Consider the following 922,500-nt stretch of genomic DNA (forward strand, 5'->3'; position numbering starts at 1 on the left):
CGCGAGTTCGTCTGCGGTCAGGAACGTGAACCAGCGCAGGTACTTGATCACGTCGGCGTCGCCGGTGTTCACGAAGTACTGGTACCACGCGTACGGGCTGGTCATCTCGGGGTCGAGCCACAAGCTTCCGCCACCGGTCGACTTTCCGAACTTCTTCCCATCAGCCGAGGTCACCAGCGGAACGGTCATTGCGTGAACACTCTCGCCGTCGACACGACGGTTGAGTTCGACGCCCGCGATGATGTTGCCCCACTGATCGGACCCACCGACCTGCAGAGTGCAGCCGAGATCGCGTCGCAAGTGCAGGTAGTCGTTGGCTTGGAGCAGCATGTAGCTGAACTCGGTGTACGACATCCCGTCCGACTCGAGACGACGCTTCACGGTGTCACGCGCAAGCATGACGTTCACGGAGAAGTGTTTGCCGACATCACGCAGGAAGTCGATGGCCGACATCTTGCCGGTCCAGTTCATGTTGTTCTCGATGACCGCACTCGTCGGTGAATCGTCGAAATCCACGAATCGTTCGAGCTGACCACGGATGCGACCTGCCCAGTCCGCAACGGTATCGGCGGAGTTCATCGTCCGTTCCCCGACGTCACGGGGATCACCGATCAGGCCTGTTGCGCCGCCGGCAAGAACGATCGGACGGTTACCGGCACGCTGAAACCGCTTGAGCGCGAGGAGCGGAACCAGATGACCTGCGTGCAGGCTCGGTCCGGTCGGGTCGAAGCCCGCATACAACGTGACCGGTCCGGCCTCGAGATCTTTACGCAAAGCGTCGAGATCAGTTGATTGGGCGATCAGCCCACGCCAGGTCAGTTCGTCGAGAATATTCTCAGTCACGGACTCGATCATCCCATCTTCACGAAATGACCGGCGCTCGCGGGCTTCGGCGGTACGCGGACACAGCTCGCGAGTCCGGAATCCAGAGGCGCCACGGGACCTCGGCCGCAGTACTGACCCCCACCCGCGGTCCACTGACCCATTCCTTCGACTCCCCCAATTCGAGCCGAACCCGCGAGGCAGGGTTGAACACGTCTGTTCCGTTGTCCGCCAACGTGATTGCAACGGAAGCGCCGAGATTACCTGGCCCTCTGGCCCATTGGTGAGATGGTCGATCCGGCGATCTCCGAGCAGACACCACATCGTGACCGGCCTCGATTTCGGCCGCTCGGAGCAGAACACCACCCGCGACACCATCCGGGCCGTACGAGATGTTCATACAAAAGTGCATTCCGTAGCTGCGGTAGACGTAGAGACGGCCCGCCCGCCCGAACATCACGCTGTTCCGCGGCGTTTGCCCCCGATACGAATGTGCTGCCGGATCTGGCCAGGGCCCGTCCTTCTCCCCTCCGTACGCCTCGACCTCGACAATCCTCAGCGAGATGTCGTCGACGATCAGGGTCGAGCCGAGAATTGTCAGGCCCGCTTCCAACGGGTTCTTCACATTTTCCAAGGTCTCGATACTCACCCTTCGATTGTGCCCACGCCGTTGACTCATCGGTCGGCCGAGTCGCATAATTCAACAAGTGATGAATTATCGAAATGAGGCGAACCGTGACCACCACGCCGGCAATAGACATCCGCGGACTACGAGTCATTCGCGGCAAGCACGAAGTTCTTCACTCACTCGACCTGCAGGTTTCGGCAGGATCGATCACCGGACTGCTCGGCCCGTCCGGCTGCGGCAAGACAACCCTGATGCGCGCGATAGTCGGAACCCAGGTCGTCGAAAGTGGTGAGGTCAGAGTCCTGGGCGACCTCGCGGGGTCCGTTGCTCTTCGCCGCCGGGTCGGATACGTCACCCAATCCCCCAGCGTGTACGGCGACCTGACGGTCACTCGAAACGTCCAGTACTTCGGCGCTCTGTACGGCAAGTCCGGCGAAGACGTCGCAGCAGCGGTCGACGCCGTCGGATTGAGCCGATACGCCGACCAGACCGCCGCCGATCTGTCCGGAGGTCAACGCGGTCGAGTCTCGCTGGCATGCGCGTTGGTGGCATCACCTGATGTGTTGATCCTCGACGAACCGACCGTTGGTCTCGATCCGGTGCTTCGTGTCGAATTGTGGGAACGATTTGCCGACCTTGCTCGCAGCGGAACCACCCTGTTGGTCTCCAGCCACGTCATGGATGAGGCCGACCACTGCGCTGAACTGATCCTGATGCGAGACGGGCATCTCCTCGCTCAACTCACACCCGATGAATTGCGCGCCAAAACCAGATGTGAACGGCTCGAGGACGCCTTTCTCGAGCTGATTCGGACTTCACCCGTCGGAGGCGAAATATCATGAGCATCAGGATCTTCGGTGCTACGACCGTACGCATTCTGCTTCAGCTCCGCCAGGACCATCGCACGGTGGCCATGATCTTGTTGGTCCCGTCGTTGTTGATGATTTTGCTGTATTTCCTCTACCAAGACGTACCCACGCCGCCCGGCCAGGTTTCACTGTTCCAACGCGTGGCGATCACCATGCTGGGAATCTTGCCGTTTGTGGTCATGTTCCTGGTCACGTCCATCGCCATGCAGCGCGAACGCAGTTCAGGAACACTCGAACGCCTGCTCACTACCCCGATGGGCAAACTCGATCTTCTGGCGGGATACGGCGCGGCATTTTCGCTCTCGGCCGCCGCTCAGGCCGCTCTCGCGTGCGCGGTTGCTTTCGGATTTCTCGGACTCACCATCGCCGGCAGTCTTGCCTGGGTCATCGTCATTGCAGTTCTCGGCGCAATACTCGGCGTTGCGCTCGGCCTGTTGGCCAGCGCATTCGCGAAGACCGAGTTCCAAGCGGTGCAGTTCATGCCGGTAGTTGTGGTCCCCCAACTGTTCCTCTGCGGACTCCTCGTGCCCCGCGACCAATTGCCGACCTGGCTCGAATGGATCAGCAACGTCCTCCCCTTGAGCTACGCCGTCGACGCACTTCAACAAGTATCGATGCATGCCGACGCGACGGGTCAGATGTGGCGTGATCTCGCCGTCATGGCGGGCTTCGCCGCCGCAGCACTCTCGCTGGCCGCGGCAACACTCGATCGCCGCACTCCATGACCGACAACGACACGGCGCCCGCACGCTCGGGGCGACGACCGGGCAAGTCGGAGACTCGCGCGCAGATCCTCGATTCGGCGCGACGGGCGTTCTCCCAGAACGGTTTTCGACGAACAACCGTTCGATCGATAGCTGCGGCCGCTGACGTCGATCCGGCCATGATTCATCATCATTTCGGAAGCAAGGAGCAGTTGTTCACCGCTGCGATCGCGCTACCGATCGATCCAGTCCAGGTATTGGGACCGGTTCACGCCTCTCCGACCGAAAATCTCGGCGAAAATCTACTCAGAGCAGTGATCGGGCTGTGGGAATCGGAACACCAGCCGGCGATTATGGCGGCTTTTCGATCGGCGGTTTCCGGCGACGGATCGCAGCTGATCCAGAGCTTTCTGCTCGATGTCGTATTGCGCGACATCATTCCGCGGGTGGACACACCACCTGGTACCGGCTTGATCAGAGCGGAATTGGTGGCATCTCAGATGGCCGGACTGCTGGTCACGCGATATGTGCTCGGACTCGAACCACTCGCATCATTGAGCGTTGACGCGTTGGTACCGCTGGTGGCTCCGAACCTCCAGCGGTACCTGACCGGTGAATTACCGATCTAGCCTTCAGCCCGCGCGAGCAACTTCTCGTGCTCGTCGTCCGCCACATCGCGTGCTTCGTCGATCAACAGAACGGGAATGCCGTTCTCGATCGGGTATGCACGCCGCAGGCGCGGGTTGTAGAGCAACTCGTCCCCGACCAGCAACAGCGGGCCTTTGTCCTGGGGGCAGGCCAAAATGCTGAGCAACGTCGAATCAATAGCCACGTGAGTCCTCTCGAACCGATCAAACAGAATGTCCTCAGGCTACCGTGCTCCGGTGCCCACCCTCGTCGGCATCAACTGCGCGGCAATTGCCTTGGTCAGCCGCTTGTACGACTGCGTCTCGGAATCGAGGAACCAGGTCCGTGGTCCTGGCGCCGGCAATCCGGCCGCAGCTAACGCAGTGGAACTCGGACGGTACGACGAACCCACCGGGATCTCGTCTACCACGTGCACGATATCCGGGCGCGCATCAAAAGCGATGCGCGAGAGAGCCTCCGCAAGCTCGGCGGAACGGAACTGCCGCCCCGGACGCCATGTCACGGCAGCGACCGCCAGCTGATGCGGCGCGTCACCGACGCCGTATGCGACGGCAAGATCCACCCGCGCCACACTCGACAACGCGTCGACGATCGGCTGGGTGAACACGGGACCGCGGAGCGTCGAAATGACCGTGTTCTTGTGATCGATCAGCCAGTAGTCGCCGTCGGCGTCCCGGCGGAAGAGATTCTCCGTGGGAATCCACGAATCACCCGCTTGGAAGAGTCCCCGCATGGCTCCGCCCGAGAGATCGGCAGTGAATCCCGCGCGCCCGAGTAGCAACCCGACTTCGTCTTCGGCGCACTCACGGACAAATCCGTTTCCATTTTCGAGGAGCCGACCACTCAGCGGGTCGTATGCCGCCAACCGCACCTGCGCGCTACCCGGCAACGGGCGGCCCTTGGAACCAACTTTGGAGCCCGCGACATTGGCAAGAATCACGTCACCTTCGGTCGACGCATAGAACTCGAGCACCTGCGCGGGGTCGAACGCCTCCGTGGTCCGCTTCCACAGCCCGTGGGGCATTCCCGAACCGATGAACAGTCGGACCGGATGGCTACCGTCGATGAGAAGAAGATCCTCGTCGAGGATCTCGCGCATCATCGACCACGTGTAACTCACGACGGTCACACCGTAGCGATGGATTTCCTCGACGAATCGAGCCGGATTCAGTCCGCGTGAGAGCGCAATCCGTGAGCCACCGGCCATGGCGCCACCGATGGTCGCGAGCAGACTCGACGAATGATGGAGTGGTGCAAGGCAGTACACGGTGTCACCGCGATCGAGATCTGCCGCCGTGGCCGTTCCGAAGGCAGACAATGCCCACCGGTAGTTGGTGATCTGCTTGGCTTCGAGCACACCGCCCGATTCCGCAAAGATGATGAATGCGAGTTCACGGGCGACGCCGGGATCCGGCCGGTACCAACCGGGCAGATTGACCTTCGTCGGATCGATTTGTTCGAGATCGATCACGTCGTGTGACGGATCCACCTCGAGGCCTCGAGCATCGCCGCCGCCGAGTACCAAGACCGGCCTACCGGTGACCACCGCAGCGTCGACGTTCTCCGGATCGGTGATGATCCGATCAACCGATCCCAGCTTGACCGCCGCCGAGATGTCGGACCCCGGCGGAAGCATGACGGCAACGGCACCAAGGCGCGACAGGGCCGCGATGGCCGCGAGCGCGCTGGGGCGGGTCTCCATCAGGACACCGACGTGCGCTGCCGGACGCACTCCCACGGAAATCAATCCACGCACGACATTGTCGATGCGGGCGTTGACCGCTTCATAGGTGTGCACACGATTGTCGAAGAGGAAGCACTCGCCGTTCGGCGCTTTTCGACGCTGCTCCGCGAGCAATTGACTCAGCGAGATCTTGGTGTGCGGCTGAATTTGGTTGAGTCGCGCCAGACGTGGCAACGCGCGTGCCGCTTCACCGGACAATTCGAAAGTCCCGCGCAACGCACCAGCTGCAAGGTCACTGATTCCCTTGGTGACTCCTGCACCTACTTCAGCGACCGAGGCGACAGTGTGGATGATCCGATTGCTGATCGACACACCGGTCTGGTCTTCGAGGTCGGCGCCGTAGACCATGTTCGCGATACGGTCCGGGAGGGGTCCACCCGTCTCGGTCCACTGCACGAATTCACCGGTGGTCGGCCAGGTGTGATTGGCCGCGGTGGAACCGACAACCAAACCGAAATGACCTGCGCGCAAAGTAGATTCGTAGACCTTGGCTCGCGGTGCCGCCTGGCTGATCCCACGGACCGCCTGAGGTTGACCGATGTCGTCGACCTCGCCGACGAATGCCAGGATGGGGCAGGTGATCTCGGCGAGCGAGACCAATTGATCCTTGATGACAAAACCACCGGTCATCATTCGGTTGTGCACGATGAACTGCTTGAGCAGTTCGGCAACCGCGGGCCCGGACCACGCGACCCAACCCTCGGTCGCGAGGAAGCGTCGCTGCTGCTCCCTCGGCAGCAAAGCCTCACGGTCGTGCAGTTGAAGCAGGAAGTCGACGCGCATCTTCAACGTCTTCACGGGATCGAGCAACTGGAACCCGGTGCGAGCCATCCACCCGGTGACCGCCAGGCGATTGAAGACGTGATCGGCGAGGAAATCCGCACCCTTGGTGGCCAATCCGGCCGGGATACCGAAGGGCAACGCGGCGAGTGTGTCGACCGGACTGCCGAAGGTGATGACGCTGGCGATGTTTCGACTACGCCGATACGCGGCAGCTTGATAGGCGAACATGCCGCCCTGCGAATAGCCGGAGATGTGAACATCTTTACCGGTGTGACGGTGGATGTGGTCGATGATGTCGCTGAGAGCGATGATGTGATCGGCGAGATTGCGATCCCAACCGCCCTCTTCGGAGTCGGGCGAACCAAAATCGACTACCCAGGGGTCCAGGCCCATCTCGTGCAGAATTCCCACAGCACCCTGGTCGCGAGTCACGTCGTACACGTTCGCCGACATCATCATCGGCGGGATCAGCACGATCGGTGCACCGACGTTTTCCGGATCGCTGTCCGGGAAGTAGCGGCGAAGCCGGTACATCGCTGCGCGCTCGACGATCTCGAACGGCGACGTGGTCGCATCCGTTTCCAGCCCACCCAACCGGACGACCTCGAGGCCGTTTTGTGCTGTCGCAACCACCCGACGAATCGGGCCCAGCACAGACTTGGAATTCAATCCCACCATTTCACTCCCAAGTTACTCACCATGTGACGTCAGTCTCATTTTTCCCGCGCGCAACAAGCCTACTGACGACGAATACGCGTACGCGGTCAGGGAGCAAATTCTGCTCCCTGACCGCGTACGACCGAAGGACTACTGCCGAAAAGAGAGGGGAAACACTCGTGACCGCAAGGTCAGAGGGTCCATTCCCGCAGCGACTGCGCCACTGCTCGGACTCCGTCCAACTGTTCTGCTACCCGCACCCCCGCGGTGCCGCCTCGCGCATTACGCGAAGCGATGGAACCCTCGACTGTCAGCACCTCACGAACAGCGGGTGTCAGCGCACTGTCGACGCCGGCCAGTTCCTCGTCCGTGAGATCTTCGAGTCCGACGCCTCGCGCTTCGGCGACACGCACACACGCTCCAGCAGCCTCGTGTGCAACCCGGAACGGCACGCCCTGGCGCACCATCCACTCCGCGATGTCGGTGGCCAACGTGAACCCTGCCGGAGCAAGTTCCGCCATACGCGCGGTGTGGAACTCGAGAGTCTGCACCAGGCCGGTGATGGCCGGGAGCAACATCTCCAGCTGCGCAACCGAGTCGAAGACCGGTTCCTTGTCCTCTTGCAGATCGCGGTTGTACGCCAGCGGCTGAGCCTTGAGCGTCGCCAGCAGGCCGGTGAGGTTACCGATCAAACGACCAGACTTACCGCGCGTGAGTTCCGAGACATCCGGATTCTTCTTCTGCGGCATGATCGACGAACCTGTCGACCACGCGTCGGCAAGCGTGATGTAGCCGAATTCCGGTGTGCTCCAGATGATGATCTCTTCCGCCATGCGGGAGAGATCGACACCGATCATCGCAAGCACGAACGCTGCCTCGGCCGCAAAATCACGCGAAGCGGTTGCGTCGATCGAGTTCTCGGCCGAGCTGTCGAACTTCAATTCCGCTGCAATGGCTTCGGGGTCGAGACCGAGCGAGGAACCGGCGAGTGCACCGGAACCGTACGGGGACACCGCAGCTCGTACGTCGAAGTCGCGAAGACGTTGCACGTCGCGCAACAGCGGATGCGCATGGGCGAGCAGGTGATGTGCCAACAAGACCGGTTGAGCAGCCTGCAGGTGCGTCTTGCCCGGCATCACGGCATCCGGGTGAGCCCCGGCCTGAGTCGCCAATGCGTCGACCACGTCGAGAACACCGGTGGAGATGCGGCGAACCGCATCCCGAAGCCACATTCGGAACAGCGTGGCCACCTGGTCGTTTCGCGAACGACCAGCACGCAGGCGTCCGCCGACCTCAGGCCCGACACGCTCGATCAGACCGCGTTCGAGTGCGCCGTGTACGTCCTCGTCCGAATCACTCGGTCCGAAGGCGCCACTGGCAACATCGGCCGCCAGACGGTCGAGACCGTCGAGCATTGTTGCGAGGTCGGCCTCGCTGAGCAGGCCTGCCTTGTTCAGTACGCGAGCATGCGCCTGCGACGCCCGCACGTCGTACGGAGCGAGGACCCAGTCGAAGTGAGTCGACTTGCTCAGCGCCGCCATGGCAGCGGCCGGTCCGGACTCGAACCGTCCGCCCCACAGCGCGCCTTCGTTGGTGCCGTGTTTTTGGGCGTCTCCGTCACCGTGAGCCGTCATGGCTCAGAGTCCCAGATCGCGCTTCGCGGCGACCTTCGACGACAGACCGTGGATCTCGACGAAGCCCTTCGATGCGGACTGGTCGAAGCTGTCGCCCTCGTCGTACGTCGCGAGGTTGAAGTCGTAGAGCGACTCGGGGCTACGACGACCGTTGACGGTGATGGCTCCACCGTGCAGGAAGAGACGAATGTCGCCGGTGACGCGCTCCTGCGTCTTGTTGACGAACGTATCCAGTGCGTCCTTGAGCGGCGAGAACCAGAGGCCGTCGTAGACCAGCTCGGACCAACGCTGCTCCATCTGACGCTTGTAGCGACCGAGTTCGCGTTCGAGGGTGACGTGCTCGAGTTCCTGGTGCGCGGTGATGAGAACCATGGCGCCGGGAGCTTCGTAGATCTCACGGCTCTTGATGCCCACGAGACGGTCCTCGACGACGTCGAGGCGACCGACGCCCTGAGCGCCTGCGCGCTTGTTCAGTTCCTGGATGGCTTCGAGAACCGACACCGGGCGGCCGTCGATGGCAACCGGGCGACCCTTGTCAAAGCTGATGATGAGCTCGTCGGGCGCGTTCCAGTTGACCGTCGGGTCCTGGGTGTAGTCGTAGACGTCCTTCGTCGGTGCGTTCCACAGATCCTCGAGGAAGCCGGTTTCGACGGCGCGGCCCCAGACGTTCTGGTCGATCGAGAACGGCGACTTCTTGGAGACGTTGATCGGGATGTTGTTCTCTTCGGCGAAGGCGATGGCCTTCTCGCGGGTCCAGGCGTAGTCGCGGACCGGTGCGATGACCTGAAGGTCTGGCGCGAGGGCGCCGAATCCGACCTCGAAGCGAACCTGGTCGTTGCCCTTCCCGGTGCAACCGTGCGAGACGATGGTGCCGCCGTGCGAGCGTGCAGCTTCGACGATGTGCTTGACGATCAGCGGACGGCTGATGGCCGAGACCAGCGGGTAGCGGTCCATGTAGAGGGCGTTGGCCGCAATGGTCGGCAGGCAGTACTCGTCCGCGAACTCGTCGCGAGCGTCGACGACAACGGATTCGACTGCGCCGCAGTCGATCGCGCGCTGACGCACGACCTCCATGTCCTCGCCACCCTGCCCCAGATCGATGGCGACGGCGACAACTTCAGCGCCGGTCTCCTTACCGATCCAACTGATGGCAACAGAAGTGTCCAGCCCGCCCGAGTAGGCGAGTACGACGCGATCGGCCATGGTTTTTGTGCTCCTTCGGTTGAAAATCTCTATCAAAGAATAAGGGGTCAGGCGAGCGATTCGATCATGGCCGCGAGTTCCGCTCCGGAAAGCGGTTCTCGGGCCACCACGAAGATGGTGTCATCTCCGGCGATCGTTCCCACGATGTCGGGCATCGAGGACCGATCCAGTGCGCTCGCGAGGTAGTGCGCGGCTCCCGGCGGTGTCCGGAGAACCGCCATGTTGCCGCTGAAATCGGTGGAGACCAACAGCTCACCCAACAGCCGTGAGAGGCGGTCGGTACCGCCGGACACACCGCGTACCGGGTTCCCGTCCTCCGGCACCACGTAAACACCGGCGCCGCCGTCAGCGGCACGCAGTTTCACCGCTCCCAGCTCTTCGAGGTCACGCGAGAGGGTGGCCTGCGTCGCTTCGATGCCCTCGGCACCGAGCAACGCCGCCAACTCCGTCTGACTTCGGACGGGATGCGCCGCCAGCAGCGCGATGATGCGCGACTGGCGACCGGCCCGAGTGGGAGCGACGCTCACGCCTGGTCCAGTTGGGTTCGCTGTTCCAGCAGCCACACGAGCAACGCCTTCTGGGCGTGCAGACGGTTCTCCGCCTCGTCCCAGACGACGCTCTGGGGTCCGTCGAGAACCTCGTCGGTGACCTCTTCGCCGCGATGGGCCGGCAGGCAGTGCAGGACGACAGCCTTCGGATCTGCTTTGGCGAGCAGTTCCTTGTTGATCTGGAACGGGCGGAAAGGTCCGACCCGATCGAGCCCGTCGTTCTCCTGACCCATCGAGGTCCAGGTATCGGTGACCAACGCGTCGGCACCGACGACGCCGGCCTGCGGGTCCTGCGTCAGCGTGATGGTTGCACCGGTTTCCGCGGCGCGTGTGCGCGCTGCTGCTACTACCCAGTCCGCCGGTTCGAAGCCAGCGGGACTTGCGATGGTGACGTCGATGCCTGCGGTGACTCCGCCGAGCATCAGCGAGTGAGCCATGTTGTTGGCGCCGTCGCCCAGGTAGGTCAGCTTCAGTCCCTTGAGCTCACCCTTCTGCTCGATCAGCGTTTGCAGATCGGCCAGAACCTGACAGGGATGAAATTCGTCGGACAACGCATTGACGATGGGAATCGTTGCACCCGTTGCCATTTGCTCCAAGCGCTTCTGGCCGAACGTGCGCCACACGACGGCGTCGACATAGCGGGAGAGTACGCGTCCGGTGTCCGCCAACGTCTCTTCACGACCGAGTTGGGTACTGCGCCCGTCGACGACGACGGCGTGGCCGCCCATCTGCGCGATGCCCATCTCGAACGAGAAACGTGTACGCGTCGAGTTCTTCTCGAAGATGACGCCGACTCCGCGAGGACCCTCGAGTGGACGCCGAGCGAACGGGTCCTTCTTGAGAATCGCAGCGAGTTCCAGAACTTCGGCCTGCTGCGCCGGAGTCAGATCGTCGTCCCTGAGAAAGTGTTTCACCACGGTAGTCACTTCTCCCCCGGCTGGTCAGCCGATAGTGCACTGTCGAAGATGGCAGGTAGTGCTGCCACGAAGGTCTCGGCCTGCTCATCCGTGAGGATGAGCGGCGGCGCCAACCGGATCACTCCGGGTTGCGCTGCATTCACAAGGTACCCGGCTTCGCGCGCGGCATTTTCCACCGCCGGCGCGACGTCCTCGGTCAGCACGACACCCAGCAACAGTCCCGATCCCCGTACGTAGTCGACCAACGGATGGCCCAGATCTTCGATGCCCGCCGAGATCGATTTGCCCAAGCTGTCGGCGCGTGAGATCAGGTCTTCCGCTGCAATGGTTTTCAGCACGGCAAGCGCCGCCGCAGCGCACACCGGATTGCCACCGAACGTCGTACCGTGCTTGCCCGGTCCGAAGAACTCTGCCGTTGCTCCGGTCGCGATGCAGGCGCCGATCGGCATTCCGCCGCCGAGTCCCTTCGCAAGAGTGATGACGTCCGGCACGATGCCGACTGCCTGATGTGCGTAGAACCAGCCGGTCCGGCCGATGCCGGTCTGAACTTCGTCGAGTACGAGCAGCGCCCCGCGTTCGGCGGTGATCCGCCGAGCCTCGACGAGGTATCCCTCGGGTGGCACCACGACGCCGCCCTCACCCATGATCGGTTCGAGGAACACAGCAGCGGTGTCGGAATCGACTGCCCGCTCCAGAGCCTCGACATCGCCGTACGGCACGAACTCGACACCGGCGGGCATCGGTTCGAACGGCGCCCGCTTGGCCGGCTGACCCGTCAGAGCGAGTGCCCCCATCGTGCGACCGTGGAAAGAGCCCTCGGCCGCGATGATCTTCTTCCGGCCAGTAGCGCGTGCGAGCTTGAAGGCAGCCTCGTTCGCCTCGGTACCGGAGTTGCAGAAGAACGCGCGCCCGGTGACGTTGCCGAGATGAGCGAGCAACTGCTCCGCCAACTCGACGACCGGCTCGCTGGCGTACAGGTTGGAAACATGGCCGAGTGTCGACACCTGAGTAGTGACGGCTTCGACGACGGCCGGATGTCCGTGTCCGAGGATGTTGACGGCGATTCCGGCAAGGAAGTCGACGTACTGCTTGCCGTCGGCGTCGGTGAGTACGGCGCCGTCACCGCGGACGAGAGCAACCCGGGGTACGCCGTAATTGTTCATCAGCGAAGCGGACCACCGCTGCTGCAGATCGATCGTGCTCATGAAGTAGCTCCCTGCTGGGGACCGGCGACCGAGGAGCCGGGCACGACCATCGTGCCGATTCCTTCACCGGTGAAAAGTTCGAGTAGGACTGAATGTTCGAGCCGGCCGTCGATCACGTGCGCCGACGGCACACCTCCGCGCACCGCGCGAAGGCAGGCCTCCATCTTGGGCACCATGCCGGCATCGAGACTCGGCAACAACTGGGCCAGGGCGTCGGTGTCGATTTCGGTGGCCAGCGAGGATCGGTCCGGCCAATCGGTGTACAGGCCTTCGACGTCGGTGAGGACAACGAGCTTCTCGGCACCGATCGCCTCGGCCAGTGCGGCAGCGGCGGTATCGGCGTTGATGTTGTGGACGACGCCGTCGGCATCGGGCGCGATGGTCGAGACCACCGGAATGCGTCCTGCCGCAATGAGATCGAGTACCGCGTCTGGGTTCACGGTGGTGACGTCTCCGACCAGGCCGATGTCGGTCTGCTCCCCCTCGACCGCAACAGTGCGTCGAGTAGCGGTGAACAGGTGCGCATCTTCACCGGAGATACCGACCGCGTACGGACCGTGCGCGTTGATCAGGCCGACGAGTTCACGGCCCACCTGACCGAAGAGCACCATCCGGACGACGTCCATCACCTCGGGCGTCGTGACCCGGAAACCACCGCGGAACTCACCCTTGATGCCAAGGCGTGCCAGCATCGCGTTGATCTGCGGGCCGCCGCCGTGCACGACGACGGGGTGGATGCCGACAGTCCGCAGGAACGCCATGTCCGCGGCGAAGGCCGTCTTGAGTGTCTCGTCGATCATGGCGTTTCCGCCGTACTTGACCACGACCACCTTGTCTCGGAATCGCTGCAGCCACGGCAGCGCGTCGGCGAGGACATGCGCCTTCTGATGCTCGCTGATCACGGGATACGTCTCGGTCATGACGAGTACGCCGAGTTCTCTTCGACGTACGCGTGCGAGAGGTCCGTGGTGCGAATGCTCACGGACTCGTTGCCGATTCCCAGGTCGATGTCGAGTTCGATGTCGATCCCGCTCAGGTCCACCTCACGCGCTCCCGGAGCGCCGACGCCGTCGATGCAGACGGGACTCCCGTTGAAGGACACACTGATTCGATCGGGATCGAGCTCGATGGGAGCGATACCCACTGCTGCGAGGACGCGGCCCCAGTTCGGATCGGATCCGAACAGTGCCGTCTTGACCAGGCTGTCGCGGGCGATGGTCCGAGCGCCGATCAACGCATCGGACTCGGACGCTGCGCCGCGCACCGTCACCTTGACCCGCTTGGTGACGCCCTCGGCGTCTGCCATCAACTGATCCGCGAGATCGTCGCACACTGCGAAGACCGCGGCGTTGAGTTCGTCCTGGGTCGGTGTGACACCGCTGGCGCCGGAGGCCAACAGGAGCACCGTGTCGTTGGTGGACGTGGCGCCGTCGACGTCGAGGCGATCGAAGCTCAGGTGGGTGGCGGCGCGCAGAGCGGTATCGAGCTGCTCGGCCGTTGCGACAGCATCGGTCGTGACGACGCACAGCATCGTCGCCAGTGCGGGCGCGAGCATGCCTGCACCCTTGGCCATTCCGCCGACGTTCCACTTGTTCGCGTGGTGCAGCGACGCCTGCTTCGGCACGGTATCGGTGGTCATGATCGCGTATGCCGCGTCGGTGCCGCCGGAGATTCCGCCGGCCAGTTCGTGCACTACCTCGGTGACACCGGGGATCAGCTTGTCCATGGGCAAGCGGTCACCGATCAGGCCGGTCGAACAGACGGCGACCTCGATCGCGCCCGTCTCGGTTCCCCAATTGCTCAGTGCCGAGGCAACTTCCTCGGCAGTCTTGTGCGCATCCTGGAATCCGCCTGCACCGGTACACGCGTTTGCGCCGCCCGAGTTGAGCACGACCGCGCGCAGCTTGCCCGTCGTCAAAACCTGCTGAGACCACAGCACCGGAGCGGCCTTGACCTTGTTCAGGGTGAAGACACCGGCAGCGGCCAGATCGGGTCCCTCGTTGAGCACCAATGCGAGGTCCGACTTGCCACTCTTCTTGATACCGGCAGCAATTCCGGCACCGCGGAATCCGGCAGGTGCGGTGACGCCCTGTGTGCGGAGCAGCCGTCCCCCGGCGACGTGAACCACGTCTGCAACGGTCGCGTCAGGCTCGGTTGCGTTGTCGATCTGCTGCGGATTGTCGGTGCTCACGGAGCTACTCCCACGGTAGAGAGACCTGCGGTCTCGGGTAGGCCAAGGGCGAGATTCATCGATTGCACCGCGCCACCGGCGGTGCCCTTGGTGAGATTGTCGATTGCCGAGATGACAACGAGCTGACCGGCGTCGGCGTCAACGGTGACCCCGATCTGCACGGCATTGGATCCGGTCACGGCACCGGTCTGCGGAAAGACTCCGGCAGGCAGCACGTGAATGAACGGCTCGTCGTTGTATGCCTTTTCGTAGATTTCGCGCGCTTGCTCTTCGGTGGCCGTGGTGGCTGCCGTGCAGGTCGCGAGGATGCCGCGCGGCATGGGCGCGAGGACTGGAGTGAAAGAAACACTGATGTCCTTGCCGCCTGCGGCCGAGAGATTCTGAATGATCTCAGGGGTGTGGCGATGGACACCTCCGACACCGTATGCGCGGACGGAGCCCATGACCTCGGAACCCAGCAGATCGGCCTTCGGCGCCCGGCCGGCGCCCGAAGTGCCACTGACCGCAACCACGTTCACGTGTGAGTCCACGATCCCCGCGGCAACGGCGGGGGCCAGCGCGAGGCTCGCTGCCGTCGGGTAGCAGCCCGGAACGGCAATGCGGGTTGCGCCTACCAATTTCTCACGGGCACCGGGCAATTCAGGAAGACCGTATGGCCAGGTACCGGCATGAGTGCTCTTGTAGTACTTCTCCCAGGCTACGGGATCCTGCAGCCGGAAGTCCGCGCCGCAGTCGATGATGACCGTCGACTCGGGCAGCAACTTGGCGTACTGAGCCGAATTTCCATGTGGGAGACCGAGGAAGACGACGTCGTGACCCGAGAGGATTTCGACAGTGGTCTCTTCGAGTACCCGCGAAGAGAGTGGGAGCAAGTGCGGATGATGCTCACCGAGCGTCGAACCGGCGTTGCCACCGGCGGTCAGCGAACCGATCACCAGACTGCCGTCGGCGTAGGACGGGTGCCCGAGGAGCAGACGCAGAACCTCACCACCGGCGTACCCACTGGCGCCGGCAACGGCGACTCTGATCGGCTTGCGTGCGTTCTCGGTCGTACCACCTTCAGTCATGTCACACAGTATGCATCATTGTGCATCGGAATGCATAATTACTTACCCATGGATCGCCGGATCTCCTCGAGCTTGGCTTTTGCGGCCTTCTGGCGCTCGTCCCACTGCTCGTCGACGGACTTTCCGGCAGAACTCTCGTGTGCCAATTCGGCCGAACCTATGGAAGTACCGAAGCGCCCCTCTATCTTCTCCCGGACACGGTCGAAAGTGGGGACTCCCCCTTCGGTGTAGTCGGGTTCGGGAACTCTCGGGTCGGTCGCAAGTACCACCGGGACGTCGATTATCTCGTCGACCTCCACAACGGTGTCGGGCAGTTCGACTTCTTCGGCGTCGGTGATCGTGTTGTCGTCCTCTACACGGTGCGGCTCGAGGCTCGCGGCAGCGGTGTCCACCACGGAAAGAAGGACCGACAAGCTCGGACGACGCTCGACCACTGCGCGGACGACCGCGAGGAAGTCCTTGTCGTCGAGTGCACTGGCGGCCTCGACTACCTGGTGCACGGACCCATCGTGCTCGGACCCATCGTGCTCGGACCCATCATGTTCGGGCCCATCATTTCGTGACACTGTCAGTCCCTTCTCGAAATGCCGACGGACAACTCCGATCCTTCCACGACTGTCTGCCGAAGGGGTCAGCGTGAGGCGAGGTAAGCGGCAAACGCGTCCTCGCTCGAATATTCGGGGACGTACCCGAACTGTTCCTTGAGCCGCCGATTGTCGAGAACGGGTCGGTACTGGAGAAATCCGACCCGCTCCGGACCGTGTTCCGTTACGCCCAATCGCCGTCCGACGCGTAGAACGCCTCGCAACAGCCATGCAGGAAGCGTCACCGTGCGCTTGCCCATCCGGGAAGCCAACTCGTCGACGGTCAGCGCGCCGTCGCCCGCGACGTTGAAGATGCCCACTTGGTTTCCGGTCACGGCCTCCGCAAAAGCGCCCGCGACATCGGTGTGCCAGACAAACACGAAGGGGCTGTCGCTCCCGGCAACCTTGAGCAGCTTGCGGCGATCGAACAACGCGGTGATCTGATTGTCGACGCTCTCACCCAAGATCGTGCCGATCCGGAAGACAACTTGTTCCAACTCCGGGTGTTCGACGCGATATTCGGCGAGCATCTCTTCGACCAGGCGTTTGTGGCGACTGTAAGTGAATTCGTCGTTGCCTCGGACAGGTACGTCCTCGGTGATCCACGGTGGGTTGTCGGAGTGGTAGCCGTACGCCGCTCCGGACGAAGACACGACGATCCGTCCAACCCCGTGTTCGACGCAGGCCGCGAGCACGTTTCGTGTCCCGTCGACGTCGACGTGGTACTCCTGCTCTGCTGTCGTGTTCTTGCCGGGATTCACGATGGACGCAAGGTGGATCACGACGTTCGGTCGGTACTGACCGAACACCCGCCCCAATTCTGTGGGGTCGCAGACGTCCGCCCTAACGCGGCGGATGCGATCGTCCGGCGTGTCCTTGACGGTGAGGTCGACACAGACGACGGTGATGCCCTGCGCGATCAGTGCGTCGATGACAGCGGTACCCAGGAACCCGTTCCCGCCCGTGACGAGTGCGACGGTCATGCCGGTACCGCCTTTCGGGCGCGTCGCTTGGACCAGATCGTCGCCAGAGCCAACCCGGCGATGATGTCCCAGATCCCCCACCAGCCGGCCACGACGGCCATGCCACCGAGCCCGTCGAAGAACGTGAACACCAGGCCAAGCCCCAGTCCGGCATTGCGGATGCCGACCTCGAAAGAGACGGCGCGACGGCTGTATTCGTTCAACCCGGTGACGGCGCCGCAGAAGTATCCCAGTGCGAGGGCAACCGTGTCGTGCAGGAAGACCGCGAGCAGTACCACCCCGATGTAGTCGACGAAGTACGACGCATTCCCTGACACACCCGCGACGATGAAGATCAACAACGCCACCAACGAACCGTTTTTCACCCAAGGCTGCGCTTTCGCGGCGATCTCCGGGAACTTTTGTGCCGCCCAGATGCCGAGAACGAACGGCACGCCGATGATCAGGGCGATTTGCGCGACCATCTCGAGCGCATTCAGGTTCACGGACTGCAACAGAGCGTCGGTCTCCGGGCGTCGGCTCCCCCAGAACGCGAGATTGAGCGGCATGAGGAAGATCGCGAGGACGTTCGACACCGCCGTCATGGACACCGAGCGTGCGACGTCGCCGCCCGCCCGGTGAGTCAGGACATTCGAGATATTGCCCGGCGGGCAGCACGCCACCAGGATCATGCCGAGCGCTACCGAGGGAGCGGGCGAGAGAATCAGCGTCAGCAGAAAGGTCACTGCCGGCAGCAGCAGGAACTGGGCAGCGATACCCACCGCCATCGCCTTGGGTTTGGTGAGCGCACGACGGAAGTCGTCGACCGAGGTGTCGAGGGCGATCCCCAGCATGATCGCGGCCAGCACCACGTTGAGGATCATCAACGATCCCGGGTTGAAGTTGAGCACCACGTCGTCGATCGGCATCACTGTCCTCCCTTCGTCAGAGCGGCATCGAGCAGTCCGATGTGCCGTCTGATCGCCGATCGGTAGGCGTCCTTGTTCACGTAGTAGGCCATTCGTCCCAGCTTCAGGTACTTGTATCCCCCGGACAGATCGGGAGGAGGACCGGCCGCCGCCGCCGAGAATTCCCGTGCCGCGGCGGGGGCTTCGGTACGTGCGATGATCAATTTGGCCACCAACTCGGCCTGCTCGAAACGGCCCTGCCACCCGAGACCGGATGCTTCGACCATGCCGAGAACAAAGAGATTGTCGTGGCGGCGACTCGCGACGTTGAGGAACAGGTCCGGGGCAGCACCCGACCAGTCCAGGTCCTCGCGCGCGATGAAGGGATAGTCGAGGTGATACCCCGTGGCGCAGAGAACGAGGTCGTAGTCGGCAGACGATCCGTCGACAAACCGCACCGTCTTCCCCTCGAACCGGTCGACGTCAGCGCGCACGTGCACGTCACCGTGCCCGATGTGGTGCAGGATCAACGAGTTCACGACCGGATGCGATTCGTAGATCTTGTAGTCCGGTGCCGGAAATCCGAACCGCACCGGATCTCCCGTGAACTGCTTGAGTACCAAGGTGTCGACGCGTTGTTTGATCCACGGCGGCAACGGCTTTCCCTGATTCAAGGTGTCCGAGGGTCGTCCGAACAGATACTTGGGGACGAAGTAGTAGCCTCGCCGAACGCTTAAATCGACGCACTCGGCCTGGTGGACGGCATCGACGGCGATGTCGCATCCACTGTTGCCCGCTCCGATGACCAGTACCCGCCTTTCGCGGAAGATCTCGGCGCTGCGGTACTCGCTCGTGTGCATCAACGTGCCGGTGAAGTTGCCCCGGAACGTCGGTACGTTCGGCTTCGACAGCGTTCCGTTCGCGATGATCACGCCTCGATACCGCGCGACTGTCGTCTCACCGCTGCGACTACGCGTGGTGACCTGCCACAGCGAATCGACCGGCGAAACGTCGATGACGGTAGTGCCGAAGGCAAAGTGCTTGCGAAGATCGTGGGTATCGGCGTAGTCGCGGAAATACTCGGCAAGTTCGACGTGGCTCGGGTAGTCGGCAACCGAATCCGCCATCGGGAACTCCGCGAATGCGGTGGTGCCCTTCGACGAAATGAGGTGCGCCGACTCGTAGACGGTGCTGTGCGGGTTGTCGATGTCCCAGAGCCCACCGACGTCGTCGTGGCTCTCGAAGCCGTCGAACGCTATGCCGGCTCGATCGAGGTTTCGTGCGCCGGCCAATCCAGACGGACCCGCTCCGATCAGCGCGTACTTGCCCTCTGTGCTCATGGGTCGAGCGTCGCAGATAGTTCGAATCTTGCGGCAATGTGCAGGATAATGACGTTATGAGCGCACTCGATGCCGACAACGATCGCGGGATAGATGAAATCGATCTGAGGATAATCAATGCGCTGCAGCTCGCACCGCGATCGAAGTGGCTTGCGTTGGCCGGCCCACTCGAACTCGACGCCGCGACTCTCGCCCGGCGTTGGAATCGACTGTCCGAATCGTCGTTGGCCTGGGTCACGGTTACTCCGGGGCCACAGGTGCTGGGCACCATCGTCACAGCGATCATCGAAATCGATTGCTCACCAGAACTTCTCGACACCGTCGCGGCACGTCTCACCGTCTTGGCCCACGCCGTGACCATCGAAGTATCAACAGGTAGAGCCGATCTGCTCGTCACAGCCGGTACTGCAGACTTGGCGTCGATGTCGCGCTTCATCTCGGAAGAGATCGCAACCATCGACGGCGTACTCGCGACACGAACCTCGATCATCACACGCTGGTTCACCGAAGGTGGGCGATGGAGACTCAATGCGCTGGCACCGTCCGAGAAGGGTGTGCTGACCACCAGCGAAAACCGTACTGCCGTGCGCGCTCGGTCGACCGGCATTTCCGAAAAGGATCGCAAGGTTCTCACGATCCTCGCCTACGACGGGCGCACTCCCATGAAGGAGTTGGCCGACGCGATCGGTGTCAGTCCGGCTGCGTGCAAACGCCAGATCGACCGGCTCACGTCTTCGGGGTTGGTGGCGCTGCGGTGTGAATTTGCCCGGCCGCTGGCCGGGCTTCCCGTGCTCGCCACACTGTGGTGCCGCGTCGAACCCGAACTTCTCGATACTGCGGGCCGATTACTGAGCCGAGCGCCGGAAGTCCGAAACTGTTTCGCGGTGGTGGGCGCCGACAACCTGGTGGTTCAGTTGTGGCTGCATTCTCCTGCCGAACTCGATGCATTCGAAATTCGTCTGCGCAAGGAGATTTCGGGGCTTTACGTCACCGAACGATCCATCGTGCTGCACCTGCGCAAACTGCTCGGTCACGTACTCGATCAGAACGGGCGCAGAACCTCGACTATCGCCCCGGATGTGTGGTTGCCGAGCCGCACCGATTCACCGGAAAACCGATAACACGACAGAGCCCACGACCACCGGGAGTGGACGTGGGCTCTGTGATCAGTTGAGTAAATCAGCCGCGCATCTGCGCACCGACGGCCTTGGAGGCAGCCTCGACCGCGGCATCGCGAGCCGCGCTTGCCTCGTCCTCGGTCAGTGTCCGGTCGACACCACGGAATCGCAACGCGAACGCGAGCGACTTGCGGCCTTCACCGACCTGCTCGCCCTCGAAGACGTCGAAGAGGCGAATGTCTTCGAGAAGTTCGCCGCCGCCGGAACGCAGAGCTTCCTGGACCTTCGCCGCAGGAATATCGCGATCGACAACAACCGCCACGTCCTGGAGCACTGCGGGGAAGGGCGAAATGCGCGGCGCCGGCAGGTTCTCGACCAACGGCAAAGCGTCGAGGTCGATCTCCAGTGCACAAGTGCGCGCAGGCAATCCCGCACGCTCGAGAACAGCCGGATGCAGTTCGCCCGCATGACCGACTACGTTGCCGTCAACGACAACCTCGGCGCAACGGCCGGGATGCCACGGCAGGTACTGCGCCGCACGCAGTTCCACCTCGACGCCTGCTGCAGCTGCAATGACCCGCACTGCTGCAAAAGTGTCCGAAGCCTCGGCCTGACGGCCAGGACCCCAGGGGCCGCTCGGCTCACGCAAACCACTCAACACTGCAGCGATGTGCACGGGCTGAGCCGGCAACGACGCGATCAGGTTCGCGATCTGCTCGTCCGTCGGGCGACGATCCACCGGCAATGCATCCACCGGCTTGGTATCGGGGCCCGGCAGGACAACCTGCGCGATGCCGTACAGCGAAAGATCACGCTGACCGCGAGAAGCGTTGCGAGCCAGGATCTCCAGCAGACCCGGGAGCAGCGTGGTCGCCAACTCCGGACGATCGGCTTCGAGCGGGTTGAGGACCTTGCTGGTGTTGCGGCGCGGATCATCCGCGTCGAGGCCCCAGACGTCGAAGACGTTGGTGGGCAGGAAGACCGGAGGAAGTACCTCGACGTAACCGGCGTGAGCCACGGCCTTCGACACCGTGCGCTTACGCCGCTGCGACGGAGTCAATCCGCGTCCGGCCGGAGCGGCGGGAAGCACCGACGGGATCTGCTCGAGACCTTCGAGGCGAAGAACTTCCTCGACGAGGTCCGCAGGCTGCACCAGGTCCGGACGCCACGACGGCGGCGTCGCGACCAACTGGCCGTGTCCCTCTTCGCTGACGCCGACCTCGACGTTGCAGCCAACCTGGGTGAGGCGGCGAGCTGCGGTGCCGTTGGGGTACGTGACTCCGGCGACACGATCGGGCAGGTCGATATCCATGCGAATGGCAGCGCGAGGGGCAACATCGCCCACGTCGGTCAGGACCGGCTCGATCCGTCCGCCGGCAATCTCGACCAGCAGAGCGGCTGCGCGGTCGACGGCCGCGAGCGGAATCGCCGGATCGACGACGCGCTCGAAACGCTTACTCGCCTCACTCGGCAGCTTGTGCCGGCGCGCCGTCTTGAAGACTGCGAGCGGATCCCAAGTAGCTCCTTCGAGGAGGATGTCCGTCGTTGCCGTTCCCACCTCGGTGGTTGCGCCGCCCATGACGGCAGCCAGCGAGATGACTCCGGAATCGTCGGCGATGACAACGTCTTCGGGATCGAGCGTGCGTTCGACGTCGTCGAGCGTCGTCAGCTTCTCCCCCGCCTTGGCGCGACGGACCACCAGGTCGCCCTGCACCGAGGTCGCATCGAACGCGTGCAGAGGCTGGCCGAGTTCGAGCATCACGTAGTTGGTGACGTCGACGGCCGGCGAGATCGGGCGAACACCCGAGAGCAGAAGTCGACGCTGCAGCCACCACGGGCTCACTGCCTGCGGATCAATACCCGTGATCTTCCGCATCACGAAACGCGAAGCCTTGGACTCCGGTTCGAGGCGCACCGGCCAGGCTTCACCCTCAGCCGGGTGCGCGGGAACCGAAGCGGGATCGGCATATTCGAGATCGAAGCCGCACGCGAGCTCTCGCGTGAGACCGCGGACCGAGAAGCAGTAGCCACGGTCCGGGGTGATGTTCAGTTCGATGATCGTGTCACCGAGACCGAGCAACTCGTTGCCGTCGGCGCCGGGTTCGGCGGTACCAGGCTCGAGCACCAAGATGCCCGAATGGTCTTTGCCGATACCGAGTTCCGAGACGGAGCAGATCATGCCGTCGGACACCTGGCCGTACGTCTTGCGAGTGGCGATTTCGAATCCGCCGGGCAGCACCGCGCCGGGCAGCGCAACGACGACGAGGTCACCCTCGTTGAAATTGCGCGCGCCACAGACGATGCCGCGAGGCTCGGGTTCGCCGACCTCGACCTGGCAGAAGCGGATCGGCTTCTTGAACTCGGTCAGTTCGGTGATGGAGACGACCTTGCCGACGACCAACGGGCCGTCGATCGCCTCGAGTGTGTCGAGTTCCTCGACTTCGAGTCCCACCCGGACGAACCCGGCGTCCAGCTCTTCCGGGGTCACCTCCCAGTCCGGAGTTGCCCGCTGCAGGATCTCGGTCAGCCAGGATTGCGCTACTCGCACGTCTGCTCAGCTCTCTCGTTTGTCGATAAGTCTTTGTGAAGGTTCCGCGGACCGGATCGGTCAGCCTGCGACACCGAAGGGCAGCGTGAAACGCACGTCACCTTCGACGATGTCGCGCATGTCCGGGATACCGTTGCGGAACTGCAGGGTCCGCTCGAGGCCCATGCCGAATGCGAAACCCGAGTACTCGTCGGGATCGATACCGCTGGCGCGCAGAACGTTCGGGTTGACCATGCCGCAGCCGCCCCACTCGACCCAGCCGGCGCCGCCCTTCTTGTTCGCGAACCAGACGTCGACCTCGGCCGACGGTTCCGTGAACGGGAAGTAGTTGGGGCGCATACGGGTACGCGTCTCGGGGCCGAAAAGGGCACGAGCGAACGCGTCGAGAGTCCCGCGCAGGTTGGCCATGGTCAGGCCCTTGTCGACGGCCAGGCCTTCGACCTGCGAGAAGACAGGCGTGTGGGTCGCATCGAGTTCATCGGTGCGGAACGTGCGGCCCGGGCACACCACGTAGATCGGCACCTCACGCGAGAGCATGGTGCGGACCTGCACCGGCGAGGTGTGGGTACGCAGCACCTGGCGAGAGTTCTCGGGTGCCAGGTGGAAGGTGTCCTGCATCGTGCGCGCAGGGTGATCCGGCAAGAAGTTGAGTGCGTCGAAGTTGAAGTGCTCGGTCTCCACCTCCGGACCCTCGGCAACTTCCCAACCCATCGCGACGAATACGTCGGCGACCTGCTCGGAAATCAGGCTGATCGGGTGACGCGCCCCGACGGGGTGGCGATCGGAGGGCAGAGTGACGTCGATTGCCTCGGCAACCAACACCGCGGCGTCACGCTCGGCGAGGAGGACCTCACGACGAGCGTCGTACGCGTTGTTGATCCGAGTGCGGAAGATGTTGACGCGCTTACCGGCGTCCGCCTTTTCCTTGCCCGGAAGGCTGCCGAGTCCCCGGCGCGCGAGGGCGATCGGGGACTTGTCCCCCAAGTGCTCCACCTTCACGTGCGCCAGCGCGTCCAGGTCAGCGGCGTCCGCCAGCGCCTTCTCGGCGTTCTCAGCCGCAGCGGTCAACGCCTCTTCGGTGAGTACACTCGCGTCGACCTCCGGCGGTGTCGCGCCCTCATTTTTGGCCACGGCTGTGACGCTCCTGTCGCTTCTCGGTTTACTTCTCGTACTGCGTGCTTCTTGTACTGCTTACTTCTTGTACTGCGAGCGAGCATTCGAACTCGCTCGAGCATTGTCTCTGCTCTTGTATTGTCTCAGGCTTCCGCAAATGGGATTCCGTGAGGTCTTCGCGTGCGTTTTCAGCCGTGATCGGTGGCGCGATTTTGCACCCGCGCGCTTGCGTACAGGCAAATTGCCGCCGCTGTCGCGAGGTTCAAGCTTTCGGCGCGGCCATGGATCGGAATCCTGACCCGATGATCAGCCTGCGCGGCGATCGCCGGATCGAGACCGTGAGCTTCGTTACCGAACAGCCAAGCCGTCGGCTTGCTCAGCAACTCGTCGGCCTCGTCGAGATCGACCTCGCCGTCAGCTGCAGTCGCGAGAATCTGAATGCCGGCTGCGCGAATCTGCTCGATCACCGACACCGTGTCTCGATCGCGGACGACTGGCAGGTGAAAGAGGCTGCCCGCCGACGAACGAACGACCTTGCCGTTGTGCGGATCGACGCTGTCACCGGCGAGGATTGCCGCATCGGCACCCACTGCGTCGGCTATGCGAATGACGGTGCCCGCGTTACCTGGTTCGTTGACCTCGACCGGCACTGCGAGCAGTCGGGTCTCCTGATGGACGGCTGCGCTCAGCGGTACATCCAGTAGATCGCTGACGGCAACGAGACCGGGCGGCGTGACGGTGTCGCTCAGAGCTTTGATTGCTCGATCGGTCACAAGAGCAACACGAACTCCAGCGGTCAGCGCCCGATCGATGACGTGCTGATAGCGCTCGGCTGCGTCCTCGGTGTAGAAGAGGTCGTGTACCGGGCGGGCCTCGCCGTTCGAGAGTGCACTGTTCAACAGTTCGGTGACCGAGTTCTCGCCCTCGACGAGGAAACGTCCTGCTTTGCGTCGTTCTGCTGTGCGCAGGAGCTTGACAGCAGAAACGACCCGCGGAGTCCGCTCGGTGAGCGGGTCCACGGGCCGTTGCTGTGATGCGTGAATCAGGCTGCTTCTCCGGCAGGAGCGTTCACGTCAGCCGGCAGAGCGGCCTTCGCGAGTGCGACCAGGCCGGCAAAGGCCTCGGCATCGGAGACAGCGAGCTCGGCCAGGATCTTGCGGTCGACCTCGACCTCTGCCAGACGCAGGCCCTGGATGAGGCGGTTGTACGTGATGTCGTTTGCGCGAGCTGCAGCGTTGATACGCGTGATCCACAGCTTGCGGAACTCGCCCTTGCGCGCACGACGGTCGCGGTACGCGTAGGTGAGCGAGTGGAGCTGCTGCTCCTTGGCCTTGGTGTACAGACGCGAACGCTGTCCACGGTAGCCGCTGGATGCAGCAAGAATTGAACGACGCTTCTTCTGGGCGTTGACCGCCCTCTTTACGCGTGCCACTTGAAAAATCCTGTCAATCTAGGGGCTGAAAGTACGGCCCCGGGTGGTCAGTAAGGGGGCGACTCAGATGCCGAGCATGCGCTTGATGCGCGGAGCGTCGTCAGGGCTGACAACAGCGACACCGTCGAGACGACGGGTAACCCTGCTGGACTTGTGCTCGAGAAGGTGGCGACGGCCGGCCTTCTGGCGCATGAGCTTTCCGCTGCCGGACACCTTGAATCGCTTCGAGGCGCCGCTGTGGCTCTTCATCTTGGGCATGGAGTCCTCAGTTCTTGTTACGTGGTGGATCTTGGGAAATCGACTAGCTGGCCGGAGCCTCGGGAGCGGCATCGCCGGTCGCCGGTGCTTCCGGAGCTGCTTCACTGGAAGCCGGTGCGGCCGGAGCCGGACGCGGAGCAGCCTGAGCCACTGGCGCCTGAGCGCTCTCCTGCGCCTTGACGCGAGTCTTGGCGCCCTTGTGCGGTGCCAGGACCATCGTCATGTTTCGGCCGTCCTGCTTTGCCGAGGTTTCGACGAATCCGAGATCTGCGACGTCTGCTCCCAGACGCTGCAGAAGGCGGTAGCCGAGTTCGGGGCGTGACTGCTCACGTCCGCGGAACATGATCGTGACCTTGACCTTGGAACCGGCTTCGAGGAAGCGAACGACGTTGCGCTTCTTGGTCTCGTAGTCGTGGTCGTCGATCTTGGGTCGGAGCTTCTGCTCCTTGATGACCGTCAGCTGCTGGTTCTTACGTGACTCACGTGCCTTCTGTGCAGCCTCGTACTTGAACTTGCCGTAGTCCATGATCTTGCAGACCGGTGGACGGGCATCAGGAGCTACCTCGACCAGGTCGAGGTCGGCCTCAAGGGCCAAGCGGAGTGCATCTTCAACACGCACGATGCCTACCTGTTCCCCGCCAGGTCCGACCAAACGAACCTCGGGAACGCGGATACGATCGTTGATGCGGGTCTCAGTGCTGATGGGGCCTCCTAGGTTGAACGGTGCGGTCTTCATGACCGCACGCAGCCCGTACCGCCCGCACCCCAACAAAAAAGCCCCGCTGTGATGATTGCTCATCCGCGGGGCCCGATGTCGACCGATCACATAAGATCCAGCTCACGCCGAAACCTATCTCCTCGACTGAGCGAGGAACCTGACGAAGAATTGATCTCCGATAACAGGTGACCGGAACCACTGAACTGCAGTTTCACCTGCCGTGCAGAGGTGGGAGTCGGACTCCACTTGCTGCCCCCGAACAAGTCGGAGGCGGTCGTTGCAACAAGAGTAACAGGTCGCCACAGATGAAAGAAATCGGTGCCGCTCCCAGTGCTGCCGGGAGAGGCCCGATTCAACACCGCCACGGCCTGATGGAATCCTTACAACCATGAGTGAGAACTTCGAGGCAGATCAGAACACCGACGGCGCGAACCCCGACGTCCGCGAACTCTCCGAAGTTCCCGCGGTCGAGGTCATCAGCCGCGCGGCAGTGATGCTGATGAGTTCGGCTGCCGAAAAACTCGGCCTCTCCGACGCCGATCCGTCTTCCAGTCCCTATCTGGACCTCGACGAAGCTCGTCGAGTCATCACGGCGCTTGCCGGACTCGTGACTGCGTCGGTCGAATACCTCGGCCCCCACGCCGGACCCATCCGTGAAGGCCTTCAAGCCCTGCAGCGCGCATTCCGTGAGGCCTCCTCGCACCCGGACGAGCCAGGAAAGGGACCGGGCGAGAAGTTCACCGGTCCGGTCTACTGAGTTGGCAACCGCCAACAAAACTCAACCGATGCCCGAGGACGTCGACGCATTCATTTCACGCGTCGACGACCGCAAGCGTGCCGACAGCGTGGAGTTGATCTCCTTGCTGTCGGCCGCGACCGGCGAGCCTGCCGTCATGTGGGGCTCGAGCATCATCGGTTTCGGGGCACGGCACTACCGGTATGCGAGTGGCCACGAAGGTGACACCCCACTGATCGGGTTCTCCCCCAGGGCCACCGCGCTCACGTTGTACTTGTCGCTGAACTTCGACGACTACACCGACACACTGGCGCGCCTCGGCAAGCACAAGATCGGCAAGGGCTGCCTGTACGTCAAACGGCTGAGCGACGTCGACATGGCAGTCCTGACCGAACTGATCGCGGATTCCGTTGCCGCAGCCCGCAACATGATCGACTGAACAGGTCACCTTCGTGGGGCTACAGGCCGAGCGTCTTCGGGCGGTTGGCCGAACAGGGTCGAATCCCGTGGTGTGAAGTGATCGTTCGTGAGCGTGGCCCGACGCATTCGATCGAGTCGAAACCACCGCACCGCGTCGCGCTGGCGACACCAGCCGATGAGAAACCACTGCCCACGGTCCTGCGCCAGAATGTGCGGCTCAACTGCCCGCACCGTCTCCGCACCGTCCCCATCCACGTAGTGCAACGACACGACGCGACTCTGTTCGAGCCCCTGCTCGACGGCCCGCCGGTTCGTGCGCGAATCCGCTACTACCCCGCCGTCGCCGCGAATCCACACACGGCCACCGAGTTCGGCGACCTTACGACGACTCTCCTCGTCCATCACGTCGAGCAGTTTCGCCAGAGCTGCTCGTCCGTCCGGCGCAAACGGGGCGTCACCGGCCGCCGTCAAGGCCAACGCGATTGAAACTGCTTGCGGAACAGTGAAATTGACCGGCGGTAGCGTGGCGCGACCTACGAGTCGGTATCCACCCCCGGGGCCCGAGCGCGCCTCGATCGCCGCGCCCGACATCATCAGAGTCTCGATATCCCGCTTGATCGTCCGGGTGGTGACACCGAATTCCTCGGACAATCGGGAACACGTAGCCCCTCGATCGCCCTGTCGCCGAAGCTCTTCGACGAGAGCGTGCAATCTCGCAGCTCGATTCACGTTCACCAGTGTCGCAGATTTCGATACCAAACAGTGACATAATTGGTGACACTCTGTTGTCACCAACCTGATTGCACAGTGAGTCCATGAAAACTCACATCGTTCTTGTTCCCGGATTCTGGCTCGGCTCATGGGCTTGGGACGCAGTCCTCCCCCACCTCGAGCGCTCCGACACCACCCGCGTGACCAGCCTGACGCTGCCCGGACTCGACGCCGTCGATGCAGATAGATCAGCGGTCACCTTCGACGCCCACGTCCGCGCAGTCATCGACGCTGTATCGGATTCAGACGAACGTACGGTCCTGGTCGTGCACAGCGGCGCCGGCCCGGTGGGATACGCGGTAACCGATCGCATCCCGGATCGGGTCGCGCGGATCGTCTACGTCGATTCAGGTCCCATGCCCGACGGCGCGGCGCTGCGACCGGATCTGGCCGCTGACGTCGTCGAGATACCGCTGCCGACGTGGGCAGAACTTGAAGCAGACGGCAGCAGCCTCGAAGGACTCGACGAGAAGGCTCTCGAGGCGTTTCGCGCCAACGCCGTCCCCGAACCGGCCGGGCCGGCGCGTGAGCCAATTGTCCTGACGAACGAAAAGCGCTACCAGGTGCCGTCAACCGTCGTTTGCAGCACGTTCCCGTCCGCGGTGATTGCCCAGATGGCCGACGGAGGTCATCCGATGGCCGCAGAACTGGCGAAACTCCCCGTGACGTACGTCGACCTCCCGACCGGCCATTGGCCGATGTGGTCGCGCCCCGAAGACGTCGCCCAGGTGATCCTCGAGGCCGCCGCTTCCTGATCGACAAAGCAGTGATGCCGGATCGGATTCCGACCCGGCATCACTGACCGACTGCTACTTGCTCACCTTCTACTAGCTCACGGAAGCAGCTTTCTTCCGTGGCGCCGCCTTCTTTGCGGCAACTGCCTTCGTTGCACGCTTCTTGGTGATCGGCTTGGCCTTGACGGGCGCGTGCTGTGCGGTGAGAACCTCACTGAGGAACTTGCCCGTGTAGCTCTCGGGGACCGCGGCAACGTCCTCCGGTGTACCTTGCGCCACAACGGTTCCGCCGCCGGATCCACCTTCGGGCCCCATGTCGACGACCCAGTCCGACGTCTTGATCACGTCGAGGTTGTGCTCGATCACGATCACGCTGTTGCCCTTGTCGACCAGACCGTTGATCACGATCAGGAGCTTTCGGATGTCCTCGAAATGCAGACCCGTGGTGGGCTCGTCGAGGATGTACACCGTGCGACCGGTGGACCGCTTCTGCAACTCGGCGGCCAGCTTGACGCGCTGCGCCTCACCACCGGACAGGGTCGGAGCCGGCTGACCCAGTCGGACATAGCCCAGTCCGACGTCGACCAGCGTCTTGAGGTACCGGTGAATAGAGGTGACCGGCTGGAAGAACTCGGCTGCTTCCTCGATGGGCATGTCGAGTACCTCGGCGATCGACTTGCCCTTGTAGTGGACCTCGAGCGTTTCGCGGTTGTACCGAGCGCCGTGGCATACCTCGCAGGGCACGTACACGTCCGGCAGGAAGTTCATCTCGATCTTCAAGGTTCCGTCGCCGGAGCACGCTTCGCAGCGTCCGCCCTTGACATTGAACGAGAATCGGCCGGGCTGGTAACCGCGGACTTTCGCTTCCGTGGTGGCCGCGAACAGGGTTCGAATCTTGTCGAACACACCGGTGTACGTCGCCGCATTCGATCGCGGAGTCCGGCCGATCGGAGACTGATCGACCTGCACGAGCTTGTCCAGCTGATCGAGACCGTTGATTCGTGTGTGACGGCCAGGCACCTGGCGTGCACCGTTGAGCTTGTTCGCCATGACGGTCGCGAGAATGTCGTTGACCAACGTCGACTTGCCCGAACCGGAGACACCGGTGACAGCGGTGAGAACACCCAGCGGGAAACTCACGTCGATGCCGTCGAGATTGTGCTCGCGAGCTCCGACCACCGTGACCTGACGTTTGCGATCCACCGGCCGACGAATGGCCGGAACCTCGATGAAGCTGCGACCCGACAGGTAGGCGCCTGTCAAAGACTCTTCACACGTCAGCAGTTCTTCGTACGGTCCGCTGTGGACGACCTTGCCGCCGTGCTCGCCGGCGTACGGTCCGATGTCGACCACCCAGTCGGATGTACGGATCGTGTCTTCGTCGTGTTCGACGACGATCAGCGTGTTGCCGAGGTCGCGCAGGCGCGTCAGGGTTTCGATCAGTCGCCGGTTGTCACGCTGGTGCAGCCCGATGGACGGCTCGTCGAGCACGTACAACACACCGACGAGTCCGGATCCGATCTGCGTTGCCAAGCGAATTCGCTGGGCTTCGCCACCGGACAACGTGCCCGCGGCTCGCGAGAGGGAAAGGTATTCCAGGCCGACGTCGAGCAGGAAGCCGAGGCGCGCCTGAACTTCCTTGAGGACCTGACCCGCGATTGCCTCTTCACGCGAGCCGAGAGTGAGGCTGTTCAGGAAATCCGCGCAATCGGAGATCGACAGTTCACAGACCTCGGCGATGGACTTACTGCCGAAGTCTCCCGCCGCGATAGTCACCGACAGGATTTCGGGGCGCAGGCGAGCACCACCACACGCCGGGCACGGGGTGTCGCGCATGTACCCGTCGTAGCGTTCCTTCATCTGATCGGATTCGGTCTGTTCGAGCCGGCGGTGCAAGAACGGCATCACACCTTCGAACTCCGCGTAGTAAGAACGGGTACGGCCGTATCGATTCTTGTACCGGACGTGCACCTGCTCTTCGCTGCCTTCGAGGATTGCTTTGCGGGCCTTCGCCGGCAACTTGTTCCACGGCGTCTTCATGTCGAATCCGAGAATGTCGCCGAGGCCGGACAGCAGGCGTCCGAAGTACTCGGAACTCTGGCCCATCGACCACGGCGCGATTGCACCGTCTTCGAGACTCAGGTCAGGATCGGGAACCACCAGATCCGGGTCGACCTCCTTGCGGATACCGAGGCCGGTGCATTCCGGGCAGGCGCCGTAGGGCGAGTTGAAGGAGAACGAGCGCGGTTCGAGATCGTCGATCGCGAGTGCGTGGCCATTCGGGCAGGCCAGCTTCTCGGAGAAACGACGCTCACGATCAGGTGCATTTTCTTCACGGTCGACGAAGTCGAGGACCACGATGCCTTCGGCCAATCGAAGTGCGGTCTCGACCGAGTCGGTCAGGCGCTGCTTCGAGCTCGCCTTGACCTGCAATCGGTCGACCACTACTTCGATGTCGTGCTTTTCCTGTTTCTTGAGCTTCGGCGGATCTGCGAGTGAATGGACGACTCCGTCGACGCGCACGCGCGAGTAGCCCTGGGTATTGAGCTGATCGAAAAGGTCGACGAACTCGCCTTTACGGGTACGGACTACCGGTGCGAGGACCTGGAACTTGATGCCCTCTTCCATCTCGAGCACCTGGTCGACGATCTGCTGCGGGGTCTGACGTGCGATCTTCTCACCACAGACCGGGCAGTGCGCCGAACCTGCGCGGGCATAAAGGAGCCGGAGGTAGTCGTAGACCTCGGTGATCGTGCCCACCGTCGAACGGGGGTTGCGGTTGGTCGACTTCTGGTCGATGGACACCGCCGGCGACAAACCCTCGATGAAATCGACATCGGGCTTGTCCATCTGACCGAGGAACTGACGCGCGTATGCCGAGAGTGACTCGACGTAGCGACGCTGACCTTCGGCAAAGATCGTGTCGAACGCGAGGCTGGACTTGCCGGAGCCGGACAACCCGGTGAAGACGATCAGGCTGTCTCGCGGGAGGTCGAGATCGACTCCTCGCAGATTGTGCTCACGCGCACCCCGCACGATCAGGCGATCCGCCACACCAATTCCCTTCATTGTCAATCGTCCGGGGCCGTCCCCCCGGAGAAGTCTCGAGTGGCCGCGCAAACGCGAGTCCTCGAGCGATCGTCATCGTAAGCCGAGCCACCGACACGTTTTTCTCACCAGGCGAGCCCATCGCTCTACCTGCCCCTATTCGAAGGTAGCCTGCGTTTCATGACGAATCAGCCCATCGTGATCGACGACTCCTACACCGGTCAGGTCTCCCCCGATTCTGCCCCTCAGCGGCGCACAGTCGACGGTGCCGTCATCACGAAGATGTCGGTCGGCCCCATGGACAACAACACTTACCTCGTCGTCTGTTCCGCGACCGGGAAATCTCTCCTGATCGATGCGGCCAACGAGGCCGAGAAGATCATTGCGCTCATCGAACAGGAAGCACCTGTTTTCGATTCCATCGTCACCACCCATCAACACGGCGATCACTGGTTGGCTTTGCAGGACGTCCACGCTGCCACCAAGGTGCCGACCGCCGCTCACCCTCTCGACGCGGAGGTCCTTCCCGTCACCCCGGACGTACTCCTCGAAGACGGCGACAAGGTGACAGTAGGCAATCTGAGCCTCGACGTCATCCACCTGTCCGGCCACACGCCCGGTTCCATTGCGTTGGCTCTGACCGAACCGAACGGGCAGGTCCGCCTCTTCACCGGCGACTCACTCTTCCCCGGCGGCGTCGGCAAGACCGCCGACCCCGAGAAGTTCACTTCCCTGCTCGACGACGTGGAAAACAAGTTGTTCGGAAGGTACGACGACGCGACTGTCGTCTACCCCGGGCACGGCAAGGACACGACGCTGGGTACCGAGCGCCCGCACCTGGCGGAATGGCGCGAGCGCGGTTGGTGACGTTTCACCTGTTCCGTACTAGACCCCGCTAACCGACTTCCTGACTATCGACCTGTTCACCGTCGACGCGAAGTCGCGGAAGCCAGGTCGACAGAGTCCGGCCGAGTCCTTCGACCATCCGTTCCCCGAACACACACAGCGTGCGTTCCCACGGATGGCCGAAGGTCCCCTCCGTGAAGTCGTCACGACTGAATATGTAGTAGTCGCCGTTCGGATAGATCGGGACACGCCACTCCGCCAACTCTTTCGCGGCAGCATGCGCCTCCGCGTCGAAGGTGTAGCCCGGATGCTGCCAGTCCAGAACGACGAAGTTGGGATCGTCGTTCCAATCGGTGACAAAACAGCGCAACGCTTCGGCGTTGATCGCATCCACGCGAGCGGCCCACGCCCCTGGAGTCGCAGCTGGCGCCGCACCCAAATCGAAGACCACGGCCGGCGTCGGCTCAGCGATACCTTCGTGGTCACAACACCATCGTGCTCGAACGGTGCGCATTGTGTGACACCGTCGAACACGCCGTATGCGGATACGCGGTAACGGATACTTCAGAACGGTGTGTCCGGATCGGTGGAGAAGTCATCGACGCAGTACAGCGCGCTTCGGCGACCAGGAATCCGTCAACCGGGTCAGGCGTCGCGGGATCGCCGAACCGGACCAATTCCTTGTGAGATCGCTAGGGTGGAAAACGAACCTACATCGGGAGGCTTGAAACATGCTGGTACGTCGAATTGCTCGTCCACTGCTTTCCACGATCTTCATCGCCGGGGGAATCGATGCTTTGCGCAACCCCGCTCAGCGAGCAGCCAAAGCGTCACCGCTGATCGACAAATCCGTCGAGACGCTGCCAGGAGCAGTGACGCAGAAGGTGCCTGCTGATCCGGAAACACTCGTCAAGATCAACGCCGCCGTCCAGATCGGCGGCGGTGCCCTGCTGGCCACCGGCAAGGCGCCGCGCCTCGCGTCGTTGGTCCTCGCGGGGAGCCTGGTACCGACCACGCTTGCCGGTCACGACTTCTGGAACGAAACCGATCCGTCACTGCGAGCGATGCAGCGGACCAACTTCATCAAGAACGTCAGCCTGCTCGGCGGACTGATGATCGCGTCCGTCGACACCGAGGGCAAGCCGTCGCTCGGCTGGCGTGGCCGCCGCGCCGCGAAGAAGGCTCAGGCGTCTATCGCCGCGGCACTTCCGTTGGTCGCATCGCAGACCGATCACACGAGCGATCGCGTCGAACACGCTCTGTCGGTGGCGTCCGAACGCGGTTCCGAACTTGCCGAAACCGCGAAGGCGCACGGCACGGATTGGCTCGAACTTGCCAAGGAGCGCAGCTCCGAGTTCGCGGAGATCGCGAGCAAGCGTGCCGCGGAATTCGGAGAGGTCGCCAAAGAACGCGGCCCGGACATCCTCGAAGTCGCGCAGAAGCGCGGCTCCGAACTGGCCGAGACCGCACGTGAGCGCAGCGCCGAACTGGCAGAGCTGGCGAGCAAGCGCAGCTCCGAGTTCGCCGAACTCGCGCTCGAAAAGAGCAACGAGTGGGCAGAAACGGCGTCGGAGCAGACCGAGGTGCTGGGTAAGCGTGCCCGAAAGCGCGCCGAGAAGGCGCTCGAAAAGGCTCGCGCCAAGAAGGACGAATTGACGCACTGAGTGCACCGAAAAACACGGTCAGGCCACCTTCGGGTGGCCTGACCTGTATCTATGCGGCAGTTCATCTGGGGGAACTAGACTGTCTTGGCGCTTTTGCAGCGCGTGAATTTCTCATCAAGCCTAGGAGATCCTTTGCCCGACGCGGACCCGTCACTGAACGAGCAAGAGCTCGAGCAGCAGTACGTGACGATGTTGTACTCCCGTCTCGACGATCTTCGAAAGTATGCCCAAACTCGCTTGAGCACGGTCCTCCTCGAGACCGGCGGAACCCCGCAAGCACGCAGTGAACGCGAATCCTTCAATGCCATGTACACCGAGGATCTCGCCAAGTACGACGCAGCCGAGAACGGAATGTGTTTCGGACGCATCGACTTCGACGACGAGCGACGCTACGTCGGCCGACTCGGCATTCTGGACACCGACAACGACTACGAAACGCTACTGCTCGACTGGCGAGCTCCGATGGCACGCCCGTTCTATCTGGCGACGCCCGCGGCACCTGAAGGCGTGAAACGACGACGCCATATCCGCAGTCGGAGCCGAACAGTCACCGGAATCAACGACGAATACCTGGACCTCGACGCTGCCCGAGCCGCCGGCGTGGTGACCGAAGCCGGCGGCGTCGCCGGTGAGAGCGCACTCCTGGACGCTCTGAACGCAGCGCGTACGGGTCAGATGAACGACATCGTCGAGACCATTCAGAGTGAGCAGGATGCCATCATCCGCTCCGAGCACAAAAGCGTTCTGGTGGTCCAGGGCGGTCCGGGTACCGGCAAAACCGCGGTCGCCCTTCACCGTGCCGCGTTCCTGCTCTACACCTACCGCCAGCAACTGGCCAAGGCCGGTGTTCTCATCATCGGGCCGAACGCGACGTTCCTCGACTACATCAGCCAGGTCCTTCCTTCACTCGGTGAGACCGGAGTTCTGCTCTCGACGATCGGGGACCTGTACCCCGGAGTGCGTGCGACTCGTACGGATTCCCTCGCCGCCGGTGAGATCAAGGGTTCCCTCGCGATCCTCGACGTACTCAAGAACGCCGTCCGGGATCGGCAGGAAGTCCCGTCGAAGCCGATCACCCTTCGATTCGACACGTACGACTTGAAGCTGGATCGCAAGACTGTCACGAAGGCTCGCGGACGTGCTCGGTCGTCGCGTCGCCCACACAACCTGGCGCGCCCGATCTTCGTGGCAGCAGTCATCGAGGCGTTGGCACTGCAGATGGCCGAACTCATCGGCGGCAACCTCGTCGACGGCGGCTCACTCCTCAGTCGCGACGACATCGCCGACATTCGCGACGAGATGCGTGAGGACGCGGACATCATGTCCGCCATCGGAAAGCTGTGGCCTGAATTGTCGCCGCAGCAAATCCTCGCGGAACTGTGGACCTCTCCGGCGAGGTTGGCCAAGGCAGCGCCGCAACTCGACGACGCCCAACGCGACGAGCTTCTGCAGAGCGTCGGACCGGGTTTCAGTGCGGCAGACGCTCCCCTCCTCGATGAACTGGCCGAGATCCTCGGAGTCGACGATGCCGCCGAACGCGAACGCGCACAACGTGAATGGCGCGCGCAGATCGCCGACGCCCAGGGCGCCCTCGACATCCTCACCGGCTCTGCACCACAGGATCTCGAAGACGAGATGGACCCCGAGATCTTGATGGCGTACGACTTGATCGACGCCAGCCAACTCGCCCAGCGCCACGATCAGGGCCAGCGCCAGACCACGGCAGAACGCGCTGCCGGCGACCGAACCTGGACCTACGGTCACGTGATCGTCGACGAAGCCCAAGAGCTCTCCGAAATGGCGTGGCGAATGCTGATGCGGCGCATACCGAATCGCTGGATGACGTTGGTCGGCGATACAGCTCAGACCGGTGATCCCGCGGGAACCTCGTCCTGGCAGAAGATTCTCGAGCCTTACGTCGCCAAGCGCTGGAAGCTCACTGAACTGACCGTCAACTACCGAACTCCCTCGGAGATCATGGATGTCGCGCACCGTGTGCTCGAAGAGATCGACCCGGAGCAATCCGTGCCCCGGTCGGTACGCGACAGCGGATTCGCGCCGTGGGCACTCAAGACCACGGCCGAAGAATTGGAATCGACCGTGCGCCGTTGCATCGAGTCCGAGTCGCATCCCGGTATCACCGCAGTGATCGCCGGTTCCGAGGTCGTTGCCGATCTGGCGGGCATTGCGAGTGAGACCGTAAGTGTCCTGTCGGTCAAGGACGTCAAGGGACTCGAGTTCGACACCGTGTTGATCGTCGAACCTGCCGACATTCTCGACGAGTCACCACGCGGAATGAACGACCTCTACGTCGCGTTGACCCGCGCTACCCAGAGGCTCGGCATCATTCACGTCGAGTCGCTCCCCGCGGTTCTCGACGGCGTCGCGGCAGCAGAGTTGGCCTTCGATTCGTGAGCCTCACGGAGTAGGTTCGTGCGTGACACCACGAATCGTGGTGTCACCCCAATTTGTGTCGACGACTGAAGGAATGACCCCTCGTGCTTGGCCTGCCCGCAAGTTCCGCCGCACCCTTCCGCAAGATCGCTCGCGTGGTGATCGGTGTCGGGATGCTTGCGGCGGTGACAGCCGGTTGTTCAGAGGATGATTCGAGTTCAACGGCTGCTGCAGGCAGCGACGACATCGCTGCCGTTGCTGCCGCACCGACCGAAAAACCGGTAGACGATGCAGAACGGCTGCGGGCGGCGCTTGCATCTACCGGGGTCAAGCCAGCCTTTTCCGACGACATGTTGCAGGCGCTCGGTGACGGTGTCTGCCAGCAGCTCGCGGCCGGCACGGATCGAGCGATGATCATCGCGAATCTGCGGACGGTATCGCTGAACGGCGCGAGCGAACCGATGGTCACCACCGGAAACGACTCGGCCGCATCGACAACGCCCCCCAGCGCCGATCAGCTGGCTGAAGTGTTCGTCGATGCGGCCGAGGCCGACTACTGCCGGTAGGTCAGCGAACGGTGTGCACGATCAGGACATCGGATGTCGCCTTGCGCGCCGCATCGGAAGGCACCGATCCGAGCAGACGCCCGGTCAGTGTGTTCAATCCGCGATTTCCGACGACCAGCAAGTCGCCCTTGACCTCGTCGAGCAAGGCGAGAAGCGATTCGACGGGAGCGCCGACGATAGCGCGCTCGACAACATCCTTGGCACCCTGGGCATGTGCGCGCTCACGAGCGGTGCGAAGGATCTCGTAGGTCGGAGCGGAACCGGTGACCTGGTAGGCCTCGTTACCCAACGCATCAGCGGCAGCGCTCACGTCCTTGGGATCAGCCGGGTAGTACGCACATGCGATGACGAGCTGAGCGTCCGAGCCACTGGCAATGGCGGCAGCTCTGTCGACTGCCTTCAGTGACGACTCGGAGCCATCGGTTCCTACGACAACGGTCCGGTAGGCACTCATTCATTCCTCCATGGTTACGGGACGGACGGTACGGCCGGCACCGAGCGCAACGCTGTTGCGCCCGCTCGACAACCGCTGCGCTGACATTAGCGGGATTGTGCCGCGGATAGTGTTATTTGCAGTACACGCCACAAGCCCACAATGAATGTGATTCTTCGTCACAGACACATTTGTGCGGCGGTGACCACTCAGCGAAGTTTGCCGAAGCGGGGCCCGAACAGCGCCGCCGGAAAAACTTCCTGCTCGACCAGGGCGGTACGCCACGGCGTCGCCAATTCCAGCAACCGCTTGGCACCCTCCTCACCCAGCGCATCCCACGGAGCCAAAGCGAGGTCGTCTGTCAGGTCTTCGACGACGTCACGCAGTTCCTGCCCGTCCTCGGTCAGTGCACCGGACGAACGATCCAGCAGTTCGCGGTCCTTCAAACTCTCGACGGCCTCGTCCCACTGTTCCTGCGACCATCCGCGGCGAGTCTGCGCGAACTTGCGCTGAAACCCGATTCCCGTCGCGGTGTGCGTGATCAACGCGTCCAGGCCGTTCAATCCCGCGGTCTGAAGAGCCGCAATGTGGCCGTCGCCGCGATACTCACGCAGCAGTGTCAGCGCGTGCCAGAAACGCAGGTGCGGTTCGGTCGGCCAGTCGAGCGACGCCCAACCCGCGTACAGGGGGCGGCCGTCCACTCCGGGGATGTTCTGAGCCGCGATCGACACGAGTTCGGCGGCCTCGGCCATGTCTGCCGATCCTGTCACGTCCGCACCGAACAGGCGGACGTACGCCGCGTCGATTGCCCGATACCGCGCGGCGACAACCTCTGTGGGCCTTGCCAATTCCCAGGCACGTGGGATGACGCTGGCGATCAGTTCGGGATTGAAGTTGAAGAAGGTGGCCGTGACGACAGTCGCGGGTGGAGCGCCGAGCGGTGCTGATCGCCCCGCGAAGTACACCATTCGGCCGGGCTCCAACCCGACGCCGACAAGCTCCTTCTCCGTCTCCGGGACGAAGTACGCCAACGAGTGGAGAAGTTCGAGCGTCCGCGCGGTCTTGCCTGCAGTCTGTGCATCCATACCTGAAACCGTAGCGGTCGAGAGCACGAACCCACGCGAGGCGACCTACTTGAGACCCGCGGCGTCCATCCCTCGGAGCTCCTTCTTCAAATCCGAGATTTCGTCTCGCAATCGCCCAGCCAACTCGAACTGAAGGTCGCGTGCAGCGTTCATCATCTGATCGGTGAGTTCCTTGACCAGATCTGCCAATTCGGCCCGAGGCATCGATTTGGTGTCGCGCCCCTCGTACACACCGGCACTGACCGCACGACCGGCCTCACCCTGCGCACGCCGACCACGCGTCGCATTGCGACCCGAACCACCGACGTCCACGGACGCCGCAGTGTCCTCTGCCTCCTCGTACACCTGATCGAGAATGTCCGCGATCTTCTTGCGTAGAGGTTGTGGGTCGACGCCCATCTTCTCGTTGTAGGCGACCTGCTTCTCGCGCCGCCGCTCGGTTTCCTCGATGGCCTGCGCCATGGATGCGGTGATCTTGTCCGCATACATGTGCACTTGACCGGAAACATTTCGAGCCGCTCGACCGATCGTCTGAATGAGGCTGGTGGAGCTACGGAGGAAGCCTTCCTTGTCGGCATCGAGGATCGCGACCAGCGACACCTCGGGGAGGTCGAGTCCCTCACGCAGGAGGTTGATGCCGACCAACACGTCGTACTCGCCCAGGCGGAGCTGCCGGAGCAGCTCGACTCGCCGGAGTGTATCGATATCCGAGTGCAGATACCGGACGCGAATTCCGAGTTCGAGAAGGTAGTCGGTCAGGTCTTCCGACATCTTCTTGGTCAACGTCGTGACCAGCACACGCTCGTCACGTTCGGCACGCTCACGGATCTCGTGAACGAGATCGTCGATCTGCCCCTTGGTGGGTTTGACGATGACCTCGGGATCGATCAATCCGGTCGGGCGAATCACCTGCTCGACGAACTCACCGCCGGACTGACCCAACTCGTACTTACCGGGTGTCGCCGACAGGTAGACGGTCTGACCGATCCGCTTACTGAATTCTTCCCAAGTCAGAGGGCGGTTATCGGTTGCCGACGGTAGCCGGAATCCGAATTCGACCAGGTTGCGCTTGCGCGACATATCGCCCTCGTACATGGCGCCGATCTGCGGAACGGTCACGTGTGACTCGTCGATGACCAGCAGGAAATCTTCGGGGAAATAGTCGATCAAAGTTGCGGGGGCAGTTCCGGGGCCACGGCCGTCGATGTGGCGCGAGTAGTTCTCGATGCCGGAGCAGAATCCGACCTGCTTGATCATCTCTAGGTCGTACTGCGTTCGCATGCGCAGACGCTGAGCTTCGAGAAGCTTGCCCTTGCCCTCGAGTTCCGCGAGCCGCTCTTCCAGTTCCGCCTCGATGTCCTTGGCTGCACGCTCCATGCGTTCAGGACCGGCGACGTAGTGCGTCGCCGGGAAGATGCGAACCGTGTCGACCTGGCGAACGATGTCCCCGGTCAGTGGATGTAGGTAGTACAGCGCCTCGATCTCGTCACCGAAGAATTCGATGCGGACCGCCAGCTCTTCGTAGGAAGGAATGATCTCGACCGTGTCGCCGCGCACGCGGAACGAACCTCGCGTGAACGCCATGTCGTTGCGGTTGTACTGAACGTCGACGAGCAGACGGAGGAACGCGTCGCGCGGTACCTCGACACCGACGTCGAGCTGAATCGAGCGATCGAGATACGACTGCGGTGTACCGAGGCCGTAGATGCACGACACCGAGGCCACCACGACCACATCCCGTCGTGACAGAAGGCTGGACGTTGCCGAGTGGCGAAGCCGCTCGACGTCGTCATTGACCGACGAATCCTTCTCGATGTAAGTGTCCGTCTGGGCGATGTACGCCTCGGGTTGGTAGTAGTCGTAGTACGAGACGAAGTACTCGACCGCGTTGTTGGGAAGCATTTCCCGAAGCTCGTTCGCGAGCTGAGCCGCCAAGGTCTTGTTCGGAGCCATCACCAAAGCCGGGCGCTGCAGCTTTTCGATCAACCACGCTGTTGTCGCGGACTTACCGGTACCGGTCGCACCGAGGAGGACAACGTCCTTCTCTCCCTCATTGATCCGTTTTTCAAGCTCGGCGATAGCTGCCGGCTGATCGCCTGCCGGTTCGTACGGGCTGACGACCTCGAAGCGCGCGTCTGAGCGCTCGATGTCACCAACCGGCCGAAACTCGGAATGCGCGACCACGGGATGTTCGGAAGCAAACGCCATGAAACCAGGGTAGGCGCACCCACCGACACAATGCCTGCTCGTCCGCGTTCAGCCGAAAATGCAGTTCGGCGGTAGGTTCTTCGACCATGAGCGAGGAACGTCCCCACATTCACCGGCCGAAGGTCGAAACCTTCGACATCGCAGCTCGCACCAACGTCGATCCCAAGGGTTTCGTTCGCCCGGTCGAGCACTACCGCGAAGAACCGTGGGGGCTGTACATGGCGCGCCACGCCGACCATCCCCGGTTTCACTACCTGGAGTCCTGGATCATTCCCGAACTCGGAATTCGAGCATCGATTTTCCACTTCACACCAGAGCATGTCCGCGACTGGGATTTCTATGTCGACATCGGCGACTTCACCCGCGGTGAGCAGGTCTGGACATCCGAGGACCACTACCTCGACCTGATCGTGCAGACCGGACGCAGCATCGAATTGCTCGACGTCGACGAATTGCTCGAGGCGAACACCGCCGGGATTCTCGACCCGAAGACGTCAGAGCGCGCGATGCTGAACGCGGCCCGCGCTATCGACGGCATCGCCGCCCACGGTCACGATCTCGAAGCCTGGCTCACCTCGGTGGGCATGCCGGTCACGTGGCGCTGAGCAGTTAGAGGGACCAGCCTGATTTCTCGGCCCACTCCCACGCCCGGTGGAAAGCGGCGTCGAACCACGGCGTCTTGACGCCCAGGTAGGCGTCGATCGCAGCGGCGTAGTCGTCGATGCCTGCGGCACTCTCGGCTGCCTTGACCTTGAGTTCGGCATACTCGGCACGCGCCGACGCATCGGCGCGAAGCCAGTCGCGGAAGAGGATCGCGAACTGCTGACCGGGCCAACCGTCCACCCGAATGTGAATATTCGCGCGGCGCCCTGGATCGGCACTGCCGTGAATCCGCTTTGCCCACACCGCCGGATCGGTTTCACCACCGAGGTACGACGGTTTCGGGTCGTCGGCGGCGATGTGCTCGATCCGGGGGAACCCGGCAGCGGCCAGATCTTCCGCGAGGTCGTCGGCAACGCCGAGGTGCTCGACAGTGATCTGAATGTCGATCACGTCCTTGGCATCGAGACCAGGCACCGCGGTCGATCCGATGTGATCGATACGGCGCGCGCGGTCGCCGGACGCCAGCGACAACCGGCCGATGATCCGTTCGGCCTGTGCCGGCCACGACGGGTCAGCTGGAGCCAGCTCCGGCAGTGCACGTACTACCGTGCGCTCGCGGAGATTCTTCTCGAAAGGTACAAGGCGATTCGCCCACAGGTCGCGGACCACGTCGTCGAGTGAACCCGGCTCTCCGCTGTTGTCGAGCCACACGTCGGCAACCGCACGACGCTGATCGTCATGTGCCTGCGCTGCGATGCGCGCACGAGCGTCGGATTCCGGCATACCGCGTGAGCCCACCAAGCGTCGAACTCGTTCCTCCTCGTCGACGTAGACGATGACGACCAGGTTGAACGCCGGCGCCATCGAACCCTCGACCAACAGCGGAATGTCTTGAACGAGCACTGCATCCGACGGCGCAGACGAGATCTGCTCCATCGTCCGCGCACCGATAAGTGGATGGAGGATGCCATTGAGAGTTCCGCGTGACGTGTCGTCGGCAAACGCCAACGAGGCCAGCGCGGGGCGGTTGAGGCTGCCGTCCTCGGACAGAATCCCGTCGCCGAATGCATCGACCAGAGCGGCCAGGCCAGGAGTACCGGGCTCGACCACTTCTCGGGCGATCAGGTCGGCGTCGACGATGACGGCTCCCAGTTCGCTGAGGATTTTCGACACTGTCGACTTACCGGCTCCGATGCCTCCAGTGAGGCCTACTCTCAACACACTCGACAGTCTCTCATCTCCGCGCCCGAGAGATTGAGACACGCCTACCGATCGAACACGCCGAGGCGTTCGAGGCTCAAATACCACAATTTCGGTGACCGTGCGGTTATGTTCTAGCGAACGCACCTGTACCTGCACCTTCTCGAGAAAGTGGACGCCATGCGAGCAGATCGCGACCATCACGGTCAGCACCGCCTCGGAATGCCGAACGGCGTGCACTGCATAGAGTTTCCCGAAGTTGCTTTTGCCCTGGCAGAGCACCGTCGTACGTGGTTCACGATGCTCGTGAGCCAAGGCCGACACAGCTTCGCATCGATGCGTAAGCGCACAGCCGAAGCGACCGCCACCTACTGGGTGCCTGCTCCCGCAAACTGAGTTTTTTCACGAAGTACAAAATGACCGGCAACCCTACGGTGCCGGTCATTTCTGTGTTCACTCACTGAGTTCTTCGCGCGCCAGTGGTACCTGACCGAGAAAAGAACCCCGCCCCTGCAAGTGCAGGGGCGGGGTTCTTCAAAGATCTCGCTTGATCAGATCAAGCGGTAATCCTTATGCGTTGCCCGACAGCTTCTCGCGAAGTGCGGCGAGCTGCGCATCGCTGGCAAGCGATCCGCCAGCGGACTCTGCCGGAGCGGAGCCGGCAGCAGCCGGAGCCTCAGCATCGTCTGCAGCAGCCGTCTCCGAGGAGTAGCCGGCAGCAGCGGTGGCAGCCTCAGCGGCCTCGTCTGCAGCGGTCTTCTCCATCTGAGTGGTGTGCATCTTGTGGCGACGCTCAGCCTCGGCGTAGCGGTTCTCCCACTCTTCGCGCTGCTTGTCGAAGCCCTCGAGCCATTCGTTGGTCTCGGGATCGAAGCCCTCGGGGAAGATGTAGTTGCCCTGCTCGTCGTACGAGTCGGCCATGCCGTACTTGGACGGATCGAACTCGGCGTTGTAATCCTCGTTGGCCTGCTTCAGCGACAGCGAGATACGACGACGCTCGAGGTCGATGTCGATGACCTTGACGAGTGCATCGTCGCCGACGCCGACAACCTGGTCCGGAACCTCGACGTGGCGCTCAGCGAGCTCCGAGATGTGAACGAGGCCTTCGATTCCCTCTTCGACGCGCACGAATGCACCGAACGGAACCAGCTTCGTGACCTTGCCGGGCACGATCTGGCCGATGGCGTGCGTGCGGGCGAACTGACGCCACGGATCTTCCTGCGTTGCCTTGAGCGACAGGGAGACGCGCTCGCGGTCCAGGTCGACGTCGAGAACCTCGACGGTGACCTCGGTGCCGACCTCGACAACCTCGGACGGGTGATCGATGTGCTTCCAAGACAGCTCGGAAACGTGAACCAGACCGTCTACGCCGCCCAGGTCCACGAATGCACCGAAGTTGACGATGGAGGACACGACGCCCTTGCGGACCTGGCCCTTCTGGAGCTGGTGCAGGAATTCGCTGCGAACCTCGGACTGAGTCTGCTCGAGCCATGCGCGGCGCGACAGGACCACGTTGTTGCGGTTCTTGTCGAGCTCGATGATCTTGGCCTCGATCTCCTTGCCGACGTACGGCTGGAGGTCGCGGACGCGACGCATTTCGACGAGCGAAGCGGGGAGGAAGCCACGAAGACCGATGTCAAGGATGAGGCCGCCCTTGACGACCTCGATGACGGTGCCCTTGACGGCCTCGTCCTTCTCCTTGAGCTCCTCGATGGTGCCCCAGGCACGCTCGTACTGAGCGCGCTTCTTCGACAGGATCAGTCGACCTTCTTTGTCCTCCTTGGTGAGGACGAGAGCCTCGACCGCATCTCCCACGGAGACGACCTCGTTGGGGTCGACGTCGTGCTTGATGGAGAGCTCACGAGAAGGGATGACGCCTTCGGTCTTGTAACCGATGTCGAGCAGAACCTCGTCGCGGTCGACCTTGACGATGGTTCCTTCGACGATGTCACCATCGTTGAAGTACTTGATCGTGGCATCGATGGCGGCGAGGAAGTCCTCGGCGGAGCCAATGTCGTTAATGGCAACCTGCGGCGAGGTGACGGTTGTGGAGGGCATATGTTGAATTGCTCCGGACGAGTTGTGGTCGGTTGATGGATTTTGTCGGACGAGATGCGCAACTGTGGCGTACAAATGTTGGAAGTACTTTTGTGAAGTACTAGATCGAAGTACCCAGCTGCATCAATAACGAACAACCGAATACCGGATCACATTCCACACCGCGGAAGCGCACCGCGAGCTCCCTCGGTCCAACTGATTCCGAGACCTTGGTAAAGATCCCGTATAGACAATCGGTCGGATGACAGACACTCGCGTGAGTAAGACTACGCGTCGGCTATCTTGCCGGGCAAACCCGGGTACCCTGCGCCCGCATCACCCGTTCTACTGTGTTGTACATGTCTGACGAGCGCCATGCCGCCGCCAATTCCATTCTCGGCACCAGCGGTGTCGGCCGGGTCCGTGTCGATTCCAGCGCCAGCGACCGTGCCAGCCGTGCGTGGTGGGACGCCGACGCCGACGATTACCACCGAACCCACGGCGAGTTTCTGGGCGTGAACAGCGCGGAAGGTGAATTCGTCTGGTGCCCCGAAGGGCTGCACGAGGGCGATCACCACTTACTCGGCGACATAGTCGACAAAGACATATTGGAAGTGGGTTGCGGCTCGGCGCCGTGTGCCCGATGGCTCGCCGGACACGGTGCTCGGGCCGTCGGTCTCGACATCTCGATGGGGATGCTCGCCCGCGGGCAGGACGCGATGAATGCCGGCGGACCGGCAGTCCCGTTGATTCAGGCAAGTGCGGAACTCCTGCCGTTTGCCGACGAGAGTTTCGACATCGTCTGTTCCGCGTTCGGCGCCGTCCCGTTCGTTGCCGATTCGCAGCGAGTGATGAACGAAGTCGCCCGGGTTCTGCGTCCCGGCGGATCGTGGGTCTTTGCCGTCAACCATCCGATCCGATGGATCTTCCCCGACGATCCCGGGCCGAAGGGCTTGACCGCGACCCTCCCCTACTTCGACCGCACCCCGTATGTCGAGGTCGATGACAACGGAGTCCCCACCTACGTCGAGCATCACCGCACCATCGGCGACCGGGTTCGTGAGATCGTCGCGGCCGGACTTCAGGTGCGCGACATCATCGAGCCCGAATGGCCGGAGTGGTTGGACCGCGAATGGGGACAGTGGAGTCCCCTGCGCGGCCAACTCTTTCCGGGCACTGCAATTTTCAGCGCCGTCAAACCCTGACGGCTACAGCAGCTTCGACAGGAACGCCTTGGTCCGATCGTGCTGCGGATTGGCCAGGAGTTCCCTGGGCTCGCCTGCCTCGACCACAACTCCCCCGTCCATGAACACCAACTGATCTGCGACCTCGCGGGCGAAACCCATCTCGTGGGTGACGACCACCATCGTCATGCCTTCTTTGGCCAATTGCTTCATCACAGTGAGAACTTCACCGACGAGTTCGGGGTCGAGCGCGGATGTCGGCTCGTCGAACAGCATGAGCTTCGGGTCCATCGCGAGAGCGCGGGCGATGGCAACTCTTTGCTGCTGACCACCCGACAACTGGGCCGGGTAGGCGTTGGCTTTGGCGCTCAACCCGACCTGATCGAGGAGGTCCTTCGCTCGTTCGACAGCCTTCTTCTTACTGACGCGCTTCACCTGCGTCGGCGCTTCGATGATGTTCTCGAGAGCGGTGCGGTGCGGGAACAGGTTGAAGTGCTGAAACACCATCCCGATGTCGCGGCGTTGTTTGGCCGCTGCTCGCGGGTGGAGTTCGTACAGTTTGCCGTTCTTCTCCGAGTAGCCCACCAGGTCGCCGTCGACGTACAGTCGGCCGGCGTTGACCTGCTCGAGGTGATTGATGCAGCGCAAGAACGTCGACTTGCCCGACCCGGACGGCCCGACGAGGCACAGAACTTGGCCGGGATCGATTTCGAGTGAGACCCCTTTGAGAACCTCGAGCGCGCCGAAGTTCTTACAGACCCGGTCTGCCTTGACCATCGGTGTCATCTGCGTTCTCCTCCTGGAATATCCGGGAGTGTCTCCACTACCGTTTCTTTGCCCTGTGCGTCGGCGAGTGCCTGAAGCTGGCGAGTGGTAAGCGTCCTCGTCGACCCTTTCGAATAGTGGCGTTCGACGTAGTACTGGCCGACCATGAGAACACTGGTCATTGCGAGGTACCACGTAACCGCGACCATCAAGAGTGGGATCGGCTCGAAATTTGCACCGGATATGTCTCTCGCTCGTCCGTAGAGTTCGGTACTCAACGGCACTGCGGTCACCAGCGAAGTCGTCTTGAGCAAGCTGATCAATTCATTGCCGGTCGGTGGGATGATCACCCGCATCGCCTGGGGAAGGACCGTTCGCCGCATCGTCTGGCCCCACGTCATTCCCAAAGCCACTGACGCTTCGGTCTGACCTTCGTTGACCGAGGCGATACCTGCACGGACGATTTCGGCCATGTACGCCGCCTCGTTCAATGCGAGTCCGATGACTGCGAAGAGAAACGCCGCCTGGAGATCTTGCATGTCGAAATGCACGAACTGATGGACGAACGGAACGCCGAGATCGATGCTCTTGTATATGGAGGGGAAGAGACCCCAGAAGACGAGCTGGACGTAAACGGGCGTGCCGCGGAAGACCCACAAATACACCCAGGCAGCGGACTTCAGCACCGGGTTCGGCGACAGCCGCATTACCGCGAGGACGATGCCCAGAACGATCGCGGCTGCCATCGACAGAATTGTCAGTTGAATGGTGACCCAGGCGGCCTTCGAAATTCGAGCGTCGAAGAGGTACTGGCGGTAAGTCGCCCAGCCGAACTGTTCATTGGTCGCCGAACCGTAGATAAAGAGCCCCACCAGGACCACCACCACGACTGCTGCGACCCATCGGCCCGGTCTGCGCAGTGGGATCGCCTTGATCGGCGCCGGATCGCCAGTCTCAGTTGTTGTCATGTTCATCAGCTTTCCGCGCCGTTGATCTTGGATACTTCGATGACGCCGGCCTCGACACTCCAGGTCTGCGCGATCTGTTGATAGACACCGTTGTCGATCAGGTACTGCATTGCCTGCTGCAGGGCGGGACCAAGGGCGGAACCCTTCACGATCGGCCAGCCGTACGGCGCCGAATCAAAGGGCTCACCGGCAGCTTCCATCCGCCCCTTACTCCGTTTGATCGCGTAGCCGGTCACTGGCGAATCAGCGGACAACGCGTCGACTCGACCCAGGATGAGAGCATTGGCCGCATCGTCCTGACTGTCGTACTTGATCTTCTCGATGGGCGGCTTGCCCGCAGCAACGCATGCCTCGCTCTTGGCGGGTACTTCGTCGATGTCCTCGGTAGTTGTGGTCTGTACCGCCACTCGCAACCCACACGCATTGTTCGGGTCCACGGGATTGTCCGGCCGCTGAGCCCACTGGATACCTGCGCTGTAGTACGTGACGAAGTCGACCGACTTCTCCCGCTCCTTGGAGTCGGTGAACGAAGACATGCCGAGGTCGTAGCTTCCCGACTGGATAGCGGGGATGATCTTGTCGAAGTCGGCCTGGTTATAGACAGCTTCGACCCCGAGCACAGTCGCCACTGCGTTCATGATGTCGACGTCGAAGCCGACGATTTTGCCATTCTCATCTTTGAATTCGTTTGGTGCGTAAGGAATGTTGACCCCGACCTGCAGCTTGCCCGACTCCCTGACGTTCGGGGGCAACAGGGCGGCGATCTCGGGCACCTTCTGGATGTCAAGTGGCGGCCCCTCCGGAACGAGGCCCTCGTTGTTGGTCACACACCCGCCGCACAGTGCGACGATCAAGCCCACCAACAAGACTCGCACCACGTTGGTGCGGATACGCCCGCCACTGCTCGAGCCATAACCCACGCCACGTGGCCTTGGTGCCCGTGCGTTTTCATCGACCACGACTCTGCTCTCCACTCGTCGATCGCCGCACTTGCAACGTCCATCCGAAATTCAGTCGAACGGTAGGTTACGGCAGGAGTTCCACCGTCGCCGACTTCGCAAGATTCCGGCCTGTCGTACAAGAATCAGCGACGCAGAGTGTGTGCGTACACGACTTCGGAAAATTCGCTGGTCGATGCCAAACCGCCGAGGTCGGCGGTCGCGATACCCGACGCGATGGTCGTACGAACCGCGTCTGAAATGCGGCGTGCCGCCGCAGACAACAACCGATCTCCGCGCGCATCACCGAGCCAGTCGAGCATCATCGCACTCGAGAGGAACAGTGCCGTCGGGTTCGCCCGGTTCTTCCCGGCAATGTCGGGTGCTGCACCGTGCGCAGCCTGAGCCATGACCTGCGTCTCGGCAGCGTTGATCGACGGCGCGGTTCCGAGTGAACCGGACAGCTCGCCCGCCAGATCCGACAAAATGTCGCCGAACATGTTTTCGGTCACCACGACGTCGAAGTCTCCGCCGCGTCGAACGAGGTGCGCCGCCATCGCGTCGACGTGCTCGTCGTCGACGACTACGTGGGGGTACTCCGCGGCGACGGTTCGGCAGGCGTCGCGGAAGAGGCCGGTGGTCAGTGTCAGGACGTTGGCCTTGTGGACGATCGTGACGTGATTGCGCCGACGCGACGCCAACGCGAAGGCAGTGCGTGCGATCCGTTCGCATGCAGCGCGGGTGAACACACCGACGGCCAGGGCGACGTCTGGCGTCGGCATGAATTCGCCGCTGCCGACTGCCATGTTCCGATCCGCGTACAACCCCTCGGTGTTCTCGCGGACGATCACCAGATCCATGTCGGGGACCATCGCCTTGACGCCGGGGAACGCTGCTGCCGGTCGGATGTTCGCGAACAACTCGAACTTTTTCCGGATGACGCCGCCGGGGGTGAGTTGTCCGCGAAACCTCTCGGGATACGACGCGCTGTCATGGGGTCCGAGGATCCAGCCTTGCAGCTGCCCCAACCCATCGATGGTTTCGTCGGGAATTGGCGTGCCGTGAGTGTCGATGGCCGTACTCCCGAGCGGAAGCTCGACCCACTCGACGGGCGGAGCGTGAACCGATGACAGCGCCGCATCCACGATCTGCCGTGTCGCCGGGACGATTTCGTGGCCGATTCCGTCGCCGTGCATGAGTCCCAGCCGCATGGCCGGAGTACCGATTGCGCTCGCACCTGTCATCAGGCAATCATTGCTCACCATGGTCCAGTCGGTGGAATTGCTCCTCGATCCGGTGAGTGAGTCGGCAGTGCGAGCACAATGGCAGCTACTCGCCGACGCCGGATTACCGAGTCAGGCCTCTCATCACAGCCCGTCCAACCGTCCGCACATCACGCTGTTCGTCGCCCGTGAGATCCCCGCGGAGATCGACGAACTGTTGGTGCGGCGCTTCTCGGCCCCGGACTTCGAGGTCCGGCTGGGTGGCTACGTCGTGTTCGGCGGCAAGCAGATGGTCTTGGCGCGCTCGGTTGTTCCTTCGCGTGCACTCCTTCACCTGCACCGAGAAATAGCCGAGTCAACAGTTGGCTCGACGGCACTTCCCGCCCACGTCGAGCCCGGCGCGTGGACGCCTCACGTGACGCTCGCCCGACGCGTCGAACCTGCACGTCTGGGTGAAGCCATCGCCCTGCTGGGCACCGACGTGATTCAAGGGCGCAGCGGCGGGATCAGGCGCTGGGACGGCGAACAGAAGACGGAATGGTTACTGACACCGCCGGTGTGACAGAGCGGGTTGCACGTCGGGTTACCAGGATTCCCGCGATCACCGCCAGCGCACCAACCGGCTGATTCCAGCCAACGCTTTCGTCCAAGACTATTGCGCCGAGAGCGACGCCCACCACTGGACTGAGATAAGTGACGGTGGACGCCGCAGTCGGCCCCCACCCCTGAACGACGTTGGTGTTCCAGATGAATGCGAGCCCGGTCCCCAGTGCGCCTAGAGCGATCATCGACAGGACGACTGCCGGCGTGAGGTGCATCGGCGTGTTTGCGACGACCGGAGAGGCCAGAACCATCACGAAAGCACCGATACTGATCTGCACAAGCGCGACCGTACGAGTGTCGACGCCGAGAGGAAGCACGAAACGCCTGAGGTAGACAAACGAAATCCCGTACGACGCAGTCGCTCCCAGGCAAGCGACCTGAGCACTCACACTTCCGCCAACGCCGAGATTCCACGGCGCCAACACGATCAGCACCCCACCGAATCCGAGAAGCAACCCCAGCGACTTGTATCGCGTCAGCGTCTCCCCCGGCAGAAAGGCAAGGGAGACAGCCATAGTCATCAGTGGCGTGGTGGCGTTGTAGATGCTCGCGAGTCCCGAGGACATGTTTTGCTCCGCCCAACTGAACAGCAGCCACGGCACGATGCATTGCGTCGCTGCGAGAAAAGCCAGGTGCTTCCAGACACGAAATTCCCTCGGTAGGCCGATCCGGCTGACCGCTGACACGAGAACCAGCGCGAGCGCACCGAAGACCAAGCGCCACAGAACTACCTGCGTGAAGGACAGACCTTCGAGCCCGATCTTCATGAAGAGGAAACTGGCTCCCCACACCACCGCAGCTGCGGTGTATTGAAAGGCCAGACTTGCCCTCAAAGGGTGAAGTCTCCGTGCGGACTGACGTCGTGACGAGTGTCGGGCGTTCGGCCGGCAAGAGCTAGTACGTTCAGGACCAGTAGGACCAGGAGGCTGACGACGATGATTGCCATGTGTTCAGCCTGACGGAATGTCCCACGTGGCAGTAGTGGCAGAAAAGCCAGACTTGGACGATTTTCTGCCACTTTCCCATTTTTCTGTCACACTCGAAAGATGCTCGCGAAAGTGGTGGTCCCACTGATGCCGATGACCGAGGCGTTCGAACTCGGCGTGGCATGTGAAGTCTTCGGCTTCGACCGATCCGACGACGGCCTCCCCACCTACGACTTCTCTCTGATAGCCGCAGTTCCGGGCCCGATCCGAACGCGGTTCGGTTACAACATCGATGTTCCGTACAACCTCGATTCTCTCGACGACGCCGACCTCATCGTCGTTTCCGCCGGCGGAACTTACGACGCCGGCGACGCGTACATGTGCTCACCGAGTCCCGACTCGAGTGTCGATCCCCTGCTGGTCAAACTCAACGAGGCCGTAGCCCGGGGCGCCAAGGTGGCGAGCCTGTGCACCGGAGCGTTTGTCCTCGGCGCAGCTGGACTACTGGACGGAAGGCGATGCACGACGCATTGGCGGCACGCAGAGAGGCTTGCCCAGACGTATCCGGAAGCCAAGGTCGATCCGGACGTGTTGTACGTGGACGAAGATCCGGTGTTCACCAGCGCAGGCACCGCGGCAGGAATCGATCTGTGCCTGCACATCGTGCGAAAGGAACAGGGTTCTCGTGTCGCCAACGGCATCGCGAGAAGGATGGTGGTGCCACCCCACCGTGACGGTGGGCAGGCCCAGTACGTCGCCACTCCCCTCACCTCGACGCCGAGTGCAACCCTTGCCCCACTCCTCGACTGGATGACGGAGAATCTCGCCCTCGACCTCACTGTCGGAATGGTCGCGGCCCGAGCGAACATGTCCGCTCGCACATTTGCCCGCCGTTTCCAAGCGGAAACGGGAACAACTCCCGCCCGCTGGCTCAGCGATCAGCGAGTACTGGCCGCCCAGCAACTCCTGGAGAATTCGGACCTCTCCGTCGATGTCATCGCAGAACGCGTCGGTTTCGGCGGCGGCGCCGTGCTTCGCCAGCACTTCATCCGGCTTCGCTGCACCACGCCCCAGGCCTACCGCCGGACGTTTCGGGCGACCGAGAACGCAAGCTGAAATCGGCTCAGGGAAGAATCAGCGGTTCCGGGGCGTTGCACACACCAACAGCCCGCACAATGGAAAGGACCCCTGTGGCCACCCAGACACTCACCCAGCAGAACTTCGACGAAACGATCAACGGCAGCGACGTCGTCCTCGTGGACTTCTGGGCCTCCTGGTGCGGCCCGTGCCGCCAGTTCGCACCGACGTTCGAAGCCTCTTCGGAGAAGCACGCCGACGTCGTTCACGCCAAGGTCGACACCGAGGCCGAGCAGGGAATCGCAGCGGCCGCCAACATCCGCTCCATCCCCACGATCATGGCCTTCCGCGAAGGCGTACTCGTGTTCAACCAGGCCGGCGCTCTTCCCGCCGCTCAGCTCGAAGAGCTCGTCACTCAGGTCAAGGCACTCGACATGGACGAGGTCCGCAAGCAGATCGCAGAGCAGACCGCATCAGCTGAATAGCGAAAAGAGCGCGCTCCGAATCGAATTCGATTCGGAGCGCGCTCTTTTCGTAGCCAGACTGTCTTGACGCCGACTCAGTGAGCCGCGCTGTCCCAGCTTCGACCGGTTCCCACCGAAACATCCAGGGGTACCGACAACTCGATGGCTGTGGCCATCTTGTCCTTGACCAGTGCGGTGACTTCCTCCAACTCGGAGGCGACCACTTCGAGCACCAATTCGTCGTGCACCTGCAACAGCATGCGCGACTTCAATCCGGCTTCGGCGAGAGCCTTCTGAACATTGATCATCGCGACCTTGATGATGTCGGCTGCGGTGCCCTGGATCGGCGCATTCAGGGCAGCACGTTCGGCCACCTCACGACGCTGACGGTTGTCGCTGTTGAGGTCCGGCAGGTAGCGACGACGACCGTAGAGCGTCGAGGTGTAGCCGTCCTTACGTGCCTGCTCGACCACCGCGTGGAGGTAATCCCGCACGCCGCCGAAACGAGCGAAGTACGCATCCATCTGCTGCTTCGCTTCTTCGGTCGAAATCTTCAACTGCGACGCCAATCCGTAGGCACTGAGCCCGTAGGCCAGACCGTAGGACATCGCCTTGACCCGGCGACGCAGTTCAGGAGTTACCTCTTCGATCGGTACACCGAATGCGCGCGAGCCGACAAAGCTGTGCAGGTCCTCACCGGTGTTGAATGCCTCGATCAGCCCCTCGTCGCCTGACACGTGCGCCATGATGCGCATTTCGATCTGGCTGTAGTCGGCAGTGAGCAGAACGTCGAACCCCTGCCCGACTACGAATCCGTCGCGAATCTCGCGCCCCGCGTCGTTTCGCACCGGGATGTTCTGCAAGTTCGGATCGGTCGACGACAGACGCCCGGTCGCGGCAACCGTCTGGTTGAACGTCGTGTGGATGCGACCGTCTTCGGCCACGGCCTTGAGAAGACCGTCGACGGTCACCTTCATACGCGTCGCATCACGGTGCGCGAGAAGGTGTTCGAGGAACGGGTGTCCTGTCTTGTCGAACAGACCCTGCAACGCCTCGGCGTCGGTGGTGTAGCCGGTCTTCGTCTTCTTCGTCTTGGGCATGTCGAGTTCTTCGAACAAGACCACCTGCAGCTGCTTCGGCGAACCCAGGTTGATCTGCTTGTCGATCACCTCGTACGCGGAGTTTGCGGCGTCGGCGACCTGGGAGGCGAAACGGCTCTGAAGATCGTGCAGATGCGCGCTGTCGACGGCAATGCCGGTGGCCTCGATCTGAGCGAGCTCGATCGTCAACGGCAGTTCCATGTCGGAGAGGAGCGACTTGGACTCGATCGACTCCAACTCGGTGTCCAGTGCAGCTGCCAAGTCGAGAACGGCCTGAGCGCTGAGCATCGCGGTCTCGGCTGCTTCGGCATCGAGCTGTTCGGTGTCGTCGAGCAGTGAAAGCTGTTCCTGGCCGGATGTTTCGGCGCGCAGTTCACGCTTGAGGTAGCGGAGCGAGAGGTCGTCGAGATTGAAGCTGCGCTGGCCCGGCCGGACGAGGTATGCGGCCAGAGCGGTGTCGCTGGTCAGTCCACCGAGCGTCCAACCACGCCCACGCAGAGCGTGGATCGCCCACTTGGCTTCGTGCAGCGCCTTCGGCTGCGATGCGTCGGCGAGCCAATCACCGAGAGCTGCTTCGTCTTCCGGTGTTGCCGTCGACGCCGCGATGTATGCACATTCACCGTCGGAGGCCGCGATCGCGAGTGCAGTGACGTCGCCGGCAAACGGAGTTCTGGTTCCGAGCACTGTGACGCCGTGACGCTCACCGGTTCGCGCGTGGGCATCGAGCCACGCGGCAACCGCACCCGGGGCGAGTGCGTCGCCGCTGACCTCGAACCCTTCCTCTGCTTCGGGCTCGGACGACGACAGGGTCGCGAACAGTCGATCGCGGAGAACCTTGAACTCGAGATCGTCGAACAACGCATGAATCTTCTCGCGGTCCCACGGGGCCAACACCAACTGCTCGGGCGTGTACGGCAGCGGAACGTCGCGAACCATCTCGGTGAGCTGACGATTGAGCAGGACGTTTGCGAGGTTCTCTCGTAGTGAGTCGCCCACCTTGCCGCGGACCTTGTCCACGTTGTCTACCAGTCCCTGCAGGTCACCGTACTCACGGATCCACTTGGTAGCGGTTTTCTCGCCGACGCCGGGGATACCGGGGAGGTTGTCACTCGGGTCGCCGCGCAGGGCAGCAAAATCCGGATACTGCGACGGAGTGAGGCTGTACTTCTCCTCGACGGCCGTCGGCGTGAATCGGGTGAGCTCCGAGACACCCTTCTTCGGGTAGAGCACAGTGACGTTGTCGGTCACCAGCTGCAGCGAGTCGCGGTCGCCGGTCACGACGAGAACCCGGTATCCGAGTGCCTCCGCCTGCGTGGTCAACGTGGCAATCACGTCGTCGGCCTCGAAACCTTCCTCGGCCATGACCGGGATGCCCAGCGCGCCGAGAACGTCCTTGGTGATGTCGATCTGGCCCTTGAATTCGTCCGGAGCCTTCGCGCGCTGCGCCTTGTATTCGGGGAACAGGTCGGCGCGAAACGTCTGACGCGACACGTCGAAAGCCGCGGCCAAGTGGGTGGGCTGCTCGTCACGAAGAAGGTTGATCAACATCGACGTGAAGCCGTACACCGCGTTGGTGGCCTGCCCACTGTGTGTCTTGAAGTTCTCTGCAGGCAGCGCATAGAAGGCGCGAAATGCCAACGAATGCCCGTCGAGAAGCATCAGAAGAGGGCGATCGTCCGCCTTGCCGGTGGTGCCGGCTGAAGCGGTGGACGTGCTGGACCGAGTTGTGGTTGCGGGGCTCACGGTTCATCAGTCTAGGGATCGCGACCGACATCGACGCCTTCGCCGTTGTTTACGCAGGAACAGACACAAGAATCGGACAATTGATGCAGCCTTCGGCCTTCGATACGGAACCGAAACATCCCGGAAATCTCAGAACCCCATCTGAAGCGAACGGAGCCGTTAGAGTCCGGAAATCGCAGCAACGAAACAATCCCTGTGCTGCGCGGCACCTTTGTCCAGACGCGCTATTCCCGACCCGCTCGGAGGACGTACGTGGCCCCACCCGTAGTGAAACGGCAGACCCTCGCGACACTCAGCCGACTACTGGCCTTTGCATTACTGACGTTCTTCGCATTACTCAGCCTGGCCGGAACTGCTTCGGCTCAGGAACCGACCACTTCCCCTACACCGCCGACCCCGACAGCACCCGCAACACCGACAGCACCGGTTCCCGACAACGCTGTCCCCGTCAGCGGCAATCTCAACAACGGCGGCACACGCCTCGAGGGCGTCACCGTCCGTGCGCTCGATTCTTCCGGTACGGAAGTCGCCACCGGAGAATCGGCATCGAACGGCCGTTGGGAACTGGCCGTGGCACCGGGCACCTACACCTTCGAGATCGTTGCCGACACACTTCCAGACGGGGTCAGTGTGCAAGCCGCTGTCGAACGCGAGGTGGTGGCCGGCCGCGCGAACACCGTGATCTTCTCGTTCGGCGAGGTACGTACCGCCTCGAATGTCAGCTTCGGCGAGAAGCTGATCCGCACGACGGTCGACGGTCTGCGGTTCGGCCTCGTGATCGCGATCGCCGGTGTGGGTTTGAGCCTGATCTACGGCACCACTGGCCTGACCAACTTCGCTCACGGCGAGATGGTGACGTTAGGAGCCGTTGCTGCCTGGGTGATCAACACGTCCTTCGGCGTTCCGCTGATTCCCGCCACGATCCTCGCGATCTTCGTCGGCATCGGCATCGGCCTGCTGACCAACGGAATCGTCTGGAAACCACTGCGTAAGCGCAAGACCGGGTTGATCGCGCAATTGGTGGTCTCGATCGGTCTCGCGATTTCATTGCGCTACTTGATCCTGATCTTCTTCTCCGACCGCGCCGAACCGTTCCACGACTACCAGGGCCAGGTCGAGAAGAACTGGGGCCCGATCGCACTGACCGACGCCAACGCGATAGTCATGATCGTCAGTCTTGTCGTCCTGGTCGGCGTCGCACTGCTTCTGCAGAAGACTCGCATCGGAAAGGCCATGCGTGCCGTCTCCGACAATCGTGATCTCGCCGCTTCGTCCGGTATCAACGTCGAGCGCGTGATCATGTTCGTCTGGGGTCTCGGCGGCGGACTGGCCGCCCTAGGCGGTGTGCTGTTCGGTATCTCCGAACTCGGCGGACGCGTCCAGTGGGAAATGGGCTTCAAACTGTTGCTGCTCATGTTCGCCGGAATCACCCTCGGTGGTCTGGGAACCGCGTACGGGGCGCTACTCGGCTGCGTCATCGTGGGACTTCTGGTCCAACTCTCGACGCTCATCATCAACCCCGATCTCAAATACATCGGCGGACTTCTCGTCTTGATCGTGATCCTCGTGGTTCGCCCCCAGGGCATCCTCGGATCCAGACAAAGGATCGGGTGACGAACATGGACATCATGGGAGCTTTCCAGGTTTCCTTCGCCCAGTTGATCGGGCCGTCGGCAATCTTCTACGCACTGCTGGCAATCGGGCTGAACCTGCACTTCGGCTACGCCGGACTGCTCAACTTCGGTCAGATCGGTTTTGCCCTCCTCGGCGGCTACGGCGTCGGCATCATGACCGTGACCTACGACCAGCCGTTGTGGCTCGGCATCCTCGTCGGACTTACCGCAGCCGGGCTCCTCGCGCTCGTGCTCGGTATCCCGACGCTGCGTCTGCGCGCCGACTATCTCGCCATCGTGACCATCGCCGCTTCGGAGATCCTGCGTCTGATCTTCCGCTCGACCGCGTCGGATTCGGTGACCGGTTCCACCAATGGCCTGTTCGGTTTCGCAGACCCGTTCACCGCACTGAGCCCCTTCGACTCGGCCAAGCAGTACTCATTTCTCGGCGTGAAGTTCTACGGAGACGACCTCTGGTCGATGGTCGTGGGGTGGACGCTGGTCTTGATCTTGTGCGGATTTGTCTACCTGTTGACGCACAGTCCGTGGGGGCGCGTCCTCAAGGCGGTTCGCGAAGACGAGGACGCAGCGCGATCGTTGGGCAAGAACGTCTTCGTGTACAAGATGCAGGCGCTGGTTCTCGGCGGTGTGATCGGTGGTCTGGCCGGTGTGTTCAACGCTTTGCAGACCAAGTCCATCAACCCGGACTTCTACTCGACCGCGCAGACGTTCTTCGCGTTCGGCGCACTGATTCTGGGCGGGGCGGCAACAGTATTCGGCCCGGTGGTCGGCGCAATGTTGTTCTGGTTCCTCCTCGCCATCCCTGATGCCTTGTTGCGTCAGGCGATCTCCGGCGAAAATCCGCTGCTTTCACTCACGGAACAGCAAGTCGGAGCCACCAGGTATGTCCTGCTCGGATTGATGATTGCTCTCCTGATGGTCTTCAGACCGCAGGGAATACTGGGTAACAAGCGGGAGGTGCAACTCAATGCTTGACGCCGATACCAGAGCACAGATCTTTGCCGACGTTCCTCACCTTCCCGGATCGGCGAAACCCGACCCGGTACTGGTCGCTGACAACGTCTCGCGGACGTTCGGCGGTCTCAAGGCCGTCGACGTCGATCACCTCGAGATTCAACGAGGGTGCATCACGGGTCTGATCGGTCCAAACGGTGCCGGAAAAACGACGCTCTTCAACCTCCTCACCGGATTCGACCGGCCGGACACCGGTACGTGGTCGATGGACGGTCAATCGCTGGGCCGCATGTATCCCCACCAGGTAGCCAGGAAAGGAGTGGTACGGACGTTCCAGTTGACCAAGGCGCTCTCCAAACTCACCGTGCTGGACAACGTACGTCTCGGTGCCACCGGCCAACGAGGTGAACGCATTTTTGCATCCCTCGTTCCGTGGATCTGGAAAGGCCAGGAACGCGAGATCACCGAACGCGCCAACGAACTCCTCGCACGATTCAAACTCGACACCAAGGCAGACGACCTCGCCGGTTCACTCTCCGGTGGGCAGCGCAAACTGCTCGAAATGGCTCGCGCACTCATGACCTCGCCCTCGGTGGTGATGCTCGACGAACCGATGGCGGGGGTCAATCCTGCTCTGACGCAAAGCCTGCTCGGACACATCAAATCATTGCGCGACGACGGAATGACGGTCGTGTTCGTCGAGCACGACATGGACGTGATCCGAGATATCAGCGATTGGGTGGTGGTCATGGCGCAGGGCAGCGTCATCGCCGAATCCACCCCGGACGAACTCTCGTCCAACACAGCCGTCGTCGACGCATATCTGGGCAGCCACCATGACCAGGCCCTCGAGTTCGACGACAACGGAAATCCGGTGGGCGAGACGGCCGTTCTGGCCGCCGCCCTGGCTGAAGCCGAGGTCGAAACCCTCGAGTCGGGCGGGGACCTGTCGGAACCCGACGTCGACAACCTTCCGGCCGATCTCGCCGCGACGCTGGAATCGAGTCCCGAGGAACCGCGCGGAAGGCACGAGAAGCCATGAGCGAGAACCACGCACGTTCACTCACGCCTGCAGAGTTCGCCGCGACGGCCGAGGAGCATCAGCGACTGTCGGCAGGTGCCCTACTCCGCGCCGACAGCCTCGTCGCGGGCTACATTCCCGGCGTCAACATCCTGCGTGAATGCAACTTCTTCCTGAAGGAAGGGGAAATCGTCGGGATCATCGGACCGAACGGCGCAGGCAAATCGACACTCCTGAAATCACTGTTCGGACTGATACCGGTACGCGAAGGGTCGGTCACCCTACGCGAGGACAACATCACGTCTGCACCCGCTCACGTCCTCGTTCAGAAGGGAGTCGGGTACGTCCCTCAGACACAGAACGTCTTTCAGACTCTGACCATCGAAGAAAACCTCGAAATGGGCATTTATCTGCGTCCCAAGGCATTCGCGGAACGATTCGCCTTCGTGAGTGAACTGTTCCCTCTTCTGAGTGAACGACGAAAGGTGAAGGCCGGCGCACTCTCCGGCGGCGAACGCCAGATGGTCGCGATGGGCCGGGCCCTGATGATGGATCCGTCGGTGCTGCTGCTCGACGAACCGTCCGCGGGCCTGTCCCCCATGTTCCAGGACGAGGTGTTCATCCGCTGCAAGAAGATCAATGCTGCGGGTGTCTCGGTCATCATGGTCGAGCAGAACGCGCGCCGCTGCCTTCAGATCTGCGACCGCGGCTACGTACTCGATCAGGGTAAGAACGCGTACACCGACACCGGCGCCAATCTGATGAACGACCCCAAGGTGATCGAGTTGTACTTGGGAACGCTCGCTGGCAGCAAAGAGAAGTAGAACAGACACGAGAATGGGCCAGGGTCTCTCGACCCTGGCCCATTCTCGTTGGCTGCTTACTTGCCCACGACCACGAATCCTTCTGTGGTCAGCGTGTTCTCAGGGCCGAACTTGAGCTTTCCGTACGAACCGATGGACGGTTCTCCCGAATCGTTGAAGTCCAACTCACCGGTGATGCCGTCGTAGTCGATGTCGGTTCCCGCCTTCACCAACGGCAGGCACTCGACATAGGACGTGCACTTGGTGCCACCTTCGGTGACGCTGTTGATGTTGGCTGCAATGTCGGTACCGGCCGTCGACTTCGCCTGCTCGGCAGCGAGCGCTGAGATCACCACCGCGTCGTACGACTCTCCGGCGTAGTTGAAGTCGATCAGAGAGGGGTTCACAGCCTTCAGACGATCCTGGAAGGCAGCTCCGACGTCCGTCAGGGGCGTGGTTCCCTGCATGGTGTCGAGCAACGGCTTCGCCACGGATTCGCCGAGCGCGTTACCCATGTTGCCGTCGACGCCGTACATCGCCATTCCGTCCGACGGGCCGATGCCCACTTCGTGCATGCGCGTGATGATCTTCGCCGACTCCTCGAAGCCCACCAATGCCACTGCATCCGGATTGAAGTTCTTGACTTGATCGACTTCGGAGTTGAACGACTGCGCGTTCGGGTCGTAGATGATCTTCTCGATCTGATCGGAGGGGACGCCCGAATCGATCAGATTCTTTTCGATGTTGTCCGCCAGACCCGTCCCGTACGGGTCGTTGAGGGCCATGATTGCTACGCGCTGACCACCGTCGTCCGAAATGAGCTGTGCGACGGCCTGAGCCTGCAGTACGTCCGTCGGAGCGGTGCGGAAGTACATGCCCTTGTCGGGGTAGCAGACGAATTGGTCCGAGGTGTTGGCAGGCGAGAACATCACGACGCCTGCGCTGGCGATCTTGTCGATCACCTTGAGCGAAACCGAGGACGACGCGGCGCCGACGATGACCTGAGTGCCTGCAGCCAATTCGCGGTCGACGGTGGTGTTGGCGGTGTCCGTTGTGGTGTCACCCGAATCGCCGGGAATCAGCTGGACCGGTTGGCCGAGAACGCCTCCGGCAGCATTGACGTCGTTGACTCCCAGCTGGGTGCCCGCGACCATCGGCGGCCCGAGGAACGACAAGCTGCCTGTATCGGGAAGTAGCGTACCGATACGCAGCGCTTCCGTGGACGGGGTGGCGCCGGCCTTGGCCTGCTCCGGGGTGCAATCAGTCGTGACGGATGTCGTCGCGGCGGAAGCGCCGGACGTAGAGCCACTCGAAGACGAGTCATCCGACTTGTCCGAGCTACAGCCTGCAAGTGCCAGTGATGCCGCGCCGAGAACTGCAGCAGTACGCACAAGTGTTCGTCTAGCCATCCCACGCTCCTAAGATCAGCCGGTGCTCGCGCCACCCGAACTGGCGCTCGCTGTGGGATCAGACGCTAGACCTTGGAACCGTTTCGCGATCCTTCAAGAAAGCCCTGTGACCTGACTGTTATCTGAAGGCGCACAGTGTTTACACGGCTGTAGCGCTGCGCGACGTTTCGACGGTCGACGCAGCCACTCAGTGCAGCCGGATAACCCGGACACTTTGCTCAAGCGTCCGGTTCACCGCCCAGAGTTTCCAGTACGACCTGTGCGACCGCCTTCATCGTGGAGCGCCGATCCATCGCGGCGCGCTGAATCCACTTGAACGCCTCAGGTTCGGTGAGCGCTTGGCGAACCATCAGAACACTCTTGGCTCGCTCGATCAGCTTGCGTGCTTCGAGCCGGTCGGAAAGATCAGCGACCTCACGCTCGAGCGCCGTCACCTCGCGGAAACGACTGACCGCCAATTCGACAGCGGGAACGAGGTCACTGATCGAGAACGGCTTGACCAAGTAAGCCATGGCGCCGGCATCGCGTGCGCGCTCGACCAACTCGCGCTGACTGAACGCTGTGAGAATGACAACAGGAGCGATCCGCTTGGCGGCAATCTCCGAAGCGGCGTCGATGCCGTCTCTCCTGGGCATCTTCACGTCCATGATGACCAGATCAGGCTTGAGCGACTCGGCCAACTCCACCGCAACCTGCCCGTCACCGGCCTCACCGACGACGTCGTAGCCCTCTTCGCGGAGCATCTCGACCAGATCCATGCGGATCAACGCCTCGTCTTCAGCGACGACAACACGACGGGGTGCGAGCTGATTGCCTTGCGGCTGCGGCGAATTCATGGCCACCATCCTCCTCCATCGAACCGCCCCGACACGAGACGCGAACGATTAGAGGGTACCGGTGTTTGACATTGAAATCGCATCTTCTAATGTAGTCATCGCAACAAGCCCTCGTATCCCAATTGGCAGAGGAAACGGATTCAAAACCCGTCCAGTGTGAGTTCGAGTCTCACCGAGGGCACCACCTGCCGCAGTTGGCCGTACCGCAAGGTTTCGGCATTCGGCTGTACCCCAGATCGACCGCAGTTAGATTCGATCCATGAACGGTCGTCGCCTGATTGCTCTGCTCGGAGCCATACCTGTTTTCGCGCTGCTCACCGGGTGTCAGACTGACGACCAATCCGACACTGCCGGCGAATCCAACACTGCCGGCGAATCTTCCACCCAGACCGTCCTCGATGCTGCAACACAGACAGGCACCCTTCAGGTCGGCACTCCCCCGATCGATGCCCCACCAACCGAGATCTCCACGCTTGCTCCGTTCCCGAACGACACGGAGATCCCTTCACCGAATCCGCGCGTCGACGTGACCGAGATCGACGTAACCGATCACGATGGTTTCACCCGAATCACCTACCGATTCGACGGAAATGGATCAGTGTTCTGGAAAACCGAATACGTCAGCGAAGCAATCCGAGCGGGTGACAGCACAGTCGTGGACGTCGGAAGTCGATCGATACTTCAAGTCGACCTGATGGGAGTCCAATCGGATTCGTCGCTCAACTCCGTATCTCACGAGGGCGAAAACATCACGCGCATAGACAGTGCGGCCAGGAACAGTGCGATCCTGCAGTCGTTTGTCGGCACGGTCGACACCCGTCCGGCATACACCGTATCGACATCCGATTCACCGTCCCAGTTGATGATCGACATCCCCACGGCAGACAGCTGACTGTCGAATACCCAATTGCGCGCTCAGCTCAGCCATTCCAGCGCAGCGGTGCTCGACGCGGTAATTCGGTTATCGAGGGGCGGATGAATACTCCGTCTCGAAACCGAGGTCTCACAATCGATCCGAGGCGATTGCTGGGTCCGGTCCAACACGACTGTCATGATTCTCACTGCATGCCCGAACTCTCACTGCATGCCCGAACTTCCGCTGTGCGAACTGCTGCTGCCAGTGTTTGTTCCAGCAGGACGGCAACCGTCATGGGGCCGACGCCACCCGGCACCGGTGTGATCGCACCGGCATGTGGGAGCGCGGCGGCGTACTCCACATCTCCGACGTTGCCCGCGTTGTACCCCGCATCGATCACCACTGCCCCAGGCTTGATCCACGCCCCTTTGATCAGTTCCGGAACACCGACGGCCGCGATGACGATGTCTGCCGAGGCGACGTGGGCGGCCAGGTCGACGGTTCGCGAATGGCAGTATGTCACCGTTGCGCCTCGACGCAGGAGGAGCATTCCCATCGGCAATCCGAGTATCGGGCTTCGGCCGACCACGACAGCAAGCTTTCCGGAGAGTTCGACGCCTGTGGCGTCGAGCAGGCGCAGGATGCCACTCGGTGTACATGATTCGAATCCCCCACCGGTCAACGCCATTGCCGCGAACGCTGCCGAGGTAACGCCGTCAACGTCCTTGTCGGCCGAGATGGCATCGAACGCAGCCCGTTCGTCGATGTGGCCTGGCACCGGGTGTTGCAGCAGTATGCCGTCGATCGAAGGGTCCGCCGACGACGCTCTCAGCACGTCGACTAGTTCTTCGGTGGTTGTACTCACCGGGAGTTCGACCGTCCGCGACGTCATTCCGACGACGACAGACCGTTTGGCCTTCATCTGTACATACGCCTTCGAGGCCGGGTCCGCTCCCACGATGACGGCGGCCAGGCAAGGAACGTGCCCCGTCTCATCACGAAACTGCCTCGTGCGCACTGACAGGTCCGCGAGCGCAGCATCGGCAATTGCGCGTCCGTCGATTATTCGAGCGGCCACGTTCTGGCTGGGCAGATTTTCGGTAGACAGATTTTCAGTAGACAGATCTTCGGTAGACATGAATCCCCTTCACACAAGATGTGTGAAGCACCCAGGCGGTCGATGCCTCGCGATGTGCACTCCCCGGTGGTAATTCCCACCCGCGCCAGTCGTGCGTGGTCAGCGTACCGCGCGTTTGTCTCACTGCCACGAAACGCATCCGGAACGCCGCTCTCAAAACGAGACAAATCGACATAACCTATCAATAGGTAACGATCTGACCTGCAGTTATTCCATCCTAAGCAATTAGATGGCACGATGGGGGCAACCGCACGGGCACCAAGCATTGGAGGCACCGATGGACAACGGCAAGATAAACCTGACCTATGACGGTCGGGTGTCACTGAGCTTCCAACTGGCAATTCCGCACGCACCGGACAAGGTCTGGAAAGTGATAACGGAACGCGAGTACCTCGACGCCTGGTTCCCGGCGGACGTCGATTTCAATCTCACTCCAGGCGCGGATCTGCTGTTCAAGGTGACCCCGGAACAAGTCGAGCGATTCGGACTGCCCGCAGATCACGTGACGGGCGGGACGGTCATCAGCGTCCACCCGCACCGAATTCTCGAATTCCTCTGGGACGCAGATACTCTGCATTGGGAACTGGCACCGGACGGCACCGGCGGCTGCTGGCTGACCCTCACCCACACGATGGAAGACGAAGAGTCCGCGTACGCCCACGCTGCCGGCTGGCACGCGGGCTTGGAAGTTGTTGCGGCCCAACTCGATGGACGCGAAGTCGACTGGTCTCCGTGGGACCGCGCCGACGAACTCTCACCGCAATATCGCAAGTCTGCTTGATTCTGGGCCCGAGTTCAGTCTCGGGCCCGCATCTCATTCCCCTTTACGCGGGAAATGCCTGATCATTCCTTCTTGGACCACCGTCGCCAACAGCAGTCCTTCCACCGAGAAGTACCGTCCGGTTGCCAGACCGCGCGAACCTGCGGCGACCGGCGATTCGGTGGCGTACAGAACCCAGTCGGTGAACCGGAACGGGCGATGGAACCAGATCGAATGATTGACCGTCGCCGCGACGATACGATCATGACCCCAGGACAAACCATGAGTGGTCAGAATCGAATCGAGCACGGTGGTGTCGGACGAATATGCCAGCGTCGCAGCGTGAATGAGCGAATCGTCCGGCAGATCACCGTCGGGGCGCATCCACACCCGATTGTGGTTGAGTTTCTCGCCGGTGCCCTTGAGGATCCACGCCGGATCGTTGGCGTACCGCATGTCGATCGGCTTGAGCGCCGCGCTGAAATGCGGCAGTTTTTCCTCGTACCCCACCAGATGATCGCCGATGGGAGGCAACGACTCCGGAAGTGGAACATCCGGGATCTCGACAGCATGGTCGAGCCCCTTGCCGGAGTCCTGGAACGCCGCGAGCATCACGAACAATTCGTTCTCACCCTGATAGGCAGTCACCTGACGGTTGGCGAATGCCCTCCCGTCACGATGACGCTCCACCCGGTACTCGATAGGCGCCTTCACATCTCCGCCCCGAATGAAATGGGCGTTCACGGCATGGATGGGGCGATCACCGTCGACAGTCCGTCCGGCGGCCATCAGTGCCTGAGACACCAATTGACCGCCGAACGTCCGCGAACCTACCTGTTTCGGGTGGTATCCACGGAACGCGTCGTCACCGATCTGCTCCAGATCCAACAGACCGAGAAGAGTACCGAGGTCGGTGGACGCGTTCGCGTGGGTCACTCAGTGGTCCTCTTCGCCGATACGGTGGACGTGAATGAGGTTGGTGGAACCGACAGTTCCCGGAGGGGATCCGGCAACGATGACCACGAGGTCACCCTTGACGTACCGCCCGAGGGAGAGCAACGCACTGTCCACCTGACGCACCATCTCGTCGGTGGTGGCCACCGCATCGACCAGGAACGTCTCGGTTCCCCACGTCAGCGTCAACTGACTGCGCACCGCGGGCAGCGGTGTGAAGGCGAGCAACGGCAGCGGCGTGTGCAGACGAGCCAGTCGACGCACCGTGTCACCGGACTGAGTGAACGCAACCAAGGCCTTGGCGTCGAGACGTTCGCCGATGTCGCGTGCTGCGTACGAGATGACTCCGCGCTTGGTGCGCGGGACGTGGGTCAACGGTGGGACACGGGTTGATTCGTTCTCGACGGCCTCGACGATGCGGGCCATGGTGCGAACGGTTTCCATGACGTACTTGCCCACCGAAGTCTCGCCCGAGAGCATGACTGCGTCGGCGCCGTCGAGAACGGCGTTGGCGACATCGGATGCCTCTGCGCGAGTGGGACGTGAGTTCTCGATCATCGACTCGAGCATCTGCGTCGCGACGATGACCGGCTTCGCGTTCTCACGAGCAATCTGGATTGCGCGCTTCTGAACGAGCGGGACCTGCTCGAGCGGCAACTCGACACCGAGGTCACCGCGGGCGACCATGACGGCGTCGAACGCGAGCACGATGGCTTCGAGATTGTCGATGGCCTCGGGCTTCTCGAGCTTCGCGATGACGGGAACGCGGCGCCCGACTCGATCCATGATGGCGTGAACCAATTCGACGTCCGCCGGTGAGCGAACGAAGGAGAGTGCAATGAAGTCGACACCCAGCTTGAGAGCGAACTCGAGGTCGGCGATGTCCTTGCCCGACAGGGCTGGAACGGAGACGTTCATACCGGGCAGTGAGAGGCCCTTGTTGTTGCTGACCGGACCGCCTTCGGTGACCCGACAGACGACGTCGTTGCCGTCGATGGACGTGACGACCAGGCCGACCTTTCCGTCGTCGACCAGCAGTCGATCGCCGGCCTTGGCGTCGCGCGCCAATTCCTTGTACGTGGTCCCGACGCGATCGTGCGTTCCCTCGACGTCGTCGACGGTGATACGAACCTCTTCACCGTTGGCCCAGGTGGTCCGCTCGTCCTTGAATCGGCCGAGGCGAATCTTGGGCCCCTGAAGGTCGGCGAGAACACCGACGGCCTTTCCGGTGGCGTCCGACGCGGCGCGGACGCGAATGTAGTTTTCTTCGTGATCGGCATGCTCGCCGTGGCTGAAGTTGAGGCGCGCCACGTCCATGCCGCTCTCCACGAGCTCACGGATGCGGTCGCCAGAAGCTGTCGCAGGTCCAAGTGTGCATACAATTTTTGTCCGTCGGTTCACGGCTCGAGCCTAGTCGCTACCCCACCGCACTTCTATCCGGCATTTGCGACCTGCACTTTCTGTACTTACTCGATTCAGTTGGTCAGTTCACGAACAGCGGAAATGCCTTTGGATGAACCGGAGCCGGAAGCGCCGACTCGCCTGTGAGAAACATGTCGACGGCACGTGCGGCCGACCGTCCCTCGGCAATCGCCCAAACCACCAGCGACGCCCCGCGATGCGCGTCGCCGCAGACGAATACGCCGGGTGTCCGGGTCTGCCACCCGACATCACACTCGATTCTGCCGAGTGGATCGGTGCCGACATCAAGGTCGGTGAGCAGTGGGGCGGTTTCGACGCCGTCGAAACCCAGAGCGAGCAGGACCATCTCGCACACCAGATCCGTCGTGTCGCCGGTCTCCACCAGGGTCCGTTGTCCGTCCTTCGCTCGTGACGCGGCTACCGGAACCATCCGGATTGCGCGGACCTCCCCTTCACCGTCGTCGAGAAATTCCTGCGCCGCCCATCGGAATCGTTTGTCACTGCCCTCCTCGTCTGCCGGCGAGCTGCGTAGGACCCGCGGCCACAACGGCCATGGGTCGCGATCTCGATCGCGGCGTGCCGGAGGTGGGACGTGGTAATCCAATTCCGTCACCGAGAGGGCGCCTTGGCGATGCACCGTGCCGAGGCAGTCGGCGGCCGTGTCGCCGCCACCGATGATCACGACGTTCTTACCTCGCGCCGAGATGCTCGACGCACCGTCACCCTCGCATTCGCGGTTGGCCGCACGCAGGTACGTCATCGCACGATGGATTCCGCGAAGACTACGACCCGGTACGTCGGTGTCTCTGGCACGATCAGCCCCGACCGCCAGGACTACCGCCTCGAATTCCGTCGAGAGGTCGTGCGCGCTCACGTTCACTCCGACGGCGCAGTCGGTGACGAATCTGGTCCCCTCGGCGGTCAGTTGGTCCAGCCGCCGGTTGATGAGGGCCTTGGGCAACTTGAATTCCGGAATTCCGTAGCGAAGCAGTCCCCCGATCCGATCGCTCCGCTCGAACACCGTGACACTGTGTCCGGCTCGTGTCAGTTGTTGAGCCGCGGCCAGTCCCGCCGGTCCCGACCCGACAACCGCAACACGGTTTCCGCTGTGAACTACCGGTGCCTGCGGCCCCAACCAACCCGACTCCCAGGCGTTGTCGACGATTGCCTGTTCGATGCGCTTGATGGTGACACCCCCCGACGTGTGCTCGCCGTCGAGTGCGAGAACGCACGCCGTTTCGCACGGTGCGGGGCACAGATGTCCGGTGAACTCGGGGAAATTGTTGGTGGAATGCAGATTCTCCGAGGCTTCGGACCACCGTCCACGCCGAACCAGGTCGTTCCATTCCGGAATGAGATTGCCGAGCGGACACCCCACGTCGGCCGAATGGCAGTACGGCACAGCGCAGTCCATGCAACGCGAGGCCTGTGCAGATACGTCTCGATTTCGCACGACGGGATCCAGTGACTCGTATACCGACGCCCAGTCGCCGACACGCACATCGGTCGATCTGGTCGGTGAGCCGGATCGTTTCACGTTGAGGAACCCGCGTGCGTCAGGCATGAGCCGGCTCCACCAGTTCGTTCTCTTCCACGACCTTCCGGTAGTCGACAGGCAAAACTTTGGTGAATCTCGGACTCTGGCCAACCCAGTCGTCGAGAAGTTTTGCCGCCACCGGCGAGCCGGTCGCAGCCAAATGCTCGCCGAGAATTTCGACCAGCTGACTGCAGTCTTCCGCCGAAGGCCGCTCCAGAACGACCATGTCGCCGTTGACCTTCTCTGCCTTCACGTCGAGTACGAAGGCAATTCCGCCCGACATTCCCGCAGCAAGGTTCCTACCAGTTGGGCCGATGATGACGACGCGACCCCCGGTCATGTACTCGCACGCATGGTCTCCGACGCCTTCCACCACAGCGACCGCGCCCGAGTTGCGCACCGCGAATCGTTCCCCGACACGCCCCCTGGCATAGAGCGCACCGCTCGTAGCGCCGTACAGCAGCGTATTGCCGGCAATCACCTGATCCTCCGCCACGAAGGGCGCGTCCTCACTCGGCCGAAGCGCGATTCGTCCACCGGAGAGCCCCTTCCCGACGTAATCGTTTGCATCGCCGACGACGACCAGCGAGATGCCGGGCGGCAGGAACGCACCGAGTGACTGGCCTGCCGTTCCACTGAGCACGACGTCGATGGTGCCTTGAGGTAGCCCGACGGCGCCGTAGCGTCTGGTCACCTCTGCGCCCAGCCTCGTTCCCACCGCCCGATCCGTATTGTGTACTGGCAGTTCGATATGCACGGGTCGAGCGTCCTCGAGTGAGTTCGCGGCGCACTCGGTCAGGGTGCGATCGAGTTCGCTCGAAACAGGTACACACGGCGAGTAGGCCGCGCCGGTCGGCGCGGCCGGAACGTCGAAGAGTGGTGAGAGGTCCAACGTGCGACTCTTCCAATGCGCCACCGCCGGAGACATTTCCAATACGTCTGCGTGGCCCAGAGCGTCGTCGATACTTCGAAACCCCAGTTCTGCCAACAAACGTCGTACGTCGTCGGCGATGAAGCGGAAGAAGTTCTCGACGTACTCCGGCCGGCCGGTGAATCGCTCGCGCAGTTCGGGATTCTGCGTTGCTACTCCGACGGGGCAGGTGTCGAGGTGGCATACCCGCATCATGACGCAGCCGGCCGCGATGAGTGGCGCCGTGGAAAACCCGTACTCCTGCGCCCCCAGCAACGCGGCGACGACGACGTCCCGCGCCGTGCGCAGACCCCCGTCACACTGGACGACGATCCGATCGCGTAACCCGTTGAGCACCAAGGTCTGCTGAGTTTCGGCCAGCCCGATCTCCCAGGGCGTACCAGCGTGGTGGATGGACGAGAGTGCCGCCGCGCCCGTCCCGCCGTCGTGACCGGAGATCAGCACCACGTCGGCGTGCGCTTTGGCCACACCTGCCGCAACTGTCCCGACTCCGACTGCGCTGACCAACTTCACGTGTATCCGCGCACGATCGTTTGCGCATCTGAGGTCGTAGATCAATTGGGCGAGATCCTCGATCGAATAGATGTCGTGGTGCGGGGGCGGAGAAATGAGGCCGACTCCAGGTGTCGAGTACCGGGTTTCCGCGATCCACGGGTACACCTTGGACCCCGGAAGCTGCCCTCCTTCACCGGGCTTGGCGCCCTGGGCCATCTTGATCTGAATGTCGGTGGCATTGACCAGGTAATCGCTGGTCACCCCGAAGCGGCCACTCGCGACCTGCTTGACTGCGCTTCGACGCTTGTTGTCACGCAATCGCTCCGGTGACTCTCCGCCCTCACCGGTGTTCGAACGTCCGCCGAGAGCATTCATCGCAACCGCCATCGTCTCGTGCGCCTCGGCAGAGAGGGAACCGTAGCTCATCGCACCGGTGTTGAATCGAGCGAGAATCATCTCGACGGGTTCGACCTGATCGAGGGGAATCAGCTGACGAATCTCACGCCGAAATCGAAACAATCCCCGAAGTGTTCCGCCCTGCGCGCTCAGTCGATCGACTTCATCGCTGTAGCGACGAAACATCTCACTTCGCCCCGTCCGGGTCGCATGCTGAAGGAAGAACACGGACTCGGGTGTGAACACATGCAATTCACCACCGCGGCGATACCGGAACTCTCCACTGCTGCTCAACTGACGATGCTGCACCGTACGATACGTGGCCGCGTGACGCATCAGAACCTCTCGCGCGACTTCGGTGATACCGATCCCGCCGATCCGGCTCCGTGTGTTGCAGAAGTATTCGTCGACCAATTCTCGGCCCAAGCCCACTGCCTCGAATACCTGTGCGCCCGTGTAGGAGTGAACCGTAGCGATTCCCATCTTCGACATCACTTTGAGCACACCGGAATTTGCCGCTCTCAGATAGTTGTCCGATGCCATTTTCGAATCTATCCCGGGAAGCTCGTCTTGCTCGCTGAGTGCTTCTACCGATTCAAGAGCAAGATAGGGGTGGACAGCCGCCGCACCGTAGCCGATCAGCAGCGCGATGTGATGAACTTCGCGCGCGTCACCCGACTCGACGACGAGGGAAACCTTGGTTCGCAGGCCATGCCGAACCAGATCGTGGTGCACGGCAGATACTGCGAGCAATGACGGAATGGGAGCCTGCTCAGGGCCCGATCCACGGTCGGAGATCACCAGAATCTCGATTCCGGCTGCGGCGGCCGTTCGGGCGGACTCACGAAGCCTCTCGACGCCTTCGCCGAGACTGCCTCTCGGATCGAAACCTCCCCGTAGGACAGCGCTTCTCGGAGTTCTTGCGCCGCATAGTTCGGCGACCTTCGCCATCTTCCCCGGTCCGATCACCGGTTTATCGAGAACAATCCTTCGGCACGACAGCGCCGACGCTTCGAACAAGTTCTGCTCAGCGCCGAGGGTGACACCAAGCGTAGTGACGACTTCCTCGCGAATCGCGTCCAAAGGCGGGTTCGTCACCTGAGCAAAGAGCTGGACGAAGTAGTCGTACAACAGCTTCGGCCGATCCGAGAGAACGGCGAGAGGTGTGTCGACTCCCATCGATCCCAACGGCTCCGATCCTGTGCGAGCCATTGGAAGGAGAACTTCCTGCAAGTCCTCTGCCTGGTATCCGAAGAGCAGCTGCCTGTGCAACAGCGGAGCCGGATCGCCTCGGGCAGGCGCCGACTCGGGGATTTCCTCGAGATCGACCAATCCCCCCTCGACCCATTCCCGGTAGGGGGCTGTGCTCGCGAGTTCGGATTTGATCTCCGCATCGGAAACGATGCCACGGCGAGCGGTGTCGACGAGGAACATTCGACCCGGTTCGAGGCGCCCCTTCTCCAACACCTCGGACGTCGGAGCGTCGAACACACCGCTCTCACTCGCCAACACGATACGGCCGTTCCTCATCCGCCACCATCGCCCGGGGCGAAGACCGTTACGATCCAACACCGCCCCGACAACAGTGCCGTCGCTGAACGTCACGGACGCCGGACCGTCCCATGGTTCCATCAGGCAAGCGTGAAATTGGTAGAAGGCCCTCATCTCGTCTGGCATCGAAGAATCGTTCTCCCAGGCACCGGGAATCATCATCGCGATGGCGTGCTGCACACTGCGGCCCCCGAGCGTCAGAAACTCGAGCACTTCGTCGAACGACGAAGAGTCGGATCCACCCGGGGTACAGATCGGAAACATGCGATCGATGTCCCCACCCAAAAGTGCGCTCCGCAACATCGGCTCGCGAGCGCGCATCCAATTCCTGTTTCCCACAATCGTATTGATCTCGCCGTTGTGAGCGATGCAGCGATACGGCTGAGCAAGTGACCACGACGGAAAAGTGTTCGTGGAGTACCGACTGTGCACGACCGCCAAGGCAGTTCGCATTCGGGCGTCGCATAGGTCGGTGAAGTAACCGGGTAACTGCGTCGGCGTGAGCATGCCCTTGTACACGATGGTTCGGGCGGACAACGAGGGGAAATACACCGCATCATCGGCCGAATGAATTCGCTCGACTTGTCTCCTGAGCGCGAACACTCGTCGGTCCAAGGCAATTCCGCCCACACTGCGATCTCTTGGCTCGGCGCACGTCACAAAACATTGACTGATGTACGGAGCGCACTGCGCGGCAACGGTTCCGACGCAGTCACGGTCGACTGGGACCTCCCGCCACCCGATAATCCGCAGTCCTTCTGCCGCTGCGTACCGGTGTATCCGAACTACCGCGCGCCCACGTGCTTCCTGATCCACCGGGAGAAAGCAGTTTCCGGCTGCGTAGGTGTTCTCACCCATCGCGTTGGGTGGTGGAAGCTCGAACGCGGTCACCGCGTCGAAGAATTCCGTCGGCAGCTGAAGAAGGATGCCCGCGCCGTCACCACTGTTGCACTCGCGCCCGACCGCGCCACGGTGGGTGAGATTGGCCAGGACCGCGAGCGCCTCGTCGACAATGGAATGCAGGTGACGTCCAGAGGTGTCTGCTACTACGGCTACACCACATGAATCGGTTTCCTGATCGGGGTCGTACAGGCCTCGAGGATCAGGTATTCGAGAAAACGGCACTCGGCGACCTCCACACGGTCATGCAGCCGACGTTCGTTAGTTTATCAGCACATAACCGCAGGTCGCGAGAGAAAAGTGTGACCCCCTGACGACGAGCGTCAGGGGGCCACAGTTCCGAACATCGTTTTCGATCAGCTACGCAAAGGTCGGTTGTACTGATCGCGCACACTGCCGGTCAACATCATGATTCCGTCGATGAGCGGCCAGATGCCACCGATTCCACACGTCAACCAAGTGACCGCGATCTGTGCGACAGCCATGCCGGGCTGGTTGAGGTAAAAACGTCCTGCTCCGAAACCGCCGAGCAGAATGCCCAGCAATCCGGCGGTCGTCTTCGACTTGTCCGAATACGGTTCGCCGGTCATCGGGTCACGTCCGTAGGGTGCGGACGGATCGACAAGGCCGAAACCAGGCTGAGGATAACCCTGACCTTGCGGGTACCCCTGAGGCTGACCGTAACCGGGCTGCGAATATCCAGGCTGGGGGTAGCCCTGCTGCTGACCGTAATTCTGGCTTCCCTGCGGCGGAGCGGCGGGGTAGCCCTGCGGCGGAGCCGCGTAGGGATTCGGAGTTTGATCTGCCGGCGCACCGTAGACGGGACCGTCCGTCGGGGTTTGGGTCGGCCTCGAGTAGTCCGGCGCCGGATGGTCGGTCGCCGGATAGTTCTGGGCGGCGTAGCTTTCCTGCGACGTGTAAGGCGCCGTGGGCTGACTCGGGGTGGAATCAGAATCGGCAGTGGGGAACGCTGTAGTCGATTCGGTTCCGGTCGGCGGCGGGTAGATGGGGTGGTTTCCCCAGCCCGGGCCGTTCCCGACTCCCGAATACGTGTCCCAGCCTGGACCGGTGCCGGTGGTCTCCGTCGACGGAGTCTTTTCCGTTGGCGCCGAGGTTTCCGTCAACGACGCATCTGCCGTCGCGTCGTAGTCGAACGGCGACCCGAACTGGGGTGGAACCGGCGGCTGCGATCCTGACGAGTCCCCCGACTCGGACGGTTCCGGATTCTTGTTCAAGTTAGGCAACGTACTTTCCTTCGATTCGACGACGGTACGTAATAGCTTTTGTTATCGGGCCACGAGACGGGTTCGGCCTTCGCGTGGCCGGTCCCCCACAGATCTTTCCTCGGTTCGTGCTCCCGGATCATCCTCGTAACGGCCGGCGAACACCGTCCCGCGCATTGCCCGAAAGTATCACGATGCCGTCGACGAACGCCCAGATCCAAATTCCGATGGCAAATGGAATTCCGATGAGGAACGCGGACATGAACAGCGCGAAGAACATGCCGAGCAGTTGGCACAGTCCAATGCCGACGCTCCCGATGTAAAGACGACCGACTCCACAGATTCCGAAGAAGCCCAGCAAGATCTGCAACAGTCCAGCTGTAGCTTTCGACTTGTCGGAATACGGTTCCCCCGTTACCGGGTGCCGACCGTACGGCGCATAGGGATCTCCGAACCCGTACATCGATTGAGCGGGCAGTGGCTGCTGATATCCGTACGGATTGGGCGCGCCGTAGACCGGTCCCTGATCCTCGGGGAATCCCCCTTGCGAATAGGGACCTGTCACGGCTTGTCTTTCTTCGACAGCTTCACCGCGTCCGACGACTCATCCGACGCTGCCGTGGAGGCGCTTGCCTCACTGGAAGCGGATTCAGCAGCATCGGATTCAGAATCTTCAGCGTCGGCGCCTTTCGCGTCGGCCTTCGCCGAATCAGTTTCGGTAACTGGCGCCGCGACTCCTGCTTCGCCGGCAGCTACCGCAGCGACGTAGTCCTTCGACTTCAAATCAGCCGGATCCTCACGACCCTTCTTCGCCAGGAAGAAGTAGGCCAGTGCGGCGAAGAACACGATCCCCGAAGTGAATGTGTTGACTCGAATGCCGGCGATCTCGTATGCGAAATCGTCGCGCATCAGTTCGACGACAAACCGGCCCAGGCAATAACCCGCGACGTACAGAGCAAACAGGCGTCCGTGACCGATCTTGAATCGGCGGTCGACGAGGACCAGCAGGATCACGATCAGGACGTTCCACACAGCTTCGTAGAGGAACGTCGGGTGAACGACCCGAATGACTTCTCCGTTGGAGACACCTGCCAGTTGATCGAGCTGGCCGGAGGAGTTCACACGCTCGAAGATCTCGAGGCCCCATGGGACGGTGGTCTCGCGACCGTACAACTCCTGGTTGAAGTAGTTGCCGATACGACCGATGGCCTGCGCGAGCAGGATTCCGGGCGCAATCGCATCACCGAGCGCGGAAACCGGAATGCCGCGTCGACGGCAGCCGATCCACGCACCGATGCCGCCGAGGAACACAGCTCCCCAGATTCCGAGGCCTCCCTGCCACACCTTGAGTGCATCGAGAGGCTGACCGTTCTCGCCGAAATAGGCGGGCCAGTCGGTCAATACGTGATAGAGCCTGCCACCGATCAGACCGAACGGAACAGCCCAGATCGCGATGTCGAGAACGGTCCCCTTCTCGCCGCCGCGGGCGACCCAACGACGATCTCCCCACACGATCGCGACGATGATGCCGAGGATGATGAAGAGCGCGTAGGCGCGCAGCGCTACCGGTCCGACGTACCAGACGCCTTGGGGCGGGCTGGGGATATAGGCCAGTAGGTCCACAGTTGAGGTCACGACGCCACGGTAGCCGAGCGGACGCCCTCGGCGAGTTCTTCGGTGAGCGAGCGAACCGCTCCCAAGCCGTTCTCGACCGCGGAGACCAGAGCCGAGCCGACGATGACGGCATCGGCGTACGCCGCGATTTCGGCAGCTTGTGCGCCGGACCGAACACCCAATCCGACGCCGACGGGAATGTCGGAATGCGCGCGGATTCGTGCGGTCAGTTCCGGAGCCATCGAAGACACGGCGTCTCGAGCGCCGGTGACACCCATTGTCGAGGCCGCGTAGATAAATCCACTACTCGCGTCGAGTGTCATCGCGAGCCGTTCTTCCGTCGAGGACGGGGCGACAAGGAAGATCCGGTCGAGGTGGTGCTCCTCGGATGCTTCCATCCAGGCGCCTGCTTCTTCCGGAATGAGGTTGGGGGTGATGAGTCCGAGCCCGCCGGCGGAAGCGAGGTCTCGTGCGAACTTGTCGACGCCGTACTGCAGTACCGGGTTCCAGTAGGTCATCACGACGGCCTTGCCGCCGACCGAACTGATCTGCTCGATCACGGTGAAGATGTCGCGAAGGCGAACGCCGTTGGTGAGTGCGGTTTCGGCTGCACGCTGGATGGTCGGACCGTCCATGACCGGATCGGAATACGCGACACCGACTTCGATGATGTCGCAGCCACCGTCGACCATCGCCTTGAACACGTCGATCGATTCGGGAACGGTCGGATAACCGGCAGGCAGGTAACCGACGAGGGCGGCACGCTTGTCAGCCTTGCACGCTGCAAAGGTGGGTGCGAGGCGTGATGGTCGTTCGCTCACTTGTCCGAGCCTTCCGTGTTGTCGTTCTGGTCTGCTGCATCAGCCGGAGCGGTTGTCTGACTCGAGGCGCCGTCGAAGAGACCGAACCAGCTTGCGGCGGTGTCCATGTCCTTGTCACCGCGACCGGAGAGATTGACGACGATGATCGCGCCCTCGCCGAGTTCCTTGCCCAGTCGGAGCGCGCCGGCAACGGCGTGGGCGGATTCGATGGCCGGGATGATGCCTTCGCGGCGCGAGAGCAGCAGTAGAGCATCCATCGCTTCGCTGTCGGTGACGGGTTCGTAGGTGGCACGCCCGATATCGCTCAGGTAAGCGTGCTCGGGTCCGACGCCCGGGTAGTCCAGACCAGCAGAGATCGAGTGCGATTCGATGGTCTGACCGTCTTCGTCCTGGAGCAGGTAGGAGTAGGCACCCTGGAATGCGCCAGGGGTACCGCCGGCGAACGTTGCTGCATGCCTTCCGGTTTCGACACCGTCGCCGGCTGCTTCGTAGCCAACCAGACGTACCGACAGATCGTCGATGAACGGATGGAAGATTCCGATTGCGTTGGAGCCGCCTCCGACGCAGGCTGTGACTGCATCGGGCAGGCGGCCGGTCAGTGCCTGAACCTGGACGCGTGTTTCGAGGCCGACCACTCGCTGGAAGTCGCGAACGATGGTGGGGAACGGGTGCGGGCCTGCCGCGGTACCGAAGCAGTAATAGGTGTTGTCCGCGTGGGAAACCCAGTCGCGCAAGGCTTCGTTGATCGCGTCCTTGAGCGTGCGCGAACCGGTCTCGACCGAGACGACCTCCGCGCCGAGCAGGCGCATGCGTGCGACGTTCAGTGCTTGACGTTCGGTGTCGACAGCACCCATGTAGATGACGCACTCGAGACCGAGCAGTGCACAGGCGGTGGCCGATGCCACACCGTGCTGGCCCGCTCCGGTCTCGGCGATGATGCGGGTCTTGCCCATACGCTTCGCCAGCAGAACCTGACCGAGAACATTGTTGATCTTGTGAGAACCGGTGTGGTTCAGATCTTCACGCTTGAGAATGATGCGCGCACCACCGGCGAACTCGCTCATTCGTGTTGCCTCGAAAATCGGCGACGGACGCCCGGTGTAATCGCGCTGCAAGCGATCGAGTTCGTTCAAGAACGTGTCGTCCGCGCGAGCCTTTTCGTACTCCGCAGTGACTTCCTCGATAACCGCCATGAGGGCTTCCGGCACATGCCGTCCGCCATAGACGCCGAAATGCCCTCCGGCATCCGGGTCGTGAGAGCGCTCGGTGAGTCCCGCGCTGGCCGGCGGCAGATTGCCGCCCTTGAATACTGCACCGGAGCCTGGTTCCTGAGTACGTGAAGTCACCCCACCAGTCTGCCCCAACGGTGTCGCTGGTCACCGCCCGGGTGCATCAAAGCACGCCGGGCGGGTGAAGCGCTTTATCGAGACGGTTTGGGGCAGGACGGGTGTGCACCGGCATTGACCAGATCTGCGACGGCCTTGCGAGGGTCGCCGCTGGTCACGAGGCCTTCACCGACGAGCACTGCGTCGGCGCCCGCACCGGCGTACGCCAACAGATCGGCAGTTCCGCGAACACCCGATTCGGCGATCTTGATCGTCTCGGTCGGCAGACCGGGAGCAATGCGACCGAAGGTGTTCTTGTCCACCTCGAGGGTTTTGAGATTGCGCGCGTTGACACCGATCACCTTGGCGCCGGCTTCGAGCGCGCGGTTGGCTTCTTCCTCGGTGTGCACCTCGACGAGGGCAGTCATTCCCAGAGATTCGGTGCGATCGATCAGCGAGGCGAGCGCCTGCTGTTCGAGTGCCGCGACGATCAGCAAGATGACGTCGGCGCCGTGAGCGCGAGCTTCGTGAATCTGGTACGGCCCCACGATGAAGTCCTTGCGCAGCACCGGAATGGTGACCGCTTTACGGACTGCGTCGAGGTCGGCCAACGAGCCGTGAAAACGGCGCTCTTCGGTGAGAACACTGATGATGCGTGCGCCACCGGCTTGGTAAGCCGCGGCAAGCTCTGCGGGATCGGCAATGTCGGCCAGCGCACCCTTTGAGGGGCTCGCTCGCTTGACCTCGGCGATGACGCCGATGCTCGATTCCAGAAGTGCTGCTGCAGCATCGAGTGCAGGCGGTGCAGCGGCCGCAGCAGCCTTGACTGCAGCGAAGTCGAGTACGGCTTCGCGGGCGGCGACATCAGCGCGCACCCCGTCGAGAATCGAGTCGAGTACGGTCATCGTGGCCCGAATCCTTTCTGGGCAAGAGCCCGATGTGAGATACGTCATCAGGGTGGTCTCAGCCTAGTGGGACGAAATTTTGCTACTCCGCCGGGGTACCCACGCAGGTGAGGGTTCAGTCTTACTCAGTGCGACGACCCCGGTTTCGCACCGTTGCCTCCCCCAGCTCCGTCGTCCCCGTCAGCCACTGTCGGGTCCTCGCCGGCATCGAGCGCGTCCCACAACATCCGTTGTGTCACAGGCTCGTCCGACGCGGGTGTGTCTCCCTGACCGAGCTTGGCTGCAGCTTCGCGGCGGGCGGCAGGGTTGTCGTACTTCGACGACAACCCGCCTCGCACTGGAGGTTTGCGCATCAGAAGTACTGCTGCGCCGAGCGCCGCCACCGCTCCGAGCAACGCAAGCAAGGCAGGCAGTACTGAAACAGTCGTCGAGAGATCTTCCGGGTGACCGGACAGCTCGGCCAACTCCACCGCTCGGTCCGCAGAGGCTCCGGACACCAACAACTGCACCGCCGGAACCGCTACCGCGACGGCGACGAGTGCCACCAACAGTCCGACCACACGAAGGGCCCAACCTCGCACCGCGAACGACGCCGCGATCGCCGCCAGAAGCGCGAGCGCGAGCGGAGTCATCGCCGCCGCCCAGGTGCTGCCGTCGAGGTCCGTCGTCCGCTCCAGCGTCTTGCCGTCGCTCGAGGTCAGATGAACCCACGTCATTCGTGAGCTGCCCCACAGAGCTGCTGCCGACAGTGCAAGCAAAAGCGTCCTCGGCACAGCGGTGCCACGAGAAGCCCTTGTAGGCTGCTCCGCTGCAATCGACTCGTTCTCACTCACTGATCGTCACCTCCGATGGTGCGCAGGGTGTGCGCCGATGCGATGGCGCTCAGCACTGCCATCGCCTTGTTGCGGGCCTCGGTGTCCTCGTAGACCGGGTCGGAGTCGGCGACGACGCCGGCGCCCGCCTGGACATATCCGATCCCGTCCTTGATCAATGCCGTTCGGATCGCGATCGCGGTGTCGGCGTCGCCGGCGAAGTCGAGGTAGCCGACGATGCCGCCGTAGATACCCCGCCTGGTGGGCTCGAGTTCTTCGATCAGCTGCATCGCACGCACCTTGGGTGCCCCTGACAGGGTTCCAGCGGGGAAGCATGCGGTGACCGCGTCGAGAGCGTGCTTTCCCTCGGCCAGATGACCGGTGACGGTCGATACGAGATGCATCACGTGGCTGTACCGCTCGATGTGCCGGTAGTCGTGCACCTTCACCGTGCCCGGGCGACAGACACGACCCAGATCGTTTCGCCCCAGATCGACGAGCATGAGGTGCTCGGAGTTCTCCTTCTCGTCGGCGAGGAGGTCCTTCTCGAGCAGGATGTCGTCCTCCTCTGTGGCACCGCGCCATCTGGTTCCAGCGATCGGGTGTGTTGTCGCGACGCCCTCGGCGACGGTGACCAGTGCTTCAGGGCTCGAACCGACGATCGAAAACGCCGTCTCTCCGTCACCGTTCGGCACGTTGAGCAGATACATGTACGGGCTGGGGTTCGACGCGCGCAGCATCCGGTACACGTCGATCGGTGCTGCAGTGCAATCGATCTCGAATCGCTGCGAGAGAACTACCTGGAATGCCTCGCCCGCTTCGATGTCGCCGATCAACTTTTTGACGTCGACACCGAAGCTCTCGGTGGTGCGTTGACGACGGTAGTTCGGAGTCGCTTTCGAGAATGTCGACACCGTCGATTTCGCCGGCGCCGCGAGAGCGCGAGTCATCGCGTCCAACCTGGCGACCGCGTCGTCGTACGCCGTGTCGACACGCTCGTCGGTGCCGTCCCAGTTGACCGCATTGGCGATGAGGGTGATCGCCCCTTCGTGGTGATCGACAGCGGCGATGTCGGCAGCGAGCAGCATGACCATCTCGGGTATCTGCAGGTCGTCAACCGCGGAGTCACCCAATCTCTCGAGGCGCCGCACCGCGTCGTAACCGAGGAACCCGACCATTCCGCCGGTCAGCGGGGGTAGGTCGGGAAGTCGCTCCGAACGAAGTAGTTCGAGGGTGGCACCGAGTGCATCGATCGGGTCACCGCCGGCCGGAGCACCGGCCGGAACATTGCCGTACCAAGCCGCCTCTCCGTCCACGACGGTCAGTGCAGCCGGACTCCCGACGCCGATGAACGACCACCGCGACCACGAACGACCGTTCTCGGCCGACTCGAGCAAGAAGGTGCCTGGACGATTGCCGGCCAACTTCTCATACGCCGAGAGCGGAGTTTCGGAGTCCGCCAACACTTTCCGAGTGACCGGAACGACCCGGTGCTCAGCTGCGAGGGCACGGAACTGCTCCCGAGTGGTGGTGGAATCGGACGCGTCACCGACGATCGCGGTGTCGGACGACCGTGCGGACATGGAGGTGGGCTCGCCGTGCATGCCTCCATCATCCCAGGCTCCCCCACACGGTCGTCGTGCGCGGGTAACCTCGGCCGAATGAAACCAGGCCAACTCGCCCCCGATTTCTCGCTGCCCGACCAGGACGGAACTCCGCGCTCGCTGACGAGCCTGCTCGCGAACGGCCCCTTGGTCCTCTTCTTCTACCCGGCAGCCTCGACGCCGGTGTGCACCGCCGAGGCGTGCCACTTCCGTGACCTGGGCAGCGAATTCGCCGCGGTGGGCGCTTCGCGGGCAGGTATCAGCACCGATACGGTCGAAGCTCAGTCCACCTTTGCCACCGCACAATCCTTCGACTACCCCCTGCTCGCCGACACCGACGGCAAGGTAGCCGAACAGTTCGGCGTCAAGCGCGGACTCCTGGGCAAGCTGGCTCCGGTCAAACGCTCGACCTTCGTGATCGACACCGACCGCACCGTTCTCAAAGTCATCTCGAGTGAACTTCGCGCCAACACGCACGGCGACCAGGCACTCGAGTTCCTTCGCAATCGAAGCTGACTCACCTGGGCGAAATGATTCTCTGGGCAACCTGATTCTCTAGGCGACCTGAATCGAGCGCTTCGCAAGTCCCATCCAGAATCCGTCGATCACCTGGGTGGGCACCTGCTCCGGATCGGACGACGCACCGAGCGTGACGAACAACGGGGCGAAGTGCTCGATGGTCGGATGCGCGTACGGCATCCCGGGAGCTTGGGCGCGGAAGTCGATCAACGAATCGACGTCTCCGGCAGCGAACCTCTCCCCTGCCCACGCGTCGAATTCCGCCGACCATCCCGGGGCCTGCGCCTCCGGTGACGGATCGCGCAGGAACGGCAGCCCGTGCGTGGTGAATCCGGATCCCACGATCAGTACACCTTGCTCACGGAGTGGCCGCAGGCGTTCTCCGAGATGGAGCAAACGCTCGGGATCGAGGGTTGGCAGCGAAATTTGCAGTACCGGGATGTCTGCGTCCGGGTACATCACCGTGAGCGGCACGTAGGCACCGTGATCGAGTCCTCGATTCGGCTGCTGAACCACTCGTTCGTTGTCCGGCATCAACGCGGCGACCTGAGCGGCGAGTTCCGGAGCGCCGGGAGAGTTGTACTTCGCGCGGTAGAACCTCTCGGGAAAACCACCGAAGTCGTAGATGAGCGGGGTGCCCGTGGTCGTCGAACCGATCGTCAGCGGTGCTGATTCCCAGTGCGCCGAGACGACGAGGATTGCCGTCGGCCGCGGAAGATCGCCGGCCCACGCCCCCAATTGGTCGACCCACAACGCGCTGTCCACCAGCGGCGGAGCACCGTGGCTGAGATACAGCGCAGGCATGGTTGTGGTGGACATATGGGCTCCTCGGGATAGACATTCGTCATTAAGTTGAAGGTTCAACCTAATATAGGACTCAACACTTGCGTCCCGCAACTATTCCCCGCAATATTCTTCTGGACATGCGTCTGAGACGCTGTACACCAGCACGCTCCGTGCACGAAGAATGCTCGACCCGAAGGAGAAGTCACCGATGAGTGAACCGACCGCGCAGCCCGACGCGCAGTCTCAGACGAAGTGGCTCACAGCCGAGCAGCAGGAAGCCTGGCTGACACTGATCGCTCTCGTGACACGGTTGCCTGCCGCACTCGACACTCAACTGCAACGCGATTCGGCACTCACCCACTTCGAATACTTCGTGCTCGCCGCACTCTCGGACGCCCCCGACCACAAGCTCCAGTTGTCGGTACTGGCCCAGCGCGCGAACGCTTCCCTGTCCCGCCTCTCGCACGTCATCACGAAGATGGAGAAAGCCGGCTGGGTGAAACGGGAAGTCATTCGCGGCAGCCGCGGCTCCAACGCAGTACTCACCGACGAAGGAATGACAAAGGTCGTCGCGGCCGCGCCGCCACACGTCGCCTCGGTTCAAGGTCTCCTCTTCGAGGGCCTCGATGATCGCCAGGTCGCCCAGCTTTCGTCCTTGGGGACTGCAATGCTCAGCCAACTGGACAAGGGAATCGCCGCCGGACTCGGCAAGGCCTGACCCCTTTCCCGACACGAGCGGCCCGATCCTTACGACGGCGGCTTCGTGAGGTCGAGTGCAGCCAGGTGACTGAACAGCATGCTCGCTCCGATCGGGTTTCCACCTCCGGGATACGTAGTCCCGCTGGCCGCTGCCATCGTGTTCCCCGCCGCGTACAACCCGGCAATCGCCGTACCGTCGGCTTTGAGCACCCGCCCGGTTGCGTCGGTACGTAGACCACCTTTGGTCCCGAGGTCGGAGATACCGAAAGCGGCAGCGTGAAACGGTCCTTGGTCGATCGGTACGAGCGGTGAAGCCCCCTCCGAAAAGGCACGGTCGTACGCAGTGTCTCCTCGGCCGAAGTCCGTGTCGACGCCGGTCGCCGCAGACTCGTTGAATCGCTTCACGGTCTGCACCAGTTCCGCTGCGGGAACATCGATCTGGGCGGCGAGGTCTTCGAGCGTCTGGGCACTCTTCCACAACCCCGCATCCACATAGTGCTCCGTCTGTGCCATGGGCACGTTGGGCGCCTTCACCGGCGGCACTGCACCTTCCCTGTTGTCGTAGATCATCCAGTACGGTGTGGTTACTTTTCGTGTCCGCATGTGTTCGATGACGGAGCGACCCAAGCGGTCGTACGGCGCAGACTCGTTGACGAATCGACGACCGTTGTCGTCCAAGAAGATTCCGCCGGTGAACCACAGCGCAAATGCGGAGCGGCCATCCGGATGGGTGAGCCCCGGCGACCACCAGGCCTCCCCCATGAGGTCGGTATCGGCGCCCACGGCGATAGCCGCCTGATGCGCCTTGCCGAGATTGCCGGGACAACCCATCGTGTCGAGCGCAGAGCCGGGAACACCGAATTCGGCTCGCAGGGTCTCGTTCTGTTCGAATCCGCCCGCGGCCAGAATCACTCCTCTGCGGGCTCGGATGGTTCGACGTCGACCACCTTGTTCGACGACCGCGCCGACGACCGATCCGTCCTCGACGACCAATTCTTCGAGAGTGGTGTTCAGGTGCATGGCGGCGTTGGCGAATGTCGAAAGTGCCAGCAAGAATCGACCGATCAACGACTGCCCGCCGACGAGGTACGCCGGTAACTCTTCTCCCAACCGCTCCGTCGCGAGCGGCGATCGAAGTGAATCACGAAGCACACCAAGCTTCTTAGCGTTCATCGGTTTGGGAACGATGTGTCGACCGCTCGCGCGAGCCTTGGGTTTTTCCCCGAAGTAGTCGGGCCACGGCAGTATCTGGAACTCGAAATTCGAGTCCTCTTCGAGATAGTCGATCAGCCCGGCGCCGCCTCGAACGTATGCCTCCTGGACGTCGGCAGGTGTCCGATCACCCACCACCGAACGGTAGTACTCCAGCGCGTCTTCGATGGTGTCGTCGTCCCCGCCCCGGCGAAGAACGGCGTTGCACGGGAACCACATTCCGCCGCCGCCCGAGTACGCCGTTGTTCCGCCGTACTTGTCGGTCGCTTCGATCACAATGACGTCGAGGCCTTCGCGTGCTGCCGTGTACGCGCCGGCGAGTCCGCCGCCCGATCCCACAGCGAGTACGTCGCATGTCTCGTCCCACTTCGTCATAATCAGCCTCTCCGATCCTGGGCACATTTCCGAACGTGTTCTAGAAATCGTTCTAACACATGGACTTAGCGATCGCGGGGGATCGAAATTCTGTCCCACCGAGCGGGAGCGAGACATGACGCCGAGCGGGAGCGAGACATGACACCGAGCGGGCAGCGAGACATGACACCGAGCGGGGAGCGAGAACGAGCAGCGATAGCGCACACTTTGCTCGCACGGGTCTGATCCCGTAGTGTCTGGACACATGTCTGGTAAGACCAAGTTCGAGTCCACTCGTCGACGGCTCACACAGCAGCAAGCCGAAACCGTCGATCGATTGACCGCGGCAGCGATCACGGTCCTGCGCGACAAAGGGTTTGCCGATCTGACTGTACGAATGGTGGCAGCGGAAGCCGGTGTCGCCGCAGCCACGGCGTACACCTATTTTTCGTCCAAGAGTCACCTTGTGGCAGAACTGTTCTGGCGCCGACTCGACGCAGTACCGCACGAGCCCTCCCCCGAGGCGGAACGAGAAGCGCAGGTCTGCTCGGTCCTTCGAAGCGTCGCACTCCTCGTTTCCGACGAACCGGAGCTGGCCGCGGCCGTGACCACGGCGATGATGGGCAATGATCCCGACGTCGAACACCTTCGGGGACGTATCGGCAAGAACATCCGCGAGCGGCTCATCGAGGCGCTGGGGCCGTCATACGATCCCGACGTACTCGAAGCACTCGAAATCTCCTGGTCCGGAGCGCTTGTCCGAGCCGGCATGGGTTACGAGTCCTATTCGCAGATCGCAGACCGGCTCGAAGTCACTGCCAGGCTGATCATGGCGGGCCGCGACAACCTTCACTAGACGGGGGTCATGGCACTCACCAACCATGTGCCGTCGACTCGATCGAGTGTCACCTCGACTCGGCTCGACGTCGACGCTGGTGCCGGCCGCGCGATACTCGTCGTGATCTGATCGACGAACAGGAGCAATTCCGCTCGGTCTGCAGCAGCGGAGAGCACTCCCACGTCGACTACTCGCGCCTTCGTGCTGATTCCTTGCTCCTTCGACTGGGGTGCAACGGTTTTCGATCCGAATTCGGCGAAGCGGTCCTGAAATGTTCCACTTGCACCCTCGGCAGCATGTGCAAGATCCTCGTCCACCGTGTCGCTGTTGTAGCTCAAGAGATTCTCGACGAGCATCGGCGCCACACCGATCACCTCGACACGTGCGGTTTCAGTGGCTGCCGAACGGTGGTGACTCCAGAGCAGAGTCCCGCCGACTCCCACCAAGATCAGCGCTGCAAACGCCAAGACCACGCGCTTCACGGGACGAACTCCACACTCGACATCAGTACCCGACCGTCGACCTCTTCGACACCGACGCGAAGACGGTAGGTTCGCGCCGAAGACTCTCCCGCCGAATTGCCGACCTGAGCCGATGCCGCGATCAGTACCACCCCCGAGGTTCCGGATTCCGATGCCAGGGCTGCGGTGTCGACATGACCGTCGGAATCGACGGCGAAATCACGGATCGATGCGACGAACGCAGATTCACCGGACTTCAGTTCGTCTGCAAAAGTTCCCGTAGTCAGCGACTTCAGCTCCGCGAGATCCTCGTCGAGCGTGGCAGAGTGAACGTCGATCAGAGCAAGGGTTCCTGCGACAGCACCGTCGACGAACCCTTGACGCTGGGACTCTCGCACGCGGTCCGATCGAACTGCCAGACAACCGAAGACGACAACGACGCTCAGAGCCGCGAGTGCAATCCAGACCAGGGCAGTGAGTACACCGCGCTTCCCTCGGACCGGATCCAGCACCTCACCTCTCAGCGATTCGTCGGCGTCAGCAACTGTTGCCACGGCTCACCCTCCCCCGGACCGGAGTCAGCCGGAGCCAACTCCGTGTGTTGATAGTCGGCTCCGTCAGGCCCGGTGTACAACTCGCCGGGCGCATTGGTCCCCGACGGCACGTACGCTTCGGGGCTCCGGCAGATCTCCGGGCTCGGTGCTCGTTTGCCCGGTACCTCCATGCAGGGAATGTTCCGAGATCCACGAACGGCGAAGACCGAGTTCTGTGGCACTTTGCAGTACAGATCAGCCGGGGTGTCCGGCACACTCGTCTGGGTCGGGTCCCGTCGCTGATCGGCGGGAAGGTAACCGGTCGAGCACGCCGCAGGGTCCTGCGCTTGGAGGTGGAAGTTGACGTTCGCGGCGCCGTCCACCTGCCCGCGTTGTACGACGGTTTCCTGTGCCGCGACCAGTGGCGGCAAGATGACGAGCACCTGTTCCAACCCGGCGTTGTACGTCAAAGCCACCTGAGCGGTGCTGGTGAAATTGGCAAGCAGCACAGGCAAAGTGGGTTTGAGGCCTTGAAACAGCTGGTCGGCTTCAGTCGCGAAGCCCGGTCCGGTCTCGAGGATATTGCGCACGGACCCGTCGGCGACCTCCAACTGTCCACTGAGCTGAGCGACACTGGACGCCCACTGGCGAATCTGATCGCCCGTCACCACCTGTGTCTGCAGGAGCGGATCCAACTGCTGTACGAGCGTCGTAGCCGGCGTTGTGGCAGCGGACATCTGATCGACGAACGAAGTGGTCGAATCCAGCAGACGGGCCAGATCCTCTCCCCTGCCTCCGAAAGCTGCCGCGGACTCGTCGATCACCGATCGCAACTTGTCCTGCGGTACGGATGCGAGCATCGCCTGCGCCTGATCGAGGACCGGTCCGATCTCGGTCGGGATCGTGACAGCTTCGGGGCCGATCACGTCTCCGTCGGCCAGAAAGGGTCCGTCCGCGGTGCTCGGTTGCATGTCGACGTATTGCTCACCGATTGCCGACACGCTTCGCACCGCTACTGTGAGCCCGCTGGAGGGAACGGGAACCGCACTCTCCAAAGATAATTCGGCGCGTACCACTCCCGGAGAGAGGCGCACCGACCTGACCTGACCGATGGTGTCGCCGCGATAGGTCACGTTCGCGTTCCGATACAGGCCGCCGGCGTCGGGCAGTTCGACTGTCACCGAATAGCGCCCGATGCCGAGCATGGTCGGAACTCTCAGGTACGAGATAGCCGCTGCGCTCATGCCTATCACCGCCAGGATCGCGAAGATTGTCAATTGCCTTCGCACCAACTTCGTGAGAATCATCGTCCACCGTCCTGGGCGGTCCGCCCTGTGCTACTTGGGTCGGTCCGCCCGGCACTCAGAGGCGCGGTCAAAGGATCGACCAGTATTCCGTTCTCCACCGGAGTTTGCGGCGCCCCGAACGGAGTACCGAAGCCCAGACCTGACTGAAGGCGATTACTCGTGAGGTCGATCAGCGCCCACAAATTGGTGTAATCACCGCGCATTCCGTCGTCGATGGTCGTCTGAGGGAAGGGGAAGGTACTCAGATTGCCCAAATTGTTGATCAGGTCCGGTCCTGTTTCGACCACCTTCTGCAGCGTCGATTCCAAGGCGCTCAAATTGGCTTTCAAATCGTCGCGGGTCCGGTCGACCAGATCGGTCCCGACGTCCCCGAACCTGCCGACCGCATCGAGGGCGGTGGTCAGGTCGACGCGTTGGGCGCTCAGTTCCGCCAAGGCCGGATCAAGGGTCTCCAACGCCTCACCGAGAACGTCTCGCTGAGCCGTGATCTCGCCGGCGAACACGTCGAGATTCTCCATGGTCGTGACTATCGCCTCGCGTTGACGGTCGAGTGTCTCGGTCACGGTGTCCATCTGGCTCAGCAGGTCGCGCGCCGCATCGGTCCGCCCGCCGAGAGCAGTGTTCAGTTCCGTGGTGATGCTGTGAATCTGGGCCAGCCCACCGCCGTTGAGCACCAAGGACAGTGCCGTCAACGCTTCCTCGGTGGTGGGATAGACACTGGCCGATGCAAGGGGAATCACGGATCCCTCCGACAACCGCCCTTCCGGCGCCACCTCGGTGGGCGGCGCGAGCGCGACGTGTTTGGATCCGAGCAGACTGGTTTGGCCGATCTTGGCAGTCGCGTTGGCGGGCAGCGACACCGAACCGTCGAGCGCAACCGTCACCCGTGCGTGCCAGTTGTCGGTCTCGATCGCACTGATACTTCCGACTGTCACGTCGTTGACCATGACCGGAGAGTTGGGACTGATCGACGTGACGTCCGGCATCTCGATCACGACCGAGAAACTTCCCTCACCGCGGCCGGCCGCGCCCGGCAGCGACACCGAATTCAGCCCGCTCCATTGACAACCCGTCAGAACGAGCACAGCGCTCGCCGCCACACACACTGTTCCCCACCGGCGGCCAGTCATCGTGATCCTGTCGACGGCATGAGCAAGCCGGTCAGATCAGACGCCACCGGTACCGTCGGAAAACTCAAGGCGCCAGTCGGTTCCAGATCAGGCTCGCTGTACACCAGTTGGTCCGGAAGAGCGCCGAGCGCCCGGGTCGGATTGATGCTCAGGTCCGGGTAGTTCGCCTTGATCGTGTTGAGCAACGGGCCGAGGTATTCGATGCACAAATCCGCGCCCTTCTTCGAGGTGTCGTTGGCCAGGCCGGCGATTCCGCCGCAGATCAAGTCGATCGGGTTGCCGACGTTCTGGAATGCGGGCACACCCACCATCGCTCCTTGGGCCGGCCGGTAGACGTTGTAGTAGTTCGACAACGCTGTCGGAGCCAGATGCAGTACCTTCTCGAGACCTGCGCGCTTGTCGACCAATACCTGGGACACGTCGGCCAACTTCGCGATCTGCTCCGTCAAGCCGGTTCGGTTCTGTTCGACAAACCGCTGTACGTCGACGACGGCGGCGTCCAGATCGGCGAGAGCCGGAGCCAATTGCGTCCGGCTCTCGGCGAGCACACTCGAGACATTTGCCAGCCGTCCTTGGAACTGAACGATCTGTTCGTCGCTTGCGGCGAGTGCGGTCGTGAAGGTCTGCAGGCCGCGGATGGTGCCGAACAGATCGGCTCCGCCTTCGTCGAGTGTGCTCATAGCCTCCGAGAGTTCGGTCACCGAGCGCCCCAGCGCTTCCCCGCTGCCGGCCAGTGCGGATCCGGCACCGTCGAGGAAGTTGGCGGCGGGACCGCGATCGTCCCCGTCGGGACCCAAAGCATCGGCAGCCCGGCCCAGCTGTTCCTTGATCTGGTCCCACTCGACCGGGACCGCCGTTCGGTCGAGCCCGATCTCCGCACCGTCATTCAGTGCGTCGGCGCCGTCCGTCACCGCCGGCGTCAACTGCACGAAGCGGGCCGAGACCAGTGACTGGGCAACGATCACCGCTTTCGCGTCCTCGGCGACGGGAACCTCGCGCGCCAATTTCAGTTCGACGCGCATTCGATCTCCCTGTGGGGCGATCTCGGTGACGCGGCCGACGTCGACTCCCACGACACGAACGTCGTCACCGACATACAGACCAGTCGTCGAGGTGAAGTAGGCGGTCACGTTGTAGTAGCGCAGATGTTGCACCGCAAGGTATCCCGACGCGACGACGATCGCCGCGCCGACGACGCTTCCACCGACGACGGCGATTCGACGCCAGTTCACCGGTTTGCGAACTCGTAAGGCACCCATCATCGAACCTCCGGAATCGGTAGCGGCGCAGGTGGTAGCCCGAACATCGCGTTGATCAACGGTTGGGTGTATTGCGCCGGTACCAGGTTCTGGACGTAGGCGTAATAGAAGGGACCGCTGGCCACGGTGTCGCCGAGCGTGCCCACGTACGTACCGAGACCGTCGATTCCCTGAGAAAGGTTGTCCTTGTTGTTCTGCAGAATGCCGACAACCGTGTCGAGTTTGCCGAGGACCGGCTGCAACTGCGCCTCGTTGTCGTGGACGAGTCCGCTCAGCTGGGTCGACAACGCCGAGATGTTCGTGATCACTTCCCCCAGCGCCGCCTCTCGCCGATCCAGTTCTCCCAACAAGGCATTGCCGTCGACGAGTAGCGCGTTGACCTGTGGTCCACGCTCGGCCAGCGTCCCGGCGACGTCGTTTGCATCGGACAGCAAGGTGCGCAACATGTCGTCGCGTCTATTGACGCTGTCGGAGATCCGTGCGACACCGTCCAGCGCCGGCCTCAGGTTCGGCGCACTGTCGGACATCACCTGCCCCACTGCGTCGAGTGATTCGGAGAGCTGGTCGAGATCGATGTCCTCGACCGTCGTGGTGAGGTCACCGAGCACGTCGGGCAGCGAGTACGCCGATCTTGTTCGCTCGACCGGGATCTCGCCGCCGACCGCGATCCTTCCCGTACCGTCCAGATCGAGTGATACCGCTCGCTTGCCGAGCAACGACATCGTGGTGACGGCTGCCGACGTGCTTTCTCCCAAACCGATCGAGCCTTCCAGTGTGAAGTCCACGCGCGCGAGTCCGTGCTCGACCTCGATCCGGTCCACCGTTCCGATCTTCACTCCGGCGGCGTTGACTTCGTCTCCCGGCGCGAGACCGCTGGCGTCGGCGAACACCGCGCTGTACCCGACGCCCGATTTCAGGAACTGCAGATTCTGATACTGGAGCGATGCCAATACGACGGCGGCCGTGACGACCAATCCCACGACCCCCACGCGTACGGCCTGGCTCTGTGCCATCTCTCTCATCGTGGTGCGCACCTTCCGGTCGTCTGATCCACCAGGTCGACAGTGAGCGGCGTACCGTCGGCACCGTCGACCTTCAGTGCGATTCCGCACAGATAGAAGTTGAAGAACGACCCGTACGAGCCGACTCGGATCAGCTGCTTGTAGTTCGAGGGCATGGACGCGAGAATCCGATCGAGCTCACTTTGTTGCTCGATCAGCGGATTCAGGCTTGCGTCCAGCTTCGACAGGTTTCCCGCGATGTCCGGGCGAACTCCGGCGAGGAGATCGGCGAAGGTGCCTGATGCGGTGTTCACGCTCTCGACGGCAGTCCCGATCATCTCCCTGTCCGCCGCGAGCCCGCTGACCAGCTGTTGTAGGTGGTCGAGAGTGTCACTGAACTGACCACCGCGGCTGCGCAATTCACTGAGCACACCGTCGAGGTTGCCGATCACTCGACCGATCAGTTGGTCGCGGTCTGCGAGAGTGTTCGTGATCGATCCGGTGTGCGCCAGCACCGATGCCACCGTTCCGGACTGGCCTTGAAACACCTCGAGCAAGGACATCGACAACGCGTTGACCTGCTCTGGGTCCAGGGCTTGAAACAGCGGCTTGAAACCACCGAGTAGCGCATCGAGGTCGAGTGCCGGCGCGGTGCGATCGACGGGAATGCTCTCGCCCTGTGGCTGCGGTTCCGCGATCCCCGGATCGTCGAGCAGTTCGAGGTATCGATTACCCACCAGATCCTGATATCGAACAGCGGCTCTGGTCGATACAGTCACGGTGTCACCCGTATCCACACTGAAACTCACGTGGGCACGGTGATTCCCACCGAATTCGACGGAGCCGACAGAACCGACCGGCACACCCGCGATGCGCACCTTGTCGCCGGCTCTGAGCCCGGAGGCGTTGACGAACTCCGCCGAGTACGACCTCGCGTCGCCACCTCGCATCTGGCCGAACACGAGGATCAGCCCGGCGTTGACGAGGATCATCACCAGAACAAAAATTCCGAACTTGACGGTGTACCCACGAACTTTCATCGGATCTCCGTCCCGAACAGGTAGCTCATCAGATCCGGGACCGTGTTCATCGGTTGCCCACCATTCGGCTGACGCTCGGGCGCAAACGGATTCACCCCGGTATCGGTCACCAGGTACGGAGCATTGACGTTCGGGTCGCGCAGTGGAAGACCCATACACTGCGGGCCACCTGTTGCCGCGACCTTCGGAAGGTCGTCGGGATATCGGTACGGTTCGGTTCCGGCGATCAGACCGATCGACATCTTGATTCCTGGTTGTCCGTTGTAGGCGCCGTCGCCGATCTTCTTGCTCTCCTGCAGTCCGTGGAACATGCAGGGAATCACCGGGGAGTATTCCTCGAGCAGTGCGGTGGTCGGCCGCAGTAACGACAGAACGGTGTCGATACCGTCGGCGTTGGCTCCCAGTACATCTTCTCCGGTGCGGGCGACCCCGATCACGTTGAGCAAGAGGAGATCAAGATTCTGCTGCTCGTCGAGAACAGTGGTTCCCGTCGTCGTGAGCGAGTCGAGGGTGTCCATCAAGTCGAGAACAGCGTCGCGGTAGGTCTGTGTGACGGCTGGTAAATCAGTCAACACATGATCGAGAGCCTCACGTGCAGTGTTGAATTCGAGCAACGAGGAATCTGCTTGTTCGAGTGCGACGCCGAGCCGTTCACCGCGTCCTTGCAGAGCAGTCGAGAGGGCACCCAATGTCGAATCGAGCTTGCCCGGGTCCACCGTCCGGAGCACGGTGGTGAGTTTCTCGAACACCGTGTTCAGCTCGACAGTCACCCGGGATGCGTCGATCGTCGCCCCGGCGGCAAGTCGCGCGCTGCTCGGCTGCTCCGGCGAGGACAGGCTGACGAACTTCGCGCCGAAGGCCGTGTTCGACGTGATCGCCACATTCACGTTTGACGGAATCGATTCGAGCGCTTCGGGATCGATCGACAACGACAGTTGTGCGGTAGCGTCGTCAGTCGGCGTGATGGACTCCACCGAGCCCACGGTCACCCCGGCCATCTTCACCCGCGCGCCCGGATCCATCACGAGCCCCGCGCGCTCCGCGATCACCGTGATCGGGACGCGAGCGACAAACACCTGGTTGAAAGACGCGACCGACAAAGCGATGACCCCGACGATCGCCGCAGCCAAGCCCAGAGCAGCCAACTTGTAGCCGTATCTGTGCACGCAGTCCCCCTAACCGGACAGATTGAAGTTGCCGGAACCGCCGTAGAGCGCGAGTGAGACGAGCAGGGTCACCGCCACGACGCAGATCAGCGAGAGCCGAACCCCGCGGCCCACTGCAGTTCCCACGCCCGACGGTCCCCCGGACGCGTTGTATCCGTAGTACGTGTGGATCAGCATCACCAGGAGTGCCATCACGAGCACTTGAACGAAGGACCATGCGACGTCGACCGGATCGAGGAACGTCGTGAAGTAGTGGTCGTAAAGACCCGAGGATTGACCGAACAGCACGACCGTGGTGAATCGTCCGGCCAGAAATGATCCTACGAGCGCCAGTGAGTACAGCGGCAAGATCGCGATCATCCCTGCGGTGACGCGGGTGCTGACGACGTACGGGACCGAACTGATCGCCATCGATTCGAGGGCGTCGATTTCCTCACTGATGCGCATGGCACCGATCTGCGCGGTCGAACCTGCTCCGATCGTGGCCGACAGGCCGATTCCCGCGATGACCGGCGCAGCGATACGAACGTTGATGAAGGCGGAGAAGAATCCGGTGAGCGCTTCGACTCCGATATTTCCCAGCGAGCTGAAACCTTGGATCGCAATGGTGCCGCCCGAGGCTAGAGTCAGAAATCCTACGACCGCAACCGTGCCGCCGATCACTGCCAAAGCTCCGGTGCCCATGCTGATCTCGGCTACCAGCCTCAACACTTCTTTCGGGTGTTTGCGAATTGCCCACGGGATGTGAGCGATGGCGCGCGCGAAGAAGACAGCTTGTCGCCCGACGTCGTCGATCGAGCGTGACGTTCGAGCCACCCGCGCCCGCGTGCGTCCGAACTTGCCGATTTGTGCCAGCGAATCCGACAGCGTCACCTCGATCACCCCGCCGTCAATCGGATGCCGACCGCGGTGACGATGGTGTTGACGACGAACAACGCCATGAATGCGTACACCACCGTTTCGTTGACGGCCTCCCCCACGCCTTTCGGCCCACCCCGTACCGACAGTCCGCGATAGCAGGCCACCAATCCCGCCAGCATCCCGAACAGTGCAGCTTTGACCATCGACAACGCCACCTCGGGCAGGCCGGTCAGCAACGTGATTCCCTCGACGAAGGCGCCAGGGTTCACGCCCTGGAGAAACACCGAGAAGGCGTAACCGCCGGCGATGCCGATGACGCAGACGAGTCCGTTGAGCAGCAAAGCCACCACGGTCGACGCGACCACCCGCGGAATCACCAACCGATTGATCGGATCGATCCCGAGCACCTCCATGGCGTCGATCTCTTCACGAATCGTTCTCGATCCCAGATCGGCGGCGATGGCTGTCGCGCCCGCACCTGCCACGATCAGCACCGTCACCACCGGACCGACCTGAGTCACGGCACCGAGCGCGGCCCCGGCGCCGCTGAGGTCGGCGGCACCGATTTCGCGGAGAAGGATGTTGAGGGTGAAACTCACCAGGACCGTGAACGGCACGGCTACCAACACTGTCGGCACGATCGACACCCGGGCGATCATCCAACTCTGCTCGAGAAACTCCTGCACCTGAAAGCGGGTGCGGAACAAGCCCACTGCGACATCGGCGCCCATCCGGTAGAACTGGCCGAGTTCGCGCATCGGGCCCGCAAGTGCAACTCTTCCGCTGTACACGTCAATGCCCCGAAGGACATGACGTGGAGTTGCCGTAGTCGACCTTGAATTCCTTGATCCCATTGAGCCAACCGGACGAGAGCCTGCTCGGATCGCCGAGCTTGCTGATGTCGGGCATGTGATCGGCGATCTTGCCGAAGATCAGATCGACCTCCATTCTGGCCAGGTTGGCGCCGACGCAGTAGTGCGGTCCGGTTCCTCCGAACGCGAGGTGCGGGTTCGGGTCTCGGGTGATGTCGAAGACGTCGGGGTTCTCGAAGACGGTTTCGTCGAAGTTCGCCGAGCCGTAGAGCAGTACGACACGCTGCCCCTTCGCAATCGCCGTGCCGGCAATCTGTGTGTCCACCACTGCTGTTCGTTGCATGGACGTCAGTGGCGAAGCCCAGCGGATGATCTCGTCCGCGGCGGTGCGCGGACGCTCACGCTTGTACAGTTCCCACTGATCCGGATGCTCGAGAAATGCCATCATGCCGAGTGTCGTTGCGTTGCGCGTCGTTTCGTTGCCCGCGACAGCCAACATGATGACGAAGAAACCGAACTGTTCCGGGGTGAGTTTCTGCCCGTCGATGTCGGCATGCACCAAGCGCGAGATGATGTCGTCGAGCGGTTCCTCCCGTCTCGCCTCGGCCAGTTGATAGGCGTAGCCCAGGATCTGCGCCGACGCCATCCGCGACTCGCCGGCGAGCGACTCGTCGTCGTATCCCGTCATCTGATTCGACCATTCGTACAGCTGACGGCGCCCGTCCTGCGGTACACCGATCAGCTCCGAGATCGCCTGCATCGGTAACTCGCTGGCGACCTGGCTGACAAAATCACCGCTACCTTCCGCCACGGCAGCCGACGCTATGTCTTCTGCCCGCGCTTCCAGCCCGGCCCGCATCGCTTCCACCGACCGCGGAGTGAACAAGCGCGCCACCAACTTGCGCAGCTGTGTGTGCTCAGGGGCGTCCTTGTTGATGAGGACGTGTTTTGTCGCCTCCAACTCCTCCGCCGAGATGTTGTCTTCATGCCGCGGAATGCAGCCGTTGACGTTGCTCGAGAACTCCTCGCTGCGCAACGAGACGTCGCGGACGTCTGCGTGGCGGGAGACAACCCAACAACCACCGTCGTGAAATCCGCCGGTACCCGGTTCCTGGGCGTTCCACCAGACCGGAGCGCATCGTCGTAGTTCGGCGAACTCGGCAAGCGGGACGCGCTCGCCGTACAGATGCGGGTCGGTCACGTCGAACCCGTCGGGAAGGTCGATCTCAGGCATTGCAGATGCTCCTTTACGGATGGGTGCCGGGTGCCGGGTGTTGCGTGTGAGCGCTAGTCGATCCGGTGGACCGGGTCGCTGTTCTGTGAGAACTCCTTGGCCCAGCGGTAGTCCGGCTTGCCGCTCGGCGCTCGAACGACCTCGTCGGCGATCCAGAAGGAACGCGGAATCTTGTAGCCGGCAAGCTGAGTGCGGGTGTGTTTTTCGATGGAATCGAAATCCGGTTCCACACCATCGCGGACGCGGAGCACCGCCGCCACCCGATTGCCCCACCGCTCGTCGGCAATGCCGATCACTGTTGCGTCGTAGATGTCGGGATGGGCCTTCACCACGGCTTCGACCTCTTCCACGAAGACTTTCTCACCGCCGGTGTTGACCACCATGTTTCCCCGGCCGAGGAGAGTGACCGAGCCGTCGTCCTCGATCCGCGCTCGGTCTCCGGTCACCACTGCCCGCGCGCCGTTCACCTCTCGGAATATCTCCGCCGACTTCACCGGATCGTTGTAGTAGCCCAGTGGGACGTTGCCGAGTTTCGCCAACCATCCTTCGGCCCCCGAACCCGGCTCCAACACACGGTTGTCGTCGTCGACGACGACCGTGAATCTGTTGGCGCCCACTTTGGGTCCGCCACGCTGCTCGAGCCCTTTGGTTGCGAATCCGATTCCGCCGAAGCCTGTTTCGGACGATCCAACCGAATCGGAGATCATCAGATTCGGAAAGACGTCGAAGAACGCGTCTTTGACCGATCCGGAGAAGAGCGCAGCGCCGGAGGCGAGCACAGCCAGGCTCGACGCATCCGGTTGCAATTCGTGATGGGCTTCGACCAGTGGACGGCCCATGGCGTCGCCGGTGATGACCATGACCTGGGGCCGATACTCGGCGACGACTTTCCAGACCTGTGCCGCATCGAACTTCGGTTCGAAGATGACGGTGTTTCCGGAGAACAGAGCGTTGAACGTCGGCATCAGTGCCGAGGTGTGAATCAGAGGTGGAAGCATGCACCACCGCATCGGTTCGGCTGCCGCGGCGCCACCGCGCGACTGCTGGTACTCGTCGGCGATCGGCTCACCCGAATAGAAGTCGTAACCGCCGGCCAACACGCGCCAGATGTCTTCCTGCCGCCAGACGACGCCTTTCGGTCGTCCGGTTGTTCCGCCGGTGTAGAGAACGTAGACGTCGTCGCCGGAACGCTCGGGAAAAGCATGTTCACCTACGCGCAGCGGGGATTGGTTGCCGAGCGCATCCTCGTACGCCACTGCCCCCGGAATCGACGGTTCGTTCCCGAGAGCGAGTTCGTCCGGCACCTCCATCACGTACTTGACCCGCGGCGCGGACACCAACGCCTCGGCGACCCGCTCAGCGAAACCACGATGGAAAACCAACGCCGTGAGATCCGCATTCTCGTACAGATAAACCAATTCGTCGCTCGTGTAGCGGTAGTTCACCGTGATGGGAACGCCGCGGATCTTGAAGGCCGCGAGGACAGCGACCATCGCCTCGATCGAGTTGTGCAGTTGAATACCGATGTGCGAACCGACACCCAACCCGACGGACTGGAAGTAATGCGCCAATCGGTTGGCCCGCTCGTCGAGCTCACGGTATGTCACCTCCTCGCCGGAAACGATCAGCGCTCGGCGATCGGGCATCGCATCGACGGAATGCTCGAACAGGTCTGCAAACGTGTACGCCATAGGTTGAGTCCTTCGGGTTCGGCCGGTCAGACGACGAAGAGAGGCAAAGGGATTCCGCGATCTTCGAATACGAATGCCGCGCCGGTACTGACCTTCGTAATGGCGACTTCGACGCATTCCGGAGCGGGAGCTTCGGTGATGTCGACGGCCAGAAGGAGCCCCGCGGCATCTTCGGCCACCACTCTCACGGTGAAGTGCGGATTCACGCCGCGGACCAAAGCCTGGAGGGGATCGAGGTGCTCGCTGCCGAGCAAGGTCGGCCAACCGCCGTCGCGGTCGACAAGAGCGTCTCGCGAGATCCACAGCTCCAGAGCACCGCCGTCCGGTCGGATCTCGCTCTCCACATACTGCTTCGGATTCAGCAAGGGATGCACGGACAGGACCAATGCCAACGATTCCAGAGTCGAAGGAAGCCCGAGCGCATCTCGAATACGCTGTGCCGCAACTCCCGCGATTCCGGTCAATTGCTTTCGCGTGATCTCGCGCGCCTTGTCTTCGTCGGCACGGCGGCGAACCGCTGCCAGAAAGCCCAACGCCAACAGATGATGCTGCACGCAGATCTCCTCTGCGATACGAACCAAGGCTGATCGCGAGAAGTCGGAAAACCTCAGGTCGGACAACAACGGACCCGAGTAGTCCGCCCTACCGTCCCCACCGTGATCGATCGGGCTCAGCTCGACCGTCACCGCGGCGGTGCGTCCGATCTGCTCGGTGTGCGCGGTCATCACGGGAGGCGTGTGCGACGGGTCGATGACAACGGTCCAGGCGCAGTGCGGATGTCGGTCCGCGGGCCTGCGCGGTGGTCGGTGAATCGGCCGGATCTGGGCGTGCGGGTTGGTCGCGATGGCCGTCGCATCGAAAGTCGGATCCTCGATGTCGTGACACATCGAGGTCACGAACTCATCGCCCAACGGCTCGACGTCCATGAGTGCTCCGCAATGATCGAGCCAGAATTCACCGTGCAGCGGATCGTCGACCCGGTATCGAAAGTCCATGAACTGTGGCGGAGCGCCGATGTCGAGTTGTAACCCTTTGAAGATCGTCACGACGTCGTCGCCCTCGTATCCGAGAGCCTTCTGCATGCGGCGGGTGTACCAGGGGCTGGCCGATTCCCACTCCTCGACGGCCACCTGCGCCATACCCTCGCGTCCGAATTCGACGATCAGATGCGCCATGCCCGAGCGATCGATCAGCTGCCCACACAGGAGCAACTCGGGCACCAACACGGCAAGGTCGCGCTGCGAGAGTGTCTCGAAGGAATCGCGCACCGTCATCGGACTCACCACAGCGGGACCGGCGCGGTGCCCACCGGATACCAGCCCGGTAGCGGGTCGCCCGAGATCGATCGCTGGATCCGGCCCTGCATCCCCTTCGAGAGAGCGTTGTTGCCGATCATCTCCATGAACAGTGCCGACACGTTCCCGAAGTCGAAGAAGTCACGCTGCCAGGACCATTGGAAGTCCCCGCCGTAGCGGAACCAACTACCGCCGATACCGTAGACGGAGTAGTTGCTCCCGTCCTCACGCTTGGCATCGGAAATCTGCTTCCACAAGCCGATCACGTTTCCGCTACGTTCGTCGATCACAAAGTCTTGATACGGGTACTCCCAACCTTCGAGGCCCTTCATCTCGAGGCCGAGCGCGACTTCGCGAATCTCCTCGCGCCCCACTGCCATGAAATCCTGCTTGGGACCGTAGTTCCACCCGTACGTGGCGTCCTCGGTGTACATGTCCGCCAACGGTTTCCAATCACCGGCGGCTTCGGCCTTCTTGTTCGCCTCGATCCAGCGTTGGACCATCTCGTCGAGCTCTGCGCGGTCGAAACCCGTCATCTGAACTTCCTCCCTCGAGTACTTGAATTCGCTGCAATCAATCGACAATCCGCTGTAATCAGTCGACAATTCTCAGGGCGCCGGTCGGGCAGTACCTGACCGCCAGCTCGGCTTCACCGCGGAGCGACTCAGGTGGGTCCGAGTCCAGAAGACTGACCTTCCCCCGCTTCGGGACGACAAAGATCTCCGGTGCCTCGAGCTCACACGCCGCATGGCCTTGGCACAGGTCGAGGTCGACTTCGACGTGCATGATCACCCCTCACGCCCGGGACGTGTTCTGCGCCGGTACCTCACCGCGCACGGCTGCAGCAACTGGACGACCATCTTGCTGTGGTCGTTTCGGTAGGACTCCGACGGCTGCGCCATCTCGAACTCGAAGTCCCGCAGCAGGATCGAGAAGATCGCTTTGAGCTGCATCTGGGCGAATGCAGCACCGACGCAGCGATGCCGGCCGGCTCCGAACGGAATCCACGTCCAGCGGTTGACGATGTCCTCTTGATTCGGGTCGATGTACCTCCCGGGATCGAAGGTGTCCGGTCGGGGGAAGTCCTCGGCGATTCGATTGGAGATCGCGGGCGTCGCGGCGACAAGATGGCCCTCTCGGATCTCGAAGCCGCCCACTTCGAAATCTCCACGTGCCACCCGCAACAGGATGATCAACGGCGGATGCAGTCGAAGGGTTTCCTTGACCACGGCCTCGAGAACCGGAATCTGGCGCAGGGCATGAAAACTGATGTCGGCGCCGTCGGAGTACAGATTGTCGAGTTCGTCGACGACGTCCGTCATGGTGTCGGGATGCCGCAACATCTCGATCAGCGACCACGCTGCCGTGCCGGAAGTCGTGTGGTGGCCTGCGAACATCATCGAGATGAAGATGCCGGTGATCTCGTCGGCACTGAACCGGAGGTCGCCGTTCTCGTCCTTGACCGAGACCAACACGTCCAACATGTCGCGGTCCTCCTTGCCCTGCGGAGGATTCGCGATGCGCCCGTTCATGATGTCCTGTACCAGAGCGACCAACGCCAACCTGGCCTCGTCGCGGCGGCGGAAACTCTCGATCGGCGCGTACGGATCCACGAAAGCCAATGCATCCGTTCCCTGTTCGAGTTCGTGATACAGCTTGGCGAAGCTATCGTCCAGTTCGTCGCGGAACTTCTTGCCGATCAGGCACGCCGACGAGGTGTAGATGGTCAGCTCGGCGAAGAAGTCGAGCAGATCGATCTCGCCTTCGTCTCCCCACTGCGCGACCATCGCCTCGACCTCGCGGCCGATCGTGGCGGCGTGCCCGCGCATCTGTTCGCCGCGCAGAGCCGAGTTGTGGAGCATCTCCTTACGCCGCTCCGGGCTGGCATCGAAGACGACGCCTTCACCGAATATCGGCTTCATGAAGGGGTACGCAGCTTGTTGGTCGAGATCCTCGTCGGTGGAGCGGAAGAAGAACTCGTTTGCCTCGGCTCCGGACAGCAAGATCACTGTGCGGTCGGCAAGTTGAAAGGCGCCGACGTCACCACATTCCTCACGCACCCGGCGCATGAGCGCTATCGGGTCGGTTCGCAGTTCCTCGAGATGCCCGTGCGGGAGATCCCCGCCGGACACCCGCGGCGGCTCGGGCAGTGTTCGCGACGTCTCCTGCACTCCGTGCGTCATGTCGTCTCCTGTGAGTTCGCAGTGGGAAGTTTGTCCAGTGGTGCCTCGGGCTGAACTTCGACGAGCACGATGTGTGCTCCTCGCGGCGCCGACACAACGGCGACGATGGCATTGGCGATGTCCGAGGCGCGCAGAAAGTAACCATGGCGGGCGAACCCCCACTTACTCCACGATTCCCCAACCGGTCCGATGATCTCCGGCGTCGTGTCCATCCCCATGCCGGTCAGTGTCGGCCCGGGTCGCACGATCGACGCGCGAATGCCTGTTCCTTCGAGCTCCATTCGCATCTGGCGCCCCATTGCTTCGAGCCCGGCCTTGGCCGCGTCGTAAGCACCCATGAGTGGACGCTGGCGCTCGGCACAATCCGAGCCGATCAGTACGAAGTCACCGCGCTGTCGTTGCCTCATGCCGGGGAGTACGCGATGCGCCAATCGCTGCGCACCAACGAGGTGGACTTGGATCTGCCGTGAAAACGCCTCTGGATCCATCTCGTCCGCAGCCCCGAATTCGAGGTCACCGGCACCGGAGACGACCATTTCGGTGGGACCGTGGACTGCCTCTGCGGCCGAGACGAATCCGTCGACCGAATCACCGTCCGTGACGTCGAGGAAGTGGGCAAACGCTTCACCACCATTGCTGCGGATCTTCTCGGCGATGGCTTCGCATTCGGTGACTCGACGCGCACCGAGCGCAACCGGATGGCCGAGTTCGGCCAGGGCATACGCAGTAGCGGTGCCGATTCCCGACGATGCACCACTGATCAATGCCGGCCGGCGAACTGGATTGGGTTCGAAACGAGGCATCAGCGCACCTGCACTTTCACCGGCAGGGCCGCAAAGCCCCGGACGTTTGTCGAATGAACACGCTCGATTCCGGACTCGTCGACTTCGTAGTCGCTGACCCGACGCCCGAACTCTGCGAGGGCGATCTTGGCTTCGAGCTTGGCAAGGTGGGCACCGAGACAGAAGTGCACGCCACCACCGAAACTCGCGAGTTTTCCCGACGAACTCCGGCCGATCTGGAAGCTGTCGGCATCCTCGAAGACGTCGGCGTCTCGGTTGGCCGATCCGATCAGGAGCAGGACCTTCTGCCCCGCCGGAATGGTGCGTCCGTGATATTCGAGGTCGACAACCGAAGTCCGAGCCACGATCTGGCTCGACGTGTCGTAGCGAAGAGTCTCTTCCACCCATTCCGAGGCTCGTTCGGGATCGTCGAGAACCGGTGTGATCTGCTCCCGGTGGTGCGAACCCCAGTACAGAGCGTTTCCGAGAAGCTTGGTCGTGGTCTCGTTTCCGGCCACGACCATCAGAAACATGAATCCGAGGATCTCCTGGTCCGAGAGTTTGTCTCCGTCGATCTCGGCATCGAGCAAGGCCGAGGTCAGATCGTCCGTCCGCGATCGGCGACGCTGCGCGATCATCTCCTTGTAGTAGCCCATCAAACTGATCGAAGCCTCCACCGCAGGTTGCGGCACGTCGAGAACACCCGCCTCTCGATGCACCACCAGATCCGCCTTGCGCCGCAGTTCGGCTCTGTCGGGTTCGGGGACCCCCATGAGTTCGGAGATGACGTCCATCGGCAGCTTTCCCGCCACCTCCGTAATCCAGTCGAACTCCCCCGCGCCCAACGCAGGTACCAGATGTTGCTTCGTGAGTTCGAGGATCCGGCCGTCGAGCTCCGCAACCCGTCGCGGCGTGAATCCGCGAGAAACCAACTGGCGCAACCGCATATGGCGGGGATCGTCCATCGCGAGAAACGACATCACATAATGCGCGTGTGGACCGTAGGCTGCGGGGTCGAGCGATACCCCGTTGGCGCTCGAGAGACGCTTGTTGTCCTTGAATCCGTCGACCACGTCCGCATATCGCGACAACGCCCAAAAGCCAACGTCCGGATTGTGATACAACGGTGATTCTTCGCGCAGACGCTTGTACGTCGGATACGGATCGTCGTGAAAGTGGTAGTCGTACGGATTGAAGACCACCGGATCGATCAAAGCTTCTGTCATGATTTCTCCAGGATCAGTAGAGCTGAGGCCTCGAGGCGTCCAGCGATTTGCGCGTAGGTTCCGTAGCCGATCCCTGCTCGCAGAAGCGCCCCGGCATAAAGCATTTCGAGCGCTTCCAACACTTCGGGTTCGCCATTCGGATCCAGCGCCGAAGCGAGTCGTTGATGGATCTCGAGTCCGATCCGCCCGCGAAGATGTTCCACTTCAGGATCGGATCCGAGCAGTGCATTGGTCACGGCGGCCGATACCTCCGGTTCGTCCGCGAGAAGCAGCGCGATGTTTCGAAGTACAGACAGCACGTGCGCGGTGCGATCCAACCCTGAGCCATCAGGCGCCGACGAGTTCTGAAGTCTTCGCCAGAAAACCTCTGCGACCAGATGCTCCTTGGACGCGAAATACGTGTAGGCGGTCGCAGTTCCTACACCCGCTTCGGCCGCAACCGAACGGACAGTCAGTCCGGAAAACTCCTGTTTGCGTAGAACTTTCACTGTTGCTTCGGCAAGCCTGGCCACAGTTTCCGCCTGTTTGCCCGTGAGGCGCCTGCGAGTGGATTCATAGACAATCGATCCCCCGCCACTTGAATCGCCCCGTTTGCTGGACACGTGTCTGGACGTTACTACAGCACCCTGTCCAGGGCAACGAAATGGGGAAACTTCGAAAATTCACCACTCACAGGCAGCCACGAAGCGAAAAGTTCTACTACAGACCGATCTTCATCCCGGCACCAGCGTCCACGCGCAGTTGCTGGCCGGTGACGAATCGCGACTCGTCCGAGGACAGGTACACGACCGCATGCGAGATGTCCGCGGGCTCGACCCACGGGGTCGGCATCGCCTGCATGAACGGGAACGTCACTGCCGCATCCTCGGCGGTCGGATTCTCGAGGTCGGGACGGAACGTGCGGTACATCGGCATGCTCTGCAACATGTCGGTGTTCACGTTGGTCGGATGAATCGCGTTGACGCGAATGGAACTCGGCCCGAGAGTCAGTGCCAACGAACTGGTATATGCCTGAATCAGCTTCTTGGCCAGTCCGTATCCGTCGCCACCCGGACCCTGGAGCGCCTGCTGCCCGTTGAATCCGGTCTGTGGCACCAGACCGGCAACAGAGCCGATCGCGATGATCGAACCCCCTTCGCCGAGGTATTCCATCGACGCGTGCACTGTATTGACGACACCGAGAAAGTTCACATCGAACGCGTCGACGAAACCGGCAGTCGACACGTGCTTGCCGAGCGGACAGATACCGGCGTTCGCCACGACGACATGCAATCCGCCCAACTGACCTACCGCCTCGGCAAGTGCCGTTTCGAGTCCGGCGCGATCGCGGACGTCGACACGTGCCGTCACCACCTGCTGTCCGGTCTCTTTCACCAGTCGAGCCGTTTCCTCGAGATCGGCAGGACTGGCGAGCGGGTATTCGTTGCTGGCGATGTCTGCGCACAGATCGAAGGCGATGATGTGCGCGCCCTCCCGTGCGAGATGAACGGCATGACTGCGCCCCTGACCTCGAGCAGCACCGGTCACCAGCACCACTTTTCCGTCAACTCTGTTCATTTCGACCTCTCTCCCGTGTACGTGAAGGCGTGTATGTCAAGGCGTGCATGTGAAAGCGTGGATGTGAAGGCGTGGTTGTGAATGTGCGGTGAACCGTAGCCGCGCCGCCCCGGACACGAGGCGCTTTTCACCGAAGCAGATCCCGAGACGCTCTCGAAATCTCTTATGCCCCAGAAACCATTGCCTCAACCACGAGTGTGAACTAGAGTCCAGACACATGTCCAGAAAGAGAGGGTTCGCGTTATGACGCTTCGACCCGCAGACAGTTCTGCACTTCTCGTCGACGGAAAGCTGGTTCCCGGATCGGGTGGAACCTTCGAAGTTTTCAACCCGGCCACCGAGGAACTGATCGGCCGTGCGGCCGAAGGCACCACCGTGGACATGGATGCGGCCATTGCCGCTGCGCGCCGTGCGTTCGACGAGACCGAATGGGCACGCGATCACGGGTTTCGCGCTCGCTGCCTGCGCCAACTGTGCGACGCACTCCAGTCCCACATCGAGGAGTTGCGTGAGATCACCGTCGCCGAGGTCGGCGCACCCGTCATGCTGACGAGCGGTCCGCAACTCGAAGGCCCGATCGAAGATCTTCGCTACTGGGCTGACCTGATCGAAACCTATTCGTGGGAACAAGATCTCGGGCACGCGTCACCCATGGGGATTCCGACCCATCGCCGCGTGCTCAAGGAAGCGGTCGGCGTCGTCGGCGCAATCACACCGTGGAACTTCCCGCACCAGATCAATTTCGCCAAACTCGGCCCCGCCCTCGCGGCCGGCAACACCATCGTTCTCAAACCCGCGCCGGACACGCCCTGGTGCGCCGCGCTGGTCGCCAAGGTGATTGCAGAAGAAACCGAGATCCCGGCGGGCGTCGTCAACGTGGTGACGTCGACAGATCACTCTCTCGGCGCGCAGCTGTGCAGCGATCCGCGCGTCGATCTCGTGTCTTTCACCGGTTCCACCGCCACCGGACGCACGGTGATGGCCACGGCCGCGCAAACCCTCAAGAAGGTCTTCCTCGAACTCGGGGGCAAGTCCGCATTCATCGTCCTCGACGACGCGGACATCAAGGGTGCATGCTCGGTTGCCGCGTTCTCCGTGTGCGTTCATGCCGGTCAGGGATGCGCACTCAGTACCAGACTTCTTGTGCCGCGCGCTCGGTACGAAGATGCTCTGGCAGCGGCCTCCGCCGCGATGGCGGGTATCCGAGCCGGTGACCCCAGCGCGCGCGGAACGGTGTGTGGTCCGGTCATCTCCGCGCGCCAGCGCGCCAGGGTGGAGAGCTACCTCGCCCTCGCGGTCGAAGAGGGCGGCACGATCGTGACGGGTGGAGGCCGACCCGACGATCACCAGAGCGGCTTCTTCGTCGAACCCACTCTCATTGCCGGGCTGGACAACTCGTCTCGCGTAGCGCAGGAGGAGATTTTCGGGCCCGTTCTCGTGATCATTCCGTACGACAACGACGACGACGCTATCCGGATTGCCAACGATTCCCCCTACGGCCTGTCCGGGTCGGTGTGGGGCTCCGATCCCGATCGCGTCGCGCACGTCGTTGCCGGTGTCAGAACCGGAACGCTGAGCGTCAACGGCGGCGTCTGGTATTCGGCCGACGCACCGTTCGGCGGCTACAAACAATCCGGGATCGGCCGCGAAATGGGCCTCGCCGGTTTCGAGGAATACCTCGAAACCAAGCTCGTCGCTTCACCTTCCTGACATTCCACACCCTCACCCCACACCCTCACCACAGAATCATCACCACGAAAGTAGGTCGACATGGGACGTTTCGACGGTCGCACCGCGATAGTCACCGGAGCAGCGCAGGGTATCGGAGAGGCATATGCCCGCGCTCTGGCCGTGGAGGGGGCCAACGTGGTCGTGGCGGACCTCAATCGCGAACTCGGTGAAGCTGTCGCCAAGCAGATCACGGCGGACGGTGGAAGTGCCGTGTTCAAGGACGTCGACGTCGCCGACGGGGAGTCGACTGCGGCACTTGCCGACTTCACGATCGAGCAGTTCGGCAGCATCGAGCATCTGGTGAACAACGCTGCCATCTACGGCGGAATGAAGATCGATTCCCTGTTGACGGTGGACTGGGACTACTACCGAAAGTTCATGAGCGTCAACATGGACGGCGCCTTGCACGTGTGCCGGGCGGTCGTACCTCATATGCGCGCGAAGGGCGGTTCGATCGTCAACCAGTCCTCCACAGCAGCCTGGCTGTACTCGAATTACTACGGACTCGCGAAAGCCGGCGTCAACAGCCTGACACAACAACTCGCGACCGAACTCGGCTGGTCGAACATCCGGATCAACGCCATCGCTCCCGGTCCCATCGACACGGAGGCGACTCGAACCGTCACCCCCGGCAACATCGTCAAGGACATGGTAAAGCGAATCCCGTTGCAGCGCATGGGAACGCCGGAGGATCTCGTCGGCATGTGCCTGTTCCTTCTCTCCGACGACGCAGGCTGGGTGACCGGGCAGATCTTCAACGTCGACGGAGGCCAGGTGTACCGGTCATGACGGAATCGGCGCCGAAAGCCAGCGCTTCGAAAACCAGACTGGGATACATCGGCCTAGGCAACATGGGCGCGCCGATGGCGCAGCGCCTCCTGGACTGGCCGGGCGGACTGGTGGTGTGTGATGCCCGCGCAGAAGCGCTCGAACCGTTCACCACTGCGGGCGCGAGCGCAGCATCGACGCCCGCCGACGTTGCAGCGCAGGCGAGCATCATCTCCGTCACGGTGCTCGACGACGCGCAGGTACGCGAGGTTGTGTACGGGCCGCACGGGATCCTGTCGACCGCACAGCCAGGCACTGTCGTCGCGATTCACTCCACTATCTCGGACTCCACGGCGGTGGAACTCGCTGACATCTGTCACCAGCGTGGTGTTCTGCTGGTCGACGCGCCGATCAGTGGCGGTGCCGGCGGCGCAGCGCAGGGCAGGCTGGCAGTGATGATCGGCGGCTCCGACGAGGCGTTCGAAGCCGTCCGCGAGCCCTTCGGATCCTGGGCCGAGCTGGTGGTTCACGCCGGTGACGTCGGCGCGGGAACGCGAATGAAGCTCGCACGCAACCTTCTTCACTTCGTCTCGTTCACCGCCACGACCGAGGCCGCGCGACTCGCCGAAGCAGCAGGACTCGATCTCCGCACGCTCGGAAAGGTCGTCAGGCACACCGATGCGATCACTGGTGGCGCGGGCGCGATCATGCTCCGCGACACCACCGCACCGGTCTCGGAGGACGACCCGTGGTTCTCGATACTGCGGCATGTTCGCAATCTCGGGGAGAAGGACTTGGCCTTGGCCATCGACCTCGGTGATCGGCTGAATCTCGACCTGCCGCTCGCGCACCTTGCGCTCGCCGGACTCGGTGCCGGTCTGGGCGTCGGGAATGACAGCGAAGACAGGCCGGCCGAACCTTCAACGGCATCTTCGGCATCTACTACTCGGGAGCACGCATGACCGACACCACTCACATGACCGATGCCGGTGGAACCGACGAAAGCCGCATCTCCGAGGCCCGCGCTCGTGGCGTCGCGAAGATGAACGAGGTGTACGGCTGGGAGCTTCCCGCCGACGTTCCCGGCGACTTCTTCGCGGTCACCGCCGACCACCTCTTTGCCGACATCTGGACGCGACCGGGACTGTCGGTGCGTGACCGACGACTACTCCTGATCGGCGCCATCACCGCCCAGGGGCAGAACGATGTGGCAAAGATCCAGATCAACGCTGCTCTCCACAACGAGGAGTTGACCGAGCAGCAGTTCGAAGAGGCCGCGATCTTCCTGTGCCACTACGTCGGCTGGCCGCTGGCCACCGGACTCAACAATGCGCTGATCGCCGTGAAGGCCGACAGACGTAAAGCCGCGCGCGCCAAGGAGAAGGCCGCGGCCGATTCCGCGAAAACGGACACCGACTGACTTTCGGTCGAGATACTGCCATCAGGGCATCAATCACACCCACCGATTCCCCCACCAACCAACCAGAAGAACGAAGGATCCGAATCCATGGCCGAGGCCAGCTCAATCCGTCCGCAGTCCGCCGCAAGCATCGAGCAGTGGGACTTCGAGGCTGACGTCGTCGTCGCCGGCTACGGCATTGCCGGAGTGAGTGCTTCGATCGAGGCCGCGCGAGCGGGCGCCGACGTGTTGGTGCTCGAGCGCACGAGCGGCTGGGGCGGCGCTGCGGCGCTGGCAGGCGGATTCATCTATCTGGGCGGCGGGACCCCGTTGCAGCAGGCACTCGGGTTCGAGGACTCCCCCGCCAACATGAAATCGTTCATGATGGCCGCACTCGGGCCCGGCGCCGACGAGGAGAAGATCACCGACTACTGCGAAGGCAGTGTCGAGCACTACAACTGGCTCGTCGACAACGGTGTGCCGTTCAAGGAGAGTTTCTACGGCCAACCCGGCTGGGAAACACCCTTCGACGACGGACTCATGTATTCCGGCGGCGAGAACTCGGCACCGTTCAACACGATCGCGACACCGGCCCCTCGCGGGCACGTGCCGCAGATGAGCGGCAAGCGCACCGGGGAGAAGGGCGGTGGTTTCATGTTGATGAAGCCACTGATCGAGACGGCCGAAAGCCTCGGCGTACGAGCAGAATACGACATGCGAGTCCAGCGCCTGGTCGTCGACGGAGATCGAGTAGTCGGCATCATCGCCAAGCAGTACGGCAAGGAAGTGGCAGTTCGAGCACGCACGGGTGTCGTACTGGCGACGGGAAGCTTCGCCTACAACGAAGCGATGATCCAGTCGTACGCCCCACGGCTGATCGGGCGCCCCGGTGCGGCTATCGAAGAGCACGACGGCAAGGCCATCCAGATGGCGCAGGCACTCGGGGCCGACCTCGCACACATGGACGCAACCGAGGTCGCATTCTTCGGCGACCCCCAGTTGATGATCCGCGGCATCCTGGTCAACGGACGCGGCCAGCGCTACGTCAACGAAGACACGTACCCGGGAAGAATCGGCCAGGAGACGCTGCTGCGCAACGAGAATCAGGCCTACCTGATCATCGACGAAGCTTCCTACGAAGAGGGCTGCGCCGCCGACAGTTCCACACCGTTCTTCAGATTCCAGCCCAAGTGGGTGGCCGAGACCGTCGAGGAACTCGAATCCGACATGGGCCTGCCGGAAGGCACCCTTCAGTCGACCGTCGAGGTCTACAACCGGCACGCCGCCCGTGGTGAAGACCCGGTACTCGGTAAGAAGAAGGAGTGGGTCAAGCCGATCGGCTCACCCGTCGCTGCGCTCGATCTTCGCAATTTCACCGCCGGATTCACGCTCGGCGGCCTGCGCACGTCGATCAACTCGGAGGTCATCCACGTCTCCGGCGAACCGATCCCGGGTTTGTTTGCCGCTGGACGCTGCACCGCCGGCGTCTGCGCCGGTGGATACGCCTCCGGAACGTCCCTCGGTGACGGCAGCTTCTACGGGCGACGCGCGGGAATCAGCGCTGCCAAGGGCTGAGCGTCTCTTCTCAAATGTCAGCGTCCTCAATGTCAGCGTCCTCGCTGCGACGTTCGAGGAACAACGTGTCACGCCACCTGCCACCGAGTTGAGCGATACGCGAGCGAGTGCCGACGATTCGGAATCCGACGGCCTGATGCAAGGCGACACTCGCCCGGTTCTCCGGGAAGATCGACGACTGCACCGTCCATATCTCACTGGCGTCGGCGGCTTGCACCTGTCGGCGAAGCAGCAGCTTGCCCACGCCGCGCCCGCGAGCGCCGCTACTGATGTAGATGGAGTTCTCGGCGACCCCGCGGTAGCAATCACGCGAGGACACCGGGCTCAGGCTCGCCCAGCCTTCGACTCGGCCGTCGATCTCGGCGACCCATCGATGATCGGGCAACCATTGCGCGTCGAGCTTCTCGGCTGACGGCACCGACGTGGTGAACGTCGCGGTTCCGGTGTCGATTCCTTCGCGGTAGATCGAGCGCACGGCATCCCAGTCGCCGGATTCCATGCGGCGAAGCACCACATCGTCGGGAAGAACTCCCAGTGTGTCTTCGACCGGGCCACGCGCAGCCACGACGGCGGCCGCTGCCATCAGATCGGAGTATGCCGTTCCGGCAACACTGACAACCGAAGTGCCTTCACGCACCGAAGCCTCGACAAAACCGACCTCGATCAAGGCCTCGAGGTGAGCACTCAGCGCCGACGGCGCGAGTGATGCGGCGTGTGCAATCGTGTCGACGTCGATCGGACCGCCGGCAGCGAGTCGGAGCACTCGCAGCCGCGTCGGATCACCAAGGCACGCAAACCTGCGCGCAAGTACATCGGTGTCGAGGGGCGCGAGTGCTTCTGAACTCATGTGGCGACTATAACGCCGCTGACCTGCAGTTCGGTCGGCTAGGTGGGGCGAGCGGGCCCCGAAGTGAGAAACAACTCAGCCGCCGATCCTCGGGTTCACCGGCTAACGCGCACCGATCGACTCGGCAATCATCGACCACGAGTTGTGAAGATCGTCCTGCCAATAACCCCAGGAGTGAGTGCCGGTTGCCCGGAAATCATAGGTGGCCGGGATGCCCAGGGAGTCGAGCCGCTCGGCCAAACGCTGGGTGCACTGGTTCGTCCCGGCCTCGATGACTCCACCCACGATCACCTGGTTCGCCAGAACGCCGAGGTCGCCGTTGACCATCGGTCCGCCCAGATTCTCGTGTGGGCCGGGCAGGCCCGATCCATTGCTGATGTAGAGGTCGACGCCCCGCAATCTCTCGGCGTTGACCACAGGATCGTTGGCTACCCAGCCCGGACCGCCGGGAGGACCCCACATGTTGTCCACGTTGCCGCCGCGGAATCCGACGACGAATCTCACGTAGTCCTGACCGGGTTGAGTACTCGTCTCGGCGCACCCGCTGAAAGCACCGACGGCACGGTAAACGGATGGCGCCGCCTCGGCCAGGCTCAGAACCGAGGTACCTGCCATCGACAGGCCGGCGACGGCATTCACACCCGTAGTCCCGAGCGTGGCATCGACGATCGGTGGCAACTCCTCGGTGAGGAACGTGGTCCACTTGTTCAGCCCGAGAACAGGATCGGGCTTCTCCCAGTCGGTGTAGTAGCTGTAGGCACCGCCGATCGGGTTGACGACGTTGACGTTCTTGTCGCCGAAGAAGTCGACGACGTCTGTGCGTGTCTGCCACGTCGCCGTGTCCTCGCCTCCGCCCGCGCCGTTGAGCAGGTAGAGAGTCGGCCGGGGCGCACTCGTGTCTGCCGGCCGAATCACCTCGAGTGGGATCACCTTGTCCATTGCAGCGGAGTAGACGTACATCGTCAGCTGACGGGCGTTGATTTCCTCGACGTGATCGAGAGCTGAACTGTCTGGAGGGGATGTTCGCGCCTGATCAGCCGAGGCAAGCGCCGCTTCACCGAACAATCCCGTCCATGCGACGAGGGCGACGACCAGCATCGCCCGAGTACGTCCGATCCTTCTCATTGCCGCTCCTCGTGCTCGATTGCGGTGCCCGGCAACAGCTCGGTGGCGCTCGCTTCACGGGCGTGCGGCTCGGTGGCTTAGTGGCTTCAAGTTGTCATGCCCGTTCGGAGTATCCGGAAAACATCGAGAGCACCCGAGCCATCTCCGGTCCGATGACCGCCATGGCCGGTGCCTCGATCATCTCGTTGTGTCCGCATCGCACCGGTACCTCCACGATCCGCCCCGTCACGAGCGGACGCCATTCCTGTGGCGACCTTTCCCGCGGAATCGTGTCGTCTTTTCCGTCAGCCGGGAAGATCAGCAGGTCTCCCTCGTAGATCTGGGGAACGAACTGGTGCGTGATTCTCTGCGAAGTCTCGTACCCTCTGGCAATCCGCTCGAGGTCCCGACCCTCGACTCCCGTCTCGGGCCCGAGCCTCCGGGCCAGCACGGCCGCCGCCTCGTCGAAGGTCAGATCTCGGCCGGTCTCGATCTCGAGGCCGAGTCCTCGCAGTAGGTCTCGGACGTCGAGTGCGGCTGACGCAGAGGCATCGCCGTTGTCGGGGTAGCTGTCCATCATCGTCAGTGTGGCAACTTCGCGGCCGGACGATTGCAGTTCGACGGCCATGGCGTGCGCGATGACTCCGCCGAGGGACCAACCGAGCAAGTCGTACGGCCCGTCCGGCGAAACGGCTTCCATCTCTTCGACGTAGCGATGCGCCAACTGTTCGATCGACTGATAGTCACCGTCGTCGCTGAGTGCGGGTAGCTGAAGTCCGTACACCGGTCGGTCCTCGGGCAGATACCGCACCAAGCCGGCGTACCCCCAGGACAGGCCGATACCAGGGTGCACACAGAACAGCGGTCGCCCACTTCCTACTGTCCGCAGCGGAACAACCACGGCGAGAAGCTCTTCCATGCCGGCGTCCACTGTCGGCATGTCGAGGCGTCGAGCGATTCCAGCGGGTGTCGGGTCGAGGAACATCCACTGAAGCGGAATTCTGCGTTGGAAACGGGAGTGCAGTGCGCTGACGATTCGGGTGGCTACCAGGGAGGACCCGCCCAGGTCGAAGAAGCTGTCGGTAGTGCTCACCCGGCTGACACCCAGAACCTCGACAAACGAGTCGACCACGGCGCGCTCGGTGTCGGTGACCGGCTCGCGGAACTCGGCTGCAGCCGAACTGAATTCGGGTTCCGGTAGAGCCTTTCGGTCGAGCTTGCCCACCGGTGTCATCGGAATCCGCTCGAGAAGTACCACTGCCGACGGAACCATGTGCGAGGGAAGTCGGTCGGCTGCGTACGCCCGTATCTCGTCGCTGTCGGAGGCGTCGGCAGCTGACGCACGCACGTACGACACCAGGACCGTTTCACCCGACGGTCCCGTGTAGCCGACAGTCGCGGCGAAGTCCACCGACGGATGGCGTGAGAGAACTGCATCGATTTCCCCGAGTTCGATCCGAAAACCACGGACCTTGACCTGGAAGTCGCTGCGCCCGATGTATTCGAGTGTGTGATGCACTCCATCTCCGGACCCAACGATTTTGGCACTGTCACCGCCGGATTCACGCCAACGCACGACATCTCCGGTGCGGTACATCCGGCGCCCCGGCGATCCGTACAAGCAAGCGACAAATCGTTCCGACGTGAGCGACGCCCGATTATGGTACCCACGTGCCATACCTGGGCCGATGATGTACAACTCCCCCGGCACGCCCACCGGTACGGGCTGCAAACGCTCGTCCAGCACCAGGAAGCCGAAGCCCACTGCCGGCGAGCCGATGTTCACTCCCGCACCGGGTTTCATCGAATCGCTGACACTCGCCTGCACGGTGGTTTCAGTCGGGCCGTAGCCGTTGTGCAGCCTCCGACCCGGCGCCCATTGCGCGACGACCTCCGGCGGGCAGGCCTCGCCCACCAGATCGAGAACACGGAGCGCCTCGAAACCGTTGTCACCCAACGCCGCCAGCGCGGTCGGTGTAATGGTGGCATGAGTGACCTGCTCGCGCCGGAAAACATCGGCCAATTCGGCGCCACCGTACACAGCAGGCGGAACGATCACGACTTGCGCCGAGGCGCTGAATGCCATCGTCAACTCGAAGATGGAAGCGTCGAAACTCGGCGATGCCAGCTGTGAGACATGAGAGTCGTGAGTGACCTCGAACCTCTCACGAGTTTCGGCCGTGAAGCTCGCCAAACCTCGATGAGTAATGTTCACTCCCTTGGGTTTCCCGGTAGATCCCGAGGTGTAGATCAGGTAGGCCGGATGATCGAGGTTCAGTACACCGGTTCGATCGTCATCGGTGATCGGTTCCGGCGACAGCGCGGCTACCCGCCGGGCGAAGTGTGGGTCGTCGAGTTCCAGCCAGGGAACAACGTCGGGTAGGTGAGTTCGGCTGGACTGAACAGTCAAACCGAGCGAGGCTCGGCAATCGGCGAGCATGTATTCGACGCGCTCGCGCGGATAGGCCGGATCGACAGGCACAAAAGCCGCTCCGGCTTTGGTCACCGACCAGATCGCCACCACCGATTCGATCGAGCGAGGCATTCCCAGTGCCACGAAGGTCTCCGGGCCCACACCGCGACCGCACAACTCCCGGGCAACACGATTCGACCACTCGTCCAGGTCGCGATAACTGAGCTGCCGGTTCTCGAGCGACAGGGCCACCGAGTCCGGATCGATCGCCACGGCGTCCGCCAACAACTCAGGCCACAATTTCGGAGCTACTTCGGGGAGCCCATGCGCCGGCGTCAACTCGCGACGTTCAAGATCGCCGAGTAGGTCGATGTCACCGATCGGTACCTGCGGATTCCGGGTCACGGCCTCGAGTACACGAACGAACATGTCGGCAAACCCGCTGACCGTACCGGGGTCGAAGAGATCGGTGGCAAAGTCGACGGCTCCGCTCATTCCTCCCGGTGCACCGCGATCGTCGTACTCTTCGGCGAGGAGGAATTCCAGGTCTACCTTCACTACCTCGAGTTCTGGGTCGATCCCGCGGACTTCCAGTCCCGCCAGCTTCAGAATCGGCCGATCGTTGTTCTGGAATTCCAGCGACACCGAGGAAATCGGTGCATAGGCGCTCGACCGTTTCGGCCCGACCGCGTCCACTACCCGCTCGAAGGGAACGTCGGAGTGCGCGAACGCGGCGAGGTCGACTTCTCGGCAATGCGCAACCAACTCCCGGAACGATTGAGCCGGGTCGACCTGTGTGCGCAGTGCGAGCGTGCCGACGAACATGCCGACCAGATCATCGAGGGCACGATCTCCCCGGCCGGCGATCGGCGTTCCGATCACGATGTCGTCGGTGCTGCCCAAACGTGCCAGCAAGAGCGCGAGCGCTGCATGCACAGTCATGAATGCAGTGGACTCTTGCTGCCTCGACACGTCTCGGATACGGCGGTGAAGATCACTGCTGATCGAGAAGTGAATCCGCGAGCCGTGAAAACTCTGTTGTGTCGGCCGGTCTCGATCGAGGGGAAGTTCCAAGAGGTCGGGAGCGCCTGACAGTGCGCGTCGCCAGTAAGCCAACTGCTCGGTGATCACCGACCCAGGGTCGTCGCCGGAGCCCAGAATCTCCCGTTGCCAGAGCGCAAAGTCGGCGTACTGGACTGGAAGCGGCGTCCACTGGGGTTCCCCGCCGTGCGCGTGGGCCTCGTATGCAATCATCACGTCTCGGGTCAGTGGAGACATCGAGAAGCCGTCAGCCGAGATGTGGTGCACCACTACGGCAAGTACGTGTTCGCGCTCATCGATGGTGAACAACGCTGCCCGCAGGGGAATTCGTGCGGCGACGTCGAAACCGGCCGAGACCATTCGGGCAAGCTCGTCGCGGAGATGATGTTCGTCGGTCACCGATGTCTCGGCCAGTTGTGGCAGCGCGGCGCTTTCGGTGGGCACGATGTGCTGGACCGGTCCGTCGCCGTGGACCGGGAACATCGTTCGCAGCGATTCGTGGCGGGCGATGACATCGGACATCGCTGATCTCAAGGCCGGTTTGTCGAGTTCACCGCTCAACCGCACCACGAGCGGAATGTTGTATGCAGGAGAACTGGTGTCGAGTTGATTGACGAACCACATCCGCTGCTGAGCAAACGACAAGGGGATGTTGTCGGGTCGGGGGCGCGGTTCCAGTCGCTCCGACCGTTCGGCGACCGACTGGTCGATCACCGTGGCCAACTCGGCCACCGTCGGCATCTCGAACAGGTCCCGCACGCCGACGGTAGCTCCGAGCACCGCCCGTAGCCTCGCCGCGACCGAAGTGGCGCTCAGAGAATTTCCACCGAGCTCGAAGAAACTGATGTCGGTACCGACTCGTTCGAGGCCGAGCACCTCGGCGAACACGTCCGACACTGCCTGTTCGACCGGGCCGACAGGGGGACGGAAATCCCTTGTGGTCGTCTCGATTTCGGGGCTGGGCAATGCCGAACGGTCGACTTTTCCGACAGCGGTCAATGGTATGTTCTCCAGCACCGTGAGAACGGCAGGCACCATGTGCGAAGGCAAGCGCCGGGCCACGGCGCGAATCAGGAGCCTGGTGTCCAGTCGACCCGCGGTCGGCACGACGTACGACACGAGTCGGGTGTCTCCGGTGGGGGCGGAATCGGCAACCGTAACGGCAAATCCGACGTTGGGCTCCGCCATCAGCACACTGTCGATCTCACCGAGTTCGACACGGAAGCCTCGAACCTTGACCTGGAAGTCGCTTCGCCCGACGTACTCGACACACATGTCCGCCGTCCATCGCACGATGTCGCCGGTGCGGTACATCCGCGTTCCTGGGTCGGCCGGATTGGCAACAAAGCGCTCTGCCGTCAACCCCGGCCTTCGGTGATATCCCCGCGCCACGCCTGGTCCGGCCAGATACAGCTCGCCGGGGACCCCGACGGGAACCGCTTGAAGTCGAGCGTCGAGCACCAGTTCGCTGACGCCACTGACAGGTCCACCGATCGTGATGCGTTCCCCGGCGGTCATCGGCGGACTGACGTTGGACATGATCGTTGCTTCGGTCGGTCCGTATGCGTTGTACAGGCGGCGGCCAGGTGCCCAGCGAGCGACGAGATCGGGTGGGCACGCCTCGCCCCCGAATACGACTTTCGAAAGTTGTTCCAGCCCAGCCGGGTCCACCGTTGCCAATGCCGCCGTGGTGATGAACGCATGCGTGACGGCGTGCTCGGCCAGAAGCTGCGCCAGGTCCTCGCCCCCGTAGATCCCGGGTGGAGCGATAACCATCGTCGCCCCGGCACCGAAAGCCTGCAGATATTCGAAGAGCGACCCGTCGAAACTCGGAGTGGAGAAGTGCAGCGTGCGTGATTGTGGAGTTGCGCCGTAGCGTTCGACCTGGTCTCGGGTGAAGTTGTCGAGCCCTCGCTGTGTGACCACGACTCCCTTGGGCACGCCGGTCGACCCCGAGGTGTAGACCACGTAGGCAGCTGAATCCAACCCGATCGGACGGAGTCGGTCGTTGTCGGTCAACGGGCTCCCCGAGAATTCCTCGCACTTCTTCGTGAAATGCGGATCGTCGAGAATCAGCCACTCCGCGATATCGGGCAATCGATCTCGGCCCGCGGTGGTGGTCAATCCGAAGCTGACCATCGAATCGATCAGCATGTGATTGATCCGCTCGTCGGGATAGGCGGGATCGATCGGCACGAATGCAGCGCCCGTCTTGGCGACGGCAAGTATCGACACCACGGACGTGAGAGAACGTGGGACACCGACTGCTACGTAGTCCTCGGTTCCCAGTCCTCGCGAGACCAGCACGCGAGCAATGCGATTGGAGAGGATGTCCAGCTCGCCGTAGGTCAGGCTGCCGTCCGCCGATTCCACGGCGAGCGCGTTCGGATCACGCTGGGCTGCCGCATCGAAGATCTCCGGGAAGACGCGCGACGACCCACCAGCCGTGCCACGGGCCGGCACCAATTCGGCACGTTCGGACGGGGCGAGCACCGACACCACAGCCAAGGGGCGATCCGGCTGGGCACACGCTTCGAGTACACGATGCAGTCGTCCGGCGATCTCTTCGATGTCGGCGGCACCGAAAACCTCGGGTAGGTACTCGAATTTCAGGCGGAGTCTGGTGTCGACCGATGCCACCAGGCTGAGCGGGTAGTGGGCAGCGTCCTTGGCTTCGACATCGGTGATCCGGATCCCCGCAATATCGGTATCGGACGAAAGGCCCTGACGGTCAACGGGATACGATTCGAAGACAGTCAACGTGTCAAATCCGGTCTCCGGCCCCGTGGCTACTTGGATCTCGGAAAGCCCGAGATAGTGATGATCCGACAGCTCTGCTTGCTCGGCCTGGATCCGCGCGAGGAGTGTGCCGATACTTTCTCTCGGGCGCAGAGTGATTCGGACCGGAATTGTGTTGATAAACAGCCCGATCATGGTTTCGATCCCGGTCAGCTCGGGAGGTCGACCCGACACCGTCGCCCCGAACACCACATCGTCTCTCCCGGTCAGTGCAGCGAGGACGATCCCCCACGATGCCTGAACAATTGTGTTGATCGTCAGCCCGAGTTCACGCGCCATCCCGCGAAGTGAGGTTGTGAACTCCTCGTCCAGATCGAACACCCACTCGGCCGCCATGGTGGAAAGTCGACGAGATCGAACCGCCGGAGCCAACAGCGTCGGTCCTTCGACTCCGCTCAGCGTCCTCGCCCATACAGCTCGAGAAGCTTGCTGATCGCGGCGGCTCATCCAGGTCAGATAGTCGCGATACGCGCGCGCGTGAGGCAAGGCCGCCACTTCACCGTCAGCGGCATAGAGCGTCGCCAACTCCCGAATCAGCAGTGGCATGGACCAGCCGTCCAGAAGGATGTGATGGTTGGTGAGCACCAGCGTGAACTTTTCGGGGGCGAGAGCAATCAGGGTGAATCTGATCAACGGCGCCTGCGCCATGTCGAACGGGCGCGCTCGGTCCTCCGCCAGTGCTCGATCAAGATCCTGATCTGTTGCACCAGTGAGGTCGATTTCCTGCCATGGCGCTGCCACGGCGCTTCGGACCACCTGGACGGCACGGCCGTCCGCGCCGTGAAGGAAGGCGGTACGCAGGTTCTCATGCCTGTCGAGCAGCGCGTCGGCGGCGTGACGCAGGCGCTCCGAATCGACTGCGCCGGCTAGATCGAGAGCCACTTGTACGAGGTATGCGTCGACCGATCGTTCGGCCAGTTCGGCATGGAACAACAACCCCGCTTGCAATGGAGAAAGTGACCAGACGTCGCTCAGGTCGGGGCACCGGCTTTCGAGGTCGTCTACCGCGTCCTGTCGAAGATCGACCAGATCGAAGTCCGAAGGTGTGAATCCGCCGCCGCCCGCCGCGTACTCACCGAGCCCGGCCAATGCGTCGAGCCACCACTGCGCCAGTTGCCGCGTGTCGTCCGCGCCCAGAATGTCCGGTGGGAACGTCCAGCTGGCAACGAGCTGCGGGCCGTCGTCGGTGTCACTGTTGTCGGTGTAGCTGTCGTCGACGGTCATCACGTTGACCTCGAGGACGCTGGCGAGTGGGAGATCGACGGCCGTAACCGTCCGCAAGTCCTCGTCGCGGATCGGTACCCATCCCGCTGTAGCGTCGGCCTCGGATCCACCGACGCGTCCGAGGTAGTTGAAACTGATCTGGGGCTCCGGAAGTTGCGAAAGTGTGTGTGCCGTTTCGCGGTTCAGATAGCGCAGCAACCCGAAGCCGATGCCGCGGTCCGGCACCGCCCGGAGTTGTTCCTTGACGGCCTTGGCAGCGACGCCCGCAGCCGGGCCGCCGGCGAAGGCGTCGCTCGGATCCACTCTGCTCAGATCGATCCGCACCGGGAAGATCGACGTGAACCATCCCACTGTGCGAGCAAGATCTGCCCCGGGAACCACCTGTTCCTCGCGTCCGTGTCCCTCGAGGCTGATCAATGTATCCGGATTTTCGATCCCGCGCTCCCTATGCCAGCGGACCATCGCAAGAGCCAAAGCCGTCAACAACCCGTCCTCGACGCTCCCGTGAATCGCCTGCGGCACTGTCGTCGACACGGCCTCGGTCAATGCCGTGGGAACTCGTACTTCGATGTAAGTGGTGGCGGAGGCGGTGTCCCTCTTCGTCAGGGCGCGCACACCCAGAGTCGGATCTGGACCCGCGAGCACCTCTCGCCAATAGTCGAGTTCAGCAACCCGATCCGGCTCGCGCGCGGCGTCGACGAGGCCACGTGCCCATCGACGCATCGAGGTCCCGACCGGAGCCAGTGACGGGTCGACGCCTGATTGCACCTGCGCACAAGCAAGTGCAAGATCGGGGATCAGGATTCGCCAGGAAACACCGTCCGTCACCAGATGGTGCGCTACCAGTAGCAACCGTTTCTGGCGCTGTCCTTCCTTTTGAATCTGTCCGTCGGTGTCGAGCAGGACTGCCTGCACCATCACACCTGTCTCCGGGTCGAGCCGCCCCAGAGCTGCGTCGAGTTCAGCCGAGACCGTCTCCGCGGCAGCACCCTCTAGGCTCGCGTGGCGTACGACGGTCTCCGCCCGCACCGTACCTGCTGGCGCAACGTCCATCCGCCGAGCGGATTCAGGATGCAGCGTCGCCCGGATGCCCGCGCGGAGGATGTCGTGGTGGTCCAGCACGGCCTGCATCGCCTGTGTCAGCGTGACCTCGTCGAGCGTGGCAGGAACCGCGAGGAGAACAGATTGTGAGTACCGCCGAAAGTCTCCGCCGCGATCGAGCATCCATTCCGCGATCGGTGTCAACTCGATCTCCCCGACGCCGCCACCGGGCAACTCGTCGAGAACAGCGTGACCGCCAGACGTACCGGCCGTCTCGGACAGCGCCGCAACGGTTTTGCGTTCGAATACCTCGCGCGGTGAGATCAAAACTCCCGCAGACTTGGCTCGCGTCACCAACTGGATGGACATGATCGAGTCACCGCCGAGAGTGAAGAACGAATCGTCGACCCCCACCTCGCCGAGTCCCAGAACCTCGGCGAACAGGCCCGCAAGGATGCTTTCCGTCTCGGAGGCGGGGCCACGACTCACGGTTGTCTGTAGCCCGAAGTCAGTTTCAGGCAACGCTTTCCGGTCGAGTTTGCCGTTCACCGTCAGCGGCAACGCCTCGAGAACCGTCACGACAGCGGGGACCATGTGTGCCGCCAACCTCTGTGAGAGATACTCGAGCAACGCCGCCGGAGAGACAGTGGCAACGGCCTCCGGCACCACGTAGCCCACCAACCGGTCTCTGCGAGCCACGACCGCCGCCTGAGACACGCCCACTCCGGAGAGCAGCGCAGCCTCCACCTCGCCGAGTTCGATTCGGTACCCCTTCACCTGCACCTGCAGATCGTTTCGTCCGAGGTACTCCAGCTGCCCGCTGTCGTTCCAGCGCCCCAGGTCACCGGATCGATACATACGCGCCCCACTGACGGTGAGATCGGGAATGAACCGCGCGGAGGTCAGACCGGACCGGCCGAGGTATCCGCGTGAAACCTGATCGCCGCAGACATACAGTTCACCCACCACACCGGGCGGCACCGGGTGCAACCGCTGATCCAACACATACACACGCAATCCGGGCAACGCCCGACCGATCACCGAGGCCGATCCGTCACGCGCCAGCTCACGATCGAGCAGTAGGTGGCTGACGTGCACCGTGGTCTCCGTGATGCCGTACATGTTGACCAGATCTGGTGACGAAGTCCCGCGGCGGGCGTACCAGCGCGTCAACTGTCCGAAGTCGAGGGCTTCTCCACCGAAGATCACGTAGCGCAATGACAGGGCCGCGCTCCCGATACGCCGGTCGGCTTCCGCCAATTGATAGAAGGCAGTGGGAGTTTGATTGAGCACCGTGACACGTTCGTGCCGTAGCAATTCGAGGAATGCCTCTGGTGAACGGGCCGTGAAGTAGTCGACCAGTACCAGCCGGCCACCGTGTGCGAGTGCGCCCCACATTTCCCAGACCGAGAAGTCGAATGCCTCGGAATGGAACATCGTCCACACATCGCCGCTGTCGAAGCCGAAGAGCGCTCCGGTGTTTGCCAGCAACGTCACGACGCTGCGGTGGGAAACCTGCACCCCCTTCGGACGCCCAGTAGACCCCGAGGTGTAGATCACGTAGGCCACCGAATCGGGTCGGAGCGGTAGCAGCCGGTCTTGGTCGGTCACCGGAAGCGGAGAAAACCTGTGCAGCGCTTCGAGAATCGCCGGGTCGTCCACGGAAATCACTGGAATCTCGTTGTCTGCGATTGCGTCATTGTCTCGTATGTCGTCGCCGTCGGCCCGAGTGGTCAGCACGCACTTGGGTGCGGAGTCACGCAGCACGAAGTCCACGCGGTCGACCGGAGAAGTCAGGTCCACCGGTAGGTATCCGCCACCCGCCTTCACCACCGCCAGCAATGCCACCACCAGGTCGATCGAGCGGGTCATCGCGACTGCCACCAGGGTTTCCGGCACCACACCCTGAGCCACCAACAGTCGAGCGAGGCGGTTTGCTCGCTCGTCGAGTTCGCGGTAGGTGACGGACAATCCGTCGCAGCGCACCGCCACGGCATCACCGGACGTCAGCACCGCACGATCGAAGAGATCCGACAGCGAATCCTCGTGGGTTCCGACGCCCGAGACCGAGGCCGAGCCTGAGGCCGAGGCCGATGGCGCAACCAGCATCTCGCTGTATTCGCCGGCCAGAAGTATGTCGATGTCGCCGACGACTGCCGACGGATCCTCGATCACGGCGCCGATCACTCTCTCGAAGCGCTCCGCGATGCGCGTCACCGATACTCGATCGAAAATATCTGTTGCATAACGGAAACCGGCGCTGATACCGGCCGGCCCACCGTGCTCGTCGACGTGTTCCATCACACTCAGTTGTAGATCGAATTTTGCAACCGCGAGATCGATGTCGAGCGAGCGAGCCGTCAGTTCCGGCAATTCGAAGCGCAGTCCCGTATCGGTCTGGAATTCGAGGAGTACTTGAAAGAGGGGTGAATGCGCGGTGGAACGGTCGGGCGAGAGGTCATCCACCAACCTCTCGAAGGCAATGTCTGCATGGTCGAGTGCACCGAGATCCGTTGACCGCACCGCGGCCAACACCTCGGCAAAGGTTGCTCCGGATTCGACGGGTGTGCGAAGCACGAGCGTGTTGACGAACATCCCGACCACATCGTCGAACACCGAAGCACCGCGCCCTGCGACCGGAGTGCCGATCACTACGTCGTCCGACGCCGAAAGCCGTGCCAGCAACACCGCGAGCGCCGCATGCATCACCATGAACAGGGACGCAGCATTCTGGTGTGCGAGGTCGGTCAAAACTCGATGGATCTCGGGTGAGAAGTCCATCGAAACCACCGCGCCCTCGGTAGACCGTTTCGGCGTTCGTGGTCGATCGAGAGGGAGCGGCAAGACTTCTGGAATATCCGACAGCTTCGCTGTCCAGTAATCGAATTCATCCGACGTCGACGTTCCCGGACCAACTTCTGCGTCGAGGATCTCCCGCTGCCACAGGCTGTAGTCGGCATACTGGATGGGCAGTGGCTCCCAGTCCGGATTCTGCTCCTGAGCACGGGATGTATAGGCGCGCATCAGGTCACGTGCCAGTGGCGCCATCGAGAAACCGTCCGCGGCGATGTGGTGGACGACGATCGCAAGAACATGCTGCTCCGGCCCGATTCGGAGTAACCTCACGTGCAGCGGGAACTCTTCGGCCACATCGAATCCGACGTCGAAGAACGCGTGCAAATCCGTAAAAAGCCGCTCACCGGAAATCGGGACGGGGTGGATTCGAGGAGCAGCGAGCGCTGGTTCGGCGATCACCTGGTGGGGCCCGTTCGCGGACGTCGGGAAGATCGTTCGAAGGGTTTCGTGCCGTTCCACCACATCACCCAGTGCGGCTTGGAGCGCACCCGAATCCAGGAAGCCGTCCAGTTGTAGTGCGACGGGGATGTTGTAAAGCGGAGACGAGGTGTCGAACTGGTTGACGAACCACATGCGCGCCTGTGAGAGCGATAGCGGAATGTGTTCTGGCCGGGTCTTACCCGCGATTTCTGAAATCCTCGAACCTTCCCGCCCCGAACCTTCCGGCCCCGAACCTCGCAGCACAGCTTGCAGCTGATCGATCGATGCCGCCAGATCAGCGACCACGGGAGTGTCGAACAAGGCCTTCACACCGACATTCGTGCTCGATTCGGATCTGATGCGCGCTGCGACGCGAGTGGCGCTGAGCGAGTCTCCACCCAATTCGAAGAAATTGTCGTCGGCGCCCACCTGGTCGAGATCGAGCACCTCGGCGATGGCTCGAGCGACCATAACTTCGGCTCGTGTGCTCGGCGTCCGATAGTCCGCGGCTGTAAAAGTAGTGTCCGGGAGGGCTTTACGGTCCAACTTCCCATGCACCGTCACCGGAAACTCCCCCAACACCACCACCACCGACGGCACCATGAACCCCGGAAGAGACCTCCGCACCCCCTCCAACACCACCACCTCATCGACCACCACCCCCACCTCACCCACCACAAACCCCACCAAAAAATCCCCACCCACACCCGACCGCAACACCACCACCGCACCAGCCACCCCCACCTGAGCAGCCAACACCGCCTCCACCTCACCCAACTCCACCCGCTGCCCCCGCACCTTCACCTGAAAATCCGTGCGCCCCACAAACTCCAACACCCCACCACACCCCCACCGCACCACATCACCCGTCCGATACACCCGAGCACCCACCACCCCCGACACCGGATCCGCCACAAACCGACCCACCGTCAAATCCACACGACCCTCATACCCCCGAGCCACCTGCACCCCACCCACATACAACTCCCCCACCACACCCACCGGAACCGGCCGCAACCGCGAATCCAACACCAACGCCCGCGTATTCCACACCGGCCGACCAATCGGAACACCCACCCCCACAACACCACCCACCACATGAAACGTCACATCCACCGACGCCTCCGTCGGCCCGTACAAATTCACCAACTCCGCACCACACACCCCCGCAAACCGCCCCGCCAACACCGACGACAAACCCTCACCCGACACAAACACCCGACGCACACTCGAACACCCCACCACCACCGAAGGCTCCCCCACGAACACCTCCAACATCGACGGCACAAAATGCACCACCGACACCCCCCACCGCTCGATCACACCCACCAAATACACCGGATCACGATGCCCACCCGGATCCGCCACCACCAACCGCGCACCCACCATCAACGGCCAAAACAACTCCCACACCGACACATCGAACGACACCGGCGTCTTCTGCAACACCACATCCCCCACACCCAACGGAAACTCCCCCTGCATCCACAACAACCGATTCACCACCCCCGCATGCGAAACCACCACCCCCTTCGGACGACCCGTCGACCCCGACGTGAACATCACATACACCGCATGCTCAGGCAACAACACCCCCAACCGATCACCCACCCCCACCGGATCACCCGAAAACCCCGAAACATCAACACAACCCACATCAACAAACCCCACCCCCACCGGCAAACACCCACCATCACCACCCCGCGACAACACCACCACCGGATCCACCACCCCCACCACAAACCCCACCCGCTCCACCGGCGCACCCACATCCACCGGAACAAACACCCCACCAGCCCGCACCACCGCAAACACCGCCACCAACAACTCCACCGACCGCGACAACACCACACACACCCGCGACTCCGGACCCACCCCCAACGAAATCAACAACCGCGCAAAACGATTCACCCGAACATCAAACTCACCCCACGACAACACCACCCCACCACACACCAACCCCCCACCACCCACACCAGCAAACCGCCCATCCAACACATCCACCAACGTCAAACCCCCCACCGCAACCCCCACACCATCCCAACCACCCACCACCAACCCACGCTCACCCGCGACGAACACGTCGACCTCACCGACCGGTGTATCCGCGTTCGCTGCGAAGGCGGCAAGAATTCGCGACATTCGCTGTGCAATGGTGCCGACCGCGGCGCGGTCGAATGCCGCCGGCTGATACCGCAGGCTCACCTGCAGCGTCGGTTCCGCGACCGACAGCACGGTGAGCGGGTAATGCGTGGCGTCGCGGGCATTCACAGCGGTGACGCGCATACCGGCTATGTCGGTGTTCCCGTCCATCCCCGAGGTATCGATCGGATACGACTCGAAGACCGACAGTGTGTCGAACAAATTGCCTGTCCCTACGGCAGATTGAATCGCGCCGAGTCCGACATAGTGATGATCGAGCAGATCTGTCTGCTCGCCTTGTAGTCGAGCGAACAGCTGTGCACACGTCTCGTCCGGATCCAGTTGCACCCGGACAGGCAATGTGTTGATCAGCAGCCCCATCATGTTTTCCACACCAGGCAATTCAGGTGAGCGGCCCGAGACTGTGACGCCGAAGACTACGTCTTCACGGGAAAGCATTCGAGACAACAGGACACCCCACGCCGCTTGGATCACCGTGTTCATCGTGATCCCGCTCCGCTGAACCAGCCCACCGAGTCCGTCGAGCACCGAATCGGGCAGATCCACGGTGACCTCTTCGGGTACCACCTGATCGGCGGTCGGCGCCGAAGCCGCCAACAACGTCGGCTCGTCGACGCCTTCCATGGCGTCCTCCCAGACCGCGAGCGAGGTCTCGATGTCGCGGTGCGCCAACCATTCCAGATAGGTGCGGTACGACGGAGTCTGGGGCTGATCGGCCGGGACGCTCTCGACCGGGAGACTGTCGTCCGCGTATCTCATCAGCAGTTCGCGTACCAACAACGGCATCGACCAACCGTCGAGAACGATGTGATGGTTTGTCACCACCAACACGCACCTCGTCGTCGGAGTTCGCAGCAACGTCAGCCGAAGCAGTGGCGGCGAGGCGAGGTCGAAGAGTGCACTGCGATCCTCGTCGAGGCGACGCTCCAGCTCTGCTTCGGTTGCCGATCCGCAATCACTCAGGTCGACCTCGGTCCAGGGAATCACTGCATCGTCCACAATCAACTGCACCGGTAGTCCGTGTACGTCGTAGCCGAACGCTGCACACAGATTCGGGTGGTTTGCCAGTAGTCCGGCAGCAGCGCCGCGCAAACGCTCGGAATCAACCGCTCCTTCCAGCTCGACGCACAACTGCGCTGTGTAGACGTCCGTCGACGTCGCCGCCAGTGAGGCATGGAACATCAGCCCGGCCTGAAGGGGCGACACCGACCAGACATCACGTAATCCGGGGAAGTCGTTCTCCCAGCGTTCGATCTGTTGTTGATCCACCGAGACCAGGGGAATGTCCGACGGCGTCAGACCGCCCGCATCAGGTCGCGATGCGTGCGCGGTGAGTCCGTCGAGCGCACGACGCCACAGTTCCGCGAACTCCGCGATGTCAAACCTGTCGAGCACTCCGCGGGGAAAGGTGAAAGATGCTGTCAGGCAGGGCCCGTCGACATGGTCCTCAACCGCCGCGTTGATGTCGATCACGGACGCCACAGGCATGGACCGATTCTGGGTTCCGCCGAGCTTTCGATTGCCCTCCACCGGCAGCCAGTCCTGTGTTCCGTCAGAGGAACTGATCCGGCCCAGATAGTTGAAACTGATCTGAGGAGAACGGAATCGGCCGAGTGGTTCGCTCTCGCCCGACAGGTAGCGCAACATCCCGAATCCGATTCCATGATCGGGGATCGCACGCACGTATTCCTTGACGGCTTTGAGAGCCCGTCCGGCGTCGGCGCCACCTGCCAGTGCGTCGTCGACGTCGATTCCGCCGAGGTCCACGCGCACCGGGTAGAGCGTGGTGAACCAACCAACGGTGCGCGCGAGGTCTGCGCCAGGAACCGCTCCTTCCTCGCGGCCGTGTCCTTCGAGCGTGACCAGGGCGGCAGCGGTATCCATACCGCGGCGTCGTCGCCACTCGATCGAGGCCAACGCAACAGCAGTGAGGAGTCCGTCGTTCACGCCGGCGTGAAATGCCGCAGGAACCGTGGTGAGTAGGTTCCTGGTCACCGGAGGCGCGATGTCCACTGTGACGGTGTCGACCGTGCCGTCGACGTCGATCGTGGGATCGAGCGGGCGCGAACCGATCAGCGGGTCATCGCCGTCAAGGATCGTTTTCCACATGTCCCGTTCGACGCTCCGATCGCCCACGTGCTCGACAAGCCCGTGCGCCCATCGCCGGAACGACGTTCCGATCTGTGGCAGTTCGGGCGTGACACCGGCCCGGAGTTGTGCTGTCACCGTCGCCAGGTCGGTGACCAGAATGCGCCACGAGACGCCGTCGACAACCAGGTGATGAATCACCACGAGTAGTCGGCCCCGCTGGTTCGACAAGTCGGGTTTGTCGGCCAGGTCGAACCAGATCACGCGCACCATGTCAGCCGCGGCGGGATCCAAGCTGTCGGCAGCGGCCTCGAGCTCTCCCGACGCCAAGGCCCTGAAACCTTCGTCGTCCACCGAACCGACAGCTACTCGATGGATCAGTCCTTCGGCCGAGATCGAGCCGGGTGGTAGGACTTCCATGACCCGGTCACTCTCGCCCAAGCGAGCTCGCAGCATTCCGTGGCGATTCAGCAACTCCTGGACACCACGGACAAGGAGGTCCTGGGTGAGATCAGCGGGAGCTGTCAGCAAGAGCGCCTGGGAGAACCGTTTCAATTCGCCGCCACTCAGGCCGCCATTGCTGCGGTCCAGCATCCACTGCGCCACCGGGCTCAGTGGAACAGTTCCGACAGCGGACCCTGGTAGCTCCGCGAGCACATCAGGACCGTCCTGCTCCACGTGCGCCGACTCGGCAAGCGCGGCAACAGATTTGTGGTCGAATACGTCTCGGGGCGAGATGATCACACCAGCATCGCGAGCGCGGGCCACCAATTGGATGGACATGATGCTGTCTCCACCGAGCTCGAAGAACGAATCATGCACTCCTACGGTGTCCAGGCCGAGAACCTGCGCGAACAGAGCGGCAAGAAGATTCTCGGTTTCCGTTCGCGGTGTCCGGTCGGGTGTGGCCGTGGACGAGAAATCGGGTGCCGGAAGCGCTGCGCGGTCCAGTTTTCCGTGAACAGTCAGCGGAAGTGCGTCGAGCACCACCACCGCCGCAGGCACCATGTACGACGGCAGACGCTTGCCTGCATGCGCGAGGACGTCTCGCGGATCGACACTCGCTCCGCGATCGGGAACCACGTATCCGATCAACCGATCCCTGCCGTTCAACCGATCCCTGCCGTCGCCGTTCCAGACGCCCGTCACCGCCTGGGCCACGCGCGGGTGCGCCTGCAGTGCCACCTCGACTTCCCCGAGTTCGATGCGGAACCCGCGGACCTTCACTTGGGCATCGGTGCGCCCGAGATACTCCAGCTGTCGGTCGGGCGTCCACCGCACGCGATCGCCCGTGCGATAGATCCGCGTTCCCGGCGCACCGAAGGGATCTGCGACAAACTGCGTGGCGGTCAACGGGGATCGCCGGTGATAGCCGCGAGCGAGAGCCGGCCCGGCAAGATACAACTCTCCCGCGACACCTACCGGTACCGCTCTCAGACGCGAGTCCAGCACTACCTCGCTGAATCCGCGAGTAGGTGCGCCGATGGTGACCGGGTCGCTCGGAGCCAGTGCCGCACTGATGCTCGACACCACAGTTGCCTCGGTAGGACCGTAGGCGTTGAACATCTTTCTGCCCGGCGCCCAGCGGGCCACCAATTCCGGCGGGCACGCCTCCCCACCTGTCACGACACAACCGACAGTGGTGAGTCCGTCTGGGGCGACGGATGCCAAAGCCGCCGGAGTCACAAAACAATGGGTGACGCGCTCGCGCTCCAGTAGCGCCGCCAGTTCCGCCCCGCCGTAGACGGTCGGTGGCACGATCACCATCGTGGATCCCGCACCAACGGCCAACATGAGTTCGAGAACCGAAGCGTCGAAACTCGGCGAAGCGAAGTGCAGAGTTCTGGATCGGGTCGTGGCGGCGAATGTCTCGCGCTCCTGGAGAGCAAAGTTGCTCAACCCGCGATGTGTGACCGTCACCCCCTTGGGTGTTCCCGTTGATCCCGAGGTGTAGATCAGATAGGCCGGATTGTCGATTCGAATCCGTGCCTTCCGATCCTCGTCGGTGACTTTCGATGGCGAGTACGCCCACAGCCGTTCCTCGAAACCGGCATCGTCGAGGACCAGCCACGGCACGAGGCCGGACAATGCTGCGTGGTGAGCTCGGGTCGTTATCCCCCACGCTGCACCGGAGTCGCCCAGCATGTACTCGATACGTGCAGCAGGAAGTCCCGGGTCCACGGGAAGGAATGCCGCACCTGTCTTGGCAATGGACCACACCGCCAGAACGGACTCGACGGAGCGTGGGAGACACATCGCCACCACCGATTCGGGACCCACTCCGGATTCGACCAGCATGCGGGCCAATCGATTCGACCGTGCGTCTAGTTCGAGATACGTCACTTCACGTTCCTCGAACACCAGCGCGACGGCGCCGGGATCCTGGGCGGTCGCCATATCTGTTGCTGTAGTGAGCAAATCGGGAAGGGTCTGAACAGCGGTGGAGATCACACCTCGCACGGGTACCAGTTCGGCTGACTCACGGGCGTCGAGGATATCGATATCTCCGATCCGCGATTGCGGATCCGTGGTGACGTACTCGAGAATCCGTTGCAGGCGGTCGACGAAGCCCCCTACTGTTTCCTCGTCGAAAATATCTGCGGCATATCCGAATTCAGCACGAATACCATCCGATTCACCGGCGGTGCCAGTGTTCTGCGCCACCGTCAACTGCAGATCGAAGGTGATGGTGTCGATCTCGACACCCACGTCGGTCACCTGCAGGTCGGGAAGTTCCAGTGTCGGTCGCTCGATGTCTTGGAACTCCAACATGACTTGAAACAGGGGCGAGTATGCCGTCGAACGTGAAGGATTCACTATCTCGACGACTCGTTCGAACGGCACGTCCGCATGAGTGAAGGCGCTCAGATCTACGTTTCGGACCTGGTCGAGGAACTCCCCGAAAGTCGCGCCGCGGTCCACTGCAGTGCGCAAGACCAACGTGTTGACGAACATGCCCACCAGGTCGTCGAGTTCGCGCTCCCCACGCCCGGCGATGGGAGTTCCGACGGCTATGTCGTCCTCATCACTGAGCCTCGCCAGCAGCACTGCCAAGGCTGCATGCACAACCATGAAGACGGTGGCGTTATGTTTGCGCGACAGGGCAACCACACCGGCATGAACCTCCGGACTGAACGCGAACCGAATCCGTCCGCGTCGAAGCGAACGCACATCACCGCGCGGTCGATCGGTCGGAATGTCGAGAACTTCCGGTGCACCCGCAAGATTCTCGACCCAATAGGCGAGCTGTTTCGAGATCAAAGACCGAGAGTCGGATTCCGAACCCAACCAACCACGTTGCCACAACGCATAGTCGGCGTACTGGATCTCGAGCGGCGCCCACCGAGGAGCCTCACCGCTCACACGGGAGGTGTACGCGCTCATGAGATCTCGGGCCAGCGGTACCGTGGAGAATCCGTCGGCGGCGATGTGGTGAATCACGATCACCAGGACATGCGAGTGGACCTGGTCGTCTCGCCGCAACAAGGTGGCGCGCATCGGGACCTGCTGCATGACGTCGAAACCATCCGAAACGATCTGCCGGCAACGCTCGCGCAGTTCTTCCTCTCCTTGCACAAGTATCGGTGCGAGATCCGATACCACCTGTGAGGTAGACATGATCACTTGACGCGGGCCGTCGTCAGTGAGAGGAAAAACAGTGCGCAAGGACTCGTGCCGCTCGACGACGTCGACAAATGCCGCGTGAAGTGCACTCAGATTCACTGTGCCGTCGAGCCTCAACGCGCACGCGACGTTGTAGGCGGCGGACTCGGGGTCGAACTGATTCGCAAACCACATTCGCTCCTGCGCCGGCGAAAGTGGGATATCCGTCGTCGTACCCCGCGGCCTCAACGCCGGCTTGGCCCCCTCTCCTCCGCGACACTGCGCCAACTCGGCCAGCGCTGCAACGGTAGAAGCATCGAAGACGTCGCGGATGTCGATCCGTTCGCCGAGAACAGAATTCACTCGCGCAACCAACCTGGCTGCACTCAGAGAGTTCCCACCAAGGGCAAAGAAGTCGTCGTACACGCCCACCGTCGACGTTCCCAACAGATCATCGAAGATTGCGGCAACCGTCTCCTCGACCGGCGTTCGCGGCGCAACATACTGCAGCGATCGAGGTTCGAAGTTGACGTCCGGGAGGGCTTTACGGTCCAACTTCCCATGCACCGTCACCGGAAACTCCCCCAACACCACCACCACCGACGGCACCATGAACCCCGGAAGAGACCTCCGCACCCCCTCCAACACCACCACCTCATCGACCACCACCCCCACCTCACCCACCACAAACCCCACCAAAAAATCCCCACCCACACCCGACCGCAACACCACCACCGCACCAGCCACCCCCACCTGAGCAGCCAACACCGCCTCCACCTCACCCAACTCCACCCGCTGCCCCCGCACCTTCACCTGAAAATCCGTGCGCCCCACAAACTCCAACACCCCACCACACCCCCACCGCACCACATCACCCGTCCGATACACCCGAGCACCCACCACCCCCGACACCGGATCCGCCACAAACCGACCCACCGTCAAATCCACACGACCCTCATACCCCCGAGCCACCTGCACCCCACCCACATACAACTCCCCCACCACACCCACCGGAACCGGCCGCAACCGCGAATCCAACACCAACGCCCGCGTATTCCACACCGGCCGACCAATCGGAACACCCACCCCCACAACACCACCCACCACATGAAACGTCACATCCACCGACGCCTCCGTCGGCCCGTACAAATTCACCAACTCCGCACCACACACCCCCGCAAACCGCCCCGCCAACACCGACGACAAACCCTCACCCGACACAAACACCCGACGCACACTCGAACACCCCACCACCACCGAAGGCTCCCCCACGAACACCTCCAACATCGACGGCACAAAATGCACCACCGACACCCCCCACCGCTCGATCACACCCACCAAATACACCGGATCACGATGCCCACCCGGATCCGCCACCACCAACCGCGCACCCACCATCAACGGCCAAAACAACTCCCACACCGACACATCGAACGACACCGGCGTCTTCTGCAACACCACATCCCCCACACCCAACGGAAACTCCCCCTGCATCCACAACAACCGATTCACCACCCCCGCATGCGAAACCACCACCCCCTTCGGACGACCCGTCGACCCCGACGTGAACATCACATACACCGCATGCTCAGGCAACAACACCCCCAACCGATCACCCACCCCCACCGGATCACCCGAAAACCCCGAAACATCAACACAACCCACATCAACAAACCCCACCCCCACCGGCAAACACCCACCATCACCACCCCGCGACAACACCACCACCGGATCCACCACCCCCACCACAAACCCCACCCGCTCCACCGGCGCACCCACATCCACCGGAACAAACACCCCACCAGCCCGCACCACCGCAAACACCGCCACCAACAACTCCACCGACCGCGACAACACCACACACACCCGCGACTCCGGACCCACCCCCAACGAAATCAACAACCGCGCAAAACGATTCACCCGAACATCAAACTCACCCCACGACAACACCACCCCACCACACACCAACCCCCCACCACCCACACCAGCAAACCGCCCATCCAACACATCCACCAACGTCAAACCCCCCACCGCAACCCCCACACCATCCCAACCACCCACCACCAACCCACGCTCGGGCGCACCCAGAATCTCCGTATCACCCACTGGGGCAGTTGGATCCGATACGACCGACCGCAGTAGGCGGACGAAGCGCTCCCCGAATTCGGTGACTGTGGTGCGCTCGAAGATATCGGAGGCATAGGTGAAGGCGGCGTCGAAACCCACCGGGATTCCGTCCCTGCCACGCTTTTCGGAGAGCGACAATTGCAAGTCGAATTTGGCGACACCGATGTCAACTGAAACAACATCGACACCGAGTCCTGGTAGTTCGAGGTGAGGATCTGCGGTGTTCTGAAATTCCAACAGAACCTGGAAGAGCGGTGAATGAGATGGTGAACGCTCCGGAGCAACTGCATCGACGACTCGCTCGAACGGCACCTCGGTTTGCCCGAACGCTGCCAGATCAACTTCGCGAGTTCGTGAAAGGATTTCCTCGAAAGTCGCGGCGGTATCAACGGCGGTTCGCAGGACGGCCGTGTTGACGAACATCCCGACCAGATCGTCGAGGACTTGCTCGGCGCGCCCTCCCACCGGAATGCCGATCGCTATGTCCGGCGAGGCGCTCAGCCGTGCCAACAGAACGGCCAGCACTGCGTGCATCACCATGAACGGTGTCGCGTTGTGATTCCGAACGAGTTCAAGGAGGTCACTGTGCACGTCTGCGGGCACCGAGAATCGGACCGATTCACCGCGCATGGATCGTTCCGCCGGCCTCGGTCGATCCAGCGGAAGGTCGATCACGTCAGGTAGACCGGACAGGGTGGACGTCCAGTAGTCCAACTGCTTCGCCTGGAGCGTGTCCGGATCGGCGTCACTGCCGAGCAGTTCGATCTGCCATTGGCTGTAGTCGGCGTACTGCACAGGCAAAGGCGGCCAGTCCGGTGCCCGACCGGCAGCCCGCGCCGCGTAGGCGCGGGTCAGGTCGCGGGCCAGCGGCTCGAGTGATGCTCCATCCGCCGAAATATGGTGAACCACCAACGCGAGGACATGAACGTCCCGAGTGATTCGAAAAAGGGAGCCGCGCACGGGCACGTTCGCGCTCACGTCGAACCCCTCGCGAGCGAGATCGGCGACGCGCCTGTCCAAGGCTTCCTCGTCAACGGATACTTCCCACGCCATCTCCGACGTCACACGTTCCGAAGGAACCACGACCTGATGTGGACCGTCGATCGACGCCGGGTAGACGGTGCGAAGCGATTCATGTCGATCGACAACATCTCCCATCGCGAGTTTCAGCGCAGCCACATCCAACGCCCCTGACAGTCGGACCACCATCGGGATGTTGTAGGCCGGGGACGACGTGTCGAACTGATTGACAAACCACAGGCGTTGTTGCGCCAGAGACACCGGAATCTTGTCCTTGTACGAATGTGCCTGCAGGATTGGACGCTTCGAACGCGAGGGATCAACGCCGGAGGACTTCGCGTCACGCACGTGGAGGGCCAGTGATTCGATCGTCGGTGCTTCGAACAAAGTCCGCACCCCGAAATCGATTGCTTCAGCGGCATTGACTCGTGCGATCAGCTTTGTGGCGATCAGAGAGTTCCCACCCAGCTCGAAGAAGTCGTCACCCGCACCCACCGCCTCGGCACCTAGAACGTCGGCAAAAATCTCGGCCAGCAGTAGTTCTTCGGCGCCCTCGGGCGGTCGAAAGTTGTCCGACCGAGCATCGAACCGAGGTGCCGGTAAGGCAGCGCGATCGACCTTTCCCGATGGAGTTACCGGCAACTCGCCGAGAAGAACAAAGGCCGCAGGAACCATGTACGACGGCACACGGCTCGCGGCGTACTGCGTCAGATCGGCCGTCGAGAGCACACTTCCGCCGGCAGGCACGACGTACGTGGTAATCATCGTTGTACCGGAGGGAGCCGCACGCGCCACGGTAACTGCATTCTCGACCTGCGGACACGACTGCACGACGCTGTCGATTTCCCCGAGCTCGATACGGAATCCGCGAACTTTCACCTGGAAATCGCTGCGACCGACGTACTCGAGTGCACGGCCACGGCGCCGCCGCACCAAGTCCCCCGTTCGATACATCCGCCGGCCCGGGAGACCGAACGGGTCGGCCACGAATCGTCCTGCGGTCAACGCATACTTCCGGTGATATCCACGTGCGAGCGCGTCTCCCGAGATGTACAGCTCACCCACAACACCGTCGGGGACGGGGTGCAATCGCTGATCGAGCACGATCTCCTCGAAACCGCGGAGCGGACCGCCCACTGTGATGTTCTCCGACGACACCATCGGCTCGCCGATGTTCGACATGACGGTCGTCTCGGTCGGCCCGTAGGCATTGCACAGCCGTCGGCCGGGAGCCCACCGCTGCACAAGATCCGGCGGACAGGCCTCACCACCGACCACCACGTCGCCGAAGTCCGAAAGGCCCTCGGGCGAAACTGTTCCGAGCGCCGCAGTAGTGACAAAACCATGCGTGACACGCTGGGATTCGAGGAAGCGAGACAGCTCGTCACCGCCGTAAATCGTGCTCGGTGCAATCACCATGGTCGCTCCGGCCCCGAAAGCCAGCAGGTATTCGAAAATCGAGGCGTCGAAACTCGGGGTCGAGAAGTGCAATGTTCGTGCATCCTGGGTCGCACCGAACCGCCAACGCTGTTCGGCAGCAAGCGCTTCCAGTCCACGATGCGAGACCGTCACCCCCTTGGGGAGTCCGGTGGAACCCGAAGTGTAGATCACGTATGCAGGATTGTCGGGCCGGATCGGGTGCACCCGATCGACATCGGAGATGGAGCGCACGGACAACCGTGCAAGTCGGCCACCGAACTCAGCGTCGTCGATCGCTAGCCAGGAAATCGAATCCGGCAAACGATGAAGTTCGGAAACGACCGTGAGCCCCAGTACGGCGCCGGAATCGGTCAGCATGAAGCGAACACGTTCACCCGGATAGGTCGGATCCACCGGCACGAATGCCGCGCCGGCTTTGGTCACCGCCAACATCGCGACAACCGATTCGACCGAACGCGTCAAACCCAGCGCCACACTGTTTTCCGGACCGACGCCGCGGTCGATCAAGACTCGGGCCAACTTCGACGAACGCTCGTCGAGTTCTCGATACGTCAACTCGCCATCGAGATACGACAGGGCCACGCCGTCGGGGTGTGTGCGCGCCGCACCGTCGAACAGTTCGGCCAGGGTGCGGTGCGAAGCGCGAGGGTCACTGCGGACAGGATGCATCGCGGATCGCTCGTCGTCGGACAAGATGTCGATGTCGCCGACCATCATTGCCGGATCTGTGGTGACGGATTCCAGGACGCGCGCGAACCGCAAACCGAGGCCACGTACCGTCTCGGCGTCGAACAGGTCGGTGGCAAACGCGAGCGTCACCGTGATTCCGGACGGCGTACCCACCTCGTCGAACAGTTCGACTGCAGACACTCCGAGATCGAAGCGGCCGAGGTCGGGAGGGTGCTCGTCAGCGCTGGCGACGGACTCGAACGTCACCTGTACAACCGGCGCATACGCAGGTACATCCTCCACCTCGAGCGACTGCGCCACCTGCTCGAGCCGTATCCCACTGTGCGGCAGCGCATTACTTCGAACCTCGACGACACTGCCCAGGAGCGCCGTGAACGGCGTCTCCAGATCGATGCGACTCCGGATGGCAACGATGTTCGCGTCGGATCCTGTCGGCGTACCGATTACCACGTCCGAAGCCCCGGACAATCGGCTCACCACTAGCGCGAAGCCCGTATGTAGGACCACGCGTGTGTCCGTCCCGAGATCACTTGCCATTTCTGTAATCCGCGCGTGGGTGTCTGCGGCGATCACGACCTCAACCTGTGCACTGTCCAGCGATTGCGTTGCAGGCCTGGGTCGATCGAAGGGAAGTTGCAACAGTTCGGGCGCCCCGGTGAGCTCATGTCTCCAATACTCGAGGTGCCGCACTTCGCGTTGTCGTCGCTCGCCCTCCCGGGCCGTCGGGCCGTGAATGTCTGCGAGTTCGGCACCGGAATCAGACGCGATCAACTCTTCCAGCAAGCCGACAAAATTCCGGTGGTGCTCGCGTAAACCCGCCTCCTCGTATCGGATCGGGTTTGCCCGGAAGTCGACACGCAGTCTGTCGCCACTCGGATACACGTTGACCAGAAGGTCTTCCACCGGCCCGGAGGTGACGATGTGATACTCCCCAACCACCTCGCCCAACTGCACCTCCTGGCGAAACAGCATGACGTTGACCATGGGCCCGGCATATGAGTCTTCGCCTTCCAGACCGCTCGTCACGCCTGCGTCCCGACGGATGTCGTCGAGGCTGCAGCGCTGGTGCCGCAATGCACCCATGAGCTCATGCTGGACCTGGGCGAAGAGTTCACCGACGGTGTCGACGGCGGCGACACTGATGAGCAGCGGCGCCACGTTCACCATCATGCCGCCCGAGTCCCGCAACACCGCCGTAGTCCGTCCGGACATCGGAACATGAATCTGGACAGTCTCTTTCGCCGTCATTCGCGAGAGGTACAACGCGAGCGCAGCGATGACCGTTGCAGCGTGGTTCTCGGATTCGTGGAGAAGGGCACAGCTCCGGTCCGACATCAGTGTGCTTTCGAGTCGGCTCTCGATGTGTGCGGGCCCAGAAGCCTCCGCCAAGCTGGATCCGGCACCGACTGTATTGCGCCCTGCCCAGTACTCACGGTCGGCAGCGAATCGATCCGACTGTCTGTACCGCTCGTCGATGTCGTACAGCGTGCGCAGTGTCGCGGCACGACTCGGCTGCAGATCTTTTCTCGCCGCCGAGGCCGAGTACCGATGCGCAATGCGGTTCATCATGGTCATGGCACCGAAACCGTCGAGCGCGACATGATGGATACGGCTGTACCACAGATAGTGCGCGTCACCCACGCGCAGCACAGCGGTCGCAACGATTCCGTCGACTGCCAGGTCGAGCTGCGTCCGGCAATCTCGACGCATCCACTCGAGCGCAGCCTCGAAGGGATCCTCGGTCCAGCGGAAGTCGACCAAACCGACCGAGATTTCGGCCTTCTCGTCCACGTACTGCATCGGCTGACCATCGACCTCGATCACTTTGAGCATGGGAGATTGAAACTCGTAAGCAACTGCCCGCGTTTCGCGATCCAGTAATTCGACGTCGAGTTCGCCGCGCAACTCCACGTAGTGCGCTATCAGAATCGGGACTTCGGGATCGAATTGCTGAGCGAACCAGGTTGCCCGTTGGGCGGCCGAGAGCGGAAAGAGGGTCTCATCGAAAGGGTCGGTCCGTCTTACCTCGAGAGGTTTCACAGCGCCCCGCCCCGCATGATCTCCGCGGCCGCCGAGTGCGTAGCCGCGTCCGAATCAACAGCGCGAAAGCAAGAGGCTGATCGCGCCTCTCAAGCAGTCGTACCCAGAATCGGCAAGCACATGCACGGACCACCAGGTGATGTCACGTACGTATCGCTCATGTTTCACGTGCCCGATATGCACTAAAAGTGTGAATGTGTCCCGTCACCTCGGTAATGTCCCACTCCGAGACGACACATCCCCCGAGGGGAGCAGGCGCATGGACATCACCACCATTACCGACGTGATACGCCGACCACCGGATCGCCCAGGGGACGTGTGGCGTCCCGGCGACGCCTGGCTCGCGGGAGGAACGTGGCTGTTCTCAGCGGAACAACCCGACACGCGTCGACTGGTCGACCTCACCGCGCTCGGTTGGACACCACTGGAGGTCGGCGCGACTCATTTCAGTGTCGGAGCTACGTGCACCGTTGCCGAACTGTATGCGTTTGTCCCGCCGGACAATTGGCGTGCGAGTCCGCTTATTCGCGTCAGCTGCGAGTACTTCCTCTCGTCTTTCAAGGTGTGGAATTCGGCCACCGTAGGCGGCAACATCTGTATGTCGCTTCCCGCCGGACCGATGATCACCCTGGCAGTTGCACTCGAGGCTACTTTCACGCTGTGGGCCACCGCCGGAACAGTGAGAACCGTCGACGCGTGCGACTTCGTGACCGGTGACCACCAGAATGTCCTGGAGCCGGGCGAAGTTCTTCGGAGCATCGAGTTCCCGGTGCACGCGCTCACCAAACGCCACGCCCACCGCCGCTTCAGTCTCACGCACCTCGGCCGTTCGACGATCTTCATGATCGCGACGCAGACTCCGGGAGCCGACGACTTTCACCTCACCATCACCGCCGGCACTACGCATCCGATCCGGCTGACGTTCGACACGATGCCGGACGAGCACTCTCTGCGACGAGCTGTCGACTCCATTTCGGCCGACAGTTGGTTCGACGATCCCAACGGAACCCCCGACCACCGCCTGCACCTCGCCCGTCACTACGCCGACGAGCTCCGAATCGAACTCACGGGGAGCCAGTCATGAGCTACACGGTGAACGACCGGAAGTTCGACGAGGAACCGTTCCCGGGGCAGTGTCTCCGGACGTTTCTTCGACACCTCGGACACCACGGGGTGAAGAAGGGTTGCGACGGCGGGGACTGCGGGGCGTGCACAGTGTGGCTCGACGGAGCGCCGATACACAGCTGCATCACGCCCGCCTTTCGCGCCGACGGTCGCGCGGTGACCACGATCGAGGGACTCGGTACGCCCGAAGATCTCCATCCGATTCAGCAACAGTTCCGGGATGCACCCGGCTTTCAGTGTGGGTTCTGCACCGCCGGAATGATCATGACCTCCGCGGCGCTCACCGACGCGCAGAAAGAAGACTTACCGCGAGCGCTCAAGGGAAACCTGTGCCGCTGCACCGGTTACCGATCCATCGAAGACGCGGTCAACGGTGTCGGCGCTGTCGAAGTTGCCCTCCCCGGACAGGCGGTCGGGACCAGCGTCGGGGCGCCGGCGGCCACCGACGTCGTGACCGGCCGAGCCGAATACACTATGGACACCGCGATCGACGGCATGCTGCACCTGAAAGTGCTGCACTCGCCCCACGCGCATGCACGCATCACCTCCATCGACACCACCGAGGCGCTCGCCGTCCCCGGTGTCCATCGCGTCTACACCTGGAAAGACGTGCCGCGCAAGCTCTTTACAACGGCAATTCATACCGACCACCTTGTTGATCCGGACGACACGTACATCCTCGACAACGTCGTGCGGTTCGTGGGTCAGCGGGTGGTGGCCGTCCTCGCCGACTCCGTCGTCGCTGCGGAAGAAGGCCGTCGGAAGGTGAAGGTCGATTACGAGATCCTGCCTTCCGTGTTCGATCCGGAAGAGGCCATGGCCGACGGCGCTCCAGCCCTGCACGGATCCGACGATCCCTTTGTTCGAGATCCCGAGCACAACATCCTGCTCGAACTTCACGGTCACGTGGGCGACGTCGAGGCCGGGTTCGCCGAGGCCGACGTCATCCACGAAGGCACCTACTTCTCGCCGCGAGTGCAGCACGCACATCTCGAGACGCACGGTTCGATTTCATGGATGGAAGACGGACGCCTTCACGTTCGCACGAGTTCGCAGTCCCCCTCCATCGCCAAGGTCAAACTCGCCCATCTCTTCGACCTCCGCCCGGATCAGCTGCGCGTGTTCTGCAAACGCGTGGGCGGCGGGTTCGGAGGAAAACAGGAAGTGATCAGCGAAGATCTGGTGGCGCTCGCCACCCTGGACACCGGTCGTCCCGTCTGCCTCGAATTCACCCGAGAAGAAGAGTTCACCACCGCGTCACCGCGTCATCCGATGAAACTCACAATCAAGCTCGGAGCAAAGTCGGACGGGACACTCACCGCGTTCCACTATCGCAACGTCTCGAACACCGGTGCATACGGAAACCACGGCGGAGAGACACTCTTTGCCGGCGGCGCGGCAGTCTCGCTCTATCGCTGTGCGAACAAGAAGTTCGATGCGTATTCCGTGTACACCAATAACGTCCCGAGCGGCGCTTTGCGTGGGTACGGGATGACTCAACCGGCCTTTGCCGTGGAATCGGCCATGACCGAATTGGCCATCGCGCTGAACATGGATCCGCTCGAACTGCGTCGACGCAATATCGTCCGACCGGGCGATTCGCTCGTCGCACTCGAAGACGGCCCGGACGACGTGATCTTCACCGAAGACGGACTGGGGCAATGCATCGATTTGATCGACGCCGCGTTGAAGCGCCAACCGGTTCCCTCGCTCGGAGACGATTGGCTGATCGGCACCGGTACCGCCAGTTCACTACATGAGACCGCGCCACCCACCGAGCACATTTCCGAGGCTTGGCTCACCCTCGGCGAAGACTGTGTATACGAACTTGCCATCGGCACAGTCGAATTCGGTGAGGGAACTTCTACCGCCCACGTGCAGATCGCCGCGAATCAGCTGGGCACAACACCGTCACGTGTACGAATCATTCAGTCGGACACCGACCGAACCGGTTTCGACACAGGCGCTTTCGCCAGCGCCGGCCTGTTTGTCGCTGGGAACGCGGTACTTCGCGCGTCGAATGCGCTCCGCGATCGACTACTGGCCTTCGCCGCACATCACACCGGCGTCTCGATTGCCCAGTGCTCGATGGACGACGACAAGATCGTCTGCGGTAGTACTCGATTAACACTGCAAGAGGTACTCGAGGCTGCACGCCCGCGCGGGATCCGATTCACCGAAGCACGGAAAGCGTACGGGTCGCCGCGCAGCGTGGTGTCCAACGCTCATGGCTTCCGGATCGCCGTCCATCGCATCACCGGCGAGATCCGCATCCTCTACAGTGTCCAAGCCACCGACGCTGGGGTGATCATCAATCCGGCGCAGGTGCGGGGACAGATCGAAGGTGGCGTCGCCCAGGGCATCGGCTTCGCACTCACCGAGAACTTCCACGTAGACGCAAACGGCGCGATGATGAACCCGAATCTACGTAACTACCGGATCCCGACCTATGCAGATGTCCCACGCACCGAGGTGATCCTCGTCGAGTCATCAGACTCCGACGGCCCACTCCGCTCCAAGGGCATGGCGGAGTGCTGCATCAATCCGGTTGCCCCTGCTTTGGCGAACGCACTGCAGGATGCCACCGGGTCACGATTCCGGTCACTACCGCTCACCCCGGAACGCATCTACTCAGGCCTGAACCGATGACCGCGAACACGTCGGCGGACAGCGCCGCGACGGTCATCATCGGCCAGCGCGTGCGTGCCGGACTGGAGAAAGAATTCGAGGTCTGGCAGAAAGATCTCAACCGGGCGGCCGCAGATTATGCAGGCTTCCTCGGGGCAGAAATCGCGGCTCCGACGCCCACCCAACCTGATTGGGTGATCGTGTACCGATTCGACTCCATCGCTCATGTTCAGGCGTGGATCAACAGCGCGACGAGGCAGGACTACCTCGACAGCGGTCGTCAGTTCTTCGACGGCCCGGCCACGCAGCAGGTAGTGAGCGGCGGGATCAGGCCTCCGGACCCACTGCTGACTGTCGTAGTGACGCACCGAGTAGGTGACGACAGTATCGACGAGTTCCTTGCCTGGCAGGATCGCCTTCGGGAGGTGGAGAGTGCTTTCGACGGATTCCGCGGCACCGAGTTGTTTCGCCCAGTCGACGGTGTGCAGGATGAGTGGACCCTGCTGTATCGCTTCGACAATGCTGCCCATCTCGACACGTGGCTGACTTCCCCTGAGCGACAACAGCTTCTCGCCGAGGGTCACAAGTTCCACGACTTCGAACTGCGAACCGTGGACAATTCGTTCGGCAGTTGGTTTGCCTTCGACGAGAACGGAAACGAGGCCCCTCCACCTTCGGAGACAAAAACCTCGATCGCGGTCTGGGTCGGTCTCTACCCGACTGTCGTCTTGCTAACTTTGGCGCTGTCACCGCTGAAGCTGCCACTCTGGCTCGGATTGTTGATCGGCAACCTGTTGTCGAGCTTCATCATGAGTTTCTTCACGATGCCGTACTACGTGAATCGGCTCCTGCACCGTTGGCTGCGTCCACCTCCAGGGATTCCTGTCGCAAAAACCAACGCGCAAGGGGTGGCGATCGTCGCTGCGGTGACCTTGTTCTGGGTGGTCGTCTTCTATCTGGTGACTACTCAGTTCTGGTCGCTGCCCTGAGCTCTCCAGAACGCGAAATGCCAGCGCATGTACCGGGCCATGATTCTTCCCCGGTGCATACGCTGGCATTTCCAGTTATGGCCGTTCAGGCGGCTGTCGGTGGGCTGTTCCCGCCGATCGGATGCTGGTGCGGATCAACCGACATCGGTGGATAGAACACCGACTTCCGATCCGGACCGATCTCCACCCGCCACTCGGTGTGATGCAGCGTCCGATGATGATGACCACACAACAAGATCAGATTGTCGAGATCCGTTGGGCCGCCATCATTCCAGTGAACAATATGATGAGCATCGCACCACCCCGAGGGCGTCCCACACCCCGGAAACGCACACCCACCATCCCGAACCGCCAACGCCCGCCGCTGCGGAACCGTCGCCGTTCTCGCTTCCTTACCGCACTCGAGCGGAACACCATTCTCATCCAACAAAATCCGCGTCACGGTGCAGTCGCACGCCAGCATCCGGGCAGTGTCGAGGCTGATCGGACCCACCCAATCCGTCCACGCAAACCCCAACTCCTCAGTGGACGGCAGGAGGTCTTTCAAGGCCTGCAGATCCGTCACGTCCTTCGCCGACGCAGTCACCGTGATGTGCGGTTTCACGCCGCCCTCGATCGGACCCAACCCCGCCCGCTCATACCGGCGCAACAATTCACAAAACCCGTCCGCACGCCGTAATGCCGGAGTACGCGTGTCCTTGACGCCGTCCTTCTCCGGCGTCGGCGCCGACAAACTCGACAACAACGTGATCAGACGGGCCCCGTTCACAGCATCCAGATCACCCTTCACAGTCACTCTGCCGTACAGGCCTTTCGAGGCGTAGAACTCGTTACGTTCGGAATCCTCGCCGACCGGAACACCGTCCTCACGCTTGCCGTACTGCTTCTCGATTCGGCGGATCGCTGCCCGCACCGCATCACAATCGGCGATGTTCTTCGACGCCAACCCGAGCAGAATCCCGCGGGCCTTGTCCACATCCGCCAGGGTCATGTTCTTCGGTGGATGCTGACAAAACGACGCCACCTGCCGTGCTTTCAACGCATCCACATCACCGCGGTGAAACGCATCCGCCACAACAGGTTCGAGCATCAACAACCGCGCCAACCCGACCAGCAGACTGCACTCACCGATCTCCAGATTCGTCGAACCATGCAACCACTGCGCGATCACCCGAAACCCCTTCCCACCGAGAACCTCACGGGAAAACATCTCCACGATCAACAACACCATCCGCGACTGCAACTCATGCCGGACACGCACCAGATCCAGAACCTCACTCTTGAGGTCCTCGCCATCCAGCTGCCACGCATCCCGACTGTCCATGCAGAGAGTTTAATCGAACACACTTTCGAGAGCCAGAGACATAACGGACAGGTTTCAGGAAACATCGAACTCGAGACCGGTTGATATGTAACTACTTTCAGAAAATCTCAAAACCTGATCATCGACCACCGAGCGGCAGAACTCCCCCGCCGACGGGATAGGGCGGCAGCGTTCCCACAAGCGTCGGTGTCAATGTGGTCGCAAACGGATCGGCACGACCGAGAGTGAATTTCCGAACTTCGGCACCCGTTCCGTTGCTGCCGCTGACGAGGAGATCCGCGCCGGTAGTCGTGCTCGTCGTGGCCACTCCCACACCCGACCCTGGAGCGGTGAACGGGTCGAAAGCTGCAACCTCCCGAAACGCCACGTCCGTCGAATGGTGATCTGGACTCTCGAGGTACATCTCGGGTGCACCGTCGAGCCTGGATCCACTCGAAAAGACGCGGATTGATCCTTCTCCTCCGAGCATGCCTGCCACTATCGACTTTGCGCCGCCCTCGGCGCCGGCCACCCAACCCGTCGACAGAGACACCCCGTCGCGGTAGCCCTGGTCGAAGGCCAAGAACTGTGATGTCGTTACCGGACCAACCGTATGACCTGCGTGTTCATCGGAGTCGCCCTTCGCAGCCGCCGTCGGTTCGTACAGGTCGTAGCGGAACGTCTTGATCAACGGCTCCTCGCCCGCACCGGGTGCTGTCACGATGCTCGCTCGACCGGAGTGACTGTCGACCATTCCGGTTGCGAACGTGACTCCGCTACTCGATCCCGGGTACGGCGAGAACGAACCGAATTCTGCGGGTGCGGACCTCTTGTCCGCCGGAAGGTCGGTGGAGTAAATCTTGACCTGCGACTCCATCCCCGGGCCCGACGCAACGATGATGTTGTCCGCCAATGCGTTTCCGTCGATATCGACGCCGCCGACGTTCACTCCGCCACGAAAACCCACATCGAAGGGGGCGAATCTTGCCAACTCGTCGGTGAACGGCACGCCGCCTACTGCGTTGTACGCCACCACTTCCGGAGCCGAGCCTGCACCTGTTCCAGCGACCAGATCAAGCACCATGTCTCCGTTCACGTCCGCCATCGCAACACTCGGGGTGCCTTCGAACGACGGGAAGGGCGTCACAGCGGTGATCAGTTTGTCGCCGTTGGCATCGAATATCTGCACCTTGGCGGGCACGCCGGCCGAACCAGGTATCGCGACGGCATACGTCGATACCTCGGGAATCACGCTGACGGTAGCCATCAAACCGTTGTCCTCGTGATTGAGTCGGTGGCAGTGAATCACAAAGGTTCCGGTGTACTCGGTGAACTTCGTTCGTAACGTCACTGACGCAGGCTCGAGAGCATTCTCATTCTCGTCAGTCACCGGAGCAGGCACGTTCACATTGTCGATCCCCCAGGGCTGAACCCCCGTCGTCGTCCCTGCGACGGGATCAACGACTTCCATCACTTGGAAGTCGTTGACGTGAATATGCATCGGGTGTTCGTCGTTGTTGAGGTTCGTGATCTTCCATTCTTCAACGGACTTCAGCCGCGGTTGAATCAGCGGGATGTTGGGGAACGTGTTGTCGGCGAATTCGTAGGTGAAGGCCTTCGGGTCGCTGTTGCTGGCCTTCTCGTTTCCGAACCCACCGGACACTGTGAGGTTGCGGGTCACGTCGGGCGTCATCGCTGCTGTATCCACGAACGAGGTGTAGGTATCGAGCTTCTGTCCGAACTCGAAGGGAGTGGTCTTTCCTTCGCCCTTGTCTGGCGTCGCGCGGATCAACTGCTGAGTCGGGAACGTGAAGAATCCGTCCGCGTAACTGATCACCGCCGGGTCGACGGTGACGGTTCCGAGTTCGGCGGGCGGATTGTCGGTACCGTTGTTGGTATAGAGAATGCCCGGATTGCTCACCGGTTTCGCACCTTCCAGCGGTGGCATCTCCAGCACCAGATCGCCGGACTCCGGCATCGTCACGGCGATTGCATAGCGCGAGGCCGGCGGAATCACCAGCCTGGTTCCGTCCCCGTCCACGGGCGGCCTGACCTCGTCGAACGGGTTTCCGTCCTGCCCCACGATTGCGAACTTCGGATGGGTGCCGGTTGCGGTTTCCGTCAACGTAACCGGCATGTAGGCAAAGTCGCTGATGTTGGCAAGCACCCAGATCTCGGTCTGCCCCGGCTTCAGTTTCAGCGACGGCTGGAACTGACCGTTCACGGTGTACTGCACATCGCGTTGGTTGTCCGGTAGTGAGGGATCGGCCGGAACACTCGTCGATTCACCCACGAAGCTCTGCAGATTGCCTGGAACGAATTGATTCTGTCCACGATGATTGGCCGGGGACAATGGTCCCGCGTACCAGTTGGTGAAATACTGCGCGCCCTCGGTAGTGTCCGAGAAATTCACCGGAGCAAGGCTCGGACGGTACGTCCCGTCGGCTAATTCCGTACCGGCGGGTGGCGTCAACGTACTGACGAATTGCGGCCAGTTCGCGTCGTTGAGCTGTCGGCCCTTTCCTTTGCGGTCGAATACGAAGTTGTACTGCAGTGCCATATCGCGAATCGGAACGTCGTTTGCCGTCACGACAGGCAAATTCCCGTCCGGCCGGCCGATTTCCAGTAGCCCGGCCAAGCCCATGTACGTCTGCTGGGCGGTGAGGGTGTGCCGGTGACTGTGGTACCAGTAGAGACCGTTCGGCATCGTCCCCGGAATCGCGTAGTCGTACACGTTTCCCTGGCCGGCGGGAATGTTGAGCAACACGTTGTCCGCATTGCCGTCCGGACTCACGTGCACTCCGTGCGTGTGCAGATTCAGCGGACCCGACGTCAGCGCCGGCGGATAGATCGGCACGTCCCCGCCCGCCGGTGTGAATGCCGGATCGTAGAAGTCCTCGATCGTGAGATCCTGCAAATCGTTGTCGTAATGAATGATCAATCGCTCTCCGGGATTGACGCGGAGAGTCGGCGCCGGATAGACGTCACTCGCCGAGGTCGATCCGTCCGACGCCGTACCGCGGATGACCTCGTACCCGAAGAGCAGAAAATTCGACACGGGCGCCGAAGCGGTATCGAGCGGAATCACTCCCTGATGAGCGGACAAGCGCACCTCGAGAACACCATCTCGGCTACTCAGTTTCACCGGCTCCCGGTAGTCGACGGCGGTTCCGTCCGAGCCGTAGTTGGCGCCCACCTCGGGCGCCGATTCAGCGGACGTACACGCGGCCAACGCCATCGTCATGGACACCACTACTGCTGCGGCTAACGACCTTCCTCGCAGTGCGATCACTGGTTTCCCCGTTCCATGGTGGCGTGAGATACGTCCGATCAGCGCTCATCAGCCTATCGAGAAAACATCGGCTGAACAGTACATTCACGACAAATTGCCCACCTAGTGCCCGCTCGAGCGCTGCACCTTGCAAGCAGTCTCAGCAAACCGATCAGAAATCGAGAAGCACAGCCAAGGGGCCCGCAATTACGTTGAAACACATGAACACACCACAGAAGTCCACTTCCGACCACACGTCGTCAATCCACACATCAGCAGGGAGCGCCCGGATGACCACCGCGCAATCCGTGATCCTCGACGTACCCGACCTCGTCGCAGCCGAAGCCTTCTACAACGCTCTCGGCGTCGGAGATCGAATCCAGCTACGCGAATCGAACGAACCGACAACCGGGTTTCGTGGGTACACCCTTTCGCTCGTCGTCTCCCAACCGAACATCGTCGACGCCTTCGTCGGCGCCGCACTCGCAGCCGGTGCCGCCGTCTTGAAGCCGGTGAAGAAATCCCTCTGGGGATACGGCGGAGTCCTTCAGGCTCCGGACGGTTCGATCTGGAAGATCGCCACGTCGTCGAAGAAGAACAATGAACCCGCCACCCGCACAATCGACAGCCTCGTGCTGCTGCTCGGCGCCGAAGACGTCAAGGCCAGCAAGCAGTTCTACCTCGACCACGGCCTCGAGGTGTCGAAGAGCTTCGGCCGCAAGTACGTCGAATTCACCAGCGCAGCAAACAATGTCACGCTGGCACTGTACGGCCGAGGCGCCCTGGCAAAGGACGCCGGGCTCGCTCCCGAGGGCACCGGATCGCACCGAATCACCATCACCGGTGCGTCCGAACCCTTCGCGGATCCTGACGGTTTCGCCTGGGAAGTCGCGTCCGCTTGACATCAGGCACAGATCACCGGGAAGGCGATCGGTATCCGACCTCGGAGTTCGGCGCGTCATGCGCCGGGTACGCATGCACCAAGGCGGTAGCGAGTTTGGGTACCGCGTGAGTGAGCGAATGCTCGGCGCTGTGTGCAATCGCGTGAGCTTCGGCAAGCGTTGCCCGGGGATCGATGTCGAGTTCTGCATCGGCATGCAGTCGGTGTCCGATCCACCGCATCTTCAGATCACGAACACCGAGGACTCCGGGTTCGTGCATCAATGCATGCTCGGCGCCGTCCACCAACTCCGGTTCGACGCCGTCCATCAACCGCCGGAAGACGTCTCGCGCTGCAGTCCTCAGCACCGCCACGATGGCCACGGTGATGACAAGGCCGATGATCGGATCTGCCAACGGGAAACCCAGCGCAACTCCCCCCGCCCCCAGAAGGACTGCGAGCGAGGTGAATCCGTCTGTCCGAGCATGCAATCCATCGGCCACCAGGGCCGCTGAACCGATTTGCCTGCCGACCCTGATCCGATACAACGCCACCAATTCGTTTCCGATGAAACCGATCAAACCTGCCGCCGCTACCCAACCGAGGTGCTCGATCTCGACCGGGTTGATCAATCGCCTCACCGCCTCGACACCGGCGATCACTGCCGACAGTGCGATCATGGCGAGCACGAACAGTCCGGCCAAATCCTCCGCACGCCCGAAACCATAGGTATAGCGCCTGGTTGCAGCGCGCCGACCGAGCGCAAAGGCAATCCAGAGTGGGACTGCCGTGAGCGCGTCGGAGAAGTTGTGAATGGTGTCCGCCAGCAGCGCCACCGAACCCGAGATCGCCACGATCGCAACCTGAGCAACTGCGGTGACTCCGAGCGCGACAAGACTGATCTTGACCGCCCGGATGCCGATTGCGCTCGATTCCAATGCGTCGTCGACACTGTCGGCAGCGTCGTGACTGTGCGGGGAGAACACTTCGCGAACTGCCGATCGAAACCCCTTCGGGCCGTGGACATGGCCGTGGCCGTAACTGTGGCCGTGGCCGTGGCCGTGGCCGTGGCCGTGGGACATCTTTGGTTCGTGCGTCATGACGCACCTTCTTCTTGATCGCTACGATCGACCTTCGCCGAGCGCTCCGGGTGTATCTCCCGAAGCTCACCTTCACTACGGTGATGCCCCGGCAATCCTGGTCCGGCATGCTCGGCATTGAAGACCGCATCCGTAACCAGTTGGCGCACATGGTCGTTCTCCAGACGATAGAACACCGTCGTACCATCGCGGCGCGTTCGTACCAACCTTGCCATGCGCAATTTCGCCAGGTGCTGCGACACCGAGGGCGCCGGCTTGCCGACGCGTTCCGCCAGTTCGTTCACCGAGCACTCGCGGTCTACCAATGCCCACAAAACCTGCACACGGGTTGCGTCGGCCAGCATGCGGAACACCTCGACTACGAGGTCGACTTGATCATCGGGAAGCTTGCGGCGACAAATATCACTATCTGCGTTCATACGTAGATAGTAGATCATGCTGGACGCCGTAGATGACCTCTCGTCGATTCACCAGTTGTGCAAAGCTTGGCGGCAGAGCCCTTCGCCACTCGCAGACCGGGAGACAACGATGAGTACCGACGATTGGAACGCAGGAATCATTGCGGAATTTCGGGAGAACGAGGGCAAGGTAGGTGGCCCCTTCGAAGGTGCGCCCATGGTGTTGGTCCACCACACAGGACGCAAATCCGGACGCGATTTCGTGAGTCCCATGATGTATCTGGCAGACGAGCAGGATCCGAAGACCATCTACGTTTTTGCATCCAAGGCCGGTGCCCCGACCAATCCCGACTGGTACTACAACCTCGTTGCCACCGACCAGGCAGAGGTCGAGATCGGCACCGAAACATACCCGGTCTCCGTCAGCGAAGTAACCGGCGAGAAGCATGACCGCATCTACGACGAGCAGGCCAGCCGATACCCGGGATTTGCCGAATACGCGGAGAAGACAGCTGGGATCCGCACAATTCCGGTGGTGGCACTGACTCGCGCGTAAATCCTGATCGCGCCTCCCCGCCGTTTCCATCCGGAAACGGCAGGGATCGTTTGTACGGAATCACGACACTGAAGACGCTTTGACCTCAGCCTTCGAATGCCGTCCGAGCAGCACGTATCCGACCCAGGATCCGACAACCACTGTCGCCGCGAGCGCCTGTACCAGGCCTTCGATACTCGCCGGATAGAACACGCCGGTGATGTAGTGCGAGATGAATCCGGTGGACGGCAACTCCGCGATACCGGCCATTCGGCGGGCCCAGTTCTCGAGATTGGTCAGCGGGCAGTCATATCCGACCGCTATCGAACCGGCTCCCCAGACGACTGCAAGAAGGTGGAAACCGATGGTACGACGCCACTTCCACGCCACGAACCCACCCAGCACCACATAGAGGACAAACCCGAAGTGGACGAACACCGTCACTACTTCGATGAGCCGATACACCATCGTCGTCTCCGCTCGTGGCGCGGAAGTCCCGCAACAACCAGACTAATCCGATGTTAGTCCTCGTAGAGGTGATCTACCCGGTGTATGCAGCGGTCGTGCGAGCAGCGGCGGCTGCAGCCGCATCCGGGTCGTCGCCCGATGCGATCGCAGCTTCGGCCCACAGTTCACTGCTTCCCGCGATAAATGCCTTGGCCTCGTCGCTCGCCGACCACTCGGGTGTCTCGAGTGGCGTCGCGATCCCCAGTTCCACGTGTCGAGCCAGCCCGAGCAGTCCCATGTCCCACCCGACACCGACGGCACCTGGACCGTACTCGGCCCACCGATCCGGCGCCACGTCCGCGGCGTGTTCGAAGTCGAACAGCGTTGCACCACTGCCTTTTTCGGCGAGATTCACAGTCACATAGCTCACATCGCCGCCGTATTCCCAGGTGATGCGAAGTGTTCGAGGAGCATCGCACGCCAAAATTTCGCCGCCGGCGTTGCCCTCGAGCTGATAGTGGCCGCCGATCCTGGCTTCTCCCCCGACCGGCATGAACCATTGGGGAATGCGGTCGAACTCGGTGATCGCCGCCCAGACCGTGCCGATGGGCGCCGCGAGGGTCCGCGACATGCGCAACGTGCGTGTTTTCGACTCGTCACCGCCGAACGGGCTCAGCTCTCGCGCTACCACATGCAACGAATCAACCGCTCTGTCGACCACGACGCTCCTTGGTTCGGGAAAACTTCAGCTCAGTCGCTGCTGTAGATGTACCGATACTTCTTCTCCAGCGGCGCTCTTGCCGATCGCCTTGCAGAGCGCCACGCGCAGCGGAAGCCAGTGTGGACCGTCACCGGACGGCATCAGCGTCGCCTCGAAGGGATGTTCACCATCGAGAGTCCCGACCACCTTCACAGCGCGCCTGGTTCCCAGAAGTTCCGCCGAACCAGGCACCGTCAGAAATGTCGCGAACGCCCCGTCTTTCTCGATGGGAGCGGTGAAGGCGTAATCGAGCGGTTGTGGAGTCTTGTCAGCGGCCATCTCGTGTCACTGTTCCGCAGCGAGTAGGACGTCGGTGTCGAAACAGGTGTGAGTGCCGGTGTGGCACGCGGCGCCCTCCTGATCGACGATCAGCAAGACCGAATCGCCGTCACAGTCGAGTCGCACTTCGTGGACGTACTGAGTGTGCCCCGACGTCTCACCCTTGACCCAGTACTGCTGGCGCGAGCGCGAATAGTACGTCCCCTTACGGGTTTCCAGTGTTCGCGCGAGCGCTTCGTCGTCCATCCACGCGACCATCAGCACATCACCGGTCGACTTCTCCTGAGCAACCGCGCTGAACAGTCCGGCGTCGTTTCGCTTCAGCTTCGCCGCGATTGCGGGATCAAGACTCATATGATGTTTATACCTTCCACCTGTGACTTCCGTGGAATTCCCCTGCTTGGTCGCCGTAGAATGAAAGTTTCTTCGCTTCTCGCTCTGGAAGAGGATCCGACATGAACCATCAACGTCATGACGGCCCACACCCGGAGTACACCTGCCACCTCGTGAACGCGAGCACCGATCGCGTCCCGGCCCGCCACATCGTTGTCGGGATCGGCACAGGCCTGAGCAGCAAGAATGTCGTCAGCTACGGATTGACGCTTGCCGCCAAGGAGGATTCAGCACTCCACGTCGTTCACTGCATCACGTCCGAGGACTTGCCTGTCGAAACCGACTCACCACAGTTCGAAACGCGTCTGCACTACGAGATGGTGTCGCAACGCGAACAGACAACCTCGACACTTGCCTCGCACACGGACACCTGGACATACGACTGCACCTACGGCGACCCGGCCGGTGTCATCCTCGCGACCGCGGACAAGTACGACGCCTTCACCATCGTGATCGGCTCACCGCGAAAAGGCGCTGCCTCCGCGGTGAGCCAACTGATACACAGCTCGGTCTCTTCCCGACTGAACCGGCAGAACCGCTATCCCGTGATATCGGTTCCGAGCGGAGTCAGATCGGCGAGATAGCCGAACACGGGGCATGCCCGCCTAGCTGATCGAATAATCCTCGAGCGGAAAGCGTTTCGCTTCGACAAACGCATTGCGTGTAGACGTGGGCCGCAGGATCGCCGCCTCCCCGTGCTGATTGAAGTAGTAGCTCCGCGAAGTCTGGCAACTGCCGCCGTAAAAGACGGAGTCCGCGAGGTTCTCCGTCATCCGGTCCAGGAACTCGGCGTTGGCGGTTTCGGTGACCTCGAACGTCTCCGCGCCACGCCGTTTCACCTCACCGAACAGTCGATCCATGTGCTGCATCTGGGATTCGATAGTCGTGAAGTAGGACAACCCGCTGTACGAGTACGGACTGGCGAGCGTGAGGAAATTGGGGAAGTAGGGAACCGCGACCCCCTCATAGGCCTGGAAACGGTTGTCGCGCCACCACTTACCGAGGTTTCGGCCCTCACGGCCGATAACCTCGATGGCCGGAAAGTTCACATCCCAGAGGTTGAATCCCGTTGCCAGCACCAGCGTGTCGATCTCGGTCTTGCGGCCGTCGGCCGTGACGATTCCGTCTGCAGCAATGTGGTCGATCGACGTGGTTTCGAGGTGCACGTTGTCTTTGGTGAAGGTACGGAAATAGCTGTTCGAGAACGTGGGTCGCTTGCACCCGAAGTCGTAGTCCGGTGTGAGTTGCTTGCGGAGATGCGCGTCACGGACCTGCGACCGCAGAAACGCTCGCGATGCGGCTGCAGCGCCCTTGTTCAACAGTTTGACCTGCTTGTAATGCAGGACCGCGCTGACCATGATCATTTCGAGTATCGACGAACTGACAGCGCGGGCGATTCGCTGGGTGAGCGGAATGCGCGAGAACAGCTTCTGCACTGCGCTCGGAATGGGGACGTCGATCTTGGGAACGACCCAGATCGGGGTGCGTTGGTAGACGGTCAACTCTGCGGCCTGCCGCGCCACCTCGGGGATCAACTGCACGGCGGTGGCGCCGGTTCCGATGATTGCAGTCTTGGTGCCCGACAAGTCGTAGGAATCGTCCCAGGCGGTGGTGTGGATGATCTTGCCCGCAAATTCGTCGATACCGGAGATGTCCGGTCGATGGGGCTGCGAGAGGAAACCCGTCGCAGTCAGGAGGTACTTGGCAGTGATGTCCGGTGCCCCCTCCACGGATACGACCCAGTGCGAGGAATCTTCGTCCCAGCGGGCTCCGTTGACCACGGCACCGAACGTCATGTGCTTCCGCAGGTCGTACTTGTCCGCGACATGATCGGCGTACTTCTTGAGTTCGGCACCCGGTGCGAAGAGCCTGGACCAGTTCGGATTGGGCTCGAACGAATACGAGTAGGTGACCGACGCGATGTCGACAGCCAAACCGGGATAGCGGTTGACGTGCCAGGTTCCACCCAGATCGTCCTCACGCTCGAGGATCGCCAGGTTGTCCAGGCCCATCCGCTTGAGTTGAATGGCCGCACCCATTCCGCCGAAGCCCGCCCCCACCACTACTGCGTCGTACTGCACTGCCATCGGAGAATCCCTCTCATGAACTGCACACCCATGAACCACGCACCCGTGAACTGCACATCAGAAACTGACACGTCATTCCGTTATTGAGAACGGTATCATTCCAGACGTGACGAAGGCCATGACCCGAGCGGAACGAAAAAAAGCGGAATTGCGCCGCGAGATCATCGACGCATCTTTCGACTGCTTCGCGGAACGCGGCTACCACGCGACCGGAATTGCCGATATCGCAACAACTCTCGGAATCGGTCACGGCACGTTCTACCGATACTTCGAGAACAAGCGCGACATCATCGACCACGTCATCGACGATCTGATCGCAAAGATCATCAGCGCACTCGCCGTCGAAAATGCCCCTGACGCAGCAAATACGTTGGACGAGTACCGCGCCCAGGTCGGTCGCATCGCCGAAGCGCTCCCCCGCATCTTCTTCGACGACCCGCGTATTCCGCGGGTTCTGCTCTTCGAGACGACAGGCGTCGACGCCGATCTCACTGGCCGGATGCTCGATCTACTCGACCAGTCGGCATCGTTGACCGCGGCGTACCTGCATCACGGAGTCGAATGCGGCTATCTACGCGCCGACCTCGACGTCGACAACACTGCGCAGGCCGTCAACGGCATGATGCTGGCAAGTGCGATTCAAGGATTGCGAGCCGATTCGTCCGTCGACTGCACCACGCTGAACCAAGCCATCAGCCGCCTCATGTTCGACGGAATCCGCGCCGAGAACGCCTAGCGAACGACGATTCCCTCGGCACGCATCGCATCCTTGACCTCCGGGATGCTCAGATCGCCGAAGTGGAAGACACTCGCTGCGAGAACTGCGTCTGCGCCCGCTTCGACTGCCGGGGCAAAGTGCTCGACCAGGCCGGCACCGCCACTGGCGATCACCGGTACGTGGACTGCTGCCCGGACAGCGCGGATCATCAGAAGGTCGAAGCCCGCTTTGGTGCCGTCGGCGTCCATGGAGTTGAGCAGGATCTCCCCCACTCCCAACTCGGCACCACGCTCGGCCCACTCGACAGCGTCGATGCCCGTGCCGCGCTTGCCCCCGTGCGTGGTGACCTCCCACCCCGACGGTGTGTCCGGCTGCCCCTGCGGAACGGTGCGGGCGTCGACCGAGAGGACGATGCACTGCGAGCCGAAACGCTCACTCAGTTCCTTGAGCAGTTCCGGGCGCGCAATCGCCGCGGTGTTGACGCTGACCTTGTCTGCACCGGCACGCAGCAGACGATCGACGTCCGCGACCGTGCGTACTCCACCGCCGACGGTCAGAGGAATGAAAACCTGCTCGGCAGTACGACTTACGACGTCGAGCATCGTGCCACGATCCGACGTGGAGGCGGTGACGTCCAGGAAGGTCAGTTCGTCGGCGCCCTGAGCGTCGTACGCTGCCGCGAGTTCCACGGGATCTCCGGCGTCGCGAAGATTCTCGAAGTTGACACCCTTGACCACTCGTCCGGCGTCGACGTCGAGGCACGGAATCACACGAACTGCGAGGGTCATGACTGTGGTCCTCCTGAGGACGAAGCGCGCGGATCACCGAGCGCGTTGAGGATATCGAGAATCTCACCGTGGATGCCCGGGGCGGCAGCGAGCACCGACTCCGATTCTACGGTCCACGGGTTTCCGGCCAGATCGGTGACCACCCCGCCCGCACCGCGAACGAGCGCGACCCCGGCCGCGTTGTCCCACGCGTTGCGGCCGTAGACGATCGCTCCGCCCAGGATGCCGGCCGCCGTGAAAGCGAGATCGACTCCGGTGGAGCCGTGTATTCGGATCCGCGAGGACACCTTGCTGATCTCGGCGAGGAGGTCGAGCCTGAAACTGCCGGGGATCCGGCCGCGACTGTTGACGTTGAGGGCACCCAATCCGACGATCGACGACGCCAGATCGGTTGGCTCCAGCGGCGGTACGGCGATTCCGTTGACCAACAACGGACCGCCGGCACGAGTGGCGTACGTGTGCCCGATCAATGGAAGCCAGGTCAATCCGAGTACCGGGACACCATCGTCGAGAAGCGCCAACAGTGTTCCGGCAGTGGGCAATCCGGCCGAGTAGTTGAAAGTACCGTCGACGGGGTCGAGAACCCAGACGAGCCCCGAACCGACGTCTGGGCCGCCGAATTCCTCGCCGTGCACCTCGATGCCGGTCTGCTCGAACAACTCCGCGGTCAACCGCTTCTCGAGCGCAAGATCGACCTCGGTGGCAAAATCACCCCAGCCCTTGCGGACCGCACTCGGGGCGCCGACACCGGCGACGAACTGATCGTGGACGCCATCGAGAAGCCGACCCGCAATCGCGAGAAGTTCGTCGAGGTCACGCGTCGGAGTCATCTGGAAAATCTATCCGGAAACTGCTGCCAGCGCTTCGGGGAGAGTGAAGCGACCGGCATACAGCGCCTTGCCGACAATCGCGCCCTCGACACCCTGATCAACCAGGCTGGAAATGGCGAGCAGATCCTCGATGGTCGACACACCACCGGAGGCGACGACGTGAGCGTCGGTGACAGCGCAGACCTGACTGAGAAGTTCGAGGTTGGGACCGGTGAGCGTGCCGTCTTTGGAGACGTCGGTGACGACGTAACGGGTGCAGCCGTCGCGATCGAGACGGGCCAGGGTCTCCCACAGATCGCCGCCGTCGGTGACCCAGCCGCGCCCACGGGTGCGGTACTGGCCGTCGACCAGACGAACGTCGAGGCCGACGGCGATCTTGTCGCCGTACTTGGCCAATGCACGGGCACACCACTCGGGATCTTCGATAGCGGCGGTTCCGAGATTGACGCGGGCACAGCCGGTGGCCAGTGCAGCTTCCAGGGAAGCGTCGTCGCGGATTCCTCCGGAGAGTTCCACCTTGACCGTCAGGTCGCCGATGACGCCTGCCAGCAGTTCACTGTTGGACCCACGCCCGAAAGCGGCGTCGAGGTCGACAAGATGCACCCATTCGGCACCGTCGTTCTGCCACGCAAGAGCAGCGTCGCGGGGCGACCCGTAACCGGTCTCACTTCCCGCCTCTCCTTGCACGAGGCGAACAGCTTCACCGTTGACAACATCTACAGCAGGCAAAAGGACCAGGCTCACGTGCGGTAACCCTAGTAGGTCAGGACCTCGAACCGTCTTCCGGGTCACCGAACGCTTTTCGGGTCATCCGCTTGGATACGACGCCCATTGCCGCGATCGCAGCAACGACCCCCACGAGACCGATCGCGAGACCGACACCCGGCGAGGGTTTGAGCACGACGATGACGACGGTGGCGACCGCCAACGCAGCCACAGCGGCGCCGAGCGAGAACAACGCCAGACGAGCGAGGGAAAAGTCGTCGCCGCGGTTCGGGCCGGAACTCCCGGTCACAAACTCTGCACCCAGTTGCTCAGCAACTCGGCGCCTGCGTCGCCGGATTTCTCGGGGTGGAACTGCGTTGCCGACAACGCACCGTTCTCGACGGCAGCGAGGAACTTTCCGCCGTGATCTGCCCACGTCAGCTTCGGAGGTGCGATGTGCTCGGACGGCGCGAGTTCCCAACTCTGCACACCGTACGAGTGAACGAAGTAGAAGCGGGTGTCGGCGTCGATACCCTTGAACAGCGTGCTCGACTCCGGAGCCTCCACGGTGTTCCAGCCCATGTGCGGCAAAACCTCTGCTTGCAGCCTCTCGACGGTGCCAGGCCATTCGCCGCAGCCCTCCGCCTCGACACCGAATTCGACTCCGCGGTCGAACAGAATCTGCATGCCGACGCAGATACCCAGCACCGGTCGGCCACCGGCCAAGCGTCTACCGATGATTCGGTCACCCTGGACTGCGCGCAGACCTTCCATGCAGGCCGCGAACGCACCGACGCCGGGCACCACCAGACCGTCGGCCGCCAATGCAACCTTCATATCGTTGGTCACCTCCACCTGCGCCCCGGTGCGCGCCAGTGCGCGAGTAGCCGAATGCAGGTTGCCGGAGCCGTAATCGAGTACAGCAATCGTGGAAGCGCTCATGCCCCAACTCTATCGGGCAACCCTGCTGCCGATCACTTTGCCGCCCGCGGCCAGTGCCGGGAGCAGAGCGACAACGACCGCGGAGACCGCGAAGACCCACGCATAGCCGGCAGTCGTGGCCACGAATCCCAACGCCAATGCACCGATTCCGGTGCCGGCGTCGTAGCCGATGTTCCAGATCGCGCTGGCGGATCCGAGTTGCCTCGGGCCGGCAGCCTGAAACGCCATGACCAAGGATTCGTTCTGCACCGCCCCGAACCCGAGCCCGAAAAGGACCGCCGCGCAGAACAAGACCGGCGTCGACCCACCGTCGACGTTGATCGCGAACAGCACCAATCCGATGGTCGACGACGCCAATGCCGGCGCGAGTGTCCGACCACTGCCGAGACGATCGGCGATCAGGCCCGCCGAGTACCGGCCGATCAACATCGATCCACTGGCGGTCGCCAACACCACACCTGCAACGGCCGCGCGCTCCGAGATTGCGATCGGCAGTAGAGACGACAGCCCGCCGAACGACGCGGACACACACGCCAGAGCGAGCACCGGGACCAAGACGACGAACACACTCAACCGGGCGGATTCGCCGGTGGGCTGGGCGAAGATCTTCGGCAACCCGGCAATGGCCACCAGCGCGAGTGCCGGGATCAGCGCACCGAGAACGAACACCGGTGTCGCCGACCACCGTTCCATGATCGCAAGCCCCAGCGGAAGCCCCGCCATTTGTGACGCTGCGATCGCGATTCCCTGAGCGCCGGTGGCACGGCCCAGAATTCGTTTGGGCGCCAACTCCGCCACGAGCGCGCTGCCGGCAACCGTCAGCATGCCGAAACCGATTCCTCGCACCGCGGAAACCGCCAGGACGGGGCCGGCGTCGGCCGAGATCAACAGCACCAACGACGGTGGACCGAGGAGCAGACATCCGACCGCCAGCACGCGCCGGTAGCCCTGCGTCCGCAACAACCGAGGCACGAGCAGTTGCGTCACGACCGTGGCCGCCATGAAGACACCGGTCACCGATCCGGCGAGCGCATCCGATCCGCCGGAATGCGCAACCAGCAACGGCACCACCGGCAAGAGCAACGACCAGCCACCGAAAGCTGCCGCCGCCATGATCAGGACACCGATCATGCCCGGAGTGCGAAGCAACCCCGGCGATGGAGCAGGATCTCGCGTCACAGACGCAGTCACTTTTCGCGTCACAGACGCAGTGCGCCCGCTACCGCCGCCAGAACCGCCAACGCCAGAAGGATTCCCGACGCAAGCTTGTTGACCTTGAACATCGAGTAGGCGCCGCCCACGGCAATACCCGCGCCGATGAACAGCAGGTAGGTGAAGAGGACGCTCACAGTGTGCCCTTCGTCGACGGCACGCCACTCACGCGCGGATCCGGCTCGACCGCCTCACGCAGAGCGCGCGCAACGGCCTTGTACTCGGCTTCGGTGATGTGATGCTGATCGCGGCCGTACAGAACCCGAACGTGCAGTGCGATACGTGCATTCAATGCGATCGACTCGAACACGTGGCGGTTGATCACCGCGTGATACGGAACGCCCGGGTACCCGCCGATGACGGAATGCACCATGTAGTCGGGCTCACCGGTGTGCGCGCAGTAAGGGCGACCGGAGACATCGACCGACGCGTGCGCCAACGTTTCGTCCATCGGGATGAAAGCGTCGCCGAAACGACGGATGCCCTTCTTGTCGCCGAGAGCCTGGCCGAGCGCCTGGCCGAAAACGATCGCGGTGTCCTCGACGGTGTGGTGGGCGTCGATCTCGACGTCACCCTTCGCCTTGACGTCCAGATCGAAGCTGGCGTGCGTACCCAAGGCATTTAGCATGTGGTCGAAGAACGGAACGCCGGTGGAGACGTCGACGATGCCGGTCCCGTCCAGATTCAGTTCGACGACGATGCTTGATTCCCGAGTTGTTCGTTCGATCCGCGCGATGCGATCGCTCATGCCGTCTCTCCTGAATTCGTGTCGACCAGCTGGGTGCCTGCGATTTCGTCACTGGCCTTGATGAACGCGTCGTTCTCGGCTTCGAGTCCCACGGTGGCCCGCAGATATCCGGGGATGCCGATGTCGCGGATGAGAACCCCGCGGTCGAGGTATTCCTTCCACGCCTGTGCGCTGTCGGTGAACTGACCGAACAAGATGAAGTTCGCGTCACTGGGAATCACTCGGAAACCGGTGTCCGCCAGTGCCTTCGACACCCGATCACGCTCGGCGGACAAGGCGTGGACACTGCCGAGGGTCTCGTCGGCGTGACGCAGGGCGGCACGTGCCGCCGCTTGCGTGACCACCGAGAGGTGATACGGCAAGCGCACCAACAACAGTGCGTCGATGAACGCGGGAGCGGCGGCGAGGTAGCCGAGTCGGCCACCGGCAAACGCGAAAGCCTTGCTCATGGTGCGGGTCACAACCAGCTTGGCCGGGAACTCGTCGATCAGCGTCATCGCGCTGGGGGCAGCGGAGAACTCCGCGTACGCCTCGTCGACGATCACGATGCCCGGCGCCACGTCGAGGATGCGTCGTAGTTCCGCAATACCGACGCTGTGTCCGGTCGGGTTGTTGGGACTGGTCACGAACACGACGTCCGGTCGACGTTCCTCGATCACTGTGACGGCACCATCCACGTCGAGTGCGAAGTCGTCCCGACGGAAGACCTCGACCCACTCGGTATCGGTACCGTCGGCGATGATCGGGTGCATCGAATACGAGGGAACAAAACCCATCGCGCTACGTCCCGGACCTGCGAATGCCTGCAACAGCTGCTGCAGAATCTCGTTCGATCCGTTTGCCGCCCACAGATTGTCGACGGTGACCGGTACACCCGTCTGCTTCGACAGGTACGCCGCCAGATCCGTCCGCAACGCGACAGCGTCACGGTCGGGGTAGCGGTGCAGTTCCTTCGCGGCTTCGCGCACGGATTCGGCGACATCGTCGATGAGCGCCTGCGTCGGCGGATGCGGGTTCTCGTTCGTGTTGAGCTGAACCGGCACCGTCAACTGCGGTGCGCCGTATGCCGACTTTCCACGCAGGTTCTCGCGAACCGGAAGGGCGTCGACCGAAATCGATTCTCCAGGAGCACTACTCATCGCAGAGCCTCGAATCGTAGACGCACAGCCTCGCCGTGAGCCGGCAGGTCCTCCGCGTTGGCGAGCGTGATGACGTGTCCGGCAACGTCTTTCAGAGCCGACTCGGAGTAGTCGATCACGTGGATCCCACGCAAGAAGGTCTGCACGCTCAGACCGGAGGAGTGACGTGCACACCCGGCCGTCGGCAGAACGTGGTTGGAGCCGGCGCAGTAGTCGCCGAGGCTGACCGGCGCCCATGGGCCGACGAACACGGCACCAGCGCTGGTGACCTGAGCTGCGACACCGGTTGCGTCCTCGGTCTGAATCTCGAGGTGCTCGGCCGCATAAGCGTTGACGACGCGCAGACCAGCGGAAACATCAGAAACCAGTACCGTGCCCGACTGGCTGCCGGTCAGTGCCGTGGTGACGCGTTCGCGGTGCTTGGTGATCTCGAGCTGCGCAGCCAGAGCTTTGTCGACCGCGTCGGCCAATTCGACGCTGGTCGTGACAAGAACGCTGGCGGCCATCACGTCGTGCTCGGCCTGACTGATGAGGTCGGCGGCAACGTGGACCGGGTCAGCGGTGTGGTCGGCGAGGATCGCGATCTCGGTGGGACCGGCTTCTGCGTCGATGCCGACCAGTCCGCGGCACAGACGCTTGGCCGCAGTGACGTAGATGTTGCCGGGACCGGTGATGAGGTCGACCGGGACAAGCTCGGTTCCATCGGTGTCGGTTCCGCCGTAGGTAAGGAGGGCGACGCCCTGCCCGCCGCCGACGGCCCACACCTCGTCGACGCCGAGCATGGCTGCGGCGGCAAGAATGGTCGGGTGCGGCAATCCGCCGAAGTCGGCTTGGGGCGGCGAGGCGACAACAAGCGACCCGACGCCGGCCGTCTGAGCCGGCACGACGTTCATGACAACGCTCGACGGGTACACGGCATTGCCGCCGGGTACGTACAGCCCGACGCGCTCGACCGGCACCCAACGCTCGGTGACCGTGCCACCCGGAACGACCTCGGTGACGGTGTCCTTGCGACGCTGATCGGCGTGCACCTTGCGGGTGCGCTCGATCGCAACCTCGAGGGCTTCCTTGACTGCGGGGTCGAGTTCACGAAGTGCGCGCTCGAGCTCGGCTGCGGGTACACGAACCGAAGCCGGACGAACGCCGTCGAACTTCTCGCCGAACTCGAGGGCGGCTTCTGCCCCGCGATCACGAACAGCTTCGACCATCGGGCGAACCTGATGCAGCACCGCGTCCACATCCACTCCACCTCGGGGAAGCGCGGCGCGAAGTTCGGCCGTGGATGGGGTACGACCACGCAGGTCGGTGCGGGCAAGCATGAGAGTTCCTCTCGTACGCAAACGGGGTGCCTGTGCAAGCGGCAGCAAACCGGTCCGGCATTACAGGCCTGAACAACGCGCCTGAAACACAGAACTGATGTCAATTATCCAGGATAGGCGCACCCCATTTTTCACCGGTCCACCTGCGACGCTCACTGCAGGTCCGGCGCCCGCCGCCGGGCGAGTTCGATCAGCTCGTCCCTTCGGTCGGTCGCCACCGAGATTTCGCGTCCGTCGTGCAGACGAAAGCGGACCCCGGCGCCGGGTGACGCGAGAATTACCCGCATACCTGGGCCGGTCATTCGATAACCGATTCCGGAGCCCATCCCGATATGTACTGCAGTTGCAGACACAACTTCGTCCCACCGAAATACCTGACGCAGCCCCGGAGACAGCGCGATCGACACTCGTTCGACGTCTGTGGTGATGATCACGCGCACCTTCCACATGTACGCGGCCAACCCGAAGGACAGGACCGCGGACAACACTGCGCCGACGTAGCCCGCCGGGTCGTGTTCCACGATCGCCGCGAACCCGCAGACAATCACCAGGACAATTCCGAGGACGACGCACAATGCGGCCGTCGAACGCCGCAGAAGTGGGCTCAACGAAATGGACTCGTGAACTTCGTGCACAGCACCCCCGCCTCGATCGCCGACAACCCCCGCACCGCGGAACGGCACCGGGAACACGACCATCCCATTACTCGCGCTTTTATAACAAACACGTCACGCACAGCTAGGGTCCAAAGTCGTGACAGACAGTGACGTGGCCACGACCGCACCTCCGGCCTTGCCGACCCCTCAGCGATCCAGCGGACCGAACCGAGCACGGATCGTTGCGATTGTCGCATCGATCCTCGGCATAGTTTTGTGCGGATCAGTGCCGTTCCTGCCGATCGAGCAGGACACAGCCGTCGTCAACTGGCCGCAGGCCGGGTCGACGACAAGCGTCGAGGCGCCATTGGTCTCGTACACACCTTTGCGCATGGAGGCATCGATTCCGTGCGCGTCGATCAGCGAGTTGGCGGCCACCGGCGGAACACTCGTCTCGACTGCTCCCCCGGGTGCCGCCGATGCGCGCCGCTACGGATTTGTTGCCACTGTCTCCCCCGAATCCGCCGACGCTCCCGCTCGGGTCGACGTTGTCCTGCGCGATCAAGTGCTGCTCTCGACACCCGTTGCTGATCTGCAAACTGGATGCGCGCTCACGCTCGCCGCCGAGCCGACCCGAACCACCTTCAGCGCCACCGGTTCCGAACCGCGCGTCATCGAGGGCGACAGCCGACCACAGGTAGTCGGCGTCTTCAGCGACCTCGATTCGGCGGCAGCCGGTTTGAACGTCTCGATCGAGGCGGACTCTCGCTTCACGTCGAGTCCGTCGGTGATCAAGACTCTCGCCATGATTCTCGGGGCACTCACGGCTGTCGTGTCCCTCTTCGCGCTGCACCGCCTCGACAACCGCGACGGCCGGGGCACACGCAAATTTCTGCCCGCCCGATGGTGGAAGTTCACCGTCCTCGACGGCGTCGTCGTCGGAACTCTGGTGCTGTGGCACTTCATCGGCGCTACCACCACCGATGACGGCTACCAGTTCACGATGGCAAGGGCCTCCGAGCAATCGGGCTACATGTCCAACTATTTCCGGTGGTTCGCGGTCCCCGAGACCCCGTTCGGAACGCCGTACTACAACATCCTCGGACTCCTGGCGCACGTCAGCACTGCAAGCCCCTGGGTTCGTCTGCCCGCTCTGTTGGCAGGCATCATCACCTGGCTCGTCATCAGACGCGAGGTTGCGCCTCGGCTGGGCGCCGCAATTCGCGGAAATCGACTCGCCCTCTGGACCGGCGCGCTTGTCTTCCTTGCATTCTGGCTTCCGTTCAACAACGGACTGCGTCCCGAACCGATCGTTGCTCTCGGCGTCCTGCTGACGTGGTGCTCGATCGAGCGGGCAGTCGCGACGAGACGACTTCTGCCGGTCGCAGTCGCGATACTGATCGCCGGATTCACCTTGACCGCCGGGCCTTCCGGCCTCATCTGCTTCGCCGCACTGATCGCCGGAATCCGCCCGATCATGCGCATCATCATCGAACGTGCCCGCACCACCGGTTACGTCGCGGCTGTCGGACCATTGCTGGCTGCCGGACTGTCGATCCTCATCCCCGCGTTCGGCGATCAGAGTCTGGCTGCCGTCATCGAGATGCAACGCGTCCACTCGATCTCACCGAACCAGCCCTGGTTCGACGAGTACCTCCGTTATCAATACCTCTTCAACATCTCCGTCGACGGTTCTCTGACTCGCAGATTCGGTGTGTTCGTCATGGTTCTGTGCCTTGGCGTCTGCACCGCGATGATGCTGCGCAAGGGCGGCCGGATTCCCGGTTTGGCCGCCGGCCCGTCACGCCGCGTCGTGGGGCTGACGATCGGCGCACTGCCGCTGCTGATGTTCTCGCCGACCAAGTGGACGCACCACTTCGGAATCTTTGCCGGACTCACCGCCGTTCTGGCGATGATGACGGCGGTCGCCGTGGGAACAAAACTCCTGCGCTCGCCGCGCAATCGGGCCCTCTTCGCGGCAGCCGTACTGTTTCTCCTGGCCGTCGCATTCACCGGCAGCAACAGCTATTACTACGTGTCCAGCTACAGCGTTCCGTGGTTTGACAAGCCGGTGTCGATCAGCGGACTCGGCGCGAGCACCGTCCTCCTCGGGCTGACCGTGCTGATGCTCGGCGTCGCCGCGTGGTACTTCTTCCGTGAGCCGTACACCGCCGGGAAGGAACCGTCCGCGAAGCACGCTCGACTGCTTGCCATCTCGCCACTGACGATTGCCGCAGGTGCCGTGGTCCTCTTCGAGGTGCTGTCCATGGCCAAGGGCGCGGTCACCCAGTACCCGGCCTATTCGGTGGGCCGTGCAAACGTCGACGCCGTTCTCGGCCAACACTGCGGACTCGCCAACGACGTTCTGCTCGAGACCGATCCGAACGCCTCGATGCTGACGCCCCTCTCGGGCAGCGTCGCCACAGCACTCTCCGCCGGTGGGGCTACAGGATTCGATCCGAATGGCGTCGCCTCCGACCTTCGAGCAGACAAGGAAGCCACGGCTACCGGCGGCGCGAACACCGTCGACACCTCCGAGGACACCGCCGGTAACTCGGCCGGAACCGGCGGTGGCGCCGGACAGACCGGAGTCAACGGTAGTTCGGTCGCGTTGCCGTTCGGTCTCGACCCGGCGACAACACCCGTCATGGGTAGTTACGGTCAGCCCTCCCCCGGCACTCTGACCAGCGACTGGTACCAACTCCCCGACGTGGGCGAGAACGCCACACGCGGAGACATCATCTCGATTGCAACCGCTGGTCGTGTTCGGTCGGTCGACAAGGACGGAATCGTCACCTACGGCCAGAACGTCGAGGTCGAATACGGAACAGCGCGTGGCGTCGACGATGCCGAAACAGACGCTGTGGAAACACTCGGAAAGATCGCGCCCCTCGACATCGGTCCGGCACCCTCATGGCGGAACCTGCGTGTGCCGCTGGACCAGATTCCCGTCGAAGCCAACAGCATTCGACTTGTCGTCAGCGACTACGACAGCAAGCCCGACCAATGGGTGGCCGTCACCCCGCCGCGGGTTCCGAAGACACAGAAGCTCAACGACGTCGTCGGTTCACAGGCGCCCGTCATGCTGGATTGGGCTGTCGGACTGGCATTCCCGTGCCAACGCCCCTTCGATCATCGGGTCGGTATCGCCGAGGTCCCCGAGTATCGGATCCTTCCCGACCATTCCGGCGCGCTCGTGACCAGCGCCTGGCAGGACCACTACGGCGGTGGACCGTTGGGGTGGATCGATCTGCTCCTGACCGCTCAGACCATTCCGTCGTACCTCGACAACGACTGGGCTCGCGACTGGGGTTCGATCGAGAAGTACACACCGATCGATCCGAGTGCAGTGCCTGCCCAGGTCGACGAAGCGACCGTTCAGCGCTCCGGGACGTGGAATCCGGGATCGATGACCATGGTTTTCTGAGCGGAATTTCTGAGCGGCTGGGTCACTGAGTGACACGATCCAGTCGCGGGCGGATCGGACGAAACGCCTGCGACTGGACACTTGTATGACTTAGTCTCCCAGGCATGGGAGCCCTGTCACGGTCTATTACGCCTGCACTCATGGCACTGACGTGCCTGCTCGGGGCGCTCGCCTTTCTCACTCGCGCCTCGGCGGAGGTACCGGATGACTTCCTCTGGGGCGTTGCCACCTCCGGATTCCAATCAGAAGGTTCGTCACCGGACAGCAACTGGTCTCGATACTCCGATTCCGGACGAACCCACGACAAAATCGGTGATTCGGTCAACTTCCGGCATCGCTACGCCGAGGACATCGACCTGGCGGCCGATCTGGGATCGAAGGTTTTCCGATTCGGCGTCGAGTGGGCGCGAGTTCAGCCCGCCGCCGGGAGCTGGAACGAGGCCGAATTCGCGTACTACGACGACGTGGTGGCTCACATCCGCGCGCGGGGCATGACTCCGATGATCACGCTCGACCACTGGGTGTATCCGGGATGGGTTGTCGATCAAGGCGGCTGGACAAATCCGAAGACGGAAGCCGATTGGCTGGTCAACGCAGAGAAGGTAGTCGAGCGGTACTCCGGAATCGGGGCGCTGTGGATCACGATCAACGAGCCGACTGTGTATGTTCAGCGTGAATTGACCTACGGCGGAATCGCACTCACCCAGGCACCGTCGATGTTCGATTCATTGGTCCGAGCCCACCGGGCGATCTACGACCGCATCCATGTTCTCGATCCCGGTGCCCGCGTGAGCAGTAATTTCTCCTTCATTCCCGGCGTGTCCGAGGCGATCGATTCGGTATTCACGGATCGGGTGCGCGACAAGCTCGACTTTCTCGGGATCGACTACTACTACGGTGTGGCCCTGAACAATCCGACTGCCGCGTACGCCGCACTCGACGAGTTCTACAACGTCACACCACAACCCGAAGGCCTCTACGACGCATTGATGCGGTACTCGGACAAGTATCCGGAGCTCCCCCTCTACATCGTCGAGAACGGCATGCCCACCGACAATGGAGCGCCGCGCGCCGACGGTTACACACGCGCGAATCACTTACGCGATCACATCTATTGGATGGAACGCGCCCGAGAAGACGGTGCCGACGTGATCGGCTACAACTACTGGTCCATCACCGACAACTACGAATGGGGTTCGTACCGACCTCGATTCGGCCTCTACACGGTCGATGTTCTCGGCGATCCCACTGCGGCGCGAATCCCGACCGACGGCGTCGACGCCTACGGCCGGATCATTCACGAGAACGGCGTCGGGGCCGACTACGTGCCCGTCATGGCCCCGGCTTTCTGCTCGCTCGTCGATCCTCCCCGCAGCTGTACGGCTACTCGATGACGGCCGTTTTCCGAAATTCCTCCACACCTCGTCGTTAGGATGTCCCATGCGAACACTGCGAAATATCGCCGGAACTGCCGCTGCCACGGCTGCCCTGATCCTGGTTGCCGGAGGCGCTGCGACAGCAGCCCCCAACCCGGCCGATTCACCCCGCGAGGCGCAGGCACGCGCCTACATCGACGCCCTGGTCTCCCATGACGTTTCCGATGTTCATTTCGCCCCGGATGCGACGCGCGTCGAAGCCGGACTCAAGACGGGGTTCTCCGGACCACAGATGTCCGCCGACCTCGAAAACGGTATCCAATACCGCGTTATCCAGGGTGTCCGAGACCTCGAGATGTCGGAAGCCGGGGACATCGTCTCGACCACCTATCTGCTCGACGCGGGAATCGGTGGCACTCGCCTCATGACCGTGGAGATTCGTGAAACCTTCGAAGTCCGTGACGGTCTCATCCACGACGTCGTCGCCGACATCATCCCGGTGTCTGTGTCGTGACGCGCGCCCGATAGCTACTGGGCGGTGCACCCGAAACTCGGGTGCACATCGCTGCGAAGGCAGCCGGCGTCGAGTATCCGAGTTCAGACGCAACGGCTGTCACACTGGCACCGGCAGAGAGTTTCGGGAGCGCGTGAAGAATGCAGGCACGCTGCATCCACGACGACGCGCTCATCCCCGTTTCCGAGATCAGCAAGCGGTGCAGTGTTCGTTCACTGATGTGGAGTTGCTCGGCCCACCGCGTGGGCGAGTCGTGGATCGACGGGCCGGCGAGATACCGCGTGCACAACGCCCGCAATCCCGGGTGCCGAGGCAGCGGAAGTTCCACAGGCAGGGGCGCAAGATCGCGAAGTTCGTGCAGGATCAGCTGAAATACCGCGGCGCCGCGTCCGTGTGCCGGGAAGTCGTCCTCCACGTTCAACTCGACATCCATGTCGACTGCAGCGACGAGCAGCTCACGCAGGAGCGACGACACCGCGACGACTCGGCACCTGACCGGGAACCACGGCGCTGCGGACGGTTCGATGTAGAGGCTTCGCGTGCTTACGCCGTCCATTGTCACGGCATGAGCGACACCGGCGGGAATCATGACCGCATTGGACGGCAGAACCGTCCACTCACCGTCATCGGTTTCGACGTTCATCGCACCGTTCACAGCGAAGAGAAACTGGGCTCGTCGATGTTCGTGGGCGGCCAACACGTGACCGGGTGGGTAGTCGCTTCCGATTGCGAGAACACCGCGAGGTGAGTGATCGACGTCGTTGATCGAAATGTTGCGCACCGGAGGAACCTACCGAGTCCGTGTCTGATTGACAATGGAACGTGGCGAACCTTCGAATGTGCGCCAGCGGAGAAATCGCTACCGTTCATCAAGTGCTTCATTACGCCCTCATCCTTCTCGCTTTCGGCGCCTTGACCGGAGTCACCACCGTTCTGTTCGGATTCGGTGGCGGGTTTGTCACCGTCCCAATCGTTTACGCTGCATCCACACTTCGGGCGGACGCCATCGATCCGATGCATGTCGCCGTCGCATCCTCGGCGGCAGTGATGGTGGTCAATTCACTCAGTGCCACAATCGCATTCAGGAAGTCAGGACGGCTTCGGGCGGAGTACATCAGACCACTGATCGGCCCCGTCGCAGTCGGAGCAGGCCTCGGAGCGGTTGCGGCAGGTCACGTCGACGACGGCGCCGTTCGGATTCTGTTCGTCCTCTACCTCGTGGTCACAATCCTCGACAGCCTTCTGCGACAAGGGTTTCTGACACCACCTGAACCTCGAGAACATCTTGACCGTCACGGCGTCCGCGCTGTCGGGATAGGCATCGGCGCCGTCGCAAGTTTCCTCGGAGTCGGCGGGAGCGTCATGACGGTTCCGATGATGCGTCGCGGCGGAGTTCCGATGGCCGACGCCGCCGCGAGCGCCAACCCGTTGAGCTTGCCTGTCGCCGTCGTCGCGACTGCGGTGTACGCGGCCTCATCAGGGCACAGCACCGCCTCGGATCTGTCAGCGGGCAGGGTCGGCGCAATCGACCTTCTCGCCGTTTGCGCGTTACTGGCCGGCTCTCTACCTGCGATTGCACTGAGCCGGCGAATTGTCGGCGCCATCCCGGACCGGATCCATGCCGCCGCCTACATCGCTCTACTCGCAGTAGTCACGGCGGTGATGATCGCGGCTTAGCGGACGGCGTACCGCAGATAGATGACGCCGCCGTCGAAGGTTTTCTCTTCGAGCAGCCGCAGGTCCAGTCGCCCGCGCGGAAGGGCAGGCAATCCGCCTCCTACGCTGACCGGGCAGACGAACAGTCGGCATTCGTCGACCAGCCCCGCCGCGAATGCACTTGCAGCGATCGTCGGCCCGCCGATCGAGATATCTTGTACCGCTTCGCTCTCGAGCGCACGAACGGCGTCGGCGTCGAAGTCCCGGGCAATCGTTGTGCGCGCCGTCGACACCTCGTTCAGCGTCGTGGAGTACACGATTTTATCGATGCCACCCCAGATCTGAGCGAACTCGACTGTCGCCGACTCGATTCCGGCAAACTCGTCCGGCACCGAAGAACCTACCGACACGGAAGTACCTTGAAGGTCCTCGTGTGCCATTGTCTCCCAGGGAATCATTGTCTCCCAGGGAATCATCGTCTCGTACATCCGGCGCCCGAGCAGGTACGTGCCGACTCCCCTCTCGAGCTCGTTGACGAACGAATGGACCTGCGCGTCGGGAACCGCCCAGTCGAAGTTCCCCTGCTCATCAGCCACATACCCGTCGATCGAGCAGATCGCCGAGTAGATCAGGCTCACCATCGGTCCACGTGCAGCACGTTGTCGACCGGTTCACGGGCGGCGGGTTTGAACGTCTCGCCGGTGAAGTACGCCGTCGGGATAAGCGCCGCCTGATGGAATCCGGCCGGAATACCCAGCAGCTCGGCAACTTCCGCCTCACGCTGCAGGTGCAATGTCGTCCACGCCGTACCGAGTCCACGTGCCCGTGCGGCCAGAGCGTAACTCCACGCGGCCGGGAGTAGAGAACCCCACAGACCGGCCTGGTTCCCCTCCGGCAACGTCTTACCCGCCTTGATGCACGGAATGAGAAGAACCGGCACCTCGCCCATGTGCTCACCGAGCCACGCGACGCTGGTGCCTACTCGCTGTTGGATCGGCGCGCGATCGGGATCATCGGCGAAGAGTTTTGCCGCCGAACCGTGAGAAGCAAGGTACTCGTCGGTGACTTCCTTGTAGATCTGCCCGACTGCTGCACGCAGTGCCGGATCGGTCACCACCATCCACTGCCACCCCTGGCGATTCGAACCGGAGGGCGCTTGCAGGGCGATCTGGAGGCATTCCTTCACCAGGTCCAACGGCACGGGACGTGTCAGATCCAGACGCTTTCGAACCGTCCGCGTTGTGGTCAGTAATTCGTCGGGTGTCAGGTCGAGTACGGGATACGACGTCATCTCCCGATCATTGCACTGTCGCGAGCAGTGAGCAGGACAGTCCGTCTACACTTTTCTGATCCCGTGCGTGCTGGTTGTCGGGAGTATTCCCCGATCAAAGGACTTTCGACATGAGTTGGCACGTCTGGTTGGCGTTCTTCGGAGCAAGTTGGGTGATCAGCCTGTCACCGGGGGCCGGCGCCATTGCGTCGATGTCGTCAGGGCTTGCCTACGGCTTGCGGCGCGGATACTGGAACATCTTCGGGCTGCAGTTGGGATTGCTGCTGCAGATCGGAATTGTCGCGGCCGGGGTCGGTGCAATTCTCGCCAGTTCGACCGTGGCCTTTTCCTTGATCAAGTGGTTCGGTGTGGCATACCTCGTCTACCTGGGAATCAGGCAGTGGCGATCGGCGCCCACCGAGGTGGAGACCGACGAGGCAACCGCGAGCAGTTCCGGCCCGATGATGATGCTTCGCGGTTTTCTCGTGAACGCGAGCAACCCGAAGGCTGTCGTTTTCATGCTCGCAGTGCTCCCACAATTCCTGGACCCGTCGGCACCGCTGCTTCCGCAGTATCTGATCATCGCCGCCACGATGTGCGCAGTCGACGTGATCGTGATGACCGGATACACCGGGCTGGCCGCACGGGTGCTCACCTTGATGCGATCCCCCAAACAGCAGAGAACCACCAATCGAGTGTTCGCCGGCCTGTTCTTCGGAGCCGCCGGCTTCCTCTCAAGCATCGGACGTGCAGCGGCTTGATCGGTCACACGGCTTGATCGGTCACAGGCCTGCAATCAAGTTGACGACGGACGCCACGATCACCGAACCGAACAGGTACGAGAGCAATGCGTGGCCGAGCGCCATCGCGCGCATGTCCGACGACTTCAAGTTGGTGTCGGAAATCGCGAAGCTCATCCCGACTGTGTAGGCCACGTAGGCGAAATCGCTGTACCGCGGCGGTTCTTCCTGATTGAAATCGATTCCGCCGTCGGGGCCGGAGTAGTACAGCCGCGCATAGCCGAGGGCGAAGAGCGTGTGGACCGCCAGCCACGAGATCACGACGCTGCCTACTGCAACCGATGCCGCCACGACTTGGTAGTGATGTCCGTCGGGTGCCGCCAAGAGCAGAAACGCGATACCGACCAGGCTCGCGACGGCAGCGCCGAGAATCAGCAGGTGTGCGACGTTGCGAGCCGGTTCTTCCCGCGTTGCGTGGCTCGCGGTGAGCGTCGCATCGAAGGGCCAGACCAGAATCCACGTCCAGACCGTGAACACCATCGCCGCGACATCCCAGCCGATCAGGAAGGCGAACCGGGGGTAGCCGACCAACGCCGTGACGACGCCTCCAGCGACACCGAGCACCAGACCTGTCGACACTCTCAGCGCTGGCCCGGCACCCAGCTCACTCCGCGGAACCGGGTTGATCGGCAGGTCGTGCGTGCGATCGTTCACGGGCTCAGTCAACCACCGTTCGCAGTGAGACGGTGGTTACGCCGCAAGGTAATCGAGAAGCAGGCGTGTCAGGCGTTGCAGGTGTCGACCAAAGGCTTGCCGTTGAATCTGTCCAGCACGTACTGCAATCCGACACCGAAGTCCGCTACGGCCGGCGCGAGGTGATTGTTACCGCTCCCCGGATTCACTGCAGGCAGGGTGTCGGTGAACAACGTCGCCTCGGCCCCGCGCGCGCACCAGTCCTGAACCAGGCGCCGGGTTTGCTCGTACGGGATGAAATCGTCGTTGAGCGCTCCGTTGACCAGAATCGGCGAGGCCGGGGTTCGCCGCCCGATGCGTTGTTCCTCGATCACCTGCTGGATCTCCGGTACCGATTCCACCACGTCGGCAAGTGGCCGGCCGTCTGTGGTCCACGACGCCGTCGACTGCTTCCCGTACTTGGTTCGGGAATCGATGAGGCATTGCCCGGCGACGTCGGCGAGCACGGACCGGCCGTAGTCGTTGAGTCGAGATTCGATCGGCTCTCGGGCGGCGGGATATCGGTCGAGGACGCCGTTGATCGTGTAGCCGATCGCGGCCATCAGGCCGGTACCGTCGATATGACGCAGAACGCTTGCCAGGTCTGCCGGGGGCGCGCTCGCGTAACTCCCGACCAGATTCAACTCAGGCGCGTATTCGGGTGCCAGTTCGGTTGCAGCGGCAGTGGCGCCGCCGCCCTGCGAATGGCCCCACAGCGCTATCGGATCGTCCTCTCCTGCGTTCGCCAAGGCTCGGGCAGCGCGTGCACCGTCCAACATCGCGTGGGCTTCCTCGGCGCGATTGACGTAGGTATGGATACCGGGTGTTCCGAGTCCGATGTAGTCGGTGACAAACACGCGAACGCCCTGGGCTAGGAATGCGAAAGCAAATGCGGACTCGTAGTTGACACCGACACTGTCCACACCGGCACCGTAGTTCGACGGATTCCCGGGTTCCGCCAGGCGGAGTTGACCGGCAGTGGGGAACATCCTCGACGGCGCGCACTGATCACCTTGGCCCTGCGTGCCCGGACCGATCACGACCGTCGGGCGCGGGCCCGCGCCTGACCACGGGGCAGCCGGCTCCAGGTACGAGCCCGACACAGCAACATTGGATCCGTGGGTGTCGGTACTCGAATACAGGATCCGGGTCCCCACACCGGGCACTCCGCCGACGGCACCGGCCAGCGGCAGCGGTTCCGTCCGAATCACCGAGCCCGGATCACCGACGTCGCCCGGAATCGCGTCGTAGAAATCGTTCACAGGTTCGGCGTTCGATATCGGTGTGAACAGTAGCGAGGTCGACAACAGCGCCGATACCGCAACGGCCGAAACCTTCAGTGCCGCGAGGACAACCTTCCGGGTGCTCATGGAAATCCAACGTATAGGCCTCAGTCGACGCGCGGACCGGTTTCGATCTGCGGGACTTCAATCGATCGATACCAACTGCTACGCGAGCGGGCCATGCCACTGGCCCCCCGATCCCCTGGTTTCACGGCCAGGACCTGATGAATCGTAAGCCTGTGCGGCTCCTCGAAACCCAGGGCACTGGCAGCGAGATACAGCAACCAGGTACGCACGCGGGGAGCACCGACCTGTAGGACCGATGCGTCCCAGTTCTCGCGAAGATTCTGTACCCACGCGCGCAGTGTCAAGGCGTAATGCTCGCGCAACGCCTCGCTGTCACGCGTCTCGAAACCTGAAAGTTCGAGCGCATCAATGGTTTTGCTCAGCGGAAGGATCTCACCGTCCGGGAAGATGTACCTGTCGATGAAACTGCGTCCGTCATCGACGTTGTCCGACAAAGACTTCACCGCCGCGATGGCGTGATTGAGCAGACGACCCTGCGGCGCGAGCAGGTCGAAGAGTTTTGCCGTGTACACCGGCAAATTGGCCAGGCCCACATGCTCGGACATGCCGATGCTCGAAATCGCGTCGTACGGGCCGTCGTCGACGTCGCGATAGTCCTGCACCCGAATCTCGATACGATCGGCCAAACCCGCGTCGGCAACTCGTCCCTTGGCGTACTCGACCTGCTCGTTGCTCAGTGACACTCCGACGACGTCGACGCCGTAGTTCTGGGCAGCGTGCAGTGCCATCGATCCCCAGCCACAACCGACGTCGAGCAGTCGCATTCCCGGCTTCAGATCGAGCTTGCGGCAAATCAGATCCAGCTTCGCGTACTGAGCAGCTTCGAGGGATTCGACCCCTTCCGGCCAGTACCCGCACGAATAGACCATGCTCGGCCCGAGAAACATTTCGTAGAAGCGGTTCCCGACGTCGTAGTGATGGGAGACCGTGGCCGAATCGCGTGATTTACTGTGCCGCTTGCCTCGCTTACGACGCATCTCGATCGACGGAGGCGATGGCGGTGGACCCACCGCCCCCAAGCCGGCGAAAGTACCGGCGGCGCGCACCAGCGAGCGCAACGGCAACGCCGACAAACGATTCTCACCGAGCCGCGTGACCAGATCCGGGACATCGAGGAGCGCAAAGATATCGCCGTCTACGTCCAGATCGCCGGACACGTATGCCCTCGCCAGCCCCAATTCGTTGGGAGAGTACAGGACTCGACGTAGGGCACGCCGATTCCGGAAAAGTACCCGCGCAGCGGCGTCCGGCGGACCTGCCTCCGAACCGTCCCAACATCGCACGCGAACCGGAAGCGGAACCCCGATCACTTCCTCGAAAACCGTCAAAATTTTGGTCGCGGCACCAGTCACAGATCAACCCCTCCGACAAAGATGGTTAGCCGATGACAGAAAACTTACGCCCGATTCGCGAATCTTTCGCGCCATTTGTCCGAGTTTTGGGCAGTGTTCACAGCAGTTTCGGTATTCATCGAGGTTTCGGTATTCATAGCGGTGTCAGGGCTCCACCAGCCCGGCGAGGAATTCCACCAGCAGTCTCTTAGTCACCTCACGTGGCAGCGATTCCACTGCCGCGAGGACGGCCGCCATGTCCAAGGGAGAATCAGCAGAACCCCGAGGATCCAGCCCCGCCGACCTCAAAGCTGCCGCGACAGCGTCACTTGGCAACGCAAGAACATCGGCGACGGTGACATCGCCACGTTCGAATGCTCCGGCCAACTCTGCCAGTGCCGGCGGCGCCTCGGCTGCCGCCAAGCCGCGAACGTCGTCGGCACCGAGGACGAGCGCATTGGTCAACTCGCCGAGCACCGACTCGGTCACCGGGGTGACGGTGAGGTGGGTTGTTCGAGGCAATACAGTTCCGTCAGGTTGCGTCGACGCCGGCTGCCCTTGAAGGACGAAGCCGCGGGCACCGACAGCGCTTACCCAGCGATGCGGATCGACTCGACGTTCGAGGGGCACCGAACCATCGGTGGCGACCGCGAACAGCGGCCCCACCGGCGAGCCCACGACGCGAAGCCCGTCGATGCTCTGGACCGTCTCGATCAGCGCACGGGTGGCCCGCTGCGCCCGGGACACCAGTTCGGCGTACCCGGATTGCCCGAGAACTTGCGAAATCGCCCACGCTCCGGCCAGTGCAGCAACGGATTTGGAACCGAGAAGAGTGGGATTGACCACCGGATACCCCGGCCAGTCCGTGAGCCCGAAATACTGCTTGCGATGCAGGTCACGCCCTCGGTGCAGCAAGACCGAGACGCCCTTGGGCGAGTATCCGTACTTGTGGAAGTCGACCGACATGCTGGTGACACCGGGCACCTGGAAATCCCAGGGCGGCAGATCACCCCACCACGGCAACGCAAGCCCACCGATGCAGGCGTCGACATGTAGTGGAATCGAATGTGCACGAGCAACTTCCGCGACGTCGGCGATCGGGTCGAGCGCCGCGAACGGGTAGTTGGGCGCCGAGAGGACGATCAGAACCGTGTCCTTCCGAACTGCCGTCGCAATATCTTGTGCGCCCACGCGCCCCGACGTGGAATCTACGGGTACCAGGATGAGTTCCAGTCCGAGTAGGTGCGCTGCCTTGTGGAAAGCGGCGTGCGCGGTGGTCGGAAGAACCAGCGAACCCTCACCCGGCGGGAGCCCGCGGAAGTCGCGAGCTGCCTTGACGGCCAACACACAACTCTCCGTTCCGCCGCTGGTGACATTTCCGACGACTACGCCTCCGGCGCCTGTGTCTGTATCTGTATCTGCGGCTGGGTCTGAAGCTCCATGGAGGAACTCGCGAGCGAACGCAACCAACTCACGCTCCATCACCGCCGTGGAGGGAAACACCGTCGGGTCGAGACCGTTGACCGGCTGAACCAATCGAGCTGCGTCCGCTGCCAACTCGTCGAGGGCCGCGAGGCCACTGTCGTACACGTACGACAGAACCCGGCCTCCGTGCGTCGGAGCGTCCTGCTCACGAAGCAAACGCAGCCGAGTCAAGATGTCGGCCGCCCTCTTCTCGAGGTTTGCGCTCTCGACGATCTTGCCCTGAAGTTCCTCGGCCTGAGTGGAACTCATCGTTCACCTACGTTCTCGTGAGTGGATTCTTGTTCGGTGCGGTAATTCCGCAATACGACCAGGCTGATCGCAACCAGGATCGCCGGGACGACCGAGAAGCCAAGGGCTATCCCGGTCAGCGCTGATTCCGGTTGCACGACAGTCTCGCCCGCAGTTTTCGAAACGAAGCCGGTCACCGCGAGTACACCCAAGAACACCGCGGGCCCCAGAGCAAGGCCTGCGGTTTCCGAGGCTGTCCAGATACCACTGAGCGAACCACCACGTTGGCGTCCACCGATTCGCGCGTCGTCCTCGATGACGTCAGGAAGCATCGCCAACGGGAACACCTGCATGCCGGCATATCCGACGCCGGCAAGGGCGACGGCACCGTAGATCCACGAACCGGCGTTGACAGCCGCAAGGGTCAACAACGCCGTCGCGACGACAAACAGAACCGAGGACACGACGTAGCCGCGAAGCTTTCCGTACCGATGCGAGAACCGGTACCACAGCGGCATGACGACGAGAGCTGGTCCGACGAGTGCAACGAACAGACCGGTGAGCGCGCCTTCGCTGCCCATCACATAGGTCGCCAGATATTGCGCACCCGCCAACATCACAGCGGTGGCAAGTGCTTGGAGCACGAAGACGATGACCAGCAATCGGAACGCGCGGGTACGTCGTATCGCGTCGAACCCGTCCCGGTACTGCGAGAGCAACGAGCCGACCGGCGCGTCCGCGTGAGTCACCGTGTGGCGCGCCGCTCCGCGAACTGCCCAGATCATTGCCCCACACATCAGCGCCGACACCCCGATGGCCATGACCAGATAACCGCGTGCTCCGCCCCCGGCAGCGTCGCGAAGTTCCGGTCCACCAGCGCCGATGACCAGAATTGTCAGGGCCAACACCGCAATTCGAACCGATACCAAACGAGTGCGTTCGTGGTAATCGCCGGTCAACTCGGTCGGCAACGCGATATATGGAACCTGAAAGAGGCTGTACGCACTCGCCGCGAGCAGGAAGAAGACGAGCACCCACAACGCCCCGACTCCGGGGCCCGCAGACACGGGGGCTGAGAACGTGAGAATGAAGAGCAACGGCAGTCCCAGAGCGCCTGCGAGCATGAGTGGCACTCGCGTACCAGTTCGATGAGAGCTTCGATCGCTGATCGACCCGATCAGCGGATCGATCAGAACGTCGGCGATTTTCGGGACAATGACCACAAGCGACGCGAGCGCCGCGGCCACGCCGAGCGTATCGGTCAGGTAGTACGCCAGTACCAGACCTGGAAGCACGCCGAATCCACCCGTGCCGACACTTCCCGCTGCGTATCCGGCCACCACGCCGCGCGAAAGCCTGTCAGGCGATCTACCTTCACGAAGACGTACCGGTTTGTCTGTAGTCACCGTCCACACACTAATGTCACGACTCCGTACCGCGAGGGCAAAAGAATCTCGATGACCAGAAGTCGCTCACTCGGACGGGCCGGGCATGCCAGACTGTGAACCGATTCGTACACGAACGAAAGCCTGAAGACGATGGTTGGTCCACTGACAGAGATCTGGCCTCCGTACGGAGTCACGATCACGTGTGGGCCCGTCACCTTGGTCCCTGTGCGCGACGACCATTTCCCCGAACTCGCTGCGCTGGTCCGAGCCGGCATTCACCCTGCCGAACAGATGCCGTTTCTCGTCCCCTGGACGGTGGGCACTCCCACCGAAGTGTCGCGAAGATTCATCCAATACCACTGGTCGGTCCGCGGAGCGATGACCACGGCCGACTGGAAATTCGAAACAGCCATTGTCGTCGACGGAGAAATTGTCGGCTGCCAGGCGTTCGCCGCGACGGACTTTCCCAAAAGTCGTACCGGTGAAACCGGCTCGTGGATCGGGCGCGGGTTCCAAGGCCGGGGCATCGGCACTCTTGCCCGACAGGCAATCTGCGCATTCGCATTCGACTCTTTGGGCGCACGCAGCGTCGTGTCGTCGGCGTTCACGGACAACCCCGCCTCGATCACGGTGTCGACCAAAGTCGGGTACCGCGCCGACGGCACAGTAGAGGAGTTGGCTGCCGACGGCCGAATGACCGTGCGTCGACTCTTCACCCTCAGGCGCGAAGATTTTGTCGCACCGCCGTACCCCGTCGAAGTGACCGGCGCAGACGCGCTCAGGGCGATGCTGGGCATCGACTGAGCGAGCTACCCGTGCACACAGCGGCAACCGGTAGAACAGACACATGGAACCCTCCGACATGATGGCCGCAGTCACCTCGTCCACGCGCGACCGTACCGGACGCACTCTCGAAGAATGGGTTGAGGCTGTACGCACGTCGGGGGTCGACCCGCTCGATCAGAACGAAGTCCGCAAGTGGCTGAAAGCAGAGCACGGTGTACCGCAGAACTCGCAGTGGGCAATTGCATTCGAGACTGCCAAACAGTCCGGATGGGTGGAGCCGACCGTCGAGCAATACATCGACCAGCAGTACCGCGGCCCGAAGGCAGCACTGCGACCCATCTTCGATGCAGCCCGACGTCTGATCGAAGAGCTCGGAACCGATGTTCGAGTCGAAGGCCGCGGAACATACACGCCCTTTGTTCGCGCTCGCCAATTTGCTGCCATTAGCTTTTCTGGTGGTCACCGAGAACGAAGTGATCCTGATCGACGGCTGCGTCGGATCCGGAAAACCCCGCAACCGCAGCCAATTCGACCATCTGGACCCCTCTTGGTTCACAGAATTCACCAACACCGGCTTCACCCCGGATGACGTCTCCACCGTCGTCCTCTCACACCTGCACGTCGATCACGTCAGATGGGCCACCCAGCGCGGCTTTGTCAACTTAACTGAACGCGACTGGGGATCAACAGCCTTCAGCCAAGCTGTATTCTGTTGGTGGGAACCCGGTTCAAACGACCGGTACATTTGTGACGTCGTCCCAGGTGGCGAATCGGGTGGTCATCTCGGAGCGGTAATCGCTCGCGGTGAGCTTGTGTCGGCCGGGCCGGAAGTGCGGCGAGATCGCGCTGAATACCGCCAGAAACCGTTGAGCCGCACCGGATGAGCGGAAGCCCGTCATCGCGTGTTCTCGCTGTCTGGTGGGTTGGTGCGAGTTCTCGTCCCGGTTGTTGAGGTACTTCGAGCGCCGATGTTCCACCGATGGCATCAACTCCCGGTGCGCCACAACGTAGCTGGCGAGCTTATCGGTCACCAGTACCCTCGGTACCCGCCCCTGCTTGCGCATCAGCTTGCCGAAGAAGCGTTTCGCAGCCTTCGCGTTGCGTCGTGACTGAACCAGGACGTCGAGGACATTGCCGCTCTGATCGACCGCCCGCCACAGTTACTTCCGGATACCGCCGATCTTGACGAACACCTCATCCAGGAACCATTTATCGCCGGGTTCGGGAGCACGTCGGCGCAGGCCACGCAGCATATTCGGGCCCGAACTTCGCGCACCATGTACGGATCGTCTCGTGCGAGACCACGATGCCGCGGGCGAGCATCAACTCCTCGACGTCTCGCAAGCTCAAGGTGAACCGGTAGTACAGCCACACGCAGTGGGCGACGATCGCCGCGGGATAGCGGTGTCGTTTGTACGGCGACCGCGTCGAATCCACCCGTGTCTCGTCCCCAAAGCTCATTCGACGATCATCCCTGACTGACGGCCCAGTTAAGTTGACAATGCCCGAGAGACGGCGACAAGCCAATGCGTCATCCGTCCGATCCTGCTTGCCTGCAACGATTACGAACTGTGTCCTACCACCGAAAATTGATTGCCGTGCCGAGACCTCATCTCCTCGACGAGGATGTCGATCGAGGCCATTCTCCGACGACGAAGCGGGTAGATATGCATGCACAGTTTCGCGCTCGAACACTTTCCACGGCAACCAGTCGCAGAGTTCCAGTCCCCGGTTAGGGACTCCTCAGTCCTTCGATCCACCGATTTCCACTGATCTCAGCTCAGGATATTATGTTCCATATCAATGTGTTTCGTCGACCAAAGCCACGACCAACTGGGCGCCATCCGAGGTTGTCCGCTCGCTCACGTCGACACGAGTCACGCTGGTGCGTACTCCGATAAATGATTGAGAAACCCTGTCGAATTGAGGCATCTCGATCACCTCGACAACATTGCCGACGGCGTTAGCGGCGTGTCGCTGCAGATCACCATCAGCAGGACCCGAAACCTTCACTTCGGCCAAATCAACTTGAATGATGGCGTTTCCAGAGACTGACTGCGCCCCTCGTCCGCCGTATGCAATCGCCTCGGAAACAGGGCGCAGGGACCAGGCGATGCGGCCAGCACCTTGAAACTGATAGATAACCTCCTCGCCGACCTCCGATTGGTTGAGATCGATCGACGTCAGTGTCAGCAATGAAGTGTCATCGGGACCGTTCGTGGGCGGGGCGGGAATGGGTTCCCAGCAACCAACGCCCCTGCTTGCGGCACACCGGCACAACACCCCAGCGAATCCGATGCAGTCGAGGAAGCCGAGGAGATCGGCGGAACTGAAGGTTCACCGCACGACGACAACGCAATGACGGCAACGAAACATCCGGTGTACTTACCAAGCTTCGTACTCGAACGCTATATCAAATTCTCAAACAGATCATCGCCCCAATCCCGTTGGCGCGTCTTCTGTTAACCCTGACGGTCATCGAGGCGCATATTCAACGATACTTGCCCCAAATACAAAACAGGACAGTTTGCTTTGCGTAAATCGTCCAAATCACACCGAAGGTGGAAACATGAGAACAGCGATGCGGTACCTCACAATGACGGCCCTAGCTGCCGCCATGACTATCGGATGGAATGCCCCCGCAGCATCAGCTGCCCCAACCTGTGGCGGAAACACAGTCTGCACGTGGTCGGGCACGAACTACACAGGCTCGTACCGAATGTTCAACCCCAATCCGAACGCCTTCTGCGGAACCACCGTGATCTCCGTCAGCTCCGCAGTCAACGGGTCTGGCAAAGCAATGGATTTCTGGTCGGGACCCAACTGCACCGGGGGGCACACAACCGTCTGGCCAGGCGGGACCAATCCTAACCTAGGGTTCTCCGCCCAATCGGTAGGATGGTGCTCCGTTTGCCGATAAATACAGGGGCACAACATATTTACGTCACCCAAGTGTAACCAAGACATCCCCGCCGTGCGACACACATTCGTCGATGACCGCCGAGGCGTCAATAGAAATGCAACTACTGAGATCATCGGACGGGTCAGCTGCGTGACCCATGCCAGCGCGGCAAGTTTGCGAACATGACGAAGCGACTAGTGCCGGACCACACCAGCGGCTTCTTTATCTTCTTTGGAAGACTCGTCCATGGTCGACCACAGCGCGGAACCGGCGGACATCCTGCTAGCGCCTTCTGGTCTGTTGCCGTGATGGCAGACCGTGCAGCTGTTCATGAGCTGGTGGTCGACCTCGGGCTCCAGCGGCGGTGGAACTGGTGGTGTCGAGGTTGACTAGTTCCTGCTCCGGCGCGGCAAGTTTTGAAGTTAGCCGAATCTCGATCGATGAATAATTAGGTTGCGATACTTCATGTTTGATCTGAGTGGTCGACAATTTCGCCGGGTCGCCCGATCACACCGATTCGAGTCGATTCATGGGCCAAATACGAACATTCGTGGTTAGACCGTAGAGTCGCCATATCGATTTCGCTGGGCGGGGTTTGCGCGACACCGCCGGCACATAGGGTCGAGGCAGCGCGCGGGTACTTGACGAGTGCTGAGCCCCACCTCTTTTACCGTTTGCGGCCCACCCGCTTTACAGCCGCCACGATTTCGGGCGAGCATCCCCGATACCGGATCTCGTCGAAACTCCACATGCGGCAGGGAGGATCAAGGCAAAAACCGCACCGGCACAACACGCTTAACGATCGTGTACGTCACTCCATCGTGGACCTGCACTGTCCTGCAGCAAAGGTACCGCGCTGAGATTGTCCAATCCGGCGATGAGGTAACCCGACTCGAATCCAATCGAGTCAGTTGGAGCCCGACCGAAATATATATGCCCCCAGGGAGGCCTTAGGGGGCACACACTTCGAGTGTCGAGTTACAATTCACCTCAGCGGGGCGAAGGTGCAACTGTGACGAGCATGTAGCCGATCACCAAGTAAAGCAGCACCGCCTAGTCGAGCGTCAGGGCCGGTGGCGCTGTTCGCCGGGCATAGTCAAGTTAATTGGAGTGCAACAGCTTTCGAGTCCAGCAGGCCATCACACGGAGCAGCCGTTCAGACAGCGCGGGACTTTTCGGCGACCTGATCCCACACCTGAATAGGAGGGCTCTTTCGGTGCAGTGATCGCTGACGTCATCCGATTACGACGCGGGCGAAAGTGCGGGGAGATGCGCCCGAAAGCGGACAGGAATCGTTGCACACCGGTGCTCACCGACGCAGACCAACTGTGAGCGATCCCCCTGTCATCGCTCGCGACCTGATCAGCGAGGGTTTCGAACGACGATGACGAAAGCTTGCCCCAGTAGAGATTCCCGGCGCAGTTCAGCTTGGGATTCAACACTTTTCGACTGTAGACGCCGCAGGTCGGTGAGCACGCCGAGGCGATTCGCGGTGAGCTCGCCGCCGCAACGCACAGGTGGGAACAGCTATTCGGATTTCAACTCGCCGTCGAAGCCCGAGGACCAGTAGCGTCCTCGCAGCGAAAGTTCGAGCAGCATCTCGGTGACCTCTTCCGGGGTCAGCGGCGGTGGGTCGGATTCGAGCCACCATTGCATGACTGCGATCTGTTCTCCCACCCACGCCCGGGAGAGAACTTCGATGTCGATTCGCGGGGTCACTCCGAGCGCTTCCGCCCGCGCGGAGAATATCTGTACCGCTGCGGCACTGCGGTCCTCGATGAATTTTCGCAGCGCCTTACCGTCCCCCTCCCCGCGCAATATCACGCGGTAGACGTCGCGTTCCTCCGCCGCATGTCGAAACATCTCGAGTACCGGCTTGCCGGTGAAGCCGACCGAGGAGGCGGGTACGAGTGGACCGAGTCGCTCGTGCAGGTCCGCGCTCAAATCGGAAACTACCTGCCCGAGCAGGTCATCCTTGTCGGTGTAGTGGCTGTAGAAGGTTGCCCGACCCAGATCCGCGCGGTCTGTGATGTCCTCGACGGTGATCCCTGCATATCCGCGTTCCAGAACCAGGGACACCAGCGCGTCCCGCAGCAATCGTCGGGTACGCCGAACACGTCTGTCTTCTGGAGGCACTGGCTTCCCTTCCTTCGCAACTGTTGTAGGCAGCATAGTCCAACATTGACAGGGCGATTGAATATAGACACACTGTCCAATAACATTCGTGATGTCGAATTTTATTGGAGAGTTCATGAACCTCGGTACCTATCTCGCCCGAAGCGCCCGTTTCCATCCGGATATCGAAGCCCTTGTCTGCGGCGACGATCGGTGGACATACAGCGAACTCGACACGGCTGCAAACCGTCTCGCGTCCGCTCTCGCACTTGCCGGCGCACGGCCGGGACACATGATCGGCACCTTCGCCGGAAACTGCGGGGAACTCGTCGTGACCGAAATGGCCTTGTGCAAGGGAGGGTTCGTCCGGGTACCGATCAACGCACGACTGGGCACGGACGAACTCGCGCATATCCTCGCCGACGCCGATGTCCGTGTTCTGTTCGTCGACGCCGCCCACGCCGGTATGGCACTGAAAGTCGTCGCCGACGCCGGGCTGAACTGCCAGGTGTTTGACTACAGCACTTCGACTCCCGGCGCGGACAGCTATCACGGACTGCTGGCTACGGGCAGCGAAGACAACGTCGAGATGGACGTCGACATCGACGCCCCAGCAGTTCTCAACTACACCTCCGGGTCCACCGGAAAGCTCAAAGCTGCGATCCAGAGTCAGGGCAACCGCTTGGCCAATCTGCGCAAGCGATTGATGAGTCCTGAAGGCGCCCCGTCAGTGGGCGATCGCTACCTCGCCCCCGGCCCGATCACACACGCATCCGGGATGGTGATGCTCGGAATGTTTGCACGAGGTGCAACCGTCGTGGTTCTTCGGTCCTGGAATACCGAGTCCTTCTTGCGGACCATCGAACGCGAGCGCATCAGCACCACATTGGTAGTCCCGACGATGCTCAACCTGCTGATGGATCATCCGTCGGTTACCGGTATCGATTTGAGTTCGCTGCGCTGCATCGGGGTGGGCGGCGCACCCGTCTCTCCGCAACGACTGCGTGACGCGGTGAAACTGTTCGGTCCCATCGTCATTCAGGGCTACGGACTCGGCGAAACAACGAGCGTCGTCACTGTTTTGACTGCCGACGACATTGTGCGCGGCATCGATTCCGACCCCGACCTTCTTCTCTCGTGCGGACGACCTGCCTACGACACCGATGTCCGCGTGGTCGACGACAACGGTGAACAGGTCGCGGCGGGCATGATCGGCGAGATCGTCGTCAGAGGCCCGGACTGCGTACGTGAGTACTTCCGCGAACCCGAGCTGTCCGCCGAGACGTTCCGGAACGGCTGGGTTCACACGGGCGACGTGGGCTACTTCCGTAAGGACGGCTACCTCTTCATCGTCGACCGCAAGAAGGACATGATCATCTCGGGCGGATTCAACATCTACTGCAGCGAGGTAGAGGCCGCACTCTACGAACATCCGGCCGTTTCCGAAGTCTGCGTCGTCGGAGTCCCCGACCCTAAGTGGGGCGAGGCGGTCAAAGCGATTGTCGTACGTCGGAGTGGAAGTCAGACCACAGCAACTGAATTGATCGACCACTGCGCGACTCGTCTGGCAAGCATGAAGAAGCCACGTTCGGTCGACTTCGCAGATTCGTTGCCTGTCAACCGAAACGGCAAGATCGATCGTCGCGCCGTTCGCGCAACCTATTGGGCCACTGCTGACCGTCACGTCAACTGACAGGAAATAGACATGTCATTCGCTCTCACCCCTACCTACGACGACAATCCCAAACTTCAATCACTCGTCGAGCGTCTGCGCGAGTATCTCGACGGCGAACTCGCCGCGTACGAAGCAGGATTGGGACTCACCCAGGAATCCCACTACACCCGCGAGACGCTCGAGCCAGTATGGAAGCGCAGCCGCGAACTCGGCTTCTACGGCATCCATCTTCCCACCGAACTCGGCGGCCAGAACCTCACCTTTACCGAACTCGCCGCGCTCAAGGAAGAGGTCGGCGCATCGCCGCGGGTCCTCTCTACGTCGGTACTCGGAGACATGGGCGGCCCGCTCCGAGCTGGATCGATCTTCCAATACGCCACCGAACACCAGATGGAAAAGTACTTGCTGCCAGTGCTGCGCGGCGAGAAGGCATGCTGCTTCTCCCTCACCGAGAACGACGCCGGTTCCGACGTTCGCGGCATGCTCACCACCGCAACCCCGGACGGCGCCGGATGGCGCCTGAACGGCCACAAGGTGTTCTCCTCCGCCGGCCCGTTCGCCGATTTCTCGGTCCTGATCGCCAAGATGGCATCCAGCAGCGACGGCGACGGTCCGGATTCGTACTCGGCCTTCCTGGTCGACCTGGACGCTCCTGGCTGCGTCGTGGCCGAAGGTGATGTCCCGATGTCCGGCCAGCACATCGAAGCGGACATCATCCTCGACGACTGCTACGTAGGTCCGGAACAGCTCCTCGGAAATGTCGGCGAGGGCTTGCGGATCGGGCTGGGACGAGTGACGGTCAATCGGCTCCTGCACTGCCCGACCGCGCTCGGCGGAGCCCGCCGAGCGCTGGAATTGTCGTTGGAGTACAGCAAGACTCGCCAGGTGCAGGGCGCTCCTCTTGCGATGTTGCAGTCCATCCAACACAAACTCGCCGACATGGCGACCGATTACTACGCCGCGCGGTCGATGACCTATGACGCACTCGCCGCACTCGACACCGGTGCACGTCCGCGGATCGAAGCCTTCATGTGCAAACTGTTCGTTGCAGAGAAGGCCTTCACCATCGCTGACCATGCAGTTCAGATCCACGGCAAGTCTGGCGTCATACGCGGTTCGGAGATCGAATCGCTGTTTCAACGTCTGCGCATGTTCCGAATCCTCACCGGATCATCAGAGATCCAGAAGAACGGCATCGCCCACCAATTACTCACCACCTGAACATCATTCACCCACATTCGTGTCCAATCCGTGCCCGTCAGGTCGTCTCACGCTCGATGTGACGACCGGGCGGGCACTCGACGTTTCAGAGGCAACCACCGTGATCGAGCACGAACCGGACTACAGATTCAGTCTTGCGAACGAGCGAACATTTCTCGCATGGATCCGAACGGCGTTGGGGTTGCTGGCCGGCGGCGTCGCAGTCGGCCAGTTCTACGTACCCGAAAAGGACGACAACATGCACAGAATGCTCGGAGTCGTGTGCACCGTGGTGGCGTCGGTGATAGCGATCGGCGCGCTCCGGCACTGGAAAGCCACTCAGACCGCGATGCGGCGTGATCATCCCTTACCCAAATCGCCGATGATCCCGCTTCTCGTGGGCGGGGTGTGTCTCGTTGCGGGTCTGAGCGTAGGAATGACCGTGCTGTGACGGACAGCGAGCCTCCTGGATTGCAGCCCGAGCGAACCGTGCTCGCCTGGCGACGCACCGCCCTCACCTCGCTGACGGTCACAGTGATCGCCGGCCGTGAGATCGCTCTGGATCCGTCGATCCCAGGGTGGGCACTCTTCGTCGTACTGATGCTCACGACAACCGGCATCGCGGCGGGCATCGTCGTGCGCCGTCGACGCACCGTGCTCGACGCCGAGGATTCGCGCACGTTCCCCCACCTGCTGCTCTCCGTTGTCGCCATGAGTGTTGCGTTTGCCGGGGGATGCGCGGCGGTGAGCGCCTGGTGAGGAACTTAGTCATTCCTGAATCGACGGCGGGAAGATGCGTCGACCACCTCTAGACATCATGTCTATTTATGTATAGTCTCGCCAATATTAATCTATGTGACTCAGTGCACATCATTCTGCGCGCACGCCGAACTTGCGAATAGGCAGCGAGCGCATCCTCCGGAGGAACAATGACCACAGAAATTGCGTCGCCTACCCAGTTTCAGCGCGGTCGGCGAGGAAAGAACCTCGCTCTCCTGACCGGCTCTACGGCAATGGACAACGCCGAGAGCAGCGTGACGTCCGTGATGTTCCCGCTGATGCGCGAGGCAATGGGGCTCTCGTCAGCTGCACTCGGCACGATCGTCGCCGTATCGAAAGCAGTCGGGGTGTTCACCGCAATTCCCTGGGCGTTCCTGGCCCGCCGATATTCTCGCAAGTCGGTACTTGCCGTCTGTTCAGGATTCTGGGGCGCCTGGGTGATCCTGGCCGGCCTGTCCGGCAGCTTCACTCAGTTTCTCGTTCTGTATGCAATCGGTGCTGCAGGTTTCGCCGGAGCCGGCTCGATCGCATTGTCCATACTCGGCGATTTGTACGAAGACGCGCGCCGTGGTCGCGCAACCGGATTGATGTACGGAGGTGTCGCCGTCATCACCGGCGCGACCGCTCCCGTATTCGGACTGTTAGCGCGCTTCGAAGACGGGTGGCGCTACGGCTACATCATCACCGGCGCGATCTGCATCATCATCGGGGTGCTGATCCTGATTTTCCTCGACGATCCTGAATCCTCCGATACACACCCGCAGACGACCAGCGAGGATCTCGAGACCAAAACCCGATTCTGGCGTGAAGGTATACGAGAGCTCCTCGCCATCAAGACATACCGATACATTCTGATCCAACGCATCTTCTCCGGCCAGAACGTCATCATGAGCTTCAGTATCGTCTTTCTCGTCGAGGAGCATGGATTTACTACCACTACGGCATCGATCATCGCCCCGCCCTTCGCAATCGGTTACCTCGTGGGCACTTTCGTCGGAGGGCGAGTCAACGATGCCGTCCATGTCATGCGACCGCGCAGCGGACGCATCCTCATGCTGCAGGCCAGCCAACTCGGATTTGCCCTTGCCGCATTAGTCGCTACACAGATCTCCTGGAACAGCATTGGGGCTTACGCCGTCATGTTCGCGATCGTCGGCGTCCTTCAAGGTCAGGTACCTGTGGTCAACCGGCCGATCATCATGGCGGTGGTCCGCCCGGAACTACGAGCACTCGCCTTCGCAGTATCGCTCTCAACCGTCGAAGCACTCGCGTACGCCGGTTACGCCTTCCTCGTCGGAATCCTCGGTGACAGAATGGGATTGCAGGGTGCGCTCTTCATCGTCACCGTCGTCCTGACGACCCTCAACGGGGTCGCTTCGGGCGCCCTGTATCGGCCGTACGCCCGCGACAGCGTGGCCTTGCTGACCGCAGTCACGTCTCTCCACGACCAGAATGCGCATTCCGAGGTCAGGTGATTTCGCCCCCACCGCACGAAACTCGACAAATCAACTCAGAAGAGGACCTTTGATGACACGAACCATCGCGATGGACGACCTTCGCTGGGCCCGCGGATTCACCGACCCGGCCGACGTACGCCAACAGGCCACGACGATCCGAGAGATGCTACCGACCCGCCGCGTGTGGCGTGGCGACGGACCCACATGGACCCTGCCGACCGACTACACCGACTTGTCCGGCATCCCTCTGAACCTTCCGAATCAACCGGAGCAGTCGTTGTCCGACTTCCTGGCGGGCGCGCACAGCGACGGCATCGCCGTCGTGCATCGCGGCCGCCTCGTGTACGAGAGCTACCTGCACGGATGCAAAGCCCATGAACCGCACCTGAATGCTTCGATGGCGAAGTCCTACGTTGGTTTGATGGCCGCACTCGTCGAAGCACAAGGACTGTTCAGCCGCGACGACGTTGCATCGAAGTTCATTCCCGAGTTGACAGGAACTGCGTTCGGAGACAGCAAGATTCAAGACCTGTTACACATGGGCACCGATGTGACCTACAGTGACCGAAAGTTCTATCGCACCGTCGAAGCCAGCCGATTCTGGGCCGTTGTCGCCCCGAACCTGCGCCCTGCGAATTATCGCGGCCCGGAGACCATCCTCGAGCACCTCGCCACCGCACGAACCGCAGGCCCGACAGGCACCGAATTCCGCTATGAGAATGGCAATGTCGAGACGGTAGGCGAAGTATTGCGCCGCGTGACCGGGACTTCTCTCGCCGAACTTCTTAGCGAACTGGTCTGGTCTCGGATCGGAGCCGAGGAAGATGCGTTCTACATCGTCGACTCATCCGGAACAGAAATGGCGGCCGGCGGTTTCAGCGCAACCCTTCGAGACGTAGCCAAAGTAGGTGAGATGATCCGCTGTGACGGCGCCGTTAGCGATCGTCAGGTGATCCCACCCAGCATCGCGCGATCCCTGACCGCAGACGTACCCGCAGGTTATCCCTCGGAAGTCAGAAGCCCGCGCGCACCTGTCGACTCTCCCCCGACGATGAGCTACCACGACTACTGGTGGATCCTCAACGACCCGTTCGGATCGTTTATGGCAAGCGGAATCCACGGCCAGAGACTTTTGATCTCGCGCAACCTGGAATTGGTCGTCGCTCATTTCGGAGCCCACATCCTCTCCCCCGCGACAGGCACCCCGGACTTCGTACCCGCGTTCATTCAGGTCGGCACTCACCTGACGTCGAGCCCGCGTGAGCTGGCCCCCTCCAACCAAACTTCGCAGGCCGAAGAGTAGTAGCCCTAACAATGCTCAACCTCACCCGGAGCGGCACGACGAGTTCAGCGCACTGAACATTATTGAGCCGCAACGACTCCGAACATCCCATGCATACCAGAAACAAAGCGCCGGGCGAAAACCTGACCTATTTGGGCGAACGCATATCATTACACGACCCCACACCAAATCACTCATGCAGAATAGAAATGAGCGTGTAATGCACACCCCCCAGATCGGAATCGTCACCGGCGCAGGCTCAGGACTAGGACGGGCCACCGTCACCCAGCTCCGCCAACTCGGCGCAACAGTCGAAGCATGGGACAAGAACGAACACACGCTCGCCACCCTTCCCACCGACGAACACGTGCGCACCCACGTTGTCGACATCACCGACGAATCTCACGTGAGCACCGCCGCTGCCGAAGCAATCTCCCACCACCAGGGAATCGACTTCGTCGTCAACTGCGCCGGCGCCTATCTCTATACCTCCCTCGAAGAAACAACCACCGAACAGATCCGAAAACTCCACGACCTCAACATCATCGGACCCACCCTCGTCGTGCAAGCCTTCCTACCCGCTCTACGCTCATCACGCGGTTCCATCGTCAATGTCGCCAGCACCGTGGCACTCAAACCCACAGCCAGCAACTCGCACTACGCAGCCTCGAAAGCCGCACTTGCCCAACTCACACGATGCTGGGCCCTCGAACTAGGCCCCGACGGCATACGCGTCAACGCCATCGCGCCAGGCCCCATTCGAACATCACTGTTCCGCAACGCCGGCATGACCGAAGCACAAGAGAACGAGCTCCTCGACACCCGAACAGCCACACTCCCACTTCGACGCGCCGGCACCCCCGAAGAAGCCGCGATCTGGATCGCACGCCTAGCCCTCGAAGACAATTGGACCACCGGGGCGATCATCCCCGTCGACGGAGGCATGTCTCTGTGAACACCGCTATCCGGCGCCCTCGGAACAACCAAGCAAACGTACCCAACGGGATGCACGAAACCGAGTGATTCCCCCACCATCATTGGGGCTTCGGGCAGAGGCCCGACCTCAGTGGAGGGGGACTGTCGCTAGGTCTGTGCCTATCGGGCCGCTGGACGGCTTAACCAACTCACCAGGCATTCGGCAACGACCCCAGCCGACGCCGAGATTCAAGTTTGATCGGGGTATACGTCCCGGCCCACAATTCCTCACTCACGCACAATAAGCCGAGCGGCCACGCGAGGCGGCTACCTGCTGTTCGCCGCTGAATAGGCTTCGCCGCCGGCCCCTATTCCAATCCTGCAGTGGTATGGACTTTTGAGAGGCAGCAGTTGGCTCAAACCCCCTATCACCCAACGCAACCGACCACGCGTAGCGGGAGATCGCCAAAAGATCGAACACCGCGACCTTGGGCACAGCTTCGATCGCCCACATGAATTCGTCTTTACCCTCCTCTGTCCATCTGTGACCATGTGGCAAGTGTGCGGGCATTGGACCGGCACGTGCCGTGGCGTTACGGCACGTCAGCGTTACCATGTCCTCGGCGGCGATTGCCGTAACCCGAACATTGTGTGACTGGAAAAGAGGCGACACAGGACGAACCTTTCCCTCGGCAATCAGGACGACCCTCACTGTCGTCGGCATGGGCGGCCCGTAACTGACCATGAAATCGAGGTCAGAATAGACGCGTGACCATGTGGATAATCGCAGCCGTAGTTGAGCTCGCCGCGATCGTTGCCCTCGGCGTCCTCCTCGTCGTGTCGAGAAAGAAGCTCAGGGACACACGGAACGCACTCGAACGAATCCGGAGCGACTCGCCTCGACGTCGATGGCGGGGAATCGCCTCACGGGCGCTGCGTGCCCTCTACCCGCGGGCCCAGGACGACGAACTCCTCAGATGGAAGCTCATTCGCTGCTTCCAAAGCTTCAACAACGAGGCGATCAATACGCTGCTGACCGGCATCGAACACAACGATCCGAACCCCGCGATCCGCCAGGAAGCGCATCGCTCCCTGACTGTCCTAGCCGGTCGATCGAAGATGTGAAGCCCGAACGCACTGACGCGACATAGTCCAGAAACTATCCCGGTTCATTGCCGACCTTTGGAAGTGGCATTGATAGATCGAGAACAAAATTGCCGTGGTATCAGCCTAGGGGCGTGTCAACCACAGGCCCCGGCTCGCTCCGTTTCTGCACAGTACACACGGTCGAATACGAGTTACGTTGCCATGCAAACAATCTAGGATTCAGTGACGCCAGCTCCGCCGAGGTCAGGCCGAAGGGTTCTTCTGCCAAACGGTTGACGAGGAATTTCAGCACAAGGCCGCGGCGATGATGTTCGACGTCGGGGGTTCTGGCACACGTCGTAGGCGTCACGTTGCAGCGCATGGACTTCCCTGCCTCGGGACGATCCTGCGAGCAGAACATACGATCAACGCAACTGCGATACGACGGCATCAACGACCAGTTCCACGATCACTTCGGCGACACGCTCCCCGAAGCGGCGAAGCCCACTTCGACGAATTGCAGTCACTCGACCCTCTCGCCCAAAGATGCGGCTAGCTGAGAGGAGGTTCGCGCCCGAGTGCGACGAAACAAATGTTGGGCAACCGGCCGCCACGCGCCAAAATCGCCACGACGCGACACCTGCTGGTAGACGAGGGAATTAAGGCGATCCTGTAACGCAACCGCCAGGGAGAAGCGCCGCCCCAATGCTAGGCAGCAGCGTTGTGCGAGCTGCGGTGAGGTTCGCTACGGAAGCGCGATGCGCGGCCGTCCATCTTGCAGGCCTTCCACACCAGGCGCGAGGCACGGTTCATCAGGCCGGTGTCGGTGGCCAGCATGCGGACGTCACCGAAGTAGTTGCGCAGGGTCTGGCGCGACTCGGGCAGATCCCAGAACAGGTCCTTCTTCACGGACTTCGGGATGTCGAACTGCTTCCAGAAGGACTTCGGCGGGATGACGATGGCGTCACAGAGAATGCGCATGACGATCGGGAACAGCAGCGAGAGGACGAACCGGTTCGGGCGTGACATCAGCGGGATGCGAATCGAAATCACGACATCCGGATCGATTAAAGCCAGGTTTCGAGCCATCAGCACAGAAACCACCGCAACGAAACCACATTTCACAGGAATTCACTTCCGAACCGCAGGTGAGGAGAATGCACTTACTCCCAAAAGCGTTGAACTGCACCGATACATTCGGACAAATGGAGCAAAACAATTGGTGCAGTGCATGTTACGGCGGTCAGTAGGACACGACAATCATGATGGCGCGGCGCCGGACGCGCGGACGGCAGCCAATTCCGAGAGCGAACGCACACGGAGCCGCCGGAAGTCATCCCGCGCCGAGCCACCTCGAACTCTTGCACGAACCAATGTTCCCATCATGATCGACGAACAACCGTTCCTACAACCACAACGCAATGTCAGTTCGAAAATGGAGTCGCCTCGCGCAGGTTGCCCCGGACACCAGTGGCGCGTACTCCAAGCCGTGACAACGCCAGCCGCAAAGGCGGAACGAGCATCGAGATCATGCACGTGAGCGGGTATCTCGCACGTTCTGCGCAACACCTCCGGCAGCATCGTGCAAAGAAGGGCAACGGAAGCACACATTTTCCGTGACCTGCACACACATCAATACGGCGTACGTTCTCAGTGGAGCCCCCACCGGCCGATGCCGGTCAGGGACTCCATGAGGTGAGACGTCCCCGTGTTGAGCACACATCGCGGAGACCCACTTATTGCGCCGGGCTCTTTGTTCCACCCGGCATCTCCACCCTAAAACAGTCCCTTGGATTCGGATGACGGGCGATTGGAACCGTCACCAACCGCGAGCCCACACCATAGCTTCCGGAGCGAGTTTCGGCTTCTGGCTGACCATGCAAGACGAATACCGTTCCACTGCAAACTATCTCGGATCGCCCTCGAAGCCCACGAACGGGGCACACTTCGCCAGCCCCTGGAGCGCATCTCGATCGGTCATTGAACCGAATCATTCGAATCGGTTGGGTTATGCCAGAGGTGGGAGATGGACAACTTGTCCTGCATAAGCCAGGCCGGCACCGAATCCGAGCAGCAGCGCCGTGTCTCCGTGTCGGGCCTCGCCGGAACGGAGAAGTTGTTCCATGGCCATCGGAATCGATGCTGCGCTGGTATTTCCGCTTTCGGTGATGTCGCGGGCAACTGCGACGGTGTCGGGCAGTCCCAGCGTTCGTACGAGCGCGTCGGTGATGCGACTGTTGGCTTGGTGTGGAACGAACGCGTCGAGGTCGTGGGCCGTGATTCCAGCTTTGTCCAGTGCGTCGCGGCAGGCCTTCTCCAAAAAGGTTATTGCCCAGCGAAATACAGCCTGGCCGTTCATTCGGATGTACGGTCGTTCACTGCGTTCGCCGGATTGCTCGGCCGCAGCGACCTCGGCGAAATACTGGGTGAAGTCCTTGTCCTGCTTGATTGCAGACGTCTGGCTTCCATCCGAACCCCATGCGACCGGACCGATACCTTCGGACTCGGACGGACCGACCACGACTGCTCCAGCCCCGTCCGCGAAAATGAACGCACAGGTACGGTCGGTCGGATCGAGCAGATCGGAAAGCCGTTCCACGCCGATCACCAGAACATGGCGTGCCTGACCCGCGCGGACGAGGGCTGCGGCGTTGCCGAGCGCGTAGCAAAAGCCCGCGCACCCAGCTGAGACGTCGAACGCTGCGGTGTCGTGCAATCCGAGTTCCGTCGCCACGACCGCGCCCGCGGAGGGGCCGAGCACCATTTGCGACGATGTCGCGAGTACGACTGCATCGATCTGTTCGGCGGCGATTCCGGCCGCGGCGAGTGCGCTGCGAGCGGCGCTGACGCTCATCGCCACGATGGTTTCGTCCGGTTCCGCCCACCCGCGCGCTGCAATTCCCGACCGGGTGCGGATCCATTCGTCGGAAGAGTCGATACGATCGACGATTTCGGAATTGGGGACACTCCGTCGGGGCCGGTAAACGCCCAGCCCCAAGAGGGCCGTATGAGTAACGGAAGGTGCTGTGGAAATGAGCACGGAATCCTCTCCGGGGGACCTGACAGTCCACGTCCCCTGCATCTAACATGAACCAAACAGCCCACACAAACGCACGCGCCGCCAATGCCCTCTTGTTAGGGGCACAAAATCGCGCTGATAGCTCTTCCAGTGGGCAATCCGACCTTGTATGGTGTCGCCTGGATATGAAGCGCCGCTAAATTATTCGAATTGCCAACCCGCGAACCACCGCACGGTTGAGAACAGCCCGGAGACAACGCTTGTGGAATGCTTGACCCGGGCGTTTACAGCGGATGTGCCGCCCCTACCGCATGAACGCAGGCATGCGCCCAGGTATCGCCCACAGCTCTGCGCCCAATTCCTGCGGGATTGTGAATTCGTTCATCCGAATGACGAGGTTGCGATCGGCAGACGCTCGGGTTACCAACCTGAAGCCTCCATCGAAGCAAAAACCGGGGAGCGGGCGCACCTGTGGGTTGTATTCCAGCACCGAATCGAATTCGCGCAGTATGTCGTAGAAATCTCGCAATGCACCGAGTTGAAATTTACACATGCCGACGCCGCCTGTTGCGATGAAGCGAACATGACTCCGCACACTACGAGCCGGGAAAGAATTGAGATGTTCCGCCTGGACGACCCAGGGCAGAGGATTCATGCCGTCGATTTCCGAACGAAAGAGAGTGCCTCTGACCAGGTATCGCGGTGCCGATTATTGCGATGGACGGAGTCGAGTGCAGTCATTTCAGTTTCACAGCCATGCTGTGGCAACGGTTCGATCTGAGCTAGTTCTTCCTGAGTCCATGAAGAATTCTGTGGTCTCACGACGCCGAAGACCATGTTGTACCAGAAGCGCGTTCTGAGAATCCGTGACATCCATCATGACGATCAGGGTCCTTGCCTCAATTCCTTGATCGGCGGCGTTGGCGCACCGATCGGGGCAGCGCCACTGTTGCGACTGAAAAAACAGTACGTTCGCTTCCGGTGCCAACGGATCCGAGCGGGAACTTCCGCGACGCCTAAACTGGCAGAACACCAGTTAAGAATACCTCCGAGCCAACACAACGAGCCCGGTCACTAGCCGCCAAGTGGGCTCGTCCATCGTTCGCCGTGCACGCTCACACGCAGATGTCGGTAACCCCTGTCGGTTCTGCGGTCCGACCGCGGTGTGCGGGTTGGGCATTTTCAGCACTCGAACTCCTGATTCCCTCGACCGCATGCCGACCCTCAGAGTTGCGTGAACGAATCGACCGACAGGAAGAACCCGGCTCCGTTGGAAGGGTCGGTGTCGGTACAGGTGAGTCCGTCAGTCGCCGATCCGCAGGTGACGGCGATGCCCTGGGTGAGTTCGAAAGTCACCCGCTGCCCGTATCCCAGAGTGTGCGGCGATACGTAGACCTCGCCCTGCGTGACGGTCGCACACGGAAGCGTCCCGCCCTCCAGATACCCGAACAGATCCGCTCTGCCCTGTTCGTCACCAAGACGGATCTTGCACAAACTGTCGGTCATCACCGTGTGCGGCCGACCTCGTGTCTGGCACGCCAACGTCGAACTGGACACCCGACACTGAATTTGGCTACTCGGGGTGCCGAACGAGTATCCCGACCCCTCCACGAATGCCGAGAGCGGCAGTGACGCGGCCTCGGGGGCGGTTTCGATCGGCGGCCGGCCCGAACCGCCATCGACGGTAGCAGCATCCGACTCCGAGGGAGGTGGGCCTGTCCCATCCGACGGGGCGACCGTGGTGATCGAGGTTGCGGGGGCGCCGGCGGGCGAGTCCAACGAGCAACCCGCCACGAGAGCGGTGAGGGCAACAGCTGCGCACACCAGGACTCCGCGCCCTGTGAACGTGAACATCGAGACCTCCAGCCCGCCGGGATTGATACGTGTGCACACCGTGTCGCCGGTTTCCCCCCATTCGTTACCGCCCCGCGCCACCCGGCGTTTATGTCTACGGCGCTGCGTCCAGGATTCGACACTCACCAGCACAGGCTCGAAGCTGTGGCGAGCATGTTGACCACGACAACGGTCGACAACACCACCGACAGCACCGCGAGCACGGCCCCAGTTCCGGTGCGGAGGCGAAGCGCGCACACGACAAAGACCCCGGACCACACGGACAACGTCGCGATCACCAGCCATCCGCCACCGGCCATGTCTCGTTCCGCGGGTCCGTCACAGCTCGTGTCGATCGATCCCCACAGACCGAACAACACCACGACCGCAGCCGCGAGCGTCAGCGGCCACCAAAGCCCGTGTCGACCTCGGACTACGTTTTGTCGAGGCCCCCGGTTCCGAACTTCTGGTGCCGGCCAAAGCTCCCGGGCAGTCGACTCACAAGATCGGGCTCACCAGCACCGAGGACGTGAACGACGAAGTCGGATCGCTGAAAGCCATCGCGTATCTACAGAACGGCCGGTAGGACACTAACTCGCCGCCACGCAACCACTCACCGGCACGCTGCACGAAAGTCCCTGTTCTCCTTATCGGAGAACAGGGACTTTCTTCACCGCGGGGGAAGGTCGCTGCGACGTGTCAGCTCAGGCCGAAGATCGCGCCGATGATGGTCCGAGCAGCCTCGAAGAGCGCATCAACGGACGGGACACCGATTTCAGAGCTGATGGAAAAAAGGGAACCCAACATACGATCCTCCGGAGATAGTTTCTGAATGGCTTACTGCCACAAGGAAAATGCTACGGGTTCTACTTGTGGAACGGAAGCATGGGGACCCCGAGTGTGACAACTCCGGACCAAAGTCCCGGCACCGCAGATCTACTGCACCCCAGCATGATTGCTCTCCCCCGCTTCGGATTCGACGCCTTCAGGATTGTCGACGAGGACTTTCGCAACACTCGCCAAAGCCTCCATGCTCGACATTTCCGCGTGAGAGCAGTCGACCAGGTACGGCCGCAGTGGCCCCACCAGTTGGGACCATTTTTCGACCAGGTGACGATGTTCAGGCAGATCATGCTGCGCCACAAACAATTCCACTGAGCCGAAATAGCGCCGCGGCGTGTGGTCCCGAACGATTCGCGACAGTTTTTCAACCCGCCCCACTACGGATTCGAGAACCGTATCGGAAAGGAAATCCATACCGGTCTGCCTTCGGATCTCTGCCGCAACGTCTACGAAAGTCAATGCTGCAGTTTCAGTTTCAACCTCAGCTAGTCCGATCTGTGCAAACAGTTCGGAAGGTTTCGGAGCCGCTTGTACCGATGGCATCATCTCCGGCAACAGCGCGTCGAGCATGACAACCGAACCGACCAGATCGCCCGTCTCTTCGAGTTGGCTCGCCATCTCGAGCGCGATCGTTCCACCGGCAGACCAACCCAGTAGATGGTATTCACCCGACGGCTGCACATTCCGTACGGCATCGACATACCCCGACGCCAACTCCGCCACCGTGCCGGGTAGCTCACCTGCACCCGTTGCCTGGATGCCGTATACCCGTCGACCTTCGAGCTGACCGACGAGTCCGACGTAGCACCAGGCAATTCCGCTGACCGGATGCACACAGAACAACGGCGGCCTTAGGTCATCAGGATTGCCGCCCAACATGACGATCGTGTCCAGCGGATCCGAATGGAACGAATCACCCTCCACGACGTCGGCATGAACGAGATCCATCCGAGAGGCAAGCTCCGCCACAGTTCGATCGGTGAAAATCCATTGAACCGGGAAATCCCTGTTCAGGGTCTCACGCAAGCGCGAAGCCACTCGAACTGCACCCATGGATGTCCCGCCGAGCTCGAAGAAGTCGTCGTAGCGGCCCACCGATTTCGCGCCGGTCACGCCCTCGAATGCCTGTGCCACTTGACGTTCGGTATCCGAGACGGGTCGATCCACACTCGACCCTACCTGCGGCGAAGGAGCAGGAAGTGCCGCTACGTCTATCTTCCCCGAAGCGAGCAACGGGACCACTCCCATCACCGTCACCGAAGAAGGCAGCAGGTGCTTCGGCAGCAGGCCGGAGACAAACCCGCGAAGCTCCGATTCCGTCACCGAACCGTTTTCCGCCAGCGTTACGTACGACCGGAGTTCAGCGGATCCGTGCCCGTCGTCAGAGACGACGGTAACCGAGAAGATCACTGCTCCATGGCTTGACAGAGCCACGTCGACCTCCGCCGGTTCCACGCGGACACCCCGCACCTTCACCTGTGCGTCGTTGCGCCCCAGGTACTCGAGCGCTCGGTCGTGACGCCTACGACGCACGAGGTCACCCGTGCGATACATCCGAGTCCCCACCGCATAAGGATTGGCGACAAAACGCTCGGAAGTCAGACCCGGAGAGGCGACGTACCCCCGTGCCACATTCTCGCCGGCGAGGAATAGTTCTCCCGCAACGCCATCCGGAACCGGTCGGAGCCTCTGATCGAGAACAAACGCCGTCGTGCCAGGTACCGGGGTGCCGACGGTGACGTCCCCGTCAGTGATCCGCGCGGAAATCGATGCCGCGATCGTTGATTCGGTCGGTCCGTATCCGTTGACGATGCGATGTCGGGGTGACCACGCCGACGCAAGGCGGGCAGAGAGCGGCTCCCCCATCGATTCGACGATCAACGGTTGCACTGCATCCGGATCGACTGTGGCCAGGACCGTTGGCGTCACGATCAGATGTGTGACGTCGGCAGCGATCAGCAGATTCGTGAGTTCCTCTCCCCCGTAGACGAAGTCAGGAGCCAGAATCAACGTTCCACACCCTGCCGCCGCCAGAAGAATCTCGATCACCGACGCGTCGAAGGTCGACGACGCCAATTGCAGGACTCGGGGGCCACGATCGAGCTCGGCGATCTCGGCGTGCGCGGTGTAGACGTTCATGATGCCGCGGTGTGAAACCTCGACACCCTTGGGTCTTCCCGTGGAACCCGACGTGTAGATGACGTAGGCGAGGTTGTCGGGATGAGCCGGCGTTGCCGATACCTCGACAGCCCCACCAGCAGTGCAGGATTCATCCATCGCCACCCACTCGACGGAGTCCGGCAAACTCTCGGATGCACCTCGCGCTGTCAAACCGACAACCGAACCGCACTCCTCGACCATCGTCTGTCGGCGCGCTGTCGGCAGCGCCGGATCGAGCGACAGCCACGCTGCGCCTGCCCGCGCTACCGCCCACAGCGCAACGATCCACAGATGCCCGCGACCGAGCGCAACGGCCACCACGTCATCGGGTCCGATTCCTCGGACCGCCAACTCGCGAGTCCAGTGCGACGACTCCTCGTGCAGGTCGCGATAGGTCCAGCGCCTGCCGTTCTCTTCCAGCGCGATGCCGTCGGGTGCCTGCCGCAGCGCGCGTTCGAAAATGTCCGCAATCGTCAGCGGTTCGACGTGTCGAGGATTCGCAGCCGTCAGCGCCGAGCGTTCGAGACCGGACAGCAATTCGATCTCCCCGACCACGATCTCGGGTTCACCTGTCACTGCTTCGGCGATACGTGTCACCCGCTGCATGAACAGTTCCGCCGTCGACGCGCGGAATCTGTCTGTGGCATACAGCAATCGAATCGTCAGACTGTCACCGGTGTCGACCAGGTCCCACGTCAAGTCGTAACCGGTCGACGACCCTGTCTTGTCGATGTCGAAGACGGTGATGCCGTCGATCTGCGGCACGTCGAGCGCTCGCCGATATGCCAGCATGACCGTGAACAGGGGATGCTCGTTCATCCTGCGCGGCGGATCGACCTTCGCAACTACATCGTCGAACGAGACGTCCGCGTTCGCCATTGCCTCCAGATCGACACGGCGAACCTCGTCCAGGACAGCAGCGAAGCGGTCGGAGGAGTTGATCCTCGTGCGCAATGCGACAGTACCCACCATCATGCCGGCCACGCTCAGCAGCGCCGGATCGTTCCGCAGACTCACAGCTGCTCCCACCACGACGTCGTCTGTGACGCACTCGCGAGCGAGCAGCACGGCAATCACGCTGTGGACAACCATGAATACCGTAACGCCATGCGAACGAGCCAACGCCGACAACGCGTCATAGGTGGCACCATCGAGGACTTCCGTCACCATCTCGTCGGATCGTGAAGACACCGGACTCCGGGGGTTGTCGACGGGTAGAGCCAACACATCCTCGACGCCACCAAGTGCGTTCGACCAGTAGTCGAGTTGCCGATGCGCCACGCTCAGAAGATCCTCCGGATCGCCCAAGCTCTCTCTCGCCCAGAGACTGTAGTCGCCGTAGCTGATCCCCTCAGCGGAGCGATCCCATTCCCTTCCGCGCACCCTCGCCTCGAAGGCTGCCGCGAAATCGGCAAGGATCGGGCCCATCGACGCACCGTCGATTGCGATGTGGTGAACAACCAGTACCAGGACAGTCAATCCTGCAGAATCGGCTCCTGCATTTTCGCTGAACACACGCACACGGAACGGAACATCTCGTTCGAGATCGAACGGCACAGTCGCGAAGGCCGAAGCGCTCGCACGGATATCGTCGACGCACTCAGCGGTGAGATCGACTGCAACAGAGTCTCTTTCAACCTGTTGTGGACCGAGTTCACCCGGAACAAACACAGTTCGCAACACGGCATGGTGATCGACGACGTCACCGAGGGCGCTGCTCAAAACCGAACGATCGATGTCGTCTGCCAGGACCGCTGCAAACGTCAGGTTGTACGCAGTCGATTCCGGCTGAAGCTGATTGATCAGCCAAAGTCGTTGTTGCGAGGGCGCCAGTGGGGCCGGCATGCCGGAATCACGTCGAGTCAGTTCGCGGCGCTTGCCATCGGACGCGCTCGCCGACAGCCACTGAGACATCGCTCGCGGCGACGGATTGTCGAAGACGGCGCGAACAGGCACATCCCGCGCGAAGATCGAGGCGAGTCGACCTGCCACCGCTGCTGCGGCCAACGAATCACCACCTGATTCGAACAGGTTGTGCAGAGCGCCGAAACTTCCGGACACGTGTTCCGACATGACAGCGGTGACGAGTTCCTCCGAAACCGTCACTGCTGCATCGGGCGCCTGGCTCTCGAACACATGGCGCCGCAACGCATCTGCGTCCAGTTTTCCGTTCGTCGTCAGCGGGATCGACTCCAATACGACCACGCGGCCGGGCATCAGATACGCAGGCAACATCGCGGCCAACTCGATTGTCAGCTGATCCGCCTCCACACCATCGCCAACCGCGCACGCAACGGCGATCTCGTCGACGAGGACAACCGCCGCAGCCTCGACGCCCGTGCACCGCCGCAGAGCTGATTCGATTTCGGCGGGCTCGACGCGGATTCCTCGCACGCTCATCTGACGGTCGGAGCGTCCGACGAATCCGAGCGTGTCATCGGTGCGGCGGTGAACCAGATCACCGGTCCGATAACGGCGGCGTCCACCTGGTGCTGCGACGAACGAGCTGGCGGTGCCGGCGGGATCTCCGGCATAGCCCATCGCAAGCCCGGGCCCGCTGACGTACAACTCACCGATCCCGGCCCACGGCACCGGACGCAGTCGCGTATCCAGTACCTCTGCACCGATTCCGGCGAGCGGAACTCCGATGGTGACCCGATGATCCACCTCGGCGACGGTCGTGACCACCGTGCATTCCGTCGGTCCGTATGCGTTGAGCATTCGCGCGCGGCGACTCCATGCACGCGCGGTGGAAGGTGAGAGCACATCGCCACCGACTGCCACCACCTCCAATGAGTCGAACCGCTCCGGAGCCATGGTGTCGAGTACGGCCGGAGTGGACAACATGTGGGTGACGCCGCGTTCTGCGACGAATTCTTCGAGTGCCCTTCCGCCGAAAGCCTCCCGAGGAGCGACCGCCAAGGTAGCCCCGGCACCGATCGCCAACATCATCTCGAGAATCGCCGCATCGAACGTCGGTTTGTAACCGTGCAGCACAACCGAGTCCGAAGTCACGCCGTACTTCCGGATTGCGTCGTCGGTAAGAAGGCCCAGTCCTCGGTGGGTGACTGCAACGCCTTTCGGTTCACCAGTCGACCCGGACGTGTGAACGACGTACGCGACTGAATCCGGATACTGCCGACCGGGAACGGGGCTGCGGTCGGAGAGCACTGTGCGCAGTTGCTTCAGCCGTGCCGGCGGCAGGTCGGGGTCGATCGGCACGAATGCCGCGCCCGTTTTCGAGATCGCCAACATTCGGACCAGGTACGCGATAGTCCGTACCGCCGGAATCTCGTACACGGCACCCGGTCCTGCGCCCCGAGCCACCAGTTCCCAGGCTTGGGCATCCGAGGCAGAGTCGAGTTCGGCATACGTCACCGTGCGCTGCCCGTCGTCGAGAGCAATGTTGTCAGGGAATTGCGCCGCTGTGGCGGCGAAAATCTGGGTCAGCGTCCGGGACGAATCGACCTCGACAGCAGTCCAACTGGGCGCCGCGCCCACCGCGAGATCCGAAACGAGTACTGGCACATCCTCGGCCATCGAGGTGAGCACTCTCGACAGTTGTCGAGCAACAGCAACGGCGCTCGAAGGATCGAACGCGCTCGCGGCATAGATGAGCGCTCCGGTCAATGATCCGTCGACAGCGGGTGCGAGCGAGACGTGCATGGGGAACTTCGTTGTCGCGGTCTCGATTTCGCGAGCCTCAATCGTGAGACCGGCCACCTCCACGGCAGGGATCGCGAAGTTCTGCAGACCCAGCGCAATCTGGGGAGTTCGTCCGCCGAGCAGCTCACCAACCAATTCGGCAGGAACAGAGCTATTTTCGAATGCTGCCACATCAGCATGGAAAGCTGCACCCAATAGAAGGTCGATCGGCACGTCCCCGTCGATCCGAAGGCGAAGAGGCACCGTATCCACGAACATGCCGACCACGCCGTCGAGCTCAGGCGTACGCCGTCCGTCGACAGCTGTCGCGATCACGACATCGGGATTTCCACTCAGCTTGGCAAGCACCACGGACAACGCCGCATGAACCACCGCAAACAGCGAGACCTTCAATCGATCGGCTCGCGCCTGCAGTGCCGAGGTGATGACGGCTGGAATCACGAAGTTCACTCGCTGCGCTACGGAATCCGGCCCGCCATCAGAATGATCCACCGTCAGCGGCGACACAGATGTCACACCGTCGAGCGTTCGGCGCCAGAACTCCTCGACGACAGGGGAAACGTCACGTGCTGCCTCCCACGCGGCAAAATCCCCGTACTGGATCGGCAGCGGAGACCATTGCGGATCCAGTCCAGCTCGTCGCTTGCCGTAAGCGGTCAGCAGGTCGCCGACCACCGTTCGCATCGACACCCCGTCGACTGCGATGTGATGAAAGCTCACTGCCAGAATGTGCCTGACCGGTGACACCTGGAGCAGCATCCAGCGCACCGGCAGGTCTGCCGCTACATCGAAACCGCGCGAGCCGAACTCTCGCAGCAGCACCTCGACCTCGATGTCGGCGACCAGTCGCGTTTCCATTGTCAGGGGGGTCGGAGGATCCACGACCTGAACCGGTGGAGTGCCCGGATACCGGGTTCTGAGGACGTCATGACGGCCGACAAGATCCGTCGCTGCGTGACGCAGCGCGGGCACGTCGAGTTCACCGTCGATCTCGATGCAGATCGGCAGGTTGTACGCACCGCTCGACGTGTTCCGCTGGTTAAGTACCCACATCGCACGCTGGTTCCGTGACAGAGGTGCGGGCGTGGGGTCGCGCCGCGGTTCCAGTCGGACAACATCGGTCGCCGGGCCACTCTGCTCGAGCGAATCGATCCGGGCCGCCAACGCCGCAACTGTTGGATGCTCGAATACGGTCCGGAGCGGAACAACCAGCCCAAGGGAACTACTCAAGAGCGAGGTAACCTCCGCGGCCGACAGCGAGTTGCCGCCGAGCGAGAAGAAGTCTGCGTCGCGGTCGTCCTCATTCCCGCCGAGCACCGAAGTAAAAGCTTCGGCAACAAGGCGTTCTGTGGCAGTGGCCGGCCCCTCTGCACGGGAAGCTTCCAGTGTCGGCGCCGGGAGACGGGCGAAGTCGACCTTGCCGTTCCGCATCGGAAGCGCGCCCTCGATTTCGACGATGACATGCGGAACCATGTACGTCGGAAGGACTTCTGCGACAGCGGCGCGAAGTTGACCCGTGTCAACTCTTTCGGCATCCGAGCTTCGCACGTAGGCGACCAACAGAGGACTTCCCCCCTGGGCCGACCGAACCCCGGCGACGCAGAAATCGACGTTCGCGACAGACTGAATGACTGCCTCGATCTCACCCGGTTCGATCCGGACACCGTTGACCTTCACCTGCACGTCGGTTCGCCCGAGATAATGCAGGCGATACGTATTGCCTTCAGATTTGGGGCTTTCCGGCTTCCACATCACCAGATCGCCGGTCCGGTACATCCGGGCTCCTGAACTGGTTGCCACGAATCGTTCCGCGGTTCGGGCCGGTTGGCCGGCGTAACCGCGCGCGAGCATTCGACCGGAGAGATACAGTTCACCGGCGACTCCCGGCGGCACGGGTTCGAGTCGATCATCGAGCACGACGGCGTCGACCCCGGCCAGTGGATACCCGACGGATCCGTCGTGAGTGTCAGCTGACAGATGGTCGATCGACAGTGGTTCGGTAGCAAGCGAATACATCGCGGACTCGGCAGGTCCGTATCCGTTGATCACTCTGCGTCCGGCTTGCCAGCGCTTCGCCAACGCACCGCCGAGTCGCTCGCCCCCGAACATCACCGTTGCAAGGTCCGGCAGCGACGGATCGCCGATCGAGGCGACGATAGTAGGTGTGGCGCACAGATGAGTAATTCGCTCGCGCCTCAGTGCTGATGCAAGTCCCGAGCCGAACAGTTGGTCGTCCTTCGCCAGAACGAGCGTCGCCCCGGACGCACTCGCAATGAGCGCCTCGAGCAAAGTCATGTCGAACCCTGGCGCTCCGCGATGGAATACGCGCGAACCCGGACCAGCCGAGAATCGACGGGGCAGGTCTTCGGCGATCACGCCGAGCCCGCCGTTGGTCACCACCACGGCCTTCGGAGTTCCAGTCGTTCCTGACGTGAAAACTACGTAGGCCGCGAGGTTCTCGGAATGCTGTCGCACCCAGTCTGCGTCCTGGCCACCACCGGCGTCGAGGCCGCAGACCGCGCCGTCGCCCAGCGCTTCGAGGACATCGCGTACTCGCGCCTGCGGCTGTTCCGGGTCCACCAATGCCGGAGCTGCACCGACCTTCGCGATCGCCCACAATTGCACGATCGACGCTATGGTCCGATCGGCAGTCCAGGCAACGACGTGGTCCACTCCGACTCCCCCGGAACGCAACTCGTCGGCTGCGACGTCCGACTGTGCATCGAGGTCTCGGTAAGTGAGTGTGTTGCCCTCAACTTCGACCGCCACGGCGTCCGGAGCGAATTCGACGCCGTATCGCAGCATCGAGGCAAGCGTCGTACCGGAACACCGAGATGCATCGGGCCGGTCGACCGCGCCGTGTGCGGGGACGAGAAGAGCTCGCTCCGCACTCGTCAACAGGTCGATTCGCCCTACCGCGACATTGGGGTCGACAGACACTTGATTCAGGAGGTGCTCGAACCGACCCGCAAAGCTCGATACCGTCAGATCATCGAATAGATCAGCGTTGTAAACGAATTCGAGACCGAGACCACCCCCGATCCCCTCGTCCGTGACGTTGAGCTGCAGATCGAAATTTGCTTGCCTGACATCGGGCGAGATCTGAGTGACGGACAACCCCGGTATGGACCACGCGGCGGAATGAGTTGTCTGGAACGAGAGCGCCACCTGGAACAACGGATGTCGCGAACGCGATCGCGGTGGGTCGATCAGATCAACCAGCGATTCGAAGGGCATCTCTGCGTGCGCGAACGCCGCTACGTCTCGCTGACGAACCTGCTCGACCAACCGGCCGAACGACTTCGACGGATCGACTTCGGTCCGAAGAACAATCGTGCCGGCAAACATGCCGACCAGCTCGTCGAGTTCAGGTGTGACGCGTCCGGACACAACAGTGCCGACAGCTACGTCATTGCTGTCGTTGTACCTCGCCAGCAGCGCCGCGAGTGCAGCGTGGACAACCATGAACATGGTTGCGTTGTTCGATCGTGCGAGTGCTTGAAGGCCCGTCCGTACCGAACCCGAGATCTCTACCCGGCAACTCGACGCGCGGGCGGACGTCGAACGCGGACGGTCCAGGGGTAGCGTCACCTGCTCGGGAAGGCCTTCGAGAGCCTGCTTCCAGTAGCTGGATACCGTCTCGGGAATCCCCGATTCCCGTTGCCATGCGCTGTAATCGGAGTATTCGAGCGCGAGCGGCGACCACGTCGGAGCTTGCTGCGCCGAGCGAGCGATGTACGCCGCCGTGAAGTCACGTACCAACAATTCGAGCGATCGAGCATCGGCGGCAATGTGATGGACAACAACAGCCAGGATGTACTCGTCAGGCGAAAGCTGGAGAAGTGCCGCACGTACGGGCGGATCCACGGTGACATCGAAGCCCGAACCCACCAGTTCTGCAACACGATTCTCGGCGTCGTCGCCGGCGAGCGCCTCGGGATGAAACAGCGGCATCGCGTCCTCGGCGTCGAGCACCGTCTGAACCGGACGCTCGCCGACAACCGGGTATACGGTCCGCAGAGTGCGATGGCGATCGATCAGGTCGCGAATTGCCAGTTCGGCTGCAGCTACGTCCAATTCACCCGTCAGGCGTAACAAGATCGGGATGTTGTAGCCGGAGGACTCTGTATCCAACTGATTCAGAATCCACATTCGGTGTTGGGGAGCCGACAGCTGCACCTCCGCAGTGCCTGGGCGAGGTACCAAAGACAGACGAGGTACCAAAGACAACGGAGACGCTTGCCCCGTGCCGATTCGGGCGGCAGCGATGCCGGCGAGCTGATCGACGAATGGGTGCTCGAACACATCGCGGACGTCGAGGTTGCAGCCCAAAGCGGAGTTCAGGCGCGACGAGAGACGGGTGGCGATCAAGGAATTGGCCCCTTGATCGAAGAGATTCCGGACCGGATCTATATGCGGAACTTCCATCAAATCGCTCAGAATGGCTGCAACTGTCTGAGCGAAGAAGTCTCGCGACTGCCGAGACGGCTGCACTTGCGACGTCGGGTCCGGCAGTGATGCTCGGTCGATCTTGCCGTTGATCGTGACCGGCAATGACGCAAGCGGCATCAATGCCGACGGGACCATATGTGCGGGCAACAACGAACGAGCAGTCCGCAACACACCGTCGAGGTCGTGTCCGTTCTCAGGGGTGATGTAACCGACCAAAGTCGGCCCACTGTCGAGTTCTCTCACCACCACCGTGGCCTGCTCCACCGACGTGTGAGCCAACAGCGCGGATTCGACCTCGCCCGGTTCGACGCGGTAACCGCGCAGGGCCATCTGACCGTCGGCGCGGCGAACATATTCGAGTCGACCGGCTCGCCGACGGACCAGATCGCCGCTGCGGTACATCCGCGATCCTTCGAATCCGGGTTCAGACACAAATCGGGAAGACGTCATCCCTGGTTGACCCAAGTAGCCTTCGGCCACCTGCGGACCGGCCACGTACAGTTCGCCGACAGATCCCGGCGGGACGGGCTTCAACGACGCGTCGAGCACGTAGCTGCGAAACCCTGGTAGTGGGGACCCGATCGGCGAGACAGTCTCGTTACCGGAGATGAGATCGAAATTGGTTACATGGACCGTGGTTTCGGTGATTCCGAACATATTGACACCCCGCACGTCCGGGTGCCGATCGAACCAACCCTGCACGCGCCCGACGTCGAGGCGATCGCCGCCGAAAACAATCGTCCGGAGCGGAAGCAGCATTTCCTGCGTAACTTCCCCCAACGCATAGAAGGCGGCCGGGGTCTGATTCAGAACGGTGACTTTCTCCCGCACAATCAGATCCGCGAATCTTTCGGGAGAGCGCGCGACGTCACCGTCTACGATCACCAGGGATCCGCCAGTAGTCAACGCACCCCACATCTCCCAGACCGAGAAGTCGAATGCGTGCGAATGAAACATCGACCACACGTCTTCGTCGCCGAAGTCGAAGATCTCGCGAGTCGAGGCCAGCAGAGCCAACACGTTGTCCTGAGTCACCACCACACCTTTGGGCGCTCCGGTCGATCCGGACGTGTAGATCACGTAGGCGGCGGCGTCCGACTGTGGAACAGGCCAACCGGCCGTCGCTTCAGTCGTCTCGTTGACGAGGACGACAGCTTGCTCGTACCCAACGAACCGCCCAGCTGATTCGTCCGTCGACACAATCGCTTTCGGGCCTGCATCGGCAAGTATGTAGTGGATGCGAGCGTCGGGATACTGCAAGTCGATCGGGACGTACGCAGCGCCCGCGCGAACGACGGCGATGATGGCTACGACGAGGTCGACCGATCGAGGCAGGGCGACCGCCACGCGATCCCCGACTCCAATTCCTCGATCGATCAATACGGCGGCAAGGCCCTCCGAACGAACTCGCACCTCTTCATAGGTAACGCGAGTATCGCCACTCGACACCGCGATTGCATTCGGATGCCGGGCTGCGACGGCCCCGAAGAGGTCGGGCAGCGACTGCGCGACAATCGAAGGCCCCGGCACCCAAGCCAGCAATTCTTCGCGCTCCGCAACGCTGAGAACATCGATGTCGCGCAGCATGATTGACGAGTTCTCGGTAATCGAGTCACATACTCGACGCAGTCGCTCGACCCAGCTCTGCACGGTGCCCGCATCGAACAGATCGGCGGCATATCGGAAAGTGCCGCGAATACCGCTTGCGTCGCCGTCAATCGTACGATCTTCGCGCACAGTCACTTCGAGGTCGAAGCGAGGGTGCGCGGGAGGTAGCGGAGTGCCGTGGGCCGTCAAAGTTCCCACCGCGAGCTCGGAATCCGGTGCTACCGGATCGACAGCGAGAACCACTCTGAGGAAGGAACTCTTGTCGCCTGCGGCCCCACCGACCGCGCGGTCTACCACCCAGTCGAACGGGACGTCGGCATTGGACAAAGCTGCCACGTCAGCCTCGCGTACCCGACTCAAGAACTCACCGAAGGTGTCTCCGCCGCGAAGGAGCGTTCGCAGCGCCACGGTCCCGACGAACATACCGACGGCGCCGTCGAACGAAGGGTGTGTTCGGCCGGACGTCGGGGTTCCGATGACCACATCGGACGCACCGGTGATCTTGCTCAGCGCAATCGCAAGGCAGGCGTGCAACACCATGAAGGTTGTGCAGTGATGCGCTCGAGCGATCTCGTTGAGCGCCGCGTGGACGGGCGAGGGCAATTCGAAAGTCACGTCCCGAGCGGACGACGGTTGGTCCGGCCGGCGGGATCTGTCCACGGGAAGCTCAAGAGTCGGATCAACGCCGGCGAGTGCGTCGGACCAGAATTCCAGCTGGCGACGTGCCAAGCTCTGTGGATCTGATGGATCACCGAGAACGGTTCTGTGCCAAGCGGAATAGTCACGGTAGTCGAGCGCGGGCGAAGGCCAGATCGGCGACCGTCCGTCGGCGCGAGCGTCGTACGCGGAGATCAGGTCAGAAACGATCGTGGCGAACGAAAGGCCGTCCAAGGCTATGTGATGCGCAACTACGGTCAAGCGGTGGTCGGCATCGCTGCCGGAGGTGAGGATCAAACGAAGCGGCGCATCGGTCTCCAGGTCGAAACCTGCCGCAACCAAATCCGCTGACGCAGCCTCGTAATCCTCGGACGGAACCTCGATCAGAGTCACCGGAATCGCAGTCGCAACTTGGATCGGCCACGTGTCGTGATTCTGTTCGAACGAGAACACGGTACGCAAGACGAGATGGCGATCGGTCAGGTCGGCTACCGCCGCCCTCATCGCCTCTGTATCCAGTGCACCACTGAACGCGACCTCGAACGCGATGTTGTACGCCGACGACTGGGGATCGCGACGGTTGAGCAGCCATAGACGTTGTTGCGCCGGAGCGATTTCGACGGTGACCTCGTCCGAAATGCGCTCGGGCTCCACCACCCAGTCCGACCGGTCCTCACGAATCTTCTGGGCCAGACGCGCCGGAGTCGGGGCGCCGAACACGTCCCTGACACCAACTCGTCTACCGAGTGCAGAACTCACGCGCGCTGCAACATACACGGCGTCGAGGGAACTACCGCCCCAGGCGAACAAGTCGGAGTGCGGTCCGAGAACTCCGACGCCCAGGACCTCGGCCATCACCGAGGCAATCAATTCCTCGTCGTACTCGATCGGACGGTGCACGGTCGAGTGCTGCTCGGCGACCGCGGACCATGTCGGTTCAGGAAGCGCTGAACGGTCCGTCTTTCCATGGCTCGTGACGGGCAACGCTGCCAGAATCGTCACCGAACCCGGAAGCATGGAACGTGGAAGTAGTGAAGCCAGATGTTCGCGGACCGCCTTCTGACTCAATAGATGAGCAGTGCCGTCCTCACCTTCGGCCGCAGTCACGTACGCCGCAAGCGACCCGGATCGCTCGACCACCGCTGCTTGCGCAACACCGGGAGTCGACAGGAGCACAGCCTCGATCTCGCCTAGTTCGACGCGTACTCCACGGATCTTGACTTGTTGATCAGAGCGGCCCAAGAACTCGAGCTGACCGGCATCGTTCCATCGCACGACGTCCCCGGTGCGGTACATGCGCTCGCCGGCACCAGTGGCACCAAAGGGCGCCGCTACGAAACGCTCCGAGGTCAGCGTCGGGGAAAGGTACCCGCGCGCCAGTCCTGGTCCCATCACGTACAGCTCGCCCGCGGCGCCGACCGGAGTCGGTCGCAACCACGAATCCAACACCACAGCGGCAACGCCGTCGATCGGACGCCCGATCGGAGTATCACCGCCAGGCTCGAGTGGCTCGCTCATGAATGCCGCGACGGTCGCTTCACTGGGTCCGTACGAATTCACGATGTCGACATGACTCGACCACACATCCACGAGCGCCACCGGCGGTCGCTCGCCGCCGACGTTCAACACTCGAAGATCCGGCAGTTTCCGAGGATCCATCGTCAGCGGAACCGATGGTGTCGAGATCAGGTGCGTGACACCCTCGAGCCGCAGATAGTCTTCGAGGTCCACTCCGCCGATCAATCCGGGAGGAACGATCACGGCGGTCGCGCCGCAGCCGTGAGCAAGCAGAATCTCGAGGATCGCCACGTCGAACGAGGTAGCTGCCAGGAGCGCGACGCGGGAGGAACTATCGATGTTCAGTCGCCTGGCGTGAGAACGCAGCAACGGCGCAATGCCTCGGTGCGTGACCGCGACGCCCTTCGGCCGTCCGGTCGACCCCGACGTGTAGACCACGTAGGCGGTGTCGTCCAGAGACAGGTCGGCGATAGATGAACCCGCCCCCACGCGTCGATTCGCCGGCCCTTCGACGGTCTCGTCTTCCCTGGGGTCGACGACGCAGACCCAAGCCGGCACGTTCACGAGTTCGCCACCGACCACAACGGACACGTCGGCGTCGTCGAGGATGAAAGCGACACGCTCGGAGGGTGTTTGAGGATCCACGAAAAGAAGGGCAGCACCAGCCCGCACTACTGCATGAAATGCAACTACGGAATCGGTCGAGCGCTCGGTGAGGATCCCGACGACGTCACCTCGTTCGACGCCGTTCTCCACGAGCAAGGCGCACAGTGCATCCGCGCGAGCGCCGAGCTGGTCGTAAGTGATGTCCACACCTTGCTCGCGGATCGCGACGGCGCTCCCCTGCCCTGCGCCGCCTCTGACGACCGAATCGAGCGTCGCGAATCCGTCCGTCCGCGGACCTAACGCGGGGACCAGATCCTTCGCTTCGTCCGTCGAGAGGATGCGGAGGTCACCGAGCGCACGGGTAGCCGAGTCGAGGAATCCCTCGAGAAACCGAACGAACTGACGATGATGCATCGCCAGGTCACGTTCGCTGTACAGGCGTGGATTGGCTTCGAAGGACAGGCGAACGTTCTCCCCCGCGATCGACGGATAAATGCTGAAGAACAGATCTTCGGTGGGTCCGGATGTGAGGACGTGAAATTCGCCGACGACGTCGCCGAGCCGAATCGCTTCGTGAAACATCATGACGTTCACGGCCGGGCCCGCCGCCTCACGGGATCCGCCCTGCCCCTCCTGGAAGCCCATGTCCTCGTAGCGGAATCGCTGGTGGCGTAGTGCACCGGTCATCTGAACCGAGATCTGACGCACCAGTTCTTGTGGCGACAGATCCCGTTCGAGTTGCGCACGAACAGGCACGATGTTGGACAGCATCCCACCTGAACGTTTCGACGTCGCCGTGGTGCGGCCGGACACCGGCAAGCTGAGGACTACGTCATCGGAATCAGTCATGCGACCGAGATAGGACGCGAATGCACCGACGAGGACCGCCACCTCGGACGTAGTCCACTCGGTCGCGACATCCGAAAGCTGTTTTGCAAGAGTTGGATTCAGTGTCCGCACCATCATGCGCTGCGGCATGGACGTCAGGCCGGCGCCGTCGGCGAGGCGAACCGGGCGGGGCAGGCCTTCGGACATCTCCGTCCAGTACTGCTTGTCCGATCGATACCGCGACGAGGATCGGTAGTCGACGTCGAGGTCATGCAGTGCACGGACCCCGACACCACCGAACGGAGTCAGCGTCTTGCCATGAACCAGATGCGAATAGCGCTCGGCCACCCGCGCGGTGAGTGTCATCGCCGCATGTCCGTCGAGCACGAGATGATGGGCGTGCGAGTACCAGAAATAGTGATCGTCTGCCAGATGAAGCAAAGTCGCCGAGATCAGGCGGTCAGACATCACGTCAAGTGGCCGTGAGTATTCCGCTGTCATCCACTCGTTCGCGCGCTGAACCGGGTCGTCGTCGCTGCGTAAGTCGAGGTATGCGAGATCGTCGACGATCGAGTGATCGACAATTTGCGCCGGCTCGGCATCAGTGGCGACGAGGCGAACGAACGGCGACTCCAATTCATGACATGCCGTGTTCGTTGCCTCGATCAGAGCGTCGACGTCAACCGGCCCTCGTAGCTCCACGTACTGAGCCACCACGAACGGAGTTGACGGACTCAGTTGCTGCGCAAACCACAGCGCGAGCTGAGCCCGAGACAACGGAAAAGCACTCAACCCGTCACCTCACATTTCACCAGCCTTGTTTTTCACGAACATTCGATGGCTGATCACGTGAATCCATGGGAGCGAACACCACGAACGGCCGAACCGAACCCTACTGTCTCGTCTAAGTTTTCACCACTGGGCCAACACTGCTAGACATGTCGACGCAGCTTTCACGCACTCAAACGTCAGGAGCTTCAGCGGATGAACAACGACACGGTGGGACCAAAGTCCGACGACGATTCCGGGGCTGAACCGAGCGGCTCCAACACCATCCCACCGAGGGGCCCGGAGCGCGAAACGAAGAGGACGGTCACACTGCCGGGAGGCCGTCGAACTGCACTCGCAATCACGGGAACGGCACTGGTGGTGGGCGGTTTCGTGGCCTGGCTCGGGTACACGGCATACGAGGCGAAAGACAACCTTGAAGCAGCTCGCGACCATGCACAATCGGCGAAGAGTGCACTTCTGGCCGGGGATACCGGGGTCGCAGAGTCCGCCGCGGCGGAAGCCGATCGAAATGCATCCGCAGCGTACGACAACACCCATTCACTCCCCTGGAACATCGCCGCCGCAATTCCGGTCATCGGGTCGCCCTTCGACACGACGCGTCAGATGACCGAGGTCGTTCAGGGACTCACGCGTGACGTTCTCGGTCCCGCTGTCACTGTCGGAACTTCACTCGCACCAACGGAATTGGTCCAGCCTGGTGGACGCTTGGCACTCGCACCGTTACGCGAAGCGGAACCGAAATTGGCCGAAACAGCTATCGCCGCGGAATTGCTGTCGTCGCAGGCACAGGAAGTTCGCGAATCGAAGTACCTGGGCCGAGTTAACGATGCCAGAGCAGAATTGCAGTCGCAGACAAGCGAACTGGCTACCCTCCTGACGAACACCGCCACCGCGGCGCGCATCGCACCGGCGATGCTCGGCACCGACGGACCGCGCAATTACTTCATCGGTTTCCAGACCAATGCCGAAGCCCGAGGAACCGGCGGTCTGTTGGGTGGATACGGCATCGTCCGAGTCGACAACGGCGCCGCTCGGGTGGACACGCTCTCCCCCAACTCCGAACTAACACTGGACAATCAACCGATAGACCTTGGTCCTGACTTCAACCAGCTGTACGGAAACAGTCGCCCGACCACCGATTCTCGCAACAGCAACCTCAGCTCGCACTTTCCCTACGCAGCGCAGATCTGGCAGTCCCTGTGGTCACAGGAGTCCGGGGGTGAGATGGTCGACGGTGCGATAGCGACCGATCCGATCGCCCTGAGTTACATCCTCGAAGCGGTAGGACCGATCAAGATGCCCGACGGAGAGTCGGTCACCGCCGACAACGTCGTGGAACTGACCGAGTCGACTGCGTACGCTCGCTTCCCTTCCGACAACAAGGCACGAAAGCAGTATCTGCAGACAATCGCAGCTCGTGTCGTGGAGAAGATGACCGGGAACATCAAGTCGCCGAGCGCACTGCTGGAAGCTCTGGGCAAGGGCGTCAGCGAGGGCAGAATCGCCGTGTGGAGCTCTCACCCCGACGAACAATCGGTTCTCGCCGACACCGTCCTCGGGCACACCATTCCCGATGATGCCGCTCCGTACGCCGGTGTGGTGATCAACAACCAAGCCGGTAACAAGCTCGACTACTACCTCACACGAGAAATCGCCTACACAGCCCAGACGTGCACCGGCGACACCCGAAAGACAACGGTCACCGTTCGACTGACAAACAACGCGCCCGACGCCGACCTGACCGAATATGTCAGCGGGATCGTCGACAACCCCGGACGACTACCCAAGGGCACCAACGTGGCTGCAGTCACACTGCTGGCAACGACCGGCGCCAAACTCGACGCAGTCTCCGTGGGCGGGCAGATTTCGTTTGCCGTCAACGGAACCGAACAGGGCCACCCGGCATTCATGACAAGGGCCGTCATTCCGCGAGGGCAGACCGTAGAGCTGAAGTTCGATCTGACCGAGCCCACAGCCGAGGGCGAAGCCCGTGTCCCTGTCCAGCCGCTGGTCGACGAGCCGAAGATCACGGTCGACGTGCCTACCTGCTGAGCCTGACCGGCAAACGCCGACGGATCCCCCTGTCATGTCGGCGTTTGCCGCCTCGTGAACTTTCAAGAGATTTGAAACTTTGGCAAAGGCTAGCCTATGCTTCCTGACGCGCCTGGAACCGGCCGTCGGCTGCGATCCGTCGGAGTCTCACTCCTCGGCGCATCGACAACGGAAGGTTCCCCATGCGATACGCCCGTGTGCGCTCACTTCGCCGAACTGTGGCCCTGAGCGGATTGGTCATTGCCGCCCTGGTAATCGGCGGATGCAGTAACAACGACACCGCAACCGAATCAAGCAGCAGCGACTTCGAAACCGTCACCATCGAAAGTGCGCTCGGAAACGCCGTCATCACCGAAAAGCCCGAGCGAATCGTGACTCTCGGCATGGGGTCGGCGGAGACCGTGATCGCGCTCGGCACGATCCCCGTCGGCGTCGAAAAGTACGCATGGGGCAGCGACGACACCGGATATCTGCCGTGGGTGCACGAAGCGGTCACGAAGCAGGGTGGCGAACTGTCAGAGCAGTTCACCGGCGGCACCGACCTCAACATCGAAGCGATCATCGCCCTCGAGCCCGACCTGATCCTCGCCCCCTGGTCCGGCATCACCCAGCAGCAGTTCGACTCACTGAACGCGTTCGCGCCGACCGTCGCCTACGCCGAGAGTCCGTGGACCATCACGTGGGAAGACCAGATCAACGTCATCGGCAAAGCCATGGGCGAATCCGAGAAGGCGACAGCCGAAATCGACAAGATCAAGTCGCAGTTCGCGGAATCGACTGAAGCACATCCGAACTACGCCGACGTCAGCTTCTCCTTCATCTACAACACGGGCCCAGGAACCCTCGGCGTCTTCTTCGCCGAAGAGCAGCGCGTGGCCATGGTCCGCGCACTCGGCTTGCAGGTGGATCCCGTCGTCTACACCTTGACGGAATCTGAAGGAACAGACTCCGCCGTCATCGGCCTCGAGAACGCAAACCTCCTCGACAAGTCCGACCTGCTCTTCACCTTCTACTCGGACCCGGCCAATCGGGCCGAGATCGAAGCGCAGCCCGCCTACAAGGCCATCCCCGCTGTGGCTCGGGGAACTGTCATCGCTCCGACCGAACAGCCCTTCGTCACCGGTTCCTCGATGATCAACCCTCTGACCGTGCCCTGGTCGCTCGAGCGCTACGTGCCGATGATCGACGAGGCAATCGCAAAGCTGAACAAGTGATGTAGATCAGCATCGCGCGATCGAGAAGCCCGCGTCCTATTCGGATGCGGGCTTCTTGCCGTCGCGTTGGGCTTTGAATCGCATCCACTCGCTACTCAACATTCGATTGTCGATGATCCACCCCATGTAATCGCGCATGTTGAGGACACGAATGTAGGCGGGGCCGTTGGGATTTGCGTACTGCAGTGCTTCAGTCGCGAGTTTGCGTTGATTCTCGAGATACACGTGCTCTGTTTCGAGGAATCCGCCCCACACGTCGGAATCCATGACGTAGTAGTGAGTCCGATCCCGAGGCTTGCGCGTGAGCTTGACGAACCCCCGGTCGATCAACCGGCGAATGTAAGTGGACACCGATCCGCGACTGGCGCCCAGTGCCTGCGCCAACTCTTCGGCACTGACCCCTGGCGACTCGCTGATCAACAAATAGCCCGCAATGCGTCCCTCGATGCGAGCTCCACCACCGGACTGCCAGTACACTGAGAACTGGTCAATGAACCACGTGGAGAAGTCGTCACCGCGAGCAGGGCTGGCATCGCCCATTCGTTGAGCCTCCGACGTCACTCGACAACAAGAACATTGACTTCCGATTCTGCCAGCTGATGCCTACACCCACGCATTCCGCGTCGCCGCAGGGTCGCCCGAGAAGTCGTGCGCTGTGAAGTCGGCACACGTCACCGTCGTCGCCGACCCATTCGGCTCGCGGACTTGGACGACCATCGAGCTCACCGAATCACCAAGAGGCGAAGCCTGAATGGCCCGGGCGGTCAACGAAGCCGAGTCGCGCGGGTCGGTATCCACGACGCACAGATCGAGGCGGACATTTCGCGATTCACTATCAAACGATCCGCCGCCGACTGTCAATCCAGTAGGTAACTCGGATGCTCGTGAGCGCAGTGCGTCAGCCAATGCCGCCTCCACAATGGGGGCTCCTGGGCACTCTGAACCTGCAGAAAGACCACCGGATGGTGTCGCCCGCGAGGGTGACGATTGCTCCAGATCGACTGTGCATCCCACGAGTCCGATCGAGGAAGCCATGCCTACTACGCAAATCAACAGACGCCACCGACCAATTTCCCCTGCCATTCGCGACACGGTAACCGAGACGCGTCCACTACTACCGCGAAATCAACAATCCTGGTGTAGTTGCGATGAACTCGAGCTCTTCGATCGTCAAAGGCGACGCCGATGTGGAGCCAGCCGATGTCACGAACTGGGTCACCACTACTGTTTCGCCGGAGGGGTGAACAACCCGGACCGTGTCATCGCCCGAGCCATCGGGATCGACCAGGCGAGTCACCGTGGTGGCGTTGGGCAACGTCAGGATCGCGCCTGGTTCCGGGACGGCCGTACCAATCGATATTTCGACATCACCGCGGCCGTCCGATGTCGAGACGACGATTCGTTCGCACGCCCCTCCCCGTCCGTAGTCATCCGGAACCAGCGAACCGAGCGGGCGTTCCAAAGTGACCTCTTCTGCGCCGAGATCCTTCCAACGTGCATCGAGCAACTGATTCAGTCGGTCGATATCCATGCGCGTCGCAGGTGGACCGGCATTCACGGAATCGGTGTAGCAGGATGCCATCGGTGGCGGCGTCGAGTCTGGGACCGGCTCAGTCACAGCGAGCCCGGGCGCTGTCGCGACCGCGATCAGTTCGTCCATCGTCAAAAGCGGACCAGTATCCGTCGAAGTGCCGGTCGACGTGTCGATGCTCGCAACAACTCTGGATCCGTCACCGAGATACGCGACTACACCGCGCTCGCCCCCGACTTCCGAACCGTCTTTGTCTTCGAAATCTGCTCGGTCCTCGAAATCTGCGATGTCGAGTACCGTTCCGTTCGCGAGATACTCCCGCCGATCCACCAGCCCCTCCAGGCACGGTGGCACCGGCTGATCCCATGCACGAACCTGAACCGAGATATCCGCAGTCCGCCCGACGCGAGTCAAGGTTCCCTTCGCCGACGTCGAACCGCTGAACTCGATCGGGTCGACCCCGTCGGGAAACGAAACGCCACGGTAATTCTGGATCGGCGCGAACTCGAGCGATTTCGATGGACTCGCAAATGCAACGTCGACATCGGAAGGCAACGATTCGAGTAGTGCGTCGCTCATGGCGGTGGCCTTCGGTCCCGAGAACCATGGATAGTCCGGGTCGTCATAACCGGGCTCACCGGTAAAACCGTAGTTGATGCGCACCGGCGGACCTGGCGATTCCACCGACTCGCAGCCGGGAATCGACGTGCCCGTGCCCTCGTTCGTCACCGCTGCGACAACAGTTCCCAATGCGACGATCGAGACGATCACCAGCCCGTCGCGCCAGGTCCATTGTTCGCGGCGACGGTTCGACTCGTGTGCGGTGCGCCCAGACATTTCTCGATCATTGCCTACGACAACAACTACGTCGCTATCCGACATACCCGCTGAGGTCGTAGATCGTGGAATTTCCCACCGTTGTCGACGAGAAATTCGCTTCGACCCATTCCTGAATAGCACTCGACGTACTGTCCCCGCCTTGGCTGTCTTTCGGGCTTCCGCCCTGGCCACTGGCGATGTAATAGTGGATCTCGCCGTCTGCCACGTACTCGATGAACTGGTCCAGCGTCGGTGCGGGATCAGAACTCCAACCGCCGATCGCCATCACCGCAGTATCGCTGGCCAACTCGTAGGTTGCTGCGCTTTGCGATCCGTTGGTCGCGGCCGACCACGTGGTGCCCGCATTGACCAACATTGCCGTCAACTCGGAAGTACTTTCGCTACCACTGCTTGTTCCTGGCCCACTCGTTGTTCCTGGCCCACTCGCCGTCGGATTACTGCTCGCGTCATCAGAGTTCGGCAGAGCCCCACCGTCTCCCTGCCCTTGGCCCCCACTCATGCCTCCTCCCCCGCCCATTCCGGAGTCGGACACGGCGCCGGTTGGTCCTGCCGTCGGGATGGACCCACCATGCGCTGTAGCGGCAGTGGCAATCGCGTAAGACGCCGAACCGGTTATCCCTGCCAACGACCCGATGATCAATCCAGCGACAGCGAGCTTGCGAAATCGACCCTTGGCTTCCACCAGAACCAGGATCGCGCCGACGACAGTGCCCGCCAACAGAATCCACTTCAGCATCGGCAGCCATTCGGCATTGCGGTGCAACAACACCCAGCTCCAAATTCCTGCGGCCAGCATCATCGCTGCCAAGCCGCAGCGTCCGATCCAGCGGGCACGCACCAACCACAGGGCGTATCCACCGACGCCGATCATCCCCGCAACAGCAGGCGTCAGCGCAACTGTGTAATAGGGGTGGATCGTTCCGGACATGTAGCTGAAGATCAGGCCGGTAGCGAGAAACCAACCACCCCACAGGATCAACGACGCACGGAGAAGATCTGTGCGCGGTGCACGCCCACGGGCGAGGAGTCCGAACACCAACGCGATCAGTGCCGCAGGAATCAGCCAGGAAATCTGGATACCCATCTCGCTGCCGAACAGCCGATCGAGTCCGGCACTTCCCCCAAAGCTGGAACCTGCACTGCCACCAGCCATTCCACTACTACCACCGGACATTCCGCCACCGGTCTTCCCGAAAAGTCGACCCAATCCGTTGTATCCCAGTACCAAGTCCATGACGCTGTTGTTGGTCGATCCGCCGATGTACGGGCGAGAATCAGCGGGCCACAGCCACACTGCCAACACCCACCACCCAGCCGATATGACAACGGACGCAGCACCGATCACCAGGTGGAACAGGCGAGTCCGCAAGCGCACCTGTCCGGCAATCAAATACGCGGCACCAAATGCAGGCAACACCATCAGCCCTTGCAACATCTTGGTGAGAAAAGCGAAGCCCAGCGCGACTCCGGCGAGCGCCACCCACATTGCGGCTCGTCGACCCACCGCCGTGCTCATGGCGCGAATCACGAAGTAGCCGGCGAGAGTCATGAGCAGAACAAGCAATGCATCGGGATTGTCGAACTTGAACATCAGGGCGGCAGCGGGCGTAGCTGCCAACACAGCTCCCGCCACAAGACCCGCAGCCGGCGTCGCCACTCGTTTGACGGCCGCATACACGAGCGCAACCGATCCGACGCCCATCAACGCCTGCGGAACAAGAAGGCTGGCACTCGAAAATCCGAAGATTCGTCCGGACAGACCCATGACCCACAATGAAGCGGGCGGTTTGTCGACAGTGATGAAATTCGAGGTATCGAGGGAACCGAAGAACCACGCTTTCCAATTCTGGGAGCCGGCCTGCGCCGCCGCAGCGTAGAAGGTGTTGGCGTAGCCACTCGCGGTCAAATTCCACAAATACAAGACCGCCGTTGCTGCCAACAGGATCGTCAGCGCCAATCCTGTACGGCGAGTGCGGAACCACGACGGCGAGGGCTCGGCTCGATGGGCAGTTGGTGTCGGCCGCTGAGGCGGGGCCGGATGCAGAACGGCGGTCATCAGGAAGTCCCTTCGCGAGTTACTGTCCTGCCAACGATCGCGCGTTCAACCCCGGCGGCACTGGGAGCCGGCTGGAAAGTTGCTGTGAATGAATCAGGTCAGGGAACGCTCGAACAGCACGACGCTGAACCAACCGTTGTCGACAACATCTCCGAAGTCACGACGCCCTACCTCGGCGAAACCCGCGTCTCGGTAATAACGGCGCAACCGCACGTTCGTTTCGACACAATCGAGCCGCAAGTACTGCGCGTCCTCCTCCGCGGACCGTCGATGGGCCCAGACGAGTAAGCGTTCTCCCAACGAGTTGCCCGAGAATTCTCGATCGATAACCAATCCGTGCACGTAGCCGGCAGGCTCGTTCGAATCGGGCCAGACCACGGGGTCTGACCAGATCAACCGCAGGGCGCCGACAATCCTTGACTGCGCCCGGTCTCGCGCAACAAAGAACTCCCCTCTCGAAATCTGCTCCACGACCTGCTCGACAGACACTTCACGCGGGCGCCACTGGATGATTCCGCGTTCTGCCAACCAGTCTTCTGCCGCGTGCCGCAGCGCCAGAATCTTCGGCCCATCGCTCTCGACCGCTTGCACAACGTCCACAACCATATGACCTCCCCCATATCTGCAGCCGTTCACAACACCACGGCCTCCAGGCCCCAACCCGGATGTATCTCCGAGTTGAAGCCTATCGACGTGAAGTTGTGTACCTGAACGGGTGTCACCACTCAGTCAGGTTTTGAAGGTGGTGTTTGCCGGCCTGGGGTGCTGGCCGGGGTCGATCGAGGGCGGTGGGATGAACCACGGTTTGTTGTCGACGCCGATGCGGATCACCCATTTCCCGACGAACCCGGATTTTCGGTGCATCAGCCGGTGATGTGAACGGCACAGCAGGACAAGGTTGTTCATCACGGTCGGGCCGCCGTTGGCCCAGTGCCGGATATGGTGCGCATCCGTCCAGGCCGGTACACATGTGCAGCCGGGGAAGGAGCAGCCTTTGTCTCGGGCGATCAGCGCCACTCGCTGCTCCGCGGTGACCAACCGTTTCCCGGGTTTCGCATCCAACGGAGCCCCGTGACCGTCGAGCAGCACAGTGGACAGGAAACAATCGCAGCCGAGAAGCCTGGTCTGCGATACCGACAGCGGTCCGAGCCACGGCATGTGCCCGACATCAAGATCCGACACAGCCACTCCACCACCATCGGGCGAGGGTGCGGCGGCGCAGTCCCGATGCTCAGCCAGATCACGGACGTTGATGTGCACGTTCACGTGCGGACGCTGACCACCGTCGGTGCCGGTTTTGGCGCAATCGAGGTAGCGGCGGATCAGTTCGGTGAACCCGTCCGCGGTCCGCTTCGCCGCCGACCGAGAATCCGGGGTTCCATCGGGTGCCGGGGTGGGCATCGTCAGATTCGACAACGCCGACAACAACATTTCCCCGGTGAGAGCATCGAAATCACCGCGCACCACCACCCGACCGTTCAACGTCGACGCGATCCGCAACTCATTCCGATCCACATCCTCGGCAGGCGGAATCTCATCCGATTCGAACACTCGCTCCAAGGTCGCGATCACATTCCGGATCTTCGTGGTCGTCGCCTCCACGCCCGACGCGGCAGCCAACAACAAGTCGATACAGCGAGGGAGCGCCTCCTCCGGCATCCCCTTCGGTGGTGATTCGCAGAACGCCACGATCAACACGGCATGATCGAACGAGCAGTCCCCGACATCGAACCGAGCTGCCACCGCCGGAAAAGGCCGCAGCGCCGCACCCAGGGCGGCGATCTTCTTCCCATCCCGAACCTGCAGCATCGTGTTCGCCGCCAACCAGCACCCCACCCCGCGGCTCGCGATCACCTGATCATCCGGCCGCAACGACAACTCGTCCACCACCGCCACCCGAACAGCCTCGAGACGCAGAATCTCCGCACTCGCCGACACCGCAGCTGCACGCAACTCAGCAGCAGACAACCGCCACAGACGTCCGCGCAACCCCACCGCAGAACCAGACACCACATCCGACAACAGAACACTCATTGAATCCCCCGATCCCCACCCCAGACAATACTCGAACACTCGTTCGAGTCAAGAGTGGTAGACCTCGAGCGCCCGCGCTACCGATTCGTCACTCGCAGGCAGCAACGGCAGTCGCACATGGGGAGTCGGAATCTGCCCCAATGCATGCAACACGCCCTTGATGACAGTCGGGTTCGATTCGGAAAAGAGAGCTCCTGACAGCGTCGACAACCGTCGCCCAAGATCGCGAACACTGCCCACATCTCCACTGTCCCAAGCCTTCACCAGGCGCACGAACTCGGCGGTCGACAGATGAGCGGACGCCAAGATTCCGCCTGACGCACCCAAGGCCAGAAGCGGCGCGAGGAACAGATCATCCCCCGCCAGCACGGCGAAGTCGTCCGGAAGATCCGCGAAGAGTTCGACGGCAGCTGCGTCGATACCGCCCGCGGCATACTTCACACCAACTACCCCGGGCAAATCACCCAGCTCCCGCAAAGTGCCGCTGTCCAGATCGCACGCAGTTCGGTACGGCACGTGATAGACGATCAGCGGCACGCGGCTCGACGACTGCAGATGCGCGAAATGCGCCACCACACCGGCTTTCGACGGCCTCGTGAAGGAGGGAACCGGCACCAAGGCCGCCGAGACGTCAGGCCACCGAGTCAGCCTCCCGAGCGCCTGCGCACTGCCCGCCGTGTCGTTGCTACCCGCGCCCACGATCAACGTCGCACCTCTCGCACGGCACACGCTCGCACAGATATCCAGAACGGTCACTCTCTCTTGCTCGGTGAGGGTTACGGTTTCCGCTGTAGTCCCCAGTGCAACGAGTCCGACCGCACCGTCGGAGAGGACCTGGTGCGCAAGCTGTTCGAGTGCGTCGGTTGCAACACGACCGTCGCTCTCGAAGGGCGTGATCAGTGGTACATGGATTCCGGCCAGGTCAACTCGAGTCGTAGTCATAGAACTCAGCCTCACCGAACAGACCTTGTAGGTCTAGTTCGCATTTCCATCGTCGAGCGTAAGCTGAGCTGATGCTCGATGTTCGTCGACTGAAGCTATTGCGCGAACTAGCGCTGCGCGGAACCATCGTTGCCGTTGCCGAGGCGCTGTCGTTCAGTCCCTCCGCGGTGTCGCAGCAATTGGCCGTCCTCGAACGTGAAGCCGGCGTGCCGCTGCTGGAACGAACAGGCCGTCGCGTCCGCCTCACGCCGGCCGGTGAGAACCTCGCACGTCATGCCGAAGTCATCCTGCAACGCCTGGAGCAGGCGTCGGGTGAATTGGTCGACGCGCGTCGTGGACTGGCGGGGCCGCTGCGCATCGGAACGTTCCCGACCGCCGCACGGGCGATCCTCCCGCCGGCATTGATCGCCCTCTCTCGCGAGCATCCCGGGTTGGAACCGATGGTTTCGGAGATCGACCCAGCGGACGTCGCCGACGCCCTACGAGCTGGGAATCTGGACTTGGCGTTGATTCACGACTACGACTTCGTCCCTCGTCCCAGCGAACCGGGCCTGACAGCGTTGCCTCTGTGCAGCGAATCGGTCTATCTGGCGTCGAACGACACCGCTACAGATCCCGACAGCACCATTACCGCGCTGACCCACTGCGTGGAGCAGCACTGGATTACTGCGATCCCCGGAACTGCTTGTCATGCAATGACCATTCGCGCGTGCCAAGCGGCCGGGTTCACCCCGAAAGTGCGACACCACATCGACGAGTTCGCCACCGTTCTCGCCCTCGTCGCTGCAGGGCAGGGCGTTTCACTGGTCCCGGAACTCGGAGCCATCCATCCGCCACTCGGAGTGCGCCTGACGCCGATGCCCATTCGACGAAGGACCAAGATCGCACACCGAGCCGGCTCCGACGCTCACCCGGCGGTCGCAACCGTGACAAGCGCGCTTCGCTCGGCCGTCCCGCAACTGCTGGACGCCGAGCGATAGCGGCACCTACATGTCGAGCCCGAGGTCGAGCACTGTCACCGAGTGCGTCAAGGCACCTACAGCGAGGTAGTCGACGCCGGTTCGGGCGTACTCTGCGGCAACGTCGATGGTGAGACCACCGGATGACTCGAGCTTGGTTTCGGGGGCAACAGCGTCTCGGCGTTGGACCGCGATCTGCGTCTGCCACAGCGGGAAGTTGTCCAGCAGAACAAGTTCCACGTTCTCCGCCAGCACCTGGTCGAGCTGAGTGAGGTTGTCGACCTCGACTTCGCACTCGATGTCCGGGGCGAGCTCACGGACCGCACGAAGTGCTGCGACCACCGAACCGGCAGCGGCAACGTGGTTGTCCTTGATCAACGCCGCGTCACCCAATCCCATGCGGTGGTTGACGCCTCCGCCCACGTGGACTGCATATTTCTGCAGAGAACGCAGTCCGGGCAGTGTCTTTCGGCTGTCCCGCACTTTGGCATGAGTGCCGGCGATGGCGTCGACCCACTGCGACGTCGCCGTGGCGATTCCCGAGAGATGGCAGACGAGGTTGAGCATCGTCCGCTCTGCCGTGAGAAGGCCGCGGGTGGGCGCGACGACGGTGAGCACCGATTGACCTGGCGCAACCCGAGTTCCATCGGCCACCCGATCAACGACCTCGTAGTTACCCGCGCCGATCACCTCGTCGAGAACAAGCAGTCCGACGTCGATGCCGGCGACAGTACCCGAGGAGCGTGAGACGACCGAAGCCTTCGCGACCGCATCGGCGGGAACCGTTGCGGTAGAAGTGATATCAGGGCCATAGCGCAGATCCTCGTCCAGAGCGAGCCTGACCAACGTGAGCAGTTCGTCACGGTCGAGCGGCGCGGGCAGGATCTTCTGCTCGGTCATCAATGAACTCCTGTCAACAACATGTCTAGTATTTCGAGCGCTCCATCGGCACTCATCTTGATCCGAGTGCTGCGACGCTGATTCGGATCTGTTTCAGGATAGTCGGTGCGGGTGTGACAGCCTCGGCTCTCGGTTCGTGCCACGGCTACATCGACCAACGCTGTCGCGGTCAGTGTGAGCGCCGCGTCTTCGAGGTCCCCAGCAGCCACCGCCACTGTCTGATCGGCGTCGGCAAGCGCGGCTCGCGCAGTCAGGAGACCGCCTCCGTCGCGAACCACCGACGCGTGTGCTGTCATGACGGACTGCACAGTCTCTCGTGGGAGGATCGGCATCGGCTTGCGCACCACGTTGACCACTTCGGCATGAACCTCGCGACGCTCGGCAGCTGCGATTCCGGCACGCTCCCCGACCACCAAACCCTCGAGAAGGCTGTTGGACGCAAGACGATTCGCGCCGTGCAATCCCGTGCGAGCCACTTCGCCGGCTGCGTAGAGTCCAGGCACTCCCGTTCGTCCATGGACGTCGGTGGCGACTCCACCGCACGAGTAGTGCGCGGCCGGAGCGACCGGAATGAGTTGGGTGCGTGGATCGATGCCCGCTTCGAGACAGGATGCGGTGATCGTCGGGAACCGCGAATCGAAGCCGTCGAGCTTGCGGGCGTCGAGGTAGACGTGATCGGTGCCGAGATCTCGTAGGCGTGCTGCGATTGCGCGCGAGACCACGTCACGCGGGGCGAGATCACCCAGCGGATGAACACCTGCGGTGACCGAATCGCCGTTGGTGTCGACAAGAATCGCACCTTCGCCGCGGACCGCCTCACTGATCAAGGGCCGGCGACCTACTCCACCCGGAGTGAAGAGGACCGTCGGATGGAACTGAACGAATTCCAGATCCGCAATTGCCGCACCTGCTTCGAGCGCCAACGCGATTCCGTCGGCAGTTGCGCCGGGCGGATTTGTACTGCAGGCATACAGCTGACCGAGTCCACCGGTAGCGAGCAGTACCGCGGGCGCATGGATCACTCCGAGCCCTTCCGGCGAGGAGACAATGAGTCCACACACCCCGCGCCGGTTGGTCACCACCTGGACTGCCGCTGCACCGAACAGAACGGGGAGGCCGGCAGCGTTGAGAGCCCGCTGCACTTCCGCGCCCGTGGCGTCGCCGCCCGCATGGATGATCCGACGCGTGCTGTGCCCACCCTCGCGGGTGCGCGACACCTCGCCGTCTCGCCCGCGATCGAAGACCGCGCCCAACGCGGCCAGCGCCGCAACTGCGTCGTGACCAGCTTCGACGATGGAATAGACGGCTTCCTCGTCGCACAAGCCGACGCCGGCCTCACACGTATCCGCAACGTGCGACTCGACGGAATCCGTATTCAGATCGTCGACGACTGCGATGCCGCCCTGCGCGTACTGAGTCGAGGTGTCCGTCGGACCACCCTTGCTGACCGTGAGTACTTTCAGCCCCCGCAGAGAAGCGGTGCGCGCAGCGGTGAGGCCCGCGACACCGCCTCCCACGACGACCAGGTCGGCATGAGCCTCCCAGGCGAAACGCCCGGCAGGGCTGGTCACTCGCCGCCGCCCGGATTACCGATCTCGATCATGCGCTGCACCGATTTCTGCGCACGCTTGGCCATCTCGAGATCGACGTGGACCTCGTCCTTGCCCTCGAGAAGGCAGCGAAGCAACGCGGCAGGCGTGATCATCTTCATGTACGGGCACGACGCGCGGTCGTTGACGGCCTGGAAATCGACGTCGGGCGCTGCCTTGCGCAACTGGTGCAGCATCCCGATCTCGGTGGCGACCAGAACCTGCTTGCTCTTGGTGACGCGGGCAGCGTCGAGCATTCCGCCGGTGGAGAGGATCTTGACCTTGTCCGCGGGGACCGCGCCTTCACCGGCGAGGTACAGAGCCGAAGTAGCGCAACCGCATTCAGGGTGCACAAAAAGCTCGGCATCGGGGTGAGCCTTGGACTTCGCCGTCAACTCGTCACCGTTGATACCCGCGTGGACGTGGCATTCACCGGCCCAGATCTGCATGTTGGTGCGGCCTGTGACGCGTTTGACGTGAGCTCCGAGGAACTGGTCCGGGAGGAAGAGAACTTCCCGGTCGGGATCAATCGAGTTGACCACGTCGACGGCATTGGACGACGTGCAGCAGATGTCGGTGAGACCTTTCACCTCTGCCGTCGTGTTCACGTACGACACCACCAGAGCGTTCGGGTTGTCGGCCTTCCACTCACGAAGCTGCTCGGCATTGATCGAGTCGGCCAGAGAGCAGCCGGCACGCTCGTCCGGGATCAGCACGGTCTTGGACGGCGACAGGATCTTCGCGGTCTCGGCCATGAAGTGCACACCGCAGAAGACAATCGTGTCCTCGGGCGCCTCGGCAGCGATTCGCGAAAGCGCCAGGGAGTCGCCGACATGATCGGCGACGTCCTGAATCGCAGGCAGCTGGTAGTTGTGCGCAAGAATCGTCGCGCCGCGTTCGCGAGCCAGACGTTTGATCTCAGCGGCCCACTCGGGGGTCGCTTCGACTCCGTTGTATCCGCCGGGGCCGTCGTGAATCTGCGAGGCCGATCCCTCCCATAACGTCGTGGTCGTCATGGCGTTCTCCTTCACCGTGAACCCGGGCTCGTCACCCAGTTCAAATCCGGACGGGCTGGCCCGGATTTCCGTATTCGAGGTTTTCGACTTAGGATCGAAAACGTGCCCAATAGTAACACCACCCACGAAGTGCTTGCAGCGGTGTTCCAAGTTCGCACCTTCCCCGCAAGCATCGCCGCAGGTGACGGCGATCACTGCCCACAAGGGCGTGAAGAGTTGGCCGTGCTGCTGTGGCAGCGCGCACTCAACCCGCAGAAAGGCACATGGTCACTGCCCGGGGGCACTTTGCGCGACGACGAGGACCTGACGACCTCCGCTCGACGACTCCTCGCCGAGAAGGTCGACCTACGAAAGGTCGCCCACCTCGAGCAACTCTCCGTCTTCAGTGATCCACAACGAGTGCCGGGCCCGCGCCGCATCGCGTCGACCTTCCTCGGACTCGTTCCCCTCAGCGCCGACCCACAACTTCCACCCGACACGGCCTGGCACCCCGTTTCGAAGTTGCCGGAGATGTCGTTCGACCACGGAACCGTCGTACGGCACGCGCGTAATCGACTGGCTGCAAAACTCTCCTACACCAACATCGCATTCGGGCTGGCTCCCGAAGAGTTCGCGATGTCGACGCTGCGTGAAATCTACTGCGCTGCACTCGGTTACCAAGTCGACGCAACCAACTTGCAACGCGTACTGGGTCGCCGAGGCGTACTGACTCCCACCGGCAACACCGCACCGTCCGGCAAGTCGGGCGGACGCCCACCGGCCCTGTACCGCTTCACCGACTCCACCTTGCGAGTCACCGACGAGTTCGCTGCACTGCGTCCCCCGAGCTGACGTCGATCAGGTTCTCAGGCAACGGCTTCGAAACTTCCGCGTTGCAGCCACGCCGAGGTCACCGCGCCGGCCGGATCGATGACCCGATTGATTGCGCCGAACCGCGTCGTCACCCGATCGAGAATCCGATCGGCCTGCCAACGATCCGTCGGATCAGCGACTATCGCAAAGAAGCGATGGGTCGGTTTTCCCGCCATGATGCGCACCAATTCTGTCACCGTCCGCGCAGTGACCGCCACGCTCCAACCGGCGTCGAGAAACTCGGTGGCGATACGCGCACCGTGCTCGAATCCGATGTCCGTGACAAGTACAACTCCCCTGTTCGGGGCGATCTCCGAAACGCTCATTGCGAAACCTCCACTCGGAATCAAACTTCTTGACTCCCATGTAAGTCCGAAATCTTGTGGCTCCCTTGTGTTGGTTCTGTGAGAACTCTGGGGATTCCGCGCCCCACACATCAGGCAGATCGAGACAGCCCCGCCCAGAAGACCGTCGAGGCCGCGTTCACGACATCGCCGACCGGCACGTCGCCCAACATTCCGCCCGCGGCCAGCGTCGCGACGCCATGGAACGTCGCAAAGGCAACCAGCGCAATACTTTCCGGATCGCCGGCGGCAATGTCACCCGCAGCCTGCGCTTCCGATACGAGCCGAACGGTCAGATCCATCGTCGCGTGCCCCGCGTTCACGACAGTCTCGGCCGCACCGGGTGCATGCTTGTTGCTGTACATCAGAGACAACAGGCCCGGATGCTCGAGCGCAAAATCCACATAGGCGTTGGCGAGCGAGGAGAACCGGGCTTTCGCGGTCGGCGGCGCCTCCGAAACTGCTCGCTCGAGTGCACCGGTCATCCGATGGAATCCGCTTTCAGCCAAGGCGTCGAGCAAAGCCTGACGGTCGCGAAAATGCTTGCCAGGGGCCGCGTGACTGACGCCCGCCTCGCGCGCAAGCTGCCGCAGCGACAACTTGTCGACGCCATCACGCTCGAGGGTCGCTTCAGCTGACGCCAGGAGTTCCTGTCGCAGGCTGCCGTGGTGGTACGGCTGTTCGTGGGCGGGCATGGTGGCACCATATCAAAATGTTGTCATTGACAACTATGGTGTCAGTGCCTACATTTGGGATCACCCGAACCGAAGGAGCCACCATGGCCATCGACGTAGCCGGAACCACCGTCCTCATCACCGGAGCCAGCGCTGGGCTCGGAGTGGAATTCGCTCACCGCTTCGCCGCTCGCGGTGCAAATCTGGTTCTCGTCGCCAGGCGGGCAGATCGCCTCGAAGCCCTCGCTACCGAACTCCGCGTCGCCCACGGCATCACAGTCACAGTTCTGCCTGCCGACCTGGCGGCGCCCGGCGTCGGCGCAACACTGCACCAGGAGCTGACAAACCGTGGCATCACCGTCACCTCGCTGATCAACAACGCCGGATTCGGAACACACGGAGCATTCGTGGACGAAGATCTCGAGCGCGTCACGTCCGAAATTCAGCTCAACATCGCCACGCTGGTCGAACTGACGCACACCTTCCTGCCCGATCTCCTGGGCGGACGTGGAGCGCTCGTCAACATCGCGAGCACGGCGTCGTTCCAGCCGACCCCTGGCATGGCCGTCTACGGCGCGTCCAAGGCTTTTGTACTCAACTTCACCGAAGCACTCTGGGCAGAAGCTCGCGGCAGCGGATTGACCGTATTGGCGGTGTGCCCCGGCCCGACACGAACCGAGTTCTTCGACGTCGTCGGCTCCGAAGATGCTGCGGTCGGGCGAATGCAGACGGCAACTCAGGTGGTGGATACAGCTTTCCGGGCACTGGATCGACGCAACGCACCGCCGACAGTCGTATCAGGTTTGCCGAATTGGGTGTCCTCGATCAGCACTCGCTTCGCAACCCGCCGGTTGGGAGCGTTGATTTCGGGTCGACTGTTGGGTGACGTGCGAATGAAGTCCGCAGCGAACCGCCCGTCGACGTCGGCGGTATAGAGAAGCGTCGGCTGTATAGAAGCAACGGCTACGGGAGTTTCGGCTGGACCTCGTCGTCGGTCTGTTCGGCCTCGGTGGCCGGATCTCCAGATTCCGGATCCCCAGATTCCGGGTGGTCCCCCACACCGAGGTCGTCGTACGGATTGAGCACTGCGAGAACCAAAGTCACGACGCACGCCGCAAGCGGCTGAAACAGAAGCACGAGCAACGTGCCGATGTTCGGTGCACGCGCGATGATCTCCCCGACCGCCGGATTGTCGGCGGTGGGGAAACGCAGTTTTGTCACGCCCGAACCCACGAGTGCCATCAGTCCGGCACCTGCCGCCGAGCCGACTATCAACCCGCCCAGGGCATACGGGCCTCGACTCAGACGCGCCAACCACGCCGCTACTGCCGACAGCACACCGACGATCAGTGCCAGCCAGATGAACACAGCACTCGCGTCGAACTGATGGAGGCTCTCACCCGTCAACGCGACGCCGCGCCCCTCGGACACCACCAACAGGTGCTCGGCCGGAGCCAAGAACGCCCACACCACACCGACGAGCACGCTCACGCCCGCAGTGGTTGCGGCGATCACGATCGCGGTGCGCAGACGAGTCTGCCGAAGAGAGATCACACAGAGTGACGCTACCTGCGGGCGGCGTCGATCGAGTCGACGACACCGTGTCGGGAGCATTTCGCCCACCATCCGTCAGGGCTGACCTGAACGATCATGCGGCGCCCGCACTGCTCGCAGAAGCGAGGCGGCTCTAGCCCCATCGACGCCGCAGTCGGCGTCGGATCGTCGACACCGCCGACGATCCGACGCCCGGTGAACGGGTTGTACCGCTCCTCGGTCATCGGAGTGCTCACAGAGTGTCGTTCAGTGCTTTGATCGGCATCTGCAGATCCACCAACAAATCCAGATCCTTCTCGGCGGGACGCCCGAGGGTGGTCAGGTAGTTGCCGACGATGACGGCGTTGATTCCGCCGAGGATGCCCTGCTTGGCACCCAGATCGCCGAGAGTGATCTCGCGTCCACCCGCGAAGCGCAGGATCGTGCGGGGCAGCGCGAGACGGAATGCCGCCACGGACTTGAGCGCCTCGCTGGCGGGCAGCACATCCAGATCCCCGAAGGGGGTGCCGGGACGCGGGTTGAGGAAGTTGAGCGGGACCTCGTCCGGCTCGAGTTCAGCCAAGTTCGCGGCAAATTCTGCGCGCTGCTCCAATGATTCACCCATACCGAGGATTCCGCCGCAGCACACTTCCATGCCTGCTTCGCGAACCATCCGAAGCGTGTTCCACCGCTCTTCCCACGAGTGTGTGGTCACGACGTTCGGGAAATGCGACTTCGAGGTCTCCAAGTTGTGGTTGTACCGGTGCACACCCATGGCGGCCAGTTGGTCGACCTGTTCCTGGGTCAGCATGCCGAGCGAGCAGGCTATCTGGATGTCGACCTCATTGCGGATCGCCTCGATACCTGCCGCTACCTGAGCGAGCAACCGGGCGTCAGGTCCGCGGACGGCGGCCACGATGCAGAACTCGGTGGCGCCCGACTTCGCAGTCTGCTTGGCAGCTTCCACCAGGCTCGGGATGTCCAACCAGGCCGCGCGAACCGGCGACTGGAAGAGTCCGGACTGCGAGCAGAAATGGCAGTCCTCGGGGCAACCGCCCGTCTTGAGGCTGATGATGCCCTCGACCTCGACCTCCGGTCCACACCATTTCATACGCACATCGTGGGCGAGAGCCAGCAGGTCTTCGAGCCTGTCGTCGTCGAGTCGGAGTACGTCGAGCACCTGGCTTTCGGTCAGGCCAACTCCTCTTTCGAGAACTTGCTCACGCGCCTGGTCGAGGATGTCGACCGTCGCAGGGGCCGTGCTAATCGGGGGCGGGGTCACAGACGTCTCCTTCGAAACCAGCAAAATTGAACACCGTACAAGTTGAACGGTGTTCACGTTAGAGACGTGGTGGAATACTGTCAAAGGCGGGTCCGATCGACATCCGATCGCGAGCGCCCCACAGCGGGACGAAACGAGGGGAACAACAAGTGCAGTTGCGACGCGGCGACGTGCTGGACGGCGCCATGGCGATACTCGACGAGTTCGGACTTGCCGACCTCACGATGCGCAGGCTCGCAACGTCACTGGGTGTCCAACCCGGCGCCCTGTACTGGCACTTCCCGAACAAGCAGACCTTGCTCGGTGCGGTCGTCGACAAGATCCTCGAAGACCTCGACACCCCCGTAGACGCAGACACGTGGCAAGAGGCGTATTCCGAACTGGCACACAGACTTCGGTCTGCCCTGCTGACGCACCGCGACGGCGCCGAGTTGGTCAGTGCCACCTTCGCCTCGCGGATGACAAGCAGCAAGGTGCGCGAGCACTTCGTACACGCCGGCGAAGAATCCGGGCTATCACGCGAGCATGCCCAACTCGCGGCGTACGCCCTGCTGTACTACGTGCTCGGCCACACCGTCGACGAGCAGTCCCGAGCACAGATGGAAGAAATGGGGGCACTTACCCGAGCACCCATTTCCCCCGACTCCCCCGAGGTGATCGGCGGCGGTTCCGACGAGGACCTCCTCGACGGCGATCCGACAGTGCGCTTCCAGTTCGGCCTGGACCTGTTCATCGACGGCATCCGCACTCGCCTGAATTCGACCACACATTCAACGCGCACCGAATCGGCTCTACGACACCCCTGACAGCCGTAGTAATGCAGTAGTGCCGGCCGCGGCAATCACCACTAGTACCAATGGCGCCTTGAACCAGGCGCAGATGCCTCCGGCCACCACACCGAGCATCCGCGCCGGCCCTGCAACGTCATGCCCGATGAAGATCGTCGATGTCGCAACCACTGCAAGCAGCAGCACCACGACAGCACGATCGAGGGTTTTCTCGGCAAAGCTCGAAAGCTTCACCCGAGCGCGGAGCAGAACGCCACTTGCCCGCAAAGCGTAAGAGCCGCAAGCGAACACAACAATACCGATCCAGACCGACGCGGTATTCATCGAACCTTCTCCCGGAACGGTATCGTCACTGCGATACTCAGCAGCGCTACGAGCGGCGCGGTACCGGGCGGCAGGAACGGCGACGTGGCCACCGCGACTGCTGCACCGATCAGGGCGGCAAGCAGCGTCACCTTTTCCTTCAGCGCAGGCAGGACAAGGGCCAGAATGACAGCCGGAAACGCGGCATCCAATCCCAACGCGCCGGGGTCTCGGACGACGCCGCCGAGCAGCCCGCCCAGCAGCGCTCCGATCGGCCACGACACCGCGATCCCGATTCCACAGAACCAAAAAGCCGCACGCTTGCGCTCCACCGATTCCTGCGCCATGGCGACCGCGACGCTTTCGTCGTTGACCAGGTGCGCGCCGACCATACTGCGCCAGCCTGAATCTTTGTAGCGACCCCTGCCGAGAAATGATCCTGCCGACATCCCGTAGGCGAAGTTACGTGAGTTGATCAACAAGCCCGCCACAACAGCAGCGGTGGCACTGCCTCCGGCTGCGATGATTCCGATGAACAAGAACTCCGAAGACGCTCCCAGAACGAGTACAGCCAACGCCGAAAGCTGCCACAACGAGAAACCAGCCGATCCTGCCGTCACACCGTAGGACACACCGACGATGGCCACGGAGAGCCAGATCAGCACGCTCACCCGAACCGTGTCTCGATCAACTGTTCGCCATAAAGAACGCATGTATTCTATGTTGAACGAAATGACACCGTTCGTCAAGTAGAACGACCGATCGGAGAATCGAACGATGACCAGTAATGAAACGGATACAGCGGAGACTCCTCAGAAACTGGTCGCCGTCGCACTCAAACGCGAACGTGCCCGAGCAGGCTTGAGCCTCTCGGAGGTGGCGCGGCGCGCCGACATCGCCAAATCCACACTCTCCCAACTCGAATCCGGCCTCGGGAACCCGAGCCTCGAAACACTGTGGGCACTCGGCAACGCGTTGGGTGTGCCGTTCTCACAACTCGTCGACTCGCAGGCACAGACCGTTCAATTGATTCGAGCCGGAGAAGGTCCCGCAATTGCTTCGGCAAACGCGTCGTACATCGCGACGCTCTTGGCGCCGAGCCCACCGAACGCACGACGTGATCTGTATCGGATAGTCGCCGAACCGGGCGAGCCGCGTATTTCGACTCCGCATGCGCGCGGCACCACCGAACACGTTGTGATCGGCACCGGGCGAGCGGAGGTCGGGCCCACTGCAGATCCGATCGAGCTCGGCCCGGGCGACTATCTCGCTTATCCCGGTGACGAGGAGCATATCTTTCGGGCGCTCGAACCAGGGACGACGGCGACCATGGTGTCGGAACACATCTGAGCCGCGATGAGTTTCGCCGCTGCGGGAAGTCTGTATCTGGGAGGTGATGTGGCCAGAGCCTCGATTGCCGACGACAGTAACGACCGACAGCAGGAGGACCCATGTCCGGATCCAGCATCAGCAGCATTTTGCTCTCGAGCACCAACCCCGAACGCTTGCGCGACTGGTACGCCGAGGCGTTCGCCCCGAAGGTCGACCGGACTCCCGGTGACCCTGGCTACGACGTCCTCGACTTCAACGGTTTCTACGTAATGCTCGACAGACGCGACGATGTCGGTGAGACCAACCCCCAACCGGGTCGCATGTTCCTCAACGTCGAGACCGACGACGCCCGGTCGATCGCACAGCGCATCGACGCACTCGGCGGAAACTGGCACGCTCCGCTCGAAGTCCGCGGGGGCAGTTTGTTCGCCACCGCGATCGACCCCGACGGAAACTACGTTCAGATCATCGAGTTCAGCGAGGAAGCCAGGGCCGACATGGAATCCGGAATGACGGATTCCCAACCCACCTAGTCCGACAACAGCTAGGAACGGAGACAGTCATGCTTGCGGACACCAAAGCATTCAGCGGATTTTCGGTGACAGACATCGATGCTGCAAAGAAGTTCTACGGCGAAATACTCGGGCTGAAAGTGACCGATGAAGACATGGGGCTGATTCGGCTACAACTTGCCGGCGGAACCGAAATCCTCGTCTATCCCAAACCGAATCACGAAGCGGCGACGTACACGATTCTCAACTTCGTCGTCGACGACATCGACACAACCGTCGATCAACTGACCGCACGTGGCGTGGAGTTTCTGAAATACGACGGATTCCCCCAGGATGCGCGAGGCATCATGCGTGGCAACGGCCCCGACATCGCGTGGTTCACCGATCCAGCCGGCAATGTTCTGTCGGTAATCAAGGAGTCCTGACGCGCTTAACCGCTGAACAGCTGTGACTGCCGCTGTTCAGCGGTGTCGGTGTTCGAGCGTTCTGCTGCCGCAGTTTCACGCTCGGCCGCCAGTTGCTCGGCGCTTTTTGCGTCGACAACGGGCTCCGACGCACTGAGGTCGGAAAACAAGCCATTGCTCGATTCGTTCACATGCCACCCTTTTGCCTGGTCATCGTTGCCGCGCGCAGATAAACCTGCGTTAGAGATCGGTCGATGGCTACTTGATTACTGCCGCCCGTACGGCGCCGACAAGGCGCCGATGACCCAGCAGTTCTTGACCCAGTGTTGCACGCCTGTGTTTTCCACGAGAAATTCGGTCCAGACGGGTTGTCATCGCCCGCACGGCGGAGCAATGTGAAAGATGAGCGCGGAGCAGGTCGGCAGCACTTTCGTCGGACACCTGGCCCCTCAATTCACCGCACAATTTTTGGAGGAATCATGTTGGGAATTGCTTTGGGCCTCGGCAGCGCTGCTGTCGGAATCGGCCTCGGACTACTGGGCGCGGGAGCGGGAATACTGCTGAGCGACAAGACCGTCAAAACTGCGCGACGTGACCTCACTGCCTGACGAGGGCGAGCGCACTGACTATTTGGGCACTCGGGTCAACGCGGCGATGCGCCACCCAGCGCAGTGGGTGCTCTCGCACGCCACGCGTCGCCGCGGCGTGGACACAGACGCAGCCGTTCCCACCAGTGCCCAGGACGTGCTCGACCGGCTGACGGCTCTCCGAATCAGCACGTGGAGTTACGGTTTCGACCACAAGTCGATCCGTCATCTCGGACCGATGGCACAGGATTTTGCCGCAGTCTTCGGCCTGGGGTCCAACACCCGTCGGATCTCGGCCGTCGATGCAAACGGCGTCTGCATGGCGAGCATTCAAGCATTGAACCGCAAAGTTCTCGCCCTCGAGACAAAGGTCAGCGCGCTCGAGAAGGACATGGACAGGCTGCACGAAGAACTGGGAGGCACGGGCACGGATCGAAATGCATTAGAAGCCAACAACAGTCACACATCCCCGCCGCTCGACGAGTTCGGTAGGTCCGCAGGTCTGTAGTTTGTTCGGTGTGACCGCCCCTGATTCAGACTCCGACTCAGAACCCAACGAGATTGCCGCACTGTTCGACGTGACGTCCGACTCCGTCGGTGACGAACATGTCGAACAGGTACTTTCCGAATTCGGCCTCGGCGCAACGGAGATCACGCAGACCGCGGCCCGCATCCGGGCCAGTCGGTCGGAATTTCGCCGACTGCGCCGTCGCGAGAACGAATTGGCGGTCCTCTACTCGAGTGCGCGTGAACTCGCGCAAGTTCGCGACGTGGACACTCTGCTCCAGCGACTCGTCAACCGAGCACACGACATCATGGGCACCGACGTCACGTACCTCTCCGAGTTCGATGTGGTCACCAGAGATCTGAATGTTCGAAAGACAGCAGGCGCCGTCTCGCCGGAGCTACAGCATTTGCAGGTTCCTGCCGGCGCGGGACTGGTCAGTGCGATTGCCGAATCTCGAGCAGCCCAATGGGTTCAGAACTACAGCGACTACACGCAGTCGCGTCATGACGAGGTGGTCGACGCCGCGATAGTCGCCGAAGGACTGGTGGCGATTCTCGGCGTGCCGATGCTCTCGGACGGCCAGATCCTCGGAGTTCTGTTTGCCGCCGACCGCCGGGAACGACGATTTACTGCCGATCAGATAGCCCTGCTGTCGGCGCTGGCGGATCATGCCTCGGTGGTCCTGCAAACCGCGCGGGCGCTCGACCGCGCCGAGGAATCCGCCGCCGAGACCGGGCGAGCACTCGACGAACTGCGTGAGCACGTGTCCGCGCGCGACAAATCGAACATCGTCCACCAGGATCTGATCCACGCCGTTCTCCGTGGCGGCGGATACGCCCAGGTTGCACGAACCCTCAGCAGCGCACTCGAGCGCGGCACCGTCGTGGTCGACAGTGAGCTACGCCCTCTGGTCAAATCCTCGGGCGAGCAGATCACGACGGTGCCGTTGTCTCTACCTCGCGCCGTGTCCGAGGCCATCGACCAGAGTCGCCGAAGCGGCCGATGCACGTTTGTCGCCGATGACGGTGAAACCGTGATCCAACTCGTCAGCGCCATCACCGCCGGCGAATCATTCCTCGGGGCCATCTTGCTGAATCGTTCGGACGCGCCGATCGGACCTGTCGAACTCAGGACCGTGGAACGGGCCGCTCAGGTTACTGCGATCCTCGTGTTGCAACACACGGCGGCGGCAGCAGCGGATCGTCGCGCGCGTGACGAACTGGTCGCCGATCTGTTGAGCACTGCGCCCGAGCGCAGGCGCGATCTCGAACGTCGGACCCGCAACCTCGGCATCTCCCTCGGCGAACTCGATACCGTCCTCGTGGTGTCGGTTGCTCCGGAACTCCGCACCGCTGCGCTCCGCGCAATCGGGCAGAGTTTGCCGGTCGGGGCTTTGGCGTCGCAGCACGCCGGATTGATCGCGGTGGTCTCGCGCTCGGGGAACCCGGCAGCCGCGGCGACCGTCGTCCACCGCCAGATCACCGGTTCGGTGGGACCTCACGCCGTAGTGATTGCGCCGGCAACGGCGGAGCGTCCCGAAGACCTCCCGGCGCGCTTCACCTCTGCCCTGCGTACTGCTCGCCTGCTCTCGGCGTTGGGCAAGACCGACGGCGCGGTCACGACGGCGTCGTATCTGCCGTACACCGTTCTGTTCGGCGAAAATCCGGAATCACTTCATCAGTTCATCGACGACGTGATCGGCCCGGTACTCGCCTACGACCGCGACAAGGACACCGATCTGACTGCGACCCTGCGCGCCCTCGTGCGCAACGAAGGAAGCCCGACCAAGGCTGCCCGCGCCCTCAACTATCACCCGAACACCGTCATTCAGCGTCTCGAGCGCATCCGCACGCTCCTCGGTCACTCGTGGCGTGAAGACGAGAACTTCTTTCGGGTGTCCATGGCGACGAGGCTCGACGAGCTTCGGCAAGTGGGCGCCGAAGAGGCCGAGGGCGAGACCGTCGACAAAGACGGTGGTGCATGACACTACAATTTCGACCGATCGATGTGCCCTGAGCACGTGGCCTGGCAGCCATCACCCTCCCTACTGTGAAGCGGAGCACAGAATCACTTCAGGAGGACCACCCCCCGTGTCAATCAACAGCCGGTCTATCAATAGCCGTATCGCCAATTTCCGGTCCTACGATGTCGCCGCACGGCGCGCCGAGATCGTCCGCCAGACGGACCTGACCGAAGCAGACATCGCGGTCTACGACGCTGCCGACGGTCTCACCATCGATCAGGCCGATCGCATGGTCGAGAACGTAGTCGGTGTCATCGGCATCCCGGTCGGCGTCGCCACCAACTTCACGATCAACGGCACGGACTACCTGATCCCTCTCGCCACCGAGGAGCCGTCGGTAGTCGCAGCCGCGAGTAACGCTGCCCGCATCGCACGCGGACTCGGCGGCTTTCACGTCTCGAGCACCCCGCCGATCATGCAGGCCCAGATACAACTCGTCGACGTCGTGGATCCGGCGGCCGCCCGAATCCGACTCCTCGAGGCTCGCGAGGAAATCATTGCACTCGCCAACGAGCAGGACCCGAAGTTGGTCAGCGTCGGCGGTGGTGTGAAGGACATTTCGGTTCGCATCGTTCCTTCGGACAAGGCCACCTACGTGGTCCTCCATCTTCATGTCAACGTACGAGATGCCATGGGCGCCAACGCCGTCAACACGATGGCCGAGGCAATCGCGGATCGAGTCGCCGAGATCGGCGGCGGACACGTCGTCCTGCGCATTCTCACCAACAAGGCCGATCTGCGGCTGACGCGCGTGCGCGCCGTGTTCGACGCCGAATTGATCGGCGGCGCAGAGGTTGTGGACAACCTGATCCATGCCGCGCGCTTGGCGGAGCTGGATCCCTACCGCGCCGCGACGCACAACAAGGGCATCATGAACGGCATCAGCGCCGTAGTGCTGGCCACCGGAAATGACACGCGCGCAGTCGAAGCCGGATGCCACTCCCATGCAGTCAACGCCGACGGAATCTACTCCTCGCTCTCGCATTTCGAGAAGAATGCCGACGGAAACATCGTCGGCACCCTCGAGCTGCCCATGCCGGTCGGCCTCGTCGGCGGGGCCACCAAAGTGCACCCCGTAGCGCAGGCCGCAATCAAGATGCTCGGCGTCGAGAGCGCCGAGGAACTCGCCGGCATCATCCTGGCAGTCGGTCTGGCGCAGAACCTGGCCGCTGTCCGCGTTCTGGCCAGTGAAGGTGTCCAACGCGGACACATGGGACTGCACGCCCGCAACATCGCTGCCACCGCCGGAGCGCAGAAGAGCGAGATCGACGCCGTGGTCGCACGCCTGATCGCGGACAAGAGCATTCGCGTCGAACATGCCGAGAAGGTTCTCACCGAGATCCGCGGCGGAAACTGACGACAATGACCGAAACAGTTGCAGGATCACCAGTGTGGAAGCCGGCGCCTCATCGAGTGCCGGCGCCGGGACTACCGACCTCGGTCCGGATCTACGAAGTCGGGCCACGCGACGGACTTCAAGCAGAGACGGCGGTGATCCCGACCGAGACGAAAGCCCAGTTCATCGAACGCCTCGTCGCGGCCGGTTCCCGCACTGTCGAATTGACGAGCTTCGTCTCACCTCGATGGATCCCGCAACTCGCGGACGCGGAAGAATTGATGGATCGGCTGCACCTGCAGGACTCGGTACGTACGGTCGTTCTTGTCCCGAACCGCAAGGGTCTCGAGCGGGCCGTTGCCGCCGGAGCGCGCGAAGTTGCAGTATTCGTCAGCGCTACAGAGGAATTCGCTAGACGAAACCTCAACTCGACGGTAGACGGCGCTATAGCCGCGGCCACCGAGGTCACTGCCGCCGCAAGAGCTCTGGGACTTCCCGTCCGCGGCTACATCTCGATGTGCTTCGGCGACCCTTGGGAAGGCACTGTGCCCGTCGAACGTGTCGCCGACATCGCGAAGACCCTGGTCGACAGCGGTGTCACGTCACTCTCACTCGGCGACACCATCGGCGTCGGCACACCTGGCCATGTGCTCGCCTTACTCGACGCCCTCCGAGAACGTGGCATCCCCACATCGCAGATCGCCATGCACTTTCACGACACCTACGGCCAGGCGCTGTCGAACGTCTATGCGTCATTGACCGCTGGAGTATCCGAATTCGACAGTTCAGCAGGTGGTCTCGGACGGTGCCCGTACGCCAAGGGCGCGACCGGGAATCTCGCCACCGAGGATCTGGTGTGGATGCTCCACGGCCTCGGGATCGACACCGGCATCGACCTGGATTCCCTTACCGACACAAGTAGTTGGATGGCCGAACAGATCGGACACTCGAGTCCGTCCCGAGTCGTCACCGCCCTCCGCGCAGCACGTACCTGACACTCGCACGCAAGCCCCTCCCTGTACGACCCCCTGCCATGCATGACACTGGAGAAGACTGATGTCACCACCGCAGTCGGCAACGACGCCGACCACCACAACCGCGCCGACCGATCAGCAGACATACCTCGAAGTCTGGGGCGACACTGTCAACGGTCGACACCTCGCGATCTCCGTCGCAGTCGGCAGTGTCGTGGGCGCCTCGGCTCTGCTTGCGGCCCAGTCGCTGTTCGAACGGGTCGTCAGCGAACCCTCGTTGGCCCAGGCGTACAGCCTGCTGGTCGGGATCGCGGCCTGCCTGCTCGCCGGCGTCGTCTGCGGAATCTTCATCAAGCCGAAGCGGATAGTCGCCTTGGCCGCCGCCGACGCGGAGTCGATCGACGGTGTCATCACGACGATGAGTGAGCAGCGTCAGGGTCTGGGCACTCTCGCCGACATTCCGGAGCAGAGTCGACAGGAACTTCGCGAACTCGGTCTGTACGACCACTTCGCCGCTGCCGAGGCCGAGCACGCACAGGCCTCGAAGACATCGCCCTCGAACCCGCCGAAGGACGGTGGGCGCGCATGAGTTCGGTTCTGACCAACGAAATTCTCATCGCCGTTCTCTTCGGCATCATCGGTGCTGTCGCGTTCACGTTCATCGGATTGATCTCCGGCACGGACGAGACCGCCACCATCGCACCGCTGACTCTGCTCGTGATTCTGCTCGGCGCTCCCCCGGCGGCAGTCTTCACGTTCTTCCTCTCCGGTGCGATCGCCAAACACATGACGCATGCGGTGCCGACGATGCTGCTGGGCATTCCCGGCGACACGATGGCGATTCCGCTCTTGCCGGAAGCGCAGATGATGCGCTCACTCGGCATCCCGCACATCGCACTCCGCAAGGCGATCTCGGGAGCAGTGATCTCGGCGTTCGTCGCCGTGCCGGTTGCCGTCCTGTTCGCGACCATCCTCGCGCCGTTCGCCGACACCGTTCAGTCGATCGCACCGTGGCTGTTCCTGGTCGCCGCCATCGGCATCGCCTATGCCTCACCAGGCCGCTGGGCCGGGGTGGTCGCCCTCGTTCCGTTTGTCATCTTGATCCTCGGCGCCCGCGCGTTGACGTCGAATTACGATGTGTCGCTGAACATCAGCTACTTCCTGGCCATTGCGGTCGGGCCGCTGATCGCCGACCTCGCGCTGACCCTGGGGCCGTCGAGCCGCAAGGACATGGAACGCAGCGAACCCAAGACCGTCGCACTGGCCCCGGACATCAAAGGATGGACGGGATACTTCCCCAATCCTCTGAAGGTCCTCGATCGCAAGCAGATCGGTTACACCGCAGCCGCTTCCACGGTGTCGAGCGCAACGTTCGTTTTCAGCCCCGTCGCCATGACAGTTCTGATGGGTGAGCTGGTAGGTGCGCGGATCAAGAACGGATATCACCGACTGACCACCATGGTCTCGGCAAAGAACGGTACGACGGAATCCACCTACATCGCGGAAACCCTCATCCCTCTCGTGGCCTTCGGCCTTCCGCTCAGCCCGCTGGCAGCAGGTCCCGCGGCCCCTCTGTTCAACGCTCCGCCGGTCTTCGAGACCAATCAGGAAACCGGAGTGATCAACAATCTCTCCTCGTACCTGACGCAGTGGGAGTTCCTGCTCTACGGACTGCTCGCAGTGGTCACGGCAACGGTCATCGCGTACCCGTTTGCCATGAACTACGCGTACCGCGCTGCGTCAGCGGTGGCCAAGCACATCAGTCACGAAGCTGTGATCGCGGTGTTCACGGGACTGGTTGTGGTCATCAGCATCTGGGAGGGCGGCATCCTCGGGCTTCTGATCACCGTGACGGTCGGCCTGGTCGGTGGCCTTCTCGGGCGCCTGTTCAAGATTCACGGCGGTGTTCTGTTCATGGGTTACTACGTGGCGCTGTTCAGCGTTCCTGCCCTGATCAATCTGTTCTGATTCGCTGGATTCCACCAACACGCGCGGACCCGCAAGAATGTGGGTCCGCACGTGTTTCTTCAGCTACCGACCGTGAGAGCCACGGTTCGATTCCGGTCCAGCTTCTTCGCTCGGTACAACGCCTCGTCAGCGCAATCGACCAATTGCGTCAGGTCTGCGTCGCCGTGGGGTGAACATGCGACGCCGATGCTGACCGTCGGCCCGAGTTCACCCAATACCGCCGACGAATTCTCCGCTTGTGCGCGTCGAATCATCTCGGCCGTTTCGGTCGCACCCTCGAGATCGACGCCGGCCATCAGTACGACGAACTCCTCACCGCCCAACCGGGCGAAGAGATGCTTGTCATCGAGGTTCCGCCGCACCTGATCGGCAAAACTCACCAACGCGGTATCGCCGGCGCGATGGCCGAGGTTGTCGTTCACCATCTTGAAGTGATCCAGATCCATCATCAGGACGCTCACCGGACGACCAGAGTGGCGACGCGGATCGGGCGCACCCGTCACGCTGCCGCCTCGCCGCAAGAACTCGTCCCGGCGCAACGCACCGGTGAGATCGTCGTGGGTGACGGCCTGTGTGAGTGCCTCGAGCGCGCGGCGGCGCTCGAGGATCACACACGCCACCGCGATCGGCGCTACCGCCAGCAACGACAATCCGATCTGGACGGACGCACTGACGGGCGAGACGCCTTCGCTGGACAATCCGAGATGCCCGTCGGCCGTCAGTACCAACGTCCAGGCAGTTGATGCGGCGGTGAGCACCGACGTGACAAAGACATTGGTGAGCAAAGCGGCAGTCACCAGCGCCGGCATGGCAAACGCGATCGCTCCGGCGCCGCCGATCACCCACTCCAAGATGATGCAGATGGCCAGCAGCGCTGTCGGAACAACTGATCGACGCAGAAGTGTGGCAACAGCTTTCGGGTCTCGATCCACCCGCCGAAGCGAAGGGAAACTCAGCACCAACGGGACGATGGTCATGTAGTTGACGAACTCACTCGAGAACCAGAGCAACCAGCCGTCCCACCACTGCCCGCCGAACAGCACGCGGTTCGCGATTCCGCCCACGAGCGCCGCCATCGACGCGGCCACGACAGTCATCGACACGAGATAGCCGACGGACTGAATACTGGTCAGTCGACGATCGTCGCCGCCCACCCAGCGGAAGGCGTAAAAGCCACTCGCAACACCGACGATGTTGGCCGCGTTGAGCCACACCGTGGACTCCCACGCCCCGCCCGTGATGAGGTCGGCTCCAACGTAGCCGGCTGCAGCGCAGATCCAGGTGAGCGGTGTGGCCGAGCGCGGCGATCGAAAGAGAATCCCGAGAAGCAGCGCATTGGCCGGCCAGAAGACAGCAAGCGTGCCCGGTAGGCGGCTCAGAATTCCGACCAGGCACGAGGCGAAGACGACTACGCCGATAAGCAGTGCGCGACGTACGGCCGATGACGACAACGACTTTTCGACCGTGCTCACCACCTACATTCGGCTGACCTACTCACAATTCGCCCTACTGTGCCTTGGCTATCGATGCAGACAAATCGGATGTTACGGCGTCAGATGGCCAAAGGAGATTTACCGAGCGCGCCCGAAGCGGTCTGAGCAAACTCTTGGACACTCTCGCTGCCACTTCCCGCAGGCATCAACCCGAGAAGGGGAACACCACTGACCGAGACAAGATCCTCGCGATTGCACCTCTCGGCGAGGTCCGGTTCCTGCGGCCACGAACCGATCACCAACCCGGCGCATTCCACACCGGATGCACCCAGCGCTTCCACGGTCAGAGCGGTGTGATTGAGCGTGCCCAGGCCGGACGCAACCACCAGCACTACCGGTGCTGCCAGAGCTGCGGCGAGATCGCGCGCGGTGAACCCGTCCACCCCCAACCGAACCAGCAAGCCGCCGGCACCTTCGATCAGGGTCAAGTCGTGGGTGGTGTCCAGGTCGCGAGCAACTCGGACTACGTCGTCGAGCTCCAACAACGGGAGACCACTTCGACGTGCAGCAGTATCCGGCGCCAAAGGTTCGGGATACCGCGCCAACTCGACCAGCGTCACGCCGCCACCGGTCAGACGCTCGATCTCGGCCAGATCACCCGCACCGTCCACGTCGACGCCGGTCTGGGCCGGTTTGAGCACTGCAACCGACTTGCCCGACTGCAAGGCCACCGATGCCAATGCGGCTGTCACCACTGTTTTTCCGACGTCGGTCGACGTTCCGGTCACCAGGAGAATGCTCATGCTCGGGCACCGGCCAAGACGTCGCGCAGTACGAGAGCGATCTGCTCCATCTCAGATGCGGACAGCGTCGCTCGTGCGGTCAGACGCAGCCGTGACGTTCCTTCCGGAACCGACGGCGGGCGGAAGCAACCGACATGCAACCCCTGGTCCCGGCACGCCGACGCGGCATCGAACGCCCGTTGCGGATCGCCGAGAACGACCGAGACGACAGCAGATTCAGGCGACGGTGCACCGGTGACGTCGGCGAGTTCGGATGCCCGGGCCAGGACGTCGAGCGCTCGAGTCGGCTCGCGCTGGAGTACGGCGAGTGCAGCTCTGGCCGCGCCGACAGCGGCGGGAGCGAGACCGGTGTCGAAGATGAACGTTCTTGCCGCGTCGATGAGATGCGCGCGAATCTTGTTGTCGCCGAGTACAACTCCGCCCTGGCTGGCGAGCGACTTGGACAGCGTTGCCGTCACGACGACGTCAGGTTCACCCGCCAGGCCCGACTCGTGGACGAGTCCACGTCCACCGGCACCGCGCACACCGATGCCATGCGCCTCGTCGACCAGCAGGATCGCCCCGTACTCGCGGCACACCTGATGCATCTCCCGCAGCGGCGCGAGGTCTCCGTCGGCGCTGAAGACCGAATCCGTGACGACCAGCGCTCGCTCTTCCACTCTGCTGCGCAACGTGTCGGCGAGAAAGCTCACGTCCGAATGCGGAGCTACCGCAACCCGGGCACGTGACAGGCGGCAGGCATCCACGAGTGAGGCATGCGATCCCGCATCGGAGACGATCAACGATCCGGGACCCGAGAGCGCCGTCACCGCGCCGAGATTGGCTGTGTAGCCGGAAGAGAAGACCAGTCCGGAGTCCGCCCCGACGAACTCGGCCAGTTCGACTTCGAGCAGTTCGTGTTCGGTGGTGGTGCCGGTGACCAGACGCGAACCCGTGGCGCCCGCGCCCCAACGGCGCAGAGCCGCCGTTGCACCCTCGATCACGTCGGGGTGCCGCACGAGTCCGAGGTAATCGTTCGACGCCAGGTCGATCAACGGGGAGTCGACCGTGCGAGGACGGAGTTCGCGGCGCAGTCCAGCGGCCCTACGGTCCGCTTCGACGGCAGTGAGCCAATTCAGCGAGGTGTTCACTTTTCCGACCATACTTGAACACCGTTCAACTCAATGGTTAGGGTGCATCCGTGCTCACAACCGGACTTGATCCCCATGACGTCTCCGCCATCGATGCCGATGTCCTCTGGCATCCGTACGGATCATTTCCCGCGTCGACTCGTCCGCTGATCGTCGACTCTGCCCAGGGGGCTACCCTCACGCTCTCCGACGGCCGCCGATTGGTCGACGGAATGAGCTCGTGGTGGGCCGCCATTCACGGATACCGCAATCCCGTGCTCGACACTGCTGCTGCACGGCAGCTGGGCAAGATGAGTCATGTCATGTTCGGCGGACTGACGCACGAACCCGCCGCTCGCCTCGGGCGACTACTCGTCGACATCACACCACCTCACCTCGACAAAGTGTTCCTCTCCGACTCCGGTTCGGTGGCCGTCGAAGTAGCAGTCAAGATGTGCCTGCAGTACTGGCGGAGCCTCGGAAAACCGTCGAAAAATCGTTTGATGACCTGGCGCGGCGGATATCACGGCGACACATTCACCCCCATGAGCGTCTGCGACCCCGACGGCGGCATGCACTCTCTCTGGACCGACGTCCTTCGCCCTCAGGTCTTCGCGCAGACTCCCCCGGCGGACTATCTCCCCGAATACGTGCAGGAGTTGGAAACGCTGCTGGCCGAGCATCACGAGGACCTCGCCGCGGTGATCGTCGAACCGGTAGTCCAAGGCGCCGGCGGAATGCGTTTTCACGACCCGGCATACCTGATCGACCTCCGTAACCTCTGCGACAAATACCAAGTCCTCCTGGTCTTCGACGAGATCGCGACCGGATTCGGACGCACCGGTGAACTGTTCGCCGCCGATCATGCCGGCGTCAGTCCCGACGTCATGTGCGTCGGCAAGGCACTGACCGGCGGGTACATGAGTCTGGCGGCAACGCTGTGCACCACGGAGATCGCAGAGACCATCACTGCCGGCGAGGGCGGCGGACTGATGCACGGCCCCACCTTCATGGGCAATCCACTCGCGTGCGCTGTCGCGGTCGCGTCGACCGAACTTCTGCTCGCAATGGACTGGCGGCGTGACGTCGCAACCCTCGAACGTGGCCTCACTCGCGGCCTCGCCGAAGCCGTCACAATTCCCGGGGTGGTGGATGTTCGAGTCAAAGGCGGAATCGGGGTCATCGAACTCGAGCAGCCGGTCGAGATGCAGAGCGCCACCGATGCGGCCGTCGACGCCGGGGTCTGGCTTCGACCGTTCCGCAACCTCGTGTACGCGATGCCTCCGTACCTGTGTTCGGACGCGGAGGTGGAACAGATCACAGCCGGAATGCTTGCAACCGCCCGCAGCCAGGCGAAACGGTGATCAGCGGCGTAGACAGTCGACAAGATTCGATCGGCTGCACCCGATAGGGTCTGATTCATGGATCAACCGCCGAGCGCGCCCTCAGCCACTCCCATCCCGGTATGGCCTGGCAGTGCGTACCCACTCGGTGCCACCTACGACGGCGCGGGGACCAATTTCTCGCTCTTCTCCGAGGTCGCCGAAGCCGTCGAACTGTGCCTGATCGCCAAGGACGGCACCGAAACCCGCATTCGGATGGACGAGGTCGACGGTTACGTCTGGCATGCGTACCTTCCGTCCGTGTCCCCCGGCCAGCGATACGGCTACCGCGTGCACGGGCCGTACGATCCGGCTGCAGGTCTGCGCTGCGATCCGAGCAAACTCCTGCTGGACCCGTACGGAAAAGCGTTCGACGGAGACTTCGACGGAGATCGTTCACTGTTCTCGTACGACGTCGAGTCGGCGGCGGACCCCGAACCTGCTGGAGACGACGAAACTCCTGCCGTGGAGCCGGAAGAAGCCACCGACGAAACGAGTTCGGAGGCCGAATCGGGCGAGGTGGGCCTCGAAGACGAGTCACCCACGGACGATCAGGAATCGGACGAGAGCCTCGACCCAGAACCCTTCGATCCCGAACCGCTCGTCGACGAACCCGCTACCATCCCTTTCCCCCAACATGATTCGCTCGGTCACACGATGTCGACCGTCGTCATCAATCCGTTCTTCGACTGGGCATCCGACCGCTCGCCGAAGCGTCCGTACCACGAGACGGTCATCTACGAAGCGCACGTCAAGGGTATGACCGCGACGCACCCCGGAGTTCCGGAGGAATTGCGCGGCACTTACGCCGGACTCGCGCATCCGGTGATCATCGAGCACCTCACCAATCTGGGTGTCACGGCGATCGAACTGATGCCGGTCCATCAGTTCATGCACGACCAGGTGCTGCTCGATCAGGGACTGCGAAACTACTGGGGCTACAACACCTTCGGCTTTCTTGCTCCGCACACCGACTACTCCTCGGCCGCCAAACCCGATGCGGCCGTGGCGGAATTCAAGGCAATGGTGCGCAGTTTCCACCAGGCGGGTATCGAGGTGATCCTCGACGTGGTCTACAACCACACCGCCGAGGGCAACCACATGGGGCCGACCATCAGCTTCCGCGGAATCGACAACGCCGCCTACTACCGACTGGTCGACGGCGACGAAGCGCACTACATGGACTACACCGGAACGGGCAACAGCCTCAATGCCCGTCATCCGCACACCCTGCAATTGATCATGGACTCGCTGCGGTACTGGGTCACCGAAATGCATGTCGACGGTTTCCGCTTCGACCTGGCCTCGACACTCGCCCGTGAACTGCACGACGTGGACCGCCTTTCCGCCTTCTTCGATCTGGTGCAACAGGATCCGATCGTCAGTCAGGTGAAACTGATCGCCGAACCGTGGGACGTCGGCGAAGGCGGTTACCAGGTCGGCAACTTCCCAGGCCTGTGGACCGAATGGAACGGCAAGTACCGCGATACCGTCCGCGACTACTGGCGTGGTGAGCCGGCAACGCTGGGCGAGTTCGCTTCCCGCCTCACCGGATCCTCTGATCTCTACGAGGCGACCGGACGTCGCCCCGGCGCGAGCATCAATTTTGTCATCGCCCACGACGGTTTCACCCTGCACGACCTCGTCTCGTACAACGAGAAGCACAACGAAGCCAACGGCGAGAACAACAACGACGGCGAATCGCACAACCGATCCTGGAACTGCGGCGTCGAAGGCCCCACAGACGACCCCGAAATCCTCGAACTGCGTGGACGTCAGAGCCGAAACATCCTGGCTACGCTGATGCTCAGCCAGGGCACCCCGATGCTTGCTCACGGCGACGAGATGGGCCGAACTCAGCAGGGTAATAACAACGTTTACTGCCAGGATTCGGAACTGTCATGGATGGATTGGACTCTCGCGGAAACCAATGCGGACCTCGTCGAGTTCACCAAGCGCGCAATTGCCTTGCGCGCCAAGAACCCGGTCTTCCGGCGTCGTCGATTCTTCGAGGGCCGACCCATTCGAAGTGGCGATCAGGGCCGAGACATCGCCTGGCTCACGCCGTCGGGCGAGGAGATGACTCCGGCCGACTGGGACAGCGGTTTCGGTAAGTCGTTGGCCGTCTTTCTCAACGGCGACGCGATCCCGGAACCGAACTACCGCGGCGAGCGTGTCACGGGAGATTCGTTCCTCCTGTGTTTCAACGCTCACTACGAAGATCTCGAATTCTCCACCCCCAACGCGGACTACGCGTCGGAGTGGACCGTCGTACTCGACACCTCGGTCCCCACTGGTGAGAGCGATACCGTGATCAAGGCCGGAACAACATTGGATGTAAAAGCGCGAGCATTGACGGTACTTCGCAGAACCGCCTGAGGGAGACGTGCACATGGCCCCGATAACCAGCACCTACCGACTGCAGTTGCGACCGGATGCATTCACTCTTCGTGATGCGGCCGCACAGGTGGACTACTTCGAGGCATTGGGGGTCTCACATCTTTATCTCTCCCCCATCCTCACTGCGACGTCCGGGTCGACGCACGGCTACGACGTCACCGATCCGACGACCGTGTCCGAAGGACTTGGTGGCCGCGAGGCTTTGGTGGAGCTATCGCGCGCGGTTCGATCACGTGGGATGGGCCTGATCGTCGATCTGGTCCCCAACCATGTCGGTGTCGCCAAACCTCGCGAAAATGCTTGGTGGTGGGACGTTCTCACGCACGGGCAGTCGTCGGAGTACGCGGATTTCTTCGACATCGATTGGGCCGAGGACAACGGAGCCAACGGAGCCAACGGAGCCAACGGCAAACTCTCGCTCCCGGTGCTGGGCAGCCAGGACGATCTCGACGCACTGACTGTCGAGAAGGATGGTGAGGAAACACTTCTCGCGTTCTACGAGCACCGCTTCCCTGTCGCCTCCGGCACCGAATTCGGATCTCCACAGGAGGTCCACTCCAGGCAGTCGTACCGACTCGTACCGTGGAACGCCGGAATCATCAACTACCGACGGTTCTTTGCCGTCAACGAACTCGCTGCACTGCGCCAAGAGGACCCCAAAGTCTTCGAACTCTGCCATCGGCAATTGAAGTCGTGGGTCGATGAAGGACTGATCGACGGCGTTCGCATCGATCACCCGGACGGACTCGCCGATCCGGCGGAGTATCTGGGGCGCCTGCGGGAACTGATCGGACCAGATCAGTGGCTCGTGATCGAAAAGATCCTCGGCCATACGGAACCACTCGATCCTCTGCTCCCGATCGACGGCACCACCGGATACGACGCACTCAATCAACTGGGCGGCATTTTCGTCGATCCCGCCGCCGAACTCGAATTGACCGAACTCTCCGCAGATCTGACCGGCGACGACGGGGACAGTACGTGGTTGCATCACACCGAACGTCAGTTCAAACGCGACACCGGGCGCGGTGACCTTGCACCCGAGGTTCGCAGACTCGTGCGCGCAATCCGACGCGAAACCGGAAGTCGTTGCAGTGAGACCGAACTGAACGACGCAGTTGTCGTCGCGATCGCTCGGATGCCGGTCTATCGATCCGACTACAGTCCGCTCGCCGGTTTGGCCGCTCGTATCGTCGGCGACATGCACGAACTGGCGCCTGGGCATGAAGCGGCGTTCAACGTGCTGGCGCAATCCCTGGTGAACGGCGGTGAAGCGGCGGTTCGCTTCCAGCAGGTGTGCGGCGCCGTCATGGCGAAGTCCGTCGAAGATCGACTCTTCTATCGGACGGCGCGACTGGTCTCACGTCAGGAAGTCGGCGGCAACCCTGCATCACTTGCCGTCTCCGTCGCCGAATTCCATCTCCACAACGCGGACCGAGCGAAGCGGTGGCCGCGGGCGATGACGAGTCTGTCCACTCACGACACCAAACGCGGCGAGGACGTGCGGGCACGGATCGGTGTTGTGTCTCAGGTGCCGACCCTGTGGTCCCGGCTGATTCGCGAGTGGGAAAACGTCTGCCCCAGCCCTGATCCGCTGACCGGATTGTTCTTGTGGCAGAACATCATCGGTGTGTGGCCGGCGGACGGCCGCTCGGCAGCCTCGGTTCCAGAGCTGCGCGAGCGTTTACACGCCTATGCGGAGAAAGCCGTCCGCGAGTCCGGCGCCAGGACTTCCTGGAACGATCCGGACGTCGGCTTCGAGTCGGCAGTGCACCGCTGGATCGACGAGGTGTTCGACGGACCTGTCGCTGATTCGGTCAGCGAATTCGTCGGCCGGATCGCGCGTCACGGCTGGGCGGACTCTCTGGGCCAAAAGCTGCTCCAACTCCTCGGGCCCGGAGTTCCCGACGTCTACCAGGGCACGGAGCTGTGGGAGGACTCGCTGGTCGACCCGGACAACCGGCGCGTTGTCGACTACGGAACGAGGCGATCACTGCTCGAATCCGGCGCCGCGCCGATCGACGCGACAGGAACCGCAAAGTTGCACCTCGTTCGCACGGCACTGACACTGCGGCGGGAGAACCCCTCGTGGTTCGATCACGGTGAGTACCGGCCCATCTTCGCTTCAGGTTCCGGATCCGGTCATCTGGTCGGCTTCTCGCGCGGCCCGGCAGGTGATCCGCCCATGGTCGTTGCTCTGGCGACGCGACATTCGCTCGGACTCTCGTCGCACGGCTGGCGAGACACCCGAATCGACCTTCCCGAAGGCGAATGGCTCGACGCACTGAGCGGACAACCCGTCACGTCCGCAGATGCGCGCGATGTCTTCGCCGACGGACCATGTGCCCTGTTGACCAGGGTGTGCTGAGCGGTTTCCGCTGACTGGACATTCACCCCCGAAAAGAACTTCGTCGCGCTAACTTCCGAAGAGCAGATCGTCACCACTATTCGGAGGTTTGAGCATGACTGCCAATCGATACACCGGAAAAGTTGCCTTCATCACCGGAGCAGCCCGCGGTCAGGGGCGGGCGGAAGCTGTCCGGCTGGCAGAAGAGGGCGCAGACATCATCGCCGTCGACGCGTGTGTTCAATTCGAATCCACGTCTTACGCCGGCGCCACCGAAGACGACCTGGCCGAGACAGTCGAACTGGTCAAGGCTCTGGACCGACGAATTGTCGCTACCAAGACCGACGTCCGCGACTTCTCTGCGCTGTCCGCGGCGCTCGATGCCGGCATCGACGAACTGGGGCGCCTCGACGTCGTCGTCGCGAACGCCGGAATCTGTTCTGCCAACATGTCCTGGGAAATCACGCCCGAGCAGTGGCAGGAAACGCTCGACGTCAACCTGACCGGAGTCTTTCACACCGCCAAGGCAGCGATCCCGCACCTGATCAAGCAAGGCACCGGTGGCTCGATCATCTTCACCAGCTCCGTCGCCGGCCTGCGTGGGCTCCCCTTCCTCGGCCACTACGTCGCGAGCAAACACGGCATCACCGGTCTGGCCAAGACGATGGCCTCGGAATTGGGGCAGTACAACATTCGGGTCAACACCATCCACCCGCACGGCGTGGAAACCGGAATGCAGATGACGGACATGCGGCCGCTCATCGACGCCAACGCTCACACCCTCGGTCCGATCTTCATGCAGACCTTGCCAGACCCGGTCAGCCAGCCGGAGGACATCGCCGCAGCCGTCGCGTTCCTCGGTTCCGACGAGGCCCATCACATCACCGGCATCGCGATGCCGCTCGATCTGGGCACCTTGATCCGCTGATCGAATCTTCTCGAGTTTTTCCCGTCCTCGGGGAATATCGCTTCCCCGAGGACGGTTGCGCGAGACATGACCAAAACTGTTGTAGCGCAGACGTACGGCACGCCCGAGGTCCTGGAGCTGGTGGACATCGATTTACCGGCGCCGAAATCAGGTGAAGTCCTGGTCGACGTGAAGGCGATCGGCGTCAATCCCTTCGACTTCAAGCTCTACAGCGGTGCTTTCGGCACTGATCCCGAGAAACTTCCGATCCGCCTCGGCGGCGAGGCAGCGGGCGTCGTCTCGGCGGTCGGCGACGGCGTTACCGGTGTTGCAGTCGGCGACGAGGTGATCGTCAGCCCCGGCAACGGTCTTTACGCCGAACAGGTAGTCGTTCCGGTCTCCTCGATCACCGCGAAGCCCGCCGGCATCAGCTGGGAACAGGCGGCCGGACTCCTTCTCGTCGGCGGAACTGCAGTCGACGCCCTCGACACCATTCGCGTCGGCTCCGGGGACACCGTCCTCATCCACGGCGCGTCCGGTGGCGTCGGCGCTATTGCGGTTCAGCTCGCCGCAGCACGCGGTGCCACCGTGATCGGCACTGCGGGAGCATCGAATCAGGACTACGTGCGCTCGCTCGGCGCCACGCCGGTGCTCTACGGCGAGGGCCTCGAAGCCCGCGTTCGTGAACTCGCACCGAACGGTGTCGACGCCGCTTTCGACACCGCCGGAACTGACGAAGCCGTCGATACATCTCTGGCGTTGGTCACCGACAAGAGCCGTATCGTCACCATCGTCGCGTTCGGACGCGCCCAGACCGACGGCTTCGCGTCTGTCGGCGGAGGCAACCCGGCAAGTGCCGAAGCACGTTTGAAGGCTCGCTCCGAACTGGTCGAACAAGCCGGGTCGGGACACCTCACCGTGAAGATCGCCAAGACCTTCCCGCTCGCAGACGTCGCACTCGCTCACACCGAGTTGCAGGGTTCTCATCCCGCCGGGAAGTTCATCCTCATTCCCTGAGGTTCCCTAAGCCTGAACGGCGAGTGGAACCAAGAGGGTAGTGCCGAACGCGACGAGCACGGATTCGCCTTCGCGTTCGGCATGTACCTCGGCAGTGACGAACACCTGCTTGCGCCCAGCCTTGACCGAGCGTGCCGTGGCGACGAATGCCGTTCCGACTCCCGGGTTCACGAAATTGACCGCGCAGTTGGACGCCGCCACGACACCAACCTGTGTAAAGGCGGCAAATCCGCACGCAGTGTCGATAAGTCCCGCCACAAGCGCAGCGTGCAAGTGTCCCGAGTACTGGCCGAGATCCTCACGCCATTCGAGCCGCAGGCAGACACGTCCTGGTTCGGCCCCCGTCACTTCGAATCCGGCCCACCGGTTGAAGGCCGCCGAGGCGTTGACTGCGCGCAATTGTTCCAGCATTTCCGAATGTTCCATGTAGACCAGTCTACATAGATTGTGGTGGATCGCTGGGGTGTTTAAGCTCCAACTCGTGGCGACTCCCCCGAAACACCGCGAAGCACTGGTACGAGCTGCAGCCGATCTGTTTCGCCGCCAGGGGTATGCGGCTACGGGACTCAACGAGATCCTCAAGTCGAGTGGCGCCCCGAAAGGTTCGCTCTACCACTACTTTCCCGGCGGCAAAGAGCAGATCGGCGAAGAGGTCGTCCGCGTCGGCGGGCAGTTGGTCACCGACACTCTGACCGAACTCGCCGACAGTCAACCGGACGCCGGAGCACTGCTGCGCGAGTATGCGCGACTGCTCGCTGGATGGGTGAGCGATTCGGACTTCCACGAAGGCTCGCCGATCACGACGGTGTTGTTGGAACTTGCCCCCGATTCGGAGAGCGTGACAGGCGCAGGACAGGCGGTCTACCGACAGTGGACTTCACTACTGCGCGACTCACTGATCGAGTCCGGTGTCGAACGCACTCGAGCGGAACGGCTTGCCGTCCTGGCAGTGTCCGCACTCGAGGGTTCGCTGGTGCGGGCTCGCGTCGAACGATCAGGTCAGCCGATCCTCGATTCGCTCGGCGAGGTCGCCGACGTGTTCGACGGAGCAATCGCTTCGGCGGCCGCGCACTGAGCCGACACACCCTGAGCGAACGGCACTCTCGGTCTCATGAAGGCGCCGAAAGGTACGTTCGCTCGGAATCGGACGGTGGGCCTGCCGGCTTCCCGCCACCACCCCGAGTGCCACCGCGGGCCGCGCCGATCCCCGCGACGACGACGCACGCGATACCTGCCACCGCCAGCAAACTCGGAACCTGTTGCAGCACAACAAGACCGATGAGCTGCGCGAAAGCGGGCTCGAGACTCATCAGCGTGCCGAATGCTGCCGTCGACAGCCGCCGCAGTGAGACCATCTCCAGAACGAACGGCACGACGGGCAGCAAGATCGCAAGTCCGAGGCCCACGAGAACCAGGTGCGGGGTCAGCCGCCCAATGGCCGAGTGGCCCACGGCAATTGTCGCGGCCAACCCGGCAACCGCCATCGACACCGCCAGCCCGTTGATACCGGCAACCTCGTCGCCGACCCGCTGGGTGAGCAGTATGCACATCGCCCAGCAGAGCGCCGCGCCAAGTGCGTACGCCACACCGACCAGATCGACTGTCCCTGCCCACGGTTCGGTGAGAAGCACTACGCCCACGCCTGCCAGAACCGGCCACAGAACGCGGCCACGCCCCCGGAGCAAAGCAACCGTAAGCGGACCCAAGAACTCCAGCGCGCTTGCCGTTCCCAGAGGAAGACGCTCGACGGCCGCCATGAACAACAGCGTCATGCCGGCGGTGACCACACCCAGGACCACGCAGGCCAGAAACGCCTTGCGAGTGAACGCGGAGGGACGGGGCCTGACGATGATCAGAAGAATGATGCCCGCCCAGGCGAGACGTATCCACGCTGCTCCGTCTGCTCCGAGCTGATCGATCAGACCCACCGACACGGCGAGCCCGAGCTGCACGCACAACATCGCCAGAACAGCCAGGCCCACTCCGGCCCGCGCTTTCGTATCCATAGCTGAATTGAACGGGACGCCAACCGTTCGTGTCCACGCGATTTTGACCTACATTATGTTCACGATTAGTGAATGATCGAACGATGGAAACCCGTCGACTCCATCTCCTCCTCGAACTCTCCCGCTTGGGTTCCATGCGCGCGGTCGCCGAAGCTCACAACCTCACGACATCGACAGTGTCCCAACAGCTCGCGGCTTTGACCGCGGAAACCGGTACTGCATTGATCGAACCGGAAGGCCGACGCGTTCGCCTCACACCTGCCGGTCAACGACTCGCCGATCATGCCGTCACCATCCTGGCAGCCGTGGATGCAGCTCGCCTGGACCTCGATCCGACCGCCGAACCGGAGGGGACATTGAGAGTCGGCGGATTCGCTACTGCCGTCAGAACCGCGATGCTCCCCGTCGCCCTGAGCCTGCAACACAGCCATCCACAGGTAGACGTGGTGATCTGCGAGTACGAACCGGCCGAGGCTTTTGACCTACTCGAACGAGATGACCTGGACCTCGCGCTGACGTACGACTACAACCTCGCCCCCGCATCCCCGAGCTCGTTACTCGAAGCACTACCACTCTGGTCGACGCCGTGGGGATTATGCGTTCCCGACAACGCCCGCACACCCGACGAGTCCACGAAATCCGGGATCGATCTCCGTGCCTTCGCAGACACACCATGGATAGTGAACTCACGAAACACAGCCGACGAGCGCGCTGTGCGAACCCTCGCGTCACTGGCTGGATTCACCCCTCGGATCACTCACCAGATCGACAGTCTCGACTTGGTCGAACTCTTGATACTCAGTGGTTACGGCGTGGGGCTGATGCCACTCGAACGCAAGACCCGCGAAGGCGTACGCGTCGTGCCGCTGACCGATCCGCCTGTCATCCTCACCGCCTATGCGGTGACGCGTCGCGGCCGATCGTCGTGGCCGCCGCTTCGGCTCGTGCTGGACCGTCTCACGGCCTACCGATAACTCAAATCCGATCAGCGTCGCCGTCGCGGCGCTGCTGCTTGGCAATTCGACGCTGCTCTTCCGCCCGCTCGCGGCACTGACGCAAGAATGCTTCGTCCGCCGCCGGATCCTGCGCAACGGCGCGTCCCGGACGCTCGTATTCGCCGTAACCGGTTGGGCCGACGTAACCGCGGGGCGCGTTCTGTCCGCGCCCGACCACCAGCCACAGAACGGACCCCAAGGTGGGAAGGAAGATGATGATCAGAATCCAGACGACCTTGGGTAGGTACTGGATGTAGGCGTCATCTCTCGTGATGGCGTCGACGATGCAGAAAATCCACAGCAACATCGTGATGAGGCCGAACAAGGCATAGGGCACGCTGGCGATTCCTCCCGAGAATAAAAAACCCTCGCCATGCTAACGAAAACAGACCGATTAGTACATTAGATTCTGGCGAATGTTGAACTCGAGCCATCCTCGGTATGCATCGACATCCCATCCACTGACTCGACGCAATTGCTGATGAAGCTGAGGCGAGACGAAAGCGGCAAGTATGCCCGCGGCTTTCTCGAGCGAAATCTCGGGCCTCAACAATCCGTGCTCGGATAGACCCTCAGCTATCGACATCGCATTGACGGCCGACTGATCCGACGATTCCTCGGACAGTCGCCGCATGTCGGCATCCGCACCTGACGATTCGACCGCGACCATCATCAGAGCGCCGGCACGTTCGAGCAGTCCGATGCCCTGTGCCACGATCTGGGAGACGATCCGGCGAACGTCATCGGGGTCCGAGGCCAGGTTCGGCGCGCCGAGTGGAACCTCGTCGGCATCGAGCGCCGCGGCGAGGGCCGCTTCGAAGATCTCGAGCTTCCCGCCCGGGAAGGCTGTGAACACCGTCCGATTGGCGACGCCGGCCGAGTCGGCAATCTGTTTGACGGTGGCACTGACGTATCCGTCTCGGACAAACAAGGTCGTCGCCGCATCACGAATGAGTTCACGCGTTCGCTGTGCGGAAGCTTCACGCACGCGGGAGTGGTACTGGCGTCTGCCCTCCATTGCGCACACTTTAGCCGCATTCGATGCAACGGCCATGCATGGAAAGAATCGTGCAGTTCAAGAGCCTTTTCCGGGGTGATCTATCCAGCCGTCGCTACCGGGAAACACCAACGCCTCGTGCCCGTTGTCGTACCTGACCAGATAGGGCGGCCCTCCGTCCTCCCCGTGGACTTCGAGGACCTCGGCAGTTACCTCCGCCTGCCCAACCACGCGCCCCTGGACATGGAGACGGTCACCCACTTCGGCATGCATCACTCCTCCTCGCTGCCCGCTCGCGCGGGCGCAGACCAACCACTGACGTTGTTCCCGCGATACCGACTTGGAAACCCTGGACGGGTTGCCGTCGTGAGGAATCGCATATTCACCGAAGGTGACAGCGAGGGGTGAACAGTGGTTCACTCATGGGTGAATTCCCGTTCACCACCTCCGCGTGAAGGACCGTCTCTTGGCATTGCACTCGTCTCCGACCACTCGCCGTTCAAGTCGGCTCATCACCGCAATTCTCTGTCTTTCCGGCACCGTGGTCGCGCTGCAGCAAACGATGGTCATTCCGTTGTTGCCCGATTTCCCGAAAATCCTCGGCGTCAGCGCTGACGACGCCTCCTGGCTCGTCACCGTCACACTCCTCACGAGCGCCGTCGCCACTCCGATCGTCTCCCGCCTGGCGGACATGTTCGGAAAACGGCGCATGATGCTGATCTCGATGACGATGATCGTGGTCGGATCACTGGTCGCGGCGATCGGCGGCAACTTTGTCGCCCTGCTGATCGGCCGTGGCCTCCAGGGCTTCGCGATCTCGATGATCCCCGTCGGAATCAGCATCATGCGCGACGAACTGCCCAAGGAGAAGGTGGCGTCGGCAACAGCCTTGATGAGCGCCACTCTCGGAATCGGCAGCGCACTCGGGCTCCCCCTGTCCGGGTTGATCTTCGAGCATCTAGGCTGGCCCGCCATCTTCTGGCTCTCGGCGATCGTGGGCGTCCTGTTGATCATCGCGGTAGCCGCCGTCGTCCCGGAATCGAGTGTTCGCACCCGCGGCAAATTCGACTTCCTCGGCGCGGTCATGCTCTCGACAGCACTCACGGCGATCCTCCTCGCCATCTCCAAGGGGGCCCGTTGGGGATGGACGAGCGAACTGACATTGCTCATGTTCGTCATCGGAATCGTGACGCTCGCACTGTGGTTCCCATACGAACTCCGGGTCACCCAGCCGATGGTCGACTTGCGAACGTCGGCCAAGCGGCCCGTTCTGCTGACCAACGTCGCCTCGATCCTCGTCGGCTTCTCGATGTATGCGAACAACCTCTCCACCACTCAGCAACTCCAGATGCCGAAGATCTCCGGCTACGGCTTCGAACTGGGAGTGATGGCGGCCGGACTGTGCATGATTCCGGCAGGCCTCGCGATGGTCTTCTTCGCTCCCGTCTCCGCGAACATCACGAAGCGATTCGGAGCCAAGATCACCCTGATCGTCGGCGGCACTGTGCTCGCGCTCGCCTACATCGCGCGCGTGTTCCTGACCGGCTCGATAACACTGATCATCATCAGCGCGGCGGTGGTCAGCATCGGAACTGCAATCGCCTACTCCGCGATGCCGATGCTGATCATGCGATCGGTTCCGATCACCGAAACCGCGTCCGCAAACGGCCTCAATTCGCTGCTCCGCTCAGTCGGTACGTCCACATCCAGCGCAGTGGTTGCCGCCATGCTCACCTCGATGGTCATCCCGTCCGGGCCGGGCGAGGGCCTTCCGTCGATCGACGCCTTCAAGAACATCTTCTGGCTGGCCGCCCTCGCCGCCGTGGCTGCTGCCGCTGCCGCTGCGTTCATTCCTCGCCGCGGCGCAAAACCGGAAACGGCGCTTCGCCCGGTGACCCCGGAAGGGTTCGAGCTTCCCGACGCCGCCGTGTCCGAAACGGAAATTGTGGTTGCCGGTCGTGTGGTCCGAGCCGACAGCCGACCGATCCGGCAGGCTGTTGTCACCGTGATGGACATGGAGGGGCGACCGATCGACTGGAGTCGCGCCGACAACGAGGGCAACTTCTCCCTCGCACTACCCCGGCCCGGACGGTACTTGGTGGTGACGAGTGCCGACGGCTGGTCCCCTCGGTCGCAGGTGATCGCTTTCGACAGCGCGCAATCGACGCACACCGTCGAACTCGGTGACCGCCTCACCATCTCCGGCAAGGTCGGAGTCGACGGCCGAACAACCTCGGGAACCGTCGTCACACTCACGAAACCGACCGGCGAATTCGTCGCATCCACCGTCACCGACGGAACCGGGCACTACGGAATCGCACTCCCGACATCCGGCCGGTACATCCTGACCGCACTGACCGAGAGTGGACACGGCACATTGGCTCGTCAGATAGCGGTCATCGCGCAGTCCACCGTCGTCGACTTCGACGTACCCGTCGATGCCGAGCCGTTGACGACAGTATGAGCAACCAAACGCATGGCGATCGGGTATCGAGGCGAGCGGCATGAGCAGCGGTGAAGCCAGCATCCTCACAGCAGCGAAAGCCTTGTTCGCGGAACGAGGTTACGCATCGACGACCATCAAGGACATCGCGGTCGCAGCCGGTTACTCCCCTGCCCTGGTCATGAAGATCTACGGCAGCAAAGCTCGGTTGTATTCGGCTGCGATCCCGTCCGCACCTCCGATGGACGAGGATCCCAATGCCGACGCCACCGGAAACATCGGCTGTCAACTGGTCGAGAAACTTGTCGCTCGTAGAGAATCCGACGAAACCGATCCGTGGGCAATGCTCGCAGTACACGTTCACGAGGCGCCAGATCCGGACGCCGCCCGGGCAGAGATCAAGGAACGATACGTTCACGGGATCGCACGACGCATCGGCGACACCGAGCCCGGTTTGGTTCGCAGCCAGGTCGTCGTCTCACTGTTGCTCGGACTTGCCACTGGCATGCGGACGCTCGAACTCCTCGGTGAGGATTCGTTGTCGTCGAAGGACCTGATCCGGCGCTACGGAAGTCTGATTCAAACAGTCGTCGACGAAATCGAACCGGTATCCGAGCACGAATCGGACATCAGTGGCACGGTGGAGGAATGACTACCTACCGATACCTCGACGCCGATCGAAACCTCCTCGAAGAGAAAGATTTCGAAACCGAGCAGGACGCACAGGAATACCGACTCTCGGTCCTCGGTGCCGAACACATCGAGCCCGCCGACGAATGATCCTGTCGATTCCCCGATCGGTCAGGGAGACTTCGCGGCAGTGGTGAGTTCAGCGATCAAGGCTTGAACGCGACGCTCGATTTCGTCACGGATCGGGCGAACCGCTTCGAGGCCCTGTCCGGCCGGATCGTCGAGAACCCAGTCTCGGTAGCTCTTGCCGGGGAAGATCGGGCACGTGTCGCCGCAGCCCATGGTGATGACGACATCCGAATCCTGGACGGCGTCAACGGTGAGGATCTTCGGAAACTGAGCTGAGATATCGATACCGTGCTCTGCCATCGCCTCGATCGCTGCCGAATTGACGGTCTCGGCGGGTGCGGATCCGGCGGAACGGACCTCGATGGCGTCGCCTGCGAGATGGCTCAGGAATCCCGCGGCCATCTGAGATCGGCCGGCATTGTGGACGCAGACGAACAACACCGATGGTTTGCTCATGACCTCGCACTTTCTCGACTGGATGAAACCTCTTCGACTGCAAAGCGTTTGCGTAGAGCAAGGGAGACATAGACCAGCCCGACGAGCACCGGTACCTCGATCAGCGGGCCGACAACACCGGCAAGAGCTTGCCCCGAGGTGGCGCCGTAGGTGGCGATGGCTACGGCGATCGCGAGTTCGAAGTTGTTGCCCGCGGCCGTGAACGCCAGGGTCGTCGTGCGTTCATAGCCCAATCCGATTGCGGCGCCGAGGATGTAGCCTCCGCCCCACATGAGCGCGAAGTACGCGAGCAAGGGCAGCGCGATCCGGACGACATCCCAAGGCTGGGAGGTGATCTGTTCGCCCTGCATCGAGAAGAGCACGACGATGGTGAACAGCAGACCGTAGAGCGCCCAGGGGCTGATCTTGGGGATGAACTTGTTGTCGTACCAGTCGCGGCCTTTGGCGCGTTCACCGAAGAAGCGGGACAGAAAACCTGCCAGCAGCGGGATACCGAGGAAGATCAGGACCGATTTCGCAATCTGCCAGGGCGAGGTGTCGATGGTGGTCTGTTCGAGGCCGAGACACCCGGGCAGGACCGAGAGGTAGAACCAACCGAGCACGGCGAACATGATCACCTGGAACACCGAGTTGATGGCGACCAGCACCGCGGCGGCTTCGCGGTCTCCGCAGGCCAGGTCGTTCCAGATGATCACCATCGCGATACAGCGAGCAAGACCGACGATAATCAGCCCGGTGCGATATTCCGGCAGGTCAGGCAGAAACAGCCAGGCGAGGGCGAACATCAGCGCCGGGCCGAGAACCCAGTTCAGGAACAGGGAGCCGGCGAGGAGTTTCTTGTCCCCGGTGACAGTGTCGAGGCGGTCGTAGCGAACTTTCGCCAACACCGGGTACATCATGATCAGCAGGCCGAGGGCGATCGGCAGGGAGATGCCGTCGATCTGCACCTTGTCCAGGGCAGTGTTCACACCGGGGATCCAGCGTCCAACCAGCAGGCCGACGACCATGGCCACGCCGATCCAGACCGCCAGATAGCGGTCGAGGGTGGAGAGTTTTCCGACGACTGCGGGGTGTCCGGTGGTGGCAGCGGTGTTGCTCATGCGGTGACCTCTGAGCACGCGTCCGCGACACTCACGCTCGTACCTTCAACCAGTAGAACGGCGGAAAGCTGTTGCAGCGCAGCCGGAATAACCCAGTAGTACACCCAGGTCCCGCGTCGTTCACAGTCGAGCAACCCGGCCTGACGCAACACCTTTAGGTGATGCGAGATAGTCGGCTGAGACAGATCGAACGAGTCGGAGATGTCGCAGACGCAGGCTTCACCACCCTCGTGACTTGCCACCAAGCTGAGCAAGCGGAGGCGAACCGGATCGCCGAGGGCTTTGAACATCCGCGACAGGTCGCCGGCCCAATCCTCGGTCAGAGGTTCACGGACGAGCGGGGTGCAGCAAGCCTCGGACTCCGGTGACTCTTGATTCGACATTCTTCGATATTGACAGATATCGAATCCACGCGCAATCGAGTGCCCGGTCGGCCCGATCCCGGACTCACCCCTCGGCGGTCACCGCACGTCGTTCGAGCAGAACGGTGTCACGCCACACACCGTCGAGCTGGGCAATCTTCTCGCGGAGACCGATAGTTCTGAACCCGGCCGAATGATGCAGCGAGATGGAGGCGCGATTCTCGGGAAATATCGACGTCTGCAGTGTCCAGAGGTCGTCGACATCAGCGGCCATGACTTGCTTGCGCAACAACGCCTTTCCGACACCCCGACCACGCATTCCGCCCGCGACGTACACGGAGTTTTCCGCCACCCCGCGGTAGCAGTCACGCTCGGAAACTGGACTCAACGCAGCCCAACCGACAACAACACCCTCGATAGTCGCGACCCACCGATGCTGCGACAGCCACCGTTCGTGGAGATGCTCACGCGAGGGGACCTCAGTAGCAAAGGTGGCATTTCGGGTGTCGATACCCTCGCCGTAAATACGGCGAACCGCATCCCAGTCGTCGTCGATCATGGCCCGGACAGAGACATCGTCGGGCAGATCACTCGGGCTGCAAGGACGCGGAGCAAGGACTCCCATCACCACGTCCGCCGCCTGCGGCAGGGCAACGCAACACGTCGGATTCATCGCGACGACCGTGCTCGTCCCCTCCTTACGCATGGTCACAAAACCCACATCGGCGAGCTTGCGCAGGTGGTGCGACACCGTCGGTTGTCCGATCCCCAACGCTTCGGCGAGCGCTCCGACGGTAATACCACCGACCGCGCTCGCCACCCGGTGAAGCAATCGGACGCGCATCGGCTCGGCAAGGCAGGCGAACCACTGCGCGTAGGTATCGGCATCGCCCTGCGCGAGGACGGAAGAACCAATCTGATCCGGGTCCGAATCACCGACGCGCACCGTCGGAGTCTGCAGCGATGTCATCTCTCCACTATATCGACAGCTGTCGATGGTTGCCTACATTGATGATTGTCGATACAGTTCCACTAAGATCGATAATCGTCGATGAAAGGTACGAGATGAACCCCCTACCCGTTGTCGTGATCGGGGCCGGCCCGATCGGCCTGGCGGCCGCAGCAGAACTGCGCGAACGCGGACTCACACCCCTTGTCTTCGAGCGCGGAAGCACAGCCGGTGCTGCGGTCTCCGAGTGGAATCACGTTCGACTGTTCTCCCGGTGGTCCGAACTCGTCTCCCCCGCCGCGCAGCGACTCCTCGAGCAGAATGGATGGCGCTCTCCCGACGCTGAGACGTACCCGACCGGCCGGCAATGGCGCGACCTCTACCTCGGGCCACTCGCCTCAACACTCGGCGACGCCATCCAGTTCGACACCGAAGTGATCGGCGTAGCCCGACGCGGACGTGACCTGGTCGTCGACGCCGGCCGCGATACCGAACCCCTCTCGATTCATCTGCGCCGCCGTGACGGAACCGAGGACCGCGTGTTCGCCCAGGCGGTTGTCGACGCATCCGGCACCTGGGGTACTCCCAACCCGCTCGGCGGTGAAGGTCTTCCCGCCCTCGGCGAGGGCGCTGTGGGCACTGCGATCAGGTACCGGGTTCCTGATCTCGACGATCCGGCGGTGCGTGCACAGTTTGCCGGAAAACACACGGTCATCGCGGGGAGCGGCCACTCTGCGCTGACGGCGATCGTTGCGCTGTCGGGGTTGGCGGAGCAGGCTCCGAGCACCCGCATCATCTGGGCGGTCCGCCGAGGAAACGTCGGCTCAGCGTTCGGTGGCGGCGAAGCTGACGAACTGCCCGCGCGCGGCGCCCTGGGACTGCGCGCAAAGAAGGCCGTCGAGGACGGACTACTGAGAGTGGTCACCGGCTTCCGCACCGCAGAGGTGACAACAACCCCTTCGGGACAACTCGTACTTGCCTCCGATGCCGGTGATCGCATCGAGAACGTGGACAACGTCATAACGCTGACCGGATTCCGCCCCGATCTTTCCTGGCTTTCGGAAATTCGACTCGGCCTCGACCCGGTCTTACAAGCACCGGTCGAGTTGGCTCCACTGATCGACCCGAACGTCCACTCGTGCGGCACGGTGTACCCGCATGGCGCGAAGGAGCTTCGCCATCCGGAGCCAGGCGTGTACTTGGCAGGAATGAAAAGCTACGGCCGGGCACCCACCTTCCTGGCGATGACCGGCTACGAGCAGGTTCGCAGCATCGCCGCCGAACTCGCCGGCGATCACGAAGCGGCAGCCCGGGTCGAGTTGATCCTTCCGGAGACCGGAGTCTGCGGCGGTGCAGGTGTTTTCGACGAAGCTGACGCAGCGGAAGCCGAAGGCGGGGAAGCCGAGGGCGGATGCTGCGGCGCACCCACTCCGGAACTGATCACGTTGTCCGCTCCGTCTGGCAACACCCGCGGCTAGAAACAGTCCATGACGACGGATCCACCCCGCCGGGCTGCCACATCCGACCGAACAAGGCATGCTGATCGTGTGCATACTTTCGAGGTCTGGGCGCCAACGCCGGAATCGGTCCGGGTCGAAGTCGATGGCATCACGCACGACATGGAGCGGACCGACGACGGGTGGTGGCGAGGCGAGGTCGACTGCGACAACGAAGCTCGCTACGGCTTTGTCGTCGACGGTCAAATACTCCCGGATCCGCGGTCACCACGCCAGCCCGAAGGCGTGCATCTCCGCTCCCAACTGCACCAACTCGACGAGTCCTCCTGGACCGACTCTCAGTGGACCGGACGGCAACTCCCAGGATCGTCGGTCTACGAACTGCACATCGGAACGTTCACCCCCGAAGGAACTTTCGACGCCGCGATCGAGCGTCTCGATCACCTCGTGGACCTCGGCGTCGGGTTCGTCGAGATCATGCCGGTCAACGGTTTCAACGGAACTCACAACTGGGGCTACGACGGTGTGCTCTGGTACACGGTCCACGAGATCTACGGTGGCCCGGACGGGTTACAGCGCTTGGTGAATGCGGCCCACGAACGTGGACTCGGCGTGATCCTGGACGTGGTCTACAACCACCTGGGCCCGTCGGGTAACTACCTCGAAAAGTTCGGCCCCTACATTGCCGATGGCGCGAACACCTGGGGCCGAACGATCAACATCGGAGGCCCGCAGTCGGGCGAGGTTCGCGAATACATCATCGGGAATGCCCTGCGATGGATGCGTGATTTCCACATCGACGGCCTACGCCTCGACGCCGTCCACGCGTTGGTCGATCACACCGGAACGCACATCCTCGAGGAACTCGCCGTCCGAACGGAAACACTGTCGGCCCATCTGGGCCGACCGCTCACGTTGATTGCCGAAAGTGATCTCAACGACGCCACTCTGATCACGCCACGAGCGGCGGGCGGGTTCGGCTTGGACGCGCAGTGGGACGACGACATCCACCACACCATTCACACAGCCGTCTCCGGCGAACGTCAGGGTTATTACGCCGACTTCGGATCCTTGGAATCCCTTGCAAGTACATTGCGGCGCGGGTTCTTCCACGCCGGAACGTATTCCTCGTTCCGTGGGCGGGTTCACGGCCGGCCGATCGATATCACGCATCAGCCCGCCAGCGCTCTGCTTGCATACACGTGCACCCACGATCAGATCGGCAACCGAGCGATCGGCGACCGCCCGAGCGCCTATCTGACGCCAGGACAATTGGCGATCAAGGCAGCACTGGTCCTGCTCTCGCCGTACACGCCGATGCTGTTCATGGGAGAAGAATGGGGAGCCTCCACTCCGTTCCAGTTCTTCACCTCGCATCCGGAACGGGAACTCGGCGAGGCCACCGCCAAGGGCCGTAAGGCGGAGTTCGCGGCACACGGCTGGAACAGCGACGACATTCCGGATCCGCAAGATCCACAGACATTTCTGCGATCGAAACTGGACTGGGACGAGCGAACCGACGAGACACATGCTCGCGTCCTGGCGTGCTATCGCGATCTCCTTGCCCTGCGCAAGAAGCGAATCGAGATCACCGACCCCTGGCTGGGGCACCTGCACGTCGACTACGACGAGGACGACCAGTGGATCACCCTGCGCCGCGGCGCATTACAGATCGTGTGCAATCTGGGAACGGACGCGGCCTCGGTCCCAGCCGGCGGAACCCCCATCCTCTGGTGGGATCCGCCGACACAGGACGAGACCGCGTCCGCAACAGTCGTGCCTGGGCACTCGTTCGTCGTACTCGAAAGCTGACTACCCGGATTCTGCAGGAGCTAGCGCTTCGCGTTCTACTGTTACACGCATCAACGCTTCGCGTTCTCTGGTGTACTCCGCAGCATCCGCAATACCAATGCGGCACTGACGAACAGAACCAAAGCGGTTGCGCCGGCGGCAACGTGCATACCGTCGACAAACGCCGCCTTCGCGGAATCGGCAAGCACCGAACCGAGTTCACCAGGTAGGTACGTCGCTTCGTGCAGCGCACCGCCGAGGGTGCCCTGCGCAGCGTGCGCCTGATCTGCTTCGAGCATGGACGTGTCGATTCCCTTGCGGAAGATCGCCATCACCACGCTGCCCAGGATCGCCACACCGAGCGCGATACCGAGTTCGTACGCAGTCTCCGACACCGCGGACGCAGCGCCGGCACGCTCGGGTTCCACCGAACTGACCACAAGATCCGACGTCAGGGTCAGTGCGACACCGACACCTGCACCGGCCAGACCGAAGCCGATCACGAACATCAACGGGCCGCTGTCCACCCCGAGGGCGAGCAGCATCGCAGCACCGATTCCGGCAACCGCGAGGCCTGCGCTGAGCACGTGAGACACCGACCACCGGCGAATCAACCAGGCCGCCGCAACCGCGGTGAATGCGCTGAGCAACATACCCGGGAGCATCAGCAGGCCGGCGTCGAGCGCCGAGTTACCCAGCACCAACTGCAGGTACTGCGAGCCGAAGAACAGGACACCGGCGAGTGCGAAGATCGAGAGCAGGTTGGTGATGACGGCGGTGGAAAACGACGCATTGGCAAACAGTTTCAGATCCAACATCGGATCCTTCAGCATCCGCTGACGACGCACGAACACGTAGCCGGCGGCGAGACCCACAAGGCCGATCACCAGCAACGTGATGCTGACGCCGTGCACCACGGATTCCTTGACCGCGTACACCAACGGCAACATGGTCGCCATCGACAGACCAGCGCTGATGAGGTCGAATCGACCCGGGTTGGGGTCTTTCGACTCCGGGATCAGGATCGGGCCGAGTACTACCAGCGCGATCATGACCGGGATGTTGATCAAGAAGACCGAACCCCACCAGAAGTGCTCGAGCAACCAACCACCGACCAAAGGGCCTGCCGCTGTACCGCCACCGGCCATCGCGCCCCAGACACCGATTGCCTCGGTGCGCTGACGCGGGTTGACGAAGATCGTGCGGATCAGACCGAGGGTGGCCGGCATCAGCGTTGCACCGGAAATACCCTGCAGCACGCGGGCGGCAATGAGCATCTCGGGACTGACAGCAAGAGCGGCGATGATCGAGGCGAGACCGAAGCCGACTGCGCCGATCAGGAGCAGTTTTCGCCTACCGATCCGGTCACCGAGCGTACCCATGGTGATGAGCAGACCGGCGAGCACGAACGAATAGACGTCGATGATCCACAGCAACTGCGTGCTGCTCGGCTCGAGATCGGCGCTGATGAACGGAAGCGCAAGATCGAGCACCGTGCCGTCGACTGCGATGAGCAACACAGCAAAGGCAAGGACTATCAAGCCCGCCCAGTCACGCTTTGTCGCCCGAACCTCGTCGGGATTGATTGCAGACGTCTGATCTGCCGACACTGACATTGCTCCCCTGCGACTTTCTCTGAGTTCTTTCGAAAAGATTTCACTGAACCGTCCAGCCGGTACAGTAGGTCTACGGTAACAGTGAACCGTCCAAGCGGTAAAGTTATTTCCGGGTAGGGTCATATCACATGGCTGCCGACACTCGCGATCGAATTCTCGACGCACTGGAGAAGCTGCTGCTGGTCAGCGGCGTTGCCCAAGTCACGCTCGAAGGCGTTGCTGCCGAAGCCGGGGTTTCCAAGGGCGGACTTCTCTATCACTTCCCCAGCAAGGAAGCACTGCTCGCGGCGATGGTCCGCAGACTCGGAGAACGCTCGGATCAGCAACTCGAAGACGCCGTAGCAGGCGGTACGACGGTCACCGAGTTCTATCTGCAGATCCCCGATGCGAACGAAAGCGAAGAACTCTCACTCTTCCGGTCGATCATCGCGGCACTGAGAACAGTCGACGGACAACACGACGAGATCCAGAAAGCCGTTACCCACGTGATGCGCAGCTGGGACAAGGGCCTTCAGACCGAGATCGCCGATCCCATACAAGCCGAGATCATCCGACTCGTCGGCGACGGTCTGTACTTGGCGGCCATGCTCGGGCTCCCCCAGCCAGATCCCGAATTGCATCGACAGGTGGTCGAGCGACTGCGGCCCTGACCGGGGGCGTCCCTTACGTCAGATAGCGGTACGCCGGGCTTCCCGGCTCGAGCCTCTCGGACTGCATCGGCGCGCGCTCCATCCGCTCGAGCAACGCCGCCAACCCGTCGGCGGAACCGAGTTCGATACCCACCAACGCGGCACCCGTCTCGCGATTGTTTCGCTTGACGTACTCGAACAGCGCGATGTCGTCGTCCGGCCCGAGCACGTCCGAGAGGAAGCGACGGAGCGCTCCCGGTTCCTGCGGAAAGTCCACCAGGAAGTAGTGCTTGAGCCCGAGGTGAACGAGCGAACGCTCGAGGATTTCGCCGTAACGGGATACGTCGTTGTTGCCACCGGAAATCAGGCACACGACGGTCGAACCCGGCTCGAACGTCAAATTCTGAAGTGCCGCAACGGAAAGCGCTCCCGCGGGTTCGGCGATGATGCCCTCGCTCTGATACAGCTCGAGCATCGCCGTGCAGATAGCGCCCTCGTCGATCTGATTGACGACAAACGATCCCGAACCGGACCGTGTCTGAAGTTGACGAGCCACGAGCGGCAACGACGCGTGCGACACCACGGCGGCACCCAGACGTGAGACGACCTCGTAGGGAACATCGCCGATCCTCTTGACCGCTGCCCCGTCGACAAATGGATCGACGTCGGGAAGAGTCACCGGGCCCCCGGCAACGAGAGCGGCCGTCATGGACGCCGCGCCGGACGGCTCGATCCCGACGATCGACGTCTTGGGCGATCGCTCGTGCAGATAGGTGGCTATGCCCGCGATGCAACCGCCGCCGCCGACCGGCACGACGATCGTGTCGAGAGGTGCGTCCAGTTGCGTGAGAATCTCCGCTGCGATGGTTCCTTGCCCCGCAGCGGTGCGCACGTCGTCGAACGGGGGAACCATGGTTGCGCCGGTTTCGGCTACGTCCTCCGCGGCCGCAGCAGCGGCGGCGTCATAGGTCTCACCGATCATGAACAGTTCGACAAACGCTCCACCGTGGGCGCGGATGCGATCACGCTTCTGCTTGGGGGTATTTGCCGGAACGTAGATCCGACCCTTGATCTGCATCGTTCGGCACGCGAAGGCAACACCCTGCGCATGGTTACCGGCACTGGCAGTCACCACGCCGGCCGCGCGCTCGGCCTCGTTGAGCTGAGCGATCAGGTTGTACGCGCCACGAATCTTGTACGAACGAACGCCCTGGAGGTCCTCGCGCTTGAGGTACACGTGCGCGCCGGTCAACGCCGAAAGACGGTCGCTGTACTGCAGGGGTGTCGCCGCAATGACGTGCTGAATTCGCTCGATGGCCGCGTCGATCTCCTGCGCGTCGAGCGCGGGGACGGTGGACTTCGTTACTACGACATCGGGCGAGTTAGACACTCCGCCATTTTCGCACGTCGGGGATCAACCTTCCCACCACCCCGCCCCACATGGTCTGCGAGGCAGGGCGGCGGGTAGGTCAGCCGCGAGGATCCAACTGTGAGGGACGTGGCACGTTCCGCAGATTCGACTTGGCCATCTGCACAGCCTCGCCGACGCCGCCGTTCATCACCATCTTCGACATCGCCAAAGCGAAGCCCTTCATCTGACCACCGGTGATGGTGGGCGGCAACGACAATGCCAGCGGATCGGTCACCAGATCAACCAAGGCCGGACCGTCGTGATCGAGCGCGGCGCGTAGGCCCGCTTCGATGTCCGCGGGATTCTCGATTCGGCGCGAGAAGATGCCGAGCGCAGCAGCAACCGCCGCGTAGTCGACCGCGGGCACGTCGACCCCGAAATCCGGAAGGCCGTCGACCAGCATCTCGAGCTTGACCATTCCGAGCGTCGAGTTGTTGAACACCACGATCTTGACCGGCAACTTGTACATCGCGACGGTGACCAACTCACCGAGCAGCATCGACAATCCACCGTCGCCCGACACCGAGATGACCTGACGCCCCGAACTCGACCATGCCGCACCCATCGCATGTGGGAGCGCATTGGACATGGATCCGTGCAGCGCCGAGGAGATGAAGCGTCTCGATCCGTTCGGATTGAGATAGCGCGCCGTCCACACGTTGCACATCCCGGTGTCGGCGGTGAAGATCGCGTCGTCGGCCGCCAGATCGTCGAGGATCGAGGCCGCATACTCGGGATGAATGGGTGTGCGCTGCTTGACCGGATCCGTGTACGCACCAACCACTTTGGTCATCAGAGTGTTGTGCTTTGCGAGCGTATCCTCCAGGAACCCGCGGTCGGTCTTTCGATCGAGTTGCGGAATCAGTGCGCTCAAGGTGCTCGCGACGTCACCGTGCACCGCCAGGTCCAGGCTGGTTCGACGCCCCAACCGCTCGGCCGCGATGTCGATCTGAGCGGTACGAACGTCATCGGGCAAGAACTGGTCGTAAGGAAAGTCCGTTCCGATGAGGAGCAGAAGATCGGCGCCGTGGATACCGTCGTGCGCCGCACCGTAACCGAGCAATCCGGTCATCCCGACGTCGTACGGGTTGTCGTACTGGATCCATTCCTTGCCGCGCAGCGAATGCCCGATGGGAGCCCCGACGGTTTCGGCCAGCGCCAACACCTCGGCGCGTGCGTCTCGCACGCCTGCGCCGGCGAAGATCGCAACCTTACGCGAACCGTTGATCACATCTGCCAACGCCAACACGTCACCGGCATCCGGAACGACTGTCGGCCTTCGGGTTTCGACGAGCGTCGGCGGGGTGCCTTCTGCCGGACAATCGGCGATGTCCCCGGGAAGCACGATCACCGAGACGCCGTTTCGAGCCACCGAATGCTGAATCGCCGACTGCACCACGCGAGGTGATTGGACTGCCGTGCTGACGAGTTCGGTGTAACTCGAACATTCGATGAAGATCCGCTCGGGATGCGTTTCCTGAAAGTAGCCCATTCCGATCTGGGCACTGGGGATGTGTGAGGCGATCGCGAGGACCGGGGCGCCCGAACGATGAGCGTCGTACAGGCCGTTGATCAGGTGAAGGTTTCCGGGACCGCAGGATCCGGCACACACCGCGAGTTTTCCGGTGATCTGGGCATCCGCTGCGGCCGCAAACGCAGCTGCTTCCTCATGACGGACGTGTATCCAGTCGATTCCGCCCTTTTCGGAACCACCGGTGCGACGTACCGCATCGACGATGGGATTGAGACTGTCACCGACAATTCCGTAGATCCGACTGACACCCGCGTCAACGAGCTGCTGAACCAATTGATCTGCAACGGTTTTCGGACTCATCAGACCTCCATGACACACTCACGGGAGTCGGGATCGCCGACCCCCGCGAGTGACGATTTGCTTGTGGTTTATGCAGTGCTTCTTGTGGACTGCCGTTTCGTGAGGACTGCAGTGCGTTACTTGGGTTCGAGCACGAACACCGGGATCTCACGATCGGTCTTCGTCTGATAATCGGCGTAGTCGGGGTACGCAGCGACAGCGCGCTCCCACCAGATCGCCTTCTCGTCTCCGGTGACTTCACGAGCAACCAGGTCGAAGACCTGCGTCGCGTCACGCAGCGTGACGTGCGGATCGGCTTTGACGTTGTAGTACCAAACCGGATTCTTCGGAGCGCCACCAAGCGAAGCCACAACGGCATACGAGCCGTCGTGCTCGACGCGCATCAGCGGCGTCTTCCTGACCTTGCCGGACTTTGCCCCGACGGTCGTGAGAACGACGACGGGCATGCCGTTCATGTCGTTTCCCTCGGTGCCACCGGAGTTCTCGATGCGTGCGACCTGATCGGCGGCCCACGACGCTGGACTGGGTTCGTACTCACCTGTGATTGGCATGTGTACCAGTGAACACCCACTCGAGCACCTTGGCCACCGAACCACACCGACCAGGTCCGTCGTCGGCACACTCCCCTGGTTGATCGATTAAGTGAGCTGCCGATCAATAAAGTTCGCTTGCCCGAACTCTCATCTCTGGTTACTCTGAAACCACAGCTTCGAACAGCCGTATCGCTAACCAGGCCGCAGCGAGAACAGACTGCACCGAGAAAGGGACGAGATGACTACCGCAGATATCTCCACTCGCGAATCACGCCCCTCGTCCGACCATTTCGTCGATCTGGCCGGGACTCGGTGGCCGCTGTACAAGATCGAAGCTCTCGCGGTCGGTTTTGTGCTGTTCGTGGTCGCCGGAGCTGTCACCCAGTCGATGCAGGTAGCCGTACTGACTGCCGCAACAGCAGCCGTGGTCACCTGGTGGGCGCGTCGCGTGTACTACTCACGCACCACCTGATCACCCCACTCCCCGATCTCCCGCGAACCACGAAGGGACCTTGCTGCTGATGCAGCAAGGTCCCTTCGTTCGGTTCAGATCCGCTCGATCGGCGGTCAGACCGTCAGACAGCTCGGCCCGAGCAATGCCTTCAGGTCGCCCATCAGCGCCGAGGACGGTTCGACCCGAAGGACGTCGTCGACCTTCCACAAGCTGATCTCGGTTCCGCCGATCAGCCGGACATGGACGTCGGACGTTCCGGGGTGCCTCGTCAGCACCTGCTTGAGAGCACTGAGCTTGTCCTTGGTGCATTGCCGAAGGGGCAGTGAGACCGACAGGGGGCGTGCGACCCCGATCGCCGAAATATCAGGCACCGCAAGGTCGTTGCCGATCAGCGACATCCGATCGTCTCGGATCGAGACGCGAGCCTTGACCAACACGATGGCATCCTCGGCGATGTCCATTCCGTACACCGCGTACGCCTGTGGGAAGAACAGCACCTCGATTCCACCCACGAGATCTTCGAGCTGCACGATGCACCAGGTCAGACCGTTCTTGTTGACCCGGCGGTCCACCGAGGCGATGATGCCGCCGAGAGTTACCTGGGCACCGTCCTGAACGCCGCCTTCGAGTATCGCGGCAATGGACGTGTCGGACTGCTGGCGAAGAATGTGCTCGACGCCGTTGAGCGGGTGACCGGAAACATACAGCCCCAGCATCTCTCGTTCGAGTGCCAGGCGATGCTTGGAGTCCCACTCCTCCTCGGGAATCTTGACGTCGAACACCGAGGTGATCGACTCGTCCGCCTCGGCACCGCCGAAGAGGTCGAACTGTCCGATCGCCTCTGCCTTCTTGGTGCTCATCACGGAATCGATGGCGTCGGCATGGACCAACATCAGGCCCTTGCGCGGGTGACCCAACGAGTCGAAAGCACCGGCCTTGATGAGAGATTCGGTGACCTTCTTGTTGCAAGCCATCGCGTCGATCTTGCCGAGATAGTCGGAGAAATCGGTGAACTTCGATTTCTCCGTGCGCGCCTTGATGATCGAGGCAACGACGTTGGCGCCGACGTTGCGCACCGACCCCATACCGAAACGGATGTCGTCGCCGACGGTCGCGAAGTCGACGCGTGACTCGTTGACGTCCGGCGGGAGAACGGTGATGCCCAACTTGCGGCAGTCGGCGAGATAGATCGCGGACTTGTCCTTGTCGTCACCGACGGAGGTCAGCAGACCTGCCATGTACTCGGCCGGGTAGTTCGCCTTGAGGTACGCAGTCCAGTACGACACGAGTCCGTAGCCGGCGGAGTGCGACTTGTTGAACGCGTACCCGGCGAAGGGAAGGACCGTGTCCCACAGCGCCTTGATGGCCGCTTCGCTGAAGTTGTTGTCCAACATGCCCTGCCGGAAGCCGGCGTAGGCCTTTTCCAGCTCGGACAGCTTCTTCTTACCCATGGCGCGACGCAGCAAGTCGGCCTGACCCAGGGTGTAACCGGCCACCTTCTGCGCCAGTTGCATGATCTGCTCCTGGTAGATGATCAGGCCGTACGTTTCCGAGAGGATCTCCGCGAGCGGCTCCTCCAACTCGGGGTGAATCGGCTTGACGTCTTCCAAGGCGTTCTTGCGCTTGGCGTACGAGATGTGGGCGTCCACACCCATCGGCCCCGGTCGATACAGCGCCAATGCGGCGACGATGTCGCCGAATCCGGTGGGCTGCATCAGTTTCAGCAACTCGCGCATACCGCCGCCGTCGAGCTGGAACACACCGAGAGTGTCGCCGCGGGCGAGCAGTTCGTATGTTGCCGCATCGTCCATCGGCAAAGTGTCGAGGTCCAGATCGATGCCGCGGTTGGCTTTGATGTTCTCGAGCGTGTCGCCGATAACCGTGAGGTTTCGCAGACCGAGGAAGTCCATCTTGAGCAGACCGATGGCTTCACACGAGGGGTAGTCCCACCCGGTGATGATGGCGCCGTCCTGGGCGCGCTTCCAGACCGGGATTGCGTCGGTGAGCGGTTCGGACGACATGATGACCGCGCAGGCGTGCACACCGGCGTTGCGGATCAGCCCTTCCAGACCCACCGCGGTCTTGTAGATCTTCGCGACGTCCGGGCTGGAGTCGATGAGCGCTCGAACCTCGACTGCCTCCTTGTACCGCTCGTGCTTCGGATCGGTGATACCGGAAACCGAGATGTCCTTGGCCATGATGGGCGGCGGGAGCGCCTTGGTGATCTGATCGGCGATGGCAAAGCCCGGCTTGCCGAACTGGACGCGAGCCGAGTCCTTGATGGCAGCCTTGGTCTTGATGGTGCCGAAGGTGATGACCTGGGCGACCTTGTCGTTGCCCCACTTGTCCGTCGCGTAGCGAACCATCTCGCCGCGACGGCGATCATCGAAGTCGATATCGATATCGGGCATGGACACACGCTCGGGGTTGAGGAATCGCTCGAACAGCAACCCGTACGGGATGGGGTCGATGTTGGTGATACCCATCGCGTAGGCCACCAACGAACCGGCAGCCGATCCACGGCCGGGCCCGACGCGGATTCCGACGTCCTTGGCGTGGTTGATCAGGTCGCCGACCACCAGGAAGTAGGCCGGGAAGCCCATTTCGTTGATGACGCCGATCTCGTAGTCGGCGCGGGCGAGGTACTCCTGCGGAGGTCCGCTCGGGAAGCGGCGATCGAGTCCGCGCATCACCTCGGCGCGCAGGAAGGTCTGCTGCGTGTGACCCTCCGGGACCGGGAAGATCGGCATGCGGTCGTGGAACGCCCACACGTCCTCGTACGACTGCACTCGCTCGCCGATGGCCACGGTGTTGTCGCACGCCCCCGGTACTTCGTTGTCCCAGATGGCGCGCATCTCGGCAGCGGACTTGAGGTAGTAGCCGTCGCCGTCGAACTTGAAGCGCGTGGGGTCGGACAGCGTCTTGCCGGTCTGGATACAGAGCAGCGCCTCGTGGTTCTCGGCGGCGTCCTTGGTGACGTAGTGGCAGTCGTTGGTGGCAAGCGGCGGGATACCGAGTTGCTTGCCGATGTCGAGCAGACCCTCGCGCACACGGCGCTCGATCGAGAGACCGTGATCCATCAGTTCGAGGAAGAAGTTGTCCGGTCCCCAGATCTCCTGCCACTTCGCGGCAGCTTCGAGAGCCTCGCGGTCGTGGCCGAGACGAAGGCGCGTCTGGATCTCACCCGAAGGGCAGCCCGTGGTGGCGATGATGCCCTCGGCGTGCGCCGCGATGAGTTCCTCGTCCATGCGAGGCCACTTGCCGAGCTGTCCCTCGATTGACGCGAGAGAAGACAGCTTGAAGAGGTTTCGGAGCCCCGTGGCGTTCTCGGCCACCATCGTCATGTGCGTGTACGCACCGCTACCGGAGACGTCGTCGGACTTCTGGCTGCGATCTCCCCAGAGAACTCGTTTGGTGTTGAAGCGGGATTCGGGTGCGATGTACGCCTCGATGCCGATGATCGGCTTGATGCCGGCACTCTTGGCCTCGTTGTAGAACTGGCTGGCGCCGTACATGTTTCCGTGGTCGGTCATGCCGACAGCGGTCATTTCGAGACGAGCGGCCTCCTCGAACATGGCGCCGACCTTGGCCGCACCGTCGAGCATCGAGTACTCGGTGTGATTGTGAAGATGTACGAACGAGTCAGCCACGTGCGCCTCTCTGAAGGTCTGGGAGCGAGATCGAGTGTATGCCGCGTTGCCGACACGTTCGGCGACCGCCATCGTGGAGTCGCAGTGTGCCGCCTCCGATCACGTGACCGGAACCTCAGGTTCGGCGCTCGACCTCATCGAACGCCGAGAACGTCGACTGGCGACGAAGGTGTCTGTCGTGAAGATCACCAGCGCAGCCCAGATCAGAACGAAGCCGATCCAGCGAGAGGCCGGCATGTCCTCGTGCATGACGGCCACACCCCACGCCATCTGCAGCGCCGGGGTGAGGTACTGCAGCATGCCCATCGTCGCCAACGGAACTCGCTGAGCGGCGACTCCGAACAGGAGCAGTGGCAGTGCGGTGATCGGGCCGGCGGCAAGCAGCAACAGGCTGTGTCCGGCGCCGCTGCTGATGAATGCACCGGCCCCGGTCAGGCCGAGAAACACGAGGTAGCCGACCGCGAAGGGTGCGGCGACGACTCCCTCGGCAGTCAAACTGGTTCGGGGATCGAGCGGAACCACCTTCTTGACCAGCCCGTAGGTGGCAAACGAACCGGCGAGCACCAATGCGACGATCGGCGGTTTTCCGAAATCGACCGTGATCACGACAACTGCCGTGGCGGCGAGGACGAGGGCGGCGATCTGAGCGCGGCGCAATCGTTCGCGGAAGATCACGACGCCGAGCAACACGGTGACCAGCGGGTTGATGAAGTACCCGAGGGCCGCCTCCACGACGCGACCTGACACCACGGCATAGATGTACGTCCCCCAGTTCACCGCGATCGCCGCTGATGCCGCGGTCACCAGCAGCCAGGTGCGTGCGCTGATTCCGCGAAGCGATCCGAGGCGGCCGGCAAAGGCCAACACGATCAGCATCAACAGAAGGGTCCACACCACCCGGTGCGCAAGGATCTCGACCGGATCGGCGAAGTCGAGTAGCCCGAAGAATGCCGGGAACGTTCCCCACAACAGGAAAGCCGCCACACCGTAGAAGATCCCCGAGGACGAACCGGACCTAGCGCGTTCGTCCTTGTTCACAGAACCGGAGTTCACGGGACCGGACCGTCGTCGGGGCCGGGAGCAACGACGTCCACGTACTCCGGCAGCAAGGGACGGATGGCCGCCAACCACGGCGAGGCGTCGGACGGCAATGCTTCCACTGCACGAACATTCGACTCACGTGTAATCGCGTCCAGTCCTTCGGGAGTAGCTCGCACCAGCACGCCCACCGCGCAGGCGCACCCGGTGGACAATTGCTTCGCCGACGCGAGCGCCACCTGTTGCTGACGATCGGTGTCGCCGCCGAGCGAGATCAGTCGCGTGGCTGCAACACCGGGCGATCTGCGCACTGCTTCGTCGTTGTCGGGAACGGGCACGGACATGAGCGGCGTCTGGACGCGCTCGATCGGAACTCGGAACATGACCCTGGACACGCGAACGCCCGAGACCTCAGCGCCCGGCACCTGAACACTGCTGGTCGACGTGATGACCTCGTCGACGGTGAGTGCCTTCGTGAACGAGACCAACGCCCACACCGGCCCGTCGACCGACGCGACAGAATCTCGCGCTCGCTCGAGGTAGCCCGGCACAGCTTCCCCACTGTCCGGACCGAGAGTGTCCGTCGTGATCGGCGGGGTCGGCACGGGATTCGCGAACCCCACGCCCACCACCGCCGCCACGCCGACCACCACCGCGACGACGGCCAGCGCGGGGGTAAGCCCGCGCGGTGTCATGAGGACCGGAGAACTTCGAGTGCGTGTTCGAGATCCTTCGGGTACTTGCTCTTGATCTCGACCCAACGACCGTCCGCCGGGTGGGCGAAGCCGAGCGAGACTGCGTGCAGCCACTGGCGTTCGAGACCGAGCCTCTCGGCAAGTCGGGGGTCCGCGCCGTAGGTCAGGTCGCCGCAGCACGGATGGCGCAACGCCGAGAAGTGGACACGGATCTGGTGTGTGCGACCGGTTTCGAGGTGCACGTCCAGCAGACTCGCTGCCTGGAACGCCTCGATGGTGTCGTAGTGCGTGACGCTGGGCTTGCCGTCGGCCGTGACCGTGAATCGCCAGTCGTTCCCGTGGTGGCGTCCGATCGGGGCGTCGATGGTTCCGCTGCTCGGGTCGGGGTGTCCCTGCACGAGAGCGTGGTAGCGCTTGTCGATGGTCCGCTGCTTGAAAGCGCGCTTGAGCAAGGTGTATGCGCGCTCGGAGGTGGCAACCACCATGACACCCGACGTTCCGACGTCCAGACGGTGGACGATGCCCTGACGCTCGTGGGCACCGGACGTCGAGATACGGAAACCGGCCGCGGCAAGTCCGCCGATGACGGTCGGTCCCGTCCACCCGACGCTGGCGTGCGCGGCAACTCCGACGGGCTTGTCGACTGCAACGACGTCGTCGTCGGCGTAGAGGATCTCCATCCCCTCGACCGGTGTCGCCTCGATGGTCAAGGGCCGCGGCGGTTCGGGCAGGACAACCTCGAGCCACGATCCTGCGGTCAGACGATCGGACTTGCCGACGGCCACACCGTCGACGAGTACCGAGCCTTCTTCCGCGAGTGTCGCGACCACGGTGCGCGAGAGTCCGAGGAGGCGCGCCAGGCCGGCATCAACCCGCATGGCGTCGAGGCCGTCGGGCACGGGCATCGAACGGGATTCCCTCACTTGGTTTCTCCCTCGGCTGCGGCCTTCGATTCGGTGAGCTTCTTGTCGTCCGCCTTGTGATCACGCAGGCGTTCACCGTTGGGTTCGAAGCCGAAAAGAGTCAGTACGACGAGCAGGATCGCGCCACAGACGATCGCGGAATCCGCGATGTTGAACACGGGCCACCAACCGACGGAGACGAAGTCCACCACATGTCCGCGCATGATTCCGGGAGAGCGGAAGAATCGGTCGACGAGGTTACCCAGCGCGCCGCCGAGAACGAGGCCGAGACCGAGCGCCCACCACGGTGATCGGAGCGTGCGACCGATCTTGATCACACCGATGACGACACCGATGGCGACGAGGGTGAGGATCCACGTCATCGACGTCGCCATCGAGAACGCTGCACCGGGATTGCGCACCATCGTGAATGTGACCACGTCACCGATGATTTCGATCGGCTGCCCCGGCTTGACCGCGGCGACGGCCCACACCTTCGTGAGAATGTCCGAGAGCAGGATGACAGCGGCGATGGCAATGAGCATGGTCAGCCGGCGGGGCTTTGCGACCGGCGCAACCGCCAGGTCACCGTCTTCCGATTTCACGGCTTCCGGTTTCACGGTTTCGGGCTCGTCGGCCTTCGAGATTTCGGTAATCGGCTGATCCTCCGCGTTGACATCTCGGTCTGGGTGGTCTGTACTCACGCAACCATCATCCCTCATGTTCACCGCACCGGGTCACGCACTCTGCAACTGCGGCTAGCCTGGAGCGCGTGCCACTGCTGTCCACGACCGGCCGACGAGTTCCGTTCGCCCTCGCTGCCCTCGCTCTCACCACCGTTCTCACCGCTTGCGGCGACTCGGATCAACCTCCCACCGCACCTACCTCGTCGCCGAGCGAAGTCACTGTTCCGGTGACCGCCGCCACCGTCGAGGTACTCGATGGGGGAAGCGAACCGCGCGAGGTACTGCGCATGAACTTGCCTGTCGGCACCACGCAGACGGCGACGCTCGTCACCCAGGCGGTCGTGAGTCAGCAGATCGATCAACAGCCGGCACAAGATTTCTCTTCGCCGGAGATCACGATCCCGCTCTCGGCAAACGTGACCGCTGACGATCCCACCGCTGTCGTAGACCTGACGCTGTCGTCGATGACCTCGCCGGATGCAACGCTGCAGGCAGCGCTGAGCGGGGCCGACGGATCTGCGGCCGGATTGTCGGTCACGGATTCGGGCGCCATCACCGCCCTACGGTTGAAGCCGTCCGCCAACTCGGCCAATGCTGCCCGCGCTGCAATCGAACAGGCGCTCGGCCAAGCGGTCTACCGGACCGTTGCACTCCCCGACGCTCCGGTCGGTGTCGGCGCACGTTGGGTGGTTCGACAACAAGTCAGCAGTGAAATCCTGCTCGATCAGACAACCACCGTCACGCTCACCGCGCGGGAGGGCAATCGGCTTTCGCTCGCGGTGGACGTATCGCAGACCCCGCAGAGCCCGGTCTGGAACCTGGCCGGTGACGCCGGAACGCTGAACATCGATCAGTACGTCATGGCCGGCTCCGGAAACCTCACCGTCGACCTCTCACTCCCCTTGCCGATCGCCGGACAGATGACCGTCGGCGGCGACCAGGCGTACGGCGATCCGGACAGCTCCTCGGTGATCCGGCAGACGATCTCCAACAGCATTCGGTGGGAATCGTGACACGCCGGTCGCTCGCACTGGGCCTGACAACAACGGCGGCACTGTTCGTCGTCACCGGTTGCGGCTCGGACGACTCTCCTAGTGCTGACACAACTACGCAGGTTTCCGCCCCACAGGTCGGCTTGGCGCCGTTCACAGCTGCTCCGGCCCCACCGCTGAGCGGGGCACCGCTCGACCGTGATGCGCTGCAACGAGCCGCGCTCACCCTCTCCGAACTACCTGCGGACTTCGACATAGTTCCCGACCCGGTCGACGACCTCGGCCTCGCACCGGCGCCGGAGAGTTCGGAGGCGGACAAGTCGAGCACCGACCCTGCCGTCTGCGCTCAGGTTCTGGCACCGATAGCCACCCAGGCCGCCGGATCCGTCGCCGACCTCTCCGACATGTTCACCGGCCCCGATTTCACGAGCATCGATCAGGACTCTGCTTCGTACGCCGACGGCGCAGCGGCAGCAGCAGCTTTCGAGAAACTTCAGACCACGCTGGCCGGGTGTGCGGAGTATTCAGGAACCGATGCCGACGGAACGACAATCACCTATCGCGTCGGCGGAGCATCGGACCCGAACGTCGGCGACGCGTCTTTCGCTTTCCGAATCATCACGGAGAGTGGCGGTTTCACCTTGGTCGCCGATGCGATCGTGGCCGCAGTCGGGACCACGTTGACCCAGGTGTCCGCAACTGCGCCGAGTCCGATCGCCCCCGACGTGCTGCACTCGATGGCATCGGCTGCCGCCGATCGCCTGCGCGCACAAACGCCCTGACAACGAGCGGATTAGACCCGTCTCGGCCTTACGCGAATGATTCGGGACCACAGACCCTTTGACAACTGCCCGTCCACACTGAACGGTGAGAGTAGGTACGAAACAGACCAACGCGACACACTGATGTGAGGAGCCAGAGTTCATGCCGGAACCCAGAAGGTCAGATCACACCGATTACGTAGCCGTCAATCCGATCTTCTCGAGGCCCGGCGAGGATTCGGTTGCATCGAAGTACACACTCGAACCCGACGGCATGCTTCCCGAGACCGCCTATCAGATCGTCCACGACGAAACGATGCTCGACGGCAATGCGCGGCTCAATCTCGCGACGTTCGTCAGCACGTGGATGGACGATCACGCCACCAAGCTGTATACCGAGTCGTTCGACAAGAACATGATCGACAAGGACGAGTATCCACAGACCGCCGCGATCGAAACCTATTGCTGGCGCATCCTTGCCGACCTCTGGCACTCGCCCTCCCCCAAGGACGCAATCGGTACCTCGACGATCGGTTCGTCCGAGGCGTGCATGCTCGGTGGCCTGGCGATGAAACGGCGCTGGCAGCACGCACGAAAAGCCGCGGGCAAGTCGACCGAAAAACCAAATCTCATCATGAGTTCCGCCGTCCAGGTGTGCTGGGAGAAATTCTGCAACTACTGGGACGTCGAGGCGCGCTACGTGCCGATCAGCGAGGAACACCGGACCCTCGACGGTCACGATCTGGACAAGTACGTCGACGAGAACACGATCGGCGTCGTCGCGATCATGGGTGTCACGTACACCGGGATGTACGAGCCGGTCCTGGAAATCTCGAAGGCACTCGACGCGATCCAGGAAAAGACGGGACTCGACGTTCCCATCCACGTCGACGGCGCTTCCGGCGCAATGATCGCCCCGTTCCTACAGCCCGAACTCGAATGGGATTTCCGGCTCCCACGCGTGCACTCCATCAACACCTCGGCGCACAAGTACGGACTCGTCTACCCCGGCCTCGGCTGGGTGGTCTGGCGATCGCAGGATCTACTTCCCGACGACCTCGTGTTCAAGGTGAGCTACCTCGGCGGCAGTATGCCGACCTTCGCGCTGAACTTCTCGCGGCCCGGCGCTCAGGTGATCCTGCAGTTCTACTTGTTCCTGCGTCTCGGCCACGACGGCTATCGCGCGATCCAGCAGTCCTCACAGGACGTGGCGAAATTCCTCGCCGAAGGAATCGGGAAATTGGACGCCTTCGAACTGTGGAACGACGGTTCCGACATCCCGGTCTTCGCGTGGCGCCTCGCCGAGGGCCACACGTCCAACTGGACGCTGTACGACCTGTCCGACCGACTGCGGGGCAAGGGCTGGTTGGTGCCGGCCTATCCCATGCCGGACGATCTCTCGGATCTGACAGTGCAGCGCATCGTGGTTCGTAACGGACTGAGCATGGACCTGGCAGCCAATCTGCTGCGCATCATCGAAGAGGAAACCGCGTTCCTCGACGAACTCGACAGCCCGATGCCGCGGCCACGCGTCACCGAGGGATTCCATCACTGACGACGCTCACTGCATGAAGAGCGGCCGCCGACTCCCTTTCGGGAGTCGACGGCCGCTCTGGTGTTTCAGGTGTTGCGCAGAGATCAAGCAGCGCAAGCAGGCGAGGTCAGACCTGCAACGCCGACGATCTGGCAAGCGGTGGTCTTCGAGAGCTTCCAGACGCCGTCCTCGTAGACGAACGAAGCCTGCAGACCCTGCTGCAGCGGCTGGCCGTTGACGACGATGTTCAGCGAAGCTGCGGCCGTCTCGCTACCCGTGTCGGTGACCGGGTCGAGGATCTCGACCTGCGCGCCGGCAGCCTTGGCGGCAGCGGCGACCTGGTTGATCAGCTCGGGATCCTGCTCGGCGCCCTGGACGAGGTTGACCTTGTCTGCGGCCGGAACGGTCTCGTCGAGTGCCTGAGCGACCTTGCCGTTGAGCTCAGCAGACGTCGGGAGCTCGGGAGCTGCAACGTCCGTGGTGCTGGTGGTGGCCGTCGCACTCTTGGACGTCGTGGTGGGTGAGTCGGTCTTGTCATCCGAGCCACAAGCGGTCATCGTCAGGGCTGCTGCGATCGCCACGGCTGCAACGGTCATCTTCTGAAGCTTCAACTTCTCAGTCCTATCCATTCGGGTGTTCACATTCGAGCGTCAGTCGAACATCGTGCTTGCTCGAGGATCGTCGACAACATTACCCAACGGTAAGCGGAAAAAGTCTAAGGACATCCTCAGAGAAGGCTGTCGACCGCATCTGCTACCTCGAGCACCTCATCCGATTCGGCGAAGGTTTTGGCTATTCCCGTTCCGCTGGAACGGGTTTCGAAGCGAACTGTCACCACTCCGTGCCCGGCACCCTGCACCCAACCGTGTCCGTATTCTGGATGCTTCACGTCCAAACCAGGGTGCCAGTAGCGCTGAGGGACGCGTGCGGCCACCGGAACGTCGAGTTCGGCCTCATCGAGGGCGCCCGTGAGAGTCTCGACCGGATAGCCGGGAACGTCCTGATCCAACTCGGGAAAAAGTGATCCTTGCCGAACGGTGGACAAACCCGCGAATCCCACACCGACCAGGCGAATCGGCCCCAATTCCTGTGGATCGATGACCTGTTTCTGCGCGGTCGCGACAAGGATTTGGCGGTCGATCGTGGCAAACGGCAGCGTCACGGATCGAGTCAAGATACTCATATCGGACTTCTTGAGCTTCAGTACGACGGTGCGAGCAGCTCTTCCGTCCTTCTCCAGCCTGGAAAATGCTGCACGACCACTACTTTCGACGGCCGCGCGCAATTGTGCCATCGTGACGATGTCTGCGGCGAACGTGGATTCCGCGCTGATCTGCTTGGATTCGGCACGCTCGGCGACCGGCCGATCGTCGATCCCCTGCGCAAGCCGATGCAACCCCGGTCCGACAGTGGTTCCGAGTATCGACGCCACCTCGGCTATGGGAGTGCGGGCAAACCCTCCGATGGTTTCGATGCCGAGACGCTTGAGCTTTTCCTCGGCAACAGGACCGATCCCCCACAGCTTTCGCACCGGAAGAGGATCGAGCAACTCGTGCTGCATCCCGGGAGGAATCACTGCGACGCCGTCGGGCTTTGCCAGTCCCGACGCGATCTTGGCGACCTGCTTACCTGCGCCGGCACCGATCGAGGCGACCAACCCGGTCTCGGCCTTGATCAACGCCCGCAGGTCCTCGCAAAACGCGCGGACCTCGTCGGCCCCGACTCCGGCCAATTCCACTGGTTCGCCGAAGGCCTCGTCCACCGACAATTGCTCGAGGATCGGCATACGAAGGCGCAACGCGTCGAAGGTGCGTTTACTCAGAACCGAATACAACGACATCCGCGGCGGCAATACCACCGCTCCGCCACCGACCATCCGGCGTGCTTGGTGCATCGGCATTGCCGAACGCGCACCGAAAACTCTCGCTTCGTAACTTGCCCCGGCCACCACTCCGCGCCCACCCAAGCCGCCGACCAGCACCGGCCGGCCTCGCAGCGTGGGACGCGTCAACTGCTCGGCGGAAGCGAAAAACGCATCCATGTCGAGATGCAGCACCCACCTGCGACTTCGTGTGGGATCACCTTGATTCATCGGGCGTTACGGTTCTCTCAAAAGTAGGTGCAGAATCTACGTCCGCGCCTTCTTCTTGGGCGACTTCTTCTTCGGCAGGGGTAGTACGTCGGCAGTTCGTTGAATGAAGGCGTGCAGGTGATCGAGGTCCTGCAGCCGTTCCTCCGTCACCCGGTAGTAATCCTTCGCTCCCGGGTACGGCGGAGCCAGATCGGCCTCTGATCCGAACTCGGTACTGACCTCGGTGGGTTTGACGAACAGAACGTCTCCGCAGATCAAGCCCACGATCTTCTCGTCGCAATACAATCCGTACTCGCCGAACATCGCCCTTGCCCGCACGTCGAGCGGTTCCAACTGCTCGAGAATGCGCGCCACGGTTTCCTTGCTCGTACTCATGAGAGCAAACTACTCCGGCACCCCGACATACAGACATTCATCGGGGAGCCGGAGTAGTTACGGCGGTATTAGACCTTCGTGATCGCGGCGCGGATACCGTCACCGAGATCGACGGCGTCGTCTCCCGCTTCACCCACCGAGAACGAGGTGGCCAGAACCTCACCGGCGATCAATTCGCGATGACGCTCCGCCCACTCCTTGCAGTCCTGCGGAACCTCGAGTACGACGTTGATCCGGTCCGAGACGTCCAAACCGGCGGCACGACGCGCATCCTGCAACTGACGGATACGGTCCTTCGCCCAGCCCTCGGCTTCGAGTTCCTCCGTCACGACGGAATCGAGTACGACGAGTCCCGCACCGTCTGGCAATGCCGCCGTCGAATCAGGCTCGGCTGCAACCAGTTTCTGCGTGTACTCCTCGGGCAGCAGTTCGATGCCCGCCGCAACCACGACGCCGTCAGCGTTCTCGGTCCAGTCGCCCGCCTTGACCGCCTTGATGACAGTCTGAACGGACTTGCCCAGACGCGGTCCTGCTGCACGCGCATTGACCGCGATCTCGAAGCGCCCGTGCACGTCGACGTCATCGGTCAGATCGACCTTCTTGACGTTGACCTCGTCGGCGATCAGTCCGAGGAACGGACGCAGACGCTCGGCATCCGGCGCCGCAACCGTAACCTCGGGCAGCGGAAGTCGAACTCGCAGATTCTGCGCCTTGCGCAGGCTCAGCACCGTGGAGCACACGGTCCGGACGTCGTCCATCGCCGCTACCAGCTCGGGGTTCGCGGGGAGCTCCGACGCCTCCGGCCAATCAGCCAGGTGAACCGAGCGCTCCCCGGTCAACCCGCGCCAGATCACCTCGGATACCAGCGGCAACAGCGGCGCAGCGAGACGCGTCACGACCTCAAGCACGGTGTGCAGGGTGTCGATCGCGTCGCGATCCTCGTCCCAGAACCGCGAACGAGACCGTCGCACATACCAGTTGGTGAGCGCATCACAGAACAACCGAAGCTCGTCGCACGCGCCGGCGATGTCGTTGACCTCGAGGGCCTCGGTGATCACGTCGCGGGTGGTAGCGAGCTTGGCCAGGATGTACTGATCGAGGATGTTCTCCGAATCGGTACGCCACACACCGGATTCCGGCGCGTACAACTGCAGGAAGCTCCAGGCGTTCCACAGCGGGAGCAACGCCTGACGTACGCCTTCGCGGATGCCCTGCTCGGTCACGATGAGGTTTCCGCCGCGCAAGATCGGCGAAGACATCAGGAACCAGCGCATGGCATCGCTGCCGTCGCGGTTGAACACCTCCTTCACGTCCGGGTAGTTGCCCTTGGACTTGCTCATCTTCAGTCCGTCGTCGCCGAGCACGATGCCGTGCGCAGCAACGGTTTTGAACGCCGGACGATCGAAGAGTGCGGTTGCCAGTACGTGCAGCGTGTAGAACCAGCCGCGAGTCTGCCCGTTGTACTCGACGATGAAATCGCCCGGGAAATGGCCCTCGAACCATTCACGGTTCTCGAATGGGTAGTGCACCTGCGCGTACGGCATCGAACCGGATTCGAACCAGCAGTCGAGCACCTCGGGAACGCGGCGCATCATCGACTTCCCGGTCGGGTCGTCGGGGTTCGGGCGGACCAGGTCGTCGATCATCGGGCGATGCAGATCGGTCGGCCGCACGCCGAAGTCTGCCTCCAACTGATCGAGCGATCCGTACACGTCCGTACGCGGGTACTGCGGATCGTCCGACACCCACACCGGGATCGGGCTGCCCCAGTAACGGTTTCGGCTGATGTTCCAGTCTCGTGCACCTTCGAGCCACTTGCCGAACTGACCGTCACGGATGTGCTCGGGCACCCACGTGATGTCCTTGTTCAGCTCGACCATGCGATCTCGGAACTTGGTGACCGCGACGAACCACGAGGGAACCGCCATGTAGATGAGCGGCTGCCCACTGCGCCAACTGTGTGGGTACGAGTGCTCGATCGTCTCGTGCCGCAGCAGCTTTCCGGCAGCCTTGAGGTCCTTGATGATGACAGGGTTGGCGTCGAACACCATCAGGCCCTCGTACGGCGGAACCATCGAGGTGAACTTTCCACCCGGATCGAGCGGCTGTACGACCTCGATACCGTTGGCCGTGGCCACGTCCATATCCTCTTCACCGAAAGCCGGTGCGAGGTGGACGATTCCGGTTCCGGAGTCGGTTGTCACGTAGTCCGCCGAGAGCACGACGTGCGCATTCGGATGTCCGAGGAAGAAGTCGAACGGCGGAGTGTACGACAGTCCGACCAGCTCGGCGCCCTTGTGACGGGAAACGACCTCGGGGTCCTCCCCCAGTTCACGTGCGTAATGAGCTACCCGTGCTTCTGCGAGCACGTACCGCTTTCCGTCCTCGCCGAGCACCTGGACGTAGTCGACCTCGGGATGAACCGCAGTGGCCAAGTTGGACGGCAGTGTCCACGGAGTCGTGGTCCAGATGATCGCGTTTGCGCCGTCGAGGGGTGAACCCGGAGCGACCAGCGGCATGTCGACCGTGACTGCAGGATCCTGACGCATCTTGTACGCGTCGTCGAGACGAGTCTCCTGATTGGACAGCGGAGTCTGCTCGTACCAGCTGTAGGGCAGCACACGGAAGCCCTGATAGATCAGGCCCTTGTCGTGCAGCTCCTTGAAGACCCACATGACGGACTCCATGAAGTCGACGTCCAGGGTCTTGTAGTCGTTGTCGAAATCGACCCAGCGCGCCTGGCGGGTGACGTAGTCACGCCACTCGTCGGTGTACTTGAGCACCGAGGCCTTGCAGTACTCGTTGAACTTGGCCAGACCCATGACTTCGATCTCGGCCTTGTCCTTGATGCCGAGCTGCTTCTCCGCTTCGAGCTCTGCCGGAAGGCCGTGGCAATCCCAGCCGAAGCGTCGTTCGACCTTGCGTCCACGCATTGTCTGGAAGCGCGGCACCAGGTCCTTGACGTACCCCGTCAGCAGGTGGCCGTAGTGCGGCAAACCGTTTGCGAATGGCGGTCCGTCGTAGAAAACGAACTCTTCGTTACCGTCCCGATTGGAAACCGACGCACGGAAGGTGTCGTCGTCGTCCCACTGTTTCAGGACTTTCTGTTCCAGTTCGGGGAACTTGACTCCGGTGTCGGCGGGGACACCGTAGTCGACTTTGGGATACCCGTTACTCGCCATGGCGATCTCCTCGTGCCAGTCGGACTCGGCACGGGGACGACGTGACGCTTGTGCGCCGACACCGCGGTACCACCCCGTTTGCACCCCGCAGATCCGTGCTTTCACACCGGATCTCGAGCTGCCACTCGATCGAGCTGTGACGGGCTCACCCGTTCGGTTCTACTGGGTCCTCGACACGTACGAAAGCGTCGACAACCGTTCTTCCGAAAGCTCCCCGGTGATTGCCGGATCACAGCCTGGTATTCGTGTTGGACAGTCTAATACTCGTCCTGGACCTTGTCGGAACTCGCCCTAGGTCTTGTCGGGGGCACCCGGCGACCCGCCGTGGTTTCCCTGATTGTCGTCGTTGGCAGTAGCTGCATCATCGGTCGAGGAATCCGAGGAACTCTCGACTCGACCGTAAGGCGACGACACGCCGCTGCCCGATATCGGGTCATCCAACGAAGGAACCGCCTTCCTGCTGGTCAGCGCACTGACCAGCAGGAGGACGGCACCTGCTACACAAATCGCGATACATGCCCACGCCCAGATCAGCGACCCTGTGGTCAGGGCAACGATCAGGAGAGCGAAGCCAACTCCCGCGAGAACCAACGTCACGACCAGCACGTATCAACCTTTGTCCGGTCCGATAGCTGAGCCGACGAGGCGCTCTCGGTCAGCTGTTTCCCTTGGCGAAGGACGGGCTGTAGGAATCCTGTCCACCGTCGACCGGAACGGCCGAGCCACGCTGTTCGAGCTCTTCGAGCTGCGATTCCAGGTAGGACTTCAGGCGCACCCGGTACTCACGTTCGAACGTCTTGAGCTGCTCGATACGGCCCTCCAGGACCGAACGCTGCTGGTTGATGGTCGCCATGATTTCGGTGTGCTTCTTCTCGGCGTCTGCCTTGAGAGCGTCTGCCTTCTCCTGAGCCTGGCGAAGCTGGGTCTCGGAGCGAGTCTGAGCGTCGGTCAGCATTGCCTCCGACTTGTTGCGCGCATCCGCGATCATGCCGTCGGCCTTGCTGCGAGCCTCGCTCATGAGCTGCTCGGAGTTGGTGCGAGCACTGCCGAGCAGCTGCTCGGATTCGGTCTTGGCATCGTTGGTGAGGCGATCCGCCATCTCCTGAGCCAGTCCGAGGACCTTCGCGGCCTGCATGTGGGTGTCGCCACTCTGCGGCGCTGCAACGGCAGCGGCGGCGGGAACCGGAGCTGCAACGGGTGCAGGCTTGGGCGGTTCGACGACCCGAGCGGGCTCCGGCTTGGGCTGCGCTGCGACGGGTGCTGCCTGCTGAGCAGGTGCCGGCGACTTCTTGGCAGCCGCGAGCTCCTGATCCAGCTCACCTACGCGCTGGCGCAGGTCCGCATTCTCTTCGATGAGCTGCGACAGCGCCTGCTCGACGAGGTCGAGGAATGCGTCGACCTCGTCCTCGTTGTAGCCACGCTTGCCGATAGGCGGCTTGCTGAACGCAACGTTGTGCACGTCAGCTGGAGTCAGTTGCGGCATGGAAGGATCCCTTCACGCGTCATTTGGCGGTCTAGCAAGCATTCAGTTGCAACACAGTCTACGTAGTGGCGAACCACCGGATGAGTTATGGCTTCCATTCTGGCATACCACTCACTCGGACTGCGCTCAGCGAACAACCGACATCAGGATGATGACGATGAAAAGCAAGACCATGATGGATAGATCCAAGCGAACTCCACCGAGGTTGATCGGGGGGATCAACCTGCGGAGCAGTTTCACCGGAGGATCGGTGATCGTAAAAATGGTTTCGAGAATGACTGCGACCAATCCGGTCGGTCGCCAATCTCTGGCAAACGAACGAACGAACTCGACGATCACTCTGCCGATCAGCAACAGCCAGAAGACAACCAGCACCAGATAGATCACAGAGAGAAGCGCGTCCACACCCTCACTCTGCCTGACTTCTGCGGTGTGTCCAAAACAGACACACCGCAGCAATTCCGGAACCGGCCCGCATCGAGTCCGTCTTGTAACGGCCGGCGATGGGTCCGAATGCGGCGTCCGCCGAGACGGGCCACCGTTCGAATGTGCTCACGTCACCCCTGCTCAGGGGCCGGACTGCGGTCGAGACCATCATTTCTGGCTGTAGAAACCCGTCTCCGCGATACGACGGCGTTCCTCAGCGGAAACGTCGATGTCAGCCGGTGAGAGAAGAAACACTTTGGTGGCTACCTTGTCGAAAGAACCACGCAATGCGAACGCCAGGCCGGCCGCGAAATCGACCAGACGCTTCGCGTCGGCGTTGCTCATGTCGACCAGATCCATGATGACGGGAGTGCCGTCGCGGAACCGCTCACCGATGGTGCGGGCCTCTGCGTAGCTCTGCGGACGCAGTGTCGTGATCTTGGCGAGCGGGCCGCCGTCATCGACAACAGGCGCACGTCGCGCTTCGGGACGCTCTGCACGGGCATCGACCGCGAGGTTTCCACGGCTTGCCGGACGCGGCGCCATCGCCGGGCGGCTACTGCGGCTAACGGTGTCGACGCGGGGCCGGGAATCGTAGCGATCGAACTCCGCGTCCTCTTCGTCACGACGACTGGGCGCGTAGCTCGCCTTCGAGAAGGCAGGTTCGACGAACTCGCGGTCGTCGCGCTCGGCATAGCCGTCGTGACTACGACGGGGTGCGCGGCGAGCCTGATCGGGCTCCTCCACGTATTCGTCCTCGTAGTCATCGAGGGGGACCATGCCGAAGTAAGCCTTGAACTTATGCAGGTTGCTCATTGATCGACCTTCCTTGGCGCGGCGGAATCAATCCGACTGCGACCGGTCGCAGCGGTGTGGACGGGTTGGGCGATCACCTGAGCGATCACCTCGAGATTACTGGTCGTGAGCCGAGCAGTGCGGTTCCGACACGCACGCACGTTGATCCGTGGCGCACTGCGGCCTCCAGATCACCGGTCATGCCAGCCGAGAGTTCGGTTGCCCGGGGATGCGATTCGAGAATCAAAAGATGTGCCCTGCGGAGGATTTCGAACTGCTCGTCCGGATCTGATCCAAGCGGCGGGACGGCCATCAGTCCCGCAAATTCGAGACCTTCGGCTGATTCGATCCGCTCGGCGAGAGGGGTTAGCTCTCCCGTCGGAACTCCGCCACGCGCAGGGTCTCCGTCGAGACTTACCTGGATGAGCACCCGCAGCGGCGCTTTACGCTCCCCGTCGGACAAAGCTCCGAGCGCCGCCCGATCGAGTGCATCGGCCAGTCGTGCACTGTCCACCGAGTGAATTGCGTAGGCCCACTTCGCTACCGAACGCGCTTTGTTGCGCTGCAACTGCCCGATCATGTGCCAGCGAACCGGATCGTCTATCGCGCCGCTCTGTGCAGCGCCGTCGAAGTCCGCGACCTTCTCCACTGCTTCCTGCTCACGAGACTCACCGAATTCACGGCAACCCAGTTCGTACAGGATTCGGGCGTCGGACGCCGGAAAGAATTTGGTAACTGGCAGCAGTGCTACGTCGGAAACTTCACGACCGGCGGCAAGGCAGGCGGCCGCCAGCCGCGCACGCACCGAGTCGAGTGCCGTCGATATTTCTGTCAGCCGCATATCCGTCTGGCGCATTTCTGCCTAGACGGTTTCCTGCGCTGCGGGCGCTTCCATCCAGATCACTGCAGCTTGACGCCCGGTCAGAGATTCTCGGCGATGACTGAACAACGCGCGATCCTCGATCGTGCACCGCGGGTCCTCGGCAACACCGGACACACCCGCGGCGAGCAACTGCTTACGCAGTCCCGCACGCAGATCGAGTCCCGGCGTGCCCTTCTCGGTGCGAGTTGCGCTGCCCTGCAAGTGCTTTTCCACGTCCGCACGCATCGCGGCGGGAACCTCGTACTGGCGTCCGCTCGCTGCCGGGCCGAGGAAGGCACCGATACGTGAGACGTCCGCGCCCTGTCGCACCATCTCCGCGAGGACACGCGGGACGATACCGATGCGGGCACCGATCCGTCCGGCATGAACTGCCGCGATCACACCGGCCTCCTCGTCGGAGAGCAGAACGGGAACACAGTCTGCGCTGAGGGTGGCGAGCGCCAGGCCGGGAACGGTGGTGACCAGAGCGTCCGTCACGGGAATCACTTCGTCGGTCGGTTCCGTCACGACAGTGACGTTGCGCGAATGGATCTGTTCCATCCACACGAGATGGTCAGGCTCGACGCCTATTTCGCGTGCCAGACGACGGCGATTCGCCTCGACGGCTGCCGGATCGTCTCCGACGTGATCGCCGAGATTGAACGACTCGTACGGCGACGCGGAAACACCACCGGCTCGGCTGGTCACGACGCGGCGAACGCGGGTGCGGGTGGTCGACTTCTCGGTACTCAAGATAAGTGTGCTCACAAACGTCGAAAGTTGTCGTCCGGCTCAGACGTGACCGGACATCCAGTCAAGAACAGGGTACCCAGAAATTCCGGGCACCCTGTTCTCGAAACTGTTTGTAGCCCTGCGTCAGCGACGCATGAAGACCGGCACATCGACGTCGTCGTCGCCCTCGTCTTCCTGGACCGGCGCATGGCGTGGGCCACCGATCGGAGGCAAGCTACCCGAGCCCGTCGTCTCGCGCGCTGCGGAAATCGGCTGCTCGCCAGCAGGTTCGGCGGCCACCGGTGACCGGCCGACCTCACCCGCGCGCCCGGCGCCGATAGCTCCACGTCCCTGTGCGGTCGACTCCACGGGACGACGAGCCGGAGCTCCTCCGTCGAATCCCGCAGCGATGACCGTCACACGAACCTCGTCACCGAGTGAATCGTCGATGACCGTTCCGAAGATGATGTTGGCGTCGATGTGCGCGGCTTCCTGCACCAGCGAAGCCGCCTCGTTGATCTCGAACAGACCCAGATCGCTACCACCGGCGATCGACAGGAGCACGCCGCGGGCGCCTTCCATCGATGCTTCGAGGAGAGGCGAATTGATCGCAGATTCCGCCGCCTTGATCGCGCGTCCCTCACCACGTGAGGATCCGATGCCCATCAACGCACTGCCTGCACCGGACATGACACCCTTGACGTCCGCGAAGTCGACGTTGATCAGACCCGGGGTGGTGATGAGGTCGGTGATGCCCTGGACACCGTTGAGGAGAACCTCGTCGGCGCTGCGGAAGGCGTCCATGAGGCTGACGGCCGCGTCACCCAACTGGAGCAGGCGATCGTTGGGAATGACGATCAGCGTGTCGCAGGACTCGCGGAGCGCCTGGATTCCGGTATCCGCCTGTCCCCCACGACGCTTGCCCTCGAAGGAGAACGGCCGAGTCACGACGCCGACGGTGAGTGCGCCCAGCTTCCGGGCGATGCTTGCCACGACAGGGGCACCACCGGTTCCGGTGCCACCACCCTCGCCTGCGGTCACGAACACCATGTCGGCGCCCTTGATGACCTCTTCGATCTCGTCCTTGTGATCTTCGGCTGCCTTGCGACCCACTTCAGGGTCAGCACCGGCGCCGAGGCCACGGGTCAATTCACGACCGACGTCGAGCTTGACGTCGGCGTCACTCATCAGAAGGGCTTGCGCGTCCGTGTTGACCGCGATGAACTCGACTCCCTTGAGTCCCTGTTCGATCATGCGGTTGACTGCGTTCACGCCGCCGCCGCCGATGCCGACGACCTTGATTACGGCGAGGTAGTTGTGCGGGGGCGTCATCGGCTCTCGCCTTCCGTGTCGTGTTTCACGCTGCTTGTCAGTGCTGCTGTCTTTTTACTGCTGCTGTATTTGTAACTGCTGGTGTATTTGTTACTGCTGGTGTTCGAGATAAACCCTAAACCTCAACCACAGGGTTAGAGTTATGTCAAGTATTCGATCTGAAACGAAACGCTATGCACCGTCGTCGCGTTCCGCCATTAGGCGCGCCGAGACACACCGAAGTATTTGCCACGCACCGGCGCACGGGTGCACCGTGCGCTATCGGACCGTCGGAAGATCAGGACTGGACACGTCGTACGTCTGCCCCGGTTGAGTCAACAGAGGAAGCGTCACGGCAGCCTTACGATCCGAGTGCTCGACACCGCCCCAGTTTACGGCGCGACCGTCGAGCAGAGTCAGCGTGACACTCGAAATCGACCGAGCGGCAACCTCTCCCACCTGAAATCTCAGATCCGGCGGCAGCACCGACAACACCTCGAGCGCGGCAAGCGTCGGCTCGTCGTTCCATCCCGGCGTCGGTGTCACCAGACGCGGAACCCCCGGCGGCGGGACGCCCATCTCGAAGTCGACACCCTTCTCGTCCAGCAGGTGTGCCCCCTCGGGTGAGTCGACGAAGACAACCGGTACCCGTTCGGTCACGGTGACGCGAATGGTCGACGGATACATCCGCTGCACTCGGGCGGAGGCCACCTTCGGAATCGTCGCTACACGTGCGGCGGCGGCGCCGGTGTCGACCCGCATCAACGGCTGACCGGTCGGTACTGCCAGGAGCGAAAGTATCTGTTCCTCACTGACCGTCGTCGCACCGAGAACTTCGGTGCCCCGGACCGAGAGCACCGGAGACAACCAGGCCGTCAGCGCAATTCCCACCACCAGCACGATTGCCAGCGGTGCCACGATCAGCGGTCGCTTGAACCACTTACGAGTCGGCGTGGGTTCGGGAGCTGGCTCCGTCGACCGCGTCGAGTATCGCGATTCGGTGCGAGTACTGCGCCGACGCGTACTGGTGGCTCGCCTGGCCTGAGGATCTCGACGCCCGCGACGACTTCGTGCGTCGGGTGTCATCGCGGCGCGGGATGCGGCGCCGAACGCAAAGCATCGAGGATCTGTTTGCCGAGCATGGTCACGTCACCGGCGCCCATCGTGATGACGATGTCGCCGGGGTGAGCCAACGCCGCCACCTGCTTCGGTGCCTGCGACAGATCGGGTTGATAGTGAACAGGTTTGGTGACCGATTGAGCGACAAGCGCACCGCTGACTCCCGGCATCGGCTCTTCGCGAGCACCGTAGACATCGAGAACCACTACCTCGTCGGCCAAGTCCAGTGCCTGCGCGAACTCCACGGCAAATGCCGCTGTGCGCGAATAGAGGTGAGGTTGGAAGACCACGATCACACGTCCGGCTGCCGAATTGGTCGACGACGAATCATCTTCCGGTCGAACCAGATCCGCGGCCGCGCCGAGAACCGCGCGAACTTCGGTCGGATGGTGGGCGTAGTCGTCGAACACCCGGACACCACGCTCGCGGCCGGTGAACTGGAAGCGGCGGTGGACGCCACCGAATCCGGCGAGCCCCTCGACGATCTCCTCGGTCTCGGCGCCCGCATCACGGGCGGCCAGCAGGGCGGCAAGTGCGTTGAGCGCCATGTGCCGACCCGGCACTGCCATCCGCACGGTTCGCGCGGCGCTCTCGCCGGCCAGTTGGAACTGCAGGACTCCCCCGACGTCGTGTGCATGGAAGCCCAGTAGTCGGACTCCGACCTCGACGCCGTCGACAGGTTCGAAGGCAGTGCCCGCTTCTACTTCCTGCGCATCCGCTGATCCGTAACCGAGCACACGGATGTCCGAACGACCCGAGGCCACGATTCGCTTCGCGAGATCCGCAGATCCCGGATCGTCGAGGCAAGCAATCAGAAGTCCACCCGGACGTAGCTTGTCGACAAAATCGTCGAACACCTTCACATACGCTTCGACGCTGCCGAAGTAGTCGAGGTGATCGGCCTCGATGTTGGTCACGACGATCACGTTGGGGTCGTACTGAAGCAGCGACCCGTCGCTCTCGTCGGCCTCGGCGACAAAGACGTCACCGCTGCCGTGATGGGCATTCGTGCCCGCCTCGTTGAGTTCGCCGCCAACGGCAAACGAGGGGTCGAAACCGCAGTGCTGCAGGGCGACCACGAGCATCGACGTCGTCGACGTCTTGCCGTGTGTTCCCGAAACCAGAAACGTGCGATTGCCCTGCATGAGTGATGCAAGGACAGCCGGCCGAAGAATCACCGGGATTCCGCGGCGAGCGGCCTCGACGAGTTCCGGGTTGTCCTTCGGAATAGCTGCGTGCGTCGTGACGACGACGGTCGGTCCACCTGGCAGCAGGTCGAGAGCATCGGCGTCGTGGCCGATCCGGACCTGTGCCCCGCGTGCACGAAGCGCCAGGACTCCTCGGCTCTCCTTGGCGTCCGAACCCGAGACAAGGCCCCCGCGGGAAAGCAGAATTCGAGCGATGCCGGACATACCGGCACCGCCGATTCCGACCATGTGTACTCGCTCGAGGTGGGCGGGCAGCGCGGTCATCGGTTTCCCCTTGCATTTTCCTGGACGGCGTTTTCCTTTGCCGCGATGTCGAGCACGATCCGTGCGATCTCTGTTGCCGCCGTGCGGTGCCCGACATTGGCAGCGCCACTGCTCATCTTGTCGAGACGCGCGCTGTCGCTCAGCATCGGGACGACGGTGCCGGCGACGAACGTCGGCGTGAGCTCGTTGTCGGAGACGATGATCGCGCCGCCCGCTGCGACAACGGGTTTCGCGTTGAGTTCCTGTTCACCGTTGCCGTGCGGCAGCGGAACGTAAACGGCCGGTAGTCCGACCGCCGAGACCTCGGCGACCGTCATCGCGCCCGAACGACAGATCGTCGCGTCGGCTGCGGCATACGCGAGATCCATCCGCGAAAGATAAGGTACAGCCACATACGGTGCCGTCTCCGAGTACTGCGTGACCTCGAGGGAGTTCTTGGGTCCGTGTGCGTGAAGGACCGAGATCCCGGCCTTCGCCAGTTCTTCCGCTGCTCCGGACACCGCGTCGTTGAGCGATTTCGCGCCTTGCGATCCGCCGAAGACGAGCAGAACGGGACCGTCCTGAGGCAGTCCGAAGTACTCGCGAGCTTGCGAGCGGAGTCCCGCTCGATCGAAATTGGCGATCGACGCGCGAACCGGGATGCCGACGATCTCGGCGTCCTGATCGCCGCGGTTCTTCACTCCGGAACCCGGAACAGCGGCAAGCACCCGCGTCGCCAGGCGAGCACCGATCTTGTTCGCGATGCCGGCACTGGCGTTCGCCTCGTGGATGACGATCGGAATCTTGCGGCGGCGCCGAAGAACACCGCCACGTGCGGCAAGATACGCCGGAAGCGCGACGTAACCACCGAAACCGACGATCACGTCGGCGTCGACGGAATCGAGTACCTCACGGGTCTTGCGCACCGAGGCGAGGATGCGTGTCGGCAATTTCACCAGATCCATCGTGGGCTTACGAGGAAGCGGAACCGGCGGAATGAGCTCGAGTGTGTACCCGCGGGCAGGCACCAAGGTGGTTTCGAGACCACGTGCTGTCCCGAGTGCGGTGATCCTGGTGTCGGGCTGAGCGGCCTTGACCGCGTCCGCGACCGCAAGTGCGGGTTCGATGTGACCAGCCGTGCCTCCCCCTGCCACCACTACCGACAGAGCCGATTTGTTGCCGCTCACCTACGAATTCCTCGCTCTCGAACTTCTCGTGGATCTTGTGCCCTACGTGTCGGCGCCTGCCGACGCTGACCATTCTGCCCTCCCGCGGTGCGCTTCCGTGACCCAGCGGCCGCACCTCGGTTGGAATCCGAGGAAGGGCGAGCGCCTTGATCTGCCCGCTTGCGTCGATCGCCCGTCTCGATCGCGCGCCGGCCGTCGCGTCCGCGTGCCGGTTCGATCTGTCGTGCGGGCTTCGGTCGACGGATAGGCCGGCCCCCTGACGGCGGGTGGTACAGCACCGGCTTGGGCAGTCTGAGCAACTTCGAGATCTTGCCGTCCTGCCCGGAGTTCAGAGCGGCAACTGCTTCTGGCTCGTGGCGCGCTGCATTGGCGATGACCCCGAACATGAACAGCGTGATCGCCAAGGACGAACCACCGGCGGAGACCAAGGGCAACTGGAGTCCGGTCACCGGTAGCAGTCCGATGACGTAACCGATGTTGATCATCGCCTGGCCGACGATCCAGGTAGTTGCGGTGGCCGACAGGAGCCGCCAGAACGGATCGATGCTGCGGGCTGCGATCCGCAATCCCGTGTACACGAATACAGCGAACAAACCGATCACCACAGCGCAGCCGACAAATCCCAACTCTTCGCCGATGATCGCGAAGATGAAGTCGTTGTGAGCGTTCGGTAGGTAGTTCCATTTGGCGACGCTCTGCCCGAGTCCGCGACCGAAAACGCCGCCGTCAGCGAGCGAATACAAGGCCTGCTTGGCCTGATAGTTGTTGCCCTGCAGGTCATCGCTCTTGTTGAAGAAGGCCTGGACTCGGTCGGATCGATACCCGGCCGTCATGGCCAGGACAGCGGCGCCGACAACGCCTGTCAGCGCGATCGAGCCGAAGAGTTTCAGTGGAAGCCCACCGAACCACAGCAAGGCCCCGACGATGATTCCCAGTGCGATGGTCGTACTGAGGTTCGGCTGCGCGACGACCAAGGCGAAGACCAGCATCGCAGCGGGCACGAGCGGAATCAGGATCGACTTCACGGATCGGTCGTCCGGACGCCTCGAGGCCAACAGATGCGCGCCCCAGATCGCCAAGGCGACCTTCATGATTTCCGATGGTTGCACCGAGAATCCACCGACGTTGAACCAGCGACGCGCACCCTGCGCTTCGGTGCCGATTCCCGGAATCAGAACGAGTACCAGCATGATCAGCACGACGACGAACAGCGGAAACGAATACTGCCGGAGCACTCTCGCCGGGATCCGCAGCGCGACGTAGAAGAGCACCGCCCCGAGAATCGCGAAGATCAACTGCTGGGTGAACAACGAATATGCCGAGCCACCGGACACGTACTGCTCGACGCTCGACGCCGACAGAACCATCACGAGCCCCAAGACAGTCAACATCGTGGCAATCGTCACCACCAGGTGGAACGACGCCAACGGCCGCGCCAACCAGGCACCGATTCGGGTCTTGGGACCCTTGGTCATCGCAAGTTCCCGGCTTGGCCAGGCGAATCCGTGAACGGATCGGGTAATGCGGCTACGGCGGCGGCGAAACTGTCACCACGATGTCCGTAGCTGGCGAACATGTCCAAGGACGCGGCGGCCGGGGCAAGTACAACTGCATCACCGGGGGACGCCAACTCGGCAGCTTCGACGACCACTGCGGCCATGACGGCATCCGCGTCGGCACCCGACGGCAGCCGGATGGTGAGAGTCGAGTTGCTGCTGTTTTCGCTCACCACTTCATCGTCCCCCGACAGCACGTGCACCACGGGAACATCGGGCGCGTGTCGCGCCAGCGCGTCCTCGATCACACCGGCGTCACGGCCGAGAAGAACAGCGCCGGACAGTCTCGGTCCCACTTCGCTCACCAACTGCTCGACGCTTGCGCCCTTGAGTAGACCGCCTGCAACCCAGACGACGCGGTCGTGCGCGAGTATCGACGGCCTGGCTGCGTGCGGATTGGTGGCCTTGGAATCGTCGATGTACACAACGGACCCGACACGACCGACCAGGGCCCCTCGGTGTGGGCCGACCTTGTGCGCTGCCAGACCGCGTTCGACGACGTCGGCCTCGAATCCGAGTGCCCGCGCCAAAGCGGCAGCGGCAAGCGCGTCCATGACGCCTGCCGGGCCGGCCGGATCTATGGAAGCTGCTTCGGCCAAGCGGACGTGATCGCCGAAAGCGTTGTCCACGAGGTGCCCCGCTTCGACACCCAGTTCTCCTTCGCCCGGTTCACCCAATCTGAACCCGGTGACAATGTCTGCAGTTGCGCGAGTTCCCAGTTCGGAAGCGATTGCGTCATCGAGGCCGACCACCGCGACCTTTCCACTCAGCGCCCGCGACTTGGCCTCGGCGTACGCGCTCATTCCGCCGTGCCAGTCGAGGTGATCCTCGGCGACATTGAGGACCACGCCGGCATCCGGACGCACCGAAGGTGCCCAGTGCAATTGGAAAGACGACAGTTCGACAGCGAGGTACTCCACGCGCGGCGACGTCTCGGCGAGTGCCTCGAGTATCGGAAGCCCGATGTTCCCGCAGGCTCGGCCGACAACTCCGGCGGCGTCGAGAATCGAGGCCAGCATCGACGTCGTCGTGGTCTTTCCGTTCGTCCCCGTCACGACGAGCCATTTACGGGGTCCGCCGAAGTGTCCGCTGTGGTCGACGCGCCACGAGAACTCGACGTCTCCCCAGATGGGAATCCCGTGACCGGCGGCCGCTGCAAGGATCGGTGCGTCCGGCCGAAAGCCCGGACTGGTGACGACGAGCCCGTACTCGGTGATCGAATCCGGGGCATCCTCGATCGAGGTGGTGGTCACCATGTCCGCGCCGAGTTCGGCGCAGCGCTGCGCGAAGTCGAGGGTCGAATCGGCGACCGTCACGACAGCGCCGAGCGCGACGAGAGGTTCGATGGTCGCTTGACCGGACACCCGCCCACCGGCGACCAGCACTCGCGTACCGCGGAGCCAGGACAGGTCGTTCTCGGAATCCGCTGAGCTGGTCATGGTTTTCAGCCTCCGAGCGCTGCGAGGTATTCGCTGTAGAAGAGGGCCAATCCGATAGCCGACGCAATAGCCGCCAGCAACCAGAATCTGATGATGACCGTGGTTTCAGCCCACCCGGCGAGTTCGAAGTGGTGATGGAACGGTGCCATTCGGAAGACCCGCCGTCGGCTGGACCGGAACACCGCTACCTGGATCACCACCGACGCGGCCTCCGCGACGAACAGTGCACCGATTACGACCATCAACAGTTCCGTGCTTGTGGTGATCGACAATCCGGCGAGCATGCCGCCGAGGGCAAGAGAACCGGTGTCGCCCATGAAGATCTTGGCGGGTGCGGCATTCCACCAAAGGAAACCGATGCACGCGCCGGCGCCGGCCGCGCAGAGCACCGCGAGATCGAGCGGGTCTCGGACGTCGTAGCAACCCTTACCGGGATTCGTCTCGCACGAGTAGCGGAACTGCCAGAACGTGATGATGACGTAGGCGCCGAGAACGAAACTCATCGCTCCGGCGGCCAGTCCATCGAGGCCGTCGGTCAGGTTGACGGCATTGGACCAGGCGCTGACCAGTAGGTAACAGAAGGCGATGAAGACCACGGAACCGAGTGAGACGGTGGCGATGTCGCGAACGTACGACAAATGAACACTGCCCGGAGTCAGCCCGTCGTCACCGCGGAACTGCAGGGCCAAGATTCCGAAGGCAATGGCAGCGACGAACTGGCCGACCAGCTTCGCTGTCTTGTTCAGTCCCAGATTGCGCTGCTTGCGGATCTTGATGAAGTCGTCGAGGAAACCGACTCCACCGAGCGCGGTGGTCAGACCGAGAACGAGTAGGCCGGACGCCGACGGTCCCTCCGCGTTGTCCATGCCGAGACCGATGAGGTGTGAGCCGAGATAGCCGGCCCAGATTCCGGTCAGGATCGCGACGCCGCCCATCGTGGGAGTGCCGCGCTTCGCCTGGTGACTGGCTGGACCTTCGGTTCGGATCTCCTGCCCGAAACCTTGTTTCGAGAACGCCTTGATCAGGATCGGCGTGAGCATGATGGAGACCGCCAGCGCGATGCCTGCGGCGAGAAGAATCTGGATCACTGCGAATCCCCGCCGTTCTCGCCATCGGTGTTCGCGTCACCGGTGTTGTCGCTGGGCGTTGCGGCCAGAATCGCTTCGGCGACCGTCCACAGTTCAACCGACTTGGACGCCTTCACCAGGACGAGATCGCCCGGTTCAAGTTCCGCTTCGAGAATGGCGATTGCCGCAGCTGCGTCTGGCACGACGACGGACTCGTCACCCCACGACCCCTCCATCACCGCACCTTGATGCATCGCACGCGAGGTGCGGCCCGTTCCGACGACGATCAACTTGCTGACATCGAGTCTGACGGCCAGGCGACCGATCGCGTCATGCTCGACGACCGATTCCGGCCCGAGTTCACCCATCTCACCGAGCACAGCCCAGCTACGGCGCCCGAAGTGCCGATCCGATCGCGCCATGGACACCAACGCTTTGAGCGCAGCGCGCATGGAATCGGGATTTGCGTTGTAACTGTCGTTGACGACGGTGACGCCGTCGGCGCGCTCGGTGACTTCCATCCGCCTCGCTGACGCTGCCTTCGTGCCCTCGAGGACACGAGCGATGTCTGCAACCGCGAGGCCGTTCTCGAGTGCGACGGCCGCAGCGGCAAGAGCGTTGCTCACGTGATGTTCGCCGTGAACGGCCAGGCGAATACGCGCAGAACCCTGTGAACAGTTCAGCGTGAAGGAAGCCCGGGCCTGGTCGTCGACAACCACGTCGGTCGCCCGAACGTCGCAGTCTTCGGACTGACCGACGAATACGATCCGGGCCTTGGTTCGACTCGCCATTGCGGCGACCATGCGGTCGTCGGCGTTGAGGACCGCAACTCCACCGTCGGCTGCCGACGGGAGTGCTTCCACCAGTTCACCTTTGGCGACCGCGATCGCTTCACGCGAACCGAATTCACCGAGATGGGCGGTGCCGACATTGAGAACGACGCCGATCTTCGGCGGCGCGATCTTGGTCAGTTCGCCGACGTGACCGACCCCGCGGGCCGACATCTCGAGGACCAGGAAGCGGGTCTTCTCGTCGGCGCGGAGCACAGTCCACGGCAAACCCAGTTCGTTGTTGAACGAGCCTGGTGGGGCGACCACCTCACCGCGTTCGCGAAGCAGCGCCGCAATCAGGTCCTTGGTCGAGGTCTTGCCTGCCGAACCAGTGACACCGACCAGCGTCAGCCCGCCCCCCGAAGCCGACCTCTCTGCTGCCAGTTCGTCGACCACGGCCCTGGCCAGGAGGCCGAGGGCATGCAAGACGGCAGCCCCGGATCCGTCTGTGTCATGTTCGAGCAACATCACAGCGCTCGGACCGTCGTTCGGTACCGACGGGACAACTATCGCCGGAACCCCGACCGGCCGCGCTGCGAGCACCGCCACCGCACCGGCGGCCACCGCCGCTTCCGCATGGTCGTGACCGTCGACGCGTGCGCCGGGGAGTGCGAGAAACAGTCCACCTGGCCCAGCCTTGCGCGAATCGAATTCGACGGTTCCTGTCACCTGAGTCGACGGATCGTCGACGTCATGCAGGGTTCCTCCGACGATCTCGGCGATCCGAGAGAGCGTCATCGGGATCATTGCTTGCCTCCATGTGCTGTGTTGATCGCGAATCGGCCGATCATTTCGCCCAACACCTCGCGGTCGTCGAATGGGTGTTTGACCCCGTCGATTTCTTGACCCACTTCGTGGCCTTTGCCTGCCACCAGTACTACGTCGCCTGGCTGCGCCCACCGGACTGCTTGCTCGATCGCGAGCGCCCTGTCCCCCACTTCGCGAATCTCGCCGCGTTCGGATTCGGGAACGTCGATGGCGCCTTGCATAACCGAAGCGCGAATTTTCGCGGGATCCTCGGTGCGCGGGTTGTCGTCGGTGACGATCAGCAGGTCTGCGCCCCTCGCACCAGCTTCGCCCATGAGGGTGCGTTTGCCGGCGTCGCGGTCCCCGCCCGCACCGACGACCACAGCCACTCGGCCGGGAACCTGATTGCGCAGGGTGGCGATCACGGCTTCGAGTGCCGCCGGTTTGTGGGCGTAGTCGACGACTGCCAGGAAGCTCTGCCCACGGTCGATCCGCTGGACCCGTCCGGGGACATCCACCGTTCCGAGTGCTCGAACAGCAGCGTCCGGATCGAGTCCGGCCGCGAAGCTGACAGTCAGTGCCAAGGCTGCGTTGGCCACGTTGTATCGACCGGGGAGGCGAAGCGAGACGGGCCACGATTGTCCGTCCGGCCCGACCAACTCGAAAGTCTGCGAGCCGTCCTCGGCAACCTCGACGGCGCCGACCTTCCACTCGGCCTCGGCCGTCGAGGTCGAGACCGTGGTCACCGCATCGCTCTCGTCGGTCGCGGCCAACTCAGCCATCCGTCGACCCCATAAGTCGTCGACGCAGACGACGGCATGCTCGGCTCGCACCGTCGACTCGGGATCGAACAGCCGAGCCTTGGCCTGGAAGTACTCCTCGAAGTCCCGATGGAAATCCAGGTGGTCCTGCGAAAGATTGGTGAACGCGCCGATGTCGAAGCGGATGCCGTCGACGCGTCCGAGAGCGAGCGCGTGACTGGACACCTCCATGACGACGGTATCGATCCCCTGCTCTGCCATCACGGCGAACAGAGCATGGAGTTGCGGAGCTTCCGGCGTGGTCAGAGCGCTGGGTACTCGGCGGCCGTCGATCCGAGTCTCGATGGTGCCAACCAGACCGGGCTTGCGGCCGGCTCCGGCAATCGCCGCTTCGAGCAAGTACGACGTCGTCGTCTTGCCGGATGTGCCGGTAATGCCGACGACCTGCATCTTCTCCGATGGCCGGCCGTAGATCTCCGCTGAGATCTCACCGAGCACATCCCGCGGGTTCGGATGAACGAGAACCGGGACGGACCGGTCGGGCGCCTTGCCGGCGGCCTCGATCAATTCGAGGCCGGCCTCGTCGGTCAAGATCGCGGTCGCACCGCGCCCCAGAGCGTCGACGGCGAACTGAGCGCCGTGCGTCCTGGCACCGGGCAGAGCGGCGAAGAGGTCATCGGCCACGATTCCCTGCGCACGCAGGTCGACGCCCTTGACGACGACCTCCGACGACTGTGATCCCGGTTGCCCGACCCATTCGAGGCGAGCTCCGGACAATTCGGAGAGCGCCGTGATCGCGGTAGCAACCGGTTGTGTCGGACGCGTCCCGGGAGCGCCGTCCGAGTTCGACGATTGCAAACGATTCGGCACTGTCACTCGACTCCTGGCAATTGTCGTTGTTCTTTGGCGGTCGCAGCGCAAGCAAAGTTCGGCGTACTGCGATGAATGAGGTTACTGCGACGTTTGAGATTACCGTGTCCGGGATTCACCCGAAGACCCTGTCGAAACCGACACACCGCAATCAGTCCGCCTGCAACACCAACTTGCGACCGGGGTCCGGCGACATCGGAACGCTGTCACGCTGCAGCATCCACGACGCGATGTTGTGGAACAACGGTGCTGCCGATTGACCGCCGCCGCCGTCCACACCGCGAACCGGTGCGTCGAGCATGATTCCGATCACGAATCGGGGGTTGTCCGCGGGCGCGATTCCCGCGAAGGTGATCCAGTAGTTGGAGTTGGAGTAGCACTTGCACGCGGGATCCACTTGCTGCGCGGTGCCGGTCTTTCCGCTGACCTGGTATCCCTCGACGCCCGCGGCAACACCGGTTCCTCGCTGGTTGCCGGTGTCTTCCTGAGTGACCGACCGGAACATGTCCCGAACCGTCGACGCTGTCTGGGCGCTGACCACCTCGACACCCTCGGGCTGCGGCGTCTCGGTCCGAGTGCCGGAAGAATCGACAGTCGACTTCACGATTCGCGGAGGAATTCGCACACCGTCGTTGGCAATGGCCTGGTACATCCCGGTCATCTGCAAGGTTGTCATCGAAAGACCCTGCCCGATCGGCAAGTTCGCGAAGGTTCCGCCGGACCACTGATCGCGACTCGGGACGCTGCCGGCGCTCTCGCCGGGAAGTCCGACGTCTGTGCGTTGTCCGAGGCCGAACCTGTTCAGCATGTCTGCGTAACGATCCTCGCCCACTCGCTGAGCGAGCATCAAGGTGCCGACGTTCGAGGACTTTCCGAACACACCGGTAGAGGTATACGGGGCCACACCGTGATCCCACGCATCCTTGACTGTGGCACCGGACATCGTGATGCTGCCCGGGACTTGCAGAACTTCGTCCGGAGTTGTCTTACCGTCCTCGATGGCCGCTGCTGCGGTGACGATCTTGTTCACCGATCCGGGCTCGAACGGCGTACTGACCGACGGATTGCCCATTTCGGCTGTCGGCGCGTTCTTGTCGATGCCGATCGCGGGGTTGAAGGTGCTGTCGTTGGACATGGCCAACACCTGTCCCGTCTTGGAGTCCATGACCACAACCGAAGCGTTCTTGGCGCCCGACTTGTCCTTGGCGATCTGGACCTGCTGCTGAACGTAGAACTGGAGATCCGAATCGATGGTCAGCTCGACGCCCGAACCGTTGACGGCCGGTTGCTTGTCACGCCAGCTACCAGGGATCACAGCGCCGTCGGAACCGCGGTCGTACGTTTCGGATCCATCGGTTCCGGCGAGCGTGGAGTCCATCGAATCTTCGAGGCCGAGCAAACCGTGCCCGTCCCAGCCGGTCGCGCCGACGAGATTCGCCGCCAGAGAGCCACCGGGGTACTCGCGGATGTCCTGTCGCTCGAGGCCGACCTCCCGGAACTTGTCCGAGATCTCGGCAGCAACCGCCGGATCCACGCTGCGAGCGAGGTACGTGAAAGTCTCGTTGCTGTTCATCTTCTGAAGCAGATCTTTTTCCGGAACGGTATCGCCGAGCTTGGCGTGGATTCCGGCGGCGATCTCGGCGAGGCGATCGCTGACTTCCGGCGCCTGCTTGTCACCCTCGGCGCCCTGCTCGATGCTCTTCGCGCGCGCTTCCTCGAGTTCCTTGCGTACTCGCACCGGCTGGAAAGTCAGCGCCTTGGCTTCCATGGTGAACGCGAGGGGGTTTCCGTTGCGATCGGTTATCGAGCCGCGCACGGCCGGATCGACCTGCGTCGTGGTTCGTTGATTCGCAGATTCCGCAGCCAGGCTCGGCGCATCGATTCCCTGAATCCACAAGAGCTGCAATGCCGCAACGGCGAGCGCACCACACATGGTGATACGACCGACTCGCTGACGAAACGGAAATGAGGCAGTCGCCGAGCGGCGCGGACGCCGACCGGGGTTGTTACGGGAGTTCTGACTCACCGACGTTCCTCAGGCGGAGCAGGCACCGCCGTCGTGGTGGCGGGTGCTGTCGTCGTGGGGATCACAGGAACCAATTGTTCACTCTGCGCGAGGTTTCGCGTGTTATTCGGAACGCTCGGCGTGGCTCCAGGAACAACCGGCGTTGTGGTGCGCGGCGGTGTCGCGGTCGGTGCGGGCACCGATGTTGGCGCATCGAGCGGCGGCATCGCGCCGGCAGTCGCGGGAGTCGGCGTTCCGACGACCTCGACCGAACCATCCGGATGAACTACCAGACGTGCAGGGTCCTTGGCGGGGACCATGCCGAGAGCGCTTGCCTGATTTGCCAACTCCGGAGCCGAGTTACGCGACTGGAAGTCACGTTCGAGCGCTGCTTTCTGCTCGACCAAAGACTGGTTGTATGCACGTGCATCACTGAGTTGGTACGAATCCTCGGCAGCGCGAGTGGTCAGCAGCAGAGTCACCGCGAGACCGATGGACAGAAGTCCGATAACGGAGGCCACGAACGGTACCCGCCCCTTGAGCATCGCCCGAGGAGAGATCGACGGGCCGGCAGCAGCGGCAGTTCCGGTCCGGCCTGCCGCCCGTGCGGTGCGCTTGTCGTATGCGCGTTGCGCTGCACCGGATTTGCCCTGACGACTCATGCCCGCCTCCTGGAAATGCGTTCTGCGGCACGCAAACGCACCGGAGCTGATCGTGGGTTCTCTTCGATTTCCTGCTCAGACGCACGTTCTGCGCCACGGGTGAGAATGCGGAACTCCGGCCCCATACCCGGCAACTCGACCGGTAGACCTTCAGGACTGGTGGACTTCGAGCGGGGAACCAACTCCGCCTTCACAACTCGATCCTCGAGCGACTGGTAGGACATGAACACCACTCGCCCACCGACTGCCAGTGCATCGAGCCCGGCAGGAACGGCCGCGCGAAGCGAATCCAACTCGGCATTGACTTCGATCCGCAGCGCTTGGAAGGTGCGCTTGGCCGGGTGTCCACCCGTACGCCGCGTGGCCGCCGGGATTGTTCGGTACAGCAACTCGACCAGAGCTGCGCTGGTGGTGAAAGGTTCACGCTCACGCTGCCGAAGGATCTCGGACGCAATCTTTCCGGCGAACCGCTCTTCGCCGTACGTGCTCAGAATGCGAGCAAGGTCGCCGTGACTGTAGGTGTTCAGGACCTCTGCCGCGGTCAGCCCGACCGTTTGATCCATCCGCATGTCGAGAGGGGCGTCGATCGAGTACGCAAAACCTCGGTCGGCTTCGTCCAACTGCATCGACGACACACCCAGATCGAAGAGGATCGCGTGAACCGACTCCGTCGACGGCAGACCTGCCTGTTCGAGCGCGTCTTCGATCCCGTCATACGTGGTGTGCACGAACGTGGTTCGGTCCGCGAATGGCGCCAGACGCTCGGAAGCGATGCGGAGTGCGTTGGTGTCGCGATCGAGACCGATGAGGTGAAGGCCCTGGTACTTGCCGAGGAAGAATTCGGAGTGGCCACCGAGCCCCAACGTCGCATCGATCATGTATGCGCCTTCGCCACCGTCACCGACGGCGGTGATGGCAGGGCCGAGAAGATCGTCGGCACGATGCAGAAGTACGGGGACGTGCGCGAAGCCATCGGCATCCGAGGGTTCGTTCACCTCGTGATCCACCATGATTGCTCCGGCTCCTACTTTCATGATTTCCGATGACTTTTCGAAAAGGTGCTGACTTTCCGAGAAGGCGATGACTGTTCGAGAAGGCGAATGCTTCGAGGTCCCTGCCCGAAGGAGAACCTGGCGCTGGGGAAGTGCGTCAGGGTCTTTCCGGGCAGAGGCCTCGCGGCATTCGCCGGGGGCTCTTCGCCTAGACGATCTCGCTGAGAGATTCGCCTGTTGCCTGCGAATAGTCCTCTTCGTTGTCTCCGAGATACCTCTCCCAGGCTGCTAGATCCCAGATCTCGAGGTAATCGACGGAGCCGGTCACTACGCATTCCTTGGACAGGTTTGCGTAACGCCGATGATCAGCCGAGAGGGTGATTCGCCCCTGGGCATCGGCGTGCTGTTCATCTGTACCGGCGGCCAGGGCACGTACATACGCCCGAGCTGCCGGATCATTGCGTGGAGCTGCCGCTGCCTTTCGAGCAAGCTTGACGAACTCGTCCCGGGGGTAGATGGCGAGGCTGTGATCTTGACTCTTGGTGATCATCAATCCTCCTGCCAGTTCGTCTCGGAACTTTGCCGGCAACGTGAGCCGACCTTTGTCGTCGAGCTTCGGCGTGAAGGTACCGAGGAACACTCGACACCTCCTGCGAGCTTGCGCTGAAACCCTCCCTATCGAGCGGATCGTGCTTCAGCTCTCCGCCCGAACCCACAGTACCCCACTTTCCCCCACAAACAAGGAGCACATGGTCCCTATTCAGCATCATTTGCTGATAAATAGCAGGTCAGCGCAGGTGGGGATACGTGGGGGAAATTTGCAACCGTGTCCCGGCCCACACCGCCGTCATATCGACCCTTCACGCCACGATTTGTCGCTCCCCCAGACAAAATCGCAGTACAAGCGCGGTTTTCGAATAGACGTGAGCGGGACGAGGTCTGGTCGTGCGTTGCAGTTCGACCAGGGTGGAGGAAAGTGGAGGGCCGAGTGGAGCGAAGTGGAGGAAGCCCGCGGGCTTGCCTAGGGGCGACCGTGGGTGGCGAGTGATTCGCTCGCGCGTCACTGATTCACTTCGATGGATTGCCGGCACACACGTACAACACCCACACCAACGGCGTGTGGCGGTCGGCAACCTTGGTTGCCGACCGCCACACGTGTGGTCGTCCGTGCCCTACAGAGGGCGTCATGTCCGAACTGCACCACTCTCGAAGTACGCCCGAAGGAGGGCGGGAGAGCTAGTCCTGCTCGAACCTGCGTTTGAATCGATCTTCCATCCGCGACGAGAATCCGCCGCCGGACTTGCGGCCGCGTCCCCGCCCGGATCCACCGGCACTACCCCTACCCGGCGGACCGGAGGGATGATTGCCACCTTCGGAAGCGGGTTCGGCTGCTGCTGCGGACTTGCGTCCACCACCCCAGAGGAACAAGACCCCTGCGCCGAACATGAACAAGAAACCGAACAGGCTGATGATCGGAAAACCGCCCGGCTTGAGCGGGAGGGCAACCCCCGCGATCAGCAGGACCAGACCCAGCACGAATAGAGCCGCTGCTTGGAACCGCCGTCTACTCGACGGCGCCCGCATACGGCCGCCCCTCACATTGGAGGCGAACTTGGGGTCTTCGGCATAGAGAGCGCTCTCGATCTGATCGAGCATGCGCTGCTCGTGCTCGGAGAGTGGCACGGTACCTCCCCCGGCACTGGAAGTTTGGCAACCACCCCACGGTGTGGGGCGGCGGGTAATCAAGTTGGACGATTACCTGTTTTCATAATACGAGCAGTTTAGGTCTCGGACCACCAACTCCGGGTACGAGTTCCGCCACAAGCGTACGTATTCGTGCCGAAGGGCCCCGATTCGGCTCCATTTGCCTGTGCGGACCAGGAAATTCCCCGGAAACAACTGCCAACACGGACCATTTGTTCACGACGCTCGCAAATGCTCGGACGCGTCCTGACCGATGAAATCTTCGACCGCCGTGAGAAAACGACCGACCTCGGCGAAGAATGCATCGGAATCGGAGTCCGTGATCACGATCGACACACCGGTTTCCACGGCCGCACGCGCAGCGGACCACCCCGCGAAGAACTTCGACCACGCTCCGAACGCGGGCGCTGCGGCGTCCATCAGAACCCACGCGTTTCCGCTTCGCTTGCGCTTCGATCCGGCACCGGCAGGAGCGGCGGCCAACACTGCCCCGGCACCACGTAGTGCTGCCAGATAGGCACACCGGAACCGGTCGGCAGGATCGCCCGCCCCAATCGCTTCCTCGAGAAGCGCATCCGCCTTCCGGAGGAGCCCCCACGCCACACCGGACTTTCCCACTTGCGCAGTGCGGTGGCTGGCGTCCGTCGCACCGAAGGACCGCCTCGCCGATATCGGCAATCGCGAGATTGCGGCATCCGACGGGCTCGACAACTCGGCCGGAAGAGTTCGTTGGCACTTCACACGATCAGGCTTTACATGCTCGGACATCGGGGCACCTCCTGCACCGTAAGGATCCAAGGCCAGGTGGGCCGGAGATGCCCGCTTCCCTTCGGGCATCTCCGGATCACCCACATCGAACATCTGTTCGACCTATTCAATATAACTGCACCCACCGACACGCCGTCAAGAGAAGAGGTGAGACCGGTCGACCCGCAGATCGCCTGGACACCACATACGGTCGACCTCGATCGTGAAGAATTCGCGAGTCGACTCCACGAGGCACTGGCCGTGTACGTCACTGCGATGGACTATCCGCGAGGAACCGAGTTCCATCGCGCACCGATGTGGCAGGAGCACGCGAACCGGCCTGGCTGGAAAGCCGTCGGCGCATTGGCGGTTCCCCAGCAACCGTCACACGAAAATCTGCCGCTGGTGGGGATCGCTTACGGGTATCGCGGGAGCCCGGACCAGTGGTGGCATCAACAGGTACTGCACGGGCTTCGGCGCTCGGGTCGCCCTCAGAGCGAGATCGACGCGATTCTGAGCGACTACTTCGAACTCACCGAACTCCACGTGCATCCGAACGGTCAAGGTCACCGATTGGGCGAATCGCTCTTGCGCCACCTCCTCGTCGATCGAACCGAACGCAGCGTTCTGTTGTCGACACCTGAGGTGTTCGACGAGGACAACCGAGCCTGGCGGCTGTACCGCCGCCTCGGCTTTTGCGACGTGCTCCGCAGATTTCGTTTTGCCGGCGACAACCGGCCATTTGCGGTCCTCGGCCGTGGACTGCCGCTGTGAGCGCATTTCTCGACGCCGTCGTCGTCGGTTCCGGCCACAACGCGCTCGTTTCGGCCGCGTATCTCGCACGCGAGGGTTGGTCGGTCGAGGTTCTCGAGAAGGACACGGTTCTCGGCGGTGCCGTCTCGACCGTCGAGCGATTTCCCGGATACAAGGTGGACCGGGGGTCGTCTGCGCACCTCATGATCCGACACAGCGGCATCATCGAGGAACTCGGACTCGGCGCGCACGGCCTTCGCTACATCGACTGTGACCCGTGGGCGTTCGCTCCGCCCGCCCCTGGCACCGACGGGCCGGGCATCGTGTTTCATCGCGATCTCGATGCAACCTGCCGGTCCATCGAACGAGCTTGCGGGACAAAGGACGCCGACGCGTACCGGCGGTTCGTCGCGGTCTGGTCGGAGCGCAGCCGACACGTGATGAAGGCATTTTCCACACCGCCCACCGGATCGAACCTGATCGGTGCGTTCGGAGGACTGGCCACCGCGCGCGGCAACAGCGAACTGTCGCGGCAGTTCCTCGCGCCGGGCGACGCGCTGCTGGACGAGTATTTCGACAATGAGGCGCTCAAGGCAGCGTTGGCGTGGTTCGGCGCCCAGTCCGGGCCTCCGATGTCGGAACCGGGAACCGCTCCGATGGTCGGCTTCGCGGCCCTCATGCACGTCCTGCCGCCCGGGCGAGCAGTCGGAGGGAGCGGCGCACTGAGTGCTGCGTTGGCATCCCGGATGGCTGTCGACGGCGCCACCGTCGCGCTCGGTGACGGCGTGACGTCGATCCGCCGGAACTCGAATCACTGGACTGTCACAACCGAGAGCGGTCGAGAAGTTCACGCTCGCAAGGTAATCGCGGGTTGCCACATCCTCACGACACTCGATCTCCTGGGCAACGGAGGCTTCGACCGAACCACGCTCGATCACTGGCGGCGGAAGATCAGGGTCGGCCCCGGCATCGGCGCTGTATTGCGACTGGCGACATCTGCGCTCCCGTCCTACCGCGGCGACGCCACGACACGGGAAAGTACCTCGGGATTGCAATTACTCGTTTCCGATCGCGCCCACTTGCGCACTGCACACGGCGCAGCACTGGCAGGGGAACTGCCTCCTCGCCCTGCGGTTCTCGGAATGAGTTTCAGCGGAATCGATCCCACGATCGCCCCGGCCGGGCGGCATCAGGTGACACTGTGGTCGCAGTGGCAGCCGTATCGTCTCAGCGGACATCGCGATTGGGCGTCGGTCGCCGAGGCCGAGGCCGACCGGATCGTCGGCGAGATGGAGGCTTTTGCACCCGGATTCACCGATTCCGTCCTCGACCGCTTCATTCAGACTCCCCGCGACATCGAGTCGGAATTGGGGATGATCGGCGGAAATGTCATGCACGTCGAGATGTCACTCGATCAGATGATGTTGTGGCGACCGCTTCCCGAACTGTCCGGCCATCGCGTTCCGGGAGCAGACGGGTTGTATCTGACCGGAGCCTCGACGCATCCCGGTGGTGGTGTGTCCGGAGCCAGTGGTCGCAGTGCGGCTCGAATCGCACTGTCCGACAGCCGCCGGGGTAAAGCGAGTCAGTGGCTGCGTCGTTCGAGCAGGTCGTGAAGGTCACCCGCCGAACTTCACCCGCCGACACGCCCCCGCCTCGATGACTGGCTACGCCACGGCTGGCACGATGACCACTGTGCAACAGTCCACCGATCCCGCCGCCAAGCCGACCAGTCGGAAACGCTTCCTGACGGTTGCCGCGCTCGCCCTCATGCTTGTTCCCTTGCTTGCCGGGTGCATCCGCGTGCAGGTGTCGATGGGAGTGTCCGCGAACGATCGTGTGACCGGACAGGTGGTAGCTGCCGCTATTCCGGCGAACGAGGCGGACAAGGGTCCGCAGCTGACCCCGCCTTCCTCGCTGGAGGACAAGATACGGGTTCAGGAATACAAGAAGGACGGATACGTCGGCAGCCAGGCGTTCTTCAGCGACTTGTCCTTCGGTGACGTCGCCCAACTGGGCTCGATGTATGCCGAGGGATCCGGGTCGTTCCAGATCACCCTCAAGCGATCCGGGGACACCGTCACGCTCGACGGCAAGGCAGACCTGAAGACGGTTCCGACTCAGGGCGCCGACGTCCAGGTCAGCATCGCCTTCCCGGCACGGGTCGGCACGACCAACGGAACACGAGACGGCGATTCCCGGGTGTCGTGGACTTTGCCCGCCGGCGAGGTGTCGACAATGCGTGCCGAGGTCAACTACGCGGACCCCAGCACCCGAAGCTTCGCCGGGTGGGCAGGAATCATGGCCGGGCTGGCGCTCGGTGTCGCGATTATCGTCGGTGCAATGGCCTGGATGGCGCGCAATCGAGCACCGATCAAGCGCGCGCCCGCCGCGAAAGCACCGGCCATGAAGACGCCTGTCACGAAATCACCTGTCAGCAGGCAAGCTGACAACAGGAATCCGAAAAACACCACGAAGTAGCGCCTGACGATTGCCCCCTCGATTGGTGTCGAGCGGGGAAACCGGAAATCAGACGGCTTGTGCTGTCCCGACAGAGGTATCGGGGGTGAGACCGAGTCGCTCGAGGACCTCGCTGGTGGCGCGCGCGAAGTTCAACGTGATGAAGTGCAGGCACGGAGCGCCTTCGGCGATCAACCGCTCTCCCATCTCGGTGGCCAGATCGATGCCGAGTTCGCGGACCGCTGCACGGTTCTCTTCCGGACCGCTTCCGGCCGCGGCGTCGAATCGGCGTTCGAGGGCGGGAGGCAACGACGAGCCCGAGAGCTCGAGCATGCGCCTCACCGAGCGCAGCGACGTCACCGGCATGATCTCCGGGATGATCGGCTTGGCGCCCTGTTCTGCGTCGTATGCACTCACCCGGTCACGGAGACGCAGGTAGTCCTCCACGTCGAAAAACATCTGCGTGATCGAGTACTCGGCGCCGGCACGCAACTTCGACACCAGGTACTTCGTGTCGTACGCCAAGTCCGGAGCGCGGTAATGCCCCTCGGGGAACGACGCGACGCCCACATGGAAGTCGCCCAAGTCACGGACCATCCGCACGAGTTCCTCGGCGTACTCGACGCCTTCGGGATGCTTCTTCCACTCGCCGAGCGGATCGCCGGGCGGATCGCCGCGCAACACGAGGATGTTGCTGATCCCACGATCGGCGTACGCACCGACCATGGCGCGAAGTTCTTCGGTGCTGTGCGAGACGGCAGTCAGGTGAGCAACCGGCAGCAGGGTCGTCTCCTCGGCCAGTTCGCCGGTGACGCGCACCGTACGATCGCGCGTCGAGCCACCTGCGCCGTAAGTCATCGAGACGAACGCCGGTCCGAGCCGCTCGAAGGTACGCACCGCACGCCACAGGCGCGCTTCGGCGTCAGCGTCGCGCGGCGGCGAAAACTCGACCGAGAACGGAATACGGCTACCTGTCGAGGAAGCGATCCGATCGACGATCGACGGTGTTCGGGTGGCCCACCCCTCGCTGGAGCGGCCCCTGACTGGATCGAATGTCACCGGTCAAGCATATGTTTTCCAGCTGCAAACAAGCTCATCGCCCAGGACCGCGTATCCCGAATGTCAGGATCACGCAGTTCACGGCCCGAACCCCCGTTGATTCCAACCCCCACTAAGCTGGGCCTCAAGCTCGCTTCCGTGTAACCCTCCGGCGCGAGAACATACCGATCTTGGAGGCCACCCTGTCCGCAGGAACCGCGCGCGTTGGACAGAGTTCGACCAACACCGCACCGCATCCGACCTCACTCGAACTGCCAGGCATGTTCGAAGGAGCGCTCCGCGACTTCTTCGATTCACGCCGCGAACTCGTCTCGAACATCGGCGGTGGATACGAGAAAGCCGTCAGCACCCTCGAAGCCTTCGTCCTGCGCGGAGGAAAGCGCGTCCGGCCGTCGTTCGCCTGGACGGGATGGCTCGGCGCCGGAGGCGACCCGAACGGGAGCGACGCGGACGCGGTGATTCGTGCATGCGCGGCCCTCGAACTGGTGCAGGCCTGCGCGCTCGTCCACGACGACATCATCGACGCATCAACGACCAGGCGCGGCTTCCCGACCGTTCACGTCGAATTCGAGGACCAGCACCGAGGCGAGGAGTGGAGCGGCGACTCCGCGCACTTCGGCGAGGCCGTCGCCATTCTCCTCGGCGACCTGGCCTTGGCCTGGGCTGACGACATGATCCGAGAATCCGGGATCAGCCCCGACGCGGCCGCACGAGTGAGCCCGGTCTGGTCGGCAATGCGCACCGAGGTGCTCGGTGGCCAATTCCTCGACATCAGCAACGAAGCCCGCGGAGACGAGACCGTCGAGGCAGCCATGCGGGTCAACCGTTACAAAACCGCCGCGTACACGATCGAACGCCCCCTGCACCTCGGCGCCGCACTGTTCGGTGCAGACGCCGAGTTGATCGATGCCTACCGGACGTTCGGCACCGACATCGGGATTGCCTTCCAACTTCGCGACGACCTGCTCGGTGTCTTCGGAGATCCGTCCGTCACGGGCAAACCGTCGGGCGACGATCTCATCGCCGGCAAGCGGACTGTCCTGTTCGCGATGGCGCTTGCCCGCGCCGACGCCGCAGATCCGGCGGCAGCAGAACTGCTCCGCAACGGAATCGGCACCCAGTTGACCGACAACGAAGTCGACACTCTGCGTCAGGTGATCACCGATCTTGGCGCCGTCACCGACGTCGAAACGCAGATCGACACCCTCGTCGAGGCAGCTGCGAACGCCCTCGACTCGAGCACGGCAACGGCCGAGTCCAAGGCTCGCCTGACCGATATGGCGATCGCGGCCACGAAGCGAAGCTACTGACCGTGGCAGACGTGCACCGCACTCGAACCGTCAGCTCGCCGACCGATCGAGTCGTGATCGTCGGCGCGGGACTTGCCGGACTGTCTGCGGGGTTGTATCTGCGTGGCGCCGGCCGCGACGTCACGATCCTCGAGAGCAACGGCTCGGTCGGCGGGCGAGTCGGTGTCTACCAGGGCAGTGACTACAGCATCGACAACGGCGCAACGGTGCTCACGATGCCCGAACTCGTCGAAGACGCTCTTGCGGCCGTCGGCGCCGACCCCGACTCGACAAACCCCAAATTCGTTGTGCACAAGCTCGATCCGACGTACCACGCGCGATTCGCAGACGGCACCGCTCTCGATGTTCACGCCGACCCCGAAGACATGGCTGCCGAAGTCTCCCGTGTCTGCGGGCCGGAAGAAGCGCAGCGATACCGTGCGTTGCGGCGATGGCTGAACCGCATCTTCGACGCGGAATTCGACCGCTTCATGGACGCCGACTTCGATTCTCCCCTCGGACTGGTCAATTCGCGTGAAGCAGTCAAGGATCTGAGCCGACTCGTCGCATTGGGAGGATTCGGGAAACTGGGCGGGCAGGTGGATCGCAAGATCCGCGACCCTCGCCTCCGGCGGATCTTCACTTTCCAAGCGCTGTATGCGGGAGTTGCTCCGTCTCGAGCCCTCGCGGTGTACGGGGCGATCGCTCACATGGACACCTCACTGGGCGTCTACTTTCCCGAGGGCGGGATGCGCACGATCGCCGAGTCGATGGCCGACGCTTTCACCGAGGCCGGCGGAATTCTGCATCTCGGCCGCACGGTCGAACGACTCGAGGCGAGCGACCGTCGCGTGCGTGCCGTACACACACGCGACGGTGAGAGCTACGACTGTGATGTCGCAGTCCTCACCCCCGACATGGCCGTCACGGACTCCCTCTTGCGCCCGCATACGCGATTGCGCCCGCGACCGGTGCGTACATCGCCGTCCGCGGTCGTGATTCACGGCACTGTTTCTTCAGCCGTCGCCGACGGATGGCCCGCGCAGCGACACCACATGATCGACTTCGGCGAGGCGTGGAAGCGCACCTTCGCCGAGATCACGGCACGCCGCGGCCGCGGGCAATTGATGAGTGATCCGTCACTGCTCGTCACCCGACCGGCGCAGACCGACCCGAGCCTGGCCTTCTCGCGAGACGGCCGGATCCGTGAACCGCTGTCAGTCCTCGCGCCGTGCCCGAATCTGGACAGTGCGCCGCTCGACTGGGCAGTTCTCGGCCCGGCCTACGTGCGTGAAATCATCCTCACGCTGCAAGAACGTGGCTATACGGGACTGGTCGAGGGGTTCGATATCGATCACGTCGACACCCCGCAGACCTGGCTCGAGAAGGGCATGGCCGCGGGTAGCCCGTTCGCGGCGGCACACACCTTCACCCAGACGGGGCCGTTCCGACGCAAGAACCTCGCCCGCGGCTTCGACAACGTCGTTCTCGCCGGATCGGGAACCGTTCCGGGGGTGGGAGTACCGACCGTTCTGCTGTCCGGCCGGCTCGCCGCCGAACGTATTACCGGTACACGCGAGCGAGCCAGCGCGGTGGGCACTCGTGCGAGCAACTAAACTAGCCCCTCGTAACCGACCATTCATCCACGATTCACCGACTCGGGCGCTGCATGCGCCGATCGACACCGATCTCCTCGGGGGAGGAACCTGCACCGATGACGTCCTCTGCCGCAGCCACTGAAAGACCGTGGCACCTAAGGGCCGCCAATTTCCTTCGGACTCCCGAAGGTCACAGTGCACTGCTCGGTTTCTTCGGCGCAGTCATGATCACGTTCGGCGGATTCGGTGCCGGTAGCGTCCGGCGCCAAGATCCGCTGCTCGAGTCGATGCATCTGTCCTGGCTCCGTTTCGGACACGGATCGATTCTGTCGGCGGCCATCGTCTGGATCGGTGTCCTGTGCATGATCGCTGCCTGGGTTCGACTGGGCCGCTCGACTCTGCGCGGTGACGTCTCGTTGCGCGGCCTGCGCTACGTCGTCCCGGTCTGGACGTTTCCGCTGCTGTTCGCGGTGCCCATGTTCAGCCGTGACGCCTACTCCTACCTGGCACAGGGCGCCTTGTTACGCAACGGCTTCGACCCGTATGCCGTCGGCCCCGTCGTCAATCCGGGAATCCTGCTCGACAACGTCTCCAACGTGTGGACGACGACAACTACCCCGTACGGCCCGGTTCACCTTCTCCTTGCCGACGCCATCGTTCGGCTGACCGGCGAGAACGTCATCGCCGGCACGATGCTGTTGCGGATCACGATGCTGCCCGGACTCGCCCTGATGATGTGGGCCGTTCCCCATCTCGCGACGAAGCTCGGCGGAAACACCTCGATCGCCCTGTGGCTCGCAGTACTCAATCCCCTCGTCCTGATCCACCTGATCGGCGGCGTTCACAACGAGATGCTCATGGTCGGCCTCATGGCCGCGGGCATTGCGCTCGCTCTCGAACGCAAGCACCTGTTCGGAATTGGGCTGATCGCACTCGCCGTCGCGATCAAGGCAACCGCGGGCGTCGCACTTCCCTTCATCGTCTGGATCTGGATGATCCACGAGCGGGAGGACGCGGCCGCGGCCGGGCGCGAACCGGCGTCACCGATCCGATCGTTCGTCAAAACGGCCGGTGCAGGTTTCGCGGTATTCGTGGCGGTACTCGGATCCACCTCACTGATCGCCGGAGTCGGCCTCGGCTGGACGACCGCACTCTCGGGTTCGGCAAAGATCATCAACTGGCTCTCGCTGCCCACGATCGTGGCGCACATCGGAACCATGGCCACCTCCTGGTTCGCCGGTGACCATTTCAACGACATCCTCGAAGTCTCCCGGACCATCTCGGCGGTTGTGTTGATCGCGATCATCGCCGTCGTGTGGTGGCGCTACCGCAAGACCGAGCGCGACGCCGTCATGGGCATCGTGATCGTGATGGTCGCCATCGTCGTTCTGTCCCCCGCAGCACTCCCCTGGTACTACTCCTGGCCGCTGGCAGTAGCGGCCGTTTTCGCAATGTCGCCGACGACTCTCGCCGTACTGACAGGGCTGTCCACCTGGCTGATGCTGGTGTTCCAGCCTGACGGATCGATCGGCCTCTACACCTTCCCGCATGTGGCTCTGGCCATCGTCGCTGCCGTGATCGCGGCTATGTCCTTGCAGACGGAAGATCCACTCAGACTTCGTGGACGCAAACACGAGAAACCGATCGAAATGACGTCAGCCGCCTCGGCGCCCTCGACGTCAGAATCTGCGTGATCCGCGTGTCATGAACGCATTGTCTGCGTCCTATGAATTCTGCGAGGACGTGACGAGGGAACACGGCCGAACGTACTTTCTGGCCACTCGGTTGCTGCCCGAGCCTCGACGCCGCGCAGTTCACGCTCTCTACGCATTTGCTCGCGTCGTCGACGACGTCGTGGACGAACCCTCGGGTCCGCATGAACGAGGCACGGTGCTTGCCGACGTCGAACGTGCAGCCGTCACCGCACTCGACAACCCCACTGCGACAGGTGGCTTCCCGTCGACGGTTCCCCTCGACCTCACACGCGTACTCCCTGCCTTCGCCGATGCTGTGAAGACGTTCGACATTCCGCGTGCATACTTCGACGCCTTCTTCGAGTCCATGCGGATGGACGCCCCCGACACGGCGAAGTTTCGACCCGTCTACAACACGATGGACGAACTCAGCGAGTACATGTACGGCTCCGCCGTCGTCATCGGTTTGCAGATGCTCCCGATTCTCGGAGTGAGCGTTCCGCAGCAGGAAGCTGTAGTGCCCGCGTCGAATCTCGGTGAGGCGTTTCAGCTGACCAACTTCATCCGCGACGTCGGTGAAGACCTCGACCGGGGACGTCTGTATCTCCCGGCGGGCGAGTTCGCCGCATTCGGGGTCGACATCGAGATGCTCGAGCACGGGCGCAGAACCGGAACGGTGGACGTTCGGGTCAAGCGCGCGCTGGCACACTTCATTGCCGTGACGCGGGGGCGGTATCGGTCTGCCGAATCCGGCATCCCGATGCTCGATCGGCGGGTCCAGCCGTCGATCCGCACGGCTTTCGTGTTGTACGGAGCAATTCTCGACCAGGTCGAGCGCGCCGACTTCCGGATACTGCATCGACGAGTGTCCGTTCCCGGACGCACGCGACTTCGAGTCGCTGCGCCGGGTCTGGTCCGGTCGGCAACCTACGCGGCGAAAAACCGCATGAGGTGAGTTGTCAGAAGGCCGGCATCTCAGAAAGCCATGGCCTGTGCGCGGCGGATGACCTCACGCGCGAGATCACCATGCAGTGCGTCCACCGGGCGCCCCGGCAGGGAATCGTCGGCCAGGAACAACCAGCGAAGGATTTCGATATCGGTGTAGCCGCCGTCGTGCAGCACCGCCAGCAGACCGGGCAACCACTTGACGATCTGGCCGTCCTCGCCGAAGAACACTTCGGGGACACCGAGAACGCCATGCCGCTTGACTGCGATGATCTTGTGATCGCGAAGCAACTGGTGAACCTTGCTCACCGGCAACCCGACGTTCTTCGCCACATCCACCAGCTGGAACAGGGAAACCGAAGAATCCAGGACATCATCACAATAAGGAATCGCGCTCACCGCGAGAAGTTTATCCGGTCCGGCGAGCCCGCTGTGTACCGCCCGGTGCAATGCTCGAAACCGCCGCTCCGCTTGGGTCACAGCGCTCTGTGACGTTCTCGAGACTTCCGCGTCGGTATCGCTGGCTACGATGGACGGGATGCGGCGTATCAGTAACCGAGATTTCGCGAACCGGGATTTCGTGAACTGGGATTTCGTGGTGACCGCGAATCGGCGCCCGTACGGCGGGGGCCACACTTACATGCTGACAGCTACCGCCCAGAGCACAACCACACAGATCGCAAGCACGGAGGAATAGTCATTACGGAGGTCGAGGGTTGATCGGCGAAATGCTCGAGCGCCGCTATCGAGTGGACGCACCGATCGCGCGCGGCGGTATGTCGACCGTGTATCGAGGCCTCGATACACGGTTGGATCGACCTGTCGCGATCAAGGTGATGGACCCGCAGTTTGCCGGCGATCCGGCGTTCCTGACTCGTTTCGAGTTCGAGGCCCGGGCCGTGGCCAGACTCAAGCATCCGTCCCTTGTGGCCGTCTACGACCAGGGCAGCGATCGCAATCACGTGTTCCTCGTGATGGAACTCGTCGACGGTGGAACTTTGCGCGAACTCCTTCGTGAGCGCGGACCGATGCCGCCTCACGCCGTCGCTGCAGTCGTGGCACCTGTCCTGGACGCGTTGGCGGTGGCGCATCGAGCGGGACTGGTTCACCGTGACGTCAAACCCGAGAACATCTTGATCTCGGACACCGGCGAAGTGAAGATCGCCGACTTCGGATTGGTGCGTGCAGCCGCGGCAGCAACCACCACCTCCAACAGCGTGATCCTCGGCACCGCAGCCTATCTGTCGCCGGAACAGGTGACGTCAGGAATTGCCGACACTCGAAGCGACGTCTATTCGACCGGCGTGTTGATGTTCGAACTTCTCACCGGTACAACACCGTTCACCGGTGATACGTCACTCTCCATCGCCTACCAACGCATCCACGACGATGTCCCGCGCCCCGGTTCACGCATCCCCGGTGTACCGGCGCAGTTCGATCGCCTGGTTGCCGAAGCCACTCACCGCGAGCCGGCACATCGTTTCGCCGACGCTGGTGAGATGGCAGCTGCACTTCGCAGTGTGAGCGAGCAACTGGAACTTCCGTCATACCGCGTTCCGGCTCCGCGTCGAAGCGCCCAGCACCAGAGCGCGCAGGTTGCCCCGGCTCGGCCACAACCGGCGCCTGCGCCCCCGACGGATGTACACCCGAACTCTGCTGCGCGCCCGAACCCTGGTGCCACGACGGTATTGGCGTCCGGCGTGGCCCCGGCTGCGGCAGCCACCACGGCGCTCGGCACGGGCTCTCCTCCCCCCGGTGGCATTCAGCACACTCGCGCGGTCACCGCACAAACTGCTCGTCCGGCCACGGTCGACGGCGACTCGGATTTCGACGACGGTTCCGATTTCGGCGACGACCAACTGGGACCTGACGATCCGCACGCTCATTTTGTCGAAGCACGACGCAAGTCTCGACGAGCCACCCTGATCTGGCTGCTCGTCATCGCGGTCCTCGCGCTTGCGTTGGGCTTCGGCGGATGGTGGATGGGCTCGGGCCGCTATACAGCTGTTCCCTCGATCGACGGGCTGACCAAGGACACTGCGGTCACCGCCCTGCAGGACGCCGGGCTCTCCCCCGACGTCCAGGGTCAGTACTCCGACGCCCAACCCATCGACACGGTAATCGGGACAGACCCGGCCTCCGGCTCCAGGGTTACCAAAGGCTCGACCGTCGCGCTGCTGACTTCGCTCGGGCGTCCGACTGTTCCGCCCATTCCGGCCGGCGGCGACGTCTCGGCCCTGGGCGCACAACTCGCCGACCGTACTCTCGTCGCGGTCGACGGCGGGGACACATTCAGCTCCAAGATCCCGATCGGCGGCGTGGCGGCGCTCGACCCGGCGCCGGGAACCGAGGTTGCCGTGGGCTCCTCGGTCAAGGTCATCACGTCCAAAGGGTCACCGCCCGTTGACATTCCCGATGTGAAGGGCATGTCCGAGAACGCTGCGCGCGCCGCCCTCGACAAGGTAGGTATCTCCGTCAGCACCACCAGAACAACGTTCGACGACGCCGTCGAGGGCGGTAGCGTGATCGGCACAGATCCCGCAGTCGGGTCCTCCGTCAACGCCGGCACCTCCGTTGTTCTCCTCATCTCCGACTCCGTCAAGGTTCCCTCGCTGATCGGCCGCTCCGTCTCCTCAGCACGCGAAGAACTCGGCCGCCTCGGCCTCGAGATCACCGTGCGTCAGCTCACCCAGAACGACAGCTCGGTCATCATCAGCCAGAGCGTCAAGAACGACCTCGTTGCCAAGGGCACCGACATCAGCGTCGTCGCAATTCCCTGACAGTCCGCTTCGGCCTAGTCTGAATTCATGGCCACGTGGGAACCCGAGAGCATAGGGATACTCGACTTGCCGTCGGGGAGATCGATTCGGGGTCGAGGACTCCGCAATCCACTTCCTTCCGGGCCTCTCCCCACCTTCGGTGTCTACCTGACCGGTAAAGAACCTCCCGCCACCGAGTGGGATTCGGTGTGGGTCCGCTGGCGAGATTTCTGGTTGCCGAGCGATCCCGACGCGCTGCGCAGCGCCTTGCACGAAGTGTGGGTGCGTTCGGAAACCGAAAGAGTCGAGATCGCGTGCGGTGGCGGATTCGGCCGCACCGGAACAGCTTTGGCCGCTCTTGCCATTATGGACGGAGTGCCGAGTAAGGACGCCACCGCGTACGTTCGCGCACGCTACTCACCTCGCGCCGTCGAAATGCCCTGGCAGCGCCGATTCGTCACACGATTCACGAAATAGCGAACGCCCCCACCTGCGCGAGCGGGTGAGGGCGTTTGCCGAAAATCAGTGCCCGTGCGAATCAGCTTCGGCGAAGCAGGGTTTCAGCCTCGCAGCATCTCGGCCACGAGGAACGCGAGCTCCAACGACTGTTGGGTGTTCAATCGGGGGTCGCACGCCGTCTCGTAGCGACCACCGAGATCGAGATCGGAGATGTCCTGCGCGCCGCCGAGGCACTCGGTGACGTTCTCACCGGTCAGCTCGACATGGATTCCACCCGGATGCGTGCCGAGGCCGTTGTGGACCTCGAAGAAGCCCTGAACCTCGTCGACGATGCGATCGAAGTGGCGCGTCTTGTACCCGGTGGAGGCTTCGTGGGTGTTGCCGTGCATCGGATCGCACTGCCAGATGACCTGGTGGCCGGTGGCCTGGACCTTCTCGATGATCGCCGGCAGCAGGTCGCGGACCTTGCCGTTGCCCATGCGCGAGATCAGAGTCAGCCGACCCGGCTTGTTGGTGGGGTCGAGACGCTCGACATATTCCACCGCCATTTCCGGCGTGGTGCTCGGACCGATCTTGAGGCCGATCGGGTTGGAGACCAACTCGGCGAAGGCGATGTGCGCGCCGTCGAGCTGACGGGTGCGGTCACCGATCCAGAGGAAGTGGGCCGACAGGTCGTAGAGCTTGGGGTGGTCGCTGTCGTTGTCGAGACGCAGCATCGCGCGCTCGTAGTCCAGAACCAGGGCCTCGTGGCTGGCAAAGATCTGTGCCTGGTGCAGGCTCGGATCGGTGACGCCACACGCGTTCATGAACTGCAGGCCGCGGTCGATCTCGGCTGCCAGTTGCTCGTAGCGTGCGCCCGCCGGCGAAGCTGCGACGAACTCGCGGTTCCAGTCGTGCACCTTGTGCAAATCGGCCATGCCGGCGCCGGTCAGTGCGCGAACCAGGTTCATCGCGGCGCTGGCGTTGGCGTATGCGCGCACCAGACGCGAAGGATCGTGCGCACGGACTGCCTCGTCGGCGACGAGCGAATTGATCATGTCGCCGCGGTACGACTTGAGCCCCAGGGAGTCGATGTCGGCAGAACGCGGCTTGGCGTACTGGCCGGCGATGCGAGCAACCTTGACGACCGGCATCGAGGAACCGTAGGTGAGCACGACGGCCATCTGCAGCAACGTGCGGATGTTTCCCTTGATGTGCGGCTCGGTGTTGTCCGCAAATGTCTCGGCGCAGTCACCGCCCTGGAGCAGGAATGCTTCACCACGCGCGACCTGCGCGAGACGCTCTTGCAGCGCCTCGACCTCGCTGGCCACCGTGATGGGAGGCACGCTCTCGAGCACAGTCCGCATGGCGGCCGCCTGGTCAGCGGGCCACGAGGGCTGCTGAGCAGCGGGCTTCGCGAGTGCCTCGTCGAGCTGCTTACGCAGTCCGGCAGGCAGCGGCGGGAGTTCGGGCAAGCGGTCGATCGGCACGTCGACAGTCCAGTTCACCTCTACAGGATATTCGCTCGCCCGTCGGCGCGTCACACAGGCTCTCGATCGCAGCCCAATCGGGACACTTCTCGCGCACCGAAACCTGAGTCAGCGAAGTGAACGTGCTGCCGAAATCGCGTCGAACTTCACGAGGTTGTGCCTGGCGTCGGCAAGTGCGTCGTGTGCGTCGGCGGGCGCTGACGGGAGGGCAGGACTGCCGTTGTCTTCCCAGAACTGTCGGAGTTCGCGGGTGTACCGCGGCATCGACTGCGGTAGTTCGGTCATATCGCCCCACAACTGGCACAGCGCGACGTGGTCGTATGCGGCTACCCACGCCCAGAGCTCCGGAACGACCATCGGCCGCGGAACGAAGAATTTCAGAAGATCGTCGCGGATCTTCTCGCGTGATTTCCACAGCGGCGACGAAGGCTGCGGCAACTTCGGCAGCACGTTCTTGCGCACCCAACTACCGGCACGGGCGGGATCGAACTCCGTCGAGACCGCGTAATACTCTCGGCCGTCCTCGCAGACAACGCCGATGGACACGAGATCGATGGTTCGACCGTCTTCGATGAATTCACAGTCGTAGAAATAGCGCACGTCCGAAAACTATGCCGCACGCGCAGGCTCTGGAGCCAATGCGCGTGCGGCAGGTGTGGGAAATCTCTAGCTGGCCTGTGCGTCCGGGAGCGAATCCTTGTCGGTCTTCGCGGACTCCTTCGACTCGGCCGAGGCCACGAGATCGACAACCGACTCGCCGCCTTCCGCCGGAACATCGACGGCAGCTTCGGGTTTCGTGGGCGCCTGGTTCTTGAGGCTCGCCGCGTAGATGTCCACGTACTCCTGGCCGGAGAGTTTCATCAGCTTGTACATCACTTCGTCGGTCACAGCCCGCTCGACGAAGCGGTTTCCGCCCATGCCTTCGAAGCGGGAGAAATCGATGGGTTCGCCGACGATCACGGTGACCTTGGCTGGGCGCCACATCCGTGAGCCGATCGGATTCATCTTGTCGGTGCCGACCATCGCAACCGGGATCACCTTGACGCCCGATTCGAGCGCGAGGCGCGCCATTCCGGTCTTGCCCTTGTAGAGGCGACCGTCAGGCGAACGCGTTCCTTCGGGGTAGATACCCAGCAGACTGCCCGAACCGAGAACCTTGAGACCGGCGTTGAGCGCATCCTGCGCCGCATCCGCGCCGGTTCGGTCGATGGGGACCTGTCCGACCGCGGTGAAGAACCACTTCTGGAAAGCGCCCTTCAGGCCGGAACCGGTGAAGTACTCGCTCTTGGCAAGGAAGGTGATGCGGCGGTTGACGCGAAGCGGAAGGTAGAACGAGTCCAGAACCGCCTGGTGATTGCTGGCCAGAATGGCCGCTCCGTCAGTCGGAATATTCTCGTGACCTTTGACCGTCGGACGCCCGAGCAGCCAGAGAATCGGCCCCAGCAACACATACTTGAAGAGCCAATACCACACGGCGTCCCTCCCATTCACAGCTGAATTTCGCTGAGTACGACCTTACTGCCGACCGGTAACCCCCGCTACACACGCCCCTGGAGGATCGACCCGATCACAGTCCGGCAGACGTGGTTCCAGCGCCGTCGACCCCACCGAGATCCTGAGGCACTACCGAACGCGCCAATGCGGCGGCGCCCACCATGCCCGCAGCTTCGCCGAGTTGAGCCGAACGGATTCGTGCCAGCGGGCGGTGCTTCGCGCCGGTCAACAATGTCGCGTACTGCTCACGGGCGTCGTCGAGAAACAGTGGGGCAGAACTCGCGACGCCGCCTGCGATCACGACCAGATCGGGATCGTAGACGTCCCCGACCATCGCCAATCCGACGGCCAGCCAACGTGTGAACTCGGCAATGGTTGCCAGAGCGAGTGGGTCACCGTCCTGCGCGGCGTTGGCGATCCGGCGACCGGTGAGGGAACCCGGATCCACCGCTACTTCGCGCGCCAGAACCGTCGACGCAGCCGGGTCGGCGGCCAGCAGTTCGATTGCCGTGTCCACGAGCGCCGTTCCGCTGCAATAGCGCTCCCAACACCCACGCTTGCCACACGCACACTGACGCCCGCCTGGCACGACCTGGATGTGGCCGAGTTCGGGGGCGACGCCGTGACTGCCCCGGTACAGCTCACCGTTGATCAGCAGCGCACCGCCGATTCCGGTCCCGATTGCCACCATCACGACATTGCGGCCACCTGCGGCCGCGCCGAATCGGTGCTCCGCGAACGCCGCTGCATTAGCGTCGTGCTCGAGAACGACCGGCAATCCGAGCCGCTTACTCAAGTCACTGCCCACCGGCGCGTCCACCCAGGGCAAGTGCGGCGCGAACCGAACCGAGCTTCGATCGGAGGTGATGAAGCCGGCGACCGCCAACCCCACGGCAGACACCTCGTGCCGGGTGACCAGTTCGCGTACGACGCGATCGAGGCCGTCTTCGAGAGCGCGTGCGGACTGCGGGGTCGGGGCTTGAATCATCTCGAGCACTTGTCCGTCGACGTCCACGACGGAGGCCCTGATGCTCGTTCCGCCGACGTCGATGCCGACCGTCAAGATGTCGTCCATGGTGGAGTCGGAGACCGCTTTCAAGCGGCGCGCGCTCATCGCGCCAATTCCCGCGCGAGCGGCGCCCGCTGGAGTGCGCACCCTGTATCGGTGCCTCGTGCGTCGGTGACCATTGTGTCGATTGTGCTCATCTCGGGCCGTTAGCTCTACCCGGGGTACTAAGTCAGTCCTTGACCGTCACGTTGATCGGGACAAATGCCGCCGTTCGAGTTCGCTCGGCACCTGGCGTCGTCGCTCCGCTGTCCGGTCCGCGATCCGGGCCGGACGGCCCCCCGAGAAACTCGTCGAGAATCTCGCGAAGCAATGCGAGGAACGCGGCTGCGTGACCCGCGAGAAACGCCAGTAGTTCGTGGTGCTCACCGCGAACCAGTGCAGCGAGAGCGCACACCGGGCACCAACTGCAGCCGGTGAACACCGGCTGCGTGTCCGCTGACGCCGAGTCACCCGCAACGTCGGCCGTCGCTGCTGCAGCCTTTTGCAAGACCGGTTCCAGGCGCGTCAGAACGGTATCCGCCAGCGCGCGAAATTCCGCGACAAGGCGCTCGTGCTCTTCGCTCATACTGGCCACACCGCGGGATCCGGGCTGAACCGGATGATCAGGTAACTGCCGTCCAACTCCGCCCCGTTCACGACACAACGACGCAGCACCGACGCCAAACGAACTCTGCGTCGTACGCCGTCTGCTCCCACCAGCACATCGTCCTCCACCCGGCCCAACGACAACGACGACGGATCCACGAGCGGAAGGTACATCCGCATCACGTACACCGAATCGACTCCGGCCCCCGACTCCAACGACACCACGATGTTGTCCGCGGTGTCGACAGCGTCGATTGTGTCGACGGTGTCCGAATCCGTGCCCGTTCCACCCTCGAACGTGGCCGCGATCTCGCCCAGAGCCGCCAACCCTACCGGTTCGGCGCAGGCGCGCTCGACCGTTGTGACGGACATTCCATCAGTCGATCCACGCAAATCGTCGACGACGAGTGCCTGTGACGCCCTGATCGAAGCAAGCCACTGCGCCGCCGGCGAATCGTCGACACCCTTCCCGGCCGACGAGTTGAACTGCGGGACAAGGTTGTTGACCATAATCCCGTCGACTCGCAATCCGGCCAGAGCCAGACCGGACAACGTCCGGCGAGTCGCCGCGGCCGACACGCCATCGGCCGACGTCACAACGCGCACGCTGGTGTTCTCCCGATCCGAGAGGTGAACGGCGATTCGATCCACCGACGCGAGCACGCGTTCGATGACGGACACGAGTAGCAACACTCGCATGTCCGAGCCCGTCACGGCGACCATCCGCCTGTGCCGCGGCCACAATCGCTCGAGATACTCCGACACCATCGACGGCGACCCGAGGATCCGCAGTGCTTCGGCTGCGGCCGGACAGTCCACGATCACGAGGTCGTAGTCACCGCTGCTCGAGATATCGACGATCTCGGAGAGTCCGAGTATGTCTTGGATCCCCAGGGATCCCGTCAACTCTTCCGGTTCCAACCCCTCGAACGACGAACCGTGTTCGTGATCTCCCGCTCCGAAATTTCCTGCAGCATCGATCAATCCCGACAGTCCTCGGAACTTTTCCTCGAGGAGCTCGGAAGTGTCGAGTTGCCGGACGTCGAGGCGCTCGGCGAGAGGTGTAGTCGTTCGCAGCGCCGGCACGCCCACGACATCCGCGAGAGAACCTGCCTGATCGATCGACACCAAAAGCACTCGTGCCCCGTCGGACGCAGCCGACACAGCCGTCGCCGAGGCAAGCGTCGTCGTGCCTGCTCCGCCTTTACCGACGAACAGTTGGACGCGAGATCGTTGCTCCGGCACTCAGCCCTCGACTCGCTTCTTCAGTTCTTTCAGAGCTGTGTCGGTAATGATCTTCTCGGCCTTGCGCTTGAAGAGACCGATCATCGGAATCGTCAGGTCGACCGTCAACTCGTAGGTGACAGAGGTGGTGCCGTTCGGGCCGGGCTCGAGTGTGTACGAACCGAATTGGGACTTCTGGATCTCACCCGAGATCAGCTCCCAGCTCACTGCCATCCCGTCAGGCGCCCACGAATACTGCAGTTCGTAGGTGTCCTTCACCATCCCCGCGTCGAGGACAAAACGCACTCGGTCCGCGCGGCCGCCCTGCCCCGGCGCCGTCACCTCGACGGACTTCGCCGCGGCCACCCATTCGGGGTACTGCGCGAAATCGGCGATGACGTCCATCACGGCGTCGGCAGGGGCGTCGATGCTGATCAACCCCTTGGTCTTCTCGGCCATACGACTGCGCTACCTTCCTTCGTCAAAAGTCCAGAACCTGCACAACGAGCACTACTTCGATTATCAGTCCGGTGCTACCCCGGCGGCACGTCCTGCTTCGAGTTCGCGCTTGAGCTGGAAGGACATGACCTTGCCGTCGACCCGACGCTTTCGGTTCATCCCGGCGAGGTCGAGGTTCGCCAGATCCGACGGTGATACGCCGACCGGTTCACAGTGCAGGAAGTAGTGCGCGATCGTCCCGTCCATGACCGGTTCGAGCCACACCTCCATGGTGCCGACCAGCTGACCGGACACTCCCCAACGGAATCCTGCGGGACCGCGATCTTCCCGGACTTCGAGCGCAAGATCACTGAACCAGCGACGCCACCGCGCGCGCGAGGACAACAGTTCGGCGACCCGCTCGGGCGGGGCGGCGATGAAAGTCTGGTCTGCGACCTGAATGCTGCTCACCGAAGTAGCTTCACATATCGCGTCGGCGAAGCGTCGAGGGGTGTCGCACCACTACATACCGGACAGACTGTAAGCCTGGCCACAACTGCGTCGGACATGCGACTACAGTAGGAGACGAAAACCCTACTCGTCAGTATTTCGCAGTGTCGGAGGTATTTCGTGCCTGAGTTCAGCGCACCCCAGACGTTCACCATTCCCGAGGATGCCTCCGCGGTCGACTCGGTCTTCGCCTTCGCGAAGACGAAGCCGGCGGCGGTTGTCTACAAGCGCAAAGTCGGAAATGCATGGGTCGATGTCACTGCAGGCGATTTCGCCGCCCAGGTGACTGCAGTCGCCAAGGGCCTCATCGCGATCGGCGTCAAGCAGGGCGACCGCGTCGGCCTCATGTCGGCGACGCGTTTCGAATGGCCGCTCGTCGACTACGCCATCTGGGCAGCCGGTGGCGTGACGGTTCCGATCTACGAAACCTCCGCAGCCGAGCAGGTTCGTTGGATTCTCGAGGACTCCGAAGCAATCGACCTCATCGTCGAGAACGACACTCACGCCGCGACCGTGAAGGACGTCGCTGCAGCCGCACCCGCGCTGCGCACGGTCTACCAGATCGATGCCGCGGCAGCCGGTAAGGGTGTCGTCGAGGAATTGACCGCACTGGGCGCCGACATCTCCGACGAGGACGTCCACGCCCGCGTCGCTGCACTGAAGGCCTCCGATCCCGCCACCCTCATCTACACCTCGGGCACCACTGGCCGGCCCAAGGGCTGCCAGCTGACGCACTCCAACCTCATTGCGGAGTCGAAGGGCATCCTCGACTCCAACCTCGGGACGCTGCTCAAGACTCCCGGCGTTCGCACCCTGATGTTCTTGCCGCTCGCGCACGTTCTCGCTCGCGCAGTCAGCATCGCGTCGTTCGATGCCGGTGCAGCGCTTGGACACACGAGCGACATCCCGAACCTCGTTCCGACGTTCGGCGAGTTCAAGCCCGACTTCATCCTCTCGGTGCCGCGCGTATTCGAGAAGGTCTACAACAGCGCACGCGCCAAGGCGCACGGTGACGGCAAGGGCAAGATCTTCGACGCGGCCGCAGACACCGCGGTCGCGTGGAGCGAGGCTCAGGACAAGGGCGGCGCGGGCATCGTTCTCAAGGCCAAGCACGCCCTCTTCGACAAGCTCGTGTACTCGAAGCTGCGCGCTGCACTCGGTGGACAGTGCCAGCTGGCCATTTCCGGTGGTGCACCCCTGGGCGCTCGACTCGGCCACTTCTTCCGCGGTATCGGCGTCACGATCTACGAGGGCTACGGACTGACCGAGACCACCGCAGCGTTCGCCGTCAACACCATCGGCGCACAGAAGGTCGGCTCTGTCGGAAAGCCGTTGGCCGGCAACTCCGTTCGCATTGCCGAAGACGGCGAAATCCTCCTCTCGGGACCGGTGGTCTTCACCGGCTACTGGCGCAACGAGAAGGCGACCGCCGAGTCGATCGAGAACGGCTGGTTCCACACCGGAGACCTGGGCACCGTCGACAAGGACGGCTACATCACGATCACCGGTCGCAAGAAGGAGATCATCGTCACGGCAGGCGGCAAGAACGTCTCCCCCGCTCAGCTCGAAGATTCCCTTCGCGCACACCCCCTGATCAGCCAGGCCATCGTGGTCGGCGACCAGAAGCCTTTCATCGGCGCTCTCATCACCATCGACGCCGAGGCACTTCCCGCCTGGAACGAGCGCAACAACAAGGCCGCGGGAACCACAGCTGCCGACCTGGTTTCGGACGGCGAACTGGTCGGTGAAATCCAGGACGCCATCGACGAGGCCAACAAGCTCGTCTCACACGCCGAGGCGATCAAGAAGTTCCGCATTCTTCCGGTCGACTTCTCCGAGGACACAGGCGAACTCACGCCCACGATGAAGCTCAAGCGCAACGTCGTGCACGAGAGCTTTGCCGCCGACATCGAAAAGATCTACGCCAAGTAGGTTTTCGGCAAGCAGCTTCTCGCAGCAACGAACGGCCCGCACCGAATTCGGTGCGGGCCGTTTGCGTTCGAGTCCCGGTGGCTCAGCCGAGCAGATTACGCAGCTTCGAAGCGAGCGTGTCCCACTTCCAGTCTTCGGCAACCCACTCCCGGCCGGCTGCTCCCATCGCGGCCGCTCGATCACGATCGGACAGCACCTCGATCACGGATTCTGCGACGTCCCGAACAGAGGTGCCGTCGACTACGAGCCCGGTCTTGTTCTGCTGCACGGTTTCCGGAGCGCCACCACTGCGGCCGGCGATGACCGGAACGCCGGTCGCCGAGGCCTCGAGGTAGACGATTCCCAGTCCTTCGACGTCCAATCCCGCGCCTCGCGTGCGACACGGCATGGCAAACACGTCGGCAATCGTGTGGTGAGCCGCCAACTCTGCGGCGGGCACCGTGCCGGTGAAGACGACGTGATCGTCCATCCCGGTCTTACGTGTCAATTGACGGAGGTGGTCCTCGTACGGTCCACCGCCGACTATCACCAGTACCGCCCCGTCGACGCTCTTGCGAATGGTCGGCAGCGCCTTGATGAGCATGTCCTGCCCCTTGCGTGGCACGAGCCGCGACAGGCACAGGATCGTGGGCCGCTCTCCCAGCCCGTATCGCTTGCGCAGTTCTGCGCGGACGACCGAGTCCGGGTGGAACACCGACGTGTCCACTCCGGACGGAAGGTGCTCGAGCGCCGCTTGCGGGCCGAAAGCCGCCGAGAACCGTCCACGGGTGTATTTGCTGACAAACGTCACCGCATCCGTGTGATCGCCGATAACACGCAACGACTGCCGCGCACCGGGAATCATCGACCACCCGACCTCGTGGCCGTGAGTACTCGCGATCACTCGGCTCGCTCCGGCGCGTCGAACAACCGGCGCCAACAACGCCAAGGGCGCTGCCGCACCGAACCACACCGACTCACAGTCGTGCTTCTTGACCAGCTTCGCGGCCCGACGAGCGACAAAGGGCGACGGCAGCATCAGTGTCGTCGGGTGCCGAACGACCTCGAAAGGCTGTGCCGCATCGAACTTCTTGTGCGAGTCGCCCCGCCACCGCGGTGCGTACACCACCAACTTGTCCGCCGGCAGGTGCCCGGCAAACGTGTGGAGATAAGACTGGATACCTCCGGGGCGAGGAGGAAAATCGTTGGTCACCAAGAGGGTCCGGCGCATCCGTCCACCGTAGGGCACGCTGTGCTTGGAGTCGTGACAAGGGCACGCAGTGCTTCGAGACTTGCGAAGCTCACCTCGCCGCTGCAACTGACCCAGCCGCGAACTGCTCAGCCCAGATGGCTGTTGGTCCAGTCGACCCAGCCGACTCGCAGTTCCTCGGTTCCGACGCCGAGGACCGCTCGGATCCGCGAGTCGAGGTCTTCGGCCGTCATCTTTCCGGAGGCGAGGGCGCGAAAGAGGTCGGTCAGCTTCGCCTCGCCGAATCGATCAGCGATATACGCGTTGATAGACCACGCCGATTCGTACGCCAGTGAACTCACGACCGGGACACCGCCGAACTGTGTGTCGTCCGGAAACTCTGTCGGAGTATCGCCGGAGCGGACCGCTGCTGCCAGAGTCGGCGCGATCTCACCCCAGGCCCGCGAGGATCCACGATTTCCCGCGTATTCGGCGAACCCTTCCAACACCCACATCGGCGACCCGTCACGGGTTTTCGATCGGGCGGCTATGTGCATGAGCTCGTGGCGCAACACCGTTCGCCTGGTGATGTCGGTCAGCCTCGAAGCCGCGGCAGGTGAGAAGACCACCCGCTGGCCGCTCACGTCGGAAGACCCGTCCGCCGTTGCATCCGCGACCGACACTGCGGCAATCGAAGCGCCGTCGTGATGGGAGCCGACCAGTGCGGTGAACTCCTCCGCGGACCCCGCCACCATGAGCACCGCGCGCTCGGACCACCACGGCCCCCACAACTGCGTCGTGTTTTCGATGGCTGAGTCCACATCGGCCGCCAAAGCGTCGACGAACGCCTGCTGACCCGGGTGACCGATCACGAGTGCATTGCCCGCTGCATTTTCGGCGACGGCCAGCGGGCCGAAGTCCCAAGGGCCGTTCCAGGATTCGCCCGCCGTTCGGGCTCCGTCCAGTCCGACGATCGACCCGTCCGCAAGAACCGACCACTGATCGCCGCGTTTCGCGAGCGTCATGGACACTGCCTTGCGAGTGGGCAATGCGTCAACGCCGTCGAGGGCGTATCGCAACAGAACCTGCGCATTCCAGACCTCGACGTCTCCGTCCGGTGCACCGGTTCGCGGCGCCGGTGTCAGGCCGCCGCTGGGAATCTCGTATCCCCAGTCGGAGAAATCGAGCGCTCCCGCTGCGGTGGCTCGTCGAACTTCCGCTTCGAGCACACCGGGTGCCGCAGCACTGTCGACGAACTTCGCCAGCCCCGAGGGATCGTCGGACATCTGCGCCGCAGCCCATGCATCGAGAAATGCTTGTACCTGCGCGGTGCGTTCGGCGTCCTGCTCACTGGCCGCATTTTCGTCGGAATCGGACCTGTTCGTCAGGAAGATCGTCAAACCTAGAACGAGCACCACGGCAACGCCGAGCGCCACGAGGGCTGGATACTCCCAACGGCGTGGTCGATCTGCGCCGACGTCGGGCGTCGTCATCGGTTCAGTCGGCACGGTGCCGAGTGTAGGAGAACTCGACTCGACGCTTCACGGCGGCTGGCCACACGCCACTCGGGCGCAGCAAGCCGTCAGTAACGACGCGCAGTGGAGAACTCCATGCCTGCCATCGACTGAACCTTCACCGGTACGCCGAACGTCGACGCATGCAGAATGTTTCCGTCGCCGGCGTAGATACCGACATGCGAGTTGTCGCTGTAGAAAGTCACGACGTCACCGGGCTGCAACTGGTCCCTCGACACCGGTACGCCGCCCTGCGCCTGCGCCTGGCTCGAACGCGGCAGAGTCTTCCCGATTTGCTTATAGGCCCATACGACCAGACCTGAGCAGTCGAACTCGTTCGGGCCGGTCGCGCCCCAGACATACGGGTCACCGATCCGCGTGAGGCCTGCCTGCAGAGCAGCAGCACCCGAACCAGGCGTCAAGTTAGCTAGAATTTTGCTGAGATCGACGTCCGGCGGGAATGGCGTACCGCTCAGTTGGTTACGCTCGTCGTCGGTGAGGCTCTGGAAAGCTTTGGTCACGTCGGCGATCTGCGTCTGCAGTTCACTCTGCTTGCGCTGCAAATCGTCACTGAGTGCGCGGGCTTGATCGGCGGCGGTCCGCGCTTCTTCGGCCGAACGCTTCGATGCTTCCGAGGCGGCACGCGCTTCGGCAGTGGCTTGGTTGAACTGTGAGACCTGCACTGCCGCGTCGTTGGAAATCACGTCCAGCGCGGACATCTGATCGAGCAACTGCTGCGGCGAGTCGCTCACCATCAACGCAAAGAGGCGATTGGTCCGCGCACCCTGGTAATTCGCTGTGGCAATACGGTTTACCGCCGGAGCGAACTCGGCGACACGTGCCGAAGCCGCGTCGAGAAGACCCTGATCGGCTGCCGAACGCGCGTCCGCATCATTCGCGACCGCCAGCTTCGCGTCGAGGTCGATCTGTGCGTTGTGCAGCGCTTCGTTGGTCTGCTCGGATACCCGGGAGAGTTCACCGAGCTTGTCGAGCGCCTCGGTGGGGTTGGTGATGACGGGGTCGGCACCGGCCTGCATCGAAGGCCCTGCGACGAGTCCGAACGCCAGCACTCCCACTGTCAATGCGGCGCGTACTCGACTGTTGTTTTTCGATGAAACCACGGAATGCAACTCTCCGTCTCGGTGAAGCGACGTCGACCGGGACCGGTCGACGATCTGTTAGCTGGCTGTCAACTATCCACAGTACCTGTCTCGGCCGCGCAATGTCTCGATAAGGTTACGGAACGGCATACGTTTGTGTCTACTCGCCGGTAGGCGTGTCGGGGTGAAGTACCGGGCGAATTGTCGCGAAACGAAAATGTGGGCCTCGAATCAAAGATTCGAGGCCCACATTCGAAGATCCGGAGCTCCCCCGAGCTCCGCCGCCTTGCAGCGGCGGATCGTTCCGACCGTCTACCGGAGACAGCCGTCGAGCGTGTTCAGAAATCAGTAACGGCGAGCACCGTCGTACGGCATCGAGGACACCGGTGCGAGCTTCACGGGCTGACCAGCGGTCGACGCGTGGATGACATTGCCGTTGCCGGCGTAGATGCCCGAGTGCGATCCGCCGTAGAAGGAGATCACGTCGCCGACCTGAAGATCGGACTGTGAAACGGCAACGCCGGCTGCGGCCTGGTCGTAGCTCGTGCGAGGCAGGTTCAGACCAGCCTGCTTGTATGCCCACTGGACCAGACCGGAGCAGTCGAATGCGTCCGGGCCCGATGCGCCGTACACGTACGGGGAGCCCAGCTTGCTCTCTGCGGCGCGAACTGCCTGCTCACCAACACTGGAGATGGGAGCGGCCGGAGCGGCCGGTGCGATGTCGGTGATGCCCGGGATGACCGGCAACTGAGGAATAGAAACGCCCGGAACCTCGAAGGTGCCGACGCCGGGGATGGTGATGGGGTCTGCCGAGGCAGGTGCAGCGGTTGCAGCAAATGCTCCGACTGCGAGCGCGCCGGCTACTGCCAACTGCGCTGAACGCTTGAAACTCTGTGACGCCACTTAAGGGGTGCTCCATTTCTTCCATTCATCCGCCGACCGAGTTAGCTGACGGGTTCGGGCTGGGAAGATCAGCCCTACCCGCGTGGTCCGCAGCGATCATGCGTGCTGCACCCCAGGCGGGATTCACCCCAGTGGAAACTTGGGTTCCCGGTTCGGGTTCCTCGCGGAGATCCCGATTAGGCGGTTCCTGACGATGCCGGTCCTGTTTGGTCCGGCAAGACTTCGTTAGGTCTCAGGAAGGTTACGAAATGATCGCGACGATGTCGACCGCTTCGTGACAATCGCGCCCGATTCGCCGGAAATCATGCTGCCGCGCCCGCGATACGCCGGACGGGTCACGAAGAGATAACAACAGGTCTGTTCGGCGAGGCTCACCTGGCCCGCAAACCTGCGCTTGCTACCCACTGGCAAGGGTCACCAAACCCGACAATCCGATCTTCCATGCAGTTCAACGCCGATTACTTGAAACTAGAACCCGTTTCGATCAATCAGGCGGTTTCGGCGACTGATCGCCGTAGCAACACCCTCACGAATCGCCCTACCGGTAAGTAGGTAGGAGACCGCATTCGCGAGTTCCCACCGCAAGTGTGATCCTCGTCTCTCATACTTTTGTCGGGGGTCAATCCGTTGCTTTCCCAATGGAAGTCGCAGTGAGCCGGATTCCGCGTATGCACTCTCGAATTCGTGTCGGGGGGTCCTTCTACTGTCTGCGGTGTGAGTCCCGCCTCGGCCCGAGAATTTCCGTCTCCGTCCCCGTTCTCCGACGGGGAGAAGTTCGACGTCGGGCGGCAACTGAGCTTCGACGAGCTGGACACACCGCTGAGCGAAACGACGTTTGTCGTCGTCGACCTCGAGACCACAGGTGGAAGCGCCGACCAGGACTCCATCACCGAGATCGGCGCCGTCAAGATCCGCGGTGGCGAAGTGCTCGGTGAAATGGCAACACTCGTCGATCCCGGCCGATCGATTCCGCCGTACATCGTCGAACTGACCGGAATCACCACCGCCATGCTGATCGGCGCACCTCCCATCGAACGTGTCCTACCGGCTTTTCTCGAATTCGCCGAGGGTGCGGTGCTGGTGGCACACAACGCGCCCTTCGACATCGGCTTCCTGAAAGCAGCGGCGTCACGCAGCGCACGCCCGTGGCCGTCGTTCCGTGTGCTGTGCACTGTGAAGCTCGCCAGACGCGTGCTCACCCGCGACGAGGCGCCTTCGGTCAAACTCTCCGCACTCGCCCATCTCTTCCAGGTGACCACCCAACCGACGCACCGCGCGCTCGACGACGCGCGTGCGACCGTCGACGTCCTACACGGGTTGATCGACAGAGTCGGGAACCAAGGCGTCCACAGTTACAGCGAACTCGTCGACTACCTGCCCAACATTTCCTCACATCAGCGCGCAAAACGGTCCTTCGCCGCAAACCTGCCGCGAAGCCCGGGTGTCTACCTTTTCCGAGGCCCTTCGGACGAAGCCCTCTATATAGGAACTGCTACCGACCTTCGACGCCGCGTCCGCAACTACTTCACCGGTTCGGAGACCCGCGGCCGGATGAAGGAAATGGTCGCGCTCGCCACCCGTGTGGACCACGTCGAGTGCGCCCATGCGCTCGAGGCAGGAGTGCGTGAACTACGACTACTGAGCGCGCATGCACCCCCGTACAACCGTCGCTCCAAATTCCCCAAAAGAGGATGGTGGATCACTCTCACCGACGAGGCGTTTCCCAGACTGTCCGTGGTTCGCACGCCTACGGCCGATTCGATCGGCCCGTTCACCTCTCGCGGCGACGCAGTCGAAGTCGCCGACACCGTCGCAGAGTTCAGCCGCCTACGCACGTGCACCAAACGTCTCGGGCGCGGCGCCGTTCACGGCCCTGACTGCCCCGCTCGCGAACTGGGGGCGTGTCCCGCCTCCTGGGCACCGGAACTCACTGCGCAGGACTACGCGGCCGCCCCTGAGACTGTGCGTGGATTCTTCCGGGGAACCAACGACGCTCCCCTCCAACAAATGCAGGCGCGAATAGACGAGCTGTCCGAACACGCGTTGTTCGAGAATGCTGCTCGTCTGCGTGACCGAACGGTCGCAGTCTCTACCGCAGTGCGGCGCACTCAGCGACTTGCAGCAGTCGCGGCGATCGAACAACTGATTCTCGCCCGTCCCACCGGGGACGGCGGCTGGGAGCTGTCGGTGATCCGTTCCGGACGTCTCGCGTCCGCCGGGCTCGCCAGACGTGGAACTCACCCGATGCCCGTCGTCGACGCCATCACCGCGGCAGCCGAAACCGTCCTACCGGACGACGCACCGTTCCGCGGCGCGTCACCCGAAGAACTGGGCCTGATCGCACGGTGGCTCGCATCGGACGGTGTCCGAATCGTGTCGGCGACATCCGGCTACGTCGAACCTGCGGGCGGCGCCGGCAAGTGGGAAGCCTGGTGCCGACTCGCGCGGGCCGGTACCGAATCCGAACATCGATGACGTAACGACGGAGCGGCACCCCTAAGCTCGATCGAAACCACCGGGTCATCACAACCCACCGGGAAATCGAGGAGAGAAATGATCAACGCCATCGTCATGATTCACGCCGAGTCCGCTCGGATCCCGGAAACCGCGCAGGCCGTCGCCGACCTGTCCGGAGTGACGGAGGTCTACTCGTGCGCAGGTGACGTCGACTTGATCGCCATCGTGAAGGTACGTGACCACGCCCAGATCGCCGACGTGGTCACCGGAGGAATCAACAAGGTGCCCGGCGTTCTCCGAACCGCCACACACATCGCCTTCCAGTCATTCTCCAGCGCAGACGTCGAGGCCGGTTTCTCGCTGGGCGAGTAGCTCGTCGATCAGGCTTGGTCGGCCAGTTCGGCGGTGAGTGCCGCCCACTTGTGAAGCAGTTCAGCGCCGGCGCCGCTGTCGATCGCGGCAGCGGCTGCAGTCATCCCGGCGGAGATCGCACCCTCGAGATCGTCACCGACACCGTTGAACGCCGCGATGGCCGCTCCCGCGTTCAGCAAGACCGCGTCCCGGACCGGCCCCTTCTGTCCGGAAAGCAGCGTTCGGGCGACGGTGGCGTTGAATTCGGCGTCTCCTCCGCGCAACTCTTCGAGAGGAACGCGGTCGATTCCGAGGTCGCGCGGATCCAGCGTGACAGTTCGCACACTTCCACCGCCGACGATGTGAACCGTCGAAGTCGTCGATGTGGTCAGTTCGTCGAGTCCGTCGTCTCCACGCACCACCAACGCCGAATTACCCCGCTGCGCAAGGACTCCCGCGACGACCGAGATCAGCTTCGGAAATGCGCACCCGATCAGCCCGGCACGCGGACGAGCCGGATTGGTCAGTGGACCGAGCACGTTGAACGCCGTCGGGATGCCGATTTCCTTGCGAGGCACCGCCGCAAAGCGCAGTGCGGGATGGAAGACCGGCGCGAAACAAAAACCGATGCCGACCTCTTCGACGCACCTCGCAACCTGCTCCGGGCCGAGGTTGATGCGAACGCCGAGCGCCTCGAGCACATCGGCGCCACCACTCTTGGACGAAGCAGCGCGGTTGCCGTGCTTGACAACTCGCACACCGGACGCGGCAACCACGATGGAGGCCATCGTCGAGATGTTGACCGTGTTGGAGCGGTCGCCACCCGTGCCGACGATGTCGACGACGTCGGAATCGACCGGCACGCGCCGGGAGTGTTCGAGCATCGCGCCGGCGAGCCCTTCCAACTCCGCGGGGGTTTCGCCCTTCATCTTCAGCCCGACGCCGAAAGCGGCGATCTGAGCGGAAGTGGCATTGTCCGACATGATCTCGCCCATCGCCCACCGACTGTCGGCTTCCGACAAGTCACTGCCGTCCGTGAGCAGACCGAGAATCATCGGCCACGACCGCACCACTGCACTCGAATCGACGTTCACGGCGTTGGATGCGTCGGTGCCGGCCATAGTGCCTTGGTCCCCTGTCGTTCATGTGGGCTGGATTTCGAACTGTCGTTTCGTACTGTCGTTTCGTGCTGCCATTTTGTGCTGCCGATGACCCTCGCAGCCTAGTCAGTGAGGTAGCAAGGAAACCGAATAGGGCCGCTCAGGTCTTTCGGCGACCGCGTTTGGGCGTCGCCTCCGCAAGAATCGGGGGCTGGAGCGCGTCCCACCCGGCGACCGAACCACCGAGTCGCTGCGCCAGACCGGCCATTCGTGATCGCTCCTGGGAGCAATGCAGGGCGTCGAGGATTTGGACACGCTCGAAGATGACGCGAACCGAATTCTCGACCGCCTGAGTCACGTCCTCGGGCCGACTCGCGCCTCGCACATATCCGTCCTGAGCGACGATGTTCTCGGCATCGGCAACCGAGTCCTCCGGCAGGTCGAGATGGTGCCGCAGAACCACTTCGGACTCCGCCCGAAACTCCGGCTCGGTGGAGCCGGCACGTTCGAGTGCGGTCGAACTCGCCTCGGCGTCGTCGAAGCCCTCGGCAACGACGACCAGATCCGACCGCCCCGCGTCGAGCGGCGTCGGAATCTTCGTGCCGAAAATTCTCAGGAACCACGGTCTACTCTTGTGTGTAGCTGCCATCGCGCCAGCATATTCCGACCACGCCACCAGCGCGTTCGCCGCCCGATCCCGCGAACTCGAGCCGAGCGACGCGCCGATGGTGGACCCGAGTGGTCGTCTCTTACGACGAAGCGTCATACTTCTGTCTGTGACGAGCGCAGTAGGGACTTCAGGATCGGCAATCACCCAACGCGTGCACTCGCTGAACCGGCCGAATATGGTCAGCGTTGGCACCATCGTGTGGTTGTCAAGTGAGCTCATGTTCTTCGCAGGGCTCTTTGCCATGTACTTCGTGGCACGAGCTCAGGCGAACGGAAATTGGCCGCCGGAGCCAACCGAATTGAACCTGTATCTGGCCGTGCCGGTGACCTTGGTGCTTATCGCATCTTCGTTCACCTGCCAGATGGGTGTCTTCGCGGCTGAGCGTGGCGACGTCTTCGGACTTCGTCGCTGGTACACGATCACCTTGATCATGGGGGCGTTCTTCGTCTCCGGCCAGGGTTACGAGTACTACCACCTTGTGCACGAGGGCACCACGATTTCGAGCAGCGTGTACGGCTCGGTGTTCTACATGACCACCGGCTTCCACGGCCTGCACGTCATCGGCGGTCTCATCGCCTTCGTCTTCTTGATCGCACGTACCCGGGTCAGCAAGTTCACGCCCGCCCAGGCCACCGCCGCGATCGTTGTTTCGTACTACTGGCACTTTGTCGACATCGTGTGGATCGCGCTGTTTGCCACGATTTATTTCATCCGTTAATCAGCTGTACGCCCCAGGCAGCCCCTGACGTCCAGTTCCGTCCCGACATACCAAAGGGATACAGATGAGTTCATCCCCCCCTCCCGCATCCGATAACTCAGCGAATGCCGCGAAGTCGCGTCGCCAGCGGAAAATCCGCCGGCGCGTTACCGGCGCGCTCGTATTGATGATGGGATTGATCAGCGCAGGTTTCCTCGCTTCGGCGTTGACACCAGCTCCGCAGGTTGCGACCGCCAGCGACGATTCAGCAGCCCTGATTCGTGAAGGCAAGCAGCTCTACGACACGTCATGCATCACGTGCCACGGCGCGAACTTGCAAGGCGTGCAGGACCGCGGTCCCAGCCTCATCGGCGTCGGCGAAGCAGCCGTGTACTTCCAGGTCTCCTCTGGTCGTATGCCCGCAGCTCGCAACGAGGCCCAGGCTGCACGCAAGGACCCCAAGTTCGATGCTGCGCAGACCGACGCCCTCGGCGCTTTCATCCAGGCCAACGGCGGCGGCCCGACGCTCATCCGCGACGAGAACGGCGAAATCGCCCAGTCCTCGCTGCGCGGTGGCGACATCGGACGCGGCAGTGAGCTCTTCCGGCTCAACTGCGCGTCGTGCCACAACTTCACCGGCCGCGGTGGCGCACTGTCCTCGGGCAAGTACGCCCCGGTCCTGGATCCGGCCAGCGAGCAGCAGATCTACGCTGCCATGGTTACCGGCCCCCAGAACATGCCGAAGTTCTCGGATCGTCAGCTGACGATCGAGGAGAAGAAGGACATCATCGCCTACGTCAAGTCGTCGGGCGAGTCGAAGGACCCCGGTGGGTACGGGCTCGGTGGCCTCGGTCCGGCCTCTGAGGGTCTCGCCATGTGGGCCGTCGGAATCATCGCTGTCGTCGGTGCAGCATTGTGGATCGGAGCAAGGTCATGAGCGACGCTGGCCAGCATGGCGGCGATACGCCTAAGAAGTACACAGATGAAGAGCTCGACGCGATGTCACGCGACGACCTGGTCAAGCTGGGTACCAATCTCGATGGCGTCGATGTCGTCTACCGCCGTGATCGTTGGTCGGTAAAGGGCACCAGGGCGGAAAAGCGCGCCGAGCGCAACGTCGCCTTCTGGTTCGGCCTCGCCGGCGTTTCGGCGATCGCATTCATCGCGATCTACCTGTTCTGGCCCTGGGAGTATGCAGGCGCCGGTGACGAGAACTACGGCAAGTACAGCCTGTACACCCCGCTGATCGGCTTGACCATGGGTCTGGCGATCCTCGGCGTCGGCATCGGTGCCGTTCAGTTCACCAAGAAGTTCATCCCCGAAGAGGTCTCGATCCAGGACCGCCACGACGGTGGCTCCACCGAGGTCGATCGTCGCACGATCGTCGCCGAGCTCGGCGACACCCTCGATACGTCCACCCTCCCCCGCCGCAAGGCCATCAAGCGCAGCTTGATGTTCGGCGGTGGCGCACTCGGCGTAATGATGGTCATGCCTCTCGGCGGCCTCATCAAGAACCCGTGGGCCAAGGGCGACGACTCACCCCTGTGGGTGTCCGGCTGGACCCCGAACTACCCGGGCGAGACCATCTACCTGCGTCGTGACACCGGCCGTCCCGAGGACATCGTCCTCGTTCGCCCGGAAGATCTCGATGCCGGTTCGATGGAAACGGTCTTCCCGTTCCGCGAGTCCGACCGTGGCGACGAGCACGCTCTGCTCGCAGCACTGCGCGGCATTCGTAACTCGGTGATGCTCATCCGCCTCCGCACGGAAGACACCGCGCGTGTCACCAAGCGCAAGGGCCAGGAGAGCTTCAACTACGGCGATTACTTCGCGTACTCGAAGATCTGCACCCACCTGGGTTGCCCCACCTCGCTCTACGAACAGCAGAGCAACCGTATTCTGTGCCCCTGCCACCAGTCGCAGTTCGACGCACTGACCTACGGCAAGCCGATCTTCGGTCCCGCTGCTCGCGCACTTCCGCAGTTGCCTATTACAGTGAACGAAGAGGGCTTCCTGGTCGCCGACGGTGACTTCATCGAAGCACTCGGCCCGGCATTTTGGGAGCGTCGACCGTGACCACAACAACAACCAAACCGTCCAAGATCAGCGCGGCAGCGGCTGGACAAGCGGAGGCTATGGACTCCCGCTACCACCTCGCCGCAGGCATGCGCCGGCAGATCAACAAGGTCTTCCCGACGCACTGGTCCTTCATGCTCGGCGAGATCGCGCTCTACAGCTTCGTGATCCTGCTGATCTCCGGTGTGTTCCTGACACTGTTCTTCGATCCGTCGATGGCACACGTCGTCTACCAGGGCGCGTACCAGCCGCTTCGTGGTGTCACGATGTCTCGCGCCTACGAGACGACCCTGAACATCTCCTTCGAGGTGCGCGGCGGTCTCTTCGTTCGCCAGATTCACCACTGGGCTGCACTGATGTTCGCGGCGTCGATCATCGTTCACCTCGCTCGCATCTTCTTCACCGGCGCATTCCGTCGTCCGCGTGAAGCGAACTGGGTCATCGGCTGCCTGCTGCTCATCCTGGCGATGTTCGAAGGCTTCTTCGGCTACACCATCCCCGACGACTTGCTCTCGGGCACCGGCCTTCGCGCCGCCTTCGGTGGTATCACGATGAGTATCCCGATCGTCGGTACCTGGATGCACTGGCTGATCTTCGACGGCGACTTCCCCGGCGACCTCATCATCCCGCGTCTCTACGTCGCTCACGTGCTGCTGTTCCCGGGCATCATCCTGGCTCTGATCGCCGGCCACCTCGCGTTGGTCTGGTACCAGAAGCACACGCAGTTCCCCGGCCCCGGCCGTACGGAACAGAACGTAGTCGGCGTCCGCATCCTCCCGGTCTTCGCAATGAAGGGTGGCGCGTTCTTCGCCATGACCTTCGGCGTGCTCGCACTGCTCGGTGGTCTGTTCCAGATCAACCCCGTCTGGAACATCGGTCCGTACAACCCGTCACAGGTCTCGGCAGGTTCCCAGCCCGATATCTACATGATGTGGACGGACGGCCTTGCTCGACTGTGGCCGGCGTGGGAGATCTACCTGTTCGGCCGCTACACGATCCCCGCTGTGTTCGCCGTCGCCCTGATCATGGGCCTCGTCTTCGCACTGTTGATCGCGTACCCGTGGATCGAGAAGCGTCTCACCGGAGACGACGCTCACCACAACATCCTGCAGCGCCCGCGCGACGTGCCGGTCCGTACCGCTATCGGTGCGATGTCCATCGCGTTCTACCTGGTGCTCACGATCTCCTGCATCAACGACATCATCGCGTACCACCTGCACATCTCGCTGAACGCAATGACGTGGATCGGCCGTATCGGCATGGTCATCCTTCCGCCCATCGCGTACTTCGTGACGTACCGGTTCTGCATCGGCCTGCAGCGCAGTGACCGTGCAGTCCTCGAACACGGCATCGAGACCGGCATCATCAAGCGGATGCCGAACGGCCAGTACATCGAGATCCACCAGCCGCTCGGCCCCGTCGACGAGCACGGACACCCGATCCCGCTCGAGTACCAGGGTGCTGCTGTCCCGAAGAAGATGAACAAGCTCGGCCTCGCCGGCAAGCCCGGTAGCGGTAGCCTGATCACCGCTGACCCAGTCGAGGAGAGCGAGGCTCTCGAAGCCGCTCATCACGAAGCTGAGCACGAGCAGCTTCAGATCCTTCTGGACTACCAGAACCGAACCAACGGCAAGTCCGATGGTTCGAGTGGAGAACTCCACTAAGAACGACAGTTGACGAGTGAGGCCCCGAACCGGATTCCGGTTCGGGGCCTCACTCGTTCTCTGAGCGATTCAATATGTACAAACCTCTAGTGAGTTCACCACTCCCCCGGTTCGACGTCTGAGCGCCGACAACAGCGGGCACGACGCCTTGCTAGACCTCGAGCACAGTTGAATAGTGCTCCACCGTCGGGAACGGCTCGTAGAAGTGGTGGAGAAGTTCTCGCCACTTCTCGTATCCCGTGGACTGACGGAACCCGATGGTGTGTGACTCCACGTCTTCCCACTCGACGAGCAGGAGATATCGCTCCGGCGATTCCAGGCAGTGCGAGAGCCGCAGCCTGATGAATCCGGGGACCTCGGAGATGATGGTTCGGGCCACATCGAACGCGGCCTCGAATCGCGCTGACTGCGACGGATCGACCTGCAGGACGGCATGTTCGAGGATCATCTACGGAGTGTTGCACGTTCTCGGGAGTCCCCTCGAGCCGTTGCCGCCTGGTGAGATACTCGGACCATGACATCCCATGCACGCGGCACCTTCGAGATCGATCTCCGCCCCGCCGATCCTGAGCTCTCCGGACGCGTCGGGCGCTTCGAGTTCGACAAGACGTTCATCGGCGGCGTCGAGGGCACATCGACCGGACTCATGCTGTCCGCGGGCGATCCGACAACCGGTGAAGCGGGCTACGTCGCTTTGGAGTTTGTCACCGGGCAGGTCGACGAAGCTGTGGGATCGTTCGCCCTGCAGCAGTTCGGTCAGATGATCAACGGAACGCAGAAGCTGCTGTACGAGATCGTGCCGGGGTCCGGAACCGGCGAGCTGAAGGGCATCTCGGGCACTCTCGAGCTAGAGATCGTCGACGGGCTGCACCGCTACGACCTCGAATACTCGCTCCACGATTGACAAAGAGCGGTTGGGTACTCGGCGCCCTCGTACCGCAACTCGTAGATACGACAACAGAGGCGCCGTACCCGGCTGGGTGCGGCGCCTCTGTTCGAGTGCGGGTGAAACTAGTGCTTCTCGGGTCCGGTGTAGTACTCGAACACCAGGCCTGCGGCTGCGGCGAGCACACAGACAACTGCGACTGCGATGAGCCACGGCTGGAAGTACGCCAGCGACACTGCCGCGAGTGCAGCTGCGGCCGCAAGCAGGATCGGCCAGAAGCTACCCGGGCTGAAGAAGCCCAGTTCTCCTGCACCATCCGAGATTTCTGCGTCGTCGTAGTCCTCGGGACGGGTGTCCAGACGACGGGCAACGAAGCGGAAGTAGGTACCCACGATGAGCGTCAGACCTGCAGACAGGACGATGGCCGTCAGTCCGGCCCACTCGATACCTGTGCGTGACAGAGCGGTGAACACTCCGTAGATGATCGCGACGAGAATGAAGAACATCGTCAGGATCTCGAAGAGCTTGGCTTCGATCTTCATATCAGCACTTGTCCTTGTTCAGTGAAGAGGCTGGCCGGCTCAGTTGCCTGCAGTGGCGACGGTTGCCTGACGGTACTCGCGGTCGGTGTTGAACGGCGTGGTCGACGTAGCCACCGGCGACTGACCGATTGCCTGCAGGGCCTCGGCGGTCGTCAGACCACCCTTGCCCTCCGCGTCGCCCTTGCGCAGTTCGATGTACTTGGCGAAGTCCTCGGGCGAAACCGCACGAACCTCGAAGTTCATCATCGCGTGGAACGTGCCACACATTTCTGCACAACGCCCGACGAACGCGCCTTCCTTCTCGATCTCACTGATCTGGAAGATGTTGTCCGAGTGGTTCTCCTTGGGGTTCGGGAGAACGTCGCGCTTGAACAGGAACTCAGGCACCCAGAAAGCGTGGATGACGTCCGAGGAAGCGAGTTCGAACTGGATCCGCTTGCCGGTGGGCAGAACGAGGACCGGGATCTCCTGGCTGGAGCCGACAGTCTCGATCTTGTCGTAGTGCAGGTAGCTCAGGTCCTCGGTGCTGTTGCCGTGGATCGGGCCGGGAACTTCTTCGCCGTGATCGTTGACAGTGGAGCCCTCGGCCTTGGCAGCCTCTTCGGCTTCGACGTCGATGCCGTTGTACTTGGCACTGCCGTCACCGAACTCGATGGAGCGGTAGCCGAACTTCCAGTTCCACTGGAATGCCGTGACGTCTACGACGACGTCAGGGTTGTCCGTCTTGTCCAGAACATGGTTCTGGACGATGACGGTGAAGTAGAAGAGAACCGCGATGATGACGAAGGGAACTGCCGTGTAACCGAGTTCGAGAGGCACGTTGTATGCCGTCTGACGCGGGAATTCCGGCGAGTCCTTCTTCTTGCGGTGGAAGATGACGGCCCAGAAGACCAGCCCCCACACCAGCACACCCATGACGAGGGCGGCTACAACCGACCACGTCCACAGCTCACGCATGCGCGTCGCCTCCGGGGTGATGCCCGAAGGCCACCCGAAACGAAGCACTTCGTTGTCGATGGAGCAACCCGACAGCAGCAAGGCAGCAATGCCCAGAGATACTGCCAGCCCCGCTCGCCGAAGGATCCGACCTTGCGCCACGTTCACGCCTTCCTGATCGCCACAAAATTCAACTAGGGCATGCCCGGAGGGAAGGCCCAATTACTACGCAGCGTAGACCAAAGCCGGGCGCTATCCATCCTCGGGTCCTCGCCCGTGTCGCGGCGGACGTCACACAGCTCTCTCAGGTGCTGCTCAGGAACGGCTCAGGTCGTTTCGGCGACGCACATCACGTCGATTCGTTCCGCCGCGATCGGCAGGGACGTCGATCTGCGGCATACTTTCGACAAGAGTTCGTTGACCTCTCCCCGACACTCGTGTCCGGGAGCCTTCTCTACAAAAATTCTGAATCGAGGAACCGGACGCTGTGTGTGGACTGCTCGGGCTACTGACATCTGGCGGAACCAGCGAGGACGCCGTCTCGCGGGTCGACCAGGCGATGCATTGCCTTCGTCACCGCGGGCCGGACGAACACGGGACGTGGAACGACGACCACCTCGTCTTCGGGTTCAACCGCCTGGCGATCATCGACATCGCTCATTCCCACCAGCCGCTGCGTTGGGGCCCGCCGGAGAACCCGGAGCGTTATGCGCTCACGTTCAACGGCGAGATCTACAACTACCTGGAGATCCGCGCCGAACTGGTCAAGGACCACGACGCCAAGTTCTTCACCGAGGGCGACTCCGAGGCCATCGTCGCTGCATTCCACTACTGGGGTGAGGATGCGGTCCGGCGCCTACGCGGAATGTTCGCGTTCGCGATCTGGGACACCGACACACGCGAGCTGTTCATCGCGCGCGATCCGTTCGGGATCAAGCCGCTGTTCATTGCTACCGGCGCCGGCGGCACCGCGTTCGGCAGTGAGAAGAAGAGCCTGCTCGAACTCACCGATCTGATCGGCATCGGTACCGAGCTGGATCCGCGCGCCATCGAGCACTACACCGTTCTGCAGTACGTACCGGAGCCGGAAACACTGCACAAGGAGATCCGACGCCTGGAGTCGGGCAGCTTCGCCCGGGTGCGTCCGGGCGAGGAACCCACGTTCACGAGGTACTTCACGCCGAAGTTCCCGGCCAAGCCTTTTGCACCTGGCACCGAGAAGGCGCGCTACCAGGAAATCGCCGAGGCACTCGAGGATTCGGTCGCCAAGCACATGCGCGCCGACGTCACCGTCGGTTCGTTCTTGTCCGGCGGTATCGACTCCACGGCGATCGCGGCACTGGCGATGCGCCACAACCCCAACCTGATCACCTTCACGACCGGTTTCGAACGTGAGGGCTATTCCGAGGTCGACGTCGCTGCAGAATCTGCCGCGGCGATCGGCGCGAAGCACGTCGTCAAGGTGGTCTCCCCCGCCGAGTTCGCCGCTGCCATTCCCGAGATCGTCTGGTACCTCGACGACCCGGTAGCCGATCCGGCATTGATTCCGCTGTGGTTCATCGCGAAGGAAGCCCGCAAGCACGTCAAGGTCGTGCTGTCCGGCGAGGGTGCCGACGAGCTGTTCGGCGGCTACACGATTTACCGTGAGCCGTTGTCGCTCAAGCCTTTCGAGTACCTCCCCAAGGGATTGCGTCGGGCTGCGGGCAAGTTGTCCGAACGCATCCCGGACGGTACTCGCGGCAAGAGTCTGCTCAATCGCGGTTCGTTGACCCTCGAGGAGCGCTACTACGGCAATGCTCGTAGCTTCAACGACGCTCAGCTCCGCGCCGTCCTTCGCGATTTCCGCCCCGAGTGGACTCACCAGGACGTCACCGCGCCGATCTACGCGCAGTCACGGGACTGGGATCCGGTTGCCCGGATGCAGCATCTCGACCTGTTCACCTGGCTGCGCGGCGACATCCTCGTCAAGGCCGACAAGATGACGATGGCCAACTCGCTGGAACTGCGTGTGCCGTTCCTCGATCCCGAGGTCTTCGACGTAGCGTCACGCGTGCCGCTCGATCAGAAGATCACGAAGGACACAACCAAGTACGCACTGCGTCAGGCCCTGGAAGGCATTGTGCCGCACCATGTTCTGCACCGTGCGAAGCTTGGATTCCCGGTTCCCCTGCGCCATTGGCTGCGCGGCACCGAACTCTTCGACTGGGCACATCTGCAGATCGAGGAGTCGGGTACCGACCACATCTTCGACAAGCAGGCCGTCGTGAAGATGCTCAACGATCACCGCGAGGGCGTGTCCGACCACAGCCGACGCCTGTGGACCGTGCTGACGTTCATGGTCTGGCACGGGATCTTCGTGGAGAAGCGCATCGTGCCGCAGATCCAGGAACCGGTGTACCCGGTCAACATCTAGGCCTTCGGCCCCGTGAGTGGTCAGGGAGTCTCCGGACTCCTCAACCACTCACGGGGCGGAGCCCTACTTCGGCAGGATCGTCGCGATCTCGTCCGCAGCCGCACTGCCGTAAGCGTCGGTAAGGCGCTTGAGGGCCTCGTCGCGATTGAACACCCACTCCTGCGTTCCCACGGTCTCGAGGATCAGCACAGCGACCAAAGATCCCAGCTGTGCGGCGCGCTCGAAGCTCAGGCCAGCGCCGTGTGCGAGCAGGAACCCGGCGCGGAAGCCGTCGCCAACGCCCGTCGGATCCACCTTGCCGGTCTCGGGCACTACGTCGACGCGCACCCAATTACCTTCGGCGTCAACAATTTCCACACCCTTGGAGCCGAGGGTGGTGACACGAATGCCGACCTGCGCACGGATCTCTTCCTCGCTCAGACCAGTCTTCTGCTGAAGCAGACCCCACTCGTACTCGTTGGTGAACAAGTACTTCGCACCGTGGATGAGCGCCTTGGCCTCGTCACCGGACAGGCGAGCAAGCTGCTGCGACGGATCCGCTGCGAACGGGATTCCGAGCAGACGGCATTCGTCGGTATGGCGAACCATGGCCTCGGGGTCGTTGGCGCCGATCAGCACCAACTCGACTGCGCCCGCAGTCTTGGCCACTGCCGCGAGTTCGATCTCGCGGGCCTCGCTCATCGCACCGGGGTAGAACGACGCGATCTGCGCCATGTCCTCGTCGGTGGTGCACACGAAACGCGCCGTATGTGCCTTGTCCGAGATACGTACCGCACTGCAGTCGACGCCGTTGTCCTCGAGCCACGTGCGGTACTCGGCGAAGTCGGCACCGACTGCGCCGACGAGTAGCGGGGACCCACCGAGCACGCCCATGGCGTAAGCGATGTTGCCGCCGACACCACCGCGGCGAATCACGAGATCGTCCACCAGGAAACTCAGCGAAACGTGGGCGAGCTGATCGGCGAGGAGCTGATCGGCGAATCGGCCGGGGAAGCGCATCAAGTGGTCGGTGGCGATGGAACCGGTTACCGCAATAGTCACGGATCGTGGCCTTTCAGCGAAGTGAGTACAAGAATGAAAGAGGAGCAAAAGTTCACGTTACCGCCCGTAGCGCCGTCATCGGCGCCCGAACCGTCAGATCGGAACGGTCTACGTACGAGTCACCACAGACAACTGACGCGAAACCGAATGTCGGTTCCGCGTCAGTTGTTTGTGAATTGAGTTGTGATCGACAGACTCAGTTGAACGAGTCACCGCAGGCGCAGGAGCCTGTTGCATTGGGGTTGTCGATCGAGAAGCCCTGCTGCTCGATGGTGTCGAGGAAGTCGATGGACGCACCTTCGACGTACGGCGCGCTCATCCGGTCGACAACCAGGTTGACGCCGTTGAAGTCGACAGTGAGGTCACCGTCGAGCGTGCGGTCGTCGAAGAACAGCTGGTACTTCAGTCCGGCACAGCCGCCGGGCTGCACTGCGATACGCAGCGCGAGGTCGTCGCGACCCTCCTGATCGAAGAGTGCCTTCGCCTTGGCGGATGCGGCCTCGGTCATCTTGACGCCGTGGGTGGCGGTCTCGTTCTGCACAGTCATGGGCTCTCCCTAATGTTCGTACCAACCCGTGAACGCTTCAACGGTACGCCGCTGCCGACTTATTCCCGCCAGTCCTTACCGGGTGCGATTCGTCTTCATCCTATCCGGTCTTCCCGACACGGCAACGGCGCGTCGACGCTTGTGGATCCTCAGCTCCGGGCGCCGCGCCAGATCTTCCACTCCCGTGCCGTGTGTTCGGCGAGTCCCTCAAGACACGCCGACGCTTCCTCCATCGCACGTTCCACCGACCCGGCGAACTCCGTCACCGATTTTGTCGCGACTATCGAGGTTGACGAATAGTCCGCCGCGTCGAGCGTCACCTGACCGGCAAAGACGAGCGTCGGAACTCCGTGTGCCGCCCCGGCCGAAGCAAGCGTCGTGACGAGTTTGCCGCGCAGAGATTGGTGGTCGAACTTGCCTTCACCCGTGATCACCAGGTCAGCGGAAGCCAATAGCGCCGCCTGGCCGGTGCGATCGGCAACGACGTCGGCCCCCGATCGCCGCTGTGCACCGAGGGCGAACAGCGCAGCACCGATACCACCCGCGGCGCCGGCACCCGGAAAATCCGACACTCGTTTTCCGGTGGCGGACTCCAACTGTTCGGCCCATCTCACGTTTCTCGCTTCGAGGACAGAGACGGCATCGGCGTCGGCGCCCTTTTGCGGGCCGAACACCGCTGCCGCACCGTGCTCGCCGAGAAGTACGTGTTCGACGTCGGTGGCCGCGACCAACGCAATGCCCGCCGTAGCCGCCGTTGCGGCCTCCAGACCGCCCAGCGCCTCCACCAGCCCACGTCCCCCGTCGGTGCAGCAACTCCCACCGAGTCCGACGACAATCGTCTTCACGCCTGCCTCGAGCGCGACAGCGATCAGTTCTCCGACACCGCGACTGTGCGCGGCGAGTGCGCTGTCCCGTGTCGGCGGACCTCCGAGCAGACCGAGCCCGACAGCCTCGGCGGACTCGATGTACGCCGTGTCCGAATCCAACAGCCACGCGGCGTCGACGCCCACGGTCAGTGGCCCAGGAACCCGTGCGGTCCGGAGGTCGCCCCCAGCCGTGGCCAAGACGTCGACGAAACCCGGCCCACCGTCGGATTGTGGCGCGGTGACGACGTCGTCTTCGGGTCGGCCACGTCGCCAACCGGCAGAAATGGACTCAGCCGCCTCGACGGCAGTCAACGTCTCACCAAACGAATCTGGAGCAACTATTACCCGCATAGCGGAAGTCTAAGAGTCCCGAATGACCCCGATGTTTCACGATCTCGCGCGTTTCAGTGCCTCGGGCGATCGGGTTTTTCAGAAAGACCGAGGTCGGTTTCCCAGACCGTGCACTTATCCAATAGCCTGGAGGTGTGAAATTGCTACGCCGCGGTGACTCAGACAACTCCGACAAACGTGACGTCGAGGGCACTGAGGCATCCTCGGCCTCCGAAGAGGCGCCCATCGAGCAGGTGGGCAAGGGCCGCCCCACACCCAAGCGTCGTGACGCCGAGGCGAAGAGGCGTGGCCCCGTTGCCCCTGCCCCGCTGACCGCGAAGGAAGCCCGCGCCCGCCGTAAGGCGACCCGCGGCTCCAAGGAGGACCGCAAGGCCGAAGCCGCCGAGCGTCGCGCATCGTCGGCAGACCGCCGCGCCCGCATGCTCGCCGGCGAGGACAAGTACCTGCTCCCCCGCGACAAGGGACCGGTTCGCGCCTACGTCCGTGATTTCATCGACGCCCGCCGCAACCTCGTCGGGCTGTTCATGCCGCTCGCATTGATCCTCATCATGACGATGTTCGTCACGCCCGCACTCCAGCAGATCGTCACGCTGGCAATGCTCGTGATGATGCTCTTCATGGTCGGCGAAGGCATCTGGCTCGGTCGCATGATCAACAACCGCGTCGCCGAGCGCTTCCCCGACAGCACCGACGGCGGATTCAAGCTCGGCTGGTACGCGTTCGTTCGCGCGTCGCAGATCCGTAAGCTGCGCGCACCGAAGCCTCGTGTGGGGCCGGGCGACGCAATCTGAGCGTGACGAACACCTATAGAACTTTGGTCCTCGGCGGCGCGCGGTCTGGTAAGTCCGCGCACGCCGAGGATTTGGTTTGTGCAGGCCACTTACCCGAAAGTTCGGCACCGATCCGGTACCTGGCGACAGCCAGACGTGATGTCTCCGACGCAGACTGGGAAAGCCGGATCGACCAGCACCGCAGCAGACGGCCTTCCCATTGGTCGACTGTCGAAACCGCAGATGCCGGTGACCTCGCGGCGCAACTCGAAAGCGATTCACACACAGCGACGTTGGTCGACGATCTGGGAACGTGGCTGACCACGGAACTCGATCGGCAAGGCGCCTGGGACGCTCCGCGCGGCACCGTCACTCCCGCTGCGGACAGCGTGGTCGCCAGTGTCGAGAACTACCGCGGACACCTGGTGCTGGTCAGCCCCGAAGTGGGTTTGGCCGTCATCCCCGAGACACGGTCGGGACGACTGTTCCGCGACGAGATCGGCACTCTCAACGCTCGTATCGCCGCGGTGTGCGATCGTGTCGTACTAGTGGTTGCAGGGTTACCGCTCATCTTGAAAGATACTGCTGCACAACCGGAAGGCACGATGTGAGTACCGAGGCCAATCCAGGGGCCGTTTCAGGGGCGAATCCAGATGCCAACCCTGACGTCGCGCCAGTCAGTAGCGCCGACTTCGAACCCGTCACCCCGCCCGACCGCGAGGTGCGTGCGCAGGCCGATGCGCGTCAGCGTGATCTGACCAAGCCGGCCGGTTCGCTGGGCCGACTGGAGGCTCTCGCCGGCTGGGCATCAGCCTGCCAAGGAGTTTGTCCCCCACACGCTTTCGCTCGGCCTCGCGTCGTCGTCTTCGCGGGTGATCACGGAATCGCCCGCAACGGCGTCTCCGCCTATCCGCCGGAAGTGACCGCACAGATGGTCGCCAACTTCCGCGGGGGCGGCGCGGCAGTCAACGTCCTCGCCGAGGTTGCCGGCGCCACGGTACGGGTCGTCGACATCGCAGTGGACGGCGATACCGATCCGTCCGTCGCGAACTACAAGGTGCGTAGGTCTTCCGGGTCCATCGACCGCGAAGACGCCATGTCGAACGAGGAAACCCTTCAGGCCATCGCCGCCGGCCGAGCGATCGCGGACGAGGAAATCGACGGGGGCGCAGATCTTCTCATCGCCGGTGACATGGGCATCGGTAACACGACGCCCGCAACCGTACTCATCGCAGCGCTGACGGACAGTGAACCCGTCGCGGTCGTGGGTCGAGGTACCGGTATCGACGACGCCGGGTGGATCCGCAAGACCGCAGCGATTCGCGACGCTCTCCGTCGCGCCCGTCCGCACGTTCGCGACACAGTCGCGCTGCTGCGCACGTCTTCGGGTGCCGACCTCGCCGCGATGGCCGGCTTTCTGGCCCAGGCAGCTTCGCGTCGTACGCCGGTGATCCTCGACGGCGTAGTGGTCACCGCAGCCGCCATGGTTGCCGACGAACTGGCTTTCGGCGCACGTGAATGGTGGGTCGCCGGACACCGCTCCACAGAACCCGCGCACACCATCGCGTTGACACGCATGGGTCTCGACCCGATCGTCGAGTTCGACATGCGTCTCGGTGAAGGTTCAGGTGCAGTCACAGCGCTCCCGATTCTTCAGGGCGCAGTGGCAATCCTGGGCAAGATGGCGACATTCTCCGAAGCCGGTGTCAGCACTCAGGGCAGCGCACCTGCCGACGAACCCGAGTCGATCGACCTGACCAAGACCGATACGGCGGAGTGAGCATGGCGGGCCCGCTGTCCGGAGTGCCTCTGGCCTTCTCGTGGCTGACGGTCCTTCCGGTTCGTGGTCCCTCCGACATCGACCGAACTGCCGGTCGTCGCGCCATCGCGGCAGCTCCGCTCACCGGGATCGCACTCGGCATTGCCGCGACGTTTCTGCTTTGGGGCACAACCAGTATCGGCCTGAATCCCTATCTCGCAGGCTTGCTGACGGTCGGTGCGCTCGCTCTCGGGACACGCGGGATGCACGTGGACGGACTGGCAGACTCCGTCGACGGACTGGGTTGTTACGGTCCACCGGAGCGCGCCCGCGAGGTCATGCACAGCGGCGGTGCCGGACCGTTCGGGGTCGCGGCACTGTTCATCTTCCTTGGGCTGCAATCGGTCTCCCTCGGCGTCCTCGCTGTTGCCGACTCCCCCACGCAGTGGATCGCCGTTCTCGTATCTGTCGCTGCGGGTCGTGTGGCCGTCGTTTTTGCCTGCCGCCGAGGTATTCTCGCGTCTGGCCCGAGCGGATTCGGTGCGCTCGTCGCCGATTCACAACCGCTCTGGGCCGCAATCGTATGGTCGGTTCCGCTGATCGCCACTTCCGCCTTTGCCACCGACCGGTGGTGGCTCGGCCCTCTCGTGACCGCGTCGGCGCTGGTGATCAGTGTGCTGTGCGTGCGTCACTGCGTCCGTAGATTCGGCGGACTCAACGGAGACGTTCTCGGATTCGCGCTCGAACTCACTGTGACGCTGACGGCCGTCGGCCTCACTCTCGGACTGTGATCCGACGTCGTGCGAGTAGGTGTCCTTGCGTACGAAGGTTGCCTCGCGGCCGAGATCTTCGTTTTCACCGACCTTCTCCTGATCGCGAATCGGGTCGCTGATGGAGCGTCCGCTGACCCCTTCGAGGTATCGGTCATCGCAGCGTCCGGCACGCCCGTCGTTGCGGCAGGTGGATTTTCGCTCGGCGTGCAGGAGGGGCATCACGACATCGATCACCTGGTTGTGCCGGGGTTCGACCTCGTGCCGTCCGAAGACCCTGCGACGCGTTTGTCGCTGTGGGACAGAGAAATCGAGTTCATCCGTGCGTGCGAGGCGCGCGGCGTTCGGGTGTCGTCGGTCTGCGTCGGCGCGTATCTGCTGGGCGAGGCGGGACTGCTCGACGGACGCCGATGTACGACGTCGTGGCTGTACGGTGCGGACCTCGCAAGTCGTTACCCCGGTGCGATGGTTCGAACCGACTCGTTGATCGTCCAGGACGACGGCGTCACCACCACTGCGGCGTTCACTGCGGCGCTCGACCTCGCAACAGCACTCGTGCGCGAGCATCTCGGCGACAAGATTGCGCGAACGACTGCGAGAATTACTCTGGCGCCGGAAAACCGAACCAGTCAATCTCCGTACATCGTCGACTCGATACTGCCCGTCAAACACACACAGTTCGCCGACGACGTCGGAAGTTGGCTGGTCGAACGGATGGCGGAGCCATACGACTTGGATCTGCTGTCGGATGCTTTTCACCTCAGCACTCGAACCATGCTTCGGAAGTTCAAGGACGAGACCGGGGAATCGCCGCGCAGTTATCTGCAGCGTGCACGGATCCGAAAAGCGAAACGGTTGTTGGAATCGACCGACTGGTCTCTCGGAAAGATCCTGGGGCACATCGGCTATCAGGATCCTGGAACCTTCCGTCGCCTGTTCACCGACCGCGTCGGCATCAGCCCGGCCGACTACCGAAAGCGATTCCGCAACGGCGGCGCCGGATAGGCCGTGCGTGGCGAGCCCGCCCGAAAACGTGGCGAACCGCCCTCTTCTGTAGTTGATCCCGCACCGAAAGACTGTGCAGAGGAATTACTTCGACTACTTGGGAGGGCTCATCGTGCCGAACCGAAGTATGACAAAAGATAATCCACTCGAAGACTTCGACCGTCGAACGATCACGATCGGCGCAGTGTCGAAGTCCGTGTACGTGGCCGGCGCCGGTCCCGCAGTTATCGTCATGCCGGAGATGCCGGGCATCAGCCCGCATGTAGCGCGATTTGCCCGCTGGGTGCGCGACGCCGGTTTCACTGTCTTCGTTCCGTCACTGTTCGGGCGCGCCGGAGCGGTCCCCACAGTGGACGAGGGGCTGACGGTGTTCAAGAGAGCCTGCGTCAGTGCGGAGTTCCGCGCCCTCGCTGTCGACGAACCGAGTCCGGCGGTCCGTTGGCTGCGTGCACTCGCCGCTTCGGCACACGAGGAGTGCGGCGGTCCTGGCGTTGGCGTGATCGGGATGTGCTTCACCGGAAACTTCGCGTTGTCGATGATGCTCGAACCCTCGGTCATCGCGCCGGTTCTCGCCCAACCGTCGTTACCGCTCGACCGACCGGACGAAACCGACAGCGGGCCCGAAGAACTCGAAGCCGTGCGCTCGAGACTCGAGGCCGAAGACCTCACGGTGCTCGCATACCGGTTTCAAGGTGACCCGTTCTGCCGCGCACAGCGATTCGCGGCCTACTCGAAGGCCATGGGCGAGCGCTTCGTCGGAAAGGTACTGCCCGACGAAGCGGCCAACGCGACAACGTCACCGTTCTTCGAACACGTCATTGCCAATCCACACAGCGTGGTGACGGCTCATCTCGTCGACGAGGCGGGATCGCCCACCACCGTCGCTCGAGACGAGATTCTGCAGTTCTTCCGCGAGCGGTTGCTCGCGGAACGAACCAGCGATCAGTGAAGCTTGGTCATCCAGCCGTGGGTGTCGGCGAAGGTGCCGCGCTGAATGCCCGTGAGGGTGTCGCGCAGTGCCATCGTCACTTCACCCGGCTCGCCGTCGGCGATGGTGAACTCGCCCTCGGCGGACTTGACGCGTCCGACGGGGGTGATGACTGCTGCTGTGCCGCAAGCGAAGACCTCGGTGATTTCACCGCTCTTGCACTTGGTGCGCCATTCGTCGGTGCTGATCTTGCGCTCCTCGACGGCGAAACCGGAATCGGCGGCAAGGGCGAGCAACGAGTTGCGCGTGATGCCCGGCAGCAACGAACCGGACAGCGACGGCGTCACGAGGCGAGCGTCGGGGCCGGAGCCGAAGACGAAGAACAGGTTCATTCCACCCATTTCCTCGACGTACGTGCGCTCGATGGCGTCGAGCCAGACCACCTGGTCGCAACCCTCGTCGGCAGCTTGCGCCTGGGCGAGGAGCGAAGCGGCGTAGTTGCCGGCGAACTTGGCCGCGCCGGTACCGCCAGGGGCCGCGCGAACGTATTCGGTGGACAGCCACACACTGACCGGCTTGACGCCGCGCGGGAAGTACGCACCGGCGGGTGAGGCGATCAGCAGGTAGCGGTACTCGTCGGCGGGACGGACACCGAGTCCGGCTTCGGTGGAGAACATGAACGGACGGAGGTAGAGCGCGTCCTCGCCACCGGCTGCGGGAACCCAGTCGAGATCGACGTCGATCAGTTCGGTGATGGAATCGATGAACATCTGCGACGGGAGCTCCGGCATGGCCAGACGGCGCGCAGATGCTGCGAAACGCTCGGCGTTGGCCTCGACGCGGAACGAGCTGATCTCGCCACCCGGCTGACGGTATGCCTTGAGGCCCTCGAAGATGGCCTGTCCGTAATGCAAAACCATTGCGGCCGGATCGAGCTCGATGTTTCCGTACGGCAACACCTGGGCGTCGTGCCAGCCCTTGCCCGCGGTGTAGTCGATCGAGACCATGTGGTCGGTGAAGTGCCGCCCGAAGCCGGGCGCCGCCAAAATGTCACGGCGCTCGGCGTCGGACTTCGGGGACGAGCTCTGAACACGAACGAAATCGGCGGCACCTGTCATGGGCGCAATCCTATCGAACGTGAAAAAGCTCTCTACTTGGTGTTGGTCTCCACGAACGGAGGAGACACCACGACGCACCGAAGAGCACGACCACGGACGTCGACTTCGATCTCGTCGCCGGCCGAAACATTGGCGCCGGAATCGAGGAGCGCCAACGCAATTCCCACTTTGAGCGAAGGCGAAAACGTCCCCGAGGTGGTCTCGCCGATTGCCTCGCCGTCACGCAGAACACCGAGGCCGGCACGAAGCACGCCGCGATCGAGAGCCTTGATCCCCCAGAGTTTGCGAGCCGGGCCGGCAGCCTTCTCGTCGGTCAAGGTCTCTTTGCCCCAGAATGTCGGCTTCTTCCAACCGATCGCCCATCCGCAGCGCGCTTCGAGCGGAGAAATCTCGAGCGAAAGCTCATGCCCGTGCAGCGGATAACCCATCTCGGTACGAAGAGTGTCACGGGCGCCGAGTCCGGCGGCCTGCCCACCCTCGGCGCGCACTGCCTCGAGAAGCGCACGGAACAACGGCTCGCTGTCCTCCCACCGCGGCAGGAGTTCGTAGCCGACCTCACCGGTGTAACCGCTGCGGCACACACGAACAGGCACGCCGTTCCATTCCGCATCTTCGTACGCCATGTACTCGATCTCGGTGGGAAGTCCCAGCGCCGTCAGAACCGCCACCGATTTCGGACCCTGCACAGCCAGCACACCGTAGGCACGATGCTGATCCTCGACGGTGATTCCGTCCGGTGCGAGGGCGACCAGAGCCGCAACGACGTCCGCGGTATTGGCCGCGTTCGGGACGAGGAAGATCTCGTCGTCGCTGACGTAGTACGCGATGAGGTCGTCGATGACACCACCGGACTCGTTGCAGCACAACGTGTACTGAGCCTTACCCGGCCCGATCTTGTTCAGATCGTTGGTCAGTGCGGAGTTCACGAATTCCGCGGCGCCCGCGCCACGCACGACGGCCTTGCCGAGGTGACTGACGTCGAAGAGTCCGACATTCTCACGCACAGAGGTGTGTTCGGCCACGACGCCGGCGTACGAAACCGGCATCTGCCATCCCCCGAACGGCGCGAACGTCGCGCCGAGTTCGACGTGGACGGGGTGGATCGGGCCCTGCAACAGTTGTTCGTCGGTCATGGCCCACAACCTATCGGACTTCGCCGATCGAAACATGTCCGCAGCGAGAGCTCACCCGGCCGCGACGATCGCCCCGTCCGCAAACGGCAAAGGGCCTAACATCGACTCAGGCATCCGCCAGAACCGGACGCATCGCACACTCACCTCACAGGAGACACCTTGAGCACTCGCACAGCCCGATCGTTGGGACCCGACCTCGTTCTCGCCGGCACAGTCGCCAAGCGCGCAGAGATATTGGTCGTCGGTCTGACGTCGGGTCCGGACGGCCCCGAGATCGCACTCAGCGAAGGCATCGTCGCCGAAGACGTGCTCGCCGAGATCCTCGACAGCCTCATCGCCGTCGGCGCCACCGGCAAGCCCGAGCAGCTCACCCGCGTCCCGGCACCGAGCGCGCTGTCGGTCACCAGCGTCCTCGCCGTCGGACTCGGCTCCGCCGACAAGCTCGACAGTGAGCAGATCCGCAAGTCCGCGGGTGCTGCAGCGCGCTCACTGTCTGGCATCGACACCGTCGCAACCACGCTCTCGATCCTCGATCTCGGCGCAGCCGCCGAGGGATTTGCGTTGGGCGCGTACAGCTTCACCGAATTCAAGTCGTCCATGACGGCTCCCGGTCCTGATTCGCAGCCACTGGCCCGCGTCGAACTTCTGGTGCCCTCGCCGCGCACCAAGGAGACCAAGGCAACGCTGGCACGGTCGGCAGCGATCGCCGAGGCCGTCGCCACCGCACGCGAGTTCGTCAACACTCCCCCGAGCCACCTCTACCCCGCCGAGTTCGCCGCGCGCGCCAAGGCACTGGGCGTCGAGGCCGGGCTCACCGTCCAGGTGCTCGACGAGAAGGCACTCGAGAAGGGTGGCTACGGCGGAATCATCGGCGTCGGCAAGGGCTCGTCACGCCAGCCGCGTCTCGTCCGCCTCGAATACGCGTCGAAGAAGCGTGGAGCCCGCAAGGTCGCACTGGTGGGCAAGGGCATCACCTTCGACACCGGCGGAATCTCCATCAAGCCTGCCGCCGGAATGGAGAACATGACCTCGGACATGGGCGGCGCCGCAGCCGTCATCTCCACCGTCGTGCTTGCCGCCAAGCTCGGTCTGCCCGTCAACGTCGTCGCATACGTCCCGATGGCCGAGAACATGCCGTCCGCGACCGCCCAACGTCCCGGCGACGTGCTGACCCAGTACGGCGGAATCACCATCGAGGTCGTCAACACCGACGCCGAGGGCCGTTTGATCCTGGCCGACGCGATGGTTCGCGCGGGTGAGGACAACCCCGACTACATGATCGACACCGCAACCCTCACCGGTGCGCAGATGGTGGCGCTCGGCAACCGCACCCCCGGCGTCATGGGCACGGAGGAGTTCCGTGACCGCGTCGCCTCCATCTCGCAGAGCGTCGGCGAGAACGGTTGGGCCATGCCGCTGCCAGAGGAACTGCGCGGAGATCTCGACTCCAAGGTCGCCGACATGGCCAATGTCACCCCGCACCGCTGGGGCGGCATGCTGGTCGCCGCTCACTACCTCAAGGAATTCGTTCCCGAGGGTGTCCAGTGGGCGCACATCGACGTCGCGGGTCCGGCGTACAACACGTCAGGGCCGTGGGGTTACACCGGCAAGGGCGGCACCGGCGTTCCGGTTCGCACGATGATCTCGGTCCTGGAGGACATCGCGGTCAACGGCTGACCACTTGCTGTGCGCCTTTATTAACCGCGGGAGGTTAATAAAGGCGCACAGCAGTTCAGGCGCCGTCGCGCAATTCCTGCTCTCGGGCCCGCTTGCGTTCGATTCGCTTACGCTCGTCGTGATCGCGCATACGCTGCGGATATCCCGTTTTTCGGACGTCGTAGACCGGAATCTTCAGGTCTTGTCCCAATTTGCGGGCACCACGTTCGCCGCGACACGACGACGAGTCCACTCCCCGTCCTTCGCGACGAGGACAACGGTCACCTCGGTCACCGTCGTCTGCGGTTCCACATATGCCTCGACGCCTTCGTGCGAGTGCGCCCAATTCGCCAGATGATCCGCATCACTCTGCGCTGCGGCCTGAGCCGCACTCGGCGGACGCTTGAAACGATCGAACAGTCCCACGGTCGTACCCTCCTCGGTACCGACGCCGCGGATGCACCCCGGCGATATGTCAAGTTTGCCAGGCGATGTCCGTTGTGCCTGCGCACGACATACCGTTTGGTCCGCTTACGACGTTACAGCCGGACCCCCAACGCATACCTACTCGCCAGTAGCCGACACACCCGAAACGGACGGCATCCCCCTCATCGGACACGCCCGGCGTATCAATGGAAAGATGAACGACGGTGACGCCGCGCCCGCGCGTCGACATCGGCAAAATAGCTACAAGTAGCCGCACGTCGCGCGCCACTCGAGCACAATGCATTACGACCACAAGTCGACAAAATTCAACAACCCGAACACAACTGTCGAGGAGTCAAAAGACATGGCCTTCTCCGTCCAGATGCCAGCCCTAGGTGAGAGCGTCACCGAGGGAACTGTCACACGGTGGCTCAAGCAGGAAGGAGACACGGTCGAAGTCGACGAACCCTTGCTCGAAGTCTCCACGGACAAGGTCGACACCGAGATTCCGTCTCCCGTCGCCGGCGTCCTGACCAAGATCGTCGCGCAGGAAGACGACACCGTGGAAATCGGTGGCGAGCTCGCCCAGATCGGTGAAGCCGGCGAAGCCGCAGCACCCGAGGCAGAGGCACCCGCCCCCGCCGCAGAGGAAGCTCCCGCCGAGGAAGCCCCGGCTGCCGAAGCTCCCGCCGCCGAGGCACCCGCTGCTTCCGGCGGTTCCGCTGAAGGCACCGCCGTGACGATGCCCGCCCTCGGCGAGTCCGTCACCGAAGGCACCGTCACCCGCTGGCTCAAGGCCGTCGGCGACGAGGTTGCCGTCGACGAGGCGCTGCTCGAAGTCTCGACCGACAAGGTCGACACCGAAATCCCGTCCCCCGTCGCCGGAATCCTGCTCGAGATCAATGCGCAGGAAGACGACACCGTCGAGATCGGTGGCCAGCTGGCCGTCGTCGGATCCGGCGCACCCGCCGCGGCTCCGGCACCCAAGGCCGCTCCCGCAGCACCGGCCGCTCCGCCGGCACCCAAGGCTGAAGCACCGAAGGCCGAGGCACCCAAGGCCGAAGCACCCAAGGCCGAGGCACCCAAGCCTGCTGCCGCACCGGCCGCACCCGCTCCGAAGCCTGCTGCAGCTCCCGCACCGGCGGCCGCACCCGCAGCTTCCGGCGACAGCAGCCCGTACGTCACCCCGCTTGTGCGCAAGCTCGCCACGGACAACGGCGTCGACCTCGCGACCGTCACCGGCACCGGCGTCGGCGGCCGCATCCGCAAGCAGGATGTGCTCGCCGCTGCGGAGGCCAAGAAGGCTCCCGCCGCCGCTGCTCCTGCTGCAGCATCCGCGGCCGCACCGGCCGCCACCGCAGCCGCAGGCGTCCGACCGGAACTGGCACACCTGCGCGGAACCACGCAGAAGGCCAACCGTATTCGGCAGATCACGGCCACCAAGACGCGTGAGTCGCTGCAGAACACCGCTCAGCTCACGCAGACCTTCGAGGTGGATGTCACCAAGATCGTCGCCCTGCGGGCCCGCGCCAAGGCCGGCTTCATCGAGCGCGAAGGCGTCAACCTGACGTTCCTTCCGTTCTTCGCCAAGGCAGTCGTCGAGGCGCTGAAGTCGCACCCGAACATCAACGCCAGCTACGACGAGGCTGCCAAGCAGATCACCTACTACGACGCTGAGCACCTCGGCATCGCAGTGGACACCGATCAGGGCTTGCTCTCCCCCGTCATCCACAACGCCGGCGATCTCGGCCTTGCCGGTTTGGCTCGCGCCATCGCCGACATCGCGAAGCGTGCACGCTCGGGTGGCCTGAAGCCGGACGAGCTATCGGGTGGAACCTTCACCATCACCAACATCGGCAGCCAGGGCGCGCTGTTCGACACCCCGATCCTGGTACCGCCGCAGGCGGCCATGCTCGGAACCGGCGCGATCGTCAAGCGCCCGATGGTGGTCACCGACGAGAACGGCAACGAGTCCATCGGCGTTCGCTCGATGATCTACTTGCCGCTGACCTACGATCACCGTCTGGTCGACGGCGCCGACGCCGGCCGATTCCTCACCACTGTGAAGCAGCGGTTGGAAGAAGCCTCGTTCGAAGCTGATCTGGGCGTGTAAGCAACTGCTCGGCCGGCCGGGGCGTCATCTCCATCAGGAGGTGGCGCCCCGGCTTTTTCAGTACGGTCGGATATACACGGTCGGATATCGAAGCAGGCTGAATCGAAGGAGGCTTTCCGAATGCGAGTAGTCATCGCCGGCTCGTCCGGTTTGATCGGAACGGCCTTGGTGTCATCGTTGCGCTCCGACAACCACGACGTCGTACGTCTCGTGCGACGCTCGACCGCTGGACCCGACGAATCGCGTTGGGACCCGGACCAGGACCGTCTGGACCTCTCCGTCCTACAGGGCGCTGACGCCGTCGTGAACCTCTGCGGCGTCGGCATCGGCGACAAACGGTGGTCGGGTTCCTACAAGCAGGCGATCCGTGACAGCCGCATCGTCGCGACCGATGTCCTGGCCGAAGCTGTCGCAAGTCAGAAGGTTCCCGTACTCGCCAACGCGAGCGCCGTCGGCTACTACGGCGACACCGGCGACAAGATCGTCGACGAGGATTCGCCGGCAGGCACCGACTTTCTCGCCACGACGTGTCGCGATTGGGAAATTGCCACCGAGCCTGCACGCAAGGCGGGAGCCCGCGTGGTCAATCTGCGCTCGGGCGTCGTGATTTCACCCCACGGCGGCATGCTCGGTCGGCTTCGGCGCATTTATTCGTTCGGTCTCGGCGGGCGACTGGGCAACGGTCGCCAGTACTTTCCGTGGATCTCACTCGAGGACGAGTGCGACGCGATCAAGTTCGCGCTCACGAATTCCGAACTCTCCGGTCCCGTCAACCTGACCGGTCCGGCCCCTGTCACCAACGCCCAGTTCAATGACGCTATGTCCCGCGCGGTCCACCGACCCGCTCCCTGGATCGTTCCCGGGTTCGCACTCGAAGCGTTGATCGGAGAATTCGCCAAGAGCGGCATCCTCGGTGGCCAGCGCGCCATTCCCGCGGCCTTGGAAAAGGCGGGATTCTCCTTCCGCCACAACACGATCGGCGAAGCGCTGGCGGCCGCACTCGGATGATTCCGAAGTCGGGCGTAATCTCTACGTCCATGAGCAGCGCTGACGTTTCCGCCCGGTTCTCGAAACTGCCGATCGCCGTCGAGCAACTCGGTTTGATCGACTACAACGCCGCGTGGGACCGCCAGCGCGAGCTCGCGGCAGCGCGGGCAGACGACATCGGACCGGACACGCTACTGCTCCTCGAACACCCGCCGGTGTACACGGCAGGACGACGCACGGAACCCGAAGACCGTCCCGTCGACGGCACACCTGTCATCGACGTCGACCGCGGAGGGAAGATCACCTGGCACGGCCCCGGCCAGCTGGTCGGATATCCGATCGTGAAACTGGCCGAGCCCATCGACGTGGTGCGGTATGTCCGACGCATCGAGGAAGCACTGATCACGGTGTGCACGGACCTCGGGCTGAATTGCGGGCGCATCGACGGCCGCTCCGGCGTCTGGCTGCCCGCCGAACTCGCAAACGGGCAATGGAAGCCCGAGCGCAAGGTTTCTGCCATCGGCGTGCGCGTCCAACGTGGCGTGGCACTGCACGGCTTCTCCCTGAACTGCAATTCGGTCCTGACCGGATTCGACAACATCATTCCCTGCGGCATCCGTGACGCCGGGGTGACGACGCTGTCGGACGAACTCGGTCGCGACGTCACCGTGGACGAAGTCACTCCCGCTGTGACCGAGGCAGTGATCGCTGCTCTCGACGGAACCATGCCCGTCACCGAACGGAACGTCGAGCGCGTCACCTTCGAAAGCGCCTCGCCTACTCCGACTTTTACTACCGTTCAGTACAGCTGACGGGCTCGCCCGAACCCCGTTGCAGTAATCACCGGGCGTAGGATCACTGTCGTGACTATCGCCCCAGAAGGACGTAAGCTGCTCCGTCTCGAGATCCGAAACGCGGAGACGCCCATCGAACGCAAACCCAACTGGATCAAGACCCGCGCAAAGATGGGCCCCGAGTACACGGAGCTCAAGGGCCTGGTCAAGCGTGAAGGTTTGCACACCGTCTGCGAGGAAGCAGGCTGCCCCAACATCTACGAGTGCTGGGAAGACCGCGAAGCCACGTTCCTGATCGGCGGCGAGCAGTGCACACGCCGCTGCGACTTCTGCCAGATCGACACCGGCAAGCCTGAAGCCCTCGACCGCGACGAGCCCCGTCGCGTCGCGGAAAGCGTTCAGGCCATGGGGCTTCGGTACTCCACGATCACCGGCGTCGCCCGCGACGACCTCCCCGACGGAGGCGCCTGGCTCTACGCCGAGACCGTCCGCAAGATCCACGAACTCAACCCGGGCACCGGCGTCGAGAACCTGATTCCGGACTTCAACGGCAAGCCGGAACTGCTCGACGAGGTCTTCGCCTCACGCCCCGAGGTACTCGCACACAACCTCGAGACCGTCCCCCGCATCTTCAAGCGGATCCGTCCGGCATTCCGGTACCAGCGCAGCCTCGACGTCATCACCGCAGCACGCGACTACGGACTGGTCACCAAGTCCAACCTGATCCTCGGTATGGGCGAAACCCCTGAAGAGGTCACCGAGGCGATGGCGGATCTCCACGCCGCCGGTTGCGACATCCTCACCATCACCCAGTACCTGCGACCCTCGCCCCGGCACCACCCCGTCGAGCGGTGGGTCAAGCCCGAGGAGTTCGTCGCACACTCCAAGGCTGCAGAAGAGATGGGCTTCGCCGGCGTCATGGCCGGTCCGTTGGTTCGCTCGTCGTACCGCGCCGGCCGCCTGTATGCGCAGGCTATGGCACATCACGGCCGTGAACTGCCCGAGGCGCAGCGTCATCTGACCGAGGGCGGAGACGCTTCCCAGGAAGCCAGCTCACTCATGGCGCGCCTGAATCGCTGATCCACTTTTTGCTGTGCGCCTTTATTAACCGCGGGCGGTTAGTAAAGGCGCACAGCAATGGACGTATCCTGGGTACATGGCGAACGGCAGCAAATCCGGTAAGGGCAAACCCACCAAAGAGGCAAAGGCTGCAGCGAAGGCTGCCCGCAAGCAGGCTTCCAAGGAACGTAGAACTCAGCTCTGGCAGGCATTCCAGATGCAGCGCAAGGACGACAAGCTCCTCCTTCCGCTGATGATCGGCACCCTCGTCGGTGCTGCTCTGGTCTTCTTCCTGGTCGGTCTCATCTGGGGCCTTCAGTGGTTCCTGCTGCCGATCGGCATCGTTCTCGGTCTCCTCGGCGCGTTCATCATCTTCGGTCGCCGCGTCCAGAAATCGGTGTACAAGAAGGCTGAAGGCCAGGCCGGTGCCGCTGCGTGGGCGCTAGACAACATGCAGGGCGCGTGGCGCGTCACGAATGCCGTCGCCGGCACCACCCAGCTCGACGCCGTTCACCGCGTCGTCGGACGGCCGGGTGTCATCCTCGTCGCCGAGGGTTCGCCGCAACGCGTCAAGGGCCTCCTCGCGCAGGAGAAGAAGAAGACTGCCCGCCTCATCGGCGACACTCCGATCTACGACATCATCATCGGCAACGACGAGGGCCAGGTTCCGCTCTCGCAGCTCCAGCGCTACTTGAACAAGTTGCCCCGCAACATCGACACCAAGCGCATGGACAACATCGAAGGTCGCCTCGCTGCGCTCAGCGCACGCGGCGGCGGAGCAGCGCTTCCCAAGGGCCCGATGCCCGGAGGCGCGAAGATGAAGGGAATGCAGCGAACCATTCGTCGTCGCTGACACTCCCCCACAGCAAAACGAAAGACCCGGGCCCATACGGACCCGGGTCTTTCTTCGTTCGAGAAGTTTGTGTCAGCGCGACTTCACGAGCAAAGTGCCGGTCGCGCGGTCCTGCATACCGCGACCGTCGATGTCGGTGATGGTCGCGGGAATGACGAATACCAGCAGCGCCTGGCGCCCCAACGCGCGCACGAAGCCCACACGGATCGGGCCTTCGATTCGCGCAACCTGAAGTCCGAGGACGAACTGCCCCGGGGTGAAGTTGAACAGAGCCACGGTGACGACACCGACGGCGAACCACACCATCAGTGTGACCGTCGAGGTCATACCGTCGAAGAAGTCTCCGGTGATGAGCGAGGCCACTCCCACGGCCATGACCCAATCCACCAACAGTGCGGCGATACGACGGCCCGAACCGACCAGCGAACCCGGCCCCTCCTGAGGGAAACCGAGGAACTCGCCACGGTACGACTGCTCACGGCCGTCCGTGCTCTTCGGCAAAGCTGCTTGCGGCCCAGAGAGCCAAGTTCCGGTGATACGTGCCATGCTGTCCAGGATAGGCGTCGCAGCACCGTAGTCCAGATTTGCCGGGTTTTAACTGTGTGGCCGGTCACATGGACTTCGGAAATCCCCAGGATGCTGCGACGCGTAACACTGCCGAAACAAAGGGTTGACGAGCGGGCAACACCAGCTCCCTACCGTCTGCCTCGACGGATTCAACCGACATCACTTGGCTGAAGCGACTTAAGGAGCACAAGCGTGGCGTTCACCACGGCCGAAGAGGTCATCAAGTACATCGCGGACGAGAACATCGAGTACGTCGACATTCGGTTCAGCGACCTTCCCGGCGTCCAGCAGCACTTCTCGATCCCGGCGTCTGCTTTCAACCAGGACGTGTTCGAGGACGGCCTCGCATTCGACGGATCTTCGGTCCGCGGATTCCAGTCGATCCACGAGTCCGACATGATGTTGCTTCCCGACGTCACCACGGCGCAGATCGACCCCTTCCGCAAGGCGAAGACCCTCAACATCAACTTCTTCGTGCACGACCCGTTCACCCGTGAGTCCTACAGCCGCGACCCGCGCAACGTTGCCCGCAAGGCCGAGGAGTACTTGGTCAGCACCGGCATCGCGGACACCGCATTCTTCGGCGCCGAGGCCGAGTTCTACATCTTCGACTCGGTTCGCTACGACTCCGGCATGAACTCCGCGTTCTACGAGCTGGATTCCATCTCCGGTTCCTGGAACACCGGCGCAGAGACCAACGCCGACGGCTCCCCAAACCTCGGCTACAAGGTTCGCGCCAAGGGCGGCTACTTCCCCGTCGCTCCGTACGACCACTACGTGGACCTGCGCGACGAAATCTCCACCAACCTGACCAACGCGGGCTTCGAGCTCGAGCGCGGCCACCACGAGGTCGGTACCGGCGGACAGCAGGAGATCAACTACAAGTTCAACACGCTGCTCGCAGCTGCTGACGACCTGCAGCTGTTCAAGTACATCGTCAAGAACACCTGCTGGCAGCACGGCAAGTCCGCGACCTTCATGCCGAAGCCGCTCTTCGGTGACAACGGCTCGGGCATGCACGTCCACCAGTCCCTGTGGAAGGACGGCAAGCCCCTCTTCCACGACGAGTCCGGCTACGCGGGCCTCTCGGACATGGCTCGCCACTACATCGGCGGCATCCTGCACCACGCTCCGTCGCTGTTGGCCTTCACCAACCCGACGATCAACTCGTACCACCGTCTGGTGCCGGGCTACGAAGCCCCCATCAACCTCGTGTACAGCCAGCGCAACCGCTCGGCAGCTGTCCGTATCCCGATCACGGGCAACAACCCGAAGGCAAAGCGTCTCGAGTTTCGCGCACCCGACTCCTCGGGTAACCCGTACCTCAACTTCGCTGCACAGATGATGGCCGGCCTGGACGGCATCAAGAACAAGATCGAGCCGATGGCTCCGGTCGACAAGGACCTCTACGAGCTTCCCCCGGAGGAGGCTCGCAACATCCCGCAGGCTCCGACCAGCCTCGAGACGGTCATCAACCGCCTCGAAGCCGATCACGAGTACCTGACCGAGGGTGGCGTCTTCACCACCGACCTGATCGAGACCTGGATCTCGCTCAAGCGCGAGCAGGAAATCGCTCCGGTCAACCTGCGTCCGCACCCGTACGAGTTCGAGCTCTACTACGACGTGTGATCCGCATCCTGACGTAAGTCAGACCTGCGAGTACCGAGTCCACCCGTCCCGCTTCTGCGGGGCGGGTGGACTTGTTTCGGTCCGAGGGAAACCCCTCGGACAGATGATGACCGGCCTTCATACCGGACGCGGTCGAATCGCGGATCAGCCGCGAGCACGTTCGCCGATGGCCGCATTGTTGACGATATGGGCGATTCGACCTGCCCGTGTTGCGTCTCGAGCGGCACAGACTATCCACCACAGCATCTGTTTGCGGGCGCTGGGCGGAAAACTGTCCCAGTTGCTTCGAGCTTGCGGGTCCAGGTCCAGCGCCGCCTGCAAGTCAGATGGTTCCTCGAGGTCTTCGACTTGGTCGAGAATCGTCCACCAACCAGTGGATTTCGCGGCAGCAATTGCACCGCGACCAGCAGCGGTCATAAGGCCACGCGCTTCCATATCAGCTGCGCGTTCGCGGTTGAGACGGGTCCAGGAACTCTTGCGTCTACGAGGCGTGAACAGTTGCAAATTGCGCTCTTCGTCGAGGATGGTGTTGGTGGAATCGATCCAACCAAAGCAGATGGCTTCCTCAACGGCCTGAGGGTAGGGGCAGCGTGGTCGGCTGGTGGTGGCGCGCCAGGAGCACAACCACACACCTCGGCCTGACGTGTGATTGTCCGTCAGCCAAGTTCGCCACTGTTCCCGAGTCTCGGCGTGGATGATCGGGTAGTCGAACTTCCACGTCGGGGGGTGGATGGAAGCCGGCGATGATTTCGAATTGGTCACTTACTCTCCGAGCTCAGAGGGAAACGGATACGTGTCTCGATAGACGAGGGGCCTGCGCAGGGAACACGTCCCCGCGGCAACCTGGACATGAATGGTCTTGTCGCACAATCCTCTTCTGACTGTCATGGTGGCGAGACCCTGAGGTGAAGGGCGAGCCGACTGACGGTGTCGGCAAGCTCGGTTGGTTCGATGACGACCACTGGGGCGGTGAGCGCAATGCGCGCAACCGTCATGGCGAGCCTGCCGAGATCTTCGCTGCGGATCTCGACAAGGCAGCGGTCCGCTGCCACCTCGATCGGTGTGTGGTCTATCCATCTGAGTACGCCCTCGAGGTCGGCGAACGTAGCTTCGATGGCGAGTTTTGCATCGTGGTGACGGGGTGGCGAGCCGACTGATCTCGCGACGAAGGCTGCCGCGTCACCGCCCGGGATCTCGCGTGGCGTGAAATGACTGCCTGCCAGCCAGGGCTCCGAGAGCCGGTCCAGTCGAAATGTTCGCCAATCCGCACGATGGTGGTCCCATGCTACGAGGTACCAACGACGTCCCGCCGTGACAAGGCGGTGCGGCTCGACGAGCCGTCTGCTGCTCTCGCCGTCACCTCGCCGGTAGTCGAAACGAACGTGCTCGTGGTCGCGACATGCCGCAGCGAGCACACTGAGTGCTTCGGGGTCGACGATGTCGTCATCTGCCCGCCGCATGGAACTGACGCTCGAATGCAGTGCCGACACACGTCGGCGTAGTCGATGGGGCAGGAGTGCTTCGATCTTGGTCAGCGCGCGCAGCGATGTTTCTTCGATGCCTCCGATGGCGGCCTCGGCGGCGTAGCGCAGTCCGACGGCTACCGCCACGGACTCGTCATCGTCGAGGATCAGGGGCGGCACGTGTGCCCCCGTTGCAAGTCGGTAGCCCCCGTACTTTCCGGACGTGGAATCGACCGGATAACCGAGGTCGCGTAGGCGATCGATGTCGCGGCGCACCGTCCGCTGCGTGACATCGAGTCGTGCGGCAAGTTCGGCACAGTGCCAGAAGCGATGGGTCTGAAGGAGCGAGAGCAATTGCAGTGCTCGGCCTGTGGGATCGTTCCGCATTTCTTCAGATTGCCAGCGATCTAGGACTTTATGTGTCCACGATGCTCCCTAACGTCGGAGCAACCGGTCGATCCAGACACGAGATCGGTACTCAACTCAAAGGAGCATCCGTGAATCCATCCGACTTCCCCAGGCCCGTCCTCATCCAAGTCAACGGCGTGGAACTCGAAGTCTTCGAGGCAGGGCGACACAATGCCGGGAAACCCATCGTGTTGTGTCACGGATGGCCAGAGCACGCCTATTCCTGGCGATACCAGGTGCCCGCCCTTGTCGAGGCGGGCTACCACGTCATCGTCCCGAACCAACGCGGCTACGGCAATTCATCACGTCCGACCGAAGTGACGGACTATGACATTGAACATTTGGCGGGTGATCTCATCGCACTTCTCGATCACTACGGCTACGAAGATGCCACCTTTGTCGGTCACGATTGGGGTGCCTTTGTCGTGTGGGGCCTGACCCTGTTGCACCCGGACCGGGTAAACAAAGTGATCAACCTGAGCCTGCCCTACCAGGATCGCGGAGAGCAGCCCTGGATTGAGTTCATGGAAGCCGTGCTCGGCGGTGATTTCTACTTCGTCCATTTCAATCGACAGCCGGGCGTCGCGGACGCGGTGTTCGAAGACAACACCTTCCGGTTCCTCCGCAACCTGTACCGGAAGAACGAACCCCTCAGGGAGCCTCAGCCGGGTATGGCACTGATCGATCTCGCCAGAGCAGAGACACCACTCGGTGAGCCTCTGATGAGCGATAGCGAATTGGCCGTTTTCGTCTCCGCCTTCGAATCGACAGGATTCACGGGCAGTGTGAACTGGTACAGGAACCTTGACCGCAACTGGCATTTGCTGGCGGAGGTGGACCCGATTATCCAACAGCCCGCACTTATGATCTACGGCGACCGTGACGCGATCGCGAGAGCTGAGAACCTGACAGAGTTCGTGCCCAATGTGGAAGTAGTCAATCTCGACTGCGGTCACTGGATCCAGCAAGAAAGACCCGAAGAGACCAACCAAGCGATCTTGAACTGGCTGGAGCGGCAGGATGCCACATAGTTTCAAGGCTAGGTGCGGGTCTCAGTGAAAATGTCAGTCTCATTCAAGTCCGATAGGGGGCGTGATCCGGACCCACCTTGTGTGTATCAAGCGGATTGCTGAGCTCGGATGTGGACGAGTCGGTAAGAGTCGGTGGCGGTTTCGATGATGTTGCCGCCGCAAGGTGAGCCGATCCACGATGGCGGCGCAAGGTCGTGGGTCGGTGAACATTGTCGTCCAGCCGGAGAACGACGCGTTGGAGGCGATGGCGACGGAGTTCTTTTCCTCCCGTTCGGTCAACACCTGAAAAAGCAGCTCGGCGCCTCGTTTGTCGAGTTCCATGTAACCGAGTTCGTCGATGCCGAGCAGATCCACTCGGCCGTAGCGGGCGGTCCCGACCACCCACTGCCAGTTGGCCCAGGCCCAACCAGTTCCGGCATGGCCTGGATGGACGTTGTCGCCTGCTGCATCGACAAGAGCCTCTCGCCACATTTTCAAATCGCCTCTGATCCAACAAGTTAACGGGTTCCGGAAACGCGTCTACCTCTCCGGCTCCACTTTCGAGAATCAACGAGAGCGTCGGAAAACAAGCCATGCACTCAACCCGGCGATGGGCACAAGCCAAATGCCGAAAAAGAAGGCGACTGCTCGCCACACACCGATTCGCCGGGACACGGAAACCACATCGGCCGTTCCGACAAGGCACAGGGAAATCCATATCAAGGTGAGAATGAATCCGCCGACGTACAGAAGAACGAACGCCCCAAATCCGTCCATACAGTCCATTCCACTGTCGGCGCAGTCCTGAAGCCCCGCCGCACCGAGTAGAGAAATGTTCACAGTGGCGATGCTACGGACCAGGGCGTCCCGAACTTCCAAACGACCCGGCGGATTCGGCGATGCGAACGCCGGTCAGCCCGTACAAAGTAGAAGCCCCACCCCCGTGGGGAGGGCGGGGCTTCATTCGATCCGGCGCTCACGCACAGTGGGAGGGTGGTGGACATGCCGGACCGACGACACGGCAGGGAGTCAAGCTGCCGCGCCCAAGCGCTGACCTGAAGGAATGCGCCTGAGATTGTGGTTACGAGAACCATCAAACCAGACAAACTGGACGCATGTTCAGGAATCGAAAGATTCGACCCCGCACGTCAGAAAGATCTCACTGCACCCGATAGGTTTCGCTACGGCCAGGATCAACCAACCGCCGCATGATCTCGTACGCACGGTCCGGATCCGTGTACGGCGGAATCATCATCAGAACGAGTTGACGACCATAGATGTCGTCGAGATACATCAAATCGTGAGGCTGGCCAGGGTACGGACCCCGCACTTCCAGTCCGTCGACCTCGTCGATACGACGCTGCGCGCTGCTGATCGTGTTCCAGTCGAACGCAACCCGCGCGATCGGCCCCAACCTCAGCGAAAGTGCGGATATCAGGTCGTGAAGCTCCGCCGTGACGTTGGTGGTCCATGGGAACCACGCGCCGTCTACCGATGCCTTGACGGCACCTTGACCACGAAGCAGGAACCGCGGAGTCCGCGTCGGCGACGGGAAAGGTTGCCCGACATGGCGCTGCGGCGCTTCCATTGCATAGTCGAGAGTGCTGATGTGCGCCATGACGAGGCTCCTTAACGGAGGATTCGTGGAACCGTCAGGCAGAGGCGCCCGGTCGTGGGTTCCATACTTTCAGGCTACTCCGGTGCGCAATCCCGACTACGCATCGACGGAAATGATCACGCCGGTGTCGCCGTACGGGAACGGACCATTGCCGATGTGACCGCGGGTGTTGAATAATTTCGAAATAGGCACCATCACAACGTATTTCGCTTTCACTTTGCTGCGGATCTCGTCGAATTCAGCTCCACCGCTCACCAACTGAGCGGTCCCGGCAACCGGCGAAGAGCCGTCGGCAACCTTTCCGTGGTTGTTGCACGGCACGACGGTGACGCGTGGGTTGTTCCGCAGCCGCTTGGCCTTACCCGATTTCGAGGAAGTCCAGAACCCGATACGTCCGTCCGGCAATTGGCGTATGCCTCCACAAACTCCACGACCATGCACACGAATGAATTTTCTATGCCTCACGCGTTTCGAAACGGACAATTATCCGGACGAAGATGAACAACAGGTGCCGAGTGATGGAAATGTCGCGGAACGACCACGTCTCAGGTCGATTTGTGGCCCGCAGGTGTTGGAACATGACTTCTCGTGAATGCGGAACTCATCGTTCTCCTCGTCGTCGTCGTAACCGCTCTGGGGTTCGACTTCACCAACGGTTTTCATGACACTGGCAACGCTATGGCCACGTCGATTGCAACCGGCGCCCTCAAGCCCAAGGTGGCAGTCGCTCTGTCTGCTTCCTTGAACCTGGTTGGAGCTTTCCTCTCGGTAGAGGTTGCTGCCACCGTGGCCAAGGGCGTGGTGAACCTCGGAAATGTGGGTGGCCAAGCGCTGCTCACCATCGTCTTCGCCGGCCTTGTCGGCGGCATCATCTGGAACCTGGCAACGTGGTTGCTCGGCATCCCCTCGAGTTCCTCACACGCACTGTTCGGCGGCCTGATCGGCGCCGCCATCGCGTCCCTCGGAATGAGCGGTGTCGCCTGGAGCGGCGTGCTCAGCAAGGTTGTCATCCCCGCAGTTCTCGCTCCCGTCGTAGCCGGCTTGGTTGCAGCGGCCGGAACCTGGCTCATCTACCGCATCACCTCCAACGTCGGTGAGGAAACCAAGGACAAGGGTTTCCGACTCGGCCAAATCGGTTCGGCTTCACTCGTTTCCCTCGCCCACGGCACCAACGACGCTCAGAAGACAATGGGCGTCATCTTCCTCGCCTTGGTCGCCCATGGAACCATCTCCGCCGACGCGGACATGCCGTTCTGGGTCAAGCTCACCTGCGCACTCGCGATCGCTGCCGGAACCTACCTCGGCGGGTGGCGAGTCATCCGCACACTCGGCAAGGGCCTGGTCGAGATCGCCGCGCCGCAGGGCATGGCGGCCGAAGCATCTTCTGCTGCCATCATTCTCACCTCCAGCCACCTCGGTCTTCCACTCTCGACCACCCATGTGGCGACGGGTTCCATCATGGGAACCGGTCTGGGACGCAAGGGCGCCGAGGTTCGTTGGGGCGTCGCCGGACGTATGGCGGTCGCCTGGTTGATCACTCTCCCGTCCGCTGCGATCGTCGGCGCTCTGTGCTGGGGACTGGCCAACATCGTCGGCGGCCTGCCCGGTGTCCTGGTCGTCTTCGCTGTGCTCATCGCCCTGGCCGGTTGGATGTACCTGCGCTCCCGCAAGGAGCCCATCGATCCGAGCAATGTCAACGCCGAGTGGGACGGCGGCCTGGTGCCTGCAGAGGTCCCCGGTCCGGACGCCCGCGTCACCACCGACGTCAAAGCCTGAAAGAGGGAATCGACATGGATATCTTGAAAAACACCGTCGACTCGCTCTGGCAGGTCGTGCTTGTCGGCCTCCTGCTTGGCGCCGGACTTCCGGCGATCTTCGCAATCGGCCTGAAGTCCCTCGACGCCGGGCAACGTGGCAGTGGCGGCGGGAGCACTGCCGTCGCGGCTCGCAGTCCGTTGGCCGTGGCAGGCGCAGTGGTGTGCTTCGCGGTAGTGCTCATCGCAATCGTCACCGGAATCCTCTTCATCATGCAGGGCTTCCTCAGCCACACATTCGGCATCGAGATCTTCTGATCCCTTGCGCCCTCACGAGCGGAAAGACATCACCGTGACTGCACCGACTCCATCCCTTCCTCAGTCCATTCTGGAATGGCTTCGCGCCGGCTACCCCGAAGGCATACCGCCCAAGGACCGCATTCCGCTGGTCGCATTGCTACGACGCAAGCTCTCGGACGCGCAAATTCGAGACATTGCCATCGGCGCTGCACTCGCAGAACTGAGCGACGTCAACAGCGACCAGGTGATCTCGAGCGACGAGATCAGCGCTCAGATCGCCGATCTCACGAGCCAGACTCCCTCGGACGAGGACATCGCGCGCGTTGCCTCCGTCCTGGCCGCCGCCGGGTGGCCCCTCGCTGATCTCGACAACGACTGAAGCTCGATTCGTTGAGTCTTCCACCACTTCTGGCTTCGATACTCGGCTGGCTCCGTGCCGGGTATCCGAACGGCGTGCCGGAGCAGGACTACGTCCCTTTGATGGCCCTGCTCCGGCGACAGCTGTCCGACGACGAGATCGCCGTTCTTGCCGACGATCTCGTCGCCGACTTTCCGGTTCCAGTCGATCCGATCGACATCGGCGTCCTCATCACCAAGGTCACCGACGATATTCCGCACGAATCGGACGTCGCCCGGGTACGTGAACACCTGATTCGTGGAGGGTGGCAAATCGACGCGCAACCTCCGGTCGACGACGCATGACGGCACTACCTGAATCAGACCAGTTTGATAACGAAACGGTAACGGAGCCGTCGACGTCAATACAGACCACTTAGTGTCATCAGGAATTCCGTGCCTCGGGGGGCTCGGTCGGATTTCGGTGTGCAAGCACCTTTGGGGCGGGAGTAATACATGCACGAGGCTCACACAGATTTGGCGAAGAACCCAGATATTTCGAACCCGGATATTTCGAGAAACCGCATTTCGAAACGAATCAAGCGTCGGATCCTCGGCCTCGCCGCGACAGCACTCGCACTCCCCCTGACCGCAGGCCTGATCAGCGGATCAGTAGCGACCGCAGCGCCCGCGCGCACCGCCCCGGCCGGTGGATACGAGGAAGTGTTCGTCGACTCCTCGATGGGGCCGATCAAGGTTCAGATCCAGTGGGCTTCGCGCGGCGGCAACGCGGCGCTCTATCTTCTCGACGGTCTACGAGCACGCGACGACCGAAACGCATGGAGTTTCGAGACCAACGCTCTCGAGCAGTATCGCGGCGACAACGTCACCCTGGTCATGCCGGTCGGCGGGCAGTCCAGCTTTTACTCGGACTGGTATGCGAACAGCAATTTGAATCGCCAGCCGGTCACGTACAAATGGGAAACCTTCCTCAACCAGGAACTTCCCGCATATCTGGAATCGCGCGGCGTCTCCCGAACCAACAACGGTGTGCTCGGATTGTCCATGGGTGGCAGCGCGGCACTGACGCTCGCCGCCTATCACCGCGATCAGTTCAAGTTCGCCGGATCGCTCTCGGGATACCTCAACATCTCAGCTCCCGGCATGCGTGAAGCAATCCGCGTGGCCATGGTCAGCGCAGGGTCCTTCAATGTCGATGCCATGTGGGGACCGCCATGGAACCCCGCTTGGCTCCGCAACGACCCCTTCGTGTTTGCACCCGAGCTGGCTGGGCTCTCTCTGTACATCTCCGCCGCGAGCGGCCTACCCGGGCAGTTCGATCAACCGCGTCGTCCCGTCGACTTCGTGAATACCGGTAGCGCCATCGGCCTCGAAGCCCTTGCCCTGATGAACTCACGGGCATTCCAGCTGCGCATGAACTCCCTGGGAATTCCGGCAACGTACAGCTTCCCGGCCAACGGCACTCACTCGTGGCCGTACTGGGGCGCGGAACTGTGGAAGGCCCGAGGCCAGATCCTCGACACCCTCAACGCTTGGTGAACTGACAAAGACTCGATCACCGACAATCGCAGGCCCCGACCGAATTTCGGTCGGGGCCTGCGTCGTTCGAAATCAGAGCGCGGCAAAGAGATCCACGGTATTGCCATCGGGATCGAGAAGAACGGCGTAGCGCTGGCCCCACACGGCATCAAATGGCTCTTTGTGTCCGGGGAAGTCGGCTGTGATGCGCTGATACGCCTCGTCGACTGCAGCGGGTGTCCCGAAATCGAAGGCCAAAGCGACGGGGTGTCGACCTTCCCCGACAACGAAGTCAGGATCGAAGCTCGCGATGGTGGACAGCGCGTCCCAGGCCAGCCGAAGCCCACTGTCGAAAGTGAACTCCACGTGTGGAGCGTCAGCGGGTGTTTCCGGAATGTCGAGCCCGAGGGTTCGGTAGAACGCGAGGGAACGCGCGAGATCGTTGGTGACGATTCCGACGAGATCGAGTCTCGGAGAGACGGACACGGTATTTCTCCTGTTTCGGGTCGAGAAGTGATCGGCGAGTGTGTGACGATGATCTGATGACCGGCACTGACACCCTCGCTCTTGACGGTAGTCGGACGGTAGCGTCGAGTCTTGAACAAAACGGCCACACCTATGTCGAGACTCGGATCACCGGTTCGGCCGGCCTCTTCAGTTGCGCGTGGAAAAGCACTACTGACCCCCATGCGCCCACGGAAGCAAAGCGGATTCTTCCCGATCTCTGCGCAGACTTCATCGTCGACAGCACCGGAAAGTCGTGGCTCGTCGGACCCGCAACCGGTGCCGATCTGGTTTCGGTCGCCGCCGGTACAACCATGTGGGGCATCCGGATCAATCCGCCGGCTCTGCGGAGCCTGCTCGGCACAGCGGCCGACGCGGTGCAGGATTCGAAGATCGCCTTCGACGACATCCTCACTTCCAGACAAGCGCGGGTACTTGCCGACGCCCTTAGCCACGAGGCAGTCGACGCTCACCTACTGGGCCAGTTGTGGCGCGGACTGGAACCCGACCACGGAATCGAGCGTGGTTACTCCGCGCTCATCTCCTCCCCTTCGACTCCGATACGAGAGATCGCCGCAGACCTCGGTGTTTCCGAACGTCATTTTCGACGCTCGATCACGTCGTCGATCGGGCTGTCCCCCAAAATGATTCAGAAAGTGCAACGTATCCAGGACGTGTTGACTCTCAGCCGCGATGCAAATCTCACGCTGTCGTCGCTGGCCGGTCGCGCCGGCTACGCCGACCAAGCCCACCTCGCGCGCGATACGCGAGCGCTGACAGGCCTGACACCGACTCAGCTACTGCGCGAGCACCGATAACGATGAGCGAAGACCTGTTCTCCGCCCTCGATCACCTGGCTGCCACGTCAACTGTCGTGATCGATCGCCCCCGAGGGTCGGCACACCCGCGTTACCCCGCTGCGATTTATCCGCTCGATTACGGCTATCTCGACGGGACCGTCAGCGCGGACGGCGACGGGATCGATCTGTTCCGAGGCTCTGCCGTCGGCAACGGCGTTGTTGCCATGGCCGTTATTGCCGACATCGACAAGAAGGACGTGGAAGTCAAGATCCTTCTCGACTGCACTGCCGATGAAATCGGCACTGCCGCAGCATTTCTCCGCGACACTTTGGGTCTCGGTACCACTGTCTTGCGGCGCGAAGTCAGCTGAGTTCGTCGAATCGCGAAACAAGATGCTCCGCAACCCACTTCGCTTCCTCGATCAGCGGCCAACCTGCCAGGATCAGTGCAGTCAAACCGGTTCGGCCGCGAAGCGTGCGTACCGAGTCCGTGATCGAATCCGGATCGCCGACGTAGTACACCGCCGATGACCCGGTGCCGAAGATGTCGAGAGGCGACCACGCTGTGATACCCGCGTACAGCCCGTCACCGACGTACAACTCCTCCGGTTCCGGAAGTCGGCCGGAAGCAATCTTGTCCGCCCAGCCCTGCCGCTGTGCGTCGCGAGCGGTGAAAGTCTTGAGGTCTTGCTTCCCCTGAGTACGACGACGCACTGCGTTGTCCAAGACATGAGCGATCTGCTCGACGCCCGTCTTCTCGAACAACGAACGGAACCGGTCGTGCGCCTGCGCCTTGGTGGGGCGAACGATCACACCGGTCAGCGCACCGAAGTCAGTGAACTCGCGCCCGGCTGCCTCCGCCGCCGCCCGTGCGGCAGAGAATTTGTCTTCGATGAACGAAGTCTCGCGCAACATCGCCAGATAGGTGTCGAGCACCTTGCCTGAATTCGCCAGGCCTGCAGGCGAATCACCGGTACCCCACAGCGGAACCTGATGCCCAGCGGGCGCATCGATACGCAGTGGTGTGTTGGGAAAGTTCGACTCCGTGCCTTCGGCGTAGATGCGGCGGAAGTCCGCCCAGTACTGCTCCCCCAACTCGTAACGGTCGTCGTGGGGCACGTTCATGTCGTACTTGGTCAGGATGTTCTCGCGTCCGTTGACCGAGTTGATCAACAGTCGGCCACCGCTGAAGGCGTCGAAAGTCAATGCCTTCTCCGCCAGCAGTCGCGCCGGCGTCATGTTCGCGTAGACGGCGACGAGGAACTTCATGCGCGTGGTGTGCGCTGCCGCCCACGTCGCCGAAATGAACGGATCGTTCGGCCAGGTGGCAACAAGCGCACCTTCGAATCCGCCGTCGTCGATGGTCTTCGCGAGCTCGATCTGCCTGGCCCCGTCCACGGGGAACAGCCCACCGGGGCTCCACGGGTAGTCCCCGTCGGCCTGGGTGAGATACCAGAATGTCTTGACGCCCATCAGTTCTGCACTCCAGCCGGCAGGTCGAACGATTCGATTCGGGCACGTGAGCGGATGGTGTCCGCATTCACGGTGTAGAGCGCGTCGAGGTACGCGACCGCGAAAGAACCAGGACCTGAGGCATTTTCCTCGGCGATCTCCGATGCCACGGCAACGTGCGTATGCGCGGCAACCAATCCGTCCAGCGCGGTCGGCGTAACGGCGAGGTAGGCAGCGACCAGGCCTCCCAGAGAGCAACCGGTACTGGTCACGCGCGGCAACAGAGCGCTGCCACCGGAGACTCGGATGCCCCGAACGTCGCCGCCACCATCGCGGCCGACGATGTAGTCGACCGGGCCTGATGCCGACACGGCATCCGCATGCTTCAGAAGTGACAGAGCGGCGGGCACTGCGTCGGCGGAGTCCGAGGCACTGTCGACGCCGCGGGTGTCACCCCCGAGTCCGGCCAGAGCGATGATCTCCGATGCGTTCCCGCGGATGGCGCTGGGGTGAAAGCGCAGCAGATCCACAGCGATACCGCTCCGCCAGGGTAGTCCGCCGACACCGACTGGATCCAAAACCCATGGCGTACCGGCAGTTCGGGCCGCTTCTGCGGAAATCAGGAAGGCTTCGGCTGTCCCGTCGTCCGGCGTTCCGAGGTTGACGAGCACTCCCCCGGCGACGGCAGCGAACCCACCCGCTTCATGAACGTTGTCGATGTGAGCGTTGCTTGCGCCGGCAGCGAGCAGAACATTGGTCAAGAAGTTCGCCGAAACGATGTTCGTCAGCGACTGGACAAGCGGTACCTGATCGCGGAGTGCGTCGATCGCCGACGCGACGGTTTCGACAGAGACAGTGTCAGACATGAGAATTCCTTCAGGACGGGAGGTATTTGGGGACTGCGGCGATTCAGGACCGCGGACATCGCACATCCGGATTCGCGCCACCGGGCTCACTGCCGACAACCATCGGCAAAACCGGATCTGCAGTCCATTCCTCCAACGAACCGTCGTAGACTTTGACGTCCGCGTAGCCGCTGCGGATCAGCGCAAGTGCGGTCAAACACGCCGAAACTCCGCCACCGCAATAGATCACGACAGGGCCGGTGGCGGTTGGTAGAACGTCGGCCGATTTCGACAAGACTTTCTCGACCGGAAGCATCCTGGAGTCGGAGTCGAGAAGACTCTTCGCGGACAGATTCACGCTTGACGGAATGTGTCCGCGTCGCGAGTATCGCGTCTTCTCGGTTCCCTCGTACTGCTCAGGCGCGAGAGCGCACACCAGCTTTCCGGCTTCGCCTCCGCTGGACAGCGACGCAACGCGAGGTAAATCGACCCACAGACCCAGATCCGTCACGCTCCAACGCGTCGACGCCGACGTGTGGGTTCCGTCGTCGCCGCTCGCGAGCGTGAAGCCGCGTCGAGTCCATTCGGCGAGGCCACCGTCGAGAACTCTTGCTTCGATGCCGGCGTTGCGAAACACCCACCAGAGCCGTGATGCCCAGGTGGTCGATCCCTGGTCGTAGATCACGATTGTCGCGCCCGGCTCGATACCACTGGATTGGAGATCGGAAACCAACTGCTCCGTTGGCGGGCGTGTGAAATGCAGCGCCGCTTCCCTTTCGGAGAAGACGTCCAGGAGGTCGACATGTCGCGAACCCGGGATGTGCGAGGAGACCCAGCCGCCGTACCCGGATTCCGGGCGGTAGTCGCCGTCAAATCGCGCGGGAGGAAAATGAACCGTCGCGTCGAGCACGGCGACGCCTCCCTCACGCAGCATCGCGTCGAGTTCAACGGCACTCACCAGCGGCGACGCGGTCTCTCCAGCCACTTCGGACCCTCTCCCTCGGAAACGAACAAGCACGAACCTAAATGAGTACTAGCGTATACGCAAGTACTCACTCGTCGTCGATGGCATAATCGAACGCGCTCTACTTGCATGCACAGGAATGGGGACACATGGATCTCGACGCCGATACGAGCACCACCGATCTGCTGGTGCCGGAGGCTGCGCTCGGCCGGTCCGATCAGACCTCGCGGCAGTACCTGCGCCTGCGAGCCGACATCCTGGCCGGCAAGTTCCCCCAGGGCGCTCCGCTGCACGAGACTCAATTATGCGAATCGTACGGCGCATCCCGCACCCCGATCCGGGAAGCACTCAACTGGCTCGCACACGACGGACTACTCGAACGAGCCGCTCGCGGTTTTCGTGTCCGTTCCGGCACACCCGAGGACGTCATCGAGATCTACGCGGCGCGGGTAGCCCTCGAATCGGAAGCGGCAGGCGCCGCGGCACTACGCCACAGCGATCTCGACCTTGCTCGCCTGGACGGATTACACGAGTTCTGCTGCACTGCAACCGAAGGCACCGAGGTGCGTTCCGGGAACTTCAAGTTTCACGAGGCCCTCTGGCAGGCCGCCCACAATTCCACGATCACCTCACTGCTGATCCGCCTCACCACCCAATTGCGAATCTACGACAGCGGCCCGCCGTCGAACTACGGCGAACCGGACCTGCTCAATTCGGAACATCAAGAGATCCTGAACGCCATCCGCGCCAGGGACGAATCGTCCGCGCGTGGCCACATGCGCAACCATCTCGAGCGCAGTCGCGACCAGCGGATAAGGATGTTCGCCAGCCGCTGACTCCAGACAGCCCAGAGTTCTGCATACCGACGCCTATGCCGCCGTCAGTCAGGCGGGGAGCGTGCCGATCTCGACGTCGTACACGCTCTCGGCCGGGCTCGACATCACTCGGTCCGCCATCTCCTGTTTGAGCACTGTCAGCCGTGACTCGTCTTCGGCTGTCCGGTCAGTCTTGCGGGAGAGAGTGATCAACTCGTCGACGACAAATCCCTCCCGAACAGTCAGCGTGGCGCTCGCGCCGCGATAGCCGACCCGAAAGACATACAGTGCGAGCGTATTTCCTCGTTCAGGCCGGGCCAGGGAACTGTCGACGGTGTACCGCCCTTCGGTCACTGCGCGCGTGACCAACTCGAACGCGTCGCGCACTCCTGGTCCGCCGTGTGCAGTGGTGACGACCAACTCGCGACGCTCGACGGAGCCTTCCCCGCCGAGCACACCGAGTGCGCGCTCGAGGACTTTGCAGGCATGCGCCACGCCTCCCGGTGCCTGCGGCCCGTGATAGCGCAGAGCATCGTCGTACGTGAAGTCGAGCGTCGTACCGTGATCGGTCACGATCAGCGAGTCGGTCATGATGGGCGTCCTTGCCGGTCAGTGCTGGCGGTCGATCGGATTGTTACGCGAGACGATGAGCGGATCGACCGGCGTGAAAGGAAATTGCGGCAGATCGCGTTCCGGAACACCGAACGAGGCCGAGAGAACGCCGCGCGAGAACGCGGAAGCCGTTGCACGGTAGCCTATGTCGCCCGGCGTCGGCTGGTCGAAGAAGATGAGGAAGTTGATGTCCTCGTCACCTAGAACCTCGATGTGATGGGGATAGGCACGCGGAACGAAATACACCTGACCGGGCTCCAGTAGGTAGGTGTCGAGCGAACCGACCGGATCGAGGACCGTCATCCGCCCGTGACCACGATGCACGTATCCCATTTCGGCAGTGACGGGATGCCAGTGTGGCTCACGCATTCCACTCTCGCGAATAGTCAACGAGTACATCGAAAGATCGTCCAGCGCCGCCCAATACTGCTTGCGCGCCACTTTCGCCTGTCCGTACGGGTATGCGAGAGGCGCGATCTGGCCGTCGAGATCGAAGAGATGCGCGTTGGGAAAGCCGGCGGTATCGGGAACGACGGCGGCGCCGTCCCGCCGAACTATCTGGGACGCATCGGCCCTACCGAAGACGTCGAAGGCTGACGCGGCGAGGTCGTAGGTATTGCCGAGCACCGCGTTCGACATTGCGCTGACGCTACTCTGCAACGAAAAGTGCTGCGGGAGAGACGTCCGCAGGGCAGCGATGATCTCCGTCTCCTCCCCTCCGACATTCTCGATGTGATAAATCGCGCCGGATTCGACGTGATACATCTGCCCCGTTCGCACCACGAAACTGGCGAACTCGTCGGCATTGCCCAACATCGAGACGAGCACGGTTCCGCTGGTGACGTACGCGATCTGGTTCGCGTTGACGTTCCATTGTGGTTCGCGGATCGCGCCGGGGCCGAGAACAATTCGTTTGATCGACAGACCGGACAGGATCGGCAACGAACTCGTGTCGAGTTGCGAGATCGATCCGAGTTCGTTCTCGAAGACACTGGGACCATCGCGCAGCGAGGCAACGTGTGTGGACATGGCCTTTGATCCTTTCGACTCTTATCCTTCCGAATCGCTGACGTCAGTCCTCGATGAAGGCAAGGATGTCCCGGTCCAGGGTCTGCTGATACGAGCCGTAAATTCCGTGCGGTGCGCCCGGATATACCTTCAGCGTGCCCTTCTTCACCAGCTTGATCGCCTTCTCCGCCGCTGCGCCGATCGGCACGATCTGATCGTCGTCGCCCTGAGCGATGAGGAACGGAACGTCGATGGCTTCGAGATCGGAGGTCTGATCGGTCTCCGAGAATGCCTTGACGCAGTCGTAGGCCGCGGCGAGGTTGACCAACATCCCCTGTCGCCAGAAGTCGTCCTTCGCCCCTTGCGAGACGTCGGACCCTTCGCGGTTCGCGCCGTAGAAGCTCTCGCTGAGATCCTTGTAGAACTGCGATCGATCTCGCAGAACTCCCTCACGAATGCCGTCGAACACCTCGATCGGTGTGCCTTCGGGGTTGCTGTCCGACTTGACCATGATCGGCGGAACGGCGCCGGCGGTGATCACCTTGTCCACGCGCCCCTTGCCGTGCTGCGCCGCGTAACGGACCACTTCCCCGCCGCCGGTCGAATGGCCCACCAGGATCAGGTCTTTCAGGTCGAGTGTGTCGATCAGCTCAGCCAGGTCCTTGGCATATGTATCCATGTCGTTGCCGGTGTACGTCTTCGACGAGCGACCGTGCCCTCGACGATCGTGCGCGATGGTCCGGTATCCGGCGTCGGCGAACAGCTTCATCTCGACCTGCCACGCGTCAGAACTCAGCGGCCACCCGTGGCTGAGGACGATCGGCCGGCCGACGCCGTGCTCGGTGTAGTAGATCTCGGTTCCGTCGGAAGTGGTGATGTAGGGCATGTTCTGCTCTTCTCTGTCGAGTCGTGGACTGAGGTCTGGACGCGGCGCCCGGTTTCCTCACTCTGCGAGTGCCCACTACGGGGGCAGTCGACTCATCGATCGACAGAAATCTGCATGGGGGCAGAAGACTCCGGCCCGACACCACGAAGTGTGGTGTCGGGCCGGACCCTTCAGTCAGAGGGGGAACGATCAGTAATCGTCCTCCGTGTAGACGATCATTCCGCGCAGGTTCTTTCCCTCGAGCATGTCGGCGTAACCCTCGTTGATCTCCTCGAGCTTGTAGGTCTTGGTCACCAACTCGTCGAGTTTGAGTGCGCCGCTTCGGTAGTGATCGAGCAACTTGGGAATCTGGGACCGTGGTCCTACCCCGCCGAAGATGGCTCCCTGCAAACGCTTCTGTAGAAGGGTCAGCTCGAAGAGGCTGAGCGTCACCTGCGAATCCGCGTAGTGCCCCATTCCGACGACCACGACCTGCCCGCCCTTGCCCGTCGCGCTGAGCGCGGGCTGAATGATGTCGCCGTGAATCTCGCCCACGGTGATCACGGTGACGTCGGCCATCTTGCCCCAGGTGATCTCGCCGATCACCGGTAGCGCTTCCTCGAGGAAGGCAAACGTGTGTGTGGCGCCGAATTCCTTTGCCTTGTCGCGCTTGAACTCGACGGGATCGATCGCGATCACAAATCGTGCTCCGGCTGACGCCGCACCCTGCACCGAGTTGATTCCGACGCCGCCGACGCCGACGACCACCACCGTGTCACCGACCTTGGCTCCACCGATCGCGGTGGCCGATCCCCAACCGGTGGCAACACCGCAGCCGAGCAAGGCCGCCTTGTCGAGCGGGATGTCCTTCTCGATCTTGATCACCGACGCCTCGTTGACGGTCACGTACGGCGAAAATGTTCCGAGCAGGCACATCTGGATGACCGGCTCGTCGTTGAGGGTGACGCGGTACGTCTTGTCGGAGATCGCCTGCCCGGTCAACAGGCCGGCTCCCTCGTCGCAGATGTTCTGCAGACCCTTCGCGCAAGACGGACAACGTCCGCACGCCGGGATGAAGGCGAGAACCACGTGGTCGCCTTCTTCGACGCTCGCGACACCCGGGCCGACCTTCGTCACCACTCCGGCGCCTTCGTGCCCGCCCAAGGCCGGGTAGAAGGGCAGCGGGCTGGCGCCCGTACGCAAATGTTCGTCCGAATGGCACAGCCCCGATGCGGCGAGTCGGACCTGTACCTCACCCGAGACGGGGTCCCCCAGCTCGACCTCTTCGATCTCCCATGCCTGACCTGGCGCCTTGACTACCGCTGCCTTGACCTTCACCTGCACTCCTCGAAATTCTTCGTGATGCACGGACGACGAAAGAACGCGCCGGCATTTGTGTCGCCGATCACACTCCACCTACGAGTGTGCCTGAAACTACTCGAGAATACCGCCGGTCCGTGCGCCCTTTTGGTACTCGGCGCTACCGGAAACGCGCACGGCTAGTATCAACACAGTGGCCAAGGGAACTCGCAAGACAAGAACTCGCAGCGGTACTCCCGAGCGAGGCGAGTCCGGTCCCGTCGCCGGTACTTTTCCGATCGATACCGGGACGTGCGAACTTGTCCGCGACCAGTACTCCGACGACAGCTGGATCATCCAGATCAACGGAGTGCCCAGTTCCCACGTGAACGTCACAGATCCGACGGTGCTCGATTTCGAGTACATGCGGTGGATCGCGCATCTGGTCGATTCCGAACGTGACAAGACCGAGCGTCTGCGGGTTCTGCATCTCGGCGGCGGAGCCTGCTCCATGGCCAGGTACTTCGCCGCCACTTACCCCGACGCGCGTCAGGTGGTTGTCGAAATCGACGGCGCCCTGGCCGAACTGGTGCGCGATTGGTTCGACCTACCGCGCGCACCGCTGCTGCGCATTCGTGTCGGTGAAGCCCGCGCCGTCACCGAAACTCTCACCGAGTCCACCCGAGACGTCGTGATTCGAGATGTCTTTGCCGGCAACACAACTCCGACTCCGCTGACAACAGCGCAATTCACCACCCACGTACGACGCGTGCTGGCACCGGGCGGTATCTACATCGTCAACTGCGGCGACACCCCGGATCTTCAGGGCGCGCGCAGTGAAGCCGCAACGATCGGTGCGCAGTTCGAACACATGGCGATCATCGCCGATCCCGCGATGCTCAAGGGCCGTCGCTACGGCAACATGATCATCGCGGGCAGCGACGTACCGATCGGCGGGCAACCCGCGCTCGCGCGCGAGTTACTCGGCGGCGGCGTTCCCGCCCACGTGTGGCAGGACGCCGAAGTCCGCAAGTTCGCCGCTAACGCGCCGGTTCGGCAGGACTGAGCGAAAACGCTACTCCCCGCCGAAGACCCTCTCCACCACAGCTTTTGCCCGTCGTGTGATGCGCAGGTAGTTGTCGAGGAACTCCCCTGCGTCGTCGCCGTATCCAGCGACCTGCGCCACCGCCGCGAGAACACGGCCCGGGCCGGGAAGCTGATCGGTCGGCTTGCCTCGCACCAGAACGAGGCAGTTGCGTGCCTTCGTCGCGGTGATCCAGGCGTCACGCAGCAGTTCGACGTCACCTTCGCTGAGCAGTTCCGCGGCGCCGATGGCGTCGAGAGTCTCGAGCGTCGACGTGTTGTGCAGCGACTCGATCTTGTCGGCGTGGCGCAGCTGCAGCAATTGCACAGTCCACTCGATGTCGGCCAAGCCACCGCGACCCAGTTTGGTGTGCGTCGCCGGATCGGCTCCGCGCGGGAGCCTTTCGGAATCGACGCGCGCCTTGATGCGCCGGATCTCGCGCACCGCCGCGTCACTGACGCCGCCTTCGGGGTAGCGCGTCTTGTCGATCATGTGCAGGAACCGCAGTCCCAGTTCAGGATCACCGGCAACCGGGTGCGCACGAAGCAGCGCTTGAATCTCCCACGCCTGAGCCCACTTCGCGTAGTACGCGTCGTACGACTCGAGCGTGCGAACCATCGGTCCGTTGCGGCCTTCCGGACGCAATCCGGTGTCGACTTCGAGCGGAGGATCCGTGCTCGGTGCCCCGAGAAGCTTGCGCACCTTGTCGGCAATGCTGTTGGCCCACTTGACCGCAACGGTCTCGTCGACGCCCTCGCGGGGTTCGCACACGAACAGCACGTCCGCATCGGATCCATAGCCGAGTTCGCCGCCGCCGAGTCGGCCCATGCCGATGACGGAGAAACTGGCCGGCGCCTCGGTCCCGAGTTCAGTGACGCTGGCCTTGATCACCGCGGAGAGCGATGCATTGAGCACCGCGGCCCACACCGAGGACAGCGCCTTGCAGACGGCGGGAACATCGAGCATGCCGAGGATGTCGGCCGAAGCGATGCGCGCAAGTTCGTGTCGCCGCAGCGAGCGGGCCGCGGCAACAGCACGATTGGGATCACTGTGTCGGCCGGAGGCGGTGAGTATTCCGCGAGCGACGTCCTCGGGCTTCGGCTCGACAAGGCGCGGTCCACTCGGCGAATCCGCGAACAAGCGAATCACGTCGGGAGCCTTGATGAGCAGGTCGGGTAGGTACGCCGACGAGCCCAGCACGGTCATCAGACGCTCGGCCACCGCAGCCTCGTCGCGGAGCAGGCGCAGGAACCACGTCTGGTCGACGAGCGCGTCCGAGAGCCTGCGGTAAGCGAGCAGACCTGCATCGGGATCCGGTGTGTCCGCGAGTGATTCGAGCAGAGTCGGCAACAGGAGCGCTTGAATGCGACCCTTGCGTGAAGCGCCACTCGTCAGTGCAGTCAGATGCCCGAGAGCATGCTCGGGTGCCGTGTAACCCAGAGCGGCCAACTGCCGAACCGCGGCTTCTGGTCCCAGGACCAGCGCTTCCTTGTCCATCCGCGCCACCGATTCGAGAAGCGGGCGGTAGAACAACTTGGCGTGCAGGCGGCGAATCCGATGCGAATTCCGCTTGATCTCGGCGCGCAGGACTCCCAGGGAATCCAGCCGACCGTCTGGCCGCATGTGCGCGGCGCGGGCCAGCCAACGCAGCGCTTCCTCGTCGTCCGGCGGCGGCAGGGTGTGTGTGCGCTTGAGCTTCTGCAACTGCAGACGGTGCTCGAGCAGGCGCAGGAATTCGTACGACGCAGTCAGGTTGGCGGCGTCGTCGCGGCCGACGTATCCACCCGCCGCCAATGCGGTCAGTGCATCGACCGTGCTCTGGACATGCAACGAACTGTCGGCGCGCCCGTGCACCAATTGCAGGAGTTGGACGGCAAATTCGACGTCGCGCAAACTTCCGCGGCCGAGTTTGAGTTCACGCTCACGCAGTTCGGGGGGAACCATTTCCTCGACGCGTCGACGCATGGCCTGGACTTCGGGGACGAAGTCCTCGCGCTCGGAGGCGATCCACACCATCGGGCTCATCGCCTCGGAGTACTGGCGACCGAGCTCCATGTCGCCGGCCATCGGACGAGCCTTGAGCAGTGCCTGGAACTCCCAGGTCTTGGCCCAGCGCTTGTAGTACGTGATGTGGGATTCGAGGGAGCGAACCAGTTCTCCGCGCTTGCCTTCGGGGCGCAGCGCAGCATCGACCTCGAAGAATGCGGAAGTACCGATACGCATCATCTCGCCGGCAACGCGGCTGGCCGTCGCATCGGCCGGTTCGGCGACGAACACGACGTCGACGTCGGAGACGTAGTTCAGCTCGCGCGCACCACATTTGCCCATGGCGATCACGGCGAGCCGGATCGGACAACTGCCCTCGGGGCACACCGTTGCGATAGCCACCGCCAGTGCGGCGGTCAGGGCAGCGTCCGCGAGATCGGAAAGCTGGTGACCCACAGTCTGATACGGAACTACTGGTTCGTTCTCGACGGTCGCCGCAAGATCAGCCGCAGCCAGCAGCATCAGCTGGTCCTTGTAGCTCTTGCGCAGAGCAACAACAGCTTCCGGCCCGGTCAGGGTGGCGCGGTAGGTCAGTGAGCCTTCGGTAGCGCCCTCGTCGAGGGTGGCGCCCACGGCCTCGAGCAACGCTGCGGTGGCCTCGTCCTTGGTCGGCAGAGCGGTTCCGTCGAGCAATTTCCAGCCGATCGGATCCGCGGCCAGGTGATCGCCGAAGGCCGACGACGCACCCACGAGTGCGAACAAGCGGCCTCGCAGGCTTTTGTCCTTGCGCAATGCCTGATCGAGTTCGCGCCACCCGTCGTCGAGCCCGTCCTTGATCCGCACAAGGGTGCGCAGAGCGAGGTCGGCATTCGCGGCACGCGAAAGCGACCACAAGAGTTCGATGCTCTCGGCGTCGACCCAACCGAGCTGACGCAACTCGTCGGCAGCGGTGGGCTCGACCAGCCCGAGTCGACCCGGTCCTGGAACTGCTGATCTCGCAGCGGGCGGTTTCACCGTCACAGACCGAGGTAGGTCTTGAGCTCGAACGGCGTCACGTGGCTGCGGTATTCCTCCCACTCACGACGCTTGTTGCGCAGGAAGAAATCGAAGACGTGTTCGCCGAGTGCTTCGGCCACCAGTTCCGACTTCTCCATCTCGCGCAGAGCGCTGTCCAAGTTGCTCGGCAGTTCCTTGTAACCCATGGCGCGGCGCTCGGCGGAGGTCAACGACCACACGTCGTCTTCTGCCTCGGGCGGCAAGGTGTAGCCCTTCTCGATGCCGCGAAGACCGGCAGCAAGCAGGACCGCGAAAGTCAGGTACGGGTTGCAGGCCGAGTCTGGGCTTCGGATCTCGACGCGGCGCGAGGACGCCTTGTTGGGCGTGTACATCGGGACGCGAATGAGAGCCGATCGGTTGGACGGGCCCCACGACGCAGCAGTGGGTGCCTCTCCCCCGTGGACGAGTCGCTTGTACGAGTTGACCCACTGGTTCGTGACCGCACTGATCTCGTTGGCGTGCTCGAGGATGCCGGCGATGAACGCCTTGCCGGTCTCGGAGAGCTGCATCGGATCGTCAGGATTGTGGAAGGCGTTCGTGTCGCCCTCGAACAGGCTCATGTGGGTGTGCATCGCGGAGCCGGCCTGATCACTGAACGGCTTGGGCATGAAGCTCGCCCGGACGCCTTCACCGATCGCGACCTCCTTCACGACGTATCGGAACGTCATGACGTTGTCGGCCATCGAGAGTGCGTCGGCGTAGCGCAGATCGATCTCCTGCTGACCCGGCGCGGCCTCGTGGTGACTGAACTCGACCGAGATGCCCATCGACTCGAGTGCGTCGATGGCGTGGCGGCGGAAATTCGGAGCCGAATCGTGCACGGCCTGGTCGAAGTATCCGCCCGAGTCGGCCGGGATCGGCGGAGTGCCGTCGATCGGGCCGTTCTCCAGAAGGAAGAACTCGATTTCCGGGTGGACGTAGCAGCTGAAGCCCAAGTCGCTGGCCTTGCTCAACTGGCGACGCAGTACGTGGCGCGGATCGGCCCACGACGGCGAACCGTCGGGCATCGTGATGTCGCAGAACATGCGCGCGGAATGTTGCGCACCGTCCTTGTGGGCCCACGGCAGGATCTGGAATGTCGAGGCGTCGGGCCGAGCGACGGTGTCGGCTTCGGAGACTCGTGAGAATCCCTCGATGGCGGAACCGTCGAATCCGATTCCCTCCTCGAAGGCGCCTTCGAGTTCGGCGGGGGCGATCGCCACCGATTTGAGGTACCCGAGAACATCGGTGAACCACAAGCGGACAAACCGAATGTCGCGCTCTTCCAGGGTACGAAGCACGAATTCTTTTTGGCGATCCATGCACGCGAGACTAAGCAAGCCACGTTAAATCTGTGTTACATCAGTGGTCCCGGTTAACAGAGTGATTGGTCACCATCGAATAGGCGCAGCGTACGGCGTCGCGCCGGTTAACATGTCAGACCCTCTTCCGGTGCCTTCAAGTAAACGAAGTAGTCGACGACGGCATCGTCGACGCAGGAGTTTCCGTCCAGAACCACCGTGTGTTGGGTTCCGTCGAACGTGATCAGGGCAGCGCCCAACTGCTTGGCGAGATCCACTCCGGCCTGATACGGCGTTGCCGGATCCTGCGTCGTGGAGACGACGACCAACTGAGGCAGGCCGGCATCGGCGAGCGCCTGGGGGTCGAGCGCGTGGGGGCTGCCGGTAGCCGGAACGGGCCAGAACGCGCACAGGTCGAGCGGCGCTTGACCCGTCCCGCGGCCGTCGTCGAGGAACGGCGCCGCCTCGCGGTACCGAGTGTCGGATTCGCCGGCCTCGGCGCGGTCGGTGGTTGCCGGATCGTCCACGCAGCGAATGGCGTTGAACGCGTCGTTGATGTTGGAGTAGCTGCCGTCATCCTCACGGCCTTCGTACATGTCGGCGAGATTGAGCAGCGAGTCGCCGCGTCCGTCGGCCAGACTCGACAGACCCCCACGCAGCGGCGTCCACAACTGTGGCGAATACAGAGCCTGCTGCACGCCCGTGATCGCGTCGGAATAACTCAGCCCGCGCGGATCGGTGGTCTGTGCCGGCTTCTCGATCAACGGATCGACGAGTGCCTGGAAGCGTGCCTGCGCCTGCGCCGGATCATCACCCAGCGGGCAATCCGTTCGCGAGACACAGTCGGCGACAAAGGCGTCGAACGCGCCTTGGAAGCCCTGCCCCTGCAAGACCACTTCGTCGACCGGATCCTGCTCGGGGTCGAGCGCGCCGTCGAGGACCATCGCTCGGACGTTCTGCGGAAAGGTTTCCGCGTACGTGGATCCGAGCCGGGTCCCGTACGAGAACCCGAGGTAGTTCATCTTCGGATCGCCGAGAACGCCCCGAATGACGTCCATATCTCGCACCACCTCGTAGGTACTGACATGAGCGAGGAACTCCGTACCGGTCCGCTCAGCGCACTTGGCGGCGTAGTCCTTGCTGTCCGCCTCGGCGAGAGCGATGCCCTCCGGCGTCATGTCGACGTTGACCTCCGCACGCTCCGCGTCGGTCTCCTCCGGCGTCAAACACCGAACCTGCGGGGTCGATGCCCCGATCCCCCGCGGATCGAAGCCGATCATGTCGAAACGTTCCTGCAGTTCGGTGCCCGAACCCGATGTCGCCATCGACAGCCCGGACCCACCCGGCCCGCCGGGGTTCAGCAACAGTGAGCCGATGCGGTCGCCGGTTGCCTTCGAACGCGAGATCACCACCTTCGCGGTGTCGCCGTTCGGATTCGCGTAGTCGACGGGAACGCTCACCTCGGCGCAGTCGACCCCACGCCCCAGCGGCGCAGTTCCTTCTTCGACAAATTGGTCGCACGAACCCCAGTCGAGCGTCTGCTCGTAGAATTTCTCGAGGCCGGACGGCACCGCGGACGCGGCAGAACCAGCAGGTTCCACTGATTCGGGCGTGCCTTCCGAACTGGTGCAACCGACAACCAACACGAGCACTGCTGCGCTTCCGGCGAGGGCACCGGAGAGGCGAACGAACTTCGACATGCCATTGATGGTGCCAGGAAACCTCGGTAGCCAGCGGTTCGCCTCGGTTCGGCACCTAACTGACAGGCACGCGGCGATGTGACCCATTGCACCCCGTCAACTATTCGTGTCGGCGATGTCCGGTGGCAGACTGAACACGTCATCACCCACACCCGGGGACCCGAAGGCGATCAACGCTCAGGGCCTCGAGGCCAGAAAGGGACAACGATGTCCGAAACACCTCTCTATGGTTCTGTACCCACTGCAAGCTCTACTGATGCACCGAAGCGTAAGACGCGCATTCACCACCTCGCCGAGATGAAGCAGAACGGCGAACGCTGGTCGATGCTCACCGCTTACGACTACTCCACGGCACGCATCTTCGAAGACGCAGGCATCCCGGTGCTGCTCGTCGGCGACTCTGCCGCCAACGTCGTCTACGGCTACGACACCACCGTGCCGATCACCGTCGACGAACTGCTCCCGCTCGTGCGTGGCGTGGTTCGCGGCGCCCCGCACGCACTCGTCGTCGCCGACCTCCCCTTCGGCACCTACGAGGGTTCCGCCGAGCAGGCCCTTGCGACTGCGACACGGTTCATGAAGGAAGGCCTCGCGCACGCCGTCAAACTCGAGGGCGGCGAGCGGATGAGCAAGCAGATCGCGGCTATCACCTCGGCCGGCATCCCCGTCATGGCTCACGTCGGATTCACCCCGCAGAGCGTGAACTCGCTCGGCGGATTCCGCGTCCAGGGTCGCGGCGACGCGGCCGAGCAGCTTGTGGCGGACGCCATTGCAGTCCAGGAAGCCGGAGCGTTCTCCGTCGTCATGGAAATGGTTCCGGCCGAGATCGCGGGCCAGGTCAGCCGCAAACTCACCATCCCCACCGTCGGCATCGGGGCCGGTTCCGAATGCGACGCTCAGGTACTCGTCTGGCAGGACATGGCGGGTTACACGAGCGGTAAGACAGCCAAGTTCGTCAAGCGTTTCGGTAACGTCGGTGACGAACTGCGTTCCGCAGCCGCCGCCTATGCATCAGAAGTTCGCACTGGCGCTTTCCCGGCCGCAGAACACAGTTTCTGATCCGAGACCGGCGAACGCCGCCTGTCTCTCAACCAGCCAGGGGTGCGTTCAATGATCGGTAACCGTCGAAGTTCTACTGCCGCAGCTGTAGTCGGCGCGGCAGCTCTCGTCACGGTGCTGAGCGGATGCGCGGGAGGGTCCACCAACTCTCCCGCGCCCAGCAGCACTACGCCCGCGAGTTCCACCAAGACGGCGCCGGCAACAACCTCCGCGTCCGGTTCGACGTTCACCGACGCTCAGGTCCAGCAGTTGTGTTCGGATATGGAAGGGCAGCTGCAGAACTGGCGGACCGTCACCCCGACGCTCGGCAAGGGCGGACTGAACACGATCGTCATCACGTGGGCGACGCAGAACGGCATCAACCTGCTCGATCTCGCCCAGAACCGCGAAAGCATCGACGCGGCAACCTCGGCCGCATGCCCGGACGTCCGAAGCGGCGCGATTTCCGCACTCGAGATCCCCGATCTCGCCTCCGGGCTGGTGGGCTTCTGATGAGCGAAACGTCAGCACCGCCGTCGGCTCTGAGGAGTCTCTATCCCCCGATCGAACCCTTTGTCACCGGCTTCCTCGACGTCGGTGACGGCCAGAGCATGTACTGGGAAGTCAGCGGAAATCCGGACGGCAAGCCGGTGGTGTTCCTGCACGGTGGCCCCGGTGGCGGTGCACAACCGGCGATACGCCAGTTCTTCGATCCGGCCGCATATCGCATCGTTCTACTCGACCAGCGCGGCTGCGGGCGATCCACCCCGCACGTTGCCGACGGCGCCGACCTGTCGGTGAACACCACGGACAAGCTGCTGGCCGACATCGAAGCCCTGCGCGAACATCTCTCGATCGACAAGTGGATGGTATTCGGGGGGTCCTGGGGTTCCACGCTTTCCATCGCCTACGCCGAAACGTTTCCCACGCGCGTCACGGAACTGGTTCTGCGCGGGATCTTTCTCCTGCGTCGTAGCGAGATCGACTGGTACTACAACGGCGGCGCGGGAAACATCTTCCCGGAGCGCTGGGACAAATTCCTCGAACCGGTACCCGAGGCGCACCGCGGCGAAGACCTCGTCGCGGTCTATCACCAACTGCTCCATTCCGAAGACCCCGACGTCGCGGCCCGGGCAGCGATCGCCTGGTCGGCTTGGGAAGGATCGACGAGCTACCTGTACCCCCAGGCGGACAAGATCGAACAGAACTCCGAGACCAGGTTCGCCTTGGCCTTCGCTCGTATCGAGAACCACTACTTCGTCAACGGCGGATTCTTCGACGAGGGCCAGCTCCTACGCAAAAGCTCCGCACTGCACGGCATTCCGGGGACGATCGTCCAGGGCCGCTACGACGTCGTCTGCCCCGCCACCAGCGCCTGGGCGCTGCACAAGGCGTGGCCCGAATCCAAGCTCGTGATCGTCGACGACGCGGGACACTCCGCGATGGAGCCCGGCATCGCACATCACTTGGTGGAAGCCACCGATTCGTACCGGTAGCGCCCTACGCCGGGAACGTGAATTCCACCGTCCGTTTGACCGTGTCGACGGCGGTGAGTCGCACCTTTGCGCGCTCACCGTCGTCGGGCGTTCCGACGCATTTCGCAATCACTGCGACCGACGGGACAAACACTTCCGCCGAGCGCTTTCCGTCCTTGGCGCGCATCACCACCGCGTCGAAGACCTCGCCGACCCGACCGTCGAGCAGCGTGGACTCGGTCAGATCGATGCACGCGCGGTCGACCTTGTTCGCCAGTGAGTCGGACCCACTCATGATGTCGGGCAACTCGGGAAGGGCGGTGCGCACCCATTCCGGTACTGGCGTACCAGCTGTGATCGCCAGACACACCTCGGTGCTGAAGCGATCGGACAGCCGGCGCAGTGGAGCCGTCACATGAGCGTAGGGCGCTCCGATCCCCGCATGCACCGTCAACTCCGGTAGCTGGCCGTCGAAGGCCGCGTAGTCTGCGCCGCGCAGCAACGACGGCGCAACCGACATCAGCGCCATCGTCGACGGCTCGTTGGAATCGAGTCCGGCAAGAATCTGCCCGACGCTTCGACCCTCCCGCCACGTGATACCCAGCGCCACTGCAGTTCTCCGCAGGGTGCGAACCGCGGACTCCTCGGCCGGCGGCAGCGTGCGAAGCAGCCCGATACCTGCGTCGATCATCATGCGGCCGGCACACATCCCGGTCAGCAGCGACACTTCTGCGTTCCAGTCGTCCGCTTCGGTGCGTGGCTCGAGCTCGATCCGCCAGCGAGCCGAGGACTCGTCCTCTGGCTGATCCCGAACCACTGACTGCTCGGGCAGTTTCAGCTCGATGGCGCCCCTGGCAACCGCCGAGGCACTGCGCAATCGTCCGAATTCCGGTAGTGCGGCGATCGACGGATGCAAGGTGCCCGCGTCGGCGTCACGTTGCACGGTCGAATAATCCAGACGCGCCACCGATTTCACCAGAGCGCGTCTCACCTGCCATGACGTGGGCTCGGCCTGGGCGTCCAACTCGATACGCCACAGTGCTGCGGGGCGAACCACGTCCGGCAGCAGACTCGCCGATCCCTCCGACAACGCCCGAGGATGCAGCGGAACGGAACCGTCCGGGAGATAGAAGGTTTGGCCACGCTTGCGGGTTTCGACGTCGAGCGCACCGCCCGGCGTCACCACCGCCGCGACGTCGGCGATCGCGTAGTGCACGACGTACCCGGTCGAGGTCTTCTCGATGTGCACTGCCTGGTCGAGGTCCATCGATCCGGGAGGGTCGATGGTCACGAAGGCGATACCCGTTTCGTCGACGCGCCCGACACCGAAACGATCCACGGCATTCTCGGCCTCGGCCTGCGCCGCGGCCGAGAATGCTCCCGGCAAGTCGAACTCCGCCCGAACCACTCCGAAGTCGATTCCCTGCACCATCATTCGACTTGCGGGCACGCATCCTCCATGATCGGTTCGGGCCGGTGTAGCAGCTGTACCGGTCCCAGTTGTTCGAGTCCCAGTTGTTCCAAGTCTCAGTTGTTCCAGTCTTCGTCTGCCCGATCGGCGGCTTTGTTGCGTTCGGCAGCGATCTTCAATGCATGCTCGGCAGAGTCCCGATCAGGGTACGGCCCCATCCTCGTCAACGAGGACGCGCCCTTTCCCTGCGTGACGGAACCGTCGGACACGTCGAAGTACCAGAGTCGATCTTCATCAGTCATATCCACAGTGTGACATCAGAGTGAGATAGAAGCTTGTAGATCGCTGTGAGACTGATATTCTTTCTACTTGGCCTGGCAGGTGAGAACCGGACATTCGAACGGTGAGTTCTGCTTGAATGCCCAACACAAGCTACGAACAGAAAATGGAGTGCGCATGTCCGCAATTCTTTACGATTACCTCCTCCCGCTCATGGGCCATGACGCGGCAACGTACTGGGCTACGCTGCTGGTCATCAAGCCTGTCTGACAGCTTTTCGAACAAGAGAAGACCCCCACCGATCCGGTGGGGGTCTTCTTTTCTCACTGTGCAGATCGCGGGCGGACGAGTCGGCGTGTAAGCCGGATCCTGTCCTGCGGCACCGAAGTGCCGAGTGGCGACCATCCATCTGGGCACACCGTCGCCGGGTGCCTCGAGCGGTTCACCCGCAGGCTCGGGCGAGCAGCCCTCGAACACCTGCGCAGCCGCACCGCGAGCGATGCGACCTTCAACCTTGCTCCGGGCGGGGTTTACCTAGCCACCCCGGTCACCCGAGGTGCTGGTGCGCTCTTACCGCACCGTTTCACCCTTACCTGCCTCGAAAGGCAGGCGGTCTGTTTTCTGTGGCACTGTCCCGCGAGTTGCCTCGGGTTGCCGTTAACAACCGCCCTGCTCTGTGGAGTCCGGACTTTCCTCGGCCCCAGGCCTGTGCGTGGTACACGCTGGTTCCAGAAGCCGCGGCCGCCCGGCCAACTCGTCCGCCCCCGTATGCTACCGGGCGCCTGTCGGTGGCCGGCACTATGGTCACCTTATGACTCGGTACGTGGCCCTGCTACGCGGTATCAACGTGGGCGGCATCAACATCAAGATGGCGGACCTGGCGAGAGTCTTCGGCGACCTCGGATTCCAAGGCGTGAAAACCGTCCTGGCCTCGGGCAACGTTCTGTTCGACAGTCCGAGCACCGACATCTCGTCGCTGAAGAAACAGATCGAATCTGCCCTCGCCCGCGAGTTCGGCTACGAGGCTTGGGTATTCGTCCTCGACATTCCGACGCTGCAAGCGATCGTGGACAACTACCCGTTCGACCGAGAACGCGAGGGTTGGCATGCTTACGCGATGGTTGCCTCCGAGCCGGAAATCCTCGAGGAATTGAGTGCTGCGGCAGCGCAACTCGATGCCTCGGTCGAACGCGTGGTGGCCGGCGACGGAGTCCTGTACTGGGAGGTCGAGAAGGGGCAGACCGTCAAGAGCGCGTTCGGCCGGAACACCGGAAAACCGAAGTTCAAGGCGTTCACCACAACCCGAAACCTGAACACGCTCTACAAACTGCTCAAATGACGCTCGCCCCGACACGGAGCACCAGCGCGTGACTCTTCTACCGATCCTGCTCGTCGCCGTCGTCCTCGTCTTCGCGATAGTGCGTCCACGTGGGCTTCCCGAGATCGTCATCGCCGGGCCGGCAGCTGTCGTCGTTCTCCTGACCGGTGTCGTCACTCTCGACGAAGCCCGCGAAGAACTGACGAGCATGGCACCCACCGTCGTCTTCCTGGTTGCCGTGCTGGTTCTCGCTCATGCCGCGGACGCTCTCGGCGTCTTTCGCTGGGTCAGCCAGATCCTGCAGCAAAAATCCCTCGCCGATCCGCACCGGTTGCTGATTTACGTATTCGGCGCGGCTGCCCTGACCACCGCGGTCCTGAGCCTCGACGCCACCGTCGTACTTCTGACACCCGCAGTGATCGCGGCCGCACGATCCATCGGAGCAAGTCCGCGGCCCCATTCGTATGCCAGTGCGCACCTGTCGAACTCGGCGTCGACGCTTCTGCCGGTGTCGAACCTGACCAACCTCATCGCTTTTGCTGCAACAGGTTTGACGTTCTTGCACTTCACCGCGTTGATGGCGTTGCCGTGGGTCGTGACGATCGCTGTCGAATATCTGATCTTCCGACTGTTCTTCCGTTCCGAACTCGTCCGCTCGGAAAACACAGAGCCACCGGCAAGTAAAACTTCCTCGCCTGCGCCGAGTCTGCCGCTGGCGGTGATCGGACTGACGCTGGTCGGTTTCGCGGTTTCGGGTTTCTTCGGGATCGAACCCGCCTGGATCGCTGTGGTGGGTGCGAGTGTTCTGGGAGCGATCGCTCTGGCTCGGCACCGTACGACCGCCGCCAAGATGCTCTACGCTGCCGACCTCTGGTTCTGCGCGTTCGTCCTGGTTCTCGGGATCATCGTCGCCGGAGTCGCGAACGGGCCGGTGGGAGAATGGATTGCGCAGATCCTGCCAGGCGACACCAGCTACGGATCACTGCTATTCGTCGCCGTGGTCGCCGCGCTCGCGTCCAACCTCGTCAATAACCTGCCGGCAACCTTGCTGATGATCGCGGCGCTCGGGACGGGAGCACCTCCAGGCCTGGTGCTCGCGATGTTGATCGGCGTCAACCTCGGGCCCAACCTCACCTACGTGGGCTCTCTCGCGACAATGCTCTGGCGACGAGTTGCCACCAGCGCGGGTGCACCGCCCACGCTTGCGACGTTCACTCTGCTCGGGGTCATCACGACGCCCCTGACGCTGCTCGCCGCCGTGAGTGCCCTGTGGTTGGTGATCTGATCAACGGCTGATCAGCAGTCGGGGCATTTTCAGCGAAGATGTGACGTGTCGTTGACCAACCGGACCGAGGCTCCCCCGTCTGGATAGAACTCGGTGATACTCAGCGACGCCAGATCCAGATGCAACCGGTACAGCAACGACGGCCCGGCATCGAGGGCCAGCTGCACCAACGTCTTGATCGGGGTGACGTGAGAAACGACCAACAGCGTCGCGCCGCCGTAGGTCGAGATCAGGTCGTCACGCGCGGCGACGACTCGTTCTCGTACCTCGTCGAAACTCTCGCCGCCGGGTGGGCGCACAGAAGTGTCCGAGAGCCATTCGCGATGCAGGTCCGGATCGCGCTCGGCTGCCTCGCGGAAGGTGAGTCCGTCCCAGTCGCCGAAATCGGTTTCGATCAAACCTTTGTGCTCGACGACGGGAAGACCGAGCACGCGGGCCGATGCCTCTGCCGTCTCACGGGTCCTGCCGAGGGGTGAGCAGACGATGGCGTCGATACCGCCGCGGTTCCCGAAGCGTGCAGCCGCGCCGGCGGCCTGCGCGCGGCCCAATTCCGTGAGCTCAGGATTGCCGCGTCCGGAGTAGCGGCGATCGACCGACATCGCTGTCTGTCCGTGACGTAGCAACAACATTCGTGTCGGCTTGCCGGTGGTGGCGATCCATCCCGGAGAGCCGGCGATCTGCGGTTCCGACGTCTCTTCTGACGGCGCGGCGGGTGCAGCTGGTGCGGGGGTCGCGGTTTCGATGCCGGCAGCAGCGTCCATCGCCTCGTTGGCAAGACGATCGGCATGAGAATTCTCGCCGCGCGGAATCCACGTGTAGGTCACTCGCGAGAACTGCGTCGCCAACTCGGCTGCGCGTCGCTGCAGCGGAATCATGTCCGGGTGCTTGACCTTCCAGCGCCCGGACATCTGCTCGACGACCAGCTTGGAGTCCATACGGACGTCGACCGTCGACGCTCCGAGTTCACCGGCAGCGGTCAACCCTGCGATCAGCCCGCGGTACTCGGCGACGTTGTTGGTCGCTATTCCGATGCTTTCCTTGCGTTCGGCCAACACCGAGCGGGTGGAGTCGAAGACCACGGCGCCGTAGCCGGCCGGGCCGGGGTTGCCGCGCGATCCACCGTCGGCCTCGACGATGACCTGCGTGGGAGTCACAGACCGGACTCCTTGGTACGCACCATGATTGCATTGCACTCTGGGCAACGAACGACGACGTCGGCCGGTGTCGCGGCGATTCGGGAGATCTCGCCGCGGTCGATCTCGATCCGGCAAGCGCCACATCGGCGTGCCTGCAGAAGCGCCGCGCCCGGTCCGCCCAGGGTGCGCTGCTTCTCGTAGACAGCAAGGAAATCGGCGGGGAATTCACCGACAAGTCGTTCACGATCGGCGGCGCAACGCTCTTGCGCCTTGTCCAGATCGGCGACGGCGTCGTCGCGGCGACGCTTGGCGTCGATCAGCTCTTCTTCGGCCTGGGACAGCTGGGCACCGGCATGATCGTGATCGGCCTGCAACGCCTCACGCTGCTCCATCACTTCGAGCAACTCGTCCTCGAGGAGCCCCTGACGCCTGACCAGGCTGCCGAGTTCGTGTTCGAGTTCGGTGAGCTGCTTCGCCCCGACCGACCCACTCTGCAACAGAGTGCGGTCACGATCCTCGCGCTGACGAACCGCGTCGACCTCGCCTTCGAGCTTGCGGATGTCGCGATCGATGTCGTCGATCTGGATTTCGACGGCTACGGACGCATCTTTACGGCTGATTCGCTCGGCCTCGAGACGTTCGACTTCCTTCTGCTCGGGAAGCGCTCCGCGTCGGTGGGTGATCCGAGTGAGCTCAGCATCCACCCCGGCGAGGTCGAGAAGCTTGGATTGCACCTGTGGTTCGACGTTCACGCTGTATAACTCCTGCTGTAAGTCCGATGTCGGCAGTGCTCGCGAAGGACGGCTCTCGAAGAACTGCTCTTGAATTGTTCGTGCAACCGTACCTTGCAGAGCGCTGCACTAATGCGCACTCAAACACCACGGATCGGTGCGAATTGTCGAAACCCGGCTTTCCCACCCCGGATTGTCGGCAAACGCGGCGTCGAGCACCGATTTCGCCTGCGCACACCACGGGTATTCACTAGCCCAATGGGCGACGTCGACCAGTGCCGGGCCACCGGCACGAAGATGCTCGTCCGCGGGATGATGCCGCAGGTCCGCAGTGACGTAGACGTCGGCGCCCAGCGCCGCCACCACGTCCAGATACGAGTCGCCGGAACCGCCGCACACCGCCACGATACGAACGGTCGCGTCCGGATCTCCGGCAGCGCGAACACCCCACTCGGTCGAGGGCAGTGAGCGCGCCACTCGCGCCGTGAACTCTCGCAATGTTTCGGGGTGCTCGAGCTCACCCACCCGCCCCAGACCGAGCGAACTGGGGAACGCTGCGAGTTCGAAGACATCGAAGGCTGGTTCCTCGTACGGGTGGGCGGCACGCAATGCGCCCAGCACCGCACTTCGCTTTCCGCGTGGGGCAATCACTTCCACACGATCCTCGCGAACCTGCTCCACAGCGCCGACAGTCCCGATCGTCGGATTCGCACCGTCGGCTGGCAAGAACTGACCCGTACCGGTGACCGTCCAACTGCACTGGCTGTAGTCGCCGATCCGCCCAGCCCCGGCCTCGAAAAGTGCATCCTGCACGGCCGATGCATTCTCCACCGGAACCATGACGACCCACTTGTCGAGCGGCTGCGTCGGCTTGGGTTCGATCGGGCGCAGCACGGTCAGGCCCAGAGCCTGCGCCAACGCGTCGGACACTCCAGGGTCGGCGGAGTCCGCATTGGTGTGCGCCGAGAACAGTGCGCACCCCGCCTTGATGAGCTTGTGGACCAACGCACCTTTGGGTGTGTGAGCACCGACGGTGTCCACCCCACGCAGCAGAAGTGGATGGTGAACGACCAGAAGGTCGGCACCGGAGGCGATGGCGTCGTCGACCACTGCCTCGGTCGGATCCACCGCGAAAATCACTCTCGTCACCGCGTCCGCAGGATCGCCGCAGACCAGACCGACCGAATCCCACGATTCCGCCAGGGCGGGCGGATAAGCAGATTCCAGCACAGCTATGACGTCCGCAAGAGTTGGGCCGCTCACAAGATCTCCTTCATCGCTTCGATCAGTACCGAGACCTGCTCGGCTGGACGGACGGCAACGCGCAACTGATCGGGCCCGAGTCCGGGAAAGGTGTCGCACCGGCGAACGGCGATACCGCGGGCTCGCAGGTGCTCTCGCATCGAGGCGCCGTCGCGGACGTCGATGAGCACGAACGGCCCCGCAGCGGGTTCGTGCACGGCAATCCCGATCTCGGTCAGTCGCCGGGACATGTCTTGGCGGTCTGCCGCAATCGCTTCGGCTTTGATCCTCGACTGCTCGACCGCGAACGGTTCGCAGCACGCCGTGATGGCCTCGATCTGCAGACTGCCCAATGGCCAGTGGGCTCGGCCGTGAGCCAATCGAGCGAGAAGATCCGGAGAGCCGATCGCGTACCCACACCGCAATCCGGCGAGTGCCCACGTCTTGGTCAGGCTCCGAAGCACCAGTACATCCGCCGACTCGACACCTGCGATGCTCTCCGCTTCGCCGGGGATCGCGTCGCCGAATGCCTCGTCCACCACCAGGATCCGGCCCGGCCGACGCAACTCCAACACATCGGCCTTGGGGTGAAGCACGGACGTCGGATTGGTCGGATTGCCCAGAACGACAAGGTCCGCGGATTCTGGTACCTGCGCGGCCCGAAGCGCGAAAGGCGGCTCCAGAATCACCTGCGTCACCGGTACACCGGCCTCTCGCAGCGCCAGTTCCGGCTCGGTGAAGGACGGATGGATCAGCGCTGCCGACCGAGAGCCCAGGCGCGGCAGCATCGCGAATCCCTCGGCACCGCCCGAGAGCAACAACACCTCTTCGGGCCGTCGCCCGTGCCGATGCGCGACGGTTTCGCGGGCTTTCAGTTCCGCTGCAGCCGACGGGTACGAACCGAGCGTGGACAGTCCTGCGGCCAGCCGATCCCGCAACCACTTCGGTGGGCCGGAGCCTTGAACGTTGACGGCAAAATCGAGTAACCCGGGCTCCGCTTCGACATCGCCGTGATGTCGCAAGCTCTCCAGGTCAACCGTTCCGGTACTCACCCGGTCAGCCTACGGTCGAGCACCGTGCGCGGACATCACCCCTGCCGTCCGGGACAATGAGTGCCGTGATGACACCACCCCTCGACCGTTTTCCTGTAGTTCTGTTCGATCTGGACGGAACCATCACCGATTCCGCTCCCGGCATTCACGGCGGCTTCCGACATGCGTTGGCAACTGTCGGCCATCCGGAGCCGACGGAAGCGATGTTGGCATCGGTGATCGGCCCGCCGATGGTCGATACCTTCAGGTCACTCGGTATGGCCCCGGCGGACGTGGATCGGGCGATCGCCGCGTACATCGAGCGTTACGACGCGACCGGGTGGCAGGAGAACTCGGTGTACGAGGGTATGGACGTCGTCCTGGGTAAAGCTCGCGCGAGCGGCACCCGACTGGCCGTCGCCACCTCGAAGTCGGAGCGATTCGCCATTCGAATCCTCGAGCATTTCGGCCTGGCCGAGCACTTCGAGTTCATCGGCGGCGCAAGTGACGACGGAACTCGTCGGGCGAAACCCGATGTGATCGCGCACTCGCTGACCTCACTCGGGATCACTCCCGTCCTCGCCGCCGACGGCGGAACCCCCGACGTACTCATGATCGGCGATCGTGATCACGACGTGCTCGGCGCCGCGAAGTACGGCATCCCCACCGTCGTCGTCGAATGGGGCTACGGTTCCGCCGAGGAAGCGCGGCAAGCGTTTCGCTCCGTATCGTCGGCATCCGAACTGGGAGGACTTCTCGATGGCCGCCTCTGAACCACTCCGTGTGACTGAACCACTCCACGTGACGTTTGTGTGCACCGGCAATATCTGCCGGTCACCAATGGCCGAAAAGATCTTGCTCGCGCATCTGGGCCGTGAAGGCCTTGCCGACCGGGTGCGTGTCAGCAGCGCCGGTACCGAGGGGTTTCACACCGGTAGCGAGGCCGACGAGCGGACCAACGTCGTGCTCCGAGCGGCCGGATATCCGACGGGCCACAGCGCCGCGCAGGTCAATGCAGATCATCTCGCCGCCGATCTTGTCGTCGCCCTCGACACCGGGCACGAACGTGAGCTTGCTCATCTCGGCGTGCCCACCGAGCGTCGGCGCCTACTGCGATCGTTCGACCCCGAGGCGGACGGAGAATCGGTTCCGGACCCGTACTACGGGGATCAGGAGGACTTCGAACTGGTTCGAGACCAGATCGAAGCGGCCATTCCCGACATACTCGACTGGATCCGCGAGCGAGCCTGAACCCGGAGCAAAATTCACTCCCGTTCGGGCAACGGATACCGTGGACGTGTGCGAAGACTGAAATTCCTGTTGCGGCCCGGTTGGTTGGTACTGGCAGCTGTGGTCGGGCTCTTCGCCTACCTGTGCTTCACCGTGCTCGCTCCGTGGCAGCTCGGCAAGAACACGAAGACCGAGCACCGCAATGATCTGATCTCGAACTCGATCAACGCGGAGACCGTGCCGATCGGTGATGTCATCGCCGATTCGACGATCGCACCGGACGACGAATGGCGAAACATCACCGCGGCAGGTACCTATCTGCCCGACGCCGATATCCTCGTCCGCCTGCAGTCCATCGAGGGCGCGCCGTCGTACGAGATCCTGACGCCTTTCCGCCTGGACGACGGCCGCACGATCCTCGTCAATCGCGGATACGTTCGGCCGATCAACGGCGCCGAGGCACCGCCCATCGCTGCGCCGCCGACCGATCCGGTCACTCTCAACGGCCGTGTGCGCCTGTCGGAAGGCACTGCTCCCGGCCGAGTTCCGATGTTCGAGGACGGCGCGAAGCAGGTCTACTCCATCGACGCACAGCCGATCGGCGAGTTCATCGGAACGGACCTGATCGACGCGTACATCCAACTCGAACCCGACCAGCCCGGCGGTCTCGGCACGATCCCGCTCCCCCAACTCGACGCGGGCCCCTACCTCTCGTACGGGTTCCAATGGCTGGCGTTCGGCATCATGGCGCCGCTCGGACTGGCTTACTTCATTCGCGCCGAGTGGCGCGAACGTCGCAAGGAAAAGGCAGCTCAAGCAGCTGTGGACGGTTTCGCAGCCGACGACGCCGCTGCCGAGACGACCCCGGAAGCGGCAGTGTCCGCGCCTGCCGCACCCCCCGGCGAACCGGCTCGTACCTTCAGCCGTCGCAAGAAGCCCGAGCCGGAATCAGTGCCGCTCACGGCGCAGGAAGCCAAACTTGCCGATCGATACGGCAATGCCCGCTGAAATACCCGCTGACACCACAGCTGCACTGATCTGCACCGCCGACGAAAGCCTCGCCGCGCGGCGCAGATCGTTCGGCGTCGGCACAGGCCCGCGGCCGAGGACGGGACGCATCTCCACCCCGTGCGCGTACTCGGTCCGACCACCCAACGAAATGCCCAACGCCCCTGCCGCCGACGCTTCCGCGACGCCCGCATTGGGGCTTGGATGAGCCGCTGCGTCGCGTTTCCACGCTGCCAGTGATTCCTGAACCGAGCCGCCCACCACCGGTGCACACGCAGCCGTCAGCGCACCTGTCAGCCGAGCGGGGACGATGTTGACCAGGTCGTCGAACCTCGCCGCAGCCCACCCGAATCTGAGGTACTTCTCGGAGCGGTAGCCGATCATCGCGTCGAGTGTGTTGGCAGCGCGGTAGACGAACAGACCTGGCACGCCCGCAATTGCGCCCCAGAACACTGCGCCGACGGTTGCATCCGAGGTGTTCTCGGCAACCGACTCCAGTGCTGCACGCGTGAGGCCCTCCTCGCCCAGCACCGAGGGATCGCGTCCGCACAGTGAAGGAAGTAGCTCACGCGCTTTCGTCAGGTCGCCGTCGACCTGTGACGCCTCCAATCGAGCGGCCATGTCGATGCCGGTGCGTGCAAGCGACGTCCCGCCGAGCACGGCCCAGGTAGCTATCGCCGTCGTACCCGTCACGGCCGCCCAACCGGCCCGGCGCGACGCTGCTTCGGCTGTGAGGCCAAGTCCTGCGGTGCCGGCCAAGAGCACGGCGACATGAAGTGTTCCGGCCGCGCGCGAGTCCCGGTATGACATCTTCTGCAGCGCGATAGCTGCGGTTCCGAAGCCGGCGACCGGATGGAACCGCCCCGGATCGGCGAATGCCCGATCCGCAACGAAGCCGAGGAGGAGCCCGGCAGCTCGCGCATTGAATCGAGATTGGGACGAGCGAACCGAAATTTGCACGAGCGTAGTTGTAGCAGCCACGCTCGTTCTCTGGCCAACCGTCACGTGTCTGCCCGAGCTGATCTCTAGCCGTCCCAGTCGATCGTCAGATAGATCAAGCGGTGCATTCGGTTGATCTCCCAAACGCGGGCAATCCCGGTCGCCAGTGCGTCGCTTTGGGAACGAACCCGGATCGTCTGCCCCGGGAACAACGCAACACTGAGACTGGGCATCTCGGCGATATGTATGTGCGGACGGGTGGGATGCACGCGCGTCGGGTCGACGGCTACTTCGATCACAGAACTGGACATGCGTCCAGGATGGCGTATTGCGGACAATTCGTTGCCGAAAATGAAAAAACCCCGATCTGCGTCGACAAGCAGATCGGGGTTTGAATTCTTCGGTGGGCGCGGAGGGTTTCGAACCCCCGACCGCTGGTGTGTAAAACCAGAGCTCTACCACTGAGCTACACGCCCGAACTCCCGGTGAGACCCTCACCGGGAGTGCTCTAAGACTCTAGCGCGGCAAGCGCGTTTGCCCAAAGTCCGTGGTCACGGGCTTCTCCGGGGCCGTTCATCTCGGCAAAACGAATGACTCCGTCTTTGTCGATGACAAAGGTGCCACGATTCGCGAAGCCCAACTTGTCGTTGAACACCTCGTACTTCTGAGCGACTTCACCGTGCGGCCAGAAGTCCGACAGCAAGGGAAATGTGTATCCCTGCTCAGCTGACCAGATCTTGTGAGTCGGCGAAGCCCCGACAGAAATCGCGAGAATGGCAGTGTCGTCGTTCTCGAACTTCGGAAGCTCGTCACGGACCTTGCAGAGTTCCCCCTGACAAGTCCCGGTGAAGGCCAACGGATAGAAGACCAGCAGAACGTTCTTCTTACCGCGGAAATCTGCGAGCGAGACTTCCTGGTTGTTCTGGTCCTTCAAGGTGAAATCCGGTGCCTGGGCACCAACTTCGAGAGGCATGTGCAATTCCTTGGGAAAGTGCGGAAAGGGCCGGGTCAGCGCTTGTTGGCCGGACGAGCCTTCGGCTGAACCAGTCGACTTCCCGACCAGTCACCGAGGTTGGCTGCCGATGTCTGCGTCAAGCCGGCAGTCGGCGCCGATTCGGCGATCTCGCTGGGCTCGACATGTCCGTCGAGACCGGTCTTGGGAGTGAGAACCCACACGAAGCCTTCGTCGGCGAGGGGCCCGATGGCATCCATCAAGGCATCCACCAGGTCACCGTCCTCGTCGCGCCACCACAGCAGCACGACGTCGATGACCTCGTCGGAATCCTCGTCGAGCATTTCCCCGCCGATGGTTTCCTCAACCGCGGCACGAATGCCGTCGTCGGTATCCTCATCCCAGCCCAGTTCCTGCACCACCATGTCAGTGGTAATCCCGAGTTTCTGAGCGTAGTTCTGGGCATCCGCCGCGGCGACCACGGTGGGGTCCTCCTTTTGTTGATGGTGTGTGGCGACCCCGCACACCTACCGTTTGACGATCAATTAGGGAAAGCGAACATGGTCTGAGGCGTTAGCGCAAGCCGACCACGCCGAAAACTTTCACCAAAGATCGTCTTCTGACACACGGCGAACCTTACGCCTGCGGATTACCGCAGGTCACAGGGATCCACATTCATCGAAGATCGACTTGCGAATCGAATTGCTCGTATCGCTGATCGAATTGATTTCATCCGCCGAATGATCACTCTCGATCACGACTGCAGATGAACGTAGGTTCGCGGCCAATTCGTCGAACAGTCCGGAAAGTTGCGCCGGAAGTTCACTCGCGACCGAGTCGAACCACGACGCGGTGTCCCTGGCCGACGAAGCAGCAGCGCTTGCTTCGGCTCTCAGGTCGGTCTCACCATGATTTCCGGCGTCGACGTAGGCATTGAACGCGACCACGTCGTTTTTCGATCGAGAGACCGCTTCCTCACAGATCGCGAAAACTGCCTCTGCCGCATCTGCCGCCGCTTTCGACGAGGACGCGGCGGCCATCGAAATACTCACCTCGGATTGGTATGCAGCCACGTGCGCTTCATTGGGTACTGCCGATCCGGTCACCGCCGCCGAACATCCCACGATCACCGACAGTCCCACTGCGATCGATCCGACCGAGACCCACGCCCCGACCCTGCCGTAATTGATTTCTTTGTTTATTTTTTCCCACCCCTTCATACGTTCCGATCGATCCCCCAAGCCTGTGACTACGGGGAACCATCACACCCCTGCGTCACGCCGAAAAACGCTACCCGAGAGTAACCAGAGGCGAGGTGTGCCGGACCGACCGGGATGGTGAAAGATGAGGTACGCGCCATATTCACGATGGAAGTGCGTCGGACCTAACAAGGCCTCGATCACCTATGTAAGGACGCCCCACCACGCGTCCCCAAACCAATGAGGAGCACACGTTGTCTGACCTGATCCAGGGTCCCGCGTCCGGGCAGAACGCCGATTCCGGCGCCGCCGGCGAGTCGGGTTCGCCCGCGTCGAACACGCCGGGGGGAACCGACGGTCGCGTTCGCGTCATTCGCGAAGGTGTTGCGTCGTACCTGCCGGACATCGATCCGGACGAGACCACCGAATGGCTCGAATCATTCGACGGACTTCTGGATCGATCCGGACCCACGCGTGCCCGCTACCTCATGCTCCGCATGCTCGAACGCGCCGGTGAGAAGCACGTCGCACTCCCCGCGCTCACCTCGACCGACTACGTCAACACGATTCCGACCGAAAACGAGCCGTGGTTCCCCGGCGACGAAGAGGTCGAGCGCCGCTATCGCGCCTGGATCCGTTGGAACGCCGCGATCATGGTCCACCGCGCGCAGCGACCGGGCGTCGGCGTCGGCGGTCACATCTCCACCTACGCATCCTCGGCAGCCTTGTACGAGGTCGGCTTCAACCACTTCTTCCGCGGCAAGGACCACCCGGGCGGTGGCGACCACATCTTCATCCAGGGTCACGCCTCCCCCGGCATCTACGCACGCGCCTTCCTCGAGGGCCGCATCCCCGCGGAACAGCTCGACGGATTCCGCCAGGAGAAGTCCCACGCCGACTTCGGCGGCGCACTGCCGTCCTACCCGCACCCCCGGCTGCTTCCCGACTTCTGGGAGTTCCCGACGGTCTCGATGGGCCTCGGCCCGATGAACGCCATCTACCAGGCCCGGTTCAACCACTACCTCAACGACCGCGGCATCAAGGACACCACCGATCAGCACGTGTGGGCGTTCCTCGGCGACGGCGAAATGGACGAGCCCGAATCACGCGGCCTCGCTCACGTCGCGGCAACCGAAGGCCTCGACAACCTCACGTTCGTCGTGAACTGCAACCTCCAACGCCTCGACGGCCCGGTCCGCGGCAACGGAAAGATCATCCAGGAACTGGAATCGTTCTTCCGCGGTGCCGGCTGGAACGTCATCAAGGTCGTCTGGGGTCGCGAGTGGGATGCGCTGCTGCACGCCGATCGCGACGGCGCACTGGTCAACCTGATGAACGTGACGCCGGACGGTGACTACCAGACGTACAAGGCCAACGACGGCGCGTTCGTACGCGATCACTTCTTCGGACGTGACCCCCGCACCAAGGAACTGGTCAAGGACCTCACAGACCAGGAAATCTGGAACCTCAAGCGCGGTGGCCACGACTACCGCAAGGTCCACGCCGCCTACGCAGCGGCCATGGCACACAAGGGCCAGCCGACGGTCATCCTGGCGCACACCATCAAGGGCTACACCCTCGGTAAGCACTTCGAGGGCCGCAACGCCACACACCAGATGAAGAAGCTGACGCTGGACGATCTCAAGGCGTTCCGGGACATGCAGCACATCCCGATCTCGGATGCCGAGCTCGAGAAGGATCCGTACCTGCCTCCGTACTACCACCCGGGCGCGGACGCTCCCGAGATCAAGTACATGCTCGACCGTCGTAAAGCACTCGGAGGGTTCCTGCCTTCACGCAACACAGATGCGGCGCCGCTCAAGCTCCCCGAGGACAAGACGTACGACGTCATCCGCAAGGGCTCGGGCAAGCAGGAAGTCGCCACCACCATGGCGATCGTGCGCATCCTCAAGGAACTGTTGCGCGACAAAGAGATCGGCAAGCGGATCGTGCCGATCATTCCGGACGAGGCCCGCACGTTCGGTATGGACTCGTGGTTCCCGTCGCTGAAGATCTACAACCGCAACGGACAGCTCTACACCTCCGTCGACGCCGAACTCATGCTCGCCTACAAGGAGAGCCCGATCGGCCAGATCCTGCACGAGGGCATCAACGAGGCCGGTTCGACGGCATCGTTCACCGCAGTCGGCACGTCCTACGCCACCCACGGTGAACCGATGATTCCGCTGTACATCTTCTACTCGATGTTCGGTTTCCAGCGCACCGGCGACGGCCTGTGGGCGGCCGCCGACCAGATGGCTCGCGGATTCGTTCTCGGCGCGACCGCCGGTCGTACCACTCTGACCGGTGAAGGTCTCCAGCACGCCGACGGACACTCGCTGCTCCTGGCATCGACCAACCCGGCCGCTGTCACGTACGACGCCGCGTTCTCGTACGAGTTGGCGCACATCGTCAAGGACGGCTTGCGCCGCATGTACGGCGGCACCGAGGGCGTCGACGGTTTCGGTGGCGAGAACATCTTCTACTACCTGACCATCTACAACGAGCCGTACGTTCAGCCGGCCGAGCCCGAAGGTCTCGACGTCGAGGGCTTGCTCAAGGGCATCTACCTCTACAAGACGTCCGAAGCAGCCGGCCCGAAGGCACAGATCCTCGTCTCCGGTGTCGCGATGCCCGAGGGTCTGCGTGCGCAGAAGCTGCTCGCCGACGAATGGGGCGTCTCTGCCGACGTCTGGTCGGTCACGTCCTGGGGTGAGCTGCGCCGCGAAGGCGTCGAATGCGAACGTCAAGCGCTGCTCAATCCGTCCGAGGATGCTCCGGTTCCTTTCGTCACCACGGCGTTGTCCTCGGCCCAAGGCCCTGTCGTCGCGGCTTCGGACTGGATGCGGGCGGTCTCGGATCAGATCCGTCAGTGGGTTCCCGGCGACTACACCACGCTCGGCACGGACGGATTCGGGTTCTCCGACACACGCACTGCAGCGCGTCGCTACTTCAACGTCGATGCCGAGTCCATCGTCGTTGCCGTGCTGATCGGTTTGGCGAAGGAAGGATCGATCGAGCGGTCGAAGGCCGTCGAAGCAGCGAGCCGATACCGCATCGACGACGTGAATGCTGCTCCCGAGCAGACCGGGGACACCGGTAGCGCCTAAGTCGTAGGGCAACAGTCCCAGCGATCGAAAACAGACCTACGCCCATCGCCGCGGGTGTCATCTCGACATCCGCTGCGGCGATGGGCGTAGGTTTTTCTCATGCCCGAACCTGATCCCGAGAAACCCGAAGAGGGCGTACGCCGCACTCGACCACAGTCGTCCGGGTTGCAGGCTGTACTCGCCCGCCGTCGTCAGGTTCGCGATCCACTTCCAGAAGCCTTGCTCCGCCGCGTCAAACAGTTCTCCGGTCGGCTCTCCACCGAGGCCGTGACCGTGATGGAGGAGCAGCTTCCGTTCTTCGACAGTCTCGACGCGTCGCAACGTGCCGACGTTCAACTCTTGGTGCAGACGTCGGTGGTGAACTTCCTGGAATGGCTGCGGCAACTCGACTCGGAGATCAGCTTCGGATACGAGTCGTTTCCGGTCATCCCTCAGGATCTTGCTCGACAGCTCACGCTGCGCCAGACCGTCGACATGGTCCGGGTGGCGATGGAGTTCTTCGAGAAATGGCTTCCCGCTCTCGCCCGCAACGATCAGCAGCTGATCGCGCTGACAGAAGCCGTCCTGCGCTACGGGCGTGAACTCGGTTTCGCAGCAGCGACGGTGTACGCAAGCGCCGCCGAGTCGCGAGGCGCCCTGGACACGCGGCTGGAAGCGCTCGTCGTCGACGCCGTCGTGCAGGGAGACACCGGATCGGACATGCTCTCCCGCGCAGCCACGTTGAACTGGGACGCCACGGCTCCGGCCACCGTCATCGTCGGGTCTCCTCCGCCGGACGAGCGGGTCTCGGTTGCCGGCACCGTCCACGCCACTGCCGCCGCGCACGGGCGCGCTGTTCTCGCCGTGGTGCAGGGTCCGCGACTGGTGATGATCGTCAGCGGCGAGCTGAGCAGTAAGACGGAAGGCAGCCAATTCCTTCAAGACCTGCTCATGAGTTTCGCCGACGAGCCGGTGGTGATCGGCCCGACAACGCCCTCGTTGAGCGCAGCACACTTCAGTGCGTCCGAAGCTCTCGCGGGAATCAAGGCCGTCGCCGGGTGGCGCGGCGCACCTCGTCCCGTTTTCGCGACTGAACTGCTCCCGGAACGGGCACTACTGGGAGACGACGCTGCCGTAAAGGCTCTTCGCGATTTCCTGGTCGCACCTTTAGCGGAATCCGGCACAGTCTTGACCGATACTTTAGACAGTTATCTCGACTGTGGAGGTGCGGTTGAGACTTGTGCACGTCTTCTGTTTGTTCATCCAAATACCGTTCGGTACCGCTTGAAGCGAATCGCGGAAGTTACCGGCCGGGATCCTACGAATCCACGCGACGCATACGTACTACGGATCGCCGCTACCGTGGGCCGATTGACACAAATCGATCTCAAATCGAACAATTCGGTTACTTCAGTCACATCTTTAACATCCGGACAAACAAACCTGTAACCCCCGAGCGTCCAATTTCGATGGCCGAGCGCGACGTGGGATTTTGTGGGAACCCTACAAAACACTTCGCCAGAGTTCATCGCGACCGACATCTCGCAGGTCACTCGCGGCGGTGTTCTCTTAGTAAGTGATTTCGTTGCTCGCCCCGGGACAGGGCTCTCAGACACCCGGCATGCTCAGCCCATGGCTGGCACTGCCCGGAGCGCAAGACCGCCTCGAAGTGTGGTCGAAGGCAGCCGGCCTTGACCTCGTCCGACTCGGCACGACCGCGACTGCAGAAGAAATCACCGACACCTCGGTAACCCAGCCCCTCGTCGTTGCCGCTGCTCTGCTGGCGTACGAGGAAATCGAATCACGCGGGCTCCTCGGCGCCGACGTCATCGCTGCCGGCCATTCAGTGGGTGAACTTGCCGCTGCTGCGGTCGCCGGTGTTATTTCCGCTGACGACGCGGTCGCACTTGCCGCCCTCCGCGGCGCCGAGATGGCCAAGGCTTGCGCGCTCGAGCCCACCGGCATGTCAGCCGTTCTCGGTGGCGACGAAGCCGAAGTGCTCGCACGACTCGAAGAACTCGGGTTGGAAGCGGCCAACCGCAATGCGGCCGGCCAGATCGTGGCTGCCGGACTGCTCACCGCGCTCGAAGAACTCGCAGCAAACGCACCCGAAAAGGCCCGAGTCCGCGCACTGCCCGTCGCCGGCGCTTTCCACACCCGCTTCATGGCACCTGCACAGGACGCCGTCGCAGCTGCTGCCGCCAAGATCACCCCGTCCGATCCGACGCGCACGCTGCTTTCCAACTCGGATGGCGCACCCGTCTCCTCGGGCGCCGACGCCCTCACCAAACTTGCCGCGCAGGTAACCCGCCCCGTTCGTTGGGACCTCTGCTCCGCGTCGTTGCGGACAGCAGAAGTCAGCGCGATCGTGGAACTCCCGCCGGCCGGAACCCTCGTCGGAATTGCCAAGCGCGAAATGCGTGGCACGCCGACGGTGGCCCTCAAGAACCCGGAGGATATCTCCGCACTGTCCGAGCTGACCTAGCTCGGACGCCCACCCGGCCGATCAGCCCGAACGGCGGCCGGACGTTTCACCCCACCTCAATCGATCAAGAAGGGAGCCACACCAGTGGCCCACACTCAGGAAGAAATCATCGCGGAACTCGGCCAGATCGTGGAGGAGGTCACCGGTATCGAGCCTTCCGAGGTCACCGTTGACAAGTCCTTCGTGGACGACCTCGATATCGACTCCCTGTCCATGGTCGAGATCGCTGTTCAGACCGAAGACAAGTACGGCGTGAAGGTCCCCGACGAGGATCTCGCAGGCCTGCGCACCGTCGGCGACATCGTCGCGTACATCCAGAAGCTCGAAGCCGAAGGCGCCGAAGCCAAGAACGCAGAGTGAGCCGACCGTGACTTCCGCTTCTACCCGCAAAGGGAAATTCCCCGACATCGTCGTCACGAGCCTCGCGACGTCGACCTCGGTGGCTGGTGATGTGGATGGCACGTGGAAGGCGCTACTCGCCGGCGAAAGCGGCATCGGAATCCTCGATGACCCGTTCATCGACGAGTTCGACCTTCCCATTCGCATCGGCGGGCACCTGAAGGTTTCACCAGACGAGGGCTTGTCCCGCGTCGAAATTCGACGGATGAGCTGGGTGGAACGCCTTGCCCTCACGTTGAGTCGCACGGTCTGGAGCAACGCCGGCAGCCCCGAAGTCGATCAGGACCGCCTCGCGGTTGTCATCGGCACCGGACTCGGCGGCGGCGACACGCTCATCGACGCCGTCGACAAACTCCGTGGCGGCGGATACCGCAAGGTGTCCCCGTTCTCGGTGCAGATGGTCATGCCCAACGGACCTGCCGCAACGGTCGGGCTCGAACTCGGGGCCCGAGGTGGCGTCATCACCCCGGTCTCGGCATGTTCGTCGGGTTCCGAGGCAATTGCTCACGCTCACCGCATGCTTGTCATGGGTGACGCGGACATGGTTGTGGCTGGTGGAGTCGAGAGCTTCATCGACGCGGTTCCGATCGCGAGCTTCGCCATGATGCGTGCAATGAGCACCAACAACGACAATCCGGCCGCAGCTTCACGTCCTTTCGACAAGGACCGTGACGGATTTGTCTTCGGCGAAGCCGGCGCACTGATGATCCTCGAAACCGAGGAACACGCAAAGGCACGCGGGGCCACCATTCATGCCCGCCTGCTCGGTTCCGGAATCACTTCGGACGGGTACCACATCGTGGCACCGCATCCGGAAGGCCTGGGCGCGGCGCGAGCCATGACCCGAGCAATCGAGATGGCCGGACTGACGAAGTCCGACATCAAGCACATCAACGCCCACGCCACTGCTACGCCGATCGGTGACATCGCAGAGGCAAAGGCAATCAACGCAGCGGTCGGCAATCACGCTGCGGTGTACGGCCCGAAATCCGCGCTGGGACACTCGATCGGCGCTGTCGGCGCCCTCGAATCAGTCCTCACGGTTCTGGCGGTGCGTGACGGGATCATCCCGCCCACGCTCAATGTTGACAGCCAGGATCCAGAAATCGATCTCGATGTCGTCAAGGGTGAACCCCGAACTGGCTCTTTCGATTTCGCACTGAACAACTCGTTCGGTTTCGGTGGGCACAATGTCGCGCTCGCCTTCGGTCGGGCCTAGCCCGAACCGCGGTTTGCACCTGTCCGCGGGTGTCGTTGCAACACAACGTCACCCGCGGACAACACCGACCTTTCGTTCCACCCAAGGCTCGTACTGAAGGAGGACGCGATGACCATCCTGGCCCCCGTGACAAAGTCCGAATCATCGACAGACCCGCGCGATCCTCTTGCGCGCCTGGAAAATCTGTTCGACCCCGGCACAACAGTGCCCCTCCACGCCCGTGACAAGTCCGGCGTGCTCGCTGCATCCGGAAACATCGACGGCGTCCGCACCATCGCATACTGCTCCGATGCCACCGTCATGGGCGGCGCAATGGGCGTCGACGGTTGCAAACACCTCGTCAAAGCCATCGATACCGCCATCGAGGAAGAGTCCCCCATCGTGGGTCTCTGGCACTCCGGTGGCGCGCGTCTGGCTGAAGGCGTCGAAGCACTCCACGCAGTCGGACTGGTCTTCGAGGCCATGGTCCGTGCGTCGGGTCTCATACCTCAAATTTCCGTCGTGCTCGGCTTTGCCGCTGGTGGAGCCGCGTACGGTCCAGCCCTCACCGATGTCGTGATCATGGCGCCGGAAGGCCGAGTGTTCGTCACCGGCCCAGACGTAGTTCGCAGTGTCACCGGTGAACAGGTCGACATGGTGTCACTCGGCGGTCCGGACACACACACCAAGAAGTCGGGTGTCGCGCACATCGCCGCACACGACGAGGCCGACGCATTGCACCGCGCACGACGCCTGGTCTCGATGATGTGCGAGCAGGGCGAATTCGATCAGCGGGCAGCGGAACTCGGCGACAGCGATCTGCGCGCCATGATGCCTGCGTCCGCAAAACGTGCATACGACGTTCGTCCCATCGTTCACGAAATGCTCGACAACGTCGAAGGCGAGTCGAGCTTCGAAGAACTGCAAGGCAATTACGCGCGGAGCATCGTCACCGGTTTCGGCCGGATGGCCGGACGCACGGTTGGCGTCATCGCGAACAACCCACTGCGACTCGGGGGGTGCCTGAACTCCGAAAGTGCAGAGAAGGCCGCTCGATTCGTGCGACTGTGCAACGCATTCGGCGTGCCGCTCGTAGTCGTCGTCGATGTTCCCGGGTATCTGCCTGGCGTGTCGATGGAGTGGGAAGGCGTGGTTCGGCGCGGCGCGAAGTTACTTCACGCCTTCGCCGAGGCGACTGTCCCCCGCGTCACCGTCGTCACTCGAAAGATCTACGGCGGCGCATACATCGCAATGAACTCGCGAGCACTGGGAGCCACGGCCGTTTTCGCTTGGCCCAACTCCGAAGTGGCCGTGATGGGCGCGAAGGCTGCTGTCGGCATCCTGCACAAGCGGGCTCTCGCTGCGGCACCGGACGACGAGCGTGAAGCATTGCACGACCGTCTCGCTGCCGAACACGAGGCGATCGCAGGCGGCGTCGACCGCGCTGTCGAAATCGGCGTCGTCGACGAGGAAATCGACCCGGCGAAGACTCGCAGCATCGTCACCGCTGCGCTCGCGTCTGCACCATCTGTCCGTGCGCGCCACAAGAACATTCCGCTCTGACAACCCTGGACAGCAAGGTGGGCCTCGCCGATACGGCGGGGCCCACCTTTGTCATTCAAGTCTTTGTCTGCACGTCTGTGTCATTCCAGCTAAAGGGTCGCCCCGAGTTTCAGGATGGACCCGAATCAGCTGACACGCCTTCGCAGCCATGTCACTTCGGCGCCTTCGCCTGAACTCCGGAAGGGTTCGAGTTCCTCGTCCCACGGTGCGCCTATCGCCCGATCGATCTCCGCGGCGATGTCTCCACCGGAATTCATGATGGACCGCAGTTTCATCTCCCCAACGACGACATCACCGTTCGCACTGGTGGATCCGCGCCACAAGCCCAGACCGGGCACATGGCTGTACCGTTCGCCGTCGACGCCATGGCTCGGGTCCTCCGTGACCTCGAACCGCAACATCGGCCACGCCCGTAGCGAATCGACCAGGCGGGCACAGGTTCCGACGGGACCTGTCCAGTCCGTCGTCGCACGCAGAAGTCCGTCGTAGGCAGGCTGTGAGGTCCATCTGAGCTTGGCAGGGCTGTCCAACGTGGCGGACAAAGCCCAATCCACGTGCGGGCACAGCGCCGCGGGCGACGAGTGGATGTAAACCACACCAGTCGTCACGTCCGCGAATTGATTCATTTCGCGCACTCGAGCCTCCTGCTTCGACGAGGGACGTCTTCCCCAACGACCTCTGTCGAGTTCGTGCAGCACGCTCGATTGAACAGTGTGCCTTGTGTTACCCGTGTTGCGCCAGTGGAAGGAGAGAAATTTGTGCTCTATCGCGAAACTTCACCGATCACGCCATCTGACAATTCAGTCCACAAAGGCTTGGCCCAATCACCGAAGTCGCGATCGGTAAGCACGACGCACGCAGTATCGATCGTGGGATCGACCCACAGGAACGTCCCGGACTGGCCGAAATGACCGAAGGTTGCGGCCGAGTTCTCGAGACCTGTCCAATGCGGACGCTTGTCGCCGCGAATTTCGAATCCGAGTCCCCAGTCGTTGGGGCGCTGAGAGCCGTAACCCGGAAGAATTCCGTTGAGCCCCGGGAACTGCACGGTTGTCGCCTCTGCGAACGTCTGCGTCGAGATCAGGGTCGGCGAGAGCAGTTCAGCCGCGAACTTGGCCAAGTCGTCTGCCGATGCCTGTGCACCGTGACCGGCAGGACCGACAAGAGCCGCGCTGGCCATCCCCAACGGCGCGAACACCGCCTCAACAAGATAGTCGGCAAATTCGATCTCGGTCTCCCGGGAAACCAACTCGGCAAGCACCTCGAATCCCGCACTCGAGTAGATCCGCTTCGACGCCACCGGCGCCTGAACAACACGTTCGGCGAATGCCAACCCGGAAGCATGTGCGAGGAGATGACGAACGGTCGACCCCTCAGGCCCGGCCGGCCCATCCAACTCGACCGCCCCTTCCTCCACCGCCACCAGAATCGCGTAGGCGCACAACAGTTTTGTCACCGAAGCCAGGGGGAAAACATGCGACTGGTCGCCGCTGAAACCACGAATGCGGTCGCCCTCACCCGGATTATTCCCGGAGAGGACGACCGCTGCCGCATTGTCGACCGGCCACTGCTGGATTACGTCGAGACTGTGAGTACTGGGCACCCGATCAGACTACTGGCACAAGAGTTGCGCTTTCGATCACCAGTCAGCTTCGGTGTAGCGGATGACGCCGCGGATGTTCTTGCCATCCAACATGTCCTGGTACCCGTCGTTCACGCCTTCGAGCGTGTAGGTCCGAGTGACCATGTCGTCAAGGTTCAGCTTGCCTGCCTTGTACATCGCGAGGAGGTTAGGCACGTCCTGGCGAGCGTTGCCACCGCCGAAAATATTGCCCTGAAGGTCCTTCTGAAGCATCGACATCAGGAACAGGTTCAGCTTCACATCCATGTCCGTCAGGTGCCCCATTGCAGTGACAACACAACGACCAGCCTTTGCCGTCAGAATCATGGCTTCTTCGACGTACTCACCCTTCATTTCGCCGACGGTGATGATCGTCTTCTGCGCCATGCGTCCGTACGTGGCGTCGATGATCGGCTGAATGGCAGCGGCAGCGCTTTCGAAAGCGTGCGTTGCGCCGAACTTCAGAGCCTGCTCACGCTTCCACGGCACGGGGTCGATGGCAAAGATGTACCGAGCGCCCGATGCAACCGCACCCTGGAGCGCACTGATACCGACGCCGCCGACGCCCATGATCACAACGTCTTCGCCGGGCTTCACATCGGCGATGTGGGTTGCCGATCCCCAACCGGTCGGGACGCCGCAACCGACGAGTGCGGCAACCTCGAACGGAATGTCCTTGTCGATCTTCACCACTGACGACTGGTTCACGACCATGTAGGGCGAGAACGTCCCTAGCAGGCACATCGGGATCACGTTTTCGCCGCGAGCCTGGATCCGGTACGTGCCGTCGCTGATGGCTTGGCCGCTGAGGAGACCCATCCCGAGGTCACAAAGATTCTGATGTCCGGCCGAACACGCCGGACAGGTTCCACAAGCCGGAATGAAGGACAGAACGACGTGGTCGCCGACCTCCAGCCCCTTGACCTCCGGGCCGAGCTTGGTGATGACGCCCGAACCCTCGTGCCCGCCCATGACCGGGAACGACGGCATCGGGGTCGCGCCGGTGACGATGTGGTGATCGGAGTGGCACATTCCGGCCGCTTCCATGCGAATTTGAACTTCGCCGGCTACCGGCTCGCCGATCTCGATCTCCTCGACGGACCACTTCTCATTGAGGCCCCACAGGATTGCACCCTTGGTCTTCACGTCACTTCACCCTTTCATTCGCACACCCGCATCTATCTCTGTGACCATAGCCACAAATCCGCGAAATTGGAACGTGTTCTAACGAAAGATTTTGCACTGCAGGTCAGACGTCCAAATGACCTGGCACAACCGGCTTGGCGACGACGAAAGAATGACCCACTGGGTGGGACAGGCCACACGGGCACCCGAAAGTAGAGCCGCCCCGAAGGCACGCACCCATTCGACTCCACCTCCCCCCAATCGGTCGGACACAGAGCAGCGGGTCTGAAACAGGCCTGGACATGTTCTGGTGCATGTGAGGTTTGACCCCTCAGGTTTTGAATGTGGTGTTCGCCGGCCGAGGGTGCTGCCCGGGGTCGATCGAGGGTGGTGGGATGAACCACGGTTTGTTGTCAACCCCGATGCGGATCACCCATTTCCCGACGAACCCGGCTTTTCGGTGCATCAATCGATGATGTGAACGGCACAGTAGGACAAGGTTGTTCATCACCGTCGGGCCGCCGTTGGCCCAGTGCCGGATATGGTGCGCATCCGTCCACGCGGGCACGCACGTGCAGCCGGGGAACGCGCAACCTTTGTCTCGGGCGATCAACGCCACTCGCTGCTCCGCGGACACTAATCGCTTTCCGGGTTTCGCATCGAGCGGCGCGCCGTGATCGTCGAGCAGCACGGTCGACAGGAAACAGTCACAGCCGAGAAGCCTGGTCTGCGACACCGACAGTGGCCCCAGCCAGGGCATGTGCCCGACATCAAGATCCGGCACAGCCACTCCACCACCATCAGTTGGTGTTGCGGCGCAGTCCCGATGCTCCGCGAGATCACGCGCGTTGATGTGCACGTTCACGTGCGGACGTTGGCCACCATCGACACCGGTCTTCTCGCAATCCAGATACCGCCGAATCAGTTCGGTGAACCCATCCGCCGTCCGCTTCGCCGCAGACCGAGAATCCGGGGTTCCATCCGCAGCGGGGGTGGGCATCGTCAGATTCGACAACGCCGACAACAACATTTCACCGGTGAGAGCATCGAAATCACCGCGCACCACCACCCGACCATTCAACGTCGACGCGATCCGCAACTCGTTCCGATCCACATCCTCGGCGGGCGGAATCTCATCCGATTCGAACACTCGCTCCAAAGTCGCGATCACATTCCGCACCTTCGTCGTTGTCGCCTCCACCCCCGAGGCAGCAGCCAACAACAAATCGATACAGCGAGGGAGCGCCTCCTCCGGCATGCCCTTCGGCGGTGATTCGCAGAACGCCACGATCAACACCGCGTGCTCGAACGAGCAGTCCCCGACATCGAACCGAGCCGCCACCGCCGGAAATGGCCGAAGCGCCGCACCCAACGCGGCGATCTTCTTCCCATCCCGAACCTGCAGCATCGTGTTCGCCGCCAACCAGCAACCCACCCCACGGCTGGCAATCACCTGATCATCCGGCCGCAACGACAACTCGTCCACCACCGCCACCCGAACAGCCTCGAGACGAAGAATCTCCGCACTCGCCCCGATAGCAGCAGCACGCAACTCAGAAGCAGACAACCGCCACAGACGTCCACGCAACCCCACCGCAGAACCAGACACCACATCCGACAACAAGACACTCATTGAATCCCCCGATCCCCACCCCCAACAATACTCGAACATCAGTTCGAGTCAAGAGTTTCTCGAGTCAATCCACCGAGCGTCCCGGAATCACCACACCGCATTGATAGGCGAGAACCACCAGTTGCGCGCGGTCGCGGACATCCAGTTTTGTCATCGCCCGATTCACATGGGTTTTTGCCGTGACCGCGCTGATCACCAATTCCGCGGCGATTTCGTCGTTGGACATCCCGAGGGCAACGAGGGTTACTACTTCGAGTTCGCGTGGTGTCAATTGACCGAAAATCCCAGAAGTCGAGTCGGCCCGCGTAGGAGTGGAAAGGAATCGAGAAATCAACGCGCTGGTCGCAATCGGCGACAACAAAGAGTTCCCACCTGCGACCGTCCGAACAGCATCGAGTAGATCCTCAGCTCTGATTCCTTTGCCGATGAAGCCGCTCGCTCCCGCCCGGACCGCCTGTGCCACATGTTCATCCACTTCGAAGGTCGTCAGGATCAGTACGTGTACGTCGGTCAAATCCGGATGATCGGCGATCATGGCGGTCGCTTCGACTCCGCTGGTGCCCGGCATGCGAATGTCCATCAGAACAACGTCGGGTCGGTGCTCGAGCGCCGCCTGGAATGCCTGCTCTCCGTCTGCCGCCTCGGCGACCACCTCCATGTCGTCTTCCGAACCGATCAGCAGCGCAAGCGTTTGACGGAAGAGCGCCTGATCGTCTGCCACTACCACCCGAATACTCACGACTCCTCACGCTCCGAACCGCTGGAGACCGAGACCAGCGGCAGTTGGGCGTCCACACGAAATCCCCCGTCCGCGCGGAATCCTGCTGAGACCTCGCCTCCCATTGCCTGTGCCCTCTCCTTCATTCCCAGCAGTCCGTACCCGGGCGGTGACGTCGAAGGCACTGCCGTTCCGGAGTTTTCGACCGACAGCACCAGAACCTCGGCTTCGTACGACAACGACACGGTGACGGCCCCTGGCAACGCATGCTTGCTCGCATTCACGAGTGCTTCCTGGATAATTCGGTACGCCGTGAGGTCTACTGCTGGCCCGAGAGGGCGCAGCGAACCCACTGCGCGCACTTCGATTTCCATTCCCGCACTGACGAATTGATCCACCAGCGCCGGTAGATCCGAAAGCCCCGGAGCCGGTTTCATCGAGCGATCACCGTCCTGAGCGTCACGGAGAACTCCGACCGTGGCCCGAATTTCATCGAGTGCCGCCTTGGACGTTTCCTCCACTCCGCGTAGTGCAGTCGTCGCCTTCTCGGGGTCTTTTCCGATCAAGTGCGACGCGACCCCGACTTGCAGGTTGACCAAGGCAATGTGGTGCGCGACAACGTCGTGCAGGTCTCGCGCAATCCGCATCCTTTCTTCGACGACGCGGTGTCGGGCCTCGTCCTCGCGCATTCTTTCCGCTTGCACCGCGCGCGCCTCGACGGACTCCAGATAGGCTCGGCGAGAACGGACCTCGGCGCCGGCGAAACTTGCCATCAGCAACCAGGCCAACAACCCCAGTGCCTCCTGCAGGAGATTGTTCCCCACTCCCAGGAAGATTGTGACGAGCATCAGCGAGCTGACTGTGCTCGCCGCTGCGAAGAAGGTCCTCCGGCGGTCACTCGTGCTGGCAACGTAGTAGAGGCACACCATCGCCGCGGAACCTGTGCCGGCATTCGGCGGCGCTGACAGTGCAATCATCAATACGCCGAGAAGTACTGCCACCGCCAGCGCCGAGAACGGGTAGCGCCTCCGGAATACGATGGTTGCCGCTGCGATCGCTGTTACAAGGACTCCCACAACTGTTACTTCGCGGGTGTCATTGCCATCGAGCGCGATGCGGTGCGCCGTCCACGTGGCAAGGAGCACGAGGATCGTCAGTGCCAGGTCGATGGTGCGCGGGTGTTCCGCACACCATCGACCCCACGTCGATGTCGAAGTCATCGATCTACCGTATCCGGGTCATACCGACAACTTGTCGCTCGTGGGTTCACTGGATTCCTTCGAATCTGCGAGCAGCGCAGTCAACTGCTCCCCCTCGACATCGACGTTCGGGACCAACCGGTCCAGCCATGAGGGGAACCACCATGCCTTCGAGCCCAACAGGGACATGACGGCCGGTACGACGGTCATACGAATCACGAAGGCGTCGAACAGAACCGCGAACGAGAGTCCGAGTCCGATCTGCATGATGAAGGCGTCGCCGCCGAAGATGAAGCCCGCGAAAACGGCGATCATGATCAGCGCCGCGGCCGTGACGACTCGCGCGCCCTGGTCGAAGCCCTTCACGACTGCTTCGTCCGGTCCGTCACTGTGGACGAACGCTTCACGCATTCTGGTCACGAGGAACACCTGGTAGTCCATCGCCAACCCGAAGACGATGCCGATCATGAAGATGGGCAACATCGCCACAATTGATCCGGTTTGGCCTTCGATTCCGAGAATGCCGGCGAACCAACCCCACTGGAAGATCGCGACCAGCACACCGAACGTCGCACCGATCGAGAGCAGAAATCCGAGAGTTGCCTTGAGCGGTACCAAGATCGAGCGGAACACCAGCATCAAAAGAATGAAGGCGAGGCCGACGACCAATGCGAGGTAGGGAACGAGGGCATCAGCCAGGCGATCCGAGACGTCGATCGTCAACGCTGTCTGACCGGTGACCGACATCGTGGCCCCGGTCTCGTCGGTCAGTGATCCGGCGACCTCACGTATATCTGCGACGAGCGCCTTTGTTGCCTCGGTTTCCGGGCCACTCGAGGGAACCACCGTGATGACTGCTGTATCGCCGGCCTGATTGAGTGCTGGCGGCGTCACTGCCGCTACGTCGGGCAGAGCACCGAGCTTTTCCTGGGCGCCGCTCAATGCCGCTGCCGGATCGGTGGCGTCGGCAACGTCGACGACCACCATGAGCGGACCGCTGAACCCGGCACCGAACCCCTCGGATAGTCGGTCGGTAGCCCTGGCGGCAGTTGTGTCGGGCACTGGTGGGCTCGCCAAACTCAGGTTGATTCCGAAGGTGGGGATCGCCAGCAATCCCAACCCGAGGACTGACGCGAGCAAAACCGGAACTCGACGCCGGATCACGAACTTGGCCCATCGCGAGCCCGCCCCCTCCGACTGTTTCCGGTGTGTCAGTTCACCGCCGGACGCCAGCAGTCGACGATCAGACCGACTCAGGACGCGCGACCCTGCAAATCCGAGTGTGGCGGGCAGCAGCGTCAGTGAAATCACCACTGCAACAGCAACTGCGAATGCTGCAGCCAGACCCATGCTTGTCAGGAACGGGATGTTCACGACGAACAGTCCGGCCAGTGCGATAAGGACGGTCAACCCCGCGAACACTACGGCCGAACCCGCAGTCCCCGCTGCGCGGCCCGCAGCAATTTCCGGATCATGTCCGTCACGTAGTTCGGAGCGGTAGCGCGAGACGATGAACAGCGAATAGTCGATCGCCACGGCGAGCCCCAGCATCATTGCCAGGACGGTTGTGCTCGAACCCAATTCGATGAAACCAGTTGCGATGGTGATCGTGCAGATCGCGATGCCGATGCCGATCAACGCGCTGATCAAAGGAAGCCCCGCCGCAACCAAGGAACCGAAGGTGACGGTCAGCACCACCGCGGCGATCGCGACTCCGATCACCTCTCCCATCGATTCGGCGCTGCTTTCCATCAGCACGTTGCCGGCAACATCGACTGCCAGCCCTGAATCCGAGGCGTCGTGGACAGCGGACTCGAGCAGTTCTTTCGAACTGTCCGGCAAGTCCATCGAGTCGGCTGTATAGGAGACCTGCATGTATCCGATCGTCCCAGTCGGCGACACTCCGCCGGATGCATACGGATCCGATACCGCTGCAACCTCGGGGTCCTTCCCGAGCGCAGAGACCAATTCACTGACGGATTGTCGAATGGCCGGATCGGCGAGCGTCGTGCCCGCCGGAGATTCGAAGACTATGCGAGCACTGGCTCCGCCGGTGGACGATTCCGGGAACCGTTCAGCCAGAAGGTCCTGTGCCGCTTGCGATTCTGTGCCCGGGATCGACAATGTATTGACGGTCGGACCGGACAGCGTTGCTGCGCCTACTCCGCCCGCCACCAGCAGGACGACCCAGAAGCCCACCATTGCCCAGCGACGACGAAACGCGAGTCGCGAGAGTTTGTACAGGAATATCGACATGCGTATCACTGTGCCGATACACGACCCCGTCGCACATCGTGCACAGGTAGGCAGTTCGACGTACTGCGCTCGCAGTAGGGCGGTGGTCCCCAGTGCTAGACGGGCAGGCCCAACTCCCTTGACCACGGCGGATCCGCCCCTGGTCGTGACACGGTGACGGCTGCCGCGCGTGCGGCAAAGGTCAACGCGGCCGACCAATCTGCCTCGGAGAACCCGCGCACAACGGCGACGTCGAGTGCGTCGTGACGATCAAGGTAGGCCAGCAGGGCTCCGTGAACGGTATCGCCCGCACCGATCGTGTCCGCGACGTCGACTGCGGGCGCGGGCACCGAAACATCGAGTTCCTTGGTGATCAACCGCAACCCGTCACCGCCACGGGTGAGCAGTACGGCGCCGACGCCTTCGTCGAGCCACTCGGCGCCGTCGACCGAACCCAACCACTTGGCGTCGTCGTCGCTCACTTTGAGAATATCGATGGCGGGCAACCACGAACGAAATCGTCGTCGATATGCTTCCGGGTCCGAGATCACCGCCGGACGAATATTGGGGTCCACCATGGTGAGTCGACCGCGGGCGTGTGCTTCGTGCAGCATGGCTTCGTAGGCAGAGGCCCCCGGCTCGAGCACCAGCGACAGCGTTCCAAACGAGAATGCCCGGGCAGAGGGAAGTTTCGGCAGCGCGAACTGTCGATCCGCCGTTCCCTCGAGGTAGAAGGAATACCGCGCACCTCCGTCCGCGGCAAGGTTCACGACGGCCAGAGTTGTCGGCTCGGGCCCACGTTCGACTCCGGTCGTGTCGACATTCGACGCGGCCAGCGAGTCGATCATCCGATCTCCGAACGCGTCGGTGGACAAGCGAGAGACGAATCCCACGTCGGATCCGAGTCGACCCACCGCGATCGCAACATTGAACGGTCCACCGCCCAACTTGGGTGAGAAGTTCTCCCCCACCGGAACCAGATCAACCAGTCCCTCACCACACACCACGACGGATCGTTCGCGTGTATCACTCATCGGTAGACCCTAACCTTCTCACCAGTCGAAGATGGATGTGACCTGCTCGGCACGAACGAGTTCGGGTGCCGAGCAGGTCACGATTGTGGTGGGATTCAGCTACCCACGCGCTCACCCGTAGTCGGGTCGAAGAGGTGAACAGGACCGTCCACCCGCTCGAAGCCCAGCGTCTGGCCGTACTGCAGCTTCGATCGCCCGCCGGTGCGTGCAACGAGCGAGATCGGGTCGGCTTCGGTACCAGGCACGTGTGCGTAGATGTACGACTCGTTGCCCAGTTCCTCTACCAGGTCGATCTGAGCTGCGATTCCGTCTCCGGCAGCAACCACCTGGAATTGCTCGGGCCGAATTCCCACTGTGACCGAAGCCAGACCGGCCGCGGCGATTGCCGCCATCTGCTCGCGGTCCAGCGGAACCTCGACGTCGCCGAAACGCACCCCACCCGAACTGACCGGCGCCGTTACCAAGTTCATACCGGGAGATCCGATGAAGCCTGCAACAAACGCATTGGCCGGCCGATCGTAAAGTTCGGTCGGAGAAGCGAATTGTTGCAACTTGCCGCCCTTGAGCACTGCCACGCGATCACCCATCGTCATCGCTTCCACCTGATCGTGCGTGACGTAGACGGTGGTGGTTCCGAGACGACGCTGCAACGCCGCGATCTGCGTGCGGGTCTGGACGCGTAGCTTTGCGTCGAGGTTGGAGAGCGGCTCGTCCATGCAGAACACTTGCGGTTCACGAACGATTGCTCGGCCCATGGCAACTCGCTGCCGTTGGCCGCCGGAAAGCTTGGCCGGCTTGCGGTCGAGGTATTCCGTAAGGTCAAGCAGTTTGGCCGCTTCGGCAACTTTCTTCTTGCGCTCCTCGACGGGCACACCGCGCATCTTCAACGCGAACCCCATGTTTTCGCCGACGGTTTTATTGGGGTACAGCGCGTAATTCTGGAAGACCATTGCGATGTCGCGATCCTTCGACGGGACATCGGTCATGTCCTTGCCGTTGATGGTGATCGCACCGGAATCGATGTCCTCGAGCCCTGCCAACATGCGCAGGGCCGTGGACTTTCCGGAACCTGACGGACCGACGAGCACGATGAACTCCCCGTCCTTGATGTCAAGATCGAGTGAATCTACAGCGAGGGTCTCGGCACCTTCGTAGATGCAAGACGCTTTCTGGTACGAGATTTCAGCCATGACGAACTCCTGAGAGGGTGAGGAGAATTATTTGATTGCACCGAAGGACAGGCCGCGCACCAGTTTGTTCTGGGCGAACCAACCGGCCAGGATGACGGGCAATGCCGCCATGGTCGCTGCCGCGGAGAGCCGAGCCCAGTACAGGCCCTCGCCGGTGATGAACCCGACCAGGAAGACCGGAATCGTCTGCGCTTGAACAGCTGTCAGGTTGACTGCGAAGAAGAATTCGTTCCACGAGAAGATCACGCAGATCAGCGCAGTCGCAGCAATTCCGGGCGAGATCAGCGGGAGGATCACCTCTCGAACCGAGGTCCACAAACTCGCGCCGTCCATGCTGGCGGCTTCGAGAAGCTCGCCGGGGACTTCGAGAAAGAACGAACGCATCATCCACACTGCGATCGGCAGATTCATCGATGTGTACAAGATGACCAGCGCCCAGATGTTGTCGAGCAATCCGATGTCGTTGACGATCACGTACAGCGGCACGATTGCGGCGACGACTGGGAGCATCTTGGTACTGATGAAGAAGAACAGCACATCCTGCGTCTTCTTCACCGGGCGAAGAGACAATGCAAACGCAGCCGGAACACCCAGTAGCAGAACAAGAATGGTGGACATTCCTGTGGCAAATGCCGAGTTCGCCAGCGTGGTACCTAGACCGGAATCGAGAACGGCACGAAACTGCTCGAGTGTCGGGGTGAAGAACAACTTCGGCGGATCCGTGTAGGCGTCTGCCTCGGTCTTGAACGCGGTCAGGACCATCCAGAAGACCGGGAAGAAGAACCCGAGAGCGGCGATCCACGCCACGACCGACCACGGACTGAACTTACTGCTCTTCTTTTTCTTGACGACGGGTTTGTCGGTCGTCGCGCTTGTCGTCTCTACGGCAGTCATCACGCCGCCTCCTCGTTGCCGGTGAAGCTCTTGAAGATCAATCGGAGCGCAAGTGTCGAGACGATGATGGTCGCGATCACTGTCACGACACCCATCGCCGCAGCTTGACCTACGTCGAAGCCGAGGAATGCGCGCTGGTAGATGTAGAACGGCAGGTTCGAGCTGGCCACGCCTGGCCCGCCCGACGTCATCATGTACACCGCGTCAAAGGTGTTCACGAGGTAGATCGCACCCAGAACTGCACCGAGTTCGATGAAGCGGCGCAGGTGCGGCAGTGTCAGTTCGCGGAACATCGCAAACGGCTTGGCTCCGTCCACCCGTGCGGCTTCGAGGATGTCTCGGGGCATGGACTGCAAGCCGGCCAGAATGAGCAGCATCATGAAAGGCGTCCACTGCCAGATCAGATTGATCATGACGGCGGCGAGCGGAAACTTGCTGACCCAGTCGACCTGGCCGACACCGAACGGCTGGAGGACAAAGTTCACGATACCGAATACCGGGTCGAACATTGTTGTCTTCCAGAGCAATGCGCCAGCGACGGGGGTGATGAGAAATGGCGTGATCAGCAGTGTCCGCACGATCCCGCGACCGAGGAAGGCTCTGTCGAGTAGGAGTGCCAACGCGAGTCCGAGGATCACCGAAACGATGACCGTACCCACGATCATGATGACCGTGTTGACCGCGACTTCCCGAAACTGACTGTCCTTGAAAACCTCGATGTAGTTGTCGAACCCGTTGAAGTGCCGCGATCCCGGCCGGACAAGGTTCCACGACTGCGTCGAGTAGTAGAGGGTGAACAGAAACGGAATCTGGGTGACGACGATCGAGAAGATCAACGCCGGCAACAGGGGACCTCTACGACGCCAACCCTCGGCGCGGGAGATCTTCTTTTCGACACGGACCGGTGGCGCGTCGTCCACCGTAGTTCTGGGCTCGGCAACCGTAGTCATCGGTTCTCCTGATAGGTCTTGCCGACCACCTCGGCATACTGCTGGGATTGTTCGAGCGCTTCTTTCACGCTCTTCTGACCCGCGATGGCAGCACTGATCTGCTGGCTGACGCGAGTGCCCAGGTCCTGAAACTCAGGGATTGTGAGGAACTGGACGCCGGTGTACGGAACCGGTTGCACTGTCGGGTTTTTCGGATCTGCATTGTTGATCGATTCGAGGGTGATCGGCCCGAATGCCTGTGCGGCCTCTTGATACTCCGGAATCTCGTAGGTCGAAAGGCGACTTCCCGGAGGAACTCTCGACCAGCCGAGTTCGGTTCCGACCTTCTGGATGTAGTCCTTGTTCGTCATCCAGGAAATGAACTTCCAGGCGTCATCTTTGTTCTTTGCCGACTCCGGGATTCCGAGCGCCCAGGTGTAGAGCCAACCAGGATCGGACTTCTCGACCTTCGGGGCCTTCGCATATCCGATGTTGCCGACTACCTTCGACGACGCAGGGTCCTCGAGAACTGACACAGCCGACGTCGCGTCGTACCACATCGCCGTGTTGCCTTGCGCGAATTGTGTTGCACATTCACCGAATCCGCTTGTGGCAGGACCCGGCTGACCGTGCTCCTTGACCGTGTCCACGTAGAACTGAACCGCATCCTCGACCTGCGGACTGGTCAACTGCGCATTCCAATTCTCGTCGTACCAGCGTCCACCGAAGGTGTTGATCACGGTGTTCAGCGGTGCGAGTACCTCACCCCAGCCAGGCTTTCCGCGCAAGCAGATTCCCGCCATCTTGGCATCCGGGTTGTCGAACTGCGCTGCCCAACCTGCAACTTCTTGCCACGTCGGGTCTTCGGGAACTGTTATCCCAGCCTGATCGAACAGATCCTTGCGGTACATCAGGAACGACGACTCCCCGTAGAACGGGACCGCGTACATACTGTCCTCGTACGACAGAGAAGTCTTGATCGACGGTATGAAGTCGTCCTCGTCATAACCGGGCGTCTTGTCTGCATACTCGGACAGGTTCGTGAGCCAACCGTTGGCGGCCCACTGAGGTGTCTCGTAGTTGCTGATCATCACGACGTCGAACTCACCGCCGCCGGTTGCCGTCGACGCTGTGATCTTGGCGCGCGCCTGGTTCTCGGAAAGGCTGACGAATTTGAGGTCGATGCCAGGGTTCTCGGCTTCGAAAGCCGGCGCCAGTTTGATGGCGTCCTGCATCTGCGAGTTCGACACCATCGCGATGGTGACTGTTCGTTCGCCGGAACCACCGAGCGCGCCAGCGCCCGCACATCCCGACACCAGGAGGCAGAGCGCCGCCGCGGCAGCGCCCCACACTCGTCTTCCTGTTTTCACGGATTACCTTCCTTCACACTTGCGTGTCAGTCGCGCGCTCGGACAGCGAAACTCGTGAGATCGCTAGCCTTCGAGCAGCCACTGGGCGCACTCGACGTCGGTGACGAGTACGTTTGCCAAACCTCCGCGCAATGCGCCCAGAACGGCCTGGCGTTTGTGTGTTCCCCCCGAAATCAGAATCGTCTGATCGCAGGATTTCACTGCGTCGAGCGATACGGAGACCGTTCGTTCAGGCAGTGGCCCCTCCACTGGATTGCCGTCGATCGTGTAGAAACGGCCGCCGATTTCACCGACAGCGCCTCGACTTTCCAACTCGTCCAGCATGGTCGAGTCGACGAAGCTACCGGCAAACAAGGTCGTGGCAGTCGAGACGGCACCGACTCCGAAAACCATGATGTCGGAATCAGTTCCGGCTTGCAGCGCCTTCGAGATGACCGAGTCGTTTCGCATCGACTCCACAGTCGCCGGGTCGGCATATAGCGGAGCATTGAGGCGAATAGGATTGGCCTGCAACTGTTGTGCACATCGGCCGATGGTGAAGTCGACACCGGTTTGGTAGTCGGTCACCGTCATGGAGCCGTCAAGTTGTACCACAGCCGAGCACTTCGCCGCCTTGTCTGGCAAAGATCCTGCTACCGCAACGGTTTCCGGACCCCAGGTAAACCCGAGAACGCTCGACGGCTGCAGACGACGAACCAGAACTTCCGCTGCTCGCCGGCCGAGCGCGTCGAAGTCCGGATCGTCCGAGTCCGAATTTGCTTCGGGCACAATCAAAACTTCGGCCAACCCGAAGTGCTTCTCCAGTTTCGATTCCAACTCCGTGTTCACCGAACCTTCGAGCTCCGGCGGCACCATAATCTCGACCCTGACCAAACCTTGCGTCCGCGCCCTGGCCAACAGCCGCCCGGCCGTAGGCCGCGAGACGCCCAACTTCGCTGCAATCTCCGCCTGAGTAGCGCCTTCGAGGTGATACATGGTCGCTGCCCGCAAGGCGAGCCGCACATCCTCGGAAGCCGGCAACTTCGACGACTTGAGTCCTGCGGGCTGAGCCGACTGGTTCACACGGTCTCCTTGTGTATCAGGTTCAAAGTTTCTTGATCGTGAGCAGATGCTCACTAGATGTTCTTATGCTCATTAAGCTAACATCTACGTTGTGACCCACACAACAGTTTCCGGAGAATCCGTCGATCTACCTGCGACAATTCGGGCAAATGTCCTCGTTGAGACCGGAAAGATGCAGATGGTCGAGAGACCACGACCGTCCCCGAAGACGGGTGAAGTCCTCGTTCGCATCCATGCAGTGGGCGTGTGCGGGTCGGACGCGCACTACTTTCACGAAGGTCGCATCGGCCCTTACGTAGTCAACTCACCGCTCGTTCTCGGACACGAAGCATCTGGACGCATCGCCGCAGTCGGTGACGGCGTCGACCCAAGACGCATCGGGCAGCGCGTCTCCATCGAGCCTCAGAAGCCCGATCCGACAAGTCCCGAATCCAAGGCAGGCAGATACAACCTCTGCCCTCATATGGAGTTCTTCGCGACGCCGCCGATCGACGGTGCACTGACCGACTACGTCACGATCGGTGCCGACTTCGCCCATCCCATCGCAGATTCCGTGTCCTACGAGGCAGCTGCGCTGTTCGAGCCACTCTCCGTAGGGATCGCCTCAGCCCAGAAAGCGGGAATCACTGCCGGCTCTCGTGTGTTGATCGCCGGCGCCGGCCCGGTAGGAATCGTGACGACGCAGGTGGCCAAGGCATTCGGCGCGACGGAAGTCATCGTCTCGGACATCGATGCGGCCCGGCGTGATGTGGCACTGAAATTCGGCGCAACAACCGTCGTTGATCCTCGTGAAAGCGACGTACGCTCGCTGGCCGTCGATGCGTTCATCGACGCGTCGGGTGCCACGGCCGCAGTGATCGACGGGATTTACGCAGTTCGGCCCGCTGGAACCGTCGTTCTGGTCGGAATGGGTGCCGACGAGATACCGTTGCCGGTCCCGATCATTCAGAATCGCGAACTGATGCTGACCGGAGTGTTCCGGTACGCCAACACGTGGCCGATCGCCGCCGCACTGGTCGCTGCCGGGCGCGTCGACCTGGATTCGATGGTCACAGCACGCTTTTCACTCGAACGATCGCAAGAGGCCCTGGTGGCCGATCGCATTCCCGGCAGCATCAAAGCCGTAGTCATCGTCGCCGAAGGAGACTAGAACTTTCATGGAACTCAATACGAAGACCTTGCTCGACTTCGATGCTGCACTCGAAGTGCCGACCTACGACCGGAGCAAAGTCACCACCGGCATAGTGCATTTCGGTGTCGGAGGCTTTCACCGTGCACACCAGGCCATGTACATCGATACCCTCCTGCGACGAGGTGAAGCCTTCGACTGGGGAATCTGCGGAGTGGGAGTGATGCCGTCGGACAAGCGAATGAAAGACGCACTCCGCGCGCAGGACGGCCTCTACACGCTTGCGCTCAAGCATGCTGACGGAACCCTCCAGGGCCGGGTCATCGGGTCGATCGTCGAGTACCTGTTCGCGCCCGACGATCCGGAGGCGGTGATCGAAAAGATGGCATCCGAATCGACGAAAATCGTATCTCTCACCATCACCGAGGGCGGATACAACATCTCGCACACTACGGGCGAGTTCGACGCGTCCCATCCCGATGTGATGCACGATCTCGAGCCGGGAACACTCCCGCGCACCACCTTCGGTCTGATTTGTGCTGCACTCGCACTCCGTCGCGACCGGGGCCTCGCCCCGTTCACGATCATGAGTTGCGACAACATCGAAGGCAACGGATCGGTCGCCAGGACGGCAGTCGGAGCGTTCGCCGCCCTGAAGGATCCCGAACTTGCGGAGTGGATCGACGAGAACGGCGCCTTCCCCAACTCCATGGTCGACCGGATCACACCCGTCACGACAGCCGAGGTGACCACCGAGATCGCCGAGACGTTTGGCATGGACGATCAGTGGCCGGTCGCAGCTGAGCCGTTCACCGCGTGGTTCCTCGAGGACGAGTTCACCTCAGGCAGGCCACCTCTGGAGAATGCCGGCGTCAATCTCGTGCCGGATGTTCGCCCGTACGAACTGATGAAACTGCGCCTTCTCAATGCCAGCCATCAAGGCATCGCGTACTTCGGCTACCTTGCCGGATACCGCCTGGTCCACGAGGCATGCCAGGACGAACTCTTGTCAGGGTTCCTGCTCGACTACATGAATCTGGAAGCGACGCCGACCCTTGATCCGGTACCCGGCGTCGACCTCGATCAGTACAAGAAGACCCTCATCGAACGATTCTCGAACCCCCAGGTCCGCGACACGATTGCGCGTCTGTGCGCCGAGTCGTCCGATCGAATTCCCAAGTGGCTGTTGCCCGTCATCCGGACCCAACTCGACACCGGTGGGTCGATCAACCTGTCCACCGCAATTGTCGCCAGCTGGGCCCGCTACGCCGAGGGCACAGACGAGAACGGAGATCCCATCACCGTCGTCGATCAGCTGTCGGACGCTCTGGTGCCGCTCGCCCAGAAACAGTCGAGCGACCCGTTGGCCTTCATCGGGTACCGCCAAGTGTTCGGCGATCTCGTGGACGATCGCCGATTTGTCGCAAGCTTCCGAAAGACCCTCGACTCGTTGCACTCCGTCGGAGCCAGAAGAACCCTCGAGGAGGTGCGCGGGCTCTGACTACGCCGAGACGTCGTGCAGGTGATGGATCGGATCGTGAATGAAGTAGGCCGCCAACGATTCGACGGTGAACGCCGATCCGTCACTGCGGAGACCCCGTCGTTGGCGGCTACCCTCTGGCACGGTTTCGAAGGCATTCGCGACCTCCGCGGCGGCGTCGGACAATTCCGATGCCACCGTTGCCGGATCTTGGTCGTTGTACCGCTCGGCCTCAGCTGTTGCGTCTTGATCCCAGTTCTCGAATCGCGGATCGTCGAATTCGAGCATCTGTTCCAACCGCACCTTGAAGATCCTGAACACGTCGCGTACGTGGGCGGAATACTCCAGCGCTGACCATGTTTCGGTGTCCGGTCGCTCCGTCACATTCTCGCGCTCCAGTACCTCGGCCCACGAGACGGCATTGCTACGCACAAGATCTGGAACATCCGCGAACGCAACAGCGGACGAATCAAACCCGCACTCGCCGCATGGGCGTTCGAGGACCCAGGTCCAGTTCTTTGTATCCGGGGTGATCGGCATGGATCGAGAATAGTCCGCCAGGGCGGGGTCAGTCTGCTTCGATCGGCCGATGAAGCGAATCATGCTCGGTATTGCGGTTACCTTCGTGCTGACGCTCTCCGCGTGTGGCGCGGAAGTGGGCGCACCCGAGCCGCGCAACAGCAAGAGCAGGCAGTGGTCGTCAATTCACTTCATTCGAGTGCCCGGGGCGAATGTTGATCCGTATTTCCATCATCGTTTGCGGCATCTGGTTTGATTCGAAACATGCGCTCTTCGCTCGCCTTGTCCACTCTCGCTGCCGGCTTGTTGATTGCGGGTTGCGGGTCGCAGACAGTGCAGCAACCCGACACCGCAACGACAACAACCGAAACGGGCGGAACGTGGGTCCGAAGGCTCGAAGTACCAGACTCCGTCGAAAAGATCTGCCAGTCGATACTCGGATTGGCCGAAGAATTGGGACGTACTCCTAGCGATTCCGCGTCACCGATCGATCGAGTCCGCGAATACATGAGCGGACCATACCGCGACTGGAGGGGATTCGACGCTGAGGGGCGTCAGCGCATCCAGGAAGCCTTCGAAGCTGCGGAATCGGGATCTTGCGGTTGAGCAACGCGGGGCGTCCGATTCGCCTATCGCACAACGGAATTACAAACAACGACGTATGAACGTCATTCCGTTCGTGACAAATATTCGTTCGTCAGCGAAGGACCGGCCACTTCGATTTTCCAGGGTTTTCGATTCGTTTTTCGAAGATTCTGTGACGCGTTCGTGGCCGAGGCTTCGACGAGTCTCGTCGTCCCTCAGGTGAAGGGCGCCGAGTCGACATGTACGCCTTCCGAACGCAGCAAATGCTCGGCCGCACAAATCAACAAGGAGAGGGATTCGTACGAGAGTCCCTCGGTTGCATGCATCAGCCTGTCAGGCGCCGGAATCGACCGGTCGCCCGGGGAATCCTCGGATCTCCGCGCAGAAAGCACGGTCGCGAGTTCTCGTTGATTCACCACCTGACCTGTGCTGTTCGCTCGCTCGAACATGGCATTCAGCCGCTGGACGAGTTCCTCACCTTCAGCTGATCGAATAGTGTTGCCGAACAGCCTGTTTCCATGATCCGCTATGACACCAGGCGCGATCGAGTTCTTGATTGCCACAGTATGTTCTCCGTTACGTTGGTCTGTCAGGTTGATCAGAGGTGCGACCGGGAGCAACTCGCAGAGCCTTGATCTGTGCCACCCAACGGGCGTCGCGTCCATCGACAGCAGACCAATCTCCCCCGGCGCCAATCGGCTTCCGGTAGCGCGACCTCGAAGCCGATGTTCATTTTGCGACTTATCGTTACATATTAACATCAACTGTAACTCTTCGACAAGCACTTCGTTCCGATTGCCCGGTTTGATCACGGGTGGCGCAGAACATCAAGGGTGGCCAACTTGTCGACATGATCTACGCCGCCCCTTCCATCTCCGTTCAGGCTGCAGTGATGGTCGAGCCACCGGCAAGGCACAAGAAACGACATTCCGCCGACGACCTCCCAGCGTAGGTATCGCCGCGCGTGCATCACCTGCGGTGAACTGCGATTCACAAAAGCCGCAACGCGGATAGGGGCGGCGACACAGCCCGCGAGAGCCTTCTTACCCGAACTTTTCCATCACCGTGCGAGGCAGCCGGCCAGGCCAAGACTGCGCCCAAAGTCCTCGCTACTGATGACCTAAGTCCGACAATACTTTTCACGAAAAAGAGGACCCCGCGCCTGCGGGGTCCTCTTCGCTTTCCTTCAGAGCTAGAGACCGAGCGAGTGAAGGTGCTCGCTGATCTTCTCGAACATGAGCCTTTGACCTGCCGGCGTGGGATGCATGCCGTCTTCCTTGAGTAACGTCGGGTCCGACAGCCAGTTCTCGGCGAGCGCATCAATGAAAGGCAGCTTGTACTGCTCAGCGGCGGAACGGATTCGATCGTTGACATTGACAGCGGTCTCGGATGGAGGCCGGTTGTCCATGATGGGGCCGATGACGACAACCTTGGCGTGAGGAAGCCGATCTCGTAGCTGCGCATACAACTCCCGAGTCGCATCTCGCACCTCGAGCGGGTACGAAACATCGTTCCGACCGCCGGCGATGATGACGACCTCGGGATTCACCGCAACGACCTGATCAATTTTCGCACCGAACGGTAGCTTGCCTTTTTCCTCGTTTCCCTGGACGTAGCCGGTGCCACCGCTCGCGAAATCTGCCAGGTACCAGCGACGATCGAAGGCGAGCAGCGCCGGCCAATGATCTCCCGTCGTGTTCGGAATCGAGTAGGAGTCCCCCAAAATTGCGACCGTGTCGAAGTCGTCGGTAGGGGCATTCAGCGCCGGCGCCGAACTGTCAGGCTGCGATACAGAGGCAGTTGCCCGACTGTCTCGGGATTGCTCGTACGCAAATCCTACGATCACCGCTACGACGGTGAAAACCATGGCACCGATGACGGCGACAGTTCGCTTGTTGGGTTTGGTCACCCCATAAACATACGGGGTCGAATCATGTTGCCTCTGAGCGAGTGTCAAGCATCTGTCGTTCCGCTTGAATCGGCCATCAACGAAGGAGTGAAATCCCGCTCTCACAGCAGACTGGGGCCAAGCTTGCTGGAAGTTAAGGCGCGGCAAAGCATTCAGGGCACACCGTCCCCCATTCGACGGACCAAAGTCCATTATCAAATCAACACTGCGACAAGCGGCAATCGCGCAGCTATATTTCGTCGACACTTCAACTACTTTCGGCACATCTGCACAGACGCGCGACAACACCCAGTCCCCTCGCTCGGCAATCCCCTCTATTTTTCTCATTCGAAGAAACCGGCACCAGGTGCCAGGAAGAACGTCGACATGCCGGAAACAGAAGCAAAGCGCAGCAATCGGCGACTGATCGCGATCGCAGCACTCGCAGTCGTACTCCTCGTGCAAGGCGCCTACTCGTTCGGTGTCCGCCCTGAGCCGTACCCGACAATTCGCATGCCCAGCTTCGGTGGCGTGCCCAATGCAGACGGCGAGTTCAGTGGAAGTGGCTTGGATATCACTCTCCATTACACCGACGGATCCACGATCAGTCCCAACCCAGTGGATCTCGCCGGCGATATTCGCTACTCATCCGCGAGAGCATCACTCGATTATGCGTTCCGCCCCAGCGGGGCAGGCGACCGAAACACCCGAACCGCGGACCCTGAATTGGTCGAATGGCTCCGAAACCGCAGCGTCGAAGTCGGGAGTGGTGCCATCCCGGACAGTATCGAGTTCTGCTGGCGCAAAACAATTATCGACATCACCGACGGAACCGATGCGTCAACTGACCCGTGCGAAACGACAAGGGTTGATCTATGAGTGCCCGTGCGGGAACTCTGTTGTTCCTGCGCGACCACATCGATCAGTTGTGCGAGGCGTACCGCGGGGATGCGAGGTTCCTCGCTGTCATTCGAATTCTCTTCGCGCTATATGTGATCGCGTTTCCCATCGACTACACGTGGGCGGGCGAGGTTCCCTCGATTCTGTTTCATCCGCAATCCGGTCCGTTCTCCCTGCTGTCGTCACCACCCTCCGAGAACTTCCTCGTCGGACTCGAAGTCGCCCGATTCATCCTGGCGATCGCCATCTTGGTCGGATATCGAACGACGGCCGCGTCCATCGCAATGACCCTCACGCTCATGACCGGCAGCGGGTTGGTCAATTCCTTCGGCAAGGTCGACCACTTCATTCTTTTCGAAATCTTGCCGGTGGCCATGGCAGCCGCTGGATGGGGCGCCGCATGGTCCCTCGACGCACGACGTTCACGCACACAACGCAAAGCACTTCAAACCCGCGGACTGCCCATGCTCATCTGGGCAGTGACGGTCGCCTACGCCCTGTTTACAGCGGCACTACCCAAAGCTGCGTCCGGCTGGCTGAACCCCGAATTGCAGGCAACCCGGGGCTACGTTGCACGAGACGTCGCTGACCCCACCAAGCTCGGTCCGCTGACCCACGAACTATTCGACATCCATTCGGAGTGGCTATGGAAGGCACTCGACTACGCCACTGTCTTCGCTGAAGGCTGGTTGATCGTTGCCGTGCTCTTCCCTGTCTTGTTCAGAATCGGGATCGTCGTCTTACTCGGGTTTCACCTTGGGGTTTATCTCGCGTTGGGCATCGAGTTCGACAGCTATATCTTCGTGTATCTGCCGTTCCTGTCGGCGCCTGCTGTATGGGTCACCAAGCGAGTCCTGGGCAGAAGGCCCGATATCGGTAGAACGTCGGCGCCGGAAACTCCACGTCAAGTATCTCCGGCCAGTTCGGACGCACCGTAAATCTAATATCCGGGAGCGGACCTTTCCGTCACAGTTCGTGAGTGCCCCAATCACAGGTAGGCGATCCCCAGACTCCCTCAACCTGGGGATCAAACAAACCTACTGTCTCCCAATGAAATTCCGAGAACTTCTACATTCACTGACATTCGGTTCGCAGACGGGCGCCCCAATCGCCAATTCGGCGCCGCCATTCGGACCCCACATCGCGTGTTGGGGGCAGTCGAGCCGCGGGGGGTCGGCTCGACTGCCTGCACTTACACCAGGCGAAGATGGTTTCTTGCCAGCTGTCTGCTTAACCAGCGTGCGTCGACGCTCAGGGGGTCACTGGAACGCATCGTCGTCACCTGTGGGCCGGGCTCGCGCCGGCAGGTACAGACAATTGTTCAGTGACCCCTGAGTTCGATCGTCGAAATCACCTTCGATCGCCGTGCGTAGGTACATCTAGAGCGTGACACTTCGGCTAGTTGAGCACATACGCTGAAATACCTGGATAGGTACCTACTTTTCCCTCGTCTTCCGAGTGGTCGCCATCTCGGTCACGTCCAGAAGCGTTGCACATCCGACACTGTCGGGAAATCGGTCATCTGGATCCGAGACTTTCGCCTCATCTGCGATCGACGATCATGATGCGACGATTCCTTGTGTGACCACGAACGCTCGACTCAGACGCAACCGCAGGCGCATTGCCAGGCGATTCAATCCCAACAACGTGTGGGCAACTGTCCTGGTGATTGCACTTTGCGCACTAGTCGCCTTGGCGATCGTCTGCAGCATGATTTTCGACAAAAATCATTGGGGCTGACCCGCGGGCTCACGGCACCTGAACGTGGGGCGGGCGGGGCTCGAACCCGCGACCAATGGATTATGAGTCCACGGCTCTAACCGACTGAGCTACCGCCCCATCCGGATGCGATGCATCGCGGCGAATCCGAATGTTACCGGCACATCCGACGCGGATCACAATCGGGCAGGCGGTGACGCGTTGCACTCTTTCGAGTCGAGTCTTCCAAGGTTGGTCGGCACAGGAGCGATGAGCCGATACCGTGGGAGTGCACACCCCACGGAACAGGATCACCACATGAAGCTTGCACTGACCGAATTCAAGAACTCGAAGGCCACGATCCGGATCATCATGTCCGACGGCGCGAAGCTGAACGGCACCGTCACCGATTTCACCGAAGACACTCTCGTCCTCAATTCTCCGAATGGTGTCTATTACATCAACCCCAGCCACATCATCCGGCTGTTCGAGCCGTCGGATCGCGCAGCGAAGTAAGCGCACCGGTCAAACAGTTCGACGGTTCCACCGAAAGCCCGACGCAGACACTTGCGTCGGGCTTTGGTGTATCTGTCTCCAATATCTACGCGTCGCGATCACGGGTGCAGCGGCCATCGGCGTCACTGAAAACGACAATGGACCTGTCCTGTTGGCCGCCATCGAAAGTGTTGTAACTCCAGTGGCAATCGACGAGCATGTTTTCTCGTGCATGCTCGGAGCTACCAAACCCGACCCTGCGGCCTTCCTGGCTGCGCTGGAGTTTCTCGATGCGCGTCCACAGCAGACCTTCTTCGTCGACGACAGTCCGGTGAACGTCCTCAGCGCTCGACGGCTGGGAATTCGCGGCGAACAAGCAAACAAGGCGGCAGACGTCGAATCGGCACTTCGATCGGTGGGTCTGCTGCAAACGCACTAGCGGCGACGAATACAAGAAAGCCCCCCGCCCGATTTCTCAGGTGAGGGGCTTTGCTGCTCCCCCGGCTGGACTCGAACCAGCAACCGTCCGATTAACAGTCGGAAGCTCTGCCAATTGAGCTACAGGGGATTGTCTTGCTCGCTTCGCCCGTTCCGGCGTTGCCTGAGAAACTGTAGCGAATCCTCCACCGAAGTACCAAATCGCCTGCCCAGCGAGTCATCAGGCAGGATGGAGTCAGGACGATCGGTGCTGGAGGGAAGCAGGAATGATGCGTTTGTTGATCGGTGTTGCAGCTGGGTACGTCCTGGGAACCAAAGCGGGCCGCGCACGATACGAGCAGATCAGCCGGGCCGCGAAGGCGGTGGCCACTAGTCCGGCCACAAAGAAGGTGTTGGACGCGTCACGGCAGAAGCTGGCCGACTCACTGAGTACTCAGCCCAAGCTCGAGCCGATGAAGCCGATCAACGAGGAGACCACGATTCTGGTCCCCCACGACCAGTTGAAGAAAAACCGCTAGGTCAGACGCTTTGGTCGCCGACAGCCTGCTCACGCAGCTGTCGGCGATACTGCTCCAGCGCCACGAGATCTCCGAACAGTGAGTTGTACTCCTCGGGGGCCGCAGCAGGTGAAACGCGCTGAAGCTTGGATTTGAGGTCGGCAACCTGCTCGCCCACCCACGCTTCCTGCAGTCGTGCGAGCACTCCGTTGATGTAGCGCGGAACCGTGTCTTCGTCGCACGGCATCGGTTCGACGGCCAGCTCAGATACAACCGAGGCCACCGTCATGTCCTCGACGCCCTTGGTGACGACTTCGATCCACTCGGCGCCACCGAGCCCCTTGCTCGTTCCGCCGGCGTCAGCCATTGCCTGTCTGATGACAACGTAGGCGGGGTGGGTGAATGTCTCGGGAGGCAACGAGTCGAAGACACTGCCGGCGATGCCAGGGTGCTGCAATGCGGCCTTGAGGACAGCTCGCTGCGTCGAGAGCGCCGGATCGTTGGGCCGGGGCCTGGAAATTCCGATCGGCAGCGCGAGCGCATCGGCAGCAGGTGCCTCGACAACCTGACGACGCTTGGGCGCCGGCGAAGATCCGCGCGTCGACGCCCGTTTGCGAGCTTCGTCACGCACGCGTCGTCGAACCGACGGAAGATCGTCCCAACCGACCCATCCGCACAACAGATTCGCGTAGCTGTCGCGCAGAGTTGATTCCTTGATCTGCGCAACGACGGGGACGGTGCGACGCAGTGCCTCGACGCGACCTTCAGCGGTCTCCAGATCGTGTTCGGTGAGGATGGACTTCACCACGAACTCGAACATCGGAGTGCGCCGCGCCACGAGGTCGCGAACGGCGGCGTCACCAGACTTCAGTCGCAGATCGCACGGGTCCATTCCGTCGGGCGCGACGGCGACGAAAGTCTGCCCGGCCATCTTCTGATCACCCTCGAACGCCTTCATCGCAGCGGCCTGCCCCGCGGCATCACCGTCGAAGGTGTAGATGATCTCACCGCGAAAGTAGCTGTCGTCCATCAGGAGTCGGCGGAGCATCGCGAGGTGCTCCTCACCGAAGGCGGTTCCGCACGAAGCGACGGCAGTCTTGACGCCGGCCAAGTGCATCGCCATGACGTCGGTGTAGCCCTCGACGACTACTGCCTGGTGTCCCTTGGCGATGTCGCGCTTGGCGAGGTCCAAGCCGAACAAGACCTGAGACTTCTTGTAGAGAATTGTTTCCGGCGTGTTGACGTACTTACCCGGCATGGTGTCGTCGTCGAAAAGCTTGCGGGCACCGAAGCCGATGACGTCACCGGCGACGCTGCGGATCGGCCACAGAAGACGGCGATGGAACCGGTCGATCGGACCTCGTCGCCCCTCTTTGGACAGCCCGGCTGCTTCGAGTTCCTTGAATTCGAAGCCCTTGGACATCAAGTGTTTTGTGAGAGTGTCCCAACCTTCGGGCGCGTATCCACACCCGAACTGCAGTGCTGCGGCACCGTCGAAGTTTCTCTCGGTGAGGTAGTCGCGAGCCGCCTGGGCATCGGGTTCGCGCAGACGAGCGGCGTAGAACTCCTGAGCCGCCGCGTTTGCCGCGATCAAGCGTGCACGAGTGCCGCGATCGCGCTGAACGGACGGCCCACCACCCTCGTACGAAATCGTGTAGCTGAGCCGATCCGCCAACTGCTCGACAGCCTCGACAAAGCTGATGTGATCCATCTTCTGCAGGAACGAGTACACGTCCCCGCCCTCACCGCAGCCGAAGCAGTGGTAGAGGCCGTGGTTGGGTCGCACATGGAACGACGGCGACTTCTCGTCGTGAAAGGGACACAGACCTTTGATCGAATCGCCACCGGCACGCTTGAGTGAAACGTATTCACCGACGATGTCCTCGATGCGAGTGCGTTCGCGAATGGCCGCGATGTCTCTGTCAGAAATTCGGCCCGCCACGTACATCAGTCTAGGCGGTCCCCCGGCACCTCCTGACAACGATATGTTGATGGCCGACTCTGCACCGCAGCGATGGGACCGACGATGACTGAAAACGCCTCGAGCTCGCACGAAGGGCGATCAGGAACCCGATTCGGCGTGTACGAGTTGCGTCGCCTCCTCGGCCGAGGCGGAATGGGTGAAGTGTACGAGGCGTACGACACCTCGAAGGATCGCCTGGTCGCACTCAAGTTGCTCCATCGCGAACTTGCGGCCGACCCGTCATTCCAAGCTCGTTTCCGCCGAGAATCTCGCACCACCGCCGCCTTGAACGAACCGCACGTGATCCCGGTACACGACTGGGGCGAAATCGACGGAGTCCTCTTCATCGACATGCGTTTGGTCGAAGGTCATACGTTGCGCGCCGAGTTGGCCGAATTCGGCCGACTCACGCCTATACGAGCCGTCGACATCGTCTCGCAAATCGCCTCGGCGTTGGACGCCGCACATGCCCGCGGGCTCATCCATCGCGACGTCAAACCAGACAACATCATTCTCACGAACAACGGCTTCGCCTACCTCGTCGACTTCGGAATCGCATACTCACAGACGGACACGAAGATCACCACCGAGGGAAGCGCAGTCGGTTCCTATGCGTACATGGCGCCGGAGCGGTTCGAAATCGAAACGCCGACGGCCGCAGCGGATGTCTATTCCCTGGCTTGTGTCCTCTACCAATCACTCACCGGAACAACACCTTTCAACACCACAAGCATCGAGCATCTGGTCAATTCGCACCTGAACGCTCCGCCGCCGCGCCCCACACTGACGGTTCCGTCGCTCCCGCAAGGTTTTGACGCCATCGTGGCTCGCGGCATGGCAAAGGATCCCGCACACCGCTATCCGACTACGGGAGCGCTCGCACTCCAAGCGCGGCAGGCCCTCTCGACGACCCACACCCCCGGTGCCGCCGGCGGATTGCACCCCACGATCGTCGGGCCGCCCATCTACACCACGGCGAATCCCGCTCACGGGAACTACACGCACATCGCGACAAAGACCAAGCGAAACCGAGCCCCGATCGCGATCGGTGCGGCTGGAGTTGCACTCGTTCTGGCCGCAGGAGGCACGGCGGCCTGGGTGATGCTGGGGAACTCGGGACCCGAATCACCCACCACTGCAGCAGCTTCCATCGCCACGTCGGCACCGGCACCCACTCAGGAGCCGGCCAGAACGCCCAAGCTCGAGCCGCTACCCACCGCCGGACTGCAGGCGACCACGACCACCCGGGCGTCGAACCCGGGCGCGAGAAATGGCGACCTCGGGGTCAGCAAGCCGATCACCGTCCCCTCGTGCAAAGGAACCGGAATCGTGGTGTTGGCCAATGCCACCGATCCGGCAACGTACGCCAGCGAGATCCAGAACTACCTCGACGCGTTCCCCGGCTCGAAATACCTACGCACAGACCAGTCCTGCCCGTCACTGCGTCAAGTCTCCGATTCGGGGACGGCGATCTACACGGTGTATCGCGAATCCGGGAACACCGAGTCGAAGATCTGCAAGGACGTTCGCGCAGCCGGCGGCGACGCTTACGGCAAGTGGCTCGATACCACTACCGACCCGTCGACGCGGATGACCTGCTGAAGGCGTAAGCGGCTCAGCCCCAGCTGGCCTGCGCGCCCAGGCTCGCTTTGTCCACCCGTTCCAGCCGACTCTCCGTGTACGACGCGATCTGATCCACCACTACCCGGACCCGAGCACCGTCGTCCGCGGCGCGTTCCCACGCGGGCAGCAGGATCGGATCGAGCCCGGCCGGCGCAGTTGCCAGCAGCCATTCCGCGACGCGATGAACACGATCACGCTGCCGATCCTGACGCGCCTTGTGTCCGGCGTCGGACATCACGTAGTACAGCGCCACGGTCTTGAGCAACGCCACCTCGGATGCGACGGCCTCGGGTATGTCGAGGTCGGCTTGATACCGCGAGAGGGGGCGGTCACCGTGTGTCAGCCGGGTGCTGGCGATCGCCGCGGTGGCGAAGCGACCCACCAATTCACTCGTGAGATTCTTCAACGCGACGGAACTTCCGAGTGTGCCGTCGAAACTTCCGACCCCGCGTACGACGGGGAGTTCGGACAACCGTTGAGCGGCGTCGATCAGATCGTCGACTACCAATCCCCGAAACTCGGAGGCCCCCAGTTCTGCCAGTGCGCGCTGCTCGGACGGATCGGCAAGCGAGCGAAGGTCGATACGGCCTGCGATCACCCCGTCCTCCACGTCGTGCACGGAATACGCGATGTCGTCGGCCCAGTCCATGACCTGAGCTTCCAGGCATTGCCGACGCTCGGGCGCCCCCTCTCGAACCCAGGCGAGCACCTCTGCGTCGTCGTCGTATGCCCCGAACTTCGCGCCGGGCTGCGGCCGGGTCCAGGGGTACTTGATGGCTGCGTCGAGTGATGCCCTGGTGAGATTGAGGCCGGCACTCAGACCGTCGGGGCGCAGGATCTTGGGTTCGAGGCTGGTCAATATCCGCAGATTCTGCGCGTTGCCCTCGAAACCTCCGCAGTCCTTGGCGACTTCGTCCAGGGCCTTCTCGCCGTTGTGACCGTACGGCGGGTGCCCGATGTCGTGCGCGAGACCGGCGAGGTCCACCAGGTCCGGATCGCAACCGAGTCCGTCGGCGATCCCTCGCCCGATCTGTGCGACCTCCATCGAGTGCGTCAACCGCGTGCGAGGTGTGTCACCGTCGCGCGGGCCGACAACCTGGGTCTTGTCGGCCAAGCGCCGCAAAGCCGCGGAGTGTTGGACACGCGCCCGATCTCGCGAGAAGTCCGAACGATGCTGCGCCGCTGCGATCTGCGAACCCGGCAACCCCGCACGCTTCGGCGCCTCGACGACACGACGTTCGAGGTCGTGTTCGGAGTAGGTGCCGCCTCCGTAGGTGGTGTGAGCTGTCATGGTCTCTATTGCCCTGCCGTGTAGGGGAAGTCTGCCGAGAAGTGCGTGAGCTGATACCAGAGCAGCGCGCCGGTTTCGCGAGCGATTCCGTGCAACTGGGATTCGCGGGTGAAGACAGCCGGGCCCTGACGAGTAGGTGCGGTCCACGCCTGGAGTCCTGTGTCGCGGGCCATCGTCCGCGTTCGCAAGGAGTGCCACGGGTCACTGACCAGGACAGCGGAATTGATTCCCTGCGAGGACATCTCGGCGCTCACCGCGTCGATACTGAGAAGTGTGTCCGAACCGGTCTCCACAGCAGTGATCGCACTCGACGGAATTCCGCGATCGGTCAGATACATCTTTCCCGACGCCGCTTCGGTGTACTCGTCACCTTCTTGTTTACCGCCGACGGTGATGATCTGCGGCGCCACTCCGCGCTTGTACAGCTTGTACGCCTGCTCGAGTCGGGCCTCGAAGACGGACGACGGAGTGCCGGAATACTGAGCCGCGCCCAGAACGACTATCGCGTCGGCCGGCCGCGTGTCGTCGATGCGCGCCACCTGCCACACCCGGAACGCAGTACCCCCGACCAGAACCACGGCCATCAACACGGCACCGGCGATCAGTCGGCGCGTCCAGCGAGCCAATCCTGCCCCGAAGCCGCCCGCCCGTGAGGGTGATGGGTCGTGGGGGCGGTTACCGAAAGCAGGTTTCACTCCCGCAATTCTGCCAGTTCGCGGCGATCACCTCCGATGCCGACGCGCCACAACGGATAGATTTGCGTCATGGCCCTCGCACCACACTTCTCGCAGTTGTCCTCGGTAGAGCAGAGTCGGACAATCACCCGACCCGTTCGCCGTCGGGGAAGCGCCGCCGCCGTCGCTGCGATTTTCGCTTTGCTGGCGCTCGTCTTCAGTCCTGCGCTCGCCTCGGCAGACGCCCCGATGGTGTTGCCGAATCACATCACCGACACCTCCGGGGTTCTCGACGCCGGGCAACGCAGCGACATACAAGCCGCGATCGATCAACTCAGCGAGGACCACCAGATCGATCTGTGGGTCGCGTTCGTCCCCGATTTCAACAACCTGGGTGGCCAGGCGTGGGCACAGCAGACAGCCACGAAGTCGACGCTGAGTACCAAGTCCGTCCTGCTTGCAGTTGCCACGGCGGAGCGTGCTTACTACCTCGACGTCCCCGCTGAGCTGAGCAACATCACCGATTCCGACATCGAATCGATCAATTCCGACGCGGTGGAACCAGCTCTCGCCGAGGATGATTGGACCGGCGCGGCAATTGCCGCGGCTGGAGCACTCGGCGACGCGAACAACACGAGCGGCGGAATGGGAGTCGGAACACTCCTCATCGCGGGCGGCGCTGTGGTGGTCGGGACGGGCGGTGTGGTCCTGTACTCACGTAAGCGCAAGAACGACAAGAACAAGGCAAGCGTCGAAGCCGCGAAGAACATCTCCCCCGACGACATCGCCAGCCTCAACGCACTCCCGCTGCCGACGCTCGACGAACGCGCGAAGGAGATCCTCGTCGAGACGGACAACGCGATCGCCGGCAGCCAGGAGGAGCTCGATCTGGCCCGCAGCGAGTTCGGAGATTCCGCCGTCGCACCCTTCTCGGCAGCATTCGACAAGGCCAAGGCCACCCTCGCCGAAGCCTTCGCGATCAGGCAGCGACTCGACGACGCCATCCCGGAAACTCCCGATCAACGCCGCCAGATGCTGATCGACATCATTTCCTCGTGCGGTCGAGCCGACCAAGAACTCGAAGCTCGCGTCGAGGAGTTCGACGGGCTTCGCGACCTTCTCATCAACGCCCCCGCACGTCTCGATGCGTTGACGCAGAGTGTTGTTTCTCTCAGCGTGCGCTTGCCCGAATCCGAGGCGATTCTGACCAAATTGAAGGATCAGTTCCCCGCGCCGACGCTGGCATCTGTCGTGAACAACGTCACGATGGCCAGCGAACGCCTGACGCTCGCCGAGAAGTCGATCGAGGAAGGCCGCGATGCCACCGCGCTGCCGGCCGGTAAGCAAGGCGCTGCCGTCACCGCGATTCGCACTGCCGAAGCGGCTCTCGATCAGGCACGCAAACTGCTCGACGGCGTCGATCACGCCGCCGACGACATCCGAAACGCCATCGCGACTCTTCCGTCCGCGATGGACGACGTCCAGCAGGGCATCACTGCTGCGGACGCTTACCTGGCGCAGGGCGGGCAGAAGTTGGCGGACGCGAAGGCCGCAGCCCAGGCAGCGTTGGCGAATGCTCAGACGTCGAAGGACAGCGATCCGCTGACAGCCTTCAACCAGATCGTCGCGGCCGACGCCCAACTCGACGCACTGCTTGCCGACGCTCAGGAGCAGAAGCAGCAGCTCGAACGTGCACAGCAGCGCCTCGCCCAGGACATTCTAGCCGCACAGGCTCAGGTGACCGCTGCAGGCGACTTCCTCGGAACCAGGCGCGGCGCGATCGGGGCGGAGGCGCGCACTCGCTACGCGGAGGCTCAGCGGCACCTGCAGGCGGCCCAGCAATTGCAGGCTTCGGATCCGTCGAAGGCACTGCAACACGCCCAGGCCGCGACAACCTTGGCGACGCACTCACTTCGCGCCGCGCAGAACGACGTCAACACCTGGGAAGCAAACCAACGACCCCGCGGTGGCGGCGGCGATGCGACGGGAGCGATCCTCGGCGGCATCCTGATCAACAGCATTCTGCGAGGTGGCGGCGGGCCCCGCTCGTACGGCGGACCGAGCAGCAGCGGACGCTCAGGTCGCGGTGGCGGCGGCGGTGGTTTCGGCGGTGGCGGCGGCGGCCGAACCAGTCGAGGCGGCGGCGGCCGGTTCTGACGGATCCCGTCGAGGTAGTAAAATCCCTACTTTGTTCACGACCGCACTCGTCGTACGCTTCATCCGGCAAGTCGGGATCACAGATCATACGAAGGTGTTATGGAAAGCGTCGCCCCGCAGATAACCGTCGTTGTACCTACATACAACGAGCGTGAGAACCTGCCAAAGCTCGTCGATCGCCTCGCCGCGTTGAAGATCCCGAACCTGCACGTCCTCGTGGTGGATGACAACTCCCCCGACGGCACGGGCGAGGTTGCGGACAAGTTGGGTATCGATGGACCCATCCCGGTCGGAGTACTTCACCGCACGGTCAAGGACGGACTCGGCCGTGCTTACGTCGCGGGTATGAGCCGGGCTCTGGCGGAGAACGCCGACATCGTCATTCAGATGGACGCGGATCTCTCCCATCCGTCCGAAGCGATCCCCGCCATGATCGAGATCCTCACCACTACCGATGCGGCAGTCGTTCTCGGCTCCCGTTACGTCGAAGGTGGCGCAGTTGCCGGCGACTGGCCGTGGCATCGCAAGGCTTTGTCCGCCTGGGCGAACTTTTACGTCAACGCCATTCTGCGACTGCACGTCAAGGATGCAACTGCAGGCTTCAAGGCGTGGCATGCAAAGACCTTGCGCGACATCGACGTCGAATCGGTGCAGAGCAACGGCTACGCGTTCCAGGTCGAGATGAACTACCGAGTTGTTCAGCGCGGCATGAAGATCGCCGAAACGCCAATCCGCTTCGAGGAACGCACCGAAGGTGTCTCCAAGATGAGCCTCTCGGTTCAGTTGGAGTCCGCTCTGGTGCCGTGGAAGCTCAAGTTCGGCAAGAAGTCTCTCTGACCTGCGCGGCTGATCGAAAATAATCGGCGGTCTGCGTGTCCGACGGGTAGAACGACTCAATCGCGATCTCTGCAAGCGTGACGTCGCGCGGCGTACCGAACACGGTGGTGGTGCTGAACATCGCCAATTCGGTATCGCCCGCGCGTACGCGCAACGGAACCAGCAGGGAATTCGCGCGGTCGTCGTGCCAGTCTCCGCCGCTCGGATAAGTGCGCAACTCGTCGAGCAAGGACGCCAACTGCGCATCCGCACTGACCTCCACTTCCCGCGCCAACCTGGCGAGCAGGTGGGTCCGCCACTGCGCGAGGTTCACGATCCGCGGCGCCATGCCCTCGGGATGCAAGCTCAAACGCAATACGTTCACCGGTGGTTCCAGGAGGAATTCAGCGGCGCCCTCGGTCAGAATTCTCACGGCCTGGTTCCCGGCGATCATCTCCCATTGCTGATCGACCACCACGGCCGGATAAGGGTCATGCGCGTCGATGATGCGATCGATGGCCTCGCTCACCGCTGACATCGGCGCTTCCGCCAACGATTTTTGCGAGTACTCCGGCGAGTGGCCACTTGCCAGCAGAAGCGTGTTCTGTTGTCGTAGAGGAACATCCAGGCATTCGGACAGGTGAAGGATCATGTCCCGGCTGGGTTTGGAGCGGCCGGTTTCGATGAAGCTCAGGTGCCTGGTCGACACTCCTGCCGCTGCCGAGAGACCCAACTGAGTGAGCCTTCGCCGCTCCCGCCACCGCTTGAGTTCGGTGCCAACGTCCATCGTCTCGAAGGTCATTCTTTCAAGTTAGCGACCCGAGGTAGCCGAGACCATGACCTCGGAGGTAATCGACCCGAAGCAGTTTCGGAGGAACAGTGGTCTCAGCCGGCGAGACCGCCGGATGTTCACCACCGGAACTGATCAAGGGAGCGACCATGAGCGACTTCGACGCAATCGCCGACGCCTATATCGACATGTGGAACGAAACAGATACCACCGCCCGTAGAGCACGGATCGAGCAATTGTTCGCACCCGGCGGCCGCTACACCGATCCGCTCGCGGACGTCACCGGACACGATCAGATCGACGCGATGATCAACGCTGTGCAGCAACAGTTTCCGGGCATGCACTTCACCCTCATCGGACCCGTGGACGCGCACCACCGACAGGCTCGATTCGGTTGGGCTCTCGGCCCGGCGGGGGCCGAGTCACTGATCGACGGGTTCGACGTACTCGAACGCGACGACGACGGCCGGGTGACGCTTGTCCTCGGGTTTCTCGACAAGGTACCTACGGCCTGAAGTGCGTCTACCACCGACAGCCTTCGCCACGAAGGCTGTCGGTGGTCCGTGGCATCATCGTTGCCGATGAACGCCGACGGATTTACCTGGTCCACACCGATTCCCGAGTCCGAGGGTGCTGAGTACGGCGCTCACACGCTGACCGTCAACGGCCTTCCCTCCGTCTATCGATCCGCCAAGACGACGCCGACCAAGCTCGGTCAGTTCGTCACGCTGTGGCGCCGTTCCGAGGCCGGGCCCATCCGCCCATTCGACACCAGCGACGGCGTCGCGCTGTTTGTGGTGAAGGTCTACGACGAAGAACATCTGGGTCACTTCGTCTTTCCCACCGAAACCCTCGTCGAACACGACATCGTGTCGACGAACTTCTCGGGCGGCAAGCGCGCTATCCGGGTCTATCCGCCCTGGGTCACGCCGACCAGTGTGCAAGCCGTCAGAACCCAGCGCTGGCAGAAGCAGCATTTCGGCGAGTTCCCTGATGTATTCAACTCACCTGATACGTCGCGATGATGACGCCTGTTGTCGTAGGAACACTTTCGGTGAGGGTGAACTGAGCGAGCGCAGCACCGTCGGGGAACAATCTGCGCCCGGTTCCGAGAACCAGCGGATGAATCAGCAGAGTGTAGGTGTCGACGAGACGCCGTTCGGCCAATGACGTGATCAGGTCGCCACTGCCCAGAATCACCAGATCCGGGCCATCGCTTTCCTTCAGCGCGGCGACCGCGTCGGCGGCATCGCCTTTCAACACAGTCGAGTTCTTCCACGGCGGCGGTTCACCCAAAGTCCTTGACGCTACGTACTTCTGCGTGTTGTCGAGCACCTCGGTAAACGGATTGTCCGTCTGAAACGGCCAGTACGAGGCGAAGTTCTCATAGGTTCGGCGTCCGAAGAGCAACTCTGATTTCTTCGCAATCCCCTCCCCCATTTTCTGTGCCATGACGGAATCGTTGAAGGGTGCCGCCCATCCACCGTGCTCGAATCCGCCACGACGATCTTCGTCCGGCCCGCCAGGTGCCTGCATGACACCGTCGAGAGTCACGCTGTTGGTCACGCTGAGTTTTCTCATAACTTCGATCCTGCGCCTGAAGATCCACCATGGAAAGAGAAAACGGGCGGTCCTTCTCGAATGAGAAGAACCGCCCGTCAGCTTCGAACGAATCAGGAACCGATCAGCCGCGCAGCCAGGTAGCTTTCCACCTGATCGAGGGCGACGCGTTCCTGCGCCATGGAGTCACGCTCACGCACCGTCACAGCCTGATCTTCGAGAGTGTCGAAGTCGACCGTGATGCAGAACGGTGTGCCGATCTCGTCCTGGCGACGGTAACGACGACCGATGGCACCGGCGTCGTCGAACTCGACGTTCCAGTTCTGACGCAACTGCGCCGCAAGATCTTTTGCCTTCGGCGTCAGATCCGCATTGCGCGAGAGCGGCAGCACTGCGGCCTTGACGGGAGCGAGTCGACGATCCAGTCGCAGCACCGTGCGCTTGTCGACGCCGCCCTTGGAGTTGGGAGCCTCGTCCTCGGTGTACGCGTCGACCAGGAAGGCCATCAGCGAACGCGTGAGACCTGCCGCCGGCTCGATGACGTACGGGGTGTACCGCTCACCCGTCGTCTGGTCGTAGTAGTTCAGCTCGGTGCCCGAGTGCTTGGAGTGCGTCGAGAGATCGAAGTCGGTACGGTTCGCGATACCTTCGAGCTCGCCCCATTCGCTGCCCTGGAAGTGGAAGCGGTACTCGATGTCGGTCGTGCCCTTCGAGTAGTGCGAAAGCTTTTCCGGCGCATGCTCGTACAGCCGCAGGTTGTCCTTGTTGATGCCGAGGCCGGTGTACCAGTCCAGGCGGTAGTCGATCCAGTACTGATGCCACTGCTCGTCCTCGCCCGGCTTGACGAAGAATTCCATCTCCATCTGCTCGAACTCGCGGGTGCGGAAGATGAAGTTGCCCGGGGTGATCTCGTTACGGAAGCTCTTGCCGATCTGACCGATGCCGAACGGCGGCTTCTTACGCGAGGTGGTCAGCACGTTGGCGAAGTTGACGAAGATGCCCTGTGCGGTCTCGGGGCGAAGGTAGTGCATGCCCTCTTCGCTCTCGACAGGGCCGAGGTACGTCTTGAGCATCATGTTGAAGTCGCGCGGCTCGGTCCACTGGCCGACGGTGCCGCAATCGGGGCAACCGATGACATCCATCGAGACGTCGTCCGGGTTGTCGAGCTTCTTCTTCTCCGCGTACGCCTCCTGCAGGTGATCCTGACGGTGACGCTTGTGACAGGTGAGGCACTCGACGAGCGGGTCGTTGAAGACACCGACGTGACCGGATGCGACCCACACCTCGCGGGGCAGGATCACCGAGGAGTCGAGGCCGACGACGTCCTCGCGGCTGGTGACCATGTTGCGCCACCACTGACGCTTGATGTTCTCCTTGAGCTCGACACCCAATGGGCCGTAGTCCCATGCGGACTTGGTACCGCCGTAGATCTCACCGCACGGGTAGACCAGGCCTCGCCGCTTGGCGAGATTGACAACGGCTTCGATCTTGGACTTGGGTGCCACTCGATTGCTCTCCATCTGGGTAATAGATGCATGATTTTCGTGCGCTTTTCGCACCATCAGCCTATCTGGCGGCTGCCACGCACTTCCGTCCAAGGTTGACATGCATACTTGTGCATATCAAAATGAAAGTGATTTGCAATAATGTGGTGAGATGGCTATGCCCGGACATCATGATCTACCCCTCGAAGGAGCCTCGCTGTGAGCATTGCGGATACCGGCGATCTCCACAAAAGCCATGATCATTCCGACCTCGGACACACGCACGACCCGTTCGAAGCCGCACCCCCCGCGCCCGTGCCGCCCAAGGAAACTTTGGCGGCCGCCGGCGAAATTCTGCGGGCGCTGGCTGCACCCGTTCGCATCGCGATCGTGCTTCAGCTCCACGAGTCGGAGCGTTGCGTTCACGAACTCGTCGGCGCTCTCGGCGTCACTCAGCCACTCATCAGCCAGCATTTGCGCGTTCTCAAAGCAGCGGGCGTCGTCCGCGGCGAACGCAACGGACGAGAAGTTCTCTATCGACTCGTCGACGATCACCTCGCACACATCGTCGTCGACGCTGTCGCCCACGCCGAAGAAGGATGAGATTCCACCGCATGAACACCCCGGGCAGTACGACCTCGAAACGTGGACCGGCCACCGTCGGCGTTCGTTCCACGAAACAGCGCAGCGCCATCTCCGCCCTTCTCGACGACATCGACGAATTCAAGTCGGCACAGGAACTGCACGACGAACTGCGCAAGCGCGGTGAAGGCATCGGCCTGACCACCGTCTACCGCACGCTGCAGGCACTGTCCGACGCCGGAACCATCGACGTCCTGCGCACCGACACAGGTGAGTCCGTCTACCGACGCTGCTCCTCCGGACACCACCATCACCTGGTGTGCCGCAACTGCGGATTCACCGTCGAGGTCGAGGGCCCGACGGTCGAGCAGTGGTCACAGACCATCGCCGAGGACAACGGTTTCACCGAAGTGAGTCACACCGTCGAGATCTTCGGCACCTGCCGCGACTGCGCCGCCAGCTGACAGCGTCAGGGAATCAAACCCTGACGCGCGGTATCGGCGCCGGTCAGCGCGAGTAGCAACATCGTGGTCAGTGCCTCGTCGTCCAGTCCGGCCGCCGGGAACGTGTATCGCAGGATCACGTCCGCCAGACTGCCGTGGCCGAACACCGCGATCGAACCGAATTGGATGGTCCGGTTCCGCTCGGCCACCTTGCGATGCAGTGCCGCGCTGACCGGTCGGTCCCACGCGAGGACACACGTCATGGACAGCACGTCCAGACCCTCGGACAAATTCATCGCCTGGATCGAGCACAGCGCGCCGGAGTACTGGAAACCAAGCGAGCCGTCCGCAGCCACATCGACCGTCACGAAATGCGCCAGCGAGGCGGCCGCGCGTTCTTGCAGGCGGGCTGCTTCGTCGGTGGTGTCGGTCATGTTCTCCCCTGTCATTTGACGCCACCGAATCTACGGTCGCGTGAGGCGTATTCGACGCAGGCGGCCCAGAGATCGCGGCGGTCGAAATCGGGAAACAGCTTCTCCTGGTACACCATTTCGGCGTAGGCGGATTGCCAGATCAAGAAATTGGATGTCCGCTGTTCCCCCGACGGACGCAGGAAGAGATCGACGTCGGGCATGTCGGGCTCGTCGAGGTACTTGGCAACCGTCGCCTCGGTGATCTTGTCCGGATTGATCTCACCGGCCGCGACACGCTTCGCGATTTCCTTTACCGCATCGGCAATTTCGGCCCGCCCGCCGTAATTCACACACATGGTCAAGTTCATGACTGTGTTGTTCTTGGTCAGTTCTTCGGCGATCTCGAGTTCCTTGATCACACTGGCCCACAGGCGCGGCTTACGACCGGCCCAGCGAACACGCACACCCATTTCGTTCATCTCGTCGCGTCGGCGGCGGATGACGTCACGGTTGAAGCCCATCAGGAATCGAACCTCGTCGGGACTGCGCTTCCAGTTCTCGGTGGAGAAGGCGTAGGCGGAGAGCCACTCGACACCCATCTCGATGCAACCGCAGACGGTATCCATCAGGACAGCTTCACCGCGTTCGTGCCCGGCGGTTCGCGGCAGACCGCGCTCCTGCGCCCACCGTCCGTTGCCGTCCATCACCAACGCGACGTGGCGCGGGATGAGTTCGGTTTGCAGGATCGGCGGGGTCGCCCCGGACGGATGTGGGTCCGGTGGCCGGATCACCCGTTCAGCAGCAGGATCAAGCGGAGTTCGCGGTTCGCGTCGTCGAATCACGGGTTCCATCCTGCCTCACGGGCAAGTCGACCTCGACGGCTGCATGCGGCCTCGAACGCTCGATCAGCGGCAACGTCCGCAATTGACGCTCGAGATGCCACTGCAGGTGTGCCGCGACCAGTCCGCTGGCTTGCGTCCGCAGCGTCGCGGGCGCCGAATCGGTGCCCTCCCACTCCCCTCGGAGCAGGGCTTCCATCAAGTCGAGCACTCCGGGCGACGGCGTCGCAGCACCCGCCGGGCGGCAGTAGGTACAGACGGCTCCGCCTGCGGCGACATGAAATGCACGGTGCGGTCCCGGAGCGCTGCAGCGGGCGCACTCTTCGAGGGCAGGCGCCCAACCCGCATAGCCCATGGCTCGCAACAAGAACGCGTCGAGCACGAACTCGACCGGCCGCGCTTGCTCGGCGATCGCACGCAGTGCTCCCACCGTCAATCGCTGAAGCTGCGGGGCCGGCGCACGTTCCTCGCCGGCCAACCGCTCGGCAGTTTCGAGTACGGCGCAGGCCGTGGTGTACCGACTGTAGTCGTCGACGATGTCAGTGGCGAAGGCATCGACCGTCTGCACCTGAGTGATGATGTCGAGATTCTTGCCCGGAAGTAATTGCACGTCGATGTGAGCAAACGGTTCGAGTCTGGCACCGAATTTGGAGGTGGTCCGGCGGACACCTTTGGCCACGGCACGTACCAACCCGAACTGACGGGTGAGCAACGTGACGATGTGGTCGGCTTCGCCCAGTTTGTGCAGGCGCAGCACCACCGCCGTGTCTCGATACAACCTCACTCGACCAGTGTCCCACGTTGTACCGACGACCGATCCCGATGCCGCGCCCGATGACAAGTCGGAAATACGGCGGGTCCGTCCGGATAGACTGGCCCGATGCCGAGCGACGCAATTGCGCAACCTGTCACTACAGAGTTGACCGGTCGCGAAGCGCGGTGGGAGCGACACAACTCCGAGCGTCAGAAACGGATACTCACCTCGGCTGTCGAACTGATCGAAGAGCGCGCGGCAGGTGCCGAGGTGTCCGTCCAGCAGATCGCCGACCGTGCCGGCCTCGCCAAGTCGGTGGTGTACCGACAATTCAGCGGCCGAGACGACCTCGATCGACGAGTCCGAGCGTTTGTGCTCGGCCAATTTGCGGCGGCCCTGGATGCGTCGATGAGCATTTCGGTAGGCACTCTCGACCAGATCCTGACCCGAACCATCAGCGCCGTCGCCGAGTGGATCACCGAGCATCCGCGGATTCACGAGTTCATGGGTACCGGCCCCACCGACTACGACGACGAGAGCATCGACGCGATCAGCAGCCTGAAGGCGACAATCGCCGACTCGGCCCGCACCACTATCACCGAAGTCGGTCGATCCGTGGGGATCGACTCCTCACCCTTCGATTCACTACCGTTCGCAGTGGTGACAATGGTCGAGGGCACGCTCACCCACTGGGTCCGAAGCACCGATCCGAACCCGAGCCGCGAAGAGATCGTCGCCGACCTCGCGAAATACACCTGGTACATGTTCGACGGCGTTGCCCGCTCGAGCGGGCTACAGATCGATCCCCATGTCGAATTGTCCACGCTCATAGCCGAGCTGGTGTCCTCCGACGGAGGAACTTCGCGGCCGGACTAGATCCGGGTCTTGTCGGAACGCTTCGGCTCGCCGCGGTAGCGGGCGTAGTCGCCGTCGATGCGCAGCTTTCGCCACGCACGCTTCGACACCGGATTCATCAATCCGAGTTCGTCTGCCAGGGCTCGCATTTCACCGAAGTAGTTACCCAGGATGCGGCGTGAATGTGGGCTCCCCCAGAAGGCGCTCTTCATCACCTCGTCCGGGATTCCGAATTCTTCGGCGAATTCCTTTGGCGGTGACATGATTTCGCCCGCGAGCCAACGCATCGTGCCGGGGAAGGCGACCGATGTGATGGCTCGACTCGTACGACTGAGCCTGGGGACGTGATTGCGCAGGAACTCGTGAGCAAACGAGATGTGTCTCGCTTCTTCGGCGATGTGAATCTCCATGGTGCGGAGCATCGCCGGCGGCGTGTCCTTACCCTCGCGGATGAGATCCTTCTGGAAGTGGTCGATCGGTTCTTCACCAGCCAGAATGCCGATGAAGAAGATGACCGGGAACTTTGCTCCCAGCACTCCTATGATCGGCGACAGCCGCCGGAACATCGGTCGCATACCTGGTACGTCGATGTCCATACGATTGACGAGCTCTTGGAACATCTGGATGTGATTGCACTCTTCGGTCATCTCGTGCAGGCAGTACCGGAACTCAGGCGACTGGTTGGGTAGCGCCATGATGTATTGCAGCATTCCCCTGATCAAGATGCTCTCGAATGCCGAACCCACCTTGGTCACATTCGCCTGACGCCACATTCCCATGGCGATTCGACGCTCCAACGACTGATCCTGATACCACTGCGTCGCTCCGAGCGGATCCGACACGGATGAGAGTACCCACCTCGGATCATGCGGATCGATCGCGAACTCTGGTGAATCCCAGTCGATGTCGAGATAGGGATCGAAACTGCGGGCAACTGAGCCCTCGGACAAAGTCTGCAGTACCTGGCGGTACGGCTTTTCCACTTCGATCGACGCTGACCGAGCCATCGGTGTCTCCTCACGGCCAGTCCGTCGATTGGAGTCGACGGACTTGAATGAGGTCAAACATAATGGGACACCGCGTCCCACGCAACCCTTCAGGGGCCTGATTTCAGGCCCGCCGCACCGGGATGATCTCGCGAACCTTCTCGTCTCGGAGATACAGACCCGCCCACATGACGATTCCGGTATAGACGGCAAACAGCGTCGTGCTCAGCAGAGGCTGTTCCGCTCGAAGGTTGGTCAACACGGCTCCACCCAGGTAACCGGTGAGCAGAATCGCGCCGAGTATCGACGTTCGCGGAATCACGTACAGCGCAAGGCAGATCAGTTGCACCACCCCGGCCGTCAATGCCAGCGAGTCCGGCAACCCAAGTTCGGCGGAGGCGTCCTTGACGGTCTGAAGGTTGAGAATGTGAATGATGCCGTCGAAGAGCATGAAAACGACGAACAGCCCACTCAGGACGTATCCGACCTTGCGAGCCGTGGCCGAAGGTGTCGTCGTCGTGGCGTTACCGGAAACAGTTTCGTTGTGGACGGGCTGGGTGGTCATCGGAATCTCCTGGGGCGAAGGCGAGCGGCCGGTTGCCACTTCGCTTGCAATTACGACTCCCGAGCGATCGAAAACTCATCGCGCCGGCCGTTACTACGCACCCGGCGTTCAGGACGATTCACCTCACGTGGTCTGATGGACGGTGACACGGGGTGCCGAAAAAGTCGGCTGAGATCAGACCCGATGAACCTGACCAGTTAGCACTGGCGGAGGGATGTCGACATGACCGAACAGCAATTTCAGCGCGCATTGAACCTCGACGAGCAGATCGTTCTGATCACCGGTGGCGCCCGCGGGCTCGGCGCCGCACTGAGCCGAGCATTCTCCCGCTCGGGCGCCCGCGTAATCGTGAACTACAACAAGAGCCGCGATGCCGCCGAGGCCCTGGTCGCCGAACTGGGTGAGGATCGCACCTTCGCAGTCCAGGCGGACGTGACGGACCGCAGTTCCGTCGACCAGTTGTTCTCCGCTGCACGCGAGAGATTCGACGCACCGATCTCGACCGTGGTCGACAATGCACTGGTCGACTTCTCGTTCAACGGCGATGCCCGGCCGAACGCGGACACGATCACCTGGGCCGACTTCGACTCTCAACTACGCGGAGCTGTTGCCGGAACACTCAATACCACCCAGGCAGCGCTACCAGGCATGCGCGAACTCGGCTTCGGCCGAATCATCACTGTCGGAACCAATCTGGTCCAGAATCCGGTAGTTCCTTACCACGACTACACCGCTGCCAAGGCCGCACTGTTGGCACTGACACGGACGCTGTCCGCCGACCTCGGTCCGGACGGGATCACAGTCAACATGGTCTCCGGCGGCTTGCTCCGCACCACCGATGCGAGTGCCGCGACACCGGAAGCCGTGTTCGACATGATCGCGGCAAGCACTCCCCTGCGCCGAGTCACGACGCCGGACGAATTTGCCGACGCTGCACTCTTTTTCGCCTCCCCATGGTCGCGGGCCGTGACCGGCCAGAATCTGGTTGTCGACGGCGGACTCGTCAAGAACTGATGGGCGCACAGCTACGGATAGGTGCGTTCCTGCTCGGTTGCGGGCATCACAGTGCGGCGTGGCGACACCGCGACTCACCGGTCGAAAGTCTCGGCGACATCACGTATTACGAGTCGCTCGCCCAGATCGCCGAACGCGGCAAGCTGGACGCCGTTTTCTTCGCTGACGGTCACAGTGTTCGAGAACCCGAGTCTGGTGCGTCGTGGTTTCTCGAACCGATCACCGCGTTGACAGCCATGGCACGAGCGACGGCGAACGTCGGCCTGGTCACCACCATCTCCACGACCTTTTACACGCCATTCCACGCGGCACGACTTTTGGCATCGCTCGACCACATCAGCGGCGGACGGGCCGGATGGAACGTCGTGACCTCGATGTTCGACCAGGAGGCGCGCAACCACGGACTCGAGGCGATGCCCGATCACGCATCCCGATATGAACGAGCCGACGAATTTGTCGAAGTGGCCCTCGCATTGTGGGATTCGTGGTCGGAAGACGCGCTGATCCTCGACCGGGCGGGACGTTTTGCCGACGCAGGCAAGATTTCTCGCATCGATCACGACGGCAAGCATTTTCGTGTCGACGGCCCGTTGACGGTTCCTCGATCCCCGCAGGGCAGACCGGTTTTGTTTCAGGCCGGGGCGTCCGAGCAGGGTCGCGATCTGGCTGCGCAGCGCGCCGAGGCGATCTATTCAGTTGCCTACGACCTACCCAGCGCGCAGAGCTACTACGCGGACGTGAAGTCGAGAATCGAGCGCGCCGGCCGGGATTCGAACTCGGTCGCCGTCATGCCGGGGCTGGTCACCTACGTCGGAAGTACTGTCGCCGAGGCGCGGGCCAAGAAGGCCGAACTTGATCGCCTGCTGCCCACCGAACAGTCGATACGCCAACTCTCGTTGTTCACCGGACAGGATTGCGAGGACTGGGATCTCGACGGGCCCGTGCCCCCGTTGCCTCCACTCGAAGCATTCAGCGGGCCGCAAGGACGCTACGCAACTATTCTGCGGATCGTCGAGAAGGACGCACCGACTGTGCGGGAACTCCTCGGGACGCTCGCTGCGGGTGGTGGCCACGCAACGATGATCGGCACACCGGAGTCGATTGCCGACGAGATGGAATCCTGGTTGAACGGCCGCGGTGCCGACGGTTTCAATCTGATGCCGCCGACCTATCCGCAGGGCCTGGAAGATTTTGTCGATCACGTGATTCCAGTGCTGCAGGCGCGTGGGTTGTTCCGACGCGAATACGAGGGAGCGACTCTGCGAGAAAACCTCACCTAGTCCGGCAGTAGCGGCACCGACAGGTCCGGATCGCGTCCCAGGAGCACTCCCCTCGTGAGAGCCGCCGAGCCGAACTTCTTCCGGACGCTGTCCATCGCCGAGTCGAGGGCGGCAGTGTCCGGACCCGCGAATCCTGGACCGTCGAAGGGCAATTCGAGTTGTTCGGCGCCGTCCCGATCCAGGTTGGAGACAGCGACACCGATCAACGTGATGCCCTTGTCCGCGATCATCGGTACCGCTTCGTCCAGCAGCACCATCGAGGCGTTCAGCAATTCCGCTGTGTCGGCGGTGGACCGGCGCAGCGTGTGAGATCGAGTTGCCCGCGTGAAATCCGCGAAGCGAAGCCGGAGCGTGACCGTGCGCCCCGTCCGCTGCGCCGAACGCATGCGTCGACTGACACGGTCGACAAGGGACATCAACGACGCATCGAGTTCTGCGCGGGAATGGGATCCGCGACCAAGCGCATGCTGAGCACCCATCGAACTGCGGCCACGATAGGCGCGGACGGGGCGCGGATCTCGATTGTGCGAGAGCGCGTAGAGATGGCGACCGGCGCCGCCCCCGAGAATCGAGACGATCGAGGATTCGTCGTGCCGAGCGATGTCACCCACCGTCACGATGTCGAAGTTTCGCAACTTGTGGGCCGTGATCTTGCCGACGCCCCACAGCTTCTCGACCGGCAACGGATGCAGGAATTCGGTCTCGCCCTCCGGCGGCACTCGCAGCAATCCGTCGGGTTTCGCGAATGCACTCGCGACCTTGGCCAGGAACTTGGTGCGTGCGATCCCGACCGTGATCGGTAGTCCGACCTGCTCAGCCACATCGCGTCTGAGGTTGGCCCCGATCTGCAGCGGGTTTCCCACGATTTTGGCGAGCCCGCCGACCTCGAGAAAGGCCTCGTCTATGGAGATTCCTTCGACCAGCGGCGACGTGTCGTGAAAGACGTCGAACACGTCTTTGCTCGCCTGCGAGTACGCCGACATTCGCGGGGGAACGACGATCGCCTGGGGACACAGTGATCGAGCCTGACCACCACTCATCGCAGTTCGAACCCCGAATGCCTTGGCCTCGTAGCTTGCCGCCAGGACCACTCCACCACCGACGATGACCGGCCTGCCCGCCAGAGTCGGGTCGTCACGTTGCTCGACCGATGCGTAGAACGAATCGAGGTCCGCATGGAGGATCGTTGCGTCACCCGTAGGTCGACTACCCCCAGAATGATTACCGCCAGAACGAGCACCGCCAGGGTGATTACCTGGCGTTTCTCGATCCAGCGGTTCATGCGACACGAACATATGTTCCCATGCGCCACCGACACAACGAAAGGCCGCAAATAGATTCCATGGAATTAATCGCGAATCGGGCGTACGGTGAACGAATGATTCCACGGAATGCATATCGGTTCGGGGTCTGCTCATGACGGGGTCGGACCTGAGCGGTCACTTCGACAACCTCGTCCGCTTCGAAACCGAACTGTGGACGGCCGTCGACCAGCGACTCCGAATCGAGCACGACCTGCCACTGAGTCGATTCGAACCGATGCAGATCATCGACAGGCTAGGTTCCTGTCGGGTCTTCGACATTGCCGAAGCCCTCGCGATCACCGTCGGTGGCACGAGCAAATTGGTGGATCGGATCGAGTCCTCGGGGCACTGCCGTCGACAATCCAATCCCGCCGACAAACGATCCTCACTCATCGCGTTGACCCCCGACGGCATTGGCCTGTTGCAGCGGGCGAAGTCCACGTTCGACGACGAACTGGCACGCCGTCTCGGTTCCGCGCTGACGCCCGAGGCTCTCGATCGGTTCGGCGCCACACTGGCCACGCTGCGCGAAGCCAACCGTCGACTGACACTCATCACCAAGGAGAAAGCATGACCGACACAATGCGCGCAATCGTGCTCGACGCCCCCGGCCCGCCAGAAGCATTGACGATCAAGGAGATTCCCATACCGGCGCCTACCACCGGCTGGGTACTCATCCGTGTGAAGGCCTTCGGTCTCAATCGATCCGAACTGCACACCCGCCTCGGCCTCGCCGAAGGCGTGACGTTCCCGCGGGTGCTGGGCATCGAGGCCGTCGGCGAAGTGGTGAACTGCCCCGGCGGGGAGTTGACCGAAGGGCAGCAGGTCGCCGCCATGATGGGCGGGATGGGTCGGGTCTTCGACGGCGGATATGCCGAGTACACGTGCGTTCCCGTCAGCCAGGTCGTTCCCTTCTCCAGCAAACTGGACTGGTCGACAGTGGGAGCTGTTCCCGAGATGCTGCAGACGTCGTACGGCTCTCTGACGGTGGGACTGGATGCGAAATCCGGTCAATCCCTACTGATTCGAGGCGGAACCTCCTCGGTCGGCATGGCAACCGCAGTCCTGGCGAAGCAGTGGGGGCTCACGGTCCTTGCGACCACCCGCGATGCGAGCAAGACGTCATCGTTGACCGCGATCGGGGTCGACCACGTTGTCCTCGACGACGGTGCCGTGGCAGGCCAGGTGCGAGACATTTTCCCGGACGGTGTTGATCTGGCTCTCGAATTAGTCGGAACACCAACACTTCCCGACACGTTGCGCGCCACTCGCGTTCACGGGACCGTGTGTTTCACGGGCATGTTGTCCAACGAGTGGACAGTCAAGGACTTCTATCCGATCGACTACATTCCACGCGGAGTGCGATTGACCTCGTACGGCGGGGACGCGTCCGACCTGCCTGCCGACGTACTGCAAGACTTCCTCTCCGCTGTCGCGTCAGGCGAGGCGGTGGTACCGATCGACGAGGTGTTCGCGTTCGAGGACATCGCGCAAGCACATGCCAAGATGGAAGCCGGTACGGCTCGTGGCAAATTGGTGGTGATGATCTGACCTGGTTTCTCACACCTGGTTTCTCACACCACGAATCGATAACCCATCCCCGCCTCGGTGATCAGATGCTTGGGGTTGGCCGGGTCGTCCTCGAGCTTGCGACGAAGTTGAGCCAGGTAGACACGCAGATAGTGAGTCTCGGTGTCGTAAGCCGGTCCCCACACCTCCCGAAGCAATTCCTTCTGCCCGACCAGCTTTCCGCGGTTGCGCACAAGCATCTCGAGCATGCCCCACTCGGTCGGAGTCAGGTGCACCTGTTCACCGCGCCGGCTCACCGTTTTGGCAGCCAAGTCCACCGTGAACGACGCGGTCTCGACCGACGGTTCCGAGGTATCGGCCGCCGAGGTTCCACGCCTCGCCGCTGCGCGCACGCGGGCCAGAAACTCGTCCATCCCGAAGGGCTTGGTGACGTAATCGTCGGCACCGGCATCGAGGGCCTCGACTTTGTCCGCGGAGTCGGTGCGCGCCGACAGCACGATGACCGGCGCCGTGCACCAGCCACGCAGGCCTGCAAGTACTTCGGTGCCGTCCATGTCCGGCAGTCCGAGATCGAGAATCACCACGTCCGGCGGCCGTTCCGCTGCAGCGCGCAGGGCCCCTGCTCCGGTGGACGCCGTCACCACGTCATATCCACGCACAGTGAGGTTGATGCGTAGTGCCCGCAAGATCTGCGGTTCGTCGTCGACAACCAGTATCCGGCTCATGACTCGCTTCCATTCGTTCCTGCACCGGCCAGTTCGACCATCATCGTCAACCCACCGCCCGGAGTGTCGGTGGCACTGACCGTTCCGCCCATCGCGTCGACAAATCCGCGCACCACGGACAGCCCGAGTCCGACGCCGCCCGTGTTGTCGCGATCCCCCATTCGCTGAAACGGCTCGAACATCGATTCGGCTTCACCACGGGGTACACCGGGGCCGGTATCTGCGACGGTGATGACGGTGCGGTCTCCGACGCGTGCTGCTCCCACTCGCACCGGTGTTGTGCCGCCGTACCGCAATGCGTTGTCGACGAGGTTGGCGATCACTCTCTCGAGCAAACCCTGATCGGCCTGCACGGCAACAGTACCCACGTCGACGATCACACTGTGAGACCGGGAGTCCGACCGGCCGCCGATGCCTAATCCCAGCAACGCCCGGTGAACAACTTCGTCGAGGTACACCGCCCGCAACGTCGGCTTGACCACTCCCGCAGCCAGTCTGGACGAATCAAGAAGGTTGCCGACCAGCGCGGTCAACTGATCCGCAGACTCCTCGATGGTGGCCAGTAGTTCTGCCGTGTCCTCAGGTGAGAACTCGATGTCGTCGCTGCGCAAGCTCGACACAGCAGCCTTCACGCCGGCGAGCGGTGTCCGAAGGTCATGGCTCACAGCCGAAAGCAATGCTCGGCGCAGTTGATCAGCCTCGGTCAATGCAGCCGCCTTGCTCGCTTCGACCGTGAGCTTGTCCTGACGGATCATGCCGACCGCCTGGTGCGCGACAACGGTCAACACCCGACGATCACGCGCACTCAACTCCGGCCCCGACAGCATCAGTGCGTATTCGCCGTCGTTCACCTCGCATACGGAATCCGCATCAGCTTCACGTGCCGGCGGTTCTGCACCCACGGCCGCGACTACGCCATCCTCATGATGCACCACCGAAACCCCACGTTGACGGTAGATTTCACGAGCTTTCTCGAGCAGCGTGGACAGGTCAGCACCGCGGAGAACCGACCCCGCAAACAGTGTCAGAAGTTCCGCTTCCTCCGAAGCACGCTTCGCTTCCCGAGCCTTTTTGGCGGCAGCGTCCACCAGAACGGCCACTGCCACAGCCACTATCAGCAGCACCACCGTCGTGATGAAGTTGTCGGGTTCGGCGATCGTGAAGCTGTACCTGGGGTCGGTGAAGAAGTAATTGAGCAGCAGTCCCGATAGCAGAGCAGACAGCATTGCCGGCCCGACACCACCGAGCAGCGCGACCAGAACCACCACCACGAAGAACAACGCGTTTTCACCCTGCACGCCGGAGATCCGGTCGATCAGACCCATGAGTCCGGCTGCGGCCGTCGGAACCACCACTGCCGCAATCCACGACAGCAAGCGGTACTCGGATCGGCCGAACAGCGAGATCCGCCGACGGACAGTCGTTTCCTCATGGGTGACCATGTGAACGTCGATGCCGCCGGACTGCTGAACCACCGCGGCGCCGATCCCCTCGTCGAGGATGCGCGCCAGCCGAGAACGTCGAGACGTTCCCAGAACCAACTGTGTGGCGTTCTCCTCGCGGGCGAATTCGAGAAGCGTCGACGGTACGTCGTCACCGACAACGGTGTGAAGCGTGGCGCCGACCCCGACGGCCAACGCGCGCACCTTGCCCATCTCCGGAGCCGAGACGCCGGTGAGTCCGTCACCGCGCACGACGTGGACCACCATCAGCTCGGCACTCGATTTCGACGCGATACGGGATGCGCGTCGTACCAGCGTTTCCGACTCCGGTCCCCCGGTCACGGCAACGACGACACGCTCGCGCGCCTCCCAGGTATCGGTGATCTTGTTCTCGGCCCGGTACTTCGCCAGGGCGGCGTCCACCTGATCGGCCACCCACAGCAGAGCCAGTTCGCGTAGCGCCGTGAGGTTTCCGCGTCTGAAGTAGTTACCCAATGCCGCATCGACACGCTCCGGCGAATACACGTTTCCGTGAGAAAGTCTGCGGCGCAGCGCCTCCGGAGTGATGTCGACCAACTCGACCTGCGCCGCACTACGCACTATCGCGTCCGGAACCGTCTCCTGCTGAACCACGCCGGTGATGTGCGCGACAACGTCGTTGAGGCTTTCGAGGTGTTGCACGTTGACCGTGGACAGGACGTCGATCCCGGCTTCGAGCAGTTCCTGTACGTCCTGCCAGCGCTTGTGATTCTCACTCCCCGGCGTGTTGGTGTGTGCCAACTCGTCCACGAGGACAAGGGCCGGCCGCCGAGCCAACACCGCCTCGACGTCCAGTTCCGGCATCCGTGTTCCGCGATAGTCCACCAGCTTCGGCGGAATGATCTCGAGGTCACCGATCTGCGCCGCGGTGCGGGCGCGGCCGTGTGTCTCCACAACGGCCGCGACCACGTCACAGCCACGATCTCGACGTCGATGAGCCTCACCGAGCATCGCGAAGGTCTTTCCGACGCCGGGGGCAGCGCCGAGGTAGATACGCAATTCACCACGTTTGCGTGCCCTACCGAAAGATTGACCGACCTTCTCCGAAGAACTCACGTGACAATCATCCACCAGTCGTCGGCGCAGCACACGTAGGTGCCGTCAATCCGAGTGCCAGGTTCAATTCCAGGACGTTGACTCGCTCGGCTCCGAGAAATCCGAGTTGCCGACCGTCGGTGTGCTCAGCCACCAAGTCCCGCACCTGGTCTTCCGAGATGCCGTTGTTCGCCGCCACCCTCGCGACCTGCAGTTCGGCGTACGCCGGACTGATGTGGGGATCGATACCCGAGCCCGAACCGGTGACTGCGTCGACGGGAACCGATGCCGGGTCGACGCCCTCACGCGCCGCGATGGCTGCCCGGCGCTCGATGATGAATCCGGCCAGAATCTCGCTGCTCGGCCCCTGGTTGGACGGCAGTGCCGCAGCCGGATCACCGGTGGCAAAAGGATCCTCGTCCGAAACGGATCCGACAACGCGGTTGTGGAAGAACGGGTCCTGCTGCCCTTCGGCAACCTGCGGATCAACACCCACCCAGGCACTGCCGACCACGCAACCGGCGGCATCAGTGACCGGTGAGCCTTCGGCAGATCCGGAGCTGATCCGGCTGACCCCCCACACCGCGGCGGGATAGATCACACCGAGAACGACCGTGAGTGCAAGTAATACGAGCAAACCCGCCCACACCTGTTTGGCAAAACCGATAGTGAAACGCATGTCAGGTCACCCAATTCCAGGAATCAAACGCACGACGAGATCGATCAACCAGATACCGACGAACGGTGTGATCACACCGCCGAGACCGTAGACGAGCAGGTTACGTCCGAGCAACTGCGATGCTGTCGACGGGCGGTATCGAACACCCTTGAGCGCCAACGGAATCAACCCGATGATCACCAAGGCGTTGAAGATCACGGCCGAGACGATCGCCGATTCGGGGGTGGCGAGCCGCATGATGTTCAACGCGTCCAGCTGCGGGTAGATGCCGCTGAACAATGCCGGCAGGATTGCGAAGTACTTCGCCAAGTCGTTCGCCAACGAGAATGTGGTCAAGGCGCCGCGGGTGATCAGCAATTGCTTGCCGATTTCCACTACCTCGATCAGCTTGGTGGGATCGGAATCGAGATCGACCATGTTCCCGGCCTCTTTGGCTGCCGAGGTTCCCGTGTTCATCGCGACCCCGACATCCGCCTGGGCAAGGGCGGGCGCATCATTGGTCCCGTCACCGGTCATCGCGACGAGACGTCCGCCTTCCTGCTCCTTCCGGATCAGGGCCAGTTTGTCTTCCGGGGTGGCCTCCGCCATGAAGTCGTCGACGCCCGCCTCATCGGCAATCGCCTTCGCGGTCAACGGATTGTCGCCGGTGATCATGATCGTGCGAATACCCATCGCCCGGAGTTCGGCGAACCTGTCAGCCATTCCCGGCTTGACGACGTCGGACAACGCGATCACGCCGAGGATCGAGGTGCTCTCACCGTGCTTGACGGCAACTACCAGTGGTGTTCCGCCGGCTTGGGCGATGTCGTTCACGGTATCGGTCACCGCGGTCTCTGCATGTCCACCGCCACTGACGACCCAGTTCATCACCGCATCTGCTGCACCCTTTCGGATTTGGCGTCCGGAGTGGTCGAGTCCGCTCATCCGCGTTTGTGCCGTGAAGGGAACGAACTCGGCGCGTTCCTCGTCGAGCGTCGGTTCGGCCGCGAGAGAGAACTCTGCTGCGCACAACTCGACGATGCTCCGTCCCTCGGGAGTTCCGTCAGCCAGGCTCGACAAGCGCGCTGCCGCAGCAAGATCGTCGGCGGATACGCCGGGTGCCGGGTGGAGCGCGGTCGCCCGGCGGTTGCCGAAGGTGATGGTTCCGGTCTTGTCCATCAACAGGGTGTCGATGTCGCCCGCAGCTTCCACGGCACGCCCCGACATCGCGAGAACGTTGCGCTGGACGAGGCGGTCCATGCCCGCGATACCGATTGCCGAGAGCAGCGCTCCGATGGTCGTCGGGATCAGGCAGACGAGGAGTGCGATCAGCTTGATCGGATCCTGCTCGTGCCCCGCGTACAAGCCCATCGGGCCGATGGCTACGACGGCGAGGAGGAAGATGACCGTCAACGACGCGAGCAGGATGTTGAGCGCAATCTCGTTGGGTGTCTTCTGACGCGAGGCGCCTTCGACGAGCGCGATCATCCGGTCCACGAACGAACTGCCCGGTGCTGCGGTGATTTCCACGACGATCCGGTCGGAGAGAACCGTCGTACCACCGGTGACGGCGCAGCGGTCGCCACCGGATTCACGGACTACCGGGGCGGATTCACCGGTGATCGCCGATTCGTCCACGGAGGCAATACCTTCGACCACGTCGCCGTCGCCGGGGATGACCTCGCCGGCAACCACGATCACCCGGTCGCCGACCACCAGTTCGGTGCCGGAAACCGATTCGATCGCGCCGCTCATCGTGATCCGATGTGCTGTGGTGTCCTGCTTGACCTTGCGCAGGCTGGCCGCCTGAGCCTTGCCTCGCCCTTCGGCCACGGATTCGGCGAGGTTCGCGAAGATCACCGTGAACCAGAGCCACAGGGTGATCACCCATGAGAACACCGAGGGATCGGCGATCGCCATGACGGTGGTGATGACGGAACCGACGAACACCACGAACATGACCGGGTTACGCGCCAAGTGGCGTGGATCGAGTTTGCGTACGGCCCCCGGCAACGCGGTGATCATCTGCCGCGGGTTGAATACGCCTGCGTGTACTTGACGGGACTGCCCTGGATCAACCTTGTCGGCAGCGTCTTGCGCTACCACGGGTTTCTCACTGATACGCACGGTCATTGAAGAGCCTCCGCTAGCGGGCCCAGCGCGAGGGCCGGGAAGAATGTAAGTGCAGCAACAAGAACGACGGTTCCGGTCAACAGGCCGGTGAACATCGGACCGGATGTGGGGAGGGTGCCGGCCGTCGGCGCCACCTTCTTCTGAGAGGCCAGCGCACCGGCCAGAGCGAGAACGAAGATGATGGGCAGGAATCGGCCCAGAAGCATGCAGATTCCGAGAGACGACTGGAACCAGTCGCTGGTGACGGTCAGACCGCCGAACGCGCTGCCGTTGTTGTTCGAGGCGGAAGCGAAAGCGTAGAGCACCTCGCTGAACCCGTGGATCGATCCCGGCGTGCCCGGATCTCCCCCGTTGCCTTGATAACCGGTGGTCGAACCAAGGATCACGGTGATGGCGGTACCGATCAGGACCAGTGCGGGCATGACCAGGATCGACAGCGCCGCAAGGGTTATCTCGCGTCGACCCAACTTCTTGCCGAGGTATTCGGGCGTGCGACCGACCAACAGTCCGCCGACGAACACTGCGATCAGCGCCAGCACGAGAATCCCGTAGAGGCCGGTTCCGACTCCGCCCGGCGCGATTTCGCCGAGCAACATGTTGAGCAGGACCGCGCCGCCGCCGAGGGGCGACATGCTGTCGTGGGCCGAGTTCACCGCACCCGTCGACGTTCCCGTGGTCGCCACCGCGAACAATGCCGATCCGGGGATTCCGAAGCGAACTTCCTTGCCCTCCATCATCGAACCAGCTGCTGTGGCGGCAACACCGCGTGCGCCGGATTCGGCAGCGAGCGTCACCGCGAGCAGTCCGCTCCACAGGATTCCCATCACTGCGAGCAGGGTGAGGCCTTGCCTACGATCACCGACGAGAGTTCCGAATGTTCGTGTGAGGCAGACCGGAATCAACAGGATCGCCAGAATCTCGACGATATTGCTCAGCGGGGTGGGGTTCTCGAACGGGTGCGCCGAGTTGGCAGCCAAGATCCCGCCGCCGTTCGTGCCGAGTTCCTTGATCGCTTCCTGGGACGCGACGGGAGCTAGTGCATTGGTCACCGCATTGCCGTCGAGGCCGGTGGAGGCGAAACCGTTGTGGAACGACTGAATCACTCCCTGGCTCAACAGGATCAGGGCGATCACGAAGGAGAACGGGAGGAGGATGCGCAGAGAACCACGCGTCAGATCGACCCAGAAGTTGCCGATCTCGCCGCCCCGGGCAACCCGAATGAAGCCACGAACCAATGCGATGGCCACCGCCATCCCGACTGCGGCAGAGACGAAGTTCTGCACCGCCAGGCCGACGGGCTGCACGAAGTTGCTCATCGTCGTTTCCGGCGTGTACGACTGCCAGTTCGTGTTCGCCACAAAGGAAATCGCGGTGTTGAAGGCAACGGCAGGGCTGACGCCGGACAGTCCGTCACTCAGCGGTAGTACACCCTGAATCCGTTGGAGAAAGTACAAGAACAATGCGCTCGCCAACGAGAATCCGAGAACGCTTGCGGCGTAGCCGTACCACGTCTGCTCGGCCCGCGAGTCGATCCGGCCGACGCGGTAGATCACACTCTCGACCCGCAGATCCCGCGTCGACGAGTAAACGCGTGCCATGTAGTCGCCCACCGGAACGTAGGCAATTGCCAGAACGGCGAGGACAAAAGCGATCTGCAGGCCGGCTGCAAGAGCGGGCGACATCAGAACCTCTCAGGATCTACGAGTGCAACGAGCAGATAAATGACCAATGCCGCGGCGACGGCGATCAGAACCACGCTGACCACACCGGCAACCGTCATTTGGGAGCGCTCGCCTGTAGGGCGCGCAGCACCAGCGCGCACACGAGAAAACCACCGAGAATCAGAGCAACGTAGGCCAGATCGGCCATGAGCTTCCCTCTTCGAAATCTTTTGCCGTGCTGCTGTGCATCGCAGCCATGACGCTCGGTCGCCCTCGACCGGATGCGCTCTCTCAGCTTCGACCTCCAGAGAGGCCGATTCCGTGTCTCTGACGATCCACTTACGCACTGACCTGGCGTCTTGACGCGATCTTGACGCGGAACCCAAGTTCGCTAATACTGAAACAAGTTACTGTTCGTTCGAACGAACAGTTTTGCGAAGGGAACCGGATGACTTCTCGAACCGACCACGATCTCGCCCCCGGCCTTGTCGACCAGGTTGCGAGTCTGGCTTCGGGTGCTACCTCGTCCGTCGCGGCCACGGAGGCAACGCTGAGCCGGATCGAGGCCACTCAGCCTCACCTCAATGCGTTCAAGATCGTGCGGCGCGAGAAGGCACTCGAAGAAGCAGCCGAGGCCGACAGGCGTCTCGCACTCGGCGAGCGCCTACCTCTTCTCGGCGTGCCGATCGCAGTGAAGGACGACGTCGACATCACCGGCGAACCCACCGCCTTCGGTTGCCCTGGCGATTTCCCGGCCAAGACCGAGGACTCGGAGATGGTTCGACGCCTCCGCGACGCCGGCGCAGTGATCGTGGGCAAGACCAACAGCCCGGAACTGGGCCAGTGGCCGCTCACGAGCGGTTCAGCCTTCGGTTACACGCGCAATCCGTGGTCGCGTCACCACACTCCAGGCGGATCGTCGGGCGGCACCGCGGCGGCCGTCGCTGCCGGATTGGTCAGCGCCGGAATCGGTTCCGACGGAGCCGGTTCCATCCGAATCCCCGCGGCCTGGACCAACCTCGTCGGAATCAAGCCGCAGCGCGGGCGCATCTCCACCTGGCCCGACGCCGAAGCCTTCTACGGCCTGACGGTCAACGGCCCGCTCGCTCGCACCGTCGCCGACGCGGCACTGCTGCTCGACGTCGCTGCCGGCAACCACGACGGCGATCTCCACAAGCCGACACCGGTCACCGTCAGCGACGCGGTGGGACGCGACCCCGGAAAGCTGAAAATCGCTCTTTCCCTTCGTAATCCGTTCACCGCCACTCCTGTGAAGCTGGACCCGGAAGTGCGCCTGGCCGTGCATTCGATCGCCGACACGCTGCGGGAACTCGGACACCACGTCGTCGTCGACGATCCCGCATACGGCCTGATCTTCGGCCTGAACTTTCTGCCCCGCTCACTCGTCGGGGTCCACGACTGGCTCGGACGCGTTCCCGACCCGACACTGGTCGATGCCCGAACACGCGGAAATGCACAGAACGGCAAGCTACTTCGTGGTGCACCACTGCGCGCGGCCCGCGCGGCCGAACCGCGGATGCGAAAGCGGATCGGAGCGATCTTCGACACCTACGACGTCGTCCTGGCACCCACGACGGCAACTCCACCGATCATGGCGACCGCGATCGACGGCATCGGTGGCTGGGACACCGACAAGGTCATGACCGGCGCCTGCCCGTACGCGTGGCCGTGGAACGTCCTCGGCTGGCCCTCGGTCAACGTGCCGGCCGGATTCAGCAAGGCCGGCCTGCCCATCGGTGCGCAGTTGATGGGCAACGAGAACACCGAACCTCTGTTGGTCTCCCTCGCTTCACAATTGGAATCGGTCCTGCGTTGGGATCAGATCCGCCCCGAGCCGTGGTGGTGACCCGATGAGTAACCGGGACGTTCGCGAGCGAATACTCGATGCCGTTCTGCACGTCGTCGGTACCGACGGCATCCCGGGTGTGAGCAACCGGCGCATCGCCGCGCAGGCCGGCGTCTCACTCGGATCGATCACGTATCACTTCGCGAGCCAGTCGGACATGCTCCGCGCTGCTCTGTCTCGTTTCGTGACAGACGAGACGACGCGCCTGCGCGCCTTGGCCGAGGAGTACCGCGACAAAGGTCTCAGCGTCGAGGATGCCGCGGCAATAGCTGAGAAGGTGACGCGAGATCTTTCGTTCTCGGCCGAGCGGATCGCGCCGTTCGAGATGTACATCGCCGCCGGCCGCGACCACGAACTCCACGAAGTTGCGGTCGAATGCTTTGCCGCCTACGACGATTTGACCGTCACGATTCTGACGGCACTCGGCGTACCGGATCCCGAATCGATTGCATCGACGCTCGTTGCCGTCATCACTGGACTCCAACTCCGACGCCTGGCCACCGGCGTCGACGAGCAGGACATCGGCGCGGCGATCCTCAGGGTCCTACGGCCCCTGTGAGTGGTTAGGCAGTCCCTGGACTCCTTAACCGCTCACGGGGCCGGAGGCCCTAGAAGCCCAACCGGCCAAGCTGCTTCGGGTCGCGCTGCCAGTCCTTGGCAACCTTGACGTGCAACTCCAGGAAGATCCGCACACCGAGCAGCTTCTCGATCTGCAGGCGCGCACTGGTACCGACTTCCCGCAGACGCGCTCCGCCCTTACCGATGACGATGCCCTTCTGGCTGGGCCGCTCGACGTAGAGCAACGCGTGGACGTCCAGCATCTCGCCCTGCTTCTCGGTGCGTCCTTCGCGCGGGATGACCTCCTCGATCACCACGGCCAGGGAGTGCGGCAATTCCTCACCGAGACCCTCGAGCGCAGCCTCACGGATGAGCTCGGCCATGAGCACCTCTTCGGGCTCGTCCGTCAATTCACCGTCCGGGTAGAAGGCCGGGCCCTCGTCCATCAGACCGGCGAGGACGTCGACCAGGATCTCGACCTGTTCGCCCGACTTCGCGGACACCGGAACGACCTCGGATTCGGGACCGAGCAAGGTGGACAGCGCAAGCAACTGCTTTCCGACGGCGTCGCGGCTGACCTTGTCGATCTTGGTGACGATGCCGACCAGCTTGGTCTTGGGCGCCATCTGACGGATCTGCTGCACGATCCAGCGGTCTCCGGGCCCGATGGCCTCGTCGGCCGGGATGCACAGGCAGATGACGTCGACCTCGGAGTACGTGTCGCGAACCAGGTCGTTGAGGCGCTGCCCGAGCAATGTGCGCGGCTTGTGCAGTCCAGGGGTGTCCACCAGGATCAGCTGCGCATGCTCGCGGTGAACGATGCCACGAATCGTATGGCGCGTCGTCTGCGGGCGCGAGGACGTGATCGCGATCTTGCTGCCGACCAACGCATTGGTCAGCGTGGACTTACCCGTATTGGGTCGACCCACGAAACACACGAAGCCTGACCGGAATTCGTTCTTGCTCATAACTGCTCCTCGCTGAACACTCGCTCAGTCATCGGTGTCTTCTGTCTCTTCGTCTTCGGACGGCGGGATACGCTGCACGAACACCGTGCTGATGCGTACCCGACCTCGGCCCGTGTTGGTTCCCTCACCGCGCAGGATCAAACCGTCGTATTCCACCTCGGAACCAGGAAGCGGAACTCGGCCGAGTACGTATCCGATCAGCCCGCCGACGGTCTCCACCTCGTCGAGTTCGAGTTCGAGATCGAACAATTCGCCGAGGTCTTCGATGGGAAGTCTCGCGGATACGCGGAACATTCCGTCGCCGAGATCCTCGATGGGCGGCGTCTCGTCCTCGTCGTACTCGTCGGCGATCTCACCGACGATCTCTTCGATGACGTCCTCGATCGTGACCAGCCCGGCGATTCCGCCGTACTCGTCGACGAGGATCGCCATGTGATTGCGGTCGCGCTGCATCTCGGCCAGCAAGCTGTCGAGTGGCTTCGAGTCGGGAACGAAGACCGCCGGCCGCATGACGTCGCAGACGTTGACGTTCCGGCCGCCGTCGGGCAGGTGGTAGGTCTGCTTGACCAGATCCTTGAGGTAGACGACACCGAGCACGTCGTCGACGTTCTCCCCGATGACCGGCAAGCGCGAGTGACCACTGCGCACGGCCAACGACGTCGCCTGTCCGGCATTCTTGTCATTTTCGATCCACACCATGTCGGTGCGAGGCACCATCACCTCGCGTGCCGACGTATCTCCGAGTTCGAAGACGGACTGGATCATTCGGCGTTCTTCGTCGGCGACGACACCGCGTTCCTGCGCCATGTCCACGAGTTCACGCAACTCGATTTCCGAAGCGAACGGACCGTTGCGGAAGCCCTTACCCGGGGTCAAGGCGTTACCCACGAGGATCAGGACGCGACTGATCGGCCCGAGCAGAACACCGATCCACAGCAGTGGCAACGACGCGGCCATCGCGATGGAGTACGCATGTTGGCGCCCAAGCGTTCTCGGTCCGACACCGATGACCACGTACGAGACGAGAACCATGATCACCGCGGTGACGGTCAGCGCCCAGCCCAACGAGAGGATGTCGATCAGACCGCCCACGAGTACGACGGTGGCCGTGATCTCGCACAAAATGCGAAGCAGGACCATCAGATTCACGTATCGCGGACGATCGGTCAGAATGCGCTGCACGCGCGCGGCGCCGGCTCGCTCTTCCTTTGCCATCTCGTCGATGCGCGCCGACGAAATGGTGTTGAGCGCCGAGTCGACGGCCGCGAAGACACCACCGACCGGGACAAGAGCAATCGCCAGAACAAAGAGCGCTATGGCGCTACTCACTACAGAACCCCCGGATGCCTGTTATCGGTCCACTCCGTCGACGAAACCGGTCTTGCCGAGCAGCTTCTGATCGCGTTCGGCCAGTGCTGCTTCGCGGTCGATACGGCGAAGGTCTTCGTACCACTCTTCGAGGAGGCTGTTCTGCAAGCCGAACATCTCCTTCTCCTCTTCCGGCTCCGCGTGGTCGTAGCCGAGGAGGTGCAGCACACCGTGGACGGTCAGGAGGGCAAGTTCGTGGGCCAGTGAATGCCCGGCTTTGTCAGCCTGATCCGCGGCAAAAGACGGACACAACACGATGTCACCGAGCATCGACGGTCCAGGCTCCGGGGAATCAGGACGGCCACCCGGCTCGAGTTCGTCCATCGGGAACGACATGACGTCGGTCGGGCCCGGCAGGTCCATCCAGCGAACGTGCAGATCCGCCATCGTCGCGGAGTCGACGAGAACCATCGACAGCTCGGCCGCCGGATGGACATCCATCCGAGCGATCACGAAACGGGCAACGCTGATCAACTCCGGTTCGGAGATGTCCATGCCCGATTCGTTCGAGACCTCGATGCTCATGTGCGACGCTCTTTCCTGGGAAAAGTAGGGGTTGATGCGTCGATCAGCCTACCGTCGCGGTGAATGAGCATGTGCAGCGCGGCGCTGCGCCCGGTTTCCGACCGCCAACTCTCCGGACCGATCCGATTCGTGACGCTCGTAAGCGTCGACGATGTGAGAGACCAGCCGATGACGTACGACGTCACTGCTGTCGAGGGTGGCGAAATGAATATCGTCGATCCCGGTGAGGATTTCGGATGCCGCACGCAGACCCGAACGGGCCCCACCAGGTAGATCGACCTGGGTCACGTCTCCGGTGACCACGATCTTGGAACCGAACCCGAGACGGGTCAGGAACATCTTCATCTGCTCGGCCGTGGTGTTCTGCGCTTCGTCCAAGATGATGAAGGCGTCGTTGAGCGTCCGGCCACGCATGTAGGCGAGCGGAGCGACCTCGATGACTCCGGCCTGCATCAACTTCGGAATCGCCTCTGGATCCATCATGTCGTGCAACGCGTCGTGCAGCGGGCGCAGGTACGGATCGATCTTCTCGTGCAGCGTGCCGGGCAGAAAGCCCAGTCGCTCGCCGGCCTCGACTGCCGGCCTGGTCAAGATGATCCGAGAGACCTGCTTGGCCTGCAACGCCTGAACGGCCTTGGCCATGGCGAGGTAGGTCTTGCCGGTACCGGCCGGGCCGACTCCGAACACGATGGTGTTCTCGTCGATGGCGTCGACGTAGCGTTTCTGGTTGAGGGTCTTGGGCCGAATCGTCTTGCCCCGACGCGAAAGAATGTCGAGGGAGAGCACCTCGGCCGGAGACTCGCCGACCTCGTTGGTGAGCATGCCGATGGTTCGTCGAACAGCATCCGGTGCGATGGGTTGCCCCCGACCGGCCAGCGACGCCAATTCACTGAACACACGTTCTGCCAGCGCAACGTCTGCAGCCGTCCCCGACAAGGAGACAGTTCCGCCACGTACGTGAATGTCGGCACGAAGCTCACGTTCGATCGCGGTGAGATTCTCGTCCGTCGCCCCCAGGATTTGGCGCACGGTCTCCGGCGCCAGATCCATACTCGAACGGACGGTGCGCTCTGCGGGCAGAGCGCGATCGGTGATGGTGGTTACACGGTTCCCGTCGAGTTCACTGTGTTCACTCACGTGGTGAATATGGCCTGCTTTCTGGTCCGATCAGCCCACTCGACTCGTGAGCCTCGATACTTCGAAGTCTAGCGCCAGAGTCGGACACGGCCCACTTGTTAATCGTCCCGGCCTAATCCTCGCGGCGACCGGACGGCAGCGATTCTCGGATCCATTCCGACGCTTCGGCGACGATCTCGGCGCTTCTGTCCGGACTGATACCCGCGATGACCAGGCATACGGCGGCAAAGGATTCGCCAGAGTCGGTGATGAGCCCACTGTTGGCCTGATCGAACAAAGTGATCGTGATCGCCTCGGTCATCGCTACCAGAGTCTCAGCCGGCAGGTATGTCGAGAAGGTGCCGTCACGCTGACCTCGCTCGACGACGCTGACACTCACGGCGCGCGCGGGCTCCATCAAATCGAGAATCCGCTGCTCCCCCAACTCTTTGCGAGCAAAACTGAGCAACATCCGGAATCGATCACCGACCGGCCATGACAGCAATGCCAGTACGGCAGTCGCCAGATCGGGGCGCTCGGGCGGCTCACCGGCTTGGCTCAGCGCAGCAACGAGATCGGTCGACGCCTCGTCCACGATGCCGTTGATCAGCGCCTCACGGCTGTCGAAATGCGCGTACACGGTTCGTCTGACCACACCGGCAGCCTTTGCGACGTCGTCCATGCTCGCATCCGGATCAGCAGCGAACGCCGTGATCGCCGCCTCGATGATGCGGTTGCGATTCGCCGCGGCCTGACTACGACGCTGCCTTCCGCCCGATTCGGCAGTTCCCGAAACGACTGTGCCCGAATGCGTCAACGCGCGTTCCACCTCTTTCGACTGCCCAACTGTGATCTAGGTCAATCATAGTTGCACATCGGTGTGCAAGTTATTAACTTACACATCAGTGTGCAAATAGATCGAGGAGTCTCTTCGATCATCAGGAACGGAGTCGCGTCATGACGACACTCATGAGCAAACCTGTCTCGGAGATGGACCAGCCGTACTCACGGCGGTGGGCCGCGCTCGGGGTGTTATGCCTGAGTTTGCTGATCGTCGTGATGGCGAATACCGCGCTGATCGTCGCGGCGCCGGACATGACCAGAGACCTCGGGCTCACCAGCACTCAACTGCAATGGGTCATCGACGGCTACACAGTCCCCTACGCCGCGCTGATGTTGCTGTTCGGCGTGATCGGTGACAAGTACAGTCGCCGCGGAGCGCTTCTGGCCGGACTCGCCGTGTTCGCCGGCGGCGCCGTCTTCGGCAGTATCGCGGACACCACCAACGCCGTCATCGCGGCACGAATGATCATGGGCGTCGGCGCCGCGATCATCATGCCCGCGACGCTTTCGCTTCTGGTCGCGACCTTTCCCAAGGCGGAGCGATCACGCGCCATCGCGGCGTGGGCGGCGACGTCGGGTCTGGCGATTGCCCTCGGCCCGCTGTTGGCCGGATGGATTCTCGACAGCCATTCCTGGAGCATCACTTTCCTGATCAACGTCCCGATCGCCGCAGTCGCTGCCGTCGCCGCCGTAATCCTGGTGCCTCCGAGCAAGGCCGAGCACCTGGGCCGGATCGACTGGATCGGCGGAGCACTCTCGGTGGTCACCATCGGCTCGCTCGTGTACTCGATCATCAACGGATTCCACTTCGGGTGGACCGGCGGACCCATCGGCGCCGCCATGCTCGCTGCGATCGGCCTCGTCTCGTTCGTCGTCTGGGAACTGCGTCACCCGCAGCCACTGCTCGACGTCCGCAAACTCGGCCAGCGCATGGTCGGCGGCGCGACACTCGCCGTACTTCTGCTCTTCCTGGCCGCCTTCGGTGCCATCTACTTCATCTCACAGCAGTTCCAGTTCATCCTCGGCTACGGCGCACTCGAAACCGGTGTTCGTCTGCTGCCCTTGGCAATTGCCGTTTCGATCGGCGCCGTGGTCAGTGGCCGGATCACTCCGCTGATCGGCGTCCGGGCATCCATCGTCGGCGGCATGGTCGTCGCCGCGGTCGGTGTTCTGATTCTCACGCAGGTAGACGGCGATTCGGGCTACTGGATGTTCGCTGTCCCACTGATCCTGCTCGGCCTGGGCATCGGCTTGAGTGAACCGCCGGCCACCGACGCCATCATGGACAACTTCTCCGAGGACGATCTCGGCGCTGCTGGTGGCCTCAACGACACCGCCATCGAACTCGGCGGCTCTCTGGGAATCGCGATCCTGGGCTCGATCCTCGCTGCGAGCTACAAGGATTCGATCGCAGGATTCATCAGCGGTATGCAGGTTCCACAGTTGACGGGTGAGCTGGCGCAACAGGCCGCGTACGCGATGGAGGTGTCGGGAGAATCCGTCGGCGGCGCTTCGTTGGTCGCCGAAGAGATGGCAGGCAACCCCTTGGCTGCAGCTCAGGCAGCGCCGTTGCTCGACGCCGCCGGCAGTGCCTACGCCGACGCGATTTCGGCGGCCAGCTGGGCGGGCGGCCTTGCACTGTTCGTGGGGGCAGTTGTCGTGGCGTTCATCCTGCCGGGCAAGAAGGCCCCTGTGCAAGAAGGCCCCGTGTCAGTCTGACGTGCTCGGAGCCAGCGGGTCTTCGGCGAGAACCAACTCGCGGGAGACCCGCCAGGACTCGGTCGAGGGTGAGAGAAATGCGTCGTGCCCTTCGCCCTCGGTCACACGCAGTGCCACGGGATCACCAGCCGCTTCGGCAGCCTTCGCATACCGGGAGCTCACCTTGGCCGGCACCTGCAGATCCTCCGCACCCGTGACGCACACAACGGGAACGCCGATCGGCAGTCGATGCTGTGGCGACGCATTGCGATACAGATCCGGGTCCGCTTCGAACGGAACGCCGAACAGATCCTCGATGAAGCTGATCCGTCGTCCACGCTCGCCTGCCGACGCCAGATCGAGTGCGGCAGCCTGCGCGATTACCCGTTCAGGCCGGGTGAACGTGTCCTTCTCTCCCGCCAGCCACACTGCAAGATGTCCGCCGGCCGAATGCCCGAGCAGGCGAATCTGATTCAGATCGAATTCGGCCGAGGACTTCGCGGCAACCAGTCCGGGGATTTCGTCGTACGCCGTTTTCACGTCGGCGGACATTTCCGGCCAACCACCGCCCGCCCCGAGGCGGCGGTATTCGATGTTCCACACTGCGACGCCGTGCCGCGCGAGTTCGACGGCAAATGCGGTGCCCAGATTCAATCCGTACTGCCCGCTCCAGAAGCCGCCGTGGATCTGCATGACGATCGGGATCGGGCCGTCAACCGCCTCGTCGGGAACGTAGAGATGCCCGAACTGTTGCTCGTGTCGGCCGTACGGAATCTTGAATCGAGGCACCGAGGAAATCTATCTCAGGCGAGGGCGCTGCCTGCGGCCCAGTCTGCCCACGAGAGGGTCCAGTCGCCGTTCTGCCACACCTCCAGCGGAGCCCCGCCGGTGTTCTTGATCTCGACGACATCTCCTGGCTGCGAGAAATCGAAGAACCATTTGGCATTGGCCGCACTGAGATTGAGGCAACCGTGCGAGGTGTCGGTGTTTCCCTGCGCCCAGACGGTGCTCTCCAACTCGTGAAGATAGATACCGTCCGTGCTGATGCGGGTGGCCCAGTTGATGGATTCCTTGTAGCCCAGGCGCGAGTTGATCGGCAGACCGTAGGTCGACGAATCCATGATGACGGGATTGGCCTTGTCCATCACGGTGTACGTGCCGGGCTGGGTCCAGAACGAGAGCGTCGTGCCGCCGATCGTTTCGGTGCCGCCCATACCCATCGAGGTCGGCATTTCCTTGATCACCTGACCGTTTTCGTAGACGGTCACCATCTTGGTGTTGTCGTCGGCGACCGAGACGTGGGAGTCGCCGATCTTGAAGGACACGGTGTCGTCCTGTTGGCCGTACAGTCCGTTGCCGAGTTGCTTGCCGTAGATGTTCGCGTTCACCGAGACCGTCGTGCCTGGTGCGTAGTAATTCTGCGGGCGCCAGTGAACGTTCTGACCGTCGACCCAGTACCACGATCCTTGTACGGGCGGATTGGTGGTGACCACCAGAGACTTCTCGGCCGCGGCTTTGTCACCGATCAACTCGTCGAAATGAACGGCGACGACCGTGCCGACGCCGTACGTGCCACCGTCCGAAATCGAGGCGCCACCGGTGGTGTTGATGTACGCGCGAGTCTGATTACTCGGCGCGACGGTGGTCAGCGTCGTGTTCTTGGTCGTGGCAACACCATTCGCGTCGACGGCATCGACGACAAGCTTGTAGGTCTTGCCGTATCCGAGTGGTTCGTTCGGCTTCCAGGACGTCTTGTCAGGCGTCGTGATACCGGCGACTTCCTTACCTTCGGGATTGGTCAGCGCGACGGTCGTCAGTGTTCCCTTCGCGACCTGGACCTCGATGGGATCGAGGGGGCTCACGGGGGTTCCGCCGTCGGCGGGAGTGACGGTGACGAGCGCCTCGCTGGTCGGTGTGGTGGTGACGGCATTACCGGAAGAGCCCGGGTTGTCTCCGGTGGAGACCGTGCACCCCGCAACCAGCATCATCGCCGCCGCGGCACACACCGCTCCGGCAATTCGCATATGCGCACGTGACAACATCTGGCCTCCTGAAATCCCCGAACCAACTCGCGCCGAAGGCGACCCCCGACGTCCTTACGATAGTGCGCAAATCTGACACTTCGCTGAGCGCCGGATCCGATTCAGCTCGGGATCACACCAACGTCAGTGCAGTCACAACAAGATCAGTGCAGTGGCTGTGGTCCCCAGCGATCGGTCAGCACTCCGATGGCGCCCAGAGCGACGGCTCCGGCAGTCGACGTGCGCAGGACCGTCGGCCCGAGAAGCACCGGAGTGGCCCCGGCCTCCGACAACGCACTGATCTCCGAATCGTCGAGCCCACCTTCGGGACCGACAACGAGAAATACCTCGTCCGCGCTCGCCAACGGCAAGCCGGCCAACGGCGTCGTCGCCGATTCGTGAAGCACCGCAACCACAGCGCCGCGGGCAACGGCGTCGCGAACCAACGCGATCACCGCCGCCGTCTTGTGCAGATCCGAAATCTCCGGGACGAACGCGCGTCTGGACTGCTTCGCCGCAGACACTGCGGCACTTCGCCAGCGTGCGACGCCCTTGGCGAGCTTCGGGCCTTCCCATTTGGCGACACAACGCAGGGACTGCCACGGAATCACGGCGTCGATACCAGCCTCGGTGGCCAGTTCGACGGCCAACTCGGAGCGCTCGGCCTTGGGCAGTGCCTGAATCAGGGTCACCAACGGCTTGGGCTGCTCGAGAACCTGAACGTCGCTGACCAACAGTTCGAGGCGATCCTTGCCGACGCTCGTCACCTCGGCGTCGGCTACCCGGCCACGGCCGTCGGCCAACACCAAACGCTCGCCGACACCGATCCGGCGGACAGTGGCCGCGTGGCGGCCCTCCTGCCCGTCCAGAACTGCGATTTCACCGACGCCGGGAACCGGGTCGAGAAAGAAGACCGTTGCGGCCACCGTCAGCGGCCGCTGAATGCTTCGCGAAGACGCGAGAACAGACCACCGCTGTTCTGCGACGTCGTCGAAACGACCTCGGCCTCGTCACGATCGCGGAGCAGCTTGAATTCCTTGAGCAGCTTGGACTGCTTGTGATCGAGGCGGCTCGGGATGACCACCTCGAGGTGAGCGTGGACGTCGCCGCGCACTCCCGACCGCAGTTTCGGCATACCGTGACCGCGAAGAACAGCAACGTGCCCGGGCTGGGTGCCTGGCTCGATGGTGATTTCCTTGGGGCCGTCGATGATGGTGTCGACGGTGACGCTGGTACCCAGTGCTGCGTCGACCATGGGAACACGGATGGTGCAGTGCAGGTCTTCACCGTCCCGAACGAAGACGTCGTGCTGCTGCTCGACGATCTCGACGTAGAGGTCGCCGGGGTGTCCGCCGCCTGGGCCGACTTCACCCTGCGCAGTCAAACGGATGCGCATGCCACCGGCAACGCCCGCCGGAACCTTCACCGTGATGTCGCGCTTGGCCCGAACTCGGCCGTCGCCGCCACACTTGTGGCAGGGATCCGGGATGGTCTCACCGGCACCGCGGCACGTCGGGCAGGGACGCGAGGTCATGACCTGACCGAGGAACGAGCGCTGGATGGACTGAACTTCGCCGGCACCGTTGCAGGTCTCACAGCGGACAGGCTTGGAGTCGCCGTTGGTTCCGGCTCCGGTGCAGCTGTCGCACAGAATGGCCGTCTCGACGGTCACGTGCTTGCTGACGCCCGTCGCACATTCTGCGAGGGTCAGTTTGGTGCGAAGCAACGAGTCGGCTCCGGGCTGAACGCGACCGCGCGGCCCACGACCTGCGCCGCCACCGCCGCCGAAGAAGGCTTCGAAGACGTCGCCGAGGCCACCGCCACCGAATCCGCCGCCGAAGCCACCACCTCCGCCGCCACCGGACTCGAGCGGGTCTCCGCCGAGATCGACGATGCGACGCTTCTCCGGGTCGGTCAGGACCTCGTAGGCCGTCGAGATCTCCTTGAACTTGGCCTGCGCCGCCTCGTCAGGGTTGACGTCCGGGTGCAGTTCGCGTGCCAGCTTGCGGTAAGCGCGCTTGAGCTCCTGGTCTGTCGCGTTCTTGCCGACGCCGAGCAATCCGTAGTAATCCCGTGCCACGTTGAGTCTCTCGTCCTTCTCTTACTTCTAGGTTTTCCTCAGTCCTCGCGAGGAGGTGTGCCGACCAAATGTCGACGTCCGTCATCGCTCGGAGAGAACTTCGCCGATGTATCTGGCAACGGCGGCAACCGATGCAATTGTTCCCGGATAGTCCATCCGTGTGGGTCCGAGCACACCGACACCACCGAAAACGGTACCGGCCGCGCCGTAGCCAGTCGAAATCACGGAGGTTCCGCGCATCTGTTCGACCTGCGTCTCTTCACCGATCTGAACGGTGACCGTGCCGGAATTCTGCGTCGCAGCGAGCAGTTTGAGGACCACTACCTGCTCTTCCAGTGCTTCGAGCACTGCGCGCAGCGAACCGGGGAAGCCGGCCAGACCGGAGAAATCGGCGGCGTTGCGCGTGAGGTTGGAGGTTCCGCCCAGAACGAGGCGATCTTCCGGATGTTCGACCAGGGTCTCGACCAGAACCGTTGCCGACCGGATCACGGCGTCGCGCAGGTCGGCCGGAGACTCGTCGGCCAGTTCCGCCACGGCAATCGACGCGGCGGCCAGGCGCTTGCCTTCCAAGGCCCCGCCGAGAAGCGCGCGCAACCGGGAAAGGTCTTCGTCTTCGAGGACGTCCCCGAGCTCGACGATTCGCTGATCGACTCGCCCGGAATCGGTGATGAGAACGAGAAGCAGGCGCGCCGGCGTCAATGCGACCACCTCGAGGTGGCGAACCGACGACGCGGACAGCGACGGATATTGGACAACCGCGACCTGACGGGTCAGTTGCGCGAGCAGTCGCACACCGCGGCGCAGAACGTCGTCGAGGTCGACACCCGACTCCAAGAACTCGAGGATCGCTCGTCGCTCGGGTCCGGACATGGGCTTGACGTCGGCGATGCGATCGACGAATTCGCGGTATCCCTTGTCGGTGGGGACGCGGCCGGAACTGGTGTGCGGTTGGGCGATGTAGCCCTCGGCCTCGAGGAATGCCATGTCGTTGCGCACAGTGGCGCTCGACACTCCGAGGTTGTGACGCTCGACCAGGGCCTTGGATCCCACCGGGTCCTGGGTGGAGACGTAATCGGCCACGATTGCACGTAAGACCTCGAAACGCCTGTCGTCGGTACTCGACATCGTTGCCACCTCCGTTTCCTGAACAGAACGAACACCGACATTTACACATCGGTTCCCACTGGCAGTCTAATCGCCCGAGCGCCAGAGACGGCTGTTGCCCTTACTGTGGAGTGAGATCGGCGAAGGGTCGATCGCACAACCATGGACAAGGCGGCACATGATCTTCAAAGGCGTGATGGACGGCAAACCGTATCCCGATCACGGACTGTCTCTACGCGACTGGTCGAAGTTCCCTCCACGTCAGGTTCGACTCGACGAGATCGTGACCACCACGAAGGTCCTCGAACTCGATCGCCTGCTGTCGGAGGACTCGACCTTCTACGGCGATCTGTTCCCTCACGCAGTGCAGTGGCGCGGCACTCTTTACCTCGAGGACGGCCTGCACCGAGCGGTTCGTTCGGCCCTGCGAAACCGCGTCGTGCTGCACGCGCGTGTCTTCGACTTCGACGCGATGCCCGGTGTCATCGAGGGCGTCCGCTGACGCTCACGCGACTCAGGCGCCGAGACTCAACCGACGAACGCGAGCAGTGCGGGATTCGGCTGCCCCGGCCAGGTTCCGGTGAGCGTCGCCGAGCCTGACACTCGATCTGCGTCGATCACTCTCACCACGGTCAATTCCAGTTCTCCCGCGCTGATGATCGTGTCGGTGCCGACTGTCGAGCAGGTCACCGATTCGACTTCCGGTACGGAAGCGCCGGCCGTACCGCTGCCTACTACGTGAGCCGTCACCGGGATGCGATCGGCGGAGTCCGCGAAAACCAGATCGACTCCGACCCCACCGGTCAGAATCGCAGTCGCCACCGCGCTCACGTAGACCGGATCGCAGCAAGCGTCGTACACCCACCGCTCGCCCAGTACCGAATGATCCATGGTTGCGATCAGCGCAGTCTCCGCCCCGTCCAGCGGAGCACCACGATAAGTGAGCGGGACCTGAAGAATTCGACCGTCGGCAGAGCGGAGCAGATGCGTCTCGACTCCGACCTCACCGTCCGGGTCGTCGAAACGATAGGCGTCGACGCGTTCGAGCGTCGAACAGTCGACCGACCCGATCCATGGCTGCTTGGGCACCCACGCTCGGAGCAGGTCGTTCTTGGACGGATTCAGCTGCGCACGATGAATGATGGCCACCACGGCCACATTACGCGGCAAAGGATGGTGCCGCGTCAGGTCAGGATCGTGCGAATCACCGCATCAGCGAGCAGGCGGCCACGGTCGGTGAGAACCACGTGATCGTTCTCGATCACGGCCAACCGGTCGACTACCACCTGGTCGGCCGAAAGGCGTTCGGATGCAGACAGTTCCGACAACGGAAGTCCCGTACGCAACCGCGCGGTCAACATGACGCGCTCCATGTGTTCGTCCTCGGCGGTCAGTTCTTCGCTGCCGCCGACGGGAAGTTCACCGAGGGCCAACTGTTCCGCGTACCGTGCCGGGTGCTTGACGTTCCACCACCGCACTCCGCCGACGTGACTGTGCGCGCCCGGTCCGGCGCCCCACCAGTCACCACCGTCCCAGTAGCCGAGGTTGTGACGGCACCGGGTGTCACCGGAGTCCGCGGTTTCCGCCTTTGCCCAGTTGGAGACCTCGTACCAGTGCAAGCCGGCCTCGGACAGGCGTGAATCGATTCGTTCGTATCGTGAGGCCAGCACGTCGTCGTCCGGCGCGGGCAGCTCGCCGCGCCTGACCTTGCGAGCCATGGCGGTGCCGTCCTCGACGATCAACGCGTAGGCCGAGACGTGGTCGACATCGGCGGAGAGAACCGCATCGAGTGAGGCGTCCAGATCTTGGTCTCGCTCCCCTGGCGTTCCATAGATCAAATCCAAGTTCACGTGCGAAAAACCAGCTGCGCGAGCCTCTTTCGCGGCAGCGACGGCGCGGCCGGGAGTGTGGGTGCGGTCGAGGATCTTCAGGACGTGCTGAGCCGCGGACTGCATGCCGAGGGAAATGCGGGTGAATCCCGCACTGCGGAGAGCGTCGAAGAATTCCGGCGACGTCGATTCGGGGTTCGATTCCGTGGTCACTTCGGCGCCGGACGCCAAGCCGAAGCTGCTGCGAACCGCCGACAGCACGTCGGACAGCCCGTCGCCACCGAGCAGCGACGGCGTTCCACCGCCCACGAACACCGTCTCGGCCGCCGGGGCGCCCGTCATCTCGGCCGCGAGATCGAGTTCGCGTCGCAAACCCTCCAGCCACGACTGCGGCGACGCCGAGGTTCCGAGCTCACCGGCCGTGTAGGTGTTGAAATCGCAGTACCCACACCTGGTGGCACAGAACGGGACGTGGATGTAGATCCCGAACGGCCGTTTCCCGACACCCTCGAGCGATCGCGCGGGCAAGGCGAAGGGCGTCGCCTCGCTCTGTCGAGCGGTAGTCGTGCTGGTGGCATTCACGCCTCCAGTGTCCCAGCATCCGGAACGCACACCTATTCAGCCTGCGATGCAGGTCGGCGCGTGGCCTGAACTCGATATTTCCCCCGTTTTTCGTGGAAATATGCGCCCGAGTCGGAATTATCGAGTTGACGTGGCACAATGGTCCGCATGACCGGACTCGGAGTGCGACTTGTGGCGCGTCGCCATGTCGACTTCAAGCGTGTGTGCAGCTCGTCGTGTCTGCACCTGTGTAGCTGTTGATCTTTCACTGATCTTCCAGCCTTTCCCGCTCATCTCCATCTGCTTCACCGAAACAACTCTCTGCAGAGACACGTCGTTTCAGAGATACAGCTTCTCCAGCTGTTCGTTTTCGTGAGCACACCTGCCGGCCGCGAGCTTTCCGAGACCGAGGACAGCCCCCTCGATTTCCGACACGGACCGGTGCGTCCCGATCAGACACCGCCACAGTTCGTCGATAGTGCGTGCCGCGTGCCGATCAACCGCCCAGATCCAGGAGTTCATCGATGACGTCGACCACCGACGCCGCCACACCCGCCGATTCGGCAGCACCTGCCGAAGCCCGGCCCGCACGCGCTGCGCGTCCCGCCAAGCGTCGCGCCGAAGGTCAGTGGGCCCTCGGTTACCGCGAGCCGCTCAACGCCAACGAGCAGGCCAAGAAGGACGACAACCCGCTCAACGTTCGGGCCCGCATCGAGAACATCTACTCCAAGCAGGGATTCGACAGCATCGACAAGGGCGACCTTCGCGGCCGCTTCCGCTGGTGGGGTCTCTACACCCAGCGCGAAGAAGGCTACGACGGCACCTTCACCGGCGACGAGAACATCGACCTGCTCGAGGCCAAATACTTCATGATGCGCGTGCGTTGCGACGCCGGCGCTCTCAACGTCGAGCAGCTGCGCACCATCGCCGGCATCTCGAAGGAATTCGGCCGGAACACCGCCGACCTGTCCGACCGCGAAAACGTCCAGTTCCACTGGATCGAGGTCGAGAACGTTCCGGAGATCTGGAAGCGCCTCGAAGCCGTCGGACTCAAGACCACCGAAGCGTGCGGTGACTGCCCCCGCGTCGTCCTCGGTTCTCCCCTGGCCGGCGAATCGCTCGACGAGGTCCTCGATCCCACCCCGGCGATCGACGAGATCGTGCGCCGCTACATCGGCGACCCCAAGTACTCCAACCTGCCGCGCAAGTTCAAGACCGCCATCTCCGGTCAGCAGGACGTCGTTCACGAGATCAACGACATCGCCTTCATCGGCGTGAACCACCCCGAGCACGGCCCGGGCCTCGACCTCTGGGTCGGCGGCGGACTGTCCACCAACCCGATGCTGGCGCAGCGCGTCGGCGCCTGGATTCCGCTCGACGAGGTCCCCGATGTCTGGGAGGGTGTCGTCTCGATCTTCCGTGACTACGGCTACCGCCGTCTGCGCGCGAAGGCAAGGCTCAAGTTCCTCATCAAGGACTGGGGCATCGAAAAGTTCCGCGAGGTTCTCGAGACGGAGTACCTCGAGCGCCCGCTCATCGACGGCCCCGCGCCGGAGAAGCCCAAGCGCCCGATCGACCACGTCGGCATCCAGAGGACCCGCAACGGCCACAACGCAGTCGGCTTCGCTCCGATCGCCGGCCGCGTCTCGGGAGACATCCTGGCTCAGGTCGCCGACGCCGCGGAGAAAGCCGGCAGCGACCGGATCCGCTTCACGCCGTACCAGAAGCTGATCATCCTCGACGTCGCCGACGAGACCCTCGAGCCGCTCATCGCCGATCTCGACGCGCTGGGCCTTCCCGCCCGTCCGTCGCACTGGCGCAAGAACCTGATGGCCTGCTCCGGCATCGAGTTCTGCAAGCTCTCGTTCGCCGAGACCCGCAAGCGTTCGCAGGTGCTCGTGCCCGAACTCGAACAGCGTCTCGCCGACATCAACAGCCAGCTCGACGTGCCGATCACCATCAACATCAACGGTTGCCCCAACTCCTGCGCTCGCTCGCAGATCGCCGACATCGGCTTCAAGGGCCAGCTCGTCGACGACGGTGAGGGGAATCAAGTCGAGGGTTTCCAGGTTCACCTGGGAGGCAGCCTCGGATTCGACAGCGCCTTCGGACGCAAGCTGCGCCAGCACAAGGTCACCAGCGTCGAGATGGGTGACTACATCGACCGCGTCGTACGTCAGTTCGTCAAGAACCGCAACGAAGGTGAACGGTTCGCCGAATGGGCAGTGCGCGCAGACGAAGGAGATTTGCGATGACAGTGGACATTTCGCGAGCAACCGCCGACGAGCTTCGGTCCATCGCCGAGCGCGGTGCCGTAGAACTCGACGGAGCCAGCGCACAGGAACTGTTGCAGTGGACCGAGGACACGTTCGGTGACGGGGCGAGCGCAGCGACGGGGGATCGTAGCGGTTACATTGTTGCGTCGAACATGCAGGATGGAGTGCTGGTTCACCTTGCCGCACAAGTTCATCCGGGCGTCGACGTACTCTTCCTCGACACCGGCTACCACTTCCCCGAGACCATCGGCACACGTGACGCGGTCGAGCAGGTCTACGGCGTCAACGTCATCAATGCACGCGCGCTGGCAAGCGTCGCCGAGCAGGATGTCGCCGAGGGCAAGGATCTGTTCGCCCGTGATCCCAACCGCTGCTGCGCATTGCGCAAGGTCGCACCCCTCAAGCAGACACTGTCCGGCTACAGCGCGTGGGTGACCGGCATCCGCCGCGTCGAAGCGCCCACCCGCGCCAACGCTCCCCTGATCTCCTTCGACGACGCCTTCGGCCTCGTGAAGATCAACCCGATCGCTCCGTGGTCGGACGAGGAGATGCAGAACTACATCGACACCAATTCCATCCTCGTCAATCCTCTTGTCGACGAGGGCTATCCGTCCATCGGCTGCGCACCCTGCACCAGCAAGCCAGCCCCCGGCAGCGATCCGCGTAGCGGTCGTTGGGCCGGTGCCTCCAAGACAGAATGCGGGTTGCACGCATCATGACAGTTGACTTGACACTTTCACGTCCTCAGCTCGACGGCACACAGTTCGATACTCTCGACGCCCTCGAGTCCGAAGCGATCCACATCTTCCGAGAGGTAGCCGGCGAGTTCGAACGCCCGGTCATTCTCTTCTCGGGCGGTAAGGACTCCACCGTGCTGCTGCATCTGGCGATCAAGGCCTTCTGGCCTGCGCCGCTGCCGTTCACCCTGCTACACGTCGATACCGGCCACAACCTGCAGGAAGTTCTCGACTTCCGCGATCACGTCGTGGCCAAGTACAACCTGCGCCTGCACGTGGCCAGCGTCGAGGAGTACATCGCGGACGGTCGCCTCACCGAGCGCCCCGACGGTATCCGCAACCCGCTGCAGACCGTTCCGTTGCTGGACGCGATCTCCGAGAACCGCTTCGACGCCGTCTTCGGTGGCGCTCGCCGCGACGAGGAGCGCGCCCGCGCCAAGGAGCGGATCTTCTCGCTGCGCAACGCTTTCGGCCAGTGGGATCCCAAGAAGCAGCGCCCGGAACTGTGGAACCTCTACAACGGTCGCCACTCCCCCGGCGAGCAGGTGCGCGTCTTCCCGCTCAGCAACTTCACCGAGCTGGACATCTGGCGTTACATCGCCCGCGACAACGTCGAACTCGCCAGCATCTACTACGCCCACCAGCGTCCGGTGTACCAGCGCGACGGCATGTGGATGACCCCCGGAGTCTGGGGTGGTCCGGCTGACGGCGAAGAGCTGCAGACCCTTTCGGTGCGTTACCGCACCGTCGGCGACGGTTCGACCACCGGTGCTGTTCTCTCCGATGCGGCTGACAACGAAGCGATTCTCGCCGAAGTTGCGGCATCACGTTTGACCGAGCGCGGCGCGACCCGTGGCGACGACCGAGTTTCCGAAGCGGCCATGGAAGACCGCAAGCGAGAGGGCTACTTCTGATGAGCGATCTGCTCAGACTGGCAACTGCCGGCAGCGTCGACGACGGAAAGTCCACACTCGTGGGCCGCCTGTTGTACGACACGAAATCCGTTCTCGCCGACCAGATCGACGCCGTGACCCGTGCGTCGGTGGACCGCGGTCTCGACACCCCTGACCTGTCGCTCCTGGTGGACGGACTGCGCGCCGAGCGTGAGCAGGGCATCACCATCGATGTGGCGTACCGCTACTTCGCGACCCCCAAACGCACCTTCGTGCTTGCCGATACACCGGGCCACGTGCAGTACACCCGCAACACGGTCTCCGGTGCCTCGACGGCTCAGCTCGTGATCCTGCTGGTCGATGCTCGCAAGGGCGTCATCGCGCAGACTCGTAGGCACGCAGCGGTTCTCGCGTTGCTCGGTGTCCCGAAGCTCGTTCTCGCCGTGAACAAGATCGACCTCGTCGAGAACCCCGAAGAGGTATTCACCTCGATCTCCGCCGAGTTCAACGAACTCACCAGCTCACTGGGCTGGGCAAGCGAAGACGTCGTCGAGATCCCGGTATCGGCACTGCACGGTGACAACGTCGCCATCCGCTCCGACAAGACCCCGTACTACACCGGCCCCACGCTGATCGAGCACCTCGAGTCGATTCCGGTCGACGCCGAGCCGCATCGCGTCGGCCTGCGTTTCCCGGTGCAGTACGTGATCCGTCCGCGTACCGCCGAGTTCCTCGACTACCGCGGATACGCCGGCCAGGTTGCCGCCGGTTCCGTCGTACCCGGCGACGAAGTGGTGATCCTGCCCTCGGGTACGCGCACCACCGTCACTCGTATCGACACGGCCGACGGTGAACTCGACGTCGCCCACGCGGGACGCAGCGTCACGCTGATCCTGGCCGACGACGTCGACGTCTCTCGCGGCGACACCATCGCCTCGCCGTCTGACGCACCCGAGCCGATCGGCGAATTCGACGCCACTGTCTGCTGGTTGGCCGAGAAGTCGCTGCGCCCCGGCGCACGTCTGCTGCTCAAGCACGGCACGCGCACGACGCAGGCCATCGTCGGCAGCTTGGTGGAGCGCTTCAACGAGCAGGATCTCACCACGGATCAGGGCCCGGACACTCTCGAGCTCAACGAGATCGGCAAGATCTCGATCCGCGTGGCCGAGCCGATCGTGGCCGACGACTACGCAGTGAACCGCCACACCGGCAGCTTCCTGTTGATCGATCCCGCTGGTGGAAACACTCTCGCAGCCGGCTTGGTCGGCGACGTCATTTCCGCTGTCGAATTGGGCGAGCGCGTCTAAGTCGATGGTTCCGCTCATTGCTGTTGCGCACGGCAGCCGTGATCCCCGTTCTGCTCGGGTGATCGCGGCTGCCGTGGCGGCTCTTCGTGAAGCCCGGCCAGACCTCGATGTCCGGCTGGCGTTTCTCGATCTCAATGCACCGTCCATCGATCAGGTCCTGGACGGAGTTGCACACGACGGCCACACTCACGCCGTTGTTGTTCCGATGCTGCTGGGCAACGCCTTCCACGCTCGGGTAGATCTGCCCGGGCTCTTGGCTGCTGCCGCGACACGCCACCCCCAACTGACCATGTTCCAAGCAGACGTACTAGGTCGCGATGCTCGGCTTATCGAGGCAGTGCGCGAGCGAATCCTCGAAGCGGGCGCCCGGCCGGACGATCCGTCGGTCGGTGTCGCTCTTGCGGCAGTCGGCTCGTCCGACGCGCGTGCCAACGCCGCGACCGCAGAACTGACGTCCACTCTCCTGAGCGGAACCAACTGGTCGGGCGTTCGAATCTGTTTCGCGACATCCGCGGAACCAACAGTTGCCCAGGCGATCTCCGCTCTCGAGCAGAACGGCGCCGAACGCGTTGTCGTCGCACCCTGGTTCTTGGCTCCCGGCCTACTGACCGACCGACTCAGCGCTGCAGCAGCAACGGTATGTCCGCGCGCGCGTTTCGCCGAAACGATCGGTGGGCACTCTCTACTGATCGAAACGATGATCGACCGTTACCGACAAGTCGCTGATGCACTACCCGACCCTCTGGTCCGCTCCGCCTGATCCGGTTTCACAGGCCGTTATCAGATTGTTACCGTAGTGTTGGATCTGTCCAGCCTGCGAAGGTTCATCCTTCGCCTGCGAAACAGATCTTTGGGTGCAATCCCCTCAGAGCGCCGCGAGAGGGAACACCATCACTCACAATCTTCGCCTCGGCACAGCCGGCACCGCCTGGGTCCTGTCGGTGCTCTACCTGCTTGTCGAGATCTTCACGGCCGGAGCCTGGAAGACGCCGTACAGCTTCGCGCGTGACTCCATCAGTTCGCTGGGCGTGACGACATGCAGCGTGGATTCGTGTTCGCCGATGCACGACGTCATGAACGCGGCCTTCATGATCCTCGGCGCGCTCACCATCCTCGGTGCAGCCTTGCTGCACAAGTACATTCCGGACGGTCGTGCGAAAAAGTGGATTCTCGGCCTTGCCGTCGTCGTTGCACTGAGCACCGCGGCTACCGGCCTCTTCCCGGCCAACGACGGGACCTTCGTTCACTGGACCGCAGTACTTCCCGGCTTCGTCGCCCGTCATGCCGTTCTCGTACTCATGGCAATTCAATTCTGGAAGCACAGCAAATGGATCGCAGTATGGTCGGGACTGTGCGCGGCCACCGGAATCGTCGGCGCCGTACTGCTTCTCGGACGAACCCTCACTTTCGGCTTGGGTGAACGCTTGACGCTGTACCCGCTGCCGATGTGGATGGCAGTCACCGGCGTCGCAGCCCTGCTCGCGTTGATGCGCCGAACCGTGTTGAAGAACGTGGAATTGACACTGCCCGGTAACGGATTCATCACCGCTCTGTTGTCGTTGCGCCCGCGTCGAACTCGCGCAGCAGTGCCTACCGACGTTCTCGCACCGCGGGAGCTGACGAGTTTGTAGCGAACCCGGGGTGACCAGGGACACACTGGTAGGGAGGCGACGCGAGGAGACTTCCATGACCAGTGCATCTGTTCGACACGGAATCGTGGCCGGCATCGACGGCTCGGCAAGCGCGGTCAACGCCGCGAGGTGGGCAGCATCGGCTGCAAAGAGATTCGACGAACCATTGCGACTGACCCACGTTCTGCCGGGACAACCCGAGTCAGGTGGCGGTACCAACGTCACCGACGAAGAGATGTTCGACCACCACCTTCGCGTCGAGGGTGCAAAGTTACTCGACGAGGCCGAGGACGCCATTCGCGACGATCACACCGACGTCACCGTCGAACGCGGCCTCGTGACCGGCACTCCCGCAACCACACTCGTCGAACTTTCGAAATCCGCTCGCATCGTTGCACTTGGTCAGGCCGGTACCAGCGAAATGCAATCGGTGTTTCTCGGTTCCGACACCATTCGAGTGGTCAACCGGGCGCACTGCCCCGTGACGGTGTTCCGCGGTACCGGCGAGCACGCGGTAGCCGACACCAGGCCCATCGTCGTCGGCGTCGACGGAAGCAAGCTCAGCGAACTCGCCGTCGCGCATGCTTTCGAGTTTGCCGCGTTCCTCGGCGCGCCCTTGGTTGCGGTCCACACCTGGAACGAGCACGCCTCGCTCGGCGGGTACTCCGAAGCCAGGCGCTTCGTCGACTGGGGACCGTACGAACAGCATGAGCACGCTCTGCTGTCCGAGTGCCTCGCCGGCTGGACGGAGAAGTACCCCGATGTCGAAGTCACCCGGAGTGTCCAGCGCAGCGGACCGATGAAGGCACTGCTCGAGCATTCAGCGGAAGCGCAACTCGTAGTCGTCGGTAGCCACGGCCGCAGCCCGTTCATGGCGTCGATAGTCGGATCGACCAGTCAGAGCCTCATCCACCACGCCCAATGCCCGGTCCTCGTCTGCCGAGAGGGCTGAACTCGTCTCGGTGTTGCCCCCGACCCCCAACTCTGAGCGAACGGCACTTTCGGCGCCATCAGGAGACCGAAAGTGCCGTTCGCTCAAACAGGAGTGGGGGTGAAACAGGTCAAACAGGGCAAGCAGGTCATACCTGGCCGACGACGCTCACCGTCACCGGCTCCTGCTCCGGCGTCACCACCGGAGTCTCCGGCAGATCCGGCACCCGAGTAGCCCGGGCGTAGACCGTCTCCCCCGCCTCGAGGTGCAGAGCTGCACTGTCACCGCGGGTGACCTGAGCCGAGAACAACTCACCGGTTGCCTCGTTGCGCAGGTCGACTCGAACCTCGAAGCCGAGATACACGACGCGCTCGACGGTTGCGCGTGTGACGCCGAGGGACTCGGCCGTTCCGGACTCCTGAGCGAGAGCCATGCTCGGATCGCGGCCGAGACGGATGTCGTGCGGACGGACCAACTGACCGTTGAGCTTCGCGACGGATCCGAGGAAGGACATCACGAAGTCGTTGGACGGGCGGTCGTACAGGTCGGCAGGTTCACCGATCTGCTCGATCCGCCCCTTGTTCAGCACCGCGATGCGGTCGGCGACGTCGAGAGCCTCTTCCTGGTCGTGTGTGACCAGGACGGTGGTGACGTGCACCTCGTCATGCAGGCGACGCAACCACGTGCGCAGGTCGGCACGGACCTTCGCGTCGAGGGCGCCGAAGGGCTCGTCGAGCAGGAGCACCTGCGGATCCACCGCCAGAGCGCGCGCCAACGCCATGCGCTGGCGTTGACCACCGGACAGCTGCGCGGGGTACCGATGCTGAAAGCCGTCGAGGCCGACGATCTCGAGAAGTTCGTTGACCTTCTTCTCGATCTCCGGCTTCGGGCGCTTGCGGATCTTGAGCCCGAACGCCACGTTGTCTCGCACCGTCATGTGCTTGAACGCTGCGTAGTGCTGGAACACGAAACCGATGTCACGCTTCTGCGGCGAGACGCCGGTGACGTCCTTGCCTGCGATGGTGATGGTTCCCGAATCGAGCTCTTCGAGCCCTGCGATCGAACGCAGCAACGTCGACTTTCCCGAGCCGCTTGGCCCGAGCAATGCCGTCAACGAACCCGAGGGAATGCTGACCGTCACGTCGTCGAGCGCCGCGAAGTCACCGTAGTTCTTGCGGGCCCCGGTCACTGTGATCATGTGGTGCTCCTCTTACGGTCCAGCAGCGTCATCAGCAACAGGACAATGATGGCGATGCCCATCAGCAGCGTTGCCGCCGAATACGCACCAAAAGTGTTGTGGTCGTCGATGTATCGCGAATGCACCAGCAATGTCAGTGTCTGGGATACCCCCGGGAAGCCGGAAGAGACCATGATGACTGCGCCGAATTCACCGAGCGAACGCGCCACCGTCAACACGATTCCGTACGTCAAGCCCCAACGGATCGCGGGCAAGGTGATCCGCCAGAACGTCTGCCAGCCCGAAGCACCGAGCGTCGCGGCTGCTTGTTCCTGCTCGTCGCCGATCTCGTGAAGTACGGGTTCGACTTCCCGGACGACGAAGGGCAGCGTCACGAAAATCGTCGCGATCACCATGCCTGGCAAGCCGAAGATGACCTTGAACCCCAACGATTCGATGCCGCCGAACCAACCGTTGGCACCCCACAGAAGAATCAACGACACACCGACGACGACGGGCGAGACTGCGAAGGGCAGGTCGACCACCGACTGCAGTACGCCCCGCCCCGGGAAACGCCCACGCACGAGTGCCAGAGCCGTGACAACACCGAACACCACGTTGATCGGGACCACGATCGCCACGATGATCAGCGAAAGATTCAGCGCGGAGATCGCTGCCGGTGTCGTGATCGATTCGAGGAACGGGCCGATTCCGTTCTCGAACGTTCGCGTCAGGATCACACCGATCGGCACGACCAACAACACGAACAGGTAGACGAGAGCGATGGTCCGCAGACCGATCTTCGATCCTCTGGACACGTTCATCGGGAACTCTCCTCACGTCGCTGTCCCCGCGAGGCGAAGATTCGCAGGACGAACAGCGTCACGAATGCGATGGCCAGCAACGCTACCGAGACGGCAGCGGCGTTGGTCGGACGATCGATCTCGATCTGCTGCTGAATGTACTGCGACGTCATCTGTGTCACGCGTGGGATGTTGCCGCCGATCAGAACGACCGAGCCGTATTCACCGATCGCTCGGGCGAATGCGAGCCCCGCGCCGGAGATGACGGCAGGCGCCAGCGTCGGAAGAACGACGGAACGAAAGATCGTCCAGTTGGAAGCCCCCAACGATGCAGCGGCTTCCTCGACTTCGCGGTCGACCTCCATCAGCACCGGCTGCACCGAGCGAACCACGAACGGCAAGGTCACGAAGGCCAATGCCACGATCAGTCCGGGCTGGGTTGCATTGAGGTGGATGTCGATCGGTGACTGCGGGCCGTAGAGAGACAGCAGCACGATCGACGCCACGATGGTGGGTAGCGCGAACGGCAGATCGATCATCGAGTTGACGATGCGCTTGCCCGGGAAGTCGTCCCGGACCAGCACCCACGCGATGATCGTGCCCATCACGACGTTGATCAATGCCACGATCACCGAGACCAACAACGTCACGCGCAACGACGCCAAGGCGACGGGTGCGGTGATGGCGTCCCAGAATCCGGAGATCCCCTCGTCGAACGCGGTGGCGGTCAACGCGGCGAGCGGAAGCAGAACGATCACGGAGAGCCACAGGGTGGCCACTCCGATTCCGAGCGGCCCCACACTCCCCGTGACCCGCGCGAGTTTTCGCCGACGAGCCACGGGGGTGGGGTCAATAGTGTCAGTCACGTCAGTCTTACTTGGTCGCGTTGTCGTAGATCACTGCGATCGAACCGGTGTCCTTGGTGAACAGAGCGCTGTCCACGGCCTTCCAGCCGCCGAGGTCTGCGATGGTCCACAGCTTGGTCGGCTCGGGGAACTTGTCGGTGAACTTGGCAGCGACGGCGGGATCAACGGGACGGAATCCTGCTTCGGCCCAGAGCGTCTGACCCTCGGTCGTGTACAGGTAGTCCTTGAACGCGGTCGCCTTGTCGAGGACCTTGCTGTTCGAGATCACGGCAACCGGGTTCTCGATCTTGAAGGTCGTGGGCGGGGTGACGTGCTCGACCGGGTCGCCGTTGCCTTCGATGAACAGTGCCTCGTTCTCGTAGCTGATCAGAACGTCACCGCTGCCCTGCAGGAAGGCTTCCGAAGCCTCGCGTCCCGACTTGGGCTGGATCTTGACGTGATCGTTGACCAAGGCGGTGACGTAGTCGAGACCCGCCTGCGGGTTCTTGCCATCGTCGCTCTTGGCGGCGTACGGCGCCAAGAGGTTCCACTTGGCCGAGCCGGAGCTGAACGGGTTCGGCGTGACGACCTCGAGGCCGGGCTGAAGCAGGTCGTCCCAGTCCTTGATGCCCTTCGGGTTCCCCGGACGCGTCACGATGGTGACTACCGATCCGAACGGAATTCCGTTGTAGGCGTCCTGGTTCCAGTTCTGATCGACCAGACCGGCATCGACCAGGCGGGTGATGTCGGGCTCGACGGAGAAGTTGACGAAGTCTGCCTCGGCGCCGTCCTTCACCTTGCGCGACTGGTCGCCCGAGGCGCCGTACGAAGGATTGAAGTTGACGTTCTTGCCCTCGTCTGTCGCCTGGAAGGCTGCGGTGAGCTTGTCGAAGCCGGGCTTCGGCACGGCGTAGGCGAACAGGTTGATCGTGCCGGCGCTACCGTCGCTGGCGGCGCTGTCACCACCCACGGTGTCGCTCGAGCCACCACTGCACGCTGTGAGTACCACGGCCCCCATGGTCGCGATAGCAGTGAGAAGTGTGCGGGAACGGCGTTTCATTGCAGATACCTTCCTGAAAGGACTGACAAACGAGGGTTGGTCAAACGACAAGTCCGAGACCTCTGGGGCTGATTCCATCGGGATGTTCAGACATGGAGAGCCGACGGGCAATGAGCCCTGAATCGGGGGCGCGAGTTACGCGCAGAGAAGTTCGAGTGGGGTGCGCAGCACCACCGGAGAGGTCGAACTCAGGAAATCAACAACAGGCGACGTCAGCGACGTCGAGCATGCCGACAGCAATCAACGCCAACTGATGGCGGATTACGGGAGCTGTTGCTTCGGACACGCGGTGGACTTTAGCAGAGCACCGGCGCCCGCTCTAATCGGGAGAACTAACGGGTGAGAAGCCACGCGACGATCACGAGGAGAATCAGGGCTATCAGGGCGAGAGTGACCCGTGAGCGGGGCATCAGCTTTCCTCTACTTCTCGAGAATTCCTACGCAACCAGCCGAAGAGCGGCAGAGCGAGAACAGCGGCCAACGCGCGATCCAGACCGACGGCCACCAGGCGGCACAGCGGAACGACGACGATCAGGACCAACGCGACCTGCGGGATGAACGGGAGCCCCGCCATCCACAGCTCGAAGCTGTCCCACCAATCCGCTATCCGATCCACGCCAACACCCTATCCTTCGGACGATACGGGCCCGACAGCGTGTGGATTGGACGTGTGTCGATTCTGGCCGGATGATGGCCGAATGAGTGCTGACGACGAAGTGGTGCAGACTATTCCTCCCGCCTCCACGGGTCACCATCGAAGCAACTTTCCCCCTATCGACGACTACGCGTTTCTTTCCGATTGCGAAACCTCGTGCCTGATTGCCCGTAACGGATCTGTCGAGTGGATGTGCGTTCCCCGCCCGGACTCCCCCAGCGTGTTCGGTGCCATCCTCGACCGCAGCGCAGGCCATTTCCGTATTGGCCCCTACGGCCAGAACGTGCCGGCCGCTCGGCGCTATCTGCCGGGTGGACTCATTCTCGAGACCACCTGGCAGACCGAGACCGGCTGGCTCGTCGTTCGCGACGCCCTGGTTCTCGGTCCCTGGCACAACGTCGACAAGCGATCGAACACCCACAAGCGCACACCCACAGACTGGGATGCCGAACACACCCTTCTCCGTACGGTCAAATGCGTCAGCGGCACCGTTGAACTCGAGATGAGTTGCGAGCCCGCGTTCGACTATCACCGCGGCACGGCAAATTGGGAGTACACCGGAAAGGTCTACGAGGAAGCAACGGCAACGTGTCGCTCCGCCAAGCCCGGAGACCACCCAACTCTGCGCTTGACCACCGACCTACGACTGGGCCTGGAAGGTCGTGAGGCACGGGCCCGGACGCGACTGGTCGAAGGCGACAACGTGTACGTCGCGCTCTCGTGGTCGGATCTTCCCGCGCCGCAGACGTTCGACGAGGCCGCCGACAAGATGTGGCAGACGTCCAAGTCGTGGCGCGAGTGGGTGACGATCGGCAAGTTCCCCGATCACCCGTGGCGCGGATTTCTGCAGCGCAGTGCGCTCACCCTCAAGGGGCTCACCTACGCACCGACCGGAGCCTTGCTCGCGGCTTCGACAACGTCGCTACCGGAAACACCAGGCGGAGAACGTAACTGGGACTACCGCTACGCGTGGGTTCGCGATTCCACCTTCGCACTGTGGGGCCTCTACACGCTCGGGTTGGACCGTGAGGCCAACGACTTCTTCAACTTCATCTACGACGTGTCGAGTTCGGACAACGGTCAGCCACATCCCTTGCAGGTGATGTACGGCATCGGCGGCGAGCGCACACTCGAGGAATCCGAACTCAACCATCTCTCCGGATACGACGGTGCCCGTCCGGTGCGCATCGGCAACGGCGCATTCGATCAACAGCAGCACGACATCTGGGGCACCATGCTCGACTCGGTGTATCTCCACATCCGTACCCGCGAGCGTGTCCCCGAAGCGCTGTGGCCGCTACTCAAGAAGCAGGTCGAAGAAGCGATCAAGCACTGGCGCCAACCCGACCGTGGGATCTGGGAGGTGCGCGGTGAACCACAGCACTTCACGTCGTCGAAGATCATGTGCTGGGTCGCACTCGATCGCGGCGCCAAGCTGGCGGAGATGCAGGGCGAGAAGAGCTTTGCGCAGCAATGGACGGCCATCGCCGACGAGATCAAGGCCGACATCCTCGCGCACGGAGTCGACTCGCGTGGAGTTCTGACGCAGCGGTACGGCCACGATTCACTCGACGCGTCGCTCTTGTTGGCACCGCTGCTGCGCTTCCTGCCGGCCGACGATCCGCGCATCCGGGCAACGGTGCTGGCGATCGCCGACGAGCTCACCGAGGAGGGGTTGGTCCTGCGCTATCGCGTCGACACCACCGACGACGGATTGAGCGGAGAGGAGGGCACGTTCACCATCTGTTCCTTCTGGCTCGTCTCCGCCCTCGTCGAGATCGGCGAACTGGATCGGGCAAAGCATCTCTGCGAGCGCCTGCTCGGGTTCGCGAGCCCGCTCAAGCTGTACGCCGAAGAGATCGACGCCCACACCGGTCGTCATCTGGGTAACTTCCCTCAGGCGTTCACACACCTGGCGCTGATCAACGCCGTGGTCCACGTGATCCGCGCCGAGGAAGCTGCTGAAGCCGGAGCTTTCCAGCCCGCGCACAACGCGACCTAGACCCCCTGCTGTGCGCCTTTATTAACCGCCCGCGGTTAATAAAGGCGCACAGCAATGCTAGCCGGCTACCGCTTCGAGCTGCGGCGTGATCGATTCGAGCGAGTACTTCAGCGACAGCGACGACGGAGTGTTCAACCCGGCAACTGTCGGATAGTCGACGATCGCCAGACCGCCACTCTTGACTGCGGGTAGGTCGGCGAACCCCGGCAGCTTCATCATGTCTTCCAGCGTTCCGCCGTTCGGCAGTAACACCACGACGTCGGCGCTCAGAGCGTCGACCCGTTCAGGGCTGAGCATCAGCCGGCCACCGGTAACGCCCGCCTCTTCGACCAGCTTGGGCGGCAACGACATTCCCAGGCTAGTGAACAATCCCGATGCGCCGTCCTTGGGATCGGCGACGATCACCAACTGCGACGTCGGGAAGACGTACTGCGACAGAAGCGCCGTCTTGCCCTTCAGGCCTGGCAGTCGCTGTGCGAGCGCATCGATCTGCCCGTTTGTCGTCTCGACGATCTCGTCGGCGCGCGACTCCTTGTCGAGAACTCGACCGAGAATGTCAACCTGGTCCTGCCACGGATCGACCTGGACGTCGGACAGACCGGCAATTGTCGGAGCGATCTTGCTCAACTGGTCGAAATCGTCTTGATCGGCGACGGAGAACCCGCCGAGAATCAGATCCGGATCCAAGGCTGCAATTTCTTCTGCTTTGAGCGGGACACCGAACTGCTGGATCGCCGAGCGATCAAGTTCCTTCGCCGACGCGTCCACGCCGCTCTCCCACGGGAACAGGCCACGCTCGTCGCCCATCGGGCCGGCAGCCAGGTACCCCACCGGCTGGATTCCGAGTTCGAGCAGAGCGTCGAGCCACTGGGTGTCGGCCGCGACGATACGCGTCGGCGTCCCGGTGATCGTGGTGGCGCCGAACTTGTGATCGATCGTGGTGACCCGACCGTCCGCGATCTCGTCGGCGTCCGAGGACGAACATCCACTGATACCTACGACCAGTGCTCCCAAGAGAGCCACCGCCGAGAACTTCATCGCACGCACGAAAATACTCCTCCACTAGTTAGTAGAGGCTTACCTTCTCATATGGGACCCGGCTGTGTCCGACCTTGCTTTCAGGCGAAACGACAGAGCAGACGCTCCGCATCGGCGCCGATGCGTCGAACCACGTCGCCGGCCGGATGGGTTCCGTGCACGAGTCCGACAGCTTCTCCGGCGTAGACGACTCCGCTGTGCGGATCCGACGGGTCGTACGCCTGTGCCAGCGTTTCCTCGTCGGCGTCGACTCCGTGCCACGCGGCAGTGAACTCGTTGGCCACCGCGCGGCCACCCCACCGCTGCGGCCATGGTTGACTGCGCGCTCGGTCGAATACCGAGGTGTAAATCGTGTCCGCACTTCCGGCTTCGACGACGCGGTCGCGGGCATAGTCCGGCCCGACCGTCTCCGGGCTGGCGAGCAGCGCCGTTCCGATCATCACGCCTTCGCCGCCGGCTGCCAGGACGGCGGCCAAACCGCGTCCGGTTCCGATTCCGCCGGCTGCCAGCACCGGAAGTGATGTCGCTTCGAGGATCTCCTGCAGCAGCGGCAAGGTGCCGATCCGGCCCGTGTGGCCGCCTGCCTCACCGCCTTGCGCGATCACAGCGTCGACACCTGCGGCCTCGACAATGCGAAGGTCCGCGAGCGTATTGATCTGTGACACAACGGGAATGCCCGCATCGTGGATTCGTCCGACATACGCGGCGGGATCACCGAACGACAAGGTGATCATGCTCGGCTCGACGGCAATCGCAGCGTCGAGCATCAACTCGTTCTCGGGCAGCGACCACGTCATCAGGCCGACGCCGAACTTTCCGCCGATCGAGCGGGCCACTTCGGCTTCGGCCTCGATCCACTCCGGTGTGTTGTACCGGGCCGCACCGAGCAGACCCAACCCACCGGCCGCCGAAACAGCTCCGGCGAGCGCGCCGCCCGCGCGACCACCCATGGGCGCCCCGAGAACCGGGATTTCGATTCCGAACTCTCGGGACAACCAGGTGGTGACCATGCGCTCCTACTTCTTGGGCTTCTCGCCGACCGATTCCGACGTCAGGGCCGCCACGAATGCTTCCTGCGGCACCTCGACGCGACCGATGGTCTTCATGCGCTTCTTGCCTTCCTTCTGCTTCTCGAGCAGCTTGCGCTTACGGCTGATGTCGCCGCCGTAGCACTTGGCAAGAACGTCCTTGCGGATTGCGCGAATGTTCTCGCGCGAGATGATCTTCGCGCCGATCGCAGCCTGAATCGGAACCTCGAACTGCTGGCGCGGAATCAGCTCACGAAGCTTCGACGTCATGCGTCCGCCGTAGGCACCGGCGTTGGAGCGGTGCACGATCGACGAGAACGCGTCGACGGCCTCGCCCTGCAGAAGGATGTCGACCTTCACCAGGTCGGCCTGCTGCTCACCGGCCTCCTCGTAATCGAGGCTGGCGTATCCCTTGGTGCGGGACTTGAGGGCGTCGAAGAAGTCGAACATGATCTCGCCCATGGGCAGTTCGTAGCGCAGTTCGACGCGAGTCTCGGAGAGGTAGTCCATGCCGCCGAGCTCACCGCGACGGGACTGGCACAGCTCCATGATGGCGCCGACGTACTCGCTCGGGGCGATGACGGTGCACTTGGCGACAGGCTCGTAGACCTCGCGCACCTTGCCTTCCGGCCAGTACGACGGGTTGGTGACGATGACCTCGGCCCCGTCCTCCATCACGACGCGGTAGACGACGTTGGGCGCAGTGGAAATCAGTTCGAGGCCGAACTCACGTTCGAGGCGGTCGCGGGTGATCTCCATGTGCAGCAGGCCGAGGAAGCCGCAGCGGAAGCCGAATCCGAGGGCAACCGACGTCTCCGGCTCGTACGCCAGGGCCGCGTCGTTGAGACGGAGCTTGTCGAGAGCGTCGCGCAGCACCGGGTAGTCCGAGCCGTCCATCGGGTAGAGACCGGAATAGACCATCGGCTTCGGATCGCGATAGCCGACCAGCGGTTCGGTCGCGCCGTTGCGGGTTGTGGTGACGGTGTCACCGACGCGCGACTGGCGGACGTCCTTCACACCCGTGATGAGGTAGCCCACCTCGCCGACGCCCAGACCGATACTGGCCTTCGGCTCGGGCGAGATGATGCCGACCTCGAGCAGTTCGTGTGTGGTGCCCGTGGACATCATCGTGATCTTCTCGCGGGGACGGATCCGACCGTCGACCACACGCACGTAGGTGACCACGCCGCGGTACGCGTCGTAAACGGAGTCGAAGATCATCGCGCGGGCGGGGCCGTCTGCATCGCCGACGGGTGCAGGTACCTGCTTGATCACCTCGTCGAGCAGTTCCTTGACGCCCACGCCGGTCTTGCCCGAGACGCGCAGGACATCGCCTGGCTCGCAGCCGGTGATGTGCGCAATCTCTTCGGCATAGCGGTCGGGATCCGCGGCCGGGAGGTCGATCTTGTTGAGGACGGGAATGATCTTGAGATCCTTCTCCATCGCCAGGTACAGATTGGCCAGCGTCTGAGCTTCGATGCCCTGAGCTGCGTCGACCAGCAGAATTGCACCCTCACATGCTTCGAGCGCGCGGGAGACCTCGTACGTGAAGTCGACGTGGCCGGGTGTGTCGATGAGGTGGAGGACGAACTCTTCGCCGTCGACGGTCCAGGGCAGACGAACGTTCTGGGCCTTGATGGTGATGCCGCGTTCACGCTCGATGTCCATGCGGTCCAGGTACTGCGCACGCATCGCCCGCTCTTCGACCACGCCGGTGAGCTGAAGCATGCGATCTGCCAGCGTCGACTTACCGTGGTCGATGTGCGCGATGATGCAGAAGTTCCGGATCTGCGCAGGATCCGTGAACGTCTTGTCGGCGAAGCTGCTGATGGGAGACCCCTTAGTCGGACCGGCACCGGCCCGGATCCGGGCCACTGTCAACCCTCAGGATATCCAAGTCTCGGCGCCGCCGTACCAGGGGTTCCCACGGGTGGGTGATTATGCTCGAACGCTATGGCAAGCATGTGGAAGCAGATCGGCAGAACCCTCGGCGCCCTCGCGGTGGAGAAGGGCCCTGCGTTGCTGCGCCAGCTGCAGTCGTCCACGTCTCAGTCGTCTGCCTCGAAGCCGGGTCCGTCCGGCCGGCCGATCGCCGCGCGGACGTCTCCGACCGCACATCGCGCCCGCAAGGTCGAGTACTCCCCCGACCTCGACGGCAAGGCCGATCCGGGCGAGATCGTCTGGACCTGGGTTGCCTACGAGGAGGATCCGACCCAGGGCAAAGACCGCCCGGTGCTGGTTGTCGGCCGTGACGGCAACACGCTGCTCGGTTTGATGCTGTCCTCGCAGAGCAAACGCGAAGGCGAGCGTGATTGGCTCGCAATCGGTTCGGGCCCGTGGGACGGCGAGGGAAGGCCCAGCTGGGTCCGGCTCGACCGGGTGCTCGACGTTCCCGAGAGCGGGATTCGGCGCGAGGGCGCCGTCATGGATCACAAGAAGTTCGACGCGGTCGCGGCAAAACTTCGGGCCGACTTCAGCTGGAGCTGAAGCCGACCCGAACGATGGAAACAGTATCGATCAGCTGTCCAGACGGTTGAACCGTCCGAAGAGTGCTCGATAGATGAGTGCACCGAGTGCACCGCCGATCAGTGGGAACACGATGAACAACCACACCTGACCGAGTGCACCGTCCTGGAACGGCGCGACAGCGAGACTTCGAGCGGGGTTGACGGAGGTGTTGTCGATCGGGATCGAGATCAGGTGAATGACGGCCAGGGTGAAGCCGATGGACACCCCGGCGAGCGGCACGTCGGAGATCTGGTCGGTCGACGCGAGAACGACGAACACGAGCAGAGCGGTCAGGAGAATCTCGATGATCATCGCGGCACCGATGCCGTAACCGTCGGAAACCACCTGTCCGAGAAGATTCTTCTCGGCCGACGGACTGTGCGCGCCCCAACCGTTTGCGCCGAGTCCGTCTGCGGCCCGGTTGTACGCCGGGAGACTGTTGGCCACCGTGTAGATCACGACGCCGGCGACCAAGCCGCCGATCACTTGCGCGACAACGTAAATCGCCGCATTGACGGCCGAGATGCGCCCGATCACGAATTGGCCGAGAGTCACGGCTGGGTTGACGTGGCAACCGGAAATCGGTCCGATCGCATATACGAGGAACAGCAGGGTCAAGCCGAATGCGAAGGCAACTCCGAGATTGCCGACTTTCGCACCTGCGAAGACGGCAGTTCCGACCGCGGAGAACACGAGCACAAATGTCCCCACCGCTTCGGCCGCATACTTCTTCACATCCGAGATCGGTTCGATCTCAGTCAATTCCTGTGCAGTTGGAGACATATTCCCACCTTCTTCTCATCGAACGGTAGTAATGCTCACGCGCCTAGATTTGCCGGACTTTACGCAAGCCTGGTGATCTCCACAACAACTTCGAGATCTGTGGAGCGTCCACCGGAAAAGATTCCCTTCAAAGGCGGCACATCCGAATAGTCCCTTCCTATTCCGACCGAGACATGCTGTTCATTCACAGCTATCGCATTGGTCGGGTCATATCCCCACCACGCGCCGGTCCACGCTTCGATCCACGCGTGCGATTCCCCGACCACCGTGTCCCCGACTGCCGCATCACGTTTGGGGTGGAGATAGCCGGAAACGTACCGACAGGGAATGCCCATCGTTCGAAGCAACACCAAGGTCAGATGTGCATAATCCTGGCAGACGCCTTTCCTGGCCGACCAGGCCTCGACCGCCGACGTATGCACTCCGGTCGTACCCGGAACATATGACATTTCACCGTAAACCCATTGCGACGCAGCCACTACTGCATCTTCAGGTGATTTATCTTTGCGCAATTCCTTGGCAATTGTCGTCAGCTTACGATCACGCGGAACATATCTCGTGAAACTCAGTTGTTCGTTGAATCGATCTTTAATCGCGTTTCCCGACAATTCATCCCAGTCGACGGTTTCCTCGGGCTGAACAAACGGTTCCGTCTCCACCACCGACAGTCCGGTCACTTCCAACTCCGTGTGCGGCGCGTGCAAGTCGAAGGCGGTCACCGCGGTGCCCCAGTAATCGGTGTACCTATAGGAACGCGTTGCCGGCTGGGTTTCGACGCGCGTGAGGATCACCGTCTGCCTGGTGTCGCCGCGGGGTGTCAATCGCGCTTCGTTGTACGACGACGTCACCGGGGCGTCGTACGCATATCCCGTGGTGTGCACGACCCTCATTCGCCAGCTCACAGCTCTCCCTCCACCGTCGACTCCGCATACGCGGCGCCGGCATCCGTCCACGCGACCCACGGCGCAGCGTGGAAGTACTGCAATGCAATCGCCTCACCCAGTTCGCGACAGGTCTCCTGCCAACCGAGCAACCGTCCTTGCAGATCTTCGAGCAACACGCCCTGCGGCAGAAACTCCAGTTCGCTGCGTGCGCGGCCGAGAAGCCGCGGCGCCTCCGCCCGGATTCCGACGCGACTGCCCGGCTGCGGGTCGAGTTCCTGCAGGCACTTCTCGGCCTGCCTGATCGAATGGAACACCGAGCGCGGAAAGAGTCTGTCCAACAAGATGAACTCGACGACGCGGTTGGCGTCGAGCGCTCCGCGATACGTACGCAGATACGTGTCATGTGCGCCTGCCGAGCGAAGAACACTGACCCACGCCGGCGACGACGGGCGGTCACCGGCGCGCGCCAGGAGCATCCGCACAATCATGTCGACACGTTCGATCGACCTGCCCAGCAGAAGGAACCGGTAACCGTCGTCGCGGCTGAGTGTGGAATCCGCCAGCCCCGCGAACATCGCTGCGCGTTCCTCCACATAGCGGAAGAACTCGTGTGGCCCCAGCCTGCGTGACGCGCGTTCACGCTCCGCCAGTCCGTTGTACGTGGTGTTCAGGCACTCCCACATCTCACTCGACGTGACCTCACGTGCTCCGCGAGCATTCTCACGGGCACTTGCCAGCGAGTCCACGATCGATCCAACCTGATTGCGGCTGAACGCAACTAGATCGGTGAGCGAGCGTACGTCGAGCTTCTCCTCCGGCGCTTCGATGCCGAGGACACGCAGGAGCAGACGCGACGTGCGGTCCGGGTCGACGGTTGCGTCGTCGAGCAGTTGGTGGACGGCGACGTCGAGGATCCGAGCGGTGTCGTCGGCGCGCTCGACGTAGCGGCCGATCCAGTAGAGGGACTCTGCGTTGCGAGCAAGCATCGGTCACCACGCTCCGTTCGCTGATAGTTCTAGTTCTTGGTAGCTGGGCACTTCTGAGGTGTTCACTGTTGTTGCTGCTGCTGTTGAGAGGTGCTCAGTTCGGGTCCCTGCACCGGCTCCGCGGATTCCGGGGGCTCGGACACCAGTTCCTCACCGGACAGCTCTGGGTCCTCGTCCGAGCTGCGGCTGGCGAGCACCCATGTGTCCTTGCTTCCGCCGCCCTGGCTGGAGTTGACCACCAGCGAACCTTCCGGAAGTGCCACCCGGGTCAGGCCGCCGGGCAACACCCACACGTCCTCACCGTCGTTGACGGCAAAGGGTCGCAAGTCCACGTGGCGCGGAGAGAGAACGTCGTCGATCTTGGTCGGCACCGTGGACAACTGCACGAGAGGCTGCGCGATCCACCCGCGCGGGTCTGCCTTGATCTTGCGGGTGATCGCGGCCAGTTCCTTGGGGCTCGCGTCGGGTCCGAAGACGATTCCGTAGCCGCCGGACCCTTCCACCGGCTTGATGACGAGTTCGGCGACGCGGTCGAGGACTTGCTCGCACTCCTCGTCCAACCAACAGCGGAACGTGTCGACGTTCTGCAAGAGCGGCTTCTCACCGAGGTAGTAGTCGATGATCTGCGGAACATAGGTATAGACGAGTTTGTCGTCACCGACTCCGTTGCCGACGGCACTCGAGATCACCACGTTGCCCGCTCGCGCCGCATTCAGTAGGCCTGCGACGCCGAGAATCGAATCCGGACGGAAGTGCATCGGGTCGAGATACTCGTCGTCGATGCGGCGATAGATGACGTCGACCTGACGCTCGCCTTCCGTCGTGCGCATGTACACCATGTTGTCGCGGCAGAACAGGTCGCGACCTTCGACGAGTTCCACACCCATCTGACGAGCGAGCAATGAATGCTCGAAATAGGCGGAATTGGCGATACCCGGTGTGAGAACAACCACTGTCGGGTCCGCTTCGTTGAGTGCAGCACCCGCACGCAGCGCCCTCAGCAGGTGTGTTGCGTAGTCACCCACCGCCCGCACCTTATGGGACATGAACAGATCCGGGAACACCCGAGTCATGGTGCGACGGTTTTCCATCACATAGGAGACACCGGACGGAGATCGCAGATTGTCCTCGAGAACTCGGAACTCTCCCGCCTCGTCTCGGACCAGGTCGATACCCGCGACATGGATTCGCACACCGTTGGGCGGCACGATGCCGGCTGCTTCACGGTGGAAGTGCTCGCACGAGGTCACCAGGCGGCGCGGCAATACGTGATCGCGCAGGATTCGCTGCTCGCCGTAAATGTCCGCAAGGAACAGCTCGAGCGCCTTCACCCGCTGCTTGATGCCCTTTTCCAGCCGCGACCACTCCTGCGCGGCGATGACGCGCGGCACCAGATCCAAGGGAAACGGTCGTTCCTGCCCGGAAAGCGAGAACGTCACGCCCTGGTCGATGAATGCGCGTCCGAGTGCGTCGGCACGCGCGGCAAGGTCGGCGCTGCTCGTCGGCGCCAGGGCTTTGTACACACCCTTGTACGGGGCACGCACCGAGCCGTCGGGCTCGAACATCTCGTCGAAAGCCAACTCGTAGCGACCGATGTCTGAATATCCGTCGAACACTGCGGCAGGACGCGCTCGGGTGGTGGTCGAACCTGTTTTACTCGAACTTTTCGAAGGCGGCGGCGTCATAGGGCAACATGCTGCTACAAGTGGGGCTATTCGGCAGCGCGGCGAGAAATCGGGCGCTCGGTGTACTCTTCTCGACAGACGCAACGTGCGACGGTTTGGGTTCTTGGGCCCTCGGCTGGTAATCTTGCCAGTCGGTGCATCAGTGCGCCCACAGCTTTCTCGACCGTAACCAGCTAAAGACGACAAGGATTTTACGCGTGGCCAACATCAAGTCCCAGGTGAAGCGAATCCGTACCAACGAGGCGGCCCGACTCCGTAACCAGTCGGTGAAGTCCTCGCTGCGTACCGCGATCCGTTCATTCCGCGAGGCTGCGGCAGCCGGTGACAAGGACAAGGCCAACGAGCTCCTCGTCTCCACCAGCCGCAAGCTCGACAAGGCAGCCAGCAAGGGCGTCATTCACGCCAACCAGGCTGCCAACAAGAAGTCTGCACTCTCGCAGGCTGCCAACAAGCTCTGACGTTTCCACTGTGACGGTTCGCCGTCATACTGGTTCGTCTCGATAGCCGCCAGGTCGAAAGACCAGGCGGCTATTTTGCGTGCTCAATCGGATCAGAGCAAAAACCCGCCATCCATGTCTTGCACGGAATATGTGGATCGGGCTGCGACCATCTGATGATGGCGGTCAACGGGAAACGCCCTCGCAGCTGGTTGTTCACGACTGTCTTCTGGGCGGTCGTCGCTTTCGGCGTATTGGCAGCCCTGGGGATCCCTCGTTGGTGGGAATCATTGACGGTTGCAGTCGTCGGAGTCGCAGCAAGCTACGGATGGTGGAAGCGCAGGCAACGGGGCGAATTCTGGATCTTCTTCGGCGTGATGTGTTCACTCGTTGCGATTCTGGCGTTTCTCGCCACTGGACGAGCGCTTCTCACCACCGTGAAGGTGCCGGTAGACAGCATCGGCCAAGAAACAATTGTCTGCGGCAGTGTGATGAATCCGGCGCCGAACGACTCCCTACGAGTGACCGACATCAGGACTGGTGAACCAACGACACGGCCTCAGTCCATTCCGCACACCCAGTTGGAGCAAGCCTGCGTGAAACGCCTCGACTACCGGGTGGCCGAGGCCACGGCCGCCACTGTCGTCGGACTACTTCTGGCCGGCCGCGCGATAGGCCATGTTGTCCTCAGTTCTTCCGCAACGCGCACACTTTCCGCACTGCCATCTCCAGAGCGAAGGACGAGTCGACTGCGGCGCCCTTCACGTCGGCATTGAGAGCGGCGACGATCTGCATCGCAGCGCCGATCGACGTTGGATCCCAACCGCCGACTTCCTTGATCGCCTTCTTGACCTTCCACGGCGGCATCCCGAGATCCGACGCCAACCGGAACGGGTCACCGCCCCGTGCAAACGGGCCGACCTTCGCGATGGTGTGGACTGCATCGGCGAGGGCGTCAGCGAGCAGTACGTGCGCCGTTCCGATCTGGTCAGCCCATCGCAGAGCCTCGAGCGCACCCCGGGTATCGCCGACGATAACTTTGTCGGCCACATCGAATCCGGAAACCTCGGCCTTGCCCGAGTAGTACTTGTGGACCGCATCCACGTCGATCTTGCCGCCGGTATCGGCCGCCAATTGCGAGCAGGCCGACGCAAGTTCGCGAAGGTTGGAGCCGACGCTTTCGATCATCGCGGCGATCGCATCGGGCGCAACCCTGACGTCGGCGGTCCGAAACTCACCCCGGACGAAGTCGACAAGCTGACTCTTGTTCAGTTTTCCGCAGTTGTGAACCGTCGCGCCGAGCTTCTCGAGAGCCGGCGCCAACGCTTTCGCGCGACCGCCGCCCGAGTGCACGACGATCAGAACGACGCCTTCTGCCGGCTCACGCGCCGCCTCGAGAACAAGAGCTACGGCATCTTTGCCTGCTTCTGCGGCCGATTCCAGGACGATCACACGGTCTTCGGCAAAAAGAGAAGGGCTGAGCAACTCGGCCAACTCGGGAGCATTGGTGTCTCCGGCACGCATCTTGGTTACCGGGAGATCCGAAATACCCTGGCCGCGGTCACCGCGGACGGCTCTGATGAGCTGCGATACCGTGCGGTCGATCAGGAATTCGTCGTCCCCGAGAACAAGATGCAGCGGATCGACTCCAGACGGATTACTCACCCGAAGATGGTCCCACGAGGAACCGACACGATCGACACAGACCCGCCGCCCCCGCCGTACACAGCGACGGTGCCGTCGACGTCGGTCCGAACCACCGCCCCGCCCAACGAAACCAGTTCGTCGAGAACCTCCTCATTCGGGTGCCCGAAACTATTGCCGTCGCCGACGCTGATCATCGTCAACCTCGGACGCACCGCTTCCAGAAATGCCGACGACGTGGTCCGAGAACCGTGATGGGGCAGCTTCAACACATCGGCCTTCACGTCCGTTCCCGATCGGAGGATGGCGTCCTCCCCCGCAACTTCGGCGTCGCCCGTCAACAGAATGCGACCCGCGCCCGTGTGCGCCATCACCACCAGCGACTGATCGTTGGCGGCGTCCGCGCCGTCCCCCGTATCGCGGGGAGCCGGAAGCAACGGTCCGAGAACCTCCACGTTCACCGATCCCAACGTCAACTCCATACCTGTACGCAACGAGACAACCGGAACGCCGTGCGACTCGGCGGCATCCTTTACCGCCCGAAAACCTAACTCCGGCAACAACATCGACCCGACTCCGACCGCAGCGACCGAACGCCCACCCAGAACTGCTTCCAATCCACCGATGTGATCGGCATGAAAATGACTGATCATCAGCAACGCGATGTCGTTGACGTCCAACATGTTCAGGCAACGATCCATCGACGTGGGATCAGGACCGACATCGATGACGATCACCCTGCCGTCTCCAGTCGAGAGCACAAGACCGTCCCCTTGACCGACGTCGCACATCACCAGTACCCATCCCGGAGCAATACGACCACCGCCGAACACGTGCTGAAAGACGAGGGCTAGAACAACTCCCAGAACGAGGACGCCGACCACCCATCTCGAGATCCGATTCCACAGCGTCAGGGCCGCGGCCAGTAAGACGCCCACGACGACCAGAGCACCGATGAGCCCTGACGGCACCACCACCGACGCTCCGGGAAGCGCCGCCGCCCGCTCGGACACGTACAGCAGCCACCCCATCGGCGGCCGGACCAGCGGCGTGATGAACACCGCGATCGGTGGACAGATCAGCGCACACAAGGCAATCACCGCACCGAACACCGTGATGATTCCGATCACAGGCGCCACGGCCATGTTCGCGGCAATCGTGACCACGCTGAAGGTTCCCGCCATGGCGCCCACCAGTGGCGCAGTCACGACAAACGCAGCACTCGAGACGGCTGTCATCTCCGAAAACCAACGGGGCCAACCTCTTCGACGAAGCATCTCCACCCACACCGGAGCAATGATCACCAACGCGCCCGTGGCCGTGGTCGACAGCGCAAACCCCCAGTCGACGGCAAGTTCGGGCATCACGACAACCAGCACGATGACGGCTGCGGAAAGAGCAGGCAGTGCCTGTTTGCGTCGACCGGTCACCAGACTGAGCAGGCCGATCAGGCCCATCACCGAGGCGCGCAGAACACTCGGCGACGGCCTCGCGACGACAACAAACGCAACGAGGGCTACCAGCGCCAAAGCAGCGCCGACGCGCGGACTGAGCGCCGCGGCTCTGACCAGCAGCAGAACCGCCCCGAGCAGAATGCTGATATTGGCGCCGGACACCGCGGTGAGATGGGAAAGCCCGGCAACGGTGAAGTTGTCCTTCACCACCGGCGACAACGCCGATGTGTCTCCGACGACGAGGCCAGGCAGTAGACCTGCCTGATCCGGCGGGAGCGCAGCCGAGCACGCAGCGGCGAAACGAGTACGCACCACACTCGCCCATCGCTGATACCAGGGCACTTCTCCCACCGCGACGGGAGGCCCCTCGGACGTGATCACGGCGAGCGTGGAATCGCTACGCCATGGCTGACTCGCCCGGCCGCGAACCGTCAGGCTCTGCCCTGGAACAACTTCGAGCCACGACGAACTGGGTGCCCGGATGGTGACCAAGCCGCCTCCGGAGTACCTGTGATTCTGGGCAGTCACCGAATTGACGGTTGCCCTGAAGAAAACCTGACCTTGACCCGCCGCGCCAGAGACCGCGTGCGGATCCTCCGAGGGTTCCACTTCGACACTCACCCACGCTCCCTCGAGGGCAGCCCGGGTCAGTGGGTGCCCCTCGACCTCGGTCGCCCGCCACCCGATGACGACACTGCATCCGGCACCGAACAGCAATGCAACCAACATGATTCGTACCCACACCGCTGATGTCCGGCGCACAACCGCGTAAGTGAGGATTGCCGCTGGAATAGCGCATGCCACCGCCAGTACCCACGCGGCGACCGCGCCGAACAGGATCCCCACCGCACTGCTCCCCCACACTGCGACGGCCGACGGTAGCAGTCGAGCGTCGAGGGCCGGCGAGACTTCCGGTTCGTTCACACCGATACCAGCACTCGCAGTTTGGCCAACCTTGCCGGGCCGATCCCGTCGACTTCCCCCAATTGTTCTATGTCCGTAAATTTTCCGTTGGAAGTTCGCCAGGAGATGATCGCCGCAGCCGTTACCGGCCCTACCCCGGGAAGGTCGTCCAGTTCGGCCTCGGTAGCGGTGTTGAGGTTCACCAGACCAGCCCCGCCGGATTCCCCCGCGGCGGCGGGGCCGGTCCCTCCCGCAGTGGTACTCGAACTCGCTGAAACACCACCGGACTGATCGGCGGCCCCCACCACGATCTGATCACCATCGGCAAGCTTCTGTGCCAGATTCAGGCCCACCGTCTCTGCGCCCTCGAGCACTCCACCTGCCGCAGCGAGCGCGTCGGCGATGCGCGAGCCCGAATGTAGGTTGACGAGCCCAGGCGTGCGCACGAGTCCGACGACACTGACCACCAAAGCCTCAGGCGGCTGCTCCGCTACGACGCCGGTCGGTACGGGACTGGCTGATTCACCATCGTCGGCAGTGACATTCTGCGCCGTGACATTCTGCTCCGTGACATTCTGGGGCGAGGGCAACGGTGGGACCGCCTGCAAACTCGGAGAATCCCACCACACCGTGAACAAGCCGATTGCCGTGGCCAGGGCTGCAACGATCGCCAACACCCAGGTCGCCGATCGGCTCGGGCGCCAACGTATACCGCGCCAGCGCTCGGGCAGCCGATCGAACCGTGACGAGTCGGGTTGAGCCTCGTATTCGTCTTCGTCGAAGTCCTGAAGCCACTCGGGGGACCTCTCGAATGGCTGCGGGGACCTCTCGAAAGACGCTGAATCCTCGAAGTCGTCCACGGCCTGTCGCTGCCGGTAGTTCCCGTCCATCGCCGCGAGGCGATCACGCGCCCGCTCGCGCTCCTCGCTGATCCTCATGACTGGACGCTAACGAGAGACCATGCCGCCGAAGACGAGCAATTTCAATCTGTGGAGAACTCGCGGATTGTGGAGAAACGATCAGGTGTTCGCGTCCACCGCGCTGTCGATCTCCGGCAGCGGACACACGACAACACCGATCGCGCCGACACCGACGTGCGCTCCGATAACCGCGCTGAAGTCGGTGACCACGGATTCCGCCACATCGGGGATGCACTCGGCCAACTGTTCCGCTATCGCATCGGCACGCTCTCGCGCTCGCATGTGATGCACGGCTATCGCCACGCGGCCGAGACCGGCGCGCTCGACTGCCGAATCCACCAAGCGTGCAAGCGCTTTGGTGGTCGTACGTGTTTTTTCACCGAGCACGAGCTTGCCGTCCACCAGATGCAGGATCGGCTTCATCGCCAACGCAGTACCCAACAACGCGGCTGCGGTTCCGATTCGTCCGCCCCGACGCAATTGATCAAGTTTGTCGACGACGATGTAGCAGCGCCCACGACTCGCGACGTCGACCGCCCGGCCGTACGCCTCTTCGAGTGACGCACCCTTCTCGGCCAAGCGCGCAGCTTCGAGAGCGGGATAGCCCAAACCCATTCCGGCCGACTGCGAATCGACGATCCGGACGGCTCCACCGAACTCCTGGGCTGCGACTCGTCCGGCTTCCCACGTTCCCGAGAGTTGCCGTGAAATGTGCACGGCGAGAACGCCGTCACCGTCACTCATGTCCAGGGCGCGTGCATACGCCTCGGACAGCTCGGCGGGCGACGCTCCGGCCGTTGTCACTCCTGACAGGTCGCTCGGCATTGCGTCGACACCCTCACGCAAGTCGCAGCCGTCACGGAGCACATGGAGCGGAACCACCTGAATCCCACATGCGTCGGCCGACTCCTGCGGGATGCAGGCGGAGGAATCCGTGACGACGACGACCGGCATTCTGCTACCCGACTTCGCTCGGCGGTGATACCAGTTGCGGCGAAACCACTTTCTTCGACTCCACCCCGCGAATCGCAGCGATCATCGCGCGGGCTACACCGACATGACCGTCCCAACCCCAGTGAATACCGTCGGGGTTGCCGTTCTCGGAAAAGACGTTGTCACGCACTGCATCCGCGAGATCGACTACGGGAACGTCTTTCTCCGTAGCCCACTCGGTGATCGCGGACACCGCGGCAGGCCGGCCGGCATGCACGCTCGCGTAGGCATCGCTGCGGTGCACCGACGGCAGGGTCGCGATCATCGGCAGTTCCGGCCGCATGTACTCCAACGCATTTCGCGAGCTTTCCAAATACTCGACGCTCAGCTTGGGCGGAAGTGCGACCGGGCGGCCCAGAGGCGCAAGCCGCGGCTGCAGCCACTGATAACCCTCGCGCACCACGCGTCGAAGCGCGGGTGGCCGAACGTAGCGGATGGTCTCGCGGAGCGCGGTAGGCAATGGGGACGGTAGCGAGTCCATACCGCCGACCGCGAACACGACGGCGCCGGCCCGCGGCACCGCCGCCCACACACGAGGATCCTGAGTCAGTGCCCACCACGCGTCGCGGCACGTCCAGCCGATACGGGCGACCAACTCGACGTCCCAGCCGAGTTCGTCGGCCACGATGTTGGGCCAGATGCGTGGATGATCTGCCGCGAGGCCGCCTTTGGGGCCGAAATACGACAGCGAATCCGCGAGCACGAGGAGGACGGGGCGCTGCCCGTCGGCACTTTCAGAGGACGTCATTTGCGACACTCGCAGAAGCATTCCATACGTCGAGTCGCCACTCGATCGACTTGACGTCACCGTGTCCGCTGAGTTGCACCCAACTGGTGTTTCCCAATCCGCCGAGGACGGCCCAGCGATCGACGGGTAAGTCGAGCAATGCCGCTGTCAGTGCCGCGATCAAGCCTCCGTGCGCCACCAGAACTACGGGCCGCTCGGCCCAGTCCGGGTGCGTGTCGAGCAATTCGTGAACTACGGGGAGGCTGCGATTCGCGACGTCGATTCGGCTTTCGCCGCCGGGCGGCGCCAACGTGGCATCCGCTCGCCAGGCAGATCGCACACCGGGAGTGCGCTCGTCGACCTCATGATGAGTCAGGCCTTGCCATTCACCCAGGTGTGTCTCACGCAGACGCGTGTCGGTGAGGACCGGAAGTCCGGCGGCGTCACCGACAGCGACTGCCGTGAAATACGCGCGCCGCAGATCCGAGGACACGATCGTCAACGGTCTGCGATCGGCGATCACCGGACCTGCACTCTTGGCCTGCGTGCGTCCCAACTCCGACAGGTCGGTGTCGAGTTGCCCCTGCATCCGAGAGTCGGCGTTGTATTCGGTCTGTCCGTGACGCAGCAGGATGAGCCGGCGGACAGGGTTCGACGCCGCACTGGGCGCCGACGAAGTCACAGCGAGGGATCCTGCGCGTCCGGCTCGGAAACCGTGTCGGTCTCGAACACCGTGTTGGCATCGGCGGGGCCGGGACGGTTCTGTCCGAGGCCTTCGACCTCGACCGTCGGGCAGTCCTTCCACAGACGATCGAGAGCGTAGAAGTTGCGCTCCTCGTCATGCTGGACGTGGACGACGATGTCGGCGTAGTCGAGCAGTGCCCAGCGGCCCTCGCGGGTGCCTTCACGGCGGACCGGCTTGTGTCCCGCTTCGCGGAGGCGGTCTTCGATGTTCTCGACAATCGAGTTGACCTGACGCTCGTTGGTCGCAGATGCGATCACGAAGCAGTCCGTGATGACCAACTGTTCGGACACATCGAGCACCACCACTTCGGTGGCCAGCTTCTCGTCGGCTGCCAAGGCCGCGATGCGTGCCATGTCGATGGCTTCGGTGTTTGCACTCACTCGATGTTCTCCAGTTTCGTCTTCAGAAAGTACTTGTTGTTCTCGGCTAGCTCGATTCGGCGCCCGGGACGGCTTCCGACTTCCCCGGTGCGGGCTCCGACATCGTTGTAGCTCCGTCGCGGCGCTCCGCGTCGACAGGTCGATACAGGTTCCGCTTCGAGATGTACTGCACCACTCCGTCCGGCACCAGGTACCAGACGGGGCGGTCTTCACTTGCCCGACGCCGACATTCGGTCGACGAAATGGCAAGTGCCGGAATCTCTATCAACGTGACCGCGTCGGCGGGCATGGTGTCGAGGTGACCGGCCAGATGCTCTGCATTGAGATCGAAACCCGGTCGCGATACCCCGACGAACTTCGCCAATGCGAACAACTCTTCCCAATCTTGCCAGGAAAGGATGCTGGCCAGCGCATCGGCACCGGTGATGAAGAAGAGTTCGGCGTCGGGATGGTAGGCCCGGAGGTCTCGCAGTGTGTCCACGGTGTACGTCACTTTTTCACGGTCGACGTCGACCCGAGAGACGGAAAACCGCGGGTTGGAGGCGGTGGCGATGACCGTCATGAGGTACCGGTCCTCGGCAGGACTGACGCCCCTCCCCTGCTTCTGCCAGGGCCGCCCGGTGGGGACGAAGATCACTTCGTCGAGTCCGAACCGGTCGGCGACCTCACTGGCCGCAACGAGGTGGCCATGGTGAATGGGGTCGAAGGTGCCACCCATCACTCCGAGGCGTCGAGCACGTTCCACCGATAGTCCCTTCTGCACGAGTGTCGAGCTTACGGGTCAGACCGGCAGCAGACGGGACACGACGTCGGCAAGCTGCTGGGCCGAGCGGCACTCGTGCATGCTGATGACCTCGTTGTACACCTTCGCCGCGGAGTCACCCGTTCCCCATTGCCCCTTCGGCTCAGGGTTGAGCCAGTGTGCGTGCTTGGCAACCGCAACCATCTGCGACAGCGACTGGAGGTTGGGATCGCGGTAGTTGTTGCGACCGTCGCCGAGTACCAGCAGCGACGTGCGACTGGTGATCGACTGCGCGAACTTCTCCTGGAAGACCCCGAAGGCGTGCCCGTAGTCGGAGTGGCCGTCGTAGGTGATCAGTTCGGCTTCACGCACCATCCGTGACATCGCGGACCCGAGGTCTGCGTTCGAGTCGAAGAACCGCGTGACCTCGTCGGTCGTGTCGATGAACGCGAACACCCTCACTCGTGAGAACTGCTCGCGCAACGCGTTGACGAGGAGCAGGGTGAAATGGCTGAATCCCGCCACCGAACCCGACACGTCACACATCACCACAAGTTCCGGCCGCGCTCGCTTCGGCTTGCGCTGCACCAGATCGATCGGCACTCCGCCCGTCGACATGGACTTGCGCAACGTGCGACGCAGGTCGATCGAACCCGAGCGGGAGCGGCTACGACGCACCGCGAGACGGCTGGCCAACAGACGAGCGAGTGGTGCGACGTTCTTCTTCAGTGTGGTGAGTTCGGCGTCGGAGGCCCGCAGGAAGTCGACTTCCTCGGCGAGTTTCGGAACGCCGTACGTGGCGACGCGTTCCTTACCCAAATTCTCGGCGGTGCGTCGACGCGTTTCCTTCTCGACCATCTTGCGGAAGTCCGCGATGCGCTGCGCTGCCGTGCGCTTGGCGACCTCGGACTGATAGTCGGAATTGTCCTTGCCCTCGGACCCCGCGCCTTCCTGGTTGCCGAGTAGACCTTGCAGGATCTTGTTGAGCAACGTCTCCGGGGCGACGTCGCGCAGCGCCTGATAGGCGGAGAACGACGGGCCGTTACTCGACTGGTACTGCCCGAGTTCCTCGACCATCGCGGCGGTCAGGAGTTCGGTCATCTCCATCGCCTCGTCGCTGCCGTCTGTCAGCAGTTCGGCGATCAGCTCACGCAATGCCTGTAGGTCGATCGAGCCGTCTGGCTTGCGCGGCAGTGTGACGTCGACGTCGCCGACCGCACGGTCACCGATCGCCTTGGGGAACCACAGGTCGAAGACGGCGTCGAACGTCGCCCGGTGGGTAGGTCGACGCAGGAGCGAGCATGCCAGCCCTTCACGAAGCGCTTCACGATCGAGCAGGTCGAGAACCGACATGACCTGACCGGCGTCGACGGTCTCGGACGGGCCGACCATGATTCCGCGTCGTCGCAGAGCCTCGACAAAATCAACGAGGTGACCGGGAATCCCGTGCGGCGCTGCCAGGCCGCCGGGTGAGAGCGGCGACGTCGATCCTGCGGGAGCCATGACAGACCTCAGTTCAGCCGAAGTTCAGCGGCGGCGCGCACCTGATCGGACTGGTGCTTGAGGATGACACCGAGCGTGGCGCGTACGGCGTCGTCGTCGAGCGTGTCCATGCCCAGAGCGAGAAGGGTGCGTCCCCAGTCGATGGTTTCGGACACCGACGGAACCTTCTTGAGCTGCATTCCGCGAAGAACACGAATGGTGTTGACCAGCTGCTCGGCAATCGCTTCAGGAAGCTCCGGCACCCGGCTTGCGAGGATGCGACGCTCGAGGTCGGCGTCCGGGAAATCGAGATGCAGGAAGAGGCAACGACGCTTAAGAGCCTCCGAGAGTTCGCGCGTGGCGTTGGACGTCAGCACCGTGAACGGCTTGCGGGTGGCGGTGATCGTTCCGAGCTCGGGGATCGTGACCGCGAAGTCGCTGAGCACTTCGAGGAGCAGACCTTCGATCTCGACGTCTGCCTTGTCCGTCTCGTCGATCAACAGCACCGTCGGGTCCTCGCGGCGAATGGCCTTGAGCAGTGGACGTGCGAGCAGGAACTCCTCCGAGAAGACATCCGCCTTCGTCGAGTCCCAGCTGTGGTCGACCGCGACATCACCCCTCGCTCCGCCCGCCCCGCCCGACTGAATCCGAAGAATCTGCTTCGCGTGGTTCCACTCGTAGAGTGCACGAGCCTCGTCGACGCCCTCGTAGCACTGCAGACGCACCAGTTCTGCGCCCGTGGTCTGGGCGACTGCGCGGGCGAGTTCCGTCTTACCGACACCGGCCGGGCCCTCGATGAGCAGGGGCTTGCCCAGTCGGTCGGCCAGGAACACTGCCGTTGCAGTGCCCTTGTCGGACAGGTAACCCGTCTCGGCCAAACGCTCGATCACGTCGTCGACGCTCGAGAAGAACGGTGTTGTATCGGGAAGAGCTCGGTCCACGGTTAACTCCTAAAAAGGGTGGGGCAAGTCTGGTGAACTTTTCAGGCGGGTCGGGTGTGCCCGTCGCCCCAGACGATCCACTTGGTGGACGTCAGTTCCGGTAGCCCCATGGGGCCACGCGCGTGCAGTTTCTGGGTGGAGATGCCGATCTCGGCGCCGAATCCGAACTGCTCACCGTCGGTGAAGGCAGTCGACGCATTGACCATCACTGCCGCGGCGTCGACGCGAGCGGTGAACTCACGGGCAGCCGAGAGATCGGAAGTCACGATGGCTTCGGTGTGGCCGGTCCCGTACTGGTCGATGTGCTCGACTGCAGCGTCCAGGTTCTCGACGACCTTGAGCGCGACGTCGAGCGTGAGGTACTCCTTCGACCAGTCGTCCTCGGTGGCCGGGACGAGTCCAGGCAGATCGCCGTGCACGACGACGTCGTGCATCTGAAGCGCTTGAAGCAACTTCGGCACGGCCGTCTCGGCGATGGCGGCGTCGACCAACACAGTCTCCGCGGTGTTGCACACGCTGGGCCGACGGGTCTTGGAGTTGAGAAGAATCTTCTCGGCCATGAGCAGATCGGCGGCCGAGTGAACGTAGACGTGGCAGTTACCGACACCGGTCTCGATGGTGGGAACGGTGGCATCGCGAACTACGGCGCTGATCAGGCCGGCGCCGCCTCGTGGGATGACGACGTCGACGAGGCCACGGGCCTGAATCAAATGAGTGACCGTGGAGCGATCCGCACTTGGCAGAAGTTGAACGGAGTCCTCGGGCAGTCCCTGAGCAACCAGCGACGCACGCAGGGCCGCTACCAACGCTTCGTTGGACTTGACCGCCGAGGACGAACCACGAAGCAGCGCAGCATTTCCCGATTTGAGGGTGAGCCCGAAGGCATCGACGGTCACGTTGGGACGAGCCTCGTACACCATGCCGACGACACCGAGCGGAACGCGCTGCTGCCGTAGTTCCAAACCGTTCGGCAGAGTGGAGCCGCGAAGAACTTCGCCGATCGGATCAGGTAGTCCGGCAACCTGGCGCAGACCTGACGCGATGCCCTCGATGCGGTCAGCGGTCAGACGAAGACGGTCGAGCAGCGATTCCTCGGTGCCACCCGCCTTCGCGGTGTCGATATCGAGAGCGTTGGCCGCGAGAATCCGATCACTTGCCGCGAGAACTGCGTCGGCTGCGGCGTGGAGAGCAGCATCCTTCTGCGCCGTGGTCAGCAGAGCCAGGACGCGCGAAGCCTTACGGGCTCGGCGTGCGGCGTCGTGCACGACGGACTTGGTGTCGGACGCGTTCGAGTCGACGGTTTCTGCGTTGGAAGTCACAGCGGTCATGAATACACATTAACCACCCACCTCCGCGGCTTGCTCGGCGGAACGAGGCTGTGACCACCCGGGACCATTCCGGCGGACCGCCTGCGAACATTTCGGCGGACCGCTGGGGAACAATTCCGATGCGCGGCGCTGTTGCACCCACCGACCTTCTTCTTCGAGTCAGGAGCCATCCGTGAGTGTGTTGTTCGAGCCTTTGACCCTGCGTGGTGTCACCATCCCGAACCGCGTCTGGATGGCACCGATGTGCCAGTACTCGGCCGACGTCATCGGCGACCAGGTCGGAGTGCCCAACGAGTGGCATCGCACGCATCTGGTGAGCCGTGCAATCGGCGGCACCGGCCTGATTCTCACCGAGGCGACGGCCGTCAGTCCCGAAGGCCGCATATCGGCAGCTGATCTGGGGATCTGGAACGACACGCAGGCGCAAGCCTTCGCCGAGATCAACGCGCAACTCGCGTACTTCGGCGCAGTGCCCGGAATTCAGCTGGCCCACGCCGGACGCAAAGCGTCGACGCAGGTTCCGTGGCGCGGCGGCAAGAGCCTGCCCGCCGACGACCGACTCTCGTGGCAGACGGTTGCCCCGAGCGCGGTTCCGTTCGGTCACCTTGCCGATCCGGTAGAGCTCACCACGGAGGGCATCGAGAAGGTCGTCGCGGACTTCGCAGCGGCGGCTACCCGCGCATTGAAGGCCGAATTCAAGGTCGTGGAAATTCACGCGGCCCACGGATACCTGATCCATCAGTTCCTCTCCCCCGAGAGCAACAAGCGAACGGACCGCTACGGAGGCAGCTTCGAGAACCGCATTCGATTGCTCCTCGAAATCCTGACAGCAGTCCGCGAGGTGTGGCCGGCCGAGTTGCCGCTCTTCGTCCGGGTCTCGGCGACCGATTGGCTGACGGAAGAGCGTGGGCTCGAGGTCGACAGCTGGACCGCGGATCAGACTGTTGCCCTGGCCAACATCCTCTCCGATTACGGGGTCGATCTCGTCGACGTCTCCACCGGCGGCAATTCACCGGCGGCACAGATTCCGGTGGAACCGGGATACCAGGTTCCGTTCGCCCGTCGCCTGCAGAACGAGAGCCTGTTACCGGCCGCCGCCGTCGGCCTCATCACCGAACCCGAACAGGCCGAGAAGATCGTCGAGGACGGAAGCGCAGTGGCGGTGCTCCTCGGCCGCGAACTGTTGCGTGATCCGTACTGGGCGCGCCGGGCGGCACGGGAACTGAACGCCGAGGTCGGACCACATATCCCGACGCAGTACGCCCGCGCCTTCTAGCCCGAAAATCGGCTCCCGCGCCCAACTTTGATAGCGTAAGCGTCTTACTTGCCGGTAGTCCGGAGCCCTGTGGGCTCCGGACACTGCCGCGGGCCAGAGCCGTGCGACGGGGGTCGCAACGAGCCACAGGGCACGCGGACGCTCGATTTCCCGACCGGCTCATCGGCGAGTGGGCAACGAAAAGATGCGTGCATCAGGTACGTGCCCCGCTCGGTTCGATGATTGCGCTGGGGAGCGCATGTCATGACTACACCAGAGAACTCGATCAGCGCTCTCGAAGTGGCCGAATCACCCGATGTCTGCGTCACCGACAATGCGTCCGTCAAGCGCGCTGTCAAGGCAACGATGCTCGGAAATGCCATGGAGTGGTTCGATTTCGGCGTTTACGCATATCTAGCTACCACTATCGGAAAAGTGTTCTTCCCGGACGCGAGCGGCAGCGCTCAACTCCTCTCGACGTTTGCAATTTTTGCGGCTGCCTTCATCGTCCGCCCTCTCGGCGGATTGTTCTTCGGTCCACTCGGTGACCGCATCGGACGCAAGAAGGTCCTGGCCACCACCATCATTCTGATGGCCGGCAGTACCTTCGCCATCGGCCTCATCCCGAGCTACGAATCCATCGGTATCGCCGCCCCGATCCTGCTGGTACTCCTACGCCTGTTGCAGGGCTTTTCCACGGGCGGCGAATACGGCGGGGCCAGTACGTTCGTTGCCGAATACGCGCCGGACAAGCGGCGCGGTTTCTTCGCCAGCTTCCTCGAATTCGGGACTCTGGCAGGATATGTGGCGGCAGCGGGCATCGTGACGATCATCCAGACCGTCGTCAGCGCCGAGGACCTCCTCCAGTGGGGCTGGCGCATCCCCTTCCTCATTGCCGGACCGCTGGGTCTCATCGGCCTGTACCTCCGTCTACGTTTGGAGGAAACTCCCGCATTCCAGATGATGGAGCAGGCCGAAGAGCGTTCCCTTTCCCTCGCAGACGAATCCACCGGCAAGAAACTACGCGAAACTCTCGTCGACAACTGGCGTCCGCTTGTTCTGTGCATCGTTCTGGTGGCCACATACAACATCGCTCACTACGGCCTGCTCAGCTATATGCCGACGTATCTGACCAACACGTTGGGTTACGACGAATCCCACGGACTCGTTCTGATGATCATCGTCATGATCGTGATGATGATGGGAATCAGCTACGTCGGAAAGTTCTCGGACCGCGTCGGGCGTAAACCCTTGCTGCTCAGCGGTTTCATCGGATTCTTCGTCCTGTCCCTGCCTGCCTACCTGTTGATCGGCATCGGCAACTACGTGACGGTCTTCCTGGGACTCGCCATTCTCGGCGGCTTGCTCCTGCTGTTCGTCGGGGTGTTCCCGTCCGTGCTTCCCGCACTCTTTCCGACCGGAATCAGGTACGGCGGCTTGGCAATCGGATACAACCTCGCGGTGTCGATCTTCGGTGGAACCACTCCCCTGGTGCTGACAGCTCTCGAAAGTGCAACGGGCAGCAATCTGGTCGCACCGATGTACATGATGATCGCCGCGGTGATCGGCGGTATCGCAGTCCTGATGATCCCCGAGACCGCACGGAAGCCACTGGACGGCTCTCCGCCCGCCGTGGCCACCGACGAGGAAGCACGCCGGATCATCCGCAAGGTTCGCCGCAAGAGAATGAAGGCCGATAACCTCGAGGTATGAGCACGCCTCGAATCGTCGTCGTCGGCAGTATCAACATGGATCTGACCACGTCGGTGGCCAGATTCCCCGCTCCGGGAGAAACGCTGCTCGGCACTGCCTTTGCCACCGCGGCCGGAGGTAAGGGCAGTAACCAGGCCATCGCCGCCGCGAAGGCCGGTGGGGACGTGTCGTTCATCGGCGCGGTCGGCGACGACGGTTTCGGCACCCAGTTGCGCGAGACCCTGCAAGACGCCGGGGTCGACACCGCACTGCTGCGTAGTGTCGACGGCCCGAGTGGCGTCGCGGCCATCACCGTGAGCGAAGACGCGGAGAACAACATCATCGTCGTCCCGGGCGCCAATTCCTCGATCTCTTCGTTGACCGAAGCAGACCTCGACGCGATCTCCCGCGCCGACATCCTCCTGTGCCAACTCGAGATCCCGGTCGAGACAGTTACAGCGGCAGCCGAGCACGCGCACGCCAACGGGACGACGGTCATCCTCAATCCGTCTCCCGTGCAAAAACTTCCGGCTCTACTGATCGATGCAGTCGACATCTTGATCGTGAACCAGACTGAGTCGGAGCAGCTGGCCGCGGTCACCGGTCGCGTCGCGCACCTCGTCACGACGCTCGGAGCGGGCGGCGCGGATCTGAAGACCGGCGACGAGACCGTTCACGCCGACTCCCCGGCCGTGACACCCGTCGACACCACCGGCGCCGGCGATGCCTTCACCGGGGCCTTCGCCGTGGAGTGGGTGCAGGACCAGGACCGCGCCCTGCAGTTCGCTGCCACGGCGGGAAGTCTGGCGACGACGGTTCGCGGCGCGTCGGTGTCGTCGCCCACTCGCGCTGAGATCGAAAAAGTCCTGAACCGACAGCTTGACTCTGACACCGTGTGAGGTTCTAAACCTGTAGGTGTCGGGTTCGTGAGGGAGAAACGGGGCAAGTAACCATGTTGAGCATCGGAGACTTCGCGAGAGCAGGTCGCGTGTCCGTGCGCATGCTCCGCCACTACGACGCCATCGGCCTGCTCACGCCCGCGAGGGTCGACGCATCCACCGGGTACCGCTCGTACACCGCGGGCCAGTTGGCGCTGCTCAACCGCATCGTCGCTCTCAAGGAGTTGGGCCTGACCCTGGCCCAGGTCCAGCAGGTGGTGGAGTCGGCGGTCACTGTCGACGAAATCCGCGGGATGCTCACGCTTCGCCGAGCAGAACTCGAGACCCGAATCCAGGAAGACACCGCGCGACTGGCGCATGTACAGGCGCGCCTACGCATCATCGAAAGTGAGGGACAGATGTCCGCATACGAGGTTGTGATCAAGTCCGTTCCGGCGCTGCGGGTCGCGGAGTTGACCGGTACCGCCAAGACGATGGATCCGTCGTCGATCGGTCCGGTGGTTCGCGGGCTGTACGAGCGCCTGTGCACCGGTTTGGATCGTGCCGGTATCGCCGCGATCGGACCTGCGCTCGCGTACTACGAGGATGCCGGTGACGACGAGAACGTCGTCGTGCATGCCGCGCTACCGGTCGATGCGGATCCCGAGGGCGACTACGAGTTCGCGGTCGTCGAATTGCAGGCCGAAGCTCAGGTGGCCTCGCTGCTGCACAAGGGGTCGATGGACAACTGCCTGCCCGCCTATCAAGCCTTGGCTCAGTGGATCGACGCAGCGGGATACCGCAATGCCGGCCCCAGCCGGGAGGTCACGCTGGCGTGCCCGGAGGACGTCGACGGCTGGGTCACCGAGCTGCAGGAACCTGTTGCCAAGGCCTGAAGCCCGCACGTGTCGGCAGGGTCGTGCACCATGGGGTCCATGACCACCGCCACTGCCCCAGCCATGCGCGACGAAGCCGAGCGACTGCTCCGTGAACTCGCGGGGCCGGATGCCCGCCTACGCGAGGACCAGTGGACGGCCATCGAGGCGCTGGTGGTGCAACGCAAGCGTGCCCTCGTCGTCCAGCGGACCGGCTGGGGCAAGTCTGCGGTCTACTTCATCTCGGCGAAGCTGCTCCGGGCAGCAGGTCATGGCCCCACTGTCATCGTCTCTCCGTTGTTGGCCCTGATGCGAAACCAGGTCAGTTCTGCCGAGCGTGCCGGGGTGCGAGCCGCGACCATCAACTCGGGCAATGTCACAGAGTGGGACGACATCCACGCCCGCGTTGCAGCCAACGATCTCGACGTACTGCTGGTCAGCCCCGAGCGCCTGAACAACCCCGACTTCCGCGATCAGGTTCTCCCGTCCCTGGCAGCTGATGCCGGCTTGGTAGTGGTCGACGAGGCTCACTGCGTTTCCGACTGGGGACACGACTTCCGTCCCGACTATCGGCGTATCAGGACTTTGATCGCCGAACTCGGCGAGGGCATTCCTGTCCTCGCGACCACGGCTACGGCCAACAACCGCGTCGTCGAGGACGTGTCCGCCCAACTCGGCGTCGGCGGCGAGGAAACTCTCGTACTTCGTGGCGGGCTCGAGCGCGAGTCACTTCACCTTTCCGTGGTTCACATTCCCGAGGCGACGGCGCGCGCTGCCTGGCTCGCCGACATACTCGAGACGCTGCCGGGATCGGGCATCATCTACACGCTGACGGTTTCGGCCGCTCGCGACCTCGCAAGCCTGCTCTCCGAGCGCGGTCATACCGTCGCCGCCTACACGGGCCAGACCGATCCCACCGAACGTGAATCCCTCGAGCAGGACCTGTTGGGCAATCGCGTCAAGGCTCTGGTGGCCACCTCGGCCCTCGGGATGGGCTTCGACAAGCCTGATCTCGGGTTCGTCGTCCACCTCGGCGCACCGTCGTCACCTATCTCGTATTATCAGCAGGTGGGCCGCGCCGGACGTTCCACCGACAGGGCAGACGTGATCCTGCTGCCGGGCACCGAGGACAAGCAGATCTGGAGCTACTTCGCCTCGGTCGCCTTCCCCCGCGAGCATCTGGTCCGCAGCGTCATCGAGCACCTCGACACCGAAAAGGCCACGTCGACACCGGCACTCGAACCGCTGGTGGAGCTCAATCGCACCCGTCTCGAAATGGTCCTCAAAGTTCTCGACGTCGACGGCGCGGTCAAACGAGTCAAGGGCGGTTGGATCAGCACCGGAGAACCTTGGGTGTACGACGCCGAGCGTTACGGTCGACTCGACGACGCTCGCCAGGCCGAGCAAGCTGCAATGGTCGAGTACCAGAGCATCACCACGTGCCGAATGACCTTCCTGCGTGAACAACTCGACGATCCTGGTCTGACATCGGAGAACTCACAGTGTGGACGCTGTGACAACTGCACCGGCAATCGCTACGACACCACTGTCGACACCACCGCCCTCGACGAGACTCGGGCGCGCTTGCAGCGCCCCGGATTCGACCTGGAGCCGCGCAAGATGTGGCCGACCGGCCTGAGCAAGCTGGGCGTCAAGCTGTCCGGGAAGATCACCGAGGGACCGGAAACCGGGCGCATTCTCGGACGGATGTCGGACCTGGGCTGGGGCCAACGTCTCCGCGCGCTTTTCGACGGACCCGACGCCGAGGTACCCGATGCGGTGGTCAGCGCGTGTATCAGCGTTCTGGCCGCCTGGAATTGGGCCGAGCGCCCCACCGGTGTCATGGCCCTCGAATCCACGACGCATCCGTTGCTGGTGTCGAGCCTGGCTGCCAAGCTGGCCGAGGTCGGGCGATTGACCGACCTGGGCACCCTTCGCTTGCGACCCGACCGCCCTCCGGTGTCGGCAGCGAACTCCGCCTATCGCGTGTCCGGACTGGTCGATGTTTGGGAAGTCCCGGACATGAGTATCCATCAGGGACCGATACTTCTTGTCGACGCAATCGCCGACACCGGTTGGACTTTCACGATGGCCGCACGCGCACTTCGGCAGGCGGGGGCGCATTCGGTCCTCCCATTGGCGCTCGCGAGCCCCAAATAGCGAGTTTTGGCCCGAAATAGTCGCTCGGACAACACCAAAAGTTACATAATGTGAGCACGATCACATTCATGTCCTCACCTGGGGCGCAACGGGTTCCGCACGGCCCGAAACGGACATCTGCATGACTTCGACAGCAATGATTGTTACGTTCAGATGACCGATGAAGCCTGTTGATACGAGAGCTATCCCGACCACCGCGCCGGACGCGGTGTTGTTCAGAAGCCCACAGATCGATGACGGAGTCCGGCTCTGGGAGATCGCACGTGATTCGAAGGTGCTCGACCTCAATTCGAGTTATGCATACCTGTTGTGGTGCAGGGATTTCAGCGCGACGTCCATCGTCGCAGAGGTAGACGGCCGCGTAGTCGGATTCGTTTCCGGTTATACCCGTCCCAGCGCGCAGGAAACCCTGTTCGTGTGGCAAGTCGCGGTCGACGAGGACCAGCGCGGCAAGGCAATTGCTGCTCGCATGCTGTCCGACTTGATGGATCGCACTGCCCCACTGGGTGTTACACATCTGGAGACGACGATCAGCCCCGACAACGAGGCTTCGATCGCACTCTTCACTGCGCTCGCACGTCGACGCGAAGTACCGATAACCAGGCAGAACTTGTTCTCGCCCAAAGATTTTCCCGATGGACACGAAGCCGAAGATCTTTACACGATCGGCGCCTAGCGCATTTCGCGCTCGGCATACAGCATGCCCCGGAGGAACAAAGAAGATATGAATATCAACGAAGCAAGCATTTTCGAAACCCTCGAGTCCGAGGTCCGCAGCTACTGCCGTGACTGGCCTGCAGTGTTCACCAGCGCATCCGGATCCTGGATTCGTGACGAAAACGGACGCGAATACCTCGATTTCTTCGCCGGTGCCGGCGCCCTCAACTACGGCCACAACAACCCGGTGCTCAAATCGGCGCTGGTCGACTACATCGTGAGCGACGGCATCACGCACGGCCTCGACATGTCGACAGTCGCCAAGCGCGAGTTCCTCGAGACCTTTCAGCGCAACATCCTCGAGCCGCGCGGCCTGGACTACAAGGTCCAGTTCCCCGGCCCGACCGGATCGAACACCGTCGAGGCTGCACTGAAGCTGGCCCGCAAGGTGACCGGACGTTCGGCAGTCATCAACTTCACCAACGCATTTCACGGAATGACACTTGGTGCACTCTCCGTGACCGGCAACTCGATGAAGCGCGCGGGCGCCGGTGTTCCGCTCGTGCACACGACACCGATGCCCTTCGACAACTACTTCGACGGCGTCACCGAGGACTTCCAGTGGTTCTCCCGCGTTCTCGATGATTCCGGTAGCGGCATCAACCGTCCCGCGGCAGTGATCGTCGAGACCGTTCAGGGTGAAGGCGGCGTCAATGTCGCTCGCCCCGAATGGCTTCGGGCGCTGGCAACACTGTGCTCGGATCGTGGCATCCTGCTGATCGTCGACGACGTCCAGATGGGCTGCGGCCGCACCGGCCCGTTCTTCTCCTTCGAAGAGGCCGGAATCGTTCCCGACATCGTCACGCTGTCCAAGTCGATCAGCGGTTACGGAATGCCGATGGCGCTCACGCTGTTCAAGCGTGAACTCGACGTCTGGGGACCGGGCGAACACAACGGCACCTTCCGTGGCAACAACCCGGCGTTCGTCACCTCAAGGGTTGCACTCGACCACTACTGGTCCGACGACGCACTGACGAAGACGACGTTGAAGAAGGGCGCACGCATCAGCGAATGCTTCGCCAATCTCTCCGATCAGTTCCCCGGCGAGGTCTCGCACCGTGGACGCGGCCTGGTTCAGGGCCTCGTTTTCGATCAGCCCGAGCGCGCCGGCAAGGTCTGCCAGCTGGCATTCGACGAGGGATTGCTCGCGGAGACCTCCGGACCCTCCGACCAGGTTGTGAAACTGCTTCCGGCACTGACGATTACCGATGACGAGCTCGAGCACGGCCTCTCCATCCTGGCCGAGGCGACACTCAAGGTCTGCAGCTAGAGGAAGGACTCTCCCATGATCGTTCGCACCACCACCGAGATCACCGACACCGACCGCGACATCACGAGCGAGGACGGCAACTGGCGCAGCAAGCGCATCGTCCTCGGCGGCGACCGCGTCGGGTTCTCGTTCCACGAAACCACCATCAAGGCAGGTTCGGTCAACGAGTTCCACTACGCCAACCACGTCGAAGCGGTCTGGCTCGTCGAGGGCACCGGCAAGCTGATCGACCTGGACAACAACAAGGAATACGATCTCGCACCGGGGTCGATGTACCTGCTCAACGGTCACGAGCGTCACCGCGTCGAGCCCGATACGCAGATGCGCATGCTCTGCGTTTTCAATCCGCCGGTCACCGGGCGTGAGGTACACGACGAGAACGGTGTCTACCCACTGGTGGAGGTCCCCGCGTAGCGTCTAGTCATGGCGACTGACACCTCTCCACGCGTAGCGATCGGCCCCGTCCCCGATGCACTGCTCGACAGCGCGGTGCTTCGGGGCGGAGGTCTGATCAGTCCGATCGACACTGCCGACGCCCTGATCTGGGCGGGCTCACCCGAAACTTTTCCGTCGGAGTTACCGGCGTCGGTCAGGTGGGTGCAGCTGCCGTCGGCGGGAATCGAGGATTGGTTCGACTCCGGTGTGATTCCGAAGGACACCGAAATCACGTGGACCTCGGCGGCCGGCGCGTTTTCGGCCTCGGTGGCCGAGCACGCGCTCATGCTGCTGTTGGCCGGAGTTCGTCACCTGCCCGCACACATCGAAGCTCGAACGTGGCGTCAGTTCGAGTTCTTTCCCAAGATCGGCACCCTTCGTGGCTCGACGGTTGCGATCATCGGCGCAGGCGGTATCGGCCGCGCGCTGATTCCGATGCTGGCCGCGCAGGGGGCGGACAGCATCGCAGTCAATCGTTCCGGTAGCCCGGTTCCCGGGGCCATCTCGACGTACCCCGCATCCAGGATGGATGAAATCTATTCTCGCGCAGATCACTTCGTGATCGCTGCGCCCGCCACCCCGGCCACCCGTCACCTCGTTGGCCGCGCGCAGTTGGCGGCGATGCAACCCCATTCCTGGGTGATCAATGTCGCGCGCGGATCACTGGTCGATACCGACGCGCTGGTCGAGGCAATCGAGTCGGAGCAGATCGGCGGCGCCGGTCTCGACGTCACCGAACCCGAACCCCTCCCGGACGGTCACCCGCTGTGGGATCTGACGAATGCGATCATCACACCCCACGATTCCAATCCGCCGGGAGTTCGCCCCGCCGCGTTTGCGGATCACGTCTCCAAGAACGTGACCCGCTTCGCGAAGGGCGAGGCACTGGCTGCCCTCGTCGACCCGGTCGCCGGATACTGAGCACGCCGCCGCAGCCTGAATGATCCGGCGAAAGCTGCCGAAAGTTACTGTGGCGAATCCGTATCCGGGAAGAAGAGCGCCCGCGCCCGGCGAGCCACCTCCTCCGCAGGTACGTCCTCGACCTTCGTGCATACGGCCCACCGATGGCCGAATGGGTCGAGAAACACTCCGTGCCGGTCACCCGAGAACGTATCGGCGACCGCCGTGACCAGCGTGGCTCCCTCGGCGACGGCCCGATCGACGAACTCATCCGTGTCCTCGGTGTAAACGACGATGGACGAATGCACCCAGCCGTCCTGCGGCGACCTGAGACCGAAGTCCGGCATCTCCTGCGAAAGCTGCAGCATCGAATCACCGATCCGAATCTCGGCATGCATGAGAGTGCCGTCAGGTGCATTCATCGCATCGACGATCTCAGCCCCGAGTGCTCGTTTGTAGTAGTCGAGTGCGGCATGGCCGTCCGGCACCGCAAGGTAGGGAGTGATCGTGTGGTAACCAGCGGGAATTGGGTTCACTGTGTTCATGTCTACGAGTATCGACAGTCGTACACGCGTTCTATTGAACATTTCGGACTTCCTCCGCGCCGCCGTCTCGCACACGCGCCTATCCTGGAACGGTGCCTACCGACAACAGCCGCCTCGACGCCCTTCCCGAGCTCCTGTCCGGCCGTCGCCTGGCAGTTCTGACGGGTGCAGGCATCTCCACCGACTCCGGAATCCCGGACTACCGTGGCCCCGATTCACCCCCGCGCAATCCGATGACGTTCCAGCAGTTCATCGGCGATCCGGCGTTTCGACGTCACTACTGGGCGCGTAACCACATCGGCTGGCGATACATGGACAGCTCGCGGCCCAACCAGGGCCACCGGGCCGTCGCGGCACTCGAGCGAACAGGGCGAGCCGTCGGTGTGATCACCCAGAACGTCGACCTGCTGCACACCAAGGCCGGCGCGCGAAACGTCATCGACCTCCACGGCACCTACGCGCAGGTTCGATGCCTGAGCTGCCAGCGGCTGATCTCCCGCGCCACTCTCGCCGAGAGACTGGAGGAAGCCAACCCCGGATTTGCCGAAACTGTGGCTGCTGCAACGGGAGTCGAGATCGCGCCCGATGCAGATGCCGTGATCGAATCCACCGCACACTTTCGCGTCGTAGATTGCGCCGTGTGCGGTGGGCTACTCAAGCCGGACATCGTCTACTTCGGTGAATCCGTCCCCAAGGAACGTGTGGCCCGGGCGTACAGCCTCGTCGACCAAGCCGATGCACTGCTGGTAGCCGGGTCGTCGTTGACGGTGATGTCCGGTCTGCGTTTCGTGCGGCATGCCGCCAAGACCGGGAAGCCGATCGCCATCGTCAATCGCGGAACGACCCGAGGTGACGAATACGCCGACCTCAAGCTCGAAGCCGGTTGTGCTGAAGCACTTTCCGCCCTGGTCGAGTACGACAGCTACAGCGCCACCAAGTCGTCCGCGTGAACCACGGGACGCTGCATGTCGGCCGGTAGATCGGCGGTGGAACGCCCCAGTATCTCCTCGATCTCCGTAGCGTCGAACGCAACGACACCCCGAGCGACGGGCTTCTCCCCCGGTCCCATCAGCGACACGACATCGCCGGCGTGAAAATCGCCGGACACCCCGACGATGCCCGCGGACAGCAGGCTTCGACGCTTGGACACCACCGCGCGAACGGCGCCTTCGTCGAGGTGAAGGTCACCCGATGTGTCAGCGGCGTGACGTACCCAGAATCGGCGAGCCGACAATCGCGTCGGACGGGGCGCAAATGCCGTTCCGACATCGGCACCACTGAGTGCCTGCGCAGCGTCCGATGCTGCCGCGAGCAGCACCGGCACTCCGGAATCAGCGGCCAGGCGTGCTGCTGAGAGCTTTGACGCCATGCCTCCGGTACCGAGAGCGCCACCCGATCCGGCAACCACACCGTCGAGATCCTCCGGACTGTTGACCTCGGGAATCAGTGTGGCATCGCCCTTTCGGGGATCCCCGTCGTACAGGCCGTCCACATCCGACAACAGGATCAACGCGTCGGCGCCGACGAGATGAGCAACCAGAGCAGCCAACCGATCGTTGTCACCGAATCGAAGTTCGGTGGTGGCAACGGTGTCGTTCTCGTTCACGATCGCGACCGCGTGCAATGCCCGTAGACGATCGAGTGTCCGTTGGGCGTTGCGGTGCTGCGTCCGTCGAGCGATGTCGTCCGCCGTGAGTAGAACCTGCCCGACGGTACGCCCGTAACGTGCGAACGACGTACCCCAGGCGTGAGCCAGCGCCAACTGACCGACGCTGGCCGCGGCCTGCTTGGTCGCGAGATCCCGCGGTCGCTTGGTCAGTCCCAGCGGCGCCAGTCCGGCGCCGACGGCACCGGACGAGACGACGACAACATCGGAGCCCGCGCGCATGCGGGCCTCGATGGCATCGGCCAACAGATCAAGTCGGTAAGTGTCGAGTCCCGCCACCAGACTGGTGAGCGCAGACGACCCGATCTTCACGACGATACTGTGAGCCGACGCTATCGACTCCCTGGTGGACCCGAGCACAGTCCCGTTCCCTCTCTTCGGTTTTCGTCCTGAAATCGCGTGAGTCAGGCGTCTTCGTCGAGCAGCCCGCGGCGGACGCGACGAGCATGCTTGCGCTCGTCGGCGCCGATGCGCTCCACCTGATCGAGACGCGGGTCGGTTCCACGGCCCGTACGGGTCAGATCGATACCGGCCGGCGTCATCGGCTCCCACTCGAAGCTGACGTCACCGATGGTGACGGAAGCCCCTGGCTGAGCGCCCTTCTTGACCAATGCGTCCTCGACGCCCAAACGTGCAAGACGGTCGGCGAGGTAACCAACGGCCTCGTCGTTGTCGAAGGCGGTCTGACGAATCCACCGCTCCGGGCGGGTGCCTCGGACGACGAACCCACCGGGGATATCGGGATCCTTCTCGATGGTGAAGCTGGAATCCTTGACCTTGACCGGGCGAATGACCTGGCGCTTCGGCTCGGGCTTCGGATGGGCTTCGCGATAGTCGCGGACCATCTTCGCCAGCGCGAATGTCAACGGTCGCAGACCTTCTCGGCTCACAGCCGAGATGGTGAAGACCGGCCATCCGCGAGCTTCGATCTCGGGTGTGACCATTTCGGCCAGCTCGGCTGCCTCCGGAACGTCGGTCTTGTTCAGGATGACGACGCGCGGGCGCTTGTCGAGGTCACCGAGTCCCGAGTCGCCGGAGAGCGCGGGCGTGTACGCGGCCAGCTCTGCTTCCAGGGCGTCGATGTCGGATATCGGGTCGCGCCCCGGATCGAGGGTGGCGCAGTCGATCACGTGCGCCAATACGGCGCAGCGTTCGATGTGGCGCAGGAAGTCCAGGCCCAAACCGCGGCCTTCGCTGGCACCGGGGATCAGCCCGGGCACGTCGGCGACGGTGAAGGTGGTGTCACCGCTCGAGACGACGCCGAGGTTGGGGACCAGAGTGGTGAAGGGGTAGTCGGCGATCTTCGGCTTGGCCGCCGAGAGAACGGACACCAGCGAAGACTTACCGGCAGAGGGAAATCCGAGCAGACCGACGTCGGCTACCGACTTGAGTTCGAGAACCAGGTCACGCTCGACACCGTCTTCACCGAGGAGTGCGAAACCTGGGGCCTTTCGAGCCTTCGAGGCGAGTGCTGCGTTGCCGAGTCCGCCGCGGCCGCCCTGAGCGGCGTCGTAGCGCGAGCCGACACCGACGAGGTCGGCAAGGACGTTGCCGTCGGTATCGAGAACCACAGTTCCATCCGGGACCTTGAGGATGAGGTCTTCACCGTTTGCACCCTCGCGGTTACTGCCGGCGCCCTGCTTGCCGTTGGTCGCCTTCGCGTTGGGATGGAAGTGAAAGTCGAGGAGGGTGTGGATGTTCTCGTCGACCACGAGGATGACGTCGCCACCGCGACCTCCGTTGGCACCGTCCGGACCGCCGAGCGGTTTGAACTTCTCGCGGTGTACGGAGGCGCAACCATTGCCGCCTTTTCCAGCGCTGACGTGCAGCACAACACGGTCAATGAATCGGGACATGACTGCCGGATCCTTCCTCAGTCAATTGCGGGTCTCACGCGATGAGCTGAACTTCTGGTGAGCAGGGTTGCTCGGGGTAAAACTGGCACTGCTTAAACAAACGATAGGGGCGGACCGGGTTATTTCAACCCTGGTCCGCCCCTATCGGGAGCTTGGAACGCGTCACTCTCTTACCGAAAGTAGAACCGGTGACGCACAACTAGCGAGAAAGACTAGACCTCAGCCGCAACGACGGCCGGAACGATGTTCACGGTCTTGCGTCCACGCTTCTGGCCGAACTCGACTGCACCGGCAGCGAGAGCGAACAGGGTGTCGTCGCCGCCACGGCCGACGTTGACGCCGGGGTGGAAGTGCGTGCCGCGCTGGCGAACCAGGATTTCGCCTGCGCTGACCGACTGGCCGCCGAAGCGCTTCACGCCGAGGCGCTGGGCGTTTGAATCGCGACCGTTACGGGAGCTGGATGCACCCTTCTTATGTGCCATGCTATTGACCCTCCTCGGGTGAAATTAGCTAGAAAGAACTGGTTACTTGATGCCCGTGACCTTGAGCACCGTGATCGGCTGCCTGTGGCCCTGACGCTTGTGGTAACCGGTCTTGTTCTTGAACTTGTGGATGCGGATCTTCGGGCCCTTGGTGTGCTCGACGATCTCACTGGTGACTGCGACCTTGGCCAGCTTGGCCGCGTCGGTGGTCAGGTCAGATCCGTCGACCACGAGAACGGGAGCAAGCGAGACAGCAGTGCCGGGCTCACCCTCGATCTTCTCGACCTTGACGAGGTCACCAACAGCGACCTTGTACTGCTTTCCGCCGGTCTTGACGATCGCGTACGTTGCCATCGGAGGGCTACCCCTTGCTTCTTCGAACTTGCTCGCGCTGCTGCCTGAGGCTTCAAATGCATCGCGACTGGTCTGGTTTATGTCACCTCGGCTCGGCACTGACGTACCGGGACATTCACGCGCACTCTAGGCACACGGAATCTCTACCGCCGGGTGGCGACCCTCCAAGGTTACGGGAAAGCAACCGTCAGGGTCAAACCGCCCCGCCGAGGGGTGGTGCTTACTACTCTGTACTGCTTCTACCAGCTGAAACTTCGGATAACGGTTGGATGTCCCCGCTCATCGCGAAGTCATCCAACCGACCGAAAGCCAGTAGTTCTTACTCTCCGTCTACCGGAGGACCTGCGGGACGTGCTGCTGCACGCCTGCGACGGGGTCGCTTGACGACGACAACTTCTTCCTCAGCCGGAACTTCGGTGGCCGGAGCCGGAACGTTTTCCACGACCGCTTCTGCCACGGGTTCCGGAGTCGGAATCACGAAGACCGTACCCACCTCGGGAGCTGCCTCGGCAACCGGTGCCGACGCTGCCCGCGACGCCCGGCGACTACGCCGACGACCGCGCGGAGCTGCTTCGGTCGAAGCTGTCGCCGACTCGTTGTCCACTGCGGATACTTCTTCCGCAGCAGAGTCCACAACAGGAACGTCATGGCGCTCAGTAGCAGCAGGAGTATCGATCGGCCGATCCTGTTGCCGATCGGCACTTTTGGATGCATCATCCCCCGAAGACGTACCGGTGGAATCAGACTCGATCGAGTCGGCCGCGACGGTCTCGTCGTCGTCGTGGTGGTGCGAGGCCATCGCCAATGCCACCGGATGAGCCCGCTTGACGGTCGCGTCGACAGCCGGAACCTCCGGCGCCGGAGCTTCCTGTCCGTTGGACTCGGTCGAAGGCGACTTGTCTCCGCGGCCTCGCTTGTTCTTGCGCGAGGTGCCGGATTCGCTTCGCTGCGAGCCCGAACGCGATCCCCCGTCGTCCGAGGACTTCACCTCGACCGGCTCGGAGTGGACGATGATGCCGCGGCCGTGGCAGTGCTCACAGGTGGTCGAGAAGGCCTCGACCAATCCGGTGCCCAACTTCTTGCGCGTCATCTGCACGAGTCCGAGTGACGTGACCTCCGACACCTGATGGCGCGTGCGATCGCGACCCAGGCATTCGGTGAGCCGACGCAGGACCAGGTCCCGGTTCGATTCGAGGACCATGTCGATGAAGTCGACGACGATCATTCCGCCGATGTCCCGCAGGCGCATCTGGCGAACGATCTCCTCGGCTGCTTCGAGGTTGTTGCGGGTAACAGTCTCTTCGAGGTTTCCGCCGGCTCCGGTGAACTTTCCGGTGTTGACGTCGACGACGGTCATGGCCTCGGTGCGATCGATCACCAAGGTGCCGCCGGACGGCAGCCACACCTTGCGATCGAGTGCCTTGGCCAACTGCTCGTCGATACGGCGAGCGGCGAAGACGTCGATACCGTTGTTCGGCGTGTACTTCTCGAGTCGCGGAAGCAGATCGGGCGCAACGGAGTTGATGTAGTTCTCGACCGTCGTATGCGCCTTCTCGCCCTCGATGACCAGCTTGGAGAAGTCCTCGTTGAACAGATCACGAATGACCTTGACCAGCATGTCAGGCTCTTCGTACAGCGCCTGCGGGTTGCCGGACTTACCGGTGTCCGCAGCCGCGGCCTGCTCCTCGATGCCGGCCCACTGAGCCTGCAGACGAGTCACGTCGCGCGCCAACTCTTCTTCGCTGACGCCCTCGGACGCCGTGCGAATGATCACGCCGGCGTCGGCGGGAACGATGTCGCGCAAGATTTCCTTGAGACGCTTGCGCTCGGTGTCCGGAAGCTTGCGGCTGATACCCGTGGACGTACCACCGGGCACGTAGACGAGGAAACGACCGGCAAGCGAAATCTGTGTGGTCAGTCGAGCACCTTTGTGGCCGACCGGATCCTTGCTGACCTGAACGAGCACCTGATCGCCCGGCTTGAGGGCCTGCTCGATCTTGCGCGAGTTGCCACCGAGACCGGCAGCCTCCCAGTTGACCTCACCGGCGTAGAGAACGCCGTTGCGGCCACGTCCGATGTCGATGAACGCCGCTTCCATGCTGGGGAGCACGTTCTGGACACGTCCGAGGTACACGTTGCCGACCATCGACGCGGACGCCGAGTTGGTGACGAAGTGCTCGACCAACACTCCGTCTTCGAGGACTGCTACCTGTGTAGTCGCATGCGGCTGACCGCTGTCTGCTCGATCACGCACAACCATGACGCGATCGACGGCCTCACGACGCGCGAGGAACTCCGACTCGGTCAGAATCGGCGGACGACGACGACCGGCGTCACGACCGTCGCGGCGACGCTGACGCTTCGCTTCCAGACGTGTCGAACCACTGATGCCCTGGACCTCGTCCTTGACGCGGGTCTTGTTGCGAGGTTCGCGCTCGTGAACGACGGTGTTCGGCGGATCGTCCTCGGACGTCGCAGTCGCGTCGGTGGCGCCGTCGGTGCCGGTCTTGCGACGACGACGACGGCGGCGACGGCGGCTCGATCCGTCGGCATCGAGATCGGAATCGTCGGCATTCTCGGAATCCGCATCAGCGGTGGACTCGGACTTATCACCGGATTCTTCGCCGGCAGCGTCGTCGGTTTGCTTCTCGACTGCCGCAGGGGCAGATTCCTGCTCCGATTCGGTAGCGGTATCCGACTCTTCGTCCGAGCCCTGCTCGCCACCCTGTTCACCGCGACCACGTCCACGTCCACGGCGTCCACGACGACGGCGACGCGGCTGATCGTCGTCCTCGTCCTCGGACTCGGCGCTCTCGCCCTCGGTTTGCGGTGCGGTCACAGCCGGCTCTTCGACGGCAGGAACTGCAACCGGTGCTGCCTCGGGAACGACGGTTTCGGCTTCCGCAGTTGTCTGCTTCTCTTCGACGACCGCCGGTGCAGCAGGCTCGCGGCGTGCGCGACGGCGACGCGGAGCTACCTCGGCGGCTTCGAGATCCGGCTGCAGGAACAGCGGGACCTGCGGCGCGGCGGGAGCCACCTCGGGCTGATGGGTCTGCGGCGCCTCGAAGGAAGTGAACAGATCGGACTGCTCGGCTTCCTTGCTCTGCAGCGCAGCAGCGGCGTCGAGTCCAGCGCTGATCTCGGCGACAGCCGGATCCACTGCTTCTTCTGCTGAAGGTTCTTCGGCGGCCGGTTCTTCGACAACGACCTTTTTGCGGGTGCGACGAGCCCTGACAGGCTTCTCGGCCGGAGCCTCTGCAGCAGGCTCTTCCGCAACAGGGGCCTCGACAACCGGGGCCTCGACAACCGGGTCTATGAGGCTATCGAGCTCGGCGACGACCGGCTCGATGGCCTCGGCCGCGGAAGTCAGCGAGGCGTGAATCCGCTGGGCAACGTCACGTTGGAGACTCGACTGCGCACTGCGCAATTCGGTACCGAGCGCTGCGGCTTCGGCAAGGACCTGCTTGCTGGTGACACCGAGCAGCTTCGCCAGCGCGTGTACGCGCATCTTGTCGGGAAATTCCGGGGTGGTGCTGGAATCTGATTCGGTTGGGGATTGATCGGCCACGTAAGTCTCCTCAGCCCCCGGGCGCGTCCAACCCAGAAGTCGAGTTGTCACGCGGCCACGCGGGAGCGTGCTGTGTGTACTCGCACTCAGAAGTGAGTGCGAGATTGTAAGGTCTCGCTCCGCATGGTCCGCAATGCCCGTTATTCACTGCGAGCACATGAAGTGCCTGGCTGGATGGCCGTTGTCCTGTGCGCGAGCGCCTGATCATCCAGCATGCAGAGGTCCAGGGATTTCCTGTTGACCTGGAGCAGCGATGAAAGGGCATCGAACCTAGGTGTCATCCGGTTGAACGTGCGTAAAACAAATTGCGGTTCAACTGAAAGCAGTATCCCACACCAACGCGCCTGCAACTGCAAAGGGCGCACCGATGTGGGATACGTGCCGAGAATTCGCTGTGGAGATGTGGGCCGAAGGCCCGTTCATGTGGGCCAGAGGCCCGTTACATGTGGGCCAGAGGCCCCGATCGAAGATTCAGATGGACGACAGCGCGGGGAACCACAGAGCGATTTCGCGCTCTGCCGACTCCACGGAGTCACTGCCGTGAACGAGGTTCTGCTGCGCTTCGAGTCCGAAGTCGCCACGGATGGTGCCCGGAAGAGCTTTGTCGACCGGGTCGGTTCCGCCGGCCAACTGACGGAAAGCAGCGATGGCGCGGGGGCCTTCGAGCACTGCGGCCACCAGCGGACCGGAGGTGATGAACTCCAACAAGCTCGGGTAGAACGGGCGCTCGGCGTGTTCTGCGTAGTGGCTACCAGCCACCTCTTCGGAAGCTACACGGAGTTCGAGTGCTGCAATTGTCAGGCCTTTGCGCTCGATACGGCTGAGGATTTCTCCTACGTATCCACGGGCAACGGCGTCGGGCTTGATCAGTACGAGGGTGCGCTCAGTCACAGCGGACAGCCTAAATGGTCAGTCCCGCTGGCCGGGAAGCAGGCCCTTGTCCATCCGGCGCTTGATGTCTCTCTGCAGGTAGACGAGGTATCCCCAGACGATCCCGAAGGTGATCGCCACACCGGCAATCGACGGGTGGACGAAGAATCCGAATAGAAGAATCACCTGCAGTGCGACGTTGAACCCCATCGCCCACGGCTTGCCCTGGACGCCGGCTCCCAGAATCATCAGTACCGCCAACCCGATGATGAATCCCGCGGAGGCCGCGGTGAGGCCACCGCCGACGACCGCGACAACCGGCAAAGCCAGCAGCACGACGATCGCCTCGAGGATCAGGGTTCCGGCCATCACTCCGCGGAAACTTTTCCAGGGGTCCTTGGTCGGAGGCCCGAACTCGCCGGCAGTGTCTCCGGACTCGGGGTCTCCGGGCTCGTGGCCTCCGGACTCGGGATTGGCATCTGACGGGGTACTCACGCGGGGTCCTTTCCGAACAGCGTGCGGGCGGCGCCTGCGGTCACGACGGATCCCGTCACCACCACACCTGCCCCTGATACGGCTTCGCCGGGTTCGGCGACCTGCTCGGCGATTTCGATCGCGACTTCCAGCGCGTCGGCAAGCACCGGCGCCACGACGACGCGCTCGTCGCCGAACTTCGCGACGGCAATGTTCGCCAGCTCCTCGACATCCATCGCCCGGGGTGACCCGTTGTGGGTGACGACGATCTCGTCGAAGACGGATTCGAATGCGGTCAAGATGGCGTCGACGTCCTTGTCCGCCATCACGCTGACAACTCCCACGAGCTTGCGGAAGTCGAACTCCGCGGCCAGTGCGGCGGCGAGAGCACGCGCACCGTCAGGATTGTGGGCGGCGTCGAGAAAGACCGTCGGCGCACTCCGAACACGTTCGAGGCGACCGGGATTGACGATCGAGGCGAACCCGTTGCGGATTGCGTCCTGATCCAGTTGTCGATCCGGACCGGCGCCGAAGAACGCTTCGACGGCAGCGAGCGCGAGCGCGGCGTTGCGCGCCTGATGCTCACCGTGAAGGGGGAGGAAAATGTCGGTGTACACACCACTCAGGCCTTGAAGTTCGAGCTGCTGTCCACCTACCGCGATCTGGCGAGCAAGCACCTTGAACTCCGAGCCTTCACGCGCGACCGCGGCCTCGACCTCGACTGCTCGGCGCAGCAATACCTCCATCACTTCTGGAGTCTGCTCGGCGATGATCGCGACGGTGTCCACCGGAACCAAGTCCTCGCGGCCCTTCTTGATGATCCCGGCCTTCTCCTCCGCGATTCCGGCCAGGTCGGTGCCCAGGTACTCGGCGTGATCGAGGCTGATCGGCGTGATCACCGCGACCTGTCCGTCGATCACGTTCGTGGCGTCCCAGCGTCCGCCGAGGCCGACCTCGACCACGGCGACGTCCACCGGAGCCTCCGCGAATGCCGCATAGGCCATCGCAGTGAGCACTTCGAACTTGCTCATCGCCGGTCCCCCGGCTTCCTGCGACTGTGCGTCGATCATCTGCACGTACGGCTCGATCTCGCGGAACGTGTCCACGTAGAGCCGCGGGGAGATCGGATGACCGTCGATGCTGATCCGCTCGGTCGCGATCTGCAGATGAGGGCTGGTGGTTCGGCCGGTACGACGATGCAGAGCGCTCATCAAAGAGTCGATCATGCGCGTCACCGACGTCTTGCCGTTGGTTCCCGTGACGTGCACCGACGGATAGTTGTGCTGCGGTGAGCCCAGGACATCCATGAGCGCCTCGATACGAGTCAGTGACGGCTCGATCTTGGTCTCAGGCCAACGCTTGTCGAGTTCTGCTTCCACCAGCGCCAGTTCGGCGATGTCGACCGGAGTCGGAACCGAACTCTGAGCGTCGAATTGGGACGGCTCGTACGAACTCACTTGTCGGCCAACTCCTTCAGACGTCCTGTGATGCGCTCGATCTCTTCGACGGCGATCTGGCGACGTGTCTTGATCTTGTCGACGACGGCGTCGGGCGCCTTCGCCAGGAAGGCCTCGTTCGCCAGCTTGTTGTCAGCGGTGACGAGCTCCTTCTGCGCTGCCGCGAGGTCCTTTTCGAGCCGCTTCTTCTCCGCGCCGAGGTCGATGGTGCCCGAGGTGTCGATGTCGACCGTGACGGTGCCCTGGCTCAGACGCACCTCGACGGAGATCGACGCGGTGAATCCCTCTTCGGGTTCGGTCAGCTTGGCAAGCGCCGCCACGTAGGCGAACTGGCCGTCCATGCCTGCCTCCGAGAGCCCGGACGCACGAGCCGGAACCTTCTGGGAAGGCTTGAGCCCCTGATCGTTTCGGAAACGTCGCACCTCGGTGATCAGCTTCTGGGTGTCTTCGATCCTGGTGGCGGCCTGGGTGTCGACTGCCACACCGGACAACGTCGGCCAGTCGGCGACGACGACGGATTCACCACCGGTGAGCACCTTCCACAGGGTTTCGGTCACGAACGGAATGACCGGGTGCAGGAGGCGGAGCAGTGCATCGAGAACGTTGCCGAGCACGGCGCGGGTGTTCGCGGCGACAGCCTCGTCGGCGGCGAACTGCACCTTGGCGAGTTCGAGGTACCAGTCACAGACCTCGTCCCACGCGAAGTGGAACAAGCCTTCGCACGCCTTGCTGAACTCGTAGCGATCGAATGCGGCGTCCGCCTCGGCCTGGACCGTGTCGAGACGGTCGAGGATCCAACGATCGGCGTCGGTCAGTTCGCTTCGAGCAGGCAGCGGCGCGGGAGCAGCGCCGTTCATCAGTGCGAACTTGGTCGCGTTGAACAACTTGGTCGCGAAGTTGCGCGAGGACTGCGCCGAATCCTCACCGACGGACAGGTCACTGCCCGGGTTGGCGCCGCGTGCGAGTGTGAATCGCAGGGCGTCGGCGCCGAAACGATCGACCCAGTCGAGTGGGTCGATACCGTTGCCGCGAGACTTCGACATCTTCTTGCCGTACTGATCGCGGACCAGTCCGTGCAGGAACACGTCCTTGAACGGCATCTGCGCGCCGGACTTACCCGGACCGGCGGTGATCGACTCGTCCTCGGACACGTAGGTGCCGAACATCATCATGCGGGCGACCCAGAAGAACAGGATGTCGTAGCCGGTGACGAGAACGCTGGTGGGATAGAACTTTTCGAGTTCGGGCGTGTTGTCGGGCCAGCCCATCGTCGAGAAGGGCCACAGTCCCGAGGAGAACCAGGTGTCGAGGACGTCGGGATCCTGGACCCAGCCTTCCGGTGCCGTTTCGTCGGGACCGAAGCACGCAACTTCACCCTCGGGGCCGTACCAGACCGGAATGCGGTGGCCCCACCAGAGCTGGCGGGAAATGCACCAGTCATGCATGTTGTCGACCCAGTCGAACCATCGCGGTTCCTGGCTCGCCGGGTGAATGACGGTGTCCCCGTTGCGAACCGCGTCACCCGCAGCCTTGGCGAGCGTCTCGACCTTGACCCACCACTGCAACGAGAGACGAGGCTCGATGGCTTCGCCGCTACGCTCGGAGTGCCCGACGCTGTGCAGGTACGGGCGCTTCTCGGCGACGACGCGGCCCTGCTCGGCGAGAGCTTCGCGAACCTTGACGCGAGCCTCGAAGCGGTCCATACCGTCGAATTCGGTTCCCGTGTCGGCGATCTTGCCGGTCTTGTCCATGATGGTGGGCATCGGCAGGTTGTGCCGCAGGCCCATCTCGAAGTCGTTGGGGTCGTGAGCCGGCGTGATCTTCACTGCGCCGGTTCCGAACTCGGGGTCGACGTAGTCGTCCGCGATGATCGGAATCTGACGCCCGGTGAACGGATGATCGAGAGTGGTTCCGATGAGGTGCTTGTAGCGCTCGTCTTCGGGATGGACCGCCACTGCGGTATCACCGAGCATCGTCTCGACGCGAGTGGTCGCGACGATGACGTGCGGCTCGTTGTCGTCGAGCGAGCCGTAGCGCAGGGAAACCAGCTCACCCTCGACGTCCTCGAACTTCACCTCGATGTCGGAGATCGCGGTCTGCAGCACCGGCGACCAGTTCACGAGACGCTCGGCGCGGTAGATCAGACCCTCGTCGAACATGCGCTTGAAGACGGTCTGGACGGCGCGCGAGAGGCCCTCGTCCATGGTGAAACGATCGCGACTCCAGTCGACGCCGTCACCGATGCGCCGCATCTGGCCCCCGATGGTTCCACCGGATTCGCGCTTCCAGTCCCAGACCTTGTCGATGAAGAGCTCGCGGCCGAAATCTTCCTTTGTCTTGCCGTCGGCAGCGAGCTGCTTCTCGACGACGGACTGCGTGGCGATACCGGCGTGATCCATGCCAGGTAGCCACAGCACCTCGTAGCCCTGCATCCGCTTGCGACGGCTGAGCACGTCCATGAGGGTGTGATCCAGGGCATGGCCCATGTGCAAGCTGCCCGTGACGTTCGGGGGCGGCAGCACGATGGAGTAGCCGGGCTTGTCGCTGGTCGCGTCGGCCTGGAAGTACCCGGCGTCTACCCAGCCTTGATACAGATCGGCCTCTACAGCGCTGGGGTCCCAGCTCTTGGGTAGGGCGTCGGCGGGGGTCTGGGGGTTCTCTGGAGCTGCACTGGTCACCACTTGATCCTAATGACTCCCCCGTCGTGAACGAATTCGCCCGTCGGCCGCCGCGGCGCACACGAACGACTGCCCCGCAGTCCGGGGTCAGCCGAACAAACGATATTCACCGATCCGCTCCGCTGACAGGATCGCTCTGAAGGACGACCGACCAACTACCTGTGGAGCAAATATGTTGAACAACTGGAGTTCTCGCCGTCCCGGCGTTCGAACCTTGGCGGCGGCCGCGACGATCGGAGCGGCGGTTGCCCTCGTGCTTCCGGCGACTGCGTCCGCTGCCCCCGGCATCGAAGAAAGTGTGCAAGGAAGCATCGACAGTGGTAGCGCCACGATCAACGGAAGCGTCGGCGATATCGGGAACGACATCGCAAACGGCATCGCCAGCGGCAGCGTGGGCGACATCGTCGGCGGGATCGCCACTGGGAACCTCAACGACGTTCTCGGCGGCCTGAACGCCGGCTCGACCAGCGCGACGGACATCGTCAACGGCCTGGCCAGTGGCAACGTCAGGGACATTCTCAGTGGCCTGGCCAGCGGCAGCGGCGGCGGCGGATCGTTTGCTCCGACGCAACGGTGTGACGCCTCGACCGTCTCGGGCGGCGCAGGAATCACCAGCACCAAGCACGAACTCGGCCGCGGTGGCCCGACCTCGTTCGTGCTCGGCTACGAAACCGAGGACATCCCGGACCTGATCGAGGTGTACTACGAAGGTCGGTTGATCCACAGCACCGGATACATCGGCGACAACATCAACGAGGGAACTGGTTCAGCTGTCGTCAACGTGCCCGCCGGTGGGGCGTCGTCCGTTCTGGTTCGCGTCACGGGCCCTGACCACACCGAGTGGTCGTACACGGTTCGTTGCCCCGGCGCCTGAGTCCGGTCCGGATCCGCGCGAAGACGATCATGCCTCGTTCGGCTGCTTCAGCCGAACGAGGCATGCGCGCGTTCAGCCCAGAATCTCCGGCAGCGCGACATCTTCGCCGAGAACGTGCTCGGAGAGGAACGCGGTGACCACCTCGTACCAGATCTTGGTGTGCTGCGGCTTGAGCACCCAGTGATTCTCGTCGGGGAAGTACAGGAAGCGATGGTCCGTTTTCCCGTCGTCGTCGGCGGGCAGACCTGACTCGGCGAGCAGTTCGTACCAGAGTCGCAAGCCCTCACCGATCGGAACCCGGTAGTCCTTGTCGCCATGGATGACCAGCATCGGAGTCGTGATGTCCGCGACGTACAGGTGTGGCGAGTTCTCGACGGCCATCTCCGGCGACATCTCGCGTTGCCAGTACCAGGCCGCGTCCGTCGTCGGGCCGAATTGATCGAGTGCCCAGAGGCTTGCGTGGGTGACGATCGCGTCGAAACGGTTGGTATGGCCGGCGATCCAGTTGGCCATGTAACCGCCGAACGAACCACCCATCGCGCCGGTTCGCTTGGGGTCGATCTCGGGCTGCGCGACGGCAGCATCGGTGATCGCCATCAGATCGGTGAAGGGCGCCTTGCCCCACTGACCCCACCCGCGCTGGACGAAGTCCTGCCCGTATCCGGTCGAGAGTGCGGGATCGGGCAGCAGTACGGCATAGCCCTTGGCGACGAGCAGCCACGGGTTCCACCGCCAGGACCAGGTGTTCCACGAACCGAGTGGACCGCCGTGGACCCAGAGGAGCAACGGCACCGGCGCGTGCGGTGCGGCGCCGGTCGGCAGTGCCAACCAACTCCGGACTGTCGAACCGTCCTCGGCGCGAGCGGTGATCTCGGTCAGTGTTCCCGGCAGCTCCGGCAATGCGTCGGGTCCACGAAGTGCGGTGATCTCACCGGATCCCAGATCCACCCGCACCACGTGCGGGGGCGCTTCGTACGAGGCTCGCAACGCGTAGATCGACTCGCCGTCCGGCGCCACTCGAACATCGGTGTACGCCGCGTCGTCGGCTGTCAGGCGCACCGGCTGGCCCCACAGGTCGATGGTGAAGATCGGCCCTCGGCCGCCGTCGTCGGCGGTGACCACCAGCCCGGATCCGTCGGGTAGCCAGGCAAGTGAGGTAGGCCAGCGATCCCAGCCGTCGGCCACGCCGGTCACGGCACCGGATCCGAAGTCGTAGAGCTGCAGAGTCATTCGCGGTGCGGACTCCGGCGTGGTGAGAGTCTCCCGGATGAACGCGAGCTTGGTTCCGTCCGGCGAGAGCACCGGGTTGTAGACGTCCGCGTCGGCCTCGTCGACAAGGGTGGTTCGGTCGCCGGTCACCGTGTCGATCCGAACCAACGTCGATCGGCGGGCGGCACTCGCATCGCCGACAGTCCACGTTGTCACGACGAAGAGACCGTCGTCGGAAATCGTGGTCGACGTCTCTCGCAGCGCCGCGCCTGCAGTCGGTGTGATGTCCCGCAACTCGACGGATTCCTTCGAATCCGTCTCGGCGACAACCAGATGCGGATGATCGGGGCCCAGGTCGTGGTCCCAGTGCCGCACCGGATAACCAGTGTGCAGCATCGCCGTGACCTTCTTGTCCTTGCGCGCGGATCGCACCTGATCGTCCTGGTCGAGGCTGATCGCCGAGGCCATGACCGACGTCTGTGCCACGAACGTCGGCGCCGCCTTGGCCGCTGATACCGACGAGACACCACCGGGACGCGAGATCAGCAGCTGAGCTTCTCCGCCCGCCGCGGGTAGGCGCCAGAGTGCTGGTTGCGGATCCTTCTCGCCCGGCACGGCTCGCGTGGCAGTGAAGAGTACGTCGCCGTCGAACGCGAAGGCAGCATCGGACTCGCTGGTCGAACCCCAGGTCAACCGACGCGCCGGACGCCGACCTTCCAGGTCGATCTCCCACAACGAGGACACGTATGCGGCGCGCTCGTCGTCGAGAACGGCGCGCGCGCAGATCAGTAGCGAACCGTCAGGTGACAACACCAGGCCGGACAACCTGGCCAGAGCGATGTAGTCGTCGAGTTCGTCGAACGGTGTGCCTGCGTGGAGCTCGGGAATCTGGGTCACCACTAGTTGGTATCACGCGCCCCGCGGTTGACGCATCATTGCGTAGATCGTCGGCCCGCCGCCTGGCATCACGATGTCGCGGGTCACTTCGAAACCGAAGCGGTTGTAGTACGGGATGTTCGATTCCTTGCTGCTCTCGAGGTAAGCGTCGACGTGTTCACGATCGCAACGCTCCAACCGGGAGTTCAGTAGTGCTTTGCCGTATCCCCCACCGCGCGCCGCGCTGCCGGTGCCGACCGTCGCGAGGTACCAGTGCGGCGAATTCGGATGTGCTCCTTCGAGAACGGAGCTGACCTCGGCCGCGTGTCGTAGCCCCCTGCCGAAGACACGCACCATTGCGGGCAGGCTCACGAGCCCGGAAATCCACGACTGCTTCCACCGCCCCGGCGGATCCCACAGAGTTGCCCCGCCGATCACGCCGTTGTCATCGGTGGCCACCTCGACACCGCCACCGGCGAAGTGGTGGTAACGAGCTTCTGCGGCAAACAGTTTCGTCAGGCGCTCAGCCCTGGAGTCCTCGTCCGGCAACATCCAGGCCATCAAGGGATCATCTTCGAACGCCTCGGCCAACACCGCCGACAGCGCCGGAATATCGGATCGGACAGCCGGCCGCACGTGTACACCCATGAGGCGAGAGTACCGCCGACTGTCCGAATCCCTGGACTTTGAACAGCGCTGTCCTTGAACCGACCCGACCTTGAACCGATCAGACGAGCAAGCCCGCAATCCGCGGCGGAATCTGTTCGAGCGCATAGGGCAAGCTCAGTACGGTGCTCCACGTCATGGCTTCGGCAGCAGCGTCTTCCAGAATGATCGCGCGGCCGTCCTTCACGACGTCGAGTTCCTGGTAGATCGGGGTCTTGTCCAATTCCGCCCGAAGCTTGTCGCCGTAGCCACCACCGGCGTACCAGACGAGTACGTCGACGTCCGCAAGCGAGAGTTGCTCGGTGCTGATCTCGGCGAAGTTACCCGTGATCTGATCGGTGACAGGCGGATTCACGAATCCGAGTTCAGTGAAGAACCTCACCTTGGGGTCTTCCGGTCCGTAGACCCCGAATTGCCCCGGCCCCTTCAACGCGCCGACCAGAACGGTCTTGCCGGCAAACGCCGGATTGGCCGTCTTCACGTCGGCGAACTTCTTGTCGACGCCGGCGATCAGCTCGGTGGCCTTTCCTTGCTGCCCCAGCGCTTCGCCGATGATGGTCGTCTGGTTCTGCCAGGGGATTCCGTAATCCGCGAACTCCTTCGGCTGCGCCACCGTCGGCGCTATGGCACTGAGTTTGTCGTACTGCGCCTGAGTGAGCCCGGAGTAGGTGCCGACAATCAGGTCGGGTGTCGTGGCAGCGACCTTCTCCATCTGAATGGTGGTGCCCGCGGTTCCGATGATCTCGGGAGTCGCCCCGTTCAACAACGGCTGCGCCCATGGCCACACACCGTAGGGGTAATCGCCGTACCAGTCGAAGGTTCCGACCAAAGTCCCACCGAGGGCGAGGATCGCATCTTGATCGTTGTATCCGACACTGACGATCCGCTGCGGATCCTCGGGCAGCTCGGTAGCCCCAAATTTGTGGGTGATCGATCCCGCAGAGTCGCCACTGGGGGGCGTGTCCTCGTCGTTCGAACTGGAACAGGCTGCGGCGAATGCCAGCAACGCTCCCGACGTGCCGATCAGAAATCCGCGCCGGGTCAGCCGACCTGCGTCCGTTCGATCCATGCTCTTACCCCTTAAGTCCGCTCGTTCGGTAGGTAAGGCTAGCCGATGAATGTCGCATTCCGGTGAGTTCGACCGGCCCATTCGATGGCAGTACCGCGCCGTTCGGGCCAGTATGGAGACATGACGCGCCAGGGCCCCTCGAAAGACATCGACGAATCGGATCTCGAAGTCACGCACCCCAAGGACTACGCCGCCGGAGTGCCGGCCGTTCTGGTGTCGCTGCAACGAGGAATCGAGCAGATGGGAGCCCTGCGGACCGCCCGAACGCTCACCAGGCTCAACCAGCGTCACGGCTTCGACTGCCCGGGGTGTGCGTGGCCGGAGACTCCCGGACATCGCAAGCCCGCCGAGTTCTGCGAGAACGGAGCGAAGGCCGTTGCCGAGGAAGCAACGCTTCGCACGGTCACGCCTGAATTCTTCGCGGAGCACTCGATCGCCGACCTCGAAGGCAAGACCGATTACTGGCTCGGCCAACAAGGCCGACTGACGCACCCGATGGTCCTGACCCCGGGAGCAACCCATTACCAGCCGATCGACTGGGACGGCGCGTACGCACTGATCGCCGGACATCTGAACGGCCTCGCGTCGCCGGACGAAGCAGTGTTCTACACCTCCGGTCGCACGTCCAACGAAGCAGCGTTTCTCTACCAGTTGATGATTCGTAGCTACGGCACCAACAACATGCCCGACTGTTCCAACATGTGTCACGAGTCGTCCGGAAGCGCACTGACCGAATCCATCGGCATCGGCAAAGGCTCGGTGACGGTTCCCGACCTCGAGAACGCCGATCTCATCCTCATCGCCGGACAGAATCCCGGCACCAACCACCCTCGAATGCTCTCGACACTCGAGAAGGCAAAGGGCAACGGCGCCAAGATCATTGCCATCAATCCCCTCCCCGAGGCGGGATTGCGACGGTTCAAGGATCCGCAGAAAGTCTCCGGCGTGATCGGGCACGGAGTCGACATCGCGGACGAGTTCCTGCAGATCCGGCTGGGCGGCGACATGGCTCTGTTCCAAGGTCTGGGGAAGCTGCTGCTCGCGCAGGAAGATCGCGCTCCCGGCACCGTGGTCGATCGCGCATTCGTCGACCGCTACTGCGCCGGTTGGGACGAATACGAGAAGCACATCCGCGCGGTCGATCTCGACACGGTACTCGAGGCGACGGGCCTGTCGATGGCGCAGCTCGAGGAAACGGCTGCCGCGCTTGCCCGATCCGAGCGAACCGTCACCTGCTGGGCCATGGGCATCACTCAGCACACACACGGAGTCGCCACCATCGAAGAAGCGGTCAACCTGCTGCTCATGCGTGGAATGATGGGCAAACCCGGTGCCGGGGTCTGTCCGGTGCGAGGACACTCCAATGTCCAGGGTGACCGCACGATGGGCATCTGGGAGAAGATGCCGGAGGAGTTCCTGGCCGCGCTCGACACCGAGTTCTCGATCTCGAGCCCCCGCAAGCACGGGTGGGACACCGTCGACGCGATCCGCGCGATGAATGCAGGCAAGGCAAGCTTCTTCATGGCGATGGGCGGCAACTTCATCCAGGCCAGCCCGGACACCGCAGCCACCGAAACCGCGCTGCGCCAATGCGAACTCACCGTTCAGGTTTCCACCAAATTGAACCGAAGCCACGTCGTTCACGGGCAGACCGCAATCATCCTCCCCACCCTCGGACGCACCGACCTCGACGTCCAGGCCGGCGGAAAGCAGCTTGTCTCCGTGGAAGATTCGATGTCCATGGTGCACCTGTCGCGCGGACGCCTCACGCCGGTCAGCCCGTACCTACGTAGCGAAGTCGCCATCATCTGCCAACTCGCCCGCGAACTACTCGGCAGCGATCACTCCGTCCGCTGGTCGGCCTTCGAGGGCAACTACGACCTGATTCGCGACTCCATCTCACGAGTGGTGCCCGGATGCGAAAACTACAACACCCGGGTTCGCCAGCCGGATGGATTCCAGCTCCCACACCCACCGCGTGACTCGCGTGAGTTCCGCACGCACACCGGCAAAGCCAACTTCGGCGTGAACGAACTGCACTGGATACCCACTCCGAGCGGGCGCCTGATTCTGCAGACCATGCGCAGCCACGACCAGTACAACACCACGATCTACGGCCTCGACGACAGATACCGCGGTATCAAGGGCGGACGCAAGGTCATCCTCGTCAATGCCGAAGACATCACTGCACTCGGATTCCGCGACGGCGATCTCGTCGACATCGTGTCCGAGTGGACAACACCAGACGGAACACTCGAAGAGCGTCGGGTCACGGAATTCCGCATCGTCTCCTACGACACCCCCCGCGGCAATGCGGCGGCGTACTACCCCGAGACAAATCCGCTCGTTCCCCTCGAACACGTTGCAGCCAAGTCGAACACGCCGGTCTCGAAGGCCGTCACTGTTCGACTCGAAGCATCAGGCGCCTGAGATGGGACGGGTCACCGCACGAACACCGGTCGTTCGAATCTCGGGTGATCGGGTCGTCACGCGCCCCGACACGCTGGCCGTCGAAGAACCACTCGAAATGAGGGTTGGCGGTCAGGTGCTGGCCGTGACGATGCGAACACCAGGCAACGACGTCGACCTCGTCCACGGATTCCTTCTCAGCGAAGGCGTCATCGGTACCCGCGACGACGTGAGCGTCGTCCGGTACTGCGACGGCGTCGACGAAACCGGCGCGAACACCTACAACGTCCTCGACATCGCGCTCGCTCCCGGAGTGCCGTTGCCCGATCACACCACCGATCGCAACACCGTCGTCAGTTCCGCGTGCGGCGTGTGCGGCAAGACGTCACTCGATGCCGTCCGAACCACCACGCGGCATCCCCTGGTCGGTGACACGACTTCCGTCACCTCCACCGTCCTGTCGGCCATGCCGGTCACGCTTCGGGAGAGCCAACGGATCTTCGAGCGCACCGGAGGCCTGCACGCAGCCGGATTGTTCACCGCCACCGGCGAACTCCTGGCGCTGCGCGAGGACGTCGGCCGGCACAACGCAGTCGACAAGGTGATCGGTTGGGCAATCACCGACGGCCGAGTGCCGCTCTACGACACGATCCTGATCGTCAGTGGGCGGGCGTCGTTCGAACTCGTCCAGAAGGCCGTCATGGCGGGCATTCCGATTCTGGGCGCAGTCTCCGCGCCGTCGTCATTGGCCGTGGAGTTGGCACAGGAATCGGGGTTGACCCTCGCCGGTTTCATCCGCGGCGATTCGATGAATATCTACTCGCACCCGCACCGAGTCGAGGTCACGTCTGATTCGCGCGCAACTGAGCCGACAGTCGCACAGCGGAGTTGACCTCCCCGTAGCCCTCGTATCCACCCACTCGCTGCACGACCTCGAAGAACAGGTCTCCCCCGACCGTCGGGGTGAACAGGTGGAAGAACTCACCGCGGGCGTCAGCGTCGTAAAGGATTCCGGCGCTGCGCATCCGGTCGAGCAGTTCTGAATTCAGGCCGAAACGTGCGTCCAGATCGTCGTAGTAGTTCGGGGAAATGGGTAGCGGAGCAAAGCCCCAGTCCTGCATGGACGCAGCGGCACCGAAGATGTTCTCACACGCGAAAGCGACGTGGCTGACGCCGCCGCGACGGACCGTCGGCAGCCCGCTTCGACTGCCCTCCACCATGTTCAGTGAGATCCGCAGGGTATGTCCGTCACCGTCCTGAACGAGCGTAAGTGCCTGGCTCCGCATGAGTCCGACCGAATCGGTGACGTCCTGCCCCTCGTGCGGTTGCATCTCGAACACGGACCGCAGGAGCAGCATGATGCCGTCCCAACTCTCGGCCGGAACTGCCAGTGCCACGTGGTCGATCCCGGTGAACACTGCGCTCTGTTCACGATTGCGCTCGGCGGGCAGCGGGTAGATCTCGAATGCCGATTCCCACGCTGCAGCGCTGCCGGGGCCACGAAGGTCGATCGATGTCGCATCGGTGACCTTCAAGCGTACGACGTCCGGTACCTCGGAGTTCTCGTCGCTCGAACCGGGCAACTGCACGCGCGTCGCCGGTACTTCGAGAGCCAGAGCGCGCTCTCCCCACACTTCGGGTTCGGTTGCCCTGATGCCGATCTGAGTGAGAACCGGCAGATCCGCGGGCAGTCCGGGCGCCGTCCACGCCGTGCCCGCTGTCGCGTCGACGGCAACGGTGAGCGGTCCGTGCCGCCACAACTGCAAGTCGTGATCGTGGTGCCGTCCGACCAGATGAAAACCGACGCGAGAGAGCATCGAGTGCACCTGGTCCTGTTTAGCCGGACCCGCAGCGATTCGCAGAGACACGATCCCTTCGAGCGGGGTGCGCTCCGGGGCGGTGAACAGCGTGGGTCCACCGGCGGCAGGGTTCGCGGCGGCGACCTGTTCTTCCAGATGGAGGAGCGACCGATGAGCGTCGATTGCCGTCCGCTGGGTGTCCGCGCGGCGGAATACGTCGTTGAAGATCTCGAGCGACCACGGTCCGTCGTAACCGGTGGCGTAGACATGCTGAGCGAACGCACTGAGATCGAAGCTGCCCTGCCCCGGGAAGTTTCGGTGATGCCGGCTCCACTGGAGGATGTCCATCGCCAAGAACGGAGCGTCCGCCAACTGGAGGAAGAAGATCTTCTCGCCGGGAATCTCGCGAATTCCGGCGGGATCGTCACCGCGCGAGAGGATGTGAAAGCTGTCCAGACAGGTACCGAGCGAAGGATGGTCGACGCCCTCGACGATCTGCCACGCATGGCCGTACGTATTGACGTGGGCACCCCACGCGAGCGCCTCGTAGGCAACCTTCTTGCCGTGCTCGGACGCCAGTTCGGCGAGAGCTCCGAACTGCTCTGTCAACTGACCGTCATCGTGACTTGCGGTCGGCAGGGGCGAGGAGCACACCAGGAGCGTCTCGCACCCCAGTTGATCCATCAGCTCGAATTTGCGTTGCACTCGAACAAGATTCCGAGCAAATTGGGCCTCGTCCACCGTGTCGAAGTCACGGAACGGCTGATACAGATCGAGGGTCAAGCCCAGATCCGCAGCCCGCGTTCGTAATTCCTTCGGGGACCACGGCGAAGCGACAAAATCCGGCTCGAACACCTCGAAGCCGTCGAAGCCGGCAGCAGCGATGGCGTCGAGCTTCTCCTCGAAAGTCCCACTGAGCGATACCGTCGCGATCGACGTCCGGACCGGGGCACTCACAGCGCTGCCGCAGTCTGTTCGCCGTGCACGAGTTCCGTCATGTGCGCGAGCATCCGCTTACTGTCGGGCTCGATGCCCGTGAAGATCCGGAACGCGTCGACGGCCTGAAAGACAGTCATTCCGCCTCCGCTTAGCGTCGGGGCTCCGATCAACCTCGCTTGACGCAACAGCTCGGTCTCGAGCGGGCGGTAGACGATTTCCGCTACCCACAGATCTGGACGGAGCAGATCTGGCGAGAATGCCATTCCGGGATGAGCCGCCATTCCCATCGGCGTCGCGTGGATCAATCCGTTTGCGTTGCCGAGCACTTCGGCGAGGTCGTTCGTGTGCCGCGCCTCGACAACCTGCGCCGGAAACTGCTGCGCGAAGGTTTGTGCAAGTTCCTCCGCGCGAGGCAGGCTCGAATCGACCAACGTCAGTGTCCCGACACCGCGGGTGAGCGCTGCATAGGCAACCGCCGCACCGGCTCCGCCGGCACCGAGCTGCACGACGCGATCGAGCTGTGCTCCGGGAAGTCCGTCGTCGAAGTTGCGGCCGAAGCCCGACCAATCAGTGTTGTGTCCGATCGCCTTGCCGGAGTCGAAGAGGACCGTGTTCACCGCTCCGAGCCTGCTCGCATCCGGCGAGAGCTCGTCGAGGTGTTCGATCACCAACTGCTTGCACGGGTGAGTGATGTTGAGGCCGCGGAAGCCGAAACGTCTTGCATAGGTGAGAAGTTCACCGATGTCCGACGGCGCCATTCCCATCACGTCGAGATCGAGGATGCGGTAGACGTACGGCAGGCCCTGTCTGCGCCCTTCTTCCTCGTGCATGATCGGAGTCAAGGAGGCTCCGATTCCGGTGCCGATCAGACCGCAGAGGATCGAATCACTCATCAGTTCTTCCCTTCTCGGATGCAGACGAATTCCACTGCGGCGCTGTATCCGTCGATTCCCAATCCACAGATGACGGCGTCGGCGATGCCGGAGACATACGAGTGGTGACGGAAATCTTCGCGACTGTGGATGTTGCTGATGTGCACCTCCACGACGGGGGCATCGAGTGTGACCAGAGCGTCGCGCAACGCAACGGAGGTGTGCGAGTACCCACCGGGATTGATGACGATGCCCGCGACATTTCCCCTGGCCTCGTGGACCCAATCGATCAGTTGGCCCTCGTGGTTCGACTGCTTTGCCTCGACCACCACTCCGAACTTCTCGGCCGCCGCTTCACAGCGGGAAACGACGTCGTCCAGGGTGTCTCTCCCGTAGAACTCCGGTTGGCGCTGGCCCAACAAATTCAAGTTGGGTCCGTTGAGGACCAGAACCGGTAGAGATGGAGTCATCAGGGGCACCTCGGGGTTGACGCTCGAAACTAATGTACGAACTAGTGAGTTAGTTCACTGGACGTTACTCCCCCGACGCGAACTCGACAAGCAAAGTCGACAAACTGCTGGCAGATAGAGTGAGCACATGGTTTCCGAGCAGTCAGTGAACTCCGTGGTGTCGAAGCCGGAGAAACGACGCCGAAACAGCGATCTGACCAGGGTGAACATCATCGCCGTCGCCACCGAGGAGTTTGCCGACAAAGGCTTCGCCGGCGCCCGAGTCGACGAGATCGCAACCAAGACGCATACCACCAAGCGCATGATCTACTACTACTTCACCGACAAGGAAGGGCTGTACAAGTCGGTACTCGAGCATGCGTACAGCGTCATTCGTGCGCAGGAACGTGAACTCGACCTCGAGGGATTGAACCCCACGGCAGCAGTCCGCGCTTTGGCCGAACTCACCTTCGACCACCACGAACAGCACCCGAATTTCATTCGACTCGTGGCCAACGAGAACATGCTCCGCGGCGAGCACATCGAGAAATCCGAGTTACTCAGCGGCCTCGGCGCCCCTGCCGCCGACCTGGTCTCGCAGATCCTGCACGACGGGCAGCAGTCTGGGGCATTCCGCTCCGACGTCGATGCTCTCGATATTCACATGTTGATCAGCAGTTACTGCGTCTTTCGTATCGCCAATCGGTACACCTTCAAAGCGCTCTTCGACCGCGATCTGACCGACTCGACGCATCGTGAGCATCTTCGAACAATGCTCGGCGACATGGTTGTTGCGTTCCTGACCTCGAAGGCGCCGTCCTGACCTACCCCGAAGTCCGAAAAATCCCCCTACGGTGGTGAGTGGAACTCACAGCTGCCACCGGGAGGAATGACGTGACCGAGAATTACGTAGACGGGCTTTCACTCGAGGAGAAGGCGTCGTTGACGTCCGGCTCGGATTTCTGGCACAGCCAGTCCGTTGCCGGAATCGAATCGATACTCCTGACCGACGGTCCGCACGGAGTCCGGAAACAACCCGAGGGCGGCGACGCACTCGGACTCGGCCACAGCATTCCAGCGACGTGTTTCCCACCGGCGGTCGGGTTGGGCTCGTCGTGGAACCTCGACCTCATCCGCCAGGTCGGTGAGGCTCTGGGCAACGAAGCCAAAGCCGAACAGGTCTCGGTCCTCCTCGGCCCAGGCATCAACATCAAACGATCACCCTTGTGTGGCAGGAATTTCGAATACGTCTCCGAGGACCCATTCCTCTCCGGCCGCGTCGCGGCAGCGCTGATCACCGGCATCCAGTCTCGCGGCGTCGGAACCTCGCTCAAGCACTTCGCTGCCAACAACCAAGAACACGACCGGATGAGAGTCAGTGCCGACGTCGACGAACGGACGCTGCGCGAGATCTATCTGGCCGGCTTCGAATACGCCGTCAAGACCGCGGCCCCGACGACGGTCATGTGCTCGTACAACAAGATCAACGGTGTGTACTCGAGCCAGAACCATTGGCTGCTCACCGAGGTACTCCGCGAACAGTGGGGCTTCGACGGCCTCGTCGTTTCGGACTGGGGAGCGGTCAACGACCGCGTGGCGGCACTCGCCGCGGGCCTCGACCTGGAAATGCCGCCGACCGGAACCGATACCCAGATCGTCGACGCCGTGCGCGGCGGCGACCTTGACGAATCCGTGCTCACCACTGCCGCCGAACGACTGTCGACGCTGGTGAAACGCACCGCCGCCGCGCGCACGGAAGGCCACACGTACGACGTCGAGCGTCACCACGAACTGGCACGGACCGCTGCAGCGGAGTCCGCTGTCTTACTGGCCAACGACGGAGAACTACTGCCGCTGACCCCCGGCGGGCAAACTGTCGCGGTGATCGGCGAATTCGCGTGCAGCCCGCGGTACCAGGGGGCCGGCAGTTCACAGGTGGTTCCAACCAAGCTCGACAATGCCTTGGACGCGATCCTCGACCTCGAAGGCGCCGACCGCGTCACTTTCGCACCGGGCTTCACCTTCGACGGCACTCCGGACGACCACATGGTCACCGAGGCAGTCGACGCCGCACGCCGCGCTGACGTCGCGGTGCTGTTCCTCGGACTACCGTCCGCCACAGAATCCGAAGGATTCGACCGAACCGACATCGAACTGCCGGCTGACCAGATCGCCCTGCTGGAAGCGGTCCACGGCGCGAACCCGAACACGGTCGTCGTGCTCGCCAACGGCGGTGTGGTTTCGATCGAGCCTTGGAAGGATCATGCCGCCGCAATCCTCGAGGGCTGGCTACTCGGCCAGGCGGGCGGCTCGGCGATTGCCGATCTTCTGTTCGGCATCACGAATCCGTCCGGCCGCCTCACGGAGACCATTCCGCTTCGCCTCCAAGACAATCCGTCGTATCTGCATTTCCCGGGATCACAGCAGCACGTCCGCTACGGCGAAGGCCTGTACGTGGGATACCGCTACTACGACTCCGCGCTGCGCGAAGTGGCGTACCCGTTCGGGTTCGGGCTGAGCTACACCACCTTCGACATCACCGATACCTCCGTCGAGGCCGGTGAGAACTCCGCCGAAGTGACCGTCACCGTGCGCAACAGCGGCGACCGATCGGGCAGCACCGTCGTTCAGGTCTACGTCCACGACGCCTCGGCAAGCATCGATCGACCCGCGCAGGAATTGAAGGGCTTTGCCAAGGTTTACCTCGACCCCGACGAATCCGCGACTGTGGCCATCACGCTCGACACCAGGGCATTCGCCTATTGGTCCGTCGCGGCGCAGGACTGGGCGATCGAACCTGGCGACTACGAGATCCGCGTCGGCTTCTCGTCTCGGGACATCGCAACCACCGACACGATCACCCTGGCCGGGAACGTCGGCGTCGGCACGCTCGACGCCATGTCGACCATCGGCGAATGGCTCGCCCATCCCGTCGGCAGCGCAGTTCTCGGCGCCGCCATGGCTGCCGCAGCGGGCGACGGTGCACAGGCGGTCAGCCCCGAGATGATGGCACTCGCAGGCTCGATGCCGCTCGGAAAACTCGCCACCTTCGGCCTCGGCATCACCGAGGAACAGGTGGCGCAGTTGGTGGCGGCCGCCGCGCAGCCAGGCTCCTGACCGCCTGAACTGCGGTTTCGACGTGCGAAGAGTCCGCCGGTAGATTTTTATGAACTATTTGGTTAATAATCTTGTGTAGTTGCTGTGGCGTCGGTTACATTCCTTGTATCGCTCTCCGCACAGACGTTCTCGATACGAACACCCTCGACGAACATCATCGGCGGATGTAGAGCCTCCACGACGCTTCCACCCAGGAGATGAGCATGTCAGCTAGCACGGTTACACCGTCCGGCCCCGAGGCGGGATCCTTGGCCAGGCCGGACACGACCAAGGTCAAGCGCGCCGCAACGTCGTCGTTTCTCGGCAGCATGCTCGAGTACTATGACTTCTACATCTACGCCTCCGCCGCTGCACTCATCTTCCCCACCGTGTTCTTCCCGGACAGCGGACATGCGGCACTGCTTTCGCTGGCCACCTTCGGTGTCGCGTACGTCGCGCGTCCCCTCGGCGCTGTAGTCCTCGGCCATTTCGGTGACCGCGTCGGCCGCAAGAAGATCATGCTGCTCACGCTCATCATGATGGGCGCAGCAACATTCCTCATCGGATGTATTCCCAGCGCGGATTCGATCGGAGTTCTTGCACCGATACTGCTGGTCCTGATGAGAATCGCTCAGGGCATCTCCGCCGCTGGCGAACAGAGTGGCGCCAGCTCACTGACTCTCGAACACGCTCCCGAAGGTCGACGGGCATTCTTCTGCAGCTGGACCCTCAACGGCACCCAGGCCGGCTTCATCCTCGCCAGCCTCGTCTTCCTGCCCATCGCCGCACTCCCCGACGACATCCTCTACACGTGGGGCTGGCGAATCCCGTTCTGGGGCAGCCTGATCGTTCTCGTGGCTGCATACATCATGCGTCTCAAGCTCGAAGAGCCGGAAGAGTTCACCGAGCAGCAGGAGTCGAAGGCCGTCGCCAAATTGCCTGTTGCCGATCTCCTTCGCACCCACAGCGCAAATCTGATTCGCGTGATCTGCTGCGCTTTCATCGCCGTCGTCTCGACCATCTTCTCCGTCTTCGGACTCGCCTTCGCGACCACCGAGGAAGTGGGGATCCCGAAGTCGACCATGCTCTGGGTGGCTATCGCAGCCAACGCCGTGGCCTTGCTCAGCCAGCCCGCCTGGGCGATTCTCTCCGACCGGATCGGTCGCAGGCCGCTGTTCATCGGTGGCGCCCTCGGTAGCGCGGTGTTCATCTACGTGTACTTCGGCGCAATCGCCAGCGGCAACGTCCCGCTGATCTTCCTGGCCGCAATCGGATTGATGTCCGTCTTCTACGCTGCCCCGAATGCCATCTGGCCGTCGTTCTACTCCGAAATGTTCAACACCAAGGTCCGCTACTCCGGCATCGCGATCGGCACCCAGGTCGGCTTCGCCCTCGCAGGCTTTGCGCCCGCCATCGGCAACGCCCTCATGGGCGGGGACAAGACACACTGGATGCCCGTTGCCATTCTGACATCGGTGGCCTGCGTCATCTGCGCGATCTCCGCGTTCACCGCCAAGGAGACGTTCCGCACTCCCCTCAAGGAACTCGGCAACCCGATCTAGCCGAACACCCCCCAGACACCCTGCACGAACGACTGTGGCCCGGCATCTCGCGAGAGATACCGGGCCACAGTCGTTTTGAAGTTTCTACGCCGTCTTGTCGCGACGCTCGCCACGCTCCGGCTTACGCGGAACGATGGTCGGAAGTACGTTGTCGTTGACGGTCTCCGCGGTGACGACCACCTTTTCGACGTCGTCACGGCTGGGGATGTCGTACATCACCGGAAGAAGAACCTCTTCCATGATGGCGCGCAGGCCACGAGCGCCGGTTCCACGCAAGATCGCCTGATCGGCAATAGCGTCGAGCGCTTCTTCGGTGAACTCGAGTTCGACGCCGTCCATGTCGAAGAGACGACGGTACTGCTTGACGAGAGCGTTCTTGGGCTCCGACAAGATCTGAACGAGCGATTCCTTGTCGAGGTTGGTCACCGACGCGATCATCGGCAAACGGCCGATGAACTCGGGAATCAGACCGAACTTGATCAAATCCTCCGGCATGACCTCGGCGAAACGATCGACCGTATCCAGTTCGGCCTTCGACCGAACCTCGGCGCCGAAACCGATACCGCGCTTGCCGACACGATCGGAGACGATCCGCTCGAGACCAGCGAAAGCGCCCGCGACGATGAACAGCACGTTCGTGGTGTCGATCTGAATGAATTCCTGGTGCGGATGCTTGCGACCACCCTGCGGCGGGACGCTCGCCTGCGTACCTTCGAGGATCTTCAGCAACGCCTGCTGAACACCTTCGCCGGAGACGTCACGCGTGATCGACGGGTTCTCGCTCTTGCGAGCGATCTTGTCGACCTCGTCGATGTAGATGATTCCGGTCTCGGCGCGCTTGACGTCGTAGTCGGCAGCCTGAATCAGCTTGAGCAGAATGTTCTCGACGTCCTCACCGACGTAGCCGGCCTCGGTCAACGCCGTCGCATCGGCGATGGCGAACGGGACGTTGAGCATCTTCGCGAGAGTCTGAGCGAGGTACGTCTTGCCACAGCCGGTGGGGCCGAGCATCAAGATGTTGGATTTTGCGAGCTCAACCGTCTCACCCCGCGCATCACGGCCCTTGTCTCCGGCCTGAATGCGCTTGTAGTGGTTGTAGACGGCCACGGCCAGCGTCCGCTTGGCGGAATCCTGACCGATGACGTAGTTCTCGAGGAATTCTCGGATCTCCGCAGGCTTGGGAAGCTCGTCGAGCTTGACCTCGCTCGACTCGGCCAATTCCTCTTCGATGATCTCGTTGCAGAGGTCGATGCACTCGTCGCAGATGTACACCCCGGGTCCTGCAATGAGCTTTTTGACCTGCTTCTGACTCTTGCCGCAGAAAGAGCACTTGAGCAGATCCCCGCCGTCGCCGATGCGTGCCATCTCGTGAGGTCCCTACTTTCCATCATGTACGTGCACTCGCCGCCACTCGATCGGTCGAGACGCTCCGCAGTACTCGGTATCAGATCAGAAGTTGTCAGATCAGAAGTTGTCGGATCAGACAAACTGATCAACAAACCGATCGAACAAATCTGGTCGAACAATCGCAGAACGCCGGTCGAGAACCAGCCCGTGAAGTGACGGTACCCGCAGATCCCGAACGGGGTCGACCTGTTCTCGGCGTTTCGCCTGCGGATAAAAAAGAAAAGAGTCGAGATCTCAGCCTGGCGAGCGCTCCACCAGGCACTTCTCGACGTGTCCGCCTCGTGTCGGGAATCGGAATACAGATCCTCGACACGAGGCGGAAATCGACTACTTCTGTGCGCTGAGCTTCCGGTAAGCCAGCACGTCGTCGATGATGCCGTACTCCTTGGCCTGCTCGGCCGTGAGGATCTTGTCGCGATCGGTGTCGACGCGGATGGTCTCCGGATCCTTGCCAGTGTGCAGCGACAGCGTGCTCTCCATGAGTCGACGCATACGCTCGATTTCCGCAGCCTGGATCTCCAGATCGGAAACCTGACCCTGGATGCCGCCCGTGGCCGGCTGGTGAATCAGAATGCGCGAGTTGGGGAGCGCGAAGCGCTTGCCCGGCGTACCACCGGCGAGAAGCACAGCAGCTGCCGAAGCAGCCTGACCGAGGCAGACGGTGGAGATGTCGGCACGGACGTACTGCATCGTGTCGTAGATCGCCATCAGCGCGGTGAACGAACCACCGGGCGAGTTGATGTACATGGTGATGTCGCGGTCCGGATCCTGCGATTCGAGAACCAGCAACTGTGCCATGAGGTCGTTGGCGGAGACGTCGTCGACCTGCGAGCCGAGGAAGATGATGCGCTCCTCGAACAGCTTGTTGTACGGGTCGGACGTCTTGACGCCGTAGCTGGTCTGCTCCGTGAACTGGGGCAGGATGTAACGCGATTGGGGGCCCGACGGCGCCTGGCCGCCCAGCGAGTTAGCTCCGAAAAGATTGGTCATCAGTTCTCCAAAGTATGAATTGGGCAGCGAGAGGATGGACGAACCGGCTCAGTTGCCGGTGCCGCCGGCCTGATTCGCACGGGAGACGACGTGGTCGACGAAGCCGTACTCGAGAGCTTCCTTCGCCGTGAACCAACGGTCACGGTCGGAGTCCGCGGTGATCTGCTCGACCGTCTGGCCGGTGTGCTGAGCGATCAGCTCGGCCATTTCGCGCTTGGTGTGCTTGAACTGCTCGGCCATGATCGCGATGTCACTGGCGGAACCACCGATACCGGCGGACGGCTGGTGCATCATGATGCGGGCGTGAGGCAGTGCGTAACGCTTGCCCTTGGTGCCTGCCGAGAGCAGGAACTGACCCATCGACGCCGCAAGGCCCATACCGAAGGTGGCGATGTCGCACTCGGCGAACTGCATCGTGTCGAAGATCGCCATACCTGCGGTGACAGATCCACCGGGCGAGTTGATGTAGAGCGAGATGTCTCGCGTCGGGTCCTCGGCCGAGAGCAGCAGGATCTGCGCGCACAGCTTGTTGGCGATGTCGTCGTCGACCTGGGTACCGAGGAAAATGATGCGCTCTCGCAGCAAGCGCTCGTACACCGAGTCGCTGAGGTTCAACCCAGCGGTCGCTGAAGTCATGGCGGGACTCTGCAAAGTCTCCAGGTGATTGGAAGTCACGGTACCTGCCTTCTATGTGGATCTACTTGTGCGGTGGATCGTCTATGCGAAACACTTCTACTGACACAGACAGTAACGAAGTAGGGCGGCACCGGAGTCCCGGTGCCGCCCTACTTCGCTCAAAGCGGAAAACTCGGTGCAGTCGATCGTGGTGAAAACACCCGTCCGCCTGCGTTTTTACTTGTCTTCGCTCTCGGCGGAATCAGACGCATCCGCTTCGGTTTCGTCCTCGCTGCTGCCGAACAGTTCAGCGGTGTCGACAACGGCGCCGGAGGTGTCCTTGACACCGGCCGACTCGACGACGGACGCGAGAGCCTTGCCACGACGGACGTCTGCGAAGACGGCGCCGAGCTGGTTGGCCTGCTGGATCTGCTGGATGAACTGCTCAGGAGCCATGCCGTAACGCTGCGCCTGGAACAGGATGCGCTCGGTGAGCTCGTCCTGACCGACGGTGACGTTGCCCGCATCGGCGATCGAGTCGAGCAAGAGCTGCGTCTTGACGGAGCGCTGAGCGGCTTCCTGGGCATCCTTGTCGAACTCTTCGCGGCTGCTGCCCTGCTCTTCGAGGAGCTTGTTCAGTGCCTCTTCGTCGTGATCGAGACCGTGAACGGCGTCGTGCAGTGCAGCATCGACCTCAGCCTTGACGACGGCTTCCGGCAACGGAACCTCGACGGTCTCGAGCAGCTGCTCGAGAACCTTGTCGCGGATCTGACCGGCCTGCTCGACCTTGCGGACGCGTGCGACGCGCTCGCGGAGGTCAGCCTTCAGTTCTTCCAGGGTGTCGAACTCGCTGGCGAGCTGAGCGAACTCGTCGTCCTCAGCCGGAAGCTCGCGCTCCTTGACCGTCTGCACGGTCACGGTGACAACAGCTTCCTTGCCCGCGTACTCGCCGGCGACCAGCGTCGACGTGAAGTCCTTGGACTCCCCCGCCTTGAGGCCGATGATGGCTTCGTCGAGGCCCTCGATGAGCTGGCCCGATCCGACCTCGTGCGACAGTCCGCTAGCGGTTGCCTCGGCAACGTTCTCGCCGTCGACGGTGGCCGACAGGTCGATGGAGACGAAGTCGCCGTCCTCGACTGCGCGGTCGACGCCGGTGAGGGTGCCGAAACGCTGACGCAGCGAAAGCAACTGCTCTTCGATGGCTTCGTCGGTGATCTCGATCGGATCGACCTCGACGTTGATGGAGCTGAAGTCAGGGAGCTCGATCTCGGGGCGCACGTCGACCTCGGCGGTGAACTCGAGGAGCTCGCCGTCTTCGATCTTGGTGACCTCGATCTCGGGCTGGCCGATGGCCTTCACGCCGGCGCTGGTGACAGCCTCGGAGTAACGCGACGGCAGAGCGTCGTTGACGACCTGCTCGAGCACAGCGCCGCGACCGACACGTGCTTCGAGGAGGCGAGCCGGAGCCTTGCCGGGACGGAAGCCGGGGAGACGAATCTGCTGCGCGAGGGCCTTGTAGGCCTTGTCGAAATCAGACTTGAGTTCCGCGAAGGGCACCTCAACGTTGATACGGACTCGCGTCGGGCTGAGCTGCTCGACGGTGCTCTTCACGAAACTTCGCTCCTTCGTCTGGTCTTGCTCACAACTTGTGTTGAATCGGTACTGCTGTGTGTTCGGTACTGCGGGTGTTCGGTACTGCTGTCTGGCGCGGCACTTCACTCCCGGACTTACTGGAGGTGAAGTGCCATGTACGTACTTGTCGGGATGACAGGATTTGAACCTGCGACCCTCCGCTCCCAAAGCGGATGCGCTACCAAGCTGCGCTACATCCCGTTTCCGATCACATGAAACACACGATACGGCCATCCGAGGCCACAAAGACAGCGGGCCACAAAGGCAGCCACCATCGGTGACCGCGCACAACCCTATCGCGCTCACTACTCTCTCACGAACCCGACCGTCGTTTGTACACGGCCCGCCTGTCCGACCCCGTCAGTATGTCATCCGACCGCCGCCACATACAGCCTTGGCTGAACGAAACGTGATGACAGCCGGAATTAGAAGCCGGGCCGCAAGGCAAGACACCCCGACTCGCCGGGCATTTCGGCAATTCCCCAGGTGAACGACGGTATCGAACTTCTCCAACCCCCCGATTATGAAATCCGGTGGGGCATTGGGTACAGTTTCGTATCGCAGACGACGAACACGGCGATCCCGAGTTGTCGTATGCACGGGGATGTAGCTCAATGGTAGAGCCTCAGTCTTCCAAACTGATCACGCGGGTTCGATTCCCGTCATCCCCTCCATGAGGAGGGAAACTCCACAAAAATCCGCATCGGCCTGGCCGGTGCGGATTTTTTGTGTTCAGACTTTGTGCACTCAGGCCACTCCCCTGTGGTCCGTATCCTGGAGTTGTCCGGATCGATTCTGCTCGGGAGGCCACTCGTGACCACGATTCTTCTCATACTCGTCGTTCTGGCCGTAGTCGTATTTCTGGTCATGAAAAGCCAGCAACGCGGTTCCGGCCACAGCGCAACACAACTCGACGACGCGAAAGCCGATGCCAGGCAGGCGATCGAACGCCTCGGCGGTCAGGTCTACAACCTGACCGGCAGTGACGACGCGTCGCGCCAAGCCCTCGCCGACGCGGCCGAACGGTACAACGCCGCAGGCTCGCAGATCGATCAGGCCGCAACGCCGGCGCAGGCACGTCTCGCGAAACAGACTGCGCTGGAAGGGCTTTACTACATCCGCGCGGCGCGGGTGGCAATGGGCATGGATCCGGGACCGGAAGTTCCTTCCATCGACGGACAGAAGGCTGCGGGTTCGGTCACCGAAGACCGTGAGGTCGAATTCGAGGGCCGCAAGGTCGCGGCATCACCCAATCCGTCGTCGCACACACCCAACTACTACCCCGGTGGCCGAGTCGCCGGACGCCCGGTCCCGGCCGGCTGGTATTCCGAACCCTGGTGGAAGCCTGCCCTCGTCGCCGGCGCCTGGGGTCTGGGTTCGATGATGCTGTTCTCGACCATGTTCTCCGGCATGGCCGGGGTTCCTTACGGCGCAGAAGCTTTCGCGCAGGGTGGCGATACGGGAGCCGGCGACTCGGGAGATCAGGGTATGGACGCCGGTGACTCCGGCGCGGAACAAGGAAGTGTCGACAACACCGATTTCACCGCAGACGGTGGAGGCAGCGACTACGGGGACTTCGGAGGCGGCGATTTCGGCGGCGGAGACTTCGGCGGCTTCGACTTCTAAACCGACTGGCACACCGGGCACCAGAACAGGTTTCGCGCCTCCATGACGGAATGCAGGATCGGTGTGCCGCACACGCGGCACGGCGATCCTGCTCTTCGGTAAACGTAAGTCCGCGGACGATCCTTCGCGTACGCCGGATCACCGTTGTCGTGCTCGGCGCGAACGACGTGCATCTTCCCGCGCCTGACACCAACCTTCATCAATTCGACAAGATCTGCCCACATGGCAGTCCATTCGTCGTGAGAGATGAGATTCCCCGGTCGTTCAGGGCTGATTCCGTGACGAAAGAGAAGTTCGGCGCGATAGACGTTGCCGACACCCGCCAGGACCGCTTGATCCATGAGCAGCGCGCCGATCGCCTTCTTGGACTTGGAGATTCGCACCCATGCCTGGTGTGGATCCGCGCCTCGGCGCAGTGGGTCCGGCCCGAGTCTGGCCTCGATCGCGGCAACCTGAGGCGGCAGCATGACTTCGCAGGCGGTGGGACCACGAAGGTCGGTGCCGAAATCGGCACCGACCATTCGCATCCGGACCTGGCCTACCGGTTCTTCCATCGGCAGGGCGGAGTCGGTGAACTTTCCGTACAGCCCGAGGTGTACGTGAACTGTCAATCCGTTGTCATAGGTGTGCCAGAGGTGCTTCCCCCAGGCATCCGAGGACGTGAGTACGTGTCCGTCCACCAGACGCGCGTCCTCGGCGAATCTGCCTTGCGGGCTGAGGACGCGGACCGGTGAACCGACGAACTTGCGGGCATGCAACCGTGCCAGTCGATGCAGGGTATGACCTTCAGGCACGGAACAACTTTCGGATCAGGCTTGCGGCAGAGCCGGTGCGACGCCGGTCTTCTCGTACTCGGACAAGATGTCGATACGACGCTGATGACGCTCTTCACCCGACCATGCGGTGGCGAGGAAAGCGTCGACGATGGCGAGTGATTCCTCGAGGGAATGCATACGTCCACCGATGCCGATCAGCTGAGCGTTGTTGTGCTCGCGGGCCAGCTTCGCCGTTTCGACGCTCCAAGCGAGAGCGCACCGTGCGCCGGGAACCTTGTTCGCGGCGATCTGCTCACCGTTGCCACTGCCACCCAGGACGATTCCCAGGCTGCCCTCGTCGGCAACGACGCGCTTTGCGGCTTCGATGCAGAATGCCGGGTAGTCGTCCACGGCGTCGTACTCGTGAGCACCACAGTCGATGGCCTCGTGGCCGTTCGCTTTGAGGTGTTCGATGATCTCGTTCTTACGTTCGAATCCGGCATGGTCGGCACCCAGGTATACGCGCATGGCGACAATTCTCTCAGGCTCGACCAGCCGGGCGCACCCGGGTCGACGTCACACTTTCAGGAACACGCATCGCCGCGCGAGCGCACCTATCGTGGTGCCCATGTACCCCGTCAACGGCCAGGCCGCTGCACCCGCCGTTCGTGTGTCACCAGGCAGTGACGCGGTTCGCCACCCGTGGGAAATCCCGCTACTCGTGCTCGCCGTTCTGACGACAGTCGTCACCTATGTGGTGGCGATCGTTCTGATCGCTGCGGGTGATCTGTCGACGTGGATCCTCGTGGTGCTCGCGGCTCCGATCCTGCTGTTCCTCGCGCGAGGTCAGCTGTACGGATCGCAGCAGGTCAACGGAATCAAGATGACGCCTTCGCAATTTCCGGAGGGGTATCAGCTGGTTGCCGAGGCCGCGGCACGGTTCGGCATGAAAACTCCGCCGGATGCCTACGTCGTGCTGGGGAACGGACGGATCAACGCATTTGCGTCAGGGCACGGATTTCGGCGTTTCGTCGTCGTCTACAGCGACCTGTTCGAGGTCGGTGGGCAGGCCCGCGAGCCCGATGCGCTCGCATTCATCATCGGTCACGAGGTCGGCCACATCGCTGCTGGGCATGCGTCGTACTGGCGCCAGTGGGGACAGTTCGCGTCGAACTACATTCCGGTGATCGGATCTTCGCTGTCGCGTTCCATGGAGTACACGGCAGACAACTTCGGTTTTCACATGCGCCCACAGGGAGCACCGGGCGCCATGGGTGTCCTCGGCGCCGGAAAGTATCTCGTGGGTCTGGTCGGATTCGACGAACTCGCCGATCGCGCGACACTCGAATCCGGTTTCTTCCCGTGGTTCGTCAACATCTTGTCGTCGCATCCGGTGCTGACCTGGCGTGCGGCCGCGCTTCGCAACCGCACGCACTCAGGGCATCTGTTCTTCCGGCCCGGTCAGCTCTACCGAAATCCGGCGCTCACTACCGCTCAGTCGAACTGAGGATCCTCGTTGCGGGTCCGCTTGAGCTCGAAGAAGTGCGGGTAGCCGGCCAGCGCGACGGCGCCGTCCCACACCTTGCCTGCATCCTCGCCGCGCGGGATACGTGACAGCACGGGACCGAAGAACGCCACGCCGTTGACATGGATCGTCGGGGTTCCGACGTCGGGTCCGACGGCGTCCATGCCCTTGTGGTGGCTCTCACGCAGTGCCTCGTCGTACTTGTCGGTGTCGGCAGCCTCGGCCAGTTCGGGCGGCAGTCCGACCTCGGCGAGCGACGACTTGATGACGTCGGCGAAGTCCTTGTTGCCCTCGTTGTGAATCTTCGTACCCATGGCCGTGTACAGCGGCAGCAGGATCTCGTCACCCTTCAGCTGCGCTGCAGCGATAGCGACGCGGACCGGGCCCCAGGCCTTGGTCATCATCTCGCGATACTCGTCGGGGAGGTCGCGGCCCTCGTTGAGAACCGCAAGGCTCATCACGTGGAACTTGGCCTCGATGTCGCGTACCTGCTGGGCCTCGAGAATCCAGCGCGAGGTGATCCAGCACCACGGGCAGAGCGGGTCGAACCAGAAGTCAGCAGTGTCCGTGGTCTTACTCGAGGTTGCGCTCACGAAGAAACTCCCTATCAGTTCATGTCGGTCAGGTTCTGTCAGTTCGGGGACATACTCCCGTTCTGCCAACAATCATGAACCCGCAATCCTTCCCGCGCTTTCCCCCGAACCACCTTCCGATCGCAGTAGTGTCGAAAAGAAACGAGTACGAAGGAGTGGTTCAGTAATGAGCACCAACCGGAGATTCGTGATCGTCGGCGGCGGGCTCGCGGGCGCAAAGATCGCAGAAGCCCTGCGTGACAGAGATTTCGACGGTGAGATCACCGTATTGAGCGAAGAAGACCACCTTCCGTACGAGCGGCCGCCGCTGTCGAAAGAGTTCTTCGCAGGCAAGAAGACACTCCCCGAATTCACCGTCCACGACGGCGAGTGGTTCCGCGACCATCACATCGATCTTCGTCCGGGAACGACGGCAACGGCCATCGACCCCGCTGCGCACACCGTGTCACTTCCGGACGGTTCCACGATCAGCTACGACAAGCTCGCCTTGGCCACCGGCTCACGTTCGCGGCGCCTCGACATCCCGGGGTCCGACGCCGAGGGCGTTCACTACGTGCGAACAGTCGATCAAGCCGCTGCGCTACTGCGCACCCTGGCCGCCGACAAGAAACTCGTCGTGATCGGTGCCGGCTGGATCGGTCTCGAAATTGCCGCGTCGGCTCGCGGTTTCGACGTCGACGTCACCGTGCTCGAACATGCCGGCCTTCCGCTCGAATCGACCCTGGGCCCGGAAATGGGTGAGGTCTTCGCCGCTCTGCACCGCCAGAACGGCGTCGACTTGCGCACCGGCACGGACGTCAGCGCAATCTCTGTCGACGGCGATCACGCCGCCGGCGTCACTTTGAGCGACGGCACCGTGATTCCGGCCGACGCCGTGTTGATTGCTGTCGGCGCGTTGCCGAACACCGAGTTGGCGTCGGAGGCGGGTATCGACGTCGACAACGGAGTTCTCGTCGACGCCGGTCTGCAGAGCAGCGACCCCGACGTCGTTGCAGTAGGCGACATCGCGGCCGCACAGCATCCGATTCTGAATGCACGAATTCGGGTGGAGCACTGGGCAAACGCACTCAACCAACCCGAGACGGCCGCAGACACCATGTTGGGTCGGCCCGCCGAGTACGTGCGCATGCCGTATTTCTTCACCGATCAGTACGACCTCGGGATGGAATACGTGGGTCACGCGCCGCACGGCGGCTACTCCCGTGTCGTCACTCGCGGCGACGTCGACAAGCGCGAGTTCCTGGCCTTCTGGCTCGATTCCGCGAACAAGGTGCTCGCCGGCATGAACGTGAACATCTGGGATGCCGGTGACGCCATCAAGGAATTGGTCGCCTCTTCGCGTCCTGTCGATCCGGAGCGGCTGGCCGATCCGGAGATTCCGCTGGCAGAAGTGTCCGCTTGAGTAAAGCCGTTCTCTTCGTGATGGGATGGACGTAATAGATCCGCACCATCTACGAGGAGATCTTTGTGGTCGCACCGAACCTGACACGCGAAACCGCAGCGCAACGGTCAGCAATCCTGACCGTCGAGAACTATCTGATCGAACTCGATCTCACCGACGGCAACGACGCACCCGGCGAGGAGACGTTCTCTTCGAAGACCACCGTCACGTTCACGGCTACGGCCGGAGCAAGCAGCTTCATCGACATCGTCGCGGCCCGAGTCCATTCCGCGGTCCTCAACGGCACCGCACTCGACGTCTCCGACTACGACGAGTCGACGGGCATCAGCCTTCCCGACCTCGCTGCCGACAACGAGTTGGTCATCGAGGCCGATTGCATCTACTCCCACACCGGCGAGGGACTGCACCGATTCGTCGACCCGACCGATGACGCCGTCTACCTCTACTCACAGTTCGAGACGGCTGACGCCAAGCGCATGTTCGCGTGCTTCGATCAGCCCGATCTGAAGGCCACGTTCGACATCCACGTCACCGCTCCCACGTCGTGGAAGGTCATCTCCAACTCCGCGGTCGTCGAGACCCTTGCCGCCGATCCCGGCAAGCACGTTTTCCTGACCACCCCGAAGATGAGCACGTACCTGGTGGCGCTCATCGCCGGTCCCTACGCGCAGTGGACCGACAACTACTCCGACGAGCACGGCGACATCCCGCTCGGAATCTTCTGCCGCGCTTCGCTGGCCGAGTTCATGGACGAGGAGCGGCTCTTCACCGAGACCAAGCAGGGATTCGACTTCTACCACCGCAACTTCGGTGTTCCCTATGCCTTCGGCAAGTACGACCAGCTCTTCGTCCCCGAATTCAATGCGGGCGCGATGGAGAATGCCGGCGCCGTGACCTTCCTCGAGGACTACGTCTTCCGGTCCACGGTGACCCGCTACTCGTACGAGCGTCGTGCCGAGACGGTGCTGCACGAAATGGCGCACATGTGGTTCGGCGACCTCGTCACGATGGCGTGGTGGGACGACCTGTGGCTCAACGAGTCGTTCGCGACCTTCGCTTCGGTCCTGTGCCAGACCGAGGCCACGGAGTACACGAACGCCTGGACGACGTTCGCCAACGTCGAGAAGTCGTGGGCATACCGCCAGGATCAGTTGCCGTCGACGCACCCGATTGCCGCGGACATTCCGGACCTGGCTGCCGTCGAGGTCAACTTCGACGGCATCACCTACGCGAAGGGCGCCAGCGTCCTCAAGCAGTTGGTCGCATACGTCGGACTCGAGCCGTTCCTCGCCGGACTGCGTGAGTACTTCCGTGAGCATGCATTCGGAAACGCAACATTCGACGATCTGCTGGGCTCACTCGAAAAGTCCTCGGGCCGTGACCTTTCCGACTGGGGTCGACAGTGGCTCAAGACCACCGGTTTGAACATCCTGCGCCCCGACTTCGATGTCGACGCAGACGGAAAGTTCACCCGCTTCGCCGTCCTGCAGGACGGTGCGGCACCAGGCGCCGGCGAGCGGCGAATCCACCGGATCGCCATCGGCATCTACGACGACGTCGACGGCAAGTTGGTACGAAGCCATCGCGTCGAACTCGACCTCGATGCCGTGGAAAGCACGGATGTCCCCGAACTTGTCGGCGTCGCCCGCGGTGCACTCGTGTTGGTCAACGACGACGATCTCACCTACGGCTCCGTGCGACTCGATCCCGAATCTTTGGCGACGGCGATCGAGCGGGTCGGCGACATCACCGACTCACTCCCCCGCACCCTGGTCTGGTCGGCGGCGTGGGAAATGACCCGTCAGGCCGAACTGAAGGCACGCGACTTCGTCGCGCTGGTCGAGCGCGGCATCAGTTCGGAGACCGAAGTCGGTGTGGTGCAACGTCTCTTGCTCCAAGCCCAAACCGCCATCGGCTCCTACGCAGATCCGGCCTGGGCCGAGGCCGAAGGCGCGGCGAGCTTCGCCAATCGGTTGCTCGAACTCGCACGTGAGGCAGAGGCCGGGTCCGACCACCAGCTGGCATTCGTCAACGCACTCACCGGTGCAGCACTCTCCCCGTGGCACACCGAGGTACTGCGCGAATTGCTTGACGCCGATCCCTCCACCGTTGGGCTCGACGGCCTGATCGTCGACACGGACCTGCGCTGGCGCATCGTCGGGGCACTGGCAGCTGCCGGTGAGATCGACGCCGAAGGAACCGCAACTCCGTTCATCGACGCCGAAGCCCAGCGTGACCCGACCGCTGCGGGCGCTCGTCAGGCCGCGGCGGCCGCAGCCGGACGTCCGCAGGCCGCGGTCAAGGAAGAGGTCTGGGCGAAGGTCGTAGGCGACGACTCGGTGCCCAACATCACCGCACGATCGATCATCGGCGGGTTCGCTCGCGAAGGCCAGGACGAATTGCTCGAACCCTTCGTCTCCCGTTACTTCGCCGACATCGCGGCGGTGTGGGAACGACGCTCGAGCGAAGTGGCACAGACCGTCGTCATCGGGCTGTACCCGGCGTGGTCGATCTCCGCAGAATCCGTCGCGGCGGCAGACCGATTCCTCGAAGGCGACATCCCTCCCGCGTTACGTCGTCTGGTCGTCGAAGGCCAGGCCGGTGTGGTTCGTTCACTCGCAGCACGAAAGTTCGACGCGAGCTGACATGCGAAAGGCCGGTGCCCGCGTCGATTCTCACGAATCGACGCGGGCACCGGCCGGTGTCTGACAAACAGTTACGGCGCTGAAATTGCGGCTGCCATAACGCGGATGGCACTGATCAGTCCGTCGATCAGGTTGCCTTCACTGAAGGATGCAACAGCTGCCGTTGCTCCGAGCTGGGTAACGCGATCAGTGACCCGATCGGCGATTGCCCGCCCGCTGCGTACCTCGACGGTGCGCTGGTTGGGCGAGACGGCGATCAGCACGGAACGCTCGGCTTCGGGCGTGGTCGGGAACAGTGCGTCGGCACCCGCTGCCGGATCAGAACCGAGATCACCGATGTAGGCGTTGAATCGCACCTTGGTGGCCCGCGTCGCTTCGGTCATCGCGACGTCGAGCGCGACCAGATCCATGGTCTCGAACGGAAGATCGTCGGTGAACGGCTCGCCGATGCGGTGCACACCGGAAACGCGTCCGCTGGACGTGACGACGCTGCCGACGGGCAGGTCCTCGGGCGCTACTGCGAGCGCGGTCGAATGATCACCACTTGCCACTTGCGGACCCTCCGATCAGATCAGCCGAACCGGCTTCGATTGCGTGTGCACTGCCGTGATGGCCACCGCGAACGGTGACTTCGTCGACAGCACTCCACAGCACGGGAGCGTGATCCCACGACTCACCGAGATGGAACGCCGGCGGAACCGGTCCCGGCGTCTTCTTCCCGAGGAAGGACGCAGCCGCGAAGAACGCGGTGATCAAGGCCGGAATCCCAACGTATATCAGTACTACCTCGAGAATGCTCACACCAGATAACGTAGCCCAGAACGCCAGGAAGGAAAGCGTCAGGGCCACAAATTCTCGGGCAATTTCGTTTCGGTGACGACAGAACGCGGCTCAGGCTGCGCCCACGCCGACACATAGCTCAGGCTGCGCCCACGCCGACACATAGCTCAGGCTGCGCCCACGCCGACACATAGCTCAGGCTGCGCCCACGCCGAGATACGGCATCCACGCCGGATGCAATTCCTTGGTCGCCGCGAGCAGACGCCAATGCGGACCGGACGGGGGAACCAATTCCGCACGGAGAGTCCATCCGAGTTCGCTGAGCATCTTGTCGGCCTTGCGGTGATTGCAGGGGGCACAGCACGCGACGCAGTTCTCCCACGAATGCCCGCCACCTCGGCTGCGAGGAACGACGTGGTCGATGGTTTCGGCTTTGGCTCCGCAGTACGCACATCGGAAGTGGTCACGATGCATCAGTGCGGCACGGGTCATGGGGATGCGGGCGCGATACGGAACGCGCACGTAGGTGCGCAATCGAATGACCGAGGGAACCTGCACCGACCAGTCCGCAGAATGGACTACCGGGCCCTGTTCGTCCTCGTGGACGGTATCGGCCTTGCCGCAGGCCATCAGTACGACCGCGCGCCTGGCAGGAAGGGCGGTCAGCGGTTCGTACGTGACGTTGAGCAGTAGCACCCGACGTTTTACCCACTCGGGCACAACGCGATCGGGAGGGAACATCTCGAGGTGAGAATGCTCTTCGGAAAAGAGTGGGTCAGCAGTGTGCGCGAACCCGTCAGGAACAACTTCCAGAACAGCCCCTAACGCGTGGTCGTTCCGCGCGCTAGTGGGCTGGAGTTGTCGGTGATTGCGTGCAGCATGTCGGTTCTTCATACGACCTCCGGGAGACTGCCCCCAAGTTGACCACGGATGATCGCGTTACGCACTCCCATTTCGAACAAAATTGCCAGGACGGCCGGTGAATTTCCGGTGAATGGGTACGCATTCCGACCCGATGCAACCGTCGTCGACCCGGAAACCGACCACTACGGCCGTCAGGCACAATGGAACTTGCCATGAATGACGTACAGCACGACGTGCAGCAGACCTTCTACGACGCCGTCGGCGGAGCCGAGACGTTTCACAAGCTCACCGCGCGATTCTACGAAGAAGTCGCGAAGGACGAGGTTGTGCGCCCGCTCTACCCCGAGGCGGATCTCGGCCCGGCCGAGCGGCGGATGCGGATGTTCCTCGAGCAGTACTGGGGCGGGCCGCACACGTACTCGGAGGAGCGTGGGCACCCGCGTCTGCGGATGCGCCACAATCCTTTCGTGATCGGCCCGATCGAGCGTGATGCGTGGCTTCGGTGCATGCACGTCGCCATCGCGTCCATCGACGAGAAGACCCTGAGCCCGGTGCACCGCAAGCAGTTGATCGACTACATGGAGATGGCTGCTGCGTCCATGGTGAACTCCGCCATCTGACCGTTTACTTCGCCTTCGGCCTGAACACACGCGCGATCCGGCGGGCTGCCCGTACCCCGAACGACACCGTGGGATGCAGGGGAGAACTCAAGATTGCGTGCTTGCGCACGTACTCTTCGACCTCCCACTCCGACCAGCTGCCCGCCCGGAACAGTGCGGCATCGCCGACGCCCAGAGTTCGTTTCGCGATTCCGTCGCCCTGAACGGTGACCGACCCTTCGATGATGTGCACGATTTCGTCCGCATGGAAGTACCAGCGGAAGCGCCCCTTCGTGCAATCCCAGACGTGCGTAGTCGTGGTCCCGTCTTTACTCGCCGACCATTGCGCCGACCGTGCAACCGGTGTGCCGAAGATTATCCAGTCCCGGTTGATCGGATCATCGTCGAGCAGTACGTGATCCAAACTGACCGCTTCGATTGCCGACAAAGTCAAGGCCAAGCCCCCTTAGTTGAATTCTCGATACTTCTCCCCCGGCAGTAACACCAAAGTTGCCACATGGAGTCACCGCGTGAATGCAAAGTACACCAAGGCTAGGTAAAGAGTCACGCTTTTGCCGTGTCCAAGTCGTGAGAGTGCCAGACGTTTGGCACTATGAACTGCTGTGAGCACCCCCGCGGATTCGTCCTCTGTAAGCCGGCCCGAAGCCCCGTGGTGGAACGAGGCGGTCTTCTATCAGATCTATCCGCGTTCCTTTGCCGATTCGGGCAGTGACGGTATCGGCGACCTCGGCGGAGTCGAGGAGAAACTCGGCTACCTCGAACTGCTCGGCATCGACGCGATCTGGTTGAGCCCGGTGATGAAGTCACCGATGGCAGACCACGGCTACGACGTCTCGGATCCTCGCGACATCGATCCCCTGTTCGGTGATCTGGCGACGATGGATTCGCTGATCACGTCAGCCCACGAGCGCGGAATCAAGGTCACCATGGACCTGGTCCCGAACCACACGAGTGATCAGCACGAGTGGTTCAAGGCAGCCCTGGCGTCGGCGCCAGGTTCTGCGGAGCGATCCCGCTACATCTTCCGAGACGGCAAAGGTGAAAAAGGCAACGAACCGCCGAACAACTGGCCGAGCATCTTCGGCGGCCCGGCATGGACCCGCGTCACCGAAGCCGACGGAACACCCGGCCAGTGGTACCTGCACATCTTCGCCAAGGAACAGCCGGACCTGAACTGGGACAACCCCGAGGTCTTCGACGACCTCGCCAAGACTCTGCGCTTCTGGCTCGAGCGCGGAATCGACGGATTCCGCATCGACGTGGCCCACGGAATGGCCAAGCCCGACGGTTTGCCGGACCACGACTGGGAGCTCAACGAGCTCATGCGCAATTCCGACGACGACCCGCGGTTCAACAATCCGGCAGTTCACGAAATCCACCGCGGCATCCGCAAGGTCATGGACGAGTTCCCGGAGGCGATGACCGTCGGCGAGATCTGGGTGAAGGACAACCAGAAGTTCGGCGAATACATCCGGCCAGACGAACTGCATCTCGGATTCAACTTCCGGCTTGCAGAAACCGAATTCTCCGCCGAGTCCGTCCGAGAGGCCGTGGAGAACTCCCTCGCGGCCGTCGCCGAGGTCGGGGGTGTGCCCACGTGGACACTGTCGAATCACGACGTCGAACGTGAAGTCACTCGCTACGGCGGGGGCGAGATCGGAACGCAACGCGCACGGGCGATGATCCTCGTCGAGTTGGCGCTTCCGGGCGCGAGCTTCATCTACAACGGAGCCGAACTCGGCCTGCCGAACGTCGACCTGCCCGATGACGCACTACAGGACCCGGTCTGGGAACGATCCGGACATGCCGAGCGAGGACGCGACGGCTGCCGAGTGCCCCTCCCCTGGGAAGGAACCGAGCCGCCTTTCGGATTCACCACCGGTGCGAGCACCTGGCTGCCGATGCCGGCCGAGTGGTCGACGCTCACCGTGGAGGCTCAGATCGAGGATGTGGACTCGATGCTCTCGCTGTATCGCGCCGCCCTCGAACTTCGTAGCGCCAGGCCGGAGTTTTCCGGCACCGACATCGATTGGTACGGCAGTCCCCCCGGCTGCCTCGCTTTCCGTCGACGCGGCGGTCTGATCTGCGCTCTCAACACCACGGAGGTGCCGATCGCACTGCCGAGCGGGCAGCTGCTGTTGAGCAGCGCACCACTCGTCGACGGTCAGTTGCCCGTCAACGCTGCGGCGTGGCTGATCTGACCGAACACTCTCGCACGTCGTCAGGCGGCGGCCCCATCGCGCTGGTGGTGGCCGTCGCCTGAACTCCTACCGCGCAACCATCAGCGGTATCGAACCACCGCGGTGACGGTAGATCGAACCAAACCGTGCATCGAGGCGCACCCACGATCTACTCGCCCGCACCCGAACCAGTTCCGACGCGTCGATCTGTTCGAGATCGATGTCCGCAGTCATCGCTTCGGATCCGGCGTGCGGAACGAATCCCATTGCGGTCAAGGCAAAAATAACTCGCATCGAGATCCCGACCGTGCCTGACGGACCACTGACCTCGAGCACGTCCTGATCGAGCAACGACGCCGGCGGCCCGTGACTACTTCCATGCTCGAGCGCCAAGGCGTTGCCCCGCTGCGCCAGTTCGATCAACACCCGGGCGGGTACGTCGTCCAGGTGCTCGAAGCCGTCCATCGGCGGCAACGCCCCACGCCACGCCGAATCCATGGCGAACCCCGGATCGATCAGCTCACCAGTTGCCTGCTCCACCGCCGAGAGCAACTGATCGCCGGCAGCCGACGTGTCGTCAGGGTTGATGGTGCCCGCCACGGTTCGCGTCGCCAGAGCGTCGAAACCCGTTGACGCCCAGACGCTCAGGTGCGCATCGCCGCGTCGACGCATTCGGATGACCGCGGACTCGTCCAAACGCAAGGCGTGACCGATGAAGCCGGCCAAGTTCTTTCGCTCGGCCTCCTCGGGCACGGTCAGGACACGTTCATGCACGTTGCCAGCTCTCCAAGTACTCCCGCTCGGGCCCGCTGAGGCGGCGCAGACGTTGAGTGTCGATATCGAAGGCCGCGATCTGAGTCGATGCCACGATGGACGGCGGGACGCTGAGATCGGCGCCGCGGGGGCGAACCTCGTACGCGATGGTGAAGTCCACCGCGCGAACCTTTTCCACCCACATGAAGACATCGAGCGGTGAATCGTCGTGCCGCAGTTGCCCGCGGTACCGCACATGGAGATCGGCAATCACAGCCCCGTCACGCAGGGTGACCGTCGGGCGCGAGTCTTCGAACAACCAAGGAATCCGCGCCTCTTCGAGCAACGTCACCATCCGTGCGTGGTTGATGTGCTGGAAGGCATCCATGTCGGACCACCGAACCACAACTTCGGCGTGGAATCCTTCGCTCAACGTCCTACCTCCGATCGGGTGCCCATGCTGCGCACCATGCTACGAACCTGACGCGCCGCCACCGAGAGCGTCGCGAGGTCAAGCGTCCCAGACTCGAAGATCTCGACGAGAGCTGCCCTCGCTCGGCTCAGCCGCGAGGCGTTGGTCGATTCCCATTCGTCGATCTTCTCCTGCGGTGACTCCCCCGGCTCGCCGCCGGCCAGAACCTCCATCGTCAGCTGCCGAAGCGAACTGTAGAGGTCGTCTCGCAACGCAAGCCGCGCGAGCGAGTGCCAGCGATCGCCGCGCTCGAGTCCCGAAACGGCGCTCAGCAACCAGTCGATTCCCAGATGCGCATCCAAGGCGTAATACAGCTCCGCGACTTCGGTGATGTCGTGATCTGCGATGTCGGCGATATCCGCGATGTCGAGTAGGCAGTAGACGTCGAGCAGTCGGAACACGTCCAGTGCCAACGCTTCCGGAGCCCCACGATCGATCACGGATTGGGCCCGCACCAGCAGATCGTCGAGCTGATGGCCGGCGAGCAGCCCTGGAACCAGAGGCGCCGTCGCCCGATACGCCGCCGAATAGCGCGCTACCTCGGCGCCGACGGCGATCGGCTGGGGTCGATTGGCCAGGAACCAGCGCGACGCGCGGTCGAGCAGGCGGCATGACTCCACGATCAGTTCATTTTCGATCTCTGCACTGACGCCGGCCGAGCGGATTCGCGACCACACCTCGTCGAGCGCAAAGACCTCTCGCACAGCGGCGTAGGCACGGATCGAGTCGGTACTGCTCGCTCCGGTCTCCTCGGCCAAGCGGTAGGCGTACGTGATTCCGCCGTTGTCGATCACTTCGTTCACGAGCATCGTCGCGACGATCTGCCGCCGCAATGGGTGTGCTTTGATCTCCGTTTCGAACCGATCACGAACAGCGGTCGGGAAGTACTGCGGGATCTGCTGGGCGAAGAAATCGTTGTCCGGCAACTCGGTTGCGAGCAGATCGTCCTTGAGTGAAAGCTTCACGTGCGCCGTCAGCGTCGCCAATTCCGGCGACGTCAGACCCACACCGGCCTCGAGTCGACGCTCGATCTCCTTGTCGGTCGGCAACGCCTCGAGCTTGCGGTCAAGGCCACGTGCCTTGGTCAGATCCGTCAACTGACGGCGGTGAACACCGAGCATCTGCGACGCGGTCACGCGGGAGATTCCGAGCAGCGCGTTCTGGGCGATGTTGTCCGCCAACACCAACGCCGCCACGTCGTCGGTCATCGACGCCAGCAACGGATTCCGTTCCTGAGTCGGCAGTAACTGCGAACGCACGAGCGAATCGAGAAGGATCTTGATGTTCACTTCGTGATCGGAGCAGTCGACGCCTGCCGAGTTGTCGATGGCGTCGGTGTTGATGTGACCGCCGTTGGCGCTGAACTCGATTCGTCCCAGAGCAGTCACGCCGAGGTTGCCGCCCTCACCGATCACCTTGACCCGCAGGTCTTGACCGTCGACTCGCACCGCGTCGTTGCTCTTGTCTCCGACCTGCGCGTTCGTCTCGGTCGAAGCCTTGACGTACGTACCGATTCCGCCGTTCCACAGCAGATCCACCGGTGCCGACAGAATCGCCTGCATCAATTCCGGCGGCGAGAGCTTCGTGACCCCCTCGGCCAGACCCAGTGCGATCCTGACGCTTTCGGCGATCGGAACCGACTTGACCGTGCGGTCCCAGATGCCGCCACCTTCACTGATCAGGCTCTTGTCGTAGTCGGCCCATGACGACCGTGGCAACTCGAAAAGTCGTTGACGTTCGACGAACGAACGCGCTGCATCCGGGTTCGGATCGAGGAAGATGTGTCGATGGTCGAACGCACCCACCAGTCGGATGTGCCGACTGAGGAGCATTCCGTTGCCGAACACGTCTCCGCTCATGTCGCCGACGCCTACCGTCGTGAAATCCTGCGTCTGCGTGTCGACCCCGAGTTCGCGGAAGTGCCGCTTGACGCTTTCCCAGGCGCCGCGAGCGGTGATTCCCATGCCCTTGTGGTCGTATCCCACGGAGCCACCGGAGGCAAACGCGTCGCCGAGCCAGAAGTCGTACTTGGCGGCAACCGAATTCGCGAGATCCGAGAACGTCGCCGTGCCCTTGTCCGCGGCGACCACCAGGTAGCGATCCTGATCGTCCTTGCGCACCACTCGATCCGGCGTCACAACTTCGCCGGTAGCCGCGTGCACGTTGTCCGTGATGTCGAGCAATCCGGAGATGAACGTGGTGTAGCAGGCCTTGCCGGTTTCCAGCGTCGCCGTTCGATCAGCCGCCGGATCACCCGTCGGCAGAGGCGGATTCTTCACGACGAAGCCGCCCTTGGCGCCGACCGGCACGATCACCGCGTTCTTGACGGCCTGAGCCTTCACCAAGCCGAGCACCTCGGTGCGGAAATCCTCGCGCCGGTCGGACCAGCGGAGTCCGCCGCGCGCTACTGCGCCGAATCGCAGGTGGACGCCTTCGACCTCGGGTGAGTACACGTAGATCTCGAAAGCCGGCCGCGGCTTGGGCAACTCGCTGATCCGCGAGGGATCGAGCTTGACCGACAGGTAGTCGCGAGAGCGGCCATCGGCGTCGACGACGTAGAAATTGGTACGCAAGGTCGCCTTCACCAAGGAGAACATTCCACGCAGAATGCGATCGGCATCCAAGCTGAGTACCTCGTCGATGGACGCACGCAACTGCTCGTCCAATTCGGCGACGCGAATGTCGTCCTGTTTCTCGGGGTCGAACATCGCCTCGAACAACTGCACCAATGCAAACGCGGTCTGCGGGTGCGTTAGCGCGATTCCTTCGATGTGGAACTGACTGTACGGAAATGTGGCCTGGCGCAAATACTTTGCGTAAGCACGCAACACCACGGCTTGCCGCCAGGACATTCCGGCCCGCAGCACCAACTCGTTGAATCGGTCAGCTTCTGCCCGGCCGAACCAGACTGCACCGAATGCAGCCGTGAATCGCTTCTGGACCTCGGTCAGCGGGGCGGTACTGGTCTCGAGCGGCACCTGCGCATCGAGGTCGATCTCGACCGACGCCCGAAGATCCGCCGGTACCGACAATCCGAAATCGTAGATCCAGCACTGAACGCCGTCGAGTCGCTGCACGACGTGCGGTCGCTCGTCGAGAACTTCGACGCCGAGAGACTGCAGCACGGGGAGCACCTGACTCAACGAGATACCGTCGCCGCCGACGAAGAGCGTGAAGCGCCAGGCACCGGGCGCGGAGTCCACAGCGCGATAGAGCAGTACGTCGATCGCGCCTGGCGCCAAGGCCTCGAGCCTGGCGATGTCGGCCAGCGCGCGTGACGGTTCGAAGTCCTCCTTGTATCCATCGGGAAGCACCCGCGAATACCGTTGCACCAGTTCCGGATCCACACCCGGAATGTCGCGAACAAGGTCGTTGATGCGGTCGTCCCAGCTACGACTGACTTCGGTCAGCAGGGCCTGAACTCGCTCGCGGTTGGCCTCGGAGACATCCAGGTGAACCGGCTCACTGTCCGGATCGCGCCGGATCGTCACGTGCAACAGCGCAAGATCGTTCTCGGTAACCCGGGCGGTGTAATCAACTGTGCCTGGGCCGAATTCGCGCCACAACAGGTTTTGCATCGCCAGTCGCACCCGCGTCGTATACCGGTCGCGAGGCAGATACACCAAGCAGGATACGAACCGTCCGAACGTGTCCTCGCGGACGAAGAGTCGCACCTGTCGACGCAGCCCGATGCTGTGCACGGCGTGGACGGTCTCGAACAAGGTCTCGGCATCGCTCGAGAACAACTCGGTGCGCGGGAAGGACTGGATGACCTCGAGCATCGCCTGCCCGGAGTACGAATGCAGGTCGACACCGGCACGCGCGATGACTTCGCGGACGCGTCGCTCGATCAGAGGAATCGCGAGGACGTTCTCGTGGAGTGCGACCACGGTGAACACACCCAGGAATCTGTGCTCCCCCACGATGTTTCCCTCGTCGTCGAGGATCGAGACACCCACGAAGTACGGGTAAACAGCGCGGTGCACCGTGGCGGGGAACGATCCCTGCGTCAGGACCAGAAGCGGTCGATCCGGGAGATCTGCAACTGGAGGCAAACTCATCGGGCCTTCGGTGACCGCGTCGGAGCGCAGCACGCCGAGCCCGCTGCCGGCGACCGTGCGTGAGCCGTCCTTCGTGCCCTCGAATCGCCGGTATCCGAGTACGGCGTAGTTTCCGTCCGCCATCCACCGGAGCAGCCGAGCGGTATCGGAGAATTCTTCGGGGGTGATCCTCCCGGAGGCAGTTTCTGCAGCACTCTCCAACTCGTCGGCAACGCGCAGTTGCAGTGCCTTCATATCCGGGGTATCACCAACCACCTGGCGGACGTCCGCGAGCACTTTGCCGAGGTGGGCTTCGATCGCGTCGAGATCGGAATCCTCGACTTCGGAGTCCAACTGGACGTGCATCCAGGATTCTTGGATACCGCTGTCGCCCAAGGAAATCAGATTGCCCGCGTTGTCGCGTTCAACCGTCAGGATCGGATGGGCGAATTGACTGATTCCCACGCCTTGTCGGTTGAGCATCGCGGTAACGGACTCGACGAGCAACGACATGTCGTCGGTGACGATCTGGACGGCAGCGCCGAGACCCTCGGATCCTGACGGGCGGTACACACGCCATACGGCCGTGCCTGGCGTCCGCTGCCTCCCGAGCGCGAGATGCGCGAGCAGGACTCGATCCGATCGACCGTTGATGACGTCGTCGCTGTCACCCTCGTCGATGTGCGTGAAAAAGGCCTCGCGAAGACGCGTCAACAACGTCGCTTCGTCGAGGCCTGTGCCCTGCTGCCGTACACGGTCTGTCATTCCTGGCTCACATCCTTGTGGGTTCTGATCGCCGCGACCAATCTCTGACTCGAGACTAGCCGCGGCAACCAGTACCTAGGGTGAACTGAGAAACGAAATCTACGATGTCGTCATCTGAACAAGCGATGCTTCGAGCACCGCACGTTCGCTGTCCGCCAGCGGTCTGGACTTTTCGGACACGGTGTCGAATCCGACCATCAACGCGTCGCCGAAGGCGCATTCGACACCCGCGTTGTCACGGATGACGTGCCGAACCGTGAACGAGGAAGTCCCGACGTGAGTCGTGAAGATCTCCACGTTCAACGGACCGGACCGATCGGTGACCGGCTTGAGGAACTCGATGGTCATCTTTCGAACCACGAGGTATCCCGGCCGGCCGCCGAGCGGCGCCAGTTTCGCTTCCAGGAACTGGATGCGTGCTTCCTGCATGTACTCGACGTAACGCGTGTTGTTGACGTGACCCAACCGGTCGGAATCGCCCCACCGGACCTGGATCTGCGCTGTGTATACGTCGGACACCGGATCAGTCCCTGGTGAGCTTGCGGTGAGTCACGCGGTGCGGGCGTGCGGCGTCGGGGCCGAGTCGCTCGACCTTGTTCGCCTCGTAGCCCTCGAAGTTGCCCTCGTACCAGTACCAAGCTGCCTCGTTGTCGCCGAAGCCACCTTCCCACGCGAGGATGTGGGTACAGGTGCGGTCCAGGAACCAGCGATCGTGCGAGATCACGACGGCGCAGCCGGGGAACTCTTCGAGAGCGTTCTCCAGCGAGCCGAGGGTTTCGACGTCGAGGTCGTTGGTGGGCTCATCGAGCAGGATCAGGTTGCCGCCCTGCTTGAGCGTCATCGCCAGGTTCAGGCGGTTGCGCTCACCACCGGAGAGGACGCCGGCCGGCTTCTGCTGATCGTGGCCCTTGAAACCGAACGAGCTGATGTACGCACGCGAGGGGAACTCGGTCTGGCCGACGACGATGAAATCGAGCCCGTCGGACACGGTCTCCCAGACCGTCTTCTTGGGGTCGATTCCGGAACGGTTCTGGTCGACGTAGCTCAGCTTGACCGTCTGACCGATCTTGACCTCACCGGCGTCAGGCTCCTCGAGACCGACGATGGTCTTGAACAGCGTCGTCTTACCGACGCCGTTGGGGCCGATGACGCCGACAATTCCGTTGCGCGGCAACGTGAACGAAAGATCCTTGATCAGCACGCGGCCGTCGAAGCCCTTGTCGAGGTTCGAGACCTCCACGACTACGTCACCCAGGCGCGGCGGTGCCGGGATCTGGATCTCGTCGAAGTCGAGTTTGCGGGTCTTCTCGGCTTCGTTCGCCATTTCCTCGTAGCGATCGAGACGAGCCTTGTTCTTGGCCTGGCGGGCCTTGGCGCCGGAACGAACCCATGCGAGCTCGTCCTTGAGGCGCTTCTGCAGCTTCTGATCCTTCTTGCCGGCAACTTCGAGGCGTGCAGCCTTCTGCTCCAGGTAGGTGGAGTAGTTGCCCTCGTACGGGTACAGGCGTCCGCGGTCGACTTCACAGATCCACTGCGCGACGTGATCGAGGAAGTAACGATCGTGGGTCACGGCGAGGATTGCGCCGGGGTAAGCAGCGAGGTGCTGCTCGAGCCACAGGACAGATTCGGCGTCGAGGTGGTTGGTGGGCTCATCGAGGAGCAGGAGGTCGGGCTTGCTCAGCAGCAGCTTGCAGAGCGCAACGCGTCGCTTCTCACCACCGGAGAGGTGGGTGACCATCTCTTCCGGCGGGGGGCAGCGCAGGGCGTCCATAGCCTGCTCGAGCTGCGAGTCGATCTCCCACGCGTCTGCGTGATCGAGCTTCTCCTGCAGTTCGCCCATCTCTTCCATGAGCTCGTCGGAGTAATCCGTGGCCATCAGCTCGGCGATCTCGTTGTACCGCTTGAGCTGGACCATCGTCTCTCCGAGACCGTCCTCGACGTTCTCGCGAACCGTCTTGGTCTCGTCGAGCTCCGGCTCCTGCATGAGGATGCCGACGGTCGCGCCCGGAGCCAGGAATGCCTCGCCGTTGCCCGGCTGGTCCAGTCCGGCCATGATCTTGAGGATGCTGGATTTACCAGCGCCGTTCGGTCCGACGACACCGATCTTCGCGCCGGGGTAAAAGCTCATCGTGACGTCATCGAGGATGACCTTGTCACCGTGCGCCTTGCGCACCTTCTTCATCGTGTAAATGAACTCAGCCATGACCGCCAGCCTATCGGTGTTTGTCCTATAACCCACATTGCGCGTTGGCACTCACTCCGATCCGGGTTCTGCGGACAGTCCGAGGTCATCGACCAGATTCACCGACATGCTCATCGACCCCCACGAAAACCGCGATGGGGACACCTCCGGGTGTCCCCCGGACGGCTCAGATCATTGCCCGGTGGATGCCCTTCGGCTCGCCACCGAGCTGCGAGAGCGTCGACGCGTGGAAGATGGAACCGGGTACGTGGATCGCGTGCGCGAGACCGGCATGAGCGTCACGCCAGAACCGCTGCATCGGCGTGTTCAACTGCAACGCGCCACCACCGGAACGAGCAAAGATCTCGTCCACCGCCCGCACCGCACGCCACGCCGCAGCAGTCTGCGTACGCCGACCGATCGCACGAAGCTCGAACGAAACTTCCTGACCCTTCTCGGTCATGTCCCAGAAACGATCCACCGTCTCCAAGATCGCAGCCCGAGAAGCAGCGATCTCGGCCGCCGCCTCACCGATCGCGAACAACACGTACGGATCTTCCTTGATCGGAACACCACTGACCGTCACACGCTCACGCTGCGCCGCCATGTTGCACGCCAACGCACCCTCAGCAATACCGATCAACGACGAAGTGATCCCCAACGGGAAAATGCAGGAGAACGGGAACTTGTACAACGTCTCCGTACGGCCCGCTTCCTTCCACGCCGTCCCGTCGAAAACCTTTCCGGCGTCGATCGTGCGGTAGGTGGGCAGGAACGCGTCCTTGACGATCAGATCCTTCGACCCGGTTCCGCGCAGCCCCACGACATTCCAGCTGTCCTGGTCGATGTCGTAATCGGAGCGCGGCAGCAGTACGTGCAGGTGCTTCGGCGGCATCAACGGCTTACCGGACTCGTCACCGACCATCGCACCGATCATGATCCAGTCACAATGATCGGTACCGGACGAGAACGACCAGCGCCCGTTGAGGATGTAGCCACCCTCGACCGGCCTCGCCACGCCCATCGGCGCATACGGTGACGCCATCCACGTATCGGGATCGGTTCCCCACACCTCTTCCTGAGCCTTGCGGTCGAAGAACGCAAGCTCCCACGGATGAACACCGACGATGCCGCTGACCCAGCCCGTGGCACCGTCCATCGCGCCGATAGCCATTGCCGTCTCGGCGAATTCACGCGGATGTGCCTCGAGGCCTCCGAATTCCTTCGGCTGCAACATCCGGATGACGCCGGAGTCGCGCAAACGCTTCGCGCTGCCGTCCGTCAAGCGCATCAGCTTGTCGCCCTCGACTCCGTCGGCGCGGATCTCGTCGGCGAACTGTGAGATGTTGTCCAGAACCTGACCCATGATCTTTCCGCCTCCACTGATAGTCGATCAACGACCTTTAAAGTAGAACACGTTCTAGAAACTTGCGGAAGTGAAACGGCCGACATTTCTTACACTCACACGGTCTGTAGTTCCGACGGGAGTTCGACCGCGTCACTACCGGAAGCCGCGAGCAGCTGTGCGTACCGCCCACCTTGTTGCACAAGTTCGTCGTGGGTGCCCTTTTCCACAACCACGCCCTGGTCGAGGACCGCGATGAGATCCGCATCTCGAACCGTGGAAAGCCTGTGCGCTACAACAAGAGTGGTGCGTCCGACCATCAGTTCGTCGAGCGCGTCCTGCAGCGCACGTTCAGTGCGATTGTCCAAGGCGCTCGTCGCCTCGTCGAGGACCAGGATCGGCGGATTCCGCAGAACTGTGCGCGCGATCGCGATGCGCTGTTTCTCACCACCGGAGAATCGGTAGCCGCGCTCGCCGACCATGGTGTCGTACCCGTCGTCGAGACCGGAGATGAACTCGTGGATTTGCGCGATGCGCGCTGCTTGCTCGATCTCGGCGTCGGTGGCATCGGGTTTCGCGAACCGAAGGTTCTCACGAATCGTCGTATGGAAGAGGTACGTCTCCTGCGACACCACGCCCACCAGATCGGAGACCGTCGCGAGATCGAGGTCCCGCAGATCGATGTCGTCGATTCTCACCGATCCCGCAGTCGGGTCGTACAGACGTGCGGCCAAGTATCCGAGGGTGGTCTTGCCCGAACCTGTGGAGCCGACCAGCGCCAAGGTTCCGCCGGCCGGGACCGCGAGGTCGATGTTGTCGAGAGTCTTGCTGTCGGTTCCTGGATACGAGAAGTCGACGTGGTCGAACCGAAGTTCGCCGGACATCTTGGTGCGGTCGAAGCTCTTCGACTCTTCCGGATCCGCGATGTCGATCGGCAGATCCAGGTACTCGAACACGCGACTGAACAGTGCCATCGAACTCTGCACCTCGACGCCCGTGTTGAGCAGCATCATGGTGGGGCGGAACAACTGGGTCTGCAGTGTGGTGAATGCGACGAGGGTGCCGACGGTGATGGTGTTGCCGTGATCGAGAGTGAAACCGGCGAACCAGTAGACCAGTGCGGGCATGGCTGCGAAGGTGATCGACATGGTCGCCATGCGCCACTTGCCGGCCATCATGGCCCGGAGTTCGACGTCCGCGACTTCCGCTGAACGCTCGGTGAATCGATCCGTCAGAGCCGACTTCGCGCCGGTCGTCTTGCCGAGGAGAATGCCACTGACGGAGAGAGATTCCTCCACCTGGACCGACAGATCACTGAGTAGCTTCTGCCGCTTACCCGAGATCTTGCGGCGCTCGTCACCGATCTTGCGTGCGATACGGATGAACACCGGCAAGATCGCCAGCGAGAAGATGGCGAGTCGCCAATCCAGAAGGAACAGAGCAACAATGGTGGCTGCCACGGTCGTTGCATTCTGCGCGATGGACGTTGCCGTGTTGGTGACCACCGACTGCATACCGCCGATGTCGTTGGCAATGCGCGACTGAACTTCTCCGGTTCGGGTTCGAGCGAAGAATCCGAGCGACTGATTCTGCAGATGCGAGTAGACCCGCACACGCAGTTGGTGCATCAGTTTCTGGCCGATGCTGTTGGACATCCAAGTCTGCGCCACGCCGAGACAGCTCGTGATCACGGCAATGGCGATCATGCCGATGGCCAGAACGCTGACGAGTCCGAGGTTCTTGTCCGGGATCGCCTTGTCGAGCATTTCGCGTAGGAGCAGCGGACTGCCCAACGCCACGATCGCGCTGAGTGTGATGACCGCGGTGACGATGGCGATCTGAGTTCGATACGGCGCGAACAGTCCGAGTACGCGCTTTGCCGGTACGGAGTCCGCCGGAGTGATCTCGACAGCGGATCGTTCGATGTTTCGCATGTGATCTGGTTTCACGTTCTACCTCCTGGAGGCTTTCTCACCCTAGTTTCATATTGGTGAGGTTACCTCACTATGAGGCTGACACCAACAACGCTAGACTGACGCCATGCATTCCCGAGAGCGCGAACTCACCGACGTCGTGATGTCCGTGGCACGGCTCATCCGCCGACGCCAAGTGGCAGCGCTGGAACCATTCGGTCTCTCGCCGTCGCAAAGCCGAGCGCTGCGAGTACTGACCCGAGTGGGCGAGCCGGTTCGACTCGGGTTTCTTGCCGAGCGATTGCGCATCGTTCCGCGGTCGGCGACCGACGTCGTGGATTCCCTCGAAGAGGCCGGATGGGTGCGCCGCACTCCCGATCCGAACGATCGGCGAGCTGTATTACTAGAGCTCACCGACGCCGGCGCTACCCTCGCTGCCGACGTCGCGAAAGCTCAACGACGAGAATCCTCGGATGTGTTCGACGACCTCGACGAATCGGAGCGAGCAACTCTCACCGAACTTCTCGAGCGAGTGGACGCGGGGCACGACTCTCGGCCCCGCGACTGCCCGAAACCCTCGATCTGAGTTCTCACGCAGCGACGGTGTCGACTGCGTCCTCGACATTCTCCGCCGACGTCGGCTTGCTCTGACGCTCGATCTTCGAGATGCAACGAGCAAGGTCCGCGCCAACTGCCGTCGCCCGCAACTCGAGATCGGAACGAGGCACACCCTCTTTGGTCGTGTACTCGTTGGTGCGCAACTCCCCCGCCACCATGACCGGATCACCCTTCATGATGGATGCGCCGACGCCGGTGACCAACCGCCGCCAGCAACTGACCGTGAGATAGAGGGTCGCTCCGTCCGTCCACTCTCCGGTCACCGCGTCTTTGCGACGCGTGTTGCTCGCCATCCGAAAGCTCAGCACCTCTTCGCCATTGGTTGTCTGCCGCTTCACCGGATTGGTGATGACGGTTCCGACAACCGTTGCATGCGTTTCGTACATGTCCGATCCCCCTTCGAACTCCAGAACCCGCCAACTGTCGCGGGGCCGATCATTGCGTCGGCAGTTTCGATTGTGGAACGGCAAACGCCTGGCTCGGGATTTCGATTTCCACCTGTGCATCGGCGGGACAGCTGTGGAGAAACAGCACTGCCCGAGCCAAACGGCCCGGGCAGTGTCGGAGCTAAGTGCTAGTGGAGGATTCGTCGGATTTCTTCTCGCTGGGTGTCTCGCCCGCAGAGTCCTCGCTTGCAGTTTCCGCGTCAGCAGCCTCACGCGGTTTCCACCCCTCGCGGTCCCGCCTGGCCAATTCGGCGAACATGGCGTTGTGAGCAGCGAGGTCGGCGTCGTGGTCACGCTCGGCGGCACGGTCCGTTCGGCGCGCGGTCCTTCCGTCACTGCGCGACCACTGAACCAGCAGCGCGAGCATGACCACCATGAGTGGGATCTCGCCGGTCGCCCACGCGATGCTGCCGCCCAGCTGCTGATCGCCGATCAGGTCGTTGTTCCAACCGAGTCCGAGCGAGCGGAAGTACGCGCCGCCCATGACTGCGGTGGTGCTCATCAATGCCACGCCGAAAAACGCGTGGAACGGAAGTGAGCCGAACACCATCGCCAGCTTGGTCACCGGCTGCAATTGGCGTGGTGACGGGTCTATTCCGATCGCCACCCAGTAGAAGAGATAGCCGCTGAGGATGAAGTGCAGGTTCATCAGCAGGTGAGCGCTGTGCGAGTCGACGGTCGCGCCGTAGATTCCGCCGAGATACAGCGCGTAGAAACCGCCGACGAAGAGAACTGCCGCCACGATCGGGTGGGTGATGAATCGTGAGAACGGGCTGTGCAGCGCGGTCAGAATCCACTCGCGAATGCCGGGCACGCCGTCCTTGCCCGCCGGATCGAGCGCCCGCAGAGCCAAAGTGATCGGCGCACCCAGAACCAGCAGGACTGGGCCCAACATCGACAGCGCCATATGTGCGCCCATGTGAACGCTGAAGACTGCCGGCGCGTACTTGCCGACACCGGACGACGTGGCGATCAGGAGCACCGCGCAACCGCTCATCCAGGCGATGGTTCGGCCGACGGGCCAGGAGTCTCCACGCTTGGCCAGCTTGCGCAGGCCGATGCCGTACAGAATCGCCGCGGCGATCGCGGCGGTGCCGAACATGAGGTCGAATCGCCAGTCCGTCACGAAGGCCATGAACGACGGCGGGTCCGGAAGGTTGTAACCGAGTTCGACCTCGGGAATCGAGGGAATCGACAGCGGCGGGGGCGGCGGGGTACGACCGAGGCCGATCGCGAGACCGATGGTCGCCGCCATCACGATGCCTTCAGCGCCGGCAAATCGAATCAGGGCAGAGCGACTCTTCGGATTCTCCGCCAGCGCCGGTAGCGCCCGACTCCGCTGAGCCCAACCGAAGAACCCGAGGATGATCAGTGCAACCGTTTTCGCGACGATCAATCGTCCATACGTCGTGGTGAAAACGTCGTCGAGAGGCAGACGGACAATCGCGTTGATGACGCCGCTGAATCCCATGACGACGAAGCAGATGGATGCGACCGTCGAAAAGCGTCGGGCTGCTACGTCGGTGTAATCGCCGCCGCGCCGCGCGTGGGCCAGTAGCGCGAACAAGCCGCCGGCCCAGAGCGAAGCCGCCACAAGGTGCAGGATCAGGCTGTTGGTAGCGATGTCATGCGACCCGCCCGAAGACGAGTGACCGGTGAGAGCGAGCGGCATCAGTCCGAGAAGACCGACCAGCAGCAGGAGCGGGGTCCACCACCAGCGCAGTGTCAGTCGGGCCAGGATCGCCAGAACAACCGCAATGATTGCCGTCCAGCGCCAGGCGCCGGCGATCTCGACCTGATCGAGTCCCGACCAGAGGTTTGCCGGTTTGATCGCTTCGGCGAACGGCTGACCCGATGTGTCGGAGAGCGTCAGGGGCACCATCATGAACGAACAGATCGCCCACACGATCGCGGCGTGCGATGCAGTTCGGACTGCCCGATAGCCGTCGACGTCGAGGACGCCCGACTTCTGCGGCGGCACGAAGAACGCGGCCAGCAGCAGTGACCCGATCGCAATGACCGCGGCGATCTCCCCCAGTGCCCGCATCGCGGGCAGGCCGTACGTGGTGATCGGGCCTGGATCCGGGATACCCAGAAGAGTCAGTGCCTGCGACGCGGAGAATCCCACCACGATGGCTGCGGTGAGCCCTGCGATGAGTCCACTGACCACGAATATCGCGGTCGAAGAAGCGGGTGCACCGCTGTGCTGTGTGGACTCCGGTGGGGAATCTGTCGGCGCGAGGTCGGGTGTAGCCATACCTCAAGGGTAGGACCTTCGCGAACCGACTACGACAACGCGTCGGAGTTGGGCGGCGCGCGTCACATCCCGAACCCTCGAGTATGATGTTCCACGCGCCTCCGTAGCTCAGGGGATAGAGCAAGAGCCTTCTAATCTCTTGGTCGCAGGTTCGAATCCTGCCGGGGGCACCAAACTTCGAGGTCAAAGCCCTAGAGCCTCAAATCGAATGAGGCTTTAGGACCCCAATCCATCGCTTATTCATCGTTTATAGCGCGGACTGCTCATCGCTTGTTGCTCACGAAGCCTTCGGGCGGACGGCGATATCGAGCACATCAGCCAGCGCCGAGTGGGTCTTTCCACGAGCCATATAAACATCCTGAGTCATGCTCACTCGAGCGTGCCCAAGGTGGTCGGCACCCACTCGTGCCGACAGTCCAGCTTCGTCTGCGAGCGTGGCAACGGTCCGCCTAAATGTGTGCGTCGCAACCCATTCGAATCCGAGCACGCCGCGCACCCGAGCAAACTGACCGTTGAGGTTGTCTGGGTCTCGCAACGTCCCAGCCGAGGATGGAAAGATCAGCCCGTCTTCGCTCGGATGAAACCCATCCGCACGTCGAGTCAGCATCTCGACTGCGAACAGAGGAAGCGCGACTACTCGCCGAGAGGTCGTCGTCTTGGTCACGTCCTCTCGGATCAAACCAACACCCTTCCCACGAACTACCCGCCCGGTGACCGCAATCGTTCCGGCCTCGGCGTCATAGTCCGCCCACCGAAGGCCAAGCATCTCTGACCGACGCAGGCCAGTCCCGGCGAGCATCGTGATCGGGTCGATGAGATCAACATCCTTCGCCCATTGAGAGACGGTGCGCGTGGTCTTCGTTGTCACCTTCTTCTTACCGCGGCCCTCCGGGGGCAGCGGAAGCTCCGACGTTCCCAAGCCATGGAGCAGAGCTGTCAACTCCTCTGGCATCAATGCGCGGCCCTTGTCCGGAGACTCTGCAGTCTTGGAAGGAACCCGCACCGGTCCAACGTCCTTCACAGGATTGCGGCTGACCGCTCCGTCTCGAATCGCCAAGGTGAATACGCCCGACAGAACCGTCTTCGCCTGCCGTGCTGTCGTAGGCCCGTGAACTTCCGCCAGTTCAACCAGCAGTCTGTCCAACCTGCGTGGCGTGCATTCCTTGACGAGCAGTCCGCCAGCTCTCGTATCGAGTTTGGTGATGATCGACGAATAGGTATCCGTGGTCCTGACCGACTCACTTCGCGACTTCAGATCGGTCAACCATCGCTCAGTCAGCTCGGTCAGTCTCGTGTTGCCAGTCGTTGCGCCCTCAGCTTCCCCGGTAGTGGTCTGTAACTCCGCGATCACAGCGAGGAGCACGGCCTCCGCCGCAGCGCCGTACCGATCTGGCCTTCCCGACGGTGAGCGCCGCTCCACGATTCGCGTACGTCCGTCTGCTGCCCGGTATCGACACCTGGCCAGCCAGACACCTCGCCCTTTGTCGACCCGCGTGATGGTGCCGTGAGCGCCGATGTCCAGCGGCGGACGCCCCGCCATCTCAAATCACCGTTCCGGCGTCACGGGTGCACAAAGTAAGGTCAGTCATTGTCGAGCCTCTCGTCAGGTTTGACCACGCCCCGGGCTGTTAGCGCAGCGCCGGGGTCTCTCAGCTCCATGTTTCCACGTGCCGGAGATCTCCGGGAACGGAACCGCCATCAATGCGCGTCAATCACAGTCGCTTAAAGTCATCGTACCGTAGACTCGACAATGAATGTTGTTGTTCTACAACATATTACGTTTACACACTTCGGATGGAATTGAAACCGTGCCTGCTCAGAGCCTCCAGCCCGCCCCAACAGAAGTCAACCAATCGCTTATGACCTCCCGAGACCTCGCAGCACGCCTCAAGGTGACCGTCGAAACCCTATGCCGCTGGCGCGCACGAGGAATCGGCCCTCGGTACCACCGCTTCGACCGCTCCGTTCGCTACGCACCCCAGGACGTAGATGACTGGCTCGCAGAACAGGCAGCCTGACCACCACACCCAGGACCCTCGACCATTACACGGCTGAGGGTCTTTTCATATGTTCCGAGACAGGCAATCGCCCGCCACAGAAAGCCAGCTCGTGATGCTGGTCACGAGTGCCGCCAAAGCCTCCCGCACTGCCGAAACCGCGTTTTTCACAAAACACCCGCCTTACAGCGAGATCGAACGCTCTAACGGTCAATATTCCTGAAAGTTGTTGCATCACAGTAAGTGTCAGACACTAAAACGCCTGGTCCAACCGCACATTTTCGGTAGACATCGGTAGGTATCAGACGTAATGTCTGAACCAAGCGGATCGGAAGAGGCACCATCCCCGCCGAGAACATAGATACACCACGTCGACTGCTCGCGCTCCCGAGGGCAGGAAGGTTTCGACACCACCCCTTTCCCGAAGGACATCTGCCATGTCGCAGACCACCATTTCCGAAGGCCAGCTTTACATCTCGGCAGCCAGCGCCGCCGTCCGGTACGACGTGAGCGAGCAGCTGATCCGACGAGTCATCGCATCCGGCAACGTCGAAGTCATCCGGATCGGCACGAAGACCATAAGGATCAATATCTCATCACTCGAGCGGGCCTTCACGAAGCTGAACGACTGAGCAGCCCAACCAGTCCAGCTTCCTCACAACTCCAAGACCGAACGGCCCACACTCACATGGACTACGCAAACTTCACCACGAACACCTCAGACGCCGGGACAGGCTCCGGCGATACCCGCCGCGAGGCCGACCTCAATTCCACAGAGACACCTATGACCGACCGCTCCATCTCCGACCACACGAACGCAGTCAGCGGAGAAAACATGGAAAACGCTGCAGGGGAACCGGAGTTCACCCCCATCTACATCACCAGCAGCTTCGACGTGCCGCCTTCGGTGCAGCGGGTCTTCGACTCGGTGCGGGCCTACGCCACCGAGATGGACCGCCCGCTGTCCCTCCCCCAGATCACCGGGGTGGACCCGGAATGCGAGATCGTGAACATCGAGTTCGAGACCTGCCCCGCCTGCCGGACAGAGCCGCTGGTGATCGAGCACATCGGCCCCCAGTTCGGTGGCACCACGGGGTTGGCCTGCGAGGGCTGCGCGTACGACGAGATCGAGCCGTACAAGGAGTTCAAGATCAACCCGAACTCCCTGATGGACAACTACGACGTGATCACCGAGGTTAACTCGGAGGTAACTGAGTCGGTTGCCAAGGAGATGTCCGTGCCGTTCTTCACACACCCCAGCGACCTGGTGAACGCCAAGGCACGGGAGATGTGGATCGCCTCCGAGAGCCGCAAGGAGCTGGAGCGGCACTACGCCGAGGTAGACCCCTCCAAGAACCTCCCGTTCGACTTCGGCACTCTGGAAGAGATCCTGCAGCGTCCGGACGAACCGGCGGACCGGATCGAAGGCCTGATGACCACAGAGGGCGGCACGATCATCGTGGCAGCCCGTAAGACCGGCAAGACGACCTTCGTGCTCAACCTGACCCACAGCCTGATCTCGGGGGACCCGTTCCTGGGTAAGTTCAAGACCATCCCGATCGCCGAGGACGCCAAGGTGGCCCTCATGAACTACGAGGTCTCCGCCAAACAGGCCGCACGTTGGGCAAACGACGTGGGGATCGACCCCAAGCGGTTCCTCATCATCAACCTCCGTGGACGCCGGAACCCGCTCGGCAACGCGGCGGACCAGGCACGGTTGGCCAAGCTGCTCCGGGACAACAAGGTCGAGTCGCTGATCGTGGACCCGTTCGGACGCGCCTTCACCGGGGCCAACCAGAACGACCCCAGCGAGGTCGGCACCTGGTTGGTCAACCTGGACCACTTCGCCCGTGAGCAGGCCGGTGTCCGCGATGTCATCCTCCCGGTCCACGCCGGTTGGAACCAGGACCGCACACGCGGTGCCTCATCCATCGAGGACTGGGCCGACTCGATCATCAACCTGACCACCGATCCCGAGGGACGCCGGTTCGTCCGGGCGATGGGACGCGACATCGAGCTGGACGAGGACCAGCTCCTCTTCGACACGGCAACCCGCCGGCTGTCCCTCTCCGGTCTCGGAGGTCGTGCAGCGGAGGCGGCGGACAAGAAAGCGGCCAAGCGGGACGATCGGGCAGCCACCCTGCTGCCGTATCTGGTCGAAGGGATCCGCCGCCATCCCGGCTCCGGAATCGGCGACCTGACCAGCTGGCTACAGAGCATCAGGATCGGTGGGAAGAAGTTCGACTTCCGCAGTGAGGAGATGACCCACGCCAGCCTGCTCGCTCAGGAACGGGGCCTGGTGCGGATCGAGATGGGTACCCGGAACAAGAAACATCACCACATCACCGACGCAGCGGAGGGGATTACGGTGTGGCCCGCCCTTCCGGAGGACCCCGCGACCACCACCTGAACGACCCATTCCGGTGGGGTTGGGAGGTAGTCGGGACAGGTACTCCACGACCCATTCCCACGCTGACACATTCCCACCGGTTCGGGGGACTCTCGGGGAGGTTAAAACCCCTGTTCGTGACCCATTCCCACCCATTCCCACCCATTCCCGGAATGAGTAGTCCCACCCATTCCCACCCCCTTTATAGGGGGGAAGGGGGACTGGATGGGTCAGAGGGGTTGTTCGACCGCTTCACCGAGTACGGCTTTTCGAGATCAACAAACCTACGAAGTTCACACACCGCAAAGGAAAACGTAACTATGGGTACATACGCTGCTACAAACGAGATCCGCATCAACCCGATCCCCCGCACTCCCGGCTCGAAGGGATTCGTCGCCGAGACCGCCTGGCAGCTGACCCTGCCCCTCGGTGCGGACGGGGTCTCCGCCTCGGCGGTGGCCGAACTGGTACTCCCTGAGGGCTCCGGTGTGGAGCTGCTCCGCAACCAGCTCTGGTTGGTCGAGGACTCGGAGGTGGACTCGGTGGTCGAGATCCTCCCCCAGCATGGCTACGAAACCTCTGAATTCAGAGCCTCTCTGGAGGATCTCCCGATCGAGGCCACACATGAGTCTGTCCGGTGGGCGTTCGACGTTCTCCGTGCCGCTGGGGAGGCAAGACGGCAGGCTACGTACGGGGCACTGAGCATGTATCTGGGACCGAACACGGCGCACTCGGACCCAGAGACGCTGCACCAGTTGCGGATCGCCCAGATCGCGTTGCAGAAGCAAATGAAGGCGAGAGGTAGGACCGTAGGTAGTAGGCCTCGGCGCGATGACGGCCCTCGGCGCGGGAGGTTGCTCACGCGCTGACTCAAATCAACTGCACAACAAATAGGTTCACTGCTCCTGCTCCTGCACCGGCGATCAAGGCCGGACCCAAGCCAGGCTCCGGGGATTGGGCGCTGGCCGTTCTGCGAGCAGCTGGGAGCCAGCGAGAAGCTGCTGTGTACGCCGCACTGCTCAGGGTCTTCCATCCGTCCTCGGAGACCGGGGATCCGATTCTCTTCGAGCAGCTGGTTTCAGCACGAGTGAAGCTGCAAAGTCTCGTCTCGTAAAGACGCTCCGGAATGTATCGGAGGAATCATTACCGAAATGTCCTACACACGTGCTCTAATCGATTCCAGCATTGGATGCGCCGCGATACTGATCCGGTACTCACACAACAGGGGTCCTCTTTGAAGATGAACAAGCTCGCTGCTGCCTGCCTGGCTGCTGCATCCATATTCGCGCTTTCTGGCTGCGGAGGTCCTGACGAGAAGGCCGAGGCTGCAGCGCCAACACCAACGCTGACACCCCGCGAGGCAGCGTGCCGGGATATCAAAGTAATTCCTTCATCCTCGGTCTACTACCAAATTTCATTACAGACGTTAGAGGACCCTTCTGCTGCCGTAGCCGATAAAACCACTGCGCTGAAGCGGATGATGGACTTCCAGAATGGCGTGAACCAGAGCGAAAAGCCGCTCGGATGCACGGGACCCGATTTCGAAACATTTGCAGACTTACATTCAGCAGATGCAACCTTCCAAGATTGGGTTCGACACATGGTAAGGAGCGCAGAATCAAAGGCGGCTTCTGCGACGCCCACTCCCTAGACTCATGCATCATGATCCCTCTCGACGTGAAGTTTTCACATCGAGAGGGATTCCTTGTATCTGCGCCAAATTGATTGCCTCTAAGGATCGAACAGAGAAGACTTTGTCATGCGCCCACAATGGGCGCGGGTCACTGCAAAGCGGTCACCCTAATTGCAAGACTGTTCGTAGGATCAAGATGACAATTCAACAGAGCCTCACCGCGACCGAGCCAGTCACCAGTTGCAGTCACGGCGTCCGAGCACACGCCAACAACGCCAGCCTTATTCGCTGTTCACTGCTTGGCGCACTCTGGGTCCGGGATGAGCGAAGAGAACTCGAGTTCGCGGAATACGACTCACACGTGGTTGTTTGGTGCTGGTCCTTCGGCTTTAGCCTGTACTGCGAAGAATCCCGCGCCACCAACGCTGCGAAGTACTCAGCCGTTCAACTCTGCCCAATGGGCGCGCTGTGCCGTGGCGATCATCATTCCTTCACGATGTCGCCAGGGTCCCTCGCTGCAGCAGGCGAAGCGATCGCATGACCACCCACATCGATAGACGCACCGTGAATCGCCATGCAGCGCGGGAACTTCCAGAAATCACAACACTGCGCGAATGCCGCTGCGAACGCCGACACACCAGCCATCTCGACTTCGTACAGTGCGCGATTCCAAACTCACGCCCTCTATCCAAGACATCGGCACAGTTCGCAGTGATTCAGTTCTGCGGCACACAGCCGTCATTCACTCTCTTCCAAACATTCTGGGAGGCCTCGAGCGCGTATGACACCAGCAATGTCTGGTCCTGTTTCGCCGAATCCGGATGCCGTGGGTTTCATGAACTTCGATTGGTGGTCGTCTAATGCCCGCACCCGAGCAGAGCTTCTTCATGTCGACAGCAGACCAACGCGTGCTGGTGTCGATCCTCCGGCGTATTCCCGGTCTGGCTGAAGAACTCGCAATCACGACCAGCCGACAAGATCACGTAGGTCGTGGAGGGATCAAGGTACGCAACGGGTCTGGTGAACAGCCGATGCCAATCCACGTGGGCGCTTCTAGCGCGGCACACGAGCTGCATGCCGAGCTGACCTCTTGGGTACGCCTGGTCTGCGAGAGCCGTGGAATCGACTACAGCGGTTCGGATGACCTTCTGGGGGTGGCACGTTGGCTGGACCAGCATGTCGTCTCGCTGTCGATGACCGAAGGCAGCGAGGAGGCCCTGGTTGGGATCACCCGCGCCGTGAACCAATGCTGGCGAGTGATCGATCTCCCAGCCGAGAACGACACCTGGGCTGATCCCGAACTGGTGAACCAAGCTCGCGAGCAACGGGTTACGGCAATCGAGGCTGAGCGACTCATGGAGCCGCTGGGACATCCCCGACTCAAGGCAGCTGTAATTAGCAAGTGGCTCGCACGAGGGAAGATCACACGCGAGGGAGGGACATACAGACTCGGTGACATCCTGGATCGGAACCCGCGCAACATAATTGGTAGCGCTGACGAGATCGAGATGTTACGATGAGCGTAGCGCGAGATGTGGATCTGAAAATCCTCTCTCGCGCTTCGTCGTTCCAGGGGTGCGGCTGGCCCTCCGTAGAGCAGAACGAAATTATGGCTCCGGGAAACTAACGCACACTTAGACATTCAATCCGATAGACAGAGGCCGTCGAAGTGAGCACACAGCAGAGCAACGCATCTGACACCGAGGCTGCGGCGGATCGTCGCCGGTACTACTCACAGGCAGTCGCCCTGCTCGAAGCAGCTGGGTACCGATTCGACTAGCCAAGGCAGGCGGGTGGTTCCGTGCTGTTCGTAGTTATGGGACCACCTGCCGCAGGCAAGAGCACATGGTGCCACAAGAACGCTAAGCCGGGTGACATCGTCATCGACTTCGATGTTCTTGCAGTAGCTCTCACCGCTGGGCACAGCGGAAGCCACGAACACTCGATGGCAACCAAGATGGTTACGAAGGCAGCGCGACAAGCCGCCATCGACAGGGCAATCACCCTGACCGACTGCGATGTCTACCTGATCCACTCGACACCCTCCGCTTCACTGCTCGCCAAGTACCGAGCCATCGGCGCAACCGTGGTGACTATTGACCCAGGCGAGGCCATCACGATGGCCCGAGCCAAAGCCGAGCGCCCGTGGCGAAGCCAGCAGGTTGCAAAGCGGTACTACCGAGGCAGCACAGCTACGCAGGCACCGGACACCGCGTCTCGCAAGCCTTCGACATCGAAGCCACCAACCCCGAAAGTGTCGCCACGCAAACGTGGATTGGGTGCCGCACATGAAGCACAGCGCAAGCGCCTCCTCGAGGCACTGCTCCCCGGCTCACCTTGTTGGTGGTGCCTGGGACCGATGTACCGCGAAGCCGCTCGCAACCCCGACGGAGCCGTTCTGGCAGCTGACCACACCCTCGCCCGAGCACATGGCGGCATGGTAGCTGACCGGTTACTGCACTCAAGGTGCAACTCCAGCCGTGGCGACGGTAGCCGTGACCACCTCCGGCCAGCCCTCGGCATCACTGCAGGTCAGAGACCTACCAGCACCCGAGACTGGCTCGACTGAACGTGCGCAAGCCCCTGACCTGCGATTATGCAGCTGGAGGGTGGGGGCGTTCAGATCGCTAGATCAGCCGGCCGCTCGGACCCTTACGGCCGCCATTCCGCCCTCTCTCCCCGAAGCCCGAGGCTACGTGCAGAACCAGCGGAGGTGCCAACGAGATGGACCCTAAGACGTTGGCAAGGACCTTCCAACCATGTGACCTAGGCGAAGTGGGCCAAGCGTACTGGGACGCGATGACAGCCGAGATCCGATCAGTAACTGAATTGTCGCTGATTGCCGAAGGCGCTCGAATCACTGACCGGTTGCGTCGACTCGACTCCGCTATAAGCGGCGACGACGACACATGGGCGACGCTCGTCGCTTCCCGCGATGACGCCACTGAGTTGGTCATCAGGATCGACGGCGCACTTCAAGAGGCCAGACAGCAAACGACGGTCCTACGACAGATCGCCGGATTCTTCGCAGATGACGGGACCAAACCCGAGAAGGGGGCTTCCCTTGCCGACGAACTCGCCAAAGCCCGCGCTGCGAGGAAAGCAGGAACCACGGGTTAGTTCCATCCCAGCCTGGACCACGTCCACCGGCGACGATGCAATTGACTACGCCAACATCGCACATCGCAACGTTCTGCCGTGGCAAGAGTTCGTAGTCCGCAACGGAATGGCTAAGGGAGACAAGCTCACCGATACCGGTGAACAACGCTGGGCAGCTTTCGAGGTCGGTGTTCTCGTCGCACGCCAAAACGGAAAGAACGGCTGTATCGAGGTCGTAGAACTCGGATGGATGCTCAAAGAGCCTGGAATCTCAATTCTCCATACGGCCCATGAGTTCTCAACCGCGATGGAATCGATGGAAAAGCTCGAAACACTGATCCGGTCGAATCCGCTCATCGAAGCTGAACTGCTGCCCGGCAAAAAGGGCATCGTCCGATCTCACGGATTCGAGGCCATCAAGTTCCGCAACGGCTCGATCATTCGGTTCAAGACCCGAACCAAGTCCGGTGGCCGAGGATTCTCGGTCGATCGGCTAATTGTGGACGAAGCGATGATCTACTCCCCGGCGTCGATCAAAGCGCTGATGCCGCTGCTGACCACTGCCGACAATCCTCAAATCTGGTACCTGGCAAGTGCTGCCGATGTGACGGATCAGGAGTACTGCCACAAATGGGCGTCCCTGCGCAAGCGCGCACTCGCGGGCGGTGATACGTCATTGTGCTGGTTGGAATGGTCTGCTGTTGATCCTCCGGAATTCACCTCCCGTGCTGAGCTTCTCGAATGGTGCAACGACCGCGAACGATGGGAAGAATCCAATCCTTCCCTCGGTTTCCTGTTGGACGAGGAGTACATCGAGAACGAACTCGCCGCAATGTCGGATCAGCTGTCCGGATTTCTCGTTGAGCGACTCTCTGTCGGCAACTGGCCGACAGATCTGAGCACTGAGGTCGAGTACCTTATCCAGCCCGGTGATTGGTCTGCCAAGACAGAAACCGACCCATCGCTGATCACCGATAGTGCTATCGGCATGGATGTTTCGCCAGATGGTGGGACATGCACCATCGGTGCCGCAACCTTTCGTCAAGATGGCGGATCACACCTCGAAGTCATCTTCCACGGCTCGTCCGCACGCGTCCGTCAGAACGACGGCACTTTACGTGGACCCGTAGACATGGTGGTCACAATCTGGAACAAGCAGAAACCCCGCGCCATCGTCATCGACCGCCATTCTCCGGCATACGCGTTCGTTCCTGAACTTGAAGGTCACGGCGTCCGGGTCATCGTCACCAATGGAACCCAGATGGCACAGGCATGCAGCGCCATCGTTAACGAACTTCCGGACGGACGGATCACGCACACCGGCGATGAACGCATGCTCGAAGCCCTCAAATCCGCATCCAAGCGAAACATTGGCACAGCTGGCGCTTGGGTATGGGACCGGCGAGGTTCGTTCGTGATCACGGCAATCGTCGCAGTTACTCTGGCCCGCTACGGCCTCTGGGTCGAAGCCGAAGAGCCTCAAACAGATTCGGTCTACGAGACCGAAGACCTATTCATCGTCTAGGGGAACCGTTGCAGTACAAGCACCTTCAAGCCAAACCTCGCGTGGTCGTCAACCTGCTTTCCGGAACCTCGGTCAGCGGTGTCGTCATGTCCACCAGAGGGCCACTCATCACTCTCAAATCCGCATACATCCACGAAGACGGTCAAGAGGCTATGCCCGCTGACGGCGAGATCGCCATCGACAAGTCGAACGTGGACTTCATTCAAGCCCTCTAGGAGGTGCCGCATGGCGTTTGTCACCTCCGATGGAAAGCTCAAAAGCATTTCACGGCTGGAGCTTCCACCAGCAAGCCGAATCCAGCTTACAGACCAGCTCTCGCTCGCATACTTCGAATTGTGGCGCACACAGCCCGCGGTTCATACGACGATCTCATTCGTTGCTCGCAACATTGCACAGCTCGGATTGCACGTCTTCGAACGTAATGGGGATGCCGATCGACAACGACTGACGGATCACCCGCTAGCCCGATTGCTCAGTAAGCCAAGTCCTTACACCACCCGCTACCGACTGATGGATGCTCTGGTCCACGATCTCATGGTCTACGACATGGCGTTCTGGCAGAAGGTCAAGACAGACAAAGGCGTTGAAGGACTCGTACGAATCCCTCCCGACTTCGTCACCCCGAAGGGTGAGAGTTGGCTGACACCTGAGTACTTCGAGGTCAAGGGTTCGTCCGGAAAGATGGATATCAGTTCAGACGAGATCGTCTTCTTCCGCGGCTATTCCAACACCGGCATCGGCGGAACGTCTCCGCTCGAATCCCTCCGGCGGACACTGGCCGAAGAGTACGCAGCTGGAGAGATGCGCGAGCAGATCCTCAAGAACGGCGCTCGCGTATCCGGCTATCTGGAGCGCCCAATCGGTGCTCCACCCTGGTCGTCAGAGGCGAAGTCCAAGTTCGCCAAGGGGTGGCGCTCGCAGTATTCCGGCAATGGTCCCGGCGCAGGTGGAACGCCAATTCTCGAAGACGGCCTGACATTCAAGAATGCTTCGCAAACCGCAGAACAGCTGCAATACATCGAAGCGCGCAAGCTCACCCGCGAAGAGGTCGCTGCCGCATACTTCGTGCCGCCGACGATGCTCGGACTGATGGGTGGGGCAACCTACTCGAACATCCAAGAGCAACACAAAATGTTGTATAGCGACACCCTCGGACCTTGGCTGCAGATGCTCAAGGAAGAGATCGAGCTACAACTCGTTCCCGACCTCGCTAACGACAACGTCTATGTCGAGTTCAATCTCCGCGAAAAGCTCTCTGGCTCTTTCGAAGAGCGCGCCGCAAGCATTCAAACATCCGTCGGCGGACCGTACATCACCCGCAACGAAGCACGAGCACTAGACAACCGCCCACCTGTTCCTGGCGGCGACGAACTGATCACACCGCTCAACGTACTCATCGGCGGCCGAGCCTCCCCGAGCGACATCACGCCGACTTCACCCGGCATTTCCAACGGCTCCGAACCGAGTGCCGCCGAACCCGAGGAGGGTGCGCAGTGAAAATCAAGAGCACTGCAACACAGTTCAAAGACGTTCCAGCCGAAGACGCTTCCGGCGAGACCGGCGCGTTCACCGCGTACGCGAGCGTCTTCGGCAACGTCGATTCCTACGGCGACATCGTGATGCCGGGAGCCTTCCTCGCTGACCTGGACCGGTGGGAGGAAAAGGGCGACCCGATTCCCTTGCTCTTCGGCCACAACATGGCCGACCCCGATTTCAACATCGGCGTCATCACCTCAGCCGGAGAGGACGAAACCGGACTCAAGGTCACGGGACAGATTGACCTCGAATCCCCCAAGGGTGCATACGTTTACAAGCTCATCAAAGAGCGACGTATCACTCAGCTTTCGTTTGCCTACGACGTACTCGATCAGGCGAAGGCGACACGGGACCTCGATAGCGGAGGCACCGAAGATGTCATCGAACTCAAACAACTGACGTTGCACGAAGTTTCGATCGTTCCCCTCGGCGCGAACCAGGCAACGGACATTCTCTCGGTGAAAGCCGGTCGTGCGATCTCCTCGAAGAACGAGGATTCACTGCGCAACGCGCACGAATCAATCGGCCAGGTTCTCGACTCCCTCACTCCGGCAGAACTGTCGGAGAAGTCCCCGGCCATTATCCGCCGAAACCTCGCTGTGGCAGATGTTCTCAGCGCGGCACTCTCACTTTCCTAACCCTCGAAAGGGGTACGCCATCATGGCATCCAGCATTCGTATTGCCCGACTCAAGGGCGAGGCCGCAGAGGCCGTCAAGAACATGAAGTCCATCGCAGTCAAGGCTGATGAAGAGGCTCGCGATCTCACTGCAGACGAGCAGGGCGAGTTCGACAAGTTCAAGGCCCAGGCCGAGGAATTGGTCAAGAACCTCGAAGCCGCTCGTCATGACGTAGAGGTCATCGCCGCAGCCGAGTCCCTAGCTAAGCAGGTCGGCGCAGAGCCGGTCGCAGAGCCTGCCTCCGACGGTGAAACCAAGGCACGGGCCAAGAGCCTCGGCCTGCAGGTTGTAGGCAGCGCACAGTTCAAGAAGGCACTCGCACCGTTCAAGGGCGCAGTCCCGGAGCGTTCGCGCTTCCAGACTGACCCGATCTCGGTCAAGGGCCTCCTAGTTGGCGGCTCCCCCACTTCCGCTGGTGCGTTCGTCACTCCGGAGCGCACCGATATCGTGGAAATGCTGGGTCGCCGTGAGCTGACGATCCGCGACCTGATCAGCGTCCGTCGCACTGGCTCTGATCTGGTGGAGTACGTCGCGCAGACTTCGCACGTCAACGCTGCAGCGGCTGTCCCAGAGGCTACGTCTTCGGCTGCACCGACCGCTCCGGCATCCGGTGGTGGCGCTCTGATCCCCAATACCGGAGGTGGTTACAAGCCCGAAGGCAGCTGGGCATTCGAGCGCAAGACTGCCGAGGTCAAGACGGTCGCCGAATGGGTACCCGCTACCAAGCGCGCACTCGCAGACGTTGCAGCACTCGAGGGCCTGATCAACGACGAGCTTCGTGCTGATATCGCGGAGAAGGAAGAGTCGTTGATGCTGACCGGTTCCGGTGTCGGCGAGGACCTTCTGGGTATCAACGCTACCTCCGGTGTCCAGACACAAGCGTTCGCGACCGACCTCTTCGGCTCGGTGCGTAAGGCAATCACCAAGGTCCGCACTGTCGGTCGCGTCGCTCCCACGGCGATTGTCGTGTCCCCCGAGGATGCCGAATTGATCGACCTTGCAAAGGATCTCGAAGGTCGCTACGTCTACGGAGGCCCGTTCGCATTCGGCAACCGCACCCTCTGGGGTGTCCCGGTCGTGGAGAGCGAAGCACAGCCTGCAGGCACCGCACTGCTGGGTGACTTCACGAAGGCTGTCCTGTGGGATCGCGAGCAGACCACAGTTACCGTGACCGACTCGCACGCAGATTTCTTCATCCGCAACATGGTTGCCGTTCTCGCTGAAGAGCGTGTGGCATTCGCTGTCACCCGCCCGTCCGCCTTCGTGAGGGTCGCGACTCACGCTTAATTCGTACGCCCTGGCTGGATTCACCTCCGGCCAGGGCGTCGGGTTGGCACCGAAAGGAGTTGCCATGCTTGATATCTACGAAGTAGAGATCAACGGACGAGTTACCACACTGCAGCTCAGCGAAGCTGATGCGAAGTCTCGCGGACTCACCGCTGCGAATAAAGCCAAGACAGCGCCGATCAACAAGACACGCAACCGAACTCGCAACAAGGCGGTCTGATTGTGGAACCGCTGATCGGTATCGAAGAGTTCCGCGCACTCATGGCCGGAGACGGTCTCGAAGAGTGGCGGCTCAATGTCGCGGTCGGTGCGATCCGCTCTTACACCGGCTGGCACGTCGCACCTGTTCTCACTGAGACCGTCACTCTCGACGGCAACGGTGGCACCATCCTCGACCTGCCCACATTGCGGCTCTGCGCTCTTAACGCTGTTCGCGTTCAGGGCGTCACGATTTCCGGTGTGGAGTGGTCGCAGGACGGCACGCTCCGTGGTCGATGGCCAGACGTGTGGCGCTCGATCCAGGTTGACATCGAACACGGCTACGAAGCACCCGCCGATCTCCTGGGCGTCGTCCTCGATGCCGCGGCTCGCGCTGTCAACTCGGAACTCGGCGGACACGCGGAGACCTTCGGCCCGTTCTCGTTCTCTGCATCGGAAGGCTCCACGGCGCTCTTCGATCACGAACTTCGAGTCCTCGACCGCTACCGATTGCCGAGGTTGCCGTGAGCGAAGAAGTGATCCGCATCCGTAAGACACCAGGCGGGCTGGACGACAACAACGATCCGGCCCCGTCATCGACTACCCGCGTACCGCTCAAGGCCAAGGCAGTCGCTCCGGGCGCATCCACACGCAACGCATCTGTTGCGCGCAACGGCGAAACCATCCAGTTCACGGTGTACCTCAGCCCTGCCCCGGATCTGACCGATGACGACAAGCTCGAGATTCGGGGCCTGGAATACGCGGTTCGCGTCCTCGACTGGCGCTCAGCATTCGGCACCAGTCGGCGCGGACTCGAGGTCCTGGCAGTCCTCGGAAGGGGTTGAACATGGCCTCACCGAACAGCAAGTTCAAACTCGACCGCGCTGGCGTGCGAGCACTGCTGAACTCTCCAGCAGCTCAGGCGATGTCCTTGGCAGCAGCCAAACAGGTCGCTGCCGCAGTCCAAGTTAAGGACGGTGTCGAGGTCGTGGTCCGCACGGTCAAGACCGATAGAGCTTGTGCGGCTGTTTCGCTGGCTCACCCTGGCGGACTCGGAATCCAAGCCAAGTACGGCACACTGACCCGCGCTGCTGCCGCTGTGGGACTGATCGTGAAGCCACGATGAAAGCCGCACGCGTACCCGCTGACGCAGCAGTGCCCGTGAAGGACTTCCTGCAAGTCCAGCTCGCAGTATCCGAACCGGGCGTACATGTCGCACTGTCTCTGGACGACGACTGGGTACCTGAAACCAACGGTGTTGCATCAACACCTGCAGTCGTTGTCTTCGATGACAGCGGTCCGATGAAGTGGCCGATCTCTACGCATCCACAGATTCGAATTACGGTGTGGTCCAACAGCCGCACCCGATCCCGCACCATTGCCGGCAAATGCCTCGGCTGGTTACTCGCGCTACACGTGCCAGGGGTTGCCTACATCTCCGCCGGCACCACCCTCATTGACGACCTGGACCCCCAAAATGGTGGGCGCATGGCGTCTTTCACGGTCAACACCACCGTGAGAACACTTCCGCTCTGAGCGGTCCCACCATCTTTTCTGCCCTTGAAAGGGGTTATTTGCCATGTCCGGAATCACCAATCCCGATGCCACTCGAATTTGGGACGAAGCCGAGGTCTACGTCATCCCTCGCAACGCGGTCACCGACATCACCGAGCTTCTGCCCGCCACGATCGATGACGAACTCGACGCTCGCTGGGAGTTTGTCGGTCTACTCGACGGCTCTGCCGGTATCCCGGTGAACCCGGAAATCGAGATCACCCACTTCGATGCCTACGGTCAGGCCCGCTACCGCAGCAAGGCCAAGAAGGGCGCAATCGGCACTGCATTCACTGCGCTCGAAAAGAACTCGGTGACAAAGAAGTTTGTTCTTCCCGGCTCGACCGCTGGCAAGATCGGCGCACCGAAGGGTATGTACTACTTCACCTGCTATGTCCTGCGCGATGAGGATGTTGCCACTGAAATCTGGGTATCCACCCGGCCTGCGCTCTTCGAACTCGGCAGCTTCTCCAAGGTTGAGGGTGAGCCTGAGTCGTACGAAATCACGGTTCATCACTCGAACGATTCGTCGGGCGATGTCTTCCACGTCATCGACCAGGACAGTGCCGCAACCGAACTGGCGATCACCACGACCAGCCTGCCTGCTGGTGTCGTTGGTACCCCGTATTCGCAGACCCTGACCGCTACTGGCGGAATCGGCGCGAAGACCTGGACCAAGACCGGCACATTGCCCGCTGGCCTGACACTGTCCACAGACGGCGTCCTCTCCGGCACCCCGACCGCGGCTGGTACGCCGTCGATCACGTTCCGGGTCACCGACTCTGCCGCGCCTACAGCCAACACAGCCACCAAGGCGATCACGGTCACCGTCACTGCCTAGTTGCAACTCTGCCCTGTGCAATTTCTGATTGCACAGGGCAGGCAGCTCAGCCTTTCCGTCCTATACGACTTCTTGTGTCCGATACCCCACAAGCTAAGAGCGACTCAATTGATCGGTCAGCTTCGAGCAATGGGGCTGTAAACAATCTCTTATTTGTCGGCAAGCTCCTCGATCGTTGTGCAGGGATTCTCGTGGCCATCCACCGCGCAGTAAGTGATTCCGCGTGAGCCGTCAGCCGATACCACGCCATTCTTGATTCGCGCATGCGCCATTCCAGCCTCCTTGTCCAGACGCAGCGCATCGAGACGCCCAGCATCCAATGAATCAGAACCTTCCTCGGCGACGATTCTCAATTCGATGCGATCTACGACAGCTTCCCTCAATTCGACTCATCCGGCTATTGTCACCCACTCTGCTCGACTCCGTCGCGATTCCCCACAAGTCACATCCACGTGGTGGCCATCGCCCAACCGTGCAAACACCTGAAACCTGAACCTCGACGTTTCTTCCCGGTGTGTTACTGCACGTGTGTTTGCCCGCAACATGCCTACTCATTCTCATTCACCGACCGTTCGCTGGTGTGCAGCCCGGCGGGCGGTCGGCTTCACCCGCTACACAAGGAGTGCCCCATGCGAACTCCGACTGATGCCGAGATCACCAACACAGCGGTTGAACTCGGGCTGATCGAATCCGGCGATAGTGTGCCACCGCGCCTGCGAGCCAAAGTCGCCAAGACAATCCAACTGGCTACCCAGCTCGACGCCGAGGACGAACCAACTCGCCCGACCTCCGATGCCGTCACGCTCATCGCCACCACATACTCCGACCTCCTCGAGGCCGGTATCCCAGACCACGCCGCAGTACGAATCGCTGCAGCACTTGCGCCCGAAATCTGGCGCACCAACGTAGGAGCTGCACATGCCCGCATATGACGATTTCGACGGATACGAAGACGATGACGTAATCGACTCGGATGCAGTCGATTACGAAGAGTACGAAGACGAGCCGGAAGGAGGTGACGATACAGATGTACGTGCAGCCGAGAAGCTTCTCGCAGCTGCGCGGGCAAAGTCCGGCAACCGCAGTCAGCGACGTGCAGCGGCCAAGGTTCCTGCATCTGCACCGAAGCCTCAGGACCGCAAGCCGAAAAAGTCTGCGAAGCAGTCGGAAGCCAAGGATACGACTGTCCTTCTGACGCTGTGGGACGAAGAGATCGAGATCGACCGAAACGCACTTGTTGATTCGTGGGATTGGCATCTCGGCACCATGGAACAGAATCCGCTGCTGCTAGTGCGGGGCTTGCTTGGCGTACAGCGCTTCGCGTGGTTCACCGCACGAGCCAAAGGAGAAGGCAAGACGCCGATGGGTGCGGCACTCGAGATTATCCAGATGTTCTCTGAAGAGGCCGGATTCTCTACACCGGGAAACTGATCAGCCTCCTCGTTGCCTTGAGAACTCGGGGCAACGAGATCGAGGCCGATCTTCGGCGGTACTACCAGATAGATCTGCGAGACCTTTGGCGTCCGGGCGGCGGCTCGTCGCAGTTGACGCTACGCCTGGTCTGGGTCCTGATCACTAACTCCCCCATCGACTCTGCACTCGCGATCTCCGAGAACAACGGAGACATCCCCTGGACGCGATCCGAACGTCTGCTCTCTGACCTTTGGCTGATAGACGCTCAGGTTAATTCCAAGAAGGGGAAGGCCCCCAAAGCCCACCCCGAACGAGAAGCGCAACGCTCAAAACACACTGCAGCCAAGGCCAAGAGCAAGACCAGCGCATTTGAACGCGCCAAAAAACGCGACGCCGAAAGGCGACGCAAAACAACTACATAGTAGGAGGCCCGGACGTGGGAAACATCGGATGGGCATCTCTGAGCATCGTCCCGACAATCAACGGGGTCGCAGGGCAAATCAGCAGCCAACTGGTCGGACCCATGCGCACTGGCGGTCAGCAGGCAGGACAAGCTGCTGGGCAAGCTGTCGCAGATGGAATTGGTTCGGCGAAAGCTGCTGTGGCCAAGGCATCTGGGCAACTTGCAACGGCACGAAGCAAAGAAGCCGACGCAGCTGGAAACGTGCGCATAGCCGAACTCAAACTGCAAGAGGTGCGCGACAAGGGCAACGCCTCCGCATCACAGATTGCTGCAGCCGAGGAAAAACTAGCTGCCGCACAACGCAAGTCAGAGTCGGCTACGAGCGCCGCCGAAAAGGCTGTGGACTCTCACCGACGTGCCATCACGAATCTCACCGAGGCCCGCGCACGCGCAGCCAACGCTGCTGACGACGAAGCAGCATCGACAGACGACGCAGCAGAGTCACAAGATCGCCAGGCTGACAGCGCAGTAGACCTTGCCAAGAAACTCGGCGGGCTGGCTGTCGCCGCTGCCGGAATCGGTGGCGCGATGGACCTCGCCATGACCTCGCTGAACAACGAAGCAGTCATGGACAAGCTCGCGGCCCAACTGGGCGCGAGTCCCGAGCTAGCCGAGGAATACGGCAAATCTGCCGGAAAGCTGTATAACGCTGGGTTCGGCGAATCGTTGGAAGAGGTCACCAGCTCGATCGGGGCCGTTCAAAGTTCGCTGCCCACTATTGGTTTCGAGGGTGAGGTCTCACTCGACAAAGCAACCGAACGTGCAATGAACTTCGCGAAGACCTTCGATGTGGATGTCACCGAATCCATCGGTGCTGCGGCACTCCTGATTCAGAACGGCCTCGCCAAGGATTCCACCGAGGCAATGGATTTGCTCACGGCCAGCGCCCAACGTGTGCCCGCAGCCATGCGCGGCGAACTCCCGGCAGTGATAAACGAATACGGCACAAACTTCACTGCACTCGGATTCACCGGCGAAGAGGCTATGAGCCTCCTAGTGAACGCATCCGCCAACGGCGGCATCGCCCTCGACAAAACCGGCGACGCGCTCAAGGAATTCGGAATCAAGGCAACAGATCTCGGCGATACCGGAGCACAGGAAGCACTCGCAGGAATCGGCTTGTCCGGAACGGACATGGCGAACAAACTCCTCGCTGGTGGTGGCACCGCCAAGGGTGCTTTTCAGCAGATCGTCACAGGATTGCAGGGGATCAAAGATCCCGCTGAGCAAGCTGCGGCAGCAACCGCGATCTTCGGAACACCTTTGGAGGATTTAGGCAAGGACAAGATCCCAGCATTCCTCCAATCTCTTTCCGGCACAGAGAATTCGATGGCCGGATTTACCGGCGCGGCTGACGAAATGGGCACAACGCTCAACGACAACACCGGAGCCTCACTCGAATCGCTCAAGCGGACGATCCAAGGTGGACTCGTTGAGGGCCTCGAATCGATGGCCGACTGGGTTGGCCGAAACTCCGAGCTACTCAAGAACATCGGACTCGTAGTCACTCCCCTGGTTGCAGGATTCGCCGCATACAAGATCGCCGTCATCGGCATCACTGCCGCGACGACGGCGTGGAACGCAATCCAGATGATGCTCAACGGCACGATGGCACTCAATCCGATTGGCATCGTTGTCGCGATCATCGTCGGCCTAGTTGCTGCAATTGTCATCGCATACAACAAAAGTGAGACTTTTCGTAACATCGTCCAAGGCGCTTGGGAAGGCATCAAGACCGCGGTCTCCGCGGTCTGGGACAACGTCCTCAAACCGATCTTCGACAAGTTCGTTGAGGTCCTCGGTTGGATCGGCGAGAAGGCAACCTGGCTGTGGAATGAAGCAATTGTCCCGGCGTTCAACGGAATCAAGGACGCGGCTGGTTCGGTCAAAGACTGGATCACCGACAAGTTCACGGCGATCGTCAACTTCTTCACCGAGATGCCAGGCAAGATCAGCTCCGCGGCCTCCGGCATGTGGGATGGCCTCAAAAATGCCTTCAAGTCCGCGATCAACTGGATTCTCGAAAAGTGGAATGGACTCGACTTCTCCATCCCGTCAGTGGAAATCGCCGGAGTCAAGTTCGGTGGATTCACTCTCGGCGTGCCTGACATTCCACTGCTCGCGAGCGGTGGTATCGCAGGTCGTCGCAGGAACGGAACACTGTACGGACCGGGAACCGGAACCTCGGACTCGATCCTCGGACTCGATTCCAACGGCGTACCTACCGCTCTCGTCTCGAACGGCGAGGGCATCGTCACCAAGTCCGCAATGGACAGTGGCGGTTCGAGTTTGGTTGCAGCTCTCAATGCAGGTTGGACGCCTTCGGCGCTGAATCTGCGAGAGATGTTCCCAGACCTCTCCGCTTTCGCTGGCGGAGGTACCGTCTCTGCCAAGGATCTCGATGAGTTTGCCTGGGGACGCGGCCTCGGTGCGACCAAACCTCTCGAAGGCGATGCGTACAACTTCGGCGGCGTGAACTGGGGCGACTGCTCCGGTGCCGTCTCCGCATTCGTGAACGCCGCTGTCGGTGATGATCCGTTCGGATCGCGAGGCGCAACCGGAAACTTCCGCGAGTGGCTTGCTGCCAAGGGCCTACAGCCCGGTAAGGGCGGACCCGGATCACTCGATGTTGCCTGGTTCAACGGCGGACCCGGCGGTGGTCACACGGCTGCCACCTTGCCATCCGGAACCAAGATCGAAATGGGTGGCGGACGCGGAAACGGCCAGATCAACGGCGCTGCCGCAGGGGCCAACCTCAACGGTGCCACCGACTTCGCACATTTGCCGGCCTCGTTCTTCGTCAAGGATGTCGGCAGCCCGTACGACGTGCGTGACGGTGACATTCGCTCGGATGCTGACAGTGTCTCCGGTTGGGGTGCTGACTCCACTTCCGGCACATCGGCATCCGGCGAGCCTGCGGTCGAGAAAGCGTTCAATGCTCGCGACCGCTGGAAGCAGATGTTCACCGACACCGCTGGTGTGTGGGCGGATGCCACGATCGAGATTGCAGGGGTTGGCGAATGGCTCGACCTCGCTGACCGCTACACCATCACCGCTGGCGGGGACTCGTCCTCGTCGATGACGATGGCGGAGGCCAAGGCAGCCGACATAGCCCAGTCAACTCAAGCAATGGATGGCGGCGACGCCAACATCATCCCTGCCGTCGAAAGCGCGGCGATCTCGCGCACAGGTGCAGACCTGTACGCATACGAGATCGCTCGCGCAGCCAAGGAGATGGGCCTCGGTGAGGCAGCAGCCATCATCGGAGAAGCTACCGCCCTCGTGGAGGTCGGCGATCCGATGAAGATGTTCGCGAACTCCAAAATGCCGGACTCGCTCAACCTTCCACACGATGCAGTCGGCACAAACGGCACATCGACCGGCCTCTTCCAACAGCAGGACTTCCCCGAATGGGGAACCCTCGCACAGCGAATGAATCCGTTCGAGAGCGCAAAGCTCTTCTACGACAAGTTCCCTGACGGCTGGGAATCAATGGACCCCGGCGCTGTCGCACAGTCCGTCCAACGGTCCGGTCTGCCCGACAAGTACGGGCACATGATCGGTCGCGGACGTGAACTCGTGGACTCCACGAGCCTCTTCGATACTGGCGGCGTATGGGAGCCAGGCACATTCGGCTTCAACGGCCTCAACGAACCCGAACTCGTTCTCAAAGACGCGCACTGGAAAGTCGCCGAAGCGAACATCGCCAAGATCGATGATCTCGTCTCCTCCGGCGCACCCAAAAACGCTGGCATCCAACAGATCAACCACATCACCGTCGCTGATCAAGGCGGATTCTTCCGCGAGCAGACCAAACGCCAACGGCTCGCAATCATGCAATACACATAAGGAGCCACACCATGCCCGCTACCGAAATCACGATCATCGGAGCGGACGGAACCAGGCTGGATATCAGTGGACCCAACGCCGGTCGCCAGGGCATCATCCTGGCGGCTGGCCAGGTCAAGGGCATCTACGATGCTCCGACAACCACCGAATCCAAGTCCGCGGCAAGGGCTATCGGCGGCAAGCACATCGGCACCGACTACGAGATTCGCGATCTGATCCTCGGATTTCACCTCTTCGGTGACGATGACCCCCGCGGATACGAATGGCTCGAGAACACGCTCTCAAAGTGCTTCACCTACGAGCCTGATCCGTGGGACCCGACCGAGCAACTAGCTCGTATCTTCGTCAAGTCGAAGCGGGACACTCGAATGCTGAGCGTTCAGAAGTCCGAAGCTCCGGATTTCGAGCCTGATATGGACCCGAACGCCGATGAATACAGCAACGTCCGCTATCTGCTTCGGGCCTACCAGCCGATGTGGGTGGGAAAGAAGCTCGTCACCTCATGGGAGACCTCCGGCACGTCCGGCAGCGGCCTGATCTCGGTCAGTAATCCCACCGACCGCCCGATGCTGCAAACCTGGGTTCTCACCCGCGGAACCTGGACCATCCCGGACTTCTCCTGGCGCGGCCCCAAGGGTCAGCGCATGCCTGGCGGCGAGTTCCCCGACCGGAAACTCACACTGCTGCCGATCGACTCAGTTCACGGTGGTGCTCGCATCAACCTCGATCCGATGAAGCTGATGGTCGAGTCCTGGTCTGGCACGAACCTGCTCGCTGAGCTGGCTGGCCAGCAGTACTTTATGCACGAAATCCCGCCCTACACACCGGAAACGTTGCTGCCGATCAAGGTGAGTGGCGCTCCCTCTGGCGGTGCTCGCGCCGAACTTCACCAACCACGTATGTGGTCCAAGCCTTGGGGGTTGCAGTGGCGGTAGCTGTTGATTTCGGCCTCTCCCTCGAGGAGCAGTGCCAGGCGATCTGGGACGCCACCGAAGTACGCCAGGTGGAGATGGATGCCATTCGAGCATCCGCTCCCCTGGTGCGTCTCTGGGATGGCGATTACAGACTCCATCACATCGTCCAGTCCGAAGACGAAGCCACCTTCGATGATCCGGACAACGACACCGGACCCGGCCAACTCGTCCTCGACTTCGATACACCAGCCGCGCAATGGATTCACGATATGCGCGGACGTATGGAGCGCGGCGAGAAGCGCAACGTCCATCTCTCGGTGGATTACTGCGGCGGTCGCTGGACCGGACGTATGACAGACGCCGAAGTCGAAACAGACGAGCGCGGTTATTCCAAGCTCATCGTCACGTTCAAGAGCGATTACGAAGAACTCAAGTGGTATCGCCTCTGGTCGAACCCTGTACTGCCAGCGGCCATTCAGGCCCCTCGCGTATTTATGCTGGGCGGACCCGCGATCTGGGTGCTCAAAACCGCACTATTCCTGAACGTCCTCCGCGAGCAAACCTCCCTGTGGTCCATCCCCGACGATCCGATGAAGCTGTCCAACTGGACCTCCGGCCTGGACATGTCGAACTGGACCGTCGCGATCAAGCCCACCAGCTTCATGGAAGACATGAATGCGGGCACCGTCTGGGCGCTGCTGCTCTCCCGCTGGAAGGACTGGCACTCCGCCTCCCAGATGATCCTCGAAGATGCCGAGTTGTCGGTTCAGTGGCGGCGCTGGTTCACAGGCGACCCTGCACCGTGGCCAGGGGCAAAGCTACGCCACGGTTGCCTCGTCATCGACATCGTTGACAAGTCCGGTGTCGAAGCTGGAACCGCCAACGGTGGAACCCTTTTCGGCGGACTTACCCGCGCAGTGCGTTCGTTCACAGACGACTTCACCGAGTCCATCGAACAGCCCCTGACCACGCTGCCAGCAGTCCCCGCCTATCGCACACCGGGAGTCCTCAACACCGATCCCCGCGTGCCGTACGTCTACTACTCGCCGAACTCCCCCGGCGTCACACAAGCCAGCTTCAAGCAGACACCTGCCACCGGCATTCAGATGACAACGGGTGGTCACTCGATGCCCGGTGTCAACGAAACCATCTCTGCTGGAATCCAAGCCGTCGGCGATATCCTCGGCAACCTGTTTCTTGTCGGGTCCATCGGCGGCTCGGTGGACACCATGCTCAAGCCGTTCTACGAAGACACGATCCTCGCGTGGATCGCCGTCAAACTGCTCGAACGAGCAAGAGCCTCCGGCGATTTCCGGTACTTCGAGTACTTCATCGAATCCAGCGGTAAGGCGTACACGATCAGCTCGCTCCTCGCGATCCGAGCCGGTGCGTTTGCCACTCGGACCTGGTTCTCCACCTCGGTCGAGATTCAGGACGGCGCTCCGTACCTCATCGGAGACCAAGGCAGAGGCCACTTTTGGAAGGGCGACCGCATCGTAGTTGCGGTCAAGGGAGACCTGAACCGGCGGATGCACGTCGATCGCGTATCCCGACTGACCTTGTCCTGGAGCCGCGGACAACGACCTGCCTACGCCATCTCGGTAGGCAACCCCATCGGTCAAGAAGACCCCATCGCACGCCTCGCTGCCCGCCTCGAGTACTTCAAGGCCGGAATGCAGGAACTAGGAGCATTCTGATGCAAGACAACGAATCTCCCACTCGGGAAAACTGCGACCTCGAGGATCCAGAGGAAATGTTCCTCTGGATGTTCGTCGCTCTTCCCGGCCTCAAGGGTGCACCGATGCTCTTGCCGACCGAGTACTACCGAGGAGTCTCGAAGCGTCTCCACGAACTCGGCGCACGTCTGGTCGAAGAACCCACGCTCAAGTACCAACCCCCGAGATCCGGTGATCCGCATTGGATCACCGGTATGGGCCAGTGGGTCACCTTGGACACGCCAGACCCCGTCGAACTCACTATGCGCACAGTCGTCCAGTCGCTGAGCCAAGCGGACCGAGCTGCGTTCGAGGCCGAACTCATCCGACAAGCAACGGAGGGCGAATGATGGCATGGACCGGAGATCCGACCTGGCTCGAAGACATCATTCGCGCCGAAGGTGTCAGTGTGTCGTCCTACAGCGGCGCACTCGACCGCGGTCACGGCGACTTCCGCGAAATCTGGGGCATCATCGACCACCACACTGGCGCACCGGTAGGCAGCAATCCAGGTCCCGGCGCGATTGCGAATCACCCATCACTGGGATTGGCATCGCAGATCCATCTCTCCCGCAGAGGTCACGCAACCATCTGCGGCGTCGGCATCGCCTGGCACGCGGGCAACGGCTCGTGGCCTGGTCTACCGAAGGACAACGCGAACCCGGTGACCATCGGCATCGAAGCCGAGAACAGCGGCACCGAAGGCTGGTCGAGCGAGCAGTACTGGGCTTACGTCCGCATCAACGCTGCCATTCTCCGCAGGCTCGGTCACAACTCCTCCCGAACCATCGGACACAAGGAATGGGCAGTTGTACAGGGAAAATTTGACCCCGGTGGGATGAACATGGACAAGTTCCGCTCGGACATCCAGGAGATCCTCGATCACCGAAATGAGCCGGCAGTTGTCCGCAACGAGATCGACCACACCCGCTCGTTCTCGGACTGGCTCGGTGCTCGCCTGCACGACGGAGAACGGATCTGTAAGGACACCATCGGTCGCTACGCAGACTTCGAGCACGGCTCGATCTACTGGCATCCAGACACCGGCTCACTTCCCATCCCCACCCACGTCTACGAGACATGGCAGACGGAACTTTGGGAGCAGGGATCTCTCGGCTATCCGACTCGCTACCACGTCGTCTACGACGGCCAGGGCGATCTGCAGGAGTTCCAGGGTGGCACGATCACCCGTCGCTACGGACAACCCGGCTACGTCGCACACGGCGTCATCGGAGATCGGTGGCGCATCGAAGGCGACGTACGCGGCACCCTCGGCTGGCCAACGTCGAACGAGTACGACTCGGACGGTGGTCGTCGCCAGGACTTCGAGGGTGGATCTCTTCTCTGGCACCCCTCTGGCGCTTTCAAACTCGTAGGAGCGCAGCAATGAACATCTACCTCCTCGATGTCGCCGAACGTGCCACCAAAACAGCTGCACAGTCTGCCGTCGGAATCATCGGGGCAGGAGGTTTCGGCGTCCTGGACGTGGACTGGACCGGAGTTGCATCGGCATCGGCGCTCGCTGCCGTCCTCTCCGTTCTGACCTCCATCGCCTCGAGCGGATTCGGTCGCGGAAACGGCACTGCCTCAACCATTTCAAGCATCACCACAACTCAGGGTCGGCACCGAGCGTAGCCCCCACTTCTCTAGGAGGGCACCTTGCTCACAAACACACTTCCGGACATCAGCGCAGCCTTCTCCGCCATCGCCGCATCGATCGCGGTCGTCATGGCAGCACGTTCGAAATCCCAGAAGCGCCGTATCGACGCACTCGAAGAGCGCGTGAACACCGTCGAAGAAACCAACGAGAGCCTCGTCAAGAAGAACACCTGGTACCAGCGGGCACTCATCTCCGCGATGGATTACATCTACCAGCTGCGTATGACCCTCTCCCTCAACGGTATCGAGACCCCTGAACCGCCAGCGGACCTCAACATGCATATGACCCACGAGGAGGACTGACATGAGCGGCACAATCCCCAACCAGTTAGTCCCCTCCGGTTCACTTTCAGGTCTGAGCGGCATCGCTGCCTACGCACGCAAGACCGGAGACGATTGGAAAGCCGAATACACCAACGGCGTTGCCACCAAGTTCAATCCCGCTGGTCTCGAGTGGCTCAAGAACCGTCAGAAGGTCTACGATCAAGGACAGTTGATCACCGGTTACGGCCAGCAGATCACCAACCTCGAAGGGGTGACACGAACAGGCGTCACCACACCAGCATGGGCATCTGCCGGTGGCCGCGATCTGATCACCTTCCCAGACACGATGATGCAGATCGTCACGACATCCACAGATACCGGGGCGTGGGACTCCAATATTCCGGCTTTCAACCAGGCTAAGACCAGCTCGCACGCGACCGGCGACTTCGCTTTTCTACGTGGAGGATTGGACCGACCGACCCCGCTGGAAGTCCTTCGCATCATCACCGGCTCTGACAGCGGTTTCTTCGGCATCGATGCGTGGTACCTAGGAATCTACGGATACGACAAGCCGAACAACCGGATGGTCAAGGTCTGGGACTCCGGCGACATCAAGGCGATCCTCTCGTCTCAACGTCGGCGGTACCACATCGCAACGGGCATGTCCTTGATGGCTGAACCCGATCAACTCTTCGCCGTCGGCACCCTACAGATTGCGCCTGGACTACTCCAGAGAACCCGCGGCCTCGGATGTATCTACCTCACGAACATCTCCGAAGAAGCTGGCACGACCCCACAGGCCCGACACGCCTGGATCAACGGACTCTACAGCCTGCCTACGAACATTCCCATGACCTCTTTCAACTGGGACAAGTCGAAACTGATGTGGGCAGCTTTGGGGGAATCCGCGACATGATGATCGACGGAAAACTCTGCATCACAGCAGAAGAAGTAGCCGAGTTCGCAGCCCCCGCCCTTGAGTTGTTCGGCCCGATTGCACCGCACCTGTGGCTACTCGAAGTCGCAACTGGCGAAACCACGGTCGTTCGCTCTGCTGATTACGAGAATCTCCCCGACGGCTGGGTGCTACTCATGACCGGACCTGAAACCGACTGGGTCGCGCAATGGAACGGCGACTGGCAGCGCGCCTGCGACGAACAGTTGAACCCCTTACTCGCCAGCGCTTTCACCGAAAACGAGGTTTCCTGATGCCAATGGGATGGATCCCCCAATTCGACACCATCGAACTCAACGAAGGCGATTGGCTCTTCGAACGCACCCGCGACGAAGGCCCCTTCCCTGCTGGCACCATTGCCGAAATCAAGTGGGCCAACGGCACCACTTGGGCAGGTGAGATCACCGCAGACCGAATTGCCTGGCGAATCGAATCGGCCATCGTCGCAACGATTCACGACCGAACCACCTTCACCGCCTGGGTCCGCTACCCGAACGGAAACACAGGCACCACAGACGACTACCCGTGGATCGTCGGCTATGCGCAGCGATCCCCCACAGAATCAGGATTCTGAGATGGCACTAATTTGCCCTGTCACCACCGCGAACTCCCTCGCAACCTACATCGGCTCTCTCGGCACATCGTTCTCACTCCACACCGGCAGCCCCGGCGCAACTGGTATATCGAACGAAGCGTCAGGAAGCGGATATGCCCGTCAGACCGGCACATTCGGCACCGCCACTCTCGGTATCGTCTCCACTGCCCAGATGGTCTTCCCCGTGGCCGCGAACACCTACACCCACATGTGCCGCTGGTCCGGGTCGTCGCTGATCGAGGTCATCGACAACCCTGACATCACCATCAGCCCATCCGGTGAGGCGAAGGTGACTCACAAGATCACCGTTCCGTACACCCTTCCGGCATAACCGTGAGGTTCCCGGCCCCGGACACGGGGCACGCCTCGTTCCCGGCGTCGGATGTCGGCACAACTCAATTTCCAGGTCCCGATAGGGCAACAGTGTCATTTCCACCGCCACCTGTACCGGTGATCTACATCGACACCAAGACGGACGTAAGCATCCTGTCGACCGGCGTTGTGATCGGCGTGCCGTGGAATGTGTTCGGCACCGTTGTGGAAATCGGTTCGATGGCGACGGTCCTAGCATCGATGGCGGTTGCGACGAACACGGTTGCCGACATCGCGTCGACTGCTATTCAGATCTTCGATGTTGTCACGTCAAACACCGTCGCGAGCATCTCGTCGTCGGCAGACGTGAAGCCCTCTGCCACAGTCATATCCGAGACCACGGTTCATATCGGCTCGGCTGCAACCATCGGCAGTCCTGTTGCGGTGGCTCTCATGCAGACGATCGTCGACATCAAGTCCGAGGTCGTATCCATACCGACCACCAGCTTTGTCGGCACCACGACAGTGGACATCACGTCCACATCGACGACAATCCCGGTGGGTGTCATCAAATCGAGCACATCAGTGGACATCACATCAGAAGGTGCGATCACTTCATTCGCCCCATCCGGAATGCTCAAATCCGGCTCGTTTGCGACCGCACCATCGTCCATCCCAGTTGTGGTCACGGGATGGTCCACAGACCCCGCATACCTCGGCAGCACCATCGTGAGCAATGGACTCGCTGCATCAGGCACCAAAACAGCCACAGTTTCAGCCAGCGCCGTGTTCGGGATTCGATATTTCAATATCGACTACAAAGCGGAACTCCGCAAAAATGGTGAGCTGATCCCGGGGACCACAGTCACGGTGAAGGGCGCGTCTTCCGGTGCCGCTCCAACACTTGTAATGCCTTCGACTGACGTGGATGTCGTTTCCGGAGATCAGATCACCCTACGGTCGAGTGCTACAGGATTCGCGAACTCTGTGGTCGAAGGTACCTACCTTCAAATCACTTGATAGTCAAGGCCCCACCTGAAATGGTGGGGCCTTGACGTGTTTCAAGAGCGGCGACTGGTCACCAATCGACAGCCCGGTAGAGAGTCCGCTTCGCAACAAACGCTGCCACCAAAAGAATCGCTCCGGGGATGGCCACCCACACACCTAACATCGAAACAGGCTCGCTGACACAGTAGTCGGCGGCGAATCCACCGGGGTAGCAAGTCTCTTCGACACTGTTCGCTGCGACCACGAGAATCACAATGCCGAGAACCAGGAGGATTGCGCCCGCTGCATACAGCGCGTTGATCGTGGCACGTTGATTGGTCGTCATGGTCAGACTCTCCCGCTCGAATTGACTGCATTCGCGAAACTGCGAGCCGCGCCTTCAGCTTTTGCCTTGGCTTCCAACAGAATTGACCGTCCGTCCGCGAACTCGACCGTGAGATAAATGTTGTTCGTCTTCTTCTTCGCCATCGCACCGATCAGTGTCCCGACTCCGAGCGTAATGACTGAGCCGACAACGACGCGAGTCGCAGTCGTTCGACGCTGAGTGCCGCCGATCTCGACGAATGCACGGGCACCACTCACTGGATACCTAATGCCTTGGTACGTCAATGATGCTTGGCGCAGCTGCACTCCGCCGAACTCTGCGAGAATGCCAGACACCTCACGGTGCGATTTCGATACGTCCGAAGTCGACGAATTCCTCGCTCCCGGCGGCATGGACCGGATGGTGGCCCGCTCCACTCGCGCCTGATCAGTATTCGTTGAGACCGCTTTCGGCGCTGGCGCACGCGGCACGACATACCCATTGCCAAAGTTCGTGATCGGGGTAGCTGTCTGCACCGCGGCATTGATCGCGGTAACGATCTGACCGATCTTGTCCTCGCCAGTGACGTAGTTCCAGTCCGCTGAACCATCTTTGTCGTGTCCGATCCGGCCACGCAGTAGCAGTCGCATCTCACCAGGCTTCGAGCTCGTGACCTCGCGCCAGGAGATACCCTCGATTGCGCCAACTGGCACAGTCCACGGCGATGCTGCGCGCTTCTTCTTCGACAGCCTCCTAGAGCGATGCTCGAAGGTGACAGTGCCCGCAACATCATCGAAGGTGACGGCAGATTCGGTGCCAGCGTAAGTCAGAACGGACATGCCTGTATCAAACCAGACCGTTCGGACGAAAAGACGCAAGTCTGGAAATTACGATCCTCGCTCAGCGTTCTGCATTTTCTCAAGTTCGATACTGCTGCCGCTCCAAAAAAATTCGACTCAGTCATGCGATTGGCTCGGCATTGAATGACACTGCGAGTGGAAAGGCCGGCAAAAGGGACGAAAGTCTACCCGACAGATGACAGTGACCCCCAACCTCGGGGGGAGGATTGGGGGCCAAACGCCGGAGTACGGGAACGACCCGTCCGGCGAGTAACAGCCGTAGGGACTGGCAGGCGCGGTGAATCTGCGCGCACAGATTCACCGCAGCAAGAGCTAGATGCCCACCCTCACATTCACCCAAAACCGTTGCACGACAAAGCCACCAACCTTTCGAGGCGAATTCAAGGGGCTTTTTGCGATTGATCGACGCATCAATAGTCCGCGTGTGTCAGGAACCCCTCGATCGGCTGCCTACACCGCTGACCGTCATTCCTTAGACGTTCCTTCAAGGCGCCCCTCTCTCAGAGGTCCACATGACTCCGGAGAACGAATCGTCAACACCGAATTCGAACGCTCAACACGACCGTTCACAAGTATCGTCTCACTCGCGTCCATCCATGCCAGCACTTCCGACAACGGGGTGCCCTTAATCCAAACTCGAAGTTCGCAATGTCGCCCACCACGCATCGTTTGGATGGTTGCATGAACAACGTCCCAATCAGGTTCCTTGCGGACTTCAATGATCGGACCGGTCAACGTCTCGAAAACGGGTTCCCGCACCCTTTTCATTAGTTTGGCGGTCGCCTTTAACGCCGAGGCCGCCTCCGCAGGTGCGCTAAGCGACTTCGGAAGATGAGAAGCAGCCTGTTGAGTCTCTGCCCACTCAAATCGGGCCTCGAATTCGGCAACAGCAGGCTCGGAGAGCAATCTACTCATTGCTTGGACGAATTCACGAGATGCTCCCGCACCAACCAATCCAGGTATATCACCCGCGCGCGGCAATCGATCGGGCGTCACGACCTGCTCCACCACAGCGCGCATAGACTCTGCGAAAGTCCTGGTAACCCGACGTTCTACCGTCTCAACGTACTTGGTTCGCCAATTGATACCTGATAGTTCCTCCTGCGACTGCTCACCGGCAGCACCTACCCGTACGTAAACGGGCACAACGTAGGACCCATGTTGCGTGTGCCCCATCCGCACATCGTCAATCACTTCGTCACCGGGCTTGGAGTAATTTCCGCCGATCTCGGTACGGGGTCCACGCGCTGTCGTCGCACACGACCGATACATAATCCGAGCAGACTCCAACATGACCACTCCAGCGGTGAGAGGAATGGAATCAGCAATCACATAATCGTTGGCCGCTCTGAGATAAGTAATGTCCACACCCCAGAGCAGAATTGACTGTTGCACCTGTTCGACGCCTCGACGTTCGACATGCGCAAGTCGTTCAATCACGCTCTTGAAATCAGCTGTGTCCCGGGCCAGCGCGTCAGGGACTCCGAGACGCGTTCCGGCATAGTCAGCTTCCTGAGCCTGCCAAAGTGTGCCTACAGGGCCGCGAGCTTCGCTCGTCCATCCTCGCGCCGTCAGGTACGACGCAACATTCTCGGCGATACGTGGGTCGATACTTACGGCAGTCATACCGTTCCCCCAAATCCACCGAGTAGGATGCCATGCCATTCGTCGAGAGTTTCACGAGTGACGCGCTGCGTACGTGGAACTAGAACAGACTTTCGAGTCGATGTCTTGTCGAACTGTACCCAATATGCGTGTGCATTGTGAACCGTCTGGCGTGGAGCATCAACGCGCCAATACCTCATGTCATTGGGCACCACGACCAACACGATGAAGACCGGAAGCATGGACTTGGACCATTTGCTGATCCACTCGTCGTCTAGGTCGATACGCTCCTCGTCGCCATCCATGTCCTTGACACTGCTGCACTTCAGTTGAACCTGAGCATGACTCTCAGGAAAGCAAACCGTCATATCGATCGCGTGCACATCCGAGTCCTGCTGGGTAGGCATCACTGTCAACCCTGCTTGCGCACACAAACCGTCCATAAAAGACAAGCTGTAGCGGGATTTGGCACCATTCTCATCGAGTCCCCACTTGGGTAACGCCCACGGCTTGATACTCACCGCTGACCAGGATTCCAGAAGCGATGCATGCGCCCCATGCGCAAAGCAATCCAATCCACGTTCGACACGATCCTTGTCCGCCACGTCCGAAGAACTTCTCACACTTCCGGACTATTCTTATTCTCATTCTTGAAGTCACGGAATCATCGCATGCCGCAAACCGCTCGCATCATCGGAACCGACTTTCGGTCGGAAGACCACAAGCCCTGCCCATCCTCACGGTTAGAGCGGGGCTTTCGTCGTTTCAGTGTTGGAGGTCGCCAGGTGAGCACAGCACGACTAGCACCCTCCTCATCCGGCGTAGGACTAACCTGCGTTGGCGATGTTGATAAGCGCCTGACTTCCGCCAGGCTGACCTTCTGTATCCGAGAACGCGAACTGGCTAGGCGCAGCTGCCACGGGGATTTCGTAGACGTACATCATGTGACTGTCGAATCCCGGCTGCAGGTTGTCGTTACATTCTGGGTTGCCCTGCACCTTGTACAAGCTGCCGATGGAATCGTATTGACGGTTGTCAGCAGTGATCAATTTGTTCCGGATCGGATATCCACAGGTAAGATCCATCGAGACTTTCCCGTTGTTGAGGACCGTCGTATCAACGATCACGAACTTGCCTCCAGACCGCGGGGCCTGCTCAGCGTATTCGCCACGACTTATGGAATTCTCCGGCTGCGCCGTGATCGACTGTGATTCCACCACGCTATTGATGGTGATAACCGCCCCGCCACTGGTAACCGGCTGCCCGCTCGTCGGCAACGCCGGAGCGGCAGCCCTTGCGGCGGTGGACGTGGAGGTCGCTCCGCCTGACGTCGACTTCGTAGTGGAGATGTACGTAACTCCACCGGTCGCAAATGAATTACCGTCCGGCTTTGCCACACAACTCACGTCATAACTGACCGCGGAGCCGGAATCAAGCGAGCCTGTCAACTTGGCCTTCACCGCGAACGCTCCGTCGTCCCCCTTACCGGTGACAACGTCCACGATCTCCACATCGCCAATAGGCCCAGCCTTGTCTTTGATCGCCGAAATACATGTCGACTCGGCCTTCGAATCATCACTTGCATCGTCCGCACTGCTGCACCCCGAGATCAGAACTGCGCTAACCCCAAGCAATGCCAGAATTGTCTTCTTCATGAGCAATAGGTACCAGACCTTACGGTCGGAACATGCTCTGGGTCACGCCGAGCGGCGACGACGCTGCCAATCCGTCACTACGACGAATAGATACCCTCCGAGCATCCCTGCCACCAGGAAGCTGAAATCGTGCGCCAGCGGCGGATAGAGGGCCTCCGCGAGCAGCATCACCCATGCCGCGAATATGAGGCCCAGCACCCTCGGATCGAAGGTAGTTTTCGAGGTTGGCATAGCGGCTAACTCCTGTACAGCGGTGGTGACATCAACGATGTTCACGATACGGCTGCGACACCTTGCGCACCAATAAAACTCGACACCACGAGCAACCCATTCTACCCATCGTTTATTCGACGAATATCACAGAGTTTTGACATCAACGCCCGTCAACTCGAATCAACGCAGATCATCAAAAACCATTACACACCTGGTCTTTTATTGAAACTTGACGCCCTCACGTCAACCCCCATCAACGGCCTGCAACGAATCTCTTGGTCGCAGGTTCGAATCCTGCCGGGGGCACCACAAGATTTGATTCACGGATAGTCACACTGCGTGGACGAGCGGCCACTGGGCAGAGCAGTCCGATACGGACCGAAACCTAGCCCACAAATTACGTGCCGTCCGCAGTAATCTGCCTCGCATGAAGAAGGCACTTCCGAAGACCCTGAAGTCACTCGCCCGGACCGTTGGAATCCTGGCACTCGCGATCGTCGTTGTATCCGTCGTCGAGCGGTTCACCGGCGCACACCAACCGACTACCGGTCCCGCCTCGTTGACCGGACCCGACCAATCGTTGTAGCCCTTCCCCTGCGACAAGGTCGTCTCACGAAGTTCTACGACAACGAGCCGGTAGCCAAGAATCCACCACTGCCAACTGAGTCGCATGCAACACGCTAAGCAGAGCCGCCGCACAGTGTCACAGAATCTCTGAGCTCTGGAGCCCAGGGTGTAACAGCCGCCGGGGCAGTCGAACCTTGCGGGCAGCCGTGGGTGTAGCACCATTGACACAAGCTGCGTCAGAATGGTTGCGCGAGAACTCGATTCGAAGGTCCGATTTCGCGAAGTGTCCAGAGAGCTGCGAAAAGTACTTGCTGTGGGACCTCGCGGCTACTCGGTGCGGTTGCTCGGATGTGGCGACTTCGCACCGATCGAACCGGCCACATCCGCCGTCAGCGACTACGCAACGACCGTCACCATTTGACTCCGGGCATCGAAAGCGCTTGAAAAGTAAGCCATTTCATCGTGCCGAGGTGCGCGAGAACGACCTGAACTTGCGAGGTCTCGAGATCTTCGAAGAAACCTCCGACGTGGCATTTTCCGAGATCCATACACATCCCAGGTAGTGCATCATCCGTGCGCACACGAGCGTCGCCAAAAGTCGCTGCGGCGCGTGATCAGCTGGACTGACGTAACCGTACCGAAGGCTTTCTACGAAAAGCTGGGCGATTCTTTGTCTCGAAATGCCATGTCGGCCGCCGAAGCATTATCGACGGTTAACTCAGGCCGGAATCCAATCTGCTAAGAAAAACGAATCTAATGTGACCCCCATCTCTGGATCCTTTCAGAACAGGGGTTTCTATGACCCTCGACTGAATTCACCCCCTAATTCACCCTCCTCCTATACGCAGAAAAATGATTTGCATTTATGTCGAGCGTGTGCGCACAGAAAATTCGCTCCACACCTTGTCATTCCGACAGCAAATAAGGGGCAGTGAACTGCATAAAGGCTCATTCCGTACAGCAGCGTCGACTCGGCTCGGCCGCTCACCGATTGTCGGCAAGGTCCAAGACAGGCATGCAACTGATCGTCGAGATCGAATTGTGATGAACCAGCCAGTTAACTTGACAGAAATCAACGGAGGATACATATAGCCAGGTAATCGGAGTTTTTCTTGCATGGACGGACGTCCATGGCGTGTCCAGCTATGCGATTTGCCCGTGTTAGATTCCTGATTGCGCATCGCCCGGTTTGCGCCTTCTGCGTTGTTTGCGCGGAATTTGCATCTTCTCGCGAACGGCCCCGCGCAAATTTCTTCACGTTGTGCCAGAGAAAGGAATTTCATGAAAACCGTCACGGCAGCAAAGCACGCAGCACGAAGACTCCCCCTCGGAGCCATCGCACTGTTGCTATTGCTATCCGGGATGGTGCTCATGCCCGAACTGCAATGAATCGCGCAGGAAAAAACCTCAGCCGCGGCCTTTAGAGCCCCGTAAGTCGTCGCGTTAGGGAATGCCGGCGGTCGAATTCAGTTGGAATTTCCCGGCCCCACCCGCAGTGGGTCGTCAGTCTGCCTTTGCGCCAGCCGAGGCCCGATTACCAACTGTTCGGCTCCGCAGTAGGTCACCTGTAAATCACCAACGCTCGCCTCCAGGCCCTATGAGGACAGAGCTGCTCCAAGGTCCCGTTTCGCTATTCGCCGGCCCCGGAAACGGGGCCTAAATCATGTGTTCTGAACGAAAGGTGTTCGTCATGCGTAACCGTGCCTTCCCGCGTCGTGCCGGGGAGGGGGTGGTGTCTCGGTGGGCGGCGTTGGGGATGATTGTTGCGGTCCTGGCGCTGGTCATATCGTCGTTCTCATTCGTCCAAGTTGCCTCGGCAGATGACATCGGGACCTCGACCACCACAGTTCCGACCACAACAGTTCCGACCACCACGAAGCCGCCCGCGACTACGACGGAGGCGCCACTGAAAACGACGGCGCCGCCTACTTCCACGTCGGAGTCACCCACTTCTGCGAAACCGCCGATCACATCCACGGCGCCCCCGTCTACGACTTCTGTGGCGGCGCAGCGACTGGCCGCACGCGGAGTCAATCCCGGCATCGATGTGAAAATCACCGACGTCCAGGTCGAGGGAAAGAACGACCAGCAGATTACGGTCGGGGACTCCGTCACCGTGAAGGGCACTTGGGACGCGTCAAGCGCGAGTCCGCAGCCGGGCGACCAGTTCACCATTGAATTCCCTGGCGAGCTGAAGCTTCAGTCCAACCCGACGATCGCGCTGGAGGGCGACGATGGGACGGTTTGGGGCACATGCGATCTGGCTGCTTCCACCAATCTCATGACCTGCGTGCTCTCCGACGCTGTGGCGGATCGGCCGGACGAGGTGAAAGGCGATTTCTTCGTCTACACGAAGGCAGTCGAGTACACCACGTCAGAGACTGTGGATTTCACGATCAACAACAAGGTCACGCCGGTCGACCTGCCCGGCACGGGCGGCATCACCGACGGCCGCGTAATCGGCGAGTCGACGAAATCCGGCAAACTCCAGGACAACAAGCAGTCAGTGCGGTGGACCATCGACATCCCCGGCGCCGATCTGGCCAAGTTGGACGCAGGCAACACCGGTTCGGTGACCCTGAGCGACGAGCTCTCCGACAACATGAAGGTGTGTGCGGGCAGCCTGCTCAACGCGAAGCTGTGGTCCGGTCGCCCGGGCGATCTCAAAGAGACCCCCGGCGGCGTCACCGTCACTCAACCCGACGCGGGTGATCAGGTCACCATCAACATCAACAACGGCGCGCCCTTCGAGGGCAACAAGCTCTACCGCATCGAGTACACCTCATGCACGACCAGCGGCGTGGTGGATCTCAAGGGGACTCAGTACACCAACTCCGTGACGATCGGTGACAACACGGTGGCTTCGGATGGCGTGGGACAGGACTATGCGCCGCAGACCGAGCCCTGGAAGGGTGGCTACCTCGACGGCGGTAAGCGCAATATGGAAGCCGTCTGGACGATTGTGGTTCCGGGCACCGACATTGCCGCCAACAACCACAAGATCGACATCACCGACACCTTCGGCGGCCCCCATGCGGTCTGTGCCTCGGGCGTGCAGGTAGTCATCGAGAAGTCTGACTACCTCCCAGGGCGGGAGAACGAACCCAACTACCGCACTCCTGCCGCAGGATTCACCATTGCTCCCATCGGCGCAGTAGCCGGCGCGAGTACCTTCACCGCGGCGATCACTGTGGATAACCCGGACACGTTCAACGAAGAGCAGTATTACTACGTCACGTACCGGACCTGCCTGACCACCACCGAGGTGCCAGACTCCGAGGACCATCTCACCAACTCGGCGGTCGTCAACAAGACGTCGATCACGGGAAAGACTGAGGGGCCTGGGTTCACGAGCGGCAAGAACGGCGCGATCAACACCACGTCGCAGACTGTCGGCGGCGTGGAGCAGCCGGCAGGCACCACCCTCAATTGGACCGTGGAAATCTCCGGACACGATCTGGAGGGCCTTACGGAACCGGCGGTCATCACCGACAGGTTCTCACCGAACATGACGGTGTGTGAAATCGGCGGCGATCTCAAGAACAACCTCAATCTCAAGGTCGTCGCGCACGACTTCTTCGACGGCAACAAGAAACGCGATATCACCGATGCCACCTCGGTGGCGCGCGCCGACGGCGGTTTCGATCTCACTCTCCCGCGTGACGCGGACGGTTACAGCCGTCAGACGAAGTACCTCGTCAGCTACACCCTGTGCACCAGCAGCGGCGGACTCGACCAGCGCGACACGGAATACGCCAACACCCTCACCTATGCCGGCAAGCAGACGCTGTCGCAGAGCGTCAAGCAGGAATGGGGCGGCGGCGGTACCGGCCAAGGTGTGTCACGGGGCTCGTTCTCGCTTCTGAAGGAGATCGCTCCCTTCTCCGAGAAATTCCCGCAAGACACCGAGTTCACCGTGAAAGTCGAGGAGTTCGCCCCCGGGCAAAACCCAGCGACCGACGCCCCGGTGAGCTCCTACGAGATCAAGGTGAAGGCTGACGGGACACCGGTCAGTGGGATCAACCCCCGCGGAACCGGCTGGCAGATCCGACTGTCCGAGATCAACCTCCCCACCGTTGACGGTGTGTATTTCGAGAGAGGGACGTTCCGCCAGTCAGAGGGTGTGACGCTCAACGGGGACCGCACCGAGGCGCTGGTGACCATCACGCCGAAGAGCAATGTCGGTGTCACACTGCTCAACAAAGCGAGTCTGGGATCGGCGCGGATCACCAAGTCCGTCATCGGTGACGGAGCGCGCACGGGACTCGAGGCCTTCGTCGTCAACGCAGAGATCGCCTTTGGTGACGACGCCGCCGGCAACGAGTTGCGTCACTTCACTCTGAAGGACGTTCAGCACTACGACCTGGGCAAATTGCCCATCGGAGCGAAAGTCACCTTCACCGAGGTCCAACCGATGAACACCGACCTCGTGACCTGGTCGGAGCCGGTGATCAACCCGAAAATGCTCACCATCGGCACCGATGCGTCGGCGAACACGGTCTCCGTCACCAACGAGGCCAAGATCACGCAAGGCACCTTCGAAGTGAGCAAGAAACTCACGGGCCCGAAGGCGTTCGACAAGGCCGTACCGGCGAGCTTCGACGTGATTGCCACCTGGCTCGATACGGACGACAAACCGCAGAGCAAGACACTGTCTCTTCCGTCCGACGGCACCGCGGTTCCGTTCGGCGAGAACCTGCCCGGCGGCACCGAAGTCACACTGACAGAGCTGGTTCCGGCAAACGGTGACGGTCTCGCATATGGCGTGCCCGCATACTCCGGGAATGTCAGGATCAATCCGGACAACGCAGCCGTGGTGACCATCGGCAAGGATCTGCGCAAGATCGAGGTGTCGAACTTCGTCGACGTCAACGACGGCACTCTGCGCATCGCAAAGCAGGTCGGCGGTGAGGCCGCCGAGGCCATCGGCGACGACGTGGAGTTCACGGTCGAGGCGCGTTGGCGCGACGGTGTGGAGTACCGCACCCAGGTGCTGAGCGTCAAGCAGGGACAGACCACACCACTCGGCGTCGACCTCCCCGTCGGCACCGAGGTGACCTTCACCGAGACCGGCCGTCCCGATGTCGACGGAGTCGAGTGGGGCACCATCTCCTGGGGAACCAGCCCGGAAGGCGAATCGTGGCTGCATTCGAACCGCGACGGCACCGCGACGGGCATAGTCTCCGACGACCCGACCGACGGTCGACTGATCACGCTGTCGAACGAGGCGCTATGGAAATTCGGATCGGTCGAATTCACGAAGTTCATCCTCGACGCTGACGGCAACCCCGTCCGCGCCCCCGAGGCCGACCTGCCTGACAGCACGAAGTTCGAAGTCCGTATCGACGGAATCGATCCGGCGCTCCCCGCCGGAACCGATTTCCCGGCAGTGGGCCAGACCATCACCCTCGATGCCGGAAACGACTGGAGCTGGACGTCCGACGAGGTTGTGCCGCGGAACACCGTGATCACCTTCTCCGAGGTCGACCCCAAGCCCCTGGACGGTATCGACTGGGCGCGGCCGTATTACTACGTGTCCGCGGATGCCGGTGACGCCGAATACCGCGACACCGTCAAGGCGGTAGCCGGTGAGAAGGCTGTGGTGGAGATCCACAACCGCCCGATCCCGACCACCGAGGTGGATATCGACAAGATCGTGACCGGCCCCAAGGGCGGCCAGGTGGCCAAGGACGGATCCACGATCTTCCAGGTCACGGCTACGTGGACGGACATCGACAATGAGGCGCGGTCTTGTGTTCTCGATGTCAGACCGGGCGCTTCGGTCACTCCGACCGCCCAGTGCGACGCAGCCGTCATCGACGGCCGGGTCCAGTTCCCGCTGAACACCGACATCACTTTCACAGAAACCGGTGCTCACACTGACGTCACCAACGTCAAGTGGGGTGAAGTGATCTGGGGCGTCAAGGAAGGCAAGGCGGACGTCTCGAAGATCGACGGCGAACCGACCGCAACTTCCGTCAAGCTCACCGGCGAAGCAAACAAGTCGGTGGTCCTGGGACTCGAGAACAAAACCAGCAGCAATGGGCTGATCATCATCCCGATCCCGCTGCCGCCGTGGGAAATCCCGACGTGGCCGGGCTCTGAGGTGCCCGGAGGACCAGGCACCGACGTGTCGACTCCCGGCAACAACACTCCCGGCAATAACGGTGGTGGACACAACGGTGCTCCGGGCACGCCTGCTCCAGGAAATCCTGCTCAGGCCAAACCGGACCAGTCATCGTCCCTGCCGGTAACCGGCGCGAACGTCATCTGGCTCGCCGGTCTGGCGCTGGCGCTGATCGGCGGTGGCGCATGGCTCACCCTGCGTAACCGCAAGCGTGCACCCGGCCAGGAGTAACTCCCAACCAGGAATACCGAAACAGGGCGGGTGGCGACCTACGCCTGGTCGCCCCCGCCCTGTTTCACCGTCACGACGTATCTATCTCGCGGCCGCCCCCGTGGCCACCCCTCGAAGGAGAAACACCATGTCATTCCTCCCGTTCCCGATCGTCATCGAAGGCATCGAGACCACTGGTTCTGCCGCGATCGACGGCCTCGGTCGCTTGTCCGTACTCCTTTACGATCTCCTCGGCGGTACCGGAAGCGCCACGATCAACGCGGGCAGCTAGTTCGATACGTCACCAATTCGACACATCAGCTAGCTCGGTAGATCTGTGAAGAGGAGACCCCGGTCCGTGAGCGATACCAAAGTTCCAGGGCGTCGGCGGCCGGGCGCAGGCCAGGTAATCGGCGAACTGCTCCTCACGGCCGGGGTCGTCATCTTGCTGTTCGTCATCTATGAGGCGTTCTGGACCAATATCGTCTCAGGGCGGCTGCAGGACGAGCTCAACAACAGTCTGGAGGAATCCTGGGCCGAAGTCCCCGAAGCCCCAGGAGCGATCGACGGTCAGCCGGTGTCCCCGCTGATCCCTGTGCTCGGCGAGGGATTCGCGCGCGTGCATTTCCCCACACTCGGCGCCGCGTACGCAATCGTCGAGGGCACACGCAACGAGGACCTGCGGGCCGGCCCCGGCCACTACCCGGACTCGCAGATGCCCGGCGAAGCCGGAAACTTCGCGCTCGCCGGGCACCGCAATGGTTCCGGCGCAGTCTTCCAACACCTGGATCGACTCGATGCATGCGATGCCGTCGTCGTGGAGACCGAGTCCCAGTGGATGACGTACCGGTTACTCCCACTCGACCAGGCCTCGCCCGAACGTCGCGCTGCGGCGAAAGCCTGCTTGAATCCCGAGCAAGCCGATCGGGTTTCCGAAGGCGACTACGCCCATCTCCTCGGGCGGCACATCACCGTGCCCGGGGATGTTGCGGTCGTCAACCCGCTGCCCGGAAGCCCTTGGGCCGAGCCCGACGCCACGCTGGAAAGTATGTTGACACTGACCACGTGCCATCCGCTCTACTCGAACAGCGAACGCTTGATCGTCCACGCGGTTCTCGTCGAAACAATCTCGAAGACTTCGGGCACCATTCCCGCGGCATTCCAGGAGCAATGAATGTACGGCTACCTCTGGGGCGCGCTCCCCGGCCCCCGACCAGTGAAGGCCCTGCTGGCGATCGTTCTCTTGGTCGCGGTGGTGCTGCTACTCATGGAAGTCGTATTTCCTTGGGTGTCAGAGCATATGCCCTACTCCGACGTGACCGTATAGAGCGCCCGTGCAGGTCGGCCGACACCGGCACAAGGCCCGGCTGGAGCCCGAAGGCGCTGTCCTACATCGGACTCGACGGACCTACGATGATTCTGGCGTGTCGATGCAAACCAGTTTCCGCGTGTGTCGGAACGGCTCGCCTAGTTGACGCTCGAGGCTCTCCGGAATGTTCGTTCGACGCCTGAGCGAGCACTGAGACCGGACTCCGCCGCTACAGAACCTTCGTGAAGATCTGCGCCGGCGCTGCCGTCTCGAGCTTGTCCAGCGCCTCAACCAACCTGACGAAGTGCTCGGTATGTGTGTGGGCGTCGAGGTGCTCCTGCGATTCCCATTCCTCCGCCAACACGAGCTCGCAGGGATTGTCGGTGCGCTGCAGTAACTCGTAATTGATGCAGCCGACCTCTTTTCGGGTCTCGGTGACAAGTTCGTCATACAACCGAAGCACTTCCGCGAGATCGCCCTGCTCCACCGTTGTTGGCACCAACACCCTGATCACAAAGACTCTCCGATTCGACTGTCGTGCAATAGCCCGTCGGCTCGAAGTCTGCCGTAGACCTCCGACAGATCGACATTTCCGTTGTGACTCGAAGTTTGCGGACAGGCGCAATATCTACGAAACACCCCCGATACCGGAGGTTCGTAGGGTTTGCCGAAGTCGGGCTCGCAATCAGCAGCGCAGCCCTGGGCCCGGGCGAGGGGTAAGCACATGAGTGGAAATGCAGTTCGCTTGCAAGCGATCAAGGACGTCGAGGCCTACACACCTCCGGTGGTCAGTTTCACCACCGACGAGACACCCGGCGAGGTGTTCGGTGCCAACGTCTTCAACAAGGTGGTCATGCAGAAGCGACTGCCCAAGCTCGTCTACAAGTCGGTGATGGCGACGATCGAGCAAGGCAAACCGCTTGATCCCATGGTCGCCGATGCGGTCGCGTCGGCGATGAAGGACTGGGCGTTGGAGAAAGGCGCAACCCACTACGCCCACGTCTTCTATCCACTGACCGGGTTGACGGCCGAGAAGCACGACAGCTTCCTCGAGCCGGTCGGCGACGGCAGTGCACTGGCGGAGTTCGCCGGCAAGACCTTGATCCAAGGTGAACCCGACGCTTCGAGTTTCCCGAACGGCGGGCTGCGCAACACATTCGAGGCTCGCGGATACACCGGCTGGGATGTCACGAGCCCGGCCTACGTTCTCGAAAACCCCAACGGCAACACACTGTGTATCCCGACCGTGTTCGTTTCGATGACCGGCGAAGCGCTCGACCACAAGACTCCCCTGCTGCGTTCACAACAGGCAATGGGTTTCCACGCCGAACGAATCCTGAAGTTGTTCGGCCACGACGACCCCGAGCACATCGTGTCGTTCTGCGGTCCCGAGCAGGAGTACTTCCTGATCGATCGACACTTCTTCCTCGCCCGCCCCGACCTCCTCAACGCCGGCCGAACACTCTTCGGCGCAAAGCCGCCCAAGGGCCAGGAGTTCGACGACCACTACTTCGGGGCGATCCCGGAACGTGTGCTCGGATTCATGATGGACACCGAGCGGGAACTGTTCAAACTCGGTATCCCCGCCAAGACACGGCACAACGAGGTTGCCCCCGGCCAGTTCGAAATCGCCCCGATGTTCGAGCGAGGCAACATCGCCGCCGACCACCAGCAGTTGCTGATGACCACCTTCAAGACCATCGCCAAGAAGCACGGCATGGAATGTCTGTTCCACGAGAAGCCGTTCGACGGTGTCAACGGCTCCGGCAAGCACGTCAACTTCTCGCTGGGCAACTCCGAACTCGGCAGTTTGCTTGTCCCCGGCGACAATCCGCATGACAACGCCCAGTTCCTCGTATTCTGCGCCGCAGTCATCCGGGCCGTCCACAAATACGCCGGCCTCCTGCGCGCGTCGGTCGCATCGGCAACCAACGATCACCGTCTCGGTGCCAACGAGGCGCCCCCGGCAATCATCTCGATCTTCCTCGGCGATCAACTGGCCGACGTCTTCGAGCAGATCGCCAAGGGCGCGGCAACATCGTCGAAGGACAAGGGCACCATGATGATCGGAGCCGACACCCTTCCCGTCCTGCCGACCGATCCGGGCGACCGCAACCGCACGAGCCCATTTGCCTTCACCGGCAACCGTTTCGAGTTCCGCGCACCAGGATCGCTGCAAACAGTCAACGGCCCGATGGTCACCATCAACACGATCATGGCCGAGGCCTTGGACTACATGGCCACCGAACTGGAGGCCGCGGTTGCCGACGGCGCGGATTTCGACACCGCCGTCCAGAATCTGCTCACCGAGATCATCACCAACCACGGTGCGGTTGTCTTCAACGGCGACGGTTACTCGGAGAACTGGCAGATCGAGGCCGAGTCTCGCGGCCTGCCGAACCTTCGCACGACGCTGGACGCCCTTCCTGAACTGATCACCGAGTCCTCGATGGAACTCTTCGAGAAGTACAAGGTCTTCAACCACCGAGAGATGCACAGTCGCTACGAGGTCGGACTCGAACAGTACGCACTGAGCATCGGCGTCGAGGCACGCCTGGCCGCCGAAATCGGTACGACGCTGATCCTTCCGGCTGCAGTGCGCCACCAGACGGAAGTTGCGCAGAACTTCGTCGCACTGAAGTCCGCCGGCCTCGAACCGGATTCAGCTCCGCTCGAAGAAGTGTCGGCGCCCGTTGCGGCTCTGCGCACAGCGCTCGCGGCCCTGCGCGCAGCAATCGACACCGACGCCGGCGAGTCGCCATTCGATCAGGCCAAGCACGCACAGGACGCACTCCTGCCCGCCATGGCAGAGGTACGTGCAGCGGCCGACTTCCTCGAAACCATCGTCGCCGACGATCACTGGCCACTCCCGACGTATCAGGAAATGCTCTTCATTCTCTGAGCATCACCGAAATCAACGCTCACAAAACTGTGGCCTGCAACTCGATCGAGTTGCAGGCCACAGTTGTCGAATCTTGCTCGGGCTAGCGGTCTTCCGGCATCGTGACTTCGAGGACGCGAGCCTCACCGGTGGTCGCGGGGTCAGGACGATCGCGCGAATCCGATGACGCCATCTGGAGTCCGTTCAAATCGGTCCGCATGTAGATGACGTTGTAACGGTCCCACGTGGTGGCGACGAATTCGAGGAACTGTCCGCTCGCCCACGGGTGCATGAATCCGCCGTACAACGCGGGCAACGTGATTCCACTCAACAGGGTCTGCGTACCACTCCACGGGCCTTGCGGTTGGTCGGCCTGACGGATCACCAGGTTGCCCTCGGCACTGGTGTACATGGCAACGTACTTGTTCAGGTAGTCGTTCCACTGCACTGCGAGTTCACTGACCGGTGCCTTGATGACCTGAACGGCATCGGTATCTCGCGGACTCCAACCGGAGCCGTCCCAGTATTCGTAGGCGCCGAGGTTTCTGATGTCGGCGCCGGCAACTCGCGCCAGGATCGCCTTACCGAAACGGCCTGAGGGAGTTCCGTATTCGTACAGGTAACCATCGCGTCCGTCGACGAAGGCACTCTGCTGGAAGTTGGAATTGATCGGTGATACCGCCGGAATCCCCGGGATACCGAGTCCTTCTGTGTTCGCGCGAACCGTCGCCGGATCGAGCTCCCAGTTCTCACCGTTGTCCGTGGAGAAAGCCAGAGCCGAATAGTTGGTGGTCCAGGCCCCTGGTTCGTCCCACGACCGAACGGACATGAATCTGATGTACTGCACGCCACCGTAAGAGATTCCAGCGGTCGGGATGGTGGTGAACTCGCCCGGAATGCCGAATCCCGGAATGATCTCCTTGGAATGATTGGGGCCGTCCAAAGGAGAACTGTCGATCTTCATGCCGTCGGCGATGGCGGTGTCGTTGCTGCGAAACAACACGTTGCTACGCCAGTCGTCACCCGGGGTGTCGCAGTCGCCAACCGTATCGCCGAATGCCATCAGAACGTCGTGATCCGGCCCCGAAAGACCGTTGTCCCACATGATTCCGAGGTCGGTTCCCGACACGTTGAACCGCTCGATCGTGTTGTTGGGACTGCCTGGGCCAGTGACCATTTCGATCGCTTTGGTGCGGCCGGTCAGCACCGGCAGAGCACCGTTGGGCGCGCCGGTGATCCACGGCAACGCGTTGGCGAGGGAGCCGGTACCGGCGGAACCACTGCCAAGTGATCCGGTCAGCGAACCGAGCGAACCCGTCATCGATCCGGCGGAACCACTTCCTCCCGACCCACACGGTCCGCCGATCGCCGACGCAGACGGTGCTGCGGCAATCGTCGCGGCAATCGTGACGACGCCTATCGACAACATCGCCGACATGGAGTGTTTTTTACGCACGTGCAGCCCCTCTGATCATTTCGACTCCCGTTCGGACCACAGGCACAGTGATCCCCGACCGCAGAAGCAAACCATTTGGACTGTGTTAAGAGAGTGAAAGCTGAGCAAATTGTTATAAATCGCCCGTTCAACTGACACAAGTGACAGCTGTGTCCGATTTCACCTTCACGGGACAGTTGTCCGATACAGCAATAAGGGCGCCTAGTATGTAACGGAAATGTAAAAGAGTTCTCACAACGAGGTAGGTGAGCGGTGTCCGTACGTGACCGCGTAGCGCAGATTTACGATCAGGTTTTGGTTCGCAATGCAGGAGAGCCCGAGTTCCATCAGGCCGCCGCTGAGGTCTTCGAGTCTCTTCACGTAGTGCTCGAACGCCACCCCCGCTACGCCGACGCCGGACTCATCGAGCGGCTTTGCGAGCCGGAACGCCAGATCATCTTCCGCGTGCCGTGGACCGACGACCAGGGCAACGTTCACGTCAACCGTGGCTTCCGCGTGCAGTACAACAGTGCACTCGGCCCCTACAAGGGCGGCCTGCGCTTCCACCCCAGCGTCAACCTGGGCATCGTGAAGTTCCTCGGCTTCGAGCAGATCTTCAAGAACTCACTCACCGGCCTGCCCATCGGCGGCGGCAAGGGTGGCTCGGACTTCGATCCCAAGGGCCGCTCCGACGCAGAGGTCATGCGCTTCTGTCAGTCCTTCATGACCGAACTGCAGCGTCACATCGGTGAATACACCGACGTTCCGGCCGGCGACATCGGCGTCGGCGGTCGCGAGATCGGCTACCTGTTCGGTCAGTACAAGCGGCTGACCAACACGTACGAGTCGGGCGTCCTCACCGGCAAGGGCATCACCTGGGGCGGATCGCAGGTTCGCACCGAGGCCACCGGCTACGGCGTCGCGTACTTCGTCGCCGAAATGCTCAAGGCAAAGGGTGAAGGCCTCGAAGGCAAGAACGTCGTGATCTCCGGATCCGGCAATGTCGCCATCTACGCAATCCAGAAGATCCACCAGCTCGGCGGCGTCGCGATCGCCTGCTCGGATTCCTCGGGATACATCGTGGACAAGAAGGGCATCGATCTCGACCTCCTCAAGGAGATCAAGGAAGTTCGCCGCGGCCGCATCAGCGAGTACGCCGACGCAGTTCCGCATGCCGAGTTCATCGCCGATGGTTCCATCTGGGACGTGCCGTGCGACGTCGCACTCCCCTGCGCGACTCAGAACGAGCTCGACGAAGATGCCGCAAAGACCTTGATCGCCAACGGCGTTCAGGCCGTTGCCGAAGGCGCGAACATGCCCACCACCCCCGGCGGCATCCAGCTCTTCCGTGACGCGAACGTAGCCTTCGCGCCCGGCAAGGCGGCCAACGCCGGTGGCGTCGCAACCTCCGCCCTCGAAATGCAGCAGAATGCTTCGCGTGATTCCTGGAGCTTCGAGTACACCGACGAGCGTCTCGCCGGAATCATGCGCGGCATTCACAAGCGCACCATCAACACCGCTGCCGAGTACGGAAAGCCGGGCGACTACGTGCACGGCGCGAACATTGCCGGCTTCGTGAAGGTGGCCGACGCCATGATTTCGCTGGGCGTCATCTAGAGATTTCCGCAATACAGACAGCAGTACAAAAAGGGGTGATTTCACCCTGAACCGGTTCCCGTACATCGGACCGGTCGAATCAATACCTAGGCCTCGAGGGCCCTGGGTCCTCGAGGACCCAGGGCCCTCGAGCTTGATCTGAGCAAATCGCCCGCGACGAGCACCGTCGGCGCCGGCAATGATCCCAGACGGAACTCGTGGTGTCCTCCGAATCCGTTTTCCGCTCTGACGTCGAAAAACACCGTAAGTGGACGATTGTTTAGGTCCGCAGCGCGTGGGGCATATGGACTTATCTTCACATTTGTCCATTTCACAGTTGGACGATCGTTCATGTGGTAGAAATCACAACGCCTGGCGCAATTCGATCCGCAAATTTCAGCGGCGAGTATGCCCCCGAACAAGGCCTCAGCGTGTACCCCGCTTCGTAACGCGCCGAGCCTCCGGGTGCCTGTGCCAGGCGACGCACCTGTCTAGAGGAGGCCACCCATGTCCCCAGCGCTGCTGAACAACCCGGGACCGCTCATGTTGGGAGGCAAGCCCGCCTCCACAGCGGTCTACGACGTCATCCCACTGGCAAGCGATCTCGTAGATCACCTGTCCCGTGCCAACCCGACGTTGACTTCCCTCCAAACGGAGGCAGTTCGTCGGGAACTGATTGCGGTGATCGTGCAGGGGCTCCAAGTGGGGATCCAGCTGCTGGATCACCGCAAACTTCCCACCGACCAAGAGTTGGACGGCATTCACACGATGACCGTCCAACAAGCATTGAAAGGCGTGCCACTCAGCGCGATCCTCAACTTGACCAACGAGGGCATCAGCACTTTTCGCACCCTCATCCTCAGCCGGGCCGACGCCGAGGACTCCGCCAATCTCGGGGATCTCAACGAGTTCTTGTTCGCACTCGCGCAGCGGCTTCACTCGTTCATCTCGATCAGCTATCTCTCGGCTCTCCCAGCTGGCTCCCAACTCGGGGAATACTCCGCCGGCGCTCTCGTGAAAGCCATGCTGGACGGCGACGATCCCACCCAGCTTGCGTTGCAGATGGGCGTTGAACTCGCACCCCGCTATCTCGTCCTGCGGCTCCTGGTGAACCTGCCGCCCATCCGCCCGGGAGCACGCAACGGCAACCACCAGCGCATACAGGCCTACCGTGACCTCTCCGTCGCTCAATCGAAAATCGCGGCCCACTTCGGGTCGGCGCTGCTCGAAGCTCCTGCACCGCAACGTGGTCTGGTCCTGATCGAGGGCACACCCGACTGGGGAACAGTGTGCGAGGTCATCCAACGTGCACGCGCAACGGTCGGGGTGGAGATCACAGCAATCGCCGAGAACGCCGCGGTACGAGATATCGCCGCCGCCCAAGCAACCACTCACGAATTGGCGCAACTCGTGCGGCGCCTGAGACTGCCGGCGCGGTCGTACCGAATGGAAGACCTCGCGCTCGAGTATCAACTCACTCGGGGTGGCGCAGGCCGCGACAGCTTGATCAATCTTCTAAGGCCACTCGACGGCAATCCGGAACTGCTGCAGACATTGTCCATACACCTCGCCAACGGCCAGCATCGTCAGCGCACCGCGTCGGCGCTCGGCCTGCACACCAACACCGTCGACAATCGAATCAAGCGCATCGCAACCCTGACCGGATTGGATCCGGCCCTGCCCTCTGAACTGCTCAAACTGCGCGCTGCCATGATCTCTCTGACTTTCGCAAGCACTGATGTGGACAATCGTCCAGCGAAAATGTGAACACTCACATCCTCGCTATTAGCTGTCCACGTGTGGCGCCTGGACCCCACTTTTCCGTTCCGAACCGGGCTATAAAAGTGTGGTGCGAATCACCGCGCAAACCAGTAACAATTAAGGGGAAACACATGATCAACGGCCAGGATAACGCTCTCCTCGGTGCCTTCTTCGACACCATCCTGCAGCTCTTCAACGCGGGCAGCACCGGCACGGGCTCGACGGATGGCGGCGGCGTCTCCTAGGACGAATCTCGGGCCCTGTGCGAGAGAATCTCTCGCGCAGGGCCCGCTCCAAGCCGCCTGACACTGTGATGGCGGTGACCACGGTGACCACCACGTCGCCACCGCTGAAACCAGGAGCAAGCACATGATCGCCGCACCAACCACAGGCGCTTTGGCCGTCGTCATGAACACCGTCCTACAGATGTTCAACGCCGGCAGCAGTTTCCTCTACACCAACAACTCTCCGATTGGCGGCGGCGGCGGCGAAACTCCCACGACGCCTGCTCCCTGATCGACTTACCCGCTCGCATCACAAAGTCGCGGCACAGACAGGAACCACTGTGATAAACCAGCACACCCTGGGCAGCCTGGTCATCGACTTCGGCTCACTCTCCCGAGCACTCGGCTTCGGCAACGGCTCTATCGTGTCGCTCGGCAGCACCGGAAGTGGCTGAAACAGCCCGCCTGACCACGTCGACGATCCCGTCGCCGCTCACCTTGCTCACCACATCTCGAAACAGAAAGCAGGTCCCCCTGTGCCTACAATTCCGCTCACCGGCGACCCCATCGTCATCAACATCATCGTCCAGCTACTGAGCGCGGGTAGCAGCAATGCGCTCGCATTGGGCGGGGTCGGTAGCAGCGGTCTCGGCAGCACCGGGCTCGGCAGCTTCGACTCGGCGAGCCTCGGAAGCGCTGCTTAGGACCTCACTTGTGATCGGTGTTCGATCCGCGTCTTCGGCCGCCGAAACAGTCCGCGAAACCCACGTTGCCCTCCGTCATCTGTGACGGAGGGCAACGTGGTCGTTCAGGCGAAACGGCTCGCGGTTTGGGCGATCCGGCCGTCGGCCTTACTGTCTCGGCGATCGAAGAGTTGGAATCAACGCCAATCTTCCGGTGGATCGGTCTCGTCGTGCTCGATGGTCACGGACTCCGAACGATCGTCAGCCGCAGCCTTTTTCGCTGCTTCACGCATCTCGATTCCGTCGGACACCCAGTCACCGATCTCGCGCGTCACGTCTCGAACAGCCCCGGCGATGATCATCGCGATGGAGCCCACGTGGTTGGCTGCACTTTCGGTCAGTTCCTGGACCGTGTCCTTGCGGCGTTCGAATTTCCCGACCATCAGTGTGTGCCTCTCAGGCTGCAGTTCGCTGGCGCTCGACGATAACACCGGGAGGGGTCTTCGACTTGACCAAACCGGGCGGAAGAGCGAGCTTGAAGATCTTGCCCCATACCGAACCGATCTGCTTGAAGAACCCACCGGTGTTGTACGGCAAACCGTACTTCCCACACAATTCTTTCACCTGGGGAGCGAGTTCCGGATAACGATGCGCAGGCAGGTCCGGGAACAGGTGGTGCTCGATCTGGTGCGAGAGGTTGCCGGACATGATGTGGAAGAGCGGGCTTCCCTCGATGTTGGCGCTGCCGAGCATCTGACGCACGTACCACTGACCACGAGTCTCGTCGGCCGTCTCGTCCTCGGTGAAGCTCTGTACGCCGGTGGGGAAATGGCCACAGAAGATGATCGAGTACGTCCACACGTTTCGGACCAGGTTGGCGGTGACGTTCCCCGCGAGAGTGGTCACGAACAGCGGCCCCGTCAGAACCGGGAAGATGACGTAGTCCTTGAGGACCTGCTTGCCCGCCTTGTTCCACCAGCCCTTCAGAAGCGGCTTGACGTCGTGCCACTTGCGTTTGCCCTGGATGACGTTCTCGATCTCGAGATCGTGCATCATCACACCCCACTCGAAGAGCATCATCAAGGCAAAGGCCCAGACCGGATTACCGAGGTAATAGGGGTTCCACTTCTGCGCGTCGTCGATACGCAGGATGCCGTATCCGATGTCACGGTCTTTGCCGAGAATATTGGTGTACGTGTGATGCATGTAGTTGTGCGAGTGTCGCCACTGGTCGGCCGGGCACACCGTATCCCATTCGAAGACTTCGGAATTGAGCCCGGGTTCCCGCATCCAGTCATATTGACCGTGCATGACGTTGTGGCCGATCTCCATGTTGTCGAGAATCTTCGACACACTCAGCGCACCGACTGCCGCGAGCCACACCGGCGGTAGGAATCCGAGGTACATCAAGCCGCGACCTGCGACCTCGAACCCGCGCTGAGCCTTGATGATCTTGTAGATGTACTCCCGGTCTTCGGCCCCAAGCGAAGCGACGGTGCGATCACGCAAGGCGTCCAACTCGCGGCCGATCTCCTCGACCTGCTCGTACGTCAGGACGACGGGAGCGTCGTCCTTCGCATCGGAACCGTTGCCGAGGAACGGGAGGGTGGGAAGTGAAAGTCCAAACATGTCGGTCTCCAGACAGTCGTGTGGAAAATGGGACTTCAGATGTCGACGGTGACGTCGCCGACGGGAGCGCTGACGCACAGCTGGATCTTCTTGTCCGGCTCGTCGTCTGTCTCACCGGTGCGCACGTTTCGGGTACGACCCGCCTTCTTGACGGAGGTGCAGGAGAAGCAGATTCCCATCCGGCATCCGTATTCGGGATTGAGGCCCGCAGCTTCTGCTTGTTCGAGAAGTGTTTCGCCGGAGTTCTCGGCCGCCACCCCACTTTTGGTGAATGACACCTCGCCGCCGGCCTCACCCGGCTCGGCCACCGCCGGCGCGAACTCCTCGGTATTGAGCAAGTGCTCGACGTCGAGCTCACGGAACACCTCACGCACTCCCCGCATCAGACCGGGAGGCCCGCAGAGATAAGCCTGGGCGTCGATCGTGTCCGGATCGGCGATCCACGGAGCCACGGCGTCGAGGTGCCCGCGATCGAAGAAACCTTCGAGGTCACCTCCACCGCTTTCGGTGTACACGAGTACCAGTTTCACGTTCGGGTTCTGCTCGGCGATGGTCTTCAGCGCGCGCGTGTATGCCACGTCGGCATCGGTGTTCGCGTAGTGCACGAACACGATCTCGCCCGAGTGCTCCTCCTCCACCAGCGTCCGAAGCATCGACATGACCGGGGTGATTCCACTGCCGCCACTGATCAACAACACCCGACGCGGGCGGTCGACGGGAAGGGAGAACACACCGTCTGCCTGCGAGAGGCTGACAACGAGTCCGGGCGCCGCGTTGGCGTACAGATACTGCGACACCAGGCCACCGGGATGCGCTTTCACGGTGAGCTCGATCAGCCCGCTGCGCGTAGACGCGCCGCCGGCCGGCGAGTAGCAGCGAGTGTGACGAACACCGTCGATCACCACGCCCAACTGCACGAACTGGCCCGCCTGAAAACCGCGCCACTGGCGAGTCGGGCGCAGCGTCAGAGTGACGGAGTCAGCGGTCGGATGATCGACGGCGACAACCTGCGCGCGGATGTCACGAACGGTCGCCATCGGGTTGACCAACTCGAGGTACCGATCGATCTGATGTGGAGCAGCCATGGCTTCGATCAGTCCCACCAAGGACAGTCCGCGCCGAGGTGTGGACTTCGGTGTCGTGTTCTCAGGAGCAGATGCGATTGTCATGACCCTCCTCGTACTTCGGTTGCCGGGTGTATCGATTGCTGGGCTAGCTTCCCCCGACGGCGTGAATTCAGTGTACAAATGTTCACCGAAGATAGTGTGACAGGTGCACACAAGTACATGTCAACAAGAATGTGATCCGAGTTACACGAGTTGCCGAAAGGAGCCGGAATGCCTGTACCTACACTCGACGTCGTGACGAAGGCCGGACCGGTGAACCCAGAGCGCAGGGAACCCGACAACAGGGAACCGGAAAGTCGTGCCGCAAAGAAGGAACGCACACGCCAAGCGCTCCTGGACACTGCCATGGACCTCTCGGCCGATCGCGGCTTCGCCGGAATCAGCTTGCGAGAGGTAGCCAGGGAAGCCGGGATCGTTCCGACGGCGTTCTACCGCCACTTCGCTTCACTGGAGGACGTCGGTGTCGTCCTCGTCGAAGAGAGCATGCGCATGTTGCGCCAGATGCTGCGCGACGCAAGGCGTAATCCCAGCACCAAGGACGCCGCTACGTCACTGGGCATCCTTGTGCGACAAGTGCATACACACGAGCGACAGTTTCGGTTCCTCTGCCGCGAACGCTACAGCGGCGTCAGTGAGGTACGACGTGCGATAGCCACTGAAATGCGGTTGTTCGTCAGCGAACTGACCATCGACCTCTCCAGAATTGCCGGACTGGAAAGCTGGTCGTCGGACGATCTGGAAATGGCTGCCGACCTGATCGTCTCGACGATGTTCAGCGCTGTCGTCGAACTGCTGGACGCCGGGACGGCCGGGTATCGCGACGAAGCCGCCGTCATCACACGAGCCGAGAAGCAACTGCGAGTCATCATGCTCGGAATGGCCACCTGGAATCCACCTCGAAACTGACCTCGGGTTCACCTTTTCGACGTACGGTGAGAGTCATGTCTTCCACGAGTACATACGAAATCCCCGTTGGCGACCTCACCTTCGACGTACTGATCTCGGGCCCGGACGACGGCATTCCGCTGGTAGCGCTGCACGGCTTCCCGGAGAGCGCCGCATCCTGGGGCAAGGTCACACCACTGCTCACCGCGGCGGGATACCGTGTGATCGCACCGAATCAGCGCGGATACTCCGCCGGCGCGCGCCCCGAAGGGGTGGATGCCTACAAGATCGAGCATCTGGTAGCCGACGTCGTCGGATTGCTCGACGCACTCGGCCTGTCCGACGCGCATCTGGTCGGCCACGACTGGGGTTCGGCGGTCGCCTGGCAGGTCGCCGGTCGCCATCCGAACCGGATCCGCAGCCTGACAGCCATCTCGGTCCCCCACCCCACCGCCTTCGGTTGGGCACTCCGCGAGGACGAGGACCAGAAGCAACGCTCGTCGTACATCGGACTTCTCCGACAGGAGGGCAAAGCCGAGGAAGTGTTGTCGGAGGACAACTTCCGCCGGCTGCGCGCCATGTTCGACGGCCAGATCGATCCTGAATTCGCCGACGAGCACATTCGTGTCCTGAGCGGGGAGGGCGCGCTCACCGGCGCCTTGAACTGGTACCGCGCGATGACTCGCGACTTCGGCGACATCGATCGCACCACCGTGCCGACCACGTATGTCTGGAGCACCGGCGACACAGCGCTCGGCCGCGCAGGCGCAGAACGCTGTGGTGAATTCGTGGACGCTCCCTACGAGTTCGTCGTGCTCGACGGCGGAAGTCACTGGATTCCGGAAGAGCGAGCCGAAGAGTTGGCCGAGGCAATCCTCGCACGTGCAGGATCCTGATCGTCGCGACGAATTCGGCTCTATGTATGTTGTCATACATAGAGCCGAATTGATTCCACCACCAGGAGTTCTGCGATGACCGAGACCGTTGCACCACCCCATCCGTTCGACACCGCTGTCGGATTGACGCCACTCACCGCCGGCTTGTCGACCGGCGAAACCAATCCGGCGTACAACAACATGGTCGGGCCGTTCGGCGGCGTCACCGCTGCCACGTTGCTCGAATCTGTACTGAAGCACCCCGAACGCCTCGGCGATCCGCTGTCGTTGACCGTCAACTTTGCCGGCCCGATCACCGAGGGCGCCTTCGAGATCTCCGCCCGGCCGGTGCGTACCAACCGCTCGACGCAGCACTGGTCCATCGAACTATCTCAGGACGGGACCGTCGCCACTACCGCGACGGCAGTGTTCGGTACCATGCGTGAAACCTGGTCGTCGACCGAGATCACGATGCCGAAGGTTCCATCGGCCGAAGACGTTGCGCTGCTGCCGTTCCCCGAGTTCATCGCCTGGGCACAGAACTACGAGATGCGCTTTGTCGAAGGTGCGATCCCCGACCTGGAGTCGGGCGAGCATCCCGACTCGACCACGACACTCTGGGTGCGCGATCAACCGGCACGCGCTCTCGACTTCACGTCGCTGACCGCACTGTGCGATGTCTTCTTCCCACGAGTCTTCTTGCGCCGAGGCAAGATGGCTCCGGCCGGAACGGTCTCGATGACCATCTACTTCCACGCCGACGCTCAGACGCTGACCGAACAGGCAGACAATTCCGTCCTGGGAACGGCGCGGACCCAACGGTTCGGCAACGGGTACTTCGATCAGTCGGCCGAAATTTGGGGCAGTGACGGCGCATTGCTCGCTACGACACACCAGTTGGTCTACTTCAAGGATTGACGGGGATCGCACTGTCCCCTTCCGGCGCCTTCACCATCGACAATGCGGCAAGGCCGACGCCGAGAACCACCAGCAGTCCGATGATGCCGGCACGGTCTGCACCGAAGAGCCAAGCGAACAGGCCGAACAGTGTCGGCGCCAAGAACGACACTGCTCGGCCTGTGGTCGCATACAGGCCGAACATCTGACCTTCACGCCCAGGCGGGGTGATGCGTGCCAAGAAGGTTCGTGCCGAAGACTGAGCGGGCCCGACGAACAGGCAGAGCGCGAGACCGAAGATCCAGAACATCACCGGCCCGGACACCGCGATCAATATCGCGCCGACCACGATCATCGACGCCAGCGACACGGTGATGACCTGTTTGGGTCCGATCCGATCGTCGAAGCGTCCGGCCACCAATGCACCGATTGCGGAAATCACGTTGGCGGCAACACCGAACAGCAGGACGTCGGCCGCACTGATTCCGTAGACGTTGACAGCCAACACGGCTCCGAAGGTGAACACGCCCGCCAGACCGTCACGAAAGAGTGCGCTCGCGATCAGGTACCAGATCGTGCGCCTGTCGACGTTCCAGAGTTCGCGCAGATCGCGCCACAACACCCGATAGGAGTCGAGGAACCCGGCCTTGGACGCTCCCGGATCGACCGCGGGGCTGGGCAACTCGGGAACCTTGAAGAACACCGGAATCGCGAAGACCGCGAACCACACTGCAGCCAGCAGTGCCACCATCCGGATGTTCATGCCGCCGTCGGTGGTCAATCCCAGGAATCCCCGAGTGTCGCCGTCGCCGACGATGAACCCGAAGTAACACAGCAACAGCAGCACGATTCCGCCGAAATATCCCATGGCCCAGCCGAAGCCGGAGACTCGTCCCAGATTCTCCGGTGTCGACACCTGCCGCATCATGGCGTTGTACGGCACGCCGGCCAGTTCGAAAATCACCGAACCGATTGCGAGCAGAACCAATCCGAGCCACAGGTAGCGGTAGTTGTCCTCGACGAAATAGAGACCCGCCATCGAGAGCACGGTGATGCCGGTGAGTATCGCGAGCGAGAGTTTGCGTTTACCCGACGCATCGAAACGCTGTCCGGTGATCGGGGCGAGTATCGCGATGAAGAAGCCGGCGATTCCGAGAGCCCAACTGAGCCACGTAGTTGCCGAAATCGTGCCGGGCAGGTCGTCGCCGACCGCGTCGGTGAGATAGACCGAGAAGACGAACGTGAGGATCACGGCGTTGAATGCTGCCGATCCCCAATCCCACAGCCCCCACGCGAACACTTGACTCTTCGTGGCCGCACCACCGATGCCTGCGGGTGGCTCGGCCTGCATGCTCGTGGACTCGGCGCTCATACGGCGAAGCCTAACTGCGCGCGGGCGACTCGGCGCCTCTCTCCGAGAGTCGACATACAAGACGTTCTATGCACCCAAGTTAGTACGCACTTAGTTGCATACGCACCTGAGTGCATAGATACTTTTTCCATGGCACTCGAACATGCGTTGCTCGTCTCCCTGTCCGAACAGGATGCGTCGGGATACGACCTCACACGCCGGTTCGACAAGTCGATCGGCTTCTTCCACAGCGCGACGCACCAGCAGATCTACCGAGTCCTCAAGCGAATGGACGAGGCAGGCTGGGTGGAGGTGGAGGCCATCGCGCAGGACGGCCGCCCGGACAAGAAGATGTACCGCGTCAGCGATGCCGGCCGCGCCGAACTGACCCGATGGATCGCCGAGCCGTCCGAACCGAACCACCTGCGCAACGAGTTGGCCATCAAGATCAGGGCAGCAGCGCACGCCGATCTCCCCGCTCTACGCCGCGAAGTCGCTCGCCACCGCGACGGCCACGCCGCCCGCCTCGACGTCTACCGACTCATCGAAAAGCGTGACTTCCCCAATCCAGCAGCACTTTCCGGCTCTTCACTGCACCAGTACCTGGTACTTCGCGGCGGTATCCGCGTCGAAGAAGGATTCACCGACTGGTGCCAGGAAGTTCTGGACGCATTGCCCACTGGCGAGTACGCCATCGAAGACACTGGCGAGTACGCCATCGAAGACACTGGCGAGTACGCCACGGAAGGACATCTTCAGTCATGACGGATACGCAGTTCCCCCGCCTACTCGAACCGCTCGACCTCGGATTCACGACGCTGAAGAACCGCGTCGTCATGGGATCGATCCACACCGGCCTCGAAGATCGCGCGAAGGACACCGACCGCTTGGCGGAGTACTTCGCCGAACGTGCTCGTGGCGGTGTCGGCTTGATCATCACCGGCGGCTACGCGCCCAACCGCACCGGTTGGCTCTTGCCCTTCGGTGCCAAGCTGACCAACCGCATCGAAGCGCGCCGTCACCGCCGGATCACCAAGGCGGTTCACGACGCGGGCGGAAAGATCGCCATGCAGATCCTGCACGCCGGCCGCTACAGCTACCAGCCTTTCAGTGTCTCCGCGTCGTCGATCAAGGCGCCCATCAACCCGTTCCGTCCGCGCAAGCTGACCGGCCGTGGGGTGCGTTGGCAGATCCGCAACTACGTTCGCTGCGCGCGCCTGGCCAAGTCCGCGGGTTACGACGGCGTCGAAATCATGGGCGGTGAGGGCTACTTCATCAACCAGTTCCTCTGCGAGCGCACGAACAAGCGCACCGACCAGTGGGGCGGCAGTTCCGAGAACCGTCGACGCATGGCAGTCGAAATCGTGCGACGCACACGCAAGGCTGTCGGCCCGAACTTCATCATCGTGTTCCGGCTGTCGATGGCAGACCTGGTCGAGGGCGGTCAGACCTGGGATGAAATCGTCTCACTGGCAAAGGAAGTCGAAGCCGCCGGCGCCACGATCATCAACACCGACATCGGGTGGCACGAGTCACGGGTGCCCACCATCGTCACCTCGGTTCCCCGAGCAGCCTTCGTCGACATAACAGGCAAGCTCGAGAAGCACGTCGACATTCCGGTAGCCGCCTCGAATCGGATCAACATGCCCGAGACCGCCGAAGAGATCCTCAACCGCGGTGACGCACAATTGATTTCGATGGCCAGGCCGATGCTCGCCGATCCTGACTGGGTAAACAAGGCCGAGAGAGGAGCGTCCGACGAGATCAACACGTGCATTGCCTGCAACCAGGCCTGCCTCGACCACGCCTTCGTTCACAAGCAGGTCTCCTGCCTGCTCAACCCGCGCGCGGGCCGCGAAACCACACTGATCCTCTCCCCCACTCGGCGGACCAAGAACCTCGCCGTCGTCGGTGCCGGTCCTGCCGGACTTTCCGCAGCACTCAATCTTGCTCAGCGTGGTCATTCGGTCACGTTGTTCGAGGCTTCGGACAAGATCGGCGGACAGTTCGGGATCGCACAGCTCATTCCGGGTAAGGAAGAGTTCGCCGAAACCATTCGCTACTACACCCGCATGCTGGACGTGGCCGGAGTGACGGTCAAGCTCGAAACCCGCGTCACACCGACAGATCTCATCGGATCCTTCGACGAAGTGGTGGTTGCCACCGGCGTGACGCCGCGCGTTCCCAAGATCCCCGGCATCGAGAACTCGAAGGTGCTGACCTACGCCGAGGTCGTCCGAGAGGGCAAGCCCGTCGGCAAGTCCGTCGCCGTCATCGGCGCCGGCGGCATCGGCGTCGACGTGAGCGAATTCCTCACGCACCCCACTTCCCCCACTCTTCATCTCAAGGAGTGGAAGCAGGAATGGGGCGTCACCGAACCCGAAATGGCCCCGGGCGCTCTAACCACTCCGGTACCGGAGCTCTCCGAGCGGGAGGTCTACCTCCTCCAACGCAAGCCAGGACGCATCGGCGCCGGCCTCGCGAAGACCACCGGCTGGGTCCATCGGGCGGCCCTCAAGAACAAGGGCGTCCACGAGCTCTCGGGCGTCAACTACGAGCGCATCGACGACGCCGGCCTGCACATCACCTTCGGTGAGAAGCACGAGAAGCCCCGACTCCTCGAGGTCGACACCATCGTCATCTGCGCCGGGCAGGAGTCGGTTCGCGATCTCGTGGACGAACTGACCGTCGCGGGCGTGGTGACCCACATCATCGGCGGCGCCGACGTGGCAGGAGAACTCGACGCCAAGCGTGCCATCGAACAGGGCACACGACTGGCCGCGAAGATCTGACCGGCTACGCTGACTGATCGTGAGCCTGCCGACACCCACAACCACAGCCCGCGCCGTAGTGACCGGCGCCTCCTCCGGCATCGGAGAGGCACTGGCCGCTGATCTGGCATCACGCGGACATTCCCTGATCCTCGTTGCCCGTCGTGGCGAGGTCATGGAGGTCCTCGCCGAGAAGCTTCGCGCCGCGCACGGCGTCGAGGTGGAGGTCCGTGCATCGGACCTCTCCGACAGCGCGGCGCGTGCCGTTCTGGTCGAGGAACTCGGTGGCCGCGACATCAGCATCCTGTGCAACAACGCCGGTATCGCCACCTTCGGGCCGATCGCCGAGCTGGACCCGGCATACGAGCGCGACCAGGTCGAGCTCAACGCCGTTGCAGTGCACGATCTCACGCTGGCCGTGCTGCCCGGCATGCTCGCACGCAAGTCCGGAGCCATCCTGATGGTCGGGTCCGCGGCCGGAAACATGCCGATCCCCAACAATGCGACGTACGCCGCCACGAAGGCGTTCGTGAACACCTTCGCGGAATCGTTGCGAGGTGAACTCAAGGGCACCGGAGTGAACGTCACCCTGCTCGCCCCAGGCCCCGTACGCACCGAAACCCCGGACCCGGCCGAAGCGTCGATCGTCGACAAGCTCGTCCCGGACTTCTTCTGGATCTCGAGCGAGTACACCGCCAAGGTCTCGCTCGACGGCCTGGCCGAGAACAAGATGCGCGTCGTACCGGGCATCTTGAGCAAGGCGATGTCCGTCGCGGGCGGTTACAGCCCGCGTGCCGTCGTTGCGCCCATCGTGGGCACGTTCTACAAGAAGCTCGGCGGCTGATTCACGCAAACTTCTCAGAGCAGGCCGTAGCAGACCATATAGTCGGTTAATGGCGATGCGAAGAACACTGGCAGTCGGGGCAATCCTTCTTTTGACCGGAGGGTTGCCCTTACTGCTGCCCACGGCAGCGAATGCATGTTCGTGCGCATCATCGGCTACCCGGAAGAAGCCGTGAGCGTCTCCAGCACCGTTTTCCTCGGGACTCCGACGGAGAAAACTTCGGACGGGTTCGAGGACACCTACCTGTTCGACGTCAGCCGGGTCTACAAAGGCGATCTGGCATCGGCGACGTCGGTGGGGACACTCGCGAACGGGAACGGTTGTGGCACAAGCTACGTGCTCGGCACCGAGCAGCTGATGTTCGTTTCTGCGCCGTACGACGTCGACGCCGAGCACGAGGGGCACAGCTGCGGGCCGGCTACCGAAACCGGGTTCGACATCCAAGCTGCGGTCGAGTCCGTGTACGGCGCCGGTTACGCCCCGAGTGCCGGCGGAACTCCGTCCGTTGGTGTGTCCGCCGACCGATCGACGGTCATCGGCGGAGGCGCCGCGGTGGCATTGCTCGCGGTGCTCGGTTGGTTCGGATGGAAGCGCCGGCGAGCACAGTAAGTCGAGGACGTCAGGGCCGCGTCAACCTCGTTCGGCGGCGCGTCAAGTAAGCGTCAAGATCCGCCCCACCGGTGATCTTCGGGAGTAGATCTGAAGGTAGCCCGCAACACGGCGGGTCACCTTCAGGAGATCGACGTGACGCTACTCGAAATCTTCCCCTCCCTACGCGGCGCAATGACACCGCGTATGGATCCTGCGTTGTGGCCCATCAGTACTCGCCACGACCACAGCGGGCGTGTCTGCATCGGCGACGTCTCCCTCGAAGAGATCGCGGACCAGTACGGCACACCGACGTACGTCGTCGACGAGGCGGACGTGCGGCACCGCTGCCGCACGTATCGAGAGATCTTCCCCGACTCGGAGATCGTGTACGCCGGCAAGGCACTGATGATTCGAGCGATGGCTACCTGGGTCTCCGACGAGGGACTCGGGGTGGATGTCTGTTCCGCCGGTGAACTCGCCGTCGCGCTTGCCGCGGGCGTGGACCCCCACCGAATCATCCTGCACGGCAATGCCAAATCGGTTTCCGAACTGAGGGCGGCGGTCAACGCGGGTGTCGGCCGGATCGTCCTCGACTCCCCCAGCGAAGCGGTACGGCTCGCGTCGGTGTGTACCCACCGACAGAAGGTGTTGATCAGAGTCACACCCGGCATCGACATACACGGACACAAGGCAGTGTCCACAGGCATCTTGGACCAAAAGTTCGGCCTACCAGCGTTTTCCGAAGAACTGGAACGTACGGTATCCGTCGTCGCCAACGCGACGCACCTACAACTCATCGGCCTGCATTGCCATCTCGGCTCCCAGATCACCGATCCCGAACTCTTCCGCCCCGCGATCGAGACGATGATCGCACAGATGGACGACATACGACGCACGTATCGAATCATCCTCACCGAACTCGATCTCGGCGGTGGCCATGGGATCGCATACATGCCGGGAGACGCCCAACTGGATCTGACCCGCCTCGCTCACGTCATCGACGAAACTCTCGACGACGCGTGCACCCGAAACCGCTTCCCTCGCCCCGAAATCGTGCTCGAGCCTGGCCGAGCGATCGCCGCGCGTGCCGGAGTCACGCTCTATCGCGTACAGAACATCAAGTCGATCAGCGGCGGTCGAACCTTCGTTTCCGTCGACGGTGGGATGAGCGACAACCCTCGGGTGTCGTTGTACGACAGCCACTACGACGTCGAATTGGTGAACCGGCATTCGAGCGCACCGCTCCAGGAAGTCACCGTCGCCGGGCGGCACTGCGAATCGGGCGACGAAATCGCCGTCGGAGCAAGGCTTCCCGCCGACCTACATGAAGGTGACGTGTTGGCAGTGCCGTGTACGGGCGCATACCACCACAGCATGGCCTCCACCTACAACAGCGTCGGCCGGCCGCCGGTCGTCGCTGTGCTGGGCGGGATTGCGCGGCCGTTGATCAGGCGTGAATCGATCAACGACCTATTGGCCCGCGAGGTCGGAATCTGACCTCGCGGGCGCCTAAGCCTCAGCGCTTGCGACGGCTACCGGTACCGAAGATGTTTCGCGAAATCTCCCGCCCTGCAGCCGAAGCCGCAGAACGCAGGAAGCTCTTCACGGCCGAGTTACCCAAGATCTGCTCGGCGATGTTGGGGCCCTCAGGTTCGGCCGGCGGCGGTGGCGGCAGATCGGGCAGCGACGGAAGATCCACGGACTGATCCGCCGTCGGAGCACCGGCCACCTTGGCCGTCAACTTTTCGTACGCCGACTCGCGGTCGATGGTCTGGCCGTACTTCTGATTCAGCGGACTCGACGACGCTGCCGCCTTGATCGCGTCGTTGCCGATGGTGTCCATCAGCGACCTCGGAGGACGAATCTTGGTCCAGGCCACCGGCGTCGGCGCACCCTTTTCCGAAAGCACGGTCACGATGGCTTCACCGATGCCGAGTGAAGTCAGTGCCTTTTCCAGGTCGTAGTGCTCGGTCTTCGGGTAGGTACGAACGGTCTTGTTGAGCGCCTTCTGATCGTCGGGCGTGAATGCGCGTAGGGCGTGCTGGACGCGCGCGCCCAACTGTGACAGCACCGAATTGGGAATGTCGGTCGGAAGTTGCGTGCAGAAGAACACGCCGACGCCCTTGGAGCGAATCAGCTTGACCGTCTGTTCGACCTGCTGCAGGAAGGCCTTCGACGCGTCCGCGAACAGAAGGTGCGCCTCGTCGAAGATGAACACCAGCTTCGGCTTGTCCAGATCTCCCTCTTCGGGCAGCGTCTGGAACAGGTCCGCGAGCACCCACATCAGGAAGGTGGAGAACATTGCCGGACGCGCGGCCTGGGCACCGAGTTCGAACAGCGTGATCACACCGGCACCGCCGACGACACGCAGCAGGTCCTCGGTTTCGAGTTCCGGTTCGCCGAAGAAGGTGTCACCGCCGTCGGCTTCGAGGTTGACCAACGCGCGCAGAATCACTCCCGCCGTCGCGGAGGAAACTCCGCCGATACCCTTCAGATCCGCCTTGCCCTCAGCGCTCGTCAGGTGGGCGATGACCGAACGCAGATCCTTGAGGTCCAGCAGGGCCAGGCCCTGAGTGTCGGCCCAGTGGAAGATCAGTCCGAGAGTCGATTCCTGGGTCTCGTTGAGGCCCAACACTTTGCTGAGCAGGATCGGCCCGAAACTGGTGATGGTCGCGCGCACCGGGATACCGATTCCGTCAGTACCCAACGACAAGAACTCGACTGGCATCCCAGCGGGAGTCCACGAATCGTCGCCCGTCTCGACTGCGCGAGCCTTCATCTTCTCGCTCGGATCCCCCGCCTTCGACAGACCCGAGAGATCGCCCTTGACGTCGGCCATCACTACCGGCACACCCGCGGCGGACAGCTGCTCGGCGATGCCCTGCAACGTCTTGGTCTTGCCGGTACCCGTCGCACCGGCAATCAGACCGTGACGGTTGATCGTCGCCAACGGAATCCGCACCCGCGCGGTGGGATCTGCCACTCCGTCGATCACCACCGAGCCGAGCTCGAGTGCCCGCCCCTCGGATGAATAGCCCGCCGCGATTTCAGCTGCAGCACCCGACGGCGCCTGAGCAGCGGGGGTGGCTCCGGCCGATGCTTCGGCTTCAGCGGCAGCCGCTTCCTTCTCGGCTTCCTCAGCTGCCGCAGCGGCTTCAGCTGCAATCCGAGCGGCTTCGGCAGCGGCAGCCTTGGCAGCTTTCGCCTTCTCCGCCGGCGTCAGCGGCGCGGCTCCGTCCTTCGGATCCACGGTCATCGAAAAGCCCTCCTCGTTGCAATGCGGCGAAGTTCTTGTCATCACCCGAACGCCGTCTTGCACACGTCGAGTTTCCACCGCAGACCTTATCCCGCGCCCGCGCGCACTACTGTGTTCCTGGTGCAGGACAAATTGGTATGGATCGATTGTGAAATGACCGGGCTGCGACTCGAGTCGGACAAACTCATCGAGATTGCGGCTCTGGTGACCGACAGCGACTTGAACATCTTGGGCGAAGGTGTGGACATCGTCATCCACGCCGACGACGACGCATTGGCTGCGATGCCCGACGTCGTGAAGAAGATGCACGCGAAGTCGGGACTGACCGAAGAGGTTCGTAAGTCGACGGTCACCCTCGCCGAGGCGGAGAAAGAGGTGCTCGCGTACATCCGCAAGCACGTTCCCGTCGCCGGTACGGCTCCCCTGGCAGGTAATTCCATCGCCACCGACCGCGGATTCATCTCGCGTGACATGACGGCGCTGGACACATACCTGCACTACCGGATGATCGATGTCAGCTCCATCAAGGAACTCTCCCGCCGCTGGTACCCGAGAATCTACTTCGGCCAGCCCGAAAAAGGTCTCGCCCACCGGGCACTCGCCGACATCAAGGAATCCATCCGCGAACTCAAGTACTACCGCGGCACTGCATTCGTCGCGGCGCCCGGACCGTCGAGCGCGGAGATCGCAGCCGTCGTAGAGGGCTTGGGTCCCGCCTGACCTGCCGATTGGCTTCCTGACCGACTTTCGCGCTAGTATCTCTTTCGTCAAAGCAGCCGGGTCAAACCGGTGGCCGAGGCAATGGTGGGCGTAGTTCAGTTGGTAGAGCACCAGGTTGTGATCCTGGCTGTCGCGGGTTCGAGTCCCGTCGCTCACCCAAGCGGAACCCCCGAAGATGTCGAAAGACATTTTCGGGGGTTCTTTTGGTTTGTGCGCCGGCCCCAATCCCCCCCTTCCACAGCCGGGGGGCGACCGCGACAAATCGCCCGCTCCCGAGCAACCCGTGCCCGGGCCGAGCGAACGTACCTCTCGTCGCCTCAGAGAGACCGAAAGCCACTTTCGCTCACATCGGGGTAGCTGGAAATCGCCGCAAATGGCCCAGCCGTCGATCACTCGGGCGACAGTTGCGGCTCCCAGACACCTGCGACGGTCCCCTCGCGAACGTGTCGCTCGTATGCCGAAACCTTGTCGTGGATGACGGTCAGGTTGTCCTGCAGCGCAGAGATCCTGGATCGAATCAACACCTCATGCTTTTGTAGAAGTGAAAGCCGTTCCTTCTCGTTTCCCGGCCCTGACCTGACGAGTGCGGCGAATTCGCGGATCGTTGCGATCGGCATACCCGAGTCTCGGAATCGATTGCACAGCTTCAACCAAGCGACATCGTTTTCGGCGTAGACCCGACGCCCACCTGCCGAGCGCGCAACCTCGTGAACGAGCAATTCCTCACGTTCGAAGTATCGAAGGGAATCGATGCTGATTCCGGTCTCGACAGCTACGTCACCGATTGATAGTTCACGCATTGCCCGTCTACCTTTCCTTGACCTGGAGTGCACTCCAGATTTTACGGTCGCGGCCATGAATTCCATTCAGCGCAAAATCAACACCGGATTCTCCCGAATCTCCACTGCCGACGACGTACTTGCCGGACAAGATTTAACCGGCACAACTGCTTTGGTCACTGGCGGGTACTCCGGACTCGGATACGAAATTTCGCGGTCACTTTCTTCGGTCGGCGCGCGAGTTGTAGTTCTTGCCCGCCGACCAGAACAGGCACGGAGCGAGGTGGCCGACCTTCCGGGTATCGAAGTGCGAGCGTGCGACCTGTCGGACCCGAGCAGTGTCAGATCGTGTGCGCGAGAAATTCTCGAATCCCGGATCACTCCGGACATCATCATCTGCAATGCGGGGGTCATGGCCTGCCCGGAACTCCGTGTCGGCTCCGGCTGGGAATCACAATTCGCGATCAATCACCTCGGGCACTTTGTACTGGTGAACCTGCTGGTGCCAGCAATGCCCGCAAACGGTTCTCGCGTAGTCGCTGTCTCGTCGGCGGGACATTTTCTGTCGGGAGTGCGTTGGGATGACATACATTTCCGCAACGGTTACGACCGCTGGCTTGCGTACGGTCAAGCCAAGACTGCAATTGCTCTATTCGCTGTACAGCTGGCGAGCTCCGGTGCTTCACGCGGCATCACTGCGTTCTCCGTCCATCCCGGGAGCATCCTCACTCCCCTTCAACGTCACTTCTCTGCATCGGAGAAACACGATCTCGGATGGACGACGTCGAATGGCGACGCCGTGCCGGGATTCAAGACTCCCTCCCAGGGCGCCGCTACAACGGTGTGGGCAGCGACGGCACCGATACTCGCCGATCACTCCGGCGCGTACCTCCAGGACTGCAACATCGCGGACGTCGCGCAGACTGATGACATGAGCGTCGGCGGCGTGAAGCCTTGGGCTACCGATCGCGACGACGCACGCAGATTGTGGGCACTGTCCGCTGAAATGACCGGAGTGGACGCCTTCGGTCGACGCTGACGCCGAGCGAACGTACCTCCCGTCGCCTCAGATAGACCGAGAGGCACTTTCGCTCACAAAAGGATTACAGATGCAGAAATGCCCCCAACCGGACGGTCGGGGGCATTCTGACGTTCAGTGCTTCAGGGACGCACTCAGACGTCCGCGTTGCCGGTCTTCCAGACGCTCCAGGGAATGTTCCAGTCACCGAGGCCGTCGGTGCCGGAGAGCGTTCCGCCGACGGTGTTCTTGACGACGACGATGTCCCCGCGCTTGGTGTTGTCGTAGACCCACTTGGCGTTGGACGGGCTCAGGTTGAGGCAGCCGTGACTGGTGTTGGAGTAGCCCTGCTGCCCGACCGACCACGGCGCCGAGTGGAAGAAGATGCCGCTGTAGGACATTCGGGTCGCCCAGTCGACGGGGGTCTTGTAACCCTGCGCCGAGGTGACCGGGACGCCGTACGTGGACGAGTCCATGATCATGTTCGCGAAGCGGTCACCGATGATGTAGACGCCGTTGTCGGTGGGAGTGCTGTCCTTGCCCATGGAGGTGGGCATGGTCATGACGGTCTCACCGTTGACCTGGAAAGTGACCTGCTTGGTGTTGTCGTCCGCCGTGGCGATGACGGCATCACCGATGGTGAAGGAACTCTTCGCGTCTTCCTGCCCGAAGACTCCCTTGCCGAGATTGCGCCCGTACACGTTGACGCTCACGTCGACCTTGGTGCCGGGTGCCCAGTAGTTCTCCGGACGCCAACGGACCTCACGATTGTTGACCCAGTAGAACGCACCTTCGACGGTCGGAGTCGTGGTGACGGTGATCGCAGCTTCGGCAGCCTTGCGATCGGGGATGTTCTCGTCGAACTGCACCGCGATGGGCTGACCGATGCCGACCACGTCGCCCTCGTTCGGCAAGACATACGGCTTCGTGACGTTGCCGGGTGCGCTGGTGGTGAAGGACGTGACCGTCGTACTGGCGCCGCCCAATCCGAATGCGCGGGCCTCGATTTTGTACTTGCGGTTGTAGCCGAGCGGTTCGGTGGTCGTCCACGACGCACCGTCGGCAGCAATCGCGCCGGCAACTGCCTTGCCGTCCTGATTGACCATCGTCACGTCGGACAGGGCGCCGTCAGCGACGTTGATCTTGACCGGGTCGCCCGGCGAGAAGCCGACAGCGCCGTCGGCGGCGGTCGAGGTGAGCTTCGGCTTGATGAGTTCGGTGAGCGGATTGGAATCGATCGGCGCCGATCCCTCGGTGCTGACGTCCTTGCCACCCGACGTGCACGCGGTGACCAGAACGAGCGCACCGAGAGACACCGCGATCATCGCCGCACTCTTCGACACTCGACCGTTCCCCCCGCGCACGGACAGACCCCACCTTTGACGACTCATCGTTCGACTCCGCTTCACAATTTCTCCGACTAACTTCCGCATCACATGCGAATCCCACTTACCGGAAGGCAAGTGGGACTTGCGGTATGACTGCGCTGCACCAATGATGCCAGGCGCGCTCGTTACCAACGGTCATGAAGGGCCACGCCGTCAGTAACGTTCAAGTATCAATCGCTCCGAACCGTCCGTTTTGTTACCGCTTTCAGCGGATTTCCTCCGATTGGACTACGGCAGCGAGGCCGCCACCTGGCGATTTGCTCCCGAACCGGCGATTCGGCTAATGTTCTGTCTCGCAAGAGCGAGCGCCTATAGCTCAGTTGGTAGAGCAAGTGACTCTTAATCACTGGGTCCGGGGTTCGAGTCCCTGTGGGCGCACTTGCAAAGGTCCCCACCTTCTTCGGAAGGTGGGGATTTTTCTTTGTGGCTTGGTGGACAGGTCGTGGTGAATAGACTTCACAGTTACCGGAACCACGGCCTGGAGGTCTGATGACTGAGCGCGAATTCACGCCCGGCGGCGAACTGGCATTTGCCGGGGTGGCAGGTCAGGCAGCTCTGATCCGGTCCGGAGCTTTGTCCGCCCGCGAACTCACCGAGACCACACTTCGCCGTATCGAGCGCCTCGATTCGACGCTCAACGCATTTGTACGAGTTCTCGCGGACGAAGCACTCGACGAGGCGACACGGCTCGATCAACGTCAGGCCGACGGCAAAACCCTGGGCCCACTGCACGGAGTCCCGATTGCAATCAAGGACGAGAACGACGTCGCCGGAACGCCGACGACGTACGGCGGTGCGGCAGCAACGCGCATCGCATCGGCCGATTCAGAGGTTGTCCGTCGGTTGCGCGAAGCGGGTGCGGTGATCGTCGGCAAGACGACCATGCCCGAGTTCGGCATCTGGCCCTTCACCGAGACTGCCGCAAACGGATACATGAGAAACCCTTGGGACACCGGCATATCCACCGGCGGATCGAGCGGAGGATCTGCGTCGGCCGTCGCGTCGGGAATGGTCGCGGCGGCAATAGGCGGCGACGGCGGCGGTTCCATACGATTGCCTTCGGCGTTCTGCGGGTTGTTCGGACTCAAGCCGCAACGCGGTCGGGTGAGCACCGCGCCGAACCGAAACCTCTGGCGCGGACTCGGCACACTCGGGCCTCTCACTCGTTCGGTCGAGGACAGCGCGCTCGTATACGACGCAATCACCGGTACCACCGAGATCGACGACTACACGGCCGAAACGCTCCGAACCAGCTTTGCCGACGCGGCCGTGTCGGCACCCGGGCCGCTTCGCATCGCGGTGTCCACCCGGAGTCCGGTCCGGGGCGTCCGTCCGTCAGCGGAGATCGTTGCCGCGGTGCTCTCGATCGCAGAGATGTTGAGCGTGTTGGGACATCACGTCGAAGAACATGATCCCGAGTACCCGGATGCCACTGCCGCTTTTCTCCCGCAGGTGCTCGGCGGTGTCCGCGACGAAGCGCTTCGTGTCGATCATCCAGCGCTTCTCGAGAAGCGCACGCGAGCGCTCGCCTCGATCGGCCGGATAGCTGCACCCGCGCGCGTCGGTAAATTCGCCTACCGCAAAGGTGAGCGAATTGCAGCGACGGTCAACCAGGTCTTCGACACCTTCGACCTGGTCCTGATGCCGACGACGCCCGCGCTGCCACGCCCGATCGGACAACTCGAAGGAACCGGCCTTCTGTCCGCAGTCCGCAAGGCGTTGCCGATCGCCGCCTACTGTTCTATCTGGAATGTCTGCGGCAACCCGGCGGCCGCGGTACCCGCCGGCTTCTCCGAACATGGACTCCCCCTGAGCGTCCAACTGGTTGCGCGCAGCGGTGGCGAATCGGCGATTCTCGCCGTCGCACAGCAGTTGGAAAGCACCGTCCGCTGGCCGGATTCACGCCCGCCACACTCGTGAATTCCGGAAGCGATGTAACCATCGTCACCACGATGAACACGCGTTTTGCAAACTCCTGAGCCTGTCGGCTAATGTTCTGTCTCGCAAGAGCGAGCGCCTATAGCTCAGTTGGTAGAGCAAGTGACTCTTAATCACTGGGTCCGGGGTTCGAGTCCCTGTGGGCGCACTTGCAAGAAGGCCCCCACCTCACCAGGTGGGGGCCTTCTTCATGTGCTGCCTTCGAAAACTCGGGTCAGCGAATGATCTTCCGGACCACGAGTAGTCCCACCACGGAACCAACTGCGATCAGCGCGTACTTCACTGCCGGCTCGTTGAGCTTGGCGAGCACCGTCTTCTTGGTGTTCTCGACCAGCCGCTTCGGGTTGGTGCGGACCGTCAGTTCGTCGAGTGTGCTCGCGAGCTGGTTACGCGCCTTCTCGATCTCGCGTTCGATGCTCTCGGTGTCCCTGGGCACGTGTCCTCCAACTTGTCTGTGTTCTGCTGCTCTGTGTGCGGGTCTGCTGTGCGGACGCAGCGCGCCGACACTTCGCTCTACCGTAGAGGAGCAGAATGCCCTCGCGCCCACCTGCCGCGCAATTTCTCGACTAACCTCGATTCCCGTGACCGAGAACAGTAGATTGTCCGCCGGCGACGTCGCGCCGGATTTCACGCTCCCAGACGCCGACGGCAACGAGGTTTCGCTTCACGATTACCGCGGCCGCAAGGTCATCGTGTACTTCTACCCCGCGGCCAGCACCCCGGGGTGCACCAAGCAGGCCTGCGACTTCCGCGACAGCCTCGCCGAATTGAACGGCGCCGGGCTGGAGGTCGTCGGAATCTCGCCGGACAAGCCAGCAAAACTCGCGAAGTTCCGCGATACCGAAGAGCTGACCTTCCCGCTGCTCTCCGACCCCGAGAAGGCGACGCTCGAAGCCTGGGGCGCATTCGGAGAGAAGAAGATGTACGGCAAGACGGTCCAGGGCGTCATCCGCTCGACGTTCCTCGTTGACGAGGAAGGCAAGATCGAGGTGGCCCAGTACAACGTCCGGGCCACCGGCCATGTCGCCAAGCTACGACGCGATCTATCCGTCTAACTCCCGTACCTGCTCAAGAACAGCGCCTCCGCGAAAGCGAGATTCTCGATCTCCGACGGGTCGACGCTTTCGTCAGGTGCATGAATGCGGCACTGCGGTTCCTCGACGCCGATCAACGCGATCTCCGCGTCGGGGAACTGCTCGGCCAACGCACTGCACAGCGGAATCGATCCCCCTTGGCCGGCAAACCCCACTTCGCGGCCGTAGGCATCGGTCAGCGCAGACTTCAGCTGCGCGAAACCCGCTCCTTCCGTCGAGGACGAGAACGGTGATCCCGTCGATTCCGGTACGACCTCGATGTGGACGCCCCACGGCGCCGCTGCGCGGAGGTGGTCAGTCAACAACTTCTGTGCCTGCGCCGGATCCGTGCCAGGCGGGACACGAAGATTCAGGCGTGCGGATGCACGGGGCGTGATTGCCGCCGCAGAACCCACGACCGGCGGGCAGTCGATACCCAGGATGGTCAGCGCCGGACGAGCCCACACCTGCTCGGCGACCGAACCGGAACCAGTCAGCTGTACCCCTTCGGGTACCCCGGCGTCGGAGCGGAACTGATCGCCGTCGTAACTGACTCCCTCCCACTCCTGGTCGTTGGTCAAGCCTTCGACAGTGGTGTTTCCGGCGCCGTCGTGCAGCGTCGAGAGAATGTGCACCAGCGCGGTGATCGCATCGGGTGCCGGTCCACCGAAGACACCGGAGTGAATCTCACCCTCGAGCGTCGACACGTGGACCACCACGTTGGCGATCCCGCGCAGTGATGTCGTGATCGTCGGCTCCCCCACCTCGGTGTTGCCGGTATCGGCGATCAGGATCATGTCGGCCGCAAAAAGTTCGGGCCGCTCTCGCACCAGATCCTCGAGACCGCCAGTGCCCATCTCCTCGGATCCTTCGGCGACGATCGTCAGATGTGCGCTCGGATCCACACCGGCAGCGGCGAGCGCTCGCAGAGCTGTCAGATGCATGACGACGTTGCCCTTGCAGTCGGAAGCGCCGCGTCCGTACCACCGTCCACCCCGCTCGGTGAGTGTGAAAGGCGGCGAGCCCCAGAGCTCTTCGTTTCCCGGCGGCTGAACGTCGTAGTGGCAGTACAGCAGAACGGTCGGAGCACCGTCTGGACCTGGTCGACGACCGACGACGGCGGCCGAGCCGTCGGGGGTCTCGATCGCCTCGATATCGGCGAAACCCTGATCGCGGAATGCCTCCAGGACCCAATGTGCCGCGGCCGCGCATTCTTCCGGCGGGTACTGCCGTGCATCTGCGACGGACTTCATCGCCACAAGTGCACTCAGATCCTCATGGGCACGCGGCATGAGTTCACGTACCGCGGTTCGCAGTTCTTCCGTCATCGTCTCCCTCTCCTCGGCATCGAACCTCGGTGTGCCCGAAGAATCTCAGTGTGCCCGAATCGGGCGTAGGGAGTCGGCAGGATCGCCGTTGCGCCACACCGCGCAGCAACCTCTTCAGCTACTGGACAGGTGGTCACCTAGTATCGAGGTGTGGCAACAGCATCGGGACTCGTGTGCGCGCACCTGCGCGGTGCGTTTCGACCGATCACGACCGCCGAAGTAGGTGGCCGATGACACCGGATAATGCACAAGTCCCAAATTCGACAGAAAACACCGATAGCCTGGAAGACGTGCAGCCCACGACTCGTAACCGCGCGCGGCGACGAGTCGACCCAGCACTGGAGAATCCTCAGAGCCTCGAAGAACCGCAGGAACTGCTGCCGCGCAAGCGTCCGACGCAAGAGCGCAGCCAGCGTAAATTCGACGCACTCCTGGCAGCGTCACGGGAACTCCTCACCGATGTCGGTTTCGAATCGTTCACCTGCGAAGAGGTCGCGGCACGTGCTGACGTCCCGATCGGGACGCTCTACCAATTCTTCGCGAACAAGTACGTCATCGTGTGCGAATTGAACCGCCAGGACCTCGTCGGGGTCCAGCACGAGCTTGCGCAGTTCGGCGGCGAAGTACCCTCGCTCGACTGGTTGCGGTTCCTGAACAGTTTCGTCGATCACATGGCCGGACTGTGGACGTCCGATCCATCGCGCCGCGAGGTCTGGCTGGCGATGCAGTCGACGCCGTCCACGCGGGCCACCGGAGTCATTCACGAAAAGCAATTCGCCGAGACCGTAGCGAAAATGCTCGGTCCGTTGACGCCTCGTACGCGGCGAGATCGTCGCCTGATGATGGCGGAAGTTCTTGTCCACGTGGTGTATTCGATGCTCAATTTCTCGGTTCAGGACGGTCAGTCGCATGCCGACGCCGTCGCCGAACTGAAAAGGTTGATGATCGCGTATCTCCTCGTCGCCGAGAAGGAATCCCGCACGAAGGACTAGTCGAACGACAAAGAGCCGGTCTCCCCTTGGGAGACCGGCTCTTTCGTGTCCGGCAGTGCTACTCCGGGTCGGATTCGATGACCGCGAAAGCGCCCGCCATGTCCCCGTCGTGGGTGAGCGAGATATGAATTTTCACTCCGGTGAGGTGTTTGGCCACGTCACCGCGAAGCCGGATGCCCGGGCGACCCCAGGCGTCCGAGATGACCTCGATCTGATTGTGGATCATCTCCCCCAGCACCGGCGGGCTGGCGAAGAGAGCAGTTGACCATGCCTTGATCACTGCTTCCTTCGCTGCCCACCGGGCGGCGAAATGTCGTGCCGGTTCGGAGCTCCGGGTAGCGGCGTCTCGACGCTCGCCCGGTGTGAAGTTGTCGAGCATTGCCGTTCCCGGCCTGTTCAATTGCTCGGCGAACTCCGACACCGTCACGAGGTCGAAGCCGATACCCAGAACTCCCATACCGTGATTATTACTTGCAGCCGGGCAGATTCGAGCGGTACACCAGATCTGCGCCGAGTCGTGCGTCCTCGCTCAGCAGCATGTCCGCTTCGAGCTGACGCGACGCCTTTGCCGGCGTTCCGTCGGCACCGAGGCGACGATCCGCCGGGCGCTCGTAGAGGCTGTCGCCACCGCACATCGCCTTGGCGAGGCGGCGCTGACCGTCGATCGTCCGCTGCTGCGCCGCAGCAACATAGTCGGCGCGCTTGTCGGCCGGAACCGACTCGACGAATGCCTGCGGGTGCACGACTGCGATCAGGCCGGAGACGTGACCGAAGCCGAGGCTGGTCAGCAGGCCGGCACGCAGCGGAAGCTGATCACCGAACTTGAGCGGCTGACGTGCCCACACGAGGTGCTCGAACTCGGCCATCTTGTCGTCGACGCAGTCGAGGCTGCGGTTCGGCGGGACGATGCCCTGGCTCAGTACCTGGCAGAGCCCGATCAGCTGGAAGGCTGCGGCACCACCCTTGGCGTGACCGGTCAGGCTCTTCTGCGAGACCACGAACATCGGCGCACCTTCACTGCGTCCCAATGCCCCGGCGAGGCGCTCGTGCAGCTCTGCCTCGTTCGGATCGTTGGCGGCAGTGGAGGTGTCGTGCTTGGAGATCACGGCGATGTCGTCGGCGCTCACGCCGAGAGCGTTGAGCGAGAGTGCGAGCTGCGAATCCGCTCCCCCACGTCCGGCGCCCAGTGCTCCGAGTCCCGGTGCCGGGATCGAGGTGTGGACACCGTCGGCGAACGATCCGGCCCAGGCGACCACACCGAGGACGGGCAGGCCCATCTCGAGTGCCAGGTCTCCGCGAGCGAGGAGAATCGTTCCGCCACCGGCCGACTCGACGAATCCGCCGCGGCGACGATCGTTGGCCCGCGAGAAGCGGCGATCCTCGATGCCCTTGGCGTGCATGTCCTCGGTCTTGGCAGTTGCCGACATGTCACCGAAGCCGATGATGCCTTCCGTGCTCAGATCGTCGAACCCGCCGGCAACAACCAACTGCGCCTTGCCGAGTCGGATCTTGTCGACGCCTTCTTCGACGGATACCGCTGCCGTGGCGCAGGCGGCGACGGGGTGAACCATCGCGCCGTAACCGCCGACGTACGACTGAACGACGTGCGCTGCAATGACGTTCGGCAGCGCTTCCTGCAGGATGTCGTTCGGACGGTTCTCGCCGAGCAGCGTGTCGATGTACAGGCTCCGCATCGAGGTCATGCCGCCCATGCCGGTGCCCTGCGTGTTGGCGACCAGGCTCGGGTGTACCCAGCGGAGCAGTTCGCTCGGAGTGAAGCCGCCGGTGAGGAAGGCGTCCACCGTTGCGACGATGTTCCAGAGTCCGACGCGGTCGACCGAATCTGCCATGTCGGCGGGGATGCCCCACTTGGTGACGTCGAAGTTGGTCGGGATCTGGCCGCCGACACTACGAGTCAGCTTCATCTTGCGCGGGACGCGGATCTCGGTGCCTGCGCGGCGAGTGACTGTCCAGTCTCCGGACTCGGCGGAAACCGTCGCCGTCGTGTTCTCCGGATCGGATTCGACGAAGGCCTGAGCCTCTGCCTCACTGCCGACCACGAAGCTCAGATCCTTGTCCAGGAACACGGAGGTGAGCAGCGGAGCGGTGTTGTCGATCATCGCGCCCTCGTCGACGTAGCGACGGATGCCGCAACGCTCGACGACTGCGTCGTGGTACTTGTCGGCGATTTCCGCCTCGGGTACCAGGTCACCGGATTCGACGTCGTACCAGCCCGGCTTGGGGTCGTTCTCCCAGACGATGAGTCCGGTGTTCCACGCCAATTCGAGAACGCCTGCGGCAGAGAGCTGCTCGTCGACCTCCATCTCGAAGCGGGTACGCGAGGAACCGTAGGGTCCGAGCTCTCCGGCACCCACGATGACCACGAGGTCCGCGGGGGTGACGTCCAGTTCGGGCCAGCTCGGAGCCTTGACCGAGTCGTCGATGCGAGCCGGCGTGGGCAGCGCCAGGATGCTGGACTCGTCCACTGCTTCGTCGACAGCCTCGGCGATCTCGGCAACCTCGGCAGCTTCCTTGGCCAAAGCACCCAGATCCAGGTTGGCCTCGGACAGTCCGCCGGTCAGGTCGACCTCGAGCGGAGCCTCTGCTGCAGCGCGCCGCGACTCGCGGGTTGCCGTCTTCAGCAGTTGGGTCGCCATCTCCTGGGTGGACCAGGTGCGGACGCCCGCAGCTTCGACCGCGTCGACGATCGGATCGTTGTGACCCATGAGTCCGGTTCCGCGAACCCAACCGATGACCGCGTGTGCCAACGTGACCCGCTCGGCCCAGTTCCGCTCGGCCTTCCAGCGGTTGACCACGGCGATCAGCGAAGCCTTGGCCTCACCGTAAGCACCGTCGCCGCCGAACGTTCCGCGGTTCGGCGAACCGGGCAGCACTACGTGCAGGTGCGTGTCGACATCGCTGTCGTAACCGATCTTCGACAGACCGCCGATGAGGCGCTCCACCGACCAGAGCAGCACGCGCATTTCCATTTCGGCGCGAGCGCCGGCGTCGGAGAGTTCGCCGCCGACACGCGGAGCTGCGAACGGGAAGAGCATCGTCGGCGTCATGGCCGGCTTGATGAGCTTCTTTGCGCCGCCTGCATTCTCGGTGGCCTCGTTGCCGATCCAGTCGATCAGTGCGTCGACGTCGGTGTACGACGCCATGTTCGCGGGAACCACCCAGAGGGCTGCACCGGCGCGAGCGTTCTCGCGGTACAGGTCGCGGTAGAAGCCGAGACGCTGACCGTCGAGTCGTGAGGTGGTCACGAATACCGTTGCGCCACCGGCAAGGAGCTTGCCCGTGACCGCTGCCGCGATGGAACCCTTGCTGGCGCCGGTCACTACTGCGACCTCGCCTGCCCACTCGGGTGCGTCGGATTCTGTCGTCACGGCCGCATCAGCGATGCGGGTGTAGACCTCGGCGACCGCGGTGCGGCCTTCGTCGGTTGCACGGGTGGCCCACCACTTGGCCTGTGCGGCGACGGTGGAACCGGCACCGATGAAGTTCTCGACCGACAACGCGGTGTCACCGAGCCAAATACGAGCGAGATCCTCACGCGCACTTGCCCAACGGTCGTCGAGCAGCACGGCCTTCTGTGCGTCGAATGCCGGAGCAACCAGACGCGGCCAGTCGGAGCCGAGTTCAGCCGAGACCAGGTCGACCAGTTCGGTGTCCTCAACCGTCGCGACTGCCGCTTCTTCGTTCAGTCCGAGCTGCTCGAGCACCAGGCGTGCAGCCGAGGCCAGAACGCCGTTGCGCCCGGTGATGTTCTCGGTGAACTCACCCAGGGCGGCTGCGTCGACGGTTCCGCCGCTTCCGCCGCCGGTGGCCGGCAACGAGACACTGACTCCGCGTGCAGAGCCGACCGAGGCAACTGCGCTGTCGATGACTGCGTCGACCGCTGCGGCGTCGGCCAGTCCGCCGGAGCTCAGGCCACCGAGGTCGCCGCCGCGGATGCTGGCGCCGTCACGGGTGCCGAGAGCCACTGCTGCGGTGACGTGGTGCGCCCAGCCGTCGCCCAGTTCCCAGACCTTCTTGACGCGGTCGGCGATGTAGCCGGGACGCTTGCCCGAGGGGCCGAAGACCTTGCGCAGGTGATCGTTGATCGAATCGGAGAGCACCGGTCCGAACGGCTTGTACGTACGGGCGAGCTTGTCGACGGTTGCTCCCAAGGAGCCCATGTCGGCATCCGCGGCACCGTCGATGGCGCCGAGAGACAGCTCGGAGCCGAGGTCGACCAGGAGCTGGTTACGACGCGAGGAGACGCCGTCGCACAGTGCCTCGATCGTGTCGGCGGGGCCGACCTGATCGGGACGGAGCTTGGTCCACAGGCTGATCAGGACCTTCGTGGCGTCGGGCGCCTTGAAGGTGAGGTCGTCCGGACGCGGTCCACCCGAGGGTGCAGCCGGCGCAGCAGCTGCAACCGGAGCAGCGGCCGCGGCAACCGGTGCAGCCTGCGCAGCAGGCGCTTCGATCTCGTCGTCGTCATCGACGGCGGGGTCGACGTCGGTGCCGTAGACGATCGCAGCTTCGCGCTCGACATTGAGAACCTCGACCGGGTAGCCGAAGCGGCCCGGCAGCTTGAGGGTCTGCGACGCGAGGTTCGCAACGGTCGGGGCAGCGCCGAGACCGATCTCGACGAAGCGTTCGACCCCGAGTCCACCTTCGGACTCGTCACCGAAGAGCAGGTCCTGCGTCTCGATCCAACGGACCGGGCTGGCGAACTGCCAAGCCAGCAGCTCGATCAGGATGATGCGGGACAACTCATGAGTGCGCGTTGCGTAGCTGTCGAAATCTGCGAGGACTTCCTGCAGCGGCTCGGACGGCACCAGGTCGGCGATTTCCTGAACGAAGTCACGACGCAGCGAGAACGGCTTCGGAACCAGGTTCGGGATGTAGCGGCCGATCAGGATGTCCGGATCGATGTCGTGCGGGAGCAAGTCCTGCAGGCACACGCGGAAGTCCGCCACGCCGCCACGAAGGACGGTGGAGTGGAACGGCACGTCGATGCCGGGAACCTGGATGTATGCCCGCTTGCCACCGAATTCTGCTCGGCGACGATCGATTTCGACCTCGAGTGCGTCGAGACCGGCTACCGAACCGGCGATGGCGTACTGGCTGCCGCGCAGGTTCAGGTTGACGATTTCGAGGAACTCACCGGAAGCCTCGGCGACACCGGCGACGAAGCCCTGCACGTCGTCGTCGGAAACACCGATCTGCGACGGGCGAATAGCGGCCATGCGGTAGTCGGAGCGTCCGGCTTCGTCACGGGGAACGAGCTGGTGCATGGCGGAGCCACGCTGGAAGACGACCTCGAGAAGTGCTTCGAGCGGGAAGACCTCGGCGACAGCAGCGAGTGCGTTGTACTCACCAACCGAGTGACCGGCCAGAAGGGAATCTTCGATGAAGGTTCCGGACTCGCGCAGCTCGGCAACCTGGGCAACACCGAGAACGGCCATGGCCACCTGGGTGAACTGAGTCAGGTGCAGGACACCGTCAGGATGCTTGTGCTCGACACCGCGCGCCTTGACGGTCACCGGGTTGTCGCGCACGACAGCGAGAATCGAGAATCCGAGCGCCTTGCGGGTGTGCTTGTCCGCACGCTCCCAGACGTCGCGGGCGGCCTTGGAGCGTGCACGAGCGTCGAGGCCCATGCCCGGGCGCTGGATGCCCTGGCCGGGGAAGGCGTAGACGGTCTTCGGTGCGGCAGTGCGGCCGGTGGCGACCATCACCAGTTCGCCGTCGATGCGGCAGCCGACCTCGACGATTTCTGCGCCCTGGTCGATGCCGACACGGTCGACGCGGACGTCGATCTCGGCGCCGGGGCGAACCATCCCGAGGAAGCGGGCGGTCCAGGCGGTCAGGCGGCGCGGCGGGACGCGGGTCTCGGCCGGGTCGACTGCGGTGACTACCTGTTGCGCTGCGGCGGAGAGCCACATGCCGTGCACGATCGGGGTTCCGAGGCCGGCCAGCAGAGCGGCGTTGTCGGAGGTGTGAATCGGGTTGTGGTCACCGGAAACCTGAGCGAACGCACCCATGCTGACCGGCGCGAGGATCTTCGCGTCACGGCGACGACGACGCGAGGTGTCGACAGCCGCATCGCTGATCGATCCACCGGCGCGAGCCGGGTCGGCGAGTTCGCCAGCGCCCGTGCGTCCGCGGATCGCGAAACGCTCGGTCATGGTGACGACTGCGGGGGCGTCGAGGCCCTCGCCGAGCATGGCACCGACCTCGACCTTGACCTCGACGACGCGACCGAGGTCGGTGTCGAGAACCGAGGCGACCTCGGCATTGACCACGAGAATGCTTGTCTCGGAGGGAAGTTCACCGACGAAGTCGACGGTGTGGTCGAGGTGGACCAGGTCGAGCATGCCTTCGATGACTGAAAGACTGTCGAGCTTGGCTGCGCCGAGGACTGCGAACACTGCAGGCCAGCATGCTCCGACGACGACGTCCGGAACAGCCTTGCCGCTGACACTGAGCGTGGTGGGCAGGCCGGAACCGGTGACACCGGCGTGATCGGCGATGCGATCGGGAACCCACGCGACGTTGAGGCGGGCCTTTCCGTTCTTGACTGTCGGAAGTTCCTGTCCGGCAGCAACTGCCAGCAGCGCGGACATCGCACCCTCGGCGTCTGCCTCGGTGACAACCGGAGCGCCGCCGTCCACGACGGACTCGGGGATGGTGATCGTGATGTCGACCGACTTGTCTGCCACCAACGGAACCGAGAGCAGCACGTGCGAGGAATCGACGACGGTCAAGCTGGACCCCGTGGTGCCGTGAACTGCCTTGTCGGCAGACTCTGCGTTCCACTCGTCGAGGTCGCCGAGGCGACGGACAGGGTTCTGGGTCAGGCGGCCGGCCCACTGGAGGTCGGGAGCGGAGAGGACGGCGTCGAGAAGTCCGGGTGCGGAATCCTGGTGGCGACGGCTCGCGAGTGCAACCGGAGCGGCTCCGGCAGCAACCAATTCGTCGTAGGTCGCCTTCTCGAAGCGATCGAGCAGGTCACCGACCGGCTCGTCGACACGGGTGATGCCCGCGACGGCGACGGTGCCGGGGATGACACAAACCTGATCGGCGGTGTAGCGGGGATCGTGTGCCTGCCACAGGGAGTCGCTGCGCCACCAACGGCGAACGTCACCGTCGACGACGGGAACGAAGTTGACCGGCTTGCCCGGCGTCTTGCACAACGAGGTGAAGAACGAGACGTCTGCGGGATGCAGAACCGTCGTCGAGTAGTCCGGGTACGACGCCTGCAGTGCGCAGATCGCAGCCTCGGGGCGCTCGAGAGTCTCGGCGTCGCCGAACAGTGTGGGGATCGGGCCACGGTCGACCGGATGCAGACGCGCCTCGGTGCGCTGGAGCATCTCGCCGAAGCGAGCACGCCAGGTGATGTCGAGCCACGGGCTCGAGGTCGCCTCGACGATGGCGTCCTGAAGATCTGCGCCGCAATCGAATTCCTTCGCCGCGTCGATGCCGACGGTGAGCTCGAGATAGCGGCGCAGCCACTGTGCGTACGTCATGGTCTCGACGTCGCCGAAGTACGGCTTGGCGGTGACGTCGAGGGCGGCGATGATCTCGTCGCGGCGCTCGGCCACTGCCTCGGAATCGCCGGCAACCTCGTCGAGGAGGCGTCCGGTGCGCGAAGCCGCGTTGTCGATCTCGTGAATGTCGGCACCGAGCTGGCTACGGCCAGAGGCCATTCCGCCTTCAGCGGTACCGGCACCGACCCAATCCGGTGTTCCGGGCGTGTCGACGAGGAGCTGCTTGACCTCAGGAGAGGTGGTGGCCTCGAGGGTCGCCATGGCTGCCGTGCCGACGAGGATGCCGTCGACGGGCATGGCCGGGAAACCGGCTGCGGCAGACCAGCGACCGGTGAGGTAATCGGCTGCTCGCTCGGGTGTTCCGATGCCGCCGCCGACGCAGATGACCAGGTTCGGACGTGTACGCAGCTCGGCGTACGTGTCGAGGAGCAGGTCGTCGAGGTCTTCCCACGAGTGGTGTCCGCCGGCGCGGCCGCCTTCGATGTGCACGATGACCGGGAAGTTCGGAACCTCGTTGGCGATGCGGATCACGGAGCGGATCTGCGCCACGGTGCCTGGCTTGAACGCGATGTTGGTGATGCCGATCTCGGACAGCTCGTCGATGAGGGCAACGGCCTCTTCGAGTTCCGGGATACCGGCGGTGATGATGACGCCGTCGATGGGAGCGCCGGCAGTACGGGCACGCTGCACAAGGCGCTTGCCACCGAGCTGCAGCTTCCACAGGTACGGGTCGAGGAACAGGGAGTTGAACTGGACCGCGCGGCCCGGCTCGAGCAGCATCTTCAGCTCTGCGACACGGTCTTCGAAGATTTCCTCGGTGACCTGTCCGCCACCGGCGAGCTCAGCCCAGTGACCGGCATTGGCTGCCGCGGCAACGATCTTGGCGTCGACCGTCGTCGGCGTCATGCCTGCGAGCAGGATGGGTGAACGACCGGTCAGCTTCGTGAACGCGGTCTCGACGCCGATGCGGCCACCAGGAAGCGAAACAGGCTTCGGCGCGAATTCGCTCCACGAACGTGAGACCTCAGGCGCAGCACCGGGGGTGAGCAGATTGCGGTGTCCGCCGCGGGTGGCGGCGGCGATGATGCCGATGCCCTGCCCACGCAGCGAAGAGGACGTCATACGGGTCAGCTGATCGCTGGGTCCGAGATCGAGAATCCACTTGGCGCCGGCGGAGATTGCGCCGTCGACAGCCTCGACCCAGTCGACCGGATCGACGAGGACACCCTGTGCAAGTTCACGCGCACGGTCGGCATCGAGACCGCAACGGGTTGCCCAGCTGCCGACAAGTTCGACGGCCTCGGCCAATGCTGGGTGATGGAAGCCGATTTCGGTGTCGAGCGGATCGAAGGACGGAGCGAAGACGGAACCGCCACGCTTCTTGCCCTCTCGCTCGCGAGCTTCTTCGGCTTCGATCTGCTCGCAACGCTCTTGCACGCGTGCCAGCTGAGCGGGCGGTCCGGCGAGAACGACGCGGCGACGGCCGTTGCGAATGGCGAGAACAGCCGCGCGTTCGGGGGCAACACCCTCGGCAAGCTCGGCGACGATGGCGGCGAGACGCTCGGGATCGACGCCCGAGACCGCAACCATCGGCTTCGCGGAGGCGCCGGCGATGACGCCGCGGCGACGGCCGACCAAGCTGGCAGCAGCACCGACGAGCTGTGCGACGGCGAGGAGTTCACCGTCGTCGTTGCCCTGCGCGGCTACGGCAGCGGTGGCCAGCAGGCCCTGCGAGTGGCCGATGACGGCAGCAGGCGGGTTACCGGCTACATCCAGACCCTGAGCGGAGAGTGCACGCAACGCCGCAAGCTGCGTGAGGAAGACGCCGGGGAGTGACACCGGAGCTGCGGTGAGCGCGGCAGCGGAAGGCCCGGCCGACTTCTCACCTTCTTCTTCGTCGACGATCTCGGCTTCGAGCATCCACGCGATCGGATCGAATCCGACCGGGCGAACCACGAGGAGATCCTGTGCGACGGGCGCGAGGCGTGCGGCTGCGTCATTGACCAGATCGGTCAGAACGGGCTCCAGGCCGTTGTCACGGCTGAGCTCCTCGAGCGAGGTGAGCCAGGGAGCGCCCTGTCCACCGAAAGCGATTGCGTAGGAAACGCCGTTGTTCAGCGAATCGACGAGGGCACCTTTGCTGGTCGTGCGGGACTGTCCCCCATCGACGCCGAAACGGCGTCCACCCTTCGAGTCGCGTCCGTTTCCTGTAGGTGTCGTGTCATCGATCGTCACGCGTACGTCCTCTCCTGGTCACCTCTGCGGCGAGGTGGGATTTGCGGTGTGCTGCCCGGCTGAAGTGCTCGCGAATTCGTCGAGAGAATCGACGGAGTCAGGGCGTTCGTGCAAGACAAGGTTTACACAGAATCATGAGGATTTCCTCACGTTTGTCGGCACCCTGGAAATCTGGACTTTCGAGGCCGTGATCTTCCTCACGAGACTTCGAGAAAGTGACTCGCGAGTAGGTCGCGAACGCCCTGCCTGGGACTGTTACCGGGATTTTCAGAAACCTGAGGAACCCCTCATATTTATTGTTACCAATTCGTGACCTCCTTGACGGACGGTCGATCCCGTGCGTTCCGGGCCACCATCTGTCGGACCCCCTCGCTACGTTCAGCGCGTCCACACCGGACGACTTCTCGGGGGGAGAAATCATGAAAGACACAGACGTAGTCAGAGCGGCCGAATTCATCGGCGCTGAGCTTCCGCGCGAGGCGTGGCCGCATTGGAATCAGGGATGGCCGCGCGAGTCCGAAGCCGCCCTTCTCGATGCGATCTTCTCGTCGCGCGCCGCCTACGGAACACCGAAGACCGGAGTCCGCGCCGTCCTCGACCGTTGGCGCACACACCGCTCGGTAGCCGCAGGCGAACACCTCGACAGCTTGTCCGCTCTCGCCGCCTTCACCGACCGTGGCGACGAGCTCGCAACGATTCTCGGCAATCGCCAGCGCGTGCCGGGCAACTACTTCACCAAAGCCGAGGGTGCGGCTCGTGCGGCCAAAGCGCTCGCCGACGCCGGTTGCCGGTGCGGTGCCGACGTCGAGGACACCGAAGGCCTCCGTTCGGCAGTCGTCTCCGTTCCAGGCCTGGGCCCCAGGACCTTCGAGACGCTGGTGTTCCTGTCCGGGAAGTTGACGGCAACTTCGATAGATCTACTTGCACGGTTCGCCACCGAAGCAAGCAGTAGCGAGGAATTGTTGTCGAGCACCGACGCAGCCGAGTTGCTAGTTGCGGTTGCCGAACATCTCGATGTCGATGTTCGGACACTCACCCACGCTGCGTGGCGGTATCAACGCACGGCCGAGCAACCGCGCCGGTCGAAGAAATCCACCACGCCGCCCGCAGCGGATCCACTCGCCGAAACGGCCTGAGAGCGGGCGGGCGCATCCCGACCAGGGTGGTGTGCCCGCGAGCGATTCCACTCGCGTATCCTTTGAATTCCGCGCGCGAGTGGCGGAATTGGCAGACGCGCTGGATTTAGGTTCCAGTGTCTCAGGACGTGGGGGTTCAAGTCCCCCCTCGCGCACAACGAAAAGCCCCGCCGGATCAGATCCGGCGGGGCTTTTTCGGTTCTAGATCAGGCTCAGCGCTTTCGAGCCTTGACCGGCGGGGTCATGTATGTCGTCCGGCTCGGCGTCAGCCCCAGACGGACCGAGCTCTCCAACCACGTGATCGCCGACGCCGTCGGATCCACAACCGGAACGTGAATCCCTTTGCCATGCAGCCTGTCTCGGACCGCACTGGCCACACCGAGCATCCCGGTGCAACCGAGAACGACGGAATCGGCCTCGCCGTTCTCCACTGCCGCAGACGCCTGAGCGGCCAGTCGATCAATCAGTTCCTCCCGATCGGTGAGGCCCAGCACCGGCATGTCCACGACTCGAATACTGCCCAGCCGACTATCGAGCCCATACCGCCGAGTGAGCGATCGCAGCATGGGCACGACGTTCGGCAGGATGGTCACGACACCGACGCGATCGCCCAGACTCATCGCTGTCAGAAATGACGGCTCGAAGCCGCCGACCACCGGAGCGTCGATGATCTCTCGGGCGGCATGCACTCCGGGATCGGCGAAACACGTGATGAATACACCGTCGACGCCGTCGACTGCCGCCTCTTCGACCCGCTGCACGATCCCGGGGCCGGCCAGTGCCTCGTCGTACTCGGACTCGATGCTCGCCGTGCCAGAGAGCAGTGACACGACATCGACCGTCGTGCCGGGCGCCGCCCAGTGCTCCACCTCGGCTGTCACCGCCGGAGTCAGCGTGGTGTCGATGACCGGGCGAATCACTCTGATGTGCATGAAACACTCCCCTGCTTTCGGATACGCCCCGAGGTTATCGATGCAGCACAGCTGGGAAAATGTGTTCAGTGCCTGGCGTTGCGGGTGAGGATGGGCATAGCGCACAGGCGCTGCGGCACGGACTACACGACACGCCGTGGCACGGCTTCTACGACACGCCGTGGCACGGCTTCTACGACACCGTGTCGGAGATCGCAGGGCGAGGCACTATAGCTCTCAGGTACCGTCTTAGTGTGTCCAAGAACGCTACTAAACGCCGACCTGCGCTGATTCTGCTGGTCATCGTGTCAGCTGCCGGCTGCCTCGCGCTCGGCTGGTGGCAGTGGGAGCGCTTCGAAGCCGTCGGAGGCTCCGGACAGAATCTCGGGTACGCGTTCCAGTGGCCGCTCTTCGCGGCGTTTGTCGTGTACGCGTATCGCAAGTTCGTTCAGCTCGAAGACGTGGACCCCGAAGAGGCCGAAGCCGAGGAAGCCGCCGCAGAGCCGCGTGAGATTCCCGCCGACCTCTTGCCGCAACGCCCGCAGGCCGAGTTCGACGATGTGAACCTCGACGTCGACGACCCTGAAGCCCGCCAAATGCTGGAATACAACGACTACCTTGCGCAGCTCGCCGCTCGCGAGTCCGATAGGAGCACGACGTGAGTACCGGTTCGGAAGCGAGCATCGCTACCCCCGCAGTCAACGCAGAAAAGCAGAAGAAGGTTGCGTCGGCGCTCGTCCGATACCGCGTTCTCGCCTGGATCACCGGCCTCTGGCTGCTGTTCCTGACCGGCGAGATGGTCTACAAGTACCTGATTCTCGACAATTCGGCGGACGCACCGTCGTGGTTGTTCTACATCGGCCAGATCCACGGCCTGTTCTACATGCTCTATCTCGTGTTCACGATCGACTTGGCGATCAAGGCCCGGTGGAAGCCCGCTACGACGGTTGCTACCGCACTAGCCGGCACGATCCCGTTCCTGTCGTTCGTGTTCGAGCACAAGCGAACCGCCCAGGTGAAGCAGGCTTATCAGCTCTGAGAGTTTCGAAAAGTAGAGCCCTGAACGCAGACGCGTTCAGGGCTCTACTTTTCGGATTCGGTTCAGCCGGCCAGTGCGGACAATGCCGGAACGAGCTGTACGAGCGCGCGCCCTCGATGTGACGCCGCATCCTTCTCGGCCGGGGTGAGTTCTGCGGCAGAGCGGGTGTCGCCGTCCGGACGGAAGATGGGGTCGTATCCGAAACCCCCGTCGCCGGCTGGTTCTCGGCCGATCACCCCGCGCCATTCGCCGCGCACGACAGTCTCGTCGCCGCCGGGGATCACCAGTGCACAGGCGGAGACGAATGCCGCGCCGCGCCGCTCGTCTGGCACGTCTCCCAGCTGAGCCAGGACAAGCGCCGTGTTGGCGCCGTCGTTTCCGTGAGTGCCCGACCATCGCGCGGACAGCACGCCGGGCATACCGTTGAGTGCATCGATCTCGACACCGGAATCATCTGCGATGCAAGGCATTCCGGTTGCCGCCGCGCCGTCACGTGCCTTGGCGAGTGCATTCTCCTCGAACGTCGCACCGGTCTCGGGGGCTTCGGGGAACGGCGGCACCTCGTCGAGCCCGACCAGTTCGATTCCGTTCACTCCAGCGGCGTCGAGCACCCGGTGAAGTTCCTTCAGTTTCTTGGCATTTCGGCTGGCAACCAATACTCGTACGCTCACAGCTCAGGCACCGAACTTCTTTTTGGGTTCCGGATTCTTCGGTTCGGGTAGCACCCCGGGATACGGCTCGGCCAACGCTTGACGCTGGATCTCGAAAAGTTGCTCACAACCAGCCAGAGCGGAGTCGAGCAGCTTGTCCAGCGTCGAGCGCGGGAACGTGGCGCCCTCACCGGTTCCCTGGATTTCCACCAGCGTGCCGGTATCGGTGGCCACGACATTCATGTCGACCTCGGCGCGCGAATCCTCTTCGTACGGAAGATCGAGGCGCACTCGTCCGTCCACGACGCCGACGCTGACGGCCGCTATGCCACACGAGATGGGCTGAGGGTCGGAGAGCAGGTCGGCTGCGCGCAGGTACGTCACGGCGTCGACCAGGGCCACATACGCCCCCGTCACTGCCGCGGTGCGGGTACCGCCGTCGGCCTGGAGGACATCACAGTCCAGGGCGATGGTGTTCTCGCCGATCGCAGCGAGATCGATGCAGGCCCGAAGTGATCGGCCGATGAGTCGACTGATCTCCTGCGTACGGCCGCCGACCTTGCCCTTGACCGATTCGCGGCCACTGCGCGTGTGCGTGGCGGCGGGAAGCATCGCGTATTCGGCTGTCAGCCAACCCAAGCCGGAGCCCTTGCGCCAGCGGGGTACACCCTCTTCGACGCTGGCCGTGCACATGACGCGAGTGTTCCCGAACTCGACCAGAACGGATCCGGCCGGATGACTGGTGAACCCCCGGGTGATCTTGACCGTGCGGAGCTCGTCGTCCGCCCTACCGTCTTCTCGTGTAGTCACCTTCGTGAGCCTAGCGGTCGCCCGGTCGGCACTGCATCGAATGTGAGGGGAATCAGATGTCGTAGACGCTTCCGGCGGAGACGGCATGGACCGGTCCGGAGAATTCGGATTTCGCTTCGGCGATCACGTCTTCGCGGGAGGTCCACGGCGGGATGTGCGTGAGGAGAAGTTCCTTGACGCCGGCGAGGGCAGCCACACGGCCGGCTTCCTTACCGGAGAGGTGAACTCCCTCGGGGCGATCCGGACTGTCGGTCCACGAAGCTTCGGAGAGCAACACGTCCGCTCCACGGGCGAGTTCGACGACGTTGTCACACATACCCGTGTCACCGGTGTAGACGAGCACGCGGCCGTCGGCGCCGGTGATCCGGAAACCGTAAGCCTCGGGAGGATGATTCATCCGACGGGCGACGACGCTCAGTTCTCCGAACGTCACCGGCTCGTTCTCGGCCCAGAGCCGGACGTCGATGGTGTCGGAGATGTCATCCATCTCGCCGGCACACTCGGCGGAGGACACTCCGATGCGGCAGGCCGTGTCGGTGGGGCCGTAAACCAGAGCCCGCCCGACCGGTGGGTTGGGGTGATAGCGACGCCAGACGAGCAGGCCGGGCATGTCGAGACAGTGGTCCGCATGAAGGTGCGAAAGCAGGATCGTCACCTCGCCCGGATCGGCGTATCGCTGCAACGCCCCAAGAACTCCCGGGCCGAAGTCGATCACGAGCGGCGGAGTTCCCGGTGCCGTGAGCAGGTATCCCGAAGCCGGTGAATCCGGACCCGTGACGCTGCCGGAACACCCCAGGACGGTCATGCGCATACCGGTCATGCTGCCACGTCTACCCGTCTGGAAAAAAGCTCTTGGTGGTTTTGGCGCGTCGAAGTCACACCGCAGCGAGGGTGTGACCCACGTCCGTTCAGAAACTCGGTGGTCGAACGGCCGGCGCCGACCCTGCGCGCTTGGCCCTCTCCCCCGACGTCAGCGCCCAGGCTGCCACCACGCCGCCGATCGCTCCGAACAGATGTCCTTGCCAGGAAACCCGTGGATCGCTCGGGAGAACGCCCCACAGCACTCCGCCGTACACGACGAAGACGGCAACGCCGATCAGGATCTGTGTGAAGCTCCGCGTGAAGAACCCGCGCACCAGCAAGTAGGTGACCCAGCCGAAGATCAGCACGGACGCACCGACGTGATTCGAGTTCGAGCCGGCGAACAACCAGGTCCCGACACCGCCGATCACCCAGATGATGCCGGTCGCCGCGAGTCCGCGCGCAATTCCCGACACCAGCACGAGGAACCCGAGGATCAGGACCGGAATGGTGTTGGCAATCAGGTGAGCCCAGTCGTCGTGCAGGACCGGGGCGAACAGGATTCCCCACAGGCCGTCGAGCGTGCGCGGGGTGACGCCGGCGTTCTGGACGTTCTGACCGGAGATGACATCCACGATCTCAATCACGTAGAGCAGGATCGCGAAGCCGCCCACCAACACGGCCGACTGCTTCCACACCGAGGGCGGACCGGATTTCGGTGCCGGCGTCCGGGTGCCGAAGTCCGGATTGTTGAAATCCATCGTCATCGTGTGCGTCCTCCACCGTCGATCCGGTTTTCTGATTCGGTCACTCGCGACCAGGCTCAATTCGAGATTACCGCCGATTCCAGGAGTGCTGCCTAGAGAAATGCCGACGGAAAGAGTTCGCGGTAGCTCGGGATTCCGGCTACCGACGTGGCGTCGAGAATCGCTGTGACGATCGCACGTTCGACAACCTGCGCCGAGGCGGCACACACCGCGTCGAGTATCGGCAGATCGTTCGGGAAAGCGGCCGGAACCGCGATCTCCGAAATCGGAGTGTGATCGCCGGTGGCGAGCGCAAAGATCGTGTCGCCGTCGAGCGGCGAATGCGCGGGCCGAATCGCACGAGCCAGACCGTCATGCCCTGCGACGGCGACGCGTCGGCACCCGGCTTTTGTCAAGGCGGCGTCAGTGGCGACCACACCGATCGTGGTGTTGAGGACTGTTCCCTTGGCTGCAACGGCGTTGGCCGCCGCGAGTTCGGACGCGTCGGGAAGCCTGAGCCCGAACGACTCCGCCCCGTCCGAGCCGACGCCCCACGGCAAGCCAGTTCTGGGATCGAAGACCGAACCCACCGGGTTCGCCACGATCAACGCGGAGACCGTCGTACCCTCGGCCGGGCCGTCGGCGATCACGACGCTGGCCGTTCCCACCCCACCCTTGAGCGCTCCGGCTCTGGCACCTACCCCGGCGCCGACCGTGCCCGTGGCGAATTCGCGCGAAGCGGTGTCGGCAGCGAGGAATCCGAAGTCTCCGGTCGGACGAACGGTCCAGTCCCCCACCGGCAGATCGAAGATCACGGCGCCGGGCACGATCGGTACCACCTGACCAGGAGCACCCATCGCGATCCCGCGATCGTGTTCCTCGAGCCAGCGCATCACTCCATCGGCCGCGGCAAGTCCGTAGGCACTACCGCCGGTCAACAGCACGGCATTGACCTGCTGGACCGAATGGCTCGGGTCGAGTAGGTCGGTCTCGCGGGTACCCGGACCGCCGCCGCGGACGTCGACGCCGGCAACCACACCGGCCGACGCGAGCACGACCGTGCAGCCGGTGGCCGCGCCGCTTCCGAGAGTGGCTCCCTCGTCGAGCTTGTGGTGATGACCGACAGCGAGGCCGGCGACATCTGTCAGTGAATCAGTGGGCCCGGTCCGCGTCGTGGTCATGGCATGAGCGCCTGGACGAGGGAGTCCTGCATCCACGTCAACCAGTGATAGACGTCGAGATGCGGGGCGCGCGGGTCGTCGGGTTCGAGGCTCTCCGGGGTGTCGGCGTCGATGCCGAGATTGGTTCCGAGCGCGAGACGGACGTCGTTGAGCGAGGACAGCCACGCATCGGCCTGTTCCTGCGTGAGAACGACCTTGCCGCCGGCCTCCGGAAGCGAAGCCAACAACATGCGAGCGGACTCACGCTTGGCATCGATGATCTCGGGCTCGTGCAAACTGCGCAGCGCGCCGTTGACATTGGCGCCGGCGTCGTCGAGATCGTCACTGTCCGGAGCGACCTTGTCCGGATCGGTGCGCTGGAAGTCGGGAAGCAAACGCGCCAACACCGGATTGTCGGGCGTCTCCGAATTTCCGGTACGAAGGCCCGTCAGCGCGGCGAGCTCATCTTGCGGCGCCGAAGACGCGCGCTCGTCGAGAAGCCCGGCCACCGACTCCACGAGCGAGCGCAGAACCGCCGCCTCGTGGCCGTCCATCTCGGACTTGAACTTCACTCCGCCGAGTGAACTCTTCCTACTCCACGTCCGCACGCGTCGGACTCCCGTCTACGAGTTAGGCGAACAAATCGGTCGAAAAGTGCTTTTCTCAGGGCTTTTCTCAGGTGTCGTCGCGTTGCATCGTGGCCCAGAGACCGGCAGCGTGGAGGCGACGAACATCGGCCTCCATCTTGTCGCGCGAACCGCTCGAGACCACGGCCTTGCCCTCCGAATGGACCTGCATCATCAGGTCGGTGGCCTTGGCTTTGCTGTAACCGAACAACTTCTGGAACACGTAAGTCACGTAATGCATGAGATTGACCGGGTCGTCCCAGACGATGGTCACCCAGGGCCGATCTGCGGCTTCGATGGTCGCAACAGCCTCCGACTGCTCGGGCGTGGCTTGAGGAGAAGAAGCCGTAGCGCCTCTCATCGTTACGTTCGCCGAGTAAGTGCCGGACACGGTCGCGCCGCCGAAAACCATGTATCCAGGGTACGGCGCGACGAGAGGCGACAACACCCACCCACGTCGTCTCGCGCATAGAGTTGTGTGCGTGCCTACGCAAATTTCCGACATCCGCGACGCCGGTGCCAGCACCGCACTGCTCACCGATCAGTACGAACTGACCATGCTCTCGGCGGCTCTCGCCGACGGATCTGCCTTCCGCAACTGCAGTTTCGAGGTATTCGCACGGCGGCTGCCAGACGGTCGTCGCTACGGCGTCGTCGCCGGTACCGAACGCCTTCTCGACGCACTCGAGCAGTTCCGGTTCGGTGAACCGGAACTGGCGATCGTTGCAAAATTTCTCGACGACACGACCGTCGAGTGGCTGCGCAACTATCGATTCTCCGGTGACATCGACGGCTACCGCGAGGGCGACTTCTACTTCCCCGGCTCACCGATCCTCTCGGTCCGCGGAACGTTCGCCGAGTGCGTCATCCTCGAAACCTTGATTCTCTCGATCCTCAACCACGACAGCGCGATCGCTTCGGCCGCAGCCCGCATGGTGAGCGCAGCGGGCGGTCGACGGATGATCGAGATGGGCTCGCGTCGTACACACGAACAGGCCGCCGTCGCCGCTTCACGTGCCGCGTATCTCGCCGGCTTCGACGCCACCTCCAACCTCGAAGCCGCGCGGCGTCACGACGTACCCAGCGCAGGTACCAGTGCGCACGCCTTCACTCTCCTGCACACCACCGAAGACGGTCCGGACGAGGCAGCGGCATTCCGCGGTCAGGTCGCGGCACTCGGCGTATCCACCACGTTGCTCGTCGATACCTACGACATCACCGAGGGTGTGAAAACGGCTGTCGCCGTTGCCGGTCCCGAGCTGGGCGGGGTTCGCATCGACTCCGGCGATCTTGGCGTTCTTGCTCGTCAGGTACGCCAACAACTCGACGATCTCGGTGCTACCAAGACACGCATCGTCGTCTCCGGCGACCTGGACGAGTACGCGATCGCGGCTCTGCGCGCCGAACCCGTCGACTCGTACGGCGTCGGTACTTCACTGGTCACCGGATCAGGCGCACCCACCGCAGGCATGGTTTACAAGCTGGTCGAGGTCGACGGAATCGCGGTCGAGAAGAGAAGCACCAACAAGGCATCTCGCGGCGGCGCCAAGAAGGCACTGCGTGTGGTTCGCCCGACCGGAACGATCGTCGAAGAAGTCATCTACCCTGCCGGCTCGCCCGCTCCGGTTTCCGAGGCGGACGGCGCGACCGAACTGCTGATCCCGTTGGTTCGCGAAGGCAAGGTCGTCGAGAGCGCACCGACGCTCGAAGAGAGCCGCGCAGTTCTGAAGGCCGGGCTCGTGAGCCTGCCGTGGGAAGGACTCAAGCTCTCGCGCGGAGACTCGGCTGTGCCCGTTCGATTCTCCGGAGGTGAGCACCAGTGAGTGCAAAAGCACTGATCGTCGTCGACGTTCAGAACGATTTCTGTGAAGGTGGCGCTCTCGCGGTCGACGGCGGCGCTGCGGTTGCGGCGGCCGTCAACGATTTCGTCAACTCCCACGAGTACGACGCCGTAGTCGCGACTCGCGATTTCCACATCGATCCTGGGGCGCATTTCTCCGAGACCCCAGACTTCGTCGACAGTTGGCCGATTCACTGCGTCGTCGGGACGGCCGGCGCCGAGTTCCACCCGGCGTTCGACGCTTCCGTCGCCGGTTCGGCGATCTTCTCCAAGGGCGCCTACAGCGCGGCCTATTCCGGTTTCGAAGGAGCAGCCGAGGACGGCACGACACTCGAGGACTGGCTCCGCGCCCACAAGATCACCGACGTCGACGTGATCGGCATTGCCACAGATCACTGTGTCAAGGCCACGGCCATCGACGCGGCGCGCGCGGGATTCGCCACGACGGTCCTTCTCCCCTTCACCGCAGGTGTGTCGACTGCCACGATCGAGTCGGCATTGGTACAGATGCAGGAGGCGGGAGTGCAGCTGATCGGGCGAGACGAGGCGTCGTCGGAAGAAGACTCGAATGCCGGGGAACTACCCCGGGAATCATCCGTGGACGTTTCTGACGTAGGGATCCATTAACCTTCGTGGGTGGCCGATCAACTCCCGAACGTTCCCGAACTGCTCCAGACAGCGGTGCGGTCGCTCGGCGGTGCCGAGCGAACCAGTCAGCTGACGATGGCGTCGGCCGTGGCGCACTCGATCGACACGGGCGAGCATCTGGCCGTCCAGGCCGGCACCGGTACCGGTAAGTCACTCGCCTACCTCGTTCCGAGCCTGCGCCATGCGGTCGAGTCTGGGCGCACTGTGGTCGTGTCCACTGCCACCATCGCGCTTCAGCGCCAGCTCGTCGATCGAGATCTGCCACGGCTGGCCGATGCACTGAAGAAGCCACTCGGCCGACGCGCCGAGTTCGCAATCCTCAAGGGCCGCAACAACTACCTGTGCATGAACAAGATTCACACCGGCGCGTCGGAACAGCCGCCCGAGGACGAGTTGTTCGATCCGTTCACGGTCTCGCGTCTCGGCCGGGAGGTCGTCCGCCTCACCGAATGGTCGTCCGACACCGAAACCGGTGATCGTGACGAATTGGTGCCGGGCGTATCCGATCAGGCGTGGCGGCAGGTCAGCGTCACCTCCCGCGAGTGCATCGGAAAGAACCAGTGCCCGGTCGGTGAGGACTGCTTCGCCGAGCGCGCCCGCGTCGAGGCGTCTAAGGCCGACGTCGTCGTCACCAACCACGCACTGCTCGCTATCGACGCCATCACCGGCATCCAGATTCTCCCTGACCATGACGTCGTGGTGATCGACGAAGCCCACGAGTTGGTCGACCGCGTCACCGGCGTTGCCACGGCCGATCTCACAGCTTCGTCGATCAGTGCCGCGGCCAGGCGTTGCGGCAAGATCGCCGAAGAGCAGGACGCCGACCGACTCGAAGCTGCCGGCGAGGGTTGGGCGGGACTCCTCGAGGAATTGCGTCCAGGTCGATGGGAAGGCCTCCCGGACGGGGCAGCCCCCGCACTGGCCGCGATACGCGACGCGGCCTGGTCGCTGCGCACCGCAATCGGTCCGGCCAAACCGGGCATGGCAGCCGCAGACCCCGAAGCCGCTGCAGCCCGCAACACTGCGCTCTCGTCCGTCGACGACGTCCACGACAGTGCCGTGCGTATTCTCACCGCCTTCGACGAACCAGACCCGGCCAAGCGCAAGGACGTCGTCTGGCTGTCCTCGGATGAGTTCCGCGGATCGGTTCGGCGCTCCGTCCGGATGGCTCCGCTCTCCGTCGGCGGATTGCTGCGCTCGCGACTGTTCGCCGAATCCACCGTCGTTCTCACTTCCGCGACACTGACCGTCGGCGGATCGTTCGACGGTCTCGCCGTCAACTGGGGCCTTCCTGCGGAATCGTCGGTGCGCCCCGACTCGGGTACCGCCATCGGCACCGAAGCACCTTCTGACGCTTCGGCTTTCCGCTGGAACTCACTCGACGTCGGGTCGCCCTTCGACCATGCCAAGGCCGGCATCATCTACATTGCCCGCCACCTGCCCACGCCCGGCCGAGACGGCCTCTCCCCGGTCTATCTCGACGAGATCGCCGAACTCGTCGAGGCCGCCGGCGGACGCACCCTCGGCTTGTTCTCCTCGATGCGCGCCGCCAAAGCCGCGTCGGAGGCGATGCGCGAACGCCTCGACACCCCGATCCTGTGCCAGGGCGACGACGCCACCGGCACCCTCGTCAAGGCCTTCGCCAAGGACGAACCCACGTCACTGTTCGGCACGTTGTCCCTGTGGCAGGGCGTCGATGTCCCTGGCCCATCGCTGAGCCTCGTCATCTTGGACCGGATTCCGTTCCCGCGCCCGGACGACCCACTGTTGATGGCTCGCCAACAAGCCATCGAATCCCATGGCGGTAACGGCTTTCTCAGCGTCTCGGCCAATCACGCGGCGCTGCTCCTGGCACAGGGCGTGGGTCGCCTGCTTCGCAGCACCGACGACAAGGGCGTGGTGGCCGTGCTCGATCCGCGTCTGGCCACGGCGAGATACGCGGGTTACCTTCGCGCATCGCTGCCGCCCTTCTGGGAGACGACCAACCCCGAAGTCGTCCGCAAGGCGCTCACCCGCATCCGCGACTCACGTCCCTGAGCCAGTTCTCACGCGGACACAATTCTGCCCCGGTACCGACCGAACGGACCGGGGCAGAATGCAATACGTCAGACGCTCGGAGTGGTCACCAACCCGAGTTCGGACGCATCGACCAACAACCGGTGATGCGGCAGCACCCGCACGGTGTATCCCACGGAACCGGAGACCGGAAGCGCAACCTCGGCTTCGAAGATCTCGGTTCCTTCCTCGGCGCCGAAGTGTGTCATCGGGAACGTCACCACGTCGGTGAGTTCCTCGCCCGGACTGACGCGTCCCAGGACTGCCTGGACCTGGACATCCGAGACCGACAAGCCGCCGAGGCGGACCTTGGCCTTCAACGAGATGGTCGCACCGATCTCCGGAGTGTCCGGCAAGCCGGAACCGTCCACCTGCTCGACGGCGACCGACGGCCACTGCGATTCGATGCGACGACGGACCTCGGCCACCTCACGCGCGCCGGCAAAATCGTCCGCCACTACCGCTCGAGCTGATTCCGCCGAAGGGGCGTAGTAGTCGACGGCGTAGTCACGAACCATGCGTGATGCCAACACCTTCGGGCCCAGATTCTCGAGGGTGTGGCGAACCCTCTCGACCCAGCGTGTCGGCAGATCGGCTGCATCACGGTCGTAGAACGTCGGCAGTACCGCGTGCTCGAGAAGTTCGTAGAGCGCGCTGGCTTCCAGATCGTCACGCCGCACGTCGTCGAGAACACCGTCGGCCGTCGGAATGGCCCACCCGTTCTCGCCGTCGTACATCTCGTCCCACCATCCGTCGCGAATGGAGAGGTTGAGTCCACCGTTGAGCGCGGACTTCATGCCGGAAGTGCCGCACGCCTCGAGTGGGCGAAGTGGGTTGTTGAGCCACACGTCGCAGCCCCAGTAGAGGTAGCGGGCCATCGACATGTCGTAGTCGGGCAGGAAGACGATGCGGTGACGCACATCCGCTTCGTCGGCGAACCGTACGACCTGCTGGATGAGTGCCTTACCGCCGTCGTCGGCGGGGTGCGACTTACCGGCCACCACCAACTGCACCGGACGCTTCTCGTCGAGCAACATCGCACGCAGACGCTCGGGATCACGCAGCATCAGCGTCAACCGCTTGTACGTAGGCACGCGCCTGGCGAATCCGACAGTCAAGACGTTGGGATCGAAAACTCCAGTGGTCCAGCCGAGTTCAGCTTCGGTCGCGCCGCGTTCGAGCCACGACGCTCGGACGCGACGACGGACTTCGTCGACCAACTTGCCGCGCAACGCATTACGTGTCTCCCACAGTTCGGTGGCCGACAACTCGTGTAGGCGCTCCCAACCTCGCGCTTCTTCGAGTTGCTCCTGCCCCACGATCCGCCTGGCCACGTCCATCCACTCCGGCGCAGCCCACGTCGGAGCGTGGACACCGTTGGTGACCGATCCGATCGGCACCTCGTCGGCGTCGAATCCCGGCCAGAGTCCGTTGAACATGTCGCGACTGACGATGCCGTGCAACTTCGAGACGCCATTGGCTCGCTGGCCCAGGCGAAGACCCATGTGCGCCATGTTGAAGATCGACGGATCGGATTCGCGCCCCATCCCGACGATGCGGTCGACGGTCAGTCCGGGAAGCAAACTCGATTCGTTCTCGCCGTTCGCTCCGCCGAAGTAGTGACGGACCAGATCCGCCGGGAAGCGGTCGATTCCGGCGGGAACCGGAGTATGCGTCGTGAAGACCGTTCCGGCGCGGACCGCGGCCAGAGCCGAATCGAAGTCCAGACCGCTGGTGGTCACAAGTTCCCGAATCCGTTCGATGCCGAGGAATCCGGCATGCCCCTCGTTCATGTGGAAAACCTCGGGATCGGGCAATCCGTACGCCGCGGTGTAGGCACGCACCGCCCGGACGCCGCCGATACCTGCGAGGATCTCCTGCTTGATGCGGTGATCCTGGTCCCCACCGTAGAGACGGTCAGTGACGCCGCGCAGATCCGCGTCGTTCTCGGCGATGTCGGAATCGAGCAGCAGCAACGGCACTCGTCCGACCTGAGCGATCCACACTCGCGCACGCAGCACTCGGCCACCGGGCATGGCGACGTGAATGACAACCGGTGATCCGTCGTCGGACGCCGGACCTGCGTCCGTCAGCAAACGAAGAGGCAACCCTTGAGGATCGTGCGGCGGGTAGTGCTCGGCCTGCCAACCGTCGGCGGTCAGCGACTGGCGGAAGTAGCCGGATCGGTAGAGCAGTCCGACGCCGATGAGCGGCAGCCCGAGGTCGGACGCGGCCTTGAGGTGATCGCCCGCGAGGATGCCCAATCCGCCGGAGTAGTTGGGCAGAACCTCGCTGACTCCGAACTCCATGGAGAAGTACGCAATTCCGCCAGCCAACGATGTGCCCTTGGCCTGCTGGGACTGATACCAGCGCGGCGTGCTCAGATAGGCATCGAGATCGGCTGCTGCAGTGTCGAGGTCACCGAGAAATGCCTCGTCACTGCTGAGTTCGTCGAGACGGGTGGGGTTGACTTCCCCGAGCATGCGGACCGGATCGAACTGGACTGCTTGCCAGAGTTCGGGGTCGAGTCGCGAGAACAGATCCTGTGTCTCGGGATGCCACGACCACCGAAGGTTGGTGGACAGGGGGCCGAGCGCGGCGAGGCGCTCCGGAATGTGGGCTCGGACAGTGAACCGACGCAAGGCTTTCACCCCGCGAACCCTAGTCGAGTTCCTTGCACTCTGTCCGGTGGAACCGAACGCCCGAGCCGACCTGACCACCGACAGACCCGAATTCGTCGTTATCAGCCTGGCGGCTTCGCCGTTATCAGCACTCCAGCGCCGCACCCACTACGGTTGAACCCGGCGAAAGAAAGTTTTACCGCGATCCATCATCAGAAATGGAGCTTCCCGTGTCAGGACGCCTCGGTATCGACGACGTGGTACCCGAGATCTCGGGTAACTATCCGGCAAAGGCCGTGGTCGGTGAAGTCTTCCCGGTGCACGCCACGGTGTGGCGAGAAGGCCACGACGCCATTTCCGCCACTCTTGTCGTGCGTGGTCCGCGCGGTACCAAGCCGCTGCGCATTCCGATGGATCCCGGGACCGAACCGGACACCGTCGACGCGGTGTTCACGCCGTCCGCCGAAGGTATGTGGTCGTTCCGGATCGAGGCGTGGAGCGATCCCATCGCCACCTGGAAGCACGCCGTGGAAGCAAAGCTCGCCGTCGGGCAAGGGGCGGCCGAGTTGGCCAACGACCTGGAAATCGGTGCGCGCCTGTTCGAAAAGGCCGCGCACGAAGTGCCGCGGGGCAACAGGTCCAGGCTCGAGGCCGTCACGGCGTCGCTGCGCAGCGATCAGGCGCTGACTGCTCGCGTCGCTCCGGCCTTCGCCTCCGACGTCGCCGAACTGCTCCGCGCTACTCCACTTCGCGAACTGGTCACCAAGGGCGAGTCCCACCCTGTCGTCGTCGATCGCAGCCGTGCGCTGTTCGGCTCCTGGTACGAGTTCTTCCCCCGTTCGACCGGTGGATGGGACGAGAACGGAGTACCGCAGCACGGCACGTTCCGTACCTCTGCCGAAGACCTGCCCCGCATCGCCGCAATGGGTTTCGACGTCGTCTACCTTCCGCCGATCCATCCCATCGGCGAGATCAACCGCAAGGGTCGCAACAACACCCTCACCCCCGAACCCGGCGACGTTGGTTCGCCGTGGGCGATCGGCTCTGCCGACGGCGGGCACGACGCTGTTCACCCCCAACTCGGCACGCTCAAGGACTTCAAGGCCTTCGTCGCTGCGGCCCGCAAGCTGGATCTCGAAGTGGCACTGGATCTCGCGCTGCAGTGCGCCCCGGATCATCCATGGGCTCAGAAGCATCCGGAGTGGTTCAACGTCCTTCCCGACGGCACCATCGCCTACGCCGAGAACCCGCCCAAGAAGTATCAGGACATCTACCCGATCAACTTCGACACCGATCCTCGCGGTCTGGACAAGGAAATCCTGCGCGTGGTCCGTCACTGGATCAACGCCGGAGTCAAGATCTTTCGTGTCGACAACCCGCACACCAAGCCGCCCAACTTCTGGGAGACACTCATCTCGGAGGTCAAGAAAACCGACCCCGACGTCTTGTTCCTCGCCGAGGCGTTCACTCGTCCGGCGCGCATGTACGGCCTTGCCAGGCGCGGGTTCACGCAGTCGTACACGTACTTCACCTGGCGAGTTGCGAAGTGGGAGCTCACCGAATTCGGTAACGAGCTGGCGGCAAAGGCCGACGAGGCCCGACCGAACCTCTTCGTGAACACACCGGACATCCTGCACGAGTCCCTCCAGCACGGTGGGCCCGGAATGTTTGCACTGCGAGCAGCTCTCGCCGCCACCCTGGCGCCGACGTGGGGCGTCTACTCCGGTTACGAACTCTACGAACATCAAGCCGTTCGCCCCGGCAGCGAGGAATACCTCGACTCCGAGAAGTACGAACTTCGGCCGCGCCGTTTCGCCGAAGCGGCAGCGCGAGGCGAATCTCTCGAGCCGTGGATCACCGCACTCAATCGCATCCGGCGTGCACACCCGGCCCTGCAGCAGTTGCGGAACCTGCACTTTCACCACATCGACAACGACGCGTTGATCGCCTACTCGAAGTTCGACGCCTCGACCGGTGACGCCGTCCTGACGGTGATCAACCTCAACCCGTTCGCGGCAGAAGAGGGCACCGTCTGGTTGGACATGCCGGCGCTCGGACGCGAATGGCACGACCACATGACCGTGCTCGACGAGGTTACCGGTGAGCAGTTCAATTGGGGCCAAGCCAATTTCGTCCGCCTCGAGCCCTGGCGTTCGGTGGCGCACATCCTCGCGCTCCCACCCGTTCCGTATCCGGCCCGGATCTCTCTGGCCTACCAAGCACGCAATGCGCACCGCGCAGGTGGAGGCAAGTGATGCCAACCGAAAAGTCCCCTTCGGGTATCGCGCCGGACAATCACGATCTGGAACTGTTGGCGCGCGGTGAACATCACGATCCGCACAGTGTTCTCGGCGCCCATCCCCACGCCGACGGCACCGTTCTTCGAGCGTTGCGTCCCAACGCCGAGTCCGTCAGCGCCGTCATCGGCGGCAAAACCTTTCCTCTCGAACATGTTTCGAACGGAATATTCGCGGCCCTGGTCCCCTACCCCGACCTGATCGACTATCGCTATTCCGTGACGTACCCGGGTGGCCACACGGTTCTCGCAGCCGACCCTTACCGATTCCTGCCAACTCTCGGTGAACTCGACCTTCACCTGTTCGGCGAAGGTCGGCACGAACGACTGTGGGACATCCTCGGCGCACATCCGCGTTCTTACGAGACACCGGACGGACCCGTCGACGGCACCTCGTTCGCCGTCTGGGCTCCGGCCGCCCGCGGCGTGACCGTCGTCGGCGACTTCGACGGGTGGAGTGGGCAATTCGCCCCCATGCGAGTCCTCGGCTCCACCGGGGTCTGGGAACTCTTCCTGCCCGACATCGCAGTCGGTTCGCTGTACAAGTTCCGGGTCCACGGCCACGACGGCTCGGTTCGCGACAAGGCCGATCCCATGGCATTCGGTACCGAGGTACCGCCGGCGACGGCGTCGCGAGTGACCACCAGTTCGCACGAATGGAACGACGCGGCCTGGCTGGAAACCCGCGCTGGTGTCGACCCTTCGCAGTCCCCGATGAGCGTGTACGAGGTGCACCTCGGATCGTGGCGTCCGGGACTCGACTACCGGCAGATGGCCGAGCAACTCGCCGTCTACGTCACCGAAACCGGATTCACCCACGTCGAACTGCTGCCCGTCTCCGAGCATCCGTTCGGTGGATCGTGGGGGTACCAGGTCACCTCGTACTACGCACCGACCTCCCGCTTCGGCACCCCGGATGACTTCCGCTGGTTCGTCGACCACCTGCACGCCGCAGGGATAGGCGTCATCGTCGACTGGGTTCCTGCACACTTCCCCAAAGACGAATGGGCGCTTGCCCGTTTCGACGGAACGCCGTTGTACGAGCACGCCGATCCGCGTCGCGGCGAGCAGTTGGACTGGGGCACATACGTATTCGACTTCGGTCGCCGCGAGGTCCGGAACTTCCTCGTCGCCAACGCACTCTTCTGGCTCGAGGAGTTCCACATCGACGGACTGCGCGTCGACGCCGTCGCATCGATGCTGTACCTGGACTACTCACGTCCGGAAGGTGGATGGACTCCCAACATTCACGGTGGCCGCGAGAATCTCGAAGCTGTTGCGTTCCTGCAGGAGATGAACGCCACCGTCCACAAGAACCACCGAGGAGTCGTCACCGTCGCCGAGGAGTCGACGGCGTGGCCCGGAGTCACTCGGGCGACCAATGTCGGTGGCCTCGGGTTCAACATGAAATGGAACATGGGGTGGATGCACGACACCCTCGGATTCCTCGGTCACGACCCGGTGCACCGGACTTACCACCATCACGAGATCACTTTCTCGCTGATGTACGCGTGGAGTGAGAACTACCTGCTACCGATCAGCCATGACGAAGTGGTGCACGGCAAGGGAACTCTGTGGACCCGGATGCCCGGCAACGACTTCGCCAAGGCGTCCGGCCTACGCTCACTGCTTGCGTACATGTGGGCGCATCCGGGCAAGCAACTGCTGTTCATGGGACAGGAGTTCGGTCAGAGCGCGGAATGGTCCGAAGAACGCGGCCTCGACTGGTGGCAACTCGACGATCAGTACACCGGCACTCTCCACCGCGGCGTCCAGCGACTGGTCGGAGATCTCAACTCCGCGTACCGACGCCATCCGGCGATGTGGACCCTCGACACCTCCCCCGGCGGATACTCCTGGATCGACGCCAACGACACCGAGAACAACGTCCTCAGTTTTCTGCGTTACGGTACTGACGGTTCGATTGTCGCCTGCCTGTTCAACTTTTCGGGCAGTGAGCACTCGAGCTACCGCGTCGGGCTACCAGAGCCCGGCCGATGGGTGGAAATTCTCAACACCGATGCCGAGGTGTATGGCGGCTCCGGAGTCGGGAACCTCGGAGCGGTCACGGCAACGTCGCGTTCGTGGCACGGTCGGCCAGCCTCCGCACAGGTGGCGCTGCCAGCTGCTGGAGCGATTTGGATAAGTCTGGAGCGTTGATGGTCGGCCGGCGAGTAGTCATTGTCACGTCGTCACTGTTCGCAGTGGCCGCACTGCTCGCCGGTTGTGCCAGCGGAACGAACGGGCACGCCGTCTCGATCTATCACGATCCGTTCCGCGTCGCCGGACTCGACGCAACAGCAGGCCCCAGCGGATTGCGCCCGGGAGCCCCCAATGCGGACCGAGCAATCACCGGTACCGACGGCGGGGACATCGACGCCCTGGCGGCCAACGCCATCACCGACATCGAAACTTACTGGGCCGCCGAGTACCCGGCTCTGTTCGACAAGCCCTTCGAGCCGGTTGACGAGCTGATCTCGTGGGACCCCACCGAATCGAACGGCCCGGACTTCTGCGAAGAGACCACCGAAGAACTCATCAACGCCGGGTACTGCAGCATCGATCACACCATCGGTTGGGATCGCGAACTGCTACTGCCCGAGGTACGCGAGAAGTTCGGCGAAGTGGCCGTCGCCTTCATTTTCGCGCACGAGTACGGCCACGCCGTTCAACGCAAAGCCGGGATCGTCGGCGGCAAACGAGATGCGGCCCTGGTGCGAGAACAGCAAGCCGACTGTTTCGGTGGCGCCTTCTTGCGGCACGTCGCCGAGGACAAGGCCGCACACTTCACGATGAACACCTCCGACGGCCTCAACAAGGTGTTGGCCTCGGCGGTCGCCATCCGCGACGAAGACCCTAATGATCCTGAGAGCCACCATGGTTCGGCGTTCGAGCGCGTCACCGCCACTCAGATCGGCTTCACCGATGGCGCCGGCGCCTGCGCGAAGATGGACGCCGACGAAATCGAGTCACGACGCGCAGACCTCCCGCAACAGTTCGCCGAAGGCAACGACTCCGGAGAACTGCCTGTCACCGAGGCAACGCTCGACGAGTTCGTGAAGACATTCCAAGCGATCTTCGATCTACCCGAGCCGCCGAAGGTCGTGTTCACCGGCGCAGACACCGGGTGCAGCGACGCCGTTGCGACCGAGCCCGTCTCGTACTGCCCGTCGACGAACACCATCGGAATCAGCGTCGACGACCTGGCCGAGCGCGGCACGCCGGGTCGCGTCGGTCGACGTGAGTTGATCCAGACCAACATCACCGGTGACTACAACGCCTACGTCCTGCTCGCGTCGAGGTACACCCTCGCGATGCAGAAGGAGAACGGCCAATCGCTCGACACTCCGCAGACTGCCTTGCGCGCCGCCTGCCTGTCCGGCGTCATCACCGCAGCGCTCAGTCCCACCAACGCTGCGGCGTCCGGAGCTCAAGTCACACTCTCCCCCGGCGACCTCGACGAAGCCGTATCGGGGCTGCTGACCGACGGCCTCGCCGCCAGTGACGTCAACGGTGAGACGGTGCCGAGCGGGTTTGCACGCGTAGACGCGTTCCGGACCGGTGTACTGGGTGGCCGGGAAGTGTGCGACAGCCGCTACACGGAGTAGCGGCTGCCGGTCCACACGTCAGTAGAGAGCGGAAGCCAACTTACGCCGGGCCGCGATGACGATCGGTTCTGCCGGGTCGAACAGTTCGAACAGCTCGAGCAGGCGCGTCCGCGCTGCGGCCTTGTCGTCGCCGGCAGTTCGAGATACCACCGAGATCAAGCGAGCGAACGCAGCCTCGGGTTGCTGGGCGAACATTTCCAGGTCGGCTGCAGCGAACTGCAGTTCGAGATTGGACGGATCAGCATCCGCGGCCGCGATCGACTCGGGATCGACGCCCTGAACCCGAGCCATGAACTTCACCTGGCGAACAGCGCTCTTGGCCTCCGCGTTGTTGGGTTCGGCGTCAAGAATCACCTGGTAAGCAGCGATGGCGGCGTCGAGATCGCCCTCGTCCAGCGCGGTTTCAGCGGCCACGAAGCGAGGATCCTCGACCTCCTCCACCGGTTCGTCCCCGTCGGACACCGGCCCACTCAACTTGCCCTCGACAGCTTGGAGCACTGCGTCGAACCACTGACTGAGCTGCGCCTCTGGCTGAGCGCCCTGAAAATCGGCCAACGGCTGACCAGCTGCGACGGCAACAACCGTCGGCACCGACTGGACACCGAATGCCTGCGCGATGCGAGGACTCACGTCGACGTCGACGTTGGCAAGAATCCACTTGCCGCCGGCGCGCGCCGCCAATGATTCGAGAACTTCGGTGAACACGACCGAGGGCTCGTATGCGCGGCCACCGATGTTGACGATGACCGGCACCTGGCTCGACTTGAGCAGGACTTCGCTTTCGAAGTTCTCCTCGGTCACCTCGATCACTGCCTCGGAGACAGCAGAAACGGCCCCGTCGCCGCTGGTGTTACGCGGCGGTGGTGGGGCCGTGGCCCGCTCTTTGAAGGCGGACAAGTCGACTGCGCCGCTCATGGCGGCAGCAACTGCGGACGAACGCGCGGGGGGCCTGGAACCTGGTCGAGTCACGACTCCCAGTTTGTCACGAGTTGCGCGAAGCTACGTAGAGGGATGCAGCACTCAGACGAGCGCCGCGTTGCCCTTGGACGCCTCGAACTCCGTGGACAGCTCGCCGAGCTTGCCGTTTCGCACTGCCCAGCGTTCGAATATGACGGTGCCGAACGGGGGAACGCTCGAGATCAGCGCAAGGATCGTGGTCTTGATATCCCACTTGAGCGACCACGCAGTCAGCAGAGCAACAACGATGAACACCAGGAAGCCCGCGGTGCCGTGGACCATTCCGGGGATGCGAATCGCTTCTTCGTGTCCGAGGACCCACTTGAAGAACATGGCAACCAGCAAGGCCGCCCAGGTCACAGCTTCCCACCACGCCACCAGACGGAAGCGTTTCGCGGGAGTGGATACGTCAAAGATGTTCGCCATGAGGCCATTGTGCCCGAACAACTACGACGCCCCGTAGTTGTGTGAGCAAAACCACGGGGCTTCGCAGAGCGAGAGCGCTCGTTCAGGTGTATTTAGACACTCAAGCCTTGGGGACGCGGATGATGAGTGCGTCGCCTTGTCCGCCGCCGCCGCAGAGTGCGGCTGCGCCGATGCCGCCGCCGCGGCGTTGCAGTTCGAGGGCGAGGTGCAGGGCGATGCGGGCGCCGGACATGCCGAGGGGGTGTCCGACGGCGATGGCGCCGCCGTTGACGTTGACCTTGGCGGGGTCGAGGCCGAGTTCGCGGGTGGAGGCGATCCCGACGGCGGCGAACGCTTCGTTGATTTCGACGAGGTCGAGGTCGGTGGGGTCGATGCCTTCCTTCGCGCAGGCCTTGGCGATGGCGCGGGCGGGTTGGGACTGGAGGGTGGAGTCGGGTCCGGCGACGACGCCGTGGGCGCCGATTTCCGCGATCCAGGTCAGGCCGAGTTCTTCGGCTTTGATTTTGCTCATCACGATCACGGCGGCGGCGCCGTCGGAGATCGGGGAGGCGGAGCCGGCGGTGATGGTGCCGTCCTTGCTGAACGCGGGACGCAGTTTGCCGAGGGATTCGGTGGTGGTGTCGGCGCGGATGCCTTCGTCCTGGGCGAAGACGATCGGCTCGCCCTTGCGTTGGGGGATGGAGACGGGGACTACTTCGTTGTCGAAGTAGCCGTCTTTCCAGGCGCGGGCCGCGTTCTGGTGTGAGGCGGCGGCGAAGGCGTCCTGCTCGGCGCGGGTGATGTGGGCGGTTTCTTGTTGGTTGACCTGTTCGGTGAGCAGGCCCATGGCCTGGTCGGTGAAGATGTCGTGGAGGCCGTCGTAGGCCATGTGGTCGCGGAGGGTGACGTCGCCGTATTTGAAGCCTTCGCGGCTTTTTTCGAGCATGTGGGGTGCGCGGGACATCGATTCCTGCCCGCCCGCGACGACGATGTCGAATTCTCCGGCGCGGATGAGTTGGTCGGCGAGGGCGATGGCGTCGATGCCGGAGAGGCACACTTTGTTGATGCTCAGGGCGGGGACGTTCATGGGGATGCCGGCGGCGACGGCGGCTTGGCGGGCGGGCATCTGGCCGGCGCCGGCGGTGAGGACCTGTCCCATGATGACGTAGTCGACTTGTTCGGGGGCGACTCCGGACTTGTCGAGGGCGCCTTTGATGGCGATGCCGCCGAGGTCGGACCCGGAGAGGTCTTTCAACGATCCGAGGAGTCGACCCATCGGGGTACGAGCTCCCGCAACAATCACAGAACTGGTCACGATTTCCTCCGGCTGCAAAAGAGACATAGTCGTCGGTTCCGTGCGGCCTAAGAGCCAAGTCACATCCCGACGTGTACTCCTCAAACGGTAGCGCTACCGTGAAAGGTATGACACAGACCTCCCCCAGTTCTGCACTCGCACCTTTGTCGTCCGACCTCGTCGTCGCGATCGATCACGTCGGAATCGCGGTGCCCGATCTCGACGCGGCAATCGCGTGGTACACGCAGCACCTGGGCATGGTGTCGACCCACGAGGAAATCAACGAATCGCAGGGCGTGCGCGAAGCCATGCTCTCCGTCGTCGGCTCCCCCGCCGGATCCACTGCCGTTCAGCTGCTCGCACCACTGGACGAGAACTCGACCATCGCCAAGTTCATCGACCGAAGCGGCCCCGGACTGCAGCAGCTCGCCTACCGGGTCACCGACATCGACGCCATCTCCGCCGAGCTTCGCGAGCGCGGTGTTCGGTTGCTGTACGACGCTCCCCGGCGCGGTACGGCCAACTCGCGCATCAACTTCATTCACCCGAAGGACGCCGGCGGCGTCCTGGTGGAACTGGTCGAACCCGACGCGAGCCACTAGCAGACCCGACTCCAGCTCGTATGCCAGGTAGATTGTCGCCATGGCATACGAGCAGGACCGCGGTTCGATCCAACTTCCGTTCCAGATCGCACGGAAGGGATACGACCGCGACGAGGTACGTAACTACTTCGAGCGATTCGACGCGGAGCTGCGAGTTACCGCGGCCGATCGTGATGCTGCCGCTGCGCAGGCCCGTGACCTTGCCAAGCAGCTCGACGATGCACGCGACGACATCGACGACCTCCGCAAGGACGTCGACCGCCTCTCGGTACCGCCCACCACTGCGGAGGGCATGAGCGATCGCATCAGCCGCATGCTGCGCCTTGCCTCCGACGAGGCTTCGGAGGTGCGCGCGAAGGCCGAGGCCGACGCAGCCGAGATGACCTCCATCGCCGAACAGGACGGCGCCCGCCTGCGCGGACACTACGAGTCGCTGATTGCCGAACTCGAGGACCGTCGCAATGCGATGGAAACCATGCACGAGCAGACCATGGCGCAGGCCCGTACCGAGGCCGCCCGGATCGTCGAAGCCGCACAGGCCGAGCGGGATCGCCTGGCTGCCGAGTCCGAGGCCAAGCGCACTCAGATCCGCGAAGACTTCGACATCTCGATGTCCGAGCGTCGCGCCAAGGTCGTCGCCGCCGTCAACGACCTGGAGTCGTCGAGCAAGGCAGAGGCCGAGCGTCGACTCTCCGATGCGTCGCACGAGGCTCAGCGCAGGCTGCAGGCCGCCACCGATCAGTCCGAGCGCAAGATCGCTCACGCGAAGGAACTCACCGAAGAACTGCGTGTTCTCCGTGGTCGAATTCTGGCTCAGCTCTTGGGCATTCGGGGACAACTCGATTCGGTTCCGGCCATGCTCGCATCGGTCAACCGGGAGAGCGAACTCCTCGATGCACCGCCCGCTCCGGTCATCGTCGAAGCCGAGGAAAATCTCGAGATCGAAGACAAGAAGGCCGACTCCGATCCGGTCGACTCAGAACCGAGTATCGACGAAGACGATGTTCTCGAGGACTCGGACGAGACCAACACCGCCGAGATCGACACCCGCGCCGTCGAGCAGCGAGCCCAGTCCCGGAACTGATCGACGCTCAGGACCACCGTCTGGTCAGGCTGCGAGTTCCGCGGCCTGACCAGCATCCGGTGTGCCAGTGTCGACGTTCGTTCGCGCCGCCCGGTTCCGAAGGCCATGTCACCACATGGGCGACACCGGGCCTGATGTCGTGATCACAACCGGGGCAGCGATAGAACTTCGTCGCGTTGGAGCCGGGTATCGGCCTCACCATGTACATTTCACCGCCCGGCCCCGGTTCCTCCCGGACCAGCGCCCCGCCGAACAACACACCACTGGGTGACTGCGATTCCGCGCCCGAATTCCGAGCACGCCGAGTATCCGTTCGACGGGATTGCTTCGGCGAAGGTTTGCGGCGCGGCATGGTTCGAGTCTAAACAGCGTCAGAAAAGTCGGAACTCGGTGCTTTCTGTACCACGCAAGGCCTCGTAGTCCAAGACCAGGCAACGGATCCCACGGTCGTTGGCCAAAGTCTTTGCCTGCGGCTTGATCTGTTGCGCTGCAAAAACTCCCGTGACCGGCGCGAGCAGAGGATCGCGGTTGAGCAACTCCAGGTACCGCGTCAACTGCTCGACGCCGTCGATCTCGCCGCGGCGCTTGATCTCCACCGCCACCGATGCACCGTCCGCGTCACGGACCAGAAGGTCGACCGGCCCGATGGCCGTCATGTACTCGCGCCGCACCAACGTGTAGCCGGGGCCGAGTGTCTCGACATGCTCCGCCAGAAGTTCTTGAAGGTGTGCCTCGACTCCGTCCTTGATCAATCCCGGATCGAGACCGAGTTCATACGACGAATCGTGCTCGACCTCTTCGAGAGTGATCCGAAGCTCCTCGCCCGCCTTGTTGGTGACGACCCACAAGATGTCGTCGCTGTCGCCGGTGGTCTCGACCAACCAGCACGGCGGACTCATCCAGTTCAGCGGCTTGTACGCCCGATCGTCGGCATGAATGCTGACCGAGCCGTCGGCCTTCACCAACAGCAGTCGTCTTGCGGTAGGGAGGTGGGAGGTCAGGCGTCCCACATAATCGACACGGCAACGAGCAATAACTAGGCGCACCGGACCACCCTAAGCGATCATTACGACTACTCTCGACACACTATGCAGCGAAGCCGTGTCCCGAGTGCGCCCCTGGGGTCGTGGCTGCTCGGATCCACCGACGAAAGCCCCAGGCGCCGCCGAATCCGCGTCCAGGCACTACTCACCGCCCCTCTCCTGGTCACCAACCTGATCGGAGCGGTGCTGGCGATCGTGCTCGTCGGATTCGTGGTTCCCGGACCCGAGATCATCCACCCCGAATTCGCGTGGATCAACTTTATTGCCGTACCCGTCTTCATCGGGTGTGTCTTTCTCATCGGACTTCTGTGGGGCACCAAACGCCTCATGAGGGATCTCCGGTGGGCCACCGAGGATCACCGGCCAACCGAGCAGAATCAACGCGCGGCGTTGCGCGGGCCGTGGCGACTGACCCGAGTGCAAGCCGTCCTGTGGACGGCCGCGCTCATCACCTTCACGACCATGTACGGAATCGTCGACCCCGACACCATTCCGAAAGTTCTGTTCACCGTGGCTTTCAGCGGTATCACCACCTGTGCTTTCTGCTACCTGCTCAGCGAGTTCGCACTGCGCCCTATTGCTGCGCGTGCACTCGAATCCGGAGCACCCCGCAAGGCTGCCGTTCTCGGACTGACCGGCCGGACAATCCTCGTCTGGCTGCTCGGAAGCGGAGTCCCCGTCACCGGCTTGATGCTCGTAGCGGTCTTCAGCTTCATCCGGCCTGCTTCGTGGCAAGCCCTCGCAACCGCGATCCTCGTCATCGGCGGGATCACTCTGTGCGTCGGACTCGGGCTGACGTACATCAACATCCGATCAGCCGCGGCCCCCATTCGGTCCGTACGCCGAGGCATGGAACAAGTCACCCGTGGCGACCTCACCGCGTCCGTCGTCGTGTACGACGGGACCGAACTGGGACTGCTGCAGACCGGCTTCAATCGCATGGCCGAGGGCCTGCGCGAGCGCGAGAGGATTCGCGACCTCTTCGGGCGCCACGTCGGACACGAGGTTGCCGCAAACGCGGTTCGCCGAAACCCGGAACTCGGCGGTGAAGAACGCGACGTTGCCGTTCTCTTCGTCGACGTCATCGGATCGACCACGATCGCGGCCACCAACTCCCCTACCGCGGTGGTCGCTCTACTCAACCGATTCTTCGACGTCATCGTCGACGAGGTAGATGCACACGGCGGATTCGTCAACAAGTTCGAGGGCGACGCAGCGCTGGCGATTTTCGGAGCGCCGACGACACTCGCCGATCACGCCGGCAGTGCACTCGCCGCCGCCCGCAAGATTCAGCAGCGCCTGCGTGCCGAAGTTCCGGAAGTGAGCGCGGGTATCGGCGTCGCTGCGGGAATTGCCGTTGCCGGAAACGTCGGTGCGCGAGAAAGATTCGAATACACCGTCATCGGTGATCCCGTCAACGAAGCAGCGCGACTGTCCGAGGTCGCCAAGACGGTCCCAGGTAACCTCGCCGCGTCCGGACGGGCTGTGGCCGCCGCTGACAGCGCCGAAGCCGCACGGTGGTCGATCACGGAGAACATCACCCTTCGTGGCCGCCTCGAACAGACCGAGCTCGCGATTCCCTGCGACGCCTTGGAGTCCGAGTCAACCCCGGCAGACTCTGTGCCCGTTCAGCCCTGATCTCACCGCCCACCTTGAGCGAACGGCACGTTCAGTCGATCCAAGGCGATGAACGCCACGTTCGCTCGATGATTTTCCCGCGTCCCGACGGTCTATATCGAAACAGCGGAAATCCGACGATGCCGGGGAGATGGGTACGACTATGAAACTGACGACATTTACCATCGTCACTCTCGACGGGGTGATGCAAGGACTCGGTGGGCCGGACGAAGATCGACGCGGCGGATTCGAACGTGGCGGATGGTCCGCGCCACTGGTGGACACAGAAGCCATGTCTTACCTCGTCCAGGTCTACCAGCGCGCCGACGCCTTCCTGTTCGGTCGGCGGACCTATGACATCTTCGCCGGTTATTGGGGCGCGTTCGAGAATCCAGAGGTCAACCCGATCGCAAGCGCCTTGAATACGCGGCCCAAGTATCTTGCCTCGACAACGGTCACCGATCCGCAATGGAAGAACACCACGGCCCTTTCAGGTGACACCGCCGCAGCGATCGGCGAACTGAAAGCCAGACCCGGCGGCGAGCTTCAGGTGCACGGCAGTGGCGAATTGTGCCGCTGGCTTCTCGCGAACGATCTCGTCGACGAGATGATCCTGCTGATCGTTCCGGTGGTCGTAGGCCAGGGCACGCGACTCTTTCCCGACACCGGACCGGATATCGCACTCAAGTTGGCCGAATCGCGAGCCACTCCGAAAGGCGTGACGATCCAGCGGTATCTGCCCACTGGCCGGCCGAAGTATGCAACTGCCACCGCCGACGGCATCGAGTGATCAGGGCAAAGCGCCCGTCGTCGTCAGTCGCGCTCCCGCCCCTAATGGTGTGAACGGTACGTTCGGTCGATCTGAGGCGACGAACGTGCCGTTCGCTCGATCCGGGTGGTGCCGGCGACGGGATGTTTCAGGGTGTTTTGGGTACGAGAAAGCCCCCCAACCATCACTGGTTGGGGGGCTTCTCAAGTTGTGTTCGGCGGTGTCCTACTCTCCCACACCCTGTCGAGTGCAGTACCATCGGCGCTGAAGGGCTTAGCTTCCGGGTTCGGAATGGGACCGGGCGTTTCCCCTTCGCTATGACCGCCGTAACTCTGTGAAACTGTCACAGTAACCAACTTCTGATCACCTGGTTTCACCGTGCACCAACCCGAACCCGTTACCGGGTGGATGGATGACGGAGAAAACAGAGTTTCTCATCAGTATCTGTGTGTTGTTTCAGATACCGCACAGTGGACGCGTAGCTTCTTTGTGGTAAGTCCTCGGCCTATTAGTACCAGTCACCTGCATGCATTACTGCACTTCCAGTTCTGGCCTATCAACCCGGTGGTCTGCCGGGGGCCTTACCCCCTCGAGGGGGTGAGAAACCTCATCTTGGAACAGGCTTCCCGCTTAGATGCTTTCAGCGGTTATCCCTTCCGAACGTAGCTAACCAGCGGTGCTCCTGGCGGAACAACTGGCACACCAGAGGTTCGTCCGTCCCGGTCCTCTCGTACTAGGGACAGCCTTCCTCAAGTTTCTAACGCGCGCGGCGGATAGAGACCGAACTGTCTCACGACGTTCTAAACCCAGCTCGCGTGCCGCTTTAATGGGCGAACAGCCCAACCCTTGGGACCTACTCCAGCCCCAGGATGCGACGAGCCGACATCGAGGTGCCAAACCATCCCGTCGATATGGACTCTTGGGGAAGATCAGCCTGTTATCCCCGGGGTACCTTTTATCCGTTGAGCGACACCGCTTCCACTTGCCGGTGCCGGATCACTAGTCCCGACTTTCGTCCCTGCTCGACCTGTCAGTCTCACAGTCAAGCTCCCTTGTGCACTTGCACTCGACACCTGATTGCCAACCAGGCTGAGGGAACCTTTGGGCGCCTCCGTTACATTTTGGGAGGCAACCGCCCCAGTTAAACTACCCACCAGGCACTGTCCCTGAACCAGATCATGGTCCGAGGTTAGAGGTCCAATTCGATCAGAGTGGTATTTCAACAACGACTCCACGATAACTGGCGTCACCGTTTCACAGTCTCCCACCTATCCTACACAAACCGAACCGAACACCAATACCAAGCTGTAGTGAAGGTCCCGGGGTCTTTTCGTCCTGCCGCGCGTAACGAGCATCTTTACTCGTAATGCAATTTCGCCGAGTCTACGGTTGAGACAGCTGAGAAGTCGTTACGCCATTCGTGCAGGTCGGAACTTACCCGACAAGGAATTTCGCTACCTTAGGATGGTTATAGTTACCACCGCCGTTTACTGGGGCTTAAATTCTCAGCTTCGCTCCCGAAGGAACTAACCGGTCCTCTTAACCTTCCAGCACCGGGCAGGCGTCAGTCCGTATACATCGTCTTACGACTTCGCACGGACCTGTGTTTTTAGTAAACAGTCGCTTCTCACTGGTCTCTGCGGCCCCACCCAGCTCAGACAGTAAATGTCGTCACCAAACAGGGCCCCCCTTCTCCCGAAGTTACGGGGGCATTTTGCCGAGTTCCTTAACCATAGTTATCTCGATCGCCTTAGTATTCTCTACCTGACCACCTGTGTCGGTTTGGGGTACGGGCCGTGTGAAAGCTCGCTAGAGGCTTTTCTCGGCAGCATAGGATCACTGAATTCGCCTCAATCGGCTACGCATCACGTCTCAGGCTATGTGTGACCCGGATTTGCCTAGGTCACGCCCTACACGCTTACACCAGTATTACCACTGACTGGCTCAGCTACCTTCCTGCGTCACCCCATCGCTTGGCTACTACCAGATCAGGTCCCATGCATCCACCAACTCGAGACCCGAAGGTCTTCTCGTGGCTTCAGGATGGTTAGTATCACTGATTCACCATGGGCGCGTTCACACGGGTACGGGAATATCAACCCGTTGTCCATCGGCTACGCCTGTCGGCCTCGTCTTAGGTCCCGACTCACCCTGGGCGGATTAACCTGGCCCAGGAACCCTTGGTCATTCGGCGGACGAGTTTCTCACTCGTCTTTCGCTACTCATGCCTGCATTCTCACTCGTGTGGCCTCCACGGCTAGGTCACCCTGCCGCTTCCATGGCCACACGACGCTCCCCTACCCATCCACACACCTGCCCAACACTCCGCAGAGTGAAGGGGGGCTATTGCGTGAATGCCGCAGCTTCGGTGGTGTACTTGAGCCCCGCTACATTGTCGGCGCAGGATCACTTGACCAGTGAGCTATTACGCACTCTTTCAAGGGTGGCTGCTTCTAAGCCAACCTCCTGGTTGTCTTCGCGACCCCACATCCTTTTCCACTTAGTACACGCTTAGGGACCTTAGCTGGCGATCTGGGCTGTTTCCCTCTCGACTACGAACCTTATCGCCCGCAGTCTCACTGCCGCGCTCTCACTCACCGGCATTCGGAGTTTGGCTGATTTCGGTAAGCTTGTGGGCCCCCTAGACCATCCAGTAGCTCTACCTCCGGTGAGAAACACGCGACGCTGCACCTAAATGCATTTCGGGGAGAACCAGCTATCACGGAGTTTGATTGGCCTTTCACCCCTACCCACAACTCATCCCCTCAGTTTTCAACCTAAGTGGGTTCGGTCCTCCACGACGTCTTACCGTCGCTTCAACCTGGCCATGGGTAGATCACTCCGCTTCGGGTCTAGAGCATGCCACTACGATCGCCCTATTCGGACTCGCTTTCGCTACGGCTACCCCACACGGGTTAACCTCGCGACATGCCACTAACTCGCAGGCTCATTCTTCAAAAGGCACGCCATCACCCCCAACAGTAAACTGTTCGAAGGCTCTGACGGATTGTAAGCGCACGGTTTCAGGTACTATTTCACTCCCCTCCCGGGGTACTTTTCACCTTTCCCTCACGGTACTAGTCCGCTATCGGTCACCAGGGAGTATTCAGGCTTATCGGGTGGTCCCGACAGATTCACACCAGATTTCACGGGCCCGGTGCTACTTGGGTTTCCATTACAACAGTCACAAAGTTTTCGTGTACGGGATTCTCACCCTCTACGACAGGCCGTTCCAGACCACTTCCACTAACCCTGTGATTTCTTACTGTTGGCCTGCTCGGCAGAACAGACAAAATGAACCCCACAACCCCACGAATGCAACACCTGCCGGCTATCACACACCCATGGTTTAGCCTCTTCCGCTTTCGCTCGCCACTACTCACGGAATCACGGTTGTTTTCTCTTCCTGTGGGTACTGAGATGTTTCACTTCCCCACGTTCCCTCCACACGCCCTATATATTCAGGCGCGGGTAACACGACATCACTCGTGCTGGGTTTCCCCATTCGGACATCCTCGGATCACAGCTCGGTTGACAGCTCCCCGAGGCTTATCGCAGCCTCCTACGTCCTTCATCGGCTCCTGGTGCCAAGGCATCCACCGTACGCTCTTCATTACTTACAACAAAGATGCTCGCGTCCACTGTGCAGTTCTCAAACAACACACAACCCCAGAACTCCCGTGAGCACCAGCCGAACACCAACCAAGTCACCTCAGTTACCTATTCGCGGTATGACCCACATTCCAGTGTTGTCGTTACTTCCTAGAGAGGAAACACTCGCGTGTTCTCTCAGGACCCAACAGTATGTCGATATATTGTTCGTCGGCCTCCCACAGAGGAGAAACCGTACGACGATCAAGTTTGTCAGCGTCCACCCATGAGCTCCTGCCGGACCACAAGTGGATCCGAAACAGGCTCTGCCAACCAACCATCCACCTGTGTGGATATTGGATTGGAGAATGCTCCTTAGAAAGGAGGTGATCCAGCCGCACCTTCCGGTACGGCTACCTTGTTACGACTTCGTCCCAATCGCCGATCCCACCTTCGACGGCTCCCTCCCACAAGGGGTTAAGCCACCGGCTTCGGGTGTTACCGACTTTCATGACGTGACGGGCGGTGTGTACAAGGCCCGGGAACGTATTCACCGCAGCGTTGCTGATCTGCGATTACTAGCGACTCCGACTTCACGGGGTCGAGTTGCAGACCCCGATCCGAACTGAGACCAGCTTTAAGGGATTCGCTCCACCTCACGGTCTCGCAGCCCTCTGTACTGGCCATTGTAGCATGTGTGAAGCCCTGGACATAAGGGGCATGATGACTTGACGTCGTCCCCACCTTCCTCCGAGTTGACCCCGGCAGTCTCTTACGAGTCCCCACCATAACGTGCTGGCAACATAAGATAGGGGTTGCGCTCGTTGCGGGACTTAACCCAACATCTCACGACACGAGCTGACGACAGCCATGCACCACCTGTATACCGACCACAAGGGGGGCCACATCTCTGCAGCTTTCCGGTATATGTCAAACCCAGGTAAGGTTCTTCGCGTTGCATCGAATTAATCCACATGCTCCGCCGCTTGTGCGGGCCCCCGTCAATTCCTTTGAGTTTTAGCCTTGCGGCCGTACTCCCCAGGCGGGGCGCTTAATGCGTTAGCTACGGCACGGATTCCGTGGAAGGAACCCACACCTAGCGCCCACCGTTTACGGCGTGGACTACCAGGGTATCTAATCCTGTTCGCTACCCACGCTTTCGTTCCTCAGCGTCAGTTACTGCCCAGAGACCCGCCTTCGCCACCGGTGTTCCTCCTGATATCTGCGCATTTCACCGCTACACCAGGAATTCCAGTCTCCCCTGCAGTACTCAAGTCTGCCCGTATCGCCTGCAAGCCAGCAGTTGAGCTGCTGGTTTTCACAAACGACGCGACAAACCGCCTACGAACTCTTTACGCCCAGTAATTCCGGACAACGCTTGCACCCTACGTATTACCGCGGCTGCTGGCACGTAGTTAGCCGGTGCTTCTTCTGCAGGTACCGTCACTTGCGCTTCGTCCCTGCTGAAAGAGGTTTACAACCCGAAGGCCGTCATCCCTCACGCGGCGTCGCTGCATCAGGCTTTCGCCCATTGTGCAATATTCCCCACTGCTGCCTCCCGTAGGAGTCTGGGCCGTGTCTCAGTCCCAGTGTGGCCGGTCACCCTCTCAGGTCGGCTACCCGTCGTCGCCTTGGTAGGCCATTACCCCACCAACAAGCTGATAGGCCGCGGGCCCATCCTGCACCGATAAATCTTTCCACCACCCACCATGCGATAGGAGGTCATATCCGGTATTAGACCCAGTTTCCCAGGCTTATCCCGAAGTGCAGGGCAGATCACCCACGTGTTACTCACCCGTTCGCCGCTCGTGTACCCCGAAAGGCCTTACCGCTCGACTTGCATGTGTTAAGCACGCCGCCAGCGTTCGTCCTGAGCCAGGATCAAACTCTCCGTTGAAGACTCTAGATATCACCAACCCGAAGGCCGGCTAATCAGTCATAGACAAAAAGAGTCAAATCACTAGCAAAAAAACTCAACTAGCAAAAAATGTGTCGGCAACCATTCAGACGGAAGAATGAACAATCACCGACGAAAAATACTCACACCCCGAACATCAGAACCGAAACCCGAAGGCCCGGAACATCATCCGACATGCGAAGTACCAAAAAATATTTGGCACTGACATTCATCGACACACTGTTGAGTTCTCAAAGAACACGCACACACCATCACCACGACCCTATGGCCGCCGCTCCGGGGCAACTTTTCCAGCCTATCCCAACCAGGTCACCGGCGCAAACCGGAACCCCGTGAAGAAAAACTGGATTGTGTTCGCCAGGCACTTCGTACAACCTCGTGTCACTCACCCTCGCAGGTGGGAGTCGGTGTCCGTGTCGCTCTGACTTGGAATAAGTTACGCGAACCTTCAATCAATTCACAAATCGCCTGGTCACAACACCGATTCACTAACCAGGGCCAGGTCAGACAGTTGAGCCTTTCCGCCAATCGCGAATAGGCCCGAGTGTGACGCCGAGCACCGAACCTATTCGGAGCTCACCCTCTCGATCACTCCCCCGAGTCCACGGAGATTCTCGACGAATCGCGGGTACCCACGGTCGATGTGGAAGATGTCGTGGACTTCGGTGGTTCCGTCCGCGACCAACCCGGCAAGCACGAGTCCGGCGCCTGCCCGAATGTCCGAAGACCACACCGGCGCACTCGACAGCACTGGAACTCCGCGGATCACAGCATGGTGACCGTCGGTACGAGCGTCGGCGCCGAGTCGGATCATTTCCTCGACAAATCGGAAACGCGATTCGAATACGTTCTCGGTGATCATCGACGTGCCCTCGGCAACCGCCGCCAAACCGATTGCCATCGGCTGCAGGTCGGTCGGGAATCCGGGGTAAGGCAATGTCGCGAAATTGACTGCTTTGGGCCGTTCACGCTGGATGACACGGAAACCGTCTACCTCGGGAGTCACCTCCGCGCCGGCTGTCCGAAGCTTGTCGAGGACCAACCCGAGATGCTTGTGGTTCACCCCGCGAACTCGGACGTCACCCCTGGTCATGGAGGCAGCGACACCCCATGTTGCGGCAACGATCCGGTCACCGATGACGCGGTGCGTAGTCGGTTCCAACTTGCGGACGCCTTGAATGGTGAGCGTCGAACTTCCGCCGCCCGATACCTTGGCGCCCATTTCGTTGAGCATGTTGCAGAGATCCACGATCTCGGGCTCACGTGCAGCGTTGTCGATCACCGTTTCACCTCGGGCGAGCACTGCTGCCATCAAGATGTTCTCGGTTGCACCCACAGACGGGAAGACCAGGCGAATGTTCGCGCCGTGAAGGTCGTCTGCCTCGGCAACGACACATCCGTGTTCGATTTCGCTACGCGCGCCCAACAGGCGGAGCCCGGATTGGTGCATGTCGAGTGGCCTCGAACCGATCGCATCGCCGCCAGGAAGTGCGACAACAGCGCGTCGACAACGCGCGACCAGCGGACCAAGCACACACACCGACGCCCGAAACTGCTTGACCGCGTCAAAATCAGCGTGATATTTCGGCTCGGCCGGCGTCGTGATCCGCACTTCGGAGTCTTCGAGTTCGACCTCGCAGCCCAGCCCTCGCAAGACGTCCGCCATCAGCGGCACGTCGAGAATGTCCGGGCAGTTGGTCACCACAGTGGTGCCTTCGGCCAACAGCGCAGCGGCCATCAGCTTCAACACACTGTTCTTGGCCCCTCCCACCAGTACTTCACCTTCGAGGCGGTTACCCCCGGTCACAAGAAAGTGCTCACTCACGGTTCACAGCCTAGAGCCACAACCTCGTCGGCACCGCGCCGGTACCGTAGCCCTATGTCTGTTCACCTGACGAAGATCTACACCCGGACCGGCGACGACGGGACCACCGGCCTCAGTGATTTTTCGCGAGTCTCCAAGAACGATCCGCGTCTGGTCGCCTACGCGGATTGCGACGAGACCAACGCGGCGATCGGTGTGGCCGTTGCCCTCGGCACACCCCCGGAGAATCTGCTCGCGATGCTGCGCCAGATCCAGAACGACCTCTTCGACGCGGGGGCCGACCTGTCCACCCCTGTCGTCGAGAACCCGAAGTACCCACCGCTGCGAGTGACTCAGGCCTATATCGATCGACTCGAAGGATGGTGCGATGAGCTCAATGAGCAACTGGCACCGTTGAATTCGTTCATTCTGCCCGGCGGAACTGCCCTGGGCGCCCTGCTTCACGTAGCAAGAACCGTCTCGCGGCGTGCGGAGCGTGCGGCCTGGTCCGCCATCGATGCGAACCCGGAAGACACCAGCGTCCTCCCCGCGAAATATCTCAACAGATTGTCGGATCTGCTCTTCATCATGGGAAGAGTGGCAAATCCTGAAGGCGATGTGCTCTGGAAGCCCGGCGCCGGGGCTTGAGCGGGACCGGTCAGGCGGTGCGTCGCCTACGGGCGCGCCCGTCCGGCCGTGATTCGACCCAGGACAGGAAAGCTGTCAATGCTCCACTGTCCAAGGCGATTTCGTAGGCCGACGATCCGTCGTTGACCTTGACCACGACGATGTCGTCGCTCATGATGTCGAATTCGGTACCCGAGGGAGAGCGACGGCTCTCGACCTCGATTCCTTGACGATCAATCCTGGAGTCCGGGCCCGGCCGCAGACTCGACAGTTTGAAAAAGACGAAGGTGCTTTCGCCGTAGCGAATGATTCCGTGACGCCACCCGCTGTCCCCCGGGGATGGCAGAACACGAAGCAGTGCAGCGGTACCGCCGCGACGTAGAACCAGCAGACGATACAGAAAAGCCGCGACGAGAACCGCGAGCAGCACAACCAGAATGATCAACACAGCCATTCCGAATGTCACTGTTCGTCGGCTCCCGTCGCGGCTTTACTCGAGTAACTTACGCGCGCTCGACGGCCCGGAGCTGACCCTTGGCGACCGCAATCGCTTCGAGGTCGCCCGAGTTCTCGGCCAAGACAGCCTTGGCTGCCTCGACGTCGATGTCCTGTGCCATGTCCGCGGACTCGGCAAGAATCGTCACCGTCGTCGCAGTGACGGAGAGGAACCCTCCGTGTACTGCAGCAACGATACGCTCGCCGTCGACCGGGGTGATCGACACGGTTCCGCCCTCGATCAGCTGGCCGAGGACCGGCTCATGCCCGGGCATGATGCCGATTTCGCCCTCAGTGGTCTGAGCGCTGACCAGCGTCGCCGAACCAGACCACAAGCGCTGCTCGACGGCAACGAGTTCTACGGTCATCTCAGCCATCGTGGACTACTTCCCGGCCATCTTCTTGGCTGCAGCTTCGACGTCGTCGAGTCCACCGCAGCTGTTGAATGCCTGCTCGGGCAGGTGATCGAACTCGCCCTCGCAGACGCGGTCGAAGGCTTCGATCGTGTCGCGGAGCGGCACGACGGAGCCGGGCTCACCGGTGAACTTCTCGGCAACGATGAAGTTCTGGCCGAGGAACTTCTGGATACGACGGGCGCGGCCGACGAGGACCTTGTCCTCTTCCTGAAGCTCGTCCATACCGAGGATGGCGATGATGTCCTGCAGTTCCTTGTACTTCTGCAGGATGCGCTTGACCTCGTTGGCAACGCGGAAGTGCTCGGCACCGACGATGCCGGGCTCCAGGATGCGGGAGGTCGAGCTCAGCGGATCCACAGCGGGGTAGATACCCATCTGCGAAATCGGGCGCGAGAGCTCGGTGGTGGCATCGAGGTGCGCGAACGTCGTAGCCGGCGCGGGGTCGGTGTAGTCGTCGGCGGGCACGTAAATAGCCTGCAGCGAGGTGATCGAGCGACCGCGGGTCGAGGTGATGCGCTCCTGGAGCTCACCCATCTCGTCCGCCAGCGTGGGCTGGTAGCCCACTGCCGAAGGCATACGGCCGAGGAGGGTGGAAACCTCGGAACCTGCCTGCGTGAAGCGGAAGATGTTGTCGATGAACAGCAGAACGTCCTGGCCCTGAACGTCGCGGAAGTACTCCGCCATCGTCAGTGCGGACAGGGCGACGCGCATACGCGTTCCGGGCGGCTCGTCCATCTGGCCGAAGACAAGGGCGGTGTCCTGGAGGACGCCCATCTCTTCCATTTCCAGGTGGAGGTCGGTGCCCTCACGGGTACGCTCACCGACGCCTGCGAACACCGAGGTGCCCGAGAACTCGCGAGCGATACGCGTGATCATTTCCTGGATCAGAACGGTCTTGCCGACGCCGGCGCCACCGAACAGGCCGATCTTTCCACCCTTGACGTACGGGGTGAGAAGGTCGATGACCTTGATGCCGGTCTCGAGGATCTCGGTCTTACCTTCGAGCTGATCGAAGGCTGGTGGCTTGCGGTGGATGCCCCACTGCTCGCCGTCGCGGCCGAGGCCGGGGGTGTCGAGGCAATCGCCCAGGGCGTTGAACACGTGGCCCTTGACGACGTCACCGACGGGAACCGAGATCGGCTTGCCCGAGTCGGTCACTGCAGTGCCGCGGACGAGGCCGTCGGTGGGCTGCATGGAGACGGTGCGGACCAGGTTGTCACCGAGGTGCTGTGCAACCTCGAGCGTCAGCGTCTTGGCGACCGAGGGAAGCGTGATCTCGGCGTTCAGGGCGTTGAACAGTTCAGGAACAGCGCCACGCGGGAATTCAACGTCCACGACGGGACCGATGACCCGCACGACGCGGCCGGCTACGGCCGAAGCCGAACCTGCCCCGTTGTTTTCGGTTACTGCTGCGGTCATGTGCTAGTCACTTCCTGCGCTCGAGGCGAGCGCGTTGGCGCCGCCGACGATCTCGCTGATTTCCTGGGTGATCTGGGCCTGGCGAGCCTGGTTGGCCTGACGGCTCAACGTGTTCACCAGTTCGTTTGCGTTGTCCGTCGCGGCCTTCATGGCGGTACGACGGGCTGCCGACTCCGATGCCGCAGCATCGAGAAGCGACGAGAAGATACGAGTGCTGACGTACTTCGGGAGAAGAGCACCGAGAAGCTTCTCGGGCTCGGGCTCGAAGCTGAAGTCCGCGACGGGGCCATTGTCATGGTCGTCGTCGTGGCCGTTGGTCAGCATGTCGTCACCGAGTTCGATGCGCTCTTCCGACACGAAGACCTCGAGAGGAGCCATACGGCGAACCTCGGGAGTCTGCGTCAGCATCGACACGAAGCGGGTGTAGACGATATGGAGTTCGTCGACGCCCTCGATCGTGCCTTCACCGTTCGGAGCGGCAACCTGGTTACCCGAACCAGCCATGAACAGCTCCACCAGGTGGCGGCTGGCCTTCGCTGCATCCGAGTAACCCGGATCCTGCGAGAAGCCCGTCCACGCAGCACCGATGTCGCGGCCTCGGAACGTGTAGTAGCCGAGTCCCTTGGAACCGAGCACGTACACGACCGGCTCCTTGCCCTCGCTGCGGAGGAGAGCCATGAGCTCTTCTGCCTGCTTGAGGACGTTGGAGTTGTAGCCACCACACATGCCGCGGTCACTGGTGACAACGAGGACCGCAGCCCGCTTGGGCTCCGGGCGCTCGTTGAGCAACGGGTGATCGAGCGAAGCAGACGCACTCGCCAATTCGGTGAGTACCTTCGTGATCTCCTCGGCATACGGCTTGGACGCGGCGACGCGAATCTGAGCCTTGGTGATACGCGAAGTCGCGATCAGTTCCTGTGCCTTGGTGATCTTCTTGGTCGAGTTGACCGACTTGATACGAGACCGCAATTCGAGAATGCTCGCCATCGATCAATCACTCTCCCTTCGGAATTCGCAGTGTCATGGGCGCGTACGTCACTTGCTGACGGTCTTGCGCTTGACGTTGATCTGCTCGTTCTCGACCTCGTCGGCGCCCAAAGCGTCAGCCTCGGCCTCGTTCACGACCCGGCTTCCGTCGGATGCGATGAAGCCTTCCTTGAACTTGTTCGTTGCAGCGATCAGCGCAGCAGCGTTGTCGGCATCGAGTGCCTTACCGCCGTTGATGCTGGAGTAGACGCCAGCAGCCGAGTGCTTGAGGTCTTCGAGCAGTTCCTTCTCGAAGCGACGGACGTCACCGATCGGAACGCTGTCGAAGATGCCTTCGCCGGCGAGGTAGATCGAGACGATCTGGTCCTCGACAGGGATCGGGCTGTACTGATCCTGCTTGAGCAGCTCGACCAGACGGGCACCGCGCTCGAGCTGAGCCTTGGAGGCAGCGTCGAGGTCGGATGCGAAAGCGGAGAACGCTTCGAGCTCACGGAACTGAGCCAGTTCCAGACGCAGCGAACCGGAAACCTTCTTCATGCCCTTGGTCTGTGCAGCGCCACCGACGCGGGAGACCGAGATACCGACGTTGATCGCGGGGCGAACGCCCTTGTTGAACAGGTCGGACTCGAGGAACACCTGACCGTCGGTGATGGAGATGACGTTGGTCGGGATGTACGCCGAGACGTCGTTCGCCTTGGTCTCGATGATCGGCAGAGCCGTCAGCGAGCCACCGCCGAGTGCGTCGGACAGCTTCGCCGAACGCTCCAGCAGACGGGAGTGCAAGTAGAAGACGTCACCGGGGTAAGCCTCGCGTCCCGGCGGGCGACGCAGCAGCAGCGAGATGGCGCGGTACGCCTCTGCCTGCTTGGTCAGGTCGTCGAACACGACCAGAACGTGCTTGCCCTGGTACATCCAGTGCTGGCCGATGGCCGAGCCGGTGTACGGTGCGAGCCACTTGAAGCCTGCGGAATCAGAGGCCGGAGCAGCAACGATGGTGGTGTACTCCATCGCGCCCTTCTCCTCGAGGGCAGCCTTGACGCCCGCGATGGTGGAACCCTTCTGACCGATGGCAACGTAGATGCAGCGCACCTGCTTGTTGACATCGCCGGAATCCCAGTTGGCCTTCTGGTTCAGGATGGCGTCGATGCAGACCGCGGTCTTGCCGGTCTTGCGGTCGCCGATGATGAGCTGGCGCTGGCCGCGGCCGATCGGGGTCATGGCGTCGATAGCCTTGATACCGGTCTGGAGCGGCTCTTCGACCGGCTGGCGCTCGAGCACCGAAGCGGCCTGGAGCTCGAGTGCACGGTTCTCGGTGCTCTCGATCTCGCCGAGTCCGTCGATGGGCGCACCCAGCGGGTCGATGACGCGGCCGAGGAAAGCATCGCCGACGGGAACCGACAGAACGTCGCCCGTGCGCTTTACTTCCTGGCCTTCTTGAATGTTCTGGTAATCGCCAAGGATGACGGCACCGATTTCGGTGGCATCCAGGTTGAGCGCGACGCCGACGATTCCACCGGGGAACTCCAACAGCTCGTTGGACATAGCCGAAGGCAGGCCAGAGACGTGCGCAATGCCGTCACTGGTGTCGGTCACTGTGCCGACCTCCTCACGGGAGGCCTCCGGGGAGTAGCTCGCGGTGTAGTTGTCGATCGCGCTACGGATCTCGTCGGAGGAGATCGTCAGCTCCGCCATGTTTTTCCTGCTCTCGGTGTCTGGTCTTCGAAAAGATCTGGAGTATGTGTTCGGCTGAAGGACTACTTGAGGTTCTTCCGCAGTGCTGCGAGTCGACCCGCTGCGCTGCCGTCGATAACCTCGTCGCCCACCCGGACGACCAAGCCGCTGAGGAGTTCTGGATCAACCTCGACGTGTACTGCTACCGGCTTCCCGTAGGTGCGGGTAAGAGTGCTGGCCAAGCGATCCGACTGCTCCGAGCTCAACGCCGAGGCGCTGCGAACGTGAGCAACGGTGGTATCGCGCTGCGCTGCGGCAAGATTCGACAGCTGATCGAAAGTGTCTGCGGGTGCAGACTTCAACCGGCCGACGGCCTGTCCGGCGAGTGCCTCGGTGACCGCAGTGACCTTGCCGTAGAGCAAGCGGGAGAGGAACTCACGCTTGCGGGCTGCGGGAACCGACAGATCCGAGAGCGTCTGCTCCAGGCTGGGATCCCCTGCCACGATGCGACCGAGACGGAAGAGCTCGTCCTCAACGGTGTCCAACTGGCTCTGATCGGCTGCGGCGCGGAGCAGAGCTTCGCGTCCGAGCAGTTCGAGCGAGTTGACCAAGTCGCGGGCCGCAGACCAGCCCTGGCCTGCAGCTGCCTTCACGGTGGCGAGCGCCTCGGCGCCGACCTTTCCGGAGAACAACTGCTCTGCCAAAGCCTGGCGACCAGCGGCCGGTGCCGAAGCGTCAGCCAGCGCGCTGCGAAGAGCGCGCTGGCCGTCGAGTACCTCGACCACCGAGAAGAGCTCGGACCCAGCCTGAGCAGAAGCAGCAGTTGCGGCTCCTGCAGAGACGGCGCCCAGGGCACTGCTCAGCGCAGAACGAGTCTGCGCCAAGGCTTCACGGCTCGCTGCGTACATGTTGCTCACTTCCTGGCTGAATCAGCGCTGACGGTGTCGAGCTCGTTGAGGAAACGATCAACCGTTCCGGCGCGCTTCACGTCGTCGGCGAGAGACTCCCCGATGACCTTCTCGGCCAGGTCTACAGCGGTCTTGCCGAGATCCGAGCGGAGCTCAGCGACGATCTGCTGACGCTGGGCGACGAGCTGGCTGTGGCCTGCGGCCACGATGCGGTCGCTCTCGTCCTGCGCCTGAACCTTCATGTCAGCGATGATCTGCTGACCCTGGGTACGCGCTTCCTCACGGATCTGCGCTGCCTCGGTACGAGCTTCGGCGAGCTGCGCGCGGTACTGCTCGAGCGCGGCCGCTGCCTCTGCCTGTGCGTCTTCGGCCTTCTTGATGCCGCCCTCGATCTGCTCGGTGCGTTCGGCCAAGACCTTCTGGAACTTCGGAAGAACGAGCTTCCAGAAGACAAAACCGACTACGACGAGCGCAACCGCGGACCACACGATGTCGTATGTCTCGGGCAAGAGAGGATTGTGTGTCTCCTCTGTTGCCGCGAGCACTGCGAAGGTGGCTCCCATGTCTGTCTTAGAAAATGAAACCGGCGACAAGGCCGATCAATGCGAGGGCCTCGGTGAATGCAATACCGAGGAACATGGTGGTACGAACCTGGCCGGCCATCTCGGGCTGGCGGACCATGCCTTCGATTGCCTTGCCCACAACGATGCCCACGCCGATGCCGGGGCCGATTGCTGCGAGGCCGTAGCCGATGGCTCCGTAGCCGCGCGACTTGGTCTCGACAACTTCCTGAGCGAGGTAAGCGATGCTCATGGTGTTCCATTCCCTTTCTGTTGACCTCTGCCGGATTCGGCAAGAGGCTCAGTTCTTGGTGTAGCTGGTGAGGAGGTAAAAGGTCAGTGCTCGTCGGCGTGGAGCGCCAATTCGATGTACACCGCGGTCAGCAACGCGAACACGTAAGCCTGCAGGAAGATGACCAGCAGCTCGAAGAACGTGAATGCGATACCGGCGATGATCGACGGAACGCCGAAGATCGCCTGGAATCCGCCGGACACGAAGAAGAAGTAGTTCGTCGCGCTGAAGAACAGCACCAGCAGGATGTGGCCGGCCAACATGTTGGCCATGAGACGAACCATCAGCGTGAACGGGCGCAGGATGAAGGTCGAGATGAACTCGATGGGCACCAACAAGAAGTGCAGGGGCAGCGGAACGCCGGGAACGACGATGCTGCTCTTGACGTACTTGAAGAAGCCGTACTTCTTGATTCCGACGTAGTTGAACACGATGTAGGCGAGCGCCGCGAGTACCAGGGGCATACCGATTCGTGCGTTCGGCGAGATGTTCAGGAAAGGAATGATGCTGGCCATGTTGCTGGCGACCACGATGAAGAAGATCGTCGTGATGACCGGCAGGAAGCGCTTGCCCTGTTCCTTGCCCAGGATCTCCTCGGCGATGTTGATACGAACGAAGTCGAGCGCAAGCTCAGCGGCGTTCTGCATCCCACGGGGAACCAATCGAGGGCTGCGCATCGCGATCACGAAGAAGGCTGCGACCAGCACCGACATCAGCAGACGAATCAGCATCAGACGGTCGAGCTCGAAGGGGCCCGCGTGAATCAACACGGAGGGCGGGAAAAAATCGTCTAGTGACGGCGCATGGAATTCATCCGCGGCCAGGGTGGTGACGCTCAGCGTTCTCTCCCGTAGTCGGTCCGCAGCCATCATTGACTGCGGTTCGATCGGACATTGACGATCTACAAGTCGACAAGTTCGACTCGCGCATTCGTCAGCAGCTGGAGAACCCTAGAGGGGCCTGGCGTCTGTCGGTGTCGGCGACTCTCGTCGACTCAGTGGTCAGAATTTCGACCACCTGCGAGCACATGGCATCGTCGGCTGAGTGTTACTCGGCCCACCATTGCTCTCGCTTGAACCGAACCTTATCAAGTCATCTACGACATTGTGTAGATGGGGTACCTGGAAGTCCGATTAGTTACCTCTTGTAGTACTACTCGCCGTCGTCGACGTTGCTGCTGGGAGTGGGATCGACGTACGGAGTTTTGGTTCCGAGAACGCCGTATGTCTCCGCGCCGAGCACGACGACCAGCGACATGATGATGACCAGGACGAGAGCGGTCTTGTTGTAGAAATCCATATCCGAGAGGACAAAGAGAACAACCATCGCGAGAATCATCTTCAGCAGCCACGTGCCGAGAAGAACTGCGCCCGCCGTGAGCGCGGGCAACTTCGCTGTGAGCAGCACGCCCAGCGCCGTGAACAGGATGAACCCGCCGCCGACGGCTGCGCCGATCAAAGCGCCGTAGACGCCTTCCTTGCCGGCGAAGAGCCCGCCCAGGAGCGCGCCGACCACAGCCAGCGCGACCAGCCCCATCACACCCCACTTCACGGCCGACTTCATGGCGGCGGTCGAATCAGGGATGGGTTGCGAGGCAGGTACAGGCTGCGGCGTGTTCGTCACGATGCCCAAGGGTAATGGATCGGGAAACTTGGCTAGCGACGCTGTTGCTTGCGATCGATCAGGGACGGCACCGCGGTGAAGAACAAGGCAATGACCAACCCGGCCGCAACCAGTACGACAACCAGCTGTCGATTGAGCAGCGAGGATCCGACGGCACCGAACGCCAGGACGCTGACCCACAGGTAGATGACCAGCACAACCCGTCGGTGCGTGTGTCCGATTTGCAGGAGGCGATGATGCAGGTGCATCTTGTCCGGACTGAACGGACTGACGCCCGCTTTAGTCCGGCGGATCACGGCCAGGAGCATGTCCAGCATCGGGATGAACATCACAGCACCGACCAGCAACAACGGCGCGAGGAGGCCGACCAGGTCGCGGGTTCCGTAAGCAGTGAGCGGAATACGACCGGATGCACTGGTGGAGATCGCGGCAAGCATGAGACCGATCAACATCGACCCGGAATCGCCCATGAAAATGCGCGCTGGATTGAAGTTATGCGGAAGAAAACCGAGACAAGCGCCTGCCAAGGCCGCCGCGATCATCGCCGGCGGATAGACGCTCGCGTCGCCGCCCTGATCGTGGAGCAGACCGATCGAGAAGATGAGGATCGCCAAGGCCGCGATGAGGCCCAAACCGGCGGCCAATCCGTCGAGACCGTCGACGAAGTTCATCGCGTTGATGGTCGCCACGGCGATAGCCACCGTGAACAGTCCCGATTGAATCTGATCGAGGATGATCGTGGACCCACCGTCACCACCGAAAGGGTTGTAGATGATGAACCAACTGACGCCCATCACCACAAGAACTCCGGCAGCAGTCACCTGACCCACGAACTTGGTGAGAGCGTCGAGGCCCCACCTGTCGTCGATCACGCCCACGAGGACGATGACGGCGCCCGCTACGAGCGCAGCGTGTACATCTGGACTACCGAAGCCGAAACCTCTTGTGAGCGCCGGTAATTGCTGCGCGAACAGCAGACCGACAACCATGCCGATATACATTCCGACGCCACCGAGGCGCGGAATCGGCTCGACGTGAACGTCCCGATCACGCGGTATGGCGACGGCGCCGAACCGCAGCGCCAACAACCGGACTGCGCCAGTCGCCAGGTATGTCACTACCGCCGCCGTACACAGCACGAGCAACAGTTCACGGATGGGCACACCCGCTCCCCCGCCGCCCTGTGCCAGATATGTGGTCGCCTCGTACGAAGTGATCACTGCGCGAGATCACCCGTCCGGCGGGGATAGGCAGGTTTTGCCCGTACCAGTTCGCGAACGCCGTCGGCAACTGATGCCAACTCGGCCTCCCCTGACGTGGTGGCTGGATCCGCTACGACTGCACGCGCGATCAACTCCCCCACGATGCTCATGTCGGAACTGTTGAACCCCTGTGTCGTCACGGCCGCGGATCCGACGCGGATTCCGGACGTGACGGCCGGCGACTGCGGATCGAACGGAATCGCGTTCTTGTTGAGCGTGATCGAAGCCAGTCCGCACCTACGCTCGGCGTCGACTCCGGTGACACCGCTTGCGCGCAGATCGAGAAGCGCCAGATGCGTGTCGGTTCCACCGGACACGGTGCGCAGGCCGCGAGCTTCCAACGACTGCGCGAGCGCCGACGCATTGGCAACCACTTCCTGTGCATACCAACGATATTCCGGCGTCGACGCTTCTTTGAAGGCAACCGCCTTCGCAGCGATCGCATGCATCATCGGGCCGCCTTGAATGAAGGGGAACACCGCGCGATCGACAGCAGAGGCATACTCGCTGCGGCACAAGATCATTCCGCCGCGCGGGCCTCTGAGGACCTTGTGCGTCGTCGCGGAGACCACGTCGGCATACGGAACACACGACGGTATCGCCCGGCCTGCCACGAGTCCGATGAAGTGGGCGGCATCGACCCACAGGATCGCACCGACCTCGTCCGCGATCGACCGGAAGGCTGCGAAGTCGATGGTTCGGGAGTACGCGGTCGCGCCGGCGACGATGATTTTCGGCTTGTGGGCCAGAGCCAGGGTGCGAACCTCGTCGTAGTCGATCAATTCGGTGGCCGAATCGACGTGATAGGGAACGGTGGTGAACCACTGCCCCGAAAAGCTGACCCGAGACCCGTGAGTCAGATGCCCACCGTGCGGCAAACTCATCGCCAATACGGTGTCGCCGGGCTTGGCGAATGCGGCGTACACCGCGAGATTCGCGGTGGCCCCCGAATGCGGCTGGACGTTGACGTGCTCGGCGCCGAACAGTGCCTTTGCCCGGTCGATCGCCAGATTCTCGGCTACGTCGACGTACTCGCACCCGCCGTAGTAACGCCGACCCGGATAGCCCTCGGCGTACTTGTTGCTCAGGGTCGAACCCAAGGCAGCCAGTACCGAGGGGCTGGTGAAGTTCTCGCTCGCGATGAGTTGAAGCCCGCCGCGCTGACGCTCGAGTTCGGCCAGCGCAACAGCCGCGATCTCGGGGTCCGCCGTGGCAAGCTCACCGAAATCCGGTCCCCAATACGTGGATTCCCCCGCGCGCTCGCCGCCGGCGCCGACCATCGTTACGAAACTCCCTCTACGAGGCTTTCCGGACTGGTGCCCAATACCTCGGCGATGGATTCTGCCGAGACGGCACCCACTCGCAAGATACGCGGTGAATTGCCGGTCAGGTCGACGATCGTGGAAGCAACGGCGTGTTCGGCCTTGCCTCCGTCGAGATACACGCTGGCAGATCCGCCGAGCTGATCTCGGGCTTCCTCGACGGTAGTTGCCGGCGGACGCCCCGAAATGTTGGCGCTCGAGACGGCAAGCGGTCCGACATCGCGCAACAGTTCGAGGGCAACCGGGTGCAGCGGCATGCGGAGCATGACGGTTCCGCGGGTATCACCGAGGTCCCAGGCAAGTGAAGGCGCCTGCTCGACGACCAAGCTCAGTCCGCCGGGCCAGAACGCGCGGATCAGATCCCGGGCCTGGGGGCGCACGCTGTAGACGAGCCCGTCGATGGTGTTCCACGATCCGACCAGTACCGGGACGGGCATGTCTCGCCCGCGTCCCTTGGCACGCAACAGACTCGTGACAGCTTCGCTGTCGAACGCGTCCGCGGCGAGTCCGTAAAGGGTGTCGGTAGGGAGAACTACGAGTCGGCCGGCCTTGAGCGCGTTCTTCGCGGCGGCCAAGCCTGCGGTTCGGGAATCTGTCTGACTGCAGTCGTACACGGTGCTCACTCAGCCATCCTTTCACTCTGCACTTCGGGCGTTCGATTCCGCTGCGCTTCGACGTCGGTGGCGACACGTCTGGCGACGACGAAACGCGGACGACCGGCAAGATCGGGATGCTGTGCAACGTCGCCGAACACCCGGCGCGCCGAGAACAGCGCAGCGACGCCGTCGCCGTTGGTGTCGTCGTGCTCGATGCCTGCCGCGCCGCCGATTCGAAGCCACCTCGCGATGTTGCTGATCATGGGTTTGATGACGGACAGACCGTCGGCGCCACCGAACAACGCGGTGTGCGGGTCGTAATCCATGACCTCAGGCTGCAATTGCGCGCCTTCGGGGATGTACGGCGGATTGGACACGACCAGATCGACGCCGCCCTCGAGCCCTGGCAACAGGTTCCGATCGGTGACATCACCCTGATGCAGATGGATCGGTGTATCACCGGCGGCCTCGCGGTCGGCAGCATTACGACGCGCCCACGCCAACGCGGCGGGCTCCTTCTCCACGGCGTGAACGACGGCGTCTGGACGGGCCTCGGCGATGGACAGCGCGAGTACACCCGATCCCGTGCACAGGTCCAGAACTACCGGCGGCTTGCTTCCGCAACCTTCGAGGAACGAGAGCGCCCAACCCATGAGCAATTCGGTTTCGGGCCGCGGAATGAAGACACCCGGACCGACAGCGACGTCGATGTTGCCCATCGATGCGACTCCGATGATGTGCTGCAACGGAATCCGCTTCACGCGTTGCGCAACCAACTCGTCGAACGCCGCGATGACCTCAGGATCGACCAACGGAATCAGCCCGAGACGCGTGCGTTCGACGCCGAGCAGGTGGGATGCCAACAACTCGGCGTCGGTGCGTGGGCTGGGCACACCTGCGGCGTCGAGCTGTTTTGCAGCTTCGATCAGCGCCAAACGAAGTGGAAGTCGACTCACGGGTACAGCCTGCCACGCTCGACCGACACGCGGTTCACCGAGTTCCCGGCGGGACGGAGGCCAGTCATGGTCTGCATCTACTCGGCCGCGAGACGCGCCTCTCGGTCCGCCTTGCCCAATGCGTCGAGAAGTGCGTCGAGCTCACCGTCGAGCACTGCGTCGAGGTTGTGCGACTTGAATCCGATGCGGTGATCGGTGATGCGGTTCTCAGGGAAGTTGTAGGTGCGGATGCGCTCCGAACGGTCCACCGTCCGAACCTGACTCTGGCGACCTGCCGACGCTTCTGCGTCCGCGGCTTCCTCGGCGACTACCTGCAAACGGGCTGCAAGCACCTGCATGGCACGCGCCTTGTTCTGGAGCTGCGAGCGCTCGTTCTGGCAGGTGACGACGATGCCGGTCGGAAGGTGCGTGATTCGAACCGCGGAGTCGGTGGTGTTGACGCCCTGACCGCCCTTGCCGGACGAACGGTAGACGTCGATACGCAGGTCACTCTCGTCGATCTGGACCTGCTCGACCTCTTCGGGCTCCGGGTAGACCAGAACGCCGGCGGCCGAAGTGTGAACGCGTCCCTGGGATTCGGTGACGGGCACTCGCTGGACGCGGTGAACCCCGCCCTCGAACTTGAGCCTCGCCCACACTCCGTCCGGGGTGTCTGACTTGCTCTTGATCGACAGCGTGGCTTCCTTGTATCCGCCGAGATCGGAGACCGTCGCGTCGAGGATCTCGACGCGCCAGCCGTGCCGTTCCGCGTAGCGGACGTACATGCGGGCCAGGTCCGAGGCGAAGAGCGCGGATTCTTCGCCGCCCTCACCGGACTTCACTTCGAGGACGATGTCGTCACCGTCATGCGGATCACGCGGCGCCAACTGATCGGTAAGCGTCTGCTCGAGTTGCGCGACCTCGGCTTCGAGATCGGGGATCTCGGCGGCGAAGCTGGAATCGTCGGCGGCGAGTTCGCGCGCAGCTTCCAGATCGTCCTGCGCAGCCGTGAGCTTGTTGTACGTCGACATGATCGGCGAGAGCTCGGAGAACCGCTTACCGACGCGCCTGGCAGCGGCAGGGTCGTTGTGCAGCGCCGGATCGGACATCTGCGCTTCGAGACCGGCGTGCTCCGCCAAGATGTCGTCGATGGCCGAGGGCTGGGTTGCGCCTGCCATGGTTCGCTCCGCTCTGAGTTTCGATTCCTACGGTGCGCGCTTGAAGGTATTTCGACGCCGGGACCCGGGAAACGCGCAAACCGAGTGCAGGCACAAAAAAGCCGACGCCCGATCTGCGCATGGCAGATCGGGCGTCGGCGGAACAGCTAGGACTCGGTGGCCGGGACCTTGCTGTCTGCGCGCTTGCCGTAGCGAGCCTCGAAGCGAGCGACGCGTCCACCGGTGTCGAGAATCTTCTGCTTGCCCGTGTAGAACGGGTGGCACTGCGAGCAAACCTCGACGTTGATGCGTCCGGACTCCTTGGTGCTGTGGGTCTCGAACGTGTTACCGCAACCGCAGACGACGGTGGTCGCTACGTAGGTTGGGTGGATTCCTGCCTTCATGGTGTCCCTTTCAATGGTCGCCGGGTCGACGTCGCCAATCGACATCGTGAACCGGAACCGGACTCGGCCGTTCAGTATGCCAGATGCGGTACCTCACCAGATAATCCGCGTCTCGCACGCCTCGGGGTGGCTGTACGAAGTTGTCAACGCACTGCCCCTCGGTTTTGTTCCGCCCACGCAAAAGGCCCACAACCAGCTGGTTGTGGGCCTTTGACGTCGAGTCGATCAGTCGTCGATCGCACCCGGTGCGGTCTTGGAGACCTGCATCAGGAACTCGAGGTTGTTCTTGCTCTTCTTCAGTCGATCGATCAGCAGATCGATGGCCTGATGCGAGTCCAGACCGGACAGGACGCGGCGGAGCTTGTGCAGCACCGCAGCTTCGTCCGGGCTCAGGAGCAGCTCGTCCTTACGCGTGCTGGACGGGTTGACGTCCACGGCCGGGAACACGCGGCGTTCGGCGATCTTGCGATCGAGCTTGAGCTCGGCGTTGCCGGTGCCCTTGAACTCTTCGAAGATCACGGTGTCGCCGGTGGATCCGGTCTCGACCATCGCGGTGGCGATGATGGTGAGCGATCCGCCGTTCTCGATGTTGCGGGCAGCGCCGAGGAAACGCTTCGGCGGGTAGAGCGCCGTCGAGTCGACACCACCGGAGAGGATGCGTCCGGACGCAGGCGAGGAGTTGTTGTACGCACGACCCAGACGCGTGATGGAGTCGAGGAGTACGACGACGTCCTTACCCATCTCGACCAGGCGCTTCGCACGCTCGATTGCCAGCTCGGCAACTGCGGTGTGATCTCCCGGCGGGCGGTCGAAGGTGGAGGAAATGACCTCACCCTTCACGCTGCGCTGCATGTCGGTCACTTCCTCGGGACGCTCGTCCACGAGGATGACCATCAGGTAGCACTCAGGATTGTTGGTGGCGACGGCATTCGCGATCGCCTGCAACACGCTGGTCTTACCGGCCTTGGGCGGGCTCACGATGAGGGCGCGCTGGCCCTTACCGATGGGCATCACCAGGTCGATGACACGCGTGGTGAGAATGTGCTGCTCGGTCTCGAGGCGCAGTCGCTGGTTCGGGTACAGCGGCGTGAGCTTGTTGAACTCGGGGCGCTTCTTCGCTGCCTCGACGTCGCCGCCGTTGACCGTGTCGATGCGGACCAGCGGGTTGAACTTCTGACGCTGGCTGCCCTGCTCACCGTCACGCGAGACGCGGACGGCACCGGTGATGGCGTCACCACGGCGAAGGCCGTTCTTGCGGATCAGGTTCATGGAGACGTAGACGTCGTTGGGACCGGCGAGGTACCCGGATGTACGCACGAAGGCGTAATTGTCGAGGACGTCGAGGATGCCGGCGACCGGCTGAAGGACGTCGTCCTCGCGGATTTCGGTCTCGCGCGAATCGTTGGGTGCGCCACCCTCACCGCGGTCGCGACCACGGCCACGGCGCTCGCGGAAACGGCGTCCGCGGCGTCCGCGTCCACCCTCTTCGTCGTCGTCCGGTCCGTTGTTGCGGTTGTCCGTACGCGGACCGGCGTTGTTCTGGCCGGCGTTGTTCTGGTTGCCGCGATCCTGACGGTCCTGGCGATCCTGGCGATCCTGGTTGCCCCGGTTGCCCTGGTTCTCGCGCTGGCCCTGGTTGTCTCGCTGGCCCTGATTGTCCCGGTTGCGCTCGCGGCGGGGACGCTCGTTGCCCTGCTCGGCAGGAGCCTGATCAGCGTCGGACTTGCCCTCGGTGCGCGCAGGACGCTCGACCGGAGCCTCAGCCTTGGCGGTCTCGGCGACCTTCGAGGTATCGGCGGCCTTCGAGGTGTCCGCGTCGGACTTTGCCGAAGGAGTGTCCTGCTCGATGCTCAGTTCACCCTGGTCGGGTGAACCTGCACGACGAGCGGCGCCGCGACGCTGACGTCCACGACGGGGTGCGCTCTGATCGGAATCCTCGGCGGATTCGGTACGCGCAGGCGCTGCCTCGGCAGGAGCGGATTCTGCCGCGGGAGCCGTTTCGGCTGCGGGGGTTTCGGTGCGTGCGGCGCGGGTGCTCTTGGCACGAGTGCGCGCAACGGGTGCGTCGTCGAGAGTGAGTTCGCTCTGTGCGGGTGCAGCCTTTGCGCTGCCGCCCTGGCGCTCCTTGATGGCTGCGATCAGGTCGCCCTTGCGCATGCCGGAAGTGCCTTTGATGCCCAGTTCACCCGCAAGAGTGCGGAGTTCGGTGAGCACCATGCCGGAGAGTCCGGCACCACGGCGCGTTTCGGCACGCTTCGTGGAGGTCGCCACCGCACCGTTCGATGCTGAAGATGACGCCTGAGAATTGTCGCCTGATTCCGACCCGGCGGGTGCAGAAGTGGCGATGAGGTCCGTATCGGTCACGGAGGTCCTTTCCTTCCCTCACTCGCACTGCGCAAAGTCGAGGGTTCGTCCCGCAGTTCGATTGAATACCGAACTCGGTGGTGCCGTACGTGGTTGCTGTCCAGAACTGCCGGCTTGTCCGCCGTCACATGATTGTCGGAAACTCTCGCCTCAAACTTTTCATGCGCTCGCAAACCTGCCCAACGCGCCTTCGTCGACGATTCACTCCCCCGTGTGTTGAACCCCAGAGATATGGAACCTCTGAGTGTTCGATCCGCGGAGGATTCAAACCTTCGGAGAAGGTACAAGCGTGAGAATCATGCCTGCGAGAATCATGCCAAGGACTGTGGACCCCGATTGGGAAGGAGTTTTGCCCCCTGGTGATGCACCGGCGACTGACGCGCACGATGTACGGACATAGCCCAGGATAGCGTCCAAACCTGAGTCCGGCAAGAATTTGGACGACTGGGTGTGTCAGTTCACTACCGATCGGTAGTGGGCGATCACCAGGACCAAGGCAGTAATCAGACAGTCGTCGTGGATACTTCGACGCCGTCGGCGATGTCCAATTCGAGCACACGTAGTCCGTCTGCCCGCGCCGCTTCGGCGAGCTCGACGGGGAAAGGTTCTGTGCTGAGCGCCAACACGGTGGGGCCTGCTCCCGAAACGGTCGCAGCAATGCCCGCCTCGCGCAAGATCCCGATCCATCGCGTCGTGAGCGGAAGTGAGGGTGCGCGCTGTGCCTGATGCAGGCGATCCTCGGTGGCTGCCATCAACAGATCGGGCCGAGCAGTGAGCGCAACGACGGCAAGCGCGCTGCGGCTCGCGTTGAACGAGGCATCCTGGTGCGGAACCAATTCGGGCAGGAGGCCACGAGTGTGTGCGGTGGACGACCGCTCCTCGGGAACCAGTGCCACAGCACGGATGTCGGGATGGACATCGAGTTTCGCCGCGGAGTAGATCGGCTCGTCGCCTTCGACGGCCGGTGGGCAACTCCACGAGACGACTGCGCCACCGAGAACACTGGCAGACGCATTGTCCGGGTGACCTTCGAACTCGGACGAGAGTTGAACCAACTGCTCTTCCGTCAAGCCGATCTCGGCATCGAGTGCGCGCGCCAGACCGTTGGCTGCTGCCAGTCCGCCGACAGCCGCAGAAGCCGAGGATCCCAACCCGCGCGAGTGCGGGATCGCGTTGCGGCACAACACGTCCAGGCCACTGGCCCACACCCCGGCCGCTTCGAGACCGCGTTCGATAGCGCGAACTACGAGATGCGAAGGACCCCAAGGTACGTCGGCAGCGCCTTCACCTTCGACGCGAATCTGAAGGCCCGAATCCGTTGTGGTGACCACGATTTCGTCGTACAACCCCAACGCCAGACCGAGGGTGTCGAACCCCGGCCCCAAGTTTGCACTCGAGGCCGGGACGCGAGCAGTCACCGAAAGGCCGATAGGCAGGGTTATAGTCATGTCAGACACCGGATTCCGCGGAGTGGTCGATGAATCCACGGACACTATGCAAGCTCGAGGGCAGCCGCGACGGCAACGGGATCGACACCGATCGGCTCGACGCTCGGCATACCCTTCAAAGCCGTGTCAGGATCCTTGAGACCGTTACCGGTCACCGTGCACACGACGGTCAGGCCCGGCTCGAGCCAGCCCTCTGCACGTGCGGCGAGCAGGCCGGCGACACTGGCTGCCGACGCCGGTTCGACGAAGACGCCCTCGGTGGCGGCGATCAGACGGTAAGCCTCGAGGATCTTCTCGTCGGTGGCGGCACGGAATGCACCGTTCGACTCTTCCTTCGCGGCGACAGCGCCGTTCCAGGAAGCGGGGGAACCGATTCGGATTGCGGTAGCGATGGTTTCGGGGTCCTTGACGGGTGCGCCGTTGACCAGCGGAGCCGCACCGGCTGCCTGGACGCCGAGCATGCGGGGCTTGACCGTGGTCAGACCGTCCGCGTAGTACTCGGAGTATCCGCGCCAGTACGCGGTGATGTTTCCTGCGTTTCCGACCGGGAGAGCGTGCACGTCGGGAGCCTTGCCGAGCACGTCCATGATCTCGAATGCCGCGGTCTTCTGACCTTCGATGCGCACCGGGTTGACGGAGTTGACCAGACCGATGGTGGGGAATTCCGCCGTGGTCTTGCGTGCCAGCTCGAGGCAGTCGTCGAAGTTGCCCTGGACCTGAATGATCTTGGCGCCGTGCATGACTGCCTGCGCAAGCTTGCCCATGGCGATCTTGCCCTGCGGGATGAGCACGGCGCAGGTCATGCCTGCCTTGGCTGCATACGCAGCGGCCGAGGCGGAGGTGTTGCCGGTGGACGCGCACAGAACTGCGCGCTGGCCACGGGCCAAGGCGTCGGTGACGGCCATCGTCATGCCGCGGTCCTTGAAGGAACCGGTGGGGTTGAGACCCTCGACCTTGAGGTAGACGTCGCAGCCGGTGATCTCGGAGAGGTGGCCGGCAGGCAGGAGCGGGGTGCCGCCTTCGCGCAGGGTGACGGTCTTCCAGTTGTCACCGATCGCGAGACGGTCCCGGTATGCCTCGATGAGACCCGGCCATGCCTTGTGGACGGGGTTGACGATGCCGGTCATTGTTCAGTGCCTTCCAGTCGCAGCACGCTGGTCACAGCGGTGACGAATTCGAGTTCGTTGAGGGCCGCCACGGTCTCGGAGAGAGCCGCGTCGGTTGCTACATGAGTGACGACCACCAGACGCGCGCCGGCGCCGGCGCCCTCCTGGCGGACGACGGAGATGCTCACGCCGTGCTTGGCGAACTCGGCGGCGACTGCGGACAGCACACCTTCCTTGTCCGCGACCTCCATGTTCACGTAGTAGCGCGTGAGGATGTCGCCCATCGGGGCGACCTTGAGCTTGGCGTACTTGGACTCGCGGGGGCCGCGGCCGCCGTGAACCTTGTTGCGCGCCGCCATCACCAGGTCACCCATCACCGCGGAAGCGGTGGGGGCGCCGCCTGCGCCCTGGCCGTAGAACATGAGCCGGCCGGCGTTCTCTGCTTCCACGACAACGGCGTTGAACGCGCCGTTGACCGAGGCCAGCGGATGGCTGAGCGGAACCAGCGCCGGGTACACGCGAGCGGAAATCCGCTCCTTGCCCTTGGGCGTGACGATGCGCTCGCAGATCGAGAGCAACTTGATTGTGCAGTCGAGCGCCTTCGCCGACGCCAGGTCGGCGGAGGTGATCGTGGAGATTCCTTCGCGGTACACGTCCGCGGCAGTGACGCGGGTGTGGAACGCGATCGACGCGAGGATCGCAGCCTTCGCCGCGGCGTCGTAGCCTTCGACGTCCGCGGTCGGGTCGGCTTCCGCGTATCCGAGGCGTCCGGCTTCGGCGAGGGTCTCCTCGTAGTCGGCGCCGGTCTCGTCCATCGCGGAGAGGATGAAGTTGGTGGTGCCGTTCACGATTCCGGCGACCTTGTTGACACGGTCTCCGGCCAACGACTGTGTGAGCGGGCGGATCACGGGGATCGCACCGGCAACAGCGGCCTCGAAGTACAGGTCGACAGAGTTGGCCTCTGCAGCCTCCGCCAATTCACCGGTGTGGTCCGCGAGCAGCGCCTTGTTGGCGGTCACGACCGACTTACCGGAGTTGAGGGAAGAGAGAATCAGCTTGCGAGGGAGCTCGATTCCGCCGATCACCTCGACCACGATGTCGACGTCGTCACGACCGACCAGGGACTCGGCGTCCGTCGTCTGCAGTTCCTCGGGAATTCCGCGGTCCGAGCCGATACGGCGGACGGCAACTCCCCGCAGTTCCAACGGGGCGCCGACGCGAGCTTCGAGTTCCTCGGCCTGCTCACGAATGATCCGGACGACCTCGCTCCCGACGTTGCCGAGGCCGAGAACGGCCACACCGATAGCGCGATGCGCCGATTCGCTCGTCACTGCGATACCTCCAAGCTGAGCAGATCTTCCACTGTTTCCCTCCGCAGAATCACGCGTGAGACTCCGTCACGCACCGCCACCACGGCTGGGCGGGTGAGCAGGTTGTACCTGCTCGACATCGAATAGCAGTATGCACCGGTCGCTGCTACCGCTAGTAAATCACCGGGCCCGACGTCCTCGGGCATCCAGGTGTCCCGAATGACCACGTCACCGGACTCGCAGTGCTTACCGACGATACGTGCAACGACGGGATCAGCCTCGGAAGTTCGCGAAACCAACTTGGCTTCGTACTCCGCACCGTAGAGGGACGTGCGGATGTTGTCGCTCATCCCGCCGTCGACGCTGATGTAGCGGCGTGTCAGCGAGCTACCCACCGTGACGTCCTTGATGGTGCCGACCTCGTAGAGCGTCACCGTGCCAGGTCCGGCGATGGCGCGGCCGGGTTCGACGGCAAGCGTCGGCTCCGGCAATCCGGCCAGTGCGGACTCGTTGCGCACGATGTGGCCGAGCTTTGCTGCCAGTTCGTCGACGGGCGGCGGGTCGTCGGAGGGGATGTACGAGATCCCCATGCCGCCGCCGAGGTCGATGATCGAAATCTGCTTGGTCTTCTCGACTCCGAACTCGGTGACGACGTCGCGGAGCAAACCGATCACGCGGTGCGCTGCCACCTCGAAACCGTCGACGTCGAAGATCTGCGAACCGATGTGGCTGTGCAGGCCGACCAGTCGCAAGTTGTCGGCAGCGAAGACGCGACGGACCGCGTCGATCGCGGCTCCCCCGGCCAGCGAGAAACCGAACTTCTGGTCCTCGTGTGCGGTGGAGATGAATTCGTGGGTATGCGCTTCGACGCCGACGGTCAGTCGGATCAACACGTCCTGAACGACACCGGCCTCACCGGCGACACGATCGAGTCGGTCGATCTCGATCGCCGAGTCGAGCACGACGTGTCCGACGCCCGCGGCGACACCAGCGGCCAGTTCGGCGACTGACTTGTTGTTGCCGTGCATGGCAATTCGCTCGGCCGGGAAGTCCGCGTGCAACGCGATCGCCAGTTCGCCGCCGGAGCAGACGTCGAGCGAGAGGCCTTCGTCGGCGACCCAGCGTGCGATCTCGCCACAGAGGAATGCCTTGGATGCGTAGTGCACCTTGGCATCCGGGCCGAAGGCGCGGGCCATGTCGCGGCAACGCGAGCGGAAGTCGTCCTCGTCGATGACGAACAGCGGGGTGCCGTACTTCTCGGCAAGTTCACCGACCTTGACACCCGCGAGGGTCACTTCACCGTCGTCGCCGCGAGAAGCGTTGCGCGGCCACACCTGCGGTGAGAGTTCACCGAAGGCTTCGGGGCTGGCAGGACGGTCGGGCAAGCCGGGGGCCTGCAACTGCTCGGCATGCTTGGGGCCGGCGGGGTGCGCGTTCACATTTGCTCCGGTGCGGTGACGCCGAGCAGTTCGAGGCCGTTGGCCAGGACCTGTCGGGTGGCGGCGCAGAGAGCCAGACGCGCGCGGTGCACGTCGGTGGCGTCTTCGTCGCCTTGCGGAAGGATGCGGCACGCGCCGTAGAAGCGGTGGTACGCACCCGCGAGTTCTTCGAGGTAGCGGGCAATACGGTGCGGCTCACGCAGATTCGCCGCGCTCGACACGACGCGTGGGTACTCGCCGATCGTGCGGATGAGGTCACCCTCCTGCTCGACGGTGAGCAGGGCGAGGTTGCTCGCGTCGGCGGACAGACCGAGGTCTGCGGCGTTGCGAGCGATCGCCGAGAGGCGTGCATGCGCGTACTGGACGTAGTAGACGGGGTTCTCGCTGCTGGTCTTGGTCCACAGGTCGAGATCGATGTCGATGCTCGAGTCGACCGACGAGCGGATCATGACGTAACGCGAGGCGTCGACGCCGATTGCCTCGACCAGGTCGTCGAGGGTGATGACGGTGCCTGCGCGCTTGCTCATCTTGACGGCAGTGCCGTCCTTGACGAGGTTGACCATCTGGCCGATCAGCACCTCGACGGTGTCCGGATCGTCGCCGAATGCGGCCGCGGCAGCCTTGAGACGGCCGATGTATCCGTGATGGTCGGCACCGAGCATGTAGATGCAGAGGTCGAACCCGCGGGCGCGCTTGTTCTGGAAGTAGGCGATGTCACCGGCGATGTAGGCGGCGTTGCCGTCGCTCTTGATGACGACGCGGTCCTTGTCGTCGCCGTAGTCGGTGCTCTTGAGCCACCACGCACCGTCTTCGTGGAAGAGGTTGCCCGAACCCTTGAGGGATTCGACGGCCTTCTCGACCGCACCGGATTCGAAGAGCGAGTTCTCGTGGAAGTAGACGTCGAAGTCGACGCCGAAGTCGTGGAGGGTCTGCTTGATGTGCGTGAACATCAATTCGACGCCGATGGCGCGGAAGGTTTCCTGCTGCTCGTCGGCGGGCAGCTCCATGACGTCGGGACGCTGCTTCAGAACCGAGGCGGCGATGTCGGCGATGTATGCACCGGCGTAACCGTCTTCCGGAGCAGGTTCACCCTTCGCTGCAGCGATCAGCGAACGCGAGAAGCGGTCGATCTGGGCACCGTGATCGTTGAAGTAGTACTCACGTGTGACCAATCCACCCTGCGCGGACAGAATGCGTCCGAGCGCGTCTCCGACTGCAGCCCAACGGGTTCCGCCGAGGTGAATCGGTCCGGTGGGGTTGGCCGAGACGAATTCGAGGTTGATCTTCTTGCCGGCGAGGGAGTCACCCGAGCCGTACGACGCACCGGCTTCGAGAACCGACACGACGATCGCGCCCTGGGCGTCCTTGTCCAACCGAATGTTGAGGAAGCCGGGTCCGGCGATCTCGGCGGATTCGATTCCGTCGGCAGCGGTGAGGGCTTCGGCGATCCAGCCCGCCAGCTCGCGGGGATTGGTGCCGACCTTCTTGGCTACCTGCATGGCAATGTTGGTGGCGTAATCGCCGTGCTCGGGGTTGCGTGGTCGCTCGACGGTAAGGGTTTCGGGCAGCACGGATACGTCGAGGCCACGATCGGCAAGGACGCTCGCTGCGGTTCCGCGGAGCAGTTCGGCAAGGTCAGCTGGAGTCACAGGTATTCATCCTATTGCCTGCACACCGGAAGTGGAGACTCGCCTCACGCCTCGCTCTCCGTGAACGTGCGCGGGGCCGCTGTGGCGTGTCGCACGCCACTCTCAAAGTTTGCCCTCAGACTCGGAAAGTACAGTGGTAATGCCCGAGCTACCACCGCGTACCTTCATGCGCGGGCGCGCCACACCTCAAGCCCACACACCGAAAGAGCCCAATCGATGCCAAGCGGTTCCGATAGTCGCGGTCCCAACAAGAACTCCGGGGCCAAATCAGCCAAGGCCATCAAGGCCGCCAACAAGAACAGTCGGCCGGCCAAGAAGGGCAAGGGCGGCGTCCCCGCTCCCCGCCAGATCCCCTGGCTGTCGATCGGCGCCGGTGTGGCTGTGCTCGCACTCATCGCCGTGCTCGGTATCAATCTGTGGCCCAAGGTCGAGGAGCGGCAGGCCCTCGAGCCGTACAAGTACAGCTCCGAGAACAAGGATCCGTCCGACAAGATCGACGGCGTCCTCAAGATCGAGTACCCGGCCGGCCAGCACGTCGATTCCACTCAGCGCGTGGCGTACGACCAGACCCCGCCGTTCGGTGGCCCGCACGACGCCACCTGGGCGAACTGCACCGGAACCGTGTACGCCGACCCGATTCGCACCGAGAACGCCGTCCACTCGCTCGAGCACGGCGCCATCTGGATCACGTACAACCCCGATCTCGTCGACCAGGACCAGATCGACAGCCTCGCCGGACGCGTCAACGGCAAGTCCTACATGCTGATGTCGCCGTTCCCCGGCCAGAGCAGCCCCATTTCTCTGCAGTCGTGGGGCCATCGCCTCGAGATCGACAAGGCCGACGACGATCGCATCGATCAGTTCATCACCGCGTTGAACCAGAACCCGAACGTCTACCCCGAGGTCGGAGCGAGCTGCACCAACCCGCTGTTCACCCCGTCGACGTCGCCGTTCGATCCGACGCCTCCGGGCGCCGACGCCATCCAGATGGACGGCACGGGCGCTACCCCGGCCACCGACGAGCAGATTCCCGCCGGTGGATAGTCCGGTGAATAGTTCAGAGACCACCGATCAGCCTTCGAAGCCGAGTCAGCGCACCGCACTGCTGATCATCGGTCTGATCGGCGCGATCGCCGTCGGTTTTGCCCTCGGCGCACTGACCAACCTCCTCGGACCCGATGCGAAGTCGTCACTGACCGTTCCGGCATCGGATTCGGTGGACGTGGGCTTCGCTCAGGACATGAGCGTGCACCACAGCCAGGCCGTCGACATGGCGTCCATCGCCCTGACGAAGTCCACCGACAACGATGTGCGCACGCTGGCGTTCGACATCTTGACCACGCAGCAGAACCAGCTCGGTCAAATGCAGGCGTGGCTGACCATGTGGGATCAGCCGCTGTCCAAGGTGGGGCCGTACATGGAGTGGATGTCGTCGGATTCGGGCTCCGGCCACGGATCGCACGGGACTTCGGCCACGATGGACATGGCTCATTCCGGCCCGGTCGACACCATGCCCGGCATGGCGTCCCCCGAGGACCTCGCGGCTCTCCGCGCGGCGGAAGGCCTGCAACTCGACACCTTGTTCCTGCAGTTGATGCTTCGTCACCACGAAGGTGGGCTTCCGATGATGGAGTACGCAGCTGCCGACGCCACCGAGGGTCCGGTGCGCAGCCTGGCGCAGACGATGGTCAACACGCAGCAGAGCGAGTCCAAGCTGATGACCGACATGTTGGCAGCTCGCGGCGCAGTGCCGCTGCCCATGAACTGAACTGAACTGCACTGCACTGCACTGAGCTGAACCGAGAATGTTCAGACCCAACTGGGCCTGGTCCTGAATTTCAGGACCAGGCCCAGTTTTCTACCTCCGGCATGTCTTCGAGGTGCTCGACGATGTAACGCGAGTGCTTTTCGAGCTGTGTGCGGCAGAACTCCGCCAACTCGGACGCCCCGGCCGGCCGACGCTTGGAGCGTCGTAGCGCCTCGATCACCAGGTGGTAGCGGCTCATCTTGTTGAGGACAACCATGTCGAACGGTGTTGTGGTTGTTCCCTGTTCACTGAATCCGCGAACGTGGAAGCGTTCGGGACTCGGACGCCCGTGAATCAGTTCGTGCACCGCACGCGAGTATCCGTGGAATGCGAACACGACGTCGGTCTGCGCGGTGAACAAATCGAGGAAGACACGCTCCCCAAATCCGTGGGGATGCTCGGTTGGCGTCAGCAAGGCCATCAGATCGACGACGTTGACGACGCGGGTGATCAGTTCTGGCGTGTGATCGCGTAGCAACTGTGCAGCAGCCAGGATCTCCTGCGTCGGCACATCTCCCGCAGCGGCCAGGACCACGTCCGGTTCCTGTCCGCGTGCTTCGGTTCCGGCCCATTCCCACACCGAAGCGCCCGCCGCGCAGTGCTCGTGCGCTTGCTCGAGCGTGAGGTATTGCAGGTGCGGTTGCTTGTCCACGACTATCAGGTTGACGTGGTCGGTACTACGCAGGCAGTGGTCCGAGATCGAGAGCAAGGTGTTGGAGTCCGGCGGTAGCCACACGCGGATCACACTGGGTGCCAATGGAATAACGGCGTCGATCATGCCGGGGCCCTGATGACTGAATCCGTTGTGGTCGTTGCGCCAGCATGTACTGGTCAGCAGCACGTTGAGCGAAGCGACGGACGCCCGCCACGGCAGGTCGACGGCATGTTGGAGCCACTTGGCGTGCTGGATGAGCATCGAGACACTCACCATCGCAAACGCTTCGTAGCTCGCGAACATCCCGTGTCGACCGGACAACAGATAGCCCTCGAGCCAACCCTCGCAGAGGTGCTCGCTGAGGACCTCCATGACACGACCGTCCGAGGACAGTCCGTCGTCGTAGTCGGTGATCGGCAGTTGCCAGCAGCGGTCGGTTGTCTCGAACACGGCGCCGAGGCGATTGCTCGACGTCTCGTCCGGACAGAAGAGTCGGAAGATCCCGCCGCTGTCCTCGGTTTCCGTGGCGGCGTAGATGTCGCGCAGAAGCTCGCCGAGAACTCGTGTCGTCTCGTGGAAGGTCGAACCCGGGGATTGAATGGGAAGCGCGTACTTTTCGAGCGGCGGCATCGGGAGATCGACGCGAAGTCGCCCACCGTTCGCGTAGGGAGTGCTCCCCATGCGTTTGTCCCCCGCCGGCGAGAGCGCCGCCAGTTCCGCGGCCAGTGATCCGTTGGCGTCGAACAACTCGTCCGGACGGTACGACCGCATCCACTCTTCGAGTTGCCGCAGATGCGATTCGTTGGTTCGCACGCCGGACAACGGCACCTGGTGCGCACGATGTGTGCCCTCGACCAAGATTCCGTCGACGGTGTGCGGACCGGTCCATCCTTTCGGCGTCCGCAAGACTATTGCCGGCCACGAACCCGTCCACTCGTCGCCGCGGCGTGCGGCACCCTGCATCTCGCGGATCTTCTCGTGTGCCTGCGAGATCGCTTGATACAACTGAGGAAACACGACGTCGGGGTCGTCACCGGAGACGACGATCGGCGCCCACCCCTGGCCGCCGAGGTAGGCCTGAATGTCCTCGTCGCTGCTGCGCCCGTACACGGTCGGGCCCGCGATCTTGGCGCCGTTCACGTGCAGGATCGGCAACACCGCGCCGTCGCGTCGTGGATTGAGGAACGCCGGGAGCTTCCACGAGCCGGACAACGGCCCGGTCTCGGCTTCGCCGTCGCCGATCACACAGGCCACCACGAGGTTCGGATGATCGAAGGCAGCGCCGGCCGCATGTGCAAGGGCGTAGCCGAGCTCGCCTCCTTCGTGGATGCTTCCGGGTGTCTGCACACTCACATGGCTGGGCACTCCGCCGGGAGCCGAGAATCGCCGACACATCCGGTGGATACCCTCGGCGTCGTCCGAGACTTCCGGATAGATCTCCGAATACGTTCCCTCGAGATACGTCGACGCGACCAGCGCCGGGCCGCCGTGCCCCGGGCCGGTGACGTACAGCCAGTCAGCATCAGTGGTGACGATGTGCCGATTGAGGAGCGTGTAGATCATCGACAGGCCGGGGCTGGTCCCCCAGTGCCCGAGCAGTCGAGGCTTGATGTGCTCGGCTCGCAACGGTTCCCGCAGAAGCGTGTTGTCTTTCAGATAGATCTGCGCAACGGTCAGGTAGTTGGCCGCTGCCCACCACTTCAGGTCGAGCGCGAGCTGGTCTTCGGAATAGTGGTGATCGGTCATCAACGACTCCCGTACCTCACGAGGGTGCCCGAGCAGTCCGCCCGAGCCTGTGCTCAGAGCCGAGCCTAGGCGTAAAAAGCATCCGAGTCAGTCGGTACAGATGATTCGACGACCATGGTCCCCGGCCGCATCCTCGACTGCCTCCCGCGACGACGCCATGCCGAGACGGGTGCCGGTTTGGTCTTGGCCCCCCGTGATGCGCTACGCTAACGCAGCCCAATCGGCACACCGAGTATTCGGTGCGCCCCCGTAGCTCAGGGGATAGAGCGTTCGCCTCCGGAGCGAAAGGTCGCAGGTTCGAATCCTGCCGGGGGCACCACGAAGACGCAGGTCAGCGATTGATCGTCGACTTCTCCACGGTGCCGCACCAAAATATTCAGGGCAATCTATCCGACTACTGTCGATCTCATGCCTCGCATCGATCCTGCTCCCTCGTACACGATGCGTCAGCTTGCTGCGTTTGTCGCGGTAGCCGAGACCGGGACGATCAGCGCCGCGGCCGAGCGCTTGCACCTCTCCCCCTCTGCCCTGTCCGCGTCGCTCACCGAACTCGAACGCGCGCTCAAAGTTCAACTGTGCGTTCGCCGTCGCTCATTCGGCATTCAACTGACCCGCACCGGCGAATCCGTTCTGGTGCGCGCCCGGGCGCTACTTCAGCAAGCCGGGGAGCTCGAATCCGATGCGCTCGGAACCGGCGGAAACGTGTCGGGGCCCATCGCGATCGGTTGCTATCCCGCTCTGGGGCCGACGGTATTGCCGTCGATGATCGCCGGGTTCACCCGTGAGAATCCCGACGCGCAGGTGGAGTTCCGCGAGGACACTCAGAATCGGCTCCAGACACATCTCGAGAACGGCGAGTTGGACCTCGCGATCGCTTACGACCTGGACCTGTCTCCACAATTGCGCACAGTTCCGTTGGCCATCCGCGAACCCTTGATCGTCCTGGGTGCAGAACACCCACTCGCGCGGTCCGAGCGACCGATCCATCTTCCGGACCTCGCGGACCACCCGATGGTTCTCCTCGACGCGCCGCCGAGCACCAAACACGCGCTCGACGTCTGCCGCGCAGGCGGATTCATCCCGAAGGTTGCATACAGAACCGCGAACTTCGAGACGGCGCGGGCATTTGTCGGACGCGGACTCGGCTGGACGCTGTTACTCCAGCGCCCCAAGATGGACGTCACGTACGAGGGGCTCGAGGTAGTCGTCAAGACCATCGCTTCCCCTGTCGTGCCGTCGGTGCACGTAGTTCTCGCGTGGCACCAGAACACTCGCCTCAGCCGCGTCGCACGCGCTTTCATAGAATTCGTTTCACCCTCGGAACCTGCCCAATAGTCCCACTACCAGGCAGCGGAGCTGATTCCACGCATTTTCCGTGCAAGAACCTCCAATTCTTTCGCTTTTCAATTGTTGTGGCGCACGTCATTGTTTCTTCAAGCCACATTCATCTCGAAAGGCACTTCATGACCTCCATCGCCTCACCGACCGCTACGCGCACCGCCGCGACGGTCAAGGCGCGCAAGGCCGCCCTCGGCAGCTTTGTCGGCACCGCCATCGAGTGGTACGACTTCTTCATCTACGGCACCGCCGCCGCGCTCGTGCTCGGCAAGCAGTTCTTCCCCGGCACGTCCGATCTGGCCGGCACCCTGGCCGCCTTCGCCACCCTCGCCGTCGGATTCGTCGCGCGTCCCATCGGCGGAATCGTGATGGGCCACTTCGGCGACCGCATCGGACGCAAATCCATGTTGGTCACCTCGTTGATGCTGATGGGCTGCGCCACCGTTGCCATCGGCCTGCTACCCAACTACGCCGCCATCGGCGTCTTTGCCCCCATACTCCTGGTGACCTTGCGATTCGTTCAGGGACTCGGTGTCGGCGGCGAGTGGGGCGGCGCAGTTCTGGTCGCCACCGAAAACGCACCGGAGGGCAAGAAGGGGCTGTACGGCAGCGCACCACAAATCGGTGTTCCCGCAGGCGTACTGGTGGCCAATCTCGTCTATCTCCCCCTCGCCGCCTTCATGGACGACGATGCATTCAACTCCTGGGGATGGCGAATCCCGTTCCTGCTCAGCGCAGTTCTTGTGGGCGTTGCGATGTGGATCCGTCTCGGCCTCGAGGAAAGTGACGAGTTCACCGCTTCGAAGTCCGAAGCACCGGCGGAGTCCATGCCGATTCTCGAGGTTCTCACCAGACACTGGAAGACAGTGCTCCTCGCCGGTGGAACCTTCATCGCCACCAACGGAATTGCGTACGCGTACATGGTTTACGTGCTCAAATACGGCGAGTCCGAACTCGGCTTCAGCAAAACCACGATGCTCTTCCTCCTCATCGCATCCTGCCCGTTCTGGATGGCGGGAATGGCTTTCAGCGCTCACAAGTCGGACACTCTCGGACGCCGAACCGTCTACATCCGCAGTTCGATCGCCCTGGTAGTGGCGGCAGCGGTGTTCTTTCCGCTGATCGACACGGCGATCGTCCCGGTGATGCTCGTATCGATGATCGCCCTCGGCTTCACGCTCGGCTGCTGCGCCGGCCCACAAGCGGCGCTGTTCGCCGAATTGTTCCCCGCACACATCCGCTACAGCGGAGCGTCACTCGGCTACCAGATCGGCGCAATCCTCGGCGGCGGTCTGGCCCCGATGATCGCCACCGCGCTCTACGCCGCCTTCGACACCTCGTTCGCCATCACCGTCTACTTCGTGATCATTGCCGTGATCAGCTTGGTTTCCATCCTGCTACTCCCGGAACCTCAACTGATCCCGAAAAACACTGCCGCACAGAAAGCCTCGTGACCATGTCGACCTACTTTCATCCGAAGAAGTACGCCCCCGAGGACTTCGCTTCCCTGGCGCCTTCGGCCGACGCACTTCCCGTCGTGATCGTCGGAGCCGGCCCAGTCGGCATGGGCGTAGCCATGGGCTTGGCGCAGCGCGGCATTGCCGTCACGATTCTCGAAGCGGCCGATCAGGTCTCGTTCGGCAGTCGCGCGATCTGCGTGTCACGGCACAGCCTCGAAGTTGCCGAACGCCTTGGTTTCGGTGCCGAGCTGGACGACATCGTTCTGCCGTGGGTGGGTGGTCGGAGTTACTACCGCGATCAGGAAGTACTGCAGTTCCGGATGGCATCCGCCGAGCACGACGCGCGCGGACCCATGGTCAACGTCTCGCAATCCGAGTTCGAACAGATCATGACCGACAAATTGCTCGCCCACCCACTGGTGAACTTCCACTGGTCGTCGTCGATCGCCGGCATCTCCGGCGGTGACGACGAGGTAACTCTGACCGTCGACACCGCGTTCGGAACCCGCGAACTGCGTGCGGCGTGGGTCGTGGCTGCCGACGGTGGACGCAGCAAGATGCGCGAACTCAGCGGAATCCGCTTGCAGGGCAACAGCTACGAGGGCAACTACGTCATTGCCGACATTCATTGGGAATCGGAACTCCCGGCCGAGCGTCTGGTGTGGTTCGACGCACCCAGCAACCCGGGCTCCACGATCATCATGCACCGCCAACCACGGGACATCTGGCGCATCGACTACCAGCTCGACGCGTCGGACGATCCGGAGGCGGAGACGCAAGAAGATCGCATCCGTGACCGCATCACGCGTCACCTCGAATGGCTCGAGAGCGACATCCCCTGGACCCTGGAATGGTTCGGCTTCTACCGCGCCCATGCACTCGCCCTCGAAGATTTCACTCACGGCCGTGTGCTCTTTGCCGGCGACGCCGCGCATCTCGTTCCGATCTTCGGTGTTCGTGGCCTCAACTCTGGCATGGAAGATGCCGAGACCCTGGTGTGGCAACTGGCGGCCGTCATCAACGGAGCTGCCGATACCGCCATCCTCGACGCGTATTCGAAGGAACGTCGCAGCGCGTGGCAGCAGAACGTCGACAATGCAGGCAAGTCGACGCTCATCATGTCGCCCGGCAGTCATGGATACCGGACCACCCGCGACGCCGTACTCGAACTCTCCACCAAGCGAAGCGAATTCGCGCACCTCATCAACCCGCGCCAGTCGAGTGCAACGCACGCCCGTCTCTCGCCGCTGACGTGGCCCACAGCTGCGGGCACCGAGGGCGTACTACCCGGGGATCCGCTGGAGGACAGAGTCGTCCAGGTCTCGGCGGACGGTTCGAAAACCTCCTTGAACAGTCTGTGCGGTACTGGATTCGGTCTGCTGGCTTTCGGACTGTCAGCTGAGCTGGTATCCGAACTCGACACGCAAGCCGAGATTCTCGCTCAGGCCCTTGCACCGGAAACCGTACGGGTGATCACCGCGGGAACTAACGACTCCACGATTCGCGATGCCGAAGGCAATCTCGCATCTGCCCTCGGTGCTCATGTCGGCGAGATCTTCGTGATTCGGCCCGACGGATTGACGCTCTGCCGCATCAGCGCTCCCACGCAATTGAACGACGTGGCCAAGCACCTCACCGCCGGCACTGCGCCGACACACTTCGATACGGCACAGTCGGCGACAACTGCGGTGATCGACGACGAGGGCCACCGCGAGCACGTCTGGTTGGCACTGTCGAACGCACTCGACCAGGCTGATCCGTCCGACCGCGAAGCCATGTTGGTGCGCCTTGCCTTGATTCTCGGTTCGCAAGCTACGTCGACGAGTTTCGACGCAGCCCTGAAAGACGCAGCCCCGAAATCTGCAGCCCCGAAATCTGCCACCCGATAGTTCAGACACAGCAACTCGGCCGCGCAGGATTGTCTCCTGCGCGGCCGAGCGCATTCGCGGATGAAGCAAGTATTCAGTTGACCTCGGCCAATTCCTTTTCTTCCTCAGCGCGCCTTTCACGCACGGATCTTCCCCGCAGCGACCTTCCACGTACCAGCGGCGAGACGGTGATCGCCAAGCCCACCAGCGCGACTCCGGTAACCAGGATCAGTCCGGGATGGAACTGTTCGAATCCGGCGGTACCGGCACCGGATGCGGTGTGCGATCCGGCGGTCACGAGGGCGGTAGTGAGAGCGAGCACGAGCGCCGCACCGACCTGAGCGGACGTGTTCACCAGCCCGGACGCCAAACCCTGCTCCGAATCGTCGACGCCGGAGGTGGCCTGGGCCATGATCGAGGTGTACCCCAACGCGAATCCGAGTCCGAGCAGGATGACGCTCGGCAGAATCGCCACGACGTACGACGGTGAATCGCTGCCCGCGAAGAGGAACCAGAGGTACCCGACGCTGAGCGAGGTCAGTGCCGCGATGATGAGCTTGGCACTGCCGTACAGGTCGACCAACCGTCCGACGAACGGTGATCCGAAGGCGACGATGATGCCCGCGGGGAGCAGTGCCATCGCCATCTTCAGGGGCGACCAGCCGAGGGCCGACTGCAGGAAGATCGTCATCATGAACTGGAAGCTCAGGTAGGAACCGAAGAGCGCGATGATGGCCAGATTCGCACGAACGATGGTGCCGACGCGCAGAAGCCCAAGTCGCACAAGTGGATGAGCCACCTTCTTCTCGACGAAAAAGAACGTCGCCAGAAGCACGGCTGCGACGGCGAACGAACCCAGCGTCATCGGGTGTGCCCACCCACGGGTCGGAGCCGAGACCATCGTGTAGACCGTGAGAAGCATTCCCGTCACCAGGGTGACGGCGCCGACGAGGTCGTGTCCCCCGGTATCTGCGGGACGGTCCCGCGGAATGAGGAAGTACCCACCGATCAGCGCGATGACGGCAAACGGAACCGGCATCAGGAACGTGAATCGCCAACCGGCACTGGTCAACAGCCCACCCAGGATCAGGCCCGACGAGTAACCACTGGCGCCGAACACGGAGAACACGGACAGCGCACGGTTACGGGCCGGGCCCTCTTTGAACGTCGTGGTGAGAATGGACATTGCAGTCGGCGCAGTGAAGGCCGCCGCCAGTCCCTTCACGAATCGTGATGCGATCAGCAGTGTTCCGTTGTCGACAAGGCCACCGACCAGCGAAGCGATTGCGAACACGGTCAGCGCGATCAGGAAGACCTTCCTGCGCCCGAGAAGATCGGCGGTACGTCCACCGAGTAGCAACAAGCCGCCGAATCCGAGGACGTAGCCGTTGATGATCCACTGCAGCGAAGTAGTGGACAGGCCCAGTTCATTGCCGATGGACGGTAGAGCGACGCCCACCATCGACACATCGAGACCGTCGAGGAACAACACGAGGCAGAGCACCGCGAGGATGCCCCACAGCTTGAGGGACCAGCCCTCTCCTGTGGCCGGATCCGTGGATTCCGTAGAACCCGGGGATTCCGGCGAATCGAATGGTTTGAGTGTCGAGTCTGTGCAAGTCACGTCAGCGAGAATAGATGCACATGCACTTAATGCACAAGCATTTAATGCAATTGCACGTAATCGAGTCTTCAACTAGAATGCGGTCGTGACGTCGGAATCGGAATTGCGCAACACCTGGCGCTCGTTGTCGACCAGCTACAACGACATCGCATGCGAACTCGATCGCCAGATGCAGTCGGCGCACGGCCTGAGTATGAGCGACTTCGAGGCCCTCGACCGACTCATGGACACCTCGTGTGAGCGTCCACGGATGCAGGATCTGGCTTCGGAGATGTACCTGAGTCCCAGTGCGCTCTCCCGCAGCGTCGCCCGCCTCGAGAAGGCCGGACTGGTTCAGCGAGCACTGTGCGAGGCTGACCGGCGCGGAGTCTTCATCGACGTCACCGACAAAGGTCGTCAAGTACACACGGATGCCAGCAAAATTCAACTGGCCGTGCTGGATTCACGCCTGCGCGAGCAGTAGCCCTACGTCGGAGCAGCACCGCACCTCGCCCGGCCGCCGGGCGAGGACCGTTCAGGACTAGACTGAGCACATACCGGCGCGCCTTTCTGTTGCCGTCGGCGATCGACAGCAGCGCAGCCGGCACGCCTTCACGCGATCCTGGCCGAGGCAATCTGCCAGCGTTCCTGCGGCTTCTGCTAGTCCCTCAGGCGCCTGCCTGACATCTCTACCTGCTCCTATCGAGAGATACACAATTGAACAACGCACGCACCCTTGGAGTCATCGGACAGTCGAGCAAACCGGCAGAACGCCGGTTGCCGATCCATCCTGCGCATTTCGATCGCATCGATGCCGAACTACGTTCTCGGATCTACCTCGAAGAGGGTTACGGCCACCCCTTCGGCTACTCCGACGACTACCTCTCGCGTCTGGTGGCCGGAATCCGCACGCGCAAGCAGATTTTGGCGGAAACCGATGTGGTTCTGCTACCGAAGCCGTTGGTGCGTGACCTCGCCGAACTACGGTCGGGTCAGGTTCTCTGGGGCTGGCCGCACTGTGTCCAGGACACCGAGCTGACACAGATCGCGATCGACAAGAAACTGACTCTCATCGCCTTCGAAGCGATGAACTTCTGGCACAGCGACGGATCGTTCAATCTGCATGTGTTCCACAAGAACAACGAGTTGGCCGGCTATTGCTCGGTACTGCACGCCCTGCAGTTGATCGGTTCCACCGGAGACTACGGCCGCCGTCTCACTGCTGCCGTGATCGGTTTCGGTGCCACTGCACGCGGCGCTGTCACTGCACTCAAGGCGCACGGTATCCACGAAGTGGACGTACTGACTCAGCGCGGCGTCACCGCCGTCAGCTCCCCCATCCACTCGGCGCGAATGGTCTCGTTCGACAACAACAACGGCGATGTCCGCGGCAGCCACGTCATGCTCGACAACCACAGCGTGCCGGTACCGGGCTTCCTGGCCGAGCACGACATCGTCGTCAACTGCGTACTGCAGAACACGGATGCCCCGCTGACGTTCCTGACCGAGGAAGATCTCATGGACTTCCAACCGGGAAGCCTCATCGTCGACGTCTCGTGCGACGAAGGCATGGGGTTCAGCTGGGCTCGTCCCACCTCGTTCGCGGATCCGACCTTCATCGTCGGCGACAACATCACTTACTACGGCGTCGATCACAGCCCGTCGTACCTGTGGAACTCCGCGTCGTGGGAGATCAGCGAATCACTTCTTCCCTACCTGCCCACTGTGATGGCAGGAGAGACGGCCTGGAAGGCAGACGAGACCGTCGACCGCGCCATCGAAATCCGTGACGGCGTCATCGTGAATCCCGCCATTACGCGTTTCCAGCACCGTTCGGCGGACTACCCGCACGCTGTCATCGCGGAATAGGCGCCCCGATCAGGCCTGGCCGGCTGCCGCGTTGATCGGTGCCATGTCGAAATAGTCGCGCCAGGCTTTGATCTTTCCGTCCTCGACTTCGAATACCCCCATGACCGGGAGCGCTACCTCGGCGCCGTTGATGGTGAAGACGTCGACGCGCTCGTTCATGACGGTGTTGCCGTCCGCGACCTGACGCTTGATCTGAAAGTCGATGTTGCCGAAGGCACCGACAAACTGCTCGATGAACGCCCGGACGGCCTCGCGACCGACCACGGGCTCCATCGGAATGTTGTGATAAACGACGTCATCGGTGAAGTAGTCGACGATCTTTGCAACATCGGCGGCCGCCCACAGCGCGCAGAAATCGGTGATCAGCTTGTCCGATGCCATTGTGTTCCAGCCTCTTTCGAATCGTTGTCGTAGGGTTCGATGATTGCCAGGATGCTTTCGATCTCGCCTGCCGGTATCCCGAAGTACTCGGTGACGAAAACTGTGACGGCCGGTGCCTGGCCAGGTGTTCCGAGGTCGAGCAGATACCGCGCGACGACGCTCTCGCCCCACTCACGCAGCGCGAGTTCACGTATCGCCACGATTCCGCGATATTGCTGCCCCTGTTCGAGCTCGTTGCTGATGAACGCGCCGGTGTCACCGGTTCGCTGACCGTTCTCGACCCGCCAGGCGTCAGTTGCGAATCGGACCTTCGTTGCGTCGTGAGTGAGCAATGCGTTCACGTATTCACGCGCCATGGCGACGCGCCCACTGACCGCAGACTCCGTGGAGTGCTTGGCAATTGCACCCAGGATCGACTCAGCCAACTCCGGTCGGCAGATCACGAGATCCGGAAGGTAGGGGTGAGATTCGTTGTAGAGCAGCGGCGAACCGTCGATGCGGCTGCAATGCAGCCCGGCCGCCTGTGCGACGCCGACGGGTGCAGCCGAATCCCATTCCCACTGCCCACCGGCGTGCAGGTAGGCGTCGACCTCGCCTCGCACCACCGCCATCGCCTTGGCGCCGGCCGATCCCATGTGCACCACGTCGGCGCCGAGTTCGGCTGCCACCGCTTCGGTGAATGCGGGTGGTCGCGATCCGCTGACTACTACGCGGAGCGGCGAATTCGCGGGAACCGAATCGGCCTCGTCGCCACTGGAGTACACCGCTCCGAGCGCCGGCTGAGCAACCGCGGCTGCGGTAATTCCGCTACCGCGCTCCCAAAGCGCCACGTGCACTGCCCAATCCGCGTGATCCGGCAAGCCGTATTCCTTGGAGCCGTCCAGCGGATCGATGATCCAAACCCGGGATGCGTCCAGACGATTGCGATCATCGGCAGACTCCTCCGAGAGCACGGAATCCTCCGGCCGTTCGGCGGCCAACCGGTCGAGGATGTAGGAATCGGCGGCCTTGTCGCCCCGGCGACCAAGCTCACGACCGTCGTCGACACCCAGGCCCTCGGCTCGGATCCCCAGGAGGATCGCACCAGCGGCCTGCGCCAATTCCGCCGCGAGTGCCTCGTCGGCGATTCTGCTGTGTGTGGATTCGCTCACCGGTCCAACACTTCCATAATTCGCAGCGCAAGTTCGGTAGGCGTTCCGTCTTCGGGTCTGATCACCAGCTCGGCACTGGCTGGAGCCTCGTACGGATCGTCGACTCCGGTGAAACCCTTGATTTCCCCGGCCCTGGCCTTGGCGTACATCCCCTTGGGGTCTCGGGCTTCACATTGCTCGATCGGGGTGTCGACGTAAACCTCGACGAACTTCAGCCCGGCGGCCTCGTGCGCCGCCCGCACTCGATCACGATCTTCGCGGTACGGGCTGATCAGGCAGGCCACTGCCACTGCACCTGAATCAGCGAACAACTGCGCCACCGAGCCGACTCGGCGGACGTTCTCGGCTCGGTCCTCGGCACTGAATCCCAGATCCGCGTTCAATCCGTGCCGGAGGTTGTCGCCGTCGAGGCGGTACGCCGGGATACCCGCGGCCACCAAGCGGCGTTCGAGTTCCACCGCGATCGTCGACTTACCCGAGGCCGAGAGACCGGTGAGCCAGATGGTGGCGCCGGCGGTCGCACGTTCCTCGCGAGAAACCTCCGAACTGTGCCAGACGACGCGCGATTCCTTGAGTGTCGGACCGTTGATCATTCCGGCCGCGACGGTATTGCCCGTGGTCTCGTCCACGAGGATGAAGCTGCCTGTCACGCGGTTGCGGCGGTAGGGATCGAACATCAACGGCTGCTGCGTCTTGATCGAGATGCGACCGATCTCGTTGAGGGACAGAGATTCTGCCTTCTCGTCGCGGTGCAGAGAATTCACGTCCAGGCGATAGTCGAGCTTGACGATCTGCGCTTTCGTGGAGCGCGTGGTGTGCAGCAACGAGTAGCGGTTGTTCTCCGACAGGGTGGTCTGTTCAGTCAACCAACAGACCATCGCATCGATTTCCTGCCCGACCTGCGGCCGGTTGTTGAGCCGACACAATTGGTCCCCTCGGCTGACGTCGAGATCGTCGGCCAGCTCGATGCAGACGGCCGAGGGCGCAAACGCTTCGTCGATCACGTCACCGCCCGGCCCGTGGACTGCCTTCACCGTCGAGGTGAATCCTGAAGGCAAAGCCACAATTTCATCGCCGGGCTTGAAGACGCCACTGGCAACCGTTCCGGCGTATCCCCGGAAATCGTGGAGGTCGGCATCTGTTTGCTTCTGCGGACGGATCACGTACTGCACCGGGAAACGCGCGTCGATCAAGTTGCGATCCGAAGCGATGTGTACCTGCTCGAGATGGTGCAGCAGAGAAGGCCCGTCGTACCAGGACATGTTCTCGGTCCGGGCAACGATGTTGTCCCCCAACAGCGCCGACACCGGAATGAACGTCAGATCGTGGACGTCCAGTTTGATCGCGAATTGCCGGAATTCTTCCTTGATCTCCTCGAACCGTTCCTGAGACCAGCCCACGAGGTCCATTTTGTTCACACACAGCACGAGGTGGGGTATCCCCAGGAGAGTCGACAAGAAAGCGTGCCGTCGCGTCTGTTCGAGCACACCCTTGCGTGCGTCCACCAGGATCAGGGCAAGGTCGGCCGTCGAAGCGCCGGTCACCATGTTGCGGGTGTACTGCTCGTGCCCGGGTGTGTCCGCGATGATGAACTTCCGGTGAGGGGTCGCGAAATACCTGTGGGCCACGTCGATCGTGATGCCCTGTTCACGCTCGGCGCGCAATCCGTCGGTCAGTAGCGCGAGGTTGGCGTACTCGTCGCCGCGTTCTCGACTGCTCCGCTCCACGGCCTCGAGTTGGTCCTCGAAGATCGACTTGGAGTCGTAGAGCAACCGGCCGATGAGTGTCGATTTTCCGTCGTCGACACTCCCCGCTGTAGCGACTCTCAGCAGTTGCGGCATCAGAAGTACCCCTCTTTCTTACGATCTTCCATGCCAGCTTCGGAAATCCGGTCATCAGCTCTGGTTGCGCCACGCTCCGTGATACGGCTCGCCGCAACTTCTTCCACGACAGCGGCCGGTGTTTCGGCCGACGATTCGACGCATCCGGTACACGTTGCGTCGCCGACCGTACGGAAGCGCACCAACGCCTCGTAGGACTCCTCGCCGGCACGAAGTTCGAGGAAGCGGGTGCGTGCCAACAACATTCCGTCGCGCGGAACCACTTCGCGACGATGGGCGTAGTAGATGCCGGGAAGGTCGATCCGTTCCTTCTCTATGTACTGCCAGATGTCGAGCTCTGTCCAGTTGGAAAGCGGGAAGATCCGAATGTGTTCACCCTTACGGTGTTTGCCGTTGTACAGGTTCCACAGTTCAGGTCGCTGCACCTTGGGATCCCACTGCCCGAACTCGTCCCGGAAGCTGAACACCCTCTCTTTGGCGCGCGCCTTCTCCTCGTCTCGGCGAGCACCACCGAACACGGCGTCGAACTTGTTGTCGCGAATTCCGCGCAGCAACGCGTGCGTCTGCAGGCGATTGCGACTCGAACCGACTCCGGTGTCCTCGATGACGCGTCCGGCGTCGATGTCGTCCTGCACGCTGGAGACGACAAGACGCAGGTTGAAGCGATCGACCGTGCGGTCGCGGAACTCGATCACCTCGTCGAAATTGTGACCGGTGTCGACGTGCATCACGGCGAACGGCAATGGAGCAGGCCAGAATGCCTTGGCCGCTACGTGCAGCATCACGACGGAATCCTTACCTCCGGAGAACAGGAGGACCGGCTTTTCGAAAGTCGCTGCGACTTCGCGGAAAATATGGACCGCCTCCGCTTCGAGTGCCCGCAAATGCGACAACTCGTAGGCGGGCGGGGTCTGGAGTGTTGCCATGTCTTTCGCTCCTGAGCATCACGTACTCCGTGCGGAACACCATTTCCGCATCGGTACATTTATGTACCGGACTGGTTCTAAATTGAACGCATTCACAGAATAGAACTCGTTCTACCCAAAGGTCAATGACCGGCAATCAGACGTCACAAACCGCGAACCGGACTCCGGCCACCAACTTCCGCCGTCACCGCATCCGCCGCCGCAACCAGCGCCACAGCCCTTCGCTCGATCTCGGCGCCCGTAATCGCCCCGCCCACATAAAGTGTCAGTACAAGGGCCTGATGCCCCTCGGCGTCGTAGGTCGGGGCCGCGATGAGACTGACGGGATGCTCGTCGTCAGAGCTGATGTCGCGCCCGAGGTACACCCTCTCACCCAGGCTCGACACCATCTCCCCGAGCAGTTCACGCACCTCCGGCGGAAGATCGTGCGTCGCAACGCCCGCCATCAGCGTGTGCAGTCGCTGCCCGACTGGATCCAGACTCTCGACCAGATACCCCGCAGCGCGACACTCGCGGACCACGTTCCACAGACGCTCGCGATCCAAGCGCACCGGCAGGCTCGGCTCTTTGCTCAGCCAACTGTCCATGTCGTGATCCGAACCCCAGAGGACGTACATCAGTCCGACCGGTGGTGCGAACGGGTACACCTGACCGACCTTGGCAGCGCGACGCGCTCCGATCGGTCCGGTCACTTCGAGAACGCTGATCTGATCACCGATCACACCGGACGCCGTGCACGTCGTCCCGAACTCCGTGCTCACCTTCTCCAGATGGGTGCGGGCAATGGGTCCGACGGCAAATCCTCGCTGAGCTGCACGTCCGGCCGCGATCAAGGCCGGACCGAGCCCATAGGTCTTCGACACCTCGTCCCGAGTCAGGTATCCACGATCAGCCAGCGCCGTGAGGATTCCCAAGCAGGTGGGCTTGCTGATCTCGAGCGCGCGGGCCAGTTCCGACAGCCCGAACCGCTGATCAGGGCGGCCGACGAGGTAGTCGAGCACCTGAACCACCCGTTCGGTGGGAGGCGATTGTCTCCCCCTCTGGCGTGCTGCTTCAGGCGTCTTCTCCGGTCCACCCATTGACCACTCCCTAGAACGCGTTCTATTGTCGAAATACCCAACATCTACCAAATAGGTACATATTTGTACCACGACGCTCTGGACCGGCGACATAGTCGGAACTGTGAGGAGCCAGCGTGCTGACGGACCCGTTTGCCGAGGCGATCGCCGAAGCCGAGAAATTGATCGAGACTGCGCCGCACATCAGATCCGAACAGGATCTACTGGAGGGATACCAATATCTGGCCGGCGGAATCATCGCGACGACGCATGCCGCCTGGGCCAGCGAAAAGACCCATCCGAGTTTCATCCAGGGCACCGGACCATTCACCAAGATGGGTCTCGACAACCCGGACACCCTCTACTTCGGCGCCCGTATCAACGACGACAAGGAATACAAGGTCACCGGAAAGCGCGGCACCACAGCCGATCTCAGCTTCCAGGTGTTGAGTGGGAACTACACCAACTCGAACGTTCCCGGCAGCGAAATCGCCTTCGACGACCGCGAGCTGGAGATAGACGACGACGGCAACTTCGTCGCTTGGTTCGGCCCCGGCCCCGCCGACGGACGAGCCAACTACTACACCCTGGCGCCCGGATCCTCGCAGCTGGTCGTTCGCGAGGTCTACAGCGACTGGAGTCAGCAGCGCGGCGTGATCCGCATCGAGCGCACCGATTCGATCGGGATCGCGCCGCCACCTCTCACCGCCGAAGAGACCGAGAAGCGTTACGCCAGGGCTGGGAAGGCACTGGTCACGCGGGTCAAGACGTGGCTCCAGTTCCCGGAGTGGTTCTACCTCAAGCTCACGGTCAACACCATGACCGAACCACGCCTGACACCGGGCGGGCTGGCAACGCAGTACTCGTCGGTGGGACATTACGAACTCACCGACGAGCAGGCGATGATCATCACCGTTCCCGCCTCCGACGCACCGTATCTCGGCTTCCAACTGGGGAGCCTCTGGTACATCTCACTGGACTACGTCAATCATCAGACCTCCCTCAACAACGGCCAGGCACAGGTCGATCCGGACGGGATGGTCCGAATGGTGGTCAGCGAGAAGAACCCCGGTGTCACCAACTGGATCGAAACCGTCGGACATCCGCGCGGCATTCTGCAGTTCCGTTGGCAGCGCGTGTCCCGCGAGCTGACGCCGCAGGACGGTCCCACCGTCGAAATCGTCGCCGTCGCAGATATTGCGAAGCACCTGCCGCATTTCGACACCAACACCATCACCGCCGAGGACTGGGCAGCGCGCATTGCCCAGCGCCAGGCCGCCATCGACAACCGAATGCTGGGGTAATCATGACCGCCTTGCTCGAAGACCGTGTAGTAGTCATCTCCGGAGTCGGCCCGGCACTCGGCCGCGCTCTGGCCCTTCGATGTGCGTCGGCCGGCGCGAGTCTTGTTCTCGCAGCACGTACGCAATCGCGACTCGACGACGTTGCGAAGGAAATAGTCGATGCCGGTGGGCGCGCCGTCACCGTTGCCACCGACATCACCGACCAGGCTTCCGCCGAGAATCTGGTGGCCGAGTCCATTGCCGCCTACGGCAAAGTCGACACTCTGATCAACAATGCATTCTCGATTCCGTCGATGAAACCGTTGGCTCGCACCGATTACCAGCACATCCGCGACAGCATCGAACTGACCGTACTGGGTGCGTTGCGCCTGACTCAGCTGTTCACGCCGGCACTTGCCGAGTCGGACGGCTCCGTGGTGAACATCAATTCGATGGTGTTGCGGCATTCGCAAGAGCGTTACGGCAGCTACAAGATGGCGAAGTCGGCCCTGCTCGCCATGTCGCAGTCCCTGGCCACCGAACTCGGCCCGCAGGGAATTCGTGTCAATTCGATTGCACCCGGCTACATCTGGGGCGACACCCTCAAGGGATACTTCGCGCACCAGGCGGAGAAGTTCGGCATGACTGTCGAGCAGATCTACGAGCACACTGCGTCGAACACCGACCTCAAGCGCCTGCCGACGACGGATGAAGTATCCGATGCGGCGATCTTCCTGGCGTCCCCGATGGCCAGCGCGATCACCGGCCAATGCATCGACGTCAACTGCGGCGAATTCCATCACTAGGAGCACCATGACTGAACGCACTCACGTCGGCACCGTCGAGGATCTCCATGCCTCGGCGACGCGGATGACCGGCCTGACGGACTTCGGCGTCGACGATTACACCGAGGCTCTGTCGGTCCTCCTCGAGTCTTACGACCGCGACGAGGATCTGACGCCCTTCGGCAGCAAGATCTCTCGGGTATTCCTTCGCGGCGCCTTGGTGGCCCGTCTCCTCAGCGAATCGGCGTGGAAGGAGCATCCGGAACACGCCGACGTCAAGATCGAGCGGCCGATCTTCGTCACCGGATTGCCACGCACGGGCACCACTGCCTTACACCGCCTCCTCACGGTCGACCCGGCTCACCAGGGCCTCGAGATGTGGCTGACCGAGTTCCCTCAGCCTCGCCCGCCTCGCGATACGTGGGAATCGAACCCGGTCTTCGCCAAGATCGAGGAGACATTCGGTCAACACCACGTCGAGCATCCCGAATTCATGGGCGTGCACTACATGTCGGCCAGCGAAGTCGAAGAATGTTGGCAGCTCTTGCGTCAGACGTTCAAGTCCGTGTCGTACGAGTGCCTGGCAAATCTACCCACGTACTCCGCATGGCTGAAGGACCAGGAGTGGTCGAACGCCTATGCACGACACAAGAAGAACCTGCAGCTGATCGGTCTGCCCGATCAGGATCGACGGTGGGTCCTCAAGAACCCGAGCCACCTGTTTGCGCTCGACGAATTGATGGAGGCGTACCCCGACGCTCTCGTCATCCAGACTCACCGCTCCCCTACGACGATCATTCCGTCGGTGTGCAGCCTGGCCGCCCAGGCGACAGAGGGTTGGTCGAACACGTTCACCGACAAGGTGATCGGCGAAAGTCAGCTCGAATTGTGGGCCAGGGGGCTCGAGCAGTTCGACAGTGCACGCGCACACCACAATCCCGCGCAGTTCATCGACGTCGACTATCAGGACTTCGTCACCGATCCACTGGGAACCGTCGAGAACATCTACACGCACTTCGACATCCCGTTGACATCTACCGCCCAGCAGTCGATGGAGGCCATGCACGAGGAAAGCCGCTCGGGTGCTCGCAAACCGTCGCACAAGTACACGCTCGAGGAGTTCGGCCTGACGAAGGAACAGGTGGAGGAGCGATTCGGAACTCGCTGACCACCGTTGGTCGACGACCTTGCTGACGACTGAAGCCCCCGCCGGACGGCGGGGGCTTCAGTACGCAACTCGGTCAGCTGCTGAAATGCTCGCCGAGCAACCGGTCCAACTCCGTCGGCGCCTCGTCGGGAATCCAGTGGCTCACACCCCGGAGAACTTCGAACCGATACGGACCGTCGACAAACGCGGGAGTGAGGGCAGAACCCTTGGGCCCGATGGCGGCGTCGCCGTCACTCCAGACGTGCAGGGTCGGCACGGTGACCCGGGCAGCTGCCGGGTTCGGCTTGGTCATCCACATCGCGCGGTACCAGTTCAGACCGCCGCGCAGTCTGCCGGGAGCGAGCATGGCGTTCAGATCGCGCCGCGCATTCTCCGGCGTCTGCCCACTCGAAACCAGGAACTTCTCGCCCAGCGATGATGAGGCCAGAATCTTCTCGGGAACGAAGGGTAATTGGAACGCCCCCATGTACCACGATTTCAGTCCCTGAGTGCTGGTCACCATCGCCTTGATGAAGGCCAGCGGGTGCGGAACCGACACCGTGGTAACGGTGTTGAGCAAATCCGGCCGTTCGGCAGCGACCTGCCATGCGACTGCGGCACCCCAGTCGTGGCCGACCAGGTGCACCTTGCCCACCGCGAGCGCGTCGATCAGCGCGACAGTGTCGGCGGCGAGTTCGGACCCGCGGTACGCCCAGCGCGCTTTCGGCCTGGCGCCGGGTGAGTACCCTCGCTGATCCGGCGCCACGGTGCGGAAGCCGCGGGTGTGCAGCAGCGGTGCGAGCTGATCCCACGAGCTCGAATCCTGCGGAAAACCGTGCAGGAGGACCACCACCGGACCGTCTGCCGGCCCTTCGTCGCGTACGTCGAAGGTCAGCCCGGACCGGGAGTACGAGGTGAGGCGATCCGCCGGTGTAGTCATAGCGCCACGCTAGCCTTCGTGACCCCTGTGATCGGAGCCTTTTCACCAGCGCGCAGGAACTGGCCTGTCTTTTCGATTCCGAATCCCGGGGCGAATTCGCCGTCCCGGTAGACGAGTCGGCCGTTGATCACCGTCGCGACGGCTGCGTCGTCGCTGCGGTTGACCATTCGGCTGATCCCACCGTACTCGGGGACCTTTGCCTCGAACAGGCCGTCCACCGACTCGTCGAGCCCGGCCGGATCGATGACAACGAAGTCCGCGCGGTCGCCCTGGCGTAGATGTCCGGCGTCGATGCCGTACCAGTCCGCCAGTTCACCGGTCAGGCGGTGGATTGCGCGCTCGATGGTGAGGAACGGCTTGCGGTCACTCTGAGCGTCCTTGACGCGCTTGAGGAGTCGCACCGGGTAGTTGTAGAACGCCATGTTGCGCAGATGTGCGCCGGCATCGCCGAAGCCCATCTGCACACCGGAACTCGCGGCGAGTTTCTTCGCGAACTTGGGCCGGTGATTGGCAATGGTGGTGCGCCAGCGAAGATCTCGCCCGTACTTCACCACCAGGTCGAGGTACGCGTCCACCGGGTGCACTCCGCGGATGTCACCGACCTGACCGAAGTTCTTGCCGATCAACGTCTCGTCCGGGCATCCCACGATGACCGCATCGTAGAAATTGCGATGCCAGATGCGGGGTGAGAACTTGTTGTCGTAGTCCTTACGGAATGCGCGACGGTACGACTCGTCCTGGAGCAGTTCGTTGCGCTCCACCTGGTCCTTGAGATGCAAAGCGGCGGCGCCGGCACCGAACTCCTCGAACACGACGAGGTCAATTCCATCCGCGTAGACGGTGAAGGGAACCGGAAGGTGCTGCCACTTGAAATCGGTCTTCGCGAAGCGATTGAGCAGTGGGGCCGCAGCGAGCATGAAGTACACGATCACCGGGTAGGCCTTCGAATCCGCACCGGAGAGCAGCGACGTCTTGAGCGGCTTCTTGCGTCCGATGGCGGAGCTTTCGGCGAAGAACGCCGCGACGTTCGGATGCAGGTTGATGGTCGGAGCGCTCTGCAAGATCTTTCCGCGATCGCGAAGGATGCGGTTGAGGAATCGGAACTCTTTCCACCGTGCATACGTCGACGGCAAAGAGCGAGAACGGTATTCGTCGCCGTCGATCTTGTCGAGGGCATTGGTCATCGACGACAGGCCAAGCATCCCCGCATCGATGGCGTCCTCGAGCATCGAGCCCATCCGGCCGAGTTCCGAGCGGGTCGGCTTGACCTTCTTGTCGGTGCCGCGCCCCAATCCGAGTACGTGCGTGCGGATGTCGGAGTGGCCGATGAATGCCGCGACATTGGGTCCGAGGGGAAGGGCTTCGAGTGCGGCGGTGTAGGCCGCGGGACCGGTCCAGGTCTTGTTCGCTTCGAGGATGCGCAGCACCGCGTCGTGGGGAACTGCTTCGACCCGGCTGAACAGGTCAGCGATTTCACGCGGGGTCGAATACACCGTCGACAGTGAGCAATTGCCGAGCACGACCGTAGTGACGCCGTGGCGAACCGATTCAGGAAGGCCTGGACTGACCAAGGCTTCGGCGTCGTAGTGCGTGTGGACGTCGACAAAGCCCGGGAGAACCCACTTGCCGGCCGCGTCGATCACCTCGGTGTCCGGCCCGATCTCCAGGCGCGTCGTGGACACCTCCGCGACCACGCCGTCTCGAATTCCGAGATTTCGACGCAGACCAGGAGCCCCCGTCCCGTCGAACCACAACCCGTCGTTGACCACGATGTCGAAAGCAGACACTGTCGGACTCCTCGCCTCACGTATGTGTTACCTCACGTTATAGACAGCGTTGAGTAAAAGTCAATGAACCTTCCGAACCAATACATAAGATGTCGGAATGGCCGCAGTCCCCCGCTCCCCCGAAGACCGTCAGAGGCAAATCCTCGAGGTAGCAGTACACATGTTGCGGACCGAGCCTTTCGACCAACTGTCGATGGATCGCGTCGCAGCCGAGGCCGGTGTCTCGCCGCCACTGCTGTTTCACTACTTCAAGAACAAGAAGGGTTTCCAGAACGCCATCCTCGAGGCTGCCTCGGCCGATCTCGAAGATCGAATGCGACCGGATCCCGAACTACCGATCACGTCCCAGCTGCGTTCAGGTATCGAAACTTTCGTCGATGCCGTTATCGAGCACCCCACCATTTACCTCGCCGTGATGCGGATGGCCGGCAGTGGCGACGTCCGGATGCGCACGATCTATCGCGGGATGCGCCGAACATTCACCACATGGATCGTCGCCGCGCTCACAAATCTGGGCATCGAATCGAATGCGACCGTCGAGGCGACCATCGCCGGGTGGCAGGCATTCATGGAGGAAATAGTCGTCAACTGGATCGACGAGCCGACCCTCGAACGAGGCGAGATGGTCGACCTCTGCGAACGAATTTTCTACCACTGCCTACCGGCGGCGGGCATCAGCGTGGAACAAATAGTGGCGGCCACCATGGCTGCGACGGCCAGTGAGTCCGGCGCAACAAAACTGTGATCTTCGCGCCGGGGTTTCACAGGTGGTCACGATTGGGTATCTTGCTTGCAGTGGCGCTGGACCACGACCCCAACACATGAAGGATCCAACATGGAGTCTGTCGAAAACGTATTGCCCGAGGGTGTCAAGCTCGAAGACGTCTTGAGTGTCCTCAAGGTCGCAGTTGCGGGCATCGGCCTCATCAGCGCACTTTCGGCATTCAGCTGATCGCAAAGCGTCATCGACAGGCCGGACTTCGGGGAGTCCGGCCTGTTTTTTGTTTCCGCTCCTGAACAATCCGTGAACTTTTCAGCAACTTCAGCGCAAAGTGGTCATTTCGACCAAAACAAGCGTCCAGTTTGCTAACTTGTGTCTGCGACACAAGGTCGTACAGAAACACCACGCAGACACAACCTTGTACATACAAACCTGTACATACGACACGGAGGACCGAAACATGGGTTCCATCAACACCCTCAGCGCCGTCATCGACATCATCAAGGTCGTCCAGCCGTTGATCGCCAAGCTCAACCTCAGCTGATTCGCTTGCACCACACCCCTGCCAGGGCGTAACTCGAAATGGGGCCGACATTGTCGGCCCCATTTTCCGTAGGTGCTCTATCTCAGCCGAGTGCCTTCTTGATCTCTCCTGCCAGTACCGACGCCAGCTGCGGCGGCACCGCATTGCCGATCATCGTGCGCACCGCTCCCCACTTACCCTCGAAGACGTAGTCGTCGGGAAAGGTCTGGAGGCGAGCAGCTTCTCGAACGGTCAACGATCGTGTGTGTTTCGGATGCACGTTGCGTGAAGCCGAGATCATCCCGAAAGTGGTTCCGACCGTGGACGCCGGCTCGTCCCACCGGAGGCGCTTGTACGTCGTGTTGTACCCGGACGACGGTCGCATGGCCGGATCTTCGTTGTCGTGCGCCGACATTCCTTCTGGTACATCACGCAGCCACCGCAAGACGTGCTCGGGATGCTCGACGGCCCAGTGCAGCGGGTCCGTCTCGCAAGCCTGCCCGGATTCCAACGGGGCCAGGTCGACGGTGGCATCGCGAAAAGTCCTCAGCGGTGCAACACCATTCACGCCGTGAGTCTTCGGCGGAAAACGCAGCGGCCCGATACTACTGTCGCGGCGGGTCGCCACGATGAACACTCGTTCCCGGAACTGCGGGACGCCGTAATCCTGCGCATTGACCGTGTTGACCGACGCGTCGTAACCGCATGCAGCCATCTCGCCGAGAATCCGGTCGACGACCATCCCACCGTCCGGGTCCTTCATGCTGAGCAGCAGTCGCACGTTTTCCATCACCAAGACCTTCGGCTTCACCAATTCGGCGAGCTGCAGCAGGTTCCGGAAGAGATGGTTGCGCGGATCGTCGCGGTCTCGCCGGCCGGCGAGGCTGAACCCCTGACACGGCGGTCCCCCAGCCAACACATCGATGTCCACTTGTGCCAGAAGATCTTTCACCCGGGCTTCGTCGATCGCCCGAATGTCCTCGCCGAGGCACCTCGCGCCGGGGAAGTTCCGATCGAAGGTCGCACGCGCCTCCGGCACGACTTCGATGTATCCCTCCACCGAAAACCCCGCCATCCGAAAGCCTTCGGCCATACCGCCACAACCCGAGAACGCTGTCAATACGGTGAGGCCGCCGCTTCCTGCCCCCGCGACGGCACGCCTGGCCACCGAGGCGGGGTCGTTGACCGGTGTCACTCGACGCGCACGGGTACTGCCGCTCGATCGCTTCCGGGGGGCCGCGTACGTACCCTCACGCTTGGCCGCTTCCAGCGCGGAGAGGGCCGTGAGAACTGCTCGTTCCGCCGGTGGCTTCGGATACGCCTTGTCGAGTTCCCACGCGGAGACGACGGCTGACGAGACTCCCGCTTGACGGGCGAACTGGAACTGACTGATCCCCACGTCCAAGCGCCGTGATCGCAGGTCCTGTCCCGAAATCAATTCAGTGCCTCACTCATATGGTCCGCTCGCTCCGGCAGCCCAGACTATCGCAGCCGACCCCGTGAACCGGGACCTCACAAGGAGGACCGGCAGGCGGTATGCCTGCCGGTCTCCGACACGAGCGGATGACGGGACTCGAACCCGTGTGAACGGCTTTGCAGGCCGGTGCCTAGCCACTCAGCCACACCCGCGTCAGTGAGTAACTCTGCCCTGAGTCACGGCGTCGAACCACAGTTCCGCTCAGCATGATTCGAGTGCGATCCCACCCGCCGTTCCAGTCTCTGGGAAAACTGCGAGCCCTTCGGGAACAAATCGGTCAGTCTCGATGCTGACTCCCTCGGCGGGCGCAGATCATACGAATTTCGCCCGAACGACCGAGCAGTTCGCCAGACCCAGACAACCCAGAAGGTTTCATGAGTGCCGAGAACACCGCCGTTGCCCCGCCCGTGAAGGCAGCTCCGCCCTTGGAGGCAGCCCCGCTGGAAATGAGCAGTGTCGACCGTAAGCCCAGCGTCGGGAAGATTCTTGCCCTCGGTTCCATGACTGCGCTCGGGCCCTTCACCATCGACATGTACCTGCCCGCGCTGCCGGATATCGGCGCCGATCTCGGGGTCTCGTCGTCAACGGTTCAGCTGACGATCACCGGAACTCTCATCGGCCTCGCACTCGGACAGCTGTTGGTCGGGCCGCTCTCGGACACTCTCGGCCGCAAGAAGCCGCTGCTCGCCGGGATCGGTGTGCACATCCTGGCTTCGCTGCTGGCGGTCTTCGCACCGAGCATCGCGGTCCTCGGCATCCTGCGGGTTTTCCAGGGCATGGGCGCGGCGGCCGCGGCAGTGGTCACCATGGCGATCGTCCGCGACCTCTACAGCGGTAACACCGTTGCCGTCGTGATGAGCCGGCTGATGCTCGTGCTCGGCGTTGCGCCGATCCTGGCGCCCAGCATCGGTGGCGCCCTCCTCGTCGCCCTCGACTGGCGCGGGATCTTCGTCGTCCTGGCACTGATCGGCGTCGGCACAGCGATGATCGGTGCTTTCGGACTGTCCGAAACACTGCCGAAGGAAAAGCGTCGCCCGAGCGGATTGAAGTCGGTTCTCCGCACCTACGGTTCGCTGCTCGGCGACCGCACGTTCATGGTCCTGACGCTCGTCTCCAGCGTCGGTATGGCGTCGTTGTTCGCGTATGTCTCCGGCGCGTCGTTTGTCTATCAAGATCAGTACGGCCTCAATCAGCAGGAGTTCGCACTGCTCTTCAGTGCGGGCGCGATTGCGTTGATCGGTGCTTCGCAGGTCAACGTCCGACTGCTCGATCGCTGGACTCCTCAGCAGATCACCAAGTGGGCCCTCGTGGCTGCAGTTGTCTCCGGGGCCGTCGTCATTGCCGTCGCGGTCCTGGAACTGGGCGGGCTCGCCGGATTCGTGATCGCACTGTGGGTCATGGCCGGTGCCATCGGGTTCGTTCTGCCCAACGCCCCGGCACTGGCGCTCGCTCGTCACGGCGAAGCGGCCGGTACTGCCGCGGCGATGCTCGGGGCATTCCAGTTCGGCGTCGGTGCGGCCATCGCGCCGGCCGTCGGCCTGCTGGGAAACACGAGCACAGCCCTGGCCGTCACGATGACGGCGTGTGTGTCGCTCGGTCTGGTCGCTCTTCTGGCTACGACCCGAAAGAGTGATACGACCCGAAAGAGTGAATCGGTCTAACCGGCAGCGGAGAACCACTCGCTGTAGAAGGTGGCAAGTCCCAGGACGCACGAGATCGCGACGAAGATCCAGAATCTTGCGATCACGACGGTTTCCGGCCAACCGAGTAACTCGAAGTGATGATGGATCGGGGCCATCTTGAATACGCGTCGGCCGGACGATCGGAAGACCAGAACCTGGATGATCACCGACAGGATCTCAGCCACGAACAGGGCGCCGATGATGACCATTAGCAACTCGGTGTGCGTCGTGACGGACAGGCCGACCACCAGGCCGCCCAGCGCCAAGGAGCCGGTGTCACCCATGAAGATCTGAGCCGGGGCGGCATTCCACCAGAGGAAGCCGAGGCACGCCCCGCCTGCCGCGGCAGCGACGATAGCGAGATCCAGGGGGTCACGAACGTCGTAGCAACCGGCGGCAGGCTCGAGGACACACGAGTTCCGGTACTGCCAACCGGCGATGACGACGTAGGTCCCCAGGATCATGCCCATCGAACCGGCCGCGAGACCATCGAGACCGTCGGTGAAATTGACGGCGTTGGACCAGGCGAACACCAGAATGCAGAAGAAGACCACAAAGCCGATGGCACCCATGGAGAACACCGAGATATCTCGCACATGGGACAGGTACTGGCTTCCGGGGGTGACTCCGTTGTTGTTGGAGAACTGCAGGAACAGAATGCCGAAGATGATGGCGCTCGCCAGCTGACCGACGGTCTTTGCCGTCTTGTTCAGCCCGAGATTGCGCTTCTTGCGGATCTTGATGAAGTCGTCGAGAAAGCCGACGATTCCCAGTGACGTCGCCAGCGCGAGAACCAGCCAACCGGATGCAGACAACCGCGGTAGCCGCGAGCCGAAACCGATGATGTGTGCCGCCAGGTAGCCCGCCCACATGCCGGCGATGATCGCGATGCCGCCCATCGACGGGGTGCCACGCTTGCCCTGATGACTCTGCGGACCCTCGATCCGAATCTCGTGCCCGAGCCCCTGCCGCGAAAGCACACGAATGAGAAACGGAGTCAGGAAGAGCGCGACGAACAACGAGACGCCACCCGCTACGAGGATTGAAATCACCCGTGGGACTCTACAGACGTAAGCGGCTGCGACACACAATCAGACAAGGCACCCGACCGCTTGCCAGCATGGGATGATCGAACTTATGTCTCCCCCCGCGCCGCTCCCCCTCGACCCCATCGAAGAGGCGCATCGTCAGTGGACGAAGCACGGTTGGAGCGATGTCGCGGACGGTATGGCTGCGGTCACGTCGGTGATGCGTGCGCAGCAGATCATGATGGCGCGGGTCGAAGAGGTACTCAAGCCTCTCGGGCTGACCTTCGCCCGCTACGAACTGCTGACGCTTCTCACCTTCACCAGGTCGGGCGCCCTCCCGATGGCCAAGGCAAGCGCCCGACTCCAGGTTCACCCCACCAGCGTCACCAATGCCGTCGACCGCTTGGAGAAAGCCGAGCTGGTTCGGCGGGTCCCGCATCCCAGCGATCGACGTGCGACGCTCATCGAGATCTCCGACGCGGGTCGCGCGCTGGCCCTCGAAGCCACTGAAATGCTCAACAGCAAAGTGTTCGCACACCCCGGACTCCAGCAGGACAAGCTCGAGCAATTGGTGACGATCCTCACTGAACTTCGCAAGACTGCGGGTGACTTCGATACCGGCGGCGCGCCCACCAAGTGGTGAACCGACGACCCGTACACACAAAGAAACTGCCCTCACACTCTCGACGAGTGTGAGGGCAGTTTCAGCTGTTCGAAAGTTCAGCGCTAACGAATTTCAGCGGTGCTTGAACTCGGCGGACCGCTTCTCCACGAACGCGGTCATGCCTTCCTTCTGATCCTCCGTCGCGAAGGTCGAGTGGAACACCCGACGCTCGAAGCGGACGCCCTCGGCGAGTGTGGTCTCGAAGGAACGGTTGACCGCTTCCTTGGCCATCATCGCAATCGGCAGCGACATCTCGGCGATGGTGGTTGCGGTCTTCAATGCGTCGTCGAGCAGATCGGCGGCCGGAACGATCCGGGCAACCAGGCCTGCGCGCTCGGCCTCTTCTGCGTCCATGTTGCGGCCGGTCAGGCACAGCTCCATGGCCTTGGCCTTACCCACGGCGCGCGTAAGGCGCTGTGAGCCACCGATACCCGGAATGACACCGAGCTTGATCTCGGGCTGGCCGAACTTCGCGGTATCCGAAGCGATGATGAAATCGCAGAGCATCGCCAGTTCGCAGCCACCACCGAGCGCGTACCCGGAGACTGCGGCGATCAGCGGCTTACGAGCGGCTGCGACGCGGTCCCACGGGGTGAAGAAATCTTCGACGTATGCGTCCATGTACGTCTTGGACTGCATTTCCTTGATGTCGGCGCCGGCGGCGAAGGCGCGCTCGGAACCGGTGATCAGGATGGCTCCGATGCCGTTGTCCGCTTCGAGGTCGGCAACCGCGGCGACGACCTCGTTCATCAGCTCGGAGTTCAGGGCGTTGAGAGCCTTCGGGCGGTTGAGCGTGATGACGCCGACGCGACCCTTACGCTCGAGGATGATGGTGTTGAAGTCGGTCACTACTGTCCTTCGGTCGAACGGTCACGGATGTCGTTGATGATGGCAGAGAAGTCCTGACCGCCACCGCCCGCGGCGTGGAAGCGACTGTAGAGTTCCGCGGCCTTGAGCCCGATCTCCGCATCGACGCCGTTGTTGCGCAGCGCATTTGCAGCCAGACCGAGGTCCTTGTCCATCAGCGCGACAGCAAAGCCGGGCTGGTAGTCGTTGTTGGCCGGGCTGGTGGGCACCGGTCCCGGCACCGGGCAGTTGGTGGTCAGTGCCCAGCACTGCCCCGAGGCGTTGGACGCCACGTCGAAGAGCGCCTGGTTGCTCAGGCCGAGCTTCTCGCCCAGCACGAATGCCTCGCTGATCGCGATCATCGAAATGCCGAGGATCATGTTGTTGCAGATCTTGGCAGCCTGGCCGACACCGGCGTCGCCGCAGTGAACGACCTTGCGGCCCATCACGTCCAGCAACGGTGATGCTGCCTGGAAGTCCGCTTCCGAGCCGCCGACCATGAAAGCCAGCGTGCCGGCTGTTGCTCCGACGACTCCACCGGAGACCGGTGCGTCGACGCTGCGGTGACCGGCCGCTTCGGCCTTGTCGTGTGCCTCGCGGGCGTCGGCGACGTCGATGGTGGAACAGTCGATGAACAGCGTGCTCGGTGTTGCCACCGGCAGCAGCTCTTCGTACAGACCCAGAACATGCTTACCGCTCGGCAGCATCGTGATCACGACGTCGGCACCGCGAACGGCGTCGACCGCCGAATCCGCTACCGATGCACCGTCTTTGACTGCCTGCTCCAGCGCCGCGGGTGCCAGATCGAAACCGACGACCTTGTGTCCGGCCTTGACGAGATTGGCCGCCATCGGGCCACCCATGTGACCGAGTCCGATAAATCCAATGGTGCTCATTAGTGATGCTCCTTCGGCGGTGATCAGTTGCCTTGCGGTTGAGGGGTGAGTCCGAGCTCGTTGTCGCCCAGCGGGGCGAAGTAGGCATCGACGGATTCAGCCGTGACATCTTCGAGGGTTGCCGGCAACCACTTCGGGTTTCGGTCCTTCTCGACTACCTGGGCGCGAATACCCTCGACCAGGTCGTGTGAGGCGAGCGCTGCCGTCGAGACCCGGAACTCCTCGTTGAGGACTTCTTCCAAGCTTGCTGCTTCCTTGGCATGTCGCAGGGATCCCAGGGTCACCGACAGTGCAATCGGAGACTTGCCGAGAATCTGCTCCGCTGCCTTCTCCGCCTCGGGGATTCCACTCGCTCGAAGACGCTCGACGATGGTGGAGACGTCGTCGGCAGAGTACGCGGCGTCGATCCAGCTCTGCTGGGCCAACAGTTCCGACACCGGAGCCGGCTCCGCGTACTGCGCCACGGCGTCGGCAACCGAAGACGACGCGAGTGCGGCGATGAACGTCTCGATGTTCTCCGACGGGATGAAGTGATCCGCGAAGCCTGCTGCGATGGCATCGCCGGCGCTCAGTCGCGCCGTGGTGAGCGCGATGTGCGTTCCGAGTTCACCGGGAGCACGCGAGAGCAGGTAAGTTCCGCCCACGTCAGGGATGAAACCGATTCCGGTCTCGGGCATTCCGATCATCGAGCGCTCGGTCACGATGCGAATGTCGCCGTGTGCGGACACTCCGACGCCGCCGCCCATGACGATCCCGTCCATGATTGCGACGTACGGCTTCGGGTAGTTCGCGATCTCGGAATTGAGGATGTACTCCTCACGCCAGAAATCGAGCGAACCGGTCTTGCCGTCCTTGGCGTCGTGGTAGATCGAGACGATGTCGCCGCCGGCGCACAGACCACGCTCGCCGGCGCCCGTGAGTACGACCGCCTTGACGTCGTCGTCGGACTTCCATTCCGCGAGTGCCTTGGCCATCGCCTTGACCATCGAGTGGTTGAGGGCGTTGATCGCCTTGGGCCGGTTGAGGGTGATGAGCCCCAGTCCGTCACGCTTTTCGATCAATACCTCGAGCTCGTCGCTCATGCTGCTCCTTGCTTTCCCTGACCTGATGCGACCACGCTTCGCGCGATGACCACCCTCATGATCTCGTTGCTGCCTTCAAGGATCTGATGAACCCGAAGATCGCGGACGATCTTCTCGATCCCGTACTCAGCAAGATAGCCGTACCCGCCGTGAAGCTGGAGAGCCTTGTTGGCTACGTCGAACCCGGTGTCGGTGGCAAAGCGCTTGGCCATCGCACACAACTCCACGACGTCGGACGCTCCGTCTTCGAGTGCGGCAGCGGCGCGCCACAGCAACGTCCTGGCCGCTTCGAGTTCGGTACGCATGTCGGCGAGCTGGAACTGCAGGGCCTGCGACTCGATCAGTGCCGAACCGAAAGCTTTGCGGTCCACCAGATATGCGACTGCCTTCTCCAGCGCTGCCTGGGCCCCACCGACCGAGCAGGCGGCGATGTTCAGCCGGCCGCCGTTGAGACCCTTCATAGCGATGCGGAAGCCGCTGCCCTCTTCACCGAGCATGTTGGCCGCAGGAACTCGCACGTCTTCGAAGATCACCTGACGGGTGGGCTGCGCGTTCCAGCCCATCTTGACCTCGTTGGCACCGAACGACAGTCCGGGCGAATCCTTGGGCACGATGAACGCCGAGATCCCCTTGGCACCGGCAGATCCGGTGCGTGCCATCACGACGTACACGTCGGAAGTGCCTGCGCCGGAAATGAACTGCTTGACGCCGTTGAGGATGTAGTCGTCGCCGTCACGAACGGCCTTGGTGCTCAAGCCCGCAGCATCGGAGCCAGCGCCGGGTTCGGTGAGGCAGTAGCTGCCCAGTTGATCCATCGAGCAGAGTCCGGGGACCCACTTGTGGCGCTGTTCGTCGTTGCCGAACTGGTCGATCATCCACGTGACCATGTTGTGGATGGAGATGTACGCGGCGATCGACGGATCGCCCTTGGCCAGCTCTTCGAAGATCCGGGCAGCGTCGACGCGGCTCAGCTCACTGCCGCCCACGTCTTCACGAATGTAGATACCGCCCATTCCCAGGGACGCCGCCTTACGGAGGACGTCCACCGGGAAATGCTTGGTCTGATCCCACTCCACTGCGTTGGGCGCCAGATGCTCGGCCGCGAAGTCGCGGGCAGTGTCACGAATCGCCCGCTCGTCATCGGTCAGAGTAAACATGGAAGGTAGTCCGATCAGTTCATCGTGGGGATGACGAAGTGGTTGTCAGGAGCGGAGTCTACGGAGCGACCCCCCTGACCTGCTTCCTTCTTGCCGGAAGGCCAACGCTGCGTCACCGTCTTGGTCTTGGTGTAGAAGCGGAAGGAGTCGGGACCGTGCTGGTTCAGGTCACCGAAGCCGGAGCGCTTCCAGCCACCGAAGGTGTGGTACGCGATCGGGACCGGGATCGGCACGTTGACGCCGACCATGCCGACGTTGACGCGAGCGGTGAAGTCACGCGCGGTGTCGCCGTCGCGGGTGAAGATGGAGACGCCGTTGCCGTACTCATGTTCGGTCGGAAGACGCAGTGCCTCTTCGTAATCGGCAGCGCGGACCACCTGAAGGACAGGTCCGAAGATCTCTTCCTTGTAGATGCGCATGTCCGAGGTGACGTTGTCGAACAGGGTTGCGCCGGCGAAGAATCCACCTTCGTGGCCTTCGAGGGTGAAGCCGCGGCCGTCGACGACTGCCGTTGCGCCCTCGTCGATGCCGATCTGCACGTAATTATTGACGCGGTCGAGGGCATCCTGGCAAACGAGCGGTCCGAAATCGACGCCTTCGTCGTCACTGCGACCGATCTTGAGCTTCGCGACACGCTCCTTCAGCTTCGCGACAAGAGCGTCCGCGGTCTCCTCGCCGACGGGAACGGCAACCGAGATGGCCATGCAACGCTCACCGGCACTGCCGTAGCCCGCACCGATCAGGGCGTCGGCAACCTCGTCGAGGTCTGCGTCCGGCATGACGATGGCGTGGTTCTTGGCGCCACCGAAGCACTGTGCGCGCTTGCCGTGAGCTGCGGCCGTCTCGTAGATGTACTGAGCGATCGGCGTGGAGCCGACGAAGCCGACAGCCTTGATGCGGTCGTCGGTGAGCAGGACGTCGACAACTTCCTTGTCACCGTTGACGACGTTGAACACACCCGCGGGCAGTCCGGCCTCGAGGAACAGCTCGGCCAGGCGCAGCGGGACGGAGGGGTCACGCTCGGAGGGCTTGAGGATGAAGGCGTTACCGGCGGCGAGGGCGGGGCCGGCCTTCCACAGCGGGATCATCGCGGGGAAGTTGAAGGGCGTGATGCCTGCGACGACGCCGAGCGGCTGACGCATGGAGTACACGTCGATGCCGGTGCCGGCACTCTCGGTGAATTCACCCTTGAGCAGGTGCGGAGCGCCGACGGCGAACTCGATGACCTCGAGGCCACGCTGGATGTCACCCTTGGCATCGGCGACGGTCTTGCCGTGCTCGGACGAGAGGAGGCGGGCCAGAGAATCCATCTCGGCCTGAGCGAGCTGCAGGAACTTCATCAGCACGCGGGCGCGCTTCTGCGGGTTGTATGCTGCCCACACCTGCTGCGCCTCTTCGGCATTGGCGATGATGGCTTCGGTCTCGGCCTTGCTCGCGAGGGGGACGCGGGCCTGCACCTTGCCGGTGTTGGGATCGAACACGTCCGCAAATCGATCAGATGTCCCGGGAACACGCTTGCCACCGACGAAGTGCGTCAACTCGTGAACCGTCGCATTTTCAACCATTGTGCTAACCCATTCCTTGCTCGTATGGACCGCCCAGGAGGCAGCAATGAATATGTCTACCATCCTATAGTTGGATGTCCATGTATGTCTAGAGCCCAAGGGCTGTGCGCCTTTATTAACCGCGGGGGGTTAATAAAGGCGCACAGCGCGGAGCGCGGCTGCCGCTTCCTGCGCGACTACTGCATCGGTGACGTCGTATCCGTCCGATCCCCCGCCCGGGCCACCGGACACCGCGACAACCTTGCGTGCCGAGAGATGCACCGCATCGACGCCGACTGCGGCGATTGCCGGGATGTCGTCGACGGTTATTCCGCCACCGGCCATGATCTGGATCCGGCCTGCGGCATGTTCGACCATTCGACCGATCTCGTCGAGGCCCTCGCTGCAGGTGTCCGCACCCCCGGACGTCAGCACGCGGGTCACGCCCAGGTCGATCAGTTCGTCCAGCGCGGTCAGTCGGTCGGCCACCACGTCCATCGCACGATGTACCGTCACCTCGACCCTCGCACGGTCCACGCATCCGATGATGCGACGCAGCACGACGGTGTCGATCGTATTGTCTTCTGTCAGCGCGCCGACCACGATGCCGGAAGCTCCACCGGCCACGGCCGCACGTACGTCGTGCTCCATCACCCACACTTCGTCGGGTGAGAACACAAAACCTCCGGCGCGCGGACGGATCAGCGGGTGAACCGCGATCCCCACTTCCGACGCTGCCTCGATCACTCCAATGCTTGGCGTCAATCCCCCCGTCGGACCGAGCGCCGCACACAACTCGACTCGAGTCGCTCCTACCGAACGTGCGATCCTCGCCCCCCGCACGTCCTGCACCGCCAGCTCCAGAACCGTCATGTCAGAAGGACTGCCACGACGGCTTGTGCTCGAGCGCATACCGGTAGTAGTCGGCAAGTTTGAGCGAACTGGCCGCAGCTTCGTCGATCACGACGGTGACATGGCGATGCAATTGCATCACCGAAGCCGGGCAGAACGCAGACAACGGACCTTCGACGGCAGCGGCGATCGCATCGGCCTTACCCTCTCCGGTCGCGATCATCACCAGATGCCTTGCATCGCTGATGGTTCCGAGACCCTGGGTGAGCACATGGTGTGGGACGTCGTCCACCCCGTCGAAGAACCGTGCGTTGTCGATCCGGGTCTGCTCGGTCAGCGTCTTCACGCGAGTTCTCGAAGTCAACGACGATCCTGGCTCGTTGAAGCCGATGTGACCGTCGGTGCCGATGCCGAGCAACTGCACGTCCACTCCCCCGGCCGCCGCGATGCTCTGGTCGTATCGCGCGATCTCTTTCTCCGGGCACGGCGCTTCACCGTTGGGACTCGACACCATCGCCGGATCCAGATTGACGTGATCGACGAACTCCGACCGAATCACCGAGTAGTACGACTGCGGATGGCGTTTCGGCAAGCCCAGGTACTCGTCGAGCAGAAACGCCCGAGCCAGCGAGAAGTCGAGTTCGGCATCGCGATGCCTCGCTGCCAGTTCACGATAGGTTCCGATCGGCGACGACCCCGTTGCAAGCCCGAGCGTCGTCGCCCCGGCTCTGACGTAGCCTTCGACGATGTCCGCGACGGTCGAGTCGACCTCCGCGGGTGTCGGCTGAATTACGATTTCCATGATTTTTCCTTTCCGGCGGCTTTTCCGCCGAGTAGTACACGCCCCAGGCGCAAGTGACGATCGGTGACCACGATGTCGGCTCGGCAGCCCACGGCCAGCGATCCGATCAGGTCGCCAAGTCCCAGCAGACGCGCCGGGCTCCGAGTTGCCGCTGCGACAGCGTCTTCCAGCGCGACCCCGCCGTCGAAGACCGTACTGCGAAGCACGTCGAGCAATCTTGCAGTCCCTCCGGCGATGGCACCGGAACTGCCGTCGGTGGTCGCGAGTCTTGCTACTCCGTCGGCAACCGTGACGTCGAGCGCACCGAGTTGGTAGTCGCCGTCGTCCATTCCGGCCGCGGCCATCGAATCGCTGACCAAGGCGATCTGGTCCGGTCCGACAGCGTCGAAGACCATCGACACGGTCTCGGGCGCAAGATGCACACCGTCTGCGATCAGTTCCACCACCATCTCGCCTCTCGCGGCAGCCGCCAGGCACGCCGCGACGGGACCCGGAGATCGATGGTGCAGGGGCGGCATCCCGTTGAAGAGGTGGGTTGCGCTGATCTGTCCGGCCCAATCCCCGTGCACCGCAGCATCGATGCGCGCCGATGTCGTTGCCGCATCCGCATCGGTGTGACCGAAACTCGGCACGATGTTGCGACGACGCATGATCGCGAGCAACTCTTCGAAGTTCTCGGTCTCGGGTGCCAAGGTCATGGACCGCACGGTCCCCCGCGCGGCGTCACAGACGGCTTCGAGAAGGTCCGGATCGCCGGGCACGATCGCCGCCGGATCCTGGGCACCGCAGCGAACGCCGTTGATGAACGGCCCCTCGAGGTGGATACCCAGAAGTTCTCCGCGTTCGACCAGATCGGCGAGCATCGTTGCTTGTCGGACCAGATCTGCGCGCGGTGCAGAGACCAGGCTGGCCAGCATTCCGGTCGTGCCGTGCTCACCATGGTGCGCCGCAGCGCGGCTCGCACCATCGGCGTCGGTGTTCGGGAAACCAGCACCAGCTGCGCCGTGGCTGTGGACATCGATCAGGCCGGGCATGATCACCGTGTCGGTGCGTTCCGGAATGACGACGACCGGTGCGGACGCCATGTAGTCCGCAGCCGAGCCGACCCAGCTGATCTTCTCACCGTCCGCGACCACAACTCCGTCGTGAATCTTGCCGATCGGAGACCCGATCACCGTTCCCCGCAGTACGAGCGGATCGCCGACAGCAGCCGAGCCTGATGTACTCATGCTGACTCGCGAATCCGCGCGACAGCTGCTCTACCCTCGAGCGGGTTTCGCGCGCCCCGCGCCGCAGCGGCCATGTCCTTGCACACCGCCAGATCGAGAGAGGCCAGTTGCGCGCGAACTGCGCCCAATGCCGGGACCGACATCGACAGACTCGTCACGCCCAAACCGACCAGAACCGGAGCCAACAGCGGGTCCGACGCGGATTCTCCGCACACACCAACAGGTTTCCCGGCGTCGGCGCCCGCCTGACCGACCATCGCGATCAGATCGAGGACCGCCGGCTGCCACGGATCGAGCAGTTGCGCCAGGCCTCCGGCCATACGATCCACGGCGCAGGTGTACTGGCTCAGATCGTTGGTGCCGATACTGACAAAATCGAGGTGCTCGAGGATATCCTTCGCTCGCAACGCTGCAGCTGGAATCTCGATCATTGCTCCGACCTTGCCGATCCCCCGCGAACGCGCAAGTTCTGCAAAGTCTTTCGCCTCGTCGGCAGTGGCTACCATCGGCGCCATCACCCACAGATCGGCGCCCGTCGCGGTGCCTGCCGCCGCGAGGGCGTCGAGCTGACTGATGAGGGTATCGGGATAGACCGTGCCGACACGAAGTCCGCGGATACCAAGGGCCGGATTCTCCTCGACCCCGAGATCGAGAAACGGCAACGGCTTGTCCGAACCCGAATCGAGAGTGCGGACCACCACCTTCTGTCCGGCGAAGTGCCCGAGCACCGACGCATACGTCTGCGCTTGCTCCTCCACCGAAGGTGCGTCGTGGCGCCCGAGATACGAGAATTCGGTACGGAACAGTCCGACGCCCTCACAATCCGCCGCCCCGGCCCGCGCGGCGTCCTCGAGGGTTCCGATGTTGGCCGACAACCTCACCGCGAACCCGTCACGCGTGCGTCCTGGACCATGTGCCGAAGCTGACTGCTCTGCCACGAACGATGCTTCGAGGACAGCGCGCTCGCGCATTTCTGCCGAGGGATCGATGGTGACCGTCCCGGTGGTGCCGTCGAGGATGAGGAGTTTTCCCTCCGCCAGCAGATCGGTTCCCGAGCAGTTGACCACGGCCGGGATTCCGAGCGACTTCGCCAAGATTGCGGTGTGGCTGGTCGGACCTCCTTCGGCAGTCAACAATCCGACCACGTCACTGTTGCCCAACGTCGCTGTATCTGCCGGAGCGAGGTCGCGCGCCACCAGGATGTACGGATGACCGGGAGCGGGGATTCCGGGCATCGGTTCCCCGCGAAGAACGGCCACGGCTCGCTGCCCGAGATCGCGCAAATCCGTTGCCCGCTCGGCCATGTACCCACCGAGCGCCGTGAGCTTTTCACAGAATGCGTCGAAGGCAACTGCGACGGCGTGTGCGGTCGGCAACCCCGATTCCAGGTTCGCCTTGGCCGCCTTCACGATGCCCGCATCGCGCGCCATCGCAGCCGACGTCGTCAGGATCTCCGCCGACACGCCCTCGACTGTCTCTGCACGCGAGAGCAGTTCCTCCGCGACGGCGTCCAGTGCCTCACGGATCCTGATCAGCTCCGCCTCGGGACTGCCGGTGATCGGGTCCGACGCCGAAGTCGGCTCAGGCGTGGAGAATCGCAACCACGGCGCACAGACCGAACCCGCGCTCACTCCGATACCTGCGATGCGGTTGTCCACACTCGCCGTCATCAGGCTTCGTCCAGTTCGGAGGCGAGAAGCTCTGCGAGCGAACCGACCGCAGCATCGGCGCCGTCACCGTCAGCACGCAACGTCACCGAATCCCCAAATGCGGCTCCGAGAGTCATGACAGACAACATGCTGGAGGCGTCGACGGGTTCGCCGTCGCCCAGCGAGATGGTGACGTCGACCGGCAGGTCGGCCGCGGCGCGCGCGAAGAGCGCTGCGGGTCGTGCGTGGAGCCCGACTCGGGATCCGATTGTCGTGGTTGCGATCGCCATGGTCAGCGTCCTCCCAGTTCCTTGTCGAGCTTGTTTTCCAGTTCGGCGACGAGCGGGGCGTCGGTGCGGCTGTCACCTTCGGCAGCCAGTGCCAGTTCGGCCTCGAGCAGCGCGGCGTCGGGCTCACCTGCGGCCACCTCGACCTCTTCTTCTCGTCCCGGCGTGCGCAGATTCCACTTCTTGATGACGAAGCTGAAAAGGAAGTAGTAGATCACGGCGTAGCCGAGTCCGATCGGGATCAACATCCATGCGTTGGTTGCCTTGCCGAAGTTCAACACGTAGTCGAAGAAGCCTGCGGAGAACGTGAATCCGTCGTGAATCCCCAGCGCATTGACCAAGGCCATCGACGTTCCGGTCAGGAGCGAGTGGATGACGTACAGCGGCCACGCGACGAACATGAAGGAGAATTCGAGCGGCTCGGTGATACCGGTGAGGAAAGCAGTCAGGCCGGTGGAGAGCATGATGCCGCCGACGAGCTTCTTCTGAGAAGGCTTGGCGTTGCGCCAGATTGCGAAGGCTGCAGCGGGGAGGGCGAACATCATGATCGGGAAGAAGCCGGTCATGAACGTGCCGGCGGATGGGTCGCCGGCGAAGAACCGGTTGAGGTCGCCGCGAACGATCTGTCCGCTCGCGTCCTGGTAGTCGCCGATCAGGAACCACACGGCGGAGTTCAAGATGTGATGCAAGCCGGTGGGGATCAGGAGGCGGTTCGCTGCGCCGTAAATGCCGCCGCCCACAACGGTATTGGAAGCAACTGCTTCACCGACCCAGTTCAATCCGGAGTTGAACAACGGGTACACGAATGCCATCAGGACACCGACGACGAGACCTGTGATCGCTGTCAGAATGGGAACGAGCCTGCGCCCGTTGAAGAATCCGAGATAATCGGGAAGCTTCGTTCGATAGAACCGCTGCCACAAGATCGCCGACAGCAAGCCCATCACGATGCCGGCGAGCACACCGTAGTTGATCAGTGATTGATCCCCGTTCGGGTCGGTCTTCCCTTCGAGGACGATGGGCGACATCGCCTTGAACACTCCGTCGATCACCATGTAGCCGACGACGGCTGCCAAGGCAGTCGAGCCGTCGGCCTTCTTGGCCCAGCCGATTGCGATACCGACGGCGAAGATCAGCGGCAGCCACGTGAAGACTGCTTGTCCTGCCGCAGAGATCACTGCAGCAGCACTGTGCATCGAACTGAATCGCCCGAGCAGGTCGTCCTGGCCTAGGCGGAGCAAGATTCCCGCAGCCGGCAGAACGGCGATCGGAAGCATCAAGCTTCGGCCGAGGCGTTGAACCCCGGCGAACACTTTCGATTCCTTCTTCGGGGTGTCTTCGAGAGTCATCAAGGACCTTCTTCGTTCGCCGGGCCGCGTCGCGATCGGCCGCTGGTTCTGGAAATTCGGGTGTCGTGCACGTGCTGGTTTCGTGAAAATGCAGGTCACGGTTCATGCTCGGAAGTGAGGGCAAAACCGTTTTGTCGAAACTGTTGTGGAGCCGGACTTCCAACGGGTACTGTCCGGTCATAACCAGTTGTAGTTTTACCTGGTCGAGGCGAGTTGTCAACACCCAAATGTGACATACGTAACCGGGATAGCCTTGACCAGCAACTAGTCAGCCCACCTGTACGACCGTTCAACGATCACGACCAACCCGACAATCAGGAGCAGCAAATGTCGAAAGCGGAAGCAATCATCAAGGGCCTCGGCGGCGCAGAGAACATCGTCGAGATCGAGGCTTGCATCACCCGCCTGCGTACCGAGGTCAAGGACGGAGCGAAGGTGAACGAGTCCGCCCTCAAGGCTGCCGGCGCACACGGCGTACTCAAGGCCGGAACGGTTGTCCAGGTCATCGTCGGGCCCGAAGCCGACACCCTTGCCGAGGACATCGAGGACATCCTGTGACGGTCGTCCTCGCCCCGCTGCCCGGCCGGGTCGTCGCACTCGCGGCTGTCCCGGACCCGGTTTTCGCTCAGCAGATGGTCGGCTCGGGCGTCGCGATCGAACCCGCCCGCGGTCAAGGCCCGCTCACGGTCGTGGCGCCGATCAGCGGAAAGATCCTGAAACTTCACCCCCACGCGTTTGTGATCTTCGGCGAGAAGGCCACCGGTGTGCTGGTCCATATCGGCATCGACACGGTCAAGCTCGAAGGCGACGGATTCACGCTCATCGCCGCCGAGGGTGACACCGTCGATGCGGGTGATCCCATTGTCAGCTTCGATCCAGCGCACATCGACACGACCGGCTACTCGGCGATCTGCCCGGTTGTCGTGATGGATTCCAAACCGGACACCGTCGAATCCCCTTCCGTCGGTGGGGACGTCGCCACAGGCGACACTCTGTTCGACTGGTCGGCGTAACGCAAAGGGCGAGCACACCGGAAGGTGTGCTCGCCCTTTCGTTTCGAACGATGGCTATTGGTCTCCGCGCGTTTTGGGCCGCGCCTGGCCCTGCACTTCCATCTGCAACTGGTAGCGGTCGGATCGGTACCAACTGCGAGTGTGTTCGACCGGCGCGATCTCACTGAACGACACTCGATCGAAGTACAGAACCGGCGCGCCTTTACGAGTGCCGAGGAGAGTCGCGATCTCCGTACTGGCACCATCTGCACTGACAGTCTGCTCTGCCCGGTCGATCGGCTTGTCGTACTTGTCAGCGGTCGCCCGGTAGATCGAACCCGTCAAGTCCATGTCGAGTAGACCAGGCAACAGTTCCGGATTGAACCAGCCGTCGTCCACACTCACCGGCTCGCCGTCGGCGAGGCGCAAGCGCTTGACGTGATAACCCTCGGAACCCGGTCTCATATTCAGTGCGGCAGCAGTGCTTTCGGGGACCGGCCCCTGCTCACTGACCAGGACCACTGTGGTGGGGTGATGCCCCTGGGCCCTCATCTCCTCGGTGAACGACGCAAGGTGCAGCTTGGACTGAACAGCGCGGTGCGCGACAAAGGTGCCCTTGCCACGCACACGCACGAGGTGTCCGTCATTGACCAACTGGCCGATGGCCTCGCGAACAGTGATCCGACTGACGCCGTAGTCCTGCATCAGGTTTCGCTCGCTGGTCATCAAGTCGCCAGGCTGGAGTTCTTGGGTGCACTTGCGCAGGAGAATGGTGCGCAACTGCTCATGTTTGGGTATTGCGCTGTCGCGCAAATGAACGGGCATCACAGCGACTGTCCCTCCGAGAAATGAATAGTCGTCTATTCGCCGACGATAACGATCTGAAATCGCGGGCAGGTCCCGACCGGACCGGTCCAATTAACGATACTGGAATTCACGGTAGGAAACTAGCATCAGTCCGGAGTTGTCCGATTTCAACCGTCCAACCGTCGGTAGATGGACCGTATTTCGTCCAAGGCGACGTTCTGCTGAGCCATGTCCAATCCCAGTGCCGCAACCGCCTCACGCAGACGGCGGATATCCAGATCGTCGATCGCCGGTCGAAATTGCACCTTCGGTAGCGCGGGGAGGGCAGCAGCGATTCCGAACCAATTCTCGACGTCTACCGGAACAGTCGACTCGTCCTCCACTCCCCCGATCAACTGCTCCAGGTCGACCCCGCGAAGTCTCAGCAACCTCAGCGGATCGGTGTCGATTCGCTCGGCAGTCAAGAACGCCACGGCCGCAGCATGTTTGCACGGCCAGCCGATATCGGGGCAGGTGCAGTCGAAACGGAAAGCCGACGGGCCGTCCGGTATCAGTTGGGCAGCAAGCATGTCCGGGACAGTGCCGGACACCAGTGCGGCAAGGCTTCCCGGCACTCGGCGGATTTTAGTGATGATGTCGTCGATATCCGATTGATCAAGGGTGTCGATCGACAGCGTGGAAACGAAAGGTTGAAGTTGGCTGCCCTGAACCTCGGCCGTCACCACTCCCGGTTCGATGTCGAGCGCCAAAACCTGACCCGAACGCGCATACGTACGCCCACGCGTGACACGAGGTTTGTCGCCGATCTCTTCGACGACGCGGACAAAAGCCTTGCCCCAGAACGTTCTCCCGAACGCTGGACGAGGCTTGACCGGCGCGGGTGCTCGCCGTCGGGACCCGGTGTACTCGCTGAAATCGGGGCCCTTACCGCGCGGACTCATTCGCCCACCGCGTCGTCGCCGAGTCGCAACAACTCGTCCAATTGCTCGACGCTCATCTCCGTCACCCAGTTCTCACCGGTCCCGACTGCAAGTTCGGCGAGTTCACTTTTACTCGCGATCATCGTGTCGATTCGCTCTTCCAAGGTTCCGACGCACACCATCTTGCGTACCTGAACGTTCTTTCTCTGACCGATGCGGAAGACACGGTCCGTCGCCTGGTTCTCTACCGCCGGGTTCCACCATCTGTCGAGGTGAACCACATGGTTGGCCGCCGTGAGATTCAGACCCGTGCCGCCGGCCTTGAGCGAGAGCACCATGATGGGCGGGCCGCCTTCACCTTGGAATGCCTCGACCATTGCGTCGCGCCCGGCTTTCGACACTCCGCCGTGGAGAAACGGAACCTCGGTGGTGAACCGGTCGGCCAGGTACGGCACCACTAAGTCCCCGAACTCACGAAACTGTGTGAACAACAGAACCTTCTCGTCGTCGGCCGTGACCGACTCGACGATATCTTCGACCAGGCCAAGTTTTCCCGAACGGTGTTGCCCGCGGCGCATCACCGGCGAACCGTCGCGCAGGAAGTGCGCCGGATGATTGCACACCTGTTTGAGTTTGGTCAGCGCAGACAGGACGGCGCCTTTGCGCTTCATCCCTTCCGTTCCCTTGATCTGCGCCATCATCTCGTCCACCACGGCGCGGTACAACGCCGCCTGTTCCTCACTGAGATTCGCTCGAACAGTCATCTCCAACTTCTCCGGGAGATCCGCGATCACGGAGGGATCGGTCTTGACCCGTCGCAGCACAAAGGGTGACGTGACGGCTCGCAGTCTCGAGACGGCAAGTTGATCTTTTTCCCGCTCGATCGGCACGACAAACCGTTTGCGGAACATCTGCTCAGAGCCGAGTACCCCGCGATTGGCAAAATCGAGGATGGACCGCAACTCGTCCAGCCGGTTCTCCACCGGTGTTCCGGTCAGAGCAACGCGATGGTCCGCAGGAATGCTGCGAGCAGCGCGGGCCTGAGATGTCTTGGCGTTCTTGATGTGTTGAGCTTCGTCAAGCACCACGCGCCGCCAGTCGAGATCCTTGAGCGCCGCGACGTCGCGGGTCATGAGCGCGTAGGTGGTGATCACCAGATCACTCTCACGAACTGCCTGTTCCAACTCCGCCCCGGTAGCGCGATCCGAACCGTGATGAATGTAGACGCGCAGGCTCGGCACAAATCGCGCCGCTTCACGCTGCCAGTTTCCCACGACCGACATCGGGCACACCAAAAGTGTTGCTGTCTTGGACTTCTCGTGCGCAAGTAACGCCAACAGTTGCAGCGTCTTACCCAGACCCATGTCGTCGGCCAGTACCGCGCCGAGCCCGAGAGCACTCATGTACGCCAACCAGTCGAGACCGCGTCGTTGATACGGACGCAAAGTCGCGTTGACCGTCGACGGTACCGCGACCTGCCGCGGAGCTACCGACTGATCGAGCAGTGCCGAAGCCCATCCGGTTGCCTTCACTTCCTCGACCGGCAGGTCTTTGAGGTCGTCGGCGATCAAATCCTTGATCAGATCGACAATCGCCCGGTCCCCGCTCGAATGCCGCTGACTGACAAAACGAGCCGCGCGGGCCAGGACGTCTTTGTCCGCCTGAACCCACTCGCCGCGCAACTGGACCAGATCGGACTTCGCATCGACCAGTCGGGTCATTTCCTCGGCGGTGAGCACCTTGTCTCCGAGCGCCAATTCCCAATCGTATTCCAGCAATTGGTCCATACCGACCGTACGATTCTCCGCAACGATCGGAGACGCCGCCGAGGTCACCCGCACACGCAGGGATGGAGACACCACGTTCCAGGCACGCGGAAGCAGCAGCGTGATCCCTCGCTCTCGCAGGACTATCGCGCCGTGTCCGACCAGGTCCATCACGACAGGAGTGGGCAGCAACAGGTCGAGACTGTCCTCGTCGCGCGGCACGTCGCGAAAACGTGGGTAAGCCTTGATCGCCTCTTCGAGTTTGCGGCTGCCGAGCTGGATACGTTTGGGATCTGCCCGGTGCAGTCGAACACGTTCGGGCGCTTCACCTTCGGGACGCAAACACACGTGCAGACGCCACAGCGCATCGTCGTCCGGATCGGAATTGTCGTCGAGTTCAGGCTCGATCAGCCGCAGAACCAGGTCCGGCTCTCCGGCGGTGAACGTCGACCCCCATTCGGCGAGTCCCTCGGCCGCTCGTACCGACACGTCGTCGAAAGCGTCCCCGGACAACACGGCCTGCCACACCGGGGTCTGCACCACCGGATGCGAGTCACCGAGAACACGACGGACGATCGGGTCCGTGAGTTCGTTCGTGATGTCTTCGATCGTCGCCCTCGGCGAGCCGACCGCCCGCTGCACCGGCGGCATGGCCACTACCAATTCGCCGATCCAGGCGCGCTGGCGTTCCCCCACCGACAACTGCCACCGCGGCCACCAACTCCCCTCGGCTCGCGTCAGCGCCGGCACCACCCGCCCGGCGCGCACCCAGCGGTCGATTCCTCGCGCCACGTGCACGAGAAAGTGCAGGTCTCCCGCGATTCGCTGGTCGTCGGCCTTGAACCGCAGCAGGAGATCGACTGCGTCCGGCGGCGCCAACGCGACAGCTGCGTACTCACTCTGCAAAGGCCCGCCAGGTACGGGCGGCATAGCGATATTCACACGATGACGGAACTTGCGATGCAGGACAGCACTGACCGGATCTCGCGGATCGTCGGTTCCGGCACCGTCGTGCCCGTCGACCCACAGTTTGAGCCCCGATCCCGGTGACCAGAGTCCATGCAGCATCCGACCATCCAATCAGGTGCCACCGACACCGCTCTTCGTCACCACCCTTCCGGACCGCCCTTCCGATCTGGCTGGGCAATAGGCTGGCAGTCATGACGACGGCATACGGCTTCTACCGTTCCGCTAATTCTCCCATAAAGTCACGGACAGTTTCACTCCCCAGGTAGTTGGGTACGTCGGGGTGCAGGTCGGGTCACGGCGCAGAGAGGAAACGGCCATGGAGATTGAATACAGCCGATACCCCAGCGGCAAAGTGCTGGTGCACACCGACCAAGAAAACATCCACTGCGACTGGATAGGAACCGTCATTGTCGACAAGGCGATCCGCGTGCCGGTGATTAGCTACAACGGCAGAGAGCTTTCGCTAATCCAATTGGCAGTTGAATTGAACGAGTCCTCAATATCGTGGCAGGAGTTCGAGAAGTAAGGTTCCCTCCTAGAAGCTGAACACGTTGCACTGCAAACATATTGAAGCCCAAACAAACAAAAGTAGCTCGGCAGCCTGGAGGGGTGAAGTCCAGGTGCCGAGCTACTTCTAGGTGCGACCCGCATTCGAAGGAGAATCGCAGTGCGGTAGATGTATTGCTACTAAGTGACAGCGAAGCGCGAAACAAAACTAGCCGCACCTGCCACTCTACCGCCGCGCCGACGACTGCGCCTGTAAACCTCAACCAAGGTTCAGCATTGCACGGTTGTCCTGCCTGTGGCTTACTACGCCGCCGCCAATTTCTGAGCCCAATTCTGTTGCGCTGCACACGACTCCAGCTCTCGCGTCTCTCCACAGATGTCGGTGTTTCTGAGTATGTTCTTGCATATAGCCCACCAAGGGGCCGCGATCACCACAGGAGGAAAAGACATGGCCGCAACGCACGGAACACATTGCAAGAAAGGTCACGAGCTGACACCCGAGAACACACTCTGGAGAAAACGCGACGGCGTACCGATCTACAAGCGCTGCAAGATCTGCCAGTACGCCGCCAACGAAGTATCTGTCCAACGACGAGTAGCCAAGGTGAAGGCAGAGATGGGGATCGAATGAAGAGCATCGGCCAATTCAACGGCACCCACTACGCCGACGAGTTCGAGTATCCGACAGACGAGCCAGCGACCGGCCCGCACTGCGCGAGCGCCACAGGATGCACCTACCAGATCCACGCGCAAGGTCTCTGCCGCAAGCACTACACCGCATGGAAGAAGACCAGAGAGGAGGAAACGACGTGAGTACCTATCTCAGCCCACTGTTTTACAAGGCGCGCACGGATATCGACCGGCTCATCAGGAAACATGACGGAATCTCAGCGGCCTCTTACGGTCTCTATCACGCCCTCATGGCGGTATCTAAGACAGATCTAACGGACGGCAAGTTGGACCTGGCCGAGGTCGCCAAGATGGCATCAAGTTTACGTCTCAAGACGTGGAAGTCGGCGCTGCAAGGTCTACTCGAAGCGGGCCTGATAACCGAAGTGACCGACACCTACGTCCAACTCGACTGGACCGGGCAGACCACACGAGAAGCCATCGAAAAACGGTCGGTGACCAGGGCAGACGGTACACACGACATACCGAAGATGCACGAAAACGGCGACCACACCTATTGCCGTAAACCACACTGCGACAAAGCTACTCAGTGGGCCAAGGGCTACGACGAGAACGGAGAGAAAAGGGTCACCCGAAAGGTAACCGGAAAGGGCACTAACAGTGACCCCACAGGTGACCACCCCCCGGTCCCTCAGAGTCAGAGTTCAGACTCCAGAGGCAGAAGGACTCTGGAGGATGAACCTGATGAACGCCAGAACCTGGCCTCGCCCGCGCCAGGGGGCGCAGCTCACCCAGAACCTGCCGAGGAAAAAGACACGAACCCACCTGTGGCCGACGACGAGCCGGATGAGGACTACACGCCACCGAAACGGATATGGAAGGAAGTCGGATGATCACAATCAGCATCGAGGGGTACGACGGGCCGACCGAGGAAAGCTACGTCGCGGTGGATCGGAACAACCGTTGGACTCAGCAGGTGATGGTTACCCGCGACGAGTGGACCGCGCTACCGCCGACCGAGTACCTGCACGACTGGCTACACCCGGACCGAATCGAGGCGCGGATCTTCGAGCGCATGGGTGGGCACTTGCGCTACTCGCTGGGCATCCGACTCCAGATCGTGAATGTCACCGAGAAGGGAATCCACCTGTGGCTGCCGATGGACTATCACCCGGAGCATCTAGGCATGGAAACGGGGGAAGTGTTCACGCCAATCGAGCAAGCCGTGCAAAAAGTCGTCGCTGCCAAGGACCGGGCTGTGGCCGAGGAGAGGGATGCCATTCGGGAGTGGCTGTTTCGCGAGCAGGCGGCACGCAAGTACTTTTCGGTACCCGAGGAGACCCCGGACATGAGAACGGCCCCCAGAATTGATCTGAGGGCTCGCAATCACTATTTCACCTAGAACGTGCACATCACATGACGGCCGGTCCGGGGGTTGATCTTCTCACCGGGCCGATACCAGGTAACGCCGTCGATTTTGTAGTCGGGAACAGTCCAGGCAACGGACGGTCCAACGGTTTCCGTACGGGATTCGAGTGCAGCGGTCATATCGAACAACCTTTCGAAGAATGCCAGACGCGGGTAATCCGGCAGCACCAATAACTATACCGGTTAGTGAACGATCGGTCCAGGAATTCCCCAAGTGAGCCACAGAGCAGTTCGCTCCGCTCACCAAGGGCATCTCGCTCCGCTCGACAAAGCAAACGCCTTGCGCCCCAACACAACTCAATAGTGCTTTTCCTCCCTGTGGCCCAAACGGGTTGCCGGACATATCGAATGAAGGAGAAGGCAACTTGATCACCAACAACGGCAAGCTACTCTGCAACGATTGTGGGAAGCCATTCGAAAAGATCGGCGGCATAACCTTCGGAGTCAGCGCAGACGGCGACCACTACTGCATCCGGCACTACCGCGAGCACTTCGGCCCCACCGCACTGGAAGCCTTGGACCGCAAGCACATTGCAGCATTCAAGAAGTTGTTCGGCATACCCGACGACGAGCCGAGTGCAGCGATCTACACCGAGTTCCCGTATCTCAAGAAACCGCCGAAACTACTTGCAGCCGAGGTCGGCCAATGACTACCAACCCGATCGTTGCAGCGCTGATGGTCCTGACTGCACTGCGCTCCGCCCCAGGTTCACGCTCCGCCCTCGAATTGAGCACCACCACCGGATTACCCCACGACGAAGTCACGGCCTCCCTGTGGGCATCTGAGAGGGCTGGTCTCGTCGCGAAGTGCCCGGATTCACGGCGCGGCTACCCGTCGAAATACCGGCTGACCGAGGCAGGCATGTGGTGACGGCGACGTGGAATGACCCGAGGTATGGCGACATCACGAAGCTGGACGTGACCGCCGAGACCAGACGACGACGTTCGAAGAAACTCGACAAGGCAGCAGACCGCCGACGCAAACTCGAATTCGCTGTAGTCGAGACTCTTCGGCGACACCCGAACCTGACACGTGGAGAGATTCACAAGCAACTCACTACGGACCGAGTACGCGCAAGCCTGGCGGCAGTGATCGCAGCTGTAGAGAAGCTCACGGTACAGCTACGGATCACCTACGAAGTGCAAGGCAGTCCAGCCGCACAGGTCTACCGATTGAACGATGGTTATTACTACGGACACAAAGGAACTGAAGACGATGACTAGCGACAACTACTCAGCATTGCAGGGGGACAAGCTATTTGCTTGGAAGGTCTCACGGCTTACCGAGCTTGCGATCGAGCTACTGCCCTTTGACGAACAGCAAGCGATCGCAGACAACCCCGGCATCTCTTACACAGTCGTATCGAGCCAGCTGGTCGAGTTTCGCAGTGCCGCTTATCCGGACAACGTACTAGTCCAGGCCGACGCCGAATGGCTCTTTGACGAGCTAGATCCTTCGGGGCCAGAACTCGAATACACTCCGAGCGCCGACGAGATCCCCGACGACATTAGCGAACTGACCGACGACTGACCGATCCCTGTGGAAAGCCGGAACCCTTGCCCGCACATCGGTTCCGGCCCACAGCTCCGAGCGCAATCCCGAAACTCCCTCTATAATGAGAAGCGCTAGGTCGCCCGGTTCAGCCGGGACCGCCAGCGAGACAGGATCTTCCCACCGGAGTCGAACTACCGGCCACCGTGGAATCGAGTCCCTGTAGATCGAGTGGCTTCTCATGCCCTCTCTTCAGCGACCACGAAAGACACTGCCATGCAACGCACAATGCTCACACGGGCACTCAGCACCGATATCAGTATCCGCAGCAATGACGGTCGGACTGTATTCGGAATCGTTGTCCCGTATGACGATCCACAACCGATCCACGACTTCGACGGCGAATACGACGAGGTTCACACCTTCGGCGAATTCAAGCGCAGCATTGCCGAGCGGGGCGATCGTATCAAGCTCTTGTCTCAGCACGACCGGCGAACAAATCCTCTGGGACGTGCAGTCCTGTTGGAAGAACGCCGATCTGGGCTGTATGCGGAGTTCAAGGTCAGCGCCACTCAGGCAGGCGACGAGGCACTCGAATTAATTCGCGACGGCGTTCTCGACAGCTTCTCAATCGGATTCCAACCAATCCGCGAGATGTGGAATGTCGGGCGTACCAAGCGAACCCTGACGGAATCCAAGCTCACCGAGATTAGTTTGGTCACGTTCCCTGCATTCGATTCGGCCAAGGTTGCCGGAGTTCGTCAACAGAACATCACTATTACCGCCGAGCAGGCAGATGCACGACTTCGCTTGCTACGGGCGCAATACCAACTCTAAGGAACAGCTATGAAGATCAATCCCAAGGACGCGCGTTTCGACGCACTCCGCAATCTCAGCCGCGACGAGCGGGCAACCAGGCTCACCGAACTGATGGCCGAGGTCGAACCCTTCACTACGCGCAGCGAAGCGCTCACCGCCGACGAGTCCGGCAAGCTCACCGATGCCCTGGACGCAATCGAGTGGCTGGGCCATATTCGCGAACAGGAACAGCGACTGATGAACCTGCACGACAGCAACATTGTCGACGGTCAGCCGGTCACCCGCACGGCCACGAGTACCCGCACCGATCCGACGCGCGATGCTGCATCTCGGAACACCGAAGCCGCTCACAAGGCCGGTAGGTTGACCGACGCGGGCGCTGCCAAGGTTGAAGCGCTTGTACGGGACGATTCCGTGTCCGCACGCTGGGCAGCAGTCACCGGAGATCCGAGCTACCGCAGTGCATTCGAGAAGCTGGTGCGCAATCCTGACAAGGGGCACTTGCTCTGGCTTCCCGAGGAGGCACGAGCCTACAGCGCCGTGGAGTCTGCACGTAGCATGATCGGCGGTGTTGGTGGGACAGGTAAGTACATCGTGCCGTTCGAGCTTGATCCTGCAATTCTGTTGACCTCTAGCGGATCTGCTTCTCCTATCCGCGAGATTGCCCGAGTGGTCACCACGACGAGCGATGCTTGGCACGGCGTCACTTCGGCGGGCATCACGAGTTCGTGGGTTGCCGAGGAAACCGAGGCCGACGACAACAGCCCGACGCTGGCTCAGCCGGAAATCAAGCTGCACAAGGGAATGGCGTTCGTTCCGTTCAGCTACGAGTTGGAGGAAGATAGCGCAGACCTCTTCGGGCAGTTGCGAATCCTGTTGGCAGACGCTGCACTCCAGCAGCAGAACGCGGCATTTGTGACCGGCAACGGTACGACTCAGCCGCGTGGCTTTGTGACCGCACTCGTAGCAGCGGGCGGTGCCGCTATCCAAACGGGTACCGGCTCAGAGGTTCTGGCATCGGGCGATCCGTACAAGTTGCAGAACAGTCTCGGCCCGCGATTCCAGGCCAACGCACGTTTCGGTGCATCTCTGCCGATCCTGAACACCTTGCGCCAGCAGGAGAGTGGAAATGGAAGTTTGCTCTTCCCAGGGTTGCACAATGTTCCGGCGACTTTGCTGGGCCGACCTGCCCACGAAATCAGCGGGATGGACGGCGTGATAAATGCAGCGGCCACCGAGGCGAACTACTCCCTGGTTTACGCGGACTGGTCGAACTATGTCGTGGTAGACAAGCTGGGTAGCTCAATCGAACTGGTGCAGAACCTCTTCGGGGCAAACAACCGCCCTACGGGTCAGCGCGGCATTCTGCTTCACTACCGTGTGGGCGCAGACGTTGTGAATCCCAACGCGTTCCGGTTGCTGAACATCGCTACCACGGCGTAACGACTTCTCTCCCTTGTTGCTTCGTGAGTGTCTCGACAAGGGAGGGGCCGACCGGCAGAGCGCGTGCGAGCCTACGCCGGTCATCAGGTCGCAGAGGGGGCGACGTTCTATGCCAGCCTTGCCCTCTCTGTGGCCTACAACGGATTCCGAGCGCCTTGGTCGATCCCTGGTAGCTCGGATAGGTCCGGCGACCGAGTCGGCAATCATTGCGCCTGTTAATTCGGTGCGGCATCGAGACCGACCTAGGCCGGGGCGCGTAGAGGTGAATCACTCTGCATGCCCTGGCCTTTGGTGCATCAACACACTTGCTACAAAGACTAGGACATATTGAAAGCTGAAGGAGTGCACGTCATGTCAGGATCGAATATTTACAGCACCTACGAGTGGAGACAGGTCCGCGCCTACTTCAAGAAACATGAGCCAGCGGAGGGATACGAGTGTGCTATCTGTGGCGACCTAGTGAATCCACAGGCCCCCCCTCGCAGTCGAGGGACACTCAGCATTGACCATCGGATACCCGTAGCTAAAGGTGGTGCGCCATACAGCCTGGACAACCTACGCCCGACTCACCTGGCCTGCAACAGTTCGCGCTGTGCTCGTGGTGATGCCGAGGTCGAGATGATGCAGCCCACAGGCTCGCAAGTCTGGTGAGTCTCAGTGCCACTGTGTATCTCAATAAGTACACATGACATGCATTGCAACACACACCAACACACTGTCTCATGCTATGCACCACACACACTCATTGCACCATGCCTAGTGTGAGTCAGTGTGTGCATGCCTTGTGTGCCTTGCCTTGTGCTACTACCTCATGCCTTGCACTGCAATGCATCTCAGTACCAACTACCTTGTGTCACTGTACTGATGCACACCATGTGACACCACACCACCATGTGTGCATGCAGATCCCTTGCCTTGCAGTGTTGTCTGCCTAGCTTGTTGCCCAACTCCACACTGATGCAACCACACTCATGTGCAATGACGTTCTGATGACTGCAATGCGCAACTGTCCACCACCTGTTGCGTTCAGCCAGACGTTGACCACCACTGTGCCGACGACGCAGCCTGCCAGCTTGGTAGCCACCAGTGAGAGCCAAGCCACCGTGAAGAGCCACGCTGCTACGAGCTTGAGCCCTCGATGTGCCGCAGCCTTCAGTAAGTCACGCTCGTCGCCGTGCGGAAGCTCAGCCCTGATTGATTCGATGTATGTCGTCACGCTCGCTTACCCCTTTCGATGTATTCCACTTGGAATTCATAACCGCTCTAATGCGCGATCTATTCCTTCGATATCTACGACGCTACACCAATTCTTTTATTAGTGAATCGGTAGGAGCGCACACGAAAGAATAGGTGCACTACCCCTCACGGTAGGGGGGCGTCTAATTCCAGGCGTCCTGGTGAACGGCCATTCACCCCGCGTCGACCAATTTCTCTCTCCGATGTAAAAATTCTTAGCAAGGCGAAACGAGTCAGCATAACTGCAGGTCAGAGTGCTAACGCTGGTTTGTGCTGTATCCCCAGGTGCCCGAAATAGGCCGAAAACAGGGTCATTTCGAGAATCTGCCATGGGACGACACGAATCGACCGCGTGCAGTGCGGTGGGCATTCGTGAATCTGGGACTAAATCCAATAGCCGTTATGAATCTACTGATCCAATTAATTGCCTATTCCGAAGTCGGCAGAATACCGCCGTTTCGATGGGTAGTGTATTTCGCTTCAGTTATACGGAGCATTGTTCTACGGCTTTTCGGGAACTTTCTGTAAGCCTTATATCGAAAAGCGTATGCGGCAATTTTGGTTTGACTCGGAATTGGTGTCAGGGAATCATCCGAGAGTGTCCATACCAAGCAACCATGACCCTCGATACGAGCTGGCAGATCAGGCCCCTCGAATGGGTCGCGATTGGCTTCGTAGTCAATGCCAATGGACCCATCTCCGGAACGAATGCCGACGTTTGCAATAGTGGTTGCTTCCGCACCGAGATTGAGAACAACTAGATTCAGCGTGTCCTTCGACGGCGAGCCAACGCTTACCGATTGCCTCATTTCGACCGAGATTCTGGGCCAACGAATCCATGTCAGCGCGAAGCTCCACACCAGCGAGACGATCGACAACACAAGGGCGGCAACTGACATGCGCGAGAGCATACCGCCTAGTCCGCACTCCACCAGTCAGAGTCAATCGGAATCGTCTTCTTCGCCACGATTTCTACAGTGTCGGGGTCGAATACTCTTCGCGGATTGCGCACCTTCACTCTCAGAATCGTCACCTTCAAGCACTCTCTGACGACCTCGCGCCTGTCCAGAATGTCGAGAGAATCCCACACGGCTTTTGTGTCTCCATCAGCGAATTTCTGCAGTACCGGATTACCTACCTGACGCGCTCTGGCTTCGGCGGCTTCGATCTTCGGCAGTAGGGACTGTTCCATCTGCTCTGCCATACGTGCCCGTGTGGCCGCCGAGATATTGGCATTGGTCAGCTCCAGAATTTCAGCGTCAAGTTGCTGTCTCAGCTCGCGGGCAAGTTCGGCAGCTTCCCTGGCAGCTTTGTCGTCGCCATACATAGCGGCAGCGGCCCGCACATGATCCGAAAAGAACTCCACTACAGCCGATTCCACATGCCTGTCCAGCTCGTCTGCAGCGCGCTTTACGTGACTGTCCGGGCAACGGTATCGAGGCCGAAGGTCTGATTTCATATTGGAGTGCTTGACTCCCTTGCCGCACACCTCACAGGTAGCTATGCCCGAAAGTAGATGCGTTATTTGGCTTCCCCAGGTGCGAGAACGTGAGGGATCGGTGAGCATGGCAACCAGTCGAGTGTGTTCGCCTTCGGTTATCAGCGGTTCCCAATCGCCCTGTGTGCGTGAGATCTCGACTCTCTCGCCGGTTTGCTTGTCGTGACGCCGACGCACGTGGATACCGGCATAGGTCGGACTGAGCACCATCGAACGCAAACCCTTGCCGCCGATCTTCGCCCAACCACTTCCCTGCCTTCCGACACCCCGACTAGGCGCAGGTGCTCCACGTTCTGCAAACTCTTTCGCCAGGCTTCGCAGCGATTCCCCTGCCAGCAGTCGGCGCACAGCCTCTTGAAGGATCGGTGCGGCTTCGGAATCCACAGTCCAGCCGTCGGGACCGCGCACATAGCCGAAGGGCATCCACCCGTTGTGTGTCCCTGTGGCAGCGGTCCGATCCTTCGCCCTCATGATCCGCTTGCGCGACAGCGCTACCTCTAGTTCGGCATTCTGAGCCGCGATACCGAGCATGTAGTTATCGTTCGGCTCGTTCAAGTCGTACAGCCGCCCGCCGACGAACCACTGCACGCCGAGGTCTGCGCAGAAATCCCGTAGCTCTGCGAACTCACCGAGCTTGCGCGTGATCCGAGACGACTCCCAAGACACCAGCACCACGCCACGCCGCAACAGTTCCCGCAGGCGCAGAAATCCTGGTCGAGTGCCATGGGAGTACCGCGATGCGCCTATGTCGTTGTCGACCACCACGTCAATCACCGGCCAGCCTTCGACCTCGCAGGTCCGCCTGCAATCGGCTTCCTGTTCCGATACCGACCGTGCACGGCCTGACTGGTCGCTGGACACGCGGCAGTAGATCACTGCTCCATCAATCGACGCCATGGCTGGTACCTTCCAATCGTTGCGAATGCCCTGGTCACATGGTACTTCTATATGGGTGACTTTGGCATACGGCTTCACCGAGTACGGCGGACCCGACACACAGTCCTACTTCGACGTCACCCTGCCCCCACCCGGTGCCGGCCAACTGCTGGTGTCGGTCCGAGCGGCGGGCGTCAACCCAGCTGACTGGAAAGTTCGCGCGGGTACTCGAAAAGATACTGTCCCGGTCACGCTGCCTGCGGTTCTGGGCCGCGAAGTGTCCGGTGTTGTCATCGGAGTAGGTCCGCGGGTCACCGAGTTCGAGGTCGGCGACGAAGTGTTCGGCGCTACCGCTACCGGCTTCGGCGGCTACGCCGCGTCGACATTGCTCAACGTCTCCTCGGCAGCACACAAGCCGCCGACCGTGTCCTGGGCCGATGCCTCGGTGCTGACGGTTGCGGCGGGAACGGCTTACGACGCTCTCCACGGTCTGGATCTGAAACCCGGGGCAACACTCCTGCTCCTCGGCGCCGGCGGCGGCGTTGGTCGAAGCACGACCGCGCTTGCGGTGTCTCGCGGCATCGACGTCATCGGCGTCGCGAGTGAATCCAAGCGAACCTCGATCGAGGGCGCGGGAGCACGGTGGGTTGCGTCGGGAGACGCCTTCGCAGGCGAAGTGTCCGCGTTGTACCCAGACGGAGTGGACGCGGTTTTCGACCTGGTCGGCGGGGACACTCTCACTCGCGGCGCTGAGCTCGCCCGACCGGACGCGCCGATCCTGAGCATCGCCGATCCTCTGGCGGCGAGCCGACTCGGCGGCGGCGGTGTCGAACGCCGAAGGACTACAGCAGTATTCACGGAGGTCGCGGCGCTCGTGGCCGACGGGACCCTCGACCCGTCCGTGTCCGGCCGTTACCCATTCTCCCGCGCTGGGGAAGCGCTCGCTGCAGTCGAAGACGGCCATGCCGCCGGCAAAGTGGTGATCGAGTTCGGCTGACGAAGCGCTTCCACGAACTCCGCGATCAATCGAACTCCCCCATCAAACCTTCCATCGTCGCGGCCTTGATACTCGCGTGCACATCGGGACAACGACTCAAGGCCGGATGCGAGTCCGTGGAAGCTGTCAAGGACGGGCACGACAGGGCAGTCCTACCGCTCCACTGGACTGAAGTCTGGTGCCAACTCGATTTCTCCACCGCCACCGATGCTCGGCACCGACGACACTCGACGTGTGTCAACGTGACGCCTCTGCCGATCGGAGCGCAAGACCTTCCGACACAACTTCGCGCCAGGTTTCGACCGGCGTGGTCATGTCGAGTTCGAATTCGAAGCGTTCGACCATGTCGGCACTGATGTCGGCGACATCGACGTAGAACTGTTCGTACCACCGGCGTAGTTGATAGACAGGACCGTCCCCATCGCACAGTAGCGGATTCTCGATTCGGGTTTTGTTCTTCCAAATCTCGATGTCCTGTTCGAAGCCTTTGGTGATGTATCTCCCCATACTCTCGGCCATGTGCTCGCTGGCGCGCCGATCCAACAGCGGGGAGTGCTTGACGAGCACCCCGTAGATGAGAACAAAGCTGTCCAGGTCGATCGGATAGTGGCAGTTGATCAGGACCGACTCCATGTCGAATTGGTCGTAGTGATAGGTCAATTCGTCGATCATGAAAGCGGGGCCGTAGTAGGCGGCCTTCGACGTGTTGCCGATCAATTGCGGCGCGCCTCCAGCGGCAACCGGTCGAATATCCTCTCGTGCAAGACCGTTCATGTACTGCGCAGCAACATGCCCCTCGAAGACGTTCCGGAAGTGTGTCGGGAACGATCCGTGAACGTAGAAGAAGTGGGCCATATCCACGTTGTTGTCGATGAGTTCACGACAATTTGTCTGTACGACTATCTGCCTGAACCCCTTCCAATCGGTCCAATCGTCGGATGCAACTCCGGGAATTCGAGGAGGCGCGATCTCGGCCGGAGGCCTGTTGCCCTCCGGATCGTTGTAAACGAACAACATTCCGTCCTGGTCGAGAATGTTCCAGGAACGGGTTTTCGCAATCGGGGGCACTCGACGGGCATAAGGGATTTCAGTACACCGTCCGTTCCCACCCCAGCGCCAATCGTGAAACGGACAGGCGATCGAATTACCTTTGACCTCACCCTGACTCAAATCGCCGCCCATGTGACGGCAGTATGCATCCAAGACGGAAAGCTCGCCGTCCTCGCCTGCAAAAACGACGAGCTTCGTTCCGAAGGCACGGACCGAATGCGGCTTGCCGTCCTTGTACGGGGCGGACAAGCCCAGACAATGCCACCCCCGGGCGTATCGATCACGCGGTGCAACAGAGTCGATTTCACGGTATCCGTTGTTCTCGATGTGCTCCATGACCACAGTTAAGCGAAATCGCTTAACTGTGTCAAGGGTAGATTCCGTCGCATGGCTGTTGACTCACTTCTCTCCGCCGCCGAACGTGTGTTTGCCGAGCGAGGCGCTGACGTTTCGCTCAGAGACATCGCGATCGCCGCGGGCCAACGCAACAATTCCGCTGTGAACTACTACTTCGGCGACCGACAGGGTTTGATCGACGCGGTCGTACGTCGTCGCTTGGCGGCCGTGGAGGACTCGGCAACTCGTCTACTCGAGGCTGCCGAGACGAAAGACAACAGGCACTTGACCGGCATTCTGGTGGGTGCACTCCTGGAGGCAACCGAGCAGCAGGGGGCAACTCACTACTTCCGGTTCCTCGAGGTCATGCGCCACCAAGTCAAGATCTGGCCAGCCGACGAAGGATCCTCCTGGTCCACCATCACGCAGAATCTGTCCGAACAGCTAAGCGAAGGAACGGCATACGAACGTTCGAGCAGGATTTCGTCGATGGCCACGACGCTTTTTGCACTTCTTGCCGATTACGAGCGCTCCAAAGACGGCGAAGGGGTCCTGGCGTCGCTCGGACCAACGCCCGCTCAGATCGTGGAAATGGTCGTGGCACTACTTCAAGCGCCCATGCATCCGAGGTAGATCCCACAGGTGGCCGAATTCGGCTGATTCCTGTCGGCCCGCGATGGTTCAATCACGGTCTACGACGGGCGGGGGCACAGGTGGTTGCACGGTTATCTGCGATCCTGTCGACGCTCGCGCTCGTATGTCTCGTCGCGTCCTGCGGATGGTTCGGGGACGAGCGTCTCGATTCGGCCCCGGGCAGCCCGACACGATCGGAACTGGAAGAGCTGCTGTCCCGGACCGCGATGGTCGACAACCGACCACATCCGGGTGGATACGAGCGCGGCTGCGGTAACGGCGAGGCTTGCGTCTTCGGCCCCGCTTGGTCCGACGACCAGGACGCACCTGGTGGCCACGACGGGTGCGATACCCGCAACAACGTTCTGGCCCAAGATCTCTCGGACGTGGTGTTCAAACCGGGAACACGTGACTGCGTCGTACTGTCGGGCGCGATGACCGACCCGTACTCCGGTGATCGCATCGAATTCGAACGCAGCCAGGCCAAGTCCGTCCAGATCGACCACGTCTTCCCACTCGCCGCGGCTTGGGACTTCGGCGCGAACTCCTGGACGCCCGCGCTTCGGATGAGGTTCGCGAACGACGCGTCACTGAACCTGTTGGCCGTCAACGGCCCCGACAACCAGTCGAAAGGCGACAGCACGCCCGGTGAGTGGTTGCCGCCCAATCCTGCATACCGATGTTTCTACGCAGGCAAGTACTTGACCGTCGCGATTTCCTACGGTTTACCGGTCAGCCGGGCGGATCACTCGGCGTTGACAGAACTCGCCACTCGCTGTTGAGCTACCGGCCGTCCTTCACCACTCGACCGCTCTGAATGACGAGTGCGATGCGCTCACGATCGGCGAAGATGGACGGATCCGTCAACGGATTGCCGCGGAACGCAACGAGGTCGGCGAACTTGCCGACTTCGATGGTGCCGACCTCGTCGGCGATGCCGAGAATGTCGGCGTTGATCCGGGTAGCGGAAACCAATGCGTCCATCGGGGTTTCGACCTTGGCGCGCAGGACAAGCTCCATCCCCCGGCCTGTTTGATCGGTACCGATGAGGTCCGATCCCAATCCCACTCTGACGCCGGCATTTCGAGCAGCAAGAAGCCCGTCGATCTGACCCTGCATCATCTGGCCGATCCGAGCCGAAATCGATTCGGGTAGACCTGCTGACGCCGCGCTGTCCGAGAGTGCCTGCACCACAGCCAACGTCGGCACCAACGCGACGTCGTGCTCGGCCATCAACTTGGCAGTCTCGTCGTCGATACCTGAGCCGTGCTCGACGCATTTCGCGCCGGCAGTGACAGCGTTTCGGATTCCCTCGTTGTTGTGGGCATGCACCGTGACATAGGTACCGCGCGCATTGGCTTCCTCGACGGCAACTTCGATCTCGTCGACCGTGAACTGGGTATCGGTGAGCTTGTCATGAGTGGATACCACTCCCCCGGTGACACACAGTTTGAGGAAGTCCGCACCCCTGCGGAACGTCTCGCGAACGTTCTTTCGCATTTCGTGCGGACCGTCGGAAAGCAGAGACATACAACGCAATCCGGGGATGTCATGATCGGACCAGTCCGAAGTCGGCTCCCACTCGGCCGCCAGGTGTCCGTGTCCACCGGTCTGGCACTGGATCGGGCCGCACTGAATGATCCGCGGACCCGGAATCTTGCCCGAGGCGACAACTCCGGCGAGTCCACCGTCGATTCCGCCGCAGTCACGAACAGTGGTGAATCCCCCGTCGAGGGTCGATGCGCAGGTCGCGAACATGTCTGCAGCGAGCTCGGCTACCGAGATCTGACGCCGCAGGCTCGGTGCGAGATCGCTCGATCCACCGAGATGAACGTGCGCGTCGATGAGGCCGGGCGTGATTGTCAGCCCGGTGCAGTCCAGCACCTCCGCCCCCGCGGGCGGCGTTCCACCGAGTGCACTGATGCGGCCATCTTCCACGGCAACAGCGCAGTTCTCGATCGGGTCGGCGCCCGTGCCGTCGATGATCGTTGCACCGGTCAGCCATACGACAGACATATTGAATGTTCCTCCGACGTGTACCGATCGCCGGAAGATTCCGCCGACATACCGAATAGGGTTCGGTTAGTATGATGCATACCGGCTCCCGAAATCAAGGAGTTGTCATCAATCGATCAAGTCCGAGATTGCCGACGAATCCCTCACCAGGAGAATCGATGCCGCGTCCCACTCAGCCGATACTGTCCACGCGAAACATCACCGACGCGGCTCTGGATGCTGTCGACGCAACCGGCGACTTCACCATGCCCGGGATCGCCAAGCAACTGAACGTGACTCCGTCTTCGCTCTACACACATATTTCGGGTCGATCCGAGATCGTCGAACTCATGCGCATCCGCGTGATGTCGTCGATCTCTGTCCCCCACCCACCCGCAGGGTGGAGCGAACGGATCAGCGCGTGGGGGTGGGCATATCGCCGAGCTGCCGTCGAACATTGGCGCCTCATCCCGCTACTCATGACACGCAGCGTCCGCACCGAGGTGACTTTTGATATCGATACTGCACTGGTTCAAGCATTTTCGGACGGGGGTTTCGATTCGACCGATACGCGTCACGCAATTTCCACGCTGGACAGTCTGGTTCTCGGATCCGTCGTGAAACTCTCGACGCCGGATGTCGCGTGGACTCAATCCTCCAACCCGAGCGAGGTCACGCGTGAGTCCGCGAACCCACTGCGAACCGACGACACCTTCGACTTCGGCCTGCGAACGCTGATCGCTGGATGGATGGCCCAGTGCGTCGTCCGCCTGTATACCGAATCCCATTCGGATCTACCTGTCACTTCACGGTGAACGACCTCGTATGCCATCCAGTGGCTCCACCGGGAATCGGCGGAGTGCGCTCTTCCACCTGAACGTTCCCGTCCAAATCCGTCGCTCTGACCTGCACGGTGTGCAAACCTGAGCCTGCATCCCACATCCACGACCATTGACGCCAGGTGTCGATCGAGTACTCCTGCGCCAGTGTCGCCGGTTGCCATTCGCCGTTGTCGACGCGAACCTCGACCTTCTCGATCCCGCGATGCTGCGCCCAGGCCGTTCCCGCCACCAGCACCTGGCCCGGCTCGATCGGCGCCAAAGCTGCCGGCACCTCGATACGCGAGGACGTCTTGATCGGTGCCTGCGCACCCCAACCGCGCTGGGTCCAATAGGCCTCGACCTTGTCGAAACGCGTGAGTTCCCACTCCGTCACCCACTTGGTGGCGGAGACGAAACCGTACAGGCCGGGAACTACCTGCCGAACGGGATAACCGTGCTCGAACGGCAACGGCTCACCGTTCATCGCCACGGCGAGAATCGCGTCACGGCCGTCGGTGACTATCTCGACCGGGGTGCCGACTGTGAAGCCGTCGACGCTGGTCGACAGGAGCAGGTCGGCGTCGGGATGGACACCGACTTCGTCGAGCAGGTCCTTCATGGGATAACCGATCCACTTCGCGTTCCCGGCCAGAACGCCGCCCACCTCGTTGGAAACACACGTCAGCGTGATGACTCGCTCGATGGGCGTTCGCGCCACCAGATCGTCGAACGACAACGTCATCTCGCGGTCCACCATTCCGTGAATCCGCAGTTCCCACGAATCCGTCGTCAATTGCGGAACGAGGAGTGCAGTGTCGATTCGATAGAAGTCGTCGTTGGGCGTGATGTACGTCGACGCACCCGCAATCGCGATGTCCGCACCCGCCGGAATCGGCGGCGCCGGGTCAGCGGCGGTGGGCACGACAAAGTCTTCACGATTCGCTACTGCTCCGGCGATTCTCTGCCCCACGAACTTCCCGGCGGCACCCGCTGCCGCAGCCACGGCCAACGCCGCACCTGCCAGCAGAAGGAACTGACGACGAGGCAACCACGAGTCGGCGACGCCAGGCGAGAGCGGCACCTCCAACTGTGTGATCAGCAGCCGCAGTGTTGCAACGCCCGCCACCACACCGACCAGGGTCGGGAACACGTACATCGCATCGGCAGTCGGGCGCTGCATCGCCGCATACACACCAACCGCGCCCAGAAGAACAAGGATGACACTGCCGATCGGGCGGCGTCGCCGTTCCAACAGCCCGGCCACCGCGCCGAGCAGAACGATCAATATCGACATTCCGATGAACAGCGCCGGCTTGTCATTGGTGCCGAAGGTGTCGATCGCGAACTCGCGAGCCCACGCCGGGGTTCGGTCGACGGTCGTTGCCCCGACGGCGTAGAAGGGCGACGCGTCCGGGTTGATCGGCAGCGCCACCAGTTCACCGACGCCCAGGACGACAGCCGCGGCCAAGACCCCGGAGATCGCGTGAGCAGCCCATCTACGACGCGGTGGACGAGATTCGGTGCTCGGGTGCTCGTCGATGTTCTGCGTGACCATGTCGTCTCGGCTCTGTCGGTGCGAGTGGTGCTTCGATCGGATACCCGACATTCGGCGCTGCGGGACATCCGGATGGGTGCACTCCTCCATCAAGAACTACGCCGAACTCGCGATTAGAGTGGGAACGATGACCGTCGACCTCAACAAGGACACGCTCCTGTGCATGTCGCTCTCCGGGCGACCGAGCAACATCGGCACCAGGTTTCACAATTACCTCTACGAGGAATTGGGCCTGAACTTCGTCTACAAAGCCTTCACCACCGAAGACGTACCCGCCGCGATCGCCGGCATACGAGCACTCGGGATTCGAGGCTGCGGGGTGTCGATGCCGTTCAAGGAACAGGTCATCGAGCACATCGACGTCATGCACGATTCGGCCAGCGCCATCGACTCCGTGAACACGATCGTCAACGAGTCCGGAGTGCTGCACGCCTACAACACCGACTATCAGGCGGTGGCCGATCTGCTGCGTGACAACGACGTCGACACGAGCCTGTCCGTCGCAGTCGCCGGCAGCGGTGGCATGGCAAAAGCAGTCGTCGCTGCGGTGCGCGACACCGGATTCACCGACGTCACCGTGATCGCCCGCAACCAGCAAGTGGGGTCGTCGCTCGCGAAGCACTACGGCTTCGACTGGCAGGCCGAACTCGGTGAGCTTCGTCCCGGTGTGCTGATCAACGCCACTCCGATCGGTATGTCCGGCGGCGCAGAAGCAGATGCACTGTCGTTCCCCGAACAAGCAGTGCGCGACGCCGATGTCGTCTTCGACGTCGTCGCGATGCCTGCGAACACGCCACTGATCGCGTTGGCGACCGAACTCGGCAAGACGGCGATCACGGGAGCGTCGGTCATTGCCCTTCAGGCCGCCGAGCAGTTCGTGCTCTACACCGGCGTGCGTCCGAGCGCGGAGCAGATCCAGCGAGCGTCGGAATACTCACGGGCATAGGAACCACGTCGCCGTGAACGAGACCGGGGAGACTCCACCTCAACAACTCGCGCGGAACTTCAACGAGTTGTTGCAAGAACTGCGCGTCGCGCTCTCTGGTGTTCAGATCCTGTTTGCCTTCCTGCTGGCCGTGGCATTCACCGAACGCTACGAGGAAGCGTCGGCGTACATCCGCGGCATCCACTTGGTGACGGTGATCCTTGTTGCCATCTCGTTCGGGTTCCTGATGGCACCCGCAGTCTGGCATCGCATGCTCTTCCGCCGTGGGCACCGCGAGAACATATTGCCCGTCGCCAACCGATTCGCCCTGTGCGGCATAGCCTTTCTCGCCGCCTCCATGACCGGCACGGTCCTGTTGATCGCCGAGGTCGCCGTCGGCGGAGTTGCCGCAAAGGTTTTGGCAGCGTGCGCCGCGATCATGTTCACGGCACTGTGGTTTCTCGTGCCGTCATTCATTGATCGCACCAAGAGCTGACTCAGGCTCCGGTGTCGACGGCGCGAGTGCTGTCGTTCGACCACTGTGACCACGAGCCCGGGAACAGCGTCGCGTCGTAACCGGCGATCGCGAGTGCCGCAATCTCATGCGCTGCAGTTACTCCGGATCCGCAGTACACCGCGACACTGTCTCCGGCGCCCAGTCCGGCGAACCGCTCACGCAAGCGGGTCGCGTCCAGGAACCGACCGTCGCCGGTGATGTTCTCCGCGGTCGGCGCGCTCACCGCACCGGGGATGTGCCCTGCGACGGGATCCATCGGCTCGACCTCGCCGCGGTACCGCTCCCCTGCTCGGGCGTCGAGAAGCACACCGCCCGCACGCGTCCAGTCGCCGACGCCGTCGATGTCGACCGTCGGCATGTTGCCGCCGGTGAAAGTCACATTGCCCGGAGTGACCGACTCACCGATACCGGCCGCCAACGGCAGTCCCGCGGACTCCCAGGCCTGTAGCCCGCCGTCGAGCAGTCGGACATCCGAGAGCCCGGCCCACCGCAGCAGCCACCAACCACGGGCAGCGGCCGTGTTGCCGGTGGCGTCGTAAAGCACCACCGAATCACCGTCGTCGATTCCCCAACGACGCGCAGCGTCCTGCAGGTCTTCGAGACTCGGCAGCGGATGCCTTCCCTTGTCCGGCGACGGCGGCGAGGCAAGTTCCTCGTCGAGGTTCACGAAGACCGCGCCGGGAATATGGCCGTCGCGAAAATGCTGCTCGCCGTTCGAATCACCCAGCGCCCATCGGACATCGAGCAATCGCGGCGCAGCGCCGGCCTCGATGAGAGCGGACAGTTCTTCGACGTCGATCAGCACGGGAAGTGTCATGAACCCATCCTGACACGACCACTCATGCAACCCCGAAGAAGGCACCGAGACCCACCAACAACACTCCCGTCACCACGTCGATTCGCTTGCCGACGCCAGGACGACGCAGCTTCTTGCCGGCTCCGGCCGCCAACACCACCACGATCGCCCACCACAGTGCCGCGGCGACCACCGTCGCGCCCGCCAACATCAACGTGCGCAGCCCTGCGCCTTCACCCGGCTCGATGAATTGCGGGAGTAGCCCGAGAAAGAACAACAGCGCCTTCGGGTTCAGCAGGTTCGAGAGGAAGCCGTAGCGAAATGCCGTGGTGACCGCGATCGGTTCTTTCGCTGCCGGAATTCCCTCGTCCGAGGCTCGGGCTTTGAAAGCACTTCGAATCGCGGAGATGCCGAGCCAGGTCAGATATGCCGCCCCGGCGTATGTGAGCGCAGAGAGCAACTGTGGCCGTGTCGCCACAAGTGCGGAGAGACCAAGTGACGCGGCAGCGGTGTGAACGAAGAGCCCGGAAATCACACCGGCGGCCACCACCGCGCCGGTCCGACGATCTGCCAGAGAATGACGCAGGATCAGGACAAAATCCGGTCCCGGCGTGAACAGGACGATGGATAGCAGGGAGCCGAAAGCGAGCCATTGACCGACACTCATCCGAAATACCTCACACCCGAGCTGATTCGAGACACATGTTCATGCCAGGAGTGTGCAACTGGATCCGGGAAGTTCAAAACGACTCCGGATATAGTTCGGCAGATGACGAAGAATGAGCCTCTGGATCCGGTGGACTGGAAGATTTTGGCCGAATTGCAGAACGACGCGTCGATCACCAACAAGGTGTTGGCCGATCGAGTCGGCTTGGCGACTTCCTCGTGCCACGAGCGCGTACGACGCCTACGTGCCCACGGAACGATCAGCGGTATCCACGCGGTTGTCGATCCGGCAGCCGTTGGCCGGTCGATGCAGGCGATCATCGCCGTTCAATTGCGACCACACCGCCGCGACCTCGTCGACCGGTTCACCGCCGACGCGCTAGCGCTGCCGGAAACGCTTGCGCTCTTCAACGTCTCGGGGCCCGAGGATTTCTTCCTCCACGTCGCGGTCCGTGACAGTGCGCATCTACAGCGAGTATTGATCGACCACCTCGCCGCACATCCCGAAGTCTGGCATGCCCAAACGCACCTCATCTACGGCAAAGCGGTCACCTCACCCATCCGACCGGACAGGTAAATCGGGTCTGGGGCGGGTCGGGCAGAATCACTGACCATGTCGGACTCCACAGATACCACCGAACCGGAAGCCGTTCGCAGCAACTCGCAACCGATGAGCGCAGGCATCGTCACGGCCCTCGTCGGCTTCACCAGTTCGTTCGCGGTGGTGCTCACCGGCCTCGCCGCTGTCGGCGCGGACGCGACCGAGGCGGCGTCCGGACTGCTGATTCTGTGTGTGACCCAAGCGTTGGGAATGCTCTGGCTCTCACGCCGGTATCGGATGCCGATCACCCTGGCCTGGTCGACGCCCGGTGCCGCTCTGCTCGCCGGCGCCGGAGCGGTCGAGGGTGGGTGGCCGGCCGCGGTCGGAGCATTCATCGTCGTCGGAATCGCGATCGTGCTGACCGGACTGTGGCCGACGCTCGGAAGGATCATCTCGGCAATCCCGACGCCCCTCGCGCAAGCGATGCTCGCCGGGGTTCTGATGCCGTTGTGCCTGGCGCCGATCATCGCCGTCCGGGACGCACCGGCAGCGGTCGCGCCCGTCATCCTGGTTTGGCTTGCCGCGCAGCGCTTCTCCAAGCGATGGGCAGTTCCGCTCGCGTTTCTCACAGCAGCGGTCGTGATCGGGATCAGCCTCGTCACGTCGGATCGAGTGCTCGACGCCGGCGCCATGATTCCCCGCATCGATCTCACTGCGCCGTCGTGGACCTGGCAAGCAATGATCGGCATTGCGATTCCCCTCTACATCGTCACGATGGCTTCGCAGAACATTCCCGGTGTGGCCGTGATGAATTCGTTCGGCTACACCGTTCCCTGGCGGCCGCCGATGATCGTGACGGGTATCGGCACCATCGTCGGCGCACCGGCCGGTGGCCATGCGATCAACCTCGCGGCGATCAGCGCAGCTCTGGCCGCCGCCCCCACCGCACATCCGGATCCCAAACGTCGATGGATCGCTGCCTTCACCGCAGGCTGGGCGTATCTCGTTCTCGCTGCCGGCGCGGCCGCGGTGGCCGCTCTGGTAGCCGCCGCACCGGCCGGAGTCGTGGAAACTGTTGCCGGACTGGCGCTCCTGGCAACGCTTGCCGGCGCCCTCACGTCGGCGCTGAGCGAGGCGAGTGAACGTGAAGGCGCCGTGGTCACGTTTCTGATCGCCGCATCCGGGGTCAGTATCCTGGGAATCGGTTCGGCATTCTGGGCACTGTTGGTGGGGCTGATCGTGCGTGCAGTCCTACAGGGCACCACCCTGCCCTCACTCTCGCGAAAGTCCTCACTACAGTCGAAGCCGTGAGCACAGCGCAGACGCCCCCGTCGATCAGCGAGTTTCCCGTTCTCTGGCCCGTCCCGACGCGGTGGGACGACAACGATCACTACGGCCACGTCAACAACGTGACCTACTACTCGTACTTCGACACCGCGGTCAACGCCTGGCTGATGTCTTCCACTGGAACCGACATCCGCACCCTGCCTGCCATCGGCGTCGTCGCCGAGACGTCGTGCCGGTACCTGAGCGAACTGTCGTTCCCCGAGCAGTTGCAGGTGGGTATCTCCGTCGAGAAGTTGGGCACCAAGAGCATCGTCTACGCCCTGGCGATATTCCACGAGGTCGAAAACGGCCATTGGGAACCGGCCGCGACTGGTCGCTTCGTGCACGTCTACGTCGATGCCGACACCCGTAAGCCGGTGGAGATCCCGGCTGCGATCAGATCAGCAGCCGGGACCTTGACCGAAAACTAGCTCAGGCCGAGCTGATCTGCCGTCAAGACGGCGCGTGCGACGATTCCGTCGATCAGCGCGACCGTCGGGCCGCCGTGCTCGGCTTTGTTCCGCGGATCGTCGAGAATGCGTCGCAGCACGCCCTCGGCGATGATCGAGAGCTTCCACAGAGCGAGTACGTGCCAATATCCGACCGCTGACACGTCGCGGCCGGTCGCCTCGACGTAGGCAGCGACCAGCTCGTCGCGGTTCGGGAAACCTTCCAGCGTGGACGCCATGAACGGACCGGCAACTTTGTCACCGGCTTCCGGCCAGTACGCGAGTAGCGCACCGAGATCCGCGAGCGGCTCCCCCAACGTGCACAGCTCCCAGTCGACGACGGCAACGATGCGCCCCTCGACCGGGTCGGTGATGACGTTGTTGAGGTGGAAGTCGCCGTGAACCAAGGTCACTTCGTTCTGTTCCGGAATGTTTCGGTGCAGAATCTCGGCCAACCGGTCGACGTCAGGAACATCGCGGGTCTTCGACTTCTCCCACTGCGCCGACCACCGTTTGAGCTGACGCTCGGCAAAGGGCTTGCGGCTGGCCAGATCGTCGAGGCCGGTCTCTTCCAGGTCAACCCCGTGGATGCTTGCGAGGGTTTTCGGCATCGCCAATCCAACCGCGCGACGCTCGTCCTCGGTCAACTTCTGAGCCACTGGAACGCCGTCGATCACAACGCCGTCGATGTAGCTCATGAGGACCAGCGGAGCGTCCGTGATCTCCGGATCTTCCGTGATGCCGAGGATCTTCGGAACCGGCACTTTGGTTCCCTGGAGCGAGGACAGGATGCGGTGCTCGCGAACGACGTCGTGCGCGGACGCCAACAACGTGCCGAGTGGAGGCCTGCGCAGTACCCACCGTCCTCCGCCCGCATCCGTCACGGAGTAGGTCAGGTTCGATTGCCCGTTACCGATCCTCTCGAAAGTCAGTGGTGTCGTGGCGCCGACCCCCAGTTCGGCGATCCACGCGGAAACAGCTTCTTCGTTCAAACCGACTGCAGTCACCGCACCGATGCTAGCGGTTGAATTCCGATCGGTTGGCCGTACCGACACGTTTGTTACTCGCCAGTTCGCAGTTCCGGTCCTGATACGGCAGTGGAAATACTTGCGGATTTCCCAATCAGGGGGATCCTGATGGTAGAGCGACAACTGCATACAACACATCGGGATTGTGCGGCGTACTCACGAGGCGCGCCGGGCATGAGCAGAAACCGAGGTGAGCGAAGATGATCGACAACCTCGATTATCCGGTCCAACTCATCCAACCGAACGGCGCACGAGTGTGCCGTCCCGAATTCGACCGTCTGATAACAGACATCGGGCCTGACGAACTGCTGTCGTTGTATCGCGATCTCGTCGTGTGTCGCCGAATCGACACCGAAGCTGTTGCCCTGCAGCGTCAAGGCGAAATAGGTTTGTGGGCTCCGATGCTGGGCCAGGAAGCCGCCCAGGTCGGTTCCGCGAGAGCGCTCGCCCCAGACGACTTCGCGTTCACCAGCTACCGCGAACATGCCGTCGCGTACTGCCGGGGAGTTCCCCCCGAATTGCTGACCACCATGTGGCGAGGAATCTCCCATTCCGGTTGGGTTCCAGAACAATTCAACGTCACCAATCCGGCGATCGTCGTCGGCTCCCAAGGGCTGCACGCCACCGGATACGCACTCGGCGCACACCTGGACGGCGCCGAGATCGCAACGATCGCGTACTTCGGCGACGGCGCCACAAGTCAGGGCGACATCGCCGAGGCGATGGGATTTGCCGCCAGTTTCCGTGTCGGCGTTGTCTTCTTCTGCCAGAACAACCAGTGGGCCATCAGTGAACCGGTATCCCTCCAGTCACGCACGCCCATCTCACATCGGGCGATCGGTTACGGCATCCCCGCGATCCGCGTCGACGGCAACGACGTCCTCGCCGTTCTCGCAGTCACGCGCTCGGCGCTCAATCGCGCACGCGAAGGCAGCGGCCCGACGTTCATCGAGGCGATCACCTGCCGAATGGGCCCGCACACGACGTCCGACGATCCGAGCAGGTACCGCGCCGATACCGACATGTCGGAGTGGAGAAGCCGCGATCCGCTCGAGCGAATGCGTCTGTTCCTCGGCCGTCGCGATCTTCTCGGAGAAAACGAACTCAGCACCATCGCGGCGGCGGCCGACGACGTCGCAGCTGGACTGCGACGCGCAACCATCGCGCTCGCCGATCCACCCCCGTCAGCGCTCTTCGATCACGTCTACGCCGAGGCACACCCACTGATCGACGTTGAACGCGAAGAGCATCGCGCGTATCTCCGCAGCATGGAAGGGGCTTCGTCATGACCGTCATGAATCTGGTGACCGCGCTCAACACCGGCCTTCGACGCGCACTCGAAGACGATCGTCGCGTTGTCATCATGGGAGAGGACGTGGGCCGTCTCGGCGGTGTATTCCGGGTTACCGACGCCCTGCAGAAGGACTTCGGCGATACTCGGGTGATCGACATGCCCCTCGCCGAATCAGGGATCGTGGGAACAGCTTTCGGTCTTGCCTTGCGCGGATATCGGCCTGTCTGCGAAATTCAGTTCGACGGGTTTGTCTACCCGGCCTTCGATCAGATCGTCTCGCAGGTGGCCAAGATCCACTACCGCACCCGAGGCGCTGCCTCTGCGCCACTGACGATTCGGATTCCCAGTGGCGGCGGAATCGGTGCGGTGGAACATCATTCGGAGTCGCCGGAAGCGTACTTCGCTCACACGGCGGGACTGCGGGTGGTGTACCCGAGCAATCCGATCGACGGTTTTCACATGATCCGCCAATCCATTGCGGCCGACGACCCGGTGATATTCCTCGAACCCAAACGGCGCTACTGGGATACCGCCGACGTGAATACCGATGCCGCGCCCGAGCTTCCGCTCCACCGTGCCCGCGTCGCTCGCCCTGGAGACGACGCGACAGTAGTTGCGTACGGATCCATGGTCGCCACCGCGCTCGACGCCGCGCGGATCGCCGAAGAAGAAGGCCACGATCTGGAGGTCGTGGATCTGCGTTCACTCTCCCCCATCGACTTCGACACGATCGAGGCGTCGGTGAAAAAGACAGGCCGGCTGGTCGTCGTCCACGAGGCGCCGAAGTTTCTCGGAGTCGGCGCCGAAATCGCAGCACACGTCGCGGAACACTGCTTCTATCAGCTCGAGTCACCGATCCTGCGGGTCACCGGATTCGACATCCCCTACCCGCCCGCCAAGCTCGAGCGATTTCACCTTCCGGACGCCGACCGGATCCTCGCAGCACTCGACCGGACGCTGGCAGCATGAGTACCGGGCACGAATTCCGGTTGCCGGATCTCGGCGAGGGCCTGACGTCCGCCGATCTGGTCGAATGGACGGTCGGCATCGGCGACACGGTGGAACTCAATCAAGTTCTCGCCCAGGTAGAGACAGCCAAAGCTCTTGTCGAACTGCCGTCGCCCTACGTCGGCGTTGTCAGAGAACTCCTCGTCGAACCTGGCTCTACCGTCCCGGTCGGCACTCCGATCATCCGAATCGAGGAGCCTGCAGATTCACCGTCTCCAAGTGATTCACAGTCTCCGAGCGTGCTGGTCGGATACGGACCCGCGGCCGAGAGACCGAGCCGACGACGGAACAGGGTTACGCCACACTCGCAAACCGCGGCGAGTACCGAGCGTCGGCCCGCAACACCCTCGGCGCGGCGCGCGGCCCGCGAAGCCGGCATCGATCTGAGCGAAATCACCGGAAGTGGATTCGACGGTGCCGTCACGGCAGCGGACGTCGCAGACGCGCTTCGTTTGAAGGCCGCGTCGAATGAAGCTCCGCGGCCGGCCGAATCCGGTATGCAGAAACAGCCGGTCTCGTCCGGCATGCGGAAACAGATGGCGTCGGCGATGGTCGCCAGTACCCGTGCCCCTCAGGCCAGCGTCTTCCTCACCGCCGATGTCACGCCTTCGATGGAACTACTCGGCAGGCTCCGTCCCTCGGACGCATTCACCGGGCTTTCTCTCACTCCGCTGACTCTCGCGGCCAAGGCCTTGGTTACGGCGATCTCGTCGCACCCGATGGTGAACGCGCATTGGGACGAGGCCCGCGGCGACGCCGTCATCGACGATCACGTGAATCTCGGCATCGCCGTCGCCTCCGAACGTGGACTGTCCGTGCCCAACATCAAAAGCGCCGAGACGCTGAGCCTGGTCCAACTTGCACGCGCGGTGACCGAACTGACCGTCGCTGCCCGCGCGGGAGTGACCGATGTCCATCACCTGACCGGTGGCACCGTCACGATCACCAATGTCGGAGTCTTCGGCGTCGACGGGGGCATTCCGCTCCTCAATCCGGGAGAAGCCGTCATCCTTTGCCTGGGCACAGTGAGCGAGCGTCCCTGGGTAATTGAGCGCAAGATCGAAGCGCGGAGCGTCGCGACACTGACGTTGACGTTCGACCACCGGATACTCGATGGTGAGCAGGCCGCGAGATTCCTCTCATTTGTCGCACAGATGCTCGCGGACCCGGACCTGTTGCTGTCTCACCTGTAAAAAGGAACGAGTGAGCGTCAACCCCACCGACCGAGTAGTCCCCACCTCCGCCCTGGTACGCGCCCGGGCCGGCATCTTCGGCATCTTCGGCATCAACGGATTTCTGCTCGCGATGTGGGTCGTCCACATTCCGTCCATCGAACACCGTGTGGGAATCAGTCACTCGACGCTCGGCTCACTGCTTCTCCTACTTGCTGTCGGGGCCATTGCCGGTATGCAATTGAGCGGTCCGCTCGCCGATCGATACGGCAGCAGGCGCATGGTCATCCTGGCGGGTAGCGGGCTGGCATTCGCCACTCTCGGCCCGGGATTTGCCACGAACACCTGGCAACTGGGCGCCGCACTTGTTGTATTCGGCTTCGCGAACGGCGCGTTGGACGTGTCGATGAACTCACAGGCTGTCGAGGCCGAACAGTTGTACCGGCGCCCGATCATGGCGGCCTTTCACGGCATGTTCTCGGTCGGCGGCGTATTAGGGTCCGTCATCGGATTCGGCACTCTCGCACTGGATCTTCCGCCGTACGTCACGCTCAGCATCGCGTCGGCAATCGGCTTGCTCGCGGTCTGGTTGTGCTCGCGACCCCTGCTCCCTCACGTCGACGTGCATGCCGAAACCGCGTCGACTACCGGAAAGACACACGGCAGATTCTCGGCTCGCGTACTTGCCCTCGGAACCCTCGCCTTTGTTCTGATGCTGGCCGAGGGAGTGGCAAACGACTGGAGCGCACTGCAGGTCAAGGAAGATCTGGGTGTCTCGAATGCCGTTGCTGCACTGTCGTTCGGTGCATTCTCCGCCATGATGACCGTCGGCCGATTCACCGCGGATCGGATCAGCGCGGCAGTCGGCCCGGTGGCAGTGGTTCGCTACGGTGCGTTGCTCTCGTCCATCGGAATGCTGACCGTCGTGGTGTCGGGCTGGCTACCACTGACGTTGCTCGGTTGGGCGCTGTTCGGCGCCGGCCTGTCGGGATGCATTCCGCAGATCTTCACAACGGCGGGAAATCTGGGCTCAGGTTCGGCCGGCACCAACATGTCTCGCGTCGTCGGCATGGGATACATCGGATTCCTCGCCGGTCCGGCAACCATCGGCTGGGTCACCACGCTTGTGCCTCTCACCACAGCAATGTTGATCCCGTTTGCATGCGTCCTGGTCGCAGCGGCTTGTGCGGGTGTCGTTCGGCGCGATTCTCCGACCGCCTACAGACCTCACAGCTGATCCTCACGATCGGCACAGACTCAACAGGGATGCTGGTACTCGTGACCGTCTCGACCTCCACCCAGCACCCCGCTCCCTCCACAACCACTCGCTTCCTCGTCTTTGCTGCGATCGCCGTCGTAGCGCTGGGCGTCTTGTATTTCGTGCGACCCACCTCGCCTGGGGTGAGCGTCCCCGAACAGGTGCGCGCACTTGCCGAGTGGACGGTAGGCCGATTCGACGTCACCGCTGTACTCGCAGCCACTACTGCTCTGGCCGTCGTCTCGATGGTCCGCGGACTGCCATACGGCATCGGCGCGATCCTGCTCCTCGGAATGGGCGCCAATCTCACCAATGCGGCATTCGGTTCCTGGCTCCGCGATGTGCCCCAGGACCTGTTGCCCAGCGGTCATGTGGCAGCGGCGACCGCGCTGTACTGCTCGGCGATCTTGATCTCTGCCCCGCAGTGGCGTCCGGTAGTCGCCGGTCTCGGATTCGTGGGGGTTGCTGCGATCGGTGCCAGCGCACTGGCCGCCGAGATGAGCGGCCTTTTCGGAGTGATAGCTGGCGTTCTGATCGCTCTGGTATGGGCCTGTGCTGCAGCCATTTTGATGGCGCGATCGCCCATCGCCGCGAAACGTGAAGCGCTACGCCCGGATACGGCTGCAATCGCGTTCTCAAGGCACCGGAGCATCCGACTTTAGTCCTAAATCTTTGTGATTCAGAGATTCTCGCCGTTAAGCCCTCCCGCGACGGCGGGGCATGACGTATGTTCTGAAATGTCCGAATCAAGTAGTTCCACAGCGAAGGAGTCTTTACCGTGAGCCTCGAAGATCTGAACCCGCTCGAACTGATCCAGAAGTTGATCGAACTACTTTCCGGCTTCTCTTCCGACCCCGAAACCCCCGAGGTCCCGTAAAACGTCGCCAGAGGCGCCTGTTCCGAGTTTCGTCTCGGACCAGGCGCCTTTGTCGTTTCAGCACAAGAAGCCGTTTCAGCACAGGGACACGAAAAAGGCGCCCCCTCGTGGTTACGAGTGGACGCCCCTTCCGAGCTCGAGCGCTACAGCGCCTTGAGTTCCTCGGTTACTTCGGAGACCGACTTCTTGGCATCACCGAAGAGCATCGAGGTGCCCTCCGCGAAGAAGAGCGGGTTCTCGATACCGGCGAAACCGGAGTTCATCGAACGCTTGAGCACGATGACCGACTTCGACTGGTCGACGTTGAGGATCGGCATTCCGTGAATCGGTGAGCTCGGATCGTTGCGCGCCGCCGGGTTGGTGACGTCGTTCGCGCCGATCACCAAGGTGACATCGGTACGAGAGAACTCGTCGTTGATGTCGTCCATTTCCTTCATCGCGTCGTACGAGACATCCGCCTCTGCGAGAAGAACGTTCATGTGACCAGGCATACGGCCGGCGACCGGGTGAATGGCGTACTTGACCTCGACGCCCTTCGACTCGAGCAATTTCGCCATGTCCTTGACCGCGTGCTGAGCCTGCGCGACGGCAAGTCCGTATCCGGGTACGACGATGACCTGGTTGGCGTAGGCCATCTGGATAGCCGCGTCGGCGGCCGAGGTCGCCTTTGCCGTGCGCACGACGCCGTCGGAGGTCGGCGCTTCGCCGCCGCCACCGAAGCCGCCGGCCACGATGGCCGGGATGGACCGGTTCATGGCCTTGGCCATGAGGTTGGTCAAGATGGTGCCCGAAGCACCCACGATCATGCCGGCGACGATCATCGCCTGGTTGTTGAGCGCCAAACCTGCAGCAGCAGCTGACAAACCGGTCAGAGCGTTGAGCAGCGAGATGACGACGGGCATGTCCGCGCCGCCGATGGGCAGCACGACCATCAGTCCGAGGATGCCCGAGAGTACGAGCACGCCGACGATCCACAGTGAGCTGGTCGGGCCTTCCGGTGAGATCGCCTTGATACCGATGATTACCGAGAACGCGACGGCGGCAATGAGCAGCAGAGCATTGAGCGGCTGCTGGAGCTTACCGATTCCGATCGGACGACCAGGCAGAGTTTCCTGCAGCTTCAGGAACGCGATCACGCTGCCCCAGAAGGAGATCGATCCGATCACCGCGGCAAAGAGCGAAGCGATGACGATGTGCACCGTCGGCGACTCGCCGTGCTGGAAAGCGGTGAACCCGTCCGAGTCCAGGAATTCCGCGTACGCGATCAACGCGACCGTGCCGCCGCCGACACCGTTGAACAGTGCCACCAACTGCGGCATGGCCGTCATCTTCGTGCGGAGCGCCGGCGGGACGCCGAGCACGACACCGATGACAAGGCCGGCAGCGATGAGGATCCAGTTCCCCATTTCCGCATCACGAATGGAGATCAGAGTTGCAACGACGGCGATGAGCATGCCGACCGCGGCGATCTGGTTGCCGCGGACTGCGGTCTTCGGGCCGGTAAGGCCCATGAGGCCGTAGATGAACATCGAGAACGCGACAATGTAGAGCGCATTGACCAGGTATTCCATTACTGGTCACCATCCTTCGACACAGACTTGGCGGCCGGCTTGGCCTTGAACATCGCCAACATGCGGTCCGTGACCACAAAACCACCGACAACGTTCACGGTTCCGAAGACGAGCGCGACGAACAAGATGATCTGCAACCCGATCGAGGGATCGTGCACCTTGCCCAGGACGACCAACGCACCCAGGACGACGATGCCGTGGATGGCGTTCGTGCCGGACATCAACGGGGTGTGCAGGGTGTTCGGAACTTTGGAGATCACAGCGAAACCGACGAACCCGGACAACACCAGGATCGCGATGTTCGCCAGAAGTGATGTGTACATCAGGCGCCCTTCTCTTCACGGGTGACGCACGCACCGGCCAGAACCTCGTCGGAGAAATCAGGCGCCAATGCACCGTCGACGAGCATCAGTTCGATCAGCGCGGAAATGTTCTTCGAGTACAACTCGGACGCATGCTCAGGCATGGACGCCGGCAAATTCAGCGGAGAGCAAATGGTCACGCCGTGCTTGACGACGGTTTGACCCGGCTCGGTCAGCTCGCAGTTACCACCGGTTTCACCCGCGAGGTCGACCACGACACTGCCCGGCTTCATGCCTTCGACCGCGGCAGCGGTGACCAGGCGCGGCGCCGGACGACCCGGAACCAGAGCAGTGGTGATCACAACGTCGAAGCCCTTGATCGCATCTTCGAGTGCCTGCTGCTGCTTCGCTCGCTCGTCGTCGGTCAACTCGCGGGCGTATCCACCCTCACCCGCCGCATCGATTCCGAGGTCGAGCCACTGTGCACCCACCGAACGCACCTGGTCGGCGACCTCAGGACGCACGTCGTACCCGGTAGCGCGGCCACCGAGGCGCTTGGCTGTCGCCAGCGCCTGCAGACCTGCCACACCCACTCCGAGCACCAGAACGGTCGCAGGCTTCACCGTGCCTGCAGCGGTGGTGAGCATCGGGAAGAACCGCGTCGACTCCGATGCTGCCAACAGAACAGCCTTGTACCCCGACACGTTCGCCTGCGAGGACAACGCGTCCATCACCTGCGCGCGGGAGATACGAGGAATCGCCTCCACGGCGTATCCCTCGATGCCGGCGGCCTTCAACTCGGCGATGCGGTTGTCCGCATTACGCGGATTCAGGAAACCGATGAGCTTCGCGCCGGTACTGATCCGGGCGATCTCTTCTGTCGACGGGGGCGCAACCTTGACCACGACGTCAGCAGTCCACGGATCGCCGATCTTCGCGCCGGCAGCGGTGTACAACTCGTCGGGAATCAACGCCCCGAGACCGGCCCCGGACTCGACGACCACGTCGACGCCCTTGCCGATCAAAGCGGACACAATTTTCGGCACCAATGCGACCCGACGCTCACCATCACTCGATTCTCGAGGGACGCCGACCGTCGGACGCACTTGTGCGCTCTTCGATGTTTCCATTTTCCATTACCTTCTGCGGTTGGTGGTTCGCCTGCTGCGACGAGCGGCAACCAGCATGTGATGAGCGGAAGATGACCCGCTTTTGGGTGAATGGTGACTGATAGTAGCCAGAGTTACCGCGGCGTAGGGAAACCGACGACGCACTTTCTCCATCTGAATCGAGTCCGAACAGTATGTTTGGACATACCTTGAGAAGCCTACTGTGGCGCCGATCACACTCGAATGGCGGGCTATTCCACTATTTGAAACGGCCGAAAGACGAAGAGGCGTGAGAATGACGCGCCGAATAATCACCGTCGAGGGAGTTTACGAACCGGCTTCCGAATGTAACGCCGTCCGTCTCCTCGTCGACCGACTCTGCCCGCGCGGCGTCAAACGCGAAAACCTGCAGTACGCATCGCACCGGCATCGGATTCTCGACCCGTTGTTCTACTGACAGCAAGCAAGGACCTGCGATACAGCCACGCGCAGGTCCTTGCCGACTATCTCGCAGAATTACTCTGATGTCCTAGCATTTCACCGGAGGATCAACTGCTCACATATTGAGACCGCAACTTGTGCTTTACGAGCTTTCCTGTCGCGGTCCTAGGCAATTCGTCGGCAAAGTCGATGCTTCTCGGAGCTTTGAAATGTGCAACCTGGCTGCGAACGTATTCCAGCAATTCCTCGGCGACATGGGCACTCGGCTCGACTCCCTCCACCAGTTGGACAACCGCCTTGACCTGTTCGCCCATTTCTTCATCGGGAACACCGATGACCGCCACGTCGAACACTTTCGGATGCAAGGTAAGGATGTTCTCGGACTCCTGCGGATAGATATTGACGCCACCAGAGATAATCGTGAATGCCGCACGATCGGTCAGATAAAGGAAACGCTCGGAGTCGATATAGCCGATATCTCCACTCGTCGTCCACGTCGGATGATCCGGATGCTGCGCGGCAGCCGTTTTCTCAGGGTCGTTGTGGTACCGGAATGGCAGAGTCTCCCGCTCCCAGAACACGGTACCGATCTCGCCGACCGGAAGATCACGCCCGGCGTCGTCACAGATGTGCACGATCCCCATCACTCCGTCACGACCGACGGAACCCGGATGCGCCAAGGCCTGCTCGCTGTTGATGAAGGTGGCGCCCGAACCCTCGGTCGAGGCGTAGTACTCGTGGATCACCGGCCCCCACCAGTCGATCATTGCCGCCTTCACTTCAGGCGGACAAGGAGCAGCAGCATGAATGGCGACCTTCACCGTCGAAACGTCGTAACGATCGCGGGTCTCCTTCGGAAGTTTCAACATTCGAACGAACATCGTCGGTACCCACTGACTGTGCGTTACAGCGTATTTACCGATCAACTCCAGCGCGGTTTCGGCTTCGAATGCATCCATCAAGATCACGGTTCCGCCGACCGAATTGATCACGCCACAAAAGCGCAGGGGCGCCGCGTGATAGACCGGAGCCGGGCACAAATAGACTGTGTCGGAATCGAACCCGTACATCGGCGCGAACACCGCGGTGTACGGATCCATGGTGGTGTCCACCTCGCCCTCCGGAAGGTCTCCCTTGATCCCCTTCGGCCTGCCGGTGGTTCCGGACGAGTACAACATGTCAGCCCCACGTGGCTGCGAGTCGAGTGGATCGGCGGACTGAGCATCGACCGCATCCTCGTAGTCGTCGAAACCCTCGAGGGCGCCGCCGTACACCAATCGGTGACGCACGCGCGGAATCAGCTTCTCGTCCAACGGAACTGCTGTCGACGCCTGACCCGACGCCACCAGAATTGTCGCCTCGCAGTCGTCGACGATGTAGGCGGTCTCCGCAGCCGTGAGATGCCAGTTCACCGCAGTGATGTAGAGACCTGATCTCAATGCTGCCCAGTACACCTCGAACGCCCGGAGATCGTTGTTCGAGATGAGAGCGACGTGGTCCCCAGGCTTGGCACCGACACTTCGGAAGTATCGCGCCAACTGCGTCGACCGTTCGTCGAGTTCCCGATAGGTGATGGACTCACCCGTCGCCGGGCGAATGACGGCGGGCTTGTCCGGCGTGGACTGGACAAAATTTCCTGGAAACACGAAGACTCCTCTGTCGGTGACGACAACGCCGCGTGAGCCTGCTTCGGCGTCGACAATCCTGGTCTACCACAGGAACTCTGCCTCCCTCGGACGTTTGGCGACACCGACTCGAAGCATGGGAATGCCCGCTCACTTATCCGGCGCGACATACAGTGAGGAGAACCGCACCGTCCGAAACAGGAGATGTCCGCATGAGTGGTTGGCCCCAGGACGCAGTAGTCGACGCGTTGACCGAGGAATGGAGAGTCATCGACGCACTGCTTGCCGAACTCGACGGTGACCAGTGGTTGGCACCGTCCAACCTTCCGGGGTGGACGGTTCATGACATCGTGTCCCACCTGATCGGTACGGAATCACTGCTCGCGGGCATCAATCCGCCGTCGATCGACCTGGACGTGCACGCATTGCCTCACGTCCACAACGAGATTGCGGCGTTCAACGAGCGCTGGGTCGAAGGCCTGAGGCGGACGCCGCACGCGGACTTGTTGGCCCACTATCGCGATATCACCGCCACGCGAGCCGACGCTCTTCGCTCGATGACGGGCGCAGACTGGGACGCCGAGACACAAACACCGGTCGGTCTTGCGCCCTATGGCCGGTTCATGCGCATTCGGACCTTCGACTGTTGGATGCACGAACTCGACATCAGAGATGCAGTCGGCATTCCGGGCGAGGAAGGCGGATTGCGCGCGGAGACTGCATTCGGCGAAATCACCAGCGCGCTCGGATTTGTCGTCGGGAAACGAGGAAAGGCACCCGAGGGAGCACGGATCACTTTCGAACTCGAAGGGCCACTTGCCCGTTCACTTCACATCTCGGTCGATGCGCGTGCAACGCTCGTCCCGGAGCTCGACGGTCCGGCGACCACGACCATCTCGATGAGCTCACCGCTCTTCACCCGGATTGCCGGTGGCCGCGTCCAGGCGTCCGATCACCGAACCGACATCTCGCTTCGCGGTGACACCACCGTGGGCGCACGCGTCGTCGACAATCTGGCGTTCACGATTTGAGAGCTGGGCGGGTAGGTCGCGAAGGTACTGAGAAGTGAAACTGTTTCTCTCGTCCTACCGTTTCGGCGACCACCGCGAGGCTTTTGTCGATCTTGTAGGCCGCGGCGCACGCATAGCGGTGATCGCCGCGGCTGCAGATTCGTGGCCCGTCAATGCCCGCAGTTCGGCAGTGACAAGCGAATTGACTCCACTACGGGCCGCGGGCTTCACGGCAGAGGAAGTTGACGTCCGAGACTTCCTGGGTGCAACGGAAGCACTCGAAGTCCGACTTCGCGAATTCGACTGTATGTGGGTTCGCGGCGGAAACACGTTTGTCCTGCGAGCTCAGCTAGCCCGAAGCGGCGCAGATCGGGTCATAGAGATGCTGGTTCGTTCGGGCCTCGTGGCCTATGCGGGATACAGCGCGGGAGCGTGTCTGGTGACTCCGACTCTGATCGGGCTCGACGCGTCGGACGACCCCGCTGAAGTCACGCCTACGTGCGGTATCGACCCGATCTGGTCCGGGCTCGCGCTGGTCGACTTCGCGATAGTGCCGCACGGCGGCGATTCGTTTCTCGAAGATCCGCAGGTGACCGCGCGGACGGTCGCAGCGCTGACCACTGCTGGCGCGCAATTCACCGTGCTTACTGATCAAGAGGTGATAGTCGTCGACCGCTGATCTGACGCAGACGGTTGATCTTGACGCAGACTGGGGAGTCGACTTGGCCCGACTGGATCAGCCGTGCTCTGCCACCGCGGTTCCGGCTGCCGGCGACTGACGCTCTAGCCTCGTCCACGCAATCTCCCAGCGCTTGACCGAGACCTCGTCGGCGTCCTCGAGAAGGGCGTCGAGGAGCAGGCGCGGATTTTCGCGCCATGCCAGTTCGGCGGCATGGACCTCCGCAGCCGAGAACAACCCGGACGCCTCGAGATCGCGAATCCACTCGCAGATCTCGCCCCGGTGGATCCGTGCGATGGTCTCGTATCCCAGACCTTCGTCAAGGAAGTCGTACGAAAAAATTGCGGCAAAGTAACTGTTCGACTCACGCTGCCCGAAAATCATGTGCGTTCCTTCCTCGAAGTTGTCCGACGAAGACTCGAAATCGAACCGTTGCGAAGCCGCACCAAAGTTTTTTTGGCGAAGTTGTAACGCTTCTTCTATCCCCGACGATTCAAACGCTAACCCCCCAAGCGGGTCTTTGGGATCACGTCCGAGAAACGATCTGATGACCAAGGCAATACCCCTGGGGTTTCCGGGCGCTCGCACCCTTCGCCGACACACAATCCGCGCCCCGCTGACCTGCAATTTGCCCGTTTCAGGCCCTCCACTTAATCCATCCGAACAGATGACAAAAAACTTTGTGACGAGTCCCACATATTGGGATGTTTACGTTCGTGATGCATATGTATCACCCAATGTGGGCACAAAAGTACGGGCAAATCGGCACGTACAGACCAGTTTTCTTCCTGATCCGACACGACCAAGGTCCCTTGAACGGTCGTCCAGTTGTAGTTGCGCTAAGTAACGGAACTCACGCCGGCAAGCGATATTGCGGACCGCCTGCCAGGTAGCGTGGCTCCACAGAACGCAGACGCGGCGCGCCGCAACCGGCCGCCCTTTCGAAACGGAGCCCGAAGATGACCGAGACAGTGGCGCACAACTCCGCGGAAACGCGCTTCGAGATCCGTGTCGACGGCGAACTGGCCGGTTTTGCCGAGTACTCGGACCATTCCGGTGTCCGTGATTTCCACCACACGGTGACGTACCCACAGTTTCGCGGGCGCGGGCTTGCCGCCATCGTGGTGCGGGAAGCGCTCGATCAGACCCGGAACGAGGGATTGAAGATCCTTCCGACGTGCTCGTACGTCGAGAAGTTTGTTGCAGAGAACCCCGTTTACCAGGCATAACCGAACGCGGACGGTCCACGAATAATCACTCGCGGACCTGCAACCCCCGCTGCTAGCGTCGATGGTGCCGTCGTCGAAACTCTCGAAATCCTGGTCGGCACCATCTCGGGGAAGGAAAGAACGTGGTCGCCTCAGCAGATCGGCGCCCACCTGCATCCGAGGACGTAGTTACCCCCAGCTATCTCCCTCTCGTCCTCGTCAATCTCGCGACGCTGTTCTCGGCGATCGGCAACGGTATCGCCATCGTCGTACTCCCCTGGCTTGTTCTCGAACGAACCGGCAGGGCTACCGACGCGGCGATAGTTGCCGGCGCAGCAGCCATTCCGCTACTCGTGTCGAGCCTGTTCTCGGGCACATTCGTCGACAAATTCGGACGCCGTCGAACGTCGATGATTTCCGACGCTCTTTCGGCGATGTCCGTAGCGGCGATCCCGATCATCGCGGCCACCGCGGGCTTGACGATCCCGGTGATCGCGGCGTTGGCCGCGCTCGGTGCGGTGTTCGACCCCGCCGGAATGGCGGCGAGGGAGTCCATGCTGCCTGCAGCAACTCGGACAGCCAAGTGGAAGCTCGATCGCACCAACAGCGTGTACGAGGCCAATTTCAACGTCGCATATCTGATCGGCCCTGGCATCGGCGGTGTCCTGATCGCAACGATCGGGGCGGTGAACACGCTCTGGGTGACGGCGGCTGGTTTTGTGTTCTCGATCGTCGTGGTTGCCTTCATCCGCCTTCCTGGCGCCGGAGTCCCAGAACACGAACATCGTCCGAAATCGATCTGGCACGGCACACTCGACGGTCTTCGGTTCGTCTGGAACAACAAACTGCTGCGCACTCTGGCGCTGATCGACATGGCCGTCGTCGCGCTCTACATGCCGGTGGAGAGCGTCGTGTTCCCGGTGTACTTCACAGAGTTGGATCAACCGGCGCAACTCGGATCGGTGCTGATGGCACTGGCGATCGGCGGCATCATCGGCTCTCTCGCCTACGCTCCGCTGGCACCGATCATGTCCCGGCGACTGATCATGATTTTTGCCGTTGCCGTTCTCGGCATAGCGATGCTTGCAATGGCGCTTCTACCTCCGCTGTGGGTGATCCTTGTGCTCGCCGGACTGCAGGGGCTCGTCTACGGACCAGTCGGCCCGATCGCCAACTACGCCATGCAGACGCACAGCCCGGAGCACATGCGCGGACGCGTCGTCGGTGTCATGACGTCGACGGCCTACGCCGCCGGCCCGCTGGGCTACCTCGCGGTCGGCCCTCTGCTCGATCAACTCGGAATCGCGTCGACCTTTGTGGCCCTGTCGATTCCGATCATCCTGATCGCCGCAGTCTGTGCCTCCCTGCCGGTGCTTCGCGAACTGGATCGTCCGCGACACTCGACCGACGTCAGTTGAACCCCATCACGTCGTTGCCCCAGGCGACGCGCAGTCCGTGATCGGGGTCGCTGACGAGGGTGTCAGCCGAGTCGATCAACAGCGTCGACCGCCTCTCTTCCTCGTACGGCGCCCAGTGCTTCGAACCGTCGAGAGCTGCCGGCACGGCATGCCGCGCGAAGGCCAACCATCGCCGTTGAATACGGCCGGCTACCTCCATCGCAGCCTTCCGTCCACCCAGCCAGAACGTGGGGTCGACGTTCAGGGTTCCGAAATTGCCGAATACATAAGGTAATTCGGTCGCGTGGCCCGCACCGATCCGCGCCGCCTTGAGCATCGGCGTCGCGTGATCGAAGCGGTAGACCCACGTAGGGGAATGCCTGCAGTGAGCGTCGGCGATCCACAGAGTCGGCATGCGAAACGCCGCGTCCCGCGACAGTGCCAGCGCGCCACTCGGTTTCGCGTGATCAGGGTAAGCCGACATGATCTCGGCAAGCTTGGTCGCGGAGATGTCGGGGTGATCATCCGCCAGCAGTTGCAGCATGGCCTCGACCGACTGCGCGCTCACCGGCATCAGCGGAGACTTCATGAACTTGAAGATCGACGCCTCGTCCTTGTTGGAACCGATGATCAGTGGGATTCGGTGCGCGTAACCCTTCTGGAAAGCCGCAACCGGGTAGTGCGGCACCAGATCACGATCGACAACGGGTGCCATCGCCAAAGTTCCCGGAATCCGGGTCGGAATTTCGTTGACCAGGTCATCGCTTGCCTTGACGAGCAGTCCCAGATCCGTGGTCAGCAGATCGCCTGCGTCTTCAGGGTCGATCGAAAGCAGTTCGAGAAACCGCTCCGCCACGGTCTTGGCGCGCTCGGCCCCGTAGACGGAGGTCGCGGGAGGACTCTGGGCAATCGCACGATGGAACAGACCTTCGGCGCTCGGACAGGTCATGAGCGTCGTGATGGATCCTGCGCCGGAGGACTCACCGAACACCGTCACCGCACTCGGGTCACCCCCGAAGGCGTCGATGTTGTCTCGAACCCATTCGAGTGCCGCAATCTGGTCTCGCAGACCACAGTTCGATTCGAAAACGGTATCCGCGGTGGAGAATCCAGACAGGTCCAGGAATCCGAGGGCTCCGACGCGATAGTTGAAGGAGACGAGAACGACGTCACCGGTTTCAGCCAGATGACGGCCGTCGTAGATCGTTTGGGCGGCGGACCCGAGGCAGTAGGCGCCGCCGTGAATCCACACCATCACCGGTCGCGGCGTGCCGTCGGGGCGCGGGGCCCACACGTTGATCGACAAGCAGTCCTCGTCGATTTTGAAGGCCCGGTCGATCGGAACCGCCGGGCTCTGGCCCTGCGGCGCGATCGGCCCGAACTCACGACAGTCGCGCACCCCGTCCCAGGGCTCAGCGGGTTGCGGCGCGCGGAACCTCCGCGCACCCACCGGCGCTGCTGCGTATGGCATGCCCTTCCACGCGAATACTCCGCCATCCGGATACCCGCGGGCTTCTCCGCCGCGGGCACGGATCACGAGTGTTCCGTCCTCGCCCAGATTCGGTCGAACGTCGGTCTCCATGTCTGAATCCCCTCCCGACCCGCGCGTGTGGCAAACAAGACCAAACGTACCAACATAAGGCCGATGTGCGCCGACTACTCAACTGCCAGGTAGGCGCCGACGAAGCAGAGGCTCGGTGTTAAGGTCGCCTAGTTCTGACACGGGGTGCTCCGCATGGGCGGGGCTGAGAACACACCCGGGAACCTGATCAGGTAATGCTGACGAAGGGATGTCATGGCTACTACGCAGCCTGCATACAATTCTGCCGAAAACTCGGTGGCCACAGCGCCGTCGACGGATCGGTTCACCGATCGGCTCTGGGCCGAGACGAAGGTCCTCCGCGAGTCGATCGACTCACTGGAGTTCCTCAAACGCCTCGGCGACGGAACCTTGCCTCTCGACGCGTTCCGCACGTACATCGAGCAGGACAAGCTTTATCTCGAGGGGTATTCGAAAGCGTTGTCCCTGGTCGCGGCCCACGCCCCGGATCCGCAGTCGGCGGGCTTCTGGTCGAATTCCGCGTCCACGGCAGCGACAGTGGAATCTGCGCTTCACGACGGACTTCTCACCGGTGGAATTCTTCCAGCGGGATCGGGAAGGCTCGAGCATTCGCAGGCCTGCCTGGGATACGTCTCGTATCTGACGGCGACTGCGGCAACTGCGCCTTACCCGGTCTCCGCAGCGGCAGTACTCCCCTGCTTCTGGATCTACGCCGAGGTCGGCCGCGATCTTGCCGCTTCAGCGCGCGAGGTACTCGACGCCGATCCGTCGCATCCGTACGCACAGTGGGTCACGACGTACGACGCACCCGAATTCCACGAGTCGGTGGCGCAGGCCCGCGTACTGGTCGATGCTGCGGCCGAAGCAGCCACCGAGACAGAGCGTGAGGCGATGAGTGAAGCATTCCGCATCGCCAGTCGCTACGAGTTGATGTTTTGGGATTCCGCACTCCACCAGCAGCCTTGGCCGGCGTCGTGATGTCGTTTGCGGCGCTGCGCCGCACACTTGCCACGTCTGCCGCGATCGCAGCCGCATTCACAGTTCTGACCGGATGCGCCGCTGACACCGGCTCTTCCGACGGGACCATTCGGTTCGCACTCGACTGGACCCCGAACACGAACCACACCGGTTTGTACGTTGCACTCCAAGAGGGCTACTTCGAGGACGCCGGTCTGGACGTCTCGATCCTGCCGTACAACAACACCTCGCCCGACACCCTGGTCGACGCCGGCAACGCGGAGTTCGGCATCAGCACACAGAGTCAGGCCACGTTCGCCCGAGCGGCCGGCGCCGCCACGACGTCCGTCATCGCGCCACTTCAGCACCGCGCCACCGGCATCGGTGTGAAGGCGGATCGTGCGGACATCACGCGCCCGCGTGATCTCGACGGAAAGACGTACGCCGGGTTCGGCGATCCCGGCGAAGTCGAGACACTGCAGCAGATCATCCGCAACGACGGCGGGACCGGGAACTTCACGACGGTCACGCTCGGTACGTCTGCTTACGAAGCCGTGTACTCGGGCCAGGCCGATTTCACGGTCTCCTACTTTGCGTGGGAAGGCCTCGAAGCGGAGCGAAACGGAACTCCGATGCGGTACTTCCAGTACACCGATTACGGCTTCCCCGATGCGTATTCGATCGTGATCAACGGCAACCAGCAGTGGTTGAAGGACCATCCCGACGAGGCACGCAAGTTCGTCAAGGCCGTTCAACGCGGATATCAGACTGCTGCCGACAACCCGGACCAGGCCGCGCAGGATCTCATCGACGCGAACCCCGGAGCTTTCACCGACGAAGACCTCGTCCGTGACAGTCAGCGGATGCTCGCCGCCGACTACATGAAAGACGCCAACGGCGTCGTGGGCGCCCAGAATCTCGAAACCTGGTCGGGTTATTCGGGATTCCTCTTCGACAACGGATTGCTCGCCGGACCGGACGGGAAGCCGCTGACCCAGAAGCCGGACTGGTCGGAGTACTTCACCAATGAGTATCTCGACGCGTCCTGACGTGAGCGGACGGCTGGTCTCGGCCATGCGGCGGGCGCTTCCCGCGCTCGCCGTGGTGGTGCTCCTCGTAGCGGCGTGGCAGATCTACGTCGAGATCAGTGGGATTCGGCCGCAAGTACTTCCGTCTCCGGGTCGCGTTCTGTCCCAGGGGTGGGACAACCGCGAGATCATCTCCGGCCACGCCTGGTCGACATTGCAGGTCACGTTGGTCGGCTTCACTGTTTCATTGGTGTTGGCCTGGATTCTTGCTGTCGTCGTGGACTTTTCACCGTGGTTGTCACGCGCGCTGGTACCACTTTTTGTCGTCTCGCAGACCTTGCCGATCATCGCCATTGCGCCACTGATGATCATCTGGTTCGGCTTCGGGTTGCTGCCGAAGGTGTTGGTGATCGCACTTGCAACGTTCTTCCCCATGACCATCGGACTCATCGAGGGATTTGCCGCGGCCGACCGTGAAGCGGGCGCTCTCCTGCGCAGTATGGGCAGCACTCGCTGGCAGGAGTTCCGATACGTCCGCCTTCCTTCGGCGATTCCGCGATTCTTCACCGCCCTGCGTATCGGTATCACCTACGCGGTCGTGGGCGCGGTGTTCTCCGAATACGTCGGCGCTACTTCCGGTTTGGGCATTTACATGAGCACCCAGAAGAACTCCTTCCGCACCGATCTGGTGTTGGCGGCCGTACTGGTGACCGCGTTGATCAGCGTCACGCTGTACTTGCTGACGTTCGCCATCGAGCGCATCGTTGCACCATGGGCGATGAACGAAAGGTCGCGGACATGACCGACCCGACGGTCGAGGAGGCAATGGTCGAAATTCAGGACCTGACCAAGAGGTTCGACACTGCCGGAGAATCGCGTCTCGTACTCGATTCGGTGTCCTTCCGCGCCGACGCGGGCGAATTCGTGTCGGTGATCGGGCCGAGCGGCTGCGGCAAGAGCACGATCTTCAACGTCCTGGCCGGGCTCGAATCCCCGACCTCGGGTTCAGTCCGTGTAGGCACGCGCGCAACTGAATCCGAAGCAGCCGCCGAGGTGCACACCGCGTACATGCCGCAGAAGGATCTTCTGTTCCCTTGGCGCTCGGTACTGGACAACACGGCCCTCGGTTTGGAAGTGCAGGGAGTCGGCAAGAAGGAAGCACGCGAGCGCGCTCGTGAGTTGTTCCCCGCGTTCGGCCTGTCCGGATTCGAGGACGCCCGGCCGTCACAGCTGTCGGGCGGTATGCGCCAGCGAGCGGCGATGCTGCGCACCGTTGTTCAGGGCAAACCTGTCCTGCTGCTCGACGAGCCGTTCGGCGCACTGGACTCGTTGACCCGCACCGAGATGCAGGCTTGGCTGCAAGACGTGTGGCAGCAGTACCGGTGGACCGTGCTGATGATCACCCACGATATTCGTGAAGCGATCTATCTGTCCGACCGCGTGGTCGTTCTGTCTGCGCGTCCGGCCACGGTCAGGTGCGTAGTCGACGTTCCCTTGCCGAGACCACGCGAGCTGGACATGATCACCACGCCCGAGTTCGCCGACGTCGAGCGTGAACTGCTTGCCGTTCTCCACGACGAGACGCGCAAGTCACTACACCCCTAGCGGTTACTGATAATGCGCTGAGAGAGTTTCGAGTTCACCTGGAGTTCAGGAGAATGCGCACCGAAACCTGACGAGGTCACGTACCATGATCCGGCACTTTCACCCAAAACGCCTTAATATCAGCAAGATCCGAACGCTCGACACGCAGTCCGTCAACGCTGCACAATTCTCCGTACTCTTCGGTAACGTACACTCGGTCGCCTACGAGACCAACGGCCAGAAGGTAACTGGACGGTAAAGCGGAATCGTGGAGGCACAGTCATCGCAACAGATTTGGAAAGGGACAGCGTGAGCACACTGCAGTCAGGTCAGAGCCTCGGAGTCGGCCAGGAACTCAAGTCCGACAACGGCGCATACACCCTCACCTTGCAGGACGACGGCAACCTGGTTCTGTCCGAGGGCGGACAGGCTGTTTGGGCCGCAGGCACCAACGGATCCGGCGCCAACCGCGCCGAGGTGCAGGCTGACGGAAACTTCGTCATCTACAAGGACTCCGACGCCGTGTGGGCATCGCAGACCGCAGGCAACGACGGTGCCTCCCTCTCGGTTCAGGACGATCGCAACGTCGTTCTGTCCGCCGGTGGAAATGCTCTGTGGTCTTCGGACACTGCAATCGAGGCTCCGGCCGCCGAGGCTGCCCCGGAGCCCGCTCCGGCACCGGAGCCCGAGCCTGCACCCGCCGCTCCGGCAGCGCAGAGCTACACCGTCGAAAGCGGCGACACCCTGTGGGCAATCGCCGAGCGTTTCTACGGTGACGGCAACCAGTACCAGCGCATCGCGGATGCAAACGGCATCCCGAACCCGGATCTCATCAACGCCGGTCAGGTACTGACGATCCCCGCCTGATTCACTGCTTGACCTGGCCCTGGGTGCCGACGTCCGCGTCGACGCCCGGGGCCTTTTGTGTTCTACGCCACACAGATTCGCGTCCCGCCCAGCAGGCCCTGATACTCCATTGCGGCATCTTTTCGCCTACAGTACTTCCGTACTGCTCCCGAAGGACAGGTGTGCATGAAAGACAGAACAGTCATGATCGGCGCTGTCGCAGTGGCCGCTCTCTCTCTGACATCAGGCCTCGTTTTCGGCGGAGCAGCCGGCGCATTCGGTTCCGGCGGCCCTGTGGTGAAGCCTCCCGCTCTGGTCTCGTCGGTTTCCGTGGAGTCCGTCGCCGGGATCGAACCGGCCGCGTTCTACAGCTCGGTTGCAGTTCCCACGGTTGTCATCCCGCCGACGCCGACCTGGCGAATCGCCGACGAGACGACTGCTCCTCGTAATCAGCCGCTGGTGGTGACCGCGACAAGCACGAGCTCCGCTACGTCCACTACGACTGCAACGAGTACGACAACACCGGTCTCGTCCACCACCGCGTCGGCTACCGCGACCTCGTCACCGACCGCGACAGCCACGACCACCAAGACCAGCACCACCCCAGTTGTCACGACCGGGTCCACGCCGCCCGTCGTCGAGGTCTCGCCCGTTCTCGCCGGATAGTCCTCGCTCTTTCGCCTGCATACCGCCTGGCGTGACGGCGGTTACAGGCACACTTCAGTCGCCGCTCTCAAATACCCGATCTACCTGCGACAACCTTCCTAGTCGTCACGGTTCGTGGCCCGCTGCAATCCGGTCGACCGGAAAAGGACAGCAGCATTGTCGGGAGCTCGCGATACCGTATAGGTCTGAGCTTTTGCGGAAGGAGGTGGCTGATGAGCGCAATGGGCTTCGATCTCGATGTCAGTGTCGACCGGGCATGGGCAGAATTTCAACGTCGCCTCGGCGATCACATTTCCATCATGGTCGACGGCGACGTGCTTGCCGTGGAATCGTCCACCGGCGACTTCGATCCAGCTGACGGCGCAGCGCCATGCGTTCAGTTCCTCGTGTGGGACGAGAACACAGTCCGCTGCGAGGTTCCTTCCAACGACTTCCTTCATCCGCGCTATCGACTCGAAGATGCCGACGAACAAAAGTTGATCGCACTCGGCTGGAATCCGCCTTCCGAGAATCTCGACGATCCGAACAACTCCCCCGCCTTCTGCGTCGACAAGGCGCAGAACTGGGCCGATCAGCTCGCAGCGATGACTGTCGCTGCGTTCCGTGATGTGTTCGGTGTGCAGCACCCGGCTTTTCTATCCAGCGATCTCACCGGCAACGAGCAGACTCCGGATTTCGATCCGTCGGTTGTCGAGTCGACAGAACTTCCGACACTCGACCCCACCGCGGCCTACATGCCCAACGACGTCGACCACCTCAAGGAGTTGGTCACTCTCGCTTTGCTTCCCATGCTCGGCACGCTTCCCGAGCGGGACAGCGACGGCGACATACCAATTCGGGTCGGTTCGACGGTCATGTTCGTCGGTCCGCTTTCCGAGTCCATGGACGTGCAGTTGTTCTCCCCGCTCGTTCAGGACATCAGCAACCGCACTCGTGCAGCCGAGGTCATCGCCGATCTCAACCGCAAGTGGTCGCGCATCAAGTTCGTCTTGATCGACGACCGTCTGTCGGTGTTCCTCGAGGTGGCGGGCTCACCATTCGTTCCCAAACAACTCACCGATACATGCGCAGCCTTGACGTCGTTCCTGCGTACCGTGGACGACGAGTTCGCCGCACGCGTCGGCGGAGACCTCTTCTTCGCGAACAAGAGCGGTGACTCCTCCTCGCTGCAGCCCGATCTGACGGCCGAGGACCTGCCTCCCGAACTCGAGACCCTGCTGCATCTCGATCTGGACGTGGCCGAGGATCTCGACGCGGTAGCCGATGTCTGCGGGCGCGATCGCGATCTGATTCTTCAGCTCCTCCACATCAGTAACGAATGGCAGATTCAGCTCCGTAGTCAGGCGGTGGACGCCCACAGTCGCGGGGACGCCGAAGAGGCTGCAGGATACGAGGATCAGGTCGGTGGGTGGGAACTCATGGTCGACCGTCTTCGCGGGGCTCTGCGACTGGTGGTCCTGCCAAATTCTCGAACCGAGACGCCGGCAAAGCCGCAACCTGAGCAGATGGGCCTGTTTGCCGATCCCTTGCAACAGAGTCTCTTCGACGATCCGTCCTGACACGACGGATCGCCTTCCCTCTATTCGAAGTGGGATTTGAAGATCTGTCCGTGGACGCCCACGGTTCGATCGACTACCTGTGAGACCGTGAAATCGGCTGCGGCAGAAAGATAGGCGTAGGCCGTCGCTCGATCCATACCGCGATCGTGCTCGAGGAAGTCGAGTGCGTTGACCACCGCGCGCCGCATGGCGCCGTTGAGGTCACTGTTCTGCCCATCGACCGAACCGTTGGGGTCGGACAGGCCGATCGGAATCCAGGCCTCCTCGGTCTCGGCGAACGGGTATCCGAATGCCACCAATGGGGCGTCACCGGAGTTCTTCTTGCACACGCTCAGTCGGAACGTGCCGCGCAGCGATCCTTCCATCGCCGTCAGCGCTGCCTCGCCGTCGCCCATGGCCATGTGTGGGTCACCGACGTAGAAGAGGGCGCCTTCAGCGAATACCGGCAAATAGAAGGTTGATCCGACACCGAGATGCCTGATGTCGATGTTTCCGCCGCCCAGGGTCGGAGGAATGGAGTTCGACGACGGGGACGTCGGGTCGGCATCCGAGGAATAGGCAACTCCCATCATTCCCATGAAGGGTCGCAAGGGAAACCGCACCTTCGACTGTCCGAAAGGCATCACGCCCTTGCCGTCTTCGATCGCCGTGAAGGTGGAAACACCGCCGTACTTCAACGGGTCCTTTGTTGCGCGCCCGTCTGTGGCGACCGGCGGCATGACTTCGTCCAGAGTGATTCCCGCTGGAGCGGTTCCGTCTGCTGTGACGGCGAGAGCGCCCTTGCCGTGTCTGCTCGACACAACGCCGTACGGCACGCGGGGAATGGCTTCGAGAGTCTCGATCTTGAGTACGTCTCCAGGCTGGGCGCCTTCGACGAAGACCGGGCCGGTGACGACGTGCGGTCCGTCCTTGTCGAAGTTTCGTTCGGTTCGGTTGTATTCGGCCGCAACGGCAATCGCATCTTCGAGCACGTCCTTCTCGGAAACGCCTTTGCTACCGAAGTATTCGAGAGGATTGCGCCCTTGATCCTCGAGAATTCCCTCGTGCGAGAGGGCGTCGATCGTGACGGTCTGGCCCGACTTCATCCGCATCACCTCGCGGGTGTGGATGTTGGGTACATAACCCCACATGACGTCCGACGGATCCGAACTCAGATAGTGATCGCCACTGACGTTTCCGCTGCCAGGTTGCAGAGTCGGAATGCCATCGGCGAACGGTAGTGCAGAGGAGGACGATCCAGCCGGCGACGCGTTCGAGTGCGCGCATCCCGAAGCCACACCCGCAACGCCTACTCCCGCACCGAGAGCCGCGACTGCCCTCATGAATCCGCGTCGGCCAAGACCTTTCGTCAGATCTTCGGCTGCGTTGCGGGCAAGAGTGTTTTCCATCGAGATTCCTCCGGAGTGCGTGACGATGTGCGACTGCGAAGAAAGCTAGACCCGATTTGTTACTCGTTCATTACCATTTCATGGCAAGGAAATACCGCTGACTGAGAATGAATTCAGCGACGGCGAAGCCGCCAGAGCGAGGTCGTCTCTCGTGCCCGGGCAGCGTGAAGCGCATCGGTTCGGTCACTGACCTTTGAGTGCGTCGGCTTGACGTCCATGCGATCGACAACAGTGAGCCCACCGGCCGCAATCAGGTCGTGTAGTTCGGATCGCGTTCGGAGACCGAGGTGTTCGGCAATGTCCGAGAGGATCAGCCACGCTTCTCCCCCATCGTCCAGATGCGCTGCGACACCAGTCAGGAAGCCCTTCAGCATCGCTCCAGCAGGGTCGTAGACGGCGTATTCGATGGGCGAGGTGGCCTTGGCCGGAATCCAGGGAGGATTGCAGACCACCAACGGAGCGGTGCCTTCGGGAAAGAGGTCTGCTTCCACCACGTTCACCTGATCGCCGTAGCCAAGCCGCGACAGGTTGGTGCGCGCGCATTGCAATGCCCGGGGGTCCTGGTCGGTGGCCGTCACTGTCTTGACGCCACGCCGCGCCAGGACGGCAGCAAGAACGCCGGTACCTGTTCCGATATCGAAAGCAGATTCCGTCGACGGTAGCGGAGCAGACGCGACAAGATCGACATACTCCCCGCGGACGGGTGAGAACACTCCGAAAGCGGGATGCACTCGTGCGTCGAGAGCCTCGATGAAAACACCTTTGCGGTGCCACTCGTGAGCGCCGATCGCGCCGAGGATGTCACGCAACGAGCGAACCGAAGGCTCACCGGTAATCCCGAAGGCTTCGGTCAACGCTACTTGCGCGTCCGGGGCTCGCCGGAGTGGAATCGACAGATCTGCATCCAAGGGAATGAGCAGCATACCGAGGATCTGCGCGCGGCGTCCTTGGGTCTGCCGGTGGAGATGGAAGGCTTTGGCTGGGTCGTCGGACGCTCGGCGCGGCTTGCGGTCGATGCGCGACGCGACGGCCTTCGACAGTTGGCGAGCGTTCTGAAAATCTCCGCGCCACAACAACGCCGTGCCTTCGCATGCCAAGCGATAGGCGTCGTCGGCCTTCATCGTGTCGTCGGCGACGACGATGCGCTTGGGCACCGGGGCGTTGCTCGTCGAACCCCAACGGGCCGATTGCTCGACGTCGTTCTCGGTCCACACTGCGAATTGTTCAGTCATGTAAGCCCTTCCGGCGTCCGACGCATAGCGGCCGGTCTACCGGCTGATGTGGTCCAGATCTGCAAAATCTGCTCGTCTGGTGTCCACACTAGTCGGGACCGGCCGCGCTACATGACTGCGAGAGGGATGTCAGCCCTTGGCTACGCGAGCTGCCTCGGCGATCCGAGCCTCGGCGACCGCGTCAGCAGCCTCGCCGGCGAGGATTCCGTCGTTCTTCGACTTCGCGAAGATCTCGGTGACCGTGTCGAAGATCTTCTCGACCTTGAGCTTGACCTCTTCGGCCGAGTTGCCCTTCAGCTCGCCGGCAACCTGGATGAGGCCGCCGCCGTTGGCGACGTAGTCGGGGGTCCAGGTGATGCCGCGGTCGCGGAGGATGTTCTCGACCTCGGGCACGGTGAGCTGGTTGTTGGCAGCGCCGCAGACAACCTCGGCCTTGATCGAGCGTGCGGTCGTGTCGGTGAGTGTTGCGCCCATCGCGCACGGTGCGTAAACGTCGAGATCAGCGTCGATGATGCTGTCGACGATGCTCACCTGCGGGAAGTCCGCCTTGACGCGATCGAGCGCTCCGGCGTTGACGTCGGTCGCCAACACGGTTGCGCCGTCTGCGAGGAGAAGCTTGATCAGCTCGTAGCCGACCTTGCCTGTGCCCTCGACACCAACGGTCTTGCCTGCGAGCGACGGAGTGCCCCAATGCGACTGTGCCGCGGCGCGCATCGACTGGAAAACGCCGAGGGCCGTCATCGGAGCGCTGTCGCCGGAACCGCCGACCGTAGCGTTGCGGCCGACGACGAAGTCGGTGTTACGACCGATGATGTCAAGATCGTTGGAGTTGGTTCCGACGTCACCAGCGGTGATGTAGCGGCCGCCGAGGGTCTGGACGAATTTTGCGTAGGCGCCGAGCAATTCGTCGGTCTTGGCCGTTGCGGGGTCGCCGATGATGACGGCCTTGCCGCCGCCGAGGTCCACGCCGGCAACCGCAGCCTTGTAGGTCATTCCGCGCGAGAGACGCAAAACGTCTGTGACTGCGGCGGATTCGTCGGAGTACGGGTAGAAGCGCGTTCCGCCGAGCGCGGGGCCGAGCGTCGTGGAGTGGATGGCGACGATGGCCTTGAGGCCGCTCGCGGGATCCTGGAAGAAGCTCACCTGCTCGTGGGGGTAATCGCGCAGGTAGTCGGCGCGATCGAACACGCCCGCAGTGTCGCCATGGGAAACAACAGAGTTCACGGGCTCGGCGGTGAGAGTCATTGTGGGATAGACCTTTCCGAAGGATAAACGGGGTGCAGTCGAAATATTGGGACGAAATGGCCGTTGGGTACTATTGGGGACAAATAACCCAAAGAGAATCCCGCTGAGCAATTCGTGGAACCAATGCTCTGCCTGAGCTACGATTTGGTCAATGCAAATCTCTTGAACTAGTCAATTCGATCATCCAGTGACCCATATCACTGAGGAGAGGTTCACAAAGTGCTCAGCATCGACAAGCTCGACGTCCAGTTGCTCGGACTGCTCAGCAAGGACTCGAGGATGAGTGTGGCCGAGTTGGCCAACTCGTTGGGCGTCGCCCGCAACACCGTCCAGTCGCGAATGAAGCGCATGGAATCCAACGGACTTCTCACCGGGTTTCGGCCGAATCTCAATCTCCCCGAGGTCGGTATCCCGATTCAGGCATTTGTCGGTCTGGAACTCGAGCAGGGCAAGATCAGCGCAGTCGCTCGGAGTCTGACCGAGTTGCCCGAGGTGATCGAAATTCACGCCACAACCGGTCGCGAGGATTTGCTCGTTCGCGTCGCCACCTCGACGCACGCGGCGCTGCAGAAGTTGGCCGAGCAGATCGTGTCACTTCCAGGCGTCACGCATTCGACCACGACCATCGCTCTGACCAATCCCCTTCCGTATCGAATTCAGCCTCTCCTCGAGCACCTCACCAATGACGCCGGATGGGGTCGTTCGACCGCCTTCCCCCGTCAGCAGGACTAGGACGGGTGGTCGCGTCGATGCTTCCAAGTGCGCTAGTTTCATGGTTATGAGTGAGATCCAGGGACAGCGCATCGCGTTCATTCAGGCGACGTGGCATCGCAACATCGTCGACCGTGCACGCGACGGATTCACCGACGCGATCGTCGAGCTCGGCTACCCCAAGGACACGGTTGATTTCTTCGAGGTACCGGGAGCCTTCGAGATCCCCCTGCACGCCCGGCGGTTGGCCAAGACCGGCCGCTACCAGGCGATCGTTGCCGCAGGTCTGGTCGTCGACGGCGGTATCTACCGGCATGACTTCGTGGCGACGGCTGTCATCGACGGTCTGATGCGCGTGCAGCTCGACACCGACGTTCCGGTCTTCTCGGTGGTCTTGACGCCGCATCACTTCCACGAGCACGCCGAGCACGTCGACTACTTCAGCACGCATTTCGTGAAGAAGGGCGCCGAGGCTGCTCGCGCGGTCGACGCCACCGTCAAGTCGTTGAGGGCCCTGCCCACCAGCTAGTCGTTACCCAAGTCTCGCTGAGTCGAATGCCATCGACTCAGCGAGATTTTTTGTGTCTATCGAGGGGTGTCGACTCTTGCCAGTGCGGAGGCGTTCGAGTCGTCGACTTCCCCGTAGCGGTCGACACATTGCTGGAAGAAGTCCCGCATCTCGGTGATTACAAGCGCATGACTGAGAAGAGACTTTTCGAGTGAATCGGCACCACCGGTGGCCTTTTGGGCAAACTTGCCAGCCATGTCTTTTCCCGACTGAAGTGTCCCAAAGCAGTCCAAGGCAGTAAGTCTGTTCAAGTTGCCTGCCATGTCTTGCAACTCGGCAAGAAACCCCTCACACGCGACGGCAAGCTGTGCTGCAACATTTGGGTCGAGGTCAATGCTGTGGGCACTTGGAGTTCGCCAGGTATGGGTCTCAGACATTAGATCCTCAACTCGGCCGATAGAACACGTGTTTAACTGGGGAGACGTTGATCGAGCAGGTTCGCGTAATGTTGCGTGAGCTCGCATGTCGACCCTTCGGGCTTAAGAGCAAGTTTGGTATCGACGCTGAGCCAAATCGCCCCCTGCGCAGCAGGCAAGGCGACGAAACATCGGACAAGGTCGGCATCCGCCTGAAGATGGAACTCGACGCCGTCTCGCTGGCCGATCGTCACGGGCTTGAATCCCACGTAGTTCGGATTCTGTTTGGTGGTCTCGATGGAACTTTCGGTCGAAAAAATCGAAAAGTAATACCAGGACTCAGCCCACGAACAGATTTTCCAACCCGGCTGCTCGACGCCGGCGATATCAACTTCCTCGGTCGCCGGATCAAGCCCCACTTCTTCCAACACCGAGTCCGGAATGTCCTTGCACGGATCGAACAAACCCTCTTGACCCGACGCAGGCTGCGGCGACCCTTGTACCGACGCGCCACACCCGGCTGCCAGTGCGCCCGCGAACAGAACGGCCACCACGCTGCGGGCCTTCATCCGAAAACTCACGAGCCTGGAAGGTCCTGTCCTGTAAGCATGACTGCGTTGGAAGCATCGACACCGCTGTAGCTGTCCAGACACTTCTGAAAGAAGTCCCGCATCTCGGTGACCACCTGGATGTGGCTGTTCAACGACTTCTCCAACGAATCCTCACCGCCGACGGCCTTCTTGGAGAATTTCGCGGCGAGGTCGATTCCAGATTGGAGCGTCCCCATCCCTTTAGCGTCCTTCACAACTTCTACGCTTCGAAGCGCTGCCGCCAATTCATCGAGCAGCGCCTTGCAAGCCGAAGCCATCCTTGCAGCCGTGTCGAAATCCAAGGCGAAATGATCAGAACTCAGTCCAGTCATCGTTCCCATCCGGTCCACTCCGGGGCGAGTGCTCGCTCGCCCAAAATCAACATTGGCGCAAATCCAGCGCTATCTAGGCAAGGCGCCCAACAATGTGTGCGCGTACTCAGACGCGAGACCACACGTCGAGCCTTTCTGCTCTGCAATACCTTTCGTGTCGACCACGATCCAGATTGAACCCTGTTTCGCTTCCAACGCGATATAACATTTGTCGATTCTGACGTCTGAAGCTCGGTGGTACTGAACGCCACGACGTTCGTTCAAAGAGATCTCTTCAAAACCGGTGTAGTCGGGGTTCTTCTTGGCATCGTCCACGGTGAAGCGGTTCGAGTAAATAATCAGGTAGTACCACGGTTCTGTCCACGAACAGATCTTCCAGCCGGGTTGTTCGACGCCCTCGATGTCAACTTCCTCGGTAGCCGGATCAAGCCCCACTTCTTCCAGAACTGAGTCCGGAATGTCCTTGCATGGATCGAACAAACCCTCTTGGCCGGATGCAGGCTCAGCCGCCCCCTCCACGACTGAGCTGCATCCTGCCGCAGCCCACACCAACATCCCAGCCATGAGCAGTCGCCCAACCCCCACCGACCCCCGCATGGCACCCCCTGTTGATGTGGACCCACTGTATTGGATGCATCGGAGGCCGGATCGGTTCCCGCAATCTTGAAATTCCCAGGTCACGATCGCTGGTTCACTCAGAGCGCATCTCCAGCGATTGACGCTCAGCTCAGCAGTCGCATACTGGAGAGGTTGACTACAACTTCGGGAAGGCACCGAGTGAGCGCACCGAAAGCCCCGGCCAAACCAGCGATCCTCAGCGTCGACGACGACCCTGGTGTTTCGCGTGCCGTCGTTCGAGACCTCCGCAAGCGGTACGGCGAGAAGTACCGAATCATTCGTGCGGAGTCCGGCGACCAGGCTCTCGAAACCTTGCGCGAAATGAAACTTCGCGGCGATGCAGTCGCAGTGATCGTCGCCGATTACCGCATGCCCGGTTTGAGTGGAATCGAGTTCCTCGAACAGGCAATGGACCTGTATCCCGTAGCTCGGCGCGTTCTACTGACCGCCTACGCCGATACTGATGCTGCGATCGACGCCATCAACGTAGTCGACCTCGACCACTACCTCCTCAAGCCGTGGGATCCGCCGGAAGAGAAGCTGTACCCCGTCATCGATGCGCTGCTCGATGCCTGGGCAAGCTCGAGTCATCACCCCGCCGAGGAAACAAAGGTGATCGGCCATCGTTGGTCCGAGCGATCCTCCGACGTTCGAGAGTTCTTGGCACGCAACCAACTTGCCTATCGCTGGTACATGTCGGACGAGCCGGAAGGCCAACGACTGCTCTCGGCTGCCGGTACCGACGAACTGCGGCTTCCCGTCGTCATCGCATCCAATGGGGATGTCCTCGTCGAGCCCACTGACGCCGAACTCGCCGACAAACTCGGGTTGAGTACCACCCTCTCCGAAGACTTTTACGATCTCGTTGTCATCGGCGGCGGCCCTGCGGGTCTGGGCGCTGCTCTGTACGGCGCTTCGGAGGGGCTTCGGACGGTTCTCATCGAACGGCGGGCGACTGGCGGTCAGGCCGGCCAGAGTTCACGAATCGAGAACTACCTCGGCTTCCCCGACGGAGTTTCCGGCGCACAGTTGGCCGATCGCGCAAGACGCCAGGCAACCAAGTTCGGCGCCGAGGTCATCACCGCGCGAGACGTCACCGGTTTGGAAATCAACGGCTCGGCCCGCACCGTGCGTTTCGACGACGGTTCGTCGGTCGACGCCCACTCGGTCATCTTGGCGACCGGTGTTTCCTATCGCCAACTTTCGGCGCCGGGGCTCGATACCTACACTGGCCGAGGGGTCTACTACGGGTCAGCTGTCACCGAAGCCGCTCGGTGCAGCGAACAAGATGTGTACATAGTCGGCGGCGCCAATTCGGCAGGCCAAGCTGCGGTCTACCTCTCCCGCGGAGCTAGGTCCGTCACCATTCTCATTCGCGGCAACTCGCTCGAAGCATCGATGTCCTACTACCTGATTCAGCAGATCGAAAAGAATCCGAAGATCACCGTGCGCACGTGCACGGAGGTAGTCGGCGCTGAGGGTGACGATCACCTCGAACGAATCACACTGCGTAACAGAGCCACCGGAGAAGAAGACACTGTCGATGCTCAGTGGTTGTTCATCTTCATCGGTGCCGCTCCCCTGACCGACTGGCTCGGAGACGTGGTGGTCCGCGACGGAAATGGCTTCGTTCTTGCCGGCCCGGACCTTCCGTCCGAAGGCGTCACACCGGACGGGTGGCCGCTCGACCGCGCACCACATCATCTCGAAACCAGTGTCCCCGGAGTGTTTGTCGCCGGGGACGTACACGCCGAATCGGCCAAGCGCGTCGCGTCGGCCGTCGGAGAGGGCGCGATGGCCGTGATGTTCGTCCACCGCTATCTCGCTCAACAATAGGGAGATTCGATGTCCATTCCTGAATGCAGCCCAGACTTGCTTCGCACCCTGTTCCTGTTCGAGAAGCTCACCGACGATCAACTCGAATCACTGTGCCAGGCAGGCCATATCACCGAGATCGATCGAGGTCAGGTCTACCTCGAAGGTGAGCCTGCCACCTGCTTCTACGTCCTCATCGAGGGCGAGGTGGTGCTGTCCAAGCTGTCGGGCGGCGAAGACATCGAGATCAACAGGACCAGCCAGCGCGGCGTCTACTCGGGAGGATGGACGGCGTATCTCGGCGATCGTGTACCGCAGGTCTACGCGGGGTCGATGCGAGTGACGACTCCTTCGACGTTTTTCGTCCTGGACGCCGACAAGTTCGGCAACGCGATGCGCGAGTGGTTTCCAATGGCGGTTCATCTACTCGAAGGTGTTTTCTTCGGCAAGAAGAACACTCAGCAGATCATCGATCAGCGAGAGCGACTCCTTGCACTCGGATCACTGTCGGCCGGGTTGACTCACGAGCTCAATAACCCTGCAGCCGCAGCGGTTCGAGCGACAGCCTCTTTGCGCGAGCGTGTCGCAGGCATGCGCCACAAACTGGGGATGGTTGCATCGGGCACCTACGACCGCGATGCCCTCGTCACTCTCATGCGACTTCAAGAGGAAGTTGCAGAGGTTGTCGCCAAGGCGCCGACGCTCACTCCCCTCGAAGCCTCGGATCGAGAGGATTCGTTGGGTGAATGGTTCGAGGATCATTCGATTCGAGAGGGTTGGGATCTGGCTCCGACCTTCGTGCAGGCTGGTCTCGACACCGCTTGGCTCGAGAATGTTGCTGCAGCCGTAGACGAGTCGGTGCTAGAAGGCGCAATTCGTTGGCTGAATTACACCATCGAATCCGAACTCCTGATGAACGAGATCGCCGACTCCACAACGAGGATTTCGACTCTCGTCGGTGCAGCCAAACAGTATTCTCAGATGGACCGCGCGCCCTTCCAGACCATCGATGTCCACGAACTACTTGACAGCACGTTGATCATGTTGGGGCAAAAGATCGGAAGCGGAATCGAAGTCGTCAAGGAATACGACCTCGCGCTGCCACCGATCGACGCCTACGCCGCCGAACTCAATCAGGTGTGGACCAACCTGATCGACAATGCGGTGTCTGCCATGGACGGATCGGGAACACTCACCGTTCGGACAAGCCGCGATGGCGACCGCGTGTGCATCGAGATCTGCGACACCGGCGCCGGGATTCCCGATGACGTCATCGACAGGATCTTCGAACCCTTCTTCACGACTAAGCCTGTCGGTGAGGGAACCGGTCTCGGCCTTGATATTTCGTGGCGAATTGTGGTCGGCAAGCATCGTGGTGAGCTTCGGGTCACGTCTGAGCCCGGTAACACCCGGTTCAGAGTTTTGCTGCCCATCGCGGGCCCACCGCGGGATACGCGCGACGACTAGTCGCCCTTGCACGGCCGGTAGGCAAAGCGCACGATGAAATGACCGACTTCAGTCAGCGAGAGGGTGGACCATGACCGACGGACTTCCAGCGGGGATCGATCCGAGTGTGCCGCCCAGTGGCGCGGGATGCGTCGAATGCGATGCGAGCGGCGGGTGGTGGGTGCACCTGCGTCGATGCGCGCAATGCGGTCACGTGGGGTGTTGCGACTCCTCACCGTCACAGCACGCGAGCAAGCATGCGGCCTCGACAAAGCATCCGTTCATGCAGAGCTACGAACCCGGTGAGGATTGGTTCTGGAGCTTCGAAACCAACGAGGCGTACGACGGACCTGAATTGGCGGCGCCCACTTCACATCCCGTAGATCAGCCGACGCCGGGACCTAAGGGTCGTGTCCCAGCCGATTGGCAGCAACACATCCACTGACTCAGTTCGGTTGGTCGATCGACCTCAAAGTCGAGACGTTCGACGACTCCTGATCCAATGCGTTGTCGATGCAGGCTTGAAACTGAGCCTGCATTGCCTCCACGACCGCGATATGACTCGCCAACACATCGACGAGCGCGTCGTGGCCACCGACGGCCTTCTCCTCGAACTTAGCCTGTAGGGCCTGTGCGGATCCTAGGGTTCCAAACCCTGTCAATTGACCGAGTAGTGCGGCGGAGTTCAATGCTGCCTCGAACTGCGCGCGGAGTTCAGTGCAAGCCGCGATCAGCTCGCCGGCGACTTTGGCATCGAGATACAAATTCGACATGTGACTCCTGTATTCGAGGGTGTAGCTGCAATCAGGACCGCTGTCACGGGAGCAATGGAATCACTGTCTCGGCGATTCGTTCCACCAGCGTGCACGGCGTCTCGGGGCGCGCCACACCGACCTTGGCGCCGACGCGGATCATCGCAGTGGATTGAGAGGTCGCGAAGGCGACGTTGCAAGCAGAATCTGTTTTGTCATTGCGTTCCTGGTATTTCAGAACTTCGCGCCCGGCGATTTGGGCTCGATGAAGGTCGCGCATGACTGGATTCTGTTCGACCTCTACGAGCGAATGATCGGTCGATGTCAGAGACAAGAAGTACCACTCACCGTTCCACGAGCAAATGTTGAAACCATCGATATGCGTGTCAACGATGTCAACCTCTTTTGTTGCCGGGTCAACTCCGACTTTCTCCAATTCCTCATTGCTGAGAACCTCACACGGATCAAACATCCCAATCACATCGACAGGGAATGCCTCGCCCTCGACCGTCGAGGAACAACCCCCAACCAACAGCGCGGCCGCGACCAAGACCACTGCACCCCTCACTCCCACAGCACTCCCCCTCATTCGCTGCCCGGACACTCCAGCGACACTTCGCTGCCTCAATTTGGCAGGTCGACCGACCTCAAAGTCGAGACGTTCGACGACTCCTGATCCAATGCGTTGTCGATGCAGGCTTGAAACTGAGCCTGCATTGCCTCCACGACCGCGATATGACTCGCCAACACATCGACCAGCGCATCGGGACCACCGACAGCCTTCTGCGCGAACTTGTCCCGCAACGCCTGCGCCGAACCCAGAGTCCCAAAGCCGTCAACTGTTCCCAATCGCTGAGCGGGAACGGAGAGGTTGCGCAACTCAGCAAGCCAGTCGCCGCAATAATCGCGCAGTAGTTCCGCAGTTTTCGGATCGAGTGAAAACATCTCAACCATTGCCGCCATCCCTCTCAACGCAAGTATCACTTTGGTAAGTACGCCAGCAGGGCGATCGCCTGGCGGGTCGCCAATGCACAGACTTCCTCCTGGTGTCGCTCGCCCAGAAATGCGTCCACTCTTACGAACACCGCACCCTGAACAACTGGAATCGCGACCATGCACAGATTTTTTTGGACGTCGGTGACCTCGCGAAAGATGACAGCGCCGGGAGCAACCATTGGAGCATCACGGATGTCAGTGTCCTTGGGATTTCGACGAACGTCGTCAAGCGTGTGAAATGTCGACCAAACGCCCAGCGCGTACCAGTCGGATTCCCAGCTACAGATTTCGAACTCCGCTTGACGTACGCCGAGCACTCCATTGTCCTCCGTCCCGACGTCAACGCCAAGACTCGAGACAACATCGTCCGGGATCGCCGAACATGGATCGAAGAGTCCATCAGCTCCATCTGGGCGAACCGCATGCCCCTCGACCGTCGAGGCACAACCCCCAACCAACAACGCGGCCGCGACCAAGACCACTGCACCCCTCACTCCCACAGCACTCCCCTCGTTCACGACCCGCTCACAGTATTGGACGCTCCCCAGCGCCGATCGGTTCCACGACATTGCATTCCGTTGCAACCCTTCACCCACGCCGATAATCGGCCTAGCGTCGATCTACCAGGGGATTCACAACGAAGTGAGGTGCGGATCAATGAAGGCAGCACGGTTCCACGGGCAGAAAGACATCCGGATCGAAGAGATCCCTGAGCCCGAATTGCGGCCAGGAACAGTCAAGCTGAAGGTCGCATGGTGCGGAATCTGCGGCACCGATCTCCACGAGTATCTCGAGGGACCGATCTTCATCTCCGCACCCGGACACCCGCATCCACTCTCACACGAGAATGCGCCGGTCACGATGGGCCACGAATTCTCCGGCACCGTCGAAGAGGTCGGCGAAGGTGTGACGGACGTCGAGGTCGGCGAAAATGTCGTCGTCGAGCCGTACTTCGTGTGCAACGAGTGCGCTCCGTGCAAGGCGGGCAACTACCACCTGTGTACGAAGATGGGGTTCATCGGCTTGGCTGGCGGAGGTGGCGGGCTCAGCGAGAAGGTCGTCGTCGACCGTCGCTGGATCCACAAGATCGGCAACATCCCGCTCGACGAGGCAGCTCTCATCGAACCGTTGAGCGTCGCCCATCACGCAGTCGTACGCAGTGGAGCCGAAAGCGGCAACGTCGCAATTGTGGGCGGAGCAGGACCGATCGGACTCCTCGTTGCGGCAGTTCTCAAGGGTCTGGGTGTCACGACGATCGTCACCGAACTCAGCGAAGCCCGCAAGGCCAAGGCCCTCTCCAGTGGAGTCGCCGACTACGTCATCGATCCCACCACCGAAGACGTCAAAGCGCGCGTCCTCGAACTCAGCGGAGGCATCGGCGCAGACATCGGCTTCGAGTGCGCAGGCGTCAACGCGGTCCTCGACACCATGCTCGACACGGTCCGGCCTGCTGGAGTTGTTGTCAACGTGTCGATTTGGGGCAAGCCCGCGACCATCGACATGCAGAAGCTGGTCCTCAAGGAGATCGATCTACGCGGAACCATCGCGTACGTACGTGACCATGAAGCGGTCATCAAGATGGTCCAGGACGGTGTCGTCGATCTGGCGCCATTCATCACCGGTCGTATTCAGCTCGAAGAGTTGATCTCCGAAGGATTCACCACCCTGATCGAGCACAACGACACTGCGGTCAAGATTCTCGTCAGGTCGTGACCGGACGGGGCACCTCGGGACCCACCGCGGTCAGCGACCCTGGTGCCCGCCCCTTGCCCCATCCGATCTTCTCTCGGTAGCGGCCGATGTGATCGTTCTCGATCACATCGGCCGTTTCCAACGGTGTGGATTGCGGATGCACATACAGCGCATCCGTCGGGCAATATGCCTCACACATGAAGCAGGTCTGGCAATCCGATTGGCGCGCAATCACCGGGACGCCCGAGGGTGTCCGGTCGAAAACATCTGTAGGACAAACGTCTACGCACTTGTCGCAACCGATGCAGTCAGGCGCGGACACCAGCTCGATCATGACGCCACCAGTGCAGACCCGACAGATTCAGAAGTCCGGGTCCACACCGAATCCAAACCGCCGGTGAGGACGTGATGGTGCTGCGTTCCATCGAGTTCGGGATAATCGTCCCGCTTGCTCATTCCCCGAGTCTCGGTCCGCGCCAACGTCGAGTGGTACATCCAGCGACCGACGGCCGTGATCGCGGCAGCCTGCCGCGCTGCCATCCGACCTGCTGGATCGGCGCCCAGATCCGCACTCACTGCACCCCACAGCGATTCGAGCTCAGCGAGCGCTGCGGATACCCGATCACCGCTGCGGAGGTAGTTCTTGTCGAAGGGAATCAGCTGCGCTTGAGCAGCTTTCACCACATCGTCGGCAGTAAACCCGGTTCGTACCGGATTACGCAATCCGACGGTTCCGGCTCCCCGTAGACCACTGGTAGCCCCGCGTCCGACTGACAGCGCATAGCGCGCAGCACCGGTTCCCGCCCACGAACCAGAAGACATCGCCCACGCGGCGTTGTGACTTCCCCCGCCGGTAAACCCTCCGCAGATTCGCTCTCGGGTCGCTGCGTCCCCGGCGGCAAACAGACCTGGAACGGATGACGCGCAATCGTCGTCGACGACGTTGATTCCCCCAGTGCCGCGCACCGTGCCTTCTGCGAGCATGCCGACCTCGAATTTGTCGGTGAAGGGATCGATTCCGCGGCGATCGAATTGCAGGAAGAAGTTGGGTTGCCCCAGTCTCATTCGACGCTGCACCTCAGCGTCGGCCCGATCGATCTGCGCGAAGACCGGTTCGTTCCGCAACGTGCTGGCGATGACGGACCTCCCCTTCGCCGAACCGGCACCTTCGAGCACTCTTCCGTCTGCGTGAAAGAACGTCGCGTACGCGTAGTAAGCCGTCTTGGTGATCGTCGATCCGGCCGCTGCGATTCCGTACGCGTTGGAGAACTCCATGCCGGAGAACTCGGCTCCGACTTCCGCTGCCATCAATGCACCGTCACCGGTATCGACATTGGTGCCCAACGCACCGGACAGAAACGCACAACCTCCGCTGGCGACCACTACCGCGCCTGCCGAGACTCGGTAGTCCTGGTGCTCGTGGCGTTGGTAGCCCGCAACTCCGCGAACTCGCCCGGCGTCGTCCACCAACAACTCCAGCGCCGGCGAATGGTCGAGGATGCGCACCCCGGCTCGACGAATCCAGGTGCGCATCCGCCGCATGTACTCAGGCCCCTGCAAGCCGGTGCGTATCTGCTTGCCCGTGCTGGGGTCGATGGGGAAGGGATATCTCCCCTCTATCGCGAGGAGATCCATGTTGGAGTAGGTCTGCTCGAGAACGCGGTCCATCCAACGGTGGTCGGCAAGATATCCGCCGAGCGCCTCACGACCGGCCTTTGCCCGCTCACGGGCAGTCGTATCCGGTTCGACGTACCAAACACCCGTTCCGGAGGGGGCCGTTGCACCACTCGTTCCGCAGTACCCCTTGTCGACCAGGACGACGTCTGCACCGGCCTTGGCCGCGCGCAACGCTGCCCATGCGCCGGCGGGGCCACCACCGATCACCAATACATCGGTGGAGAGTTCGAGGACGTCCGTCACTGGCCAGCTCCTGTCAGAGGTCTACGCAACACTTCTGTTGCTGCAATATTCCTCGAACGAACTAACTAGCGCCACAGTCAGAATCACTGTGAACTCAACCAGTCACCGCCGCATCGACAGAGCGCTACGACGCTTCCCGCTCCTCGTCGGTGCACAACGCGGAGTACTTGGCGAAGGCTTCCTGCAAGGTCAGCGATTTGCGTCGCTCGGCGATGTCGCGGGGCTTTCCCTGCGCAACACATCGACGCGCATGTTCGATCACAGCTTCACGTATGACGCTGGAAATGTCCGCGCCCGTGAGCTCTTGGAGGGTCTCTAGGGCCCTCAGTTCCTCTACGTCGAATCTCACCGTTACCGATCGTCTAGCCACGCTCAGAATGTTACTTGCGGGTACACCAAATTTGGTGAGTTACATATGCGTCGAGTCGAATATCTTTGGGCGCCAAAACCTTCGAATTTCGATCTACGTGGGTAAATCGTTTTGCACCCGTGGGACTCATGTAATGCAACGCACACAGTGCCATCCAGCGTGCCGACGGACACTGTCGCTGTCTATGCTTGCGACACACTGCCTTCGATCGGAGATACACCGCGTGAGCATCGACCACATCGTTTCCGCAGTCGACGGCGACGCTGCCGAGCGAATCAAGACAGCTCTGGCAGAGAGAGCCGCAACCTCGACGGACACGACCGCGCTGGTGTTCGACGGCGTGAGCATCGAGATTCCGCCATCGGTCGGCGACGCCGTCGTGCAGCTCCTGACCTACCTCGCTGCCGGCGACAGCGTCGCCCTCGGGCCCGTCGCAGAACTCCTCACCACCTCGCAGGCAGCAGAGATCCTCGGCGTTTCGGACACGTATGTGCGCAAACTCGCCGACGCCGGGAAACTCCCGATCGAACTACGCGGCACCCACCGCAGGTTCCGCCTCGATGACGTGATGGCTTACCGCGAGCAGTTCCCCAAACGCGCCTAGCTCTTTGCGTACATTCCTTTGATCTCCTTCGAGAACCGATCGACGACGACATTGCGCTTGATCTTGAGCGTCGCTGTCATCTCACCGTCTTCCTCGGTCAGATCGCGATCGAGAATGACGAACTTCTTGATCGACTCCGCATGCGAGACAGCTGCATTGGCGTCGTCGACGGCCTTCTGCAGCTCCGCTCGAAGGTCCTTGTCGTCACGTAGTTCGGCGGCGGTGGCGCCGGAAGGCTTGCCGTTCTCCGACTTCCACTTCTCGAACACCTCGGGGTCGACGGTCAGCAGCGCCGTGATGTAGGTCTTCCCGTCGCCGACGACGACTGCCTGCGAGACTATGGAATGTGAACGGATACGGTCTTCCATCGGGCCGGGCGAGACGTTCTTGCCACCCGCCGTCACCAGAAGATCCTTCTTGCGACCGGTGATGGAAAGGTAACCGTCGCTGTCGAGTTCACCGAGATCACCGGTTCGCATCCAGCCGTTGACGAATGCCTCTTCGGTGGCCTTGTCGTTCTTCCAGTAGCCCTTGAAGACAACCCCGCCGTTGAGTTCGATCTCGCCATCCTCGGCGATGCGTACCCCGTTGCCGCCCATCGGCTGTCCGACGGTTCCGATCTTCTGAGCACCCGGCACGTTGACGCAGTGCGCTGCTGTGGTTTCGGTGAGGCCATAGCCTTCGTAGATCGGAACTCCGAGCCCACGGAAGAAGTGCCCCAGTTCAGGAGTGAGGGCGCCGCCGCCGGAGATCGCGAACCAGCACTCGCCCCCGAGAGCCTCACGAAGCTTCGAGTACACGAGCTTGTCTGCCACTGCGTGCTTCGCCTTCAAGATCAGCGAGGGACCGCCCTTGTCGAGGGCTTGGCTATATTCCTTTGCAGTGACTTCTGCGAAAGCGAAGATCGCGCCCGGAATCTTTCCACCGGACTCCGCCTTGCGTGCTGCGCCGTCACGAACTTTTTCGAAGACACGCGGAACACCGAGGATGGTGTTGGGCTTGTAGCGCTCGAATTGAGTTGTAATGGTGGCGAAGTCGGACCAGTGTGCCTGCGAAGCGCCAGCTTCGAACGTCGCGAGGGACACCGCGCGAGCCAGCACGTGAGCGAGCGGCAGGAAGGTCAGGACTCGGTTTCCCGGAACCGCCACCTTGCCGATCGATGCCGTGAGAATCCCGCGCACCTCGGACAGGAAGTTGCGGTGCGTGAGGATGCATCCCTTGGGACGGCCTGTCGTGCCGGAGGTGTAGACGAGTGACGCCAGATCGTCGGCCTTGATGCCCGCGAGTCGCTTCTTCAACTCGGTGTCGTCAACGTCGGCACCCTGTGCGGTCAGCTTTTCGACTGCTCCGTCGTCGATCTGCATGACGGCCTTGAGAGAGCTTGGCGCGTCCTGGAACAGCTGCTCGTGCGCGCCGGTTTCGACGATCGCGATGACGGCCTCGGAGTCTTCGAGGATCCAGCTGACCTGCCCCTGAGACGACGAGTCGTAGATCGGAACGGTAGCCGCGCCGGCGGCCCAGATGGCGAAGTCGAAGAGCGTCCACTCGTATCGGGTCGCGGAGAGGAGTGCGACGCGGTCGCCTGCCTGCACCCCGGCTGCAATGAGACCGTTTGCGACGCCGGTGACCTGCTCGGCGAACTCCTTGGCTGTGACGTCTACCCAACCCTCTCCCTTGGGGCGGGAGAACACCGTCAGATCTGGCGTGCGCTCGGCGTGAGTGAAGACGGTGTGCACCACAGACTCATTATCGGAGATGGTGAACTGGGCTTTGGCGCTGTACTCACTCACAGGGTGTCATCTCCGTTGGTCTGCGATTCGATGCTGATTCTGAAGCGGTGGAGTGCGCGGGCGAAGTCTGCGACCTCGGACTCGGTCCAATCGTGCAGCCTGCCGGCGACTTGGTCGAGCCGACGCGCGTCGGCGGCGTCGAGGTATTTGCGGCCAGCCTCCGTGAGATGCAGCGGATTGCCCTGACGAACGGATCCCGGATCGGCATATACCCAGCCTGCCTCGATGCACCCGCGAACTTGGCGCGAGATGGTCGAACGATTGACGCCGAAGACTTCGGAGATCTCTGTGGCCTTACAGCCGTCGTTGCGGCCGATGAAGGAGAGGAAGGAATGCTGCGCGATCGACGGGTGGTCATCGGAATGCCGATCCCCCGTCATCAGCTGCCGCGTGAGGTGCACCAGCTCGTCATGAACAGCTGGTGGACCGGTGAGCGCCATTGCTCCGTCGTGTTGCACTGAGCAACTATAACGCCGACCCCTGTGTCCGACGCAATATGACCGCCGCCACCGACAAGAAGTCCGTCGGTGGCGGCGTGAAGAGTTAGACCAGATCCTCACCGTTGCGGCGAGCAGTTGCCCAATCCTTGAAGAATCCCTTGCTGATGACTCCCAGCACGACCAAGACCAACGCCGGCCAGATCAGAACATAAATGGTCAGTAGAGATGTACTCATTCGTATTCCTTCCACTTGTCTCGACGGTTACTTTCCGGACGCTCCGACAGCAGGAAACTCCTCCTCGTCGAAGTCTCCGGTCCGCTGCTTGATGAGTTCGAAATCGAACGTCTCACGCTGATTGACGGACATCGCAAAGCACACGACGGTACTGACGGCGTAGGCCACCAAAGATCCGCTGAGCGTTGGGTAGTCGTGCAGGAAGCCGATCGCGAATGGCGCGGACAACACGATCGCAAGGCCACCGACGATCTGCGCAACCTTCAGACCGAAGAATCCAAATACCATGAGCCCCAGCACCACTCCGATACCAACAACGGCAACGATGTCGGAGAGGATCCCGAACATCCCATCCATCGGCACCCAACTGAATCGGACGGGCAAGAAGGCAGCAAGAGCCACCAGCACCGACACAGTGAAGGCTTTGTTGGTGACCTTTCCCCAATAGAAGCTCGCGATAACCGGGAACACCAGCGCGCCCCACAGCGCGCCGACGAACACCAACAGATCCAGAATGCTCAATTGCAGACTTGCCAAGGAGATAGCCGCCGTCGTGGCAACAATCATCGTTACTCGGCCGATGAGCAGCATCCGTCGAGAGTTCGCAATAGCCTTGCCTGCGACGGCTTGGCCGTAAACGTCGGTCATCACGATGGACGAGAGCGCAGCAAGGTCCGAGTCCGCCGTCGATGACAGCGCGCCGATGATCATGACAAAGAAGACAGCCAGCAAAATTCCGGGCAGGTACGACGCGGCCATCTGCGGAATCAGGTTGTTGACGTCACCATCCATCGGCTCGATTCCGAGGTATAGAGCGAGAACACCCAGCATTCCGACGCCGATGACCGTTGCGCCGTATCCGACGGTTGCGGTGATGAAGGTGGGCTTGATCAGGTCTTCGCGGACCGCGAACAGACGTTGGGCAATGGTCTGGTTGCCGATTGCGTAGGCAAGAACTGCCGCGATGTACGGCGCGCCCTGCTCGAAGAAGGCAACGCTCGAGAAGAAGTTGCCCTGCTCAGCAGTAAGGTTGCCTGCCCCGGATTCGAAGGCTGCCGGGAACCCCGCAGCAAAGAAGATGAACGGCACCAAAACCGCTACCGCACCGAGCATTCCGATCAGCTGAACGAAGTCGGTCAACACCGAAGCGCGGAAGCCCGACCACAGCGTGTACAGCAAAACGCCCAGCGCAACGATGAACACACCCTGGATGAAGTTGAACGGCGAAAGCAACGCGATCAGCAGACCACCAGCGAGGAAGTTCGACATCAAACTGATGAGACTACCGACGATATTGGAGCCCGCGAGCATCAGCTGACTCGAGCGTCCGTGCCGCGCGTACATGACCTCAGCCAGCGTGTGGGCTTTCGGCGCTACTTTGCGAATTCGCTGGCCAAACGGATAAATGAAGAGAATCATCAACGCGCCCCATAAACCGTAGTGAATGGGGCCGGAGATTCCGTAGGTGTAGCCAGAAGTGGCGGATGCGTACATCGACGACGCCCAAATCCAGGTGGCCGTCATACTCGCGGCCGAAACACCAAATCCTAACTTGTTTCCGGCAGTCATAAAACCGTCGGCATTTTCCTGCTTCTTACCAATACGAAGAGAAATCAGAAATGTTCCACCATAAAAAGCAACAAGCAGTGAAACAATTACCAAGGTACTGAACTGGACCATGTCGGACCCCGTCACATGCCACATCCTTCGCACATAATCGGCAGAACAAAGCGCAAAACCCCTGTTCAGGATCTTTGCGCTTCGTTTCTGCACGCCCTAGGAGCGACCGTCATACCAACACCGGTCACATATTCAATTGACTAGCACCACGCACTTCGTCTTTTCGGAAACCCAACCTCCACAAAATAAATCTTCTGCGCAAGCTTTTGGCTCGACCACGCAATTCAACAACTGAGAATGGACCATAGCATGATGGCAATTTCTAACAAAAACTCCAACATTTTTCCAACCGAAAATATTCATGTTTCCGCCGCAGGAAAATCATGCGCTTCCAGCACATATAACAACTCCGCATCGATTGAAATCGATGCTCGATTCGACCGCTCAGCTACTTCGACAGGACCATCCTGGCAAACCGTCGGCCCCACTCGGGATCGGCGGAAACATGCTCGTCCAGCGGATTGGAGACAATCGCCCCGATCATTCGCAGGTACACGAGAGTGTCTCGCACCATCCACGTCCAATCGTCGTCGCCGAGGCGGGTTCCGTCTGTTGTCGACCAACCCAATGCCGTGAGGCCTTCGATCATCACTTCACTACGTTCGGACTCCGACAAGCCGGCAGCCAACGTAAGGAACAGAATTCGGCCGGCTTCCTGCCCCAACTCGCCCTTTCCCAACGGCATGGCCGTCACGATGTGACGCCACAGCTCGCCTTCATATGCAAGCACTGACGCGCCGAGTCGAGTCAGAATCAATGTGCCTCGGAGTCTCCGGACAAATCTCAGTGTCTTTGCGGCTTCAACGAGTACTGCTAATTGCGAGTCACTCCCTGCCGTGACATCGATCCAGTCACTGCCCCAATCGAGTTCGTCTCGGGCAGACGCAACAAGGTCCGGAGGCAGTGACCCGGATGCCGTCAAAACAATCCCACCACCTCGCGCGGAGTTCAGCAGCCACAGCAGTTGGCGGGTTGCTCCCTCACGCATAACCTCGAAATAGTTGTCATATCCGCCACGAAGCTCCGATTTGGCAACTGCGGCAAACAGTTTCGGCGCGGAATGAACAGACAAGCGGCGCAAGAACTTCTCGAACAGCGAGCTTCCCACAGGCGGTGACTTATGCAATGCCACTGCAATGGTGACCGCTGTATTGGAATCTGCGGGAACAAAACGTTCGGGATCGAACAGTCCATTACTCGCCTGCCCGTTCAGGAACTCGCGATACCCGATCGGACCGCCAGAATCCTCCGGCGGGCACGCTCTCTCGCCGTCGAGACAGGATGGCTCAGAAATCGGCTGGTCTTCGACAATCTGCTCGAGAACCAACGTGTGACTCCACCTTGCGCGGGCGTTGTACTCATAACGGACGTACTCCCCGACCGCGGTAACTGCCTCGTCGATCCGGACTTCGTCCTCACCAAACTCGTCTTCCTGGTATCCGTCGCGCTCGATCACCTCTGGCGCGATATACCGATCTGGGCCATTGTCCGTTGAATGATGGACACTCACCCACTGATGAGCGTGTTGATCTCCCCACCCCATCACCGCCTGCACAATCGAATGAAGTTGGTCCAGTTCGATATTCGACGGAACCGAAAACCGTCTCCAAATAGGCGGCGTGATGCAATCGAGTTCGATCCGCATGACAAAGTTCGCCGCCGCCGGCCGTCGACGCCGATTCCGCATCTGCCTCGGCGTAAGGACCTTCATCTGGCTTTGCGCCGCTTGATATGCAGGTACCAAACGCAGATGTGAAGCTCACCGAACTCGCTGACCCGTCATGTATGGAGGCTAGATCTACCTACCGACAGCCGAGATACTCACTGCCACAAGGCTGTCCGATTTGTCGAGACTCGCATGACGTCGCTGGTCGGCTGTTAAGTCCTGATCAGTGCGGACCTAGCCAGGCATCTTCAATAATCCACTGCGCGGACAATAGTGTGCGCCGATTACCGTAGACCTGACACCTACCGCACGAAAACCGTGCCCAGCGCCTGCTCGGACTGGCACAGAACATGAGGATCCATGAGCGACCACGACACGACCGCCGACCAGCCGCTCCACATCAACGGCGCAATTGCCTTGGTGACGGACGAGCGCGACGAGTTGGTTCGCCTGTGCGTCCAGACCCTCGCCGAACTACTGGGTAGTGAGCCTGCCACCGATGACGATGGCGACATTGTCGTGCCGGTTCACGGGTTTGTCGTCTACGTGACAGTTGCGGATGACGGCCCTCAGATCAACGTCTGGTCCTCGGTCCTGACGGACCTCGGCAATCCCTCGCATGCCGCAACCCGGTTGATCGAACTCGCGCAGGAATGGCCGCGCCTGCGCTTCGCTTTCAGCGGCGACCACCTGCTGGTCTCCACGATGCTCGACGCGGACCCCTTCGCCCCGCAGCATCTGCTGAACTTGATCGACGAGGTTCACGACTTCACTCACGAACTCGACGACGATTTTGCTGAGTCCTTCGGCGGCACCCTCGACTGCGACGAAGACGACGACAGCTACGCCGGAGACTGCAATCCCGGCGGTTGCGACGGAGACTGTGACTGTGCGTGCGGCGATGCAGCAGACGCCGTCGACGGCGAGCTCGCCATCAGGGCAGTCACCTCGACGCCCAGCAAGTAAGCAATAACCCACGCCTAGTATTGCGCGCGTGCATCTCTGCCATTGCAGAGATGCACGCGCGCTGACGTATGTTGCCACTTTCCAATACCGCCGGAAGCGACAACATCCAGCCTTCGGCGGCGAACGCTATTCCAGTCGATCCCGTGAAATGCAAGCGCGGCTATCTCGTTACGGTCCGCCAGCCGGCCGCGTTCGCTGGTACCAGGCGCGAACCTACGATCTGCGCATCCTCGCCCGTGACACCCGGCGTTGCAGTTTCGCTCCTCGCAGCATTCATCTGGGTAGCCGAGGTATCGGAGTCAGGTAACTGTGCCTTGTGGATCGAATATTTCGGGGTCTAGACCCTAATTCTCAAGAGGCGCAGACAGGGCGAACGCGCAACGCCAAGCCTGTTCTGAAATTCGCAATCCCGCGTTCATCAGTCACAGACAATAACAGACCTCACATGAAAAGTATGCGAAACGATAGTGGAATGTGCGGCAAAACGCCTAGACACTGCAGACCAGTCAGTGCCATGCCCTAACGTAATTAATTTGATCGTACGGAGTTGGAATCTTCGCCCGGGCAAATTGTGGAATACGATTCGGAGGAAAAGTGAACGAGCGTGAATCAGCACGGGACCGATGCCGTACGGAAGTTGATGGCATCTCCATCGAACTTCATACTCACCCCGCCGTGAACCTGGCTCTGGTCCACAACGGAGTACCGCTGGTACGGGGGCTCTCGATCACTAACAACTCCGAATCGCCCGTCGTCGATATCAAAGCAACCGTACAACTGCACGGTGCCGGCCAGGAACTCTCACCGGCTCGAACTGACATCGTCGACGGTTCTCTCGCTCCCGGTCACGAGGCGTTCTGGGACGACTACGCGGCCGTCGTGCCAACTGTTCAGCACCTTCGAGAACTGAACGAGAGCTACCCTGCCACCATCGCGGTCACCGTCTCACGCCTTTGGGGCGATGACATCGCGTTGAATGTGCCGATTAGAGTTCTGGCCCACAACGAGTGGTTCAATGCCCCCGAGTTCTTCGATTCACTGGCAGCCTTTGTTCAGCCAAACACCCGAGCTGTGAGCAATGTTCTCGACGCCGCGTCCGAGCTTCTTGGCAACCTCACCGGTTCCACCTCACTCGAGGGGTATCAGCGCGGACCACAACGTGCTGCAGAGATCGCGGCAGCAACCTACGAAGCCCTACGCCTCCGTCAGATTCGCTATATCGATCCGCCTGCCTCGTTCGAAGGAACGGGCCAGAAGATCCGAACGACGGCACAGGTACTCGACGAACGTTTCGGAACGTGCATCGATCTAGCAGTCACCTATGCAGCATGTTTGGAAGCGGCCGGACTGCGACCGGTCATCTGGCTTGTCAAGGGACATGCATTCGCTGGATTCATGCAAGAAGAAGCTCACCTCTCACACAGCGTCATTCTCGAGTCGAACGCGATAGCCAATCTCTTCGATTCCGGAAAAGTCGTAGCCGTCGAAGCTGCATACTACGACAGCAGCCCCGAAGGATCCTTCAAAAATGCTGTGGCACATGCTAGACGCCACTTCTCCCAGCCGGACGACCTCCATGGACTTGTCGCGATCGCATCCGCCCGCAAGGACGGTGTGCGGCCGCTTCCAACCTTCGACGAATTCGCATCGCCAATATCCGAGCGCACCGCTGCCGGCACAATTCAGCCGGACCTCAGCCTGCCCGATAACCTTCTCACTAAACAGAATTCGGTTGACACCGTCTTCGATGCAACTGACACTTCTCCCCCACGAGTTCAGAAATGGAAGCGATCCCTGCTTGACCTCAGTACACGGAACCGTCTGCTCAATTTGAAAGAGTCGCGGGAAGTCATCGATCTCCATGTCCCCATCGGCGGACTCGCATTACTCGATGATTTGGTGCATGCAGATGTTCCCATTGAGCTCACTCCCCACGACGAACTGAGTTCGATCCACGAACTCCAAGGCGCACGCCAAGCCCAAGACATCGATGATGCAACGGTTCTCGACTATTTACGCGACCGAAAGCGAATCTATGCAGTCGTCAAGCACGACGTATACACAGCCCGACTCAAGCACCTGCAACGCACCGCGCACACCATGTTCGAGGAGACCGGCAACGCCAATCTCTATCTGACATTCGGCGGATTGATGCATGCCACCAGCACCGGACGGCCAGCGCGAGCTCCCCTATTTTTGTTGCCCGTCAAGGTTACTGGCGGCTCTGGGCGCAGCCCCTTCAGGATTGTGGTCGACACGTCCGGCACATCAACACCAAACTACTGCCTCGTCGAGTGGCTACGGCTCAAGCACAGTGTCTCGATTCCTTCTTTGGAGACGCCACCTCTCGATGAGAGCGGCATAGACATCGACGCAGCTCTCAAGGGCATTCGCTCGGCGATGATCGAGCACAACTTGGATTTCCGCATCGATGAAACTGCGTCACTGGCCATTTGCCAGTTCGGAACTTTCGGCATGTGGAAAGACCTCGACGATCACTGGGACCTTCTCGAGCAGAGCCCCATCGTTCGTCATCTGACTCATCATGCTGGTGAGTCGTTCCGAGATTCACGTCGCCCGGACGGTACCGAGATTGAAGCTGCACCGGTCAAAGAACTCGACGTGCCCGTCCCAATCCCTGCCGATGGCTCACAGCTCCGTGCAGTGGCATTGGCAGCGGATGGTCACTCCTTCGTCCTGGAGGGCCCTCCCGGTACCGGCAAGTCACAAACCATCACCAACCTCATTGCGCACACTCTGGCTCAGGGCAAGACCGTGTTGTTCGTCGCTGAGAAGCAGGCCGCCCTCGAGGTGGTGAAAAAGCGGCTGACAAAGGTCGGCCTGGCCGAATTCACGCTGGACCTACATGGAAAGAGTCAGAGCGCTAACGCTATTCGCGCTCAGCTGAAGACCGCGATCGATCATTCTGTTCACTACAATCAGCGCGCCTGGTCAGCAAAGCTCGCTGAGTTGCGGGCCAAGCACGTCCCGCTCGACGACTATCCGTCCAAGATTCACACCGAGAACGGCGTCGAGCACACACTGTGGACTGCCTACGACACAGTCCTTAGCCTTGGCGACGGCCCGACGGCCACAATTCCTGCGCCTTATGTTGCGTCCCCTAAGGTCAGCGTTCGAGCAGTCACCAACGCATTGCAGCAATTCGAACGTGCTGCCCGGTCGGTCACGATAAATCGCGTCAATCCGTGGACCATCGTCGGAGCGATCGATCCGGCAGCATCGGACGACTCGTTCCGCTCCGCTTCGGCGCAGATGAACTCCGCACTTGCGCTCGTACAGCAGACCCCGCCTGCTTTGCGGATCATCGAGCGGATGCGCACTCCCGCCGAGATCGAGGTCTTGTTGCCGCAGGCCCGCCGGCAGTCGAACTGGATGATCGCCGACCCGGCCGTAGTCGAGCGCATGCAGGGCACCCAATGGACAACGTCCCGCACTTCACTACTCAGTGAGCTGACCCTGCTCCAACAGCAATGTGCGCCACTCACTGCAGTTTTCATGCCGAACTTCATCGGATCTGGTTCCGTCGAACCATTAATCGTAGCGGCCGAGGAGGTCAGCAAGGGCATATTCGGCAAAAAGAAGCGGACCGACCAATTCATCCGCGATGTTGCACCGGCACTATTGCCTGGCGTGGCGATCGATCCGGACACCGCATTGCCGTTGTTGCGATCGATTTCCAGCGCACGCGAATTGACTCGACAAACTGTCGAACACATGCGCACCCTGCTCGGGCCATTTGCTCCCCCGGTCTGGAACCCTTTCAACGCTGACGCATCACAGCAACTTCAGCCGGCGTTCGACTTCATCGATATGTCAGGTGACTACATCCGCGCACACCCGGGCATGTGGCGGATCCTGGTCGAGTCCGGTCTTGTGTCCCAACAGAACATCGATGCGCTCGCAGCGGTGTCACAAGCGTGGCTCACCTGGAAGAAACTCCTCGGGTTCAGCGACGCCGAGTTCGACCGTTGGTGTGATGAGTCCCATTGGCTGTCCGCGTGGGGTCGCGACTCAGAAGCCTGGAGATTTTCGATCGATGCAGACGCGGGAGCGTCCGTTCGCAAGTGGTCGACAATGTCGACATTCCTCGAGCCACTGCAAACTGCCGAGCTGAATGTCTTTGCCCATGAACTTCTCACGGGCGCTATCAACTCTTCGGACGCTGAAGTCGCTTTCATCCGTGGCCTGGCAGTTGCTTCGCTGAACGAACACAGAAGAACGCAGGGACTCACCAACTTCAACAAGGCACTCAAGGATGGCGAGACTCTCGACTACGCCCGAGCCTCGGCGGCTCAACGCGAGGAACAGATCGCAGCCCTGCCCGCTGCATTGCTCGACCGACGCCTATTCAAGGCCGGTGCGCTGTCTGGCGAAATCGGGCAGCTTCGACGCCAACTCGACGCCAAGCGCGGTGGAACCACCTTCCGTCAGTTGATGACTCGCTACTCAGACCACATTTTGGCTGCAACGCCGTGCTTCTTCGTCAGCCCCACGTCCTTGGCTCAGTTCGTGCCGCCGGGATCAGCCACATTCGACGTAGTTGTATTCGATGAGGCCTCGCAGGTCACTGTCCCTCAAGCCATCGGCGCGCTGGGCCGCGCCCGCTCGGCCGTGATCGTCGGCGATTCGCAGCAAATGCCGCCGACTGCAATCGGCCAGGTGACCGCAAGCGATGGCGACGATGTCACTGAAGATGACGAGGTCATACCGGAGGATCTCGAGAGCATTCTGACGGAGTCCGTTGAATCTGGGGTTCCACGGCTGTGGCTATCCTGGCATTACCGGAGTCAAGACGAATCTCTGATCGCCTTCTCCAACCGCAAGTACTACGAGGGACGCCTCGCGAGTTTGCCTTCACCTGGCGGCGATGCCACAACTGGCGTCGAATGGCGAAGAGTGCCGGGACATTTCAATCGCGAGACTAAACAACTGCACCGAACCAACATTGTCGAGGCGGAAGCGATTGTGGCCGAGATTCGCCAGCGCCTGTCGAATGCCAATCTGGCGTCTCAAAGCATCGGCGTCGTCACGTTCAACGCACAGCAACAGACCCTGGTGCTCGATTTGCTCGAGAAGACCGGAGACCCATTGGTCCTCGACCAACTGCGCACCGACAAGGAAGACGGAATCTTCGTCAAGAATCTCGAGAACGTGCAGGGCGACGAGCGAGATGTCATTCTCTTCACAACGGCATTCTCGAAGAAGCAGGACGATTCGAAGATGCCACTCAACTTCGGTCCACTGACTCGTACTGGTGGCGAGAAACGATTGAACGTCGCCATTACCCGTGCCCGCCGAAAGGTTGTCATCTTCACCTCGTTCGAGCCTTCGGACATCGATCTTTCACGCACCAAGTCGGTTGGAATGGCGCATCTTCGCGGATATCTGGAACTGGCTGCACAACCTGATCACTCCGGGAACTCGTTCCAACCACGCCCCCAGAATACTTCCGATCAGATCCAGGAGTCGATCTGTGAAGCCTTGCGCCAACAGGGATACGAAGTCGAAGCAAATTACGGTCTCTCAGACTTTGTTCTGGACATAGTTCTTCGTGAACCAGAATCCGAATGTTGGCAGGTCGCAATCCTGCTCGACGGGCCGGCGTGGGCTGAGCGTCCGACGGTTGCTGACCGCGATCTGACACCACAGCTTCTCGAGTCGATGATGCATTGGGGAGCTTCAGTTCGCGTGTGGCTTCCCAGTTGGATCGACAACCCCGAATCCGTTGTCCAACAAATCAAGGAAGCCCTGACCAGATCGAAGCTCCGCATGGCCGAACGGCAAGCCCAGATCGACGCCGCAGCACTGGCTCAGGCCGAAGCCATCGCTGCCGCTGCGCTGGCTGAACTCGAAGTGTCGATATCGGTCGACTTCTCAGCTGACAACACCCGCTGGCTGAAATCGGATGAGCCCGACCACCCCGCTGAAGTGTCCGACGAACCCGTCCGGATCGGTCGGATGGCTGCAGCTGATACGCCCCCTGCCAGTCCTGTTGCCCGGGATTGGGATGGACGCGGAACCACGTATCTCGAGGCGCCCACAACAACGCTCGGACCACGCGGTGATCTCGATCGCGTCGATTCACCTTCGGTTCAGCAAACGATCCTGAGTGCCGTGCGGGAAACAGTGGACATCGAAGGCCCGATCTCGATGGACCGTTTGGCCCGTGACGTCGGCCGGCGCTTCGGTCTCGACCGTGTCTCGGCCGGGAAACGGGAGACGATCGTTCGTTGCATTCCGGCCGAGTTGATCAAAAAATCAGGACTCGGCGACTTTGTCTGGCCGAAGGAACTCAACCCGATTGACTGGCGTGGCTACCGCACCACCCCGGCGGAGATCACGCGAAGTTTGATGGACATTGCGCCCGAGGAGATCGTGAATGCCATGATGGCGGTCTGTGGTAGCAAGTCGGATGAGGACTCCCTGCATCGTCGAACTTTGGCAGTCTTCAATCAGAAGCGACTGACCACTCCAACCCGGGAACGACTCGACGCTTGCATTCACCTCGGGCTTCAATCCGGTCAGTTGATCAAGATCGGTGAGCACTACCGCGCAGGATCGTAGCGCGGCACGAGTCGCTCAATCCGTCAGGCCGCGCTTCCGCTAATGTACTGAGCGCGGCCCGACGGACTTCCGCTGTGATTCACAGCCACGGACATGCCCCCACCCGCACGACTCGATTCGTGCTGCCTGGGGGATCTCACTGTGACCTTGCTTCGTACTTCTGCCAACAGGATTGGCGCGATGGCGAATCCTGATTCCTTGGTGGAACAGCTGTTGGAACAAATGCTGTTTCGTACCGGCCGGCGCGCAAGTGAATCGGAGCAGAAGTCGTGGAGCCGCAGCCTTCCCGTTCTAGCCAGTGATTTGATCGAAGCCGGTCTGGGCGGCGTCGAGATGTTGGTCGAGTACCACTTACCTCTCACGTCTCAGCGCGCTGATGTCGTACTGGCTGGACTACATCCGACTAGCGGCCAACCGTCATATGTCGTGGTGGAACTCAAGCAATGGTCGGCCGCCCAACGATATGAAGGCAGCATTGACCTCGTCGATGTGCCGGGGATGCCCGGTGGACCCAAACTGCACCCTGTCGCACAAGTCAAGGGCTATTGCGAGTATCTGTCAGATTTCGCGAAGGCTCTTGCAGATCAGCCCGATGCGGTTGCCGGCGTGGCCTACCTCCACAACGCCACGGATCCCGCAGCCGTCGCAGAACTACGGTCGTATCCCGTCTCCCTCGGCGGCCGGTTGTTTACCGGAGCCGACCGCGGAGATATGCAAACCTTCCTCAAATCTCGGCTCTCGCCTGAGTCCTCCGGACACACTGCCGGTGATACTTTGATCCGTTCCGCAGTGGCACCCTCTCAACAATTGCTCAAGGTAGCTGCCGCCGAGGTTCGCGATCGACCGCAGTTCCATCTCCTTGGTGAGCAGCAACTAGCTGTCGACCTCGTACTCCACGCAGTGGATCAAGCTCACCAACTCGATCACAAGCGAGTCATTATCGTCACAGGAGGGCCTGGGAGTGGAAAAGTGTCGTCGCGCTGTCCTTAGTCGGTGAACTCGCGCGGCGCGGTCGAACGGTATTGCACGCCACAGGTTCCCGATCTTTCACTCAGACACTCCGCAAGGTCGCCGGTGCCCGCGCTCCACGGGTGCAGAAGATGTTCAAGTATTTCAACCAATTCATGACCGCTGACCGCAACGGACTAGACGTACTAGTTCTCGACGAAGCTCACCGTATCCGTGAGACCTCAGTCGACCGCTACACCAAAGCAGAGCTTCGAACGGAGCGTCCTCAGCTCGACGAATTGATGGCAGCAGCACGCGTCCCCGTTTTCCTGCTCGACGAGTACCAGGTGGTGCGCCCTGGGGAGATGGGATCATTGGAGCAGATCGAGCGTCACGCAAAGTCACTCGGACTGGAAACGCAACACGTTCACCTCGGTGAGCAATTCCGTTGCGGTGGTAGCGAAGAGTACGTTCTCTGGGTCAAACAGCTTCTCGGACTGGCAGAAGGTGAGCCCGTAGCCTGGGCTGGCGATCCGCAGTTCTCAGTTCGTATCGCCGACACACCGCAGGAGATGGAACATCTGCTGTCACAACAGATCGAACGTGGATACTCGGCTCGCATGACGGCAGGGTATTGCTGGCCGTGGAGCAACGCCGAGAAAGATGGCACTCTCGTGCCGGACGTAGAGATCGACAACTGGTCCCGTCCCTGGAACAGCAAGAGTGACAGAAGAATCGGAGACGCACCTCCGGCCCCGCTTTGGGCTACGGAAGACGGAGGCTTCGGCCAAGTTGGATGCGTCTACACCGCGCAGGGTTTCGAATACGACTGGAACGGTGTCATTCTCGGACCGGACATCGTCTGGCGCAACGGCGCATTTGCCACCGTTCGCACCGCCAACCGCGACCCGGATCTCAAAAACACCAAGAAGATCGGTGACGTCCGGTTCAATCGCTGATCCGCAACATCTACAAAGTTCTGCTCACCCGAGGAATGGTTGGGACTGTCATCTACTCGACAGATGAAGAGACCCGAAAAGCATTGCGTTCCTTAGTGAGCGAACACCTCTAACACATTTGCGCGCCACAGCTTTCTGACAGCGAAAAACGAGCTCGGCCCGACAGGCTTCCGCCACAGGACATGCCTCCACCCGGTGCGATACCGGATAGGTGCATGCGCAATGGCAACTTGGATATTGACGATCACAGACGAGTTCCCAGAACACTGGGATTTCGCGAAGTCTGATGGTTTTTGGGACACTCGCAAGAGGCCCAATATCGAAAAGGGCGACGACGTCTTCTTCTGGATGTCCAAAGGGACCTTTGTCGGTTGGGCCCGCGCAACGACTTCTATCTTCGAGCTAACTTCCAACGATGCTCCCGCACAGTGGAACGACGTCAGCACAGGTGGTTACAAATATCGTTTCGAACTCAAAGTCATAAGCTCACAAGTCCTTCAACGCCTCACGTGGACAGAAATGTCCGACGCCACGGGGAACAAGGCCCTTGCGAGCAACGGCAGCATTGAGATCAAGAACCTTGAGGGCAAGCTGTTCTTGCCAACCCTTTTCAAGATCGAACCGTTCGTTGATGTGTTCACCCCCATGAGTCCAATTATCTACAAACTTGGCGACGATATGCGAACCAAGGCGATAGTTGAAATCGCTGACCGCCGCGGACAATCGAAATTCCGGAGCACCCTGAAAGGTGCCTACGCTGGTCGGTGCGCGATCACCGGATCGAGCGTGCTTTCCGTTCTCGAAGCAGCTCACATCGACCGCTACTTCGGCGAGAACTCTCATCATGTGACAAACGGACTGCTCCTCCGCGCCGATGTCCACACCTTGTTCGATCTACAACGGATCACCGTGGACGAGAGCCTTCTTATTCGTGTGGACCCAGCTTTGATCGACACAGAATACTGGAAGCATGAAGGTAATCCACTCCTCCTCCCCACCAAGAAGACTCACCATCCTGACGCGGACGCCTTGAGTCGTCACCGAGCCAGCTGCAGTTGGTTCTCACCAGTACCACGCACTGAATAGTCCCCTATGATGCGATGTAAATCTGCGTACGATGCCAGTCCAAGTAGGCGATGTCTGGCCGGTCCGCAGCATCGGGCAGTATCAATCGGTCTGTGAGCGGTGGCTTTCCGAGCGCCGCCCGCAGCGGGCCTTCGGTCAGCATCTCGTTCTCGACACCAGGTGCGTAGTGAAGGTTGAGTTCCTTGTCGACGGTGATCAGTCCTGTGTCAAAGGCGACGTCGTGGGTCGGGCAGGCGGTGAAACCATTCCGGTGGTCGAGGCGTTCCCTACCGGTGCTGTCACGCCAAGGTTTTATGTGACTCGCGGTGAGAAGTCGTGGACGCCGGCGTCCGCCGATATTCGCGCTGAGTCCGCAAAACACGCATCGGTGCTGGTGATTACGAAGCACGCCTTCTGCGAAACGGTGCTGCCCCACACGCACGGTGGAAGTTAGCAACCGCTGCGTCGTTTCTATCGGAATATCGTCGCGCACTTTAGACCACTTTTCGAGAGTCAGTTCCAATGACTTCTCGATCTCGCTCTCGACCAGCTCTTCCTGACCAGCGAGCCACAGTACTTCACCGTGCTCGAGGCCCAGGAAGTCCGGCAAAGCAACTTCGTCGATTCCGTGTAGCCTGGCCGACCGTAAAATTCGTAGGTAAATATCTTGAAGAAGCTCGCTGTCTGAGAGCATGCGCGCCGCAACTTCGACTTCGTGCCGACCCCCGTTGCTGCGACTCCCGTCGAGGTTTGCCATCTTCGCAATGAAGCTGGTCGGTGGACGCTTGAATAATCGCGCTAGGTGTTGCACAGGCATGCCTGCACGATGAGCGGACCCGCTACCGAACCTGCTGTGGTCGACCAACAAGGAAGCGCATAGCGACAGCACCACTTCGGATGGCACAAAGTTCACTTGGTTCGTTTTTGGCGGAGGAATTTGGCGTGCCAATACCGACGTCCACTGCTCTGACAAAGCCGCTGGTGTCGGGTCGAGAAACTCAGAAATCGCCAACGGCGCCAAGATCCACTTCCCTCATCGAGGTTGACTGCAACATTCACACAGTAGCCGGCGCCCGAAATGACACACCCGCACCTTGCCGTAACGATCTCTCCCAAATCCGTGGCATCATGCGCCTCCGGACGCCACCACGCATCCAAAGCCGAGGCAGCCGGCATAACCCCCTATTCGGCAATACTCGAAGAATCACTCGCGGGCGCGTGTCGATTGCATGAGCGGTCCAGCTCGTCCACGCCGGATTCGACGTGTGAACAGAGTTAGTTCACAGCCCACGGACCGACGCTGAGCACGCGATGTGACGCCCGTTCGCCTGACGTGTCAACATCGACCACCAACCAGCGATGATGACCCGGCAGTCGGTGACTCTCGGCTTGCCGAAGCGTGCTTGTCATAGCTATGCCTCTGGCAGGTAGCAGTGAAAACAGTTGATGCTCAATTGCAAACCAGGCCCGCGAACCCGTGCGCCTTTCTGGTGGCGCCCACTACCATAAAGGCGCACAGGGGCCGCAGGCCCCTACCGGAACGCACTCCCCTTCGAGGTCAGTGCCTTCACGCGCTCGACAGTCCAGATCGCAAGCACATCCACCTTGCGCTTGCGACCCGTCTCCTTGTGCGTATCCATTTCCTGTTCCGCGATGATGTCCTTGATCCCGTCGGCATCGAGGGTCGAAAGACGCTCCAGCAGAACCGCTTCCCCTTCCGCCTTGAAGACCTCGAACGGGTCGAAAGCCCCCGGCTCCCGTTTCACCTTCGGGGCAGCAGCACGACGACGCGGCGCCGGTGCAGAAGCAGGTACCACGGCGGCGGATCCATCCGACGGAACTGCGAAAGCGCTTTCGATTGCCTTCGCGAAGCGCGGGGTACGGGCAGCTTCCTCCGCGACGACCTGAACCAGCTTGGCCAGCAACACCGAGGCCGAGGCATTAGTTGCACCCAACTTCAAGAGAGCGGCACCGGTCTCCTGAACCTGCACCCGACGGCGCGCTTCATCGATACCCGCACTCATAGCTTCGCCTGCGCTTCCGTGAGAATGTTCTGCGTGATCGCACGCATCTGATCGAACTGACCTGCGTTGCCGTACTTCACCTTCAAAGTGCTGTACGGGTGAAATTCCGCCGACGCGGCAATCTGATTCGACTCCGCGAGATATTCCGGCAATACGTGAGGGACGTTGGGATCGCGTCGAAGATTTCGCACAGTCGTGCGGTGCACCGCCGAGTTGGACTTGTACTTGGTGATCACCAACCCGAGTTCGAAGAGTTCACGGCCGAGTTCTTTGCCGAACTTCGCGATGTGCGTCTGGATCTGCGGAATGCCGTACGTGGAGAGCACATCCGGGATCGTAGGGATCACGTAGCCGTCTGCCATTGCCAATCCGTTGAGTGTGATCGGCCCGAGATTCGGCGGGCAATCGATCAGGACGTAGTCGTAGTACGGCATCACCGGTGCGACGGCATCCCTCAACAATTCAACCGGCTTGGTGGAGTTCCGATCAGCAACCCGAAGGGCACTGATCTCCTCCTGCAGCTCGATCAAATCGAGAGATGAGGGAAGCAGATCCACACCCGTCACTCGCTTGACCGGCGAGACTCCGCGCTGAATCGAGGCTTCGAGATCGAAGTTCGACGTGCCATCGACGGCGTCGCGGAAAATGGTTGCGCTGGTCAGCCCTTGCTCGTTGAGTTCGAGCCAGTGATCCTCACTGATCATCATCGTCGTCAGATTGATCTGCGCATCGAGGTCGATCAACAGCACGCGCTGACCGAATTCGAGCGACATGAACTCGGCCAACCCCGCGGTGATCGTCGTCTTACCGACGCCGCCCTTGAGGTTGATCGTCGCAATCGTCTTAGCCATCAGAACCCATTCCTGTCTCCCACCACAACACACCTAGTTCGCATCGACGATCGCCCCTGTCCCTGACTGCTTCACCCGAAAACCGATTCGCCCCAACGGCTCCGCCGCGTGCGGAAGCGCGTACGAGAACAACGTCGCAAAATCGCGCGAGTCCACGGGACCAGCCTGTGCCCGTTTCAACTGACGAGGAGCCGGATCGTTCGCAAATACCAGAATCAATGCACCGCGAGTCTTACGGTGCAGCGCGCCGGCAAGCGGCCCGCCGTTCTTCTTCGGGCTGCCCGCAATGTGCTCGATCGCATCGCGCTCACGAACGGCCGTACCGGTGAAACCTGTTCGGTACTCGCGTTCCTGGCGTTTGCGATTGACGATCGGAAGTTTCGCGTGCCAACCCTTGATCTCGATCGGCTCCCGGGTCTTGGGGTACGGAAGCAGAACTGCGAAGTCTTCGAGCAATCCGGATTCGATTGCGGTCGAGAGCGCTTCGCGGTGGGGACCGAAATCCCACCCGTTCGCCCACTCGAACTGGTCGACGGCCTCTAACACCACATGGGCAGGGACGATGCCGTATCGCGCAGTGAACGATCGCGAAACGTCATCCTTGTCAACGAAATTGAAGGACCCTGTTTCGTCCAACGACTTCAATAATGGTGTAACCGCGTCGAAGTGCCGAGCGTTGATCGAACCGTCGCCTCGCGGGGGCTGCATCGTGAAGCTGAAACTTTCACCACCCATGCCTCGATAAACCAGATCGGCGTTGAACATCTTGTTTCGAGCCGTTGGCCTGAGCCACGGCAGCTGCTGAAATACCATCGGCGGCACATCGCGTGGAGTGACCCACGGTTCGCCCTTCCCGTTCACGCCGCTGAACCTGGTGAGCTCGTTCCGGAACTCCTGCTCATCCCGAACGATCGCCTCGAACGCCTTGTACATGTCGTAGTCCGCGCCGGCGGGTCCGCCAACCGTGCGGCCGATGAACAGCCGCACCAAGTCTCGGTACCCGGGGCGGAATCCGAACCAGCGTCCCATCTGCATCAACGTGTCAGCTTGGCCCGTGCGACGCGTGTAATAAGTGATGGTCAGGCCCTCGACTGTGAAGCCGCGACTCAGCTTTGTTCCGCCGACAAGGATCTTCCATACTCCCCGTTCCTGGAAGTCGAGGGAATCCTGTTTGTAGTCCTTCTCGGCCGCCCCGTTGACCACGATGACGGGGCTGGTTCCCTCGGAAATCTTGTCGTAGGCGGCGCCGATGAACTCCTCCAGCACACCGAACGAGCTGGGATTAGCCAACTCGCTACCACGCACAGCACTCACCACGGCAAAGTCCCCGGCCCAGAGCTTTTCCAGCCTCGAGAGACTCTTTGCCTGGCTGTACCCCGCCGACTTCCACAAGGCCTTGAAATCGTTGGCCACAGCGTCGTGCTCGGCCTGCTTCACCGATTCGTGCACCAACATCGTGGGGTGCCGATACTGCTTGGCGCCCTTCGATTCCCGGAAAAGCTTGATCGCCCCGGTCAGGACAAACGAGTCGAGAGCCCGCAATTGTTCGGCAGAACGATCCTCGTCGCACTCGGCCCGGAGATCCCGTACGTACGCTTTCTGGTTCGAATTGGCCGGAGTCTTGTCGTCGTCTTCGAGATCGTCGAGATCGTGGAAGTCCGCACCACCCATGTACGGGCCGGGCCGCTCGAGACTGACGATGAAGTCCGAAGGAAAGACGTTGACGCTGTCTTCCGGATCGACAAACACATTGGCAAAAGGTGTTGCGGTGTAACCGATGTACTGGGCACGCTCGAGTAGACCGAGGATCTCAGCAATCTGACCGTTGATCGCCGTCCGCTCGATCTGCTCGGTTTTCATCTTCTTCGGATCGATCGTGTTCACCGATGCCTGATCGGCTTCGTCGTCGATGATCAGGGCAGGGATCTGATCGAGCTCGGTCGGGACTTTCTTCAGATCGGCCACCAGCTTCTTGAGGCTGGAGACGTTCTTCTTCACGACCGCGATACGAATATTGCTCGGGTACAGATTCTTCGGATCATTGAGTGGAAGAGAGTGATCCACGGTTTCGAAGTGCAGTGCGCTCAAGCCCGCGAGCAGACTCTTGTAGTCAAAGGTCGAGGTGGTGAGCCGACGGATAGCCGGGATTTCATTCGTCTTGTTCGGATCGATTTCGTGTTCGAGAAAGTTCCCGTGCCGCCAGTCCTCGTCGTTGGCGTAGTCGTCGTCCACGCCGGCACTGATGTTTTGACGACCGACCAATTCCATGTCGAGGCGTCGCTGAGTCTGGCTCCGGAGAATCTCGATCGTGCCGGTCAACACGATGACCAAGCGGTACCCAGCGTCGATCGCCTTGGCCACCACGCCGCTGAAATTCGCCGTCTTCCCGCTCTGGACGTAGCCGACCACCAAACCTTTGGACTGATACGGCTCGGGGCGCGTCGGATCCGCGAGCCGGTGCACAACTTCAGTGGTTGCGATGTCCAGCTTTCCGATTGTCGCCTCGTCCCAATTCTTGTCGGCTAAAACTCGCTTGTAAGCGCGCCAATAGAAGTCGTGCTCGCGCCGGCGCTCGGAGGTGTACCAGGGGTCCCACGGCTGCTGAGCCGCAATGACAACGGGCCCACCTTCGCGAGGGAAGCGTGCATCCATCTCGGCGTGCGCGTCTACCGGCAGTCCCAACAGGTCGTAGATCCGAGCTCGCCGTTCCGGGCTCTGCGGGGTAGTCGAACCTACCCATGTCTCTACGCTTTCCGCATCCCACTGCCGCAGACGCGAGGTGAGCGCCGTTCGTACACCGACAGCACTGTCGTCGAGGAACACATCGATGACGTCCGCGATGGTCAGGCCGTCCGGATAGCTCGCTCGCAGGCGCGCGTTGACCGGGTACAGCACGTTCTCGGGCGGAAACCCGTCACCGAGTTCACGTGCAACCGCACGGAATACTTCATCACTCACTGCACTACCTGCTCCCGGTGCGCTGCCACTGCGGAAATCAACACTTCCTGCCACGCCTGCATCTTTTCCCTCTGACGAGCGCCGATTCTGGTTCCTTCGAACATCTCACTCACCAGCAGGAAGACAAGAGTCTTGAGCACCGGAGCATCAGCCGGGTCGAGACTGCGACGTCCGAGCAGATCACGCCGAAAACGCGCATTGATCCACAGAGTTCGAGTTTTGAGGTCGACTTCGAAGAACTGATCACGCGCCAAGGCTCGCCAACTCACGGCGACCGGATCATCGCCAACGCTGAATTCGAAGGCATCGCTGAAGGAATCGAGCACGTCTTCCGGAAAGCCGGATGCCGGCTCGATGACGCTGATCGGCCGAGGTGCAGAACTTCGGGCTGCCCGCACCGCGCGCTCGGCGTCGCTCAAATACGAGCGAAATCCACCGTTGCCATCCGTGAAGACGGCCCCGTCGACGGCAGCCGACGCAGTGGCATCAAGCGTCACCCCCGATTTCTCGGGATTGATGGTGATGTGCTGCAGCAGAGAATCGTTCAGATCGACGGCAATTCGTGCCAATCCGTAATCCGGTCGGCCCCGCACTATCGCGTTCCATCCACCGATCTGCAGGAGTCGATCGTGCCGATAGAAGTAGAGCCCCTGCTGGTCGCGGCCGGGGGCGCCGTGGATACGGAATTCCGGTGCATTACTCCGAGCGGGCCACACGTGAGCTTCGGCGGTTACTGTGCCGCCGGCGATCGACACGGTAAGTGTCCGAGGGTAGTTGAGGTCACCGGTGCGCGGATACCGGAACGGGTCGATGGCGCTGACCTTGCGCAGCGCGCCGGCGCGTCCCGCTTCGACGTCGAAGACATCGACAGTCAGAGCAATCCGGCCGGATTCGATGAGACGGTGAAATACGACGCCGAGATGACTGCGCACGTCGTTGATGGTCTGTTCGAGCCAGCTGGTCTGCTCGTCCGCGTGTGCGGACATGAGAAAGGTTGTGATGACGCGCCATTCGACAACAGTTCCGGTGTCGAACGGAAAGCGAGGCGTGACTGCGTCGAAGAATTCGGCGGCTTGCCGGTCCTCGATCACCGAAACTGACTGACGCCCCTGCACTGAGGCGGAGTCGATCTCGCGGCCCTGCGTCGGGTGGCCCGACTTTCGAGACCACACTCGTAGCAAACGAGCCTGACTCAACGACGCTGCCTTCATCCCCACACCGAAATGACCCAGGTCCTCGGCGGCATAGTCGCGTCGACGGCCGTAGGTCATCGCAGCATCGATGGTGTCACTGTCCATGCCGGAGCCGTTGTCGATCACCATCATCGACACGATCCGTGTGCCGTCCTGAACGAACCTGATCAGCACGTGGGAGGCCGAGGCGTCGAGGCTGTTGTCGATCAGATCGGCGAGCGCTGTCGCGATGGTGTGGTGCAAACCGATGGCGCCGGCAAGGGACTCGTCCGCCGCAAGGATCTTGGTGCCTACTATGCGGGTGTCCGCGACGTCAGTCATGGGATGGATCCTTACCCTCTGCCTCGTCGATTTCGGATGCTTCGCCGCGCCTCCATGCCGCCTCCAAGAAGTCCAGAATCACGTCCTCACCACGATCTTCGTACGCGCGCAGTATCTTTCGTGGACGATCTTCGCCGTCCAGACACACGGCTTCCGCGAGAATACGCACCACATGTCTCTCGGCAGTTCGCAATGGCTCGCGATTGCCAACCTCTGCGAGTGCCTGACGTAGTGGGTCGATGTCAGAGTGGACGATCGCCGGTCGAACCACGCGGAAGGTTCCGTCTTGCCACAGCTCGAGCAGCACGTCTTCGCCCTCGACAGCGGAGAGTTCACGCAGGAATCGGCGGATAGTGCCGAACGTCGGCTGCGCTCCGGTCCACCGAACTGCTTGAACGCCGAGGTGGCTCTCCAACTCGATGGTCTCGCCGCGCGCACAGCCCGCAGCGACCGCAACACCGGCGGGCACCGCAAACCCGGAACCCCGTAGATGATCGGAGGTCACGGTCAGTCGATACCGCCACGTACTGCCTGACCGGTACAGGCGGCGAGTCAACTCTGGCGTCTTCGCAGTGTTACGTGTCCGCTTGCGCCGGACGATCCCGTCACCACCAATGTTGAACTCACTGGTTCCTTCAGCCTCTCCCGAAGAAACCGATTCCTCCCCAACGGAATCCGCACTTCCCCAGGCGTGCAGCCGCCACACTGCGCCGTCGAGCGTCACGCGATCGTCGGCCTCGAGCGCGCGCTCGATCGACCGCTCACTGCGATCGGACTTCAGCAAGTCCACAAGCTCGCCGACGGTCTTCGGCGATCCGACGGCTTCGAGCGCACCGACTGCCAGATCGGAGATCCGACGCGCACGCGTCAGCGCAGACTCCGCCACTACGACGACCCCGCACCACGCAAGCCACTTCTCCAGTTCGCCGCGTGACATCGACACCACTTCGGCGACGTCGTCGAGTGCAACCACACCGTTGGGGGACTCAAAGTCTTCCAGCAAGGTCTGAGTGCGTTTCTTGGCCTCCGCGACGCCCGGAGCGGCAGCCCAACCGTCAGTCACCTCGAAGTAGTCGTCGAGACGGTCCAGAACCAACCACAGCGGAACTCCGTAACCAGGCACCTCCGCCGCGATGCTCGGATGCACGTCGAGGAGGCGATCAAGCGAAGCCACCGGCTGAATCTCGACTCGCAGGCTGGCAAGCAGGTTCCCCACCGCCGTCCCGAATCCGCACGCCGCGTTGAGTTTGGCTTTCACGTCGGCCTCGATCTGCCCGACTCGCCCCGAGCCCACACCGAGCTTGGCTCCGATCGCTCCCCTGCGCTGCGGAACTCGCGCCACGATCCGCTCACGCAACACCAACGACTCCCGCTCATCCAGCTGCGAGAAGAGATTGTCGATCTCGTCCATCGCGTCGGTACGGTCCGTGTCGGGCAAGTCGTTCGGCGTCAGAGCCGAGATCCGGGCGGCAACTTCCTGAATCGAGGCCGGAGATTCATCGTCGATCTCGACGGTGACGAGTGGTCTGCTGTCCTGGCCTCGGACCCGTCGCCACATTGCCAGCTGAGCGAGATCGTCGAGCAGCGCTGTGATCGCGGGTGGGGCAACTGCTTCCTCAGCGGTCTCGACGCGGGCGAGCGGAGTCGTCATGACCGCACAGACCAACAGGTTGAGCACTATGTCGTGCACCGTCTGTTCGCTAGTTCCGCGCACGCCGAAGATCTCAGCGGTCGTGTGCGTCAGTAGACCGCCGATTGCTTTGTCGGTGGTGAGCCGTGACAACGCCGTCACTGCGCGAGTATCGAGACTCAACACCTCCAGCGGGAGATCTTCACCAAGGAGCGGAAAGCTCTCTTGTAATACCGCTGCCGCGTGGTGAGCGATGAAGAGGGACGCCAGCTCGGAGAGAACCTTCTCGAGATCGACCTCGAGAACAGTGAACGACGGCGCTTCGCTGAACCACCAATCAGGCGACGGGGCCAGCGGCTCGAGCAGCGCAGCACGATCGGATACGTAGTCGTCCAACCAAGGAAACAGATCGACCCACAGCGTCTGACTCAGCTCGTTCGCGGGAAGCGAGTTCACACCCAACGTCAACGCACTACTCCCACTCACGGATACTTTCATTGCAGTCAAAACCGACCGCGATGTCGGTAACAAGTTACTGCAGCTCGTGAGCGGTCGCAGCGCCGGACCTGCTTACCCGACAGTCAGACTTCTCCGCTCAGTCGACGGCGGTGAAACCCTTCGCCCGATCTTTGTCGGCCGAGGTCCACAGCGTCGTCGACAGTTCTGCCTTCACCAGCGGGATAACCTCCTCCGCAAATCGGCGCAGCGTGTCCTTCTGCTGCTCGAAGTCGAGCACGTGATTGACCGACACCGATTGGAAATCGTGGCCGTAACTCTCGTGATAATCGAGGATCTTCTCGGCGACTCGTTCCGAAGACCCGACCAACGCCGGCCCGCGGTCGACGGCTTCCTCGATGGTCCGGAAGCTCGTCGACTTTCCGACCGCTTTGGGGTCGTGCTTGCGTTTGTCGGCCTGCGCAACGGCGCCTTCGTAGATCGGACGGAACTCTTCGATGGCCTGCTCGGTGGTATCGGCGAGGAACAATCCGCCCGAACCCGAGCCGACGTACGCCTTGGACGGGTCGTGCCCGTACGCCAGGTACTGCTCGCGGTAGTGGTCGATCAGCACTTTGTAGTTCTCACGAGGCTGGAAGGCGTTGGCGGTGACGATGGGGTCGCCCCACTTCGCCGCCAGTTCGACGGCCTCGAACGAGGTAGCCGATCCATGCCAGATACGGAACGGTCCGTCGTAGGGACGCGGTAGCGTCGTCGCGTCCTCGAGCGATGGTCGGTGAGTCCCCACCCACTTGACGTTCTCCTCGCTGATCAGCAGTTTGAGGAGTTCATAGTTCTCGGTGAGGTATTCGTACTGCTTGGCGATATCCAACCCGAGGAGCGGGTACTGAAGGACCTCGTTGCCCTTGCCGATCACGATCTCGAGGCGTCCCCGGCTCAGCTGATCGATGGTTCCGAAATCTTCGGCGACTCGAATCGGGTCCAGTAGCGACAGAACGGTGACACCGGTCGAGAGCAGGATTCTGTCTGTGGCCTGCGCAATTGCCCCCAAAACGACGGTTGGCGCCGACGAAAGAACCGGCCCGGCGTGGCGCTCGCCCACCGAGAACGAATCGATACCCAGTTCTTCGGCGAGAACCGCCAGTTCGACGACGCGGTTGAGCCGATCGGACGGGGCAACTTCCTCGCCGGTCACTGGATGGGGTGGGTTGAAAATGATGTCCAGAACCTGAAAACGCATGACCCGTCTTTCTCGATAACCGCACAGCGCGCCTGTCCCTCGGAGGCTAGTGCGCGGCTGCTCGACGGATCCGCGATCCGAGGAAGCGCCCAACGCAACGAATTCGCGAAATACGCTATTCAGCAGGAACTTTCGACTCAAGCAGACCATTCAGTCGATAAAACTCTCACCGATCCGAAGTCGACCGAAAACATGCCGAACTCCCGCCAGGCAGGACCTGTGTCACCGACCAATCAAGCGCACGGTAAACATGAAGTACTAAGAGTGCGTTCCCTTACTCGTTAAGAGGTACTTGTTATGAATGGTGCGGCAGCCATCGGTGATGGCATATTCCAGATTCCTGTCCCGATCACGGACAACCCGCTCGGGCACACGCTCGTCTACGCCATGGAATCCCCCGGCGGACTGATCTTGGTCGACGCTGGCTGGGGTGACGACAACGGCTGGCAGGGCCTCAACGCGGGGCTCGCCGAGATCGGACATTCGGTGACCGACATCGAGGGCGTCGTGGTCACGCACTTCCATCCGGACCACACCGGACTGTGCGGACGGGTCCGCGAGGCGTCCGGCGCCTGGATCGCCATGCATGAGGACGACCACTACCTGTTCGATCAGATGTCGACTGCGCGTAACGACGAGTGGATGGCATATCAGCTCGAGAACATGGAACGCGCTGGAGCGCCGAAAGCCGACCGCGATGCATTCAAATTGACGGCCGCGGGCGAGTCTCCCGTGGGCCCCGAGTCCGCTCCCGACCGCCTTCTCGCCGACGACGAGATCATCGCACTCACCGGCCGCGGCCTCCGCGTTGTCTACACCCCCGGCCACACGCCTGGCCACGTCTGCTTCTACCTCGACGACGCCGACGTCATGTTCACCGGCGACCACGTCCTGCAGAAGACAACACCGCACGTCGGCAACTTCGTGTACCCCCTCGACGAACGTGACGCCCTCGCCGATTTCCTCGACTCGCTCGCACGGGTGCAGAACATGAACATCACCCGCGGTCTCGGCGCTCACGGCATTCCGATCGACGACGTCGGAGGTCGCGCCGGCGAGTTGATCGAGCATCACCAGGAGCGACTCGATCATCTGCTCCAGGAGTTCGCCGACGACAAGCTCACCGTGTGGGAAGTCGCGGCAAAGATGAAGTGGTACAAGCCGTGGGCCGAGATCTCCCCGATGGGAAAGACGATGGCGTTGTCCGAAGGTGCAGCTCACCTTCGCCATCTGGTTGCCCGAGAGCAGGTCTCTCAGGTTCCCGGCTCCGAGCCCGCGCTCTTCGCTCGCTCCATCTGAAAGATCAGGGCCGACAAGCACTCCGCTCGTCGGCCCTGATCTCTATTCCGCTTCGGCCTGATCGACTATTCGGGTCGACGCCGATCGCGGGACCACCACCACCGGAACCGGTGAGTACCGCACGATCTTCGCCGCCCGACTGCCGAGGAACACCCGCGCCAGTGGACCTGCCTTGCTCGAGCCGACAGTCAGAACGTCACCTCGGTCCCACTCGACGCCCTCGAGCGCCTCGGCCCAGTTACGACCATGGCTGATAACCGATTCCATGACGTCGGGTATTTCGGGCAGTGCACGCACGCGCTCGAAGGCAGCGTTGGTCTCGCGCTCGACCACCTCGGCCCACTCGGAGATGATCGGTGAATCCCCCTCGGTCCCGAGTGTGGTCGTGTACTGCGCGTTTGCGCGAACTGCAAACGCCGCCAGTCTGAGTCCGGCATCGACACGCGCAGCCACGGTCGCGGCGGCGAGCACCAGATCGTCTTGATCGGGTGTGCCCGAGTATGCGGCGGTGACGCGGCGAACCACCTCACCGGACTTGGTTCGAAATCCCCTCGGCGCCAGGGCGACCGGAACGTCGGAGCTGTGCAGCAAGCGTGAGGTGACACTGCCGAGAGCCACGTGACCGAACACCCCGGCCGTAGACGAATCTAGGACGATCATCTTGGCTTCGTGCTCGTGAACGAGATCAAGCAAGCCACTCGACGTCGACTGAGCCTCATGCACGACATAGGTCACGTAGACGTCGGAGGGCATGTCTGACCGCGCTTTCGCCAGTGCCGCTTCGGCTTCGGCTCGTAACTGCTGGTGGTATTCGGCGTCGACACGCGCCATCCCGGGCGGTGGCGGCGAGGGAATCACCGCGCAGATCACCAACGGTTCACCGGACGAGCGCGCCAACAGCGTTGCCAGATGGACGGTTCCGGAACTGTCACCGTCGGGTGCGTATCCCGCGAGCAGCGTCATGACTCGGACTCCGATCCCAATTCGGCGCGGTTCTTCGCCCCGAGGCGCGAGTGCTTCATACCGTAGGCGAAGTACCAGATGATCGCGACGGTCACCCAGATGAGGAACACGTAGATCGTGACGGTTCGGAGGTCCTTGATGATCCACAGGCAACCCAGGATCGAGAGGATCGGCGTCACCGGATAGCCGGGAACTTTGAAGCTGCGCGGCAGGTCCGGGTCACTGCGCCGCAGGATGATGACCCCGATCGAGACCACGAGGAAGGCCACCAGGGTTCCGATACTGGTCATTTCAGCGAGGAAGTTGATGGGAATGAAACCGGCCAGAATGCTGATGACGACGCAGACGATGATGGTGTTGGGCACCGGCGTCAGAGTCCGCGGGTTCACCTTGTGGAAGATCGACGGAATCATGCCGTCGCGTGACATCGCGAACAGAATGCGGGTCTGACCGTAGATGACCACGAGCGTGACGCTGCAGATCGAGATCACCGCACCGGCAGCCAGAAGTGTTCCCGGCCAGGTAGATCCGGTCACCTGTTCGAGGATGGCGGACAGCCCGGCTTCCTGACCTTCGAACGATGCGGAATCCTGTGCACCGATCGCCACGGCGACAACGGCGATGTAGATCGCGGTGACAGACACGAGCGCAATAAGGATCGCGAGAGGGAGATTGCGACGAGGGTTCTTCACTTCTTCGCCGGCAGTGGACACAGCGTCGAGGCCGATGTACGAGAAGAAGATGATTCCGGCGGCGGACATGACGCCACTGGATCCGAACGGTGCGAAGTCGGCGAAGTGATTGCTGTTCCATCCGGCGATGCCGACCACGATGAAGAGCAACAGAATTGCGAGCTTGATCGAGACCATGATGGCGTTGGCCTTGGCCGATTCACTGGCGCCGCGGATGAGCAGAACACCGCACAGGCACACCAGGATCACTGCGGGCAGATTGATGATGCCGCCCTGCTCCGGCGCTTGTGACAACGCGTCGGGGATCTGGAACCCGAAGAGGTTGCCAAGCAGCTGGTTCAAGTATTGCGACCATCCGACGGACACCGCCGCGGCCGAGACTCCGTACTCGAGAAGCAGACACGCGCCGACGGCCATGGCCGGAAGCTCTCCGAGCGTCGCGTAAGCGTAGGAATACGACGAGCCCGACGCTGGGACAGCTCCGGCCAACTCCGCGTAACAGATCGCCGTGAGTCCCGCGACGATACCGGCAACAACGAAGGAGATGATCACTGCCGGACCGGCGACCGGGACCGCCTGCGAGAGGACGAAGAAAATACCGGTGCCGATCGTGGCGCCGATGCCGAACATGGACAACTGCGCCAAACCGATACTGCGGGTCAGCTCACCGCCGTTGGTATCTGCGCCGGTCTCCTGGTCTATCTGCAAAGCCGGCTTGCGCCGAAGTACGTGTTTGACGAGAGTAGCCATCGACGCTCCTCTAGAGTGCCTGGTAGGAAACTGTTGTATCCTCATACTGCACGTAAGTGTCCTGCGACACAACAGTTGGAGCAAAGTTGCCCAGCTCACGCCAACCGTCCGGTCTGGAATGCCCGGATCGTGAACCGCCTTCGGAGAAAACGGGGAGATCATGACCGGACCGACCATCACCGTCGACCTGCGTCGTATCGAACAGAATGCGCGCGTCCTCGTCGAGGCGTCCAGCGCTCACGGCATATCGGTGGCCGGTGTCAGCAAATCTACGTGCGGATCCCCCAAAGTGGCACGAGCAATGGTCCGCGGCGGCGTCACGCAGATCGCCGACTCCCGCCTGGACAACCTGGCCCGCATTCGCCGCGACGGCATCACCGTTCCCCTGATGCTGATCCGCGCACCGTCGCTGAACGAGATCGACGCCACGATCCGCTACGCGGACATCAGCCTCAACTCCGAGTTGACGACGATTGCTGCTCTGGGCAGAGCAGCACAAACGCGAGGAGTCGTCCACGACATCGTGCTGATGATCGACCTCGGAGATCTCCGCGAAGGGATCCTGCCGGCGGAGGCATTGGACGTAGTCGCTGAAATCCTTCCCATCGAGGGCATCAGACTGATCGGAATCGGCGCGAACCTCGCCTGCGTCGGCGGCATCCAACCGACCGTCGACAACCTGTCGAATCTGGTCTACCTAGCCGACGAAATCACGAAGCGGTTCTCGATCGAACTGCCGATCGTTTCCGGCGGCAATACGTTCTCGCTGCCACTACTCGAGACGGGCACGATGCCCGAGGGGATCAACCATCTGCGTTTGGGTGCCAGCATCGTTCTGGCCGAATCACCTACTCCCCCCGGACTGTACGAACTGCTGAACAACGATGCCTTCACTCTCACCGCGGACATCATCGAGGCCAAGGTCAAGCCGTCGCGGCCGTATGGAGTCTCAGGGAAAGACGCATTCGGCCGACGCCCCGTCTTCGACAACGAGGACAAGCCGAGCCGACGCCTGATCTTGTCCATCGGCCGCGAAGACATCTCGCCGGAAGGCTTGACCCCGATCGATCCGCGCCTGAAGGTGATCAGCGCCAGTAGCGATCACCTCCTCGTCGACGCCGGAGAAACAGGCGACGAATACCGACTGGGTGGCACCGTCGACTTCACGATCGATTACGGCGCGCTCTTGATGGCGATGACATCGCCCTACGTCGAAAAGCGCTACGCCCTGGGCACCGAACCGATCGATGCCAATGCGACCGTTGAATTGATCGACCTCGAAACTAGCGGGCTGGCAAGCCATCTCCTCGATCACGGTCTGCGCGAGGACATGTCCGGAATCGGTTTCAGCTGCATTCAAGGAGAGAACGCCGCCGCGGATCTCACGACGTTGCCGCTGTGGCTCACTACCGAGGCCTGGCAGAACACCAGAATTCCGATCGCCACCGAACCCGGAACCGATTTGGGTGCAATCATTTTCGCCTCCCACGGCGATATCGAACAATTGCTGTCGTCGGCAGCGGATCTGCACGGCCCCAGTTTGGGGAACACCGTCTTGGTGGGCGTCAAGAACGCCACGGTCGATCACAAGCGCGCACTCGACGAGTACGGGGTATTGCTGGTGACGATCGACGAGATCGATCGCCATGGCATGGCGGCCTTGATGCCTCGCGTCCTCGCCGCGGCGGGCCAGGGTGTGAACGGCGTCCACGTCCACTTCGACCTGGACATCATCGACGGGCGTGTTCTCGGCGTCGATGACACGACACATCTGGGCGGCCTCACATTCCGAGAAGCGCACCTCGCCGCCGAATTCATCAGCGAGACCGGCCTGACGAGATCGATTTCGATCGGCAGCGTCGCGGCAGCGGCTTCCGATCCCCTCGGACGGCAAGCGACCTTCGTCGATGGACTGGTTGCATCGCTGCTCGGGCGCAAGGTGGTCAAAGCCTGACGTTGTCGGCAGCCCTTGCGAGAATCGTTCGATGATCACGCGGAGCTCCGGTCAGCACGTATTCATCGCACTCGGCACGCCGTGGCTCGATGCCGTGGTCGCGTTTCTCGAACCCCGTGCCCGTGTCGATCCCTGGATCATGCGCGGAAAGATGGCCATCGGCGACCTGTTGATCACTGTTCTCGACACCACTCCTCGCACGCTGCTCTGCACCGAGACCGTGGCTGCGCCGTTCGACGGCACGTCGCGGATGGAAGTCGATGAACGCCCGTACGAACTCCACGGTTTGCCCACCGTTCCCGAACTCGAACAACGATGGTCCATCACGTTTCCCACGGATCCAGGGCCGGTCGACGACGCACTGGCCGACCGGATTCTCACGGCCGGCCAGTCGCACTATGCGCACTACTTCGGCGACATCGACACGCTGGATCCGACGTCCACAGCTGCCCACGCCCGAACGTTGATGAACGAGCGGGGAAACCGCACAGGTTGCAGCTCACCGATGCCGTTGCGAAAGTTCAACAGCGGCGATCGCCTTCACTTTCATTCCGCATCACGGATCTTCAGGCAGGCTGAATCTGGTGACGACTACCCAGCCGTCCTGTGCCGCAAGTGCACCGGAAGGATGGCCACGTCTGGGCACACCAACTTCATCGACTACATGCTGGCGAAAAATCCACCGTGCCCACACTGCGGTGCACACAGAACCGCTCAGTGTTCCCCGGGGATGCCGGTCCATCCATTCGATCACCTACCGTGGCTCGCCGGAACAGGCTGCGTCGTGGGACCGGACACCCCGGAATGGACGTGCCGAGCATGCAATCACTCATGGGGACAGATGTTCCCGCCGGATCACCCGCAGCACGACTAATCAGTTCGCGGCAAAGCCGGGAAGCCGGTCGATGTCTGCAACGATCGAGAACTCGGATGCATCGCCCTAGATGATGCGGCTCTGCTCACCGTGGACGTCGACGGGAACGTCACCGGCCAACGTCACCCGATGCAGACTGCGTGCCTGTGTCCCGTAGTCGGAAATCCCGTAATGCTGGGTTGCCTGGTTGTCCCAGATCGCGACATCACCGGGAGCCCACGACCACCGAACGGTGTTTTCCAACTTGATGATTCGTGCCTGCAGAAGCTGGTAGAGAGCAACCGACTCCGAAGGCTTCAGTCCGACGAACTCCTTGACGAAGTGACCGAGAAGCAGAGTCTTCTCCCCTGTCGCAGGATGGACCCGAACCACCGGATGCTCCGTCTCGTAGATTTCGCGAGTGAATTCGGAGTAGTTCGTCACGCGTTGAGCGTCGCCTTGCTTCACCTTGTCGATAGTCTCGGCGTAGTCGTATGCATTGGTGTGGACAGCGCGCAGATTCTCCACCAATACCTTGAGCGAATGCGGCAGTTGGTTGTACGCAGCCGTGGTAGACGCCCACGTGGTTGCTCCGCCGTACTCGGGAATTGTGGTCGCGCGCAGGATCGATGCCTTCGGGATGCGATCGATGAAAGTGACGTCGGTGTGCCAGCTGCTGGCAGCGCCGTCGATCACCAACAGCTTGTTGTCCTTGGACTTGAGAGTGGGATGCGTGGTGGTCGGGCTGCCGAGGGTTCCGGCGAATTCGTACTGCGACGTGTCGTCGAGATGCTGCTGCCCACGGAAGAACACAACCTTGTGCGCTGCCAGCGCATAGTTGATCGCGTAGGCGGTCTCTTCGGACAAGTCCCCGGAGAGATGTACGCCGTCGATGCGGGCGCCGATCAGCTCACCTACCTTGTGGACAGTGATTCCGCCGGCAGCGTAGATCTGCTCCGGGGTCTGAGTGACGCGTTCGAGTTCGGTGATGGACATGTCAAGCTCCTATGAGTCTGTAAAAGGCTGAGTGGTGGTAATGCTGTTCGATGTCGAGGCGGGTCAAACGGCAACAGTCAGGTCGGGAACCAGTGATTTCCGTTCCCGCCCGGCGCGCTGACGACGCGGATCTGGAACAGGCACCGCGGCAACCAACTGTTCTGTGTAGTCCTGCCGTGGCGAGCTGAATACCTCTGCAGCGGGGCCCTCTTCGACCAACTCCCCGCTGCGCAGTACCGCTACCCGGTCGGCTACCTGATTGACGACTGCAAGATCGTGGCTGATGAACAGACATGCGAAGTTGTATTCCTCCCTGAGATCGGCAAAGAGTGAAAGAACATCGGCTTGGACGGAAACATCCAGAGCGCTGGTCGGCTCATCGGCCACCAGCAGTCTCGGTCCGAGGGCAAGTGCTCGGGCCAGCGCAACACGCTGGCGTTGACCACCGGAAAGTTCTCCTGGTGCCCGGTGAGCAAAAGACTTCGGCAAGCGAACTGATTCGAGTAACTCCCCCACCCGGTTTCGCAGCAGTGCTCCGGTGGCAAAGCGATGGACTTCGAGTGGCTCGCCGACGCTTTGTCCGACCGTCCGACGCGGATCGAGAGATGCCGCAGGGTCCTGATGAATCAAGGCCATGCCCTTGCGGAGGCCCCGAAGATTCGCGGCGGAGATCTTTCCGAGATCGGTTCCGTCGAAAGCAACGATGCCGCTACTGGCCCTGATAACACCGAGCGCAGCCCGGCCGAGAGTGGTCTTCCCTGATCCCGATTCACCGACCAGTCCGACAACCTCGCCGGCCTGAACCGTCAGGCTCACCTGATCGACCGCACGAAACTCTCTGTTGCCCAGCCTCGCCGGGTACACGATGGAGGCCGCGTCGAACCGCAGGATCGGCGGGACTTGCGCGTCGCCTTCGCTATCGACCAGAGCAACCACAGGCTTCGGCTGGTCGACCTCCGGCAGACGTGGCACGGCCGCAAGCAAAGCCTGTGTGTACGACTCACGCGGCGTCGCAAAGAGATCGAAAACGGACTGCTGCTCGACGACCCTGCCCGATCGCATCACCAGCACGCGATCTGCGATGTCCGCAACGACACCCATGTTGTGTGTGATGAGCAGTATTGCAGTGCCCGAACGATCACGCAGATTACGCAGGAGTTGCAGAATCTCGGCCTGCACGGTGACGTCGAGCGCAGTAGTCGGTTCGTCGGCGATGAGTAAATCAGGAGAACCCGACAACGCCAGCGCGATGACAACCCGCTGCTTCTGTCCACCCGAGAGTTGATGCGGATACCAGTCGACCCGACGCTCCGGTTCCGGAATCTCCACCATCCGTAGAAGATCGATTGCGCGAACTCTGGCGTCGGCACGCGAGATCTTGCCGTGTGCCCGCAGCGCCTGCGCGATCTGCCAACCCACCTTCTGCACTGGATTCAGTGCAGTCTGAGGCTCCTGGAAAACCATCGCGGCCCGAGTCCCCCGCAATTGATTGAGCGTCGCCTCGTCGGCACCGAGCACCTGCTGGCCACCGAGTTGGATCAACCCGCGGGCCTGCGCGCCGTCCGGTAACAACCCGAGAACAGCGCGTGCGGTCAACGACTTACCGGATCCGGACTCGCCGACCAACGCCAATATCTCACCGAAACCCAATTCGAGGTTGACGTGGTCGACCACAGTTGTCGACGAGCCACGGGAACCGTCGGCATCGAACTCGATCACCAGATCCCGGATGGCGAGAACTGCCTGTGCGGGTGTTGCATTCATGACTACGTCCTTGAAGTGGTGGCGGTGGCGGTTTCAGATTCGGCGGGCCTTGCCCAGTCCCTGGGCGATCAGCAGGAAGCTCAGGACCAGCGCCGAGACGATCACCAACGGTCCGATCGCGTAGGCCGGATTGGCATCGAGGTTCGGAATGGCGCCCGCGATGATCGAACCGAGAGACGGATCCGGCGGGCGCACGCCGATTCCGAGAAAGCTCATCGCACTTTCGGCGAACACCGCAACCGACATGGAGAGCGCAATCTGTACACCCAGCGGTTCTACGGCGTTGGGCAGCACATGCTTACGCAGTACCCACCACCGCCCCGCACCGATTACCTCGGCCGACTCCACGAACGGGAGTTCGCGCACCTTCAACACCGTCGTTCGCACCAGGCGCCCGAACAAGGGTATTTCAGCAGCCACGATCACCGCGATCACCGGCGCTACTCCCGGCCCCGTGATCGCGACCAACGTGATCGCCAGAATCAACAGCGGGAAGGCAAGAATCACATCGAAGATCCGCTGTGCGATGACATCTGCCACCGAATTGATACTCGACACCAGGCCGGCGAGCGAACCGATGATCGCGCCCACTGGCACCGCGACGAGCACGATGACAAGGTTGATCCGGATTCCGTAGAGCGAACGAGCGAAGACGTCACGGTTGACCTGATCTGTTCCGAACCAGTGCTGTGCACTGGCCCCCAACAGATTTGCACCCTCGATCTGCTCGTTGGGCCCGTAGTGAGTCAACAGTGGAGCAGCAATTCCCGCTACTGCGATGACCACCAGGATCAACACACCCGCCAACCCCTGACCGTGCGTCAGAGCAGCGCGCACAGGACGAGATCGCCGAACGCTTTCGTCAACAGACTGATCGGCCACCGTCATTGCTGCCCTCCGATTCTGATTCGTGGGTCGAGGTAGGCATGCACGATGTCGGTCAGAAGTTGGATCAGAACGAAGATCGTGACCGACAGCAGGAGCAGCACCTGCACCACCGGGTAATCCCGCCGACCGATTCCCTGCTCGATCAATTGGCCGATGCCAGGCCAGGCAAAGATCGCCTCAACCAGTACGGCTCCGCCGAGAAGGTGCCCGGTCTGAATTCCGAGCACGGTGAGCATGGTTGGCAGTGCATTGCGTAATGCACTGCGTGTAACCAAGTTCCACCGTGGCACACCGGCTGCGCGAGCGGTGATCACGTACTGCTGCGCCATCTCGGTGCGCAGCGCTTCGGACAGGAACCTGGTGAGAGCGGCCGCGACAGGAAGTGCGAGGCACAGTGACGGCAGCAGCAGGTACTGGAACGTGATGTCGGGACGAGCGAGATACCCACCTGGTGGAACACCACCGGATGGCAGAACCGGAATCAGCACCGCGAAGACGAGAACCAGGAGGACACCGGTCACGAAGTTGGGCAGAGCAACCGAGAGAGTGTTGAGAAGGTTCACCGCCGAGGTCAGCCATTTCTTCGGCCACACCACCACCGCAACACTGAGCACCAGACTCAACACGACGGCCAGCAGCAACGCACTTCCCGCCAGAACTGCGGTGTTCCCCAACCCCGCCAGCACCAGATCGGAAATCTGGCCCCCGAGAACGAACGAACGCCCGAGATCCAATGTCAGTACGTCGCCGATCCAGGTCAGGTACTGCGCGGGAATCGACTTGTCGAGACCGAGCGAATGACGAATGGCTGCAATCGCTTCCGGAGTTGCATCGGGGCCGGCGAGAGCCAACGCGGGGTCGCCAGGCACCAGACGCATCACCGAGAAGATCAATATCGACGCGAGGAAGAGAACCACCACCGCCGACGGTAGTCGCCCCGCAATGTAACGAATCATCGAATCCCCTACGCCAGGAATGTGTTGGCGAATTGTGGCTGGCGACCCTTTGTCCAGGCCAGACCACGAACGGTCTCGGCCGCCGATACCTGCGGCACGACAACACCGATCTCGATCAAGAACAACTCGTTCAACAGTTGCGTGCCCAATTCGGCATACAGTTTCTTTGCCTCATCGCTCGAACCGTCGGGAACCTGCCACGCACCCTCCGCTGCGGCGGAATACGCCGGCGAACTGAACTTCGAGGCATTGTGTGCAGCGTTGAACGGGTAGGCGCTGACCGTCAGGGTTGACGGAACATATTGCGCAAAAGTGTGATTGGTCAGCCAAAGTCCTTTGAACTCAGCGCCGATCAACTGCTTGACGAAGATGGATGCCTCGACAGGATCCAATTCGACGCGGATCCCTGCCTCGGCGAGATTGGCCTGCACGATCTGCGCGGCTGCTTCGAAATCCGGGCTCGCTCCTGTGTAGGTCAACGGAATGGTCGGCAGTGCACCCAGATCGCCGACCAGGGCGCGCGCCTTGTCGACATCGCGAGCGTAGGTCGCGTTCTTGGCAGCGTCGTAGGCGGGCGACGACTTCGGCCACGGCAGATTGACCGCATACCCCGTATCGCGATACACCTCACTCATGATGCGGTCACGATCGATCGCGTAGGCCAACGCCTTTCGTGCCCGCACATCGGTCAGCCCGTCGGCGGTGACGTTTGCGCCCAGGTATATCTGTAATTCCGCACCCTCAATCGAGGTTGTCACGAACCCGCTGGTCTTGGCCAAGTTCTGTGAGTCACGGAAGGGCAACGACGCCGGAGCAACAAGAGAGACCTGTCCGGACTTCAGCGATGTCAGGCGCGCTTGGGCGTCCGGAACGATCCGCGCTTCCACGTGATCGAGGTACGGCCGCTCGGCGACCCAGTAGTTCGGGTTCCGATCGAAGGAGATGGAACTGTTCGGGGTGCGTGAGGTGAATACGAAAGGGCCCGTACCAACGAAGGATTCACCGGTCACCGCCTTGTCGAACATTTCGGGGTCGAAGATCGGCGCTAGATCGAGAAGATCGAAGATGTTCCCGGTTCGGTGTGCGAGGGTGAGAACCAGCGTATTGGGATCCGAAGAGTCGAAGCCGGTGATGGCGGCCGCCGTACTCCTGAGCTGGGCCGAGAATTTCGGGTCCGCATAGGTGCGCAGCGAGAACTCCGCATCAGCGGAGGTGAAGCGCCGGCCGGAGTGGAAGGTGACGTCATCGCGCAGATTGAGCGTGAGCGTAAGCCCGTCGTCGGACAGCTTCCAGGCCTTGGCCAGAACTGGCTGTGGCACTACCGAATCGAGTGGATAGCGGGTCAGGGTCTCGTACACGAGCCCGGATATCGTGACACCGGCAACGGTGGTGCTGGTCAAAAGTGCCGCAGGGCTGACGTCGTCCGGTATCGCCAGTGTGAGCGTCCCACCTCGAACCGGCTCAACTGATTCACCTGCGTCCGAACGTTGTTCGCCGACTGCAGAGGAGCACGCGGCCAGTGAGCCGCTACCGAAGATGGCGAATGCGGCGATCGCACTGCCACGGAAGAAGGCACGGCGGTCGAGACCGGCCGTCGAAAGAGACGAGTTCACGGAGGTGTTGTCCTTCGTAATAGGTGCGCAGCTGTGCACTCTCAGGGCACACGCTTGCGAGAATGGGAAAGAGTGTCGTTCCGACATGCTCACTCCCGGGAATTCAGAAAAGCGAGCTGCTACGACAGTCGTTGTGGCGCTGAAGAAGTCAGAGCCGACATCGAGGAGCGACGGACACGGCGTGAAACCTCCCGGTCGGAATTAAGGCTTTTGCCTTCAGGGGATACTCAACCATTTCCCCTGATATCGGGGAAATAGTTGAACTCACGGTGATCTGAATTTCTCTCAACTGCTGCCACTGACTGGGACGCCTCGGTGTTCGGTCGGTCCACGGGCAATATCCTGCGATCCACCACAGCACCCACACGTACGGAGAACAGCATGCAACCCGAGGGCCCTGCCGAACAGATTCGTTCAACGCTCGCTCGCATCGCCCATCTTGCCGATACCGGCTCGGTCGAGGATTACGTGGAGCAGTTCACCCGCGAGGCCGAATGGAACATGCCGGCCAATCCCGATCGCGCTATCCCCGCACAGGTACGACGTGGCCGTGAAGAAATTGCTGCTGGAGTTCGCGAGCGTCGCGCGGCCGGCATTCAAGGGCCTGGCACGTTCACACGTCACGTCACCACGGCGATCGCCGTGGACGTGACGTCGGAAACTACAGCCCGCGCGGATGCGGTGTGGACGTTCTACGTCGACACGACCACAACTCCCAAGCTCAGTGGCGTCGGGAGCTACGCCGACGAATTCGAACTCGAAGATGGGCGGTGGCGACTGTCGCGACGAGTGATCTCGCGCGGCTGACGGTCAGTCTTCTTCGCCGGTGATCAACTCACACCAGTCTTCGACCTGATCGATCCCCTCTTCCGCCCATTCCGGGCTCATGTCTTCCAGTGCATCGAAGACCACCTCGCAGGTCAGCATCTCCGGTGAACCCTCCGACCCCGCTGCCTCGGTTCGCTCCGCAGACGCTGTCGCAACTGGGCCGGCGGCCAGCGCAACAGCCATCGCGCCTGTTCCGACCATCGCTTTCACACGCATCGGTTCTCCTCCTTCACTCTCGCTTCGGTCCTCGGGGTACCCGACTCGCCCCGCCCTACCCATCGCCGTCACTCATGTCCGACTTTCGGCGCCGACGGCATAGACTGAGCTCGTCGCCACCACGCTCTCGCAGCGTCGGGGGCGACAGATACACAGCTGGATCAGAATCGGAAGGCATCCCATTACAGAATCTCCCGCTCCGCACGACATCTACTTCGTACCCCCGGAGCAGGACAGCCCCAATCCCGTGGAACCGGCGTCGGCCGCGTCACGCGCACGGATGGGCGAGCTACCCGAGACCGTCCGATTCAAGAATCGTTTTGCCCTCGCGATCACGACCACCACGCCGCTCGAAGCGATGGTCGAAGATCTCCTCTTCATCCGCGACATCCTCGACGCCGCAGGAATCGAGTATCTACTCGTCCGCGGAAACGACGAGCGCCCCGTGATAGCGGTGAGCTGGACCGAGCGCAAAAACCTGCGGCAGGCACTTGTCGAGGGATGCGCAAACGCACCCTTCTATTCCAAAACCGTCGACGCGAAGAAGAGCCCAGCGCTCCTTGTCGCGGACGGTGCCCTGTCGAAAACCAACAAGTCACGGATCTTTCGCTTGTTCCGTCCGCGGGTTCACGTCGCAAGCGGCATGAACTACGGCGCGAACATCGGCGTTCAAATCGAATTGTGGTCGATTTCCGACGAAGAAATCGTCCTACCCGTCGAGAACTCACTGACACGACGAACCGTCCTCCCCGAAGAAGCTGTCCGAGGAACCGTCGAGCGATTCGGCCGGATCTGGCCGACTATCGAGAACATGTTCGCCGATCATGCCTCCGATATCAGCTTCGATATCGATCTGGTCTTTTCCTGGGTCGACGGCTCTTCCAAGGAGTTTCAGGCTCAGCGCGCCAAGCGCATGCAGAACTACATCGTCGGAGAGGGCGACGAATCAGAAGCGCGCTTCCGTCAGATCGACGAGCTCAAATACGCGCTTCGATCCATCCACATGTACGCGCCGTGGATCCGGCGGATCTTCGTCGCAACCGATTCCGATCGTCCGGACTGGCTTGCCGACGATCCGCGAGTCACGTTCATGCCCAGCGAAAAATTCTTCGCCGATCCAAGTGTGTTGCCTACCCATAATTCTCAAGCTGTCGAGTGCCAGCTGCACCATATTCCGGGTCTGGCAGAGCATTTCCTCTACTCCAATGACGACATGTTCTTCGGTCGCCCCGTTGGCCCGGACATGTTCTTCTCCCCCGGTGGGATCAGCATGTTCATCGAGGCCGACACCAGAATCGGATTGGGACACAACGACAACGACCGCAGCGGGTTCGAGAATGCGGCTCGCGTCAACCGCCGGCTACTCCAGGACCGCTTCGGTCTGATGACCACCAGGCATCTGGAGCACGCAGCGACGCCACTACGCAAAAGCGTGATGGCCGAGATGGAACGCGAGTTCGCCGAAGACTTCGCCGCAACTGCAGCAAGCACCTTCCGCGCGAGTTCCAATATCTCGGTGACCAATTCGCTGTATCACTACTACACACTGATGAGTGGACGGTCGGTGGTACAGAAGTCCGCAGCCGTCAAGTACGTCGATACGACGGTCAAAGCCGGGTTGCGCGACATGGACTCACTGCTCGCCAAGCGCTCCATGGACTTCTTCTGCCTCAACGACGGCAGCGCTCCGGAGATCGATCTGGAACTTCGCACACGCAAGATCACGGAGTTTCTGGAGAGCTATTACCCCATCCCGGCGCCCTGGGAAGCCTAGACAAAACAAGGGCCCAGCCGATTTCGGCTGGGCCCTTGCTACTTCGGTCGATCAGCGTGCTGTCGCACGCTCCCGCTGCACCGGGATGGGCAGTCCGAGATTGTCACGCAACGTCGTTCCTTCGTAGTCACTGCGGAGAACACCTCGATCCTGCAGCAGCGGCACCACGTCGTCGACGAACTCGTCGAGGCCGGTCGGCACGAGGTGCGACCCGAGGATGAATCCGTCCGAACCGTCGTTGCTGACAAACGAATCTATTTTCTCGGCAACCTGCTGCGGTGTACCGACGATCGGTCCACGCTCGAACTGATCGATCACCACTTCGCGCAGATTCAACTTCTTGCTCTCGGCTACCGCGCGCAGTTTTGCGACGGTCGCGAAACGATCTTGGTGAATGAAGGCGCGGCCCTGGATGATCGGCGGAGCCTCGGGATCCGGAGCGATATCGGGTAGTGGTCCTTCGGGGTCGTACTTCGACAGATCGAGATTCCAGATCTGTTCGAGCAGAACCAAAGCGGTCTGGCCGGTGACCTGCTGGTCGCGAATCTCTCGGTACTTCTCGATCGCATCTGCCTCCGAGGTGCCGAGAACAAAACTCGCCGACGGCAGGATCTTGATGTCACCCGGGTCACGTCCGGCCGCGACGGCACGTGCTTTGATATCGCGATAGAAATCGGCCGCCTCGGGCAACTGACCGTACGGTGAGAAGATCGCGTCGGCATTGCCGGCAGCAAAATCGCGCCCCTGCGGCGACACCCCGGCCTGCAGAATAACCGGGCGCCCTTGCGGGCTACGCGGCACTGTGAATCGGCCGTTCACGTCGAAATGCGATCCATGAAAAGCGAATTCACCGGCATCCGGTCGCGCGAGAAAGCGCCCTGATGCCTTGTCGGCCACGATGTCGTCGCTTCGCCACGAATCCCACAGTTCACGCACCAGCGCTACGGTCTCCTCCGCACGCTCGTATCGTTGCGCGCGGTCGAGGTATCCGCCGCGGCGAAAGTTCTGGCCGGTGAATGCGTCGAACGAGGTGACGACGTTCCAGGCGGCACGCCCTCCGGACAACTGATCCAGCGTCGCGAATTGGCGGGCCAGTTCGTACGGCTCGTTGAACGTGGCATTGATAGTGCCGGCCAATCCGAGGTGTTCGGTTACCGCCGCCAACGATGCAAGGACCGTGAAGGTGTCCGGCCTACCGATGATGTCTTGGTCGAAAATCTGTCCCGCACGCTCACGAAGGGCGAGGCCTTCGGCGAGGAAGAAGAAGTCGAACTTCCCACGCTCGGCGGTTCGAGCGGTGTGCTCGAAAGAATCGAACTCTATCTGGCTGCCCGCCTGCGGATCCCACCACGCAGTGTGATGGTTGACGCCGCCGAGGTAGGCACCCAGGATGACCTGCTTACGCTTCTGAGAACTCATGAGAATCTATTCCTCGTCTGTCAGGCGGCCGGAGTACCGGCGGCGTAGCGGTTGGGAACGTCGATGGGTAGACCAAGGAGTCCGCGAAGATTCGTCTGCGGATATTCGGTGCGGAATACGCTGCGTCGCTGCAGTTCAGGCACCAGCTCACCTGCGATGGCGTCGAGGTCGTCCACGAGGACGCCCGGCCGCAACCGGAAGCCTTCGATTCCCAACTGCTGCCACCGGAGCAGGAGATCCGCCAACTCCGCAGCAGAGCCGGTGAAGGTCAGCGCGTCCGAACGGTATTCGGCGCCGGCCTGCGCGTCGAGACGAGCGAGCCGTTCCTTTCCGGTTTCTTCCGGCGTATCGAAGAAGACGACGATGTCGGTGAAGACCCGAAGAGGTTCGCCGGTGCGCTGCACGTGTTCTTCGGCTGCTCGCACTTCATCCAGGATTGCCGTGACCTGCTCGTCGTCGAACGGCGTCACGAACACCAGATCGGCCGTCCGCGCCGCCAGCTCGTACGCGACCCGCTGATGTGCCAACGCGGTAACGACGGGATGCCCCTGCGGCGGGCGCGGAGTCACCGACGGTCCACGGACCGAGAGGTACTTTCCCTCGAAGTCGATGTAGTGCAACTTGTCTCGGTCGATGAACCGGCGCTGCTCCACGTCGCGGATCTCGGCGCCGTCCTCCCAGCTGTCCCAGAGTCGCCGGATTACGTCAGCCGCCTCCGCAGCTTCGTCGAACAGGTCGCGCACGAAGTCCGGGAGGACGCCTGAAACGATCGACTGACGGTCGGCATCGGTGAGCGCGGGGATGTCGCGACGCCCGAACTGTGCTGCCTCGGATTCCGACGCCGAAACCTTCACCTGCCATCCGGCGCGACCGCGCGAGGTGTAATCCAGCGTGGCAACGGCTTTGGACACGTGGAACGGCTCGGTGTGAATGGTGGTGATGGTCGGGATCAATCCGATGTTGCTCGTGATCGGTGCCAGTCGGGCGGCCACTAGATGTGCGTCGAGCCGAGCGCGCACCCGATCAACCGCGTCGTCGACGGGCTCGAGTGGGTTGGCCGGCACCGAGAGACTGTCCTCGATGGTGACGAAATCGAGCAGACCACGCTCGGCGGTCGTCACCACGTCAGTCCAATACGACGCGCTGAACAGCTCACTCGGGCGCGAGTGTGGCTCTCGCCAGGCTGCAGGGTGCCAACCGGCACCGTCCAGCGCTACGGCGAGATGCAACGGAGCAAGATGAGAGGAGGGGGTGGAGGTCATCGGCGCATACTCCTGTTCGAGAACTACTCGGGAGCGCACAGTGCCGACCGCAGAAACCGTCAGCACCCGACTGACGGTTCTCGTGGCGACTGCCGCTTGCGACACGCACCACGCGTATCGCCAGGTGTGATTCCGGGGCACCCCATCGGCATGAAGGGTTGCCGTCCAGCTAGCCGGTCCTTGTTGCTGGAGCTCTGCACCTACCTCGACGGTAGTGAGTACGCGACAGCCCGGCAATCGCCCAGAACTGCGCCGGAGTGCCGGAAACCGCCTGCCACCTCAGATGATCGAGCGTGCCGCCTTTTCGCTCTCGAGGATTCGAATACCGGCAGCGCTGAGCCTCCGGGCTCCCTCGTCCGCGTCGACAGGCTCACCGACCGTCACGTGCGCGCCGAGTGGAACGACCGAATGAACAATTGTCTCGTCGTAGACGTGCACCAGGTTGCACCCCTGAGCCCCGTCACGACCACGCTGACCACCGACTTCCACGTTCAAGTCCTGGGTGTAACACGTCGACGACGCCACGGACACCGGAATGCCGGCGAACGTCGCCGTCGTCGAATAGTGCAGATGCCCAGCAAGAATCGCCCGGACGTCGCTGCCACGCAAGACGTCTGCCAACCGGGACTGATCGCGCAACTCCACCAGAACCGCGAGATCCTGAATGCACGGAACCGGCGGATGATGCAGCGCCAGAATTGTTCCGTCGGGCGCGGGCACCGCCAATTCTGAGCGTAGCCAATCCAATTGACGATCCGAGATCTCACCGTAGTGGTGACCGGGAACCGACGAATCCAGGGTGATCACCCGCAGTCCGTCAAGGTCGTAGACGTTGTCGACGGGATGATCGGTGGCGTCCTCGCCCAACAGCAGAGACCTGAAAGTAGAGCGGTCGTCGTGGTTGCCCATCGCCCAGATGACCTGCGCATCGATCTCGGCCGCCACGGGTTCCACGATGGCTTTCAATTCCGCGTATGCGTCGGGGTGTCCCTGGTCGGTCAGGTCGCCGGTGAATATCAGTGCATCCGGGCGTGCGCCCGAGGCCACGATCCCGCTGAGCACTTCCCGCAATCTCGTCGACGCATCCACGGCGTCGTACAACTCCCCCTGAGCCACCAGATGTGTGTCACTGAGGTGCACCAGGAAATGCTTCGGACGCGGGTACTCGGCATTCCGAACGCTCATCGGTCTCTCGCTTCCGCTTGCCGACGCTTAGGCGCCGGTGCGGCACCTACTGATCGTCGAGACTAGTCAACCGACCAACAGTGACTGATCGGGGCACGCCCGACGAACACGAAGCGAACTCCCGCGGCGACCCTCGGGATCGAGTAGTTGAAGCTGCGAGTAGTGTGTGGACAGTGTTGTTCCTGACCAGTCGGCGTTACGTCGACCTTCGCCTGCAGGCGAGCGCAATGTGTACGCGCTCGCTCTGACCTGACGCGTACCAGGAAACATTTCTTCGAATCTGCCCGGCCTCTGGTGCCGCGCTGCGTTTCGCTCCCTTGATTTTCGAAAGGCATAGTCATGCCCAGCTCCACCTCCACCGGCGTGCCGGAAAAGTCCACGTCCCGTTTTCCGTCCTGGGCGACGGCATTCGGACCGCAGATCGTCGCCGGTCTCGTACTCGGCGTCATCATCGGTCTTGTCGCCCGGGCAATGCCTGATGCAGCCGACGGCAACGTCAACTGGTTGGTCGGCACCGTGCAGACCATCGGTTCGAGTTACGTCAAGCTGCTCACCGTTGCGGTGATCCCGCTGGTGTTCACCGCCATTGTCAGCTCCATCGCCAACCTGCGCCAGGTCGCCAATGCAGCTCGCCTGGCCGTCCAGACCTTGCTCTGGTTCGCGATCACCGCTTTCATCGCTGTGATCATCGGCATCATCGTCGGCCTGATCACCGATCCCGGTTCACGGACCGACGTCGCCGCCGAAGCAGCGAAGGAACCCAAGAGCTCCGGCTCGTGGTGGGCGTTCATCACCGGACTGGTTCCGAACAACTTCCTGGGGTTGGGTGCAAAGACTTCCGTCGCCGAAGGCGTGGCGACTACATCGCTGAGCTTCAACGTCCTGCAGCTGCTCGTCATCGCCGGCGCAATCGGCATTGCTGCACTCAAGATCGGTCCCAAGGCTGCGCCGTTCCTCGAGTTCAACGCTTCGCTGCTCGCGATCGTCCAGAAGGTCCTGTGGTGGATCATCCGCCTCGCCCCGATCGGTACGGCCGCACTGATCGCCAACGCTGTCGCCACCTACGGCTGGGATGCGATCGGCTCGCTGGGCGTCTTCACCGCAGCCATCTACATCGGTCTGGCCATTGTCTTCTTCGTGGTCTACCCCATCCTGATTGCCGCACACGGTCTCTCGGTTCGAAGCTTCTTCTCCGGTGTCTGGCCCGCAACTCAGCTCGGGTTCGTCTCGCGCTCGTCGATCGGCACCCTGCCGCTGACCGAACGCGTCACCGAACGCAACCTCGGTGTTCCGCGTGAGTACGCCTCGTTCGCCGTTCCGCTCGGTGCCACCACGAAGATGGACGGTTGCGCCGCAATCTATCCCGCGATCGCGGCAATCTTCGTTGCCGGCTTCTACGACGTTCCGCTGACCTTCACCGATTACCTGCTGATCGTCGTCGTTTCGGTCATCGGCTCGGCAGCAACGGCCGGAACTACGGGTGCGACAGTCATGCTCACACTCACACTCTCCACCCTGGGTCTTCCCCTGGCCGGCGTCGGACTGCTCCTCGCAGTCGAACCGATCGTCGACATGGGCCGTACCGCAGTCAACGTCACCGGCCAGGCACTGGTCCCGGTCATCGTCGCAAAGCGTGAGGGAATCCTCGACAAGGAGCGCTTCGACGCTCCCCGCAACGGTGATCCCTTCGCCGAGGAACTTGTCGACGCGTAACCCTCGCTGACAGCAGCAGCGTCCCCGCACCCGAGCAATACGGTGCGGGGACGCTGCTTTTCACCCCAGGTTTCACCCTTACTGAAATAAACCATTTGGTCGTTATGACCAGTATGCTCAGCCGGCACAGCCCTCCGAAGTGGAAGGGCTGCCCAGTTGAACACGAGGTCACATGAAGCTCCGCCGTCTGGCATTCAGCGTCGCAGGTTGCGCCGCAATCACTCTGGTTGCCGCGCCCGCCGCTCAGGCATCCACGGTTTTCGATTTCCTACCCATCGAGATCGCACGCATGATTCCGACTGGCTCTGCAGACGCAGTCCAGCCGTTCCTCCCCCCGGTCTTCGCACCGCCTGCACCGCCCGCTCCGCAAGCGCCCCAGAACCCGCCGGCGCCGCAGAACACTCCCGCACCGGCGCGGTATTACCAGAACTGCACTGCCGTGCGTAACGCCGGCGCAGCTCCGTTGTACCGGGGCCAGAACGGATATGCCCCGCATCTCGACCGGGACAACGACGGCATCGCCTGCGAGTGATCCAACGCTCGGGTTGTGGTGCACCCACAACCCGAGCACTGTTGTCGAACCGTCAGACGCCCAATGCCCGGGACAGAGTCGGCCACGCCTTCGGCAATCGTTCACGCCAATACGCCCACGCGTGTGTGCCGTTCGGCTCGTAATCCACCTGCGCCGGAATCTTCAGCTCCTGCAACCGCGCGTCGAACATCTTGGTGCAGGCGTGCGCAGCAACCTCGATGCCGCCGCCGATCACCAGGCGCTCGAGCAGTTCAGGAGTCTGCAGCGTCTCGTCAGATCCGGGACGACCATTTGCCGTCGACACGTAGATTTCCTTGCCACGCAACTTCTCTGCGTTGATCAACGAATCGTGTGCCTCCCACTCCGGGCCCCCTGGCACACCCCAGATGTTGGCCGGATCTCCGCTTCGAGAAGAAATCGTGGCCTGGACGGCAGTTCGGCCGAGCGGATCCATCGTGGAATAACAGCCGCTGAACACGGCAACGCCGCGATACATGTCCGGAAAGCGTTGGGCGAGCATCATTGCACCCATTGCGCCCATGGAATTGCCGGCAATCGCGTTGATTCCGTTGGTCTTGAGTCGCGCGTCGATCAGCGGTGGCAACTCCTCGGTGATGAAGGTTTCCCACTTGTGCAGTCCCAGCCGCGGATCCGGATTCTCCCAGTCCGAGTACAGGCTCGCGATCCCACCGTTGAGCATCACGACGTTGACGTTCTTGTCGGCGAAGAACGCCGGGGCGCCGCCGATCGTCATCCATCCGCTGCTCTTCTCTCCGGCGTCGACGCCCTCGAGCATGTACAGCGCTGGGCGCGGAACCGAATTGTCCGCGGGTAGCAAGATCTCGACGCCGACCTCGCGTCGAAGTGCAGGCGACGCCACCGTCAGCCTGATTGCCTGCGGTGCGGTCACCTTCTCGCCGACGATGGCCGGGACGACGATGTCGTCGCGCAGCTCCGGCTTGGGGCCCGGATCCTCCTGAAGCGGTCCTGGGATCGTCGACCCCGAACTCACGCTGCCCTCGACGCTGCCCAGACTTCCCGAGCTTCCCGAGCTCCCGGAACTCGGCGCTGCCGTCGACAGTCCGCCCAACTGCAAAGAAAGTGCACAAACGGCCAAACACACCGCACCTGTGCGCGCAGATCGGATCCACGCACGCCGCTCAGTCCTCATGAAACTCCCAAACCAGTCAAAGATGTTTCCGTGAACATACCGTGCAGTTCGGACTTTCTTGGACAAACGACCACGACAAGATCTGTCGGTCGCCGCTACTAGGCTGGCCCCCGTGCAACCGGATTCAGTCAGGGCCCTCGACCTCGACCGAATTCGCGCTGTCGTGGGCACAACCACCTACGAACGCGGACTTGTCTACCTGCGGCAGAATGCAGTCGAATCCATCGGATGGAACGACACCGCTGACACCTTGACCGGCGCTGTATCGGGAACTGCGCGAGAGCCGTACACCTGCACGATTTCGGTAAGTCGCAGCGCGGCCGGTACAGCAACGTTCACGCGTGGCCTCTGCACGTGTCCCGTGCGGATGAACTGCAAGCACGTAGTCGCGTTGGTGCTCGCAGCGGTTGCCGAGGCGAACAAGACTCCACAACACCTCGGATGGGACAGCGCGCTCGAGGAGTTGCTCCGACCAGACCCGGCCGGCCGCACTACACGTGGACTTGGCATTCAATTCACCACCCGAACCAAGGGCGCATCGACAAGGCTCATCGTCAAACCCGTACAACCAGGAGCGAGAGGGTGGATCTCCGGCGGGCTCGCCTGGAACAAGCTCGGAAGCACTTTTCAGTTCCCCGCGGATCACCTCCGGGTTCTACGCGACATACATCTCCTCCACAGCGCCGGCAATTACTACAGAAACCAAAATGCCGCGGAAATCGATCTTGCCGGGTTCGCGAGCCCGCAACTCTGGTCTCTTCTTCGTGAGGCGATCAGCGTGGGCGTTTCACTCGTTCACTCGAAGGCCGGCCTCGGCCACATCTCCCTACTCGACGATGCCAGCATCTGCCTCGACGTCCACGGAGCGGAAGACAACAACCTCCGCCTGACGCCCCGAATTCAGGCCGGTGGGCACATCGTGACTCATTCCGACTGGGGACTGGTCGGCACGCCGGCACATGGCGTCTTCGCGCTCGACGCCGCCAACGCGATCACTCTCGCACCACTGCACACGCCGATAACTCACCAATTGAGGCAGTTGATCGACTCCGGAAAATCGGTCGACATACCCGCCGAGCATCGGGATGCATTCACTTCGCGGTTCGTGTTCAAACTCGGAAACGTCGCTCCCGTCATATCTTCCGACGGCGCCTACAACCCACCGACTGTGTCCGGTCCTCGACTACAACTGATGGCCACTTACGCGGACAACCACCGCATCGACATCGAATCGGCATGGAAGTACACCGTCGATGCCGACGAACTGATCATTTCTACCGCAGACACAACCACCGACGAGTCCGAGATCCGCAACCACGTTGCCGAAGATGCCATTGCCAAGAGCCTCGGTGCGGCCGCGGCGAAGGCCACTCTCGCGGGAACGTTGACCGGCCTCGATTCCATGCAGTTCACACTCGACCTCCTCCCCCAACTCGACGCGAACGACGACGTCGACCTCACCGTCGTGGGCACTCCCGCCGACTATCGGCCCGCAGACGACGCTGTCGTGATCGGCCTCAGCACGTCAGCCCCCGACGGGAGCAGCGGATCCGACTGGTTCGACCTCGACGTCACCGTCGACGTTGCGGGACAAAGCGTTCCGTTCACCACGCTGTTCTCCGCCCTGAGCAAGGGTGAGACTCACATACTGCTGCCGGACGGCGCCTTCTTCCGACTCGACGCACCTGACCTTCTCGGTCTACACCGACTCATCACCGAAGCGCGGTCGCTGCTCGATCGACCAACCGGCAAACTCGCGATCAGCAAGTTTCAAGCCGGGCTGTGGGAAGAGTTGACGGCACTGGGAAGAGTCGAACATCAGGCAGCAGCCTGGAAGAAGCAGATCGCAGGATTGCTCGGCGGTTCCGGGATCGATCCCGTCGACGTCCCCGCCACGTTGACGGCAACACTGCGCCCCTATCAGGTCGACGGATTCCGCTGGCTCAACTTCCTCCGGCAGCACAGCCTGGGCGGCATACTCGCCGACGACATGGGCCTGGGCAAGACCCTGCAAACTCTCGCAATGATCTGCACTGCACGGCAATCGAATCCAGCGGCGCCGCCCTTTCTGATCGTTGCTCCCACCAGCGTGGTCTCCAATTGGAAATCCGAGGTGGCCAAGTTTGCACCAACCCTCCACACCGCTGTCATCACGGATACTCTGCGGCGCAGAAGAACCGACCTGGCAACACTCGTCGACGGGGCGGACATCGTCGTGACGTCGTACGCTCTCTTTCGCCTCGACACCGATGCGTATTCGGCGGGCGTCTGGTCCGGACTGGTACTCGACGAAGCCCAATTCGCCAAGAACCACAAGTCCAAGGTCCACAAGTGTGCGACGGCAGTGAACGCACCCGTCAAACTCGCGATCACCGGCACTCCCATGGAAAACAATCTCATGGAGTTGTGGTCGCTCCTCGCGATCACTGCACCAGGACTGTTCCCCAGTCCCACCACCTTCACCGACGTCTACCGCAACCCCATCGAAAAGGAAGGCGACACAGAGCGATTGGCGCAACTTCGGCGGCGCGTCAAACCGCTGATGGTTCGGCGCACCAAGGAACAGGTGGCTGCAGACTTGCCGCCGAAGCAGGAACAGATACTCGAGATCGAGTTGCATCCGAGCCATCGCGCGATCTACGACACCCACCTGCAACGCGAACGGCAGAAGATTCTCGGACTGCTCGACGACGTCGACAAGAACCGATTCACGATCCTGCAATCGCTGACGGTGCTACGCCAACTCAGTCTCGACGTCTCGCTGGTCGACGAGGAAAGCGGACCTGTCCCCTCAGCCAAGGTCGACGCTCTCGTCGAGCAATTGGACGACGTCATTGCGGGCGGACACCGTGCGTTGATCTTCAGCCAATTCACCGGGTTCCTCGGTTCTGTCCGCAAACGACTCGAAGCGGAAAAAATTCCGTACAGCTATCTCGACGGTTCGACGCGCAATCGCGGTGAAGTGTTGGAGGAGTTCAAGTCTGGCGTAGCCCCCGTATTCCTGATCAGCCTCAAGGCTGGTGGCTTCGGCCTCAACCTCACCGAGGCCGACTACTGCTTCATTCTCGACCCTTGGTGGAACCCGGCCGCCGAGGCACAAGCGGTCGATCGCACTCACCGCATCGGGCAGACACGAAACGTCATGGTCTACCGTCTCATTGCCAAAGACACGATCGAAGAGAAGGTCATGGCGCTCAAAGCCAAGAAGTCGGCATTGTTCTCGAATGTCATGGACGCCGAAGGGACACTCGGCACCGGACTCGACGCCGAGGATCTTCGCGCGCTGTTCGAGTGAGGTAGCTATTCGGTCGAACCGCACCTACCCGCTCACGGTAATGTGAGTCGAGAACGGACAACACAGAACTCCCGAACGAAGAAATCCACTTCGTTCGAACGAGAGGAACCTGAATGGGCGTCACACTTGCCAAGGGCGGCAACGTATCTCTGTCGAAGGCCGCACCCAATCTGACCAAGGTCGCAGTCGGTCTCGGCTGGGATGCACGCAGCACCAGTGGTGCCGACTTCGACCTCGACGCCAGCGCGTTGGTCACCGGCCCGGAACGCAAGGTTCTTTCCGACCTGCACTTCGTCTTCTACAACAACCTTCGCTCGCCCGACGGATCCATCGAGCACACCGGCGACAACCTCACCGGTGAAGGTGACGGCGACGACGAAGTCATCAACGTCGACCTCCCGGCTGTACCGCCCAACGTCACCAACATCTTCTTCCCCGTATCGATTCACGACGCCGATGCCCGACTCCAGTCCTTCGGGCAGGTCACCAACGCCTACATCCGCGTCGTAGATCTGTCGAATGGATCCGAGCTGGCACGATACGACCTCTCGGAAGACGCTTCCACCGAGACCGCCATGCTTTTCGGTGAGCTCTACCGCCACAACGGCGAATGGAAGTTCCGCGCAGTCGGACAGGGCTACGCATCCGGACTCGCCGGCATCGCCCGCGACTACGGCGTCAACATCTGATCTCTACCAGGACACGAAACGGGGTTCGATTCGGCATTGCCGGATCGAACCCCGTTTCGGTTGTCTGCATCGAACGCGCGAGTTTAACGCTGCAGGATCGCCCTCGCCAGGTGAGCTGCCCAGGGAGAGTCCGCTTTGGTGCCGAACTTCCCCAGCTCGTACCCCGTAGCGCCGATCAAACCGAGCACCTCTACGGTGCTCCCGGACGTGTCACGTTTGGAAGTCTGAGCGCCGGACATGAGGATGCTTGACGACCGAATCGACTCCAGTGCTCCCGCGACGAAGCGATGACGATCTGCCGGCGACAAACCAGCGGCTACGGCGAGGAGGACAAGAAGTTCCACTGCTCGCTGCGAGCCGCCCGGCGCAACCGGAACGCTGTCGACGATCACCGACCACATGATTGATGCGTCCCGCTGCGCTGACTGTCCCCGCTTCGTCAGCACAATCTGCCCTTTGTGCTTTCGCACCAGGCCAAACCTCTTGAGTACTGCGAAGAGTGATCGCCCCTTGGGAAGGTTGACAGGTCCCAGTTCGGGTTCGTCGAGCATCGCGTCGACCGTCGTGAAGAAGTCATCAGCGTCGACCCCTTCGACACCGATCAGCGTTAAGACCGCTTGAAGGCGTTGGCCCGCCTCGACGTGGACCAACTCTCCGATTGCCGACTCATCGTCAATGCCGGCTCGGGCGAGGACCGCGCGCAGTTCCGGGACTCGCGAGGGTTCCAGGCATTCGACGAGCATTGCGGTGTCGTACGGCGCAACGATCTCGTCCGGTCGAGGTATATGAAGCCGATTGTTGACCTCAGCGATCTCGAATCGTGTCGGCTCGAATTCGGTTTGCGGCCATTCGAGGGTCCATTCGTGGGAGCGCAACTTCTCCGAAGCGAGGACACCGAGGAGCTGCTCGTACTCGTCAGGCCCGACGCATTCCTCCGGCGGACACGCACCGCGACCCGCGGCACACACAATTTGGAATCCGTCGGGCAGTACTTCCGAAGATTCAAGTGTCAGCGTGTGACTCCAGTTTCCGAAGCGTCCGTAGCGATATCTAAGTTCATCGCCGGGCGAGACCATGACCTCGTCCAGACGTACCGCAGACTCTACGATCGCCACTCGTCCGGCGAGGCGCTGCTCGGCGTTGCTTCCGGAAGCTACATACTCTTCGACCTCGCCGGGAAATCTGGTTCCTGACTTGGACCACGCGTGCGAATGACGGTCACTCCACCCCATTGCCCGTTGAACCACCGAATGCAGGTCACCCAGATTCAAATCCGACGCGACGAGAATTCGTCGCCAGATCTGAGTGGATACATTGTCGACGCTGATACGTATCGCGTATTGCGCCGGAACCGCGCGCCTCTTCGAACGTAACGATCGCGCAATCTGAATGCCCCCACGCACTCCGCCAGCTTCTTGTACAAACCTTTGCAGTTCTTCAGGTTCCGTCGGAACGAGTCGCAAATGCGACACCCGCGAGCTGCTCAACCCCACCATGACACTCAGCCTAGGCCAAAGTACTAGGGACAAAGGCACAAAATCGGAGAGTACTTCGCACCTATGAGACGGTTCACAATCTGTACCTTGGCTAACCAGTCGCTATGCGATCCCGCATGGCAACTTCCGCGGTCCTGAATCCGAGCCTGCCCTGATCGTGCCCTGATCGTGCGAACGGTACGTTCGGTCGATCTGAGGCGACGAATGTACCGTTCGCTCGAAGTCGGGGGTGTGCCGGCCGTGTGCTCCCGCTCGTGATGGTGTGAACGGTACGTTGGGTCGATCTGAGGCGACGGACGTACCGTTCGCTCGATCCGGGTGGTGCCGGCGACGGGATGTTTCGGGGTGTTTTGGGTACGAGAAAGCCCCCCAACCATCACTGGTTGGGGGGCTTCTCAAGTTGTGTTCGGCGGTGTCCTACTCTCCCACACCCTGTCGAGTGCAGTACCATCGGCGCTGAAGGGCTTAGCTTCCGGGTTCGGAATGGGACCGGGCGTTTCCCCTTCGCTATGACCGCCGTAACTCTGTGAAACTGTCACAGTAACCAACTTCTGATCACCTGGTTTCACCGTGCACCAACCCGAACCCGTTACCGGGTGGATGGATGACGGAGAAAACAGAGTTTCTCATCAGTATCTGTGTGTTGTTTCAGATACCGCACAGTGGACGCGTAGCTTCTTTGTGGTAAGTCCTCGGCCTATTAGTACCAGTCACCTGCATGCATTACTGCACTTCCAGTTCTGGCCTATCAACCCGGTGGTCTGCCGGGGGCCTTACCCCCTCGAGGGGGTGAGAAACCTCATCTTGGAACAGGCTTCCCGCTTAGATGCTTTCAGCGGTTATCCCTTCCGAACGTAGCTAACCAGCGGTGCTCCTGGCGGAACAACTGGCACACCAGAGGTTCGTCCGTCCCGGTCCTCTCGTACTAGGGACAGCCTTCCTCAAGTTTCTAACGCGCGCGGCGGATAGAGACCGAACTGTCTCACGACGTTCTAAACCCAGCTCGCGTGCCGCTTTAATGGGCGAACAGCCCAACCCTTGGGACCTACTCCAGCCCCAGGATGCGACGAGCCGACATCGAGGTGCCAAACCATCCCGTCGATATGGACTCTTGGGGAAGATCAGCCTGTTATCCCCGGGGTACCTTTTATCCGTTGAGCGACACCGCTTCCACTTGCCGGTGCCGGATCACTAGTCCCGACTTTCGTCCCTGCTCGACCTGTCAGTCTCACAGTCAAGCTCCCTTGTGCACTTGCACTCGACACCTGATTGCCAACCAGGCTGAGGGAACCTTTGGGCGCCTCCGTTACATTTTGGGAGGCAACCGCCCCAGTTAAACTACCCACCAGGCACTGTCCCTGAACCAGATCATGGTCCGAGGTTAGAGGTCCAATTCGATCAGAGTGGTATTTCAACAACGACTCCACGATAACTGGCGTCACCGTTTCACAGTCTCCCACCTATCCTACACAAACCGAACCGAACACCAATACCAAGCTGTAGTGAAGGTCCCGGGGTCTTTTCGTCCTGCCGCGCGTAACGAGCATCTTTACTCGTAATGCAATTTCGCCGAGTCTACGGTTGAGACAGCTGAGAAGTCGTTACGCCATTCGTGCAGGTCGGAACTTACCCGACAAGGAATTTCGCTACCTTAGGATGGTTATAGTTACCACCGCCGTTTACTGGGGCTTAAATTCTCAGCTTCGCTCCCGAAGGAACTAACCGGTCCTCTTAACCTTCCAGCACCGGGCAGGCGTCAGTCCGTATACATCGTCTTACGACTTCGCACGGACCTGTGTTTTTAGTAAACAGTCGCTTCTCACTGGTCTCTGCGGCCCCACCCAGCTCAGACAGTAAATGTCGTCACCAAACAGGGCCCCCCTTCTCCCGAAGTTACGGGGGCATTTTGCCGAGTTCCTTAACCATAGTTATCTCGATCGCCTTAGTATTCTCTACCTGACCACCTGTGTCGGTTTGGGGTACGGGCCGTGTGAAAGCTCGCTAGAGGCTTTTCTCGGCAGCATAGGATCACTGAATTCGCCTCAATCGGCTACGCATCACGTCTCAGGCTATATGTGACCCGGATTTGCCTAGGTCACGCCCTACACGCTTACACCAGTATTACCACTGACTGGCTCAGCTACCTTCCTGCGTCACCCCATCGCTTGGCTACTACCAGATCAGGTCCCATGCATCCACCAACTCGAGACCCGAAGGTCTTCTCGTGGCTTCAGGATGGTTAGTATCACTGATTCACCATGGGCGCGTTCACACGGGTACGGGAATATCAACCCGTTGTCCATCGGCTACGCCTGTCGGCCTCGTCTTAGGTCCCGACTCACCCTGGGCGGATTAACCTGGCCCAGGAACCCTTGGTCATTCGGCGGACGAGTTTCTCACTCGTCTTTCGCTACTCATGCCTGCATTCTCACTCGTGTGGCCTCCACGGCTAGGTCACCCTGCCGCTTCCATGGCCACACGACGCTCCCCTACCCATCCACACACCTGCCAGAAAATCCTTGGATCAACTGGGGGCTATTGCGTGAATGCCGCAGCTTCGGTGGTGTACTTGAGCCCCGCTACATTGTCGGCGCAGGATCACTTGACCAGTGAGCTATTACGCACTCTTTCAAGGGTGGCTGCTTCTAAGCCAACCTCCTGGTTGTCTTCGCGACCCCACATCCTTTTCCACTTAGTACACGCTTAGGGACCTTAGCTGGCGATCTGGGCTGTTTCCCTCTCGACTACGAACCTTATCGCCCGCAGTCTCACTGCCGCGCTCTCACTCACCGGCATTCGGAGTTTGGCTGATTTCGGTAAGCTTGTGGGCCCCCTAGACCATCCAGTAGCTCTACCTCCGGTGAGAAACACGCGACGCTGCACCTAAATGCATTTCGGGGAGAACCAGCTATCACGGAGTTTGATTGGCCTTTCACCCCTACCCACAACTCATCCCCTCAGTTTTCAACCTAAGTGGGTTCGGTCCTCCACGACGTCTTACCGTCGCTTCAACCTGGCCATGGGTAGATCACTCCGCTTCGGGTCTAGAGCATGCCACTACGATCGCCCTATTCGGACTCGCTTTCGCTACGGCTACCCCACACGGGTTAACCTCGCGACATGCCACTAACTCGCAGGCTCATTCTTCAAAAGGCACGCCATCACCCCCAACAGTAAACTGTTCGAAGGCTCTGACGGATTGTAAGCGCACGGTTTCAGGTACTATTTCACTCCCCTCCCGGGGTACTTTTCACCTTTCCCTCACGGTACTAGTCCGCTATCGGTCACCAGGGAGTATTCAGGCTTATCGGGTGGTCCCGACAGATTCACACCAGATTTCACGGGCCCGGTGCTACTTGGGTTTCCATTACAACAGTCACAAAGTTTTCGTGTACGGGATTCTCACCCTCTACGACAGGCCGTTCCAGACCACTTCCACTAACCCTGTGATTTCTTACTGTTGGCCTGCTCGGCAGAACAGACAAAATGAACCCCACAACCCCACGAATGCAACACCTGCCGGCTATCACACACCCATGGTTTAGCCTCTTCCGCTTTCGCTCGCCACTACTCACGGAATCACGGTTGTTTTCTCTTCCTGTGGGTACTGAGATGTTTCACTTCCCCACGTTCCCTCCACACGCCCTATATATTCAGGCGCGGGTAACACGACATCACTCGTGCTGGGTTTCCCCATTCGGACATCCTCGGATCACAGCTCGGTTGACAGCTCCCCGAGGCTTATCGCAGCCTCCTACGTCCTTCATCGGCTCCTGGTGCCAAGGCATCCACCGTACGCTCTTCATTACTTACAACAAAGATGCTCGCGTCCACTGTGCAGTTCTCAAACAACACACAACCCCAGAACTCCCGTGAGCACCAGCCGAACACCAACCAAGTCACCTCAGTTACCTATTCGCGGTATGACCCACATTCCAGTGTTGTCGTTACTTCCTAGAGAGGAAACACTCGCGTGTTCTCTCAGGACCCAACAGTATGTCGATATATTGTTCGTCGGCCTCCCACAGAGGAGAAACCGTACGACGATCAAGTTTGTCAGCGTCCACCCATGAGCTCCTGCCGGACCACAAGTGGATCCGAAACAGGCTCTGCCAACCAACCATCC

General features: G+C 62.3%; 807 protein-coding genes, 13 tRNA genes, 5 rRNA genes, 1 other RNA gene, 9 pseudogenes and 5 riboswitches (1 of these 840 running past the window's edge). Of the genes and pseudogenes, 351 read left to right on the forward strand and 484 right to left on the reverse strand.

Annotation, left to right across the window (positions count from 1 at the left end):
* Positions 1 to 843 carry the 5' portion of a tyrosine--tRNA ligase gene (gene tyrS / locus GJB56_RS08695; protein WP_020907871.1) on the reverse strand. Its footprint begins 435 nt before the window's first position, so the window shows 843 of its 1,278 coding nt (coding positions 1–843); its start codon is at positions 841 to 843; its stop codon lies beyond the left edge, outside the window.
* Positions 844 to 862: 19 nt separating this feature from the next.
* On the reverse strand, positions 863 to 1,471 hold the full coding sequence (locus GJB56_RS08700) for a DNA-3-methyladenine glycosylase (protein WP_020969717.1): 609 nt from the start codon (positions 1,469 to 1,471) through the stop codon (positions 863 to 865).
* Between the two features lie 86 nt (positions 1,472 to 1,557).
* Here GJB56_RS08700 and GJB56_RS08705 point away from each other — a divergent pair, with 86 nt between their 5' ends.
* Genes GJB56_RS08705 through GJB56_RS08715 form a run of 3 tightly spaced genes read left to right on the forward strand, consistent with a single transcriptional unit; the run spans position 1,558 to position 3,652 of the window.
* Entirely contained in the window at positions 1,558 to 2,292 is a 735-nt protein-coding gene (locus GJB56_RS08705; RefSeq protein ID WP_113684212.1) for an ABC transporter ATP-binding protein, read from the forward strand.
* A complete protein-coding gene (locus GJB56_RS08710) occupies positions 2,289 to 3,044 on the forward strand; it encodes an ABC transporter permease (RefSeq protein WP_003944033.1) in 756 nt (251 codons plus the stop codon). Before GJB56_RS08705 ends, GJB56_RS08710 begins: the two co-directional genes overlap by 4 nt.
* On the forward strand, positions 3,041 to 3,652 hold the full coding sequence (locus GJB56_RS08715; RefSeq protein WP_113684183.1) for a TetR/AcrR family transcriptional regulator: 612 nt from the start codon (positions 3,041 to 3,043) through the stop codon (positions 3,650 to 3,652). The genes GJB56_RS08710 and GJB56_RS08715 overlap by 4 nt, the downstream gene beginning before the upstream one ends.
* Here GJB56_RS08715 and GJB56_RS08720 read toward each other — a convergent pair.
* From GJB56_RS08720 to GJB56_RS08785, 14 genes are all read right to left on the reverse strand, one after another.
* Complete coding sequence (locus GJB56_RS08720) at positions 3,649 to 3,855, reverse strand: Trm112 family protein (RefSeq protein ID WP_003944045.1); 207 nt, start codon at positions 3,853 to 3,855, stop codon at positions 3,649 to 3,651. The two genes, GJB56_RS08715 and GJB56_RS08720, sit on opposite strands and share 4 nt — an antisense overlap.
* A gap of 39 nt (positions 3,856 to 3,894) precedes the next feature.
* Positions 3,895 to 6,876, reverse strand: a complete 2,982-nt coding sequence (locus GJB56_RS08725) for an acyl-CoA synthetase (protein WP_113684184.1) — start codon at positions 6,874 to 6,876, stop codon at positions 3,895 to 3,897.
* A gap of 170 nt (positions 6,877 to 7,046) precedes the next feature.
* Positions 7,047 to 8,489: an argininosuccinate lyase gene (gene argH, locus GJB56_RS08730; RefSeq protein WP_029255450.1), complete on the reverse strand. Its 1,443-nt coding sequence runs from the start codon at positions 8,487 to 8,489 to the stop codon at positions 7,047 to 7,049.
* Between the two features lie 3 nt (positions 8,490 to 8,492).
* Positions 8,493 to 9,692 (reverse strand): argininosuccinate synthase, encoded by a 1,200-nt coding sequence (locus tag GJB56_RS08735; RefSeq protein ID WP_007736221.1) that lies wholly within the window; start codon positions 9,690 to 9,692, stop codon positions 8,493 to 8,495.
* 47 nt (positions 9,693 to 9,739) lie between these two features.
* Positions 9,740 to 10,219, reverse strand: coding sequence for an arginine repressor (locus GJB56_RS08740; protein ID WP_019748604.1), 480 nt, complete (start codon positions 10,217 to 10,219; stop codon positions 9,740 to 9,742).
* Complete coding sequence (gene argF, locus GJB56_RS08745) at positions 10,216 to 11,166, reverse strand: ornithine carbamoyltransferase (protein WP_019748605.1); 951 nt, start codon at positions 11,164 to 11,166, stop codon at positions 10,216 to 10,218. The genes GJB56_RS08740 and argF overlap by 4 nt, the downstream gene beginning before the upstream one ends.
* Positions 11,163 to 12,362, reverse strand: a complete 1,200-nt coding sequence (locus GJB56_RS08750) for an acetylornithine transaminase (RefSeq protein ID WP_113684185.1) — start codon at positions 12,360 to 12,362, stop codon at positions 11,163 to 11,165. Before GJB56_RS08750 ends, argF begins: the two co-directional genes overlap by 4 nt.
* On the reverse strand, positions 12,359 to 13,282 hold the full coding sequence (gene argB, locus GJB56_RS08755; RefSeq protein WP_113684186.1) for an acetylglutamate kinase: 924 nt from the start codon (positions 13,280 to 13,282) through the stop codon (positions 12,359 to 12,361). Before argB ends, GJB56_RS08750 begins: the two co-directional genes overlap by 4 nt.
* Positions 13,279 to 14,490, reverse strand: a complete 1,212-nt coding sequence (gene argJ, locus GJB56_RS08760; protein WP_020907877.1) for a bifunctional glutamate N-acetyltransferase/amino-acid acetyltransferase ArgJ — start codon at positions 14,488 to 14,490, stop codon at positions 13,279 to 13,281. Before argJ ends, argB begins: the two co-directional genes overlap by 4 nt.
* A gap of 59 nt (positions 14,491 to 14,549) precedes the next feature.
* Complete coding sequence (gene argC / locus GJB56_RS08765) at positions 14,550 to 15,620, reverse strand: N-acetyl-gamma-glutamyl-phosphate reductase (protein ID WP_113684187.1); 1,071 nt, start codon at positions 15,618 to 15,620, stop codon at positions 14,550 to 14,552.
* A gap of 38 nt (positions 15,621 to 15,658) precedes the next feature.
* Positions 15,659 to 16,120 carry a hypothetical protein gene (locus GJB56_RS08770; RefSeq protein ID WP_113684188.1) on the reverse strand — a complete coding sequence of 154 codons (462 nt, stop codon included), beginning with the start codon at positions 16,118 to 16,120 and terminating at the stop codon, positions 15,659 to 15,661.
* Positions 16,121 to 16,251: 131 nt separating this feature from the next.
* Positions 16,252 to 17,187 (reverse strand): SDR family oxidoreductase, encoded by a 936-nt coding sequence (locus GJB56_RS08775; protein WP_113684189.1) that lies wholly within the window; start codon positions 17,185 to 17,187, stop codon positions 16,252 to 16,254.
* Positions 17,184 to 18,095: a bile acid:sodium symporter family protein gene (locus GJB56_RS08780; RefSeq protein WP_113684190.1), complete on the reverse strand. Its 912-nt coding sequence runs from the start codon at positions 18,093 to 18,095 to the stop codon at positions 17,184 to 17,186. Before GJB56_RS08780 ends, GJB56_RS08775 begins: the two co-directional genes overlap by 4 nt.
* Entirely contained in the window at positions 18,095 to 19,414 is a 1,320-nt protein-coding gene (locus GJB56_RS08785) for a flavin-containing monooxygenase (protein WP_113684191.1), read from the reverse strand. Before GJB56_RS08785 ends, GJB56_RS08780 begins: the two co-directional genes overlap by 1 nt.
* A 56-nt stretch (positions 19,415 to 19,470) precedes the next feature.
* Between GJB56_RS08785 and GJB56_RS08790 the strand changes: the two genes are divergently transcribed.
* Positions 19,471 to 20,535, forward strand: a complete 1,065-nt coding sequence (locus tag GJB56_RS08790) for an Lrp/AsnC family transcriptional regulator (RefSeq protein ID WP_113684192.1) — start codon at positions 19,471 to 19,473, stop codon at positions 20,533 to 20,535.
* A 58-nt stretch (positions 20,536 to 20,593) separates the two neighbouring features.
* Here GJB56_RS08790 and pheT read toward each other — a convergent pair whose 3' ends face one another.
* The 6 genes from pheT to infC form a co-directional block, all read right to left on the reverse strand.
* The gene (gene pheT, locus GJB56_RS08795) at positions 20,594 to 23,080 is read right to left on the reverse strand and encodes a phenylalanine--tRNA ligase subunit beta (RefSeq protein WP_019748615.1); all 2,487 of its coding nucleotides are present in this window, start codon (positions 23,078 to 23,080) and stop codon (positions 20,594 to 20,596) included.
* Positions 23,081 to 23,140: 60 nt separating this feature from the next.
* On the reverse strand, positions 23,141 to 24,211 hold the full coding sequence (gene pheS, locus GJB56_RS08800; RefSeq protein ID WP_003944109.1) for a phenylalanine--tRNA ligase subunit alpha: 1,071 nt from the start codon (positions 24,209 to 24,211) through the stop codon (positions 23,141 to 23,143).
* A 170-nt stretch (positions 24,212 to 24,381) separates the two neighbouring features.
* A complete protein-coding gene (locus tag GJB56_RS08805; protein WP_021344374.1) occupies positions 24,382 to 25,212 on the reverse strand; it encodes a TrmH family RNA methyltransferase in 831 nt (276 codons plus the stop codon).
* 23 nt (positions 25,213 to 25,235) lie between these two features.
* Positions 25,236 to 25,625: a 50S ribosomal protein L20 gene (rplT, locus tag GJB56_RS08810; protein ID WP_019748616.1), complete on the reverse strand. Its 390-nt coding sequence runs from the start codon at positions 25,623 to 25,625 to the stop codon at positions 25,236 to 25,238.
* A gap of 63 nt (positions 25,626 to 25,688) precedes the next feature.
* Complete coding sequence (gene rpmI, locus GJB56_RS08815; protein ID WP_003944043.1) at positions 25,689 to 25,883, reverse strand: 50S ribosomal protein L35; 195 nt, start codon at positions 25,881 to 25,883, stop codon at positions 25,689 to 25,691.
* Positions 25,884 to 25,926: 43 nt separating this feature from the next.
* Entirely contained in the window at positions 25,927 to 26,619 is a 693-nt protein-coding gene (infC, locus tag GJB56_RS08820; protein WP_003944008.1) for a translation initiation factor IF-3, read from the reverse strand.
* Positions 26,620 to 26,989: 370 nt separating this feature from the next.
* On the opposite strand from infC, the gene GJB56_RS08825 reads away from it, so the two are divergent.
* Both GJB56_RS08825 and GJB56_RS08830 read left to right on the forward strand, forming a co-directional pair.
* Positions 26,990 to 27,358, forward strand: coding sequence for a DUF1844 domain-containing protein (locus GJB56_RS08825; RefSeq protein WP_020907885.1), 369 nt, complete (start codon positions 26,990 to 26,992; stop codon positions 27,356 to 27,358).
* Position 27,359: 1 nt separating this feature from the next.
* Entirely contained in the window at positions 27,360 to 27,776 is a 417-nt protein-coding gene (locus GJB56_RS08830) for a DUF1801 domain-containing protein (protein ID WP_029255458.1), read from the forward strand.
* Between the two features lie 5 nt (positions 27,777 to 27,781).
* Here the strand turns inward: GJB56_RS08830 and GJB56_RS08835 are convergent, their stop codons facing one another.
* On the reverse strand, positions 27,782 to 28,492 hold the full coding sequence (locus GJB56_RS08835) for a helix-turn-helix transcriptional regulator (protein ID WP_019748619.1): 711 nt from the start codon (positions 28,490 to 28,492) through the stop codon (positions 27,782 to 27,784).
* Positions 28,493 to 28,572: 80 nt separating this feature from the next.
* Between GJB56_RS08835 and GJB56_RS08840 the strand changes: the two genes are divergently transcribed.
* Positions 28,573 to 29,283 carry an alpha/beta fold hydrolase gene (locus tag GJB56_RS08840; protein WP_019748620.1) on the forward strand — a complete coding sequence of 237 codons (711 nt, stop codon included), beginning with the start codon at positions 28,573 to 28,575 and terminating at the stop codon, positions 29,281 to 29,283.
* 72 nt (positions 29,284 to 29,355) lie between these two features.
* Here the strand turns inward: GJB56_RS08840 and uvrA are convergent, their stop codons facing one another.
* Positions 29,356 to 32,316 carry an excinuclease ABC subunit UvrA gene (uvrA, locus tag GJB56_RS08845; RefSeq protein ID WP_024487477.1) on the reverse strand — a complete coding sequence of 987 codons (2,961 nt, stop codon included), beginning with the start codon at positions 32,314 to 32,316 and terminating at the stop codon, positions 29,356 to 29,358.
* Positions 32,317 to 32,490: 174 nt separating this feature from the next.
* Between uvrA and GJB56_RS08850 the strand changes: the two genes are divergently transcribed.
* Complete coding sequence (locus tag GJB56_RS08850; RefSeq protein WP_113684193.1) at positions 32,491 to 33,177, forward strand: MBL fold metallo-hydrolase; 687 nt, start codon at positions 32,491 to 32,493, stop codon at positions 33,175 to 33,177.
* Positions 33,178 to 33,205: 28 nt separating this feature from the next.
* On the opposite strand, the gene GJB56_RS08855 is transcribed toward GJB56_RS08850, so the two are convergent.
* Positions 33,206 to 33,670 carry a DUF2716 domain-containing protein gene (locus GJB56_RS08855; RefSeq protein WP_230091160.1) on the reverse strand — a complete coding sequence of 155 codons (465 nt, stop codon included), beginning with the start codon at positions 33,668 to 33,670 and terminating at the stop codon, positions 33,206 to 33,208.
* A 217-nt stretch (positions 33,671 to 33,887) separates the two neighbouring features.
* Here GJB56_RS08855 and GJB56_RS08860 point away from each other — a divergent pair, with 217 nt between their 5' ends.
* The 3 genes from GJB56_RS08860 to GJB56_RS08870 all read left to right on the forward strand — a co-directional run bounded on the left by GJB56_RS08860 (position 33,888) and on the right by GJB56_RS08870 (position 37,780).
* Positions 33,888 to 34,820 (forward strand): DoxX family protein, encoded by a 933-nt coding sequence (locus GJB56_RS08860; protein WP_003944048.1) that lies wholly within the window; start codon positions 33,888 to 33,890, stop codon positions 34,818 to 34,820.
* Between the two features lie 132 nt (positions 34,821 to 34,952).
* Positions 34,953 to 37,235: a HelD family protein gene (locus GJB56_RS08865; RefSeq protein ID WP_020969733.1), complete on the forward strand. Its 2,283-nt coding sequence runs from the start codon at positions 34,953 to 34,955 to the stop codon at positions 37,233 to 37,235.
* Between the two features lie 83 nt (positions 37,236 to 37,318).
* Positions 37,319 to 37,780 (forward strand): DUF732 domain-containing protein, encoded by a 462-nt coding sequence (locus GJB56_RS08870; RefSeq protein WP_019748626.1) that lies wholly within the window; start codon positions 37,319 to 37,321, stop codon positions 37,778 to 37,780.
* 1 nt (position 37,781) lies between these two features.
* Here the strand turns inward: GJB56_RS08870 and GJB56_RS08875 are convergent, their stop codons facing one another.
* From GJB56_RS08875 to uvrB, 3 genes are all read right to left on the reverse strand, one after another.
* Positions 37,782 to 38,234: a universal stress protein gene (locus GJB56_RS08875; RefSeq protein ID WP_019748627.1), complete on the reverse strand. Its 453-nt coding sequence runs from the start codon at positions 38,232 to 38,234 to the stop codon at positions 37,782 to 37,784.
* Positions 38,235 to 38,422: 188 nt separating this feature from the next.
* Complete coding sequence (locus GJB56_RS08880; protein WP_029538185.1) at positions 38,423 to 39,298, reverse strand: SCO6745 family protein; 876 nt, start codon at positions 39,296 to 39,298, stop codon at positions 38,423 to 38,425.
* A gap of 45 nt (positions 39,299 to 39,343) precedes the next feature.
* The gene (gene uvrB / locus GJB56_RS08885; RefSeq protein ID WP_019748629.1) at positions 39,344 to 41,506 is read right to left on the reverse strand and encodes an excinuclease ABC subunit UvrB; all 2,163 of its coding nucleotides are present in this window, start codon (positions 41,504 to 41,506) and stop codon (positions 39,344 to 39,346) included.
* A gap of 86 nt (positions 41,507 to 41,592) precedes the next feature.
* Between uvrB and GJB56_RS08890 the strand changes: the two genes are divergently transcribed.
* On the forward strand, positions 41,593 to 42,111 hold the full coding sequence (locus tag GJB56_RS08890; RefSeq protein WP_113684194.1) for a DUF402 domain-containing protein: 519 nt from the start codon (positions 41,593 to 41,595) through the stop codon (positions 42,109 to 42,111).
* 4 nt (positions 42,112 to 42,115) lie between these two features.
* Here the strand turns inward: GJB56_RS08890 and coaE are convergent, their stop codons facing one another.
* On the reverse strand, positions 42,116 to 43,330 hold the full coding sequence (coaE, locus tag GJB56_RS08895; RefSeq protein ID WP_113684195.1) for a dephospho-CoA kinase: 1,215 nt from the start codon (positions 43,328 to 43,330) through the stop codon (positions 42,116 to 42,118).
* Between the two features lie 159 nt (positions 43,331 to 43,489).
* Between coaE and GJB56_RS08900 the strand changes: the two genes are divergently transcribed.
* Positions 43,490 to 43,705 carry a hypothetical protein gene (locus GJB56_RS08900; RefSeq protein WP_003944056.1) on the forward strand — a complete coding sequence of 72 codons (216 nt, stop codon included), beginning with the start codon at positions 43,490 to 43,492 and terminating at the stop codon, positions 43,703 to 43,705.
* A gap of 174 nt (positions 43,706 to 43,879) precedes the next feature.
* Here GJB56_RS08900 and rpsA read toward each other — a convergent pair whose 3' ends face one another.
* Positions 43,880 to 45,367, reverse strand: coding sequence for a 30S ribosomal protein S1 (gene rpsA, locus GJB56_RS08905; protein WP_019748632.1), 1,488 nt, complete (start codon positions 45,365 to 45,367; stop codon positions 43,880 to 43,882).
* A 338-nt stretch (positions 45,368 to 45,705) separates the two neighbouring features.
* Here rpsA and GJB56_RS08910 point away from each other — a divergent pair, with 338 nt between their 5' ends.
* Positions 45,706 to 46,551 carry a class I SAM-dependent methyltransferase gene (locus tag GJB56_RS08910; protein WP_007728737.1) on the forward strand — a complete coding sequence of 282 codons (846 nt, stop codon included), beginning with the start codon at positions 45,706 to 45,708 and terminating at the stop codon, positions 46,549 to 46,551.
* 3 nt (positions 46,552 to 46,554) lie between these two features.
* Here the strand turns inward: GJB56_RS08910 and GJB56_RS08915 are convergent, their stop codons facing one another.
* From GJB56_RS08915 to GJB56_RS08930, 4 genes are all read right to left on the reverse strand, one after another.
* Positions 46,555 to 47,316, reverse strand: coding sequence for an amino acid ABC transporter ATP-binding protein (locus GJB56_RS08915; RefSeq protein ID WP_003944053.1), 762 nt, complete (start codon positions 47,314 to 47,316; stop codon positions 46,555 to 46,557).
* Positions 47,313 to 48,269, reverse strand: a complete 957-nt coding sequence (locus tag GJB56_RS08920) for an amino acid ABC transporter permease (protein WP_003944035.1) — start codon at positions 48,267 to 48,269, stop codon at positions 47,313 to 47,315. The genes GJB56_RS08915 and GJB56_RS08920 overlap by 4 nt, the downstream gene beginning before the upstream one ends.
* Positions 48,269 to 49,141, reverse strand: a complete 873-nt coding sequence (locus GJB56_RS08925) for an ABC transporter substrate-binding protein (RefSeq protein ID WP_060939346.1) — start codon at positions 49,139 to 49,141, stop codon at positions 48,269 to 48,271. Before GJB56_RS08925 ends, GJB56_RS08920 begins: the two co-directional genes overlap by 1 nt.
* 206 nt (positions 49,142 to 49,347) lie before the next feature.
* Positions 49,348 to 50,445, reverse strand: a complete 1,098-nt coding sequence (locus GJB56_RS08930) for an isocitrate/isopropylmalate dehydrogenase family protein (protein WP_113684213.1) — start codon at positions 50,443 to 50,445, stop codon at positions 49,348 to 49,350.
* Here GJB56_RS08930 and GJB56_RS08935 point away from each other — a divergent pair.
* Positions 50,411 to 50,986, forward strand: a complete 576-nt coding sequence (locus GJB56_RS08935) for a 2'-5' RNA ligase family protein (protein ID WP_223257901.1) — start codon at positions 50,411 to 50,413, stop codon at positions 50,984 to 50,986. The genes GJB56_RS08930 and GJB56_RS08935 overlap by 35 nt on opposite strands.
* Here GJB56_RS08935 and GJB56_RS08940 read toward each other — a convergent pair.
* Entirely contained in the window at positions 50,931 to 51,860 is a 930-nt protein-coding gene (locus GJB56_RS08940; RefSeq protein WP_070387004.1) for a DMT family transporter, read from the reverse strand. The two genes, GJB56_RS08935 and GJB56_RS08940, sit on opposite strands and share 56 nt — an antisense overlap.
* Before the next feature lie 213 nt (positions 51,861 to 52,073).
* On the opposite strand from GJB56_RS08940, the gene GJB56_RS08945 reads away from it, so the two are divergent.
* Both GJB56_RS08945 and trxA read left to right on the forward strand, forming a co-directional pair.
* Positions 52,074 to 53,069: a helix-turn-helix domain-containing protein gene (locus tag GJB56_RS08945; RefSeq protein ID WP_020969741.1), complete on the forward strand. Its 996-nt coding sequence runs from the start codon at positions 52,074 to 52,076 to the stop codon at positions 53,067 to 53,069.
* 74 nt (positions 53,070 to 53,143) lie between these two features.
* Positions 53,144 to 53,515 (forward strand): thioredoxin, encoded by a 372-nt coding sequence (gene trxA, locus GJB56_RS08950; protein ID WP_003944106.1) that lies wholly within the window; start codon positions 53,144 to 53,146, stop codon positions 53,513 to 53,515.
* Between the two features lie 74 nt (positions 53,516 to 53,589).
* Here the strand turns inward: trxA and polA are convergent, their stop codons facing one another.
* On the reverse strand, positions 53,590 to 56,337 hold the full coding sequence (gene polA / locus GJB56_RS08955) for a DNA polymerase I (RefSeq protein ID WP_019748643.1): 2,748 nt from the start codon (positions 56,335 to 56,337) through the stop codon (positions 53,590 to 53,592).
* A 303-nt stretch (positions 56,338 to 56,640) separates the two neighbouring features.
* Between polA and GJB56_RS08960 the strand changes: the two genes are divergently transcribed.
* From GJB56_RS08960 to GJB56_RS08975, 4 genes are read left to right on the forward strand one after another with little or no spacing between them, the layout of a single operon-like run.
* Positions 56,641 to 57,951, forward strand: a complete 1,311-nt coding sequence (locus GJB56_RS08960; protein ID WP_230091211.1) for a branched-chain amino acid ABC transporter permease — start codon at positions 56,641 to 56,643, stop codon at positions 57,949 to 57,951.
* Between the two features lie 5 nt (positions 57,952 to 57,956).
* Positions 57,957 to 58,946 (forward strand): branched-chain amino acid ABC transporter permease, encoded by a 990-nt coding sequence (locus GJB56_RS08965; RefSeq protein ID WP_003944088.1) that lies wholly within the window; start codon positions 57,957 to 57,959, stop codon positions 58,944 to 58,946.
* Positions 58,939 to 59,967 carry an ABC transporter ATP-binding protein gene (locus tag GJB56_RS08970; RefSeq protein WP_029255470.1) on the forward strand — a complete coding sequence of 343 codons (1,029 nt, stop codon included), beginning with the start codon at positions 58,939 to 58,941 and terminating at the stop codon, positions 59,965 to 59,967. The genes GJB56_RS08965 and GJB56_RS08970 overlap by 8 nt, the downstream gene beginning before the upstream one ends.
* Positions 59,964 to 60,770: an ABC transporter ATP-binding protein gene (locus GJB56_RS08975; RefSeq protein WP_007728720.1), complete on the forward strand. Its 807-nt coding sequence runs from the start codon at positions 59,964 to 59,966 to the stop codon at positions 60,768 to 60,770. The genes GJB56_RS08970 and GJB56_RS08975 overlap by 4 nt, the downstream gene beginning before the upstream one ends.
* Before the next feature lie 56 nt (positions 60,771 to 60,826).
* On the opposite strand, the gene GJB56_RS08980 is transcribed toward GJB56_RS08975, so the two are convergent.
* On the reverse strand, positions 60,827 to 62,158 hold the full coding sequence (locus tag GJB56_RS08980; RefSeq protein WP_003944031.1) for an ABC transporter substrate-binding protein: 1,332 nt from the start codon (positions 62,156 to 62,158) through the stop codon (positions 60,827 to 60,829).
* A 218-nt stretch (positions 62,159 to 62,376) separates the two neighbouring features.
* Entirely contained in the window at positions 62,377 to 62,994 is a 618-nt protein-coding gene (locus tag GJB56_RS08985) for an ANTAR domain-containing response regulator (protein ID WP_003944029.1), read from the reverse strand.
* Between the two features lie 107 nt (positions 62,995 to 63,101).
* On the opposite strand from GJB56_RS08985, the gene GJB56_RS08990 reads away from it, so the two are divergent.
* Both GJB56_RS08990 and GJB56_RS08995 read left to right on the forward strand, forming a co-directional pair.
* A tRNA-Leu gene (locus tag GJB56_RS08990) sits at positions 63,102 to 63,178 on the forward strand.
* A 75-nt stretch (positions 63,179 to 63,253) separates the two neighbouring features.
* Entirely contained in the window at positions 63,254 to 63,886 is a 633-nt protein-coding gene (locus GJB56_RS08995) for an AMIN-like domain-containing (lipo)protein (protein ID WP_021344398.1), read from the forward strand.
* 166 nt (positions 63,887 to 64,052) lie between these two features.
* Here the strand turns inward: GJB56_RS08995 and GJB56_RS09000 are convergent, their stop codons facing one another.
* Positions 64,053 to 64,988 (reverse strand): bifunctional 5,10-methylenetetrahydrofolate dehydrogenase/5,10-methenyltetrahydrofolate cyclohydrolase, encoded by a 936-nt coding sequence (locus tag GJB56_RS09000; RefSeq protein ID WP_154606664.1) that lies wholly within the window; start codon positions 64,986 to 64,988, stop codon positions 64,053 to 64,055.
* 22 nt (positions 64,989 to 65,010) lie between these two features.
* Positions 65,011 to 65,091: riboswitch (ZMP/ZTP riboswitch) on the reverse strand.
* Positions 65,092 to 65,265: 174 nt separating this feature from the next.
* Between GJB56_RS09000 and GJB56_RS09005 the strand changes: the two genes are divergently transcribed.
* Complete coding sequence (locus tag GJB56_RS09005; RefSeq protein WP_113684196.1) at positions 65,266 to 65,769, forward strand: SRPBCC domain-containing protein; 504 nt, start codon at positions 65,266 to 65,268, stop codon at positions 65,767 to 65,769.
* A 33-nt stretch (positions 65,770 to 65,802) separates the two neighbouring features.
* Here GJB56_RS09005 and GJB56_RS09010 read toward each other — a convergent pair whose 3' ends face one another.
* The 12 genes from GJB56_RS09010 to GJB56_RS09065 form a co-directional block, all read right to left on the reverse strand.
* On the reverse strand, positions 65,803 to 66,684 hold the full coding sequence (locus GJB56_RS09010) for an acyl-CoA thioesterase (RefSeq protein ID WP_019748651.1): 882 nt from the start codon (positions 66,682 to 66,684) through the stop codon (positions 65,803 to 65,805).
* Positions 66,685 to 68,103 carry a pyruvate kinase gene (pyk, locus tag GJB56_RS09015; protein WP_003944038.1) on the reverse strand — a complete coding sequence of 473 codons (1,419 nt, stop codon included), beginning with the start codon at positions 68,101 to 68,103 and terminating at the stop codon, positions 66,685 to 66,687.
* A gap of 82 nt (positions 68,104 to 68,185) precedes the next feature.
* A complete protein-coding gene (locus tag GJB56_RS09020) occupies positions 68,186 to 69,688 on the reverse strand; it encodes a glutamate synthase subunit beta (RefSeq protein WP_113684197.1) in 1,503 nt (500 codons plus the stop codon).
* Positions 69,681 to 74,159 (reverse strand): glutamate synthase large subunit, encoded by a 4,479-nt coding sequence (gene gltB, locus GJB56_RS09025; protein ID WP_113684198.1) that lies wholly within the window; start codon positions 74,157 to 74,159, stop codon positions 69,681 to 69,683. The genes GJB56_RS09020 and gltB overlap by 8 nt, the downstream gene beginning before the upstream one ends.
* A gap of 131 nt (positions 74,160 to 74,290) precedes the next feature.
* Positions 74,291 to 75,169: a TM2 domain-containing protein gene (locus GJB56_RS09030; RefSeq protein WP_029538193.1), complete on the reverse strand. Its 879-nt coding sequence runs from the start codon at positions 75,167 to 75,169 to the stop codon at positions 74,291 to 74,293.
* A gap of 127 nt (positions 75,170 to 75,296) precedes the next feature.
* Positions 75,297 to 75,722, reverse strand: coding sequence for a TM2 domain-containing protein (locus tag GJB56_RS09035; protein ID WP_020907925.1), 426 nt, complete (start codon positions 75,720 to 75,722; stop codon positions 75,297 to 75,299).
* Positions 75,719 to 76,792, reverse strand: a complete 1,074-nt coding sequence (gene lgt, locus GJB56_RS09040; protein WP_019748656.1) for a prolipoprotein diacylglyceryl transferase — start codon at positions 76,790 to 76,792, stop codon at positions 75,719 to 75,721. Before lgt ends, GJB56_RS09035 begins: the two co-directional genes overlap by 4 nt.
* Positions 76,789 to 77,592 (reverse strand): tryptophan synthase subunit alpha, encoded by an 804-nt coding sequence (trpA, locus tag GJB56_RS09045; protein ID WP_003944010.1) that lies wholly within the window; start codon positions 77,590 to 77,592, stop codon positions 76,789 to 76,791. Before trpA ends, lgt begins: the two co-directional genes overlap by 4 nt.
* Positions 77,589 to 78,938 (reverse strand): tryptophan synthase subunit beta, encoded by a 1,350-nt coding sequence (gene trpB / locus GJB56_RS09050; protein ID WP_113684199.1) that lies wholly within the window; start codon positions 78,936 to 78,938, stop codon positions 77,589 to 77,591. Before trpB ends, trpA begins: the two co-directional genes overlap by 4 nt.
* A 74-nt stretch (positions 78,939 to 79,012) precedes the next feature.
* A complete protein-coding gene (gene trpC, locus GJB56_RS09055) occupies positions 79,013 to 79,822 on the reverse strand; it encodes an indole-3-glycerol phosphate synthase TrpC (protein ID WP_003944016.1) in 810 nt (269 codons plus the stop codon).
* A 125-nt stretch (positions 79,823 to 79,947) separates the two neighbouring features.
* A complete protein-coding gene (locus GJB56_RS09060; protein WP_019748659.1) occupies positions 79,948 to 80,655 on the reverse strand; it encodes a TIGR02234 family membrane protein in 708 nt (235 codons plus the stop codon).
* Entirely contained in the window at positions 80,652 to 82,238 is a 1,587-nt protein-coding gene (locus GJB56_RS09065) for an anthranilate synthase component I (RefSeq protein WP_019748660.1), read from the reverse strand. The genes GJB56_RS09060 and GJB56_RS09065 overlap by 4 nt, the downstream gene beginning before the upstream one ends.
* A gap of 57 nt (positions 82,239 to 82,295) precedes the next feature.
* On the opposite strand from GJB56_RS09065, the gene GJB56_RS09070 reads away from it, so the two are divergent.
* On the forward strand, positions 82,296 to 82,754 hold the full coding sequence (locus GJB56_RS09070) for a peroxiredoxin (protein WP_020907928.1): 459 nt from the start codon (positions 82,296 to 82,298) through the stop codon (positions 82,752 to 82,754).
* A 39-nt stretch (positions 82,755 to 82,793) separates the two neighbouring features.
* Here GJB56_RS09070 and GJB56_RS09075 read toward each other — a convergent pair whose 3' ends face one another.
* A complete protein-coding gene (locus tag GJB56_RS09075; protein ID WP_019748662.1) occupies positions 82,794 to 83,576 on the reverse strand; it encodes a dioxygenase family protein in 783 nt (260 codons plus the stop codon).
* 175 nt (positions 83,577 to 83,751) lie between these two features.
* Here GJB56_RS09075 and GJB56_RS09080 point away from each other — a divergent pair, with 175 nt between their 5' ends.
* A complete protein-coding gene (locus tag GJB56_RS09080) occupies positions 83,752 to 84,261 on the forward strand; it encodes a MarR family winged helix-turn-helix transcriptional regulator (RefSeq protein ID WP_029538195.1) in 510 nt (169 codons plus the stop codon).
* Positions 84,262 to 84,290: 29 nt separating this feature from the next.
* On the opposite strand, the gene GJB56_RS09085 is transcribed toward GJB56_RS09080, so the two are convergent.
* Positions 84,291 to 85,829 (reverse strand): FAD-binding protein, encoded by a 1,539-nt coding sequence (locus tag GJB56_RS09085; RefSeq protein WP_113684200.1) that lies wholly within the window; start codon positions 85,827 to 85,829, stop codon positions 84,291 to 84,293.
* A 244-nt stretch (positions 85,830 to 86,073) separates the two neighbouring features.
* Between GJB56_RS09085 and GJB56_RS09090 the strand changes: the two genes are divergently transcribed.
* Entirely contained in the window at positions 86,074 to 86,664 is a 591-nt protein-coding gene (locus GJB56_RS09090; protein WP_003943994.1) for a TetR/AcrR family transcriptional regulator, read from the forward strand.
* On the opposite strand, the gene GJB56_RS09095 is transcribed toward GJB56_RS09090, so the two are convergent.
* The 20 genes from GJB56_RS09095 to GJB56_RS09190 form a co-directional block, all read right to left on the reverse strand.
* Entirely contained in the window at positions 86,661 to 87,128 is a 468-nt protein-coding gene (locus GJB56_RS09095; protein ID WP_113684201.1) for a hypothetical protein, read from the reverse strand. The two genes, GJB56_RS09090 and GJB56_RS09095, sit on opposite strands and share 4 nt — an antisense overlap.
* A complete protein-coding gene (locus GJB56_RS09100; RefSeq protein WP_020907934.1) occupies positions 87,125 to 87,661 on the reverse strand; it encodes a hypothetical protein in 537 nt (178 codons plus the stop codon). The genes GJB56_RS09095 and GJB56_RS09100 overlap by 4 nt, the downstream gene beginning before the upstream one ends.
* Positions 87,628 to 88,947, reverse strand: coding sequence for an MCE family protein (locus tag GJB56_RS09105; protein ID WP_113684202.1), 1,320 nt, complete (start codon positions 88,945 to 88,947; stop codon positions 87,628 to 87,630). Before GJB56_RS09105 ends, GJB56_RS09100 begins: the two co-directional genes overlap by 34 nt.
* Positions 88,944 to 90,077, reverse strand: a complete 1,134-nt coding sequence (locus GJB56_RS09110; RefSeq protein WP_195849592.1) for an MCE family protein — start codon at positions 90,075 to 90,077, stop codon at positions 88,944 to 88,946. Before GJB56_RS09110 ends, GJB56_RS09105 begins: the two co-directional genes overlap by 4 nt.
* The gene (locus GJB56_RS09115; protein WP_113684203.1) at positions 90,074 to 91,336 is read right to left on the reverse strand and encodes an MCE family protein; all 1,263 of its coding nucleotides are present in this window, start codon (positions 91,334 to 91,336) and stop codon (positions 90,074 to 90,076) included. The genes GJB56_RS09110 and GJB56_RS09115 overlap by 4 nt, the downstream gene beginning before the upstream one ends.
* Positions 91,336 to 92,349 (reverse strand): MCE family protein, encoded by a 1,014-nt coding sequence (locus tag GJB56_RS09120; RefSeq protein WP_113684215.1) that lies wholly within the window; start codon positions 92,347 to 92,349, stop codon positions 91,336 to 91,338. The genes GJB56_RS09115 and GJB56_RS09120 overlap by 1 nt, the downstream gene beginning before the upstream one ends.
* A gap of 5 nt (positions 92,350 to 92,354) precedes the next feature.
* Positions 92,355 to 93,377, reverse strand: a complete 1,023-nt coding sequence (locus tag GJB56_RS09125) for an MCE family protein (RefSeq protein ID WP_020907939.1) — start codon at positions 93,375 to 93,377, stop codon at positions 92,355 to 92,357.
* Entirely contained in the window at positions 93,374 to 94,543 is a 1,170-nt protein-coding gene (locus GJB56_RS09130; RefSeq protein ID WP_047272237.1) for an MCE family protein, read from the reverse strand. The genes GJB56_RS09125 and GJB56_RS09130 overlap by 4 nt, the downstream gene beginning before the upstream one ends.
* Before the next feature lie 9 nt (positions 94,544 to 94,552).
* Positions 94,553 to 95,425 (reverse strand): MlaE family ABC transporter permease, encoded by an 873-nt coding sequence (locus tag GJB56_RS09135; protein ID WP_003944051.1) that lies wholly within the window; start codon positions 95,423 to 95,425, stop codon positions 94,553 to 94,555.
* Positions 95,422 to 96,162: an MlaE family ABC transporter permease gene (locus GJB56_RS09140; protein ID WP_021344419.1), complete on the reverse strand. Its 741-nt coding sequence runs from the start codon at positions 96,160 to 96,162 to the stop codon at positions 95,422 to 95,424. Before GJB56_RS09140 ends, GJB56_RS09135 begins: the two co-directional genes overlap by 4 nt.
* A 34-nt stretch (positions 96,163 to 96,196) precedes the next feature.
* Entirely contained in the window at positions 96,197 to 97,450 is a 1,254-nt protein-coding gene (locus GJB56_RS09145) for a cytochrome P450 (protein ID WP_042952022.1), read from the reverse strand.
* Between the two features lie 53 nt (positions 97,451 to 97,503).
* A complete protein-coding gene (locus tag GJB56_RS09150; protein WP_113684204.1) occupies positions 97,504 to 99,141 on the reverse strand; it encodes an acyl-CoA synthetase in 1,638 nt (545 codons plus the stop codon).
* A 26-nt stretch (positions 99,142 to 99,167) separates the two neighbouring features.
* A complete protein-coding gene (locus GJB56_RS09155) occupies positions 99,168 to 100,415 on the reverse strand; it encodes a hypothetical protein (RefSeq protein WP_113684216.1) in 1,248 nt (415 codons plus the stop codon).
* Between the two features lie 5 nt (positions 100,416 to 100,420).
* Entirely contained in the window at positions 100,421 to 100,972 is a 552-nt protein-coding gene (locus tag GJB56_RS09160) for a hypothetical protein (protein ID WP_020907944.1), read from the reverse strand.
* Between the two features lie 58 nt (positions 100,973 to 101,030).
* Positions 101,031 to 101,222 (reverse strand): ferredoxin, encoded by a 192-nt coding sequence (locus GJB56_RS09165; protein ID WP_029255487.1) that lies wholly within the window; start codon positions 101,220 to 101,222, stop codon positions 101,031 to 101,033.
* Positions 101,223 to 101,224: 2 nt separating this feature from the next.
* Complete coding sequence (locus GJB56_RS09170) at positions 101,225 to 102,619, reverse strand: cytochrome P450 (protein ID WP_113684205.1); 1,395 nt, start codon at positions 102,617 to 102,619, stop codon at positions 101,225 to 101,227.
* Positions 102,616 to 103,422, reverse strand: coding sequence for an SDR family oxidoreductase (locus GJB56_RS09175; protein ID WP_020907946.1), 807 nt, complete (start codon positions 103,420 to 103,422; stop codon positions 102,616 to 102,618). Before GJB56_RS09175 ends, GJB56_RS09170 begins: the two co-directional genes overlap by 4 nt.
* The gene (locus GJB56_RS09180) at positions 103,422 to 104,627 is read right to left on the reverse strand and encodes a cytochrome P450 (RefSeq protein WP_113684206.1); all 1,206 of its coding nucleotides are present in this window, start codon (positions 104,625 to 104,627) and stop codon (positions 103,422 to 103,424) included. The genes GJB56_RS09175 and GJB56_RS09180 overlap by 1 nt, the downstream gene beginning before the upstream one ends.
* Complete coding sequence (locus tag GJB56_RS09185) at positions 104,624 to 105,190, reverse strand: TetR/AcrR family transcriptional regulator (protein WP_024487471.1); 567 nt, start codon at positions 105,188 to 105,190, stop codon at positions 104,624 to 104,626. The genes GJB56_RS09180 and GJB56_RS09185 overlap by 4 nt, the downstream gene beginning before the upstream one ends.
* A gap of 136 nt (positions 105,191 to 105,326) precedes the next feature.
* Positions 105,327 to 106,184 carry a mycofactocin-coupled SDR family oxidoreductase gene (locus GJB56_RS09190; protein ID WP_019748684.1) on the reverse strand — a complete coding sequence of 286 codons (858 nt, stop codon included), beginning with the start codon at positions 106,182 to 106,184 and terminating at the stop codon, positions 105,327 to 105,329.
* A 243-nt stretch (positions 106,185 to 106,427) separates the two neighbouring features.
* Between GJB56_RS09190 and GJB56_RS09195 the strand changes: the two genes are divergently transcribed.
* The 5 genes from GJB56_RS09195 (at position 106,428) to GJB56_RS09215 (ending at position 111,657) form a co-directional block, all read left to right on the forward strand.
* On the forward strand, positions 106,428 to 107,894 hold the full coding sequence (locus tag GJB56_RS09195) for an aldehyde dehydrogenase (protein ID WP_113684207.1): 1,467 nt from the start codon (positions 106,428 to 106,430) through the stop codon (positions 107,892 to 107,894).
* Positions 107,895 to 107,954: 60 nt separating this feature from the next.
* On the forward strand, positions 107,955 to 108,704 hold the full coding sequence (locus GJB56_RS09200) for an SDR family oxidoreductase (RefSeq protein WP_113684208.1): 750 nt from the start codon (positions 107,955 to 107,957) through the stop codon (positions 108,702 to 108,704).
* Complete coding sequence (locus GJB56_RS09205; protein WP_113684209.1) at positions 108,701 to 109,645, forward strand: NAD(P)-dependent oxidoreductase; 945 nt, start codon at positions 108,701 to 108,703, stop codon at positions 109,643 to 109,645. The genes GJB56_RS09200 and GJB56_RS09205 overlap by 4 nt, the downstream gene beginning before the upstream one ends.
* The gene (locus GJB56_RS09210) at positions 109,642 to 110,103 is read left to right on the forward strand and encodes a carboxymuconolactone decarboxylase family protein (protein ID WP_003944075.1); all 462 of its coding nucleotides are present in this window, start codon (positions 109,642 to 109,644) and stop codon (positions 110,101 to 110,103) included. The genes GJB56_RS09205 and GJB56_RS09210 overlap by 4 nt, the downstream gene beginning before the upstream one ends.
* An 87-nt stretch (positions 110,104 to 110,190) precedes the next feature.
* Positions 110,191 to 111,657, forward strand: a complete 1,467-nt coding sequence (locus GJB56_RS09215) for an FAD-dependent oxidoreductase (RefSeq protein ID WP_020907950.1) — start codon at positions 110,191 to 110,193, stop codon at positions 111,655 to 111,657.
* A gap of 10 nt (positions 111,658 to 111,667) precedes the next feature.
* Here the strand turns inward: GJB56_RS09215 and GJB56_RS09220 are convergent, their stop codons facing one another.
* The 3 genes from GJB56_RS09220 to GJB56_RS09230 all read right to left on the reverse strand — a co-directional run bounded on the left by GJB56_RS09220 (position 111,668) and on the right by GJB56_RS09230 (position 140,573).
* Positions 111,668 to 112,504, reverse strand: coding sequence for a helix-turn-helix domain-containing GNAT family N-acetyltransferase (locus GJB56_RS09220; RefSeq protein WP_113684210.1), 837 nt, complete (start codon positions 112,502 to 112,504; stop codon positions 111,668 to 111,670).
* A 102-nt stretch (positions 112,505 to 112,606) separates the two neighbouring features.
* On the reverse strand, positions 112,607 to 113,629 hold the full coding sequence (locus GJB56_RS09225; RefSeq protein ID WP_113684211.1) for an alpha/beta hydrolase: 1,023 nt from the start codon (positions 113,627 to 113,629) through the stop codon (positions 112,607 to 112,609).
* A 94-nt stretch (positions 113,630 to 113,723) separates the two neighbouring features.
* Positions 113,724 to 140,573 carry a non-ribosomal peptide synthase/polyketide synthase gene (locus GJB56_RS09230; protein WP_154606665.1) on the reverse strand — a complete coding sequence of 8,950 codons (26,850 nt, stop codon included), beginning with the start codon at positions 140,571 to 140,573 and terminating at the stop codon, positions 113,724 to 113,726.
* A 259-nt stretch (positions 140,574 to 140,832) separates the two neighbouring features.
* On the opposite strand from GJB56_RS09230, the gene GJB56_RS09235 reads away from it, so the two are divergent.
* From GJB56_RS09235 to GJB56_RS09245, 3 genes are read left to right on the forward strand one after another with little or no spacing between them, the layout of a single operon-like run.
* Positions 140,833 to 141,657 (forward strand): FAD binding domain-containing protein, encoded by an 825-nt coding sequence (locus tag GJB56_RS09235; RefSeq protein WP_019748692.1) that lies wholly within the window; start codon positions 140,833 to 140,835, stop codon positions 141,655 to 141,657.
* On the forward strand, positions 141,654 to 144,347 hold the full coding sequence (locus tag GJB56_RS09240) for a molybdopterin-dependent oxidoreductase (protein WP_113684113.1): 2,694 nt from the start codon (positions 141,654 to 141,656) through the stop codon (positions 144,345 to 144,347). Before GJB56_RS09235 ends, GJB56_RS09240 begins: the two co-directional genes overlap by 4 nt.
* Positions 144,344 to 145,315, forward strand: a complete 972-nt coding sequence (locus GJB56_RS09245; RefSeq protein ID WP_113684114.1) for an antibiotic biosynthesis monooxygenase — start codon at positions 144,344 to 144,346, stop codon at positions 145,313 to 145,315. The genes GJB56_RS09240 and GJB56_RS09245 overlap by 4 nt, the downstream gene beginning before the upstream one ends.
* Before the next feature lie 85 nt (positions 145,316 to 145,400).
* On the opposite strand, the gene GJB56_RS09250 is transcribed toward GJB56_RS09245, so the two are convergent.
* Both GJB56_RS09250 and GJB56_RS09255 read right to left on the reverse strand, forming a co-directional pair.
* Positions 145,401 to 146,639 (reverse strand): HNH endonuclease signature motif containing protein, encoded by a 1,239-nt coding sequence (locus GJB56_RS09250; protein ID WP_113684115.1) that lies wholly within the window; start codon positions 146,637 to 146,639, stop codon positions 145,401 to 145,403.
* 118 nt (positions 146,640 to 146,757) lie between these two features.
* Positions 146,758 to 149,862 (reverse strand): multicopper oxidase family protein, encoded by a 3,105-nt coding sequence (locus GJB56_RS09255; protein WP_230091212.1) that lies wholly within the window; start codon positions 149,860 to 149,862, stop codon positions 146,758 to 146,760.
* A gap of 317 nt (positions 149,863 to 150,179) precedes the next feature.
* Between GJB56_RS09255 and GJB56_RS09260 the strand changes: the two genes are divergently transcribed.
* Positions 150,180 to 150,791, forward strand: coding sequence for a glyoxalase (locus GJB56_RS09260; protein WP_019748763.1), 612 nt, complete (start codon positions 150,180 to 150,182; stop codon positions 150,789 to 150,791).
* Between the two features lie 13 nt (positions 150,792 to 150,804).
* On the opposite strand, the gene GJB56_RS09265 is transcribed toward GJB56_RS09260, so the two are convergent.
* Both GJB56_RS09265 and GJB56_RS09270 read right to left on the reverse strand, forming a co-directional pair.
* A complete protein-coding gene (locus GJB56_RS09265; RefSeq protein ID WP_113684117.1) occupies positions 150,805 to 151,869 on the reverse strand; it encodes a cation diffusion facilitator family transporter in 1,065 nt (354 codons plus the stop codon).
* A complete protein-coding gene (locus GJB56_RS09270) occupies positions 151,866 to 152,288 on the reverse strand; it encodes an ArsR/SmtB family transcription factor (protein ID WP_154606666.1) in 423 nt (140 codons plus the stop codon). Before GJB56_RS09270 ends, GJB56_RS09265 begins: the two co-directional genes overlap by 4 nt.
* A 109-nt stretch (positions 152,289 to 152,397) precedes the next feature.
* Between GJB56_RS09270 and GJB56_RS09275 the strand changes: the two genes are divergently transcribed.
* Positions 152,398 to 152,823: a nitroreductase/quinone reductase family protein gene (locus GJB56_RS09275; RefSeq protein ID WP_113684179.1), complete on the forward strand. Its 426-nt coding sequence runs from the start codon at positions 152,398 to 152,400 to the stop codon at positions 152,821 to 152,823.
* Positions 152,824 to 152,883: 60 nt separating this feature from the next.
* On the opposite strand, the gene GJB56_RS09280 is transcribed toward GJB56_RS09275, so the two are convergent.
* The 4 genes from GJB56_RS09280 to hisI form a co-directional block, all read right to left on the reverse strand.
* Entirely contained in the window at positions 152,884 to 153,270 is a 387-nt protein-coding gene (locus GJB56_RS09280; RefSeq protein WP_075833371.1) for a DUF2784 domain-containing protein, read from the reverse strand.
* 73 nt (positions 153,271 to 153,343) lie between these two features.
* Positions 153,344 to 153,970 carry an SRPBCC family protein gene (locus GJB56_RS09285; protein ID WP_092763521.1) on the reverse strand — a complete coding sequence of 209 codons (627 nt, stop codon included), beginning with the start codon at positions 153,968 to 153,970 and terminating at the stop codon, positions 153,344 to 153,346.
* Positions 153,971 to 153,994: 24 nt separating this feature from the next.
* Positions 153,995 to 154,288 carry a DUF1905 domain-containing protein gene (locus tag GJB56_RS09290; RefSeq protein WP_019748768.1) on the reverse strand — a complete coding sequence of 98 codons (294 nt, stop codon included), beginning with the start codon at positions 154,286 to 154,288 and terminating at the stop codon, positions 153,995 to 153,997.
* Between the two features lie 6 nt (positions 154,289 to 154,294).
* On the reverse strand, positions 154,295 to 154,642 hold the full coding sequence (hisI, locus tag GJB56_RS09295) for a phosphoribosyl-AMP cyclohydrolase (RefSeq protein ID WP_003942390.1): 348 nt from the start codon (positions 154,640 to 154,642) through the stop codon (positions 154,295 to 154,297).
* 101 nt (positions 154,643 to 154,743) lie between these two features.
* Here hisI and GJB56_RS09300 point away from each other — a divergent pair, with 101 nt between their 5' ends.
* Positions 154,744 to 155,265, forward strand: coding sequence for a universal stress protein (locus GJB56_RS09300; RefSeq protein ID WP_113684119.1), 522 nt, complete (start codon positions 154,744 to 154,746; stop codon positions 155,263 to 155,265).
* Between the two features lie 21 nt (positions 155,266 to 155,286).
* Here GJB56_RS09300 and GJB56_RS09305 read toward each other — a convergent pair whose 3' ends face one another.
* Complete coding sequence (locus tag GJB56_RS09305) at positions 155,287 to 156,768, reverse strand: flavin-containing monooxygenase (RefSeq protein WP_113684120.1); 1,482 nt, start codon at positions 156,766 to 156,768, stop codon at positions 155,287 to 155,289.
* A 118-nt stretch (positions 156,769 to 156,886) separates the two neighbouring features.
* On the opposite strand from GJB56_RS09305, the gene GJB56_RS09310 reads away from it, so the two are divergent.
* Positions 156,887 to 157,504: a TetR/AcrR family transcriptional regulator gene (locus GJB56_RS09310; protein ID WP_175413870.1), complete on the forward strand. Its 618-nt coding sequence runs from the start codon at positions 156,887 to 156,889 to the stop codon at positions 157,502 to 157,504.
* Here GJB56_RS09310 and hisF read toward each other — a convergent pair.
* The 11 genes from hisF to GJB56_RS09360 form a co-directional block, all read right to left on the reverse strand.
* Positions 157,501 to 158,274: an imidazole glycerol phosphate synthase subunit HisF gene (gene hisF, locus GJB56_RS09315; protein WP_003942380.1), complete on the reverse strand. Its 774-nt coding sequence runs from the start codon at positions 158,272 to 158,274 to the stop codon at positions 157,501 to 157,503. The genes GJB56_RS09310 and hisF overlap by 4 nt on opposite strands.
* On the reverse strand, positions 158,271 to 159,104 hold the full coding sequence (locus tag GJB56_RS09320) for an inositol monophosphatase family protein (protein ID WP_021333657.1): 834 nt from the start codon (positions 159,102 to 159,104) through the stop codon (positions 158,271 to 158,273). Before GJB56_RS09320 ends, hisF begins: the two co-directional genes overlap by 4 nt.
* Before the next feature lie 9 nt (positions 159,105 to 159,113).
* Complete coding sequence (gene priA, locus GJB56_RS09325) at positions 159,114 to 159,848, reverse strand: bifunctional 1-(5-phosphoribosyl)-5-((5-phosphoribosylamino)methylideneamino)imidazole-4-carboxamide isomerase/phosphoribosylanthranilate isomerase PriA (RefSeq protein WP_003942371.1); 735 nt, start codon at positions 159,846 to 159,848, stop codon at positions 159,114 to 159,116.
* A gap of 19 nt (positions 159,849 to 159,867) precedes the next feature.
* The gene (locus GJB56_RS09330) at positions 159,868 to 160,119 is read right to left on the reverse strand and encodes a hypothetical protein (RefSeq protein ID WP_019748773.1); all 252 of its coding nucleotides are present in this window, start codon (positions 160,117 to 160,119) and stop codon (positions 159,868 to 159,870) included.
* Positions 160,116 to 160,751, reverse strand: a complete 636-nt coding sequence (gene hisH / locus GJB56_RS09335; protein WP_003942389.1) for an imidazole glycerol phosphate synthase subunit HisH — start codon at positions 160,749 to 160,751, stop codon at positions 160,116 to 160,118. The genes GJB56_RS09330 and hisH overlap by 4 nt, the downstream gene beginning before the upstream one ends.
* 9 nt (positions 160,752 to 160,760) lie before the next feature.
* The gene (locus GJB56_RS09340) at positions 160,761 to 161,882 is read right to left on the reverse strand and encodes an MFS transporter (protein ID WP_024487482.1); all 1,122 of its coding nucleotides are present in this window, start codon (positions 161,880 to 161,882) and stop codon (positions 160,761 to 160,763) included.
* Between the two features lie 68 nt (positions 161,883 to 161,950).
* Positions 161,951 to 162,100: a hypothetical protein gene (locus GJB56_RS31350; RefSeq protein ID WP_007732248.1), complete on the reverse strand. Its 150-nt coding sequence runs from the start codon at positions 162,098 to 162,100 to the stop codon at positions 161,951 to 161,953.
* Positions 162,097 to 162,711: an imidazoleglycerol-phosphate dehydratase HisB gene (gene hisB / locus GJB56_RS09345; RefSeq protein ID WP_113684121.1), complete on the reverse strand. Its 615-nt coding sequence runs from the start codon at positions 162,709 to 162,711 to the stop codon at positions 162,097 to 162,099. Before hisB ends, GJB56_RS31350 begins: the two co-directional genes overlap by 4 nt.
* Complete coding sequence (locus GJB56_RS09350; RefSeq protein ID WP_113684122.1) at positions 162,708 to 163,850, reverse strand: histidinol-phosphate transaminase; 1,143 nt, start codon at positions 163,848 to 163,850, stop codon at positions 162,708 to 162,710. The genes hisB and GJB56_RS09350 overlap by 4 nt, the downstream gene beginning before the upstream one ends.
* Positions 163,847 to 165,169, reverse strand: a complete 1,323-nt coding sequence (gene hisD, locus GJB56_RS09355) for a histidinol dehydrogenase (RefSeq protein WP_020908000.1) — start codon at positions 165,167 to 165,169, stop codon at positions 163,847 to 163,849. The genes GJB56_RS09350 and hisD overlap by 4 nt, the downstream gene beginning before the upstream one ends.
* Before the next feature lie 152 nt (positions 165,170 to 165,321).
* A complete protein-coding gene (locus tag GJB56_RS09360) occupies positions 165,322 to 165,867 on the reverse strand; it encodes a hypothetical protein (RefSeq protein ID WP_019748778.1) in 546 nt (181 codons plus the stop codon).
* 55 nt (positions 165,868 to 165,922) lie between these two features.
* On the opposite strand from GJB56_RS09360, the gene GJB56_RS09365 reads away from it, so the two are divergent.
* From GJB56_RS09365 to GJB56_RS09375, 3 genes are all read left to right on the forward strand, one after another.
* On the forward strand, positions 165,923 to 169,192 hold the full coding sequence (locus tag GJB56_RS09365; protein ID WP_442792717.1) for an arabinosyltransferase domain-containing protein: 3,270 nt from the start codon (positions 165,923 to 165,925) through the stop codon (positions 169,190 to 169,192).
* 140 nt (positions 169,193 to 169,332) lie between these two features.
* On the forward strand, positions 169,333 to 170,586 hold the full coding sequence (locus tag GJB56_RS09370) for a glycoside hydrolase family 1 protein (RefSeq protein WP_113684124.1): 1,254 nt from the start codon (positions 169,333 to 169,335) through the stop codon (positions 170,584 to 170,586).
* Positions 170,587 to 170,632: 46 nt separating this feature from the next.
* Positions 170,633 to 171,082 carry a hypothetical protein gene (locus GJB56_RS09375; RefSeq protein ID WP_003942394.1) on the forward strand — a complete coding sequence of 150 codons (450 nt, stop codon included), beginning with the start codon at positions 170,633 to 170,635 and terminating at the stop codon, positions 171,080 to 171,082.
* Here GJB56_RS09375 and GJB56_RS09380 read toward each other — a convergent pair.
* Complete coding sequence (locus tag GJB56_RS09380) at positions 171,060 to 171,863, reverse strand: AraC family transcriptional regulator (RefSeq protein WP_113684125.1); 804 nt, start codon at positions 171,861 to 171,863, stop codon at positions 171,060 to 171,062. The genes GJB56_RS09375 and GJB56_RS09380 overlap by 23 nt on opposite strands.
* A 92-nt stretch (positions 171,864 to 171,955) precedes the next feature.
* Here GJB56_RS09380 and GJB56_RS09385 point away from each other — a divergent pair, with 92 nt between their 5' ends.
* Complete coding sequence (locus GJB56_RS09385) at positions 171,956 to 172,759, forward strand: sulfite exporter TauE/SafE family protein (RefSeq protein ID WP_230091162.1); 804 nt, start codon at positions 171,956 to 171,958, stop codon at positions 172,757 to 172,759.
* Here GJB56_RS09385 and GJB56_RS09390 read toward each other — a convergent pair.
* Positions 172,756 to 173,379 carry a dihydrofolate reductase family protein gene (locus tag GJB56_RS09390; RefSeq protein WP_021333666.1) on the reverse strand — a complete coding sequence of 208 codons (624 nt, stop codon included), beginning with the start codon at positions 173,377 to 173,379 and terminating at the stop codon, positions 172,756 to 172,758. The genes GJB56_RS09385 and GJB56_RS09390 overlap by 4 nt on opposite strands.
* On the reverse strand, positions 173,373 to 174,029 hold the full coding sequence (locus GJB56_RS09395) for a nitroreductase family protein (protein ID WP_003942413.1): 657 nt from the start codon (positions 174,027 to 174,029) through the stop codon (positions 173,373 to 173,375). Before GJB56_RS09395 ends, GJB56_RS09390 begins: the two co-directional genes overlap by 7 nt.
* Positions 174,030 to 174,139: 110 nt before the next feature.
* Here GJB56_RS09395 and GJB56_RS09400 point away from each other — a divergent pair, with 110 nt between their 5' ends.
* The gene (locus GJB56_RS09400; RefSeq protein ID WP_020908008.1) at positions 174,140 to 174,769 is read left to right on the forward strand and encodes a LysE family transporter; all 630 of its coding nucleotides are present in this window, start codon (positions 174,140 to 174,142) and stop codon (positions 174,767 to 174,769) included.
* Between the two features lie 21 nt (positions 174,770 to 174,790).
* Here GJB56_RS09400 and GJB56_RS09405 read toward each other — a convergent pair whose 3' ends face one another.
* The 5 genes from GJB56_RS09405 to GJB56_RS09425 form a co-directional block, all read right to left on the reverse strand.
* Positions 174,791 to 175,462, reverse strand: coding sequence for a DUF1345 domain-containing protein (locus tag GJB56_RS09405; RefSeq protein ID WP_113684127.1), 672 nt, complete (start codon positions 175,460 to 175,462; stop codon positions 174,791 to 174,793).
* A 68-nt stretch (positions 175,463 to 175,530) separates the two neighbouring features.
* Positions 175,531 to 176,850, reverse strand: a complete 1,320-nt coding sequence (locus GJB56_RS09410; RefSeq protein ID WP_113684128.1) for a lipase family protein — start codon at positions 176,848 to 176,850, stop codon at positions 175,531 to 175,533.
* A gap of 20 nt (positions 176,851 to 176,870) precedes the next feature.
* Positions 176,871 to 178,202 (reverse strand): SAM-dependent methyltransferase, encoded by a 1,332-nt coding sequence (locus GJB56_RS09415; RefSeq protein WP_113684129.1) that lies wholly within the window; start codon positions 178,200 to 178,202, stop codon positions 176,871 to 176,873.
* A 144-nt stretch (positions 178,203 to 178,346) separates the two neighbouring features.
* Positions 178,347 to 179,915, reverse strand: coding sequence for a pyridoxal phosphate-dependent decarboxylase family protein (locus GJB56_RS09420; RefSeq protein ID WP_195849593.1), 1,569 nt, complete (start codon positions 179,913 to 179,915; stop codon positions 178,347 to 178,349).
* Positions 179,912 to 181,309, reverse strand: a complete 1,398-nt coding sequence (locus tag GJB56_RS09425) for an MFS transporter (protein ID WP_020969800.1) — start codon at positions 181,307 to 181,309, stop codon at positions 179,912 to 179,914. The genes GJB56_RS09420 and GJB56_RS09425 overlap by 4 nt, the downstream gene beginning before the upstream one ends.
* A 123-nt stretch (positions 181,310 to 181,432) precedes the next feature.
* Here GJB56_RS09425 and GJB56_RS09430 point away from each other — a divergent pair, with 123 nt between their 5' ends.
* The 3 genes and pseudogenes from GJB56_RS09430 to GJB56_RS32060 form a co-directional block, all read left to right on the forward strand.
* Positions 181,433 to 182,086, forward strand: coding sequence for a GNAT family N-acetyltransferase (locus GJB56_RS09430; protein ID WP_020908014.1), 654 nt, complete (start codon positions 181,433 to 181,435; stop codon positions 182,084 to 182,086).
* A gap of 61 nt (positions 182,087 to 182,147) precedes the next feature.
* Positions 182,148 to 182,483, forward strand: a pseudogene (locus GJB56_RS09435) (DUF4287 domain-containing protein); the annotation flags it as partial.
* A pseudogene (locus GJB56_RS32060) lies at positions 182,449 to 182,649 on the forward strand (hypothetical protein); the annotation flags it as partial. The pseudogenes GJB56_RS09435 and GJB56_RS32060, both read left to right, overlap by 35 nt.
* Before the next feature lie 147 nt (positions 182,650 to 182,796).
* On the opposite strand, the pseudogene GJB56_RS09445 reads toward GJB56_RS32060, so the two are convergent.
* A pseudogene (locus GJB56_RS09445) lies at positions 182,797 to 183,529 on the reverse strand (IS6 family transposase).
* A gap of 339 nt (positions 183,530 to 183,868) precedes the next feature.
* A complete protein-coding gene (locus tag GJB56_RS09450; RefSeq protein ID WP_113684130.1) occupies positions 183,869 to 184,264 on the reverse strand; it encodes an AMIN-like domain-containing (lipo)protein in 396 nt (131 codons plus the stop codon).
* A gap of 421 nt (positions 184,265 to 184,685) precedes the next feature.
* On the opposite strand from GJB56_RS09450, the gene GJB56_RS32065 reads away from it, so the two are divergent.
* The gene (locus GJB56_RS32065) at positions 184,686 to 184,988 is read left to right on the forward strand and encodes a peptidase inhibitor family I36 protein (protein ID WP_378668758.1); all 303 of its coding nucleotides are present in this window, start codon (positions 184,686 to 184,688) and stop codon (positions 184,986 to 184,988) included.
* Positions 184,989 to 186,497: 1,509 nt separating this feature from the next.
* Here the strand turns inward: GJB56_RS32065 and GJB56_RS09460 are convergent.
* Positions 186,498 to 187,106 (reverse strand): TetR/AcrR family transcriptional regulator, encoded by a 609-nt coding sequence (locus GJB56_RS09460; RefSeq protein WP_113684132.1) that lies wholly within the window; start codon positions 187,104 to 187,106, stop codon positions 186,498 to 186,500.
* 115 nt (positions 187,107 to 187,221) lie between these two features.
* On the opposite strand from GJB56_RS09460, the gene GJB56_RS09465 reads away from it, so the two are divergent.
* From GJB56_RS09465 to GJB56_RS09500, 8 genes are all read left to right on the forward strand, one after another.
* Positions 187,222 to 188,778, forward strand: coding sequence for an AMP-binding protein (locus tag GJB56_RS09465; protein WP_113684133.1), 1,557 nt, complete (start codon positions 187,222 to 187,224; stop codon positions 188,776 to 188,778).
* A gap of 12 nt (positions 188,779 to 188,790) precedes the next feature.
* Positions 188,791 to 189,981: an acyl-CoA dehydrogenase family protein gene (locus GJB56_RS09470; protein WP_113684134.1), complete on the forward strand. Its 1,191-nt coding sequence runs from the start codon at positions 188,791 to 188,793 to the stop codon at positions 189,979 to 189,981.
* Positions 189,982 to 190,081: 100 nt separating this feature from the next.
* Entirely contained in the window at positions 190,082 to 190,411 is a 330-nt protein-coding gene (locus GJB56_RS09475; RefSeq protein WP_230091163.1) for a YidH family protein, read from the forward strand.
* Positions 190,408 to 190,719 carry a DUF202 domain-containing protein gene (locus GJB56_RS09480; RefSeq protein ID WP_113684136.1) on the forward strand — a complete coding sequence of 104 codons (312 nt, stop codon included), beginning with the start codon at positions 190,408 to 190,410 and terminating at the stop codon, positions 190,717 to 190,719. Before GJB56_RS09475 ends, GJB56_RS09480 begins: the two co-directional genes overlap by 4 nt.
* Before the next feature lie 170 nt (positions 190,720 to 190,889).
* A complete protein-coding gene (locus tag GJB56_RS09485) occupies positions 190,890 to 192,215 on the forward strand; it encodes an MFS transporter (protein ID WP_113684137.1) in 1,326 nt (441 codons plus the stop codon).
* A gap of 52 nt (positions 192,216 to 192,267) precedes the next feature.
* Positions 192,268 to 193,500, forward strand: a complete 1,233-nt coding sequence (locus tag GJB56_RS09490) for a serine hydrolase domain-containing protein (RefSeq protein WP_113684138.1) — start codon at positions 192,268 to 192,270, stop codon at positions 193,498 to 193,500.
* A 199-nt stretch (positions 193,501 to 193,699) separates the two neighbouring features.
* The gene (locus GJB56_RS09495) at positions 193,700 to 194,434 is read left to right on the forward strand and encodes an SDR family NAD(P)-dependent oxidoreductase (protein WP_195849594.1); all 735 of its coding nucleotides are present in this window, start codon (positions 193,700 to 193,702) and stop codon (positions 194,432 to 194,434) included.
* A 728-nt stretch (positions 194,435 to 195,162) separates the two neighbouring features.
* Positions 195,163 to 195,519, forward strand: coding sequence for a hypothetical protein (locus GJB56_RS09500; protein WP_113684141.1), 357 nt, complete (start codon positions 195,163 to 195,165; stop codon positions 195,517 to 195,519).
* A gap of 669 nt (positions 195,520 to 196,188) precedes the next feature.
* Here GJB56_RS09500 and GJB56_RS09505 read toward each other — a convergent pair.
* From GJB56_RS09505 to GJB56_RS09530, 5 genes and pseudogenes are all read right to left on the reverse strand, one after another.
* A pseudogene (locus GJB56_RS09505) lies at positions 196,189 to 196,533 on the reverse strand (diiron oxygenase); the annotation flags it as partial.
* Positions 196,534 to 197,488: 955 nt separating this feature from the next.
* Entirely contained in the window at positions 197,489 to 198,562 is a 1,074-nt protein-coding gene (locus tag GJB56_RS09510) for a beta-ketoacyl-ACP synthase III (RefSeq protein WP_195849595.1), read from the reverse strand.
* Positions 198,563 to 199,723: 1,161 nt separating this feature from the next.
* On the reverse strand, positions 199,724 to 200,479 hold the full coding sequence (locus GJB56_RS09515) for a hypothetical protein (protein WP_162793452.1): 756 nt from the start codon (positions 200,477 to 200,479) through the stop codon (positions 199,724 to 199,726).
* Positions 200,476 to 200,715 carry a hypothetical protein gene (locus GJB56_RS09520; protein ID WP_113684146.1) on the reverse strand — a complete coding sequence of 80 codons (240 nt, stop codon included), beginning with the start codon at positions 200,713 to 200,715 and terminating at the stop codon, positions 200,476 to 200,478. Before GJB56_RS09520 ends, GJB56_RS09515 begins: the two co-directional genes overlap by 4 nt.
* 553 nt (positions 200,716 to 201,268) lie before the next feature.
* Positions 201,269 to 217,462, reverse strand: coding sequence for a non-ribosomal peptide synthetase (locus GJB56_RS09530; RefSeq protein ID WP_113684147.1), 16,194 nt, complete (start codon positions 217,460 to 217,462; stop codon positions 201,269 to 201,271).
* A gap of 192 nt (positions 217,463 to 217,654) precedes the next feature.
* Here GJB56_RS09530 and GJB56_RS09535 point away from each other — a divergent pair, with 192 nt between their 5' ends.
* Together GJB56_RS09535 and GJB56_RS09540 are read left to right on the forward strand one after the other, a co-directional pair.
* The gene (locus tag GJB56_RS09535; protein WP_113684148.1) at positions 217,655 to 219,514 is read left to right on the forward strand and encodes a DUF4012 domain-containing protein; all 1,860 of its coding nucleotides are present in this window, start codon (positions 217,655 to 217,657) and stop codon (positions 219,512 to 219,514) included.
* A gap of 182 nt (positions 219,515 to 219,696) precedes the next feature.
* On the forward strand, positions 219,697 to 220,728 hold the full coding sequence (locus tag GJB56_RS09540; protein WP_113684149.1) for an iron-siderophore ABC transporter substrate-binding protein: 1,032 nt from the start codon (positions 219,697 to 219,699) through the stop codon (positions 220,726 to 220,728).
* Between the two features lie 36 nt (positions 220,729 to 220,764).
* Here the strand turns inward: GJB56_RS09540 and GJB56_RS09545 are convergent, their stop codons facing one another.
* From GJB56_RS09545 to GJB56_RS09570, 6 genes are all read right to left on the reverse strand, one after another.
* Entirely contained in the window at positions 220,765 to 221,268 is a 504-nt protein-coding gene (locus tag GJB56_RS09545) for a GbsR/MarR family transcriptional regulator (protein WP_020908019.1), read from the reverse strand.
* A gap of 574 nt (positions 221,269 to 221,842) precedes the next feature.
* Complete coding sequence (locus tag GJB56_RS09550; RefSeq protein ID WP_092763496.1) at positions 221,843 to 223,096, reverse strand: hypothetical protein; 1,254 nt, start codon at positions 223,094 to 223,096, stop codon at positions 221,843 to 221,845.
* A 34-nt stretch (positions 223,097 to 223,130) separates the two neighbouring features.
* Entirely contained in the window at positions 223,131 to 225,155 is a 2,025-nt protein-coding gene (locus GJB56_RS09555) for an ArnT family glycosyltransferase (protein WP_113684150.1), read from the reverse strand.
* A gap of 93 nt (positions 225,156 to 225,248) precedes the next feature.
* Entirely contained in the window at positions 225,249 to 225,761 is a 513-nt protein-coding gene (locus tag GJB56_RS09560; RefSeq protein ID WP_113684151.1) for a GNAT family N-acetyltransferase, read from the reverse strand.
* Positions 225,762 to 225,884: 123 nt separating this feature from the next.
* The gene (locus GJB56_RS09565; RefSeq protein ID WP_113684152.1) at positions 225,885 to 227,189 is read right to left on the reverse strand and encodes an HNH endonuclease signature motif containing protein; all 1,305 of its coding nucleotides are present in this window, start codon (positions 227,187 to 227,189) and stop codon (positions 225,885 to 225,887) included.
* A 48-nt stretch (positions 227,190 to 227,237) separates the two neighbouring features.
* The gene (locus GJB56_RS09570; RefSeq protein WP_113684153.1) at positions 227,238 to 228,131 is read right to left on the reverse strand and encodes a dihydrodipicolinate synthase family protein; all 894 of its coding nucleotides are present in this window, start codon (positions 228,129 to 228,131) and stop codon (positions 227,238 to 227,240) included.
* Positions 228,132 to 228,202: 71 nt separating this feature from the next.
* Between GJB56_RS09570 and GJB56_RS09575 the strand changes: the two genes are divergently transcribed.
* Positions 228,203 to 229,111 (forward strand): LysR family transcriptional regulator, encoded by a 909-nt coding sequence (locus GJB56_RS09575; protein ID WP_042952068.1) that lies wholly within the window; start codon positions 228,203 to 228,205, stop codon positions 229,109 to 229,111.
* Between the two features lie 6 nt (positions 229,112 to 229,117).
* On the opposite strand, the gene nadC is transcribed toward GJB56_RS09575, so the two are convergent.
* From nadC to nadA, 3 genes are read right to left on the reverse strand one after another with little or no spacing between them, the layout of a single operon-like run.
* On the reverse strand, positions 229,118 to 229,990 hold the full coding sequence (gene nadC / locus GJB56_RS09580) for a carboxylating nicotinate-nucleotide diphosphorylase (RefSeq protein WP_003941805.1): 873 nt from the start codon (positions 229,988 to 229,990) through the stop codon (positions 229,118 to 229,120).
* On the reverse strand, positions 229,990 to 231,561 hold the full coding sequence (locus GJB56_RS09585; protein ID WP_113684154.1) for an L-aspartate oxidase: 1,572 nt from the start codon (positions 231,559 to 231,561) through the stop codon (positions 229,990 to 229,992). The genes nadC and GJB56_RS09585 overlap by 1 nt, the downstream gene beginning before the upstream one ends.
* On the reverse strand, positions 231,558 to 232,595 hold the full coding sequence (gene nadA, locus GJB56_RS09590; RefSeq protein WP_020908027.1) for a quinolinate synthase NadA: 1,038 nt from the start codon (positions 232,593 to 232,595) through the stop codon (positions 231,558 to 231,560). Before nadA ends, GJB56_RS09585 begins: the two co-directional genes overlap by 4 nt.
* A 102-nt stretch (positions 232,596 to 232,697) precedes the next feature.
* On the opposite strand from nadA, the gene GJB56_RS09595 reads away from it, so the two are divergent.
* Positions 232,698 to 233,426: an NUDIX hydrolase gene (locus GJB56_RS09595; RefSeq protein WP_007733069.1), complete on the forward strand. Its 729-nt coding sequence runs from the start codon at positions 232,698 to 232,700 to the stop codon at positions 233,424 to 233,426.
* A 14-nt stretch (positions 233,427 to 233,440) separates the two neighbouring features.
* On the opposite strand, the gene GJB56_RS09600 is transcribed toward GJB56_RS09595, so the two are convergent.
* Together GJB56_RS09600 and GJB56_RS09605 are read right to left on the reverse strand one after the other, a co-directional pair.
* Positions 233,441 to 233,773 (reverse strand): SDR family NAD(P)-dependent oxidoreductase, encoded by a 333-nt coding sequence (locus tag GJB56_RS09600; protein ID WP_029255524.1) that lies wholly within the window; start codon positions 233,771 to 233,773, stop codon positions 233,441 to 233,443.
* A 110-nt stretch (positions 233,774 to 233,883) separates the two neighbouring features.
* Positions 233,884 to 234,486 (reverse strand): TetR/AcrR family transcriptional regulator, encoded by a 603-nt coding sequence (locus GJB56_RS09605; RefSeq protein WP_019748809.1) that lies wholly within the window; start codon positions 234,484 to 234,486, stop codon positions 233,884 to 233,886.
* A gap of 83 nt (positions 234,487 to 234,569) precedes the next feature.
* Between GJB56_RS09605 and GJB56_RS09610 the strand changes: the two genes are divergently transcribed.
* On the forward strand, positions 234,570 to 235,400 hold the full coding sequence (locus GJB56_RS09610; RefSeq protein ID WP_020908030.1) for an SDR family NAD(P)-dependent oxidoreductase: 831 nt from the start codon (positions 234,570 to 234,572) through the stop codon (positions 235,398 to 235,400).
* 28 nt (positions 235,401 to 235,428) lie between these two features.
* Here the strand turns inward: GJB56_RS09610 and GJB56_RS09615 are convergent, their stop codons facing one another.
* Genes GJB56_RS09615 through bioB form a run of 3 tightly spaced genes read right to left on the reverse strand, consistent with a single transcriptional unit; the run spans position 235,429 to position 237,265 of the window.
* Complete coding sequence (locus tag GJB56_RS09615) at positions 235,429 to 236,019, reverse strand: DUF2567 domain-containing protein (protein ID WP_019748811.1); 591 nt, start codon at positions 236,017 to 236,019, stop codon at positions 235,429 to 235,431.
* A gap of 11 nt (positions 236,020 to 236,030) precedes the next feature.
* Entirely contained in the window at positions 236,031 to 236,243 is a 213-nt protein-coding gene (gene bsaP, locus GJB56_RS09620) for a biotin synthase auxiliary protein BsaP (protein ID WP_195849616.1), read from the reverse strand.
* An 8-nt stretch (positions 236,244 to 236,251) separates the two neighbouring features.
* Positions 236,252 to 237,265, reverse strand: a complete 1,014-nt coding sequence (bioB, locus tag GJB56_RS09625; protein WP_024487821.1) for a biotin synthase BioB — start codon at positions 237,263 to 237,265, stop codon at positions 236,252 to 236,254.
* A 164-nt stretch (positions 237,266 to 237,429) separates the two neighbouring features.
* Here bioB and GJB56_RS09630 point away from each other — a divergent pair, with 164 nt between their 5' ends.
* Positions 237,430 to 238,086, forward strand: coding sequence for a TetR/AcrR family transcriptional regulator C-terminal domain-containing protein (locus GJB56_RS09630; protein WP_113684156.1), 657 nt, complete (start codon positions 237,430 to 237,432; stop codon positions 238,084 to 238,086).
* Here GJB56_RS09630 and GJB56_RS09635 read toward each other — a convergent pair.
* Both GJB56_RS09635 and GJB56_RS09640 read right to left on the reverse strand, forming a co-directional pair.
* Positions 238,072 to 238,392 carry an AzlD domain-containing protein gene (locus tag GJB56_RS09635; RefSeq protein ID WP_047890052.1) on the reverse strand — a complete coding sequence of 107 codons (321 nt, stop codon included), beginning with the start codon at positions 238,390 to 238,392 and terminating at the stop codon, positions 238,072 to 238,074. The genes GJB56_RS09630 and GJB56_RS09635 overlap by 15 nt on opposite strands.
* Entirely contained in the window at positions 238,389 to 239,084 is a 696-nt protein-coding gene (locus GJB56_RS09640) for an AzlC family ABC transporter permease (RefSeq protein ID WP_205318859.1), read from the reverse strand. The genes GJB56_RS09635 and GJB56_RS09640 overlap by 4 nt, the downstream gene beginning before the upstream one ends.
* 64 nt (positions 239,085 to 239,148) lie before the next feature.
* Here GJB56_RS09640 and GJB56_RS09645 point away from each other — a divergent pair, with 64 nt between their 5' ends.
* From GJB56_RS09645 to GJB56_RS09655, 3 genes are all read left to right on the forward strand, one after another.
* Positions 239,149 to 239,721 (forward strand): helix-turn-helix domain-containing protein, encoded by a 573-nt coding sequence (locus GJB56_RS09645; protein ID WP_113684158.1) that lies wholly within the window; start codon positions 239,149 to 239,151, stop codon positions 239,719 to 239,721.
* 101 nt (positions 239,722 to 239,822) lie between these two features.
* Positions 239,823 to 240,236: a VOC family protein gene (locus tag GJB56_RS09650; protein WP_019748817.1), complete on the forward strand. Its 414-nt coding sequence runs from the start codon at positions 239,823 to 239,825 to the stop codon at positions 240,234 to 240,236.
* 29 nt (positions 240,237 to 240,265) lie between these two features.
* Positions 240,266 to 240,640 carry a VOC family protein gene (locus GJB56_RS09655; RefSeq protein ID WP_113684159.1) on the forward strand — a complete coding sequence of 125 codons (375 nt, stop codon included), beginning with the start codon at positions 240,266 to 240,268 and terminating at the stop codon, positions 240,638 to 240,640.
* A 5-nt stretch (positions 240,641 to 240,645) separates the two neighbouring features.
* Here GJB56_RS09655 and GJB56_RS31355 read toward each other — a convergent pair whose 3' ends face one another.
* Positions 240,646 to 240,810 (reverse strand): hypothetical protein, encoded by a 165-nt coding sequence (locus GJB56_RS31355; RefSeq protein ID WP_019748819.1) that lies wholly within the window; start codon positions 240,808 to 240,810, stop codon positions 240,646 to 240,648.
* Between the two features lie 288 nt (positions 240,811 to 241,098).
* Here GJB56_RS31355 and GJB56_RS31905 point away from each other — a divergent pair, with 288 nt between their 5' ends.
* The 7 genes from GJB56_RS31905 to GJB56_RS09685 all read left to right on the forward strand — a co-directional run bounded on the left by GJB56_RS31905 (position 241,099) and on the right by GJB56_RS09685 (position 248,015).
* Positions 241,099 to 241,227, forward strand: coding sequence for a hypothetical protein (locus GJB56_RS31905; protein ID WP_021333694.1), 129 nt, complete (start codon positions 241,099 to 241,101; stop codon positions 241,225 to 241,227).
* The gene (locus tag GJB56_RS09660) at positions 241,211 to 241,714 is read left to right on the forward strand and encodes a tail fiber domain-containing protein (protein WP_113684160.1); all 504 of its coding nucleotides are present in this window, start codon (positions 241,211 to 241,213) and stop codon (positions 241,712 to 241,714) included. The genes GJB56_RS31905 and GJB56_RS09660 overlap by 17 nt, the downstream gene beginning before the upstream one ends.
* A gap of 10 nt (positions 241,715 to 241,724) precedes the next feature.
* Complete coding sequence (locus GJB56_RS09665) at positions 241,725 to 243,698, forward strand: helix-turn-helix domain-containing protein (protein WP_113684181.1); 1,974 nt, start codon at positions 241,725 to 241,727, stop codon at positions 243,696 to 243,698.
* Positions 243,699 to 243,804: 106 nt separating this feature from the next.
* Complete coding sequence (locus GJB56_RS09670) at positions 243,805 to 245,094, forward strand: hydroxymethylglutaryl-CoA reductase, degradative (protein WP_195849596.1); 1,290 nt, start codon at positions 243,805 to 243,807, stop codon at positions 245,092 to 245,094.
* A 5-nt stretch (positions 245,095 to 245,099) separates the two neighbouring features.
* Positions 245,100 to 246,068 (forward strand): hydroxymethylglutaryl-CoA lyase, encoded by a 969-nt coding sequence (locus GJB56_RS09675; RefSeq protein WP_113684161.1) that lies wholly within the window; start codon positions 245,100 to 245,102, stop codon positions 246,066 to 246,068.
* 61 nt (positions 246,069 to 246,129) lie between these two features.
* A complete protein-coding gene (locus GJB56_RS09680; RefSeq protein ID WP_019748825.1) occupies positions 246,130 to 246,636 on the forward strand; it encodes a hypothetical protein in 507 nt (168 codons plus the stop codon).
* A complete protein-coding gene (locus GJB56_RS09685) occupies positions 246,633 to 248,015 on the forward strand; it encodes a tripartite tricarboxylate transporter permease (RefSeq protein ID WP_113684162.1) in 1,383 nt (460 codons plus the stop codon). The genes GJB56_RS09680 and GJB56_RS09685 overlap by 4 nt, the downstream gene beginning before the upstream one ends.
* A gap of 59 nt (positions 248,016 to 248,074) precedes the next feature.
* On the opposite strand, the gene GJB56_RS09690 is transcribed toward GJB56_RS09685, so the two are convergent.
* From GJB56_RS09690 to GJB56_RS09700, 3 genes are all read right to left on the reverse strand, one after another.
* The gene (locus GJB56_RS09690; RefSeq protein ID WP_230091164.1) at positions 248,075 to 249,487 is read right to left on the reverse strand and encodes a GGDEF domain-containing protein; all 1,413 of its coding nucleotides are present in this window, start codon (positions 249,485 to 249,487) and stop codon (positions 248,075 to 248,077) included.
* A gap of 80 nt (positions 249,488 to 249,567) precedes the next feature.
* A complete protein-coding gene (gene bioD, locus GJB56_RS09695; protein ID WP_113684163.1) occupies positions 249,568 to 250,251 on the reverse strand; it encodes a dethiobiotin synthase in 684 nt (227 codons plus the stop codon).
* Positions 250,248 to 251,393, reverse strand: coding sequence for an 8-amino-7-oxononanoate synthase (locus GJB56_RS09700; protein ID WP_019748828.1), 1,146 nt, complete (start codon positions 251,391 to 251,393; stop codon positions 250,248 to 250,250). The genes bioD and GJB56_RS09700 overlap by 4 nt, the downstream gene beginning before the upstream one ends.
* Positions 251,394 to 251,431: 38 nt before the next feature.
* On the opposite strand from GJB56_RS09700, the gene GJB56_RS09705 reads away from it, so the two are divergent.
* From GJB56_RS09705 to GJB56_RS09725, 5 genes are all read left to right on the forward strand, one after another.
* Positions 251,432 to 252,724: an adenosylmethionine--8-amino-7-oxononanoate transaminase gene (locus GJB56_RS09705; RefSeq protein WP_020908047.1), complete on the forward strand. Its 1,293-nt coding sequence runs from the start codon at positions 251,432 to 251,434 to the stop codon at positions 252,722 to 252,724.
* A gap of 57 nt (positions 252,725 to 252,781) precedes the next feature.
* A complete protein-coding gene (gene glgX / locus GJB56_RS09710) occupies positions 252,782 to 255,121 on the forward strand; it encodes a glycogen debranching protein GlgX (protein WP_020908048.1) in 2,340 nt (779 codons plus the stop codon).
* A 13-nt stretch (positions 255,122 to 255,134) separates the two neighbouring features.
* The gene (gene treY / locus GJB56_RS09715) at positions 255,135 to 257,510 is read left to right on the forward strand and encodes a malto-oligosyltrehalose synthase (protein WP_113684164.1); all 2,376 of its coding nucleotides are present in this window, start codon (positions 255,135 to 255,137) and stop codon (positions 257,508 to 257,510) included.
* 94 nt (positions 257,511 to 257,604) lie between these two features.
* Positions 257,605 to 258,417, forward strand: a complete 813-nt coding sequence (locus tag GJB56_RS09720) for a mycofactocin-coupled SDR family oxidoreductase (RefSeq protein ID WP_019748832.1) — start codon at positions 257,605 to 257,607, stop codon at positions 258,415 to 258,417.
* A gap of 66 nt (positions 258,418 to 258,483) precedes the next feature.
* Positions 258,484 to 259,413, forward strand: a complete 930-nt coding sequence (locus tag GJB56_RS09725) for an NADP-dependent oxidoreductase (RefSeq protein ID WP_113684165.1) — start codon at positions 258,484 to 258,486, stop codon at positions 259,411 to 259,413.
* A 6-nt stretch (positions 259,414 to 259,419) separates the two neighbouring features.
* On the opposite strand, the gene GJB56_RS09730 is transcribed toward GJB56_RS09725, so the two are convergent.
* A complete protein-coding gene (locus GJB56_RS09730; RefSeq protein WP_230091165.1) occupies positions 259,420 to 259,839 on the reverse strand; it encodes a PaaI family thioesterase in 420 nt (139 codons plus the stop codon).
* Between the two features lie 55 nt (positions 259,840 to 259,894).
* Between GJB56_RS09730 and GJB56_RS09735 the strand changes: the two genes are divergently transcribed.
* Positions 259,895 to 260,488, forward strand: a complete 594-nt coding sequence (locus GJB56_RS09735; protein WP_113684167.1) for a TetR/AcrR family transcriptional regulator — start codon at positions 259,895 to 259,897, stop codon at positions 260,486 to 260,488.
* Between the two features lie 34 nt (positions 260,489 to 260,522).
* Here GJB56_RS09735 and GJB56_RS09740 read toward each other — a convergent pair whose 3' ends face one another.
* Positions 260,523 to 261,419 carry an EamA family transporter gene (locus tag GJB56_RS09740; protein ID WP_113684168.1) on the reverse strand — a complete coding sequence of 299 codons (897 nt, stop codon included), beginning with the start codon at positions 261,417 to 261,419 and terminating at the stop codon, positions 260,523 to 260,525.
* An 83-nt stretch (positions 261,420 to 261,502) separates the two neighbouring features.
* Between GJB56_RS09740 and GJB56_RS09745 the strand changes: the two genes are divergently transcribed.
* On the forward strand, positions 261,503 to 262,393 hold the full coding sequence (locus GJB56_RS09745) for a LysR family transcriptional regulator (protein WP_113684169.1): 891 nt from the start codon (positions 261,503 to 261,505) through the stop codon (positions 262,391 to 262,393).
* Between the two features lies 1 nt (position 262,394).
* On the opposite strand, the gene GJB56_RS09750 is transcribed toward GJB56_RS09745, so the two are convergent.
* The 3 genes from GJB56_RS09750 to GJB56_RS09760 are packed head-to-tail and all read right to left on the reverse strand — an operon-like array spanning position 262,395 to position 263,684.
* Positions 262,395 to 262,751, reverse strand: a complete 357-nt coding sequence (locus GJB56_RS09750) for a PLD nuclease N-terminal domain-containing protein (RefSeq protein ID WP_019748838.1) — start codon at positions 262,749 to 262,751, stop codon at positions 262,395 to 262,397.
* 57 nt (positions 262,752 to 262,808) lie between these two features.
* Complete coding sequence (locus GJB56_RS09755) at positions 262,809 to 263,432, reverse strand: TetR/AcrR family transcriptional regulator (protein ID WP_019748839.1); 624 nt, start codon at positions 263,430 to 263,432, stop codon at positions 262,809 to 262,811.
* Positions 263,433 to 263,489: 57 nt separating this feature from the next.
* The gene (locus GJB56_RS09760; RefSeq protein WP_003941743.1) at positions 263,490 to 263,684 is read right to left on the reverse strand and encodes a DUF1918 domain-containing protein; all 195 of its coding nucleotides are present in this window, start codon (positions 263,682 to 263,684) and stop codon (positions 263,490 to 263,492) included.
* 178 nt (positions 263,685 to 263,862) lie between these two features.
* On the opposite strand from GJB56_RS09760, the gene GJB56_RS09765 reads away from it, so the two are divergent.
* The 3 genes from GJB56_RS09765 to GJB56_RS31910 are packed head-to-tail and all read left to right on the forward strand — an operon-like array spanning position 263,863 to position 266,634.
* Positions 263,863 to 265,875, forward strand: coding sequence for an MFS transporter (locus GJB56_RS09765; protein WP_113684170.1), 2,013 nt, complete (start codon positions 263,863 to 263,865; stop codon positions 265,873 to 265,875).
* Between the two features lie 40 nt (positions 265,876 to 265,915).
* Entirely contained in the window at positions 265,916 to 266,506 is a 591-nt protein-coding gene (locus tag GJB56_RS09770; RefSeq protein ID WP_019748842.1) for a TetR/AcrR family transcriptional regulator, read from the forward strand.
* Positions 266,503 to 266,634, forward strand: a complete 132-nt coding sequence (locus GJB56_RS31910) for a hypothetical protein (protein WP_256922339.1) — start codon at positions 266,503 to 266,505, stop codon at positions 266,632 to 266,634. The genes GJB56_RS09770 and GJB56_RS31910 overlap by 4 nt, the downstream gene beginning before the upstream one ends.
* A gap of 21 nt (positions 266,635 to 266,655) precedes the next feature.
* On the opposite strand, the gene GJB56_RS09775 is transcribed toward GJB56_RS31910, so the two are convergent.
* The 4 genes from GJB56_RS09775 to GJB56_RS09790 all read right to left on the reverse strand — a co-directional run bounded on the left by GJB56_RS09775 (position 266,656) and on the right by GJB56_RS09790 (position 269,501).
* Complete coding sequence (locus GJB56_RS09775; RefSeq protein WP_113684171.1) at positions 266,656 to 267,069, reverse strand: arsenate reductase ArsC; 414 nt, start codon at positions 267,067 to 267,069, stop codon at positions 266,656 to 266,658.
* The gene (gene arsB / locus GJB56_RS09780) at positions 267,066 to 268,169 is read right to left on the reverse strand and encodes an ACR3 family arsenite efflux transporter (RefSeq protein ID WP_113684172.1); all 1,104 of its coding nucleotides are present in this window, start codon (positions 268,167 to 268,169) and stop codon (positions 267,066 to 267,068) included. The genes GJB56_RS09775 and arsB overlap by 4 nt, the downstream gene beginning before the upstream one ends.
* Complete coding sequence (locus tag GJB56_RS09785) at positions 268,166 to 268,552, reverse strand: ArsR/SmtB family transcription factor (protein WP_113684173.1); 387 nt, start codon at positions 268,550 to 268,552, stop codon at positions 268,166 to 268,168. The genes arsB and GJB56_RS09785 overlap by 4 nt, the downstream gene beginning before the upstream one ends.
* A 64-nt stretch (positions 268,553 to 268,616) precedes the next feature.
* Complete coding sequence (locus GJB56_RS09790) at positions 268,617 to 269,501, reverse strand: helix-turn-helix domain-containing GNAT family N-acetyltransferase (protein WP_113684174.1); 885 nt, start codon at positions 269,499 to 269,501, stop codon at positions 268,617 to 268,619.
* 95 nt (positions 269,502 to 269,596) lie between these two features.
* Between GJB56_RS09790 and GJB56_RS09795 the strand changes: the two genes are divergently transcribed.
* Both GJB56_RS09795 and treZ read left to right on the forward strand, forming a co-directional pair.
* Entirely contained in the window at positions 269,597 to 270,958 is a 1,362-nt protein-coding gene (locus GJB56_RS09795; protein WP_113684175.1) for an NAD(P)-binding domain-containing protein, read from the forward strand.
* 69 nt (positions 270,959 to 271,027) lie between these two features.
* Complete coding sequence (gene treZ / locus GJB56_RS09800) at positions 271,028 to 272,749, forward strand: malto-oligosyltrehalose trehalohydrolase (RefSeq protein ID WP_021334079.1); 1,722 nt, start codon at positions 271,028 to 271,030, stop codon at positions 272,747 to 272,749.
* Between the two features lie 50 nt (positions 272,750 to 272,799).
* Here the strand turns inward: treZ and GJB56_RS09805 are convergent, their stop codons facing one another.
* The gene (locus GJB56_RS09805) at positions 272,800 to 274,344 is read right to left on the reverse strand and encodes an MFS transporter (RefSeq protein ID WP_113684176.1); all 1,545 of its coding nucleotides are present in this window, start codon (positions 274,342 to 274,344) and stop codon (positions 272,800 to 272,802) included.
* Between the two features lie 128 nt (positions 274,345 to 274,472).
* Between GJB56_RS09805 and GJB56_RS09810 the strand changes: the two genes are divergently transcribed.
* Positions 274,473 to 274,994: a TetR/AcrR family transcriptional regulator gene (locus tag GJB56_RS09810; protein WP_019748850.1), complete on the forward strand. Its 522-nt coding sequence runs from the start codon at positions 274,473 to 274,475 to the stop codon at positions 274,992 to 274,994.
* 13 nt (positions 274,995 to 275,007) lie between these two features.
* Here the strand turns inward: GJB56_RS09810 and ilvA are convergent, their stop codons facing one another.
* The 3 genes from ilvA to GJB56_RS09825 form a co-directional block, all read right to left on the reverse strand.
* Positions 275,008 to 276,363: a threonine ammonia-lyase IlvA gene (gene ilvA, locus GJB56_RS09815; protein ID WP_019748851.1), complete on the reverse strand. Its 1,356-nt coding sequence runs from the start codon at positions 276,361 to 276,363 to the stop codon at positions 275,008 to 275,010.
* Positions 276,364 to 276,442: 79 nt separating this feature from the next.
* Entirely contained in the window at positions 276,443 to 278,218 is a 1,776-nt protein-coding gene (locus GJB56_RS09820) for a pyruvate dehydrogenase (protein ID WP_113684177.1), read from the reverse strand.
* A gap of 116 nt (positions 278,219 to 278,334) precedes the next feature.
* Positions 278,335 to 278,769 (reverse strand): nitroreductase family deazaflavin-dependent oxidoreductase, encoded by a 435-nt coding sequence (locus GJB56_RS09825; RefSeq protein WP_019748853.1) that lies wholly within the window; start codon positions 278,767 to 278,769, stop codon positions 278,335 to 278,337.
* 220 nt (positions 278,770 to 278,989) lie between these two features.
* Between GJB56_RS09825 and GJB56_RS09830 the strand changes: the two genes are divergently transcribed.
* Complete coding sequence (locus GJB56_RS09830; RefSeq protein WP_019748854.1) at positions 278,990 to 279,223, forward strand: hypothetical protein; 234 nt, start codon at positions 278,990 to 278,992, stop codon at positions 279,221 to 279,223.
* A 95-nt stretch (positions 279,224 to 279,318) separates the two neighbouring features.
* Here the strand turns inward: GJB56_RS09830 and dnaE are convergent, their stop codons facing one another.
* The 5 genes from dnaE to lspA form a co-directional block, all read right to left on the reverse strand.
* On the reverse strand, positions 279,319 to 282,855 hold the full coding sequence (gene dnaE, locus GJB56_RS09835; RefSeq protein WP_007733155.1) for a DNA polymerase III subunit alpha: 3,537 nt from the start codon (positions 282,853 to 282,855) through the stop codon (positions 279,319 to 279,321).
* 99 nt (positions 282,856 to 282,954) lie between these two features.
* On the reverse strand, positions 282,955 to 283,908 hold the full coding sequence (gene rarD / locus GJB56_RS09840) for an EamA family transporter RarD (RefSeq protein WP_442792720.1): 954 nt from the start codon (positions 283,906 to 283,908) through the stop codon (positions 282,955 to 282,957).
* On the reverse strand, positions 283,905 to 284,588 hold the full coding sequence (locus GJB56_RS09845) for a hypothetical protein (RefSeq protein WP_113683662.1): 684 nt from the start codon (positions 284,586 to 284,588) through the stop codon (positions 283,905 to 283,907). The genes rarD and GJB56_RS09845 overlap by 4 nt, the downstream gene beginning before the upstream one ends.
* Positions 284,585 to 285,511: an RluA family pseudouridine synthase gene (locus GJB56_RS09850; RefSeq protein WP_007733161.1), complete on the reverse strand. Its 927-nt coding sequence runs from the start codon at positions 285,509 to 285,511 to the stop codon at positions 284,585 to 284,587. The genes GJB56_RS09845 and GJB56_RS09850 overlap by 4 nt, the downstream gene beginning before the upstream one ends.
* Entirely contained in the window at positions 285,508 to 286,194 is a 687-nt protein-coding gene (gene lspA / locus GJB56_RS09855) for a signal peptidase II (RefSeq protein WP_021344550.1), read from the reverse strand. Before lspA ends, GJB56_RS09850 begins: the two co-directional genes overlap by 4 nt.
* A gap of 68 nt (positions 286,195 to 286,262) precedes the next feature.
* On the opposite strand from lspA, the gene GJB56_RS09860 reads away from it, so the two are divergent.
* From GJB56_RS09860 to GJB56_RS09870, 3 genes are all read left to right on the forward strand, one after another.
* Entirely contained in the window at positions 286,263 to 287,189 is a 927-nt protein-coding gene (locus tag GJB56_RS09860) for a hypothetical protein (RefSeq protein WP_060938914.1), read from the forward strand.
* A 122-nt stretch (positions 287,190 to 287,311) separates the two neighbouring features.
* The gene (locus GJB56_RS09865) at positions 287,312 to 287,950 is read left to right on the forward strand and encodes a sensor domain-containing protein (RefSeq protein WP_230091166.1); all 639 of its coding nucleotides are present in this window, start codon (positions 287,312 to 287,314) and stop codon (positions 287,948 to 287,950) included.
* 142 nt (positions 287,951 to 288,092) lie between these two features.
* Entirely contained in the window at positions 288,093 to 289,484 is a 1,392-nt protein-coding gene (locus GJB56_RS09870) for a glutamate decarboxylase (RefSeq protein WP_021344553.1), read from the forward strand.
* Between the two features lie 83 nt (positions 289,485 to 289,567).
* On the opposite strand, the gene GJB56_RS09875 is transcribed toward GJB56_RS09870, so the two are convergent.
* The 26 genes and pseudogenes from GJB56_RS09875 to GJB56_RS10005 all read right to left on the reverse strand — a co-directional run bounded on the left by GJB56_RS09875 (position 289,568) and on the right by GJB56_RS10005 (position 317,879).
* Positions 289,568 to 290,059 (reverse strand): hypothetical protein, encoded by a 492-nt coding sequence (locus GJB56_RS09875; RefSeq protein WP_228117853.1) that lies wholly within the window; start codon positions 290,057 to 290,059, stop codon positions 289,568 to 289,570.
* Between the two features lie 131 nt (positions 290,060 to 290,190).
* Entirely contained in the window at positions 290,191 to 291,555 is a 1,365-nt protein-coding gene (locus GJB56_RS09880; RefSeq protein WP_019748863.1) for a DNA polymerase IV, read from the reverse strand.
* A 36-nt stretch (positions 291,556 to 291,591) separates the two neighbouring features.
* Positions 291,592 to 291,930: a TfoX/Sxy family protein gene (locus GJB56_RS09885; RefSeq protein ID WP_003941748.1), complete on the reverse strand. Its 339-nt coding sequence runs from the start codon at positions 291,928 to 291,930 to the stop codon at positions 291,592 to 291,594.
* Between the two features lie 68 nt (positions 291,931 to 291,998).
* Positions 291,999 to 295,112 carry an isoleucine--tRNA ligase gene (gene ileS, locus GJB56_RS09890; protein WP_113683752.1) on the reverse strand — a complete coding sequence of 1,038 codons (3,114 nt, stop codon included), beginning with the start codon at positions 295,110 to 295,112 and terminating at the stop codon, positions 291,999 to 292,001.
* 420 nt (positions 295,113 to 295,532) lie between these two features.
* Positions 295,533 to 295,718 (reverse strand): annotated as a pseudogene (locus GJB56_RS32070) (hypothetical protein); the annotation flags it as partial.
* 49 nt (positions 295,719 to 295,767) lie between these two features.
* Complete coding sequence (gene wag31 / locus GJB56_RS09900; RefSeq protein ID WP_003941722.1) at positions 295,768 to 296,595, reverse strand: DivIVA-like cell division protein Wag31; 828 nt, start codon at positions 296,593 to 296,595, stop codon at positions 295,768 to 295,770.
* A gap of 126 nt (positions 296,596 to 296,721) precedes the next feature.
* Positions 296,722 to 297,000 (reverse strand): YggT family protein, encoded by a 279-nt coding sequence (locus tag GJB56_RS09905; protein ID WP_003941780.1) that lies wholly within the window; start codon positions 296,998 to 297,000, stop codon positions 296,722 to 296,724.
* Between the two features lie 4 nt (positions 297,001 to 297,004).
* Entirely contained in the window at positions 297,005 to 297,151 is a 147-nt protein-coding gene (locus tag GJB56_RS09910; RefSeq protein WP_230091167.1) for a hypothetical protein, read from the reverse strand.
* Between the two features lie 38 nt (positions 297,152 to 297,189).
* Entirely contained in the window at positions 297,190 to 297,837 is a 648-nt protein-coding gene (locus tag GJB56_RS09915; protein ID WP_113683665.1) for a cell division protein SepF, read from the reverse strand.
* A gap of 85 nt (positions 297,838 to 297,922) precedes the next feature.
* Entirely contained in the window at positions 297,923 to 298,672 is a 750-nt protein-coding gene (locus GJB56_RS09920) for a YggS family pyridoxal phosphate-dependent enzyme (protein ID WP_019748868.1), read from the reverse strand.
* Between the two features lie 6 nt (positions 298,673 to 298,678).
* A complete protein-coding gene (gene pgeF, locus GJB56_RS09925) occupies positions 298,679 to 299,446 on the reverse strand; it encodes a peptidoglycan editing factor PgeF (RefSeq protein ID WP_113683666.1) in 768 nt (255 codons plus the stop codon).
* A 108-nt stretch (positions 299,447 to 299,554) separates the two neighbouring features.
* Positions 299,555 to 300,742: a cell division protein FtsZ gene (gene ftsZ, locus GJB56_RS09930; protein WP_003941788.1), complete on the reverse strand. Its 1,188-nt coding sequence runs from the start codon at positions 300,740 to 300,742 to the stop codon at positions 299,555 to 299,557.
* A gap of 258 nt (positions 300,743 to 301,000) precedes the next feature.
* A complete protein-coding gene (locus GJB56_RS09935; RefSeq protein WP_230091168.1) occupies positions 301,001 to 301,807 on the reverse strand; it encodes a cell division protein FtsQ/DivIB in 807 nt (268 codons plus the stop codon).
* On the reverse strand, positions 301,804 to 303,312 hold the full coding sequence (gene murC, locus GJB56_RS09940; protein ID WP_019748871.1) for a UDP-N-acetylmuramate--L-alanine ligase: 1,509 nt from the start codon (positions 303,310 to 303,312) through the stop codon (positions 301,804 to 301,806). Before murC ends, GJB56_RS09935 begins: the two co-directional genes overlap by 4 nt.
* Entirely contained in the window at positions 303,309 to 304,478 is a 1,170-nt protein-coding gene (gene murG / locus GJB56_RS09945) for an undecaprenyldiphospho-muramoylpentapeptide beta-N-acetylglucosaminyltransferase (protein ID WP_019748872.1), read from the reverse strand. Before murG ends, murC begins: the two co-directional genes overlap by 4 nt.
* Positions 304,475 to 305,953: a putative lipid II flippase FtsW gene (ftsW, locus tag GJB56_RS09950; protein ID WP_019748873.1), complete on the reverse strand. Its 1,479-nt coding sequence runs from the start codon at positions 305,951 to 305,953 to the stop codon at positions 304,475 to 304,477. Before ftsW ends, murG begins: the two co-directional genes overlap by 4 nt.
* Complete coding sequence (gene murD / locus GJB56_RS09955; protein WP_113683667.1) at positions 305,950 to 307,473, reverse strand: UDP-N-acetylmuramoyl-L-alanine--D-glutamate ligase; 1,524 nt, start codon at positions 307,471 to 307,473, stop codon at positions 305,950 to 305,952. The genes ftsW and murD overlap by 4 nt, the downstream gene beginning before the upstream one ends.
* A gap of 5 nt (positions 307,474 to 307,478) precedes the next feature.
* Positions 307,479 to 308,561: a phospho-N-acetylmuramoyl-pentapeptide-transferase gene (gene mraY, locus GJB56_RS09960; protein WP_003941699.1), complete on the reverse strand. Its 1,083-nt coding sequence runs from the start codon at positions 308,559 to 308,561 to the stop codon at positions 307,479 to 307,481.
* Positions 308,558 to 310,117, reverse strand: coding sequence for a UDP-N-acetylmuramoyl-tripeptide--D-alanyl-D-alanine ligase (locus tag GJB56_RS09965; RefSeq protein WP_113683668.1), 1,560 nt, complete (start codon positions 310,115 to 310,117; stop codon positions 308,558 to 308,560). The genes mraY (GJB56_RS09960) and GJB56_RS09965 overlap by 4 nt, the downstream gene beginning before the upstream one ends.
* Complete coding sequence (locus GJB56_RS09970; RefSeq protein ID WP_113683669.1) at positions 310,114 to 311,748, reverse strand: UDP-N-acetylmuramoyl-L-alanyl-D-glutamate--2,6-diaminopimelate ligase; 1,635 nt, start codon at positions 311,746 to 311,748, stop codon at positions 310,114 to 310,116. Before GJB56_RS09970 ends, GJB56_RS09965 begins: the two co-directional genes overlap by 4 nt.
* A 151-nt stretch (positions 311,749 to 311,899) precedes the next feature.
* A complete protein-coding gene (locus GJB56_RS09975; protein ID WP_020908076.1) occupies positions 311,900 to 313,774 on the reverse strand; it encodes a peptidoglycan D,D-transpeptidase FtsI family protein in 1,875 nt (624 codons plus the stop codon).
* Positions 313,771 to 314,415, reverse strand: coding sequence for a hypothetical protein (locus GJB56_RS09980; RefSeq protein ID WP_019748878.1), 645 nt, complete (start codon positions 314,413 to 314,415; stop codon positions 313,771 to 313,773). Before GJB56_RS09980 ends, GJB56_RS09975 begins: the two co-directional genes overlap by 4 nt.
* Entirely contained in the window at positions 314,412 to 315,425 is a 1,014-nt protein-coding gene (gene rsmH, locus GJB56_RS09985; RefSeq protein WP_113683754.1) for a 16S rRNA (cytosine(1402)-N(4))-methyltransferase RsmH, read from the reverse strand. Before rsmH ends, GJB56_RS09980 begins: the two co-directional genes overlap by 4 nt.
* A 190-nt stretch (positions 315,426 to 315,615) precedes the next feature.
* Positions 315,616 to 316,047, reverse strand: coding sequence for a division/cell wall cluster transcriptional repressor MraZ (gene mraZ / locus GJB56_RS09990; protein ID WP_003941779.1), 432 nt, complete (start codon positions 316,045 to 316,047; stop codon positions 315,616 to 315,618).
* A gap of 596 nt (positions 316,048 to 316,643) precedes the next feature.
* Positions 316,644 to 317,090 (reverse strand): DUF3040 domain-containing protein, encoded by a 447-nt coding sequence (locus GJB56_RS10000; RefSeq protein WP_019748880.1) that lies wholly within the window; start codon positions 317,088 to 317,090, stop codon positions 316,644 to 316,646.
* Between the two features lie 237 nt (positions 317,091 to 317,327).
* Positions 317,328 to 317,879: an SAV_6107 family HEPN domain-containing protein gene (locus GJB56_RS10005; RefSeq protein WP_020908080.1), complete on the reverse strand. Its 552-nt coding sequence runs from the start codon at positions 317,877 to 317,879 to the stop codon at positions 317,328 to 317,330.
* A 147-nt stretch (positions 317,880 to 318,026) separates the two neighbouring features.
* On the opposite strand from GJB56_RS10005, the gene GJB56_RS10010 reads away from it, so the two are divergent.
* The 3 genes from GJB56_RS10010 to GJB56_RS10020 all read left to right on the forward strand — a co-directional run bounded on the left by GJB56_RS10010 (position 318,027) and on the right by GJB56_RS10020 (position 321,092).
* Entirely contained in the window at positions 318,027 to 318,632 is a 606-nt protein-coding gene (locus GJB56_RS10010; protein ID WP_019748882.1) for a GNAT family N-acetyltransferase, read from the forward strand.
* On the forward strand, positions 318,629 to 320,227 hold the full coding sequence (locus GJB56_RS10015) for a phytoene desaturase family protein (protein ID WP_113683670.1): 1,599 nt from the start codon (positions 318,629 to 318,631) through the stop codon (positions 320,225 to 320,227). Before GJB56_RS10010 ends, GJB56_RS10015 begins: the two co-directional genes overlap by 4 nt.
* 70 nt (positions 320,228 to 320,297) lie before the next feature.
* Positions 320,298 to 321,092 (forward strand): LppM family (lipo)protein, encoded by a 795-nt coding sequence (locus GJB56_RS10020; protein ID WP_153210984.1) that lies wholly within the window; start codon positions 320,298 to 320,300, stop codon positions 321,090 to 321,092.
* A gap of 48 nt (positions 321,093 to 321,140) precedes the next feature.
* Here the strand turns inward: GJB56_RS10020 and GJB56_RS10025 are convergent, their stop codons facing one another.
* Positions 321,141 to 322,130 carry a methylenetetrahydrofolate reductase gene (locus GJB56_RS10025; protein ID WP_020908084.1) on the reverse strand — a complete coding sequence of 330 codons (990 nt, stop codon included), beginning with the start codon at positions 322,128 to 322,130 and terminating at the stop codon, positions 321,141 to 321,143.
* Between the two features lie 170 nt (positions 322,131 to 322,300).
* Here GJB56_RS10025 and GJB56_RS10030 point away from each other — a divergent pair, with 170 nt between their 5' ends.
* From GJB56_RS10030 to GJB56_RS10045, 4 genes are all read left to right on the forward strand, one after another.
* Positions 322,301 to 323,440 carry a polyprenyl synthetase family protein gene (locus GJB56_RS10030; RefSeq protein ID WP_113683671.1) on the forward strand — a complete coding sequence of 380 codons (1,140 nt, stop codon included), beginning with the start codon at positions 322,301 to 322,303 and terminating at the stop codon, positions 323,438 to 323,440.
* Between the two features lie 2 nt (positions 323,441 to 323,442).
* Positions 323,443 to 325,035, forward strand: coding sequence for a phytoene desaturase family protein (gene crtI / locus GJB56_RS10035; RefSeq protein ID WP_113683672.1), 1,593 nt, complete (start codon positions 323,443 to 323,445; stop codon positions 325,033 to 325,035).
* Between the two features lie 98 nt (positions 325,036 to 325,133).
* Positions 325,134 to 326,711: an alpha-(1->6)-mannopyranosyltransferase A gene (locus GJB56_RS10040; RefSeq protein WP_113683673.1), complete on the forward strand. Its 1,578-nt coding sequence runs from the start codon at positions 325,134 to 325,136 to the stop codon at positions 326,709 to 326,711.
* 10 nt (positions 326,712 to 326,721) lie between these two features.
* On the forward strand, positions 326,722 to 327,666 hold the full coding sequence (locus GJB56_RS10045; protein ID WP_020908087.1) for a phytoene/squalene synthase family protein: 945 nt from the start codon (positions 326,722 to 326,724) through the stop codon (positions 327,664 to 327,666).
* 20 nt (positions 327,667 to 327,686) lie between these two features.
* Here the strand turns inward: GJB56_RS10045 and GJB56_RS10050 are convergent, their stop codons facing one another.
* Complete coding sequence (locus GJB56_RS10050; RefSeq protein ID WP_020969869.1) at positions 327,687 to 328,055, reverse strand: Rv2175c family DNA-binding protein; 369 nt, start codon at positions 328,053 to 328,055, stop codon at positions 327,687 to 327,689.
* A 317-nt stretch (positions 328,056 to 328,372) separates the two neighbouring features.
* Between GJB56_RS10050 and pknB the strand changes: the two genes are divergently transcribed.
* Both pknB and GJB56_RS10060 read left to right on the forward strand, forming a co-directional pair.
* Complete coding sequence (pknB, locus tag GJB56_RS10055) at positions 328,373 to 330,436, forward strand: Stk1 family PASTA domain-containing Ser/Thr kinase (RefSeq protein WP_019748891.1); 2,064 nt, start codon at positions 328,373 to 328,375, stop codon at positions 330,434 to 330,436.
* A 27-nt stretch (positions 330,437 to 330,463) separates the two neighbouring features.
* On the forward strand, positions 330,464 to 330,892 hold the full coding sequence (locus tag GJB56_RS10060) for a protein-tyrosine phosphatase family protein (protein WP_070386501.1): 429 nt from the start codon (positions 330,464 to 330,466) through the stop codon (positions 330,890 to 330,892).
* Between the two features lie 83 nt (positions 330,893 to 330,975).
* On the opposite strand, the gene GJB56_RS10065 is transcribed toward GJB56_RS10060, so the two are convergent.
* From GJB56_RS10065 to GJB56_RS10100, 8 genes are all read right to left on the reverse strand, one after another.
* Entirely contained in the window at positions 330,976 to 332,361 is a 1,386-nt protein-coding gene (locus GJB56_RS10065) for a class II 3-deoxy-7-phosphoheptulonate synthase (protein WP_007730070.1), read from the reverse strand.
* Positions 332,362 to 332,451: 90 nt separating this feature from the next.
* The gene (locus tag GJB56_RS10070) at positions 332,452 to 332,943 is read right to left on the reverse strand and encodes a polyadenylate-specific 3'-exoribonuclease AS (RefSeq protein ID WP_003941683.1); all 492 of its coding nucleotides are present in this window, start codon (positions 332,941 to 332,943) and stop codon (positions 332,452 to 332,454) included.
* 66 nt (positions 332,944 to 333,009) lie between these two features.
* Positions 333,010 to 333,816: a lysophospholipid acyltransferase family protein gene (locus tag GJB56_RS10075; RefSeq protein WP_029538272.1), complete on the reverse strand. Its 807-nt coding sequence runs from the start codon at positions 333,814 to 333,816 to the stop codon at positions 333,010 to 333,012.
* Between the two features lie 94 nt (positions 333,817 to 333,910).
* Complete coding sequence (locus tag GJB56_RS10080) at positions 333,911 to 334,951, reverse strand: ROK family protein (RefSeq protein WP_020969875.1); 1,041 nt, start codon at positions 334,949 to 334,951, stop codon at positions 333,911 to 333,913.
* Between the two features lie 124 nt (positions 334,952 to 335,075).
* Positions 335,076 to 335,471 (reverse strand): hypothetical protein, encoded by a 396-nt coding sequence (locus GJB56_RS10085; RefSeq protein WP_019748896.1) that lies wholly within the window; start codon positions 335,469 to 335,471, stop codon positions 335,076 to 335,078.
* Positions 335,468 to 336,736: an ArsA family ATPase gene (locus tag GJB56_RS10090; protein WP_070386502.1), complete on the reverse strand. Its 1,269-nt coding sequence runs from the start codon at positions 336,734 to 336,736 to the stop codon at positions 335,468 to 335,470. The genes GJB56_RS10085 and GJB56_RS10090 overlap by 4 nt, the downstream gene beginning before the upstream one ends.
* On the reverse strand, positions 336,737 to 337,174 hold the full coding sequence (locus GJB56_RS10095; protein ID WP_019748898.1) for an SRPBCC family protein: 438 nt from the start codon (positions 337,172 to 337,174) through the stop codon (positions 336,737 to 336,739).
* Positions 337,175 to 337,237: 63 nt separating this feature from the next.
* Positions 337,238 to 337,624 (reverse strand): hypothetical protein, encoded by a 387-nt coding sequence (locus tag GJB56_RS10100; protein WP_019748899.1) that lies wholly within the window; start codon positions 337,622 to 337,624, stop codon positions 337,238 to 337,240.
* Positions 337,625 to 337,783: 159 nt separating this feature from the next.
* Between GJB56_RS10100 and GJB56_RS10105 the strand changes: the two genes are divergently transcribed.
* Positions 337,784 to 339,595 (forward strand): AMP-dependent synthetase/ligase, encoded by a 1,812-nt coding sequence (locus tag GJB56_RS10105; protein ID WP_019748900.1) that lies wholly within the window; start codon positions 337,784 to 337,786, stop codon positions 339,593 to 339,595.
* Between the two features lie 82 nt (positions 339,596 to 339,677).
* On the opposite strand, the gene GJB56_RS10110 is transcribed toward GJB56_RS10105, so the two are convergent.
* The 4 genes from GJB56_RS10110 to GJB56_RS10125 all read right to left on the reverse strand — a co-directional run bounded on the left by GJB56_RS10110 (position 339,678) and on the right by GJB56_RS10125 (position 344,280).
* Positions 339,678 to 340,805 (reverse strand): glycosyltransferase family 4 protein, encoded by a 1,128-nt coding sequence (locus tag GJB56_RS10110; protein WP_113683674.1) that lies wholly within the window; start codon positions 340,803 to 340,805, stop codon positions 339,678 to 339,680.
* 107 nt (positions 340,806 to 340,912) lie between these two features.
* Positions 340,913 to 342,271, reverse strand: coding sequence for a hypothetical protein (locus tag GJB56_RS10115; protein WP_020908096.1), 1,359 nt, complete (start codon positions 342,269 to 342,271; stop codon positions 340,913 to 340,915).
* Between the two features lie 74 nt (positions 342,272 to 342,345).
* Positions 342,346 to 343,398 carry a C40 family peptidase gene (locus GJB56_RS10120; RefSeq protein WP_020969878.1) on the reverse strand — a complete coding sequence of 351 codons (1,053 nt, stop codon included), beginning with the start codon at positions 343,396 to 343,398 and terminating at the stop codon, positions 342,346 to 342,348.
* A gap of 324 nt (positions 343,399 to 343,722) precedes the next feature.
* A complete protein-coding gene (locus tag GJB56_RS10125; protein WP_019748904.1) occupies positions 343,723 to 344,280 on the reverse strand; it encodes a C40 family peptidase in 558 nt (185 codons plus the stop codon).
* 14 nt (positions 344,281 to 344,294) lie between these two features.
* A riboswitch (cyclic di-AMP (ydaO/yuaA leader) is annotated at positions 344,295 to 344,473 on the reverse strand.
* 521 nt (positions 344,474 to 344,994) lie between these two features.
* On the opposite strand from GJB56_RS10125, the gene GJB56_RS10130 reads away from it, so the two are divergent.
* Entirely contained in the window at positions 344,995 to 346,755 is a 1,761-nt protein-coding gene (locus GJB56_RS10130; RefSeq protein WP_019748905.1) for a DEDD exonuclease domain-containing protein, read from the forward strand.
* A gap of 78 nt (positions 346,756 to 346,833) precedes the next feature.
* Positions 346,834 to 347,109, forward strand: a complete 276-nt coding sequence (locus GJB56_RS10135) for an Lrp/AsnC family transcriptional regulator (RefSeq protein ID WP_003941677.1) — start codon at positions 346,834 to 346,836, stop codon at positions 347,107 to 347,109.
* 8 nt (positions 347,110 to 347,117) lie between these two features.
* On the opposite strand, the gene trpD is transcribed toward GJB56_RS10135, so the two are convergent.
* Entirely contained in the window at positions 347,118 to 348,209 is a 1,092-nt protein-coding gene (gene trpD, locus GJB56_RS10140; protein WP_020908099.1) for an anthranilate phosphoribosyltransferase, read from the reverse strand.
* 139 nt (positions 348,210 to 348,348) lie between these two features.
* The gene (locus GJB56_RS10145) at positions 348,349 to 348,837 is read right to left on the reverse strand and encodes a hypothetical protein (protein ID WP_037134446.1); all 489 of its coding nucleotides are present in this window, start codon (positions 348,835 to 348,837) and stop codon (positions 348,349 to 348,351) included.
* A 127-nt stretch (positions 348,838 to 348,964) separates the two neighbouring features.
* Here GJB56_RS10145 and ctaE point away from each other — a divergent pair, with 127 nt between their 5' ends.
* The 4 genes from ctaE (at position 348,965) to qcrB (ending at position 353,295) form a co-directional block, all read left to right on the forward strand.
* On the forward strand, positions 348,965 to 349,576 hold the full coding sequence (gene ctaE / locus GJB56_RS10150) for an aa3-type cytochrome oxidase subunit III (RefSeq protein ID WP_020908101.1): 612 nt from the start codon (positions 348,965 to 348,967) through the stop codon (positions 349,574 to 349,576).
* A 64-nt stretch (positions 349,577 to 349,640) separates the two neighbouring features.
* Entirely contained in the window at positions 349,641 to 350,492 is an 852-nt protein-coding gene (gene qcrC, locus GJB56_RS10155; RefSeq protein ID WP_020908102.1) for a cytochrome bc1 complex diheme cytochrome c subunit, read from the forward strand.
* Positions 350,489 to 351,631, forward strand: coding sequence for a cytochrome bc1 complex Rieske iron-sulfur subunit (gene qcrA, locus GJB56_RS10160; RefSeq protein ID WP_020908103.1), 1,143 nt, complete (start codon positions 350,489 to 350,491; stop codon positions 351,629 to 351,631). The genes qcrC and qcrA overlap by 4 nt, the downstream gene beginning before the upstream one ends.
* Positions 351,632 to 351,690: 59 nt before the next feature.
* Positions 351,691 to 353,295, forward strand: a complete 1,605-nt coding sequence (gene qcrB / locus GJB56_RS10165; RefSeq protein ID WP_044480654.1) for a cytochrome bc1 complex cytochrome b subunit — start codon at positions 351,691 to 351,693, stop codon at positions 353,293 to 353,295.
* Between the two features lie 151 nt (positions 353,296 to 353,446).
* Here the strand turns inward: qcrB and GJB56_RS10170 are convergent, their stop codons facing one another.
* On the reverse strand, positions 353,447 to 353,743 hold the full coding sequence (locus GJB56_RS10170) for an antibiotic biosynthesis monooxygenase family protein (protein ID WP_020908105.1): 297 nt from the start codon (positions 353,741 to 353,743) through the stop codon (positions 353,447 to 353,449).
* A 66-nt stretch (positions 353,744 to 353,809) separates the two neighbouring features.
* Here GJB56_RS10170 and GJB56_RS10175 point away from each other — a divergent pair, with 66 nt between their 5' ends.
* Positions 353,810 to 354,199: a DUF3224 domain-containing protein gene (locus GJB56_RS10175; RefSeq protein WP_020908106.1), complete on the forward strand. Its 390-nt coding sequence runs from the start codon at positions 353,810 to 353,812 to the stop codon at positions 354,197 to 354,199.
* A gap of 107 nt (positions 354,200 to 354,306) precedes the next feature.
* Here the strand turns inward: GJB56_RS10175 and GJB56_RS10180 are convergent, their stop codons facing one another.
* Together GJB56_RS10180 and ctaC are read right to left on the reverse strand one after the other, a co-directional pair.
* On the reverse strand, positions 354,307 to 354,723 hold the full coding sequence (locus tag GJB56_RS10180) for a cytochrome c oxidase subunit 4 (protein ID WP_003941723.1): 417 nt from the start codon (positions 354,721 to 354,723) through the stop codon (positions 354,307 to 354,309).
* Positions 354,724 to 354,762: 39 nt separating this feature from the next.
* Positions 354,763 to 355,827: an aa3-type cytochrome oxidase subunit II gene (gene ctaC, locus GJB56_RS10185; protein ID WP_113683675.1), complete on the reverse strand. Its 1,065-nt coding sequence runs from the start codon at positions 355,825 to 355,827 to the stop codon at positions 354,763 to 354,765.
* A 319-nt stretch (positions 355,828 to 356,146) separates the two neighbouring features.
* Between ctaC and asnB the strand changes: the two genes are divergently transcribed.
* On the forward strand, positions 356,147 to 358,072 hold the full coding sequence (gene asnB, locus GJB56_RS10190; RefSeq protein WP_019748911.1) for an asparagine synthase (glutamine-hydrolyzing): 1,926 nt from the start codon (positions 356,147 to 356,149) through the stop codon (positions 358,070 to 358,072).
* 63 nt (positions 358,073 to 358,135) lie between these two features.
* On the opposite strand, the gene GJB56_RS10195 is transcribed toward asnB, so the two are convergent.
* The 3 genes from GJB56_RS10195 to GJB56_RS10205 all read right to left on the reverse strand — a co-directional run bounded on the left by GJB56_RS10195 (position 358,136) and on the right by GJB56_RS10205 (position 360,877).
* A complete protein-coding gene (locus tag GJB56_RS10195) occupies positions 358,136 to 359,113 on the reverse strand; it encodes a carbohydrate kinase family protein (protein ID WP_003941700.1) in 978 nt (325 codons plus the stop codon).
* Positions 359,114 to 359,309: 196 nt separating this feature from the next.
* Positions 359,310 to 359,660, reverse strand: a complete 351-nt coding sequence (locus tag GJB56_RS10200; RefSeq protein ID WP_007730053.1) for a HesB/IscA family protein — start codon at positions 359,658 to 359,660, stop codon at positions 359,310 to 359,312.
* A 149-nt stretch (positions 359,661 to 359,809) separates the two neighbouring features.
* Positions 359,810 to 360,877, reverse strand: a complete 1,068-nt coding sequence (locus tag GJB56_RS10205; protein WP_113683676.1) for a glycerate kinase family protein — start codon at positions 360,875 to 360,877, stop codon at positions 359,810 to 359,812.
* Positions 360,878 to 361,011: 134 nt separating this feature from the next.
* On the opposite strand from GJB56_RS10205, the gene GJB56_RS10210 reads away from it, so the two are divergent.
* The 6 genes from GJB56_RS10210 (at position 361,012) to GJB56_RS10235 (ending at position 366,130) form a co-directional block, all read left to right on the forward strand.
* Entirely contained in the window at positions 361,012 to 361,668 is a 657-nt protein-coding gene (locus tag GJB56_RS10210; protein ID WP_007730051.1) for a DUF3043 domain-containing protein, read from the forward strand.
* Between the two features lie 2 nt (positions 361,669 to 361,670).
* Positions 361,671 to 362,258, forward strand: a complete 588-nt coding sequence (gene cobU / locus GJB56_RS10215) for a bifunctional adenosylcobinamide kinase/adenosylcobinamide-phosphate guanylyltransferase (protein ID WP_230091169.1) — start codon at positions 361,671 to 361,673, stop codon at positions 362,256 to 362,258.
* A 110-nt stretch (positions 362,259 to 362,368) separates the two neighbouring features.
* Positions 362,369 to 363,427, forward strand: a complete 1,059-nt coding sequence (gene cobT, locus GJB56_RS10220; RefSeq protein ID WP_205318845.1) for a nicotinate-nucleotide--dimethylbenzimidazole phosphoribosyltransferase — start codon at positions 362,369 to 362,371, stop codon at positions 363,425 to 363,427.
* A gap of 2 nt (positions 363,428 to 363,429) precedes the next feature.
* Positions 363,430 to 364,197, forward strand: coding sequence for an adenosylcobinamide-GDP ribazoletransferase (locus GJB56_RS10225; RefSeq protein ID WP_113683678.1), 768 nt, complete (start codon positions 363,430 to 363,432; stop codon positions 364,195 to 364,197).
* A 9-nt stretch (positions 364,198 to 364,206) separates the two neighbouring features.
* The gene (locus tag GJB56_RS10230) at positions 364,207 to 365,181 is read left to right on the forward strand and encodes a GlxA family transcriptional regulator (protein WP_113683679.1); all 975 of its coding nucleotides are present in this window, start codon (positions 364,207 to 364,209) and stop codon (positions 365,179 to 365,181) included.
* 127 nt (positions 365,182 to 365,308) lie between these two features.
* A complete protein-coding gene (locus GJB56_RS10235; RefSeq protein WP_113683680.1) occupies positions 365,309 to 366,130 on the forward strand; it encodes a dienelactone hydrolase family protein in 822 nt (273 codons plus the stop codon).
* Here the strand turns inward: GJB56_RS10235 and GJB56_RS10240 are convergent.
* Positions 366,124 to 367,227: a branched-chain amino acid aminotransferase gene (locus GJB56_RS10240; protein ID WP_003941766.1), complete on the reverse strand. Its 1,104-nt coding sequence runs from the start codon at positions 367,225 to 367,227 to the stop codon at positions 366,124 to 366,126. The two genes, GJB56_RS10235 and GJB56_RS10240, sit on opposite strands and share 7 nt — an antisense overlap.
* Positions 367,228 to 367,259: 32 nt before the next feature.
* On the reverse strand, positions 367,260 to 368,360 hold the full coding sequence (gene gcvT / locus GJB56_RS10245) for a glycine cleavage system aminomethyltransferase GcvT (RefSeq protein ID WP_003941726.1): 1,101 nt from the start codon (positions 368,358 to 368,360) through the stop codon (positions 367,260 to 367,262).
* A gap of 159 nt (positions 368,361 to 368,519) precedes the next feature.
* Here gcvT and GJB56_RS10250 point away from each other — a divergent pair, with 159 nt between their 5' ends.
* Positions 368,520 to 370,037 carry a leucyl aminopeptidase gene (locus tag GJB56_RS10250; protein WP_113683681.1) on the forward strand — a complete coding sequence of 506 codons (1,518 nt, stop codon included), beginning with the start codon at positions 368,520 to 368,522 and terminating at the stop codon, positions 370,035 to 370,037.
* 55 nt (positions 370,038 to 370,092) lie between these two features.
* Here GJB56_RS10250 and GJB56_RS10255 read toward each other — a convergent pair.
* Positions 370,093 to 370,442 (reverse strand): annotated as a pseudogene (locus GJB56_RS10255) (oxidoreductase).
* A 364-nt stretch (positions 370,443 to 370,806) separates the two neighbouring features.
* Here GJB56_RS10255 and sucB point away from each other — a divergent pair.
* From sucB to GJB56_RS10280, 5 genes are all read left to right on the forward strand, one after another.
* Complete coding sequence (gene sucB / locus GJB56_RS10260; protein WP_113683756.1) at positions 370,807 to 372,555, forward strand: 2-oxoglutarate dehydrogenase, E2 component, dihydrolipoamide succinyltransferase; 1,749 nt, start codon at positions 370,807 to 370,809, stop codon at positions 372,553 to 372,555.
* A gap of 120 nt (positions 372,556 to 372,675) precedes the next feature.
* Positions 372,676 to 373,563, forward strand: a complete 888-nt coding sequence (locus GJB56_RS10265) for a TIGR01777 family oxidoreductase (protein ID WP_084326197.1) — start codon at positions 372,676 to 372,678, stop codon at positions 373,561 to 373,563.
* A gap of 29 nt (positions 373,564 to 373,592) precedes the next feature.
* The gene (lipB, locus tag GJB56_RS10270; protein ID WP_020969894.1) at positions 373,593 to 374,354 is read left to right on the forward strand and encodes a lipoyl(octanoyl) transferase LipB; all 762 of its coding nucleotides are present in this window, start codon (positions 373,593 to 373,595) and stop codon (positions 374,352 to 374,354) included.
* Positions 374,355 to 374,405: 51 nt separating this feature from the next.
* A complete protein-coding gene (gene lipA / locus GJB56_RS10275; protein ID WP_113683682.1) occupies positions 374,406 to 375,416 on the forward strand; it encodes a lipoyl synthase in 1,011 nt (336 codons plus the stop codon).
* Between the two features lie 76 nt (positions 375,417 to 375,492).
* Entirely contained in the window at positions 375,493 to 376,248 is a 756-nt protein-coding gene (locus tag GJB56_RS10280) for a DUF4191 domain-containing protein (RefSeq protein ID WP_003941625.1), read from the forward strand.
* Between the two features lie 72 nt (positions 376,249 to 376,320).
* Here GJB56_RS10280 and GJB56_RS10285 read toward each other — a convergent pair whose 3' ends face one another.
* The gene (locus GJB56_RS10285) at positions 376,321 to 376,794 is read right to left on the reverse strand and encodes an RDD family protein (protein ID WP_019748923.1); all 474 of its coding nucleotides are present in this window, start codon (positions 376,792 to 376,794) and stop codon (positions 376,321 to 376,323) included.
* A gap of 213 nt (positions 376,795 to 377,007) precedes the next feature.
* On the opposite strand from GJB56_RS10285, the gene glnA reads away from it, so the two are divergent.
* Positions 377,008 to 378,444, forward strand: a complete 1,437-nt coding sequence (gene glnA / locus GJB56_RS10290) for a type I glutamate--ammonia ligase (RefSeq protein WP_003941609.1) — start codon at positions 377,008 to 377,010, stop codon at positions 378,442 to 378,444.
* Positions 378,445 to 378,588: 144 nt separating this feature from the next.
* Here the strand turns inward: glnA and GJB56_RS10295 are convergent, their stop codons facing one another.
* Both GJB56_RS10295 and GJB56_RS10300 read right to left on the reverse strand, forming a co-directional pair.
* A complete protein-coding gene (locus tag GJB56_RS10295) occupies positions 378,589 to 379,206 on the reverse strand; it encodes a YdeI/OmpD-associated family protein (protein ID WP_113683683.1) in 618 nt (205 codons plus the stop codon).
* A gap of 122 nt (positions 379,207 to 379,328) precedes the next feature.
* Entirely contained in the window at positions 379,329 to 380,294 is a 966-nt protein-coding gene (locus tag GJB56_RS10300; protein ID WP_020969896.1) for a helix-turn-helix transcriptional regulator, read from the reverse strand.
* Between the two features lie 110 nt (positions 380,295 to 380,404).
* On the opposite strand from GJB56_RS10300, the gene GJB56_RS10305 reads away from it, so the two are divergent.
* A complete protein-coding gene (locus tag GJB56_RS10305; protein ID WP_051296033.1) occupies positions 380,405 to 381,346 on the forward strand; it encodes an alpha/beta fold hydrolase in 942 nt (313 codons plus the stop codon).
* 86 nt (positions 381,347 to 381,432) lie between these two features.
* Here the strand turns inward: GJB56_RS10305 and GJB56_RS10310 are convergent.
* The 3 genes and pseudogenes from GJB56_RS10310 to GJB56_RS10320 all read right to left on the reverse strand — a co-directional run.
* Positions 381,433 to 381,715 (reverse strand): annotated as a pseudogene (locus tag GJB56_RS10310) (ATP-binding protein); the annotation flags it as partial.
* Between the two features lie 769 nt (positions 381,716 to 382,484).
* Positions 382,485 to 382,943 (reverse strand): DUF5994 family protein, encoded by a 459-nt coding sequence (locus GJB56_RS10315; protein ID WP_003941615.1) that lies wholly within the window; start codon positions 382,941 to 382,943, stop codon positions 382,485 to 382,487.
* 96 nt (positions 382,944 to 383,039) lie between these two features.
* Entirely contained in the window at positions 383,040 to 383,348 is a 309-nt protein-coding gene (locus GJB56_RS10320) for a F420-dependent protein (protein ID WP_113683684.1), read from the reverse strand.
* A gap of 183 nt (positions 383,349 to 383,531) precedes the next feature.
* Here GJB56_RS10320 and GJB56_RS10325 point away from each other — a divergent pair, with 183 nt between their 5' ends.
* The 5 genes from GJB56_RS10325 (at position 383,532) to GJB56_RS10345 (ending at position 386,893) form a co-directional block, all read left to right on the forward strand.
* Positions 383,532 to 384,719: an inorganic phosphate transporter gene (locus GJB56_RS10325; protein ID WP_003941590.1), complete on the forward strand. Its 1,188-nt coding sequence runs from the start codon at positions 383,532 to 383,534 to the stop codon at positions 384,717 to 384,719.
* Positions 384,720 to 384,733: 14 nt separating this feature from the next.
* Positions 384,734 to 385,015, forward strand: coding sequence for a hypothetical protein (locus GJB56_RS10330; RefSeq protein WP_003941641.1), 282 nt, complete (start codon positions 384,734 to 384,736; stop codon positions 385,013 to 385,015).
* A gap of 34 nt (positions 385,016 to 385,049) precedes the next feature.
* On the forward strand, positions 385,050 to 385,376 hold the full coding sequence (locus GJB56_RS10335; RefSeq protein ID WP_020908123.1) for a DUF3349 domain-containing protein: 327 nt from the start codon (positions 385,050 to 385,052) through the stop codon (positions 385,374 to 385,376).
* An 11-nt stretch (positions 385,377 to 385,387) separates the two neighbouring features.
* The gene (locus tag GJB56_RS10340; protein WP_021344618.1) at positions 385,388 to 385,699 is read left to right on the forward strand and encodes a DUF3349 domain-containing protein; all 312 of its coding nucleotides are present in this window, start codon (positions 385,388 to 385,390) and stop codon (positions 385,697 to 385,699) included.
* A 150-nt stretch (positions 385,700 to 385,849) separates the two neighbouring features.
* A complete protein-coding gene (locus GJB56_RS10345; RefSeq protein WP_195849598.1) occupies positions 385,850 to 386,893 on the forward strand; it encodes an alpha/beta hydrolase in 1,044 nt (347 codons plus the stop codon).
* Positions 386,894 to 386,965: 72 nt separating this feature from the next.
* On the opposite strand, the gene GJB56_RS10350 is transcribed toward GJB56_RS10345, so the two are convergent.
* A complete protein-coding gene (locus GJB56_RS10350; RefSeq protein WP_019748934.1) occupies positions 386,966 to 387,358 on the reverse strand; it encodes a VOC family protein in 393 nt (130 codons plus the stop codon).
* Between the two features lie 56 nt (positions 387,359 to 387,414).
* Between GJB56_RS10350 and GJB56_RS10355 the strand changes: the two genes are divergently transcribed.
* Positions 387,415 to 388,194 (forward strand): helix-turn-helix domain-containing protein, encoded by a 780-nt coding sequence (locus GJB56_RS10355; protein WP_202022306.1) that lies wholly within the window; start codon positions 387,415 to 387,417, stop codon positions 388,192 to 388,194.
* A gap of 2 nt (positions 388,195 to 388,196) precedes the next feature.
* The gene (locus GJB56_RS10360) at positions 388,197 to 388,547 is read left to right on the forward strand and encodes an inorganic pyrophosphatase (protein ID WP_019748936.1); all 351 of its coding nucleotides are present in this window, start codon (positions 388,197 to 388,199) and stop codon (positions 388,545 to 388,547) included.
* Here GJB56_RS10360 and GJB56_RS10365 read toward each other — a convergent pair.
* From GJB56_RS10365 to GJB56_RS10375, 3 genes are read right to left on the reverse strand one after another with little or no spacing between them, the layout of a single operon-like run.
* Complete coding sequence (locus GJB56_RS10365; RefSeq protein ID WP_113683685.1) at positions 388,540 to 389,649, reverse strand: LLM class flavin-dependent oxidoreductase; 1,110 nt, start codon at positions 389,647 to 389,649, stop codon at positions 388,540 to 388,542. The two genes, GJB56_RS10360 and GJB56_RS10365, sit on opposite strands and share 8 nt — an antisense overlap.
* Positions 389,649 to 390,494 (reverse strand): hydroxyethylthiazole kinase, encoded by an 846-nt coding sequence (gene thiM / locus GJB56_RS10370; protein WP_113683686.1) that lies wholly within the window; start codon positions 390,492 to 390,494, stop codon positions 389,649 to 389,651. Before thiM ends, GJB56_RS10365 begins: the two co-directional genes overlap by 1 nt.
* A 43-nt stretch (positions 390,495 to 390,537) precedes the next feature.
* Positions 390,538 to 391,458, reverse strand: a complete 921-nt coding sequence (locus GJB56_RS10375; protein ID WP_113683687.1) for a sulfurtransferase — start codon at positions 391,456 to 391,458, stop codon at positions 390,538 to 390,540.
* A gap of 128 nt (positions 391,459 to 391,586) precedes the next feature.
* Between GJB56_RS10375 and GJB56_RS10380 the strand changes: the two genes are divergently transcribed.
* Positions 391,587 to 392,273: a GntR family transcriptional regulator gene (locus tag GJB56_RS10380; protein ID WP_020969908.1), complete on the forward strand. Its 687-nt coding sequence runs from the start codon at positions 391,587 to 391,589 to the stop codon at positions 392,271 to 392,273.
* Positions 392,274 to 392,321: 48 nt separating this feature from the next.
* On the opposite strand, the gene GJB56_RS10385 is transcribed toward GJB56_RS10380, so the two are convergent.
* The 4 genes from GJB56_RS10385 to GJB56_RS10400 form a co-directional block, all read right to left on the reverse strand.
* Positions 392,322 to 392,843, reverse strand: coding sequence for a hypothetical protein (locus tag GJB56_RS10385; protein ID WP_113683688.1), 522 nt, complete (start codon positions 392,841 to 392,843; stop codon positions 392,322 to 392,324).
* A gap of 18 nt (positions 392,844 to 392,861) precedes the next feature.
* Positions 392,862 to 393,893, reverse strand: a complete 1,032-nt coding sequence (locus GJB56_RS10390) for a cupin domain-containing protein (protein WP_113683689.1) — start codon at positions 393,891 to 393,893, stop codon at positions 392,862 to 392,864.
* Positions 393,894 to 393,936: 43 nt separating this feature from the next.
* Positions 393,937 to 394,758, reverse strand: coding sequence for an alpha/beta fold hydrolase (locus tag GJB56_RS10395; protein ID WP_113683690.1), 822 nt, complete (start codon positions 394,756 to 394,758; stop codon positions 393,937 to 393,939).
* Between the two features lie 189 nt (positions 394,759 to 394,947).
* On the reverse strand, positions 394,948 to 396,075 hold the full coding sequence (locus tag GJB56_RS10400) for an NDMA-dependent alcohol dehydrogenase (protein ID WP_113683758.1): 1,128 nt from the start codon (positions 396,073 to 396,075) through the stop codon (positions 394,948 to 394,950).
* 166 nt (positions 396,076 to 396,241) lie between these two features.
* On the opposite strand from GJB56_RS10400, the gene GJB56_RS10405 reads away from it, so the two are divergent.
* Positions 396,242 to 397,102 carry a spermidine synthase gene (locus tag GJB56_RS10405; RefSeq protein ID WP_113683691.1) on the forward strand — a complete coding sequence of 287 codons (861 nt, stop codon included), beginning with the start codon at positions 396,242 to 396,244 and terminating at the stop codon, positions 397,100 to 397,102.
* 9 nt (positions 397,103 to 397,111) lie between these two features.
* Here GJB56_RS10405 and GJB56_RS10410 read toward each other — a convergent pair whose 3' ends face one another.
* From GJB56_RS10410 to GJB56_RS10420, 3 genes are all read right to left on the reverse strand, one after another.
* Positions 397,112 to 400,126: a bifunctional [glutamine synthetase] adenylyltransferase/[glutamine synthetase]-adenylyl-L-tyrosine phosphorylase gene (locus tag GJB56_RS10410; RefSeq protein WP_113683692.1), complete on the reverse strand. Its 3,015-nt coding sequence runs from the start codon at positions 400,124 to 400,126 to the stop codon at positions 397,112 to 397,114.
* A complete protein-coding gene (locus tag GJB56_RS10415) occupies positions 400,123 to 401,463 on the reverse strand; it encodes a glutamine synthetase family protein (protein WP_003941637.1) in 1,341 nt (446 codons plus the stop codon). Before GJB56_RS10415 ends, GJB56_RS10410 begins: the two co-directional genes overlap by 4 nt.
* Positions 401,464 to 401,570: 107 nt before the next feature.
* Entirely contained in the window at positions 401,571 to 403,142 is a 1,572-nt protein-coding gene (locus GJB56_RS10420) for an alpha/beta hydrolase (protein ID WP_113683693.1), read from the reverse strand.
* Positions 403,143 to 403,349: 207 nt separating this feature from the next.
* Here GJB56_RS10420 and panB point away from each other — a divergent pair, with 207 nt between their 5' ends.
* The 3 genes from panB to pip are packed head-to-tail and all read left to right on the forward strand — an operon-like array spanning position 403,350 to position 405,676.
* Positions 403,350 to 404,201 carry a 3-methyl-2-oxobutanoate hydroxymethyltransferase gene (gene panB, locus GJB56_RS10425; RefSeq protein ID WP_003941624.1) on the forward strand — a complete coding sequence of 284 codons (852 nt, stop codon included), beginning with the start codon at positions 403,350 to 403,352 and terminating at the stop codon, positions 404,199 to 404,201.
* Positions 404,202 to 404,252: 51 nt separating this feature from the next.
* Positions 404,253 to 404,693, forward strand: a complete 441-nt coding sequence (locus GJB56_RS10430) for a hypothetical protein (protein ID WP_042445770.1) — start codon at positions 404,253 to 404,255, stop codon at positions 404,691 to 404,693.
* Positions 404,693 to 405,676 carry a prolyl aminopeptidase gene (gene pip, locus GJB56_RS10435; RefSeq protein WP_113683694.1) on the forward strand — a complete coding sequence of 328 codons (984 nt, stop codon included), beginning with the start codon at positions 404,693 to 404,695 and terminating at the stop codon, positions 405,674 to 405,676. The genes GJB56_RS10430 and pip overlap by 1 nt, the downstream gene beginning before the upstream one ends.
* A gap of 4 nt (positions 405,677 to 405,680) precedes the next feature.
* On the opposite strand, the gene GJB56_RS10440 is transcribed toward pip, so the two are convergent.
* From GJB56_RS10440 to rnpB, 3 genes are all read right to left on the reverse strand, one after another.
* Positions 405,681 to 407,090 carry an RNB domain-containing ribonuclease gene (locus tag GJB56_RS10440; protein WP_113683695.1) on the reverse strand — a complete coding sequence of 470 codons (1,410 nt, stop codon included), beginning with the start codon at positions 407,088 to 407,090 and terminating at the stop codon, positions 405,681 to 405,683.
* Positions 407,091 to 407,182: 92 nt separating this feature from the next.
* Positions 407,183 to 407,368, reverse strand: a complete 186-nt coding sequence (locus tag GJB56_RS10445; protein WP_007735457.1) for a hypothetical protein — start codon at positions 407,366 to 407,368, stop codon at positions 407,183 to 407,185.
* A 319-nt stretch (positions 407,369 to 407,687) separates the two neighbouring features.
* Positions 407,688 to 408,102, reverse strand: an RNA gene (gene rnpB / locus GJB56_RS10450) — RNase P RNA component class A.
* Between the two features lie 54 nt (positions 408,103 to 408,156).
* Here rnpB and GJB56_RS10455 point away from each other — a divergent pair.
* Positions 408,157 to 408,684 (forward strand): DUF1697 domain-containing protein, encoded by a 528-nt coding sequence (locus GJB56_RS10455; RefSeq protein WP_019748952.1) that lies wholly within the window; start codon positions 408,157 to 408,159, stop codon positions 408,682 to 408,684.
* A gap of 28 nt (positions 408,685 to 408,712) precedes the next feature.
* Entirely contained in the window at positions 408,713 to 409,948 is a 1,236-nt protein-coding gene (locus GJB56_RS10460) for an SLC13 family permease (RefSeq protein WP_019748953.1), read from the forward strand.
* 29 nt (positions 409,949 to 409,977) lie between these two features.
* On the opposite strand, the gene GJB56_RS10465 is transcribed toward GJB56_RS10460, so the two are convergent.
* From GJB56_RS10465 to cobC, 4 genes are all read right to left on the reverse strand, one after another.
* The gene (locus tag GJB56_RS10465; protein ID WP_019748954.1) at positions 409,978 to 411,102 is read right to left on the reverse strand and encodes a bifunctional RNase H/acid phosphatase; all 1,125 of its coding nucleotides are present in this window, start codon (positions 411,100 to 411,102) and stop codon (positions 409,978 to 409,980) included.
* Positions 411,099 to 411,836: a zinc ribbon domain-containing protein gene (locus tag GJB56_RS10470; RefSeq protein ID WP_020908144.1), complete on the reverse strand. Its 738-nt coding sequence runs from the start codon at positions 411,834 to 411,836 to the stop codon at positions 411,099 to 411,101. Before GJB56_RS10470 ends, GJB56_RS10465 begins: the two co-directional genes overlap by 4 nt.
* A gap of 108 nt (positions 411,837 to 411,944) precedes the next feature.
* A complete protein-coding gene (locus GJB56_RS10475) occupies positions 411,945 to 413,078 on the reverse strand; it encodes a Nif3-like dinuclear metal center hexameric protein (RefSeq protein WP_113683696.1) in 1,134 nt (377 codons plus the stop codon).
* Positions 413,075 to 414,109 (reverse strand): Rv2231c family pyridoxal phosphate-dependent protein CobC, encoded by a 1,035-nt coding sequence (gene cobC, locus GJB56_RS10480; protein WP_113683697.1) that lies wholly within the window; start codon positions 414,107 to 414,109, stop codon positions 413,075 to 413,077. The genes GJB56_RS10475 and cobC overlap by 4 nt, the downstream gene beginning before the upstream one ends.
* Before the next feature lie 56 nt (positions 414,110 to 414,165).
* On the opposite strand from cobC, the gene GJB56_RS10485 reads away from it, so the two are divergent.
* The 3 genes from GJB56_RS10485 to GJB56_RS10495 are packed head-to-tail and all read left to right on the forward strand — an operon-like array spanning position 414,166 to position 416,326.
* On the forward strand, positions 414,166 to 414,861 hold the full coding sequence (locus GJB56_RS10485; RefSeq protein ID WP_113683698.1) for an HAD hydrolase-like protein: 696 nt from the start codon (positions 414,166 to 414,168) through the stop codon (positions 414,859 to 414,861).
* Positions 414,848 to 415,339, forward strand: coding sequence for a low molecular weight protein-tyrosine-phosphatase (locus GJB56_RS10490; RefSeq protein WP_042952191.1), 492 nt, complete (start codon positions 414,848 to 414,850; stop codon positions 415,337 to 415,339). The genes GJB56_RS10485 and GJB56_RS10490 overlap by 14 nt, the downstream gene beginning before the upstream one ends.
* A 48-nt stretch (positions 415,340 to 415,387) precedes the next feature.
* Positions 415,388 to 416,326, forward strand: coding sequence for an SURF1 family cytochrome oxidase biogenesis protein (locus GJB56_RS10495; protein WP_113683699.1), 939 nt, complete (start codon positions 415,388 to 415,390; stop codon positions 416,324 to 416,326).
* Here GJB56_RS10495 and GJB56_RS10500 read toward each other — a convergent pair.
* From GJB56_RS10500 to GJB56_RS31620, 6 genes are all read right to left on the reverse strand, one after another.
* Positions 416,267 to 417,286 (reverse strand): cobalamin biosynthesis protein, encoded by a 1,020-nt coding sequence (locus GJB56_RS10500; protein WP_113683700.1) that lies wholly within the window; start codon positions 417,284 to 417,286, stop codon positions 416,267 to 416,269. The genes GJB56_RS10495 and GJB56_RS10500 overlap by 60 nt on opposite strands.
* Before the next feature lie 65 nt (positions 417,287 to 417,351).
* Complete coding sequence (locus tag GJB56_RS10505; RefSeq protein ID WP_003941648.1) at positions 417,352 to 417,576, reverse strand: hypothetical protein; 225 nt, start codon at positions 417,574 to 417,576, stop codon at positions 417,352 to 417,354.
* 93 nt (positions 417,577 to 417,669) lie between these two features.
* Positions 417,670 to 417,741: transfer RNA gene (locus tag GJB56_RS10510), tRNA-Val, on the reverse strand.
* Between the two features lie 32 nt (positions 417,742 to 417,773).
* A complete protein-coding gene (locus tag GJB56_RS10515) occupies positions 417,774 to 418,238 on the reverse strand; it encodes a peroxiredoxin (protein ID WP_019748962.1) in 465 nt (154 codons plus the stop codon).
* A 35-nt stretch (positions 418,239 to 418,273) separates the two neighbouring features.
* Complete coding sequence (locus GJB56_RS10520) at positions 418,274 to 418,699, reverse strand: DUF3052 domain-containing protein (RefSeq protein ID WP_003941575.1); 426 nt, start codon at positions 418,697 to 418,699, stop codon at positions 418,274 to 418,276.
* A 177-nt stretch (positions 418,700 to 418,876) separates the two neighbouring features.
* Positions 418,877 to 419,437: a hypothetical protein gene (locus GJB56_RS31620; protein ID WP_230091171.1), complete on the reverse strand. Its 561-nt coding sequence runs from the start codon at positions 419,435 to 419,437 to the stop codon at positions 418,877 to 418,879.
* 233 nt (positions 419,438 to 419,670) lie between these two features.
* On the opposite strand from GJB56_RS31620, the gene aceE reads away from it, so the two are divergent.
* From aceE to GJB56_RS10560, 6 genes are all read left to right on the forward strand, one after another.
* Positions 419,671 to 422,526, forward strand: a complete 2,856-nt coding sequence (aceE, locus tag GJB56_RS10535; RefSeq protein ID WP_007735476.1) for a pyruvate dehydrogenase (acetyl-transferring), homodimeric type — start codon at positions 419,671 to 419,673, stop codon at positions 422,524 to 422,526.
* A 99-nt stretch (positions 422,527 to 422,625) separates the two neighbouring features.
* Positions 422,626 to 423,954 (forward strand): PucR family transcriptional regulator, encoded by a 1,329-nt coding sequence (locus tag GJB56_RS10540; protein WP_019748966.1) that lies wholly within the window; start codon positions 422,626 to 422,628, stop codon positions 423,952 to 423,954.
* A 127-nt stretch (positions 423,955 to 424,081) separates the two neighbouring features.
* On the forward strand, positions 424,082 to 424,990 hold the full coding sequence (locus GJB56_RS10545; RefSeq protein WP_020908154.1) for an ACP S-malonyltransferase: 909 nt from the start codon (positions 424,082 to 424,084) through the stop codon (positions 424,988 to 424,990).
* Between the two features lie 84 nt (positions 424,991 to 425,074).
* Entirely contained in the window at positions 425,075 to 425,350 is a 276-nt protein-coding gene (gene acpM, locus GJB56_RS10550; RefSeq protein ID WP_003941649.1) for a meromycolate extension acyl carrier protein AcpM, read from the forward strand.
* A 7-nt stretch (positions 425,351 to 425,357) separates the two neighbouring features.
* A complete protein-coding gene (locus GJB56_RS10555) occupies positions 425,358 to 426,608 on the forward strand; it encodes a KasA/KasB family beta-ketoacyl-ACP synthase (RefSeq protein ID WP_003941591.1) in 1,251 nt (416 codons plus the stop codon).
* Positions 426,609 to 426,716: 108 nt separating this feature from the next.
* Positions 426,717 to 428,150: an acyl-CoA carboxylase subunit beta gene (locus GJB56_RS10560; protein ID WP_003941597.1), complete on the forward strand. Its 1,434-nt coding sequence runs from the start codon at positions 426,717 to 426,719 to the stop codon at positions 428,148 to 428,150.
* A 125-nt stretch (positions 428,151 to 428,275) separates the two neighbouring features.
* Here GJB56_RS10560 and GJB56_RS10565 read toward each other — a convergent pair whose 3' ends face one another.
* The 13 genes from GJB56_RS10565 to GJB56_RS10625 all read right to left on the reverse strand — a co-directional run bounded on the left by GJB56_RS10565 (position 428,276) and on the right by GJB56_RS10625 (position 443,160).
* Complete coding sequence (locus GJB56_RS10565) at positions 428,276 to 428,785, reverse strand: DUF3145 domain-containing protein (RefSeq protein WP_003941617.1); 510 nt, start codon at positions 428,783 to 428,785, stop codon at positions 428,276 to 428,278.
* Positions 428,786 to 428,913: 128 nt separating this feature from the next.
* Positions 428,914 to 429,753 (reverse strand): serine hydrolase domain-containing protein, encoded by an 840-nt coding sequence (locus GJB56_RS10570; protein ID WP_113683702.1) that lies wholly within the window; start codon positions 429,751 to 429,753, stop codon positions 428,914 to 428,916.
* Between the two features lie 36 nt (positions 429,754 to 429,789).
* Entirely contained in the window at positions 429,790 to 430,917 is a 1,128-nt protein-coding gene (locus GJB56_RS10575; protein ID WP_019748970.1) for an NDMA-dependent alcohol dehydrogenase, read from the reverse strand.
* A gap of 310 nt (positions 430,918 to 431,227) precedes the next feature.
* A complete protein-coding gene (locus GJB56_RS10580) occupies positions 431,228 to 432,529 on the reverse strand; it encodes an HNH endonuclease signature motif containing protein (protein ID WP_113683703.1) in 1,302 nt (433 codons plus the stop codon).
* 64 nt (positions 432,530 to 432,593) lie between these two features.
* Positions 432,594 to 433,268, reverse strand: coding sequence for a response regulator (locus GJB56_RS10585; RefSeq protein WP_070797506.1), 675 nt, complete (start codon positions 433,266 to 433,268; stop codon positions 432,594 to 432,596).
* A complete protein-coding gene (locus tag GJB56_RS10590) occupies positions 433,265 to 434,467 on the reverse strand; it encodes a sensor histidine kinase (RefSeq protein WP_019748973.1) in 1,203 nt (400 codons plus the stop codon). The genes GJB56_RS10585 and GJB56_RS10590 overlap by 4 nt, the downstream gene beginning before the upstream one ends.
* Before the next feature lie 18 nt (positions 434,468 to 434,485).
* Entirely contained in the window at positions 434,486 to 436,702 is a 2,217-nt protein-coding gene (locus tag GJB56_RS10595) for an MMPL family transporter (protein ID WP_113683704.1), read from the reverse strand.
* 95 nt (positions 436,703 to 436,797) lie between these two features.
* Positions 436,798 to 437,715, reverse strand: a complete 918-nt coding sequence (locus GJB56_RS10600) for a carbohydrate kinase family protein (protein WP_019748975.1) — start codon at positions 437,713 to 437,715, stop codon at positions 436,798 to 436,800.
* Positions 437,716 to 437,810: 95 nt separating this feature from the next.
* Positions 437,811 to 438,905, reverse strand: a complete 1,095-nt coding sequence (locus GJB56_RS10605; protein ID WP_113683705.1) for an ABC transporter ATP-binding protein — start codon at positions 438,903 to 438,905, stop codon at positions 437,811 to 437,813.
* Between the two features lie 27 nt (positions 438,906 to 438,932).
* The gene (locus GJB56_RS10610) at positions 438,933 to 439,799 is read right to left on the reverse strand and encodes a carbohydrate ABC transporter permease (RefSeq protein WP_020969937.1); all 867 of its coding nucleotides are present in this window, start codon (positions 439,797 to 439,799) and stop codon (positions 438,933 to 438,935) included.
* On the reverse strand, positions 439,799 to 440,749 hold the full coding sequence (locus tag GJB56_RS10615) for a carbohydrate ABC transporter permease (protein ID WP_019748978.1): 951 nt from the start codon (positions 440,747 to 440,749) through the stop codon (positions 439,799 to 439,801). The genes GJB56_RS10610 and GJB56_RS10615 overlap by 1 nt, the downstream gene beginning before the upstream one ends.
* The gene (locus GJB56_RS10620; protein WP_019748979.1) at positions 440,746 to 442,098 is read right to left on the reverse strand and encodes an ABC transporter substrate-binding protein; all 1,353 of its coding nucleotides are present in this window, start codon (positions 442,096 to 442,098) and stop codon (positions 440,746 to 440,748) included. The genes GJB56_RS10615 and GJB56_RS10620 overlap by 4 nt, the downstream gene beginning before the upstream one ends.
* A 63-nt stretch (positions 442,099 to 442,161) precedes the next feature.
* Positions 442,162 to 443,160, reverse strand: coding sequence for a sugar-binding transcriptional regulator (locus GJB56_RS10625; RefSeq protein ID WP_021334180.1), 999 nt, complete (start codon positions 443,158 to 443,160; stop codon positions 442,162 to 442,164).
* Positions 443,161 to 443,299: 139 nt separating this feature from the next.
* Between GJB56_RS10625 and GJB56_RS10630 the strand changes: the two genes are divergently transcribed.
* Complete coding sequence (locus GJB56_RS10630; protein WP_070386583.1) at positions 443,300 to 444,310, forward strand: NAD(P)-dependent alcohol dehydrogenase; 1,011 nt, start codon at positions 443,300 to 443,302, stop codon at positions 444,308 to 444,310.
* Between the two features lie 7 nt (positions 444,311 to 444,317).
* Complete coding sequence (locus tag GJB56_RS10635) at positions 444,318 to 445,790, forward strand: mannitol dehydrogenase family protein (protein WP_113683706.1); 1,473 nt, start codon at positions 444,318 to 444,320, stop codon at positions 445,788 to 445,790.
* On the opposite strand, the gene GJB56_RS10640 is transcribed toward GJB56_RS10635, so the two are convergent.
* The 3 genes from GJB56_RS10640 to GJB56_RS31360 all read right to left on the reverse strand — a co-directional run bounded on the left by GJB56_RS10640 (position 445,791) and on the right by GJB56_RS31360 (position 448,782).
* A complete protein-coding gene (locus GJB56_RS10640; RefSeq protein WP_020969942.1) occupies positions 445,791 to 446,309 on the reverse strand; it encodes a DinB family protein in 519 nt (172 codons plus the stop codon).
* Between the two features lie 779 nt (positions 446,310 to 447,088).
* Entirely contained in the window at positions 447,089 to 447,436 is a 348-nt protein-coding gene (locus tag GJB56_RS10645) for a hypothetical protein (RefSeq protein ID WP_024487645.1), read from the reverse strand.
* Between the two features lie 629 nt (positions 447,437 to 448,065).
* Positions 448,066 to 448,782, reverse strand: coding sequence for an SGNH/GDSL hydrolase family protein (locus tag GJB56_RS31360; protein ID WP_024487644.1), 717 nt, complete (start codon positions 448,780 to 448,782; stop codon positions 448,066 to 448,068).
* A gap of 366 nt (positions 448,783 to 449,148) precedes the next feature.
* Between GJB56_RS31360 and GJB56_RS31365 the strand changes: the two genes are divergently transcribed.
* Together GJB56_RS31365 and GJB56_RS10655 are read left to right on the forward strand one after the other, a co-directional pair.
* Positions 449,149 to 449,640, forward strand: a complete 492-nt coding sequence (locus tag GJB56_RS31365) for a hypothetical protein (protein ID WP_020969946.1) — start codon at positions 449,149 to 449,151, stop codon at positions 449,638 to 449,640.
* Entirely contained in the window at positions 449,637 to 450,599 is a 963-nt protein-coding gene (locus GJB56_RS10655; RefSeq protein ID WP_080910074.1) for an HTTM domain-containing protein, read from the forward strand. Before GJB56_RS31365 ends, GJB56_RS10655 begins: the two co-directional genes overlap by 4 nt.
* Before the next feature lie 827 nt (positions 450,600 to 451,426).
* Here the strand turns inward: GJB56_RS10655 and GJB56_RS10660 are convergent.
* Positions 451,427 to 451,500 (reverse strand) — tRNA-Ile (locus tag GJB56_RS10660).
* Positions 451,501 to 451,677: 177 nt separating this feature from the next.
* On the opposite strand from GJB56_RS10660, the gene GJB56_RS31625 reads away from it, so the two are divergent.
* Positions 451,678 to 451,875 carry a hypothetical protein gene (locus GJB56_RS31625; protein ID WP_003941659.1) on the forward strand — a complete coding sequence of 66 codons (198 nt, stop codon included), beginning with the start codon at positions 451,678 to 451,680 and terminating at the stop codon, positions 451,873 to 451,875.
* A 181-nt stretch (positions 451,876 to 452,056) separates the two neighbouring features.
* On the forward strand, positions 452,057 to 452,293 hold the full coding sequence (locus GJB56_RS10670) for an HAD-IA family hydrolase (RefSeq protein WP_230091172.1): 237 nt from the start codon (positions 452,057 to 452,059) through the stop codon (positions 452,291 to 452,293).
* A gap of 56 nt (positions 452,294 to 452,349) precedes the next feature.
* Here GJB56_RS10670 and GJB56_RS10675 read toward each other — a convergent pair.
* A tRNA-Asn gene (locus GJB56_RS10675) sits at positions 452,350 to 452,422 on the reverse strand.
* 136 nt (positions 452,423 to 452,558) lie between these two features.
* Here GJB56_RS10675 and GJB56_RS10680 point away from each other — a divergent pair.
* Complete coding sequence (locus tag GJB56_RS10680) at positions 452,559 to 452,810, forward strand: hypothetical protein (RefSeq protein ID WP_003941570.1); 252 nt, start codon at positions 452,559 to 452,561, stop codon at positions 452,808 to 452,810.
* A 1-nt stretch (position 452,811) separates the two neighbouring features.
* Here GJB56_RS10680 and dnaG read toward each other — a convergent pair whose 3' ends face one another.
* A complete protein-coding gene (dnaG, locus tag GJB56_RS10685; protein ID WP_003941578.1) occupies positions 452,812 to 454,731 on the reverse strand; it encodes a DNA primase in 1,920 nt (639 codons plus the stop codon).
* A gap of 72 nt (positions 454,732 to 454,803) precedes the next feature.
* On the opposite strand from dnaG, the gene GJB56_RS10690 reads away from it, so the two are divergent.
* On the forward strand, positions 454,804 to 456,354 hold the full coding sequence (locus GJB56_RS10690) for a serine/threonine-protein kinase (RefSeq protein WP_113683708.1): 1,551 nt from the start codon (positions 454,804 to 454,806) through the stop codon (positions 456,352 to 456,354).
* A 13-nt stretch (positions 456,355 to 456,367) separates the two neighbouring features.
* Here the strand turns inward: GJB56_RS10690 and GJB56_RS10695 are convergent, their stop codons facing one another.
* Both GJB56_RS10695 and GJB56_RS10700 read right to left on the reverse strand, forming a co-directional pair.
* Positions 456,368 to 457,666, reverse strand: a complete 1,299-nt coding sequence (locus tag GJB56_RS10695; protein WP_019748992.1) for a deoxyguanosinetriphosphate triphosphohydrolase — start codon at positions 457,664 to 457,666, stop codon at positions 456,368 to 456,370.
* 5 nt (positions 457,667 to 457,671) lie between these two features.
* Complete coding sequence (locus GJB56_RS10700) at positions 457,672 to 458,361, reverse strand: YdcF family protein (protein WP_007731109.1); 690 nt, start codon at positions 458,359 to 458,361, stop codon at positions 457,672 to 457,674.
* 69 nt (positions 458,362 to 458,430) lie between these two features.
* On the opposite strand from GJB56_RS10700, the gene GJB56_RS10705 reads away from it, so the two are divergent.
* The gene (locus tag GJB56_RS10705; RefSeq protein ID WP_046378746.1) at positions 458,431 to 460,497 is read left to right on the forward strand and encodes a TPM domain-containing protein; all 2,067 of its coding nucleotides are present in this window, start codon (positions 458,431 to 458,433) and stop codon (positions 460,495 to 460,497) included.
* Positions 460,498 to 460,596: 99 nt separating this feature from the next.
* A complete protein-coding gene (locus GJB56_RS10710; protein ID WP_003944487.1) occupies positions 460,597 to 461,334 on the forward strand; it encodes a polyprenol monophosphomannose synthase in 738 nt (245 codons plus the stop codon).
* Here GJB56_RS10710 and GJB56_RS10715 read toward each other — a convergent pair.
* Positions 461,309 to 462,115 (reverse strand): helix-turn-helix domain-containing protein, encoded by an 807-nt coding sequence (locus tag GJB56_RS10715; RefSeq protein WP_019748994.1) that lies wholly within the window; start codon positions 462,113 to 462,115, stop codon positions 461,309 to 461,311. The genes GJB56_RS10710 and GJB56_RS10715 overlap by 26 nt on opposite strands.
* A 137-nt stretch (positions 462,116 to 462,252) precedes the next feature.
* Here GJB56_RS10715 and GJB56_RS10720 point away from each other — a divergent pair, with 137 nt between their 5' ends.
* Together GJB56_RS10720 and GJB56_RS10725 are read left to right on the forward strand one after the other, a co-directional pair.
* Complete coding sequence (locus GJB56_RS10720) at positions 462,253 to 462,618, forward strand: nuclear transport factor 2 family protein (RefSeq protein WP_024487641.1); 366 nt, start codon at positions 462,253 to 462,255, stop codon at positions 462,616 to 462,618.
* A 48-nt stretch (positions 462,619 to 462,666) separates the two neighbouring features.
* Positions 462,667 to 463,128, forward strand: coding sequence for a MepB family protein (locus GJB56_RS10725; RefSeq protein WP_020969952.1), 462 nt, complete (start codon positions 462,667 to 462,669; stop codon positions 463,126 to 463,128).
* Here GJB56_RS10725 and GJB56_RS10730 read toward each other — a convergent pair.
* Together GJB56_RS10730 and GJB56_RS10735 are read right to left on the reverse strand one after the other, a co-directional pair.
* The gene (locus GJB56_RS10730) at positions 463,103 to 463,684 is read right to left on the reverse strand and encodes a dihydrofolate reductase family protein (protein ID WP_113683709.1); all 582 of its coding nucleotides are present in this window, start codon (positions 463,682 to 463,684) and stop codon (positions 463,103 to 463,105) included. The two genes, GJB56_RS10725 and GJB56_RS10730, sit on opposite strands and share 26 nt — an antisense overlap.
* 92 nt (positions 463,685 to 463,776) lie before the next feature.
* Positions 463,777 to 465,168: a glycine--tRNA ligase gene (locus GJB56_RS10735; RefSeq protein ID WP_113683759.1), complete on the reverse strand. Its 1,392-nt coding sequence runs from the start codon at positions 465,166 to 465,168 to the stop codon at positions 463,777 to 463,779.
* A 198-nt stretch (positions 465,169 to 465,366) separates the two neighbouring features.
* Between GJB56_RS10735 and GJB56_RS10740 the strand changes: the two genes are divergently transcribed.
* Together GJB56_RS10740 and GJB56_RS10745 are read left to right on the forward strand one after the other, a co-directional pair.
* Positions 465,367 to 465,750 carry an ArsR/SmtB family transcription factor gene (locus GJB56_RS10740; RefSeq protein ID WP_003944457.1) on the forward strand — a complete coding sequence of 128 codons (384 nt, stop codon included), beginning with the start codon at positions 465,367 to 465,369 and terminating at the stop codon, positions 465,748 to 465,750.
* A gap of 11 nt (positions 465,751 to 465,761) precedes the next feature.
* Positions 465,762 to 466,193 (forward strand): Fur family transcriptional regulator, encoded by a 432-nt coding sequence (locus GJB56_RS10745; protein ID WP_020908177.1) that lies wholly within the window; start codon positions 465,762 to 465,764, stop codon positions 466,191 to 466,193.
* 5 nt (positions 466,194 to 466,198) lie between these two features.
* Here the strand turns inward: GJB56_RS10745 and GJB56_RS10750 are convergent, their stop codons facing one another.
* The 3 genes from GJB56_RS10750 to recO are packed head-to-tail and all read right to left on the reverse strand — an operon-like array spanning position 466,199 to position 468,208.
* Positions 466,199 to 466,621: a YbjN domain-containing protein gene (locus GJB56_RS10750; RefSeq protein ID WP_019749000.1), complete on the reverse strand. Its 423-nt coding sequence runs from the start codon at positions 466,619 to 466,621 to the stop codon at positions 466,199 to 466,201.
* Positions 466,618 to 467,436, reverse strand: a complete 819-nt coding sequence (locus tag GJB56_RS10755) for an isoprenyl transferase (RefSeq protein WP_019749001.1) — start codon at positions 467,434 to 467,436, stop codon at positions 466,618 to 466,620. The genes GJB56_RS10750 and GJB56_RS10755 overlap by 4 nt, the downstream gene beginning before the upstream one ends.
* Positions 467,393 to 468,208 (reverse strand): DNA repair protein RecO, encoded by an 816-nt coding sequence (gene recO / locus GJB56_RS10760; protein WP_029255636.1) that lies wholly within the window; start codon positions 468,206 to 468,208, stop codon positions 467,393 to 467,395. The genes GJB56_RS10755 and recO overlap by 44 nt, the downstream gene beginning before the upstream one ends.
* A gap of 96 nt (positions 468,209 to 468,304) precedes the next feature.
* Between recO and GJB56_RS10765 the strand changes: the two genes are divergently transcribed.
* Positions 468,305 to 469,054 (forward strand): TetR/AcrR family transcriptional regulator, encoded by a 750-nt coding sequence (locus tag GJB56_RS10765; protein ID WP_113683710.1) that lies wholly within the window; start codon positions 468,305 to 468,307, stop codon positions 469,052 to 469,054.
* Here the strand turns inward: GJB56_RS10765 and GJB56_RS10770 are convergent.
* Together GJB56_RS10770 and GJB56_RS10775 are read right to left on the reverse strand one after the other, a co-directional pair.
* Complete coding sequence (locus tag GJB56_RS10770) at positions 469,051 to 470,040, reverse strand: AurF N-oxygenase family protein (protein WP_019749004.1); 990 nt, start codon at positions 470,038 to 470,040, stop codon at positions 469,051 to 469,053. The genes GJB56_RS10765 and GJB56_RS10770 overlap by 4 nt on opposite strands.
* 103 nt (positions 470,041 to 470,143) lie before the next feature.
* Positions 470,144 to 470,584, reverse strand: coding sequence for a DoxX family protein (locus GJB56_RS10775; RefSeq protein WP_020908179.1), 441 nt, complete (start codon positions 470,582 to 470,584; stop codon positions 470,144 to 470,146).
* 138 nt (positions 470,585 to 470,722) lie between these two features.
* Positions 470,723 to 470,816: riboswitch (TPP riboswitch) on the forward strand.
* Between the two features lie 17 nt (positions 470,817 to 470,833).
* Between GJB56_RS10775 and GJB56_RS10780 the strand changes: the two genes are divergently transcribed.
* Positions 470,834 to 471,598 carry a 3-oxoacyl-ACP reductase gene (locus GJB56_RS10780; protein ID WP_046379952.1) on the forward strand — a complete coding sequence of 255 codons (765 nt, stop codon included), beginning with the start codon at positions 470,834 to 470,836 and terminating at the stop codon, positions 471,596 to 471,598.
* Positions 471,598 to 472,878, forward strand: coding sequence for an LLM class flavin-dependent oxidoreductase (locus GJB56_RS10785; protein ID WP_019749007.1), 1,281 nt, complete (start codon positions 471,598 to 471,600; stop codon positions 472,876 to 472,878). The genes GJB56_RS10780 and GJB56_RS10785 overlap by 1 nt, the downstream gene beginning before the upstream one ends.
* Here GJB56_RS10785 and dinB read toward each other — a convergent pair.
* The gene (gene dinB, locus GJB56_RS10790) at positions 472,875 to 474,173 is read right to left on the reverse strand and encodes a DNA polymerase IV (protein WP_113683711.1); all 1,299 of its coding nucleotides are present in this window, start codon (positions 474,171 to 474,173) and stop codon (positions 472,875 to 472,877) included. The genes GJB56_RS10785 and dinB overlap by 4 nt on opposite strands.
* Positions 474,174 to 474,294: 121 nt before the next feature.
* Here dinB and GJB56_RS10795 point away from each other — a divergent pair, with 121 nt between their 5' ends.
* Both GJB56_RS10795 and GJB56_RS10800 read left to right on the forward strand, forming a co-directional pair.
* A complete protein-coding gene (locus GJB56_RS10795; RefSeq protein ID WP_020908182.1) occupies positions 474,295 to 474,756 on the forward strand; it encodes a MarR family winged helix-turn-helix transcriptional regulator in 462 nt (153 codons plus the stop codon).
* The gene (locus GJB56_RS10800) at positions 474,753 to 475,733 is read left to right on the forward strand and encodes a zinc-binding alcohol dehydrogenase family protein (RefSeq protein WP_086935701.1); all 981 of its coding nucleotides are present in this window, start codon (positions 474,753 to 474,755) and stop codon (positions 475,731 to 475,733) included. The genes GJB56_RS10795 and GJB56_RS10800 overlap by 4 nt, the downstream gene beginning before the upstream one ends.
* Positions 475,734 to 475,756: 23 nt before the next feature.
* Here GJB56_RS10800 and GJB56_RS10805 read toward each other — a convergent pair whose 3' ends face one another.
* Genes GJB56_RS10805 through kdpF form a run of 6 tightly spaced genes read right to left on the reverse strand, consistent with a single transcriptional unit; the run spans position 475,757 to position 483,524 of the window.
* Positions 475,757 to 476,437 carry a response regulator gene (locus tag GJB56_RS10805; protein ID WP_019749011.1) on the reverse strand — a complete coding sequence of 227 codons (681 nt, stop codon included), beginning with the start codon at positions 476,435 to 476,437 and terminating at the stop codon, positions 475,757 to 475,759.
* Positions 476,434 to 478,974: a sensor histidine kinase gene (locus GJB56_RS10810; protein ID WP_020969962.1), complete on the reverse strand. Its 2,541-nt coding sequence runs from the start codon at positions 478,972 to 478,974 to the stop codon at positions 476,434 to 476,436. The genes GJB56_RS10805 and GJB56_RS10810 overlap by 4 nt, the downstream gene beginning before the upstream one ends.
* A 7-nt stretch (positions 478,975 to 478,981) precedes the next feature.
* Positions 478,982 to 479,632 carry a potassium-transporting ATPase subunit C gene (locus tag GJB56_RS10815; RefSeq protein ID WP_019749013.1) on the reverse strand — a complete coding sequence of 217 codons (651 nt, stop codon included), beginning with the start codon at positions 479,630 to 479,632 and terminating at the stop codon, positions 478,982 to 478,984.
* A gap of 6 nt (positions 479,633 to 479,638) precedes the next feature.
* Positions 479,639 to 481,744: a potassium-transporting ATPase subunit KdpB gene (kdpB, locus tag GJB56_RS10820; protein WP_020969963.1), complete on the reverse strand. Its 2,106-nt coding sequence runs from the start codon at positions 481,742 to 481,744 to the stop codon at positions 479,639 to 479,641.
* Positions 481,741 to 483,426 carry a potassium-transporting ATPase subunit KdpA gene (kdpA, locus tag GJB56_RS10825; RefSeq protein WP_113683712.1) on the reverse strand — a complete coding sequence of 562 codons (1,686 nt, stop codon included), beginning with the start codon at positions 483,424 to 483,426 and terminating at the stop codon, positions 481,741 to 481,743. Before kdpA ends, kdpB begins: the two co-directional genes overlap by 4 nt.
* Entirely contained in the window at positions 483,426 to 483,524 is a 99-nt protein-coding gene (gene kdpF, locus GJB56_RS10830) for a K(+)-transporting ATPase subunit F (protein WP_007731078.1), read from the reverse strand. Before kdpF ends, kdpA begins: the two co-directional genes overlap by 1 nt.
* Before the next feature lie 329 nt (positions 483,525 to 483,853).
* Here kdpF and GJB56_RS10835 point away from each other — a divergent pair, with 329 nt between their 5' ends.
* A complete protein-coding gene (locus GJB56_RS10835) occupies positions 483,854 to 485,272 on the forward strand; it encodes an amidase (protein WP_042450174.1) in 1,419 nt (472 codons plus the stop codon).
* Positions 485,273 to 485,276: 4 nt separating this feature from the next.
* The gene (locus GJB56_RS10840; protein WP_019749017.1) at positions 485,277 to 485,831 is read left to right on the forward strand and encodes a TetR/AcrR family transcriptional regulator; all 555 of its coding nucleotides are present in this window, start codon (positions 485,277 to 485,279) and stop codon (positions 485,829 to 485,831) included.
* A 49-nt stretch (positions 485,832 to 485,880) separates the two neighbouring features.
* On the opposite strand, the gene era is transcribed toward GJB56_RS10840, so the two are convergent.
* The 5 genes from era to GJB56_RS10865 all read right to left on the reverse strand — a co-directional run bounded on the left by era (position 485,881) and on the right by GJB56_RS10865 (position 490,636).
* Entirely contained in the window at positions 485,881 to 486,798 is a 918-nt protein-coding gene (era, locus tag GJB56_RS10845; RefSeq protein ID WP_019749018.1) for a GTPase Era, read from the reverse strand.
* Between the two features lie 24 nt (positions 486,799 to 486,822).
* A complete protein-coding gene (locus GJB56_RS10850) occupies positions 486,823 to 488,127 on the reverse strand; it encodes a hemolysin family protein (protein WP_113683713.1) in 1,305 nt (434 codons plus the stop codon).
* A gap of 21 nt (positions 488,128 to 488,148) precedes the next feature.
* The gene (ybeY, locus tag GJB56_RS10855) at positions 488,149 to 488,691 is read right to left on the reverse strand and encodes an rRNA maturation RNase YbeY (protein ID WP_003944525.1); all 543 of its coding nucleotides are present in this window, start codon (positions 488,689 to 488,691) and stop codon (positions 488,149 to 488,151) included.
* A 48-nt stretch (positions 488,692 to 488,739) separates the two neighbouring features.
* The gene (locus tag GJB56_RS10860; RefSeq protein WP_019749020.1) at positions 488,740 to 489,828 is read right to left on the reverse strand and encodes a PhoH family protein; all 1,089 of its coding nucleotides are present in this window, start codon (positions 489,826 to 489,828) and stop codon (positions 488,740 to 488,742) included.
* 112 nt (positions 489,829 to 489,940) lie between these two features.
* Complete coding sequence (locus GJB56_RS10865) at positions 489,941 to 490,636, reverse strand: TetR/AcrR family transcriptional regulator (protein WP_113683714.1); 696 nt, start codon at positions 490,634 to 490,636, stop codon at positions 489,941 to 489,943.
* A gap of 128 nt (positions 490,637 to 490,764) precedes the next feature.
* Between GJB56_RS10865 and GJB56_RS10870 the strand changes: the two genes are divergently transcribed.
* Positions 490,765 to 492,369, forward strand: coding sequence for an MFS transporter (locus GJB56_RS10870; protein ID WP_029255647.1), 1,605 nt, complete (start codon positions 490,765 to 490,767; stop codon positions 492,367 to 492,369).
* Here GJB56_RS10870 and GJB56_RS10875 read toward each other — a convergent pair.
* The 5 genes from GJB56_RS10875 to hrcA all read right to left on the reverse strand — a co-directional run bounded on the left by GJB56_RS10875 (position 492,361) and on the right by hrcA (position 497,574).
* A complete protein-coding gene (locus GJB56_RS10875; RefSeq protein WP_113683715.1) occupies positions 492,361 to 493,137 on the reverse strand; it encodes an alpha/beta hydrolase family protein in 777 nt (258 codons plus the stop codon). The genes GJB56_RS10870 and GJB56_RS10875 overlap by 9 nt on opposite strands.
* A gap of 14 nt (positions 493,138 to 493,151) precedes the next feature.
* On the reverse strand, positions 493,152 to 494,390 hold the full coding sequence (locus tag GJB56_RS10880) for a L,D-transpeptidase (RefSeq protein ID WP_113683716.1): 1,239 nt from the start codon (positions 494,388 to 494,390) through the stop codon (positions 493,152 to 493,154).
* A gap of 143 nt (positions 494,391 to 494,533) precedes the next feature.
* Complete coding sequence (locus tag GJB56_RS10885; protein ID WP_113683717.1) at positions 494,534 to 495,295, reverse strand: 16S rRNA (uracil(1498)-N(3))-methyltransferase; 762 nt, start codon at positions 495,293 to 495,295, stop codon at positions 494,534 to 494,536.
* Between the two features lie 2 nt (positions 495,296 to 495,297).
* Positions 495,298 to 496,449, reverse strand: coding sequence for a molecular chaperone DnaJ (dnaJ, locus tag GJB56_RS10890; protein ID WP_019749026.1), 1,152 nt, complete (start codon positions 496,447 to 496,449; stop codon positions 495,298 to 495,300).
* Positions 496,450 to 496,530: 81 nt separating this feature from the next.
* The gene (hrcA, locus tag GJB56_RS10895; protein ID WP_019749027.1) at positions 496,531 to 497,574 is read right to left on the reverse strand and encodes a heat-inducible transcriptional repressor HrcA; all 1,044 of its coding nucleotides are present in this window, start codon (positions 497,572 to 497,574) and stop codon (positions 496,531 to 496,533) included.
* A 157-nt stretch (positions 497,575 to 497,731) separates the two neighbouring features.
* Between hrcA and GJB56_RS10900 the strand changes: the two genes are divergently transcribed.
* Positions 497,732 to 498,055 carry a type II toxin-antitoxin system VapB family antitoxin gene (locus GJB56_RS10900; protein WP_003944521.1) on the forward strand — a complete coding sequence of 108 codons (324 nt, stop codon included), beginning with the start codon at positions 497,732 to 497,734 and terminating at the stop codon, positions 498,053 to 498,055.
* Between the two features lie 26 nt (positions 498,056 to 498,081).
* On the opposite strand, the gene GJB56_RS10905 is transcribed toward GJB56_RS10900, so the two are convergent.
* Positions 498,082 to 498,702, reverse strand: coding sequence for a CG0192-related protein (locus GJB56_RS10905; protein WP_113683760.1), 621 nt, complete (start codon positions 498,700 to 498,702; stop codon positions 498,082 to 498,084).
* Positions 498,703 to 498,737: 35 nt separating this feature from the next.
* Positions 498,738 to 499,964, reverse strand: a complete 1,227-nt coding sequence (gene hemW, locus GJB56_RS10910; protein WP_113683718.1) for a radical SAM family heme chaperone HemW — start codon at positions 499,962 to 499,964, stop codon at positions 498,738 to 498,740.
* Between the two features lie 503 nt (positions 499,965 to 500,467).
* Between hemW and GJB56_RS10920 the strand changes: the two genes are divergently transcribed.
* From GJB56_RS10920 to GJB56_RS10950, 7 genes are all read left to right on the forward strand, one after another.
* Positions 500,468 to 502,198, forward strand: coding sequence for a nitrite/sulfite reductase (locus tag GJB56_RS10920; protein WP_113683719.1), 1,731 nt, complete (start codon positions 500,468 to 500,470; stop codon positions 502,196 to 502,198).
* Positions 502,195 to 502,938 carry a phosphoadenylyl-sulfate reductase gene (locus tag GJB56_RS10925; RefSeq protein ID WP_042952234.1) on the forward strand — a complete coding sequence of 248 codons (744 nt, stop codon included), beginning with the start codon at positions 502,195 to 502,197 and terminating at the stop codon, positions 502,936 to 502,938. Before GJB56_RS10920 ends, GJB56_RS10925 begins: the two co-directional genes overlap by 4 nt.
* Positions 502,935 to 503,870 (forward strand): sulfate adenylyltransferase subunit CysD, encoded by a 936-nt coding sequence (gene cysD / locus GJB56_RS10930; RefSeq protein ID WP_020908199.1) that lies wholly within the window; start codon positions 502,935 to 502,937, stop codon positions 503,868 to 503,870. The genes GJB56_RS10925 and cysD (GJB56_RS10930) overlap by 4 nt, the downstream gene beginning before the upstream one ends.
* Positions 503,870 to 505,156 carry a sulfate adenylyltransferase subunit 1 gene (locus GJB56_RS10935; RefSeq protein WP_020969973.1) on the forward strand — a complete coding sequence of 429 codons (1,287 nt, stop codon included), beginning with the start codon at positions 503,870 to 503,872 and terminating at the stop codon, positions 505,154 to 505,156. Before cysD (GJB56_RS10930) ends, GJB56_RS10935 begins: the two co-directional genes overlap by 1 nt.
* 4 nt (positions 505,157 to 505,160) lie before the next feature.
* Positions 505,161 to 505,916: a sirohydrochlorin chelatase gene (locus GJB56_RS10940; protein ID WP_113683720.1), complete on the forward strand. Its 756-nt coding sequence runs from the start codon at positions 505,161 to 505,163 to the stop codon at positions 505,914 to 505,916.
* 94 nt (positions 505,917 to 506,010) lie between these two features.
* Positions 506,011 to 506,787: a DUF998 domain-containing protein gene (locus tag GJB56_RS10945; RefSeq protein ID WP_020908202.1), complete on the forward strand. Its 777-nt coding sequence runs from the start codon at positions 506,011 to 506,013 to the stop codon at positions 506,785 to 506,787.
* 55 nt (positions 506,788 to 506,842) lie between these two features.
* Positions 506,843 to 507,739, forward strand: coding sequence for a universal stress protein (locus tag GJB56_RS10950; RefSeq protein WP_113683721.1), 897 nt, complete (start codon positions 506,843 to 506,845; stop codon positions 507,737 to 507,739).
* A gap of 127 nt (positions 507,740 to 507,866) precedes the next feature.
* Here GJB56_RS10950 and GJB56_RS10955 read toward each other — a convergent pair whose 3' ends face one another.
* From GJB56_RS10955 to GJB56_RS10975, 6 genes are all read right to left on the reverse strand, one after another.
* Complete coding sequence (locus GJB56_RS10955) at positions 507,867 to 508,916, reverse strand: sulfate/molybdate ABC transporter ATP-binding protein (RefSeq protein ID WP_113683722.1); 1,050 nt, start codon at positions 508,914 to 508,916, stop codon at positions 507,867 to 507,869.
* Positions 508,913 to 509,719, reverse strand: a complete 807-nt coding sequence (gene cysW, locus GJB56_RS10960) for a sulfate ABC transporter permease subunit CysW (protein ID WP_003944503.1) — start codon at positions 509,717 to 509,719, stop codon at positions 508,913 to 508,915. The genes GJB56_RS10955 and cysW overlap by 4 nt, the downstream gene beginning before the upstream one ends.
* Positions 509,716 to 510,564 carry a sulfate ABC transporter permease subunit CysT gene (gene cysT, locus GJB56_RS10965; protein WP_003944556.1) on the reverse strand — a complete coding sequence of 283 codons (849 nt, stop codon included), beginning with the start codon at positions 510,562 to 510,564 and terminating at the stop codon, positions 509,716 to 509,718. Before cysT ends, cysW begins: the two co-directional genes overlap by 4 nt.
* A 7-nt stretch (positions 510,565 to 510,571) precedes the next feature.
* Complete coding sequence (locus tag GJB56_RS10970; protein ID WP_113683723.1) at positions 510,572 to 511,603, reverse strand: sulfate ABC transporter substrate-binding protein; 1,032 nt, start codon at positions 511,601 to 511,603, stop codon at positions 510,572 to 510,574.
* A 196-nt stretch (positions 511,604 to 511,799) separates the two neighbouring features.
* Positions 511,800 to 511,889: an Ms4533A family Cys-rich leader peptide gene (locus GJB56_RS31980; RefSeq protein ID WP_309599318.1), complete on the reverse strand. Its 90-nt coding sequence runs from the start codon at positions 511,887 to 511,889 to the stop codon at positions 511,800 to 511,802.
* A 123-nt stretch (positions 511,890 to 512,012) separates the two neighbouring features.
* Entirely contained in the window at positions 512,013 to 512,219 is a 207-nt protein-coding gene (locus GJB56_RS10975) for a hypothetical protein (protein ID WP_019749040.1), read from the reverse strand.
* Positions 512,220 to 512,301: 82 nt separating this feature from the next.
* On the opposite strand from GJB56_RS10975, the gene GJB56_RS10980 reads away from it, so the two are divergent.
* Complete coding sequence (locus GJB56_RS10980; protein WP_113683724.1) at positions 512,302 to 514,260, forward strand: glycoside hydrolase family 15 protein; 1,959 nt, start codon at positions 512,302 to 512,304, stop codon at positions 514,258 to 514,260.
* Positions 514,261 to 514,317: 57 nt separating this feature from the next.
* On the opposite strand, the gene GJB56_RS10985 is transcribed toward GJB56_RS10980, so the two are convergent.
* The 3 genes from GJB56_RS10985 to lepA form a co-directional block, all read right to left on the reverse strand.
* Entirely contained in the window at positions 514,318 to 515,298 is a 981-nt protein-coding gene (locus tag GJB56_RS10985; RefSeq protein ID WP_230091215.1) for an ABC transporter substrate-binding protein, read from the reverse strand.
* 80 nt (positions 515,299 to 515,378) lie between these two features.
* Complete coding sequence (locus GJB56_RS10990) at positions 515,379 to 516,308, reverse strand: NAD(P)H-dependent flavin oxidoreductase (protein WP_113683726.1); 930 nt, start codon at positions 516,306 to 516,308, stop codon at positions 515,379 to 515,381.
* Positions 516,309 to 516,314: 6 nt separating this feature from the next.
* Positions 516,315 to 518,207: a translation elongation factor 4 gene (lepA, locus tag GJB56_RS10995; RefSeq protein ID WP_113683727.1), complete on the reverse strand. Its 1,893-nt coding sequence runs from the start codon at positions 518,205 to 518,207 to the stop codon at positions 516,315 to 516,317.
* 72 nt (positions 518,208 to 518,279) lie between these two features.
* On the opposite strand from lepA, the gene GJB56_RS11000 reads away from it, so the two are divergent.
* On the forward strand, positions 518,280 to 518,813 hold the full coding sequence (locus tag GJB56_RS11000) for a type II toxin-antitoxin system PemK/MazF family toxin (protein ID WP_020969977.1): 534 nt from the start codon (positions 518,280 to 518,282) through the stop codon (positions 518,811 to 518,813).
* 30 nt (positions 518,814 to 518,843) lie between these two features.
* On the opposite strand, the gene GJB56_RS11005 is transcribed toward GJB56_RS11000, so the two are convergent.
* The 4 genes from GJB56_RS11005 to GJB56_RS11020 all read right to left on the reverse strand — a co-directional run bounded on the left by GJB56_RS11005 (position 518,844) and on the right by GJB56_RS11020 (position 523,172).
* The gene (locus GJB56_RS11005; RefSeq protein WP_019749045.1) at positions 518,844 to 519,617 is read right to left on the reverse strand and encodes an aquaporin; all 774 of its coding nucleotides are present in this window, start codon (positions 519,615 to 519,617) and stop codon (positions 518,844 to 518,846) included.
* A gap of 59 nt (positions 519,618 to 519,676) precedes the next feature.
* Positions 519,677 to 520,507, reverse strand: a complete 831-nt coding sequence (locus tag GJB56_RS11010; RefSeq protein ID WP_113683761.1) for a transglutaminase family protein — start codon at positions 520,505 to 520,507, stop codon at positions 519,677 to 519,679.
* A gap of 8 nt (positions 520,508 to 520,515) precedes the next feature.
* Entirely contained in the window at positions 520,516 to 521,487 is a 972-nt protein-coding gene (locus GJB56_RS11015; RefSeq protein WP_019749046.1) for an alpha-E domain-containing protein, read from the reverse strand.
* Between the two features lie 62 nt (positions 521,488 to 521,549).
* Positions 521,550 to 523,172: a circularly permuted type 2 ATP-grasp protein gene (locus tag GJB56_RS11020; RefSeq protein WP_019749047.1), complete on the reverse strand. Its 1,623-nt coding sequence runs from the start codon at positions 523,170 to 523,172 to the stop codon at positions 521,550 to 521,552.
* Between the two features lie 197 nt (positions 523,173 to 523,369).
* Here GJB56_RS11020 and rpsT point away from each other — a divergent pair, with 197 nt between their 5' ends.
* Positions 523,370 to 523,630, forward strand: a complete 261-nt coding sequence (gene rpsT, locus GJB56_RS11025) for a 30S ribosomal protein S20 (RefSeq protein WP_003944567.1) — start codon at positions 523,370 to 523,372, stop codon at positions 523,628 to 523,630.
* 666 nt (positions 523,631 to 524,296) lie between these two features.
* On the opposite strand, the gene holA is transcribed toward rpsT, so the two are convergent.
* From holA to GJB56_RS11080, 11 genes are all read right to left on the reverse strand, one after another.
* Positions 524,297 to 525,274 (reverse strand): DNA polymerase III subunit delta, encoded by a 978-nt coding sequence (gene holA / locus GJB56_RS11030; RefSeq protein ID WP_003944476.1) that lies wholly within the window; start codon positions 525,272 to 525,274, stop codon positions 524,297 to 524,299.
* On the reverse strand, positions 525,271 to 527,631 hold the full coding sequence (locus GJB56_RS11035) for a ComEC/Rec2 family competence protein (RefSeq protein ID WP_113683728.1): 2,361 nt from the start codon (positions 527,629 to 527,631) through the stop codon (positions 525,271 to 525,273). The genes holA and GJB56_RS11035 overlap by 4 nt, the downstream gene beginning before the upstream one ends.
* On the reverse strand, positions 527,628 to 528,548 hold the full coding sequence (locus GJB56_RS11040) for a ComEA family DNA-binding protein (protein ID WP_113683729.1): 921 nt from the start codon (positions 528,546 to 528,548) through the stop codon (positions 527,628 to 527,630). The genes GJB56_RS11035 and GJB56_RS11040 overlap by 4 nt, the downstream gene beginning before the upstream one ends.
* An 81-nt stretch (positions 528,549 to 528,629) precedes the next feature.
* Positions 528,630 to 529,484 (reverse strand): DegV family protein, encoded by an 855-nt coding sequence (locus GJB56_RS11045; protein WP_113683730.1) that lies wholly within the window; start codon positions 529,482 to 529,484, stop codon positions 528,630 to 528,632.
* Positions 529,485 to 529,488: 4 nt separating this feature from the next.
* Positions 529,489 to 530,271, reverse strand: coding sequence for a diglucosylglycerate octanoyltransferase (gene octT / locus GJB56_RS11050; RefSeq protein ID WP_019749052.1), 783 nt, complete (start codon positions 530,269 to 530,271; stop codon positions 529,489 to 529,491).
* The gene (locus GJB56_RS11055; protein WP_097387227.1) at positions 530,258 to 530,932 is read right to left on the reverse strand and encodes a histidine phosphatase family protein; all 675 of its coding nucleotides are present in this window, start codon (positions 530,930 to 530,932) and stop codon (positions 530,258 to 530,260) included. The genes octT and GJB56_RS11055 overlap by 14 nt, the downstream gene beginning before the upstream one ends.
* Entirely contained in the window at positions 530,929 to 531,375 is a 447-nt protein-coding gene (gene rsfS / locus GJB56_RS11060; protein ID WP_003944502.1) for a ribosome silencing factor, read from the reverse strand. Before rsfS ends, GJB56_RS11055 begins: the two co-directional genes overlap by 4 nt.
* A gap of 46 nt (positions 531,376 to 531,421) precedes the next feature.
* Complete coding sequence (gene nadD / locus GJB56_RS11065) at positions 531,422 to 532,093, reverse strand: nicotinate-nucleotide adenylyltransferase (protein ID WP_020908215.1); 672 nt, start codon at positions 532,091 to 532,093, stop codon at positions 531,422 to 531,424.
* 63 nt (positions 532,094 to 532,156) lie between these two features.
* Positions 532,157 to 533,620, reverse strand: a complete 1,464-nt coding sequence (locus GJB56_RS11070; RefSeq protein WP_020908216.1) for a vWA domain-containing protein — start codon at positions 533,618 to 533,620, stop codon at positions 532,157 to 532,159.
* 8 nt (positions 533,621 to 533,628) lie between these two features.
* Complete coding sequence (locus tag GJB56_RS11075) at positions 533,629 to 534,540, reverse strand: AAA family ATPase (protein WP_113683731.1); 912 nt, start codon at positions 534,538 to 534,540, stop codon at positions 533,629 to 533,631.
* Positions 534,541 to 534,581: 41 nt separating this feature from the next.
* Positions 534,582 to 535,868, reverse strand: coding sequence for a glutamate-5-semialdehyde dehydrogenase (locus tag GJB56_RS11080; RefSeq protein ID WP_019749057.1), 1,287 nt, complete (start codon positions 535,866 to 535,868; stop codon positions 534,582 to 534,584).
* A gap of 172 nt (positions 535,869 to 536,040) precedes the next feature.
* On the opposite strand from GJB56_RS11080, the gene GJB56_RS11085 reads away from it, so the two are divergent.
* The 9 genes from GJB56_RS11085 to GJB56_RS11125 all read left to right on the forward strand — a co-directional run bounded on the left by GJB56_RS11085 (position 536,041) and on the right by GJB56_RS11125 (position 546,071).
* The gene (locus GJB56_RS11085; RefSeq protein WP_113683732.1) at positions 536,041 to 537,144 is read left to right on the forward strand and encodes an NADH:flavin oxidoreductase/NADH oxidase; all 1,104 of its coding nucleotides are present in this window, start codon (positions 536,041 to 536,043) and stop codon (positions 537,142 to 537,144) included.
* 243 nt (positions 537,145 to 537,387) lie between these two features.
* Positions 537,388 to 538,836 (forward strand): MFS transporter, encoded by a 1,449-nt coding sequence (locus GJB56_RS11090; protein ID WP_113683733.1) that lies wholly within the window; start codon positions 537,388 to 537,390, stop codon positions 538,834 to 538,836.
* Positions 538,833 to 539,714, forward strand: coding sequence for a ribokinase (locus GJB56_RS11095; protein ID WP_113683734.1), 882 nt, complete (start codon positions 538,833 to 538,835; stop codon positions 539,712 to 539,714). Before GJB56_RS11090 ends, GJB56_RS11095 begins: the two co-directional genes overlap by 4 nt.
* Before the next feature lie 53 nt (positions 539,715 to 539,767).
* Positions 539,768 to 540,589 (forward strand): MerR family transcriptional regulator, encoded by an 822-nt coding sequence (locus GJB56_RS11100; protein WP_113683735.1) that lies wholly within the window; start codon positions 539,768 to 539,770, stop codon positions 540,587 to 540,589.
* A 39-nt stretch (positions 540,590 to 540,628) separates the two neighbouring features.
* Positions 540,629 to 542,728 carry a RecQ family ATP-dependent DNA helicase gene (locus GJB56_RS11105; RefSeq protein ID WP_113683736.1) on the forward strand — a complete coding sequence of 700 codons (2,100 nt, stop codon included), beginning with the start codon at positions 540,629 to 540,631 and terminating at the stop codon, positions 542,726 to 542,728.
* Between the two features lie 160 nt (positions 542,729 to 542,888).
* Positions 542,889 to 543,404 carry a diaminobutyrate acetyltransferase gene (gene ectA, locus GJB56_RS11110; protein ID WP_019749063.1) on the forward strand — a complete coding sequence of 172 codons (516 nt, stop codon included), beginning with the start codon at positions 542,889 to 542,891 and terminating at the stop codon, positions 543,402 to 543,404.
* A 48-nt stretch (positions 543,405 to 543,452) separates the two neighbouring features.
* Positions 543,453 to 544,715: a diaminobutyrate--2-oxoglutarate transaminase gene (ectB, locus tag GJB56_RS11115; RefSeq protein WP_113683737.1), complete on the forward strand. Its 1,263-nt coding sequence runs from the start codon at positions 543,453 to 543,455 to the stop codon at positions 544,713 to 544,715.
* A 15-nt stretch (positions 544,716 to 544,730) separates the two neighbouring features.
* Complete coding sequence (locus GJB56_RS11120) at positions 544,731 to 545,129, forward strand: ectoine synthase (protein ID WP_003944463.1); 399 nt, start codon at positions 544,731 to 544,733, stop codon at positions 545,127 to 545,129.
* Between the two features lie 9 nt (positions 545,130 to 545,138).
* Positions 545,139 to 546,071 carry a D-isomer specific 2-hydroxyacid dehydrogenase family protein gene (locus GJB56_RS11125; protein WP_113683738.1) on the forward strand — a complete coding sequence of 311 codons (933 nt, stop codon included), beginning with the start codon at positions 545,139 to 545,141 and terminating at the stop codon, positions 546,069 to 546,071.
* Between the two features lie 44 nt (positions 546,072 to 546,115).
* Here GJB56_RS11125 and GJB56_RS11130 read toward each other — a convergent pair whose 3' ends face one another.
* Positions 546,116 to 546,637, reverse strand: a complete 522-nt coding sequence (locus GJB56_RS11130) for a VOC family protein (RefSeq protein ID WP_019749065.1) — start codon at positions 546,635 to 546,637, stop codon at positions 546,116 to 546,118.
* Between the two features lie 50 nt (positions 546,638 to 546,687).
* Between GJB56_RS11130 and GJB56_RS11135 the strand changes: the two genes are divergently transcribed.
* Positions 546,688 to 547,545 (forward strand): NAD-dependent protein deacetylase, encoded by an 858-nt coding sequence (locus tag GJB56_RS11135; RefSeq protein ID WP_113683739.1) that lies wholly within the window; start codon positions 546,688 to 546,690, stop codon positions 547,543 to 547,545.
* Here the strand turns inward: GJB56_RS11135 and proB are convergent.
* From proB to GJB56_RS11180, 9 genes are all read right to left on the reverse strand, one after another.
* Entirely contained in the window at positions 547,518 to 548,621 is a 1,104-nt protein-coding gene (gene proB / locus GJB56_RS11140) for a glutamate 5-kinase (RefSeq protein WP_060939164.1), read from the reverse strand. The genes GJB56_RS11135 and proB overlap by 28 nt on opposite strands.
* 44 nt (positions 548,622 to 548,665) lie before the next feature.
* On the reverse strand, positions 548,666 to 550,117 hold the full coding sequence (gene obgE / locus GJB56_RS11145; protein WP_019749068.1) for a GTPase ObgE: 1,452 nt from the start codon (positions 550,115 to 550,117) through the stop codon (positions 548,666 to 548,668).
* Between the two features lie 212 nt (positions 550,118 to 550,329).
* A complete protein-coding gene (rpmA, locus tag GJB56_RS11150) occupies positions 550,330 to 550,599 on the reverse strand; it encodes a 50S ribosomal protein L27 (RefSeq protein WP_003944532.1) in 270 nt (89 codons plus the stop codon).
* A 42-nt stretch (positions 550,600 to 550,641) separates the two neighbouring features.
* Entirely contained in the window at positions 550,642 to 550,953 is a 312-nt protein-coding gene (rplU, locus tag GJB56_RS11155; protein WP_003944533.1) for a 50S ribosomal protein L21, read from the reverse strand.
* A 319-nt stretch (positions 550,954 to 551,272) separates the two neighbouring features.
* Positions 551,273 to 554,521 (reverse strand): translation initiation factor IF-2 N-terminal domain-containing protein, encoded by a 3,249-nt coding sequence (locus GJB56_RS11160; RefSeq protein WP_113683740.1) that lies wholly within the window; start codon positions 554,519 to 554,521, stop codon positions 551,273 to 551,275.
* 471 nt (positions 554,522 to 554,992) lie between these two features.
* Positions 554,993 to 555,412, reverse strand: coding sequence for a nucleoside-diphosphate kinase (gene ndk, locus GJB56_RS11165; RefSeq protein ID WP_019749070.1), 420 nt, complete (start codon positions 555,410 to 555,412; stop codon positions 554,993 to 554,995).
* 18 nt (positions 555,413 to 555,430) lie between these two features.
* Positions 555,431 to 555,886 (reverse strand): DUF4233 domain-containing protein, encoded by a 456-nt coding sequence (locus GJB56_RS11170; RefSeq protein ID WP_019749071.1) that lies wholly within the window; start codon positions 555,884 to 555,886, stop codon positions 555,431 to 555,433.
* Entirely contained in the window at positions 555,883 to 557,322 is a 1,440-nt protein-coding gene (gene folC, locus GJB56_RS11175; protein ID WP_019749072.1) for a bifunctional tetrahydrofolate synthase/dihydrofolate synthase, read from the reverse strand. Before folC ends, GJB56_RS11170 begins: the two co-directional genes overlap by 4 nt.
* Positions 557,319 to 560,000: a valine--tRNA ligase gene (locus tag GJB56_RS11180; RefSeq protein WP_024487630.1), complete on the reverse strand. Its 2,682-nt coding sequence runs from the start codon at positions 559,998 to 560,000 to the stop codon at positions 557,319 to 557,321. Before GJB56_RS11180 ends, folC begins: the two co-directional genes overlap by 4 nt.
* A 172-nt stretch (positions 560,001 to 560,172) precedes the next feature.
* On the opposite strand from GJB56_RS11180, the gene GJB56_RS11185 reads away from it, so the two are divergent.
* Positions 560,173 to 560,874, forward strand: a complete 702-nt coding sequence (locus tag GJB56_RS11185; RefSeq protein ID WP_113683741.1) for a hypothetical protein — start codon at positions 560,173 to 560,175, stop codon at positions 560,872 to 560,874.
* 72 nt (positions 560,875 to 560,946) lie between these two features.
* On the opposite strand, the gene GJB56_RS11190 is transcribed toward GJB56_RS11185, so the two are convergent.
* From GJB56_RS11190 to GJB56_RS11200, 3 genes are all read right to left on the reverse strand, one after another.
* Positions 560,947 to 562,980: a S9 family peptidase gene (locus GJB56_RS11190; RefSeq protein ID WP_195849600.1), complete on the reverse strand. Its 2,034-nt coding sequence runs from the start codon at positions 562,978 to 562,980 to the stop codon at positions 560,947 to 560,949.
* A gap of 12 nt (positions 562,981 to 562,992) precedes the next feature.
* Positions 562,993 to 563,607, reverse strand: coding sequence for a GNAT family N-acetyltransferase (locus GJB56_RS11195; protein ID WP_003944518.1), 615 nt, complete (start codon positions 563,605 to 563,607; stop codon positions 562,993 to 562,995).
* 79 nt (positions 563,608 to 563,686) lie between these two features.
* Complete coding sequence (locus GJB56_RS11200) at positions 563,687 to 564,694, reverse strand: iron-siderophore ABC transporter substrate-binding protein (protein WP_019749076.1); 1,008 nt, start codon at positions 564,692 to 564,694, stop codon at positions 563,687 to 563,689.
* 120 nt (positions 564,695 to 564,814) lie between these two features.
* On the opposite strand from GJB56_RS11200, the gene GJB56_RS11205 reads away from it, so the two are divergent.
* The gene (locus tag GJB56_RS11205) at positions 564,815 to 567,124 is read left to right on the forward strand and encodes an FdhF/YdeP family oxidoreductase (RefSeq protein ID WP_195849601.1); all 2,310 of its coding nucleotides are present in this window, start codon (positions 564,815 to 564,817) and stop codon (positions 567,122 to 567,124) included.
* A gap of 1 nt (position 567,125) precedes the next feature.
* Positions 567,126 to 567,995: a formate dehydrogenase accessory sulfurtransferase FdhD gene (gene fdhD / locus GJB56_RS11210; RefSeq protein ID WP_020908229.1), complete on the forward strand. Its 870-nt coding sequence runs from the start codon at positions 567,126 to 567,128 to the stop codon at positions 567,993 to 567,995.
* Here the strand turns inward: fdhD and GJB56_RS11215 are convergent.
* Genes GJB56_RS11215 through aroQ form a run of 3 tightly spaced genes read right to left on the reverse strand, consistent with a single transcriptional unit; the run spans position 567,946 to position 571,183 of the window.
* A complete protein-coding gene (locus GJB56_RS11215; RefSeq protein WP_113683744.1) occupies positions 567,946 to 569,859 on the reverse strand; it encodes a sugar phosphate isomerase/epimerase and 4-hydroxyphenylpyruvate domain-containing protein in 1,914 nt (637 codons plus the stop codon). The genes fdhD and GJB56_RS11215 overlap by 50 nt on opposite strands.
* Positions 569,856 to 570,734, reverse strand: coding sequence for a shikimate dehydrogenase (locus GJB56_RS11220; protein WP_113683745.1), 879 nt, complete (start codon positions 570,732 to 570,734; stop codon positions 569,856 to 569,858). Before GJB56_RS11220 ends, GJB56_RS11215 begins: the two co-directional genes overlap by 4 nt.
* Entirely contained in the window at positions 570,734 to 571,183 is a 450-nt protein-coding gene (gene aroQ / locus GJB56_RS11225) for a type II 3-dehydroquinate dehydratase (protein ID WP_029255676.1), read from the reverse strand. The genes GJB56_RS11220 and aroQ overlap by 1 nt, the downstream gene beginning before the upstream one ends.
* A gap of 127 nt (positions 571,184 to 571,310) precedes the next feature.
* Here aroQ and GJB56_RS11230 point away from each other — a divergent pair, with 127 nt between their 5' ends.
* The 3 genes from GJB56_RS11230 to GJB56_RS11240 all read left to right on the forward strand — a co-directional run bounded on the left by GJB56_RS11230 (position 571,311) and on the right by GJB56_RS11240 (position 575,820).
* The gene (locus tag GJB56_RS11230; RefSeq protein WP_019749082.1) at positions 571,311 to 571,985 is read left to right on the forward strand and encodes a TetR family transcriptional regulator; all 675 of its coding nucleotides are present in this window, start codon (positions 571,311 to 571,313) and stop codon (positions 571,983 to 571,985) included.
* 71 nt (positions 571,986 to 572,056) lie between these two features.
* Positions 572,057 to 574,279: a glycoside hydrolase family 3 C-terminal domain-containing protein gene (locus tag GJB56_RS11235; RefSeq protein WP_113683762.1), complete on the forward strand. Its 2,223-nt coding sequence runs from the start codon at positions 572,057 to 572,059 to the stop codon at positions 574,277 to 574,279.
* Positions 574,280 to 574,482: 203 nt separating this feature from the next.
* Complete coding sequence (locus tag GJB56_RS11240) at positions 574,483 to 575,820, forward strand: MFS transporter (protein ID WP_020970000.1); 1,338 nt, start codon at positions 574,483 to 574,485, stop codon at positions 575,818 to 575,820.
* A gap of 84 nt (positions 575,821 to 575,904) precedes the next feature.
* On the opposite strand, the gene clpX is transcribed toward GJB56_RS11240, so the two are convergent.
* The 5 genes from clpX to GJB56_RS11265 form a co-directional block, all read right to left on the reverse strand.
* Positions 575,905 to 577,185 carry an ATP-dependent Clp protease ATP-binding subunit ClpX gene (gene clpX, locus GJB56_RS11245; protein WP_003944582.1) on the reverse strand — a complete coding sequence of 427 codons (1,281 nt, stop codon included), beginning with the start codon at positions 577,183 to 577,185 and terminating at the stop codon, positions 575,905 to 575,907.
* 369 nt (positions 577,186 to 577,554) lie between these two features.
* Positions 577,555 to 578,217 (reverse strand): ATP-dependent Clp protease proteolytic subunit, encoded by a 663-nt coding sequence (locus GJB56_RS11250; RefSeq protein WP_003944539.1) that lies wholly within the window; start codon positions 578,215 to 578,217, stop codon positions 577,555 to 577,557.
* A 48-nt stretch (positions 578,218 to 578,265) separates the two neighbouring features.
* Positions 578,266 to 578,853 carry an ATP-dependent Clp protease proteolytic subunit gene (locus GJB56_RS11255; protein ID WP_007730960.1) on the reverse strand — a complete coding sequence of 196 codons (588 nt, stop codon included), beginning with the start codon at positions 578,851 to 578,853 and terminating at the stop codon, positions 578,266 to 578,268.
* Between the two features lie 216 nt (positions 578,854 to 579,069).
* Positions 579,070 to 580,443, reverse strand: a complete 1,374-nt coding sequence (gene tig / locus GJB56_RS11260; RefSeq protein ID WP_162793430.1) for a trigger factor — start codon at positions 580,441 to 580,443, stop codon at positions 579,070 to 579,072.
* Between the two features lie 148 nt (positions 580,444 to 580,591).
* Positions 580,592 to 580,665, reverse strand: a tRNA-Pro gene (locus GJB56_RS11265).
* 399 nt (positions 580,666 to 581,064) lie between these two features.
* Here GJB56_RS11265 and GJB56_RS11270 point away from each other — a divergent pair.
* Both GJB56_RS11270 and GJB56_RS11275 read left to right on the forward strand, forming a co-directional pair.
* A tRNA-Gly gene (locus GJB56_RS11270) sits at positions 581,065 to 581,138 on the forward strand.
* Between the two features lie 193 nt (positions 581,139 to 581,331).
* Positions 581,332 to 582,090 (forward strand): GA module-containing protein, encoded by a 759-nt coding sequence (locus tag GJB56_RS11275; RefSeq protein WP_113683763.1) that lies wholly within the window; start codon positions 581,332 to 581,334, stop codon positions 582,088 to 582,090.
* Here the strand turns inward: GJB56_RS11275 and GJB56_RS11280 are convergent.
* Positions 582,087 to 582,884, reverse strand: a complete 798-nt coding sequence (locus tag GJB56_RS11280) for an Fpg/Nei family DNA glycosylase (protein WP_113683747.1) — start codon at positions 582,882 to 582,884, stop codon at positions 582,087 to 582,089. The two genes, GJB56_RS11275 and GJB56_RS11280, sit on opposite strands and share 4 nt — an antisense overlap.
* A gap of 15 nt (positions 582,885 to 582,899) precedes the next feature.
* Positions 582,900 to 583,373, reverse strand: a complete 474-nt coding sequence (locus tag GJB56_RS11285; RefSeq protein ID WP_003944571.1) for a ribose-5-phosphate isomerase — start codon at positions 583,371 to 583,373, stop codon at positions 582,900 to 582,902.
* 100 nt (positions 583,374 to 583,473) lie between these two features.
* On the opposite strand from GJB56_RS11285, the gene GJB56_RS11290 reads away from it, so the two are divergent.
* Complete coding sequence (locus GJB56_RS11290) at positions 583,474 to 584,352, forward strand: M48 family metallopeptidase (RefSeq protein ID WP_021333424.1); 879 nt, start codon at positions 583,474 to 583,476, stop codon at positions 584,350 to 584,352.
* On the opposite strand, the gene GJB56_RS11295 is transcribed toward GJB56_RS11290, so the two are convergent.
* Positions 584,340 to 584,963 (reverse strand): DsbA family oxidoreductase, encoded by a 624-nt coding sequence (locus GJB56_RS11295; protein ID WP_003944541.1) that lies wholly within the window; start codon positions 584,961 to 584,963, stop codon positions 584,340 to 584,342. The two genes, GJB56_RS11290 and GJB56_RS11295, sit on opposite strands and share 13 nt — an antisense overlap.
* Before the next feature lie 166 nt (positions 584,964 to 585,129).
* Here GJB56_RS11295 and GJB56_RS11300 point away from each other — a divergent pair, with 166 nt between their 5' ends.
* Positions 585,130 to 586,365: an NAD(P)/FAD-dependent oxidoreductase gene (locus tag GJB56_RS11300; RefSeq protein ID WP_020908238.1), complete on the forward strand. Its 1,236-nt coding sequence runs from the start codon at positions 585,130 to 585,132 to the stop codon at positions 586,363 to 586,365.
* A 65-nt stretch (positions 586,366 to 586,430) separates the two neighbouring features.
* Positions 586,431 to 589,010 carry an aminopeptidase N gene (pepN, locus tag GJB56_RS11305; protein WP_113683748.1) on the forward strand — a complete coding sequence of 860 codons (2,580 nt, stop codon included), beginning with the start codon at positions 586,431 to 586,433 and terminating at the stop codon, positions 589,008 to 589,010.
* A gap of 71 nt (positions 589,011 to 589,081) precedes the next feature.
* On the opposite strand, the gene GJB56_RS11310 is transcribed toward pepN, so the two are convergent.
* The 3 genes from GJB56_RS11310 to GJB56_RS11320 all read right to left on the reverse strand — a co-directional run bounded on the left by GJB56_RS11310 (position 589,082) and on the right by GJB56_RS11320 (position 590,684).
* On the reverse strand, positions 589,082 to 589,561 hold the full coding sequence (locus GJB56_RS11310; protein WP_019749092.1) for a DUF5130 domain-containing protein: 480 nt from the start codon (positions 589,559 to 589,561) through the stop codon (positions 589,082 to 589,084).
* A complete protein-coding gene (gene ctaJ / locus GJB56_RS11315; protein ID WP_007730943.1) occupies positions 589,548 to 589,811 on the reverse strand; it encodes an aa3-type cytochrome oxidase subunit CtaJ in 264 nt (87 codons plus the stop codon). Before ctaJ ends, GJB56_RS11310 begins: the two co-directional genes overlap by 14 nt.
* Positions 589,812 to 589,985: 174 nt before the next feature.
* Positions 589,986 to 590,684, reverse strand: a complete 699-nt coding sequence (locus GJB56_RS11320) for an HNH endonuclease (RefSeq protein WP_020908239.1) — start codon at positions 590,682 to 590,684, stop codon at positions 589,986 to 589,988.
* A 182-nt stretch (positions 590,685 to 590,866) separates the two neighbouring features.
* Between GJB56_RS11320 and GJB56_RS11325 the strand changes: the two genes are divergently transcribed.
* On the forward strand, positions 590,867 to 591,274 hold the full coding sequence (locus GJB56_RS11325) for a globin (protein WP_003944464.1): 408 nt from the start codon (positions 590,867 to 590,869) through the stop codon (positions 591,272 to 591,274).
* 4 nt (positions 591,275 to 591,278) lie between these two features.
* Here the strand turns inward: GJB56_RS11325 and GJB56_RS11330 are convergent, their stop codons facing one another.
* Positions 591,279 to 591,707 (reverse strand): cupin domain-containing protein, encoded by a 429-nt coding sequence (locus tag GJB56_RS11330; RefSeq protein ID WP_024487625.1) that lies wholly within the window; start codon positions 591,705 to 591,707, stop codon positions 591,279 to 591,281.
* 169 nt (positions 591,708 to 591,876) lie between these two features.
* On the opposite strand from GJB56_RS11330, the gene GJB56_RS11335 reads away from it, so the two are divergent.
* Complete coding sequence (locus GJB56_RS11335) at positions 591,877 to 593,475, forward strand: glycoside hydrolase family 13 protein (protein WP_020970005.1); 1,599 nt, start codon at positions 591,877 to 591,879, stop codon at positions 593,473 to 593,475.
* Positions 593,476 to 593,541: 66 nt separating this feature from the next.
* Here the strand turns inward: GJB56_RS11335 and GJB56_RS11340 are convergent, their stop codons facing one another.
* The 7 genes from GJB56_RS11340 to GJB56_RS11370 form a co-directional block, all read right to left on the reverse strand.
* The gene (locus tag GJB56_RS11340) at positions 593,542 to 594,228 is read right to left on the reverse strand and encodes a hypothetical protein (protein WP_019749097.1); all 687 of its coding nucleotides are present in this window, start codon (positions 594,226 to 594,228) and stop codon (positions 593,542 to 593,544) included.
* A complete protein-coding gene (locus GJB56_RS11345; RefSeq protein ID WP_042450296.1) occupies positions 594,221 to 594,595 on the reverse strand; it encodes an acyl-CoA thioesterase in 375 nt (124 codons plus the stop codon). Before GJB56_RS11345 ends, GJB56_RS11340 begins: the two co-directional genes overlap by 8 nt.
* A gap of 41 nt (positions 594,596 to 594,636) precedes the next feature.
* Entirely contained in the window at positions 594,637 to 599,484 is a 4,848-nt protein-coding gene (locus GJB56_RS11350; protein ID WP_113683749.1) for an NAD-glutamate dehydrogenase, read from the reverse strand.
* A gap of 99 nt (positions 599,485 to 599,583) precedes the next feature.
* Positions 599,584 to 600,003 (reverse strand): acyl-CoA thioesterase, encoded by a 420-nt coding sequence (locus tag GJB56_RS11355; RefSeq protein ID WP_019749099.1) that lies wholly within the window; start codon positions 600,001 to 600,003, stop codon positions 599,584 to 599,586.
* 4 nt (positions 600,004 to 600,007) lie between these two features.
* Complete coding sequence (gene ettA, locus GJB56_RS11360; RefSeq protein WP_007730925.1) at positions 600,008 to 601,687, reverse strand: energy-dependent translational throttle protein EttA; 1,680 nt, start codon at positions 601,685 to 601,687, stop codon at positions 600,008 to 600,010.
* A gap of 166 nt (positions 601,688 to 601,853) precedes the next feature.
* Positions 601,854 to 603,032, reverse strand: coding sequence for an acyl-CoA dehydrogenase family protein (locus tag GJB56_RS11365; protein ID WP_154606669.1), 1,179 nt, complete (start codon positions 603,030 to 603,032; stop codon positions 601,854 to 601,856).
* A gap of 95 nt (positions 603,033 to 603,127) precedes the next feature.
* On the reverse strand, positions 603,128 to 604,945 hold the full coding sequence (locus tag GJB56_RS11370; protein WP_053061983.1) for an ABC transporter ATP-binding protein: 1,818 nt from the start codon (positions 604,943 to 604,945) through the stop codon (positions 603,128 to 603,130).
* A gap of 106 nt (positions 604,946 to 605,051) precedes the next feature.
* Between GJB56_RS11370 and GJB56_RS11375 the strand changes: the two genes are divergently transcribed.
* Complete coding sequence (locus GJB56_RS11375) at positions 605,052 to 605,510, forward strand: MarR family winged helix-turn-helix transcriptional regulator (protein WP_020970009.1); 459 nt, start codon at positions 605,052 to 605,054, stop codon at positions 605,508 to 605,510.
* A gap of 4 nt (positions 605,511 to 605,514) precedes the next feature.
* Here GJB56_RS11375 and ssb read toward each other — a convergent pair whose 3' ends face one another.
* Together ssb and GJB56_RS11385 are read right to left on the reverse strand one after the other, a co-directional pair.
* Positions 605,515 to 605,928: a single-stranded DNA-binding protein gene (ssb, locus tag GJB56_RS11380; protein WP_007733347.1), complete on the reverse strand. Its 414-nt coding sequence runs from the start codon at positions 605,926 to 605,928 to the stop codon at positions 605,515 to 605,517.
* Positions 605,929 to 606,109: 181 nt separating this feature from the next.
* Positions 606,110 to 608,245, reverse strand: a complete 2,136-nt coding sequence (locus GJB56_RS11385) for a cytochrome c oxidase assembly protein (RefSeq protein ID WP_113684270.1) — start codon at positions 608,243 to 608,245, stop codon at positions 606,110 to 606,112.
* A 97-nt stretch (positions 608,246 to 608,342) separates the two neighbouring features.
* Between GJB56_RS11385 and GJB56_RS11390 the strand changes: the two genes are divergently transcribed.
* Positions 608,343 to 608,418: transfer RNA gene (locus GJB56_RS11390), tRNA-Arg, on the forward strand.
* 104 nt (positions 608,419 to 608,522) lie between these two features.
* On the opposite strand, the gene GJB56_RS11395 is transcribed toward GJB56_RS11390, so the two are convergent.
* A complete protein-coding gene (locus GJB56_RS11395) occupies positions 608,523 to 609,785 on the reverse strand; it encodes a site-specific integrase (RefSeq protein ID WP_113684269.1) in 1,263 nt (420 codons plus the stop codon).
* A 319-nt stretch (positions 609,786 to 610,104) separates the two neighbouring features.
* Here GJB56_RS11395 and GJB56_RS32075 point away from each other — a divergent pair, with 319 nt between their 5' ends.
* The 19 genes from GJB56_RS32075 (at position 610,105) to GJB56_RS11490 (ending at position 624,982) form a co-directional block, all read left to right on the forward strand.
* Positions 610,105 to 610,263 carry a helix-turn-helix transcriptional regulator gene (locus GJB56_RS32075; protein WP_113684268.1) on the forward strand — a complete coding sequence of 53 codons (159 nt, stop codon included), beginning with the start codon at positions 610,105 to 610,107 and terminating at the stop codon, positions 610,261 to 610,263.
* Between the two features lie 416 nt (positions 610,264 to 610,679).
* Positions 610,680 to 610,874 carry a hypothetical protein gene (locus GJB56_RS11405; RefSeq protein ID WP_113684267.1) on the forward strand — a complete coding sequence of 65 codons (195 nt, stop codon included), beginning with the start codon at positions 610,680 to 610,682 and terminating at the stop codon, positions 610,872 to 610,874.
* Between the two features lie 56 nt (positions 610,875 to 610,930).
* A complete protein-coding gene (locus GJB56_RS11410; protein WP_113684266.1) occupies positions 610,931 to 612,652 on the forward strand; it encodes an AAA family ATPase in 1,722 nt (573 codons plus the stop codon).
* A 299-nt stretch (positions 612,653 to 612,951) separates the two neighbouring features.
* Positions 612,952 to 613,500, forward strand: a complete 549-nt coding sequence (locus GJB56_RS11415) for a hypothetical protein (protein ID WP_113684265.1) — start codon at positions 612,952 to 612,954, stop codon at positions 613,498 to 613,500.
* A 371-nt stretch (positions 613,501 to 613,871) separates the two neighbouring features.
* A complete protein-coding gene (locus tag GJB56_RS11420; RefSeq protein ID WP_154606670.1) occupies positions 613,872 to 614,282 on the forward strand; it encodes a hypothetical protein in 411 nt (136 codons plus the stop codon).
* A gap of 842 nt (positions 614,283 to 615,124) precedes the next feature.
* Positions 615,125 to 615,784: a hypothetical protein gene (locus GJB56_RS11425; RefSeq protein ID WP_113684263.1), complete on the forward strand. Its 660-nt coding sequence runs from the start codon at positions 615,125 to 615,127 to the stop codon at positions 615,782 to 615,784.
* Between the two features lie 281 nt (positions 615,785 to 616,065).
* The gene (locus tag GJB56_RS11430) at positions 616,066 to 616,833 is read left to right on the forward strand and encodes a hypothetical protein (RefSeq protein ID WP_113684262.1); all 768 of its coding nucleotides are present in this window, start codon (positions 616,066 to 616,068) and stop codon (positions 616,831 to 616,833) included.
* Between the two features lie 230 nt (positions 616,834 to 617,063).
* Positions 617,064 to 617,384 (forward strand): hypothetical protein, encoded by a 321-nt coding sequence (locus tag GJB56_RS11435; protein WP_154606671.1) that lies wholly within the window; start codon positions 617,064 to 617,066, stop codon positions 617,382 to 617,384.
* Positions 617,385 to 617,490: 106 nt separating this feature from the next.
* On the forward strand, positions 617,491 to 618,888 hold the full coding sequence (locus GJB56_RS11440; RefSeq protein ID WP_113684260.1) for a hypothetical protein: 1,398 nt from the start codon (positions 617,491 to 617,493) through the stop codon (positions 618,886 to 618,888).
* Positions 618,889 to 618,896: 8 nt separating this feature from the next.
* Positions 618,897 to 619,103 (forward strand): hypothetical protein, encoded by a 207-nt coding sequence (locus GJB56_RS11445; protein ID WP_113684259.1) that lies wholly within the window; start codon positions 618,897 to 618,899, stop codon positions 619,101 to 619,103.
* A gap of 10 nt (positions 619,104 to 619,113) precedes the next feature.
* Positions 619,114 to 620,385 (forward strand): phage portal protein, encoded by a 1,272-nt coding sequence (locus GJB56_RS11450; RefSeq protein WP_113684258.1) that lies wholly within the window; start codon positions 619,114 to 619,116, stop codon positions 620,383 to 620,385.
* Positions 620,382 to 621,062 carry an HK97 family phage prohead protease gene (locus GJB56_RS11455; RefSeq protein WP_230091174.1) on the forward strand — a complete coding sequence of 227 codons (681 nt, stop codon included), beginning with the start codon at positions 620,382 to 620,384 and terminating at the stop codon, positions 621,060 to 621,062. Before GJB56_RS11450 ends, GJB56_RS11455 begins: the two co-directional genes overlap by 4 nt.
* 22 nt (positions 621,063 to 621,084) lie before the next feature.
* The gene (locus tag GJB56_RS11460) at positions 621,085 to 622,389 is read left to right on the forward strand and encodes a phage major capsid protein (protein WP_113684257.1); all 1,305 of its coding nucleotides are present in this window, start codon (positions 621,085 to 621,087) and stop codon (positions 622,387 to 622,389) included.
* Positions 622,390 to 622,453: 64 nt separating this feature from the next.
* Complete coding sequence (locus GJB56_RS11465) at positions 622,454 to 622,609, forward strand: hypothetical protein (protein WP_154606672.1); 156 nt, start codon at positions 622,454 to 622,456, stop codon at positions 622,607 to 622,609.
* 2 nt (positions 622,610 to 622,611) lie between these two features.
* On the forward strand, positions 622,612 to 623,115 hold the full coding sequence (locus GJB56_RS11470; RefSeq protein WP_113684256.1) for a hypothetical protein: 504 nt from the start codon (positions 622,612 to 622,614) through the stop codon (positions 623,113 to 623,115).
* Entirely contained in the window at positions 623,112 to 623,432 is a 321-nt protein-coding gene (locus GJB56_RS11475) for a hypothetical protein (RefSeq protein ID WP_113684255.1), read from the forward strand. The genes GJB56_RS11470 and GJB56_RS11475 overlap by 4 nt, the downstream gene beginning before the upstream one ends.
* Before the next feature lie 2 nt (positions 623,433 to 623,434).
* Entirely contained in the window at positions 623,435 to 623,713 is a 279-nt protein-coding gene (locus tag GJB56_RS11480; RefSeq protein WP_113684254.1) for a hypothetical protein, read from the forward strand.
* Positions 623,710 to 624,123, forward strand: a complete 414-nt coding sequence (locus GJB56_RS11485) for a hypothetical protein (RefSeq protein ID WP_113684253.1) — start codon at positions 623,710 to 623,712, stop codon at positions 624,121 to 624,123. Before GJB56_RS11480 ends, GJB56_RS11485 begins: the two co-directional genes overlap by 4 nt.
* A 43-nt stretch (positions 624,124 to 624,166) precedes the next feature.
* Entirely contained in the window at positions 624,167 to 624,982 is an 816-nt protein-coding gene (locus GJB56_RS11490) for an Ig domain-containing protein (RefSeq protein ID WP_113684252.1), read from the forward strand.
* 149 nt (positions 624,983 to 625,131) lie between these two features.
* Here GJB56_RS11490 and GJB56_RS11495 read toward each other — a convergent pair whose 3' ends face one another.
* Entirely contained in the window at positions 625,132 to 625,365 is a 234-nt protein-coding gene (locus tag GJB56_RS11495) for a hypothetical protein (RefSeq protein ID WP_113684251.1), read from the reverse strand.
* Positions 625,366 to 625,611: 246 nt separating this feature from the next.
* Here GJB56_RS11495 and GJB56_RS11500 point away from each other — a divergent pair, with 246 nt between their 5' ends.
* From GJB56_RS11500 to GJB56_RS11570, 15 genes are all read left to right on the forward strand, one after another.
* The gene (locus GJB56_RS11500; RefSeq protein WP_113684250.1) at positions 625,612 to 625,914 is read left to right on the forward strand and encodes a hypothetical protein; all 303 of its coding nucleotides are present in this window, start codon (positions 625,612 to 625,614) and stop codon (positions 625,912 to 625,914) included.
* Entirely contained in the window at positions 625,901 to 626,413 is a 513-nt protein-coding gene (locus tag GJB56_RS11505; protein ID WP_113684249.1) for a hypothetical protein, read from the forward strand. The genes GJB56_RS11500 and GJB56_RS11505 overlap by 14 nt, the downstream gene beginning before the upstream one ends.
* Before the next feature lie 17 nt (positions 626,414 to 626,430).
* The gene (locus GJB56_RS11510) at positions 626,431 to 626,817 is read left to right on the forward strand and encodes a hypothetical protein (RefSeq protein WP_113684248.1); all 387 of its coding nucleotides are present in this window, start codon (positions 626,431 to 626,433) and stop codon (positions 626,815 to 626,817) included.
* 14 nt (positions 626,818 to 626,831) lie between these two features.
* Entirely contained in the window at positions 626,832 to 630,707 is a 3,876-nt protein-coding gene (locus tag GJB56_RS11515) for a phage tail tape measure protein (RefSeq protein WP_113684247.1), read from the forward strand.
* 11 nt (positions 630,708 to 630,718) lie between these two features.
* A complete protein-coding gene (locus GJB56_RS11520; protein ID WP_113684246.1) occupies positions 630,719 to 631,642 on the forward strand; it encodes a hypothetical protein in 924 nt (307 codons plus the stop codon).
* Positions 631,633 to 633,318 carry a Gp37-like protein gene (locus tag GJB56_RS11525; RefSeq protein WP_154606673.1) on the forward strand — a complete coding sequence of 562 codons (1,686 nt, stop codon included), beginning with the start codon at positions 631,633 to 631,635 and terminating at the stop codon, positions 633,316 to 633,318. The genes GJB56_RS11520 and GJB56_RS11525 overlap by 10 nt, the downstream gene beginning before the upstream one ends.
* Complete coding sequence (locus GJB56_RS11530; protein ID WP_113684244.1) at positions 633,318 to 633,686, forward strand: phage gene 29 protein family protein; 369 nt, start codon at positions 633,318 to 633,320, stop codon at positions 633,684 to 633,686. The genes GJB56_RS11525 and GJB56_RS11530 overlap by 1 nt, the downstream gene beginning before the upstream one ends.
* Positions 633,683 to 634,726: a peptidoglycan recognition protein family protein gene (locus tag GJB56_RS11535; protein ID WP_113684243.1), complete on the forward strand. Its 1,044-nt coding sequence runs from the start codon at positions 633,683 to 633,685 to the stop codon at positions 634,724 to 634,726. Before GJB56_RS11530 ends, GJB56_RS11535 begins: the two co-directional genes overlap by 4 nt.
* Positions 634,723 to 634,971, forward strand: a complete 249-nt coding sequence (locus GJB56_RS11540) for a holin (RefSeq protein ID WP_113684242.1) — start codon at positions 634,723 to 634,725, stop codon at positions 634,969 to 634,971. The genes GJB56_RS11535 and GJB56_RS11540 overlap by 4 nt, the downstream gene beginning before the upstream one ends.
* 24 nt (positions 634,972 to 634,995) lie before the next feature.
* Positions 634,996 to 635,298: a hypothetical protein gene (locus GJB56_RS11545; RefSeq protein WP_154606674.1), complete on the forward strand. Its 303-nt coding sequence runs from the start codon at positions 634,996 to 634,998 to the stop codon at positions 635,296 to 635,298.
* Position 635,299: 1 nt separating this feature from the next.
* Entirely contained in the window at positions 635,300 to 636,175 is an 876-nt protein-coding gene (locus tag GJB56_RS11550; protein ID WP_113684240.1) for a hypothetical protein, read from the forward strand.
* Positions 636,172 to 636,468, forward strand: coding sequence for a hypothetical protein (locus tag GJB56_RS11555; RefSeq protein ID WP_113684239.1), 297 nt, complete (start codon positions 636,172 to 636,174; stop codon positions 636,466 to 636,468). The genes GJB56_RS11550 and GJB56_RS11555 overlap by 4 nt, the downstream gene beginning before the upstream one ends.
* Positions 636,468 to 636,788: an LtfC-like domain-containing protein gene (locus GJB56_RS11560; RefSeq protein WP_154606675.1), complete on the forward strand. Its 321-nt coding sequence runs from the start codon at positions 636,468 to 636,470 to the stop codon at positions 636,786 to 636,788. Before GJB56_RS11555 ends, GJB56_RS11560 begins: the two co-directional genes overlap by 1 nt.
* Before the next feature lies 1 nt (position 636,789).
* Complete coding sequence (locus GJB56_RS11565) at positions 636,790 to 637,140, forward strand: phage tail fiber protein (RefSeq protein WP_113684237.1); 351 nt, start codon at positions 636,790 to 636,792, stop codon at positions 637,138 to 637,140.
* 119 nt (positions 637,141 to 637,259) lie between these two features.
* Positions 637,260 to 638,141, forward strand: coding sequence for a hypothetical protein (locus GJB56_RS11570; RefSeq protein ID WP_113684236.1), 882 nt, complete (start codon positions 637,260 to 637,262; stop codon positions 638,139 to 638,141).
* Between the two features lie 58 nt (positions 638,142 to 638,199).
* Here the strand turns inward: GJB56_RS11570 and GJB56_RS11575 are convergent, their stop codons facing one another.
* The 6 genes from GJB56_RS11575 to GJB56_RS11600 all read right to left on the reverse strand — a co-directional run bounded on the left by GJB56_RS11575 (position 638,200) and on the right by GJB56_RS11600 (position 642,784).
* Positions 638,200 to 638,454: a hypothetical protein gene (locus GJB56_RS11575; RefSeq protein ID WP_113684235.1), complete on the reverse strand. Its 255-nt coding sequence runs from the start codon at positions 638,452 to 638,454 to the stop codon at positions 638,200 to 638,202.
* A 2-nt stretch (positions 638,455 to 638,456) separates the two neighbouring features.
* Positions 638,457 to 639,272, reverse strand: coding sequence for a DUF4429 domain-containing protein (locus tag GJB56_RS11580; RefSeq protein ID WP_113684234.1), 816 nt, complete (start codon positions 639,270 to 639,272; stop codon positions 638,457 to 638,459).
* Between the two features lie 486 nt (positions 639,273 to 639,758).
* Positions 639,759 to 640,919, reverse strand: a complete 1,161-nt coding sequence (locus tag GJB56_RS11585) for a hypothetical protein (RefSeq protein WP_113684233.1) — start codon at positions 640,917 to 640,919, stop codon at positions 639,759 to 639,761.
* Positions 640,916 to 641,503 (reverse strand): DUF4365 domain-containing protein, encoded by a 588-nt coding sequence (locus tag GJB56_RS11590; RefSeq protein ID WP_113684232.1) that lies wholly within the window; start codon positions 641,501 to 641,503, stop codon positions 640,916 to 640,918. The genes GJB56_RS11585 and GJB56_RS11590 overlap by 4 nt, the downstream gene beginning before the upstream one ends.
* A 222-nt stretch (positions 641,504 to 641,725) precedes the next feature.
* The gene (locus tag GJB56_RS11595) at positions 641,726 to 642,553 is read right to left on the reverse strand and encodes a DUF4352 domain-containing protein (RefSeq protein ID WP_113684231.1); all 828 of its coding nucleotides are present in this window, start codon (positions 642,551 to 642,553) and stop codon (positions 641,726 to 641,728) included.
* A gap of 42 nt (positions 642,554 to 642,595) precedes the next feature.
* Positions 642,596 to 642,784 (reverse strand): hypothetical protein, encoded by a 189-nt coding sequence (locus GJB56_RS11600; RefSeq protein ID WP_154606676.1) that lies wholly within the window; start codon positions 642,782 to 642,784, stop codon positions 642,596 to 642,598.
* Positions 642,785 to 643,193: 409 nt separating this feature from the next.
* Between GJB56_RS11600 and GJB56_RS31370 the strand changes: the two genes are divergently transcribed.
* From GJB56_RS31370 to GJB56_RS11610, 4 genes are all read left to right on the forward strand, one after another.
* On the forward strand, positions 643,194 to 643,352 hold the full coding sequence (locus GJB56_RS31370) for a hypothetical protein (protein ID WP_003945304.1): 159 nt from the start codon (positions 643,194 to 643,196) through the stop codon (positions 643,350 to 643,352).
* A 1,737-nt stretch (positions 643,353 to 645,089) separates the two neighbouring features.
* A complete protein-coding gene (locus GJB56_RS11605; RefSeq protein WP_113684228.1) occupies positions 645,090 to 649,691 on the forward strand; it encodes a DUF5979 domain-containing protein in 4,602 nt (1,533 codons plus the stop codon).
* 127 nt (positions 649,692 to 649,818) lie between these two features.
* Entirely contained in the window at positions 649,819 to 649,962 is a 144-nt protein-coding gene (locus tag GJB56_RS31375) for a hypothetical protein (RefSeq protein ID WP_003945342.1), read from the forward strand.
* Between the two features lie 66 nt (positions 649,963 to 650,028).
* Complete coding sequence (locus GJB56_RS11610) at positions 650,029 to 650,844, forward strand: class E sortase (protein WP_113684227.1); 816 nt, start codon at positions 650,029 to 650,031, stop codon at positions 650,842 to 650,844.
* Positions 650,845 to 651,208: 364 nt separating this feature from the next.
* On the opposite strand, the gene GJB56_RS11615 is transcribed toward GJB56_RS11610, so the two are convergent.
* Positions 651,209 to 651,478 carry a putative quinol monooxygenase gene (locus GJB56_RS11615; protein WP_223257903.1) on the reverse strand — a complete coding sequence of 90 codons (270 nt, stop codon included), beginning with the start codon at positions 651,476 to 651,478 and terminating at the stop codon, positions 651,209 to 651,211.
* Between the two features lie 225 nt (positions 651,479 to 651,703).
* Between GJB56_RS11615 and GJB56_RS11620 the strand changes: the two genes are divergently transcribed.
* A complete protein-coding gene (locus GJB56_RS11620) occupies positions 651,704 to 653,881 on the forward strand; it encodes a glutamine synthetase III family protein (RefSeq protein ID WP_019749120.1) in 2,178 nt (725 codons plus the stop codon).
* Between the two features lie 82 nt (positions 653,882 to 653,963).
* Here the strand turns inward: GJB56_RS11620 and GJB56_RS11625 are convergent, their stop codons facing one another.
* On the reverse strand, positions 653,964 to 655,298 hold the full coding sequence (locus GJB56_RS11625; protein ID WP_092763311.1) for a DUF4185 domain-containing protein: 1,335 nt from the start codon (positions 655,296 to 655,298) through the stop codon (positions 653,964 to 653,966).
* Positions 655,299 to 655,568: 270 nt separating this feature from the next.
* Between GJB56_RS11625 and gdhA the strand changes: the two genes are divergently transcribed.
* From gdhA to GJB56_RS31385, 4 genes are all read left to right on the forward strand, one after another.
* On the forward strand, positions 655,569 to 656,912 hold the full coding sequence (gene gdhA, locus GJB56_RS11630; RefSeq protein WP_003945368.1) for an NADP-specific glutamate dehydrogenase: 1,344 nt from the start codon (positions 655,569 to 655,571) through the stop codon (positions 656,910 to 656,912).
* A 486-nt stretch (positions 656,913 to 657,398) separates the two neighbouring features.
* Positions 657,399 to 658,658 (forward strand): PucR family transcriptional regulator, encoded by a 1,260-nt coding sequence (locus GJB56_RS11635; protein ID WP_046378785.1) that lies wholly within the window; start codon positions 657,399 to 657,401, stop codon positions 658,656 to 658,658.
* Positions 658,659 to 659,021: 363 nt separating this feature from the next.
* Complete coding sequence (locus GJB56_RS31380) at positions 659,022 to 659,168, forward strand: hypothetical protein (protein WP_167333749.1); 147 nt, start codon at positions 659,022 to 659,024, stop codon at positions 659,166 to 659,168.
* A gap of 244 nt (positions 659,169 to 659,412) precedes the next feature.
* On the forward strand, positions 659,413 to 659,580 hold the full coding sequence (locus GJB56_RS31385; protein WP_003945367.1) for a hypothetical protein: 168 nt from the start codon (positions 659,413 to 659,415) through the stop codon (positions 659,578 to 659,580).
* Positions 659,581 to 659,756: 176 nt separating this feature from the next.
* Here the strand turns inward: GJB56_RS31385 and GJB56_RS11640 are convergent, their stop codons facing one another.
* Genes GJB56_RS11640 through GJB56_RS11650 form a run of 3 tightly spaced genes read right to left on the reverse strand, consistent with a single transcriptional unit; the run spans position 659,757 to position 662,357 of the window.
* Positions 659,757 to 660,002, reverse strand: coding sequence for a hypothetical protein (locus GJB56_RS11640; protein ID WP_019749125.1), 246 nt, complete (start codon positions 660,000 to 660,002; stop codon positions 659,757 to 659,759).
* Between the two features lie 13 nt (positions 660,003 to 660,015).
* Positions 660,016 to 661,188 carry a fatty acid desaturase family protein gene (locus GJB56_RS11645; protein ID WP_020908255.1) on the reverse strand — a complete coding sequence of 391 codons (1,173 nt, stop codon included), beginning with the start codon at positions 661,186 to 661,188 and terminating at the stop codon, positions 660,016 to 660,018.
* A gap of 35 nt (positions 661,189 to 661,223) precedes the next feature.
* Positions 661,224 to 662,357, reverse strand: coding sequence for a ferredoxin reductase (locus tag GJB56_RS11650; RefSeq protein WP_020970014.1), 1,134 nt, complete (start codon positions 662,355 to 662,357; stop codon positions 661,224 to 661,226).
* 168 nt (positions 662,358 to 662,525) lie between these two features.
* Between GJB56_RS11650 and GJB56_RS11655 the strand changes: the two genes are divergently transcribed.
* The 3 genes from GJB56_RS11655 (at position 662,526) to GJB56_RS11665 (ending at position 664,993) form a co-directional block, all read left to right on the forward strand.
* Positions 662,526 to 663,221, forward strand: a complete 696-nt coding sequence (locus tag GJB56_RS11655) for a TetR family transcriptional regulator (RefSeq protein ID WP_003945327.1) — start codon at positions 662,526 to 662,528, stop codon at positions 663,219 to 663,221.
* Positions 663,222 to 663,256: 35 nt separating this feature from the next.
* The gene (locus GJB56_RS11660) at positions 663,257 to 664,096 is read left to right on the forward strand and encodes an alpha/beta fold hydrolase (RefSeq protein ID WP_003945355.1); all 840 of its coding nucleotides are present in this window, start codon (positions 663,257 to 663,259) and stop codon (positions 664,094 to 664,096) included.
* A gap of 75 nt (positions 664,097 to 664,171) precedes the next feature.
* Positions 664,172 to 664,993, forward strand: coding sequence for an acyl-CoA thioesterase (locus GJB56_RS11665; protein ID WP_113684226.1), 822 nt, complete (start codon positions 664,172 to 664,174; stop codon positions 664,991 to 664,993).
* Here the strand turns inward: GJB56_RS11665 and GJB56_RS11670 are convergent.
* Positions 664,983 to 666,344 (reverse strand): MFS transporter, encoded by a 1,362-nt coding sequence (locus GJB56_RS11670; RefSeq protein ID WP_046378786.1) that lies wholly within the window; start codon positions 666,342 to 666,344, stop codon positions 664,983 to 664,985. The two genes, GJB56_RS11665 and GJB56_RS11670, sit on opposite strands and share 11 nt — an antisense overlap.
* Before the next feature lie 129 nt (positions 666,345 to 666,473).
* Here GJB56_RS11670 and GJB56_RS11675 point away from each other — a divergent pair, with 129 nt between their 5' ends.
* The 5 genes from GJB56_RS11675 (at position 666,474) to lysA (GJB56_RS11695) (ending at position 672,026) form a co-directional block, all read left to right on the forward strand.
* Positions 666,474 to 667,088: a PadR family transcriptional regulator gene (locus GJB56_RS11675; RefSeq protein WP_019749131.1), complete on the forward strand. Its 615-nt coding sequence runs from the start codon at positions 666,474 to 666,476 to the stop codon at positions 667,086 to 667,088.
* Positions 667,085 to 669,115 carry an NADPH-dependent 2,4-dienoyl-CoA reductase gene (locus GJB56_RS11680; protein ID WP_020970017.1) on the forward strand — a complete coding sequence of 677 codons (2,031 nt, stop codon included), beginning with the start codon at positions 667,085 to 667,087 and terminating at the stop codon, positions 669,113 to 669,115. Before GJB56_RS11675 ends, GJB56_RS11680 begins: the two co-directional genes overlap by 4 nt.
* Positions 669,116 to 669,134: 19 nt before the next feature.
* Positions 669,135 to 669,938, forward strand: a complete 804-nt coding sequence (gene cmrA, locus GJB56_RS11685) for a mycolate reductase (protein WP_019749133.1) — start codon at positions 669,135 to 669,137, stop codon at positions 669,936 to 669,938.
* 135 nt (positions 669,939 to 670,073) lie between these two features.
* Entirely contained in the window at positions 670,074 to 670,547 is a 474-nt protein-coding gene (locus GJB56_RS11690) for a hypothetical protein (protein WP_230091175.1), read from the forward strand.
* Positions 670,548 to 670,682: 135 nt separating this feature from the next.
* A complete protein-coding gene (gene lysA / locus GJB56_RS11695) occupies positions 670,683 to 672,026 on the forward strand; it encodes a diaminopimelate decarboxylase (RefSeq protein WP_113684225.1) in 1,344 nt (447 codons plus the stop codon).
* A gap of 19 nt (positions 672,027 to 672,045) precedes the next feature.
* Here the strand turns inward: lysA (GJB56_RS11695) and GJB56_RS11700 are convergent, their stop codons facing one another.
* Positions 672,046 to 673,785 (reverse strand): helicase HerA-like domain-containing protein, encoded by a 1,740-nt coding sequence (locus tag GJB56_RS11700; RefSeq protein ID WP_019749136.1) that lies wholly within the window; start codon positions 673,783 to 673,785, stop codon positions 672,046 to 672,048.
* Between the two features lie 120 nt (positions 673,786 to 673,905).
* On the opposite strand from GJB56_RS11700, the gene orn reads away from it, so the two are divergent.
* The gene (gene orn / locus GJB56_RS11705; RefSeq protein WP_024487359.1) at positions 673,906 to 674,505 is read left to right on the forward strand and encodes an oligoribonuclease; all 600 of its coding nucleotides are present in this window, start codon (positions 673,906 to 673,908) and stop codon (positions 674,503 to 674,505) included.
* Between the two features lie 84 nt (positions 674,506 to 674,589).
* A tRNA-His gene (locus GJB56_RS11710) sits at positions 674,590 to 674,662 on the forward strand.
* Positions 674,663 to 674,894: 232 nt separating this feature from the next.
* On the opposite strand, the gene GJB56_RS11715 is transcribed toward GJB56_RS11710, so the two are convergent.
* Positions 674,895 to 675,305, reverse strand: a complete 411-nt coding sequence (locus GJB56_RS11715; RefSeq protein ID WP_113684223.1) for a MerR family transcriptional regulator — start codon at positions 675,303 to 675,305, stop codon at positions 674,895 to 674,897.
* Positions 675,306 to 675,360: 55 nt separating this feature from the next.
* On the opposite strand from GJB56_RS11715, the gene GJB56_RS11720 reads away from it, so the two are divergent.
* Positions 675,361 to 676,323: an oxidoreductase gene (locus GJB56_RS11720; RefSeq protein ID WP_113684222.1), complete on the forward strand. Its 963-nt coding sequence runs from the start codon at positions 675,361 to 675,363 to the stop codon at positions 676,321 to 676,323.
* Positions 676,324 to 676,457: 134 nt separating this feature from the next.
* On the opposite strand, the gene GJB56_RS11725 is transcribed toward GJB56_RS11720, so the two are convergent.
* Positions 676,458 to 677,666 (reverse strand): L,D-transpeptidase, encoded by a 1,209-nt coding sequence (locus GJB56_RS11725; protein WP_019749139.1) that lies wholly within the window; start codon positions 677,664 to 677,666, stop codon positions 676,458 to 676,460.
* A gap of 329 nt (positions 677,667 to 677,995) precedes the next feature.
* Here GJB56_RS11725 and GJB56_RS11730 point away from each other — a divergent pair.
* From GJB56_RS11730 to GJB56_RS11740, 3 genes are all read left to right on the forward strand, one after another.
* Positions 677,996 to 678,068: transfer RNA gene (locus GJB56_RS11730), tRNA-Lys, on the forward strand.
* Positions 678,069 to 678,179: 111 nt separating this feature from the next.
* Complete coding sequence (locus tag GJB56_RS11735) at positions 678,180 to 679,610, forward strand: amidase (RefSeq protein ID WP_113684221.1); 1,431 nt, start codon at positions 678,180 to 678,182, stop codon at positions 679,608 to 679,610.
* Positions 679,611 to 679,703: 93 nt separating this feature from the next.
* A tRNA-Lys gene (locus tag GJB56_RS11740) sits at positions 679,704 to 679,776 on the forward strand.
* 66 nt (positions 679,777 to 679,842) lie between these two features.
* Here the strand turns inward: GJB56_RS11740 and GJB56_RS11745 are convergent.
* Positions 679,843 to 680,064: a DUF3618 domain-containing protein gene (locus GJB56_RS11745; RefSeq protein ID WP_003945299.1), complete on the reverse strand. Its 222-nt coding sequence runs from the start codon at positions 680,062 to 680,064 to the stop codon at positions 679,843 to 679,845.
* A 145-nt stretch (positions 680,065 to 680,209) separates the two neighbouring features.
* On the opposite strand from GJB56_RS11745, the gene bcp reads away from it, so the two are divergent.
* Complete coding sequence (gene bcp, locus GJB56_RS11750; RefSeq protein ID WP_019749140.1) at positions 680,210 to 680,683, forward strand: thioredoxin-dependent thiol peroxidase; 474 nt, start codon at positions 680,210 to 680,212, stop codon at positions 680,681 to 680,683.
* Here the strand turns inward: bcp and GJB56_RS11755 are convergent.
* Positions 680,680 to 682,029, reverse strand: coding sequence for a dipeptidase (locus tag GJB56_RS11755; RefSeq protein ID WP_113684220.1), 1,350 nt, complete (start codon positions 682,027 to 682,029; stop codon positions 680,680 to 680,682). The genes bcp and GJB56_RS11755 overlap by 4 nt on opposite strands.
* A 290-nt stretch (positions 682,030 to 682,319) precedes the next feature.
* On the opposite strand from GJB56_RS11755, the gene GJB56_RS11760 reads away from it, so the two are divergent.
* Positions 682,320 to 683,021: a TetR family transcriptional regulator gene (locus GJB56_RS11760; protein WP_019749142.1), complete on the forward strand. Its 702-nt coding sequence runs from the start codon at positions 682,320 to 682,322 to the stop codon at positions 683,019 to 683,021.
* A 58-nt stretch (positions 683,022 to 683,079) separates the two neighbouring features.
* On the opposite strand, the gene acpS is transcribed toward GJB56_RS11760, so the two are convergent.
* A complete protein-coding gene (gene acpS, locus GJB56_RS11765; protein ID WP_020970027.1) occupies positions 683,080 to 683,478 on the reverse strand; it encodes a holo-ACP synthase AcpS in 399 nt (132 codons plus the stop codon).
* 10 nt (positions 683,479 to 683,488) lie between these two features.
* The gene (locus GJB56_RS11770; protein ID WP_113684219.1) at positions 683,489 to 692,800 is read right to left on the reverse strand and encodes a type I polyketide synthase; all 9,312 of its coding nucleotides are present in this window, start codon (positions 692,798 to 692,800) and stop codon (positions 683,489 to 683,491) included.
* A gap of 419 nt (positions 692,801 to 693,219) precedes the next feature.
* On the opposite strand from GJB56_RS11770, the gene GJB56_RS11775 reads away from it, so the two are divergent.
* Positions 693,220 to 693,936, forward strand: coding sequence for a hypothetical protein (locus GJB56_RS11775; protein ID WP_046378796.1), 717 nt, complete (start codon positions 693,220 to 693,222; stop codon positions 693,934 to 693,936).
* A 73-nt stretch (positions 693,937 to 694,009) separates the two neighbouring features.
* Positions 694,010 to 694,091 (forward strand) — tRNA-Leu (locus GJB56_RS11780).
* A 57-nt stretch (positions 694,092 to 694,148) separates the two neighbouring features.
* Here GJB56_RS11780 and GJB56_RS11785 read toward each other — a convergent pair.
* Positions 694,149 to 694,868 (reverse strand): aspartate/glutamate racemase family protein, encoded by a 720-nt coding sequence (locus GJB56_RS11785; protein WP_046378797.1) that lies wholly within the window; start codon positions 694,866 to 694,868, stop codon positions 694,149 to 694,151.
* A gap of 233 nt (positions 694,869 to 695,101) precedes the next feature.
* Between GJB56_RS11785 and GJB56_RS11790 the strand changes: the two genes are divergently transcribed.
* A complete protein-coding gene (locus tag GJB56_RS11790; RefSeq protein ID WP_021333455.1) occupies positions 695,102 to 695,509 on the forward strand; it encodes a hypothetical protein in 408 nt (135 codons plus the stop codon).
* Positions 695,506 to 695,886 (forward strand): DUF3817 domain-containing protein, encoded by a 381-nt coding sequence (locus GJB56_RS11795; RefSeq protein ID WP_046378798.1) that lies wholly within the window; start codon positions 695,506 to 695,508, stop codon positions 695,884 to 695,886. The genes GJB56_RS11790 and GJB56_RS11795 overlap by 4 nt, the downstream gene beginning before the upstream one ends.
* A gap of 62 nt (positions 695,887 to 695,948) precedes the next feature.
* Here the strand turns inward: GJB56_RS11795 and rdgB are convergent, their stop codons facing one another.
* The 7 genes from rdgB to clpS all read right to left on the reverse strand — a co-directional run bounded on the left by rdgB (position 695,949) and on the right by clpS (position 701,040).
* Positions 695,949 to 696,557 (reverse strand): RdgB/HAM1 family non-canonical purine NTP pyrophosphatase, encoded by a 609-nt coding sequence (rdgB, locus tag GJB56_RS11800; RefSeq protein ID WP_046378799.1) that lies wholly within the window; start codon positions 696,555 to 696,557, stop codon positions 695,949 to 695,951.
* A 3-nt stretch (positions 696,558 to 696,560) separates the two neighbouring features.
* Positions 696,561 to 697,346 carry a ribonuclease PH gene (rph, locus tag GJB56_RS11805; protein WP_003945332.1) on the reverse strand — a complete coding sequence of 262 codons (786 nt, stop codon included), beginning with the start codon at positions 697,344 to 697,346 and terminating at the stop codon, positions 696,561 to 696,563.
* Between the two features lie 52 nt (positions 697,347 to 697,398).
* Positions 697,399 to 698,157 carry a cyclic nucleotide-degrading phosphodiesterase gene (locus GJB56_RS11810; RefSeq protein WP_007733274.1) on the reverse strand — a complete coding sequence of 253 codons (759 nt, stop codon included), beginning with the start codon at positions 698,155 to 698,157 and terminating at the stop codon, positions 697,399 to 697,401.
* Positions 698,158 to 698,254: 97 nt separating this feature from the next.
* The gene (locus GJB56_RS11815; RefSeq protein WP_020970033.1) at positions 698,255 to 698,914 is read right to left on the reverse strand and encodes a rhomboid family intramembrane serine protease; all 660 of its coding nucleotides are present in this window, start codon (positions 698,912 to 698,914) and stop codon (positions 698,255 to 698,257) included.
* Between the two features lie 92 nt (positions 698,915 to 699,006).
* The gene (locus tag GJB56_RS11820; RefSeq protein ID WP_046378800.1) at positions 699,007 to 700,074 is read right to left on the reverse strand and encodes a P1 family peptidase; all 1,068 of its coding nucleotides are present in this window, start codon (positions 700,072 to 700,074) and stop codon (positions 699,007 to 699,009) included.
* Positions 700,071 to 700,661 (reverse strand): oxidative stress transcriptional regulator AosR, encoded by a 591-nt coding sequence (gene aosR / locus GJB56_RS11825; protein ID WP_020908274.1) that lies wholly within the window; start codon positions 700,659 to 700,661, stop codon positions 700,071 to 700,073. Before aosR ends, GJB56_RS11820 begins: the two co-directional genes overlap by 4 nt.
* A 67-nt stretch (positions 700,662 to 700,728) precedes the next feature.
* On the reverse strand, positions 700,729 to 701,040 hold the full coding sequence (clpS, locus tag GJB56_RS11830) for an ATP-dependent Clp protease adapter ClpS (RefSeq protein ID WP_029255695.1): 312 nt from the start codon (positions 701,038 to 701,040) through the stop codon (positions 700,729 to 700,731).
* A 196-nt stretch (positions 701,041 to 701,236) separates the two neighbouring features.
* Between clpS and GJB56_RS11835 the strand changes: the two genes are divergently transcribed.
* Genes GJB56_RS11835 through GJB56_RS11845 form a run of 3 tightly spaced genes read left to right on the forward strand, consistent with a single transcriptional unit; the run spans position 701,237 to position 705,204 of the window.
* Positions 701,237 to 702,502: a nicotinate phosphoribosyltransferase gene (locus tag GJB56_RS11835; protein WP_442792725.1), complete on the forward strand. Its 1,266-nt coding sequence runs from the start codon at positions 701,237 to 701,239 to the stop codon at positions 702,500 to 702,502.
* Complete coding sequence (locus GJB56_RS11840; RefSeq protein ID WP_021333460.1) at positions 702,499 to 703,146, forward strand: isochorismatase family protein; 648 nt, start codon at positions 702,499 to 702,501, stop codon at positions 703,144 to 703,146. Before GJB56_RS11835 ends, GJB56_RS11840 begins: the two co-directional genes overlap by 4 nt.
* Before the next feature lie 9 nt (positions 703,147 to 703,155).
* Positions 703,156 to 705,204, forward strand: a complete 2,049-nt coding sequence (locus tag GJB56_RS11845) for an ATP-dependent DNA helicase (RefSeq protein ID WP_046378801.1) — start codon at positions 703,156 to 703,158, stop codon at positions 705,202 to 705,204.
* A 68-nt stretch (positions 705,205 to 705,272) separates the two neighbouring features.
* On the opposite strand, the gene glgP is transcribed toward GJB56_RS11845, so the two are convergent.
* A complete protein-coding gene (gene glgP, locus GJB56_RS11850; protein ID WP_113684218.1) occupies positions 705,273 to 707,873 on the reverse strand; it encodes an alpha-glucan family phosphorylase in 2,601 nt (866 codons plus the stop codon).
* 200 nt (positions 707,874 to 708,073) lie between these two features.
* Here glgP and GJB56_RS11855 point away from each other — a divergent pair, with 200 nt between their 5' ends.
* Genes GJB56_RS11855 through GJB56_RS11865 form a run of 3 tightly spaced genes read left to right on the forward strand, consistent with a single transcriptional unit; the run spans position 708,074 to position 713,747 of the window.
* The gene (locus GJB56_RS11855) at positions 708,074 to 710,098 is read left to right on the forward strand and encodes an alpha-1,4-glucan--maltose-1-phosphate maltosyltransferase (protein ID WP_020970040.1); all 2,025 of its coding nucleotides are present in this window, start codon (positions 708,074 to 708,076) and stop codon (positions 710,096 to 710,098) included.
* Entirely contained in the window at positions 710,098 to 712,299 is a 2,202-nt protein-coding gene (gene glgB / locus GJB56_RS11860; protein ID WP_031331511.1) for a 1,4-alpha-glucan branching protein GlgB, read from the forward strand. Before GJB56_RS11855 ends, glgB begins: the two co-directional genes overlap by 1 nt.
* Positions 712,299 to 713,747, forward strand: a complete 1,449-nt coding sequence (locus GJB56_RS11865; RefSeq protein ID WP_020970042.1) for a neutral zinc metallopeptidase — start codon at positions 712,299 to 712,301, stop codon at positions 713,745 to 713,747. The genes glgB and GJB56_RS11865 overlap by 1 nt, the downstream gene beginning before the upstream one ends.
* A gap of 18 nt (positions 713,748 to 713,765) precedes the next feature.
* On the opposite strand, the gene GJB56_RS11870 is transcribed toward GJB56_RS11865, so the two are convergent.
* The 3 genes from GJB56_RS11870 to GJB56_RS11880 all read right to left on the reverse strand — a co-directional run bounded on the left by GJB56_RS11870 (position 713,766) and on the right by GJB56_RS11880 (position 716,424).
* The gene (locus GJB56_RS11870; protein ID WP_070386569.1) at positions 713,766 to 714,662 is read right to left on the reverse strand and encodes a tetratricopeptide repeat protein; all 897 of its coding nucleotides are present in this window, start codon (positions 714,660 to 714,662) and stop codon (positions 713,766 to 713,768) included.
* 105 nt (positions 714,663 to 714,767) lie between these two features.
* Positions 714,768 to 715,130, reverse strand: a complete 363-nt coding sequence (locus GJB56_RS11875) for a DUF3817 domain-containing protein (RefSeq protein WP_020908283.1) — start codon at positions 715,128 to 715,130, stop codon at positions 714,768 to 714,770.
* A gap of 100 nt (positions 715,131 to 715,230) precedes the next feature.
* The gene (locus GJB56_RS11880) at positions 715,231 to 716,424 is read right to left on the reverse strand and encodes an acetyl-CoA C-acetyltransferase (RefSeq protein WP_113684273.1); all 1,194 of its coding nucleotides are present in this window, start codon (positions 716,422 to 716,424) and stop codon (positions 715,231 to 715,233) included.
* A 107-nt stretch (positions 716,425 to 716,531) separates the two neighbouring features.
* On the opposite strand from GJB56_RS11880, the gene mce reads away from it, so the two are divergent.
* On the forward strand, positions 716,532 to 717,005 hold the full coding sequence (mce, locus tag GJB56_RS11885) for a methylmalonyl-CoA epimerase (protein WP_020723660.1): 474 nt from the start codon (positions 716,532 to 716,534) through the stop codon (positions 717,003 to 717,005).
* A gap of 40 nt (positions 717,006 to 717,045) precedes the next feature.
* Entirely contained in the window at positions 717,046 to 718,089 is a 1,044-nt protein-coding gene (locus GJB56_RS11890) for a hypothetical protein (protein ID WP_029255700.1), read from the forward strand.
* A 7-nt stretch (positions 718,090 to 718,096) separates the two neighbouring features.
* On the opposite strand, the gene GJB56_RS31630 is transcribed toward GJB56_RS11890, so the two are convergent.
* Positions 718,097 to 718,441, reverse strand: a complete 345-nt coding sequence (locus GJB56_RS31630; protein WP_080656789.1) for an ATP/GTP-binding protein — start codon at positions 718,439 to 718,441, stop codon at positions 718,097 to 718,099.
* Between the two features lie 19 nt (positions 718,442 to 718,460).
* Entirely contained in the window at positions 718,461 to 719,135 is a 675-nt protein-coding gene (nucS, locus tag GJB56_RS11900; protein WP_003945160.1) for an endonuclease NucS, read from the reverse strand.
* A gap of 42 nt (positions 719,136 to 719,177) precedes the next feature.
* Between nucS and GJB56_RS11905 the strand changes: the two genes are divergently transcribed.
* The gene (locus GJB56_RS11905) at positions 719,178 to 720,770 is read left to right on the forward strand and encodes an adenylate/guanylate cyclase domain-containing protein (RefSeq protein WP_113684217.1); all 1,593 of its coding nucleotides are present in this window, start codon (positions 719,178 to 719,180) and stop codon (positions 720,768 to 720,770) included.
* A 142-nt stretch (positions 720,771 to 720,912) separates the two neighbouring features.
* Positions 720,913 to 721,539, forward strand: a complete 627-nt coding sequence (locus tag GJB56_RS11910) for a dihydrofolate reductase family protein (RefSeq protein ID WP_113684272.1) — start codon at positions 720,913 to 720,915, stop codon at positions 721,537 to 721,539.
* 191 nt (positions 721,540 to 721,730) lie between these two features.
* Here GJB56_RS11910 and rrf (GJB56_RS11915) read toward each other — a convergent pair.
* The 4 genes from rrf (GJB56_RS11915) to murA form a co-directional block, all read right to left on the reverse strand.
* Positions 721,731 to 721,847: ribosomal RNA gene (gene rrf / locus GJB56_RS11915) — 5S ribosomal RNA — on the reverse strand.
* 159 nt (positions 721,848 to 722,006) lie between these two features.
* A 23S ribosomal RNA gene (locus tag GJB56_RS11920) occupies positions 722,007 to 725,141 on the reverse strand.
* Between the two features lie 347 nt (positions 725,142 to 725,488).
* Positions 725,489 to 727,006, reverse strand: a 16S ribosomal RNA gene (locus tag GJB56_RS11925).
* Together the 16S, 23S and 5S rRNA genes form the textbook arrangement of a ribosomal RNA operon.
* Positions 727,007 to 727,592: 586 nt before the next feature.
* Entirely contained in the window at positions 727,593 to 728,852 is a 1,260-nt protein-coding gene (murA, locus tag GJB56_RS11930) for a UDP-N-acetylglucosamine 1-carboxyvinyltransferase (protein ID WP_020970048.1), read from the reverse strand.
* 54 nt (positions 728,853 to 728,906) lie between these two features.
* On the opposite strand from murA, the gene GJB56_RS11935 reads away from it, so the two are divergent.
* A complete protein-coding gene (locus GJB56_RS11935) occupies positions 728,907 to 729,479 on the forward strand; it encodes a cob(I)yrinic acid a,c-diamide adenosyltransferase (protein ID WP_020908291.1) in 573 nt (190 codons plus the stop codon).
* Positions 729,480 to 729,489: 10 nt separating this feature from the next.
* Here the strand turns inward: GJB56_RS11935 and GJB56_RS11940 are convergent, their stop codons facing one another.
* The 22 genes from GJB56_RS11940 to argS all read right to left on the reverse strand — a co-directional run bounded on the left by GJB56_RS11940 (position 729,490) and on the right by argS (position 752,821).
* Positions 729,490 to 729,912 (reverse strand): DUF2550 domain-containing protein, encoded by a 423-nt coding sequence (locus GJB56_RS11940; protein WP_195849617.1) that lies wholly within the window; start codon positions 729,910 to 729,912, stop codon positions 729,490 to 729,492.
* Positions 729,913 to 729,961: 49 nt separating this feature from the next.
* Positions 729,962 to 730,330, reverse strand: a complete 369-nt coding sequence (locus GJB56_RS11945; RefSeq protein ID WP_019749170.1) for a F0F1 ATP synthase subunit epsilon — start codon at positions 730,328 to 730,330, stop codon at positions 729,962 to 729,964.
* A 6-nt stretch (positions 730,331 to 730,336) separates the two neighbouring features.
* Positions 730,337 to 731,788, reverse strand: coding sequence for a F0F1 ATP synthase subunit beta (atpD, locus tag GJB56_RS11950; RefSeq protein WP_113684099.1), 1,452 nt, complete (start codon positions 731,786 to 731,788; stop codon positions 730,337 to 730,339).
* Positions 731,789 to 731,791: 3 nt separating this feature from the next.
* Positions 731,792 to 732,775, reverse strand: coding sequence for a F0F1 ATP synthase subunit gamma (locus GJB56_RS11955; protein ID WP_003941320.1), 984 nt, complete (start codon positions 732,773 to 732,775; stop codon positions 731,792 to 731,794).
* Positions 732,776 to 732,823: 48 nt separating this feature from the next.
* Positions 732,824 to 734,467 (reverse strand): F0F1 ATP synthase subunit alpha, encoded by a 1,644-nt coding sequence (atpA, locus tag GJB56_RS11960; protein ID WP_019749171.1) that lies wholly within the window; start codon positions 734,465 to 734,467, stop codon positions 732,824 to 732,826.
* Positions 734,468 to 734,529: 62 nt separating this feature from the next.
* A complete protein-coding gene (locus GJB56_RS11965) occupies positions 734,530 to 735,354 on the reverse strand; it encodes a F0F1 ATP synthase subunit delta (protein ID WP_113684112.1) in 825 nt (274 codons plus the stop codon).
* A 5-nt stretch (positions 735,355 to 735,359) separates the two neighbouring features.
* A complete protein-coding gene (locus tag GJB56_RS11970) occupies positions 735,360 to 735,917 on the reverse strand; it encodes a F0F1 ATP synthase subunit B (protein WP_019749173.1) in 558 nt (185 codons plus the stop codon).
* Between the two features lie 7 nt (positions 735,918 to 735,924).
* The gene (locus GJB56_RS11975; RefSeq protein ID WP_003941327.1) at positions 735,925 to 736,167 is read right to left on the reverse strand and encodes an ATP synthase F0 subunit C; all 243 of its coding nucleotides are present in this window, start codon (positions 736,165 to 736,167) and stop codon (positions 735,925 to 735,927) included.
* A gap of 83 nt (positions 736,168 to 736,250) precedes the next feature.
* Complete coding sequence (atpB, locus tag GJB56_RS11980; protein WP_019749174.1) at positions 736,251 to 737,078, reverse strand: F0F1 ATP synthase subunit A; 828 nt, start codon at positions 737,076 to 737,078, stop codon at positions 736,251 to 736,253.
* A 280-nt stretch (positions 737,079 to 737,358) separates the two neighbouring features.
* Positions 737,359 to 737,829: a hypothetical protein gene (locus GJB56_RS11985; protein WP_113684111.1), complete on the reverse strand. Its 471-nt coding sequence runs from the start codon at positions 737,827 to 737,829 to the stop codon at positions 737,359 to 737,361.
* 32 nt (positions 737,830 to 737,861) lie between these two features.
* Positions 737,862 to 739,049: a glycosyltransferase family 4 protein gene (locus tag GJB56_RS11990; protein ID WP_019749176.1), complete on the reverse strand. Its 1,188-nt coding sequence runs from the start codon at positions 739,047 to 739,049 to the stop codon at positions 737,862 to 737,864.
* Complete coding sequence (gene glyA / locus GJB56_RS11995) at positions 739,046 to 740,371, reverse strand: serine hydroxymethyltransferase (protein ID WP_113684098.1); 1,326 nt, start codon at positions 740,369 to 740,371, stop codon at positions 739,046 to 739,048. The genes GJB56_RS11990 and glyA overlap by 4 nt, the downstream gene beginning before the upstream one ends.
* 2 nt (positions 740,372 to 740,373) lie before the next feature.
* Entirely contained in the window at positions 740,374 to 741,036 is a 663-nt protein-coding gene (locus tag GJB56_RS12000; RefSeq protein WP_003941345.1) for an L-threonylcarbamoyladenylate synthase, read from the reverse strand.
* Positions 741,033 to 741,965 (reverse strand): peptide chain release factor N(5)-glutamine methyltransferase, encoded by a 933-nt coding sequence (gene prmC, locus GJB56_RS12005; RefSeq protein ID WP_019749178.1) that lies wholly within the window; start codon positions 741,963 to 741,965, stop codon positions 741,033 to 741,035. Before prmC ends, GJB56_RS12000 begins: the two co-directional genes overlap by 4 nt.
* Positions 741,966 to 742,042: 77 nt before the next feature.
* Positions 742,043 to 743,122 carry a peptide chain release factor 1 gene (prfA, locus tag GJB56_RS12010; protein ID WP_003941341.1) on the reverse strand — a complete coding sequence of 360 codons (1,080 nt, stop codon included), beginning with the start codon at positions 743,120 to 743,122 and terminating at the stop codon, positions 742,043 to 742,045.
* A 146-nt stretch (positions 743,123 to 743,268) separates the two neighbouring features.
* Complete coding sequence (rpmE, locus tag GJB56_RS12015; RefSeq protein WP_003941310.1) at positions 743,269 to 743,505, reverse strand: 50S ribosomal protein L31; 237 nt, start codon at positions 743,503 to 743,505, stop codon at positions 743,269 to 743,271.
* Positions 743,506 to 743,730: 225 nt separating this feature from the next.
* The gene (rho, locus tag GJB56_RS12020; protein WP_113684097.1) at positions 743,731 to 745,869 is read right to left on the reverse strand and encodes a transcription termination factor Rho; all 2,139 of its coding nucleotides are present in this window, start codon (positions 745,867 to 745,869) and stop codon (positions 743,731 to 743,733) included.
* Between the two features lie 503 nt (positions 745,870 to 746,372).
* Positions 746,373 to 747,317 carry a homoserine kinase gene (gene thrB / locus GJB56_RS12025; RefSeq protein ID WP_113684096.1) on the reverse strand — a complete coding sequence of 315 codons (945 nt, stop codon included), beginning with the start codon at positions 747,315 to 747,317 and terminating at the stop codon, positions 746,373 to 746,375.
* 44 nt (positions 747,318 to 747,361) lie between these two features.
* Positions 747,362 to 748,444, reverse strand: coding sequence for a threonine synthase (gene thrC / locus GJB56_RS12030; protein WP_070797116.1), 1,083 nt, complete (start codon positions 748,442 to 748,444; stop codon positions 747,362 to 747,364).
* The gene (locus GJB56_RS12035; RefSeq protein WP_007726192.1) at positions 748,441 to 749,754 is read right to left on the reverse strand and encodes a homoserine dehydrogenase; all 1,314 of its coding nucleotides are present in this window, start codon (positions 749,752 to 749,754) and stop codon (positions 748,441 to 748,443) included. The genes thrC and GJB56_RS12035 overlap by 4 nt, the downstream gene beginning before the upstream one ends.
* Complete coding sequence (lysA, locus tag GJB56_RS12040; protein ID WP_019749182.1) at positions 749,751 to 751,172, reverse strand: diaminopimelate decarboxylase; 1,422 nt, start codon at positions 751,170 to 751,172, stop codon at positions 749,751 to 749,753. Before lysA (GJB56_RS12040) ends, GJB56_RS12035 begins: the two co-directional genes overlap by 4 nt.
* Complete coding sequence (gene argS / locus GJB56_RS12045) at positions 751,169 to 752,821, reverse strand: arginine--tRNA ligase (protein ID WP_019749183.1); 1,653 nt, start codon at positions 752,819 to 752,821, stop codon at positions 751,169 to 751,171. The genes lysA (GJB56_RS12040) and argS overlap by 4 nt, the downstream gene beginning before the upstream one ends.
* Before the next feature lie 216 nt (positions 752,822 to 753,037).
* Between argS and GJB56_RS12050 the strand changes: the two genes are divergently transcribed.
* Both GJB56_RS12050 and GJB56_RS12055 read left to right on the forward strand, forming a co-directional pair.
* Positions 753,038 to 753,865, forward strand: a complete 828-nt coding sequence (locus GJB56_RS12050; RefSeq protein WP_021334274.1) for a DUF3105 domain-containing protein — start codon at positions 753,038 to 753,040, stop codon at positions 753,863 to 753,865.
* Positions 753,866 to 753,869: 4 nt separating this feature from the next.
* Positions 753,870 to 754,589: a DUF305 domain-containing protein gene (locus GJB56_RS12055; RefSeq protein WP_019749185.1), complete on the forward strand. Its 720-nt coding sequence runs from the start codon at positions 753,870 to 753,872 to the stop codon at positions 754,587 to 754,589.
* A gap of 70 nt (positions 754,590 to 754,659) precedes the next feature.
* Here GJB56_RS12055 and GJB56_RS12060 read toward each other — a convergent pair whose 3' ends face one another.
* On the reverse strand, positions 754,660 to 757,029 hold the full coding sequence (locus GJB56_RS12060; protein ID WP_113684095.1) for a phosphoketolase family protein: 2,370 nt from the start codon (positions 757,027 to 757,029) through the stop codon (positions 754,660 to 754,662).
* A 243-nt stretch (positions 757,030 to 757,272) separates the two neighbouring features.
* Between GJB56_RS12060 and GJB56_RS12065 the strand changes: the two genes are divergently transcribed.
* From GJB56_RS12065 to GJB56_RS12080, 4 genes are all read left to right on the forward strand, one after another.
* A tRNA-Arg gene (locus tag GJB56_RS12065) sits at positions 757,273 to 757,348 on the forward strand.
* 89 nt (positions 757,349 to 757,437) lie between these two features.
* Entirely contained in the window at positions 757,438 to 758,364 is a 927-nt protein-coding gene (locus tag GJB56_RS12070; RefSeq protein ID WP_113684094.1) for a LysR family transcriptional regulator, read from the forward strand.
* Positions 758,365 to 758,492: 128 nt separating this feature from the next.
* Positions 758,493 to 759,821, forward strand: a complete 1,329-nt coding sequence (locus GJB56_RS12075) for an MFS transporter (RefSeq protein ID WP_020908300.1) — start codon at positions 758,493 to 758,495, stop codon at positions 759,819 to 759,821.
* 2 nt (positions 759,822 to 759,823) lie between these two features.
* The gene (locus GJB56_RS12080) at positions 759,824 to 761,716 is read left to right on the forward strand and encodes an FAD-dependent monooxygenase (RefSeq protein ID WP_113684093.1); all 1,893 of its coding nucleotides are present in this window, start codon (positions 759,824 to 759,826) and stop codon (positions 761,714 to 761,716) included.
* Between the two features lie 73 nt (positions 761,717 to 761,789).
* Here the strand turns inward: GJB56_RS12080 and GJB56_RS12085 are convergent, their stop codons facing one another.
* Entirely contained in the window at positions 761,790 to 763,319 is a 1,530-nt protein-coding gene (locus tag GJB56_RS12085) for an MFS transporter (RefSeq protein ID WP_019749190.1), read from the reverse strand.
* A gap of 85 nt (positions 763,320 to 763,404) precedes the next feature.
* On the opposite strand from GJB56_RS12085, the gene GJB56_RS12090 reads away from it, so the two are divergent.
* Together GJB56_RS12090 and GJB56_RS12095 are read left to right on the forward strand one after the other, a co-directional pair.
* Complete coding sequence (locus tag GJB56_RS12090; RefSeq protein ID WP_019749191.1) at positions 763,405 to 763,782, forward strand: MarR family winged helix-turn-helix transcriptional regulator; 378 nt, start codon at positions 763,405 to 763,407, stop codon at positions 763,780 to 763,782.
* Positions 763,783 to 764,015: 233 nt separating this feature from the next.
* Positions 764,016 to 765,167, forward strand: coding sequence for a N(5)-(carboxyethyl)ornithine synthase (locus GJB56_RS12095; RefSeq protein WP_019749192.1), 1,152 nt, complete (start codon positions 764,016 to 764,018; stop codon positions 765,165 to 765,167).
* A gap of 9 nt (positions 765,168 to 765,176) precedes the next feature.
* Here GJB56_RS12095 and GJB56_RS12100 read toward each other — a convergent pair whose 3' ends face one another.
* The 5 genes from GJB56_RS12100 to GJB56_RS12120 all read right to left on the reverse strand — a co-directional run bounded on the left by GJB56_RS12100 (position 765,177) and on the right by GJB56_RS12120 (position 770,545).
* Positions 765,177 to 765,548, reverse strand: a complete 372-nt coding sequence (locus tag GJB56_RS12100) for a nuclear transport factor 2 family protein (protein ID WP_113684092.1) — start codon at positions 765,546 to 765,548, stop codon at positions 765,177 to 765,179.
* Positions 765,530 to 766,699, reverse strand: coding sequence for a 3'(2'),5'-bisphosphate nucleotidase CysQ (locus tag GJB56_RS12105; protein ID WP_113684091.1), 1,170 nt, complete (start codon positions 766,697 to 766,699; stop codon positions 765,530 to 765,532). Before GJB56_RS12105 ends, GJB56_RS12100 begins: the two co-directional genes overlap by 19 nt.
* On the reverse strand, positions 766,696 to 768,540 hold the full coding sequence (cysC, locus tag GJB56_RS12110) for an adenylyl-sulfate kinase (protein ID WP_113684090.1): 1,845 nt from the start codon (positions 768,538 to 768,540) through the stop codon (positions 766,696 to 766,698). The genes GJB56_RS12105 and cysC overlap by 4 nt, the downstream gene beginning before the upstream one ends.
* Complete coding sequence (cysD, locus tag GJB56_RS12115) at positions 768,540 to 769,466, reverse strand: sulfate adenylyltransferase subunit CysD (RefSeq protein WP_019749195.1); 927 nt, start codon at positions 769,464 to 769,466, stop codon at positions 768,540 to 768,542. Before cysD (GJB56_RS12115) ends, cysC begins: the two co-directional genes overlap by 1 nt.
* Before the next feature lie 143 nt (positions 769,467 to 769,609).
* Positions 769,610 to 770,545: a helix-turn-helix domain-containing protein gene (locus GJB56_RS12120; protein ID WP_113684089.1), complete on the reverse strand. Its 936-nt coding sequence runs from the start codon at positions 770,543 to 770,545 to the stop codon at positions 769,610 to 769,612.
* A 116-nt stretch (positions 770,546 to 770,661) separates the two neighbouring features.
* On the opposite strand from GJB56_RS12120, the gene GJB56_RS12125 reads away from it, so the two are divergent.
* From GJB56_RS12125 to GJB56_RS12135, 3 genes are read left to right on the forward strand one after another with little or no spacing between them, the layout of a single operon-like run.
* Entirely contained in the window at positions 770,662 to 771,828 is a 1,167-nt protein-coding gene (locus GJB56_RS12125; protein ID WP_021334277.1) for a hypothetical protein, read from the forward strand.
* 2 nt (positions 771,829 to 771,830) lie between these two features.
* Entirely contained in the window at positions 771,831 to 772,613 is a 783-nt protein-coding gene (locus GJB56_RS12130) for an SDR family oxidoreductase (RefSeq protein WP_007726165.1), read from the forward strand.
* A gap of 7 nt (positions 772,614 to 772,620) precedes the next feature.
* Complete coding sequence (locus GJB56_RS12135; protein ID WP_020908307.1) at positions 772,621 to 773,760, forward strand: sulfotransferase family protein; 1,140 nt, start codon at positions 772,621 to 772,623, stop codon at positions 773,758 to 773,760.
* A gap of 73 nt (positions 773,761 to 773,833) precedes the next feature.
* On the opposite strand, the gene GJB56_RS12140 is transcribed toward GJB56_RS12135, so the two are convergent.
* Together GJB56_RS12140 and GJB56_RS12145 are read right to left on the reverse strand one after the other, a co-directional pair.
* A complete protein-coding gene (locus tag GJB56_RS12140) occupies positions 773,834 to 774,679 on the reverse strand; it encodes an alpha/beta fold hydrolase (RefSeq protein ID WP_113684088.1) in 846 nt (281 codons plus the stop codon).
* Positions 774,676 to 776,466: an N-acyl-D-amino-acid deacylase family protein gene (locus GJB56_RS12145; RefSeq protein WP_113684087.1), complete on the reverse strand. Its 1,791-nt coding sequence runs from the start codon at positions 776,464 to 776,466 to the stop codon at positions 774,676 to 774,678. Before GJB56_RS12145 ends, GJB56_RS12140 begins: the two co-directional genes overlap by 4 nt.
* Before the next feature lie 97 nt (positions 776,467 to 776,563).
* Here GJB56_RS12145 and GJB56_RS12150 point away from each other — a divergent pair, with 97 nt between their 5' ends.
* Together GJB56_RS12150 and GJB56_RS31915 are read left to right on the forward strand one after the other, a co-directional pair.
* The gene (locus GJB56_RS12150) at positions 776,564 to 777,211 is read left to right on the forward strand and encodes a TetR/AcrR family transcriptional regulator (protein ID WP_019749202.1); all 648 of its coding nucleotides are present in this window, start codon (positions 776,564 to 776,566) and stop codon (positions 777,209 to 777,211) included.
* Between the two features lie 394 nt (positions 777,212 to 777,605).
* Positions 777,606 to 777,731, forward strand: a complete 126-nt coding sequence (locus GJB56_RS31915) for a hypothetical protein (protein WP_255246884.1) — start codon at positions 777,606 to 777,608, stop codon at positions 777,729 to 777,731.
* A gap of 82 nt (positions 777,732 to 777,813) precedes the next feature.
* Here GJB56_RS31915 and dcm read toward each other — a convergent pair whose 3' ends face one another.
* Together dcm and GJB56_RS12160 are read right to left on the reverse strand one after the other, a co-directional pair.
* Entirely contained in the window at positions 777,814 to 779,109 is a 1,296-nt protein-coding gene (dcm, locus tag GJB56_RS12155; RefSeq protein WP_113684086.1) for a DNA cytosine methyltransferase, read from the reverse strand.
* Positions 779,110 to 779,268: 159 nt separating this feature from the next.
* Positions 779,269 to 779,339, reverse strand: a tRNA-Cys gene (locus tag GJB56_RS12160).
* Between the two features lie 222 nt (positions 779,340 to 779,561).
* Here GJB56_RS12160 and GJB56_RS12165 point away from each other — a divergent pair.
* Positions 779,562 to 780,848 (forward strand): multidrug effflux MFS transporter, encoded by a 1,287-nt coding sequence (locus GJB56_RS12165; RefSeq protein ID WP_021334280.1) that lies wholly within the window; start codon positions 779,562 to 779,564, stop codon positions 780,846 to 780,848.
* On the opposite strand, the gene mraY (GJB56_RS12170) is transcribed toward GJB56_RS12165, so the two are convergent.
* Positions 780,845 to 781,921, reverse strand: a complete 1,077-nt coding sequence (gene mraY, locus GJB56_RS12170) for a phospho-N-acetylmuramoyl-pentapeptide-transferase (protein WP_003941316.1) — start codon at positions 781,919 to 781,921, stop codon at positions 780,845 to 780,847. The genes GJB56_RS12165 and mraY (GJB56_RS12170) overlap by 4 nt on opposite strands.
* Before the next feature lie 85 nt (positions 781,922 to 782,006).
* Here mraY (GJB56_RS12170) and GJB56_RS12175 point away from each other — a divergent pair, with 85 nt between their 5' ends.
* Complete coding sequence (locus tag GJB56_RS12175) at positions 782,007 to 782,540, forward strand: MarR family winged helix-turn-helix transcriptional regulator (RefSeq protein ID WP_020970065.1); 534 nt, start codon at positions 782,007 to 782,009, stop codon at positions 782,538 to 782,540.
* Positions 782,541 to 782,633: 93 nt separating this feature from the next.
* Here the strand turns inward: GJB56_RS12175 and GJB56_RS12180 are convergent, their stop codons facing one another.
* The 11 genes from GJB56_RS12180 to GJB56_RS12230 all read right to left on the reverse strand — a co-directional run bounded on the left by GJB56_RS12180 (position 782,634) and on the right by GJB56_RS12230 (position 794,254).
* Complete coding sequence (locus GJB56_RS12180) at positions 782,634 to 783,410, reverse strand: enoyl-CoA hydratase (protein ID WP_003941374.1); 777 nt, start codon at positions 783,408 to 783,410, stop codon at positions 782,634 to 782,636.
* On the reverse strand, positions 783,410 to 784,303 hold the full coding sequence (mmsB, locus tag GJB56_RS12185; RefSeq protein WP_113684085.1) for a 3-hydroxyisobutyrate dehydrogenase: 894 nt from the start codon (positions 784,301 to 784,303) through the stop codon (positions 783,410 to 783,412). Before mmsB ends, GJB56_RS12180 begins: the two co-directional genes overlap by 1 nt.
* Positions 784,304 to 784,326: 23 nt before the next feature.
* On the reverse strand, positions 784,327 to 785,385 hold the full coding sequence (locus GJB56_RS12190) for an enoyl-CoA hydratase/isomerase family protein (protein ID WP_113684084.1): 1,059 nt from the start codon (positions 785,383 to 785,385) through the stop codon (positions 784,327 to 784,329).
* Entirely contained in the window at positions 785,382 to 786,542 is a 1,161-nt protein-coding gene (locus tag GJB56_RS12195; protein ID WP_007726145.1) for an isobutyryl-CoA dehydrogenase, read from the reverse strand. The genes GJB56_RS12190 and GJB56_RS12195 overlap by 4 nt, the downstream gene beginning before the upstream one ends.
* Before the next feature lie 14 nt (positions 786,543 to 786,556).
* Entirely contained in the window at positions 786,557 to 788,107 is a 1,551-nt protein-coding gene (locus GJB56_RS12200) for a CoA-acylating methylmalonate-semialdehyde dehydrogenase (RefSeq protein WP_113684083.1), read from the reverse strand.
* Between the two features lie 129 nt (positions 788,108 to 788,236).
* Positions 788,237 to 788,959: a copper homeostasis protein CutC gene (locus GJB56_RS12205; RefSeq protein ID WP_020970067.1), complete on the reverse strand. Its 723-nt coding sequence runs from the start codon at positions 788,957 to 788,959 to the stop codon at positions 788,237 to 788,239.
* Between the two features lies 1 nt (position 788,960).
* Positions 788,961 to 789,740 (reverse strand): glucosamine-6-phosphate deaminase, encoded by a 780-nt coding sequence (gene nagB, locus GJB56_RS12210; RefSeq protein ID WP_021334281.1) that lies wholly within the window; start codon positions 789,738 to 789,740, stop codon positions 788,961 to 788,963.
* A complete protein-coding gene (locus tag GJB56_RS12215; protein WP_113684082.1) occupies positions 789,728 to 790,969 on the reverse strand; it encodes an N-acetylglucosamine-6-phosphate deacetylase in 1,242 nt (413 codons plus the stop codon). Before GJB56_RS12215 ends, nagB begins: the two co-directional genes overlap by 13 nt.
* A complete protein-coding gene (gene ptsP, locus GJB56_RS12220) occupies positions 790,966 to 792,639 on the reverse strand; it encodes a phosphoenolpyruvate--protein phosphotransferase (protein ID WP_019749211.1) in 1,674 nt (557 codons plus the stop codon). The genes GJB56_RS12215 and ptsP overlap by 4 nt, the downstream gene beginning before the upstream one ends.
* Positions 792,639 to 792,908 carry an HPr family phosphocarrier protein gene (locus GJB56_RS12225; protein ID WP_019749212.1) on the reverse strand — a complete coding sequence of 90 codons (270 nt, stop codon included), beginning with the start codon at positions 792,906 to 792,908 and terminating at the stop codon, positions 792,639 to 792,641. The genes ptsP and GJB56_RS12225 overlap by 1 nt, the downstream gene beginning before the upstream one ends.
* A 2-nt stretch (positions 792,909 to 792,910) precedes the next feature.
* Positions 792,911 to 794,254: a PTS transporter subunit EIIC gene (locus GJB56_RS12230; RefSeq protein ID WP_019749213.1), complete on the reverse strand. Its 1,344-nt coding sequence runs from the start codon at positions 794,252 to 794,254 to the stop codon at positions 792,911 to 792,913.
* A 327-nt stretch (positions 794,255 to 794,581) separates the two neighbouring features.
* Between GJB56_RS12230 and GJB56_RS12235 the strand changes: the two genes are divergently transcribed.
* Complete coding sequence (locus GJB56_RS12235) at positions 794,582 to 794,812, forward strand: glucose PTS transporter subunit EIIB (protein WP_003941324.1); 231 nt, start codon at positions 794,582 to 794,584, stop codon at positions 794,810 to 794,812.
* Positions 794,809 to 795,267 (forward strand): PTS sugar transporter subunit IIA, encoded by a 459-nt coding sequence (locus GJB56_RS12240; protein WP_113684081.1) that lies wholly within the window; start codon positions 794,809 to 794,811, stop codon positions 795,265 to 795,267. Before GJB56_RS12235 ends, GJB56_RS12240 begins: the two co-directional genes overlap by 4 nt.
* 54 nt (positions 795,268 to 795,321) lie before the next feature.
* Here the strand turns inward: GJB56_RS12240 and GJB56_RS12245 are convergent, their stop codons facing one another.
* From GJB56_RS12245 to GJB56_RS12255, 3 genes are all read right to left on the reverse strand, one after another.
* Positions 795,322 to 796,071 carry a GntR family transcriptional regulator gene (locus GJB56_RS12245; RefSeq protein ID WP_019749216.1) on the reverse strand — a complete coding sequence of 250 codons (750 nt, stop codon included), beginning with the start codon at positions 796,069 to 796,071 and terminating at the stop codon, positions 795,322 to 795,324.
* Positions 796,072 to 796,220: 149 nt separating this feature from the next.
* Positions 796,221 to 796,994, reverse strand: a complete 774-nt coding sequence (locus tag GJB56_RS12250; RefSeq protein ID WP_113684080.1) for an SWIM zinc finger family protein — start codon at positions 796,992 to 796,994, stop codon at positions 796,221 to 796,223.
* Positions 796,991 to 799,807 carry a DEAD/DEAH box helicase gene (locus tag GJB56_RS12255; RefSeq protein WP_113684079.1) on the reverse strand — a complete coding sequence of 939 codons (2,817 nt, stop codon included), beginning with the start codon at positions 799,805 to 799,807 and terminating at the stop codon, positions 796,991 to 796,993. The genes GJB56_RS12250 and GJB56_RS12255 overlap by 4 nt, the downstream gene beginning before the upstream one ends.
* Before the next feature lie 217 nt (positions 799,808 to 800,024).
* On the opposite strand from GJB56_RS12255, the gene GJB56_RS12260 reads away from it, so the two are divergent.
* The 5 genes from GJB56_RS12260 (at position 800,025) to GJB56_RS12280 (ending at position 802,247) form a co-directional block, all read left to right on the forward strand.
* Positions 800,025 to 800,234, forward strand: coding sequence for a hypothetical protein (locus GJB56_RS12260; RefSeq protein WP_113684078.1), 210 nt, complete (start codon positions 800,025 to 800,027; stop codon positions 800,232 to 800,234).
* 429 nt (positions 800,235 to 800,663) lie between these two features.
* A complete protein-coding gene (locus tag GJB56_RS12265; RefSeq protein WP_154606677.1) occupies positions 800,664 to 800,846 on the forward strand; it encodes a hypothetical protein in 183 nt (60 codons plus the stop codon).
* Positions 800,843 to 801,028 (forward strand): hypothetical protein, encoded by a 186-nt coding sequence (locus GJB56_RS12270; protein WP_113684076.1) that lies wholly within the window; start codon positions 800,843 to 800,845, stop codon positions 801,026 to 801,028. Before GJB56_RS12265 ends, GJB56_RS12270 begins: the two co-directional genes overlap by 4 nt.
* Entirely contained in the window at positions 801,025 to 801,738 is a 714-nt protein-coding gene (locus GJB56_RS12275; protein WP_113684075.1) for a hypothetical protein, read from the forward strand. The genes GJB56_RS12270 and GJB56_RS12275 overlap by 4 nt, the downstream gene beginning before the upstream one ends.
* Positions 801,735 to 802,247 (forward strand): hypothetical protein, encoded by a 513-nt coding sequence (locus tag GJB56_RS12280; RefSeq protein ID WP_113684074.1) that lies wholly within the window; start codon positions 801,735 to 801,737, stop codon positions 802,245 to 802,247. The genes GJB56_RS12275 and GJB56_RS12280 overlap by 4 nt, the downstream gene beginning before the upstream one ends.
* On the opposite strand, the gene GJB56_RS12285 is transcribed toward GJB56_RS12280, so the two are convergent.
* Positions 802,244 to 802,393: a hypothetical protein gene (locus tag GJB56_RS12285; protein WP_154606678.1), complete on the reverse strand. Its 150-nt coding sequence runs from the start codon at positions 802,391 to 802,393 to the stop codon at positions 802,244 to 802,246. The genes GJB56_RS12280 and GJB56_RS12285 overlap by 4 nt on opposite strands.
* Positions 802,394 to 802,638: 245 nt before the next feature.
* Here GJB56_RS12285 and GJB56_RS12290 point away from each other — a divergent pair, with 245 nt between their 5' ends.
* From GJB56_RS12290 to GJB56_RS12320, 7 genes are all read left to right on the forward strand, one after another.
* Entirely contained in the window at positions 802,639 to 802,923 is a 285-nt protein-coding gene (locus tag GJB56_RS12290) for a hypothetical protein (RefSeq protein WP_113684072.1), read from the forward strand.
* Positions 802,920 to 803,144: a hypothetical protein gene (locus GJB56_RS12295; RefSeq protein WP_113684071.1), complete on the forward strand. Its 225-nt coding sequence runs from the start codon at positions 802,920 to 802,922 to the stop codon at positions 803,142 to 803,144. Before GJB56_RS12290 ends, GJB56_RS12295 begins: the two co-directional genes overlap by 4 nt.
* Positions 803,145 to 803,191: 47 nt before the next feature.
* Complete coding sequence (locus GJB56_RS12300) at positions 803,192 to 803,497, forward strand: hypothetical protein (protein ID WP_154606679.1); 306 nt, start codon at positions 803,192 to 803,194, stop codon at positions 803,495 to 803,497.
* Positions 803,490 to 803,804, forward strand: coding sequence for a hypothetical protein (locus GJB56_RS12305; protein WP_113684069.1), 315 nt, complete (start codon positions 803,490 to 803,492; stop codon positions 803,802 to 803,804). Before GJB56_RS12300 ends, GJB56_RS12305 begins: the two co-directional genes overlap by 8 nt.
* Before the next feature lie 237 nt (positions 803,805 to 804,041).
* On the forward strand, positions 804,042 to 804,602 hold the full coding sequence (locus tag GJB56_RS12310) for an HK97 family phage prohead protease (RefSeq protein ID WP_154606680.1): 561 nt from the start codon (positions 804,042 to 804,044) through the stop codon (positions 804,600 to 804,602).
* Between the two features lie 9 nt (positions 804,603 to 804,611).
* Entirely contained in the window at positions 804,612 to 806,027 is a 1,416-nt protein-coding gene (locus GJB56_RS12315; protein WP_113684067.1) for a phage major capsid protein, read from the forward strand.
* Between the two features lie 351 nt (positions 806,028 to 806,378).
* Positions 806,379 to 806,678 (forward strand): HNH endonuclease, encoded by a 300-nt coding sequence (locus tag GJB56_RS12320; RefSeq protein ID WP_154606681.1) that lies wholly within the window; start codon positions 806,379 to 806,381, stop codon positions 806,676 to 806,678.
* Positions 806,679 to 806,958: 280 nt separating this feature from the next.
* On the opposite strand, the gene GJB56_RS12325 is transcribed toward GJB56_RS12320, so the two are convergent.
* The 3 genes from GJB56_RS12325 to GJB56_RS12335 form a co-directional block, all read right to left on the reverse strand.
* The gene (locus GJB56_RS12325) at positions 806,959 to 807,243 is read right to left on the reverse strand and encodes a hypothetical protein (protein ID WP_113684065.1); all 285 of its coding nucleotides are present in this window, start codon (positions 807,241 to 807,243) and stop codon (positions 806,959 to 806,961) included.
* A 448-nt stretch (positions 807,244 to 807,691) separates the two neighbouring features.
* Positions 807,692 to 808,162: a hypothetical protein gene (locus GJB56_RS12330; RefSeq protein ID WP_154606682.1), complete on the reverse strand. Its 471-nt coding sequence runs from the start codon at positions 808,160 to 808,162 to the stop codon at positions 807,692 to 807,694.
* Between the two features lie 17 nt (positions 808,163 to 808,179).
* The gene (locus GJB56_RS12335) at positions 808,180 to 809,658 is read right to left on the reverse strand and encodes a recombinase family protein (protein WP_113684064.1); all 1,479 of its coding nucleotides are present in this window, start codon (positions 809,656 to 809,658) and stop codon (positions 808,180 to 808,182) included.
* 25 nt (positions 809,659 to 809,683) lie between these two features.
* On the opposite strand from GJB56_RS12335, the gene GJB56_RS12340 reads away from it, so the two are divergent.
* On the forward strand, positions 809,684 to 810,634 hold the full coding sequence (locus GJB56_RS12340; RefSeq protein ID WP_195849602.1) for an NADP-dependent oxidoreductase: 951 nt from the start codon (positions 809,684 to 809,686) through the stop codon (positions 810,632 to 810,634).
* Between the two features lie 237 nt (positions 810,635 to 810,871).
* On the opposite strand, the gene GJB56_RS12345 is transcribed toward GJB56_RS12340, so the two are convergent.
* A complete protein-coding gene (locus tag GJB56_RS12345) occupies positions 810,872 to 812,026 on the reverse strand; it encodes a Rieske 2Fe-2S domain-containing protein (RefSeq protein ID WP_374701093.1) in 1,155 nt (384 codons plus the stop codon).
* Between the two features lie 45 nt (positions 812,027 to 812,071).
* Between GJB56_RS12345 and GJB56_RS12350 the strand changes: the two genes are divergently transcribed.
* Positions 812,072 to 812,653 carry a TetR family transcriptional regulator gene (locus tag GJB56_RS12350; RefSeq protein ID WP_020970076.1) on the forward strand — a complete coding sequence of 194 codons (582 nt, stop codon included), beginning with the start codon at positions 812,072 to 812,074 and terminating at the stop codon, positions 812,651 to 812,653.
* Between the two features lie 80 nt (positions 812,654 to 812,733).
* Entirely contained in the window at positions 812,734 to 813,435 is a 702-nt protein-coding gene (locus GJB56_RS12355) for an HNH endonuclease family protein (protein WP_113684062.1), read from the forward strand.
* Between the two features lies 1 nt (position 813,436).
* Here GJB56_RS12355 and GJB56_RS12360 read toward each other — a convergent pair whose 3' ends face one another.
* Positions 813,437 to 814,669, reverse strand: a complete 1,233-nt coding sequence (locus GJB56_RS12360) for a metal-dependent hydrolase family protein (protein ID WP_021334169.1) — start codon at positions 814,667 to 814,669, stop codon at positions 813,437 to 813,439.
* Positions 814,670 to 814,827: 158 nt separating this feature from the next.
* On the opposite strand from GJB56_RS12360, the gene GJB56_RS12365 reads away from it, so the two are divergent.
* Positions 814,828 to 815,463, forward strand: a complete 636-nt coding sequence (locus GJB56_RS12365; RefSeq protein WP_113684061.1) for a TetR/AcrR family transcriptional regulator C-terminal domain-containing protein — start codon at positions 814,828 to 814,830, stop codon at positions 815,461 to 815,463.
* Here GJB56_RS12365 and GJB56_RS12370 read toward each other — a convergent pair.
* Positions 815,450 to 817,024, reverse strand: a complete 1,575-nt coding sequence (locus GJB56_RS12370) for a molybdopterin-dependent oxidoreductase (protein WP_113684060.1) — start codon at positions 817,022 to 817,024, stop codon at positions 815,450 to 815,452. The two genes, GJB56_RS12365 and GJB56_RS12370, sit on opposite strands and share 14 nt — an antisense overlap.
* A gap of 127 nt (positions 817,025 to 817,151) precedes the next feature.
* On the opposite strand from GJB56_RS12370, the gene GJB56_RS12375 reads away from it, so the two are divergent.
* Entirely contained in the window at positions 817,152 to 817,970 is an 819-nt protein-coding gene (locus GJB56_RS12375; protein WP_113684109.1) for a shikimate 5-dehydrogenase, read from the forward strand.
* A gap of 13 nt (positions 817,971 to 817,983) precedes the next feature.
* The gene (locus GJB56_RS12380) at positions 817,984 to 818,445 is read left to right on the forward strand and encodes a DUF6328 family protein (RefSeq protein WP_003941357.1); all 462 of its coding nucleotides are present in this window, start codon (positions 817,984 to 817,986) and stop codon (positions 818,443 to 818,445) included.
* 1 nt (position 818,446) lies between these two features.
* On the opposite strand, the gene GJB56_RS12385 is transcribed toward GJB56_RS12380, so the two are convergent.
* Entirely contained in the window at positions 818,447 to 819,283 is an 837-nt protein-coding gene (locus GJB56_RS12385) for a sulfurtransferase (RefSeq protein ID WP_113684059.1), read from the reverse strand.
* Between the two features lie 22 nt (positions 819,284 to 819,305).
* Positions 819,306 to 819,929 (reverse strand): LysE family translocator, encoded by a 624-nt coding sequence (locus GJB56_RS12390; protein ID WP_003941342.1) that lies wholly within the window; start codon positions 819,927 to 819,929, stop codon positions 819,306 to 819,308.
* Between the two features lie 102 nt (positions 819,930 to 820,031).
* Between GJB56_RS12390 and GJB56_RS12395 the strand changes: the two genes are divergently transcribed.
* Genes GJB56_RS12395 through GJB56_RS12405 form a run of 3 tightly spaced genes read left to right on the forward strand, consistent with a single transcriptional unit; the run spans position 820,032 to position 822,226 of the window.
* The gene (locus GJB56_RS12395; protein WP_113684058.1) at positions 820,032 to 820,505 is read left to right on the forward strand and encodes an Lrp/AsnC family transcriptional regulator; all 474 of its coding nucleotides are present in this window, start codon (positions 820,032 to 820,034) and stop codon (positions 820,503 to 820,505) included.
* Between the two features lie 36 nt (positions 820,506 to 820,541).
* Positions 820,542 to 821,780: a benzoate/H(+) symporter BenE family transporter gene (locus GJB56_RS12400; protein WP_113684057.1), complete on the forward strand. Its 1,239-nt coding sequence runs from the start codon at positions 820,542 to 820,544 to the stop codon at positions 821,778 to 821,780.
* Positions 821,777 to 822,226, forward strand: coding sequence for an acyl-CoA thioesterase (locus tag GJB56_RS12405; RefSeq protein WP_020970085.1), 450 nt, complete (start codon positions 821,777 to 821,779; stop codon positions 822,224 to 822,226). Before GJB56_RS12400 ends, GJB56_RS12405 begins: the two co-directional genes overlap by 4 nt.
* Here the strand turns inward: GJB56_RS12405 and GJB56_RS12410 are convergent.
* Positions 822,223 to 823,251 (reverse strand): phosphotransferase family protein, encoded by a 1,029-nt coding sequence (locus GJB56_RS12410; protein WP_020908344.1) that lies wholly within the window; start codon positions 823,249 to 823,251, stop codon positions 822,223 to 822,225. The two genes, GJB56_RS12405 and GJB56_RS12410, sit on opposite strands and share 4 nt — an antisense overlap.
* Before the next feature lie 221 nt (positions 823,252 to 823,472).
* Between GJB56_RS12410 and pdhA the strand changes: the two genes are divergently transcribed.
* Genes pdhA through GJB56_RS12435 form a run of 5 tightly spaced genes read left to right on the forward strand, consistent with a single transcriptional unit; the run spans position 823,473 to position 828,666 of the window.
* Complete coding sequence (gene pdhA / locus GJB56_RS12415; protein ID WP_069147274.1) at positions 823,473 to 824,561, forward strand: pyruvate dehydrogenase (acetyl-transferring) E1 component subunit alpha; 1,089 nt, start codon at positions 823,473 to 823,475, stop codon at positions 824,559 to 824,561.
* The gene (locus GJB56_RS12420; protein WP_113684056.1) at positions 824,558 to 825,535 is read left to right on the forward strand and encodes an alpha-ketoacid dehydrogenase subunit beta; all 978 of its coding nucleotides are present in this window, start codon (positions 824,558 to 824,560) and stop codon (positions 825,533 to 825,535) included. Before pdhA ends, GJB56_RS12420 begins: the two co-directional genes overlap by 4 nt.
* Positions 825,532 to 826,767 carry a dihydrolipoamide acetyltransferase family protein gene (locus GJB56_RS12425; RefSeq protein WP_113684055.1) on the forward strand — a complete coding sequence of 412 codons (1,236 nt, stop codon included), beginning with the start codon at positions 825,532 to 825,534 and terminating at the stop codon, positions 826,765 to 826,767. Before GJB56_RS12420 ends, GJB56_RS12425 begins: the two co-directional genes overlap by 4 nt.
* Before the next feature lie 10 nt (positions 826,768 to 826,777).
* Complete coding sequence (locus GJB56_RS12430; RefSeq protein WP_019749231.1) at positions 826,778 to 827,983, forward strand: MFS transporter; 1,206 nt, start codon at positions 826,778 to 826,780, stop codon at positions 827,981 to 827,983.
* Positions 827,984 to 828,012: 29 nt separating this feature from the next.
* Entirely contained in the window at positions 828,013 to 828,666 is a 654-nt protein-coding gene (locus GJB56_RS12435; RefSeq protein ID WP_113684054.1) for a hypothetical protein, read from the forward strand.
* 358 nt (positions 828,667 to 829,024) lie between these two features.
* Here the strand turns inward: GJB56_RS12435 and GJB56_RS12440 are convergent, their stop codons facing one another.
* Genes GJB56_RS12440 through GJB56_RS12450 form a run of 3 tightly spaced genes read right to left on the reverse strand, consistent with a single transcriptional unit; the run spans position 829,025 to position 831,884 of the window.
* Positions 829,025 to 830,452, reverse strand: a complete 1,428-nt coding sequence (locus GJB56_RS12440; RefSeq protein ID WP_020908350.1) for an NAD(P)(+) transhydrogenase (Re/Si-specific) subunit beta — start codon at positions 830,450 to 830,452, stop codon at positions 829,025 to 829,027.
* Entirely contained in the window at positions 830,452 to 830,775 is a 324-nt protein-coding gene (locus GJB56_RS12445) for an NAD(P) transhydrogenase subunit alpha (RefSeq protein WP_003941319.1), read from the reverse strand. The genes GJB56_RS12440 and GJB56_RS12445 overlap by 1 nt, the downstream gene beginning before the upstream one ends.
* The gene (locus tag GJB56_RS12450) at positions 830,775 to 831,884 is read right to left on the reverse strand and encodes a Re/Si-specific NAD(P)(+) transhydrogenase subunit alpha (RefSeq protein WP_031333613.1); all 1,110 of its coding nucleotides are present in this window, start codon (positions 831,882 to 831,884) and stop codon (positions 830,775 to 830,777) included. Before GJB56_RS12450 ends, GJB56_RS12445 begins: the two co-directional genes overlap by 1 nt.
* A gap of 274 nt (positions 831,885 to 832,158) precedes the next feature.
* Between GJB56_RS12450 and GJB56_RS12455 the strand changes: the two genes are divergently transcribed.
* Positions 832,159 to 832,320 (forward strand): DUF488 family protein, N3 subclade, encoded by a 162-nt coding sequence (locus GJB56_RS12455; RefSeq protein ID WP_206745220.1) that lies wholly within the window; start codon positions 832,159 to 832,161, stop codon positions 832,318 to 832,320.
* A gap of 91 nt (positions 832,321 to 832,411) precedes the next feature.
* On the opposite strand, the gene GJB56_RS12460 is transcribed toward GJB56_RS12455, so the two are convergent.
* The gene (locus tag GJB56_RS12460; protein WP_070385712.1) at positions 832,412 to 833,950 is read right to left on the reverse strand and encodes an AMP-binding protein; all 1,539 of its coding nucleotides are present in this window, start codon (positions 833,948 to 833,950) and stop codon (positions 832,412 to 832,414) included.
* 191 nt (positions 833,951 to 834,141) lie between these two features.
* Between GJB56_RS12460 and GJB56_RS12465 the strand changes: the two genes are divergently transcribed.
* Both GJB56_RS12465 and GJB56_RS12470 read left to right on the forward strand, forming a co-directional pair.
* On the forward strand, positions 834,142 to 834,960 hold the full coding sequence (locus tag GJB56_RS12465; protein WP_070385711.1) for a maleylpyruvate isomerase family mycothiol-dependent enzyme: 819 nt from the start codon (positions 834,142 to 834,144) through the stop codon (positions 834,958 to 834,960).
* A 34-nt stretch (positions 834,961 to 834,994) separates the two neighbouring features.
* Positions 834,995 to 835,618: a Type 1 glutamine amidotransferase-like domain-containing protein gene (locus GJB56_RS12470; RefSeq protein WP_113684053.1), complete on the forward strand. Its 624-nt coding sequence runs from the start codon at positions 834,995 to 834,997 to the stop codon at positions 835,616 to 835,618.
* Between the two features lie 57 nt (positions 835,619 to 835,675).
* On the opposite strand, the gene GJB56_RS12475 is transcribed toward GJB56_RS12470, so the two are convergent.
* The gene (locus GJB56_RS12475) at positions 835,676 to 836,002 is read right to left on the reverse strand and encodes a hypothetical protein (protein ID WP_003941297.1); all 327 of its coding nucleotides are present in this window, start codon (positions 836,000 to 836,002) and stop codon (positions 835,676 to 835,678) included.
* 575 nt (positions 836,003 to 836,577) lie between these two features.
* Between GJB56_RS12475 and GJB56_RS12480 the strand changes: the two genes are divergently transcribed.
* Positions 836,578 to 836,847: a GNAT family N-acetyltransferase gene (locus GJB56_RS12480; protein ID WP_020908356.1), complete on the forward strand. Its 270-nt coding sequence runs from the start codon at positions 836,578 to 836,580 to the stop codon at positions 836,845 to 836,847.
* Between the two features lie 122 nt (positions 836,848 to 836,969).
* Entirely contained in the window at positions 836,970 to 838,244 is a 1,275-nt protein-coding gene (locus GJB56_RS12485; RefSeq protein WP_020908357.1) for an MFS transporter, read from the forward strand.
* On the opposite strand, the gene GJB56_RS12490 is transcribed toward GJB56_RS12485, so the two are convergent.
* Positions 838,237 to 839,805, reverse strand: coding sequence for a carboxylesterase/lipase family protein (locus GJB56_RS12490; RefSeq protein WP_113684052.1), 1,569 nt, complete (start codon positions 839,803 to 839,805; stop codon positions 838,237 to 838,239). The two genes, GJB56_RS12485 and GJB56_RS12490, sit on opposite strands and share 8 nt — an antisense overlap.
* 130 nt (positions 839,806 to 839,935) lie before the next feature.
* Positions 839,936 to 840,031: riboswitch (TPP riboswitch) on the forward strand.
* On the opposite strand from GJB56_RS12490, the gene GJB56_RS12495 reads away from it, so the two are divergent.
* From GJB56_RS12495 to GJB56_RS12525, 7 genes are all read left to right on the forward strand, one after another.
* Positions 840,019 to 840,762: a TenA family protein gene (locus GJB56_RS12495; RefSeq protein WP_020970100.1), complete on the forward strand. Its 744-nt coding sequence runs from the start codon at positions 840,019 to 840,021 to the stop codon at positions 840,760 to 840,762. (Overlaps the previous riboswitch by 13 nt.)
* Positions 840,762 to 841,790: an ABC transporter substrate-binding protein gene (locus GJB56_RS12500; RefSeq protein WP_019749243.1), complete on the forward strand. Its 1,029-nt coding sequence runs from the start codon at positions 840,762 to 840,764 to the stop codon at positions 841,788 to 841,790. The genes GJB56_RS12495 and GJB56_RS12500 overlap by 1 nt, the downstream gene beginning before the upstream one ends.
* On the forward strand, positions 841,768 to 842,571 hold the full coding sequence (locus GJB56_RS12505; protein ID WP_041815060.1) for an ABC transporter permease: 804 nt from the start codon (positions 841,768 to 841,770) through the stop codon (positions 842,569 to 842,571). Before GJB56_RS12500 ends, GJB56_RS12505 begins: the two co-directional genes overlap by 23 nt.
* Positions 842,568 to 843,374, forward strand: coding sequence for an ABC transporter ATP-binding protein (locus GJB56_RS12510; RefSeq protein ID WP_113684108.1), 807 nt, complete (start codon positions 842,568 to 842,570; stop codon positions 843,372 to 843,374). Before GJB56_RS12505 ends, GJB56_RS12510 begins: the two co-directional genes overlap by 4 nt.
* A 288-nt stretch (positions 843,375 to 843,662) precedes the next feature.
* Positions 843,663 to 844,220, forward strand: a complete 558-nt coding sequence (locus GJB56_RS12515) for a LysM peptidoglycan-binding domain-containing protein (protein WP_020908363.1) — start codon at positions 843,663 to 843,665, stop codon at positions 844,218 to 844,220.
* 165 nt (positions 844,221 to 844,385) lie between these two features.
* The gene (locus GJB56_RS12520; protein WP_069147281.1) at positions 844,386 to 844,865 is read left to right on the forward strand and encodes a hypothetical protein; all 480 of its coding nucleotides are present in this window, start codon (positions 844,386 to 844,388) and stop codon (positions 844,863 to 844,865) included.
* 212 nt (positions 844,866 to 845,077) lie between these two features.
* Positions 845,078 to 846,424, forward strand: coding sequence for a T3SS (YopN, CesT) and YbjN peptide-binding chaperone 1 (locus GJB56_RS12525; RefSeq protein WP_070385708.1), 1,347 nt, complete (start codon positions 845,078 to 845,080; stop codon positions 846,422 to 846,424).
* 20 nt (positions 846,425 to 846,444) lie between these two features.
* Here the strand turns inward: GJB56_RS12525 and GJB56_RS12530 are convergent, their stop codons facing one another.
* The 3 genes from GJB56_RS12530 to GJB56_RS12540 all read right to left on the reverse strand — a co-directional run bounded on the left by GJB56_RS12530 (position 846,445) and on the right by GJB56_RS12540 (position 850,289).
* Positions 846,445 to 847,812, reverse strand: a complete 1,368-nt coding sequence (locus GJB56_RS12530; protein ID WP_113684051.1) for an acetamidase/formamidase family protein — start codon at positions 847,810 to 847,812, stop codon at positions 846,445 to 846,447.
* A 113-nt stretch (positions 847,813 to 847,925) separates the two neighbouring features.
* The gene (locus GJB56_RS12535) at positions 847,926 to 849,044 is read right to left on the reverse strand and encodes a methyltransferase (protein ID WP_113684050.1); all 1,119 of its coding nucleotides are present in this window, start codon (positions 849,042 to 849,044) and stop codon (positions 847,926 to 847,928) included.
* A 129-nt stretch (positions 849,045 to 849,173) separates the two neighbouring features.
* Complete coding sequence (locus GJB56_RS12540; RefSeq protein WP_113684049.1) at positions 849,174 to 850,289, reverse strand: Glu/Leu/Phe/Val family dehydrogenase; 1,116 nt, start codon at positions 850,287 to 850,289, stop codon at positions 849,174 to 849,176.
* Positions 850,290 to 850,508: 219 nt separating this feature from the next.
* On the opposite strand from GJB56_RS12540, the gene GJB56_RS12545 reads away from it, so the two are divergent.
* Together GJB56_RS12545 and GJB56_RS12550 are read left to right on the forward strand one after the other, a co-directional pair.
* On the forward strand, positions 850,509 to 851,021 hold the full coding sequence (locus GJB56_RS12545; RefSeq protein WP_003941343.1) for an Lrp/AsnC family transcriptional regulator: 513 nt from the start codon (positions 850,509 to 850,511) through the stop codon (positions 851,019 to 851,021).
* A 46-nt stretch (positions 851,022 to 851,067) separates the two neighbouring features.
* A complete protein-coding gene (locus GJB56_RS12550) occupies positions 851,068 to 851,529 on the forward strand; it encodes a 6,7-dimethyl-8-ribityllumazine synthase (protein ID WP_113684048.1) in 462 nt (153 codons plus the stop codon).
* 56 nt (positions 851,530 to 851,585) lie between these two features.
* On the opposite strand, the gene GJB56_RS12555 is transcribed toward GJB56_RS12550, so the two are convergent.
* From GJB56_RS12555 to GJB56_RS12570, 4 genes are all read right to left on the reverse strand, one after another.
* On the reverse strand, positions 851,586 to 851,765 hold the full coding sequence (locus tag GJB56_RS12555) for a hypothetical protein (RefSeq protein ID WP_230091178.1): 180 nt from the start codon (positions 851,763 to 851,765) through the stop codon (positions 851,586 to 851,588).
* 212 nt (positions 851,766 to 851,977) lie between these two features.
* Positions 851,978 to 852,493, reverse strand: coding sequence for a DUF3558 domain-containing protein (locus GJB56_RS12560; protein ID WP_113684047.1), 516 nt, complete (start codon positions 852,491 to 852,493; stop codon positions 851,978 to 851,980).
* 8 nt (positions 852,494 to 852,501) lie between these two features.
* Complete coding sequence (locus GJB56_RS12565; protein ID WP_230091179.1) at positions 852,502 to 852,816, reverse strand: hypothetical protein; 315 nt, start codon at positions 852,814 to 852,816, stop codon at positions 852,502 to 852,504.
* A 99-nt stretch (positions 852,817 to 852,915) separates the two neighbouring features.
* Positions 852,916 to 853,410, reverse strand: coding sequence for a DUF3558 domain-containing protein (locus tag GJB56_RS12570; RefSeq protein WP_113684106.1), 495 nt, complete (start codon positions 853,408 to 853,410; stop codon positions 852,916 to 852,918).
* Positions 853,411 to 853,623: 213 nt separating this feature from the next.
* Here GJB56_RS12570 and GJB56_RS12575 point away from each other — a divergent pair, with 213 nt between their 5' ends.
* The 3 genes from GJB56_RS12575 (at position 853,624) to GJB56_RS12585 (ending at position 857,170) form a co-directional block, all read left to right on the forward strand.
* Positions 853,624 to 855,300 (forward strand): FAD-dependent oxidoreductase, encoded by a 1,677-nt coding sequence (locus GJB56_RS12575; protein ID WP_019749255.1) that lies wholly within the window; start codon positions 853,624 to 853,626, stop codon positions 855,298 to 855,300.
* A 9-nt stretch (positions 855,301 to 855,309) separates the two neighbouring features.
* Positions 855,310 to 856,746: an ATP-binding protein gene (locus GJB56_RS12580; protein WP_113684046.1), complete on the forward strand. Its 1,437-nt coding sequence runs from the start codon at positions 855,310 to 855,312 to the stop codon at positions 856,744 to 856,746.
* A 70-nt stretch (positions 856,747 to 856,816) separates the two neighbouring features.
* Positions 856,817 to 857,170 (forward strand): UBP-type zinc finger domain-containing protein, encoded by a 354-nt coding sequence (locus GJB56_RS12585; protein ID WP_003941317.1) that lies wholly within the window; start codon positions 856,817 to 856,819, stop codon positions 857,168 to 857,170.
* Between the two features lies 1 nt (position 857,171).
* On the opposite strand, the gene GJB56_RS12590 is transcribed toward GJB56_RS12585, so the two are convergent.
* The 4 genes from GJB56_RS12590 to GJB56_RS12605 all read right to left on the reverse strand — a co-directional run bounded on the left by GJB56_RS12590 (position 857,172) and on the right by GJB56_RS12605 (position 859,042).
* Positions 857,172 to 857,498, reverse strand: coding sequence for a hypothetical protein (locus GJB56_RS12590; protein WP_113684045.1), 327 nt, complete (start codon positions 857,496 to 857,498; stop codon positions 857,172 to 857,174).
* Between the two features lie 43 nt (positions 857,499 to 857,541).
* Entirely contained in the window at positions 857,542 to 858,033 is a 492-nt protein-coding gene (locus GJB56_RS12595) for a DUF3558 domain-containing protein (protein ID WP_230091180.1), read from the reverse strand.
* Between the two features lie 68 nt (positions 858,034 to 858,101).
* Positions 858,102 to 858,431: a hypothetical protein gene (locus GJB56_RS12600; protein WP_228117901.1), complete on the reverse strand. Its 330-nt coding sequence runs from the start codon at positions 858,429 to 858,431 to the stop codon at positions 858,102 to 858,104.
* A gap of 26 nt (positions 858,432 to 858,457) precedes the next feature.
* A complete protein-coding gene (locus GJB56_RS12605; protein WP_154606683.1) occupies positions 858,458 to 859,042 on the reverse strand; it encodes a DUF3558 domain-containing protein in 585 nt (194 codons plus the stop codon).
* Positions 859,043 to 859,130: 88 nt separating this feature from the next.
* On the opposite strand from GJB56_RS12605, the gene GJB56_RS12610 reads away from it, so the two are divergent.
* Entirely contained in the window at positions 859,131 to 860,186 is a 1,056-nt protein-coding gene (locus tag GJB56_RS12610) for a 2,3-butanediol dehydrogenase (RefSeq protein WP_003941279.1), read from the forward strand.
* On the opposite strand, the gene GJB56_RS12615 is transcribed toward GJB56_RS12610, so the two are convergent.
* From GJB56_RS12615 to GJB56_RS12625, 3 genes are all read right to left on the reverse strand, one after another.
* Positions 860,176 to 860,499, reverse strand: a complete 324-nt coding sequence (locus GJB56_RS12615; RefSeq protein ID WP_113684043.1) for a 4Fe-4S dicluster domain-containing protein — start codon at positions 860,497 to 860,499, stop codon at positions 860,176 to 860,178. The genes GJB56_RS12610 and GJB56_RS12615 overlap by 11 nt on opposite strands.
* The gene (locus tag GJB56_RS12620) at positions 860,496 to 862,085 is read right to left on the reverse strand and encodes an FAD-dependent oxidoreductase (RefSeq protein ID WP_113684042.1); all 1,590 of its coding nucleotides are present in this window, start codon (positions 862,083 to 862,085) and stop codon (positions 860,496 to 860,498) included. Before GJB56_RS12620 ends, GJB56_RS12615 begins: the two co-directional genes overlap by 4 nt.
* A gap of 124 nt (positions 862,086 to 862,209) precedes the next feature.
* Entirely contained in the window at positions 862,210 to 862,455 is a 246-nt protein-coding gene (locus tag GJB56_RS12625; RefSeq protein ID WP_020908376.1) for a hypothetical protein, read from the reverse strand.
* 223 nt (positions 862,456 to 862,678) lie between these two features.
* On the opposite strand from GJB56_RS12625, the gene GJB56_RS12630 reads away from it, so the two are divergent.
* On the forward strand, positions 862,679 to 863,059 hold the full coding sequence (locus tag GJB56_RS12630) for a helix-turn-helix domain-containing protein (protein WP_113684041.1): 381 nt from the start codon (positions 862,679 to 862,681) through the stop codon (positions 863,057 to 863,059).
* Here GJB56_RS12630 and GJB56_RS12635 read toward each other — a convergent pair.
* From GJB56_RS12635 to GJB56_RS12650, 5 genes are all read right to left on the reverse strand, one after another.
* Positions 863,056 to 864,849, reverse strand: a complete 1,794-nt coding sequence (locus GJB56_RS12635; protein WP_113684040.1) for an AMP-dependent synthetase/ligase — start codon at positions 864,847 to 864,849, stop codon at positions 863,056 to 863,058. The genes GJB56_RS12630 and GJB56_RS12635 overlap by 4 nt on opposite strands.
* A complete protein-coding gene (locus GJB56_RS12640; protein WP_003941330.1) occupies positions 864,846 to 865,307 on the reverse strand; it encodes a MarR family winged helix-turn-helix transcriptional regulator in 462 nt (153 codons plus the stop codon). The genes GJB56_RS12635 and GJB56_RS12640 overlap by 4 nt, the downstream gene beginning before the upstream one ends.
* Before the next feature lie 85 nt (positions 865,308 to 865,392).
* On the reverse strand, positions 865,393 to 865,524 hold the full coding sequence (locus tag GJB56_RS31635; protein ID WP_021334144.1) for a putative transporter small subunit: 132 nt from the start codon (positions 865,522 to 865,524) through the stop codon (positions 865,393 to 865,395).
* A 27-nt stretch (positions 865,525 to 865,551) separates the two neighbouring features.
* Positions 865,552 to 867,204, reverse strand: a complete 1,653-nt coding sequence (locus GJB56_RS12645; protein ID WP_195849619.1) for a sodium:solute symporter family transporter — start codon at positions 867,202 to 867,204, stop codon at positions 865,552 to 865,554.
* 388 nt (positions 867,205 to 867,592) lie between these two features.
* On the reverse strand, positions 867,593 to 868,891 hold the full coding sequence (locus GJB56_RS12650) for a plasmid pRiA4b ORF-3 family protein (protein WP_326839310.1): 1,299 nt from the start codon (positions 868,889 to 868,891) through the stop codon (positions 867,593 to 867,595).
* Between the two features lie 339 nt (positions 868,892 to 869,230).
* Here GJB56_RS12650 and GJB56_RS12655 point away from each other — a divergent pair, with 339 nt between their 5' ends.
* The 4 genes and pseudogenes from GJB56_RS12655 (at position 869,231) to GJB56_RS12670 (ending at position 879,414) form a co-directional block, all read left to right on the forward strand.
* Positions 869,231 to 869,836, forward strand: coding sequence for a T3SS (YopN, CesT) and YbjN peptide-binding chaperone 1 (locus GJB56_RS12655; protein WP_113684038.1), 606 nt, complete (start codon positions 869,231 to 869,233; stop codon positions 869,834 to 869,836).
* A 675-nt stretch (positions 869,837 to 870,511) separates the two neighbouring features.
* Positions 870,512 to 876,421: a DUF4011 domain-containing protein gene (locus GJB56_RS12660; RefSeq protein ID WP_230091181.1), complete on the forward strand. Its 5,910-nt coding sequence runs from the start codon at positions 870,512 to 870,514 to the stop codon at positions 876,419 to 876,421.
* A gap of 141 nt (positions 876,422 to 876,562) precedes the next feature.
* A pseudogene (locus GJB56_RS12665) lies at positions 876,563 to 878,441 on the forward strand (DNA/RNA helicase domain-containing protein).
* 109 nt (positions 878,442 to 878,550) lie between these two features.
* Positions 878,551 to 879,414 (forward strand): HNH endonuclease, encoded by an 864-nt coding sequence (locus GJB56_RS12670; RefSeq protein WP_113684035.1) that lies wholly within the window; start codon positions 878,551 to 878,553, stop codon positions 879,412 to 879,414.
* Between the two features lie 4 nt (positions 879,415 to 879,418).
* Here GJB56_RS12670 and GJB56_RS12675 read toward each other — a convergent pair whose 3' ends face one another.
* The 7 genes from GJB56_RS12675 to GJB56_RS12705 form a co-directional block, all read right to left on the reverse strand.
* On the reverse strand, positions 879,419 to 880,414 hold the full coding sequence (locus tag GJB56_RS12675) for an HNH endonuclease (protein ID WP_041815075.1): 996 nt from the start codon (positions 880,412 to 880,414) through the stop codon (positions 879,419 to 879,421).
* Between the two features lie 511 nt (positions 880,415 to 880,925).
* Positions 880,926 to 881,417, reverse strand: a complete 492-nt coding sequence (locus GJB56_RS12680) for a hypothetical protein (RefSeq protein ID WP_113684034.1) — start codon at positions 881,415 to 881,417, stop codon at positions 880,926 to 880,928.
* On the reverse strand, positions 881,414 to 882,268 hold the full coding sequence (locus GJB56_RS12685; RefSeq protein ID WP_113684033.1) for a ParA family protein: 855 nt from the start codon (positions 882,266 to 882,268) through the stop codon (positions 881,414 to 881,416). The genes GJB56_RS12680 and GJB56_RS12685 overlap by 4 nt, the downstream gene beginning before the upstream one ends.
* Positions 882,269 to 882,301: 33 nt before the next feature.
* Entirely contained in the window at positions 882,302 to 885,226 is a 2,925-nt protein-coding gene (locus tag GJB56_RS12690) for a Z1 domain-containing protein (protein WP_113684032.1), read from the reverse strand.
* Positions 885,223 to 886,740 (reverse strand): ATP-binding protein, encoded by a 1,518-nt coding sequence (locus GJB56_RS12695; protein ID WP_113684031.1) that lies wholly within the window; start codon positions 886,738 to 886,740, stop codon positions 885,223 to 885,225. The genes GJB56_RS12690 and GJB56_RS12695 overlap by 4 nt, the downstream gene beginning before the upstream one ends.
* Positions 886,733 to 888,856, reverse strand: a complete 2,124-nt coding sequence (locus tag GJB56_RS12700; protein WP_230091182.1) for a hypothetical protein — start codon at positions 888,854 to 888,856, stop codon at positions 886,733 to 886,735. The genes GJB56_RS12695 and GJB56_RS12700 overlap by 8 nt, the downstream gene beginning before the upstream one ends.
* 109 nt (positions 888,857 to 888,965) lie before the next feature.
* Entirely contained in the window at positions 888,966 to 890,066 is a 1,101-nt protein-coding gene (locus tag GJB56_RS12705) for an LLM class flavin-dependent oxidoreductase (protein WP_003940656.1), read from the reverse strand.
* A gap of 297 nt (positions 890,067 to 890,363) precedes the next feature.
* Here GJB56_RS12705 and GJB56_RS12710 point away from each other — a divergent pair, with 297 nt between their 5' ends.
* Positions 890,364 to 891,365 carry an MBL fold metallo-hydrolase gene (locus tag GJB56_RS12710; RefSeq protein ID WP_113684029.1) on the forward strand — a complete coding sequence of 334 codons (1,002 nt, stop codon included), beginning with the start codon at positions 890,364 to 890,366 and terminating at the stop codon, positions 891,363 to 891,365.
* 42 nt (positions 891,366 to 891,407) lie between these two features.
* Here GJB56_RS12710 and GJB56_RS12715 read toward each other — a convergent pair whose 3' ends face one another.
* Positions 891,408 to 892,328: a universal stress protein gene (locus tag GJB56_RS12715; RefSeq protein ID WP_113684028.1), complete on the reverse strand. Its 921-nt coding sequence runs from the start codon at positions 892,326 to 892,328 to the stop codon at positions 891,408 to 891,410.
* Complete coding sequence (locus tag GJB56_RS12720) at positions 892,325 to 893,770, reverse strand: amino acid permease (protein WP_113684027.1); 1,446 nt, start codon at positions 893,768 to 893,770, stop codon at positions 892,325 to 892,327. Before GJB56_RS12720 ends, GJB56_RS12715 begins: the two co-directional genes overlap by 4 nt.
* A 160-nt stretch (positions 893,771 to 893,930) precedes the next feature.
* On the opposite strand from GJB56_RS12720, the gene GJB56_RS12725 reads away from it, so the two are divergent.
* Both GJB56_RS12725 and GJB56_RS12730 read left to right on the forward strand, forming a co-directional pair.
* Entirely contained in the window at positions 893,931 to 895,724 is a 1,794-nt protein-coding gene (locus tag GJB56_RS12725) for an alanine racemase (protein WP_113684026.1), read from the forward strand.
* Between the two features lie 31 nt (positions 895,725 to 895,755).
* A complete protein-coding gene (locus tag GJB56_RS12730) occupies positions 895,756 to 896,598 on the forward strand; it encodes a hypothetical protein (RefSeq protein ID WP_113684025.1) in 843 nt (280 codons plus the stop codon).
* On the opposite strand, the pseudogene GJB56_RS12735 reads toward GJB56_RS12730, so the two are convergent.
* The 5 genes and pseudogenes from GJB56_RS12735 to GJB56_RS12755 all read right to left on the reverse strand — a co-directional run bounded on the left by GJB56_RS12735 (position 896,599) and on the right by GJB56_RS12755 (position 902,794).
* A pseudogene (locus GJB56_RS12735) lies at positions 896,599 to 897,573 on the reverse strand (TauD/TfdA dioxygenase family protein).
* A 63-nt stretch (positions 897,574 to 897,636) separates the two neighbouring features.
* A complete protein-coding gene (locus GJB56_RS12740; RefSeq protein WP_113684024.1) occupies positions 897,637 to 899,337 on the reverse strand; it encodes a dipeptide ABC transporter ATP-binding protein in 1,701 nt (566 codons plus the stop codon).
* 33 nt (positions 899,338 to 899,370) lie between these two features.
* Positions 899,371 to 900,174, reverse strand: a complete 804-nt coding sequence (locus GJB56_RS12745) for an ABC transporter permease (protein WP_230091183.1) — start codon at positions 900,172 to 900,174, stop codon at positions 899,371 to 899,373.
* A 47-nt stretch (positions 900,175 to 900,221) separates the two neighbouring features.
* Positions 900,222 to 901,181 (reverse strand): ABC transporter permease, encoded by a 960-nt coding sequence (locus tag GJB56_RS12750; RefSeq protein ID WP_113684022.1) that lies wholly within the window; start codon positions 901,179 to 901,181, stop codon positions 900,222 to 900,224.
* A gap of 8 nt (positions 901,182 to 901,189) precedes the next feature.
* Positions 901,190 to 902,794, reverse strand: a complete 1,605-nt coding sequence (locus GJB56_RS12755) for an ABC transporter substrate-binding protein (protein WP_230091184.1) — start codon at positions 902,792 to 902,794, stop codon at positions 901,190 to 901,192.
* Positions 902,795 to 903,175: 381 nt separating this feature from the next.
* On the opposite strand from GJB56_RS12755, the gene GJB56_RS12760 reads away from it, so the two are divergent.
* Positions 903,176 to 903,601, forward strand: coding sequence for a nuclear transport factor 2 family protein (locus tag GJB56_RS12760; protein ID WP_113684103.1), 426 nt, complete (start codon positions 903,176 to 903,178; stop codon positions 903,599 to 903,601).
* Positions 903,602 to 903,604: 3 nt separating this feature from the next.
* Here GJB56_RS12760 and GJB56_RS12765 read toward each other — a convergent pair whose 3' ends face one another.
* Entirely contained in the window at positions 903,605 to 903,838 is a 234-nt protein-coding gene (locus GJB56_RS12765; protein ID WP_041815078.1) for a hypothetical protein, read from the reverse strand.
* Between the two features lie 280 nt (positions 903,839 to 904,118).
* Here GJB56_RS12765 and GJB56_RS12770 point away from each other — a divergent pair, with 280 nt between their 5' ends.
* Positions 904,119 to 905,612 carry a stealth family protein gene (locus tag GJB56_RS12770; RefSeq protein WP_020970156.1) on the forward strand — a complete coding sequence of 498 codons (1,494 nt, stop codon included), beginning with the start codon at positions 904,119 to 904,121 and terminating at the stop codon, positions 905,610 to 905,612.
* Between the two features lie 51 nt (positions 905,613 to 905,663).
* Here GJB56_RS12770 and GJB56_RS12775 read toward each other — a convergent pair whose 3' ends face one another.
* The 3 genes from GJB56_RS12775 to GJB56_RS12785 form a co-directional block, all read right to left on the reverse strand.
* Positions 905,664 to 907,031: an NtaA/DmoA family FMN-dependent monooxygenase gene (locus GJB56_RS12775; protein ID WP_020970157.1), complete on the reverse strand. Its 1,368-nt coding sequence runs from the start codon at positions 907,029 to 907,031 to the stop codon at positions 905,664 to 905,666.
* A 20-nt stretch (positions 907,032 to 907,051) separates the two neighbouring features.
* The gene (locus GJB56_RS12780) at positions 907,052 to 908,398 is read right to left on the reverse strand and encodes an LLM class flavin-dependent oxidoreductase (protein WP_154606684.1); all 1,347 of its coding nucleotides are present in this window, start codon (positions 908,396 to 908,398) and stop codon (positions 907,052 to 907,054) included.
* Positions 908,381 to 908,494: riboswitch (SAM riboswitch) on the reverse strand. (Overlaps the previous gene by 18 nt.)
* 78 nt (positions 908,495 to 908,572) lie before the next feature.
* Positions 908,573 to 909,478 carry a phosphodiesterase gene (locus tag GJB56_RS12785; protein ID WP_019749281.1) on the reverse strand — a complete coding sequence of 302 codons (906 nt, stop codon included), beginning with the start codon at positions 909,476 to 909,478 and terminating at the stop codon, positions 908,573 to 908,575.
* A 339-nt stretch (positions 909,479 to 909,817) separates the two neighbouring features.
* Here GJB56_RS12785 and GJB56_RS12790 point away from each other — a divergent pair, with 339 nt between their 5' ends.
* Together GJB56_RS12790 and GJB56_RS12795 are read left to right on the forward strand one after the other, a co-directional pair.
* Complete coding sequence (locus GJB56_RS12790) at positions 909,818 to 911,191, forward strand: dicarboxylate/amino acid:cation symporter (RefSeq protein WP_003940669.1); 1,374 nt, start codon at positions 909,818 to 909,820, stop codon at positions 911,189 to 911,191.
* Positions 911,192 to 911,363: 172 nt separating this feature from the next.
* Positions 911,364 to 911,723 carry an excalibur calcium-binding domain-containing protein gene (locus tag GJB56_RS12795; protein ID WP_113684020.1) on the forward strand — a complete coding sequence of 120 codons (360 nt, stop codon included), beginning with the start codon at positions 911,364 to 911,366 and terminating at the stop codon, positions 911,721 to 911,723.
* Between the two features lie 52 nt (positions 911,724 to 911,775).
* Here the strand turns inward: GJB56_RS12795 and GJB56_RS12800 are convergent, their stop codons facing one another.
* The gene (locus tag GJB56_RS12800) at positions 911,776 to 912,894 is read right to left on the reverse strand and encodes an alpha/beta hydrolase (protein WP_113684019.1); all 1,119 of its coding nucleotides are present in this window, start codon (positions 912,892 to 912,894) and stop codon (positions 911,776 to 911,778) included.
* 112 nt (positions 912,895 to 913,006) lie between these two features.
* Here GJB56_RS12800 and GJB56_RS12805 point away from each other — a divergent pair, with 112 nt between their 5' ends.
* Together GJB56_RS12805 and GJB56_RS12810 are read left to right on the forward strand one after the other, a co-directional pair.
* A complete protein-coding gene (locus GJB56_RS12805; RefSeq protein WP_113684018.1) occupies positions 913,007 to 916,189 on the forward strand; it encodes a DEAD/DEAH box helicase in 3,183 nt (1,060 codons plus the stop codon).
* 113 nt (positions 916,190 to 916,302) lie between these two features.
* Positions 916,303 to 916,878 carry a TerD family protein gene (locus GJB56_RS12810; RefSeq protein ID WP_003940660.1) on the forward strand — a complete coding sequence of 192 codons (576 nt, stop codon included), beginning with the start codon at positions 916,303 to 916,305 and terminating at the stop codon, positions 916,876 to 916,878.
* Between the two features lie 83 nt (positions 916,879 to 916,961).
* On the opposite strand, the gene GJB56_RS12815 is transcribed toward GJB56_RS12810, so the two are convergent.
* The 3 genes from GJB56_RS12815 to GJB56_RS12825 form a co-directional block, all read right to left on the reverse strand.
* A complete protein-coding gene (locus tag GJB56_RS12815; RefSeq protein WP_230091185.1) occupies positions 916,962 to 918,374 on the reverse strand; it encodes a plasmid pRiA4b ORF-3 family protein in 1,413 nt (470 codons plus the stop codon).
* A gap of 404 nt (positions 918,375 to 918,778) precedes the next feature.
* Positions 918,779 to 918,895: ribosomal RNA gene (gene rrf, locus GJB56_RS12820) — 5S ribosomal RNA — on the reverse strand.
* A 159-nt stretch (positions 918,896 to 919,054) separates the two neighbouring features.
* Positions 919,055 to 922,189: ribosomal RNA gene (locus GJB56_RS12825) — 23S ribosomal RNA — on the reverse strand.
* Between the last annotated feature and the right edge of the window lie 311 nt (positions 922,190 to 922,500).

Origin of the sequence: Rhodococcus sp. AQ5-07, assembly GCF_009707305.1 — a bacterium.
Taxonomy (GTDB): Bacteria; Actinomycetota; Actinomycetes; order Mycobacteriales; family Mycobacteriaceae; genus Rhodococcus_F; species Rhodococcus_F erythropolis.

Bases quoted from the DNA above. Each gene is read 5' to 3' on its own strand.
- GJB56_RS08710 (WP_003944033.1), top strand. From the start codon at position 2,289: ATGAGCATCAGGATCTTCGGTGCTACGACCGTACGCATTCTGCTTCAG.
- GJB56_RS08715 (WP_113684183.1), top strand. From the start codon at position 3,041: ATGACCGACAACGACACGGCGCCCGCACGCTCGGGGCGACGACCGGGC.
- GJB56_RS08725 (WP_113684184.1), bottom strand. From the start codon at position 6,876: ATGGTGGGATTGAATTCCAAGTCTGTGCTGGGCCCGATTCGTCGGGTG.
- argH (WP_029255450.1), bottom strand. From the start codon at position 8,489: ATGACGGCTCACGGTGACGGAGACGCCCAAAAACACGGCACCAACGAA.
- GJB56_RS08735 (WP_007736221.1), bottom strand. From the start codon at position 9,692: ATGGCCGATCGCGTCGTACTCGCCTACTCGGGCGGGCTGGACACTTCT.
- GJB56_RS08750 (WP_113684185.1), bottom strand. From the start codon at position 12,362: ATGAGCACGATCGATCTGCAGCAGCGGTGGTCCGCTTCGCTGATGAAC.
- argB (WP_113684186.1), bottom strand. From the start codon at position 13,282: ATGACCGAGACGTATCCCGTGATCAGCGAGCATCAGAAGGCGCATGTC.
- argC (WP_113684187.1), bottom strand. From the start codon at position 15,620: ATGACTGAAGGTGGTACGACCGAGAACGCACGCAAGCCGATCAGAGTC.
- GJB56_RS08775 (WP_113684189.1), bottom strand. From the start codon at position 17,187: ATGACCGTCGCACTCGTCACGGGCGGGAACGGGTTCCTGGGTACCGCT.
- GJB56_RS08780 (WP_113684190.1), bottom strand. From the start codon at position 18,095: ATGCCGATCGACGACGTGGTGCTCAACTTCAACCCGGGATCGTTGATG.
- GJB56_RS08785 (WP_113684191.1), bottom strand. From the start codon at position 19,414: ATGAGCACAGAGGGCAAGTACGCGCTGATCGGAGCGGGTCCGTCTGGA.
- GJB56_RS08790 (WP_113684192.1), top strand. From the start codon at position 19,471: ATGAGCGCACTCGATGCCGACAACGATCGCGGGATAGATGAAATCGAT.
- rpmI (WP_003944043.1), bottom strand. From the start codon at position 25,883: ATGCCCAAGATGAAGAGCCACAGCGGCGCCTCGAAGCGATTCAAGGTG.
- infC (WP_003944008.1), bottom strand. From the start codon at position 26,619: ATGAAGACCGCACCGTTCAACCTAGGAGGCCCCATCAGCACTGAGACC.
- GJB56_RS08825 (WP_020907885.1), top strand. From the start codon at position 26,990: ATGAGTGAGAACTTCGAGGCAGATCAGAACACCGACGGCGCGAACCCC.
- GJB56_RS08840 (WP_019748620.1), top strand. From the start codon at position 28,573: ATGAAAACTCACATCGTTCTTGTTCCCGGATTCTGGCTCGGCTCATGG.
- GJB56_RS08850 (WP_113684193.1), top strand. From the start codon at position 32,491: ATGACGAATCAGCCCATCGTGATCGACGACTCCTACACCGGTCAGGTC.
- GJB56_RS08855 (WP_230091160.1), bottom strand. From the start codon at position 33,670: ATGCGCACCGTTCGAGCACGATGGTGTTGTGACCACGAAGGTATCGCT.
- GJB56_RS08860 (WP_003944048.1), top strand. From the start codon at position 33,888: ATGCTGGTACGTCGAATTGCTCGTCCACTGCTTTCCACGATCTTCATC.
- GJB56_RS08875 (WP_019748627.1), bottom strand. From the start codon at position 38,234: ATGAGTGCCTACCGGACCGTTGTCGTAGGAACCGATGGCTCCGAGTCG.
- GJB56_RS08880 (WP_029538185.1), bottom strand. From the start codon at position 39,298: ATGGATGCACAGACTGCAGGCAAGACCGCGCGGACGCTCGAACTTCTC.
- uvrB (WP_019748629.1), bottom strand. From the start codon at position 41,506: ATGGCGTTTGCTTCCGAACATCCCGTGGTCGCGCATTCCGAGTTTCGG.
- GJB56_RS08890 (WP_113684194.1), top strand. From the start codon at position 41,593: ATGAGCGAGGAACGTCCCCACATTCACCGGCCGAAGGTCGAAACCTTC.
- GJB56_RS08900 (WP_003944056.1), top strand. From the start codon at position 43,490: ATGCGAGCAGATCGCGACCATCACGGTCAGCACCGCCTCGGAATGCCG.
- rpsA (WP_019748632.1), bottom strand. From the start codon at position 45,367: ATGCCCTCCACAACCGTCACCTCGCCGCAGGTTGCCATTAACGACATT.
- GJB56_RS08910 (WP_007728737.1), top strand. From the start codon at position 45,706: ATGTCTGACGAGCGCCATGCCGCCGCCAATTCCATTCTCGGCACCAGC.
- GJB56_RS08915 (WP_003944053.1), bottom strand. From the start codon at position 47,316: ATGACACCGATGGTCAAGGCAGACCGGGTCTGTAAGAACTTCGGCGCG.
- GJB56_RS08920 (WP_003944035.1), bottom strand. From the start codon at position 48,269: ATGAACATGACAACAACTGAGACTGGCGATCCGGCGCCGATCAAGGCG.
- GJB56_RS08935 (WP_223257901.1), top strand. From the start codon at position 50,411: ATGGCCGGAGTACCGATTGCGCTCGCACCTGTCATCAGGCAATCATTG.
- GJB56_RS08930 (WP_113684213.1), bottom strand. From the start codon at position 50,445: ATGACAGGTGCGAGCGCAATCGGTACTCCGGCCATGCGGCTGGGACTC.
- GJB56_RS08945 (WP_020969741.1), top strand. From the start codon at position 52,074: ATGCTCGCGAAAGTGGTGGTCCCACTGATGCCGATGACCGAGGCGTTC.
- GJB56_RS08965 (WP_003944088.1), top strand. From the start codon at position 57,957: ATGGACATCATGGGAGCTTTCCAGGTTTCCTTCGCCCAGTTGATCGGG.
- GJB56_RS08970 (WP_029255470.1), top strand. From the start codon at position 58,939: ATGCTTGACGCCGATACCAGAGCACAGATCTTTGCCGACGTTCCTCAC.
- GJB56_RS08975 (WP_007728720.1), top strand. From the start codon at position 59,964: ATGAGCGAGAACCACGCACGTTCACTCACGCCTGCAGAGTTCGCCGCG.
- GJB56_RS08980 (WP_003944031.1), bottom strand. From the start codon at position 62,158: ATGGCTAGACGAACACTTGTGCGTACTGCTGCAGTTCTCGGCGCGGCA.
- GJB56_RS08985 (WP_003944029.1), bottom strand. From the start codon at position 62,994: ATGAATTCGCCGCAGCCGCAAGGCAATCAGCTCGCACCCCGTCGTGTT.
- GJB56_RS08995 (WP_021344398.1), top strand. From the start codon at position 63,254: ATGAACGGTCGTCGCCTGATTGCTCTGCTCGGAGCCATACCTGTTTTC.
- GJB56_RS09000 (WP_154606664.1), bottom strand. From the start codon at position 64,988: ATGTCTACCGAAGATCTGTCTACTGAAAATCTGTCTACCGAAAATCTG.
- GJB56_RS09005 (WP_113684196.1), top strand. From the start codon at position 65,266: ATGGACAACGGCAAGATAAACCTGACCTATGACGGTCGGGTGTCACTG.
- GJB56_RS09020 (WP_113684197.1), bottom strand. From the start codon at position 69,688: ATGCCTGACGCACGCGGGTTCCTCAACGTGAAACGATCCGGCTCACCG.
- trpC (WP_003944016.1), bottom strand. From the start codon at position 79,822: ATGACCGTACTCGACTCGATTCTCGACGGGGTGCGCGCTGATGTCGCC.
- GJB56_RS09065 (WP_019748660.1), bottom strand. From the start codon at position 82,238: ATGCACGGCGAGCCCACCTCCATGTCCGCACGGTCGTCCGACACCGCG.
- GJB56_RS09070 (WP_020907928.1), top strand. From the start codon at position 82,296: ATGAAACCAGGCCAACTCGCCCCCGATTTCTCGCTGCCCGACCAGGAC.
- GJB56_RS09075 (WP_019748662.1), bottom strand. From the start codon at position 83,576: ATGTCCACCACAACCATGCCTGCGCTGTATCTCAGCCACGGTGCTCCG.
- GJB56_RS09080 (WP_029538195.1), top strand. From the start codon at position 83,752: ATGAGTGAACCGACCGCGCAGCCCGACGCGCAGTCTCAGACGAAGTGG.
- GJB56_RS09085 (WP_113684200.1), bottom strand. From the start codon at position 85,829: ATGACGAAGTGGGACGAGACATGCGACGTACTCGCTGTGGGATCGGGC.
- GJB56_RS09090 (WP_003943994.1), top strand. From the start codon at position 86,074: ATGTCTGGTAAGACCAAGTTCGAGTCCACTCGTCGACGGCTCACACAG.
- GJB56_RS09105 (WP_113684202.1), bottom strand. From the start codon at position 88,947: ATGATTCTCACGAAGTTGGTGCGAAGGCAATTGACAATCTTCGCGATC.
- GJB56_RS09110 (WP_195849592.1), bottom strand. From the start codon at position 90,077: ATGACTGGCCGCCGGTGGGGAACAGTGTGTGTGGCGGCGAGCGCTGTG.
- GJB56_RS09115 (WP_113684203.1), bottom strand. From the start codon at position 91,336: ATGGGTGCCTTACGAGTTCGCAAACCGGTGAACTGGCGTCGAATCGCC.
- GJB56_RS09120 (WP_113684215.1), bottom strand. From the start codon at position 92,349: ATGGCACAGAGCCAGGCCGTACGCGTGGGGGTCGTGGGATTGGTCGTC.
- GJB56_RS09125 (WP_020907939.1), bottom strand. From the start codon at position 93,377: ATGAAAGTTCGTGGGTACACCGTCAAGTTCGGAATTTTTGTTCTGGTG.
- GJB56_RS09140 (WP_021344419.1), bottom strand. From the start codon at position 96,162: ATGCGCGAACTCGGCCAGTTCTACCGGATGGGCGCCGATGTCGCAGTG.
- GJB56_RS09145 (WP_042952022.1), bottom strand. From the start codon at position 97,450: ATGCCTGAGATCGACCTTCCCGACGGGTTCGACGTGACCGACCCGCAT.
- GJB56_RS09150 (WP_113684204.1), bottom strand. From the start codon at position 99,141: ATGGCGTACACGTTTGCAGACCTGTTCGAGCATTCCGTCGATGCGATG.
- GJB56_RS09155 (WP_113684216.1), bottom strand. From the start codon at position 100,415: ATGACGGTGCGCGATTCCTTCGAGACACTCTCGCAGCGCGACCTTGCC.
- GJB56_RS09160 (WP_020907944.1), bottom strand. From the start codon at position 100,972: ATGACGGGTTTCGACCGCGCAGAGCTCGACGAGATGGTCCAACGCTGG.
- GJB56_RS09165 (WP_029255487.1), bottom strand. From the start codon at position 101,222: ATGCACGTCGAAGTCGACCTCGACCTGTGCCAAGGCCATGCGGCGTGT.
- GJB56_RS09170 (WP_113684205.1), bottom strand. From the start codon at position 102,619: ATGACGCACGGAGTGCAGGAGACGTCGCGAACACTGCCCGAGCCGCCG.
- GJB56_RS09175 (WP_020907946.1), bottom strand. From the start codon at position 103,422: ATGCCTCGTTTCGAACCCAATCCAGTTCGCCGGCCGGCATTGATCAGT.
- GJB56_RS09180 (WP_113684206.1), bottom strand. From the start codon at position 104,627: ATGACAGAAGCTTTGATCGATCCGGTGGTCTTCAATCCGTACGACTAC.
- GJB56_RS09190 (WP_019748684.1), bottom strand. From the start codon at position 106,184: ATGAACAGAGTTGACGGAAAAGTGGTGCTGGTGACCGGTGCTGCTCGA.
- GJB56_RS09195 (WP_113684207.1), top strand. From the start codon at position 106,428: ATGACGCTTCGACCCGCAGACAGTTCTGCACTTCTCGTCGACGGAAAG.
- GJB56_RS09200 (WP_113684208.1), top strand. From the start codon at position 107,955: ATGGGACGTTTCGACGGTCGCACCGCGATAGTCACCGGAGCAGCGCAG.
- GJB56_RS09205 (WP_113684209.1), top strand. From the start codon at position 108,701: ATGACGGAATCGGCGCCGAAAGCCAGCGCTTCGAAAACCAGACTGGGA.
- GJB56_RS09210 (WP_003944075.1), top strand. From the start codon at position 109,642: ATGACCGACACCACTCACATGACCGATGCCGGTGGAACCGACGAAAGC.
- GJB56_RS09215 (WP_020907950.1), top strand. From the start codon at position 110,191: ATGGCCGAGGCCAGCTCAATCCGTCCGCAGTCCGCCGCAAGCATCGAG.
- GJB56_RS09220 (WP_113684210.1), bottom strand. From the start codon at position 112,504: ATGAGTTCAGAAGCACTCGCGCCCCTCGACACCGATGTACTTGCGCGC.
- GJB56_RS09225 (WP_113684211.1), bottom strand. From the start codon at position 113,629: ATGAGAAGGATCGGACGTACTCGGGCGATGCTGGTCGTCGCCCTCGTC.
- GJB56_RS09235 (WP_019748692.1), top strand. From the start codon at position 140,833: ATGGACATCACCACCATTACCGACGTGATACGCCGACCACCGGATCGC.
- GJB56_RS09240 (WP_113684113.1), top strand. From the start codon at position 141,654: ATGAGCTACACGGTGAACGACCGGAAGTTCGACGAGGAACCGTTCCCG.
- GJB56_RS09245 (WP_113684114.1), top strand. From the start codon at position 144,344: ATGACCGCGAACACGTCGGCGGACAGCGCCGCGACGGTCATCATCGGC.
- GJB56_RS09250 (WP_113684115.1), bottom strand. From the start codon at position 146,639: ATGGACAGTCGGGATGCGTGGCAGCTGGATGGCGAGGACCTCAAGAGT.
- GJB56_RS09255 (WP_230091212.1), bottom strand. From the start codon at position 149,862: ATGACGATGGCGTTGGCCGCGTGTACGTCCGCTGAATCGGCGCCCGAG.
- GJB56_RS09260 (WP_019748763.1), top strand. From the start codon at position 150,180: ATGACCACCGCGCAATCCGTGATCCTCGACGTACCCGACCTCGTCGCA.
- GJB56_RS09265 (WP_113684117.1), bottom strand. From the start codon at position 151,869: ATGACGCACGAACCAAAGATGTCCCACGGCCACGGCCACGGCCACGGC.
- GJB56_RS09270 (WP_154606666.1), bottom strand. From the start codon at position 152,288: ATGAACGCAGATAGTGATATTTGTCGCCGCAAGCTTCCCGATGATCAA.
- GJB56_RS09275 (WP_113684179.1), top strand. From the start codon at position 152,398: ATGAGTACCGACGATTGGAACGCAGGAATCATTGCGGAATTTCGGGAG.
- GJB56_RS09280 (WP_075833371.1), bottom strand. From the start codon at position 153,270: ATGGTGTATCGGCTCATCGAAGTAGTGACGGTGTTCGTCCACTTCGGG.
- GJB56_RS09290 (WP_019748768.1), bottom strand. From the start codon at position 154,288: ATGGCCGCTGACAAGACTCCACAACCGCTCGATTACGCCTTCACCGCT.
- hisI (WP_003942390.1), bottom strand. From the start codon at position 154,642: ATGAGTCTTGATCCCGCAATCGCGGCGAAGCTGAAGCGAAACGACGCC.
- GJB56_RS09300 (WP_113684119.1), top strand. From the start codon at position 154,744: ATGAACCATCAACGTCATGACGGCCCACACCCGGAGTACACCTGCCAC.
- GJB56_RS09305 (WP_113684120.1), bottom strand. From the start codon at position 156,768: ATGGCAGTGCAGTACGACGCAGTAGTGGTGGGGGCGGGCTTCGGCGGA.
- GJB56_RS09310 (WP_175413870.1), top strand. From the start codon at position 156,887: ATGACCCGAGCGGAACGAAAAAAAGCGGAATTGCGCCGCGAGATCATC.
- hisF (WP_003942380.1), bottom strand. From the start codon at position 158,274: ATGACCCTCGCAGTTCGTGTGATTCCGTGCCTCGACGTCGACGCCGGA.
- GJB56_RS09320 (WP_021333657.1), bottom strand. From the start codon at position 159,104: ATGACTCCGACGCGTGACCTCGACGAACTTCTCGCGATTGCGGGTCGG.
- hisH (WP_003942389.1), bottom strand. From the start codon at position 160,751: ATGAGCGCTTCCACGATTGCTGTACTCGATTACGGCTCCGGCAACCTG.
- GJB56_RS09340 (WP_024487482.1), bottom strand. From the start codon at position 161,882: ATGATCGGTGTCCTGATCATGGCGGCGGCAGCTTTCGGTGGCTGGTCG.
- hisB (WP_113684121.1), bottom strand. From the start codon at position 162,711: ATGAGCGATCGCATCGCGCGGATCGAACGAACAACTCGGGAATCAAGC.
- GJB56_RS09350 (WP_113684122.1), bottom strand. From the start codon at position 163,850: ATGAGTAGTGCTCCTGGAGAATCGATTTCGGTCGACGCCCTTCCGGTT.
- hisD (WP_020908000.1), bottom strand. From the start codon at position 165,169: ATGCTTGCCCGCACCGACCTGCGTGGTCGTACCCCATCCACGGCCGAA.
- GJB56_RS09360 (WP_019748778.1), bottom strand. From the start codon at position 165,867: ATGGTCGTGTTCCCGGTGCCGTTCCGCGGTGCGGGGGTTGTCGGCGAT.
- GJB56_RS09370 (WP_113684124.1), top strand. From the start codon at position 169,333: ATGGCACTGACGTGCCTGCTCGGGGCGCTCGCCTTTCTCACTCGCGCC.
- GJB56_RS09375 (WP_003942394.1), top strand. From the start codon at position 170,633: ATGCGAACACTGCGAAATATCGCCGGAACTGCCGCTGCCACGGCTGCC.
- GJB56_RS09390 (WP_021333666.1), bottom strand. From the start codon at position 173,379: ATGGTGAGCCTGATCTACTCGGCGATCTGCTCGATCGACGGGTATGTG.
- GJB56_RS09395 (WP_003942413.1), bottom strand. From the start codon at position 174,029: ATGACGTCGTATCCCGTACTCGACCTGACACCCGACGAATTACTGACC.
- GJB56_RS09400 (WP_020908008.1), top strand. From the start codon at position 174,140: ATGAGTTGGCACGTCTGGTTGGCGTTCTTCGGAGCAAGTTGGGTGATC.
- GJB56_RS09410 (WP_113684128.1), bottom strand. From the start codon at position 176,850: ATGAGCACCCGGAAGGTTGTCCTCGCGGCACTGAAGGTTTCGGCCGTT.
- GJB56_RS09420 (WP_195849593.1), bottom strand. From the start codon at position 179,915: ATGAGTTCCACTCAGGCCGAGGAACTTCAGGGCAAGATCGTCGAGAGC.
- GJB56_RS09430 (WP_020908014.1), top strand. From the start codon at position 181,433: ATGGTTGGTCCACTGACAGAGATCTGGCCTCCGTACGGAGTCACGATC.
- GJB56_RS32065 (WP_378668758.1), top strand. From the start codon at position 184,686: ATGACTATCGGATGGAATGCCCCCGCAGCATCAGCTGCCCCAACCTGT.
- GJB56_RS09465 (WP_113684133.1), top strand. From the start codon at position 187,222: ATGAACCTCGGTACCTATCTCGCCCGAAGCGCCCGTTTCCATCCGGAT.
- GJB56_RS09470 (WP_113684134.1), top strand. From the start codon at position 188,791: ATGTCATTCGCTCTCACCCCTACCTACGACGACAATCCCAAACTTCAA.
- GJB56_RS09485 (WP_113684137.1), top strand. From the start codon at position 190,890: ATGACCACAGAAATTGCGTCGCCTACCCAGTTTCAGCGCGGTCGGCGA.
- GJB56_RS09490 (WP_113684138.1), top strand. From the start codon at position 192,268: ATGACACGAACCATCGCGATGGACGACCTTCGCTGGGCCCGCGGATTC.
- GJB56_RS09495 (WP_195849594.1), top strand. From the start codon at position 193,700: ATGCACACCCCCCAGATCGGAATCGTCACCGGCGCAGGCTCAGGACTA.
- GJB56_RS09510 (WP_195849595.1), bottom strand. From the start codon at position 198,562: ATGCAGGGGACGTGGACTGTCAGGTCCCCCGGAGAGGATTCCGTGCTC.
- GJB56_RS09535 (WP_113684148.1), top strand. From the start codon at position 217,655: ATGAACAACGACACGGTGGGACCAAAGTCCGACGACGATTCCGGGGCT.
- GJB56_RS09540 (WP_113684149.1), top strand. From the start codon at position 219,697: ATGCGATACGCCCGTGTGCGCTCACTTCGCCGAACTGTGGCCCTGAGC.
- GJB56_RS09545 (WP_020908019.1), bottom strand. From the start codon at position 221,268: ATGGGCGATGCCAGCCCTGCTCGCGGTGACGACTTCTCCACGTGGTTC.
- GJB56_RS09550 (WP_092763496.1), bottom strand. From the start codon at position 223,096: ATGTCTGGGCGCACCGCACACGAGTCGAACCGTCGCCGCGAACAATGG.
- GJB56_RS09555 (WP_113684150.1), bottom strand. From the start codon at position 225,155: ATGACCGCCGTTCTGCATCCGGCCCCGCCTCAGCGGCCGACACCAACT.
- GJB56_RS09560 (WP_113684151.1), bottom strand. From the start codon at position 225,761: ATGGTTGTGGACGTTGTGCAAGCGGTCGAGAGCGATGGGCCGAAGATT.
- GJB56_RS09565 (WP_113684152.1), bottom strand. From the start codon at position 227,189: ATGAGTGTTCTGTTGTCGGATGTGGTGTCTGGTTCTGCGGTGGGGTTG.
- GJB56_RS09570 (WP_113684153.1), bottom strand. From the start codon at position 228,131: ATGACTACGACTCGAGTTGACCTGGCCGGAATCCATGTACCACTGATC.
- GJB56_RS09575 (WP_042952068.1), top strand. From the start codon at position 228,203: ATGCTCGATGTTCGTCGACTGAAGCTATTGCGCGAACTAGCGCTGCGC.
- nadC (WP_003941805.1), bottom strand. From the start codon at position 229,990: ATGACCGAGCAGAAGATCCTGCCCGCGCCGCTCGACCGTGACGAACTG.
- nadA (WP_020908027.1), bottom strand. From the start codon at position 232,595: ATGACGACCACGACGTTATGGGAGGGATCGGCCTCGCAGATTCACGAC.
- GJB56_RS09600 (WP_029255524.1), bottom strand. From the start codon at position 233,773: ATGAGCGTTTCGGAGATCGCCCCGAACAGGGGAGTTGTACTTGTCACG.
- GJB56_RS09605 (WP_019748809.1), bottom strand. From the start codon at position 234,486: ATGCCCGCCCACGAACAGCCGTACCACCACGGCAGCCTGCGACAGGAA.
- GJB56_RS09610 (WP_020908030.1), top strand. From the start codon at position 234,570: ATGGCCATCGACGTAGCCGGAACCACCGTCCTCATCACCGGAGCCAGC.
- bsaP (WP_195849616.1), bottom strand. From the start codon at position 236,243: ATGACCGAGGAGCGGTACAACCCGTTCACCGGGCGTCGGATCGTCGGC.
- GJB56_RS09635 (WP_047890052.1), bottom strand. From the start codon at position 238,392: ATGAATACCGCGTCGGTCTGGATCGGTATTGTTGTGTTCGCTTGCGGC.
- GJB56_RS09640 (WP_205318859.1), bottom strand. From the start codon at position 239,084: ATGCGTTCTTTATGGCGAACAGTTGATCGAGACACGGTTCGGGTGAGC.
- GJB56_RS09645 (WP_113684158.1), top strand. From the start codon at position 239,149: ATGACCAGTAATGAAACGGATACAGCGGAGACTCCTCAGAAACTGGTC.
- GJB56_RS09650 (WP_019748817.1), top strand. From the start codon at position 239,823: ATGTCCGGATCCAGCATCAGCAGCATTTTGCTCTCGAGCACCAACCCC.
- GJB56_RS09655 (WP_113684159.1), top strand. From the start codon at position 240,266: ATGCTTGCGGACACCAAAGCATTCAGCGGATTTTCGGTGACAGACATC.
- GJB56_RS31905 (WP_021333694.1), top strand. From the start codon at position 241,099: ATGTTGGGAATTGCTTTGGGCCTCGGCAGCGCTGCTGTCGGAATCGGC.
- GJB56_RS09675 (WP_113684161.1), top strand. From the start codon at position 245,100: ATGACCGAAACAGTTGCAGGATCACCAGTGTGGAAGCCGGCGCCTCAT.
- GJB56_RS09680 (WP_019748825.1), top strand. From the start codon at position 246,130: ATGTCACCACCGCAGTCGGCAACGACGCCGACCACCACAACCGCGCCG.
- GJB56_RS09685 (WP_113684162.1), top strand. From the start codon at position 246,633: ATGAGTTCGGTTCTGACCAACGAAATTCTCATCGCCGTTCTCTTCGGC.
- bioD (WP_113684163.1), bottom strand. From the start codon at position 250,251: ATGAGCATTCTCCTGGTGACCGGAACGTCGACCGACGTCGGAAAAACA.
- GJB56_RS09700 (WP_019748828.1), bottom strand. From the start codon at position 251,393: ATGGTCGGAAAAGTGAACACCTCGCTGAATTGGCTCACTGCCGTCGAA.
- glgX (WP_020908048.1), top strand. From the start codon at position 252,782: ATGGATCAACCGCCGAGCGCGCCCTCAGCCACTCCCATCCCGGTATGG.
- treY (WP_113684164.1), top strand. From the start codon at position 255,135: ATGGCCCCGATAACCAGCACCTACCGACTGCAGTTGCGACCGGATGCA.
- GJB56_RS09720 (WP_019748832.1), top strand. From the start codon at position 257,605: ATGACTGCCAATCGATACACCGGAAAAGTTGCCTTCATCACCGGAGCA.
- GJB56_RS09725 (WP_113684165.1), top strand. From the start codon at position 258,484: ATGACCAAAACTGTTGTAGCGCAGACGTACGGCACGCCCGAGGTCCTG.
- GJB56_RS09730 (WP_230091165.1), bottom strand. From the start codon at position 259,839: ATGGAACATTCGGAAATGCTGGAACAATTGCGCGCAGTCAACGCCTCG.
- GJB56_RS09740 (WP_113684168.1), bottom strand. From the start codon at position 261,419: ATGGATACGAAAGCGCGGGCCGGAGTGGGCCTGGCTGTTCTGGCGATG.
- GJB56_RS09745 (WP_113684169.1), top strand. From the start codon at position 261,503: ATGGAAACCCGTCGACTCCATCTCCTCCTCGAACTCTCCCGCTTGGGT.
- GJB56_RS09755 (WP_019748839.1), bottom strand. From the start codon at position 263,432: ATGGAGGGCAGACGCCAGTACCACTCCCGCGTGCGTGAAGCTTCCGCA.
- GJB56_RS09760 (WP_003941743.1), bottom strand. From the start codon at position 263,684: ATGCATGCCGAAGTGGGTGACCGTCTCCATGTCCAGGGGCGCGTGGTT.
- GJB56_RS09770 (WP_019748842.1), top strand. From the start codon at position 265,916: ATGAGCAGCGGTGAAGCCAGCATCCTCACAGCAGCGAAAGCCTTGTTC.
- GJB56_RS31910 (WP_256922339.1), top strand. From the start codon at position 266,503: ATGACTACCTACCGATACCTCGACGCCGATCGAAACCTCCTCGAAGAG.
- GJB56_RS09775 (WP_113684171.1), bottom strand. From the start codon at position 267,069: ATGAGCAAACCATCGGTGTTGTTCGTCTGCGTCCACAATGCCGGCCGA.
- arsB (WP_113684172.1), bottom strand. From the start codon at position 268,169: ATGAGCAACACCGCTGCCACCACCGGACACCCCGCAGTCGTCGGAAAA.
- GJB56_RS09785 (WP_113684173.1), bottom strand. From the start codon at position 268,552: ATGTCGAATCAAGAGTCACCGGAGTCCGAGGCTTGCTGCACCCCGCTC.
- GJB56_RS09790 (WP_113684174.1), bottom strand. From the start codon at position 269,501: ATGACATCGCTGCAGACTCCGACGGTGCGCGTCGGTGATTCGGACCCG.
- GJB56_RS09795 (WP_113684175.1), top strand. From the start codon at position 269,597: ATGAACCCCCTACCCGTTGTCGTGATCGGGGCCGGCCCGATCGGCCTG.
- GJB56_RS09805 (WP_113684176.1), bottom strand. From the start codon at position 274,344: ATGTCAGTGTCGGCAGATCAGACGTCTGCAATCAATCCCGACGAGGTT.
- GJB56_RS09810 (WP_019748850.1), top strand. From the start codon at position 274,473: ATGGCTGCCGACACTCGCGATCGAATTCTCGACGCACTGGAGAAGCTG.
- GJB56_RS09820 (WP_113684177.1), bottom strand. From the start codon at position 278,218: ATGAGTCCGAAAACCGTTGCAGATCAATTGGTTCAGCAGCTCGTTGAC.
- GJB56_RS09825 (WP_019748853.1), bottom strand. From the start codon at position 278,769: ATGCCAATCACAGGTGAGTACGAACCCAGTCCAGCGTCGTGGGCCGCC.
- GJB56_RS09830 (WP_019748854.1), top strand. From the start codon at position 278,990: ATGACTACCGCAGATATCTCCACTCGCGAATCACGCCCCTCGTCCGAC.
- GJB56_RS09845 (WP_113683662.1), bottom strand. From the start codon at position 284,588: ATGACACCGCGCGGGCTTACCCCCGCGCTGGCCGTCGTCGCGGTGGTG.
- GJB56_RS09870 (WP_021344553.1), top strand. From the start codon at position 288,093: ATGCCGGAACCCAGAAGGTCAGATCACACCGATTACGTAGCCGTCAAT.
- GJB56_RS09875 (WP_228117853.1), bottom strand. From the start codon at position 290,059: ATGACCGTTGCAGCCGTGGCGATCGCAGCAGCCCTGACGATGACCGCT.
- GJB56_RS09880 (WP_019748863.1), bottom strand. From the start codon at position 291,555: ATGAATCAAGGTGATCCCACACGAAGTCGCAGGTGGGTGCTGCATCTC.
- GJB56_RS09885 (WP_003941748.1), bottom strand. From the start codon at position 291,930: ATGAGTACGAGCAAGGAAACCGTGGCGCGCATTCTCGAGCAGTTGGAA.
- ileS (WP_113683752.1), bottom strand. From the start codon at position 295,112: ATGGCGAGTAACGGGTATCCCAAAGTCGACTACGGTGTCCCCGCCGAC.
- wag31 (WP_003941722.1), bottom strand. From the start codon at position 296,595: ATGCCGCAACTGACTCCAGCTGACGTGCACAACGTTGCGTTCAGCAAG.
- GJB56_RS09915 (WP_113683665.1), bottom strand. From the start codon at position 297,837: ATGAGCAACCTGCATAAGTTCAAGGCTTACTTCGGCATGGTCCCCCTC.
- GJB56_RS09920 (WP_019748868.1), bottom strand. From the start codon at position 298,672: ATGCGCCAGACGGATATGCGGCTGACAGAAATATCGACGGCACTCGAC.
- ftsZ (WP_003941788.1), bottom strand. From the start codon at position 300,742: ATGACGCCCCCGCACAACTACCTCGCCGTAATCAAGGTCGTCGGCATC.
- GJB56_RS09935 (WP_230091168.1), bottom strand. From the start codon at position 301,807: ATGACACCCGACGCACGAAGTCGTCGCGGGCGTCGAGATCCTCAGGCC.
- murC (WP_019748871.1), bottom strand. From the start codon at position 303,312: ATGACCGCGCTGCCCGCCCACCTCGAGCGAGTACACATGGTCGGAATC.
- ftsW (WP_019748873.1), bottom strand. From the start codon at position 305,953: ATGACCAAGGGTCCCAAGACCCGAATCGGTGCCTGGTTGGCGCGGCCG.
- murD (WP_113683667.1), bottom strand. From the start codon at position 307,473: ATGACCAGCTCAGCGGATTCCGAGAACGACCTGTCCTGGCTCCGCGGT.
- GJB56_RS09965 (WP_113683668.1), bottom strand. From the start codon at position 310,117: ATGATCCCGATGACGCTCTCTCGGATCGCCGAGATCGTCGGAGGAACC.
- GJB56_RS09980 (WP_019748878.1), bottom strand. From the start codon at position 314,415: ATGAGTCGTCAGGGCAAATCCGGTGCAGCGCAACGCGCATACGACAAG.
- rsmH (WP_113683754.1), bottom strand. From the start codon at position 315,425: ATGGTGGATCACGAGGTGAACGAACCCTCGGATGCCGATGGCTTCGCG.
- GJB56_RS10005 (WP_020908080.1), bottom strand. From the start codon at position 317,879: ATGTCCGAGCATGTAAAGCCTGATCGTGTGAAGTGCCAACGAACTCTT.
- GJB56_RS10020 (WP_153210984.1), top strand. From the start codon at position 320,298: ATGACCACTGTGCAACAGTCCACCGATCCCGCCGCCAAGCCGACCAGT.
- GJB56_RS10040 (WP_113683673.1), top strand. From the start codon at position 325,134: ATGACGTCCTCTGCCGCAGCCACTGAAAGACCGTGGCACCTAAGGGCC.
- GJB56_RS10045 (WP_020908087.1), top strand. From the start codon at position 326,722: ATGAACGCATTGTCTGCGTCCTATGAATTCTGCGAGGACGTGACGAGG.
- GJB56_RS10060 (WP_070386501.1), top strand. From the start codon at position 330,464: ATGGCCACGTGGGAACCCGAGAGCATAGGGATACTCGACTTGCCGTCG.
- GJB56_RS10080 (WP_020969875.1), bottom strand. From the start codon at position 334,951: ATGAGCGCGCGCCGCTTGAAAGCGGTCTCCGACTCCACCATGGACGAC.
- GJB56_RS10085 (WP_019748896.1), bottom strand. From the start codon at position 335,471: ATGAGCGAAGAGCACGAGCGCCTTGTCGCGGAATTTCGCGCGCTGGCG.
- GJB56_RS10095 (WP_019748898.1), bottom strand. From the start codon at position 337,174: ATGGCCGAGAAGACCAAGGGGTTGATCAGCATCGACGCCCCTGCCGAC.
- GJB56_RS10110 (WP_113683674.1), bottom strand. From the start codon at position 340,805: ATGCGCCGGACCCTCTTGGTGACCAACGATTTTCCTCCTCGCCCCGGA.
- GJB56_RS10135 (WP_003941677.1), top strand. From the start codon at position 346,834: ATGATCAACGCCATCGTCATGATTCACGCCGAGTCCGCTCGGATCCCG.
- trpD (WP_020908099.1), bottom strand. From the start codon at position 348,209: ATGGCCGGCACCGACGCATCCAACGCCGTGAACGTCGATTCGAGTGCA.
- GJB56_RS10145 (WP_037134446.1), bottom strand. From the start codon at position 348,837: ATGGCAGCTACACACAAGAGTAGACCGTGGTTCCTGAGAATTTTCGGC.
- qcrC (WP_020908102.1), top strand. From the start codon at position 349,641: ATGAGTTCATCCCCCCCTCCCGCATCCGATAACTCAGCGAATGCCGCG.
- qcrA (WP_020908103.1), top strand. From the start codon at position 350,489: ATGAGCGACGCTGGCCAGCATGGCGGCGATACGCCTAAGAAGTACACA.
- qcrB (WP_044480654.1), top strand. From the start codon at position 351,691: ATGGACTCCCGCTACCACCTCGCCGCAGGCATGCGCCGGCAGATCAAC.
- GJB56_RS10170 (WP_020908105.1), bottom strand. From the start codon at position 353,743: ATGATCCTCGAACATGCCGTCCTGCAGGTCGATCCGTCGCAGTCAGCG.
- GJB56_RS10175 (WP_020908106.1), top strand. From the start codon at position 353,810: ATGACATCCCATGCACGCGGCACCTTCGAGATCGATCTCCGCCCCGCC.
- GJB56_RS10180 (WP_003941723.1), bottom strand. From the start codon at position 354,723: ATGAAGATCGAAGCCAAGCTCTTCGAGATCCTGACGATGTTCTTCATT.
- GJB56_RS10200 (WP_007730053.1), bottom strand. From the start codon at position 359,660: ATGACTGTGCAGAACGAGACCGCCACCCACGGCGTCAAGATGACCGAG.
- GJB56_RS10205 (WP_113683676.1), bottom strand. From the start codon at position 360,877: ATGCGGGTAATAGTTGCTCCAGATTCGTTTGGTGAGACGTTGACTGCC.
- GJB56_RS10225 (WP_113683678.1), top strand. From the start codon at position 363,430: ATGGCGGGCCCGCTGTCCGGAGTGCCTCTGGCCTTCTCGTGGCTGACG.
- GJB56_RS10235 (WP_113683680.1), top strand. From the start codon at position 365,309: ATGACAAAAGATAATCCACTCGAAGACTTCGACCGTCGAACGATCACG.
- GJB56_RS10240 (WP_003941766.1), bottom strand. From the start codon at position 367,227: ATGACAGGTGCCGCCGATTTCGTTCGTGTTCAGAGCTCGTCCCCGAAG.
- gcvT (WP_003941726.1), bottom strand. From the start codon at position 368,360: ATGACCGACGAACAACTGTTGCAGGGCCCGATCCACCCCGTCCACGTC.
- sucB (WP_113683756.1), top strand. From the start codon at position 370,807: ATGGCCTTCTCCGTCCAGATGCCAGCCCTAGGTGAGAGCGTCACCGAG.
- GJB56_RS10265 (WP_084326197.1), top strand. From the start codon at position 372,676: ATGCGAGTAGTCATCGCCGGCTCGTCCGGTTTGATCGGAACGGCCTTG.
- lipB (WP_020969894.1), top strand. From the start codon at position 373,593: ATGAGCAGCGCTGACGTTTCCGCCCGGTTCTCGAAACTGCCGATCGCC.
- GJB56_RS10280 (WP_003941625.1), top strand. From the start codon at position 375,493: ATGGCGAACGGCAGCAAATCCGGTAAGGGCAAACCCACCAAAGAGGCA.
- GJB56_RS10285 (WP_019748923.1), bottom strand. From the start codon at position 376,794: ATGGCACGTATCACCGGAACTTGGCTCTCTGGGCCGCAAGCAGCTTTG.
- GJB56_RS10300 (WP_020969896.1), bottom strand. From the start codon at position 380,294: ATGCGGAACGATCCCACAGGCCGAGCACTGCAATTGCTCTCGCTCCTT.
- GJB56_RS10315 (WP_003941615.1), bottom strand. From the start codon at position 382,943: ATGGCGCACATCAGCACTCTCGACTATGCAATGGAAGCGCCGCAGCGC.
- GJB56_RS10330 (WP_003941641.1), top strand. From the start codon at position 384,734: ATGGATATCTTGAAAAACACCGTCGACTCGCTCTGGCAGGTCGTGCTT.
- GJB56_RS10345 (WP_195849598.1), top strand. From the start codon at position 385,850: ATGCACGAGGCTCACACAGATTTGGCGAAGAACCCAGATATTTCGAAC.
- GJB56_RS10355 (WP_202022306.1), top strand. From the start codon at position 387,415: ATGACCGGCACTGACACCCTCGCTCTTGACGGTAGTCGGACGGTAGCG.
- GJB56_RS10360 (WP_019748936.1), top strand. From the start codon at position 388,197: ATGAGCGAAGACCTGTTCTCCGCCCTCGATCACCTGGCTGCCACGTCA.
- GJB56_RS10365 (WP_113683685.1), bottom strand. From the start codon at position 389,649: ATGGGCGTCAAGACATTCTGGTATCTCACCCAGGCCGACGGGGACTAC.
- thiM (WP_113683686.1), bottom strand. From the start codon at position 390,494: ATGTCTGACACTGTCTCTGTCGAAACCGTCGCGTCGGCGATCGACGCA.
- GJB56_RS10380 (WP_020969908.1), top strand. From the start codon at position 391,587: ATGGATCTCGACGCCGATACGAGCACCACCGATCTGCTGGTGCCGGAG.
- GJB56_RS10385 (WP_113683688.1), bottom strand. From the start codon at position 392,843: ATGACCGACTCGCTGATCGTGACCGATCACGGTACGACGCTCGACTTC.
- GJB56_RS10390 (WP_113683689.1), bottom strand. From the start codon at position 393,893: ATGTCCACACACGTTGCCTCGCTGCGCGATGGTCCCAGTGTCTTCGAG.
- GJB56_RS10395 (WP_113683690.1), bottom strand. From the start codon at position 394,758: ATGCCCTACATCACCACTTCCGACGGAACCGAGATCTACTACACCGAG.
- GJB56_RS10415 (WP_003941637.1), bottom strand. From the start codon at position 401,463: ATGGATCGCCAAAAAGAATTCGTGCTTCGTACCCTGGAAGAGCGCGAC.
- GJB56_RS10420 (WP_113683693.1), bottom strand. From the start codon at position 403,142: ATGTCGAAGTTCGTTCGCCTCTCCGGTGCCCTCGCCGGAAGCGCAGCA.
- panB (WP_003941624.1), top strand. From the start codon at position 403,350: ATGTCCGAAACACCTCTCTATGGTTCTGTACCCACTGCAAGCTCTACT.
- GJB56_RS10430 (WP_042445770.1), top strand. From the start codon at position 404,253: ATGATCGGTAACCGTCGAAGTTCTACTGCCGCAGCTGTAGTCGGCGCG.
- pip (WP_113683694.1), top strand. From the start codon at position 404,693: ATGAGCGAAACGTCAGCACCGCCGTCGGCTCTGAGGAGTCTCTATCCC.
- GJB56_RS10440 (WP_113683695.1), bottom strand. From the start codon at position 407,090: ATGATGGTGCAGGGAATCGACTTCGGAGTGGTTCGGGCGGAGTTCGAC.
- GJB56_RS10445 (WP_007735457.1), bottom strand. From the start codon at position 407,368: ATGACTGATGAAGATCGACTCTGGTACTTCGACGTGTCCGACGGTTCC.
- GJB56_RS10455 (WP_019748952.1), top strand. From the start codon at position 408,157: ATGACTCGGTACGTGGCCCTGCTACGCGGTATCAACGTGGGCGGCATC.
- GJB56_RS10485 (WP_113683698.1), top strand. From the start codon at position 414,166: ATGAGTGCCGTGATGACACCACCCCTCGACCGTTTTCCTGTAGTTCTG.
- GJB56_RS10490 (WP_042952191.1), top strand. From the start codon at position 414,848: ATGGCCGCCTCTGAACCACTCCGTGTGACTGAACCACTCCACGTGACG.
- GJB56_RS10505 (WP_003941648.1), bottom strand. From the start codon at position 417,576: ATGTCCAGTTCTGTGATCGAAGTAGCCGTCGACCCGACGCGCGTGCAT.
- GJB56_RS10515 (WP_019748962.1), bottom strand. From the start codon at position 418,238: ATGCCTCTCGAAGTTGGTGCCCAGGCACCGGATTTCACCTTGAAGGAC.
- GJB56_RS31620 (WP_230091171.1), bottom strand. From the start codon at position 419,437: ATGAAGGGGTGGGAAAAAATAAACAAAGAAATCAATTACGGCAGGGTC.
- GJB56_RS10540 (WP_019748966.1), top strand. From the start codon at position 422,626: ATGCCCGAACCTGATCCCGAGAAACCCGAAGAGGGCGTACGCCGCACT.
- GJB56_RS10560 (WP_003941597.1), top strand. From the start codon at position 426,717: ATGACCATCCTGGCCCCCGTGACAAAGTCCGAATCATCGACAGACCCG.
- GJB56_RS10580 (WP_113683703.1), bottom strand. From the start codon at position 432,529: ATGAGTGTCTTGTTGTCGGATGTGGTGTCTGGTTCTGCGGTGGGGTTG.
- GJB56_RS10590 (WP_019748973.1), bottom strand. From the start codon at position 434,467: ATGACTTCGACATCGACGTGGGGTCGATGGTGTGCGGAACACCCGCGC.
- GJB56_RS10595 (WP_113683704.1), bottom strand. From the start codon at position 436,702: ATGTCGATATTCCTGTACAAACTCTCGCGACTCGCGTTTCGTCGTCGC.
- GJB56_RS10600 (WP_019748975.1), bottom strand. From the start codon at position 437,715: ATGAGTGATACACGCGAACGATCCGTCGTGGTGTGTGGTGAGGGACTG.
- GJB56_RS10605 (WP_113683705.1), bottom strand. From the start codon at position 438,905: ATGGCTGAAATCTCGTACCAGAAAGCGTCTTGCATCTACGAAGGTGCC.
- GJB56_RS10610 (WP_020969937.1), bottom strand. From the start codon at position 439,799: ATGACTGCCGTAGAGACGACAAGCGCGACGACCGACAAACCCGTCGTC.
- GJB56_RS10615 (WP_019748978.1), bottom strand. From the start codon at position 440,749: ATGACTACGGTTGCCGAGCCCAGAACTACGGTGGACGACGCGCCACCG.
- GJB56_RS10635 (WP_113683706.1), top strand. From the start codon at position 444,318: ATGGAACTCAATACGAAGACCTTGCTCGACTTCGATGCTGCACTCGAA.
- GJB56_RS10640 (WP_020969942.1), bottom strand. From the start codon at position 446,309: ATGCCGATCACCCCGGATACAAAGAACTGGACCTGGGTCCTCGAACGC.
- GJB56_RS31365 (WP_020969946.1), top strand. From the start codon at position 449,149: ATGCCGGAAACAGAAGCAAAGCGCAGCAATCGGCGACTGATCGCGATC.
- GJB56_RS10655 (WP_080910074.1), top strand. From the start codon at position 449,637: ATGAGTGCCCGTGCGGGAACTCTGTTGTTCCTGCGCGACCACATCGAT.
- GJB56_RS31625 (WP_003941659.1), top strand. From the start codon at position 451,678: ATGAAGCTTGCACTGACCGAATTCAAGAACTCGAAGGCCACGATCCGG.
- GJB56_RS10680 (WP_003941570.1), top strand. From the start codon at position 452,559: ATGATGCGTTTGTTGATCGGTGTTGCAGCTGGGTACGTCCTGGGAACC.
- GJB56_RS10690 (WP_113683708.1), top strand. From the start codon at position 454,804: ATGGGACCGACGATGACTGAAAACGCCTCGAGCTCGCACGAAGGGCGA.
- GJB56_RS10695 (WP_019748992.1), bottom strand. From the start codon at position 457,666: ATGACAGCTCACACCACCTACGGAGGCGGCACCTACTCCGAACACGAC.
- GJB56_RS10705 (WP_046378746.1), top strand. From the start codon at position 458,431: ATGGCCCTCGCACCACACTTCTCGCAGTTGTCCTCGGTAGAGCAGAGT.
- GJB56_RS10710 (WP_003944487.1), top strand. From the start codon at position 460,597: ATGGAAAGCGTCGCCCCGCAGATAACCGTCGTTGTACCTACATACAAC.
- GJB56_RS10715 (WP_019748994.1), bottom strand. From the start codon at position 462,115: ATGACCTTCGAGACGATGGACGTTGGCACCGAACTCAAGCGGTGGCGG.
- GJB56_RS10720 (WP_024487641.1), top strand. From the start codon at position 462,253: ATGAGCGACTTCGACGCAATCGCCGACGCCTATATCGACATGTGGAAC.
- GJB56_RS10730 (WP_113683709.1), bottom strand. From the start codon at position 463,684: ATGAGAAAACTCAGCGTGACCAACAGCGTGACTCTCGACGGTGTCATG.
- GJB56_RS10745 (WP_020908177.1), top strand. From the start codon at position 465,762: ATGAACACCCCGGGCAGTACGACCTCGAAACGTGGACCGGCCACCGTC.
- GJB56_RS10750 (WP_019749000.1), bottom strand. From the start codon at position 466,621: ATGACAGGGGAGAACATGACCGACACCACCGACGAAGCAGCCCGCCTG.
- GJB56_RS10755 (WP_019749001.1), bottom strand. From the start codon at position 467,436: ATGGAACCCGTGATTCGACGACGCGAACCGCGAACTCCGCTTGATCCT.
- GJB56_RS10765 (WP_113683710.1), top strand. From the start codon at position 468,305: ATGCCGAGCGACGCAATTGCGCAACCTGTCACTACAGAGTTGACCGGT.
- GJB56_RS10770 (WP_019749004.1), bottom strand. From the start codon at position 470,040: ATGGCTCGGTCAGCGTCGATCGAAGTGGAAAAGCCGTACCGCCAGGTA.
- GJB56_RS10775 (WP_020908179.1), bottom strand. From the start codon at position 470,584: ATGACCACCCAGCCCGTCCACAACGAAACTGTTTCCGGTAACGCCACG.
- GJB56_RS10785 (WP_019749007.1), top strand. From the start codon at position 471,598: ATGGGCGCACAGCTACGGATAGGTGCGTTCCTGCTCGGTTGCGGGCAT.
- dinB (WP_113683711.1), bottom strand. From the start codon at position 474,173: ATGTTCGTGTCGCATGAACCGCTGGATCGAGAAACGCCAGGTAATCAC.
- GJB56_RS10795 (WP_020908182.1), top strand. From the start codon at position 474,295: ATGACGGGGTCGGACCTGAGCGGTCACTTCGACAACCTCGTCCGCTTC.
- GJB56_RS10800 (WP_086935701.1), top strand. From the start codon at position 474,753: ATGACCGACACAATGCGCGCAATCGTGCTCGACGCCCCCGGCCCGCCA.
- GJB56_RS10805 (WP_019749011.1), bottom strand. From the start codon at position 476,437: ATGAGCCGGATACTGGTTGTCGACGACGAACCGCAGATCTTGCGGGCA.
- GJB56_RS10815 (WP_019749013.1), bottom strand. From the start codon at position 479,632: ATGCGTTTCACTATCGGTTTTGCCAAACAGGTGTGGGCGGGTTTGCTC.
- kdpB (WP_020969963.1), bottom strand. From the start codon at position 481,744: ATGACCGTGCGTATCAGTGAGAAACCCGTGGTAGCGCAAGACGCTGCC.
- kdpA (WP_113683712.1), bottom strand. From the start codon at position 483,426: ATGTCGCCCGCTCTTGCAGCCGGCCTGCAGATCGCTTTTGTCCTCGCC.
- kdpF (WP_007731078.1), bottom strand. From the start codon at position 483,524: ATGACGGTTGCCGGTGTGGTCAGCGTGGTTCTGATCGCCGTCGCCGCG.
- GJB56_RS10835 (WP_042450174.1), top strand. From the start codon at position 483,854: ATGACTTCTCGAACCGACCACGATCTCGCCCCCGGCCTTGTCGACCAG.
- GJB56_RS10840 (WP_019749017.1), top strand. From the start codon at position 485,277: ATGAGTAACCGGGACGTTCGCGAGCGAATACTCGATGCCGTTCTGCAC.
- era (WP_019749018.1), bottom strand. From the start codon at position 486,798: ATGAGCAAGAACGAATTCCGGTCAGGCTTCGTGTGTTTCGTGGGTCGA.
- ybeY (WP_003944525.1), bottom strand. From the start codon at position 488,691: ATGAGCATCGAGGTCTCGAACGAATCGGGCATGGACATCTCCGAACCG.
- GJB56_RS10870 (WP_029255647.1), top strand. From the start codon at position 490,765: ATGACGACACTCATGAGCAAACCTGTCTCGGAGATGGACCAGCCGTAC.
- GJB56_RS10880 (WP_113683716.1), bottom strand. From the start codon at position 494,390: ATGTTGTCACGTGCGCATATGCGAATTGCCGGAGCGGTGTGTGCCGCG.
- hrcA (WP_019749027.1), bottom strand. From the start codon at position 497,574: ATGTCGAGTACCGACGACAGGCGTTTCGAGGTCTTACGTGCAATCGTG.
- GJB56_RS10900 (WP_003944521.1), top strand. From the start codon at position 497,732: ATGATCTTCAAAGGCGTGATGGACGGCAAACCGTATCCCGATCACGGA.
- GJB56_RS10920 (WP_113683719.1), top strand. From the start codon at position 500,468: ATGACGTCGACCACCGACGCCGCCACACCCGCCGATTCGGCAGCACCT.
- GJB56_RS10925 (WP_042952234.1), top strand. From the start codon at position 502,195: ATGACAGTGGACATTTCGCGAGCAACCGCCGACGAGCTTCGGTCCATC.
- cysD (WP_020908199.1), top strand. From the start codon at position 502,935: ATGACAGTTGACTTGACACTTTCACGTCCTCAGCTCGACGGCACACAG.
- GJB56_RS10935 (WP_020969973.1), top strand. From the start codon at position 503,870: ATGAGCGATCTGCTCAGACTGGCAACTGCCGGCAGCGTCGACGACGGA.
- GJB56_RS10940 (WP_113683720.1), top strand. From the start codon at position 505,161: ATGGTTCCGCTCATTGCTGTTGCGCACGGCAGCCGTGATCCCCGTTCT.
- GJB56_RS10950 (WP_113683721.1), top strand. From the start codon at position 506,843: ATGACCAGTGCATCTGTTCGACACGGAATCGTGGCCGGCATCGACGGC.
- GJB56_RS10955 (WP_113683722.1), bottom strand. From the start codon at position 508,916: ATGATCACAGTGACCGGGGCCCGCAAGAACTACGGTGACTTCGCGGCG.
- cysW (WP_003944503.1), bottom strand. From the start codon at position 509,719: ATGAACGTGTCCAGAGGATCGAAGATCGGTCTGCGGACCATCGCTCTC.
- GJB56_RS10970 (WP_113683723.1), bottom strand. From the start codon at position 511,603: ATGAAACGCCGTTCCCGCACACTTCTCACTGCTATCGCGACCATGGGG.
- GJB56_RS10980 (WP_113683724.1), top strand. From the start codon at position 512,302: ATGAGTGCTGACGACGAAGTGGTGCAGACTATTCCTCCCGCCTCCACG.
- GJB56_RS10985 (WP_230091215.1), bottom strand. From the start codon at position 515,298: ATGAAGTTCTCGGCGGTGGCTCTCTTGGGAGCACTGGTCGTAGGTATC.
- GJB56_RS10990 (WP_113683726.1), bottom strand. From the start codon at position 516,308: ATGGTCACCACCTGGTTGTCCCGAGAGTTCGGAATCGAAATCCCGGTT.
- GJB56_RS11000 (WP_020969977.1), top strand. From the start codon at position 518,280: ATGGCAAGCATGTGGAAGCAGATCGGCAGAACCCTCGGCGCCCTCGCG.
- GJB56_RS11005 (WP_019749045.1), bottom strand. From the start codon at position 519,617: ATGTCTCCAACTGCACAGGAATTGACTGAGATCGAACCGATCTCGGAT.
- GJB56_RS11010 (WP_113683761.1), bottom strand. From the start codon at position 520,507: ATGAGGGTCGTGCACACCACGGGATATGCGTACGACGCCCCGGTGACG.
- GJB56_RS11015 (WP_019749046.1), bottom strand. From the start codon at position 521,487: ATGCTTGCTCGCAACGCAGAGTCCCTCTACTGGATCGGCCGCTACGTC.
- GJB56_RS11020 (WP_019749047.1), bottom strand. From the start codon at position 523,172: ATGACGCCGCCGCCTTCGAAAAGTTCGAGTAAAACAGGTTCGACCACC.
- GJB56_RS11040 (WP_113683729.1), bottom strand. From the start codon at position 528,548: ATGAGGATCAGCGAGGAGCGCGAGCGGGCGCGTGATCGCCTCGCGGCG.
- GJB56_RS11045 (WP_113683730.1), bottom strand. From the start codon at position 529,484: ATGCCGGTCGTCGTCGTCACGGATTCCTCCGCCTGCATCCCGCAGGAG.
- octT (WP_019749052.1), bottom strand. From the start codon at position 530,271: ATGACGTCCTCTGAAAGTGCCGACGGGCAGCGCCCCGTCCTCCTCGTG.
- nadD (WP_020908215.1), bottom strand. From the start codon at position 532,093: ATGGGTGGCACCTTCGACCCCATTCACCATGGCCACCTCGTTGCGGCC.
- GJB56_RS11070 (WP_020908216.1), bottom strand. From the start codon at position 533,620: ATGGCTCCCGCAGGATCGACGTCGCCGCTCTCACCCGGCGGCCTGGCA.
- GJB56_RS11080 (WP_019749057.1), bottom strand. From the start codon at position 535,868: ATGACCGCTGTGACTTCCAACGCAGAAACCGTCGACTCGAACGCGTCC.
- GJB56_RS11090 (WP_113683733.1), top strand. From the start codon at position 537,388: ATGACTACACCAGAGAACTCGATCAGCGCTCTCGAAGTGGCCGAATCA.
- GJB56_RS11095 (WP_113683734.1), top strand. From the start codon at position 538,833: ATGAGCACGCCTCGAATCGTCGTCGTCGGCAGTATCAACATGGATCTG.
- GJB56_RS11100 (WP_113683735.1), top strand. From the start codon at position 539,768: ATGTTGAGCATCGGAGACTTCGCGAGAGCAGGTCGCGTGTCCGTGCGC.
- GJB56_RS11105 (WP_113683736.1), top strand. From the start codon at position 540,629: ATGACCACCGCCACTGCCCCAGCCATGCGCGACGAAGCCGAGCGACTG.
- ectA (WP_019749063.1), top strand. From the start codon at position 542,889: ATGAAGCCTGTTGATACGAGAGCTATCCCGACCACCGCGCCGGACGCG.
- ectB (WP_113683737.1), top strand. From the start codon at position 543,453: ATGAATATCAACGAAGCAAGCATTTTCGAAACCCTCGAGTCCGAGGTC.
- GJB56_RS11120 (WP_003944463.1), top strand. From the start codon at position 544,731: ATGATCGTTCGCACCACCACCGAGATCACCGACACCGACCGCGACATC.
- GJB56_RS11125 (WP_113683738.1), top strand. From the start codon at position 545,139: ATGGCGACTGACACCTCTCCACGCGTAGCGATCGGCCCCGTCCCCGAT.
- GJB56_RS11130 (WP_019749065.1), bottom strand. From the start codon at position 546,637: ATGTTCAATAGAACGCGTGTACGACTGTCGATACTCGTAGACATGAAC.
- obgE (WP_019749068.1), bottom strand. From the start codon at position 550,117: ATGTCCCGATTCATTGACCGTGTTGTGCTGCACGTCAGCGCTGGAAAA.
- rpmA (WP_003944532.1), bottom strand. From the start codon at position 550,599: ATGGCACATAAGAAGGGTGCATCCAGCTCCCGTAACGGTCGCGATTCA.
- rplU (WP_003944533.1), bottom strand. From the start codon at position 550,953: ATGGCAACGTACGCGATCGTCAAGACCGGCGGAAAGCAGTACAAGGTC.
- GJB56_RS11185 (WP_113683741.1), top strand. From the start codon at position 560,173: ATGTTGAACAACTGGAGTTCTCGCCGTCCCGGCGTTCGAACCTTGGCG.
- GJB56_RS11195 (WP_003944518.1), bottom strand. From the start codon at position 563,607: ATGGGTGTACACGTGCGGCCGGCTGTCCGATCCGATATTCCGGCGCTG.
- GJB56_RS11200 (WP_019749076.1), bottom strand. From the start codon at position 564,694: ATGGATCGAACGGACGCAGGTCGGCTGACCCGGCGCGGATTTCTGATC.
- GJB56_RS11205 (WP_195849601.1), top strand. From the start codon at position 564,815: ATGACGCGCCAGGGCCCCTCGAAAGACATCGACGAATCGGATCTCGAA.
- fdhD (WP_020908229.1), top strand. From the start codon at position 567,126: ATGGGACGGGTCACCGCACGAACACCGGTCGTTCGAATCTCGGGTGAT.
- GJB56_RS11220 (WP_113683745.1), bottom strand. From the start codon at position 570,734: ATGAGTGATTCGATCCTCTGCGGTCTGATCGGCACCGGAATCGGAGCC.
- aroQ (WP_029255676.1), bottom strand. From the start codon at position 571,183: ATGACTCCATCTCTACCGGTTCTGGTCCTCAACGGACCCAACTTGAAT.
- GJB56_RS11230 (WP_019749082.1), top strand. From the start codon at position 571,311: ATGGTTTCCGAGCAGTCAGTGAACTCCGTGGTGTCGAAGCCGGAGAAA.
- GJB56_RS11240 (WP_020970000.1), top strand. From the start codon at position 574,483: ATGTCAGCTAGCACGGTTACACCGTCCGGCCCCGAGGCGGGATCCTTG.
- clpX (WP_003944582.1), bottom strand. From the start codon at position 577,185: ATGGCACGCATCGGCGACGGCGGGGATCTGCTCAAGTGCTCTTTCTGC.
- GJB56_RS11250 (WP_003944539.1), bottom strand. From the start codon at position 578,217: ATGACCAATCTTTTCGGAGCTAACTCGCTGGGCGGCCAGGCGCCGTCG.
- GJB56_RS11255 (WP_007730960.1), bottom strand. From the start codon at position 578,853: ATGACTTCAGCGACCGCTGGGTTGAACCTCAGCGACTCGGTGTACGAG.
- GJB56_RS11275 (WP_113683763.1), top strand. From the start codon at position 581,332: ATGAAAAGCCAGCAACGCGGTTCCGGCCACAGCGCAACACAACTCGAC.
- GJB56_RS11285 (WP_003944571.1), bottom strand. From the start codon at position 583,373: ATGCGCGTATACCTGGGTGCCGACCATGCCGGATTCGAACGTAAGAAC.
- GJB56_RS11290 (WP_021333424.1), top strand. From the start codon at position 583,474: ATGTACCCCGTCAACGGCCAGGCCGCTGCACCCGCCGTTCGTGTGTCA.
- GJB56_RS11300 (WP_020908238.1), top strand. From the start codon at position 585,130: ATGAGCACCAACCGGAGATTCGTGATCGTCGGCGGCGGGCTCGCGGGC.
- GJB56_RS11320 (WP_020908239.1), bottom strand. From the start codon at position 590,684: ATGAAGAACCGACATGCTGCACGCAATCACCGACAACTCCAGCCCACT.
- GJB56_RS11325 (WP_003944464.1), top strand. From the start codon at position 590,867: ATGAATGACGTACAGCACGACGTGCAGCAGACCTTCTACGACGCCGTC.
- GJB56_RS11345 (WP_042450296.1), bottom strand. From the start codon at position 594,595: ATGGATGCCTTCCAGCACATCAACCACGCACGGATGGTGACGTTGCTC.
- GJB56_RS11350 (WP_113683749.1), bottom strand. From the start codon at position 599,484: ATGACAGACCGTGTACGGCAGCAGGGCACAGGCCTCGACGAAGCGACG.
- ettA (WP_007730925.1), bottom strand. From the start codon at position 601,687: ATGGCTGAGTTCATTTACACGATGAAGAAGGTGCGCAAGGCGCACGGT.
- GJB56_RS11365 (WP_154606669.1), bottom strand. From the start codon at position 603,032: ATGGGTCAGGTTCTGGACAACATCTCACAGTTCGCCGACGAGATCCGC.
- GJB56_RS11370 (WP_053061983.1), bottom strand. From the start codon at position 604,945: ATGCGAAACATCGAACGATCCGCTGTCGAGATCACTCCGGCGGACTCC.
- GJB56_RS11375 (WP_020970009.1), top strand. From the start codon at position 605,052: ATGCATTCCCGAGAGCGCGAACTCACCGACGTCGTGATGTCCGTGGCA.
- ssb (WP_007733347.1), bottom strand. From the start codon at position 605,928: ATGTACGAAACGCATGCAACGGTTGTCGGAACCGTCATCACCAATCCG.
- GJB56_RS11385 (WP_113684270.1), bottom strand. From the start codon at position 608,245: ATGGCTACACCCGACCTCGCGCCGACAGATTCCCCACCGGAGTCCACA.
- GJB56_RS11395 (WP_113684269.1), bottom strand. From the start codon at position 609,785: ATGGCGGGGCGTCCGCCGCTGGACATCGGCGCTCACGGCACCATCACG.
- GJB56_RS32075 (WP_113684268.1), top strand. From the start codon at position 610,105: ATGACCTCCCGAGACCTCGCAGCACGCCTCAAGGTGACCGTCGAAACC.
- GJB56_RS11405 (WP_113684267.1), top strand. From the start codon at position 610,680: ATGTCGCAGACCACCATTTCCGAAGGCCAGCTTTACATCTCGGCAGCC.
- GJB56_RS11410 (WP_113684266.1), top strand. From the start codon at position 610,931: ATGGACTACGCAAACTTCACCACGAACACCTCAGACGCCGGGACAGGC.
- GJB56_RS11415 (WP_113684265.1), top strand. From the start codon at position 612,952: ATGGGTACATACGCTGCTACAAACGAGATCCGCATCAACCCGATCCCC.
- GJB56_RS11420 (WP_154606670.1), top strand. From the start codon at position 613,872: ATGAACAAGCTCGCTGCTGCCTGCCTGGCTGCTGCATCCATATTCGCG.
- GJB56_RS11425 (WP_113684263.1), top strand. From the start codon at position 615,125: ATGCCCGCACCCGAGCAGAGCTTCTTCATGTCGACAGCAGACCAACGC.
- GJB56_RS11435 (WP_154606671.1), top strand. From the start codon at position 617,064: ATGACAGCCGAGATCCGATCAGTAACTGAATTGTCGCTGATTGCCGAA.
- GJB56_RS11440 (WP_113684260.1), top strand. From the start codon at position 617,491: ATGGCTAAGGGAGACAAGCTCACCGATACCGGTGAACAACGCTGGGCA.
- GJB56_RS11450 (WP_113684258.1), top strand. From the start codon at position 619,114: ATGGCGTTTGTCACCTCCGATGGAAAGCTCAAAAGCATTTCACGGCTG.
- GJB56_RS11460 (WP_113684257.1), top strand. From the start codon at position 621,085: ATGGCATCCAGCATTCGTATTGCCCGACTCAAGGGCGAGGCCGCAGAG.
- GJB56_RS11465 (WP_154606672.1), top strand. From the start codon at position 622,454: ATGCTTGATATCTACGAAGTAGAGATCAACGGACGAGTTACCACACTG.
- GJB56_RS11480 (WP_113684254.1), top strand. From the start codon at position 623,435: ATGGCCTCACCGAACAGCAAGTTCAAACTCGACCGCGCTGGCGTGCGA.
- GJB56_RS11485 (WP_113684253.1), top strand. From the start codon at position 623,710: ATGAAAGCCGCACGCGTACCCGCTGACGCAGCAGTGCCCGTGAAGGAC.
- GJB56_RS11490 (WP_113684252.1), top strand. From the start codon at position 624,167: ATGTCCGGAATCACCAATCCCGATGCCACTCGAATTTGGGACGAAGCC.
- GJB56_RS11500 (WP_113684250.1), top strand. From the start codon at position 625,612: ATGCGAACTCCGACTGATGCCGAGATCACCAACACAGCGGTTGAACTC.
- GJB56_RS11505 (WP_113684249.1), top strand. From the start codon at position 625,901: ATGCCCGCATATGACGATTTCGACGGATACGAAGACGATGACGTAATC.
- GJB56_RS11520 (WP_113684246.1), top strand. From the start codon at position 630,719: ATGCCCGCTACCGAAATCACGATCATCGGAGCGGACGGAACCAGGCTG.
- GJB56_RS11530 (WP_113684244.1), top strand. From the start codon at position 633,318: ATGCAAGACAACGAATCTCCCACTCGGGAAAACTGCGACCTCGAGGAT.
- GJB56_RS11535 (WP_113684243.1), top strand. From the start codon at position 633,683: ATGATGGCATGGACCGGAGATCCGACCTGGCTCGAAGACATCATTCGC.
- GJB56_RS11540 (WP_113684242.1), top strand. From the start codon at position 634,723: ATGAACATCTACCTCCTCGATGTCGCCGAACGTGCCACCAAAACAGCT.
- GJB56_RS11550 (WP_113684240.1), top strand. From the start codon at position 635,300: ATGAGCGGCACAATCCCCAACCAGTTAGTCCCCTCCGGTTCACTTTCA.
- GJB56_RS11555 (WP_113684239.1), top strand. From the start codon at position 636,172: ATGATGATCGACGGAAAACTCTGCATCACAGCAGAAGAAGTAGCCGAG.
- GJB56_RS11560 (WP_154606675.1), top strand. From the start codon at position 636,468: ATGCCAATGGGATGGATCCCCCAATTCGACACCATCGAACTCAACGAA.
- GJB56_RS11565 (WP_113684237.1), top strand. From the start codon at position 636,790: ATGGCACTAATTTGCCCTGTCACCACCGCGAACTCCCTCGCAACCTAC.
- GJB56_RS11575 (WP_113684235.1), bottom strand. From the start codon at position 638,454: ATGACGACCAATCAACGTGCCACGATCAACGCGCTGTATGCAGCGGGC.
- GJB56_RS11580 (WP_113684234.1), bottom strand. From the start codon at position 639,272: ATGTCCGTTCTGACTTACGCTGGCACCGAATCTGCCGTCACCTTCGAT.
- GJB56_RS11585 (WP_113684233.1), bottom strand. From the start codon at position 640,919: ATGACTGCCGTAAGTATCGACCCACGTATCGCCGAGAATGTTGCGTCG.
- GJB56_RS11595 (WP_113684231.1), bottom strand. From the start codon at position 642,553: ATGAAGAAGACAATTCTGGCATTGCTTGGGGTTAGCGCAGTTCTGATC.
- GJB56_RS11600 (WP_154606676.1), bottom strand. From the start codon at position 642,784: ATGCCAACCTCGAAAACTACCTTCGATCCGAGGGTGCTGGGCCTCATA.
- GJB56_RS31370 (WP_003945304.1), top strand. From the start codon at position 643,194: ATGAAGAAGGCACTTCCGAAGACCCTGAAGTCACTCGCCCGGACCGTT.
- GJB56_RS11605 (WP_113684228.1), top strand. From the start codon at position 645,090: ATGATTGTTGCGGTCCTGGCGCTGGTCATATCGTCGTTCTCATTCGTC.
- GJB56_RS31375 (WP_003945342.1), top strand. From the start codon at position 649,819: ATGTCATTCCTCCCGTTCCCGATCGTCATCGAAGGCATCGAGACCACT.
- GJB56_RS11620 (WP_019749120.1), top strand. From the start codon at position 651,704: ATGAGTGGAAATGCAGTTCGCTTGCAAGCGATCAAGGACGTCGAGGCC.
- GJB56_RS11625 (WP_092763311.1), bottom strand. From the start codon at position 655,298: ATGTCGGCGATGTTGTCGATAGGCGTCGTCACGATTGCCGCGACGATT.
- GJB56_RS11635 (WP_046378785.1), top strand. From the start codon at position 657,399: ATGTCCCCAGCGCTGCTGAACAACCCGGGACCGCTCATGTTGGGAGGC.
- GJB56_RS31380 (WP_167333749.1), top strand. From the start codon at position 659,022: ATGATCGCCGCACCAACCACAGGCGCTTTGGCCGTCGTCATGAACACC.
- GJB56_RS11640 (WP_019749125.1), bottom strand. From the start codon at position 660,002: ATGGTCGGGAAATTCGAACGCCGCAAGGACACGGTCCAGGAACTGACC.
- GJB56_RS11645 (WP_020908255.1), bottom strand. From the start codon at position 661,188: ATGTTTGGACTTTCACTTCCCACCCTCCCGTTCCTCGGCAACGGTTCC.
- GJB56_RS11650 (WP_020970014.1), bottom strand. From the start codon at position 662,357: ATGACAATCGCATCTGCTCCTGAGAACACGACACCGAAGTCCACACCT.
- GJB56_RS11655 (WP_003945327.1), top strand. From the start codon at position 662,526: ATGCCTGTACCTACACTCGACGTCGTGACGAAGGCCGGACCGGTGAAC.
- GJB56_RS11660 (WP_003945355.1), top strand. From the start codon at position 663,257: ATGTCTTCCACGAGTACATACGAAATCCCCGTTGGCGACCTCACCTTC.
- GJB56_RS11665 (WP_113684226.1), top strand. From the start codon at position 664,172: ATGACCGAGACCGTTGCACCACCCCATCCGTTCGACACCGCTGTCGGA.
- GJB56_RS11670 (WP_046378786.1), bottom strand. From the start codon at position 666,344: ATGAGCGCCGAGTCCACGAGCATGCAGGCCGAGCCACCCGCAGGCATC.
- GJB56_RS11675 (WP_019749131.1), top strand. From the start codon at position 666,474: ATGGCACTCGAACATGCGTTGCTCGTCTCCCTGTCCGAACAGGATGCG.
- GJB56_RS11680 (WP_020970017.1), top strand. From the start codon at position 667,085: ATGACGGATACGCAGTTCCCCCGCCTACTCGAACCGCTCGACCTCGGA.
- GJB56_RS11690 (WP_230091175.1), top strand. From the start codon at position 670,074: ATGTTCGTGCGCATCATCGGCTACCCGGAAGAAGCCGTGAGCGTCTCC.
- GJB56_RS11700 (WP_019749136.1), bottom strand. From the start codon at position 673,785: ATGACCGTGGATCCGAAGGACGGAGCCGCGCCGCTGACGCCGGCGGAG.
- GJB56_RS11715 (WP_113684223.1), bottom strand. From the start codon at position 675,305: ATGCGTGAACTATCAATCGGTGACGTAGCTGTCGAGACCGGAATCAGC.
- GJB56_RS11720 (WP_113684222.1), top strand. From the start codon at position 675,361: ATGAATTCCATTCAGCGCAAAATCAACACCGGATTCTCCCGAATCTCC.
- GJB56_RS11735 (WP_113684221.1), top strand. From the start codon at position 678,180: ATGACTGAGCGCGAATTCACGCCCGGCGGCGAACTGGCATTTGCCGGG.
- GJB56_RS11755 (WP_113684220.1), bottom strand. From the start codon at position 682,029: ATGACGGAAGAACTGCGAACCGCGGTACGTGAACTCATGCCGCGTGCC.
- acpS (WP_020970027.1), bottom strand. From the start codon at position 683,478: ATGGGAGTTCTGGGTATCGGCTTCGACCTCGTGACGGTGTCGGAGTTC.
- GJB56_RS11775 (WP_046378796.1), top strand. From the start codon at position 693,220: ATGAAAGACACAGACGTAGTCAGAGCGGCCGAATTCATCGGCGCTGAG.
- GJB56_RS11785 (WP_046378797.1), bottom strand. From the start codon at position 694,868: ATGCACATCAGAGTGATTCGCCCGGTCATCGACACCACGCTGACTCCG.
- GJB56_RS11810 (WP_007733274.1), bottom strand. From the start codon at position 698,157: ATGCGCATGACCGTCCTGGGGTGTTCCGGCAGCGTCACGGGTCCGGAT.
- GJB56_RS11815 (WP_020970033.1), bottom strand. From the start codon at position 698,914: ATGACGATGGATTTCAACAATCCGGACTTCGGCACCCGGACGCCGGCA.
- GJB56_RS11820 (WP_046378800.1), bottom strand. From the start codon at position 700,074: ATGACCACGACGCGGACCGGGCCCACTGATTCACTGACAGATGTCGCC.
- clpS (WP_029255695.1), bottom strand. From the start codon at position 701,040: ATGAGAGGCGCTACGGCTTCTTCTCCTCAAGCCACGCCCGAGCAGTCG.
- GJB56_RS11835 (WP_442792725.1), top strand. From the start codon at position 701,237: ATGCTCTCGGCGGCTCTCGCCGACGGATCTGCCTTCCGCAACTGCAGT.
- glgB (WP_031331511.1), top strand. From the start codon at position 710,098: ATGCCAACCGAAAAGTCCCCTTCGGGTATCGCGCCGGACAATCACGAT.
- GJB56_RS11865 (WP_020970042.1), top strand. From the start codon at position 712,299: ATGGTCGGCCGGCGAGTAGTCATTGTCACGTCGTCACTGTTCGCAGTG.
- GJB56_RS11870 (WP_070386569.1), bottom strand. From the start codon at position 714,662: ATGAGCGGCGCAGTCGACTTGTCCGCCTTCAAAGAGCGGGCCACGGCC.
- GJB56_RS11875 (WP_020908283.1), bottom strand. From the start codon at position 715,130: ATGGCGAACATCTTTGACGTATCCACTCCCGCGAAACGCTTCCGTCTG.
- mce (WP_020723660.1), top strand. From the start codon at position 716,532: ATGACACAGACCTCCCCCAGTTCTGCACTCGCACCTTTGTCGTCCGAC.
- GJB56_RS11890 (WP_029255700.1), top strand. From the start codon at position 717,046: ATGGCATACGAGCAGGACCGCGGTTCGATCCAACTTCCGTTCCAGATC.
- GJB56_RS31630 (WP_080656789.1), bottom strand. From the start codon at position 718,441: ATGCCGCGCCGCAAACCTTCGCCGAAGCAATCCCGTCGAACGGATACT.
- GJB56_RS11905 (WP_113684217.1), top strand. From the start codon at position 719,178: ATGCAGCGAAGCCGTGTCCCGAGTGCGCCCCTGGGGTCGTGGCTGCTC.
- GJB56_RS11910 (WP_113684272.1), top strand. From the start codon at position 720,913: ATGAAACTGACGACATTTACCATCGTCACTCTCGACGGGGTGATGCAA.
- GJB56_RS11935 (WP_020908291.1), top strand. From the start codon at position 728,907: ATGTCTGTTCACCTGACGAAGATCTACACCCGGACCGGCGACGACGGG.
- GJB56_RS11940 (WP_195849617.1), bottom strand. From the start codon at position 729,912: ATGGCTGTGTTGATCATTCTGGTTGTGCTGCTCGCGGTTCTCGTCGCG.
- GJB56_RS11945 (WP_019749170.1), bottom strand. From the start codon at position 730,330: ATGGCTGAGATGACCGTAGAACTCGTTGCCGTCGAGCAGCGCTTGTGG.
- atpD (WP_113684099.1), bottom strand. From the start codon at position 731,788: ATGACCGCAGCAGTAACCGAAAACAACGGGGCAGGTTCGGCTTCGGCC.
- GJB56_RS11955 (WP_003941320.1), bottom strand. From the start codon at position 732,775: ATGGCGAGCATTCTCGAATTGCGGTCTCGTATCAAGTCGGTCAACTCG.
- atpA (WP_019749171.1), bottom strand. From the start codon at position 734,467: ATGGCGGAGCTGACGATCTCCTCCGACGAGATCCGTAGCGCGATCGAC.
- GJB56_RS11965 (WP_113684112.1), bottom strand. From the start codon at position 735,354: ATGTACGCAGCGAGCCGTGAAGCCTTGGCGCAGACTCGTTCTGCGCTG.
- GJB56_RS11970 (WP_019749173.1), bottom strand. From the start codon at position 735,917: ATGGGAGCCACCTTCGCAGTGCTCGCGGCAACAGAGGAGACACACAAT.
- GJB56_RS11975 (WP_003941327.1), bottom strand. From the start codon at position 736,167: ATGAGCATCGCTTACCTCGCTCAGGAAGTTGTCGAGACCAAGTCGCGC.
- atpB (WP_019749174.1), bottom strand. From the start codon at position 737,078: ATGATGGCTGCGGACCGACTACGGGAGAGAACGCTGAGCGTCACCACC.
- glyA (WP_113684098.1), bottom strand. From the start codon at position 740,371: ATGGTCGGCGCCGGCGGCGAGCGCGCGGGGGAATCCACGTATTGGGGA.
- prfA (WP_003941341.1), bottom strand. From the start codon at position 743,122: ATGGCAGGCGCAACCCAGCCCTCGGCCATCGACGACATCTTGGCGGAG.
- rpmE (WP_003941310.1), bottom strand. From the start codon at position 743,505: ATGAAGGCAGGAATCCACCCAACCTACGTAGCGACCACCGTCGTCTGC.
- thrB (WP_113684096.1), bottom strand. From the start codon at position 747,317: ATGACTATAACCCTGCCTATCGGCCTTTCGGTGACTGCTCGCGTCCCG.
- thrC (WP_070797116.1), bottom strand. From the start codon at position 748,444: ATGACCGGCATCGTCAACCCCGTCCACAAGGCATGGCCGGGTCTCATC.
- GJB56_RS12050 (WP_021334274.1), top strand. From the start codon at position 753,038: ATGCCAAGCGGTTCCGATAGTCGCGGTCCCAACAAGAACTCCGGGGCC.
- GJB56_RS12060 (WP_113684095.1), bottom strand. From the start codon at position 757,029: ATGACCGATCACCACTATTCCGAAGACCAGCTCGCGCTCGACCTGAAG.
- GJB56_RS12070 (WP_113684094.1), top strand. From the start codon at position 757,438: ATGCCTCGCATCGATCCTGCTCCCTCGTACACGATGCGTCAGCTTGCT.
- GJB56_RS12075 (WP_020908300.1), top strand. From the start codon at position 758,493: ATGACCTCCATCGCCTCACCGACCGCTACGCGCACCGCCGCGACGGTC.
- GJB56_RS12080 (WP_113684093.1), top strand. From the start codon at position 759,824: ATGTCGACCTACTTTCATCCGAAGAAGTACGCCCCCGAGGACTTCGCT.
- GJB56_RS12100 (WP_113684092.1), bottom strand. From the start codon at position 765,548: ATGGCATCGGACAAGCTGATCACCGATTTCTGCGCGCTGTGGGCGGCC.
- cysC (WP_113684090.1), bottom strand. From the start codon at position 768,540: ATGCCGCAACTGCTGAGAGTCGCTACAGCGGGGAGTGTCGACGACGGA.
- cysD (WP_019749195.1), bottom strand. From the start codon at position 769,466: ATGGCAACACTCCAGACCCCGCCCGCCTACGAGTTGTCGCATTTGCGG.
- GJB56_RS12120 (WP_113684089.1), bottom strand. From the start codon at position 770,545: ATGGGTGGACCGGAGAAGACGCCTGAAGCAGCACGCCAGAGGGGGAGA.
- GJB56_RS12130 (WP_007726165.1), top strand. From the start codon at position 771,831: ATGACCGCCTTGCTCGAAGACCGTGTAGTAGTCATCTCCGGAGTCGGC.
- GJB56_RS12135 (WP_020908307.1), top strand. From the start codon at position 772,621: ATGACTGAACGCACTCACGTCGGCACCGTCGAGGATCTCCATGCCTCG.
- GJB56_RS12140 (WP_113684088.1), bottom strand. From the start codon at position 774,679: ATGACTACACCGGCGGATCGCCTCACCTCGTACTCCCGGTCCGGGCTG.
- GJB56_RS12150 (WP_019749202.1), top strand. From the start codon at position 776,564: ATGGCCGCAGTCCCCCGCTCCCCCGAAGACCGTCAGAGGCAAATCCTC.
- GJB56_RS12165 (WP_021334280.1), top strand. From the start codon at position 779,562: ATGAGTGCCGAGAACACCGCCGTTGCCCCGCCCGTGAAGGCAGCTCCG.
- GJB56_RS12175 (WP_020970065.1), top strand. From the start codon at position 782,007: ATGTCTCCCCCCGCGCCGCTCCCCCTCGACCCCATCGAAGAGGCGCAT.
- mmsB (WP_113684085.1), bottom strand. From the start codon at position 784,303: ATGAGCACCATTGGATTTATCGGACTCGGTCACATGGGTGGCCCGATG.
- GJB56_RS12190 (WP_113684084.1), bottom strand. From the start codon at position 785,385: ATGAGCGACGAGCTCGAGGTATTGATCGAAAAGCGTGACGGACTGGGG.
- GJB56_RS12195 (WP_007726145.1), bottom strand. From the start codon at position 786,542: ATGTTTACTCTGACCGATGACGAGCGGGCGATTCGTGACACTGCCCGC.
- GJB56_RS12200 (WP_113684083.1), bottom strand. From the start codon at position 788,107: ATGGTTGAAAATGCGACGGTTCACGAGTTGACGCACTTCGTCGGTGGC.
- GJB56_RS12205 (WP_020970067.1), bottom strand. From the start codon at position 788,959: ATGACGGTTCTGGAGCTGGCGGTGCAGGACGTGCGGGGGGCGAGGATC.
- nagB (WP_021334281.1), bottom strand. From the start codon at position 789,740: ATGGAAATCGTAATTCAGCCGACACCCGCGGAGGTCGACTCGACCGTC.
- GJB56_RS12215 (WP_113684082.1), bottom strand. From the start codon at position 790,969: ATGAGTACATCAGGCTCGGCTGCTGTCGGCGATCCGCTCGTACTGCGG.
- ptsP (WP_019749211.1), bottom strand. From the start codon at position 792,639: ATGACGGCGAGTGTGGACAACCGCATCGCAGGTATCGGAGTGAGCGCG.
- GJB56_RS12225 (WP_019749212.1), bottom strand. From the start codon at position 792,908: ATGGCGATCGCAACCACGACAATCGGATCCCGAGTCGGGCTCCACGCA.
- GJB56_RS12230 (WP_019749213.1), bottom strand. From the start codon at position 794,254: ATGACTCTCGAAGACACCCCGAAGAAGGAATCGAAAGTGTTCGCCGGG.
- GJB56_RS12235 (WP_003941324.1), top strand. From the start codon at position 794,582: ATGTCGAAAGCGGAAGCAATCATCAAGGGCCTCGGCGGCGCAGAGAAC.
- GJB56_RS12245 (WP_019749216.1), bottom strand. From the start codon at position 796,071: ATGCCCGTTCATTTGCGCGACAGCGCAATACCCAAACATGAGCAGTTG.
- GJB56_RS12250 (WP_113684080.1), bottom strand. From the start codon at position 796,994: ATGAGTCCGCGCGGTAAGGGCCCCGATTTCAGCGAGTACACCGGGTCC.
- GJB56_RS12255 (WP_113684079.1), bottom strand. From the start codon at position 799,807: ATGCTGCATGGACTCTGGTCACCGGGATCGGGGCTCAAACTGTGGGTC.
- GJB56_RS12260 (WP_113684078.1), top strand. From the start codon at position 800,025: ATGGAGATTGAATACAGCCGATACCCCAGCGGCAAAGTGCTGGTGCAC.
- GJB56_RS12265 (WP_154606677.1), top strand. From the start codon at position 800,664: ATGGCCGCAACGCACGGAACACATTGCAAGAAAGGTCACGAGCTGACA.
- GJB56_RS12270 (WP_113684076.1), top strand. From the start codon at position 800,843: ATGAAGAGCATCGGCCAATTCAACGGCACCCACTACGCCGACGAGTTC.
- GJB56_RS12280 (WP_113684074.1), top strand. From the start codon at position 801,735: ATGATCACAATCAGCATCGAGGGGTACGACGGGCCGACCGAGGAAAGC.
- GJB56_RS12285 (WP_154606678.1), bottom strand. From the start codon at position 802,393: ATGACCGCTGCACTCGAATCCCGTACGGAAACCGTTGGACCGTCCGTT.
- GJB56_RS12295 (WP_113684071.1), top strand. From the start codon at position 802,920: ATGACTACCAACCCGATCGTTGCAGCGCTGATGGTCCTGACTGCACTG.
- GJB56_RS12305 (WP_113684069.1), top strand. From the start codon at position 803,490: ATGACTAGCGACAACTACTCAGCATTGCAGGGGGACAAGCTATTTGCT.
- GJB56_RS12310 (WP_154606680.1), top strand. From the start codon at position 804,042: ATGCAACGCACAATGCTCACACGGGCACTCAGCACCGATATCAGTATC.
- GJB56_RS12315 (WP_113684067.1), top strand. From the start codon at position 804,612: ATGAAGATCAATCCCAAGGACGCGCGTTTCGACGCACTCCGCAATCTC.
- GJB56_RS12320 (WP_154606681.1), top strand. From the start codon at position 806,379: ATGTCAGGATCGAATATTTACAGCACCTACGAGTGGAGACAGGTCCGC.
- GJB56_RS12330 (WP_154606682.1), bottom strand. From the start codon at position 808,162: ATGTCAGTTGCCGCCCTTGTGTTGTCGATCGTCTCGCTGGTGTGGAGC.
- GJB56_RS12335 (WP_113684064.1), bottom strand. From the start codon at position 809,658: ATGGCGTCGATTGATGGAGCAGTGATCTACTGCCGCGTGTCCAGCGAC.
- GJB56_RS12340 (WP_195849602.1), top strand. From the start codon at position 809,684: ATGCCCTGGTCACATGGTACTTCTATATGGGTGACTTTGGCATACGGC.
- GJB56_RS12350 (WP_020970076.1), top strand. From the start codon at position 812,072: ATGGCTGTTGACTCACTTCTCTCCGCCGCCGAACGTGTGTTTGCCGAG.
- GJB56_RS12360 (WP_021334169.1), bottom strand. From the start codon at position 814,669: ATGTCTGTCGTATGGCTGACCGGTGCAACGATCATCGACGGCACGGGC.
- GJB56_RS12365 (WP_113684061.1), top strand. From the start codon at position 814,828: ATGCCGCGTCCCACTCAGCCGATACTGTCCACGCGAAACATCACCGAC.
- GJB56_RS12370 (WP_113684060.1), bottom strand. From the start codon at position 817,024: ATGGTCACGCAGAACATCGACGAGCACCCGAGCACCGAATCTCGTCCA.
- GJB56_RS12375 (WP_113684109.1), top strand. From the start codon at position 817,152: ATGACCGTCGACCTCAACAAGGACACGCTCCTGTGCATGTCGCTCTCC.
- GJB56_RS12385 (WP_113684059.1), bottom strand. From the start codon at position 819,283: ATGACACTTCCCGTGCTGATCGACGTCGAAGAACTGTCCGCTCTCATC.
- GJB56_RS12390 (WP_003941342.1), bottom strand. From the start codon at position 819,929: ATGAGTGTCGGTCAATGGCTCGCTTTCGGCTCCCTGCTATCCATCGTC.
- GJB56_RS12395 (WP_113684058.1), top strand. From the start codon at position 820,032: ATGACGAAGAATGAGCCTCTGGATCCGGTGGACTGGAAGATTTTGGCC.
- GJB56_RS12400 (WP_113684057.1), top strand. From the start codon at position 820,542: ATGTCGGACTCCACAGATACCACCGAACCGGAAGCCGTTCGCAGCAAC.
- pdhA (WP_069147274.1), top strand. From the start codon at position 823,473: ATGATCGACAACCTCGATTATCCGGTCCAACTCATCCAACCGAACGGC.
- GJB56_RS12420 (WP_113684056.1), top strand. From the start codon at position 824,558: ATGACCGTCATGAATCTGGTGACCGCGCTCAACACCGGCCTTCGACGC.
- GJB56_RS12425 (WP_113684055.1), top strand. From the start codon at position 825,532: ATGAGTACCGGGCACGAATTCCGGTTGCCGGATCTCGGCGAGGGCCTG.
- GJB56_RS12435 (WP_113684054.1), top strand. From the start codon at position 828,013: ATGCTGGTACTCGTGACCGTCTCGACCTCCACCCAGCACCCCGCTCCC.
- GJB56_RS12440 (WP_020908350.1), bottom strand. From the start codon at position 830,452: ATGGAATACCTGGTCAATGCGCTCTACATTGTCGCGTTCTCGATGTTC.
- GJB56_RS12445 (WP_003941319.1), bottom strand. From the start codon at position 830,775: ATGTACACATCACTTCTGGCGAACATCGCGATCCTGGTGTTGTCCGGG.
- GJB56_RS12450 (WP_031333613.1), bottom strand. From the start codon at position 831,884: ATGGAAACATCGAAGAGCGCACAAGTGCGTCCGACGGTCGGCGTCCCT.
- GJB56_RS12455 (WP_206745220.1), top strand. From the start codon at position 832,159: ATGACGCGCCGAATAATCACCGTCGAGGGAGTTTACGAACCGGCTTCC.
- GJB56_RS12465 (WP_070385711.1), top strand. From the start codon at position 834,142: ATGAGTGGTTGGCCCCAGGACGCAGTAGTCGACGCGTTGACCGAGGAA.
- GJB56_RS12475 (WP_003941297.1), bottom strand. From the start codon at position 836,002: ATGATTTTCGGGCAGCGTGAGTCGAACAGTTACTTTGCCGCAATTTTT.
- GJB56_RS12480 (WP_020908356.1), top strand. From the start codon at position 836,578: ATGACCGAGACAGTGGCGCACAACTCCGCGGAAACGCGCTTCGAGATC.
- GJB56_RS12490 (WP_113684052.1), bottom strand. From the start codon at position 839,805: ATGGAGACCGACGTTCGACCGAATCTGGGCGAGGACGGAACACTCGTG.
- GJB56_RS12495 (WP_020970100.1), top strand. From the start codon at position 840,019: ATGGCTACTACGCAGCCTGCATACAATTCTGCCGAAAACTCGGTGGCC.
- GJB56_RS12500 (WP_019749243.1), top strand. From the start codon at position 840,762: ATGTCGTTTGCGGCGCTGCGCCGCACACTTGCCACGTCTGCCGCGATC.
- GJB56_RS12505 (WP_041815060.1), top strand. From the start codon at position 841,768: ATGAGTATCTCGACGCGTCCTGACGTGAGCGGACGGCTGGTCTCGGCC.
- GJB56_RS12510 (WP_113684108.1), top strand. From the start codon at position 842,568: ATGACCGACCCGACGGTCGAGGAGGCAATGGTCGAAATTCAGGACCTG.
- GJB56_RS12520 (WP_069147281.1), top strand. From the start codon at position 844,386: ATGAAAGACAGAACAGTCATGATCGGCGCTGTCGCAGTGGCCGCTCTC.
- GJB56_RS12525 (WP_070385708.1), top strand. From the start codon at position 845,078: ATGAGCGCAATGGGCTTCGATCTCGATGTCAGTGTCGACCGGGCATGG.
- GJB56_RS12530 (WP_113684051.1), bottom strand. From the start codon at position 847,812: ATGGAAAACACTCTTGCCCGCAACGCAGCCGAAGATCTGACGAAAGGT.
- GJB56_RS12535 (WP_113684050.1), bottom strand. From the start codon at position 849,044: ATGACTGAACAATTCGCAGTGTGGACCGAGAACGACGTCGAGCAATCG.
- GJB56_RS12540 (WP_113684049.1), bottom strand. From the start codon at position 850,289: ATGACTCTCACCGCCGAGCCCGTGAACTCTGTTGTTTCCCATGGCGAC.
- GJB56_RS12550 (WP_113684048.1), top strand. From the start codon at position 851,068: ATGAGTGAGATCCAGGGACAGCGCATCGCGTTCATTCAGGCGACGTGG.
- GJB56_RS12555 (WP_230091178.1), bottom strand. From the start codon at position 851,765: ATGGCTGGCAAGTTTGCCCAAAAGGCCACCGGTGGTGCCGATTCACTC.
- GJB56_RS12560 (WP_113684047.1), bottom strand. From the start codon at position 852,493: ATGAAGGCCCGCAGCGTGGTGGCCGTTCTGTTCGCGGGCGCACTGGCA.
- GJB56_RS12570 (WP_113684106.1), bottom strand. From the start codon at position 853,410: ATGGCTGGGATGTTGGTGTGGGCTGCGGCAGGATGCAGCTCAGTCGTG.
- GJB56_RS12580 (WP_113684046.1), top strand. From the start codon at position 855,310: ATGTCCATTCCTGAATGCAGCCCAGACTTGCTTCGCACCCTGTTCCTG.
- GJB56_RS12585 (WP_003941317.1), top strand. From the start codon at position 856,817: ATGACCGACGGACTTCCAGCGGGGATCGATCCGAGTGTGCCGCCCAGT.
- GJB56_RS12590 (WP_113684045.1), bottom strand. From the start codon at position 857,498: ATGTCGAATTTGTATCTCGATGCCAAAGTCGCCGGCGAGCTGATCGCG.
- GJB56_RS12600 (WP_228117901.1), bottom strand. From the start codon at position 858,431: ATGGTTGAGATGTTTTCACTCGATCCGAAAACTGCGGAACTACTGCGC.
- GJB56_RS12605 (WP_154606683.1), bottom strand. From the start codon at position 859,042: ATGTCGTGGAACCGATCGGCGCTGGGGAGCGTCCAATACTGTGAGCGG.
- GJB56_RS12610 (WP_003941279.1), top strand. From the start codon at position 859,131: ATGAAGGCAGCACGGTTCCACGGGCAGAAAGACATCCGGATCGAAGAG.
- GJB56_RS12615 (WP_113684043.1), bottom strand. From the start codon at position 860,499: ATGATCGAGCTGGTGTCCGCGCCTGACTGCATCGGTTGCGACAAGTGC.
- GJB56_RS31635 (WP_021334144.1), bottom strand. From the start codon at position 865,524: ATGAGTACATCTCTACTGACCATTTATGTTCTGATCTGGCCGGCGTTG.
- GJB56_RS12645 (WP_195849619.1), bottom strand. From the start codon at position 867,204: ATGGTCCAGTTCAGTACCTTGGTAATTGTTTCACTGCTTGTTGCTTTT.
- GJB56_RS12650 (WP_326839310.1), bottom strand. From the start codon at position 868,891: ATGCGGAATCGGCGTCGACGGCCGGCGGCGGCGAACTTTGTCATGCGG.
- GJB56_RS12655 (WP_113684038.1), top strand. From the start codon at position 869,231: ATGAGCGACCACGACACGACCGCCGACCAGCCGCTCCACATCAACGGC.
- GJB56_RS12670 (WP_113684035.1), top strand. From the start codon at position 878,551: ATGGCAACTTGGATATTGACGATCACAGACGAGTTCCCAGAACACTGG.
- GJB56_RS12680 (WP_113684034.1), bottom strand. From the start codon at position 881,417: ATGAGTGCGGGTATCGATGAAGCGCGCCGTCGGGTGCAGGTTCAGGAG.
- GJB56_RS12685 (WP_113684033.1), bottom strand. From the start codon at position 882,268: ATGGCTAAGACGATTGCGACGATCAACCTCAAGGGCGGCGTCGGTAAG.
- GJB56_RS12695 (WP_113684031.1), bottom strand. From the start codon at position 886,740: ATGACTGACGTCGCGGACACCCGCATAGTAGGCACCAAGATCCTTGCG.
- GJB56_RS12705 (WP_003940656.1), bottom strand. From the start codon at position 890,066: ATGCGTTTTCAGGTTCTGGACATCATTTTCAACCCACCCCATCCAGTG.
- GJB56_RS12710 (WP_113684029.1), top strand. From the start codon at position 890,364: ATGAATGGTGCGGCAGCCATCGGTGATGGCATATTCCAGATTCCTGTC.
- GJB56_RS12715 (WP_113684028.1), bottom strand. From the start codon at position 892,328: ATGACGCTGCTCGCGGGATACGCACCCGACGGTGACAGTTCCGGAACC.
- GJB56_RS12720 (WP_113684027.1), bottom strand. From the start codon at position 893,770: ATGGCTACTCTCGTCAAACACGTACTTCGGCGCAAGCCGGCTTTGCAG.
- GJB56_RS12725 (WP_113684026.1), top strand. From the start codon at position 893,931: ATGACCGGACCGACCATCACCGTCGACCTGCGTCGTATCGAACAGAAT.
- GJB56_RS12730 (WP_113684025.1), top strand. From the start codon at position 895,756: ATGATCACGCGGAGCTCCGGTCAGCACGTATTCATCGCACTCGGCACG.
- GJB56_RS12740 (WP_113684024.1), bottom strand. From the start codon at position 899,337: ATGAATGCAACACCCGCACAGGCAGTTCTCGCCATCCGGGATCTGGTG.
- GJB56_RS12750 (WP_113684022.1), bottom strand. From the start codon at position 901,181: ATGATTCGTTACATTGCGGGGCGACTACCGTCGGCGGTGGTGGTTCTC.
- GJB56_RS12760 (WP_113684103.1), top strand. From the start codon at position 903,176: ATGCAACCCGAGGGCCCTGCCGAACAGATTCGTTCAACGCTCGCTCGC.
- GJB56_RS12765 (WP_041815078.1), bottom strand. From the start codon at position 903,838: ATGCGTGTGAAAGCGATGGTCGGAACAGGCGCGATGGCTGTTGCGCTG.
- GJB56_RS12770 (WP_020970156.1), top strand. From the start codon at position 904,119: ATGGGCGAGCTACCCGAGACCGTCCGATTCAAGAATCGTTTTGCCCTC.
- GJB56_RS12775 (WP_020970157.1), bottom strand. From the start codon at position 907,031: ATGAGTTCTCAGAAGCGTAAGCAGGTCATCCTGGGTGCCTACCTCGGC.
- GJB56_RS12785 (WP_019749281.1), bottom strand. From the start codon at position 909,478: ATGAGCGTTCGGAATGCCGAGTACCCGCGTCCGAAGCATTTCCTGGTG.
- GJB56_RS12790 (WP_003940669.1), top strand. From the start codon at position 909,818: ATGCCCAGCTCCACCTCCACCGGCGTGCCGGAAAAGTCCACGTCCCGT.
- GJB56_RS12795 (WP_113684020.1), top strand. From the start codon at position 911,364: ATGAAGCTCCGCCGTCTGGCATTCAGCGTCGCAGGTTGCGCCGCAATC.
- GJB56_RS12800 (WP_113684019.1), bottom strand. From the start codon at position 912,894: ATGAGGACTGAGCGGCGTGCGTGGATCCGATCTGCGCGCACAGGTGCG.
- GJB56_RS12810 (WP_003940660.1), top strand. From the start codon at position 916,303: ATGGGCGTCACACTTGCCAAGGGCGGCAACGTATCTCTGTCGAAGGCC.
- GJB56_RS12815 (WP_230091185.1), bottom strand. From the start codon at position 918,374: ATGGTGGGGTTGAGCAGCTCGCGGGTGTCGCATTTGCGACTCGTTCCG.